Source organism: Microbacterium sp. MDV22-iso44 (assembly GCF_058629135.1).
The window spans coordinates 227329-1125419 of sequence record NZ_JBZVWS010000001.1 but is presented as its reverse complement, the minus strand read 5'-3'; the positions used below and the strand labels follow the sequence as shown (position 1 = coordinate 1125419).

The window sequence follows — 898091 nt, the reverse complement described above, 5'->3', positions numbered from 1 at the left end:
GCGACAGGTGTCTGCGGAGCGGTGAACGGCATGAGTACAGCACACCCTCGTCAGCGGGTGGATGAGAATACTCCAACCTGTGGACAAAGTGCGCCCGGGTGTGCGAGGTGGTCTACCGTCGGCCGGGTGCGCTGGGATCGCTTCTTCGAAGACCTCGAGGACCAATTGGACTCCGAATGGGAGGCCGAGCGTGCTGCCCTCGACACCGAGGCCGAGAGACTGCGTCTGGCCCGCCTCTCGCTCTTCGAGCGGTTGACCGCTCTGACCGGTTCGACGGACGGCGACATCGTCGTCGACCTCCTCGGAGGATCCGCCGTCACCGGTACACCAATGGCCACCGGACCGGACTGGGTCGCCCTCGACGACGGCGCTCCCCGGGGCGCCCTCCTCGTCCCGCTGGCGGCCGTCATCGCGTTCGGCCCCTCGCACGCCGATCTCCTCCGCAGCGCGCGCGGGGGAACGCCCGGTCGTCTGCGGGAGCGGATGACGCTGGGCTTCATCATGCGCGACCTCGCCCGGCGTCGCGTCCCGGTCACGATCCACTCCGTGGATGGTCGCGAGTACGGCGGCACGGTGGACCGGGCGGCATCCGACCACCTCGACCTTGCGCTCCACGATCGCGGCGCACCGCGGCGTGCCGATCTCGTGAGCGGCCACCGGATCGTGCCGTTCGCGGCGATCGCGGGCATCCGACTCGAATCGCCCGTGGCGCTCGCCTGACGGGTGCGGATCTACTCGCCGCCGCGGCGTCCGCGCCCCCACAGTTCGGGGAAGCTCGCCGCGTTCGATTCGCGCCACAGCGCGTGCAGACGGGCATCCTCCGCCTGGTCGTCGAGGTAGTCCTCGACGCTCGCAGCCTCGATGCGCCAGGAGGCGGGCGAGCCGAGCCGGGCGCCCCGCAGGCGGCCGTCGAGCACGAGGGCGACGACCTCGTCGACCTCCAGCTGCAGCATCTCCGCCACCTGGGAGGGCGTCAGCATACGCGCGGGCATTCCTTCGGGCATGAGGCCATTATGGGCCCGATGGCGGAACCCATCCGGAGCCTGTCCGGCTTGTGGATAATCCCGGCAGCGGCGGTGTCGGCTCGGTCACCATGACGTCATGACCACTCCCGACACCGTCCGGCCCGCGCCGCGCGCATTCTGGGCCGACGCGCGATTCCTGCTCGGGATCGCGCTGATCATCGCCTCCGTCGCAGGCGTCTGGCTCGTCGTCGCGTCGGCCCGGCAGACCGGCCCCGTCTTCGCCGCTGCCCGGACGATCGTCCCGGGACAGACCGTGACGGCCGACGACCTCCGGGTGGTCGACGTCGCATTGGGATCCGCCGGCGAGACCTATGTGTCACCGGCATCCCTGCCGCCGGGTGTCATCGCCACGCGGACGATCCTCGAGGGGGAGCTCGTCCCGCAGGCGGCCGTGGACGACGCGGACGCCGCCACGACGACCACCATCGTCATCCGGACCTCGGGCGATGTCTCCGCCTCGGTGGTGGCGGGATCGGTCGTCGAGGTGTGGGCGGCCCCGGCCGAGGACGGCGGCACCTTCGGGGAGCCTCGCATCCTCGTCCCTTCGGCGACCGTCGTCAGCGTCACGCGCGACGATGCCGTCGTGTCGGGCACGGACGTGTCTCTCGAGATCGTCATCCCGCGCGCCGACGTCGCCGAGAGCCTCGCGGCGCTCGCCGACGGCGCGAACATGTCGGTCGTGCCGGTCGCGGGGGAGGCGCAGTGAGAGTCGTCGTCGCCGTCGACGGACGCCGCGGCGAGGACCTCGCCCGTCGACTGCGGGAGGAGGATGCCGATGTGCGGGCGGTCGTCCCCGCCTCGGCGCCCGCGAATGCGGCGTTCGACGCCATGTCCGCGCCGGAGGCGGCGGAGCTCCTCGCGGAGCTGGCGCGCGCCGACATCCTCATCGTCGACGGCCGGCCGTCAGCGCTGACCACCGAGCTCGTCGCTGCCTGCGATCGGATGTCCGTCCGGATCGTGCCGCTGTCGGCCCGGACGTCGGATCGCCGCCTCGCCGCCTCCCTGGGGCTCGTGCCGCACGAGCCCGATGCGCTGGCGGCCGAGCTCCTCGCCGCGCCGTCGTCATCGGTACCGGTCGAGCCCGTCCGCGGCCGCGTCGTCACGGTGTGGGGTGCGCACGGAGCACCTGGCCGGACCACGATCGCCGTCGAGCTGGCGTGCGCGCTGTCGGGCCCGACGCGCAAGGTGGCTCTGATCGACGCGGACTCGCACGCCCCCTCGGTGGCGTTGGCCACAGGGCTGGCCGACGAGGGCCCGGGTTTCGCGGCGGCGTGCCGTCAAGCCGAACGCGGAGGACTGACGGTGGCGGAACTCAGCCGCATCTCTTCCACTCTCGGGGACGTGGACGTCCTCACGGGACTCAACCGGCCCGGCCGATGGCCGGAGCTCTCGCACCCGCGCGTCCTTTCCGCGCTCGAGGCGTGTCGAGGGTGGGCGGACGACACCGTGGTGGACATCGCTGCGCCGCTGGAGCGGGACGAGGAGATCGTGAGCGACCTGTTCGACGGTCCTCGCCGGAACGCCGCGACGCACGCCGCGCTGGAGGCCGCTGATGTCGTCGTCGCCGTCGTCGCCGCCGACCCCGTCGGGGTGTCGCGGTTCGTCCGCGCCTGGCCGGACCTGCGTGCGGCGTCGGGCACCACCCCCGTCCGCGTCGTGGTGAACAAGATCCGCGCCGCGGCTCTCGGCGTCGACGCACGCGGGCAGGTGCGGCGCACGCTCGAGCGCTACACCGGCGTGACGGAGGTGTCCTTCGTGCCGTGGGATGCCCGGGGAACGGATGCCGCCATGCTCGCCGCGCGGCCCATCGCCCATGTCGCGCCGCGCTCGGCGGTGCCGGCAGCCGTGCGTCGACTCGTCGCCGAGTCCCTCGCACCCCGGACCGCCGACGAACCCGCGACGACGCGTCACTCGCTGCGTCGTCTGGCGCGGACCGCCTGACCCGGCCACCGGGGAGAGGTCGGGCGGAGGATTAGGGTGGAGGCGTGTCCACCCTCAGCGACCTCGTCTACGCCCAAGGCCGTTCCACCGCGGAGGACGTCGAATGGCTCCACCGCCTCGCAGGGGATGGTCAGTTGCTCGCCGACCTGGCGTTCGCGGACATCGTCGTGTGGGTGCCGACACCCGATGACTCGTTCATCGCGGTGGCGCACACGCGGCCGAGCGGCGCCGCCACCCTCTTCTACCGGGACATCGTCGGCGACGCCGTGCGCCCGCAGTGGCGGACGCAGGTCAAGGACGCGTTCACGCAGGTCCGGATGGTCGATTCGGCATCCCCGGACTGGTTCGAGGAGACCCCCACGCGGGTGCGGGCCGTGCCGATCGTGCGCGAGCGCGCGGGGGAGGGTCGCGAGACGCGGGTGATCGGCGTGGTGACACGTCACACCAACCTCGGCGAGGCGCGCACCCCCTCGCGCCAGCAGATCACGTTCAACGACTGCGCCGACGACCTGTTCGGCATGATCGCGTCGGCGGACTTCCCCGACCTCACCGCGCCGACCTCGCCGCGCCGAGGCGCTCCCCGCGCATCGGACGGCCTCATCCGCCTCGATGTCGACGGCATCACGACCTTCGCGAGCCCGAACGCGCTGTCCGCGTTCAACCGTCTGGGCTTCGACGACGAGCTCGAGGGCGAGTCGCTCATGCAGGTGGCGACGACGATCATGCCGGCATCCCGTCAGTTCGACGAGTCGCTCCCGATCGTGATGGCCGGTCGGGCGCCCTGGCGTGCCGACGTCGAGGCGCGGGGCGTGACGGTGTCCCTCCGCACCATCCCGCTGCGCGAGAACGGCAACCGCATCGGCGCCATCGTCCTCTGCCGCGACGTCAGCGAGATCCGGCACCAGGAGCAGGAGCTCATCACGAAGGACGCGACGATCCGCGAGATCCACCACCGGGTGAAGAACAACCTGCAGACGGTCGCCTCGCTCCTGCGCATCCAGGCGCGTCGCACGCACTCCGACGAGGGGCGCGACGCCCTCACGCAGGCCATGCGGCGCGTGAGCGCGATCGCGGTGGTCCACGACACCCTGTCGGAAGGACTGATGCAGAGCGTCGATTTCGACGATGTCTTCGAGCGCGTCCTGAAGCTCGTCGCCGAGGTGGCGGCTGCCCCCAACACGAGGGCGCGCACCGTCAAGACCGGCACGTTCGGGACTCTTCCCAGCGAGTACGCGACGCCGCTCGCGCTCGCACTGACCGAGCTCGTCACGAACGCGGTGGAGCACGGCCTCGCCGACAAGGAGGGCGAGGTCGAGATCATCGCCGAGCGCGATGAGGACCAGCTCCTGGTGCGCGTGCGCGACACCGGGGTCGGCCTTCCCGAGGGTCAGGTCGGCCGCGGTCTCGGTACGCAGATCGTGCGCACGCTCATCCAGGGAGAGCTCAGCGGAACGATCGACTGGCACACCCTGATGGGCAGTGGCACCGAAGTGACGATCGAGATCCCGATGCGATACATCGAGCGCGCGCGGGCCTGACGCCCGCGCGCGGCGACGTCAGGACGCGCGGCGGGCGCGGGCGGCGCGGCGCTTGAGGGCGCGACGCTCGTCTTCGGAGAGGCCGCCCCAGACGCCCGAGTCCTGGCCGGTCTCGAGGGCGTACTGCAGGCAGAGTTCGGTGACGGTGCACCGGGCGCAGACGGACTTCGCCTTCTCGATCTGGTCGACGGCGGGTCCGGTGTTCCCCACGGGGAAGAACAGTTCGGGGTCGACGGTCAGGCAGGCAGCTTTGTCGCGCCAATCCATAGCGGTGCTCCTAATAGGGGATCGGAAGTCGGGATGCGACGCCGGGCGACGTCGACTAACCTGGGTGGTGTGCGAGCAGATGCTCGCCCCACGCCGCTGTGGGAGCACACTTGCCCGTCAATATTCCCATGCTCGGGCATGTGAATCAAGGGTTAACGGAGTATTTCGGCGCCTCGCCGTGCCCCGGCGGCCAGGAGGAGCAGTCATCGTGCGGACCACTCGCATCGAGAGGATCGCGGCCGGCTGGCTCGCGCTCGAGGCACTCGGCATCCTGATCCTCGTGGTCTGGGAGCTCGTGGCCCTCCTTCGAGGCGACAGCGGGAGCGTGGGCAGTTCGATCGCCCTCCTGGTCCTCACCGCGGTCGGCGCGGCGGCCCTCGGGGCGTTCGCCGTCGCTGTCTGGCGCGATGGTTCCTGGGGGCGATCCGGCGGCGTCGTTGCTCAACTCCTCGTGTTGTCGATCGCCCTCGGCACCCTCACGGGTGAGGGAGCCGACACGCGTCTCGCCGCGACGATCGCCGTCCCCGCCATCGTCGGACTCGTCGTCCTCATCGCCGCCGCACGAGCGGCGGGCCGGAGGGCCCGCGACACCCCCGTCGACGAGGTCTGATCACACGCTGAGCAGACTGCGGACGCGGGCGACGTGCCCGGTCGCCTTGACGTTGTACAGCGCGTGCGCGACGGAGCCGTCCTCGTCGATGACGAAGGTCGAGCGGATGACGCCCTCGACGACCTTGCCGTAGTTCATCTTCTCGCCCCAGGCCCCGTACGCCTCGTGCACGGCATGGTCGGGGTCGCTCAACAGGTCGTAGGGGAGCGCGTCGCGCTCGCGGAAGGCCTGGAGTTTGGCGGGCTCGTCGCGGGAGATCCCGACCACCGTGTAGCCCGCGGCCTGTAGCGGCGCGACGCTGTCGCGGAAATCGCAGGCCTCGGTCGTGCAGCCCGGCGTCATCGCGGCGGGGTAGAAGAAGGCGATGAGACGCGTCCCGCGGAAGTCGGCGAGGGCGACGGTGCGGCCGTCCTGGTCGACGAGGGAGAAGTCGGGGGCGGGGGATCCGGTGGTCAGTCGCGGCATCCGTCCATTTTAGGCGCGGCGATCAGGTCGCGAACGTCGCCAGCAGCCGTTGCAGGGAATCCAGCCGCGCCGGTCCGCGCTCGCCCAGGCGTCCCTCCGCCACCGCCTCGGCGATCGCGCAATCGGGAGCGTCGGGCAGGTGCGTGCACCCGCGCGGGCACTCCTCGGCGATGGCGGCCAAATCGGTGTAGGCGCGGAGGATGTTGGCGGGGTCGACGTGTCCGAGGCCGAACGAGCGGACCCCCGGGGTGTCGATGACCCATCCGCGGCCGTTCTCACCCGCGTATCGCAGCGAGACCGCCGAGCTCGAGGTGTGACGCCCGCGTCCGGTGACCTCGTTCACGTGTCCGATCGCGCGGAGCGCATCCGGGACCAGGGCGTTCACGAGCGTGGACTTGCCGACGCCGGAGTGGCCGACGAAGACCGTCGAGTGGCCCGACAGCCGTTCGCCGATGAGATCCACGGGCATCGCGTCGCGACCGCTCGTGAAGACCTCGAGATCGTCGAGACCTTCGAAATGGCCGAGGAACGCGGTCGGATCGGCGAGGTCGGTCTTGGTGACGACGAGCATGGGATGCATCCCGGCATCCAACGCGGCGATCAGATAGCGGTCCACCAGCCGCGGCCGCGGCTCGGGGTCGGCGGCGGCGACCACGATGAGCAGCTGGTCGGCGTTGGCGACGATGATCCGCTCGATGTGGTCGGTGTCGTCCGCGCTGCGGCGCAGGAGCGAGGATCGCTCTTCGATGCCGACGATGCGCGCGAGCGTGCCGTCGTCTCCGGACGTGTCGCCCACCACGCGGGCGCGGTCGCCGTTGACGATCGGCTGCTTGCGGAGCTCCCGCGCCCGGGAGGCGAGGATCTGGTGCTCGTCGGGGCCGTCCTCGTCGACGAGCACCGTGTAGCGGCCACGGTCGACGCCCAGGACGCGGGCGATCCGGGCATCGGCGTGAGCGGGTCGGCGTTTGGTGCGAGGCCGGTTGGCCTTCGGATTGGGGCGCATCCGGATGTCGGCCTCGTCGAAATCGAGGTCGTCATCGTCGTCGTCGTTGAGCCAGCTCACGCGAGCATGTCCGCCCACAGCTGGGGGAATTCGGGCATGGTCTTCGCCGTCGTCCCGATGTCGTCGACCACGACTCCCGGCACCCGGAGCCCGATGACGGCTCCGGCTGTCGCGATGCGGTGATCGTGGTGTGCGCGCCAGACGCCGCCGTGGAGCGGGCGGGGGACGATGTGGATGCCGTCCTCCCGCTCCTCCGCCTCGCCACCGAGCTCGCGGAGGTTCGCGACGAGAGCGGCGATGCGATCGGTCTCGTGACCGCGGATGTGTCCGATGCCGTGGAAGGTCGTCGGAGCATCGGCGAACGCCGCGAGGGCGAACAGGGTCGGGGTGAGCTCGCTCGCGGCCGAGAGGTCGAGGTCGACGCCCGCGATGCGGTCGCCGGAGGTGACGGTCAGCGCGCCCGCACGGCGCGAGACGTGGGCGCCCATGACGGGCAGGATGTCGGCCAGCAGGGCACCGGGCTGCGTCGAGTGGGCGGGCCATCCGGGCACGGTCACCGACCCTCCCGTCAGGATCGCCGCAGCGAGGAACGGCGCGGCGTTCGAGAGGTCGGGTTCGATCGCGACATCCTTGCCGCGGACGGGCCCGGCGGGGACGACCCACTCGTTCGGAGTCGGGTGCTCGACGTGGACACCGCGGCGGGCGAGGGCTTCAACCGTCATCTCGATGTGCGGCAGGCTCGGGAGGCGTTCGCCGTCGTGGATCAGGCGGAGTCCCACGTCGAACCGGGCCGCGGCCAGGAGCAGGCCCGAGACGAACTGGCTGGACTGGCTCGCGTCGATCGTCACCTCGCCGCCGCGGATGTGGCCATGGCCACGGACCTCGAACGGGAGGGACCAGCTTCCGGCATCATCGATGTCGGCGCCGACCTCGCGGAGGGCGTGGATCATCGCGCCCATCGGGCGGTGCATCGCGGTGGGGTGCGCCGTCACGTGCACGTCCCCGACCGCGAGACCGGCGATGGGGGAGACGAAACGCATGACCGTCCCAGCCTGACCGCAGTCGATCGTCGTTCCCCCCGTGAAGCGGGCGGGCGGGGTGACGTCGAGGTCGGGACCGAAGGGCGAGTCCCCCGGAACGGGTTCGATCGAGACGCCGAGGGCGCGCAGCGCCTCGATCATGCGCGCGGAGTCGTCGGAATGGAGCGCGCCCGTCACAAGGCTCGGGCCGTCGGCGATCGCCGCGAGAACCAGCTCGCGGTTCGTCAGAGACTTGGACCCCGGGACGGAGACGCGCGCATGAACCGGCTCGGTCGGCGTGGGAGCCGGCCACGACCCGGACGCGGCGGTGGTGGCGGGGGAGGAAGGGGCGTCGCTCATCGCGTCCAGCCTACTGAACGGGGCGTCGCCGCCGACGAGAGCGGTGTCACGACGGTGTCTCGAATCTGCGACACCGACGCGACACGACGGCGACATCGACCCCCTAGCGTGATTCCCATGCACCAGACTTCTCGCACCGGCATCCGATCCGTCGTCCTCGCTGCGGCCCTTCTCACGCCCCTCCTGCTCGCTGGGTGCTCCGTGGCCGTCACCGATCCCGCGTCGAGTTCGTCGCCCGCGGCATCCGATCCGCGCAGTTCGATGCCGGACGCTCCGGACGCGTCGGCGGCGCCGGAGGCCTCGCCCGCACCGGACGCGGGCTCGAGCGCCGAGGTGGACCCCGACGTCCGCGCGAAGCTGGACCGCGCTCGCCTGCGCGACCTGGTGACGCAGAACCTGACCTGCGTCGACGGTTCCGCCACCGTGGGCCGCGACCTCGACGGGATGTACGTCGAGCTGACCGGTGACTGCGCAACGGTGACGATCCTGGCGAGCGCGGGCGGGGTCCTCCTCCCCGACGTCGGGACGCTCACGATCGAGGGCGACGGCGCCACGGTCGTCATGACCTCGGCGACGCAGATCGTGTTCGACAAGAGCGCCGATATCAACGTCGTGGGCTGGGAGAGCGGTAACCCGGACATCGCGTACGCGGGCACCGCCAACATCACGACGCCCCTGTCCTGATCGCTACGATCCCGGTATGTCCTCCGAAGCGGCGCCGCGACTGCTCCTCGTCGACGACGAGCAGTCGATCACCGACAGCCTCGCGCCCTTCCTGAGCCGCAGCGGCTTCGACGTCGCGGTGGCCGCCGACGGGGCGGAGGCGCTGCGGGTGATCGCCTCCCGGCATCCCGACATCGTCGTGAGCGACGTCGTCATGCCCATGGTCGATGGACGCGAGCTGCTGCGACGGCTGCGGCGGTCGGGGGACGCGACTCCCGTCATCCTGCTCACCCACGTCGGCGAATCGGGGGAGCGCTCGGCGGCGCTCGACGAGGGGGCGGACGATTACCTCAACAAGCCGTTCGATCCGCAGGAGCTCGTCTCCCGTGCTCGTGCGGTCCTCCGCCGGGTCGCGGCGGGCGCCGGCGGCCTCGTCTCGTCCGGACTCGTCGAGGCGGAGGGGCTCCGACTCGATCGCCCCGCCCGGCGCGTGTGGCGGGACGGCGTCGAGGTCTCGCTCACGCCGAAGGCGTTCCAGCTGCTCGAGTTCCTCATGACCCGCCCCGGCGAGGTGCACGCCCGGGAACGGCTGCTCAGCGTCGTCTGGGGGTTCGACTTCGCCGCCCACACGCGCGCCGTCGACAACCGGATCGCCGAGCTCCGATCCGTTCTGCGGGATGACGCCTCTGCGCCCACCTACATCGAGACCGTCTCGGGGGTCGGTTACCGATTCACGCGATCGGTGCGCCGCGCGTGAATCGGCGTCGCGTCATCGTCGCCGCCCTCCCGACGGCCGTCGTGCTCGTCGCGGCCGTCGTCCTGCTCGTCGTCGACCGACGGACGGTCGTCGTGTCGGCGCCGCTCGGCACGATGCTCCTCGTCGCGGCCGTCATCGTCGCCGCAGTCACGGTGGTCGCGCTCGTCTGGCGCGCGCATGTGCGTCGGGCGGTGTCACGCGCGAAGGAGGACGCGACCGGATCCGCGGCCGCGGAGCACCGCCGGTTCCTCGACCGGCTGGACCACGAACTGAAGAACCCCATCACGGCGATCCGCGCCGCCGTCGCGGTGAGCGACGCCGCGACGCCGCAGCTCGCGTCGATCGACGCGCAGACCACGCGGATGGCGCGACTTGTCGGGGACCTCCGGAAACTCGGCGAACTGCAGACTGCGCCGATGGAGCGCGTTCCCGTCGACCCGGGCACGATCGTCACCGATGTCGCCGCGACGGTCGGCGACGCGCATGGCAGGGACATCCGCGTCACCCTCCCGTCGGCGCCCTGGCCGCTGCCGTCGCTGACCGGCGATCCGGATCTCCTGTTCACCGCCGTCCACAACGTCGTCGCCAATGCCGTGAAGTACTCCGACCCCGGGGACACCGTGGAGATCCGCGGCATCGAGCGGTCCGGTCGCGTCGTCGTCGAAGTCGCTGACACGGGTCGTGGCATCCCTGCCGCCGACGTGGCGTCCGTCCTTCAGGAACTCGCCCGCGCCTCGAACGCACGTGATCGTCCGGGGAGCGGGCTCGGGCTCGCCCTGGTCCGCACGATCGTCGACCGACACGGCGGAACCGTCACGGTCGATTCGCACGAGGGACGGGGGACGCGGGTGAGCATCGAGCTCCCCGTCGGCGTCGGCTGAGCCGTAGCTCCACGGAAAGCTGGGAATAGCCCCAGCCCCGTGCTCGTTGGAGCTTCATGTCGGTGACGTGCACGCCAGGGGAGAGGAGCGCGATGATCGCAACAGTGGATGCGCCCGAACTCGCCGAATGGGCGGACGTAGACTTGCGGGCGATGAACGATCAGGCGGTCGAAGACCCGCGTACCCAGTTCGAGGAGCAGGCGCTCCCCTTCATGGATCAGCTCTACGCAGCGGCGATGCGGATGACCCGCAACCCCGCCGATGCGTCGGACCTGGTGCAGGAGACCTTCGTCAAGGCCTTCGCCGCCTGGGCGTCCTTCACGCAGGGCACGAACCTCAAGGCGTGGCTGTACCGGATCCTCACGAACACGTACATCAACACGTACCGCAAGAAGCAGCGCGAGCCCTACCAGGGCACCATCGACGACCTCGAGGACTGGCAGCTCGGCGGCGCGGAATCGACGACGGCGTCGTCGGCGCGGTCGGCCGAAGCCGAAGCGATCGACCACATGCCGGCATCCGTCGTCAAGGATGCGCTGCAGTCCCTTCCCGAAGACTTCCGACTGGCCGTGTACCTCGCGGACGTCGAAGGGTTCGCGTATCAGGAGATCGCGGACATCATGAAAACCCCCATCGGCACGGTCATGAGCCGTCTGCACCGAGGCAGACGCCAGCTCCGCGACCTGCTGTCCGACTATGCGAAGGAGCGTGGCATCGAGGTGCCCGCCACAAGGAGTGCGAAATGACCGACTGCGGTTGCGACAAAGCCCAGAAGGACCTCGAGGAGTACCTGCGCAACGAGGTCTGCAACACCCGTCACGCCGACATCACCGAGCACCTCGAGAACTGCGCCGCCTGTCGGGACGAAGCCCTCGTGGCGACGACCCTGACAGCCGTCGTCGCCCGTGCCTGCAAGGAGGCCGCGCCCGAGGATCTGCGTGACCAGGTGCTGGCGCGTCTGCGTGCGGAGCAGGCCACCCACCACTGACGTCTCGACCGTCGATACGAAGAAGGCCCCGCCGAGGCGGGGCCTTCCTCGTACTCGGGATCAGAAGCCGAGCGCCTGCTCCATGATCTCGGCGTGCTGGCGCGCGTGGACCTTCGGCGATCCGGTGGCGGTGGATGCCGCCGAGGACCGCGAGATCCGCTTGATCGTGCGCCCGTGCAGATGTTTCACGACCTCGAGGGCGATGAACGGCCAGGCGCCCTGGTTCTCCGGCTCCTCCTGTACCCAATACAGCTCCGCGTTCGGGTAGCTGTCGAGGACCGCGTTGAGCTGCTCGATCGGAGCCGGGTAGTACTGCTCCAGCCGGACCAGCGCGACCTTCTCGTTCGGGTTCTTCTCGAGCTCCGCAGCGAGGTCCCAGTGGATCTTGCCGGCGTGCAGCAGCACGCGGGTGACGGACTCGCGGTCGAGGGAGCGGTGGTCGTCGATCACCGGCTCGAACTTGCCCTCGAGGAAGTCGTCGACCGAGCTCGTCGCGTTCCGCAGGCGCAGCATGGCCTTCGGCGTGAAGACCACGAGGGGCCGGCGCGGACGGGCGTAGGCCTGGCGACGCAGCAGGTGGAAGTACGACGCGGGCGTCGAGGGACGGGCGACCGTCATGTTGTCCTGCGCACACATCTGCAGGTAGCGCTCGATGCGGGCCGACGAGTGGTCGGGTCCCTGGCCTTCGTAGCCGTGGGGGAGCAGGAGCACGACACTCGACTGCTGGCCCCACTTCTGCTCAGCGGAGGAGATGAACTCGTCGATCACCGACTGCGCCCCGTTGGCGAAGTCGCCGAATTGCGCCTCCCACAGGGTGAGGGTGTCGGCTCGTTCGACGGAGTAGCCGTACTCGAAGGCCATCGCCGCGTACTCGCTGAGCAGCGAGTCGTACACGTAGAAACGGCCCTGGTTGTCGCTCAGGTTGGCGAGTGGCAGCCATTCCTGGCCGTTCGCCCGGTCGTGCATGACGGCGTGACGCGTCACGAACGTGCCGCGACGGACGTCCTGGCCGGCCAGGCGCACGTTCGACCCCTCGACGAGGAGCGAGCCGAAGGCGAGCAGTTCGCCGAAGCCCCAGTCGATCTTGCCGTTGCGGCTCATGTCCTGGCGCTTGTCGAGCAGCTGCTGGAGCTTCGTGTGCACCGTGAAGCCCTCGGGCTTGTTCACGAAGGCGTCGCCGATGCGCTCGATGACGTCGCGGCTGACGGCGGTGGAGTCCGGCTCGCCGACGGCGGGCTCCGCCGGGGCGTCGGCGCTGACGACGGGCGAGGTGCCGGTCTGCGCCGCGTGGATCTCGGCGAAGGCGATCTCGAGGCGGTTCTGGAAGTCCTGCTTCGCCTTGTCGTACTCCTCCTCGGTGATGTCGCCGCGTCCGACGAGGGCCTCGGTGTAGAGCTTGCGGACCGAGCGCTTCGCCTCGATGAGGTTCGTCATGAGGGGCTGCGTCATCGAGGGGTCGTCGCCCTCGTTGTGGCCGCGGCGCCGGTAGCAGACGAGGTCGATGACGACGTCGCGGTTGAACTCCTGGCGGTAGCGGAAGGCGAGCTCGGCGACGTGCACGACGGCCTCGGGGTCGTCGCCGTTCACGTGGAAGATCGGTGCCTGGATCGTCTTGGCGACGTCGGTGGCGTAGATCGACGTGCGGGCGTCGAGCGGGAGGGTCGTGAAGCCGACCTGGTTGTTGACCACGACGTGGACCGTGCCGCCGGTGCGGTAGCCGCGCAGGCGCGACATCTGCAGCGTCTCCATGACGACACCCTGGCCCGCGAAGGCCGCGTCGCCGTGGACGAGGATCGGGAGCCACGAGAACGATCCGATGGGGAGGCGGTCCTGCTTGGCGCGGACGATGCCCTCGAGGACGCCGTCGACGGTCTCGAGGTGCGAGGGGTTCGCGGCGAGGTAGACGGGGAGTTCTTCGCCGCCGTCGGCGACGAAGGTGCCCTGGGTGCCCAGGTGGTACTTGACGTCGCCCGAGCCGCTCTTGGAGCCGACGGCCACCGATCCCTCGAACTCGCGGAAGATCTGGCTGTAGGTCTTGCCGGCGACGTTGGTGAGGACGTTGAGGCGACCGCGGTGCGCCATCGCGATGGCGGCTCCGTCGAGGCCCTCGGATGCCGCGCCCTGGAGGATCTGGTCCAGCAGCGGCACGAGCGACTCGCCGCCTTCGAGGCTGAAGCGCTTCTGGCCGACGAACTTGGTCTGCAGGAAGGTCTCGAAGGCCTCGGCCTCGTTCAGCTTGCCGAGGACGCGCAGCTGCTCGTCGTGGCCGGGCTTCTGGTACTTGACCTCGAGGTTGTCCTGGAACCACTTGCGCTGCGTCGGGTCCTGGATGTGCATGTACTCGACACCGACGGTGCGGCAGTACGAGTCGCGCAGGATCCCGAGGATGTCCCGGAGCTTCATCGTGCGCTTGCCGCCGAACCCGTTCGTGACGAACTCGCGGTCGAGGTCCCAGAAGGTCAGCCCGTGGTTCTCGATCTCGAGGTCGGGGTGCGTGCGCTGCACGTACTCGAGGGGGTCGATGTCGGCCATCATGTGGCCGCGGACGCGGTAGGAGTTGATGAGCTCCTGGACACGTGCCGTCTTGTCGACGCGCTCGGCGATGTCGACCTTGATGTCGCTCGACCAGCGGATGGGGGAGTACGGGATGCGGAGGGCCGCGAAGATGTCGTCGTAGAACCCCTCCTGGCCGATCAGCAGCTGGTGCACGATCTTCAGGAACTCACCCGAGCCGGCACCCTGGATCACGCGGTGGTCGTAAGTGCTCGTGAGGGTGATGGTCTTGCCGATGCCGAGCTCGCCCAGCGTCTTCTCGCTCGCGCCCTGGAACTCGGCCGGGTAGTCGAGGGCGCCGGCGCCGATGATGCAGCCCTGACCCTTCATCAGACGCGGCACGGAGTGCACCGTGCCGATCCCGCCGGGGTTGGTGAGGGACACCGTCGTGCCCTGGAAGTCGGCGGCGGTCAGCTTGTTCTTGCGGGCGCGCTGGACCAGGTCCTCGTAGGCGGTCAGGTATTCGCCGAAGGTCAGAGTCTCGGCCTGCTTGATGCTCGGCACCATGAGGGCACGCGTGCCGTCCGGCTTCGGAAGGTCGATCGCGATGCCCAGGTTGATGTGAGCGGGGGCGACGACCGACGGCTTGCCGTCGACCTCGGCGTAGTAGACGTTCTGCGTCGGGAAGGCCTTCAGCGCCTGGATCAGCGCCCACCCGATGATGTGGGTGAAGCTCACCTTGCCGCCGCGCGTGCGCGACATGTGGTTGTTGATGACGATGCGGTTGTCGATCATCAGCTTCGCGGGGATCGTGCGAACGCTCGTCGCCGTCGGGACGGTGAGCGACTCGTCCATGTTCGCGGCGAGGGTCTTGGGCAGGCCGCGGAGCGGGGTGACCGTGTCCTCGAGGGTCGCCTTCTCCGCGGACGGGGCGGCCTTGGGCGCCTCGGCGGGGATCGGCTGCGGTGCCGCCGGGCGTGCGGTGGTGCGTGCCACGGGCTGCGCGCCGGTGGCGGCGGGGCGGGCCTCGGCGGCGGAAGCGGATGCCGCAGGCGTCGGGGCGGCGGGGGCGGATGCCGTCGGTGCCGCAGCCTCGGCGGGAGCGCCCGTCGACGGGGCGTCGGGGGTGTAGGCCTCGAGGATCGGCCACCACTCCTTGTCCACCGAGTTCTTGTCCCGGCTGTACTGCTCGTACAGCTCTGCGACGAGCCATTCGTTGGCTCCGAACTCCCCGTCGCTCGTAGTTCCCACGCCGGTCGCCTGACTGGACACGGTTCCGCCTGCTTTCGTCGTCGACGTTCGAAATTGTGCGGGCCTCGCGCGGCCTCGCGCACAGACGTCAAGGGTATCCCAGGTTGTCCCCCCTCCGACCCGCGCCGACGGCTCGGACGCGGGGGTTCCGCGTCGCCTAGCGTGGGTGTATGCACTTCTCCGGCGAGCGGCCCGCAGGCGACCTGACTTACTCCGACGTGTTCCTCGTTCCCCGACGATCGGATGTCACGAGTCGACTCGACGTGGACCTCTCGCCGGGCGACGGCACGAGCGCCACGATCCCGATCGTCGCGTCGAACATGAACTCCGTCACCGGCCCGCGGCTGGCGGCGACGCTCGCCCGGCGAGGCGGTCTCGCCGTCCTGCCGCAGGACATGGCGTTGCAGGATGTGGATGCCGGCATCCGCTGGGTGAAGGAGCAGCCGGTGAGCTGGGACACGCCGCTCGTCCTGTCGCCCGACGCGCTCGTCTCGGACGCGGCTGCCCTTCTCCCGCCGTCCTCGGGGCACGGCGTCGTCGTGACGTCCGCCACGGGGCGGATCCACGTCGACGACATCCTCGGCATCGTTCCGGCCGAGCGGCTCGGCACGGCTCTGCCCGATGCGCGCCTCGGTGACCTGGTGCGCGGGCGCGCGGCATCCATCGACGCCGACGACGTCGACTCCGCCCGGGCCGCCTTCGACCTGCTCATCGCGGCGGATGCCGACCTCGTCACCGTGCTGCAGCACGGCCATCTCGTGGGAACCCTGTCGCGGCGGACCGCCTTGCGCTCGTCGCTCTACCGTCCCGCCGTGGACGCCGACGGGCGCCTCATCGTGGCAGCCGCCGTCGGGATCAACGGCGACGTCGCGGCGAAGGCCCGCGCGCTCGCCGCCGCCGGCGTCGACGCGCTCGTGGTCGACACCGCGCACGGGCATCAGGAGAGCATGATCCGTGCCCTCCGCGCGGTCGCTGCGGAGGACCTCGGCCTCCCGATCGTCGCGGGGAACGTCGTGACCGCTGAGGGCGTCCGCGACCTCGTCGAGGCCGGCGCCACCATTCTGAAGGTCGGGGTCGGTCCCGGCGCGATGTGCACCACCCGCATGATGACGGCCGTGGGGCGTCCGCAGTTCTCGGCGGTGCTCGAGACGGCCGAGGCCGCCGCCGCGGTCGGCGCGCACGTGTGGTCGGACGGCGGCGTCCGCTACCCCCGCGACGTCGCCCTCGCCCTGGCGGCGGGCGCGGCATCCGTCATGATCGGGTCGTGGTTCGCCGGCACGATCGAGGCGCCCGGTGACCTCCGGGTCGACGCCGAGGGTCGCGTGTTCAAGGAGTCGTGGGGCATGGCCTCGACGAAGGCCGTCCAGGGCAGGTTCGGCCGCCTCGACCCGTTCGAGCGCGCGCGCAAGGAGCTGTTCGCGGAGGGCATCTCGTCGTCGCGGATCTACCTCGACCCGCTCCGGCCGAGCGTCGAGGACCTGCTCGACATGATCACCTCGGGGGTCCGGTCGTCCTTCACCTACGCGGGCGCGGCGACCGTGCCCGATTTCCACGAGCGGGCGACGGTCGGCTTCCAGTCGGCGGCCGGGTACGAGGAGGGCAGGGCTCTGCCGGTCAGCTGGTGAAAGAGCGCACGCGCGCGAGGCGCGCGGTGCCGTAGAATCGTCCCCACAATGGACGACCCTCCCAGTAGACCTTCGCCCCACCGACCCTGCTCCCCGATGATCGGGGGTGACGTGTGATGGACTACGTCATGTTGGGCGTGGGGCTGCTCCTGACCGTGGGAACCGGCCTGTTCGTGGCCAGTGAGTTCGCACTCGTCAACCTCGATCGCGCCGACCTCGAAGCGCGCCGCGCCGCCGGTGAGAGCCGACTCTCTCTCACGATCAACGCGCTCCGGATCACGTCGACGCACCTCTCGAGCGCGCAGCTCGGCATCACGCTGACCACGCTCCTCACCGGTTACACGATGGAACCGGCGCTGTCGAACCTGCTGGATCCGGTGTTCCGCGTCTGGGGTCTTCCCGAAGCGGCATCCCGCCCCATCTCGACCGTGATCGCCATGGCGACCGCCACAATCTTCTCGATGATCATCGGCGAGCTCGTGCCCAAGAACTTCGCGCTCGCGGTTCCCCGCCAGACGGCGAAGCTCGTCATGGGGTTCCAGACCGTCTTCACGACCGTCTTCAAGCCCGCGATCCAGCTGCTCAACGGCAGCGCGAACGCGGTGCTGCGGGCCATGGGCGTCGAGCCCAAGGAGGAGCTCTCCGGCGCGCGCACGGCTGAGGAGCTCTCGAGCCTCGTCCGGCGCTCGGCGAGCGCGGGCGTCCTCGAGAAGGACACCGCGTCGCTGCTCGATCGCACGCTGACCTTCTCGCGCCTGACGACGGCCGACGTCATGACCCCGCGGCCGAGCGTCCACGCCGTCGCCGCGGACGACAGCGTCGAAGAGGTCGTCCAGCTCGCCCGGCGCACCGGCCACAGCCGGTTCCCCGTCTACGGCGAGTCGATGGACGACATCACGGGCATCGTCCACTTGAAGCAGGCCGTCTCGGTGCCGCGCGAGCGACGCGCCGACGTGCCGGCCGCCGCGATCGCGGAGGAGCCGCTGCGCGTCCCCGAAGCGGTGCACCTCGACGGGCTGATGTCGGAGCTGCGCTCCCGCGGCTACCAGATGGCGATCGTCGTCGACGAGTACGGCGGCACCGCCGGCGTCGTCACCCTCGAGGACCTCGTCGAGGAGATCGTCGGGGAGGTGCTCGACGAGCACGATCGCAACCGTGCGGGCGTCGTCCGCGGCAAGGGGTCCATCGTCTTCCCCGGTGACCTCCGGCCCGACGAGGTGCTCGACCGCACCGGCATCCGCGTCCCCGAGGGGGACGTCTACGACACGGTCGGCGGCTTCATCATGGCCACACTGGAACGCATCCCCGCCGTGGGCGACCAGATCACCCTCGACGACGGGACCATCACCGTGCAGCGGATGGACGGCCGCCGAGTCGACCGCGTGAAGTTCGTGCCCGCTCCCGTGCCGGTCGGCGCTGAGACGGAGAGGGGTGAGCGGCGATGAACGACTGGGCTGGAATCGCGTGGCTCGTCGTCCTCCTCGTGGCGAACGCCTTCTTCGTCGGCGCGGAGTTCGCCGTCATCTCGGCGCGACGATCGCAGATCGAGCCACTGGCCGAGAAGGGGTCGCGGTCGGCCAAGACCGCGCTCTGGGCGATGGAGCACGCCACGCTCATGCTGGCGACGTGTCAGCTCGGCATCACCATCTGCTCGCTGCTCATCCTGAACGTCTCGGAGCCGGCGATCCACCACCTGCTGGCGGTGCCGTTGGAAGCCATCGGCCTGCCGTACGCGGTCGTCGACGTCACGGGCTTCGTCATCGCGCTGCTGCTGGTGTCGTACCTGCACGTCGTGTTCGGCGAGATGGTCCCCAAGAACCTCGCGTTCTCGCTGCCGGATCGCGCCGTGCTCCTGCTCGCGCCCCCGCTCGTGTTCGTCTCGCGGGTCTTCCACCCGATCATCGTGGCGCTCAACTGGATCGCGAACCATATCGTGCGGCTGTTCCGCGTCGAGCCGAAGGACGAGGCCGCCTCGACCTTCACGCTCGACGAGGTCGCGACGATCGTCAACCAGTCCCGCATCGAGGGCGTGCTCGACGATGCGTCGGGCGCGGTTGCGATGGCGGTCGAGTTCACCGACAAGAAGGCGAAGGATGTCGCGGTTCCGCTCTCGGAGCTCGTGACCCTGCCCGAGAACACCACGCCCGACGAGATCGAACGGGCCGTCGCCCGGCACGGGTTCTCGCGGTACGTGATCGTCGACGACGAGGGGATGCCGCTCGGTTACGTCCACCTGAAGGACGTGCTGCGCGCGGCCGAGGGGGACGACTCCGAGAACACCGTCGCGCAGCCGATCAAACCCAAGCGGATCCACCACATGATCCCGATCGGCGAGACCACCGACCTCGAGGACGCGCTCGCGCTCATGCGTCGCTCGAGTCGGCACCTCGCTCAGGTCCGCGACACGGCGGGGGAGACGACCGCGGTGCTGTTCCTCGAGGACATCATCGAGGAGCTCGTCGGCGAAGTGCACGACGCGACGCGCCGCCTCTGACCAGGCTCAGCGCCGGCGGGCGCGGAGGTACTGCGGCGGCCAGAGCGTCGCAGCCTCCGCGTCGCCGAGGTCGTCCGCGGCCTGCAGGGCGAAGTTCGGGTTCCGCAGCCAGCCGCGGCCGATCATGACCGCATCGGCGAGGCCGTCCTGGAGGACGGCCTCGGCCTGCGGGCCATCGAGGATCTCGCCGACCGCTGTGACGAGCAGCCCGGTGCGTTCGCGGACGGTCGCCGCGAACGGCACCTGGTACCCCGGTCCCGTCGTGATCTTCTGGTGCGCGACCAGTCCGCCCGTCGAGATGTCGATGACGCTCGCGCCGCGCTCGCCGACCCAGCCGGCGACCGTCGCGGTCTCGTCGACGCCCCAGCCGCCGTCGGCCCAATCGGTCGCCGAGAAGCGCACCGCGAGGGTGCGGGAGGGCGCGGCATCCCGGACCGCGTCGACGACGCGCAGGAGGAAGCGGGCGCGGTTCTCCAGCGACCCGCCGTACTCGTCGGTGCGCTCGTTCGACAGCGGCGAGAGGAACTGGTGCAGCAGGTAGCCGTGCGCCGCGTGCACCTCGAGCAGGTCGAAACCGGCCTCGTCCGCGCGGCGGGCGGCGTCGCCGAACGCGACCACGAGGGCGTCGATGCCGCTCGCGTCGAGGGCGACCGGCTCGGCGTAGCCGTCGAACGCGACGGCGGAGGGGGCGACGGTCGTCCAGCCGCCGTCGGCGGGGGCGACGCTGCCGCGAGCGTCGTCGAACGGACGGTGCGTCGAGGCCTTCCGCCCCGCGTGCGCGAGCTGCACGCCCGCGAGGGCACCGCGGGAGTGGATCGCCGCGACGATGGGGGCCCAGGCATCCCGCTGCGCGTCGTTCCACAGCCCGGTGTCGGACGGGGTGATCCGTCCCTCGGGCACGACGGCCGTCGCCTCGGCGATGACCACCCCGGCGCCGCCGTTGGCGAACTGCGCGAGGTGCACGTGGTGCCAGTCGTTCGGCACGCCCTCGACGGCGGAGTACTGGCACATGGGCGAGACCCAGAGGCGGTTGCGGGCGGTCGTACCGGACAGCTCGAGCGGGCGGAAGAGGAGGGTCATGAGCGGACTCCGTCGCATAGGGTGGGCGCCATGACGGCGCAGGGGTGGAACGGTGCGGACACGGCAGCGGTCCTCACCGAGCCAACGGCCGACGACGACAAGTATTCCCGCGGTGTGGTCGGGATGCGGACCGGATCTGCCGCGTTCCCGGGAGCTGCGGTGCTCGGCGTCGAGGCCGCCTGGCGCACCGGCGTCGGCATGGTGCGCTACCTCGGACCCGAGCGAGCAGCCGATCACGTCCTCGGCCGTCGGCCCGAGACCGTGACGGCGGACGGCCGCGTGCAGGCGTGGGTCGTCGGGTCCGGGACGGATGCCGCGCACCGCTCCGCGCGCGAACGTGCGGCGCTCCGGGGCATCCTCTCCGGCGAGGCACCGGTCGTCGTGGATGCGGGAGCCCTGGACCTGGCCGCCGGAGCATCGGCGCCCGTCGTGGCGACGCCGCACGGACGCGAGCACGCCCGGCTGCGGCAGATGCTGGGACTCGACCCGGAGATCGACGACCCTGCGGAGACGTCGGCCGCGCTCGGCGGTGTCGTCGTCCGGAAGGGGGCGACCACCGTCGTCGCCGCACCCGGAATCGAGCCGATCGAGATCACCGCGCCGACCTCGTGGCTGGCGACCGCCGGGACGGGCGACGTCCTCGCGGGGACCGTCGGCGCCGTGGTCGCGGGTGTCATCGGGCACGGGACGTCGCCGGCCGACCTCGGCGCACTGCAGCGGGCCGCGGCATCCGCCGTCTGGTTGCACGGGCACGCGGCCGCGCTCGCCGTCGCAGCGAACGGCGGCGGACCGATCGTCGCGCTCGACGTCGCCGAGCACCTGCCGCACGCCGTCGCGGCGGCTCTCGCGGGGTGACGCCGGCGCGTCGCCCTAGGCTGGAGGGCGTGACGAACCGCGTGCTGCTCTGGGCCGCGTTCGCCCTCGTCCACCTCTTCGTCGGCGCTCTCGGCTTCCTGCTGCCGAACGAGCCCATGGGCGATGTCTACCGGGTCTACGAACCCTGGTCGCGCGCCGTCTTCTCGGGCGGCGGGATCGTCGGCGTCACGCAGGACTGGGTCTATCCGCACCTCGCGCTCCTGCCGATGCTCCTCGCACACCTGCCCGGAGCGCTCGTCGGGAGCTACACCGTCGGGTGGGCGATCCTCGTGACAGCCGTCGACGGGGTCGCCTTCGCCGTGCTGATCGGCGCCGGACGCTCGCGCGGTCGTCTCACGGCCGCGGTCTTCTGGCTCGCCGCGATCGTCGCCCTCGGGCCCGTCGGGATGTACCGGATCGACGGCGTGTCGGTTCCGCTCGCGATCCTCGGATGCCTGTGGCTGCTGCGCCGACCGGGTATCGCCGGAGCGCTGCTCGCCGCAGCGACCTGGATCAAGATCTGGCCGGCGGCACTCATCGGGGCGGCCGTCGTCGCCGTGCGTCGATGGAGCGTCATCATCGGGGCCGGCGCCCTCGTCAGTGCGCTCATCCTGGGGATCGTCGTCGCCGCGGGCGGTGCCGACCACGCGCTCGGCTTCGTCAGCGGGCAGACCGGGCGAGGGCTCCAGGTCGAGGCGCCGGTGAGCGCCGTGTACCTGTGGGGCGCGCTGCTCGGAGCCGACGGGTGGACGGTCTACTACGACCAGGGGATCCTCACCTTCCAGGTCACCGGGCCGCTGCTGAGCGTCGTGTCGGCGCTCATGACCCCGGCTCTCGTGCTGGCCGCCGCCGCGGTCGTCGCCATCGGCGTCGTCAAGGTCCGGAGGAAGGTGCCGTTCGTGCGGCTCTTCCCCGCCCTGGGGCTCGCGCTCACGACCGTCCTCATCGTCGTCAACAAGGTCGGCTCGCCGCAGTTCCAGACGTGGCTGTTCGCGATCGTCGTCTTCGGGCTCGTGGTGGACCGTCGCCGGTGGATGGCACCCGGCATCCTCGTCCTCGCGTCCGCCGCGCTGACGCAGCTCGTCTATCCCGTTCTCTACAACGGCATCGTCTCGCCCGAGATCGTCGCCGTGAGTGTGCTGACCCTCCGGAACCTCGCACTGGCCGTGCTGATGGTGTGGATGGTCGTGCGCCTGTGCCGTCTCCCCGCCCGCTCCATCCCTTGATCCGGAGGTCCCCATGATCGTCGCCTTCTCCGTCGCCCCGTCCGGGAACGGCAACCCGGACGGTTCCGTCCACGACGCGGTCGCGGCCGCCGTCGCCGTCGTCCGCGCCTCGGGCCTGCCGCACCGGACCACGAGCATGTTCACCGAGATCGAAGGGGAGTGGGACGAGGTGATGGCCGTCGTCAAGGGCGCCGTCGACGCCGTGCAGCCGTTCGGCTCCCGCGTCTCGCTCGTCCTGAAAGCCGACATCCGCCCCGGCTACACGGGGGAGATCAACGGCAAGATCGAGCGTCTCGAGTCCGCGCTCGAATCGATTCGTCCCCAGGAGGGGAGCGGGACTACGATCCCGGAGTGACGTCCGCTCCCACCCGCCCCCGCCGCGCGCTGCTGGCGCTCGCCATCGGCAGCTTCGCCATCGGGATGACGGAGTTCGTCGTCATGGGGCTCCTCCCCGAGATCGCACGCGAACTGCTGCCCACGGCGTGGGCCGCATCGCAGGAGGATGCCATCGCCCAGGCGGGCTGGCTCATCACGCTCTACGCGCTCGGCGTCGTGATCGGAGCCCCGACGATCGCGGCATCCGTCGCGAAATACCCGCGACACCGGGTCATGATCCTCCTCGCCGGTGCGCTGACGCTCTGCAACGCGCTGACGCTGATCCTGCCGACGTTCGAGCTGGTCGCGGCATCCCGTCTGCTGGCCGGTCTTCCGCACGGCGCCTACTTCGGGATCGGCGCCCTCGTCGCCGCCGACGTCATGGGCCCGGGCAACCGTGCCAAGGGCATCGCCTTCGTCCTCACGGGACTGACGGTCGCCAACGTCGTCGGTGTACCGCTCGGCACGTTCCTCGGCCAGAACCTCGGCTGGCGCTGGGCGTTCGTCATGGTCGTCGTCATCTTCGCCGCAGCGACGGTCGCGATCGCCCTGACCGTGCCGCACCGAGCCGGTGAGCCGTCGCGGACGCTGCGCGCGGAGCTCAAGGTGTTCCGCATCCCGCAGGTCTGGTTCGCGCTCGGGATCGGCGCGATCGGTTTCGGCGGCTTCTTCGCCGTCTACACGTACGTCTCGCCGCTCGTGACCGAGGCGGCGGGGGCGCCCGCCTGGCTCGTTCCGATCGTGCTCGTCGTGCTGGGACTCGGGATGACCGCCGGGAACCTCGTCGGCGGCCACCTCGCCGACGTCAACCTCGTCCGATCGATGCTCGGCCTCCTCGGCCTCCTCGTGGTCACGCAGCTCCTGCTGGCACTGACGACGGGCTGGATCGTGACCGTGATCGTCTTCGTCTTCGCGGTGGCATTCGCGTCGTCGGCCGTGAGCCCCACCGTGCAGACACGGCTCATGGACGTCGCCGGCGACAACCAGTCGATCGCCGCCGCGCTCAACCACTCCGCGTTCAACACGGGCAACGCGGTCGGCGCCGCCCTCGGCGGTGCGGTCATCGCCGCAGGGCTCGGCTACACCGCCCCCGTCTGGGTCGGCCTGCTGCTCGCCCTGGGCGGACTCGTGATCGGGATCGTCAGCGTCACGGTCGAGCGCCGCACCGCGGCGCGAACGCCGGCCGTTCGCTGACACGCTCCGGGGGAGGGCGCAACCCCGTCCGTCGCGCGCACCGCGAGTCGATAGCGTCGGGGCATGTCCCGCAACTCGCGTGTGTTCGCCTGCACCCCTGACGACGTCTTCGCCGTCCTCGCCGACGGGTGGCTCTTCCCCTCGTGGGTCGTCGGCGCGTCGCGGATGCGCGAGGTCGCCGAGACCTGGCCTCGGGTGGGTTCGCACCTGCACCACTCGTTCGGTGTGTGGCCGGTCCTCATCGACGACGAGACCGAGGTGCTGGCCTACGACCCGCCGCGTCACATCCTCCTCCGCGCGAAGGGGTGGCCGATGGGCGAGGCGCAGGTCGACATCCAGGTGAGGCCGCACCCGGACGGTGCTGTCGTGCGAATCCAGGAGGAGGCCGTCGCCGGACCCGGAAGCCTCATCCCGACGGCGCTCCTCGACGTCGCTCTGCAGCTGCGGAACGCCGAGACCCTGCACCGCCTCGCCTACCTCGCCGAGGGGCGTGCCGCGCGACCGACCGATGAGACCACCGCCGAGGACGAGGGCGTCGGCGAGTGAGCGACCTCGACGCGATCATCGTCGGGGCGGGCCCGAATGGGCTCGCCGCCGCAGTCACGCTGGCCCGTGCCGGCCTCGCCGTGCGCGTGTACGAGAAGGGCGGCACCATCGGCGGCGGCGCGCGGACGATGGAGATGACGCTCCCCGGGTACCGGCACGACGTCTGCTCGGCGGTGCACCCGCTCGCGTTCGAGAGTCGGTTCTTCCGCGAGTTCGGGCTGCGGCGGCGGGTGGACTTCGCCGTCCCGGATGCCTCGTTCGCGCAGCCGCTCGACGGCGGACGCGCGGCGATCGCCTACCGCGACCTCGACCGCACAGCCGCCACGCTGGGCCGCGACGGCGACGCGTACGCCCGCCTGATGCGTCCGCTCGTGGACCATGCGTCCGGTGTCGCGGACTTCACGGGCCACGCGCTCATCCGCGTGCCCGCCGATCCCGTCGCGGCCGTGTGGTTCGGCCTGCGGACCCTGGAACAGGGAAGCGGAGCATGGAACGCCCGGTTCCGGGAGGATGCCGCACCCGCCCTGCTCACGGGCGTAGCCGCGCACACGATCCTCGCCCTGCCGAGTCTCGCCGCCGCCGGCGCGGGTCTCGCGCTCTCGACCTACGGTCACGCGCGAGGCTGGCCGATCCCGATCGGCGGCAGCCAGAGCATCGTCGACGCGATGGCCGACGACCTGCGCGCGCACGGCGGTGAAATCGTCACCGACCACGAGGTCGGGTCGCTGCGGGAGCTCCCCGCCGCCCGGGCGGTGCTCCTCGACGTCGTCCCGCGCGACTTCCTGCGGATCGCGGGCGACGACGTGCCCAGCGGGTACCGGGGCGCTCTGGAGCGGTTCCGCTACGGCGGGGCGGTCGCGAAGATCGACTTCGCCCTGTCGGGACCGGTCCCGTGGGCGAATGAGGAGGTCCGCTCGGCGGGCACCGTGCACGTCGGCGGCACGCGCGCCGAGATGGCGGCATCCGAGAACCTCATCTCGCGCGGCGGTCTGCCGGACGCGCCCTACGTCCTGGTGGCGCAGCCGTCGGGGTTCGACCCGTCCCGTGCGCCGGCGGGCGCTCACGTGCTCTGGACGTACACGCACGTGCCGTCCGGCAGCACCGCCGACCGTGCCGAGGCCGTCATCCGGCAGATCGAGCGGTTCGCCCCGGGCTTCCGCGACCTGATCGTCGGGGTGAACTCCCGGAACGCCGTCGAGGTCGAGGCCGAGAACCCGAACTACCCCGGCGGCGACATCGCGGCGGGAGCGCCCGCGCTGTGGCAGCTGCTCAAGCGGCCGGTCGTGTCGCCCGATCCGTGGCGCACCCCCCTCGACGGGGTCTACCTGTGCTCGGCGTCGACGAGCCCCGGTCCCGGCGTGCACGGCCTCGCCGGCTGGCACGCGGCGCGGTCGGCGCTCCGCCACACGTTCGGCACGCGGATCTCGCCCGACCTGTCGCCGAGGTAGCGGGCGTCAGCTCTCGAGCAGGCGTCGCAGGTGGCGGCCGACGGGTTCGGTCTCGATGAGGAACCCGTCGTGACCGAAATCGCTCGCGAGGACGACCGTGTCGTCGTCGATGGTGGTCCGGATGCCGCGGCTGATCCGGTGCTGCCCTTCGACCGGGAACAGCCGGTCGCTGTCGACCCCGAGGACGAGGGTGCGCGCCGTCACGCGGGCGAGGGCGGCCTCGACGCCACCGCGGTCACGGCCGACGTCGTGCGAGTTCATCGCCTCGACGAGGGTGAGGTAGGAGTTGGCGTCGAACCGCCGCGTGAAGCGGTTGCCGTGGAAGTCGAGGTAGCTCTCGACGGCGTACCGTCCACCCTCGCCGAAGGGGCTCTTGTCGGACTGCCATGACCGCTGGAACCGCTGGTTGAGTTCGGTGGGCGTGCGGTAGTTCAACAGCGCCATGCGCCGCGCGAGCGACAGGCCACGGTGGGGTCCGTCGCCGTCGGGGGCGTCGTAGTAGGAGCCGCCGGCGAAGCGCGGGTCCATCTGGATCGCCGCGAGCTGCACGGAGTTCAGCGCGACCTGATCAGCGGTCGTCGTCGGCGGCGAGCACAGCACGCCCAGGCGCTCGACCCGTTGCGGGTGCGTCACGGCCCACTCGAGGGCGTGCATGCCGCCCATCGAGCCTCCGATCACTCCGGCCCAGACGTCGATGCCGAGAGCGTCCGCGAGCATGACCTGCGCGGCGACCTGGTCGCGGATCGTGAGGAACGGGAACCGGGACGCCCACTCGTAGCCGTCCGGGGCGATGCTCGCGGGGCCGGTCGAGCCCTGGCATCCGCCCAGCATGTTCGGTGCGACGACGAACCAGCGGTCGGTGTCGATCGGGGCGCCGGGGCCCACGATGTCGCCCCACCAGCCGTCCGTCGCGTGACCGGGGACGGCGTCGCCGCGGACGTGGCTGTCGCCGGTCAGGGCGTGCAGGATCAGCACCGCGTTGTCACGGGCGGGCGAGAGCTCGCCCCATGTCTCGTGGGCGAGGCGGATGCCGGGCAGGCTCGCCCCGCTCTCGGTGGCGAACGCGCCGAACTGCGCGAACCTCCGCTCGCCGACCGGGTCGCCGTCGCGCCAGGCGCCGGTCGCCGGCGGGCGCCCGAGCAGCAGCCGGGCGTCGGCCTCGGTCACCGGAGCCGAGGGCACCGTGTCCTCCGAGGTCTGCCAATCCATGCGTCCATTCTCCCGGCCGCGGTGGAGGCTCAGCGCAGTGTTACGGTGCCGGACGCACGACACCCCGCCGGGCCGGTGCCTGCGTGGGGCAGGTTCGCTGGTGCAGAGTGCGTAAGTCAACTTCTGGAAATTGCCTTTGAACAGGGCTTTCACGACCTGCTCCTGTGCTCGCGCGGCCTCACGCTGAAGCTATCCGGCGGCCGCACGGGCGCCGGGACGAGTGCGGGGGCCCGACATGCTGACCACGACTGAACCGGCAGCGACCGAACTGCCGAGCGATGACTCGACAATCCGCGCGGCGACCGCGCGGCTCCACGCCCGCCCGGGTGACTATGCGTCTGAAGCCCTGTGACACGCGTCCATCACGGAGGGCGCCCTCGGCGTAGTCGACCTGGCCGACCGGTATCCGTCGGCGGTCGCGGATGTTCTGAGCGACGCGGCGGCGTTCGAGTCGGTGGCGCCGATCGTCCGCCAATCCGAGGCGGTGGTCGCTCGCACGAACTGATCGGCCCAAAGGTAGCGGGCTGGCCCGGTCGCGGTAGTGCGGCCGGGGTTTCGCGTGCCTGGGGCCGTCCGCGGGGATGTGAGCCCGCGAATCACGCCGGGTCGACTGCTGCTCGTCTCGCGACCTCGGGCACCTCAGGCGACCGTCCGCGCCCTGAGCCGAGGTCGGCGGGTCGCCATAGGTTCGGGCCTATGGACCCCGGCCCCGGCGCGACCCTTGGACGCGTAGATGAAGCCCTGGAACTGACCTACCTCCGGGTTGGGAGTGCGCTCAGACAAGGCCGCCCGCAACTACCACGCCGGCCTCTGCCTCGCCGCGACCCTCCACTGGCTCACCAGCCGCGTTACCTAAGCATCGACGTCGACTGCTTCACCCTCGCTCGTCCGCTTTAGTCGTGCCAAGTGGTGTCGCCACCCCTCTTCGTGTTCCGCAGACAACGAGTCCAGAGTTCCAGCGCCGGAGAATCCTGCCTCGGTGAGCGTGACCAAGGTCGCCTGCCCGTGGGTTACCAACTCGATCACGACATCGAGAGGGTGATCCCAGCCCTGTTCGGTCCAACTGAATCCGAGAACATGCGGCTCGTCGCATCGCGTGACGCTCCCCGTCGCACTTACCTGACGGTCTTCCTCGACCCAGGTCTCGACGAGCGGCGAGCCGACGGAGGCCTCAAACCGCATCTCAGGCCACCATGCGCCTCGTTCAGCTGTCAGGAATCGCCAGACAACGTCGATGGACGCATCAATGTCCGCCACCACCGTCACCGAATCGCGAAGCACACGGCCAAGCTATCGCGCCGACCGAAGCCTTTAGCAACACGCCCTAGGTCGTGGACTGCTCGTTGAAGAGAGCGTCTAGGGCTTGGACCTGTTCGGGGTGCGGTATCGAGAGAGGGCGACCGGGCGCCGAGATCACCTTGCCCCTGGCAATGATCGCGCGAGACTGTTTGGCCCAGTCGTAGGCGGACCTGATGACGGCTTCGGTGGTCGTGATGCGGATCTCCGCGCTGCGGTTGTTTCGGATGGTGCGGATCGCGATCTCACCCAGTGGCTCGTCCGGAAGGTGTCGGATCTCAACGATTTGTCCCGACACGGACTCGGTCACTTCCTGGCGCGTGATCTTCATTTTCCGCTCGACCCGAGCAAGGACGGGCGCCGCTTCATCGGGGATCACGACTCGGTCCGGGATGCCGCCGGGTGCGCGGAGCCCGGGTGCCCACTGGAACCTGATGTCAAACGACTGGATACCAGAGTGGACCGCGATCGATCGGACGGACGCGACGAGCTCGCTACTTACTCCGGCTTGCACCAGGTGAACGACGTCGTCAGTCGTCGGTTCGCGCTCCGGCTGAACTGCGATGGCGTTGATCGCCGCGACTGCGGATGCCAGGGTACGGGTCACGCGGCGCTCGCCGGGCTCGATCTCCGTGCGGTCGCCAAGGATGTCCGCTTCCGTCAACTCAGGCGGTTCGACGGGCATCACCACCGGTAGCACGAACGACCCACGCCGGGTGTGAGAGAGGCGGACTAGCGCCGCCAACTCGTCGCCGGGGGCGCTGTAGTTGGCGCCGATGTGCGGGCGGGACTTGCGGGCCGTGGTTGCGGCGGCCCGCACCATGCGGCGAGCCGATGCGAGAACTGTCGAGGCGCTGTCGAGTAAGACGCTGTCGTCCGTCACGAAAGGGTCGCCAATCCGGTAGTTCTGGATGTCCTGAAACTCGCGCTCAATGGCGTCTGCGACTTCCTGCGGAGGCACGTTCTCGATCTTGCTAAGGCGTGCCGCGATGCCGCTCCACTCGGCCGTGCCATGTTCAAGCTTGAACGGAATAGCGAGAGCATGGGCGCCGTGGTCAGACGGCAGTCGCCACATCTCACCGATCGGGCCTGCCGGGTCCGCTTGCCATCCCTTTCGACGCAGAAAACTCGCGACGTCACGCCGTGCAGCGGTGTGATCACTCACGCTGCCTCCTCCTCGGCGGGTGCTGTGTACAGGCCGACGAGGTCGGTGTGCCACATCGGGATCGTTTCAAGCGTTACGCGCTGCGCGCGGGGCACCTTGATGGTCTTCGTCTCAGCGAACGTTCCGGGCGTGAGGCGAACCCAGTAGGCGGCCGTGCGGACCATCTGTGTTCCGTTCGCATCATGAGCCAACCACGAGTCACTGACACCCGGCACCACGACGATGACGAAGTAGACGGGGTTCTGGTTGCGGTCCCACTTCGCGATCCACTTGTCGGTCGCGCTGAACGACAGGTACTCGTCATCATCGTCGATGGTCATCGACGCCGTCGTCTTGACCTGAACGCGGACGGCCCCCTCTGGGAACTCCAGCGTGAGATCGACAGCGAGCGTGTCTTCGCCGGGGCCCGACTCGTTCAGGCCACAACCGGCTTGCCCCGCGATCGCTCGCATGTAGACGACGCCGAAGCGGCCTTTCCGGGCGTTCAGATTGAGTTGCTGAAAGGGAAGTAGTTCTTCCGGTTCAGGCGTCGGTGGCATGGCCCGACTCTAGCGGCAGAGGGACGAAGCCGCCGCCAGACGCGTCTCGGTGTCGCTGTCGGTCTTCGGGCATCGGGCGCTGAATACCCCGCCCGCCCGATGGCAGAGCGGACGAGGTGCCTCCACTGTCCCGGTCGCGGGGGTTCGGCCGGGCAGCGTTATGCAGGCCGGACCGGGGCGGGTGCATGGCGGGGGCGGTGCCGGATGGACGACCCGCGGTGCAAGTGGTGACGGGTGAGGAGGGTGTGGCACGGGGACCTCGGCCGGTCGTGCGTCCGACGCGGGTCGATGGCGGTGCCGGACGCACGACACCCCGCCGCGGCAGTGCTGGGCGGGGTGTCGGTCTCCTGAGGAGGGGAGGTCAGGCGCGGGCGGCCTCGGAGTGACGGCGCGCGACGGCGAGGGCCTGCTCGAGGTCGGCCTTCAGGTCCTCGATGTTCTCGAGGCCCACCGACAGCCGGACGAGGCCCGGGGTGACACCCGAGGTGAGCTGCTGCTCCGGGGTCAGCTGCGAGTGGGTGGTGGATGCCGGGTGGATCACGAGCGAGCGCACGTCGCCGATGTTCGCCAGGTGGCTGAACAGGGTCAGGGCGTTGACGAACTCGCGGCCGGCGGAGACGCCGCCCTTCAGCTCGAACGACAGGACTGCGCCCACGCCCTTCGGGGCGTAGCGGTTCGCCGCGGCGTACCAGGGCGAGGTGGGCAGGCCCGAGTAGTTCACCGAGGCGACGTCGGAATGGTTCTCGAGCCACTCGGCGATCTCCTGCGCGTTCTGCACGTGGCGCTCGATGCGCAGCGACAGCGTCTCGACGCCCTGGATGAGGTTCCACGCGCTCTGCGGCGAGATGGCGGAGCCGAGATCGCGCAGCAGCTGGACACGGGCCTTGATGATGTACGCGAGGCCGTCACCGACGGCATCCGTGTACACCGCCCCGTGGTACGACTCGTCCGGCGTCGTCAGGCCGGGGAATCGGTCCGAGTGCTGGGACCAGGGGAACGAGCCGCCGTCGATGATGACGCCGCCGATCGTCGTGCCGTGACCGCCGAGGAACTTCGTGACCGAGTGCACGACGATGTCGGCACCGTGCTCGAAGGGGCGGATGAGGTACGGCGTCGCGATCGTGTTGTCGACGATGAGCGGCACGCCGGCGGCGTGGGCGACGTCGGCGACGGTGCGGACGTCGAGCACGTTGATCTGCGGGTTGCCGATCGTCTCGGCGAAGAACAGCTTCGTGTTCGGGCGGACGGCGCGGCGCCACTCCTCGGCGTCGTCCTGGTTTTCGACGAACGTCGTCTCGATGCCGAGCTTGGCGAGCGTGTACTTGAAGAGGTTGTACGTGCCGCCGTAGATCGAGCTCGACGAGACGATGTGGTCGCCGGCCTGCGCGATGTTGAGGACCGCGAAGGTCGAGGCGGCCTGGCCGCTCGCGAGGACGAGGGCGCCGGTGCCGCCCTCGAGGCCCGCGAGGCGCTGCTCGAGGACATCCTGCGTCGGGTTCTGGATGCGCGTGTAGATGTTGCCGAACTCGGCCAGGGCGAACAGGTTCGCGGCGTGGTCGGCGTTGTCGAAGACGTACGACGTCGTCTGGTAGATCGGCGTGGCGCGGGCCTTGGTCACCGGGTCCGGAGCGGCGCCGGTGTGGATCTGCTTGGTCTCGAAGCGCCAGTTCTCGGGTGCGGACATGACATGGCTCCCTGCGTGTGTGGTCGGGTGGTGGTCTGCGACGGATGCCGCGGGCCCGACACCGACGTTACGAGTCGCGCCCGACGGGGACAACGGAACGGGACACGCGGCGTAACGTGAAGCGGTCCGCGGGCGCCCGCGGAGTCACTAGCGTTGAGCGCATGGCGAATCGACGTGCAGTGGTGACCGGTGCGAGCTCGGGGATCGGCGAGGCGGCCGTCCGCGCGCTGAGGGCGGCGGGGTGGGACGTCGTGGGCGTCGCGCGTCGAGCGGCCCGACTGGAGGCCCTCGATGCCGAGATCGGATCGCAGTCCTATGCGGCCGACCTGACGAGCGAGGCGGATGTCGCGGCGCTCGCCGCGCACCTGGAGGACACCGGCCCGGTCCACGCGCTCGTCCACATCGCCGGCGGCGCGCGAGGCACGCAGCGCGTCGAGAACGGCGACCCCGACGACTGGCGCTGGATGTTCGAGGTCAATGTGCTCTCGGCTCAGCTCGTGACCGCTGCCCTCCTCCCGCTTCTGCGCCGCGCGGCGGAGGTCGACGGCCACGCCGACACCGTCTACGTCACCTCGACCGCCGCGCAGACCGCTTATCCGGGAGGCGCCGGGTACAACGCGGCGAAGGCGGGCGAGGCGATGCTCGTGCACGCCCTGCGGCTCGAGCTGAACGGCGAGCCGATCCGCGTCGTCGAGGTCGCTCCCGGCATGGTGCAGACCGAGGAGTTCTCGCTCAATCGTCTCGGCGGCGACCGGTCCGCGGCCGAGAAGGTCTACGACGGCGTCGACCAGCCGCTGACCGCCGGCGACGTGGCGGACGTCATCGCCTACGCGCTGAACGCGCCGGGGCACGTGAACCTCGACCTCGTCACGATGCGACCGGTCGCGCAGTCCGCGCAGCACCTGCTCGCGCGCGGTCCGCTCCGGCCCCGCACGATCGAGGGCTGAGCGCGCTCAGGCCTCCGGCGGGGCGTCGGCGAAGGCGACCTTCGGGACGAGGAGCAGCAGGAGCGCGGCGAGGAATCCGCCCGCGGCGCAGATGGCCCACACCGTGAGGTAGCCGCCCAGCGAGCTCGCCGTCTGCCCGGCGACGGCGCCCGCGCCGGCCGCGAGGACGACGCCGAAGACGGCGGAGGAGAACGCGCCGCCGATCGTCTTCGTGGTGTTCGTCATGCCCGACGCTTCGCCCGTCTTGCCGAACGGCGCCGCCGCCGCGGCGGCAGCGGGCATCGCGCCCACGAGGGCGCCGCATCCGATGCCCGCGATCGACAGGTTCAGGAGCACCTGCCAGACCTCGAGATGGAACGGCAGGAACAGTGCGTAGCCGACTCCGACGAGGACGGCTGCGGCGATGAGCGCGAGACGCGGACTGACCCGCCGCGACGTCACCGCGAACAGGACCGCGCCCACGATCAGGGACACGAGGTAGAGGCCGATCACGTACGAGCGCTCGGTGGCGTCGAGCCCGAGGCCGTAGCCGAGCGACGAATCGGTGCCGGCGTAGGTCGACAGCGGCCCCTGCGCACCGAGCAGGCTGATGCCGATGAGGAACGCCGTCGCCTGCACGGGCCACATGTCGGGGCGCGCGAGCACCCGCATGTCGACGACGGGATGCCGGTGGCGCAGCTCGTGGCGGACGAACCAGACGAGCACGCCGACGCCGAGCACGAACAGCGCCGCGACCCCCGCCCACGTGCCCGCGCCGAGGCCGAGCTCGCCGATGAGCCGCATCCAGGCGAGGGCGCCGGTCACCAGCAGCAGTCCCCAGGCGAGGAGGATCACTCCCACGGTGTCGAGGCGGCGCTCGCCGCTGGGGGTCGATTCGGGCACCCACAGCCAGATGACGATCACGACGAGCGAGACGGCGATGGCGGGGACCATGAGGGTGAGCCCGAGGTCGCCCGTCGCCGCGTAGATGCGTCCCGCGGCGAGGGCGCCGATGATCGCCCCCGCTTCGAGCCCGACGACGAGCAGCCCCGCAGCACGCCGGGTGAGCGAGACGCCGCGGTTCTGCTCCCGCCCGCGCTCGAAGATGAGGGCGACCTCGAGCGGCAGCCACACGACGTAGAACCCCTGCAGCGACCAGAACAGCAGGAAGGTCCAGAACGAGTCGGCGAAGACGAGGCCCCACGAGGCGAGGGCGGTGAGGACCGCGGCGACGAGCAGCATCCGTTTGTGCCCGAACATGTCGCCGAGCTTGGCGAGGATCGGGACGACGAGGGCGCTCAGCAGAAGCTGCCCGGCCTCGAACCAGTTCACGTCGGCGTCGCGGATGCCGAGCTGGACGACGATGTCGCTGAACAGGGGGACGTAGAACCCCTGCAGGATGCCGCTGACGAGCTCGACGACGATGAACCACCCGATGAGTCCCGCCGTGATGCCCAGCGTGGATGCACGCAGGGCGGACGAACGCAGCAACGGCGCGGAGGAGGGCGGGATCCCGGTCACGAGCGCGAGCCTAGCGCTGGAGCAGCCCGCCGTCCCGCAGGTCGTAGTCTGGGAATCCATGGACGAGGGGATGCCGGTGGCCGCCGAACGCGAGACGCTGACCTGGGATGATTTCGGCGGAGCGACCCGCGACCTGGCGCGCGGCATCGTCGCGGACGGGTTCGCTCCCGACATCGTCGTCGCGATCGCCCGCGGGGGTCTCCTGCCGGCCGGGGCCATCGCGTACGGACTCGGCGTCAAGAGCTGCGGAGCGCTGAACGTCGAGTTCTACACCGGGATCGGGACGGTCCTCGACGCGCCCGAGATCCTCCCGCCCGACCTCGACCTCAGCGCCCTGCCGGGCAAGCGCGTGCTCCTCGTGGACGACGTTGCCGACAGCGGCCGCACCCTCGCCCTCGCCGTTCAGCTCTTGAGCGACGCCGGCGCGGATGTCCGCTCGGTCTGCATCTACACGAAGCCCGGTTCCATCGCGATGCCCGACTACTCGTGGCGCGAGACCGACCGCTGGATCGATTTCCCGTGGTCGTTCCGCGGGACGGTCGTCCAGGAGGATGCGGGCCTCCCCGCCGGGGCATGAGCGGCCGCTCTCTCGATGCCCTCGCGGCCGACGGGCACATCCACCCCGAGTGGGCGGACGCCCTCGCTCCCGTCGCCGAGGACATCGCCGCGCTCGGCGACCGGCTCCGCGCGGACGAGCGCGGGTACCTGCCCGCGGGCGACCACGTCCTGCGTGCGTTCAGCCGGCCGCTCTCGGCCGCCCGCGTACTGATCGTCGGCCAGGATCCCTACCCGACGCCGGGACACCCGATCGGGCTCTCGTTCGCCGTCGATCGCCACGTGCGACCGCTGCCGCGGAGCCTCGGGAACATCTACGCCGAGTTGTCGACCGATCTCGGCATCCCTCCGGCGGCGCACGGCGACCTCTCGGCGTGGACCGACCAGGGCGTCATGCTGCTCAACCGCGTCCTGACCGTCGCACCCGGTGAGGCCGGCTCGCACCGCGGCTGGGGCTGGGAGCGTGTCACCGCCCACGCCATCTCGACGCTCGTCGCCCGGTCCGAGCCGCTCGTCGCGGTGCTCTGGGGGAAGGATGCCGCGACCCTCGTCCCGATGCTCGGCGAGACCCCGCGCGTCGAGTCGGCGCATCCGTCCCCGCTGTCGGCGCGGCGCGGCTTCTTCGGCTCGCGCCCGTTCTCGCGGGTGAACGCCCTGCTCGAGGCGCAGGGGGCTGCTCCCGTCGACTGGCGACTGCCCGACTGAGCCGTATGCTGGCGGCATGCTGGAGGACGAGTACGAGCGCGATCGCCGCCGCCTTCCCCGTCATCTCCGCCGTCGCCCCGAGCCCGAGCGCGAGTTCTCGTTCGAGTTGCGGCCCGCTGTCCGCACCGACATGGCCGACGTGCGCGAGATCTACAACCACTACGTGGCGAACTCGGTCGTGACCTTCGACGAGAAGCGGTGGACGCACAAGCAGTGGGTCGAGAAGTTCGACTACCTCGCGAAGCTCGGACTGCCCTTCCTCGTCGCGGTGTCGCCGAGCGGGCAGATCCTGGGGTACGGCCTCGTCTCACCGTGGACCGGCAAGAGCGGGTTCCGCTACACCGTCGAGAACTCCATCTACCTCGGACAGGCCGCGACGGGCAAAGGCCTCGGTCGGGCGCTGCTGGAGGGGCTCATCGCCGCGTGCGAGGAGAAGGGCATCCGCGAGATGGTCGCCGTCGTCAGCGACAAGGGCGCCGAGGCCTCACTGGCCCTGCACGAACGGCTCGGGTTCGTCGAGGTGGGACGCATGGGCAAGGTCGGGTTCAAGTTCGGGCGCTCGCTCGGCACGATCTACCTGCAGAAGCACCTGACCCCGAAGAAGAAGGACTCGCTCCTCACGCGTCTGCGTTCCCGCTGAGGTCCGCCGGCCGGACGGCCGCGCCGTCCGCCTGCACGCGGTCGATGAGCGCGCGCCACGGACCGCTGGCATCGCCCACGACCGCTCGGCGATCGTGGGCACCGTGGATGGCCGCGACCTCCCACGAGAACCGGTCGGCGCCGGGAGCGGATGCCGCAGGCTCCTCCCACGGGCACGCGTCGAGGAGCGGCATCCACGCGTCGGCGTCGGTCCCCGCGAGCTCGACGCGCCACGCGCGACGGAGCCCGGCGAATCCACCGGTGCGGACGACGGTGATCGTCAGCGGATCAACGGGATGCGGCATCCTCCACGACTCCGACGCTCGCCCACGCGGTGCGGACGGCGACGGCCTCCTCAGAGTCCTCACCGTACTCCGACACCGCTGTCTCGGCGGTGGCGGCCGCGAACTGCGCGAAGGTCGCCGCCGTCGAGAGGGTGCCCGAAACGAGGGTGAGGTACCAGATGGGCCCGGCGCGTTCCCAGGCGTAGCCGCCGAGAGCCGTCGCGACGAGGTGGAACGCCTTGTTCGGGATGCCGGAGTTGATGTGCACGCCGCCGTTGTCGCCCGAGGTTTCGACGAAATCGCGCATGTGCGAGGGCTGCGGATCCTTGCCGAGGACGTCGTCGTCGTACGCCGTCCCGGGGGCGGCGAGGGAGCGGAGCGCCGATCCCGTGACCGCGTCGGTGAAGATCTCGGCGCCGATGAGCCAGGTCGCGGCATCCGCCGTCTGGCCCTTGTGGTGCTGGTCGGCGAGCGCACCGAAGACATCGGCGATCGACTCGTTGAGGGCGCCCGACTGTCCCGAATAATCGAGACCGTTGGCCGACTCGATCACGCCGTGGCCCAACTCGTGCGCGATGACGCTGAGCGATCGCGTGAAGCCGGCGAACACCTCGCCGTCGCCGTCGCCGAACACCATGCGCTCGCCGTCCCAGAACGCGTTGTCGTAGGCGCGACCGTAATGGACCGTAGCGGCGAGGGAGCCGCTCCGCCCGTCGAGGCCGACCCGTTCGAAGGCCTCCCACAGGAAGGTGAAGGTCGCGCCCAGCCCGTCGTACGCTTCGTCGACCGCCGCGTCGCCGGTCGGAGCGGCGCCCTCGGCGCGCGCGGGTGTGCCGGGCAACTCCTCGCGGTTCTCCGCGTCGGAGATCAGACGATCGGAGTCGGGTGCGGCGGAGACGACGAGCGCGTCGCCGTCGACCGACAGGTCGAGGTGGGCGCGCATCGGCGCGTAGGCGCGCCGGACGGCGAGGGTGGCACGGGCCGCGGCGACGGCGTGCGGGAATCGTTCGGCCGGAGCGGCCGCGAGGCGGGCGAGCAGGTACGGCGGGACGATGGCGTGCATGCCGCCACGCTAGTCCCCTCCGCCGACACGGTGACGGGCGGTCTCACCGATCGCGTGGGTCGATGATCGGGATCGAGGCGAGGAGGCGCCGCGTGTAGGCGACCTGCGGCTCGAGGAGCACCTTCTCCGTCGGGCCCTCCTCGACGACGCGTCCCTCCGTCATGACGACCACGTCGTCGCACAGGTTCTGCACGACGCCGATGTCGTGCGAGACCATCACGAGGGTGAGGCCGTCACGCCGGCGGAGTTCGCGGATGAGGTCGAGGATCTGCGCCCGGACGGTCACGTCGAGGGCCGACAGAGGTTCGTCCCCGACGAGGACGTCGGGGCGATGGACGAGCGCCCGCGCCAGGGCGATCCGCTGCCGCTGTCCGCCGGAGAACTCGTGCGGGAATCGCTCGGCGGCGTCGGCGGGCAAGCCGACGTCGTCCAGGACCTCGCGGACGCGGGCCCGGTGATCGCCCGGGATGTCGAGGGCCGAGAGCGGCTCGGCCACGATCCGCCCGATGCTCATCCGAGGATCGAGGGACCCGTAGGGGTCTTGGAAGACGATGCCGGTGCGCCGCCGCAACCAGTGGAGCGAGCGCGCCGACGCCGATCCGTCCACGGGGCGTCCATCGAACTCGACGGAGCCCGCGCTCGGTACGTCGAGACCGAGGAGCAGTCGCACGAGCGTCGACTTGCCCGAGCCCGACTCGCCGATGATCCCGAGGGCGCTTCCCGCCCGGACGTCGACGTCGACGTCGACGAGCGCGGTGGTCCACCGGGCCGGCTCGAACGGCCGGGACCGCGGCATCCGGTATCGGCGCGTCAGACCACGTGCCCGCATCAGGTCGCTCACGCGCGGCCTCCCGGTCGCCAGAGGGTGGCGGTCGCGTCGCGGAGCAGTGCCTGGGTGACGGGGGAGGCGGGGGAGCGCAGCAGCATCCGAAGCGGCCCCGACTCGGCGACGCGACCCGATTCGAGCACGACGGCGTCGGTCGCGATCTGCGACAGCACCGCGAGGTCGTGCGTGATGAACACGAGCGACATGCCGTCCTCGTCGACGAGGTGGTGGAGGAGCTCGAGGATCTCCGCCTGGATCGTGACATCGAGCGCGGTGGTCGGCTCGTCCGCGATCAGCAGCCGGGGACGGCACGCGAGGGCCATCGCGATCGCGACGCGCTGACGCTGCCCGCCCGAGAGCTGGTGCGGATAGCGACGGACGATGGCCTCGGGGTCGGGCAGCTTCACCCGACGCGCCTCCTCGACCGCCCGTGCCCACGCCTCGGCGCGGGAGACGCCGCGCTGATGGATGCGGATGGACTCGGCGATCTGCCGCCCGACCGTGCGGATGGGGTTCAGCGCCGTCTGCGGCTCCTGGAAGACCATGCCGATCTCGTCACCGCGCAGGCGCGCGAGGTCGCGATCCGGCATCCCGATCAGTTCCCGGCCCTCCCAGCGGATGCTGCCGCCGACCCGCGCGCCGTCGGGCAGGAGTCCGAGGACGGCGAGGGCGGTCAGCGACTTGCCCGATCCGGACTCGCCGATCAGCCCGACGCGCGCGCCGTCGGCGACCTCGAGGTCGACTCCGTCGACGACGCGGCGGCCGGCGACGTCGATCGTCAGACCGGTGATCGAGAGCGTCATGCCGTCACCGCCGCGGGAGGCTCGGTGCCGCGCGGAGCGGATCCGCGGGACAGGGTCGGATCCGTGGCGTCGCGCAGGGCGTCGCCGAGGAGGTTGAAGCCGAGGACGGTGAGCGTGATCGCGAGCCCCGGCCACAGCACCGACAGCGGGTGGACGCTGATGAAGCGCTGCAGATCGGCGAGGAGCAGCCCCCACGACGGCTGGGTCACGGGGGCGCCGAAACCGAGGTACGACAGGCCCGCTTCGGCCAGCACGGCGACGGCCATGCCCCACGACAGTTGCACGATGAAGACGGGCGCGACGTTCGGGAGGAGGTGACGCCAGAGGCTCTGCGACGGCGAGAGTCCCGCGGCGCGTCCCGCGAGGACGAAGTCGCTCCGGAGGATGCGGCGCAGCTCGGGGCGCGTGACGCGGGCGATGTTGACGCCGAACCCGATCCCGACCGACACGATGACGACCAGGAGCGAGCCGCCCCAGACGGCCGAGATCATCATCGCGATGAGGAGCACCGGGAAGGCGATGAGGATGTCGACGATCACCGTGACCCCCTCGCGGACCGGCCGCGGAGTGAGCGCACCGAGCGCGGCGAGCACGAGGCCGATGGCGGTCGCGATGACCCCGGCACCCACAGCGACGAGCACCGTCGTGCGCGAGCCTGCCATCAAGAGACTCAGGATGTCGCGTCCCGACCCGTCGGTCCCGAGCAGGTGCGCGGCCCCGGGGGCCGCCCAGCGGTTCGCGATGTCGACGCGTTGCGGGTCGAGCGGCGTCCAGAACAGGGAGACGAGCGCCGTCGCCGCGATGACGACGACCACGATCACCCCGAAGCGGCCGGTCCCCGACGCCCAGACGCGCCTCGCCCACTGCAGTCGCCGCATCACTCGGCCTCTCGCTGGCGCGGATCGAGGATGCGGTGCACGAGATCGACGACGAACCCGATGATCAGGACGAGACCCGTCAGGACGAGGAGTTCCCCCTGCACCTTGACGAGATCGCGGTTGCCGGTGTCCTCGACCAGCATGCGCCCGATCCCGGGCAGACTGAACAGCTGCTCGATGACGACCGCCCCGACCATGATCCCGGCCACCTGGACGCCCAGCACCGTGATGACCGACAGGCCGACACTCGGGAGCCCGTGGCGCAGGAGCGCCTGCGTGCGCGTGAGCCCTTTCGCCGCGGCGGTCCGCACGAAGTCCTGACCCATGGCCTGCAGGGTCGCCGAGCGGACGAACCGCAGCAGCACGGCTCCCTCGACGACGCCGATCGTGACGGCGGGGAGGACGAGCGCCCGGAACGCCGCCGCCGGGTCGGACCAGCCGGCCCGGGGGAAACCCTGGGCCGGCAGCCATCCCAGGGTCACGGCGAAGACGACGACGAGCATCATGCCCGCCCAGACGACGGGTACGGCGGCGAAGGCCTGCGCGCCGACCGAGACGGCGACGCCGTCCGGCCGATGCCGGCGCACCGCCGCGAGCACGCCGAAGGGGAGCGCGACCAGCAGGGCGACGACGAAAGCGAGGATGCCGAGGGGCACCGTCACCTCCGCTTTCTGCAGCAGCTCCGAGACGACCGGGGTGCCGGTGAGCTGCGACGACCCGAGGTCGCCGCGGAGGACGCCGCCGATCCAGTCGCCGTACTGGACGGGGATCGGGCGGTCGAGCCCCAGCCGCTCGCGGATGCCGGCGAGCTGCTCGGGGGTGGAGTTCACCCCGGCGATCAGCTGCGCGATGTCACCCGGCAGGATCCGGAGGGTGGTGAAGATGAGCGCGCTGGCGACGAACAGGCCCAGCACCAGCAGGGCCAGTCGCGTCAGCGCGTACCGGATCACCCCTTGCTCTTGGCCAGCTCGGCGACGTTGAGGCGCTCGTTCACGTTGACCGTCGGCATCCCGCTGACGTTCGACGCGACCGCGAGGACGGACTGACCGTTGTAGAGCCAGTCCGCCGCGTCATCCTCGGACACGATGCGCGCGGCCTGCTTCAGCAGGTCGGCGGCTGCGGCGTCGTCCGTCGCGGCGACGGCCTCGGCGTAGAGCTTCTGGACCTCGGGATCGTTGTACGTGAAGTAGTAGTCCGGGTTCGCCCAGTTCTCGAAGTCGCGCGCCTCGGTGTGGAGGACGAAGCTCAGCTCGTAGTCCTTGTTCCCGTAGACGTCGTTCAGCCACGTCGGGAACTCGACCGGGTTCACCTTCAGAGTGATACCCACATCCCGCAGGTTCGAGACGAGGATCTGCGGGATCGTCGTGCCGTACGCGGAGGGAATCGTCAGGGTCAGGGAGAGGTTCTCCGCGCCCGCCTCGGCGAGCAGCTTCCGTGCCGCCTCGGGATCGAACGGAGCGACCTCGGACAGGTCCTCGTAGCCCGGGTCGAGCGACGGAATCGGGCCGTACATCGTCTTGCCGGCGCCGAGCGCCTCGACGATCGATTTCTTGTCGATCGCCTGTCGGATGGCCTTGCGCACGCGTACGTCCGCCAGCGGACCCGAGGTCTGGTTGAACGCGAGCGTGCCCTTGTCGGTCGAGTCGCCGATCTCGAGGGTGAAGTCGCCGTTCGCCTCGACCTGGTCCTTCAGGTTCGCATCGAACCCGGTCAGCACGTCGAACTCACCCGCGAGGGCGCCGCTGAGCGCTGCCTGGTTGTCGCTGACGTACGAGAACACGACTTCGGCGGCGGACGACGGCGTGCCCCAGTAGTCGGCGAACCGCTCGAAGACGATGCTGTCGCCCTCGCGCCAGTCGGCGAGGCGGAAGGGACCGGTGCCGTTGGCCGCGGTCTTGCGGTCGATGGTGTCGCCCTCTTTGAGGATCAGGCCGGCGCGGCCGGTCAGGCTCCACAGCAGCGTCGAGTCGGGCGCCTTCAGGGTCAGCGTGATCTTCTGGCCCTCGGCGGCGATGGTCGCGACATTGGCGAGGCGTGCCGAGTCACGGTAGGTCGGGGTGTCGCGCTCCTGCGTGAGCGACCAGACGACGTCCTGCGGCGTGAGGGGCTGCCCGTCGTGGAACGTGACGCCCTCGCGCAGCGTGAACGTGTAGGTGAGCTTGTCGCCGGAGACCTCGTAGTCGCTGGCGAGCGCCGGCACGATCTTCTGGTCGGGCGTGCGGGCGATGAGCCCCTGGTACACGTTGTCGATCAGGATCTGGTCGAGGGCCGATCCCCCCGTCTCGCGGATGTCGAGGTTGCCGGGCTCGAGCACGAGACGCACGTTGACGGTCGCGTCAGGGTCGGGGGTTCCCTCGGATCGGGACGGAGCGGGCTGCGAACCGGTGCAGCCCGACAGGAGCAGGGCTCCGGCGGCGAGGAGCGCCGTGGCGGCCAAAGCGGTGCGGCGAAGCATGTGAGTGGGGGGTCCTTTCGGCGTCGATGGGCGTCGTCACTGACGCCGGCCCATCGCGGTGCTCGGTGCGCGTTACAGCCTAGAGTCCCGCGCGTGCAGTTCGGTCACCGGTCGTCATGCGCCGTGCGGATGCACGCAGCGAGTTCGGCGGGCCGTTCCTCCTGGACGTTGTGGGCCGAATCGAGCTCGATGCGGCGGGTTCGCGGCATCCGTCGGAGGAACTCCTCGCGATCGGCGTCGGTGAGGAAGCCGCGTGTGCCGGTGACGAGGGTGACCGGTGCGGTGACGGCCGCGAGGTCGTCCCACCCTGCGGCGGAGAGGATGCCGGCGTTCGCCCGCTGCGCCTCGTCCACCGCGGCGGCCCCCGCAGGGTCGGCGGCGAGCCGGTTCGCGAGGTGGGCGAAGTGGTGCTTCCACTCGACGCGGCCGTCGGGGCGGACCCGCGAGTTCAGTGAGACGCCGCGTGCGGCGGCGTCGCGCGAACCGCCGAGTCCGAAGCTCAGCGCGCGTTCGACGAGTTCGTCCCGGCTCGCCCAATCGACGGGGCCGGCGAAGAACGCGCGGATGGATGACGCCGCGCCGTCCGGGTCGATCCCGGGGGAGATGTCGACGAGGACGAGGGAGCGGACGAGGTCCGGATGCCGCGCCGCGAGCGCCGCCGCCGTGAGGCCGCCGAGCGAGTGTCCGACGAGCACCTGCGGCACCCCACCGGTCCATTCGCGGATCGCGGGTTCGATGTCAGCGGCCAGGGTCCGGCCCGTGTAGCGGGCGTCATCGCGCCACGAGGAGTCGCCGTGGCCGGGAAGGTCGAGGACGAGCGCGTCCAGGCCCAGATGCAGGACGGTCGTGTCCCACGTGTGCGCGTTCAGCCCCGCACCGTGGAGGAACGTCACCGGGGGAGCGGAGCCCGAGTCGCCGAAGCGCAGAGCGCTGATCACGCGCCCGTCGCCGAGCCGATGCGTCAGCCGGCGCACCGGTGGCACCGGGATGCCGAGGGCATCGGCCTGCGCGGGGAGGTAGGAGAACTCGTCGAAGGCGGCGTCGCTCACGCAGACCATTCTCTCCGACGCTGACCACGACGGGCGCGGATAGGGTGACGGCATGAGCGATCAGCACCGCGTGCACCTGGCCCGTGCGGCCCGCCCGGCCTACGACGCCCTCGAGGCGTTCGCGACGACGGTGGGTGACCTCGCCGCCGAGGCGGGCATCGACGCCCGACTGCGCGAGATGGCCCTCATCCACGCCTCGCAGCTCAACGGCTGCGCGTACTGCGTCCGGGTCCACTCCGATCGGGCGGCGAAGGCCGGCGTGAGCTTCGACCACCTCGCTCAGATCCCGGTGTGGCGGGAATCGAGCGTGTTCACGGAGCGTGAGCGGGCGGCGCTCGAACTGACCGAGTCCTTCGTCTTCATCCACGAGGAGGGCGTCTCGGACGAGGTCTACGACCGTGTCGGCGGCATCCTGTCCGAGGAGGAGTACGTTGCCCTCAGCTGGCTCCTCGTGTCGATCAACGCGTTCAACCGCATCGCGATCGCCGGACGCTACCCCGTGCCCGAACGGCGCAGCGCGCCGCCGACGACGTGAACCTCCACGACGTCCCCGGCGCCTTCAACTTCCGGGACGTCGGCGGGCTCCCCGCCGGGGCGGGGCGGACCCGGTCCGGAGTCCTGTTCCGCTCGGGGAACCTCGGTCACCTCACGGCGGCGGGGCGGGAGCGGGTCGCGGCCCTCGGCATCCGTCGCGTCGTCGACCTGCGGGACGACGACGAACGTCGCAGCGAACCGTCGCGCCTCGACGGTCTCGGCATCGACACCGTGCATCTGCCCATGTACGCCGGATCGGTCGCGTCGTTCTTCGACGACGACCTCTCGCTCGCCGATGTGTACCGAGCACTCATCGACGGCTCGGCGGCGCGCCTGGTCGAGGCGGCGCGCGCCGTGCTCGACGTGCAGCCCGTGCTCGTCCACTGCACGGTCGGCAAGGACCGCACCGGGCTGTCGGTCGCGCTCGTCCTCGCCGCCGCGGGCGTGGACGAGGACGCCGTGATCGCCGACTACGCGCGCACCGAACAGCTCCTGCCGCTCGGGAGGAACGAGAGCGTCCTGCGCTTCCTCCGCCACAGGTACCCGGACGCCCGGCACCTGGAGGACCTTGTCACCCGGTCGCCCGCGGCCGAGCTGCGCGCCGTGTTCGAGGACCTGCGACTGCGCTACGGCGGACCGGTCGACTACCTGCAGGCGCACGGGCTCACCGAGGCGGAGATCGGCGGACTGCGTCGTGCGCTGGTGGAGTGACGCTCCCGGTCAGCGCGGGATGTACCGGCCGTCGGCCAGCCCCGCGTCGATCTCGAACCTGTTCCGCAGCGGGTTGCGCCCCGCCAGCGCGTAGAGGAGCGGCATCAGCATGCCGTAGCGGCGCCACTGCTCGCGGTGGACGCCCTCATGCGCGAGCAGCCGATCGTCGATCGGGCCGTCGCCGGTGAGGAAGCACCCCCCGACGCAGACACCGCCGCGGCCGAACGTGACCCCCGGCATCCCCCGGAACACCCACAGTCCCGCGCGCCGCTCGACGCGGCCCGTCGACCAGAGCGTCCCCCACACGAACCCGAACGCCGTCCCGGCGAGGTAGCCGAGCCGGCTGATCGGGGAGTCGAGGAGGATGCCGGGGATCCACCGATCGAATCGCCGGCCGCGCTCGACGGCGCGCGCGGCGTGCGCCTCCCATCCTGCCGGGGGGACGGGGCTCACGCGACCGCTCCCACGAGACGGAGGATCGTGCCGAGGTCCTCGACTGCGGCGTCGCGGGTCGCCGGCGCGAAACCGGAGATCGATGCGCCGACCAGCGGCATCCGCTCGCGCAGCCGTGCGAGGGAGGCGGTCACGTGAGCCGGGTCGGCACCGAACGGGACGGGCTCGAGGAGGCCCACGATGGCGGCCGGGTCGAGGACGTCGAGGTCGATGTGCACGTACACGGCGTCCGCTCCGGTGGCCGCGACGGCGTCGGCGAGGGCCTCCGTGTCGGCGAGGGCGTCCGCGGTCATCCGCGTGATGGGCGAGTCGGCCAGGGCGTCCGCCTCGGCATCGTCGAAGGCGCGAGCACCCACGAGAACCGTGCGCGCGGGGGTGGCAGGCGGTGTCGGGGCGAAGGGACCCGCCTCGATCGCGGCGCGGAGGGCCATGCCCGCGAGGGCTCCCGAGGGCGACGAGTCGGGCGTGTGGAGGTCGCCGTGGGCATCGAACCAGACCACCGCGAGGGACGGATGCCGCGCGGCCGCCGCGGCGATCGCCGGAACAGCGACGGCGCAGTCGCCGCCGATGACGACGGCGGGCTCGTCCGTGCTCTGCAGGAGTTCGCCGATTGCGTCGCGGACGCGGCTGAGGGTGCTGAAGCGACGGATGCCGGTTCCCACCGCCTCACCCGCTTCGGCGGGGACCTCGACGCGGGTCACGGCCGAGCGCGGTAGATCCTCGGCGATCGCCTCGGCGCCGTCGATCAAGCGCATCGCGCGGGACGACGGCGAACCCTGCCACTGCGGGACGACGAGGAATCGGGTCATGCGTACCTCCGGGGGGAGCACGGCGGCGCCGGACCCGTGGGCCCGGCGCCGCGTCTCGCGTGCGGTGCTTACTGCTCGATCGCGCCGGCGTTGCCGCCGGTCTTCAGCGCGGCCAGGCGCGCCTCGACCTCGGTGAGCTCGCCGAGGTCCTCGAGCTGGTTGAACTGCGCGTCGATCGTCGAGGCGGCGATCTCGGCCTTGCCGGCGGCGAGGGCCTCCTGGCGGCGGACCTTGTCTTCGAAGCGGCCGAGCTCGCTGGTCGGGTCGAGCACGTCGATCGACTTGACGGCGTCGTGCACCTTGTTCTGGGCCTCGGCCGTCTTGGCGCGGGCGAGCAGCTCGGAGCGCTTCGAGCGAAGCTGGTCGAGCTTCTGCTTCATGCCGTTGAGGCCGTCCTTGAGCTTGTCGACGACCTCGGTCTGCGACGCGATGGACGGGGCGATCGCCCGGGCCTCGTTCTCTTCGCTGATCTGGCGCTGCAGGGCGATCTTGGCGAGGTTGTCGAACTTGTCGGCATCCGTCGTGTTCCCGGCGGAGCGCAGCTCGTCGGCCTTGCGGCTGGCGGCGATGGCCTTGTTGCCCCACTCGGCGGCGGCCTTCACATCTTCGTCGTGGTCGCGCTCGAGCAGGCGCAGGTTGCCGATGGTCTCGGCGATGGCGGTCTCGGCGTCGGCGATGTTGTTCGTGTAGTCGCGCACGAGCTGGTCGAGCATCTTCTGCGGGTCCTCGGCGGAGTCGAGGAGGGCGTTGATGTTCGCCTTCATGAGGGTGGAGATGCGGCCGAAGATGGACTGCTTTGCCATCGGGTTTCCTTTCGATACGAGAGGTCGTGCTGTCGAGGTCTGTGAGGTGCGGCGCCGGAAGATCAGAATCGACCTCCGCCTCGTCGCGAACGGGATCCGCCGCTGCTGCGTCCGATCGAGCCGCCGCCGAACCCGCCGCCGCCGAATCCGCCACTGCGCCGCGACGACGAACCGCCGAAGCCGCCGCCGAATCCACCGGAGGAGCGTCCCGATCCGCCGCCGCCCAGAAGGGAGCCGAGGATGATGCCGCCCAGCATGCCGCCGAAGTCGCCCCCGCCGCCAGTGTTTCCGCCGCCGGCGAACGATCCGACGTCGCCCTGTGCGCGCTGCATCGCCTCGCCGGCCAGCGCGGCGGCACGGTGCGCGAGATCGAGGGCGCGCTCGGGATCGCTCTGCTGCAGCTGCGTGGCCTGGACGAGGGCCGCACCGGCTTCGGCGAGACGGGTCCGCGCGGTGGCGCCGACGGCGCCTCGGCGGGCGCTGATGAAGTCCTCGGCGGCGGAGACCTGGGCCTTCGCCTGCAGGAGGGTCTGCGACAGGACGCTGCGGGCACGGTCGGCGCGCTGCTGCGCGTCGCGCACCTCGCCGAGCGCGCCGTCGATCGCGGCGTTCGCCTGTTCGAGGAGGGCGACGGCGGACAGCGGGTCGCGCGCGCGACCGGTCAGCCTCTCGCGGGCGGCGTCGAGGTTCTGGCGCGTCGACGCGATGACCGGTGCGAGGCGCGAGTCCGGGTCGGGGGTCGCGGCTGCCGCGGCGAGGTCGGCGTCGAGTTCGGTGACGAGGGCGGCCCCGCCCCGTTCGGCGTCGGCGAGGTCGGCGGCCAGCTTCTCGATCGCCTCCTGCAGGCGCGACGCCTGATCGACGGCCTGCTCCGCGGCACGGATGCCGACGGCCGCCCCCGCGCCGTCGCCTGCCGCGACCTCGCTCTGGGCCTCGGTCAGACGGGCATCGGCGAAACTCAGTCGATCGCGGGCCTGCGCGGCGTTGTCCGCCACGGCGGCGAGGGCGTCCGCTCGGTAGTTCTCGCGCAGCTGCGCGAGACGGGCGTCGACACCCTCGAGTCGCGTGCCCGCATCGGCCCGCAGCTGCTGAACGCGCGCGAGGGCCTCGGGTGCGTTCTTCGCGAGATCGCGCAGCGCGTCGAACGCGTCGGCCTTCTCGGCGAGGGCCGCCGAGGCGCTCCGGCAGAGGTCGAGGATCTCGCCGTACCAGGCGCGGCGCTGCTCGGGGGAGTCGGGGACGTCGTCGTCCATCTGCTGCTGCAGCGCGAAGGCGCGGTCCAGAGAGGTGCGCGCCGCCGCGATCGCCTGCTCGAACTCGGCGGTCGCGGCATCCCCGAACTCCGCTTTCGCGAAGCCGAGTTCCTGTGCACTCGTGGTCATTGCGTCGTCCGTCTGGACGAGGGCGGCACCGGCCTGCCGTTCGAGTTCCTCGAGCGGGACCGGTCGCGAGCCGGACGATCCACCCGCGGCGGCGCGGCGTCTGCGCACGAGCGCCCACACGAGAAGCGCACCGAGGATCGCGGCGACGATCACCACGACCCAGATGACGCCTCCGCCCCCGCCGGAGCGGGTATCGGCGAGTCCGTCCGCTGCGGCGATGCCCGCACCGGCCCAGTCCTCCTGCTGCAGAGCGGGGAGCACGCGGTCCTGCTCGATCGCCGTGATCCGGTCGTCGGAGACGGGGCCGGATGAGTCTGAGGAGAGGTAGTAGGCGCGACCCTCGGTGGCGACCGCGAGGAGGTACTGGTCCGGACCGAGGTTGTTGAGCTCGGCGGTGTCGGAGGCCCATTTCTCGGCGCTGGTCGGGCTGGTGAACCTGTCGACATAGACGACCCAGAGGTCGAGGCCCGTGTCAGCCGTGAGTCGTTCCAGGTGAGCGTCGAGGTTCGCCTCCTGCGCGTCGGTCAGGACGTCGGCCTGATCCCGCACGCGACCGTCGCCGAGGGTGACGGGCTCGGTCGCCGACGCCGGCACCGCGAATCCCAGGGAGCCGACCAGGACCGCGAGCGAGACCGCGACGACGGACGTCAGTCGGGATCGCATCGGTGGGTCCTCCGGGAGTCGCTCGGTGAGTCACTCGGCGGTCGTAACCGCTTGTCGCGAGTCTATGCCGCGGCTCGTATGTCTCGATACCGGGTTGCCGTCGGAGCGCCTGTGCGTTCCCTTTGCGTTGCTCATCTAGGCTTCCCGAGGTTTCGGGAGGTATCCGGGCGTTTGGAGGAACCTGTGGACGATCGGTACGGCGGCGACGTGCTCGCTGCGGGATGGCGCGACAAGGGACGGCCGACGGTGACGACGGTGCCCGCCGAGAGGGGCCTCGTCGTCGAGGTCGCCCTCGACGACTTCGTCGGCGCGGTGACGGGCGTGACCGCGGGACACGTCGAGCTCGAGGACCGGCACGGCCGCGTGCGGCTGTTCCCGATCGGCGGCGGCTTCCTCGTCGACGGCAAGCCGGTCCAGCTCGTCCCCCCGCGCGCCGCCGCTCCCGCCGGCCGCACGCGCACAGCATCCGGCTCGTTCGCCGACCCGCAGGCCCGCGCCCGCGTCGCACGGGCGTCGCGGATCCTCGTCGAGGGACGTCACGACGCGGAACTCGTCGAGAAGGTCTGGGGCGCCGACCTCCGCATCGAGGGCGTCGTCGTCGAGTACCTGCAGGGCGTCGACCTGCTCGAGGACCTGCTCCGCGCCGAGCCGCCGAGTGCAGAGCGTCGCTACGGGGTCCTCGTCGACCATCTCGTCCCCGGCTCGAAGGAGACGCGGATCGCCGAGCAGATCCTCCGTGGGCCGCACGGCCCGCACCTGAAGATCGTCGGCCACCCCTACATCGACGTGTGGCAGTGCGTCACGCCGCGCGCCCTCGGCATCGCCGCCTGGCCCGAGGTCCCGCGGGGGATCGAGTGGAAGAAGGGCGTCAGCCGCGCCCTCGGCTGGCCGGCCGAGGACCAGACCGACATCGCCGAGAACTGGCAGCGCATCCTCGGCTCGGTCACGACTTTCCGCGACCTCGACCCCGCCCTTCTCGGTCGCGTCGAGGAACTCATCGATTTCGTGACCTCATGAGCGGGCGACGTCGAGGCAGGCCCGCGGGGACCCCGGACACCGCGGGATACCCTGGTCGCATGCCCGATCCCGACGCGCCCGAGTCCGCGCCGCGCTTCCGCGACAAGCCGGTCTCGTTCGTGCGTCGGAGCGGCCGGATGAGCGATGCGCAGGAGCGTGCCTGGGACGACCTCTCGAGCACATATCTGCTCGAGGTGGAACGGGATGCCGCGGCCACCAGCATCCGTCCCGGTTCGACGATCGACCCGGTAGCCGAGTTCGGTCGGGACGCGCCGCTCGTCGTCGAGATCGGCTCGGGTCAGGGGCACGCGATCGTGCACGCCGCCGGGCAGTCGCCGGAGCGCGACTTCATCGCGGTCGAGGTGTTCCGGGCGGGACTGGCCCGCACGATGCTCGATGCGGATCGGGAGGGTGTGCGGAACCTCCGACTCGTCGAGGCGAACGCGCCCGAGGTCCTCGAGCACCTGCTGCCTGAGGCATCCGTCGACGAGGTCTGGATCTTCTTCCCCGACCCGTGGCATAAGAACAAGCACAACAAGCGCCGCCTCATCGCGGACGGCTTCCCCGCGCTCGCGGCCCGCGCCCTGCGCGACGGCGGGACCTTGCGGCTGGCGACCGACTGGGAGGACTACGCGCTGCAGATGCGCGACGTGCTCGCGGATGCCGCCGACTTCGAGGCGTCGTTCGAGGGGGAGTGGGCCGACCGTTTCGACGGCCGCATCATGACCGCGTTCGAGCGGAAGGGCATCGCGAAGGGCCGGGACATCCGCGACCTGACCTACCGCCGCCGCTCGCGGTCGGCGTGATGGTGCGCGCGGCGACGGGGGCGCGACCGCTCGTCGACGTGCGCGTCGCGCCGGCGCTCCTCGTGTGCCTCGCGGCGCCCGCCTTCTTCGTGCTGCTGACGCCCTGGCTCGGCTGGCTGCTCCTGGCCGCGGGCCTCGCCGTCGCGGTGATCATCGAACGACGGGATGCCGCGGCATCCGGCCCGTCGATCACCCGCGACCTCTCGCTCATCGCCCTCGGCCTGCTGATCGTCAGTGTCATCCCGCTGAAGGCGGAGCTCGACAACGCGGCCATGATCCGGTTCACGCTCGCCCTCGGCGGGGCGGTGCTGGTGCCGTATCTGGTGTCGCGCTTCGTCTACCGCGACCACGCCATCCGGTTCCCGTGGCGGGGCGGCGGTCGCTGGACGGGGTGGCAGTGGGCGTGGCTCGTCGCCGTCCTCGTGCTCGGGTGGCTGCTGCTGCCGTTCTACTTCATCACCTCGGGCGTCTACGAGAACTGGCCCGTCGTCGACACCCCCGACCTCATCGCCCGCCTGTTCGTCGGCGTCGGGGCCGTCGGCATCTGGGACGAGCTGTTCTTCATCTGCACCTGCTTCGCACTGCTGCGGCGACACTTCGCGGATGCGACCGCGAACGTCTTCCAGGCGATCGTCTTCGTCTCGTTCCTGTGGGAGCTCGGCTACCGCGCGTGGGGGCCGGCGCTGACGATCCCGTTCGCCCTCCTGCAGGCGATCATCTTCCTACGGACGAAGTCCCTCGCGTACGTCGTGACGGTCCACCTGCTGTTCGACGCGGTCGTCTTCGCCGTCCTGGTCCACGCCCACAACCCGGGGCTGCTCGACGCGATCTTCCTGGTTCCCGCGCCCTGATCGCGTCGGCGCTCAGACCCTGATCGCGGGCGCGACGGTGCGCGACGAGGTCGCGAGCGCGACGCCCCACACGGCGAGTACGACCGCGGCGGTTCCACTCGCCACCATGAGCACGGAACCCCCGGGAGCGTGATCGCCACCGAACGCGTCGGCCAAGGCCATCCCCGGACCGAAGGACGCCACGAAGTATGCAGGCGCGCCGGCGGCGATGAGGGCGAGGTAGCCCGCGGCGACACCGGCGGTCGACGTGCGGCGCGCGACGACGGAGAGGACCAGGACGGCGACGGCGAGGGCCACCCCGATGGCGGCGAAGACCCAGGGTGCGGGCGTGAAGACCGACTCACCTCGCGTCGCGGCCTGCGAGCCGATTTCGGCGAGGGATGACCCGGGGACGGCGGCCAGCGGGTTCCAGACGCAGATCTGCAGCACGAGGACAACGGCGTACGCCGCGACGGCGGCCGTGCCGACGGCAGCGACGAGGGTACGGTGCGGTGACAGCGACATACGGCAAACCTGGCACATCCCCCGCGACGCCGCATCCGGCCTCCCAGACGACACGGCTGTCAAGCCCCGCGGGCGCGGCCCGCGCCGGTGCGAGCCTGACGCGGAGACGAAGGAGGGCCCCATGGCCACCGAGAAGGATCCGCACGCGACGCTCATCGACCTGCTGCCGAAGTTCCGCTTCGCGATGGTCACGACGATGAACGAGGAGGGGGCGCACGTCGCTCGCCCGTTGACGGTGCAGGACCGGGAGTTCGACGGAGACCTGTGGTTCATCGTCGGTCGCGACTCGTCGGTCGTGGCGCACGTCGCGGCGCGCCCCTCGGTCGGCGTCGCGCTGAGCACGAACGACGCCTGGGTGTCGCTCGCCGGCGACGCCGAGGTCGTGGACGACCTCGAGCGTCTGCGCGAGTACTGGTCGCCCGCCGTCGAGGCGTGGTTCCCCGACGGTCCGGAGGACCCGAACGTGACGCTCCTGAAGATCGACGCCGCGTCGGGGGAGTACTGGAGCAGCCCGGGCGGCGCGGTCGCCTCGATCATCAGCCTCGTCAAGTCGAAGGTGACGGGGGAGCCCTACGAGGGTCGCAACGACACTGTCGATCTCTGATCGGATGCGGCTGTCAAGGCCCTCTGCCCGCGGCGGCGGCCTGCGTACCGTCGTCCTCACGTGACCGACAGCGACCGGAAGGACCGCGATGAGCGACACGAACGGCTCGGACGAGCACAACACCCACGGTGTCCCCGACGACCAGTCCGAGGCGGACACCGCATCGGGCGGCTCGCCCGATGAGAACCCGCCGGTGACGACGGACGAGGACGGGACTCCCATCGAGAACCCCTCGGGCGGCTGAGCCTCCCGACGTCAGGACCGCCGTCGTGCGGGGACCTCGGTCCTCAGCGCGACGGCGGTTCCTCGTTCCGGCGGGCGCGGGTCGGTGGCCAACCGGGCGTGGGTTTCGACGTCGTATCGCTCATCGCCGTAGCGGAGCTTCTCGCGCTCGACACCCTCAGCGAGGTATCCCGCGGCATGCGCGACGCGGCAGGATGCCGGGTTGTTCACCCGGTGACCGAGTTCCAACCGGTGGAGCCCGGCGTCGAACGCCCACTCGCTGACGCGGACGAGAGCGCGGGCCGCGACCCCCTGCCCGCGGGCGGCGGGGGCGAGCCAGTACGACATCCACGCCGTCTGGTGGCGGAACTCGATGCCGGTGGCCGCGACGTTCCCGACCGCATGGCCGTCGACCTCGATCGCCCAGTTCTTCGCGGCGTCATCGAAGCGCAGGAAGCGCTCGATGAAGCTCCGCGCCGCAGAGGCATCGGTCAGGTCGGTGCCGCCGAACTGCGACGCGAGATCATGGCCGGCGCGAGCGGCACGGCTGAGGTCGTCGGCATCGTCGGGGGTCCAGGGGCGCAGGAGGATGGGCATCTCCGGCATCCTGCCAGCTGATCAGAAGTGCGAGAGCAGTGACGGGCCGAAGGCGACCGCGAGCGCGACGGGAACGATGAGCAGGCTCGTCGCCGCGATCCCGATCGCGAGGATGGTGCCGAGCACCGACAGCACGGCGGCGCGGGTCGTGGTTGCTCCGTGCGAGCGGGAGTGCGGGGTGGTCGAGAGTGTCGCGGTAGCCATGTCTCGACGCTACGAACCGGCGCGTTCGTCGGCATCAGCCCTGGGGTTCGAGGGCGTCATCCTTCGGGATGATGTTGCGTCGGCATGGCAGGATCGGGCCATGCCGACACCACTCGACATCGATGGGCTCGCCAACGTGAGAGAGCTGGGCGGCCTCGAACGGGGAGACGGCTCGCGCACCCCGACCGGAGCCTTCATCCGTGCGGAGACGCTCGACCGTGTGAGCGACGCGGGGTGGGATCGCCTGCGCGCTCACGGGGTGCGGACGGTCATCGACCTGCGCCGGCCCGAAGAGACGAGCGGCGAGGTTCCCGCCGACATCGTCCGTCACCAGGTCGATCTCGACGGTGACGAGCGCGACTTCTGGGCGTCCCGCGAGAGCGACGGTCAGTGGGGGACCCCGCTCTACTACGCGGACCACCTCGCGGAGCTGCCGCATCGGCTCGCCGGTGTCCTCGACGCGATCGCGCAGGCGCCTGACGGAGCGGTGCTGTTCCACTGCGGCGCCGGGTGGGATCGCACCGGCCTGGTCGCGGCGGTCCTCCTCAAGGCTGTCGGTGCGACCGAGGATGCCGCGGCAGGCGACTACCTCGCGTCGTTCGCCAACGCCCCGACGATGGCCGACCTCCACGCCCGCTCGTTCGAGGTCGACGAGCGCCGCGCCGTGCTGGCCCGCTTCGGTCACACCCCGGAATCGGCGTTCCGCGCCATGTGGCGTGGACTCGACCTCGACCCCTGGCTGCGCACTCACCTCGACGCTCGCGCCGTCGAGGTGGTGACGACCTGGCGCGGCACCGTCGCACCGGCACCGGACCTGTCCAGCGTCGATCGGTAGACTCGCAGCGGGCCACGACATGGCCCCCGGACGAGGGTTCAGTACCCGGTGAGCGACAAGACTGGCCAGGGGGTCAGTGATCGTGTCATGGATCGTTCTCATCATCGCCGGGGTCCTCGAAGCCGTGTGGGCGACGGCACTCGGCCGTTCCGAAGGCTTCACCAAGCTGTGGCCCACCGTCGTCTTCGCCGCGGCGCTCGTCGCCAGCATGGGCGGCCTCGCCTTCGCGCTTCGCGACATCCCGACCGGCACCGGCTATGCCGTCTGGGTCGGCATCGGCGCGACCCTCACCGTGGTCTGGGCGATGGTGACCGGGGCGGAATCGGTCTCCCTCGTGAAGGTATTGCTGGTCCTCGGCCTCGTCGCCTGCATCGTCGGACTGAAGCTCGTCTCGGACTGACGCCCCGAGCTGTCAACCCCGAGCGATCGCGCGGCGCGGGACGTTAGCGTCGGCTCCACGCAGACGACACCGACCACGGAGGACGACATGTCAGGCGACGAGCGCAGCACCGACGACAACGCCTACGAGGGGCCCGATGTGGAGCTCCCCACCCACGACGGCGCGGTGCCCGGCGGCATCCCGCCGTTCGGTCATCCTGTCGATCCCGACGCCGACGAGACCGACTGATCCGTACGCGGGAACGTCGAAGGGGACCCGGCTGATGCCGAGTCCCCTTCGATTCACTGTGCCCCCGGAGGGATTCGAACCCCCGACTTCTGGTACCGGAAACCAACGCTCTATCCCCTGAGCTACGGAGGCGTACCGATCGAGACTATCACCGGTGCGGCGGCCCTCGCGCCCACCGTCGACCCGTCGCATAGCCTGGCTGCATGACGTCTTCCGCGCCCGTCCCCGCCGCGCGGGCGCAGCTGATCGACCTGGTCGCATCGGTCGCGAGCGGCGCCCCGCAGCCCGGGTTCGAGGTCCTCCGCGGGATGCCGGCGGTGCCGGGAGCGCGGCCCGCCGCCGTCCTGATCCTCTTCGGCGTCCTCGACGACGTCCCTGCCGATCGCGAGCACCCGGGCGGCGCGATCTCCCGCGATCTGGACGTCCTCCTCCTCTCGCGTGCAGAGACCCTGCGCGCGCATCCCGGTCAGGTCGCGTTCCCGGGCGGACGCGTCGATCCCGGCGACGCCGACGTCATCGCGGCATCCCTCCGCGAAGCGCGGGAGGAGACCGGCCTGGACGTCGACGGCGTGGAGATCCTCGGCGCGCTCGACCCGATCCCGCTCGAGTTCTCCCGGCACCTCGTCACTCCGGTGCTCGCCTGGTGGCGTCGCCCGTCCGCCGTCGGCGTCGTCGACGAAGCCGAGTCGGCGGACGTGTTCCGCGCACCCGTCGCCGACCTGCTCGACCCCGCGCACCGCGGCGTGACCGTCATCAGGACCGATCGCGGGGAGTTCCGAGGCCCCGCCTTCCTCATCCCCACGGCGCGCGGCGAGAGGCTCGTGTGGGGGTTCACCGCGATGATCCTCGACGGCCTGTTCTCGCGCCTCGGGTGGACGGAGCCCTGGGACCGCGACCGGGTGATCCTCCTGCCGGATCAGAACGCGTAGTAGTTCGCGTAGTCCGTCAGCAGCAGATCGGTCGCGTCCTCGGGGACGAGGTAGGCGACCAGGCCGGTCACCTTCTCGCCTTCGTCGATCATCCCGGCATCCCGGAGGAGCGTCGTGTCGTCGTCACCCACCACGAAGGCGTTCGGATACACCGCGCCGTCGGGTGTGGCCAGGGCCAGGTCATAGGTCGGGAAGGTGGCGGAGACGCCGTACGGGTCGAGTCCGGTCACCGTCATCTCGACGAGGACGTACCGCTGCCCGTCGATCGCGGCGCCGTTGTACGAGTTCCACGACAGGACCTCGTTCGTTGCGTCGTCGTTGACGATCCGGATGTCGGCCGAGTACTCCTCGCCGATCGAGGACTCCGACACGTAGGGGAGCGGGAGGGGATCGTCGATCGAACCGGGACCGCTCTCGGGCGCGTAGGGCTGGATGCCGGGGGCCGAGGGAGACGCCTCGGGAAGGGGATCCGCGGTGCCGTAGTCGTCCTCGGAGGAGGAGGTCGCCGGGAACCAGATGAGCGCCGCGATGGAGAAGGTCACGAGCGCCGACCAGACGAGGGCGAGCCCCGACAGGACGGTCCCCGTCACCGACAGCCCCTTCGGCTGACGCCGCACGAGGGCCATGATCCCGAAGACCGATCCCGTGATCGCGACCAGGAGCCCGAAGAAGGGGATCCAGGCGAAGATCATCGCCGCGATGCCGATCGAGAGCGCGGCGATGGCCAGCCCCTGCTGCTTCGGCGGCGCATACGGCGCCATCGAATAGCCGGGATACCCCGAGTACACCGGAGGCGTGCCGGGCGCCGAGTTCGCGTACGGCGGGACAGCGGGCGGAGGCGCGGGCGCACCGGGAGCGGGGGAGGCGGGCAGGTAGGCGGGCGCCGCGTGCCAGGCCGATCCATCCCAGTAGCGCAGTTCGTTGCCGGCATGCGGTGCCGGGTACCAGCCGGCTGGCGTCGTCTCGCTCACGTCTTGATCCCCCTCGTCGATGCGAACGGAACGCGGACGGTGCCGCCTTCCACGTCGAGGGTACAAGCGCAAGGGGACGAGCATCTGCGGCCGTCCACCGTAGCGTCGGGGGTTGACGAAAGGAGCCTCCCATGGCAACCATCACGATCATCGGCGGACACGGAAAAGTCGGCCTGCTGCTCGCCCCTCTCCTCGTCGAAGCGGGGCACCAGGTGACCTCCGTCATCCGCAACCCCGACCACCGGGACGACGTCGAGCGGACGGGCGCGACCGCCCTCGTCGCCGATGTCGCGGCATCCGACACCGACGCCATCACCGAACTCCTCGCCGACAGCGACGCGGTCGTGTGGTCGGCGGGCGCGGGCGGCGGCTCGCCGGAGCGGACCTATGCGGTCGACCGGGATGCCGCGATCCGTTCCATCGACGCGGCGGTCGCCGCCGAGGCGCGCCGGTACGTCATGGTGTCGTACTTCGGCGCCGGACCCGACCACGGCGTCGACCCCTCCGACGACTTCTTCGCGTATGCGGAATCGAAGGCCGCGGCCGATGAGCACCTTCGCGGTGCGGACCTCGACTGGACGATCCTCGCCCCGTCCGCTCTGACGCTCGACGACCCCACCGGTCGGATCGACGCAGATGCCGACAAGGGCACGTCGGTGTCGCGGGCGGACGTCGCCGCCGTGATCGCCGCCGCCCTGGCCGATCCGACCACGATCGGCCGGACGATCTTGTTCAACAGCGGCGACCAGCCGATCGCCGACGCGATCCGGGCCTGAGCCGCCCGCGGTCAGGGGCCGACGGGTTCCGGTGCGTCGTCGCGGGTCGCACCGGCATCCGTCGTCGTACTGCGCTCGGTGAGGGCCGCGAACAGCTTCTCGGCGAGGTACTCGTGGCCCCGGTCGGAGGGGTGTTTGCGGCCCGCGCCGGTGTCGATCATCTCGAGGTAGTTCGCCGGGGTCAGCCACTGCTCCTGTAGGGGCGAGATGTACCACCAGTGGCGGGCGTCCGCGGCGGCCTCGAGGTCGGCGTCGATGCGCGCGGTCCCCTCGTCGACGGGGAACTCGTGGGGTGTCGGGCCGAAGATGACGATCTGCGCGCGGGGGTAGAGACGCTCGAAGGTGTCCCACGTGGCATCCACGGTCTCGCGGTACCCGCGCTCGCCCTGATGGCGGTCGTTGATGGACCCCTGGATGACGATGAGGTCGTAGTCCGCGGAGGGATCGAGCGCCTCGGCGCGGCGGCGGAAGTCCGGCCCGTCGTAGCCGGGCCTCATGTACCCCGATCCGCGGACGCCGTCGACCGTGACGTTCCAGCCGCTCAGCCAGCCCAGGCGATACGCGTAGCCCTCCGTCGGAAGGGTCGCCGCCGATCCGTACGTCCAGGAATCCCCGAACACGAGCACGCCGGCGTCGGCGGGGATGGACAGGGGCTCGACCTCGGCGACGGCGCCGACGGAGGTCGCTGCCTCCACGCTCGGCGTCGTGCGCCACGGTTGCCATGCGGCGAGAGCGACGATCGCCGCCACTCCGCCGGCGACGATGCTCAGCCCCCAGTTGCGCGCGCGACGGTCAGACCCCATGCGACGAGGGTAAGCGATCATCGGCGATGTCTGCACGACTGTTCACCTCGCCGACACATATCGTCCGCGTGCGAGGATTGCCCGGTGCAGCGTGTCGTCCGAGCCGAACTCGATCTCGACGTCGAAGGGGAGCTCGACCTCATCCTCTCGATCGCCGTGGCCGACGGCGTGCCGGTCGTCCACGAGGATCTCCGCCTCGAGCGGGACGGCCGCGAGCTCGTCCCGACGGTGATGACGGATGCCGCGGGCACACGCCTCCACCGCCTCCGGGTCGACGCGGGTCCGGTCCGGGTGTCCTACGACGCCCGCGTCGTGGGGAGAGCGGCGACGCAGCCCGCCAGCGCTCTCGACACCGCGGTCTACCTCCGCCCCAGCCGGTACGCGCCGTCGGACTCGGTGTTCGCGCAGGCGCGCCGCCAGTTCGGGGGGCTTCGGGGAACGGACCTCCTCGCCGCCGTCGAGGCGTTCGTCGCCGAGACCGTCACCTACTCGCCGGGGCTGTCGCTCGGCACGGACTCGGCCGTCACGACGCTTGCGAGCGGGACGGGCGTCTGCCGCGACTACGCGCACCTGGTGATCGCGCTCCTGCGGGCGATGGACGTGCCCGCCCGGTACGTCGCCTGCTACGCGCCCGGCCTCGTGCCGATGGACTTCCACGCGGTCGCGGAGGCGTGGATCGACGGGCGCTGGCTGGTCGTCGACGCCACACGACTGTCCAACCGTCGGGGCCTCGTCCGGATCTCGACGGGAAGGGATGCCGCCGACTGCGCGTTCCTCAGCTACTACGGCGCCAATCTGGGCCTCCGACGGATGTTCGTCGACGCACGCGTCGAAGCGGACGACGCGGACCCCGAGGCGGCATCCGATCCACTCCGGGACGATCGCGCGAGCCTCGTCGCGCTGGCCTGAGCGTCATGGGACATCGCCGCACGGTGGCTCGGGCCGTTCTGATGATTAGGGTGGGGCACAACACATGGGGGAGCTGAACGTGACAACCGCCGACGATGCGATCAGACGCGCCATCATCGAGGAGTACGGCGTGCTCGGGGGAGCCCCCGAGCCCGACCTGCAGGGCCTCGTCCAGTTGGCCGCCACGGTGTGCGGGGTCCCCACCGCCGTGATCAACATCATCGACGATCGCTTCCAGCATCAGATCGCTGCCGTCGGGATCGAGCCGGCTGTCTGCAGCCGTGAGGATTCGATGTGCGCCGTCGTGTTCCGCAAGCCGGGGCACACCGTCGTCAGCGACGCGGCTCTCGACGAGCGCTTCGCCGCCAACCCGTTCGTGACCGGTGAGGTCGCCAACGTGCGTTTCTACGCCTCGAGCCCCCTCATCACCCCGATGGGCGTCCCGATCGGCACCATCTGCATCTTCGATGACGTACCCCGCGAGATGCCGGAGGACGAGAGCGCCGCCCTCGCCCTCATCGCCCATCAGATCGTCGACGTCCTCGAGCTGCGCCGCCTGACCCGGGAACTCGGCGAGTCGAACGAGCAGCTCGAGAACTTCGCGGCACAGGTCGCGCACGACCTCCGGAACCCTCTCACGGCCCTGACCGGGTACATCGAGCTCGCCTCCGAGGTGCCCGAGGTCGCCGAGACCCCCGCGGCGTCTCGCGCACTCGCTCGCGCCGAGTCCGTCGCCGACCGCATGTCCGGCATGATCGCCCGTCTCCTCGACTACGCGAGCGTCGGCGGTGCGCCGATCCGCCGCACCGCGGTCGAGGTCGGTCCGCTGATCGCCTCGACGATGGACGACCTGAGGACCGCCGGCCTCGACAACGGCGCCGACGTGACGGTCGACGCATCCGTCCCCGTGCCCGCCGATCCGACCCTCCTCGGCGTCCTGCTGCAGAACCTCGTCGGCAACGCCGTGAAGTTCGCAGGCGCCGGCGGACGCGCGCCGACGATCACGGTGTCGGTCGGAACAGTGGCCGCGGGCACGCGGATCACGGTCGACGACAACGGCCCGGGCGTCCCGGTCGCCGAGCGGGACCTCGTGTTCGAGCCGCTCGAGCGAGGATCGAACGTCGACGTCCCCGGCTTCGGCATCGGCCTCGCCACGTGCAATCGGATCGTCCAGTCCCACGGCGGCCGCATGGGCATCGACGAGTCGCCCTCCGGCGGTGCCCGCGTCTGGGTGGTCCTGCCGTCGGCGTGAGGACCCCCTGAAACGTAGACTTGACGGGCTATGACTCCAGAAGCCCTCTCCGCAGCCCTTCTCGCCGTCGTCTCCCCGCTCGTGGAGGCGCGACGACCCGGCTCCGGTGAGGCTCTGACGCTCGCCGACTTCCCCGTCGAGCGCCCGAAGAACCGCGACCACGGCGATTGGGCGTCCAACGCCGCGCTGAAGCTGTCGAAGCAGGTCGGTGCGAACCCGCGCGAGTTCGCGGCCGAGGTCGCCGACGCGCTCGCCGCCGTCGACGGCATCGCCTCTGTCGAGGTCGCCGGCCCCGGGTTCATCAACATCCGACTGGATGCCGCCGCTGCCGGCGCGCTCGCGAAGACGATCGTCGAGGCGGGCACGGCCTTCGGGCACGGGCGCTCGCAAGAGGGCAATACGATCAACCTCGAGTTCGTCAGCGCGAACCCGACCGGTCCCATGCACATCGGGCACACGCGTTGGGCGGCTCTCGGCGACGCGATCGCCCGTCTGCTGCTCGCGAGCGGCGCGACCCTCGTCCGCGAGTTCTACATCAACGACGCCGGCGCGCAGATGGACCGGTTCGGTCGCTCGGTGCTCGCCCGCATGCAGGGCGAGCCGGCTCCCGAGGACGGCTACGCCGGGGCCTACATCGACGACCTCGCGGCGCGTGTCGCCGAGGCCGAGCCCGGCATCGCCGACCTGCCCGAGGACGCACGCGTGGCCGCGGCCCGCGACAAGGCCTACGAACTGCAGCTTGCGGAGCTCCAGGCATCCCTCGAGAAGTTCAACGTCCACTTCGACGTCTTCTTCAGCGAGCGGACGCTGCACGCGAAGAGCGCGGACGGTGGCCCGAGCCTCGTCGACGAGGCCGTCGACCGCCTGCGCGCGCAGGGTCACGTCTTCGACGCCGACGGCGCCGTGTGGGTGCGCACCACCGACTTCGGCGACGACAAGGACCGCGTCATCCGCCGCTCGAACGGGGAGTACACGTACTTCGCCGCCGACGCCGCCTACTACCTGAACAAGGGCGACCGCGGTTTCGCGCACAAGATCTACCTGCTCGGCGCCGACCACCACGGTTACGTGCACCGCCTGAAGGCGCTCGCCGGCGCGGCCGGCGACGACCCCGAGAAGGACATCGAGGTGCTCATCGGGCAGCTCGTCTCCATCAACGGTGCGCGCCTCTCCAAGCGCGCCGGCAACATCATCGAGCTCGACGACCTGCGCGAATGGCTCGGGACCGACGCGTTGCGCTACTCGCTCGCGCGCTACCCGGCCGATTCGCCGCTCACGCTCGACCCCGAGATCCTGCAGAAGCGGACGAACGACAACCCGGTCTTCTACGTGCAGTACGCCCACGCGCGCACCCACAACGTGGCCCGGAACGCCGCCGATTCCGGCGTCGCGCGCGACGCGTTCGCTCCCGAGCTGCTCACGCACGAGACCGAGTCCGCGCTCCTGGGCGCGCTGCAGGAGTTCCCGCGCCTCGTCGCCTTCGCGGCGGAGCTGCGCGAACCGCACCGCATCGCCCGGTACCTCGAGGAGCTCGCGAGCCTCTACCACCGCTGGTACGACTCGTGCCGCGTCACCCCGCTCGGCGACGAGGAGGTCACGGACGTGCACCGCACGCGCCTGTGGCTGAACGACGCGACGGGTCAGGTCCTGCGCAACGGACTCGACCTGCTCGGCGTCAGCGCGCCCGAACGGATGTGACGTGGCGACCGTGACCGAGGTCCGGCCTGCTCGCCGTCGTCCCCGTCGAGGGGTCACCTGGGCGGTCGTCATCGTCCTCGCGGTCATCGGACTCCTCGTCGCGGCGGAGGTCGCGGCACGCATCGTCACGCCGCAGATCATCCGCGATCAGATCGTCCAGAACGTCGGCCTCCCGGCCGACCAGAAGATCGACGTCGACATCCCCGCGCCGCTCCTGCTGACTCTCGTCGTGGTCGGACAGTTGCCCGAGATCAGGCTGAGCGCTGACGATGTCGAGCTCAACGGCATCACGGCGGACGTCGACGTGACAGCGGACGACGTTCCGATGTACACCGGTGCCGATTGGTCGTCGGCGAACGCGACGGTCGTGTTGGATCAGGCTCAGACCCGCGCCCTGCTGTCGAAGGTGGACGGCTTCCCCGCGGAGTCGGTGACGCTCGATCCGCCCGACGTCGCCCTCGACACCGCGTTCCCGATCCTCGGCACGTCGGTCCCCGTGGGGGTGACCCTGTCGCCCGCCGCCCGCGACGGCCAGATCGTCCTGTCGCCCACGACGTTCCGTCTCGGCGGCGCAGATGTGTCGGCCGACGCGCTCCGCCAGCAGCTCGGTCCGCTCGTCGGCTCGATGCTGGAGGAGCTGCCGGTCTGCGTGTCTCAGTACCTGCCGAAGGCGATGACCCTCACGGGTGTCTCCGTCGCGGAGCGCGGGATCGTCGCGGACTTCGAGATCGACAGTGCCATCCTCCGCGACAAGGCCGCGCAGGAACCCGGTTCCTGCGACGGCGACCGCTAGCGTCACGGAGCCGGGGTGCTCCGCCCCGGTGCCCTAGACTGTGGGCACCGTCGGGGCGTGGCCACACCGCCCGACGTACCCGTTCCCACCCCGATTGGTGCCCCTGCGTGTCCACCACCTCCGACCGTCCCGCCGTGCCCGAGTGGCTGACTCAGCCGCATGACGCGAACGCGCTCGTCGAGGCCGTGTGGCCGGAGGGATCCGTCCGCGACGACGCCGGGGCGATCGTCTTCGGAGGAGTGTCCGCGGCGGACCTCGCCGAGCGGTTCGGCACCCCGCTGTACGTCGTCGACGAGGACCTCGTCCGCGCCCGCGCCCGCGAGGTGCTGACGGCGTTCCAGGATGCCGCGGCCCGCCACGGCGGCACGGCCCGGGTCTACTACGCGGGCAAGGCTCTGCTTACGACCGACGTCGTGCGCTGGGTCACCGCCGAGGGCCTCGGTGTCGACGTCGCCAGCGGCGGCGAGCTCGCCGTCGCGCTCGCGGCGGGAGCGGACCCCGCCCGCCTGGGTCTCCACGGCAACAACAAGCTGCTGCCCGAGATCAGCCGCGCGGTTCGGGTCGGCGTCGGCTCCATCGTCATCGACTCGCTCGTCGAGATCGAGCGGATCGCCGCCGAAGCCGAGTCCCAGGGGCGCGTCCAGACCGTCCTCATCCGCGTCAACAGCGGCGTGCACGCCGAGACCCATGACTTCCTGGCGACGGCCCACGAGGATCAGAAGTTCGGCTTCGCGCTGACGGATGCCGAGGTCGCCGTGGCCCGCATCCGAGAACTTCCGTCGCTGCGCTTCGCAGGACTGCACTGCCACATCGGCTCGCAGATCTTCGGGACTGCCGGCTTCGCCGAGTCCGCCGCTCGTGTCGTGGAGCTGCACGCTCGGCTCCGCGAGGGAGGCGACGTTCCCCTCCTGAATCTCGGCGGCGGCTTCGGCATCGCATATACGTCCAAGGACGACCCGACCCCGATCGCGGAGCTCGGCGACGGCATCGTCGCGGCGGTCGCGCGCGAGTGCGAGAGCCGCGGCATCCCGATGCCCGAGCTCGCCTTCGAGCCGGGCCGCACCATCGTCGGACGCGCCGGGGTGACCCTGTACCGGGTCGGCACGGTGAAGCCGGTGCGCGTCTCGGACGACCTCGAACGGCTCTACGTGAGCGTCGACGGCGGCATGAGCGACAACGCCCGCACAGCCCTGTACGGCGCGGACTACAGCGCGCGCATCGCGAGCCGCCGGAGCGACTCCGCCCCCGCTCTCACGCGCGTCGTGGGGCGCCACTGCGAGGCGGGCGACATCGTGGTGTCGGACGAGTACCTCCCCGGTGACGTCGAGCCCGGCGACCTCGTCGCCGTCGCGGCGACGGGCGCCTATTGCTTCTCGCTCGCGAGCAACTACAACTACCTGACCCGACCTCCCGTCGTGGCCGTGAGTGCCGGCACAGCTCGGCTGATCGTCCGCGGCGAGGACGAGAACGACCTGCTGGCGCGCGACCTCGGCGTCGCACCGGCATCCCGCACCTCCGAGGAGTCCGCATGATCGAACCCCGCCGCCTGCGCGTCGCGCTCCTGGGAGCCGGCGCCGTCGGATCCCAGGTCGCCCGGCTGCTGCTGACGCACGCCGACGAGCTCGCCGACCGAGCCGGAGCACCGCTCGACCTCGTCGGGATCGCCGTCCGCGATGTCGACGCCCCGCGCGAAGCGGACCTTCCCCGCGACCTGTTCACGACCGACGCCGACACCCTCATCGCGGGCGCCGACATCGTGATCGAGGTCACCGGGGGGCTCGAGCCCGCCCGCACCCGCATCCTCCACGCCCTCTCCTCCGGCGCCGACGTCGTCACGGCGAACAAGGCGCTCCTTGCGACCCACGGCAGCGAGATCTTCGACGCCGCCGACCAGGTCGGGGCCACCGTCGCCTACGAGGCGGCCGTCGCCGGCGCGATCCCGATCATCCGGCCGCTCCGCGACTCGCTCGCCGGCGACCGGGTGCGACGGATCATGGGCATCGTCAACGGCACGACGAACTACATCCTCGACCGCATGGACCGCGAAGGTCTCGGCTTCGACGAGGTGCTCGCCGAAGCGCAGCGGCTCGGCTACGCCGAGGCCGACCCGACGGCGGATGTCGAGGCGTACGACGCCGCGCAGAAGGCGGCGATCCTCGCGAGCCTCGCCTTCCACACGACCGTGCCGCTCGACGCCGTGCACCGCGAAGGCATCACGGCCGTGGATGCCGGCGTCATCGAGGCCGCCCGCAAGGCCGGCTACGTCGTCAAGCTCCTGGCCGTGTGCGAACGTCTCGTCGACCAGCCCGACGCCGCGCCGCACGGCGAGGCGATCTCGGTCCGCGTCTACCCCGCTCTGGTTCCCCGCGAGCACCCCCTCGCCTCGGTGCACGGCGCGAACAACGCCGTGTTCGTCGAGGCCGAGGCCGCCGGCGACCTGATGTTCTACGGCGCGGGTGCCGGGGGAGTGCAGACCGCGTCCGCCGTCCTCGGCGACGTCGTCTCGGCTGCGCGGCGCCACGTCGCGGGCGGACCCGGAGTCGGCGAGTCGACGCGCGGCGGCCTGCCGATCGTGCCGATCGGCCGCATCCGGACGAGCTGCCAGATCACGCTCGAAGTCGATGACCGGCCGGGTGTGCTCGCCACCGTCGCCGGCATCCTCAGCGACGGGAACGTGTCCATCGCGACCGTCGAACAGACCACCTCGGGCGGCGCCGTCGCCCAGGACAGCGGGGATGCCGTCGCGCACCTCGTCATCGGAACCCACACGGCCCGGGAGCAGGACCTGGCCGACACCGTCGAGCGCCTCGCTGCCACCAGCGCGGTGCGTCGGGTGGTCTCGGTCCTGCGGGTAGAAGGAGACTGACATGGCACACGTCTGGCGCGGAGTCCTCCGCGAGTACGCCGATCGACTGGGCGTCACCGACGCCTCGACCGTCGTGACGCTCGGCGAGGGCGGCACCCCGCTCATCCCGGCGGCGTCGCTGTCGCGCATCACCGGAGCCGATGTCTACATCAAGTTCGAGGGCATGAACCCGACGGGCTCGTTCAAGGACCGCGGCATGACCGTCGCCCTCTCCCGTGCCGTCGAGCACGGAGCCGAGGCCGTCATCTGCGCGTCGACCGGCAACACCTCGGCATCCGCGGCCGCCTACGCCGCGCACGCCGGCATCACGGCCGCCGTCCTCGTCCCCGAGGGCAAGATCGCCATGGGCAAGCTCAGCCAGGCCGTCGCCCACGGCGGCCAGCTCATCCAGATCCGCGGCAACTTCGACGACTGCCTTGAGATCGCGCGCGAGCTCGCCGGCGGGTACAAGGTGCACCTCGTCAACTCGGTCAACCCCGACCGCATCGAGGGACAGAAGACGGCCGCCTACGAGGTCGTCAGCCAGCTCGACGACGCCCCGGACTTCCACTTCATCCCCGTCGGCAACGCCGGCAACTACACCGCCTACTCGCGCGGCTACCGCGAAGAGGCCGAGCGAGGCATCGCGACGCGCGTGCCCCGCATGTTCGGCTTCCAGGCCGAGGGCTCCGCGCCGCTCGTGCGCGGCGAGGTCGTGAAGAACCCCGAGACGATCGCCTCGGCCATCCGCATCGGCAACCCCGCGTCGTGGGACCTCGCCCTCGAAGCCCGCGCAGCCACCGACGGCTGGTTCGGCGCGATCGACGACGAGCGCATCCTCGCGGCGCAGAAGCTCCTCGCCGGCACCGTCGGCGTCTTCGTCGAGCCGGCGTCGGCGATCAGCGTCGCCGGTCTGCTCGACCGTGCCGAGGCGGGTGTCATCCCGAACGGCGCCAAGGTCGTCCTCACCGTCACCGGCCACGGCCTGAAGGACCCGCAGTGGGCGCTCCGCAACCCCGACGGCTCGCAGGTCGAGCCCATCGTCGTGGACGCGGCGACCAGCGAGGTGGCCTCCGCGCTCGACCTCACCCGCGTGGCGGGATGACGCTCGCGGGGCGCTCCGTCGCCGTTCGCGTCCCCGCGACGAGCGCCAACCTCGGGCCCGGCTTCGACACGCTCGGTCTCGCCCTGAGCGTCCATGACGAACTCGTCGTGACCGCGCTCGACGGTCCGGGCCTCGAGATCGAGGTTTCGGGGGAGGGGGCCGCCGACGTTCCGACGGATGCCTCGCACCTCGTGGTCCGCTCGATGGCGTACGCGTTCGAGGCGGCCGGTCGGCCGATGCCCGGCATCCGTCTGCGCGCGCACAACGTGATCCCGCACGGCCGCGGCATGGGATCCTCCGGTGCAGCCGTCGTGGCGGGACTGCTCGCGGCGCAGGGACTGCTCGAGGGCGACGTCACCCTCGGCCCCGAGACCCTCTTGCGCCTGGCGACCGAGCTCGAGGGGCACCCCGACAACGTGGCGCCCGCTCTGTTCGGCGGGCTGACGATCGCGTGGATGGACTCCACGGGGCCGCAGCACAAGAAGCTGGCCGTCCACCGCGGGGTCTCACCGCTCGTCTTCGTCCCCGAGTTCACGATGTCGACCTCGGTCGCGCGCGGTCTCGCGCCGCTCCACGTCACGCGCGAGGACGCCGTCTTCAACGTGTCGCGGTCGGCCCTGCTCATCGCGGCGCTGACGCAGAGCCCCGAACTGCTCATGGCGGCGACGGAGGACAAGCTCCACCAGTCGTACCGGGCGCAGGCGATGCCCGCGACGGATGCACTCGTGCAGGGCCTGCGTGCCGCCGGGTTCGCCGCCGTCGTCTCGGGCGCAGGACCCAGCGTCCTCGTCCTCGCCGACGGGCCGGGTCGACGACTCGAAGCGGTCGATTTCGCCGCCACGTCGACGGACACGCCATGGAAACCCTTGCTGCTGGCCGTCGATGTGCGGGGTGGTACAGTGAGGGACCATACGGAGGATGCCACGTAATCACGTGAATCTGCCCTCCACTCGCAATCTGCGAACCACCGCACACCCCTCCTGACGGGCCTGCGCAACTCTGTGCCTGCGCGAACACCCCGCTGAGGATTCGGATCCGTCGTGGACGGAACCACCTGCGGTTATGACTTTCCACATCTGAAAGGGAGAACTCGTGGAGTCCATCTCCGAGATCCAGACCGGCGACGACGTCGCCACCGGCGGCGCTGCCGCCGACGAGACCACCACGGCCGCCGCGCAGGACGCGACGACGGATGCCGCTGCGGACACCGCCGACTCGACTGCCGTCGAAGCCGCGCCCGCCGCGGACGAGGCGACCGAGCCGTCCACCGACGAGGCCGCCGCGCCCGCCGAGGAGCCCGTGCAGGCGAAGCGCCCCGCACGGAGGACCTCCGCGAAGAAGGCCGCTGCTGCAGCCGAGCCCGTCGCAGACGAGGCCGTCGCAGACGAGACCGTCGGCCAGGACGCTGCACCCGCAGTCGAGGCATCCGCTGACGAGAAGCCGGCCGACGAGAAGCCGGCGAAGGCGCCGCGCAAGCGTGCGCCGCGTCGTGCCAAGAGCGGTGACGCTCCTGCCGCCGAGGCAGCGCCTGCCGCCGACGCCGCTGCTGCCGCCGACGCTCCGGCAGCCGCTGACGCCACGCCGGCGGACGCTCCGGTGACCGAGACCAGCGCCGCCCCGGCCGCAGCCGAGGCACCCGCCGAGCCGGCATCCGACGACGCGAACGCGTCCGCATCGAGCGACGCGAACACCGCGGCATCCGGAGACGACTCCGAGGGCTCCAGCGAGGGGACCGGCCGCAGCCGGTCGCGCAGCCGCAGCCGCAGCCGCAACCGCAACAAGGGCGAGAACGGCCAGAACGGCAACCAGGGCGGCAACGGCCAGGGCGGCAACGCTCAAAACGGCAACGCTCAGAACGCGCCGGCCGACAAGCCCGCCGCCGAGTCGGTCTCCGACGACGAGCAGGGCCAGGGCCGCGGCCGCCAGCGCAACAAGCGCCGCGGGCAGTCCACGGGGGACGAGTTCGACACCGAGATCGGCGAGGACGACGTCCTCATCCCGATCGCCGGCATCCTCGACGTCCTCGACAACTACGCCTTCGTCCGCACCACGGGTTACCTGCCCGGGCAGAGCGACGTCTACGTCTCGCTCGGCCAGGTCAAGAAGTACAACCTGCGCAAGGGCGACGCGGTCGTCGGCGCGATCAAGCAGCCCCGCGAGGGTGAGCAGTCGAGCCGCCAGAAGTACAACGCGCTCGTCAAGGTCGACGCCGTCAACGGCCTGTCGGTCGAGGACGCCGCCACGCGTGTCGAGTTCGGCAAGCTGACCCCGCTCTACCCGCAGGAGCGCCTGCGCCTCGAGACCGCGCCCGAGAAGCTGACGCAGCGCATCATCGACCTCGTCGCTCCCATCGGCAAGGGCCAGCGCGGCCTCATCGTCGCGCCTCCCAAGGCCGGTAAGACGATCGTCCTGCAGCAGATCGCCAACGCGATCGCGACGAACAACCCCGAGGTCCACCTCATGGTCGTCCTCGTCGACGAGCGTCCCGAAGAGGTCACCGACATGCAGCGGACGGTCAAGGGCGAGGTCATCGCCTCGACCTTCGACCGCCCCGCCGAGGACCACACGACGGTCGCGGAGCTCGCCATCGAGCGTGCGAAGCGTCTCGTCGAGCTCGGTCGCGACGTCGTCGTCCTCCTCGACTCGATCACGCGCCTCGGCCGCGCCTATAACATCTCGGCGCCCACCTCGGGTCGCGTGCTCACCGGTGGTGTCGACGCCTCGGCGCTCTACCCGCCCAAGCGCTTCTTCGGCGCGGCGCGCAACATCGAGAACGGCGGATCGCTCACGATCCTCGCCACGGCTCTCGTCGAGACCGGCTCCAAGATGGACGACGTCATCTTCGAGGAGTTCAAGGGCACCGGCAACAGCGAGCTGCGCCTGTCGCGTCAGCTCGCCGACAAGCGGATCTTCCCCGCCGTCGACGTCAACGCGTCGAGCACCCGTCGAGAGGAGATGCTCCTCTCGGCCGACGAGGTCAAGATCACGTGGAAGCTGCGTCGCGCCCTCGCCGGCCTCGACCAGCAGCAGGCCCTCGAGGTCGTCCTCGGCAAGCTGAAGGAGACGACGTCGAACGTCGAGTTCCTCGTGCAGATGCAGAAGTCGATGCCGGCCCCCGCCGCCGGCGGCCACGCGCACGAGAACAGCATCCGCTGAGCCTCGAGCCGTGTTCGAATCCGTCCAGACGCTGATCGACGAGCACCGCGCGGTCCAGGAGGAACTCTCCGACCCCGCGGTGCACGCCGACGCGTCGCGTGCCAAGCGCGTCAACCGGCGGTACGCGGAGCTCTCCCGCATCGTCGCCGCGTACGACGCGTGGCACGGTGCGGAGGAGGACCTCGCCGCCGCGCGGGAGCTGGCCAAGGAGGACGACGCGTTCGCCGAGGAGGTCCCGGCGCTCGAGCAGCGCCTGGCCGAGACGCAGGAGAAGCTCCGGCGCCTGCTGATCCCGCGCGACCCCGACGACGCCCGCGACGTGATCCTCGAGATCAAGGCGGGCGAGGGCGGTGCCGAGTCGGCGCTGTTCGCGGCGGACCTCCTTCGCATGTACCTGCAGTACGCGGCATCCCGCGGCTGGAAGACCGAGCTCCTCGAACGCAACGAATCGGACCTCGGCGGGTACAAAGACGTCCAGATCGCGATCAAGGGCTCGTCCAGCGACCCGGCGCAGGGCGTCTGGGCGCACCTGAAGTACGAGGGCGGCGTGCACCGCGTGCAACGCGTGCCCGCGACCGAGTCGCAGGGGCGCATCCACACCTCGACGACCGGTGTTCTCGTGTTCCCCGAGGTCGACGAGCCCGAAGAGGTCCAGATCGATCCGAACGACCTCAAGATCGACGTCTTCCGCTCGTCCGGACCGGGTGGGCAGTCGGTCAACACGACGGACTCCGCCGTCCGCATCACGCACGTGCCGACCGGCATCGTCGTCTCGATGCAGAACGAGAAGAGCCAGCTGCAGAACCGCGAAGCCGGTATGCGCGTCCTCCGCGCACGCCTGCTCGCCAAGCAGCAGGAGGAGCGGGATGCCGCGGCCTCCGATGCGCGCAGATCGCAGATCCGCGGCATGGATCGCTCCGAGCGGATCCGCACCTACAACTTCCCCGAGAACCGCATCGCGGATCACCGCACCGGGTACAAGGCCTACAACCTCGACCAGGTGATGGACGGCGCGCTCGGCCCCCTCATCGATTCCGCGATCGCCGCGGACGAAGAGGCGCAGCTGGCCGCGGTCGGCTCGGAGGCCTGAGCCGGGTCAGATGTGGTACTCGGGCGCCATGAGGATCGCCCGGGTGTCCTCGTTCGCCGTGCGCCGACGCGCGCGCGCCGGTACGCCCACCAGGACGGAGTCCGCGGGGGCATCCTTCGTCACGACGGCGTTCGCCCCGATCACCGAGTGCGCCCCGATCACGATCGGCCCGAGGATCTTCGCGCCCGCGCCGACGGCGACGCCGTCCTCGAGGGTGGGATGCCGCTTGCCGCCGTCCCGGGTCCGGCCGCCCAGAGTCACCCCGTGGTAGAGCATGACGTCGTCCCCGACTTCGGCGGTCTCGCCGATGACGACACCCATGCCGTGATCGATGAAGAACCGTCGCCCGATGGTTGCCCCCGGGTGGATCTCGATCCCGGTCAGCCAGCGGGACACCTGCGAGAGTGCGCGCGCCGGGAACCGCCTGCCGCGCCGCCACAGCGCGTGCGCGACCCGGTGACTCCACACGGCGTGGAGTCCCGGGTAGAGCAGTGCGATCTCGGCGCCGCCGCGGGCCGCGGGGTCGCGCAGCTTCGCGGAGGCCACGTCCTCACGGACGGACCGCGCCGCTGCGGCGACGCTGCGGACGAACGAGGGGGCGGTGCGGGGCACGGCGGACCTTCCGGGTGTCGGCGTGCGGGTCAGTCGCGGAACTCCTCGAAGAGCGCGGTCGACAGGTACCGCTCGCCGAACGAGGGGATGATGACGACGATGTTCTTGCCCTCGGCCTCGGGGCGGGCCGCGACCTGAAGCGCGGCCCAGATGGCGGCACCGGACGAGATGCCGACGAGGATGCCTTCGGTCGTCGCGACCTTCTTCGCGGTCTCGATCGCGTCGTCGAACGTGACGTCCTGGACCTCGTCGATGACGCCCTGGTCCAGGATCGGGGGGATGAAGTTCGGGCCGATGCCCTGGATCTTGTGGGGACCGGGCTTGCCCTCGGTCAGCAGCGGCGAGTCCTTGGGCTCGACGGCGACGACCTTCGCGGACGGCACCCGCTCCTTGAGCACCTGACCGACACCGGTGATGGTGCCGCCCGTGCCGATGCCGGCGACGAAGTAGTCGACGGCGCCGTCGGTGTCGCGGAGGATCTCCTCGGCGGTCGTCTTCCGGTGGATCTCGACGTTGGCCTGGTTGGCGAACTGCTTGGCGAGCACGGCGCCCGGGGTCTCGGCGGCGATGCGCTCGGCTTCGCCGACCGCGCCCTTCATGCCGAGGGAGGGGTCGGTGAGAACGAGCTCGGCGCCGTAGGCGCGCAGCAGCATCCGGCGCTCGACCGACATCGACGAGGGCATCGTCAGGATGACCTTGTACCCGCGGGCTGCGCCGACCATCGCCAGGGCGATGCCGGTGTTACCGCTCGTGCCTTCGACGATCGTGCCGCCGGGCTTCAGCTCGCCCGAGGCCTCGGCGGCGTCGACGATGGCGATGCCGAGGCGGTCCTTGACCGAGGATGCCGGGTTGTAGAACTCGAGCTTGGCCAGGATGGTCCCGGGCAGGCCCTCCGATACGCGGTTCAGTCGGACCAGGGGAGTGTTGCCGAATGCGCTGGTGATGTCGGAGTGGATGCCGGTCATGGGATGCCTTCCGTGCGGATGGAGATCTGGGTCGCGGTTCAGGTGCCCGCGATGCGTCCCCCAGCCTAAGGCGCGCCTGCGGCCGGTGGCCCTGTGTGACGATGCGGCGCGCGGTATCCTGGGCTTTCCCATGTCGACTTCACGGATCTCCGACGCGCCCGCCGGCAGCGACCTCGCACCCCTCGTCCGCACCGCGGCGGCGCGCCTCGCCGCCGCGGGCGTCCCGTCGGCCGATGTGGACGCCGAACTCCTCGCGGCCCATGTCGTCGGGCTCGGCCGTGGCGAGCTGGCTGCCGCGATGATGCGGGGCGATCGGATGCCGGAGCTCGAGGCGACGCGTTTCGCCGAGTTCGTCGAACGCCGCGCGGCGCGCGAACCCCTTCAGCACCTCACCGGCCGGGCGCCGTTCCGGCACATGGAGCTGCGGGTCGGTCCCGGCGTGTTCGTCCCGCGTCCCGAGACCGAGATGGTCGCCCAGCTCGCGATCGACGCGCTCCGCGAGGCTCCCGGCCCGGAGCCCGTCGCGGTCGACCTGGGGACGGGAAGCGGAGCCCTCGCCCTGGCCTTGGCCACCGAGGTGCCGCACGCGCGCGTGCACGCCGCCGAGAACTCGGTCGAGGCGTTCATCTGGGCCAAGGAGAACTTCGCGGAGCAGGCACCGCACGCCCGGCTCGCCTTCATCGACCTCGCCGACGCCTTCCCCGAGCTCGACGGCACCGTCTCGGTCGTCGTCTCGAATCCTCCGTACGTTCCCGACGACGCCGTCCCGCGCGACCCCGAGGTCCGCTTCTGGGATCCGCCCGCGGCCCTCTACGGCGGCGCCGACGGTCTGGACGTCGTCCGCGTCCTCTCGGGCGTCGCGTTGCGCCTGCTGCACCCCGGCGGCACCCTCGTGATCGAGCACGGCGAGTGGCAGGGGCCCGGCATCCGCGAGATCCTGACCGCCGACGGGTGGCGCGGCGCCGCCACCCACCCCGACCTCACCCTGCGCGACCGCGCGACGACCGCCCTCCGCCCCTGACCTCGACCACGTCCCTCTGACGCCCTCCTCCCGTGTTCTCGCAGGTGCAGGAGGGGCGCGCCTCGTAGAATGCTGCGGATATGTCTCCCGTTCTCGACTGCCGTGACGCCGACCAGCTGCTGCCCGCTCTCCGCCAGGCACGGCAAGCGATCGGCCGCGGCGAACTCATCGTGATGCCGACCGACACCGTCTACGGTGTGGCCGCGGACGCTTTCAACGCGTCGGCGGTGGCTCGCCTTCTCGCCGCGAAGGGTCGCGGGCGGCAGTCGCCGCCCCCCGTCCTCGTCTCGGGACCCGACACGATGCGCGCCCTCGTAGCCGAGGTCCCCGAACCCGTCGAGCGTCTCGTCGAGCGTTTCTGGCCGGGCGGGCTCACGATCGTGCTCCCGGCTCAGCCGTCGCTGCGGTGGGACCTGGGCGAGACGCGCGGCACCGTCGCGGTGCGCATGCCGAACGACCGTTTCGCCCTCGAGCTCCTCGAGGAGACCGGCCCGCTCGCGGTGTCGAGCGCGAACCTGACGGGCAAGCCCGCCGCGCTCGGGATCGACTCGGCCGTGCAGATGCTCCGCGACAGCGTCTCGGTGTACCTCGACGGCGGCCTCGTCGAGACCGGCGTCGCCTCGACGATCATCGATGCGACCGGCCTCGTCGGTCGAGACCGACGCCCGGTGACGGTCCTCCGCGACGGCGCCGTTTCGCGCCAGGACCTCCGCGACGTCCTCGGCGACCTCCTCGAGCCCGATCCGGTCGACCCCGAAGAATCCGACGCCGCGTGAGGGACTACCTGCTCGCGTTCGTCATCACCGGCGCCCTCACCTTCGTCTTCTCGTGGGTCGTGTGGCGCGTGGCGATGAGATTCGGGCTCCACCCGGCGATCCGCGAGCGGGACGTGCACAAGACCCCGACGCCGCGGCTGGGCGGCGTGGCGATGTTCATCGGGATGCTCGGCTTCTTCGTCCTGTCCTCGCAGCTCCCCGCCTTCGCGATCGTCTGGCAGGAGCCGTCGATGGTGTGGTCGCTCCTCGGGGCCGCCGCGCTCATGGTCGTGGTGGGTGTCGCCGACGACCTCTGGGACCTCGACTGGATGATCAAGCTCGGCGCCCAGTTCGTCGCCGCCTGGATCGTCGTGTTCCTCGGCGGCATCCAGATCTTCTATCTGCCCTTCGGTCAGCAGGTCGTCGTGTCGAGCTGGGTGAGCATCAGCCTGTCGATCCTCCTGATCGTGATCGTCATGAACGCGGTCAACTTCATCGACGGTCTCGACGGCCTCGTCGCCGGTGTCTGCCTCATCGCCAACGCGGTGTTTTTCGCCTACTCCGCCATGCTCGTGCGCGATTTCGACAACAGCGAGCAGAGCAACACGGGTGTGTTCATCGCCATCGTGCTGCTCGGCATGTGCGCGGGCTTCCTCCCGTTCAACTGGAACCCGGCGCGGATGTTCATGGGGGATGCCGGTGCGCTGCTGCTTGGGCTCATGATGGCGTCGTCCGCGATCGTCGTGACGGGCAATCTGCCGCCGAACCTGCTGAGCGACAACGATCTCTTCGGCCGCTCGCAGCTGCTCGGTGCTTTCATCCCCGTCATCCTCCCCGTGGTCATCGTGCTGCTCCCTCTCGTCGACTTCGGTCTCGCCGTCGTCCGCCGCATGGCGCAGGGCAAGTCCCCGTTCTCGCCCGACCGCAAGCACCTCCATCACCGGATGCTCGACATGGGTCACACCGACCGCAACGCCGTGTTCGTGTTCTACGCATGGACCGCGGTCGTCTCCCTCTCCGTCCTCCTGATGTACATCGGCACGACGAAGGGGTGGCCGGGGCGGTACTGGCCCGGTGTCGCCTTCCTGATCATCGGATGCGTCGCGTGCGTCCTCGTCACCCTTCCCCCCGCGCGCCGTGCCCGTCCGGTCGCGCCCGAGCGAAAGGCCCTCTCATGAGCGCCCTGTCCTCCACCCGCATGCTCCGCACCGCTCTGGTGTGGTCGGGCATCGTCACCCTGGTCCTCGCCGTCGTCGGGGGAGTCGTGGGTCTGCTCGTGGCAGGCGTCTCGGGACTGTCGAGCGCGCTTGTGGCGGTCCTCATGGCGGCCGTGTTCCTCGCCTTCACGATCGTCTCGATCCTCATCGCCAACCGCTTCTACGGCGACCCGCTGTTCGTCCCGATCTTCTTCGGGTCGGTCATGGGCGGATGGATCCTGAAGTTCGTCGTCTTCCTCGTGGTGCTCTTCGTCCTCCGCGACCAGCCCTGGCTCACGCCGATGGTGTTCCTCATCTCCCTGATCGTGAGCATCATCGCCTCGCTCGTCGTCGACGTCGTCGTCATGATGCGCATGCGGATGCCGGCAGTCAGTGACACGACGCTGCCCACCGCCGCAGAGGTCGAGGCCGCAGAGGTGGAGGCGGGGGAGCGTCGGCACGGGGACACCAGCACCCCAGAGGCCTGATAGGCTGTTTCCGAGCCCGCCTGAACCCCGACGGGAACGCCTGCGGAGTCAGCTCACCGACCATCGTCGCCCGATCAATAGATCGACGCCCCGAAGCTGGAGCCAGCGCTGTTTACTCAAGCTGCGACCCTGATCGCTACTGCCGCCGAAGACGCCCCTGACGAGTTCCATGGACCGTCGATCTCGGAGTTCTTCCCCGATGCGGTCTTCTCGATCGGCCCCCTCGTCGTCAACCGGATCCACCTCATCCAGATCCTCGCGACGATCGCCATCGTCCTGATCTTCTGGCTCGGCACCCGCCGCATGACGGTCGTCCCCGGCCGCTTCCAGAGCGTCGTCGAGATGGGCCTGGACTTCGTCCGGGTCAACATCGCCGAAGACCTGCTCGGCAAGAAGGACGGACGCCGGTTCCTGCCGATCCTCACCACGATCTTCTTCATGGTGCTGTTCATGAACATCACGGGTGTCATCCCGTTCCTGAACATCGCAGGCTCGTCGATCGTCGCAGTGCCCCTCCTCCTCGCGCTCGTCGCGTACGTCACCTTCATCTACGCCGGTATCAAGGCGAGCCCCGGGAACTTCTTCCGCAACTCGCTGATGCCTCCCGGGCTGCCCTGGTTCCTCTACATCCTGATCATCCCGCTTGAGTTCCTCTCGACGTTCATCATCCGGCCCGTCACGCTGACGCTCCGACTGCTGATGAACATGATCGTCGGGCACCTCATGCTCGTCCTGTTCTTCGCAGCGACGCAGTTCTTCCTCATCACCCTGGGCGGCTGGTTCTCGGCGCTCGCGGCCGGAACGCTCGCGTTCGGGTTCGCCTTCACGATCTTCGAGATCTTCGTCGCCTTCCTCCAGGCATACGTCTTCGCCATCCTCACCGCGGTCTACATCCAGCTCGCGGTGGCAGAAGAGCACTAAGCGGTCCGGCGCACGCCGAGCCATCCAACCGAAAGGAAACACCTCCGTGGACGCAACTACGGTTCTCGCCGCCCTCGAGGGCAACGTCGCGACGATGGGTTACGGCCTCGCCGCCATCGGCCCCGCCATCGGTGTGGGCATCGTCGTCGGCAAGACGATCGAGGGCGTGGCCCGTCAGCCCGAGCTGGCCGGTCGCCTGCAGGTCCTGATGTTCATCGGTATCGCCTTCACCGAGGCGCTCGCCTTCATCGGCATCGCGACCTACTTCATCTTCCAGTAAACCGCGACTCAGATCACTAAGGAGACAGGATGCTGAACGCTCTTGTCGCGTACGCAGCCGAAGAGGGCGGGTCTCACAACCCGCTGATCCCGGCTTGGTACGACATCATCTGGTCCGGGGTCTGCTTCGTCGTGATCCTGTTCGTCTTCTGGCGGGTCGCCCTCCCGAAGATGCAGGTCCTGCTCGACCAGCGCGCCGCTGCCATCGAGGGCAACATCGCGAAGGCCGACGAGGCTCAGCGCAAGGCGGAAGCCGCCCTCGAGGAGTACACGGCCCAGCTGGCCGAGGCTCGCAAGGAGGCCGGCGAGATCCGCGAGACCGCCCGTGAGGACGGTAAGAAGATCGTCGCCGAGGCCAAGGACAACGCGTCGGCCGAGGCCGCACGCCTGACCTCCGCTGCGCACCACCAGATCGAGGCCGAGCGCCAGACCGCGCTCGTCTCGCTGCGGAGCGAAGTGGGCACCCTCGCCCTCGACCTCGCCGGTGGTGTCATCGGCGAGACGCTGTCCGACGACGCCAAGGCCAAGGCCGTGGTCGACCGCTTCCTGGCCGACCTCGAATCCTCCGAGAAGGCAGCGAAGTAATGGGCAGCGCGACCACTCAAGCCCTCGCGGCGACGACGTCGGCCCTCACGGCCGCGCCGGGCGTCGACCTCGGTGTCGCCCGCGAGCTCTTCGCCGCGGTGCGCACCCTGGCCGGCTCGTCGCAGATGAGCGGCGCGCTCTCGGATGCCTCGGTGCCCGCCGAAGCTCGACGTGCGCTCGTCTCGCGCGTCTTCGGCGGGTACTCGGCTGCGACCGGGTCGGTCCTCGACGCGGCCGTCGCCGAGCGCTGGTCGTCGTCGGCGGACCTGATCTCGGGGATCGAGGAGGCCGGCGTCCGCGCCGCCGCCATGGCCGAGCCGCAGGTCGACGTCGAGGCCGAGCTCTTCTCCGTGGCGCGCACGATCGCCGCCAACCCCGAGCTCGAGCTCGCGCTGGGCAGCCGGCTCGGTGACGCATCCGCCAAGGGCGCGCTCATCGAGAGCCTGCTGAACGGCCGCGCAGCCGCATCGACGGTTGCGATCGTGTCGTCTCTCGTCCAGGTACCGCGGGAACGACGCGTCCGCTCGATGCTCAGCCGTGCGCTGCGTGTCGTCGCGGACCAGCGCGGTCGCGCCGTGGCCACCGTCTTCGCGGCCGCGGACCTCACCGACGAGCAGACGTCCCGCCTCCAGCGCACCCTCGCGGCGCGCTACGGCACCGAGGTCTCGCTGAACGTCGTCCTCGACCCCACGGTCGTCGGCGGTGTCCGTATCGAGATCGGCGACGACGTGATCGACGCCACCGTCTCGTCCCGACTGGGCGACCTCCGCCAGCGTCTGGCGGGCTGACTCTTCCCGCTCCACCGAGGAGCGGACCCGGCAGGCCAGGTGCCCGCCACAAGACCTCACTAAGAAGGAAGACCATGGCAGAACTGTCCATCAGCCCCGACGTCATCCGTGACGCGCTGAAAGACTTCGTCGCCGCCTACGAGCCCACCGGGGCAGCGGCGACCGAGGTCGGCACCGTCGTCGACGCCGCGGACGGCATCGCCCACGTCGAGGGCCTGCCCGGCGTGATGGCGAACGAGCTCGTGCGCTTCGAGAACGGCGTCGAGGGCCTCGCGCAGAACCTCGACGAGCACGAGATCGGTGTCGTCGTCCTCGGTGACTTCTCGGGCATCGAAGCCGGCCAGAAGGTCACCCGCTCCGGCGAGGTCCTCTCGGTCGGTGTCGGCGAGGGCTACCTCGGCCGCGTCGTCGACCCGCTCGGCAACCCGATCGACGGTCTCGGCGAGATCGCCACGACCGGCCGCCGCGCCCTCGAGCTGCAGGCGCCCGGCGTCATGCAGCGCAAGTCGGTCCACGAGCCGATGCAGACCGGCATCAAGGCCATCGACGCGATGATCCCCGTCGGCCGCGGTCAGCGCCAGCTGATCATCGGCGACCGCCAGACCGGTAAGACGGCCATCGCGATCGACACGATCATCAATCAGAAGGCCAACTGGGAGTCGGGCGACGTCACGAAGCAGGTCCGCTGCATCTACGTCGCGATCGGCCAGAAGGGCTCGACCATCGCTTCGGTGAAGGGCGCCCTCGAGGACGCCGGTGCCATGGAGTACACGACGATCGTCGCGGCCCCGGCATCCGACCCCGCCGGCTTCAAGTACCTCGCTCCTTACACCGGCTCGGCCATCGGTCAGCACTGGATGTACGAGGGCAAGCACGTCCTGATCATCTTCGACGACCTGTCGAAGCAGGCCGAGGCCTACCGCGCCGTGTCGCTGCTCCTGCGTCGTCCGCCGGGCCGTGAGGCGTACCCCGGTGACGTCTTCTACCTGCACTCGCGTCTGCTCGAGCGTTGCGCGAAGCTGTCCGACGAGCTCGGTGCCGGTTCGATGACGGGTCTGCCCATCATCGAGACCAAGGCCAATGACGTCTCGGCGTACATCCCGACCAACGTGATCTCGATCACCGACGGCCAGATCTTCCTGCAGTCCGACCTCTTCAACGCCAACCAGCGTCCCGCGGTCGACGTGGGTATCTCGGTCTCGCGTGTCGGTGGCGACGCCCAGGTGAAGTCGATCAAGAAGGTCTCGGGAACGCTCAAGCTCGAGCTCGCCCAGTACCGCTCGCTCGAGGCCTTCGCGATGTTCGCATCCGACCTCGACGCCGCGTCGCGTCGACAGCTGGCTCGTGGTGCACGTCTGACGGAGCTCCTGAAGCAGCCGCAGTACTCGCCGTACCCCGTCGAGGAGCAGGTCGTCTCGATCTGGGCCGGAACGAACGGCAAGCTCGACACGATCGAGGTGGAGGACGTCCTCCGTTTCGAGCGCGAACTGCTCGACCACCTGAAGCGGAACACGTCGATCCTCGACACCCTGCGCGACTCGAACGTCCTGGACGACAACACCGCCGGCGAGCTCGAGAAGGCCGTAGACGCCTTCGTCCTCGAGTTCCAGGGCGGCAAGGGTCAGGCACTCGGCGCGCCGGGTCACGAAGAGGTCGCTGCTGCGGACGTCGATGACGTGAACCAGGAGAAGATCGTCAAGGGCCGCCGCGGCTGACGCCGACGGGAGACTCACAACCTATGGGCGCACAACTCAGGGTCTACAAGCAGAAGATCTCTTCTGCTCAGACGACCAAGAAGATCACGAAGGCGATGGAACTCATCGCGGCTTCGCGCATCCAGAAGGCGATGGCTCGCGTCCGCGCGTCCAACCCCTTCGCGCGGGCCGTCACGCGTGCCGTCTCCGCCGTGTCGACGCACTCCAACGTGCAGCACCCGCTGACCACCGAGCGGGAGCAGATCCGTCGTTCCGCCGTCGTCGTCTTCGGTTCCGACCGCGGCCTCGCCGGCGCGTTCAACTCGCAGGTCATCCGCGAGGCTCTGCAGCTCGGCGAGCTGCTGCGCAGCCAGAGTGTCGAGCCGGTCTACTTCCTGGTGGGCCGCAAGCCGGTCGGGTTCTTCCAGTTCCGTCGCATCGCGACGGCGGGGGAGTGGATCGGTGACACCGACACCCCGGCGTTCTCGACGGCCGAGGAGATCGCGGCGGCACTGATCGCCGCGTACGAGCTCGGCGGCGGCGAGGGCGGCGTGGATGAGATCAACCTCGTCTACAACCGCTTCGTCAGCATGATGACGCAGACGCCGGAGACGGTCCGTCTGCTGCCCCTCGAGGTCGTCGAGGCGGAGGACACGGCATCGAGCCAGGTCTACCCGCTCTACGAGTTCGAACCGGATGCCGAGACGGTGCTCGACGCGCTGCTGCCGGTGTACGTGCAGAGCCGCGTGTTCAACGCGCTCCTGCAGTCGTCCGCCGCGAAGCAGGCCGCCACGCAGAAGGCGATGAAGTCCGCCAGCGACAACGCCGACAAGCTCATCACCGACTACACCCGCCTGCGCAACAACGCGCGTCAGGCGGAGATCACGCAGCAGATCGCCGAGATCGTCGGCGGCGCCGACGCGCTGGCGTCGGGCAAATAGACCACACGAAAGAAGAGAAGCCATGAGCCTCACCGCTGAGAAGACGGAGACCCCCGTCGTCGGCCGCGTCGCGCGCGTCACCGGCCCGGTCGTCGACATCGAGTTCCCGCACGACTCGATCCCCGAGATCTACAACGCTCTGAAGACCACGATCGTGATCGGCGACCAGTCGACCGAGATCACCCTCGAGGTCGCCCAGCACCTGGGCGACGACCTCGTCCGCGCCATCTCGCTGAAGCCGACCGACGGCATGGTCCGCGGCCAGGAGGTGCGCAACACCGGCGGTCCCATCACGGTTCCCGTCGGCGACGTCACCAAGGGCAAGGTCTTCAACGTCACGGGTGACGTCCTGAACGCCGCACCGGGCGAGACCATCGAGGTCACCGAGCGCTGGGGCATCCACCGCCAGGCGCCGAACTTCGACCAGCTCGAGTCCAAGACCGAGATGTTCGAGACCGGCATCAAGAGCATCGACCTGCTCACCCCGTACGTGCAGGGTGGAAAGATCGGTCTGTTCGGTGGCGCCGGTGTCGGCAAGACCGTCCTCATCCAGGAGATGATCCAGCGCGTCGCGCAGGACCACGGTGGTGTGTCGGTGTTCGCCGGTGTCGGTGAGCGCACCCGTGAGGGCAACGACCTCATCGCCGAGATGGAAGAGGCGGGTGTCTTCGACAAGACCGCCCTCGTCTTCGGCCAGATGGACGAGCCGCCGGGGACGCGCCTCCGTGTCGCCCTGTCGGCGCTGACGATGGCGGAGTACTTCCGCGATGTCCAGAAGCAGGACGTGCTCCTCTTCATCGACAACATCTTCCGCTTCACGCAGGCCGGTTCCGAGGTCTCCACGCTGCTGGGCCGCATGCCCTCCGCCGTGGGTTACCAGCCGAACCTCGCCGACGAGATGGGCGTGCTCCAGGAGCGCATCACCTCGACGCGTGGTCACTCGATCACCTCGCTGCAGGCGATCTACGTCCCCGCCGACGACTACACCGACCCGGCTCCGGCGACCACGTTCGCGCACCTCGACGCGACCACCGAGCTCTCGCGTGAGATCGCATCGAAGGGTCTGTACCCCGCGATCGACCCGCTGACCTCGACGAGCCGCATCCTCGACCCGCGCTACATCGGTGAGGATCACTACCGTGTGGCCACGTCGGTGAAGCAGATCCTTCAGAAGAACAAGGAACTGCAGGAGATCATCGCGATCCTCGGTGTCGACGAGCTCTCCGAAGAGGACAAGATCGTCGTGTCGCGCGCACGCCGCATCCAGCAGTTCCTCTCGCAGAACACCTACATGGCCAAGAAGTTCACCGGCGTCGAGGGCTCCACGGTCCCGATCAAGGAGACCATCGAGTCGTTCGACGCGATCGTCAAGGGTGACTTCGACCACGTGGCCGAGCAGGCCTTCTTCAACGTCGGTGGCATCGGCGACGTCGAAGAGAAGTGGGCTCAGATCCAGAAGGAGAACGGCTGACATGGCGCTGACCGTCACCCTCGTCTCCGCTGAGGCGGAGGTCTGGCACGGCGAGGCGAGCCTCGTCGTGGCCAAGACGGTCGAGGGCGAGATCGGCTTCATGGCCGGTCACGAGCCCGTGCTCGCGATCCTCGCCGAAGGACAGGTCCGCATCACGCAGTCGAACGGCGAGAAGATCGTCGCGACGGCGGAGGACGGTTTCCTCTCGATGGAGAACGACGAGCTCACCATCGTGGCCGGGAACGCAGCCCTGCAGTCCTGACACCCCTTTCACGCAGCGCCGCCCGGTTCGCCGGGCGGCGCTGCGCTTTTCCCTGGAGGTCGCGTCGTGCTGATCCTGCTCCCGCCATCCGAGACGAAGCGCCCCGGCGGCGACGGACCGCCGTGGCATGCGGACGCTCTCTCGTTCCCGGGCCTCCGCGCCGAACGCGATCGGGTGGTCGATGCGCTCGTCGCGCTGAGTGACGACGAGGACACCGCGGCCCGGGTGCTCAAGTTGTCCGCCCGGCAGCGGGGGGAGGTCGCCGTGAACGCCGCGCTCCGGACCTCGCCCACGGTCCCCGCCGCGGACCGGTACACCGGCGTGCTGTTCGACGCCCTCGACGCGTCGACCCTGGATGACGCGGCCCGGGAGTGGCTGCGGACCCGTGTCGCGATCCACTCGGCGCCCTTCGGCGTCGTGGGGGCACTCGACCCGCTTCCGGCATACCGGCTGGGTGCCGGCATCCGCCTCCCCGGTCTGCCGTCGATGAGATCGGTGTGGGCGGATGCCGTCGGTGCCGCGATCGCGGCTGCGGCGCCGTCGTTCGTGCTCGACCTGCGGTCGGAGGCGTACGTCGCGTTGGGGCCCGTCCCGGCGGAGGTCCCGCAGGCCTACGTGCGGGTCGTCTCCGAGGGGCCCGACGGCGCTGTCCGCGCGCTCAACCATTTCAACAAGCACGCGAAGGGGGAGCTGGTCCGCCGCCTCGCCTCGACCCGGCCCGACATCACGGATGCGGCCGGGCTCATGCGATGGGCGCAGGACGAGGGGATCGTCCTGCGCCCATCGGCGGCCGGCGAGCTGGAGCTCGTCGTGCCTCCCGTTACGAGATGAGGCGGAGCGTGACCGGATAGCGGTAGCTTCCGCCGGCGTTGACGCGCACGCCGCCGAGGATCGAGAACACGATGTTCACGACCCAGACGGCGGCGGGGAGAAGCCCGATCAGCAGATTGAGGATCGGAACCCAGCTCAGGACGACGGTGAGGATCCAGGCCGCCACCATCGCGATCGTGAACGTGATCTGCCAGTTGAGCGCTTCTTTGCCTTCGGCGTTCGTCCGGGGTCCCCGGTCCTTGAAGATCAGCCAGATGACGAGGGCGGGAACGAATCCGATGACGCCGCCGAAGTGCGCGAAGGATGCCCACTGCTTGTCCTGGTCGGGCGGAAGCGGACCCGAGGGCGCCGGCTGGGCGTAGGGCTGCGACGGAGGCTGCTGCCCGTAGGGCTGCTGCGGTGGCGGTGAGTAGGGCTGCTGCGGCGGTGCCGGGTGGTCGTTGGGCGCCTGCCCGGGGGGCGGCGTCGGACCGCCAGCGGGAGGAGTGGGCCCGCCGTTCTGCGGGGGATTCGGATCTGACATCGCTGTGTCCTCCTGTCGGGGTCGCCGCGGGCGCGGCGTCCGGCGCGCGTGCGCCGGTTCAGCGAAACCGTAGTGCCCTCCACCAGTGCAGGGCAACGGCTTGTGCCGCGAGATGACGGGGGTGGTGTCCACTAGAGTGTGAAGACGCTGCACCGATCAGGAAAGAAGGCGGAGCGTGCCCGAAGTCGTCACCTCATCCCGCGTCGTCACCACCGGCACGGGTTCCGTCGAGGTGCGCTGGGCCGAGGTCACCCACCAGGGCCGGCGACGCGAGAACAACCAGGACGCCGTCCTCTCCGCGTTCCCCCTCTTCGTCGTCGCAGACGGCATGGGCGGTCACATCGGCGGCGAGATCGCGAGCTCTCGGACCGTCGAGCGACTGTCGGCCGCGGTCGATCGTGGAACCGTCTCTCCCGAAGTGATCGAGGACGCTCTCGAGCGCGCGGTCGATGACATCGCGTCGCATTCCGAGACGACGGACGACGGCACCGGCACGACCGTGACCGGCGTCTACCTCGACCTCACGGGTGACGAGCCGACCTGGGTGACTCTCAACATCGGCGACTCGCGCGTGTATCTCCTCCGCGACGCCGCCCTCGCTCAGGTGACGACCGACCACTCGGTGGTCCAGGAACTCATCGCCGCAGGTCGCCTCAGCCCCGAAGAGGCCGAGAACCACCCCTACGGGAACGTCATCACCCGCGCCGTGGGACCGAGCGACGGTGTCGTGCCCGACTACGTCCGTCTCGAGGTTGTCGACGGCGATCGCTTCGTCGTCTGCAGCGACGGGCTGACCAAAGAACTCACCGACTACGGCATCCTCCACTTCCTTCTGCAGCACCACGATCCGGCCGCCGCAGTCGACGCGATGCTCGAAGCCGCGCTCGAGAACGGCGGCCGCGACAACGTCTCGATCATCGTCGTGGGTGCGCGGTTCCTCTCGGCGGACGACGACACCGCGACCGTCGAGATCTCCTCCCCGGTCGCCTCCTGACGGATTCCCTCCACAGGCCGTCGTCTCCCGCGTCTGCGGGTGGTGTCGTCTGACGAGAGTGGATGCGTGTCCACTCTCGCTCCCGATGACCCGCTGACCCTCCCGCGTCGACCCGCGCCGACACCGCGTCCGCCGCTTCCCCTGATGACCGCCGTCGTGCCGGTCATCGGCGCGGTCGTCCTCTGGGCGGTGACGGGATCGGCCTACGCCCTCCTGTTCGCAGCGCTCGGACCCCTGATCGCGGTGGCCTCGGTCGCGGACGCCGCGCGCACGTCGAGGCGGACCGCGAAGAAGGATGCCGCAGCCCTCAGGCGCGAGCTCGCGCAGGCCGAGGTCGAGGTGGCCCGCAGACACGAGGACGAACGCGAGCAGCGGTGGGCGACGCATCCGGACGTTCAACGGTTCCTCGCGAGGCCCGAATCGATCTGGCGCTCCGTGGCCGAACGCGAGGCCATGCTGGTCGTCGGGTCCGGTGATGACGCCAGCGCTCTCCGCGTCACGGGCGGCGACGGTGATGACGCGGCGACCGCGCTGCGTCGCAGCGCCGGCGTCCTCAGCGACGTCCCGGTGCCGATCCCCCTGACGACCGGGGTCGCCGTCATCGGACCGCCCCGACTGGCGGCGGCCGTGACGCGCGCCCTCGCCCTGCAGATCCTCCTGTGCCTGGCTCCCGGTCGGGTGCGGCTGGGCGACGGCGGGCCGGCGTGGACGGATGCCGCTCCCCACCGCGCCGCGGTGGTGGGACCCCTCCTCCAGATTCTGGAAGAGGGAGGTCTGGTGGGCGGCGATGTCGACGTCCCGCTCGTCGTCGTCCCCGAAGGCGCCCCGCCGCCCCCGCGGTGCGGGGCGGTCCTCAGGCTCACCGGCCCCACGACGGCACGCCTCGACCTCGACGGTCGATCCCGCGACGTGACCGTCGAGGTCGTGTCGGAGCACCAGGCGGCACGGGCGGCGGAGCTGCTGTCCGAGCGGGCGACCCGAGCACTGGGGAACACGGTCGACCTGCCGATCACGCTCCGCGACGCGATGCGCAGCGCCCCCGCGGCGGGGCCGGGGTCGCTTCCCGCAGCCTTCGCCGCGGCCGGCGGTGCCGTGTTCCCGATCGACCTGGTCCATGACGGTCCGCACGCCGTCGTCATCGGGATGACCGGAGCGGGCAAGAGCGAGCTCCTCACATCGTGGGTGGTGTCGTTGTGCGCCGCGCACACGGCTTCGCAGGTGGGGCTCCTCCTCGTCGACTTCAAGGGAGGGAGGACGTTCGACCATCTCGCGTCGCTGCCGCACGTGACGGGGGTCCTGACCGACCTCGACGAGCCGACGACCGTCCGCGCGATCGAGAGCCTCCGCGCCGAGGTGAGGTATCGGGAGCGGACCCTCGCCGCGCGAGGCGCCCGCGACATCGACGAAGCGGGCGACGCGCTCGGCCGCCTCGTGATCGTCGTCGACGAATACGCGGCGCTCGTCGCTGCGCATCCCGTCCTCCACGATGTGTTCGGCGACCTCGCGGCGCGCGGCCGGGCGCTCGGCATCCATCTGATCCTCGCGGCGCAGCGGGCGAACGGTGTCTTCCGGGATGCGGTCCTCGCCAACGCGCCGCTCCGCATCGCGCTCCGGGTGGCTGACGGATCCGACTCGCGCGCCGTGCTGGGCGTCGACGACGCCTGTCGACTCTCCGGGCGGCCCGAGGCGCGCGGCACCGCACTCGTCCGCCGCAGCCGCGACACGGCGCCGCAGGCGGTCCGGGTAGCCTTGTGCGACGGCGCAGTCATCGCCGAGACGGTCGAGAGCCGTCGTGGTGACCGTGCGCGGCGCCCGTGGCTTCCCGCGCTCCCCGAGCGGATTCCGCTGTCGCCGTCGCCGGGCCGGGACGGGGTGCTGCTCGGCGTCGCCGACGAGCCCGAGCAGCAGCGCCAGCGCGAGGTCATCTGGGAGGATCCCGCCCTGGTGGTCATCGGCGGCCCCGGCAGCGGCAGGACCGGCGTCCTGCGCGCCGTCGCCGCGCAGTCGACCGTGCGGGTGGTGCCGCCGGACCCCGAGGGAGCGTGGGACACCCTCACCGGTATCGAGGGGATGCCGGCCGGCACGACGCTCCTCGTCGACGACCTCGACGCGGTGCTGTCGGACCTGCCGGGGGAGTACGGCGCCGTCGCGGCGGAGGCACTGGAGAGTGCGCTGCGCGCGGCCCGGGCGCGCGGCATCCGGATCGTGCTGACGACGCAGCGCGTCGGCGGCGGCGTGGGGCGGATCCTCGAGCTCGTGCCTCGGCGGCTCATCCTGGCAACGGCATCCCGCGCCGACCATGTCGCGGCGGGAGGGGAATCGGCCGACTTCGTCGTGGACCCGCCACCCGGACGCGGAAGGCTCGGTCGCACGCTCGTCCAGGTGGTGGATGCCGGTGAGCTGCCGTTGCACGGGCCCAGCGAGGGGCCGCCGGTGTGGCAGCCCGGCCGGCGTCCCGCAGCGGTGGTGGTGCCCGCGGGGCCACGATCGCGTCGGTTGACGGAGGCGTGGGAGCGGATGGGGATCCGGGTCGATTCGGTCGACGGCGAGGCTCGCCTGGCCCGCGGCGGTGTCGTGATCGGATCACCGGACGCCTGGCTCGCACAGTGGCGCCTGCTCGCGGCAGCGCGTGCCGACGGCGACCTCGTCATCGATGCCGCGTGCGCCGCCGAGTACCGGTCGCTCGTCGGTACGCGTGACCTGCCGCCGTTCGCCGTCCCGGGGGCGTCGCGGGCCTGGGTGCACTCTCCCGACCGGCCCGTGCGCCGAGTGCTGCTCGCCGGTGAGGGGGAGGGGGCCGGCTGACAGGGCTCAGACGGTGGGTCGGATGACCCCGACATCGCGGCCGCCGCCGGTCACCGTCAGCGGCAGATCGCCCAGGGTGCGGGCGACGTCGGCCGCCTGCAACGCCCCCGCCCGCACGAGCAGGGTGAGGGCGGTGACGACACCCGCCCGGTTGCTCCCGTCGAGGATCTTGAGGACGACCGTGGTGCCGTCGGGGGCGACCATCGCCATGACCCCTTCGGCACCGTGCTTGGCGAACACGCCGAGCCGCTCGGTCACGATCGAGTCCGGCAGCCCCGGGCCCTGGATCACCCACGGGTGCTCGCGGACGGCGCGCACCAGCATGCCGGCGCTCCGGTGCAGGGCGAAGGGCGAGCGCTCCGAAGACGCCCCGATGCGATGGATCGCGCGCGCCAGTGCGGCGAGCGTCATCGCGTGCACCGGGGCGCCGCATCCGTCCACCGCCGTCGCCGTGATCTTCGTGCCGGTGAGGCGCTCGACCACCTCGCGCGTGTGGACCTGCAGCGGATGCTGCGGCTCGAGGTACGTGGCCATGTCCCACCCGTTCGCGTGGCAGGCCAACAGCATCGCCGCGTGCTTTCCCGAGCAGTTCATCCGTACGCGCTGCGGGCCGATGAGCTCTCGGGTCATCTCGTCGCGCGCTGCCGCATCCCCGGGCCAGGCCGGCGGGCACAGGAGCGCGTCCTCGCCGACGCCGGCGGCGTTCAGGATGTCCGTCACGAGCGCGACGTGACGGTCTGTCCCCGAGTGGCTGGCCGTGGCCACGGCGAGATGAGCGCCTTCGAGCGCGGCTCCTGCCGAGACGCTCGCCAGCGCCTGCATCGGCTTGAGGGACGAGCGGGGGAGGATCGGCGCCTCCACCGCGCCCAGTGTCGACACGACGACGCCGTCCGGATCCAGCACGATCGCCGATCCCGCGTGACGGGATTCCACGAATCCGCTGCGTTCGACGACGGCGAGTTCGACGGCATCCGTCACAGCGAAGGTCTCAGGCACCCGTTCAGCCTACCCAGCGGGCTCGGGGCCACCGCCGTCCGAAGGTGCGAGACTGGCGGTGTGCGCGACGAACACCACTACCGAGTGAGCACCCTGTGGACCGGCGACCGCGGTACCGGGACGAGCGGGTACCGCGACTACGACCGGGCCGTCACCCTCCGCGTCGAGGGGAAGCCCGACCTCTTGGGCTCGAGCGACAGGCCGTTCCGCGGGGACCCGACGCGCTGGAACCCCGAGGACCTCCTGCTCGCGGCGCTGTCCGAGTGCCACCTGCTCTCGTACCTGCACGCGTGCGTGACGGCGGGCGTCGTGGTCACGTCCTACGAGGACGACGCGGCCGGGACGATGGTGCTCGACGGGAAGGGCGGGGGAGCGTTCCGCGAAGTGACCCTGCACCCGCGGGTCACGGTCGCCGACCCTGCGATGATCCCCGCGGCGGAGGCGGCGCACCGGCAGGCACGCGAATGGTGCTTCATCGCGAATTCCGTGAACTTCCCCGTGCATCACGAGGCGACGGTGACTGCTGCCGCACCTCACGAGTCCTGACCCGGCTGCGCCGACCGGTCCCGCTCAGCGTCGCTCGTGCGGGAGCACCTGTTTGAGCCGCTCGACCGGGTTCTGCGCGGGGACCTCGTTGTACGCTCCGGCCAGTTCCTGACCGGAGAGCGCGTGGATCGCGGTCATGATGTCGTCCGTCGCCTGACGGCGGGCGCGACCGGAGGATGCCGCGCCGTGGTGGGAGAGGTCGATGGGTTCGCCGTACCGGATGGTGACCCGGGGGGACAGGCGCGGCCACTTGGCGCCGACGGGCATCGCCGCGTTCGTGCCGACGATGCCGACGGGCACGACGGGGGCGCCCGTCTCGAGAGCGAGGAAGGCGACGCCGGTGCGGCCCTTGTACAGACGCCCGTCCAACGACCGCGTCCCCTCGGGGTAAAGCGCGATGGCCTTCCCGGACTGGAGGATGCGGCGCTGCTGATCGAGCGCATCGAGGGCGGCCTGGCCGGCACCGCGCTGAACGGGCGTCGCGCCGAGGGCGCGGAAGAACCGGTTGCTGAACCAGCCCTTCAGGCCGGTGCCGTCGAAGTAGCTCGACTTGGCGAGGAAGTACACGGGGCGCGGCGCGAACAACGGGAGCACGAAAGAGTCGATGAAGCTCAGGTGATTGCTGGCCAGGATGATGGGACCCGTGCGCGGGATGTTCCCGACACCCTCGATCCGCGGCCGGTAGATGAGTCGAGCCAGGGGACCGAAACCCCAGCGGACCAGGTAGTAGAGGGCCCCGGCGCGCGCGAGTTCATCGACAGATGACTCGGCAGAGGGCTCGGGGGGAGTCTGCGCTTCGGTCACCAGAAGAGGGTACTGCCAAACCCATACGCGTCAGGACATGACGGAGCAGCAGGTCGCGGCCGGATTCGGCGCCCGACTCACACCCCGGACAAAAGATCATGGGGGAGTATGGACGGACACCCCGTATCTCTGTGAGGTTCTTTCGTGCGTCTTCGTCCCATCGCCGCCCTTTCCGCCGCTGCCGTGGCCGTCCTCCTGCTGGCCGGGTGCGCATCCGGCCAGGGCACCGCGCAGCCCACCGGAACGGCGGCTGCCGATCTCTGCGCCGCGCAAGCCAAGCCGGGCAAGGCATCCGATTCCGTCAAGGTCGACGGCGAGGTCGGCAAGCCGTCCAAGGCGACGTTCGAGAAGCCGCTCGAGCCCAAGGCGCTGCAGGTGAGCGTCCTGGACGAGGGCACGGGCGACGCCGTCAAGCCGGGCGACTTCGTCTCGTATGCGATGACGGCCTACAACGCCAAGACGGGCGAAGAGCTCGCGACGGTCGGCTACAAGCCGGGCGAGTTCCTGCCTTCGCAGCTGTCGGCCGCAACTGTCCTCGGACAGGTCTTCGGGTGCGGCAAGATCGGCGAGCGCGTCGTCGCCGCCTTCCCCGCGAGCGACACCGCCCAGTCCGAGGTCTACGTCCTCGACCTGCTCGGCACCGTGCCGACCGCAGCGTGGGGCGAGCCCCAGGCCGAACCCGCGGGACTCCCGAAGGTGAAGCTCGCCGACAACGGCGCCCCGACCATCACGATCCCCGAAGGCCAGGACCCGCCCACTGCGACGGAGGTCGCGACCCTGAAGAAGGGCGACGGCTACAAGGTCCAGCAGGGCGACTACACGCTCATCCAGTACACGGGCGTGCGCTGGTCGGACGGCAAGACGTTCGACTCCACCTGGGAGAAGAACACTCCGGCGACCCTCACCACGACCCAGGTCGTCAAGGGCTTCCAGAAGGCGCTCGAGGGTCAGACCGTCGGATCGCAGGTGCTCGTCGTCATCCCGCCCGCCGAGGGATACGGCGAGGGCAAGATCAACGAGGCCGACCTGAAGGGCGAGACGCTGGTCTTCGTCGTCGACATCCTCGGAGCGCAGTCGGCGACCGCCGGCGCCGCAACCGAATGACCCCGCGGCGGGCGCTTCGGCGCCCGCCGGTAGGGTGAAGGCCATGCGACGCATCCTGATCCTGGGCTCGACCGGTTCGATCGGGACGCAGGCGCTCGACGTCATCCGCGCGAACCGCGACCGGTTCGAAGTCGTCGGCCTCGCCGCGGGTCGTGACCGCGACGGGATGCAGGCGCAGGCCGACGAGTTCGGGGTCACCGAGACCGCGCTCGGCGCGGTCGACGCCGAACGCCTGGTACGCAGCGTCGAGGCCGACGTGGTCATCAACGGCATCACGGGTTCCGTCGGTCTCGGTCCGACCCTCGCGGCCCTCGAATCCGGAGCGGTCCTCGCCCTCGCCAACAAGGAGTCGCTCATCGTGGGCGGGCCGCTCGTGACGAAGCTCGCGGCACCGGGCCAGATCGTCCCCGTCGACTCCGAGCACTCCGCCATCGCGCAGTGCCTGCGGGCGGGGGATGCGGCCGAGGTGCGACGTCTCGTCCTCACCGCGTCGGGCGGCCCCTTCCGTGGTCGCTCCCGCGACCGGTTGCAGGACGTCACACCGCGCGAAGCGCTCGCTCACCCGACGTGGGACATGGGCCGCGTCGTCACGACGAACTCCGCGACCCTCGTCAACAAGGGACTCGAGGTGATCGAGGCGCACCTGCTCTTCGGCATCCCGTACGACCGGATCGACGTCACGGTCCACCCGCAGTCCATCGTCCACTCGATGGTCGAGTTCGTCGACGGGTCGACGATCGTCCAGGCGTCCCCGCCCGACATGCGTCTGCCGATCTCGCTGTCGCTCGACTGGCCGCACCGGGTCGCCGGGGTCGGGGAGCCGCTGGACTGGACGACCGCGTCGACCTGGACGTTCGAGCCGCTCGACGAGGATGCCTTCCCGAGCGTCGCGCTCGCCAAGCAGGTCGGTGTGGCCGGCGACACGTATCCGGCCGTGTTCAACGCCGCGAACGAGCAGGCCGTCGACGCCTTCCACGAGGGCGCCCTGCCGTTCCTCGGGATCGTGGAGACCGTCGCGCGGGTCGTCGACGCGCACGAGCGCCCGAGCGAACTGACTCGGGAGTCGCTCGCCGCCGCCGAGCAGTGGGCCCGCGACACGGCGGACCGGCTCATCGCCGCGCGCTGAGCCGCGTCAGTCGGGGACGGGCCAGCCGCCGCGACGCAGCGCGTCCTGCGCGGCTCCGACCGCGTCGAACGGGGTGCGGATGCCGGCGATCTCGCGATAGTGCTGGTGGCCGGGTCCTGCCCAGAGGATCGCGTCGCCGTCTCCCGCGAGCGAGACGGCGGCGGCGATCGCGTCCTCGGGCGGGGTGACCTCGTGGATGACCGCATCGGGCCGCGACGCGCGGGCACCGTCGATCAGTGCGCGACGGATCGTCGCCGGATCCTCGGAGCGGGGATGCTGGTCGGTGACGACGAGGATGTCGCTCCCGAGCGCCGCGGCCGCGCCCATGTCGGCGCGCTTGGTCGTGTCGCGATCGCCGTTCGCGCCGCACACCATGATCACGCGCCCGGGTGTGACGCGTCGCACGGCGTCGAGGGTCTTGGCGAACGCGTCGGGGGAGTGGCCGAAGTCGAGGTACAGCGCCGGCCCCCGGTCGCCCGACAGGCGCTGGATGCGGCCGGGCAGGTGGGCGTCGATGCGCTCCCCGTCGATGAGGTCGACGAGTGCGGACCACTGCCACCCCGCCTCGAGCAGCATCACGATCGCGAGTCCCGCGTTCGAGGCCATGTGCGGGCCGATGACGGGGACGGTCGTCGTGAGCCGGCCGGCAGGTCCCGCGAGCGTGAACGTCGTGCCCGTGGGGGTCTCCGACACGATCTCGACCCTCCAGTCGGCGGAGACGGACGGATCTTCCGCGATCGCCGGCGTGACGACCGTCGTCACCGGGATGTCCGCGGTCGCCGCGATCTCGACGCCCGACGGCTGATCGACGCAGATCACGGCCCGCCGCGCGCGTGCGGGCGTGAAGAGGGCGGCCTTGGCGGCGAGGTACTCGGCCATGTCGCGGTAGTCGTCGAGGTGATCGTGCGACAGGTTGGTGAATCCGGCCACATCGAAGTGCAGCCCGTCCACTCGGTGACGGGTGAGGGCCTGGGCGCTCACCTCGACGAGGATCGCGTCGACGTTCCGCTCGCGCATGAGCCCGATGAGGGCATGCATCTCGGATGCCTCGGGGGTCGTCAGCCGCGACGGGATCACCTCGCCGGCGATGTGCCGCTCGGCCGTCGAGGACAGCCCCGTCACGACGCCGAGCCCCTGCAGCATCCCCTCCATGAGGTGGGTGACGCTGGTCTTGCCGTTGGTGCCGGTGACGGCCAGGAGCGGGGGGAGAGCGGCATCCGCTCCCGTCCCGTAGACGAGGGCGGACAGGTCGCCGAGGACCGCCCGCGGGTCGTCGACCACCAGGACGGGGACGTCCGCGCCGGCGAGCAGGGCGGCACCGTCGGCATCCGTCACGACGGCGACGGCGCCCTTCGCGATCGCGTCGGGCGCGAACTCGGCGCCGTGGCGGTGGACGCCGCGGACGGCGACGAACAGCTCGCCGGCGCGGAGGTCGGCCGTGGCGAGGGTCACTCCGCGGGCGAAGACACCGTCGAGGTCGTCCCGTGCCGCGATGCCCAGGTGGGCTGCGACGTCGACGAGGGGCACGGTCGGGGGATCCGACGGCCGGAGGACGGGTGGCAAAGCGGAGGGGTTCTGCATGGTCCCTCCATCATCGCACCCGGCCTCCGACCGGCTCGGGTCCGGACGCGCGTCAGGCCCGGCGGCGGTTGAGGATCGCCACGACGAGTGCGGCGGCGCCCAGGATGAGCGCACCACCGCCGAGCCACGTCGCGATCGGTTCGGTGGAGGTCTCGGCCGCCGCGGGAGCCGCGGCCGCGTGCTCGTCGTGGTCGCCGTCGTCGTCGTGGTCCGACGCGGTCGCCGCCGACGCGGGCGCGACCGCCACGACCGGGGCGGGCGACTCGAGCGTCTCGGGGTCCTCGCCGTCCTTCGCGATCTGGTTCCAGTCGGTCTGCCCGGTCACGCACTTCTGCGTCACGGGGAAGGCGATGTCGGTGTCGCCGACCTTCGACGAGAAGAGCGCGTCGAAGGATGCCGAAGCCGCGAAGCCATCTTCGATCGGGGTGACCGCGGTGTAGGTCAGCTGGGTGGGCGCGTTGTTCTGCCCGAGGACGCGGCTGACCTTCCACACGCCGTCGACGACGGGCGTGACGTTGTCGACGCCCTCGGGGATGTCGAAGACGAGCGCGGAGGTCGCCGCGCCGTCGCAGCCGTGGCTGAACGAGAACTCCAGCCGCGACGTCGCGCCGGCGGAGGCATCGTCGGAGTGGACGTGGACGTGAGCGGATGCCGCCAGCGGAGCGGCGAGCACGAGGGCGCCGCCGAGGGCGAGGCCGGTGAGGGTGAGCGCCGAACGGCGCGCGGGACGAAGGGTCATGAGCGAGGTCTCCCTGAAAGGTGCGGACTGGTGTCCGCGGGTGGATGGTGAGCGTCGTGCCGCTGCGGGAGCGGCCGGCTCAGCGGGGAGGGCCGCGGCGGGAGAGATCGGCGAGGAGCAGTCGCGGGCGCAAACGCTCCGGAAGGGCGGCGGCCACGGCCGGTGCGACCGGGGCGAGCGGCAGAAGGGGCAGGACGGTGGGTCGCAGGAGGGAGCGGATGCCGCGGGCCACGGCGCGCAGCATCCGCTCGCCGTGACAGACCGCCACGGCGGTGAGGATCGCCGCCGCGACGTGACCGGCGAGCATCGACCCGTCCGGGGTCATGGCGGAACCGGCGACCGGTCCGAGGGCGAGGAGATCGTGGTGGTGGCCCGTGAGCGCGCCCGCGCTGGGGGCGGTGTCGCCGACGAGCGCGAACGCGCCGTGGAGGAGCGCCTGCGCGGCGGCGACAGCGAGACCGGTGCGGAGGGCGGACGGGCGCGAGCCGACGATCACGAGGGCGACGGGCCAGGCGAGCAACGCGACGGTGAGCACGAGCCACGCGGCCGGTGGGGTCCCCCCGCCGAGGGTGTGGGCGGTGGCCGCCGAGAGCGTCGCGACCGCCGAAGCCCCGCCTGCGCGGACGACCCGCACGCGGCGCGAGTCGAGGAGGCGGGGGATCACCCTCCCAGCCTAGATCGGCCGGGTGTCGGCGGCGGCGAGGCAGGTCATCGCCGGTTCATAGCGTGCACGGGTAGCGTGTGGGCTCGTGACCGTTCTCGCATTCATCATCGGCGTCGTCGTGCTGGTGGTCGGGCTCGCCGTATCCATCGCCCTGCACGAGGTCGGCCACCTCGCCCCCGCCAAGGCGTTCGGCGTCCGCGTCGGCCAGTACATGATCGGCTTCGGTCCGACCGTCTTCTCGCGCCGGGTCGGCGAGACCGAGTACGGCTTCAAGCTCCTGCCGCTCGGCGGCTACATCTCGATGGCGGGCATGTACCCGCCCTCGGAGGCCGCCGAGAAGGCCGCGGCGGAGGGGCGTCCGCCGCGCCGTCGTCGGCTGTTCGAGACGATGATCCAGGACGCCCGCAGTGTCAACGACGAGACGCTGCAGGGCGACGGCGCCGAGCGCGCCTTCTACCGCCTGCCGGTCTACAAGCGGGTCATCATCATGCTCGGCGGCCCGGCGATGAACCTCATCCTGGCGATCATCCTGTTCGCCATCATGTTCTCCGGGATCGGGGTGCAGACCGCCACGACCACGATCGCCTCCGTCAACGAGTGCGTCCTCCCCGCCGGCACGTCCCAGACGTCGTGCACCGCGGGTGATCCCGCCTCGCCGGCGGCCGCTGCCGGCATCCGCCCGGGAGACGTCATCGTGTCGGTCGACGGGACTGCCGTCGACACCTTCGCCGAGGCATCCGCCATCATCCAGAAGACGCCGGATGCCACCATCCCGATCGTCGTGGAACGGGGCGGCGCGCGGGAGTCGCTGCAGGTCACGCCCGTCCTCGCGACGCGCGAGGTCGCGGCAGCCGACGGGACCACGAAGACCGCCGAGGTCGGATTCGTCGGGATGTCGGCCACGGTCGGCTTCGTGCCGCAGCCGATCTGGGAGGGCCCGCAGGCCGCCCTCGAGCAGACCGGACGCGTCGTCGGGATCATCTGGCAGCTGCCCGCGCGGGTCTACCAGACCGCGGTCGACACGTTCACGGGCGCGGGCCGTGATCCGAACGGCCCGCTGTCGGTCGTCGGTGCGGGCCGTCTCGCGGGAGAGGTCGCGGCCACCGAGGCGCCGATCCTCAACCGTGTCTCGGGCATGCTCGCCCTGCTGGGCTCGCTGAACATCGCCCTGTTCGTCTTCAACCTGGTGCCGCTCCTGCCGCTCGACGGCGGGCACGTCGTGGTCGCCCTGTGGGACGGCCTCAAGCGCGTCTGGTCGCGGCTGACGGGTCGGCGTGCCCCGCGACCGGTCGACGCGACCAAGCTGGTGCCGGTCACCTACATCGTGGTGATCGCGCTGGTCCTCATGAGCGGGACGCTGATCCTGGCCGACATCGTCAACCCGGTGCAGCTCTTCGGCTGAGCCGGGCGGTCACGCCGCCGTCGTGCCGAGCGCGTGGGCGACGAGACGCTCGAGCGTGATGAGCCCGTCGCGGGACAGGATCGATTCGAGGTGCCCCTGCACCGACGCGTACGCCGGCCCGCGCAGCGCGTACACGTCGCCCGTGACGGGATCGGCGGCGATCTCGGTCGCACCCACGTGGTCGATGCCGGGGGCGACGCGCGCGGTGAAGGTGTTGTAGAAGCCGATGGATGCCGCGGCTCCGAACACGTCGACCGTCTTCTGCAGTCCCTGGTGAGGGCTGGCCAGCGGAGCCAGGTCGAGACCCAGACGGTCGGCGAGCACCTGATGGCTGAGGCACACGGCGAGGAGCGGCGCTCCGGCGTCGAGGCGCGCGGCGACGACCTCGCGGATGCGGGCGATCCGCTCGCTGTCGATGTCGCGGGGGTCTCCGGGCCCGGGCCCGGAGACGACGAGGTCCGCGGCGTCGACGGCGTCACGGGATGCCTCGGACCAGTGCGCGATCGTCACGTCGACACCGAGGTGGCGCAGCTGGTGGGCGAGCATCGTGGTGAAGCGGTCCTCGGCATCCACCACCAGGGCCCGCGTCCCTGCGAACGGCCCGCGTGCGGGCTCGCCCTGCGGGTTGAGCCAGAAAGCAGCCAGGCGCGCGTTGCGCGAGGCGAGGAGCTCGGCGATCACCGGATCGTCGCCGAGCGGGCGCGATGCGGCGGGGGCGTCCTCATCGGCAGGAGCCGCGACGACGTCGCGCGGGATCGCCCCGATCGCGCCGAGGACGCCGGCGGCCTTTCCATGCGTCTCGCCGACCTCGCCGTGCGGGTCGGAGTGCCGCACGAGCGTCGCGCCGACAGGGACGCGCAGGCGGCCGTCGACGACGTAGGCGGTGCGGATCAGGATGGGGGCGTCGAGGTCGTGCCCTCCGTCGGCGCGCGGCGTGAAGAGTGCCGCGACACCGGAGTAGTACCCGCGCGGGCTCTGCTCGTGCCGGGCGATGACGGTGCACGCGTTCTGCATGGGGGAGCCGGTGACCGTGGGGGCGAACATCGTCTCGCGGAGGATGTCGCGCGGGTCCATCGTGCTCGTACCGCGCAGCATGTACTCGGTGTGCGTGAGACGCGACATCTCCTTGAGGTGCGGCCCCGTGATGCGGCCACCGTCGCTGCAGACGGCCGACATCATCTTCAGTTCCTCGTCGACCACCATGAACAGCTCCTCCGTCTCCTTCGTGGAGGAGAGGAACTCGGTGAGGGTCTCGGCCGTGGCCCCGCCCGCCGGGTGGCGGAAGGTCCCCGAGATCGGGTTCATCGTGACGACGCCGTCCTGGGCGCTGACGTGGGCTTCGGGGCTCGCGCCCACGGCGAGGTGGCCGGGCGTCGAGACGAGGAAGGTCCAGTAGGCGCCGCGCTCGTGCTCCAGGAGCGCACGGAACCAGGTCAGCCCGGCCGTGAGCGGGTCGCCGCCGACGCCGGCGACGTAGTCGCGGCGGATGACGAAGTTGGCGCCCTCGCCGCGACCGATCTCGTCGGCGATGACGCGGCGGACGATGTCGGCGTAGGCCTCGTCGTCGATGTCGAACCCGGCATCCTCGAGGGGGATGCGATCCGTCGGCATCTGCGCGAGAGCATCGTCCAGCGGAAGCGCGTGACGCTCGCCGACGACGAGGCACCGCAACGGTGCGGCATCGTCGTGGCAGGCGAAGCCGCGCTCGACGACCTGGCGGAAGGGGACGAGCGCGAGGACCTCGCGCGCCGCACCAGTCGCATCGGTGAGGGGGATGTCGGCGAGGAGGGCGACGTCGACCACGTCGCCCGTGAGGACCTCGACGGTCTCGCCGTCGCGGGCGAGAAGGGCGAAGGGGATGCCGCGGGCGGCCAGGTCGGCGAGGAGGATCGGGGCGTTACCGGACATGGGGTTCTTCCGTTCGGGGCGGTCGCCGGTGAAACGAGAAACGACCGCCGGGCTCTCAGCTCAGGCGGTCGTCGGGATGCTCGCAGCGTCCGCCTCAGGCGGAGCGCCACCACGTGCGGTTCACGAACATGGGGTGAACCTACCACAGGCGGCTTTGGCGGCATCCTGGGGGTCTCCTTCCGTGCCGAGCGGTCTCCGGCGGCTTAGGCTGGAGACGTGCCAGCTGTCAACATCGGGATGCCCCGCGTGCCGGAGGTCCTCGCGCCTCGTCGCAAGAGCCGTCAGATCAGGGTCGGCAAGGTCCTCGTCGGTGGCGACGCGCCCGTCAGCGTCCAGTCCATGACGACGACGCCCACGACCAACATCAACGCGACCCTCCAGCAGATCGCCGAGCTCACGGCGTCCGGTTGCGAGATCGTCCGCGTCGCCGTGCCGCACCAGGCCGACGCCGACGCGCTGAAGATCATCGCGATGAAGAGCCAGATCCCCGTGATCGCCGACATCCACTTCCAGCCGCGCTACATCTACACCGCCATCGACGCCGGTTGCGGCGCCGTGCGCGTGAACCCCGGCAACATCCGCGAGTTCGACGGCAACGTCGGCCAGATCGCCGCCGCGGCCAAGGCCGCCGGCGTCTCGCTCCGCATCGGCGTCAACGCCGGGTCGCTCGACAAGCGGATCCTCGACAAGTACGGCAAGGCGACGGCGGAAGCCCTCGTCGAGAGCGCCGTGTGGGAGGCATCCCTCTTCGAGGAGCACGACTTCCACGACTTCAAGATCTCGGTCAAGCACAACGATCCGGTCGTCATGGTGAAGGCCTACCGGATGCTCGCGGAGCGGGGCGACTGGCCCCTGCACCTCGGCGTGACCGAGGCAGGCCCCGCCTTCCAGGGGACGATCAAGAGCGCGACGGCGTTCGGCATCCTGCTCGGCGAGGGCATCGGCGACACGATCCGCGTCTCGCTGTCGGCGCCGCCCGCCGAAGAGGTCAAGGTCGGCCACCAGATCCTGCAGTCGCTGAACCTCCGCGAGCGCAAGCTCGAGATCGTCTCGTGCCCGTCCTGCGGACGCGCCCAGGTCGACGTCTACACGCTCGCCGACAACGTCACCGAGGGTCTCAAGGACATGACGGTGCCGTTGCGCGTGGCGGTCATGGGCTGCGTCGTCAACGGTCCCGGTGAGGCGCGCGACGCCGACCTCGGCGTTGCCTCGGGCAACGGCAAGGGCCAGATCTTCGTCAAGGGCGAGGTCGTGAAGACCGTCCCCGAGGAGGACATCGTCGCGACCCTCATCGCCGAGGCCAACCGTCTCGCCGACGAGATGGGTCCGGACGCGCCGCTCGGGACAGCGCAGGTCGTCACCTCCTGACACGACACGGATGCCGAGGGCCGGGCCCCCGGCATCCGCTTCTCGTCAGCTCCAGAGGGAGTGGTACGCGTTGATCGCGGGTTGCCCGCCGAGGTGCGCGTACAGGACCGTCGAGTCCTTCGGGATGTCGCCGCTCTGGACGAGGTCGATGAGTCCGGCGAGCGACTTGCCCTCGTAGACCGGGTCGGTGATCATCGCTTCGAGCTGCGCGCCGAGCGCCATCGCCGACATCGTGGAGTCGACCGGGATGCCGTACAGGTCGCCCGCCCAACCCTCCAGCACCTGGATCTCGTCGTCGCGCAGGTCGCGGCCGAGCTCGATCAGCTCCGCCGTGTTCCGGGCGATGCGCGCAACCTGATCGCGCGTCTTCTGCAGCGTGGCGGACGCATCGATCCCGATGACGCGCCGCTTCACGCCGGTCAGCTCTTCGAGCGCGGCGAAGCCGGTGATCATGCCCGCGTGGGTGGACCCCGTCACGGTGCAGACGACGATCGTGTCGAAGAAGACGCCGAACTGTTTCTCCTGCTCGGCGACCTCGAACGCCCAGTTCGCGAACCCGAGACCGCCCAGACGGTGCTCGGACGCACCGGCGGGGATCGGGTAGGGGGTGCCACCGGCATCCTCCACCTCCTGCAGGGCCTGCTTCCACGAATCGCGGATGCCGATGTCGAAGCCGGCGTCGTCGAGGCGGGAGTCCGCGCCCATCATGCGGGAGAGCAGGATGTTGCCGACCTTGTCGTTCACCGGCTCGTCCCACGGGACCCACTTCTCCTGCACGAGCCGTGCCTTGAGGCCGAGGTGGGCGGCCACGGCCGCGACCTGGCGGGTGTGGTTCGACTGGTAGCCGCCGATCGACACGATCGTGTCGGCACCGCTCGCGAGCACGTCCGGGACGATGTACTCGAGCTTGCGCGTCTTGTTCCCGCCGAAGGCCAGCCCGCTCGAGACGTCTTCGCGTTTGGCCCAGACCTGCGCGCCGCCGAGGTGCTGGGTCAACCGCTTCAGCGGGTGGATGGGGCTCGGCCCGAAGGTGAGCGGATGCCGGGGGAACTGGTCGAGGATCATGCGGGCTCCTGGGGTGTGGTGTCGGTCAGCAGGTCGAGCCAGAGGCCTTCGGCGACGGATGCCGCGGCCTGGGCGTCACGGGCGGCGCAGTGCCGGATGAGCTCGGCGTGGCGCGCCGCCGAGGCATCCGCGTCATCCGACGAGAAGCGCAGACGCTCGGCGCGCTCGAGCACCGGACCGTAGAGGGCCAGCACGGTGCGGACTGCCTCGTTGCCGGCCCGATCGACGGCGACCGCGTGGAAGTCGTGATCGGCGCGCAGGGCTGCGGCGGTGTCCCCGGCGGCGTGGGCGGCCACGAACGCCTCGTTGGCCCGCCGCATCCGATCGATGTCGTCGTCGGTGAGGAGCGGTGTCGACTCGACGACCGCGATGCGGTGCATCGCGGCGACGACCGAGGCGGCATCGCGTTCGGCGCGCCCATCGATCGGAGCGACGATCGTGGAGCGACCGGGTTGAGCGAGGACGAGACCCGAGCGGGCGAGGTCGAGGAGCGCCTCGCGGACGGGGGTCCGTGATACCCCGAGCCAGGCGGAGAGTTCCGCATCGCGCAGCTGCTCGCCGGGGGCGAGCGTGCCGTCGACGATCGCGTCGCGCAGCTTGGTGCGGACGTCATCGCGGAGGAGACCGCGGGGAGGGAGGGAGGTGGCGGGAACCGGCATGCAATATATTGCACACGAGGAGGCAGGCTCGCGCAAATCGGGGCGCTGTGCTCAGACGGAGACGAACTCGCTCTTCCCCCGGGCGACGTCCGTGGCGACGAGGCGGACGCGGACCACGTCGCCGGGCTCCGCGTCCACGTCGGCGACGACGGTCTCGAGCGGCGGCAGGGTGAGCGCCACGCGCGCCCCGCCTTCCCGCTGCCGCAGGACGACAGCGTCGAACTCCTCGCCCTCGCGACCCGTGAGGACTGCTGCGGCGACGCGCTCGATCGCCGCAGCATCCACCTGGGATGCGACGCGTTCGGACCGCTCCATCGTCTCGGGGAGGTCCGGCAGCGAGGAGCGGACGTCATCCGGAACGGGCCGGCCGTTGGCGAGGGCATCGCAGACGAGGAGCGCCCATCGGTCGACGAGCCGTCGCAGCGGCGCGGTGACGTGCGCGTACGGCGCGGCGATCGCGGCCTGCGTCGTCAGCTCGGGAAGGTCGCCGTCGAAGACCGCGTATCCGGCGCCGCGGAACAGAGCGGCGGCGTGCTCCCGGACCGCACGCCCCACGGGCGTCCGAGGCAGGTCGCGGAGGTAGTCGCCGTACGGCACGGCCTCCCGCCACGGCAGGCCGAAGCCGATCGTCTGCGCCCGGAAGGCCGCGACGTCGTCGTCGGATGCCGGGGGCATCGTGCGGATGATGCCCACCCCGCCGCTGATCATGATCTCAGCGGCGGCCATGCCGGTCAGGAGTGACACCTGCGCGTTGGCGTCTTCGAGGGGCACGCCCTCGTCGGCCTCGAGTGCGTATCCCTGCGGCGTCGTCACGACGCGGATCTCGGGGAGGCTGAGGCTCGCTCCGCCCCGCTCGATCTCCCGGCGGGCGCGTTCCTCGCCGAACCAGACGAGGTGTCGGATCGAATCGGGCGCGCCGCCCTTCTCGAGCGCGGCCTGCGCATCGACGTAGGACCACTGGGCGCGGGAGCGGACGACCGCGCGGGTCAGCGACGTCGAGGTGGGGCGGGCTCCGGCATCCAGCTCGAAGCGCCACACGTAGGCGCGGCGGTCGCGGTCCGGCAGGAGCGAGGCGGCATCCTCACTGAGGACGGCGGGGTGCAGCGGGATCCTCCCGTCGGGTGCGTAGATCGTCTGGCCGCGACGGCGGGCCTCCGCGTCGACCGCCCCGCCCAAGGGCACGAAGGCGGGGACGTCGGCGATGGCGTAGTGCAGGATGCCGCCGCCGTCGGCGGTCCGCTCGAGGTGCAGCGCCTGGTCGAGGTCGGTCGAGCCCTCCGGATCGATCGTGAGGAACGGGATGCCGCGGAGGTCCGCCAGCCCTGCGGCCGCAGGATCGACGGGGACGGTGCGGGCGGCGTGCTCGGCCTCGGCTTGCACGTCTGCGGGGAAGTCCGCGGGGAGGTCGAACTCGACGCGGAGGGCCGCGAGCGCGTCGCGGAGGTCCGACTGGGCGGGGGAGACGAGACGCGCGCGACGGATGGGCACGCCGTCAGTGTAGGACGACCGGTCAGCGGACTCGTCGGTCCTGTCCAGGCGCTCCATAACGCGGGCGCATACCGTCGGCGGCATGAGCAAGCTCTCCCGACTGATCGGCATGGCCACGAAAGCGCTCGACGCGAAACCCGGTGGCACCGGGCCGTCGGGCTCGCCGAGTTCTTCCCGCACGGGCGACTGGCGCGGGATCGTCCGCTCGGCCGCCGATGCGTTGACGGGCGACGGGCGGGCTCCTGCACCCGCCACCCCCGCTGCCGGCGCACCGGCAGCGACGCCGGGCCCCTCGTCGGCGTCGCTCACGCCTCCGCCCGCATCCCGCGGGCAGGCATCCGCCCACCCGGCCACGGACGCCGATCGTCGGGCGATCGCTCGCTACGACTACCTCATGCAGACCGCCGATCCCGCGCAGATCGAGCAGATCCACCAGGAGGCCTTCGCGAGGCTGACTCCCGATCAGCGCGCGCAGGTCCAGGCGCGGATGGTGGCGGAACTGCCGACCCACGAACGACCCCGCTCCGCGGCTCCGGCCGATCTCGCCCGCGCGGCGGCGCGCGGAGAGGCCTCACGGCCGGGGCTGATGACCGGGTTGCTGTCGCGGGCGAGCCGCGGCGGGGGCGCATCCCGCGTCGCCGGCGGCGCCGCCCTGGGTGCCGGTGTCGGGATCCTCGGCGCGGTCGCCGGCGGAGCCATCGTGACGTCCGTCGCCGGCCCGCTTCTGGCCCAGGCTGCGGGCATGGGCGTGGACTTCGACGCGCTCGCCCAGGGCCTCGACGTCGATGCGCTCGCCGAGGGCGCCGTCAGCGGTGTCGGCGAGCAGATCGCGGGCGTCGGCGATCAGGTCGCGGGGTTCGGGGAGAACCTCGGCGGGTTCGATCTGCCGGGCCTCGGTGACCTGTTCGGCCGCTGAGGTCGCCCCGTCGCATCAGACTCCCCGGTCAGGACAGGTCGCCGCCGGCGGCGCTGATGTCGCCGTCCGTGTCGAGGCAGACGCGGACGGCGATCTCGACGGCGTCCACGATCTGCTCGAACGGCAGGGCTGACGCGCCGACGGGACCCGTACCGGCGGCCCACGGAACGTGGACGAACCCGGCGCGCGTCGGCGTCCCGGCGGTCGCATGCAGCGCGGCGTACATCGTCGCGTTGCAGACGAACGTGCCTGCCGAGTGCGACACGGTGGACGGGATGCCGGCGGCACCGAGGGCCGCACTGATCGCCTTCACCGGGAGCGTGGCGAAGTAGGCGGCCGGCCCGCCCTCCACCACCGCGGCGTCCTGCGGTCGATATCCGGCGTTGTCGGGGATGCGGGCGTCGGCGAGGTTCACCGCGATCCGCTCAGGGGTGACGGCGGTGCGGCCGCCGGCGAGACCCGTGGCGACGACGATGTCGGGTCGATGCTCGTCGAGCAGCACCGCGAGCCGCGCGATCGCACCGTCGAACGTGACGGGCAGCACCTCGGTGACGAGGCGCGCCGGCCCGGTCCACCGCTCGCCGACGGCGCGGACGGCGTCGCCCGAGGGATTGGTGCCGTCACCCGCGAAGGGCTCGAATCCAGTCAGCAGCACAGGAGGCATCCCTCCAGGCTAAGCCGCTTGCCGCCACGCGCGACGGCTCCGCGCACCTAGACTTGACGCTCGTGGTCACCCGTCTCTCGACATACTTCCTCCGCACGCTCCGCGAAGACCCGGCCGACGCCGAGGTCACCAGCCACCGCCTGCTGGTGCGCGCCGGCTACATCCGCCGCGCCGCACCCGGCATCTTCACGTGGCTGCCGCTGGGTCTGCGCGTGAAGGCGAAGCTCGAGCAGATCATCCGCGAGGAGATGGGGAACGCGGGAGCGTTCGAGGTGCACTTCCCGGCGCTCCTGCCGCGCGACCCCTACGAGGAGTCCGGGCGCTGGACCTCCTACGGCGACGGCATCTTCCGGCTGCAGGACCGCAAGGGCGCCGACTACCTGCTCGCGCCGACGCACGAGGAGATGTTCACCCTCCTCGTGAAGGACCTTTATTCGTCGTACAAGGACCTGCCGCTGACGATCTACCAGATCCAGGACAAGTACCGGGATGAGGCGCGCCCCCGCGCGGGCCTGCTGCGCGGTCGCGAGTTCACGATGAAGGACGCCTACTCGTTCGACTACACCGACGCGGGCCAGGACGTCTCGTACCAGTCGCAGCGCGACGCGTACGAGCGCATCTTCACGCGTCTGAACATGGAGTACGTCATCGTCGCGGCCGACAACGGCCTCATGGGCGGTGCGCGCAGCGAGGAGTTCCTCCACCCGATTGCCGTCGGCGAGGACACCTTCGTCCGCTCGGCCGGCGGGTACGCCGCGAACGTCGAGGCGTTCACGACCGTCGTCCCCGAGAACCTGCCGATCCCGGGCGGTGCCCCTGTCGTCTTCGACTCGCCCGGCACGCCGACGATCGAGACCCTCGTCACCCACAGCAACGCGCACCTCGACGCGCCCGCGCCCGGCATCGCCGGCCCCGCGACCGAGGGTGCGACGCAGTGGACCGCTGCGCACACGCTCAAGAATGTCGTGCTCGCCCTGACGCACCTCGACGGCACCCGCGAACTCGTCGTCGTCGGGCTCCCCGGCGACCGCGACATCGACGACAAGCGCGCAGAGGTCGCCTTCGCGCCCGCAGACGTCGAGGCCGCCACCGAGGCGGACTTCGCGAAGCACCCCGGTCTCGTGAAGGGCTACATCGGACCCTGGTCGCCGAACGGTGCGGTCCTCGGTGAGGAATCGGCCACCGGCATCCGCTACCTCGTCGACCCCCGCGTCGTCGAGGGCACCGCGTGGGTGACGGGGGCCAACGAGCACGAGAAGCACGCGCACTCCGTCGTCTACGGCCGCGACTTCACCGCCGACGGCGTCGTCGACGTCTCGGACGTCCGCGCCGGCGACCCCGCCCCCGACGGCTCCGGCCCGGTCGAGCTCGCCCGCGGCATGGAGATCGGCCACGTCTTCCAGCTGGGCCGCTTCTTCGCCGACAAGCTCGGGCTGAAGGTCCTCGACGAGAACGGCAAGCTCGTCACCGTCACGATGGGCTCGTACGGCATCGGCGTGACGCGCATCCTCGCGATCCTCGCCGAGCTCAACAACGACGACCGCGGGCTCATGTGGCCCGAGTCGATCGCGCCGTTCGACGTCCACGTCGTCGCCACGGGGCGGGATGCCGCGGCCTTCGACCTCGCCGAGAAGCTCGCCGCCGACCTCGAGTCGGCGGGGCGCGACGTCCTCCTCGACGACCGGCCCAAGGTCTCGCCCGGCGTCAAGTTCGGCGACGCCGAACTCGTGGGCGTCCCGTGGATCCTCATCGTCGGCCGCGGCGCCGCCGAGGGGCAGGTCGAGCTCTGGGACCGCCGCTCGGGCGAGCGCACCACTCTCGCCGCCGCGGAGGCCGTCGCCGCGCTCACCGCCTGAGCGGCGGCATCCGTCACCGGCGGAAACCCCGCCGTTCACCCGTCGGATGCCGGATCGTGACAGCCTGGAGGCATGTCGCCGAGTTCCACCACCTCCCTCGACGGTGACGTCACCGACGCCATCCGTACGCTCCTGTCCGATGCGGGTGTCGAGGAGGATGCCGACCTCGTCGCGCGGATCCTCGTCACGGGCGTGGGGCTCGGCGTCGACGGCACGGACCGGCTCGATCTGAAGATCGCGTCGGCCGCGTTGTCGGAGATGCGCTCGGCGTTCTCGCTGTTCGCGCCGTATCGCACGTCGCCGAAGGTGACCATCTTCGGATCGGCGCGGACCCGGCCGAACGATCCGCTCTACCGCGCGGCCGCCGACATCGCACGCGCGCTGGCCGACCGCGGCTGGATGGTCGTGACGGGGGCGGGACCGGGCATCATGCAGGCCGCCGCCGAGGGGGCGGGGCCCGATCACTCCCTCGGCGTCTCGATCCGGCTGCCGTTCGAGGAGAAGCCGAACGCGGTCATCGCCGAAGCCGACCGCGTCGTCGCCATGAAGTACTTCTTCACCCGCAAGCTCATGCTGGTCAAGGAATCCCGCGGGTTCGTCTGCGTCCCGGGCGGGTTCGGCACGCTCGACGAACTCTTCGAGCTGCTGACGCTGCAGCAGACCGGCAAGGCCGAGCCCACCCCGATCGTCCTCCTCGACGCTCCGGGCGGCTCGTTCTGGCAAGGGCTCGAGCGCTTCGCCGAAGACCACCTCATCCCGTCCGGCGTCATCTCGCCCGACGACCTGGACCGCGTCCTGGTGACGGACTCGGTGGCGGCGGCGGAGGCCGAGATCACGGGTTTCTGGCGGAACTACGACTCGCTCCGCTGGATCGGGTCGCGACTCGTCCTGCGCCTGTGCGCCGAGCCGACGGATGCCGAGGTGGCAGACCTGTCCGCACGTTTCGCGCACCTGCTCACCGGTGGCCGCATCGAGCGCACGGCGCCCCTTCGGCGTGAGCGGCAGGACGCCGATCGCCTCGACCTCCCGCGATTGCTCATGGACTTCGACCGGCACCGCGTCGGCGAGCTCCACCACCTGATCCGCGCCGTCAACGCGCTCGAATCCGCGCCGCCGGCCACCCCGCCGATCGAACCGCACGCCGTATCGTGAGCGCATGAGCCGGACGCCGGGGCCCCACCACCGGGCGCGGCTGTCTGCGCTCTCGACGCTCGTCGCCGCGCTGATCGCCTTCGGGGGTGCGGCGTCGGGCTGTTCCGCTCCGTCACCCGGGCCGACGCCAGGGCCGACGCCGAGCTCGTCGGACCCGGGCATCCAGGTCTGGATCCACCAGCAGCGCGGCGACGAGCAGCGCCGCCGGGCGTCCGTGCGCGTCGAGAACGACTCGCCGCAGGCGCTCGAGATCTCCGGCATCCGCCTCATCGACGACCGGCTGAGCGGAGTCGTTGTCGTGGAGGGCGGACGGGTCGCCGCGGGGGATTCGTTCGATTTCCCTCTCACCCTGCCCGCATCGACCTGCGATGGAGGCGCGCCGGAGCGTCGCTGGGAGCTCGACCTCACCGACGGTGCCGACCGAACCGGCATCCTGACCGACGCCCTCGGATTCCTCGACGGCCTGAACGATCGGGACTGCCTCGAGAAGGCGCTCGCGGGGTCGCTGCGCGTGTCGTGGGGCGACGCGGTGCTCCCGGCATCCGGTCTCGGCATCCTCCCTCTGGAGATCACGCCGACGGGCACCGGGGGCGACGCGCGCGTGGTCGCGGTGCAGTCCACGCCCCTTCTGCAGTTCGGAAGCCGGCTGACACGATTCGCCGTTCCCGACGGCTCGGCGCTCGTCGAGGTCCCGATCGAGCCGCAGCGCTGCGACCCCCACGTGGTCCAAGAGGACAAGCGCGGCACGGTCTTCGCCCTCGACGTCGAGGTCGACGGCAGGAGCGGGGTCGTCGACGTGCCCGTCTCCGACGAGGAGCGGGGCCGGATCCTCAGCTGGGTCGCCGCACGTTGCGACTTCGGCGGGTGAGTCAGAGCTTCGCGTAGCGTGCGCGGAGGAAGCTGAAGGCGGCGTAGACCACGAGACCGAACCCGATGAGGAAGACGAGGAACGGGCCGAGCATCTGCTCGAGGAGTGCCTCGATGGCGGCGTCGAACCCGCCCGCCGCGGCCGCCTCCTGCTTCACGGCCGCGACGATGAGCAGCACGCCAACGATCGCGACGGACAGGCCCTTGCCGAGGTAGCCGACGACGCCGGTGGCGGTGACGGCGATCCCCATGCGACCCCGCGGGATGCGGACCTGCTTGTCGAACGAGCGCCTCACCCCGATCGAGGCGAACACGAGGCCGCCGATGGCGAGCCCGAGGCCCGCCGCCGCCACGACGAACACCCCTCCGGGGGTCTCGAGCAGCCAGTGCGCGACCTGCTGTGCACTCCGGTCGCCGTCGAGGCGGGCGCCGAGGGCGACCGTGACGGCGATGGCCGCGAGCGCGAGATAGACCACGGCCTGCCCGGCGGCCGACGATCGCCGTCCCCAGGCGGCCGCATTCGTCCCCTTCGCGAGGAAGGCGCGCAGCACCTGGAACAGGCCCAGCGCGGCGAGCAGCAGGGCGAGCAGCCAGACGAGCGCCAGGCCCAGCGGGGCGTCCAGGATGGCGCGGAACACACCCGCCTGATCGGACTCGCCGCGCCCGCCGAAGGAGATGACGACGACGATCACGCCGAAGAGCAGGTGGACGACGCCGTTGGCCGCGTAGCCGCCTCGCGCCAGTCCCCGTGCGATGGGGGAGCGGCGCACGCTCTGCGCAGCGTCCTCCACGGCATCGGTCATCCTTCGATCTTCTCAGGTCGCCCCGCGGGGGATCGGGTAACGTTGACGGGATGCCGCGACGCACCTGAACACCGGGTGCGAGCGGCGCCGTGTTGAGCAACTGAAAAAGGGAGGCACCTATGGACATCGACCTGGGGCTGCTGCGGACCGTCGAACGCGAGCGGGAGATTCCGTTCGAGGAACTGATCCGGATCATCGAGCAGGCCATCCTGACCGCTTACGCGAAGCACACGTCTCCCGACGGTGAACTCCCCGACGGCGCCCGCGCCCACCTCGACCGCAAGAGCGGACACGTCGCCGTGTACATCCCGCTGCGCGATGAGGACGACGTCATCATCGGCGAAGAGGAATCGACGCCCGACGACTTCGGCCGCATCGCCGCCTTCGCCGCGAAGCAGGTCATCAGCCAGCGCCTCCGCGACATCGCCGACGACGCCGTGCTCGGCGAGTTCAAGGGCAAGGAAGGCGACATCGTCGCCGGCGTCGTCCAGCAGGGGCCGAACCCCCGCATGGTGCACGTCGACCTCGGCACGATCGAGGCGATCCTGCCCCCCGAGGAGCAGGTGCCGGGCGAGAGCTACGCGCACGGCTCGCGCCTGCGCGTCTACGTGACGTCGGTCTCGAAGGGCATGAAGGGTCCCCAGATCACCGTGTCCCGCACGCATCCGGGGCTCGTGCGCAAGCTCTTCGCCCTCGAGGTACCCGAGATCGCCTCGGGCGTCGTCGAGATCATCTCGCTCGCCCGCGAAGCCGGCCACCGCACCAAGATCGCGGTCAAGGCCAACGACCCGGCCGTCAACGCGAAGGGCGCCTGCATCGGCGAACTCGGCCGCCGCGTGCGCGCCGTCACCGAGGAGCTCGGCGGCGAGAAGATCGACATCGTCGACTACGACGAGACCCTGCCGAAGTTCGTCGCGAATGCGCTGTCGCCCGCGAAGGTGACCTCGAGCTTCGTGCTCGACCAGGCCACCAAGGCCGTGCGCGCGCTCGTCCCCGACTACCAGCTCTCCCTCGCGATCGGCAAGGAAGGTCAGAACGCCCGGCTCGCGGCGAAATTGACCGGCGCGAAGATCGACATCCAGCCCGACAGCATTCTCGACGAGTCCTGACGCGGTAGGATGGAAGCTGTTCGAACGTGCGTGGGATGCCGCGCGCGTGCCCCCCGGTCCTCGTTGCTCCGCATCGTGGCCAGGGACGGTGCCCTCGTCATCGACGAGAAGGCCGTCCTCCCGGGTCGGGGCGCGTGGGTGCATGACACGGACAGATGCGTGAGCACCGCACTCAAGCGGCGCGCATTCGGACGCGCACTACGGGCATCCACTCCGCTGGACACAGCGGAGCTGGATGCGCGGACCACCAGAGAATCCCTCCAGCGAAACGGCTGAACGGCTATGGACACAAAGTGAACGGCTCGAAATGAGACCCGTCCGCGAATGACGGTCCGCCCTGTCCGGGGCGGGCCCCAGACAGGAGAATTGTGGCAAAACCACGCGTGCACGAGATCGCTTCCGAGCTCGGCGTCGACAGTAAAGTCGCCCTCGCGAAGCTGAAGGAGCTCGGCGAATTCGTCAAGAGCCCTTCGTCCACCATCGAGCCCCCCGTGGCTCGCAAGCTCCGCGCCGCCCTCGAGGCGGAAGGCGTGAAGGCACCCGCCGCCGCGCCCGCGAAGCCCGCCGCCAAGGCACCGGCATCCGGCGCAACGCCCGGACCGCGCCCGTCGGCACCCAAGCCCGCTCCGGCTCCGGAGCCGGCAGCACCCGCAGCTCCCGCCGAGCCGGCGGCTGAGAAGCCCGCTCCGGCCGCGGCCGAGTCCGGCGCTCCGACACCGGGCGCCGCTACTCCCGCAGCAACCCCCGGCAAGCCGGGCGCACAGCCGCCCCGTCCGGGTGGTGCGCCGCGCCCCGGCAACAACCCCTTCGCCAGCTCGCAGGGCATGGGCCAGCGTCCCGCCGGCCCGCGTCCGGGTAACAACCCGTTCGCATCGGCTCAGGGCATGGGTCAGCGACCCAACCCGGGCAACATCCCGCGTCCCCAGGCTCCGCGTCCCGGTGCCCCTCGCCCCGGCGCCCCGCGTCCCGGCGGTGCGGGTCGTCCCGGTGGCGGCGGTCGTCCCGGCGCACCCTTCCAGCAGCGTCCCGGCGGCCCCGGTCGTCCCGGCGGCGCCGGTGGCTTCGGCGCCGCGCGTCCGGGTGCTCCCGCCGGCGGTTTCGCCGGTCGTCCCGGCGGCGGTGGCGGTCGTGGCCGTGGTCCCGGCGGCGGTACCGCAGGTGCCTTCGGTAAGGGTGGTGGCAAGTCCAAGCAGCGTAAGTCGCGTCGGGCGAAGCGGCAGGAATTCGAGATGCGGTCGGCGCCGGTCGTCGGCGGCGTCAACGTCTCCAAGGGCAACGGCGAGATCATCCGCCTGCGTCGCGGTGCGTCGATCTCGGACTTCGCCGACAAGCTCGAGGCCCTGCGCGGGTACAACGTCCAGCCCGGCACCCTGGTGACGATCCTCTTCAACCTCGGCGAGATGGCCACGGCCACCGAGTCGCTGGATGAGGCGACGTTCGAGATCCTCGGTGAGGAGCTCGGCTACAAGATCCAGATGGTGTCTCCCGAGGACGAGGACAAAGAGCTTCTCGAGGGCTTCGGTCTCGACCTCGAGGCCGAGCTGGAGGCGGAGAGCGAGGATGACCTCGAGATCCGTCCTCCCGTGGTGACCGTCATGGGCCACGTCGACCACGGTAAGACGCGACTGCTCGACGCGATCCGTCAGACCAACGTCGTCGCCGGTGAGGCGGGTGGCATCACCCAGCACATCGGTGCCTACCAGGTCTGGACCGAGCACGAGGGCATCGAGCGTGCGATCACCTTCATCGACACCCCGGGTCACGAGGCGTTCACCGCCATGCGTGCCCGTGGTGCGCAGGTGACCGACCTCGCGATCCTCGTGGTCGCGGCCGACGACGGCATCATGCCGCAGACGGTCGAGGCGCTGAACCACGCTCAGGCGGCGAACGTCCCGATCGTGGTCGCGGTCAACAAGGTCGACAAGCCCGACGCGAACCCCGCGAAGGTCCGACAGCAGCTCACCGAGTACGGCCTGGTCGCCGAGGAGTACGGCGGCGACGTCATGTTCGTCGACGTCTCGGCTCGTCAGGGCACCAACATCCAGGCACTGCTGGATGCCGTCCTCCTCACCGCCGACGCGGGTCTGGACCTCACGGCCAACCCGAACAAGGCGGCGCGCGGTGTCGCGATCGAAGCGAAGCTCGACAAGGGTCGCGGTTCGGTCGCCACGGTGCTGATCCAGTCCGGAACGCTCCACGTCGGCGACGCGATCGTCGCAGGCACGGCGTACGGCCGTGTCCGCGCCATGATCGATGAGAACGGCGATGCCGTGGACGAGGCCTACCCGTCGCGTCCCGTGCAGGTGCAGGGTCTGAACTCCGTGCCCCGCGCCGGTGACGTGTTCATCGTCACCGAAGAGGACCGCATGGCCCGCCAGATCGCTGAGAAGCGTGAAGCGGTCGAGCGCAACGCCCAGCTGGCCAAGGCCCGCAAGCGCATCTCGCTCGAGGACTTCACCCGCGCTCTCGAAGAGGGCAAGGTCGAGTCGCTCAACCTCATCATCAAGGGTGACGTCTCGGGTGCCGTGGAGGCCCTCGAGGAGTCGCTCCTCAAGATCGAGGTCGACGACAGCGTCCAGCTGCGCATCATCCACCGCGGTGTGGGTGCCGTCACCGAGTCGGACATCAACCTGGCGACGATCGACAACGCGATCGTCATCGGCTTCAACGTCCGCCCCGACACGAAGGCCCGCGAGCGTGCCGCCCGCGAGGGTGTGGACGTCCGGTTCTACTCGGTCATCTACAACGCGATCGACGACGTCGAGCAGTCCCTCCAGGGCATGCTCAAGCCGGAGTTCGAAGAGGTCCAGTCGGGTGTCGCCGAGATCCGCGAGGTGTTCCGCTCCTCGAAGTTCGGCAACATCGCCGGTGTCATCGTCCGCTCGGGAACGATCACGCGAAACGCCAAGGCGCGGGTCATCCGCGACGGCGTCGTGCTCGCCGACGGTCTGGCCATCGAGTCGCTGCGCCGCTTCAAGGACGACGTCACCGAGGTCCGTACGGACTTCGAGGCCGGTATCGGTCTCGGCAAGTACAACGACATCCAGATCGGTGACGAGATCGAGACGACCGAAATGGTGGAGAAGCCGCGCGGCTGATCCTCAGGTTGCTACGGACTCGGATGTCCGTCCTCGGCAAGAGCGGGGCCCCTGCCCCGATTGCCTCGGACGGACATCCGAGTCCTCCGCAGTTTCCGGCCCGCCGTATCGCGGGCCGGGTAGAGAAGGAGAAGGACATGGCCGGAGAACGGCAGGCACGGCTGGCGGACCGCATCCGCGTGCTCATCGCGGAGCGCCTCGAGAAGGGGCTGCGCGACCCGCGGCTCGGATTCGTCACGATCACCGACGTCCGTGTGACGGGTGACCTGCAGCACGCGTCCGTCTTCTACACGGTCTACGGCGACGACGACGCGCGCACCGACTCGGCCGCTGCCCTCAAGGCGGCGACGGGGATGCTGCGCAGCGAGGTCGGGCGTCAGCTCGGCACACGTCTGACCCCGACCCTCGAGTTCATCCTCGATGCGCTCCCCGAGAATGCGGGTCACATCGAGGAGCTCCTGCGCGAGGCGCGTGAGCGCGACGCACAGGTGGCGGGGATCGCGGCATCCGGCTCGTACGCCGGTGACGAGGACCCGTACGTGAAGCCCCGCGAAGAGGGCGACGAGGACTGAGACGTCCTCTGCTGACGCGCGCTAGCGCGGCAGGTGCAGCATCCCGTCGACGGCCTCGACCAGGCCGTCGACGATGAGTGAGTCGATGGCCCGGTCCCGCTGCTGCGGGTCGGGCCATTCGGCGATCACGGCGGCGGCGGGCGCGACGTGGCCGTCGGCATCCCGCAGTACCTTCAGGACCGCTCCGCGCGCCTGGCGGTCGCTGCCCTCGTAGCGCGCCTGCTTGCGACGGTCGTCGCCCGTGTCGGGGTATCCGGCGGCGCGCCAGGCGCAGAGGTCGGCGAGGGGGCACGCCTCGCATCGCGGGGTGCGTGCCGTGCACACGACGGCGCCGAGCTCCATCGCGGCCGCGTTGACGACCGCGGCGTCGCCGTCGTCCTCGGGCAGGATCGCGGCCATCGCGGCAAGGTCCGCCTTCGCGGGAGGTCTCGGCTGCGAGCGTCCCTCGACGGCGCGCGCGAGGACGCGACGGGTGTTCGTGTCGACGACGGGATGCCGGTCCCCGAAAGCGAACACTGCCACCGCCCGGGCGGTGTAGTCGCCGATCCCGGTGAGCGCGAGCAGGGCATCGACGTCCCGGGGGACCATCCCGTCGTGCCGGTCGCGGATCTCCGTCGCCGCGCGGTGCAGCCAGAGGGCGCGGCGGGGGTAGCCGAGGTTCGCCCAGAGGCGGACGGCGTCGGCCGGGGGAGCGGCGGCGAGGTCGGCCGGTGTCGGCCAGCGCGAGAGCCACTCCTCGAGGCGGGGGATGACCCGGGCGACGGGCGTCTGCTGGAGCATGAACTCGCTCACGAGCGTGCCCCAGGCACCGAACCCCTCGCGTCGCCACGGCAGGTCCCGGGCGTTGTCGCGGTACCACGCGATCAGCGGCGGGGCGAGGTCGGGCACCGCTCCAGCCTAGGCTGGAAGCCATGCACCAGAGTCAGGGGAGCGGCGGGATCCTCCTCGTCGACAAGCCCGGCGGCGTCACCAGCCACGACATCGTGGCGCGCGCCCGCCGCGCGCTGAACACGCGCAAGATCGGCCACGCCGGCACCCTCGACCCCATGGCCACGGGCCTGCTCGTCCTCGGGATCGGTCACTCCACGCGCCTTCTGACCTACGTCGTCGGGCTCGACAAGACCTACGAAGCCACCATCCGCCTCGGCGTCACGACGGACTCCGATGACGCCGACGGCGTCGAGACCTCGACGACGGATGCCGGTGGCGTCACCGATGAGGAGATCCACCGCGGCATCCGCTCGCTGACGGGACCCATGGCGCAGGTGCCGAGCACGGTGTCGGCGATCAAGGTCGGCGGGCGCCGCGCCTACGACCTGGCGCGCGCGGGGGAGCAGGTCGAGCTGAAAGCCCGCGACGTCGTGGTCAGCCGGTTCGAGGTGCGGGAGATCCGCCGCGGTGACCGCGTCATCGACGTCGACGTCGTCGTGGACTGCTCGAGCGGCACCTACATCCGGGCGCTCGCCCGGGACCTCGGCGCGGACCTCGGCGTCGGCGGCCACCTGACCGCGCTCCGCCGCACGCGCGTCGGCCCGTTCGACGTCGCCGAAGCCGTCGTGGAGCTGACCCCCGAGGTGCCGCTGAAGGATGCCGCCGAGGTCGCGGCATCCCTTCTCGGCGCCTTCCCGGTCACCGCCGACGAGGCGCGCGACCTGCGCCACGGCAAGCGCCTGCTGGGCGCTGCGGACCGCCTGACCGGCGAGAATCCGGCGGCGATCGATCCCGACGGTGTGCTCGTCGGGATCGTCGGACGGCGCGGGGCGGATGTGAAGAGCCTCATGAACATGCCCGAGGAGCAGCCGTGATCGCGTGGTTCACCGTCGTCCTCATCGCCGTCGCCTGCATCGCCGGCCTCCTGTGCACGGTGCTGGGGCTCGCAGGCCGACGCCCGAGCGATCTGTCGGTCGGCACGCAGGCGCTCATCCTCGTCCTCCTGGTCGTCCAGGTCGTGATCTCGATCATCGCGCCGTTCGTGGGCAACCCGCCGTCGGGCGATCTGCTGGAGTTCTGGGTGTACCTCGTCTCGGCGGTCCTGATCCCGCCGGCCGCGGTCATCTGGGCCCTCATCGAGCGCAGCCGCTGGAGCACCGTCATCATGGGCGTCGCCGCGTTCGCGATCGCGATCATGGTGTGGCGGATGAACGTCATCTGGACGATCCAGGTCGCCTGAGCCCCGCCGCCTCCGACGGCGAGGCCGGCCCGCCGCGGCCGTAGGATTGACATGCCATGCCTGAGACCGCGCCGACCCCGCCCGCTCCGTCGGCCGCATCCTCATCCCCGCGTCGGATGACCGGTGTCGGCCGTGTCCTCGTCGTCGTCTACGCGATCATGGCCTTGGGCGCGACGGGACGCTCGTTCGTCCAGATCGTCCGGGAGTTCGACGACGCCCCCGTCGCGTACTCGCTATCGGCGCTGTCGGCCCTCGTCTACATCCTGGCGACCCTCGCCCTCATCTTCAGCGCGTCGGAGCGGTGGTACCGCGTCGCCTGGGCGGCCATCGTGTTCGAGCTCGTCGGCGTCCTCGTCGTCGGCACGCTGTCGCTGACTCACCCCGAGCTCTTCAACCACCCGACGGTCTGGTCCGGCTACGGCATCGGGTACGTGCTGATCCCGCTCGTGCTGCCGTTCCTGGGCCTCTGGTGGCTCATCGCGCACCGCCGCGGACGGACGACGGGTGGCGCGGCGTGATCGTCTTCCGCGACCCCGCCGAGATCCCCGCGGGGTTCGGCCCGAGCGTCGTCGCGATCGGCAAGTTCGACGGCGTCCACTCCGGCCACCGCGCGGTGATCGACCGTGCCCGGGTGACGGCGACGGATGCCGGGGCCCGCGTCGTCGCGGTGACCTTCGACCGCAACCCCCTGAGCCTGCTGCGCCCGGAGCTCTGCCCCGAGGCCCTCGTGAGCGTCGACCAGAAGATCGCCCTGCTCCGCGACGCGGGGGTCGACGCGGTGCTCGTCCTCCGCTTCGATGAGGCGCTCGCGGCCCTCGCGCCCGAGACGTTCGCCGAGCGGATCCTCGTCGATGCGCTCGGTGCCGTCTGCGTCATGGTGGGCGCGGACTTCCGCTTCGGTCGCGGGGGAGCCGGTACGCCGGAGTTCCTCGTCGACTTCGGCCGCGGGCACGGCTTCACCGTGGACATCGTCGGCGACGTGCAGGGTGGTGGACGTCGCGTCTCGTCGACGTGGGTGCGCGAGCTGCTCGCCGCGGGCCAGGTCGAGGACGCCGCGCGGCTGCTCGGCCGCCCGCACGCGGTCCGGGCCGAGGTCGTGCACGGGCTGAAGCGCGGCCGCGAGCTCGGCTACCCGACAGCGAACCTCGCGACCGACGCCGAGGGCTTCATCCCCGCCGACGGCGTGTACGCCGGCTGGCTCGTCGACGAGGGGACGGATGCCGGCGGTTACGCCCCCGCGACCCGTTACGCCGCGGCCATCTCGATCGGCACGAACCCCACGTTCGATGACGTCCCCGTCCGCCAGGTCGAGGCGTACGTCCTCGACGAGACCGGCCTCGACCTCTACGGGCACATCGTCCAGGTGCAGTTCGTCGCCCGTGTGCGCGGCATGGTGGCCTTCGAGGGCATCGACAAGCTGATCGCTCAGATGGATGCCGACGTCACCGACGTCCGTGCCGCGCTGCGGTCCGGCGGGTGACGAACCGACGCTGACGGACCGACTCAGTACGAGGAGTCGTCGACGGCGCCGGTGGCTGCGGCCCCGGCATCCACTCGACGTGCTTCACCGAGGATGACGGCGCTGCCGCTGGTGCCCAGGCGCGAGGCGCCGGCCTCGATCATGGCGAGCGCGTCGGCGTAGCTGCGGACGCCGCCGGATGCCTTCACCTCGACGCCCGCGCCGACGGTGCGCCGCATGAGTTCGACGTGGGGGACCGTCGCGCCGCCGCCGGCGAAGCCCGTGGAGGTCTTGACGAAGTGCGCGCCTCCCGCTTCGGTGAGGCGGCTGCCGCGCTCGATCTGCTCGTCGTCGAGGAGTGCCGTCTCGAGGATGACCTTGGTGACGCGACCGCCGGCCGCCTCGACGACCGCGCGGATGTCGCTGACGACGACGTCGTCGAACCCGGAGCGGAGGGCGGCGATGTTGACGACCATGTCGACCTCGGCGGCGCCGTCGGCGATGGCCTGACGGGTCTCGGCGACCTTCGCGACCGTCGACGTCGTGCCGTGCGGGAAGCCGATGACCGTGCCGACCGCGACACCGGTGCCGGCGAGGCGCACGACGGCGTGGGGGATGTCGCTCGGGCGCACGCAGACGCTGAAGACGCCCCACTCGGCCGCGATGTCGAGCTCCGCGTCGACGTCGGCCCGGGTCAGCTCGGGCTTCAGGATCGCGTGGTCGATGGTGGCGGCGAGTTCACGTTCGGTGGGCATGGTTCCCAGCGTACGCGCCCACCCGCGAGGCGACGTTCGGGGTCGCGAGGACACGCTAGACTGGGGGAGAAGGATCCTTCCGTCGCCGCAGCTCGCAGAAGCGAGTGCCCGCAGCCGGGGGATCCGGGGACCATAACGCACCGCGACTGCACCGTCGCGGTCCCGTAAGACCGTCGTCATCGACGGCCACCGCCGGCACCGCCGGTGTCACGCTCAGGAGGAGCATGCCGACCACGGCAGCCACCGCCCCCAAGACCGCCGCTCGGCGTCGCCGGGGATCGTCGTCGCGTCGAGACGACGAAGCACCCCTCATCCCGATCCTCGCCCGCAAGGTACGCGAGGTCGAAGCCAAGGCGCAGCGCGGAAAGCTGGGGCCGACCAATCGGGTCAAGTTCCAGGTGATCGCGTTCCTCGTCCGCGAGGAGCGCGCCCGCGTCAAGGCCGCGACCGACATCGCCGACGGCGCCCGAGCCGAGCTGCTCAAGCGGCTCGACGGCGTCGCGACGATCCTCGCCAAGACCGCCGCGCGCGACACCTCGCTCATCCAGCTGCTCGAGGTCGACCAGGCGACGTCGCCGGTCGCCCGTCGCATGCGTCGCGACTGGCTCATCGAGTCGGGCGCCGACCTGCCCGAGGATGAGCTGATCATCACCGATGCGAAGCCCGCGCAGACCCCCGTCGTGCCCGAGGGCGTCGCCGACCGTCAGGTCGTGCCGCCGCAGGTCGAGGCGCGCAAGGAGTCGAACCCCTTCCTGTCCCCGGACGCCGCGCTCCGCGCCGTCGCACCCACGCCGCGTCGCCGACTCGACGGCTGGGAGCTCATGGGCCCGCTGTACAAGGCCTTCGAGACGGGTGCCGGCGGCGGCGCCGCGTCGATGGATCTGCCTCCGGTGCCCGAGTTCGACCGCCTCTCGCCCAAGGGCCTCGAGGTCATGCAGCACCAGTCGCGGTTCCTCGAAGCCGTGCGCTCCGGACACCGCAGCTTCCTGCTCGCCGACGAGCCGGGTCTCGGCAAGACGGCGCAGTCGGTGCTCGCGGCATCCGTCGCCGACGCCTACCCGCTCCTGGTCGTCGTCCCCAACGTCGTGAAGATGAACTGGGCACGCGAGGTCGAGCGGTGGACGCCGCAGCGACGCGCGACCGTCATCCAGGGCGACGGCGAGACGATGGACGCCTTCGCCGACGTCTTCATCGTCAACTACGAGATCCTCGACCGTCACCTCGCCTGGCTGAGCTCGATCGGGCTGCAGGGCATGGTCGTCGACGAGGCCCACTTCATCAAGAACCTGACCTCGCAGCGGTCCCGGAACGTGCTCGCCCTCGGGTCGCGGATCCGCGAGCAGGTGCGCGACCCGCTCCTGCTGGCGCTGACGGGTACGCCCCTCATCAACGACGTCGAGGACTTCGACGCCATCTGGCGTTTCCTCGGCTGGACGAACGGTGAGAAGCCGGGCCCCGAGCTCATGGCGCGCCTCGACGAGACCGGCCTTACCCCCGCCGACAAGGCGTTCTACCCCGAGGCGCGCTCCGCCGTGATCTCGATGGGGATCGTTCGACGCAAGAAGAAGGACGTCGCCGCCGACCTGCCCGACAAGCTCGTCGCCGACCTCCCCGTCGAGCTCGACGACGAATACGGCCGGTCGATCCGTGCCGCCGAGCGCGAGCTCGGCGATCGTCTGGCGGCGAAGTACCGCCGGATCATCGAGGCCCGCGGCGACCGCGTTCTCCGCGGTGAGGCCGACGAGGACATCGTGAGACTCGTCGCCCACGGTGAGCTCGAAGAGGCCAAGGCCGCCGGCAGCGGCTCCGAGAACGTCTTCACGATGGTCCGCCGCATCGGTCAGGCCAAGGCGCACCTCGCCGCGGACTACGCCGTGCAGCTGCAGCGCTCGGTCGGCAAGGTGGTCTTCTTCGCGAAGCACATCGACGTGATGGATGCCGCCGAGGCGCACTTCGCGTCGGCGGGGCTCCGCACCGTCTCGATCCGCGGCGACCAGACGACGCCCGTCCGCCAGCAGGCCATCGATGCCTTCAACGGCGAGCCGGACGTCGCGATCGCGGTGTGCTCGCTGACGGCCGCCGGTGTCGGCCTCAACCTGCAGGCCGCCTCGAACGTGGTCCTCGCCGAGCTCAGCTGGACCGCGGCCGAGCAGACGCAGGCGATCGACCGCGTGCATCGCATCGGCCAGGGCGAGCCGGTCACCGCGTGGCGCATCATTGCGGCGCACACGATCGACACGAAGATCGCCGAGCTCATCGACAGCAAACAGGGGCTCGCTCAGCGCGCCCTCGACGGCGACGCGGTCGACCCGACCTCGAGCGACTCCGTGCAGCTGTCGGCGCTGATGCACCTCCTGCGGCAGGCCCTCGGCGCGGCCTGAGGTCGCTCCGCTGGCAGGGGATGCCGCCGCGACGCTAGTGTCGTGGAGGCAGCGTCGCCCCCAGCACCAACCCGATATCACCCAAAGGACCACCCATGAAGATCGGTATCCTCACGAGCGGCGGCGACTGTCCCGGACTGAACGCCGTCATCCGGGGCATCGTGCTGAAGGGCACGACGACCTACGACATCGAGTTCGTGGGCATCCGCGACGGGTGGCGCGGCGTGGTCGACGGTGACTTCTTCCCCCTGACCCGTCACGAGGTGAAGGGGCTGTCGAAGGTCGGCGGCACGATCCTCGGGACGAGCCGCACCAACCCCTACGAGGGGCCGCGCGGCGGCGCCGAGAACATCTCCAAGACGATGTACGGGCACCGTCTCGACGGCATCGTCGCGATCGGCGGCGAGGGAACGCTCGCCGCGGCGGACCGCTTGCACAAGGACGGGATCAACGTCCTCGGCGTGCCGAAGACGATCGACAACGACCTGCACGCCACCGACTACTCCTTCGGTTTCGACACCGCCGTGAACATCGCCACCGAGGCGATGGACCGGCTGCGGACCACGGGCGACTCCCACCAGCGCTGCATGGTCGCCGAGGTCATGGGGCGCCACGTCGGCTGGATCGCCCTGCACTCGGGTATCGCGGCGGGCGCCCATGTCATCTGCATCCCCGAGCAGCCCATGTCGATCGACGACATCGCCGAGCAGGTGACCAAGGCCCACGACCGCGGCCGCGCGCCGCTGGTCGTCGTCTCGGAGGGCTTCAAGCTCACGGGCATGGACGAGGCCTTCAGTGACAAGGGTCTCGACGCGTTCAACCGCCCGCGTCTCGGCGGCATCAGCGAGATCCTCGCGCCCGAGATCGAACGGATCACGGGCATCGAGACCCGCTCGACCGTCCTCGGTCACATCCAGCGCGGCGGATCGCCGTCGGGCTTCGACCGCGTCCTCGCCACCAGACTGGGCCTGCACGCCGCCGACGCGATCGTCGACGGCGCATGGGGTCAGATGGTCGCGATGCAGGGCACCGAGATCGTGCGCGTCCCCTTCGCCGAGGCCCTCGGGTCCCTCCACACGGTTCCGCCGCACCGCTACGAAGAAGCCGCCGCGCTGTTCGGCTGAGCCGGTCCGCGTGACGACTGCGTCCTCTTCAGCCCCGGCATCCGTCGCCGCTGCCCTCTCTGGGGCGGTGTCGGTCGGCGTGCTCACCGCCGTCCAGGCCCGCATCAACGGGCAGCTCGGCGTCCGTCTCGAGCACGCGATGGCCGCAGCCGTCATCTCGTTCGCGAGCGGACTGCTGCTGATTGCGCTCATCAGCGTGCTCACCCCCGCGGGCAGGCGCGGCGCCGGTGCCCTGGCTCGCGGCATCCGTGATCACACGATCCCCTGGTGGATGCTGGTGGGCGGCGCAGCCGGCGCGTTCACCGTCGGGACGCAGAGCTTCGCGGTCGGCATCGTCGGCGTGTCGCTGTTCACCGTCGGCATCGTGGCCGGGCAGACGGTGGGCGGCTTGGTCTTCGACCGGATCGGCTTCGGCCCGGGAGGCGTCGTGGCCGTCACAGTACCGCGCGTGGTCGGCGGGGTGCTCGCGCTCGGTGCGGTGGCCGTCATGCTGATCGCCGGGGACGGACTGGCCGGGGTACCGGTGTGGATGGTGATCCTGCCGGTCTTCGTGGGTGTCGGCCTCGCGTGGCAGCAGGCCACCAACGGCAGGCTGCGCGCCCGCGTGGGTACGCCCCTGACAGCGACGCTCGTCAACTTCGTCGTCGGCACCGTCATCCTCACGGTACTGGCGGTCATCGTTACCCTCGTAGGCGGACCACCCGCAACGCCCCCGGGTGAGCCGTGGCTCTACCTCGGGGGCGTCCTGGGTGTGACATACATCGTCATGTCGGCCGCGATCGTGGCGCGGACCGGTGTCCTGCTGTTCGGCCTGGCGGCCGTCTCGGGCCAGCTCGTCGCCTCGCTGGTCCTCGACGCCCTCTGGCCTGCGCCCGCCGGGCCCGGTCTCCTCGTCGAGGCGATCACGGTCGTGATCGGTCTCGCGTCGGTGTCGGTCGCAGCGTTCTGGCGCGTGCGGCGCTGAGCGCCGCGACGGATCAGGCCCCGTCGCCCTTCGGGGTGAACGACAGCGACAGCGAGTTCATGCAGTAGCGGTCACCGGTCGGCGTGCCGAAACCGTCGGGGAACACGTGCCCCAGGTGCGATCCGCAGTTGGCGCAGCGCACCTCGGTGCGCACCATGCCGTGGCTGTTGTCCTCGATGAGTTCGACCGCCTCGGGGCGCACGGACTCGTAGAAGCTCGGCCACCCGCAGTGCGAGTCGAACTTCGTGCCGCTCTGGAACAGCTCCGACCCGCACGCGGCACAGGTGTAGAACCCGGCCCGCTCCTCGTCGAGGAGCTCACCGGTCCAGGCGCGCTCCGTGCCGGCCTGGCGCAGGACGGCGTACTGCTCGGGCGTCAGCTCCTCACGCCACTGCTCGTCGGTCTTCTCCACGCGATAGCTCATGTGTTCTTCCTTCCCTCGTCCTATTCAACCGGACGAACCGCCCGGATGTTCCGCGGTGTCGCCCGATGACGGTCGTACGGTGGGAGAGTGCCCCTTTCCGACCGCGACCGAGCCGTCCTCGACTTCGAGGCGCGGTGGCACGGTCACTCCGGGGCCAAGGAGGAAGCACTCCGAGCGGAGCTCTCGCTGACGCCCGCGCGGTACTACCAGCTCCTCGGACGCATTCTCGAGTCCGCGGATGCCGTCGCCCACGATCCGGTCCTGGTGCACCGCCTCCGGCGTCTCCACGCCGACCAGGAGCGCGAGCGCCGCAGCCGCGCCAGGATCCTCCCGGCCTCCGCCCGATAGGATCCTCGGGTGCCGTCTCCGACATCCCCGCCTGAGCAAGAGCAGCCCGACCCGACGGCCCTCTCCGCCTCGACGGGTCGTCCCGCCGCCACCGACCGTTTCGACGACGTCTCCCCGAACGTGTCGCGAGTCGGCGCGCACCGCGCCGAGAACCCCCGGCTCCGGATCGGGCTCATCGTCTTCTGGTCTGCCGTCGCGACCGTCGCGATCGTCGCCGCGGGTGTCTTCGGCACGCTGCTCTCGACAGGACGCCTCTCCTTCGGGCCGGCGGCCGGGCCCAGCGGCACCTCCCAGGTCGTCGCTCCCAAGGTCGACACCTCGTACCAGGTCCTCGTGCTGAACGCGACGGCCGAGACGGGCCTGGGTGCCCGGATCCGCGATCAGGTCATCGCCGCGGGCTGGGCCGACGCCGACGTCGAGGTGAGCAACGCGAGCTCCACCGACTTCCCGACGACCACTGTCTACTACGCGCAACCAGCGGACGAAGCGGCTGCCCGCGGACTGGCGGACGCGATCGGCGGCGCCGAGGTGTCGCTCGACGACACGTATCAGGTCGTCGCGCCGCCCGAGACGACGGCGGCGGACGGCGCGAGCCGGCCCCAGTTGGTCGTCGTGGTCGGCCTCGACTTCGGCAGCGAATGACGGAGCACACGTCGCCCTCCCGGCGGCGTGTTTCGACGCCGTAAACACTTCGGTTCGGGGGCGTCAACAAAGTCCCGAACGGCGTCTGCGAGCGCGGAGCCGTGGCTAGCATTTCGATGTCCCACAGCTTCAGGAGATTCGCATGACCCAGGGAACCGTCAAGTGGTTCAACGCCGAGAAGGGCTTCGGCTTCATCACCCTCGGTGACGGACAGGACGTCTTCGTCCACTACTCCAACATCGACATGTCGGGCTTCCGGGTCCTCGAGGAGGGGCAGGCCGTCGAGTTCACCGTCGGCGCCGGGCAGAAGGGCCCGCAGGCCGAGTCCGTCCGCGTCGTCGCCTGACGCCTGTCAGGTCTCGTATCGGCTCAGGAAGCGTCCGCTCAGCTCGGGCGGATTCAGCTCTCGGGCGGAGCGGTTCTCGATGGCCTCCGTCTCGTCGCTGTCGGTGACGGAGACGAAGAGGGTGACTCCGGCAAGCGCTTCTGCGCGCTCGGCCCGCAGGTGCGCGAGGGCGGCGATCAGCGCATCGATGTGTTCCTCGAACCAGCCGTCGGCGTCGTCCGACGAGTCCTCGAGCACCCGGGAGATCAGTGCGAAGTGCTCCCAGCCCGCCAGCTCGTCGCGCCACTCGGCGGTGTCCCACCGCAAATAGGCGTCGTACCCGGGGGAGGCGAGGTCGCCGGCGGCATCCGCTTTCGACCTCTTCGACTGGTAGTGCTCGACGGTGGTGATGCAGAGCCCGGCGCTCATCGCCCCGTCGTCCGTGGTCAGGGCGACCGCGTACACCCGATCGCCGGTGAGGGTCTCGATCGTCTCGTCGAAGGCGGCGACAGTGGCTTCCCGCAGCGCCCGTCGCACGTCGTCACGGTTCACGGAACGATCCCCTCTCGTAGGTCTGAACCCGTTCGGCACCCCGGGCATCGGACGCCGTCGTCGGCATCGGCGCGGCGCCGACCACGGTAGCGCGGGTCGCGGCCTCACGGCTTGCACTCCCTATGGTCGAGTGCCAGAATGATTTAGCACTCACTCATCCTGAGTGCCAGAACGATCCCGCTCCCAGCCCCTGGGGGCACGGTACTGAACCTCACGTCCGGGAGGGACGACACACTTATGGCAAAGATCATCGCTTTCGACGAAGAGGCCCGCCGCGGCCTCGAGCGCGGCCTCAACACCCTGGCCGACGCCGTCAAGGTGACGCTCGGCCCCCGCGGCCGCAACGTCGTGCTCGAGAAGAAGTGGGGCGCCCCCACGATCACGAACGACGGCGTGTCGATCGCCAAGGAGATCGAGCTCGACGACCCGTACGAGAAGATCGGCGCGGAGCTCGTCAAGGAGGTCGCCAAGAAGACCGACGACGTCGCCGGTGACGGTACGACGACCGCTACGGTCCTCGCCCAGGCGCTCGTGCGTGAAGGTCTGCGCAACGTCGCAGCCGGCGCCGACCCCATCTCGCTCAAGAAGGGCATCGAGAAGGCCGTCAAGGCTCTCTCCGACGAGCTGCTCGCCGGCGCGAAGGAGATCGAGACCAAGGACCAGATCGCGGCGACGGCATCCATCTCGGCTGCCGACCCCGAGATCGGCGCCCTGATCGCCGAGGCCATCGACAAGGTGGGCAAGGAAGGCGTCGTCACCGTCGAGGAGTCCAACACCTTCGGCACCGAGCTCGAGCTCACCGAGGGCATGCGCTTCGACAAGGGCTACATCAACCCCTACTTCGTCACCGACGCCGACCGTCAGGAAGCCGTCTTCGAGGACCCCTACATCCTCATCGCGAACCAGAAGATCTCGAACATCAAGGACCTTCTGCCCGTCGTCGACAAGGTGATCCAGGACGGCAAGGAGCTCCTCATCATCGCCGAGGACGTCGAGGGCGAGGCTCTCGCGACGCTCGTGCTCAACAAGATCCGCGGCATCTTCAAGTCGGCTGCCGTCAAGGCTCCCGGCTTCGGCGACCGCCGCAAGGCCCAGCTGCAGGACATCGCGATCCTCACGGGTGGCCAGGTCATCACCGAGGAGGTCGGTCTCAAGCTCGAGAACGCCACCCTCGACCTGCTCGGCCGCGCGCGCAAGGTCATCATCACCAAGGACGAGACCACCATCGTCGAGGGTGCCGGTGACGCAGCGCAGATCGAGGGTCGCGTGACCCAGATCCGCCGCGAGATCGACAACACCGACAGCGACTACGACCGCGAGAAGCTCCAGGAGCGCCTCGCGAAGCTCGCCGGTGGCGTCGCCGTCATCAAGGCCGGAGCCGCGACCGAGGTCGAGCTCAAGGAGCGCAAGCACCGCATCGAGGACGCCGTCCGCAACGCGAAGGCAGCCGTCGAGGAGGGCATCGTCCCCGGTGGTGGCGTCGCGCTCATCCAGGCCGGCGAGAAGGCGTTCGCAAAGCTCGAGCTCGTCGGTGACGAGGCGACGGGTGCGAACATCGTCAAGGTCGCCATCCAGGCTCCGCTGAAGCAGATCGCCCTCAACGCCGGCCTCGAGCCGGGTGTCGTCTCGAACAAGGTCGCCGAGCTCCCCGCGGGCCAGGGCCTCAACGCGGCGACCGGCGAGTACGTCGACATGTTCGCCGCCGGCATCATCGACCCGGCCAAGGTCACCCGCTCGGCGCTGCAGAACGCGGCGTCCATCGCCGGCCTGTTCCTCACCACCGAGGTCGTCGTGGCCGACAAGCCCGAGAAGGCGGCGGCTCCGGCCGGCGACCCGACCGGCGGCATGGACTTCTGATCCAGCGCTGACAGCCAGCACGAAGGGCCCCTCCTCCGGGAGGGGCCCTTCGTCGTTCGCGGACGCGTCAGCGGAACATGCCCGCGGCGGCCATCTCGGTCTGCGCGTACTGCTGGCCGACGGTGGCGAGCGCGGTGCTGATGTCGCCGAGGGCGGCATCCAATTCCCGCTGTGCGGCGCGCCAGCGCTCGACCACGCCCTGGAAGGCGACCGACGCGCTGCCCGTCCACGAACCCTGCAGCTGGGTCAGATGACCGAGCATCGCGGCGGTCTCGGACTGCACACGGTCGCCCGTGGCACGGATCGTGGTGGTGGCGGCGAGGACGGCGTCGCTGTCGACGGTGAAGGCGGTCATGACGGGTTCCTTTCGAATGGGATGCCGCCACGCTAAAGACCCGCGCCGGGCCCTTCGCGCATCCTCGCCGCCTGGGGAGAGGCATCCGCCCCGTCGTGCGCTGGGGAGGAGGCTGTTCAGCTCTCGCTGCGCGGTGTCCGCGGGAGCGGCTGCGTCGCGACGTCGAGAGCCGCCCCGGCGGTCGCTCGATCCGTCGCGAGCGGGAGTGACACCGTGAACGTCGCGCCGCCGCCGGCGGTGTCGGTGACCTCGATCGTGCCCTGCAGCGTCGCGACGATGGACGCGACGATCGACAGGCCGAGCCCGGAGCCGCCCGTCTCGCGCGTGCGCGAGGAGTCGGCGCGCCAGAAGCGCTGGAAGATCTTGCTGCGGATCTGCTGGGGGACGCCCTCGCCGTGGTCGGCGACCGAGATCCAGCCGCGACCGGTCTCGAGGTCCGCTCCCACGGAGAGTTCGATCGGCGATCCTGCCGGGGTGTACCGGCGGGCGTTGCCGAGCAGATTCGCGACGACCTGGCGGATGCGGTTCTCGTCACCGAGGACGATCGGCACGACCGGCTGCGGCAGGTGCAGCAGGATCGGCTCGGTCGCCTGGTCGGGGGACGCGGCATCCGCTCGATTCCGACGGCGCAGGAGCCGGCCGGCTCCCGCGATGGCGCCGCCTCGCCGCTTGGGCGAGGGGTCCTGCGCGGGGAAGACCGCCATCGGGACCGGGGAGGTCGAGGTCTGGCCGAGGAACGAGACGTCGCGATCGGGGGATGCCGCGCGCGCGTCGAGTGCGGCATCGCGGGCGATCGGGCGCAGGTCGACCGGCACCACGGCGACGTCGCGCTGTTCGTCGAGCCGTGCGAGGGCGAGGAGGTCTTCGACGAGGGCACCCATGCGGATCGCCTCTTTCTCGATGCGCTCCATCGCCTGCGCCGTCTGCTCCGGGTCCTGGATGGCGCCCATGCGGTAGAGCTCGGCGTAGCCGCGGACGGTCACGAGCGGCGTGCGGAGTTCGTGGCTCGCATCGCCGATGAACCGCCGCATCCGATCGACCGTCGAGTCCCGTTCGCCCAGTGCCTCGTCGATCCGCTCGAGCATGACGTTGATCGCGGTCTTGAGGCGGCCCACCTCGGTGCCCGGCGCGATGTCGCTCATGCGCTGGCTGAAATCGCCCTGCGCGATGGTCATGGCGGTGGACTCGACCTGGCCGAGGCCGCGGAACGCCAGGGTCACCAGTCCGCGGGTCAGGATCGCGCTGCAGACGATCGTGAAGAGGGCGAGGGCGGTGTAGATGCCGATGTAGTTGGCGACCGTCCGGTTCACGTCGTTGAGCGGCAGGGCGACCAGCTGCGTGTAGTACTCCCGCGAGCCCGGGATCGGGAGGGTGTCGACACTGGCGCGGTAGCGCACGGTCCCGTCGGCCGACGGCAGATCGAACGGCGCCGTTCCGTCGAGCACCGTCTGATCGAGCGAGAACGTCTCGGGGAAGGCGGGCGGCGAGAGGGTGTCGTCACCGCCCGCCACGGCCAGACGCTCGCCTTTGCCCTTACCGCTGTACACCGCGACCGAGAAGTCGGTCGGCGCCGCGGCGATCGGGGTGAAGGTGGCTTCGCCGTCGTCGAGCGTGACGTTCATGAGGTTGCTCGCGATGTCGGTCGTGACCGTCTGGGTCAGCGACTGATCGACGGCACCGAGCTGGGCGTTCCGCAGGAAGATCATGGTGCCGACGCCGGCGGCGATCATCCCGAATGCCAGGATGCTCACCGTCACGCCGGTGACTTTCGTGCGCAGGCTGAGACCGCGCCACCAATGGGTGACGCGGTCCTGCGATGCCGTCGGGCCCAGGGGGCGCCTCCGTTCAGGCGGTGCGGTCGGCCTTCAGCATGTATCCGAACCCGCGCTTGGTCTGGATGAGCGGCTCGGAGGAGTGCGGATCGATCTTGCGGCGGAGGTAGGAGATGTAACTCTCGACGATGCCGGCGTCGCCGTTGAAGTCGTACTCCCACACGTGGTCGAGGATCTGCGCCTTGCTGAGCACCCGGTTGGGGTTGAGCATCAGGTACCGCAGGAGCTTGAACTCGGTGGGCGAGAGGTCGATCGAGACATCACCGACCTGGACGTCGTGGGTGTCCTGGTCCATCGTGATCTCGCCGGCCTTGATGATCGAGTCCTCGTCGGCCTGCATCGTGCGGCGGAGGATGGCCTGGATGCGAGCGACGATCTCGTCGAGGCTGAACGGCTTGGTGACGTAGTCGTCGCCGCCGACGTTGAGGCCCTCGATCTTGTCCTCGGTGGCATCCTTCGCCGTGAGGAAGAGGATGGGGGCCGTGTAGCCCGCACCGCGCAGCCGCTTGGTCACGCTGAACCCGTTCATGTCGGGCAGCATGACGTCGAGGATGATCAGGTCGGGTTCTTCTTCGAGGACGGCCGAGATGGTCTGGGCGCCGTTCGCGACGGCACGGACCTGGTATCCGGCGAACCGGAGACTGGTGACCAGCAGGTCCCGGATGTTCGGCTCGTCGTCCACGACGAGGATGCGCGCAGCGGTCATGAGCCCATACTGGCACCGGAATCCATCGGTTTGCTGGACATTCCGTTCCCGGGTCGCTCCGGAGTACGATCCCCGCGCGCGGTGAGACAGGATGGAACGGTGACCGTCCCGCATCCCGCCCCCGTTCCGCCCCGACCCGCGCCGACACTGCCGGCCGACGTCACCGGTCCGGGTGCCGCCTTCAATCGGCTGGTGTTCGCACGGCAGCGCCGCGGGTGGTGGACGCCGCTGGCGACCGGTGCCATGGGCGTCGTCCTCTACCTCGTCGTCAGCACCGTCATCGGTCTCGTCTTCGGCCTGGTCGTCCTCGCCACCGATCCCTCCGTCGACATCTTCGCGCTGACGGACCGGCTCCTCACGATCGACGTCAGCGACCCGATCGGACTCGCCATCATCCTGCTGTCGCTCGCGGTGATGTGGCCGATCTACCTGCTGTCGTCCTTCGTCGTGAACGGTCGACGGGTCGGCTACATCTCCTCGGTCGCCGGAAGGCTCCGATGGAAGTGGCTCCTCCTGTGCATGGGTGCCGCGGTGGTCGTCTACATCGTGATCTCGGCCCTGTCCTTCCTGCTCCCGGCAGAGGAGGGGAGCGGCAACGTCGTCGCGCCCGCGGACAACCCGGCGTTCGTGGCATCCCTTCTCGTCGTCCTCCTGCTGGTGCCCTTCCAGGCGGCCGCGGAGGAGTTCATCTTCCGCGGGTACCTCATGCAGACGGTCGGGCGGTGGTTGAAGCACCCCGCATGGGCGATCCTGCTCCCCGTCCCGCTGTTCGTGCTGGGGCACATCTACGACTGGGCCGGGCAGGCGAGCGTGGCGGTGTTCGCGATCGCCGCCGGCTGGCTGACCTGGCGGACCGGTGGGCTCGAAGCGGCGATCGCCCTGCACATCGTGAACAACCTCGCCGCCTTCGGGTTCTCGGTCTTCGGGCTCAGCGATGCGGCGGCGACCGACACGAGCATCGTCAGCCTGGTGTCCTCCGCCGTGATGATCGCCGCATTCGTCGGTGTCGTCGAGTGGCTGTGGCGCCGCGGTGACGGGCGCCGCACCGTGCGCCTCACGCCGCCGCCGGAGCCGGTGCACGTTCCCGCCGCCTACGCATACCCGCCGGTATACGGCCAGCCGCCTGTCTACGGCCAGCCGCCGGTCTACGGCCAGCCGCCGGTGTATGGGCAGCCGCCGGTGTACGGGCCGGTCTACGGGCAGCCCCCTGTGTACGGGCAGCCCCCTGTGTATGGACAGCCGCTCGTCGATCCGACACCGACGCCCGAGCCGTACGACGGACCGCCGTTGCAGCCGCACCAGGCGCCGCGGTGGGGCGAGTACGCGCCCGCTCCCGACGCGACCCCGACGCCCGACTCCCCGTCGCCGTCCGACGGTGGCTCCGGGTCGATGGGATCGGATGCCGGGGGCACCGGCGGATCGGACGGCGGCTCGTCCGGATCGTCCTCGTCCGACTGACGCTCGCTGACGCTCGTCAGGCGGCGAGCAGGTTGTCCGCGTCGAGGATCGTGTAGCTGTAGCCCTGCTCGGCGAGGAACCGCTGGCGGTTCTGCGCGAAGTCCTGGTCGACGGTGTCGCGTGCGATGAGCGTGTAGAAGCTCGCCTTGTGCCCGTTGGACTTCGGACGGAGCAGACGGCCGAGGCGCTGCGCCTCCTCCTGCCGCGACCCGAACGATCCCGAGACCTGGATCGCGACCGACGCGTCGGGCAGGTCGATCGAGAAGTTGGCGACCTTCGAGACGACGAGCACGGGGATGCGTGCGTGCCGGAACTCGTCGAACAGCACCTCGCGCTCGTCGACGGGAGTGGACCCCGTGATCTTCGGCGCGCCGAGCTCTTCGGCGAGGATGTCGATCTGGTCGAGGTACTGGCCGATCACGAGGATCTGCTCGCCCTCGTGCTTGGCGACCAGGTCGCGGACGACATCGATCTTCGCGTGCGCGGTCGCCGCGAGGCGGTAGCGCTCGTCGTCCGCCGACGCCGCGTACTCGAGCCGGTCGGATGCCGGCAGGTCGATGCGCACCTCGTAGCAGACGGCGGGGGAGATGAAGCCCTGCGCTTCGATCTCCTTCCACGGGGCGTCGAAACGCTTGGGGCCGATGAGGCTGAAGACATCACCCTCACGGCCGTCCTCACGCACGAGGGTCGCCGTGAGGCCGAGGCGGCGCCGCGCCTGCAGGTCGGCGGTCAGCTTGAACACCGGTGCGGGCAGCAGATGCACCTCGTCGTACACGATGAGGCCCCAGTCGAGCGCGTCGAGGAGAGCGAGGTGCGCGTACTCGCCTTTCCGCTTCGCCGTGAGGATCTGGTAGGTCGCGATCGTGACCGGCTTGACCTCCTTGGACTGACCGGAGTACTCGCCGATCTCCTCGGGGGTGAGCGAGGTGCGCTTGAGCAGCTCGTCTCGCCACTGGCGCGCGCTAACGGTGTTCGTCACGAGGATGAGGGTCGTCGTCTTCGTGTCGGCCATGGCCGCCGCGCCGACGAGGGTCTTGCCCGCGCCGCAGGGGAGGACGACGACGCCGGAGCCGCCCTCGCTGAAGATGTCGACGGCCTTCCGCTGATAGGGGCGGAGCGACCAGCCGTCCTCGTGCAGCTCGATCTCGTGGGGGGTGCCCGGGGTGAAGCCGGCGTGATCCTCGGCGGGCCAGCCGATCTTCAGCAGTTCCTGCTTGATCTGACCGCGCGCCCACGCGTCGATGACATACGTATCGGGTGTCGGGTGGGCGATGAGCAGGGGCTGGATGCGGCGGTTCCGCGCGATCTCGGCGAGCACCGGCTTGTCGGTGGAGCGGAGGATCAGCGTCCCCTCGTCATCGCGCTCGATGATGAGGCGGCCGTAGCGGCCGACGGTCTCGCGGATGTCGATTGAGACCGACGGCGGGACGGGGAACTTCGCCCAGCGTTCGAGGGTGGCGAGCATGTCCTCCGCGTCGTGCCCGGCGGCGCGGGCGTTCCACAGCCCGAGCCGCGTCACGCGGTAGGTGTGGATGTGCTCGGGGGCGCGCTCCAGCTCGGCGAAGATCGCGAGTTCGTGTCGCGCGTTCTCCGCGTCGGGATGCGCCACTTCGAGCAGCACGGTTCGGTCGCTCTGGACGATGAGGGGGCCGTCAGCCATAACGGGCAAGTCTACCGGCCCCGCCGGTCACACCGGCCGGACGCTGACGATGCTCGACAGCGGCAGCGTCCGCTCGACGTCGGCGGCGCGGTCGCGACCGCGCAGGCGACCACCGCCGAGACCCGCGGCCTCCAGGGTGACGTCCCGGCTCGATCCGTCGGGCATGCGGACCGTGATCTCGATCGTCGCGCGGGTGCGGACGGCCTGGTCGAGCTCGCGTTCGAGCCAGGCGGCATCCGCGTCGTCGGAGAGGCTGGCGCGCAGGGTCTCGATCAGCGGGCGGTATCGATCGGATGCCGTCGGTTCCGGCGCTGCGCTCTCAGCGACCTCGTGGCGGCCCGGAGCCCGCGGGGCACCGTCGGCATCCACCGCCAGAACGGGGTAGCGCGCGTCGGAGAGCATCCAGAAGGTCGTGTCGGCGCTCGTGCGGGTGACGAGGTCGTCACCGTCGGTCACGAGTCCGAGGGGGCGCAGCGCCTGATCGACGTTGATGGCATCGAGCAGGTCGCGGTCGCCCGATACGCGGGTGTATCCGAGCCGGTCGACGCCGACCCGCAGGGTGCCGTGCCGGGCGGCCGCGCGCTCGATCTCGTAGGCGAGCGGCTGGGGCACGCCGGTGAGCGACAGTTCGGTGAGGAACGCCGTGAGGGATGCCGAGGTCTCGCCGCCCGCGAAGGCCGCGCCGATCGTGTCGGCGGTGAAGCGGTAGGTCGCCGCCTGCGCGCGGGACTCGCGGCGGGCGGTGGTCCGCAGGCGCTGGTCGAGCTGGGGTTCGAGGGGGCCGGGGGCGATGGCCGTCAGGTCGTTCTGCAGGTAGACCTTGTCCACCTCGTGCGGCAGCAGGGAGCGGAGCGCGGCGACATCGACGTCCTTCCCGGCCGCGAGACCCGCGGCCCACTGCGGCGTCGTGCCCGCCGGGGTGAGCACGGCCCACTGCGTGAGCATCGCGGCGAGGCGGCGGACGCGATCGGGCCAGGCCGGATCGAACGGGTACACACCGGGCCACTGCGACGGGTCGCGCCATCCGCCCGAGGCGTCCCGCAGCGCGGCGGGCAGCCGGTCGCGCAGGCGACGGGCGACCTCGATCCACCGCTCCACGGTGCGGATGCCGAGCCACGCCGTTCCCGACTCGGTGACGCTCCAGTTGCGTTCCGACCCCGCGAGCAGGCCGGACTCGGCGGCGATCGCGACGAGGGTGTCGGCTGCGTCGGAGGTCGCCGCCGCTCCCGCCTCGACCAGTCGTCGCCGGTCACCGGCTCCGAGGGCACCGGAGCCGATGCGGCCGAGCGGGGTGCGGGTGGCCACGTGGAGGATGTCGGCGAGCGAGGCCACGGCGTCGAAAGCGCGCTCGGCACTAGCGGCATCCGATTCGGGCCCGCCCTCGAAGATCACCGGCGACTCGACGGGGGAGGCTCCGCCGAGGGCCGCAGCCACGGCGGCGTAGGGCCGGCCCTCCTCGTCGGCGAGGGCGCGTGAGACCAGACCGGCGCGAAGACCGGGGGTCACTGCCGCATCGGCGTCGACGGCGTCACGGAGCGCGGCCGCCTCGAGGTCGGAGACGTCGGCGAGAGCCCGGCTCAGCTGCGCGGGGTCGAGCAGCGCATCGGCCGCGTCGAAGAAGTCGGTCCACGACGTGTTCGGGGCGATGCGGCGGGCATCGAACACCGCGGCGAGGGCATCCGGATCGAGCGTCGCGAGGCGGGTCGCGAGGGCACGAGCATCGGAAGCTGTCACGTCAACGGCCCTTGTTGGCCCGTCCCCGTCGCACGAAGGTCATGATCAGCAGCGCGAGCAGCAGTGCGAAGGCGACCGGCGGCGCGACGTAGACGATGAGGCTCACCACCGGCCAGATGCCCGAGGCGAAGTCGGCCTGCTCCAGTCCACCCGGACCCGACGCGATGATGATCGAGAAGAAGCAGACGACCGAGAGCACCAACAGACCCAGGGACATGAACGCCAGGATGCGGTCTATGCGACGGACGGGAAGGTCGCCGGCCGGGGGCGGAGTGCTCATCCGATCAGAGTAGCGGCTCGCCGCGGTGGCTTAGGGTGGAGGGTGGGGCTGAGACGGTCCCACTTTTCCATGCCCGCACGCGGGCTCGAGCAGCGAGGTTCGACACATGCCCACCGGCAAGGTCAGGTTCTACGACGAGGCGAAGGGATTCGGCTTCATCACCGGCGACGACGGTCAGGACGTTTTCCTGCACGCGACCGCGCTCCCCGCCGACACCACGACGATGAAGCCCGGCACCCGGCTGGAGTACGGCGTCGCCGACGGTCGCCGTGGTCTGCAGGCGCTCGCCGTCCGGGTGCTCGATGCCCCTGTCAGCCTCAGCAAGCGCAACCGCAAGCCCGCCGACGACATGGCCGTCATCATCGAGGACCTCGTGAAGCTCCTCGACGGCATCGGCGGCGATCTGCGCCACGGGCGGTACCCGAGCGGCGCGCACGGCAAGAAGGTCGCCGCTGTGCTCCGCAAGGTCGCTGATGACCTCGATGCCTGAATCGACCGAACCGGCAGAACCGGACACCGCGTCCGTCGAGTCGGCTGACGCCCGTGTCGAGCAGACGGAGGCATCCGCCCCCACCGACCCGCGCCTGTTCGAGGCGCACGACCTCGCGCGCGCGGCGCTTCTCGAGGTGACTCCCGAGGCGACCGTGGGCGATGCCGCGGGGTATCAGCTCGAAGACGGAGGTGTCGTCTCGCTCCGTTTCGCGAACCGGATGGCCGGTTACCCCGGCTGGTTCTGGACGGTGAGCGTCGCCGTCGTCGAGGGATCCGACCCGACCGTCCTCGAGGTGGAGCTGATGCCCGGCGACGGCGCGCTGCTCGCTCCCGAGTGGTTGCCGTGGGCCGAGCGGCTCGCGGAATACCAGGCGGCTCAGGCCGCGTCGGGCGAAGACACGTCCGACGAGGACGACGACGATGACGTGGACGAAGACGAAGACGCCGACGAGGATGACGCCGACGGCGAGGACCTCGACGCCGGCGACTTCGAGAGCGACGGCTCTCCGATCCTTCACGCCGGCGACGTCGACGGCGTCGACATCGACGAGCTCGACGAGTCGGAAGACGACGACGAGTCCGACGAGGACGACGACGAGTCCGACGAGGACGACGACGATGACGATGACGACGAGAACGATGACGACGAGAATGCGGAGGTGCTGCGCGAGTACTGACGCGCGGCATCCGCTCTCACACGAACGCGGCCCCGGGGATCACTCCTCGGGGCCGCGTTCGTCGTGCGTGGTCAATCGGCGAGGTGCTCGACCGTGTAGTCGATGGCGCGGATGAGCTGACGGACGTCGTCGGGCTCGATCGAGACGAACGTCGCGACGCGCAGCTGGTTGCGACCGAGCTTGCGGTACGGCTCGGTGTCGACGATGCCGTTCGCGCGGAGGCTCTTCGCGACGGCGGCCGCGTCGACCGAATCGTCGAAGTCGATCGTGACGACGACGGGGGAGCGGTCGGCCGGGTCGGCGACGAACGGGGTCGCGAAGGACGCGGCATCCGCCCACTCGTACAGGGCGCCCGAGGACTCCGCCGTCCGGGCGCCCGCCCAGGCGAGGCCGCCGTTGCCGTTGATCCACTGCAGCTGGCTGTCGAGCAGCTGCAGTGTCGCGATGGCGGGGGTGTTGAGCGTCTGCTGCAGGCGCGAGTTGTCGAGCGCGTTCTTCAGGCTCAGGAACTCGGGGATGTACCGACCGGATGCCGCGACGCGTTCGATCCGCTCGATGGCGGCCGGCGACACCGCGGCGTACCAGAGGCCGCCGTCGGAGCCGAGGTTCTTCTGAGGCGCGAAGTAGTAGACGTCGGCCTCGGCGATGTCGATGTCGATGCCGCCGGCGGCGCTCGTCGCGTCGATCACGGTGAGGGCGCCCGGGTCGCCGTGGACGCGCGAGATCGCCGTCGCGACACCTGTGGAGGTCTCGTTGTGGGCCCAGGCGTAGACGTCGACGCCGTCGACGGCTTCGGGCTTCGCGCTCGTGCCGGGCTCGGCGCGGCGCACATCGGGGGCCTCGAGCCAGGGGGCGGCGGCAGCCGCGGCGAACTTGCCGCCGAACTCGCCGAACACGAGGTTCTGCGCCCGCTTCTCGATGAGCCCGAAGGCCGCAGCGTCCCAGAACGCGGTCGATCCGCCGTTGCCGAGGATGATCTCGTACCCCTCGGGAAGTCGGAACAGCTCGGCGAGACCGGAGCGGGTGCGGCCGACGAGGTCCTTCACGGGTGCCTGGCGGTGCGAGGTGCCGAAGAGCGATGCCCCCTGGGTGACGAGCGCCTCGAGCTGCTCGGCACGGACCTTGGACGGGCCGCAGCCGAATCGTCCGTCGACGGGCAGGATCTCGCGGGGAAGGGTCACAGTCGCCATGGCGAGAAGTCTAAGGCGCAGGCCCCGGCGGCTCCGGTTCCATGACGCTCCGCGACCGGATGCCGGATAGGCTGGGAACGCACTGTCTCCCGCGCGAAAAGGCCTTCATGACCGACCTCATCGACACCACCGAGATGTATCTGCGCACCATCCTCGAACTCGAGGAAGAGGGCATCACGCCCCTTCGTGCGCGCATCTCCGAGCGCCTCGGCCACTCCGGCCCCACGGTGTCGCAGACGATCGGCCGCATGGAGCGCGACGGTCTCGTCGTCGTCTCAGAGGACCGCAAGCTCGAACTCACCGACCCGGGCCGGCAGAAGGCCGTCGACGTCATGCGCAAGCACCGTCTCGCCGAGCGCCTGCTGTCGGACGTCATCGGCCTCGACTGGGCATACGTCCATGAAGAGGCGTGCCGCTGGGAGCACGTCATGAGCGAGCTCGTCGAGCGTCGGCTCATCGAACTCCTCGACCACCCGACCGAGTCCCCGTACGGCAACCCCATCCCGGGCCTCGACCAGCTGGGCGACGTTCCGGCCAACGCGTTCGACAACGGCGTGGTCGGCCTCGTGCGTCGGCTGAACGACGCCGGCGGGCCGGTGACGGGCAGCATCCGTCGTCTGGCGGAGCCGATGCAGGTCGACCCCGAGCTCCTGACCCAGCTGCGCGACGCGGGCGTCGTCCCCGGGCGCACCGGCTCGTTCCGCTTCAACGAGGGGTACGTCCTCGTCGAGATGGACGGTGTCGACGAGGCGCTCGAGCTCCCCGTCGAGGTCGCCTCGCACATCTTCATCGTCGACGCGCGCGAGATCTGAGCCGTCGCCGCGGCCCCGCTCACAAGAGCGGGAGCGTGACTTATTCGTTACCTTCCGGTAGCCTCGGAGGGTCCATAGGCGAGAAGCCCGCCACGGACCGCCTCGCGAGTTGCCTCTCCGGCTCGTCATTCGCCTGGTGTCCCCTACATCCGTGCCCGACACGGAGTGCCGACGAGCCAGCATCCTCACCCGCGGATGCGGAGGCGCTGGAGGACAGCTTGGCTGAAGAGTTCCACCCGTCGAACGAGATTTCTGAGGCATCGACGGCCCCCCGTAAAGGTCGCTTGAGCCGACGTGTCGCCGCCGCGGCGCCCGCCACTCCTTCGACGTCCCCTCGCCCTCACCCCGTCCGCAGCTTCCTGACCGTCGCCGCCGTCGCCGGCATGGTCGCGACCGTCGCGATCCCGGCGTTCGCCGCCGCCGATCGGGGCGACGTCGCCGAAGCGCGCACGCTGCAGCAGGTCTCCGCCGACGACGCACAATCGCTCGTCGTCGCATCCGAAGGCAGCCCCGAGACCCTCGCACGCGGTGGGTACTCCGCCACGACCCCCGAGGAGATCGAGGCAGCGAAGGCGAAGGAGGCCGCAGAGAAGGCCGCCAAGGCCGCGCTCGCAGCCCGACTCGCGTCAGCCTCGTCCTCGTCATCGTCGTCGCGCAGCTCGTCGAGCTTCTCGTCCTCGGTCCCGCTCGTGTCGCCGGGCTCGGGCACGGTCCGCCGTCCGCTCGCGCACTTCAACAACTTCGGCACGCCCTACGCGGGCCACAAGGGCACCGACTACATGGTCGGACGCGGCGAGCCGATCTACGCCGTCGCCGACGGCACCGTCGTCGCGTCCTCCGAGTCCGGACCGGGCTGGGGTGTGTACGTGAAGATCGCCCACAACATCGGCGGTGTGCGGGTGACCTCGCTCTACGCGCACATGGACTGGGGCACGCGTCGCGTCTCCGTCGGCGACAAGGTCTCGGTCGGCCAGTTGATCGGCCAGGTCGGTTCCACGGGCCGTGCCAACGGCACCCACCTCCACCTCGAGATCCGCATCAACAACGGGTACACGAACGCCGAGTCCTGGCTGCAGGCCAACGCCGGCTGACGAGACACACAGTCATCGTTCTGCTGATGTTCGCCCTGGGGCATCCCGGCGTGTAATACCCTGACCCCGACGCTCGTTCGAGCCGAGGGGAGCCGTATGGACATCCAACCCCGCATTCGCAACCGGAATGCGCTAGGTCGGCATGTGCTGCGGCATCGTGTGCACGATTGCCACGACGTCGGTCGTGCGAATAAGGCGCTGTCTTGATGACGGCGCCTTTTTTCGTACCCGCACCCCTCTCGACCCGCACCGCGTCGACGACACGGAAGGCCGTGAAGCCGTCTCGGCCGTTCGAGAGGACACCCCTATGCGCACCCTGGTGCTGAATGCAGGTTACGAACCCCTGGCCGTCATCTCCTTCAAGCGAGCCCTCGTGCTCGTCATGACCGAGAAAGCCACCATCGTCGAACGCGTCGAAGAGGACCCCGTCTGGGGGACCCGCGACGTGTACGACCGCCCGGCCGTCATCGTGCTGACCCGCTACGTGCGGATCCCGGCCGGCCGGCGGGTCCCGGTCACCCGCCGGGGCGTGCTGCGTCGTGATGGTCACCGGTGCGCGTACTGCGGCAAGAGCGCGTCGACGATCGATCACGTGCTGCCGCGGTCGCGCGGCGGAGCCGACTCGTGGGAGAACCTCGTCGCGGCGTGCCTGCGCTGCAACAACGTCAAGGGCGACCGCACCCCGCAGGAGATGAACTGGGAGCTGCGATGGATGCCGCAGCCCCCGCGCGGAGCCGGCTGGCGCGTTCGCGGCACCGAGCGCGCCGATCCGGCGTGGGAGCCGTACCTGGCGCTCGCGGCGTAGCGCCCAGGTCAGACGCCGGATTCGACCCAGGCGTAGGGCAGGAACTTGCCGTCGATCGTGATGACGACGCGGTCCCCGTCGGGGTGTGCGACGCGGTCGAGAGAGATGCTGCAGTTGATCGCGCTCATGATGCCGTCGCCGAAACGGTCGTGGATGAGGGCTTTGAGCGCGGGCCCGTAGACCTGCACGAGTTCGTGGAAGCGGTAGATCGTCGGGTCGGTAGAGAGATCTGCCTCGGCGGCGCGGTTCGGCTGGCGGGTGAGGGCGTCGACGAGCGCGGCGTCGAGTCCGAGGGCGTCGCCGAGGCGCTCCGCTTCGGCCGGGGGGAGGGCGTGCATCCCGAGAACGGCCGCGGCGGTCCACACCGGCGGACGGCCGATGAGCTCGCTCACCGCGTCCCACGAGAGTCCGCTCTTGCGTCGCACCTCGTCGATGGCGGCACCGGCGGCCTGCTTGCTGATGATCTGGGGGAGCGTCATGACGTGTCCTCTCGTCGGTTCGTTCCATCGGACCAGTCCCGGAGCGTGAGGCGGCAGGAAGAACGCGCACGGATGCCGTCGTTGTGCGCACGTGTGACACGGTCGAAACGCGCGCGACGCGCCAGGGCAAACCTCGGTGCCTAGCGTGGGCCCATGGCGGCGATCGAGCGGTGGATGCAGGCGGTGGTGGATGCCGTCCCGCAGCCGCTGTGGGTCATCGGACGCGGTGGCGCCGTCGCCCACCTGAACGAGGCCGCCGGGCGGTTGCTCGGATACTCCGATCCCCGCCGGGTCGTGGGAGGTCCGAGCCACGAGGTGCTGCACGGGCATCGCGCAGACGGCTCGGCCTACCCCGCGCACGAGTGCCCGATCGTCCACGCGGCGGATCACGGCGGTGACCCGCGGGGCAACGAGGTGTTCGTCACCCGCGCGGGACGGCCGCTCGACGTCGCGTGGCGGGTGGCGGAACTGCCCCTGCCCGAGCATCGACTGCTGTCGTTCGAGCCGCAGGCGCAGGTTCCGGCGAGGCGCGGGGTGCCGTCGGCATCCGCTCTGCGTGCGCAGATCGCCGCGCGGCACCGCGACCCGGAGTTCTGCGTCGACGTGCTCGCGCGGGATGCGCACGTGTCCGTGCGGACGGCGCAGGCCGTGCTGGGGCGTGAGGGGGAGAGCCCCGCGGCGCTGATCCGCGAGTACCGGCTCGGGAGCGCGCAGGGGCTGCTCCGCGACGGGATGCCGGTGGCCGCCGCGGCGTACAGTGCCGGCTTCCGCGATCCGGACACCTTCGCGCGCGCGTTCCGGCGCCGGTTCGGTGTAGCGCCGGGAGCGTTCGCCCGCGACGCGGGCTGAGCCCCGGGCTCGTGCGCAGCGGGCGCGGGCGATGTCGGAACCCGTGCGTATCTTCGACATAGACGGCTTGAGTCGTTCGAACAAAGCTTCTACCATGTCGAGGTGAGATCCATCGTGCGCGACACCGCTACCGCCCAAGAGGTGCAGCGGCTGCGCGCGCAGATGGCTCGTATCCAGGGGCGCAAGCTCGAGGCGCCGCCCCTTCCCACCCATCCTGCCCTGGCCGAGCTGCTGCCGGGCGGGGGGCTGCGGCCGGGATCGTCGTATTCGCTGGGCGGCTCGATGTCGCTGCTGTTCGGGCTGCTGGCGCAGCCGTCGCAGACGGGCAGCTGGTGCGGGGTGGTCGGGATGCCGGGGTTCGGCGCCGAAGCGGCCGAGAAGGCGGGCGTCGACCTGTCGCACCTCGTGCTGATCCCCGAGCCGGGTCCGCGCTGGCTCGCGGTCACCGCGACGATCGCCGACGTGCTGCCGGTCGTCGCGGTGCGTCCACCGTCGCGAGCGAAGGATGCCGAGATCTCGCGGCTCGCGGCCCGCATGCGCGAGCGCGGCGTGGTGCTGCTCGTGCAGGGGCCGTGGCCGCAGACCGAGGCGATGATCGATGTGACGGATGCCCGGTGGTCGGGCCTCGGCGACGGCTACGGCGTGCTGTCGGATCGGGAGCTGACAGTGACGGTCACGAGCCGGCGTTTTCCGGTGCCGCGGTCGTCGCGGATGCTGCTGCCCGCCCCCGATGGGGCGATCGCGGTGCGCGAGCAGCCCATCGCCCCGGTGGTCGACCTGCCGATGCGGGCGGTGAGTTGATGGATCCCGCACTCGTCGACACCGGGATCGAGCCGGTGCGGAGCCTCGTCGTCTGGGTGCCCGACTGGCCGGTGGTCGCGCTGGGTCTCGAGGGGCTCGCCGAGGCCGAGGGGCCGATCGCCGTCTTCGCGAAGGGGATGGTCGCCGCGACCTCGCCCGCTGCGCGGGCGGACGGCGTGCGACGGGGGATGCGGCGCCGCGACGCGCAGGCGCGATGCCCGCAGCTCCAGGTCGTCGACGCCGACGACGCGCGCGACCACCGCACGTTCGCCCCGCTCATCGCCCGGCTCGAGGAGATCGCCCCGGGTGTGCAGCTGCGCGAGCCGGGGCTGTGCGCCCTGCGGGTGAAGGGCCCCGCGCGGTTCTACGGCGGCGAGGCGGGTGCGGCGACGGCGCTCACCGGCGCGCTCGCCGAGCTCGGCGTGAACGATGTGCGCGCGGGGGTGGGGGATGGTCCGTTCACGGCGGAGCAGGCCGCCCGCACCACGGGCCCGGACGCCCCGATGCGGATCGTGCCGCCGGGGGCGGCGGCCGCGTTCCTCGCGCCGATGCCGGTGACGGCGCTCGAGGACGAGTCGGTCGCGAGCCTGTTCGCGCGTCTCGGCATCCACACCCTCGGTCAGCTCGCCGCGCTGCCGCCCGCGCGGCTCGTCGAACGGCTCGGACCCCGCGGGGCGCGGTTGCACGCGCTCGCGTCGGGGCTCGACTCGCAGCCCGTGCAGCCGCGCACGCCGCCGCCTGAGCTCGAGCGCGAGGTCGGCTTCGAGCCGCCGCTCGAGATCGCCGATCAGGTGGCGTTCGGCATCCGTCTCGCCGCGGAGCAGTTCATCTCGGGGCTCGGCGCCGTCGACCTCGTCTGCACCGAGCTGCGCGTTGCGCTGACCGGGGATCGCGGCGACCACAGTGAGCGGGTGTGGCTGCATCCCGGCGCGTTCGATGCGGCCGCGGTCGTCGACCGGGTGCGGTGGCAACTCGCGGAGCGAGGGCTCAAGAGCGCGGTCGCGAAGGTGCGGATCGTGCCCGAGAAGGTGGACGCGGCATCCCATCACGTGACGGGGCTGTTCGGCTCGGGGCCGGAGGAACGCGTGCACTCGGCGCTCTCGCGCGTGCAGGCGATGCTCGGGCACACCGGCGTCGTGACGCCGCAGGTGGGCGGTGGCCGGTGGCTCGCCGAACGGCAGGTGCTCGTGCCGTGGGGAGACCGTGCCGTCATCGCCGAACGGGCGCGGCCGTGGCCGGGGAGCCTGCCCGACCCGCTGCCGGCGACCGTCTTCCCCGAGCCGGTGCCGGTCGCCGTCATCGACCGGGACGACGACATGGTCGCCGTCGACGGGCGCGGCGAGCTGACGGCCGAGCCGATCGCGCTGATCCTGCCGGGAGCGCCGGACGCATCGGGGGCGCGGAGGCCCCGGCATCCGCGTCGCATCGCCTCGTGGGCAGGACCCTGGCCCGTCATGGAGCGGGGGTGGGATGCCGCGCGCACCCGTCGCGCGCACCGGTTCCAGGTGGTCGACGAGGCCGAGACCGCGTGGCTGCTGGTGTGCGAGGAGGGCGTCTGGCACGCCGAGGGTAGGTACGACTGATGGGGTGGGGCAACAACCCGTCGGTCTCGTGGTCGGAGATGGAACGGATCCTCAGCGACCGACGGCGACCCGAGGGGGCACCGGCGGGCACCGACGGCGGCGACAGTCCGGCGTGGTCGCACAAGCGCGGAAAGTACCGCACGCCCGAGATCGAGCGGCCGCGCGACGCCGTGCCGTACGCCGAACTTCACGCGCACTCCTCGTTCTCCTTCCTCGACGGGGCGTCCTCGCCCGAGGACCTCGTCGAAGAGGCCGAGCGCCTGGGCCTGCACGCCCTCGCGATCACCGACCACGACGGGTTCTACGGCATCGTCCGCTTCGCCGAGGCGGCCGAGCACCTGCAGCTGCAGACCGTGTTCGGGGCGGAGCTGTCGCTGGGCCTCCCCGGTCCGCAGAACGGCGAGCCCGACCCGCACGGGCGGCACCTGCTCGTGCTCGCCCGCGGTGAGGAGGGCTACCACCGGCTCGCCGCCGCCATCACGCGCGCGCAGCTGTCGGGCGGCGAGAAGGGGCGCCCGGTCTACGACCTGCACGACCTCGCCGACCGGGCCGGCGGGCACTGGCAGGTGTTGACCGGATGCCGCAAGGGCGCCGTCCGGCAGGCGCTCGCCGTCGACGGGCCGGCCGCGGCGGCGTACGAGCTCGACCGGCTCGTCGACCTGTTCGGGCCCGAGCGGGTCGACGTCGAGCTCATCGATCAGGGCGCACCGACGGATTCGCGCGACAACGACGTGCTCGCCGCGCTCGCCGCCGAGCGGGGGCTTCCGGTCGTCGCATCGAACAACGTGCACTACGCCGTGCCCGAGAAGGTGCACCTCGCGGCGGCGGTCGCGGCGGTGCGGGCGAACCGCGGGCTCGACGAGCTCGACGGGTGGCTGCCGTCGCACGCCAGCGCGCACCTGCGGTCGGGGGCCGAGATGGCGCGGCGGTTCCGGCGGTATCCGGGCGCGGTCGAGCGCACCGTCGAGCTCGCCGACGCGCTCGCGTTCCCGCTGCGACGGGCCAAGCCCGCGCTGCCGAAGATGCAGGTGCCCGAGGGGCACACGCCGATGACGTGGCTCCGGCACCTGGTGTGGGAGGCCGTGCCCCGCAAGTACCCGGATGCCACCGACGCGAACCGCGCGCGCATCGAGAAAGAACTCGGCGTCATCGAGCAGAAGGACTTCCCGGGGTACTTCCTCATCGTGCACGGCATCGTGCAAGAGGCGCGGCGCCGCGGCATCCTGTGTCAGGGGCGGGGGTCCGCCGCGAACAGCGCTGTCTGCTATCTGCTCGACATCACGGCGATCGACTCGATCTTCTACGACCTGCCGTTCGAGCGGTTCCTCTCGGCCCTCCGCGACGAGGAGCCCGACATCGACGTCGACTTCGACTCGGACCGGCGCGAGGAGATCATCCAGTGGGTCTACGAGACCTACGGGCGCGAGCGGGCGGCGCAGGTCGCGAACGTCATCCAGTACCGGCCGAAGAACGCGATCCGCGACATGGCGAAGGCGCTCGGGCATTCGCCGGGTCAGCAGGATGCCTGGTCGAAGCAGGTGGAGCGGTGGGGCGCGACGCTCGACACCCCGGGCGACCACGACATCCCGGATCGGGTGATCGCGTACGCGGGTGAGCTGTTGAAGGCGCCTCGACACCTCGGCATCCACTCGGGCGGAATGGTGCTGACCGATCGTCCGGTCGGCGAGGTCGTGCCGATCGAGCACGCGCGCATGGAGAACCGCACCGTCATCCAGTGGGACAAGGACGACGCCGCGTGGATGGGGCTCGTGAAGTTCGACCTGCTGGGGCTCGGGATGCTCGCCGCACTCCAGTACTGCTTCGACATGATCGAGGCCGCGACGGGGGAGCGGTGGAGCCTCGATGTGATGCCGAAGGAAGAGGCAGCCGTCTACGACATGCTGTGCCGCGCCGATTCGATCGGGGTGTTCCAGGTCGAGTCCCGCGCGCAGATGGGGCTCCTGCCCCGTTTGCAGCCGCGGAAGTTCTACGACCTCGTGGTCGAGATCGCCCTCATCCGACCGGGGCCGATCCAGGGCGGCGCGGTGCATCCGTTCGTGCGTCGCAAGCTCGGCGACGAGAAGGTCACCTACGCGCACCCGAAGCTGAAGCCGGTGCTGGAGCGGACTCTCGGCATCCCGGTGTTCCAGGAGCAGCTCATGCAGATGGGCATGGCGATCGGCGATCTGTCGGGGGAGGATGCCGATCTGCTCCGCCGCGCGATGGGCTCGAAGCGCGGGATCGAGCGGATCGATTCGCTGAAGAAGAAGCTGTACGAGGGGATGGCCCGCAACAACCTGACGGGTAAGGCCGCCGACGACATCTACGTGAAGATCCAGGCGTTCGCGAACTTCGGCTTCGCCGAGAGCCATTCGCTGTCGTTCGGGCTGCTCGTGTACGCGTCGTCGTGGCTGAAGCTGCACTACCCGGCGGCGTTCCTCGCGGCGCTCTTGCGAGCGCAGCCGATGGGCTTCTACTCGCCCGCGACGCTGACCGCCGACGCGCGACGGCACGGGGTCGAGGTGCGCCGGCCCGACCTGCACGCGTCGGGGGTCGAGGCGGGGCTCGAGCCGGTGTCGCCTCGCGAGGAGATGTCGGTTCCCGAGGAGGGTTTGCGGGGTTTCGCTCCTCGGGAAGCGTCATCTCCTCGGTTCTCGGCGGCGGCGGATGCCGGGGGTCGGGAGGCCGGGGGCGGGGGCGCCGAGCGCGGCGCTGCCGCGGGGATCGGCCGTCGCGAGGACGTTTCGGGCGGGATTCCTCCTCGGGAGCGCAGATCTCCGCTCGGGAGCAGGGATGCCGGGGGCCGGGATGCCGGATCGGGGCCAGCCACTGCCGAGCCCGGGGCTGGACACCGCCGCGCCCCGACGGGCCGGGACTCCTGCACCGACCGCATCCAGCCGCCTGTGCCGGAGTTCGACCGGTCGCTGCCTGACGAATCGGCGGCGCATCGGCGCGACGGGAACTTCGCGGTGCGGCTGGGGCTCGCCTCGGTCACGGGTATCGGGGTGCCGCTGGCGACGAAGATCGTGGCGGAGCGGGAGGCATCCGGTCCGTACCGGGATCTGCGCGACCTCGTGCGGCGCACCGGCGCGACGGCGGCGCAGCTCGAGGCGCTGTCGACGGCGGGCGCGTTCGAGAGCCTCGGGATCACGCGGCGCGAAGGCATCTGGTTGGCGGGGGATGCCGCGCAGGACCGGCAGGAGTTCCTCGAGGGATCGCTGGTGTCGGTGCAGCCACCGCTGTTCCCCGACCAGTCGAGTTACGACGTGCTCGCCGCCGATCTGTGGGCGACGGGGGTGTCGGCCGACGACCACCCGCTGACGCACTACCGCTCGCAGCTCGACGCGCGCGGGGTGATCACCTCGCGCGGCATGCGCGAGCACGAGATCGGCCGGCGCATCGAGGTCGCGGGGTTGGTGACACACCGGCAGCGACCGGCGACGGCATCCGGGATCACCTTCCTGAACCTCGAGGACGAGCACGGCGTCATGAACGTGATCTGCTCGGTCGGGGTATGGAACAGATACCGGCGCATCCTGCGCGACAGTCCCGCGCTCATCGCGCGCGGCATGCTCGAGCGCTCGCCCGAGGGTGTGACGAACCTCGTCGCCGACGGGTTCGAGGACCTGCGGGTGGGGGTGACGCACCGGTCGAGGGACTTCCAGTGACCTGCCTAGGCTGTCGTGATGGACGACCTGGGCATTCGATTCACGATTCTGATCCTGCTGGCGGCGATGGGGGTCCTGCTCATCTGGGTCGCCACCGCAGCAGCGTCGGGGCGGTTGACGCGCAACCACATCGCCGGGATCCGCATCCCCAGCACGATGGCCAGCGACGAGGCATGGCTCGCCGCCCACATCCGCGCGAAGCGTCCCACGGTCTGGGGTGGGGTCGCTGCCCTGGTCGCCGGGCTCTGCGCGTTCCTGCCCGTGCCGACCGAGTCCCTCTCGATCGTGGTGATCGGGGCATCCGTCGTGGTGCTCGCCTGCGTCCTCTACGGCGCACGCGTCGGCAGCCGCGCCGCGAATGAACTCGAGCGCGACACGCGACGATGAGAATCGTCCCCAGTTGTATAAACACATTGCAATGTCACTATGTATAGGGGAGTGTTGACCCGTGGCGAACGAGATCGCAGCGGCCGCTGATCTGTTCCGGGTGCTCGGTAACGAATCCCGGTTGGGTCTGCTCGTCGCCCTCGCCGACGGTCCCTTAGTCGTCGGCGCCCTCGTCGAGGCGACGGGAATGACTCAGCCTCTCGTGTCGCAGCATCTTCGGACGCTGCGGCAGGCGGGGTTGGTCGAGGTGACGAGAGACGGCAGGACGGGCGAGTACCGCCTTGCCGACGAGCACGTGGTGCACGTCATCACCGACGCCCTCACCCACGTCACGGAACCCGACGCGACGCGCCGGAACACACCCGAGGAGACAACATGAGCACAGAAGAAGTCCACGCAGAGCACACCGTCGCCGAGCACGCCCACGGCGCCGATTGCGGTCACGAGACGGTCGAGCACGACGGTCACGTCGACTACCTGCACGACGGTCACAAGCACGCCGAACACGGCGACCACTACGACGAGCACTGAACCACAGCGAAGCGCTGAACCACAGCGAACCGCCGGATCACAGCGAGGCGGCGAGGCTCTTCGGAGTCTCGCCGCCTCGCTGTCTGGTCACTCCCTGCTGCGGGAGACCTGCCACGTCGGGAACGGATCCTCGAAGGTCGCCCATGCCGACGGTCCCGCCGCGAGCTCGTCGTCGGTGAGCGCGGTGTCGTCGAGGGCGGCGCGAAGCGCGCGGTGGTGCAGGTCCAGGCCGATGAAGGCGATGTCCTCGCCGACGGCGAGGAGCCCCTCAGCCTCCGGCATCCCGTCGTCCACCTGGACGGGCGAGAAGGCGATCATCGACCCGACGTGATCCCACTGCGCGATGACGTTCGAGCGGGTCGCGAAGCGGCAGAACCCCGCCGAGCGGATGACGGAGCCGAACTCCCCGCTCTCGATCCGTTCGTCGAGCAGAGTGTTCAGGCGTCCAGGATGCAGCGGGCGGACGTTCTCGTACCGCAGGGCGCTGATCCGCGGGTCGGTCATGTGCGGCGCGAACTCCCCGTTCAGCAGCTGCACCCATCCGGGCGCGTCCTGGTGGGAGCGAATCGGGATCGGTGCGACGGGCAGCAGATCGACGGCCGGCTGATGCAGACGCAGTCGCGCGGACGGGGCGAGGTGGCTGACCAGCGCCATCGTGATCGAGAGGTCCGGAGTCGACAGTCCCGACCAATTCACGAGCATGATCGTCGACGCGTACTCGAGCTGCTGCACCGCGAGCAGGGCGTGAGCCGTGTAGCGGGTGCGCGGCATCCCGCTGTCGTCGACCTCGGCAGATCCCGCGTAGGTCTCGCGTCGGAGGTCGTCGAGGAGGTGGGGCGCATCGACGACGCACACGACGCCGCGCAGGCGCAGCCCGCTGCCGCGCTCGGCGAGCGTCCCGATGACGTCGAGAATCGAGGCATCCGACGGGAACTCGGCCACGACACCGCTCCCGACGTCGAGCCACGGCAGAAAGGCTGCTGCGCTCGACGCCGGGTCCTGCGGGGCGAGTCGGGATGCCGCGAGGAGGGGCCTCGACGTCGCCTGGCTCAATCGTGCCGCGTAGCGCGCCCGCTCGGGACCGCATGCTCCCATCACGGCGATCACGTCCGTCTCGATCATCCGACACCTCATTCCATCCCGGCGTGTGTACCCTTGATGATAACCGTTCTCAATTAGGAGTGTGTCATGAAGGTCCGAGCGTCCCTGAAGTCCCTGAAGAAGCAACCCGGCGCGCAGGTCGTCCGCCGACGCGGGCGGGTGTTCGTCATCAACAAGCTCAACCCGCGGTTCAAGGGCCGCCAAGGCTGACGCCGGCCCGGCGTGCTGGGCCGGCGTCACCTGGTACTGACCCGCTGATCTCGGGGCCGCGACTTACCCCGCCGCGGCGCGCCGCCGCTGCACCGCATCCACGATCACGTCGACCACGACGAACGCGGCGAGGGTCCAGCCGACGAGCGGCAACGCGAGTCCGAGCAGCACGCCGCCCGCGACCACAGCCGTGACACCCCACCGTGGGGCACCGTCGAGCACGCCGCGGCGCGGCGGCATCCCGACCCGTGCGGTCTTGATGGGTCGCCGCTTGACCCACATGACGTAGCCGAGCACGACCATGCCGGCGATCGAGAGGGCGAGCAGGAACATGACGATCTGGTTCGCGAGTCCGAACATGACGCCCATGTGGATCGCGACGCCCCACGAGGCGAGCTTGGCCGGCAGCGAGAAGTCGGCGAAGTCGACACGGTCGACGGTCTGCAGCGTCGTGCCGTCGATCGCGACGGCATCGAGATGGCCGGGGAAGCCGCGGTCGATCTCCTGCACCTTCCACGCCTGATCGGCCGCGGCGGGCGGCGTGATCTGCACCATCCCCGTATCGATGTTGACCTTGCGTGCCGCCGCGAGCACGTCGTCGAACGTGTTCGGGTCGACGGTGAGTGCAGCGGATGCCGCGCCGTGCCCCGCGTGCTCATCCCCGCCGCCGGCCGCTCCGCCGAGGCTCGTCGACACGGCGGGCGTGGTCCAGTCGAGCGCGGCGCGCAGGTTCGTGACGTTCTGTCCGCCGTAGGTCGACCACGTGATCCCCGTCGCAGAGAGGAACACCGCGCCGAGCGCGATCCAGATTCCGAGCGAGGTGTGCCAACTGAAGAAGCGTCGATACCCGGTGTAGGCGCGCGCCGGCCGGACGAAGTCCCTCTTCGTGCGTGCCGTGCGGATGCGGATGACCCACATGATCACCCCGGCGACGACGACGATGCCGAGCCACGATGCGGCGAGCTCGCTGTACAGGCGGCCCGGGTCGCCGAGCCCGAGGCTGCGGTGGATGTTGCTGATCGCGGTGCGCAGCGGCAGCGATCCGCTCGTGCCGTAAACGGTCTCGTCCCCGCGGACCTCACCGGTGCCGGGGTCGACGAACACGGCACGCGACTCGCTCTCTCCGAGGCCGTCCTGCGAGAACATGACGCGCGTCGTATCGCCTGGCTCGGGAGCCGGCCGGACCGCAGAGAGCGTCGCAGCGTCGCCGACGTGCGCCTCGGCGATCTCGACCTGCTGGCCGAGGCTGAGCTGCATGTCGGTGACCGGCGCGTGCAGCTGCCGCGCGTAGACAGCCTGCTCGATCGTCGGGGACAGGGCGTAGAGGGCGCCGCTGAGCGCGGCGACGAGGATGAACGGTCCGACGAGGATGCCGGCGTAGAAGTGCAGACGCACGAGGAAGGCGCCGAACCAGCCCGGTCGTCGGGCGGGTCGGGCGGTGGCGGGTGGGGTGGGCAGGGTGGCGGTCATGATTGCTTTCGAGAAGAAGGGTGCGGCAAGAGGGCGCGCCGATGACACGGCGCGGCGCACCGCGGCATCCCTCGTCGAGAGCGGACCGGCGGCGCGCGTCAGATCGCGAGCACGCGAGGGGGACCGCGGCCGGCCGCGACACGGACGGCGACCGATCGCAGCACCGGGACGTCGCTGGAGGCGGGTGCCGGAGTCGGACGGTCGACGGCCTCGAGAGCGAGGACGGCGGTGAGGATTCGGCGGCGCACCCACCGGGCGATCTCGGCCGCGACGGCGAGCAGGCGCTGCGCCGCGCGTTCGCCGCGGTGCAGCAGCGCGATGGTGAGGACGGCGGCGAGGCCGTGCATGGCCCACATGAGCGGGTCGGCGCAGATCGCCGCGGCGGTGCCCCCGGCATCCGTCATCAGGGGCATCCCGTGCTGGTGCGGCGTCGCCGACGGGGTGATCGTGCCGAGCACGAAGAGCGTGTGGAACAGCAGCTGGCTGCCGGTGACCGCGAGCGCCAGGCGGGGGAGCGAGAGGCGTCGCCCTGCGAGCGCCGTGCAGACGAAGAGCGACAGGGCGAAGGGCACGGCGATGCCGAGCCAGCCGGGGACCTGTCCGCCGCCGGCGACGTGCGACAACAGTGCCGCCCAGGTGGCGACGGATGCCGCGAGTGCACCGCGCGCGACGCGGGAGACTCGGGACGGACGCACGGCTCCATTGTGGCAGGGGCAGGTGCCCTTGCGAGGTGGACCGCGCTGCGCAAGCCCTGGGGAGAAGCCGATGGGCGCGATTACCGTGGGAGGACTTTCACCGGTCGGAGGACATCATGACGAACCAGGCGCAGCGGAACGACGCGGTCCAGCGCAAGCAGATGGGCTCGGGCGCGTTCATCGCGATCTTCATGAGCCTGGTGTTCCTCGTCGTCGCGGCGGGTTTCGCGATCCTCGGAGTGCTGTTCATCACGAACCCGCGGCCCGTCATCGTCCTCGGGGTACTGATGCTGATCGGCGCGGTGGCCGTGCTGCTCCTGTCGGGCGCGTGCATCGCCGCGTCGGTGCGGACGCTTCGGGCGCCGGCGAAGGCTAAGCAGCGCGTCGAGCGCATGGCCTGACGCGCGCGGAGCGACGTGCCATGATCGTCGCATGCTGGCTGAGATCTTCGAGGTACTCGGCGACGCGCTCGTGGCCGTCGGCGATGCTCGGCGGGGTCCGCGGCACGTGCACAGCCGGATCCGGCTGACACGCGGCGAGATCGAGGGTCTGTCGTCGCGGGAGGACGTGGGCGGGGAGGTGGCGATCGACCATCGCACGATCGCCATCAACGACGTGACCCTCACGGGCGTCGCCATCGCGCCGCAGCCGCTTCGCATGTCGTACCTCGAGGACATTCAGCAGGGAGCTCAGGTGGTCCGCATCGAGTTCGACGGCGGCGCCGCCGAGTGGACCATCCCCGAATCGACCAACCTCCGAAAGCTGCAGAAGCGCATCGGCGCCTCGTTCTGAGACGCGGGATGCCGGGCGCATCAGGCCCCTGAACGCACGAAAGCCCCGGACCTCTCGGGTCCGAGGCTTTCGAGAAGCGTCTGTGTCAGACGGCCTGCGCGAGCGCGAAGCCGACCGATCCGTCCTCTTCGAGACGGGCGTCGAGGATGCGGTCGTCGAGCGCGACGCTCGCCGTCGGCGCGACGAACACGCGAGCTCCATCGCTTTCGACGACGGTGTCGCCGTCGGCCGGAGCGGGAGCGAGAGACAGTGCGTACCCGTTCTGCGGGTCTGCGGCCTCGGCGATCCGGAGTCCACCGGTCTCGGTGGGGATCTGGGTGGCGAGGCTCTTGACGGCGGTGCTGGCGTTCTCGGTGAGAGTGAGCATGATGCTCCCTTCCGTGGATTGCGGGCGTGAGCGGGCAACGATGCCGAGAATCGGATGCCGCCGCAACCGCTGACACACCATTCCCGCGCACTCACACGGCTTACGGAGGTTCGCACATCATCCCCGCGGCGTACCCCGGATCATCATGCGGGCCGATTCGCCCGTGAGGCCGCACGGCTTGACTCGAGTCATGACCCACACTCGTCTCCGTCTCGCTGCCGCCGCCGGCCTCGTCGCCCCTCTGCTCGTGCTCGCGCTCGCCGCCTGCAACCCGATGGACACCCTCGAGAAGGTGCACTCCGAGGAGTTCGCCGATCGCGCCGCCGCTGCGGAGGGGTGGGTCGGCGTCGAGATGCCCGCGTGGATCCCGGCAGACGCGACGTCCGTGAAGAACACCGCGACGACCAACGAGACGAACGCCGTCATCGCGGTCGAGGGCGGAGAACTCGAAGACTGCGCCGAGATGGACCGCCGTGGTCTGCCCTTCGACAGCCGCTACGGCAGCCTCGGCGAGCCGCTGCCGGCGACCGTGTTCGTCTGCGGACCGTACGAGGTCGTGAGGACCGACGCCGGCTGGCTGGGCTGGTTCAATGCGACCGAGAAGGGGCAGACGCCCGCCGATGCGTGAGCGTCAGCTCGCCCGCATCCGCTCCCGCAGGTCGGTCGCGTCGGATGCCGGGGAGCGCCCGTACGCGGAGCGGTAGTCGCGCGAGAAGTGCGATGCGCTGACGTACCCGACCGCGGCGCCGGCCTGCGCGGCGGTGTCGCCGTCGGTGATCAGCAGGCGTCGCGCCTCGCCGAGGCGCAGTCGCTTGAGGTACCGCATGGGCGTGAGCCCGGTGAGTTCGCGGAAGCGACGGCTCACCGTGGTCGGGCTGGCGCCGACGGATGCCGCGATCGCGTCGAGCGTCCACGGCTCGGCCAGCCGGCGGGTCAATGTCGTGATCACGGCGGTGACGATGTCGGCGTTCGCGTGGGTCGCCGCGGCGAGCACGCGCGCGGCCTGGTCGCTCTGCAGGAGGCGGACGATGAGCTCGCGGTTCAGCAGCGGCGCGAGGACGCCGGCTTCGGCGGGGGCGTCGAGGAGCGCGAGCATCCGATCGACGACGTCGGCGATCTCCGCCGTCATAGTGCCGAGCCGCTCTGGCGCTTCGGACGCAGCGGGGAGGGGCAGCTGTCCGGCGATCTCGGCGACGACGGCGGGGTCGATCCGCCAGTTGACGGAGACGAAGTCGCCCTCAGGCCCGGTCTCGGTCACACGGGCGAACAGGGGCAGGTCGACGGGCGTGATGAGGAAGCGCCCGGGACCCCATTCCTCACCCGCCGCGGAGTCGTCGCCCGAGACCTTGCGCCCCGTGAGGACGACCGAGACGCACGGCTTGTACTGCACGAACATCGTCGGGCTCGGCGCGGTCGTGCGCCCCAGGATCAGCCCGAGCGACTCGGCCGCGGCGACGCGGTCGATGTGCCGTCGCACGCGGTCCGCGGCGCGGTCGAGGCTCGTCCGGGTCCGCTCGTCCATGTGCCCATTGAAGCGGATGCCGGGCCTCCCGGCTCGGGCAGGGTCGCCGTGACCGGGAACCGGCAAGCATCCGACCGGATCAGGCAACCTGGTCGGGCGCCGGTCCGTCACGGTGGAGGAATGACCACGAACCTCCTCACCCTTCCTCGCGACCAGCGCCTCGCCGGTCGCACCGCCATCGTCACCGGATCCTCGAGCGGCATCGGCGAGGCGATCGCGCATGTGCTCGCCGCGTCGGGCGCGCACGTCGTCGTCCACGGTCGCGACGTCGGTCGTGCCGAAGCCGTGGCCGCGGCCATCGCGGACGGCGGGGGCGCGGCATCCGTCGTCACGGGCGACCTGGCCGACAGTCCCGCCGCCGCGCGGGCGTTCGCGGCGCAGGCGACCGAGGCGTTGGGCGGCCGTGTCGACGTGCTCGTGAACAATGCGGGGATCTTCCCGATCGGTCCGACGCCGGATCTGTCGGACGACGACGTGGCCGCACTCCTCGCGACGAACGTGCGCGTGCCGCACGACCTGGTGGGCGCGCTCGCTCCCGGGATGGTCGCGCAGGGGTCGGGCGTCATCGTGAACATCACCTCGTGGATGGCGCACATCGGCACGCCCAACGTCGGTTTGTATCCGGCGACGAAGGCGGCGCTCGAGCATCTGACGCAGGCGTGGGCGGCGGAGTTCGGGCCCCGCGGCGTGCGGGTCAATGCCGTCGCGCCGGGCGCGATCCTGACCCCCGGCAACGCGGCGGCGCTCGAGATCCTGAAGATGATGACGGCGGTCTCGCCGGCGGGGGAGCCGGGGCGGCCGATCGACATCGCGCACGCCGTGCGCTTTCTCGCGTCGGACGAGTCCGCGTACGTGCACGGTCAGGTGGTCAGCATCGACGGCGGGATCGTGGCGGCGCGGGTGGGGTGATCGGCGGTGCGGTCGTCGGCGGCCCGCCGCGGGTGAGATGGTTGTCCTGTCGACGAGACGGAGGACACCGTGGCACGCAAGACGACTCTGGTGGCGGGTGCGCTGGCGATCGCGGCGCTGATGCTGGCGGGGTGCGCTCCCGAGCCGTCCCCGACGCCGACGATCTCATCGCCGTCGCCGCGTGCGTCGTCGCCGAGCCCGACGGTTCCCAGCCCGACGCCGAGCGGTACACCGACGCCGGGGACCCCGAGTCCGGGCGTCTCGCCGACGACGCCGCCGGCCGGTCCGCCCGCGACGCGTCCCGTCGAACCCCCGAACGGCACCGATCCGGATGGCGATCCGGATGCCGCGGGCATGACCGCAGGCCAGGCCGGGACGCTGTGCGCCAAGGAGCACCGCACGGGTCAGAGCGCGGGTGACACGCAGATCGGCCAGCCGACCGTGTACGAGCGGTCCGTCTCGCCGCACTGGTATGTCACGATCCTCGCCGAGAACGAGTTCGGCCAGTACTACCAGGAGTGCGTGCTCGGCGGGCCCGAGAGCAACCCGGAGTGGTCGCTGACGCAGGGCACGCCGAAGGATCAGATGACGAAGGCGCACATCCAGCAGATGCGCACGCATAACGAAGAGTTCGACGCCGACCACTGACGGCCGGATACGGTGAGGCATGGCCATCACCGTTTTCCCGCCGCGCGACTTCGCCCTCGACGGGCAGCGATGCCGCGTCCACGTCTACGACGTCGTGACCGGCACCGACCGGGTCATCTTCGAGACCGATGAGGTCCTGCTCGAGGCGCCGAACTGGGCGCCGGAAGGTCTGCTGCTGAACGGCGGCGGGCTGCTGTGGTCCATCGACGCGGATGCCGGCGGTGCTGACTTCGTCGAAGTGCCGTTGACCGGCATCCCGCCCATCAACAACGATCACGTGCTGGTGCCGAAGTCGGGCGACATCCTGTTGTCCGCGAATGACGGACAGATCTACCGGGCGCCGCGGACCGGCGGTGAGGGCGTGCGGATCACGAATCCGGACGACCCGTTCATGCACTTCCTGCACGGGGTGAGCCCGGATGGCGCGTGGATCGCGTACACGGCGCTCTCGATCGAGGACGGCGAGGTGCTGTCGGCCGACCTGCGGACCGCGCGGATCGACGGGTCGGAGGATGTGCCGTTGACGACGGGTCAGGTCGCCGACGGCAGCGAGTGGTCGCCGGGCGGATCGTGGATCTACCTGAACACCGAGGAGTTCTCCCAGACGCCGGGGCATGCGCAGATCGCGCGGATGCGTCGCGACCGTTCGGGTCTCGAGCAACTGACGTTCGACGATCGGGTGAACTGGTTTCCGCACCCGTCGCCGACGGGCCGCGACGCCGTGTACATCAGCTTCCCGCCCGGAACGAACGGGCATCCGGCGGATGTCGAGGTCGAGCTGCGCCTCGTGCGGAACGGGCACTGGCACCACCCCGAGACGGTGGCTACGGTGTTCGGCGGTCAGGGCACGATCAACGTGAACAGCTGGACCTCGGACGGATCGCGCTTCGCGTACGTCGACTATCCGGTGGGATCGTGATCGAGCTCAGTCCACGGGGCGCTCGAGGAATTGCGGCTTCAACGGGATGACATCGCCGGGGTGGAGAACGGATGGTTCGTCGGTCCCGGTCAGCGACCACATGAAGTAATAGTCGAAGCAGAACCGGTCGCGGATGCCGCGCCAGGTGTCGTTCGAGGCGACGGTGTAGTCGACCAGGTCGCCCGAGGCATCCGTGCGAGCGTCGCCCGTTGCACCGCGGGCGGCGCCGGTGTCGCGCGGCGACCCTTGGACGTTCGCCTGATACGTCTTGTCCGACTCGTCGTCGGCCCACCAGCTGATCGAAGCGACGAGCGGATTGTCGTTCGTGGAGACCGGGCACGCGGGGAAGTTGTATCCCGAGGCGCGGCGCGCGTCGGCGCGCGACTCCGGCTGGAGGGCGATGTATTCGTCGGCGATGAGCTCGTCGCCGTGGTTGTAGGTCAGGCGCAACTCATCCTTGTCGAGGCAGAAGCGGCCTGCGATGTCCTGGAACGTGTCGTTGTACGCGACGGCGTAGACGGTGGCCAGGCCGTTCGCGTCCTCTTCATAGACCTCGCCGTTCGCACCGTCGCGCGAGCCCAGATCAGCGCGTGCGGGGGAGGACGCGCAGGCCTCGGGTAGACGGGCCGGCGCCGGCGCAGGATCGGTCTCCTCGACTGGTGCCGTCTCCACCGTCGGCGCGGGCGGCGGCGGAGAGGGCTCCGCGGTGTTCACGGTGCAGCCGGCGAGCGATGCCGCTCCGAGAAGAGCCAGGAGGAGGGTGGTCGTGCTTCTCGCCGACGCGGGGCGCCGTCCGGACGGGGGCGGGAAAGCGCTCATCCCCGCACGCTATCGACGAGGGACGCCGCTCGCCAGTCGCAGCCTTGATAGGCAAGTGGGTGCTTGCCTATACTTCCCGCATGGGCGACGTCTACAAGGCTCTCGCCGACGAGACGCGTCGGACGATCCTCGACGACCTCGCCGAGCGTGACGGTCAGACCCTGTTCGAGCTGTGCGTACGGCTGGCCGATCGCGGCGTAACGCACTCGCGGCAGGCGGTGTCGCAGCATCTAGCGGTCCTCGAAGAGGCGGGCCTCGTGCACAGTGAGCGTCGCGGAAAGTTCAAGTTCCACACCATCGACACCCGGCCGCTCGCTCAGATCTCGGAGCGCTGGCCCCTTCCCGCAGGAGAGTCATGAAGATCCAGACCGTGAGCGTGTTCGTCGACGACCAGCAGCGCGCGCTCGAGTTCTACACCGAGAAGCTCGGCTTCGCCGTGGCCGCCGACGTGCCGATGGGGGAGTTCCGGTGGCTGACGGTCGTCGACCCCGCGGCGCGCGAGGGCACCCAGCTGTCGCTCGAGCCCAAGGCCCACCCCGCCGTGCCGCCGTTCACCGACGCGCTGCTCGAGGACGGCATCCCGTTCTTCGTGCTGGGCGTCGACGACGTGCAGGCCGAGTACGAGCGGCTGCAGGGGCTCGGTGTCGAGTTCACGCAGCCGCCGATCGACCATGGACCGGTGACCACCGCCGTGCTCAGCGATACGGTCGGGAACCTGCTGCAGATCGCGGCCTTCGCCTGAGTCAGAACGCGATCGCCGCGAAGCGCTCGCCGATGAGGCGGTGCGCCTCGGGGCTCGGGTGCAGCCGGTCGGGGAGCGGGTGGGTGGCGGCATCCGCTTCGCCGTAGAGGGTGAGGCCGTCGACGAGGTGCAGGTTCGGGTCGTTCCGGCGGGCGTGGACATCGGCAAGAGCGTCGCGGATGACCTCGAGGGTGAGGCGTCCGCCGGCGGTGTCGCCGGGAGATCCCGCGGCACCGAACAGCAGGGTGCCGGTGGCGAAGGACTCGGGGTCGATGGTGCCGGGGCCGGGCGTCTGCTCGTGGATGCCGCACCAGATCGGCGTGATGAGGTGCAGGGGCGTGTCGGGGTGGCCGTCGCGGATCGTGTCGAGGAAGCCGTGGACGGCGGGGACGAACGCGCGCAGCCGCATCGCGTCGGCGTTCACGACGTTGATGCCGAGCGCGACGCTGATCACGTCGGCGGGGGTGTCGCGGATGATGCGCGCCATGAACGGGTCGACCTGCGCGCTGCCGCCGACGCCGAGGTTGCGCAGGTCGAGCCCGGCGCGGCGCGCGGCGAGCGAGACCCACGTGGAGCTCGGCTGCGTCGCGTTGGAGCCCTGGCTGATCGAGCTGCCGTGGTGCACCCAGCGCGGGCGCTCGGTCGCGTCGGGGGAGGGGGTCGCGTCGGCGCGCAGCGCGATGAGCTCGATCGTCTCGTTGTGCGGCAGCCAGAGCTCGACGAGCTTGTCGCGCGGGGCGAGTCCGTCGATCGTGATGCGCTGCACCGGTCCTTCGACGAGCTGACGGATGCCGGTGGCCGGATCGATGTCGACGGTGTCGCCGCCGTCGAGCTCGATGCTGTCGTGCAGGGCGCCGTCGATGCGGACGTCGACGCGTCCGCGCGGGCGGGAGAGTCCGCGCAGGGTGGCGCGGGTCGAGTGCAGGTCGAGGTCGAGGCGGGATGGCGCGGTGCGCACCGCGATGCGTGCGCCGGCGGGTTGCGCCTCGACGCCGAGCAGTTGCGGCTCGGGGTACTGGGTGCGCACCCATGCGGGCAGGCGGTGCAGCCGCAGGCCGCGGCTCGTGGGTTCGAGCTCGGCGAGTCCGCGGACGGTCGTGGTGTCGAGGGTGATGTCGATCATGCGGGGTCCTTCGGAGTCCACGTGCGGAGGGCGCGGTCGAGGGCGTCGAGGGCGCGGTTCCACGACGCGTCGGTGGTCTCGTCGCGGTGGGCGAACGAGTCGGCGGCTTCGAGGGCGAGATAGCCGGCGATGGTGGCGCTCGCGAAGCGGACCGCGTGCACGGTCTCGCTCGCGGGAAGGGCGTAGTCGCCCAGCGAGCCGACGACGAGCGCGGAGATGCGGGATGCCGCCGGCCCGGTGATCTCGTTGTGCTCGACGGGCCGCGAGATCATCGCCCAGCGTGCCGGGTGCGCGAAGGCGTAGGCGCGTTGTGCGTCCGCGAGGTCGCGGAGGGTGGGGGACTCGCCGATGGTGTCGGCGAGCTCGGTGAAGACGGTGGCCTGGACGGCGCTGCGGAGCGCGGCGAGGTCGCGGACGTGCGCGTAGAGGCTGGCGGTCTGCACGCCGACGCGGCGGGCTAGTGCGGACATCGAGAGCGCGTCGGGCCCGTCGGCGTCGATGAGGTCGAGCGCCGCCCGGGTGAGAGCGTCGGGGGAGAGGTTCGCGCGGGGCACGAGGAGTTAACCTACACCCTTTAGGTTTCGATCAGCTTATCCCGTACTTGCGAAGGCCGTCGAGCAGGTTCCGGAAGGTCCGTACCCCGAGGGGTGTCGCCCGCACGACCGTGTGCGCGTACCGGCCGATACGTTCCTTGCGCACCTGGACGAGTGAGCGATCGTCGAGGAATCCGACGGCTTTGGAGATGTCGGGGATGCTCAGGCCGGTGAACTCCTCGAGTGACCGGTAGTCGGACTCGTCGACCTGGCACAGGAATCCGAGGACTTTGAACCGCGGCAGCACGAGCAGTTCCCGCTCCGTCGCGGCTTCGGTCATCGGCGACCCCGCCGGATCAGTGCGACGAGCGCGATGAAGAGGGCGACCGGAATGGCGGGCCACAACCACGTCGCGAGTGATGTATGCGGGGCGAACTGGAAGAGGTTCCAGCCGGTCAGAATGGTGACGACTGCGACGAACACGGCGACCGGGGCGGTGTAGGCCGGTACGCGTGGCTGGTTGCGGCGGATCACCCGCAGTGCTTGAAGCGTCACCGTTGCCACAGCCGCGAAGCAGACGAGCACGAATCCGGGTGTCGAGCCGGCTGCGGCAGCGACGCCGCCGATGTAGGCGATCAGAGGGATGCCGACGATCAAAGTGATCTCCGAGGCGGTCCACCGCCAGGCTGGGGCTGAGGGCAGATCTGCGAGGGTCGCCCGCCGTGCGTCATCCATGCATCCTCCTGTCTCCGGCCGTCCGACCACGCTAGGTCGCTACTTGCTGATCTGCAACCAGTGTCGCTGACGGCGGCGATCGCCACCGGATCGTGACCCACAGCCGTGACCGTGAGCGCTACGTTCAGCGAAAGGGGGGACCGCATGACGAAACGTCGGTGGCGCTTCATGGCGTCGATCGTGGCGGCGTTGGTCGTCGGTGGGGCGGCTGCCGCGCAGGCGTCGGAGCCGGAGACGCCCGCCGACGTGCGGGCGGCCCTGTCGATCGAGATGGCCGTCGACACCGGCACCCTGCCTGAGCTCGAGGGTGCGGCATCCTTCGGTCCCGTGCACCGGGTGTATCGCTGGAGTGACGCTCTGATCGCCGGAGACGCCGGCGATCCGGTGACGGCGCTCGACGAGTGGGTGGCGCCGGTGCTGTCGTCCTCAGGTGAGGCGCTGGCGATCTACCGGGTGTGGCGTGAGTCTCCGGACAGCGTGGCCGAGTTCGCAGGTGTCGACGGGGATGCTGCGACGGCCGCCGCGATCGTCGATGTCGACGCGGATGCCGCACTGGTCTCGGACCCGACGGTCGCTGCCTGGTACGCGGTGTGGGACGACGTCGTGACACCGGTCGGCTCAGCGACGTTCTCCGACATCCGCGCGGGGACGCCTGTCGGTGAGGTCGCGACGCTGGTCTCGGAGAGGACAGCGCAGGCCGTCCGCGATGCCGCGCCGCCCGCCGGGAGGTCGTTCGCCGGCTGGGTGTGGGGCGGCGTCGGGGTGCTGGCGATCGCGGCGATCGGCGTCTGCGTCGGGGCGCGGCGGCGGGTGCCGGTGGGCTGAGCACCGGCCGTGCGAGCATGGCCGCATGAACCCGGACGACGAGCTCCCGCGTATCGGCCATTCCGCTGTAGATCCTGCTGCTGTGGCCGGCGGGGGTGAACCCTTCGCCGAGCTTGCCGCCCGGCTTGGAGTGGGGCCCGTCGAGGCGCCGGTGTCGGACGGGTGGCGGGTGCTGCGGCAACGTGGCGACGAGGCGGTCGTCGGAGCTCCGCTGGATGCCGAGCGGACATCGTGGTGGGTTGCGTACCTGCGGCCGGGGGAGGAGGTGTGGTTCGTCGACAGTCCTGAGCGGCTGCGGGCCAGTCACGCCGAGCGCCGTCGCGGCCTCGCTCTGCGGTGGCCGTCGGTGGCCCGGCCGGATGCCGGTCCGGATGGTTTCGTGATCGATGTCGTCAACACCGGCAGTCAGCGCTGGGAGCCCGACGGTGACTCGTTCCAGGTGGTCGGCTCCGTGACCGGTGCGCACGAGTCGAGGGTGCTCATGACCTGGTCGGCGTCGGGCGGGATGCCGGCGGTGCCGCTCGACCCGGGCGAGTACGCGCGCGTGCCGGTCAATATCCACGAGGATGCGTGGGCGGCGGTCGTGCCGGGCGAGAACACGTTGCATGCCTGGCTGGTTCCGCTTCGGGTGGTGGCCGAGCCGCTGCAGATTCAGGTGACTGCGGAGTCCGTCAAGAATGCCCAGGCGAACGAGCGTTGGGAGGGATCGGACCAGAACCGGGCGGCTCTGGCGGCGGATCTCCTCGAGCAGCGGGCAATTCTGGATGCCGGCCCTCGCCTCCCCGAGATCGCTTCGGCGATCGCGGGCACGACGACGGAGGACGATGCGGTCGCGGCGATCGAGTCGCTGCTCGGAGTCGGTGCGAGCGCCGCGGAGGCCGTGTTCCGCCGGGCATCTCTCAGCGATCTGCACGTGTCGTCGGCGGAGTGGCGCCGCGAGCGCATCGCCCACACCGAGCAGAAGCTCGCCGAGTAGCGATCTCCGCCGCGCGGGGGAGGCGTGCCGCTGTGCCCGCCGCCTACCGTCGTTGAGGACGGAAGGAGCACGCGATGGCTGAACCGAAGAACGAGACCCCGGTCGCAGTCTGGTATTTCATCGGCGCGACCTTCGCCGGTGCCCTGCCGAACCTGCTGTTCCCGGGCCTGAATGCCTGGGTGCGGGTGCTGTTCATCGTCGTGGCGCTGGTGCTCATCTCCGCCGGGTTCGTGCAATTGCGGCGCGAAACCGGCTGGGGGAAGAAGCGCGAGAGCGACGAGCCGCCGTCGGGATCGTCGCCCGACGCCTGAGCGCGTCAGGCGCCGGTCTGCGGCAGTCGGGACTTCTTGAATTGGCCGAGCGCCAGCAGCAGGAGGATGACCGCGGCGCACGCGAGCCAGCCGGGCCAGCTCAGCGGTGACGCCGCGAGGGGCTGCAAGTCGGGCGTCGACACCAGGAACGCGAACCCGGCGGCGGCGTTGAACGCGCCGTGGCCGAGGACGGCGGGCCACACGTTGCCGGATCGCAGGCGCAGCCAGCCGAGGAGGACGCCGAAGCTGAGGCATCCCATCACCATCAGGGCGACGCCGAAGAGGTTGGGCTCGGCGAAGTTGTAGCCGAGGAGGATGATCGGCGCGTGCCAGAGGCCCCAGATCACGCCACTGATGAGCAAGGCCGGCCAGGTGCCGAGGGGGCGGAGCGCGGAGAGCAGCCAGCCGCGCCAGCCGAGCTCTTCGCCGAACGCGAGGAACGAGTTGATCACGGCGCCGACGGGGATGAAGGCGAGCTGGGTGATGACGAGCGCCGCCACCGGGATCTCGATGTCCGGCGTGCCGGCCGCCTCAAGCTGAGCGTCGAGGGCCGCGGCGAAGCCCGAGAAGTTCACGAGGTCGAGCTGCAGCGCGCCGGTCGCGGCGGCGATGAACGTGGCGAGCACCGGCACGAGGACGGCGATGGCGAGTCCGATGCCGAGCAGGCCGAAGAAGCGACCGAGAGGCTTGATCGGGACGAGGGCGAGCATGCGCCAGGCCCGCCGTCCGGCGGTGCGGCGCAGGAACAGGGTGACGATGAGCGCGGCGACGGCCGGCGTGAACATCATCACAGGCAGGATCAGCGGTGCGATGGGGGTGGCGAGGCCGTCACCCGTCCAGAGGGGGAGCGTGACGAGCCAGGCGAGTCCGCACGCGATGACGGTGAACGCGATGACGGCGATCCACGGGACGGTGGTGGTTCCGCGCGTGTCCGGAGTGGTGGGGGCGGATGCCGCAGGGGTGGGGTCCGTGGTCATGGTGGGGTGGCCTCCTGGTGGCGAGGTGCTTCCGCCGGTGTGGTCTGGGTGGGGTGGTGGCATTCAGCCATCGCGCCCTCTTCGTTCCAACGTAACCGGGTGGCCGCTCTATCCGCAGGTCTCGAACACGTACGCCGGGTCGTCCGGTGTGACGAGGTCCCGATCCCGCAGAACGACGGATGCCGGTGTCTCCGGGTCGGCGCAGACCTCGTCCCACGGGCGGGGGAGGTTGTCGGTGTACTCGATGGCGAGTACGCGATCGCCGTAGGCGGAGCACTCCTCGTAGGCCGCGCACTCCTCGACGACGGCGAAGTCGAAGCCCGCGCGCGAGCGGAGAAGGGACGCATCCTCGGCGGCGTTCTTCTGCCCGGCGGCGAGTCCGACGTCGTGGGCGGTGTCGACGAGCAGGGTCGCGAGGTCGAGTGCATCATCGCGACTGAGGGCGCCGTCGGTGCGGGTGTAGGTGTCGAGGTTGTCGAACTCGACGGCGTCGAACCCGTCGGACGCGCAGTCGCGGATCCACGGCCCGACGATCTTCGCGATCTCGTCCGCTTTACGGGTGTCGAGGATGACCTCGTCCGGCCACTCCGGATCGATGACGGGCTGGCCGTCGTCATCGCGAAGCAGGAGATCGTCGGGCCAGGCGTCGAGCTCACCTGGCTGCGTCTGAAAACCGTTGACGTAGCAGACGGAGTAGAGGTCATCGACGGATGCTGCGGCCCGATCGCGCACGACGAGGTCGACGCCGTCGGGTGGGTCGTAGGCGCCGCCGAGCTGGTAATCGAGCTGGCCTCCGGCGGATGGAAGCTGCGGTCCAGCGGGTGGGTCGTGTGGCGGCGGCTCCTGGCCAGCGCACCCGGCGAGGAGCAACGCAGTCGCGGCGAGCAGGGGGAGTGCGCGCCGGACGGTCATGTCGCGAACCTACCGGACGCCGGGGGATCGGTAGACTCGACGGGCCAGCCTCTGTAGCTCAATGGAAGAGCAGTTCCGTCCTAAGGAAACGGTTGGGGGTTCGAGTCCCTCCAGGGGCGCAGTTTCTTTTCGCCTCGGTCCAGGTATTTCTTCTATGGTCAGGCCACTTAAAATGCCTTTTTGGCCGCTTTTTGGCCGCATTTGAGAAACGTGTGAGCCGAAGACGAGGCAGATTCGACGCCCTTCACGGAGCCTCGTTCGACGCCTGAGAACGACGAAATCGAGCATTTCGGGCGTCCTGAGCCTCGTCGAAAAGTTGAGCAGTCTGCTCTCCGTCGTTACGTCGGTCGGGCGTAGCGGGTCTGGGGACCTGACGGCAGCGCCACGAGCGGCATCGCGTCGTTGAGGCGCGATGCGACGGCATCCCGATCGTCGTCGAAGAGGTCGGCGTAGGTGTCCAGCGTCATCGCGGCCGACGCGTGGCCGAGCATCCGCTGCACAGCCTTCACGTTTGCGCCCGAGCTGATCGCCAGCGATGCGGCGGTGTGGCGGAGGTCGTGAGGCGTCAGCCTCGGGATCGATGGGTCCACAGCCTGCGCACGGCGGACCGCGTTCGCAAACCATCCCTGTGCGCCGGAGTTGCGCATGTGGTTGATGCCGTCGCCGAACAGCAGCCCTTCCGGTCCCTTTCCGGCGCACGCCTGCTCGATCATCGGAGCGAGCCGCGCGGGGTAGGGCACCGAGCGCTTCTCGTGCGTCTTTGGCGTGCCAACGTGGATCTCGTACGCGATCATCACCGCGTTCTCCTCGATCACGAAGCGCCGACGCAGTCGATTCACACTCCGCACGCGCAGCCCCGTCGCCTCACCCCAGCGCAGGCCGGTGTATGCCAAGGTCAGGACCATCGTCGGATACGCCGAGCATGCCGCCAACGTCGCCACCTGGTCGTGCGAGAGATAGACGCGGCGCTTGCCTGGTCCGCTCCGAGGGAGATTGCGGATGTGTCGCGCCGGATTGTTCGCAAGGCGACGATCATCGATGGCGACATCGAGGATACCTGCGAGGACTCCCAGCGCGCGAAGCACTACCGTGCGCGACTTCTGCGTCGCGAGCTCTGATACCCAGTCCTGAACCTAAGACCGCCGGATCGACCAGATCTCCCTGTCTGCCCAGACTGGAGCGACGTGGTTCTTCCACGCCCGCTCGAGCGTCATGTAGTACGAAGGCTTCGACATAGGCGGCTGCTTCGACCGGAGCCAGCTGTCGGCGAACATCCGGACCGGCATCCGCGATGCCACGGGATCGATGTACTCGCCCTTCGATTTGGACACGGTGACCATGGACAGGTAGAGCTTCGCCTCGCGCATCGTCGTGAAGCCGCGCTTCTGCGTTTCGGTGCTATCAGGCTTGCGGTAGCGCACGCGGTAGCGGCGGCCCTTCGCCGTTTCGTACGGGGTGATGGTGCCCATCTCGGATCTCCGCTCGTGCCGGCTCGACGGCCAGTATCGGGCCAGTGTCGGACATTCGTTGGATCACGTCAACGCAGCCGATGGAAGATGTGGATAGATGGCGGAAGACGTCGTCAACTGGCGCTGGGTTGGAGGGGCGCCTCCCTCCGACGCCAAGAGTGTAGCGATCGGTCGCGTCTCCGTTCTCGGCGCTCACTCCTTGCAGACTTTGCGCTGGCGCGCGTCGCTTAGCAGCCGTTCGACGGCGACCACTGCGCCGCGCCCAATCGCTCGACGGGCTGATTGCCGGACTGAAGGAGCACGGGCGCGCGCCATCCCGCACGGACAGATCGCTGCCGCGTCGCAAGCTCGCGGATTGGCGCGGAAGAGGCGCACCCTGACAGGATCGGGGACATGCCGGTCCAGGACGATGCTCGCGAACGCGAGATGCGCAGCCTCTTCAATTTGATAGCGGATCCGGACCGGAAACGCTCTGAGATTGATGCCTACCTCATAGTCGACGGTCACAAGATCAACTTTGAGTTGAAATCCTCGACAGGCTCTAGCGTCTCGACCGTTCGCGACTTTGGACCCGACCACATCTCGAAGTGGCGCGACGGCCTGCACTGGATCTTTGCCTTCTACGACAAGAGCGGCGACACTCTGAAGTACTGCATCTATGCGTCGCCCGCCGACATGGAGAGCTGGATCGCTGAGAAGGAGAAGTACATCGCTCCCGACGTCGCTCTCGCCGCGGACCTACCGAGTTACGTCTCGGCCGCGCAGATCAAAGCGAGCCTCGGAGATAAGACTGTGTACTCACGCGCAGACGCTCGAAGCATCATGAAGAACCAATGGAGTGCAGACGACTACGCCGCCAACGAGGATCATGTCGCCGGGTATACCCGCGAGCGCATGGCGGAGATACTGACGCACAGCCGTGACAGCGGCGTCGAGGCGGCAACTATTGAACATGTCGTCGCGCTGTTCGGGGCAAAAGACGTCTACTCGATCGACGAGGCGCGGTCCCTGATGAAGCGGCGCTGGACAAAGGCTGAGTATGTCGCTCGTCAGGACGTTGAGTCCGGGTACTCACTAGCGCGAATGACCGAAATCCTCCAGGCACGAGCACGCTACGTGCTTGGCCGCGGCTCGACACTCAATAACCCACACATTGAGGCGAAGTTCTTCAAGAAATTTGACCGGATCGAGGCCGAGCACGCGGGGAAGCTGCGTGAGCTGATTCGGGACTACTTGAAAGCTTCGGCGACCGAGGATGCTACGGCGTAAGCAACGGGCGGCACGACCGAGTTTCCGATTTGGCCGAGCTGCATGTAGGTCGCACCTTGGAACGGCCATGTTTCGGGGAAGCCTTGAAGCAAGGCGACATCCGCTACCGACAGTCGGAAGTGACCGTTCTTCGTCACGTACGCACTAGCCGCTTCTCGACTCGCTGCCACTCCGTTTGGCCAAACGTTGAGAGCCTCGAACTTGCGCTGGGCTGAGACGCTGCTCAGGATCGACGTGGTGTGGCGCGGTCCAGACAAACCGCTACGGATCGTTGGCGAGATTCCGTCGTACCCGATGTCGGGCAGACCCAGAGCTTTGCGCACGCCCGTCACGACGGGCAAGTTTGATTCGCTGTCGTCGATGCGCCGGAATTTGGCCGACGGAGCTCTCCACTTCTTGGCCATCGTCTTTGTACGAAATCCAATGAAGAAGACGCGGCGGCGCACCTGCGGAACTCCGAACTCGTATGCCTGCAGGAGAACGCGGTGAATCTCGTACGCGCCGCGCAATGGGGCGAGGATGTGCTCCTCGACATAGTCCGAGAAGGTCGCCGAAGCAAGCGCCGCAACGTTCTCCGCGATAAAGGCGCGTGGTCGGACGGCCCGGACGGCGCGCACAAACTCGGGCCACATGTCACGAGGGTCCTGAGCGCCGCGCTGCTTTCCGGCGTTGCTGAAGGGCTGGCAGGGAGGGCCGCCGTGAATAACGTCGATCTGATTCCGAAAAGCCCGCCAGTTAACGTTGCGCACGTCCCCCAGTTCGGTGCCGCCGTAAACATCCCACTCGGGGCGAGCGACCCTGATGGTCGCAGCCGCGTCGGACATCCACTCCCACGAGCCACGATGTACGAATCCGGCGCGGTCGAAGCCGAGGTCTAGCCCTCCGCCCCCGCTAAAAAGCGAAAGCGTCGTGATCCCGTTGGACGGAAGCTGAGGCATTAGTTCGTCCGGGTCGAAGGTTGGCACGTTGACCTCATGAAGCGGCGTTTCCCCTACGCCGCTGGCCGCGGCGATCTTCGCCAGACGCGCTTCACGCGCCCGGACGCGGAACACCTCACGCTGCTCTGCGGTCAGCTCCCGAGGCTCGTGCAGCGGATCGGTGGACTTGATCCGGCTGGGCACGGTCTCGGTAGCGATGGTCACAGGTCAAGGTTACTTGCCGGCCCGACATCTGTCAGCTGGGGAGACCATTTCGCGGACCCAGGCGAGTCCATGGCGACCTCTAACCGCGTGTTGACGGGCGGTTGCACCACAGATGTCGGAGGACGTCGTCAACTGGCGTTGAGTTGGAGGGGCGCCTCCCTCCAACGTCGAGAGCGCGGCGGTCGGTCGCGCCTTCGTTCTCGCCGCTCACTCCTCAGTTTCCGGACTGGCGCTCCGATTACCAGCCGCTCGGGGATAAGCACCGCGAGGGACTTCAGAACCTCGCTGCGAGCAATCGGCCGATCGCGGCGCCGAGCGCTATGGGCACGGCATTTCCGATCTGTCGCGCGATGTCGGTGCGGGACCCAACGAATCGGTGATTGGGGCCGAAACCTTGGAGTAGGGCGGCTTCATAGTGGGTGATCGCCCTGTTCTCCTCAGGGTGGATGTAGCGCCCCTTCTCGGGCTTGAAGAACTCGGTGCGAATCGTCACGGCCGGACGACCCCAGTGGAGTCGGCCCATGACATCCCCCGACCCGGTCTTGTGAGCCACCCAACACGGCGCCATGAGATCCGGGTAGGGCTCGAGGTTTCGGCGGTTGCCCCCCGCCGGGATTACGGCGAATCGCCTCAGTGAAAGATCGGTGTACTTCCTGCTCCAGTGAAGATCGCGCACGGAGAAGGCCCCCGCGTACCGCGTGCCCCTAAATTCGACTTGACGACTATTGAACACGTCATCGCGGTCGGGAACCCGAGGTAACCGACCAAGCACATCCTTCACCGTGACGAACGGCTTCAGTCCATCGATTTGGGGAGTGGAGGAGTGCGTGGGAGCTGGGAATCCCGGGAATCCGAGCTCGCGTCGGTACCCGACAATCACGGTGCGCCGGCGCGACTGCGCGGCACCGTAGGCCGCAGCATTCAGCACCTCTGCTTGAAAGTCGTACTCATCGAGCAATCCTCCGTCGGAGGTCGCATCCTTGAATTGGCGGTATTGCGGGGACTTCTTGAACTCGGCGACGTTCTCGACGATGAAGTACTTTGGTCGCGCTCGCCGGATCGTCTTCGCATACTCCTCCCAGAGAGAGTTGCGCTCGTCCTCGACGTTTTGTTTCCCAAGGCTCGAGAATCCCTGGCAGGGAGGGCCGCCGATGATCACGTCCGCCCTAGGTACTTTCTCCTCGGCAAGCCATGTCTTTATGTCACCCGCGTAGACGATGTTCTCGCCGTAGGTTGCCTCATACGATGCGGCTGCAGCACGGTCCATTTCGACCGCACCCACTGTCCTAAAGCGACTGGAGGCCGCGTGGAGTCCTGCAGTAAGCCCCCCAGCACCGGCGAAGAGGTCCAGAACTTTGATCTCGCGGGTCACCTCGTCATCGTAGACACCGATTGAGGTCGGGCTCGTCCGGCGCGCCGGCACGCTCACGAGCCCGCCCCGAGCGTTGCCCGCACTTCGGGAAGCACGCCCGCAAGCAGCCCAGTTACATCGCCTCCGCCGAGCACCAGCTGTCTGTCCAGCAGCCGGTTGCCCGATTCGCAGGAGGTCTCGCTGATGAGAGCACATCCGTGACAGGCCGAAAGGTTCAGTTGGGACGACCCCTGACGATCGCTCTCGATACATACAGGATCATTCGAACAGATGTCGGCATCATCGAGGGCGGATAGGAGCAGAGGTACGAGCAGTCGCGGTGCACCGAGCCTGACCAGGCCTCCAAGGGTTCCCTGCGCGTCTCCCGCAGCCGTATAAATGAGTACCCCGGACGTCTTGTCGGGACGATCCGAGCTGGCATAGACGCGCTCCTGCAACGACGCCGACGCGTAGCCGCTAGCGAAAGCCAGCCGACGGATGAGCAGGTGAGCGATGGTGTGCAGGGCGATGAATCGTGGCTCAGGGTCATCCAGGCGGGAGCGGGCCCAGTCCATCTGCTCGCGGCGTTCCCTCAGTATTCGGGCGCGAGCCTGCACATCCGGCAGCTGCTCCCAAGCTTCGATCGCCGCTTCGTCGAACTGGAGGAAGATTCCTTCACCGAAGAGCTCGAGCGCTGGAAACACCGGGCGTTGATTTGGATCTTGGCCAAGGTCCGCGGATACGAAGTCCGCGTCTGCGCGGTGCCTTCGGAATCCCTTCAGCGCCCGCACCTCGCGGACCCGGTGAACCTGGCCGACGCCCGCGAGTACGCGGCTGAGCTCGGCTGGCGCGTCATCGAAGCAGTCCCCAGCCCAGCCATCGACGACAAAGTTGCCGAGGGCCTTGTCCTTGCCTGCCGTGATCTTCTTCACGAACGCCGCCCACTCGCCATCTTTGAGCACACCGACGCCGTTGTCGCTAGCGGTCTCGTTCTCGTCGGTGAGAGCGATTGAAAGAACGTCCTCTACCGCAACGTCGAGCTCGTCGGCGATCCAGCCCGCGATCATCTCGGACTTCGGGCCGCCGTTATCGTCGACAAGACGCCGGAAGTAGTCATGACCGCGCACGCTGCTGATGGTCTCCTGCGATCGTGTCTTCTCCTCGGGTATGTCGAGCGCGGAGACGCGTTCAGCGAGATAGTTGCCAGTCGCGCCGCGTTGAACGGCCACAAGATCGGCGTCGCAGACTCTGCGCGCAGCATCCTCGATCTGCCAGGGCTGATGTCCTGCGCAACGGATGCCAGCGCGTTGGAGTGAATTCTGCCCGACCAGCTCCGACAAAGGGCGCGCTCGTCCACACCCGTCGCAGACCACACGAAGGGAGGCGAGACCTTCACCGCTAGTGCTCGATCGCACAAAGAGGAGCTCTTTGTAGGCGCGACACACGCGTACTTCCTCGGTCACTCCCTTGTCGTGGCCTCGGTGCGCCCATTTGAACCACGGCACGTCCTGCACGTGGCTTCCGGACTTACAGACCGCGACATAGCGCATCGGGACGAGCGCGCCACCACAATCACACCTGTTACGGAACCGTCCCTTCACTATTCCAGTCAGCTTTGAGAGTCTCAGGCACCGTTCGCAGAATCGCCACGCTGGGAATCGCCAGTACGGAACACTTGCCGTGTCGCGTCCAGAACGGCCCGCGTGCGCTGGAGCTTGCCGAAGCACGGGGCGAGGACGCCCTCGCTGCACGAGTTGGTCGACCAACCGATCGCAGTGGATCTCGGGAGCTGTTCTCTTCGCCCACCAGGAAGTGTCGGGCGCGATAAGCGACTCTCCCCGAACGTCCACGATCGCGCCGACGCCGAATGGAGAGACTGTCTCCGACAGTCGGAGATCATGCTTGATTTTCTGCACGCGATACCTCCTGCTCGGGTTCCTGGACCTCGACCGCAACATTCGGCTCGACCGACCTCATCGAATCTCCGACCAGCCAGTCGGGGCCTTCTTGCCCAAACCTCTTGACCAGTGCGCGGTCGCCTGGTTGATGATGCTCGTACCGAAGAGAGTCTCCGGCGGCACGAGCTTCGGCCGCCTTCCGATCCCATTCACGCAGCAATTGCCACACCTGATCTCTTACCGCTCGCTGCTCGTTCGGATCTGACTCCCGAACGGGCACCATGAACCGCTCGACCAGGTCCTCAACGGTCACACGAAGGCGCGAATCAGATAGGTCGAACGCGCCTGCGTCACCGTCTCGACTGAGTGAGGCGACGCTGTGTCGCAGGAGCGCGATCAGCGCGCCGGCGAGCGACCGGTCGCGCGACGAAAGGGACCAAGGCGTCACGCTCGTCGGCTCAACGCTTCGGTAGAGCGCGTCGTGGAATCCGCGGAAGGTCTCGAAGTGCGACCGATCGCGGGCGCGATTGGACCGGAACAGCGTTACTACGATGCCGTCGACGCTCCCGCGTCCGACCCGACTCGTGGCCTGAATGTACTCGGCGGTGGTCTTCGGTTGGCCGACCATAAGCATGAGCGCAAGGCGCTGAACATCGATGCCGACGGACAGCATGTTAGAGGACAGCACTGCGTCAACTGCGTCCGCGGACTCATCCGCGTTCACCCTCAATTGCCGTAGATCCTTCGGCAGCTCTTCCGGGCCCCGTCGACTCGTCAGTTCGAGCACATGATCCGCGCGCACGGCTCGGAGGGCAAGCCCCAGTCTGTCGGCGCGCGTTTCGAGGCGCCCGTTGACGTCGTCGAGCAGAAGCGCGCTTGTTCGCCCTAGCTCTCGGAGGCTGTTGTGATAGACCACGAACGTCCAGTAGGGATCGATGCGGTCGCCGATACCGTCGGCTCCGACGACCACCTGCGGCAGCTCGAGTATGGGGGAGGCCGCCGCGACCAACGCGGTTGCCTGAGACACGCTCTGCGGCATGATTCCCGCGTACAGGCGACCCCTACCCGTGGCGACCGGGCTAGCGAAGAAAGTGCGATCGCCGTCGATTCCGGCTGGCGGGTAGAGCGCGACACGGCGCCCATAGAGGCCTTTCACCTGTTCGTCCGAGGCTCGAATCGTCGCCGTTGAGGCGACGATCTTCGGGTCGGTTCCTTCTCGACTCAGGAGCACCTGAAGAACAGCATCGAACACGGCGACCGTGGTTCCGAGCGGCCCGGACAGCAGGTGGAGTTCGTCTTGGATGATCAAAGAGGGCTGGCGGAACGGCGTGCCTATGCCGAGGAGGCGTCCAGCGGTGTCCTTGAACTGCAATCGCGCGAACTTGTCTACGGTCGCGAGCAGGAAGGTCGGCGGATCCTCGTAGAGCACTTCGTCGACCACGTTCATCGGCAGATCCCGTTGGGAGAACTCGCACGATGCGTTGACACATCGAAAGACGATGTCGTTGCCGGCCCGGCGAGCGCCATAGCTTTGACGCGAGTCATCCTTCCGCTCGGGTACAAGTTCCGCCAGACACCACGGACACTCGGTGATCTGGAACTCATTAGCGTCCTGCGGATGCTGGGCCTTGTGAAGCCGTTCAAGGGCAAACTTCGCGTCCGCACGAGTCTGAGGAGTTGCATCCCGTCCGACCCACAGGCCGATCGAGAAGCGGGCCATCCCCTTCGCTCTTTCGTCGCGGCCGCGAAGGATCTCCATCGCGCAGATCAGAGAGGCGGCACGCTGGAACTGCTGTGAAGTCAGTAGTCGCAGCGTGTACCGGGTTATTACAGCGGTACCTCCACCTTCCGGGCCGTGCTCAATGCGGCGAAGGTAAATCACGATCGCAGCCAGTGCGAGATACGCCTCTGTCTTGCCTCCGCCAGTCGGGAACCAAATCAGATCGACGATTGAGCGGTCGGGATGCTTCTCATCGACGGTCGACGCTAGAGATATCAGCAAGAACCCGAGCTGGAACGGGCGCCATTCCGGAACTGGATCGATCTCGCCGCGTCCTATCGCAGCCTGGGCCATCTGAAGGCGCATGGCCGACATCGCGAGTGCAAAAGACCGTCGGAGAGCGCCCGCGCCAGGGCGCGCGAGGAGGTCCACGCCTTCACGCATGCGCTTGGCTGAGGTCTCCGCGCGCCCGGCGATTGCTTCGGCGACGCGGCCATAATCGACCGCATCGCGTTGTTGCCCCTCGACCCAATCCGAGAACGCCTCGACGAAGGCCCCCAGCGCATCGATCACAGGGTCAGGGTCGGAATCAATGGATGCCAGGAATTCGAGGTTGAGTGCTGGACGGGCGCTATCCCGGAGCTGCGTTCCGCCGGTCTGCGCGATCGCCGGCACTACGAAGTGCGGAACCGGATCGAGGCGGACACGCTCACACCGCCCCTCAGCGTCGACGTCCCAGCCTGCGGCCATCCCGTGCCCGACGGCAAATGTCTGGCGATCTCGGTATCGCAGTCGCAACTCCGCCGACTCCGGGTCGACGTCGATCGCACGCGACACGTCGTACTCCAAGATGCGCGCACCATCCGCAGGCCGACCTTCGAGGTCTACCTGGAACAGCATCCGGGGTATGTCGGTCCGGTCCTCTCCCGTTGTTCTCGTTCGCAAGCGGACGTGAAGCGTAACGAGCCAGTTGGGTCCATACGGGCGCCATCGCGTCCCGATCTCGAACGGTACGTCGCCAGCGTCCAACTGGCGCACCTGCGCCGCGCCCCGGGCAAGGGCAATCCCGCCGAACCGATGGCCGGTACGTTGCCACCTCGGGAGTCCTCCGTCCTCGATCGGAGCATACGTCGCCGCCGAGAAGTCGCAGAGCACGGCCTGACCATCCGTCACGAAGGAGATCGCAGCGGATGAGGGCCGCCAGTCCTCCGCCAAAGGTAAAGTCGTATCCTCCTCTTCGATGTCGCCTTCGTCGACGTCTGCCATCACGAGTTGTTCGGGATCAGACTCGCCGGCTGCAACGCTGCCTTGGGCTGGAGCCTCGTCCCCAGCGGGAAATAGCATCCCTACGGCGTACTGCAGCGACGGTCGATTCAGAAGCACCTCGTCATCGCCGTGTTCTGGTCCAACGTACGCAGCTCGCAGATGATTCAGAGCGCGGGTCTGGGCGGGCGTGAGCGTCACCGTTGCGCCTCCGTCGACGACCGAACAAGCGTCTGCAGACGCTTCCGATCGGGATCCGTGAGCGAAATGTGCAGGGACACGCGGGCTCGTGTAACGGCCACGTACAGGCTCGCAAGCGCCTCGGGCGTGTAGTCCTCGGGAAGGTCGCACACGATCACATGCTCGGCTTCCAAGCCCTTTGCGTTTCGCGGGCTCACGACGCGGATTCCGTCGACGAACTCATCCTTTGACGCGTCGCCCTGCGCAGGAATTACCCAGATCTCGGCGGCGCGAACCCCATCACGTTTGAACGACTTGGCGAGCCGGATCGCCTGAGCACGAGACTCACCTTGATCGACTTTCACCCAACTGATCGCCTCCCCGTTGACGATGCCGGGATCCCCGACATCCGCCGCAAGGTACTCCTGGACCATATGAACTATTGCTCGCGTGTTCCGCACGTTCTTGGTCAAGTCGTACTCAGCAGCGTCTGATTGCACCAGCTCGAACACATCCGGATCGAAGCGACCGTCGACGTGGGCCTGGTTGTTGGGATCAAGAAACATGCGCCACCGCCCATTACTCCTGCCCCCGTCGATGACGCGATCCAGGACGTCCATCGCTTCGGCGTGCATCAGATCCTGGGCCTCATCGACGAGCACGACGTCGAACTTGCGAGTGTCGCGCAGCGCGGCGAACTCGGCGATCTCAACGTCTCTACCGTCGAGCAGCGGGGCGAAAAAGGCTCGAAGTCCTGGTGACCGGAATGTGACGAGCACCGACCGGCCTTCGGCGACTTCCTGTTTGACCGCCTCCGCCAGCAGGACCGACTTGCCTGTGCCCGCTCCGCCGAGGACCAGGATCCGCTGGTTCTTCGCCAGGCCTGCAAGCACACGGGCTTGGTCTGCCGTCGCGATGTTCTGCTCGTCGATGACAGCTCCGCGTTGCGCATCGATGACGGGGAGCCTGGAGAACTCTCCGAACAGTCGCGTCCGCAGATCCTCGAAGCGTGCAGGCCGCGCAGAAGGCGGGCCGGGAGGGATGGCAGCTGCAACCACGTCCAGTGCCGAGGTGAGACGCTCGACTGTCATATCACCCTTGGTCAACCAATGCGTCGACTTCCATTCAGGCGACGCCGGTGGAGCGTCGACATCGGGAGTGATCACGACAGCGTCAGCCAGGACCCAGCCAGCACCGTCTTCTCTGAGGATGTTGAGCAGCGCATGCATCGCGGTGCGCGCCTGTGTCATCGGCGGTTCTTTGAGCTTGTTCCAATCGCCATGGCGATTCCTGGTGTACCAGGCCCCCTCATGCTTCATTACACCGCCGCCCTTGACCTCTACGACGATGATCGTCCCTCTCCACAGAACGATGAAGTCTCCTTCGGATGTCTGCTTCGAGGGATGACTGCGGAGCTGCATCGAATGGAATCCCACTGCGTCGTGCTTCTGGATCCGCGCGAGAAGTCTCGCGACACGCCTCTCGGCATCGCTCTGCACGTATTGTTCGATGCTCTGCAGGTCTGGGCTGAGAATCACGACTGCTGCTCCTGCCAGAGCTCTTCGTACTCTCGGAAGCCGAGAAGGTTATTGATGTCGGTACTGCCGAAGTTGTCCTCCATGTCCACGATGAGACACTCGTCCTTTCCGCCGTTCTCGCGTCCTCGAAGCCCTCGACCCGCCATCTGGATGTAGGCGTTCGGGCTGAACGTGGGGCGGGCGATGTAGAGCGCGGTCACGCCTGGCGCGTCGAAGCCCTGGGTTAGCAGGTCGCAGTTGGCGAGCACTTGAACCTTCCCGTCTTTAAACCTTTGGATGACGTCGCGTCGTTCCTGACGACCGGTTTGCCCGCTTACCGATGCGGCTTCCACTCCTCGGTAGCACAGCGTCGCCGCGAGGACCTGTGCCGAGAGGACATTGGGTGTGAACACGAGAACTGATCGTGCCCGTTCGGATTCCAGGTTCATGATGCTGTCGACCAGGATGCCCATGCGCGCATGGTCAGCCGCGACCCGGTCAAGGACCTGCCCGCTGACCCGGTTTGTCCGCTTCGCCTCACGCGCCTCGTCGTCCGAGAGCCGGACGACCGCGCCCTTCAGAACGGCGTGCTTCACACGGGCCAGCACCCCTCGCGCAACGAGCTCCTGGTACGGGTTCTCCTCGAAGGCGGCGAGCTTTCGCCTGCCGAAGCGGGCGGCGAGTTGGTCTGTTGCCTGAACGGATGTGCCCTTGAACGGAGTCGCGGACAATCCGATCAGTGGGCGCTCAAACCTGCGGCCGTCCACGCCCAGCCATGAGAGGAGTCGTGTGTACCGCGTGGACGTACCGGCAACGTGCCCCTCATCGATCACGACGGCGGCGGGGGTGCTGAGCCAGTGATACTCAGCTCTGTCGAGGAGAACCTCTAGCTTTGCGTCAGTGGCGACGATAACGCTGTGGGCGGTGTCCGGTTCCTGGACGTCGTTCCCTTCCCACAGACGCCCCAGAGTCAGAGGGATGTCCACCTGTTGCTCCGTGCAGAGTCCCCGCCAGACCTGGCTGAACGTCTGCACCGCCTGTTCGCACAGCTCTTGCGACTGCGCTATCCAAAGGACAGGGCCATCGAGCTCGCCGTCAATGAACAGCTGAAGGAGTGTCTGGGTGGCGACGCGTGTCTTACCTGCCCCGGTGGGAAGTTCGACCATGGCTTTGGCTCGACGTCCGGAATCATCGATCTCGAGCAGCGTGGAGCGCAGTTCTGCGCTGATCCGCGCCTGGTAGTCGTGGAGCTTCGGCAGCACCGTTGCACCGGGCACGATGAATTCGGCCGCCTGGCGCACTGTCCGCTGTCCTGCGAATTCGGGTCCGAACCCCATCTTCCGCAGCCACGTGATCGTCGCTGCACCGCCGGCCCACTGGGTCGGGACATCCGGGAAGCCCTCTCGCCGAAAGAGATCGGCCAGCTCGCTGACGGCGTCCTTTCCATAGACGGAAAGTACGAGCTCAGCGACAGACGTGGCCTTCGACACTAGCCCTTGTGCTTCCAGCCCCTGCCAGAGTCCCTTCGGAAGCTTCTCTCGCATATCGTCGGCACCGAAATAGACGTCGAGTCGGTCAGCATTCGTCGCTGCCGAAACAGCCTCCTGCCTGATCAGTTCGAGGTGCTGGGCGAGTCCGACCTCTAGTACTCGCTCGACCTCCGCGTTGTTGAGTCCCAGATCGAAAGCTTCGCTGACGAGTCGAAGTGATTCTTTTTCGCTGAGCCGCGTAGCCACGACGAAGTTGACACCGTCACGATAGGAATCGAGCGACTGGGTTTCGACGCCCTCTTCCGTGGTGACCCACTTCGCTATGGACTCGGCGCGCGAGAGAGTCGTACTCCCCAGATCTTCTTTGCTCGGCCAGCCCCGGAGACCACTGAAGACGTCCAGCAGTCGCTCAGTTTCCTGCTGGCCGTCGATCCTCATCGAGAAGGCGAACGAATCCTCGAATCGTCTGCATCCGACCAGCTCTACCAACCGTTCAGCGTCGGCCTCCGAAGCGCGAAGGTACGGTCGTTGGTGCTGTGCAAGATAGTCGCGCTGTTCCTCGTCAACCGCTATGTAAACGGTCCCGGTTGCGCGCGACTCGACCACGCGCCCGACGCGGGCGGGTACACCCGGCGGGCGCCCGTCCGGGTAGGCGCGCGGCGCGGATTCGAGGATGAACCGGACGAGCACGGAGTCGGTGAGTTGAGGCGGAAGTAACTCCGTTGCCAATGCTTCCCGGAGCACTTCGGGAGCGATGCGCGATATCTCCTGCGGTAGCTGAAGCGTGTCAACGATGCTGCGCGGCCCCTCGTACAGCGGCAACAACTCGCGGTACTCGACGAGCGACGGTGCGACGGCATGAGTGATCGGCTGAAAGCCGCGCGACGTCCGAAGCAGCCCAGCCTGTTCGGCAGCCCACCGCATCGGTGATTTCACGCGATACGACACTCCGGTCGCGTTGTCCTCACAATCCCACGGGGCATCTCCGAACTCGAGAAGTCCTCGTGTCCAAGACTCCCGAATGTGGTTCGCCGCCCCCGCGGCCTGCAGTATCAACAGCACGGAGAAAGGTCCCGCCGAACCGCCACCGCTCGGGTAGAGCGATATCCGCTCGATTGGGCGTTCGCCCGGAGTCAGACGGCCGTTCAGCTCCTCGATCACCCAGTCTCGGTACTCATCGGCGGCGGACTCGTCTTCGAAGTCGTACTCTCGTTGCGGCGACTCCACGACACCGATCTCGTGGGCAAGGGCTGGGACGCATCGCTGTCGATCCAGCAGAACTCCACCGTCCGCACCCGGCAACTCACCATCCAGGTCAAGAACTTGTTGCGGCCAGCTCCAGGCCCCGTCGCGAGTCGGCACCAGCACCTGAGCTGTGGGCGTTGCTCGCAATGCGTTCAAGGCGTCACGTGTGCTGACGCTCAAGGCCGAGTCCCAGAACCTCTCCTGCTGTTCCGGTCCTGCATCCGTCGTGAGTTTCGCCAGACGCGCGTGGAGGATCGCAATGGGATCAAGGTCGCGGAATCCGGCTGAACGAAGCACCCGCTCCATGTCCGGGTAGGCGAGAAACGCTGGATCGACGAAGACAGCACCTTCGATGTCGAGGTCTTCCATCTTCGACAGGAACACGAGCGAACGGTCGCCAAGCGCACGCGGGCCGTCCGTGGTCGGAATCACTCGCGCCTTTTCCGCATCATCCGATCCACGGTTGGCCATGACCACCTTGAGTGCGTTGGCCGCGGACTCGACGTAATCTCCCTCGGCCCACTCGCGCAGCCACGACTGGATACCCCGCTTGGGTACGACCTCCAGTGCACGCTTCATGTCGCGGCTGTCCTCGTCGAACCGGTCCGGGTCCACGCTTACTGCGAATAGCTGTCGGAGCCGTGCCACGCGCTGACTCGATCCGTAGCATCGCCAGTGCGGCACGTCGTTGGCAGTGTTTGGGGACGCTACCCACGCTTCGTGCGCGACCTCGGGGATCTTCCATTCGCACGTCAGATCGAGGGGCCTGAGCTCTTCGGGAGTTCTCAGCACGCCATCTCCATCCGGGATGAGCGCAGCCGTGACGGCCAACGGCGGCACGAGTGCACACAGCACTTCGTCGCCGAAGTAGATCGCCTCCCGGCCCCGAGCGGGGAGGTAGTCCAGGTGGGCAGCGGGGTCTTGATGGGTGCTGACTCTCGGCAAGACCTCAACGAACATGTCGGCGAGGGTTGCGAGAATTTCCCGGTTGTACCCGTTCCTCAACAGCGTGGTCCGATCATCGTTAACGCTCCATGGCGCGTTGAAGAACGCTGTGGCCGAGGTCCGGTCCTGCAGAGGGAAGTAGCTCCAGAACTGCCCGACCTGGGTACCGGGGTCCCCCGCCTCCGGATTTCCTCGGCGAGGCTTAACTGGCAGCGCGATGCTCACCTTGATCTCGTCTCGAGATACCGCCTCCCCGACCTCCCGTCGCGCTGCAGGTGTTGGTGAGTGCATGCGCTCACGGACGAGCCATTCGTCGCCTGTCCCGTCTGGTCGCTCGATCTTGAACTGCCCTTCCCCCAGCTCCTTCGAGATGTGACTAGTCGCGAGTCCCCCATCTCCCAGCACCGTGAGCCTGACCTCGCGCACGGCGCTCACGAACAGGAGGAACTCGGAGGAGAACGTCTCCATCTCGCGCCGAATCCGTGCAGGGTCCGCGACACCTGGTAGGCGGACTATGGTCGTAGCCCACTCAGCAAGTCCTTTGGCGATTGCGTCATCGGCAAAGAGTCGGTCCGCGTCGAGCAGAGTCGCAGTGCGGAGTGCGGGCAGTCGACGATCAGCGGACCCCACTCCCTTGATCGCTGCCTGTGCTTGGGCGGAGTTGAACTCGAACGATACCGATCGGCTCAAGACCTGCGGAGAGCTGCTCACAGCCAGTACCGATTTGAACCCCAGCCCGAATCGACCGATCTCATCACCCCGCTTTCCGCTGAGGTGCGCATGGGTGATCGCCACAAGACCGCTCTTTGAGAACGGGCGTCCGGAGTTCGCGCAGTACAGCACCCGCGCGTCCGGGTCCAGAACAATCTCGACACGACCCAGACCTGCGTCCGACGCATCGCCGGTCATAGAATCGGCGGCGTTTTGTACCAGCTCCAGGAGCGTGCGGCTCGAGTATCCGCCGGTACGAATCGACTCCTCGTGATTCGCGTGCTCGGTAATCAGCGTCGGCTTGGCGGAGTAGGCAGCGATTGCACTCGCAAACTGCGCTTCAATCTCCTGAACAAGCACGGAATCGGGCCGCCACGCCTCGGTCGTCTTCGACATCCCAGTCCCCACTATTTGTTCTCTCCCCACCCAAAGTAGTGGTGCCCGCGGACTTTCATCGTGAGCGCGGCTAGCGTTGCCCATATGTCCTGGGCGAGCAGTGAAGGCTCTCGGCGATCCATGGTCGCCAACCGTCGACGAGATACATCCCCTGAACTCGCAGTGCGACGGAGCCTTCACGCCCTCGGGCTTCGATACCGCGTCGACTTCGCTCCGCTTGGCGGACGACGTCGGGCTGACATCGTCTTCACGCGCCAACGCACTGCTGTATTCATCGATGGTTGCTTCTGGCATGGGTGCCCTGATCACGCAACAATCCCCAAGAGCAACGCGGCGTACTGGGTCCCCAAGCTGCGGCGCAACATCGAGCGGGACCGGGAGACTGATTCCTTACTCCGTGCCGCGGGGTGGACAGTGCTGCGCTATTGGGAACATGAGGATGCGCAGATCGTCGCCCATTCGATCGCTCATAGCGTTCAGGCGGGCAAGTCGACCACGGCGGGCCCCCACCTCCGCCCTTCTGGCGACGACGAGCCAACTTGAAGCGAAAGCGACGGGCGAAAACGAGGCCACCTGGTTGTCGTTTCGTTAGTCTGCCGGATCCTGGTCTTGATGCCCGGGTGGCTGTCGATTCCTCGCCCGCGGAGCCGGTAGCTGGCGCCGTTGAGTGTGAGCACGTCGGCGTCGTGAACGATCCGGTCGATCATCGCGGCGGGGACGGCCTGGTCGCTGAAGACCCTGCCCCAGCCGGAGAACGGCAGGTTCGACGTGAGGATCCAGCGAGGCGTGCTCGGATCGGGATGACATCGTGTTCGTCACACTCGTGGTGCGGGCGGCGCGAATTTCCGCTGGCATCTCGCAAGCGATTGCCGACCAAGCCCGTACCGGGCGTGCGCCTCGCCAGCGGGAACTCCAAATCCGATACCGCGGCAACCGGGAACGCATGCAACGCGCAACCATGAGGCAGCGTCCCGTGCTCAGGTGCGTGTGTGAGTCATTGGCCCGGTCTATTGAGGGGGAAAGGCGCCGCGCCGCGAGTGCATCTGTGGCAGTCGGCTGGCTCGCCGGATGATGAGACGGTCTCAGTCGATCCTGCCGTCGGTCTGATCGAGCATCTCTCAGCTCGATTCAGTTGCGAAACACCGGGCGGCTCGCGGAGACCGTCATTACGAAGCGTCCGCTCAACCGCGACTACGGCGCTCGCGCCGCAAGGCAGCTTGAATGATCAGCACGTCGACCACGGCAATCATCGAACCGCGCATCACTCTATTGCTGATAGCTGCCACCAATAGCGTTCAATGAAGGCAAGCAGAAAGCGAGCGCTCACGTACGCTGCGTACTCCCTGTAGTCGTCCGACTTCTGGTCATCGGCAAAGTCTTGGACGCCTTTGACGATTAGAGGGCGCGGCGGTGAGATAGCGGCGAGGGAACCACGCGCGACGCCGTAAGCCTCCATATCAATCGCGAGCAGGCCCCGCTTATGCTCGCGTACACCCTCGACGACTGCTTCGTCGGCGACGACAGCCGCTCCAGACGCAATCGCGCCTACGTGCGCTCTGAGCTCTGTGACGGGCACCCCCGTCTCAAGTGGCCACTCTGACTTGATTCTGCCTAGGAGTTGTTTGTCCTGCGCGAGGTCTTGAACACAGGCACTCAGGTGATCGTCGAGGGCTACGGGTTGATAATCGGGGTGCAATTTCCCCTGTATCAATTTGCCGCTGCCGTAATCGAAGATCTGCCTCCCCACGACGATGTCTCCGAGCTCAACCTTGTCCCTGACCCCAGCGCATATGCCGATCATTGCGACAACGGCGGGTCGCCAGGACCGCACGGCCTTTGAAGCCAAAATCGCCGCTGGCACCAGCCCCATATCGTTCTGCACTGCCACTGCTATACGCACGTCACTTTGTTCGACTGGTCGTGAGCAAACGTTGTAGACGACGCCATCCCGGCTGATCTTCCGCCACGAAGTACCAAGCACTTTCAGCGCTTGATTCAGTTCTGGGCTCGGGAGAGCAACGACGACAACAAGGTCCGCGAACTCCTCTTCACTGGTCGCGGTAGCTGACGTCGCGTGGGACGAGTCCGTAAACTTCCGCTCGTCCCCCTCGGGGCCGCCAACACTCTCACTTGTCTGAGGAGGCGTAAGAGACTCCGACCCGGTGTAAAGGCGACTTATCGCGCGACCGTTTGGGAAATTTTGGGCGCTCGACTTAATGCTTGCAAGCGCCTCTGCCAGCCCGGCCACTATCCTCGCCCTTCCCCTGCAGCGCCACGAGTGCGAGACTCCAGCTCCCATATAAGGAAGGCCATCAGGCGGACTCGTTCGACGTCGCTTCTTTCGTCAAGGACTCGAAGAATGTGATCAGCTTGCGAGGAGCGACTTATCCACTCGGTAGCGAGGATGTATCGGATTTTGGCTTTTTCTGGCCGGAGAGCAATTCCGAGATCTCGCCAATCATCGTTGGAAAGGGACAAGCCCTCGTCCAACTGGAAGTACGGAAGGCGCTTGTCTATGTAACACCAGTAAAAGGCGAAACCTCGATCCTTATCCGATCGGAGGATGGGATTGTCGAGCATAAGCGCGAGTTGCTGATAAAATGTGTGGATATCGTGTTGCTCCCGGATGATGACATCTAAGAACGTATCAATAAGCTGGCCGAGTCGTTCCTTCAAGCCCGCGACATCATTTTCGGTGAGGATGGGATCAAGCTTGAGGCTCTTAGTTGAAAAGTTGGTTTTCCCCTGATCGAACATGGACGCTCTCGCGTCGTGTTCTACGGCATATTGAAAGAGGGCCCCTCGCGTCTGGGCTGGAGCAGATGTGATGAGGCTGTACACGACATACGCCAAATTTGGAAGATCCGTGTCGAGCTGACCGTATGCTGCGTCGATCTCGCGCTGCACACTCTCCTGTGTAGGTGCATCCTCTGGGGTGCCGGGGGTAGATGACATAAGGGAACTGTATGACAGTCCATCCGTTTGATGAACACGAGCTCTCGAGGAGATGCAGCGGCTTCCGCTCGCGCTCACAGTCTTGCTCGCCCTGCTCGCGATCTTCCAGATCGAGCTCGCACTCGGCGCACTAATGAGCTGGTTCGCGCTAGATAGGTAGGCAGCACTCGGGGTGGCGGGCGTACGGCAACGCGAAGCTCGCGAACATCCTCTTCACCCGCGAGCTGCAGCGCCGGTGGGGGGCGACGGCGTCTCGGCGGTCGCGTTCCACCCCGGCGTCGTCGCGACGAACTTCGCAGGCAACACGGGCGGTGCGCTGCGGTGGATGCACCACAGCCCCTCGCGCGCCGCGTGCTGACGACGACCGACGAGGGCGGCAAGCGCCTCGTGTTCCTCGCCGACGGCACCCCGCGCGAGGACTGGCTGCCCGGCGCCTAGGACGAGAACGACCGCGTCACGAAGACGCACCGACTCGCGACCGACCCGCGCCTCGCGCAGGAACTGTGGGAGCGCAGCGCCGAGATGGTGCAGCTCGGGTGAGGCTCCGTTAGCCTGAGGGCCACACGACGCGACAGGAGGCGAGCATGGTCCACGATCTGTTGCGCGTCGTCCTCGAGGTCCTCGGGCTCCTCGTCGCCGTCGATCCGTCGCTGAGCGGATCCGCGCTCACCGTCGCGCTGCTCGCGCTCGCCGTCCTCACGCTCGCGCTCCTCGCGACCGCCGTGCACGCGGGCACGCGCGGAGCGGCGCCGCATCCCACCCGTCGCATTGAACTCACGGCACCGCTCGCGCAGAGCGATCCCGACGCGGCAGGACACGTCCGCCGTCGCGGGCCCGGTCAGGTGACTGCGGCCGCGTAGCGTCGAACCGTCCGGGCACCTCGTGCCCCGGCATCCGTTCGCGGCCGATCAGCCGACCCTGATCGCTCCGACGAACGGAACCCCGTGGACATCACCACCCTGCCTGTCATCTCCACCCTGCTCGACCTCACCTCGCGTGGCCTGCTCGCCCTGACCTCGCTGCTCACCCCCCGGACGGGAGCCTTCGCCGGCGCGCTCACCATCGTGCTCGTGACCGTCGTGGTGCGGGCGGCGCTCATCCCCGCCGGCATCGCACAAGCCAAAGCCGACCAGGCGCGGATGCGGCTCGCGCCGCGGCTGCGCGAGATCCAGACCCGGCACCGCGGTGATCGGGAACGCCTGCAACGCGAGACGATGCAGCTCTACCGCTCCGAGAACGTGTCGCCGTTCGCGAGCTGCCTGCCGATCCTCATCCAGGCGCCGATCGTCGGCCTGCTGTACTCCGTGTTCATCCACGCGAGCATCGCCGGGCACGCCAACGAGCTGCTGTCGCAGACCCTGCTCGGCGTTCCGCTCGGCACGAGCCTGCTGCACGCCGTCTCGACCGGGGCCGCCGACCTCGCGACCTGGCTGGTGATCGGATGCCTCGTGCTTGCGATCGCAGCGGTGGGGGAGATCACGCGGCGGGCGTTTCGGATGGCGCCGAGCGAGGGCGTGCCGGGGGTCCCGGTCGCGATGCTCGGGGCGCTGCAGTTCATGACCGCGGTCGTGGCGATGTTCGTGCCGCTCGCGGCGGGCATCTATCTGCTGACGACGGTGACGTGGACGCTGGGGCAGCGGTTGGTGCTCAGGCGGGTGTACGGGTGAGACCCATTCACCGGGCCGCTGGCATCGCGCCGTGAACCTGTGTTCTCCACCTTGATGTCGGAAGCCATCGTCACGATGGCGTGAATCTCAAAGATTCACGCGTCTCGGGGGAGCAAACATGACGGCATCGGCTCGCGACAAGCGAGCGCTTCGATGGATGGGTTTAGCATTCGGCGCAATTGTCGTCGGGTTTGCCACAGTATTGTTTCTGTTCAGCGGGCCACGCGAGTGGACGGCTTGGGCGAGTACTTTGTTGACGATAGTTCCGGGTTTGGTCTTCACTATTTACCTCCCGGCACTCCGCGATGTCAGGGGCCATCCGAGGGTCGCCATCGCAGTTTTCCTGTTTGCCGCTGTCGTTGCAGGGTTCGTCCTCGTGAGTCTTCAGACCGCTGGCTCACGCTCCGTCGCTGAGCTGTTGCCGGCCATCGTTCTCGGTTTGGTGAGTCTCCTGGTCACAGCGGTGGTTGCGTACGTTGACCGTGACACTGCGATTGACGCTCCGCCGATCAAGACCTCGATCGCGGCGTCGGCGTTCAAAGATCAGGGGCTGTCGATCGACACCCCCGCCATTCCTGACGCCGTCCGCCTGCCGGATACCTATAGATCGCGGTCGGGGGTGAGGGCAAATCTTCTCGCCGTCGTCGTGTTTGCGACCGTTCTCGGGGTCTGCACTTTGCGAGTCAGTCGTCAGACAGGGGCGACTGGACGTTAGGCGGTCGGGAGCCCCCATCAACGTGCCTACTCCGATCCAGCCTTCCCTCCCGGTGGCAGGCTTAAACCGTGACCCCCTCCGCCCCACCGCGCGTCGCCCGACTCCGCGCCCGGCTGCTCACCGCCCTCGCCGGTGACCCGACCGGGATGGCGCCGTACGTCCGCGCGCTCGCCGACGGCGACGACGCCGGCTACTTCGCCGAGAATGGTCCCGCCTGGACGGTTCACGCCGGCATGGGCACCCTGGTCGCCGGCATCCGTGCCCTTCTCCTTCAGGCCCTGCATCCGGGCGCCCTCGCCGGCGTGCATGACTGGTCGCGCTACCGCGACGACCCGATCGGGCGCCTCGCCGGCACCGTCCGCTGGGTGATCACGCTCACGTACGGGTCGACGACGCAAGCGGATGCCGAGACCGCCCGCGTCGGGCGCTTCCACCAGCGCGTGCAGGGCGAGTACGTCGCCGGTGACGGTTCCGCGCGGACGTATACCGCCGAAGCCACCGACCTCGTGCGCTGGGTGCACCTCGCCTTCACCGACGCGTTCCTGCGCAGCCACGAGGCGTACGGCGGCTCGATCCCCGGCGGCGCCGACGCGTACGTCGCCGACTGGGCCACCGCCGGGCGCCTCATGCGCGTGGCCGACCCGCCGCTGACCGAGGCCGCCCTGCGCGCCGAGATCGACGGCTTCCTCGACCGCGGCGAGCTGCGCCGCGACGAGCGCGTCGACGACGTCGTGCGGTTCCTCAAGAAGCCCCCGTTCACAGGGCTCATGGGAGTCGCCTACCGCGTGCTGTTCGCCGCGGCGGTCGCGACCTTCCCGCCGCGGATTCGACGGATGCTGGGCCTGCGGCGCTCGTGGCTGCCGGTGAAGACGGCGACTCGCCTCATCCTGCGCGTCACCGAGCGTGCGCTCGGGTCCGGCCCTCGCGCGCAGGACATGGCAGGACTGCGGTTGCGGCGGCTGGAGGGCTAGCGCGCGCCCCGGCCACAGCTGGCGCCCATCGTCAAGAGTCGCCCCGGACATAGCGAAGGGTGTGACACTCACGTCATGCGAACAATCGTCATCACCGGCGCCAGCGACGGTATCGGAGCCGCGGCATCCCGTCAGCTCGTCTCGAAGGGCCACCGCGTCATCCTCGTCGGACGCTCACCCGAAAAGACCCGGGCGGTCGCGGAGGAGCTCGGGATGCCGCACCACCTCGCCGACTTCGCCGACCTGGCGCAGGTCCGCCGCCTCGCCGACGAGCTGCTCGCGGCGTACCCGCGCATCGACGTGCTCGCGAACAACGCCGGCGGCATCTTCGGTCCGCGCAAGCTCACCACCGACGGGTTCGAGCAGACGTTCCAGGTCAACCACCTCGGCCCGTTCCTGCTGACGAACCTGCTGCGCGAGCGGCTGGTCGAGAGCGAGGCATCCATCATCCAGACCGCCAGCGCCGCGGCCCGCATCTTCTCGCGGTTCGACATCGCCGACCTCAACGGTGCACGCCGCTACTCCGGACGCGTCGCCTACGGCAACGCCAAGCTGTCGAACATCCTCTTCACCCGCGAACTTCAGCGCCGGTGGGGGAGCGAGGGCATCTCGGCCGGAGCGTTCCACCCCGGCGTCGTCGCGACCGGCTTCGCGGGCAACCTGACCGGACCGTTCCGGTTCATGTACCACAACCCTCTCGCCAAGAGACTGCTGACGACGACCGACGAGGGCGGCAGGCGCCTCGTGTTCCTCGCCGACGGGAAGCCCGGCATCGACTGGCTGCCCGGCGCGTACTACGAGAACGACCGCGTCACGAAGACGCACAAGCTCGCCACCGACGAGGAGGTCGCGCGCGAGCTGTGGGACCGCAGCGCCGAGATGGTCAAGCTCGGCTGAGCGCCGCCACGGAAAGGATGCCGCCATGCCGCAGTACGCCGTCCTGATCTACGCCGACGACTCGGCCCACGCGCTCGACGCGTCGGACGAGCAGCTCGCCGAGCCCAACGCGCACGGCGACGAGCTCGCTCAGTCGGGAGCGTTGCGCGCCGCCTACGCGTTCACGCCGCGCGCGCTCGCGCGATCCGTCCGCGTCGACGGCGCGAGCGACGGCCCGTTCGTCGACTCCGCACAGGTCGTCGCGGGTGTGTACGTGATCGAGGCGGACGACGAGGACGCGGCGCTCGCGATCGCGGCGACGAATCCCGCCATCCGGAGCGACGGCGGCGTCGAGGTGCGGCTCATCCACAGCGGCACCTGACCTGCCGCCGCAGACGCGCGCGGCGTGACCCCCCCCAGGGCCACGCCGCGCGGCATCCGTCAGCTCTGGATGAACGCCAGGATGTCGGGGTTCAGCACGTCGGCATGCGTCGTCAGCATGCCGTGCGGGTACCCCTCGTAGATCTTCAGCGTCGAGTTCTGCAGCATCTCGGCCTGCTGCAGCGCCGCCGCCTTGTACGGCACCACCTGATCGTCGTCGCCCTGGATCACGAACACCGGCACCGTGATCGCGGCGAGGTCCTCGCGCTGATCCGTCTCGCTGAACGCCTTGATGCCCTCGTAGTGCGCGAGCGCGCTGCCTGTCATGCCCTGCCGCCACCAGTTGTCGATCACCGGCTGCGACGGCTCGACGCCCTCCCGGTTGAAGCCGTAGAACGGACCGGATGCCACGGCCTCGAAGAACTCGGCACGGTTCGCCGCGAGCGCCTCACGGAACCCGTCGAACACCGACAGGGGAGTGCCCTCGGTGTTCCAGTCGGTCTGGAGCATCAGCGGCGGCACAGCCGCGACCAGCACCGCCTTCGCCACCCGGCCCTGCGGCTCGCCGTACTTCGCGACGTACCGCGCGACCTGACCGCCACCCGTCGAGTGACCGATGTGCACCGCATTCTGCAGATCGAGGTGCTCGACGACAGCGCTTACGTCGCTCGCGTAGTGGTCCATGTCGTGACCCGTCGCGATCTGCGACGACCGGCCGTGACCGCGACGATCGCTCGCGATCACGCGGAACCCCTTGCCGAGGAAGTACAGCATCTGCGCGTCCCAGTCATCGGACGACAGCGGCCACCCGTGGTGGAACACGATCGGCTGGGCGCTCTTGTCGCCCCAGTCCTTGAAGTAGATCTCGGCGCCGTCGTCGGTGGTGATGAAAGGCATGGGCGTGTCTCCTTTGTGTGGGTGGGGCGGTTCAGCCGAGGTCGGCGATCGCGTCGGTGATGACCGTCACGACCTCGTCGGGGTGGGAACGCATCACGAGGTGCGGTGCGTCGAGTTCGATGACCGAGCGGAAGCCGCCGCGCTCGTACCCGAACCGCTCGACGTCCGGGTTGATCGTGCGATCCGCCGCCGAGACGACGCCCCAGGCGGGCTTCACCTTCCACGCCGCGATCGGCGCCGGCTCGCCGAACGCGAGAGCCGCCAGCGGACGCTGCGACACCGCCAGCACCTCCGCGACCTCCCGATCGACCCCGGCGGCGAAGATCTCGGGGAACGCGTCGACGTTCACCGACACGTCGGTGCCGGGCTCGCCGCCGTCGACGGGGAACGGCGTGTAGATGAGGTTCGCGGCGAGATCCGAGTCGGGGAAGCCGCCCTGCAGCTGCCCGAGGCTCTCGCCTTCGTCCAGCGCGTAGCCCGAGAGGTAGACGAGACCGACGACGTTCTCGGCCACCCCGGCGACGGTGATCACCGCGCCGCCGTAGCTGTGGCCGACGAGCAGCACCGGACCGTCGATCTCCTCGACGACGGAGCGGATGTACGCCGAATCGCCGAGGAGGCTGCGGTTCGGCACGGCGGGCACCTGGACCCGGAAGCCGCGGTCGAGCAGCAACCGCGTGATGGGGGCGAAACTCGCGGCATCCGCGAATGCCCCGTGGACCAGAACGACGGTGGGTGAAGCCATGGCGGGCATCCTTTCGGAAGGGGGATGCTCGTCACGCTAAAGCGCTTACCTGCCGCTGTCGTGGCCCTCGCAGTACACGTCTCAGCGCGTCGCACCCCGGTGCTTCGCCAGTCGGCTGCCCGAGGTCGGCGTATCCGTGTCAGAGGCCGGAATCGTCACCGTGCCGGCGATGAGATTCGCCCGGAGATCGACGAGCGCGCGCTCCCCGACCGTCCCCGGGATCCCGTAGCAGATCACCGTGTAGAGCCCGGGATGCGCCTCGAGGATCTGCCACTTCATGTCGACCCACCCGTGCTCGGGGAAGTGGTTCGGCGCCGTGCCCGAGGTGAGGGGGAGCGCCTCGTGCTGCTCCCACATCTCGGCGAAATCGGCATCCTCCCGCAGCAGCCCTATGATCTCCTGCCACCGCGGATCCGACGGGTTGCCGTAGTACCGCACCCGCGACACCGTCGTGCGCGCGCCGTCCTGCCACGAGTCGAGCGCACGCACCTCGGGCGGCGCTTCGAACTGCATCAGCGCGAGGTTGTTCCCCACCTCGACGTACCCCGGGGCGACCGCTCGGATGAGGTCGTTGACGACCACGATGTCCTGGTTGCGGTCGATGATGTACGCCGCCGTGTGCTCCCAGTGCGTGATCATCTCGACGAGGTCCGGCGGCGGCTCCTCGCCCTGATGCACCTCGTACGGCGCCTCGGAATCCGGCAGGGCGAGGCGCTGCAGGTACGCCGTCCCCGCTCGGTCGAGGTGCAGTGCGCGCGCGAGCGAGTTGCACACCTGCAGCGACATCTGGTGTCCGCTGCCCTGCTCGAGCCGCCGGTAGTACTCGGCGCTGATGCCGGCCAGCCGCGCGACCTCCTCCCGCCGCAGCCCACGCACGCGGCGACGGGGTTCCGGAGGGATGCCGACGGCATCCGGTGTCAGCGCAGCACGTCGCGCGCGGAGGAAGCTCGCCAGCGCGCTCTTCTCCGAGCCCGGTCGATCAGATGTCACGCCAGGCATTCTGCCCGAGGTGTGTTTCGTGTGGGGGTCAGCGCGTCAGGCGTTGCCGCCCATGACCAACATCATGAAGGCGCTCGTCGAGATCAAGCCGGTGATCGCGGCGATCGATCCGAGCGAACCGCCCACCAGCGCCATCATCTTCGACTGGCCGCGCGTGAGCGCGTAGATCGCGAGGCCGAACGCCGTCAGGCCGAGGAGGAGGCCCAGCCACGGGACGAGTCCGGTGAGGAACGCGACGATCCCGACGACCAGGGCGGCGACGGCGAGGCCCTTCTTCGGCTGCGCGTTCGTGGGGAGGGGCGGCGACGCCCGGCGGTCCGGTTCGGACCGACTCGGTAGCTGGGACATCGCTCCCTCTCTTGTCGACTGCTCCTCAGGCTACCGGGCGACTGCCGGAGCGATGTCGGAGGCCCTCACCACAATGGAGGTATGACCGAACGGCCCCGCATCAGCATCGACGAGCACGTGACGCTGCTCGCCGGTGTCGTGCACGACGCGGTCAGCGTCGAGCGGCTGCTGTCGCACCTCGAGGTCGTGAAGGTGAAGGTCCTCGCCCGGGCCAGCGCGCTCGCCGAGGCGAACGCGGCGGGCAGCGCGAACGAGCGCGACATGGCGCTGCGCGAGATCGCCGCAGAGCTCGGGGGAGCAGTCGCGGCATCCGATCGGGTCATGCAGCGTCGCATCGACGAAGCCCGCACCATCGTGGAGGACTATCCCGCCGCCCTGAAGGCCTGGGAGCTGGGTCGCATCACGCGTGCGCACGTCCGCGTGATCACAGACGCTGGCGCGAACCTCCCCGACGACGCGCGCCCCATGTTCGAGGCGATCGCCGTCGAGCGGTGCCGCCACGACACCCCCAATCGGGTGCGCGCCGAGATCGAGATCCTGGCACACCGGATGCACCCGCGCTCCTTCACCGAACGGCATCAGGATGCCGCGGCCCGCCGGTCCGTGCGCATCGTGCCCGGCCAGGACGGCATGTCCGAGCTGATCGCGAACCTGCCCACCGTGCTCGCCGAAGGCATCCACGACCGGCTCACCCAGCAGGCCCGCGCGATCATCGACACCCGCAAGGAGCGCGGCGGCATCGACGCCGTCGCGACAGACGAGCGGACCACCGACCAGGTGCGCGCCGACGTGTTCGCCGACCTGCTGCTCGCGGGAGCGCCCGCGCTCGACGACACCCGCGACACGACCGCCGGTCCGCTCGGCGCCATTCGTGCTCGCGTGCAGGTCGTCGTCCCCGCGACCGCCCTCGCCGGCGAAGACCCCGCGTGCGACCTCGTCGGGCGTTCGCCCATCGACGCCGACACCGCCCGGCGCCTCGCCGGCGGCGCCCCATCGTGGGAACGTCTCGTCACCGACCCGGTCTCGGGCACCGTGCTGGCCGTCGACACGTACCGTGTGCCGCTCGCCATGCGGCGCTACCTGCAGGCCCGCGACCAGCACTGCCGATTCCCCGGATGCCGCATGGCCGCCATCCGCTGCGAGGTCGATCACACGCACGATCACGCCCTCGGCGGCAAGACCGAGGTCACCAACCTCGGTCACCTCTGCCAACGGCACCATTCGATGAAGCAGTTCACCAAATGGCGGGTGCGACAACTCGGGGGTGGCGTCCTCGAATGGACCTCACCCCTCGGCAGAACGTATCGCGAAGACGCACCGACACCGGCCGTCGCCTTCGCTCCTGCCTGAGATGCCTGAGATACCAGAGACTGTCGATATGGCCGGTTTCCATCACGTCGAACTCTGGGTCGCCGGCCTCTCCGCTGCGCAGGCCGAATGGGGATGGCTGCTCGCCGAGCCCGGGTTCGCCCGCGAGAGCGTGTGGACCGAGGGGGAGTCGTGGGCAGCGGGCGGCGCCTACCTGACCCTCACGACGTCGCCGAACCTGTCGACGACCGTGCACGACCGGCGCGCTCCCGGGGTGAACCACATCGCCTTCTCCGGCGGATCGCGCGCCGACGTCGACGCGATCATCGCCGCCGCGCCTGACCACGGCTGGCGCGCCCTCTACCAGGAGCGGTACCCACACGCCGGCGGCCCCGATCACTACGCGGGGTGGCTCGAGAACTCAGCCGGAGCCAAAGCCGAGATCGTCGCCGACGCACCCTGACACGAACGGATCCGCCGCGGTGCCAGGATGGTCCGGTGGCCCCTGACGTGAACGCGCTCCAGAACCATCCCGGTGACGTCGAGTACCCGGTCCGGTCCCGTCGCAGGTACGCCCGCGTGCTCGAAGCCAAGCGCAAGGCCGACCCCGCCGAGATGCGCCGACGCGCTCTGCCCGTCACCCTCATCGCCGCCCCGTTCGGCATCACGGGCTTCGTCCTTTCGTTCGTGTGGCAGGTCGACGACGTCATCGTCAACTTCTTCGCCTTCGCTGTCGGCATGGCGGTCGGTCTCCTCGTCGCCTCGATCATCCTGGCGCGCCGGGATGCCGGTGCTCCGCGCCGAGCCCAGCTCGCCTACATCGCGGCATCCGGTCGACAGCCGCTCACGACGCGGCAGCAGCAGATCCTCGCGCTCGACTGCGCCAGCGACTTCGCCGCTCGCGGCTGGAACGGCTCGCTCGCGTTCACGCCCACGTACTCCGAACTCCCGCGGGAGCTGCGAACGAAGCACCAGGACGGCGAGAAGGGGTCGCCCTGGTTCTCGCTGCCCGTCGGGTCGCTCAAGCAGCTGCGCGGCGCCCTCGACGAGCAGTTCAAGATCGTCACTAAAGCCGATGCCGAGCTGCTCGTCGCCGACACGCTCACCATGGGCCTCAACTCGCAGCGCTTCGCCGAGGTCGTCCACAGCGACGGCGGCGAGCACATGATGACGCGCGTCGCCGGGCTCACCGAGATGCCCGTCTTCGACATCCAGGACCTCGCTCGCGGCACGGAGGAGCACCCCGCCCGGCTGCTGCTGGCCGCGGACATCGAACGCGGCATCGGCGGCATCCGCTACGCGTACGTCGCCGGCTACCTCACCGCCGACGAGACGTGGGCGCTGCTCGAGCCGCTCGCCGAGAAGGCGTTCGCCACCTACCGCAGCTGGGACGAGTACTGGCGCGAGGTCATCATCGCCACCGCGTTCCGCACCGATTCACTGCAGGCCGTGCAGAGTCAGCGCGACGCGCTCGCCGACCTTCGCAGGTCTTCGTGGCCAGCGGCATCCGTCACCTGGCCGGCCAGCGGGGCGCGCGCATGAGGATCGCGACCGACCTCGCCGAGATCGAGCTCGACGTCGTGCACCGTTGGCTGTCCGAGGGCGCGTACTGGGCGCTCGGCCGCAGCCGTGACGTCGTCGAGCGCGCCGCGCAGAACTCCCTGAACTTCTTCGCCCGGGACGACGACGGGACGCCCCTCGGCTATGCCCGCGTCGTCACCGATTCCGCGACGTTCGCGTGGCTCTGCGACGTCTACGTCGACCCGGGAGCGCGGGGCAAGGCCGTCGGCAAGGCGCTCGTCGGCGCCGTCGTCGACACGCTCGAGCCGATGGGCCTGAAGCGGACGCTCCTCGTCACCGCCGACGCGCACGGACTCTACGAGCAGTTCGGGTTTGAGCCGTACCCGACGCCCGAGCGCCTCATGCAGCGCGGCTGACGCAAGGCCCGGTCACTTCTCGACCTCGCGGCCCTCCGCGATCCAGGAACCCGTGCCGCCTTCGACGTTGGTCGTCTCGAGACCGTGGTGCTCAAGGAACGCCGCCGCCCGCGCGCTGCGTCCGCCGGCCTGGCAGATGAGGTGCAGGTCGTCGAGCTCGCGCAGCTCGTCCACGTGGTCGGGCACCGTGGCGAGGGGGATGTTGCGCGCGCCGGGCACGTGACCCGCCGCGAACTCGTCGGGTTCGCGGACGTCGATGATGTTCGCGGGGGAGGCCTCGGCCAGCTGCGCCGTCGTGATGGAGTGCATACCTCGATGGTCGCAGATCAGAGCGGATACCGGGCGGTCAGGCTCGTCAGATGGTGCTCCAGGAGACGGCGCGCGTGCGTCTCGGGATCCGCCGGATCGGCCCACAGCAGGTGCAGCGCGAGCCCGTCGAGGAGCGCCTGCAGACGGAGCATCTCGAGCGCGATGTCGATCTCGTCGGGCAGGTCGAGCTGACCCAGTGCGACGCCGCAGATCAACCCGACACCGTCATGCAGGTCGCGCACACTCTCGGTCAGGGTCGCGTCCGTCAGTGCGAGACTCCCCAGCTGCAGCTGCGCGATCAGCTCGACCCGGCGGGTCGTGTCGAGCGGCAGCAGCTCGAGCAGGACGGCGATCGCCAGCGGCATCCCCTCACCCGTCAACCCCGTCACGCGTGCGGCGACGGCGTCGTGGATCCGGTCGACGCAGTACCGGCGGAGCGCGAGCTGGGTCGGGAACGCGCGGCGGAGGGATGCCGTCGCCAGCCCTGCCTCATCCGCGATTTTCCGCACCGAGAGTGCGGCGAGTCCGTCACGGGCGAGGACGCGCATCGCGGCGTCCCCGATCGCACGGTCGCGCTCGTCGTGGTCGATCAGTCGCGGCATATTTCCATCATGCCGCGACGGCGGGTGCCTTCTTCGGCCAGACGGTGTAGCCCAGCGCCCATAGGACGTCGATGCCGATGACGACCCCGAGGATCGGGAAGAACCGCAGCAGCTCCGACGTGCGTTCGGGAGCCCCGACAAGCAGGATCAGCCCGACCAGCACGGCCGCCGCGATGGCGGCGGCGAGCAGGGTGCGAGGCACGTCCTTCCAGCAGGCGCGTGCGTAGTCCCAGCCGTACCGTCCGGGGCGCGGCGCCGCGCCCCGGAACCATTGAGCGAATTTCGCGTCGGCCCACGCCACCATCCGGTGTCCGTACGCGACCGAGACGCCGATGTAGAGCGCGGCCAGGCCGTGATGCCACGACGCGGTACCGCCCCCCAGGAGATCGACCCCGACGAGGACGAGCAGGATCAGGTCGATGACCGGAGCCGCGAGCAGGAGCATCGCTCCCAGACGCGGGCGACGGAAGACGTAGCGGGCGACGAGACCCGCGATGATCGCGAGCCAGAAGCCGATTTCGCAGGCGATGATCGCCACCAGGATCACGGGGATTCCTTTCGTCCGAACGAGTCCGATCAAAGTAGCACGACTGTGCTAAATAAGCCGGCCGCCGGTCGCGATAGCGTTCCTTCGTGATCCCGATCGAGAACCTCCTCGCCTTCGCCCTGGCGTCGATGGTGATCATCGTCATCCCGGGTCCCGGGGTCCTGTTCGTCATCGGCCGATCCATCGCGCTCGGCCGCCGCGCGGGCGTCCTCAGCGTGCTCGGGAACTCGCTCGGCAACATCCCCGCGATCCTGCTCGTCGCCTTCGGCGTCGGGGCGATCGTCGCGTCGTCGGTCATCGCGTTCACGGCGATCAAGGTCATCGGCGCGATCTATCTCGTCTACCTGGGCGTCCAGGCGATCCGGCACCGGAAGCACCGAGCGGAGCGGGACGGGCGAGCATCGGCATCCGTCGTCACCCTGCTGCGTCAGGGGTTCATCGTCGGGCTCACCAACCCGAAGACCATCGCGTTCTTCGTTGCCGTGCTCCCGCAGTTCGTCGCTCGGGATGCCGGACCGGTCTGGGCGCAGCTGTTGTTCCTCGGCCTCGTGTTCCAGGCGATCGCCCTCGTCTGCGACAGCACGTGGGCGGTCGCCGCCGGCACGGCGCGCACCTGGTTCGGGCGCTCGCCGGGGCGCCTGGCGACGCTGTCGGGTGCGGGGGGATTCCTCATGATCGGGCTCGGCGGTGCGCTCGCCCTCACCGGCGCGAAAAGCTGACGAACGGGAATGTTCCGGCGCGCTCGTGCGCTGGAACACCCCATGACGAACAACACGAAGCCTGCGCAGTCGTCCGGCACGTTCCGCATCGGCGGAGATCTCGAGGTCAACCGCCTCGGCTACGGCACCATGCAGCTCACCGGCCCCGGCGTCTGGGGTCCGCCGAAGGATCGCGATGAGGCCATCCGCGTCCTCCGTCGCAGCGTCGAGCTCGGCGTGAACTTCTTCGACACCGCCGAGTCGTACGGCCCCTACGTCGCCGAGGAGCTCCTCAAGGAAGCCCTCCACCCCTACGCCGACGACGTCGTCATCGCGACGAAGTCCGGCCTCACCCGCACCGGCCCGAACGTCTGGCCGCCGCTCGGACGCCCCGAGTTCCTGCGTCAGGGCGCGGAGATGAGCCTCCGGCGCCTCGGCCTCGAGCGCATCGACCTGTTCCAGCTGCACCGCATCGACCCGAAGGTCCCCCTCGCGGACCAGGTCGGCGAGCTGAAGGCGCTGCAGGACGAGGGCAAGATCCGCCACATCGGCCTCTCCGAGGTCTCGATCGACGAGGTCAAGGCCGCTCAGGAGATCGCCGAGATCGTCACGGTTCAGAACCTCTACAACCTGCAGCACCGCGACGCCGAGGACCTCCTCGACTGGTCGGAGGAGCAGGGCATCGGTTTCATCCCGTGGTTCCCGCTCGCGACCGGCGGCCTCACCGGCCCCGACTCGCCGCTGACCGACATCGCCGAGCGCAAGAACGCGACCCCCGCCCAGGTCGCCCTCGCATGGCTGCTCAAGCGCTCGCCCGTCATGCTCCCGATCCCGGGCACGTCGAGCGTCGCCCACCTCGAGGACAACCTCCAGGGCGCCGTCATCGAGCTGACCGACGAGGAGTTCGCGGAACTCTCGAAGCTCGGCAGCTGAGCCCCGGCATCCCTGGCGTCACGCGTCCACCTCTGCAAGGGTGGGCGCGTGACGCATTTCAGTGGTCAACCCGTCGTTCGGATGTGGACCGGTGTGGTGCGCGCCGAGGATGCGGACCGCTACATCCGGTACGTGGAGCGCACCGGCATGGATGCGTATCGCGCCACCCCCGGCAACCTCGGCGCGTGGCTGCTGACGCGCGACCTCGGCGACGGCCGCACGGAGATCACGACCCTGTCGCGGTGGGAGAACCTCGCCGTGATCGCGGCCTTCGCGGGCGACGACATCGAGCGTGCGGTGTTCTACCCGGAGGATGACGAGTTCCTCATCGAGCGCGACGAGCGGGTCCGTCACTATCGGCAGGCGTGACCGTATCTTCTTCACCTGATCCCGCGTACGGTGAGCACTATGTGGACAGTTCTCATCATCTTGTTGATCATCTGGGTGGTGCTGTCGATCGTCGGTTTCGCGTTCGAGGGTCTCTTCTGGCTCGGCCTCATCGGCATCGTGCTCTTCGTCGGCACCCTCGTGTTCGGCTTCATCCGACGGAGCGCCGCCAAGAAGAAGGTCTGACCGGGGCTACGCCTGCCGGTGGTGCACGCTAGAGCCATGGCTGCTGTCTCGTCGCTCTACCGGTATCCGATCAAGGGCTTCACGCCCGAACCCCGCACCGCACTCGTCGTGCAGGCTGACGGGCGTATTGCCGGCGACCGCGTGCTCGCGTTCCGCTTCGCCGACGCCACGGCTCCCGAGGACGACGACGGCCTCGACTTCTGGCCGAAGAGCCGCGGCCTCGCGCTCATGGACTTCCCCTCCATCGCCCGCCTGCACGTCGAGGTCGACGACGGCATCGTGCGCATGAGCGACGACGGCACGCTGCTGGTCGAGGCGGGGCTCGACGACACGGGTCGCCGTGAACTCGAGGACGCCGCCACCGCCTTCGTCGCGCGGTCCTCCGAGGCGAGACTCCTGCAGCGCGAGGGCGTCCTGCCCCTCCGGCTCATCGGCGACGGTGTCACGTCACGGTTCCAGGATCGCGCGCGCGGCTACGTCTCGCTCCACGGCGAGTCGACGGTCGCGCAGGTGGATGCCGCGGTCCCGGCATCCGTCGATGACCGCCGCTTCCGCTCCAACATCGTGGTGTCGGGCACTGCGCCCTGGGAGGAGCTCGACTGGTCGGGCCGCGTCCGCATCGGCGACGTCGAGTTCGAGGTCCAACGCCCCATCGGTCGATGCGCCGCGATCACCGCGAATCCCGACACCGGCGAGCGCGATGCGCGACTGCTGCGCGTGCTCACGACCGAGTTCGGTCAGAGCGAGGCGACCCTCGGCATCCTGCTGCTGCCCGTCGGCGACGGCGGCACGGTGCACGTGGGGGACGAGATCGTCGCCGACCGGAACTGACCGCCTGGGAGCGATCCCATAGACTCTTCGTCGGCATTCCCCATGCACTCTCCGATCCACACCCCCGCTCCACCGCGCCGCGACATCCAAGGCCTTCGCGCCCTTGCCGTCCTCGCGGTCATCGGCGCACACGCCGCCGGATGGCCGGCGGGCGGGGTCATGGGCGTCGACGTCTTCTTCGTCATCTCGGGATTCCTCATCACCGGGATGCTGCTGCGCGAAGCGCGTGACACCGGCCGACTCGCGCTCGGCTCGTTCTACGCGCGCCGAGCGCGCCGCCTGCTGCCCGCGGCGCTGACCGTGCTGATCGCCGTCGGGGTCGCCGGCTGGTTCCTCTTCAACCGCACCCGCGGCGAGCAGACGCTGTGGGATGCCGCCTGGGCCGCCGTCTTCGCATCGAACTGGAACTTCGCTGCGCAAGGCACCGACTACTTCGCCGACACCGGAGCCGTCTCGCCGCTGCAGCACTTCTGGTCGCTGTCGGTCGAAGAGCAGTTCTACCTCGTCTGGCCGCTGCTGCTCCTGATCGTCGTCGCCCTCGTCGGCCGCACGCGGGTCAGGATCGTCGCGGGTGTTCTCGCGGCAGCGGTCGTGGCGGGGTCGTTCGGCTGGGCGCTCGTCCAGTCCGATTCGCAGGCGACCGTCGCGTACTTCTCCACGCTGACCCGCGCGTGGGAGCTCGGCCTCGGCGCGCTCATCGCCGTTCTCGTCCCCCTGCTGCGCCGCATCCCGCGCGCGCTCGGAGGCGTGATGCAGTGGACGGGCGTCGCGGGGATCGTCGCGTCGCTGCTGCTCATCGACCCGACCGGGGGAGGCTTCCCCGCCCCGTGGGCGGCGGCGCCCGTGGCCGCCACGGCGCTCGCGATCGCGGGCGGGGTCGGGGGAGACCCGCGGCACCGACACCTCTTCCCGCTCGCCAACCCGGCGTCCGTCTTCGTCGGCGACGCCTCGTACTCGCTGTACCTGTGGCACTTCCCGGTGGTGGTCTTCGCGACAGCGCTGCTCCCGGCATCCGAGTGGCATGTCTGGATCGTGCTGGGCGCGAGCGTCGTCCTCGGCCTCGCGTCGTACCTGATCGTCGAGCAGCCCCTGCGCTACGCGCCGTTCCTCGGCGGGATGCCGCGCCCCGAGGCCCCTGAACCCGAACCGGAGCCGGAGCCCGTCCCCGTGCCTGTCGTTGCGGTCGCGACGACCCGCCCCGCGGGGTGGACGCCGGGGACGCGATACTTCCCGGGATCATCCCGGCCGGCGGCTCCGCGCATCGAGCCCGCCGCGATCGCGGCGGCGCCCATCCCCGTCGCCGAGCCGGTCGTCGCCGAATCGGCCACCGAGCCGCGCGGGAGTGCGCTGGCCACATGGCGCGAGCGCTTCGCCGCGCAGGTCTTCCTCGCGACGGCCGGACTCGTGGTCGTCGCACTCGCGGGCGCGCTCGCGGTGACAGCATCCGGTCATGGTCCCCGGTTCGGTCTGCCCGAACTAGCCCCCGCGGCGTCGGCGCCCACGGTCTCGGGCGACCCCACCGCCGATCTGCAGGCGGAACTGGCCGCCGCCGTCACCGCGGACGCGTGGCCCGACCTCACCCCGTCGCTCGATCGCGTGATGGCGGCATCGTCGGGAGCCAACCCCGCGCACGATTGCTTCTCGCCCGGCGCGACGACGGCCTGCGGGTGGGGGAGCGGCGATGCGCCCGTGCACATCTGGCTCGTCGGCGACTCGACCGCCATGGCCTACGCGCCTGCCTTCCGCCGCATCGCGGACGACAGTGCCGGCGGCATCCGCGTCTCGGCCATGGGAATGTACGGATGCCGCTTCACCGACGTCCTCGTCGAGAACGACGACCCGCAGGTGATGGCGGGATGTCAGGAGCGGAAGGCCGCTGCGCGCGGGGCGATCCTCGCCGACAAGCCCGACCTCGTCGTGATGTCGAACGCCTTCACGCTCGGCCGCACAGCCGACGGCACCGACCTGTCGGCGGACAAGCTCATCGCCGCACAGCGACGCGAGGCCGACACCTACGGGATGGGCGAGCGGATGCTGCACCTCGCCCCGCCGCCCCAGGGCGTGAGCCTCGCCGCCTGCTACACGCCGACGTCGTCGCCCCGGGCGTGCGACAGCGCGGTCGACGGGACGTGGCGCACGATGGAGGCCCTCTCGGAGCGCGCCGCCAGGGACGCCGGCGACCATGCGATGTCGTCGCTCCCGTTCACATGCGCCGACGAGGTCTGCCCGCCCTTCGCGGGGTCGATCCCGACGAAGTACGACCAGACCCACCTGACCGTCGAATACGCCGAGCACATCGCGCCGGCGGTGCGGCAGGCGCTCGACACCGCGGGTCTGCTGACCACGCGCTGACGACCTGCGCCAAGATGGCGGGATGCCTCTCCTCCCCGCCCCGCGCCTCATCGACCCCGCCGCCGTCCCCGCCCTGCGGTGGGGTGTCATCGGCACCGGGATCGCCGACCAGTTCGTGCACGCTATCCACACCCACACGACGCAGCGCGCGGTGGCCGTGACGGCACGCGACACGACGAAGACCCACGCCTTCGCAGAGCGGCACGACATCGCGCGCACGCACGACTCCGTCGGTGAGCTGGTCGCCGACCCCGACGTCGACGTCGTCTACGTCGCCACGCCGCATCCGCTCCACCGCGAGCAGGCGCTCGCCGCCATCGCCGCCGGAAAGCACGTGCTCATCGAGAAGCCGATCGCGATGACCGCGGCGGACGCGCGCGAGATCCTCGACGCCGGACGCGCAGCAGGCGTGCTCGTCGCCGAGGCGATGTGGACCCGCTACCTGCCGCAGGCCGACGTGATCCGCCAGCTGCTCGAGGCGGGGACCCTCGGCGAGATCGACCTCGTCCGCGCCGACTTCGGCTCGCTCGTCCCCTTCGACCCCGCGAGTCGGATGTTCGCCCCGGCGCTCGGAGGCGGCGCCATGCTCGACCTCGGCGTCTACATCGTCGCGTTCGCCTCGTCGATCATCGGACCGCCCACGACGATCCGCGCCGTCGGCACCCTCGCGCCGACCGGTGTCGACGACAGCGCCACGATCGCCCTGAAGACGGATGCCGGGGCCCAAGCCGCCCTCGCGACGACCTTCGGAGCGGTCACCCCGATCGAGGCATCCGTCTTCGGCTCCCGCGGCCGACTCGACGTCCTCAGCCCGTTCTACGGGCCGACCGGGCTGCGCCTCAGCGTCGATGGACAGGTCGAGGAGTGGCGCGACGACACCCTGCCGCAGGTGCACGACGGGCTCGGCTATCAGGCGACCGCGGTCGCCTCGTTCGTGGGAGCCGGGCTCGTCGAGTCCCCGCTCCACCCGCACGATGAGGTCGTGTCGGTGCTCGCCACGATCGACGAGGTCCGCCGTCAGATCGCCGCCGGCTGAGCACGTGCTGGTGGCCCGGGGTTAGCCTTGATCACCATGACCATCCAGCACACCGTCATCTTCGCCCTGCACCACGCGGAGGATTCCTCCGAAGAGAAGACGTTCCTGACGGACGCGCAGCGGTCCCTCTCGGCCATCCCCGGCGTCCAGCAGTTCCGCGTCAACCGTCAGATCAGCCCGCGCAGCGACCTGCGGTGGCAGTTCACGATGCTGTTCGACGACCAGGCCGCCTACGACGCGTACAGCGCCCACCCCGACCATGTCGCCTTCGTCGAGAGCCGCTGGAGCCACGAGGTCCGCGACTTCCAGGAGTTCGACTTCGTCGCCGGCGACTGATCGGGGCGGGCGGGGCGCTCAGCGCTCCGAACGCACGTCCGCGAGCGACGGGTAGTCGGTGTAGCCCTCTGCTCCGCCGGTGTAGAAGTACTCCGGTCGCGGCTCGTTCAGCTCGGCGCGCTGCTCCCACCGGGTCGGCAGATCCGGGTTGGCGATGACGGGGCGGCCGACGGCGACGGCATCCGCCCATCCCTCGAGCACGAGCTCCTCGGCCTCTTCACGCGTCGTGACGACCCCGAAGCCCGAGTTGAGGATCGTGGGTGCGCCCGCCGCGTGGCGGATGTGCTGCACGATGTCGCTCTTCGGGTCGGCGTGCAGGATGTCGACGAACGCCAGACCCAGCGGGGCCAGGCCCTCGGCGAGGGCCGTGTAGGTCGCACGCGCGTCGGCGTCATCGCTCTCGAGGACACCGGGGATCTGGTGCTGCGGCGAGAGACGGATGCCGGTGCGCTCCGCCCCGACCGCCTCGGCGACCGCGCGGGTCACCTCGATGCCGAAGCGCGCGCGGTTCTCGGGAGATCCGCCGTACACGTCGTCGCGGACGTTCGACTCGGGGGAGAGGAACTGGTGGACGAGGTAGCTGTTCGCGCCGTGGACCTCGACACCGTCCATGCCCGCGGCGATCGCGTTGCGCGCCGCCTGCACGAACTGCGCGACGGTCTCTGCGACCTCCGCCGTCGTGAGGGCGTGCGGGACGGGGAGGTCGACCTTCTCGCCCGTCACCGTGCGCCCCTGGCCGGGGGAGGCGATGGCGCTCGGGCCCACGACCAGGTCGACGCCCGAGATCTCGGGGTGCGAGACGCGCCCGCCGTGCATCAGCTGCATGACGATCGTGCCGCCCTCGGCGTGCACCGCGTCGGCGACGCGACGCCAGCCGGCGATCTGCTCATCGGTCTCGATGCCCGGCTGGCCGGGGTAGGACTTGCCGGCGACCACGGGCCAGGTGCCCTCGGTGACGATGAGGCCGACACCGGCGCGCTGGCGGTAGTACTCGACCATCACATCGTTCGGCACACCGTCCTCCGCAGCCCGCGTGCGGGTGAGGGGTGCCATGACGACACGGTTGGACAGATCGAGGGCGCCGAAGACGGCGGATTCGTACAGGCTCATGTTGAGGGGCAACGACATGTCAGCACGGTCGTATTCCCCTCCACTCTCACTCGGCCGGGGGAGCACCCTCCTCGGCCGGTGCCGCGTCGACCAGGTCGTCGTGCGCCTGCTCGAACTGCGAGCGGTAGAGGCGGTAGTAGGCGCCCTGCTGACCGATGAGCTCCTCGTGCGTGCCCTTCTCGACGATGTCGCCGTGCTCCATCACGAGGATGAGGTCGGCGTCGCGGATCGTCGACAGACGGTGCGCGATGACGAACGAGGTGCGTCCCTCGCGCAGCGCCGCCATCGCGTGCTGCAGCAGGAGCTCGGTGCGCGTGTCCACGGATGACGTCGCCTCGTCGAGGATCAGCACCGCCGGCTGTGCCACGAAGGCACGCGCGATCGTGATGAGCTGCTTCTCGCCGGCCGACACGTTCGAGGCATCCTCGTCGAGCAGCGTCTCGTAGCCGTCGGGCAGCGAGCGGACGAACCGGTCCACGCGCGTCGCGACCGCGGCATCCACGATCTCGTCATCGGTCGCCGAGGCGCGGCCGTAGCGGATGTTCTCGCGGATGGTGCCGGCGAACAGCCACGGGTCCTGCAGGACCATGCCCGTCCGCGAGCGGACGTCGTCGCGCGAGAGCTGCGCGATGTCCTGCCCGTCGAGCAGGATGCGTCCGCCGTCGAGCTCGTAGAAGCGCATCAGCAGGTTGACGAGCGTCGTCTTGCCCGCACCCGTCGGGCCCACGATCGCGACGGTCTGCCCCGGCTCGACGCGGAACGACAGATCCGTGATCAGTGGGTGCTCGGGTGCGTAGGCGAACTTCACGTGCTCGAACTCGATCACGCCACGCCCTTCGCCGCGGGCCGGCGCGTCAGCGGCATCCGGTTCCTGCTCGTCGGCGTCGAGGAGTTCGAACACGCGCTCGGCCGACGCGGTGCCCGACTGGACGACCGCGGCCATGCCGCCGAGTTCGGACAGCGGCTGCGTGAACTGCTGCGAGTACTGGATGAATGCCTGCACGTCACCGAGACGCAGCTGACCGCTGGCGACCTGCAGCCCGCCGAGCACGGCGATGCCGACGTAGGTGAGGCTGCCGACGAACGTCATCGAGGGCATGATCATGCCCGAGAGGAACTGCGCCTTGAACGCGGCCTGGTAGAGCTCCTCGTTCTCCTCCTGGAACTTGGCGCGGGCGTCGGCCTCGCGGCCGAACACGCGCACCAGCGAGTGCCCCGAGAACGACTCCTCGACGCGGGCGTTGAGGCGGCCGACTTTGCGCCACTGCACCCCGAACGCCTTTTGCGACTTCGGGCCGATGACGCCGAAGATGATCGCCATGAGCGGCAGGGCGATGAGGGCGACGATCGCGAGCTGCCACGAGATCGAGAACATCATGACGAGCACGCCCACCACCGTGAGCACGGCGGTCAGGGCACCCGACAGGGACTGCTGCATCGTCTGGGTGATGTTGTCGATGTCGTTCGTGACACGGGAGATGAGCTCGCCGCGCTGCACACGGTCGAAGTGCGACAGCGGCAGGCGGTTGAGCTTCGCTTCGACGTCTTCGCGCAGGCGCCACATCGTGCGGACCATGATCACGTTGATGACGTAGCCCTGCGCCCACGTCAGGATCGCCGACACGACGTAGATGACGAGCACCCACGTGATGATCACCTTGAGCGCGTCGAAGTCGACGCCCGAGCCGGGCGTGTAGTTCTGCATCGCGGCGACGATGTTGGCGAAGTCGTCCTGGCCCTGACCGCGCAGCGCGGCGACCGTCTCAGCCTGGCTCAGCCCGGCGAACGCGGGGTTGTCACCGAGCATGTTCGACAGGAACCCTTCGAAGACGATGTTCGTCGCCTCGCCGAGCACCTTCGGAGCGATCACCGCGAGGACGACACCGATCGCTCCGGCGAGCGTCACGAGGCCGAACATCCACTTGAACGGCGCCAGCAGGCCGATCATGCGGATGAAGCTGGGCCCGAACTGCGACGCCTTGCCCGGCGCGACCGAGTCCCACGATCCGCTGTTCAGGCGCGCCTGCTCGGCGAGCTCGGCTTCGAGCTTCTCCTCGTCGGTCATCTGCGTGTCCGGCGCGCTCATGCGTCCACTCCCAGCTGCGATTCGACGATCTCTCGGTAGGTCTCGTTGGTGGCCAGGAGCTCCTCGTGCGTTCCGACACCGACCATGCGGCCGGCGTCCAGGACGACGATGCGGTCGGCGTCGGTGATCGTCGACACACGCTGCGCGACGACGATCTTCGTCACCTCCGGTAGCTCGCGCCAGAGCGCCTGACGCAGCCGGGCATCGGTGGAGAGGTCGAGGGCCGAGAACGAGTCGTCGAAGACGAGGACGTCGGGCCGGTGCACGATCGCGCGGGCGATCGAGAGCCGTTGACGCTGCCCGCCGGAGACGTTCGTCCCGCCCTGCGAGATGCGGGCGTCGAGCCCGCCGTCCATCTCCTCGACGAAGTCGCGGCCCTGTGCGATCTCGAGAGCGTGCCAGAGTTCCTCGTCGGTCGCGTCCTCGCGCCCGAAGCGGAGGTTCGACGCGATGGTCCCGGTGAACAGGAACGGCCGCTGCGGCACGAGGCCGATGCCCTTCCAGAGCTCGTCGAGGTCGGCTTCGCGGACGTCGACACCGGCGACGCGGACCGACCCACCGGTGACGTCGAACAGGCGGGGGATGAGCGAGACGAGCGTCGTCTTGCCGGCACCGGTCGACCCGACGACGGCGACCGTCTCGCCGGGCGCGGCCGCGAAGGTGAGGCCCTCGAGCACGGGCGCATCCGCGCCCGGATAGGTGAAGGCGACGTCGTCGAACTCGACCGCACCGGGGCGCGGGAACTCCCGCACCGGCTTCTCGGGACGTGCCAGCCCGCCCTCGACCGCGAGGACCTCGCCGATGCGGTCGGCCGAGACGGCGGCGCGCGGGATCATGATCGTCATGAAGGTGGCCATCAGGACGCCCATGAGGATCTGCCCGATGTACTGCATGAAGGCGAAGAGGGTGCCGATCTGCACGCTGCCCTCGTTGACCTCGATGCCGCCGAACCAGATCACGCCGACGACCGTGATGTTCAGCACGAGCATCGCGAGCGGGAACATCAGCACGAACAGCGACCCGACCTTGCGGCCGACGACGAGGATGTCGGTGTTGGCGCCGCGGAAGCGCTCCTCCTCGATCGGTTCGCGCACGAAGGCGCGGACGACGCGGACGCCGGTGAGCTGCTCCCGGAGGATGCGGTTCACGGCGTCGAGCTTCTTCTGGTAGCTGCGGAACAGCGGCACCATCCGGCTGATGATGAGGATGCCGATGACCAGCAGCGCCGGCACCGAGACCCCGATGAGCCAACTGAGCCCGACGTCCTGTTGCAGCGCCATGACGATGCCGCCGATGGCGAGCAGCGGAGCGGTGACGAGCATGGTCGCGCCCATCATCGCAAGCATCTGGACCTGCTGCACGTCGTTCGTGTTGCGGGTGATCAGCGATCCCGCGCCGAACTGGGTGACCTCGCGCTCCGAGAAGCCGCTGACGCGGTCGAAGATGTCGCGGCGGATGTCGCGCCCGACCGCCATGGCGGCCCGCGCGGCGAAGAAGGTGGCGACGATCGAGGCCACGATCTGGCCGAGGGCGATGACGAGCATGAGCACGCCGTGCGACCAGATGTAGCCGACGTCGCCCTGCGTGACGCCCTTGTCGATGATGTCGGCGTTCAGGCGGGGAAGGTACAGCGCAGCCATGGCGGAGGCGAACTGGAAGAGCAGCACGCCGATCAGCAGCCAGCGGTAGGTCCGGAGGTACCGAACCAGAAGGGTTCCGAGCATATTCTCAGAGTGCCACCACCCGCCGACATCCGCGTCCCCCTGCGGGCGGATGTCCGCTCAGGGCGTAGGCGTCAGCTCGCGAGTTCGAGGAGCTCCTTGACGTGGCCGACGACCTCGCGGGGTCGGAACGGCTTGGCCACCACCTCGTCGACGCCGGCGCGGATCGCGTCCTCCTGGTCGGAGCTGTGGACGCGCGCGGTCAGCATGATGATGTGCGGCTGCGGGATGTCGGTGCTCCGCCGGATCTCGCGGGCCGCCTGGATCCCGTCCGTCCCGGGCATCATCCAGTCCATGAGGACGATCCGCGGCCGGTCCGCGCGGACCCGCTCGACCCCCTCGCGACCGTTGCCCGCGCGTGCGGTCGAGATCCCGGCGCGCTCGAGGCTCGAGACGAGGAGCATAGCGATGTCGTCGTCGTCGTCAACCACAAGAACGGAAATCGCCACCCCCGTACTCTGACACCGATCCTGCGGTGCGGGTAATCCGGACCCCGCCGTCGGTTCGTCGGGGGCTGTCCCCGGCGCGGGAGGGGGACCCGAGCATGAGTGAACGTCCGATGTGGAAGCCGATGCGACCCGAGGAGCTGTTCTCGCGGCTCCAGCTCCCGTTCGTCGCCGGGGTGACGTTCGTCGTCATCGCGGCGGGTCTCGCCGTCCCGAGCCTGTGGTCCGCCGGACCCGTCCTCGCCGGCGTGGGTCTCGCGTATGCGGCATCCGCCTTCTTCCTCCTGCCGCGGCGCGCATGGCTGCTGACGCCCTGGGGGATCGTGGTGCCGCTCGTCGACATCGTCGCGCTCGCCCTGCTGCGCGCATCGCTCTTCCCGTACATCCCGACCGTCGGCGTCCTCTGCCTCATGCCCTTCGCGTGGATCGCGCTGCGGTACCGCTGGCAGGCGCTCGCCCTCGTCTTCCTGGGTGGGCTGCTCATCGCGGGGCTGCCACTGGTCCTGCAGGTCGAGACCGTGTCGACGCCGCTGATGGTCCTCAACCTCCTCACACTGCCGTTCCTGACCACGGGCATCTCGGTCGGTATCCACCTCGCCGTGAAGAGCTTCCGCAAGAGCCGACAGGAGGTGGAGGATGCCGCGCACCGCCTGCAGGCGAACCTCGAACAGTCGCGCGACGATGAGATGGTCCTGCGAACCGTCCTCGACACGGTGAACGGGGCCGTCGCGTTCTACAACGCGGAGGGTCGTCCTGTGCTGGCCAACCGCGCCGCACACAAGCTGACCGGCGTCGTCGGCTTCCGCTTCGACGAGGCGCCGTACGCGGGGCCGCACGTGTTCAAAGCCGATCGGAAGACCCCGGTTCCGTGCGCCGAGCAGATCATCCCGCGTGCCCTCCGCGGCGACGCCATCCGCAACCACCTGGAATGATTCGGCCAGCCCGGCGACCAGGTCGCGATCCTCTCGTCCTCGGGTCGCGTGCACCGCTCGAACGGCGAGCTGCTCGGCACGGTGGTTGCGGCCTACGACGTCACCGACCTCGCCGACGCCATCGAGGCGCGCGAGGAGTTCCTGACGACCGTCTCGCACGAGCTGCGGACACCCCTGACCTCCGTCGTGGGGTACACCGAGCAGGTGATCGACATCCTGGGCGAGGATGCCGAACGCCTCGGCATCGGCACGGCGCTGGGCGCGATCTCGCGCAACAGTGAAGTGCTGCTCGAACGGGTGTCGCAGCTGCTCACCGCCGGCAACAAGAAGATGGTCCTCGCTCCGACGGTCGTCGACGTCGCGGAGCTCGTCGAGGAGACGGTCGCCGTGATGGAGCCGCTCGCGCGACAGGCCGGTGTCTCGTTGTCGCTGGAGTGCGACGAGAACGTCATCGCCGAGCTCGACTCCCGTCGTATCGAGCAGGCGGTCGAGAACCTCCTGACGAACGCCGTCAAGTTCACGCCGTCCGGCGGGTCGGTCTCCGTCAGGGTCACCCACGTGGCGGACGGCGACCAGGTCCACATCGCGATCAGCGACACCGGCATGGGTATGACGGCCGACGACAAGCGACGTGTGTTCGATCGGTACTACCGGGCCACCGCCGTGCGGAAGGACGCCGTCCAGGGCATCGGTGTCGGCCTGTCGATCGTCAAGTCGATCGTGTCCGCCCATGCCGGCGAGGTGGACATCGAGAGCGAGCCCGGCGAGGGGACGACGATCACGCTGTGCCTTCCGCGCATGCGGGAGCCCGTCGCGCCGGCGGAGGAGTTCGCGCTCTCGGCGTGACGACGGCCCCGTCGCTATGCTGTCGCCGTGACTGGCCCCGCAGACGAGCCCCGCAGCCCTCGCCGGGCGCGGGACGCGCGGTGGCTGCGCGCGGCGACGGATCGGGTGCCGACGACGTGGATCCCCGGCATCCTCACCGCGGTGTTCCTCGGCGCGGCCGCGGCGTTCGGCGGGCTCGAGGCGGTCGCCGCCCCGCCGGTCGCGACCCTGGAACCGGGGGAGACGCACGTGAACGACATGCTGTCGATCACGGTCGAACGTGCCGTGCTGATCGACACGCTGAGGGACGCCGGCCTGTACGCGGACCCGGAAAAGGGGGAGCGTGTCGTCGCCGCAGTGGTGCGGGCGGAGAACGTCTGGGACACCGCGCTGCCGGCGGCGGCCCAGGGGAAAGGGCTGTCGGGGTCGATCATCGCCAGTGATCTCGGTGGGCGGTATCCCGACGCGGTGGCTCGCCTCGACGACGGGAACACGGGCCCGTGGTTGCAGCCCGGGGTCCCCGTCGAGCTGGTCGTCGGGTGGATCATCGAGAAGGACGACCTGACGGATGCCGATGAGTTGTCGCTCGAGATCCGCGATTTCTCGCTCGTCACGGGAAAGCTGGTCGCGACCGGGGAATGGTGGGACACCCCGGTCGTCGTCGCCGAGATGGACGTCCCGCTCACCGATGTCGGCGCGGGCGCGAATCAGCCAAGTCAGGGGGCATCCCGGTGAGAGGCGTCACGGTGTGGGCCGGGGGCATCGTCCTGCTGGTCGCGGCGTGGGGAGTCACGCAAATCCCCGCAGGCCAAGCGTTGACAGAGTCGTCCTTCGTCCAGTCCGTCGACGTCGGAGACCGCGCCGTCGGACGGCAGATGGCCGTCACCGTCACGGACGTCGCCGCAGCCGAGCGGATCTCGGATGAGGTCGGCTGGGCCGCCGACGGGGCGTGGGTCGTCGTGGACCTCAGCGTCGAGGCCGTGAACACCGAGGAGGGCGCCGTCCTCGGCCTGGCCACCCTCCTGATCGACGGCGACACCTACCGCGCCAGCGAACGACCCGTGTCGCTGCTCGGCAAGGCGCTGCAGGTGGGGGTGCCGAAGACGGGGAGTGTCGCGTTCGAGCTCCCGGCGGGGATGCGGGACGGCACCGCCGTCATCCGCTTCACCGTGAGCGATCGCGACTGGCGTCTCGATTCCGTCGTCGAGTTCACCGTCGATCTCGGCAGCCTACGCTGGGACGACGAACGCGAGCTCGCCCCGCTCGCGGGGGGTGGCGTGTGAGTGCCTGGTGGCGCAGCAATCGGCGGGCCCTGCTCGCGCTCGTCGTCATCGTTCCCCTCACCGCGGGGGTCTTCCTCGGGTGGGAATGGTGGAAGGTCGCGCGGTACGAGCCCACCTTCCCGACGGTGGCCGAGCAGGGCCGCGCCGCGGACTTCGCCGACATCACCTTCGGCCCGGCCACCGCGACGGAGGTCTCACTGCTGGGCGTGACGGCTCCCGAGGGGACGAAGTTCCTCTGGGTGCGCGTTCCCGTCGATCGTCACGGCGCGGCGACCGGCTGCACGCTCACGGGGTTGCGTGAGTTGGGCGGACAGGGCCGCTTCTGGAGGGACGAGTCCAAGACGGTCGACTGGGACTACCGCCGGTACACGGCGTGCCCGAACGACCGGCGGAGCGACCTATTCCCGCGCGGGGCGTTCCAGATCGACGTGCCGTTCATCGTCCCCGACGACGTCGAGGGCCCGCTCGGTGTCGAGCTCGTGATCCCGGACGAGCTGCCGGGCTACGTCCGACTCGTCGTCGTGCCCTGACGCGACGACGGGCGCCCCGATGAGCGCGCCCACCGTCGCGTCGTAGGCACCGGCGATCACCACAGTTCGGATCGGTTCGATGATGACCGGGGCGATGAGGAGGAACAGTGCCCCGCCGGCGCGCCAGAAATCGTCGGGGCTCTGCGGTCCGACCAGGCGGGTGACCCCGAAATCGATGAGATCCTGCGCCAGCAGGACGAGGACGTAGGCGAGGACGTAGCAGCCGATCAGCACCGGGCCACCGCGCCACATCAGGACGACCGCGCGCCAGATCGGCTGGAAGCGCGAGCCGAGGCTCGCGCCGATGTCGGCGAGTCGGCGACGCAGCCGCTGCGGGATGCTGCCGTACCGCTGCCGGGCCCGCTCGGCGATCCGGCCGCGCCACTGGACCCCCCGTGGCGCCACAGCCTGGCCGTAGACGACGCCGGCGACGGTGAGCCAGGCGAGGGGGACGGCGACGAGCCCCACAGCCTCTGCCGTGACCGTCGCCACGGCATCCCACACCCATCCCAACGGGGCGAACCAGTCGCCGATCGACTCGCGCAGCTGACCCACCCACGCGATCGCGCGGCGGGACTGCACCCACGCGGTCAGCTGTCCTGTCGCGTTGCCGACGAAGTAGGCGGCGAGGAAGATCCACAGACCGTCGAGGTAGGTGGCGACGAGGGAGCTCCAGCGGGGCAGTCGCCCACGCCAACGGCTCCACGCCCACCGTCCGACGAAGGCGAGCACGACCACCGTGATCGTCATCGGATCCCACGGGAGCTTGTCGACGGCGCCGGAGACGTCGGCGTCCACGCCGGTGACGGCCCCTTCCGCGATTCTCCCGATCTTGACCTGAAGCGCGGCGTCGAGATAGGTCGCGACGTCCTCGTTGAGGAAGCCGAGGGCGGCATACACCGCCAGGAAGGGGAGGACGGACGACAGCATCGCGTCACGGAAAGCGACTCGTCTGCCGGGTCCATCGGTCGGAGGCGGCGCGATCGCGCCGAGGCGCGTCATCCCGTCCCGCAAGACGAGGAACATCCCGACGAGGCTCACGAGCTTCGCGAGGATCGCGAGGGGGATGATCAGCATGCCGCCGAGCGCCGTGTAACCGCCGACGTATCCGGCCGCCTCCAGCCCGATGTATCGGCCGAGGACTCCCGCGAGATACCACGCGACGAGCGCGGGCCAGTGGCGCACGAGGAGGCGCCACGTCATCCCGAGCATCGTCCGCACGGTCTTACGGTAGCGGCAGGTCGGATGCCGCGTGGGGTTAGCGTGAGCCTCATGACAGCCACGTTCACCGAGGTCACCCGCGCGGCCTGCGCGCCGGAGGAGCTCTTCACCCTCTCGCTGTCGATCGACGCGCATCTCGCGTCGATGGCACGCTCCGGTGAGCGCGCTGTCGCCGGGGTCACGAGCGGGACCATAGGGCTGGGAGAGACGGTCACCTGGCGGGCGCGGCACTTCGGTGTCGTGTGGACGATGACGTCCCGGATCACCGCGCTCGAGCACCCGCGTCGGTTCGTCGACGAGCAGGTGCGGGGGCCGTTCCGATCGTTCCGCCACGAGCACCGCTTCGAGCGCGACGGGGACGTCACCGTGATGACGGATGTCGTGACGCTGCGCTCGCCGCTGTTCGGCCCGATCGTCGAACCGCTCGTGCCGCGCCCGTATCTGCAGCGGCTCATCCGCGCCCGGAACGCCGTCCTCGTCGCCGCGCTGTCCGGGCCGCGACCGGATCCGACTCCCTGAGAGCTGTTCATGCCCGTCCAGCGGGGATTTCGGGGCCGCGCGCGATAGCGTGGGAAGGCGCACTCCGTCGGTGCACGGCGACTGTCTGAGTTCGTCGCTCGCGCCGCCGGCCCCCGGATCGGTCCGCTCACGCGGCCGGTCCACCGAAAGGAACCCATGAGCACTGGCAGTGAACCGGCACGCGCGTACGCGCACGTCTCCGGCGGAACCGCACGGTTCACGACGGTCGACGGCGCCGAAGAGACCCTCGAAGCCGCCGACGTCGACGCCGTCCGTCGCCTTCTCATCGACCGGGTGCGAGCGGATGCCGTCGCTTCCGGTGCGCCCATCGAGCTCGTCACGAGCGGCGACCGCGGCGAGCACCACCTGCTCGTAGACCCGACGGGCGACATCGACGTCGAGGTCGACGACCGCACCGTGACGCGTGCCGAACTGCGACAGCAGGCCTGGTGGACCACGGAGCCGGAGGCCGAGGCTGAACCTGAGGTCGAGGCCGAGGTGGAGGTGGAGCCCGAGGCAGAGGTCGAGGTCGAGCCGGAATCCGCGGCCGAGCCCGCCCTTGTCGCCGAGGTGCCCTCGTTCTTCCCGCCGGCCCGCTCCGACGACGCCGCGATCTCCGAGGCGCCCGCCGCGTACGACGACGGCGACGACGACGACCTGGACGACGACGTCGTCGACACCCCCGCAGAGTGGGTCCCCGCCCGGGTGACCGAGATCCCCGCCGCAGCACCGGCCGCTTCCATCGACGCCGACGCCGACAGCGGCACCGACCCGGTCGATGTCGCGCGCGCGTCGTTCGAGTCGGACGAGCAGCCCGCGCTCGATGCGCCGCCGACGACCGACGCCGCTCCCGCCGCCGACACGCCCTTCGAGGCATCCGCTTCCCAGGGTCCGCGTCCGTCGTTCATCGAACCTGCCGGCGAACACCCCGCCACCGTCTCTGGGTGGCGCTCGTTCTTCGTGCGCCTCGGCATCCCGATCCGCCCGTCGATGGCCGAGCTCGAGCGCGCCGAGCGCGAGCGGGCCGTCTCCCGCCAGTGGGCCGGATGCCGCGCCATCGCGGTCGCCAACGGCAAGGGCGGCGTCGGCAAGACGATGACCACCGCTGTCCTGTCCGCGGTCTTCGCACGCCACGGCGGAGGCAACGTCCTCGCGTGGGACAACAACGACACCCGCGGGACGCTCGGCTGGCGCACCGAGCAGGGCGACTACGACACGACGATCCGCGACCTGCTGCCCGAAGCGGCGAGACTGCTCGAAGCGACGGCATCCGTCTCGGACATCGCCCGCTTCGTCCATCACCAGTCCGTCGACCGTTACGACGTGCTGCGCTCCAACCCCGAGCTGCTCGCAGCGGACCAGCGCATCACGACGGCGGACTTCGATCTGCTCGCTCAGGTCGCGGCCCGCTACTACCGCATGGTGATCTTCGACTCCGGCAACGACGAGTCGGCCGATCGCTGGTTGCGGATGATCGACTCCGCCCACCAGCTCGTCGTCCCGACGCTCGCCGCTCCCGAGTCGGCGGAGTCGGCGGCGCTCCTTCTCGACGCCCTCCGCAAGCGCGACGAGCACTCCCGTCGCCTCGCCGACGGAGCGGTCGTCGTGGTCGGGCAGTCCGAGCGGGCCGGGATCAGCGCGGCGCAGCGCATCGCGGCGGGCTTCGAGGGCCACGTCCGCGCGGTCGAGATCATCCCCTTCGACGACTCCCTGAAGGCGGGCCGCATCCGCTACGACGCGCTCCAGCCCCGAACGAAGGACGCATGGATGCGCGCCGCGGCCGCGGTGGCTCAAGGACTGTAGGTCCGGTGTGCGCATCGCCACGGGGGTGATGTTCGTCCTTGCCGTGCTGGCCGGACTGATCCTCGTCGGCGGCCTCTTCCTCGACACCCGGGAGAGCGCGGACGCGCGGTGCTGGTTGGACGATCACCCGGCGGGTGTCGCGGTGTCCGAAACGGCTCTTCTCGCCGCGGAGGCGACCCTGTGGCCCGTGGGCCGCCAGTGCACCTGGGCGGCGGCGTCGGGCGGCGACGCCATCGTCACGCAGACGGGGTGGCCGAGGACGATCGGCTTCCTCGCCGTGACGGTGGTCTCGGCGGGCCTGGCGGTCGTCGGTGCGATACGGCGGCGCGCCGGCGCTGTCGCCCCGCTGGTCGTCTGCGTCCTCGCTCTCGGAGTAGCCGGCTTCTGGGCGAACTGATCAGGTGCGGACCGCTCGAGTGGGACGGCGCTGGAGGTCGCCGCCGCAGTTCGGGCAGGCGGCATCCGTGAACCCGACGACACAGGACGCGCACCACGTGCACTCGTACGAGCAGATGAAGGCCTCGGCGGCCGCGGGCAGGGCGCGGTCGCACGATTCGCAGGCGGGTCGCATCTCGAGCATCCTCCGACGATACGAGTGCCGGTATCGCCGCCGAAGGCGAACGGATGCCGGAGGTCGAAGGAATCCTGCCGATCCGAGGCGCCGGGCGTGCGGGAGGATGGGCGAATGACCGCTCCCGATCACGACACGCGGCTGATCGAGGTCGCCGCGCGGCTCAGTGTCGCCCCGGCCGGTGTTTTTGTCGCGCAGCGGACCGCCGCCGCGAAGGATGCCGAGGATCGAGACCTCGCCGCGGCCATCCGTGGCCTGCGGAAGCCCGTCCTCGCCGCGTGGGTGGTCAACCTCCTCGCCGCCGAAGACCCGCAGGCGCTGGCGCCCGCCGTCGAGCTCGCCGAGGCGTTCCGTGACGCCGCGGATGCCGGTGACGCACGCGCGCTCGCGGAGCTCACGGCGCGGCGCCGCGGCATCCTGCACGACCTCGTCGACCGTGCCCTCACCCTCGCGGCCGACAACGGCGTGGACGTCGGTGCCACCGCCCGCGCCGCGGTCGAGCAGACCCTGGACGCAGCGCTGCGGGATCCGGATGCCGCGGCCGCCGTCGCGAGCGCGCGGTTGCTGCGTCCCATCGAGGCGACCGGCATGGACCGGCCCGATCTGACCGACGCGGTGTCGGGTCCGTTCGACGCGGGCTCTGCTGAGCCGGACGGAGGGGACGAGCTCGCCGATCGACGCGCCGCCCGCGACGCCGCTCGAGCAGCGGCAGAGGCCCGGCGCCACGCCGAGACCACGGAGAAACACCTCGCCCGCGCGGAGGATCGGCTGGCGGCCGCCCGGGCGCGGGTCGCGTCGCTGGAGGAGCGCCTCGCCGAGATCGACCGCGAGCGTGCCCGGACGGCGAACGACCTCGACGCCGTTCAGGAAGAGGCGGCCCAGCTCACCGAGGAACGCGCGGCCGCTCGCGATGCTGCCCGCCGGGCGAAGAAGGCCGCTGAGGCGGCGTCCACATGATCAGCTGCGCGAGCGGTGCTGATCGAGCGCGGTCGTCGCGGTAGACCAGACCAGGGTCTGCACGACCTCTTCGGCGCGGTCGTAGCGGGCGCCGGACAGCACGACGTACACGGCGCCGACGACGTCGATGAAGCCGGCCACCTGGCCGCCGATCCGCACTTCGTAGCGAGCGTCGCCGATCAGATCCCACTGGATCCGCGAGGCCCGGGTCGCGGCATCCGCCGGTCGACGGGCCGGTAGCGCGCGCAGCGTTTCAGGATCCACATACATCTTCCGCACCTCGTCCCTCGCACCCGGCCGACACCTGTCCCAGGGGACCACCATCGCCCGGGCTCCGGTCGGTGCAGAGGGGATTGACGGGATGCCGCGAGGTCGCTACGCGAGGACGGGGGAGTCGGCTGCCGTCTGACGCACGGCATCCGTCACCGTGTCGAGAAGCTCGGACGACAGGTTCCACCGCTGCCAGTACAGCGGGACCTCGATCGTGTCGTCGGCGAGGACGACGAGGGATCCGTCGGCGATCCCCGCCTCGAACTGGCCGGGGAGCAGCATCCCCCAGCCGAGTCCCAGGACGATCGCCTGCGCGAACTCGGCCGACGCGCTGATGACGTGGCGTGGCGGCTCCCGCCGTGCGCCGTGGCGATGTGCGAACGAACTCTGCAGGGTGTCGTGGCGGTCGAAGTCGACCCGGGGAGCGCTCTCGAGCGCCGCGCGGTCGAGCCCCCGCGGGAACCATCGTTCGGCGAAGTCTTGCGTCGCGACGGCGGTGTACCGCATCCGTCCGAGCGGGGAGGCGACGCACCCGGCCACGGGCTCCCGCTGCGACGTCACGGCGGCCATGACGGTACCGGCGGCCAACAGCTGTGCGGTCCGTTCCTGGTCCTCGCGGTGCAGTTCGAACGTGACCGGCCTCACCGTGGTGGCGGCGGCGAGGGCCGGCAGGAACCAGGTGATCAGCGAGTCCGCATTGACGGCGAGCGACACGAGAGGAGCGTCGGTGTCGTCGCCGAGCGCCCGCCGCGCGTCGTGCTCGAGAAGGTCGAGCTGGCGCGCCAAGCGCACCAGTGGCTCGCCCGCCTCGGTGGCGGCGATCGGCTTGGTCCGGCGCAGCACCGGCCGGCCGACGCGCTGCTCGATGACACGGATGCGCTGACTCACGGCGCTCGGCGTGATGCCGAGGCGTGCCGCCGCGCGGTCGAGCGTGCCCGCATCGATGGCCGCCACGAGGGTGCGCAGGTGCTCGAACGGGATGTCCACGCCCGCCATTCTACTGAAGGAATGCTTCAGATCCTGAAGAATCTTTCGCTGTACTGCACGCTCACGGATCCCTAACGTGGACAACGTGTCTCCCGATCTCGCCGCCTTCCTGTCCGCCCTGGGCCTCTGTCTGGGTCTGATCGTTTCGATCGGGGCGCAGAACGCGATCGTCCTCCGGCAGGGGCTGCGCCGGGAACATGTGGGCATCGTCGTCCTGGTCTGCGTCGTCAGCGACGCGATCCTCCAGACGCTCGGCGTCGCAGGAGTCGCGACCCTCGTGACCGCTCACCCGTGGCTCGAGACACTGGCCCGGTGGGCGGGAGCCGTCTTCATCGCGGGCTTCGCGATCGTCAGCGCGCGTCGCGCCTGGCGCGGCGGAGGCAGCCTCGACGCCGCCCCCGACGACCAGGCAACGGATGCCGCGGCGGCTGGCGGCACCGTCCTGACCCGGCCGCGCACGGCCACCCGGACGGCGACGCTCCTGACGATCCTCGCCGTGACCTGGCTGAACCCGCACGCGCTCGTCGAGACCACCGTCGTCCTGGGATCCGTCGCGGCGACGCACGGCGATGCGCGCTGGTTCTTCCTCGCCGGCGGCATCACCGCCAGCACGCTGTGGTTCGTCCTCTTCGGCTACGGTGCGCGCTACTTGGCGCCGCTGCTGCGCACCGAACGAGCGTGGCGCATCCTCGACGGCGGGATCGCCGTGATCATGCTCGTCATCGCCGTGACCCTCGTCCTCGGGTGAGGTCAGGGGAGCGGAGGAGCGTCAGTGCGCGGCGTCGTACGCGTCGAGCACCTGCGCGGGAACGCGGCCGCGCTCCGACACCTGGTAGCCGTTCTTCGCGGCCCACTCGCGGATCGGCGCGTAATCGCGCTGGCCGGAGCGCTTCTGCACGCGGCCGCCGCCGGACGAGCCGGCCGGGCGACCGGCGGACGTGCGGTTCGAAACGCGCCGGGCGGCGTCGATGTACGGTGCCAGCGTCTCCCGGAGCGCGTTCGCGTTGTCGTGGGTGAGGTCGATCTCGTAGGCGGTGCCGTCGACGGAGAAGAGGACGGTCTCGCCGTCGCCGACCTCGAGGACGGTGCCGTCCAGGTCGTCGACGAGCTGATGCACGATTTTGCGGGCCATGCGCTGAGCATAGTGGCGCCGGTGGCGGCTACGGCAGCAAGCCGGCCCGGCGCGCCTTGGCGACGGCCGCGTGGCGGGTCGAGGCATCCAGCTTCGCCATCGCCGCCTGCAGGTACGACTTGACCGTCCCCTCCCGCAGCGACAGTGAGGCAGCGATCTCGGCGTTGGTGGCCCCGAGGGCGCAGCAGGCGAGCACGTCGAGCTCGCGAGGCGAAAGGGCGACGTCGAGCGGAGCGTCGGCCGCGGCGGGCCGGGCGATTCCGGCGAGTCGTCGCTCGACGGCGGCGATCCGCTCGCGCAGGTCGGGATCGCCGACGGATGCCGCGATGCTCCGCAACTCCGCATAGCTTTCGCGGAGGTCCTCCTGCGCGGCTGCCGGGAGGGCCGGCTCGGCGGGGAGGAGGGCTGCCACGCGGCGGTCGACCTCGTCGCGCACGCGGAGTTCGGTCGCCAGCATGTCGGCGGCGCGGAAGGCGGGGCGACTGACGAGGTCGCCGACCGGCCCCGGGGTCCACGAACCGCAGTAGACGATGCCGCGCGGACGGCCGGTCACCACGACGGGGACGGCGAGGAGAGTGGAGATACCCTCGCCGAGGATCGCGCGGTCGTAGTCGTGCGTGATGGTGCGAGCGGTGCGGTAGTCGAGCGCCAGGCGTGGACGCCTCTCGAGCATCGCCGCTCCGCCGAGGCCCCGGCCCGCTTCGACGACGAGACCCTCGATGCTGCGCGTGCGGGTCCCGGCGATTGCGGTGACATGGACGGCGCCGCCGCGCTCGAGTCCGCCGAAGACGACGGGAAACCGGGTCTGACGAGCCAGATCCGACACGGCTCGGGAGACGAGCCGCGTGTCCGCGTCGCTCTCTGCCGACGATCCCACGCGTACCTACTTCCGGGGGTGACGGCACCTCTGCCGCCTTCGTACGGTCGAACCTACCACGCGGCTGATTCCCAGGAACGGCCCGTGAGAGCACTGTCGCTCACCCCATGAGGCAAGGAGGCCACATGTCGTCCCAGTCCCCCCACGGAGGCGTGGAAGGGAGTGCCATCGACTACGTCGCGGTCGAAGGATCGCCGCGTTTCGTCGAACTGAAGAAGAAGCATCGCAGCGTCGTCTTCCCGCTCGCCCTGCTCTTCCTCGTCTGGTACTTCGTCTACGTCCTGCTCTCGTCCTTCGCGCCCGACTTCATGGCGCAGGAGGTCTTCGGCCACATCACCATCGGCCTGCTCCTGGGCCTCGGCCAGTTCGTCACGACGTTCGCGATCACGATGGGCTACGTCGCCTTCGCGAACCGCACGCTCGACCCGATCTCGTCCGAGATCCGCTCCGACCTCGAGCGTCAGGAGGCGCGATGACCTCCGTCCTGCTCGCTGCCGCACCCGCCACCGCTGCGGAGAACAACCCCGTCCTCAACATCTCGATCTTCGGCGCGTTCGTCGCGGTGACGCTGTTCATCGTCATCCGGGCGAGCCGCAACAACAAGACGGCGGCCGACTACTACGCCGCCGGTCGCTCGTTCACCGGCCCTCAGAACGGTTTCGCCATCGCCGGTGACTACCTGTCGGCGGCATCCTTCCTGGGCATCGTCGGCGCCATCGCGATCAACGGCTACGACGGCTTCCTCTACTCCATCGGCTTCCTCGTGGCGTGGCTTGTCGCGCTGCTGCTGGTCGCCGAGCTCATGCGCAACACCGGAAAGTTCACGATGGCCGACGTGCTGTCGTTCCGTCTGAAGCAGCGCCCCGTGCGCCTCGCGGCCGCGATCACGACGCTCGCGGTCTGCTTCTTCTACCTGCTGGCGCAGATGGCCGGTGCCGGTGGACTCGTATCGCTGCTCCTCGGCATCACCGAGCAGATCGGGCAGTCGATCGTCGTCGCCGTCGTCGGCGTCCTGATGATCGTCTACGTCCTCATCGGCGGCATGAAGGGCACGACCTGGGTGCAGATCGTCAAGGCGTTCCTGCTCATCGGCGGCGCCATCGTCATGACCATCTGGGTGCTCGCGATCAACGGGTTCAGCCTCGACACGCTCCTCGAGTCGGCCGTCCAGAAGTCGACCACCGACCCGCAGGAGGCGATCCTCGGTCCGGGGTTGCAGTACGGCGCGAACCCGTGGGACTTCATCTCCCTCGCGATCGCCCTGGTGCTCGGCACCGCGGGCCTGCCGCACGTCCTGATGCGCTTCTACACGGTGCCGACCGCCAAGGAGGCTCGTCGCTCCGTCGTCTGGGCGATCTGGCTGATCGGCCTCTTCTACCTGCTGACGCTGGTCCTCGGCTACGGCGCCGGTGCGATCGTCGGGTCGGAGACGATCAAGGCGGCACCCGGTGGCGTCAACTCCGCGGCCCCGCTGCTCGCGGCGGCTCTGGGCGGACCGGTCCTGCTGGGCTTCATCTCTGCGGTCGCCTTCGCGACGATCCTCGCGGTCGTGGCCGGACTGACGATCACGGCGGCGGCATCCTTCGCCCACGACATCTACGCGAACGTCGTGAAGAAGGGGAACGTGCCCCCGGACGGCGAGGTGAAGGTCGCCCGTCGCACGGTCATCGTGATCGGTGTGCTCGCGATCCTCGGCGGCATCGGTGTGCAGGGGCAGAACGTCGCGTTCCTCGTGGCACTGGCCTTCGCGGTCGCCGCCTCGGCGAACCTCCCGACGATCCTGTACTCCCTGTTCTGGCGCAAGTTCACCACCCGCGGCGCGGTGTGGAGCATGTACGGCGGTCTCGCCACCGCGATCGTGCTCATCGTCCTGTCGCCCGTGTTCTGGGGGACCGAGACGAGCGTGTTCAAGAACGTCGGCACGGCGATCTGGCCGCTCAACAACCCGGGCATCATCTCGATCCCGGTGGGCTTCCTCCTCGGCTGGCTGGGATCGGTGACCTCGCGCAATGCGGAGGACGCCACCAAGGCCGCCGAGATGGAAGTCCGCTCGCTGACCGGATACGGCGCCGAGAAGGCGGTCGATCACTAACCGAGCGGATGCCGCGACGAGGCGGGCAGGGACGGCCTACACGTCCCTGCCCGCCTCCGTCATGCTCGGCCCGTCCCCGAGGCGACCCGCTCCTCGAGATCGAGGAGGAACCGCTTGTGCTCGGGCCGACCCCCGTACTCGCCGATCGACCCGTCGCTGCGGATCACCCGATGCGCGGGAAGCACGATCGACCACGGGGTGCGGGCGCACGCGGTCCCCACCGCGCGATGCGCCCGCGGCGCCCCGGCCGAGATCGCCACCTCGGCGTAGGACGCCGTTTCGCCGTACGGCACCTCGGCGATCGCCTCGAGCGCGCGTCGGGTGAAGCCCGCAGTGAGTCCCCAATCCAGCGGAACGGTGAACTCCCGACGCTCGCCCGCGAAGTACTCGTCGAGTTCGGCCGCGGCGGCGGCGGACGGACCGTCGTCCTCGGTGGGCACGGCATGCAGCAGCAAGCTGAGCCGGGCCACCTCGGCGTAGGCCGGGCCGTCCAGGACGGACAGCGCGGCGAGGCCCTCGCCGGTCGTCACCAGGAGGGCCTCGCCGATCGGTGTCGGGTGCACCGAGTAGGTTGCGTTCGTCATGCCCTCATCATGGCGCGGGGTCACCCGACGCACGTCGGGGGAGCGGCCGGGTGGGGAGGAGCGGCATCCCGGACCGGATGTGGAGGAAACGGGGCGTACACGACAGCCGATCCGCGAAACTCGGCCGTCGATCCCGCTTTCCCAGCGCGACGCGCCTAGTGTTTCTCGTGTGTGGCGAGCAGAGAGCGGTGCTGTGCGCGGCGAGACGGCCGAGCAGATGCCCTCGGTGACCCCGGCGGACGTGACGCTGTCCGACCCGGAGGTGCTGGTCATGCACGCGGCGGTGCCCGAGCGGAAGCGTCTGCGCGAAGAAGCGGCGCAGCTCGGCGGTGCGTCGACGCTGCTGCACTACCGCGACGACGGCGATGCCGGCATCGATATCACCAAGGCGCACCCGGGCAGCCTGCCCCAGTTCATCACGGGGCGGCCGACGCTCCTGTCCAACATGTTCCGCGACGAGGTCGCCCTGCGCACCGCGCGGTTGGCCGCCGAACGCATCACCTCGAAGGACGTCGAGCTGCGCACCGCGCGCGGGCTCGACACCGTGCACCTGGCCATCGGCATGGCATCGTGGCGCATCGGCAGCACGAGCTGCATGGCCCCCGTGCTGCTGCGCCCCCTGACGATCCGCCGGCACCACACCGATTTCGACCTGCGCCTCCACGGCTTGTTCCGCGTGAACCCCGAACTCGTCACCGCCGCGCGCCTCCATTTCGGTGTCGACCTCGACGGCGACGCACTGGCGGCCCTCGCTTACGACGGCGGGGTGTTCCAGCCGCAGCCGGTCATCGATCGCCTCCGCGCCCTCACGGCGCAGGTCCCCACCTTCACGGTTCAGCCGCGACTGATCGTCTCGACCTTCGCCGACGTCGCCTCCGACATGGAACGGGATGCCGTCGACCTCGACCACCCCGTCCTCAACGCACTCGCCGGCCACCCCGCCGACCGCGAGCGCCTGTCGTTCGTCCGGCCGCAGCCCCCGTCGATCGGTCTCGACGACCGCACGCCCGCCGCCGACCGGCTGCTCCTCGACGCGGATGCCGAGCAGGAGGCAGTCCTCGCTCGGATCACGGAGGGGCAGTCGCTCGCCGTCCACACGCTCCCCGGCACGGGCGGCACGCAGACGGTCATCAACGCCGTCGGCGAACTCGTCCGCTCGGGCAAGCGCGTCCTCGTCGTCAGCGCGCGCCGCTCGACCCTCGACGGGGTGCGGCACCGCCTGACCGGTATCGGACTGCAGGGTCTCGCCGTCTCGCCCACGCGTCTTCACCGCGACCTCATCCGCGCGATCGGTCGCAACGAGAAGGCCGAGCAGCCCAAGGTCGCCGAAGTCGACGACGCGCTCGTGCGCCTGCGCTCGGTCCTCCGCGACTACCGCGCCGCGCTGACGCAGCGTCACGCCTCGGTCGGCGTCTCCCCGCTCGAAGCACTCCGTGAACTGACGCGCATCGGCGAGCACGAGCCGCAGCCCTCCGCGACGACCCGTTTCGACCTCGCCACCGTCCAGCGGCTCGCCACCCGTCGCGTCGAGGCGGCCGAGGCTCTCGCGGCATCCGCTCGGCTCGGCGAGTTCCGCATCGGACCCGACGACTCACCCTGGTACGGGGTCGCGTTCTCGACCACGGAAGAGGCGCGCGCCGCGCACGCCCTCGCCGGTCGACTGCACCGGACCGAGGTGCCCGGGCTCCTGGAGCGCGGGTACGAACTCATCGGGCAGACCCGGATGCGGCCGTTCACGACGATCGCCGAGATGGGCACGTACGTCCAGCTGCTGCAGGGCATCCGCGCGTCTCTCGACCGCTTCAGCCCCACGGTCTTCGAGCGGCCCCTCACCGACCTCATCGCCGCCCACTCGTCGCGTCGCGACTCGGCACAGATGACCCCCGCGAACCGGCGCCGGCTGCGTCGCCTGTCGAAGGAGTACGTGCGTCCCGGCATGCACGTCACCGACATGCACGAGGCGCTGATGCGGGTCCAGAATCAGCGTGCGCAGTGGCAGCAGCTCGTCGACGCGGGCGTGACGCCCGAGATCCCGATCGGGCTCGACGACGTCGCCTCCGCCTGGCAGCGCGTGAACGCCGATCTCGCCGACCTCGACCGCGCGCTCGGGCGGACGGAGGGGCTCGCGTCGCTGCCCGTCCCGCAGCTGCTCCGGACGCTCGCCGGGCTCGCCGCGGCATCCGACGTCTTCGACAACCTCGTCGAACGTGCGGCACTGCGTAGCGAACTCGCCCAGCTGGGGCTCGAGCCGCTGCTCATGGAGCTCTCGACGCGTCACGTGCCCGAATCCGAGGTCGCGAGCGAGTTCGAGTACGCCTGGTGGCGCTCCGCCCTCGAGGCGATGCTGCGGTCGGACCGCGCCCTCCTCGGCGCGAACACGCAGGTGCTGGACAGACTCGAGCGCGACTTCCGTCTCGTCGACGAAGCCCACGCGTCGTCGTCCGGACCGCTCCTGTCGTCGGAGCTCGCCAAGCGCTGGCGCATCGCGATCGTCGACGAACCGCGCGAGGCCGCATCGCTGAAGGCGGCGCTGCGCGGCGGGACCGCGTCGGCGGACGAGCTCGTCGCGGCGGCCCCGACCCTCATGCGGGTGCTCGCTCCGGTGTGGCTCGCCTCGCCGTACGAAGTGCCGCACGTGCCCGACCATCCCGACTTCGACGTCGTCATCATCGCGGATGCCGCGGCTCTCTGCCTCGCCGAGGCGACGCCCGCGCTGCGACGCGCACGCCAGATCGTCGTCTTCGGCGATCCGGTCACGCAGAAGCCGACCCCGTTCCGACTCTGGTCGGGTCGCGGTGAGGAGTTCGAGGCGCCCGAGGTGCCCTTCGACGACCGGAGCGTGTTCGACCGACTGAGCGAGCTCCTCCCCGTCGAGACACTCACCCGCAGCTACCGCGCGGGTGGAGAGGATCTCGCCGAGCTCGTCAACGACGCCTTCTACGGGGGAGCGATCAGCTCGCTGCCGTGGGCCGGTTCCTACCTCGGCCGCGGCAGCCTGAGCGTCGACTACGTCGAGGGCGGCACGGGCGCGCCGGATCCCGATACGGGAGCGGTGGAGAGTCCGGATGCCGAGGTCGCCCGCGTCGTGACCCTCGTCGTCGAACACGCGATCAACCGCCCCGCAGAGTCGCTCATGGTGGTCACCGCGTCGGCGCGCCACGCCGATCGCATCCGCGCGGCCGTCGCGAGCGCCTTCGCGGGACGCTCCGACGTCACGGACTTCGTGGGTCGCGAGACGGCCGAGCCGTTCGCCGTTCTCGGCCTCGAGGAGTCCGTCGCCGAGAGCCGCGACCGCGTCATCTTCTCGCTCGGCTTCGGGCTCACGAAGCACGGGCGCGTCCTCAGTGACTTCGGCGACCTGTCCACCCCCGACGGTGAGCGGCTGCTGACGGTCGGGATGACGCGCGCCCGCCGGTCGATGGTCATCGTCTCGTCCATCCGTCCGTCCGCGTTCGACGAGGGACGCCTCACGCACGGCGCCGCGACGCTCATGTCGATCCTCGGACGCATCGCCGCGCGCGGCCGCGACGCCCGCCTCGAGGACCTCGCCGACCCGCTCACGCTGACGCTCGCCCAGCACCTGCGAAGCCTCGGCGTCTCGGTCGACGTGCACTACCGCGGTGGTCAGCTGCCTCTCGTCGCCCAGTACAAGGGCAAGGCCGTCGTGGCCGACCTCGACCCCGAGAGCACGCACGACAGCCTCCGCGAGACACTCCGTCGTCGTCCCCAGCTGCTGCGTCGCCTCGGGTGGCACTACGTTCGCGTGCACGCCTTCGAGGTCTACAACGACCCCGCCGCCGTCGCTCTGCGCATCGCCGGTGTCATCGGCGTGCAGCCCGAGACGCCGTCGGCCCCCGGTTCCACCCAGCCGATCGATGTCGACTGAGCGCCAGCGCGTCGAGCGGGTCCCGGGCTCCCGGCGCGCGAAGTTGACGCCTGCGCCCGGGACGGACACGACCCCGGATACGACGAACGGGCCGGACGCGGGGGAACCCCCGGCATCCGGCCCGAACGACGATCGTCTGCGGAACGACGTCCCGCCGCATTACTGACGCGTCAGATCGACGGCGACGGCGGCTCGGTCGAGCGCGTCGGAGCCGCGGTGCCGCGCTGCTGCTCGAGCAGGTCGCGGATCTGAATGAGGAGCTCGGCTTCCGTGGGGAGCTTCGCCGCCTCCTCGACAACGCCCGCCTTCGCGGCCTGGCGTTCCTTCCACTTGTTCATTGGGACGACGAACACGAGGTACACGACAAGAGCGACCGCGAGGAAGCTGATGATCGCGCTGATCAGGCCTCCGACTGGGAAGGTCACCACGTCGTAGAGGCCTCGCACCTGGATGCCGAAAGCGCCCGTCTTCGGGTCCGCTTTGAAGAACAGGCTGATGAGCGGGGTGATGATGCTGGCGACGATCGCGGTTACCACCGCGCTGAACGCCGCGCCGATGACGACAGCGACCGCCAGGTCGATGACGTTGCCGCGCATGATGAAGTCTTTGAAGCCTTTGATCATGGCTGCTCCTTACTCTGCCGGCGCAGGGCCGGGTGTTACGAACCCGCGGGGGCGGGCGAAGCGGACGCTCCGGATGATGTCGATGATGTCGAAGAAGAGGAGCTCTCGCCAGAGGGCTTCGACCCGCTCGACGAACGCGAGTCCGTGCGGTAGAAGCCCGAGCCGTTGAAAGTGACGCCGATCGAGCCGTACTGCTTGCGGAGTGCCCCGCCGCACTCGGGGCATTCGGTGAGGGCGGCGTCGGAGAACGACTGGACGGCGTCGAAGCGGTGGCCGCACGAAGTGCAGGCATAGGCATAGGTGGGCATGAGACCTCGGTGGATCAGCGGGTGGGAAGGAGGACGGTGCGGGTCGGTGTCACGACACCCGAGACGGGCTGGTCGTGCACCTCGCGGGGGACGGAGTCGATGAGCTCCGAGTCGAAGATGACGGCGTAGACGGGCGGGCACTTCTCCATCGAGCCGATGGTCTTGTCGAAGTAGCCGCGCCCCCAGCCGAGCCGCATCCCGGTCGTGTCGACGGCGGCCGCCGGGATGACGAGCAGGTCGACGTCGTTGACGGCGACGGGGCTGAGGAGTTCGCCGACGGGTTCGGGGAGCCCGAACATGCCCTCGGCGGTGTCGCCCTCCTCTTCGGCGACGGCCCAGTCCAGCAGACCGTCCGCACGGGTGACGGGAAGGAGGACCCGGATGCCGCGCGCCACCGCCGCTGCGATGAACTCGCGCGTGCCCGGTTCGGTCGGGGTGGAGAGGAAGCAGGACATGGACCGGACGCCGTGTTCGGTCACGAGGGCGTCGAGCTGGGCCCGGATCCCGGCTGCGGCCTCCTCGAGGGAGGCGGCGGAGCGCTGCTGTCGGCGTTCGCGGAGCTCGGCGCGCAGGGCGCGCTTCTCGGTGTCCAACGGGCCGGTCATGGTCCGATTCTAAAGGGACACGCCCGCGCCCCGACGTGTCCTCCGCGAGACGTGCGGCATCTGTAGGGTGAGGGGCATGTCTGCTGAGCGCATCAAGGCCGTCATCCCCGCCGCCGGCCTGGGGACTCGCTTCCTGCCCGCCACGAAAGCCATGCCGAAGGAGATGCTGCCCGTCGTCGACAAGCCGGCGATCCAGTACGTCGTGGAAGAGGCTGTGGCAGCCGGTATTGATGATGTGCTCATCATTCTCGGGCGCAACAAGAACAACATCTCGAACCACTTCGACTCGGTCCCCGAGCTCGAGTCGAACCTTTCCAAGAAGGGCGACCACGAGAAGCTCAAGCGGGTGCAGGACTCGTCCGACATGGCAGACATCCACTTCGTGCGTCAGGGCGAGCCGAAGGGGCTCGGTCACGCCGTTCTGCGGGCACGCTCGCACGTCGGCGACAGCACCTTCGCCGTGCTCCTGGGTGACGACCTCATCGACGCGCGCGACGTCCTGCTCGAGAAGATGCTCGAGCAGAACAAGAAGACCGGCCTGACCGTGATCGCGCTCATGGAGGTCTCGCCCGATCAGATCCACATGTACGGCGCGGCAGCCGTCGAGGAGACCGGTGAGACCGACGTGGTCAAGGTCACGGGCCTCGTCGAGAAGCCGAAGAAGGAGGACGCTCCCTCCAACTACGCGATCATCGGCCGATACGTGCTGACGCCCGGCGTCTTCGACATCCTCGAGCGCACCGAGCCGGGCAAGGGCGGCGAGATCCAGCTGACCGATGCGCTGCAGGAGCTCGCTTCGACCGAGGGCGTCCTCGGCGTCGTCTTCCGCGGTCGGCGCTACGACACCGGTGACCGCGCCGATTACATCAAGGCCATCGTGCAGCTCGCCGTCGACCGCGACGACCTGGGGGCGGAGCTTCGCCCGTGGCTGAAGGACTTCGCCTCGGGCCTCTGAGCCCGGAGGGTCGCTGATGGGCATGGAGGGCCCGGTCGTGCGCGCGCACGGGCCGATCTCGATCCGGCTCGTGCGTCCCCGCGATGCGAAGCCGCTGCAGACCGAGCTCGAACAGAACAGGTCGTGGCTGCGGCAGTGGGAGGCGACGAGCCCCGACGGTCCGGTCTCGCTCGACATGCGATCCGGGGTGCGGCGACTGCTGCAGCAGTACCGTGACGGCTCGGGCGTGCCGTTCGTCATGGAGTACGACGGCGAGGTGACCGGTCAGCTGAACGTCTGGGGGATCGCTCGCGGTTCGCTGTCGTCGGCCACCATCGGCTACTGGGTGAGCGAGCGGTTCGCCGGCCGGGGGATCACCCCGACGTCGGTCGCCCTCGCCACCGATGTGTGTTTCGAGGATCTGCGCCTCCACCGCATGGAGATCTGCATCCGACCCGAGAACACGAAGAGCCTCCGCGTCGTCGAGAAGCTCGGTTTCCGGTACGAGGGACTGCGTCGTCGGTACATCCACATCGACGGCGACTGGCGCGACCACTACGCGTTCGCGCTCGTCCGTGAAGAGGTCCGCGAGGGCGTCCTGAACCGGTGGTTGGCCGGGCGGGCGCCGGCGGATGCGGCATCCGTCCCGCCCTCGGACCGTTAACCCTCAACCAAAGGTTCAGACACGCCCAGCGGATGCCGGGCCGCACCGCTTCGGGAACATACGGTGAGCGACATGGGTGAGCAGGTGATGGGTGGCGGGGTGATCGTCCTCGTCGCTGTCCTCTTGTGGCTGTTGTACCTTCTGCCGTCGTGGCACAGCCGTCATCAATACCAGGCCGCGGAGCGGAACGCGGTCCGGCTCAACCAGGCGCTGCGCGTCCTCGCCGAGACCAGCGAGACCCCGGGTGAGGTCCGCCTCGAGCTGAACGCGCGCACCGCCCTCGCCCAGCAGAAGCTCGCACGCCGCGTGCAGGCGGAGAAGGAGAGCGTCGGCCTCGAAGCCGCGCGCGCCGAACTCGCTGCCGCGAAGGCGCAGGCCGCCATCGACCGCGAACTCGCCAAGGCCGAGCGGCGTCAGGCTGCCGCCGACGCCGCGGCCCGGCGCGAGAAGGCGCGAGCAGATGCCGCACTCGCCCGCGAGCGCGCGATCGCCGAGGCCGCCGCCGCCCGCGCCACTCCCGCCGTCCGCCGTGCACGGACGCGTCGCCGGGTGCGCCTCACCGCTTCCGTCGTCGGTGTGCTGGCTCTCGGCGTCACCGGTTTCGGTGGCTACCTCGGCGCCATCGGCGCCGGCTGGACTCTGCTCGTTGCGGGCGGAGCCGTCGCCCTCTCGAGCCTGCTCGTACTCGGCCGGATGAACACGGTCGCGAGACGCGCGGCATCCCGTTCGGTCGAGATCGAGGTCGTCCGCGAGGCGAGCGCACTCCAGGACGTCGTGCTCGAGTCGGACCGTGTCGAATGGACGCCGCGCACGCTGCCGCGTCCGCTCACCGCGTCGGCCGGGTCGCGCGCAGCGGCCGTGCTCGACGCCTCGGACGCCCGCGATGCGCTCCGCCAGGCGGCCGTCGAAGAGGCTCTTCGCGAGCGGGTGGCGCAGGCCGCGCCGCCGTCGATCGACACCGCCCGTCGCACCCGTGCCGCCGAGGTCGCCTTCGCCGGGCCGGCTGACGACGAGCGCATCGAAGCGCACGTGCGCGACCTCCTCGCACGCCGCGCATCGGGCCAGTAGGAGCCCGCCTCGCGTTCGAGCGGCCCGATCGGTCGTGGTAATGTTGAGGCTTCCGGGCCTGTGGCGCAGTTGGTAGCGCGCTTCGTTCGCAATGAAGAGGTCAGGGGTTCGAATCCCCTCAGGTCCACCACCGGAAAGACCCCCGTTCGCGGGGGTCTTTCGCCGTTATCGGGGGAGTGTGACCGCCGCGCGCGCGGCGTCGAGCTCGGTCGCACGGCGCTCCGGCGACCAGTCGAGCTCGGTGCCCGCGACATCCGCCGCCGCCGACAGGACCTCGTCGCCGGGGTCGCCGCGGCGGCCGATGCCGGTGCGGTTCAGCAGGATGTCGGTGAGGTGCACGGCGGCCTCGTGTCGGGCCGCGAACGCGACACCGGCGAGCAGTTCACCGTCATCCGTCGCCTCGCGTGAGAGGACGTCGGACTCGGATGCCACGGCCCGGAGGGCACCGGCATCCGATCCGTACAGCCGGTCGATCAGGTCGGCCGTCCCCGTGTCGGCGAGGTCCGCGCCGTCGAGCGGCACGTCGGCGGTGCGGCTCGGCGCGGCGACGCGGCCGATCGATCGTGCGAGCGCGGGGACGACCTTCTCGGCGAACGCGCGCGCGGTCGTGTACTTGCCGCCGGTCGCGGTGACGATTCCGGGGACGCCGTCCTTGGCGTGGTCGACGAGCTCGGACGCGCGCGAGGCGCGGTAGGTGTCGGTCCCGCTCGTCTCGGTGAGCGGCCGGAGGCCGCCGTACGCGGCGACGACGTCCGACATCGACAGTTCCACCGGCAGGCGACCTGCGGCGTTGATCTCGCCGAGGAAGCGTTCGATCGACTCCCGCGTCAGCCGCCAGTCCGAGACATCGCCGGTGTAGGGCGTCTCGGTCGGACCGATGAGCGTCCGCCCGCGCCACGGCGCGAAGCTGAAGTGACCGCCCGACGACACGGTGAGCACCATCGTCTCGGTGATCGGCCTCGTGATCAGGTAGATGCCCTCCGACCGCACCTCGGGGCGGGGGCCGGCAGCGCGCTGCAGCAGGCCCTCGGCGGCGAGCACGTCGTACGCCCACGGTCCGCTCGCGTTCACCGTCACGCGGGCCCGCACCTCGTGTGCCGTGCCGGTCACGAGGTCGGTCACGCGGGCCCCGCGAACGCGTCCGGCCGCGGAGATCAGGCCATCGGCCTGCACGTGGTTCGCGACCCTTGCGCCCTGCGCGACGGCGGACCGCACGAATGCGAACGTCAACCGTTCGGGCGAGAGCATCATCGCGTCGTGGAAGAGGATCCCGTGCTCGAGATGCCCCAGCCCGCGCAGCCGCAGCTCTTCGCGGCTCAGGCTCCGATGACGGGGGATGCGGTGGCTCGTCGGTACGCGGTTGCGATCGAACGACAGCACGTCGTACGCCGTGAGGCCGACGTGCTCGATGAGCCCCGGGTCGGGGAGGACCATCGCGATGGGGGAGACGAGCCCCGGAGCGATGCGCGACAGGGTGCGCCGCTCGGCGAGGGACTCACGGACGAGACCCACTTCGAGGTTCTTCAGGTAGCGGAGACCGCCGTGGATGAGCTTGCCCGTCGCGGCCGAGGTCGCCGCGCCGAAGTCGCCCTTCTCGACGAGCGCGACCGACAGCCCGCGACTCGCGGCCTCGTAGGCGATCGCCGCTCCGGTGATGCCGCCGCCGACGACGAGGACGTCGACGACCTCACCCTCGCCGGGCAGGGAACGCCGGACCGTCGTCGTCATCGGGCGATCACCGACCGGATGCCGCGCAGGAGGCGCTCGCGCTCGCTCGGGATGTCGAGCATTCCCAGCCGCAGCACCCGCGCGGCCGTCGCCCACCGGTCGAGGCGCGCCGTCGTCATTCCCGTCACGTCGAGGTACTCCTTCAGATACATGCGTCCCATCGCCCCCCGCGCCGCCCCGTAGACGAGCAGCTGCGCCCTGGTCGCCCCCGGGAACAGCTCGGCCTCGGTGAACAGCAGCCGGGTCATCGCGACGTCGGCCGCGGGATCACCGCAGGCGGTGGACTGCCAGTCGATCGTCGCGATGCCGCCGCCGTGTCGGAACACGTTCATCGGGTGGAAGTCGAGGTGCAGGACGCTCTCGCCGCCGGGGAGCGACGCGAGGTGATCGAGGAGCGCTGCGCGCTCGCGCGCGGTGAGACCGGTGAAGGGCGCAGTCCCGACGAGGTCCGCCGCGACGTCGCGCACGTCGGGGAAGCGGTCGCTCGCGACCCGGTGGATGCGCGCGTGCTCCTGCGCCAGCGCGCGGGCGACGCGCCCCATTCGCAACGGGTTCTTCTCGGCGACGGTGGTCAGGGCGACCCCCTCGATGCGGTCGAAGACGACCGCGCGGCGGCCGTCGGCATCCGCTCTGCCGCGGCAGCGGATGGGCGTGAGGCCGAGGTCGAACGCGGCCGTGGCGTCCTCGACCTCGCGGCCGATCGCCTCATCGGGCCAGTCGTCGTGGAAGACTTTCACGACGGTGGCCGTCGTCAGGGAGTGGACGTCTGCGGAACGCCCATGCGCCAAGAGCTCGCCGACCGCGGTCACGCCGTCACCGGCTTCGTCGTTCCGTACCCGAGGCGCATCGCGTGGGCGACGACCTCCTGCTGCTGTGCGGGGTCGAGTGCCCGCGGCGTGCCGACGCTCGCGGCGCGCAGGTAGAGCTCCGCGAGCCACTCGACCAGCAGCGCGTGCTCGACGGCGGTCGTCAGATCGGCGCCGAGCGCGACCGTGCCGTGGTTCGCCATGAGGGCTGCGAGACGGCCGTCGAGGGCCGCGCCGACGGCGGCGGCCAGGTCGGGCGTCCCGAACGCGTGGAACGGGGCGACGCGGAGGGATCCTCCCAGGACGAGTTGCTGATAGTGCACGACGGGCAGCTCGTCGAGGACGAGCGAGAGTGCCGTCGCGTTGGGCGCGTGCGTGTGGACGACCGCCGACACCTTCTCGGCCGGCGCGGAGCGCAGGACCCCGAGATGGAGGGCGAGCTCGGACGTCGGGGCGAGCGTTCCCTCGACCACGGCACCGCCCAGATCGACGACGGTCACATCGTCGGCGGTCGCCTCACCCAGGACGACGCCGGTCGCCGTGACGGCCACGACCTCGCCCGCCCGGGCGCTGACGTTGCCGGCGGTGCCGATGAGCAGGCCGTGACCGGCGAGGGTGCGGGATGCCGCGGCCACGGACGCGCGGAGATCGTGATGGTGCGACGTCATCGTCATGCTGCTAACGTTGCCGCCACCCCTAACCAAAGTCAAGTTTGATTCCATGGACGCCACGGACGACACCCCTCAGAACTGGGCCGCCCTCGGCCTGCGCCGGACCCCGACGCAGCAGCGGTCGCGCCAGAAGCTCGCGCAGGCGATCGCCGCCGCCGAGGACATCGTGCTGCGAGAGGGCGTCGACGTCATCACGCTGCCGCGCGTCGCGGCCGAGGCCGGGGTCAGCGTGGGGGCGCTGTACCAGTACCTGCCCGACCGTGAGGCGATCCTCGCCGCCATCGTCTCTCGGTACCACGACCGCCTCGAGCGCCTGCTCGACGACGCGATCGAGCGTCTCCGCAGCGACCCGCGCGGCGAGGACCCCGTCGGTGGCGTGCTCCGTGCCGTCGTCGCCGTCTACCAGGACGAGCAGTCCGCCAGGTCGCTCGGCACGGTCGCGATCTCGGCCGACGCCGATGCCGCGCGTCGCCGCCACAAGCAGGCGATGGCCGATCGCGTCCACACGCTGCTGCGCGAAGCGGGTGTGCTCGACGGCGTGGACGACGAGCGTGGCGCGGCCGTCGCCCGGGTCGCGTTCGCGTCGGCGGACGCCGTGCTGCACGACGCCTTCGCCGCGCCAGAGCCGGAGCGGGCCGTGCTGCTCGCTGAGCTCGAACGCGCGCTCCGCGCCTCGCTGGGTACCTGAAGAGCGGGGTGCGTGAAGCGCCGGGCACCCCAGCGGCTCAGCCGGCGGTCCGACGCCACGCCGGGACGGCCGCGACGAGGAGGAGTGCGGGCAGGAGGAATGCGATCCCCGAGCCGGTGACGTCGGTGAGCACCCCGACCCCGACGGCCCCGAGGACGGCGCCGGCGTAGTTGAAGAGGTTGACCCGTGCGATGACCTCGTCGCTGCGCGCTGGATCGATGGAGCCGGCGAGCCCGAACGCGATGGGGACCAGCGCTCCGACGGCGAGACCGCTCACCGCGAAGGCGACGATCGTGACGACGGGCGAGGGGACCGCGGCCACGACGACCGCACCGGCGACGCCGAGGACGAGGCCGATGGCGAGCAGACGGGCGCGACCGATGCGGCGGACGACGGCATCCGTCACCATCCGCGCGATGAGCACGCCGCCCTGGTAGGCCGCGAGGCCGACGGGGGCGAGCGCGACGGCGGCGCCGATCGACTCGAGGTGGATCGAGCCCCACGAGCTCACCGCCGAGTCGACCGTGTACGCGGCGAGGATGACGAGTCCGACGACGGTGATCGCGCGTCCGTCGAGCCTCGGACCTCGGGGTCCGCTCCACTCCGCGCTCCGCGCCGCCCGCTCGCGGCTGAGCAGACGCGCCCCGAAGGCGACGAACGCGATCTGCAGGACCGCGGCGGCGACCAGCGCGGCGACCGCGGGCGCCCCGGCGGCGAGGATCCCCGCCATGCCGAGCGCCCCGACGATCGACCCTGCCGTGAGCGTCGCGAAGAAGCGTCCGAGCAGCGGGGTCGCGCGCCCGCGCTGGGCGAGGACGCCCTGCATGTTCGAGGACGCGTCGATCAGCCCCAGCCCCAGGCCGTAGAGCAGGACGGATGCCGCGAGCATCGCGGTTCCCGGCGAGAACGCCGTCGCGACCAGTCCCACCGCCTGCAGCGACAGGCCCACGACGACTCCCCGACGGCTGCTGGCACGCCGGGCGATCGCGTCGGCGACGAGCGAGCCGAGTGCCGCGGTCACGCAGACTCCCAGCAGGATCGCCGCGATGCCCGTGGCATCCAGCCCGGTGCGTTCCTGGAAGGCGGGGAGCGCCGTCACGATGACGGAGTATCCGAGACCCTGCAGGCCGTACACCGCGGCTGTCGCGGCGACGGTGCGGGGTGTCGTCGCGGATGGTGCCGTCGTGGCGGTCACCTCACACCACCGCGGGGTGGCGCATCCGGAGGGCGGCGAAGGCGTCGGCGGCGATCTCGATCGTGCGGTCGACGTCGGCCTCGGTGACCGCGGCGTTGAGGAAGTGATTGTGGTGCGAGGTGAGGTACGCGCCGCGGCGCACGCACTCGGCGATCCAGTCCTGATGCAGCATGAGCGAGTCCGCCGGATCGGCCACCCGCAGGTAGAAGAGGGCGGGTGCGCCCGAGGTCACGAGCGTGTAACCCGCGTCGGAGGCCGCCTCGGTGAGGCCGTCGGTCAACCGTCGGCCCAGGCGCTCGAACAGCGCGGGGGCGTCGAGCTCGCGGAGCTTCTTCTGCGTCGCGATGCCGGCCGCGAACGGCACGGCGCTCATCCAGTAGCTGCCCGTGTAGGTGATCGAGCTCACCGCCTCCTTCAAGGACTCGCGGCCGAGGAGCGCCGAGACGTTGTAGCCGTTCGCGAGCGCCTTGCAGAAGCAGATCAGGTCGGCCTCGAAGCCGAAGTAGTGGTCGCTGCCGGCGAGGTCGAGGCGGAAGCCTGCGCGCACGTCGTCGATGATCAGGACGACGCCGTGCTCGTCGCAGAGCTTCCGCACGGCCTGCCAGTACCCGTCGGCGGGCAGCTGGTTGTCGACGAAGTTGCCGTGCATGTACGGCGTCGAGATGAGGGCGGCGACCTGCCCGCGGTTCTCGGAGAGCAGCGCCCGGAGCGCGTCGAGGTCGTTCCAGGGCACGTAGAGGTTGTTCGCGACGTCCTCCTCGAGGACGCCGGGGTAGTCGAGCTTCTGCGTCCACGGCGCGACCCCGTGGTAGAACCCCTTCACGAAGATCACCTTCTTGCGCAGCGTCGCGGCGCGGGCGGTCATGATCGCGAGCGTCGTCGTGTCGCCGCCGTTCTTGGCGAACATCGCCCAGTCGGCGCTGGCGACCTGGTCGACGAGCAACTCGGCGAAGTCGATCATGACGGGTGAGGGCAGCGAGACGACGTCCTCCTTCTTCGCCTGCGCCTGAGCGGCCGCGGCCACATCCGGGTCGTTGTACCCGAGGATGTTCGGCCCGTACCCGCACATCCAGTCGATGAACTCGTTGCCGTCGAGGTCCCAGAACCTCGTGCCCTCGGCGCGGGTGGCGAACTTGGGGAAGCCGTCGTTCGGCAGGTGCAGGCCCTCGGTCGGGCCGAGGTGACCCGGGATGCCGCCGGGGATCACCTGCTGGGCGCGGCGGAAGGTGGCGAGGCTCTTGTCGAAGGTGTACACGGAGGAGCTCACTTTCCGAGGTAGTGGCCGACGCGGTCGAGGATGCGACTCGTGTTGTCGACGAGGGGGATGTAGCCGCGGATGGCGATGCGACCGTCGCCGACGCACGCGAGCGCGCTCTCGCGGCCGGCGAGCACGTCACCGGCGGTCTGCAGGTCGGCGAACCGGAAGACGGCGCGGGGCGCGGCATCCGTCACCGGAACGCGAGAGAGGGTGTGCTCCCGCACCCGCAGACGGTGGCGGAGGGCATCGCCCACCGCGATGTCGAGATCGCCGTCCGACATCTGCTCGGCGCTGAATCGCCCGGACCGGTCGCGGTTCGCGACGATCGTGATCGCGCCGACGGCCACCTCGAGGAGGAGCACCCGGTGCGCATCGCTGAAGGCCGGGTCGGCGAGGTCGGCGTCGCTCGGGCGAAGGTATCGGCCGAGCAGGTTGCTGATCGGCGTGAACACCTGCGTGAGGAAGCGGATGCCGGCAGGCCCGGCGATCGGCAGCGGCGACCCCGTGCCGTCGAGCACGGCGTTCAGGTGCGCGGGGGAGCGGAACACGAGGGTCGCGCTCGTCGTGCCGCCATGGTCGCCCTCCGCGGTGCGGATGCCGTCCCGAGCGAAGACGAGGCTCATGGACTCGCCGCCGATCACCCGAGCGGTCAGACGCACCGGCTGCGCGAGCCCTGCGAGCAGGCGCGACGCGTCGGGCGCGACCTCGGACAGTTTCGGCAGAGCGCCGAGGACGGCGTGCAGGTTCACGGCCGCGAGGACGCGCTCATCGATCTCCGTCAGCACGGGGACTCCCTTCGGTCGGTGCCCCGAGCGGGGCGGATGCCGCGGCGAACGCGGCGGCGGCGAACGATGCCGTGCGACGCGCGGCATCCGAATCACCGTCCGCCAGCCACGTCGTCGTGATCCCGTCGACGACGACGACGAGGTGGCGGGCGAGGTCGGCGACCGGCTCGGTCCACCGGTTGCCGGTGATCTCGGCCGCGTAGGTCAGCATCTGCTCGGCGGCACGGAAGTACGTCTGCCACTGCGCGCGCATCTGCCCCTGCGGGTCGCGCCGGCGGGCGACGAGGGCCAGCTCGAGCAGGGCGATCTCGTCGGCCGGGTCGTGCTCGAGCATGTCGATGTAGCCCTCGAGGCCCGAGCGGATCGCCGATGCCAGGGACGTCGGGTCGATCGCGCGGGACTCGGCGGCGAAGCGCTCCTGTTCGATGACGGTGTCGATGACGGCCGTCATCAGCTCGTCCTGCGTGCCGAAGATGTAGGTGAACGCGCCGAGCGGCATGCCCGCCTCGGCGGTGATGGCTCGGGTCGTCGCCGCAGCCACGCCCTGCCGGGCGATGACGCGGATGGCCGCGGCGATGAGTTCGCCGCGGCGCTCTTCGGGAGGCATCCGTCGCATCAGGAGCCTCCCACCGCGCGTGCGGCGACGTGCAGGCGGAGGCGCCGCGGCGAGACGCGCGCCACCCAGCCCTGCACGCGATTGGCGGCGCCGACGGTGCGGACGGGGGAGGGGCGGGACGAGTCCAGCGCGTCGAACGCTTCGTCGAGGACGTCGTCGACGGTCTTCGTCGCGCCGACCTTGAACGTCTCGGACCCCGCTGCGGCGAAGAACTCCGTCTCGGTCGGACCGGGGCAGAGGGCGAGGACGGTCAGACCGGTACCGCGCGTCTCCTGCCAGATCGCCTCGGTGAGCGAGGTGACGTAGGCCTTCGTCGCGGCGTACACCGCGAGTCCCGGCAGCGGCTGGTGGCCGGCATTGCTCGACACGTTCACGAGCACCCCGCGTGCCTCGATCAGCTGCGGGAGCAGTTCGCGGGTCAGCAGGGTGAGGGCTGCGACGTTGACCTGCACCTCGGCGGCGACGCGCGCGGCATCCTCGTCGACGAAGGCGGATGCCGTCCCGAAACCCGCGCTGTTGACGAGACCTGCGGGACGGATGCCGCGCTCGGCGAGTTCGGCGGCGATCGCGGCCGGTGCGGCCGGGTCGGCGAGGTCGGTGGCGAGCACGGTCGCCTCGACGCGGTGCAGCCCGCGGAGCTCTTCGGCGAGGGATTCGAGGCGCTCGGCGCGGCGGGCGACCAGGACGACGTCGTGGCCGCGCGCGGCGTAGCGCCGGGCGAAGCCGGCACCGATCCCCGAGCTCGCTCCCGTGATGACGATCACGCCGGGCATGGGGCCTCCACTGAGTTGTACAGATGAACAAGTGCACTCAGTATGGAGGTCGACGCCGGGCAGGTAAAGAGCTTTCGTAATAACGTCACGGCCCCGTAACGCCGGGAAGGCCGGCATTGCCCGGGGCCGCCCGCCGTAGCGACGCGGACCCGGGCGGCGGGTCAGACGCTCGCGGGAACGCGCGCTCCCGTCGACAGGCGCTCGGCCGCGTAGGCCTCGGCCGCGTCGAGCGGGGTGACCCCGCGCGCGGCGGCATCGTCGAAGAGCCGCCGCAGCGTGTCGCCGATGCCGTCGATGCGGGTCGCGATCTCCTCGCGGTGCCCGGGCGTGCGCGCCTCGACGTCGAGGTAGATGACACCGCCCGCGTTCGCGACGAAGTCGGGTGCGTACAGGATGCCGCGATCCGCGAGTCGCACGGCGCCGGAGCGTTCGGCGAGCGGGTTGTTCGCGGGACCGCAGACCGCGGTCGCCGCGAGGGCGTCGATGACCTCGTCGGTGAGGACGCCGCCGAGGCCGGCGGGCACGAACACGTCGGCGGGCACGAGGTGCTCGGTGCCCGGCTCGACCCACGTCGCGCCGAGCTCGGCGGCGAGCGACATCTTCGCAGGGTTGACGTCGGTCACGGTGAGGATCGCGCCCTCACCCGACAGCCGGACGGCGAGGCGGCTGCCGACCTGGCCGAGTCCCGAGATCGTGATGCGGCGACCGGCGACATCGGGCGAACCCGTGACGCGCTCGAGGGTCGCGCGGAGCGCCGCGTAGACACCGCGGCTCGTGGGGCCGGCGGGCTCGCCCGATCCGCCCACCGAATCCGGGAGACCCACGACGTGCGCCGTCCGCTCGCTGACGACGAGCATGTCCTCGGTCGTCGACCCCACGTCCTCCGCCGTCCGGTACTGGCCGCCGAACGACTCGACGGTGTCGCCGAGGTCGAGGAACGCCGCCCGGCGCCGATCGTCGTCGAGGGTGTCCGCCTCGCTCAGGGCGATGACGGACTTGCCGCCGCCGGCATCCAATCCCGCGGTGGCGTTCTTCAGCGTCATCGCCGCCGACAGGCGCAGCGCGTCGCCCATCGCGTCGGACCAGTGCGGGTAACGCCACAGGCGCGCGCCGCCGAGAGCGGGGCCGAGCGTCGACGAGTGCAGGGCGACGGTGACGACGAGGCCGCTCCGCCGGCCCGTGATCACCTCCACGCGCTCGTGGGTGAAATCGGGCAGGGGCAGAGAATGCGTCATCGCGATCCTTGTCGACGGGCCTTGTGGGCACTGCGGTGCGGATGCCGCCGATCTGCGGCATCCGTCATCATTCTGCCTCGCATATCGGCCGCCGCCTAGGCTGTGGCCCATGCAGACCGAACGCTATTCCCACGGCCATCACGAGAGCGTCCTGCGGGCGCACAGCTGGCGGACGGCGGAGAATTCGGTCGGGTACCTGTTGCCGCATCTTCGCACCGGCGCGTCCCTCCTCGACGTCGGATCGGGCCCGGGCACGATCACGGTCGACCTCGCGCGCCGGCTCGATCCCGGTCGGGTCGTCGGCCTCGACTCCTCGGCGGAGGTCGTCGCACAGGCGCAGGCCCACGCCGCCGCCGAAGGCGTCACGAACGTCTCCTTCGAGACGGCGGACGCCTACGCCGTCGACGCCCCGGACGGCTCCTTCGACATCGTCCACACGCACCAGCTCCTGCAGCACCTCGGCCGGCCCGTCGATGCCCTGCGCGAATTCCGTCGCCTCGCCGGGCAGGGCGGCCTCGTCGCCGCGCGCGACGTGGACTACGCGGGCATCATCATCCACCCGCACGTCCCCGCGCTCGACGAGTGGCTCGACCTGCTGCTGCGCATCGGTCGTAACAATGGGGGCGAGCCGGCTGCGGGGCGGCGCCTCAAGGCGTGGGCCCGCCAGGCGGGGTTCACCGACGTCGCCGTGAGCGCGTCGACGTGGCTGTTCGAGACCGACGAGCAGCGCGCGTGGTGGGGCGGGTCGTGGGCCGATCGCGCCCTGCACTCCTCGTACGCCGAACACGCCGTCGAGCAGGGCCTCGCCGACCGGGCCGACCTCGAGCGGATCTCGGCGGGGTGGCGCGAGTGGGCCGCGGCTCCCGACGGCTGGCTGCTCATGCCGCACGGCGAGATCCTCGCGCGGGGCTGACCGGTGACGGAGAACCTCAGCGCACGCAGCCGCCTCGTCCACGACGCGCTGCGCGCAGCCGGCATCCCGGGCGAGATCGTCGTGCTGCCCGACGCGGCCTCGACCGCGGTGCTCGCGGCCGACGCCCTGGGCGTCGAGGTCGGCGCGATCGCGAACAGCCTCGTGTTCCAGTGCGACGGGCGGCCGCTGCTGGTGATGACCAGCGGTGCCCACCGCATCGACACCGCAGCCCTCGCCGCACGGATCGGGCGAGGCAAGATCAGCCGCGCGACCCCGGAGCAGGTGCGCGAGGCGACGGGCCAGGTCATCGGCGGGGTCGCCCCCACCGGCCATCCGGCTCCCCTCGAGACGCTCGTCGACGAGGACCTCGCCGGCTACCCCGAGATCTGGGCGGCCGGTGGCACCCCGCACACCGTCTTCCCGATGACGTTCGATGAGCTCGTGCGGCTCACCGGCGGACGGGTCGTCTCGGTCGTCTGACGCGTGCTCAGGTGTGGATGAGCTCACGCCAGTTCAGGGGCACCCGGCCGCGCGGGCCGGGAGCGGGCTGATCGGCGGGGTGGCTGGTGGGCTCGGCCAGTTCGGGGCCGGTGAACATGGTCTCGTCGACGTAGTCCCAGAACCAGTCCTCGCCGGGCTCGAAGCTCTGCACGAGGCGGTGCCCGGTCTCGCGGAAGTGCGCTGTGGCGTGCTGGCCGGGTGACGTGTCGCAGCATCCGACGTGACCGCACGCCGCGCAGCGGCGCAGGTGCACCCAGAACCCGTCCTGCTGATCGCACTCGGCGCAGCCCGCGCCCGAGGGGGCGACGTTGGTGTCGATGTCGGAGCTCATCTCATCCTCTCGATGGGTCAGTAGGCCAGGGCGCGGTGCACCGAGGCGACAGCGCTCGATCCTTCGCCGACGGCCGCGGCGACGCGCTTCATCGATCCGCGACGCACGTCGCCCGCAGCGAACACGCGCGGCGCTGACGTCTCGAACGGGAACGGCTCGCGCCCGAGGTCGCGCCACTGCGCGATGGACTGCACGGCCACGTCGGTGCCGGTGCGGATGAAGCCGTCGGTGTCGCGGTCGATGGCGGGCAGCCACGACGTCGCCGGGTCCGCCCCGATGAAGCAGAACAGCCCGCGCGCGTCGACGGCCCCGGCGGAGTCGATCGTGACGGACTCCAGGGTGCCGTTCCCGTCGAGGGCGGTGACCTGGGATGCCGTGTGCACCCGCACGCGCGGATCCTCGGCGAGCCGGTCGGCGAGGTAGCTGGACATCCGGGTGCGGAGGTCCGTGCCGCGGATGACGAGGTGCACGGGGGAGCCGTGGGCCGCGAGGTAGAGCGCGGCCTGCCCGGCGGAGTTCGCGCCGCCGACCACGACGACCGGCTTGTTCTGCACCTGGCGGAGCTCGAGCGGGGTCGCGGCGTAGTAGACGCCGGAGCGCTCGAAGTCCTCCCACCGGTCGAGGGCGAGACGACGGTAGGCCGCCCCCGAGGTGACGATGGCGCTGCGCGCGCGGATGACGCGGTCGTCGGAGAGAGTGACGTCGAGCAGGTCCGGGCCGACCTGTGCGAGCGCGACCGCCTCGCACGGTGCGTACACGCGGACGCCGAACTTCAGCGCCTGCAGGACGGCCTGGCCGATGAGATCGCCGCCGCTCACGCCGAAGGGGAACCCGAGGAAGTTCTCGATGCGCGAGGTGGATGCCGCCTGCCCGCCCGGCGCGACGGCGTCGAGCAGCACGGTGCTCAGCCCCTCGGAGGCGCCGTAGATGGCGGCCGCGAGTCCGGCCGGTCCGCCGCCGACCACGACGAGGTCGACGATCTCATCGGACTCGGCCCGGTAGCTGAGACCGAGGCGTTCCGCGACGAGCCCCGGGGTGGCGCGGGGGATCGGCTCGCCCTGGACGTAGGCGACCGGCAGGTCTTCGGCGGCGACCTCGTGCACGTCGAGCGTGTCGAGGTCGCTGGGTGCGAGGGCCACGGCCTTGTGGACGAGGTCGAGTCGTTCGGCGAAGCGCCGGAGCGACAGGAAGTCGTTCGAGGTCGTCGTGCCGACGAATTTCAGCGTCATCGCGGCGGGGCCGGTGCGGAGCGACTCGCGCCGCGCCCACAGCGCGTGCAGGATGAGGTCGCAGAGCTCGTCGTCCTCGCTCATGATCTCGCGGAGTGCCGCACGCGAGAGGCGGTGCACGCGGCCGGCTTTCGTCACCCGGGCCGACAGGAACGCGCTCTGACCGTTCAGGATGCCGAGCTCGCCGGCGAACCGCCCGGGACCGACCGTCGTGATGACCGCTTCGCCGATCCAGCGGAGCGCGTCGCGGACGATCTCGACCTCTCCCGACTCGACGAAGATCAGGTCGTAGCCCGCCTCGCCGGTGCGGAAGACGTAGTCGCCGACCTCGACGTCCTGCGGGACGGCGGCCGACACCAGTCGGCGCCAATGCACGTCGGAGAGGTCGGGCGACATCATCGCGTCCATGATCATGGGAGCGTTTTCTTGCGCCATGGCGCCCAACCTATCGACCCGCGGGCGAGACCGGTGCGTCGGATTCCGATTGCAGTGCCCGGATGAGCGACTGCGCGTCGTACGGGCCGGTGTGACGGCGGCCGTTGACGAAGAAGGTCGGCACCGAATGGATGTTCATCGCCTCGGCGTCGAACATGTCGTCGCGGACGCGACTCGCCACGTCGGGCGCGGTGAGATCGCGCTCGAACCTCGGCACGTCGAGTCCGAGACGCGCGGCCAGACGCACGATGTCGGACGGCAGCTGGTTGTCCTGGTCGGCGAACAGCCCCCGCTCGAACTCGAAGAACTTGCCTTGCTTCGCCGCCGCCTCCGATGCCTCCGCCCCGGCGAGGGCGTTGGGGTGCTGCACAGTGAGGGGGGCGTGCCGCCACACGTAGCGGAGGTTCGGTCCGAGCTCGTCCATCACTTCTTGGATCGACCCGGACGCCTTCAGGCAGAACCCGCACTGGAAGTCGCCGTACTCGACGATCTCGAAGGGAGCGTCGGCGGACCCGAAGATGTGGTCCCGGCGCGGGTCGACGGGACGCACGAGCGTCTGTCCGACCTCCTCCTCGGGGCTCCGGGCGTCAGCGATCCGGAACAGGAGCGCGCCGAGGCCCAGGGCGATGACGGATGCCGCGAGCACCCCCACCCGCGCCTGGTTCTGCGCGTCGGGGTCCTCGATCGCCAGGTCGATGATGAAGAGCGAGATGGTGAAGCCGATGCCGGCGAGGGCCGCGCCACCGCCGATGCGGTCGAGGGAGAGTCCCGGACCGAAGTCGCCGATCTTGAGGGCTTTGAGGACGGCGGTCGACCCCCAGATGCCCGCGAGCTTTCCGACGACGAGACCGACCACGACGCCCCACGTGAGAGGGGAGGTCGCGGCGGCGGCCAGGATGTCGGGGCTGAGCGAGACGCCCGCGTTCGCGAGGGCGAACAGCGGCAGGATGACGTAGGCGACGTACGGCGCGTACGCGGTCTGCAGGCGTTCGTTGATCGAGATCGACTCGCGCAGGCTGTTCGCCGCGGCCCGGGCGTACTCGGTGCTCGGCGACTGCCGGAACGTGCGCGCGAGCTCGAGCGCATGCTCGACGTCGCGGCGGTCGGGCCGGTAGACCGGCACGAGCAGCGCGATCGCGACGCCGGCCAGGGTGGGGTGCACGCCCGAGGCCAGGAATGCGAGCCACACGATGACGGCCAGGGTGGCATAGATCGGTCCGCGTCCGCCGCGCAGGTAGCGGACGAGGTAGATGCCGACGAGGCCGACCGCGGCGATCAGGAGCGGCATCGGTGTGAACGTCTCGGTGTAGACGAGGGCGATGATGCTGAGCGCCCCGATGTCGTCCACGACGGCGAGGGCGAGGAGGAACACCCGCAGGCGTCCCGACCCGCGCGGCCCGATGAGCGCAAGGGCGCCCACGAGGAAGGCCGTGTCGGTCGAGATGACGACACCCCAGGCATCCGCGTTCCCGCTCGGACCGGCGATGAGGACGAACAGGAGGGCGGGCAGGGCGAGTCCGGCGACGGCGGCGATCACGGGGACGACGGCGCGCGACCAGCTGGTCAGCTCGCCGATCGCGAACTCCCGCCTCACCTCGAGCCCGACGGTGAAGAAGAAGATCGCCATCAGCGCGTCGTTGACGAGCGCGTGCAGCGTGAAGTCGAGGTGGATGTCGCCCAGCCCGATCATCAGGTGGGTGTCCCAGAATCCGGCGTAGGTCTCGGAGGAGATGTTCGCCCACACGACGGCGGCGACGGTCGCGAGCAGCAGCAGGAGCGCGCCCATCCGGGTGCGGCCCATCCTGCCCACGTGGTCCGCGATCGAGGCGAGTTTCTGCGGCATGCATCCTCCGGGAGGGGTCGAGTCGGAAGTCAGTCTCCACCCACCGGCGGGGTTCTGTCAGCCGGTCCGCGTGGCGATCTCGTGACAGACGACGGCGGCTGCCGCCGACCACGCCTGCGGCCGACAGGCTGCGGGGTAGGGAGCCGGCACGGTGACGTCGCTCGCGGCGTCACCGGCGTGGAGTTCCGGCATGCGGTAGGCGAACGCCTCGGCGGCGGCGAGCATTCCGTCGACCAGCACGCGTGCCTGGTCGGTGAGGCCCGCCCGCGCCATGCCCCGCGCGACGATCGCCGTGTCATGCGCCCAGACGCTGCCGCCGTGATAGCTGAGCGGCCAGTAGCCCCCGGCATCCATCGACATCGTGCGGAGGCCGAAGCCGGACGCCATGGACGGGCCGACGAGCAGATCGGCGACGTCGCGTTCCTCGTCGGGGTCGAGGATGCCGGTGCCCAGCAGGTGACCCGCGTTCGAGGTCAGGGTGTCGACCGCCCGACCGTCGCGGTCGAGGGCGATCGCCGGGTACCGGCCCTCCGGCGTCTCGACCCAGAAGCGCTCGCGGAAGCGCGTGCGGAGGTCCGCCGCCCACGACCGCAGCCGCTCGGCGCCGCCCTCTTCGAGAGCGTCCAGGAGATCCGCGGCGCGGACCGCGGCCTCGTAGGCGTAGCCCTGCACCTCCGAGAGTGCGATGGGGCCGTCCGCGAGCGACCCGTCGCGCCACTGGATCGAGTCGCCCGAGTCCTTCCACCCTTGATTCGACAGGCCGTGGCCGGTCTCGTCGACGTAATCGAGGAAGCCGTCCGCGTTCGCCGACGCGATCACCCAGTCGAGCGCATCGTGCATCGTCGGCAGGAGATCGCGCACCTCGGCCTCCGGCATCCCGGCCTCGTGCGCCTCGGCGAGCAACGTGATCCACAGCGGGGTCGCGTCGACCGTGCCGTAGTAGAGCGGCGGCAGCGAGATGCCCTCGCCCGGCATCGTGAGCGTGCCGGCGCGCAGCTCGTGGACGATCTTGCCCGGCTCCTCCGCGGTCGCCGGGTCGGCGGTGGAACCCTGCAGCCGTCCGAGCACGCGCAGAGTGGATGCCGCCATCCCCGGGTCGACGGAGAGGAACAGGCGTGCCGCCCACAGCGAATCGCGCCCGAACAGGGTGAAGAACCACGGTGCGCCGGCGGCGAAGAACTCGTCGGCGTTGCCGGGCAGAGTCAGGCGCAGGGCGTCCAGGTCGTCGAGCGCCTGTCGGAGCCAGCGGAACAGCCGCGGATCGACGCCGTCGACGGGCTCGAGCGCCCAGTCGACCTGTCGCGTCGTGCCCCGGACGACGAGCGACGGGTCGTCGAGGTCCACGAGCCAGGACACCGTCGCGGTCGACCGCGACGGGCAGGTCACGCGCCACGTGAGGATGAGGTCGTCGCCGCCTGCGGTCACCTCGGCGCCCGGCGCCTGCAGGCGCATCGACGCGTCGCCCGAACTCACCTCCACGGCGTCGCCCGAGAAGGTCCGTTCGACCGGGGCTGCGCCGACGGTGCCGGATTTGACGTCCTGCATCGGCGTCGCGTCCGGAGTCACCGCGACCTCGAGCACGAGCTCCACCGCCTCCTCCAGATGCGAGACGAGGGTGAACTCCTCCCTCATCCGCCCGTCGGCGACGACGCGACGCCGCGTCAGTCGGATCTTCGGGTCCGGCGTGCGGTCGTCGAGGCGTCGCAGCAACGCCTCGAAGCGCGCATCGGATGCCGACGCCGCCGAGCGGGAGATCCACTCGGGCGCGTGGGGCGCGGCATCCGTCCCGTAGCGGACGCGGGTCGCACGGATGAAGCGCGTGTCGCCGTGGAAGACGCCGTCGATCGACGCGGTGTCGAGCGAATGGGGGCCGATCTCACCGTCCTCGCGGGACCACACCTGGGTGGGCGCGCGGAGGACGACGACGGCGTCGGACAGGAAGGGCTGGAGGCCTGCGGTCATCCCTTGACTGCTCCTTCTGAGGTGTTCATGATGCGCTTCTGGAAGATGAAGAAGACCACGGCGACGGGGATCGTCATGAGCGCCGCGGCGGCGAGCTTCAACGGATACTGCGTGCCCTGACTCAGCTGCCCGGACGACAGGCTCGCGACACCGCGCGTCAGGGTGAACAGGCCCGGGTCCTGAACAGAGACGATGAAGTGGGTCAGCTCGTTCCATGACCCCTGGAACGAGAGGATCACGATCGTGATCAGCGCGGGTCGCGCCATCGGCAGGACGACCGACCAGAACACCCGGAAGGTGCCCGCGCCGTCGATGCGTGCCTGCTCCTCGACCGAGGGAGGGATGGACTCGAAGAAGTTCTTCATGATGAACACGCCCGCCGCGTCGACGAGCAGCGGCAGGACCATACCGGCGTACGAGTCGTACATCCCGAGCTGGTTGAGCACGAGGAAGCGTGGGATCAGGAGCACCACCGACGGCACCGCCATGACGCCGACGACGAGCGCGAAGATCAGACCGCGCCCGCGGAATCGCAGGCGGGCGAGCGCGTACCCGGCGAGGGAGACGAAGAACACGCGTCCGAGCGTGACGAGGATCGTGACCACCGCCGAGTTGGCGAACCACAGCGGGAAGTCGCTGTTCAGGAACAGCCGCTCGTAGGCGGCCGTCGTGAAGGTCTGCGGGATCAACGAGATGGGGTTGGATGCCGCCTCCTGCTCGCTCTTGAAGGAGGTCGCCACCTGCACGAGGAACGGATAGATGTAGACGAGGGCCAGCAGGGCGAGGACCGCGTACAGCGCGATCTGTCCGAGGCGGGATGCCGGGGTGAGCCGGCCCCGCCGCCGCGGTGCACGGTCGATCGGCTCGTCGGTGAGCGTCTTCGTGCGAGCGAGGGTCCTGCTGTCGGTCATGACCGTGCCCCCTTCGGCGTGTAGGCGCGGATGCGGCGCTTCGAGACGGGGCGCTCCCGCAGGAGCCACCGCTGGAGCAGCGTGAACGCGATGATGATGAGGAACAGGATGAAGGCGATGGCCGCGCCGATGCCCCAGTCCTGATTGCTGAACGCCGACGTATACGACAGGTAGGCGGGGGTGATGGTGGTCTTGCCCGGTTGGCCCTTGGTGCCGGTGTAGATCTGGTCGAAGACCTGCCAGCAGCCGATCAGGCCGAGCGTGATGACCGTGAAGAGCGTCGGGCGCAGCTGGGGGAGCGTGATCCGCCAGAAGCGCTGCCAGGCGCTCGCGCCGTCCATCATGCCCGCCTCGGTCAGCTCGTAGCCGACGTTCTGCAGCGCAGCGATGAACAGGAGCATGAACGTGCCGCTCGTCGTGAACACCGCCATGATGATGAACGCGCTCATCGCGACGGAGGGTCCGGCGATCCAGTCCCAGCCAGAGAGGCCGAGGAACCCGGGCTGCGAGATCGCGGCGGGCGCGGCATCCACCCCGACCACGCCGAAGAGCAGGTGCACGATGCCGCGGGGGTCGTTGAACCAGTTCGGTCCCTTGCCGCCGGTGACCGCGGCGATGAGCGCGTTGACGGGGCCGGCGGCGCTGAAGAGGAAGATCCACAGCACGGTGATGGCGACCGAGCTCGTCACCGACGGGAAGTAGAAGGCGGTGCGGAAGAAGCCGCGCGCCTTCATCATCCGGCGGCTGACGAGCACCGCGAGGAACAGCGACAGCGCCGTCTGGAGAGGGACGACGAGGAAGACGTACCAGGCGTTGTTCCGCAGGGCTGTGCCGAAGTCGCGGCTGCGGAGCCCCTGCCCCGAGGTCAGCTCGCCGTAGTTGTCGAGCCCCACGAAATTGACGTTCGGCGAGAGAGGGCTGCCACGGCCGCCCCAGTCCGAGACGCTCACCCACAGCGCCATGAGGACGGGGAGGAAGAGGAACACCCCGAGGATCACGACGACGGGAGAGACGAACAGCCACCCGGCGACACCCTCGCCGCGACGCAGACCGCGTGAGCGGTGGTCTCGGCGAGGGGTCTTCTCGGGTGCCCGCTCTGTGATGACGGGCGAGGCCATGTCAGCCGACGATCGCCTCGAGGTTGGACTGGACGCTCTTCAAGATCGTGGCGGGGTCGCCGTCCTTGAGGGTCGCCAGCTGCGCGTTGAAGTCGGTGAAGACGTCGGACACACCGTCGTTGGTCGGCACGCCCTGGGCGTAGTCCGCACCCGAGAGGAACGCCTCGAGGTCGGGGTTGTCGGTCGTCCACTGCTCGGCGGCCGACTGCACCGACGGCATGGGGCCGAACGCCTTCGAGAAGGCGAGCTGCTGCTCGGCGGTCGTCAGGTATTCGACCAGGCTGAGGGCTGCCTCCTGGTTGGGGCTGTCAGCGGCCATACCCCAGCAGTTCGTGAACTGCAGCGTGCCCTTTCCGGCGGGGCCGGCGGGCAGTTCGACGACGAGCGGGTCGACGTCGGGGTAGTCGCCGAGGGCGCCGGTGATCCAGTTGCCCTCGATGGTCATCGCGCCCAGCTGCTTGCCGAGCGCCTCTCCGCCCCAGCCGGCACCCACGTCGGCGGCGTAGGCGAACGTGCCGTCGGCGAGGTGCTCCTTCACGTAGGCGAGGGCGTCGGCGTTCTCCTGGCTGTCGGCGACGGCCGTCGTGCCGTCCTCCGACACCAGGCGCCCGCCGGCTTCGGCCATGAAGGCGCCCACCCGCTGGTATTCGCCGCTGAAGACGAGACCGGTCGTGTTGCCCGAGGTCAGCTTCTTCGCCGCTGCGGCCAGCGAGTCCCAGTCGGTCGGGATGTCGGCCTCGGTGAGGCCCGCCTTGTCCCACAGGTTCTTGTTGATGATCAGCTGGAGCGTCGAGAAGTCCTTCGGCGCGCAGAAGAACTTGTCGTCGTAGGTGAAGTTCTGCACGAGCGACGGGTAGAAGTCGCCCTTGTTCTCGAGCTGGTCGCCGTAGGCGATGACCGAGCCGTTGTCGGCGTAGCCGGCGAGCAGTTCGGTCGCGAGGTAGAAGAGGTCCGGCGGGTTGCCGCCGGCGAAGCCCTGCGAGAGCTGCTGGGTCAAGTCGGTGGCGGCGATGACCTCGGCGTCGACGCCCGAGTCCTTCGACCACGCTGCGACGGCCTCCTTGACCGCGGCCGTCTCGGCGTCGCCCGACGAGCCGATCATGATCGTGAGGGCGTCGTCCGACGAGGTGAGGCCGCTACCGCCGTCGGTGCCGTTCGCCCCGCCCGAGGCCGCGGGGCCGTCGTCGAAGCCCGAGCCGCCGCATCCTGCGAGGGCGAGTGTGGCGGCGAGGCCGACCCCGCCGAGCGCCATGAGTCGTCTGCTGTGTCGCATGTCCGTATCTCCTTCGATCCCGGTGCTGCGATCGTTCCGACCGTGCTGATCTCGGTCGACTTTGAACGATCAAATTGTGGAATGATGCCCAAGGTAAGAGGGTGGTCCCATCACTGTCAAGGGGGCGGGGGCGTCGATGAGTGAGAAGTCGATAACGATCGAGGACGTCGCTGTCGCTGCCGGCGTCTCGCGCCAGACGGTCAGCAACGTGCTGAACACGCCCGCCATCGTGAAGGCCGCGACCCGCGAGCGGGTGCAGGAGGCGATCTCCCGCCTCGGCTATTCGCCGCACGCCTCCGCGCGGCGGCTCCGTACGCAGCGGAGCGCGACCGTCGGCATCCACCTCGATCCGTATGCCGGAGGGATCTCGGGCGTCGTGCTCGACAGGTTCGTCCACGCCCTCACCGAGAGCGCCGGCGACCGGGGCCTGCGCGTGCTCGTGTACGCGGCATCCGATCAGGACGAAGAGATCCGGCGGATGTCGGACCTCGTCCACGCCGGCGACGTCGAGGCCGTCGTCGTCACGGGCACCCGGTACGACGACCGTCGACTCGCCTGGCTCACCGAGCGCGGCGTGCCCTTCGTCTCGTTCGGACGCCCGTGGGATGCGGCGTCGCCCGAGGAGTCCGCGCACCTGTGGGTCGACGTCGACGGCGCATCGGGCACGCGCGCCGCCACCGAGCACGCGCTCACCGTCGGCCCGCGGATCGCGTTTCTCGGCTGGCCCGCGGGCTCGCCCACGGGCGATGACCGCGAGCGCGGGTGGCGCGAGGCGATGACGGATGCCGGTGCCCGCCCCGACCTGCGCCTGTCGGCCGAGGAGCGGGTCGCCGATGCGCGCGAGCAGGTCCGCGAGCTGCTCGCGACGACCGAGGTCGACGCCGTCGTGTGCGCGAGCGACACCCTCGCCGTCGGAGCCCATGTCGCGGCCGTCGCCGCGCAGCGCGCGGACCTCTCGATCATCGGCTTCGACAACACCCCCGCGGCCGAGGCTCTGGGACTCGCGAGCGTCGAGCAGCTGCCCGAACTCGTCGCCGCCGGCGCCCTCGACCTGCTGATGGCGGGCGGGAGCCGCATCGAGCGGCGCGCGGCGGGGGCAGGCGAGGGGCACGTGCTCGTGCAACCGCGTCTCGTGGTCCGCTGAGGCGGTTCGGAGCCTGCCGGGTCCGCAACGCCGTGCGAGCCGCGGACATCCGGGCGACACGCCGTGGTTGGCGACGTCCCACCGGGCGCGTCGCCGGGGATCTCCGCCGTTCGACGCCGGGGGCGGTATCGGATCGGTGCCGCCGCCGGGAGCCGGAGTGGTGCTGGCGCACGCCCGGCTACCGGAGGCTCCGGGCGACAACCGCGGAGTTCTCGGTCGCTGCGGGCGGGAACCGGCCTCCTCGCGCCGCGAACGGCGGAATCTCCGAGGTTGGTGCCGGGCTGAGGGTGGCTACCGCCGGCCGATGCGGCGGGAGAGGTCGGCCGCCGCGTCCGTCGCGAGCGCGGCGAGGCGGTCCGGATCGGCGGGCGTGCCGTCGGGCCAGGTGATGGCGAGGGCGGCGGCGGGCCAGTCAGCGTGGTCGCGGACGGCGACACCGACGGAGCGGAATCCCAGCGTGACCTCGCCGTCCTCGGTCGCATAGCCGTCGGCTCGGGCCTGCCGGAGGAGTTCCCGCAGCTCGCCGGGCCGACCCGGTCCGCGGCCTGTGCGCTGGACGGAGAGGGATGCCGCGTCGGGGAACAATGCGCGGACCTGCTCACGGGGGAGGGCGGCGAGCATCGCGCGGCCCGTCGCGGTCAGGTGCGCGGGCAGGCGTACGCCGACGTCGGTGATGAGCGTCGGCCGTCGCGGCGCCCGCTCCTCGACGATGTACAGCACGTCGCGCCCGGTCATGACGGCGAGGTGCGCACTCTCGCCTGCGCGGTCGGCGAGCTGAGCGACGATGGGACGGCCGAGCCGGGCGAGGGGCTCCTGGCGGGCGTACCCGCCGGCGAGCTCGAACGCGGCGGTGCCGAGACCCCAGCGGCGGTCGCCGTCGAGGTGGACGACGAACCCGTGCGCCGCCATCGCCGCGAGCAGGTGGTAGACCGTCGAACGGGGCAGCTCGAGGTGCGTCGCGATCGTCTGCGCCGCGACGGGCCCGCGCTGATGCGCGAGGAAGCTCAGGATGCGGAGCGTCTGGTCCGCCGCGGGGACCTTCGGCTTGTCTGGGACCGGCGCCCGCAGCTTGTCTGGGATCACAGACAAAGGATGCCACGACCGCCTCCCGCGCACGGTCGCCGCGCGCTGGAATCGACTCATGCCCGTCCCTACCACCGTCACCCTCGGCGACGCCCCGCTCACCCCCGCGGAGGTCGTCGCCGTCGCCCGCCACGACGCGCACGTCGTCGTCTCGGACGCGGCGCTCGCCCGCACCGCCGAGACCCGCGCGCTCATCGAGCGGCTCGCCGACGACCCGCAGCCGCACTACGGCATCTCGACCGGGTTCGGCGCCCTCGCGACGACGTTCATCGCGCCCGACCGGCGCCGCCAGCTGCAGGCGAGCCTCATCCGCTCTCATGCGGCGGGCACGGGGCCGGAGGTCGAGCGCGAGGTGGTCCGGGCGCTCCATCTGCTGCGCCTGCAGACCCTGGCGACGGGTCGCACCGGCGTCCGCCCGGTGGTCGTCGAGACGTACGCCGCGATGCTGAATGCAGGGATCACCCCGATCGTGCACGAATACGGCTCGCTCGGCTGCTCCGGCGACCTCGCCCCGCTCTCGCACATCGCGCTCGCCGCTCTCGGCGAGGGTCCGGTCCGCACGGCGGACGGCGCGCGGATGGATGCCGCGGACGCCTTGGCGGCCAGCGGCATCCATCCCCTCGTCCTCGAGGAGAAGGAGGGTCTCGCCCTCATCAACGGAACCGACGGCATGCTCGGGATGCTGTCGCTCGCCCTCGCCGACCTCGACACCCTCCTGGCGACCGCCGACCTGGCCGCCGCCCTGTCTGTCGAGAGTCAGCTCGGGACCGATGCCGTCTTCGCCGCCGACCTCATGGCTCTGCGTCCCCAGTCCGGGCAGGCGGTCTCGGCCGCGAACCTGCGCCACGCGCTCGCCGACTCGCCGATCGTCGCGAGTCACCGCGATCCGGCTGTCTGCACCCGCGTGCAGGACGCCTACTCGCTCCGGTGTTCGCCGCAGGTGCACGGTGCCGCGCGCGACACCCTCGACCACGCCCGGATGGTCGCCGAGCGTGAGCTGGCCTCGGCGGTCGACAACCCCGTCGTCACGCCCGACGGTCGCGTCGAGTCGAACGGCAACTTTCACGGCGCGCCGGTCGCGTACGTCCTCGACTTCCTCGCGATCGCCGTCGCAGACGTCGCCTCGATCTCGGAGCGCCGCACCGACCGGGCGCTCGACCGTACGCGCAGCAACGGGCTGCCGCCGTTCCTCGCCGACGAGGTCGGCGTCGACAGCGGCCTCATGATCGCCCAGTACGCCGCGGCGGGGGTCGTCTCGGAGCTCAAGCGTCTCGCGGTGCCGGCATCCGTCGACTCGATCCCGTCGTCGGCGATGCAGGAGGACCACGTCTCGATGGGGTGGGCTGCCGCCCGCAAGCTGCGCCGCGCGATCGACGGCCTCGCCCGCGTGCTCGCCATCGAGGTGGTGACCGGATGCCGCGCCCTCGACTTGCGCGCCCCGCTGCAGCCCGCGCCGGTCACCGGCTCGGTCCGCGATCTCGTCCGCACGGTCGTCGAGGGACCCGGGCCCGACCGGTTCGTCGCGCCGGATCTCGAGGCCGCGACGCAGCTCGTCGTCACGGGCGAGGTCGCCCGCACCGCGTTCGGACCGGCCGGCGAGCGGACATCCGCCGCCGCGAGGACGAATGCCCCCGGATCCGTCCGCTCGAGCGCAGATCTCCGCTCGGGCGCCGCACCGTTCGAAGGAGAACAGGCATGACCGACACGACCACCCGCAGCGTCCGCGCGGACCGGGGCAACACGCGAACCGCGAAGAGCTGGGGCGCCGAAGCGGCGAAGCGGATGCTGATGAACAACCTCGACCCCGAGGTCGCCGAGCACCCCGAGGACCTCGTCGTCTACGGCGGCACGGGCAAGGCGGCACGCTCGTGGGAGGCGTACGACGCGATCGTCCGCACCCTCGACGAGCTCGAGCCCGACGAGACCCTGCTCGTGCAGTCCGGCAAGCCGGTCGGCGTCTTCCGGACGCACGAGTGGGCGCCGCGCGTGCTCATCGCGAACTCGAACCTCGTCGGGGACTGGGCGACGTGGCCCGAGTTCCGCCGCCTCGAGCACCTCGGCCTCACGATGTACGGCCAGATGACGGCCGGCTCGTGGATCTACATCGGCACGCAGGGCATCCTGCAGGGGACGTACGAGACGTTCGCGGCCGTCGCCCGCTCGCTCGGCCGGGACTCGCTCGCGGGCACGCTCACCCTGACGGGCGGCGCCGGCGGCATGGGCGGCGCGCAGCCGCTCGCCGTCACGATGAACGGGGGAGCCGTGCTCGTCGTCGACGTCGACGAGTCGCGCCTGCGCCGCCGGGTCGAGCACGGCTACCTCGACGAGCAGACCGCCGACCTCGACGCCGCGATCGAACGTGCCCTGGCCGCGAAGGACGCCGGCGAGGCGCGCTCGATCGGTGTCGTGGGGAACGCGGCCGACGTCTTCCCCGAGCTGCTGCGCCGCGGCATCCCGATCGACATCGTCACCGACCAGACGAGCGCGCACGACCCGCTCGCCTACCTGCCGTCGGGCGTCGCGTTCGAGGACTGGAAGGTCGAGGCGTCGGCCGACCCGGACGGCTTCACCGAGCGGTCCCGCGCTTCGATGGCGCGGCACGTCGAGGCGATGGTCGGATTCCAGGATGCCGGGGCCGCGGTCTTCGACTACGGCAACTCGATCCGCCGCGAGGCCGAGCTCGGCGGCTACGATCGTGCGTTCGCCTTCCCGGGGTTCGTGCCCGCCTACATCCGGCCGCTGTTCGCGGAGGGTAAGGGGCCGTTCCGGTGGGTCGCGCTCTCGGGCGATCCGGAGGACATCGCGAAGACCGACCGCGCCGTCGCGGAGCTCTTCCCCGAGGATGCCGCCCTGCACCGTTGGCTCGAGAAGGCGGCCGAGAAGGTGCAGGTCGAGGGGCTGCCGGCGCGCATCTGCTGGCTCGGGTACAAGGAGCGCCACCTCGCGGGGCTGAAGTTCAACGAGATGGTCGCGTCGGGTGAACTGTCCGGTCCGATCGTCATCGGGCGCGACCACCTCGACGCCGGCTCGGTTGCCAGCCCCTACCGCGAGACCGAGGCGATGGCCGACGGGTCCGACGCGATCGCCGACTGGCCGCTCCTGAACGCGCTCCTGAACACGGCGTCGGGTGCCGCGTGGGTGTCGATCCACCACGGGGGCGGCGTCGGCATCGGGCGTTCGATCCACGCCGGCCAGGTCACCGTCGCCGACGGCACCCCGCTGGCCGCCGAGAAGCTCGCCCGCGTCCTGGTCAACGACCCGGGAACCGGGGTCATGCGCCACGTCGACGCCGGCTACGACCGGGCGAAGGAGGTCGCTCGCGAGCGCGGCCTGAACATCCCGATGCTGGACGCGTGACGTGGCGACCCTTCTCACCGGCATCTCCGAACTGACGACGAACGCGGATGCCGCGGCCCCGACCGCGACGATCGCCGACGCCGCCCTCCTCGTCGACGAGGGTCGCGTCGCGTGGTCGGGTGCGGCCGCCGACGCCGAGACAGCAATCACAGGCCGGGACAGCGGTCTTTCGCCGCTGTCTCGGGCCGCCCCTGCTGTCTCGCGGTCGGAAGTCGAGGTCACGCGCGTCGATCTCGGCGGTCGCGCCGTGATCCCGGGATTCGTCGACAGCCACACGCACCTCGTGTTCGCCGGCGACCGGGCCGACGAGTTCGAGGCACGGATGACGGGCACCCCGTATGCCGCGGGCGGCATCCGGCGGACCGTGGCGGCGACGCGGGCGGCGACCGATGACGAGCTGCGTGCTCGGCTGGCGGACCTCGTCGCCGAACTGCACGCGCAGGGCACGACCACGTTCGAGGTGAAGACCGGCTACGCACTGACGGTCGACGGCGAGGAGCGTCTCGCCCGGCTGGCTGCGGAGGTCACCGATGAGGTCACGTACCTCGGTGCGCATGTCATCCCCGAGGGGGCCGAGCGCGAGGCGTACGTCGACCTCGTCTGCGGCGAGATGCTCGCCGCCGTCCGGCCGCACGTGCGCTGGGTCGACGTGTTCTGCGAGCGCGGTGCGTTCACCGACGCCGAGAGCGAGCGGATCCTCCGTGCCGGCGCGGAGGCGCGGCTCGGCGTCCGCGTGCACGGCAATCAGCTGGGCGAGGGACCGGGTGTGCAACTGGCGGTGCGGCTGGGCGCGGCATCCGTCGATCACTGCACCCATCTGACGGATGCCGACATCGCGGCGCTCGCGGGGTCGGACACCGTCGCGACTCTCCTGCCGGGTGTGGAGTTCTCGACGCGGCAGCCGTATCCCGATGCACGGCGGCTGATCGACGCCGGTGTGACCGTCGCGCTCGCGAGCGACTGCAACCCCGGGTCGAGCTTCACGAGCTCGATGCCGCTCATGATAGCCCTCGCCGTGCGCGAGATGGGAATGACCGTCGGCGAGGCGGTGTGGGCGGCGACCGCCGGGGGAGCGCGTGCCCTCCGCCGCGACGACGTCGGACACCTCGGCCCGGGTGCGCGCGCCGATCTGGTCGTGCTCGACGCGCCGAGCAGACGGCACCTGGCCTATCGCCCCGGCGTACCGCTCGTGCACCGCGTCTACCGCGGCGGCGAGGAGATCAGTCCGCGCTGACGTCCCGCGGGGTGTCGATGTTCCAGCGCGCCGGCGGGGTCGCCGTCGCGACGTCCCAGTCGCCGGTGTCCCACACGAACGTCGCGACGGCGCACGTCGGCATGGCACCGATGCCCCCGTCCGAGAGCTGCTCGGCGAGCACCGTCATGCCGGGGTCGTGCGCGACGACCACGACGTCGGTGACGCCGCTCGCGGCCGCGGCGGCGAGCAGCTTTGCGCCGGGCGCGCCGTAGAGCCCCTCGTCGGTCTCGACAGGGACTCCGAGCGCGTCGGCGAAGACCTGAGCGGTCGTGCGGGCGCGGACCGCCGTCGACGACAGGATGCGCGCGGGCCGCACACCCGTCGCCGCAAGCCGACGTGCCATGATCGGCGCATCCCGCCGACCGCGGTCGTTGAGCGGGCGCTCGTGGTCGTCCTGACCGGTGCCCCAGTCGCTCTTGGCGTGACGGATGAGGATGAGGGTGATCATGCGAGTGCCCTTCCGGCGAGCAGTTCGAGGACGCAGAGCGCGGCGAGTCTGACGGTGCGGCCGTCCGAGGCATCCGCTGTCGCGTCGACCTCGACGACGTCGGCGCTCACGATGCGCCGGTCGCCGGTCGCCGCGCGGACGAGGGCGCGGAGCTCCCACGCCTCGAGTCCGCCGGGGACGGATGCCGGGCACCCCGGCGCGACGGAGCGGTCGCAGACGTCGACGTCGATGTCGAGGTGCACGTCGCCTCCGGCCCCGGCAACGGCCAGAGCCTGGATCATGACGTCCTCGGCGCCGCGGCGGCGCACCTCGTCGACGGTGATGACGGTGATACCGAGGTCGGCGGCGCGAGTCGCGTAGGCGACCGAATTGGCGAAGTCGGCGATCCCGATCTGCACGATGCGACGGGGGTCGAGTCCGTCCTCGACGAGACGGCGCACGGGGGATCCGTTCGAGACGCCGTCGCGGAGGTCGAAGTGCGCGTCGAGGGTGATGAGGCCCGTGACGCCCGCGCCCTGCGCGGTCGCGTAGGTCACCGAGTTGTCGCCGCCAAGCGCGATCACGAGGTCGGCGTCGGCCTGCAGTGCGCGGACGCGCTCGCGCACACGATCCTCGCCCTCGGGACCGTCCGGATCGTCGACGTCGCCGGCATCCGCGATCCGGAGCGCGTCGTTCAGGTCGACCGGGGGAGGCCCGAGCAGCGTCGGGCTGAACCGTCGGAGCGCTTCGCGGACGGCGGCCGGCGTCGCGTGCGCCCCGGTGGGCGACAGCGAGGTGCGGAAAGCCGGCAGGCCGAGGATCGCGGCATCCACTCGTCCGTCCGGCGCGGGCCAATCCCCGGCGCGCGGCCAGAGCGGGTCTGCGGAGAGGGGGGAGTCTGCGGAGAGCGCCATGTCAGGGGAGCAGCAGGTGGGCGACGGTGAAGATCACGAGGCCCGCGAGGGCACCCACGATCGTGCCGTTCAGGCGGATGTACTGCAGGTCGCGGCCGACTTGCAGCTCGATCTTCTGGCTCGTCTCGTCTGAGTCCCAGCGCTCCACCGTGTCGGTGATGATCGACGCGATGTCGTGGCGGTAACGGTCGACGAGGAAGACGGCGGCATCCGCGATGCGCTTGTCGACGCGCTCCTGCAACGCGGTGTCCGTCGCGAGACGGTCGCCCAGGTCGCCGAGGGCGGCGGTGACGCGGCGGCGGAGAGGGCTCTCCTCGTCGGCGAGCGAGCGCAGCAGACCCGCCTTCGCGGTGTTCCAGGCGTCGGCGGCGAGAGCGCGCACGCGCGGGCTGTCGAACACGGCGCTCTTCGCACCCTCGAGACGGCCGATCGTCTCGGGGTCGTGCTGCAGGTTGTCGGCGAGGCGTTCGAGGTACTGGTCGAGGGCCTTTCGCGCCGGGTGCTCCGGGTCGCGCTGCACGGCCGCGACGAACTTCGTGGCCTCGTGGTAGACCGTGTCGTCGACGAGGCGCATCGCGACCGACGGCACCCACGACGGCAGACGGCGAGAGACGAGCCCGTCGAAGGCTTCGCGGTTCGCGTCGAGCCACCGGGCGATGCTGTCGACGCCCAGGTCGACCGCGCCGCGGTGGGCGTCGGCATCCACCACCCGTGACAGCCACGTGCCGAGCGAAGGACCCCACGAGGGCGAGAGGAGGTGCTCGTGAGCGAGATCGCTGATGAGGTCCTGCACCTCGTCGTCGCTGAGGGCGGTGAGGATGCCGGAGGCCATCGTCGACGCCTCGGCCGCCACCGTCTTCGCATGAGCCGGGTCCTGCAGCCAGGCGCCCGCGGTGCGGGCGATGTTCGTGGACTCGAGCTTCTGACGGACGACGCCGCCCTCGAGGAAGTTGGTCTCGACGAATTCGCCGAGGGTGCGACCGATCTCGTCCTTGCGCTTCGGGATGATCGCGGTGTGGGGGATCGGGATGCCGAGGGGGTGTCGGAAGAGCGCCGTCACGGCGAACCAGTCCGCCAGAGCGCCGACCATGCCGCCTTCGGCCGCCGCGCGCACGTAGCCCCAGCCCGAGAGGTCCTTCTCGAGGATGAAGGCGATGACGAAGACGATCGCCATGAACAGCAGGGCGCCGAGGGCCACCGCCTTCATGGTGCGGAGCCCGCGGTACCGCTGCTGGTCAGCGGCGCTCAGCGAGTCGTACGGGATGCGGGCCATTCGGCCATCCTGCCACGGAGGCCCTCAGCGACCCGGGCGACTCACGGTTCGATCGGCCCCAGCCAGGCGTTCGCGAGGGCGCTGTGCACCGACTCGGGGTCGGAGGGGTGGAACACGCCGGCGAGCACGTCGCGGTAGAGCCTGCTCAGCTCGTTGCGGGTGAAGAAGGAGGACCCGCCCGCGACGAGCATCGCCTCATCGACGACCTGCTTCGCCGTCGTCGCGGCGCGGTGCTTGATCGCGGACAGCTTCGGGAACCACATCGCGCCGTGGTCGGCGAGGTGGTCGAGGTCGGCGGCGAGGGACTCGACCTGCACCGGGAGGGCGTCGTAGGCGAGCGCCATGTCGGCGACGCGCCACCGGATGTCGGGGTCCTGGCTGTAGGTGCGGCCCGTCTTCTTCGAGGTGCGCGTGCGTGCCGTCTGGACGGCCAGGTCGAGGGCGCGGCGGGCGATGCCCGTGTAGACGGAGGCCAGCAGGATCTCGAAGGCGCTGAAGATCCCGAAGACCAGTGGATCGGGACTCGGACCGACCGGCAGCCGGCGGACGATCCGGTCCGCGGGGGCGACGGCGCCGTGCAGTTCGGTCGTCCGGGATTGGGTACCCCGCATCCCGAGGGTGTCCCAGTCGTCGCGGGTCACGACCGCGTCGCTCCGGGGGACGAACGCGAACACGAGTCGCGGGTCCTCGGGGTCGGACGTGTCGAGGCCGTGGAGCCCCAGGTGCGTCCACACGGGCGCGAGCGACGTGAAGATCTTGGTGCCCGTGAAGGCGTACGAGCCGTCGGGGCGGGGCGCGGCATCCGTGTCACTGCCGAACAGGACGAGGTCGTTCCCGGCCTCGCTGATGCCGAACGCGAAGACCTCTCCCGCCGCGGCGCCCTCTTGCACGAAGCGGAGGGCGTCGTCGCCGCGGTTTGCCATGACCTTCGCGACGCCGGTCCAGACGAGGTGCATGTTGATCGCCAGCGCCGTCGCCGGAGCGGCGCCGGCGAGGCGCTGCTGCAGGACGGATGCCTCTCGGAGCCCGAGCCCCGCCCCGCCGAGCTCGGTCGGCACGAGGATCGCGAGATAGCCCGCGTCGCGGAGCTCGGCGAGGTCCTCGTCGGGGAAGCGGTTCTCGGCATCGACGGCGGCCGCGCGGGAGCGGATGCGCTCGAGCAGATCGTCGGGCAGATGCGCGGCGGGATCGAACGTCATGACGGCAGCCCCCATGTCCGGACCGCGTCGAGCAGGGCCCCGGCCGCGGCATCCGGAGCGTCGCGGTGCGGCGAATGCCCCGTGCCGGGTACGACGGACATCGACACCCGGGGATTCTGCAGCACCTCGGCGGCGAGGTCGCCCGTGAAGATCGAGTAGACCGCCGGGTCTCCCGCGATGACGTGGGTGGGGACGGAGAGGCGGGATGCCGCCTCCCGCACGTCCCACGGCGTGTTCTGCAGCCCCGTCTGCTCGACGGCGAAGCGGCTCGCCTGCTGCGCGGCGACCGCCTTCAACTCGATGTCGAGCTCGAGCCACTCGGGGTGCGCGGCCCGGACGGCGTCGACCGAGGTGTCGGCGAACGCCTGCTCCTGGCTCGCGCGGACGGCGTCGCGATCGGCGTCGGCGAGGTGAATCGCGGGATCGACGAGGACGAGGTGACGTGTCCAGGTGGGGGAGGATGCGACGGCCACCGTCGCGGCCGCGCCGCCGAGCGAGTGGCCGAGGACGAGGTCCCACGGAGCGTCTTCGCCGGGCTGCGTGTGGACGAGGTCGATCGCGTACGCGGCGATCGTGTAGTCCAGGCCGCGTGGGGCGGTGCCGTGGCCGCGCAGGTCGACCGCGTCGACACGCCAGCCGGCGTCGGCGAGGGCGACGGCGTAGCGCCACATGAGCGCTCCGCTCGAACCGACGCCGTGGACGAGGAGTGCCCGGCGGTCGCTGCGAGGATTGCCCCAGCTCAGCCGGGGGAGAGTGACGGGTGACGGCATGCTCTCAGCCTAGGACGGGCCCCACCCGTCAGCGCCGGGCCAGGATGGGGGGATGATCTCCACCGACCTGGCACGCGAGCTGCGCGCGAGCGGCCTGATCTGGCGCCCGCGTTCCGGCGACCGGTTCCAGCTCGACGAACCCGAGTTCGAGGCCGACGTCTACACCGTCAGCGACATGACCGTCGAGGCTCGCAGCTACCCCACCGGCGATCTGCTCGCCTTCAACGGGACGACCGAGTGGGCGCTCGATTCGGTCGCCCTCGAGGACGCCCTGTGGCTGCCGTCCGAGGCGCAGCTGCGCGAGATGCTCCGCGGCACGTTCCGTTCGCTCCGTCGCCTTCCTGACATCCACGAGGTCGAGATCGAAGTGGATGCCGCCCCCCACCTCTTCCGGCACCCGCAACCCGCCGACGCGTACGCGCAGGCCGTCCTGTTCCTGCTCCGCCGCGCCGCGTGACGCGCTCGCTCAGGTGATGAGCGGGACGGGCTCGGTGTCGGGGATCGGACTCGCGTCGCGGCCGCGCAGGTCGGGGAACCCGCGGACGAACACGGCGGCGACGAGCGCGCCGGCGACGGCGAACCCGGATGCCGCGATGAACGCGCCGACCGAGCCGACGCCGTCGATGAGGAAGCCGGCGACCGCGGAACCGGCGGCGGCGCCGATGAGCTGACCGGTGCCGATCCACCCGTAGGCCTCCGCCGTCTCACTGAAGCGCACGCTCGCGCTCGTGATGGCGAACATGACGGCGAGGGCCGGGGCGATACCGAGGCCGGCGACGAAGAGCGAGGCGCCCATCCACCAGGCGTTGAGGCTGATCATGACGAGCGAGACGCCGACGGCGACGATCGCGAGGCGGCGGGCCATCGCCCAGCGTCCGATCGGGATGTGGCCGAAGCCCAGGCCGCCGGCGAGGCTCCCGACCGCGAAGACGGCCAGGACGATCCCCGCTTCGAGGCCCTCGTGTCCGAACGAGGCGACCACGCCGGCCTCGACGGCCGCGCACGCCCCGATGAGCAGGAAGCCGGTGACGGTCGAGAGCAGGACGACGGGCTTGCCGAGCACGCGCCCGAAACCACGACGGCTGCGGGGGATGCGGACGCGTCCGACTTCGGGGGAGGCGATGAACCACGCGCATCCGCCGATGAGGATGACGACGATCAAGAAGAGTGCCGGCACGGTGCCCGCCTGGGTCGCGACGATCGTGATCAGCACGGGAGCGAAGATCCAGATGATCTCCTGCAGGCTCGCATCGAGCGAGAAGAGCGGCGTCAGCTGACGGGACGTCACGATCTTGGGGTAGATCGTCCGGACGGCGGGCTGCACCGGGGGGTTGGCGATGCCGGCGAGGAAGCCGAAGACGATGAACCCCGGCATCCCGAACGGATTGACAGCGAGCGCGAGGACGGCGGCCGCGCAGACGGCCGCGGTCAGGGTGAGCACGCGGCGCATGCCCCAGATGCCCATCCACCGGCTGGTGACGGGGCCGGAGATCGCCTGGCCGATCGAGACGGCGGCGAGGACGATGCCCGCGTAGCCGTAGGACCCGGTCGACTGCTCGACGTGGAGGAGCACCGCGAGACTCGTCATCCCACTGGGGAACCGAGCCGTCAGCTGTGCCGCGATGATGCGCGCGACACCCGGTGCGCGCAGGAGCTCCGAGTATCCCGCCACCCCTCCAATCTACCGTCGGCGACCGACATCCCAGATGTGGGGGCGAGGTCTCGCGGCGACACGCCGACGACACGCCGGGGCGCCGGATTCGCTCCCGATCCGATGTCGGAGGCCCGCCGTATCGTCCGACCTGTGGACAACCTGCCGAGCCCCGCGGGGTTTCGGCCGGATTCCTGGCCTTTTCGTCTCCGCTCGGAGGTTCCCGAATTGGGGATGAATCGGTGGACAACCTGTGTTGTATCTGTGGAGAGATGCGGAAAAACTACACAGATGTAACTACTACCCCTTGTGGTGCTTCCGGGTGTCCGTACCCATATGTAGTATTGAGCTCCCGGCGGGCCCCAACCCCTCGGAACCAGGCGGACGGGTACCTCACACCCGTGACCTGCAGACAGATTTCACCGAATCACACGGACCCCGCACCGGCGGGATCCAGAGGCAAAGAGAGGGTCGACTGATGGCGATCACCGTGTACACGAAGCCGTCCTGCGTGCAGTGCAACGCGACGTACCGCGCGCTGGACTCCAAGGGCATCGACTACGAGGTCCTCGACCTCTCCGAGGACCCGGCGGCCCTCGAGCACGTCAAGTCGCTCGGGTACCTCCAGGCTCCGGTCGTCGTCACCGACGAGGACCACTGGTCGGGCTTCCGTCCCGACAAGATCGACGAGCTCGCGTCTCGCCTGGTCTGACCGATGAGCGCGGCCGTCATGACGAACGTGCCGCTGCTCGTCTACTTCTCGAGCGTGTCGGGTAACACCGCCCGTTTCATCGAGAAGCTCGGGATGCCGGCCCGCCGCATCCCGATCCACTCCTCCGACGGCCCGCTTCGTATCGACGAGCCGTACGTCCTGGTCACCCCCACCTACGGGGGAGGCCAGGGCAAGGGGGAGGAGAAGGGCGCGGTCCCCAAGCAGGTCATCCGCTTCCTCAACGACGAGGCCAATCGGAGCCTGCTGCGCGGAGTCATCTCCGCGGGTAACAGCAATTTCGGCGAGTCCTTCTGTCTCGCCGGAGAGATCATCAGCCGCAAGTGTCGTGTGCCGCACTTGTATCGCATCGAAGTATTCGGCACGCCTGAGGACGTCGACCGCGTGAGCGGCGGATTGGAAGACTGGTGGAAGCTGCAGTGACCGATATGGCCTTCAAGACGGAGGCTCGCTTCGAGGGCATGGACTACCACGCCCTGAACGCGATGCTGAACCTGTACGGCGAGGACGGGAAGATCCAGTTCGACGCCGACAAGCGTGCCGCGCGGGAGTACTTCCTGCAGCACGTCAACCAGAACACGGTGTTCTTCCACTCCCTCAAGGAGAAGCTCGACTACCTCGTCGAGAAGGAGTACTACGAGGGCGCCGTCATCGAGGCGTACCCGTTCGAGTTCATCCAGCAGATCCACGACCGTGCGTACGCGGCGAAGTTCCGCTTCGACACGTTCCTCGGCGCGTTCAAGTACTACACGAGCTACACGCTGAAGACCTTCGACGGCAAGCGCTACCTCGAGCGCTTCGAGGACCGCGTCGTCATGACCGCCCTGGCGCTCGCCGCGGGTGACCAGGACCTCGCGAACAAGCTCGTCGACGAGATCCTCTCGGGCCGCTTCCAGCCCGCCACCCCCACCTTCCTCAACGCCGGCAAGGCTCAGCGCGGCGAGCTCGTCTCATGCTTCCTCCTGCGCATCGAAGACAACATGGAGTCGATCGCCCGCGGCATCAACTCCGCCCTCCAGCTCTCCAAGCGCGGCGGCGGCGTCGCCCTGCTCCTCTCGAACATCCGCGAGGCGGGCGCCCCGATCAAGCAGATCGAGAACCAGTCGTCGGGCATCATCCCCGTCATGAAGCTGCTCGAAGACAGCTTCAGCTACGCGAACCAGCTCGGTGCGCGTCAGGGCGCCGGCGCCGTGTACCTCTCGGCCCACCACCCCGACATCATGAAGTTCCTCGACACCAAGCGCGAGAACGCGGACGAGAAGATCCGCATCAAGACGCTGTCGCTGGGTGTCGTCGTCCCCGACATCACGTTCGAGCTCGCGAAGAACGACGAGGACATGTACCTGTTCTCGCCGTACGACGTCGAGAAGGTCTACGGCGTGCCCTTCGGCGACATCTCCGTCACCGAGAAGTACCGCGAGATGGTCGACGACGCGCGCATCAAGAAGACGAAGATCAAGGCGCGCGAGTTCTTCCAGACCCTCGCCGAGATCCAGTTCGAGTCGGGCTACCCGTACATCATGTTCGAGGACACGGTGAACAAGGCCAACCCGATCAAGGGTCGGATCAACATGTCCAACCTGTGCTCGGAGATCCTCCAGGTCAACACGCCGACGACGTTCAACGAGGACCTCTCGTACGACCAGATCGGCAAGGACATCTCCTGCAACCTGGGCTCGATGAACATCGCCCTGGCGATGGACGGCCGCAACCTCGCCGGCACGGTCGAGACCAGCATCCGCGCCCTCAGCGCGGTCAGCGACCAGAGCCACATCCGCTCGGTCCGTTCCATCGAGGACGGCAACGACAAGTCGCACGCCATCGGCCTCGGCCAGATGAACCTGCACGGATACCTCGCCCGCGAGCACGTCCACTACGGCTCGGAGGAGGGTGTCGACTTCACGAACATCTACTTCTACACCGTGCTGTTCCACGCACTGCAGGCCTCGAACCGGATCGCCATCGAGCGCGGGACCGTCTTCGACGGCTTCTGGGACTCGACCTACGCCTCCGGTGAGTTCTTCGACAAGTACACCGAGCAGGAGTGGAAGCCGGCGACCGCCCGCGTCGAGGAGCTCTTCGAGGGCATCCACATCCCGACGCAGGAGGACTGGCTCGAGCTGAAGGCATCCGTCCAGAAGCACGGCATCTACAACCAGAACCTCCAGGCCGTCCCGCCGACCGGCTCGATCTCGTACATCAACAACTCGACGAGCTCGATCCACCCGATCGCGTCGAAGATCGAGATCCGCAAGGAAGGCAAGATCGGCCGCGTGTACTACCCGGCTCCGTTCATGACGAACGAGAACCTCGAGTACTACGAAGACGCGTACGAGATCGGCTACGAGAAGGTCATCGACACCTACGCCGCCGCCACCCAGCACGTCGACCAGGGCCTGTCGCTGACGCTGTTCTTCAAGGACACCGCCACCACCCGCGACATCAACCGGGCTCAGATCTACGCCTGGCGCAAGGGCATCAAGACGATCTACTACATTCGCCTCCGTCAGATGGCGCTCGAGGGCACCGACATGGCCGAGTGCGTCTCGTGCATGCTCTGATCCGGTCCGAGATTCGATAGAGGAAAAGACATGACCCCCGAACCCCTCAAGCTCCTCGGCTCGGTCCAGGCGATCAACTGGAACCGCATCCAGGACGACAAGGACCTCGAGGTGTGGAACCGCCTCGTCAACAACTTCTGGCTCCCCGAGAAGGTGCCGCTGTCGAACGACATCCAGTCGTGGGCGACGCTCACCCCCGAAGAGCGCCAGACGACGATGCGCGTGTTCACCGGCCTGACGCTCCTGGACACCATCCAGGGCACCGTCGGCGCCGTCTCGCTCATCCCCGATGCGATCACCCCGCACGAGGAGGCCGTCTACACGAACATCGCGTTCATGGAGTCGGTGCACGCGAAGAGCTACTCGTCGATCTTCTCGACGCTCGCCTCGACGCCTGAGATCGACGACGCGTTCCGCTGGTCCACCGAGAACGAGAACCTTCAGAAGAAGGCTCGCATCGTCATGGACTACTACCGCGGCGATGAGCCCCTGAAGCGCAAGGTCGCCTCGACGCTGCTCGAGTCGTTCCTCTTCTACTCGGGGTTCTACCTGCCGCTGTACTGGTCGTCGAAGGCCAAGCTGACGAACACGGCCGACATCATCCGCCTCATCATCCGTGACGAGGCCGTGCACGGCTACTACATCGGCTACAAGTTCCAGCGCGGACTCGAGACGCTCGGCCAGGCCGAGCGCGACGAGCTCAAGGACTACACGTTCTCGCTGCTCTACGAGCTCTACGACAACGAGGTGCACTACACGCAGGACCTCTACGACGGCATCGGTCAGACCGAGGACGTCAAGAAGTTCCTGCACTACAACGCGAACAAGGCGCTCATGAACCTCGGCTACGAGGCCATGTTCCCGGCCAGCGTCACCAACGTGAACCCGGCGATCCTGTCGGCGCTCTCGCCGAACGCGGACGAGAACCACGACTTCTTCAGCGGGTCGGGATCCTCGTACGTCATCGGCAAGGCCGTCGCCACCGAGGACGACGACTGGGACTTCTGAGCCTTCGACGAAGACCCCCGGCACTGCTCGTACGAGCGGATGCCGGGGGTCTTCGTTCGTGCACGCGCCCGGTGACGGATGCAAGGGGTTCCTCGCGACACGCCGGGAGCGGGGCAGCGTACGACGGGGTGTCGTCTCGGATCCCTTGCATCGACTCGCCGTCGCGGCGCTGGGGCCTGCACCGACGCTGAAAGACCCCCGACCCGTTCTCGCGAACGATCGCCGGGGGTCTTTCGCTGTCCCGGTCGACGGCGCACGCTGCCCGTTGCGTGCGGAGCGTTCCGGGATCCCGATGCCGGCTCGGAGCGAGCGCGGACGTCGGGGACGCACGGTGCTCGCTCATCCCCTCAGTGAGCTTCACGATCAACGCGAGATGCGGCCCCCAAGCCGCAGTGAGCACCTCGCCATCTCGTCCTTCGGAGCGGACGTCGGATCGGATCGGAGGCGAGTCGATCGTCCCGCGGCGTCGTCGCCTCTACGGTGGGGCATTGTGATCCCCACCCGCTCGCGCGCCGGCCTCTTCGGTCTGCCTGCGACGTTCTTCGGCTTCGTGGCGGCGTTCGCGTTCTCCGACATTGGCGACTCGTTCCGAGTCCTCGCCCTCGACCTCTGGTATTTCGAGCTCACGGCGGGTCGAGAGGGCGCCCGACTGACGCTTCTGCTCGCGACGGTACTCCCGGCCCTGTTCCTCGCTCCCGTTGCGGGCGCGGTGGCCGACCGGTTCGATCTGCGCACCGTCTTCATCGTCACCACCGCACTGCGCGGCATCCTGAGCTTCGGGCTGGCTGCCGCCGCTGCGGCCGGGGGACCCGGCATCCACTCGACGGTCCTGGTCGCGGCCGCCGCGATCGCCGGGGTCTTCTTCGCCTCGTCGGCGTTCGTCTTCGTCCCGCGGCTCGTGCAACGAGACATGCTTCCCCGAGCCAACGGCATCCTCGAATCGACGACGTGGGCGCTCGCGAGCGTCGGACCAGCCCTCGGCGCCGGTTCGTACGCCATGTGGGGGCCGGCGCCGTCGTTCGCCGTGGACGGCGTCTCCTTCCTCGTCACCGCAGCACTGTTCGCGCGCATCCTCCCGAAGACGACGGATGCCGAGTCGTCGACGCCCGCACGGCGGCGGGCCCGCATCCGGCTCGGCGTCGATGCGCTGGCGTCGACCGTCCGCGGCATCCCACCCGCCGCCCGTTACCTCGCCGGCCACCGCTTCGCGCTGGGACTGCTGCTCGCCTCGTACGGTGTGACGATCACTGCGGGGACGAACGCGTACGCGCTCATCTTCCTCGTGTCGGACGACCTACGGCTACCGAGCGAGGTCCTGGGTCTCGTCCTCTCGTGGAACGGCATCGTGGCGGTCATCGCAGCGCTGACGGTCGGGTTCGTCGTCCGGCGGTCGCGGATGCCGCTGGTCTTCGTGGTCTGCCTGGCACTGTTCGCCGTCGCCCAGGTCGTGATGGGGGCCGCGCCGAACGTGACGGTGCTCCTCGTCGGCGTCGCCCTGAGTGCCCTCGTCAACGCGCCGTACAACATCGCGGTCACGACCCTATTCCAGACGTCGATCGACGACCAGTTCCTCGGGCGGGTCGAGGGTCTCGACACGGCCGTCGAGAGCCTGCTGCGCATCGCGGTGCTGCTCGGCGCGGCCGCCGTGGTGACGCTCTGGGGAGCGCGCGCCGCCGTCATCGCCTCGGCCGGGGTCGCCATGATCCTCCTCGTGGCCGGCGTCCTGCTCATGGCGCGACGCCGAGCGGCCGCCACCGACGCCGGCCGCCGATGAGGCCGGGCGGCGCATTCCGCTTAGACTCGCGTGGTGACTCAGCTCGTCGACGCCCCGGGTGGGCCCCGTAACGCACCTCCCGCATCGTCGCCGGAAGCACCGCGCCACCGCGTCCGGGCGGACATCCAAGGCCTCCGCGCCATCGCGGTCGCCTCCGTCGTGGTCTACCACTTCTGGCCCTCCCTCCTCCCCGGTGGCTTCACCGGTGTCGACGTGTTCTTCGTCGTCTCGGGGTTCCTGATCACCGGGCAGATCCTGCGCGACGTCGACCGTCACCGCCCTCTTCGCTTCGCCGCCAGATTCTGGGCCGCCCGCGTCCGACGGATCATGCCGGCCGCACTCCTTGTGCTCGGATTCGTGCTGGTCGCCTCGTGGTTCATCGTTCCTGCCTCCCAGTGGCCCGAGATCGGTCGGCACGTCCTCGCGTCGGCGCTCTCGATCGAGAACTGGGTCCTCGCCGGTGACGCGGTCGACTACGGCGCAGAAGGCGCCGCGCCGAGCCCCGTCCAGCACTTCTGGTCCCTGTCGGTCGAGGAGCAGTTCTACCTCGTCTGGCCGGTGCTGCTCCTGCTCGCCACCCTGTTCGCGCGGCGCTTCGGCCCGATCGGCCGCCTGGGACGCCGGGGCGTCGTGGGAATCGTCATGGGCCTCGTCCTGGTGGCGAGCCTCTGCTTCTCGTTCATCTTCACGAATGTCGATCCCGGCGCCGCGTACTTCGTCACGCCGACCCGGATGTGGCAGCTCGCCGCCGGCGGTCTCGTCGCCCTGATCGCCGTGCGGGGCATCCGCTTCGCTCCGTGGGTCGGTGTCGCCCTGATCGGTGTCGGGTTCTTCGTTCTGAACGTGGACATGCCCTACCCGGGCATCGCCGCGATGATCCCGACGGTGGGTGCCTGCCTCGTGCTGCTCGGGGGGCGCGACGGGCGATTCTCGTTCGACCGCGCCGTGAGCGCCCGACCGATCCAGCACCTCGGCGACATCTCCTACTCGGTCTACCTGTGGCACTGGCCGCTGCTGATCATCGTCCCGATCGCGCTCGGTCACGAGCTGAGCATCCTCGAGGCCTTCGGCCTGCTCGCCATCATCCTCGTGGTGTCGGAAGCGAGTTACCGCTTCATCGAGCAGCCGTTCCGACGTGGATGGCTGCTGCGGACGTCTCCTCGAAGCCTCGCGCTCGGAACCGTCGCGGTCCTCATCATCGTCGCCGGCGCCGTCAGGTTCGACGCCAGCGGGCAGGCTCGGATCGAGGCCGCGGCCGCGGAGTTCGAGCAGACCATCGCCTCCGCCGACGAATGCTTCGGCGCCGCCGCGCTCGACAACACATGCGGGGATCCCTTCGCCCCGGTCGACGAGGCCGCAGCACTCGCCGGCAACAACGACCTGCCGATCGCCTCACGCAAGCCGCGCTGCTCTGACGACACCGGCCCGTTCAGCGAGGTCATCTGCCACTACGGCGATCCGAACGGAGCCCGCACGGTGCTGCTGTGGGGCAACTCCCACGCGTCGGCGTGGAGCGACGCGATCGACGCCGCGGGAAAGCGCCTCAAGTGGAACGTCATCGTGGCGTCGCGCTCCGGATGCCCGGCGACGCTGGGCACCCCGCCGCCGAACGAGCTTCGCAAGACGTCCGAGGAAGAACAGAAGGGCTGCGCCGAGCGCAACGAGTGGGTCGTCTCGACCCTCGCCCCGAAGGTCGACCTCGTCGTCATGTCCGACCTCCGCGCCGGCTACGCCGACGGTGCGCGCAGCGTCGACGGTTTCGTCGAGGCGATCACGCGCGTGCGGGAGGCCGGCGCCACGGTGGTCTGGCTCGGCGACGTCCCGCTGACCGACGGCATCACCACCCGGCGCGACGGCCCCGACTGCCTCGAACTCAACGGCCAGTGCTCCAACCCCGTCAGCAAGGCGCTCGTCGCCCGCAGCGTCACCGACGAGGTCGCCAAGCGCGTACCGGACCTCCTCACGATCGATCCGACGGACCGGTTCTGCGATGACGAGCGCTGCTACTCCGCCGTGGGCGGAGTGTCGGTGTACTTCGACGGGCTTCACCTGAGCGGGACGTACTCGCGCACCCTCGGCCCCTGGCTCGCCCGCGAACTGAAGGCCTGCGCACAGGGCGCATCCTCCTGCCCCGCGCTCTGACGCCCTCCAGGGCGTGAGCGCCTCAGCGCTCGACGCGGCCGCAGGAGGACACGGCGAGGATGTCGAGCGCCACCGGCGCATCGGCAGCGAGCTCGGTGATGTCGACGGACACGCCCGATCCCGCGCGGTTGAGGCGCACGGTGGCGAGATCGACGTCGATCCCGACGGGCTCGACGGCCCAGCCGTCGCCGAGTGCGGTGGGCAGGTCCGCGATGATGGATGCCGCGTCCGCGGCGCCCGGCAGCGTCACCTGCCCCTGGATCGTCGCGAAGGCGGTCCCGCGGGGGCCGTCGACCGTGGCCGAGCCCGTGCCGCAGGGCGTTGAGGTCGGGTCGCCCGACGCCGTGTACGTCGACCCCGTCGGCATCGCGGCCACGACCTCGGTCACCGCCTCCTCGGACTGCGCGCGCACCGCGTCGAAGGTGGGGCCCGCGGCGGGGGCGCATGCCGTGAGGCTGAGGGCCAAGGTTCCGACCAGCACCGTTGCTGCGACGGACCGGGCGGGCATCAGCCGCTGCTCTCGTCGGCGAGGGAGGTGAGGAGCAGTCGCACGTCCTTCAACACCGTCCCGTTCGCCGACCCGTCGCCGCTGAAGAGGCGGTTGTGAAGCGTGAGGCCCTCGGCGAGCATCGCGGTGACGGTGCCGGTCGGCTTCTCGGAGAATCCCGGGTCGACGATCGTGATGCCGGGGAACTCCTCGGGGCCGATGCCGTAGCCGATGTCGCCCATCTGGAATCCGGCGTAGTAGCGGTTGATGTCGTCCTTGGCCTGCGTGGCGTAATAAGCCGTTCCGGGCACCGTCGTGTACCCGTCTGTGGCGCCGACTCCCGCGGCGAGGAACCGGGCGGTGAATCGTGCCCCGGCCATCTCGGCGGCGCTTCCGACCTGGGACCCGGCGCTGTGCTCGTAGCTCAGCGTCGGAAGTCCGGGGAAAGCGGCGTCGATTCCCTTCACGATGCGAGCGTAGTCCGCCCCCGCCGCGGTGGCGATCGTGTTGTTCTGCGGGCCCGAGGCGAGATCGACCGAGATCTGCGGCATGGGTGCCGCGAGGACGGTGAAGGCGAGGATCGGCGCCGAAGGATCGGCGTGCTGGACCTGCCAGTTCGCGAAGGACGTGACGGGGTCGTCGTTCATGAACGTCGCGATCGACGCATTGGTCCCCGGCACGACGAAGAGGATGCCGGTGGCCGCCGCCGGATCCCCCGCCATCTCGACGATCGAGCCCCGGACCGGGTTGTACAAGTAGAGCTGGACGAGGCCGAGGGCGACTTTCGTGAGATACGCACGTTCGCGTTCCAGCGCTTCGAGGTCGCCGGCGGAGGGCGAATCCTCGTGCGTCACGAGTCCGGTCAGGAGGACGTCGAGTCGTCCCAGGCGTTCCCGGGCTCCGACACGGTTGGCGGCGACACGGACCTCGGCGGGCAGCCCGTCGAGCGCACCGATGAGATCCGGGACGTCGTGGACGAGCTGTGCGCGCGTGGTGAGGGTGAGGCCGCCCCACCAGGTCGAGGCGACGGCCGGCGCGGTGGAGTCGAGGATGCTCTGCAGGGCGGCGGGGGAGTGGGCGACCTCCGCCGTCAACTGCGCGTGCGAGAGGGTGGCGATGTCGTCGAGGGTGAGCTGATGGACGGAGCTCGCCAGGGCGGCGCGGACCTGCGGGACCGGTCGCTCGTCGTCGGCGGAGGGGGCGTGCGAGCCGAGAGCGAACACCATCGCGGCTGCGGCGAGCGCAGCCGTCGGCAGATGGATCGCGCGGAGCATACCGCTGATGATACGGGCGCGCGGGATCTCACATGTTTCGCAGATGAGAACTCGTTCATCTCTTCCGTCCTGGCCGGAAAATCGCTACCGAATCGCGGTGGCGCGGATGCTGACCGCGGCGCGGCGTGACTCATAGACTTCTGCCGTGGCAGATACCCCCGCAGAGGATGCACCGCGCTTCAGTCCCGTCATCGCGCTCCTCGCCGTTTCTGCCTCGTGGGAGGCCCAATTGGCGGCCGAGCTGCGTGATCTCGGGATCTCGACGCGCAAGTTCGGCCTGCTCGGTCACATCGGCGCGGAGCCCGGAATCTCCTTCTCGGAACTCGCCCGCAGATCCCGCATCACGGTGCAGTCGGCTCATGCCGCCGTCCACGCCCTCGTGGACGACGGGCTGGTCGCCGACGCGGCGGCGCAGGCCGGAGCGGCGAGCGACCTGAGCGTCACCGAGCGTGGGGCTGAGGTCCTGCGGGACGCGCAGGACCGTCTGGAGCGGCTCGACGAGTCACTCTCGCACTCGTTGCCGCGGGTGGCCGAATCGCTCGGCGGCATCCGAGCGGGTGTGATCGAGTGAGCGCGCGGGCCGCGACGATCCGTCGACGCGAGGGGGCGCTGCGGAGCATCGCCCGCGTCGGCCTCGCGGTCCTGTTGACGGCCGCCGGCGTCGCGCACCTGACGGTGCTCCGGCGCGGGTTCCGGATCGCCGTTCCGGACTGGGCGACGCGCCTGTTCCGGACCGACAAGGACACGATCGTCGTCGTCTCCGGTGTCGTGGAGGCGGGGTTGGGGGTCGCGCTCATCGCGCTGCCGCGTGAACGGCGCCGCGTGGGTCTGGCCGTCGCGGCCCTGTTCGTCGCCGTGTTCCCCGGCAACGTCCATCACTGGCGATCGGGTCGCGACGTACCGGGGATGGACTCCGACGCCAAACGCTTCGCCCGGCTGTTCTTCCAACCGGTGCTCGTGCTGTGGGCGCTGTGGGCCACGCGGCGATGACGCGACCGACGCCATCCTTCAGGTAGGCTGAAGGAGTGTTCCGCACCCCTCTCTCGATCTTCCGCATCCTCGCCATCGCCGAGGTGTTCTCCTGGACCCTCCTCATCGCCGCCCTCATCGTCCGTGCGGTGGGAGGTCCTGCCGTCGCCGTCACGATCGGCGGCGGCATCCACGGCTTCGTCTTCCTGTCGTACGGGGCGACTGCCATCCTCGTCGCTCTGAACAACCGGTGGAGCCTCGGCACCTCGGTGCTCGCCGTGGGTTCGGCCGTCATCCCGTACGCGACGCTCCCCGTCGAGAGGTGGCTGCACCGCACCGGGCGCCTCGACGGTGCGTGGCGGCTCGAGGAGACCTCGGACCCCCGCGACCGGCGTCCGATCGACCGCCTGCTGCGCTGGTTCCTGCGCCACGCCGGCATCCTGGTCGCCCTCATCGTGGCGGCGGTGGTCGCCCTCTACGTCATCCTGCTGCTCGTCGGTCCTCCCGGAGAACGGTGAGCGTCACCGACGCGTCGACACCGTCACGGTGAACTTCGCGTCGCGCGCGACCTGACGGGTGGGCCCGACGAGGCGCTCGAGATCACCCCGGTACCGCATCCCCGAGTTCCAGACGCACCACAGCTCGCCGCCCGGACGCAGCACCCGTGCCGCGTCCGCGAACAGGCGGAACGCGAGCCGCTCGGTCAGCGCCGCCCCGCTGTGGAACGGCGGGTTGAGGGCGATGAACGACGCGGATGCCGCGGGCCGGCCCGCGAGCAGGTCATCGCGGGCGACCTCGACCCGACCCTCGACACCGTTCGCGGCGGCCGTCGCCCGTGCCGAGGCGACCGCCGCGGCGGACTGATCCGAGGCGTAGACGTATGCCGCCGGATGCCGCGTCGCGAGGTGCGCGGCGACCGCACCCGTCCCGCACGCCATGTCGATGAGCGGGTCCTCCGGCGATCCGCCGGCGGGGTCCTCTGGCAGATGTGCGATCAGGAGCCGCGTGCCGTTGTCGAGCCGTGCCCCGGCGAACGCACCGCCGAAGGCGCGGATCTCGAGGTCGCCCTCGCGTCCCGCCGCCGGTGCGGGCTCGTGGCCCGCGCGTGGGTCGCGCGCGAACAGGACGCGTGACTTCTGCCGGGCGTGCGAGACGTCGATCCGTCCGAAGTGCTCGCCGAGCACGTCGTTCATCGCGAGGGTCATGTGCTTGAGGCGGCCGCCGGCCACGACGACGACGTCGGGGGAGGCGTGCGCGGCGACGAGCGCGGCGACGTCGCGGAGGGCGTCGAGCGCGCGCGGCAGGCGGACGAGCACGACCCGCGCGTCGCTGACGGCGTCGGCGTCGAGACCGACGACCCGGATGCGATCGCTCAGCCCGAGCTCCTCGGCGTTCCGGGAGATCGCCCGCTCACCGGCCAGCGCATCCTGGTGCACACGGACGTTCCGCGCGCCGTCGTGCGCGGCCGCCAGGGCGAGAGCGCCGTGGGTGTCGCCGATCGCGACGATCGACCCGGCCGGTGCGTCGGCGCGGAGGCCGGCCGATTCATCCAGGATGAGGCGGTCGGCGGCATCCGATGCCACCAGGTCGGGACCTTCGACGTCGGGGCGACGGGAGAGCCGGTCGAAGGGGAACGGGGTGGGGCTCGGCACGTCACCAGCGTAGGCGAGGGCGCCGCCGGCGCCCGGCGGGGGGATACTCGGAGGATGAAGACAATCGCTCGCTGGGCTCTCGCCGGCGCCATGGTGTTCGCCGGACTCAGCCACCTGTTCTGGGCGCGCAAGGAGTTCCAGGCGCAGGTACCCGACCTCGTGACCGACACCCTCCCGATCGACAAGGACGGCGTCGTCGTCGCCTCCGGGGCCGTCGAGATGATGCTCGGCGCCGCGCTCGTGGTCCTCCCGAAGGAGCGGCGCCGCATCGGCGTCATCCTCGCCGCCTTCTTCGTCGCGATTTTCCCCGGCAACCTCGACCAGGCGCTCAAGAAGCGCGACGGTTTCCGGCTGGACAGCGACACCGCGCGCTGGCGTCGCCTGCTGTTCCAGCCTGTGCTCGTCGCCTGGGCGCTCTGGTCCACGCGCGACTGATCCGGCCGCGAACGACGATGCCCTCGACCGGTGAACGGTCGAGGGCATCGTTTCGTGCCGAGGGGTCAGGTGCGCATCCCGCCCGTCCGCAGCCGCGACAGCGCGTCGACGGTGGCGGCGAGGATCAGGACGCCACCCGTGACGAGGAGGTTGAACCCCGCGTCGAGCTGCAGGAGCCCCAGTCCGTTGATGATGACCGCGATGACGAGAGCGCCGATCGCTGCGTGGATGAGGCGTCCTCGACCACCGAACAGACTCACGCCGCCGACGACGGCCGCCGCCACGCCCGAGAGGACGATGTCGCGACCGACGGCTCCGTCGACCGAGCCGACGCGCGCCTGGTTGAACAGCAGTGAGACGACGGCGAGGCCCGAGGCGGCGACGAAGCACCACCACTTCACCCAGCGCACCTTGATGCCGGCGCGGCGAGCCGCCTCGGCGTTGCCGCCGATGGCGTAGACGTACCGGCCGAACCGGGTGCGGTCGAGGACGAACGTGCCGATGAAGAGGATCGTCAGCACCACCGGGACGATGATCGGCACGCCCTCGATCGGGATGATCGACTGCGACCGGTTGAGGTTCAGCACGAAAACGGCCACTCCGCCGAGGATCGCGAGCACAGCGAGCTTGGCCCACACAAGGGCGATCGGACGGTTGGGCACGCCGGCGCGGGTGCGGCGTCGGCGATCCCAGTACGACAAGCCGCCCGAGATCAGCAGCATGACCAGCAGCATCACCCAGCCGCCCCAGACGGGCAGGCGTCCGTTCTGCAGCGCCAGCAGCTCAGGCGCCTCGATCGGGTAGAGACCGCCGGCACCGATGATGAGCAGGGCGAGGCCCTGGTAGCCGAGGAACAGACCGAGGGTCACGACGAATGACGGGATGCCGATCCTCGCCACGAGGAATCCGATCAGCGCTCCGGTGGCCAGGCCCACCACGAACCCGATCGCCAGGGCGGGCGGCCACGGGATGTCGAACTTCACGTTCAGAACGACGAACGAGGCGACGCCGACTCCGCCGGTGACACCCGCCGACAGGTCGATCTCGCCGAGCAAGAGGACGAACACGAGCGCCATGCCGAGCACGACGAGGGATGCCGCCTGGCTCATCAGGTTCGCGAAGTTGATGGGGGTGAAGAAGTACTGGCTCAGCGTGCTGAACAGGATGACGAGCAGGATGAGGCCGCCGACGGCGGGAAGGGCGCCCATCTCGCCGCCGCGCACGCGCTGAAGCCACGCCTTGATCTGGTCGCCGACGCCCCCTTCGACGCCGCTGCCGATGAGGTCGCTCACGACGGGGTCGGGTGCCGCCGCGGTCCGGGTGCTGGTGCTCATGCGTCGCCTCCGACGGGGATGGTGGATGTGCCCACGAGCTGAACGCCCGGCGGGATCTTGGTTCCGGTGATGTAGCCGACGATCTCGTCGCGGGTCGACTCGGCCGTCGGGACCTGGGCGACCATCTGGCCGAGGTACAGCACGGCGATGTCGTCGGCGACGGCGAAGACATCAGCCAGGTTGTGGCTGATGAGGACCACGGCGACGCCCTGGTCCGCGAGGCGCCGGACCAGGTTCAGCACCTGCTCCGTCTGCGCGACGCCGAGGGCGGCGGTGGGTTCGTCGAGGATGACGACGCGCGCCTTCTTGAGGACGGCACGTGCGATCGCGACCGTCTGACGCTGACCTCCGGAGAGGCTCGACACCTTCTGCCGGACGCTCTTCACGGTTCGCACCGACAGGGAGCGCAGCGTGTCCGAGGCATCCTTCTCCATGCGGCCTTCGTCGAACGTGCCCCCGATGACCTCTTCGCGTCCGAGGAACATGTTCTGGACGATGTCGAGGTTGTCGCAGAGGGCGAGGTCCTGATAGACCACTTCGATGCCCAGGGCGCCTGCTTCGCGGGGGGTCCGGAGCGACTGCTCCTGACCGTCGACGAGGATCTCGCCGGTGTCGTAGGGCTGCACGCCGGCGAGGCCCTTGATGAGGGTGGACTTTCCGGCGCCGTTGTCGCCGACGAGGGCGGTCACCATGCCGGGTCGGACCGTGAGGTCGACGCCTTTGAGGACGCTGACCGGTCCGAAGGACTTCGTGACGCGGCGGAGTTCGATGATGGGTTCGCTCATGCGGGTTCTCCAGGGAGGTCGAGGGGTGTCGCGCAGACAGAGGGGAGTGGGGATGCCGCGGATCGCGGCATCCCCACTCCCGTCAGATCACTCGACGCCGAATTCGGTGCACTTGTCGGCGAGGCTGACGCCGGCGATCTCGCCGGTGCAGACGTCCGAGGCGGAGGCGTCACCGGCGGCGACGACGTCCTTGACCTTGTCGGGGCCGACGAGCTGCGGCGTGACCGAGATGTACGGCGTGCCGTCGTCGAGCTTCTGGTCGGCCGTCGGCGTCGACCCGTTCAAGAGGTCCGTTGCGACCTTGATGGCGGCCTCGGCCTCGTCCTTGACGGGCTTGTAGACGGTGGCCGTCTGCCATCCGGTCAGGATGTTGCGCAGGCCCTCCACGTTGGCGTCCTGGCCCGAGACGGCGACACCCTTGAGGTCGCGGTCCTGGAGCACCTTGATGACGCCGTCGGCGTTGGTGTCGTTGGCGGCCCAGACGCCGTCGACCTTGCCGCCGTTCGCGGTCAGTGCCTGCTCGAAGTTGGTCTGGGTCTTCGCGCCGTCCCAGACTCCCGGGGGCTCGGCGACCGGCTTGATGCCCGCCGCTTCCATGACCTCCTTCGCGCCCTTGAGGAACATCGCGGCGTTGCCGTCGGTGGGGTCGCCGCCCATGTAGAAGACGGCGGCCGTCTTCGGGTCCTTGTTCGCGGCCTTGAGGCCGTCGAGGACGGTCTGGCCCTCGAGCTTGCCGACCTCGACGTTGTCGAAGGAGACGTAGTAGTCCGCGCCCTTGAAGGGGCGGTCGTACGCGATGACCGGGATGCCCTGAGCCTTCGCCTTGGTGGCGACGCCGACGGCGGCGCCGTTGTAGTCGACGAGCATCATGACGCCGCAGCCCTTGGTGAGCTGTTGGTCGGCGATCGTCGTGTACTTCGACGTGTCACCACCGGCGTTCTGGATGTCGACCTCGAAGCCGGCGCCCGTGAGGCCCTCTTCCAGGTACTTGCGGTCGAAGTTCTCCCACCGGGGCGACGACGCGGCGTCGGGAAGGATGACGCAGGCGCGCCCGGCTTCAGCGGGAGCCGCGCCACCGCTCGAACCGGCGGGCGCCGGGGTGCTCGTGCTGGAACAGCCGGCGAGCAGGAGTGCAGCGGCCCCGAGGGCTGCGGCAACGGACAGGGACTTCTTCATCGTTCGCCTTTCGACAGTGAAATCGAGCGAGCGCGACATCGCGCTTGACGATGATCTTGATGTGTTCACGAAATGAAGTCAAGATGTGAACATAACGCTTTCGTCACCGTCGACGGTCGGCCCGAACCCTCCGAGGAAGCGCTGCGCGGCGAGCGTGCGGACTAGGTCCGACCCGTGCCGAGGCGGCTGCGGCGGGTGACGGCATCCAGCGCCACGGCGAAGACCAGCACGGCTCCGGTGACCATGTACTGCACCGACGAGCTGAGGTTGATGAGCGTGAATCCTGACGAGATCGCCTGGATCACGACGACGCCCAGGAGCGCGGCGAACGCCGACCCGCGTCCGCCGAACAGCGAGGCGCCGCCGATGATGGCCGCCGCGATCGCATTGAGGTTCGTATCCGCCGCGCCGGTGCTCTGGTTGGCCGCCGCGAGCCGGGCCGCGGCGAGGATGCCGCCCGTCGCCGCGAGCACCGAGCACAGCACGAACACCGAGACCACGACGCGGTCGACGCGGATGCCGGCCCGTCGCGCCGCCTCGATCGAGCCGCCGACCGCGAACACCGATCGGCCCCAGCGGGTGCGCGTCAGCGCCAGATGCGCGACCACGACGAGGACGACGAAGAGGACGAACATGAGTCCCACGCCGCGGGAGAGGTTGAGGTACCAGGATCCGCCGGCGAGACCGACGAGGAGCAGGGCGCCCCGGATCACGATGATGACCGTGCGCGTGCTCTCCAGTTCCGCGGCCGCTCGTCGCCGGGCCCGGCTGAGGAGCGTGGCGGTGTAGGCCAGCGCGGTCGCGGCCGACAGCACGTACGACAGCCAGGGCGGGAGGTACATCTGCTGGGCGAACTGCACGATCCACGAGTCGAAGGGGAGGTTGATCGAACCGGCGTCGCCCAGCACCCACAGCTGCACGCCGAGCAGGCCGAGCAGCCCGGCGAGCGTCACGACGAAGCTCGGCAGGCCGAGCGTGCTGCGCAAGAGCCCGTAGACGGCTCCCACGATGCCTCCGGCGGCGACCGCGGCGCCGATCGCGAGCACGAAGGGCCACTGCAGCTGCACGGCGCCCACCGTCAGGATCGCCGCCGCCACCCCCGACATCGAGCCGACCGACAGGTCGATCTCGCCGATGAGGAGGACGAGGACGATCCCGAGCGAGATCGTGCCCATCGCAGCGCACTGCATCAGCAGGTCGCTGAGGTTCCGGCTGGTCAAGAAGACGGGGTTGAGCGCCTGGAACACGACGGCGATCACGACGAGAGCCAGCACCACCGGCATCCGTCCGACGTCGCCGGATCGCACCCGGGTGAGAACGAGGCTCAGGATGCCGCCCTCCCGGTTCATCGGTCGCCGTCCACGCGGCGTCGAGCATCCGCGAGCGGGATGACGGGAGCCCGGGGTTCGTCGGGCGGGCTGACCGGCCGAACCGGGTCGAAGGCTCCCGTGATGGCGGCGATCAGCACTTCGCTCGTCGCCGTCTCGGCATCGAACTCGCCGTTGTTGCGGCCGAGGCGGAGGACCACGATGCGGTCGGCGACGGCGAGCACATCGGTGAGGTTGTGGCTGATGAGGACGACCCCGTGGCCCCGGTCGCGCAAGCGCTCGATGAGGTTGAGGACCTCGGCGGTCTGTGCGACGCCGAGGGCAGCGGTCGGTTCGTCCAGGATCACGATGCGCGGCTCCCCGATCAGGGACCGGGCGATCGCGACGGTCTGACGCTGGCCGCCCGACAGCGTCGAGACCGGCACGCGGACCGACGGGACCTTCGCCGCGAGTTCGCGCAGCAGCATCCAGGTCCGCTCTTCCATGCCCACCTCGTCGAGGCGACCGCGCTCGATGAGCTCCCGACCGAGCCACAGGTTGGCGACGACGTCGAGGTTCTCGCAGAGGGCGAGGTCCTGGAACACGGTCGCGATGCCGAGGTCCTGCGCGTCCGCCGGGCTCGAGAGCTGCACGAGCTCCCCGTCGAGCTCGATCGTCCCGGCGTCGGCGGGGTGGACGCCGGCGAGGATCTTCACGAGCGTGGACTTGCCGGCGCCGTTGTCGCCGACGAGGGCGACGACCTCGCCCTCGCGGACGCGGAAGTCCACACCGTTCAGGGCGCGGACCGCGCCGAAGCGCTTATCGATGCCGCGCATCGACAGGACGTGATCGCCGGTGCGACGGGGGGAGACGCTCACGCTCGGTGCTCTCATTCCAGGCCTGCGGCGGCGCAGGCCTCGGCGTAGGTGGGGGTGCAGATGTCCGCGACGGTCCAGAAGCCGTCCGCGACGACGGTGGACGCGATGTTGTCCACGGTGACAGCGACGGGAGTCAGCAGGGTGGCCGGGATGCCGTCGATCGTCGTGTCGCCGGCGGGCTTGTCGCCGGCGGCGAGCTGCACGGCGACGTCGGCGGCGATCGTGGCCTGCGTGCGGATCGCCTTGTAGACGGTCATGTACTGATCGCCCTCGACGATCCGCTGGAGCGCGGTGAGCTCGGCATCCTGCCCCGTGACGATGGGGAACGGCGAGACGTCCGCGGCGCGGAGGGCGGCGATCGCACCGCTGGCGGTGCCGTCGTTGGCGGCGTACACGGCGGCCACCTCATCGCCGTACTGCGCCAGCTGACCCGAGACCCACGCCTGCGCCTTGTCGGGACTCCAATCCGGGGTGTCGTACTCGGCGAGCACGCGTAGACCCGTCGCGGCGATCACCCGGCGGGCGCCGTCGCGGAACTGCGCTGCGTTGCTGTCGGTGGGAGCGCCGTGGACCATCAGGATGCCGCCGTCGCTGCGACCCTCCTTCTCGAGGCCTGCCACGAGGGCCTCCGCCTGCAGTTCGCCGACACGCTCGTTGTCGAACGACACGTAGTACGCGGGCTTCCCGCCGCCGATGATCATCCGGTCGTACGAGATGACCGGCACGCCCTCGGCGGTCGCCGCCGCGAGGATGGATGCCGCGGCCCGGCCGTCGACGGGGTCGAGGACGAGGACGGCGGCTCCCGCGGCGAGCGCGGACTCCGCCTGCTGCTGCTGCCGCGCGGCATCCTGATCGGCGTTCGTGTACAGCACCTGCGCGTCGCCGAGTTCCGCGATGCGCTTCTCGAAGACGGGCCGATCGAAGGTCTCGTAGCGTGCGGTCTTCTTGTCGGGGAGGAGCAGCGCGATGATCGTGCGCGGCGACGAGTTGTCGGGGAGGGCGCAGCCCGAGAGTGCGGCAGCAGACGCCGCCACGAGCAGGACGGCCGTGAGGAACCGTCTCATGCGGGGAACGCGACCAGATCTGCGTCGACGGCCACGTGATCGAGGGCCAGGGCGATCGCGCCGCGCGTCTCGGCCCACTCCGCGAAGGCGGACGCGACGATCTCGGGCACCCCGCCGCCGAGGATCGCGCGCTCCAGGGCGTGCCGGAGCGGAGCGAGGAGGATCTCGCCCGCGCGGGCCAGCTCGCCTCCCACGACGATGCGCTCGGGGTCGATGAGGTTGCACAGGCTCGCCGCGGCGATGCCGATGTGGCGGCCGGCATCCGCGATCGTGCGCTGCGCGGCGGGGACGCCGTCGCCCGCGGCCGTGACGAGGTCACGGAGGCGATGGATGCCGTCGGCCTCGCTGAAACCGGCCAGGAGCGCAGGACCGGCGGCCACCGTCTCGAGACAGCCGCGGTTGCCGCAACGGCAGCGGCCACCGTTCTCGTCGATCGTCATGTGACCGATCTGTCCGGTGCGTCCGCTGGCCCCGCGGAAGAGCTCACCGTCGACGAGGAGACCGGCGCTGATCGAATGCCCCACGGTCACGTAGACGGACGAGGATGCCCCGCGGGCGGCGCCTTCGCGGGCCTCGGCGAGTGCGCCCAGGTTCGCTTCGCTGTCGACATGGACGGGACGCCCGATGCGCGCCGAGAGGCTGCGGGCGATGTCGACACCGTCCCAGCCGGGGAGGAGACCGGGCGTGGAGATGACCGAGGTGCGGGGATCGACGGGGGCCGGCAGCGCCAGACCGACCGCCAAGAGGTCGGACAGCGATCCGCCGAGACCCTCGACCATGTCGCCGAGCAGCAGGCTGAGCCGGTCCAGCTCGGCGTCGTGTCGATGATCGGGGGCGAGGGGGAGCGAGGTTTCGGCGACGACCGAGCGGGTCGCGTCGGCGATGGCGACGTGGAGCTTCCGCGTGGAGAAATGCGCGCCCGCCACGAGCCCGACCTGTCGGGCGAGCGAGACGAGGGTCGCGCGGCGACCACTGCGCGAGGTGAACGAGGTGTGCAGAACCCCCGACGCCGTGAGCTCTTTGACGATGTTCGACACCGTCGCGGGGGAGAGCCCGGTCGCGCCTGCGAGCTCGATCTGCGTCAAGCGCCCATGCCGCTTGAGCGAATCGAGCAATCGTGCACGATTCGCCTCTCGCAGTGAAGACTGCGAGCCGGGCGGAGTTGACCGGCGAGCCACGGGGCCACCCTACCGTGCGGCGTGGTCGCGGGCGGGGCTCTTCGGGTCAGGAGGCGTCGACGGCGCGGACGCGGACGATGTTCGTCGACTCGTCCAGCTCGGCGATCTTCGGGTGCGCTTTGACGAAGTCCGAGAACGAGCGGTGGCCGAGGGACTTCTCGCTGAACGACGGGTCCATTCGTTTGAGCAGGTTCTTCACCGCCGACAGGTGCATCCACTCCTCGTCGGTACGGACCTGCTCGAGGCGCAGCGCGCGCGAGAGGAGCTGTTCGACGGGGTCGACGGCCTTCCGCCGACGGCGGCCCGCCTGGGGCGTGCTCTCCGGGGCGGGTTCGGGCTCGGGGGTCGCGACCCCGGGGAGGGCGTCGTACGCGTCGAACTGGTCGCACGCCGCCGCGAGCGATTTGGCCGTGGACCCGGCGACGCCGACGGCGACGACGAAGCGCCCGAGCCGCTTGCACCGCTGCGCGAGCGGGACGTAGTCGCTGTCGCCCGCCACGATCACGACGTGGGTGAGGTCCTCGAGGCGGAAGAGATCTTCGACGGTGTCGACGGCGAGACGGATGTCGGCGCCGTTCTTCGCGTAGGCGGCCGCGGGGAACAACTGCACGAGGTCGACCGCGCGGGCGACCAGCTGTTGGCGGTAGAGCGAGTTCACCGGCGACGACCAGTCGGCGTAGGCGCGGGTCAGGACCAGGGTTCCGAAGGATGCCGCGTAGTCCATGATCGCGCCGACGTCGATCATGGCGGCGGCCAGGCGCTCCGAGATCTCCTTCTCGTCGGGGTCGGCCGCGATCCGTTGCCGATCCCGCGAGTAGCTGTTGCGACCGTGGACCCGGTCGTACCAACTCATGACGATGTTGTCGAAATCGAGGTAGACCGCGACGCGGGGGATGGAGGAATCCGGCATCCCCCCAGTCTTACAGTTCGCGTGCCGCCGATGTTCCGGGAACCTGATCGCGCAGGCCCAGAACGAACTCGAGGATGTCGCGTGCGGGGGCGGAGCGGACGGTGCCATGACCGAGTGTCCAGCCGTCATCGCTCGCGCGGAGCGAAGAACCCGCGACCGCAGCGCGCCGGTCGAAAGACATGCGCGTGACGGCATACAGCGCGACGGCGCCGCTGGTGGTCGCAGAAAGGGCGACCGGCCGGTCGCCCGCGAGGTCCAGGAGGGCGCGCGTCGCCGCGACGAGGGAGCGGATGCGCACGCGGCGTCCGGCGAGGATGGCCTCGACCACATCGGCGAACCCCGGGTCGTCGGATGCGGGGAGACCGGCGGCCCCCAGGAACGCGACACGCTCATCCGCGGTGCGCGCCAGGGGAGCAGCGAGTCGCACGACGTCAGCGAGTGCGGTGCGCCAATCGCCCGTGACACCGGCTTCGTCGACGCGTTCCCGATTGCTGAGGGGGAGGTGGCGCGACACGTCGGACATAGCGGTCAGCATAGGTGCGGCGCGCACGTCCGGCTGCGGCGAAAGGGTCGGCGTGCATAATGGGCCTCGGTCCGTGTGACCGTGAACATGGCCCGAGGGGGACCGATGAGCGACGATGCCGGCGGCCGGAGGGCGAGCATCCGCGACGTCGCGCGCCGAGCGGACGTCTCGCACCAGACGGTCTCACGCGTCCTCAACGACCACCCGAGCATCCGGCCCGAGACCCGCGATCGGGTCCTCGCCGCCATGCAGGAGCTGTCGTACAGCCCGAACCCCGCGGCCCGTGCGCTCGTCACCAGCAGGTCGAGGACCATCGGGATCCTGGCGGCGTCGTCGACGCAGTACGGTCCGGCGTCGTCGATCGCCGCCATCGAGGCCGCCGCGCAGGCGCGGGGCTACTGGGTGTCCACGGCCAACATCGACCCGACGGACCCCCAGTCGATCCCCGACGGGCTGTCGTACCTCATGGCGCAATCCGTCGAGGGGCTCGTCGTCATCGCCCCGCAGGTCCGGGTGATCCGGGCCCTGGCCGCGCAGGCGGTCGGCGTGCCCTACGTGACCCTGCAGTCGACCGACGTCGACGCCGGCCACACCCTCGCGGTCGACCAGATCGCGGGAGCGCGCCTGGCGACACGCCATCTCATCGAGCTCGGGCACCGCTCGATCTACCACCTGGCCGGTCCGCAGGACTGGATGGAGGCGGAGTCGCGGATGCGCGGCTTCCTGGAGGAGATGAGCGCCTGGGACATCGCCACGACGGCGCCGATCCTCGGCGATTGGACGGCGGACTTCGGGTACTACGCGGGGCGCGAACTGCTGGGTTACCGGGACTTCACGGCGATCTTCTCCTCGAACGACCAGATGGCGCTGGGGCTCCTGCACGCCATCCGCGACGAGGGCCTGGACTGCCCGCGCGATGTGAGCATCGTCGGCTTCGACGACATCCCCGAGGCGGGCCACTTCTGGCCGCCACTGACGACGGTGCGCCAGGACTTCGCCGAACTCGGCCGGCGCTGCGTCGAACTCCTGCTCGACGGGTCGGCCGCCGCAGCGGCCCCGGTGCTCACGCCGGACCTCATCGTGCGGTCCTCGACGGCGCGCGCAGCGTCCGTCTGACGCCGTCCGCGCGTCGTGTTGACACGGCCCGGGTCCGAGGTGCATAGTCATCCGATGTGAACGGTCACATGACCGCCCCCGATGTCGGTGGCGGTGACCGCGCAAGACGAAGGAGTCGGGCAAGTGGTGTCGAAGGACGACGCGGAGCGGTACGTGAACGGGGTGAAGACCGAGGTCGCCGTCGCGCGCATCCGCGAGCGGGTGGCATCCCTCCTGGTCGATCTCGCCGGTCGCGGCCTCGCGTCGACGACGCTGTCCGAGCGGGTCCCCGACGCCGACCTCTTCGTGACCCGGCCGGTCCTGGCCGACGACGAACTCGCTCCCGAGAACATGATGGTCGTCTCGCTCGACGGACTGTCCGTCCCGGGCACCCCCGGTGACGACGGCGTCCTGCCCGACGACGTGGAGCTGTACGCGGCCATCCTGAAGGATGCCGGCGCCGTCGCCCTCGTGCACCTCGAAGCCGGCCATGCGGCGGCGTGGGCCGCCCGCGGCGCCGCGATCCCGTGTCTGACGGCGCAGGCGGCACGCGAATTCGGCGGCGCGGTGCCCGTCATCGCAGGTCCGGACGTGTCGGCGCCGGCGGTCATCGATTCCCTCCGTGAGGCGGATGCCCCGGCCATCCTCGTCGCCGGCCTCGGCGCGCTCTGCGTCGCGGCGAGTGCCCGCGAGGCGGTGCGTCTCGCCCAGGTGCTGGAAGGCGTCGCCCGGACAGCGAGCCTCGCGTCGGAGGCCGAGCCGCTGGAAGCGGACCTCATCGCCGACCTCTCCGGCCGTGCTCGCGCACGCCGGTCCACGATCACCGACGGCCGCCGGTAGCCCGATACCGGGCGCGGCCACTCAGAAAGACCCTCACCAGGGGCAATGCGCACAACCGAACACCACGACACCGAAGTCCAGGGAAAGGGACCACAGTGAAACTCAAGAGGATCATCTTCGTCGGCATCGCAGCCGGCGCGCTCGCGCTCTCCGCGTGCTCCACCGCATCGACCGGCGGCGGCTCCGAAGGCGGCAAGGGCGACGGCGGCCTGATCGGCGTCGCCATGCCGACCAAGAGCTCCGAGCGTTGGATCCAGGACGGCAACGCCGTCAAGAAGGCGCTGGAGGACCAGGGTTACAAGGTCGACCTCCAGTACGCCGAGGACGACATCCCCACGCAGGTCTCGCAGATCGAGAACATGATCACGAAGGGCGCCGAGGCGCTCATCGTCGCCTCGATCGACGGAACCACCCTCACCGAGGCGCTGCAGAACGCGGCGGACGCCGACATCCCCGTCATCGCCTACGACCGCCTCATCAAGGGCACCGAGAACGTCGACTACTACGCGACGTTCGACAACCAGCTCGTCGGCAACCAGCAGGCGTGGACCGTCCTGAACGGCCTGGGCCTGACCGACCTCGAGGGCAAGCCGGTCGCCGACCCGCCCAAGGGACCGTTCAACATCGAGCTGTTCGCCGGATCGCTCGACGACAACAACGCGTTCTTCTTCTTCAACGGCGCGATGGAGGTGCTCAAGCCCTACATCGACAACGGCACCCTCGTCGTGAAGTCGGGCCAGACCACCATCGAGCAGGCCGCGACGCTCCGCTGGGACGGCGAGACCGCTCAGAGCCGCATGGAGGACATCCTCACGGCCAACTACAGCGACGGCACGAAGGTCGGCGCGGTCCTGTCGCCCTACGACGGCATCTCGCGCGGCATCATCTCGGCGCTGGCCGATGCCGGCTACGACGTGGGTGACGAGTGGCCGATCATCTCCGGCCAGGACGCCGAGGTCGACTCGGTCAAGGCGATCCTGAGCGGCGAGCAGTACGCCACGATCTTCAAGGACACGCGCGAGCTCGCGAAGGTCGCCGCCGGCATGGCCGTCGACGTGCTGAACGACGAGAAGCCCGAGGTCAACGACGAGGAGACGTACGACAACGACGTGAAGGTCGTTCCCTCGTACCTGCTCGCGCCGGTCCCCGTCGTCAAGGACAACGTGAAGTCCGCGCTGGTCGACACCGGCTACTGGACGGAGGCCGAGCTGGGTCTGTGACCCGGTTCGTCTGACCACCACCTGCGTCGGCGGCGGGTCCGCCCGCCGCCGACGCATCCCATCCCCCCACCACGGAAGTCGGAGATCGTGACCGAGACCATCCTCGAGATGCGCGGCATCACCAAGACGTTCCCGGGCGTGAAGGCGCTCTCGAACGTCAACTTCGCCGTCGGGCGCGGCGAGATCCACGCCATCTGCGGCGAGAACGGCGCCGGCAAGTCGACCTTGATGAAGGTCCTGTCGGGCGTCTACCCCCACGGCACCTACGACGGCGAGATCCACTACGCCGGCGACGTCGTCGAATTCAAGAACCTGCGTGACAGCGAAGCGCGCGGCATCGTCATCATCCACCAGGAGCTGGCGCTCAGCCCGTACCTGTCGATCGCCGAGAACATCTTCCTCAACAACGAGCGCAGAGGCGCCGGCGGACTGATCGACTGGAACCAGACGAACTTCCAGGCCGCCGCGCTCCTCAAGCGCGTGGGTCTGCGCGAGAACCCGACGACGAAGGTCAACCAGCTCGGCGTCGGCAAGCAGCAGCTCGTCGAGATCGCCAAGGCCCTGTCGAAGGAGGTCAAGCTCCTCATCCTCGACGAGCCCACGGCCGCTCTCAACGACGAGGACTCGGACCACCTGCTCGAACTGATCCTCAGCCTCCGTGAGGAGGGGATCACGTCGATCATCATCAGCCACAAGCTCAACGAGATTAAGAAGGTCGCCGACACCGTCACGGTCATCCGCGACGGGAAGACGATCGAGACGATCGCGAAGACCGATGTGACCGAGGACCGGATCATCAAGGACATGGTGGGCCGTGACCTCGAGCACCGCTACCCCGACCACGAGCCGCAGATCGGCGACGAGCTGCTCCGCGTCGAGAACTGGACGGCCCACCACCCGCAGGACCCGAGCCGCGTCGTCGTCGACGACGTGTCGATCACGGTGCGTGCGGGCGAGATCGTCGGGATCGCCGGCCTCATGGGCGCCGGTCGCACCGAATTCGCGATGAGCCTGTTCGGCCACAGCTACGGCACCCGCATCTCGGGCAAGGTCTTCATGCGCGGCAAGGAGATCCGGACGCGCACCGTCTCGGAGGCGATCGCGAACGGCCTCGCGTATGCGACCGAGGATCGGAAGACCTACGGCCTGAACCTCATCGACGACATCAAGCGCAACATCTCGGTGGCATCCCTGAAGAAGCTCGAGAAAGCGGGGCTGGTCGACGACAACGAGGAGTTCGCCGTCGCCAACCAGTACCGCAAGAGCATGAACATCAAGGCGCCGACCGTGCTCGCCAAGACGGGGAAGCTCTCGGGCGGCAACCAGCAGAAGGTCGTCCTCTCGAAGTGGATCTACTCGGATCCCGAGGTGCTGATCCTCGACGAGCCGACGCGAGGGATCGACGTCGGAGCGAAGTACGAGATCTACACGATCATCAACAAGCTCGCGGCGGCAGGCAAGGGCGTCATCGTGATCTCGTCGGAGCTGCCTGAGCTCCTCGGTATCTCGGACCGCGTGTACGCACTCTCAGAGGGTCGCATCACCGGCGAGGTGCCCATCAGTGACGCCACCCCCGAACACGTCCTCAAGCTCATGACCATGGAGAAGCCCCGCTGACGGGGCAGGAGACACACATGTCGAACACCACCACAACCCCGGAAACCGCCGCCGGCGGCGGCATCAATCCGCCCGAGAACCGGGTCACCCGCTGGGTGACGACGGTCCTGTCCGATCTCGGCCGCAACGGCATCTTCATCGCGTTGATCGCCGTCGTCGTCCTCTTCGCGATCACGACCGAAGGCATCCTGCTGCGCCCGCAGAACCTGTCGAACCTCGTCGTCCAGAACGGGTACATCCTCGTCCTGGCCATCGGCATGGTGATGATCATCATCGCCGGTCACATCGACCTGTCCGTCGGCTCCGTGGCGGCCTTCATCGGCGCCGTATCCGGCGTCCTGGCCGTCGACATGGGACTCCCGTGGGGCGTCGCGATCATCCTGTCGCTGCTCATCGGCGCCCTCGTGGGTGCCTGGCAGGGATTCTGGGTGGCCTACGTCGGCATCCCCGCCTTCATCGTGACCCTCGCCGGCATGCTGATCTTCCGGGGCCTTGCTCTCGTCGTCCTCGGAAACCAGAACATCGGCTCGTTCCCGACTGAGTACCGTTCGCTCGGTAACGGGTTCCTCTCCGGTCTGTTCGGCGAGTCCGACCCCGACGTGTTCACGCTCGTCGTCGGCGGCGTCGCCATCATCGCCCTTGCCGTCCAGCAGGTGCGCACCCGGCTGGGACGACAGAAGTACGACCAGGACGTCGACCCGCTGCTGTGGTTCATCGTCAAGCTCGCTCTCATCGCCGTGGTGATCGGTTGGTTCACGTTCGCCCTCGCCTCGTACAAGGGCATCCCCGTCACGCTCATCGTGCTGGCGGTCCTCGTCCTCGTCTACGGCATCGTCATGAACCGCAGCGTCTTCGGCCGCCACATCTACGCCATCGGCGGCAACCGTCACGCGGCGGAGCTCTCGGGCATCAAGACGCGGCGCGTGGACTTCTGGCTGTTCGTCAACATGGGCGTCCTCGCCGCTCTCGCCGGTCTCATCTTCACGGCGCGACTGAACCTCGCCGGCCCGAAGGCGGGCGAGGGCTTCGAGCTCGAGGCCATCTCGGCCGCCTTCATCGGCGGCGCGGCGGTGCAGGGCGGTATCGGCACCATCGGCGGTGCGATCATCGGTGGACTCATCATCGGTGTCCTGAACAACGGCATGTCGATCATGGGCATCGGCATCGACTGGCAGCAGGCGGTCAAGGGACTCGTGCTGCTGTTCGCCGTCGCCTTCGATGTCTACAACAAGCGACGGGCCGGTCACTGACATGGCGAAGACGTCGAACACCGCGTCCGACCTCGAGCGGCCCCGCGTCACGACGGCGCGCATCACGATGTGGATCTGCGGCGGCGCCGTCGGGATCTATATGGTTGTCAGCGGCCTGATCGGTGCGCTGACCACCGGCTGATCCATCCGTTCGGATCGTCGACCCGCATCCCCTCTCTCCCCCGTGGAAGAGGGGATGCGGCGTTTCACCGCCCACTCATAGACTCTGGCCCATGCCTTTCGTGTTCTCGCTCCTCGTCCTGGCGGGGATGATCTTCGCGCTCGTCGACATCATCACGCGGGACCAGAGCCTCGTGAAGCACATGCCGAAGACGGTGTGGCTGTTCGTCGTCATCCTGCTGCCGTTCCTCGGCACCGTGCTGTGGTTCGCGATCGGCAGGGAGTACCCGCAGCGCGAGGTGCGCCGGGCGCCGCAGTTCGCGCCGTGGGCGACCGAACCCCCTGCAGCGCCGACGGGCGCGCACGACGCCCGGTCGACCGAGCAGCAGCTCGCCGACCTGGAACGCGAGATCGAAGAGGAGCGGTTGCGCGCCGAACTCGCCCGACGTCGCCGGGAGCTCGGCGACCCGGCCTGATCCGCGTCAGCTACGCGGGTAGACGACGCCGATCTGACGTCGGATCTCGTCGAGTGTGCCCATGATGGCGATGCTCTCGTCGATCGGCAGCAGGTCGCTGTCGGTGCGCCCCTCGGCGATGAGTCGTTCGGCGTAGAGGGCCTGGAACTGCATGCCGCGACCGTCGATCTCGGTGCGGAACTCCTCGACGAGTGCGCCGTCGACATCGAAGACGCGGAAGGACGTCGGTGCGTAGAAGACGCCGTCGATCTCGATGCGACCCTTCGTCCCGACGATCTGCGCGGCGTTGGCACCGGCACCCCGCATGGACGTGAGGAGCGAGGACACCCCGCCCGCGGCGTGACGCACGGAGATCGCCACATCGGTGTCCGCGCCCGTCTCACCCAGCTGCGCCGTCGCGAGGACCTCGGCGGGCGCGCCGAGGACGTCCCAGGCGAAGGAGACGGGGTAGATCCCGAGATCGAGGAGTGCACCGCCGCCGAGGGCGAGGTCGTTGAGCCGGTGATCGGGGTCGGTGGGGAGGTTCTGCGTGTGGTCGGCGCTGAGGACCCGCACCTCGCCGATGACGTCGGCGGCGAGGACTTCTCGCAGGCGCACCATGTGGGGCAGGTACCGCGTCCACATCGCCTCCATCGCCAGCAGGCCGTGATCGGCGGCGAGATCGCGGATCGCGACGGCCTGGTCGGCGTCGAGGGTGAGGGGCTTCTCGATGAGCACGTGCTTGCCGTGTTCGAGGGCGAGGGCCGCGCACGCGAGGTGGTGACTGTGCGGCGTCGCGATGTACACGATGTCGACCTCGGGGTCGGCGACGAGCTCGTCGTACGACCCGTAGGAGCGGGGGATGCCGTACTGCGCGGCGAACTCCTGCGCCGACTCCGTGCGGCGCGAGCCCACGGCGGTGACCGTCATGCCGGCTGTCTTCAGGTCGGCGGTGAAGGCGTGCGCGATGCCACCGGTGGCCAGGATTCCCCATCGAAGTGCGGTCATGTCCCGAGCCTATCGGCGGGTGGGGTCCACCCGACCTAGAGTCGACTCGTGGTCACGACTCCCGACGCCGCCCTCGACCGCTTCCGCGAGCTCCTGCGGATCCCGACGGTGTCGCTCGACCCCGATGCCCCGGATGCGGACGGCACGGCGTTCCTCCACTTCCACGACGCGGTCGCGCGGCTCTACCCGCACCTGCACGCGTCGCTCGAGCGCGAGGTCGTCGCCGAGTACTCCCTGCTGTACCGCTGGCGCGGGAGGGATGCGGCATCCCCGCTCGTCCTCATGGCGCACATCGACGTCGTCCCCGTCGTCCCGGCGGAGTGGACGCACGACCCGTTCGCGGCGGAGGTCGTCGGGTCCGGCGACGCGGCCGAGGTCCACGCCCGCGGCGCGGTCGACGACAAGGGCTCGCTCGTGGCCGTCCTCGAAGCCGTCGAGTCCCTCGTCGCCGAGGGGTTCACACCCGAACGCGACGTCTACCTCGCCTTCGGGCACAACGAGGAGGTGGCCGGCGACGGTGCGCAGGCGATCGTCGAGGTGCTGCGGGGCCGCGGCATCCGCCCCTCGCTCGTCCTGGACGAGGGCGGCGCCGTCGTGGAGGGAGCCCTGCCGGGAGTGACCGTCCCGACCGCCGTCATCGGCGTCGCCGAGCGCGGCGTGATGACCGTCCACCTCACCGCCCGCGAGCTCGGCGGTCACGCCTCGACGCCGCCCCGCGATCCCGCGACCGCGCGACTCGCGCGGGCCGTGCTGCGCCTGCACCGCCGTCCCTTCCCGACGCGGCTCGTGCCGCCGGTGCGGGCGATGTTCGAGACGGTCGCGCCGCACACGACAGGACCGCTCCGCCGGGTGTTCGCGAGCATCGGGCTGACCGGGCGGCTGCTCGTGAAGGTCTTCCCGCGTCTCGGGCCCGAGCTCAATGCGCTGGTGCGGACCACCGCCGTCGTGACCGAGCTCTCCGGGGCGACGGGGGCGAACGTCCTCGCGACGTCGGCGCGGGCGAGCGTCAACGTGCGCCTGCTTCCGGGCGACACCGCAGCCTCGGCCGAAGCCCGCATCCGCCGGGTCGTCGGCGATCCGCTCGTCGAGGTGGAGGTGGTCTCGGCATCCGATCCGTCGCCGGTGTCGCCGTGGTCGGGTCCCGCATGGAATCGGTTGGTCGCCGCGACCCGCTCGGCGCTCGGCGACGACGTCCTCCCGACGCCCTACATCCAGCTCGGCGCGAGCGACAGCCGGTGGTTCACGGCGATCAGCGACCACGTGTACCGCTTCACGCCGTTCCACCTCACTCGCGGCGAACGCGAGGCGCTGCACTCGCACGACGAGCGGATCCGCGTGGGCTCGTGGTTGCGAGGGATCGGGTTCTACCGCGACCTGCTGCGGAAGAGCTGACTCAGCCCGCCAGCGCCTTCGAGATCCGCTGCAGCGACACGGGCTCGGCGGTGCCGAGGCGCTGGGCGAACAGGCTCACCCGGAACTCCTCGAGCAGCCAGCGGGCGTGCTCGAGGCGTGCGGGCGCGCCGGCCGGCAACGGGAGGGTGCCCCCGGCATCCGCGAACAGGGCCGCAGCGCGCTCGTACTCGGTCATCCGCTGCCGGTCGCGGCCCGGGTTGTCCGCGAGTCCGTCCACGCGCTCCTTCGCACCCTGCAGGTAGCGGGGGAGATGCGTGAGGCGTGCGGCCCCGGTGCGCGAGAGGAACCCGGGTTGGACGAGGCCGGCCAGCTGGCCCTTCACGTCGCCGAGTGCGGCGAGCAGGGTCATGGAGTTCTGGTTCTTCACCGCGCGCTCGACGTCGCGCTGGAGGGTGAGGATGCGGGCGGCCAGCGACACGGTCTGGAACAGTTCGTCGACGACCCGAGCGGAGAACGCGTCGCGAGCGGCGGTGAACGCAGCCTCGGTACGGATGACCGCGTCGCCCATGACAGCGTCGGCGACGGCGACCCGGGCATCCTCGATGAGCGCCTTGGCGGACGGATACGGCGATGCTGCCAGGGCGAGCTTCTCGGGCGCCGTCAGGTGGTCCATGACGTACGCGGTGGGAGAGGGCACCGCGAGCAGCAGCAGACGCCGGGCGCCCGCGCGGGTGAGCTCGGCGGCGCGTTCGGCGGTCGCCTCGATGCGCAGCGATACCCCGTCCTTCGCGTCGACGAGGGCCGGGTAGCCGCGGACGACACCGCCGGCGACCTTCGTGTCGACGACTTCGGGGAGGTCCCCGACGTCCCACGTCGTGATGCCGGTGCGCTCGATCGGAGCGCTCGCGGCGGCGACGGCCGCGGTCGGGGATGCCGCCGGCTGCGGCCCGCGCTTCGGCGCGAGCGAGCGGGCGACCGACTCGCGGGCACGGCCGGCGAGTCGGTCCTGCAGCTCGCGCAGGTTGCGGGACGACCCGACGGTGCGTCCGCGCTGATCGACGGCGCGGAACGAGACGCCCAGGTGGGCGGGCACCCTCTCGAGGTCGAAGTCGCGCTCGGTGACCGGCTGATGCGCGATGCGCTGGATGCGTGCGGCGAGGGCTGCGCGGAGAGTGGATGCCGGGAGCCCGTCGGTGTCCTCCGGGCCGGACCCGCGGATCTCGTCGCCGAGGGTCGTCGCCCAGTCGGCCGCGGGCACGACGTGGCGGCGGATGGCCTTGGGGAGGGCCTTGATGAGCCCCGTGACGAGTTCGTCCCGCATCCCGGGAACCTGCCAGTCGAACCCGTCGGGGCGCACCTGCGCGAGCAGGGCGAGCGGGATGACGACGCTGACGCCGTCGTCGGGGGCGCCGGGCTCGAAGCGGTAGGCGAGCGAGAGCACCTGGTCGCCCTGACGCCAGCGCGTCGGGAAGTCGTGCTCGTCGGTCCGGGCGGACTCGCCGAGCAGGTCGGCCTCGGTCATGTCGAGGAGCTTCGGGGTGGCGGGCTGCGTCTCGCGCCACCATGTCTCGAACGAGCGCACGTCGAACACGTCGTGCGGCACACGCGCGTCGTAGAAGGCGTACACGGCCTCGTCGCCGACGAGGATGTCGCGGCGTCGCTCCCGCTCCTCGATGCGCTCGAGCTGACGGCGGAGCTCGCCGTTGCGTCGCTCGAACGCGGTGAGGCGCTTGTCGAGGTGCTGACTGTTCCACTCGCTTTCGACGAGGGCGTGACGAAGGAACAGCTCCCGCGCCAGGTCGCGGTCCCGTCGGGCCAGCTGCACCCGGCGGCGCGGGATGATCTCCACACCGAAGAGCGTCACCTTCTCGGCCGCGACGGCAGCGCCGGCATCCTTCGACCAGTGCGGGTCGCTCAGACTGCGGTTCGCGAGGTCGCCGGCGAGGTCCTCCGCCCAGGCGGGGTCGATTGCAGCGACGGTGCGACCGAACAAGCGCGACGTCTCGACCAGCTCGGCGGCCATGACGGCGTCGGGGGAGGCCTTGCGCAGGCCCGAGCCGGGGAATACCGCGAACGAGGCGCCGCGGGCGCCGCGGTACTGCGGTAAGGGCTTGCGCGCGTTCTTCTTCGCGGGGTCGGTGGTCACGGAGCGGGTGTCGAGGATGCCGATGTGCGAGAGGAGTCCCGACAGGATCGCGCGGTGCAGAGCGTCCGGGTCGGCGGCTCCCGCCGCCTGACGAGGGGCATCCTTCGGCGAACCGGAACGGGAGAGCGTCGAGAGCTGACGGTGCACGTCGAACCACTCGCGGACGCGGACGTAGTTGAGGTGCTCGCTGCGGCACAGGCGCCGGAAGGCGCTCGAGCCGAGCTCTCGCTGCTGCTCGCGCAGGTGGTTCCAGAGGTTCAGCAGGGTGAGGAAGTCGCTCGTCGGGTCGACGAAGCGCGCGTGCAGACGGTCGGCCTCCTCGCGGCGCTCCTCGGGACGCTCGCGGACGTCCTGGATCGACAGTCCCGACACGATCGCGAGCAGGTCGCGCGAGACGCCCAGCTTCTCGGCCTCGAGCAGCATCCGCGCGAACCTCGGATCGATCGGCAGGCGCGCGATGCGGCGGCCGAGGCTCGTCAGGCGCAGGGCGCCGGTGCGCCCGCCCACGGCGCGGAGCTCGGTGAGCAGCTCGACGGCCGCCTTCACGCCGCGGCTGTCGGGCTTCGTGAGGAACGGGAACTCGGTGACGTCGCCGAAGCCGAGCGACAGCATCTGCAGGATGACCGAGGCGAGCGAGGTGCGGAGGATCTCGGGCTCGGTGAACTCGGGGCGCGCGGCGAAGTCGTCCTCGCCGTACAGACGGATCGCGATGCCCGCCGACGTTCGACCTGCGCGTCCGGAGCGCTGCTGCGCGGAGGCCTGGGAGATGGCCTCGATCGGCAGCCGCTGGATCTTCGAGCGCACGCTGTAGCGCGAGATGCGCGCCGTGCCGGTGTCGACGACGTAGCGGATGCCGGGGACCGTGAGGCTCGTCTCGGCGACGTTCGTGGCGAGGATGATCCGCCGCCTCACGCCGGCCACAGCGGACGGCTCGAACACGCGGTGCTGCTCGGCCGAGGAGAGTCGGCCGAACAGCGGCAGCACCTCGGTGGGGCGGGCGTCCTTCGCGTAGAGGCCGCGGACGGCATCCATCGCGTCGCGGATCTCGGCCTCGCCGGGGAGGAAGACGAGGACGTCGCCGTCGGGCTCCCGGTCGAGTTCGCGGAGGGCGGCGAGCAGGCCGTCGACGTCGTCCTCGGACTCCTCGTCGTGCGCGCGGTAGCGGATCTCGACGGGGTACGTGCGGCCGGAGACCTCGATGATCGGGGCGGGGACGCGCTCGCCGTCCGGGCCTGTCGCCGCGAAGTGGGCGGCGAAGCTCTCGGGGTCGATCGTCGCCGAGGTGATGATCACCTTGAGGTCGGGACGCTCGGGCAGGATGCGGGCGAGGTAGCCGAGCAGGAAGTCGACGTTCAGCGACCGCTCGTGCGCCTCGTCGACGATGATCGTGTCGTAGCGGCGGAGCAGTCGGTCGCGGTGGATCTCATTGAGCAGGATGCCGTCGGTCATCAGCGTGACCTGCGTGGCCTCGGTCACCTCGTCGGTGAATCGGACCTTGTAGCCGATCGCGCCGCCGAGGGGCACCTGCACCTCGTGCGCGAGACGCTCGGCGATCGACCGGGCCGCGATGCGGCGGGGCTGGGTGTGGGCGATGCGGGTGCGGCCGAGTTCGAGGCACATCTTCGGCAGCTGGGTGGTCTTGCCCGAGCCGGTGGCACCGGCGACGATGACGACCTGGTTCTCCGCGATGGCGCGCGAGATCTCGTCCCGCGCGGCGCTGACGGGCAGCTCCGGGGGATACGAGATGACGGGGGCGGGTGCGGACACAGCCTTCGATGGTATCGCGCGGGCGGATGCCGGCGGTCGCCCGGCCCCGCCGGCGGTGCGGCTCAGCGGTCGGAGTTCTGCGGTTCGTCGAGCAGCGGCAGGTCCGCTGCGGTCACGAGACGCGAGAGCACCGCGTGCTCGACGAGGCGCGCGCGGCGGTTGGTGGCGAGCTTCCCGGCGCCGCCGCGCAGGCCCTGCACCCCCTCGCGGTCGAACTTGTCGCACACGTTGTCGAGCTTGCGGTTGAAGGTCGTCAGCGGCCAGCCGAGCCGCTCCGCCGCCTTCGCGGAGGTCGGGATCTGACTCGAGCCCATCATCCCGCCGCGCAGGATCGGCTCGCAAAGGGCGATCAGGAGCAGGCGCTGGGTGGCCGTGAGGGGGACCGCCCCGATCGTCGTCCCGCCGTCCGTGCTGTCGCCGTCCAGCTCCACCGCGCGACCCGTGAAGCGCGCGGCGCCGTTGCGGATCGTGAACTCGTACGTGAACGCGCCGGCGGTGAACATGACGACGAGTTCGGGGAAGACGAGCGGCACGCGCGTCCCCGGTCCGAGCATCGCCTGGTACGCCCCATCCGAGGTCGCGAGGGCCACCGAGATCGACCGGCCCGTGTTCGTGAGCCACCACATGCCCTGCGAGGACTCGATCTCGAGCAGGCGACGGTGCAGGTACGGGTTCGTGTCGATGACGAGGTCGGCGTCCCGTCCGATCGAGAAGGTCTCTCCGGGCGTCGGGTGGAACCATTCGCCGCAGAACTCGATGCCGAGCTCGGCGGCGTCGGTCTCGGCCGTCATCTCTATGTCTTCCGCCATCACATTCCCCCTTGGACGATCACGATGATTCCCCACACGGCGCCCGCCACCACGGCGGCTCCGCCGATCACGACGGCGACGACGCCGCCCCGTCGGGCACGTCGGCGCGTCCTGCGATCCTGCCCGGTCGGCGGTGAGAGCGGGGCGCGGACGACCTGCGGCGCCGGCTCCGAACGTCGGGGTGCGTAGACGGCGCCGGAGACCAGGGTGCCCGGCGACGAGGCCGTGCGGGGCGTGTCGGCCCGCCCGTGCGCGACCGCCGGGGACCCGGCATCCCGCACGACACGGCGCTCGGTCACGCGGGTACCCTCGCCCGTGCGGCGTTCGGCCACCAGCGTCTCGTCCGCCCGCCGCTCGGCGAGGCGTGTGTCGTCGTCGGCGCGGCGTGCCGCGAGGAGCGTCTCATCGTCCGGCACCCGACGCGCGGCGAAGCGCGTCAGGTCGTCGGGCTCGGCGCGACGCGTGGGGTCGTCGATCGGGTCAGTCATGGCGCCTCCGGCGCGAGGGGACCGTCTCGACCTCGATCGTGCCCGTGGCCGGTTCGCTCGTGACGAGACCGCCCGTCGTGTCCTCCAGGCGGGGGTGGATGCCACCGCCCACCACGTCGATGACGATGGCGGTGACGTTGTCCCTGCCGCCGTGCGCGAGCGCCTGCGCGATGAGCGCTCCCGTCGTCTGGGCGGGCGAGGCGCCTGTCAGCAGTCCGGCGCGGATCGCCTCGTCGGTGATCTCTCCCGACAGGCCGTCCGAACAGATGAGGAGACGCTCTCCCGTGACGACCGGCAGCAGCCAGAAGTCGGCCGGGCTGCGCTCGCCGCCGACGGCGCGCGTGATGACGTTGCGCCCCTCGAAGGTCGCCATGTCCTCGCGTGCGAGGCGACCGGCATCCACCATCTCCTGCGCGATCGAGTGGTCGACCGTGAGCTGCTCGAGGCGCTCGGACAGGAGGCGGTAGACGCGGGAGTCGCCGATGTTCACGACGAGCCACCGGTTCTCACCGTTCTGCTGCACGGCGATGACGCCTGTGAGCGTCGATCCGGCGCCGCGCGTCGTGCCGCGGGCGATCTCCTGCACCGACCGGTGCGCGCCCTGGACGGCCTCGGCGACCTCTTCGGGTGCCACATCGCTCCGACCGACGAAGCCCCGGAACGCGTCGATGACCGCGGCCGATGCCAGATCGCCCGCCTCGTGGCCGCCCATGCCGTCGGCGACGAGGAACACGGGGAAGCTCGCGAGGTGCGAGTCCTCGTTCACGCGACGGCGCAGGCCCGTGTCGGTGAGAGCGCCGCTGATGACGTCGAAGGGAGGGAGCGGCCCAGTGGTGGGGGTCATCGCGATCCTGCGTCGAGGGTGAGCTCCGCGTCGCCGAGGAGGAAGCGGCCGGCAAGGGGGACGGGGGTGCCGACGGCGATCTCGGTGTCGCTCGTGCCGACGACCACGCCGTTGGTCGAGGCGAGATCGGTGATCGTCCAGGCGTCGCCGGTCCGCCGCAGCAGCGCGTGCGTCTTGGACACCGTCCGGGTCGTGTCGTCGATCGCGATCGGCTGGGCCTCGGGGGCATCGGACGGCGGTGCGGGGTTGCGGCCCAGCACGATGGTGTCGGACGTGAGGGCGACGGTCTGTCCGGTGGGCAGACGCAAGGACGCCGCCGGGCGGCGGTGCGCCGCGAGGACCGTGTGCTCCTCGAGCTCGGTCTGCTCGCCCGGGGCCACCGCGGGCGCCGCCGGGGGAGCGGCGGGCGCGGCCGGCGCCGTCACGGGTGCGGCGACCGGAGCCAGCGGAGGCGGCGACCAGGGATGGACCGGGACGGATGCCGCGGCCGGCGTCCCGGGCCCCGGTGCTGAGGTCGGGGCCGGGGGCGCGAACGCGGACGTGTCGGCGGGAACGCCGCGGGTGTCGACGGCGACAGGTTCCGCTGCGAACGGCGTCGGGGGCAGGCCCTTCTGCGGCAGCCCCTGCCAGCGCGCCGCTCCCCACCCGATCACCGAGGCCCAGACGGGCAGCAGCAGTGCACCGAGGGCGACGAACCCGCCGCCGCGACCGAAACCGCGGTTCAGGGGGCCCATCATCCGCACCAGGAGGATCACGACGCCGGCGAGGAAGACGAGGAACAGCAGGGTCGGGACGACGGATGCCGCCAGGATCGCGCCCGCTCCATCGCCGCCGCCGCCGAACGCGGCCTCCTGAGCGGACTGCAGCAGGAGCGATCCTGCGACCGAGGCGATGACGGCGGTGAGGAGGCCGCCGCCCACGATGACCGCCGCCCACCACCCCTTCATGCCGGCGAGCTCGAAGAGCATCCAGATGTTCAGCACCGGAACCCAGGCGCGACCGCTCGGGAGACCGGCCTTGCGGAACACGGCGGCCAGGGCGAGCGAGGTCCAGACGTACACGGCCGCGAGCAGGACGAGCTGCACGAGCACGCCGAGGAGCGACACCGCGAGGGCGCCTCCCACAGTTCCGGCGGCATCGCCGATCGAGGCCAGCGGGTTCGCCGTCGTCACGCTCAACATCTGTCCTCGTCCCTCTTCGACTTCCCTCGGTCCCGCATCGCACACCCTATCTGCGGGCGGCCCGTCTGCGCGGCAGCAGGGAGCGCAGTGACAGCCGCGCCCCGAGCCGCGCCCAGAAACCCTTCTCCCCGGCGAACCGGGTGCGCTCGGCGGCCACGATCCGCCAGAACTCCTCGCTCTCGGCTGCGCTCGGCGGCGAGACGTCGAAGACCGACCGATCCGCCCAGCCGGCCAACCGCCTGCCCGGCGCCTCGTCGGCACCGCCGGCGAACAGGCTCGCCAGTTCCTGCCTCGTCAGGTGGGCCGGTGCGGGGTAGCCGTGGTCGACCGCGGTGTCGACGTACTCCTCCCAGCCGCCGGTGAAGCGCTCCGCGACGTCGCCGCGCCGCCGCCGGTTGCGTCGGCGGACGGCCTTGACCGCCAGGACCGTCACGAGCGGCCCGATCAGGACGATGACCGCGAGCAGCGACACGCCACCGATGCGGACGGCAGCCCACACCGCCGACAGGTCGGTCTCGTCCGCGGGCGCCTGCTCGTCCGGCAGGTCGCCGTCGGACGGAGAGGCATCGGCCGGGAGCACCGTGTCCACCTCGTCGCGGCGGACGTCCGTCGGGTTCTCGGGGTCCCGCCGCTGCTGCACATCCGGCGAGGGGAAGCTGTCGTGCTGCGGCGTCGCATCGACGGGGACCCACCGGCCGGCGGCATCCTGCACCTCGATCCACGCAGCGAGATCGCCGCCGCGGCACGAGCCGTCCTCGCAGACGGGCAGGTCCTCGGCCGAGGTGAGACGGGTGCCGACGACGACCCGCGCCTCGAAGCCGAGCTGATCGGCGATCAGCATGGCGGCGACGGCGAACTGCTCGTCGTCGCCGACGGCGGCGACGAGTTCCGCATCGGAGCGGCCCGGCGCCTCGGCTTCGCGCGTCAGCAGCTGCGCGAACATCGTCCCGATGCGGTCTGCCGAGTGACCCGCCCGCGACGACTGGAACCCGCTGCCACCGAGGTCCGCCAGCCAGGACGGGGTGTCACCGGTCGGCACCTGCAGGGCGTGGCTGAGATAGCCCCGGGCGCGCAGGCGCTCCACCAGGGTGTCGAGAGCGGCGCCACCGGTGCCCGCGTCCTGCGCCTCGATCCATTCCACGAGCGAGGCGGGAACGACGTCGGCGGGCAGGGACGGTCCGCTCCGGGCGGGGGTGAGGGATGCCACCGGTTCGGCCTGGCCGTCCGGGGCGACCGACAGCCGGTACGCGTCACCCTCGCCCAGACCGGGGTCGGCGAGCTCGATCGCGGCGCCCGTCGCGGCGTTGTGGAAGAACCCATCGGACAGGTCCGTCGCCCGGGTCCCGTCGAACGCGATCGCGCGGAGGCTGCCGGCGGTCGGGACCCAGATGCCCGCGCCCGCTCCCATCCGGACCGAGACGCTCGCCGTGCCGTCGCCCCCGAGGCTCGAGGGCACGCGGGTGAACGCCGTCGCCGGGTCGGTGGGGCCGGCATCCGGATCGATCGCGCGCGCCGTGCGACCGTCGTAGAACGGCAGGGTCGCAAGGCGCACGCGGTCGATCGTCTCGGGAGCGGCGACCGTGAACAGGACCTGGTCGTAGCGATCGTCCGCGAACGCCGCGCGGTAGTCCGCGAGCGGGCTGGGCGCGCGCTCGAGTTCGAGCACCGGTGCCACCGCCGCCCGCGCCACCTCGCGCGGCTGCCCCGCGAGTGCCCACGGCCCCCAGACGGCCGCAGCGGCGGTCGCGACGACGACCATCCCCGCGGCGGTCGCCGCGCGGGTGGCGGTGCCGCGCCGCCGGGCGGTCGGTCCCCGACGCATCCCGGTCGCGTCGGCCGCGGTCCGGAGTGCGCGGCGCCGGTCGTGGGCGGTCCGCCAGACGACCGCGACGAGAGCTGCGACGACGGACGCCGCCCCGACGAGCGTCTCGGGTTGGAGGGGGACGGCGCCGACGAGCAACGGCGCGGCCAGGGTGCGGGCGCCGAAGACCACGCCGAACGCGGTCGGGATGAGCGCCACGGCGACCGCCGGCATCCACACCGTCTTCGCGCGCCACGCGATCGACAGGGCGGTGACGGTGACGGCGAGGAAGAGCAGGAGCGTCGGCGCGAGGGTCGCCTGGTAGGCGCCGAGCGGCAGGTCGAGGGTGAGCAGGTCCTTCCACCCGGTGACGGGCGCCGTCGCGACGTCGACGAGGGCGCGGAGCGCCGCACCCGGGGAGGCCAGCGAACCGGATGCCCCGACGAGAACTCCCAGCGCAACGTAGGCGCCCAGCGCGGTGAGGGCGACCCACCATCCCGACCAGCGCCAGCGGGTGCCGACGGCCGCGACGACGTGACCGGCGACGATCCCGGCCGTCACCGCGACGATGAACGCGGTGCTCCGGTAGATCGGCCATGCGGCGACCGCTCCCACGGCGAGGACGAGATCGAGCACGATCGCCTGGCCGATGAAGAAGCCCGCCCGCGACGGTGCGGGGCGCGGGCGGCGGGCGTCGCGGCGGAGGGGGACGGTCACGATCGCCCACCCCTCGCGAGCATCTGTCGCAGGTCGTCGAGGAGCCCGATCGAGATGACGGTCATGCTCCCGAGGCGCCGGATGCCGGGAGCCGCCGTCGGGTCGCACACGAGGGCGACGACGGCCACCTCGGAACCGAAGGCGAGCGCGGCGCTCTGCAGCTGCGTGGGCGTCAGCGTCGATCCGCAGACGAGGAAGGCGATCGACGCATCCGGATGGCGCCCGGCCGCGAGCGCGGCGACCTCGCGGAGCGGGCTCGGGTTCTCCCCGCGACCGATGGCGGCGAGGTCGTCGAGGAGGGTCCGCGACGAGATCGTCGTCAGGGTGCGGAACGTCCGCATGCGGCCTCGCGCGAACTCGGGGATCTCCGCGCCGGCGACGACGTCGATGTCCCGCCCGTCGCGGAGCCCCCGGACGCCGATCGACGCGGTCGCGCTGACGGCGAGTTCGAACTCGTCGTCGTCGGCGTACTCGTCGCCGCCGAGTCCGAGAACGAGGATCATGCGGGAGCGGCGGGTCTCCTCGTACTGACGCACCATCATGGCGCCGGTCTTCGCCGTGGATTTCCAGTGCACCTGGCGCGGTGAGTCGCCCGGGACGTAGGGCCGGAGCGCGTGGAACGAGAAGTCGGCGTCGACGATCGTCCTCGACGGGCTCCCCTCGAGGTCGCGGATGAGTCCCGTCTCGGTGCTCCGCAACGCCGTCGTCACGGGGTGCACGTAGAGCGTGCGGGTCTCCTGCCAGGTCGCTTCACGGGTGAGGATGCCGAGGGGGTCCCCGCGCACGGTGCGGGCGGGGCCGACGGTGATGACGCCGCGGCGCAGGGTCGGGATCGCGACATCCTCGCTGGTCTCGTGGCCAGGGCGCAGCAGCGGCACGGCGACGTCGACGAGGCCGTCGCCGACGGGCAGGTCGACCCGGCCGGGGAGCGCGACGCGCCGACCGACGTTGGTGACGACGAGGGCACCCTCGACGGGCGTCCCGGCGACGACGCGGTCGTGCTCGAGGCGGAGGGTCACCTCGTAGGCGCGCGCACCGAACAGGAACGGAACCGAGAGCGCGAGGAGCAGAACGGCCGCCCCGCCCGCCACGGCGAACTCGAGCCAGCCGAGGGCGAGGCCGCACGCGAGTCCGACGACCGCGACGGCGAGGACGATCCACCCCGCGGGTGCCACGGTCTCGGCGAACCCCCGCGCCGCCCGCGCGCTCGCGCGCCGGAGCCGCCGCCATCCGCGCACCCCCCGTACCGCCAGGCGCGTCGTGGCGGGCGCCGAGCCGTAGCCCGTGCGCGTGTATCCCGTCGCGGCCGAGGTGCGGGTGAGGCGGGACTCGTTGGAGGAACTCACACGTTCTCTCGCTGACCGCGTTCGTCGAGACGCTCGCCCGACGGCGGGACGACGTCGAGGAGGACCTGCCCGATGACCGCCTCGGCCGTGACGCCGTCGAACTCGGCTTCGGGGTCGAGGATCAGACGGTGCGCGAGCACGGGCACGGCGAGCGCCTTGACGTCGTCGGGGGTGACGTAGGTGCGGCCGTGGGCCAGCGCCCACGTGCGCGACGCCTTCGTGAGCGCGAGTGCTCCTCGGACGCTGACCCCCAGCCGCACCTCGCGCGCGAGGCGGGTGGCGTCGACCACGCGCGCGATGTAGTCGAGGACGAGCGGGTTCAGGTATCCGCCGCGGGCGATGTCGGCCATGCTGACGATCCCCTGCGGGGTGATGACGGGGGAGACCTCCCGCGTCGCATCGCCGGAGCCCTCGAGGATGCGGATCGTGGCGGCGCGATCCGGGTAGCCGAGCGAGGTCTTCAGCAGGAAGCGGTCGAGCTGCGCCTCGGGGAGCCGGTAGGTGCCGGCCTGCTCGACCGGGTTCTGCGTCGCCACGACGAGGAACGGGACGGGTACGTCCCGCGTGACACCGTCGACCGTGACGTGACCCTCCTCCATCACTTCGAGGAGCGCCGACTGCGTCTTGGGCGATGCGCGGTTGATCTCGTCGGCGAGGACGACGTTCGCGAAGATCGGCCCCTGGTGGAACTCGAACTCGCCCCGGCGCTGGTCGTACACCGTGATGCCCGTGACGTCACCGGGGAGGAGGTCGGGGGTGAACTGGATGCGGGATGCCGTCCCCTGTACCGATCGCCCCATCGCGCGCGCCAACGACGTCTTGCCGGTACCGGGGTAGTCCTCGAGCAGGAGGTGCCCCTCGGACACCATCGTGGTGAACGCGAGTTCGATCACGTGCCGTTTGCCGAGCACGACCTGCTCCACGTTGTCGACGAGCGTGGTGAAGGTCTCGGCGAACCAGGCGCTCTGCTCCTGGGTGATCGTCATCGTGTTCCTCTCGGGGAAGGGGTCTCGGGGCCGCGCCGCTCAGGGAGCCGGCGGGGTGGTCTCGGTCGGGTCGGGGGATGCCGGCGGCTCCGTCTCGGGCGGCGGCGGCGTGATCTGACGGCAGTCGACGCTGACGGTGATCGGATCGAGCGCGCGGAGGGCGCCGGTCCACCCGAGGGTGTACTCGACACGCTGCGGGCCGAGGTCTCCGTTGATCACGGTCTTCCGCACCGTCGCGACGTCGGTGCCGATGTTCCGCGGGAACCAGTCCGACACCTCTTCGTCCGACCGGCACCGCGGCACGTCGTCCGTGGCCACGTACACCGGCCAACCCGCGCTTCCGCGTGCCGCGACGATGGGTGTCCGGTCGGAGCACTCACCGACGACGCCGAGGAAGGTGTCGCACCACTCCGCGGTCCACCGGTCGTCGGGCCTGTTGGGGCGCGGCTCGAAGGAGTCCCGAAGCTGATCATTCAGTCGGTACCGCAGCGTCGCTCCCTCGAACGGCGGCCGGCCGGGGTCGCTGGCCGCGCTCGCCGCGTACGTGAACCCGGAGGCCTGATCCCCGCGTGGCGTCGTCGACACCGTGTAGGTCATCGGCTCGGGCGCGGCGACGTTCCCGGTCGGGCGGGCGGTGATCGCGTCGGAGGTCACGCCGAAGCCGTCCTGGCCGTCGAAGGTGCTCGTCGCGCAGACGTAGACCGTCTTGCGTTCGAACGCGCGCGCCGCGAAGGTGCGTCGGGCGTCCCGCGAGTCCGGGCTGCACTCCGCGGCGGACACCTCGCTGAAGCCGAACAGCGCCACGGTGCCGGCGCTCTCGGCCGTCACCCGTGCGGTCACCGTCAGCGAGTCCGTCGTGGTCGTCTGCGAGAGCTCGATACTCGGGGCACCGACGCCGTGGGCGCGGAGCTCGAGTGATCGCCCCTCGGTGGACCCTCCGGCGATGGGCGGGAGGTCGAATTCCGTCAGCGGCGTCGCCGTCAGCGTCTTCGGGTCGTTCGAGCCGACTCGGTAGCCGGTGAAGGTGGCGGTCCCGCCGCGGACGGCCTGCGTCGCGCTTCCGGCGACTCCGCCGGCCAGGCGGACGCTGCCGGTCGTGTCGTCGAGCCCGGTCACGGTGACGGTCGCTACTCCGCCGTCGCGTCCGTTCGGGACCGGCGTGAACGTGGCGGCGGCGGGGCGGGAGGGCGGACGGTAGGCCCACGCGGTCGTCCGCACGGTGCCGCGCGAGGCGCCCACCTCGTTGACCGCACGCGCCTCGTAGACGCGCTGTTCGCCCACCGGGGCGGAGATCGGCGCGCACACCCCGGAGGCCGGGCAGGTGGCGACCTCGCGTCCTCCCGTCGTGATGCGGTACCCCTCGACGCCCGGGTAGGAACCGGCATCCGAGGTCACCCGCAGGGTCACGGCGTCGTCGGTGTACGAGGTCCACTCGAGGCGGGTGGGGCTCGCCGGCAGACCGCGCAGGTCGAGGACGACGGAGCCGTTGCGATCGCCGCTCGACTGGCGCCCCTGCGCGTCCTCGACGACGAAGGTGCCCGCGCAGCGCGCCGCGCCCTCGGCATCCGTACTCCAGCTCGCTCGGACGGTGCGGTCGCCGGCGGGGGAGAACCGGACGCCGTCGCAGTTGCCGGCGCTCGACGCAGCCACGACCCGGAGCGGCGTGCCGGGGAGCGGGTTGACCTCGCCGTCGGCTCCGACGACCTCGATCGTGCACGAGGACTGCCCGTCCGACTGCGAGCAGGTCTTCACCGCGGATCCGCCGCGGGGAAGCGACGAGGGGGAGGGGCCGACCGTGAGCACGAGGCTCGACGCGCTCGCGTCGGGGTGGCTCGGCAGCGACACCGTCACCTCCTCCTCACGTCCGGGACGGGCCTCGTCGACGGCGGTGACGGTCAGGGCGGCGCCGTCGGCGGTCACCTCGAACTGGTTGCCGGAGTAGGCGACGTCGAAGCGGAGGGCGTCCTCGTCGGCGACGCCGGCCCATCGCACCATCCGGGTGAGGTCGTACGTCTGCGTCTGGCCCGGACGGACGCCGAGCGACGCGCTCCGCAGCGACGGCTGCGGCGTCTCGGCCTCGACGGCGACAGCGAGCGTCAGATAGGTGGGCTCGTCCTGGCCGGCCAGGCGTGCCGCCACGATGCACGAATCGGACCAGGGGGCGCCCTTCCCCGCGGTGTATCGGATGACGGTGCCCGACACGACACGGCAGGTGGCGTCCTTGCGCGCACCGCCGGCCTTGGTGCCGTCGCGGTCGAGGACGAGGGCCCCGTCCTCGGGCAGGACCACGAGGTCGGCGACGTCCGCTTCGACGCTCTCGCCCTCGGCGACGCGGAGCTGCTCGACGCCGGCGCGGAGGGTGAGGCGGATCTCGTCCGTCCCCGGCACGCGCAGGAACCCGTACGTCGTCACCTCGCTGCCGTCGTAGGCGGTGCCGCTGACCTCGAACGGGATGAGGCGGGTGCGCGTCGGCAGCTCGCCCGAGATCCTCCGCCCCGACACCTCGAGGTCGCCGGGGTCGCCCCAGAGCCGCAGGGTGAGCCCGGCGACGTCGCCGGCATCCCACGCGACATGGCCGGTCAGCACGTCGACGCCGGTCGTGAACCGGTCGCGGTCCTCGATCGTCAGCACCGTGTCCGAGACGACCGGATGATCGGGCACCGGGTCACGGACGACCTTGACGACGAGGAGACCGATTGCGGTGTCGCCGTCCGCGTTGGAGACCTCGTACGAGTACGAGAAGGTGCCGAGGGCGGTGCCCGCCGTGACCGTCACCGCGCCGTCGTCGACGCTCACCCGGCCGGCCAGCGCCGCGTACTCGGGGCTGTCCGCGGGGGCGTTCGGGACGACGTCGCCGAGTTCCAAGGGACTGCCGAAAGGATCGACGTCGTTGTCCGCGGGCCGGACGACGACCGTGCTCTCGGCGCCCGCCTGCACCTGCACGTAGTCGCTGAAGGTCACCGGGCTCGGGTCGCTCTGACGGGCGATGACGCCGACGCGCACCTCGCCGACGCCCGTCCGGCCCCGGGCATCCTTCACCTGGTAGCCGAAGCGCACCTGACCCGAGACGCCCTCGCGACTCGTGTAGACGATCGATTGGCCGTCGGCCGAGATGGTCGCCGATCCCTCGGCGGGCTGGGTCGTGATGGCGTCGAGCGACACGTCGTCGCCGTCGGGGTCGACGGCGAACCGGTCGAAGCCGATCGTGACGGACTGGCCCGCGACGACCCGCCCGACGAGGGTCCGCGGGACCGGGTCGCGGTTCTCGTCGCCGCCGGTGACGGTGACGGTCACCCGCGCCGTGTCGGTCACCTCGGGGAAGCCCAACCGGTACACCGTGTACGTCAGCGCGTACGTACCCGCCGCGCGCGGCGCCAGGTAGCGCAGGACGCGTCCCGAGGCGAACGCGAGGCCGCCGCCGGTCTCGTTGACCACCGACGACGGGTCGATCGCGATGAGGGCCCCGGTGGGCGTGTGGTCGTTGTCGAGGACGGGGATGTCGACCTGGGTCCCGCCGCGGACCGTCACGGCGTCGTCGACGGCGATCGGCTGCTCGGCCGAGCCGGCCGGCAGGAGGATGACGGTCAGCTCGCCCTCGGCACCGGCGGCATCCGTCCCGCCGTCGCTCAGGCGGTAGCGCACGACGCCGAGGCGTCCCGGTGTGCCGTCGTCGGTCGTCCCACTGACCCGCAGGAGGCTCTGCCCCACGAGATCGACGCTGAGCGACGCGGTCGGGTCGCTGTCGGGTCGGATGTCGTCGAGGAGCAGCACGAGGCCGGCCGGGTTCGCCGCGGCCGACGCGACGTCGATCGTCGCGTCCTCGCCGGGACGGACGAACGCGGTGAGCGGCGGTGTCGTCACGACGGTGTCCTCGGGTGCGCGGACGGTGACGCGGGCGATGGCGGATGCCTCGCCGACACCGTCTCGCACCGAGTACTGCACGACGTAGGAGCCCGGCTCGTTCGCCACGACGTTCATGCGCAGCGCGGAGGGGTTGGGGGTCGCGCTCACGCGGTCGGCGTCGAGAGCCACGAGCGAGCCGAGCGTGAGGGGTCCCGACGCCCCGGTGACGTAGGGGGTGAGGTCGACGTCGAGCGGCTCGCCGACCACACCGTTCACCGCGAACGACTCGGCCGACAGCTCGGGCGCGGGCGTGACCTGCACCGTCACCGTCTGCGTCGTCGTCGCTCCCCGCGCGTCGGAGACGACCACCGCGACCGGGATGCCGGCGGCGTCCGTCGCGCTCGGATCGGGATGCTGGTAGGTGAATTCGCCCTCCGGCGACGTCGTCGCGGTCCCCACCGCGGGGGCTCCGTCGATGCCGGAGAGGTAGACGGGGTCGCCGTCGGGGTCGACCCAGCCCCGGAGCAGGTCGGCCGAGACCGTGCCGCCGGGGGCGACCGAGAGCGTGGGCCAGGTGGCGAGGCATCCGGGCACCCCGCACCAGACCGGTGCCGCGTTGTCCTCTTCGGGCACGACGCGCACCGTCACGGTCGCGTACTCCGAGAGGCGCCCGCCGGCCGAAGTGCCGTCGGTGACGCGGTAGCGGAAGGTGGTCGTGCCGGTCGCGTCCGGGGCGACGTCGAGGGCGATCTGCTGCTCGGCGCCGGTGAGCGTCGCCGACCCGAAGGCGGCGTCCACCCCGTCGAATCCGCCCGCGTCGATGCTGAGGACGTCCTCGTTGGGGTCGTGATCGTTGAGGAGGACGGGCAGGAGCGCCACGGAACCGGCGCGCACCCCGAACTCGTCGTCGATCGCGACGGGCGGCTTGGGGTCGAGCACCCGTTCGACGGGGTCGTCGGTGTCGGGGACGGCCTCGCTCGTGTCCTCGACGCGCCACTGCTGCGAAGAGGGGATGAGCGCACCGTCGGGGACACGCCAGACCCAGCCGGATCCGCGGTCGTTCAGCGCCAGGCGCGACCCGTTGCCGACGAACACGGGATCGACGCCGTCGCCGATGTCGGCGCCGGCGTAGTCCAGAGGCGTGCTCTGCGTCGGGGCTGCGCTCGACCACAGCGTCCCGCCGCCGGTGCCGTCGCCGAGCCACGCAGCCGAGACCGCCCCGCCGGAGGGAGTCGGCACGGCCGGTGTGCCGAGCCCGGGGGATTCGAGCGGCCGATCCGCGGCGCCGGAGTCGAGCGGCACGCGCGTGATCCCGGTCGGATCGGCGATGACGGCCGCGTCCCCGCTCGTCGCGGCCCGTTGCAGCAGCGCCCCGGTCGCCGGCGTCGTCGACACGACGTCGTCCCGATCCGCCACGGCGACGTCACCCGTCGCGACGTCGTAGAGCACCCAGCGACCGCCGACCGCGCTCAGCTGCGCGTCGACGGGGGCGATCGGGGTCGGATCCTGACCGAGGATGCGCCCCGTGGCCGCTTCGGCCCGGACGACGACCTTCTCGGGCGCCGAGTAGGCGTACACGACGCCGTCGGCGTCGACGGCGACCGCGGATGCCGAGAAGCGGGGACCCTGCTCGTTCGCGTCCCGGTCCGCGTCGGCGTACGGATCGATCGGCGAGACCGCGCCGCCGCTGGACAGGGTCGCGCCGAAGACGCCGCCGCCCTCGGTCCGGTAGGCGATCGCGTCGCCCGCCGAGACGATGTCGACCGTTCCGGCCGGTGTGGGGGAGGAGGCGTCCTCATCCTCGCCGGTGAGGTCGGCGGGTTGGGCGAGGTCGACGTCGGAGTAGGCCGAGCCGCCCTCGCTGAAGACGAACAGCCGGTCGGCGGTCTGCGCCACCTGCGTCCCGTTGACCACCTGCTTGACGGTGTCGACCTCGCCGAGGTCGAGGTTGACCCGGGCGTACCCGCTCCCGGCGCCGGTCTGCAGCGCCCAGACCGTCGGATCGTCGACGGGCGTCTGCTGCGCGTCGTATCCCGGCCAGACGGCCGCGAGGGTGCCGACGACCGCGACGACGGCGGTGACCGCACCCACGCCGATCCACGTGGACCGGCGGATGCGGGGTCGCTCCCGGGGCAGGCCTGCCATTCAGCCCGCTCCGCCGAGGAGGAAGAACGTGGTGGCGGCGCCCGCCAGGGTGAGCGCGACGCCCGCGCCGACGGCGAGGGCGATCACGGCGGTGCGACTCAGCCGCGGCGCGGGCTCGGCGCCCGCGAGGATGGTGCCCTCGTCGGGGCGACGGGGAGGGGCGGACCTGCGACGCGCGGGCCGGGCCGACTCGTACGCGACGCTCGGACGCACCGGACCGCGCAGGCGGTCATCGGCGAAGTCGACGGTCGCCCCGGCTGCGGCCCACTCGTCGACGGCGACTTCGAGGGGAGTGTGGGGGAGCCCCATCCGGTGCTGGATGAGCTGCAGGTCGTGAGCGAAGGCCGCGGCGGACGGATGCCGGGCGGCGGGGTCCCGGCTCAGGGCGCGGGCGAGGACGGCATCCACCTCGGCGGGGACGTCGGGGCGACCGACGGGCGTGTACACCGCTTTGCGGATCCGCGCCTTGAGCTGGTCGCGGGTGTTCTGGCCGCGGCCGGAGCGCTCGAAGGGACTGCGGCCGGCGAGCAGCGAGTACACGGTGGCGCCCAGACTCCAGACCTCGGCCGCGATGGAACCCGAGACCCGCTCGTCGACGATCTCGGGCGCCGACCACGGCACCGACATCGCGAACACCTCCTCGGCATCCGGTCGGGCCTCGACGGCGGCGGCGATGCCGAAATCCGAGAGGACGGGCGACCCGAAGGCGGTGACGAGGATGTTCGACGGCTTGATGTCCCGGTGCAGGAGCCCGGCGCGGTGGGCGGTCTCGAGTGCGGAGCCGATCTTCACCCCGAGCTGCAGCACCTCGGCGACGGGGATCTCCTCGCGCCGGTAGCGGTGGGTGAGCGAGGTCGGGCAGTACTCCATCACGAGGTAGGGGCGTCCGTCGGCCGACACGGATGCCTCGTGGATCGTGAGGATCGAGGGGTGGGCGCTGAGGCGGGCCATGACATCGGCTTCGGCGTTGAACATGCGCAGCACGTTCTCGTCGACGACGTCTTCGAGGAGGACCTTCACGGCCACGGGACGCCGCGGCAGGTTCTGCTCGAACAGGAAGACGTCGGCGAAACCTCCGGCACCCAGCGGACGGACGTACGTGAACCCCGAGAGACCGGGTGGCGTGGACGGAAGCCTGTGGGACACGCGGTCGGTCATCCCGCCGTCGAGGGGTCGAGCACGTCGAACACCGCGGTCACGCCGTCGCCGAGGTCGAGCTCGGTCCCGAGCGGCACCCGCGAGGCCGCGCCGCCGCGCAGGAGCGCCGCGGCTCCCGTCGGCGGGCGCACGATCGTCCCGTTCGTCGAGTCGAGGTCGCGGACCACGAGGGTCGTCCCGTCGAGCACCACTTCGAGGTGCGTGCCCGAGATCTCCTTGTGCGGCGAGGAGACGCGTTCGATGCGCGCACCGGCGTGACCGGCCTGCCGCGGGCCGCGCCCAAGGATCACGGGCCGGTCGAGGGGGACCGTCCGCCCGCCGGGAAGGCGCAGGCCGTAGACCGCCCCGGTTGCGGCGCGACGCGAGCCGAAGAGGGTGCGTTCGTCGGGGAGGTCCCCGCCGTCGTGGCGCTGGTCGTCCTCGCGCAGGAAGTCGGGCAGCTCGAGCTCGTCGTCGTCCTCGAAGAGCCGGGCGAACAGGCTGCGGTCGACCGAGATCGTCTGTAGGACGTCGATCTCCTCGTCGCGGGGAGTCGGAGCGGGCGCTGCGGGTGCGGGCCGGACGGGCGGCGTGATCGTGGGGACGGCGACGGTGACGGGCGCAAGGGTGCCGGGGGGTTCTTCGCCCTCGGCGGCGGGCGTCACCTCGGCGTCGGGCTCGCGGCCCGCGGGGAAGGGGCGCCCCCACGACAGTTCGTCGGCGCGGGTGACCCCGAGCCCGAGGGGCAGCAGGTCGCCGCCCGTCGCGCCGGCGTCGAGGGCGAGACGGATGCCGACGGCCCCCGCGAGCGCCGTCTCGATCCAGGTCCGCGCATCGGCCCCGGACACGCGCGTGCGATCGGAGGTCTCGACGATGGCGGCGCCGCGGACGGCCACGCGCACCGGCTGCGCGTCGTCGTCGGGGAACTCCGCGATCGCGAAGTCGGGCAGGTCGTGGATGCCGCCCGCCACGAGCACGCTCAGGACGTCCTCGAGGACCGCCGTGTCGGCGACGGCCGAGTTCCACAGCCGCGCGATGACACCCTCGGTGACGCCCGATCCGAGGAGGATGGCGAACCGATCGCCGGCGATGGCGTACCCCGACTCGGCGGCGAGCGTCGGGGTGGGGTATCGGAACACGTGCTCAGCCTACTGACGGCGCGCGGTCAGACCCATCCGCGCAGCCAGTTGTGCAGCCAGTAGAACTCGTACGGCACGCGGATGGCGGCCCAGAGGGGGTACCAGAACACCGACAGCGCGACGACGAGCGCCAGGACGAGGAGCACGATCCGGCGCGCGACGATCCGACCCGTCGCATCGATCCGGCCCGGCGAACCCCACAGGGCGCGCAGCGCGAAGGTCAGCGCCAGCACCATGAACGGGAGGATCAGGACCGTGTAGAACTGGAAGATCGTGCGATCGGGGTAGAACAGCCACGGCACGTACGAGGCGCCGACGCCGACGATCACGACGGCTGCGCGCCAGTCGCGGGTGCGGACCCCGTGGACGGCGATCCAGAGGACGGCGAGCACGCCGAGCCACCACAGCAGCGGGTTCGGCATCGAGTACAGGATCTCGATGCACCCGCGGGCGCTCGCGCATCCGTCGACGGTGTTCGCGGTGTTCCCGACGTACATCGAGGTGGGGCGGAGCAGGAGCGGCCACTGCCAGGCGGGGCTCGCGTACGGATGCGTCGAGGTGATCTCGGCCGTCGCCGTGTAGATCGTCTCGTGATAGTGCCAGAGGTTCTGGAAGGGCAGCGGGACCCACGACCAGAAGCCCTGCGCCGGGGTCGCGTCGACGTCGTGACGGCCATACCCGCCGTCGGTGGTCAACCACCCGATCCACGTCGAGAGGTAGACGACGACGGCGACCGGCACGAGCAAGAGGAACGACGCGGCGCCCTGGCGGACGGCATCCGCCGGCCAGAAGTAGACGCCCAGGCGGCGCCGGGCGAGCGCGTCGCTGACGACGACGTACAGGCCGAGCGCCCCGAGGACCCATGCCCCCGACCACTTGACCCCGCACGCCGCACCGCCGGCGATACCCGCGGCGACCAGCCACGGCCGGCCCCACAGGACCGGACCCCACCACGAGACGCGGCCCGCGGCATCCCGTCGGAGCATGGCCCGGGCGAGGCGGTCGAGGTGACGCCGCCGGTCGAGGAGGACGAACCACACCATGAGGAGGACGAAGAACGTGAGCAGGATGTCGAGGATCGCGACCCGGCTCATGACGATCGCGAGCCCGTCGATCGCCATCAGCCCCGCCGCGACCGTGCTGAACGCGATCGACCGGGTCAGCTGCCACGCGATCAGATAGAGGACGAGGACGGCGAGGGTGCCCGCGAGGGCCACGGCGAAGCGCCAGCCGAACGACGAGGTCGGGCCGAACAGGGCCATGCCCGCACCGATGAGGTACTTGCCGAGCGGCGGATGCACCGCGAAGCTCGGCTCCCGCGTGTAGATGCCGGTCTCACCGTCGGCGAAGCGCTGGTCGGCGCCGTCTGGCCACGTGGCGGCGTAGCCGAGGTTCCACTGACTCCAGGCATCCTTCACGTAGTACGTCTCGTCGAAGACGATCGCGTGCGGGTGGCCGACGTTCCACACCCGCAGGATGCCGGCGAGCAGCGTCACGAGCAGGGGGGCGAGCCAGCGGGCCGCCGGATGACGGAGGATCCGGCCGCGCCAGGCATCGATGCGGACGTCGAGGCGGGGCCGCAGCGGGGCCGCGGGCAGCAACGGTTCCGCGGTCGAGCTCACGGCGACCAGCCTATGCTGGGGCGGTGCTGATCCTCGCCGCGACCCCGATCGGAAATCTGGGCGACGCGACCGGGCGCCTGCGCACCGCCCTCGAGGACGCGACGATCGTCGCCGCCGAGGACACCCGCACCACCCAGCGCCTGCTGCAGGCCCTCGGCATCGAGAATCGGCCGCGCCTCATCGCCCTGCACGACCACAACGAGAAGCAGCGCGCCGCGGAGCTCGTCGCGCTCGCCGCGACCGAGGACGTCCTGCTGCTGAGCGACGCCGGGATGCCGACGGTCAGCGACCCCGGCTATGCGGTCGTCGCGGCCGCCGTCGAGCAGGGCGTGGACGTGACGGCGCTCCCGGGTCCGAGCGCCGTGATCACCGCGCTCGCCCTCGCGGGCCTCCCGACGGACCGCTTCACGTTCGAGGGTTTCGCGCCCCGCAAGGCGGGGGAGCGGCGGACGGTCTTCGGCGCCTTGGCCTCCGAGGCGCGCACCATGGTCTTCTTCGAGGCGCCGTCCCGCCTCGCCGACACGCTCGCCGCGATGGCCGAGGCGTTCGGGGTGGACCGTCGCGCGGCCGTCTGCCGCGAGCTGACGAAGCTGCACGAGGAGGTCGTCCGCGGCCCGCTCGGCGAGCTGGCGGAGTGGGCCGCCCAGGGCGTCCGCGGCGAGATCGTCGTCGTCGTCGAGGGGGCGAGCGTCCGTGCCGTCAGTGAGGACGACGCCGTCGCCCAGGTGCAGGCGCTCGTAGCCTCCGGCATCCGATTGAAGGATGCCGCCGGCGAGGTCTCGCGAGAGACCGGACTGCCCTCGCGAGACCTCTACCGTGCCGCCGTCGCGGCGAAGAAGCCGCTCAGCCCTTGACCGAGCCGGCCGTCAAGCCGCCGACGATGTAGCGCTGCAGCGACAGGAACAGTGCCAGCACGGGGATCGAGGCGAGGATGGCCCCGGCGGCGAACAGACCCCAGTTGCTGGCGAGCTGGTTCGAGACCCACTGGAACATGCCGACGGCGAGGGTCCAGTTGTCCTCCGAGACGAGGACGATCTTCGCGATGATGTAGTCGCCGAATGCCGCGATGAAGGCGAGGAGGCCGACGACGGCGAGGATCGGGGTCACGAGCGGCATGATGAGGCGCCAGAAGATCTGGGCGTGGGTGGCGCCGTCGATCTTGGCCGACTCGTCGATCTCCATCGGGATCGTGTTGAAGAAGCCGTACATGAGGAACGTGTTCACGCCCAGCGCGCCACCGAGGTACACGCAGATGAGAGCGATCTTCGAGTTGAGCCCGAGGACCGGGAACACCTCGCCGAGGGTCAGCAGCATCAGGAAGATCGCGACGAACGCGAGCGCCTGCGGGAACATCTGGACGATCAGGAGCGCCGTCAGGCTGATCCGCCGGCCGGAGAACCGGAATCGCGAGAAGGCGTAAGCAGCCGCCGCGCCCATGAGGACCGCTCCCGCCGCGGACGCGCCGCCGACGAGGAGCGTGTTGCCGTACCAGGCCCAGTAGCTCGTGTCGGCGAGGGCGGCGTAGTTGCCGATGTCGATGACGGAGAACAACGCGTTCGCCGCCGACAAGGTGCCGTTCGGATTGAACGACGCCGACAGGACGTACACGAGCGGGAACATCGCGTAGAAGAGGAGCCCCGCGGCGATCAGGTACTTCCAGCCGACCTCGAGCACCCAGCGCTTGCGCTGCGCGGGACGCAGGGCGGCGGTGCGAGTCGCGGACGAACCGGTCGTGATCGTCGCGGTGGTCGCGGCGGGGGAGGGAGCGGACATCACTGGTACTCCTCGAGCTTCTTGGTCTGACGGAATGCGAGCGCCGACACGGCGCCCACCACGACGAACACGAGGATCGACAGGGCGCTCGCGAGGCCGTAGTCGGCCTTGCCCCCCGAGACTCCGGAGATGTCGTAGATCGCCGAGATGAGGATGTCGGTGTACCCGAGTGCATACGGTGCGCCGGGGATCGCGGGCCCGCCGGCGTTGAACATGTAGATGATCGTGAAGTTGTTGAAGCTGAACGCGAAGGAGGAGATCAGCAGCGGCGCCGTCGACACGAGCACGAGCGGCAGGATGATCGCCCGCAGCTGGCGGAACCGGCCCGCCCCGTCGATCGACGCCGCCTCGAGGGCATCCTGCGGAAGGGCCTGCAGGGCGCCGGTGCACACGAGGAAGTAGTACGGGTAGGTGAGCCAGACGTTCACGAAGAGCACCGCGCCGCGCGCGAGCCACGGATCCCCGAGCCAGTCGATGTTCGCGCCGCCGAAGAAGAGTTCGTTGATGACGCCGAACTCCGCGTTGAACATGCCGCGGAACAGCAGTGCGGACATGAACGCCGGGAACGCGTACGGGAGGATGAACAGGGTCCGGAGGATCTTCCGGCCGCGCACCCGCGGGTCGTTGAAGATGAGCGCGAAGACGAGCCCCATCGCGAACGGGATGAGGACCGACAGCACCGCCCAGACGAAGGTCCAGCCGGTGACGAGTCCCAGCGTCTCGAGGATCGTCGGGTCGGTGAACAGCTTCACGAAGTTGTCGAAGCCCACGTTCACGACCCACCCGGTGGGGAGTGTCGTCCCGTCGTCGGCGACGAAGTTGCCGGTGGGGCTCGCGGTGTAGACGAGACCCGTCGCACTGTCGGTGATCGTCTGCGTCTCGGCATCCCAGGTCATCGTGGACTGGTACACCGCGCCGCTGGACCCGTCGCGAGTGCGGATCGAGCCGTCGTTGGGATCGTCCGAGACGGGGACGCGGAGGTCGATGACGGCCTGCTGCGTCGCCTGGTCGCCGATGATCTGGTTGCGAGGGACGACGGACCAGCCGGGGACCTCGGTCGCGGCGCCCGAGGCAGGAGCGGGTCCGACCGCGCTGAGCGGGTCGTCGGCGGAGCCCGCCAGCAGCTGGCCGTCCTCGACGACGGCGAAGCCGAGGTCGCCGCCGCGTTCGACGACGGTGAGGGGGAGGGTGGGAGCGCCCTCGACGCGGCGCTCACCCTGGGCGAGCGAGGCGGCGACGGCCTGGTCCTGCGACCCGATGTGGCCGGCGCCGTAGTTCGTGAAGGCGATGTACCCCGTGTACAGGAAGATGAACACCTGGAACACGAGCAGGAACGACAGCCCCGGCAGCAGGTACTTCAGCGGGAGCGCCCGCTTGGTGAAGTAGACGACGTCGGCTGCGAGGAGCAGGGCGACGGCGACGGCGAACACGATCCAGGACTGCGCCTGGAACGCGGCGATGATGCCCATCAGGCCCACCGCGTTGATGAGGCCCATCAGCACCAGCTTGACCAGGAACCCCCAGCCGAGGCCTGACCAGCGCCGGGCGTGGGACTCCGCGGCCGGCGGCGCGTCTTCCGGCAGGGTGGGGCTCTGCAGAGCCGTCATGTCGTCTCCCTCTCGAGGAAAGTGGTCTCCGGGGGCGAGGCGTCGCAGCCCCGCCCCCGGAAGCGTGTCAGCCGATGGTCTTCTCGAGGTCGGCGACCATCTTGGTCCAGGTCCCCTTCGGGTCCGCACCCTTGATGACCTGCACCTGAGCGGCGTTCCAGAGGTCCCAGACCGAACCCATCTCGGGGATGCTCGGCATGGGCACACCGTTCTTCGCCGAGGCGGCGAAGCCGGCGATCACGGGGTCGGACGAGACCTCCTCGGCCAGGTCGGACCAGGCCGGGATGCGCGGGTCAGCCTCATAGAGGGCCTTCTGCGCTTCGTAGGTGGCGAGGTACTTGGTGACGAACTCCTGCGCGACGAGGGCGTTCGCGCTCTGGGCGCTGATGTAGAAGCCCTGCACGCCGACGAACGGGGATGCCGTCTCGCCGCCGGCCGACGGGATCGGGTTCACCTTGATCTTCGCGCCCTGATCGGTCAGCGCCTTGACGGCCCAGGGGCCCTGGATCGTGTAGGCGGCCTTACCCGAGGCGAAGAGCTCGTTGTTGGTGTCGTAGTCGATCGTGGTCGAGATCTCGCCCGAGCCCTTCTCGCCGTGCTCACCGAGCCACGTGGCGAAGGCGGTGCCGGGCTCGCCGCCCATGCCGACGTCCTTCGTGTACGAGCCCGACGAGTCCTGCACGAACACCGGCGCACCGAACGAGGTCTGGAGGCCGTACATCGTGTACGCGTCGCCCTTCGAGGTCTCGGTGTTGATGACGAACGGACGCTCGGCGCCCGACTCCTTGCCCGCCGCGATCATGTCGTCGAAGGTCGCGGGTGCGTCCTCGCCGACGAGGTCGGTGTTCTGGACGAGTGCGACACTCTCGAGCGAGTAGGGCAGGCCGTAGGTCTGGCCGTCGTACGTGAACGCGTCGGTCGCGACCTTCTCGAACTTGGAGGCGTTCTCGCCGAGGTCCACGGTCGCCACGACGCCCGCCTGCACGAAACCGCCGAGCCAGTCGTGCGCGCCGATCGTGATGTCGGGCCCCTCGCCCGTGGGCACCTGGTTGGTGAAGTCGTTGCGGATGTCACCGAAGTTCTTCTGGACGAGATCGATCTTCGCGCCGGTCTCCTCCTCGAACGTCTTCGCGGCGGCCGTGATGGCGGGCTCGCGGTTCTCGTCGGTCCAGACGGTGAGGGTCACGCCGCTTGCGTCGATCGGAGCCGCTGACTCCGACTGTGCCGGGGTGGTGGTGCTGCTGCCGCCGGCGCAACCGGCCAGCAGGAGGGAGCCCGCCGCCAATGCGGCGATGCCGATACCCATCTTGCGCATGGATCTTCCTTCCGGGTGTGGTCGATCCGGCGGGCCTCTGGCGAGGTCGCGCCGTCACGACCGGTGTGTGATCGTCGCGGCCGGGTGGCTGCGACGGCTTCTCTCTCAGTGCGTTCGACGGTGTCCCGTCGCGAGTCGATCGGTCATCGATCGCCCCGGTGGGCTGTGTGCGCCAGGCGGACGACGGCGACGTCGCCTCCTGCCAGCACCAGCGTGTCCCGGACGTCGGCCTGCGTGAGCAGGTCGGTTCCGGTGGTCGTGAGCGACACCTGTTCGGTGCCGTGGTTGATCGCGACGAGGTAGTCGGAGTCGGCTCCTCGGCGCACGATCGTCTCCACGCCGTCAGGCGTGCCGGGCACGTCGACACCCGCGTCGGCGTAGACCTCGCGCATGATCGCGCGGAGGCCGTCGGCATCCGGTCGGGTGCTGATGTACCAGCCGACACCGTCACCGTGGACGTTCCGCGTCACGGCGGGACGGCCCTCGGCGGGCCCGGCGGTGTAGGTCGCGCGGACGTCGGCGGTGGTGAGGACGAGATCCTCCTGCCAGATGTCGGCGGCGAAGACGTGGTCGTCGACGCGGATGCCGGTGACGTGTCCTTCGCGCAGGGGCAGGTGCTCCTCGACGCGGACGCCGAGCGCATCCGCCAGCACGGCGCCGTAGCCGCCGGGGTGGACGGCATCGTTCTCGTCGACGACGGCGGAGAAGAACGAGACAACGAGGGTGCCGCCCTGCGCGACGTAGGCGGTGAGGTTCGCGGCATCCGCTGCGGTCAGCAGGTACTGCGACGGGACGACGACGAGACGGTAGCGCGAGAGGTCGTGCCCGGGGAGGGCGAAGTCGACGGTGATGTCGTCGCGCCAGAGCCGCTCGTAGAAAGCCCTGATGCGCTCGTCGTGGCTGACATCCTCGGACGGGCGCCACTCGAGGTCCTGCGCCCAGAACGACTCGAAGTCCCACAGGACGGCGACGTCGGCCTCGACGCGCGAGCCCTGTACCTCGGCCAGACGGCCGAGCTTCGCTCCGAGGTCCACGACCTCGCGGAAGACACGCGACTCGGTACCGGCGTGCGGCAGCATCGCGGAGTGGAACTTCTCGGCGCCGGAGCGTCCCGCGCGCCACTGGAAGAAGAGGATGCCGTCGGCTCCGCGCCCGAGGTGGCTCAGCGAGTTCCGCGTCATCTCACCGGGGCGCTTGGCGACGTTGCGCGGCTGCCAGTTGACGGCGGAGGTGGAGTGCTCCATGAGGATCCAGGGCTTGCCGGCTCCGACGGAGCGGCTGAGATCGGCGGCGATCGCGAGGCCGATCTCGCCCTCCTCGTCGGCCGCCCACAGATAGTGGTCGTCCGAGACGATGTCGACCTCGTCCGCCCAGGCCCAGAGGTCGACGCCATGGTGCTGGTTGGCCATGAAGTTCGTCGTGATGGGCTGCGAGGCGTGCTCACGGATCGCGGCCTTCTCGATGCGGAAGCACTCCCGCAGCATCTCGTCCGTGAACCGCGCCCAATCGAGCTTCTGCGCGGGGTTGATGGTCGACGGGGCGGCGGCGGGTGCGCCGACGTGGTCCCACTCCTCGTAGTGCTGCCCCCAGAACGCGGTGCCCCATGCGGCGTTGAGGCCGGCGATCTCGCCGTACTTCGCCTGCAGCCAGAGACGCCAGGCCCGGACGGAGTGCGGGGAGAAGTCCTCGCCGACGGGCACGCCGTACTCGTTGTGGATGTGCCACAGCACGACGGCCGGGTGATCGCCGTAGCGCTCGGCGAGAGCGCCGGCGATGCGGGCGATCGCTGCGCGGTACTCGGGCGCCGAGTGCGAGACCATGCCGCGGGCGCCGAAGCCCATCGGCACGCCGTCCTTCGTGACGGTGCGGGCCTCGGGGTACTGCGCGAAGAACCACGCCGGGGGGGAGGCGGTCGGGGTGCCGAGGTCGACGGCGATGCCGTTCTCGTGGAGGAGGGCGATGATGTCGTCGAGCCACGCGAAGTCGAACTCGCCCTCGCGGATCTCGAGGAGACCCCACGAGAAGATGCCGATGCTCACCATGGTGACGCCGGCCTCGCGCATGAGGCGCACGTCCTCGTCCCACACCTCGCGGGGCCACTGCTCCGGGTTGTAGTCACCGCCGTAGGCGATGCCGTCCAGGTGCGGCCAAGCGGGGGTCGTCATGGTGCGAGAGCCATCCTCATCGATCGGGCTCCGTCCCCGTCGCGCCTCCGAGAGGCGGCTGGGACCGGTAACAGGTTCGTCACGGAGTCTATGCGGGATGCCGCGGCCAGACCGGCCCCCGTTACCGGATTGTGACCGGTCCCAGTCCCCGTCCGGGCGGAGGGCGCCCGGGGTATAGAGTCGGCGCGTGGTCCTCCCCTCCGAGCGCAGGCGTCCCACCATCCGCGACGTCGCGGAGGTCGCGGGCGTCTCGCACGGCACCGTCTCGCGGGTCATCAACGGCGGTCGCTGGGTGTCGGAGGAGTCCCGCCTCGCGGTCGAAGCCGCCATCCAGGCCACGGGCTACACCGTCAGTCATGCCGCGCGGGCGCTCGCCACGGGCCGGGCGAACTCGGTCGCGTTCCTCCTGACGGAGCCGCAGCACCTCCTGTTCGCCGACCCCACCTTCGCGTTGCTGCTGCGCGGCGCGACCGAAGCCCTCGCCGCTCGGGACATGACCCTCGTGCTGCTCATCGCGGAGCACCCCTCGCAGTACGCCAACATCGAGCGGTACGTCCGCGCGGGGCACGTCGACGGCGTGCTCCTCATCTCGTCGCACGAGTCCAACCCGCTCCTCGCCTCCCTGACGGCGGCCGGGGTGCCGACGGTGTGTTCGGGGGTCCCGCTCGGGGACCGTGCCCACGTCCCGACGGTGTCGGTCGACGAGGAGGGGTCGGCACGGGAGATGACCCGCCACCTCCTCGACCGCGGATACGAGCGCATCGCCGTCATCACGGGACCCGACGACACTCCGGGCGGTCGCTACCGGCTGGTGGGGTTCCGCGAGGAGATGGGCGAGAAGTTCGACCCGGCCCTCGTGGAGCAGGACGTCTACTCCAGCGTCGCAGGCGAGGCCGCCATGACCCGTCTCCTCGGGCGCGCTCCCGACATCGACGCGGTGTTCGCGGCGTCCGACGTCATGGCCGTGGGCGCGATCGCCGCTCTCCGCAAGGCCGGACGGCGCGTGCCCGAGGACGTCGCGGTCGCGGGATTCGACGACTCGGGACTCGCGGCGACGACCGACCCGCCGCTCACCACGATGCGTCAGCCGTGGACCGAGATCTCGCGCCGGATGGTCGAGGTCCTCCTCGACGTCGTCGACGGGGGCGCCGGCGGATCGATCGTGCTGCCCACGACGCTCGTGCCGCGCGCGAGCGCCTGAGCCTCTGAGGGCGAGCACCCGTCATGAACGACGGCCGGTGCCGCGCCGCCCGTAGAATCTCCAGGTGACTTCCGGCGGCTCCTTCTACATCACCACCCCCATCTACTACCCGAGCGATCTGCCCCACATCGGGCACGGGTACACGTCGGTGGCGGTGGACGCTCTCGCGCGCTGGCACCGCCAGTCGGGGGACGACACCTGGATGCTCACCGGCACCGACGAGCACGGGCAGAAGATGCTCCGGGCCGCGACCGCGAACGGCGTCACGCCGCAGCAGTGGGTCGACAAGCTCGTCGAGGAGTCGTGGTTCCCGCTCCTGCGGACCCTCGACGTCGCCAACGACGACTTCATCCGCACGACGCAGCCCCGCCACGAGGAGCGCGTGAAGACCTTCGTGCAGGCGCTCTACGACAGCGGCTACATCTACGCGGGCGAGTACGAGGCGCTGTACTGCGTCGGCTGCGAGGAGTTCAAGCCCGAGGCCGAGATCGTCGACGGCACCGGACCGTTTGAGGGCCTCAAGGTGTGCGCGATCCACTCGAAGCCGCTCGAGCTCCTGCAGGAGAAGAACTACTTCTTCAAGCTCAGCGAGTTCCAGGACCGGCTCCTCGAGCTCTACAAGACACAGCCCGACTTCGTGCGTCCGGACTCGGCGCGCAACGAGGTCGTCTCGTTCGTCCGATCGGGCCTCAAGGACCTGTCGATCTCGCGCTCCGCGTTCGACTGGGGCATCCGCGTGCCGTGGGACGACTCGCACGTCATCTACGTGTGGGTCGACGCGCTGCTGAACTACGCGACCGCCGTCGGGTACGGCGACGACCCCGAGCAGTTCGAGCGCCGCTGGCCGGCCTACCATGTGGTCGGCAAGGACATCCTGCGCTTCCACGCCGTCATCTGGCCCGCCATGCTGATGGCCGCAGGGCTCGAGGTCCCGAAGGGGATCTTCGCGCACGGCTGGCTGCTCGTCGGCGGCGAGAAGATGTCGAAGTCGAAGCTCACGGGCATCGCGCCGACCGAGATCACCGATGTCTTCGGATCGGATGCCTACCGCTACTACTTCCTCTCGGCGATCGCCTTCGGCCAGGACGGCTCGTTCTCGTGGGAGGACCTCTCGGCGCGCTATCAGGCCGAGCTCGCGAACGGATTCGGCAACCTCGCCTCGCGCACCGTCGCCATGATCGGCCGGTACTTCGACGGCGTCGTGCCGACCGCCGGCGACCCCACCGAGATCGACCTCCGGGTGCAGCGCACGGTGGCGGAAGCCGCGACCGCTGCGGATGCCGCGATGACCGCGTTCCGCCCCGACGAGGCCATCGCCGCCATCTGGCGGATCGTCGACGACCTCAACGGGTACATCACCGAGAACGAGCCGTGGGCGCTCGCCAAGGACGAGGCGAAGCGCGAACGGCTGTCGACCGTGCTCTACACGGCCGCCGAAGGGCTCCGCGCGCTCGCGGTCCTGCTGTCGCCGGTCATGCCGCAGTCGACTGCGACGCTCTGGGATGCCCTGGGCGCCCCCGGCGAGCTCACCGCGCAGCCGCTCCGCGAGGCGGGCACGTGGGGCCAGCTCCCCGCGGGCAGCCGGGTGAAGACCCTCGCGCCGCTGTTCCCGCGCGTCGAGCAGACGGCATGACGACCGACCCGACCGACCCCAGCGGCTACGTCCGCCAGCGCGAGCAATCCGCCCGGGACGTGCGCTGGCCGGACGCCCCGGAGCCCCTTCCGGTCGCCGTCTACGACAACCACGCGCACCTCGAGATCGAAGACGGTGACGAGCCGCGCGGTCTCGACGAACAGCTCTCCCGCGCGGCCGCGGTCGGCGTGATCGGCGTGGTCCAGGCGGGCGGCGACATCGACTCCTCCCGCTGGTCCGCGTGGGCCGCGGCATCCCACCCCGCCGTGCTCGCCGCGGTCGCCATCCACCCGAACGAAGCGCCCGCCTACAAGCAGGCCGGCCGTCTCGACGAGGCGATCGCCGTCATCGACGAGCTCGCGGCCCAGCCGCGCGTGCGGGCCGTGGGCGAGACGGGTCTCGACTTCTTCCGGACGGACGAGAGCGGCATCCCCGCGCAGATCGAGAGCTTCGAGGCGCACATCGACATCGCCAAGCGCCACGGCATCGCGATGCAGATCCACGACCGCGACGCCCACGGGGCGGTCCTCGAGACCCTCGAGCGCGTCGGCGCCCCGGAGCGGACCGTCTTCCACTGCTTCTCGGGCGACGCCGACATGGCGCGCTACACCGCCGAGCGCGGGTACTGGCTGAGCTTCGCCGGCAACGTGACGTTCAAGAATGCTCAGAACCTCCGCGACGCCCTTGCGGTGACCCCGCGCGAGCGGATCCTTGTCGAGACCGACGCGCCCTTCCTGACGCCGACGCCCCACCGCGGACGCCCCAACGCGCCGTACCTGGTGCCTGTCACGGTGCGCTTCATGGCGGCCGAGCTGGGGATGCCGGTCGACGAGTTCTGCGCGCAGCTCGCGCAGAACACGCTCGAGGTCTACGGGGCTTTCAGCGACTGAGCCCGCTTCGGCCGAGGCTTCCGCCTCGAGTCGATCGTGAGGGGCGGCCGAGTCGTCGACCCCGGCACGAGTTCCCAGGGCAGGTCGACGACCCGTGGTGCGTCGTCGAGGAGTGCCGCGGGCAACGTCTCGAACATCGCCTCGGCGGCGAGGTCCGGGCGGATGCAGACGTGCGTCACGCCGAGCCTGCGGTTGACCGCGCAGTCGGTCGTGCAGAGGGCGACGAGCTGCACGTCGCGGGGGATGACGAGGCGCATCTCCTCGAGCTGCAGGTACACGTCGGGGCCGTCCTCCGCGCCCGCGAAGATCGCGTCGGCGCCGTCGGCGAGGGCGTCCGTGAGCAGGCGCGGGAGGGTGCGGCGGGACGCATCCACCGCCCGGACGAGGGGCTCGCGCCCGCGGACCGAGCTCCAGATCTCGTAGGCGGCCCGGCCGATCTCGTCTCGAGGCTGTCGGCCGTCCTCGGTGAGGAAGACGATGCGCTGGGCGCCCGCCCGCTCGAGCTCGTCGAGCCCCGCCCGGACGGCCGCGTCGTAGCCCGTGCGGATGCTGAGACCCCGCGAGCCGTCGACGAACTGGTCGTCCGCGACGATCGGGATGCCGCGGGCGATCGCCGCGTGCAGCAGGGGCTGGTTGCCGCGGGCGTCGGGGACGTAGAGCGCGTCGAGGGTCGTCCCCGAGATGAGGTCGGGGTTCGAGTCCGAGAGGACTGTGACCGTGAACCCGTGCTCCGCTGAGGCGCGGACGAGCGAGATGAGCTTGCGGGCACGCTGGAGCTCGCCGCGTCGATCGCTCTCAGGGTCGTCGACCATGACGAAACCGACGGTCATGGTCCGCCCGCTCCGGAGTGCGGCCGCGTGACGGTTCGGGACGTAGCCGAGTTCGGCGGCGAGCGCCTTGATCCGCTCGCGCGTCTCGGGGCGCATGCTGCCGCGGTCGTTGAGCGCCTGGCTGATGGCCGCCGTCGACACGCCGGCGGCGCGCGCGATGTCCTTCAGCGTGACGCTCGGACTCACGGCTGTTCGCCCTCGTCCGGGGAGATGCCCTCGCGGGTGCCCGGCAGCACCGTGCGGATCGCGTCGGCCCAGTCGGCACCCGCCCCCGACGACGCGAGCGTGTGACCGCGGGCGATGAGCTGGTGGAGGAGAACGCCGGAGAAGTGGCGGAGGGCCGTCTCGACCTCGGGGGAGTCGCCACGGCGACGGGCGCGGGTGAGCTCCTCGTCGAGGACACCGTGGACGAATCCGCGGAGGTCGACGACCGACGGCGCGACCTCGTGGACCCGTCGGGCCGCGGCGTGGCGCTGGGCCGCGGCCTGGACGATCTCGCGCGCCTGACCGACGGTCTCGGCCTCGTCGACGGGGGCGTGCAGGCGGATCGTCTCGAGGTCGAGGAGCTCGACACCGGGGAGGAGCGCCACCTCGGGGTCGACGTTGCGGGGGAGGCCGAGGTCGATGACGACCTGCGCCGCCGTGCTGCCGGCGCGGGCGGTCGCGTGCGAGAAGGCTTCGAGGGCGAACGTGTCGGTCGTCGCGGTGCAGGTCACGACGACATCGGCGGCGGCGGCCTCGGCCGCGTAGTCGTCGACGCTCACGTGGACGAGGTGCTCGCGGTTCGCGAAGCGCTGACGACCCGACCGGGAGTGGACGCGGATGTCGGTGGCCCCGACCGCGCGGAGGGCGGCGAGTGCAGCGGCGGCGTAACGACCCGTGCCGACGAGCAGGACGCGGGCGGTGTCCCAGTCGACGCGGGAGCTCACCAGGTCGACCGCGAGACGGACGAGCGAGCGGCCGGATTCACCCAGCCGCGTCGTGTTCTTCACGGCGCGGGATGTCTCGGTGGCGCGCTGGAAGAGGTGCTCGAGGGGAGCGGTGGTCAGTCCGCGCCCGCGGGCCGCCTCGAGCGCGCGGCGCACCTGGCCGGCGATCTCGTCCTCGCCGACGGCGACCGAGTCGAGGCCGGAGGCGACGGTGAAGAGGTGATGGGCGACCTGATTGCCGTGGGCGAAGTCGACGTTCTCGCGGAGAGCCCGGTAGTCCATGTCGGCGGCGCCGGCGATGGCCTCCATCGCGGCATCCATCGCGGGGACGGGGGAGGCGAGGTCGGGCTCCTCGGCGAGGTCGAAGTAGGCCTCGAAGCGGTTGCAGGTGGCGAGGACCACGGCGCCGCGCACCGAGTCGTGGACCGCGGACAGACGCTCTGCGAGGTCGTCGCCGACCGTCGAGAGCCGCTCGAGCGAGTCGAACGGTGTGGAGCGCTGATGCGCGGTCAGGCAGACGAGCACGGTGCGGAGAACCCCCTTGGATCGCGACTAGTATATCGATTAACCGATTCGAGGAGTTCATCATTCCCGGCCTCAGCCACCCCCTCGTCGCCGCACGCACCCGCGAGTCGCGGCTCGTCCGCGCACTTCTGGGCGACCGCCCCGACATCACCCCCGTCTGGTTCATGCGCCAGGCGGGTCGTTCGTTGCCGGAGTACCGTGCGCTGCGGTCGCAGGGGACGATGATCGAGGCCTGCCTCGACCCCGCCCTGGCGAGTGAGATCACGATGCAGCCGGTTCGCCGTCACGGCGTCGACGCGGCCATCTTCTTCAGCGACATCATCGTGCCGCTCGCCCTCCTGGGCATCGACGTCGAGATCGCCGCGGGCCGCGGCCCCGTCTTCTCCCAGCCGCTGCGGACCGCCGCCGACATAGCCCGCACCACGGCGATCGATCCCGCGCTCGTGACCGAGCGCGGCGAGGCGATCGCGGATGCCGTAGGCCGGACGACCGCCATGCTCGCCGACCTCTCCGAAGAGCGCGGTGAGCCGCTGCCGCTCATCGGGTTCGCCGGGGCCCCGTTCACCCTCGCCGCCTACCTCGTCGAGGGCGGTCCGTCGAAGGATCACCTCGCGGCCCGGCGCCTCATCCATGAGGACCCGGCCGCATGGCGGGACCTCACGATGTGGCTCGCCGAGGTCACCGGCCGCTTCCTCGCCCTCCAGATCGAGGCGGGCGCGAGCGCGGGCCAGCTGTTCGACTCGTGGGCGGGTGGCCTGAACCCCGATGACTACCGCGCATCGGTGCTCCCGGCATCCGTCGCCGCGCTGCAGCACGCGCGATCGCTCCCGCTCCCCGAGGGCGTCGATCGCCTGCCGCTCGTGCACTTCGGCGTCGGCACCGGCGAGATCCTCGCCGACATGGCCACCCCCGACATCGACGCGCTGGGCGTGGACTACCGGGTCCGCCTCGCCGACGCGCGTCAGCGCATCGGGCGCGACCTGACCTTGCAGGGCAACCTCGATCCCGCGCTGCTGTTCGCCCCCGAGGCCGTGCGGACGGCGGAGGTCCACCGGATCCTCGAGGACGGCCTCGCCGCGCGCGCCCACGTCTTCAACCTGGGTCACGGCGTTCCCATGGAGGCCGACCCCGATGCGATCTCGGCGGTGGTGCGGACGGTCCACGACTGGCGGGCGCCGTGACCCACGAGGCGACCCATGACGTGATCATCGTGGGTGGCGGTATCGCCGGCCTGACGATCGCGTGGGAGCTCGCGCGGGCCGGTCGTGACGTCGTCCTCCTCGAAGCATCCGAGGACGCCGGGGGGATGCTGCGCCGCGGCGCGGCCGCGGGCCTCGAGGTCGACCTCGGCGCCGAATCCTTCGCCACGCGCACGACCGGCGTCGCCGATCTCGTCGCCGACGCGCGGCTGCCCGTGCAGCTGGTCGAACCCGCCCCCGGGGGAGCGCACGTCGCCTTCCGCCGCCGGTCCGGCCGGGTGGACCGCGCGCCGCTGCCGCGTCGGGCGCTCGTGGGCATGCCCGCGGAGCCTCTCGCGGCCGACGTCGTGCGCATCCTCGGTCGTCGCGGTGCCCGACGGGCGGCCCAGGAGCGCCTCCTGCCGATGCCCGTCGGCGCCGAACCGTCGCTCGCCGAGCTCACGACCAGCCGCTTCGGCGCACGTGTCACGGCGAGGTTGGTCGAGCCGCTGTGTCGGAGCGTCTACTCGCAGAGCGCGGAGTCCGTCCGGCTGTCCTCGCTTCACCCCGTGCTGTGGGAGAAGGCGCAGGCCGCCGGTTCGCTGACCGCCGCCGTCGATGCGCTCGCGCCCGCCGTCCGTGCGGGGTCGGCCGTCCGCGGGGTCGAGGGTGGCCTGTGGCGTCTCGCCGCCGAGCTCGAGGCGGTGGCGCTCCGCGCGGGCGCGGTCATCCGCACGGGGACGCCGGTGCGTGCCGTGACCGCGACCTCCGTCGACCTCGGCCACGAGACCCTGTCGGCCGCCTCCGTGGTGATCGCGACCGGGCCGACCGCCGCCGCCGAACTCCTGGGCGTCGACGTCGCATCGGCGCCGCCCGTCGGACTCGTCGTCGCCGAGGTCGCCTCGGACGGGTTCGACGCCTTCCCCATCGGGTCGGGCGTCATCGCGGCCCCCGAGATCGACTGCGCCGCGAAGGCCCTGACCCACGTCGACGCGAAGTGGCAATGGGCCGCCGCAGCGCTCCCCGCCGGGTCTCACCTCGTGCGGCTGTCCGCTCGCGAGGGCCGTCACGACGAACTGACGGATGCCGCCGGTGCCGCCGCCGCGATCCGCACCCTGACCGGGGTCCGGGTCTCGCCGGGGGACGTCCGCCGTGTCGTCCCCGTCTCGTGGCCCGACGCCGTCGCGACACCGCCCGTCCGCCAGGCGGTCGCCGCCGCGGCGGCGGAGCGTGGCATCCGTCTCGCGGGAGCCGTCGCGGCCGGGACCGGGCTCGCCTCGGTCATCCCGCACGCGCGCGCCCTCGCCTGCGACCTCACCACCCCTCCCACCCCCTCCGAAGGAGTACGTCATGTCCACTGACGAGACGCCTGATCCCGGCCTCGGCTACACCCTGTTCGCGATCCTCGCGGGACCGCGTCCGCGCATCGGCACACCGACGGCGGGCGACCTCGACGCGCTGCGCGCCGTCGCGGACGGGCTCGCTCGGGACGGAGTGACCCTGCGCGGGCTCTACGACGTGACCGGCATGCGGGCCGAAGCCGACCTGATGGTCTGGCTGCACGGCGAGGACCCCGCCGCCCTCCAGAAGGCGCTCCGGCAGCTGCGTCGGACCGCCGTCCTCGCCTCCTTCACGAACGTGTGGAGCGCGATGGGCGTGCACCGCGAGGCCGAGTTCAACAAGCGCCACGTCCCCGGGTACCTCCGCGGCGAGCACGCGCGCGGGTGGCTCTGCCTCTACCCCTTCGTCCGCAGCTACGAGTGGTACCTGCTCCCCGAGGAGGACCGTTCGCGCATGCTGGCCGAGCACGGCCGCAAGGGCGCCGTCTTCCGCGACGTGGTCGCGAACACGGTGTCGACGTTCGGGCTCAGCGACTACGAGTGGCTGCTGCCGCTCGAGAGCGACGACCCGATCAGCCTCGTCGACATGATGCGCGAGCTCCGGGCCACCGACGCGCGACGTCACGTCCGCGAAGAAGTGCCGTTCTACACCGGGCGGCGCGTGGAGATCGACGAACTGGCGGAGGTCCTGTCATGAGTGCAGAGAACATCGGATCCGTGAACCCGGAGTTCCGTCCCAAGCCGCCGCGCGCGCACGGCGTGGTCGTCGCCGAGGGCGCCGTCATCCCGAATGCGTCCGAGGGCGCGCGGGCGGGCGATCCGCACGCCACGATCCCCGTCGACTACGACGGGATCCTGCTGCTGGGCTTCGGCGGACCAGAGGGACAGGACGACGTCATCCCGTTCCTCCGCAACGTCACGGCGGGCCGCGGCATCCCGGACGAGCGTCTCGAGGAGGTCGCGCACCACTACCGCCACTTCGGCGGGGTGTCGCCGATCAACGAGCACAACCGCGAGCTGAAGGCGGCGCTCGATGCCGAACTCGCGGCCCGCGGACTCGACCTGCCCGTCTACTGGGGCAACCGCAACTGGATGCCGTACGTCACCGACGCGATCGACGCCGCCGTCGCCGACGGGCGGCGGAAGCTCCTCGCCATCGCCACGAGCGCCTACAGCTCGTACTCCTCGTGCCGGCAGTACCGCGAGGACCTCGCGGACGCCGTCGAGGCCACCGGTCACCAGACCGACGTGCAGATCGACAAGGTGCGTCAGTTCTTCGACCACCCCGGCTTCGTCGCGCCCTTCGTCGACGGGATCCGAGCGGGCATCGCCGAGCTCGCCGAGCGCGGCATCACCGACCTCGCGAACGAGGTCGAGATCCTGTTCTCGACCCACTCGATCCCCACCTCCGACGCCGACCGCTCGGGTCCGCCCGAGCGCGGATTCGGCCCGGGCGGCGCGTACGTCGCTCAGCACCTCGCCGTCGGCGAGGAGATCGTCTCGCGGCTCGGGTTCCCCGGCGCCTGGCAGCTCGTCTTCCAGAGCCGGTCCGGCCCGCCGCAGGTGCCGTGGCTCGAGCCCGACATCAACGACGCGATGCAGGATCTGCCGGGCCGCGGCCGCAAAGCCGTCCTCATCGTTCCGCTCGGGTTCGTGAGCGACCACATGGAGGTCATGTGGGACCTCGACACCGAGGCGATGGAGACCGCGGAGGAGCTCGGCCTCGTCGCCGTCCGCACCGCGACCCCGAGCACCCACCCGACCTATGTCGCGGGCCTCGTCGACCTCGTCGAGGAGCGCCTGAAGGGCATGCCCGCGGCCGAGCGCCCCGCCGTGACGGACCTCGGTCCCTGGTACGACGTCTGCCGTCCCGGCTGCTGCGAGAACAAGCGGCTCGGCTTCCAGCCGGCGCTGTCGGGCGTGGCACCGTGACCTTGCGCCTGGGGACCCGGGCGAGCCTGCTGGCCACGACCCAGTCGCAGCACGTGGCGGATGCCGTGGCCGCGGCATCCGGTCGAGACGTCGAACTCGTCCCCATCACCAGCGAGGGCGACGTCCTCACGGGGCCGCTCGCGCAGATGGGCGGCACGGGTGTCTTCGCCACGGCCCTTCGCGACGCGCTGCTGCGGGACGAGTGCGACTTCCTCGTGCACTCGATGAAGGACCTGCCGACGGCGCCGTTCCCCGGCATCGTCGTGGGCGCCGTGCCGGTCCGCGCCTCGCAGCGTGACGTCCTGCACTCCCGCGACGGGCTGTCGCTCGACGAGCTCCCCGCCGGCTCCCGTGTCGGCACCGGCTCGCCGCGCCGCGTCGCCCAGGTGCTCGCGCAGCGCCCGGATCTCGTGGTCGAGGGCATCCGCGGCAACGTCGACAGTCGCCTGCGCAAGGTCGCCGACGGCCAGTACGACGCGATCGTCCTCGCCGAGGCCGGCCTTCGCCGCATCGGCCGCGACGCCGCCATCACGCAGGTGCTCGACTGGCCGACGTCCGCCGCGCAGGGTGCGCTGGCCGTCGAGATCCGCGACGGGGATGCCGCCGTCGCCGACGCCGTGCGCCTCATCGAGGACGCCGACACGGCCCTCGCCGCGAACCTCGAACGCGCCGTGCTGCGCCGGCTCGAGGCCGGCTGCGCCGCCCCCGTCGCGATCGACGCAGAGCATCACGGCGACACCGTGACACTGATCGCGCACGTCTACGCCGAGGACGGCCGCCGCTCGGTCGCCGCCTCGCGACTCCTCGATCCGGACGTCGACGTCGATGCGGCTGCGGCCGACGTCGTCGCCGAGCTGCTCGAGGGCGGTGCCGCCGACCTCGCCGACCTGGCTGGGTCGTCCCGATGACCGGCGGCCTGCACGGCGCTCGCGTCCTGGTGCCTCGCGCCGGGGCGTGGGGGGAACGCGTCCGCGTCGACCTGCACGCCCGGGGCGCGGAGGCCGTCGTCGCCCCCCTCATCTCGTCGGCGCCGCCGCGCGACACGGCCGCCCGCGACCGCGCGTTCACGGCCCTCGCCGACGGTGCCTACGCGTGGCTGTTCGTCACGAGCGCCGCGAGCGTCGAGCAGCTCCGCCAGCACGCCGTCGCGATCCCCGCGACGACCCGCATCGCCGCCGTCGGTCGTGCGACGGCCCGCGCCGTCGCCGACGCGGGCTGGGAGGTCGACTTCGTCCCCGCCGGCGCCTCCTCGGCGACCGCCCTTGTCACCCAATGGTGCGCCGATCGGGCCCCGTCGAGGACGGGCCGCGCGCTCGTCGTCCGGAGCGATCTCGCCCAGGCCGTCGTGAGCGACGAGCTCGACGTCCGCGGGTTCGGCGTCGACGTCTGCATCGCCTACCGCACGGTCGGGGTCGACCTCGACCCCGCCGTCGCCGACGGGCTCCGCTCCGGCGAGATCGACGTCGTGCTCCTCACGTCGTTGAGCGTCGGCCGGGAGCTCCGGAGGCAGGTCGGGACCCTCCCGGCATCCACCCTCGTCGCCTCGATCGGTCCCGGCACGACCCGCGACGCCACGGCCCTCGGTTTCACCGTCGGTCACACCGCCCAGAGCCAGAGCATCGACGCGTTGATCGCCGAGCTCGACGCCCGCGTCCCCTCGGAGAAGTCCTCATGACCTCGTTCCCCACCCGCCGCCTCCGCCGCCTGCGCGGCACCCCCGCGCTCCGCCGTCTCGCCGCCGAGCACCACCTCGTCCCCTCGCAGCTCGTGCTGCCGGTGTTCGTGAAGGAGGGCATCGACTCCTCGCAGCCCATCTCGAGCATGCCCGGCGTGTCGCAGCATCCGCTCGACGCGATCGCCGACGTCGTCGACGAGGCGGCCGCAGCAGGCATAGGCGGGATCATGCTCTTCGGCGTGCCCGCCATGCGCGACGCGGTCGGCAGCGGCGCGACCGACCCCGACGGCATCCTGAACCGGGCGATCGCCGTCGCGGCGCGCGCCGCCGCGGGCCGTCTCACCGTGCAGGCCGACCTGTGCCTCGACGAGTTCACCGACCACGGACACTGCGGCCTGCTCGCCGCCGACGGCTCGGTCGACAACGACGCGACCCTCGAGGTATACGCCGAGATGGGCGTCGCGCAGGCCCGCGCCGGCGCCGACGTGCTCGGCCTCTCGGGGATGATGGACGGCCAGGTCGCTGCGGTCCGCGCAGGACTGGATGCCGCCGGCTTCGCCCACGTCGCGATCCTCGCCTACTCCGCGAAGTACGCCTCCGCCTTCTACGGCCCCTTCCGCGACGCCGTCGAGTCGACGCTGCAGGGCGACCGCCGGACGTACCAGATGGACCCCGCGAACGCGCGGGAGGGCGTCGAGGAGGCTCTCGTCGACATCGCCGAGGGCGCCGACGTCGTCATGGTCAAGCCCGCCATGCCGTACCTCGACGTGCTCGCCCGCGTCTCGGACCGCTCGAACGTGCCGGTGTGGGCGTACCAGGTGTCGGGGGAGTACGCGATGATCGAGCACGCCGCCGCGGCGGGCCTCATCGACCGCGAGCGGGCCATCGGCGAGAGTCTGCTGGGCATCCGCCGGGCCGGCGCCGACGTCATCCTCACCTACTGGGCCGTCGAGGTCGCGCACTGGCTGCGCGCCGGGAAGGAACTCGCATGAGCCGCAACCAGGAGCTGTTCGACCGTGCCCGCGGAGTGATCCCCGGAGGTGTCGACTCGCCCGTCCGCGCCTACGGGTCCGTCGGCGGGACGCCGCGGTTCATGGTGTCTGCGCAGGGCGCCTACGTGACGGATGCCGATGGCCGGGACTACGTCGACCTCGTCGCCAGCTGGGGGCCCGCCCTGCTCGGCCACTCGCACCCCGCCGTGATCGACGCGGTCGTCGAGGCCGCCCGCCGCGGACTCTCGTTCGGCGCGCCGACGGCCGCCGAGACCGAGCTCGCCGAGGAGATCCGCACGCGCGTCCCCGCCGCGGAGAAGATCCGCCTCGTCTCGACCGGCACCGAGGCGACGATGACGGCGATCCGCCTCGCGCGCGCCGCGACCGGCCGCGACCTGCTCGTCAAGTTCGCCGGGCACTACCACGGTCACTCCGACGGCCTGCTCGCGCAGGCCGGCTCGGGTCTCGCGACCCTCGCCCTGCCCGGATCGGCGGGCGTCCCGGCGGCCATCGCGGCGCAGACGCTCGTCATCGGCTACAACGACCGCGCCGCCGTCGAGGAGGTCTTCCGCGCTCACGAAGGCCGGATCGCCGCGATCATCACCGAGGCCGCCGGCGCCAACATGGGCGTCGTGCCCCCGGCATCCGGATTCACGGCGTTCCTGTCGGAGATCGCGCACCGCAACGGGGCGCTCCTCATCAGCGACGAGGTGCTCACCGGCTTCCGGTCCTCGCGCTCGGGCTACGCCGGTGTGCTGGATGCGGCGGGGGAGCACATCGTCCCCGACCTCATCGCCTTCGGCAAGGTCATCGGCGGCGGGCTCCCCGTCGCCGCCGTCGCCGGTCGCGCGGACATCATGGACCTCCTCGCCCCGACCGGTCCGGTGTACCAGGCCGGCACGCTGTCGGGGAACCCGGTCGCCGTCGCCGCGGGACTCGCGACCCTGACGCACGCCGACGACGCGGTGTACCGCACGCTCGACTCCGTCGCGCACACCGTCGCGGACGCGGCATCCGCTGCGCTGACGGATGCCGGGGTGCCGCACGTCGTGCAGTGGGCGGGGACCCTGTTCAGCATCTTCTTCGGCGAGTCCGTCGTGAACGGCGTGCCCGACTACGCGACGGCGACGTCGCAGGATGCCGACGCCTACGGACGGTTCTTCCACGCGATGCTCGAGGGCGGCGTCTCGCTGCCGCCATCGGCCTTCGAGGCGTGGTTCGTCACGGCCGCGCACGACGACGCGGCGATCGGCCGGATCCTCGACGCGCTGCCCGCCGCCGCGAAGGCCGCGCGCGGCTGAGGACGCGGGGCTAGGGTGAGCCGCATGCCTCGTCGCCTGCTGTTCGCCCTGCCCGCGGCCCTCGTGGCGATCGGACTTTCGGGGTGCGGCGCGGCGGCTGCGGCGACGCCCGCCGAGATCGCCGAACGGGTCTCGCACCTCGGTGTCGACCCCGCGCTCGTGGTGACGACGACGATCGAGGGATACGACCTGGCGCCGCAGTCCGTGAACGAGACGGACGAGGGCGGCATGACCGCGACGTGGGCGAAGCCCGGCACGGGCGACATGATCACCGTGCGCACCGATCCGGGGGAGATGGATGCCGCCGGCTGCGCCGCTCAGCAGTTGTGGGGCGGCGGCGAGGCCGCCTGCATTCAGGACGGCGCGACGTGGCACCGGTCGGCCGGGGGGATCGACGAGTTCGCCGTCGTCCAGGAGGGCCGAACGGTGGTGATTGTCGGCGGCGACGGCCTCGGCGCACCTCGGGATGATCTGGAAGAGGCCGCCGCGGGCCTGCGGGCTCCGACCGTCGCGGAGGTCGATCGGATGTTCGCCGAGGTGCAACGACGCCATGATCGCGGCGGACCCGTCGAGCGCGGCGACATTCCGGAGGACGGGGACGGCGCTCCCGTCGACCCGGGTGGCGAGGGCGGCTGAGCCGCCGATCATCAGGAAGCGCGGACGGCGGCGGGGTCCGGGGAGCCCGGCAACTAGGCTGGAACCCATGCCCGTCACCCTCCTCGGAGCCGCCGAGATCCGCGCCCTCGCCGCCGACCTCGACGTCACCCCCACCAAGAAGCTCGGGCAGAACTTCGTCGTCGACGCCAACACGGTCCGCAAGATCGTCACGGCCGCGCGCGTGACCTCGGCCGACCGCGTCGTCGAGGTGGGGCCGGGTCTCGGCTCGCTGACCCTCGCCATCCTCGAGACCGGCGCCCCGGTCACCGCCGTCGAGATCGACCACCGCCTCGCCGAGCGCCTGCCCGCCACCGCCGCGGCGCACGGCGTCCCCGACGGCGCGCTGACCGTCGTCGCGCAGGATGCCCTTCGCGTGAGCGAGCTCCCGGGCGACCCCGACGTCCTCGTCGCGAACCTGCCGTACAACGTCAGCGTTCCGGTGCTCCTGCACTTCATGGAGCACTTCCCGACCATCCAGCGCGGCGTCGTCATGGTGCAGGCCGAGGTCGGCGAACGCCTCGCGGCCCCGTCCGGTTCGAAGGTCTACGGCGCCCCGAGCGTCAAGGCCGCCTGGTACGGCACCTGGCGCCTCGCCGGCACCGTCTCCCGTCAGGTCTTCTGGCCGGTCCCCAACGTCGACAGCGTCCTCGTGGGCTTCGAACGGGATGCCGCGGCCCGCGGCACCGAGGAGGAGCGCCTCCGCACCTTCGCGATCGTCGACGCGGCGTTCCAGCAGCGGCGCAAGATGCTCCGCCAGGCCCTGTCCGCCGTCCTCGGCGGGTCGTCCGCCGCGGCCAGCGAGGTGCTCGAACGCGCCGGCGTGGCGCCCACCGCGCGTGGAGAGGAACTCACGATCGAGGACTTCGTCCGCATCGCCCGCGCCTGAGCCCTCGGCATCCGTCGTCTCCTCTCGAAGCGACACCCGCACCCGTTCTCGTAGACTTCGCGCGTCATTCACCCCGTGTTCCCGAAACATGCCGGTAACATTTCAGAGCACGGCGGGGGCACCCGAGCTCTCGCACTGACGGAAGAAGTGACCATGCGCCGCGCCGAGCATCCGGCCGCCGAACGGATCCTGCTCCACCTGAGTGACACGCATCTGCGTGGCCCGGGACCTCGCCTGTTCGAGAGCGTCGACGGGGAGGCATCGCTGACCGCCGCGCTCGACGCCATCGAAACCAGTGGCATCGCTCCCGACGCGATCGTCTTCACGGGGGACCTCGTCGATCTCGGCGAGGCCGCTGCGTACGACGCGATCCGCGCCCTCGTCGAGCCGTTCGCCGAGCGGCTCGACGCACGGCTCTTGTGGGTCATGGGCAACCACGACGACCGCGGCGCCTTCCGCGAGCACCTGCTCGACCAGACGCCCGCCGATCCGACGGCACCCTACGACCGGGTCGACGAGCTCGACGGGCTCCGCATCGTCACCCTCGACACGAGCGTGCCCGGGCACCACCACGGCGAGCTCTCCGACGCCCAGCTCGCGTGGCTGCGCGGCGTGCTCGCGACGCCGGCGCCGCTCGGCACGGTCCTCGCGATGCACCACCCGCCGGTCCCGAGCGTCCTCCCGCTCGCGGCGAGCGTCGAGCTGCGCGACCAGAACCGGCTGGCGGACGTCCTGCGCGGCACGGACGTCCGCGCGATCATCGCCGGGCACCTGCACTACTCGACGTTCGCGACGTTCGCGGGGATCCCCGTGTCCGTCGCGTCGTCGACCTGCTACGCGCAGGATCTGACCGTCCCCGTCGGCGGTTCGCGTCCGCAGGACGGCGCGCAGGCGTACAACCTCGTGCACGTCTACGACGACACGGTCGTCCACTCGGTCGTGCCGATCGACGTGCCGCGGCCGCTGGAGTACATCGACCCCGCCGAGGCTCAGCGACGCCTGCGCGAGGCGGGCGTCACCGGCTCCGTCACGCGTGCAGCTCGACCGGGCGTGCCGGCGCTGCGCTGACCGCAGGGTCCTCCCAGGGCGCGCGGACCGGGAAGAGCCGCTCGAGCAGACCCGTCACCGCGCGCACGCGCACCGCTTCGGGCACCTCGAGGTCGCCGCCGTCGTTGAGGCAGAACATGTCCACGTCTCCGCGCTCGGCGAGGCGCTCCATCCGTCGCAGCGACGCGGCCTGCGTCGTCTGGAAGTACCGCACACGCGGCGCGGTCGACGCGATCGCACGCCCCGTGAACTGCGCGTAGTAGTGGTACAGGCAGTTGGTCACCGACACGTCGGTCGCGGAGCGGAAGCGGGATGCCGCGGTGCGCCGGATCTCTTCGGGGAACTCCTGCTCGAGCTCGAACATCACCGAGCGGCGCAGCGGTGCCGCGCAGTGCTCGAGGTCGCGGACGATCGTGCGTCCGAAGCGCTCCTTGAGGAGTTCGCGGTTGAGGCGCAGCGCGTTGTCGTGACCGCTCCGTGCGACGCGGCGGGGCCCGGTGCCGATGCGGACGTCGCACTCGACGAACGACGAGACGCCAGCGGGGGAGAAGAACAGCTCGGGCGACAGCGGGCGGCCGAAGAACATGTCGTCGTTCGAGTACAGGAAGTGCTCCGACAGCCCCTCGATGCGGTGCAGCTGCGCCTCGACGGCGTGCGAGTTGTGCGTGGGGAGCACCGAGGTGTCCTCGAAGAACTCCTCGCTCCGGACGATCGTCACCTTCGGGTGGTCGAGCAGCCACGCGGGGGCGGGGGAATCGGTCGCGATGAAGATGCGTCGCACCCACGGCGCGTACATGTGGACGCTGCGCAGGGCGTACCGCAGCTCGTCGACGTGGCGGTACCGGGCGGGCCCGTCGTCGCCGTCGCCGACGACGTACTCCGACAGCTGGGCCGCGCGCTGGCGCTGGAACTCGGACGACGATCCGTCGACCCAGGAGAAGACCATGTCGATCTCGTGGGTGACCTCGCCCGGGTGGGGGTCGAACATCCCGTGCAGAGTCTGCCACGTGCGGCCGTAGCGCAGGGCGGTCGCGGGCTCGACGTCCTCCGCCGCGAAGGCGCGCCGGGTGAGGTCGTTGGCGTGCGGAGCCTCGACGAGCTCCTCGCCGAAGCGCCAGAACTCGACCCGAACGCCGTGGCCGGCGCCGTAGCGCAGCTCGCCGGCGATACGCGGACGGAACACGCGCAGCGACGACGGGCCCGACCCGCGCAGGCGCAGCTCGCCGAAGGGCACGGGCGTGCCGCCCTTGGCCTTCGCGTACAGCGGTTCTGTGACGGCTTGGTCCGTCAGTGCCGCGAGGGCGCGGTCGCGGTGAGCGAGGTCAACGACGAGACCGGGGACGGCGCGGGAGTGACGGATGAGGAGGTGCGGGATGCCGGCATCCGACAACGCATCGGCGATCAGCAGCAGGTCGTCGATGCGAGCCTGTTCGGGAGTGGTGTCGTCATGGCGCAGATGAAGCATGCCTCCGACGAGGACGATGTCCTCGCGTTCGAGGAGTGCGGTCCAGGAACCACCCTCGGACGGCAGTGCAGTCAGTCGCGCCATATGTTCTCCTTGTTGTGCATATTCGGTCGAGCAAGAGTAAGTGGCGGTCGTTTCGCCGACGTTTCGGGTGTCCGGCATCGCTAGCCTGGGGTGATGACCGATTACGCGGACCGTTTCCCCTCGTCGCGCAATGGCGACACCCACCGCCCCTATCAGGCGGCGTCCTCCCGCTACGATGCGGGGGCCTTCCGCCAGGTCGGCTCGAGCGGCCTGTATCTGCCGGCGATCTCGCTGGGACTCTGGTGGAACTTCGGGGACAACATCCCCTTTGACAACCAGCGTACTCTGCTCCGGCACGCCTTCGACCGGGGCGTCACCCACTTCGACCTCGCGAACAACTACGGCCCGCCGTTCGGCTCGGCCGAGACGAACTTCGGCCGCATGATGCGCGAGGACTTCGCACCGTACCGCGACGAGCTGATCATCTCCTCCAAGGCCGGCTACGACATGTGGCCCGGCCCCTACGGCAACTACGGTTCGCGGAAGTACCTCATCGCCAGCGCCGAGCAGTCGCTGACGCGCATGAGCGTCGACTACGTCGACATCTTCTACTCGCACCGCGCCGACCCCGTGACGCCGATCGAGGAGACCATCGGCGCCCTCGACACCCTGGTCCGCCAGGGCAAGGCCCTCTACGTCGGCATCTCCTCCTACAGTGCGGAGCGCACCGAAGAGGCCGTCGCCGTGGCCAAGAGCCTCGGCACGCCGCTCATCATCCACCAGCCCTCGTACTCGATCCTCAACCGCTGGGTCGAGGACGGCCTGACGGACTCGCTCAAGACGGCCGGCATGGGCGCCATCGCGTTCACCCCGCTCGCGCAGGGCCTGCTCACCGACAAGTACCTCGGCGACGGCCGCGCCGAACGCGCCCAGAGCCGCTTCTCGCTGCCCGACGGACAGCTGAACCAGAAGGCGCTCGACACGTTGCGGTCGCTCAACGACATCGCTCAGCAGCGCGGCCAGACCCTCGCGCAGATGGCCATCCAGTGGGTCCTGCGCGATGAGGTGGTGACCTCTGCGCTCATCGGCGCCTCGCGCCCCGAGCAGCTCGATCAGAACCTCGCCGCCGTCGACGGTGCGCCGTTCGACGACGACGAGCTCGCCCGCATCGACGAACTGTCGGGCGCGATCGACGTCGATCTGTGGGCCGATTCGGCCAACGCGTGAGTCTGTCCCTCGACACGTCCCGGCGCGTGCACGTGCGCGCGCCGGGCAAGCTCAACCTCTTCTTCGAGGTGGGCCCCGTCGGCGACGACGGCTACCACGACGTCGCCTCCGTCTACCAGGCGGTCTCGCTGTTCGAGGACGTCTGGGCGTCGCATGCCGACGTCACGAGTCTCTCCGTGAGCGGCGACGTCGACGTATCGGGCGTCCCGCTCGACGAGTCGAACCTCGCGCTCCGCGCGGCGCGCCTCGTGACGGACGCCGTCGGGTGGGAGGGCGGCATCCGTCTCGAGATCCACAAGGGCGTACCGGTTGCCGGCGGCATGGGAGGCGGGTCGGCCGATGCTGCCGCTGCTCTCGTCGCGGTGAACGAGCTCGTCGACGGGGGGCTCAGCTCGACCGAACTGCACGCGCTGGGCGCTCAGCTCGGCTCGGACGTCCCGTTCGCCCTGCTCGGCGGCACCGCGGTCGGGACGGGGCGCGGCGACGAGCTCGCCCCCGCCCTGGGGCGCGGGTTCTTCGCGTGGGTGCTGGTGGCCGACGGCGGCGGACTTTCGACGCCCGAGGTCTACGGGACGCTCGATCGCCTCCGCTCCGAGGCCGACATCGCCCCCGACCGTGCCCTGCCGTCGGTCGACCCCGCGGTCCTCCGAGCGCTGCGCTCAGGGGATGCCGCGGCGCTGGGAACCGCGATCCGCAACGATCTGCAGCTCGCCGCCGTCCACCTGCGACCCGACCTCGCCGTCCTCCTGGACGAGGGGCTCGACGCCGGTGCGCTGGGCGGGCTGGTGTCGGGTTCCGGGCCGACCACGGCCTTCCTCGCCGCGGACTCGGAGCACGCGAAGCGGATCGCCGAGCAGCTCGCGGCGCGAGGCCACGAGGTCCACGCGGTGACGGGTCCCGTCGCCGGCGCGCGCGTGGTCTGACCTCGCCCGTGTCGGCACGTCCCCCTAGCCTGGGGGGATGAGCTCCCTCGATGACCAGTTCCACTCGGCCGCTCTCGACGACGACCTGACCGCCACCTTGGACGCGCGCGGCCTCCGCGCAGCGCGCGTCGGTGACGACGATCAGGAGGGCACCCATCGCTGGCAGGATGCCGTGGCCCGCGGCTTCCTGGGCGGGGAGCCCACCGAGGCCCAGTACACCGAGTCCTTCGCCCGCAACGGTTACCGCCGCAAGATCGGCGTGTACGACGCCGCCGGCGTGCAGACCGACGTCCCCGTCGCGACCTTCGCGTCGTGGGGGACCGAGCTCACCCTGCCCGGCGGGTCGACCGTTCCGATGTGCGCCGTCAGCGCGGTGACCGTCGCGCCTACGCACCGGCGTCGCGGCATCCTGAGCACCCTCATGCGCGGCGAACTGCGCACCGCGGTCTCGCTCGGGTTCCCGATCGCGGGCCTCACCGTCAGCGAGTCGGGCATCTACGGCCGTTTCGGCTTCGCCCCCGCGGTCACCGCCACGTCGTGGGAGATCTCCACGCGCCGCACCGGATGGATCGGCCCGGTCGCCCCGGGGCGCATCGACTACATCACGCGCGAGCAGGGCCGGGATGCCGCGACCGACCTGTACGAGCGGATCCGTCTGGCCACCCCGGGCGAGATCACCATGCCCGGCGGTCACTGGGACCGCACGTTCGGGACGCGCGCCGACGCCGAGAAGGCCGACAAGCTGCGCGTCGTCCAATACCGCTCGCCGGCGGGCGAGGTCGAAGGCGTCGCGGCCTACAGCATCGCCGAGGACGACGACGACTGGGCTGCCTCGACCGCCACGGTGTCGCGAGTGGTGGCAGGGACGGATGCCGCCTACGCCGGCCTGTGGCGCTTCCTGCTGACCCTCGACCTGGTCGGCACCGTCCGGGCCAGCGAACTTTCGGTCGACGAGCCGCTCTGGTGGATGATCGACAACAAGCGAGCCGCGCGGATCACGAGCCGGGACCACCACTATCTCCGCGTGCTCGACGTCCCGGCGACGCTCGCCGCCCGCAGCTACGACGTCGAGGACGTCATCGCCCTGGAGGTGACCGATGCGCTCGGCATCGCCGACGGCACCTTCGTCCTGACGGCCGGCGAGACGCCCGGCGTCGACGTCGTCGATGACCCGCCCCTCGGGGTCCCGCTCGTGCGTCTCGGTGTCGAAGAGCTCTCGGCGATGCTCCTCGGCGCCGTGTCCCCGGTGACTCTCGCTCGCGCGGGACGCGTCGAGACCGACGACCCGCATCGCATCGCACGCGTCTTCGCGGCGACGACGCCGCCGCGGCTGAGCTTCTGGTACTGACCGTGGTCGGGACCAGCGGGGCGGCGTACGCCGAGCGGTCAGGCGGCGCCGCGTAGCCTGGAGGTGATGGCACATCTTCTCGGGGCCGAGGCCCTGCACCTGGAATACCCGACCAAAGTGGTCTTCGACGGCGTCTCGCTCGGCGTCGACGAGGGCGACCGCATCGGCATCGTCGGCCGCAACGGCGACGGCAAGTCGAGCCTCATGGCGATGCTCGCCGGTCGCCGCGACCCCGACTCCGGACGCGTCACCGTGCGCGGCGGCGTGACGATCGGCGTCCTCGAGCAGAGCGACGTCCTTCCCGACGACCTCACGGTGGGACGCGCCGTCGTCGGCGACGGCCCCGAGCACGAGTGGGCGCGGGACGCGCGCGTGCGCGACGTCATCGCGGGTCTCCTGTCGGACCTCGACTGGGAGGCCGCCATCGGCACGCTCTCGGGTGGCCAGCGCCGCCGGGTGGCGCTCGCCCAGCTGCTCACGGGGGACTGGGACGTCCTCGCCCTCGATGAGCCCACCAACCACCTCGACGTCGAGGGGATCGCCTGGCTCGCCGAGCACCTGAAGCGCCGCTGGTCGCCGTCATCGGGTGCCCTGATGGTGGTGACCCACGACCGGTGGTTCCTCGACGAGGTGTGCACCAAGACGTGGGAGGTCCACGACCGCATCGTCGAGCCCTTCGACGGCGGCTACGCGGCGTATATCCTCCAGCGGGTCGAGCGCGACCGCCAGGCCGCCACGATCGAGGCGCGGCGGCAGAACCTCGCCCGCAAGGAGCTCGCGTGGCTGCGGCGAGGTGCCCCCGCGCGGTCGACCAAACCGAAGTTCCGGATCGACGCGGCGAACGAGCTCATCGCCGACGTACCCGAGATCCGTGACCGGGTCTCGCTGCAGTCCCTCGCCGTGGCGCGTCTGGGCAAGGACGTCGTCGACCTCCTCGATGCGGGTGTCGCCTACGACGGCCGTGAGATCCTCAGGGACGTCGAGTGGCGCATCGCGCCGGGGGAGCGCACTGGCATCCTCGGTGTCAACGGCGCCGGCAAGTCGACGCTCCTCGGCCTCGTCTCGGGCACGGTCCTGCCGACCAGCGGACGGGTCAAGCACGGCAAGACCGTGAAGGTCGCGACCCTCACGCAGCGGATGGACGAGCTCGACCCGCACCTGAACGAGCCGGTGCGCGTCGTCGTCTCGCGCCTGCGGACGACCTACACGTTCGGTGCCGGCTCGAAGGCGCAGGAGCTCACCCCCGGGCAGCTCCTCGAGCGGATGGGGTTCGCCTCGGCGCAGCTCTCCACCCCCGTGAAGGACCTCTCCGGCGGTCAGAAGCGACGCCTGCAGCTGCTGCTCATCCTCCTCGACCAGCCGAACGTCCTGATCCTCGACGAGCCGACGAACGACCTCGACACCGACATGCTCGCGGCCATCGAGGACCTCCTCGACTCCTGGGCGGGCACCCTCATCGTCGTGTCCCACGACCGCTACTTCATGGAGCGCGTCACCGATCAGCAGTACGCCGTCATGGGCGGCGGTCTCCGCCACCTCCCCGGCGGGATCGAGGAGTACCTGCGCCTGCGCGCGAGCCAGCCGCAGGCGACGGGTGCGGCGACTCCCGGCGGTCAGAAGGCGGATGCCGCGGCACCGACGGCATCCGCTCTGTCGGGCGCTGATCGTCGCACGGCGGAGAAGGAGGTCACGAGCCTCGAGCGTCGCATCAAGAAGCTGTCGGACCAGATCGCGAAGGCCCGGGCGGCCCTGGCCGACCACGACCAGGGCGATTACGTCGGTCTCGGCGAGAAGATGCAGCACATCGCGGCCATGGAGACCGAGGTCGCCGAGGCGGAGGACCGCTGGTTCGAGCTCAGCGAAGAGCTGGGCTGATCAGACGCGGTCGGCCTCGCGCAGCGCGAGGCCGGTGGTGAACTCGCGCTGTTCGCCGCTGAGCGGATCGACGAACCGCAGTTCACGGGCCAGGAGCTGCAGCGGGCGCTCGGGATCGTCCGGCGCCTCGTCCAGCAGGTCCGGGTAGAACCGGTCGCCCAGGATGCCGAGCCCGATCCCGGCGAGGTGGGAGCGCAGCTGATGCATGCGTCCCGTGCGCGGGTGCAGCCGGAGGTGAGCCGCCGTCTCGCCGACGCGGATCGCCTCCACGAGCGTCTCGGCGTTCGGTTCGCGGTCCTCGTGGACGATCGCGCGGAGGCTTCCGCGTGTGCTCGTGAGGTGCGAGCGGACGACGAGGGGGAGCGGCGGCATCCCGCTGCCCGGGATCGTCGTCACCGCTTCGTAGACCTTCTCGACGGCGCGGTCGGCGAAGAGCGTCTGGTACGCGCCGCGGGTCGCGGGGCGTACCGAGAACATGACGAGACCGGCGGTTGCGCGGTCGAGTCGGTGGATGGGCGTCAGGTCGGGGTTGTCGAACCGTTGCCGCAGTCGCACGAGGGCGGAGTTCATGAGGAACCCGCCGCCCGGGGTCGTCGGGAGGAAGTGCGGCTTGTCCACGACCAGCAGGTCGTCATCGAGGTGACGGACCGTGACGTCGTAAGGGATGGCGGGCTCGTCGGGCGGCTCGCGGTAGTACCAGACGAAGTCCTCGGCTCCCAGCGGCGTCTCCCGCGAGAGCCGCGTGCCGTCGAACGCGACCACTTCACCGCGATCGAACCGGCCGAGGAGGACCTCCGGGTCGATGTGCGAGAACCGTCCCGTCACGTACTCCGCGATCGTGGCCCATGGTCCCGTCCGGGGTACTCGGAGCCGGGTGGGACCCACCCCGTCGCGGACGGGGAGCGGAGCGCGCATCGCCATCGCGGACTCAGGCGTCGAAGCCGAGGCTGAGTTTGCGCAGGAGCCCTGCGAGGCGTTCGCGGTCGGCGCGCGAGAGCTGGCCCAGCAGCTCCGCTTCGGCATCGACGAGTCGTGTGATCGCGGCATCCACCCGGTTTCGTCCCTCTTCGGTGAGGGTGACGAGCACGCCGCGGCCGTCACCGGGATCGGCGGCGCGGACGACGAGGCCGCGCTCCACGAGACGATCGATGCGGTTCGTCATCGTGCCGCTCGAGACGAGGGTCTGCTGGAGCAATTGCTTCGGGCTCAGCCGGTACGGCTCGCCGGCGCGGCGCAGCGCGGAGAGCACATCCCACTCCCACGGCTCCAGGTCGCTGCGGTGGAACGCGTCGCGGCGGGCACGGTCGAGATGGCGCGACAGCCGGTCCACGCGCGAGAGGACCTCGAGGGGGGAGAAGTCGAGATCGGGTCGCTGCGCGACCCACGCGCTCACGATCCGGTCGACCTCGTCATGTTCGGGGACCATCTCCTCATCATCGCAGAGCGCCTGCTACTGTGACCGGTAACAGGGCGGGCGATGACGTGACCGCCGAGATCGAAGAGGATCACCTCGATGCCTGCATCGCGCGCCCGGCGGACGACCGCCGCCACCGCCACGACCGCCCTCCTCCTCGGCATGCTGAGCGCCGGTGTGATCACCGCACCGGTCGCCTCGGCCGCCGAGGGACCCGTCGACGCGGGCATCGTCGTCCCGAAGGTCGACGGCCTGCCTGCCGACTTCATCAACGGCGTCGACGTCTCGTCCGTGCTCTCCCTCGAGGCCTCGGGCGTCGTGTTCCGGGACGACGCGGGCGAGCCCGCTGACCTGTTCGACGTCCTCGCCGACCACGACGTCACCGACGTCCGCGTCCGGGTGTGGAACGACCCGTTCGACGCCGACGGCAACGGGTACGGCGGCGGCGACGTCGATGTCGACCGTGCCGTCGAGATCGGTCGCCGTGCCACCGAGGCGGGGCTGCGGGTCCTCGTCGATTTCCACTATTCGGACTTCTGGGCGGACCCTGCGAAGCAGCAGGCTCCGAAGGCTTGGCGGGACCTCAGCGTCGACGAGAAGGCCGCACAGACGAGGGACTACACCGCCGACGCCCTCGGGGAGTTCGCCGACGCCGGCGTCGATGTGCACATGGTGCAGGTGGGCAACGAGACCAACAACGCCGTCGCGGGGGTCACCGGGTGGCCGGGGATGGCGAAGATCTTCTCGGCCGGGTCGGCCGCCGTCCGCGACGTGTATCCCGACGCCCTCGTCGCCGTGCACTTCACGAACCCCGAGACGGCGGGCCGGTACGCCGGGTACGCCGCCAACCTGAAGACGTACGGCGTCGATTACGACGTCTTCGCCTCGTCGTACTACCCGTTCTGGCACGGCAGCACGGCGAATCTGACCTCGGTCCTCCGGCAGGTGGCCGACACCTACGGCAAGAAGGTCATGGTCGCCGAGACGTCGTGGGCGCACACGCTCGACGACGCCGACGGCCACGGCAACGTCATCGACCTCCCCTCCGAGGCGACGCAGTACCCCGTCTCGGTGCAGGGCCAGGCGACCGCAGTGCGGAACGTCATCCAGGCAGTGGTGGACGTCGGTGACGCCGGCATCGGCGTCTTCTACTGGGAGCCGGCCTGGCTCCCCGTCGGTCCGCCCGACCGCCTCGCGCAGAACAAGGTCCTGTGGGAGCGGGACGGGTCGGGGTGGGCGTCGAGCTTCGCGGGGGAGTACGAACCCGAGGACGCCGGGCACTGGTACGGCGGATCCGCCTGGGACAACCAGGCGCTCTTCGCGGCCGACGGCACCCCGCTCGAATCCCTCAACGTGTTCTCCTACGCCCGGACCGGCGCCGTCGCCCCGCGCGAGGTCGTGGACGTCGAGGACCCGACCGTCTCGTTCACCGATGGGGACGACATCGTCCTCCCCGCCACGGTCGCCGTCACCTTCAACGACGGATCCGTCGACGACGAGACGGTCGAATGGTCGCGGGATGCCGAGTGGATCGGCGGGCCCGGCACGTACACGCTCGGCGGCACGACGTCGTCCGGCCATGCGACGACGGTGACCGTCGTCATCCGTCCCGTGAACGGACTGCGGAACCCGGGGTTCGAGGACGCGGACGTGTCGATGTGGCGCGTCACCGGTGAGGGACTGGCCCTGCGGGCCACCGACGATCCCCGCACGGGGGAGCGATCGGCGCACTTCTACTCCGGATCGGCCTACACCTACACGCTCCGTCAGACCGTGTCGGGGCTCCCGGCCGGTCGCTATTCCGCATCGGGGGCGCTGCAGGGCGACGGTGAGGGCAGCGACGGGAACGTCCGACTGACCGTCTCGTCCGGGGATGCGGCGGCCTCGGCCGACTTCGGGCTCGACGGCTGGCGTGCCTGGTCGACTCCCGTGACGGACGCCGTCACGGTCGCCGAGGGCGGCAGCGCGACCGTCGAGGTGGCGGCATCCCTCCCTGCCGGCGCCTGGGGCACGCTCGACGACCTCGTGCTCACCAGAGCGGCCGACGCGGTGGACACCGCGGGCCTGCGGGCGCTCGTGGACCGCGCGGACGACGTCGAACGCTCGGCCGCCACCACGGGATCGATCGAGACGCTCGACGAGGCCGTTCGGATCGCGCGTCTCGTCCTGTCGTCCTCCGCGCCGAGCGCTGATCGCGTCACCGCCGCCGAGGCCGCGCTGACGGCTGCCTTCGACGGCCTCGTGCTCGTTGGTGAGGCACCGGCACCGGTCGTGCTGCCGGTCGCCGTGACGGTCGGCGAAGGCGAGCCGGTGAGACTGCCCGCCTCCGTGACCGTCCGCGCGTGGGACGGGGCGGTCCGCACCGCACCCGCGACCTGGTCGGACGCGGTCTCGTGGATCACCGGCCCCGGCGAGTATCAGGTGAGAGGCCGCGCCGCCGGCACGGACGTGACCGCGGCCGTCACCGTGACGGCGGCCGCCTGGGTGCGCGACGGGGGCTTCGAATCCTCGGACGCGTCGCCGTGGACCGTGACCGGCACCGGCGCCACGATCGGCGCGACGACGGATGCCTCAGCCGGCGCGCGTGCGGTGTCGTTCTGGTCCGGGTCCGCGTACCGCTTCGCCGTGACGCAGCGCATCGCGGGTGTCACGCCCGGCACGTATGCCGTCTCTGCGACCGCGCAGGGAGACGGTGAGCAGGGAGACGGAGAAGGGAACGGCGCCCTCACGGTGACCGCGACGACCGGCGGTCGCACCGTCGATGCTCCCGTCCCGCTGGAGGGCTGGCAGCAGTTCCGCACCGGCACGACTCCGGCCGTCACGGTCGGGGCCGACGGGATCCTCACCGTCGGCGTCGCCGCCGACCTGCCCGCCGAGGCGTGGGGCACCGTCGATCAGATCCGGGTCGTCCGCACCGGCGAGCGCGTCTCGACCGGCGAGCTCGCCGCCGGCATCGCCGACCTCGAGGCTCTCGACACGGCCCCCTACACCGCGTGGTCGTCGGCGCGGATCCCGGCGGCCGTCGAGAAGGCCCGCATCGTCGTGGCCGCCGCCTGGCCCACCGCGGCCGAGGTGGATCGTGCCCGGGCTCTCCTCGTCGACGTCCGCGCCGGCCTTGTCCGGACGGACGCCGACACCGCGACGGCGCGACCCGGGACGGCGACCCTGTCGAACGACAACGGGTACGATACGGGGCTCAAGGACGGCGACTACACGCTCACCATGAACCTGTGGTGGGGCGAGAACGCCTCGTCGGTGCGGTTCTACGAGAACGGCCGGCTTCTGGACACCGTGCCCCTTGCGTACCGGGGCACGTGGGCGCAGACCGCCCGAGTCCCGGTCACGGGCCGCGCGGACGGCACCTACCGCTACACCGCGGTGCTGGCGAACACCCGCGGTGAGACCCGCACCGCCGAGATGACGGTCGTGGTGGATGCCGCGGCCCCCGGCATCCCCGTCCTCAGCCACGACAACCACGACGGCGACGGCACCTTCACGGTCACCGCCAACCTGTGGTGGGGCACGAACGCGACCTCCTACCGGGTCTTCGAGGACGGCCGCGTCGTCGCGGAGGGCGACCTCGCGGCGCGCACGCCGAAGGCGCAGCAGGCGACCTATGCGGCATCCGGCGTCAGCCGCGGATCGCACGCGTACAGGGTGGAGTTCCGCAACGCCGCCGGAACGAGCACGAGCACGCCGCTCACGGTGACGGTGCGTCGCTGACGCGCCCGGAGGGACGGCGGCCGCATGGCAGACTTGTCAGGCGGCCGCCGGACCCCCGGTCGGCTGCGGTCCGCCGTGGTGTAATGGCAGCACGACAGCCTTTGGAGCTGTGAGGTCTAGGTTCGAATCCTGGCGGCGGAGCATGACCGACAACCTCGATCCGCGCCTCGCCGTCGTCATCCTCGCCGCCGGCCAGGGCACGCGGATGAAGTCCTCCCTCCCCAAGGTGCTGCACCGCATCGGGGGGCGCCCGCTCGTCGGCCACGTGCTCGACACCGCCCGCGACCTCGCTCCCGCGCACGTCGTCGTCGTCGTCCGCCACGAGCGCGACCTGGTCGCCGACGCCGTGCTCGGCGTCGCGCCCGAGGTGGTCGTCGTCGACCAGGACGAGATCCCCGGCACCGGCCGCGCGGTCGAGGTCGCGCTCGACGCGCTCGGCGGCTTCGACGGCGACGTCCTCGTCCTGAGCGGCGACTGCCCGCTCGCCGACGTCGAGACCCTGGGCGCGTTCGTCGCCGAACACCGCGCCGTCCGCGCGGGGGCGACGCTCATGACCGCCGTCGTCGACGACCCGACCGGGTACGGCCGCATCATCCGCGAGAGCGACGGCAGCGTCGCCCGCATCGTCGAGCAGAAGGATGCCTCGCCCGACGAGGCCGCCGTCGCCGAGGTCAATGCGGGCATGTACGTCTTCGCCGCTGCGGCGCTCCGCCAGCACCTGCCCCACGTCGGCACCGACAATGCGCAGCAGGAGAAGTACCTCACCGACATCGTCGCGCTCCTGCGTCGCGCGGACGGGCGGGTCGCGGCATCCGTCGCGAAGGACGTCACCGTCACGTACGGCGTCAACGATCGCGTGCAGCTGTCCGAGGTGGGACGCCTCCTCAACGCCCGCACGGTCCGCCGGTGGCAGCTCGAAGGGGTCACGGTCATCGACCCGGCGACCACCTGGATCGATGTGACCGCGACCCTCGCGCCCGACGTCACCGTCCTGCCGAACACCCACATCCTCCGCTCCACGAGCGTGTCGGAGGGTGCGACGATCGGGCCCGACACGAGCCTCGTGGACTGCGAGATCGGCGCGCGAGCAACCGTGACCCGCACCGACGCGACGCTCGCGGTCATCGGCGCGGGAGCCACCGTGGGTCCCTTCGCCTACGTCCGCCCGGGCACCGAGCTCGGCGAACGCGGCAAGATCGGCACCTTCGTCGAGACGAAGAACTCCACGATCGGCGAGGGCAGCAAGGTCCCGCATCTGTCGTACGTCGGCGACACGACGATCGGCCGCAACGTGAACCTGGGCGCCGGGGCGATCACCGCGAACTACGACGACATCTCGAAGCACCGCACCGAGATCGCCGACGAAGTCCACGCCGGCTCGCACAACGTGTTCGTCGCGCCCGTTAGGATCGGTGAGGGCGCGAAGACGGGTGCAGGAGCCGTGATCCGCAAGGATGTCCCGGCCGGCGCCCTCGCCCTCAGCATCGCCCCCCAGCGGAACGTCGCGGGGTGGGTCGAGAACAATCGACCGGGAACGGGAGCGGCAGAAGCCGCCGCTCGTGTCCGGTCCGCACAGGAAGCTGGCGATGGGTCGCAAGAAGCAGCACACGGTTGACCTCGACACCGAGCGCGGAATCGCGCCGGGACTGGTGGCCAAGACCAAGAAGCGTCTCGTCGTCGCGTCGGGACGCTCGCACGAGGAGCTGTCGACCGAGGTCGCCGCAGCCCTCGGCACCCAGTTGGTGCCCACGGAGCACCGCACTTTCGCCTCCGGCGAGATCCTGACCCGTTTCGAGGTCTCGATCCGCGGGTGCGATTTCTTCCTCATCCAGAGCTTCGGTCCGCCGGTCAACGAGTGGCTCATGGAGACGCTCATCATGCTGGATGCCGCCAAGCGGGCATCCGCGAAGCGCATCACCGTCGTCGCGCCGTACTTCCCGTACTCCCGGCAGGACAAGAAGGGCCGCGGGCGCGAGCCGATCAGTGCGCGCCTGGTGGCGGATCTGTTCAAGACCGCGGGCGCTGACCGGGTCATGAGCGTCGACCTGCACGCCGCGCAGATCCAGGGCTTCTTCGACGGTCCCGTCGACCACCTGTTCGCCAAGCCCGTCCTCCTCGAGTACTTCGAGAAGACCCTCTCTACCGAGGACCGCGCGAAGCTCACCGTCGTGTCGCCCGACACCGGACGCGTCCGCGTCGCCGACACCTGGTCCGACAGCCTCGGCGCGCCCCTGGCCATCATCCACAAGCGTCGCGACCCCAACGTCGCGAACCAGATCACGGTCAACGAGATCGTCGGTCAGGTCGAGGGCCGCGTGTGTCTGCTCGTCGACGACATGATCGACACCGGCGGCACCATCGTGAAGGCGGCGCAGGCTCTCAAGGCCAACGGCGCGGAGCGTGTCATCGTGGCCGCGACGCACGCGATCTTCAGCGACCCCGCCGTGGAGCGCCTGCAGGATCCGTCCATCGATGAGGTCGTCGTCACCGACACGGTCCCGCTGCCCGCCGAGAAGCGGTTCCCCGCTCTCACGATCCTCCCGATCGCGCCGCTGCTGGCCCGCGCGATCCGCGAGGTGTTCGAGGACGGCTCCGTCACCAGCATGTTCGACGGCGCAGCCTGAATCTTCCTCATCCGTCGGCCGTCCGGTAGCGTCTCGTTCACCGGGCGGCCTTCGTTGTCAGCCGATGCATAGGCTTCTGCAAGCATCGCCATGTCCGGGATCGATTTCCTGGAGTCATCGCCCTTCGCTCCAGACCGGGCGGGCACGACCCGAGGAGGACCACTCATGATCCGCACCACAGCCGTACCCCGACCGCTCCGCGTCGGCGCAGCCGCCGCATCCGTCGCAGGCCTCGCTCTGCTCGCCGGATGCGCGGGCCAGACCACGTCCACCGCCGACTCCGGCACCGCCTCGCAGAATCCGGCCGCCTCGGCCGACGCCGGCAGCGGTTCGTCGACAGGGTCCACCAGCTTCACGGACGGCACCTACACGGCCGACGGCACCTACCAGACCCCCGAGACCATCGAGAAGATCTCGGTCACTCTGACGGTCGCGTCCGACGTGGTGACCGACGTCGAGGTCACCGGTGAGCCGCAGGCTCAGGAATCCAAGCGGTACCAGGGCGAGTTCATCGGGGGCATCAAGGATGTCGCCGTCGGCAAGAAGCTCGCCGACCTCACGGTCGACAAGGTCGGCGGCTCGTCGCTCACCAGCGGCGGGTTCAACGCGGCGGTCAAGGAGATCCGGACCGAAGCCGCGTCATGACCCCGACCGCGCCCCTCGCCCATTCCTGGGCGTTCGAGGCGATCGGGACGCTCTGGCGCATCGACGCCGCTTCCCCTCTCGACGATGGCGTCCGTGATGAGATCACGGACGCCATCGGCGCGTTCGACCGCGAGTGGTCGCGCTTCCGCGCAGACTCGCTCGTGACGCGGTTGTCGCAGACGGCAGGAGGGGTACCGGCGCCCGCCGACGCGGCCGCCATGCTCGACGCCTACGACGCCCTTGACGCCGCCACCTCCGGTGCGGTGAACCCCCTCGTGGGGGAGAGCCTCGCCCGCCGCGGATACGATGCGACGTATTCGCTCGTCGACCGCGGGGCCGTGGCGGCTCCGCTCGACTGGCGACGATCGGTGACGTGGTCGGACGGCACCCTCCGTCTCGCCGAACCGGCCCTGCTCGACGTCGGTGCGCTCGGCAAGGGCCGGCTCGCCGACCTCGTCCTGACGCGGGTGCCCGGCGGCGCCGCGGTCGTCGATGCGGGCGGCGACATCGCGATCCGAGGCACGACCCAGCGGATCGCCCTCGAGCACCCGTACGACGCCTCCGTGGCGATCGGGGTCTGGTCGGTGACGGATGCCGCCCTCTGCGCCTCCGCCGTCAACAGGCGCGCATGGGGCGAGGGTCTCCATCACGTCCTCGACGCGCGCACCGGCCAGCCGGTGCGGCAATACGCGGCCACCTGGGCCGTGGCGCACGATGCGATGACAGCGGATGCCGTCGCCACCGCGCTGTTCTTCGACGGCGGCCCCCAGCTGGCCGCCGAATGGGGAGTCGGGTGGGTGCGGATGCGCACCGACGGCTCCGTCGAGTGGTCCCCCCAATGCGAAGCGGAGTTGTTCTCGTGATCTCGTCCCTCAGTGCCACCTGGAATAGTCTCCTCGGCGTCCTCGGCCGGCTGTCGATGTACCGCCTGGTCCTCCTCGCGCTGTCCGCGCTGGCCGTCATCGCGCTGGTGCTCTCGTTCACCGGCGCCGTGTCGGTCGACCCCCTCGCGCTCGTCGTGTCGGTCGCCGTCCTCGCGGTGTCGATCGCGGCCGTCGACGCGATCGCCCAGCGGATCGTCCGTCGGCCGTGGCGCATCGAGTCGGCCCTCATCACGGCACTCATCCTGGTGTTCGTCCTGCGGCCCTCGCTCGAGCCGCTGGCGTTGCTCGGCCTCGTGATCGCCGGCGCGATCGCGTCGCTGTCGAAGTACGTCATCGCCTGGCAGGGACGTCACATCCTCAACCCGGCCGCCGCCGGAGCGACCGCACTCACCATCGTCAGCATCTGGGCCCCCGACCTCGGTGCATCGGCCTGGTGGGTCGGGACCCCCGCGCTCGTCGTACCGGTGCTGCTGCTGGGACTGGCGGTCCTGGTCCGCACCGAGAAGGTCCGCGTCGTGGGACTATTCCTCGTGATCGCGATCGCGGTGGGGCTCGTCCGCACGATCGTGCAGGCGCAGGCCGCAGGCTTCGCCCTCGACCCGGGGATGACGTTCACGAGCCTCGTGCTGTCCTCGCCCTTCCTCTTCCTCGGCGCGTTAATGCTGTCCGAGCCCCTCACGCTGCCGCCGCGACGCTGGCAGCAGTTCACCGTCGCCGCGGTGGTCGGTGTGCTGGCGGGATGGCCGATCTCGCTGGGTGCCATCACGCTCGGTCAGGAGCGTGCGCTCCTCCTCGGCAACCTGGTCGCCTTCGTCTTCGCGATGCGCACCGCTGTCCGGCTGACGATCGTGGAGCGGACGGCGGTGACGCCGAGCGTCCGCGAGTACAGCTTCCGGACGGAGCGTCCCGTTCGCTTCGCGCCGGGTCAGTACCTCGAGCTCGAAGTCCCGCACGCGCGCGCGGACTCCCGTGGCACCCGGCGGGAGTTCAGCATCCTCTCCTCGCCGGCCGAACTGCCGCTCGTCAAGATCGCGATGCGCGAGGGATCCCAGTCGAGCTACAAGAAGGCGATCGCCACGGTGGAGCCCGGCGACGAGCTCGCGATCACGGGCATCTGGGGCGATTTCGTGCTTCCGCGTCGTACCGACGCGCCCGTCCTCATGGTCGCCGCCGGCATCGGCGTGACGCCGTTCGTGTCGCAGCTGCGGCACATCAGCCTCACGCAGGAGAGTCGCGACGTCGTGTTCGTCTACGTGGCGTCTGCGAGCGAGGAGCTCGCGTTCCGCGAGGACCTCGAGGCGGCCGGCATCCCGGTCATCGTGATCACCCGCGACGAGCCCGCTCACCTGCCCGTCGGGTGGACGTGGGGCGGCGGGGCACGACTCGACGCCGAGAGCCTCCTGCGCCTGGTGCCCGACATCGCCGGGCGTCACGCGTACGTGTCGGGCCCGCCCGCCCTGATCGCGACGCTGACCCCCGCACTCGAGCGGGCGAAGTCGATCACGACCGACGCGTTCAGCGGGTACTGAGCCCGCGGCGCGTGCGTGAGGTCCCACTCCGGCCGGGAAAGCCGTCTCGATTCCCGGCCGGAGTGGGACCTCACGTGTTGCTTCCCCCGTGCGGGCCGGGGACTATGCTCCCGCGGTGTCGGCGGGGGAGTCGGGCCGGGCGGGGAGACGCACCTCGAAGGTCGTCGAACCGGGTTCGGATGCCACGACGATGCGCCCGCCGTGGCCGGTGACGATCGCCCGGGCGATCGAGAGACCGAGGCCCGTCCCGCCGGTCTGGCGGGCGCGCGATGAATCCGCGCGGCTGAAGCGCTCGAACAGGTCGTCGACGATCGAGGGGTCGATACCGGGACCGTCGTCGTGGATGCGCAGGACGGCCTCGCCGTCGCGGGTCTCCACCGTCGTCGTCACGCGGGTGCCCGCAGGGGTGTGCACGCGGGCGTTGGCCAGGAGGTTCGCGGCGACCTGGTGCAGGCGCCCCGTGTCACCGGCGACGATGACCGGTTCGTCCGCGACGTCCAGGACCCACTCGTGGTCGGTGCCCGCGACGCGGGCGTCCGAGACGGCCTCGACGGCGAGGCGGGTGAGATCGACGGCGCTGTAGACGAGCTCCGTCCCCTCGTCGAGACGGGCGAGCAGCAGGAGGTCTTCGACGAGCGCCGTCATCCGGAGCGACTGCGCCTGGATGCGCTCGAGCGACTCCCGGGTGGTCTCGGCGACGATGCCGGGAGCCGCCGTCCCAGACGACTCGGCCTGACGGATGCCGCGCAGCGACAGCTCGGAGTATCCCCGGATCGAGGCGAGCGGTGTCCGGAGCTCGTGGCTCGCGTCCGCGACGAACGCCCGCATGCGCTCCTCGTTGCGCTGGCGTGCGGCGAGGGAGGTCTCGACGTGGTCGAGCAGCGTGTTGAGGGCGTGACCGACCTGGCCGACCTCGGTGTGGGTGTCGGTGTCCTCGTCGGGGACGCGCTCGGAGATACGCACCGTCCCCTCAGAGAGGGGCATCGCCGCCACGCGGGAGGCGGTCGCAGCGACCGAACGCAGGGGGGCGAGGGCGCGACGGATGAGAAGCGCGATGATCGCGGCGAGGACGAGCAGCCCGCCGGTCGTGAGCAGCGCCACGGTCGTGACGATCCGTGCGCTCACGCTCGTGACTTCGGAGGTCGGCAGCCCGGTGGTCATGCTCGAATACGGTGCCGATTGGACGTGCAGGCGGTAGTCGCCGAGTCCCTCGACGTTCGCGTCCGCCCAGCCGGCTTCGTCGAGCGGGGTGCTGGCGATACGGCCGATGTTGAGGGTGCGGACGTCGCCCTCGTCGTCGATGTACGCCGCGCTCGGCCCGGCGATGTTGTTGACGATGAGCAGGGTGCCGCGCTCCGGCCGGCTGCGGCTGAGGATGGCCTCGGCGCGGCTGTTCAGGTCGATGACGAGCGAGTCCTGCGCGCGCGTCACCTTCGCGTCGAGGTTCTCGCGCAGGACGGATTCGAGGACCGTCCCGGTGCCGAGGCCGACGGTGATGAGGATGACCGAGACGAACGAGACGACGGCGGTGATCAGCCGTGCCTGCAGACTCCACCGGTGCCGGCGGCGGCGGGGGCTGCTGCTCACTGGCTCGCTTTGATCATGTAGCCGACGCCGCGGACGGTGTGGATCAGAGGCTCCTTGCCCGCGTCGATCTTCTTGCGGAGGTAGGAGATGTACAGTTCGACGACGCTCGAGCGACCGCCGAAGTCGTAGTTCCAGACGCGGTCGAGGATCTGCGCCTTCGACAGGACGCGGCGCTGGTTGCGCATCAGGTAGCGCAGCAGCTCGAACTCCGTGGCGGTGAGCTCGATCTCGTCGTCGCCGCGGAACACCTCGTGCGAGTCCTCGTTGAGGGTCAGGTCGCCGACGCGGAGGATCGGGTCGGCCGTGCCGGCGGATGCCCCGGCCCGCCGCATGAGGCCGCGCAGCCGCGCCACGACCTCTTCCAGGCTGAACGGCTTGGTGACGTAATCGTCACCGCCCGCCGTGAGGCCGGCGACGCGGTCGCTGACCGAGTCCTTCGCCGTCAGGAACAGGACGGGCACGTCGTCGCCGGCCTGGCGCAGGCGCTGCAGCACCGACATCCCGTCGAGGTCGGGCATCATGATGTCGAGCACCATCGCGTCGGGCGCGAACTCGCGCGCGGCGTTCAGCGCGTCGAACCCCGACCCGGCGGTGCGGACCTCCCACCCCTCCATGCGCAAGGCCATCGAGAGCAGATCGGTGAGCATCTGCTCGTCGTCGACGACGAGGACACGCAGAGGGGAGCCGTCGGGGCGCTGGAGCAGGGGGGCAGGCATCGTCATGATTCCATTCTCATGACATATCTATGAGCGGGCTATGCCTTCGCTTCGGTCACGCTCGGGATTCCTCGTACCGACGCGGGTTCGGCGGCGAGAGGAGGAAGGCGAGCAGCAGCATGAGGCACATTCCGATGACCGACCCGAGGGTGTTCGCGATGATGTCGCGCACGTCCGCCACGCGCGCATCGAGCAGGAGAGCCTGGAGCGTCTCGATCGTCGCGCTCGCGAGCGCGCCGATGAGGGGAGCGGCCCACCAGCCGCGCACGCCGAACCACAGCACCGCGATCACCCCGAGCGGGACGAACATGGCCACGTTGGCACCGAACTCGACGCGGTCGAACGTGATCCACGCGGTCGACGGCCGCTCGGCGAACCACGCCAGGAGCCGGTTGAGACCCGAGGCGATGTCGGAGCCGTACGGCGCCGCGCGCAGCGTCATCCACGCGACCATCCAGGCGTAGAGGCCCGTGAGGATCGCGAGGACGACGCGCGCGGCGACGCGGTGGACCCGCAGCGCCGTATCGCTGCGGCTCAGTGGGTGTCCTCGGCCTCAACCTCGGTCCGGTCAGCCGACCACAGGGTGTGGAAGGTGCCGTCCTTGTCGATGCGCTTGTAGGTGTGCGCGCCGAAGAAGTCGCGCTGACCCTGGATGAGGGCGGCCGGCAGGCGGTCGGCGCGCAGGCCGTCGTAGTACGCCAGCGACGAGCTGAAGGCGGGAGCCGGGATGCCGGCGGCCGCCGACACGCGCACGATCTCGCGCCAGGCATCCTGGGTGCGGCCGAGCGCCTCGACGAAGTAGGGCGCCGTCAGCAGGACGGGGAGATCGGCCTGCTCGTCGTACGCGTCGGCGATGCGGTTGAGGAACTGGGCGCGGATGATGCAGCCGCCACGCCAGATCTTGCTGACCGCTCCGAGGTCGATGTTCCAGCCGTACTGGGCGGCACCGGCGCGGATCTCGTCGAAGCCCTGGCTGTACGCGACGATCTTCGAGGCGTAGAGGGCGAGCCGGACCTGCTCGATGAAGGCGTCCGCGTCGGGGACGGTGAAGTCCTCGGAGGAGGGGCCGGGGAGCTCGCCTGCGACGTCGCGTTGCTCGCGGTGGCTCGACAGCGACCGGGCGAAGGTGGCCTCGGCGATGCCGGAGACGGGGACGCCGAGGTCGAGGGCGGTCTGCACCGTCCACGCGCCGGTGCCCTTGGCGCCGGCCTGGTCGACGATGACGTCGACGAGGGGCTCGCCGGTGGTGGCATCCGTCTGGCGGAGCACCTCGGCGGTGATCTCGATCAGGTAGGACTCGAGCTCGCCGCGGTTCCACTCCTCGAAGACGTCGGCGATCTCGGCGGGCGTCTTGCCGGTGCCGCGGCGGATGAGGTCGTACGCCTCGGCGATGAGCTGCATGTCGGCGTACTCGATGCCGTTGTGCACCATCTTCACGAAGTGGCCCGCGCCGTCGTGACCGATGTGGGTGACGCAGGGCTCGCCCTCCGCGACGGCGGCGATCGATTTCAGGATCGGGCCGAGCGTGACCCATGCCTCGTCGGGACCGCCGGGCATGAGCGACGGGCCGTTGAGCGCGCCCTCCTCGCCGCCGGAGACACCCATGCCGACGAAGTTGTAGCCCGCCTCGGAGACCGCCTTCTCGCGACGGATGGTGTCGGTGAACAGGCTGTTGCCGCCGTCGATGATGATGTCGCCGGGCTCGAACACGCGCATGAGCTCGTCGATGACGGCATCCGTCGCTTTGCCGGCCTTGACCATGATGATCGCGGTGCGCGGCTTCTGCAGCGACGCGGCGAACTCCTCGTAGGTGAAAGCGGGGACGAACTCGGCCTCGGGGTGGGCCTCGATCAGCTCGTCGGTCTTCGAGCGCGAACGGTTGAAGACGGCGACCGTGTTGCCCTCGCGCGACGCGAGGTTGCGGGCGAGGTTGGAGCCCATGACCGCGAGACCGACGACGCCGATGTTGGCCTCACCGGAGTCGCTGCCCGTGGCGGACGCCTCGGGGTGCGTGGGACGGTCGACCTCTTCGGGCTGCGGAGCCCCTTCGTGCTGCTGAGTGGCTTCGTGAGGAGCCTGGTCCTGGTCGTTGGAGTGTCCGGTGGAAGAGGGGGACGACGACATGCGTAGCTCCAGGTCTGCGTGAGTTGTGAGCGGATCAGGGGTGGATGCCGGAACCGGCGAAGCCCCTCCCGGTCACTGTATCCGCTGACCCGGAGGGGGTGTCTCGTGTGACGGGGTCAGTCCTTGTAGCTGCGGCCGAGGGAGAAGAAGGCGCCGACAACGCAGACGGCGGTCGCGGTACTCAGAGCTCCGACGAACCAGAGCAGTGCGTGCGACATCCATCCGTAGTCCATGTGTTCCTCCGTGTTTCGGGCGTGGGGGACTGACGTTCCATCGTATCCACCGCGCTGGTAGACTCGGTCCGAACTTCGGCGAGGGATGCACAGCATCCGTGATCGACGCGGTGAAGCAGGCTTCGCGGCTTTCCTCACGCGCACGCGTTCGAGTCGAACCACAGACCATGTCTGGGCCGCATCGGCCCCGACGACAGACGAGGCCGTACCGGCCCCGATCGACTGGGCCGAGAAGGCCCGCAAGGAGAACACTCATGGTGACCGAGACCGACACCAAGGTCGTCGCTGAGCTGCGCGAGCAGTTCGGCAAGGGCTTCGCCCGTCGTCTGCGCGCTGCAGGCAAGATCCCCGCCGTCATCTACGGCCACGGCACGGACCCCGTCCACGTCGCGCTGCCCGGCCACCAGGTCGCGCTGCTCATCCGCCGCGCCAACGCGCTGCTCGAGCTCGAGATCGACGGCAAGCAGCAGCTCACGCTGGTCAAGGACGTCCAGAAGGACCCCGTGCACCAGATCATCGAGCACATCGACCTCCTCGTCGTGAAGAAGGGCGAGAAGATCGAGGTCGACATCCCCGTCTCGGTGACCGGCGAGCCGTTCCCCGGCACCATCGCGAACCTCGAGAACACCACGGTGACGCTCGAGGTCGAGGCCACCCACATCCCGCAGAACGTCGAGGTCTCGGTCGAGGGCCTCGAGGACGGTGCGCACATCACCGCCGCCGACCTGACGCTGCCCCGTGGCGCGGTTCTGGTGACCGACCCCGAGACGCTCATCGTCGGTGTCGCCCTGCCGCCGGCTCCGGTCGAGGACGAGGCCGAGGGCTCCGAGGACGCCGAGGCGTCCGACGAGGCTCCCGCCGAGGAATCCGCCGAGTAAGACATCACCGTTCGAAGCCCGTCGCCGCATCCGCTGCGACGGGCTTCGTCGTCGGAAGGACTCTCCATGGCCGACACCTGGCTGATCGTGGGACTCGGCAACCCGGGACCCCGCTACGAGGCGACCCGTCACAACGTCGGGCAGATGGTGATCGACGAGCTCGCGCGGCGACGCTCCGAGTCCCTGCGGTCGCACAAGGCGAACGCGCGGGTGGCGGAGACATGGCTGCGTCCGGGGGCGGCGAAGCTCGTGCTGGCCAAACCGAACTCGTTCATGAACGTCTCGGGCGGCCCGGTCTCGGCGCTCGCGGCGTTCTACTCCGTGCCGCCGGAGCGCGTCGTCGTCGTCCACGACGAGCTCGACATCCCGTTCGACTCGCTCAAGCTCAAGGTCGGCGGCGGGCACGGCGGCCACAACGGCGTCCGGGACGTCGCGAAGGCGCTCGGCACCCCCGACTTCCCGCGCGTCCGCGTCGGCATCGGTCGCCCGCCCGGACGTCAGGATCCGGCGGACTGGGTGCTCGACCCGTTCGGTGCCGTCGAGCGGCCCAACCTCCCCATCGCCATCGGGGATGCGGCGGATGCCGTCGAGCAACTCGTCGACGAAGGCCTGCTCGCCGCGCAGCAGCGGCACCACGCACCGCGCGCCTGAGGCGCCTCGACCGCGGCGGATCCGATGTCCGATGCGCCGCGTAGACTTCCCCGGTGACAATTCCCGGGATCGTGCGCGCCCTCGAACAGGCTGACAGCTTCCGGGAGGCCCTCGACGGCGCCGACTCGGATGTCGACTTCTCGGCGGTGACGGGCCTCGATGCCCCGCTCCTGGCCGCGCTGCTCGAACGCCGCGTGGCGTCGGGTCGGCCTCCCGTGCTGCTCCTCGTGGCACCCACCGGGCGCCGCGCCGAGAGCATCGGCGCCGCCGTGCAGTGCCTCCTCCCCGACGCCGCCGTCCGGCACCTGCCCGCATGGGAGACGCTGCCGCACGAGCGGTTGAGCCCCAGCGCCGAGACGGTCGGCCGGCGCCTCAGCGTCCTCCGAGAGGCGGCGGACTGGGACGGCCGCACGCCCCTCGTGGTCACGGCATCCGTCCGCGGCGCGCTGCAGCCGATCGCGGCGGGACTGACGGATGCCGGTGTCGTCCGTCTCGAGCTCGGCTCGCGCGGCCTCGAGCTCGACGACATCGTCCACCGCCTCGTCGACCTCGCCTACCACCGGGTCGACATGGTCTCGCGCCGCGGCGAGTTCGCCGTGCGTGGCGGCATCCTCGACGTCTTCCCCCCTGTCGCCGATCACCCGTACCGCGTCGACTTCTTCGGCGACGAGATCGATCAGATCCGTGCGTTCTCCGTCGCCGACCAGCGCTCGCTGCCGGGTGACGTGCGCGACGTGACCCTGCTCCCGAGTCGCGAACTCCTCCTCACCGACGCCGTGCGCCAGCGGGCTGCGGGCCTTCGGGATCGGATGCCGGGGCTCGGCACCATGCTCGAGAAGATGAGCGAGGGCATCCCCGTCGAGGGCATGGAATCGCTCCTGCCCGCCGTCGCCGACGCCGTCCTGCCGCTCGTGGACTACCTCCCCGAGGGTGCCGCCGTCGCGGTCGTCGACCCCGAGCGTGCCGTGACCCGCGCGATGACCCTCTCCGAGACGAACCGCGAGTTCCTCGAGGCCGCCTGGAGCGCCGCGACGGCGGGAGCCGACAGCCCTGTCGACCTCGGAGCGGGGGACTTCCTGACCCTGCCCGAGCTGCGCGAGGCGGCATCGGCCCGCGGCGGCGTCTGGTGGAGCCTCAGCACCTTCGACTCCGGTGCGGCGGATGCGGCCGACGAAGGCCTCGTCGAACGTGCGGATGCCGCGGTCCGGATCCCCGCGACCGCCGTCCCGTCGTTCCAGGGCAACGTCGAGGGGGCGAGCGAGCACATCGGCAACCTCCTCGGTGCCGGCTGGCGCGTCGTCGTCGCCGCCTCGGGTGCGGGGCTCGTCGACCGTTCGCGCGACGTCCTGTCCGAGCGCGGTCTCGCGGCGCGGACCGCCGAGGCGATCACCGAGGTCCCCGACGCGGGGATCGCCGTGTCGACCGTCGCGACGCTCGAGGCCGGGTTCCTCTTCGCCGACGCGAAGCTGGCCGTGTTCACCGAGAGCGACTTCTACGGTCGGACGATCGGCGGCGACAACCGCGTCGTGAAGAAGCTCGCCTCGCGTCGGCGCAACGTCGTCGACCCGCTCCAGCTGACGCCGGGCGACCACGTCGTCCACTCCACCCACGGCATCGGCCGGTTCGTCGAACTCGTCCAGCGCGAGGTGTCGTCGGGCGGGCGGAACGCCGTGAAGAGCAAGCGCGAGTACCTCGTCCTCGAGTACGCGCCCTCCAAGCGCGGGCACCCCGGCGACAAGCTCTACGTCCCCACCGATCAGCTCGACCTGCTCTCGCGGTACGTCGGCGGCGAGGCGCCGCAGCTCTCGAAGATGGGCGGGTCGGATTGGGCTGCGGCCAAGGGCAAGGCCCGCAAGGCCGTCCGCGACATCGCCGTCGAGCTCGTCAAGCTCTACTCGGCGCGGATGTCGTCGAAGGGCTACGCGTTCGGTCCCGACACGCCCTGGCAGCGCGAGCTCGAGGAGGCCTTCCCGTTCGCCGAGACGCCGGATCAGCTCCAGACGATCGACGAGATCAAGGCCGACATGGAGAAGCCGATCCCGATGGACCGCCTGCTCTCGGGCGACGTCGGCTTCGGCAAGACCGAGGTCGCCGTCCGCGCCGCCTTCAAGGCGATCCAGGAGGGCAAGCAGGTCGCGATGCTGGTGCCGACGACACTCCTCGCCAAGCAGCACCTCGAGACGTTCTCCGAGCGCTTCGCCGGATTCCCCGTCAAGGTGCGTCCGCTCTCGCGGTTCCAGACGGCGAAGGAGGCCAAGGACACCCTCGCCGGGCTCGCCGACGGCACGATCGACATGGTCATCGGGACGCACCGCATCCTCACCGAGAAGGTCGCCTTCAAAGACCTCGGCCTCATGATCATCGACGAGGAGCAGCGCTTCGGCGTCGAGCACAAGGACTCCCTCAAGAAGCTCAAGACCAACGTCGACATCCTCGCGATGAGCGCGACCCCGATCCCGCGCACGCTCGAGATGGCGGTCACCGGCATCCGCGAGATGTCGACGCTGGCGACGCCGCCGGAGGAGCGGCATCCGATCCTCACCTACGTGGGGCCTCGCAGCGACAAGCAGATCGCCGCAGCGATCCGACGCGAGCTGCTGCGCGAGGGACAGGTGTTCTTCGTGCACAACCGGGTCTCCTCGATCCAGCGGGTGGCCGCGCAGCTGGCGGAGCTCGTGCCCGAGGCGCGCATCGCCGTCGCCCACGGTCAGATGGGCGAGCACGCGCTCGAGCAGGTCGTCGACGACTTCTGGGAGCGCCGGGCGGACGTGCTCGTCTCGACCACGATCATCGAGACCGGTCTCGACATCGCCAATGCCAACACGATGATCATTGACCGCGCCGACAAGTACGGCCTCTCCCAGCTGCACCAGCTGCGCGGCCGCGTCGGTCGTGCCCGCGAGCGTGCCTACGCGTACTTCCTGTACGACGAGAACAAGCCGTTGAGCGAGACCGCCGCCGACCGACTGGAGACGATCGCCGTCAACAACGACCTCGGCTCCGGCATGCAGGTGGCACTCAAAGACCTCGAGATCCGCGGCGCGGGAAACCTGCTCGGGGCGGAACAGGCCGGCCACATCGCCGGCGTCGGATTCGACCTCTACCTCCGCATGATCGGAGAGGCGGTCGCGACCTTCCGCGGCGAGGACACCGAGGGCCCCACCGAGCTGCGCCTCGAGCTGCCCGTCCAGGCGCGCATCCCCGAGTCGTACATCGACAGTGAGCGGCTGCGTCTGGAGGCCTACCAGAAGCTGTCCGCGGCGGCATCCGTCACGGCGGGAGCCGACGCGATCGACCTCGTCCTCGAGGAGCTCCGCGACCGCTACGGTACGCCGCCCGCAGAGGTCGACGGCCTGATCGCGATCGCACGACTGCGTCGCCGTGCCGCGCAGTCGGGGCTGTCCGACGTCGTGGCGATGGGACCGAACCTCCGGATCGCGCCGGCGCACCTCGCGGACTCGATCCGTGTGCGCCTGCAGCGCCTGCACCCGAAGTCGAAGGTCGTCTCGGGCGGCGAGGCCATGGTCGTGCCGCTGCCGACCGCCGGGGGAGAGGCTCTGCCCGATGCCAACCTCGTCGCCTGGACGAGCACGCTGCTCGACCAGATCTTCCCGCTGCCGGCCGACGACACCACGGCCTGAAACGAGAGGCCCCGCCCGACGACGTGTCGGAGCGGGGCGTTCGTCGATCGCAGGGGGGGTCAGCCGGTGTTCTGCAGGCCGGCGGCGACCCCCGATACCGAGAGCAGCAGCAGACGCTGCAGATCGGGGTCGACCTCGCCGCCCGCCGCGTCGCGCAGGCCGCGGAGCGCCCGCAGCTGCAGGAGGGACAGGGCGTCGACGTACGGGCTCCGCATCTTCACCGCGCGGCCGAGGACCGGACGGTTGGAGAGCAGTTCGGTCCCGCCGGTGAGCTTCACGACCCAGGCGCGCGTGAGGGCCATCTCGTCGCGCACGAGCGCCGCGAGGTCGTCGCGGTCACCGAGCTCGAGGTAGTGCCGCGCGATGCGGTCGTCGGTCTTGGCGAGGCTCATGGCGACGTTGTCGATGAGGGTGCGGAACAGCGGCCACTGCTCGTACGCCTCGCGGAGCGCATCCTCGTCGCCGACGGCGTCGAGCGCCGTGCCGAGGCCGAACCAGCCGGCGAGGTTGATGCGCGCCTGCGTCCATGCGAACACCCACGGGATGGCGCGGAGGTCCTCGAGGGACTCGACCGACAGGCCGCGGCGCGCGGGCCGGGACCCGAGCGCGAGCAGCCCGATCTCCTCCATCGGCGTGACCTGGGCGAACCACGGCGCGAAGCCGGGCGCCTTGACGAGTGAGAAGAACCGTTCACGGGATGCCGCGTCCATGATCCGGGCCACGTCGGCGTACCGTTCGGCGGCCGACCGGTTGCGCTCCTCGATCGACGGTGCCGACGCCATGAGCATCGCCCCGGCGACCTGGTCGATGTGGCGCATCGCGATCGAGCGGTCGCCGTAGCGGGCGAAGATGACCTCGCCCTGCTCGGTCAGCTTGAACCGGCCGTCGACGGAGTGCGGCGGCTGCGCCAGGATCGCGGAGTTCGCGGGGCCGCCACCGCGCCCGAGGGCACCACCGCGACCGTGGAAGAGGGTGAGCTCGATGCCCTGTGCGACCGCCCACGCCGAGATCTCGGCCTGAGCCTCGTACAGCGCGAGGTTCGCGGCGACCGGCCCCACGTCCTTCGACGAGTCGGAGTACCCGAGCATGACCTCGAGGCGCCGTCCCGTCGCCGTGAGGCGCGACACGAACTGCGGGTGCTCCACGATCTCCGCCAGGATGCCGGGGGCCGCCTGCAGGTCCGCGAACGTCTCGAACAGCGGGATCACGTCGAGCACCGGGGGAGTGCCGTCGGGGCCGACGGCGTGCCGCGCGAGCGTGTGCACGGCGGCGAGGTCGTCGGCCGAGCGGGTGAAGGAGACGATGTAGCGTCCCGCGGCGCGGGGGCCGTAGCGCTCCTGCAGGAACGCGATCGTGCGGAAGACCTCGAGCACCTCTTCGGCCAGCTCCGACCGGTCGGACCCGCCCTGCTCGAGCTCGGCGAGGACCTTCGCGTGCACGGCGGAGTGCTGACGCACCTCGATCTCGGCCAGGTGGAAGCCGAAGGTCTCGACCTGCCAGATCAGCTGCTGCAGGTGGCCGTAGGCCTGGCGGGGCGCGCCGGCCTGGACGAGCGCGTCCTGCACCGTGCGCAGGTCCGCGAGCAGGTGCTCCGGGTCGGCGTAGGCGAGGTCGGCGTTCCGGGTGCGGGTCGCCGCGATCTTGCGGGCGAGCAGCAGCAGGATGCGGCGGTACGGCTCGTTGGGGGAGCGCTTGGCGATCTCGGCCGCGGCGTCTTCATCGGCGTCCTTGAGCCTCTGCCACAGCGCCCGGACGGCGGCCGTCGGCGGGGTCGACGTCGCGTCCAGGGTCAGGGTGCGTCCGACGCGGCCCGCCGTCCGCTCGAGCCCCAGCAGCACGTGCTCGCTCGCGATGGCGGCGGCCTTGCGGGTCGTCTTCGCCGTCACGAACGGGTTGCCGTCGCGGTCGCCGCCGACCCACGAGCCGATGCGCACGAACGGGCGGACGAGGGGCGGGCGGGCCCCGGCATCCTCGCCCTGCAGCGCGTCGTCGACGCGGCGGTACACGTGCGGGATCGCGGTGTAGAGGGTCTCGTCGAAGACGCCCATGACCGAACGGACCTCGTCGGTCGGCGACGGCTTCTCGGAGCGCAGCGGCGCGGTCCGCCACAGCGTGTCGACCTCTTCGAGCATGCGACGCTCCGCGCGGCGGCGGTCAGCGCTGTCGGCGTCGGTCGTGTCGCGGTCGGCGAGGAGCTCGGCGAGACGCCGGATGCTGGAGGAGACCGCGCGGCGACGGGCCTCGGTCGGGTGCGCCGTGAAGACCGGGTGAAAGCGAAGACCCTGGAGGCGCTCGCGGGCGGCATCCTCACCGATCTCCTCGGCGAGGCTCCGGTAGGCGGCGGTGATCGAGTCGCTCGCGTCCTTCTCCTCGACGCGGCCGCCGCGTTCGCGGAGGATGCGGACGCGCTGGTGCTCCTCGGCGAGGTTCACGAGGTGGAAGTAGCAGGTGAAGGCCCGCGCGACCTCCTCCGCCCGCTCGAGCGTGTACGAGTCGGCGATGGCGGCCGCCCGCGCGAACGCCTCGGGGGTGTCGTCGGTGTAGGCCTGGATCGTGGCGATGCGCAGGCGCTCGACATCCTCGAACAGGCCCGGCGAGCCGCTCTCACGGAGCACGCGGCCCAGGAGCGAGCCGAGGACGCGCACGTCGGCGCGCATCTGTTCGGGGATCTTCTGCTCGGCCTCGTACCGTCCGACGAGGTCGATCGCTTCGGTGTTCGTGAGTTCGTGCACCGTCTCACGCTAGCGGGGGTTCTCGGGGCTTCCTGACACCATGACGGCGCACGACGCCGACCCGCGGTCGGATCAGATCGATATCGCCCCGGTGGCGATGAGGATGACGGCGATCACCGCTCCGGCCGCGGCGAGGAGGAACAGCCCGAGCTCGACGGGGGTGAAGACGCGGGCCTTCTGCTCGCGACGCCCGATCACGTACAGGACGGTGCCCGGCACGATGATGACGAGGCACAGCAGCAGGTAGGTGAGCCCGGCCGCCCAGAGCAGGTAGGCCGTGTAGAGCGTCGCGGCGGCGGAGACGATGAGTTCGCCCGCACGGCGGGACGCACCGTCCTGGATCGCGAGCTTCAGCCCGTAGGCCGCCGAGAGGAAGAACGGGATGAGGACGAGCGCGCTGGTGAGCTCGAGCGCGGCGTCGAACGCGTTCTGCGCGAATAGGACGACGACGAGCATCACCTGCGCGAGCACGGTCGAGAGGGTCAGCGCGCCGATGGGCGTGTCGTTCCGGTTCGTCCGGCGCAGGAAGGCCGGCAGGTCGCCGGCCTGCGCCGCCGACAGGAGGACCTCGGCGGCCATCAGCGTCCATGCGAGGTAGGCGCCGAGCACGGCGACGATGAGCGCCACGGCGACGAAGACCGCGCCCCAGCCGCCGACCGCCTGCTCGAGCACGCCACCCATCGAAGGTTGCCGCAGCCGGGCGAGATCGCTGCGGGGCAGGATGCCGTACGACACGATCGTCACGGAGGCGAAGACGGCGAGGACGCTCAGGAACCCGAGGACGGTCGCCCGCCCGACGTCGCTGCGACGGCGGGCGTGGCGGGAGTTGACGCTCGCGCCCTCGATGCCGATGAAGACGAACACCGTGACGAGCATCGTCGCCCGGATCTGCTCGCCGAGACCGGTCATGTCGCCGCCGCCCCAGTTCGCGGCGAAGACGGCGGGGTCGAACACCGTCAGGCAGAGCACGACGAAGACGACGATCGGCAGGACCTTCGCGACCGTCACGATGCGGTTGAGCGAGGCCGCCTGCCGTACACCGCGGCGGATGAGCAGGAAGAACAGCCAGATGCCGACCGAGGAGACCGCCACGGCGAGGACCGTGTTGCCCTCGCCGAGGGCGGGGAAGACGCCGCCGAGGGTGGAGGTGATGAACACCCAGTAGAAGACGTTGCCGACGCATGCACTCGCCCAGTAACCGAACGCCGCGAAGAAGCCGAGGTAGTTGCCGAAACCGGCCTTCGCGTAGCTGAAGATCCCGGCGTCGAGGTCGGGACGGCGGAGCGCCAACCGGTGGAAGACGAGGGCGAGCATCAGCATCCCGCTTCCCGCGATCGCCCAAGAGATGAGCGCGCCGGCGACACCGGTCGACTCGGCGAAGGTCGAGGGGAGCGAGAAGACCCCGGCGCCGATCATCGATCCCACGACGAACGTGGAGAGCGTGAACATCGAGACGCGGGTCCCGCCGGCCGCAGGCACCGTGGAGACGGGAGAAGTCATCGGACCAGGGTACGTCGGGCGGTGCACGGATGCCGCGGCCCGGCATCCCTCGTATCGTTGCGGTCATGTCGCACCCCCTTCCCGCCTCGAGCGACGCTCTCCGCCGGGCCGCCGAGACGATGCACGCCGTCCGCGACCGATGCGTCTGGACGCAGCGGATCGGCCACGACGACCTCGTCCCGTACCTGCAGGAGGAAGCCGCCGAGCTCGTCGATGCCGTCGAGACGGGGACGCGTGGCGACCTGAAGGAGGAGCTCGGCGACCTTCTCTGGCAGGTGCTCTTCCACGCCGAGATCGCGTCCCGGGATGAGAGCGACCCCTTCGGCATCGACGACGTCGCGGACGCGCTCGCCGAGAAGATGATCCGCCGGCACCCGCACGTGTTCGGCGACGCGATCGCCACCACGCCCGAGGAGGTCCTCGTCCACTGGAACGCCGCGAAGGCCGCCCAGAAGAAGACGCGCACGAGCGTGCTCGACGGGGTGTCGACGCACATGCCGTCGCTCGCGCTCGCCCAGAAGATGCTGGGGAAGGCGGCGCAGGTGGACGTGGTCCCCGCCCCGGCCCCGGCGGCCCTCGCGAGCGAAGCCGAGCTCGGTGACGCGCTCCTCGCCCTCGTGGCTTTCGCCCGTTCGGAGGGATGGGATGCCGAGCGCGCCCTGCGGCAGCGCTTGCGCGCCCTCTCCGACGAGGTGCGCGCGGCCGAGTCCTCCTGACGTCTCGTCGCGGTCTGGAAGAATGGACCCGTGCCCTCCGTGAACCCGCCGCGCGGTATGCGCGACTTCCTCCCCGCCGACAAAGCCCGCCGCGAGCGCGTCCTGGCCGTCATCCGTGACCGCTACCGCGCCCACGGGTTCGACGAGATCGAGACGCCCGTCGTCGAGGACTACGAGCGTCTGCACGCGGGGATCGGCGGCGACAACGAGAAGCTCGCGTTCAACGTCCTCCGCCGCGGTCTCGACGCCGACGCGATCCGGGATGCCGCGGGCGACCCGGCGGCCCTGTCCGACCTCGGTCTGCGCTACGACCTGACCGTGCCGCTCGCGCGCTTCTACGCGACCAACCGGGCTCAGCTCCCGTCGGTGTTCCGCGCGATCCAGATCGCGCCCGTCTGGCGTGCGGAGCGTCCCCAGAAGGGTCGCTACCGCCAGTTCGTGCAGTGCGACATCGACATCATCGGCGACGCGACGCCGCGCGCCGAGGTGGAGCTCCTCACCGCGAGCCTGGACGTCCTCGATGCGCTCGGCCTCGAGGGCGGCACGATCCGGATCAACGACCGTCGCGCGCTCGACGCGATGCTCGCGGTCTTCGGGTTCGCCGATGCCGACCGCGCGGGCGTCCTCATCACGATCGACAAGCTCGACAAGGTCGGCGCCGACGGCGTCGTCGCCGAGCTCCGCGGTCGGGGGGCGGACGAGCCCGCCGTCGCCGCGCTGGAGGCGTTCCTGACCCGCCCGCAGACTCGCGAGTACCTCCCGTTCGGCGAGGCGCAGATCCGCAAGGCGCTGCCCGCCGGGGTCCCCGATGACGTGGTCGCGCACCTGGTCGGCATCGGCGAGGCCGTCGCCGCCGCCCGCGGCGAGACGGACGTGCCGTTGCGCTTCGACCCGTTCCTCGTGCGCGGCATGGGCTACTACACCGGCACGATCTACGAGCTCGCGCACCCGTCGGTGTCGTACTCGCTCGGCGGCGGTGGTCGCTACGACGGCATGATCGGTCGGTTCCTCGGGCAGGACGTGCCCGCCGTCGGGTTCTCGATCGGCTTCGAGCGGATCGTCGATCTCGTGGGAGCGGCCGAGGATGCGGCATCCGCTGCCGTCGTCCTCATCGCCGACCGCGACGTCCCGCTCGCGGAACTGGCGACCCACAAGGCCTTCTTCGTCTCACAGGGGGCCCGCGTGCGCCTCGAGCAGCGCACGAAGAACCTCAAGGGTCTGCTGGAGCGCTCCGCGGCCGACGGCTACACATCGTTCGCGACCGTATCGGCCGGCGCCGAATCGTCGGCGCTCGAGACGCGTCCCCTCGGGTGACACGGCGGGTCCGCGCTGCTAGCGTGCGGCCATGACCCTCCACGTCCGCACGGTGCTGCCGAAGAACGGGCCCGCGACCGCGATCGAACTGACCGACGCGCAGGTCGAGGACCTCGGCGGCGGCAAGCGCGCCGCGGTCGTCGTCACGATCGGGGGGCGACGTGCACGCCTGCGGCTGAGCGTCATGGGCGGGCGCAACCTCATCGGCATGTCGAAGGCCGCGCGCGCCGAGCTCGGCGTCGAGATCGGCGACGAGGTCGATGCGCAGATCGACCTCGACGGCGAGGATCGTGCCGTCGAGGTCCCGGAGGACCTGGAACGCGCCCTGGATGCCGAGCCGCAGGTCCGCGCCGCCTTCGAGGCCCTGGCGCCGTCGCGCCGGAAGGAGATGGTGCGCTCCGTCGTCGAGGCGAAGAAGGCGGAGACCCGCGAGAAGCGGATCGCCGGCGCCGTGGACACGCTGCGCTCGCCGGGAAGCGCCTGACGTCCCCGACTCGTCACCGGGACGTCGTGCGACGTTCACCGTCGGGGTGTGTGCTCAGCGGGTGCCACGATCGACGCGGGTTCCGGCCCGACTCACCCTGATCGCCTCCGCCGGAGGGGTCGCCGGCGCACTGCTGCTGGGCGCCCGTGCCGGCTTGGCGCGGCAAGCCGCGATCGCCCGGCGGCGCATCGGCAAGCCGCTCGGCGACGCTCCGCCCGAGGCCGACCGCGTGTGGCGGCCGGGCCTGGGCGGTGAGCCGGTCGACCTCCTGCTCCTCGGCGACTCCATCGCTGCCGGGCTCGGCGCCCAGCACCGCAAGGAGACGCTCGGCGGCCGACTCGCGAAGGGCCTCGCCGGCGAGCTCGACCGTCCCGTCCGACTGCGGACGGCCGCCGTGGTCGGCGCCGAATCGGCCGACCTCGCCGGGCAGCTCGCCTCGCTCCCCAAGGACTACCGCGCCGACGTCGCCGTGATCGTCGTGGGCGGCAACGACGTCACGCACCGCGTGCCGGTGCCGGTGGCGACCGGACACCTCGCCGATGCCGTCCGCCGCATCCGGAGGACGGGCGCGGCGGTGGTCGTGGGAACCTGCCCCGACCTCGGCGCGCTCCGTGCCGTGCCGCAGCCGCTGCGGACGATCGGGTCGCGCGCGTCGCAGCAGCTCGCTGCGGCGCAGGCAGACCGTGCCCGCGCGGAGGGGGCGGGGGTCGTGTCCCTGCGACGGGCCGTCGGACCCTTCTTCCGCATCGACCCCGACGGCATGTTCAGCCTGGATCGCTTCCACCCGAGCGCCCTCGGATATCGCCGGACGGCGGAGGCGCTCGTCCCGGTCGTGAGGGACGCCCTCAGGCAGCCCGGCGTCGAAGACGCAGCATCCGATATCCCAGTCCCACCACCAGCACGGCGATCCCGACGGGGACAGACGGCCATGGCAGGGTGACCACGAGCGCGACGCATCCGGCGCCGCCCAGGACCTGCAGGATGCGCGGGTAGTGCCGCGCTCCGCCCCGCTGGCGGAAGGCCGCGATGTTCGCGACGAGGTAATACGTCAGGACGCCGAACGACGAGAAACCGATCGCCCCGCGGACGTCGCCGAGCAGGACGATGACCACGACCACCGCGACGACGGCGATCTCGGCGTTCCGCGGCACGTGCCACCGTGGGTCGACCGCCGCGAGCAACCGCGGTAGGTCGCCCTCCCGGGCCATCGCGAACGAGGTCCGTCCGGTCCCGGCGATGAGGGCGAGCAGGGCGCCGAGGGATGCCGCGGCCGCGCCGATGCGGACGATCGGGGCGGCGGCGTCCCACCCTGCGGCACGGACGACGTCGACGAGGGGTGCGCTCGCGGCGGCGAGGCCGTCCGGACCGAGGACGCGCAGGGCGGCGACGCCGATCACGGCGTACACGACCAGCGCGCCGGAGAAGGCGAGGACAATCGCCCGCGGGATCGTCCTCGCGGGGTCGCGGACCTCCTCGCCGAGGGTCGCGATGCGGGCGTACCCCGCGAAGGCGAAGAACAGGAGCCCGGCCGCCTGGAGGATGCCGAGCGGCCCCGAGGCTAACCACCCCGAGCCCGCCGCCGCGGTCTGCGCAGGCGGCGAGGCGAGCCCGGCGACGGCGACGACGCCGAGCACCAGCAGAACGATGGTCACGAGGATGCGTGCCACCTGAGCGGTGCGGGTGATGCCGAAGAGGTTCACCGCGCCGAGGGCGAGGGCCGCCCCCGCGGCGACGGGGCGTTCCCACCCGGCGGGAGCGACATAGGCGGCGAACGTCAGGGCCATCGCCGCGCAGCTGGCGGTCTTCCCGATCACGAAGCCCCACCCGGCGATGAAGCCCCACCAGGGTCCGAGTTCCGCGCGCCCGTAGGCGTAGACGCCGCCGGATGTCGGATGCACCGCCGCGAGCTGCGCCGTCGAGGTGGCGTTGCCGAAGGCGACGAGTGCGGCGATCCCGAGCCCGACGAGGAGTCCCGTCCCGGCCGCCTGCGCCGCAGGGACGAACGCGGCGAAGACCCCGGCGCCGATCATCGCGCCGAGACCGATGACCACGGCGTCGGCGAGCCCGAGACGACGAGCGAGGGCGGGGGAGGACACGGCGTGAGCGTACCGAACCGAGGAGAACATCTTGATAGTTATAGTTGCGCTATAATTAGTGCATGTTGATCCGTGTCGACCCCCAGAGCTCGGTGCCGCTGTTCGCGCAGATCGCCGATGCCCTCCGCGCCGACATCACCGCCGGCCGGTTGAGTGACGGCGAGCGGCTCCCGGCCGCACGCGAAGTGGCCGACGCGCTCCGGGTGAACCTCCACACCGTGCTTCACGCCTACCAGGATCTCCGCGACGAAGGGCTCGTCGACCTCCGCCGCGGCAGGGGCGCCGTCGTGACCCCTGCCGGTGCGGCCCTCGCCGGCCTCGGGGCGGAGATCACCGCTCTGGTCGACCGCGCACGATCCCTCGGCGTTTCGCCCGACACCCTGTCCGCCCTCGTCAAGGAGGCTGCTCGTGACCACTGACCGCCCGACCGTCGTCCGCCGCCGGTTCACCCTCGTCGCTCTCGTGATCCCGGTCGTCGTCGTCGTCGCCTCGATCGCCGTGCAACTCGTCCTGCTGCCGCAGGTCCCGCCGACCATCGCCACCCACTGGGGGTGGACCGGGCGGGCCAACGGCTTCTCGCCGTCCTGGCTGATGCCCCTCGTCACCGCTCTCATCGGAGGCGCGATCCCTGTGGCGGTCTTCGCCCTAGGCGTCGGTGGTCTCCGTCGGGGCGATCACGGTTCCTCGTACCGGCTGCTCGGCGCCGTGGCGGTCTTCATCGCGGTGCTCGTGGCGGGGCTGGGGGCGGCGACCCTCGGCAGCCAGACGGGACGAGCGGATGCCGCCGCGGTGCTGCCCCCGCTCCTGCTGCCCGGCGTCATGATCGCCGCGCTCGCCGCCGGCGCCGTGGGGTGGGCGATCCAACCCCACGCACCGTGGCGCCCCACCCCGGGCGGCACCTCCGCCGAGGTGGACGTCCGACCGGGGGAGCGGGTGGTCTGGCTGCAGGGCGTCTCGCTGGCCCGCGCGGGAGTCGTCGTGCTCTCGGTCGTCACCGTCATCGGGGTCGCCGCGGCGGTGCCCGTCGTGCTCCTGGCGGACCCCGCGGCGTCGTGGATCTCGCTCGGCGTCGTCATCGTGCTCGCGGTCCTGTTCGCCGTGACGCTCCGCTACCACGTGCGCGTCGACCCCGAAGGTCTCACCGCGGTGTCGGCCGCCGGATGGCCCCGCGTCCACGTCCCGATCGACGACGTCGTGTCGGCCGAGGTCGTCCAGGTGTCTCCCATGGGCGAGTTCGGCGGGTGGGGCATCCGCCGGTCGGCGCAGGGCCGCGGCGTCGTCCTCCGGACGGGTGAGGGCGTCCGCGTGCATCGCCGCGACGGGCAGACGCTCACGGTCACCGTCGACGACGCGGCCACCGCCGCGGGCCTGCTGAACGCCTACGCCGCATTGACGGCCGGGCGGCGGGGCGATTGAGTGGCGGCATGGCGCATCCCTCTCCCCACGACCCCACCGCCGAGCGGTGGAGCGACGTCGACGCGTACCTGACGGGCACCCTGGTCGCCCCCGACGAGGCGCTGTCCGCCTCGATCGCGTCCCTGGCCGACGAGGGGATGCCGGAGATCGAGGTGGCGCCCCTCACGGGGAAGCTCCTGCACCTGCTGGCGCGGATCGCCGGTGCCCGGCGCGTCCTCGAGGTCGGAACCCTCGGCGCGTACTCCACGATCTGGCTCGCTCGCGCTCTGCCCGAGGGTGGGCGCGTCGTGACGATCGAGGCCGAGCCGCACAACGCGGAGGTCGCGCGCCGCAACCTGGCTCGCGCCGGTGTCGCCGACCGGGTCGAGGTGCGTGAAGGGCGCGGTGCGGACGTCCTCCCGACCCTCGCCGGCGACGAACCCTTCGACCTCGTCTTCATCGACGCCGACAAGGAATCCAACGCGCTGTACCTCGACTGGGCCGCGCGGCTCGGTCGCCCCGGGACGGTGGTCGTCGTCGACAACGTCGTGCGTTCCGGTCATGTCGTCGAGACGGATGCCGGGGCTCAGGTCGACGGCGTCCGGGCGGGACTCGAGATGCTCCGCGACGATCCGCGGTTCGAGGCGACGGCGCTCCAGACCCTCGACCGCAAGGGCTGGGACGGCGTGGCCATCGCGCTCCTCGTGTGACGCGCGGTCCTGTGCGGCATCCCTCGCCTCACTAGACTCGATGACGGACCGACGACGCTCCCGTTCCATCCTCCACAAGCAAGGAGAAACCCCCGTGGCATTGATCGAGGCAGTAGGCGCACGCGAGATCCTGGATTCGCGCGGCAACCCGACCGTCGAGGTGGAGGTTCTGCTCGACGACGGCATCGTCCAGCGCGCAGCCGTCCCCTCCGGCGCGTCCACCGGCGCCTTCGAGGCGTACGAACTCCGCGACGGCGACAAGAGCCGCTACGGCGGCAAGGGCGTCCTCAAGGCCGTGAACGCCGTCATCGACGAGCTGGGACCCGCCATCGAGGGCGTCGAGGCCAGCGAGCAGCGCATCGTCGACGAGATCCTCATCGCGACCGACGGCACCGAGAACAAGTCGCGCACCGGTGCGAACGCCATCCTCGGCGTCTCGCTCGCCGTGGCCAAGGCCGCCGCCGACAGCGCCGACCTCCCGCTCTACCGCTACCTCGGCGGACCCAACGCGCGCGTCCTGCCCGTGCCGCTGTTCAACGTCATCAACGGCGGCGAGCACGCCGACAACGGCATCGACATGCAGGAGTTCTTCCTCGCCCCCATCGGCGCCGAGAGCTTCTCCGAGTCGCTCCGCTGGGGCGCCGAGGTCTACCAGGTCCTGAAGAAGGAACTGCAGGCCGCCGGCTACGCCACGGGCCTGGGCGACGAGGGCGGCTTCGCACCCGATCTCCCCAGCAACCGCGAGGGCCTCGACTTCCTCGTCAAGGCGATCGAGAAGGCCGGCTTCACCCCCGGGCGCGAGATCGCCCTCGGCCTCGACGTCGCCGCCACCGAGTTCTTCAACGACGGCGTCTACCGCCTCGAGAACAAGGACTGGTCCGCCGAGCAGCTCGTCGACTACTACGCCGACCTCGTCGACTCGTTCCCGATCGTCACGATCGAGGACGCGCTGGCCGAGGACGACTGGGACAACTGGACCGCTCTCACCGAGCGCCTCGGCAAGAAGGTGCAGCTCGTCGGCGACGACCTGTTCGTCACCAACCCGCAGCGTCTGTCCGACGGCATCAAGCGGGGAGCGGCCAACTCGCTCCTGGTCAAGGTGAACCAGATCGGCACGCTCAGCGAGACGCTCGACGCGATCGATGTCGCGCACCGCGCCGGTTACACCACGATGCTCTCGCACCGCTCCGGCGAGACCGAGGACACCACCATCGCCGACCTCGCCGTCGCGGTGAACTCGGGTCAGATCAAGTCGGGCGCGCCCGCTCGGAGCGAGCGCGTCGCGAAGTACAATCAGCTTCTGCGCATCGAGGAAGACCTGGGCGAGGCAGCGGAGTTCATCGGCGCCGCCGCGTTCCCGCGCTTCACCGCCTGACCCGCGAGCGCACTGCACCGACATCCACGAGAAGGGGGAGCCATGGACACGCCATCGGCTCCCCCTTCCCGTGTCTCCCGCGGTCGGCGCTTCCGCGACGGGGGCTCCGCGACGCGTCGCGTGGACGTCCGGGACTGGGTCGGCGGCATCCGGATGTCGGGGTTCATGGGGATCATGCTCGGCCTCGTCGTCCTGGCGGCCTTCGTGCTCGTGCCGACGATCGGCACCTACGTCGATCAGCGGCAGCAGATCGCCGCGCTGACGCACGACGTGAAGGCGACGCAGGACGAGATCGCGCAGCTGAAGACGGAACGCGAGCGCTGGCGTGACGAGGCGTACATCGTCGCGCAGGCGCGCGAGCGGCTGTACTACCGGCGCCCCGGCGAGGTCGTCTACCTCGTGGCGGACGATCTGCCCTCGGACACGATCCAGCCCGAGCAGCGCCCCGTCAGCGGGAGTGTGCAGGAGACCCGGCACGACTGGATGACCCAGTTCCTGCGGTCGGTGACCGAGGCGGGCCTGGCCAAGACCGTCGCCCCGGGCTGACGCCCAGCCCCCGCGCGCGACGCCGGGTACCCTTGAGCGGTGCCCCATCCGACGCTCACGCCCGCCTCCGCTGCCGACCACGACACCATGCGTGAACAGCTCGGCCGGCCCATGCGCGGTGTCATCGGCATCGCGGCGCGCTGCGTCTGCGGCAACCCGACGGTGGTGGCTACCGAGCCGCGGCTCCCCGACGGCACGCCGTTCCCCACCTTCTACTACCTCACCCACCCGGGGGCGACGGCGGCCATGTCGGCGCTGGAGGCCACGCAGGTCATGCGCGAGCTCAACGACGACCTCGCCGCGGACGAAGATCTCGCAGCCGCGTACATGGCCGCGCACGTCGCGTACCTCGCCGATCGGGAGGTCCACGGCTCCGTCGAGGAGATCTCCGGTGTGTCGGCGGGAGGCATGCCCACCCGCGTCAAGTGCCTCCACGCACTCGCGGCCCATTCGCTCGCCGCCGGGCCCGGGGTCAACCCGATCGGCGATCTCGCCCTCGCCCGCGGCACCTGGTCGCCCGAGCGCTGCACCTGCGCGACGCCGAGGACGACCGGATGAGGGGAGCCCGCGCCGCCCTCGCCGCCGCGGTCGTGGGAGTGTCCATCCTCCTGACCGCCGCCGCGCCCGCACCGACGCCGTCCCCGTCGCCCGCCCCGATAGACCCGGTGCGGAACATGGAGTACTGGCTGAAGGAGTACGGCATCGCCGACGCCTGGAAGACGACCAAGGGCGCCGGGACGACGATCGCCGTCATCGACACCGGCATCGGACGAGGCCCGAAGGAACTCGACGGTGCCGTCGTCGGCGGGGCCGACTTCTCAGGCGTGGGCACGGCCGACGGTCGCACCCCCGTCGGTGACGAGGACCGCAACCACGGCAGCTGGGTCGCGTCCCTGGCGGCCGGTCGCGGCACCGCGCCCGACAAGGGGATGACGGGGGTCGCGCCGGAGGCCGACCTCCTGTCGCTGTCCATCGGCTTCGGAGACAACGCGAGCGTGCCCTTCGTCGACCAGGTCGCCGAAGCGATCCGCTGGGCGGTCGACCATGGCGCAGACGTGATCAACCTCTCCTTCACCACGAACACCCTCGACTGGGATCGCGCGTGGGATGACGCCTTCCTCTACGCGTTCGACCACGACGTGGTCGTGGTGGTCGCCGCGGGCAATCGCGAGAGCGGCACCGAGGAGGTCGGCGCCCCGGCGACGATCCCGGGCGTCCTCACCGTCGGCGGTGTCGATCGCGAGGGTCGCGCCAGCAACACGGCATCCACTCAGGGCATCACGATCGGCATCTCCGCTCCCAGCGAGGAACTGCTGGGCGTCTCCGCCAACGGCGACCTCGTCATCTGGGACGGGACGAGCGGCGCCGCTCCGATCGTGGCAGGTGTCGCTGCGCTGGTCCGCTCGGCCCACCCCGAGCTGAGCGCGGGCAACGTCATCAACAGGCTCATCAAGACGGCGACCCCCTCCGACCGGGTGAAGAAGGTACCCAGTGCGCTGTACGGATACGGTCTCATCAACGCCGCCAAAGCGGTGACGGCGTCCGTCCCCCCGGTCTCGGCGAACCCCGCGGACGACCTGCGCGACTGGATCCGCCTGTACCGTCGCGCCGAGTCCTCTCCCGCGCCGAGCGCCACGCCGACGCCGTATGAGGTCGCGCCGCTTCCCGCCGCCGAGCCCCCCAGCGATGCCGTGTCGCCCTTACTGCCGAGCAGTGACACGCTGCGCTACGGTACGGTGCCGCTCGTCGTTCTCAGCCTGGGGACTATACTGGTCGTGCTCGGGGTCACCGCTGCTGCCCGGCGCATCCGATCGGCGCGCACCCCGCGACCGCCGAGCCGTTGAATCAAGGAGTTCTTCCGACTGTGACTACCACTGTGCCCAAGATCCTGGTCGTCGGAGGCGGCTACGCCGGTTTCTACACGGCGTGGAAGCTCGAGAAGCACCTCCGCAAGGGTGAGGCCGAGGTCACGATCGTCGACCCGCTTCCGTACATGACCTACCAGCCGTTCCTCCCCGAGGTCGCGGCCGGCGAGATCGAAGCCCGCCACGTGGTGGTCGGCCTCCGTCGTCACCTGAAGCGCACGCGCGTCGTGACGGCGAAGATCACCGGCATCGACCACGCGAGCAAGACCGCCACGGTCACCCCCGAGGACGGCGAGCCCTGGCAGGAGCAGTACGACCAGATCGTCGTCACCGCCGGCGCCGTCTCCCGCACCTTCCCGATCCCCGGCATCGCCGAGAACGCCATCGGGCTGAAGACCGTCGAAGAGGCCGTCGCGATCCGCGACCGCATCCTCACCAACTTCGACCGCGCCGCGAACCTCCCGGCCGGCCCCGAGCGGGACCGCCTGCTCACGGTCGTCGTCGTCGGCGGCGGCTTCGCGGGCATCGAGGTGTTCGCCGAGACGCGCGCCTTCGCCAGTGCGCTGCTGAAGAACTACCCGAACATCACGTTCGAGGAGACCCACTTCCACCTCATCGAGGCCATGGGCCGCATCATGCCCGAGGTGTCGCTCAAGACGAGCGAGTGGGTCCTGAAGGACCTCGCCAAGCGCGGCGCGAACGTGCACCTCGACACCCAGGTGAAGGGCGCCGTCGACGGCAACGTCGAGCTCTCCACCGGCCAGGTCATCCCGACCGACGTCATCATCTGGACCGCTGGCGTCATGGCGAACCCGACCGTCGTCCGCGGCAGCGACCTCCCCGTCGAGGAGCGCGGCCGCATCAACACGCGGGCCGACCTCCGCGTCGGAACGCCCGAGGCCTTCGTCGAGGGCGCCTGGGCGGCCGGCGACGTCGCTGCGGTGCCCGACCTGAGCGGTGGCGGTGTGGGCGGCTTCTGCGTCCCGAACGCACAGCACGCCGTCCGCCAGGGCAAGCTGCTCGCGAAGAACGTCGTCGCCGTGCTGCGGGGCGAGGAGCCCAAGGAGTACTTCCACAAGAACCTGGGCGCCGTCGCCGGCCTCGGTCTCTACAACGGCGTGTTCCAGTCCGGCAAGATCGCGGTCAAGGGCTTCTTCGCCTGGATCGCGCACCGCGGCTACCACGGCCTGGCCATGCCCACCTTCGAGCGCAAGTTCCGCGTCGTCGGCGACTGGTGGCAGAACTTCTGGCTCGGCCGCGACAACGTCTCGCTCGAGACGCTGCAGAACCCGCGCGAGGTCTTCGAGCGGTTCGCGTCGCGTCCGCGCCCGGCGGCTCCCGAGACACCCCCGATCGACCCGAAGTCGGTCGCCGCGGAGAAGACCGGCACGGTCGCCAGCTGATCGACCCCTTCGAACGACCCCCGTCCGGCGCCTGCCGGCCGGGGGTCGCTCTCGTTGCGGCCGGGATACCCTGGCCACGGGCCCCCATAGCCCAATGGCAGAGGCAGGCGACTTAAAATCGCTTCAGTCTGGGTTCGAGTCCCAGTGGGGGTACGGTCTCATCCCGCCAGGATGCTGGGGGGATCGGCATCCCGCCAGCGTTCGATGGTCTGGGTCGTCCAGAACACGGCGAAGGCGCCGAGCGCGATCGCTTCGCCGATGAGCACTCCGACGGTCTGGGGATGCCGGATCGCGGCGATGATCGTCAGGACGAGCGCCGCCACCATGACGACCGCGACCGCCGCGTACACCCGCCGATAGACGGATGAGGGGCGCTCTCCGCCGCCGAACACGGTGACGAGCGGAACGGCGGCGAACATCGCGAAGAAGCAGACGGTCGCGACGAGGTGCAGGTTGACGCCCCCAGCGAAGGGAAAGGCCCGGGAGAGTCCGGGCGTGAACGCGAGGACGCCCAGCGAGGCCGCGGTGACCACCGCGATACTCCCCACGATCACGACCCGCCGCCGCGCGATCCCACCCCGGGCGGCGAGCACGGTCCCCAGGACGACGACAGCCGCGACCATCACGATGTAGACGCCTACGCCGTTGCGGACGGTCGGCAGGACGTCGTCGGGCACGAACGCCCTCCCGCGATAGCCGGTCGGGACGATGGCGATGAGCGGGGCGAAGACGGCGGCGACGTCGAGCAGGATCGACTCCGCATCGCGTCCCGACAGTGCCAGCAGCGCGACGGCCGCAGCGGTGAGGCCGCCGACGAACACGCCTCGGGCGGGGGAGTAGAAGTAGGCGCTGATCGAGGGGAGCGGCACCCAGCCGTCCTGTGCCATCTGGAAGAGGACGGATGCCGCGATGGCCACCACGATCCCGACGAGGGCGAGGCGGAGGGAGCGATGCGTCTGCAGACCCGTCACACCTGCGACCCTACAAGCCGCATCCCGTGTGCAACGCCTGGGAACAGACGCTCGCGGTCCGCACAGGAGACGTCCCCGTCGTTAGGATGATGAGGCTATCGATCGGAGATTCATGGAATACCTCATCCCGGTCCTCGTCGTCGTCGCCCTCCTCGTCATCGTCGGCGTCTACCTGTGGGCCACCTACAACTCCCTCGTCGCCCTGGCTGTGAGGGTGGATGAGGCGTGGAGTGACATCACGGTGCAGCTCAAGCGCCGTGCGGACCTGCTGCCCAACCTCATCGAGACGGTCAAGGGCTACGCCGCTCACGAGAAGGCCGTCTTCGAGAACGTGACGCATGCGCGTGCCGAGACGCTCACGGCGTCCACGCCCGCGGATGCGGGTGTGGCCGAGGGCCACATGCAGCAGGCGCTCAAGTCGCTGTTCGCCGTCGCGGAGGCCTATCCGCAGCTGCAGGCGAGCCAGAACTTCCTCCAGCTCCAGCAGGCGGTCGTCGACACCGAGGACAAGATCCAGGCGTCGCGCCGCTTCTACAACGGCGGCGTCCGCGAACTGAACACGAAGATCAAGGTGTTCCCCAACAACCTCTTCGCCCGCCGGCTCGGTTTCGGTGAGCGGGAGTTCTTCGAGGTCGTCGACGGTGCGGCGATCGCCGAGCCGCCGAGGATCCAGTTCTGACTGCGACGCCGGGCGGAGGCGCGCCGTCCCGCATGGCCGGGCGTCCTAGGATGAGCCAGTGAGCGGCACCGACGACATGCCCCGCAACGGCTTCTTCGACTCCCTCCGTGCACGCACGGTGTCCACCGACGTGTCGGGGACGGTCCCGCGCGGCCTGAAGATCGCGACTGCCTACGCGTGGCGCTTCCTCGTCCTGGCGGCGGCGATCGCCGTCATGGTCTGGATCGTCATCCAGCTGCGGCTGCTGATCATCCCGCTCCTGGCCGCGATCCTCATCACCGCTCTCGTGTGGCCGATGTTCACCCTCCTGCTGCGGCGTCTACCGCGCTGGCTCGCGCTCATCATCACCCTGCTCGTCACGGTCGCCATCATCGGCGGACTCCTCTGGGTGGCGATCTGGCAGATCACGCAGGATGCGGCATCCGTTCGCAACCGCACGATCGCGGGGATCGGGCAGTTCCGGGACTACCTCATCGACGGTCCGCTCCACCTCACCGGGCGCGAGATCGACGACGCCGTCCGGCAGGGCTTCGGGATGCTCCAGGAGCAAGCGCAGCTGCTGTGGTCGGGTGCGCTGGCGATCGGGTCGACGATCGGGCATGTGGCCACCGGCATCCTGCTGACGCTGTTCATCCTCATCTGCATCCTCGCCGACGGGGGCGGCATCTGGCGCTGGGTCGTGCGGCTGTTCCCCCAGCGCGCCCGTGACGCCGTCGACGGCGCCGGGCGGGCCGGATGGCGCACGGTGATCACCTATGCCCGCACGCAGCTGCTCGTCGCCACGATCGATGCGATCGGCATCGGCGTCGGCGCGGCCCTCCTCGGGGTGCCGCTCGCGGCGCCGATCGGCGTACTGGTCTTCCTCGGCGCGTTCGTCCCCTTCGTGGGAGCGGTGCTGACGGGCGCTCTCGCCGTGTTCCTCGCCCTCGTCTACAACGGGCCGTGGATCGCCCTCTGGATGCTCGTCATCGTCCTCGGCGTCCAGCAGATTGAGGGCCACATCCTGCAGCCGCTCCTGATGGGGGCAGCCGTCAAGGTCCACCCGCTGGCCGTCGTGCTGGCCGTGGCAGGGGGAGCGATGATCGCCGGGATCGCGGGTGCGGTGTTCGCCGTCCCGCTGGCGGCGTTCGTCAACGTGGTCTGGCTCTACCTCTCGCGGCGAGGGTGGGAGAAGCCCGTGGATGCCGGTCCTGACGACCTCATCTGGAGCACCGTGCCGCGAAGCAGGAGGATGACCGCGTGAGCGAACAGGCGAAGATCGCCGCCCCCACCCTGGCGGAGTTCGAGGCCGCCGCGACCGAGCTCGCCGGTGTCGTCTCGCGCACCCCCGTGGAGGGCTCCGACTTCCTGTCGGGAGTCCTCGGCGCTCCCGTGCACCTGAAGCTCGAGAACCTCCAGCGCACCGGCTCGTTCAAGATCCGCGGTGCGACCTACCGGCTCTCCCGCCTCACCGAGGAGGAACGGGCCCGCGGCGTCGTCGCCGCGTCCGCCGGCAACCACGCGCAGGGGGTCGCCCTCGGGGCGCAGACCCTCGGCATCCGTGCCACCATCTTCATGCCCCTGGGCGTGCCGGTACCCAAGCTCCTCGCGACGCGCGGGTACGGCGCAGACGTCATCCTCGAGGGGGCGACGGTCGAGACGCCGCTCCGCCTCGCGCAGGAGTTCGCCGAGCGCACCGGCGCCGTGTTCATCCCGCCGTACGACAACCACGACATCATCCTCGGACAGGGGACCCTGGGCCTCGAGCTGATGGATGAGATCCCCGGGCTCGAGACCGTCGTCGTCGGCATCGGCGGGGGAGGGCTCGCCGCCGGCGTGGCCGCGGCCGTGAAGGCGCGCGCCGCCGCCGAGGGTCGCAGCATCCGGGTCATCGGTGTGCAGGCGGAGAACTCCGCGGGATACCCGGGCTCGCTCCTCGCCGGCCGTCCGCTGGACGCGGAGCACACGTCGCCCACGATCGCGGACGGGATCGCCGTGAAGCGTCCGGGCACGATCCCGTTCGACATCATCCGGGACCTCGTGGACGAGGTCGTCACGGTGAGCGACGACGACATCGCCCGCGCGATCCTGGTACTGATCGAGCGCGCGAAACAGGTCGTCGAGCCCGCCGGCGCGGTGGGCGTGGCCGCGATCCTCACCGGCAAGGTCGTCGCGTCGGGTCCGACCGCGGCGATCCTCTCGGGAGGGAACATCGACCCGCTGCTGCTGCAGCGCGTCGTCGCCCACGGCCTGGCGGCATCCGGTCGGTACATGACCCTGCAGATCCCGTTGCCCGACCGTCCCGGTCAGCTCGCACGGGTGTCCGAGCTGCTGTCGGTCGTGGGAGCGAACGTGATCGAGGTGCTGCACACCCGCCACGGACAGGGCCTGCAGATCAGCGAGGTGATCCTGCAGCTGAGCGTCGAGACGCGCGGTGAGGAGCACCGCGCTCAGGTTCTCGCGATCCTGCAGGACGCCGGTTACGCGCCGACGGTCGTCCCGAACTGATCGGAGCCGGTCACTGACCGGTGTAGGTCTCGACCTTCACGATCTCGACGGAGATCTCCTTGCCGTTCGGGGCGGTGTAGCTCGTCTTCTCGCCCTCGCGCAGCCCCATGATGGCTTCGCCGAGGGGGGATGCCTCGCTGTAGACGTCGAGCTCGCTGTTCGCGCCGATCTCGCGGTTGCCGAGGAGGAACACCTCTTCGCCGCCAGCGACGATCGCAGTGACGACGGTTCCCGACAGGACCGTGCCGTCGGATTCGGGCGCGACGCCCACCTTCGCGTCCTTCAGCAGCTGCTGGAGCGTGCGGATGCGCGCCTCCTGCTTGCCCTGCTCGTCCTTCGCCGCGTGGTAGCCGCCGTTCTCCTTGAGGTCGCCTTCTTCGCGGGCGGCCTCGATGCGCTTGGCGATCTCTTCGCGGCCCGTCGTCGAGAGCTCTTCGAGCTCGGCGGCGAGGCGGTCGTAGGCCTCCTGGGTCAGGAACGTCTCGGACACGTGATCTCCCGGTGCGGTCGATGGGTAAGCCAAACGCCCCGGCAAGTCACCGGGGCGCGAGAAATCCCAGCTTAGAGGATCCAGCAGGAGCGGACAAAACCTGTCGTGGCTTCGGCCGTGGTGCGGATGCGCTCGGTCAGGGCACGGGTGTGGTCGTCCGAGGACTCCAGTTCGACGACTCTGAACCCGACGATGCCGTGATCCGGGTCCTGCGCCTCGAGCGCACACGCGACCTTCGTGTCGGGTCTGATCGACACCTGGAATCGGACCTCGACGGTGTGCTCGTCGACGACGGCGAATCCGGTCGAGTCGGCGTCCACCGAGTTGATCGCATTCGACACGGTCGACCAGCCGAGAAGACCTGTCGCGGCGACGGCGACGACACCGACGAGAACCCAGGTCATGCGGCGGGATGCCGCCGACCGGGTGCGCCCGTACCGCTCGGCGAGCTTGCGGTCGACGTCGGTCAGGGTCATGCGGCATCCGTTCTAGGCTGGGATCCCAGGCTATTCGCTCTGGCTGAGGAATGAGGTCACATGCCGGATCTGCGAGGGCTCGCAGCCACCCCGTCTCCCACCCCGACCGGACCGCCCGCCGAACTGGTGACGCCGGGCATCGCGGGATTCGTCGCCATCGCGGTGGTGGCGATCGTGATCGTCCTCCTGGCGATCGACATGCTGCGCCGCATCCGCCGTGCTCAGTACCGGTCGGACGTCAACGAGATGCTGGATGCCGAGGAGGCAGCCGCTCGTGGAGAGGACGCGCCCCGCGACGAGGACGGACCCGGGGACCTCACGCCGGGAGGCCCAGCGAGGGGCTGAGCGGCGACAGCGAGATCAACAGACACGCGGTCCAGTGGCAGAGGAACGCCAGCACCGTGCAGACGTGGAAGATCTCGTGGAACCCGAAGTGCCCCGGCCACGGGTTGGGGCGCTTCAGGGCGTAGACGATCGCACCGCCGGTGTAGAGCAGTCCGCCCACGATCACGAGGAACATCATCGCGACGCTCGCGCGCAGCAGGTCGCCCAGGTACATGACGGCGGCCCAGCCGAGCAGCAGGTACAGCGCGACGTAGAGCCAGCGCGGCGCGTTGATCCAGAACACCCGGAACAGGATGCCGAGCAGGGCGCCCGACCACACCAGGACGAGCAGCAGCGTCCCCTGACCGGGGGCGAGGGCGAGGGTGGCGATCGGAGTGTACGTCCCCGCGATGAGCAAGAGGATGTTCGCGTGATCGATGCGCTTGAGCACGATCTTGGTCCGCGGGCCCCAGTCGAAACGGTGGTAGAGCGCGGAGTTGCCGAAGAGCATCAGCGAGGTCGCCATGAACACGGCGGCCGCCCACTTCGCCGGGGCTCCCTGCGCGAGCGCGATCAGGACGATTCCCGCGACGATCGCGACGGGGAATGTGCCCGCGTGGATCCACCCGCGCCAGGTGGGTCTGATCTCGACCTGCTCGTCGACCGCCGCCGCTTCGAGGAGGGGCAGCTGAGGCATCTCGGCTCCGTCGTCGGGAAGGTTTCGGGTCACGTCCCCGAGCCTACGCGCGCCGTCATACCGGCGACTGAATACGCGCCCCTCCCACTCCGATCGCCCGGCCGGAGTAGCGTAGCCCTGTGACCCGCGCCCCTTCGACCCAAGGACGCGGACTGCTGTACCGCCTCTACAGCTCGAGGCTGCGGCGGGAGATCGAGGCGGGCACGGTTCCGCACCACGTCGCGATGATGATCGACGGCAACCGCCGATGGGCTCGCCAGCTCGGGTACACGACCGTGTCGCACGGCCACCGCGCCGGTGCCGCGAAGATGCACGAGTTCCTGCGCTGGTGCGACGAGCTCGGCATCCAGGTCGTCTCGCTCTACCTGCTCTCGACGGACAACCTCGTCAAGCGCGACTCGCAGGAGCTCACGGACCTCATCGAGATCATCGCCGACCTCGCCGAGACCCTCTCGCACGAGCCGGGATGGCGCGTGAAGCACGTCGGTCGCGCCGAGGTGCTGCCGTCCGACCTCGCCGACGGCCTCCGGACGGCGGAGGCGCGCACCCGGGAGAACGCCGGACTCCACGTGAACCTCGCGGTCGCCTACGGCGGCCGCGGTGAGATCGTCGACGCCGTCCGCAGCATCATCGCGAAGCACAACGAGAAGGGCGGCTCCCTGGAGGAGCTCGCCGAGAGCCTCACCCCCGAGCAGATCGGCGAGCACCTGTACACCGGTGGTCAGCCGGACCCCGACCTCGTGATCCGGACCTCGGGGGAGCAGCGCCTGAGCGACTTCCTGCTGTGGCAGTCCGCGCACAGCGAGTTCTACTTCGTCGAGGCGCTCGGGCCGGACCTGCGCGAGGTCGATTTCCTCCGCGCGATCCGCGACTTCGGCGACCGGGATCGGCGCTTCGGCAGCTGAGATCGACACGGGCGGATGCCGCCGGTGCACTCGACACGGAGAGTTCACACGTCGGACACATCAGGCGGCGTGTCGTGGCCCCGGAGTGTCGCCGGGGGAGCCTACGTTCATCCCAACGGGCAGAGCGCCCGTTCGGGTCGGCCTCTCACGACTCGTGACCCCTGGTCGACTCGTGACTGCCGGGTGGGTTCCCACCCGGGGCGGGAGTGGGTTGTGGCCACACGAGCACCTGAGAAGCAGCGTTACCAGGACGAGTCCATGGAGGGGGCCGAGGATCAGGACCTCCGCACCTATGTGCTGGACACCTCCGTCCTCCTGAGCGATCCGCGGGCACTGTTCCGGTTCGCCGAGCACTCCGTCGTGCTGCCGGTCGTCGTGATCACCGAGCTGGAGCGCAAGCGCCACGATCCCGAGATCGGGTACTTCGCCCGCCAGGCGCTGCGTCACCTGGACGAGCTGCGCGTCGAGCACGGCCGGCTCGATTTCCCCGTCCCCGTCGGCGACGAGGGCACACTCCGGGTCGAGCTGACCAACACCGACCCGACCGTCCTCCCCGCGGGGATGAGGCTGGGCGACAACGACACCCGCATCCTTTCGGTCGCCATGCACCTGAGCCAGGAGGGGCAGTCCGTCACGGTCGTCTCCAAAGACCTGCCGATGCGCGTCAAGGCGGCCTCCCTCGGCCTCCACGCCGAGGAGTACCTCGCCGAGCAGGCGGTCGATTCCGGGTGGACGGGGATCGCGTCGATCGACCTGTCGGGCGACGAGGTCAGCGACCTCTACGACAGCGAGATCGGCGTCAGCGAGGACGTGCGCGGTCTCCCCGTGAACACGGGCCTCGTGATCCACTCCGAGCGCGGATCCGCGCTCGGCCGGGTCACCGGCGACGGCTCGTACAAGCTCGTCCGCGGTGATCGCGACGTGTTCGGTCTGCACGGCCGCTCGGCCGAGCAGCGGATCGCGATCGACCTGCTCCTCGATCCCGAGGTGGGCATCGTCTCGCTCGGCGGACGCGCCGGCACCGGCAAGTCCGCGCTCGCCCTCTGCGCAGGTCTCCAGTCGGTCCTCGAGCAGCAGCAGCAGAAGAAGATCATCGTCTTCCGCCCGGTCTACGCGGTCGGCGGACAGGAGCTCGGTTACCTGCCCGGCGACCAGCAGGAGAAGATGAACCCCTGGGGCCAGGCGGTGTTCGACACCCTCGGGTCCGTCGTCACCGGCAACGTCCTCGAGGAGGTCGTCGCGCGGGGGATGCTCGAGGTCATGCCGCTCACGCACATCCGCGGCCGCTCCCTCCACGACGCCTTCGTCATCGTGGATGAGGCGCAGTCGCTCGAGCGGAACGTCCTGCTGACCGTCCTCAGCCGCATCGGGCAGAACTCCCGCGTCGTGCTCACCCACGACGTGGGACAGCGCGACAACCTGCGGGTGGGACGCCACGACGGCATCGCGTCGGTCATCGAGACCCTCAAGGGTCACGACCTGTTCGGCCACGTCACGCTCGTGCGGTCGGAGCGTTCGGCGATCGCCGCACTCGTGACGGACCTGCTGGAAGCCGGCGAACTCAGCTGAGCCGCATCCTGCACGCCACGACGCCCCCGGCCGACGGACCGGGGGCGTCGTGTGTCGGACAGGTCACTCCCAGCGGTAGCCCTCGCCGCGCACCGTCATGATGTGGTCGGCGCCGAGCTTGGCGCGCAGATACCGCACGTAGACGTCGACGACGTTCGATCCCGGGTCGAAGTCCAAGCCCCACACCCGGCTCAGCAGGACCTCCCGCGTGAGGACCTCGCCCGCGTTCCGGACGAACTGCTCGGCGAGGGCGAACTCGCGCGACGACAGCTCCACCTCACGGCCGGCCACGGTGGCTCGGCGCGACAGGATGTCGAGCGTGACGTCTCCGCGCGTGAGCGAGGTGGGAGCGCTCGCGGCACTGTCGCGCAGCCGGGACCGCACGCGTGCCATGAGCTCGGCCACCGCGAAGGGCTTCGGGACGTAGTCGCTGGCCCCGGCATCCAATCCTTCGATCGTGTCGTTCGTCCCGCTGCGCGCGGTGAGCATGATGACCGGCGTCGTGTGGCCCGCGCCGCGGAGCTCGCGGAGGACGTCGAACCCGTCCATGGTGGGCAGTCCGACGTCGAGCACGATGAGGTCGACGTCGCCCGAGAGCGCGATCTCGAGGGCGTCGGGTCCGTCCTCGGCGCCGACCGCCTCGAATCCCTCCGCGTGCACGGCGCGCGAGACGAGCGACACGATGTGCGGTTCGTCGTCGACGATCAGGATGCGGGTCATTCAGTGGCCTCTCGCTGCAGCAGAACATCGCCGGCGCGGATGGGTGACGGCAGCGCCCCCCGGGTGCCGATGGGTATCTCCAGGGTGAACGTAGCACCGCCACCGGGGGTGTCGGCGACGGCGCAGTACCCGCCGTGGGCCTTCGCGATCGCGTCGACGATCGCCAGGCCCAGACCCGAGCCGCCGACATGTCGTTTGCCCGTTCCTCGGTCGAAGCGGCGGAAGATCCGGTGGCGGACGGCGGGCGGGATGCCGGGGCCGTGGTCGCGCACCCAGAGCTGCGCTCCGGCGGCGTGGACGGCGCTTCCGATCTCGATCACCGTGCCGGTGGGGGAGTACTTGGCGGCGTTGTCGGCGAGTTGCACCCACGCCTGCAGCAGACGATCGCCGTCGGCGCGGATCACCGCATCCGCACCCTGCTCGACGCGCCAGTCGTGGTCGCTGATCACCCCGACCATCTCGAAGACCCGCTGGGTGAGCGCGGCGAGGTCCACCTCGCCCGTGGAGAGCTGTCCGCCCTCGACGGCCGCCAGTACGTCGATGTCGCCGATGAGGCGGGTCATACGGTCGAGCTCGGCGATGCCGAGCGCGCGGATCGCCTCGACGTCGTCCGGGTCCGCGGCATCCATCATCTCGAGGTGGCCGCGGACGATCGTGATGGGCGTCTTCAGTTCGTGACGCACATCGTCGAGCAACCGCTGCTGGGCCTCGAACGCGCCTTCCACCGTGTCGCCGGCGGCCAGTGCGGCCAGCCCTCGGCGCTCGAGGACCGCCCAGCCCACGACACCCACGCCCGCCAGGGCGGGGACCGTGGCGATCGCCCAGATCAGCGCGGTCCACCCGGCGGCGGCCGGGGCGACCAGCAGCACGACGACGAACGCCGCCGCGCCCACGCCGACGAGGCCCGCTGCGGCGACCGCGAGAAGGATCCCGAGTCCCGGCGTGCCCCGTCGCGGTGGTGCGGCGGCGCTGTTCACGCTCCGATTATCAACCCGGGTGGGTCATCGAGAGGAGGTCGAGCTTCTCATCGAGCTGCTGCTCGGTCAGCTCGCCCCGCTCGACGTAGCCGAGGTCGATGACGGCGTCGCGGACGGTGATGCCCTTCGCGACGGAGTGCTTGGCGATCTTCGCGGCGGCCTCGTACCCGATGAGCTTGTTGAGCGGGGTCACGATCGAGGGCGACATCCCCGCGTACGCGGCGGCGCGCTCGACGTTCGCCTCGAGCCCGCTCACCGTCTTGTCGGCGAGGACCCGCATGGCGTTGGAGAGCAGCCGGATCGACTCGAGCAGCGCCGTACCCATCACGGGGATCGCGACGTTGAGCTCGAACGAGCCGGATGCCCCGGCCCAGGCGACCGTCGCGTCGTTGCCGATGACGCGGGCGGCGACCATCAGGGTCGCCTCGGGGACGACGGGGTTGACCTTGCCGGGCATGATCGACGAGCCCGGCTGCAAGTCGGGGATGTGCAGCTCTCCGAGACCGGTGTTCGGTCCCGACCCCATCCAGCGGATGTCGTTGTTGATCTTCGTGAGCGAGACGGCGATGGTGCGGAGTGCCCCGGATGCCTCGACGAGACCGTCGCGGTTGGCCTGCGCCTCGAAGTGGTCCTTGGCCTCGGTGATCGGCAGCTCGGTCTCGGCGGCCAGGAGCTCGATTACCTTCTGCGGGAAGCCCAGGGGGGTGTTGATGCCCGTGCCGACGGCGGTGCCGCCGAGGGGGACCTCGCCGACGCGAGGGAGGACGGCCTGGACGCGCTCGATGCCGAGACGCATCTGACGCGCGTAGCCGCCGAACTCCTGACCGAGGGTGACCGGTGTGGCGTCCATGAGGTGCGTACGGCCGCTCTTGACGACGCTCTTCCACGCCTGCGCCTTCTCCTCGAAGGCCACGGCGAGGTGGTCCAGGGCGGGGATCAGGTCGTCGATGAGGGCCTGGGTGACGGCGATGTGCACCGACGTGGGGAACACGTCGTTGGACGACTGCGACGCGTTGACGTGGTCGTTCGGGTGAACGCTCGAACCGAGCTTGCGGGTCGCGAGGGTCGCGAGGACCTCGTTCATGTTCATGTTCGACGAGGTGCCCGAACCGGTCTGGTACGTGTCGACCGGGAACTGCGCGTCGTAGGCGCCGGTGACGACCTCGTCCGCGGCCCAGGCGATCGCGTCGGCGATCGAACCGTCGAGGGTGCCGAGGTCCTTGTTGGCCAGCGCGGCGGCCTTCTTGATGCGCGCCAGGGCCGCGATCTGCGTCGACTCGAGTCCCGAGCCCGAGATGGGGAAGTTCTCGACGGCACGCTGGGTCTGCGCGGCGTAGAGCGCGTCCTTCGGCACGCGCACCTCACCCATCGTGTCGTGCTCGATGCGGTAGTCGGTCTCGTCAGTCATGTCGTTCACGTCCTCGTTTCACGTGTCTGCGGAAGGGGGATGGGGGCGTCAGCCGGCTTCGCCGACGACGACGTCGGGGATCGCGGTGCCGTCGGCCAGGCGATAGTTCGCCCCGACCACCGCCACGCGTCCCTCTGCCACGGCGTCGCTGATGAGTTCGGAGGAGTGAAGGATGCCGGCGACGGTGTCGCGCAGGTGCTCGCGGCCGACCTCCTCGGCATCCACCGACGCTGCACTCGAGCCGGGGGTGGCCTGCAGGACGCGGCGGACGGCGGGAACGATCGGTGCGACCTGGCGCCAGATGCCGGCCGGGAGGGCGGGCGCGTCGGGAGCCGTCGATTCGATGGCGGCGCGGACGGCGCCGCACTCGTCGTGCCCGAGGACCACGATCAGCGGCACACCCAGGACGGCGACGGCGTACTCGAGACTGCCGACCACGGAGTCGGAGATCACCTGCCCGGCGTTGCGGATGACGAACAGATCGCCGAGTCCCTCGTCGAAGATGATCTCCGCCGCGAGTCGGGAGTCGGAGCAGCCGAACAGGGCCGCGGTCGGACGCTGCACGTGCGCCAGTTCATGGCGACGCTCCGCATCCTGTCGGGGGTGCTGGGGCTCTCCGGCGACGAATCGGCGGTTGCCGGCGAGCATGGCGGACCAGACGTCGGACGGGCGGGGGTTCTCGCTCATCGCGCCTCCTCTCTCAGGGTGCGGATCTGGTCGCCGAGGCTCTCGGCGACCGTCGTGGCGGCGCCTTGGTCGGTGGACTCGGCCAGGCCGATGACGACCGTGTCGGAGCCGATGGTCGTGGACAGGGCGTAGGTGATCTTCTCCACCGACGACGGCAGGTCGTAGACGTCCCACTCGATGCCGTCGATGGTCGACGTGCCGGTGGGTGCGTAGCCGCCCAGCTCTCGCGACACCCACTGCGCGGGCGGGTCGAACGCCTGGGTGACCTCGACGTAACCGCTCGACGGGGCGTACACGATGCGCCACTCACCGCCGTCGACGAGCGCGGAGTTGGCACGCCACGATCCGGGCACTCCGGGGACGATCACACCGCGTCCGACGGTCTTCTCGGCCGCCGCTGCCGCGGCGGGGACATCCGCCTCGGGGGTGTCGGCGGGGGTGCCCCGTGGGACGCCGAGGTAGACCACGGCCATGATGCCGAGGCAGACGATGAGCGCGGCGATCAGGTTGCGGAAGGTCTTGCTGGAGCGGTAGCGCTGCGACGACGCGGCCTTGCGGGCTGCGGTCTCGTCCGGCGTTTCGGGCCGGCCGAGCTCGGCGACGACGCGGGGTTTGGCCATCAGGACGCGGTCCCGCCGTCGGGGCGCGCCTCGTCGAGCCGCCGCTTGGCGCCCAGCAGCCATTCCTCGCAGCGCGCCGCGAGGGCCTCGCCGCGCGTCCACAGGCTGAGCGACTCCTCGAGCGTGGGCGACCCCTGCTCGAGTTTCGCGACGACCTGGACGAGCTCGTCGCGGGCCTGCTCGAAAGTGAGGCTCGAGACATCACCCGCGTCGCTCGTCATGCCTCCCATCCTAGATCGCGGAGGGAGCGGCATCCGCCCCCGTCTCGGCGATCTCGCCCGCCGAGCGCGCCGCGAACGAGCCGCGCCCCACCGTCACGACGACGTCGGTCCCCGCGGGCGCCTGCTCCGCGTCGCGGACGATGCCGCCGCCGGGGAGGTGCGCGATCGCGTAGCCGCGGTCGAGGGTGGCGCCGGGGGAGAGGGCGCGGAGGGATGCCCGGAGCTCAGCGGTCGAGCGGGCCGCGGCATCCCATCTGCGGGTCATCACGTCGCGACCGCGGGACGACAGCGCGACGATCTCCTGCGCGCGGCCGGTCAGCAGGGACTCCGGATCCCGCAGGACCGGGCGCGAGCGCAGCTGGGCGAGCGCGGCGATGTCGTGGCCGACACGCTGGGTCAGCCGGGTGCGAGCGCGGCTCCGCAACTGCTGCACGAGGGCCCGCTGCTCGGACACGTCCGGCACGACCCGCTTGGCGGCGTCCGTCGGTGTGGAGGCCCGGAGATCGGCGACCTCGTCGAGGAGTGGGTGGTCGTTCTCGTGTCCGATGGCGGAGACGACGGGGGTGGATGCCGCGGCCACCGCGCGGACGAGCCTCTCGTCGCTGAAGCCGAGCAGGGTCTGCGGATCGCCGCCGCCGCGGGCGATGATGATGACGTCGACCTCGGGATCGGCGTCCAGCTCGCGGAGGGCGGCCAGCGTCTCGGGGACGCAGCGGTCGCCCTGCACGGCCGCATGGATCGTCCGGAACCGGACGTGCGGCCAGCGCAGCTCCGCGTTGCGGTGGACGTCCTTCTCCGCGTCGCTGCGCTCACCCGTGATCAACCCGATGACGTGGGGCAGGAACGGAAGCGGCTGCTTGCGTGCCGGGTCGAAGAGACCCTCTGAGCGGAGCGTCGCGCGCAGTCGCTCGAGCCGCTCGAGCTGATCCCCGAGACCGGTGTGACGCATGGCGGAGACGGTGAAGCTGAAATCGCCCGTCTTCACGAAGTAGTCGGCCTTGACGCACGCGACCACACGGTCGCCGATCTTCAGGTCGCCGGGGGTGCGCTGCAGCGTGGAGGACCACATGCGGAACGAGAGCATGCCGTCGCCCGAGGCATCCTTCAATCGTCCGAAGACGTGACCACCGCGGAGGTTCCACGCGGTGATCTCGCCCTCGACCCAGACCGCGCCCCACTTCTGCACGAAGTCGCGGATGGTCTCGTTCAGACGGGAGACCGAAGTCGGGGTGTCGGGGGAGGAGTCCCGCGGGTGCACCGCATCCGGCGGCGGGACGGCACCCGCCTCGGTCTGGAAAGTCGTCACGGTGACCCATCTTGGCGCACACGTCCCCCACCCAGCCCGGGGTTCGTACAATCAAGGGGTGACCTCACCTGCCGTTTCGCTGCCGATGCCCCGGATCCCGGGAGCCCGCGGGCGGCTCGTCGATCTTCCCGTCCAGGGCGCCAAGCGCGTCCTCCTCGCCGCACCCCGCGGGTACTGCGCGGGTGTCGACCGTGCCGTCATCGCCGTCGAGAAGGCGCTGGAGCGGTACGGCGCCCCCGTCTACGTCCGCAAGCAGATCGTCCACAACATCCACGTCGTGACCGAGCTCGAGTCGATGGGCGCGATCTTCGTCGACGAGGTCGACGAAGTCCCCGAGGGGGCGCACGTCGTCTTCAGCGCGCACGGGGTGTCGCCCGCCGTCGTCAACGCCGCCGCGGACCGCGGACTGCAGGCGATCGACGCCACCTGCCCTCTCGTGACGAAGGTCCACCGTGAAGCCGTCCGCTTCGCCCGCGACGACTTCGAGATCCTCCTCATCGGACACGACGGCCACGAAGAGGTAGAGGGGACCGCGGGGGAGGCGCCGGATCACGTCACCGTCGTGAACTCGCCCGACGAGGCGGACCGCGTCGTCGTGAAGGACCCCGACAAGGTCGTCTGGCTCTCGCAGACGACGCTGTCGGTCGACGAGACGATGGACACCGTCCGCCGGCTGCGCGAACGGTTCCCGAACCTGCAGGACCCGCCGTCGGACGACATCTGCTACGCGACGCAGAACCGCCAGGTCGCGATCAAGAAGGTCGCTCAGGATGCCGACCTGGTGATCGTCGTCGGCTCGGCGAACTCCTCGAACAGCGTCCGTCTCGTCGAGGTCGCCCTCGAGTACGGCGCGAAGGCGGCCTACCGCGTCGACTACTCGCACGAGATCAAGCAGGAGTGGCTCGACGGTGTCGAGACAGTCGGCGTCACGTCCGGCGCATCCGTTCCCGAGGTCCTCGTGACCGAGGTGCTCGAGGATCTGGCCGGAGCGGGGTATCGCGACGTCGCCGAGGTGAAGACCGCAGAGGAGGACCTCATGTTCTCGCTCCCGAAGGAACTGCGTCAGGACCTCGAAGGTCGCCGTGACGAGCGCGCTCTCGGGGGACGGAACCGCTCGTGAGCGAGGAACCCCGACCGCGACCGCAGTACGGGGAGTACGCGACGCCCGAGCAGCAGCGGGCGGCGATCCGTCAGCCCGAGCCGGCAGCGCCGGCACCCGTCGACGCCCCGCATCCGCCGACGGCGCCCGCCACCACTGTCGCGGCGCGCCCGACCCGGACGGCGGACCGCATCATCACCGTCGCGCTCCTGGTGTACGGGCTCGTCACGGTCGTGAGCGCGATCCCGCAACTTGTCGACTTCACCGCGTTCGCGAAGACGTGGATGGAGGTCGCGGGCGTCGAGGGCGAGTTCACCAATACGGCGCAGGGCGCGCTGTGGGGCGGCGTCGGCGCGACGGTGTTCGCCGTCGGGTGGGTGCTCACCGCCGTTCTGTCGTGGTGGTCGCTCGCACGCGGGCGAGTGAGCTGGTGGATCCCGCTCGTGGGAGCGATCGTGACGTTCGTCATCGTCAGCGTCTGCCTCGTCGTGCCGCTGTTCGGCGACCCGGGGCTCGTCCGCGGACTGGCGCTCACCTCCTGAGGCCGGCGGCCCCGACCGCCGCTCCGGACGGTTGGAGAACGCCTTCCCTGCCTGATACTTTTACGGCTGCTGCGGGTTCTCCCTCGCGCGCTCATCTCGGGAGGGGAACTGTGACCGGCACACACCGGAGGTTCGCCTCCACCGCCATCGCCGTGGCCTGCACCGTCGGGCTGCTGCTCGCCTCGCCGTCGGCGGCGGCGACGGCGGCGACGCCGGCCCCGATCGCCACCCCCGCAGCGACAGCCGCCGCGCTGACGCCCGGCACCGTGGCCGTGACGGGTGCTCCCGCCGTCGGCCGCACGCTGACCGCCGCGGTCGCCGGTTTCGGGCCCGCCCCGGTCGTCCTGACCTATCAGTGGTTGCGCGGCACGGCGGCGATCCCGGGAGCCACGGCGTCGACCTACGCACTCGTCTCCGCGGATGCCGGGGCCACGGTCTCAGTCCGCGTGACCGTGTCGAAGGCGGGATACACGTCGCTCGTCCGCTCGAGCAGCGGCGTCACGGTCGAGCGCGTCCTCGGCGCGCCGTCGGGCGTCACCATCTCGGGGGCGGGAACGGTCGGGGGAACCTTCACGGCGAACCCGGGGACCTGGACGCCCGCGGGCGTGACCGTCGGGTATCAGTGGTTGCGCAACGGCGGGGTGATCCCGGGAGCGACGGCTCGCACCTACCGGATGGTTGCCGCCGATGCGGGCACGACCGTGTCCGTCCGCGTGACGGGCGTGAAGTCCGGGTACACGACCGCGTCCCGGACGTCAGGCGGGGTCGCTGTCCTCGCCTCCTTCACGACGACGCCGACGCCGACGATCTCCGGTTCCGCGACCGCGGGCGGTGTGCTCCGGGTGAACACCGGCACCTGGCAGCCTGCGCCGACGCAGTTCGGCGTCCAGTGGCGCGTCGACGGCAACCCCGTCGACGGTGCGACGGGCACGAGCTGGGAAGTGCCGACCGGGGTCGCCGGGCGGTCGGTGTCCGTCTCGGTCACGGCGTACCGCGCGAACCATCGGCCGGTCACGAAGACGTCCGCAGCGCGGTCCGTGTCGTGGTCGCTCGGGACATCCATGACCCCGGGGACGATGCTCCGGCCCGGAGTGAAGCTGACCTCTCCCGACGGTCGCTCCGCTTTCGGCATCCTCGGCGACGGCAACGTCGGCCTCACCCGCGGATACGCACTGACGAGGACCGCGAGGACCACGTTCGCCTTCGACGGCCGGCTCTCGTTCACCAAGGACGGCGAACTCCTCCTGCTGAACCAGTACGACGTCGTGCTCTGGAGCTCGCGGACGGCCGGCCTCGGAGCCACGGGCGCCGTGCTCGGCAACGACGGTGTCCTGCGCCTGGTCGACGGCAACGGAGACGATGTGTGGACGAGCGAAAAGATGGCGGCGCTGCCGGACGCGACGGGAGCCGCGGCATCCGTCCCGGGGCGCTACGGCTGGGCGTACCCGCTGCGCCCGAACGGGAAGTTCACCACCTACGCCGGCCACAGCGGCGACGACATCGCCGCTCCCACGGGGACGCCGATCTACGCGATGCGCGGCGGCACGGTCTCGGTGCGCGAGGTGTGGATCACGAGCGGATGCCCCTCGTGGGCTCCGAACAAGACGAAGCAGAAGGAGGTCGTCGTCACCTCGACCGTCGACGGCCACCGCTTCGAGCAGGTGTACGCCCACCTCAGCGCGTTCTCGGTGAAGACCGGCCAGTCCGTGGCGGCCGGGCAGCGGATCGGTTCGGTCGGCTCGACGGGCTGCTCCACCGGGCCGCACCTCCACACGGCGTTCGCCGTGGACGGGGTGCGCTACGAGCTCTACCCGCGCGACGTCCTGGGCACCGCCTCCTACTGACGCTCCGCACGACGAAGCCCCGGTCCGCAGAGAACCGGGGCTTCGTCGTACGAGGGAGGTCAGACGCCGAGCGACTTGCCCGCCGAGCCGAGCTGCTGCGTGGCGGCGACGACGCGCTGCGCCATCGCCGACTCGGCGACCTTGCCCCACGCGCGCGGGTCGTACTGCTTCTTGTTGCCGACCTCGCCGTCGAGCTTCAGGACGCCCTCGTAGTTGGCGAGCATGAAGCCGGCGACCGAGCGGGTGAAGGCGTACTGCGTGTCGGTGTCGATGTTCATCTTCACGACGCCGTTGGCGACCGCGGTGGCGATCTCATCGTCCGACGAGCCGCTGCCGCCGTGGAAGACGAGGTCGAGGGGCTTCGGGCCGGTACCGAAGTGCGCGGCGATGCCTTCCTGGATCTCACCGAGGAGCTCGGGGCGGAGCTTTACGCCGCCCGGCTTGTAGACACCGTGCACGTTGCCGAAGGTGAGGGCCGAGATGTAACGGCCGTTCTCGCCGAGACCGAGGGCCTCGACGGCCTTGGTCACGTCGGCGACGGTCGTGTAGAGCGCGTCGTTCGAGCCCTCGTGCTGGACGCCGTCCTCTTCGCCGCCGACGACGCCGACCTCGATCTCGAGGATCGCGTTGATGTTCTTCATCCGGGGGAGCAGGTCCCGTGCGATCTCGATGTTCTCGTCGAGGGGAACCGCCGAGCCGTCCCACATGTGCGACTGGAAGATCGGGTTGCGGCCCGCCTTGACCTCGGCCTCGGAGGCCTCGATGAGCGGCAGCACGAAGCCGGGGAGGGCGTCCTTCGGGCAGTGGTCGGTGTGGAGCGCGACCGTGATCGGGTAGTTCTTTGCGACCTCGGTGACGTACTTGGCGAACGCCAGGGCGCCGGTCGCACGACCCTTCACCGTGTGGCCGGCGAAGTAGTCCGCGCCGCCGGTGGTGACCTGGAGGATGCCGTCGGAGCCAGCCTCGGTCAGGCCCTGGAGGACGGCGTTGATGGTCTGCGAGCTCGAGACGTTGATCGCGGGGTAGGCGAAGCCGCCTGCCTTCGCGCGGTCCAGCATGTCGGCGTACTGGTCGGGTGTGGCGACGGGCATGTCAGCTCCTCGGGAAAGTCAGTGATTCACCGCAACTCTATCGAAGGGATGCCGCTCCCTCCCGAGCCGGCACGCTCGCCCAGAAGACAGCCTCCCTTCCGGATCGGAAAGATTCCGCATTCCTTCATCAGGCGAGGCCGGGAAACACGTGGTCGGCGGCGGCAACGGTCCTAGGCTGAGCCCATGGTGAGCCTGACTGCCGACATGAGTCCGCTGCATCCCGACCGCAACCTCGCGCTGGAGCTCGTTCGCGCGACCGAGGCAGCCGCGATCCGATCCGTTCCGTTCATCGGACGAGGGAAGAAGGAGCTCGCCGACGGCGCCGCCGTCGACGCCATGCGGGCGTTCCTCACCACGGTGAACTTCGACGGTGTCATCGTGATCGGCGAAGGGGAGAAGGACAACGCCCCGATGCTCTTCAACGGCGAGCGTGTCGGCACGGGGCGGGGGCCGCAGTGCGACATCGCGGTCGATCCGATCGACGGCACGACACTCACCGCGGAAGGACGCAACAACGCCCTCTCGGTGATCGCCGTGGCCGACCGCGGAGCGATGCTCGACGCCTCGACCGTCTTCTACATGGACAAGATCGTGACGGGTCCCGAGGGTGTCGGAGTGGTCGACATCCGCCTGCCGATCGCGGAGAACATCCGCCGCCTGGCCAAGGCGCTCGACAAGCCCGTCGACGAGCTCGTCGTCTCGGTGCTGAACCGTCCCCGGCACGCCCGGCTGATCGAGGAGATCCGGGATGCCGGTGCCGGCACGCGCCTCATGAGCGACGGCGACGTCGCGGGCGGCATCAACGCCGCGCGCCACAACGCGCGCACCGACATGTGCGTGGGTGTCGGCGGCAGCCCCGAGGGCATCGTCACCGCCTGCGCCATCAAGGCGCTCGGCGGCCACATCCAAGGTCGTCTGTGGGCGCGCGACGACGACGAGAAGCAGCGCGGGATCGACGCGGGCCTGAAGCTCGACGACCACGTCTACGAAGCTGATGACCTCGTCCGCGGCAACAACACGCTCTTCGTCGCGACGGGCGTCACCAACGGCGAACTCGTGGCGGGGGTGCGTCGCGCGGGTGACTTCGTCTACACCGAGAGCGTCGTGCTCCGCGGGGCATCCGGGACGCTTCGCCGCATCTCGTCGGAGCACCTCACCTCGAAGTGGCTCTGAGTCGGATCGCTCGCCGGGCGACCGGATAGCAGACACGCGCCGGGCGTCAACCCAGGATCACGGACGAGGCCTCTGGCACAATGGGCCGTGGTGTCAGAGATCCCCGGCACTCGCCACCGCCCCTCAGGAGTCCACATGTCCACCGCATCCAGCGATCCGCGCACGGGTCAGCTCTCGCTCACCGGTCACCTGCCCGTCACGCCGACGGGACAGATCCCGGTCGTGGGGCAGACGACAGCGGGGCCGCGTCCGGTGACGGCTCAGATCCCGGTGATCGACGACCCCGCACGTCGTCCGGATGTGCTGTTGCGCCGACGGATGCCTCCCGGGCACGAGATCAGCGCATGGTGGATGATCGGCGCGTTCGTGGCGGTGTCGCTGGGCGTCGTCGGCCTCATGACGTTCTTCCCCTCCTGAGCTCACCCTCGTCGGTCAGCCGGTCGCGGAGAGCTCCGAGGTCGGCAGCCGTGTGCTCGGAACCGTCACCGCGCTCGACTCCGTCGAGGAGTTCGGGGGCGGTCAGCCGTCTTGTGGTGGATTCGATGGGACGCGGTGTCGACAGCGTGTCGAGTTGGGTGTCGTCGATGCCGGGGAACCGCCGTGCGCTGACGAGCACCCGCGTCTCGAGGGAGCCTGCGAAGCGGTTGTAGCTGTCGACGGTCCGTTCGATGGCGCGGCGGAGATCGTCGGCGTGGCCGGCGAGCGAACCCAGCCGGTGGTACAGCTCGTTGCCCAGATCGAACAGCCGGCGCGCTTCGGTCGACACGTCTTGCTGCGTCCATGTGTAGGCCACCGTCTTGAGGACCGCCCAGAGGTTCACGGGGGACGCGAGCGCGACCCTCCGTCCGAACGCGTACTCCAGCAGGGCGGGATCCTCTTCGAGGGCCGCCGCGAGGAGGGACTCGCTCGGGATGAAGCAGACGACGAACTCGGGGCTCGACGGCATCCCCGCCCAATAGCGCTTCTTCGCGAGAGCGTCGATGTGGGCGCGAACCGCGGCGACGTGCTTCGCGAGCAGGCGACTGCGCCGTGCACCCTCTTCGCCCACCGCCGTGACGGGGATCGCGCTGGCTTCGAGATAGGCGTCGAACGGCGCCTTCGCATCGACGGCCAGGGCCTTCTCGCCGGGGAGGCGCACGATGAGGTCGGGGCGACCGCTGCCGGCGTCGGAGGAGATCGAGGCCTGTGTGTCGAAATCGACGTAGCGGGTGAGGCCGGCGGACTCGACGATGCGGCGCAGCTGCGTCTCGCCCCAGACACCGCGCGTCCCATTGGAGCGGAGGGCGCCCGCCAGCGACTCCGTCGTGGCTCGCAGCGCCTCGTCCGACTCCTGCGACCGTCGCAGCTGCTCGGCGAGCGAGCCGAACTGCTCCTGCCGGTCGCGTTCGAGGTGATCCACCTTCTGCTGCATCGCCGTCAGGGTCTCCTGCACGGGGGCGAGGGCGCGGAGCACCGTCTGCTCGCGACGCTCCCGCTCGTCCCGAGCCGCCTGCTCGGCGTGCACGCGGCTCGTGACCTCGCGATGAAGAGCCCGCTGCTGGTCCAGTTGGGCCTGCAGCGCGTCACGGGCCGCCTCGGCGGCCGAGGCGCGCGCCTGCAGGTCCGTGCGGCGGTTGGCTTCACGAGCGGCGACGAACGCGCCGGCGGCCAGGGCGCCGGCGATCAGGCAGATCACGGCGAGCACGGTGGCGAAAGCGGCATCCATGACGTTCATCGTGCCCGAGGGGTCGGACATCGCGCCGTCGCCGCGCGGCGGCAGGGCCTCAGGAGGCGGGGGCGGGTACCGGCTGCGGGATCTGCGGGATGCGGACGCCGAGCAGCATCGCGAGCTCGACGAGGTCGCCGGCACCGGCTCGCGCGCCCGCATCGATGACGATCTGCGCGCACGCCAGGGCATCGGCGGTCGCGTCGTGGTGGGCGAAGTCGAGGTGACCGGCGGCCGCCGCGACGAACGGCAGGCGATAGGACGGCAGGTCGTAGGTCTTCCGTGCGACGTGCAGGCTGCACAGGTAGCGCGCGGGCGGGGCGACGTGTCCCGTCACCTCGCAGGCGCTGCGCAGCACCCGCATGTCGAACCCCGCGTTGTGGGCGACGAGGATGTCGTCGCCGACGAAGTCGAGGAGGCGCGGCAACTGCTCGACCCACGTCGCGGCTGATGCGACGTCGCTCTCTCGAATGCCGTGGATGCCGACGTTGATCTCGAAGAACCGGTCGTGACCCGCGGGAGGGCGGATGAGCCAGCCCTCGGAGGCGACGACGCGGCCGTCGCGGACCCGGGCGAGCCCCACCGCGCAGGCCGAGGCGTTCGAGGAGTTCGCCGTCTCGAAGTCGATCGCGGTGAAGTCCAGGCCCATGTGATCCACCTTCACCGCCGATCCCGACGGGGATGCGGAGGCGCGCCGCCGCCGGTCCGGACCGGCGGACCGCACGGCGGCGGCCCGCCCGCCGCGTAGAGTGGATGCCCGTGGCTCTCACCATCGGAATCGTCGGACTGCCCAACGTCGGCAAGTCCACCCTCTTCAACGCTCTCACCAAGAACGACGTGCTCGCGGCGAACTACCCGTTCGCGACGATCGAGCCGAACGTCGGCGTGGTGAACCTGCCGGACCCGCGTCTGGACGTGCTCGCCGGGATCTTCTCCTCGGAGCGCATCCTCCCCGCGACGGTCTCGTTCGTCGACATCGCCGGTATCGTCCGCGGTGCGAGCGAGGGTGAGGGCCTCGGCAACAAGTTCCTCGCCAACATCCGCGAGGCCGACGCCATCGCGCAGGTGGTCCGCGGCTTCGCCGACGACGACGTCGTCCACGTCGACGGGGCCGTGAACCCGAAGAACGACATGGAGACGATCAACGCGGAGCTCCAGCTCGCCGACCTCGAGACGCTCGAGAAGGCGATCACGCGGTACGAGAAGGAGGTCCGCGGCAAGAAGCTCGACCCCTCGGTGCTCGAGACCGCGAAGGCCGCGCAGGACGCCCTCCAGCGCGGTGAGCTCCTCGCCGCATCCGGCATCGACCTCGCCCCCATCCGCGAGCTCGGCCTGCTCAGCGCCAAGCCGTTCATCTTCGTCTTCAACGTGGACGAGGCCGTCCTGATGGATGCTGCCCGCAAGGCGGAACTCGCCGCCCTGGTCGCGCCCGCTCAGGCCGTCTTCCTCGACGCGAAGATCGAGTCCGAGCTCGCCGAGCTCGACCCGGAGGACGCCGCGGAGATGCTCGCGTCGACCGGTCAGGAGGAGTCGGGTCTCGACCAGCTCGCCCGTGTCGGGTTCGACACCCTGGGCCTGCAGACCTACCTGACGGCCGGCCCTAAGGAGGCCCGCGCCTGGACGATCGGCAAGGGCTGGAAGGCGCCGCAGGCTGCGGGCGTCATCCACACCGATTTCGAGAAGGGCTTCATCAAGGCCGAGGTCATCTCGTTCGAGGACCTCGTCGCGACCGGCTCGGTCCAGGAGGCCCGCGCCAAGGGCAAGGCGCGCCTCGAGGGCAAGGACTACGTCATGCAGGACGGCGACGTCGTCGAGTTCCGTTTCAACAACTGAGGATCCTCCCATGACACAGATTCAGCGCCAGGTGTTCGACGCCGAGGCTCGTGCCATCCCGTTCATCGACGAGGGAGAGGGTCCCGCTCTCGTCCTCATCCCCGCGCAGGGTCTCGACGTCGCCTACCTCGGCGGCCTCGCGAGCATCCTCGAGGAGGAGGGGTTCCGGATCGTCCGCATCGGCTCCCGCCGTCCCGGCGGCGCCGCGGCGTCCATGCACGATCTCGCGCAGGATGTCGTCGACGTCCTCGACCACCTCGGGGTCGGCTCCGCGTGGATCGGCGGTCACGCGTTCGGCGGCGCCGTCGCTCGCACCGTGGCGCTGGATCACCCTGGTCGTGCCAGCGGCGTGCTCCTGCTCGGCGTCGAAGCGGCCCGCGCCCTCGATGACGACGCGGCCCGTGCCCTGCACAGCGCCTTCTCCGCCCCCGTGGACGCGCCGGACACCGACGCCGTCCGCGCCCTGGTCGGACCCGGGATCTCCATCCCGGTGGCGTGGGATGTCTTCGCGCGGTCGCGCGACCTCGACGTCGAGGAACTCCAGAGCGCCGCGCTCGCCTCGACACCGGTCGCCGAATGGGCGAGCCTCGCCTCGTCGTTGCCGATCCTCATCATCCAGGGCGCCGTGGACCCGATCACGCCGCCCGCGAACGGCGACGACCTCCAGGCGACCGCGGCAGACCGGACGAGCGTCGTCCGCCTGCCGGATGCGGGACACCTGTTCCCGATGACGCATCCCGGTGAGACGGCGTTCCAGATCGAGGACTACCTCGGCTGGGATTGACGGCCGCGGCGCCGGTCAGCGGCGAAGCGTCTCGTGGGGGAGTTCCCCGAACTCCGCCCGGTAGTGCTGAGCGAACCTCGGGAGGTGGGCGAACCCCCACCGTCGGGCGATCTCTGCGACGGTGATCGCCTCGGCATCCGCTGACGTCAGGTCGCGGTTCACTGCCACGAGCCGAGCCGCACGGACGTACGACGCGGGCGTCACGCCCAGCGTCCGCTGGAAGGCGCTTTGGAGGCCCCTGACGCTGAGACGGGCCGCGGCGGCGATGTCGGCGACGCTGAGCGGCTCGCCGAGGTGGTCGTCGATGAAGTCCGTCGCACGGGTGACGGCCGCGGAGCCGCCAGTCGACTCGCCCGTTTCGGCGTCGATGCCGAAGGTGCTGACCGTCGCGGCGAAGACGGCGTCGACGGCAGCCTGTCGGATCAGGTCGTTGCGAAGGAGGGTCTCGTCGTCGAAGATCCGACTCACATGAGCGATCGTCGCCTCCCAGTGGTCCTGCAGGTCCGACGTGAGGGCGCCCCGATGCGGGAAGCGTCCGGCGGAGCTGAGGTCACGGCCCGAGAACGCTCCGAGCGCCGCGAGATCGAGGCCGATGGCCTCCGCATCGGCCGTCGAGGACCATGTCTCGGCTGAGCCGGGCGTCAGGAGGAAGGGGGCGCTGACGTCCAGAGGCGAGTCGTTGCTCACGGCGCGCACCCCGCCGCTGGCGACGCGACCGACGGCGACGTATCCCGACACGTCGACGTGCGCGTGGAGGAAGCCCGTGGTGCGGAGCCGGGTGAGCCTGAGCCTGTCGTCCCCGAGGGTCCGCTGATGCAGTGAGAAGGCCGAATCCGCCTCGCGGATGGTCACGCCCGAGGCGACATGACGGAGCGCCTCTCCGGCGGACTTGATGTCGAACGCCTCGCGCGTCGTGTCGAGGACGCGGGAGGCGCCGTCAGCTGGCATGCCTCATCTTCTCGACCTCATCAGATGGATCCGCTGGATGCCGGCACCGAGGCGCCCTGCGGCTCGGGCACGACGTACAGGCCCGTCGGGGAGTTCGCGACGTGGCTCAGCGCGTCAAGCCAGGCGGGGTTGAGCGAAGGCTGTCGGCTGCCGAAGTACTGCCAGTGCAGGTCTGCACCAGGATGCAGCCACACGACCTGACGCCCGTCGCCGAGGCTCTGATCGTTCCGCCACATGAATGTGAACGCTTCGCCGCGGCGCAACTTCGTGGTGATGACCAGCTGCAGGTGCGCCAGCAGGCGATCCTCGAAGTCGGCTCGGATGCGGTCGTTGTAGATGAACTTGCCCACGGGGTCCTTTCGGCGTTCGTGATATCCATTATGCGCACATCATCCGTAATACGCAGTATCAGAGGCGTCCCGAGGGGCACCGCGGGACGTACCCTGGGAACGAGGGTCCCGTCGGACCGCAGTCGACAGGGGAGAGAAGGACAGCGTGCCCGCGCTCCGTGAGCATTTTCGCTCCGCCGATCTCGGTGAGGCGGAGGCCTACATCACCCGCAGTTACGGGAGTGTCGATCTCGACGCACAAGACCTCACGTTCGAGGAATCGAGCGTCGGGGACGAGCGATTCGCGCTGCGGCGTCTGAACATCGGTGGCGGATACAGCGCGGAGTGCGACCTCGACGCGATCATTGTGGTGCACAGCGACGCACGGTACGAGTGGGAGATCGACGGCGAACGCGGCGACGCGGCGGATCCCGTCCTCTTCCAACCCGGATCGACCCTCGCCTGCCGCCTCCAGGACACTCGCGTGCAGGTGGTCGCGTTGCCGATGGACGCGTTGACGGACCTCGCCCGGACCGTCTACAACGATGACACCCTCACGGTGCGTTTCGACGGCACGCGTCCCGCCGACCCGACGCTCCTGCGTGCCTGGCGATCGGCGTCCGCTCTGGCGTTCTCCGCCGAGGCGACTCTCGACAACGATCTCGCGCGCGCCTCCATGTTCCGCTCGATCGCGGTGTCGACGCTCGAAGCGTTCCCGCTCATCGGCGATCGCGCCCAGCGCGTGGAGAGCGTCGCCCAGCAGCAGCGGGCCTACCGCGCTGCGGTGTCGTTCTTCGAGCAGAACGCCTCACTCCCGATCACGGTCGACGACGCGGCGGCGGCGGCCGGTGTCGGAAGCGGTGCGCTCCGACGCGCATTCCGGGCGCACTCTGTCGCGGGGCGCTCTCCGCTGGAACACCTCACGGCCGTCCGACTGGACGCCGCCCACGCAGACATCGTCGGAACCGCGATGGGGTCGGTCGACGATCTGAGTGAGATCGCGTCGCGGTGGGGGTTCACGGAGGAAGGGCTCCGTCGGCATCACCTGGCCGCGTACGGCACCCGCCCCGAGGATCTGCTCGGCGTCTGACGCTCCAGCCCTACTCCGCGTCGGCTTCGGGCTGCCCCTGTCCGGGTCCCGGACGGAACGCGGCATCGTCGGCGATGTCGACCCGGGTGACGCCATCGTGCTCCGTCACCAGATAATGCGCCTCGGCGGAGGGGGCGCCCCGGTCCTCGGGACCCTCCACGTCGGGGGCGAGGTCTTCGGGTCCGCTGTCGGTCGTGTCCATCTCGGTGTCCTTCCGGTGGTTCGGTCGTCACGATAGATGCCGCGCCGAGGCGGTGCTCGGGGCTTGCTCCGGACCGGGACCCCGGGTAAGCCGCCGCGAGGCAGGCGACGCACAGGCGGGGATGGCAGGCTGGACGCATGCCCGTCGCCTCGCCGCCTCCGACGTCCGTTCGATCCGCGTGGTCCCGTATCGCCGCGTTCTCGGCCGGTCTCGCGGCACTCCTCATCTTCACGGTCGCCGGCCCCGCGTCCGCGCACGACGAACTCCTCGGCAGCACGCCCTCGCCGAACGAGCAGCTGAGCACGGCCCCCACATCGGTCGTCCTCACCTACTCCGCCGCGATCCTGCACGAGGGGGCCGAGATCGTCGTGCTGGATGCCTCGGGCAAGGACTGGACCGACGGGGACCCCGCCATCGACACGAACACGCTCACCGTCCCCGTCGCCTCGGGCATGCCCGAGGCGGGGTACCTCGTGGAGTGGCGGGTCGTCTCCAGCGACGGTCACCCGATCAGCGGCACGATCCCCTTCGCGGTCGGCGACGCGACGCCTCTGCAGTCCTCGCAGGCGACCCCGGATGCCGGTGGTGACGGCATCTCTGTGGTGCCGTTCGTCGTGGGCGGCATCGTCGTCGTGGTCGTCGTCGCGGTGGTCGTCGCGATCGCGGTGGCCCGTCGACGCACGACGCCCCCGTCGCGCGACTGAGTCGCGGCCGGGGGCGTCGGGTGCGGGGGGTCAGACGGTCTGCGCCGCGTGACGTCCTTCGGCGATCTCCTCGACCAGCTTGGCGTTGAAGGCCGGCAGGTCGTCGGGCGTGCGGCTCGAGACGAGCCCGGCGTCGACGACGACCTCTTCGTCGTGCCAGGTGGCCCCGGCGTTGACGAGGTCGGTGTGGAGGCTCGGGTAGCTCGTGAGCGTGCGACCGCCGAGGACGTCCGCCTCGACGAGCAGCCACGCCGCATGGCAGATCGCCCCGACCGGCTTGTGCTGGGCGAAGAAGTCGCGGGCGAAGCGCACGGCCGAGGCATCCAGTCGGAGGTCGTCGGCGTTCACGACGCCTCCGGGGAGGACGAGCGCGTCGTACTCGGCTGCGTCGGCGTCGTCGGAGGTGACGTCGACGCGCTGCTCGTGCCCGTTCTTGCCGGTGATGCTGCCCGAGTCCGGAGCGATCATGATCGCTGCGGCCCCGGCATCCGTCACGGCCTGCCAGGGGGAGGTCAGTTCGCTGTCTTCGAATCCATCGGTCGCGAGGAAGGCGACGCGCTTTCCGGTGAGGGTGCTCATGCCCTCGACGCTAAGCGGCGCGGCGCGGGAGGTTCAGGCCCTTGACCCCTGAGCCGGCGCCGGTTACGCGGCGTAGCATGGACGGCATGGCCACCTCGAACCTGCCGACCCCGTCCCTGCAGCCGATCTCGACGCTGTCGAACGCGACGGAGGACACGGACGCCCTCGAACTCCTGGACGAGGGCGCATCGTGCTGCGGCGGGGGCTGCTGCAGCACCAACTGACCCGCGGTGCCTCGGCCTGAGGCCTCGCTTCGCCGCGGTCAGTGCGCGAGCGCAGGGGCTCCGTCCGCGTCGGTCTCGGCGGGCTTGCGGACGAACAGGGCGAGCCCGACCGCTGCGGTCGCGACGATCGCCCCGACCACGAACGCCGCGTGGACGCCGTCCGCCTTCGCGAGCACCTCACCGCTCCCGTCCGCCATCCGCGCGGCGGTGGTCACGGTCATGATCGTCACGAAGAGAGCGGTCCCGGCAGCGCCGGCGACCTGCTGGAGCGTCCCCACGGTCGCCGACCCGTACGGGTAGAAGCGGCGGGGGAGTGAGCCGAGCGCCGAGGTCAGCAGTGGCGTGAACGTCAGGCCGAGTCCGAGGTTCAAGGCGAGGTGCACCGCGATGACGAAGGGCACCCCGGTGTTCACGTCGAACAGCGTCATGCCCCACAGGGCGGCGGCCGCGATGATCATGCCCGGGATCACGAGGGGCGTGGGGCCGAAACGGTCGAAGGCGTTGCCGACGAACGGCGCCATGACACCCATCAGGATGCCGCCGGGAAGCAGCATGAGCCCGATGCCGAGGACGTCGAGGCCGAGCACCTGCTGCAGGTAGATCGGCAGCAGGACGATGGAGCCGAACAGCGCCGCGAAGACCACGACCACCAGTACGACCGCCAGCGAGAAGGTCCGGGTCTGGAACGTGCGGAGGTCGAGGAGTGCACTGTCGGTCTTCTGCAGGTGAAGCTGACGCAGCACGAACAGGACGAGGGCCACGGCGCCGACCGCGAGGGGGATCGCGACGGGGATGGGAGCGTGCCCCGACGCGGACTCGCCGATCGCGCTGAAGGCGTAGATGAGCCCGCCGAAGCCGAGTGCGGACAGCGGAACGGAGAGGACGTCGAAGCGGGCGTCGGCGCGCGTCTCGGTGACGTTCTTCACCCAGACCGCGCCGAGGGCGATCGCGATGAGGGCGATGGGGAGCATCACCCAGAAGATCGCGTGCCAGGTCAGCGTCGACAGGATCAGACCCGAGACCGTGGGTCCGATCGCGGGGGCGACGGCGATGACGACGGTGATGGTGCCCATCATCCGGCCGCGGTGAGACGGCGGGACGATGTTGAGGACCGTCGTGAACAGCAGCGGCATCATGATCGCGGTGCCGCTCGCCTGCACGATGCGCCCCGCGAGGAGGAACCCGAAGTCGGGGGCGAGGGCGGCGATCAGAGTGCCCGCCGCGAACAGGCTCATGGCTGTGAAGAAGACCGTGCGGAGGGGGAAGCGCTCGAGCAGGAAACCGGTCAGCGGGATGACGACCGCCATCGTCAGGAGGAAGCCCGTCGTGAGCCACTGGCCGGTGGCGACGGTGATCCCGAGGTCGGCGACGATGTCGGTCAGGGCGACGCTCATGGTCGTCTCGTTCAGGATGACGACGAAGGCGGCGACGACGAGCAGGGCGATGACCGGCCCGGTCCGGCGCGGAGCCGACTCGGACGAGAGGGTGGGCGTGGAGGCGGTGTCCGACAGGGGCACGTGAGTCCTTCGACAGAGGGGCGGGGCAGCTGGCGCGAGAGAGCGCATGCGACGCGGGTCGTTCAGCCTAACCGGCGCGCACCGCCGCGCATTCCCGCGCGGCCGGTGGTGTCGCGGCGGGGCTAGGGTGACGGGATGAGCATGGGCGGACCCGGAGGCGGTCGCGGCGGGTTCCGCGCTGTCGACGAGGCGGCGCAGCGAGAGCGCAACGCGTCGGCTCCCCGCATCCCGGATCTCGGTCGACGCGTGGTCGCCCTCTTCCGTCCCTACCGTCGCCGGTTGGTCGTCACGGCGATCCTCGTGGTCCTCGGTGCGGCGGTCGGGGTGATCCCGCCGCTGCTCGTCCAGCGCATCTTCGACGACGCGCTCTTCCCCGTCGACGGGTCCGCGCCGCAGCTTGGGCTCCTGGGCGTCCTCGTCCTCTCGATGATCGGGCTGTTCGTCCTCGGCGCGGCGCTCGGGATCGCGCAGACCTGGCTCACCTCGACCGTCGGCAACCAGGTGACGGGAGACCTGCGGGTGCGCATGTTCGCCCACCTGCAGGCGATGGACCTCGGCTTCTTCACACGGACGAAGACGGGCGTCATCCAGTCGCGGCTGCAGAACGACGTGGGCGGGGTGTCCGGCGTCCTCACCAACACGGTCACGAGCATCCTCGGCAACACGGTCACGGTGATCTCCGCGCTCGTCGCGATGCTCCTCATCGACGTCCGGCTGACCCTCATCGCCGTCGTCATGATGCCCGTGCTGATCCTCGTGCAGCGACGCGTCGGGCAGGTGCGCGCCCGCATCGCCGGACAGACGCAGGAGTCCCTGTCGGAGCTCAGCGCCATCACGCAGGAGACCCTGAGCGTCTCCGGCATCCTGCTGTCGAAGTCCTTCAACCGCCAGCGGGCCGAGTCCGACCGCTACGCCGCCGAGAACCGCACGCAGATCGGACTGCAGGTGCGGCAGGCGATGAGCGGGCAGGGCTTCTTCGCCGTCGTGCAGATCATCATGTCGTCGGTCCCGGCGATCATCTACCTCGTCGCGGGCTTCTTCATCACGGGGGACGCCGTGCCCATCACCGCGGGCGCGGTCGTCGCCTTCACGACGGTGCAGGCGCGCCTGCTCATGCCGCTCATGGGGCTCATGCGCGTCGCGCTGGACGTGCAGACCTCCCGCGCGCTGTTCGCCCGCATCTTCGAGTACCTCGACCTGCGACCGGCGATCGCCGACACCGCGGCCGCGGCCGACGTCGCGGACGCACCCGGCCCGGTCGGCCGGATAGAGTTCCGGGGCGTCTCGTTCCGGTATCCGGATGCCGGGCCTGACAGCCCGGCAACGCTCGACGGCGTGTCCTTCGTCGCCGAGCCGGGGCAGCACGTCGCGTTCGTGGGGCCGTCCGGTGCCGGCAAGACGACGATCCTGTACCTGGCGCCGCGGCTCTACGAGCCCACCGCGGGGACGGTCCTGTTCGCCGGAGCCGACCTGCGCTCGCTCGCGCAGGCGTCGGTGATCGACCGCATCGGGATCGTGTCGCAGGAGACCTACCTCTTCCATGCGACGATCCGCGACAACCTGCGGTACGCGAGGCCAGACGCCACGGATGCCGAGATCGAGGCGGCGTGCATCGCCGCCAACATCCACCACGTCATCGCCGGCTTCGAGGACGGGTACGACACCGTCGTGGGCGAGCGCGGATACCGCCTGTCGGGCGGCGAGAAGCAGCGGATCGCGATCGCCCGCGTGCTGCTGAAGGACCCGCCGGTGCTGCTGCTCGACGAGGCGACCTCCGCGCTCGACACCGTCTCGGAGCGGGTCGTCCAAGAGGCGATCGACGAAGCGGCCCGGGGCCGGACGACACTGTCGATCGCGCATCGACTGTCCACCGTGATCGCCGCCGACGTCATCCACGTCGTCGAGGCGGGGCGCATCGTCGAATCCGGTACCCACGCCGAGCTGCTGGCCGCCGGCGGTCTCTACGCAGAGCTGGCCGCGCAGCAGGTCGCCGCGGGCAGGATCGAAGGCGCGGGCTAGAGCGCGCTCACCACCCGCTCGCGGCGGTCACGAGCGGAGCGGATGCCTCGTCGACCGTCACGCCCTCGCGCGCGGCGCGATCGGCGAGATCGCGAGTGAAGGCGCCGAGCAGCTGCCGGTACGCGTCGTCGGGGTGATGCTCGGCGACCCGGACGAGGCCCGGGACGTCCATGTCGAGGATGAGGCGGACGCGAGCGCGAGCGGCGGCCGGGTGTCCGGCGGTGTCGAGGACGTCGATCCCGCCGCGCATCCCATCGAGGTAGTCCCGCAGCACCGACACGGCGTGACGGCGCTGGGTAATCGAGGTGCCGTCGGCGCGCTCGCGCCAATGGACGACGACGTCGGGGATCACGTCGATCGCCGAGGCGGCGACGTACATCTGCTGGGCGACCACCTGGTCCTCGTAGGCGCGCTCCTCGGTGAAGCGGAGTCCCGCGCGACGCCAGAGGTCGATGCGGCTCACCTTCGACCAGGCGACGATGTTCCCCGACACGTCGGGGTGGTCTGCGAGGGTCGTGCGTCGCCGGCCGGGGGAGGTGGATGCTGCGACCCACGGCTGGACGACACCGGGGGAGTAGTGACCGGCGGCATCCGCGCGCAACCGCACGTAGGCGCCGACGGCGATGTCGCTGCCGGAGTCCTCGAGGCTGCCGACGAGCAGGTCCAGCGCCCCGGGGGTCATGACGTCGTCGGCGTCGAAGAACCCGACGTAGGGGGTGTCGACGAGCGCGAGCGCCTCGTTGCGCGAGGCGCCGAGTCCCTGCGCGACCTCGTGGCGCACGAGCGTGAAGCGCGGGTCGTCGGCGGCGGTGGCGGCGAAGATCTCCGCCGTCGCGTCGCGGGAGGCGTCGTCGACGAGGAGGGCGCGGAAATCCGTACGCGTCTGTGCGCGCAGCGAGGCGAGGGCTTCCTCGGCGAACGCGCCGACGTCGCGTCCGGGCACGATCACGGTGACGGTCGGGGTGCTCATCACCGCGATCGTACCGCCGCGACCGATGCGGCGACCGCGTCGGCGAGGGGCACCGGGTCGATCTCGGCGCGGTGCCCGAAGCTGAACCGGACCGACGTCTGCGCGACCTCGGGGGCGACGCCGAGAGCGAGGAGCACGTGCGACGGCTCGTCGCTGCCGGCCGCGCACGCGGATCCGCTCGAAGAGACGACACCGCGACGCTCGAGCTCGAGGAGGACCGCCTCTCCGCTGACCCCGGCGAAGGTGAAGCTGGCCGTCCCGGGGAGCCGGCGCGACGGATGCCCCGTGAGACGGGCCTCGGGGACGAGGGCGAGCACGCGCTCGGTGACAGCCTGTCGCAGCGCCGAGACCCGCTCCGACGACGTTCCGCGTTCCCGTTCGGCGAGCTCGAGGGCGACCGCCAGTCCCACGGCGCCCGCGACGTTCTGCGTGCCGCTGCGGCGATCGCGCTCCTGTCCGCCCCCGTGGAGGAGCGGTTCCAGGGGGATGCGGCCGCGGATCGCGAGTGCTCCGATGCCCTGCGGTGCGCCGATCTTGTGGCCGGCGATCGACAGGGCGTCGGCGCCGGTTCCCGCGAGGGGGAGCCAACCGGCGGCCTGGACGGCGTCGAGGTGGAAGGGGACGCGTGCGTTCGCCGTGACGGCGGCGAGGCCGGCGGCATCCTGCACCGTCCCGATCTCGTTGTTCGCGTAGCCGAGCGACACGAGCGCCGTGTCGTCGCGCAGCGCGTCGGCGAGGACACCGGGGGAGACGAGGCCGTCCGCATCGACCGGGAGTCGTGTGACCGCCGTGCCGTGGACCCGTTCGAGGTAGTCGACGGAGGCGAGGATCGATTCGTGCTCCACGGCGCTCGTCACGACGTGCCCGGGACGGCCGTGACGGAGGAGTCCCGCGAGGACGACACCCTTGATCGCGAGGTTGTTCGCCTCCGTCGCGCCCGAGGTGAAGATCACATCGCCCGGCCGCATCCCGAGGACGGCCGCAACGCGACGTCGCGCATCGGAGAGGACGGCAGCGGCGTCCTCTCCGACCGTGTGGTGGCTCGACGGGTTGCCGTAGCGCTCTCCGAGGAAGGGCAGCATCGCCTCCCGCACCTCGGGACGGACGGGGCCCGTCGCCGCGTGATCGAGGTAGAGCACCTCAGGCCTCGTCGATGCGGACGTCGAGTCCCAGGTCGAGAGCCCGCGCGGAATGTGTCAGCGCACCGACCGAGATGACGTCGACCCCGGTCTCGGCGATCGCACGTACGGTGTCGAGCGTGACCCCGCCGGACGCCTCGACCGTGGCCCGCCCCGCCACCTGGAGGACTCCCGTCCGGAGGTCGGCGAGCGTGAAGTTGTCGAGCATGATCGTGCCGATGCCGGCGGCGAGCACCGCCTCGATCTGGTCGAGACGGTCGACCTCGACCTCGATGTGGGCGGTGTGGGGCAGGCGGGTCTTGGCGTCGAGGATCGCCTCGGTGACCGACAGCCCCGAGCGGGTGAGGACGGCGAGGTGGTTGTCCTTTGCCATGACAGCATCCGACAGCGAATGGCGGTGGTTGGCGCCGCCGCCGCTGCGGACCGCGTGGCGTTCGAAGGCGCGCAGGCCCGGTGTCGTCTTCCGGGTGTCGGCGATGCGCACGCCCGTCCCGGCCACCGCGTTCGCATATGCGGCGGTCACGGTCGCGATACCCGACATGCGCTGGACGAAGTTCAGGCCGATCCGCTCCGCGGTCAGGATCGCGCGGGCGGGGCCGGTCACGACCGCGAGGACGTCCCCCGGCGCGAAGCGGGCGCCGTCCGTCGCACGCACGTCCACCTCGACCCGGTGGTCCGTGAGGGTGAACGCGGCGGAGAAGACGGTTCCGCCGCTGAACACGCCGGTTTCGCGCGCGACGAGTTCGGCCGTCGCGGTGGCGGATGCCGGGATCAGCGCCTCGCTCGTGATGTCACCCCACGGGGCGTCCTCGAGGAGGGCTGCGCGAACGGTGGTCTCGATGACGGCGGGTGAGAGCATCACGCAGCCCCTTCCAGGTCGGTTCGGACGCGCACGTCGGCGGAGGCCGGTTCGTCCGTGCGCTGGTGGGAACCCACCGAGCCCGTCCGCGCGAGCGCGGCGGCGACCGTGAGCTCCGCGACGAGCAGGAGGTTGGCGTCCTCGTGCTCCGCCAGGGACACCGGCGGCGTGGCGGAGGTGCGCCAGGCCGCGAGGGTGCGGGCCGCGCGGCGGAGGCCGTCGCCGTCACGCGTCACCCCGGCATCCGCCCACATGAGCTCCTGCAGCGCGCGCCGGGTGAAGGGCGGGTGCGGGATGCCGTCGGGCGCCGCTCCGACGACGGCGGGGGTGCCGGCGGGCACCGGCCACGCCGCGCCGTCCGTGGCCGCGGCATCACCGGCGCGGGCGCCGAACACGGCGCCCTCGAGGAGGGAGTTCGAGGCGAGACGGTTCGCCCCGTGGACGCCGGTCCGCGCGACCTCTCCGACCGCGTACAGGCCCGGGACGTCGGTGCGGCCGTCGAGGTCGGTGACCACGCCGCCCATCAGGTAGTGCGCGGCCGGCGTCACGGGGATCGGCTCGCGCGCCCAGTCGAGCCCGCGCGAGCGGACGGCGGCGTCGATGGTCGGGAACCGGGCGGCGAGGAACCGTGATCGCTCGTCGGGGTCGGAGCTGTGCACCGCGGTGGCGTCGAGGAGGACGGGACGCCCGCCCTGGCGCGCCATCGCGGCGGTGATCGCACGGGCGACGACGTCGCGGGGCGCCAGCTCGCCGTCCGGGTGGACGTCGAGGGCGAACCGGCGTCCGCTCTCGTCGCGGAGGACAGCGCCCTCGCCGCGCACGGCCTCCGAGACGAGGAAGGCGTCGCCCGTGACGAGCACCGTGGGGTGGAACTGCACGAACTCGAGATCTCGGACGGCAGCGCCCGCCCGGACGGCGAGGGCGATCCCGTCACCGGTCGCCACGGCAGGGTTGGTGGAGTGGGCGAACAGCCGGCCTGCGCCACCGGTCGCGAGGATCACGGCGTCCGCCTCGATGCGCCCGCCGCCCAGGGTCTCCACACCGGCGACGCGACCCTCCCGGCGGACCAGGTCGGTCACGTACGTGTGCTCGAGGACGCGGATGCCGCTCCGACGGATCTGCTCGACGAGGGCGCGCTCGATCTCCGCCCCGGTCGCGTCGCCCCCGGCGTGCAGGATGCGGGGGAACGAGTGCGCTCCCTCGAGGCCCGCGCGGAGCGTCCCGTCGGCGTCCCGGTCGAACCGGACGCCGGCGGCGATCAGGTCCCGGATGCGATCGGGGCCTTCCGTGACCAGGACGTCGACGGCGCCCGGATCGGCGAGTCCCGCCCCGGCGACGAGGGTGTCGTGCGCGTGGTCGATCGTCCGGTCGCCGGGGGAGAGCGCGCCCGCGATGCCGCCCTGCGCGTACCGTGTGTTGGCTTCGGCGAGCGCGCTCTTGGTGACGATCGTGACCGTCGAGCCACCGGCATCCGCGTGGAGTGCGGCGGTCAACCCGGCGATGCCCGAGCCGACCACGACGACGGTGGTCACGGCTTGGCCGCCAGCATCCGCTCGAGGGCGACGCGCGCCGGCTGGGCGACATCGGCCGGCACGGTGATCCGGTTGCGGACCTCTCCGGCGACGAGCCCCTCGAGGATCCAGGCGAGGTAGCCCGGGTGGATCCGGTACATCGTCGAGCACGGGCAGACGACCGGGTCGAGGCAGAAGATCTCGTGCTGCGGGAACTGCGCCGCCAAGCGTTGGACGAGGTTGATCTCGGTGCCGATCGCGAACGTCGTGGGCTCGGTGGCGGCGGCGATGGCCTTGCGGATGTAGTCCGTCGATCCCGCTTCGTCCGCCGCGTCCACGACGTCCATCGGGCATTCGGGGTGCACGATCACCCGGACGCCGGGGTGCTCCGCCCGCGCGGCGGCGATCTGGTCGACCGTGAACCGGCGGTGGACCGAGCAGAAGCCGTGCCAGAGGATGACCCGGGCGTCGGCGAGCTCCGCCTCGCTCGATCCGCCGAGCGCTTTCCGCGGATTCCACATCGGCATCTGCTCGAGGGGGACGCCCATGGCCTTCGCCGTGTTGCGGCCGAGGTGCTGGTCGGGGAAGAAGAGCACGCGACGTCCACGGGCGAACGCCCACTCGAGGACCGTCCGCGCGTTGGACGAGGTGCAGACGATCCCGCCGTGTCGGCCCACGAAGCCCTTGATCGCGGCGGAGGAGTTCATGTACGTCACGGGGATGACGGGGAGCAGCCCCTCGGCATCCGGGGCGTCCATGTCGCCGTAGACGTCGGCGAGCTGCTCCCAGCACTCCTCGACCTGGTCGATGTCGGCCATGTCGGCCATCGAGCACCCGGCGGCGAGATTGGGGAGGATGACGGCCTGCTCGGGGCGGGAGAGGAGGTCGGCGGTCTCGGCCATGAAGTGCACACCGCAGAAGACGATCGCCTCGGCGTCGGGGTGCTCGAGGGCGGCGTTGGCGAGCTGGAAGCTGTCGCCGACGTAGTCCGCATGGGTGACGACCTCCTCGCGCTGGTAGAAGTGGCCCAGCACGACGACGCGCTCGCCGAGGGTGTGCTTCGCGGCGACGATGCGGGCCGCGAGCTCGGCCTCATCCGCCTCGCGGTACTCGGCCGGGAGCTGCCCCTGTCGCGGAGCACCGGTCGGGATGACGTCGCCCATCGACGAGCCGGGTCCGTAACCGGGGCGGGTGTCGAAGGTCCACGGGCCGGCCGCGAGGTCGGTGTTGCAGGTCTCGGCGGTGGTCTCGCCGGCGACGATCGCCTGGATCTCGTGATCGACGCTGGGATCGATCGGTCGGGTATCGATCGGTCGCGGCTGCAGGGTGACGGGGGTTGCGCTCATGTCGGTTCGGGTCCTTCACTGCGGGAGCGGGCCGCGGTCGGCCAACTCGACGTCCTGGTTGTAGCGGTAGAGGCGGGCGGGCCGGTGGCTTCCGGTGCGGAAGTCGTCGGTGGGGATGAGGGTGTCGGATCCCTCCACCTGGCGGCGGAAGTTGGCGGGGTCGAGGCGCCTGCCGAGGATCGCCTCGTACACCTCGCGCAGCTCGGCGAGGGTGAAGCGGTCCGGGAGGAAGCCGTGGGCGATGCGGCTGTAGCCGACCTTGTTGCGCAGTCGCCACAGGGCGTAGTCGACGATGTGGTTGTGATCGAAGGCGAGCGCGGGGAGGGCCGTCGCATCGAACCAGGCGACATTGTGCTGTTCCGTCGCTTCGGTGACGTCCTCGCGCACGAGCGCCCAGTACACGATGGAGACGACCCGACCGGGGGAGCGGCCGAGGTCGCCGAACGCGTAGAGCTGTTCGAGATAGCTCGGTGAGAGCCCGGTCGTCTCTGCGAGGGTGCGGGATGCCGTGGCCTCGAGGTTCTCCGCGGGGTCCACCCACCCGCCGGGCAGAGCCCACTGACCCTCGTGCGGGTCGCGCGTCCGGCGCACGAGCGGCAGCTCTATGCGGGCGTCGTCGGCCTCGCGGCGCAGGCGGAAGATGACCGTCGACACGGCGACGCCGATGGGGGTGGAGGGAGTTGTTCTTGTCATGGTGACCTTAAGTACGGGACCGATCTTAAGGTCACTTCGACACGAACCGCAACACGGACGGTGACACGAACGGTGACACGAACCGATTTCCCAGCAGCCGCGTCCTACGCTGATCACGAGTGACCGCCGGCTCTCCCGGGCGGACTCGTCAAGGGAGGCCGCCGTGCTCGTCGTCGACATCATCGTCGTGCTCGTGCTCATCGCCGCACTGTTCGGCGGACTCCTGCGCGGTCTCGTCGCGACGGCGGGCACGCTGATCGGCGTCGTGCTCGGCGCCGTCCTCGCTGTCTGGCTGACGCCCGTCATCGCTCCGACCTTCGCGGGGTGGGAGTACCGCAGCCTCGTGCTCGCGATCATCGCGCTGGCCATCGTGGTCCTCCTCGCCTCCCTCGGCACGGCGGTGGGCGCTCGCGTGCGCCGACGGGTCGATCGGGTCAAACTCGCCCCGCTCGACCGCATCCTGGGCGGTCTCGTCAACACCGCCGCAGCCGCCCTCGTCCTCCTCCTCGCGAGCGGGGCGATCGTCGGATCCGGGATGCCGGTGGTCGCCCCCGCCGTCGCCTCCTCGCGCGTGCTCGGCGCCATCGACGCGCTGACCCCGCCGGCGGTCGATTCGGCGCTCGCCGAGTTCCGCGGATTCATCGTCGACGAGGGCATCCCGCGCGTGGGCGAACTGCTCGCGCCCGAAGTCGAGCCGACGGCACCCCCGGTCGCGCTCGACGATCCGCAGCTCGAGCGGGCCGGGGCATCCGTCGCCCGCATCAGCGGCAACGCGTACGCGTGCGGCGCGTCCCTGACGGGATCCGGTTTCGTGGTGGCGACCGACCTCGTCGTCACGAACGCCCACGTCGTGGCCGGTGTCGACACCCCGCTCGTGGAGCTCCCCGGTCGCGATGCCGAGGAGGGGCGAATCGTCTACTTCGACCCGATCGACGACCTCGCGGTCATCAGCGTCTCGGGGCTCGACGCCCGCCCGCTCCCGATCGTGGGCGACGTGGCGGCCGGCACACCGGTCGCCGTGCAGGGGTACCCCCTCGGCGGTCCGTTCACCAGCAGTGCGGCATACGTGCTGTCGGTGGGCGACGCGATCGTCTCGGACATCTACGAGAAGAGCTCGCAGCCACGCGAGATCTACGCGCTCCAGGCGGACGTCCGGCCCGGCAACTCGGGCGGACCGCTGCTCACCGAGGCGGGCGAAGTGACCGGTGTGGTCTTCGCCCGAGGCCAGGACGACGCATCGCGCGGCTACGCGATGACGACCGACGAGCTCCGCCCCGCGCTAGAGGTCTCACCCGACGCGGCGACGGTCTCGTCGGGGGAGTGCACGAGCGACTGACGCCGTATCGGCGCAGCGGGCCCCGATGATAGGCTCGCGCTCACAATCGCACACCGGACCATCGCGTCTGCTCGGGAGAAGCCCTCGTGGCTGCCGAAGGAGCAATCCCTCCCCGGAATCTCTCAGGCCCCCGTACCGAGCCGACATGGTCACTCTGAAAAGCGGCATCCTCGGATGCCCGCCGACGGGGCAAGCGGGCATCGCCCGTGAAATCTCTCAGGCCGATGACAGAGGGGGAGGAACTCACCCGCATCCCGCTGCGCCGTCAGGAGTTCCGTTGTTCCCACCGTCTCACCCACCCGCTCGATCATCGCGATGACTCCGAGCATCGGCGTCTTCGACCTCTTCACCGTCGGTATCGGGCCGTCCAGCTCGCACACGGTGGGACCGATGCGAGCCGCCGCGGACTTCGTCTCCCGTATCGACGCCGACGCGGCGACGCGCGTGCAGGTCGATCTGTACGGCTCCCTCGCGGCGACCGGTCGCGGACACGGCACGCTGACCGCCGTCCTGCTCGGGCTCGAGGGCCTCGAGCCCGACGTGGTCCTGCCCGCCCAGGTCGAGGAGCGGACGGCCGCGATCGCCGACGAGCGTCGGGTGCGCGTGGGCGGCACGGGCGAGGTCCCGCTGTGCGAGGACGACGTCATCCTCCACCCCCTCACGATCCTCCCGGGGCACACCAACGGGCTGCGGCTGCGGGCCTGGGATGCCGCGGATGTCCTCCTCGACGACGCCGTCTACTACTCGACCGGCGGCGGCTTCATCGTGCGCGACGGCGAGCAGGCGCAGGCGGGGGCGACGGCATCCGTCCCGTTCCCCTTCGAGACCGCGGCGGAGCTCCTCGCCCACTGCGACCGCGAGGACCTGTCGATGGCCGAGATCCAGCGCCGCAACGAACTCGTCTCCCGCACCGGCGACGAGATCGACGGCGGCATCCTGCATCTCGCCGACGTCATGAGCGAGAGCGTCGTCTCCGGTGCCTCGCGCGAGGGGATGCTGCCGGGCGGCCTGCGGGTCCCGCGCCGCGCGCCCGCCTGGCGCAACAGGCTGCGCCTCGACGACCCGACGGGCGACGATCCCGCCCTCTGGCAGGAGTGGGTGAACTTCGTCGCCCTCGCGGTCAACGAGGAGAACGCGTCCGGCGGGCGGATCGTGACCGCACCGACGAACGGCGCCGCGGGGATCATCCCCGCCGTCCTGCACTACGCGACCCACTACGCGGCGAAGGGGCGGTCTCGCGACGAGGTCGTCATCCCCTTCCTGCTCACCGCGGCCGCGATCGGCGTCCTCTACAAGGCGCGTGCCTCGATCTCGGGCGCCGAGGTCGGTTGCCAGGGCGAGGTCGGGTCCGCGTCGTCGATGGCGGCCGCGGGACTCGCCGAAGTCCTCGGAGGGACGCCCCGGCAGGTCGAGAACGCCGCCGAGATCGCCATGGAGCACAACCTCGGTCTCACGTGCGACCCGATCGGCGGTCTCGTGCAGATCCCGTGCATCGAACGTAACGCGATCGCCGCGGCGAAGGCGATCAACGCCGCCAAGATGGCGCTGTGGGGCGACGGCACCCACCGCGTCTCGCTCGACGAGGTCATCGTGACCATGCGCGAGACGGGGCGGGACATGAGCAGCAAGTACAAGGAGACGGCGCTCGGCGGCCTCGCGGTCAGCGTCGTGGAATGTTGAGCGGAGACGGCATGACCGAGACCACGACCGAGCCGCGGCGATCGCCGCTGCATGAGCTGCACGAGCGGCTCGGCGCATCCTTCACCGATTTCGGCGGCTGGCTGATGCCCGTCCGCTACACGTCGGACCTCGCGGAGCACCACGCGGTGCGGGGGAGCGCGGGACTGTTCGACATCTCGCACATGGCGGAGTTCCGCATCGAGGGTGCGGGGGCGGCGGACTTCCTCGACCGTGCCCTCGCGGGTCGGCTCTCGACGATGAAGGTGGGAAAGGCCAAGTACTCCCTCGTCCTTGCGGACGACGGCGGCATCATCGACGACGTCATCGTGTACCGCATCACCGAGGACGAGTTCCTCGTCATCTCCAACGCGGGCAACCGTGCCGAGGTCGCGGCCGCCTTCGCCGCCGTCGAGGCCGGTGACGCGCGCATCGAGGACATCACCGACCGGATGTCGCTCATCGCCGTGCAGGGCCCGGCGGCCCGCGGCATCCTCGAAGCCACCGCGGGGATCGAGGACGTCGATCCCGCGTTCGCGGACATGACCTACTACTCCTGGGCGCTCGGGTCGTTCCAGGGTCGGAGCCTGTTCGTCGCCCGCACCGGGTACACCGGCGAGGACGGCTTCGAGCTCATGGTGCCGAACGAGACCGCCGAGGGCCTCTGGCACGCCGTCTCCGAGGCGGGCGCCGCGCACGGGCTCGTGCCCGCCGGTCTCGCCGCCCGCGACACGCTCCGCCTGGAGGCGGGGATGCCGCTCTACGGCCACGAGCTCTCGCGGGACATCGCCCCCGCGCAGGCCGGGCTCGGCCGCGTCGTCGCCCTCGACAAGGAGGAGTTCGTCGGCAAGGACGGTCTCGCCGCCCGCGACCTCGACGGCGCCCCCGTCCTCGTCGGTCTCGCCGCCGAGGGCCGCCGCGCCGGTCGTGCAGGCTACGCCGTGCTCTCCTGCGACGAGACCGTCGGCGAGATCACCTCGGGAGCCCTCAGCCCGACCCTCGGCCATCCCGTCGCGATGGCCCTCGTCCACCCCTCGGCATCCGCTGAGGGCACCGTCCTGACCATCGACGTCCGGGGGACCCGCATCCCCGCGACCGTCACCGCCCTCCCCTTCTACCGGAGACAGAAATGACCGACCTCACCGCCCTGTCCTACACCGCCGAGCACGAGTGGATCGCCTTCGACGGCGACGTCGCGACCGTCGGCATCACCGACTACGCCGCCGAGAAGCTCGGTGACGTCGTCTTCGTCGAGCTCCCCGCCGTCGGCACCGCCGTCACCGCGGGCGACACCTGCGGCGAGATCGAGTCGACCAAGTCCGTCGGCGAGCTCTACGCGCCGCTGACCGGAGAGGTCGTCGAGGTCAACGACGCCGTCGTGGACGACCCGTCCTCCGTCAACGCCGGTGCCTTCGACGCGTGGCTCGTCAAGATCAAGGTCGACGGGGCGCCCTCGGGCGACCTCCTCGATCGCGACGCGTACGTCGCACTGACGGGCGGCGACGCGTGAGCTCGACCTTCCGCGACCGCCACATCGGCACCGACTCGGCCGCGCAGGCCGAGATGCTCCGCGTCCTCGGCCGCGACTCGGTCGAGGGTCTCGTCGACACGGCTGTGCCCGATGCGATCCACGTCGCCGAGCGCGACAGCATCATCCCGCCCGCGGCGACCGAGGCGGAGGCACTCGCGGAGCTCCGCGAACTCGCGTCGCAGAACCGCTCCGCGCGCGCGATGATCGGCCTCGGCTACTACGACACGCTGACCCCGTCGGTCATCCAGCGGAACGTCCTCGAGAACCCGTCCTGGTACACGGCGTACACGCCGTACCAGCCCGAGATCTCGCAGGGCCGCCTCGAGGCGCTCATCAACTTCCAGACGATGGTGACCGACCTCACGGGACTCGCGACCGCCAATGCGTCGATGCTCGACGAGTCGACGGCCGTCGTCGAGGGGATGCTGGTCGCCCGCCGCGCCTCGAAGTCCGCGTCGAACGTGTTCCTCGTCGACGCCGACGCGATGCCGCAGACGAAAGCGCTGCTGCACCACCGCGCCGCCGCCGTCGGCGTCGAGATCCTCGAGACCGATTTCTCCGAGGTCCCCGAGGCGTTCGGCGCCTTCGTGCAGTACCCCGGCGCGACCGGTCGGGTCTGGGACCCGTCCGACGTCATCGCCGCCGTGCAGGCGCAGAAGGGACTCGTCGTCGTCGCGGCCGACCTCCTCGCGCTCACGCTCCTGCGCTCCCCGGGATCGATGGGCGCGGACGTCGCCGTCGGGACGACGCAACGCTTCGGCGTGCCCATGGGCTTCGGCGGACCGCACGCCGGCTACATGGCCGTCCGCGCCGGTCTCGAGCGTCAGCTGCCGGGGCGCCTGGTCGGCGTGTCGATGGATGCCGCGGGCCAGCCCGCCTACCGTCTGTCGCTGCAGACCCGGGAGCAGCACATCCGCCGCGAGAAGGCGACGTCGAACATCTGCACCGCCCAGGTGCTGCTGGCCGTCATGGCCGCGATGTACGCCGTCTACCACGGCCCCGACGGGCTCAAGCGGATCGCCGAGGAGACCACCGCCAAGGCGTCGCTCCTGCGCTACTGGCTGGTCGGGTCGGGCGCCGAGGTCCTGCACGAGGCGTACTTCGACACGCTCGTGGTCCGCACTCCGGGACGCGCGGAGGACGTCATCGCCGATGCGCGCCGCCGCGGCTACCAGCTGTGGTTCCGCGACAGCGACTCGGTCGGGATCTCGGTCGACGAGACGACGACCGTCGCGGACCTGCAGGCCGTGGCATCCGTCTTCGGCGTCGACTCGTCGAAGGTCTTCGTTCCCCTCCGGGACCGGAACGCCCACCTGCCGGCGGCTCTCCGTCGCGTGGACGAGTACCTGACGCATCCGGTGTTCAACACGCACCGCTCCGAGACCGCCATGATGCGGTACCTGAAGCAGCTCGCCGACCGCGACTACGCGCTCGACCGCGGCATGATCCCGCTCGGCTCGTGCACGATGAAGCTCAACGCGGCGACCGAGATGGCGGCGGTGTCGTGGCCCGAGTTCGCGCGGGTCCACCCGTTCGCGCCGGCCGACGACGTCGCGGGCTACCTCGTCATGATCGAGCAGCTCGAGGCGTGGCTCGCCGAGGTCACCGGGTACGACGCGGTCTCGCTGCAGCCGAACGCCGGGTCGCAGGGCGAGCTCGCGGGGCTCCTCGCCATCCGCGGCTATCACCACTCGCGCGGCGACCTGCACCGGGACGTCTGCCTCATCCCGTCGTCCGCGCACGGCACCAATGCGGCATCGGCCGTCCTCGCGGGGATGCGGGTCGTCGTCGTCGCGTGCGACGAGGCCGGCAACGTCGACCTGGCGGATCTACGAGCCAAGGTCGAGACGCACGCCGACAGCCTCGCGGCGCTCATGATCACGTACCCGTCGACGCACGGCGTCTACGAGCACGACGTCATGGACATCACCGGTGCCGTCCACGCCGCCGGCGGTCAGGTGTACGTCGACGGTGCGAACCTCAACGCGCTGCTCGGGTTCGCCCGCTTCGGCGACCTGGGCGGCGACGTGTCGCACCTGAACCTGCACAAGACGTTCGCGATCCCGCACGGCGGCGGCGGGCCCGGTGTGGGTCCCGTCGCGGCGAAGGCGCACCTCGCCCCGTTCCTGCCCTCCCACCCGATGGCGCAGCGAGCCGAGCACGCCGGCGGTCACGTGTTCGACGGCGGTCCGGTCTCGGCGGCGCCCTACGGCTCGGCATCCATCCTGCCGATCTCGTGGGCGTACGTGCGGATGATGGGCGCCGACGGCCTTCGTCAGGCGACCGCCGCCGCGGTGCTCGCGGCGAACTACGTCGCGCGTCGCCTGGAGGGCCACTACCCGGTGCTGTACGCGGGGGAGGGCGGGCTCGTCGCGCACGAGTGCATCCTCGACCTGCGTCCACTCAAGGAGGCCACGGGTATCACGGTCGACGACGTCGCCAAGCGGCTCATCGACTACGGCTTCCACGCCCCGACGATGTCGTTCCCGGTCGCGGGGACGCTCATGGTGGAGCCGACGGAGTCCGAGGACCTCGCCGAGCTCGACCGCTTCGTCGAGGCGATGATCGCGATCAGGGCCGAAGCGGATGCCGTGGCCGCGGGGGAGTGGCCGGCGAACGACAACCCGCTGGTGAACGCGCCGCACTCCGCGGCATCCGTCGTCACCAGCGAGTGGGCGCACCCGTACCCCCGCGAGATCGCCGTGTACCCCGTACCCGGCATGGTGCGCACGAAGTACTGGCCGCCCGTCCGCCGCATCGACAACGCCTACGGCGACCGCAACCTCGTCTGCGCCTGCCCCCCGATCGAGGCCTTCGCCTGAGGCGGCCGGGCGCCGGGCCCCTTTTCGCGAGACTGCACGCTGACGCCGAGACCGCGGGCTAACACCTCGGTCTCGGCGCGTCCGTGCAGTCTCGCGGCGCGGGATGCTGCCGCCCCCGCGGACCCCGGAGCGCCGCCGCACGAGCCCGGCCCGCCCCCGAGACTGCACGCAGCGTACGAGACCGCGGCTTCAGGCCCCGGTCTCGGCGCGTGCGTGCAGTCTCGCGGCGGGGAGACGCGGCGCGAGCGCGGCGCGAGCCGTCGCGAGACGGTACGGGTCGGGGAGCGCGATGCGCGGAAGACCTGCGCCGCGGAGGATCCCGTCCAGCGCATCGGGGTCGACGAGGTCCGACCAGCCCCAGTGCAGGACCGACCGGATGCCGCGTGACCGGAGTCTGTGGTCCCGCTCACGGCGCGCGCGCAACAACGACGCCGGGTCGCCGAACCGGCCGTCGTATTTGAGGTCGCCGTCCGCCTCGCCGACGATCTCCGATCCGGGCCACCAGAAGTCGGAGCGATCGGTCGCGCCCGGTCCGCTCCACTCCGTCTGCAGCTCGGGTTCCTCGTAGCCGAGCAGCTCGATGATCGCCCGGCTCGCGGACTCGAGCGTGGACTCCGCCTCCGCCCGGGCACGATGCAAGGGCCACCGGGCGATGCGGCGCCCCCGCGAACTCGGTCGCTGCTCGTTCTGCTCGACGAGCGACTCCACGGATGCCGCCGGATCCAGTCGCAGTGCGGCGTCGGCTGCGATGAGCCCCACCACCACGTGCCGAGCTCGCGCGAGATCGACGGCGCAGTCCGACGGCGAGACGGCGGCGAACCCGCCGAGGTCCACGAAGTCCCGCGCGCCCGTCGTCGTGTGCATGCGGAGGCCCGCGTGCAGGCGCGAGGTTCGGGTCGGATCGCCCAGGGCGTGGACGACGCCGGGATCGCCGAGGATCGGCATCCCCCAGATCGCCGCGGCCGACTCATGGCTCAGGACGAGCCCCGGGTGCACGAGGATCGTGGCGTGGATGCGGGCCACGTATCGGTCCCACGGGGCCAGCGGTCGCCACGCCGTGGTCGGCGCGTAGACGCCTCGCACGACGGACACGAGCTCGCCGCGTGCCGCGATGCGGGCGGCGTGGGGCACGTCCCGCGCCCGCAGGAGCGGCACGGGGCACGCGACGGGAGTGCGACGGACGACGGGCAGGGGATCGGCGATCACGGGCATGGCCCCGATGGTCCCGAGCCGTCACCGTCCTGACCGTCACAGCAGCACGCCCCGTGGACACCCCGCCCGCCGCCCTCGCGGTGGAGGAACCGCCCGCCGCCCCCGGTCCCCTCCGCGAGACTGCACGCGGCCCACGAGACCGCGGCCCCACGCCGCAGTCTCGGCGCGAACGTGCAGTCTCGGCGCGACCGTGCAGTCTCCCGGAACCCGGAACCCGGAACCCGGAACCCGGAACCCGTCTCGCGGACCCCGGAACCCTACGCCGGCGGTCCGAACACCCCGGGCCACCACCCGGCGGCGAGGGGGTACCCGACGAACGCCACGATGTCGATCAGCACGTGCGCGACGACGAGGGGCATGACCCGACCCCACCGCGAGTAGACCCAGCCGAACACGACCCCCATCGCCATGTTCCCGATGAGCGGACCGAAGCCCTGGTACGCGTGGTACGAGCCCCGCAGCGCGGCGGTCGACAGAATGATCGCCCACGTGTTCCAGCCCAGCTGACGCAGCCGGTCGAACAGGTATCCCACCATGATGACCTCTTCGAGAAGGCCGGCTCGGAGCGCGGCGAGAAGCAGGAGCGGCACCGTCCACCAGGAGGAATCGATCGGCGAGGCATCCACTTGGACGGTGATGCCCATGACGCGGCCGAGCGCATAGAGACCGAGACCCGGCACGCCGATCACGAGGACGAGGAGCGCGCCACCACCGAGGTTGCGTCCGAACCGCTCGAAGGTCAGGCCGATCTTGGCGAAGCCGGAACGGGCCGGCTCCCAGAGCAGATAGATCGCCAGCGCCACGGGCGCGAAGGCGAAGAACGCGTCGAGGAACTGGCCGATGACGTCCCACACCGCGGACGGCGCCGCACCCGGATTGAGCGAGGTCTGCTGATCGCCGAGGGGCGCGCGGGTCAGCGCCTCGATGAGTGCGAGCACCGAATACACCGCCGACCGGCCCAGCGAAAGGGCGAGAACGATCCCGATCTCCCACCACAGACGCGCGCGTGACGGCGTGGACGTGGCGGCGGGGGAGTCCGTGAAAGCGGCCATCCGGTCAGGATGCCACGTCCGCACGAGTGCGGGATGCTGCGGGGCCCCACCGATCAGACTGCTTTATCCAGAGGTTCCCAAGTAAAGGCTGTGTAACGGTCTTGTGAGGGATTTGTCGCATTGCGCTCAGCCTGCTTAGTGTGCTTCTCATCACGCCTGGGTCGCTAAGCCTCGACCCGGGCTTTCATTAGGTCTCATGGAGGACACTTTGAAGCGCAACAAGATCGGCGTGGCGGGCCTCGCCCTGCTCGGCGCCACCAGCCTGGTTCTCGCCGGCTGCGCGAGCAGCGGTGGCGACACCAACACGGACGACAACTCGTCCGGCGGCACCACGACCGAGGTCATCACGACCAACGGCTCGGAGCCCCAGAACCCGCTCATCCCCACCAACACGAACGAGACCGGTGGCGGCAAGGTCGTCGACTCGATCTTCGCCGGCCTCATCTCGTACAAGGCCGACGGCTCGGTCGAGAACGACGCCGCAGAGTCCATCACCACCGACTCGCCCACCCAGCTGACGGTCAAGATCCGCGATGGCCTGAAGTTCACCAACGGCGAAGCCGTCACCGCTGACAGCTTCATCAAGGCGTGGAACTACGGTGCACTGGCATCCAACAAGCAGAACTCCTCCTACTTCTTCGAGGACATCGAGGGCTTCAGCTACGAGAAGGACTCCGAGCTCACCGGTCTGAAGAAGGTCGACGACCTGACCTTCACCATCACGCTGAACAAGCCGGCATCCGACTTCGCACAGCGTCTGGGCTACTCGGCCTACGCGCCGCTTCCGTCCGTCGCGTTCGACGACATGAAGGCCTTCGGTGAGAACCCGATCGGCAACGGCCCGTACAAGCTGGCCAAGGACGGCGCGTGGCAGCACAACGTCCGCATCGACCTGGTCGTCAACGAGGACTACGACGGACCGCGCAAGCCGAAGAACGGCGGCCTGGACATCGTCTTCTACGCCAACCCGGACGGTGCCTACACCGACCTGCTCGGCGGCAACCTCGACGTGCTCGACTCCATCCCGGACAGCGCTCTCGAGAACTACAAGACCGACCTCGACGGTCGCTCGGTCAACCAGCCGGCCGCCATCTTCCAGTCGCTGACGATCCCCGAGTGGCTCGACGGCTTCCAGACCGACGAAGAGGGCAAGCTCCGCCGCGCCGCGATCTCGCACTCCATCAACCGCGATCAGATCACCGACGTGATCTTCAAGGGCACCCGTACGCCCGCGAAGGACTTCACGTCGCCGGTCATCGACGGCTGGAGCGACTCGGTCCCCGGCAACGACGTCCTCGACTACGACCCGGAGCTCGCCAAGGAGCTGTGGGACCAGGCGAACGCGATCAAGCCGTACAGCGGCAAGGAGTTCACGATCTCCTACAACGCTGACGGTCCGCACCAGGCCTGGGTCGACGCTGTATCGAACTCGGTCTCGAAGGTCCTCGGCATCAAGGCCGTCGGCAAGCCGTTCCCGGACTTCGCGACCTACCTCGACGCCCGCGACAACGAGAAGGTCGATGCCTTCCGCTCCGGCTGGCAGGCGGACTACCCCGGTCTGTACAACTTCCTCGGCCCGCTCTACGCGACCGGTGCAGGCTCCAACGACGGCAAGTACTCGGACAAGAAGTTCGACGACCTGCTCGCCAAGGGCATCAGCGAGACGGATGAGGCTGCGCGCAACTCCACCCTCCTCGAGGCCCAGTCGGTCCTCTTCGAGGACCTCCCCGCCATTCCGCTCTGGTACTCCAACGTCAACGGCGGTTGGGCCGACGGCGTGAAGAACGTGGAGTTCGGCTGGAACTCGGTGCCGCTGTACTACGAGATCACCAAGTAATCTGCTCTCAGCATCACCTCACACGAGGCGGTGACGGTCACCCGTCACCGCCTCGTGGCGTGACCCGTCCATCTCACCTTTCTCTCAGGAAACGAGGTTGAGGATGGGACACTCAGGGGCGCCGCGTTGCGGGGCCCTTCTTCGTGCGTGAGCACTGATCACGTCTTTTCCCTGAAAGGGGGCCGAGGGTGGCCTATTACATCCTCCGACGGATCCTGCAGGTGATTCCCGTGTTCCTCGGGTCCACACTGCTGATCTATTTCATGGTCTTCGGACTGCCAGGAGACCCGGTCGCGTCGCTGTTCGGCGACAAGCAGCCGCCGCAGGCCGTCATCGATGCGCTCCGCGAGCAGTACAAGCTCAACGAGCCGTTCATCGTCCAGTACGCGAACTACCTCGGCGGCATCTTCCGCCTCGACTTCGGGACGACGTTCTCGGGCCAGAGCGTGAACGACGTGCTCGCCCGCACGGTCCCCGTCACGATGCGCCTGGCGGTCATGTCCGTCGCGATCGCCTTCGTGCTCGCCCTGATCATCGGCGCGCTGTCGGCGATCTGGAAGGGGTCGATCTTCGACAACGGCGCGCTCGTGACGGCGCTCATCTTCATCGCGATCCCGATCTTCGTCCTCTGCTTCCTCGCGCAGTACTTCCTCGGCGTGCAGCTGGGATGGTTCCGGCCGACGGTGGGTGGACGCAACGACTGGGGCGATCTGTGGCTTCCCGCGATCGTGCTGGGTCTCAGCATCTACGCGTCCAGCATGCGACTGACGCGTGCCTCCATGATCGAGACGCTCGGTCAGGACTGGGTCCGCACTGCCTACTCGAAGGGCCTCTCGCGCCGTCGTGTCATCCCCGTGCACGTCCTGCGCAACTCGATGATCCCGATGGTCACCGACACGGCCACCCAGTTCGGCATCCTCATGGTCGGAGCCACGGTCACCGAGGGCATCTTCAACGTGCCGGGTGTGGGCAACACGCTCTTCACGGCTATCACGCAGCGCGAGACGCCGACGGTGGTCTCCTTCGTCACGATCTTCGTCGTGATCTACGTTCTGGTGAACCTGGTCGTCGACCTTCTCTACGGCCTGCTCGACCCGAGGATCCGCTATGTCAAGTAACTCCGCACACTACGTCGCACCGACGAACACGGAATCGGTCCCGGTCGACCAGCTCCGCCTCAGCGAGAAGAAGAGCAATCTCTGGATCGACGCGTGGCGCGACCTGCGCCGCCGTCCGACGTTCTGGATCTCGGTCGTGCTGTGCGCGATCATCGTCGCCATGGCGGTCGCACCGACACTCTTCACCTCGGTGGCGCCGTCCGGCGGTGTCTGCACCCTCGACAACAGCAACGGCGATCCGACGGCGGGACACCCGCTCGGCTTCGATCGACAGGGCTGCGACATCTGGTCGCGCGTCGTCCACGGAACGCGCACGTCGATGATCGTCGGTGTGATGGCCACGCTGATCTCCACGGTCATCGGTGTCATCATGGGCGCTCTCGCCGGCTTCTACGGCGGATTCCTCGACACGGTGCTCTCCCGCGTGGGCGACGTCTTCTTCACGATCCCCTACATCATCGCGGCCGTCGTCGTCATGTCCGTCCTGGCGGACTACCGGAACGAATTCGTCCTCGCCCTCGCGATCGGTGGATTCTCGTGGGCCAGCACGGCGCGCATCGCCCGTGCCGAGGTCCTTCGGGTCAAGCAGTCCGACTACGTGACCGCGTCGATCTCGATCGGGCTGTCGCGGTTCCGCACCATGGTGACGCACGTCCTGCCGAATGCGATGGCACCCGTCATCGTCGTCACCACCTTGAGCCTCGGCACGGCGATCGTCGCCGAATCGACGCTGTCCTTCCTGGGCGTCGGTCTCGGGGGCTCGACGGTCTCCTGGGGCCTCGACATCAGCCAGGCGCAGAACCAGATCAGGTCGGCGCCGATGGCGCTGTTCTGGCCGTCTCTCGCGCTCACGATCTCGGTGCTCGCGTTCATCACCCTCGGTGAGCTCCTCCGCGACGCCGTCGACCCGAAGTCGAGGGCCCAGCGATGAGCGATATCGAGAACCCCACCAGCCGCGCGCGTCTGCGCAGCAGCACCAAGGAGAGCGTCGTGTCGCAGCCCCTTCTGCAGATCCGTGACCTCACCGTGTCGTTCGGCACGGGCAAGAAGGCGCGCGAGGTCCTGCACGGTGTCGACCTCGATGTCTTCCCGGGCGAGACCGTCGCCATCGTCGGGGAGTCCGGATCGGGCAAGTCGACGACGGCAGCGGCCGTCATCAACCTGCTCCCCGGCACGGGAGCGGTCACGGGCGGATCCGTCACGCTCGACGGCGTGGACCTCCTCGGTGCCAGCCGCCGTGAGATGGAGTCCATCCGCGGCCGCGACATCGGCTACGTCCCGCAGGACCCGATGTCCAACCTGAACCCGGTCTGGTCGATCGGATTCCAGGTCGAGGAGGCGGTCCGCGCCAACGGCCTGGCATCCAACCGCAAGGAGGCCCGCGCCCGCGCGATCGAGGTCCTGAAGCAGGCGGGGCTGGCCGATGCCGAGCGTCGCATGCACCAGTTCCCGCACCAGTTCTCCGGCGGGATGCGTCAGCGGGCGCTCATCGGCATCGGCCTCGCAGCCGACCCGAAGCTCCTGATCGCGGACGAGCCGACGAGTGCGCTCGACGTCACCGTGCAGCGCGTCATCCTCGACCACCTGGCCTCGCTGACCCGCGAGAAGGGGACGGCCGTCCTGTTCATCACGCACGACCTCGGCCTCGCCGCAGAGCGTGCTGATCGCATCATCGTCATGAACCAGGGCGAGATCGTCGAGTCCGGTCCGAGCCGAGCGATCCTCGAGGCTCCGCAGCATCCGTACACGCAGCGCCTCGTCGCGGCCGCCCCGAGCATCGCCTCGCAGCGCATCCAGGCGGTCGCCGAGCGTCGCGGTGTCGAGCACCTCGAGGAGGTCGTGGACGCCAAGCCCGTCGTCGAGGTCCGCGATCTCGTCAAGGAGTACAAGATCCGTTCAGGCGGGTTCCGCAGCGAACCGTTCCGTGCGGTCGACGGTGTGTCCTTCCAGATCCCGCGCGGCAAGACCCTCGCACTGGTGGGGGAGTCCGGTTCGGGCAAGTCGACCGTCGCCAAGATGGTCTTGCAGCTCGAGAAGCCGACGAGCGGCTCCGTGCTCGTCGACGGCGCGGACACGTCGGGCATGAGCCGCAAGGAGGTCTTCGGACTGCGCAGCCGTATGCAGCCCGTCTTCCAGGACCCCTACGGCTCGCTCGACCCCCTGCGCAGCATCGGCGCCCTCATCGCCGAGCCGCTGCGCGTGCACGGCGTGGGCGACGAGAAGTCGCGTCGCGAGAGGGTGTTCGAGCTGCTCGACCAGGTGTCGCTCCCGCGTGAGGTCGCCTGGCGCTACCCGAACGAGCTCTCCGGTGGCCAGCGTCAGCGCATCGCCATCGCGCGCGCCCTCGCGCTCAAGCCGTCGATCGTCGTCCTCGACGAAGCAGTCTCGGCGCTCGACGTGCTCGTGCAGGACCAGATCCTGCGCCTGCTCGCCGAGCTGCAGTCCGAGCTCGACCTGACCTACCTCTTCATCACGCACGACCTCGCCGTCGTGCGTGTGGCCGCCGACCTCGTCTGCGTCATGGAGCAGGGTCGCGTCGTCGAGCAGGGCACCGTCGACGAGATCTTCGCGTCGCCGACGGAGGATTACACGAAGCGGCTCCTCGCCGCCATCCCGGGTGCGGAGATCCCGCTCGGCGGAAACCTGTGAGCAACACCCCTCGACACGGCGAGGCGGGCTCGGGTTCATCCCCGGCCGCCTCGCCGCGAGTGTTCCGCGCCCCGTCGGGGGTGGCCGCGCTCATCCTGGCGTCGATCGCCGCGCTCCTGCTCCTGGGCGACGCGGTCGTGCGCGCGGGCTGGGCCGAGATGCTCCTGCTGGCCCCCTGGCTCCTGCTGGTGGTCTGGTTCATCTACGTCGCGACGTTCGCGTCACATGTCTCCATCGATGCTGACGGCGCGACCGTGCAGAATCTCCTGCGCATCGTGCGCATCCCGTGGGCCCGGGTGAGCGACGTCGGCGTCCGTTACCAGGTCAGGTTCACCCTGGATGACGGGCGGATCGTCAATGCGTTCGGCGGCCCGGTGGCGGGTCGCCCGGCCCGCCCGGGCGTCCGGGCCGCGGACAACCCCCGCGCGCGCATCCCTCCCGCGCTCCGTGACCTCGAGCTGATCCGCGAACAGTGGCTGGCGGCCGCCGAAACCGGTTCCACCACACAGGTCTCGCGCAGGTGGGATCTCCCCACTCTCGGCGTGTTGCTGTTACTGACGCTCTGGGCACTGGGCGCCGTGATCATCAGCGGCGCTGCGGGCTGAGCGTACTGGCGGTTTTGCGGCGCGTTCACAGGCATTTTGCGAGCAGGTCACGCAATGTTACGTTCATACAAACAGTTCTCCAGACGGTCTTGTCAGCGTTGATGAGCGAGTTAGGGTCGTTGAGGCCGGACCCGGTTCCGGCACTTCGAACGCAACGCAAGAGCGCGTAAGCCCGAGAAAGAGCACCACCATGTCTGTGCCAGCGACCCGAATCACCGGGATCTCCCGGTGACGCTGTACGTCCTCCGCCGGTTCGTCAACTACGCGATCCTGAGCCTGATCGCCACGTGTATGGCCTACGTCCTGGCCAGCGCGATCTTCAGGCCCGGCGACGCCTTCTACGGACGTAACCCTCGCCCCCCGCAGGCGTCCATCGATGCCTCGCTCGCGCAACTCGGGCAGAGCCCGGACATGCCCGTGGTCGTCCGACTCTGGCACTGGCTCGTCGGCCTGTTCACGCAGGGATCTCTCGGCATCACGATCGGCAAGCAGCCGGTCGTCGAGGAGATCATCGCGCGCTCGGGTGCGAGCCTTCGGCTCCTGCTCATCGGATCGATCATCGGCGCGATCGTCGGCGTCCTCCTCGGCGTCTGGGGCGCCGTCCGGCAGTACCGGGCGAGCGATCAGATCGTCACCTACTCGTCCTTCCTGATCTTCGCGACGCCGACCTTCGTCATCGGCGTCCTGCTGATGATCGGAGCGACTGCTCTGAACAACGCAGTCGGCGTGCAGCTCATCACCTTCACAGGCGAGTACAGCGCCGGCATCAACGGAAGCTGGTGGGACCTGACCCTCGACCGAGCGGTCCACCTCCTTCTGCCGACGCTGGCGCTCATCCTCACCAGCGCCGCGAGCTATTCGCGTTACCAGCGCAGCGTCATGCTGGACGTCCTCGGCGCCGACTACATCCGAACGGCCCGGTCCAAGGGCCTGGAGCGCGGGCCGGCCCTCTTCCGACACGGCGTGCGCATCGCGCTGATCCCGATGTCGACCTTCTTCGCGTACAACTTCGGCACACTCGTCGCCGGGTCCGCCATGCTCGAGATCGTCTTCAGCTGGCGCGGCATGGGGCAGTTCCTGCTTCAGGCCGTGAACACGAACGACGTCAACGCGGCCGCGGGAAGCACCCTGTTCGTCGCCATCCTCGTGCTGCTCTCCTCGACGTTCTCGGAGATCATCTACGCCGCCCTCGATCCCCGTGTGAGGAGCTGACATGGTCATCGCTCAACAAGAAGCCGTCGAAGCGGGCCTCGACGAGGAGAAGACGATCACCCGTCAGCGGCGACCGCTCTCCCGCAACGGGCTCGTCTGGCAGCGGCTGCGCGGAATGCCGCGGTTCTGGGTCGGTGCCATCGCCTTCGGCCTGATCGTCGTCCTGTCGATCGTCGGGCCGTTCCTCACGCCGTGGTCCATCACCGATCGCGACGTGTACAACATGGGGATGGGGCCGACGCTCCGCCACTGGTTCGGCACCAACAGCATCGGACAGGACATCTTCGCCCAGACGATGGCGGGCCTGCAGAAGTCCCTCATCATCGGTCTCGTCGCCGGCATCCTCGGGACGTTGCTCGCTGCCGTCATCGGCTCCGTCGCCGGCTACGTCGGAGGCGTGACCGACAAGGTCATCAGCTGGTTCACCCACCTGCTGCTCGTCGTGCCATCGTTCTTCATCCTCATCCTGCTCAGCCCGCTGTTCAAGAGCCTGTCGTGGATCGCGCTGACGTTCTTCCTGGCGATCTTCAGCTGGATGATCATGGCGCAGGTCGTGCGCAATCAGACTCGCTCCCTGCGCAACCGCGACTTCGTGCGCGCCGCGCGCTACATGGGGCTCCCCACCCGAAAGATCCTGAGCCGCCACATCCTCCCGAACATCGCGTCGCTGCTGATCATCGACGTGACCCTCGGAATCGTCTCGATGATCATGTCGGAGACGTCGCTCAGCTACTTCGGCTTCGGCGTGCAGAAGCCGGATGTCTCGCTCGGCACCCTGCTCGCGGACGGCACGTCGGCTGCGCTGACCCGCCCGTGGCTGTTCGTCTTCCCGGCCGGCGTCCTCGTCGTCCTTCTTTTCGCCATCAGTCTCATCGGCGACGCCCTGCGCGATGCGATCGACCCGACCTCGGGGGCCAACCGTGCCTGAATCCCTCCCCACTCCGACGCAGTCCCGTCGCACGCCTCTCCTGTCGGTCCGCGACCTCAGCGTCACCTTCCCGCAGCGCGGTTCGGGCGACGTGCAGGCCGTCCGCGGCATCTCGTACGACGTCCACCCGGGAGAGTTCCTCGGCATCGTCGGCGAGTCCGGCTCGGGCAAGTCCGTGTCCTCGCTCGCCGTCATGGGTCTCCTGCCCAGCAACGCGCAGGTGACCGGCGCGATCGAATTCGAAGGCAAGTCGCTTCTGGGCATGGACGACAAGAAGCTGTCCCGCATCCGCGGCAAGCAGCTGTCCATGGTCTTCCAGGATCCGCTGTCGGCACTGACTCCCGTCTACACCGTCGGCGACCAGATCGCCGAGGCGCTCCGCCTCCACGACTCGAAGCTGTCGTCCCAGGCTGCGGCCGCGCGGGCCGTCGAGCTGCTCAAGACCGTCGGCATCCCCGATCCCGATCGGCGTGCCAAAGCGTTCCCGCACGAGTTCTCCGGTGGGATGCGCCAGCGCGCGATGATCGCGATGGCGATCGCGAACGACCCGAAGGTGATCATCGCCGACGAGCCCACGACGGCACTCGACGTCACCATCCAGGCGCAGATTCTCGAGGTCCTCGAGAAGGCCAAGGAGATCACCGGCGCCGCCGTCGTCCTCATCACTCACGACCTCGGTGTCGTCGCGGGTCACGCCGACCGGGTGGGCGTCATGTACGCCGGCAAGCTCGTCGAGCTCGGCACCACGGATCAGGTCTTCCACGAGCCGCAGATGCCCTACTCCATCGGGCTGCTGCGGTCCGTGCCGAACATGCTCACCGCCGGTACGCAGCGGCTCGTTCCTCTCGAGGGGCGCCCGCCGTCCCTCGCGGCCTTGCCGAAGGGATGCCCCTTCGCGGCCCGCTGCCCGATCGCCGTGGACGCGTGCCGCGAGGTCGAGCCCGACCTGATCGCCCACGATCCGGCATCCGGTCCCGATCACGTCGCCGCCTGCATCCGCGGTGGGGAGATCGCCCGGGGCGAGATCTCGCGAGGTGAGGTCTTCACGGTGGCGGACCCGATCATCGACGGCGAGCTCGTCGATTCCGGTGCCGAGCCGGTCGTCGAGGTCACCGACCTGCGTCGGCACTTCCCGCTGATGAAGGGCGCGGTCTTCCCTCGCCGGGTGGGCACTGTCCGCGCCGTCGACGGCGTCTCGTTCTCCTTGAAGCCGGGTCGGACGATGGGCCTGGTCGGGGAGTCGGGCTGCGGCAAGACGACGACGATCCTCGAGATCATGGAGATGACCGCACCGCAGTCCGGATCCATCAAGATCAACGGCAAGGACGTTGGCACGCTCAGCCCGCGCGAACGCCACGCGCTCCGTCGCGATGTGCAGATCGTCTTCCAGGACCCCATGGGCGCGATCGACCCGCGCCTGCCCATCAGCGAGGTCATCACCGAGCCCCTCTGGGCGATCGGTGCCAAGAAGTCGGACCGCGACGAGCGCGCTCTCGAGCTGCTCGATCTCGTCGGCCTGGATCCCTCCATGGCTGACCGCTATCCGCACGAGTTCTCGGGCGGACAGCGCCAGCGCATCGGCATCGCCCGGGCCCTCGCGACGAACCCTTCGGTCATCGTGCTCGACGAGCCGGTCTCGGCGCTCGACGTGTCGATCCAAGCGGGTGTCATCAACCTGCTCGAGGACCTCAAGGCGCAGCTGGGGCTGTCGTACCTGTTCGTCGCTCATGATCTGGCCGTCGTCCGGCAGATCGCCGACGATGTGGCCGTGATGTACCTCGGCTCCGTCGTGGAACAGGGTCCGGTGTCGACGGTCTTCGACAACCCGCAGCACCCCTACACGAAGGCGCTCATCTCGGCGGCTCCCATCCCCGACCCGCGCATCGAGCGCGGTCGTGCCCGGGTGCTCCTGCAGGGAGACCTGCCGAGCCCGACGCAGGAGATCAGCGGATGCCGGTTCCGCACCCGCTGCCCCCTGTACAAGCTCCTCGACGAGACGCGCCAGGAGCTGTGCCGTTCCGCCGAGCCGGAACTGATCGCCCACGGTCGTGCGCGCGTCGCCTGCCACCACGTCGAGGACTCGACGCTGGTCGACGAGGTCGCGCTGTCGACCGCATCCTGAACCCCCTCCGGCGGGCGCACCATTCCGCCGGTGGTCACCAAAAGGTAAACGAGAGGAACAATCACATGAAGATTCGAGGTGCAAAGCCGTTCGGGTCTTTGGCGCTGCTCGGCGTCGCCGCACTCGTGATCTCTGGTTGTGCTGCCGGAAACACCGGTGCGCCCACCCAGAGCGAGTCAGCAGCCCCGGAGCTCCCCGCCACGGCGTGGACTCGCGCTGACGCGGCCAAGGTCAAGGACGGCGGCACGCTGACCCTCGCGGTCGGATCGCTGCCCGTGCAGTTCAACACGAGCCAGGTCGACGGCAACGAGTCGGACACCACCAGCATCATGGCGCCGACCACCGGTGGTCCGTTCAAGATCAAGGAAGACGGCACGCCCGTCGTCGACGAGAACTACGCCGCCTCGGCCGAGGTCACGAGCGACGACCCGCAGGTCGTCGAGATCAAGCTGAACCCCGAGGCGAAGTGGGAAGACGGCTCGCCCATCACGGTCAAGGACTACGTCGCCTACTGGAAGGCTCAGAACGGCACGAACAAGGCCTACACCCCGGCATCCACGGCGGGCTGGGAAGACGTCTCGTCGGTCGAGCAGGGTACGGACGAGTTCGACGTCAAGATCACCTTCTCGAAGGTCTACGCCGACTGGCAGGCCATGTTCACGGGCGGACTGCTGCCCGAGTCCATCTCGAGCGACCCGGCCGCCTACAACGACGGCTACCGCACGAAGGCCGTCCCGTCCTCGGGTCCGTTCAAGATCTCGAAGATCGACACGACCGGTCAGGTCGTCACCCTCGAGCGCAACCCGCAGTGGTGGGGCGAGGCCCCCAAGCTCGAGACGGTCTTGTTCCGCGCGGTCAGCCAGGACCAGCAGGGCGCGTCGTTCGCGAACTCGGAGCTCGATGCGCTGTACATCTCGGCGAACGCCGACCTGTACCAAACGGCCAAGACGCGCTCCGACGCCAAGATCGAGACCTCCGGTGGCACGACCTGGACGCACGTCACGATGAACGCGAAGAAGGGCCCGCTCGCGGACGTCAACGTCCGCAAGGCCGTCGAGGCGATCGTGAACCGCGAGCAGATCGCCGCCTCGGCGAACACGCCCGTCGATGCTCCCGCCATCACCCAGGGCGACTTCATCTTCATGCCCGGCCAGAACGGCTACGAGGACAAGGCTCCCAAGACCGACACCAAGAAGGCGGCGGAGTACCTCAAGGAGGCCGGCTACGAGGGCAGCGAAGGCAAGAGCTGGACGAAGGACGGCACGCCTCTCAAGCTGAGCGTCACCGTTCCCGCCGACACGGCGACGAACATCCAGCGCTCCGAGCAGGTCCAGGCCGACCTGAACGCGTTCGGCATTCCGGTGACGCTCGACACGGTCCCCGCCGCGACGTACTTCAGTGACTACGTCATCCCCGGCAACTTCGAGATGGTGTCGTTCTCGTGGGTCGGCACGCCGTTCCCGATCTCGTCGTCGGAGGCGCTGTACTACCCGGTCGACTCCGAGTCGAACTTCACGGGCACGACGGACGAGAAGCTGGGCGACCTGTACGACAAGTCGAACTCCGAGCTCGACCCCGCCAAGCGCATCGAGATCGCCAAGGAGATCAACGATGTGATCTGGAACTACATGCCGATGTTCCCGATCGCGCCGCTCCCGAACGTCTACGCGGTCAAGGACGGCCTCGTCAACTGGGGTGCCACCCAGTTCGAGACCATCGACTGGACGATCGTCGGCTGGGCTGCCGAGTAAGCAGCAAGACGCACAGCAGCGGCGGGGCGGGGACCGAAAGGTCCTCGCCCCGTCGGCGTGTCGACACCTGCGGTAAAGTGGACTGCCGGCATCCCGGCATCACCCTCTCTGCAAGGAACCCCCTTCATGGCGCACGCCCTTCGTCCTGACCTCCGTAACGTCGCGATCGTCGCGCACGTCGACCACGGCAAGACGACGCTCGTCGATGCCATGCTCCGCCAGACCGGTTCGTTCGGCTCTCACGAGCACATGGAAGAACGTGCCATGGACTCGAACGACCTCGAGCGCGAAAAGGGCATCACGATCCTCGCGAAGAACACGACGATCACGTACTCCGGCGCCCACTCGTCCGAGCCCGTCACGATCAACGTGATCGACACCCCCGGCCACGCCGACTTCGGTGGCGAGGTCGAGCGCGGTCTGTCGATGGTCGACGGTGTCGTCCTGCTGGTGGATGCCTCCGAGGGCCCGCTCCCGCAGACCCGCTTCGTCCTGCGCAAGGCGCTCGAGGCCAAGCTCCCCGTCATCCTCCTGGTCAACAAGACCGACCGCCCCGACGCGCGCATCGCCGAGGTCGAGGAGGAGGCCCACGACCTGCTCCTGGGTCTCGCCTCGGACCTCCAGGACGACGTGCCCGACCTCGATGTCGACGCACTCCTCGACGTCCCCGTCGTCTACGCGTCCGGTCGCGCCGGTGCCGCCTCGCGGAACCGCCCCGAGAACGGCTCGCTCCCCGACAACGACGACCTCGAGCCGCTCTTCGGCGCGATCCTCGAGCACGTCCCGGCTCCGTCGTACGACGACGAGGCGCCCCTCCAGGCCTGGGTCACGAACCTCGACTCGTCGCCGTTCCTCGGCCGTCTCGCACTCCTGCGCGTCTTCAACGGCACGCTGAAGAAGGGCCAGACGGTCGCGTGGGTCCGCGCCGACGGCTCGACCAGCAACGCCCGCATCACGGAGCTCCTGAAGACCCGCGCCCTCGAGCGCTACCCGGCGGAGTCCGCCGGCCCCGGCGACATCGTCGCCATCGCGGGCTTCGAGAACATCACGATCGGCGAGACGATCGCCGACCCCGAGGACATCCGTCCGCTCCCGGCCATCACGGTCGACGATCCGGCCATCTCGATGACGATCGGCACCAACACCTCGCCCCTCATGGGCAAGGTCAAGGGCCACAAGCTCACCGCGCGCATGGTCAAGGACCGCCTCGACCGCGAGCTCATCGGCAACGTGTCGCTCAAGGTCGTCGACATCGGCCAGCCCGACGCGTGGGAGGTCCAGGGCCGCGGCGAGCTCGCGCTGGCGATCCTCGTCGAGAACATGCGCCGCGAGGGCTTCGAGCTCACGGTCGGCAAGCCGCAGGTCGTCACGCGCCGCGACGAGAAGGGCAAGCTCACCGAGCCCTTCGAGCACCTCACGATCGACGCCCCCGAGGAGCACCTCGGCGCGATCACGCAGCTGATGGCGAGCCGCAAGGGCCGCATGGAGACGATGACGAACCACGGCACCGGCTGGGTGCGCATGGAGTTCATCGTCCCGTCGCGCGGTCTCATCGGCTTCCGCAGCGAGTTCCTCACGATCACGCGCGGCACGGGCATCGCGAACGCGATCTCGCACGGCTACGACGAGTGGGCCGGTGCGATCTCGACGCGTCAGAACGGCTCGATCGTCGCCGATCGCTCGGGTGTCGTGACGCCGTTCGCGATGATCGCCCTGCAGGAGCGCATGAGCTTCTTCGTGCAGCCGACCGAAGAGGTCTACGAGGGCATGGTCATCGGCGAGAACTCGCGCGCCGACGACATGGACGTCAACATCACGAAGGAGAAGAAGCTCACGAACATGCGTTCGTCGACCTCCGACTCCTTCGAGTCCATGACGCCGCCGCGTGTGCTGACGCTGGAAGAGAGCCTCGAGTTCGCCCGCGACGACGAATGCGTCGAGGTCACGCCCGAGAAGGTGCGCATCCGCAAGGTCGTGCTCGACGCGACCGAGCGCGGCCGCGCGGCATCGCGGCTGAAGCGCCAGGACGCCGGCTCCTGAGGGTGACGGGGGAGCAGCCGCCGATTCGTCGGGCCTGGCGCGACTCCCTCGGTGTCGTGCTCGCGACGAGTGCCTACGGCATCTCGTTCGGCGCGCTCTCGGTGACCTCGGGTCTGGACGTCTGGCAGACCTGCGTCCTCAGCCTCTTGATGTTCACCGGCGGCTCGCAGTTCGCGTTCGTCGGTGTCATCGGGGGCGGAGGCCTGCCGGGTGCCGCCATCGCCTCGGCGGGGCTCCTCGGCATCCGGAACGTGGCCTACGGGCTGCGGATGTCGTCCGTCGTCGGCGACGGGTTCTGGCGGCGGGCCGCGGCATCCCATTTCACGATCGACGAATCGACGGCCGTCGCCCTCGCGCAGACGGATGCCGCGGCTCGCCGCATCGGCTTCTGGGTGACAGGCGTCGGCATCTACGTCGGCTGGAACCTGACGACGCTGGCGGGCGCGCTGCTCGGCGACGTTCTCGGCGATGTGAAGGCCTACGGATTGGATGCCGCTGCCGCCGCCGCGTTCCTCGCGCTGCTGTGGCCGCGGCTGCGGAACCGTCAGGCGATCGCGGTGGGTGCCGCCGCCGCGGTCGTCGCGGCCGTCCTCACGCCGGCGCTCATGCCGGGTCTCCCCGTCCTCGTCGCGGCGCTGGTGGCGATCGTCGTGGGCTGGACGAACTGGCTGGGCTCCCGGCCGACGACGTCGACAGGGGACCCCGCATGACGCTGTGGCACACGATCCTGCTCGCGGCCATCGTGTGCGTGGCGCTCAAGACGGCCGGCTACCTCGTGCCACCGGCATGGTTCGAGGCGCCTCGCCCCTCCCGGACGATCGACCTCCTCACCGTCGCGCTCCTCTCGGCGCTGGTCGTCGTGCAGACGCTCGGCGTGGGCCAGGCGATCGTGCTCGACGCACGCGTTCCCGGTCTCCTCGTCGCGGCGGGTCTCCTCGTCGTCAGAGCGCCGTTCCTCGTCGTGGTCGCGGCAGCCGCCGCGGTCGCGGCACTCCTGCGTCTGTGGGGCTGGGCGACCTGATCGGTCGAGGAGTGCCCGCCTAGACTGTGCAGGTGAATGCCCTCTTCGCCCGCATCGCCACCTGGGTGCTGGCCGCCGTCATCGGCGTCGTCTACGGCGTCGCCGGCACGATCGGCCAGGCGGCGACCTGGGGTGTCGTCCCCGTCGGTCTGATCGTCGCTTCGGTCGGCTTCGTCGCCCTGCTGATCGCGGTGCGGACGCTGACGGGGGAGCGCGCCTCCGCGCTCGCCTGCGGGCTCGGCGCCCTCGTGGCCACGCTCCTGTTCGCCAACGAGGGTCCCGGCGGGTCCGTCGTGGTGCCGGCGCCCCCGGAGGGGACCGTCGTCACGCCCGGGCTCATCTGGACGTTCGTCGTCCCGCTGGCCGTCGCACTCGTCGTCGCGTGGCCGACGGCATCCCGCGTCCGATCCACGAACTAGACTCGTCCTGTGACGTATGTGATCGCTCTCCCGTGCGTGGATGTCAAGGACCGAGCCTGCATCGACGAATGTCCCGTCGACTGCATCTACGAAGGCGAACGCTCTCTCTACATCCACCCCGATGAGTGCGTCGACTGCGGCGCCTGCGAGCCGGTGTGCCCCGTCGAGGCCATCTACTACGAAGACGACCTCCCCGCCGAGTGGCAGGACTACTACACGGCCAACGTGGAGTTCTTCGAGGATCTCGGTTCGCCGGGCGGCGCCGCGAAGGTCGGCGTCATCGCCAAGGATCACCCCGTCATCGCGGGTCTTCCTCCGCAGGCCCACTGAGACTCGCTGAGCCGACATGAGCGTCCACGACCTCGCGGACTACCCCTGGGACGCCGTCACCCCCTACGCGGCGCGAGCACGGCAGCATCCCGGCGGGATGGTCGATCTCTCGATCGGTTCCCCCGTCGATCCGACGCCCGGTGTCGTCGCCGAGGCGCTCCGACGTGCCACGGACGCTCACGCCTACCCGCAGACCGTCGGCACTCCGGCGCTGCGCGAGGCGATCGCGGCCTGGTACGGCCGCCGGCGCGGGGTGCAGGGCCTCACGCCCTCCCAGGTCATCCCGACCGTGGGCTCGAAGGAGCTCGTCGCCCTCCTGCCGCTCCTTCTCGGCCTCGGCACCGGCGACACGGTCGTTCACCCGCGCGCGGCCTACCCGTCCTACGAGGTGGGAGCACGTCTCGTGGATGCGCGGGCCTTCGCGTCGGATGATCCCGACGAGTGGCCCACGACCACGCGGCTCGTGTGGCTGAACACGCCCGGCAACCCCGACGGTCGGGTCCTCGACGTCGCCGAGCTCCGACACGCCGTGGAGCGCGCTCGCGAGCTGGGGGCCGTCCTGGCCTCGGACGAGTGCTACGCCGAGCTGGGCTGGGAAGGGCCGTGGGCGGATGCCCCGGTGCCCAGCATCCTCGATCCCCGGGTCGCGAGCGGCGACCTCACCGGCCTCCTGTCGGTCTACTCGCTCAGCAAGCAGTCGAACCTCGCGGGCTACCGCGCGGCGTTCGTCGCCGGCGAAGCGGACCTGATCGAGCGCCTCGTGACCGCCCGCAAGCACCTCGGGCTGATGGTGCCCGGGCCCGTGCAGGCCGCCATGATCGCCGCGGTCGAGGACGATGCGCACGTGGAGCACCAGCGCGAGCTCTACCGTGCCCGCCGCGACATCCTGAAGCCGGCCGTCGAAGCCGCCGGTTTCCGGATCGACCGCAGCGAGGGCGGCCTCTACCTCTGGGCGACGGCGGGGGAGGACGCGTGGGAGTCCCTCGCGCGCCTCGCCGACCTCGGCATCCTCGCCGGGCCCGGACACTTCTACGGATCCCATTTCCCCCAGCATGTGCGGTTCTCGCTCACGGCGACCGACGAGCGCATCGCCGAAGCCGCGCGGAGGCTCGCGGCATCCGTCGAGGCCTGACCCTTCGTAGGCTTCCTCCTACGAATTCCGCTATCCATTGAGCGCGACAGCACATGTGCTCACTGCCCAGTAGGCTGTAAGGACCGCTCCGACGACCGCAAGGAGGCTTCGTGACCAACGCGGACACCCCTCAGATCGCCACCGTGACCATCGGTGACACGAAGGCAGAACTCCCGCTCATCTCGGGAAGTGAAGGGGTGCCGAGCGTCGACTTCTCCACCTTCACGAAGCAGACCGGGCACACGTCCCTCGACTACGGGTTCGTGAACACCGCGTCGACGAAGTCGTCGATCACGTACATCGACGGCGACCAGGGCATCCTGCGCTACCGCGGGTACCCGATCGAGCAGCTCGCGCAGCACAGCACCTACCTCGAGGTGGCCTGGCTCCTGCTCTACGGCGAACTGCCGACGGAGGACGAGCTCGCCGGGTGGGACGAGAAGATCCGTCGCCACACGCTGCTGCACGAAGACCTCAAGCACTTCTTCTCGGCGCTGCCGCACACCGCGCACCCCATGTCGGTGCTGTCTGCGGCCACGGCGGCCCTCTCGACCTACTACGAGGGGCAGAGCGACCCGCACAACCCCGAGCACGTCGAGCTCAACACGATCCGCATGCTCGCGAAGCTGCCGGTCATCGCCGCGTACGCGCACAAGAAGAGCATCGGGCACGCCTTCCTGTACCCCGACAACTCGCTGAGCTTCGTCGACAACTTCCTCAAGCTGAACTTCGGCAACAACGCCGAGCCGTACGAGATCAACCCCGTCATGTCGCGGGCGCTCGAGCGCCTGCTGATCCTCCACGCCGACCACGAGCAGAACGCGTCGACCTCGACGGTCCGCCTCGTCGGTTCGACCGGGGCGAACCAGTTCTCCTCTATCTCCGCCGGCATCAACGCCCTGTACGGGCCGCTTCACGGCGGCGCGAACGAAGCCGTCCTCGACATGCTGGGCCGCATCCGCGACTCCGGCGAGAGCGTGCAGCGCTTCGTCGAGCGGGTCAAGAACAAGGAAGACGGCGTGAAGCTCATGGGCTTCGGGCACCGCGTCTACAAGAACTACGACCCGCGCGCGAAGCTCGTCAAGGAGTCGGCTGACGAAGTCCTGCGCGAGCTCGGCGTCGTCGACCCGCTTCTGGCGCTCGCCAACGAGCTCGAGGAGATCGCGCTCAGCGACGACTACTTCAAAGAGCGTCGCCTGTACCCGAATGTCGACTTCTACACGGGCGTCATCTACAAGGCGATGGGCTTCCCCACGCGCATGTTCACGCCGTTGTTCGCAATCGGTCGCCTGCCCGGCTGGCTCGCTCACTGGCGCGAGATGCAGAACGATCCGCAGACGAAGATCGGCCGTCCGCAGCAGCTCTACACGGGTGCCACCGAACGGGATTACCCGACCTCCCACTGACGCGGTCATCGCCCGCTAAAGTGTGCCCATGATGGTCCACGGGGGAGTTGTCGCGCACGTTCTGTCGGCACCGGTGATGCCGATCCCGGATGACGGGGACAGCGGTTTCTTCGGCCCGGGGATGCCGGGGCCCGACATGGGCGGTGCCGGAGACGCGTTCTCTGCGTTCTTCGGACTGGCCGTCGTCCTGGTGATCGCCGGAGCGGTGTTCTCCGTCGTGGTCGCGGCGCGGAAGCGTCGGATCCTCCGGGATGCCGGCATCGATCCGTTCACGGTGGATGCGGCGATCGCCGCCAAGGTCCTCCGCAGCGACCTGCTCGCTCCCTCGACACCGGCAGCGCAGGTCGCGCCGTCGATCGAGAAGCGCCTCGCGGAGCTCGACGACCTCCGCGCCCGCGGCGTCATCAGCGAGGACGAACACCGAGAGGCGCGCGCGGCGGTCCTGAAGGGCTGAACCTCAGGCGTGGAGGTCGGCGTTCAGCGTCACGCCGACGCCCTCGCGCCGAACCGCCTCGACCGTCCCGGTGAGCGAATTGCGCCGGAAGAGGATGCCGTTCTGCCCGGAGAGCTCGGCGGCCTTGACCGTCGGGCGCGTGCCGTCGTGGCGCGGCGGCTCGCCTGCCAGGGAGACCTTGGTCCCAGCGGTCACGTACAGGCCCGCTTCGACGATGCAGTCGTCACCGAGCGAGATGCCGATGCCCGCGTTCGCGCCGAGGAGTGTGCGCCGGCCGATGGAGACCCGGTGTTCACCGCCACCCGAGAGGGTGCCCATGATCGAGGCGCCTCCGCCGACGTCGCTGCCGTCGCCGACGACGACGCCCTGCGAGATGCGGCCCTCCACCATCGACGCGCCGAGCGTACCGGCGTTGAAGTTGACGAAACCTTCGTGCATCACCGTCGTACCGGGCGCGAGATGTGCGCCCAGGCGCACGCGCGAGGCGTCCGCGATCCGGACGCCGGCGGGCACGACGTAGTCGGTCAGGCGGGGGAACTTGTCCAGGCCGTTCACCTGGATGCCCGCCCGCTGCAGTCCGGCGCGGAGGCGGGTGAGGTGGTCGGGATGCACGGGGCCGGCGCTCGTCCACGCGACGTTCGGCAGGTGGCCGAAGATCCCGGTGAGGTCCAGCTCGTTCGGGGCCACGAGGAGGTGCGAGAGGGCCTGAAGACGCAGGTACGCATCGGGGGTGCTCGCCGGCGGGGCGTCGAGGTCGATCTCCACGACGATCACGTCGACCGTGACGGCACGGCGCGGGTCGGGTCCGGCGAAGGCGGCGAGCTCGCTCGTGTCGACGTCGGCAGGGGCGCGGCCTGTGGCGGGAGCCGGGAACCAGGCGTCGAGCACCGTGCCGTTCTCACTCGTCGTGGCCAGACCGATACCCCACACCCACCGCGCGTCACTCATGGTTCCAGGCTATCGGGCCGTCGTTAGACTCGACGTCATGCCCCGGCTCGACCTCCGCTCCAGCGCCGTCGACCTGACGCGCACCATCTGCGACATCCCCAGCGTCTCCGACGACGAGACCGTCCTCGCCGACGCGATCTTCGAGGCGGTGTCCGCGTTGCCGCACCTCGACGTCCACCGCGACGGCGACACGATCGTGGCCCGCACGTCCCTCGGACGCGCGCAGCGCGTCGCGATCGCCGGGCACATCGACACGGTCCCCATCAACGACAACGTACCGACGCGGAACGTCGACATCGACGGCGAGCGGTACCTGTGGGGCCGCGGCACGGTCGACATGAAGGCGGGCGTCGCGGTGCAGCTGAAGCTCGCCGCCGAGCTCACCGACCCCCGGGTCGACATCACCTGGATGTGGTACGACCATGAGGAGGTCGCTGCCGACCTCAACGGGCTGACCCGACTCGCGGCATCCCGTCCCGATCTCTTCGAGGCGGACTTCGCGATCCTGGGGGAGCCCTCGAACGGTCAGGTCGAGGGCGGGTGCAACGGCACGCTCCGCGCGGTCATCCGCACGACGGGCGTGCGCGCGCACAGCGCCCGCGCCTGGATCGGCGAGAACGCGATCCACAAGGCCGCGCCCGTCCTCGCCCGGCTGGCCGAGTACCGGTCCCGCGAGATCGAGGTCGACGGGCTGCTCTACCGCGAGGGGCTCAACGCGGTCGCCGTCCGCGGGGGCATCGCGGGCAACGTCATCCCCGACGCCTGCGAGATCGATGTCAACTACCGCTTCGCCCCGAACAAGGATGCCGCGGCCGCCGCGGCGCACGTGCGGGACGTGTTCGCCGGCTTCGAGGTCGAGATCGTCGACCTCTCCGAGGGCGCCCGCCCGGGGCTCGATGCGCCGCTCGCCCAGGAGTTCGTCGCCGCGGTCGGGGCAGTGCCCAAGCCCAAGTACGGCTGGACGGATGTCGCCAGGTTCTCCGCGATGGGTGTGCCCGCCGTCAACTACGGCCCGGGCGACCCGTCCCTCGCCCACCACGACGAGGAGAGGGTGCCGCTCTCGCAGATCGAGGACGTCGAGCGGGGCCTGCGGGCATGGCTGAGCGGCGACTGAGGACCGCAGCCTCCGTCGCCGGCACCGTCGCCGCCGTCTACGTCTCTGCCCGCCTCCTCACCACGCTGTTCTTCTGGATCGCCGCCGAGCTGTCGGGTCCGACCTCGCGGTTCGGGGCGGACGCCTCCATCTCCTCCCTGGCGATGGGCTGGGACTCCCAGTGGTACTGGGTCATCGCCGACCAGGGCTACCCGTCGGCCCTTCCGGTGACGGATGCCGGTCAGGTCACCGAGAACGCGTGGGCGTTCCTGCCGCTGTACCCCTGGCTGGCTCGGGCGCTCGGGACGGTTCTGGGCGGCTACCCCGCCGGTGCGATCGTGCTGGCGCTCGTCGCGGGGTACGCGGCATCCGTCGTGCTCTTCCTGCTGCTTCGCGGCCGGATCGGTGAGACGGCGGCGCTGTGGGCCGTCGTGTTCTTCGCCAACGGTCCGCTGGCGGCGCTCTTCCAGATGGGGTACGCGGAATCGCTCGGACTGCTCTGGCTCTTCCTCGCGCTGTGGGCGCTCGTGCAGAGGCGGTTCGGGTGGCTGTACCTGCTCGTCGTCCTCATGGGCTTCACGCGACCGGGCGTCCTCGCGTTCGCCCTGCTGCTCGGGCTCTACGGCATATTCCGCTGGTTCCGACGACGCGACGATCCGCTCCCGGTGTGCCACATCGTCCACATCGTCGCCCTCGGCGCCCTTGCCGTGATCGTCGGCTTCGCCTGGCAGGTCATCGCCGGGATCGCGACGGGCGACCCGTCGGCGTACCTCGAGACCGAGCTCGCCTGGCGGCGGAGCTGGGTCGGGTCCGAGGAGCAGTTCATGCCGTTCATCGCCTTCTTCCAGGCGGCGGCCATCTGGTTCGGCCTGTGGGGGTTGCCGACGGCGCTCGGACCGGTCCTCCTCGTCGTACTGATCGTGGGCGCCGGTGTCCTTCTCGCCCGGTCGCCGCAGGTCCGCCGGCTCGGGCCGGAGATCCGGCTGTGGGGCGCGAGCTACCTCGTCTACCTCCTGGCGGTGTTCTTCCCGCAGTCGAGCATCTTCCGCCTCCTCCTCCCGCTCACCCCCGTTGCGGCGGGCGTTGCGGTCCCGAGCTCGCGGTGGTGGCGGATCGGCATCCTGGTCCTCTGCGTGGCCGGACAGTGGGTCTGGATCCACGAGATGCTCGCGCTGGGGGACACGTTCTTCCGGATTCCATGACGATATGCGTGCGCTGAGACTCGCGCGCGCCATCGGCGATCACCCCATTGGGTAGACTAATGGGGTAGGCCGAAGACGAAAAGGAGCCCCACAATGGCAGCCATGAAGCCGCGCACCGGAGACGGACCTATGGAGGCCGTCAAGGAGGGCCGTCTCATCATCGTGCGTGTCCCGCTCGAGGGGGGCGGTCGACTTGTCGTCTCGGTGAACGATGACGAGGCGAAGGAACTCCACAGCGTTCTCAGTGGGGTCGTCGGCGCCGCCTGACCCCGGATCGATACGAAAGGCCGGCCCCTCGGGGCCGGCCTTTCGGCGTTTCTCGGATGCCGCGGCGAAGCGATCAGCTCTGGTCGGCGACCGTCGTCAACTGGAGCAGGCCCTCGCCGACGATGGACAGCGCGCCGAGGACGGCGGGGGAGTCCTGCGTCTCCTGGATCAGGGACCGGTAGGCGCTCTCGAGGGGGCCGCGCTTGACGGGATCGGCGACGGCGCCGCCGGCGAGCACCCGAGGCACGAGCACCGTGCCGCCGGCGCGAGCCAGACGCAGCCCGTGCTCGACGTACTCGATGACCCCCTCGGGGTCGGCATCGATGAGGACGATGTCGTAGGACGCCTCGTTCATCCGCGGCAGGACGTCCGCGGCGCGGCCGGTGATGAACCGCACCCGAGCCGGCGGGATGCGGGAATCCGTGAACGCCTTCCGGGCCACGGCGAGGTGCTCGGGTTCCTTATCGATCGTCGTCAGTGTCGCGCGCGGCGACCCGTGCATGAGCCAGAGGCCGGAGACCCCGCCGCCCGTGCCGATCTCGACGATGTTGAGCGCGCGGCCGGCCGCCGCGATGACGGCGCACTGGGCGCCGACCTCGGGGCTGATCGGGTTCGCGCCGATCTCGAGGGCGTGAGCGCGGGCGCGGGCGATGGCCTCGGGCTCGACCGTCGCCTCGGCGGCGAATCGGCGTACCGCTTCGTGATCTCCCATGTCGTGAACCTCCACGCGTCAGCCTAGGCGGGTCGGCACCCCGCAACCCCCAGGCGCACGGGTAACCTGGGAACCATGTCATTCGGGCTCGATCTGGAGAAGATCCTCCTCATCGGACTCATCGCCGCCCTCCTGCTCGGGCCCGAGCGCCTGCCCGGCTACGCCGCGTCCCTCGCGAGGCTCACTCGGCGGGTGCGCCAGTGGCTCGACGGCGCACGCACCCGGGTCAAGGAGGAGATGGGCGATGACTTCGACGAGATCGAGTGGCGCAAGCTCGACCCGCGACAGTACGACCCGCGGCGCATCATCCGCGAGGCGCTGATCGACGACGCCCCGGTGAAGCCCGTCGCGACGACGCCGGCAGCGGCGCTCGCGCTGGCCGAGCCGCCCGCCGTCGAGGCGAGCGCGGACGAGAACCCGGCGGACCTGCGTGCGGTGCCGTTCGACTCCGAGGCGACCTGACGGGCGGCATCCGCCGGCTGTCGTCGGATCAGGAGCGCGAGACGGGCAGCGACCGACCGGCCAGCGAGCGCCGCGTCGTGGCGATCGCATCGGCGATCGCGGAGATCGCCCGCGCCGCGGTGTCCTCGGGCTCGCCGATCACGACGGGGACGCCCACGTCGCCACCCCGCCGGAGCGCGGCGCTCAGCGGGACGGACCCGAGGAGCGGCACCGTGAGTCCGCCGACTGAGAGAGCGGCCGCGACGGCCTCGCCGCCGCCCTGACCGAACAGGTCGAGGACGCTGCCGTCGGGAAGCATGAACGCCGTCATGTTCTCGATGACCCCGATGACCGACTGGCCCGTCTGACGGGCGACGACACCGCTGCGCACAGCGACATCGGCCGCCGCCGCCTGCGGAGTGGTCACGACGAGGACCTCCGCGTGGGGGAGCAGCTGGCCCACCGAGATGGCGACGTCCCCCGTTCCCGGCGGCATGTCGATCAGGAGCACGTCGAGGTCGCCGAAGTGCACATCGGTGAGGAACTGCTGCACCGTGCGATGGAGCATGGGACCGCGCCAGGCGACAGCGGGGGACGCATCCGGGGGGAGGAACATGCCGATCGAGATCGTCTTCACGCCGTGTGCCACGGGAGGCAGCATGAGGTCGTTCAGACGGGTCGGCTGCGGGGGCCGGCCATCCTCGTCGACGAGGCCCAGGAGCCCGGGGATCGAGAACCCGTGGACGTCCGCGTCGATGAGCCCCACGGCGAGTCCGCGGGAGGCCAAGGCGGCCGCGAGATTCGCGGTGACGGTGGACTTGCCCACACCGCCCTTGCCGCTCGTGACGGCGATCACCCGGGTCAGCGAGTCCGCGGTGAAGGGCATGCGCTTGGTGCCGCGGATCCGTTCCACGAGGGCGGAGCGCTCCGCCGCGGTCATGACGCCGACGTCGACCGCGACGTCGGCGATGCCCGGGACGGATGCCGCGGCATCCCGCACGTCGCGTTCGATGCGGTCCGCCGCGGGGCAGCCGACGATCGTCAGGGCGATGCCCACACGGGTGATGTCGCCGTCGACGGCCACATCGCGCACCATGTCGAGTTCGCCGAGCGGGCGGCGCAGTTCGGGGTCGATGACGGCCGACACCGCGGCGCGGACCTGCTCGGCGGTCGCGTGCGTACTCACGACGTCGAGTGCTCGTCGCCGGGGCGATCGTGGTCGCGCTCGTCGAGACGATCCAGCAGCGACCTCAGCTCCTGGCGGAGGACGTCGCGGCTCACCACCTCGCTCTGCATGTCGGTGAGCGCCATCCGCAAGGCCACGACCTCACGGGCGAGGTACTCGGTGTCGGCGAGATTCCGCTCGGCCCGCTGACGGTCCTGCTCGATCTGCACCCGGTCGCGGTCGTCCTGGCGGTTCTGCGCGAGGAGGATGAGCGGAGCCGCGTACGAGGCCTGCAGCGAGAGCACGAGGGTGAGGGCGGTGTAGCCGAGCGCCGCGTCGTCGAAGCGGAGCGACTCGGGGCCGATCGTGTTCCAGGTGATCCACGCGACGCAGAAGAGGGACAGGATCAGCAGGAAGACGGGGGTGCCCATCGCCCGGGCGATCCACTCGGTGAAGCGTCCGAACCGATCACGCGACGGCTGCGGCGTGCGGCTGAGGACGCTCGCCCGGCGACCGCGCGGTGCTTCGAACCCCGACTTCGGTGCGCGCGCCATCATCGCCGCACCCCCGGGGTCTGCCGCGGGGCATCCTGCGAACGCCAGTCATCGGGCAGGAGGTAGTCGATGACGTCGTCGACGGTGACGGTGCCGACGAGGTGCCGAGCCGAGTCGACGACGGGGAGCGAGACGAGGTTGTAGCTCGCGAGCAGACGAGCCACCTCGGCGGCGCTGGCCGAGACGGTGACCGGCTCCACGCTGTCGTCGATGATGGCGCCGAGCCGCTCGTGCGGCGGGTAGCGCAGCATCCGCTGGAAATGCACGACGCCGAGGAGACGCCCCGTCGGGGTCTCGTACGGGGGCAGCGTGACGAACACCGCCGCGGCCAGCGCGGGGTGCAGTTCGTGACGACGGATGAGGGCGAGGGCTTCGGCGACGGTCGCGTCGGCGGACAGCACGATGGGCTCGCTCGTCATGAGACCGCCGGCCGTGTCGGGCCCGTGCTCGAGGAGGGCCCGGACGTCCTCCGCCTCCTCGGGCTCCATCAGGTCGAGAAGCTGGCCGGCGCGGGCGTCGGAGAGCTGCCCCAGCACGTCGGCCGCGTCATCGGGCTCCATCGCGTCGAGGACGTCGGCGGCGCGCTCGTCGCCGAGGGCCTCAAGGATGTGGACCTGATCGTCCTCGGGCATTTCTTCGAGCGCGTCGGCGAGTCGATCGTCGGGGAGCTCCTCGGCGACCTCGAGGAGGCGGTCCTCGGGGAGATCGAGAAGGGTGTTGGCGAGGTCGGCAGGCTTCAGCTCGGAGTACGAGGCCACCAGCAGCTCGGCGGACTGCGTCTGGCCGGCCACCTGCTCGTCGCGGACGTCGTTCCACTGCGCGAAGGTCGTCGGCCCCTTGGCAAAGGGCGAGGCGCTCGTCTTGGGGCGCCGGAGGAACAACTGACCGACGTGCCATTCGCCGAGGCGGTCGCGTTCGATCGCCACGTCCTCGATGACGGCGGAGCCCGACCCGTCCGTGAGGTGGACGCTGCGGCCGATGAGCTCGGTCATGACGCGCACCTCACCGCCCCGCTGCTCGAAGCGGCGCACGTTGATGAGGCCCGTCGTGATGACCTGACCGCTGGCGATCGAGGTCACGCGGCCGATGGAGAGGAAGACGTTCCTCCTGCCGGGGATCTCGACCACGAGGCCGACGACCCGCGGAGGGTCGTCCTTCCGGTAGATGACAACCACGTCGCGGACCCGTCCGAGCCGGTCGCCCGACGGGTCGAAGACGGCGCACCCGGTCAGGCGCGCGACGAAGACCCGCTGCGTACTCACCCGACCAGCGTAGTCGGCGGATACCTCACGGTTCCTGCGCCGACGCAAAGGGGCTCGTGGGAGACTGACACCATGAGCATGATGGGCGGGGCCCCGAAAGAGCACGGTGCGACGGTCGCGGAGTACACGTCGTACGAAGCGGCGCAGAAAGCCGTGTCGACGTTGATCGCCTCGGACGTGCCCGCCCCGGACATCGCCATCGTCGGGCGCGGACTGCGATCGGTCGAGCGCGTCACGGGGCGTCTGGGGTACGCGACGGCCGCCCGCTCCGGTGCGATCAACGGCGTCCTGCTCGGCCTGCTGTTCGCCGCCATCTTCGTGCTCGGGAGCCCGGGAGCCGTCCTGCAGCTCTTCGTCGGCGTCATGCTCGTCGGCATCGCGATCGGCATGCTCCTGAGCATCATCAGCTACTCGATCCTCCGTCGGCGACGCGACTTCACCTCGGTCACGCAGGTGATCGCCGACCACTACGACGTCACCGTGCTGTCGCGGAGCTTCGGTCGGGCCACCGAGCTGCTCGGTGGGTCGCGCACGTCGGCACCGCGTCCCGCGCCGCCCGTGGATCTGACCGACCCGCCGCGGTACGGCGAACGGATCGAGCCCGGCGCTGCCACTCCGCAGTCCGGGGAACGCGTCGATCCGGCGCCGTCCCCCGCCGCGGGCGAACGCGTCGACCCGGCCGCGCCACCGCAGTACGGCGAGCGTGTCGATCCTGCGCCGGCGCCTCCCGCGACGCCGCCCCAGACCGCTCCCGGTCAGGGAACTCCCGGCCAGCCGACCGGGCAGGCCGCCCCCGACGCTCCGCGATGATCGTCGTCGCCCTGCCCTCGGGCGGGGTCGAGCTCGACGCCTGGATGGACGAGGCGGACGATCCGAGAGCCGTCATCGCTCTCGCTCACGGCGCGGGCGCGGGTCACGAGCATCCGTTCCTGGTGGGTGCCGCGCGGGTGTGGGCGGACGCCGGCTTCACGACGGTCCGCTTCGACTTCCCCTACCGGCACGCCGGGCGACGGATGCCGGGCCCCGCCGCACACGCCGTCGAGACGTGGGCCGCGGTCGAGACGTTCTGCCGCGGGGCGGCACCGGGCCTCCCGTTCGTCGCGGCGGGCAAGTCGTACGGCGGTCGCATGGCGTCGATGGCGGCGGCCGAGGGACGGATCGGGGCTGACGCGCTGGTGTACCTCGGGTATCCGCTGCACCCGCCCGGCCGACCCGAGAACGCGCGCACGGCCCATCTGCCCGCGGTGACCGCGCCGCAGCTTTTCCTGGCCGGCACGAAGGATCCGTTCCTGCAACCGCTCGTCGACCTCGAAGCGGCCGTCGCCGCGTGCCACGATGCGGAGATCCGCTGGTTCGAGGGCGGCGGCCACTCGTTCGAGGTCGCGGGGCGGAAGCTCCCCGCAGACGAGGTGGGTGCGGCGACGGCGCGGTCGGCCGCCCCGTGGCTGAGCGCCCGGCTTCAGCGCCCCGCCGCGTAGCCCTGCACACCCCGGGGGTTGGCGGCGCCCCACAGGATGCCGGTGTCCCGGTCGATCCCGACCGCTGACAGCCGGCCGAGCGACCATTCGCCCGCCCTCGTGACGCGGTGGCCCCGCTCGGCGAGACCGGTCAGGACGGCGTCGTCCAACCGCTCCTCGGCGACGAGGCCGATCGGGTCCCACGTGCGCGGCCAGAACGAGTCGACCATCGCCGCCGTGTGCAGCGTCGGAGCCTCGATGGCCTGCTGCGCGGTGTACGCGCCGACGAGCATCCGCAGCAGCATCGGCAACTGCCACTGGTCCTGCTGGTCGCCGCCGGGTGTGCCCATCGCGATGCGGGTGGTCCCGTCGTGGACGAGCGTCGGGGACAGGGTCGTCCGCGGGCGATCGCCCGGCCGGAGCGCGGCGGGGGAGGCGTCGTCGAGCCAGCACATCTGCAGTCGCGTCCCGAGGCAGAAACCCAGTGAAGGGATCGTGGGGGAGGACTGCAGCCAACCGCCGGACGGGGTGACGGACACGATGTTGCCCCACCGGTCCACGACGTCGATGTGGCATGTGTCGCCCCGGGTGGCGCCGGTGCGGTCGACCGTCGGCTCGCCCGTCCCTGCGGCGGACGCACCCTCCTGCCGGAGCGGTGGCTCCCACGGTCCCGCTCCGGGGAGTGTGGCGGGCCGCCACCGCGACGACGCGCGGTCGCCGATCTCCGCGCGCCGGGAGGCGATGACGGCGTCCGAGAGGAGGGGGCCGGCGTCCGCGCCCTCGCCGAAGTAGGCGTCGCGGTCGGCGAGGACGAGCTTCAGGACCTCGATGACCGTATGCGCACCCGTGAGGGTCGAGGGGTCCAGGTCGGCCTCCGGAAGGGGCTCGAGGATGCGCAACGCCTCGAGCAGGGCGGGTCCCTGGGACCAGGCATCCGCTTTGAACACCGTCCGCCCGCGGAACGGCACCGACAGGGGCGTCTCGTAGCGCGCCGGTGCGTCGGCGAGGTCGTCGGGGGTCAGGACGGCCACATGATCGGTGCCGCTGGAGTGGCGATGCGGACGCGAGAGGAAGGCGCAGGCGTCGGTGAGCAGGCGCCGCCATTCGGCTCGCGCCGCGTCGATGCCGACCGCCCGGTCATCCGCCTGTCCGGCCGCGGCGGCGACGCGCCGGAGGACATCCGCGTACGCGGCGTTGCGGTGAAGGTCGCCTGCCGCCGGGACGCGGCCGTCCACGAGCCACAGCTCGGCCGACGACGTCCAGTGTTCCCGGAACAGGTCGGCGACACGGCCGATGGTGGCTGCGGCCGCCGGCAGCAGCGGATGCCCGTTGTCGGCGTAGTCGATCGCGTACGCCACGACGTCGGCCACCGACCACGTCCCGTGGTCGCGGAGGAGGAGGAGCCATGCGTCGACGGCGGCCGGGATCGCCGCCGCGAGGCCGCCGGCCCCGGGGACGAGATCGAGTCCCTCCCCTCGGAAATGGCTGATCGTCGCGCCGGCGGGCGCCGCGCCCTGGCCCATGAGGACCGTGGGGGCCGCGGCATCCGCCGGTTGGAAGAGTCCGACGAGATCGCCGCCGGGACCGTTGAGGTGCGGTTCGACGATGTGCAGCACGAACCCACCCGCGCAGGCGGCGTCGAACGCGTTGCCGCCGCGCTCGAGCACGGCTTGAGCGACCGCGGTCGCCGTCGCATGGGTCGACGCGGCCATGCCGAACGTCCCCGTCAGCTGGGGTCGCGTCGTGAAAGCGGGCGGCGGTGTGTAGGCGGACGCGGTCATCGATTCAGGCGCGGGCGCGGGCGATCCAGGCCTCGATGTCGTCGGCGGTGCGCGGGATGTGGGCGGAGAGGTTCACCGGCCCGTTCTCGGTCATGAGGATGTCGTCTTCGATGCGCACGCCGATCCCGCGGTACTCCTCGGGCACGGTGAGGTCGTCGATCTGGAAGTACAGTCCCGGCTCGATCGTGAAGACCATGCCCGCCTCGAGCACGCCGTCGTAGTACATCTCCCGTCGCGCTTCTGCGCAGTCGTGCACGTCGATCCCGAGGTGGTGGCTCGTCCCGTGGACCATGTAGCGGCGGTGCTGACCGCCGCGGTCGGCGTCGAGCGCCTCCTCTGCGGTGACCGGGAGCAAGCCCCACTCGGCAGTCCGCGCGGCGATGACCTCCATCGCGGCCTCGTGGATCGCGCGGAACTTCACGCCCGGGCGGGCTGCCGCGAACGCCGCGTCCGCTGCTTCCCGCACGGTCTCGTGGATGCGGCGCTGCACGGGCGAGAACGTGCCCGACACGGGGAGGGTCCGCGTGATGTCGGCGGTGTAGAGGCTGTCGACCTCGACGCCGGCGTCGATGAGGACCAGATCGCCGGGGACCACGGCGCCGTCATTGCGCGTCCAGTGCAGGTAGCAGGCATGAGGACCGGATGCCGCGATCGTGTCGTACCCCTCGCCGTTGCCGTCCGTGCGGGCGCGCAGGTGGAACACGCCCTCGATGGCACGCTCGCCGCGAGGGGTGTCGATGATGCGGGGGAGTTCGGCGACGATGTCGTCGAAGCCGCGACCGGTGGCCTCGACGGCGAGGCGGAGCTGCGCGATCTCGTACGGGTCCTTCACCAGGCGCAGCTCGGAAACGAAGCGCGTGAGCTCGTCATCGGCCTCGAGGGTGAGGTCGTCGTCGGTGCTCGTGAACGCATCGACGTGGGCCGTCGCGAGTCCGAGGTCGGCGGCGACCGCTTCGAGGGAGGGGCGCGGGCCGATCCAGAACTCGCCGATGGAAGCGTCGGCGTAGAACTCGGTCGTCGTGCGATCGGCGCGCTCGCGCAGGTACAGGGTGACGTCGTGACCGCCGTCGACGGGTTCGAAGACCAGGACGGAGTCGGGCACGGCATCGGCGCCCCAGCCGGTCAGGTGCGAGAAGGCGGAGTGGGCACGGAACGGGTAGTCGGTGTCGTTCGAGCGCTGCTTGAAGGAGCCGGCGGGGATGACCAGGCGCGACCCCGGGAACGCGGCCGAGACGGCGGCTCGACGTGCGGCGGCGTAGGGGGCTTCGGCTCGCTGCGGCGGCAGGGAGGCGGGCCGCTCGGCCCATCCGGTCGAGATCGACTCGAGGAAGCCCGCGGGGAAGGGCTGCTTGCGGTTCGTGGTCGCTGCCGCCGGGGTCTCGGTGGTCTCCTGGGCGATGGTGTCGCGCTCGTCGGTGGTCATCTTCCCAGTCTCGCACCGACCGTCGACCTCGTCAGCCCACCGGCTCCAGTTGGACGATGACGGGGCGGTGGTCTCCGCCGGACCCGTCGAGGGAGGTCACCACGACCGAACCGGTGGCGCGCCAGGCATCCGTCGTCATCACGTGGTCGATGGGCGCACCCAGCAGAGCCGGCCAGGCGGTGTCCCAGGTCCCGACCGCGCCGTTGCCCGTCGTCGAGGCGGCGTCGTGGCAGCGTCCGAGGGTGCCGCCGCGGGTGCCGAGCCGGCTCATGTGGTCGATCGTCGCGTTGAAGTCGCCCGCCAGGATGACGTTCGCGCTCGCGCACTGGTCCGCGATCCAGCGGAGGTCGCTGCGCCAGTGCGCCATGTCGTTCTGCCTCGGCGCGACGGCGTGGACGGCGACGACGGTGGGGCCCTCCCCGTTGACGGGCATCGCGACCACGCTCGGCACGACGGACGTGTTCTTCGTCCCGGAGGAGTCCGACTCGACCACGGCGTAGTCGCCGAGTTCGGGGGAGATCAGGAGCGTCGTGTAGGTGGCATCCCACCCCTGGTAGTTCTCCTCGTGCACCCACATGGGGTTGCCGCGCTCGCGCATGGCCACGGCGATCGCCTTGCCGGTCTCGTCGGTGGTCTCGGGGAGAGCGACGATGTCGACGTCCATCGCGATGGCCGTCGTCACGATCGCGTCGACGTCCGTGGCCTCGCCGGCGGTGTTCCACGTCATGACGCGGACGCTGTCGGCGGTCGGCTCGGGGAGCCCGGACGTCCCGAGGCCGCGGAAGGCGAGGATCCCGACGTTCGCCGCGCAGGCGAGGATGCCGATCATCGCGAGACCTGATCCGAAGCCGCGTGTGCGGCGCCCGAGGCACACCAGCAGACCGATGAGCGCGAGGACGGCGAAACCGACGGCGACGACGGGTCGCAGCGACACGAGCTGCGCGATCGGGAAGGTCTGCTCGAGACGGAAGAACTGAGGCCACGTCAGGATCGCTGCGCCGACGGCGGCGGCGATCGTGAAGAGAATCCCCGTCAGTCGCAGCACATCACGACACTAAGCGGGCAGGCTGGGGACTTTCTGCGCGCGGTACGCTCGTGACCATGTCCGCAGGGTCCTCCGCTCCATCGGCCCCGTACGGGCCCGGCGATCTCCACCTGCACTCGGACCACTCCGACGGCACCGAGCCGCCCGCGGTCGTCATGGCCGCCGCTCACCGCCACGGCATCCGGACGGCCGCCCTCACCGATCACGACACCACGTCGGGGTGGGCGGAGGCAGCCGATGCCGCCGTCTCTCTCGGGATGTCGTTCCTGCCGGGGATGGAGCTGTCGGCGCGGCACGAGTGGCGGAGCGTCCACGTGCTCGCCTATCTCATCGACCCCGAGGACGCGGGCCTGCGAGCCCTCACCGATCGCATCCGGCGGTCGCGGCTCACCCGTGCGCGGACGATGGCCGAGCGCATCGGACGCGACTACGACCTCACGTGGGAGGACATCGAGGCGCAGACGGCGGAGGGAGCGACCGTGGGGCGTCCCCACATCGCCGACGCCCTCGTCGCCCGGGGGCACGTCCGCGATCGCGGCGAAGCGTTCGGCGGCATCCTCTCGCCGGCCAGCGAGTACTACGTGGCCCTGTACGCGCCCGATCCGGTCACCGCTGTCGCGGCCGTGGCCGGCGCGGGGGGTGTCCCCGTGATCGCGCACCCCGCCGGGCGGGCGGGACTCCTGCCGAACCGCGTCGTCCGCGGGATGCTCGACGCCGGCCTCGCCGGGTTCGAGCTCGGCCACCGCGAGAACGTCGAGCCCGCGCTCGGGGAGCTGCGGCGCCTGGTCGCGGAGCGGGACCTCATCGCGACCGGGTCGAGCGATTACCACGGTCGCGGCAAGCCGAACGTGCCGGGGGAGAACACCACGTCCGAGGACGCGATCGCGCGGATCGTCGCCCTCGGGACGGGGAGCGCGGTCGTCACGCCGTAGCGCGACGACCCGGCTCAGGCGCCGGCGATCGGTGCTGCGCCGCCGGATCCGCCACGGCGGCGGCGACGGCGCCGCGCGGGGGCGGGCTTGCCGTCGTGGTGCTCCTTGCCGGCCCCGTCATGCGTGCCGGCGCCGTCCACGGCACGGTCCGCCGAATCCGACGTCGAGTTCGCCGAGGCGGATGCCGCGGCGCCGGGCTCCTGCTCGAACGTCGAACCGACCCTGACGTCGTCCCCGCGGCGGCGACGGCGACGACGGCTGGTGCCGGCATCCGCTGACTGGTCCGCGGCGGCGTCTGCAGCCCGGGCGGGCGCCGCGGACGAGCGCGCGGGAGCGGCCTTGGGGGCGGCGGTGATGCGACCCTTGGTGCCGACGGGGATGTCGAGCTCCTCGAACAGGTGAGGGCTCGACGAGTAGGTCTCGAGGGGTTCGGGCTGGCCGAAGTCGAGCGCCCGGTTGATGAGCGCCCACTTGTGCAGGTCGTCCCAGTCGACGAAGGTCACCGCGATGCCCGTCTTGCCGGCACGGCCGGTGCGGCCGGCGCGGTGGAGGTACGTCTGCTCGTCATCGGGGATCGTGTGGTTGATGACGTGGGTCACGTCGTCCACGTCGATGCCGCGCGCGGCGACGTCGGTCGCGATGAGGACGTCGCGCTTGCCCGCCTTGAAGGCGGCCATCGAGCGCTCGCGGGCCTCCTGGCTCATGTCGCCGTGGACGGCGCCGGCGCTGAAGCCGCGGTCGCTGAGCTCGTCGACGAGGCGCTGGGCGGCGCGCTTGGTGCGCGTGAAGATGACGGTCTTGCCGCGACCCTCGGCCTGCAGGATGCGTGCGATGACCTCGTCCTTGTCGAGCGAGTGCGCCCGGTAGACGAGGTGCTTGATGTTGGCCTGCGTGAGGCCCTCGTCGGGGTCGCTCGCGCGGATGTGGATCGGGTTCGACATGAAGCGGCGGGCGAGCGCGACGATCGGTCCGGGCATGGTCGCCGAGTAGAGCATCGTGTGACGGACGGGCGCGACCTTCTGGAAGATCTTCTCGATGTCGGGGAGGAAGCCGAGGTCGAGCATCTTGTCTGCTTCGTCGAGCACGACCTCGGTCGCGTGCGACAGGTCGAGCAGACGCTGGTTGTTGAGGTCGATGAGTCGGCCCGGTGTGCCGACGACGATCTGCGCGCCGGCCTTGAGCTGGTCGATCTGGCCCTCGTACGCCTTGCCGCCGTAGATGGCGACCACGCTCGTGGCGCGGCCCGAGGTCAGCATGTCCATGTCCTCGTAGACCTGGACGGCGAGCTCGCGCGTCGGGACCACGATGAGGGCCTTGACGCCGGGCTCGGGGTTCAGGCCGAGGCGCTGGACGACGGGGATGCCGAAGCCGAAGGTCTTGCCGGTACCGGTCTTCGCCTGGCCGATGATGTCCTGGCCGGGAAGGCCCAGCGGAATCGTCTGCTCCTGGATGGGGAACGTGTCGACGATCCCCTTGGCGGCGAGGGTGTCGACGATGTCCTGGTCGACGCCGAGCTCTGCGAACGTGGTCATGCTTTTCCGTGCCTGTCTGGCGGTGAGATGCCGCCGTGATGTGGGTCCACGCCCTTCACTCAGCCCCAGGCGCGGGGTCCCGATCCGACGCCGGGACGGATCCACCCTACCGGAGGGGTGCCTCCCGCCCCGTAGGCTGGCCCCGTGGTGAGGTGGTTCTGGCAGCGACGGCGACCCCCCGGGCGCATCCTGCGGTTGCGGTCCCGCGATGAGGCGAGCGACGTTCGTCGTGTCGACTTCCAGCAGCTCGCCCCCGACGTCGCGACGTACCTCGGTCAGGCCGCCTACCTGCAGCTCGGCTACGTCGAGACGCTGAGCTCGGTCATCGAACGCAGTCCGGAGCTCGCGCACAAGGAGTCTCTGTCCCGTGCCGCCGGCGCGGCGCTGTTCAAGCATCAGGCCCTCGTGGCGCTCATCCGCGACCGCGGTGACGATCCGCTCGAGCTCATGCTGCCGTTCCGCGAACCGCTCGACGCGTTCCGTCGGGCGACCCACGGCGTCCGTCCCCTCGAGACCATGCTGACGGTGCACGTCACCGCGGGCCTGCTGGACGACTTCTACCTGTCGCTGTCGGGGAGCTACGGCGACACGGGCCGCCGCGCCGCCGCCATCCTCCGAGCGGATGCCGACCGGTCACCGCTCGTCGGCATCATCACCGACGCCATCGCGGCCGACGACGAACTGCGGTCGCTCCTCAGCCTGTGGGGGCGCCGACTCGTGGGCGACACGCTCCTGGTCGCCCGGGGCGCACTCCGCTCGGGCGCCGCAGAGCGCCCGGGTGCGCTCGATCGGGACGACGAGAAGCAGGTCGACCCCGTGTTCACGCAACTGCTCGGCGCGCACTCGCGACGGATGACCGGCATCGGCCTCGACGCCTGAGAGGGCGCGGGCTCCCGAGGAGGCGCGGGCTAGGCGATGCCGAGTCCGGTGCGCGTCTGCGCGTCGTGTGCGGCGCGCAGCCGCGACACCACGAGCAGAGCGGTGGGCGTCACCACGACGGGGACGGCGATGCTCACGAGCCAGATCCATCCCTGATCCGGACCGACCCCGGCCCACGTCATGGCCGTCCAGGTGCCGGCACCCAGCAGGCTCCCCAGCAGGGGGCCGAGGGCCACGCCGCGCAGGGAGCGCAGCGGCAGCGCGTAGTGCGCGGCCGCCCCGGTGATCGCCCCGAAGACCAGTGCCAGGACGACGAGCATGTCAGGCGACGAAGCCGACGCGCCGGGACTGGTCGGTGCCGACCTCGACGAACGTGATGCCCGCCGTGGGGATGAGGTAGGTCGCGCCCTTCGCGTCGGCGAGGGTCACGTAGCTCGCGCCGCTGTCGAGGGCGGTGATGATCGTCTGCTTCACGGCGTCGGCCGTCTCGTTCGAGTCGAAGCCGAGCTCGCGCGAGTTCGCGATGCCGATGCGGATCTCCACGGTGATGCCTGCCTTTCCCGGCCCGGGTCTCCGGGCGCTTCTCGAGCCTACGACACCCGCTCCCGCCGTGGCCGCGGGCCCGCGCTCGCTGTCGGCGAACGCGGCTGCGCCCGGCGCGCGGGAGAGCTGGTGCATCGGTGTCGGCGACGCCGATTAGCGTGGAGCGCATGCCCGCCGCGCCCCTCCGTTCCGACCCGGCGCAGGATGCGGTGACCTCCCTCCCCTCCGGCGCGTCCGGTGTCGTGATCGGAGCTCCCGGCACCGGCAAGACCTCGACCCTGGTCCGTCGCGTCGTCGCGCTCGTCGACGGCGGGATGCCGCCGGAGCAGATCCTCGTGCTCACCCCCACGCGCACGGCGGCCACAGCGCTCCGCGACCGGCTCGCCGTCGGCGTGGGCGTGGCGACGAGCGGCCCGCTGGCCCGCTCCGTCGCCGCCTTCGCCTATCAGGTCGTCCGCGCGCACGCCGTCCACCGCGGGGACGAGCCGCCGCAGCTGCTCACCGGCCCCGACGAGGACCGAATCATCGGCGACCTCCTCGCCGGCGACGCGGAGGACGAGCGGAGCGGGCCCTCGCGATGGCCGGAATGGCTGCCCGCCGACATCCGCTCCGGCGCGGGTCTGCGCGCGGAGATCCGCGCCTTCCTCGCCGAGATGACCACCCTCGGCATCGAACCCGAGCAGCTCGCGGCGCGCGCCGCGGCGACCGACCGCCCCGTCTGGGCATCGCTCGCATCCTTCGCGCACGAGTACCGCGCCGTCCGCGCCCGCATGCGCGGCGCGCACCGTGACGCGGCGGGTCTGGTGCGCGAAGCGGTCGGGCTCCTCCGCGACGCTCCCGCGGCCTCGCCCGCTCTCGGCGCGGTCGCGGGACTGCGCGCGATCCTCGTCGACGATGCGCAGGAGGTCACCCTGGGCGGCGTCGAACTGCTGGAGGCGTGCCGGATGCGGGGCGTCGCGGTGCTGGCGTTCGGCGACCCGGACGTCGGATCGGGATCCTTCCGCGGCGCCCGCCCCGAGAACTTCGCCCGTCTCGCCACGAGCACGTACGTCCTGGGCAGCGTGCACCGGGGGACCGCCGCCCAGCGCGACCTCACCGCCCAGGTCACGTCCCGCATCGGCGCGGCGGGATTGGTGGCGCACCGGCATCCGCCCGTCGGCCTCGAGGCCGACGACAGCGTGCGCGCCTTCGCGCTGCGCTCGGGGGCGGAGGAATTCGATCTGATCGCCCGGCTCCTGCGCGAGCGGCACGTGCACGACGGCGTCCCGTGGGAGCAGTGCGCGGTCATCGCCCACGATTCGCGTCAGGTGACGGCGCTCGAGGCGGAGCTGTCCGCTCGCGACGTCCCGACCGCCGCCGTCGGCCCCGCGCGAGCCCTCGCCGAGACGCCGATCGTGCGCGACCTCCTGCGCGCGGTCGACCTGGCCGCCGTCGCCACCGAGCTCCGCACCGACGACGACGTGCTCGACGTGCTCGTCGGCGGGGGACTCGATCCCGTCGAGCTGCGGAGGCTGCGCGCCGCCCTCCGCCACGCCGAGCTGCGGTCGGGTGGGGAGAGGTCGGCTCGCGAACTGCTGGCGGCGGGGGTGCGGCATCCGATCGAGTTCGACGTCATCGACACGCCCGAGGCGCGACGCGCGGCTCGACTCTCGCGGACGCTCGCCGAGGTGGGCGAGCAGCTCCAGTCGGGTGCGACCGCGCACGAGCTGCTGTGGACGGTGTGGGAGCAGCGGGGACTCGAGCGCCAGCTGCGCACACTCGCCGACGGCCAGGGTCCGCTCGCCGATCAGGCGCGGCGTGACCTCGACGCGGTCGTCGCCCTCTTCGAAGCCGCGAAGCGTCACGGCGAGCGGGAGGACGGCACGGCGCCGATCGATCACCTCCGCGCGCTGCTGTCGTCCGAGGTCGCCGAGGACCGCCTGCGGACCGGGACGGTGGCCAGCGGCGTCCAGATCTCCACGCCGGCAGCGGCGCTCGGGCTCGAGTTCGACACCGTCGTCGTCGCCGGTGTCCAGGACGGCGTCTGGCCGAACCTGCGCCTGCGGGGGAGCCTGCTCGAGACGGCGCGGCTCGCCGAGCAGGACGCCGACGTCGACACCGCCGACCGCCGACGGGCCGTGCTGCACGACGAGCTGCGGCTGTTCGCGCGCGCCGTCTCGCGAGCACGGTCGCATCTCGTCGTGACCGCGGTCGACGACGACGATTCCGGCCCGAGTGTGCTGTTCGAGCTCCTGCCTCTCGCGGCGCCGGCTCCGCGTGCTGCGGAGCACCCCCTGACCCTCCGAGGGCTGGTCGCGAGCCACCGACGCCGTCTGACCGACCCGCGCACCACCGAATCCGATCGGACGGATGCCGCCGGGCAGCTCGCGCTGCTCGCGGCGGCGGGTGTGCCGGGTGCCGACCCGGCCCAGTGGTACGGCCTCGCCGAGCCGACCTCGACAGCCCCGATCCGCGACCTCGACGCCGAACCCCTGCGCATCTCGCCCTCCCGCATCCACGCACTGGAGCAGTGTCAGCTCGACTGGGTGATCGGTGATCTCGGCGGCGATCCGGGCGGCGCCGTGGCGGGTCTCGGGACCCTCCTGCATGCCGCGCTCGAGCATGCCGACGCGGCGGACCCCGAGGCGCTGTGGGCGTTCGTCGAGGAAGGCTGGTCGCAGCTCGAGTTCGAGGCGGCCTGGATCGACGAGGCCGAACGCCGCCGCGCCCGCGACCTCGTGTCGCGCCTCGCCGCCTACCTCCGCGACACCGAGCGAGCCGGCACGACCCTCGTCGGCGCCGAGCCCCACTTCGAGGTGCCGCTGCCGGTGGCGGATGCCGCGCATCCCGCGATCCTCTCGGGCTACATCGACCGGGTCGAACGGACGAGGGACGGACGCGTCGTCATCGTGGACCTCAAGACCGGCCGGAGCGAGGCGACGAGCGACCGCGCCGCGGTCGACAATCCGCAGCTCGCCGCCTACCAGCTCGCGTTCGAGCGGGGGGCGATCCCCGAGGTGGCAGGCGCCGCGCCGGGCGGAGCGAAGCTGCTCGTCCTGAAAGGCACCCGGAACGCGCCGTACGCCGAACCGCGCCAGGAACCTTTCGACGACGAGACGCGCGCCGCATTCCTCGGCCGTGTCGACGAGGCCGTCCGCGTGATGCGGGGGACATCGTTCGTCGCCCCGTTCGAGGAGCACTGCCGCGACGACCACACCCGCGGGCTCTGCCGCATCCACACGATCGGTCCGGTGAGTTCCGCGTGAGCACCGCACTCCTGCGTCCCGAGACCGTCGCGGCGGCCCTCGGACAGTTCCCGCCGACGCCCGAGCAGTCGGCCGTCATCTCCGCCCCCCTCGCCCCGGCTCTCGTCGTCGCCGGTGCCGGCAGCGGCAAGACCGAGACGATGGCGGGCCGCGTCGTGTGGTTGGTTGCGAACGGACTGGTCCGCCGGGACGAGGTGCTCGGCCTGACCTTCACGCGCAAGGCCGCGGGCGAGCTCGCGGAGCGGATCGGCTCGCGCCTGCGCCGCCTGGCCGACTTCGAGCGGCGCGGTCTGCTTCCGCACCTCGAGCGGCTCAACGACGAGGGTCGCCTGGCCGTGTTCAGCGAGCTGGAGCGAGCCGGCGCGCCCGAATCGGCGCGCCGCGCGGCGCTCGACGCGCTGGCTCCCGAGCCGACCACTCCCGAAGCGGGCGATGCGATGCTGGAGCGCCCCGCCGTGTCGACCTACAACAGCTTCGCCGACGCCATCGTGCGCGAGAACGCGGTCCGCATCGGGCGCGACGCCGAGGCGGTCGTGCTCAGCGAGTCCGCCGCGTGGCTGCTCATGCGTCAGGTGGTGCTCTCCTCCGACGACACGCGCCTGCCCGATCGCATCGAGCGGCCGTCGACGATCATCGATGCGGCGCTGCGGATCGCACGCGACAGCGTCGACAACCTCGCCGACCTCGATGACCTCGACGCCTTCGCGGAGGAGTTCCAGGGCGTCCTCGAGCGGCCCAGTCAGCGAGCCGCCACCACCGTGTACGCCGACGTGCGGACGGCGGCCGAGAAGGTGTCCGGGCTCGCCGTCCTCACCTCGCTCGCCCGCACCTACGAAGCCGAGAAGCGGCGGCGTGGCCTCATCGACTTCTCCGACCAGGTGGCCGGCGCCCTCCAGGTCGTCCGCGCCCACCCGTCGGTCGCCGAGGAGCTCCGCCAGCGTTACCGGGTCGTGCTCCTCGACGAGTACCAGGACACGTCCGTCGTGCAGACCGACCTGCTGGCCACCCTCTTCCGCGACACGGCGGTGATGGCCGTCGGCGACCCGCACCAGTCCATCTACGGCTGGCGCGGCGCGAGCGCAGGCAACCTCGGCGACTTCGCGCGCTCGTTCGACCCGGATGCCGGGGCCCGCACCTACTCGCTCCTGACGAGCTGGCGAAACGGCGTCGACGTCCTCCGCGCGGCGGGCGCCGTGCTCGCGCCGCTGGAAGCACCCGTCGAGGTGGGGACGCTGAGACCTCGCGAGGGCGCGCCGACGGGTCGCGTCGACATCGTGGTCGAGACGGACGTCGACGCCGAAGCGGATGCCGTCGCCGAATGGTTCGGAGCGGTACGGGACGAGCGGCGCCGAGGTGGGCGGTCGACGACGGCGGCCGTCCTCGTCCGCAGCAAGAAGCACATGCTCCGATTTGCGGACGCGCTGGGGCGACGCGGCATCCCGCATCGGATCCTCGGACTGGGAGGACTCCTCTCGACGCCCGAGGTGGTCGACGTCGTCTCGGCCCTCCGCGTGATCAGCGACCCGCGGGCCGGGTCCGCTCTCATCCGCCTGCTCTCGGGGCCGCGCTGGGCGATCGGGCTCGCCGACCTCAGGGAGCTGGCCCAGGTCGCCGCGCGTCTCGTCCGTCACGACACCGCCCTGCAGCCCCTGCCTCCGGAGCTAGCCGAGACGATCCGCTCGTCGGCGGGGGACGAAGGCGGCTCACTCGTCGCCGCTCTCGACTTCGTGGCCCGTCAGAAGCCCGATCACGGCTGGCTCGCCGGGTTCACCCCCGCGGCGCGGGAGCGCCTCCGCGACGCCGGAGCGGTGTTCGCCGGGCTCCGGCGAGCCGCGGGTCTGCCGATCCCCGAACTCGTGCGTCTCATCGAGAACGAGCTGCGCCTGGACATCGAGCTCGCCGCGAACGAATCGCGCGGTCCGGCACGGACGGCATCCGATCAGCTCCGGGCGTTCATCGACGAGCTCCACGGCTTCCTGCAGACGGATGAGCGGGGTTCGCTCCCGAGCCTGCTGGCCTGGCTCGATCGGGCGGAGCGCATCGACGAGTTCGCCCCGCGCACCGAGCCGCCCGAGGACGACGTGGTCCAGCTGCTCACGATCCACGGGTCGAAGGGCCTCGAGTGGGATGCCGTGGCCGTCGTCCGAGGCGTCGAGGAGGAGCTGCCTGCCCGCTTGCAGGATTCGAAGGGATGGCTCGGATTCGGTGTGCTGCCGTACTCCTTCCGCGGCGACCGGGAGTGGCTGCCCGACCTGCGGTGGCGCGCACCCGACGCCCCCTCCCAGCAGGACCTCAAGACGGCGCTCGGGTCGTTCACCGACGGCATCCGGGAGCGCCACCTCGCCGAGGAGCGGCGTCTCGCCTACGTCGCGGTCACGCGCGCCCGCGAGCACCTGCTGATCTCCGCCTCGCCGTGGGCCGGCACCAAGAAGCCCCGTGAGGTCAGCCGGTTCGTCCGCGAGATCGCGGAGGAACTCGGGATCGCGCTTCCCGCCGCGGACGTCGCCGAGAATCCGTACGAGGGTGCCCGGGCGACGCTCGACTGGCCGATCGACCCCCTCGGATCGCGCGCATCCCGAGTGCGGGAGGCCGCGGCCCGGGTCGAGGCGGCGATGAACGCCCCGGCGGCCACCCCGACACGCGACCTCGAACTGCTCCTCGCCGAGCGTGCGGCGCGCGCGGCCGGCCGCGAGAGGGTCGCGCCCACCCGCATCCCCGCATCCCGGTTCAAGGACTTCGTCGCCGACTACGACGCGGCGGCGACGGCGGTCGCCCGCACCCTGCCCGAACGGCCCTACCGGCAGACGCGACTCGGCACGCTGTTCCACGCGTGGGTCGAGCAGCGGTCCGGTCTCGTCGGTCGGTCGCGCTCGGTCGACGACGTCCTCTGGGACGACGACGAATCGGTCTCGATGTCACCGGCCGACGCGGATGCGCTCGACCGGCTGCGCGACGCGTTCCTGGCGTCGGAGTGGGGTCCCCTTCAACCGATCGAGGTCGAGACGGAGATCGATTTCGTCGATCCCGACGCGCTGGGCGACGGCCGTCCCCACATCGTCATCTGCAAGCTGGATGCGGTGTACCGCCGGGGCGACCGGATCGAGATCGTGGACTGGAAGACGGGCCGCCCGCCGCGCACCCCGGCCGAGCGCACCGAGCGGATGCTCCAGCTCGAGCTGTACCGCAGGGCCTACCACGCCAAGCACGGGGTTCCGATGGACCGGATCGACGTCGTGCTGTTCTACGTCGCCGACGGTCTCATCCTCCGCGGCTGACGAGGCGGCGGCGGGTCAGGCGGTTCCCGTCCAGCGGCGGAGCGCGTTCTTCGCGGCGTCGTCGGGGTCGCTCTCCTCGGCGGGGGTCTCCGCCTGTGTGCCCGCCCAGTCGCCGAACTCGAGGGCCTCGGTCTCCTGATCGACGACGGATGCCGCCGGCGCCGCATCGTCGTCCTCGTACCCGTCGAGCATGCCGGGGTCGTAGGCATCGGTCTGCATGGAGGTGTCGATGGCCCCCGTGGTGCTGGCCGGCACGCGCCCCAGTGCGGCCAGGGCGTCGTCGATGCTGACGGTCCCCGATCCGATCGGCGCCTCGTCGCGGACGCTCTCGTCGAGGGACTCGAGGAGGGCCACGGCATCCGTCATGACCGACTCCGACGCCGTGTCGTGACCGTGCACGAGCCACTTGGCGAACTCGAGCTCGGCGTGCAGCCGGGCGCGCTCGGCGAGCATCGCGTCGGGGGCGCGCCCGCTCGCCGCGGCGTAGGCCACGACGACGTCCGCGGCGGCGTCGGGTGCGCTGGCGACCCAGCGCAGATCCTCCGCGGGGTCGCCGACGCTCAGCCCGGCCCAGTGGAGCAGCCCGGCGACGGTGGGAACCCCCTCGACGTCGGTCAGGGTGAAGGATGCCGGATCGACGCCGCCGAGGATGACGGTGGGTTCGAGGTTCCACAGCGCATCCAGCGCGACAGCCCGGCTCCACCGTCGCAGGAGGCCGAAGGGCAATCGTCCGGTCGACTCGGCGCGGTCCAGGAGACGCTCGGTGTCCGTCCGCACCTGCGCGGCCGTGCGGGCGGGCAGGCCCGCGCCGTGGACGATGGAGGTGGGGAGCTCGTGGATGCCGGCGATGGCGGCCGCGATGGCGGTTGCGACGCCGCGCCCCGGCGGGACGTGGGCGGCGTCCACCCGATAACCGGCGAGGTAGGTCTGCACGCGCGCCGTGCGGCCGCCGACGCGGGAGGTCCCGAGGGTCTCGGGGGCTCGGAAGGGCAGCATGGCCCGGACTCCGGGCGTGAGGGCGCCGAGCGCCGTCGTCTCGCGGAGGGCGTCCGCCTCGGCCTCGTCGCTCTCGGGAACGCGGACGACGAGCCGGGTGCCGTCGTCGAGGTGGAGGAGCGCGCTGTCGTACCGGTGGCCGACGTCTTCGCTGAGTGCAGCCGCACCCGTGATGCTCGTGCGCACACCCGACGCCTGCGAGAGAGCCGCCGTGGCGGCCGCGGCTAGAGTGAGAGGAGAGCGTGCCATGCCCCCCAGGGTAGGCGGGGCACGGCCCCGCGCCCCCCACGCCACGCCCGCAAGAGAGGTCCTCGATGACGACGAAGGACGTCCCGCCGCCCCTGGCGCGAGCGGTCATCGACCGTGCAGCCGAAGAGCGGCTCGACGAAGGTCTGCTCACCCGCATCCGAGCGGATCGCGACACGCGCGTGCTGCTGCTTCACGGCGACCGCGCGCCGCTCGACGAGAACTCGGCGCTGCGCTGGCTCACCCCCGAGGCCGTTCCCGGTGATGCCGTCTGGGCGTTCCTCGGCCGCGATTCCCAGCACCGCGCGGTCGCCGTGGCGGCCGTGTCGTCGAAAGCCGACGAGCCGACGGTGGATGCCGCCGGGTGGGGGAGTCTGCGCGTCGTCGGAGGCGATCTCGACGCCGACGAGGCGGGCCGCTTCGTGCAGGGGCTGAGCCTCGGTCGCTGGCTGCTCGACGCCCCGTTCTGCCCGGCCTGCGGCGGGGCGACCGAGATCCGGCAGGCGGGCTGGTCCCGCCGGTGCGTCGTCTGCGGTCGCCAGCACTTCCCCCGGACCGACCCCGCCGTGATCGTCGCCGTCGCGAGCTCGGACGGGGAGCGTCTGCTGCTCGGGCGGAACGCCGCGTGGGGCGACATTCCGACCTATTCCACGTTCGCGGGGTTCGTCGAGGCCGGCGAGTCGCTCGAGACCACCGTCGAGCGCGAGGTCGCCGAGGAGGCGGGCGTCCGCCTCGACCGCATCGCCTACCGCGGATCGCAGGCGTGGCCGTACCCGCGCTCGCTCATGCTCGGCTTCACCGCCTTCGCCGTCGCCGACGATGAAGCCCGTCCCGACGGCGAGGAGATCCTCGACGTGCGGTGGTTCACCCGGGCGGAGATCCGCGAGGCTCTGGCAGGCGGCGGCGACATCCGTCTTCCCGGGCCGGCCTCCATCGCCCGGAGCCTCATCGTCCGATGGGTCGGGGAGTGAGCGCGGACCCGCTCGCCGACCTCGACGACCGCCAGCGCGAGGCGGCGGGCACCCTCCGCGGTCAGGTGTGCGTTCTCGCCGGCGCCGGCACGGGGAAGACGCGCGTCATCACCCACCGGATCGCGCACGGCGTCGACACCGGCGCCTATTCGCCGCAGCGCGTCATGGCGGTCACCTTCACGACGAAGGCGGCCGGCGAACTGCGGGGCCGGCTCCGAGGACTCGGCGTCGAGGGCGTCGCGGCCCGCACCTTCCACGCCGCGGCCCTCGCCCAGCTGAACTTCTTCTGGCCCCAGGTGGCGCGCGACACCGCGCCGGCGATCGTCGACAGCAAGGTGAAGCTCCTCTCGCACGCGGCGGACGGGATCGGTCTGCGACTGGATGCCTCGACGCTGCGCGATGTCGCCTCCCAGATCGAGTGGCGGAAGGTCACGATGCGCTCGATCGAGGACTACGCCGACGTTCGGTCCGGCGGCATCCCCGGGCTGTCGATCGACCCCCTCGTGGGCCTCCAGCGCGCCTACGAGAAGCTGAAGGACGAGCGTCGCCAGCTCGATTTCGAGGACGTCCTGCTCGCCTGCGCCGGGATGATCGAATCCGAGCCGCGCGTCGCCGCTGCCGTCCACGAGCAGTACCGCCACTTCACCGTCGACGAGTACCAGGACGTCTCGCCCGTGCAGCACCGCCTGCTGCAGCTGTGGCTGGGCGATCGCAAGGATCTGTGCGTCGTCGGCGACGCGAGCCAGACCATCTACTCGTTCGCCGGCGCCGACCCCCGCTACTTGCTCGAGTTCGCCGAGCGCGACGACGACGTCACCGTGGTGCGCCTCGAACGCAACTACCGATCGGATGCCGCGGTCCTCGCCGTCGCGAACGAGCTCATGCGCGGGCGACCCGGCGCCCTGCAGCTCGTGACACCGGCGCCCGCCGGCCCCTCTCCCGAGGTGACGTCTTACGAGGACGACGCGGCCGAGGCGAACGGCATCGCGGATCGGATCGCCGCGCAGCTCCGAGAAGGTGTCGACCCGCACGACGTCGCCGTGCTCTACCGGCTGAACGCGCAGTCGGCCCCGCTCCTGGCGGCCCTCTCGAGCCGCGGCATCCCGGCGACGGTCCTTGGGGGCAAGCGGTTCTGGGACCTGCCCGAGGTGCGCCAGGCGCTCATGGCCCTCCGCGGTGCCTCCGTCGCGCCGCTGTCGGGGTCGTTCATCGCCACGGTGCGCGACGTCCTGCGATCGCTCGGACTGACCGACGAGGCGCCCCCCGCCGGCGGCGCGCTGCGCGAGGCCTGGGAAGCGCGGGCGGCGGTGCTCCGCCTCGCCGAGGAAGCCCCGGAGGGGACCACTCTGCGCGGCTTCACCGACGAGCTCACCGCCCGCGCCAAGGCGCAGCACGAACCCGCGATGCGCACCGTGACCCTGGCGACGCTCCACGCCGCGAAGGGCCTCGAATGGCCCCACGTCCACCTCATGGGTCTCAGCGAAGGGCTCCTCCCGATCTCGTACGCGACGACGTTCGAGCAGATCGACGAGGAGCGGCGTCTCGCCTACGTGGGCGTCACGCGGGCCGCGCGAACGCTGTCGCTGTCGTGGGCGCAGCGGTCGGGGAACCGGGAGCGTCAGCGCTCCAGATTCCTTCAGGAGATCGGCAGAGGCACCCTGCGTGAGGTCGGTGTTCGCGGCTCTCGCCCACCCCGTCCGCGGCGCTGAGGACGACGGAGCGTCCTACCGCGCCGCTGCGCAGCATCCGGGCCGCGAGGGTCGCCGCCTCGACCAGCAGGAGCGGGTCGGTGGGGACCGACGGTCGCGCGAGCAGCTGCGCCGCCACGAGCGGCCAATCGGGGTCGCGATCGCGCCGATACGCGTGGACGCAGGCGATGCAGGCGCTCTCCCCGGGGACGACGAACGGACCCACGACGACACGGTCGCCCGAGAGCTCGATCGGAAGATGGGGGATGTCGTTCGCGGTGAGCCGCGCGGCGCGATGCGGATCGACCAGGCGCGACGCGACGACGACGATCGGTTCGGGCGCCGTCGGCAGAGGCCATCGGGCGGTGTCGACGACGTCCAGTCCCGCGGCCTGCATCCCGCCGACGAGCGTGGTCTCGTCCTCGTGGCGCAGATCGGCCGGCAGCTCGACCCGGACGGCCGGTGCGGGCGCCGCCTCGGGAGCGAGGGCCTTCTCTATGCGACGCAGGAACGCATCCGCTTCGTCGTCGGTCGCACCGAGCTCCCGCGCCAGTGGCGCGAGCCGTGCATCCGGGATGCCGCTCACGAGGGCATCGAGCAGACGCTCCTGCCACGGCGTCAGACCGGTGAGCGGTCGCTCGTCGTCCATCCCGAGCTGGACGCTGGTCGGGGTCCGCCACAGCGGGGGATGAGAGGGGGCGAGACGCAGCATGCCGCGATTCTGACGTCGCGTCCCCGCCTCCGCCGGGGCCGTCCACAGGCGAACGCTGAGGACAGGCCTCAGAGCCGCTGTGGAGGAGGCTCGGGGATCAGACGGGCCGCGGCCCCGTCGGGCCGTCCTCGCCGGGCGCATCCGGCTCGTCTGGCTCGTCGTCGGCAGGAGCCGCATCCGTCGGATGCTCCGCGGCTGCCTCCTCGTCCAAGAGGGCCGCGAGGGCGTCGTCGAACGCATCGCGTTCGGGCTCCTCGCCGCGCTCGCTCGCCTGCAGCCGTGCCACCAGCGCGGCCGGATCGTCGATGTCCTCAGCCGTCGGGATCAGGTCGGGGTAATCCCAGAGGCGGTCGCGGACCGTCGGACCGACGGCATCCGTCACCGCGCGCCACATGGCGGCGGCTTCGCGCAGTCGACGGGGACGCAGTTCGAGGCCGACGAGGGAGGCCATCGCCTGTTCGCCGGGCCCGCCGACCGCGCGGCGGCGGCGGACGGCCTCGGCGATGCGGTCGGCGGAGGGCACGCGCGCGGTCGCGTCGGCGGTGACGACGTCGACCCAGCCCTCGATGGTCGCGAGGAGGTTCTCGAGCCTCGTCAGGGCGGCGACCTGAGCCTCGGAGCGCTGGGGGAGGAGGGCGCCGCTCTCGATGGCCGCCTTCAGCTCTTCGGGGGCCGACGGATCGAACCGCGAGGCGAGGTCCTCGAGGGCGTCCGTGTCGACGTGGACGCCGCGCGCGAAGTCGGTCACCTGCGAGATGACATGCAGGCGCAGCCACTTCGCGTGACGGAACAGTCGCGCGTGGGCGAGTTCGCGGGTGGCCAGCACGAGCGCGAGCTGGTCCTCCTCGATCTCGAGGTCGCGGCCGAAGTCCGCGAAGTTCTGCGGCAGGATCGCCGCGTCCCCCGTGGGCATGAGAGGGATGCCGACGTCGCCACCGCTCACGACCTCGAGCGACAGGCGTCCGATCACCGCACCCAGCTGCGACGCGAACAGGGCGCCGCCCACGCGGCGCATGAGGCGTCCCGCGCCCTGGATGGCCGAACGCATCTCCTCGGGCGTCTGCGACTCGAGCGCTGCCATGAGCGCATCGCTGATCGAGGTCGCCACCGGCTCGGCGAGCTCCTGCCACACCGGGAGGGTCGCCTCCACCCACCGGCCGCGGGTGATCGGCTGCGGAGCCTGCGCGAGCTCGGCGATCGCCGTCACCTCGCTGAGCCACAGCGCGGCGAGGGCGAAGGCCTGATCGAACTCGGTCCGCGACCCTGCCGTGATCCCCAGCCCGTCCTGATTCGCGATGTGCAGGGCCTGGGTCTTCGCGGCGGACCAGTCGAGGCCGTCGTCGTCCCCGTCACCGGCCATCGCCGCCTGGAACTGGCGCATGATGTTCTGCATCATCGCGGGGTCGATGCCCATGCCCGACAGCTGGCGGAGCTGCTCGGGATCGATTCCGCCCTGACCGCTGAGCATGCGTCGGAGCATCTCGGCGAGGTCGTCGTCGCCGGGCAGATCGTCGTCCGAGGGATCGGTCATGTCAGGCGCCTTTCAGCAGGGGGGAGACGTCTCGTTCTACGCTAGTGGCAGGTTTTCTCCGCCCGGTCCGAGCGGGAGACGTCCCGTGTACGCCGGCCGCGAACGAGCGCCGGAGGAAGGACCCGCGTGTCGCTCTTCGACAACGCCGCCGAGCCGGCTGCCGCCCCGCCGTCCCGCCGTTCCCGTCGCTTCTCCGCGGGGGTCTGGGCTCTCGTCGTGGCGCTCGTCGCCCTGCTCATCCTGAGCTTCCTCCCCACCGGTTTCGTGATCCAGCGGCAGGGACCGGTCGTCAACACCTTGGGGTCGGCCGAGAACGCGTCCGGCGACGACGTCCCCCTCATCTCTGTGAGCGGTGCGAAGACGTACCCCACCGCGGGCGCCCTCGACCTCACCACCGTGCAGGTCGTCGGCAACCGCGAGACCACGCCGTCCTGGTTCGAGCTCGCGAAGGCGTGGCTCGATCCCGGCGAAGCCGTCCTCCCGATCGACGACGTGTTCCCGGCGGGGACGACGACCGAGCAGCGCAACGAGGAGAACGCCGCGCTGATGGTCGACTCCCAGAAGGAGGCCACGGCCGCCGCGCTCACCGAACTGGGGTACGAGGTCCGGGCCCACGTCGGCGTCGGCGCACTGAGCGACGACTCCGCCGCGAAGGGCATCCTCGAGGTCGGCGACGAGATCGTCTCGGCGAGCGGCACGCCGATCGAGGACACCGCGCAGCTGCGATCCCTGATCAACGAGCGGGGAGGTCAGCCCGTCGAACTGGTCATCCGCCGGAACGGTGCCGAGCGCACGGTCACCGTGACGCCCTCGCGCACCACCACGAAGGACGGCACGGTCTGGATCATCGGGATCACGACCTCGCGGGACTTCGATTTCCCCATCGACGTGAAGATCCAGCTCGACCGGATCGGCGGGCCCAGCGCCGGCCAGATGTTCGCGCTCGGGATCATCGACACCCTGACTCCCGGCGAGCTCAACGGAGGCAAGCAGGTCGCCGGAACGGGCACGATCGACGCCACCGGCACGATCGGGCCGATCGGCGGCATCCGTCAGAAGCTCTACGGCGCGAAGGATGCCGGGGCCACCTACTTCCTCGCCCCGGAGAAGAACTGCAACGAGGTCGTCGGCCACATCCCGGACGGCCTGCGCGTCGTCCCCGTCTCGACCCTCGACGACTCGCTCACAGCCCTCGACGCGATCCGTACCGGCACGGGCGTGGACAAGCTCCCCGTGTGCGCCGCCGGTTGAGTCCGCAGCGCCCCTGCGATTCCGCCCAGAGCGCATCCCGCCGCCGCCGTCCGCGAGTCGGCCCCGCCTAGGATGAGAGGGTGACCTCGACACCTGCCGGACCGGCCACGTCCACCCCTCCGAACCCCGTTCGCCGCACGATCGCCATCACGGTCGGAGTCCTCGTGGTGCTGGTGATCGCGTTCTTCGCGTTCGCCAGCCTGTACACGGACTGGCAGTGGTACAAGCAGCTCGGCTACGACAGTGTGCTGGTGACGCAGTGGACGGCCCGTGTCGTCATGTTCGTCATCGGGTTCGTCGCGATGGCGGCCCCCGTCTTCGCAGCCATCCAGCTCGCGTACCGACTTCGGCCGGTCTACGCCCGACTGAGCTCCCAGCTCGATCACTACCAGGAGGTCGTCGAGCCGCTCCGACGCCTGGCCATGTGGGGCATCCCCGTCTTCTTCGGCTTCTTCGCGGGCTTCGCCGCCTCGGCGCAGTGGGAGACCGCCTGGCTGTGGGCCAACGGTGTCACCACCGGTCAGAAGGATCCGCAGTTCGGCCTCGACACCGGCTTCTACCTGTTCCAGATGCCGTTCTACAGCGTCGTGCTCGGCTTCACGTCCGCAGTGCTGCTGATCTGCCTCCTCGTGACCGTCGTCGTCGCCTACCTCTACGGCTCGGTGCGCGTCGGTCAGCGCGAACTCCGCATCTCCAAGGCCGCCCGCATCCAGCTCGCCATCGTCGCTGCGCTCTATCTCGCCGTACAGGCGGTCAGCCTCTGGTTCGACCGGTTCAAGACGCTCACGACGCAGGGCGACCGGTTCACCGGCGCCAGCTACGTCGACGTCAACGCGGTCATCCCGGGTCTCGCGATCCTGTCCATCGCCGCGGCGATCGTCGCCGCGCTGTTCGTCGTGACGGCCATCATCGGCCGGTGGCGCTTCCCGCTCATCGGAACCGCGCTGCTCATCGTCTCCTCCCTCGTCGTCGGCGTCGCCTACCCGTGGGCCGTCAGCCAGTTCCAGGTCGCGCCTAACCTCGAGACCTACGAGGCGCCCTACGTCGACCGCAACCTCGCGGCGACGAAGTTCGCCTACGGCATCAACGGGCTCGAGAAGACCGAGTACGAGGCGGTCACCACGGCCGAGAAGGGCCAGCTCCGGGCCGACGCCGAGACCACCGCGTCGCTGCGCATCATGGACCCCGCCATCATCGGACCGACCGTGCGCCAGCTCGAGCAGTACCGCTCGTACTACCAGTTCCAGAACCCGCTCGACGTCGACCGGTACGAGATCGACGGCAAGATGCAGGATGCCGTCGTGTCGGTCCGCGAGCTGAACCTCGACCAGCTGGGCAACGCCCAGTCCTGGTACAACAACACGCTCGTCTACACGCACGGCTACGGTGTCGTGGCGGCCAAGGGCAACGACCGCACCGCGGACGGTGACCCCGTCTTCCTCGAGCGCGGCATCCCGACCTCCGGCGACCTCACCAACGAGTCGAAGTACGAGCCCCGCATCTACTTCGGCGAGTCGTCGCCGCCCTACTCGATCGTCGGCGCCCCGAAGGGCAGCGACCCGGTCGAACTCGACTACCCGCGCGGCGAGGACGGCGCCGGTCAGACCCGGACGACGTTCACCGGCAACGGCGGCCCGAACATCGGCAACCCGTTCAACCGGTTGCTGTACGCGCTGAAGTTCCAGTCGACCGACATCCTGTTCTCCGACGGGATCAACGACGACTCGCAGATCCTCTACGATCGCAACCCGCGCGATCGCGTCCAGAAGGTGGCCCCCTACCTCGAGCTCGACAGCGATCCGTACCCGAGCGTCGTGGACGGCCGCGTCGTCTGGATCATCGACGGCTACACGCTGAGCAACAACTACCCGTACTCGTCGATCGTGAGCCTGCGGGACGCGATCTCCGACACCACGAACCGCGCCCCGAGCGTCGCGCTCGACGACGTGAACTACATCCGCAACTCGGTCAAGGCGACCGTCGATGCGTACGACGGCTCGGTCAAGCTTTACGCCTGGGACGACCAGGACCCGATGCTGAAGGCCTGGCAGAAGATCTACCCGTCGACCCTCCGCCCCATCAGCGAGATGTCCGGCGACTTGATGAGCCACGTGCGCTACCCGACGGACCTGTTCAAGGTGCAGCGCGCCATGCTCGGGACCTACCACGTCGACGACGCGCAGTCCTTCATCCGCCGCGACAACGCGTGGCGGACGCCGCAGGACCCGGTGACCCAGTCGAACCTGCAGCCGCCGTACTACCTGACGATGCAGATGCCGGGCCAGCAGGACCCGACCTACTCGATGTTCACGTCCTTCATTCCGGCGGCAGAGGGCGACCAAGAGCGCAACGTGCTCATGGGCTACCTTGCGGTCGACGCCAACGCCGGCAGCACGAAGGGCGAGAAGAACCCCGATTACGGCAAGCTCCGCATGCTGGAGATCAGCGCGGATGTCTCGGTCCCCGGCCCGGGTCAGGTGCAGAACACCTTCAGCTCGAACGAGACCATCGCGCAGCAGGTGAACCTCCTGCGACAGGGTCAGTCCGAGGTCCGCAACGGCAACCTGCTGACGCTCCCCGTCGGTGGCGGTCTGCTGTACGTGCAGCCGATCTTCGTGCAGGCGTCGAGCGGAACCCAGCTGCCCGCCCTCCGCAAGATCCTCGTCGCGTTCGGTGACGAGGTCGCCTTCGAGGACACCCTGCAGGAAGCGCTCGACAAGCTGTTCGGCGGTGACTCCGGCGCGACGACCGGCGATGAGGGAACGACGCCGTCGCCTTCGCCGAGCGGGTCGCCGAGCCCCAGCGCGACGCCCGGCGGCGGACAGAACGAGACGCCCCCAGCGGGTGTCGGCGACGAGATCGCGCGTCTCCTGCAGCAGGCCCGTCAGGTCATGATGGCGCGTGACGACGCCATGCAGAAGGGTGACTGGGCCGCCTACGGCGAGCAGGACAAGGCGCTCACCGACATCATCAACAGGCTCATCCAGCTCGACGGGGAGTGATCCCGCTGATCTGGTGGGGGCGGTTCACGACAGGAACAGCCCCCACCAGATCACCAGCAGTGTCACCACGAATCCGGCGAACTGGTTGAGCCAGAGGAACCGGTCCCAGCCGCGGGTGGCGGAGGCGGCATCCGCGTCGGTCACCGAGCGGTAGGGCCACACGGTGGCGAGGTACGGTAGCGCGACGATCGCGGCGAGCGGTCCCGGCCACGCGGTCCCGAGCATCGCAACGCCCGACGCCGCGTAGGCGACGAGCGAGAACCGCACCGTCCACGCCGCGCCGCGCGCGGTGGCGATCGATGAGATCCCCGCCTCGCGGTCGGCGACGACATCCTGCACGGCGCCGAATGCGTGCGACGCGACACCCCACAGCGCGAACGCCACGATGATGAGCACGAGCTGCGGCGTCCACGTGGCGCCGGTCAGGACGAGGGCGTACACGGCGGGCGAGAAGAAGTGGATGCTGCTCGTCACCGAATCCGCGAAGGGGCGCTCCTTGAGGCGGAGGGGCGGCGCGCTGTAGAAGACGACCGCGAGCAGACTGAGCGCCAGCACGAGCCACGACAGCGGTGGGCCCGACGGCACGAGGAAGACGACGAAAGGGAGACACAGCAGACCCGACGCCCACAGGGTGGGGGCGTGCAGGCTCTTCTCGAGGATCGCTCCGTGCGCTCCGCCCTTGCGCGGGTTCCGCAGGTCGGACTCGTAGTCGAAGACGTCGTTGATGCCGTACATCGCGACGTTGTACGGGATCAGGAAGAAGATGGTCCCGATGACGAGGACGATGTCGATCTCGCGTGCGGACAGCAGATACGCCGCCGCGAACGGATAGGCCGTGTTGATCCAGCTCACGGGGCGGGAGGACACGAAGAGCTGGCGGGCGAAGCGGAGGGGCGTCACGCGGCATCCCTCCTCTCGGGCAGCAGCGCACCGATCGCCGGCAGGAGGAAGGCGACGCACAGCGGGTAGGCGAAGTCCTCTATCGGGGCGAGGCCGATGCGGATGCCGCTGATGTGCTCCTCGGGGTAGGTGAAGAGGTCAGCGGCGATCATCACGTTGTCGAACACCGCCGTCAGGAGGACGAGGATGCCGGCGGTCCACAGCGAGGCGACCAGGCGCTCCCGTCGCTGCGGGCGGCGGAGCGAGAAGAGGGTCACGACGACGGTGACGACGACGAACGGGAGGACGATCAGCGGGTAGGTCATGCGGCGTCCCGGCTCCGTGCTCGCGTGCGTCTCCGCGTGACGAGAGCGTGGACGACCAGCGTCAGGTGGCAGAGGAACGCCAGGAAGACCGGCTCCTCGAGAGGCAGGTGGGGGGCGAGATCGATGCCGACGAGCAGAGGGCTGTCGCCGCGGACGAAGACGCCGGTCGCGATGCCCACCAGGTCCCACACGAGGAGGAACGCCGTACCGCAGGCGATCAGCAGCAGGCTGCGACCGGGGTCGGCGGCCACTGCGAGGCGGTGCCTCAGGTCGATCGCGATCACACCGAGCGCCGAGAGGATCAGGGCGCCCAGGTACAGCCCGGGCACCGCCGTCAGCGTTCCGAGGCGAGCGGCTCGGGAAGCCGTCCGGTGGACACGTCCCCGTCGAGGAGCTTCACGACGAGCTCGGCCGAGATGAGGCACATCGGGAGGCCGACGCCGGGGAGCACGGTCTGACCGGCGTAGAGAAGGCCATCGACCTTCGAGCGCAGCCCCGGGCGGAACATCGCCGACTGCCCGAGGGTGTGAGCGAGGCCGAGCGCACCGCCCCGGAACGAACCGAAGTCGGCGGCGAAGTCGCCGGGCGAGATGGTCCGGCGCACCCGGACGCGATCGGCGAGATCGGCGACACCGGTCCACGACGCGATCTGAGCGATGACGGCATCCGCAGCGGCTTCGATCGCCGGGTCGCCGGCGCCGTCGACTCCGCCATGTCCGAGCTCGGGAGCGGCGGGCATGGGGACGAGGACGAAAAGATTCTCGTGGCCGGCGGGCGCCACGTCGTCATCGGTGGCGCTCGGCCGGCAGACGTACAACGAGGCGGGGTCGGGGATCGCACCGGCGTGCTCCGCGCCGAAGATCGCGTCGAAGTTCGCCTTCCAGTCCTTCGTGAACAGCAGGGTGTGGTGTTCGAGCTCGGGGAGCTCGCCTTCGACGCCCAGGAGGATCAGGAGAGCTCCGAAGGACGGCACGCGCTTGTCCCACCACGCGTCGCTGCGAGACCGCAGCTCCGGCGGGAGCAGCGCGGTCTCGGTGTGGTGCATGTCGGCGGTCGAGATGACGTGGTCCGCCTCGATGCGGGTGCCGTCGGCGAGACGGACGCCGGTGGCCACATCGCCGACGGTGATGATCCGCTCGACGCGGCTGCCGGTGCGGATGACCGCGCCGCGCTCTTCGGCGAGGCGGGCGATCGCCCGGATGATCTGTACGAAGCCGCCGCGGGGGTAGAGCACGCCGTCGTCCAGGTCGAGGTGGCTCATCAGGTGGTACAGGCTCGGCGCGTCGTACGGCGAGCCCCCGAGGAAGACCGCCGGATAGCCGAGGACCTGTCGCAGGACCGGGTCGGCGAACCGCTTCTCGACGTGCGTCGACAGGGGGCGCAGGAGGAGCGGCAGCAGCGTGCCGAGCTTGCCCAGCACGTCGGGGTGGGTCAGCCCCTTCAGCGAGACGTAGGGGTCGTACAGGAAGCGCGAGACAGCGAGGTCGTAGATCTCGCCGGCGGAGTCGAGGTACGTCGCGAGCTTCTCGCCTGCGCCGCTCTCGCGGGCCTCGAAGGCGGCGACGGCGGCATCCCGTCCCGAGACGACGTCGAAGGGCTGGCTCTCGCCCTCGTGGTACACGCGGTAGGCGGGATCCAGCCGCACGAGGTCGAGCTGCTCGGCGGCCGTGGTGCCGAGCAGTGCGAAGAAGTGATCGAAGACCTCGGGCATGAGGTACCAGCTGGGGCCGGTGTCGAAGCGGAAGCCGTCCTTCTCCCAGCTCCCGGCGCGCCCGCCGACGTCGTCGAGCGCTTCGAAGACGGTGACCTCGTCGCCTCGGTCGGCGAGGAGCGCAGCGGTGGCGAGACCGGTGATGCCTCCTCCGATGATCGCGATGCGGCGGGTCATGCGGGGGACCTCCGGGAGGGTCGTCGGGCGGGGAGGACGGTGCGGTGGGCGACGGCCGCGCGGACCGCGATCGCCGCCTTCACGGCGTTCGGGACGCGGACCCTCGTATCGAGATCGGCGGTGCGGTGCAGGCGGTCGGCGAGCGAGGCGAACAGGCCGTGCGCGGTCGCGACCGCGACGCGGCAGTCCGCGGGCAGGAGCGGGATCGTCGCGGCCGCGGCATCCAGGTCGGCATCGATGCGTGCGAGGACCTGCTCGCGTCGCTCGGCGCCCCCGTCGACGCCGAGGTAGTCCCGGCCCAGGCGGCCGGCGTCGTCGGCGTGGTCGCGCAGGAAGTTGATGTCCTGGAAGGCGGCCCCGAGGCGGCGCGCGCCGGACACCAGTGCCGGGTCCGGGTCGCGCGGCGCGGCGGATCCCGCGTTGACGAAGACCTGGAGGCACATGAGCCCGACGACTTCGGCCGACCCGTAGACGTAGTCGTCGTGCGAGGCGTCGTCGTGCTGGGCCTGCTCCAGGTCGGTGCGCATCGAGGCGAAGAACGGCTCGATGTGCACGCGCGCGATCCCGCACTGGCGGGCGGTCCGCGCGAAGGCGTGGACGACGAGGTTGGCGCTGAACCCGCGCGCGATCGCGGCGTAGGTCTCGGCCTCGAGCGCGTCGAGGACGTTCCGCTGCTCGTCGAGCGGGACGCCGGCCGCCTCGGCCGCTCCGTCGACGATCTCGTCGGCGACCCGCACCAGGGCGTAGACGTTCCGCACGTGCGGGCGCACACGTCCGCCGAGGAGGTTCGTCGCGAGCCCGAACGAGGTCGAATAGGCGCGGATGACGGATGCCGCCGCTACCGTCGCGGTCTCGTCGTAGAGGGTGTCGGTCATCGGGGGATGCGGTCCTCGACGGCGGCGGCCAGTGCGGCGAGGAGGACGACGGCGTCGCGGGGGAGCGAGGCGTCCGCCGCACGGCCGCGCGCCGAGCGGAGGGTGTCGGCGATCAATTCGACCGCTCGCTCGCGCGCGCCGCTGGCGGCCAGTTCGCGCTGTGCCTCGGCGATCGCGATCGGCCCGGTCGGCGCCATCGCGAGAGCGGAGGCGATGCGCGGCCAGGCCTCGGTCTCGGCCGCCATGGCGATGAGCGGGGTGCGCTTGGACGCACGGAGGTCCGCCCCCGGTTCGCGTCCCGCCTCGGCGCGCGACCCGAAGGTGCCGATGAGGTCGTCGGCGAGCTGGAAGGCGACCCCGATCGCGGACCCGGCCGATTCGAGGGCGGCCCGCTCGTCGTCGCTCGCCCCCGCCAGAAGTGCGCCTGCGGCGAGGGGAGCCTGGAAGGAGTAGAACGCCGTCTTGTCGCGTGCCGTGCGGATGAGCGAGTCGGCCGGGGGCAGGTCGGCGCCGATGGTCTGCTCGACGTCGGCGAGTTCGCCCGCCGCGGAGACGAGGAGCGCGTCGTCGAGGAGGACGAACAGGGCAGCCCGCTGGGGGGCGGTGACGGGCGCGGTCGCGATGAGCCTCGTCGCCTCGAACAGCAGCAGGTCGCCGGCGAGGACGGCCGCGGCTGCCCCGAGCAGGTTCGCGTCGTCGTGGTCGCCGCCGAGGGCGTGTGCGCGTTCGCGGAACCGTCCGACGACGTTCGGGATGCCGCGCCGTTCGACGTCGCCGTCGATCAGGTCGTCGTGGACCACGAACGCCGCGTGGAGCAGCTCGAAGGCCGCGGCGACGCGCCAGAGCCCGGGGGAGTGTCCGATGTCACCGCCGAACGCCTCGAAGGCGGCGACGACGAGCGCCGGCCGCAGGCGCTTGCCGCCGGTGGCTGATGCCGCGGTCGCCTCGCCGAGCGCCGCGGAGGCTTCGCCGAGGGCGGCCGATCGGATGCGCAGGCGGTCGAGTGCGACCTCGAGCGCGTCATCGATCTCGCGTCGGGCGATCGCGGACAGGGCGATCACGAGGCTCTCCTGCGGGCGTCTGGCACCAGCTCGAGCTGCTGCGCCTGCAGGACGAGCCACGGGCTGAAGGCCCAGGGGGCGGCACTGATCGACGTGTCCAGGTCGGCGGGGTCGACCCAGCGCGCCTCCGCGACTTCGTCGGGGTTGAGGCGGGGTTCGTCGTCCGTGTAAGCGACGTACACAGGGCAGATCTCGTTCTCGACGATTCCCGACGCATCGACGGCACGGTAGCGGAACTGCGGCAGCGTGAGGGTGACGTCGCGAAGGGTGAGCCCCACTTCGTGCGCCGCGCGGCGGTGGACGGCATCCACCATCGACTCCGAGGGGCCGGGGTGCCCGCAGAACGAGTTCGTCCAGACGCCCGGCCAAGCGGCTTTGCTCAGGGCGCGGCGGGTGACGAGGAGCTCGCCGCGCGAGTTGTAGACGTGGCAGGAGAATGCCAGATGAAGGTGCGTGTCGGTACCGTGGACCGTTGCCTTCGGAGCGGTGCCGATGTCGTGTCCGTCGTCGTCCAACAGAACGACGTACTCGATGTCTGACACAGGTCCTCCGTACTTTGCTAGATTATCTAGCAATCAATCGTCATGCTACCTATCGAGCGAGGAGGTGTCCAATGGTGGCGAATCCATGGATTCCGGGCAGTGAGCGCGATGCCATCGTGATGAGCGCCCTCGAAGCGATCCGCGCGTTCTCCGACTCCTTGGATCGAATGTACGCGGGTATGCGCGGTGACATGGACATGAACACGACCGACCTCGCCGCGCTCCGGATGCTCATCATCCGCGAGCAGCACGGGGAGGTGGTCAAGCCGAACGATCTCGCCACCCACCTCGCCATCTCGACGGCGTCGACCACGAAGCTGCTCGACCGTTTGACGGCCGCCGGTTACCTCGTCCGCAAGCCGCATCCGCATGACCGCCGCGCCCGCATCGTGGCGCTCACGGATGAAGCGCGAGTCACCTTCCGTCGCCACTTCGGCGAGCGGCTCCAGCGCATGCGTGACGCTGCAGACGCCTACACCGACGACGAATTGCGCGCGATCGTGCGCTTCCTCGCTGACATCGAGCGCGCGATGCTGCCCGCCTGACCGAGCCGACCAAAGAAGAAGGCGCCCCCTCCGGAGAGGGGGCGCCTTCTTCTTTTCGTTGCGGGGACAGGATTTGAACCTGCGACCTCTGGGTTATGAGCCCAGCGAGCTACCGAACTGCTCCACCCCGCGGCACAAGAGAAAACACTAGCACGCGTTTCAGGCGGACGCGAATCGGTGCCGGAAAGCCCCGAGTTTCGGCAGGATGAGGACATGCTTCCGCGTGAGATCGACGCCGCCGCCGACGCACAGACGGACGGGCGCGACGAGACGCGAGACGAGCGGGCCGACCGCAACTGGAACGAGGTTCTCCAGGAGCTCCGCGTGCTGCAGACCGGGACTCAGATCCTCACGGGCTTCCTCCTCGCGCTCGCGTTCCAGCCGTCGTTCGGGGATCTCGCCGGGGCGCAGCGCACCGGCTATCTCGTCCTCGTCCTCCTGTCGGCCCTCAGCGCCGTCGTCGCCCTCGCGCCCGTCTCGGTGCACCGCATCCTGTTCGCACGCCGTGCGAAGCCCACGATCGTCCGCTTCGGTCACGGCTGCATGCTCGCCGCCCTCGGTCTCGTCTCCGCGCTCCTGGTGGGGGTCGTCGCGTTCGTCTTCGACGTGGTGGTGGGGGGTGCGGCATCCTGGATCGCAGGCGTCGCTCTAGGGATCGTCATCGTCGCCCTCTGGCTCGTCGTCCCTGTCATCACCCGCCTGCGGTCGGAAAGGACCCCATGACCGACTCGCCCCTCGGCGTCGCAGTGGCGCAGTTCGCGCCGTCCGCCGACGAGACAGCCAACCTCGAGGCCATCTCGGAACTGGTCGCCCGCGCCCGCGGCCGAGGCGCGCGGGTCGTTCTGTTTCCCGAGTACTCGAGTTACTTCGTCGACCCGTTCGACGCCTCGCTCGCCGAGCACGCGCAGGACCTCGACGGCGCGTTCGTGACCGCCCTCACGGCACTGGCGCGTGACCACGACGTCGTGATCGTCGCGGGGCTCGTCGAACGTTCCGACACGGACGGGCTCGTGCGCAACACCGTCGTCGCGGTGGATGCCGGTGGGCTCATCGCGCGCTACCGCAAACTCCACCTCTACGACGCGTTCGGACAGCGCGAGTCGGACTGGGTGGAGCCGGGAGCGCTGGAGGAACCCGAGACGTTCGAGGCTTGCGGCATCCGCTTCGCCCTCATGACCTGCTACGACCTGCGGTTCCCCGAGGTCTCCCGCGTGCTCGCCGACACGGGAGCGCACGTCCTCCTCGTCGCCGCGGAGTGGGTGCGCGGGCCTCTGAAGGAGGATCACTGGCGAACGCTCCTCCAGGCTCGGGCCATCGAGAACACGCTCTACGTCGCGGGTGCCGATCACCCGCCGCCGTTGGGCGTGGGGCACTCGATCGTCATCGACCCGCAGGGAGTGCCCGTCGTGACGATCGGCACGGGCACGGATGTCGCCGTCGCCCACGTCGACGCGGCGACCGTCGCCCGCGTCCGCCGTGTCAATCCCGCGCTGGCCCTTCGGCGGTACACGGTCGCTCCGCGCGAGTGAGCCGCCTCCGGGGGGTCACGACGCGGATGCCGCCAGCCGCCGCGCCGCCTCGGCGATGACGTCCGTCCGCTTGCAGGCCGCGAATCGGACCAGGGTCTCGTACCGATCCCGGTGCTCCGGCGTCGCGAACGCGGTGAGCGGGATCGCGGCGACACCGACGCGTTCGGGGAGGGCGCGGCAGAACGCGGCGGCATCCTCGCCGGGAGCGAGCATCGAACGCACATCGGCGACCGTGAAGTACGAACCCGCGGGCGTGGACACCTCGAACCCGGCGTCGCGCAGGCCCGCGCCGAGCAGGTCGCGGCGCTCCCGCTGGGTCGCGGCGAGGTCGTCGAAGAAGGTGTCGGGCAGGCCGAGACCGACGGCGATGGCGGGTTGGAAGGGTGCTCCGTTGACGTACGTCAGGTACTGCTTGACGGCCAGCACCGCGTCAACGAGGTCTGCCGGCCCGCTCACCCAGCCGACCTTCCACCCCGTGGTTCGGAACGTCTTGCCGCCCGACGAGATGGTGAGGGTCCGCTCGGCGGCGCCGGGCAGCGTCGCGAGGGGAACGTGGTCGGCGTCCATGACGAGGTGCTCGTAGACCTCGTCCGTGACGATCAGCGCGTCGTGACGCTCGGCGAGTCGGACGATCTCGTCGCGGACCTCGTTCGAGAACACCGTTCCGGTCGGGTTGTGGGGGTCGTTGACGAGGATGATCCGGGTGCGGTCGCGGACGGCGGCACGCAACTCGTCGACGTCGGGTTCGAGCGACGGCCAGCGCAGCGGCACGGGCACGAGGCGTGCACCGGCCAGGGCGACGGCGGCCGCATACGAGTCGTAGTACGGCTCGAAGACCACGACCTCGTCGTCCGGCCCTTCGAGCAGGGCGAGGAGGGCGGCGGTCAACGCCTCGGTGGCGCCGGCCGTGACGAGGATCTCGCGCTCGGGGTCGACGTCGATGCCGTAGAAGCGGTGCTGATGATCGGAGACCGCCTCCCGGAGGACCGGCATCCCTCGTCCGGGCGGGTACTGATTCACTCCGTCCCGGATGGCGACGATCGCGGCGTCCAGCACCTCGGGTGGTCCGTCCTCGTCGGGGAACCCCTGGCCGAGGTTGACGGCATCGTGGCGGACGGCGGCGGCGGTGATCTCGGCGAAGATCGTCGGGGCGAGCTCGCCGGCGGGGGAGAGGAGGCCTGCGCCGCGCGCCGCGCGTTGCCAGGCGCCGGGGATGTGCAGCACGGGGCCAGCGTAACGCTCCGCCTCGCGGGACGCCCTCGTGGGCGACCCGCGGCGGCGTCTGCTCCCATAGGCTGATCGGAGGGTCGGCATAGCTGGTCCACAGACTCCGGGAGCACTCTGAAGACGCCTCGGAAAAGGAGCAGTCCCATGAGCGATTCGAACACCCCCGACCCCCACACGCCTGACGCAGCGGTGCCGCCGCGTCCGCCGATGCCCGACTCGGGTGCGCCCTCGCATCCCACCGCATCGACGACGCCCCTCGCGCAGCCGGCCGGTCAGGGCTGGTACGCGCAGCCGCACGGCCAGCAGCCGTACGGCCAGCACTCCCAGGGCCCGGATTCACACGGACAGCACGCCCCGGGCGCGGCGTTCTCGTCGCAGCCGGCGGGCGCGGTCGCCGACGACGGCCACGCGCGTCCGCACGACGCGAAGATCGGCTCCGGCAAGATCGTCGCCGTCCTCGTGGCCGCCGCGATCGTCGGCGCCGTCTCGGGCCTGGGCGGCGCGGCGATCGGCAGCGACGTGTTCCACCAGAACGGCACGGTCGCGTCCTCGAACGGCACGACCCAGGTCACCGTCAACGACCCCGACAACGTCAACCAGACCACCGGAATCGCGGCGAAGACCCTGCCGAGCGTCGTCACCATCAGTGCGACATCGTCGAACGGCGGCGGCACCGGCTCCGGCGTGATCCTCAGCGAGGACGGCTACGTCGTGACCAACACGCACGTCGTCACCCTCGACGGTGCGAGCTCGGACGTCGCCCTGCGGGTGACGACCTCGGACGGTCGCGTCTACGACGCGAAGGTCGTCGGCACCGATCCGATCTACGACCTCGCCGTCATCAAGCTGACGGGCGCGACCGGACTGACCCCGATCGACTTCGCGGACTCGAGCAAGCTGAACGTCGGCGACACGACCGTCGCGGTCGGCGCGCCGCTCGGCCTGTCCAACACCGTCACGACCGGAATCGTCAGTGCGCTGAACCGCTCGATCCAGATCGCCTCGTCGGCGGTACCCGATTCGGGCGAGCAGCAGGAGGATCAGGGGCAGAACGGCCAGTCCCCGTTCCAGTTCGACTTCGGTCAGGGCCAGCAGCAGGGGTCGGGATCGGCCGGGACCATCTCCATCGCCGTGATCCAGACGGATGCCGCCATCAACCCGGGCAACTCCGGCGGCGCGCTCGTCGACGACGAGGGCAAGCTGATCGGCATCAACGTCGCCATCGCCACCGCCGGCGGCGGGTCGTCGTCCTCCAGCGAAGCCGGGTCCATCGGCGTGGGCTTCTCGATCCCCTCGAGCGTCGTCAAGCGCGTGACCGACGAGATCATCAAGGACGGCTCTGCGACGCACGGTCTGCTCGGCGCCATGGTCGGCAACTCGGCGGACCAGAAGGACAGCACCGTGGCCGGTGCCCTCGTCAGCGATGTGACCTCGGGTGGGGCAGCGGCGAAGGCGGGATTGAAGGCCGGCGACATCGTCACCGAGTTCAACGGCGTGCCGGTCCGCGACGCGACCGACCTGACCGCTCAGGTGCGCGCCCTGGCCGCCGGTTCCGACGCGAGCGTCGTCTACGTCCGCGGCGGGAAGTCCTTCACCGCCGACGTGACGCTCGGCAAGCTCACCGACTGACCGCTCCGACGCGACCTTCCGAGTCACGACCCCACCCCGCGATAGGCTCGCGGGATGGGGTCGTTCTCGTTCTCGTCGGGCAACGGCGCGCAGGTGGCCCGGCTCCCGCTCCATGTGCTGGGCCTCGTGGCGACGCGGATCATCCCGAGGTCGACCGACCTGTGGGTGTTCGGGTCGGCTGCCGGCGTCGGCGAGGGTGCGTGGGCGCTCTGGCAGGTCGCCGCGGAGCAGGGTGAGCGAGCCGTCTGGCTGACCGGGTCGGCGCGCGACGAGGAGATGGCTCGGCGTGCCGGTATCCCCTTGGCCCGCAAGCAGGGCTTCCGCGGCTTCTGGCTCACGGCGCGCGCACGAGTGGTCGTCGTCACGCACGGCGCCGGTGACGTCAACCGATACGCGACGGCGGGATCCTTCCTCGTGCAGCTCTGGCACGGCATCCCGCTGAAGCGGCTCGGTCTGGATTCCCCGGTGACCGCGCGCGCTCCCCTCCCGATCCCGGGCTTGGCGCGGCTCCTCCGGGTCGCCTACGAGCGGACCCAGCGCCGCATCCGGCTCCTGCCCGCCGCATCGCACCTCGTCCGCGGCCGCCTCGAGTCCGCGTTCGGGCTCGGGTACGACCGGATCGTGGTCACGGGCGAACCGCGCGTCGACGTGCTTTCGACGGGCCCTTCGGCAGCGGAGGCCCGGAGCACAGTCGAGTCCCTCGTCGGCTCCGTGGGGTCCTCCCGCCTCGTGCTGTACGCCCCGACGTGGCGCGACGGCGCACCCGACCCCGCCGTCCCCACGGCGGAGGAGTGGCACGCGATCACAGCGTCCCTAGCCGCGCAGGATGCTGTGCTGGTGATCCGCTCGCACCCGCTGGGCGCGGGCGAATACTGGCCGCCGGACGCGGACGGACGGGTGCGCCTCCTCGGGGCGGATCTGCTCCCCGACGTGACCCCCGTCCTCCGCGCGTTCGATGCGCTCATCACCGACTACTCCTCGCTCGTGTTCGACACCGCGCTGATCCCGCTGCCGGTCGTCTTCTTCGCCCCGGACGAGGCGCAGTACGCCGCGGAGCGCGGTTTCTACGGCCGGTACCGCGATGTCGCCGGGGAGGACGTCGCGACGAGCTGGGCCGAGGTGATGCGCCACCTCGACGGCGTGCTGCACGACGACTCCGAACGAGCCCGGCGCCTCTCCCGCGCCGAGGAGCTGAGTCGCCGCGTGCACGCCTACCGGGACGGCCGAAGTGCCGAGCGCGTGTATCGTGCCATCCGGCGCGCGCTCGCGTCGGCGCATCCGTCGAGGGGGAACGAATGATCCACGCCGCCCTGCAGGCGGGCGACGGCCTCGTCCTGAACGCATCCGGGGTCGCTCCCTCGGACATCCGCGCCATCGGTCCCCGTGCGACGGTGACAGCCGTGATCTCGACGACGGATGCCGGGTGGCGGGCTGTCCTGCCCCTTCGGGTCGCTCGGTGGGGCGGGCCGGTCCTCGCTCTTCCCCGCGGTCGGTACCGCCTCGAGGTCGACGGTCGGGTCCAGAGCCGGGGCGACGTCGTGGACCTCGGGCGGACGACGGGGGAGTCGCTGGCGGTGGAGCTCGCCGATGGTGCGGTGGTCGTCTCGCCGCCGCTGCGGGACGCAGACACGTCGCCGGCGGGCCAAGCGGCGCTCGAGCGTGACTATGCGACCGTTCGCGGACCGCTCGAGAACGCGGTGTTCTTCGAGAGCTTCTACGGGCGCAACGCCAGCTGCAACCCGCGGGCGATCGACGCGGAGATCTCCCGCGTCGCGCCTGCCGTCACGAGGTACTGGAGCGTCGTCGACCTCTCGGTGGAGGTTCCCGAGGGTGCCGTCGCCGTCGTCGAAGGCTCGCCGGAGTGGTGGCACGCCCGGGGGGTCTCCCGTCTCCTTGTCGTCAACGACTGGCTGCGGCGCCGCTTCGTCCGCCGCCCCGGCCAGCGCATCCTGCAGACCTGGCATGGAACGCCGCTCAAGCGTCTGGCCCTCGATCGGCCCGGCTTCGACCCGCGCCGCGCGCTCGCGGTGATCCGGGAGAGCCGGCGCTGGGACGTTCTCCTCGCACAGAACCCGTACGCGGCCCGCATCCTGTCGAAGGCGTACGGATTCTGGCGCCGTCCAGTGTGGGTGGAGGGCTACCCGCGGAACGACGTGCTCGCCTCAGGCGACCGGGACGCGGTCCGCCGGGGTCTGGGGCTCGAGCCCGATGACCGGGTGCTCCTGTACGCGCCGACCTGGCGGGACGATCGCGAGCAGATGGTCGACTACCTCGACCTCGAGCGGCTGGCAGCGGATGCCGGTGCCGTGATCCTCGTGCGCGGGCACTCCCGTACGCTCCTGCCCGGCGCCGACACGGGCGGGTCGCGCGTCATCGATGTGACGGCGTATCCCGACATCTCGGCTCTGCTGCTGGCCGCCGACGCCCTGATCACCGACTACTCGTCCGTCATGTTCGACTTCACGGCGACCGGCATGCCGATCTACTTCTTCGTCCCCGACCTCGCGCATTATCGGGGCAAGCTCCGTGGGTTCTACTTCGATCTCATCGAGCGGGCGCCCGGCCCACTCACCTCGACGCAGGACGAGCTCACCGCGGCGCTGGCGGATCCCAGGGCGACGAAGGGTCACGCGGAGCGGTACGCGTCGTGGGTCGCGCGGTTCAACGCGCGTGACGATGGCCGAGCGGCCGAGCGGGTCGTCGCCCGTCTGCTCGATCAGGGGATGATCGCCCGCGACTGAGGCCGCGGCATCCGCTCGTCACGGGAGCGGCGTGTTGCGGTCCAACCGGGAGGTGTCGACGGTGTCCTTCGCCCCGCGGAGCAGGCCGCTGAGGAACCCGCCGCCCCAGGACAGGTGCATCGTCGGAAGCACGAGGGCGAGCCACGCGCGCTCCCGCACGCTGCGGCCGGCCGTCGCGCTGAAGCCGAGGATGCCGAGGAGGTAGAGCGCGAGCGGCAGGTGGACGACGGACAGGATCGCGGACGCGACGCCGGTAACGAGGCCCGTCACCTGCAGGATCCCGAGGACGATGCTCGCGGCGACGGCGACGACGAGAGCCGGCGGAGCGAAGAAGCGGAGCGAGTTCTGCCGTCCGAGGCGCCGGACGAGCTCTCCGCGCCACGTCCCCGTGGCGACGAACTGACGCGCCAAGCGAGCCCAGCTCTCGCGTGGCCAGTACGTGACGGACAGGCGCGGATCGAACCACACGCGGTATCCCGCGTGGCGGATCCGGAGGTTGAGCTCCCAATCCTCGCCGCGTCGGATGGTCTCGTCGAAGAGTCCGACCTCCTCCAGGACCGCGCGGCGCATCACCCCGAGGTAGGCCGACTCTGCGGGTCCTTCGGGCGCGCCGCCGTGGTACGCCCCTCCGCCGAGCCCGATGGGGGAGTTGTAGGCGATGGCGACGGCGCGTTGGAAGGGCGTCCGGCCGTCCGCCCGCATGACGCCTCCGACGTTGGCGGCACGGACCCGATCGAGGGTCGCGAGAGCCTGGCGGGTGTATCCCGGCGCGAGTTCGGAGTGCGCATCGACGCGGACGATCGTCGGATGCCGGGCGCTGCGGATCGCCAGGTTCAAGGCCACGGGGATGTCGGCGCGGGGGTTGTCGACCAGGCGGATCCGCGGGTCGGCGTCGGCCAGGCGATGGGCGAGCTCGGTCGTGCCGTCGGTGGAGGGTCCGAGGGCGAGGACGAGCTCGGCCGGGCCGTCGACGTCCTGCTGGAGGACCGTCTCCACGGCCCGCTCCAGGTAGTCCCGCTCATTGAGCACGGGCATCACGAACGTGACCCCCGCACCGGAAGCGGGCACCGGCGCGTCGAGAGTCACCGTGCTCCGGGCGATCGTCGGGCAGGCTGGGCTGGCGCCGTCCGCGGGACGAGCGCGTCGAACTGGGCGAGGACCTCCGCGGTGTAGGCGTCGACGTCGAGGGATGCGGGGGTCACACGGCCCTCGAGGAACGCCAGCATCCCGTCGGCGAGGGCGTCATCGTCTCGGTCGACGATGTGCATGTCGTCGCCCGGGAGCGCGCCCCGGGCCGAGCCGAAGGCCGTCGACACGATCGGCAGAGCCAGCTGAGCCGCCTCGATCAGCACCATGGGCTGCCCCTCGTAATCGCTCGAGAGGACGAAGCAGTCGCAGCGCTGCATGACCGAGACAGGGTCGCGCAACGGCCCGGTCAGGAACACCCGTCCGGTGAGGCCGGCGTCGCGCACCTGCTGCTCCAGGGTGTTCCGGAGCGGCCCGCCGCCCACGATGAACAGTTGCGTGTCGGGGGCTGTGTCCGCCAGGCGCGCGAACGCCCGGATCAACCGCGCGTGGTTCTTCTCCGTTGAGAGGCGTCCCACGGTGACGAATCGACGGATGCCGGGCACGGCGAGCGCGGTGTCGACGGCCTCGCCCAGTCCGGCATCCTCGCTCTCCGGGCCGCTGTCCGCTGTCGGTGCCGTCGAGACCACGTCGGGCAGGTTCCGGAGCGTGACGAACCGGTCGGCGGAGGCGAACTCCGCGAGTTCGGCGCGGTTGAGGTCAGTGAGGGCGGGGGAGACCGAGACGAGCTGGTCGTAGGCCCGGTACATCGCGAAGACGCGTCCGAGCGAGCGGCGGAAGGCCTGCTTGCCGTGAACCGTCCGATCCCGGTCGGCGGCCATCTCGTTGTGCAGCCAGATCGCACGGGTCGCCCGCGGCGAGTGGAGCAGCAGGTGTGCCCAGAACGGGCTGTAGCCGCTGAAGTCGGCGACCCAGTCGAACTTCGCGGACCCGAAGATCCTCGTCCACTCGTCGTGCCACAGGGACTTGTGGCCGAGTCGCCGGTGCGCCCGGAGCGGATCGGTGCTCACGTCCGCCACGCGGCGCAGGACCTGGCGCACCTTGAGCCCGTTCATGCCGCCGACCCGGAAGACCTGGCGGATGCCGGAGTCGAGCCGGGACTGGTTGTGCTGCGTCGTCGCGCCGCGCGGGTAGGCCATGAGAGCGGTGACGTCGTACCGCTGGGTGTCGAGCGAGTTGAGGAGGTTGACCGCGGCGGTCGTGATGCCGTTCAGCCGCATCCCGCCGAGGTAGAACAGCAACCGCGGTCGGTCGTCGCGGCGGACCGGCCGCACGCGGCGACCGTCCGTCAGTCCGCGGAAGACGATGTCGATCACCCGTGAGGTCGCCCGACCGTCGTCGAAGGGGACGAAACGCTTGGCCCACTCCGCGTACCGGGGGTGCGGCGTCGCGTCGTCCGCCATCAGCCCGGCGAGGTCGCGGCCGAGCTCGACGGGGTCGGTGCGGACGGGGCCTGGCAGCTCATCGAGCGGCATGTAGGTGCCGCGGACGGCCGAGTAGTCGTCGCCGTCCGGGACGAGGAAGCCCACGGGACGGCCCGTGGCGAGGTAGTCGAAGAAGATCGACGAATAGTCCGTGACGAGCGCGTCCGCGAGTCCGAGCAGGACATTCGTCGCCGTGGTGTTGGGGACGAGGAGACGCTTCAGAGCGGGGATCCGCGTCGCCGCGCGGTGCACCACCTGGTGCGTCTTGAGGAGGACGGTCGTGTCGTCGCCCAGCTCTCGCTGCATGCCGGCGACCTGCTCGGCGAGGTGCGCGAGGTCGGCGTCCGGCGCCTGGAAAGACGATCCGCGCCAGGTGGGCGCGAACAGGACGATCCGCTTCCCGGTCAGGTCCGTCCCGAGCGCGCAGCCCAGTTCGGCGACGCGCTGCGCGCGTTCGGCGTCCGACATCCACTGCCGATCGATGCGCGGGTAGCCCTCCTCGATGATCGATCCGCGATAGACGTTCCGCAGCTGGTAGGCGTCTTCGTACATGGTCTCGGCCATGAAGGGGTTGGCAGCGAGCAGGTAGTCGGCGTTCAGCAGGTTGCGAAGCGTGTTCGCCGACTCGCGCGCGCCGCCGGGCATGTCGAACCCCATCAGCTTCAACGGTGTGCCGTGCCAGGTGTTCAGGTAGACCTGACCCGTGCGCTTGCTGAACGCCGGCGGGAACGTGGCGTTGTTGACGAGGTAGCCCGCGGTCGAGAGGGCCCGCCAATAGGCGCCGCTGCCGCGGCGGACGACCACGACGTTCGACGAACCGGCGAACTCGGCACGCACGGCGGCTGCGGCATCCGTGTCACTGATCGCCCAGATGTGCGTCAGGTCGGCGAACTCCGGGTCCGCCAGGAGCGCGCGGAAGATCGCCTCGGGGTTGCAGAGGGCGCCGTTGCCGGCGAACGACTCGTAGACGACGGTGCGGCGACGGATCGGGAGCGAGCGAGCCCACGCGATCTGCTCGGACGTCGGGATGCGCTTCGCGCGGGTGAGGGCCCAGCGGACGGCGCGGGTGACGGCAGGCGGAAGGGGCGAACGCATGTAGGTGTGCTGTGCTCTCGTCGACGGCAGATCAGGGCGCGACTTCACCCGCCCGGCGACGCGCTCGCGCCGCGACAGCTCGGTGGACGCGTCGCGCCAACGTATGCATTCTAGCTTCGACTCCCTCGTAGAACCCCCAGGCGACCAGGAGGCTGATCGGGATCCCGAGCACTCCGACGAGCAGCCAGGCCTCCGAACCGAAGGCGAATGCGAGGGTCGCGAGCACCGGCACGTGCACGAGGTAGAGACTGAACGAGATCTTCCCGAGCCATTGGATGGGTCGCGTCTCGAACAGTCGGATGGCCGGGCCCCAGGCGAGCGCCACCAGGACGATGCCCGCGGCACCCGGAGCCGCGAAGGCCCAGAGCACGGTGCTGAGGTCTGTCCCGCTGGGCACGATCGGCCGGGCCAGCCAGCTCGCGATGAGCATCGCGACGCTCACCAGCGTGAACAGGGGCATGAACCATCGGGGCCGCGGACGCTCCACCCACGCCAGCAGATCCGGCATCCGCGCCGCCATGATCGTGCCGACGATGAAAACCGGGAAGTAGAGCAGCTCGCTCTGCTCGAAGATGCGACCAGCGACGCTCAGGCCGCAGCAGACGATCACCGCTGCGAGCGCGTGACGCCGCACGAGGAGGGCGAGCGCCGTCGCCAGGGGCAGGACGATCGAGTACAGCAGTTCCCAGTGCAACGACCACAGGGGATTGTTGAGCGGGTACTGGCGCGGCACGAGCGATGCCTGCGCGAGGAAGGAACCGACCGATACCGACTCGGCGTGCGTCTCGGCCATCCATGATCCGGCCGGCATCGCGGAGCGATCGCGGGGGACGAGGAAGATGAGGAGGGCACTCAGCGCCAGCGAGGCGATCACCGGCCCGTAGAGGCGGACGACGCGAGCCGAGAGGAAGCCCATCCAGGAGAAGTTCTCTCGGAACACCGGGAGGACGACGACGAGACCCGACAGCACGAAGAAGACGAGGACCGCCTCGTTGCCGGCGGTGAGGAGCTTCACCGGGGACTCGGAGATGACCGCCCAGCTGACGGTTCCCTCGAGGAGGGGTTCCGCGATCAGCAGCCAGTGGTGCAGGAGGACGACCAGCGCGGCGACCCCGCGCAGCCCGTCGAGGCTCTGGATTCGGCCTGTCGGCTGCTTCGGGGGAGTCGTGACCACTCGACAACGGTAGTCACTGTCGAACAGAGCCCCACACCACTTGCGCCGGGGCGGGGCCGTGTGCAGGACCGGACGTCGTCAGTTCCCCGTGCCGGTCGCCGCGACGATGGCGGCGACGAGGGATGCCGCCGCGAGCAGCAGCGCCGCTCCGATGAGGATCGCATGGACGGTGAGGAACCTCGTGGGACGGCCGTTCGCGTCACGTGCCCGCGGATCGCGGGAGACACGGCGGTAGAACGTCGGCCAGACGATCACGTTGAAGGCGGCGTTCAGGATCAACAACGTGACGAGAAGGGGGAGCACCTGGCCACGCTACTCGTTGTCCGGGGCCCCGGCGCCGCCGTCTCCACGCCGACGTCGGCCGCGGAGACCGCGTCGGACCGACGGCGGGCGCACGGCGTCGCGAGGACGGGGGGCGAGTTCGCTCGGGAAGGCGAGGGGCGGCGGGCCGAAGGCGCGTCGGGCGCCCACGACGACGCGGCGGCCGAGGATGTGGTTGCCGCTGCCCCCCACGACCGCCCCGACGCCGAACGGGAGCGCTCGTCCGATGAGCGACGCACCGCCCTGCGCGGCGAACCGTCGGATGAAGGAGGCTTTGAGCCGATCGATGAGGGGGCCGACCATGGCCTTCGGCAGCGAGGTGGTCACCAGCTTGCCCCAGTAGGCGTCGCGTCCTGGGCCGACGCCCTGCACCTGGCCGGCGAACTGGCTGACGAGATCGACGCCCTCCTTGCCCGCCATCAGCGTGAGCACGAGAGCGCGGGCGCGGTCGGGATCGGTGACGCGGAAGCCGTGCACCTCCGCCAGGGACTGCGCGAACAGCGCGGTCGTCTCGAGGAATCCGACGGTCTCGGCTCCGCTGAGCGCCAGGGTGACCGCCGTGCCGATGCCGGGGACGACGGCAGTCGCTCCGACAGCGGCCCCACCGGTGGTCACGGCTGCCAGGTAGCGCCGTTCCAGTATCCGGATGACGTCGGCGGGCGTCGCCTCCGGATGACGTGACCGGATCGCGTGGAGGTGCGCTCCGACCGCCGGTTGCTGGACAGCGAGCACCCGATCGAGGACGCGGATGAGCCAGGGGTGCTCCGGCGAGCCGACCGGCGGGAGACCCCCCACCCAGGCGGCGTCATCGGGGAGCGAGTGGATGCGGGGAACGTCGGTCATGTGTGTGCTCGCGGCCCTCGGCCGCTCGCGCGGCGCGTCAGACGTAGAAGTTGGCCCGCTCGAGGTCTTCGGCGAAGTCCACCTCGACGGCGTAGAGATCGGAGATGTCGAGAGGGCGCAGCTTCAGGCCGTTCTCGGCCACGGCGAGCTCGAGTCCACGCTCGAAGTAGTCCTGGTTGTCGACGTTGCCGAGCTGCGCGATGAGCGCGGGCTTGTCGGCACGGGAGATGTAGTTGATCCCGACGGCTTCGCCGAGGCCGCCGACGACCGTCTTCGACAGTTCGGCGATGTTGCCTTCCGCGTCGACGGTGTACTTGACCTCTTCGTCGCTCACCTTCGAGGTGTTGACGGTCACGAAGGACTGCTCGGCCTCGACCAGGGCGAGCGCGCGCCCGAGTACGCGGGGGTCGAAAACGACGTCGCCGTTCATCCACAGCACGCCCGACTTGCCCGTGGCCTTGAGCGCGCGAAGAAGGCTCTTCGACGTGTTCGTCTGGTCGTAGCGGTCGTTGTAGACGTAGTCGACGTCCGGGAACGCCTCGACGATGGTCTCGGCGCGGTAGCCGACGACCGTCGTGATGGGGGCGGCAGGTCCGAATGCAGCGTGGATGTTGTCGTGCTGCTGCCCCATGATGCTGCGGCCGTCGTTCAGGGTCGTCAGCGGCTTGGGCAGGCTGCGGCCGAGCCGCGAGCCCATGCCGGCTGCGAGAATGACGATCTTGGTCACGTGGTGCTCCTGACGATGTGGTCAATGTCCGTTCATCGGAAAGACACATCTTCGTGCCGGGTCAATGCTATCCGGGGTGCCTGAAAAGGGCCCGTATCCAGGTCCGACGTTGCGCATTCGTGATAACTCACACAACGTGACACTCCCTCAGGAGCGGCGCACGCCGGCTTGATAGGTTTATCCCGTGACGCCTCCCAAGACACGACCGCCCCGCAAAAAGGCGCCCGTGTCCGGCGCCGGCACCGCCGTCCCGCCGCCGCCCGAGGTTCCCGCCGCCGTGGCCGCCGCCGAGCTGCCGGGGACGCCTGTGGATGCCGACGCTCCCGAGGTTCCGCCGAAGCCCGAGATCCCGGCATCCGTTGCGGCGGCACGCTTCGAAGAGCCGATCGTCCCCGACGAGGAGCCGCAGGACCTCGATGAGGGAACGGATGTCGCTTCCGGCGACCCGGACCCGATCCCCGAGACAGAGCCGGTCGCCGAGGCGGAGCCCGAGCCGGTGAGGGAAGCCGAGCCCGAGCCGATGCCCGAACCCGAGCCTGAGGGCGAGCCCGAGCCCGTCATCGAGCCTGAGCCCGAGTGGCCCGCGGACACGCATCCGGAGGTGATCGAGGTCCCCCAGGAGACCGAGGACATCGAGGTTTCGAATGTCGCTGGTGTCTCCGTGCCTGCGGATGCCGCAGAGGTCGAAGAGCCGTCGGACGTGACGGTCGACCCCCAGGAAGGTCCCGGCCCGACGGACGCGGACGCTCCCACCGTCGCGTTCGAGGTCGAGGAGGCGGAGGAGCTCGCTCCGGAAGCGCCCGCGACCGCCGTTATGCCGCAGATGAATGCGGAGGTCGAGACCGAGGCCTCCGAAGAGACGACGCGGCCGACGCCCGCCCTGCGGATGACGGATGTCTCGAAGTCGTTCGGCCGCACGCGCGCGGTGGATGCGGTGGACCTCGAGATCCCGGCGGGGAGCTTCTACGGGATCGTGGGGCCCAACGGTGCGGGTAAGACGACGACCCTTTCGATGATCGCGGGCCTCCTGCGTCCCGATGGGGGGACCATCGAGGTCGGCGGGATCGATCTGCGACGCGACCCCCGGGGCGCCAAGGCGCTCATGGGGGTCCTGCCCGATCGACTCCGCACCTTCGAGCGGCTCACGGGGCGACAGCTCCTCCACTACTACGGGGTCCTCCGCGGTCTTCGCGGAGCCGTCGTCGCCGAACGCACCGAAGACCTCGGCCGGGCGTTCGACCTCACGGCCGCCCTCGCCCGTCCCGTCTCCGACTACTCCGCCGGCATGACGAAGAAGATCATGCTCGCGGGGGCGATGATCCACGCCCCCCGTCTGCTGGTGCTCGACGAGCCCTTCGAAGCGGTCGATCCGGTCTCGAGCGAGGTCATCCTCGACATCCTCTCCGCCTATGTCGCCCGAGGCGGCACGGTCGTCCTCTCGAGTCACGGCATGGAGCTCGTCGAGCGCGTCTGCGACGGGGTGGCGGTCATCGTCTCGGGTCAGGTGCTGGCGAAGGGCACCGTCGACGAGGTGCGCGGGGATCACACCCTCGCGGAGCGCTTCATGCAGCTCTCCGGCGGCCTCAGCGACGTGGAGGGGCTGGAGTGGTTGCACACGTACTCCGACTGAGGCTCGCGCTGCTGGTCGGCGCGCTCAACGCGCGGCCTCTGGTCCTGCTGCGACGGCTCGCGGGCTTCGCTGTCCTCGCCCTCGCGGTGGCGGCCGTCTGCGTGGCCCTCATCCGACTCGACCGTGTTCCCGACGGCGAGGCGGCGACGCTCACGGTGGTGGGAAGCTCCCTCCTGGTCGCGGGCTTCTTCCTGATTCCGCTGTTCAGCGGCGTCGAGGACCCGCTCGATCCGCGTCGGTTCGTGGTCACGGGTGAAGAGCCGGGACGGGTGGCCTGGTCGGTCGCGCTCGCATCGCCGCTCGGCATCCCGGGTCTGGTCGTCGTCGCGGTCGCGGCGGCGATGATCGCGGCGTGGACCGGCCACGGCTCGCCGGCCGGTCTCGCCGTTCTGGCAGCGCTCCTGCTCGTCGGAACCTCCGTGCTCGCGGCCCGGTGCGCGATGGCGGTGTCCGCCGTGGCCCTCCGCGACCGGCGGTCGCCTCAGCTCACCGGCCTGATGGTGACGGCGGCTGGTGTCGTCGCGATCCCCGTCGCCGCCTTCGCGTTCTCACTGGAGTGGTCCGGCGGACTGCCGTCCCAACTGACGGAGGCGGCGCAGGTGCTCGCCGTCACCCCGTTCGGTGCGGCATCCGCCATCGCGGTCCGTAGCGGAGGCGAACTCGTCGCATCGATGCTCGTCGCGGTCGGCACACTCCTCGCCCTTGCGGCGCTGTGGCAGCTGCTCGTCCGGACTCTCATGACCTCGACCGAGCGCGTCGTGCCGGTCGGGGAACGTCGCGGACTCGGCTGGTTCGCCGTCATGCCCGGCACGCCGGGCGGAGCCATCGCCGCCCGCAGCATCGTCTACTGGTTCTCCGATCCTCGCTACCTCGCGAATGTCATCGTCGTCCCGGTCGCCTCGGTCCTCATCGTGACACCCCTCCTGGTGGTGGGCGTCCCTCTGCAGACCGTCGCGCTGATCCCACCCCCGATCCTCGCCTTGTTCCTGGGCTGGCTCGTGCACAACGACCTCGCCTACGACTCGACGGGGGTCTGGCTGCACATCTCGGCCGGAGTCCGTGGCGTCGCCGATCGCCTCGGACGCCTCGTCCCCATAGTCTTGGTGGGTGTCCCGCTCCTGGCGTTGGCGATCACCGCGTCGATCTGGATCCACGGGCGATGGGCCGTGCTGCCGGCGCTCGTCGGAGTGTGCGTAAGCCTGTTCGCCACAGGCTTGGGTCTGAGCTCCATCTCCTCGGTGGCCGCCCCGTACGCGGTCTCACGACCGGGGGAGGGACCGTTCGAGCAGCCTCAGCGCACGGGCGGCTCGATGGTGCAGGCGCTCGTCCTGCTCGGTGCGATCCTGCTCTCCGCGCCGGCGCTCTGGTGGGGGTGGCTGTCCCTCACCGGCGACGAGGATGAGGCGTGGACGTCCTTCTGGAGCGGTGTCGGCGTCGGGGCGGCGGTCCTCGTCGTCGGCGTGGCCGTCGGAGGGGCACTCTTCGAGCGTCGCACCAGCCGCACCATGGAATTCGCCGAGACGCTCTGACCCGACCACGCGCCGCCGCGTCGCAGTACACTCGGAGGAATGAGCACGCCGATCGACAGCCCGGATCAGGGCGGCCTCGCCACACTCGACCGTGAGCTCGAGGAGCTCATCCGCGAGGAGGCGATCGAGCCCGGCGACCATGAGCGGTTCTCGCACTACGTCAAGAAGGACAAGATCCTCGAGTCGGCCATCACGGGCAAGCCCGTGCGCGCACTCTGCGGCAAGAAGTGGACGCCGGGTCGCGACCCGGAGAAGTTCCCGGTCTGCCCGACGTGCAAGGAGATCTACGCCTCGCTGACCTCGTAAACGGTCGGCAGGGCGGGGTCGGCGCGACTGAGCGCCAGCGCCGTGACCGGGAGTTCTTCCCGCACGCGCAGGTGGTGGGCCCGAGCGGCGGTGACACCGTCGGCGCCCAGGTGGGCGGCATCCGCATCACCGTGATCGACGAGCACGGTCTGCAGCGGCCGGGCGTCGGGGTGCGCGGAAGGTGGGTCCACCTCGTCGAACCCATCGGCGACGGCGACGACCTCCGCCGTCGCCACACCGTCCGCCCGTCGCCGGAACGCGGCCTTCCGGCCTCCGATGGACGCCTTCGACGTGGAGGCCTTCGCGACCGGGACCCAGCCGCCGTCGACACCCTGGCGGGCGACCAACTTATAGACCATGCCGGCCGTCGGCGTACCCGACCCGGTGACGACGGAGGTACCGACGCCGTAGGCGTCGACGGGGGATGCCGCCAGTGCCGCGATCGCGAACTCGTCGAGATCGCTCGTCACGGTGATCTTGGTCTCGGTCGCACCGAGTTCGTCGAGCTGCTGGCGCACGGAGGCGGCGACGGTAGGAAGGTCGCCGGAGTCCAGTCGGACGCCGCCGAGCCCGGTGCCGGCGACGCGGATCGCGGTCTCCACGCCCTGGCGGATGTCGTACGTATCCACGAGCAGGGTGGTGTCGGTTCCGAGCGCGTCGATCTGGCTGCGGAATGCGTCCTCCTCGCTGTCGTGCAGCAGGGTCCATGCGTGGGCGGCGGTTCCCATGGTCGGGATGCCCCAGGAGCGGCCGGCCTCGAGGTTGCTCGTGGCGGAGAACCCCGCGATGTAGGCGGCGCGGGCCGCCGCGACGGCGGAGCGCTCGGCGGCGCGGCGCGAGCCCATCTCTGCGAGGGGGCGGTCACCGGCGGCGATGCTCATGCGGGCCGCGGCCGTGGCGACGGCCGAGTCGTGGTTGAGGATGCTGAGGGCCAGGGTCTCGAGGATCACGGCTTCGGCGAACGTGCCCTCGACCGTGAGGATGGGGGAGCCGGGGAAGTACAGCTCACCTTCGCGATAGCCGCTGATGGTTCCGCCGAATCGATACCCCTCGAGGTAGCGGACCGTGGCCGGGCTCACGATGTGGTTGTCGCGGAGGTAGGCGAGTTCGGCATCGTCGAAGCGGAAGTCGACGATCTCCGACAACAGCCGGCCCGTGCCGGCGACGACGCCGAAACGACGGCCGCCGGGCAGGCGCCTCCCGAACAGTTCGAAAACGCAGCGCCGGCTCGCGGTGCCGTCGCGCAGGGCGGCATCCAGCATCGTGAGCTCGTAGCGGTCGGTCAGCAATGCTGTGGACATGCCCATGCGGTCACTCTATCCAGGCGCGGACGAAGGCCTGACCGAGACTAGGCTGGTCGATCGTGACGGACGCACCGATCGGGATCTTCGACTCCGGAGTGGGCGGGCTCACGGTCGCCCGTGCCGTCTCGCAGCTCCTGCCGCGGGAATCCATCCTCTACATCGGCGACACGGCGCATTCGCCCTACGGGCCGAAGCCCATCGCGGACGTCCGCCGGTACGGTCTCGAGGTGCTCGACACCCTCGTCGACCAGGGCGTGAAGATGCTGGTCATCGCCTGCAACACCGCATCCGCTGCCCTCCTTCGCGATGCCCGCGAACGGTACGACGTGCCCGTTGTCGAGGTCATCGGTCCCGCGGTCCGAACCGCGATCTCCACCACGCGCAACGGCCGCATCGGCGTGATCGGGACGGCGGGGACGATCGGATCCGGTGTCTACCAGGACATGCTCGGCGTCAACGAGCGCCTCAGCGTGTTCGCTCAGGCGTGCCCGCGTTTCGTCGACTTCGTGGAGGCGGGGGTGACCGACTCCCCGGATGTCCTCCGGGTCGCGGAGGAGTACCTCGCGCCCCTTCGCCATGCCGGCGTCGACACCGTCGTGCTCGGATGCACGCACTACCCGTTCCTCGAGGGCGCGATCAGTTACGTCATGGGTCCCGATGTGTCGCTCGTCTCGAGCGACACCGAGACCGCCAAGGACGTCTACCGCCAGCTCGTCTCGCGCGACCTGCTCGCCGGGCACGACGCGACCGCGACCCACGTCTACGAGGCGACCGGCGATTCCGCCGACGACTTCCTCCGACTCGCCGACCGGCTGATGGGACGCGGCGTCAGCGCCGTGCGTCTCGTCCAGACCGGTGCCATCGACCTACCGAAGGGGACCCCATGACCGAGACCACCCGCGCCGACGGCCGTGCCGTCGACCAGCTCCGCCCCATCACGATCGAGCGCGGCTGGAGTGCGCACGCCGAAGGGTCTGCGCTGATCTCCTTCGGCGGCACGAAGGTGCTGTGTACGGCATCCTTCACCAACGGCGTCCCGCGCTGGCTGACCGGTAAGGGCAAGGGGTGGGTCACCGCCGAGTACGCGATGCTCCCGCGCGCGACCAACTCCCGCAATGACCGCGAGTCGATCAAGGGCAAGGTCGGCGGTCGCACCCACGAGATCTCGCGCCTGATCGGCCGTGCGCTCCGGGCCGTCGTCGACACGAAGGCCCTCGGCGAGAACACGATCGTCATCGACTGCGACGTCCTGCAGGCCGATGGCGGCACCCGCACCGCCGCGATCACGGGCGCGTATGTGGCCCTGGCAGACGCGATCGAGTGGGGTCGCGCGAAAGGCTTCGTCGGCAAGAACGCCAAGGCCCTGCACGACTCCGTCGCAGCAGTGTCGGTGGGCATCATCGACGGCGAGCCGATGCTCGACCTCGCCTACGTAGAGGACGTCCGCGCCGAGACCGACATGAACGTCGTCGTGACCGGTCGAGGCCTGTTCGTCGAGGTCCAGGGCACCGCCGAGGGTGCGCCCTTCGACAAGCGCGAGCTCGACGCCCTCCTCGAGCTCGGCGTGAACGGCTGCGGCGACCTCCGCGAGGCGCAGCTCGCCGCGCTGGCGCAGGAGCTCGCGTGACGACGCGCCGCATCGTCCTCGCCACGCACAACGCGCACAAGGTCGAGGAGTTCGGAGCGATCGTCGCGTCGACCCGTCCCGATCTCGAGGTCGTCGGATACGACGGCCCAGAGCCCGTCGAGGACGGTGTGACGTTCGCGCAGAACGCCCTGATCAAGGCGCGCGCCGCGGCCGCCCACACCGGCCTCCCGGCGATGGCGGACGACTCCGGGATCGCCGTCGATGTGCTGGGCGGGTCCCCCGGGGTGTTCTCCGCGTACTGGGCGGGGCACAAGAAGGACGGCGTCGCGAACTACGAGCTCCTGCTCGATCAGCTCGCCGACATCGCCGATCCGCACCGGACGGCGCAGTTCGTCTCGACGATCGCGCTCGTCGTCCCCGGTGGCGAGGAGCACGTCGTGACCGGAGTCTGGCCCGGTCGTCTCGCGACCGCACCGACCGGAGAGAACGGCTTCGGCTACGACCCCGTGTTCCTGCCGGACGACGCCGCGGGCCGTTCCGCGGCGGAGCTCACGCCGGCGGAGAAGAACGCGTCGTCACACCGAGCGCGGGCGTTCGACGCGCTCGGCCCCCTGCTGACGGCACTGTGACGCCGCGCGGGCTCTTCCGCTGAGGCTGAGAATCGGACTCATTCCCGAGTTGCGGGATGAAGCCGCCCGCCCCGGCGTGCCGTCCTAACCTCGTAGGTATGCACGATCACGCACCCACCGGCATCCGGGGAGGACACCCGCGGCGTCTGCTCGCGGTCTCCCTGGGGATCACCGCGACGGTGCTCGTCGTCCAGCTCGTCGGTGCGATCCTGACCGGGTCGCTGGCCCTCCTCGCCGACGCCGGCCACATGTTCACCGACAGCTCGGGACTCGTGATCGCGCTCATCGCCGCCTCGGTCGCGGCGCGCCCCGCTGATGAGCGTCAGACCTACGGCTATCAGCGCGCCGAGGTGTTCGGCGCGCTCCTGAACGCCGTGATCCTCATCGCCCTCGGAGCGTGGATCGCGGTCGAAGCCGTCGGCCGACTGATGCGACCCGCGGACGCCGAGGTGCAGGGCCTGCCGATGCTCGTCGTCGCCGTCATCGGCCTCCTCGCCAACGGCGTCTCGCTCTATGTCCTGAGCGTCGCGCAGCGCACGAGCATCAACGTGCGCGGCGCCTACCTCGAGGTCCTCGGCGACCTGCTCGGCTCGGTGGTCGTGATCATCGCGGCCGGCGTCATCTGGGTGACCGGATGGATGCCGGCGGACGCCGTGGCCTCGCTGGTCATCGCCGCCCTCATCGTGCCGCGCGCCATCACCCTGTTGAAAGAGGTGTTCGCCGTGCTGGGGGAGCGCGCACCGGCGGGGACGAAGGTCACCGACATCCGCGACCACATCCTCGGCACCGAGGGGGTCGTGGACGTGCACGACGTCCACGTCTGGCAGCTCACGCGCGGCGCGCCGGTCTTCACGGCGCACGTCGTCGTCGCGACGGACTACTTCGCGGATGATCGCGCCGGTGCGCTTCTGTCCCAGCTGCAGTCCTGCCTCGCACGCCACTTCGACGTGGAGCACTCGACGTTCCAGCTCGAACCGGCGGGGCACGTCGAGCACGAAGCCCACGCCTGAGTCGAGAACCGGTGACGGTGGTCGTCAGCCCTCGGCGCGGACTTCCGTCGGAGCCTTGTCTGGGCGGAGCCCTCGCCAACGGGCATGACGGAGGGTTCCACTCGGCGTCGCCTCGGCGTACTCCACCTCGCCGACGAGCTCAGGCCTGACCCACAGCGCATCGGATGCCTCGGCACGACCGATATCGACGAAAGGGTTCTCGGCGGTGCGGAGGGGTGAGAGCTCGGCATCCAGACGTGCGAGCGTCGCTTCGCTGAAACCGGACCCGACGCGACCGATGTAGCGCAGCCCGCCGTCGGTGGGGATTCCCATGAGCAGCGAACCGATCTCGCCGGTGCGGCCGCCTTTGCCCGGTCGGATGCCTCCGATCACGACCTCCTGCATCAGGGTCAGTTTGACCTTGAGCCACTGCTCGGTGCGCACCCCCCGGCGGTAGGTGGACGCGGGGTCCTTCACGACGACGCCCTCGAGTCCGAGCTGCTGCGCCGTCGCGAGGGCATCGTCCACGTCGCTCGCGACGGGAGGTACGACGATGGGATCGATCGTGCCCTCGGCGACGCCCTTCAGCAGCTCTCGTCGTTGCGACAGAGGGAGTGGAGCGGCATCCGTCCCGTCGACCTCGAGGACGTCGAACAGCAGGAACTGCACGGGGATCCGGGCCGACTCGCGGTCGATCTCGCCGGCCTTCGTGAGGTGCATGCGGTGCTGGAGCAGCGAGAAGCTCGGCCGGTTCCGATCGTCGAGCGCGACGATCTCGCCGTCGACGACGCAGGCGGCGGCGCCGAACCCGGGGTCGCCGCCGGTCAGTTCGGGATACCGCGCGGTGATGTCGGCGCCGCTTCGCGCGCGGAGCTTCAGTCGTTGGCCGTCCCAGATGCCGAGGGCGCGGACGCCGTCCCATTTGAATTCGACCCACGGACCCCAGCGGGTGGCCGCATGCCGGGCGAGCGCCGCGTTCGACGACGTCGCGAGCATCGGTGCAGGTGCGGGTGCGGGTGCGGATGACGGCGGGGTGGCGGCGGGCCCCGGGGCCTTCGCCTTCATGCGGTGCAGCAGCCATTGCGACTTCTCACCGTCGCCGCTCGTGCGGATGAGGGCGAGCCTCGCTGTTCCGAGCGGCCCGTCGCCGCGCCCGGTGGCGGTGAAGATCACCTCGTCGGCGCGCCATTTCTCGAGCTCGAACGTGCCCGAGTCCCAGATCGACATCGAGCCCGCACCGTATTCCCCGGCGGGAATGACGCCCGAGAACTCGAGGTATTCCATCGGATGCGGCTCGGTCATGACGGCGAGGTGGTTGGTCGAGGGCGACTCCGGGATGCCGCGCGGCACGGCCCAGCTGACGAGAACGCCGTCGTGCTCGAGTCGCAGGTCGTAGTGCAGCCGCCGAGCGTGGTGCTCCTGGATCACGAACCGCGAGCCCGCGGGGACGGCGGAGCCCGCGGGCGAGTGGGGGACCGGCTCCGGCGTCTTCGCAGCCGTCCGCTTCGCGATGTAGGAGCGCAGGGGACCGGCATCCGTCGGCGCGAGTGCGGCCAGGAGGTCGCCGTCCGCCGCGACCCGATCGAGCACCTCGTCGACGAGCAGCTGCCGCAGGTCGGGGTCGCCGAGTTCTGCCCACGTGCGGGGAGCAGCGACCGTGGGCCGCTCGCGTCCACGGAGCGAGTAGGGCGCGATGGTCGTCTTCTTGCCGTTGTTCTGGCTCCAGTCGAGGAACACCTTGCCGGGCCGGGCCGCCTTCGACATCTGGCTCACGACGAGGTCGGGATGGTCGGCCTCGAGCACTCGGGCGAGCTCCTTCGCGAAGGCGCTGATCTCGTCGCTGGTCCGGCTGCCGTCGAGCGGGGAGTAGAGGTGGATGCCCTTGCTGCCGCTCGTCACGGGAAGCGGCTCCATCCCCAGATCGGTGAGGATCGCGCGCGCCCGTCGCGCGACCTCGGCGCACTCGGCGAGGCCGATGCCGGGGCCAGGATCGAGGTCGAGCACGAGACGGTCGGGGTTCCGTCTCGCCCCGTCCGCGTCGAAGCGCCACTGCGGCACGTGCAGCTCGATCGACGCGACCTGTGCGAGGTACACCAGGGTCGGGACCCCGTCGACGAGCGGATAGTCCTTCGCCCCGGTCGAATGCTCGATGGGCTTCCGGGCGACCCACGACGGCGCGCCCGCCTCGAGGTGCTTCGCGAAGAACGAGCCTTCGCCGGTGCCGTCTGGCCAGCGGATGCGGGTGACCGGTCGACCATCGAGGTGCGGCAGCATCGCCGGAGCGATCCGCGTCAGATAGTCGATGACCTCGCCTTTGGTGGTCCCCGTCTCGGGGTACATCACCTTCTCGAGGTTGGTCAACCGCAGCCTGCGGCCGTCGACGACGACCTCCTGCGGTGCGGCTGGCATGGGGCCAGATTAGTGTGCAAGCCCTATGACGCCACCGCAGCGCGGGTGTCTACTGGGGGCATGAGATCGATCTGGAAAGGCGCGCTGACCTTCGGGCTCGTCAATGTGCCCGTCAAGGTGTACTCGGCGACGGAGGACCACGACGTGTCCCTCCACCAGGTTCATGCGGCCGACGGCGGCCGCATCCGGTATCAGCGCATCTGCGAGATAGACGGCGAGGTCGTGCCGTACTCCGACATCGACAAGGCCTACGACGACGGCGAGCGCACCGTCGTCCTCACCTCCGATGACTTCGCAGCGCTGCCCAGCGAGCGCAGTCGCGAGATCGAGGTCGTCGAGTTCGTCCCCACCGAGCAGATCGATCTGCTGACCCTCGACAAGGCCTACTACCTCGAACCCGACTCGAAGAGTCCGAAGGCGTACGTCCTCCTGCGTCAGACGCTCGAGCAGACCGATCGCACGGCGATCGTGCGGTTCGCGCTGCGGCAGAAGACGCGACTCGCGGCACTCCGCGTGCGCGGCGACGTCCTCGTGCTGCAGACGCTCCTCTGGGCGGACGAGGTGCGCGAGGCATCCTTCCCCGTGCTCGACGAGCCGGTGAAGATCTCGAGCAAGGAGCTTGAGCTCTCGGCATCCCTCGTCGACAGCTTCTCGAGCGACTTCGATCCGACCGAGTTCACCGACGACTATCAGAAGGAACTGCGCACCCTCATCGAGGCGAAGCTCGACAAGGGTGAGGCGTTCGACACCACCGAGACCTTCGGGGAGAAGACGGATGCCGAGGGCGGCGAGGTCATCGACCTGATGGCGGCCCTCCGGGCCAGCGTCGAGAAGAGCCGTGCCGCGCGGTCGGGGTCGGACCCCGCGAAAAAGGACGCCGGCGCCGACACGGGGTCGGCGCCGGCGAAGAAGAAGCCCGCGAAGAAGAAGGCGTCCTGATCAGAGCCGGGGAGCGTCCCCGCGGGAGCCGTCCTGCTTCTCGTCGAACGCCTCGGGCTCGAGGACGAGGTCGCGTGCTTCCTTCGGGTCGATGACGCCGTCCGAGCCCGCTGCCATCTCTCGCTTGACCTTGCGCTTCTCGGCGAAGTAGTGCCACACGATGAAGATGAGGGTCCCGGCGACGGCCGCGAGGAGGATCACGTCGATGTACGAGGCGACGAACTCGCCGACGCCGGGGATGAGGCTGACGAGGTAACCGATGACGGTGAGGCCGAAGCCCCAGATGACCGCACCGATCAGGTTGTAGAGCGAGTACTTGTGCCACGCCATCTTGCCGACGCCTGCAGCGACCGGCGCGAAGGTGCGGACGATCGGCACGAAGCGAGCGAGGATGACGGTGACGCCGCCGTAGCGCTCGAAGAAGGCGTTCGTGCGATCGACGTTGCTCCGGCTGAAGAGTCCGGATTCCTTGCGTTCGAAGACCGCGGGGCCGCCCTTGCGCCCGATGAGGTACCCGACTTCGCCGCCGAGGAAGGCCGAGAGGCCGATGAGCAGGCCGACGATCCACACGTTGATGCCGAAGACGCCGTTGGGGGCGTGCGTCACCGGGTTGGACAGGAGCCCCGCCATGATCAGGAGGGTGTCGCCCGGGAGGAGGAACCCGACGAGCAGGCCGGTCTCGGCGAAGATGATGAAGCAGACCACGACGAGCGCCCACGGACCTGCGGCGTTGATGATGGTCTCGGGATCCAGCCAGGGGATCAGTGCGAAGGGGTGCACGGAGGTCCTTCAGGTCGCGACGGCTGGCCGGCCGGCGGAATGGGCGCAAGGTGTGAGACACGACGGTGCCTCGTGCGGAAGGGGGGACTTGAACCCCCACGCCCGAAGGCACAGGAACCTAAATCCTGCGTGTCTGCCGATTTCACCACTCCCGCTGGTGGGTTCAGTCTAGGGCGCCGGGTGGGAGGGACCTGGGAGGTATAACCCCCGAATCGGTAACCTCTGTCGCGTGGCTGCGCCTCGATCTCTCATCCCTGTGATCCCGCTCCTCGCCCTCGCCGGCTTCCTCGCCGGATGCGCGCCCGCCGCCCCCGCCGTCTCCGGCGAGGGATCCGCAAGGCCGACCGCACCCGCCGCTGCGGGCGACGGCGGGACGGCGGCCGTCCGGGATCTTCCCGGCATCTCGAGCTGCGATCAGGTCGCCGCCGTCGTCGGCGACTACATCGACGGCATCCCGCTCGACCAAGAGAACTCCTACGTCCAACCGGACGCCATCAGTTGCGCCTGGGTGACCCCTGCGGACGCGGTCAGCGAGCTCTCCGACATCCAATCCTTCACCGTGGACATCTCCGAGGGCATGGACGAGGTGCCCGATGCGGACGAGGCTGCCGGCCTCGGCATGGACATGTACTTCGACGACCCGCGTCTCGAGAAGGTCGGCGGCGTGGGGCTCTGGATGGATGCCGATTCCGCCGCCGTCGGCGGGGGAACGGGCTCTGTCCTGGTGCCCGGCGTCGACATCGTCATCAGCGACTCGCGCTGGGGGCAGGACGGCCGCCTCACGAAGGACAGCCTCGTGAGCGTCGCGCTCGCTCTCCTCGATCTCTGAGGCCTGCCGGCGGTGTGGATAACTCCCACGCCGAGGTGCGGGGGATTGCGATGATCCCAGGCCATGAGCATCGCGTCCCCCCTTGCGCCGACCCGCGGTCTCGCCGCGGTCGCGGAGCGGGTGCGGGAACGCTTGCGCAGCGAGGACGTCGATCCTTCCCGAGACCCCGACCGCGCGGCCCGGATCGCCCGGGCCGAGGTGCGCCGTCACAACGACTTCGCCCTCGCGCGGGGAGTCGACGTCATCGAGGACGAAGCGGCATCCGTCCGCGACATCCTCTCGACCGTCGCCGGGTACGGCCCCCTCCAGGCGCTGTTGGACGACCCCGACATCGAGGAGATCTGGATCAACGCCCCCGACAAGGTCTTCATCGCGCGAGAAGGGCGGAGTGAGCGGGCTCCGATCGTGCTCAGCGACACGGCGGTGCGAGACCTCGTCGAACGGATGCTGCACGCGACCGGCCGCCGCGTCGACCTCAGCCAGCCGTTCGTCGACGCGTCGCTGCCCGACGGCTCGCGTCTGCACGTCGTTATCCCCGATATCACCCGTCGGCACTGGGCCGTCAACATCCGGAAGTTTCTCACCCGCTTCCGCACCCTGGACGATCTGGTCGCAGCCGGGTCCGTCCGCCCCGAGGCGGCCTCGGTGCTGCGAGCCGCGATGCGCGACGGCACGAGCGTCATCGTCTCCGGAGCCACGCACGCAGGGAAGACGACCCTACTCGGCGCGCTCATCGCGTCCGCTCCTGCCGATGACCGCATTGTCACGGTCGAGGAGACGTTCGAGCTCAACGCCCAGGCTCCCGACGTCGTCGCCCTCCAAGGTCGTCAGCCGAGCCTCGAGGGAACCGGTGAAGTGTCGCTCCGCCGCTTGGTCAAGGAGGCTCTCCGTATGCGGCCCGACCGCCTGGTCGTGGGAGAGGTCCGCGATGCCGAGGCGCTCGATCTGCTGCTCGCCCTGAACACCGGCGTGCCCGGCGCGGCGACGATCCACGCGAACTCCGCGGGCGACGCGCTGCGCAAGCTGGCATCGCTGCCGCTCCTGGCCGGTCGCAACATCGACCGCGACTTCCTCCTGCCGGCCATCGCCGCGTCCGTCGGCCTGGTCGTGCATTGCCGACGGGATGCCGCCGGTCGGCGAGCCGTCGTCGAGATCATCGCGCCCACCGGGCGGGTCGTCGACGGCGCCGTCGAGACGCGTCGCGTCTTCGGGGGTGAAGGCGTGTGACGACCATCCTGGGGCTCACCCTGGCCGCCGGCATCCTGCTCACGCTCGCACCCTGGCTCTGGCCTACGCGTGCGCGCCGTGCAGAGGCGCGGCAGCGCGATGGCACCGTCGCCCGGCTCCTGCAAGCCGCGGGATTCGGCCACGCGACGACGGGCCACCTCGCCTCGATCAGTCTGGCCGCCGCCGCCGTCGCGGGGGCGGTCATCTGGTTGGTCACCGCCCTCCCCGCCTTCGCCGCCGTCGCCGCGGTGGCCGGATTCTTCGCGCCTGCGGGATGGCTCCGCGGGCGCGCGCGGCGACTGCAGAAGAGCCGGCGTCAGATGTGGCCGGATGTGTGCGACCTCCTCGTCGCCTCCGTCCGCTCGGGCATGTCCCTGCCCGACGCGGTGTCGGCGCTGGGGGAGGTCGGTCCGCCGTCGCTGCGTCCCGCGTTCAGCGCGTTCTCCTCGGACGTGTCGGCCTCCGGTCACTTCGATTCGAGCGCTCTCCGCCTGAAGGCGCGGCTCGCCGACCCCGTCGCCGACCGCATCATCGAAGCCCTGCGGATGGCGCGCCAGGTCGGAGGCACGGAGCTCACGAGCGTCCTCCGCGCCCTCTCGGCGTCCGTGCGCGCCGAGGCCGCGCTCCGGGCCGAGATCGAAGCCCGGCAGTCCTGGATCCGCGGCGCTGCGGTTCTCGGTGTCGTCGCGCCGTGGGTGATCCTCGGTCTGCTCGCGCTGCGCCCCGAGGGCGCCGCCGCATACAGCAGTCCGGAAGGCGTCGCGGTCATCCTCCTGGGAGCGGCAGTGTCCGTCGTCGCCTTCCGCCTCATGGTCGGCATCGGCCGCCTCCCGGAGCCGCGGCGGTGGTTCGCATGAGCGGGCTGACCGAACTCGCGCTCGCCATCGTGCTCGGGGGCGCTTTCGCAGCCGGCCTCGTCCTGGTCTCAACCCGGATCCCGCGTCTGGCGGCGCCGACGCTCTCACGTCGGATCGCACCGTATCTGCGCGACATCGCCGATCCGCGGGGCCTCACCCCTTTGGCATCCGCCCGCGGCGACTGGCGCACCCGCCGGGACCGTGTCATCTCCTCTTTCGGCGGCGCCGCGCGACTCGAGCACCGTCTCCGTCAGGCCGGGTGGACGCAGGATGCCGCGGCATTCCGCGCCCGCCAGCTCACCTGGGTCCTCCTCGGTGGTCTCTTCGGCGGGGTCGTGCTGGTCGTCCTCGCCCTCGCCGGCCGGCTCACTCCCGGGTCCGCGCTCCTGCCGCCCGTCCTGGCGCTCTCGGCCGCCGCGGTGCTCGATCTGCGGCTCACGTCCGCGGCCCGCCGCAGGCGTGCGCGCGTCGAGGAGGAGCTCCCGACACTTCTCGAGTTCCTGTCCCTCTGCCTCGCGGCGGGCGAGGGTCTGCGCGACGCACTCAGGCGGGTGGGGGAGATCGGCACCGGCGAGCTCACGGTCGAGATCCGCCGCGCGGTCCTCGACAGCGGCACCGGCTCGAACCTGTCCGACGCGCTCCTCGATCTCGGGCGGCGCCTCGACGTTCCCACGCTCTCCCGTGCGATCGAGCACCTCGTCGCGGCGATCGACCGCGGCGCCCCCTTGGCGGGTGTGCTGCAGGCACAGGCCGGCGACGCGCGCGAGGACGCCAAACGATCGCTCATCGAGCAGGCAGGGAAGAAGGAGATCGCGATGCTCTTCCCGATCGTCTTCCTCCTCCTCCCCATGAGCGTCCTGTTCGCGGTCTTCCCCGGCATCGTCATGCTGCGCCTCGGGGTCGGCTGACCACCTGATCCGAAAGGAGAACATCATGATCCGTCCCTCTCTGGCGAGACTCCGCACCGCGTGGGGTGCCGTCCTCACCCGCCTCCGCGATGACGAACGCGGCGACGTCCCCGGCTGGGTGCTGATCACCCTCATGACCGCCGGACTGGTCGTCGTGATCTGGGCGCTCGCGGGACCTGCCCTGTCGCAGTTGTTCCAGCAGGCGATCGACCAGGTCTCCAGCTTCTGAGGGCGAAGGATGCGGCGGCTGCTCTCCGATGAACGCGGCTCGACTCCGGTCGAGTTCGTGCTCGTCGGCGTGTTGCTGACCGTCCTGACCCTCGGTGTCCTGCAGCTGGGGCTCGCCGTCTACGTCCGGAACGTTGTGCACGATGCTGCTGTCGAGGGCGCCTATTACGCCGCCCTGGCCGACGTCGACACGCAAGCGGGAGCGGCCCGCACGCGCGACATCGTCGAGCGCACCGTGGGCGGGGATTTCCTGGAAAGCGTGACGGCGACGGATTCACGGGGTCTGGGATACGACACCGTTTCCGTGACGGTGACGACCGCGCTCCCGCTCGTCGGCCTCCTCGGCGTTCCGCACGGGTGGGAGGTGACCGTCCATGCTCCGGCCGAGAGCTTCGACTGAGCGTTTCGCGGAGGACGAGCGCGGGTCCGCGGCACTGGAGTTCATCGTCGGCGGCGTCGTCCTGCTCGTCCCCATCGTCTATCTCGTCGTGACCCTCGGGCTCATCCAGTCGCACGCGCTGGGAGTCGAAGCGGCGTCGAGGCACGTGGCGCGGGCCGTGGCATCCGCCGAAAGCGCGGAGGACGCCGACGACCGTGCCGCGACCATCCTGGACGCCCTGGCGCGCGAGTACGACATCCCGAGGGACTCGCTCGCTGTTGACGTCTCGTGCGTCGGAACTGCTGCGTCGTGCCCGGCCGCAGGCGCGATCGTCCGGGTGACCGTCGCCTCGTCCGTCCCGTTGCCTCTCGTGCCGCCGGTCCTCGGCCTCGACCAGGCGGCCCGTGTGGGCGTCGAGTCGTCGTCGGTCCAGAAGGTCTCGCGCTACTGGAGAGACGGATGATCCGCCGCGACGAAGAAGGAAGCGTGCTCCTGCTCACGATCGGCTACGCGCTTCTCGCGCTCGTCCTCGTGTTCGTCTCGGTGGACGCCACGAGTCTGTACCTCGCGCACAAGCGCACGCAGGCCGCAGCGGATGCCGCGGCTCTCGCGGGCGCGGACGGGTTCACGCTCGACGTGGTGGCTGATCGGCCGCGCGCGCAGCTCACCGATGAAGGGGTGCGGGAACAGGCTGAGGCGATCGTCGCGGTCGAAGACGACGTGACGCTCGTGAGCGCGGGCACACCGGACGGAGTATCCGCGCGAGTGAGGGTGTCGACGACGTGGCATCCGCCGATATCATCGCTCTTCGTTCCCGCCGGGGTGGTGCTCGACGCGACCGCGACGAGCCGGACGGCGCTCGACTGAGCCGCATGCGGCCGCGGGAGTCCGGATGTCAGTGCGCGTCCGCGTTCCGGATGAGCTCGAACCGCCGATCAGCTTCGGCTCGCCGAGCCTCGACGGTCGTCACGGTCTCCGGGTCGGCCGGCTCGAAGACGTCGACGAGATCACCGATCCGGTCCGTTCCGACGCGGTAGGCGCGGAGCCCGCCGCCCTGGTCGCGCGCCATCCCGCTCGGCCACACGTCTGTATGCGCGCCGACGACACCGATGCGCCACCCGAGCGGTTCGAGGTGTCCGCGTACGCGGCAGAGCGCGTCGAACGCGTCGTCGGCGACCTCGTCGATCGTGTCGAACCAGGTGCTCGAGAGCATCACGGCGTACCGCCACCCCTCGCGCCGCCAGCTGATCGTCGCGGGAACGCTCTCCTCCCCACGGCGCACCGCGATCTCGAGGGGACGGCCCGTCATGGCACGTTCACGATGTCGGCGGGGTCTGTGGCGATGTCGACGACCTGCTGGAGGTTCGACGAACGGTTCGTGTTCCACGCGCTCATGGTCGCTGGCCCTTGTCGTCTACCGATTGGATGACGCTCTCGAGGTCTGTACCCAAGTTGCGGACGAGAAGGGTGCCCGGTCAGCGGTTGACGTGCGGCGAGAACCGCGGCAGCCAGCGGATGAAGGCGAGAGCTCCGAGCAGCCCGATGACGCCGACGGCCCCGGCGGCGAACGACAGCGAAGAGACCGCCGTGATGCCCGTGACGATCAGCGGGGTGGTGGCACCGCCGGCATCCGTCAATGTGCGCCACGACCCGAGGAACGGCGCCGGATCATCCTTCGGTGCGAGATCCGCACCGATCGTCAGCAGGATGCCGCTGGACAGGCCGTTGCCCACGCCCAGCACCGCCGCGAACATCGCGAACCACATCTCGGCACTCGCGCCGTCGTGCGTGACCGAGAGGGCGAGGAAGCCGCTCCCCATCAGGACCATCGCCGGAAGTGCGGCCCAGAGTCGTCCGAACCGGTCCATCACCTGCCCGCTCGCGTAGAAGAGGGCGAAGTCGAGCGCGCCGGAGATGCCGACGACGAGGGCGATCGACTGTGCGTCCAGCCCGATCGATACGCCCCACAACGGCAGGACGACCTGACGTGCGGACCGGACCGCCGAGAGGCTCGCCGCAGCCAGTCCGACACGCGACAGCACCCGACGGTGCAGCCACATCGTGCGGAACACGCCCGCCCGCTCGGCGATGGGGATCGAGCCGGTCACGGGTTCACCGGAGTCTTCGGCCTCGTGGCTGCGGACCGTCTCGGCGACGAACTGCTTCTCGGGGTCGGGTCCGAAGGTCACCAGCACGATGAGGGCGACGAGGCAGACGGCGAAGAACCAGATCGTCGACCGCTCGTCGCCGAACAGTCCGATGAGTGCCGCCGCGATGAAGGGACCCGTGAACATCCCGAGGCGGAACGTCCCGCCCAGAAGCGACAGCGCACGAGCGCGGAACATGACCGGCACACGGGTGGTCATGAAGGAGTGGCGCGCCAGGCCGAACGCGGCGGCGCAGGAGCCGATGAGGAACACCGCACCGGCGAACACCGGCAGGGACGGCACCAGGGCGGCGGTCAGCGAGACGACGAGTGCAAGAGAGCCCGCGGCGATCATCGTCACTCGCTCGCCGAACCGGGCGACCGCCCAGCCCGCGGGCAGATTGCCGACCAGCTGCCCGACGACCAGCAACGAGGCGATGAGGGCCGACAGGGCGACATCCGCCCCCTGGTTGCTTGCGAGGATCGGGATGAGGGGGAGCACCGCTCCCTCACCGATCGCGAAGAGGACGGTCGGCGCGTAGACCATGGGGCCGAAACGCCAGAGCACCTCCCGGGCAGTGGGGGAGTCGGGTCGGTCGGTCATCGCCATCCACGTTACTCTGGAGTGTCATGCTTGAATTCGATCCGTCTGTGCAGATCCAGGCCCTCCGTTCCACCTTCGGCGAGATCAAGGCGGTCGTCGATGTCGATGCGCTCACCGCCGAGATCGCTCGTCTCTCCGACGAGGCGGGCGCTCCCGATCTCTGGGACGACGTGGAGAAGGCGCAGAAGGTCACCAGCGCCCTGAGCCACCGTCAGTCCGAGCTGAAGCGCGTCACGGAGGTCGAGCAGCGACTCGACGACGTCGAGGTGCTCGTCGAGCTCGCCCAGGAGATGGACGACGAGGAATCCGCCGAAGAGGCTCGCCGCGAGATCGTCGACCTCGAGAAGGTCATCAGCCAGCTCGAGGTGCAGACGCTCCTCGACGGCGAATACGACGATCGCGGCGCGGTCGTCACGATCCGCTCGGGTGCCGGCGGCGACGACGCCACCGACTTCGCCGAGATGCTCATGCGCATGTACCTGCGGTGGGCCGAGCGCCACAAGTACCCCGTCAAGGTGATGGACACGTCCTTCGCCGAAGGCGCGGGCATCAAGTCCGCGACGTTCGAGGTTGACGCCCCCTACGCGTACGGAACGCTGTCGGTCGAAGCCGGCACGCACCGTCTCGCCCGCATCAGCCCGTTCGGCTCCGCCGACAAGCGTCAGACGAGCTTCGCCGCCGTCGAGGTGATCCCGGTGATGGAGGAGGCCCAGGAGGTCGACATCCCCGAGGGTGACATCCGCGTCGACGTCTTCCGCTCGTCGGGCCCCGGTGGTCAGTCGGTCAACACGACGGACTCCGCGGTCCGCCTCACGCACCTCCCGAGCGGCATCGTCGTCTCGATGCAGAACGAGAAGAGCCAGATCCAGAACCGCGCCGCAGCCATGCGCGTGCTGCAGACGCGGCTCATGCTCCTCCAGAAGGAAGAGGAGGCGGCGAAGAAGAAGGAACTCGCCGGTACGATCACGGCGAGCTGGGGCGACCAGATGCGCTCCTACTTCCTCTACGGTCAGCAGCTCGTCAAGGACCTTCGGACCGGCCACGAGGTCGGAAACCCCGCCGTCGTCTTCGACGGAGACCTCGACGGATTCATCGCGGCCGGCATCCGCTGGCGCAAGCGCAAGGACGACGGCGACTGACTCGCGCCGGGTGGGCTGAAAGATTTTTCATCCACCTGCATCCATATGGGGTGAACAGCCGGAATACCTCTGTGACAGCGCGAACAGCTCGCGCCGGATCAGAAGGAGTTCCTCATGCGCAAGACACTCTCTGCGGGCGTGGCTCTCGGTGCCGCCGTGGCCTTCGCCGCTTTCCTCCCCGCATCGGCCGCGACGTCGGACGATGCAGACCTCGCGGTGCTGCACGCGATCCCCGACACCCCGGTCGACGTTTATGTCGACGGCAAGCTGACGATCGACGACTTCCAGCCCGGCGACCTCGGTGGTCCGCTGCAGCTGCCCGGCGGCACCTATTCGGTCGCCCTGACGGCGGCGGACGCGACGGATGACTCCGCGCCCGTCCTCGGACCCATCGACCTCACTCTCGAGGCGGGAAAGAACTACACCGCGGTCGCGCACCTCGACGCCGCAGGCCAGCCCGCGGCGAACCTCTTCACCAACGACACGTCGAAGACCGCCGCCGGCGAAGGCCGGCTCACGGTCCGGCACGTCGCCGCCGCCCCGGCCGTCGATGTGCTGGCCGGTGGGGAAGCGGTCATCAGCGGGCTCGAGAACCCGAACGAGGAGTCGCTCGACCTGCCCGCCGGAACGGTCAGCGCGTCCGTCGCCCTCGCCGGCACGACCGACCCTGTCATCGGGCCGGCAGACGTCGACGTCGCGGAGGGCGAGCTGACGGTCGTCTACGCGTGGGGTTCGGCCGAGGCCGGCAACCTCGCGCTCGCGACGCAGACGATCGACGGCCTGCACTCAGGCCCCGGTGGGGTCAACACCGGTTCGGCCGGACTGGTCGCCGAGAACGGTACGAATGGCTGGGTGTTCGCCGGCGGTGCCGCGCTCATCGCCGGGCTGCTCGCCGGTGGCGTCTACGCGACCCGAGCCGCCAAGGCTCGCCGCTGAGGTCACCGACATGCGCCGCCTGCTCCTGCCCACCGTCGTCTTGACGGTCATGATGCTCGCGGCCTGCGCGCCGGTCCCGGAGGCGGATCCCTTCTCCGGGACCGGCACCGGTGCGACCGGGACGGTCTCCCCGACTCCGGCGACCCCCACGCCGGAGGTCTCCGTCCCGGTCGCACCGGCCACCCCGGTAGCCCTCGACCCGGTGCCTGCGCCCGAGCGCCTCAGGCTGGACGCTCTGGGCGTCGACATGCCGGTCGAGCCCGTCGGCGTCCAAGCCGGCGGCGAGATGCAGATCCCGGAGCGGCCGTCGACAGCCGGGTGGTACCGCTTCGGTGCCGCGCCGACCGATGACGCAGGGACCACGGTGATCGCCGCGCACGTCGACGACCGGGAGTTCGGCATCGGTCCGCTGGCGAAGCTCCGCGAAGCCCGTGCCGGTGACGTCGTCACGGTGACGGATGCCGACGGTGCCGCCACCGACTACGTCACCGAGTCCGTGACCTACATCCCTCGGGCCGAGCTTCCGGTCGACCGGCTGTTCACCCGCGACGGACCCCGCATGCTCGCCGTGATCACCTGCGGTGGTGATTTCGACCAGCAGACCCGGACCTACAGCGATAACGTGGTGCTCATTGCACGGGCCCGGTCATGAGTCTGACCACCGAGCCCCGGCTCGCTGCACGGAAGGAGCAGGCCGTAGACGACGACATGCAGCTCGCGGAGAGGTTCGCGACCGGCGATGAGACGGCGGTGAAGGCCATGTACGACCGCTGGTCGAGGATCGTCTACACCCTGGCGGTGCGCTCTCTGGGCGACACCGCCGAGGCGGAGGACGTCACGCAGCGGACCTTCGTGTCGGCCTGGACCTCGCGCTCGTCGTTCCGGCCGGGCCAGGCACCGCTGGGCGCGTGGCTCATCGCGATCGCCCGGCGCCGCATCGCCGACGCCCACGAGGCCCGTGCGCGCGCGGCGCGCCTCGAGGAGGCCCTCAAGGCGGTCGTGCCCGAGTCCACGGTCGAGCACGACCTCTCGGATGCGATGCTCGTCGCCGACGAGGTGGCCCAGCTCGAACCCGACGCCCGTGCGGTGCTCGCCCTCGCGTTCTACGAGGACCTCACCCATCAGCAGATCTCCGAACGGCTCGGGATGCCGCTGGGTACCGTGAAGAGTCACATCCGCCGAAGTCTCACCCGTCTGCGAAGCCGATTGGAGGCGCACCATGTCACATCTTGACCCCGAGGTCGCCGCCCTCCTCGCGATGGGTGAGCAGGCGTCCGACGAGGACCGCCGCCACCTGGATGCCTGTGCCGACTGCGCGGCGGAGGTCGCCTCCTTCGCTCGCGCCGTCCTCGCCGGCCGCGCCACCGGCGAGGGCGAAGCCCTGTTGACGCCTCCCGATCGCGTGTGGGAGTCCATCCGCTCCGAGCTCTCCCTGCCGGACGACACGGCCGAGCCCGCGGCTCACCCGCGAGAGGCATCCGTCGCCGCCCCCGCTCGCCCGCACGTCGCACCGAGACGTCGGCGGATGAGTCGGCGCCCCGTGTTCTTCGTCCTCGCCGGTGCCGCCGCGGCGGTCGTCGCGATCGTGACCGCCGTGTGGGCGTCCGGGGGCATCGTGCCGCGTCCGCAGGTGATCTCCGAGGCTCGACTGGACGGGTTCCCGTCGTGGTCGGGCGCTGTGGGGGAGGCTCTCCTCGAACGCGTGGACGGGCACGACCGCGTGAGTGTCGACCTCGACGCATCCGTCCCCGACGACGGCTACCGCGAGGTCTGGCTCCTGACGGGCGACGCCACCGACCTGGTGAGTCTCGGCATCCTGGACGGCTCGTCCGGGACGTTCGACATCCCCGATGACATCGACCTCTCGAAGTTCACCGTCGTCGACATCTCGCAGGAGAACGTCGACGGCGATCCGGGACACTCGGGGGACTCCATCGTGCGGGGAACCCTGTCAGCCCCCTGAGTGCCCGGGAGTGTCGCTGACGGATGCCGCGGGCATCGCGCTTAGGCTCATCTGGCCATGATCCGGTTCGAAAAGGTCTCCAAGCGTTACCGCGGTACGAGCAAACCCGCCCTCAGCGACGTCGAATTCGATGTGCAGCGCGGTGAGTTCGTGTTCCTCGTCGGCGCCTCCGGCTCGGGGAAGTCCTCGTGCCTGCGTCTCATCCTCCGAGAGGACACGGCCTCCGACGGACGCGTCGTCGTCCTCGGGCGCGACGTGCGGGGTTTGAGCACCCGCAAGGTCCCGTACTTCCGCCGCCACATCGGGTCGGTGTTCCAGGACTTCCGCCTGCTCCCCAACAAGACGGTGTTCCAGAACGTCGCCTTCTCACTGCAGGTCATCGGGTCCAGCCGCGCGTTCATCCAGCAGTCGGTGCCCGAGGCGCTCGCCCTCGTCGGTCTCGACGGCAAGGAGAAGCGCCTTCCGCACGAACTCTCCGGCGGTGAGCAGCAACGCGTCGCCATCGCGCGCGCGATCGTCAACCGCCCCCAGATCCTCCTGGCCGACGAGCCGACCGGAAACCTCGACCCCGGCACCTCGATCGACATCATGCAGCTGCTCGCACGCATCAACGCCGGCGGGACGACGGTCGTCATGGCCACCCACGAAGCCGGCTTCGTCGACCAGATGCAGCGCCGCGTCATCGAGCTCCGCGGCGGCGTCATCGTCCGCGACGAGCGCGGTGGCGGCTACGGCGACACTTCGAGTCTTCCCGTCCTCCGGCCGGAGACCGTCAAGGGCGCTGCGGCGACCGCGGCGCTGACGGCGGTCCTCGAGCTGCAGAAGCAGATCGTCTCCTCGGGTGACACCGGAGCCGTCGAGCCGCTGCCGGAGGTCGTGGAGCCCCCGGCGCCTCAGCCCGACGCGGTGCTCCCCGCCGTCCCGGTCGTGAACGACCCGCCGGTTGCGGACTCGCCTCCGAACGGACAGCAGACGCAGGATGCCGCGACCCCGGCAGCCGCATCGGAGCCCGACACCGGCACCCGCGGCATCCCGATCTCGCCTGCCGAGATCGACCTCGCGGGTATCGACGGACTGGGGGCGGCCGACCGACTCGGGCTCGGACGCCGCGACGAGGACGAAGTGGGGCCCACCGCATGAGAGCTCGTCTCGTCCTCGGTGAAGCGCTCACCGGGCTTCGCCGCAATGCCTCGATGGTGATCTCGGTCATCCTCGTCACCTTCGTCTCGCTCACGTTCGTGGGTGCCGCGATGCTGATGCAGATGCAGATCGCGAAGATGCAGGGGTACTGGGCGGAGCGCGCCCAGGTCGCGGTCTTCATGTGTCGGGACGGCTCGACGCAGACGACGTGCAGCGGCGGCGAGGCCTCCAAGGACCAGCTCGCGGCCGTGGCCGACAAGCTCAAGAGCCCCGCCCTCGACGGCATCGTCCGGAGCGTCCGCTTCGAGACCCGGGACGAGGCCTATCAGAACGTGCTCGACCTCATGGGCGAGGACTACAAGGACTTCATCACCCCGGCCCAGCTCAACGAGACCTACTGGGTCAACCTCGTCGACCCCACTCAGACGGAGGTCATCGACGAAGCGTTCAGCGGTATGGACGGTGTCGAGCAGGTGAAGGACCAGATGGAGTACCTGCAGCCGCTCTTCTCGGCGCTGACCATCGCGACCTACTTCGCCGTCGCCATCGCCGGGCTGATGCTGGTCGCGGCGGTCCTCCTGATCGCCACCACCATCCGGCTGTCCGCATATGCCAGACGTAAGGAACTCGGCATCATGCGTCTCGTCGGGGCATCCAATCGGTTCATCCAGACCCCCTTCATCCTCGAAGGCGTGTTCGCGGCCCTCCTCGGCTCGGCGCTCGCGAGCGTGACGATCTGGCTGGGGGTGCAGTACGGCGTCCGAGGGTACCTCGTGAACGAGATCGACTTCGTGACCACCTGGATCGACGGACGGGACGCGCTCCTGGTCATCCCGGTGATCGTCGGACTGGGGCTCGTCCTCGCTGCACTGTCGGCGAGCTTCGCGATTCGCAGATGGCTGCGCACCTGAGCCCTGCCCACGCGGCGACCCGGCTCCGTTAGACTGGCAGACCGGCTGCGCGCGGAGCGCCGTCGTGTCGAGGAGTCATCATGCCCAGGGAACGCGGGGAACAGGTCATCGCGACCAACCGTCGCGCGCGCCACGAGTACGCCATCGAGAAGACCTACGAGGCGGGCCTCGTGCTCACCGGCACCGAGGTCAAGTCGCTCCGGCAGGGGCGCGCGAACCTCAGCGACGGCTACGCGTTCATCGACGGGGGACAGGCGTGGCTCGACGCCGTGCACATCCCGGAGTACTCGCAGGGCCATTGGACGAACCACTCGACCAAGCGCACGCGCAAGCTCCTGCTGCACAAGGAGGAGATCGTCAAGCTCTCGCACGCGATCTCCGCAGGTGGCTACACGCTCATCCCGTTGAAGCTCTACTTCTCGGACGGTCGCGCCAAGGTCGAGATCGCCGTTGCGAAGGGCAAGCGCGAGTTTGAGAAGCGGCAGACGATCCGCGAACGCGAAGACAAGCGCGAGGCTGAGCGGGCCATGCGCGGCCGCAACCGCCTCGGCGAGTGACGCTCAGGCGGACCCGGTCCGGCGTCGGGGTTCCGGCGGCGGGGGAACGGCCTTCGCCGCGATGACGGCTGCTCGGGGGATGCGTTCCACGCCGCGCTTGCCGTCGACGACCACGAGATCCACATCGATCGAGATCAGCTCGCCCAGCGCGTCGGTCGCGCGTCCATCGGGCAACTGGTAGCGCACCACGACGCGGGTCCCCGGGGCTGGGAACCGCGTCACCATCGGCTGGGGGCGTAGTCCTTGAGGAACACCCCGAAGACGTCCTCGCCCGCTTCTCCGCGCACGATCGGGTCGTAGACGCGCGCAGCGCCGTCGACGAGGTCCAGTGGGGCATGGAAGCCCTCCTCTGCAAGACGGACCTTGGTCGGGTGGGGGCGCTCGTCGGTGATCCAGCCGGTGTCGACGCTCGTCATCAGGATGCCGTCCGATTCGAACATCTCGCGCGCACTGGTGCGGGTCAGCATGTTGACGGCGGCCTTGGCCATGTTGGTGTGCGGATGCCCCGGACCCTTGTAGCCGCGCTCGAAGACGCCCTCCATCGCGCTCACGTTCACGATGTAGGTGCGGCGTGCAGGGCTCGCAGACATCGAAGGGCGGAGCTTGGAGACGAGGAGGAAGGGTGCCGTGGTGTTGGCCAACTGCACTTCGAGCATCTCGAGCGGATCGACCTCCTCCACCCGCTGAACCCACGAGTTCGAGTGGTCGAGGTCGGGGATCAGTCCGCCGGCGTCGATCGCGGTTCCCGCGGCAAGCCGGTCGAGCGAGGTCGATCCGGCGGTCATCGCCTCGCGGGTCAGGGTGTCGGCGCGGTCCGCGGCCGCCGCGAGGATCGGGTGGGCGCTCACAGAGCGCTCGAGAGCCTCGGGATGCCGGTCGTTCGTGTGCCCGAAGGTGACGAGCGCCGGGAGGGGACCGTCGGGAAGGGGCGCCAGCTCGGCGTCCACCAGCGGCTGGTAGGCGCCGGGGGAGCGCCGGACGGTCTGCGTCGCGTTGTTTATCAGGATGTCGAGCGGTCCGGATGCGGCGACGTCGTCGGCGAGGGCGATCACCTGGGCCGGGTCGCGCAGGTCGATCCCGACGATCTTCAGCCGATCGATCCACTCCGGCGAGTCCGGCAGGGCGCGGAAGCGCCGCACGGCGTCGCGGGGGAAGCGGGTCGTGATCGTCGTGTGGGCTCCGTCGCGGAGGAGCCGAAGGGCGATGTACATGCCGATCTTGGCGCGTCCGCCCGTCAGCAGCGCGCGTCGTCCGGTGAGATCGGTGCGTGCGTCACGCTTGGCGTGGCTGAGGGCGGCGCACTCGGGGCAGAGCTGGTGGTAGAAGGCGTCCACGACCGTGTACGGCTCCTTGCAGATGTAGCAGCCGCGCGCCTTCTGCAGGACGCCCGCGATCGGCGCGGCGGTGCGTGTCGCGATCGGGATACCGCGCGTCTCGTCGTCGATGCGGTCGGGGGCGCCCGTCGCCGTGGCATGCACGACGGCGCGGTCGGCGTCGGCGATCGCGGCGCGGATCTCGCGGCGGCGCTCCTTCTTCGCCGCCTTGAACATCGCGGCGGTCGCCTGGCGGACGGCGATGAAGTCGGGGTGCGTCCGGGGGAGCGACGACAGCTCGGAGAGGACGCGGAGCGTCGTGGCGAGGTCGGCGGGATCGATCCCCTGGTCGTCGGGGGAGATGTCGGGAAGCACATGAGATTGTACGTCGGGTCGCCTGTTAGCGTTCTCGCGTGACCCCGCCCGACGCCGCATCCGTACCGTCCATCCGCGTCTCGGCAGCGGTCATCCGGGATGACACGGGCCGATTGCTCCTCGTGCGCAAAGCCGGGACGACCGCGTTCATGCAGCCCGGCGGCAAGCCGGAGCCCGGCGAGACGCCGGACGAGACGCTCGTGCGCGAGCTCGCGGAAGAGCTGGGAGTGATCGTGTCGGTGGATGCACTCCGATCGCTCGGCGTGTTTCACGCCGCCGCGGCCAACGAACCCGGCCACGTGGTCGTCGCCGACGTGTTCGACGTCTCGATCGCCGGTCAGGAACCCGCTGCGGCTGCCGAGATTGCCGAGATCCGGTGGGTCACGGCGGAGGAGGCGGGGGCGCTCGAGGTCGCCCCGTTGGCGGTCGAGTACTTCCTCCGCGGGTGACACCGCCCTCGTCGGTGGTAGTCTGGGATGCCCGGACGCTCCGGCATCCGAGTGTTGACAACTCCACAGAGTGACAACGGTCCACACACCGCCAGGTGTCTCGGGGATGATCGGTTTCGACATCGCCTGTGACTCTGCGAGAAGCGGGCCGAGGATGCAGGGTTATCTCGTAAACGATCTCTGCGAACCAATAACTGCCAATAAGAAGCAGTCCGACTTCGCCCTCGCTGCGTAAGCAGCCAGCTCGAGTCCGTCAGTCCGTGAGTGATCCCCTCATGGTCCCTGGCGTCATTTAAGGGATCTCGCTGCGTGGCGTCGCCTGAGCGTCACGCGGGACTTTTTCAGGCTGGGCTCGTCGACTCAAGTGTCTGTACTAAGGGTCGGGGCCGAGCAGAACGCCATTTACAGACTGCGCCCGGAGAAGACGCCGTCTCTCAGCGATGGACGGGGGTTCGATTCCCCCCATCTCCACGAACCGTTGTCACGGAGCAGAAGCCCCCGGTCCGTTCGCGGATGCGGGGGCTTCGTCGTCTCTTCAGCCGAGGTCGATCAGGTCGAGGCCCTGTCTCGTGTCCGAGACCTCCACCCAGCCGTTGCGGAAGAGGTAGGTCATCCCGTACCCCTCGTCATCCACGCGGAGGGCGCCCGCGGGATCCTCGGTGATCAGCACGCCCCGAGGATCGTCCTTGCGGATCCATCCCTCGGCCTGCAGCGCCGCCTGGGTCGCGGACGCGTCGGCCTCGCTGATCGGCGACCATCCGAAGAGCACCAGATCATCGTTCGTCGGCGAGGCGAAGTCTCCCCACGTGCAGGAGATCCCCTTCGGGAGTTCGAGGTCGAGGATCACGAATGGGTCCTCGCGAACCGTCCAGCCCGTCGACGTGAAGGTGTCGATGGTGTCCGAGGAGAGCATGTTCTCGCACGTGACGTCCTCGGGGACGATCGTGGCCGCAGAGGACGGTGTCGACGCGGATGCCCCGGGTGCCGCAGCGCCGCTCGGATCACCACCCGGGCCTGACGTCGGAGTGCACGCCGTCGTCACCGCCACGACGGCCGCGATGAGCACGGCGACCGCCGTCCGCTTCCGGTGCGAGAGGTGCGACCTCACGTCCGCAACATCCCGAGGAACGTGTCATGGAGGATGCCGTTGGTCGCCAGCGACGAGCGCGCGTCCAGACGCTCCCCGCCGTCGATGTCGGTGAAGCGGCCACCCGCCTCGAGGACGATCGGCACGTGGGCGGCGATGTCGTACTCGCGGACGTCGAACTCCGCGACCATCTCGAGACGGCCCTCCGCCAGGAGCATGTAGGGCCACGCGTCTCCGTACCCCCGGTCGCGCCACACGGCCCGCGTGAGACGGAGGAGGGAGTCCGTGCGGCCCGCGGCATCCCACTGACCGATGCTCTGGAAGCTGATGCTCGCCTCCTCGGCGGTCGCGACGTCCGACGTGCGGACGCGCCTCGTCGTGCCGTCGGCGCCCCGGGTCCACGCGCCGGCACCTGTGGCGGCCCACCATCGACGCGAGATCGCCGGTTGGCTGACGACCCCGACCCGGGGGACGCCGTCGACCACAAGGGCGATGAGGGTGGCCCACATGGGAATGCCCTTGAGGTAGTTCGCGGTGCCGTCGATCGGGTCGATGATCCACTGGCGGCGGGTGTCTCCGCTCGTGCCGTACTCCTCGCCGAGGATCCCGTCCTCGGGACGCTCGCGTGCGAGGAGATCGCGGATCGCTCGCTCCGTCGCCAGATCGGCCTCGGTGACGTGCGTCGCGTCGGCCTTCGTGCTGACCTCGAGGTCGGGGGCGTCGAAGCGTTCCATCGATGCGCTGTCCGCGGCATCCGCGAGGCGGAGCGCGAAGGCGAGATCGTCGCGAAGGTCACCGTCGTACGGCGCGAGCCAGGGCGTCGAAGAGGGAGGGGGCGTCACGCTGTCCAGGATACGGCGTGTGCCTGGGGGCCTCGATTGGCGCAGTGCGCGATCGTGATGCTAGTGTTGACCCTCGGTTCGAGTTCTTCGAATCACGCACCTCTAGCTCAATCGGCAGAGCAACTGACTCTTAATCAGTGGGTTCCGGGTTCGAGTCCCGGGGGGTGCACGGACGGTCCCGATCACTCTCGCCAGTGATCGGGGCCTTCTGCTTTCCGGGCCCCTCGGCGCGCTCAGAGCCAGTGTTTGCGCTTGAAGACGACGTACAGGACGACCGAGCTCGCGACCATCAGGCCGAGGGCCATGGGGTATCCGAACGTCCAGTGGAGCTCGGGCATGTTGTCGAAGTTCATGCCGTAGATCGTGCCGACGAGGGTCGGTCCGAAGAGGATCGCCGCCCACCCCGAGATCTTCTTGACCTGCTCGTTCTGCTCGAGCGAGGTGTCGGTCTGCCGCTGCGTGACGAGCGTCGAATGCACCGTCAGGGCGTTGTCGAGGATGGAACGGAAAGCGGCGATCCGTTCGTTGACGCGGATGACGTGGTCCAACACGTCCCGCAGCGAGCGCTGGAGCTCGATGTCGACACCGTACTTGTCCGAGCCCTGCAGCAGTCGTTGCAGCATGTCATCGAGCGGCAGAGTGGACTTGTGGAGGGCGATGACTTCGCGGGCGAGCGCGTAGATGCGCTGCGACAGACCGGCGTCATCGCCGCCGAAGAGTGTTTCCTCGATCTCGTCGATGTCGTTCTCGACGCCCGCGATCACCGGCGCGTACTCGTCGACGACCTGATCGAGGATCGCGTACAGGATCGCCTCGGGTCCCATGCCCAACAATTCCGGCTGCTCCTCCATGCGAGCGCGGACACGCGCGAGGTCGGGGGAGTCGGCATGGCGGACCGTGACCACGAAGTCGGGGCCGACGAAGACGTGGAGCTCGCCGAACGCCACTGATTCCTTCTCGTCGTCGTACTGGGCGGGACGGAGCACCGCGAACAACACGTCGCCGTAGCGTTCGAGCTTCGCCCGCTGGTGGCCGGCGAGAGCGTCCTCGACGGCGAGCGGGTGCAGCGAGAACTCGGCCGCCACGGCGGCCACCTCGGCCTCAGTGGGGCGGTACAGGCCGATCCATGCCATGCCGTTGTGGTCGCGCATGTGCTCGAACGTCTCGCTGAGATTCGAGGGGTCCTGGATACGGCGGCCGTTGACGTACACGGCGTTGTCGACGATGGGCATGCGTAGATTCTGCGCCCTGCGGGATGAGCGGATGCCGCGCGCCGCGCCGCACACCCTCGCCGGATCCGGTGAGAAAGACGCCAGCGGGGTGTGCGGCGTCCCTTCAGGACGACAGCTTGTTCAGGGCCGAACCCTTGTGGGCGGCTTTCGCACCCGTCTTCTCCGACTCGACGATGAACGCAGGCTCATCCGTCGAGGCGGTGAAATCCTGCCCATCGAATGTGAAGTCCCTCGTCTTGCGTTCCGTGATCTTGCCCTGGGTGCGTCCCTGCGACGTGTTCCAGCTGACGCGATCGCCTTTCTTCAGGTCCGCCATGATTGTTCCTTCCTGTTCGCCGCGACGAGCGCGGTCCTGTCGATGGGGATACGGGTGATCAGGATGCCCGCGATGAGAGAGCCGAGCCCGCCGACGGCCATGTCTCCGATGGTGTCCTGATAGGTGACAAAGATGTCCGGCGCCAGGAATGTCTTGCCGGCCCACTCGACCATCTCCCACAGTGCACTGATCGCGAGGCCGATCGTCGGGACGAGGACGACGCTCGATCGCCGGTCGGCGCGTGCCGGAACGACCTCGAAGCGCCGGAGGACGAGGAAGGCGATGGTCGCGATCACACCGGTGGCCACGAAGTGGACGGCGATGTCCCACCACGCGATGGAACGGTACAGGTCCAGGACGTTGCTCCACGCCGCGACGGTGACCGTGACGCCGTAGAGGACATCGAAACCGGGTCGCGCGCCGATCGCTCGCGGTACGAGGAGGGCGGGCAGAGCGAGCGCGAGAATCCCTGCGTCGGTCGGTGTCCACCAGAGGAATGCCGCTGCCACGCTCAGCAGACCCAGGACCCGGATACCGTCGGCCGCCCACTCGGCGGTCGATCGAGGCGGCCGCAGGAAATCCGATCTCATCGCGGCACCTCGATGGCGGCATGGACCGGGAGGTGGTCGGACCCCGCCCGTCCGTCCTCCAGGCGGGCGTCGATGCCTACGCGCTCCACAGCGACATCCGGCGTCGTCAGGATCCAGTCGATGCGCTCACCCCCGCGCACCGGGGGGCGGTACCCGCTGTAGGTGCCCCAGGGCGGCGTCACCCGCTCGGCTGCCGTGGTCCAGGCATCCGTCAGCAGGTTGCCGCGGGTGAGGGCCTCCAGCGCGGGCGAACCTTCGGCTGCGTTCATGTCACCCATCACGACGGTGGGGAGCCCTCGCCGTCGCACCACCTGACGGATCTGCTCGGCGGCGCGGACGCGAGACCGCGACGAGAACGGATCCAGGTGCGTGTTGATCACGGCAAAGGACGCTCGTGCGCGTCGGTCCCGAAAGACTCCGATCACCATCGCCCGAGGCAGCGGGTTGCCCCACGACCGGGAACCGGCGACCTCGGGCGAGGCCGATAGGGCGAGCTGCTGATGATCGATGAGCTCGAGCCGCGATCGATCGAAGAAGATCGGGCACCCCTCGCCGCGTCCGCCGCGTCCGCGTCCCACGCCGATGCGCCCGTACTCGCCTCCTAATGCCCGGGCGATGTCACGAGCGGGACCTGGAAGCACCTCCTGCAGGCTGATCACCGAGGGCGATTCCCTCGAGAGCGAAGCCAGGAGCGCGGGGCGGCGCCGCTCCCATCGATCGGCACCGCGGGAGAGCCCGCGGGGGAGTGGCCTGCGCACGTTCAGCGTCGCCACGTGCAGGAGATCACCGTCCACCTGGCCGAGGACGGGCTTCACGCCGACGCCCTCGAGGCTGTGATGCGGCGCTCCGCGCGTCGACGTGCGGACCGCGCCCACCGGATCGGTGCGAACTCCTCCGGCCAATGCCGGACGACGGTTCGGATGCCGCGGCGCACACGGCGGCGGAGAGCGGATGCAGACGCGAAGGGGCGCATCGAGATGCCCATCGCCGCTGAGGGCACGAACCGGATCCGATGTTCCTTTCCGAGATGGAACGAGAGATCGAGGTCGTCGTGGATTTCGGGGTCCGTGCGGTGGACGACCGTGCTCACCCGCCGCCAGGCTGACCGGCGCATGGCGAGGTTGGACCCGAAGAGGGGGAGGTGTCCGAGGGTCGGCGTGAGGACGGCGGCGTAGGCGCCGAGGTAGGCGACCGCCAACGGCGACCGGAGGAAGCGCGGGCCGTCGATGAACCGAGCAGCGCCCGCGAAGACATCCACCTCGGGGCGCTCGCGGGCTTGTGCGCTCATGACCTCCACCCAGGTCGCCGCCGGGATGCAGTCCGCGTCGAGGCGGAGGATGAGGTCGCCCTCCGCGGAGTCGTACCCGGCTGCCGCCGCTGCGGGAATGCCGGGCTGGTCGCAGGAGACGACCCGCGTCCCGCCCTCGCGCGCGACACCGGCCGAATCGTCCGACGAGCCGTTGTCGACCACGACGATCTCATCGGGCCGACGGGTCTGCAGCGCAAGGGCCCGCAGGCACCGCCGGAGTCCGTCGGCGTCGTCCTTCACGGGGATGACGACGGTGACGGATTCGACGGTGGGCTGCGGGCCCAGAGCTGTCATGTGTCAGCCGAGGTTGTCGGCGATCCACTTCTTGGCGATGTCAGCGCTCGAACGCTGGTCGACAGTGGACTCGACATTCATCGCGACGAGCTCCTCGGGGCTCATCGCCTCGCTGACCTTGTTGATCGCATCCGCGATCTCGTCGGCCTTGTCGGCGTTCGCGATCGGCACGACGTTCGCAGCGAGGAACAGTCCCTTCGGGTCCTCCAGCGTGACGAGATCCTCCGTCTTGATCCGCGGGTCCGCGCTGTAGACGTTGGCGACCTGGATGTTCCCCGCGACGAGCTCGTCGACGGTCGTGTCGGCCGTCGCCTCGAACTTGGCGTCGACGCCGTAGACCTTCTTCAGGTCGGTGAAGTACGGCCGCTGCTCGAGCTCGGGGGCGCCGCCGAACGTCAGGTCCTTGATGCTGGCCAGGTCGCCGATCTCGGTGAGGTTGTTCTCTTTCGCGAAGGCGGCCGTCACGTTGTAGGAATCCTGGTCGGTCGCCGGCGAGTAGTCGAGAGCCTTCAGGTTGTCCGGAAGGACCTTCACCATTGCGTCGTAGACCTCGTCGGACGACCCGGCGGTGGCCGACTTGTCGTAGTACTGCAGCAGGCTGCCGGTGTATTCGGGGAAGAGGTCGATGGACCCGTCCTCGAGCGACGGCATGTAGGCGTCGCGCTGCCCGATGGCGAACTTCCGCTCGACGGTGAAGCCGTCCTTCTCCAGCACCTGGGAGTAGATCTCGGCGATGATCTCGTTCGACGGGTAGGACTGCGAGCCGACGACGATCGTCTTGGACTGCTCGCCGCCGCCCTCGTTGCCGCTCGAACCGCTGCCCTGGAGGGAATCGCTCGAGCCGCAGGCGGACAGCGCGAAAACGGCCGCGGCGGCGAGGCCGACGACGGGAAGGATGCGGGTGCGTGTGATGGACATGGATGCCTCCGGATGGGGTGGTGGTCAGGATGCCCGGTCTCAGGTGGCCGGGACGGGGGCGCGCCGGGTGCGACGACGCGTGGGGGAAGAGTTTTGCACGGCGACGCCGCGGGGAACGACGATGCGCTGGAACAGTGCGAAAGCGCCGTCCAGGACGAGGGCGAGGATGACGACGACGATCGAGGCGCCGAGGATCTGTGCGGCGTTGCGGGTCTGGATGCCCTGGATGAGGGCGAACCCCAGTCCGCCGAGCCCCACGTACGCGGCGATGGTGACGGTGGCCACGACCTGCAGGACTGCGGAGCGGATGCCGCCGATGAGAAGCGGCAGACCGAGGGGGACTTCGATCTTCCACAGGATCTGCATCGGAGTCATCCCGACGGCGCGGCCCGCCTCGACGGTGGAGCGGTTGATCGCCTCGATACCGGCATACGCGCCGGCGAGGATCGAGGGGATCGCAAGGAGGACGAAGGCGACGACCGCGGCCTGCTCCTTGAAGTTGACGCCGATCACCAGGTAGAGCAGGACGACGAGACCGAGGGATGGCAGGGAGCGGGCGGCGCCGGACAGGAACACCGCGATCTCGCGGCCCTTCCCGGTGTGACCGATCGCCCACCCGGCGGGGATGGCGATGACAGCCGCGATCGCGACCGACCCGAAGGTGAAACCGAGGTGCTGCAGGATCGCCTCCCAGAGGGGGAGGTACCCGGTGGTGCGGTCGGGGGAGAAGATCCACGCGAACGCGTCGAGGAAGACGTTCATGCCGTCACCTCCGCCGCACGGGCGCGTTGCCGCGGCACGCGGATCCGTCGGGTCCACGGCATCAGCGCGCGTCCCGCGAGGACGAGCGCCAGATCGATCACGAGGGCGATGACGACGACGGCGAGGACGCCCGCCAGCACCTCGGGGATGATGCGTCGCTGCGACCCGTTCGTGAAGAGGTATCCCAGGTTCTGCACACCGATGAGGGCTCCGACGGTGGCCAGGGAGATGGTCGACACCGCCGTCACGCGCAGACCCGCCAGCATGACCGGCCCGGCGAGGGGGAAGTCGACCGTCCAGAATCGCCTGACCGGGCCGAAGCCGACAGCTACCGCGGCGCTGCGGACCGCGGCATCCACCGACGCGAGACCGTCGGTGACGGAACGCGTCATGATCGCCACGGCGTAGATCGTGAGCGCGACGACCAGGTTGGTCTCCGACAGGAGGCCGATGCCCGTCGTCGCGCTGATGAGGGCGAACAGACCGAACGAGGGGATCGTGTAGAGGATGCCCACCACGCCCAGGAGTGTGCCGCGCAGGCGCGTGAATCGGAACGCCGCCCAGCCGAGCGGGATCGCGAGGACGAAACCGAGCACGATCGCGATGGCGCTCTGCCGCAGGTGGGCGAGCGTGAGTTGCCCGATCAGGTCGAGGTTCTCGACGACCCAGTTCATGGAGCCGTCACCCCTCGTCCTCCGGCGACCCCGGCAGGAGGACGCCTTGGGTCCGACCGGATCCGTCCACGAGCACCGTCCCGCGGTCGGTCTGCTTCGCGTGGAAGGCACGCGCGCCGCGATCGGCGCCGATGAAGCTCGCGACGAACTCGTCGGCGGGGGCTTCGATGATCTCCGAGGGCGTTCCGTGCTGGGCGATCCGGGCGCCCTTCTGCAGGATGACCACCTGGTCACCCAGAAGGAAGGCTTCGTCGATGTCGTGGGTCACGAACACGATCGTCTTGTCGAGTTCTCGCTGCAGTCGGATGACCTCGGCCTGCAGTTCCTTGCGGACGATGGGGTCGACGGCGCCGAACGGCTCGTCCATGAGCAGGATGTTGGGGTCCGCAGCGAGCGCACGTGCGACGCCGACGCGCTGCTGCTGGCCGCCGGAGAGCTGAGCGGGGTAGCGATCGGCGAACGCGGTGTCGAGGCCGACGACCTCCATCAACTCCATCGCGCGCCGACGCGCGGTCGCGCGGGTCTGGCCGGTGAGCACGGGCACGGTCGCGATGTTGTCGGCCACCGTGTAGTGGGGCAGGAGTCCGGCGTTCTGCAGGACGTACCCGATGCTGCGCCGCAGCTGGACGGCGTCACGGGAGCGGATCGACTCGCCGTCGATCATGATGTCACCGGACGTCGGTTCGATCAGGCGGTTGATCATCCGCAGCAGCGTGGTCTTGCCGCAGCCCGAGGATCCGACCAGGACCGTCGTCTTGCGCGCGGGCATCTCGAGCGAGACGTCGTCGACGGCGGCGGGGCCGTCGCCGAAGCGCTTGGTGACGGATCGGAATTCGATGGCCATGGGCGTCCTTTCGGCCGGTGCTTCAGCAAACCACAGACCCCCGACATCCCGGCAGTCTCCGGCGTCCATTGACGTCTTTCCCCGGGTATGGCAAGGGCGGGACATTACGGCCGGGCGCTCGCTACGGTGTCGGCATGAGCACACGCGAGTACGACCTCATCGTCATCGGAGCCGGCCCCGTCGGCGAGAACGTCGCGGACCGGGCCGTCCGCGGCGGGTTGACCGCCGCGATCGTCGAGAGCGAGCTCGTCGGCGGCGAGTGCTCGTATTGGGCGTGCATGCCGTCGAAGGCGCTTCTGCGCGCACCCGCCGCACTGCGCGCGGCTCGGGACGTCGCGGGAGCGGCCGAGGCGGTGAACGGCGGCGTCGACGTCGCGGCCGTCCTCGCGAGGCGCGATCGCATGGTGCACGACTATCAGGACACCTCCCAGGTCGAGTGGCTGCAGGGCGCGGGCATCGATCTCGTGCGGGGCCACGGCCGACTGTCTGCCGAGAGGGAGGTAACGGTCGAAGCGGCCGACGGCTCGACGACGGTCCTGCGGGCACGCCACGCGGTCGCCGTGTGCACCGGGTCGGCCGCACTCCTTCCCGACATCCCCGGTCTTCGGGATGCCGCGCCGTGGACGAGCCGCGAGGCCACCGGCGTGACTGACGTTCCCTCGTCCCTCGTCGTGCTCGGCGGGGGCGTCGTCGGCGTCGAGATGGCGACGGCGTTCACCGCCTTCGGAACGGACGTCACGGTGATCGCCCGGTCGTCGCTCCTCAGCGGGCTCGAGGGCTTCGCCGGCGAAGCCGTGCAGAAGTCGCTTACCTCGGCCGGCGCGACCGTCCGCACCGGGGTCGGCGTGACGGGCGTCGAGCGCTCGGACGGCGGCGTGACCGTGTCGCTGGACGACGGGTCGTCGGTCCGCGCCGAGGAGATCCTCGTCGCGACGGGGCGCGTGCCCCGGACCGAGGATGTCGGTCTCGACGTCATCGGCCAGAAGGCGGGCGCCTGGATCGAGGTCGACGACACCCTCCGGGTCCCGGGCAGCGAGTGGCTGTACGCCGTCGGCGACGTCAATCACCGTGCCCTGCTCACGCATCAGGGGAAGTATCAGGCGAGGATCGCCGGTGATGTCATCGCCCGACGCGCGACCTCGACGGATGTCGACACCTCCCCGTGGGGTCCCCTCGCGGCGACGGCCGACCACGCCGCCGTCCCGCAGGTCGTGTTCACCGAGCCCGAGGTCGCCGCCGTCGGGCACACCGAGGCATCCGCTCGGGAGGCCGGCATCGACGTGAAGATCGTCGATTACGACCTGTCGTGGGTCGCCGGGGCGAGCACGCATTCGGACCGGTACGAGGGGATGTCGAGGGCCGTCATCGACGCCGAGCGCGGAGTGCTCGTGGGTGCCACCTTCGTCGGCCCGGACGTCGCCGAACTCCTGCACGCCGCCACGATCGCGATCGTCGGCGAGGTCCCGCTGCACCGACTGTGGCACGCCGTCCCGGCCTACCCGACCGTGAGCGAGGTCTGGCTCCGCTGGCTGGAGTCGGCCGGGCTCTGAGGCGCCTCACGCCCGCCGCGCCGCCTGGACGCGCGTCGTCAGCTGATGCGCGTGGGCCAGGAGTAGGCGCCCGAGGTCGGCGAGCCGATCGGGGCCGAAGCGGAACTCGACGCCGGTCAGGCTCAGCGCCCATGAGGGGTGTCCGGCGTGGTCGAAGACGGCCGCACCGATGCCCCACGAACCGGGGACGATGAGCCCCGGATTGACGGCGTAGCCCCGGTCACGCGTCTCGGCGATGCGCATCTGGAGCGCTGCCGCATCGTGGGCACCGCCCCATCGTCCCGGCAGGTCGGGATGGCGGTCGAGATACGCGTCGACGTCGCCCTGCGGAAGGAAGGACAGGATCGCGAGGCCCGCGGATGCGACGCCCAACGGGAAGCGGACACCCTCGCTCAGGACGAAGGACCGGATGGGGAAAGATCCTTCCTCCCGCACGAGGCAGACCGTTTCGTCGCCGCGGCGAACGGAGAGGAACGCGCTCTCCTCGGTCTTCACCGCAAGGGAGCGCACGATGTCCGCGGCGATGTGGGTGATGTCGTAGCGAGGTGCGGCTGCCGCCCCCATGAGGAACAGCTCCGGGCCGGCGAGCCAGCGGGCGGTGCGGTCGTCCTGGTCGACGAGCCCCTCCGCGCGCAGGGCCGAGAGCAGCCGGTGCGCCGTCGTCCGGGTGAGCCCCGCGTCCGCGGCCAGTTCGCGAAGTCCTTTGCCGGTCATGCCGGCTGCGCTCACGAGTCGCAGGAGGAGCGCGGCACGGGCGATCGCCTGTGCGCCGGGGACGGATGCCGTGGGTCGTTCCACATCGTGGACACTACGGGTCGAGCGGTCCACATGGCAACGACATCCTCGACCGGTGACGCGGGTGCGGGCGATGCTCGAAGGAGACGACACGAAGGAGTGCGCAGTGATCGACAAACGCGTGGCCGGACCGGCTGAGGCGGTCTCGGACATCCCGGACGGAGCGAGCATCGCCGTCGGCGGATTCGGACTCTCCGGCAATCCGACCGCCCTGATCGAGGCCCTTCTCGAACAGGGGACGGCCAACCTCTCGGTGGTCTCGAACAACTGCGGCGTGGACGACTGGGGGCTCGGCGTGCTGCTGCGCGCACATCGCATCCGCAAGATGACCTCCTCCTACGTCGGCGAGAACAAGGAGTTCGAGCGCCAGTTCCTCTCCGGCGAGCTCGAACTCGAGTTGACGCCGCAGGGCACGCTGGCCGAGAAGCTCCGCGCGGGCGGCGCCGGCATCGCCGCGTTCTACACCCAGACCGGAGTCGGGACGCAAGTCGCCGAGGGCGGCTTGCCGCGCCGCTACGACGGCGCCGGCGGGGTGGCTGTGGCGTCCGCACCGAAGGACGTCAGGGTCTTCGATGTGGCCGGCTCCGCGAAGGAGTTCGTCCTCGAGGAGGCCATCACGACCGACTTCTCGCTCGTCCACGCGCGCCGCGGCGACCGGCACGGCAACCTCGTCTTCGCCAAAGCGGCCCGCAACTTCAACCCGCTCGCCGCCATGGCCGGGCGGGTGTGCATCGCGCAGGTCGAGGAGCTCGTCGAGCCGGGCGAGCTCGATCCGGATGCCGTTCACCTCCCGGGCGTCTACGTGCATCGGGTCGTGGAGGTCGGCACCGGCATCGAGAAGCGCATCGAACGACGGACGATCACGGCGGAAGGGCAGTGACATGGCGCTGACCAGGAATGAGATGGCGGCCCGTGCTGCCGCGGAGCTCAGCGACGGCTCCTATGTGAACCTCGGCATCGGGTTGCCCACCCTCGTGCCCAACCACGTCCCGGAAGGCGTCACCGTCGTCCTCCAATCCGAGAACGGGATCCTCGGCGTCGGTCCGTACCCGCGGGAGGCCGACGTCGACCCCGACCTGATCAATGCGGGCAAGGAGACGGTGACGACCCTTCCGGGAGCGGCCTTCTTCGACTCCGCGCTCAGCTTCGGCATGATCCGGGGCGGCAAGATCGACGCCGCCATCCTCGGTGCGATGCAGGTGTCCGCCGCCGGAGACCTGGCGAACTGGATGATCCCGGGGAAGATGGTCAAGGGGCCTGGCGGGGCCATGGACCTCGTCCACGGTGCCGGACGCGTCATCGTCCTGATGGAGCACGTCGCTCGCGACGGGTCGCCGAAGATCGTCGCCGAGTGCTCGCTTCCCCTCACGGGCCGCGGGGTGGTCGATCGCATCATCACCGACCTCGCTGTCATCGACGTCACGCCGCGCGGGCTCGTTCTCGTCGAGACGGCGCCCGGAGTGAGCGTGTCCGAGGTCCGCGAGGCGACGGAGCCCGAACTGATCGTCCCGAGCGATGCGAAGGTGGAGTCATGAGTGAAGAGATCGTGATCGTCGGTGCCGCCCGGACGCCGCAGGGCAAGCTCATGGGCGCCCTGTCGTCCCTGTCCGCCCCGCAGCTGGGGGCCATCGCGATCCGCGGTGCGCTGGAGCGCAGCGGAGTGGATCCCACCGCGGTCGACGCCGTGATCATGGGCCAGGTGCTCCCGGCCGGGTCGGGCCAGAATCCGGCGAGGCAGGCGGCTCTCGGCGCCGGCATCGGGTGGGACGTCCCGGCATCCGCTGTCAACAAGGTCTGCCTGTCGGGACTCACCGCCATCATCGATGCGAAGCGGCTGGTCGCTTCCGGGGATGCCGCGGTCGTCGTCGCCGGCGGGATGGAGTCGATGTCGCGCGCGCCCCACCTCCTCACCGGCTCACGCGACGGCTGGACGTACGGCTCGGTCGAGGTGCTCGACCACATGGCCTTCGACGGTCTCACCGACGCCGCGGAGGGGATCTCGATGGGTCTGTCGACCGAGCAGCACAACCCCGCGCTCGGGCTCACGCGCGAGGCGCAGGACCACGTCGCCGCGCTGTCCCACCAGCGTGCCGCTGCCGCGGCCGAGCAGGGTGTCTTCGACGACGAGATCGTCCCCGTCGAGGTGCCGCAGCGGCGAGGCGACCCGGTCCGTGTGGTCGCCGATGAAGGCGTCCGCCCGGACACCACCGTCGAGACCCTGGCCCGGCTGCGCCCCGCGTTCTCCACCGACGGCGACATCACGGCAGGCAACGCCTCGCCGATCTCCGACGGCGCCGCCGCGGTCGTCGTGACCACGCGGTCCCGCGCCGAAGCGGAGGGGTGGGCGATTCTCGCGACGGTCGGTGCGGCGGGTCAGGTGGCCGGACCCGACAACTCCCTGCACTCCCAGCCCGCGCGCGCGATCGCGCAGGCGCTCGGACGTCAGGGCATCGCGGCATCCGCTCTGGACCTGGTCGAGATCAACGAGGCCTTCGGCGCCGTGGTCGCCCAATCGCAGCGGGAACTCGGCATCGACGAGTCGATCGTCAACGTCCACGGTGGCGGGATCGCCATCGGGCATCCGATCGGAGCGTCCGGTGCGCGCCTCGTCGTCCACGCCGTGCGTGAGCTCCAGCGACGGGGGAGTGGCACGGCCGCGGTGGGCCTGTGCGGCGGTGGCGGTCAGGGCGAGGCGCTCATCCTGACCCGCTGACGAAGATCAGCGCGAGAGGCGGCGCTTCAGCAGCTTCTTCTTCTCGCCGTCGCGCGGCGAGTCCATCGGGATGAGCTTGCCGCGCGACGCGCGACGGGTGTCGACGACCGATCCGACCGCGAGGGCGAGGGTGATGCCCCAGCTGAGCCAGGCGAGCGCGGTGCGCCAGGTGAACGGCTCGGGGCTGCGCGCGGAGCGCAAGAGAGTGACGCCTCCTGTGAGGGCCGAGAGAAGACCGGTTCCGAACAGGTATTTGCGCATACCACCCACGCTAGTGCGCCCGACGCATGCCGTGGCGGTTGTTAGCCTGAAGTCATCCATCGAGAGGAACACCGTGACCGTGGCTTCTGACTTCGTCGTCGTGTCCAACCGCCTTCCGGTCGACCGGACGGACGACGAGAACGAACCCTGGCGGCGCTCGCCCGGCGGCCTCGTGACGGCGCTCGATCCCGTGATGCGGAGCACCCACGGTGCCTGGGTCGGCTGGCCGGGACAAGCGGACATGGAGCTCGAGCCGTTCGAGTTCGACGGCCTCCAGCTCGTCCCCGTCACGCTGTCGGCCGACGACATGCAGCTCTACTACGAGGGCTTCTCGAACGACACGATCTGGCCGCTCTACCACGACGTCATCGCGGCGCCGACGTATCACCGCACGTGGTGGGACGCCTACGTCAGGGTCAACAAGCGATTCGCGGAGGCCGCGTCGACCCACGCCGCCGAGGGCGCGACGGTCTGGGTCCACGACTACCAGCTCCAGCTGGTCCCGAAGCTCCTCCGCGAGCTCCGTCCCGACCTGACCATCGGTTACTTCCACCACATTCCGTTCCCCGCATACGGCCTCTACGCGCAGCTGCCGTGGCGACGCCAAGTCCTCGAGGGCCTGCTCGGTGCGGACGTCATCGGCTTCCAGCGGGTGGCGGATGCCGGGAACTTCGCTCGTGCCGTGCGCCGCCAACTGGGGTTCGACACCAAGGCCGGCGCGATCGCCGTCCCGACGGAAGACGGGGGCGTCAGGACCGCCGTCGCCCGCGCCTATCCGATCTCGATCGACGCGGCCGAGTACGAGGAGCTCGCGAAGCGTCCCGACATCCGGGCTCGGGCCGAGGAGATCCGCTCGAGCCTCGGCAACCCGAAGGCGATCCTGCTGGGCGTCGACAGGCTCGACTACACGAAGGGCATCCGACACCGGCTGAAGGCGTACGGCGAACTGCTGGCGGACGGCCGCCTGTCGGTGCACGACGTCATCCTCGTCCAGGTCGCGAGTCCCAGCCGCGAGCGCGTGCAGACCTACATGGAGCTCCGCGACGAGATCGAGCTCACCGTGGGGCGCATCAACGGCGATGCCGATGAACTCGGCTACAGCGCGATCCAATACCTGCACCACTCGTACCCGCGCGAGGAGATGGTCGCGCTCTTCCTCGCGGCGGACGTCATGCTGGTCACGGCTCTCCGCGACGGCATGAACCTCGTCGCCAAGGAATACGTCGCGAGTCGCGTCGACGGCGGCGGGGCGCTGGTGCTCAGCGAGTTCACCGGGGCGGCCGACGAGCTCACGCAGGCCATCAAGGTGAATCCGCACGACATCACCGGACTGAAGGACGCCATCATGCAGGCGATCGACATGCCGCAGAAGGAGAAGGACCGCCGGATGCGGGCTCTTCGCCGTCGGGTCCGTGAGAACGACGTCGCGAAATGGTCGGAGAGGTTCATCTCGGATTTGAACGCCGCCCGGAAGGAACACCCGTGACCGATCTCACCGACATCGCACGTGCCCATCGGCTGCTGGTCGCGCTGGACTTCGACGGAACCCTGTCGCCGCTCGTCGACGACCCGATGAGCGCGCGGATGGCTCCGGCGGCCCGCTCCGCCGTCGAGGCGCTGCTCGCGGCGCCCGACACCGCCGTGGCGTTCGTGTCGGGCCGGTCGCTCGGCGACCTGCGGATCATCGCCGAGCACTCCGACGACTCGCCGATTCTGCTGGCCGGCTCGCACGGTGCGGAGTACCTCATCCCCGGCGCGCCCGCGGACGAGGCCCTGGACCCCGCCGACATCGAGGTGCGGGACCGGCTGCGAGCTGACGTCGAGAAGCTGGCCGAGGGAGCCCCCGGCTCCTGGATCGAACCGAAGACGTTCGGCTTCGGGGTGCACCTGCGGACCGTGACCGACGCGGCCGCTGCGGAGCGGCTCCGGGCATCCGTCGATGCGCTGATGGCGGATGCCGCCCCGCACTGGCGCCGGCGTCAGGGCCACGACATCGTCGAGTACGCGTTCACCGACGCCGGGAAGGATGCCGCCGTCTCCCACCTCCGCGAGGTCGTCGGCGCGACCGCCGTCGTCTTCGCCGGGGACGACCTGACCGATGAGGACGCCCTCCGCTCGCTCGGACCCGACGATCTCGGCATCCGTGTCGGTGCGGGGGAGACCGCGGCATCCGTCCGTGTGGCAGACATCGAAGAACTCGCCGCAGTGCTGTCGACTGTCGCACACGAGCGCGTCGCTTCGCGGCAATAGACTTCGAGAATGCCCTCTCCCGACGAGAACATCGACATCAAGCCCCGCAGTCGCGCGGTCACCGACGGCATCGAAGCCACGACGTCCCGCGGAATGCTCCGCGCGGTCGGCATGGGCGACGAGGACTGGGACAAGCCCCAGATCGGCATCGCCTCGAGCTGGAACGAGATCACGCCCTGCAACCTGAGCCTCGACCGGCTCGCGCAGGGAGCCAAAGAAGGCGTGCACGCCGGAGGCGGTTACCCCCTCCAGTTCGGCACCATCTCGGTCTCGGACGGCATCTCCATGGGCCACGAGGGCATGCACTTCTCCCTCGTGAGCCGTGAGGTCATCGCCGACTCGGTCGAGACGGTCATGATGGCCGAGCGCCTCGACGGCTCGGTCCTGCTCGCCGGCTGCGACAAGTCGATCCCCGGCATGCTCATGGCCTCCGCCCGCCTCGACCTCTCGAGCGTCTTCCTCTACGCGGGCTCGATCGCGCCGGGCTGGGTCAAGCTCAGCGACGGCACCGAGAAGGACGTCACGATCATCGACTCCTTCGAGGCGGTCGGGGCGTGCCTGGCCGGCAAGATGAGCGAGGCCGACCTCAAGCGCATCGAGTGCGCGATCGCGCCCGGCGAGGGCGCATGCGGCGGCATGTACACCGCCAACACGATGGCATCGGTCGCCGAGGCTCTGGGGCTCAGTCTTCCCGGCTCCGCGGCGCCGCCCTCCGCCGACCGTCGCCGCGACTACTTCGCCCACCGCTCCGGCGAGGCCGTCGTCAACCTGCTCCGCCAGGGCATCACGACCCGCGACATCCTCACGAAGGAGTCCTTCGAGAACGCGATCGCGCTCGCGATGGCCCTCGGCGGTTCGACGAACGTCGTCCTGCACCTGCTCGCCATCGCGCGCGAGGCCGAGGTCGACCTGACGCTCCACGACTTCAACCGCATCGGCGACAAGGTCCCGCACGTGGCCGACATGAAGCCGTTCGGCACCTACGTCATGAACGACGTCGACCGGCACGGCGGCATCCCGGTCATCATGAAGGCCATGCTCGACGAGGGCCTCCTGCACGGCGATGCGCTCACCGTCACGGGCAAGACGCTCGCCGAGAACCTGCGCGACCTCGACCCGGACCCGATCGACGGCACCGTCATCCACACCTTCGACGACCCGATCCACGCGACCGGCGGCATCACGATCCTGCACGGCTCGATGGCGCCCGAAGGTGCCGTTGTGAAGACCGCGGGGTTCGATGCCGCCGTCTTCGAGGGACCCGCCCGGGTGTTCGAACGCGAGCGCGCCGCGATGGACGCCCTCGAGGAGGGACGCATCGCCGCCGGCGACGTCGTCGTCATCCGATACGAGGGGCCCAAGGGCGGTCCGGGCATGCGCGAGATGCTCGCGGTGACCGCCGCCATCAAGGGCGCTGGCCTCGGAAAAGATGTACTACTGTTGACGGACGGACGATTCTCAGGCGGCACAACCGGCCTGTGCATCGGCCACATAGCACCCGAAGCGGTGGACGCTGGTCCCATCGCCTTCGTGCGCGATGGTGATCTGATACGGGTCGATATCGCGGCTCGTTCTCTCGACCTACTCGTCGACGAAGCTGAGCTGAACTCCCGCCGTGAGGGCTGGGAGCCCCTTCCCCCGCGCTATACCCGTGGCGTGTTGGCCAAGTACTCGAAGCTCGTGCGCTCCGCTGCGGAGGGCGCGACGACGGGCTAGGCCCCACACACTCGTCATCCATCACCACAGAGGTCTCTCTCATGTCTTCTGACACCGTTGCCGCTGTGCCCCGGCCACCCGCCGGAGGCGCGTCCCACCCCGTGCTCACCGGAGCGCAGGCCGTCGTCCGCTCACTGGAGCTCTTGGGCGTCACCGACGTCTTCGGCCTCCCGGGTGGAGCCATCATCGAGGTCTACGACCCCCTGATGGACTCCACGGACCTCCGCCACATCCTGGTCCGTCACGAGCAGGGCGCCGGTCACGCCGCCGAGGGGTACGCCGCGGCATCCGGTCGTGTCGGCGTCGCGATCGCGACCTCCGGCCCGGGCGCGACCAACCTCGTCACCGCGATCGCGGACGCCTACATGGACTCGATGCCGATCGTCTGCATCACCGGGCAGGTGTACTCGACCCTGATGGGGACGGATGCCTTCCAGGAGGCCGACATCGTGGGCATCACCATGCCGATCACGAAGCACTCGTTCCTCGTGAAGGACCCCGCCGAGATCCCCGGCGCGATCGCCGCGGCGTTCGAGATCGCCTCGACCGGTCGCCCAGGCCCCGTCCTCGTCGACATCACGAAGGACGCGCAGCAGGCCAAGGCGCCTTTCATCTGGCCGCCGAAGGTCGACCTCCCCGGGTACCGGCCGGTGACGAAAGCCCACGGCAAGCAGATCCAGGCCGCGGCGCAGCTCATCTCCGAGGCCAAGAAGCCCGTCCTGTACGTCGGCGGCGGCGTGGTCCGCGCAGGGGCTGCCGCTGAGCTCCGCCGTTTCGCGGAGGCCACCGGAGCCCCTGTCGTCACGACCCTCATGGCACGGGGAGCGTTCCCCGACTCCCACCCGCAGCAGCTCGGCATGCCGGGCATGCACGGCACGGTTCCGGCCGTCCTCGCGCTCCAGGAATCCGACCTGCTCATCGCACTCGGCGCACGGTTCGACGACCGTGTCACCGGCAAGGCGGCGCTGTTCGCCCCCGACGCCAAGGTGATCCACGTCGACATCGACCCCGCCGAGATCGGCAAGATCCGCGCCGCAGACGTTCCGATCGTGGGCGACCTGAAGGACGTCCTCGTCGACCTCGATGCCGCGTTCGCCGGAGTCGAGGGGTCGGACATCTCGGAGTGGTGGTCGTACCTCGACGGCCTCCGGACCGAGTTCCCGCTCGGCTACGCGCCGACGACGGACGGTCTGATGTCGCCGCAGCACGTGATCCAGCGCATCGGCGAGATCACCGGACCCGAGGGCGTGTTCGCCTCGGGTGTCGGTCAGCACCAGATGTGGGCCGCGCAGTTCATCGGCTACGAGCGCCCCAACGCGTGGCTGAACTCCGGCGGCGCCGGGACGATGGGCTACGCCGTCCCCGCCGCGATGGGGGCGAAGGTCGCCCAGCCCGACCGGGCGGTGTGGGCGATCGACGGCGACGGCTGCTTCCAGATGACCAATCAGGAACTCGCCACCTGCGCGATCAACAACATCCCGATCAAGGTCGCGATCATCAACAACTCGTCCCTCGGCATGGTGCGCCAGTGGCAGACCCTCTTCTACGACGGCCGCCACTCGAACACCGACCTCAACACGGGTCACGACAGCATCCGCATCCCGGACTTCGTCAAGCTCGCCGAGGCGTACGGCTGCCTCGGCATCCGGGTCGAGAAGGCCGAGGACGTGGATGCCGCCATCCAGCTGGCACTGGAGACCAACGACCGTCCCGTCGTCATCGACTTCGTCGTGAGCGCCGACGCGATGGTGTGGCCGATGGTGCCGCAGGGCGTCAGCAACAGCTACATCCAGTACGCGCGCGAACACGCGCCGGCATTCGAGCAGGGGGACTGACGATGAGCAAGCACGTCCTGAGCCTCCTCGTGGAGGACAAGCCCGGTCTGCTGACGCGCGTGGCGGGCCTGTTCGCCCGACGTGGCTTCAACATCGACTCGCTCGCCGTGGGCGTCACCGAGGTGCCGGGGCTCTCCCGCATCACGGTCGTCGTCGACGTCGAGGAGCTGCCGCTCGAGCAGGTGACGAAGCAGCTGAACAAGCTCGTGAACGTCATCAAGATCGTCGAGCTCGACTACTCGACCTCGGTCCAGCGCGAGCACATGCTCGTCAAGGTCCGCGCCGACAACCAGACGCGCTCGAACGTCATCGAGGTCGTCAACCTCTTCCGCGCGTCCGTCGTCGACTATGCGACCGACGCCCTCGTGGTCGAGGTGACCGGCGATCGCGGCAAGGTCGACGCCTTCCTCAGGGCGCTCGAGCCCTTCGGTGTGAAGGAGCTCGCGCAGTCCGGCATGGTCGCCATCGGCCGCGGCGGCAAGAGCATCACCGAGCGCGTCCTGCGCGGCTGACCCCACAACTTCTCTACCGACATCTACAAGGAGACACACACGAACATGGCTGAGATCCTCTACGACGCCGACGCCGACATCTCGCTCATCCAGGGCAAGAAGGTCGCCATCGTCGGGTATGGCTCGCAGGGCCACGCCCACGCCCAGAACCTCCGCGACTCCGGCGTCGAGGTCGTCATCGCCCTCAAGGACGGCTCGAAGTCCGCTCCGAAGGCCGAAGAGGACGGCTTCGAGGTGAAGTCCGTCGCGGATGCTGCCGAGTGGGCCGACCTCATCATGATCCTCGCGCCCGACCAGCACCAGCGCGGCATCTTCAACGACGAGATCAAGCCTCACCTCGCGGCCGGCAAGACGCTCGCCTTCGCGCACGGCTTTAACGTGCGCTTCGGCTACATCGAGGTCCCCGACGACGTCGACGTCATCCTGGTCGCCCCGAAGGCCCCCGGCCACACGGTGCGGCGCGAGTTCGTCGCGGGCCGCGGCATCCCCGACATCATCGCCGTCGAGAAGGACGCCTCGGGCCAGGCCTGGAGCGTCGCGCTCTCGTACGCGAAGGCCATCGGCGGAACCCGTGCGGGCGTCATCAAGACGACCTTCACCGAAGAGACCGAGACCGACCTGTTCGGCGAGCAGGCCGTCCTCTGCGGTGGCGTGTCGCAGCTGGTCCAGTACGGCTTCGAGACTCTCTCCGAAGCGGGCTACCAGCCCGAGATCGCCTACTTCGAGGTGCTCCACGAGCTGAAGCTCATCGTCGACCTCATGTGGGAGGGCGGCATCGCCAAGCAGCGTTGGTCGGTCTCCGACACGGCGGAGTACGGCGACTACGTCTCTGGCCCGCGCGTCATCGACCCGAGCGTCAAGGAGAACATGAAGGCCGTCCTCGGCGACATCCAATCGGGTGCCTTCGCCAAGCGCTTCATCGACGACCAGGACAACGGCGCCGTGGAGTTCCAGGAGCTCCGTGCCAAGGCCGCCGCACACCCGATCGAGGCCGTCGGCAAGGACCTGCGCGCCCTCTTCGCGTGGAAGCAGCAGGACTCGGACTACACCGAAGGCTCCGCCGCGCGCTGACCCTCGGCATCCCGCCCTCGGCGCATCCGCCGAGACCGGCTTGATATGAGCCACGGAGGCCCGGCCCTTACAAGGGGTCGGGCCTTCGGCGTCGGTAGACTCGGTCCGTGCCTTCCGAGCCCCGAGACGACGAGGACGCCTTCCGCTGGGAGGGCGACGATTCGCCGACCCGTCCACCCCGCCCCGAGCGGAGCGAGACGTCCCTGCCGCGCGGCTTCCGCGCGGTCGGGAAGGGGAGTGCGCCGCAGCCGGCCGCTCCGGCGGCCGAGCAGGATCCCGTGCCGCCGGCAGAGGAGCAGGGGGCGGGGGAGGACCGCGCCGAGGCGGGACCGCCGGCATCCCTCGGGAACGTCGCGCTCGTCACGCTCGGTCTCCTCGGCGGGATCTACCTGCTGTACACGGTCGGCTGGGCGCTGGGTGGCGCTCGTACGGCGCTCGTGATCTCGGCGTTCCTCGCGCCCTGGGCTGTCGTCCCGGCGCAATGGGCGGCGGTCGCGGCTCCCGTCCTCTGGTTCGGGGTGTCGATGCTCCTCACGCGCGCCTCGGCGACGTGGGTGCGCTTCGTGTGGCTCATCGTCGGTGCGTTCCTGCTCGTGCCCTGGCCCTTCGTGAGCGGAGTGTGACCCCGTGACGACGTCTTCCCCCACCGTTCGCCGCGCACCGTCGTGGCTGCGGGCCACGGTCGCCGGCGTGTTCGGGCTCTTCTACGCCTACGCCGTGTGGACCGCTGTGGCCTTCCTCGTCGCGCAGGCCACCGCGGTCGAGGGTCTCACCGGCGCCGGCTGGGCCTTCCTCCTCTTCCCGGTCGTCTTCCCGATCATCGTCTTCGTCGCGGGGGTGGTCCTCGGCCGTCGGCGTCCGCTGCTGCACCTCGCCGCGATTCTGCTCGTGGGGCTCGGGCTGGTCGGCGTCTTCTGGCTCAACGTCCTCACGTTCGCGATCACGAACGGCAACTCGCTCTTCGGCTCCTGAGGTCCGTCACACGGTCGGGGCCGTGCGGTCGGATTCGCTAGGCTGGCCGTGCCGCGTACCGTCGTCGGTCCCAGCCCGGCCGGCCGCGTGGCGATCCACACTCGCGTACCCGAAGGTCTGCCGTGCCCAAGCCTGTCGTCCTGATCGCCGAAGAACTCTCTCCCGCCACGATCGAGGCCCTGGGCCCCGATTTCGACGTCCGATCCGTGGACGGTGCCGACCGTGCCGCCCTCCTCCCGGCCCTCGCAGATGCGGACGCCGTCCTCATCCGTTCCGCAACGAAGATGGATGCCGAGGCGATCGCCGCGGCTCCGTCGCTCAAGGTCATCGCCCGTGCCGGCGTCGGTCTCGACAACGTCGACATCAAGTCCGCCACGAGCGCGGGCGTCATGGTGGTCAACGCCCCGACGTCGAACATCATCTCCGCGGCCGAACTCACCGTCGGTCACATCCTGAGCCTCGCGCGCCACATCCCGGCGGCCCACGCCTCGCTCGCGGCCGGCGCGTGGAAGCGCTCCTCCTTCACGGGCACCGAGCTGTTCGAGAAGACGGTCGGCATCATCGGCCTCGGCCGCATCGGCGCCCTCATCGCCTCTCGACTGCAGGCGTTCGGCGTCTCGGTCGTCGCGTACGACCCCTACGTCACGCCGACCCGCGCGCAGCAGCTGGGCGTGCAGCTCCTCGGGCTCGACGAGCTGCTGAAGACCAGCGACTTCGTCACGATCCACATGCCGAAGACCCCCGAGACGACCGGCATGATCGGCGCCGCGCAGTTCGAGATGATGAAGGATACGGCGTATGTCGTGAACGTCGCCCGCGGTGGTCTCATCGACGAAGAGGCGCTGCACACGGCGCTCAGCACCGGCCAGATCGCCGGCGCAGGACTCGATGTCTTCACGAGCGAGCCGCCGAAGGAGGACGGCACGGCGTTCCCCCTGCTGTCCCTGCCGAACGTCATCGTCACGCCCCACCTGGGCGCCTCGACCGAAGAGGCTCAGGAGAAGGCGGGTGTCTCGGTCGCGAAGTCCGTCAAGCTCGCGCTCGAAGGCGACCTGGTCCCGGACGCCGTGAACGTCGCCGGTGGCGTGATCGACCCGTTCGTGCGTCCCGGCATCGCGCTCGTCGAGCAGCTGGGTCAGATCTTCACGGGGCTCGCGCCCAGCGCCCTCACGAGCCTCGACATCGAGGTCCGCGGAGAGCTCGCCGACTACGACGTCAGCGTCTACCGCCTGGCGGCGCTGAAGGGCATCTTCACGAACATCGTGAGCGAGAACGTCTCCTACGTGAACGCGCCGCTGTTCGCCGAGCAGCGCGGCATCGAGACCCGACTGATCGTCGAGTCCGAGAGCCCGCTATACCGGAACATCACGATCCTCCGCGGCACGCTGTCCGACGGCACGGTGCTCACCGTGGAGGGCACCCTCGCGGGCACGCGCATGGTGCCGAAGGTCGTCGGCATCAACGGCTACGAGGTCGAGGTGCCGATCAACCGGTACCACGTCGTGATGCGCTACGCCGACCGGCCCGGCATCGTCGCGATCTATGGTCAGAAGCTCGGCGAAGCGGGCATCAACATCGCGGGGCTCCAGGTCGCACGGCCCGACGCGAGCGGCCGCGCACTGTCCGTCCTGACCGTCGATTCGCCGATCCCCGAGCCGATGCTCGACGAGCTCCGCGCTTCGGTCCAGGCCGACCTGTTCCGCCAGATCGAGCTCACCGAGGTCTGACGCACCGGCATCCCTCGTTCCCCTGTCGCATCACGCCGCGTGCGGCGGTCGTTCGTGACAGGGGAGCGGGTCAGCGTGCCGCGCGCTCGACGAGCGCGATGAGCGCGTCGAGGTCGTCGCCCTGCGGGATGGGTCCCGGGACGCCCTGCGTGGCGAGCGCGCTGTTGAAGTAGAGCCCGTCGCTCACGAGCAGGACGAGCTGCAGTGCGCTCTCGTCGCGGGTGTGAGGACGGAGCGCATCCTCCCAGACGCGTCGCGCGTCACGGAGGGCGACGGATGCCGCGTCGTGGCCCGACTGCGCCAGGCGTGACGTGGCGACGATCGCGCGGTCGAGCGGGGTGGCGGACTGCACGGACGTGCGGACGAACACCGCCACGATCCCGTCGGGGGAGCGGAGCATCTCCTCGACGTCCAGGTCGACGAGCCGCCGCATCCGCTCGATGAGCGCCGACTCGAGCGCTTCCTTCGAGGCGTAGTGGTAGAGCAGACCGCCCTTCGAGACGCCCGCCGCTGCGGCGACGGCATCCATCGTCGCGCCGCGGGCACCGCCGTCGATCAAGGCGGCCTCGAACGCGTCCAGCACGCTCTCTCGCGCCCGCGGTGGTCTGCTCACGTCTCTTCCCTCTCGTCGGTCGACTCTGTTACTATACCGGCTGGACGGTGTATAAATCATGACGTTGACGGAAGAGATCCGCGTCGCCGACGCGGCGGGTGTGCGACAAGGGTGGCGCGGCTGGGCTGCGCTGGCGGTGCTCATGCTGCCGGTGCTCCTGGTGTCGGTGGACAACACGGTGTTGAGCTTCGCGCTGCCCGAGATCGCACGCGACCTGACTCCCACGAGCGCGCAGCAGCTCTGGATCATCGACGTCTATCCGCTCGTCCTGGCAGGGCTCCTCGTCACGATGGGATCCCTTGGGGACCGATTCGGACGCCGTCGGCTGCTCATGATCGGAGCGACCGGCTTCGCGGGCATCTCCGCCGTCGCTGCCTTCGCCCCGTCGGCCGAGCTCCTGATCGCCGCCCGCGCCGCCATGGGGTTCTTCGGTGCCATGCTCATGCCGTCGACGATGTCGCTGCTGCGGAGCATCTTCACCGACCGCGACCAGCGCCGACTCGCGATCGCGGTCTGGGCGTCGATGTTCTCAGCGGGCTCCGCTCTCGGACCCATCGTCGGAGGACTCCTGCTGGAGCACTTCGCGTGGGGGTCGGTGTTCCTCCTCGCGGTCCCCGTCCTGATCCCGCTGCTCGTCCTCGCGCCGATCCTGGTCCCCGAGAGTCGTGACCCGAAGCCGGGCCGCATCGACCCCGTCAGCATCGCCCTCAGCATGGCGACCATGGTGCCGATCGTCTACGCCATCAAGGAGTTCGCCGTCCACGGTCTCGGCATCCTGCCGGTCGTCCTCGTGGTCGCGGGTCTGGCGTTCGGGCTGATCTTCGTGCGTCGTCAGCTCGGGTCCGACGCGCCGATGCTCGACATGCGACTGTTCCGGACGGGCGCGTTCACCGGCGCGCTCCTCGTCAACCTCTTGAGCGTCGTCGCCCTCGTCGGGTTCCTGTACTTCGTGACGCAGCACCTGCAGCTCATCGTCGGACTGAGCCCGCTGCAGGCGGGCCTCGCGCTCGTCCCCGGGCTCGTGTTGATGATCGTCTCAGGGCTCACGGTCGTCCCGATCTCGCGCCGGATATCGCCGCGCGTCGTCGTGCCGGTGGCGCTGTCGCTGTCGGTCGCGGCGTATCTCATCATCGCGATGTCGACGGATGCCGCGGCCCTCGGCACGCTCATCGCCGCCTTCGGGCTGCTCGGCCTCGGTATCGGCGCGGCCGAGACCGTGTCGAACGAGCTGATCCTGGCGACGGCTCCGCCGGCCAAGGCAGGCGCGGCGAGTGCCGTGTCCGAGACGGCCTACGAACTCGGGGCCGTTCTCGGCACGGCGGTGCTCGGCGGCATCCTCACCGCGCTCTACCGTTCCGGGATCGTCCTGCCCGACGGGGTGCCCGCTGAGACGGCGGCAGCGGCGCGCGAGACCCTGGGCGGAGCGGTCACCGCCGCCGACGGGCTGCCGGCGGGTCTCGGCGAGCGCGTGCTCGAGGCCGCGGCATCCGCTTTCGATTCCGGCGTCGGCGTCACCTCGATCATCGGGGCGGTGCTGGTCGTCTGCGCCGCCGTGATCGCGGCCACTACGCTGAAGGGGACCCGCACCGCGCACGTCGAGCACTGACGGCGCGCGGTCCACCCCGACAACGAGGAGAGCGATGTCGCGCGTCGTGAAGCTGGCCGTCATCCCCGGAGACGGCATCGGTCCGGAGGTCGTCGCAGAGGCCGAGAAGGTCCTCGACGCCGTGACGGACGGTGCCGATGTCGCCTTCGAGAAGACCCGATTCTCGCTGGGCGCCGCGCGCTACCTCGAGACGGGCGACACGCTCACCGACGAGGACCTCGCTGCCATCGCGTCGCACGACGCGATCCTCCTCGGGGCCGTCGGCGGGATGCCGGGCGACCCGCGCCTGAAGGACGCGAACATCGAGCGGGGCCTCCTCCTCAAGCTCCGATTCGCCCTGGACCACTACGTCAACCTCCGCCCGTCGGTGTTGTACCCGGGGGCGTCCGGACCGCTCGCTGATCCCGGAGACATCGACTTCGTCGTCGTCCGTGAGGGGACCGAGGGGCCGTACGTCGGCAACGGCGGCTCCATCCGCACGGGGACCCCGCACGAGATCGCGAACGAGACGTCGGTCAACACGGCGTTCGGCATCGAACGGGTCGTCCGGTTCGCCTTCGCGCAGGCCGAGAAGCGTCGCCAGAAGCTCACCCTCGTCCACAAGACGAACGTGCTGGTGCACGCGGGCGGGATGTGGAAGAGGATCGTCGACGAGGTGGCTCAGGAGCACCCCGGCGTCGCCGTAGACTACCTGCACGTCGACGCGGCGACGATCTTCCTGGTCACGAACCCGGGCCGCTTCGACGTGATCGTCACCGACAACCTCTTCGGCGACATCCTGACCGACTTGGCCGGCGCCGTCACCGGAGGCATCGGCCTCGCCGCTTCGGGGAACATCAACCCCGACCGCGCGTTCCCGTCGATGTTCGAGCCCGTGCACGGTTCCGCGCCCGACATCGCCGGACAGCAGATCGCCGATCCCACCGCCGCGATCCTTTCCGTCGCCCTCCTGCTCGAGCACCTCGGGCTGGGTGACGAGGCCCAGCGCGTCACCCGCGCGGCCCGAGGGGACATCGAGGCGAGGGACGGCTCCGCCCGCACGACCGCGCAGGTCGGCGACGCCATCACCGCACGCCTCCGGGCGTAATCTGACTGGATGCGCGTCGCGCAGACACCGCGCGAGGAACAGGAATGACATGACCCTCACCGACTCGACCGCCGCCCCGCTCACCTTCTCGGTGACGAAGAACCTGGCTGCGGCGTCGCCGTCCGCCCGCGAGGAGATCCTCGCGAACCCCGGGTTCGGCACGAACTTCACCGACCACATGGTCGACATCTGCTGGTCCTCGAAGGGCGGCTGGCACCGCCCGCGCGTCTCGCCCTACGGACCCATCTCGCTGTCGCCGGCGGCCTCCGTGCTGCATTACGGCCAGGAGATCTTCGAGGGCATCAAGGCGTACCGCCACGCGGACGGCTCCATCCACACGTTCCGGCCCGACGAGAACGCCGCGCGCCTGCAGCGGTCGGCGCGACGGATGGCTCTGCCCGAACTCCCCGCCGAGTACTTCCTGCAGTCGCTCCGCGAGCTGATCGCCGTCGACGGCGCCTGGGTTCCGTCCGGTGACGACCAGAGCCTGTACCTGCGTCCGTTCATGTTCGCCAAGGAGGCCTTCCTCGGGGTCCGCCCGGCCGAGAAGGTCGCCTACTACGTGATCGCCAGCCCCGCGGGCGCCTACTTCAAGGGCGGTGTCACCCCCGTCAAGATCTGGCTGAGCGAGGACTACGCGCGTGCCGGCAAGGGCGGCACGGGAGCGGCGAAGACCGGCGGCAACTACGCCGCGAGCCTCCTGCCTCAGGCCGAGGCCTACGAGAAGGGCTGCGACCAGGTCGTGTTCCTGGACGAGGACGGCAACGTCGAAGAACTCGGCGGCATGAACGTCGTGTTCGTCATGAAGGACGGGACGCTCGTGACGCCCGAGTCCGAATCGATCCTCGCCGGCATCACCCGCAACTCGATCCTGCAGCTCGCGGAGGACCGCGGGCACCGCGTCGAGCGCCGTCCCGTCTCGCTGACCGATTGGCGCGAGGGCGTCGCCTCGGGTGACATCGTCGAGGTGTTCGCGTGCGGAACCGCCGCCGTCGTCACCCCGATCGGAGCGCTGAAGGCGTCCGGGTTCGAGGATGTCCAGCCCACGGGCACTCTCGCGCTCGAGCTCCGTCAGCACCTCACCGACATCCAGTACGGTCGCGCCGAAGACGTGCACGGCTGGCTGACGCGGCTGGACGGCTGAACCGTGCGCATCGTCCGTTACCGCCGCAACGAGGCCATCCGCTACGGGATCATCGACGAGAAGGAGGTCGTCGAGCTCGCCGGTGACCCGATGTTCGCCGGGTTCGAGACGACGGGGGATCGGATCCCTCTCGCCGAGATCACCCTCCTCGCCCCGTCCATCCCACGCTCCAAGGTGGTCTGCGTCGGCAAGAACTACCGGGACCACGCCGCCGAGATGGGCGGCGAGGCCCCCGGCGAACCGCTGCTGTTCCTGAAGCCGAACACGTCGGTCATCGGTCCCGATGACGCCGTCGTCCGCCCGCCGCAGTCCGAGCGCACCGATTACGAGGGCGAGCTCGCCGTGGTCATCGGCCGCGTCGCCAAGAACGTCCCCGCTGAGAAGGCCCTCGATTACGTCTTCGGCTACACGATCGGCAACGACATCACGGCGCGCGACCTGCAGCGCTCCGACGGTCAATGGTCGCGTGCCAAGGGCTTCGACACCTTCTGCCCGCTGGGTCCGATCATCGAGACCGAGTTCGACCTCGACGGCGGCGCGCGCATCGTCTCCCGGGTGAACGGCGAGGTCCGTCAGGACGGTCCGATCTCCGACATGGTGCACTCCGTGCCCGACATCATCGCCTACGCGTCGGCGGCCTTCACGCTCCTCCCGGGCGATGTGATCCTCACGGGCACGCCGGCGGGGATCGGCGAGTTCCACGCCGGTGACGTGCTCGAGGTCGAGATCACGGGTCTCGGCATCCTGCGCAACACGGCGCGGAATGCCTGACGGGACAGACCCCACCCTCTCCTCGACCGACGTTGCCCGCATCCAGCGGCGGACGGTCGGCGTCCTCGCCGCGGGGCAGGTCCTCGGTGGCGTCGCCTTCGGCTCGACGGTCTCACTGGGGGCGCTGCTGGCGGCCGACCTGTCGGGTGAGGAGTCGCTGTCGGGGTTCGCGACGGCATCCGTCACCCTCGGTGCCGCCCTGTGCGCGATCCCGCTCGCACGACTCGCCTCGGCGCAGGGGCGCCGGCGTGCGCTGACCCTCGGGAACCTGCTGGCCCTCGTCGGGATCGCGGTCGTCATCACCGCGGCGGCGCTCCGCCTCTTCCCGTTGCTCCTCGTCGGCGTCATCCTCATCGGTGCCGGCAATGCGGGCAACCTGCAGTCCCGGTTCGCGGCGACCGACCTCTCGGGTCAGGGGCGTCGCGGACGCGACCTCGGCACCGTGGTGTGGGCGACGACCGTGGGCGGGGTCGTCGGCCCGCTCATGCTGACGCCCGGCGAGGCGGTCGGTCAGTGGCTCGGGATGCCGCCCCTCACCGGCTCGTACGCGTTCTCGATCGTCGCGCAGACGCTCGCCCTGATCCTCTACCTCGTCGCCCTCCGGCCCGACCCCCTGAAGGTCGCGCAGCAGCTCGCTCGCGCGAGGGATGCCGGTGCGACCCGCGTCGTGGAAGTGGACCGACCGATCGTGGCCCGCTACGCGGTGTTCGCCGTGGCCGGCTCGCACGTGACGATGGCGTCGGTCATGGCCATGACCCCCGTCCACCTGTCGCACCTCGACCCTCGGAACGTGACCACGATCGTCGGCGTCACCATAGCCCTGCACGTGTTCGGGATGTACGGCCTGTCGCCGGTCTTCGGCATCCTCGCGGATCGCTGGGGTCGGCTGCAGACGATCCTCCTCGGACAGGCGATCCTCGCCGCGTCGCTCGTCACCGCGGCGATCGCTCCGAACTCGCCCACCGCGGTGCTCATCGCTCTCCTGCTCCTGGGACTCGGGTGGAGCGCGGCGACGGTGGGCGGCGCGGCGCTGCTGACCGAGGCCACGCCGACCGAGCTCCGGCCTCGCCGGCAGGGGCGCAGCGACACGGCGATGACGCTGTCGGCGGCCATCGGGTCCGTGCTGGCCGGCGGCATCCTCAGTCTCATCGGGTACGGCGGGCTCGCGCTCGTCGCTCTCGCGGTCGTCATCGCGATCACCGTGCTCTCTCCCTACGCGCCTCGCTGACCGAGCGGGCCGGTCGAAGGCGCGGCCGTAGACTGGACGGTGATGTCGACTGCACCGCACCCCCTCACCACGACCGCTTCCGGCTCGGACGTCCGCGTCCGCTTCTGCCCCTCGCCGACCGGCCTCCCGCACGTCGGGATGGTCCGCACCGCCCTGTTCAACTGGGCGTACGCGCGGCACACCGGAGGCAAGATGATCTTCCGCGTCGAGGACACCGACGCGGCACGCGACAGCGAGGAGAGCTACCGTCAGCTCGTCGACGCGCTCACCTGGCTCGAGATCGACTGGGACGAGGGCGTGGAGAAGGGTGGACCGCACGAGCCGTACCGCCAGTCGCAGCGCCACGACATCTACCGCGAGGTCCTCGACAAGCTCATCGCCTCGGGCGCCGTCTACGAGTCCTACTCGACGGCCGAGGAGATCGACGCGCGGAACACCGCGGCGGGCCGCGCGAAGCAGCTCGGGTACGACAACTACGACCGCACGCTCACCGACGAGCAGAAGGCCGCCTTCCGCGCCGAGGGACGCGAGCCCGCCTGGCGCCTGCGCGTGCCCGAGGAGGACGTGACCTACGTCGACCTCATCCGCGGCGAGGTCACCTTCCCCGCCGGGTCGTTCCCCGACTTCGTGGTGGTCCGCGCCGGCGGCATCCCGCTCTACACGTTCACCAACCCCGTCGACGACGCGCTCATGGGAATCACCCATGTTCTCCGCGGCGAAGACCTGATGCCCTCGACGGCGCGCCAGCTCGCCCTGTACGGCGCACTGATCGACGCCGGCGTGACGGACTTCGTGCCGCGCTTCGCGCACATGCCGCTGGTGCTGGGGGAGGAGGGCACCAAGAAGCTCTCCAAGCGCGACCCGAAGGCCGACCTCTTCCTGCAGCGCGAGAAGGGCTTCATCCACGAGGGTCTGCTCAACTACCTCTCCCTCCTCGGCTGGTCCATCGCCTCCGACCGCGACGTGTTCACGCGTCAGGAGCTGATCGAGGCGTTCGACATCGTGAACGTCAACCCCAACCCGGCCCGTTTCGACCAGAAGAAGGCCGAGTCCATCAACGGCGACCACATCCGGATGCTGGAGCCCGACGACTTCGCGTCGCGTCTGGTGCCCTACCTTGTCGGCGCCGGCGTCGTCAGCACGCCTCCCACCGACGCGCAGCGCGAGATGCTCGCCAAGGCCGCACCGCTCGTCCAGGAGCGCATGCAGATGCTCGGTGAGGCACCGGGCCTTCTCGGCTTCCTGTTCCGCGACGTCGAGACGTACGACGAGGACGCTCTCAAGGGGCTTCCCGCCAACGCGGCGGAGGTCCTCGCCGCATCCATCGAGGCTCTCGAGGGTGTGCCCGCCGACGCGTTCCACGCGGAGGCCGTCCAAGCGGCGCTCGCGGGCTCGCTCATCGACGGACTGGGGCTCAAGCCTCGTGTCGCGTACGGCCCTGCCCGCGTCGCGCTCAGCGGCCGGCGTGTCTCGCCGCCGCTGTTCGAGTCGATGGAGCTCCTGGGCAAGGACGTGTCGATCGCCCGCCTCGAGAAGCTGAGGGCGACACGCGGCTGATGCCTCGGTTTGGCCGGGACCGCGCCGTGGGCTAAGCTTGACCCTCGGAACGGTTCCGGCCGGATCCAGTGGGGTATGGTGTAATTGGCAACACGGCGGTTTCTGGTTCCGTTGTTCTTGGTTCGAGTCCAGGTACCCCAGCGAGATGAAAAACCCCCGCTCCGGCGGGGGTTTTGCTTTTCCTGCGAGAGCTGTCGCGGCTCGCCGCGCAGGCGCACAATGGTCCCATGGGACTCTTCACGCAGCGACCCGAAGAACCGTCGGAATGGGGCGGTCTTCCCTCCGAACCTCTGGAGCCGACGAACCCGGTCGACCGTCTCGGTGAGGGCCCGGCGCTCGGCGGGTGGACGCCCGACCTGCTGTCGCAGGCACCCGTGACGGCGACCTGGATCGAGATCCCGGTCGATCCCGCACCCGAGGCGGATGGCGGCGCCGACGGCGATTGAGTCTCAGCGCATCGCGTCGCCGATGTAGGAGTACTTCACGAAGACCTCCGACGCCCAGCCGGCCTCTTCGAGCACGCCCTGGACCGCGGAGAGCATGTACTTGGAATCCCACCCGAGGTAAAGGTACTGACCCTCGCCCAGCTCGTCCCACTGGCCGTTCCACGCCATCTCGGGATACACCGGGCCGCCCTGGCGGGCGCTGTAATCCACGACGCTCTGACGCGAGTCCGCCCACAGCCGGGCGAAGACGCGGTTGAACAGGTAGCGGACGTCCCGGACGTCCCAGTGCTCACCGCGGTACTCGACGTAGTCGAACTCCCGCTGCCACCCACGGGGCCACCCGCGGCGCTTCTTGGCGTCGAGGATCGGCGTGAGGTTGTCGTCGTCGATGCCCACGACGGCGGGGCGGCGCCAGGCATCCATGAAACGGGCGGTCAACTGCTCGGTGCGCGCGGCGATCTGCGCCGTCGACCACGCCGCGGAATCCGCCACCTCACGGGTCAGCGGGAGCGAGCTCGTCGCGTACGCCGTGCGCTTCGCGGGGAACGACGCGTCGAACACGCGGTCCGCGAGGTCCTCCTCGAGGAGCGTGAGGTTCCCGAGGGTGTTCACGAGCGCCCGGTGCGCGTTCTGCTCGTCGTCGGTGAGATCCGCCCATCGGCGGACCCCGTCGCCGCTCCAGTCGTCTGAGGGAGCCGCGGGCAGCACGTGATCGAGGACGAGGCCCGCATCGGCGTCGATCCCCGCGAGTCGCTCGAGGACGAAGGCCGCGTGCGGCAGCTCGCCGTAGCGGAGGCCGACCCGCGTGCGCTCGTCGGACGGCGTGATGCGCGCGATCGCGAGGACGAGGGACTCCATGCCCTCGTCCGCGGCCCGGCAGAACCGGGCGACGAGACGGTCGATCGGCAGGCCGACGACGGTCCGGCGCAGCAGGAGCGACTCCACGTGGGTGAGAGCCAGGGAAAGATCGGATGCCGACAGCTCACCCCGCAGGTGGTCGCGGTACAGACGCATCGCGATGGGGTACATGCCGCGACCGAGGACGTTGATCGCCCCGAAGTGGCGGGCGATGGCGGCATCCGTCGCCGTGGCGGGTTCGAGCAGGAGCCGATAGATCTCCGACAGTTCCCGCCACTGCGTCGCGTTCTCGAGGAGGGTGGCGCGGTCGAGGCGGGGGAACTCGTGCCGGAACGCGTCGTAGACACCGCGCTCGCCTTCGACGAGGACCTCGCGGCCGGTCAGCATGACGAGGTAGTCCCTCCAGAACGCGCCGATCTGCTCGCCGGTGTTCGCTTCGAGGGGGAGCCAGTACTCGTTCTCGATCTCGCTCTGCTCGGCGTGCGAGAGTCCCATGAGGACGTAGTTGTGGATGAGTTCGTGGTCGCGGAGGGGCTCACCCGTCGAGTTGAGGCTCTCGAAGATCTGCTGGGCGTTGGCGCCAGCGCCCAGGGTGATCGACACGTGCTCGAGTTTGCGCAGACCGCGCCAGATGCCCGCCGCTTCGTCGGGACGGATCTGGCTGCGGAAGAACGCGTAGTTGTCGTCGAACCGTGACGTACGGTCGGTGTCGGCGGGGGAGCGGCGGTCGAGGACCACGCTCTCGAAGACGTCCGCCCATGCCCGGTGCGGACGGAGCTTCGTCCGGAGGGGATCGTCGCGGCGCACGAGGACGGCTTTCAGCTCCTTCGCGAGTGCCGGATCGTCGGTGCGGAGCGTGTGATGAAGAGCGGCGATGAGCAGCATCAGTGTCGTCACCCGCTGCTGTCCGTCGATGAGGACGAGATGCGCGTCGTCATCGACCGTGGTGCTCGCCGTCGACAGGATCGACCCGATGAAGTGCGTCTGACCGTCCTCGCTGGCGGCGACGGCGCGGATGTCGCCGAGGAGCTGCTCGCACCCTCCGATGTCCCATCGGTACTGCCGCTGGTACACCGGCACGACGATCGTGGTGTCCGAGGCGGAGAGCCACTCGATCGTGTTGACGGCGGTCGCATCGACGTTCGTGGCGCTGCTCATGTTCCTCGAATCGCTCCTCGAATTTCCCCGGTCGAGTCTACTGACGGTCTCAGAGCTGCTAGGTAGGCTGACCTAAGTCGGGCCTGTAAAAACTTCGCTCGTCCGACAGAAAGGTTGATCCGCATGGGTTACATCAAGAGTGCTCTGCTCGAGGAGACCGGATACGTCGTCCTCGACATGTACGGCAAGGAAATCGATCCCAAGGAATGGCTCGACATCGAATACGTCGACTGGAAGTCCTCCGGCGACACCCGGTTCGCGCCGCTCGCGTCCGCCAAGGGTGAGATCGAGTGCAACGGCTTCTGGAACCACCAGCCGCCGCGCACCGACAAGGACGGCGTCTGGATCCCGTCGCAGACCGAGAAGGCGCCCACTCTCACCGAGCGCGCCCTCGAGCCCGGCTCGAACGTCGGACGCTGCCGCATCATCGAGCTGCAGCCGAACACGTACGCCGACGCGCTGTACAACCTGCACCAGGACGACAACAACCGGCTGAACCCCGACGGCACCGGGTGGGTCGTCCGCAGCTTCTTCAACCTCACCGATGACAAGGACAGCTTCTTCGTCCTTCGCGACAACCGCACCGACCCGAACGGCGAGACCCGCATCGCCCTTCCTGCCGGGGCGCAGCTCGTCATCGACACGCAGCGTCTCTGGCACGCCGCCTACCACCCGGGCGACGCGCCCCGGTACTGCCTCATCACGTCGTGGGAGTCGGGTCCCGAGCTCGACGCCTACATGGAGAAGTACAACGGTGTGAACAAGGTCGAGAGCGTCCCGCTCGACCAGGAGACCATCGACGCCGGCCAGGCCGAGCAGGAGCGCCGCATCGCCGCTCGTGCCGCCGCGCTCGCTGCCCGTGGTCAGCGCGAGGTCCTCGCCATGAGCGAGGCCTGAGCCTTCCTCCACCTCGACGACGCCCCCGGTTCCGGCCGGGGGCGTCGTGCTGTATCCCATTCTTGTTTCGTGTTGGTTTCTGTTGTAACGTGTGGTCTTGTTCGAGGAGGACCACATGTACGCAACGGAGCGCCAGCAGCAGATCGAGCAGCTGATCGCCACTGACGGTCGTGTCGCCGTGGTCGACCTCGCCGATCGCTTCGGGGTCACGACCGAGACGGTCCGCCGTGATCTGGCAGCCCTCGAGCGGTCCGGGGTGGTCCGACGCGTCCACGGCGGAGCGGTCCACCGCACCCGGGCCAGCACTGCCGAGGCCTCCGTCGCGGAGCGCGCGTCGCAGCGTAGCGGCTCCAAGCAGACCATCGCCCGCGCCGCCGTGGACCTGCTCGGCGAGGAGCTCGACGGTGCTCTGTACCTGGATGCCGGCACCACGACGGGCGCCATCGCCCAGCTTCTCGCGACCGGGTCCCACCCCGCGGGCGACCTCGAAGTCGTCACCCACTCCATGTCCGTCGCCCACATCCTGGCCGGTGCGCAGGGGATCGGACTGACCGCCATCGGCGGACGGGTCCGCGGACTCACCGCCGCAGCCGTCGGAGCCCAGACGGTCGAGGCGATCGGACGCTTGCGGCCCGACATCGCCTTCATCGGGACGAACGGCGTCGCGGCAGGGTTCGGCCTCAGCACCCCCGACCCCGACGAGGCGGCCGTGAAGCGCGCGATCGTCGCTTCCGCGCGTCGCGTCGTGGTCGTCGCCGACGGGGACAAGTTCGACGCCGAGCTGCTCGTGTCGTTCGCGTCGCTCTCGGACGTCGACGTCCTCCTGACCGACACCGCGCCCACGGGAGATCTCGCGGGCGCCCTGCGTGAGGCCGATGTGGAGGTCCAGCTCGCATGATCGTCACCCTGACCACCAACCCCTCGCTCGATCGCACCATCGCCCTCGGCGAGCCGCTGCGCGTCGGCGAGGTGCAGGCGGCGCTCGGCGCACGGGAGGATGCGGGCGGCAAGGGCATCAACGTCGCACGCGTCGTCGCCGCGGCATCCCGCCCCACTCTCGCGGTCCTACCGCTCGACGCAGCCGACCCCTTCGCCGTCGCGTTGGCAGCCACCGGCATCCCCGCCAGGATCGTTCCGCATGACGGCGCCACCCGCGCCAACGTCACGATCGCCGACGAGGCCGGTACGACGACGAAGCTCAACCTGCCGGGTGCGGCGTTCACCGAAGCGGATGCCGCGGCCCTCACCGCCGCGGTCGTCGCCGCCACGCAGGGCGCCTCCTGGCTCGTCCTCGCGGGCTCGCTCGCCCCGGGACTGCCGGACGACTACTACGTCACCGTCATCGAGGCCGTCCGTTCGGCGTGGGGCGCCGCGGCTCCTCGCATCGCCGTCGACACCTCGGGACCGGCGCTCGCGGCCGCCGTCGCCTCGGGACACCCCGACCTCATCAAGCCGAACGACGAGGAACTCGTCGAGCTCGCGGAGCGAGACCTCGACACCACGGTCGCCCTCGCCGACGCCGTCGCCGCGATCGCCGCCGGCCTCGTGCCCGCACGGGTAGGCGCCGCACTCGTCACCCTCGGTGGTGACGGCGCCGTCCTCGTCACCGACGACGGGTCCTGGCACGGTACGCCGCCGCCGACCCGCGTCCGCAGCACGGTGGGCGCGGGCGACAGCTCCCTCGCCGGCTACCTGCTGGCCGAGACGGCCGGCGCCGCACCCGAGGAGCGGCTGCGCTCCGGCATCCGCTACGGATCCGCCGCCGCGGCCCTGCCCGGCACGCAACCCCCGACCCCGAACGACCTGTCGACCGGCGAGGTGCCGGTCCGACGACTCCTGCAGCAGGACAACCCGACCACTGGAGGTCACCGTGACTGAGATCATCACCGCGGAACTCGTCAGTATCGACGAGCCGCTCGGCGCCGACAAGCGCGCCGTCATCGACGCGCTCGCGCAGCGCGTCGCCGCGCAGGGGAGGGCCACCGACGGTGCCCGCCTGGCCGACGACGCCTGGGCCCGCGAGGAGAAGGACGAGACCGGCCTGCCCGGCGGCATCGCCATCCCGCACGCGAAGAGCGCCGCCGTCACCCAGGCATCGCTCGCCTTCGCGAGGCTGAACCCGGGTGTCGACTTCGGCGCTGAGGACGGCGGGGCGGACCTCGTCTTCCTCATCGCGGCTCCCGACACCGCGGCCGAGGAGCACCTCGCCGTGCTTTCGAAGCTCGCGCGCAGCCTCATGCGCGACGACTTCACCGCCGGTCTTCGCGCCGCGACGACCGCCGACGAGGTCGTTGCGATCGTCCGCGACGCGATCTCGGACGCTCCGGCCGCCGCAGCCGCCGATGCACCGGCACCCGCTTCGCGCGCCGAGGCTCGCGCCGCTGGCCCGTCCGCGTCGGCCACCGACGACGGACTGATGATCGACGGGCGCCCGGCGCGAATCGTCGCCGTCACGGCCTGTGCCACGGGTATCGCCCACACCTTCATGGCGGCGGACGCACTCACGGCGACCGGTCAGAAGGACGGCGTCGACCTGACCGTCGAGCCGCAGGGCTCGAGCGGCTACAAGGCCATCGACCAGCGGATCATCGACGAGGCCGACGCCGTCATCTTCGCCGTCGACGTCGACGTCCGCGAGCAGGCGCGGTTCGCCGGCAAGCCCGTGGTCCGTTCCGGTGTGAAGCGCGGCATCGAGCAGCCTGCTCAGATGCTCCGCGAAGCCGTCGCCGCCGCGAAGAACCCGAACGCTCCCCGCGTTCCCGCCGCGTCGGGTGCCGCGACCGCCAGCGAAGCCGCGCCGACCTCGCTCGGCGGCGCCATCCGCAGGGCGCTGCTCACCGGTGTGAGCTACATGATCCCGTTCGTCGCCGGTGGCGGTCTGCTGATCGCCCTCGGATTCGCCCTCGCCGGGTACGAGATCGCGAACACCGCGGACGGTCACACCGTCAACAACGCGATCTTCACGCTCCAGAACTTCACCCTCTGGAACCTGCCGCCCGAGGGTCTCGTCTACTACCTCGGCGCCGCCGCATTCCAGATCGGTCAGCTGTCGTTCGCGTTCCTGGTCCCCGCCCTGGCCGGTTACATCGCGTACGGCCTGGCGGACCGGCCGGGTATCGCCCCCGGTTTCGTCGCCGGTGCCGCGGCCACCTTCATGGGTGCGGGCTTCATCGGCGCCATCGTCGGCGGTCTGCTCGCCGGTCTCGCCGCGTGGTGGCTCAACCGCCTGTCGGTCCCTCGCTGGCTGCGCGGCCTCATGCCGGTCGTCATCATCCCCTTGCTCGGCTCGATCTTCGCGTCGGGGCTGCTGCTGTTCGTCTTCGGCGGTCCGATCGCGGCGCTGACGAGGCTCCTCAACGACTGGCTGTCCGGACTCTCCGGCGCCGGCGTCATCCTGCTCGGCGTCATCCTCGGGCTCATGATGTGCTTCGACCTCGGTGGGCCGCTCAACAAGGTCGCCTACGGCTTCGCCACGGCGAACCTCGCGCAGGGCATCGCCGGCGACGAGCGCTACCTCCAGATCATGGCCGCCGTCATGGCAGCCGGAATGGTCCCGCCCCTCGCGATGGCGCTCGCCTCGACCGTCCTCGGACGCGGGCTCTTCACCGCCCCGGAGCGTGAGAACGGCAAGGCGGCGTGGCTGCTCGGTGCCGCGTTCATCTCGGAGGGTGCCATCCCGTTCGCCGCGGCCGACGTGTTCCGCGTCATCCCCTCGGCGATGCTGGGCGGCGCCGTGACGGGCGCGCTGTCGATGTTCTTCGGCGTCACATCGCGTGCCCCGCACGGCGGCGTTTTCGTCTTCTTCGCCATCGACAACTTCTGGCTGTGGCTGCTGTCGATCGCCGTCGGCACCGTTGTCAGCGCGGTCGCCGTGGTCCTGCTCAAGCGCTACGCGCGCCGTCGCCCCCTCGAGGTCGATGCGCCCGCCGTGGCCGTCACGGCATAGTCTCGTCATACCGACTCAAGGAGGAAGAATCACCATGGCCGAACGGACCGCAACCGTCGCGAGCAGCTCCGGACTGCACGCCCGCCCCGCCAAGCTCTTCGTGCAGGCGGTCAAGGAGACGGGTGTGCCCGTCACGATCGCCGTCCCCGGCGGTCCTGACCAGAACGCCGGCAGCATCCTCACCCTCATGGGTCTGGGTGCCACGCAGGGCACCGTCGTCACGCTCAAGGCCGAGGGCGAGGGCGCCGACGAGGCGCTCGACAAGCTCGTCGCCTTCATCGAGACGGACCACGACGCCGAGTGAGTCTCGACCCTCACAAATGACGGATGCCGCGGAGCGAAAGCCCCGCGGCATCCGTCATTCCGTCGAGGTGCTCAGGTGTCGGCGGACTCGCCCGGCTCGAGCTCCAGGAACTCGCCGCCGTTCTGCTCGGTCGCCCACTTGAGGCGGTCGCGGTGCATCGCGAGACCCGCGCGCGACAGCGTCATGTCGTGAGTTCCGAACGCACGACGAGGCTTCACCGCGAGGACGTAGTCGATCGCCTCGCCGATCTTCAGCCAGGGCGCCCCGACGGGTGCGGCGAGGAGGCCGACATCGACGCCCTCGGGGACGGCGTAGGAGTCACCGGGGTAGTAGAACTCGTCGTTGACGAGCACACCCAGGTTGTCGATGACGGGGATCGACTCGTGGATCACGGAGTGCGTCCCGCCGAAGAACCGCATCCGGAACGGGCCGACCTCGACCTCGTCCCCGACGCCGACCGTGGTGACGTCGTAGTCGGATGCCGCAGCCGCGACGCCGGCCGGGCCGAACACCGGCACTGCCGGCGCCTGCGAACGGATCGCGTCGAGCTGCGCGGGTGTCCAGTGATCGGGGTGCTCGTGCGTGAGGACGACGCCGACCAGGGTGCCGAGGTCGTCGAGGGGGAGGGTGAAGGAACCGGGGTCGATCAGGAGGGTCCTGCCCTCGCTGTCGAGACGGAGGCAGGCATGTTCGTGCTTCGTAACGCGCATGCGTCCAGTCAACCCACGACGCCGCGAGGTTGGCAAGGGCGCGCCGATTTTGCACGACTGTGAACGTCGTGCATAATTGAACGGTTGCCTCCGCAGGGAGGGAACGAAAAAGTACGGCCCCATCGTATAGCGGCCTAGTACGCCGCCCTCTCACGGCGGTAACGCGGGTTCGAATCCCGCTGGGGTCACCACATGACGAAACCCTCGACCGACAGGTCGGGGGTTTCGTCGTTTCCGATGCGTTCTCAGGCGTCGTCGGCGGTGGCGTCGGTGCGTCGCCGCCGACGCGCACCCCGCGCCACCCGGACGATGAGGATGACCACCGCAGCGACGGCGAGCCAGGGGAGGAGGAACCCCAGGCCGATCACGACCCCGTTGAGGGTCACGAGCAGGGCATTCCAGCCGGTGGCGAACCCATCACCGAACCCGTCCGGCTCGTCGGTCACCGCCTGGCCGTGGCGCGAGATCGTGATGGTCGCACTCGACAGCGCGACATCGTCGGCGAAGGTCTTCTCCCGTGCGCGCAAGGCGTCGAGATCCGCCTGACGCTGGGCGAGTGCGTCCTCGGCCGCCAGGACGTCCGCCGTGCTCGCGGCATCCGCGATCAGTCCGCGGAGGCGCTCCACGGACGTCTCGAGCGACGCGATCCGTGCGCGGAGGTCCGTCGTCTCGGCCGTGACGTCGTCCCGTGAGATGTCGGTGGCTCGGACGGCGCCCAGGTCGTCGAGGTCGCGGAGGAAGTCCGTGAGGCCCGTCGCGGGGACGCGCACCGTGATGCGGGCATCCCCGGTGGCTGCAGCGTCATCCGTCGCCGCGTCGCTGACGGTCAAGGACTCGACGTACCCCCCGGATGCCTGGGCTCTCGTCCCGATCTCATCGGCGGCATCGGCGGGGTCGTCGGCCTCGAGGCGCGCCTCGGCGCGGGCGATCACGGCTCGCTCGTCGACGGGCGCTGCGGCCGCGCCGGCGTCGCCGAGATCCTGCAGGCCACCGCTCATCTCGGTGCCCTCGGCATCCGGTCGTGCCATCGACTCCTGCGACGCGGCGCCGTCGGCGATGGATCCGGCGCCGGCGCCGCTCCCGAGGGCCGGGCCGACGAACCCGGCGACGACGAGGACCGCAGCCGCTGCGGCGGCATAGGCCCATCCGCGTCGACGACGCCGCGTCGCACCGTTGCGGGCGGTGCTCTCCGTCGCCGCGATCTCGGCGAACAGCGCCCTCTCGATGTCGTCCTGACGCGAGCGGGTCAGTTCCGGCAGTGCGATTTCGTCCGTGGTCATGATCCCTCCGTTCCCAGGGCCGTGCGCAGGCGGGTGCGGACCCGCGAGAGGCGGTTGCGGACGACGGCGTGCGAGATCCCCCGTTCCTCGGCCGCCGCCGCGTAGGCGTATCCCTCGGTGGCGCACAAGCGGAAGATCTGCTGATCGAGCGGCGACAGGGTCCCGAGCTCCGCGACGACGCGCTCCGCCAACGCCGAGCCGATGACCTGATCCTCGACGTCGACCGTGCCGGGGATGGTCTCATCTCCCCCCGCGGCGGTGTTCAGCCGGTCGCGCCGCTGTCGCCGCATCCGATTCGCACTCTGGAACCGGCAGATCGTCACGAGCCACGGAAGGAGCGAATCGCTCACGAGATCGAGCGTCGGCAGGCGTCGCCACGCGACCAGGAAGGTCTCCTGCATGACGTCCTCCGCATCCGATGTGTCGCCCAGGAGCCCATGGGCGAGCCAGTACACGGGCCGCGCGTAGGCGCGATACAGCTCGCGGAAGGCCTGCTGGTCGCCCCGTGCGGCGGCTGCCACCAGGTCCGCGTCACGCCGTGCGAGCGGGTCGGCCATGGCATCCTCGTTCGTCCTGTCGATGGGGGAGTGTCGCCGCGTGAGGGATCGTCTCAGACAACTCGAAAGGTACTCTTAGGGTCGCCCCCGCACGAAAGGCCCCCATGGAGCTCCCCCTCTGGTTCGAGGTCGGCTCGCTCGTCGGTCTGACGCTCATCCTCGTCGCCGACCTGCTGCTGATCATCAAGCGCCCGCACGTCCCGTCGACGAAGGAATCCACCCTCTGGGTCGTGTTCTACGTGGCGCTCGCCCTCCTCTTCGCGCTCCTGATGCTCGTCGTCACGAACGGGGAGTACGCCGGGCAGTTCGTCGCGGGCTGGCTGACCGAGTACAGCCTCTCCATCGACAACCTCTTCGTGTTCGTGCTGATCATGAGCCAGTTCTCGGTGCCGCGGGCGGCGCAGCAGAAGGTGCTGATGGTCGGGATCATCATCGCGCTCGTCCTACGGGGCATCTTCATCCTGCTGGGCGCCGCCATCATCGAGCAGTTCAGCTGGGTCTTCTACCTGTTCGGCGCCTTCCTCATCTACACGGCCTGGAAGCAGGCCTTCGACGGTGAGGACGACGAGGACGAGGAGAAGAAGGAGAGCTTCCTCGTCAGGCTCCTCCGGCGCCGGATGAAGGTGTCCGAGGAGTACGACGGTGCGAAAGTGCGGACGGTGATCGACGGCAAGAAGGTCTTCACGCCGATGATCATCGTGTTCGCGGCTCTCGGCATGACGGACCTGCTGTTCGCGATCGACTCGATCCCGGCGATCTTCGGCATCACGCAGAGCGCCTTCATCGTCTTCACGGCGAACATCTTCGCGCTGATGGGGCTCCGCCAGCTCTACTTCCTGCTCGGCGGACTCCTCGACCGGCTGAAGTACCTGCACTTCGGCATCGCGTTCATCCTGGCGTTCATCGGCGTCAAGCTCGTCCTCCACGCCTTCCACGAGAACGAGCTGCCGTTCATCAACGGCGGGGAGCACGTGGAGTGGGCTCCGGAGATCTCCACCTGGGTGTCTCTCGGGGTCATCGTCGGTTCGATGGCGGTCGCCACGATCGCCAGTCTCATCGCGGCGCGCCGCGAGGGGCTGCGGGAACCTCTCCCCGCAACCGGGCCGACGCCCGTCCGCCACGCGGAGGACGTCGCCGCCGAACAGGGGACCCCTCCCACGGTCGAGACGCGTCCCTCCGACGACGCCCGGTGAGGATCGCCGCGCGTCCGTCCCTGACCGGGGCGCGGTCGCGCACGTCGCCGGGAGGCCGGTGATAGTCTGACGCCGTGCGGACCGCTCGACTCCTTATCGGCCGCGACGAGACCTCGTTCTGAGCCCTCTCTCGTCGCGGAGGCTGTCGCGGGCGCCATCCGACATCAGGAGACAACATGAGCACGATTCCCGACCGTCCCCGGACCCTCGCTGAGAAGGTGTGGGACGACCACCTCGTCGTGAAGGGCGAGGGCGGCAGCCCCGACCTCATCTACATCGACCTGCACCTCGTCCACGAGGTGACGAGCCCGCAGGCCTTCGACGGTCTCCGCGCGGAGGGACGACCGGTCCGCCGTCTCGACCTCACGATCGCGACGGAGGATCACAACACGCCGACGCTCGAGATCGACAAGCCGATCGCCGACCTCACGAGCCGCACGCAGATCGAGACCCTCCGCCGCAACGCCGAGGAGTTCGGCGTCCGCCTGCACTCGCTGGGCGACAAGGAGCAGGGGATCGTGCACGTCGTGGGACCCCAGCTGGGTCTGACGATGCCGGGCATCACCGTGGTCTGCGGCGACTCCCACACCTCGACCCACGGCGCGTTCGGGGCGATGGCATTCGGCATCGGCACGAGCGAGGTCGAGCACGTCCTCGCGACGCAGACGCTGCCGCTCAAGCCTTTCAAGACCATGGCGATCACCGTCGAGGGCACCCTGAAGCCCGGCGTGAGCGCGAAGGACATCATCCTCGCGATCATCGCGAAGATCGGCGCGAACGGCGGGCAGGGCTACGTCCTCGAGTTCCGCGGCTCCGCCATCCGCGCCCTCTCGATGGAGGGGCGTATGACGATCTGCAACATGTCGATCGAGGCGGGCGCCCGCGCGGGGATGATCGCGCCGGACGAGACCACCTTCGCGTACGTGAAGGACAAGCCGCACGCCCCGCAGGGGGCCGACTGGGACGAGGCGGTCGCCTACTGGCGGACGCTGCCCTCCGATGAGGGAGCCGTCTACGACGCGGAGGTCTTCCTCGCTGCCGACGAGCTCGAACCCTTCGTCACGTGGGGCACGAACCCCGGCCAGGGCGTCTCGCTGAACGGCGTCATCCCCGAACCCGCCGAGATGGCCGACCCGAACGAACGCGCGGCCGCGGAGCGGGCTCTGGAGTACATGGATCTCGCGCCGGGCACCGCCCTGAAGGACGTCGCGGTGGATGCCGTCTTCATGGGCTCGTGCACGAACAGCCGCATCGAGGATCTCCGCCAGTTCGCATCGATCGTGGCGGGTCGCACCAAGGCCCCGGGCGTCCGCGTCATGGTGGTCCCGGGTTCCGCCCGCGTCCGTCTCGAAGCCGAAGCCGAGGGGCTGGACAAGGTCTTCACGGACTTCGGCGCCGAATGGCGCTTCGCCGGATGCTCGATGTGCCTCGGGATGAACCCCGACCAGCTCGCCCCGGGGGAGCGCTGCGCCTCCACGAGCAATCGCAACTTCGAGGGCCGCCAGGGCAAGGGCGGCCGCACCCACCTCGTGTCGCCGCTGGTCGCTGCGGCGACGGCGGTCCTGGGCCGCCTCGCGAGCCCGAGCGACCTCGACGCACTGACCCTGACGGAGGCCTGACATGGAGAAGTTCACCCGCCACACCGGCGTCGGCGTGCCCCTGAAGCGCTCCGCGGTCGACACGGACCAGATCATCCCGGCCGTCTACCTGAAGCGCGTCACGAAGACGGGTTTCGAGGACGCGCTCTTCGCGAACTGGCGACAGGACCCCGAGTTCGTCCTCAATCAGGATGCCTACCGCGGCGGATCCGTCCTCGTCGCCGGCCCGGACTTCGGGACGGGGTCGAGCCGTGAGCACGCCGTCTGGGCTCTTCGTGACTACGGATTCCGCGTCGTCCTCAGCACGAAGTTCGCCGACATCTTCCGCGGCAACTCCGGCAAGCAGGGCCTCGTCACCGGCGTCGTCATTGAAGACGTCCTCGAGGCCATCTGGGCGGCTCTCGAGGCTGACCCCGGCCGCGAGATCACCGTGGACCTCGAGACACGAACGGTGGCGGTCGGCGACCTCCAGGCCTCGTTCGAGATCGACGATTACACTAGGTGGCGGCTTCTCGAAGGGCTCGACGACATCGGGCTCACGCTGCGCAGCGAAGATCAGATCGCGCAGTTCGAGGCGCGCCGCGAGGCGTGGCGGCCGCGGACGCTCCCCGTCCGCTGATCGGCCAGCGCCCCGCACAACGGGGCCGACCACGCTTCCTCGACACCAGTAATGAGGTCCCACCCATGAACACACTTCTCAGCGACTCCGCGTCCACCCCCGCCGGCGGCGGTAATACGGGTCAGACGCTCCGGATCCGCGGCGGACGACCGTTGCGCGGCCGGGTCGAAGTGAAGGGGGCGAAGAACCTCGCCACGAAGGCGATGGTGGCCGCCCTCCTGGGTGAGACCGCCAGCATCCTCCGGGATGTGCCGGACATCAGCGACGTCCATGTCGTGCGTTCGCTCCTCGAGGTCCACGGCGTCCACGTCGAGGACCTCGAGGACGGCGTCCTCCGGCTCGACCCGAGCGGAGCGGTCTCGGCTCACATGGAGGAGATCGACGCCCACGCCGGTGCGTCCCGCATCCCGATCCTCTTCTGCGGACCTCTGCTGCACCTGCTCGGCCAGGCGTTCATCCCCGACCTCGGCGGATGCCGCATCGGCGACCGCCCGATCGACTTCCACCTCGACGCGCTCCGCTCGTTCGGCGCCATCGTCGACAAGCTCCCGAGCGGCATCCGGCTGTCGGCGCCCGGCGGCCTTCACGGCGCCAACATCGAGCTGCCCTACCCGAGCGTCGGCGCGACCGAGCAGGTCCTGCTCACCGCGGTCCGGGCGAAGGGGACGACCGAGCTTCGGAACGCGGCCATCGAGCCCGAGATCATGGACCTGATCGCCGTCCTGCAGAAGATGGGCGCGATCATCTCCTACGAGCCCAACCGGGTGATCTTCATCGAGGGCGTCGAGTCTCTCCGCGGCTACGACCACCGGGCGATCTTCGACCGCAACGAGGCCGCCTCGTGGGCCGCCGCCGCCCTGGCCACCGACGGCGACATCTTCGTCGGCGGCGCCAAGCAGCAGGAGATGCTGACCTTCCTCAACGTCTTCCGCAAGGTCGGTGGCGACTTCGACATCGCCGAGGACGGCATCCGCTTCCGCCGCGGCGGTCCGCTCAAGCCCGTCATGGTCGAGACCGACGTGCACCCCGGGTTCATGACCGACTGGCAGCAGCCGCTCATCGTGGCCCTGACGCAGGCCGAGGGTGAGTCCGTCGTCCACGAGACCGTGTATGAGAACCGGCTCGGCTTCACCCGCGCTCTGGTCCAGATGGGCGCCGACATCGTCGTGCACCCCGACGGCATCGCGAGCTCCGAGCGACGCGTTCCCCGCCGCGCCCTCGAGCAGGCCGCTGTCATCAACGGTCCGACGCCCCTCCATGGTGCCGACGTCGTGGTCCCGGACCTCCGCGGCGGCTACTCCTACGTCATCGCCGCGCTGGCGGCCGAGGGCGAGTCGACCGTTCGCAACATCGGGATCATCCGTCGCGGCTACGAGAAGTTCCTCGAGAAGCTGACGGACCTCGGCGCCGACTTCGACGTCACGGAGTGACCCGGGTGAGCCCTCGTCGTCACGCGTCGGCTGAGAAGACCCGCCCGAGCGTCTTCTGGCCCGCCGCCATGATCGTCATCCCCGCCACGGGATGGTTCGCGAAGATCGAGATCGAGGGCGCCGAGAACCTGCCGCTCGAGGGCGCCTACGTCCTCGCCCCCAACCACTACAGCGAGTTCGATCCGGTGATCGTCGCCGTCGCGACCTGGCGGATGGGCCGGGCGCCCCGGTTCATGGCCAAGGAGAGTCTGTTCAAGGTCCCGGTCCTGGGTGCCCTCCTGCGGGCGACGGGCATGATCCCCGTGGCCCGGGCCTCGAACTCGGCGGCGGCGACGCAGACGCTCGCGCAGTCGAACGCCCTCGTCGCCGAGCAGCGCGGCGTCATCGTGTATCCCGAGGGTTCGCTGACCCGCGACCCCGACATGTGGCCGATGCGGGGCAAGACGGGCGCCGTGCGCCTCGCCCTCGCCGCGGCCGAGACACTCCCCGTCATCCCCGTCGCGACGTGGGGTGTGCAGGAGATCCTGCCGCGGTACGGGCGCCTGCGGCTGTGGCCGCCGCGTCGCCGGGTGCGCGTGCTCGTGGGTCCTCCCGTCGACCTGTCCGCGTTCACCGACACGACCCCCGCCACGCTCGTCGCAGCGACGGATGCGGTCATGCGGGACATCTCGATCCTCCTCGGCCGCCTCCGCGGCGAGGAGCCGCCCGCCGAGCGCTGGAATCCGGCCAAGCACGGGCAGAACGAAACGGGACGCCTTGACTCCTAGGGAATCGTCGCGCCGCGACGCCGCGGCTCCCCGGGTCGCGGTCCTCGGTTCCGGAAGCTGGGGAACGACGTTCGGGAAGGTCCTCGCCGACGGCGGCGCGGACGTCATGATGTGGGCGCGACGCGCCGAGCTCGCTCACGAGATCCGCGAGGGCAAGCGGAACTCGCATTACCTCCCGGGCATCAACCTGCCGCGCGGTCTGTCCGCGACCCACCACCTCGCCGAGGCCCTCGACGGGGCGACGCAGGTCTACATCGCCATCTCCAGCCAAGCGCTCCGTCAGAACCTCAAGGCCGTCCGCCCCATCCTCGCCGCCGGCGACGCGCCCATCGTGTCGCTGATGAAGGGCGTGGAGAAGAAGACCGGACTGAGGATGAGTCAGGTCCTCGAGCAGGAGCTCCGTTGCGACCCCGACCGCATCGCCGTGGCATCCGGCCCGAATCTCGCCCTCGAGATCGCCCGCGAGCAGCCGACCGCCGCGGTCATCTCGTCGTCGAGCCAGGAGACGGCCGAAGCCGTTGCGCGCATCGCCCGCAACACCTACTTCCGGACGTTCGTCAACACGGACGTCATCGGCACCGAGTTCGGCGGGGTGCTGAAGAACTTGATCGCGGTGGCGATCGGCATCGTCGACGGTGTCGGCTACGGCGAGAACACGAAAGCGTCGATCATCACGCGAGGCCTCGTCGAGATGACGGATTTCGCCGTCGCCCGGGGGGCGCAGCCCGAGACGCTGCAGGGACTCGCCGGACTCGGCGACCTGATCGCGACGTGCCAGTCGCCCCTCAGCCGCAACAACACCGCCGGCCGCCTGCTCGGACAGGGCTACAGCTTCACGGAGGTCGTGAAGCAGATGGACCAGACGGCCGAAGGTCTCGCCTCCGTCGCCCCCGTCCTCCAGCTCGCCAAGGAAGCCGGCGTCCAGATGCCCATCGTCGAGCAGGTCAAGATGGTGCTCGACGGCACGATGAACCCCCGTGACATCGCACCGCACCTCACAACGGATGACGATGAGCCCACGGAGGAGAGGACTCAGAATGGTTCAGGCGGTAGTGGTTCTGCTCTTCGGAGGGCGTTCCAGCGAGCATTCGATAAGTTCCGCCACGGCGGGCGGGGTGCTGCGCGCGATCGATCGTGAGCGGTACCGCGTCATCCCCGTCGGGATCACGCGCGAGGGAGCGTACGTCCTCGAGGACGACGATCCCGACAAGTTCGCGCTGAATCCCGAGCGGCTCCCCGAGGTCGTCGACAACGGCACGCGGATCGTCTGGCCGGAGTCGACGGCGAACCGGACGCTGTCGGTGCGTCGCCCCGACGGGACGGTCGAATCCCTCGGCCAGATCGATGTGGTCTTCCCCATCCTCCATGGCCGCTTCGGCGAGGACGGCACCGTCCAGGGCTTCCTCGAGCTTCTCGACCTGCCCTACGTCGGAGCGGGGCTGCTCATGTCGGCGATCGGCATGGACAAGCACACGACCAAGAGCGTCCTCCGCGCGGCGGGCGTTCCCGTCGTGCCGTGGGTGACCGTCACCCGCGCAGCGCTCGAGCGCGACGACGACCTGTGGCGACGCCGCATCCGTGCCCTCGGTCTTCCCGTCTTCGTCAAGCCGGCCCGCGCCGGGTCCAGCGTCGGCGTGTCGAAGGTGTCCGAATGGGAGGACCTGGATGCCGCCCTCGACACCGCCTTCGCCGAAGACTCCAGCGTTCTCGTCGAGCAGGCCGTGACGGGGCGCGAGGTGGAGTGCGGCGTCCTGCAGGGCCGAGACGGCGCCGAGCCGCGCGTCAGCGTGGCGGGGGAGATCGTCGTCAGCGGGCGGGACTTCTACGACTTCGAGGCGAAGTATCTCGGCGCTCCCGGGATCGATCTCGTCTGTCCCGCCGAGCTGCACGACGGTGAGTTGCGCGAGATGCAGCGGGTCGCGGCGCAGGCGTTCGAGGCGGTCGGGGGACAGGGGCTGTCGCGCGTCGACTTCTTCTACACCGGCAGCGAGTTCTTCGTGAACGAGGTGAACACGATGCCCGGGTTCACCCCGATCTCAATGTTCCCGACGTGCTGGATCCAGAGTGGGCTCAGCTATCCCGACCTGATCACCGAGCTCATCGAACTGGCGCGGTAAACCGGGTCAGGGCTGCCCCTCGGTCGGCGCCACGCACTTACCGGTGACCTCGAACCGTTTCGTGATCAGTCGGCTGAGCGCCGAGACGGGACCGCTCGACGAGACGGCGTCGTAGTCGAGGATGAGCTCCGCTGCGGGCGTCCGCCCGTAGGTGGCGATCCGGTACAACGGCGCGCGCGAGTCGTCCACGACCCAGTCGACGCCGTCGACCGTGAAGCACGGGAGCGTCGTCGGTCCCGTCGGTTGTGTGCCGCAGGTGAACTGGACGGTCGTCGGGTCGCCCCACGCCGCGGTGGACTGCGCGTCGGTCCAGCGCCGCGACTGATCTCCCAGGACGTCGGGGAGGAGGACCATCACCTGTGCGCAGCGCGGATCGTCGGCGTTCGGAGCGGCATTGACGGCGACGGTCGAGGAGCAGCCGGACAAGGCGGCGACCCCGGCCACGAGCAGGGCGAGCGCGGTGGTCGAGCGGGTCCGGGGCATCGCTCCAGGCTACCGTGGACGCATGGGTGAGCTCCGTGTGCGCGATGTGTCCGAGAAGGAGCTCCTGGCCCGCATCCTCGGTGTGCTGGGACCGGCGTCGCGTGCCGAGATCGGCCCCGGGGACGACGCCGCCGTGCTCGCCGTTGCCGGCGGGCGGATCGTGGCCACGACCGACACCCTCGTACACGGGCCTGACTTCCGCCTCGCCTGGACCTCGCCCTACGATCTCGGCTACAAATCCGCTGCGGTGAACATCGCCGACGTCGCTGCGATGGGCGCGAGGCCCACAGCGCTGCTCGTCGCCCTGGCGCTGCCGGACTGGCTGCCGGCGACCTTCGTCGAGGCGCTCGCGACCGGCTTCCGCGACGCCCTCGCCGAACTCGCGCCGGGCTGCGCGGTCGAGGGGGGCGACCTCGCCGTCTCCGAGACGCTCACGGTCGCCGTCACCGCCCTCGGCGTGCTCGACGGAGTGGAACCCGTCCGCCGGTCCGGCGCGCGTCCCGGAGACGAGATCGCGGTGGCGGGTGAGCTGGGCGCGGCGGCGCGGGGCCTTCGGATCCTGTTCGACCGGTTCCGGGATGCCGCCGGCACACCCGTCCCGATCGATCGCGACGTCCTCGCGCCTGCCGAGCAGCACGACCTCGACGCGCAGTTGCGCCCTCGTCCGCCGATCGAACTCGGCGTTCTCGCCGCGCGGGCGGGAGCGACGGCGCTCATGGACGTCTCCGACGGGCTCCTGCTCGATGCCTCACGGATCGCGGACGCCTCGCGCGTGACGCTGTCGATCGATGTCGATCTCGATGACGACGCACTCTCGGGCGGCGAGGACCACGCTCTCCTCGCCTGCTTCCCGGCCGGGTCCACGCCGACCGGCTTCGAGGTCATCGGCCACGTGCGGGTGCGCGGCGACGCCGCCGTCCTCGTGCAGGGCGCCGTCCCCTCGGCGCGAGGCGGCTGGGATCCCTACGCCGACTGGGACTCGGCGCTCGGCTGACCCGCGTCCGCGGCATCGGCGGGGGCTAGCCACCAGAGGGTCGTGTCGCCGTACTTCTTCACGCGGTCCACGACGAGGCCTGCGGGCAGATCGGGCTCGCCGGAGCGCGTGGCCCGTTCGACGACGACGACCGCGGAGTCGGTGAGCCGAGGAGTCAGGAGTGCGAGCGTCGTGGACACCTCGGCATCCGTCATGTCGTAGGGCGGGTCCACGAACACGAGGTCGAAAGACGGTCCGCCGGCGCGGAGGAACGCATCCGCGGAGGACCGGTGCACCGTCACCCGCCGATCCGGGAGACTGCGGGCGACGGCTCGGACGTTCCGCTCGATGACGGATGCCGCGCGCGGCGCCCGCTCGACGAGGTCGGCCGACGACGCCCCGCGGCTCACGGCCTCGAGCCCGAGCGCACCCGACCCGGCGTAGAGATCGAGGACGGCGGCGGACTCGATGAGGTTCGCGGATTCCAGAGCGCCGAACAGCGACTCCCGCACACGTTCGCTCGTCGGCCGCGTCCCGGCGCTCGGGACGGCGAGCGGCAGCGATCCGGCGGCCCCGGCGATGATCCTCGTCACCCCCACACGATATCCGCGTCGGCGGTCGCTCGTAGACTCATCGCATGGCCTCGTACTCGCTCGACACGCCCCTGCACGAGGCGGTCGGCGACAACCTGGCGAAGGGGCTGAAGCGCGCCTTCCACATGACGACAGTAGGGGAGTTGCTGGGGCACTACCCGAGGCGGTACGCCAACCGCGGGGAGCTGACACACATCGCCGCTCTTCCGGTCGGCGAGCTCGTCACGATCGTGGCCGAGGTCCGCTCCGCGTCGACGAGGCCGATGCGGGGCCGCCGGGGGGAACTCGTCGAGGTCGTCATCGGCGACGGCGAAGGAACCATGTCGCTCACGTTCTTCGGTCAGTCCTGGCGCGTGAAGGATCTCACGGCCGGCCGGCAGGGCATCTTCTCCGGCAAGGTGGGGGAGTACCGCGGTCAGAAGCAGTTGACGCATCCCGACTACCAGCTCTTCGATGACGAGGGAACGGCGCGGCTCACCGCGGAGGCGTGGCGGAATCGCCCCATCCCGATCTATCCGGCGACGAGCACCTTCTCGAGCTGGCAGGTCAAGAAGTGCGTGGACCTGGTGCTCCCTGCGCTGACGGGCGTGCCCGAGCCTCTCCCCGACGCCTTCCGCGCGGCTCAGGGCCTTCTCGACGCCCGCACGGCGCTGACCCGCATCCACGATCCGGAGTCCTTCGACCAGATCGATCCGGCACGCGAGACCCTCCGGATGCACGAGGCGTTCGTCCTTCAGGCAGCCCTCCTGCAACAGCGTCACTTCGTCCGGATGATGTCCGCGACCGCCCGGCCACCCGGCGACCTTCTGGCCCGATTCGACGCACGGCTGCCGTTCGAGCGCACACCCGACCAGCTGAGCGTCGGTGACCGCATCGCCGCGGACCTCGTCGCCCCGTGGCCGATGAACCGCCTCGTGCAGGGCGAGGTGGGGTCCGGCAAGACCCTCGTCGCGCTCCGAGCCATGCTCCAGGTCGCCCAGTCGGGCGGGCAGTCCGCGCTGATCGCCCCGACGGAGGTCCTGGCCGCCCAGCACTTGCGTTCCATGGCTCGGATGCTGGGACCCGAGCTCGCACCCGAACTCATGCCCACGTTGCTCACCGGGCAGCTGGGCGCGGCCGAGCGGCGACGGGCGGCCCTGCGGGTCGCCTCGGGGCAATCGCGCATCGTCGTGGGAACCCACGCGCTGCTGAGCGAGTCCACGACGTTCGCGGATCTGGGTCTCGTCGTGGTCGACGAGCAGCATCGCTTCGGGGTCGACCAGCGCGAGACGCTGCGCGCCAAAGGGAGTTCGCCGCACGTCCTCGTCCTCACCGCCACCCCGATCCCTCGTACGGTCGCCATGACCGTGTTCGGCGACCTCGACGTGTCGACGATTCGGACGATGCCCGGGGGCCGTGCCGGGATCTCGAGTTTCGTCGCGCCCGTGGGGGAGAAGCCCGCGTGGTTCGCGCGCGTCTGGGAGCGCGTCGCCGAGGAGGTCCGACTCGGGAGGCAGGCGTTCGTGGTGTGTCCGGCGATCGACGCTGCGACCGACGCGACCGACGAGGAGGTTCCCGAGACCGAGGAGCCCGCCCGGACGCGCTGGGGAGTCGTGCAGGCGGCCGCGCTGCTGTCGGGGCATCCCGATTACCGGGACATCCGCGTCGAGATCCTCCACGGCAAGATGCCCGGTGACGAGAAGGATGCCGTCATGCAGGCCTTCGCGCGAGGCGACATCGACGTGCTGGTCGCCACGACGGTGGTCGAAGTCGGTGTCGACGTCCCGAACGCCTCGACCATGGTGATCCTCGAGGCGGATCGATTCGGCGTCTCGCAGCTCCACCAGCTCCGCGGGCGTGTCGGCCGCGGCTCAGTTCCCGGGCTCTGCCTGCTGGTCACCGAGGCCGACCCGTTCACGCCGGCACGACAGCGCGTCGAGGCCGTCGCCGCGACGACGGACGGTTTCGAACTCGCCGAGGTCGATCTCGAGCTGCGCGGCGAGGGTGACGTCCTCGGTGACGCGCAATCCGGTGTGCGGTCGTCGCTGCGGCTGCTGCGCGTCGTCGCCGATGCGGACCTGATCGCGACGGCCCGCGCCGAGGCGGAGCGTCTTCTCGCCGACGACCCGACCCTCGACGGAGCCCCTGGACTCGCTGCGGCGATCGCCGGTCGCGTGAGTCAGCGGGAACGCGCGGCGCTCGCGAAGAACTGAGCCGGGGCGCGGCGCGGGCTCTCTGTCGTTAGGCTCGACGGCATGAACAACCGGATCGCCGTGGTGCCGGGCTCGTTCGACCCGCCGACGCTCGGGCATCTCGACGTCATCCGGCGCGCGGCAGCCCTCTACGACCAGTTGCACGTGCTCGTCGTGCACAACCCCGGCAAAGAGGCGATGCTGCCGATCGCTCAGCGACTGTCGCTCCTCGAACAGTCGATCTCCGAGAGCGACATCGACGGCGACGTCATCGTGGCCGCCTGGAGCGTCGGCCTCCTCGTCGACTATGCGACCGACGTCGGCGCCGGAGTCCTGGTCAAGGGGATCCGCTCCCAAGTCGACGTCGCCTACGAGACCCCGATGGCGATCGTGAACCGGCATCTTGCGCACATTGAGACCGTGTTCCTGTTGCCCGACCCCGCTCACGCCCTGGTGTCCAGTTCGCTCGTGCGTCAGGTGGCATCGCTCGGCGGGGATGTGTCGCCGTTCGTGCCCGCGCCGGTGGCTCGATTCCTCGACACCGGTGCTCGCGAAGGCTGATCCGGCCCGGGAGCTCCCCGTCACGCGTACGATGGACGACCGTGGTCAGAAAGCGTGTGAGCGGTCCCTTCGTCCTTCCCGTCCGCGACATCCTCCGGGCTCCCGGCGAGATGCGCGAATTCGAGCTGACGGTGCCTGTCGCCGAGAAATGGGGCGAGGGACTCGCCTGGGTTCCGGCGGGTGAAGACGTCCATGTCGACGCTCGTCTGGAATCCGTCCACGAGGGCATCCTCGTCACCGCGGAGATCTCCACGACCTACGACGGACAGTGCAGCCGGTGCCTCACGGACCTGACACGCCCCCTCGAAGTCGAGTTTCAGGAGCTCTTCGGGTATTCTGGGGACGAAGCGACTGACTTCGAGGTTCAAGACGACCACGTGGATCTTGAAACAGGAGTCAGGGATGCGATCGTCCTGTCGCTTCCGTTCCAGCCGGTGTGTCAGCCGGACTGCCCCGGACTTGATCCGTCCACGGGTGAGAAGCTGACCGAAGCACCGGTCACGGAGACTCAGATCGACCCGCGCTGGACTGCGCTGGCCGCCTTGTCGGCCCCACCCACAGACCACGACGGCGAAGCATCACGCCCCGCCGCCGACGACACAGAGAAGAGCTGACCATGGCAGGTAACCCCCCGAAGCGGAAGGTCTCCCGCTCCAACACCCGTTCGCGTCGCGCGCAGTGGAAGGCCGAGGCCCCCACGCTCGTCAAGACCATCGAGAACGGCAAGGTCGTCTACAGCCGTCCCCACCAGGCGAAGGTCGTCACCGACTCGCAGGGCACGGAGCTGTTCCTCGAATACAAGGGCCGCAAGGTCGCCGACATCTGATCGGCGCGTCGTGACAGACGCCACCACCGATCACTCGGTGCTCACACACAAGCTCGGGGTCGACATCGACCCCGAGCTTGTGTCGCTAGCGCTCACCCACCGGTCGTACGCCTACGAACACGGGGGGATCGCTCACAATGAGCGTCTGGAGTTCCTCGGCGACTCCATCCTCGGGATGGCGGTCACCGTCCATCTCTACCGCTCACACCCCGACCTCGACGAAGGGTCGTTGGCCAAGCGTCGTGCGAGCGTGGTGTCGACGGTCGCGTTGGCGGAGGTCGCCCGCGGAATGGGGCTCGGAACGCATCTGCGGCTCGGCCGCGGTGAGGACCAGACCGGCGGACGCGACAAGGACTCCATCCTCGCCGACACGACGGAGGCGCTCATCGGCGCCGCCTATCTGTCTGCGGGAATCGAGGAGGCCACCGCACTCGTCCTCCGCCTGGTGTCGCCGCTGATGGCGGATCCCGAGCGTTACGGTGCCGCGATGGACCCGAAGACGGCGCTCCAGGAGCTCGCGGCACGATCCGGGCGTCCGGTCCCTTCGTACAGCGTCGAGGCCGAGGGGCCCGATCACCACCGGGTGTTCACCGCGACCGTCGCCGTCGGCGATGTGTCGCGAAGCGGCCGCGGCTCCAGCAAGAAGCAGGCCGAGATGGCGGCTGCTCTTGCCGTCTGGCGCGAGCTGTCGGCTCGGTCCTGAGCAGACGTGCCCGAGCTCCCCGAAGTCGAGGTCGTCCGCGCGGGCCTCGCCCCCGCCCTGGCTGGCTCGCGGATCGAGGCCGTCACGGTCCTCGATCCGCGATCGCTGACCCGACACGATGGCAGTGCAGCAGAATTCGAGCACCGCCTGACCGGGCGGAGGGTGGACTCCGTCGTCCGTCGCGGCAAGTTCTTGTGGATGCCGCTCGGCGACGGCGACGGCGGGGTCGAGTCCGAGGCGATCGTCGGTCACCTGGGTATGAGCGGCCAGATGCTGCTGCGTTCCTCGGGGACGCCGGAGCTCCGCCACGAACGGATCCGGTTCGACATCCGGCATCCCACCCATGCCGATGTCGCTGTGGTCTTCGTCGATCAGCGCACGTTCGGCTCGCTGGCCCTGGATCGGCTGATCCCCACACCTGACGCCGCGGCCGGCGGCTGGGGGAGCGAGGCACCCCTGGTCCCGACTCAGGTCGCGCACATCGCGCGAGACCCCCTCGACCCCGCTTTCGAAGAGACCGTGTTCCGTGCCCGGTTGGCACGCACGCGTTCAGCCATCAAACGGGTGCTGCTCGACCAGACCGTGGTGAGCGGCATCGGGAACATCTACGCGGACGAGTCGCTCTGGGCGGCGCGGATCCACCCGGAGCGCTCGGCTGACGACCTCTCGTCACGCGCGGTGCGCAGGCTCCTCGACGAGGTTCGGGCAGTGCTGCACCGAGCCCTCGCCGAAGGGGGGACCAGCTTCGACGCGCAGTATGTGAACGTCAACGGGCAGGCCGGCTACTTCGCCCATTCCCTCAACGCGTACGGCCGCACCGGCGAAGCCTGTCCCCGCTGCGGCACACCGATCGTGCGCGTGAGCTTCACCAACCGGTCGAGCCACTACTGCCCCAGGTGTCAGCGCCGGGGCTAGCCGAGCACCTTCTTCCACGCTCCGATGTACGCGGCGGGTGCGAACCCGATCGCCTCGTTGATGCTGAGCATGGGACGGTTCTCCTCGGCGTTCCAGGTGATGATCCTCGGTGACTGGGGTGCGATCTCCCGCCAGCGGAGGATCCCGGCGCACTTGATGAGCTGCCCGAGTCGGTGTCCCCGGTGTTCGCGGAGCACCAGGGTGTCCATCTGCTGGCTTGTCGCGGTCGGGTCCGCGCCGGAACACAGCTCGTTGAAGGCGACCACCTGACCGGAGGCTTCGTGGACCGCCGCGGTGACCAGCACGGTCTGTCCGGCCTCGAGGTAGCGAGCCTCGTGCCGTCCGAGGCGTTCGAGATCCCATACCTCCTTGTCCACCTCCAGGCCGGCGGCCGGAGCATCCGTAGACATGCGGGACTTCGTCCACGCGAAGCTCTCCCGATACCGGTCCGGCACGGGCAGCGTCCATTGCTCGACCCGGTAGCCGGCCGCGTGAACCAACGCCTCTGCCTGCATCGCCGTGACCGTCGACAACGACGGCTCGATCTCGAGGATGCTCTTGCGGTCGACCTGTTCGAGGGTGTGGCCGTGGCGCCGGTAGTAGCGCGCCGGACGATCGAGCGGGATGGTCCCGAAGCCGGTGGGAGCGGCCAGTCGTTCCGTCGGGGCCCCGGGGTGCGGTTCGGGATGCTCCGCCCAGGACTCGAGGACGGTGCGACCCGCCTTCCGCGCGGTGTCCTCGACGACGCCGAGAAGCTCGCTGCCGATGCCTCGACCCTGGACGCGCTCGAGGAGCTCGATGATCCAGTAGGCGACCTGCGACCCCGCCTCTGCGGGGATGTCGACGATGACCCGGCCGACGACGTCGTCGCCGACGATGACGATCCAGCTGCGCTTGTCGTTGTCGGGGTTCTCCTGGAAGTGCGGCAACAGCTGCGCCGCGGTCGCGGCTTCGTCGTCGTTGTCGCTGATCTCTCGATAGATCTCGTTACGGACGTCGACCATCGCGAGGAAGTCGGCGGCGTCGGGCGCATCGACGGATGCGGGAACGGTAAGGGGGCGGAGTTCGTAGGGTGCGGTCGTCATGGTCTTCTTCCGGGACGGAGTGTGGTCGGGGGCTGCGACGGTGTCGCAGCCCCCGAGGGGGTCATCGACGCGGGGCGAGGAGCGCACGGCGTCGGTCCCATTCGGCTTCGCGCGCATCGCGGGCGAGCCGCTCTCGGCGGCGGGAGTCGATCTGTTCGCGATCGGCGCCGGGACGGGTGCTCCACAGGAGCAGTGCCAACGCGAGCCGCAAGGCCAGTCGGTCGATGATCGTCTGACGGGCGGTGATGCCCGTCGGGGTGGGATGCTGCAGCGCGGCGATGACCGCCGAGGTGCGCTGCGGCGCGGTGAGAGTGCGCATGAGGTGATCTCATTTCGATCGTTGCAGTGAGGTGCCGCGAGCGCGGCGGAGTATCGTGCCGCAGCACGAAGGAGCACGTCCGTGTCCGGGGCCGGTGGCCCGGCGAACACGGGGTGGAGAGGACGCGGAACGTCCGGGGGCAGGGAGGCACACTCCGTCCGCAGACGGAGCTCACGTGAGGCGGCGGTTAGTGGCCGGTGTGAGCGCGGGTGTCCGCAGCGGCGCCGAAGGAGACGGTCCCCGAGGCGAACGGGAACGCGATGAACGCTTCTCCAGTGGGCATCATGTCGATGATCATGTCGAGGACCTCCTTTCTCGGACTTCTGACGCGAGCCCCGACACTAGCGTCGCCCCGGGCGCGCCGTCAAGAGACGGCGACGATTCGTCCGCTAGCGTGGACGCGACGACGACACCGGAGGCCCCTCATGCACCTGAAGAGCGTGACGCTCAAGGGGTTCAAATCCTTCGCGCAGCCTACGACGTTCGCCCTCGAGCCCGGGGTGACGTGCATCGTCGGCCCCAACGGGTCAGGTAAGTCGAACGTCGTCGACGCGCTCGCCTGGGTGATGGGGGAGCAGGGGGCGAAAACGCTCCGCGGCGGCAAGATGGAGGACGTCATCTTCGCGGGCACCGCGACCCGTGGTCCCCTCGGTCGCGCGGAGGTGCAGTTGACGATCGACAACTCCGACGGTGTCCTGCCGATCGAGTACAGCGAGGTGACGATCAGCCGGACGCTGTTCCGGAACGGGTCGAGCGAATACGCCATCAACGGCGAGACCTGTCGGCTTCTCGACATCCAAGAGCTCCTGAGCGACTCCGGTCTCGGCCGTGAGATGCACGTCATCGTCGGTCAGGGGCGCCTCGACACGGTTCTCCAGGCGAGCCCCGAGGATCGACGTGGCTTCATCGAAGAGGCGGCGGGCATCCTCAAACATCGCCGCCGCAAGGAGAAGACCCTCCGCAAGCTCGATGCCATGGAGGCCAATCTCACGCGGCTCAGCGACCTCGCCGGTGAACTCCGCCGACAGCTCAAACCGCTCGGCAAGCAGGCCGAGATCGCCCGTGAAGCCGCGACGATCGCCGCCGTCGTCCGCGATGCGAAGGCACGACTGCACGCGGACGAGCTCGCGCGGCTCCGCGCCGAACTGGCCGATCACTCGCAGAACGAGCAGGAGCGTCACGCCGAGCGACTGGTGCTGCAGGACCGCGCCGAGGGATTCCGCCGCCGCATCGAAGAGCTCGAGAACGACCAGCGTGCCGAAGCGGTCGACCGCGCTCGCGCGATCACGTTCGAGCTCGGCCGCGTTCAGGAGCGGCTCCGCGGGCTCTATTCGCTGGCAGGACAGCGTCTGTCGCTTCTCGAGGACGACACGCAGCCCGCCGAGGCCGGCGCGACGGTCACCCAAGCGGTCATCGACGAGGCGCGCGCGGAGATCGATGAGATCGGCTCCGGCTTGGGCACTGCGCAGGATGCCGCTGCTGCCGCGGCTCGCGAGGTCATCCGCGCCCGCGCCGAGCTTGATGCCCTCGACACGGACATCGCCGCCCAGAGCGCCCTCGTCTCGGAACACGACATGCGGCTCGCATCCCTGCGCGGGCGTTTCGAGGCCGCCACATCGAAAGCGGATGCACTGCGCGCCGCGGTGGAACGTCAGCAGCGCGCGCTCGATGCCGCGGAGCAACGTCGGAACGAGGCCGAAGCGGCTCTCGACGAGATCGAGCCCGCGTCGGAAGGACCCGCGGACTCCGCAGCGGAGTTCGCGGCTGCATACGATCGCGCGCAGCGGGAGGCGACGGAGGCCGAGAGCGGGGTGGGCGGGATCCGCGAACGGCTACACGCCGCCGAACGCGAACGGGAGTCCCTCCTCGCAGAGACGGCAGCGCTCGGTCGAGCCCTCGACATACGGAATGCGGCGGCCGCGGTCGTCGACCGCGGAGGCCCCGGCATCCGTGGAATCGTCAGCGATGCCATCCGGGTCACGCCGGGCTTCGAAGCGGCGGTCGCCGCAGCGCTCGGTGCGCTTGCCGATGGTGTCCTGGTGAACAACCTCGAGACCGCCCGCGGCGTCGTCGAGACTGTTCGCGAGCACGACCTCGGCGTGGTCGACATCGCGGTGGCGGACGGCGCCGCCGCGCCCGGACCAGCGGTGCCCGGGGAATGGACCTGGGCCGCCGACGTGGTCGACGCGCCCTCGGGTGTTCGCGCCGCCCTCGCGGGGGTGGCGATCACCGCAGACCTCGAAGACGCGTATGTCGCAGCGCGGACCGCGGCGGACTCGGGCGTCCACGTGATCGTCGTGACGCGCGCAGGCGAGACCGTCACGGCCAGCACCGTCCAAGCCGGGTCCGGACAGTCCCGGTCGCGCATCGAACTCGGGGCCGAGCGGGATGCCGCGAGCGAGAGGCTCACCGAGGTCACGGTGGTCGCCGATTCGCTGCGGGAGGCCCTCACCGACGCCCAGGCCGCGTGGGATGCCGCGCGCCAGCGCACCCGCGAGACGCTGACCGCGCTCCGCGAGCACGACTCCGCCCTCGCAGCTCACGCGGAGCAGATGAACCGGGCCACCGTCCGCCTCGAATCCGCCGCCGCCGAGTGCGAACGTCTCGACGCCGGGCTCCGCCAAGCCGAGGCCGCGGCCCGAGACGCCGAGACGGCCGCCCGGGCCGCGGGGGAGGCGTATCGCGCCGCCGAGGAGTCACCGCGGCCGATCCTCGACGCGTCGGCTCGCGACGGCCTGCTCGACGCGCTCGAGTCGGCTCGGACGCGTGAGATGGATACGCGCCTCGACGTCGAGACCCTCCGCGAGCGTGTCCGCGCGGCCGAGTCGCGCGTCGCCCAGCTCGAGCGCCAGCGAGAGCGCGAGCGTGCAGCCGCCGAAGCCGCGGCACGGCGCGCCGTGGTCCGACGGGCGCAGCGCGCCGTTGCATCGGAGGTCGTGGCCGCGTTGCCGCCCGTCCTCGACTCGATCGATCGATCAACAGCGCAAGCACGGGTCGAGCTGGAGCGTGCGGAGCAGACGAGAACGGCCTTGACGGCGGAACTGGCGGAGCTCCGCAAGGAGGATGCGGGGGTCCGCGAGCGGTTGTCGCGGGTCACCGAGTCGGTGCACGGTCTCGAGCTGCAGATGCACGAGAAGCGTCTTCACGTGCAGAGCCTCCTCGAGCGGGTCCAGTCTGAACTCGGTCTCGACGAGAGTATTCTCCTCGCGGAATACGGTCCGGATGTCCCCATCCCCACCTCGGACGAGGGGGCCTCTGATTCGTTCGATCGGGCCGCTCAGCGACGCCGACTCCAGGAGGCGGAACGCAAGCTCTCGCAGCTCGGACGCGTGAACCCGCTCGCGTTGGAGGAGTTCGCGGCGCTCGAGCAGCGGCACTCCTTCCTCACTGCTCAGCTCGACGATCTCGTCCGTACCCGGACGGATCTGCTGACGATCATCGAGGAGCTCGACGAGCGAATGCAGACGATCTTCCTCGCGGCATTCGAGGACACGAAGGTCGCGTTCGGCGAGGTCTTCCCCATCCTCTTCCCGGGAGGCACGGGATCGATCTCCCTGACCGATCCGGACAACCCCTTGACGACGGGGATCGATGTGGCAGTGCGCCCCGTCGGGAAGAAGATCGAACGACTCTCGCTCCTCTCGGGCGGTGAACGTTCTCTCGCCGCCGTGGCCCTGCTCACCGCCATCTTCAAAGCGCGTCCGAGTCCCTTCTACATCCTCGACGAGGTGGAAGCGGCGCTCGACGACGCGAACCTGGGTCGACTGCTCGGGGTGTTCGAGCAGCTACGGGAGTCGAGCCAGCTGATCGTGATCACTCATCAGAAGCGGACGATGGAGATCGCTGATGCGCTCTACGGCGTCTCGATGAGGCAGGACGGCGTCTCGGCCGTCGTGGGACAGCGGGTGCGCGAGCGCGCGACGGCGTGATCGACCGCGTCCTGTGTGTAGCCTGTGAGCGGGGGAACACGACGTATCCCACACGATCGACAGGGGTGGGAATGAAGGTTCGTACGAGCGTGCGCCGGATGGCGATGATCGCGGTTCTGGCCGTCGGGCTGGCGGGAGCACCGGCGACGGCAGCCGTCGCAGCACCGGGGCCGGCGGCGTCGGTGACGGCGGCGCGGATGGTCCCGGCGGCCAAGCCCGTCGTGAAGACCTATAAGAACTGCACGGCGCTCAACAAGGTGCATCGGGGCGGCGTCGCGAAGGCCGGCGTCACGCACAACAAGGTCAACGGGAAGAAGCGGGCCTTCGGGGTGCGGCCGACGTTCTCGACGGCGCTGTACAACGCCAACAGGAAGATGGACCGCGACAAGGACGGCATCGCCTGCGAGAAGGGCTGACCCTGTCAACTAGCCTGGGATCATGGCGGAGAGCTCCTGGTCCCTTGGTCGCGCACTGCGCGGGTTGTTCGTCAAGCCGACGATCGATGACGACACGTGGGAGGACCTCGAGACGGCTCTCCTGACGGCTGACTTCGGTCCCGACGTCACCGAGCGCATCGTCGACGAGCTCCGCGAGAAGGTGGAACGGTTCCGGACCACGGATCCGAAGGACCTCCAGCGGATGCTGCGCGAGACCCTCGAGGAGCATTTCGCGAAGTTCGACACGACCCTCCGCCTCAGCGAGCGTCCGGCCGTCGTCCTCGTGGTCGGCGTGAACGGGGTCGGTAAGACGACGACGATCGGCAAGTTCGCCCACTACCTCCGGCGCTTCGGTCGAAGCGTCGTCGTCGGTGCAGCCGACACCTTCCGCGCTGCGGCCGTCGACCAGCTCGCCACGTGGGCCGAGCGCGGTGGTGCGGCGATCGTGCGGCCTCAGCAGGAGGGGCAGGACCCGGCATCCGTCGCGTTCCAGACGATCGACTACGCGATCCGCACCGGGACCGAGATCGTCCTGGTCGACACGGCGGGTCGGCTGCACACCAAGGCTGGTCTCATGGACGAGCTCACGAAGATCCGTCGGGTGATCGAGAAGCAGGCTCCGATCAGCGAGGTCTTGCTCGTGCTCGACGCCACGACGGGGCAGAACGGTTTGATGCAGGCAGAGGCGTTCCTCGAGCACGCGGGCGTCACCGGCCTGGTGCTCACCAAGCTCGACGGGTCGGCTCGCGGTGGCTTCGTCCTCGCCGTGCAGGAGCGCACCGGTATCCCGGTGAAGCTCCTCGGGCAGGGTGAGGGGGTCGGGGACCTGACCGGATTCACGCCTCACGTGTTCGCTTCGGCGCTCGTGGATTGAGCGAGTCGGTCGCGCGCAGGCCCCGAGGCTGGTTTCATTGAGACATGGCGATCGAGCACGACTACTTCGGACTCCTCGAGTCCGGACCCGACGGGTCGATCTTCTGGTCTGAAGTCGTGGACTTCGGTGATCAGCGGGTCACCGTCGACCTGACCGCGCCCGATCAGGATGACGTCTCCATCGACGCGCTCGACGTGGCCGCCGCGATGATCGCCGCGCTCGAGTCGATCGACCTCCGGGCCCGTAACGCGATGGTGTCCGAGCTCGACGACCGGACGAGCGAGGTGACCGAGTTCATCCTGCAACAGCAGGAGATCCTCGGGGAGGACATCGAGGACTTCCTCGTGGACGTCTCCGGCGACACGCACATGGACGTCATCCGTTCCCTGCAGCTGATGAGCATGACGATCCTCGCCGACGAGCACGGGGGCAAGGACCCGTTCGCCGTCCTCGAGTACGCGCTCGACCCCGACTCGACCGACGATGTGCTTCTCGTGAACCTCGATGTCTCCGGGGCGGTGCAGTCGGTGACCAGCGCCGACTGACCCGGTCAGCCCTTCGACGCGTGGGCCCACTCGAGGGCGTCTCGCAGCGTCGCGAGGTCGCGGTACCACGTACGGACTTCGACACGGCATCGCACCCGCTCGACGCGGGTGTCGTACTCACCGCACTCGGCGAGTGCCTCCGAATCGGTAGGCGGGTACTCCGCTGAGCCGTCGTAGTAGTGGATCTCGAAGCCGTTCTCCGCATCGCCGGTGACCGAGACCACGGTGTCGGCGGGTGGTTCCGCGGTGGGCGCCGAGGCCGTCACGTGGGGGAGGACTGCCGCCGAGAGGGCCAGCCCGAGGGCGGCGGTGACGGTGAGAGGTGTGCGCATGATTCTCCTTCATCGGGATGCCGAGGTCCGGCATCCCGATGAAGGTACGGGCGCCCTGCTCCACCACGTCCTGCCGGTACCGACCAGGCGGAGACCGTCGCGCTGAGGGCAGCTGTGGAGGAAGCGGGTCACACCGCCTGGGCGAAGCCGGCCTCGTCGGCCTCCGCGGCCAGATGCGCCAGGGCGGCCGGGATCTCTCGCCCCTTCGATCGCATCGATCGTGCCCACAGCCGGCCCGCCCGGTAGGACGACCTCACGAGCGGGCCTGCCAGAACGCCCAGGAAACCGATCGATTCGGCGAGTTCGCGGAGTTCCACGAACTCCTGCGGCGTGACCCAACGATCCACGGGCAGGTGCCGGGGCGTCGGGCGCAGGTACTGGGTCAGCGTGATGATGTCGGTTCCGGCGGCGTGGAGGTCCCGGAGGGCCTCTTCGATCTCGTGTCGCTCCTCACCCATTCCGAGGATCAGGTTCGACTTCGTGATCAATCCGGCATCCCGCGCCCGGGTCAGGACTCCCAGCGACCGGTCGTACCGGAATGCCGGTCGGATCCGCTTGAAGATGCGCGGCACCGTCTCCACGTTGTGGGCGAAGACCTCCGGCCGAGCCTCGAACACGACGTCGAGGAGTCCCGGATCGCCGTTGAAGTCCGTCGCGAGCAGTTCGACCCCGGTTCCGGGATTGTCCGCGTGGATACGGCGGACGGTCTCGGCGTTCAGCCAGGCGCCGCCGTCGGGGAGGTCGTCGCGCGCCACGCAGGTCACGGTGGCGTACCTCAATCGCATACGGCTGACGCTCTCGGCCACGCGCCGAGGCTCATCCGTGTCGTAGTCCGCCGGCTTGCCGGTGTCGATCTGGCAGAAGTCGCAGCGGCGCGTGCACTGGGAGCCGCCGATGAGGAACGTCGCCTCCCGGTCCTCCCAGCATTCGAAGATGTTCGGACAGCCCGCCTCCTGGCAGACGGTGTGCAGGCCTTCGTCCTTCACCAGTGTCTGCAGGGCCTGGTATTCAGGGCCCATGCGGGCCTTCGTCCGGATCCACTCGGGCTTGCGTTCGATCGGGGTCTGCGCGTTGCGGACCTCCAGACGGAGCATCCGACGGCCCTCCGGCGACGCGGACCCGCTCATGCGGCGACCTCCGCCCCGAACTCCTCGGCGAACGCCGCGCTGACGGTCGGCAGCACCTCGGCGGGGGTCAGGTCCCGACCGAGGACCGTGCTGAGGGTCGTGACGCCGGCGTCCGCGATCCCGCACGGGATGATGCGGCTGAACGGCTCGAGCGTGTTGTCGCAGTTGAGGGCGAATCCGTGCATCGTGACGCCGGCCTGCACCCGGACCCCGATCGCCGCGATCTTCTCGACAGCTCCCCGGTGTTCGACCCACACCCCGCTGCGGCCGTCCACGCGCATCCCCGGGACGCCGAAGGATCGGGTCACGCGGATCAGGATGCTCTCCAGCCGACGGACGTGAGCCACGACGTCGACGGGCTCCGTCAGGCGAACGAGGGGATAGCCCACCAACTGGCCAGGACCGTGCCACGTGATCTTGCCCCCTCGGTCCACGTCCACGACGGGCGTGCCGTCGATCGGCCGCTCGTGGGCCGCGGTGCGCGCGCCCGCGGTGTAGACGGCGTCGTGCTCGAGCAGCAGCAGGGTGTCTCCGCGGCGGCCATCGACGATTTCGGAATGCAGCTGACGCTGCAGCGCCCAGCCCTCTCGGTAGGGCACGAGGTCGGGCGACAAGCCGACCGTCCGGATCTCGATCACGTGAGCCTCCTCAGGAGTTGTTGGACTGCGTGCAACAATACGCCCCCGGTAAGCTCGTCGCATGACGTCCGGCCGGCCCCGCGCGTCGTCTCGGGAAGTCCTGTCCGAGGCGGCCTGCGAGCTCTTCCTCGAGCGCGGCTTCGACGCGACCTCGATCACCGACATCTCCCGTCGCGCGGGCGTGAGCCGGTCCAGCTTCTTCAACTACTTCGAGTCGAAGGAAGCGATCCTCTGGTCGTCCCTGGACGAGCGCATCGACCGCCTTCGCGGCGACGTCCCGTTCATCGACCCGGCCGCTGCTCTCACGACGCTGTGCCGCGACCTCGAGCCCGACAGTCTCGCCCTCGCTCTGGTCAACACCGAGGCCATGGGGCTGACCGACGAGCTCGAGCGCGGCGCCGCGGTGCGCCACGCCAGGATCGCGCGAGCCGTCGCGGCATCCGTCATCGCACACGGCGCCGATCAGGTCGAGGCTGCAGTGTGCGGCGCGGCGCACGCCGGAGCCGTGATGGTCGCCATCGAACGATGGGCGCGCGGCGGGGTGGCCCGTGCGACGCTGGCGATGGAGCTGGCGCACGCCCTGGTGGTGGCGGAGGTCACTCTCCCGCCCAGCCGGGCGGGGGACTCCCGCTCTCTCGACTAAACTCAATCCATCATGGCTACCTTCGGCACGCTCTCCGATCGTCTCACCGAGACCTTCCGCAACCTCCGCACGAAGGGGAAGCTGTCGCCCGCCGACATCGACGGCACCGTGCGCGAGATCCGTCGCGCACTGCTCGACGCGGACGTCGCACTGCAGGTCGTCAAGGAGTTCACCGGCAAGGTGCGCGAGCGCGCACTCGGTGACGAGGTCAGCCGGGCGTTGAACCCGGCCCAGCAGGTCGTCCAGATCGTCAACGAGGAGCTCGTCGCCATCCTCGGGGGGCAGCAGCGTCGTCTGCAGTTCGCGAAGCAGCCCCCCACGGTCATCATGCTGGCCGGTCTCCAGGGGTCCGGTAAGACGACGTTCGCGGGAAAGCTCGCCAAGCAGCTCGAGAAGGACGGCCACACTCCGCTCCTCGTCGCGTGCGATCTCCAGCGCCCCAACGCCGTCAACCAGCTGACCGTCGTCGCGGAGCGTGCCGGCGCCGCCATCTACGCGCCCGAGCCGGGCAACGGCGTCGGTGACCCGGTCAAGGTCGCCCGCGATGGCGTCGAGCACGCGCGACGTCAGCAGTTCGACACCGTGATCATCGACACGGCCGGCCGCCTCGGCGTCGACGCCGAGCTCATGAAGCAGGCCGCCGACATCCGCAAGGCGACCGCGCCGGACGAGGTCCTCTTCGTCATCGACGCGATGATCGGTCAGGATGCCGTGAACACGGCCAAGGCGTTCCAGGACGGCGTCGACTTCACCGGTGTCGTGCTCTCCAAGCTCGACGGCGACGCACGCGGTGGTGCCGCGCTGTCCGTGGCCTCCGTGACCGGTCGCCCCATCATCTTCGCGTCGACGGGTGAGGGCCTCGACGACCTCGAGCCCTTCCACCCCGACCGCATGGCGAGCCGCATCCTCGACCTCGGCGACATCCTCACCCTCATCGAGCAGGCCCAGCAGGCCTTCGATGAGGAGGAGGCGCAGCGCGTCGCTGAGAAGCTCGCGACCGAGCAGTTCACCCTCGAGGACTTCCTCGAGCAGCTCCAGCAGGTCCGCAAGATGGGCTCGATGAAGAAGATGCTCGGGATGCTACCCGGTATGGGGCAGATGAAGCAGCAGATCGAGAACTTCGACGAGCGCGAGATCGACCGGACCGAGGCGATCATCCGCTCCATGACGCCGGGAGAGCGCCGCAATCCGAAGGTGCTCAACGGCTCGCGTCGCCTCCGCATCGCCCGCGGCTCGGGCATGACGGTCACCGACGTGAACCAGCTCGTGCAGCGCTTCGACCAGGCGGCCAAGATGATGAAGACCGTGGCTCGCGGCGGCGTCCCCTCGATGCCGGGGATGGGTGCTGTCGGCGGCAAGCCGGGCGCCTCGAGCAAGCGCGGGAAGAAGCAGAAGAGCGGTGGCGGATCGCGCTCCGGCAATCCCGCCAAGCGCGCGGCCGAGAACGCGGGCATCACGTCGGCGAGCACGGCGGCATCCGGCTCCGGGTTCGGGCTCGGCGCACCCGCTCAGCCGAGCGAGGCCGACCTCGCCGAGATCCAGAAGCTCTTCGGCAAGGGCTGAACGGCTCAGCCGACCGAGACGATGTCCCGGAGGCTGGGTCCGCCGCGGAATTCCCGGATGAGGTGGTGGACGACCTCGCGCAGGTCGCCGTCGGCGGCATCCGCGACTCGGATCTGTCGCTCGTAGCTGGCACCCTGGTCGAGGATCTGGGCGACGCCGGCGAATTCCTTCGCGCAGTGGAGCTCCGCGGCGATGGGCGAGAGCGAGTCGACGATCTCGCGGAGATGGTCGGCGACGGGTCGTTGCCGCCCCTCGCGGTCGACGATGACGTCGGCCTGCAGTCCGTAGCGTGCGGCCCGCCACTTGTTCTCGCGGACGAACCACGGCTGGATCGTCGGGAGGGCCCGCCCCTCGTCGAGCATCCGCGAGAAGTGCTCGGCGAGGACCTGCACGAGGGCGGCGACCGCCGCGAGTTCGGGGAGCGTGGACATGCCGTCGCACGCGCGGATCTCGATGGTGCCCCACCGTGGTGCCGGCCGGATGTCCCACCGCACCTCGGTCGCATCGGCCATGACCCCCGTGCGCTCCATGTCGCCCAGGTAGGCCTCGTACTCGGCCCACGACTCCAGCGGCCAGGGGAGCCCCGCCGTCGGGAGCTGCTGGAAGACGAGGGCGCGGTTGGATGCGTACCCCGTGCGGTCGCCGGCCCAGAACGGACTCGAGGCGGACAGCGCCTGGAGGTGGGGGAGATAAGCCGAGAGCGCATTGATCATGGGGAAGACCTTCGACACGTCCTCCACCCCGACGTGGACGTGGATGCCCCAGATCATCATGTTGCGCCCCCACCACTGGGTCCGCTCGATGAGCTTGTGGTAGCGCGTCTTGTCCGTGACCTGCTGGTCGTACCAGCGTGCGAACGGGTGGCTGCCGGCGCAGAGGAGCTCGACGCCCAGGGGATCGGTGACCGTGCGGACGAGATCGATCGCATCCCCGATGTCGTCCACCGCCGCCGCGACGGTGTCGCCGACGCCGCTCGTCACCTCGATGGTGTTCGTCAGGAGCTCGCCCGTGACCGTGTGACGCTCGTGCCGCGTCTGCTCCTCGACCTGGTCGAGGATGCCGGGGGCCGCCGGCACGAGATCACCGGTCGACCTGTCGGCCAACATGATCTCCCATTCGATACCGACGGACGAACGGGCGGATGTGGCGAAGGTCACCGTCATCGGCCCAGTGTGGCACGCCGATCCGGCGGTTCGCGGCATCCCTCTCCATCTGGCAGAATGGACGGTTGGACCGCCTTGCCCGACCCTCTATCCGGCTCGGAGGTCCACCGCAGAGCTCCCGCCGGGTGTGCACCCCACGCTCCAGGCGACGTTCATCATCATTCGCAACACCATTCAGGAGAATTGTGGCTGTCAAGATCCGTCTGAAGCGCATGGGCAAGATCCGTGCGCCGTACTACCGCATCGTCGTCGCCGACTCGCGCACCAAGCGCGACGGTCGCGTGATCGAGGAGATCGGCAAGTACCACCCCACCGAGCAGCCCTCGTTCATCGAGGTCGACTCGGAGCGCGCGCAGTACTGGCTCTCCGTCGGCGCGCAGCCGACCGAGCAGGTCGCCGCCATCCTCAAGCTCACGGGCGACTGGGGCAAGTTCAAGGGCGACAAGGACGCGGTCTCGACCGTGAAGACCGCCGAGCCGAAGGCTCCCTTCGAGCTCGACTCGTCGAAGAAGTCGGTCGTCAAGCCGAAGGCCGAGAAGAAGGCCGAGGCGCCCGCCGCCGACGCCGAGGCCGCCGACGCGACCGAGTCCGAGTAAGACCTTGCTGGCCGCCGCGCTCGAACACATCGTCAAGGGGATCGTCGATCACCCGGATGACGTCACCATCGCCTCCAGCTCCTCGCCTCGCGGCGAGGTGCTCGAAGTGCGTGTGCACCCCGATGACCGGGGTCGTGTGATCGGGCGCGGCGGACGCACGGCGAAAGCCCTGCGCACCCTCATCTCCGCGCTGGCCGACGGCTCGCGCGTCCGCGTCGACGTTGCGGACGACTGAGATGTCGGCGAAGTCGGCCCGGACGCAGTTGCGTGTCGGGCGCCTGGTCAAGGCGCACGGCCTCAAAGGCGCCCTCAAGCTCGAGCTCTACACGGATGACCCGGACGGGCGTTTCGTCACCGGTGCCGTCTTCACGTTGCAGGTCCCGGAGTCCTCGCCCTGGCACGGCAGGACCGTGACCGTCCGCGAGTTCAAATGGATGAACTCGCACCCCGTCGTCTTCCTCGAGGGGATCGACGACCGCAGCGCGGCCGAGTCCCTCGTGCGGGCGATCCTCTGGATCGAGCAGGATGCGTCCGCTCCAGTCGTCGAAGACGACGCCTGGTACGACCACCAGCTCGTCGGGCTCGACGTCGTGCGCGACGGCGATGTCGTCGGCAAAGTGGTCCGTGTCGACCACTTCCCGGCCCAGGATCTCCTCGGAGTCCAGCTGACCCAGGACGGCGACCGCGAGGTTCTCGTCCCCTTCGTGAAGGCCATCGTTCCCGAGGTGGACATGGCTGCCGGCCGGCTGATCGTCACCCCGCCGCCAGGCTTGTTCGAAGAGCTTCCCGCCGATGACGACCACTCCGAGGGATCCTCGGACGAGGTCGCCGATGAGGACGTCCGCGGAGCCTGACGTGCGCATCGACGTCGTCACGATCTTCCCCGCGTTCTTCGACGTCCTGGAGGTCTCGCTGCTCGGTCGAGCGCGCGGAGCCGGCCTCCTCGACATCCGCGTCCACGATCTTCGCGAGCACGCGACCGATCGTCACCGTACCGTCGACGACACGCCCTACGGCGGTGGCGCCGGGATGGTGATGAAGCCCGAACCCTGGGCGCTGGCGCTGGATGAGATCGCCGCCGCAGGTCACGACGCCGAGGATGCGGCATCCGGACCGCTCTTCGTCTTCCCGTCGCCTGCGGGGGAACGGTTCACGCAGTCCCTCGCCCGCGAGTGGAGCCACGAGCCGCACATCGTCTTCGGCTGCGGACGGTACGAGGGTATCGACGAGCGCGTCTTCTCGTACGCCGCGACGATCGGCCGCGTGCGCCTGGTGAGCCTCGGAGACTACGTGCTGAACGGCGGTGAAGTCGCGGCCATGGCGATGATCGAAGCCGTGGGGCGGCTCGTCCCGGGCGTTGTCGGCAACCCCGAGAGTCTCGTCGAGGAGTCGCACGAGGACGGGCTGCTCGAATACCCCTCCTACACGAAGCCCGCGTCGTGGCGAGGGTACGAGGTTCCCGACGTCCTGCTGAGCGGTCACCACGGACGTGTCGCGCAGTGGCGTCGCGACCAGCAGGTCGAGCGCACCAGGACGCGTCGCCCCGACCTCCTGCCCGAGTAGCCGGAACCCGCAGAGGCCGGTCGGTCCTCGTCGGCGTAGCATCGGAGGATGCCCCTGCGTCGTGGATTCTTCTTCTGGCTCCTTCCGAGCGCGGCCATCCTGCCGCTCTGGCTCCTGGTGGGCTGGATCGTCTCGGACGCCGGTGGGTGGGCGCTCGCCTGGGTCCTCGTGATCGCGATCCCGTCCGTACTCGTCGGTCAGCTCATCCTGACCCTCCTCATCCGCTCCCGAGGGACCGTCCGGCACACGCGGACGGTGTCATGGTGGGATGCCGCCGGCGTCGGCCTCTGGCACGTCCTGACGATCGCGGTGGGCTTGTTCAATCAGACGTGGTTCTGGCCGCTCCTGATCGCAGCGACCGTCGTGTACCTCGCCGTCTTCTGGTCCTCGCTCCGGCAGCTGTTCCAGGAGGCCCGCCCCTCGGTGATCCTCCGTCGCTACACGGCCCCGGCCACGACAGGACGTCGCGATCCTTCGGTGGTCGTCCTCGAGGAGAAGCGCGACCCCCTCGTCTGATCCGGGCGCGTTTGGAGGGGGTCGGCATCCATGGCAGAATGGACGCTTGTGCCCTGACAGACCTCTGCCTCGGGGGAGTTCGGAGCCGCATCGGCGCCGACAGGGCACCGCATCCTTTCTCCTCTAACTCTCGCGATCGACCTGGGGCGGTCGCAGGAAGTGACGATCATGCAGATCCTCGACTCCGTCGACGCAGCCTCGCTGCGGTCCGACATCCCCGTCTTCAACGCCGGCGACAACGTGAAGGTCCACGTCAACATCACCGAAGGCAACCGCTCGCGCATCCAGGTGTTCCAGGGTGTCGTCATCGGTCGCTCGGGTGACGGCGTCCGGGAGACGTTCACCGTTCGCAAGATCAGCTTCCAGGTGGGCGTCGAGCGTACCTTCCCGGTGCACAGCCCCGTGATCGACCACATCGAGGTCGTCACCCGCGGTGACGTGCGTCGCGCGAAGCTGTACTACCTGCGCGAGCTGCGCGGCAAGAAGGCGAAGATCAAGGAGAAGCGCGACCGCTGAGCGCTTTTCCACGGATGCCCCGGGACACTGTCCCGGGGCATCCGTCGTTCCCGGGTGTTTCGATCCCCGGTCCAGCCGTCATGTGCGACGCTGGTGGATGGTCGCCGAACCCCGGCGCCGGTGAAGGACAGCATGACCACCGACTCCTCGTCGCCCGCCGTCGACAGCGACACGCGTCCCCGTCGCGGACCGTGGCCTTTCATCCGCGACCTCCTCGTGATCCTGCTGGTCGCGGTGCTCGTCTCCTTCCTGGTGAAGACGTTCCTCGTGCGGTCGTTCTACATCCCGTCGGGCTCGATGGAGCGAACGCTGCTGAAGGGCGACCGGATCCTCGTCGATGAGCTGACGCCCCGCTTCGGTGCGTACGAGCGCGGCGACGTCGTGGTCTTCCGCGACCCGGGCGGGTGGCTTCCGACGACCTACGAGCCCGAGCAGCCCCCGCTGACGGCTGCGCTGGACTGGCTGGGATCCCTCGTGGGCCTGACGGCGTCCGACAGCGAGGATCACCTGATCAAGCGCATCATCGGCCTACCCGGCGATCACGTGATCTGCTGCAACGCACTGGGGCAGGTCACGGTCAACGGCGTGCCGATCGACGAGACCCCGTACCTCGATCTCGGCCCCTCGCAGTCCGCCCCCGAGGAGTTCGACTACGACGTCACGGTCCCCGAGGGCTCCGTCTGGGTTCTCGGCGACAACCGCGACAACTCTCAGGATTCCCGATACCAGCAGGATCAGCCCGGTCACGGCTTCGTCCCGATCGACAACATCGTGGGGCGGGCATTCCTCATCACCTGGCCGTTCGACCGGTTCGGGACGATCGACTTCCACCACGAGGTGTTCAGAGGGGTCCCGGCGCCGTGATGGCGGCGGTCGCGCCGACGCTGACCTTGGAGCGCCGCCTGCTGAAAGAGCACTCGCTCGTCATCGCGTGCGACGAGGTCGGTCGGGGCGCGCTGGCAGGACCGGTCGCCGTCGGGGCGGTGGCAGCGGATGCCGCCTTCAGCCGCCGCCGGATACCGGAGGGGCTCCGTGACTCCAAGCTCATCGTCGAACCCCGACGCGCGGGCATCGCCGAGCGGGCGCGCGCATGGGTTCCCGCGCACGCCGTCGGGTGGGCGTCGGCGGCCGAGGTGGACGACGTCGGCATCATCCGGGCGCTCGGCCTCGCCGCGGTGAGGGCGATCGAAGGACTGGGTGCCCAGGGGGTCGACATCGACGACGCCCTGGTGATCCTCGACGGCAACCACGACTACATCACCCCCGTCTCCGCGGTGGGTCGCGGTGTCCGGCCCGTCATCAAGGCGGACCGGGACTGCGCGTCGGCATCGGCGGCATCCGTCATCGCGAAGGTCTCACGCGACGAGTACATGAGCGGACTCGACGGAGACGCCCCCGTCTACGGCTGGTCGCGGAACAAGGGTTACGCGAGCGCAGAGCATCGCGCAGCCATCGAGACCCACGGTCTGAGCGTGCATCACCGGGCGTCGTGGGCCATCGCGTCGGCGCCGACGCTGTTCTAGGTCCGCGCGCGCCGAGCGCCCGCCTAGGATGGAATCACCATGGATGACGAAGTCTTCGAGGACTACGACCGCGAGCTGGAACTGGCTCTGTACAAGGAGTACCGCGACGTCGTCGGTCAGTTCCAATACGTGATCGAGACCGAGCGACGGTTCTACCTCGCCAACGATGTGAACGTGGTCCGCCGGGACACCGAGCACGACTTCTACTTCGAGATCTCGATGACCGACGTCTGGGTGTGGGACATCTACCGTGCCGATCGCTTCGTCAAGTCGGTCCGCGTCCTCACCTTCAAGGATGTGAACGTGGAGGAACTGCAGCGTCGGGACTTCCAGCTCCCTGAAGAGCTCTCGCTCGACGGCTGAGCCTCCTCCCCAGGTCGGGTTCCGTCGCGTGGCTCCACGGGTCCGGCAGTAGCGGCGGGAATCGTATCGCGCGCCCTCGACAGTGGGGTAATGGCAGCGAAAGACGACCTCGGCCGAGCGGGCGAAGAGCGTGCCGAGAGGCACCTTCGCACCCTCGGCTACCGCATCCTCGATAGGAACTGGCGAAGCCGCAGTGGCGAGATCGACATCGTCGCCGCCCGCGGAAGGGACCTCGTCGTCGTCGAGGTGAAGACGCGACGCGGCGAATGGTTCGGCCATCCCTTCGCCGCCGTGGATGCGAGGAAGCGGGATCGCCTTTGGCGCCTGGGCGCCGCCTGGGTCGTCGCGCACCCTGACGCAGCTCGGGGGAGGCGACTGCGGCTCGATGTGATCGGCGTCACGGGCCCCGATCCCGAGTCGGCGGTCGTGGAGCACCTGGAGGACCTCCGATGAGCCTCGGCCGTACGTGGTCCGTCGTCCTCACCGGGTTGGTGGGAGACATCGTGGAGGTCGAAGCGGACCTCTCGAACCAGATCCCCGGCTTCTCCATCATCGGTCTGGCGGACAAGGCGATCGGCGAGGCGCAGCAGCGGGTCCACAACGCCTGCGCCAACAGCGACCTCGCGCTGCCTCGTCGCCATGTGACGGTGAACCTGTCGCCCGCGAACCTTCCCAAGCGGGGTTCGGCGTTGGACGTCGCCGTGGCCATCGCGGCAGTGGCGACCGAGGCCCCGCTGGATCGGCAGTCGCTCGCCGAGACGGTCCACCTGGGCGAACTGGGTCTCGACGGCAGGCTGCGCCCCGTCTCGGGGATCCTCCCGGCCGTCCTGGCGGCCGCGCGGGCCGGCTTCCGCCGGGTCATCGTCCCCCACGGCAACCTCGCCGAGGCGGCGCTCGTGGAGGGGATCGAGGTGCGAGGCGCCGTCAGCCTGCGCGACGTCGCTCGGGCGCACGGGCTGGACGTGCCCGACGTCGAGACCGAGCCGGTCGCAGGCCCGGGCGACGTCGAGACCGATGAGGTGGCGACGCCCGAACTCGCTGACGTGATCGGCCAGCGCGACGCCGTCGAAGCCCTCATCGTCGCCGCGGCCGGTGGCCATCACCTGCTGATGAGCGGCCCGCCGGGGGCGGGGAAGACGATGTTGGCCAAGCGTCTGCCAGGCCTCCTGCCCGACCTCGACGACGAGACGGCCCTGCAAGTGGCGTCGATCCGCTCGCTCGCAGGTCTGCCCGTCACGACGCTTCGTCGTCGACCGCCGTTCGAAGCGCCTCACCACACTGCGTCGGCCGTTGCTCTCGTCGGCGGGGGGAGTCGGATCCTGCAGCCGGGGGCGATCGCTCGAGCGAGTGGGGGAGTCCTGTTCCTCGACGAGGCGGGAGAGTTCAGCGGGCATGCGTTGGACGCCCTCCGCCAGCCCCTCGAGTCGGGCCGCATCGAGATCCACCGGGTCGGCTTCCGTGCGGTTCTGCCCGCGCGGTTCCAACTCGTGGTGGCGACGAACCCGTGTCCCTGCGGCAACTACGGCGTCCCGGGAGGTGCCTGCTCCTGCCCTTCGCTCGCCATCCGGCGCTACCTCGGCAGACTGTCAGGCCCCCTCATCGACCGGATCGACATCGAACTGGGGTTGCAGCGCGTGTCCGCGACGCAGAGCGTGGTCGCACGGATGTCGACGGACGAGGCGCGCGAGCGAGTCTCGGGTGCACGCGACCGCGCACGGCACCGTCTGTCCGACACCCCCTGGCGCACCAACAGCGAGGTGGAGGGAACGTGGCTCCGATCCGGACCGCTGCACCCCGAGCCGTCGATCACGCGCCCGCTTGACGACGCGCTGCACCGTGGCTCCCTCACACTGCGGGGTTACGACCGAGTCCTCCGAGTGGCGTGGACGCTCGCCGACCTCTCCGGTCGGAGCCGTCCGAATGCTGCGGACATCGGCGGTGCGCTGTACCTCAAGAGAGGAGCGTCGCCGCGATGAGCTCCGACCTCACTGCCTGGCGCGGTCGCCTGGCGGGCCTCGTGCCCGCCGCGGTGCTCGAGGACGCGCAGGCCGTCGCCCGACATCACGCCGCCGCAGTGTGGTCGTGTCTCACCGAGCCCGGCGACGGCGTGGCCGGCGCCCTCATCTCGGAGATGGGGGCGGTCGAGGCACTGGATGTCGCCGTCAGGGATGCCGACACCGGGAACGCGGCCGTCGACGCCGGGCGACGCCGCTGGCGTGCGCGCTGGGCGACCGTCGACGACGCCTTCAACCGCGCGAGGCGCGTCCGCGCGTCGCTCATCGTGCCGGGAAGCGCCAAATGGCCCGCGGCGGTGGAGGATCTCGGCATCCACTCGCCTCATGCACTCTGGACCCGGGGCGACGCGGAGGCGTTGCGCCGAGGCGGTTCCGCCCTCGCCCTCGTCGGAGCCCGTGCGGCGACCGCCTACGGGGAGCACGTCACCGCTGAGCTCGCCACACAACTAACCCGCCGGGGCGCGTCGATCGTGTCGGGGGGCGCGTACGGCATCGACGGCATGGCGCATCGCGCGTGCCTCGCAGCGGGCGGAGTCACCGTCGCCGTGCTCGCAGGGGGCGTCGACCGCGCATATCCAGCCGGTCACGCCGATCTGCTGGGGCGCATCGCCGGAGGTCCCGGGGTCGTCGTTGCCGAGGTCCCGTGCGGGACGGCGCCGACGAAGTGGCGGTTCCTCCAACGCAACCGGCTGATCGCTGCGCTCGGCCGCGCGACCGTCGTGGTGGAGGCGGGCTGGCGCAGCGGGTCGCTCAACACCGCAGGTCATGCAGCGGCGCTGGGCCGACCGCTCGGGGCCGTCCCGGGACCGGTCACGAGCGCGGCGTCGGCGGGATGTCACCGGTTGCTGCGGGAGTACGACGCGCGCTGCATCACGTCGGCGGACGATGCCGCGGAACTGTGCGGCGGCGCGGAGACATCCGGATCGACGTCGCCGGACAGGACGGACGATCGGACGCGCGTCCTTGACGCCCTGAGCTCCCGGAGTCCGAGGACGCCGGAGGATGTCGCGCTCCGGGCGGGATTCGCGCCCGAAGAGGCCCGAGGGCTCCTCGCGGTGCTCGAGCTCGAGGGGCGGGCTCGGCGCGGTCCGGACGGATGGCGGCGTTCAGCGTCCCCGGGATGAGGCGGCGCCTCCGCCGCGCATCGGCACGCCTCCCGACGACGCGGTCATCGCGCGGCATCCTGGGAAGGTGCGTATGTCGGCGGCGGTCCTGCTCTACACGGAGCACGCGGAACGCGTGCGCCGGCTCTCCGCCGCCACGGTGCGGGCGTATCGCTCCGACCTCGCGGACCTCGCCGTTTTCCTGGGCGAACCCGAGCTCGATCGCATCGACGTGGAAGACCTGCGGGAATGGCTGTGGGCGGCGACCCAGCGCGGCACTGCGCGGGCGAGTCTTGCTCGACGCACCGCATCCGTGCGCGGCTTCTTCGCGTGGGCGGCGGGGGAGCGATTGCGCGAGGACGACCCGACCCTGCGGCTCGTGACCCCCAAGCGAGGCCGCACCCTCCCTGCCGTCGCGTCGACGTCGTCGCTTCAGCACGCCCTCGACGATCTGCGCGTCGAGGCTGACGCCTCGGGGGACCCGATCGTCCTCCGCGATGCCGCGCTCCTCGAACTCCTCTACGGTTCGGCCCTGCGGGTGTCCGAAGCCTGCGGCCTCGATCTCGACTCGCTCGACCGCGGAGCGGCGACGGTCCGGGTGTTCGGGAAAGGGGGCAAGGAGCGCGTCGTGCCCTACGGGGCGCCCGCAGCTCTCGCGCTCGACGCCTGGATCGTCCGTGGACGGCCCGCCCTCCTCGCCGGTACGGAGGCATCCGCGCTCTTCCTCGGCGCGCGCGGCGGACGCCTGGGCGTGCGCACCGCGTACGACGTCGTCCGCCGCATCGTCGGCCCCGTCGTGGGAGCGGATGCCGTCGGCCCCCACGCCCTCCGCCACTCGGCTGCCACGCACCTGCTCGACGGCGGTGCCGACCTCCGCGCGGTGCAGGAACTCCTCGGGCACGCGAGCCTCGGGACGACGCAGATCTACACGCACGTATCCACCGAACGACTGACCGCGGCCTACCGGCTGGCCCACCCGCGCGCCTAGGGCGCTCAGCAGCAGGGCAGCAGCACGGCCCGTGGGACGCGACCCATCAGCGCGAGGGGGTTCACGTACTCGCCGTCGTGCCGCACGCCGACGTGGAGGGAGCCCGGCCCTGCATGACCGCCCTCGGAGATCCGGCCGATGGGGTCGCCGGCCCGCACGACGTCACCGGGGGTGACGGTCGGCGTCACGGGCTCGACGCTCGTGACCCATCCGCCCCCGTGATCGATGCTCACCACCCCGCGATCGACGACGGTGCCGGCGAACGCCACGACCCCGTCCGCGGGCGCCGCGACCACGTCGTCGGCGGGCCCGATGTCGATGCCCCGATGCCCGGGTCCGTAGTCGTGCGCGGGCGCCTCGAAAGGAACGAGGACACGGGCTCCGCTCACCGGTAGCCGCCAGGAGGGCGGCGGGTCCTCCGCGGCAGCCGCGCCCCAGGGCGCCAGAGCGAGCAGAAGGGCGAGAGCCGCGGTCGACGCGGGGGAGCGAAGGATGCGGTGCATCCCCTGATCGTCGACGGGTGCGACAACAGCGCGACGACGGGTTCGCCATCCGGGGGATGATCCGTCGTTCCGCGGCGCGGGGGAGAAGCCCCGTTCTTGCTATGCTGATGGGGCACCTCGCTCGTCGGGGTGACTACGCGTGCCCTGAGCGGCTCGATCCGACCACGTCGATCGACATCGCGGCATCCCACCCAACGGTCTCCTCCGGGAGCGGGTGCGTGCCGGGCACCAGGCTCGTCGCGACCAACGGTCCGGCGCGATCAACCACACAGAACAGGAGAACGGCCATGGCCGTCGTCACCATTCGCCAGCTGCTCGACAGCGGCGTCCACTTCGGACACCAGACCCGCCGGTGGAACCCGAAAGTCAAGCGCTTCATCCTCACCGAGCGCAGCGGCATCCACATCATCGACCTGCAGCAGTCGCTCGGCTACATCGACAAGGCGTACGAGTACGTCCGCGAGACCGTTGCCCACGGCGGCACCGTCCTCTTCGTCGGCACCAAGAAGCAGGCGCAGGAGATCATCGCCGAGCAGGCAACGCGCGTCGGCCAGCCCTTCGTCAACCAGCGCTGGCTCGGTGGCCTGCTCACCAACTTCTCGACGGTCTCCAAGCGCCTCGCTCGCATGAAGGAGCTCGAGGAGCTCAACTTCGACAACCCCTCTGAGAGCGGCTTCACGAAGAAGGAGCTGCTTCTCAAGAAGCGCGAGCTCGACAAGCTGCACAAGTCGCTCGGCGGTATCCGCAACCTGACCAAGACGCCGTCGGCCATCTGGATCGTCGACGCGAAGCGCGAGCACCTCGCGGTCAGCGAAGCGCAGAAGCTCGGTATCCCCGTGATCGGCATCCTCGACACGAACGCCGACCCGGACGAGTTCCAGTTCCCGATCCCGGGCAACGATGACGCGATCCGCTCGGTCAGCCTGCTGACGCGCATCATCGCCGACGCCGCCGCCGAGGGTCTCATCCAGCGCCACAACCCGACCGATGAGTCGGCCGAGGCCGAACCGCTGGCCGACTGGGAGCGCGAGCTTCTCGAGTCCGCTCCCGCCGAGCAGGCCGACGCTCCGGCTACGGAGGAGTCCGCTGCCGAGGCTCCTGCCGAGGAGGCACCCGCCGCCGAGGAGGCTCCGGCCGCCGAGGCGACCGAGGCTCCCGCCGAGGCCAAGTCCGCCGAGTGATCTTCCCGTCGGCGCCCCGCCACCCGCGGGGCGCCGACGTCCGGATACAACCACCCAACTACTGAGGAGCCGCCACCCATGGCAAACTTCACCATCGCCGACATCAAGGCGCTGCGCGAGCAGCTCGGCACGGGAATGGTCGACACGAAGAAGGCTCTCGAGGAGGCCGAGGGCGACCTCGAGAAGGCCGTCGAGATCCTCCGCCTCAAGGGCGCGAAGGGCAACGCGAAGCGTGCCGACCGCTCCACGAGCGAGGGCCTGATCGCCGCACGCGAGCAGGACGGCAAGGTCACGCTCATCGAGCTGAACACCGAGACCGACTTCGTCGCCAAGAACGAGCGTTTCATCGCGCTCTCCGAGAAGGTCCTCGACGCGGCTGCTGCAGCCGGTGCCGACTCGGCCGAGGCTGCTCTCGCCGCCGACGCCGGTGGCAAGACGGTCGCCGACCTCATCTCCGACGAGGCCGCGATCATCGGCGAGAAGGTCGAGCTGCGGCGCGTCCGCACCCTGTCCGGTGACGCGTTCCAGGTCTACCTGCACAAGACGAGCAAGGACCTGCCCCCGCAGGTCGGCGTCGTCGTCGCCTACTCGGGTGACGACGCCGAGACCGCTCGCTCGATCGCGCAGCACGTCTCGTTCGCCAACCCGACCTACCTCTCGCGCGACGAGGTCCCCGAGGCCGACGTCGAGAAGGAGCGAGAGATCGTCACCGAGATCTCCCGCAACGAGGGCAAGCCCGAGGCCGCCCTTCCGAAGATCGTCGAGGGTCGCGTGAACGCGTTCTTCAAGCAGGTCGCCCTGCTCGACCAGGACTACGCGAAGGACAACAAGCTGTCCGTCGCCAAGGTCGCGGCCGACGCCGGGATCACGATCACCGGCTTCGCCCGCTTCAAGGTCGGCGCGTAAGCAGATGGACGAGGGGTTCGCATCGGAAGATGCGGACCCCTTTTCCATGCCGTTCGATAGTCTCCCCCTAGACGAGAGGATCCCCGCGTGATCGATGAGAACACCGGACGCCGTCGCGTCCTTCTGAAACTTTCCGGCGAAGCTTTCGGTGCCGGCCAGCTCGGCGTCAACCCCGACGTGGTCAGCCAGATCGCCCGAGAGATCGCGGCGGCCGTCGACCGCGTGGAGGTCGCTGTCGTCGTCGGCGGCGGGAACTTCTTCCGCGGCGCTGAGCTGAGCCAGCGCGGCATGGACCGCGGCCGCGCCGACTACATGGGCATGCTGGGCACGGTGATGAACGCGCTCGCCCTTCAGGACTTCCTCGAGCAGGCCGGCGCCGCCACACGCGTGCAGTCCGCGATCTCCATGACACAGGTCGCCGAGCCCTACATCCCGCGCCGCGCCGAGCGTCACCTCGAGAAGGGCCGCGTCGTCATCTTCGGCGCCGGCGCCGGACTTCCGTACTTCTCGACCGACACGGTGGCCGCGCAGCGCGCCCTCGAGATCGGAGCGGTCGAGGTCCTCGTCGCCAAGAACGGCGTCGACGGCGTCTACACCGCCGACCCGAAGACGGATGCCTCGGCGCAGAAGCTCGACACGATCACCTATCGTGACGCTCTGCAGCGTGGCCTCAAAGTCGTCGATTCGACGGCGTTCAGCCTGTGCATGGACAACGGCATGGACATGCGCGTGTTCGGTATGGAGCCAGCCGGCAACGTCACCCGTGCACTCCTCGGAGAATCGATCGGCACGCTCGTCAGCGTCTGAGGTCCACCCCGGCCGACGACTAGACTCAACAGGACGTACCGACGAATGGAGAGACCGTGATCGCCGAGATCCTGGCCGACACGAAGACCCGCATGGACCGCGCCGTCGAGGCTGCGAAAGAGGACTTCTCGACCGTCCGCACCGGGCGCGCGAACCCGCAGCTGTTCCAGAAGGTCATGGTCGAGTACTACGGCACCCCGACCCCGCTGGCGCAGCTCGCATCGCTCAACGCGCTCGAGGCTCGCACGCTCGTCATCACCCCGTACGACAAGTCCGCGCTCAAGGGCATCGAGCAGGCCGTCCGCGACATGCCGAACCTCGGCGCGAATCCGTCGAACGACGGCAACGTCGTCCGCGTCACGATGCCCGAGCTGACGGCTGACCGCCGCAAGGAGTACGTCAAGCTCGTCAAGACCAAGGCGGAGGACGCGAAGGTGCACGTCCGCGGCATCCGTCGCAAGTCGAAGGACGAGCTCGACGCTCTCAAGGGCGAAGTGAGCGACGACGACCTCGCTCGTGCCGAGAAGGAGCTCGACGCGGTGACCAAGACGCACGTCGACCTGATCGACGAGGCGTTGAAGCGCAAAGAGGCAGAACTCCTCGAGGTCTGAGATCGTCATGTCCGAAGACGCATCGGGGAAGGCGCCCGGACCGGACGCCTCCCCGAGCCGATCCGACTCGCGCCGCGGCGGGGATGCCGCGGCGGACTCGTCGTCCTTCCAGGCTCACGTGCGTGCAGCGCGCAGTGAGTTCGAGAGCCAGATCGAACGTGCTCGGGTCGAGTTCGAAGAGGCCAACGAGCGTCTGAACGCGCGCTCCGGGCGCAATCTCCTCGTCGCCACCCTGATCGGTCTCGCGATCGGTGCGGTGGTGCTGGGGTCGCTGCTGTTCTGGAAGTGGGCGTTCATCGCCTTCGCCGTGCCGCTGTGCCTCATGGGAGCCCTCGAGTTCACTCGTGCCCTCCAGGCCGCGGGCCGTCGGATCGACCTCGCCGCGCAGCTGTCGGCCGGTGTCCTGGTCCTCGGCGCTGCGTTCGTGGGCTACCTGACGCAGTGGTTCGTCATCTTCGCCGCCGTCGTCCTCGTCGTCGTGTGGCGTCTCGTCGCCCAGATGGCGGCTCATGACGGGCGGCGGTACGGCGACGTGGTCAGCGATGTCCTCGCCAGCGGTCTGATCCAGCTGTACGTCGTGTTCCACGGCAGCCTCGCACTGGTGATCCTGCGTCAGGATCACGGCGAGCTGTGGTTGCTCGCTGTGCTCGTCATCGCCGTGGCGGTGGACACGGGTGCGTACGCCAGCGGTGTCGCGCTCGGTCGGCATCCGATGGCCCCTCGGATCAGCCCGAACAAGACCTGGGAGGGGTTCGGCGGCGCCGTCGTCGCCAGCCTCGTCGCCGGCGGGCTGCTCGGCGTGCTGATGCTGCAGATCCCGCTCTGGGCCGGCCTCATCCTCGGACTCGCCATCCTCGTCTCCGCGACGGTGGGCGACCTCGGCGAGTCCCTCATCAAGCGCGACCTCGGCATCAAGGACATGAGCTCCTTCCTCCCCGGCCACGGGGGAGTGCTGGACCGCCTCGATTCGATCCTCCCGTCGCTCGTCCCCGGCCTCGCCCTGTACATCCTCCTGAATCCGTTGAGCGCACTGACATGACCGAACTGACTTCGCCCGCCGCTTTCCCCGCCTCCGGCCGCCGGAAGGGTTACGCGCGGCAGCCCGTCGACGAGTTCCTCGCCTCGACGCGCGCGGCGTTCGAGACTGAGGGTACGACGGTGACGTCCGAGGACATCCGGAGCGCGGCCTTCCCGATCGTCCGGGACGGGTACGCCGTCGAGGCCGTCGACGCCGCCTTGGCACGCATCGAGGATGCGTTCGCCCAGCGGGAGCGGGCCGCGGCGATGTCGCAGCGCGGCGCGCGCGCGTGGGTGGGCGCGTCCCGTGCACTCGCCCAGGAGATCCTCGACAGGCTGTCCCGCCCCGCCCACCACAAGTTCCGGCGCGTCTCGCCCCTTCGCTTCGGGTATCGCGTCGACGAGGTCGACCTCGTCGCGGGTCGCGTCGCGCGGTACCTCGAGGCGGGCGAGGGGCTCACCATCGAGCAGGTGCGCACGGTGGCGTTCCGAATGCAGCTCCGTGGCTACGACGAGGCGCAGGTGGATGCCGTGCTGGATGCGGTGGTCGACGTGATGCAGTCCGTCGGATGACCGCGTGGCGGCGGTTCCCCGCCGCGGATATGATCGGTGCACTGTGACTTCCGGCAACGAGATCCTCCCGTCCCGCACCGGCGTCGCCGCGCGGTCGGGCCGGCACTCGGCACTCGTCGCACCTGCTTCTCGCTGGTCGCGTCGTCGCGGTGTGCTCGGGGCGTTCGCGGTGATGGCGACGGCGGGGTTCGTGGCGGCATCCCTCGTCCCGCTCGTCTCGTTCCCGAACACCGCTGAGGCGACCGAACTCGACCTGATGTCGCTCTACGCCTCCACGGTCCACGACGCGCAGCAGTATCACGCAGGCGAGGCCCCGGTCCTCGAACTCGACCGTGCGAGCGAGTACACGGTGTACGTCAAGCCGACCCCCACTCCGACGCCCACTCCCACCCCCGCGAAGAAGTCCGGCTCGGGCTCGTCATCCGGGTGGAGCCCGCCGTTCGTGACCCCGAATCCCGGGAGCGCGCAGGCCATCGCCTACGACATGGTGACCGCGCGCGGCTGGGGCGACTCGGAGTTCGCCTGCTTGGTCGCGTTGTGGAAGAAGGAGTCGGGCTGGCGCGTCAACGCGTACAACGCCTCGAGCGGTGCCTACGGGATCGCCCAGGCCACTCCCGGACGCAAGATGTCGTCCGTGGGCTCTGACTGGCAGACGAACCCGGCGACACAGATCACGTGGGGACTCGGCTACATCCAGGGCCGGTACGGCACCCCGTGCGGCGCGTGGGGGAAGTCGCAGCGTTCGGGCTGGTACTGAGCCGATGCCCCGCTCGCACCGCCGGAAGCCCACCGGCTCCGACGCATCCTTCGATCGCCTGCTGGCCGGCTGGAAGCGGACCGAGCAGCGACGCGGTGTGGAATGGACCGTTCAACCGGTGTCGGCCGTCCAGGCGCAGAAGGAGTACACCTGCCCCGGCTGCGGCCGCACGGTGCCGCGGGGAACGGCGCACGTCGTCGTCTGGCGTGCCGACGGTGTGCTGGGGGATGCCGCCGATCTGGCGGCGCGGCGCCACTGGCACACCGCCTGCTGGCGGATCGCCTGATCAGAGTTCGTTCTGACGCGGGATCAGGACCTGTCGGTAGATGATCAGCACGCTCGCTGCGACCGGGATGGCGATGAGGGCGCCCAACAGGCCGAGGAGCGAACCGCCCGCCAGCGCCGCGATCACGACGACGGCGCCGGGGACCGAGACCGCGCGGCTCATGATGCGCGGCGAGATGAAGTACGCCTCGACCTGCATGTAGACGAGGTACCAGATGAGCGCCACGAGGGCGGTCAGGGGAGAGGCGAGCCCGAGGCATGCGATCACGATGATGGCAGATCCGGTGAGCGTACCGACGAGCGGGATCAGAGAGAAGAAGAAGGCGATGACGGCTAGAACGGCCGGGAACGGCGCCTTGATGATCGAGAGGAAGACGGCGCTCAGGATGCCGTTGATGGCACCGAGGATGACCTGCCCCATGACGTAGTAGCCCACCGAGGCGGTGATCTGCTCGGAGAGGTCGACGAACCGCTCCCGCTTGGATGCCGGGGCGAGTTGGTAGACGGAGCGCTTGAGCGACCGCATCGACGCGGTGAAGTAGATGGTGAGGATCAGGACGATGATCGTCCCGGTGGCGAAGGCGACGATCCCCGCGCCGAAGGACAGCAGGCCGGATCCGAGGGACGCGCCGATGTCGGTGAAATCGAGTCCGTTCCACCAGTCGTTCACGTAGTTTAGGACCATGTCGACCTGCAGGAGCGGGAAGGTGTCGGCCAGCCACTTGCTGACGACCGTGATCGGGTTCCACTCGCCGTTGATCGCGCTGTCCACGAGGCGCTGAGTCTGCTGGACGAGCTTGGCGATCTGGTCCACGAGGACGGGCACGACGATGAGCACGAGGGCGGACGCGATAGCGAGGAGCCCTGCGAAGGTCGCCACCAGGGCTCCCCAGCGCGGGAGGCCGCGGCGCTCGAAGAAGGAGACGACGGGGTCGAGTCCAAGAGCGAGGAACAATGCCGTGCCGATGTAGAGGAACACCGTCGACAGCGTCTGCACACCGGTCAGGATGAGGATGCCCACGCCCACGCCGAGCGTGGCGATCAGTGCAGTACGGAACGGATGCTGGATCTTCACGTCGGCCCTTTCCCAGGTCTGCACTCACCCTAGTTCTCTCATAGCGACCTCATGAGCAGACACACGCTCCCACGCGTTTGCCAGCGCCGTTCGCTAGGCTGGAATGTCGATCGGCCATGCACCCCCTGATGCAGGTCGGAGGAGGGCGGCGGTTCGTGAGATTCGTGTGGGCGATCATCGCCTTCGTACTGGCCACGGTGATGATCGGTGCCGGCATCGCACAGCGCACGATCCTCGAGGCTCCCACGACCGAGACGGCGAAGATCTCGACGGATGGTGCAGAGCCGTACGTTCTGATCGACGGGGCCGTGCTCGCGAGTCATCCCGGTGCGCAGACCGTTCGCATCGACGGGACCGGTCAGGTCTTTGCCGCCTACGGGCGGACCCAGGATGTCACGGCGTGGCTCGCACCGACGCCGTACGTGCACGTGACCCTCGGGAAGGACGGCGAACCGACGTCGAAAACGGTCCCCGCCTCGGCTCCGGTCGAAGGTGCGTCGCCGACGGCGTCTCCCGCCGGATCCGACCTGTGGCTGGACGAGTTCCAGCAGGACGGTTCGCTGGCGACGACGCTGCGGCTGCCCGAGGACATGAGCGTCCTGGTCGCCTCCGACGGCTCGGCGGCCGCCCCCTCCGCCATGAGTGTCTCCTGGCCTACGGGCGCGACAACCCCCTGGGCGGGTCCTCTCCTGGCGGGCGGCATCGCCATGGCCGTCGTGGGGTTGGTCCTCTACATCCTCGCTCTCCGTCATGTACGGCGCTCCCGCGGTCCCCGCCGGAAGGGTCTGCCGCTCACGCAGACCCAGCCGATCGACCTCGCGGTCGAAGAAGCGGAGAAGGGCGTGATCACCTCAGCCCCCACCCGGCGGCGCCTGACGATCGGCCGTCGGCGCAGCGTGGTCGCGCTCTCTGCTCTCGTGGCAGGGGGCATCGCTCTGACCGGCTGCTCGCCCGAGGCATGGCCCGATCTGCAGCCCGGGACGACGCCCTCTCCGACTCCGTCGGTCATCGTCCCGGAAGGTCAGGGTGCTCCGGCCGTCACCCAGACGCAGGCCGAACGGATCCTGACGAGGATCTCCGAGCAGGTGCAAGCCGCCGACAAGGCCAACGACCCGAAGGCGGCGGCGGCCAGGCTGACGGGCCCCGCCCTCGTGGAACGGGAGACCAACTACCGCCTGCGCACGGCACTTCCGAAGGCGGAGGCCCTCCCGGCGATCCCCTCCGGTGACATGACGGCGTTCCTCCCGCAGGCCCAGAACGACTGGCCCCGCATGTTCCTCGCCGTCGTCGAGGACGCCGACGGAGTCGGGACGGTGTTGACCGCCACGCAGGAGAATCCCTGGGCCGAGTACAAGGTCGCCTACATCTCCAGTCTCCGGGCCGACGCCAGCATGAACCTCGCGGCCAAGTACGTGGGCGCCGTCGCCGTGGAGCCGAACTCGCCGTTCCTCCTCATGCCGCCCGAGGACCTCGCGGCCGCGTATGCGGACGTTCTCGACAAGGGTGCCAAGAGCGAATTCGCCGGCATGTTCGACGAGAAGAGCGACACCTTCCGCCCGCTGGTGGCGGAGAACCGCGCGACGCTCCTGAAGAACTTCAACGAGACCGGTGAGAAGACCGGCCGCGTCTCCTTCCTCGCCGAGCCCGGCCCGTCCGAGCCACTCTCACTCGTCACGCTCGACAGCGGCGCGATCGTCGCGGTCACGGTGACGGAGAATGAGACGATCGTGCCGACCGACGAGGACGCCGTGATCAAGCTCGGCGACAACGTCGTCGTGAAGGCGCTGTCCGGCGTCTCGCAATCGAGCACCGGATTCCGCACCCGTTACACCGATCAGCTGTACTTCTTCGTCCCCGCGCAGGGGTCGAACGACAAGATCCAGCTGCTCGCCTCCCGTTCCAACGTCCTCGACGCCAAGGTGGTTGAGAAAGAGTGAGTACCCCCGCCCCCGGTGCCGTCCTGCGCGGCGCCGTCGACCTTTCGTCCCTCCGCAACCGGCCCGCCGGCCCGGCGCCCGCTGGCGGCACGGCGCCCTCGCCGGACGGGCAGGCACCGGCATCCCGCCTCGTCTTCGACGTCACGGATGCGGACTTCGGGCAGGTGCTCGAGTTGTCGAAGACGGTTCCCGTCGTCGTCGACCTCTGGGCCGAGTGGTGCGGTCCGTGCAAGCAGCTGAGTCCCGTGCTCGAGAAGCTCGTCACCGAGCTCGGTGGCCGACTCGTGCTCGCGAAGGTTGACGTCGACGCGAATCCCCAGCTCGCCCAGAGCTTCCGTGCCCAGTCGATCCCGCTCGTCGTCGCGCTCGTCGCGGGGCAGCCGGTGCAGCTGTTCACCGGTGCGGTCCCCGAGGCGCAGGTGCGCGAGGTGTTCACGCAGCTTCTGCAGCTCGCCGCCCAGCACGGCGTCACCGGCACCATTCCGATGGAGGGGGCACCGACGGCCGAGGGCGATGACGCTGCTCCCGCGCTCCCGCCCCTGCATCAGGCGGCGTTCGATGCGATCGAGGCCGGCGACTATGCCGCTGCCGCGACCGCGTACGAACAGGCGCTGACGGAGAATCCCCGTGACGAGGATGCGAAAGCCGGGCTGGCGCAGGTCCACCTGCTCGCCCGCGTGCAGCACCTCGATCTCGCCGAGGCCCGCGCGGCTGCCGCATCAGCGCCGGCCGACGTCGACGCGCAGTTCGCGGTCGCAGACCTTGATCTCGCGGGTGGTCATGTCGACGACGCGTTCGCGCGCCTGCTGGACCTGTTCGCGGCTCTTCCCGCCGAGGAGCGTGCTCCCGTGCGGGAGCGCCTGCTCGAGCTGTTCGGTGTCGTCGGAGACGCCGATGCGCGGGTGATCCGGGCGCGCGGTCGTCTGGCGAGTCTGCTGTTCTGACGGCTTCCGGAGACGACGGAGAAGGGGTCCGGGGCTGAGCCCCGGACCCCTTCTCACGCCTCGCGGCTGTTTCTCACGCCTCCCGGCGGTGGCGGAGCCAGAGGACGCCCAGCGGCGGCAGAGTCACGTGCGCGGTGCCGTCGGCATCCGTCGTCACGCCTCCGAAGTTGCCGACGCCCGAACCGCCGAACTCGGCCGCGTCGGAGTTGAGCACCTCGGCCCATGCACCGGTTTCGGGCAGCGTCAGTCGCACGTCGTGACGCGGTGACCCGGCGAAGTTGCACAGCACCACGACCGTTCCGCCGTCGTGGTCGCGCCGTGCGAACCCGAGGACGTTGCTGTCGGGGGAGTGCGGCCAGACCCTGGAGAACGCCTCACCGTCGCTGTCCCGCGACCACAGGGGCGCCTCAGCACGGTAGGTGTGGTTGAGGGCTGACACGAAGTGCTGCAGCTGCTGGTGCGCGGGCTGGTCCAGCATCCACCAGTCGAGACCGCGTCCTTCGGACCACTCGGACATCTGCCCGAACTCCTGGCCCATGAACAGCAGCTGCTTGCCGGGGTGCCCCCACATGTACGCCAGGAAGGCGCGCATGTTGGCGAGTTGCTGCCAGTGGTCGCCCGGCATCCGGGTGAACAGCGATCCCTTGCCGTGCACGACCTCGTCGTGGCTGATCGGCAGGACGAAGTTCTCGCTGAAGGCGTAGACGAACGAGAACGAGAGTTCACCCTCGTGATGAGCGCGGTACAGCGGGTCGCGGCCGATGTAGACGAGCGAGTCGTTCATCCAGCCCATGTTCCACTTGAAGCCGAAGCCGAGACCGCCCTGGCTGGTCGGCGCGGTCACTCCCGGGAAGCTCGTTGACTCCTCGGCGATCATCGCGATGCCGGGGTAGCGCTTGTAGGCCGTGGCGTTGACCTCCTGCAGGAAACGCATCGCTTCGAGGTTCTCGCGGCCGCCGTGGATGTTCGGCTCCCACTCGCCCTCTTCGCGGGAGTAGTCGAGGTAGAGCATCGAGGCGACGGCGTCGACCCGCAGCCCGTCGACGTGGAACTCCTCGAACCAGTACAGCGCGTTGGCGACGAGGAAGTTCCGCACCTCGTTGCGGCCGTAGTCGAAGATGTACGTGCCCCAGTCGCGGTGCTCACCGCGGCGCGGATCCGGGTGCTCGTACAGGGGCGCTCCGTCGAAGCGGGCGAGAGCGAACGCATCCTTCGGGAAGTGCCCCGGGACCCAGTCCATGATGACGCCGATGCCCGCCTGGTGGAGGCGGTCGATGAGGTAGCGGAGCTCGTCGGGCGTACCGAAGCGGCTCGTCGGGGCGTAGTAGCCGGTGACCTGATAGCCCCAGGAGCCGCCGAAGGGGTGCTCGGCGAGCGGCAGGAACTCGATGTGCGTGAAGCCCTGCCCGCCGACGTAGTCGACGAGTTCGTCGGCGGCCTCGCGGTAGCCGAGTCCCGGACGCCAGGACCCGAGGTGGAGTTCGTACGTCGACATCGGCCGGTCGTGCACCGACCCGCTCGCGCGGTCGGCGAGCCACTCGTCGTCCGACCAGGTGTACTCGCTCTCGGTGACGACGGATGCCGTCGCGGGCGGAACCTCCGCGCGACGCGCCATCGGGTCGGCCTTCATGACCCACTGCCCGTCGGCGGTGAGGATCTCGAACTTGTACGCGGATCCCACCCCGATGCCCGGGACGAACAGCTCCCAGACGCCGGTGGAGCCCAGGGAACGCATGGCGTGCTGCGTGCCGTCCCACCCGTTGAGGTCGCCGACGACGCGGACGGCCCGGGCGTTGGGAGCCCAGACGGCGAACGACACGCCGCTCAGCGCGTCGTAGTGGCGCACGTGCGCACCGAGCACCTTCCAAAGCTGCTCGTGGCGTCCTTCGCGGATGAGGTGGAGGTCGACCTCGCCGACCGTCGGCAGATGGCGATAGGGGTCGTCGACACGGTAGTCGGGCGCCCCCTCGTAGGTGGCGACGATGTCGTAGGCGGTGGGCTGGGCCGTCGTCTCGCCCTCCCAGACGCCCGCGCGGATGTGTCGGAGCTCGACGCGGGCGCCGTCGGAGAGGACGGCGGTCACGGTCTGCGCGAAGGGACGGCGCGCACGCACCACCCACTCGTCGCCGTCCTGGTGGGGGCCGAGCACGTCGTGCGGGGCGTGGTAGGAGCCGGCACCGACGGCATCCAGGATCGAATCGTCGGGACGGGTCATGAGCGTGCCTTCACGTGGAGGATGTGGACGGGTTCGGCGAACGCGTCGAGGCGGACGTAGTTGTGTTCGTTCCAGGTCCAGCGGGCGCCGGTGACGAGGTCCTCGACGTCGTAATCGTGGCCGCGGGGGAGACCCCAGAGCTCCGAATCGACGTGGACCGTCGTTTCGCGCGCCGAGTGCGGGTCGACGTTGGCGACGACGATGATCGTGTCGGATTCGCCGGTCGGTGACAGGGGAGCCGGCAGGTGCTTCGCGTAGGCCACGATCGCATCGTCGTCGGACCCGAGCACGTGGAGCCCGCGGAGCTGCCGGAGCGCGGGATGCGCGCGTCGGATCTCGTTGAGCCGGCGCAGGTACGGCGCGAGCGAGTCGCCCGCGGCTTCCGCGGCCTCCCAGTCGCGGAACTTGTACTCGTACTTCTCGTTGTCGATGTTCTCTTCCGAGCCGGGGCGCGCGACGTTCTCGTAGAGCTCGTAGCCCGCGTAGACGCCGTAGCTGGCGCCCGCGGTCGCGGCGAGCGCCGCACGGATGCGGTAGGCCGGCCGACCGCCGAACTGGAGGTATTCGGTGAGGATGTCGGGGGTGTTCACGAAGAGGTTCGGCCGCATGAAGTCGGCTGTCTCATCGGAGATCGACGCGAAGAACTCCTCGATCTCGGTCTTCGTGTTGCGCCAGGTGAAGTACGAGTAGCTCTGTTGGAAGCCGCTCTGAGCCAGCGCGCGCATCGGCATCGGGCGCGTGAAGGCCTCGGCGAGGAAGATGACGTCGGGGTGCTCCGCGTTCACCGTGCGGATGAGCCACTCCCAGAACTGCAACGGCTTGGTGTGCGGGTTGTCGACGCGGAAGATGCGTACGCCCTGGCGGATCCAGTGGTGGACGATGCGCAGGACCTCGGCGCGGATGCCTTCCGGGTCGTTGTCGAAGTTGACCGGGTAGATGTCCTGGTACTTCTTCGGCGGGTTCTCCGCGAACGCGATGGATCCGTCCGGGAGGGTCGTGAACCACTCGGGGTGCTCCGTGACCCACGGGTGGTCGGGCGCGGCCTGGAGCGCCAGGTCGAGCGCGACCTCGAGTCCCTGGGCGGCGGCCGCGTCGACGAACGCGCGGAAGTCCTCCAGCGTGCCGAGGTCGGGGTGGACCGTGTCGTGGCCGCCGGCGGCGGAGCCGATGGCCCAGGGGGAACCCGGGTCGCCAGGACCGGCATCGAGGGTGTTGTTCGGACCCTTGCGGTTCACTTCGCCGATCGGGTGGATCGGGGGGAGGTAGAGGACGTCGAAGCCCATGGCCGCGACGCCGGGAAGGCGCTTCGCCGCTGTGCGGAAGGTGCCGCTGCGGACGGTGCCGTCCGGCATCCGCTCGGCGCCCTCGGAGCGGGGGAAGAACTCGTACCAGGCGCCCACACCCGCGCGCTCGCGCTCCACGAGGAGCGTGTTCTCCTCGTGGACGGTGTGGAGCGAGACGGCGGGCCGGTCGGCGAAGGCGTCGGCGAGTCCCGGGTCGCGGACGACGATGAGTGCGGCGGCGTCATCGACGGAGTCGTCCCGGAGCGCGCGGGCGGCGGCCGCGAGGGCGGTTCGTTCGTCTGCCGGTCGGGTCTTCTCCGCGGCTGCGCGTTCGAACAGGCGAGCACCCGTCTCGCGCATGAGGATCGGGTCGACTCCGGCCGCGATCTTCACCTCCGCGGCATGCCGCCACGTTGCGTAGTCATCGGCGAATGTCTCGAAACGGAAGCGCCAGGTGCCCTGTTCGAGGGGTGCGACGTGCACCTGCCAGGTGTCGAAACCGTCGTCCAGCGGATGCAGCCGGTGCAGACTCGCAGCTCCGGAGGGTGACGTCAGCCGCAGGTGCACCCCGATCCGGTCGTGTCCTTCACGGAACGCGGCGACCGTGAAGGGCACCGCCTCGCCCACGAAGGCCGACGGGGCGAACCTGCCGCCGGGAACGCTCGGTCGGTGCGAGGCGATCGGGATGCGGCCGTTGCGGATACCGGCATCCTTCTTCGTCGCCTTCGCCGGGCGAAGGGGGATCTCTGCGGAGCTGCGGACGGAAGCGGGGGAGATCGGTGAGGCCACGTTCCGAACCTACCGTTGCCGGGCGGACCCGGAAACGGCCCTGGATCAGTCGGCCCGGAACAGGTACATTGACGTCCCCGCCGCCGGGAACGTCTCGCCGGGGGTTCGGACGTCCGCGTGATCGGACGGCCGTTCGTCGACGCTCGACCAGAGCGGGACGAACCTGGTGACCCCGTCCAGCGCGGGCAGCGTGATGTCCGTCCCCCGCTCGCGACCGTGGACGACCAGGAGGATGCGGTTCGGCGCCTCGTGCTCCGGAGTCGACTGGGCGTCGTACTGCAGGGTCCGGTGGGACGGATCCGTCCACTGCTCCACCGACATCGTCTGGCCGTGCTCGTCGTACCAGTCGATCACCGAGGCGCTCGGTACCGTCTTGTCGGCATGCGCGAACCGCACGGGGCGGAGCGCGGGGTTCTCGCGGCGGATGCGCGTGAGCAGCTCGACGTGCGCGCGGAGCTCCTCCTGCCAGCCGCTCAGGTCCCAGTCGTACCAGGTCAGGTCCGAGTCGTGGCAGTACGCGTTGTTGTTGCCGTCTTGGCTCCGGCCGATCTCGTCGCCCGCGGTGATCATCGGGACACCTGCGGACAACAGGAGCGTGCCCATGAGGTTCCGCATGGCCCGCCGCCGCGTGCGCAAGACCGCCTCGTCGTCGGTCGGTCCCTCGAAGCCGTGGTTGAAGGATCGATTGGTGTCCGCGCCGTCGCGTCCGTGCTCGCCGTTGGCATCGTTGCGCTTGACGTCGTAGGAGACGAGGTCGTGCAGCGTGAAGCCGTCGTGCGCGGTGACGAAGTTCACGCTCGCGAGGGGTCCCCGCTCGGCGCTGAACGTGTTGGCGGAGCCGGCCAGGCGGGTGGCGAATCCGCCGATGCCGACGGGCGTCACGTCCGCGCGCCGCGAGTAATCGATGTCGCTCAGCCAGAAGTTCCGGACCCGATCGCGGTACCGGTCGTTCCACTCGCTCCACCCCGTGCCGAACCCGCCGGTCTGCCATCCGCCCAGGCCGACGTCCCACGGTTCGGCGATCTTCTTCACGCCGGTGAGCGCGGGGTCGTCGATGATCGCGCGCAGCAGCGGATGGTCAGCGGTGAACGTGTGCGAGGCATCCCGTCCCAGGGTCGGCGCCAGATCGAATCGGAACCCGTCGATCTGCACCTCGTTCGCCCAGTAGCGGAGGGAGTCGAGGACCAATCGGGCCGCGGCATCCGTCGAGGTGTCGACGGAGTTCCCGCATCCGGTCACGTCGATGTAGGTACCGTCCTCGGCCTGCCGGTAGTAGGCGCGGTTGTCGATGCCGCGGAAGCTCGACCGCGGCTCCCCGAGCCCCTGCTCGGAGGTGTGGTTGTAGACCACGTCGAGGATCACCTCGATGCCGGCCTGGTGGAGCAGCTTGACCATGCCCTTGACCTCGCGGAGCACGGCGCCTGCGCCCTCGGCCTGCGCCGCCGCGGTCGCATACGGGGCGTGGGGCGCGAAGAACCCCACCGAGTTGTATCCCCAGTAGTTGGTCAAGCCCAGCTGCAGCAGGCGCGGCTCGCTGGCGAAGGCGTGGATCGGGAGGAGCTCGACGGCGGTCACGCCGAGGCGCTGGTAGTGCTCGATCATCGCCGGGTGCGCCATGCCGGCGTACGTGCCGTGCAGCGCCGCCGGGACCCCGGGATGCCGCTTGGTGAGCCCCTTGACGTGCGCCTCGTAGACGACGGTGCGGTCGAGGGGCGTCTCGGGCTTGCGCACGCCCCCCCAGTCGAAGCACTCGTCGACGACGACCGATCTCCAGGAATGGATGCCGGGCACCGCCAGCCCGCGCGCGTACGGGTCGATGAGGAGGGTCGCGGGATTGAATGTCATCCCCGGGCCGTGCGGTCCGTCGACGCGCACGCTGTATCGCACGCCCGGGCGGAGCACGGGTGTCGTCACCTCCCAGACGCCGCCGCCCGCGGGCGAGAGCGGCAGAGTCTCGACGATCCAGTCGGGGTCGTCGTCGTCGAACACGACCACCTCGACGGCGCTCGCGTCGCCGGACCAGATGCGCAGGGTGGCGACGCCGTCGTGCAGACGTACCCCGAGACGGTCGTACGTGTCCGAGAGGAGGTCTGCGGCGGGGGAGACGGATGCCGCGGTGGTCGGGTCGGCCGGGGCGGAGATCATGCGTTCTACAGTAGTGAGCAGGTGATGGACGACAGCGGCAGGCGGAGGGCGATGGGGGTCTATCTGGACCACGCGGCATCCACGCCGTTGCGGCCCGAAGCGCGCGAGGCGTGGCTCGCTGCGGCGGAGCTGACCGGTAACGCGTCCTCGGTCCACGGTGCGGGGCAAGCCGCACGCCGCGTCCTGGAGGATGCGCGCGAGCGCATCGCGGCGGTCCTCGGCTGCGATCCGATCGAGGTCGTCTTCACCTCGGGAGGCACGGAGTCCGTCAACCTCGGCGTGAAGGGCCTGTGGTGGGCGCGGGAGCTCGACCGCTCGGCGATCGTCCTGCCCGACGGCGAGCACCATGCGACCCTCGACACGGTCGAGTGGCTCGCCGCAGCCCAGGGGGCGCAGGTCCGCCCGGTGCCGTTGGACCCGGAGGGGGCGATCGACGCCGACGCCTTCGCCGCAGTGCTGCCGGGCGCCGCCCTCGCGACGGCGCTCGTCGCGAACAACGAGGTGGGGACGGTGTCCGACGTGGCGCGTCTCGCCGCGGCCGCAGCGGATGCCGCCGTGCCGCTGCATCTCGACGGGGTGGGCGCGATCGCCCACACACCGATCGACTTCGCGGCGCTCCGCGGAACGGGGAATGCGCCGCACGGACTCGTCGCCGCCAGTGTCTCGGGTCACAAGGTCGGCGCTCCCGTCGGTACGGGGGCACTCGTGGTCTCTCGGTTCGCCCGGATCGGCGCCGTCCTCCACGGCGGCGGACAGCAGCGAGGTCTCCGCTCCGGCACCCCCGACGTCGCGGGTGCCGCTGCCCTCGCCGTCGCCCTCGAGCTCACAGCGGCTGAGCGGGACGCCGAGTCGCCGCGACTGACGGCGCTCGCGGGTCGGCTGGCCGACGGCATCCGTCGCGTCGTCCCCGGGGCGCGCCTGCTGGGCTCGCCGGACCGGCGGCTGCCGGGCCACGTCCACGTCCTGTTCCCCGACGCGCTGGGCGAGACCCTGCTGTTCCTGCTCGACCACTCCGGCGTCGAGGTCTCCACGGGGTCCGCGTGTCAGGCCGGGATCGCGGAACCGAGCCACGTCGTCATGGCGCTCGGATACGGCGACCGCGAAGCGCGCTCGGTCCTGCGGATCACCCTCGGGCGATCGAGCACGGCGGACGACGTCGACGCGTTCCTCGCGGCGCTCCCGGATGCGCACCGGCGAGCCGCGGCATCCAGCGCCCGTGCGGCCGCCCGCTCGTAGACTGGAACGATGCGCGTACTGGCAGCGATGAGCGGTGGGGTCGATTCGGCGGTTGCCGCGGCCCGAGCCGTCGACGCCGGACACGACGTCGTCGGCGTCCACCTCGCGCTCTCGCGTGCGGGCGGGACGCTGCGCACGGGCAGCCGGGGCTGCTGCACGATCGAGGACGCCCTCGACGCGCGGCGCGCGGCGGATCTGCTCGGCATCCCGTTCTACGTGTGGGACTTCTCCGAGCGTTTCCGAGACGACGTGATCGACGACTTCATCAGCGAGTACCGAGCGGGGCGCACCCCGAACCCGTGCATGCGGTGCAACGAGAAGATCAAGTTCGCGGCTCTCCTCGAGCGCGCGATCGAGCTCGGATTCGACGCCGTCTGCACGGGCCACTACGCGACCCTTGTCGACGGCCCTGAGGGCCGCGAGCTGCACCGCGCGTCGGATGAGGCGAAGGACCAGTCCTACGTCCTCGGTGTGCTGACGGCGGATCAGCTCGCGCACACGTACTTCCCGCTCGGCACGACCCCGTCCAAGGCGGTCGTCCGCGCTGAGGCCGCCGAGCGCGGCCTGACCGTTGCCCAGAAGCCCGACAGCCACGACATCTGCTTCATCCCCGATGGCGACACCCGCGGCTGGCTGGCCGAGAAGGTCGGCGCCGAGCAGGGCGACGTGCTCGACCGCGACGGTGCCGTCGTGGGCCGCCACGAAGGTGCGCACGCCTTCACCGTCGGTCAGCGTCGCGGCCTGCAGCTCGGCGTACCGGCCGCGGACGGCAAGCCGCGCTTCGTCCTCGAGGTGCGTCCCGTCTCGAACACCGTCGTCGTCGGCCCCAAGGAGGCCCTCGCGACGGCGGAGATCTCCGGGGAACGGCACAGCTGGGCCGGCCGTGCGCCAGAAGACGGCGCGTTCGCGTGCCACGTCCAGATCCGGGCACACGCCGACCCGGTGCCGGCGCGTGCCACGGTGGCCGCCGGCTCGGTGACGGTCGTCCCCGACGACCCCTTCGACGGGGTCGCCCCCGGTCAGACGGCGGTCCTCTACGACGGAACGCGCGTCATCGGTCAGTTCACGATCGCGCGGACCGTGTCCGCCGTACCGCAGGACGCCTGAGCCTCCGCTCGCGTTCGACGGACGCGAGCGCCTCGCGCAGGTCGGTGTGCGAGAAGCGGAAACCCGCATCGACCAGTCGCTCGGGCGCGACCCATCTGCTCTTCAGGATCAGCTCGGGCTCGGTGCGGAGGACCCACATGGCGATCTCGAGCATCCAGCGGAGCGAGGGGATTCCCACCGGCATCCCGACGGCGCTCCGGAGGGAGCGCATGAGCGACCGGTTGTCGGATGCCTCGGGCACCGCGACGTTCACGACCCCCGCGATGTCGTCGCGCCGCACGAGGAACCGGATCGCGTCGAGCACGTCGTCGATGTGCACCCAGCTGAACCGCTGACGGCCGCGCGTGCGGTACCAGGGCGGCCGGCCGCCGGTGGGCTCGTCGCCGATGCCGCGATAGCGACGGTGCGGCGGAACCCAGCCGTCGTGCTGCGGCCCGCCGAGGCCGGTACGGGCGAGGGTGAGAAGCATGCGCGTGGCGGGACCGTCGCCGACGACGATCGCCAGGCGGAGCGCGACGCGCCTCGTCGCGGGGAGGTCGCCGGCGAAGAAGGCGCGCTCCCACGCCTTCGCGACGTCGACCGAGAACCCGGCGCCGAGTTCGCCGGTCGACTCGGTGTTCGGCCGGTCCATCGCGTGGCGGTAGATGGTCGCGGTCGACGAGTTCACCCAGAGTCCCGGCGGGACGGATGCCGCCGCCACCGCATCGTGCAGTGCCCGCGTCGTCTCGACTCGAGAAGCCAGGATCGCGTCGCGGTTCGCATCGGTGTAGCGGCAGTCCACGGATTCCCGGCGAGGTTGACGAGAAGGTCCGCGCCGTCGATCGCTGCACGGAGCGCCTCGGGGTCGTTCCAGGACACGCGGGAGGTCCGACCCACCTCGACGACGTCGTAGCCGTCGGCGTGGAGAGAGGCGGCAAGAGCTTCGCCGATGAACCCGCCGGCTCCGGCGACCACGGCACGGGGACGGTCGGTGCTCATGCCTCGACGGTACAGGCACCGGCCGCCACCTCCGCCCGCGGTAGATTCCGAGCATGACCACCGCCGCCGGGGACGCCCCGGCATCCGTCTACCAACGCGTGCTCGGTGAGGCGTACGGCGATCTGCCGCCCGTGCTGGCGCGGTACTTCGGTCCCATCCCTCCTGGGCACGTCGGGGTCGGGGAGGGGACGTACGACACCGTCGGATCCCGCTACCGCCTGATCGCGTGGCCGCTGCTGGTCTGGTCGACGCGGCACGACATGCTCTTCCCCGAGGCGGGCGAGCAGGTGCCGTTCCTGGTCGAGAACCGACCCGTCGCGGACGGTCTCGCCGGATCGCGGTGGTTCGCGTTTCCCGGCCGGCTCCGGGTCATGCGCGACACGATGCGTGCCGGTGACGGGGAGATCATCGAGCGGCTCGGCCGTCGCGGCGGGCTGGAGGTACGCCTTCGTCCCGCAATCGAGGACCGCCGGATGGTGCTGCGCTCAGGACGACTCGCGTGGCGGGTGCGCGGCATCCGCGTCCCTCTGCCCCGGGTCGCCTCGGTCACCGTGCAGGAGAGTGCGGGCCAGGGCGGCGACGGGCGTCAGCGCGTCGACGTCCGGCTCCGGATGCCTCTCCTCGGCGAGGTCTTCCGGTACTCGGGATCGTTCGCCTACCGCATCGTGCGCGACGACGACAGCGGCTCAGGAGTGTCGGCCGCCCTCCCTACACTGTCGATGTGGCTGACGCAGAACTCCCCGCACTGACACTCGATGAGGCGCGCGCCGCCGCCGAGAGCCTCACCGAGAAGATCCTCGGTGCGCGCGAGGCGTATTACGGCGGCGACGTGGGGCTCGTCGACGACGCGACCTATGACGGGTGGATGCACGAGCTCGAGGCCATCGAGCGCGCGCATCCGGAGCTGCAGGGCCAGGACTCGCCGACGCAGACGGTCGGCGCGGCCGAATCGTCGATGTTCGCCCCCGTCGAGCACGCGGAGCGGATGCTGAGCCTCGACAACGTGTTCTCGCCGGAGGAGTTGCGGGAGTGGTGCACGAAGGCCGAGGCCTCGGCCGGACGCCCGGTGCGCTGGCTCACCGAACTCAAGATCGATGGTCTCGCCATCTCGCTGCGATACGAGGACGGGGTCCTGACCTCGGCCGCGACCCGAGGCGACGGCCGCATCGGCGAGGACGTGACCGTCAACGCGGTGCGCGTGGCCGGCATCCCCGATCGACTGGCGGGGGAGGGGCATCCCGCTCTCGTCGAGGTCCGCGGCGAGGTCTTCATCCCCGTCGCGGCGTTCGAAGAGCTCAACGCGCTTCAGGCGCGGCTGCGAGAGCGCGTCATCGCCGACGCGGCTGTGCGGCCGCGGTACGACGAGGAGAAGGCCCAGAAGAGCGCCGCCCGGCGCTTCCCCGCGTTCGCCAACCCGCGCAATGCGGCCAGCGGCGGACTCCGCCAGCAGCTCGACAAGAAGTCGGGTCTCGAGCTGGAGGCCGGCGAGGCCCGTCTCGCATCGCTGCGCATGTACGTGCACGGGATCGGCGCGTGGCCGGACCCGCCCGTCGCCGCGCAGAGCGACGTGTACGGGCTTCTGGCCGAGTGGGGGCTCCCGGTCAGTCCCTACCCTCGCACCTTCGACGACGTCGACAGCGTCCTCGATTTCGTTGCGGAGTACGGCGAGAAGCGTCACTCCGTCGCTCACGAGCTCGACGGCATCGTCGTCAAGGTCGACGAGCTCTCGCTGCACGATGAGCTCGGCGCGACCAGTCGCGCGCCGCGGTGGGCGATCGCCTACAAATACCCGCCGGAAGAGGTGCAGACGCGGCTCGTCGACATCATCGTGTCGGTGGGGCGCACGGGCCGGGCCACGCCCTACGCGCAGATGGAGCCCGCACTCGTCGCCGGAAGCGTCGTGCGTCAGGCCACCCTTCACAACCAGGACGTCGTCAAGGCCAAGGGCGTGCTGATCGGCGACATGGTCGTGCTGCGCAAGGCGGGCGACGTCATCCCCGAGGTGCTCGGGCCGGTCGCAGAACTGCGCGACGGCACCGAACGGGCGTTCGTCATGCCGACCGAATGCCCCGAGTGCGGCTCGACGCTCGCCCCCGCGAAGGAAGGCGACATCGATCTGCGTTGCCCGAACACCCGCGGCTGCCCCGCGCAGGTTCGCGGACGCGTCGAACACATCGGCTCCCGCGGCGCGCTGGACATCGAGGCGCTCGGCGAGGTCACCGCGGCCGCCCTGACGCAGCCGCTCCCGCCGCAGGAACCCGCCCTCGACACCGAGGCGGGGCTGTTCGACCTGACGGTGGAGCGGCTCGTCCCGATCGAGGTCATCGTCCGGGACTCCGAGACCGGCGAGGCGCGCGTCGACGAGAAGACCGGCGACGTGATCCGACGCGCTCCCTTTCGCCGCAACCCCAGCGCGGCGGAGAAGAAGGAGGGGCTCACCGGCCCGCAGCCGTCGGCTCAGGCGCTCACCCTCATCGACGAACTCGAGAAGGCCAAGACGAAGGACCTCTGGCGGTTCCTCGTCGCCCTCAACATCCGGCACGTCGGTCCGGTCGCCGCTCGTGCGCTGGCGCAGTACTTCGGCTCACTCGACGCCATCCGCGCCGCCTCGCGCGATGAGCTCGCCGCCGTCGACGGCGTCGGCGGGATCATCGCCGACGCACTGCAGGACTGGTTCGCCGTCGACTGGCACGTCGACATCGTCGACCGTTGGGTCGCAGCCGGGGCGCGCCTGTCCATCCCGGGCCACCCCGGGCCCGGTGCCGCCGCAGCTGCAGGCGGCGTCCTCGAGGGCATCACGGTCGTCGCGACCGGCTCGCTCGAGGGCTACACCCGCGAGGGCGCGCAGGAGGCGATCATGCAGGCGGGGGGGAAGGCGGCATCCAGCGTCTCGAAGAGGACCGACTTCGTCGCTGCCGGCCCCGGCGCGGGCTCGAAACTGGCGAAGGCCGAAGCGCTCGGGCTCCGCATCATCGACGCAGCTCAGTTCCACCTGCTGGTGACCGAGGGGCCGGATGCCCTCGGCGAGGCTCCCGTCGTGGAGTGAGGCTCAGTCCTTCTGCGCGAGCAGCGCGTCCCGCACCTGGCGGCGAAGCACCTTGCCGATGAGCGAGCGCGGCAGGTCGTCGACCGGTTCGATACGACGCGGCACCTTGTACGGGGTCAGTCGCGTCCGCGCGAAGGAGCGGATGTCGTCGATGTCGAGGTCGGTCACGCCGGGGGCGGGGATGACGACGGCCACGACCTGCTCGCCGCTGTGCGGATCGGGCAGGCCGACCACGGCGGCATCCGCGACCTGCGGGTGCTGACGGAGCGTCGCCTCGACCTCGGACGGCGAGACGTTGAAGCCGCCCGTCACGATCAGCTCCTTCAGCCGGTCGACGACCCGGAAAAAGCCGTCTTCGTCGCGCTCGACGATGTCCCCGGTGCGGAACCAGCCGTCCTCGAGCACCTTCTCGGTCTCCTCCGGCTTGCCGTAGTACCCCGAGAAGACCTGCGGTCCGCGCACCACGAGCTCGCCGGGCTCATCGACACCGAAGACGCGCGACGGGTCCTCCGGATGGACGACCCGCGCGTCGGTCCCGGGGACAGGGATGCCGATCGTCCCCGCCTTCCGGCTGTCGGCCGGCGGGTTCACCATCAAGACGGGTGAGCACTCGCTGAGGCCGTAGCCCTCGATGAGGTAGCCGCCCGTGGCCTCCTCGAAGGGTTCGACGAGCGCCGGCGAGAGGGCCATCGCGCCCGACACGCCGATTCCGATGCCCCGGATCGACGCGCCGGTCTCACGGGCACGAGCGAGCAGGCGCTCCGCGATGGGCGGGACGAGGGGCAGGACCGTCGGCGGGTGCTTCTTGATCGCGTCGATCACCATGTCGGCGTCGAACTTCGGGAAGAGCACGAGACGCGCTCCCATCGACATCGCGAACGTCAGGCACAGCGTGAGCCCGTACGCGTGGAACATCGGCAGGACGGCGTAGAAGACGCATCCGTCCCCGCGGACCACCGCCGGGATGAACGCCTGACTCTGGCGGGCGTTGGCGAGGAGGTTCCGATGGGTGAGCATCGCACCCTTGGGCGTGCCCGTCGTCCCGGAGGTGTACTGGAGGACGGCGAGGTCATCCGTGGCGGGACGGGGGTGGGATGCCGGGAGCGGCTCGGTCCGGACGAGGTCGTCCCACGTGCGCGTCCCGCGCACCGGCGCGGTGAGCGCGTCGCGCGATTCGCGGGCCTTCGCGACCGGCAGCCGGAGCGCGAGCCGGGTGTGCAGCGGGAGTGCCGTCGTGATGTCGACCGACACCAGTGCCTCGACGTGGAGGTCGGCCGGGAACTCCTGGACCGTCGCGACGACCTTGTTCCAGACGATCGCGTGGCGCGCACCGTGGTCCTGGAACTGGGTCCGCAGCTCCCGCGGCGTGTAGAGCGGATTGTGCTCGACGACGACGGCGCCCAGGCGCAGGACGGCGTAGAAGGCGACGATGTGCTGGGGGCAGTTGGGAAGGACGATCGCGACCCGGTCGCCCTTCTTCACCCCGAGGCGGCGCAACCCGGCCGCCGCTCGACTCACGGCATCCGCCAGCGCGGCGTAGGTCGTCTCCTTGCCGAAGAACTGCAGCGCGGCCGCCTTCGGGTAATCGCGGACGGAGTCGTCGAGCAGATCCATGAGCGACCCGGTGATGGGCGGGAGATCGAGCGGGACGCCGGCGTCGTAGGACGAGAGCCAGGGGCGATCGGCGGAGATCGAATCGGTCACGTCCTCAGCCTAGGGCGAGCGCTCGGACGACGAGTGGCCCGAACTAGACTGGGGGAGTGTCTGAAATCACCCCCGATCTCGTGCGCCATCTCGGCGTGCTCGCCCGGATCCAGCTGAGCGACGAGGAGGTGGAACGCCTCACCGGCCAGCTCGATGCGATCGTCGACAACATCGCCAAGGTCTCCGAGGTCGCCACCCCCGAGGTCGCCGCGACGAGCCACCCGATCCCGCTGAGCAATGTGTTCCGTCCCGATGTCCCCGGCGACATGCTGAGCCTCGACGAGGTGCTGCAGAACGCACCGGATGCCGCCGACGGCCGGTTCCGCGTGACCGCGATCCTGGGGGAGGAGCAGTGAGCGACATCCTGAAGCTGACCGCTGCCGACCTCTCGGCGAAGCTCCGTTCCGGCGAGCTGTCGAGTGTCGAGGCCACGCAGGCCCACCTCGACCGGATCGCCGCCGTGGACGGCGACGTCCACGCCTTCCTGCACGTCTCGGACCACGCGGTCGAGGTCGCCCAGGACATCGACCGGCGCCGCGCCGCGGGCGAGGAGCTCGGCGAACTGGCCGGCGTCCCGCTCGCCATCAAGGACGTCCTCGTGACGACCGACATGCCGTCGACCAGCGGATCGAAGATCCTCGAGGGCTATATGTCGCCCTACGACGCGACCGTCGTGTCGCGCTCCCGCGCCGCCGGCCTCGTGCCGCTCGGCAAGACCAACATGGACGAGTTCGCCATGGGCTCCTCGACGGAGCACTCCGCGTACGGCCCGACCCACAACCCGTGGGACCTCGACCGGATCCCCGGCGGGTCTGGCGGTGGCTCCGCTGCGGCGGTCGCCGCCTTCGAGGCACCGCTCGCCCTCGGCTCCGACACCGGCGGCTCGATCCGGCAGCCCGCCCATGTGACCGGCACCGTCGGCATGAAGCCCACCTACGGGGGTGTCAGCCGCTACGGCGCCATCGCGCTCGCGTCGAGCCTCGACCAGGTCGGCCCCGTCTCGCGCACGGTCCTCGACTCGGCGCTCCTGCACGACGTCATCGGCGGGCACGATCCCCACGACGCCACGTCCCTCACCGACGCGTGGCCGTCCTTCGCCGCCGCTGCGCGCGAGGGGGCGACCGGCGAGGTCCTGAAGGGCCTGAAGGTCGGCGTCATCCGCGAGCTCGACGACTCCGGCTTCCAGACCGGCGTCTCGGAGTCGTTCCGCGCCTCCCTCGCCGCGATGGAAGCCGCCGGCGCCGAGATCGTCGAGGTCAGCGCACCCCACTTCGAGTACGGGGTCGCCGCGTACTACCTGATCCTCCCCGCGGAGGCCTCCAGCAACCTTGCCAAGTTCGACTCCGTGCGCTTCGGCATGCGGGTGAACGTGCCCGGTGGCACCGTCGAGGACGTCATGGCCGCGACCCGCAACGCCGGCTTCGGCGACGAGGTCAAGCGGCGCGTCATCCTCGGCACCTACGCCCTGTCGGCGGGGTACTACGACGCCTACTACGGCAGCGCTCAGAAGGTCCGCACCCTGATCCAGCGCGACTTCGACGAGGCGTTCGCGCAGGTCGACGTCATCGCGACGCCGTCGGCGCCCACGACCGCTTTCCGCCTCGGCGAGAAGCTCGACGACCCGATCCAGATGTACCTCAACGACGTGACGACCATCCCGGTCAACCTCGCCGGCGTCCCCGGCATCTCGATCCCCTCGGGCCTCGCGGCGGAGGACGGGTTGCCCGTCGGCATCCAGTTCGTCGCCCCCGCCCGGGAGGATGCACGTCTGTACCGCGTCGGCGCGGCCCTCGAGGCCCTGCTCGTCGACAGCTGGGGCGGTCCGCTGCTGGACCGCGCCCCGATCCTCGGAGGAGCCCGCTGATGGCCAAGGACGCGCTGATGGACTTCGACAAAGCACTCGAGCTCTTCGAGCCGGTGCTGGGCTTCGAGGTGCACGTCGAGCTCAACACCGAGACCAAGATGTTCTCGCCGGCGGCCAACCCGGCGCACGAGGCGAACCACGACGCAGCTCCCAACACCCTCGTCGCCCCGGTCGACATGGGTCTGCCCGGTTCGCTGCCGGTGGTCAACGAGACCGCGGTCCGCTACTCGATCAGCCTGGGCCTCGCCCTCGGCTGCTCGATCGCGCCGTCGAGCCGGTTCGCGCGGAAGAACTACTTCTACCCGGACCTCGGCAAGAACTACCAGATCTCCCAGTACGACGAGCCGATCGCCTTCGAGGGCAGCGTCGAGATCGAACTCGAGGGCGGCGACCTGGTCGTCGTCCCGATCGAGCGCGCGCACATGGAGGAGGATGCCGGCAAGCTCACCCACATGGGCGGTTCGACCGGTCGCATCCAGGGCGCGGAGTACTCGCTCGTCGACTACAACCGCGCTGGCGTCCCGCTCGTCGAGATCGTCACCAAGCCGATCTTCGGCACCGAGCACCGTGCTCCGGAGGTCGCCAAGGCCTATGTGGCGGCGATCCGCGACATCGTGCGGTCACTCGGGATCTCGGAGGCGCGCATGGAGCGCGGCAACCTCCGTTGCGATGCGAACGTCTCGCTCCGCCCCCGCGGTCAGGAGAAGCTCGGCACGCGCACCGAGACGAAGAACGTCAACTCGATGCGTTCTGTGGAACGTGCCGTCCGTTATGAGATCCAGCGTCAGGCGGCGATCCTCGCCGGTGGCGGCACGATCACGCAGGAGACGCGCCACTGGCACGAGGACACCGGCCGCACCTCGCCCGGCCGCCCGAAGTCGGATGCCGACGACTACCGGTACTTCCCCGAGCCCGACCTCCTGCCCGTCGAGCCGTCCAAGGAGCTGATCGAGGAACTGCGCGCCGCGCTCCCTGAGGCGCCCTCGGTGTACCGACGACGGTTGAAGACCGAGTGGGGCTTCACCGACCTCGAGTTCCAGGACGTCGCCAACGGCGGTCTCCTCGCCGAGGTCGAGGCGACGATCGCCGCCGGCGCGTCCCCGGCATCCGCTCGCAAGTGGTGGACGGGCGAAGTCACCCGCGTCGCCAACGCGCAGGGAGCCGAACCCGCCGCGCTGGTCTCGCCCGAGTCGGTCGCCGAGCTGCAGAAGCTGGTGGATGCCGGCATGCTGACCGACAAGCTCGCGCGCCAGGTGCTCGAGGGCGTCATCGCGGGGGAGGGGACCCCGCAGGAGGTCGTCGACGCGCGTGGTCTCGCCGTCGTCTCGGATGACGGCGCCCTGATCGCCGCCATCGACGAGGCCCTCGCCGCGCAGCCCGACGTCCTGGCGAAGATCCAGGACGGCAAGGTCCAGGCCGCCGGTGCCGTCATCGGCGCCGTGATGAAGGCCATGAAGGGCCAGGCGGATGCCGCACGCGTCCGCGAGCTCATCCTGGAGCGCGCCGGACAGGCCTGACGCTGATCGAGGATGCCGCCGCGCCGCTGCCCGATCCGGGCTCGGTGTCGGCGGCATCGTCGACAATGGAGGTATGGGACGCGGAGACGGGACGGGACGGATCGTCTCGCCCGACGGCGCCGACGACACCGGCACCCGCATCCTCCACGTCGACATGGACGCGTTCTACGCGTCGGTCGAGGTCCTGTACGACCCGTCGCTGGCGGGTAAACCGCTCATCGTGGGCGGGATGGAGGGGCGCGGCGTCGTCTCGAGCGCGTCGTACGAGGCTCGCCGCTTCGGGGTGAGGTCGGCGATGTCGGTCAGCCGGGCACTCCAGCTGTGCCCGCAGGCGATCGTCGTGGTCCCGCGGTTCGAGCGGTATTCGGACCTGTCGAAGAAGGTCATGGCGATCTTCCGCGACGTCACCCCGCTCGTGGAGCCGCTCTCGATCGACGAGGCCTTCCTCGACGTGAGCGGTGCGCGCCGTCTCTGGGGGAGTCCCGGCGAGATCGCTCGGATGGTCCGCCGCCGGGTTCTGGAGGAGACCGGACTGACGTGCAGCATCGGCGTCGCGGCCACGAAGCACGTCGCGAAGATCGCCTCGACGGTGTCGAAGCCCGACGGGCTGCTGATCGTCGCTGAGCCTGACACACAGGCGTTCCTCGCTGCTCGCCCGGTCAGCGCGCTCTGGGGCGTCGGCCCCAAAGCTGCAGAGGCTCTCGAAGCGCGCGGCATCCGGATGGTGTCCGACATCCTGAACACCCCGCGGGGCGTCCTCGATCGAGCGCTCGGCCCGGCGATGGGCGCGCGTGTCTCGCAGCTCGCCCGCGGCCACGACCCGCGGTCGGTGCAGACGGAGCACACCGAGAAGAGCGTCGGCCACGAGGAGACCTTCCTCGAGGATGTCTCCGACACAGCGATGCTCCGGAGCGAATTCCGCCGTCTCGCCGACAGGGTCGCCTCTCGATTGCGCGCGGGCGGCTGGGAAGCGCGGACGATCGCCATAAAAGTGCGGTTCGCGGACTTCACGACCCTCTCACGGTCGGTGAGCGTCCCTGAGCCCACGAACGTCGGTCAGCGGATCGGCGACGTCGCCCTCGAGCTTTTCGGAAAGATCGACCTCGTCCAGCCCGTCCGGTTGATCGGGGTCCGAGGCGAGAAGCTCACGGGCGACGGTATCGGCGGTCTGGCACTGTGGGACGACGACGCGGAGTGGCGGAGGGTGGATGCCGCTCTCGACGACGCCCGCAGCAGGTTCGGCCGCGGCGCCGTCACGCGTGCGAGCACCCTCGGTCCGCGACGGGACGTCAATGCCCTCCCGACCAACCCGCGCCCCGCGCCGGACTGACCCGGATCGACGCAGCCCCCCTGCTTTCCCGGTCGCCTACGGCTACCGTGAGGTCATGGCAAACCTCCCCCTCGAACTCGGCAAGCAGTTCGCCTCCCTCGGTGTGTCCACGGTCTACGGCGAACAGCAGGACGTCGACGGCATCCGGATCATCCCCGTCGCCCTGACCTGGTCGGGCTTCGGCGCGGGAGAGGACACCTCGGGCGGTGCCGGCGGCGGCGGCGGGGGCGCCGCGATCCCGATCGGCGCGTACGTCCGGAAGGGTGACGACCTGCGCTTCGAGCCGAACCTGGTCTCGCTCGTCGCCGTCGGCATCCCGTTCGTGTGGATCGCGGGACGGGCGCTCAGCCGCGTCATCCGTGCACTCAAGCGCTGATCCGCTCCGGGCTGCCCTCGTCGCCGCCGTCGACGACGTCGCGGATGCCGTCGGCCGCGAGCCCCGGGAGCCGGCGGTGGTTCTCGTCGACGGTCGTTCCGGCGCCGGGAAGTCGACGTTCGCGGATCTTCTCGCCGAGCGACTGACGGACGCGGTGATCGTGCGACTCGACGATGTCTATCCCGGCTGGGACGGCCTGCGAGAAGGCGCGGATACCGTGCGCCAGAGCGTCCTCGTGCCGCTGCGCAGGGGCGAACCGGGGTCGTGGCCGGTGTGGGATTGGACGGCGGATCGGCCCTCGGGGCAGAAGAGGCGCGTCGCCCCCGCGGCCGTCGTCATCGTGGAGGGTTCCGGTGTGCTGACGCCCGCATCGGCCCCGCTCGCGGACGTCGCCGTATGGCTCGACGCGCCCCGGGACGCCCGCCGCGTGCGCGCGCTCGAACGGGACGGCGAGACGTACCGACCGCACTGGGAGCGGTGGGAGAGGCAAGAAGAGGCGCACCTCCGGGATCACCACCCGGATCAGCTCGCGAGCCACGTCTTCCGGCTGCCCTGAACGTCCCTGCTCAGGCGTCGAGCGCCTGCACGAGCATCTCGAGGCGGTAGCCGATCCACTCGTACACGCCGAACCGGGCGTCGCCGTCGCCGCGCTGCTCTTCGTCCGTCACCCCGAGCCGGTCCGCCAGCACCAGCCGAAGGGCGGCGAGCGTGCGGAGCCAGGCACCGGCGGCATCCGGGGTCAGGTCGACCACGAGGATGTCCTCGGCGGCGGCGCGGTCGAGCTGATCGATGTCGAGGTCCTGCCCGTCGTGCCGCAGGGACGCGCGGACGATGCCCGCATCCGCCGCCCGTCGTGCCAGGAGGTCGTCCTCGGTCAGGCGACGGAACTCCGCCGCTGCCTCTGCGTCGTCGGCGTAGGCGTCCGGCACGAGTCGGCGCACGGCCGGGTCGGAGCCGTCGTGCGAGGTGACGACGTCTTCGAACTGTCCAACGAGATCGGACAGATGCGCGGCTTCGAGGAGCGTCAGCTCCATGGCGACAGCGTGGTCAGTCACGACCCCGCCTCTCGCACGGTCGCCCACAGCCCGTAGTCGTGCATCGCCTGAGCGTGCAGCTCCATCTGCTCCCGCGACCCCTCGGCGACGACCGCGTGCCCGTCGTGGTGGACGGCGAGCATCAGCCGGTGCGCCTTCTCCCGCGAGAATCCGAAGTACTGGCGGAAGATGTGCTCCACGTAGCTCATGAGGTTGACGGGGTCGTTCCAGACGACGGTCTGCCAGGGTCCCGAGGTGGATGCCTGCAGGTCCGTCCGCTCGTCGATCTCCGGCGACGCGATGCTCATCAGGCCCACCCCAGCTCGTGCAGTCGGGCATCGTCGATGCCGTAGAAGTGGGCGATCTCGTGGACGAGGGTCGTGTGCACCTCATCACGGAGGTCGTCGACGTCATCGCACGCGTCCAGGTGCGGTTCCCGGTAGAGGATGATGCGATCGGGGAGGTCACCCATGCCGTACTGATCCCGCTCCGTCAACGCGAGGCCGTCGTACAGCCCCAACAGGTCGAGCGAGCCGTCCTCGGGACGGTCCTCGACGACGAACACGACGTTGTCGAGCCCCGCGACCATGTCGTCGGGCAACCCATCGAGTTCGGACGCAACCAGATCCTCGAATGCCTCGGCATCCATATCGATCATGACCACGCCTCACGCGGAGAAGATATGGGGTGAGTAACGGGACTTGAACCCGCGACCCCCTGGACCACAACCAGGTGCTCTACCAACTGAGCTATACCCACCATGTGCCCGTCTCCGGGCAACCCCACAAGTGTATTACAGTCCGGAGGCGAACGACGACACGGCGGATGCCGCGGCGGTGCGCGCGTCGTCGCTCGACGGTCCGGGGGCGTCCACGAAGACCGTCTCGCGGTAGTACGCGAGCTCGCGGACGCTCTCGCGGATGTCGGCGAGGGCGCGATGGCCGCCGTCCTTCGCCGGAGCGTTGAAGTAGGCGCGGGGGTACCACCGACGGGCGAGCTCCTTCACGCTCGACACGTCGACGTTGCGGTAGTGCAGCCACCGATCGACGCGGGGCATGTAGCGCGCGAGGAACATGCGGTCGGTGCCGATCGTGTTGCCCGCGAGCGGGGCCTTGCCTTCGGGGACGAACCGCTGGATGTACTCGAGCACCTGGAATTCGGCGTCGGCGAGGCTCACGCCGTTCGGGATCTCGTCGAGGAGGCCGGAGCTCTCATGCATCTTCGTCACGAAGTCGTTCATGTGCGCGAGGGCGGAGTCGTCGGGCTTGATCACGATCTGGAAGCCGGGGTCGAGGACGTTGAGCTCGAAGTCGGTGATGACGACGGCGACCTCCACGAGCTCGTCGACCGACAGGTCGAGGCCCGTCATCTCGCAGTCGATCCAGACGAGGCGGTCGTTCTCCGCAGCTGACACGTGGTCTCCTCCCACAGGAGTCGTCCGCGGACACGGCGACTCGGAGCCCCTCCAGGAGGATTCGAACCCCCGACCTGGCGGGTAGAAACCGCTCGCTCTATCCACTGAGCTATGGAGGGAAGGATGCTCGCCCCCCAGGCTACCGCTCACACGGTTATGGTCGCTCGGCGCGCGCGCAGGGCGCGCCACCGCGCCGACACGTCGAGGGCGACGTGGACGCCGGGACCGATGAGGACCGCGAACAGCACCGTGCCGAGGCCTACGGTGCCGCCGAGCAGCCACCCGGTGACGAGGACGCTCCCTTCGACGGCGAACCGGCAGACCCAGATCGGCCATCCGAACCGAGCGTGGAGGCCGGTCATCAACCCGTCGCGCGGCCCCGGTCCGAGGTCGGCGCCGAGGTAGATCCCGGATGCCGCGGCGATGAGCGCGATGCCGAACACGAAGACGAGAACCCCCAAGAGGTAGTTCTCGACGGGCGGGATGACCGCAAGCGCCCCCTGCATGACGGTTCCGACGACGAGGATGTTCGCGATCGTGCCGATGCCGGGGCGTTGACGGAGCGGGATCCAGGCGAGGAGGACGAGCGCGCCGGTGATGACGACGATCCAGCCGATCCCGATACCCGTCTGCACGGAGAGTCCCTCGGCGAGGACCGTCCAGGGGTCGAGTCCGATGCCGGCCTGGACGAGGACGGCGCAGCCGATGCCGAACAGGGCGAGTCCGATGACGAGGCGGAGGAGGCGCAGAAGCATGGACCCATTCCACCGTAAGATTGGCCTTCTGTATGCAGTCCAATCTCGAAAAGGTGGACCATGGACTCTCGGATCGGTGCCCGAAGCCTCGCCGCTGCACTCGGTGGCTGGCGGACCAGGACGCCCACCTACGAGGCCCTGGCCGACGGCATCCGTCTTCTCTGTCTCGATAACCGCGTCGCCGCCCACACCGCCCTGCCCGCCGAGCGCGAACTCGCCGCGACACTCGGCCTGAGTCGGGCGACGGTCGCGGCGGCCTATCGCTCGCTCCGCGAGAGCGGTCACATCGAGAGCACGCGGGGATCGGGCAGCATCACGCTTCCCCAGGTGCGCCGAGGAGCCGGTCGAGTGTTCGACGACGGCGAGGGCATCGACCTGCAGCAGGCCAGTCCGGCGGCGTGGCCCGGCCTTGCGGGCGTCATCGCCGAGGTCGGAGCGGATGCCGCATCCCTCGTCGGCCGGCCCGGTTACGACATCGTCGGCAGCAGCGAACTCCGGACGGCCATCGCCGACCGCTACACCGCACGCGGGATTCCGACTGCCCCGGACGAGATCCTGGTCACGAACGGGGGACAGCACGCCATCCACCTCGTCACGGCCGCTCTCCTCGGGCCGGGGATGACGGCGCTGCTCGAGACGCCCACGTACCCGCATGCGACCGAGGCGATCAAGGCCACGGGAGCGCGCGTGACCGGAACACCGGTGACCGTCGACGGCGGCTGGGACCTCGATCGTGCCGAGCAGACCTTCCGGCGTGCGCGTCCGACCCTCGCCTATCTCATGCCGTGGTTCCAGAACCCGACGGGGCGGTCGATGTCCCCGACGGATGCCGCGACCTTCCGCGCCGCAGCCGAACGCGCGGGGACGGTGCTCGTGATCGACGAGACGACCGCCGAGCTGATGATCGACGGCACCGCTCCGGAACCGTTGGACTTCGGACCTCATGCCGTGCGGATCGGTTCACTGGGCAAAACGGTGTGGGGTGGGCTGCGGGTCGGCTGGGTGCGGGCGGACCGAACCCTCGTGCGGCGGCTGGTGGCTTCCCGCCCCCGTCGCGATCTCGGCACCGCCGAGTTCGAGCAAGCCGTCGCCTCGCGTCTCATGCGTCTGATGCCCGACATCCTGCCGCAGCGCGCCGAGCTGCTCGGCCGGGGGAGGGATGCCGCCGTGGCCGCGCTCCGCGCATCGTTCCCGACGTGGGATGTCCCCGTCCCGGCGGGCGGCGTCTCGTTGTGGGTGGGGATGGACGCTCCGCTCAGCGGATCGCTCGTCCTGGCGGCTCGGCGCGAGGGAGTCCTCCTGTCGGCGGGCCCAAGCTTCTCCGTCGACGGCGGATACGACGCGCACCTTCGCGTGCCCTTCACCGCCCCGCCCGAGCAACTGCGCGACGCGATCACGGTGCTGGCACGACTGTGGCCGGAAGTGGGCGGCGCCGGCGCGGGGCACGCGCAGGACGAGAGCGAGGCCGTCGCCGCCATCGTCTGAGCGCGTCAGCGCGAGTCGTGGAGGACGGCCACCGCGTCCTCCATCCGCCAGAAATCGCCGAGCTCGACGAAGCCGCCGGCCGCAGGATGGAACCGGCGCGCGCGATAGCGCGTGGCGAGGTCGTCGCCGATGCGGGCCACGTGTCCGACGACCCGCCCCTCGGGGTCGACGACGCGCGACAGGCGGTCGGAGACAGGGGTGAGGCGATATCGGCGGAGCCGGACATCGGTGTTCGGTGCGATGGTGGTCACGGGGCCTCCTCTGCGTCGATTCGCACGGTACGCTCGGCCACCGACACGCACCTTCGGGACGGAACATCGCGCCCGCCGTCGGCGTTGTCCCTCGTGACGATCCCACAGTGAAAGGAAGGTCTCGCATGCAGACCTATGTGCTTGCCGGAGGCTGCTTCTGGTGTCTCGACGCCGCGTACCGCGCTCTCGAGGGAGTCGAGTCGGTCGAATCTGGCTACATCGGCGGTTCCGTGGCGTCGCCCACGTACGAGCAGGTGTGCACCGGCACGACCGGTCACGCTGAGGCCGTCAAGGTGACGTTCGACGAGGAGGTCATCCCTTCCGACGTCATCCTCGATGCGTTCTTCACCATGCACGACCCGCGCCAGCTCAACCGGCAGGGCAACGACGTCGGCACCCAGTACCGCTCCGCCATGTTCCCCGCCGATGACGCGCAGCGCGAGGAGTTCCAGCGCGCCGCGGAACGTGCCGCGGATTGGTGGGGTGGCGGACTGGTCACCACGATGGAGCCCCTCGGCGAGTGGTACCCCGCCGAGGACTACCACCAGGACTTCTTCACCAAGAACCCGGGCCAGGGCTACTGCCTGGCCGTCGCGGTGCCGAAGGTGAACAAGGTCCGGGCCCGGTTCGGGGAGTACGCCCGCCGCTGATCCTCCCCGGCGGACCTCATGGTCTCCGCCTTCTCCCCACGCGCCCCGGTCGCCGACGGTTTCCACCGTTCGGCGACCGGGGCGCCGTCGTGCCGGGCGTCAACGGAATCCTGAAGGGGCTCCGACGCCCGCCGGGCACGCGGGCGTCGGAGCATCGAGCGGGCACAGCCGTGCCCCGACGACTGAAGGAGTCGAAATGAAGGATCACATCACGATCGTCGGCAACGTCGGGGCCGACCCCGAGTACCGTCGACTTCCCGACGGCACGCCCGTCGTCTCGCTGCGGGTCGCCAGCACCGACCGCCGCTACGACGCGAAGGCGGGCGCGTGGGTCGACGGGCTCACCAGCTGGTACCGCGTCTCGGTCTTCCGGACGCTCGGAGAGCACGTCGCCTCTTCCGTCCGTCGAGGTCAGCGCATCGTCGTGCACGGAACGCTCGCCATCAAGCGGTGGGAGGCCGGTGACAAGTCCGGAACGGATGCCGAGATCGACGCCGTCGCGGTGGGACACGACCTCGCCTTCGGGACGTCGGTGTTCACGCGCGACGAGAAGCCGCGCGGTCGGGCGGACACCGGCGAATCGGCGACGGAGTGGGCGGCGCCGGGCGCGGAATCCGGGGCCGACGCAGACAGCTCGGACGAGCGGACCTGGCAGGCCGAACCCGCCGCCACGCCGTTCTGAGTCGGACCCAGCCGGCTCGGAGGTCGCACGCCCTAGACTCTCGCCCGTGCGCAGACACCAGCCCTCCCGGGGATCCCGCCTGCTCCTGCTCGCGCTCTCGCCCATGGTGGTGGTGACGCTCGCCGCATGTGCACCCGGGTCGAGCCCGGCGCCCTCCGAGCCCGCGTCGTCCTCTGCGGCTGCGCCCCGCCCCTCCGCGTCGGCGACACCCACCCCCACAGCCGCTGCGGACTCCGCCCAGGCGCGTCTGCCCGACTTCACGTCGGTGATGGATGCCGTCTGGCGGGACTCGGCATCCGTCAAGGGGCGCGTCTACGTCGACGCCCTCGTGGCGGCGGGGTTCCCGAAGAAGGCGATGCAGGTCACGGAGGACGAGACCTCGATCGGTGATCCCGCGGACAGCATCCAGTTCTCCGTCCGAATCGGCGACGAGTGCCTCGTCGGACAGGTCGGTCCGTCGGTGGCGAAGCCGACGGCGCTCGTGATGCCCGGCCTCGCCGACGGTGCGTGCCTGCTGGGACAGACCCGATCGATCGATTGGTGACACCCGGACCGTCCCGTCACGAGGGACGACCCACGTAGACTTGGGCCGTTATGGCCGAATACATCTACTCCATGGTCCGCGCCCGCAAGGCCGTCGGCGAAAAGCTCATCCTCGACGACGTCACGATGGCGTTCCTGCCCGGCGCCAAGATCGGCATGGTCGGCCCGAACGGCGCCGGTAAGTCGACGATCCTGAAGATCATGGCGGGTCTCGACACACCGTCCAACGGCGAGGCGAAGCTCTCGCCCGGGTTCTCGGTCGGCATCCTCATGCAGGAGCCCGAGCTCGACGAGTCGAAGACCGTCCTCGAGAACATCCAGGACGGCGTGGCGATCAAGCCCAAGCTCGACCGGTTCAACGAGATCTCCGCGCTCATGGCCGATCCCGACGCCGACTTCGACGCGCTCCTCGCCGAGATGGGGACGCTGCAGGAGGAGATCGACGCCGCGGACGGCTGGGACCTCGACTCGCAGCTGTCGCAGGCCATGGATGCGCTCCGTACGCCTCCGGCAGACGCCGCGATCGCCCCGCTCTCCGGTGGCGAGAAGCGCCGCGTCGCCCTCGCCAAGCTCCTGCTCCAGAAGCCGGACCTTCTGCTCCTCGACGAGCCCACCAACCACCTCGACGCCGAGAGCGTGCTCTGGCTCGAGCAGCACCTGCAGGCCTACAAGGGTGCGGTCATCGCCATCACCCACGACCGGTACTTCCTCGACAACGTCGCGGAGTGGATCGCCGAGGTCGACCGCGGCCGCCTCATCGGCTACGAGGGCAACTACTCGACCTACCTCGAGAAGAAGGGCGAGCGTCTCGAAGTCCAGGGCAAGAAGGACGCCAAGCTCGCGAAGCGCCTGAAGGAAGAGCTCGAGTGGGTCCGCTCGAGCGCGAAGGGCCGCCAGACGAAGTCGAAGGCGCGCCTGGCTCGCTACGAGGAGATGGCGGCCGAGGCGGAGCGGACGAGGAAGCTCGACTTCGAGGAGATCTCGATCCCGCCCGGGCCGCGCCTGGGAAGTGTCGTGATCGAAGCCAAGAAGCTCCAGAAGGGCTTCGACGGCCGCTCGCTCATCGACGGCCTCAGCTTCAGCCTGCCGCCGAACGGCATCGTCGGCGTCATCGGCCCGAACGGCGTCGGCAAGACCACGCTCTTCAAGACGATCGTCGGCCTCGAGCCCCTCGACGGCGGCGACCTGAAGATCGGCGAGACAGTCAAGATCAGCTACGTCGACCAGTCACGCTCGAACATCGACCCGAACAAGACGCTGTGGGAGGTCGTCTCGGACGGCCTCGACATCATCACGGTCGGCAAGACCGAGATCCCCTCGCGCGCCTACGTCTCGAAGTTCGGCTTCAAGGGGCCGGACCAGCAGAAGAAGGCGGGCGTGCTCTCCGGCGGTGAGCGCAACCGCCTGAACCTCGCGCTCACGCTGAAGGAGGGCGGGAACCTGCTCCTCCTTGACGAGCCCACGAACGACCTCGACGTCGAGACCCTGAGCTCCCTCGAGAACGCTCTGCTGGAGTTCCCCGGCTGCGCCGTGGTCATCACCCACGACCGGTGGTTCCTCGACCGCATCGCGACGCACATCCTCGCGTACGAGGGCACCGCCGAGAAGCCCGACCAGTGGTACTGGTTCGAGGGCAACTTCGAGGCGTACGAGGCGAACAAGATCGAGCGGCTCGGCGCCGACGCGGCGAACCCCGCGAAGTCGACGTACCGCAAGCTCACGCGTGACTGACCCCCGCATCCGCGTTCCCATCCACCTGCGGTGGGGCGATCTCGACGCGTACAACCACGTCAACAACGCCGCGATGCTGAAGCTCCTCGAGGAGGCGCGCGTGCGCGCCTTCTGGGTGCCCGGCGCGGGGGAGCGGGTCGTCCCGACCGCGGTCATCGACGCGAGCCACGGCGCGGCGCAGCTGACCCTCATCGCCCGCCAGGAGATCGAGTACCTCGCACCGGTTCCCTACCAGCGCGATCCGATCGACGTGCAGATGTGGTTCGGGAAGATCGGCGGATCGAGCGCCGAGGTCCACTACGAGGTCTTCACGCCCGCGGGCCAGGAGCCGCAGACGCTGTACGCCCGGGCATCCACCGTCATCGTCCAGGTGGATGCCGGGACCGGCCGTCCCGTGCGGTTGTCGCCCGAAACGCGGAAGGCCTGGGAGCCGTTCCTCGGCGAACCGCTGCCGCCGCTCGGACGACGCTGAGTCCGGTCAGTCCGCGTCCGGGATGCGGACCATGATCTCCTGAGCGACGGAGGCGACCAACTCTCCCTCGCGAGAGAAGATCCGCCCCGTCGCGAGCCCTCGGCCGCCCTGCGCGCTCGGCGACTGCTGGACGTACAGCAGCCATTCGTCGACGCGGGCGGGACGGTGCCACCACATGGCGTGGTCGAGACTCGCGACCTTCAGTCCGGGCGTGGCCCACGAGGCTCCGTGGGCACGGAGGACCGATTCCTGGATCGTCAGATCGCTCATGTACGCGAGCGCGGCCCGGTGCACGCGCGGATCGTCGGGAACCTCGCCGCGCGTGCGCACCCACACCGACTGGTGCGCGACGCGGTCGCTGCCGACGCTCGCGTAGATGGGATGTTCGACGTGGCGCACCTCGACGGGGCTCTGATCGAAGTGGCGCTTGCTCATCGGGTGCAGCCCCGCCAGGACGGAGTCATCGGACAGGTCATCCGGTCCGGGGATGCCGCTCGGCATCTCGTCCTGGTGCTCGAGTCCCGTCGCGTCGACCTCGAAGGACGCGATCATGGAGAAGATCGGCACGCCCTCCTGGAAGGCCTGGGTGCGCCGCGTGGAGAATGACCGCCCGTCGTGGATGCGATCGACCGAGAAGGTCATGCCGCGCGTCGAGTCACCCGGGCGGAGGAAGTACCCGTGCATCGAGTGGGCGGCGCGGCCGTCGTCGACCGTCCGTTCCGCCGCGATGACCGCCTGCGCGAGGACCTGACCGCCGAACACCCGACCCAACGGCATCGCCTGCGACACCCCGGTGAAGATGTCCTCCGTGGTGCGGGCGTCGCTCGAGGACAGATCCAGGACGGCCAGCAGCCCGTCGACGTGGCCCGATTCGCTCACGGCGTTCCTTTCCGGGGAGCCCGATGTCATCCCGTGGGCGCCCGGTTGGTAGTTTAGGTCGGATGTCCCCGCAGCTCGTTTTCCCCGACCCGCGCTCGGCGGCCGACCTCCTCACGTTCGCCGGGCGGGCCGCTCGGCTGGGCGACCCGGCGGTGCGGCTGCGGGCCGCCGGCGGGACCCTGGCCGTCTCCGCGGCCCCGCTGTCACCGCGCGGCTTCGGCGACGACACCCCGACCGTCCTCGGGATGCGCTTCCTCTCCATCGACCCCGAACTGGAGTGCGACCTCGTCGTGGATGCCGGTGCCCTCCGCGCCGGCGAGGACCCGACGCGTGTGGGACTTCCCGACAGCGGCGTCTCCGCCGCGTGGGCGGGTATCTCGCCGCCCCGCGCGGGCTGGCTGCCCGGCTCGCCGGTTGCGGTCGATGCGCTCGCACGGTCGGTTCGTCGCGGAGTGGATGCCGTGGCGACGGCGCTGCCGGCGGCACCCGGCGAGGACCTCGTCCGGACGGTCCGAGCCGCCGTGTGGGGCGCACCCGACGCGGAGCTGGACGGTCTCGTCGCGGGAGTGGCGTTCGCGGCGGACGCCCTCGGGTTCCTCGGCGCGGACGGGAACGAAGAGGCATCCGTCCGACGGACCGGGACGTGGACCCGTGTCAGCCTGTCCCGCGGACACGTGCTGGTCCGGGCCGGCAACCCGACCGGACTGACCACGGTCCGCTCGACCGGCGGTCGCTGACCGCGCGGGGGCTCACGCCCCGGGGTGCAACGGCAGGTTCGTGCCGCCGCGGGGCTCGGTTTTCGGGCCGGCGCCGGTCGGTTCGAAGGTGTTCACCATCGCGTGGGCGGCGCGCTGAAGATAATCCCAGAGGGTCGCCTCGTGCAGAGGCGACAGCTGCGCTTCGTCCACCGCGATCCGCATCGCCCGCAGCCAGCGGTCGCGCGCCTCGGGGTTGACGTGGAAAGGCATGTGACGCATGCGGAGGCGCGGGTGACCCCGCGTCTCGCCGTAGGTCGTCGGTCCGCCCCAGTACTGCTCGAGGAACAGCAGCAGCCGCTCAGCGGCGGGTCCGAGGTCCTCCTCGGGGTACATCGGCCGCAGGATGTCGTCGGCGGCCACTTCGCGGTAGAAGGCATCCACGAGGCGACGGAACACGTCGTGTCCGCCGACCTCGTCGTAGAAGCTCATCTGCTCGCTCACGGCGCCGCACTCCCCTCGGGGGCGTCCCCGTCGGTCCGTCCCCGCTTCTTCGGACGCCACGCGAGACGCTGCGGCGCCGCCGGCGGAGTGATCTGCTGTGGCTTCGTCTTGGGCGGGTTCGCACCGCGCACGCTCTGAGCCGCGTCCGCTCCGGTGAGGAAGACGGAGTCGAGCTGGGGGAGGGGGACGCCCAGCTCGTCGAGCGCCTTCTTCAGTCGTGCGCGCAGCGCACGGGACACGTCGTCCTTCGCGTTCGGGCGGGTCCTCACCACGAGGCGCGTGACGATGGTCTCGCCGCCGATGGACTCGAGACCCCAGACCTCGGGCTTGTCGATGATGCGCGTGCGCCACTTCGGTTCGCGGACGAGGTCCTTCGCGGCCGTGAGCATCGCGTCCTCGACGGCGTGGAGGTCGGCGTCGACGGGCACGCCCACGTCGATGACGACGCGCGCCCAGCCTTGCGACATGTTGCCGATGCGGAGGATCTCGCCGTTGCGGACGAACCACAGTGTGCCGTTCACGTCGCGGACGTGGGTGACGCGGACGCTCACGTACTCGACGACACCCGTCGCCAGCCCCACGTCGACGACGTCGCCGATGCCGATCTGGTCCTCCGCGACGATGAAGATGCCGTTCAGGACGTCCTTGACGATGTTCTGCGCTCCGAATCCGAGGCCGGCGCCGATCGCCGCCGACAGCAGTGTGAACGACGCGAGGACACCCGGGTTCAGGATGTAGACGATCGTCAGCGCGGCGATGATGACGATCGCGACGTTGACGATGTTGGTGAGGATCGACCCCAGGGTGCGGGTGCGCTGCACGACTCGGACCTGTGCGAGCGGCGACATGTCGATCGCGCGCGTGTCCTCCGCCGCGGCGCGCGACTTGGCGCCGGTGACGATGCGATCGACGACCCGGCCGATCAGCCTGCGCATGATCCACGAGAGGAGCAGCGCGAGGACGACGGTCACGACGACCCACAGGAGGCTCCAGCCCGCCGAGACGAGGAAGGCGAGGAATCCGTCGCGGATGGCCTCCCACCCTTCGGGAGGTGTCGAAGCGGATGCGGCGTCAACGATCGTGGTCATCGTCTCGATCCTAACGACGCGTCCCACCGTCCACCTGAACGCCCTCGGCGGCGTGCTCCCACGGACTCGCCAGCCCGTGGGCGATGAGGACGGCGTGGACGCGGTCGCGGGCCGGGAGCTTCGCGAGGATCCGGCCGACGTGCGTCTTGACCGTCGACTCGCCGAGGAACAGTTCCTCGGCGATCTCGGTGTTCGTGAGGCCTCGCGCCATCGCCTGCAGCACGTCCTGCTCGCGCGACGTGAGGAGATCGAGCCCGGCCGACCCCGTCACCGGCGGGGGAGCGGCATCCGCCCCCTGTGCTGCGGTCACGAGTTCGATCATCCGCCGGACGATGCGAGGGGCGAGAGTGGCTTCCCCCGCGGCGACGGCGCGGACAGCGGCGACGAGCTCATCGCGCCCGGCATCCTTCAGGAGGAAGCCGCCCGCTCCGGCGCGGAGGGCGCCGAACGCGTACTCGTCCAGATCGAAAGTGGTGAGTACGAGCACGCGGGCGCCGGGGTGGTCCCGAGCGATCGTCGCCGTGGCCTCGATTCCGTCGACCCCCGGCATCCGGACGTCCATCAGGACCACATCGGGACGCAGGCGTGCCGTCGCCTCGATGGCCTCCGCACCGTCCCCGGCCTCGCCGACCACCTCGATCCCGTCGGCGGCTTCGAGGACCATGCGGAACCCGAGGCGGATGAGCGATTGGTCGTCGACGATCAGCACCCGCACCGCGCCGGAAGGGGACGTACTCATGAGGTGGACTCCTGTCGGGGAATGCGGGCGGCGACCGACCAGCCGTGGGGACGGCGCGGACCTGCCGTGATGGTGCCTCCCGCGAGCCCGACGCGCTCTCGCAGACCGCGCAGGCCGAAGCCGGCGGTGTGCTCTGAGGCGGACGTCGGAAGGCCGTCGTCCGTGACGGTGACGGACACGCCGTCCGGATCATGCTGGATCGCCACGTCGATGCGGGTGGCCGCCGACGCATGGCGGAGGACGTTCGTCACGCTCTCCTGCACGATCCGCGAGACGGCGAGCTGAGTGCGGGAGTCGAGATCTGCCGGATCACCCGAGACGACCAATCGGGTGTCGAACCCGGCCGCACGCGCGGACGCGACTGTCTCCGTCGTGGTGTCCCGGGCGAGCGGCGCGAGCGGAGCCGCATCCGCGTCGCGCAGGATGCCGAGGGTCGCCCGCATGTCTTTCAGCGCCTCTCTGCCCGTCGCCGTGATGGCCTCGATGCCGGGGCGCGTGCGCTCGGCATCGTTCGAGGCTGCCACGCCTTCGGCCAGGGCGACCATGACGGTGAGCGAGTGGGCGACGATGTCGTGGAGCTCCCGCGCGATGCGCTCGCGTTCGGTCGAAGCGGCGAGCTGAGCCTGCTGGTCGCGCTCGACGACGAGGCGTTGCGAATGGTCGATCAGCGCCTTCACGTACCTGGCGCGGGAACCGACGTTGGCTCCGATCAGCCCGCCGATCACCGCGTTGAGGCCCTCGTTGACGAGCGAGCCCCAGACGACGGTCGTCGAGCTGAGATCGGTCGCGATCAGGACGAGACCGGCACCTGTGAGGACGGTCATGACGGTCCCGGCTCCGATGAGAGCCGCGCGAGAACCGACGTGGACGGCGACCGAGTAGGTGGCGACGAGCAGGAGCGGACCGTTGATCGGCGCCGGCGCGAACATGTATGCGAGAGACACGACGCACGAGGCGGCGAGGACGATGAGGGGATGCCGTCGCCGGATGAGGAGAGCCAGGCACCCCAGGACGACGACGACGCTCAGCGCGGGCAGCACGCTCTGCCACTCCCGCGAGTTGGTACCGATGCCCTCGGGCAGGATCGGCGTAGCGATCACCGGAATCGTTGACACGAGGAGGCACACGACCACGACGAGGATGTCTGCGAACAGCGGATGCCGTGCCCAGTACCGCCGGAGGAGCCCCGGCGGACGCGGAAGCCGCAGCTCCCCCTCGTTGGAGGAGGAGCTGCGGCTTCGATTCGTCACGCCAAGACCCTACGCGTCCCGCGTCCGCAGGACTGCCCAGCCCCCGACGAGAGCTGCCGCAGGCCAGGCGAGCAGCACGATGACGTTCCGCACGGTCTCGTTCGCGGGGTTCGTCGTCAGGGCCGCCGCGGCGGACGACGGCAGGTAGTTGTAGAGGTCGATGAGCCATTGCCACGACTCACCGCCGAACGAGAACAGGCTCACGACGATCGGCAGCACGAAGAGGATGCCGACGGTCGCCGCGATCGCCCCGGCGCCGTTCCGGATGAGAAATCCCCACCCCAGGCCCAGGAGGGCGAACGTCGCCATCGAGATGACCGCCCAGCCGAGGGGGATCCAGGTCCGTTCCGCGTCGCCCCATTCGAAACCGTTCTCACCGTAGATCGGTGTGACGACGAGCACGGAGATGAGCGAGGTCACGACGGTGGTGGCCACCAGGGTGACGGTCACGACCAGCGCCTTGGCGAGCAGCACCGCACCTCGTCGCGGCTCAGCCGTCAGGCTCGACCGGATCATCCCGGTGGAGTATTCGCCCGTGATCGCCATCGCCCCGAGGATGCCCGCCACGAGCATCGTGAACTGCAGCGGCGACACGACGGCGGTCGTCGGATTCAACGACATCTGACCGGCGGAGTCGCCAAGGCTGTTCATGACCAGCGCGATCAGCAGCGAGATGCCGACCGCCAGGACGACCGTGACGATCAGCGACCACCACGTGGAACGCAGGGTGAACAGCTTGAGCAGTTCGCTCTGCACCAGGCGGAAAAAGCCCAGACGGTAGGACGATGGTGCCGTGGGACGAACCGCGGCGCGGGACTCGGTCGTGATGGTCATGATGCGGCCCCCTGCGTGCGGTATTCGACGGACCCCTCGGTGAGGGCGAGATAGGCGTCCTCGAGCGATCCGCTGCGCGGGGTCAACTCGTGGAGGGCGATGCCGTGCTGCGCCGCGATCTCGCCGACGGCGGCAGCCGTGGTGCCGGCGATGTCGAGGAGGCCGGGTTCCGACGACGTGACGGTGATCCCGGTTCCCGCGACCAGCTGCGCGAGTTCGGCGGCGCGCGGGGAGCGGACGCTGACGGCGCTCCGTGTCCATGCCGCGACGAGATCCGAGATGCTGGCGTCGGCCAGCACTCGACCGCGGCCGAGGACGATGACGTGGTCGGCCGTGAGGGACATCTCGCTCATGAGGTGGCTCGACAGCAGCACGGTGCGGCCGGATGCCGCCTGTGCGCGCACGAACTGGCGCACCCAGCGCACGCCCTCGGGGTCGAGACCGTTCACGGGCTCGTCGAGGATGAGCGTCTGCGGGTCGCCGAGAAGCGCCGCCGCGATCCCGAGCCGCTGTCCCATGCCGAGCGAGAACTTGCCGGCTCGGCGCTTCGCGACGCTCTGCAGGCCGGTGATCTCGATCACCTCGTCCACGCGTGAACGCGGGATGCCGTGGGTCGCCGCCATGGCCAGCAGGTGGTTGCGCGCGCTCCGCCCGGTGTGCACCGCCTTCGCGTCGAGGAGGATCCCCACCTCGGTCAGAGGCGAACGCAGCGATCGGTAGTCGCGTCCGTCCAGCGTGACGCGTCCGGCGGTCGGCTTGTCGAGTCCCACGATCATCCGCATGGTGGTGGACTTGCCGGCGCCGTTCGGCCCCAGGAACCCCGTCACCTTGCCGGATTGGACCGTGAAGTTCACGCCATCGACGGCTGTCTTGTCTCCGTACCTCTTCGTGAGGCCTTCTGCAACGATCATGCAGCCCACGCTACGGAGCGGCTGGCCCACCCCGCGTCCCCCGTGAGCGGGAGATCGCGGCGGGGCATGTCCCCCTGTGGTACGACATGCCCCGCCGCGGCCGTGCTCAGTCCTGTGCGTCGCGCTCCTGCACCGAGAGGGCGCGCTCGACGCCCGCGAGGTTCTCGTTCACGAGACGACGCAGGGCCGCGGGTGCGTCGCGGTGGTCTGCGAGCCATCCACGCGTCGCGTCGCGCAGCGCGGTGTTCGCCAGCGGCGCCGGGAACAGGCCCACGATGAGGTACTGCGCGATCTGGTACGTGCGCGACTCCCAGACGGGCAGCAGCATGTCGAAGTACGCGCCGACGAAGTCGCCGAGAGCCTCGATCCCGGCGGGGTGGACGAAGCCGGCCGCCGCCGAACGGACGACCGTGTTCGGAAGATCGGCGTTGTCGATGAGCGACGCCCACGCGGCACGCTTCGCGTCGACCGTGGGCAGCGCGGCGCGCGCCTGTGCGGCGAACTCGCCGCCCTTGGCGGTGTTGTCGGACGCCAGCGCGTCGTCGATGTCGGCAGCCGAGACGACGCCACCGGCGGCGAGCGACACGAGGAGGGCCCACGAGAGGTCCGCATCGATGTCGAGTCCGGGGAGGGTGAGTTCACCCGAGCGCAGCTGTCCGACTCGCTCCCAGTCCGCGGCGGTCGCGGCCGCCGAGGCGTAGGCCGTCACGAACTGCAGCTGGCTGTCGCTTCCCACCTCGGCATCCCGGGCGAGATCCCACAGGCCGTCGGCGACACGCTGGCGCGCGGCATCCCGCTTCTCCGGCGACACGTACGAGTTCGCGGCCAACTGGAGCTGCCCGAGCGTCGTGCGGACGGTCGTGGACTCGGTCTCGGTCCCGATGTTCTGGAGGACGAGATCGATGTACTCGGATGCCGAGGCTTCGGCGTCGCGCGTCTGATCCCACGCGGCACCCCAGACGAGTGAGCGGGCGAGCGGGTCGCTGATCTTGCTCAGGTGGGCCGTCGCCGTCTTGAGCGACAGCTCGTCGAGGCGGATCTTCGCGTACGCCAGGTCGTCATCGTTGAGGAGGACGAGGTCGGGCTGAGTGAGGCCGACGAGCTCGGGCGCCTCGGTGAGGTCGCCATCGACGTCGAGTTCGACGTGGTGGGTCCGGACGAGCGCGTCTGCCTGGAGCGAGTAGAAACCGACCCCGAGGCGGTGCGGGCGGATCGTCGGGTAGTCGGCGGGCGCCGTCTGCACGATGGCGAACCGAGTGATGGTGCCGTCGCCGTCGACGCGGATCTCGGGGGCGAGCGTGTTCACGCCCGCGGTCTCGAGCCACTTCTTCGACCAGGTCGTCAGCTCGCGGCCGCTGGTGGCCTCGAGCTCGACGAGCAGGTCGCTGAGCTCCGTGTTGCCCCAGGCGTTCTTCTGGAAGTACGCCGACACCCCGGCGAAGAACGCCTCGATGCCGACCCACGCGGCGAGCTGCTTGAGGACGGAGCCGCCCTTGGCGTAGGTGATGCCGTCGAAGTTGACCTGCACGTCCTCGAGGTCGTTGATCTCGGCGAAGACGGGGTGGGTCGAGGGGAGCTGGTCCTGGCGGTACGCCCAGGTCTTCTCCATGGCGTTGAAGGTCGTCCACGCCTCGGTCCACTCGGTCGCTTCGGCGGTCGCGATCGTGGAGGCCCACTCGGCGAACGACTCGTTCAGCCAGAGGTCGTTCCACCACTTCATGGTGACGAGGTCGCCGAACCACATGTGGGCGAGCTCGTGGAGAATCGTGACGACGCGGCGTTCCTTGACGGCATCCGTCACCTTGGAGCGGAAGACATAGGTCTCGGTGAAGGTCACCGCGCCGGCGTTCTCCATCGCACCTGCGTTGAACTCGGGAACGAACAGCTGGTCGTACTTCGCGAACGGGTAGGGGACGCCGAACTTGTCCTCGAAGTAGGCGAAGCCCTGCCGCGTCTTCTCGAAGACGTAGTCGGCGTCGAGGTACTGCCACAGGCTCTTGCGTGCGTAGACGCCGAGCGGGATGGTGCGACCGTCCGAACTCGTGAGCTCGGAGAACACCTGCTCGTAAGGACCGGCGACGAGCGCCGTGATGTAGGAGGAGATGCGCGGGGTCGGTTCGAACGACCAGGTCGCGACGCCGTCGCCGGCGGGCTGCGGGTCGGGGGTGGGGGAGTTGGAGACGACCTTCCACGCGTCCGGAGCGGTGACGGTGAAGCGGAACGTCGCCTTCAGGTCGGGCTGCTCGAAGACGGCGAAGACGCGCCGGGAATCCGGCACCTCGAACTGCGAATAGAGGTAGACCTCGCCGTCGACGGGGTCGACGAAGCGGTGGAGGCCCTCGCCCGTGTTGGTGTACTCGCAGTCGGCGACGACGACGAGCTCGTTCTCGTCGGTGAGCCCTTCGAGGGCGATGCGGGAGTCCGCGTAGACGGCGGAGGGGTCGAGCGTCCGGCCGTTGAGGGTGATCTCGCGGATGCCGCGGGCGATCAGATCGACGAAGGTCGAGGCGCCGGCGGTCGCGGCGAAGCGGATGACGCTCCGAGACTCGAAGACCTCGTCACCGGTGGTCAGATCGAGCGTGACGTCGTACGAATGCGTCTCGACGGTCGCGCGGCGCTCCTGCGCTTCGATGCGGGTGAGGTTCTCTCCAGGCACGTTCGTGTCTCCCAGGGGTGAGGGTGGGGTGCCGCGGACGGGCGCTGCTGGCGCCGACGGCAACCGTCACAGCCTACGCCGCCGTCTCGCCGGAACGTGGTACCGGCGTCCCTAGAATCGTCACATGCGCATCCACATCGCGACCGATCACGCGGGCATGGAGTTCTCGACCCGCCTGCAGCACCACCTGGCCGAGGGCGGTCACGACGTCGTCGACCACGGGCCGATCGAGTACGACCCCCTCGACGACTACCCCTCTTTCTGCATCCGTGCGGCGCAGGCCGTGGCCGAGGATCAGGCGCGCGGCGTCGAGACGCTCGGCGTCGTCTTCGGCGGCTCCGGCAACGGCGAGCAGATCGCGGCGAACAAGGTGCGCGGCATCCGTGCGGCCCTCGTCTGGAGCATCGCGACGGCCGAGCTGGCCCGCGAGCACAACGACGCGAACGTCATCGCGATCGGCGCCCGCCAGCACACGTTCGATGAGGCCGTCGGGTTCATCGATCGATTCATCGCCACACCGTTCTCGGGCGAGGAGCGCCACGCGAGGCGCATCGCCCAGCTCGCCGCGTACGAGACCGACGGCACGCTCAAGGCCGACCCTCGCGCCGTGACGCCCGACGTGCTCGACGCCTCGGAGACGTTCGACCCGGAAGCCGGCTGATGCCCGAGGGGCATTCCGTCCACCGCATCGCCCGCCAGTTCGACCGCAACTTCGTGGGGCGGCCCGTGTCCGCCTCGAGCCCTCAGGGGCGTTTCTCCGAAGGGGCTGCCGTCCTCGATGGACGCACACCGACCGAGGCGCGCGCGGTCGGCAAGCAGATGTTCCTGGCCTTCGACGAGGACGTGTGGCTGCGCGTGCACCTGGGCATCTACGGCGCGTGGGATTTCGCCGGCGAGATCCTGCTCGATCCGACGATCGCCTCGGCGAACGGACGCATGGGGCAGACGAACCAGCGCGGCGTCGACCCCGTTTACGACGCCGCCGGCGAGAACTCGCTCGCGTCCATCGGCGCGCCGCGGCGGGCCCGCGGCGCCGTCCGTATGAGCGAGCAGACCCGAGGTCTCGACGACCAGACGGATGCCGAGTGGCCGCCGCCCGTCGTCGGCCAGGTGCGTCTGCGTCTGCTGACCGACTCGACGTGCGCGGACCTGCGCGGCCCCACCGCATGCCAGGTGCAGACGGTCGACGAGATGCTCGCCACCGTCGCAGCTCTCGGGCCCGACCCGCTCGTCGACGACGTCGCCGAGGGCGAGGAGCGTTTCGTCGCCGCCGCGCGCCGCAAGCCCACCCCGATCGGACAGCTGCTGATGGACCAGAAGGTCGTCAGCGGGATCGGCAACGTCTACCGCGCCGAGATGCTCTTCCGCGCGAACCTGAACCCCCACACCCCGGGCCGTGACGTCCCGGATGAGACCCTCCGACTGCTCTGGCAGGACTGGGTGCGCCTCCTGGCCATCGGTGTCGAGACCGGTCAGATGATGACGATGGACGACCTCGACCCCGAGGCGTACCGACGCGCCATGGCGCATCGCGACGACCGCCACTGGGTCTACCACCGGGCCGGTCTGCCGTGCCGGGTGTGCGGGACGGAGATCGTCCTGGAGGAGATGGCGGCCCGCAAGCTGTACTGGTGCCCGCGGTGCCAGGCGTGACGGCGGGGGAGGGGCAGCGGCGATGAGGCAGAATCCGAGCTTCGCCATGACCGACGTGACCGAGATGCGCCGCCTCATCGACGCCCATCCGTGGGTCACGATCGTCAGCGACACCGAGGCGGGCCTCGTCGCCTCGCACTACGCCGTCCTCCTCGACCCGACGCGGGACGATCTGACGATCGTCGGCCATGTCGGGCGGCCCGACGACCTCATCCACGGACTGGGGGAGTCCGAGCTCCTCGTGATCGTCCAAGGCCCGCACGGGTACATCTCGCCCGGCTGGTACGGCGACGGCCCGGCGGTGCCGACGTGGAACTTCGTCTCGGTCCACCTCCGCGGCGTTCCCGAAATCCTGACTCCGGAGGAGAACCTCGAGGTGCTCGAGCGCCTGGTCGACCGCTTCGAATCGGGACTGCCCGAACCGCGACCGATGTGGCAGGCGCCCAACGACGAGGAGTTCGTCCGCCGGCTCGAGAAGGGCACCGTCGGCTTCCGGCTCACGCCCACTCACGTCACGGCGAAGCGCAAGCTCAGCCAGAACCGGCCGGACGAGGTGGTCGACACGATCATCGACCGACTGGATGCCGGGGCGAGCCCCTACGCGGATCCCCGCCTCGCCGACGAGATGCGCCGCTCGCGCGACGCCATGCGCCGGGCACGTGAGGGGCAACGATGAGTGCCGAACGGGGCGATGAGGTCGGCGTCATCGCAGGGGTGCGTCTAACGGGGGCCGACCGCGTCGACCCGTTCGGTGACGACCCCGTCGACGTTCACGTGCGCGGCGGCGTGATCGCCGACATCGCGCCCGCGGGTGCCTTGCCCGCCCGCGGGATCGTCGTCGACGGCGCCGGTGGGTGGCTCCTGCCGGGCCTCTGGGATCACCACGTGCACACGGTCCAATGGGCCCTCACCGCGCAGCGGACGCCGCTCGTCGACGTCGCGAGTGCTGTGGAGGCGGCATCCGTCATGGGACGCGCCCCCGTCCTTGACGACGGGCGTCGCATCGGCACCGGCTTCCGCGACGCGTTCTGGGCGGACGCCCCCACGCTCGATCTGCTCGACGCGGCGACGGGGGCGGTTCCGACCTACCTCATCAACGCCGACGTCCACAGCGTGTGGCTGAACAGCGCCGCGTTCCGCCGGGAATCGATCGCTCCCACCGCCGACGGGATCCTGCGCGAGGAACCCGCGTTCGAGATCTCCCGGCGCCTCAACGACCTCGAGCCCGCACTGGTGGACCGGTACGTGGTCGCGGCGCTCGACCGCGCGGCATCCCGCGGTGTCACCGGCATCGTCGACCTCGACATGGCGTGGAACGCGGATGCCTGGGCTCGCCGGGTCGCGGCCGGCTTCGATGCCATGCGCGTCGCCTTCGGCGTGTACCCGGAGTTCCTCGAACGAGCCGTCGCCGAGGGACTCGCGACGGGCGATGCGCTCGATCCCCGCGGCCTCATCCGTGTGGGATCACTGAAGGTGATCACCGACGGATCACTGGGGACCCGCACTGCGGCGTGCTCGCATCCCTACCCCGACGACCCGCACAACACGGGAGTCATGACGGTGGCACCGGAGGATCTCCGTGCCCTGATGGTGCGGGCGACCGGTGCGGGGCTGTCCTGCGCGATCCACGCGATCGGCGACGTCGCCAACTCCCACGCGCTCGACGCGTTCGCAGCCACGGGCGCGACGGGCACGATCGAGCACGCGCAGCTCGTCGCCCATGCCGACATCCCCCGGTTCGCCCGGCTGGGCGTGGGAGCGAGCGTGCAGCCGGAGCACGCGATCGACGACCGCGACCTGACCGATTCCGTCTGGTCCGCGCAGACCGCCCTGCCCTACCCGCTCCGCTCGCTCGCCGACTCCGGTGCCAACCTCCTGTTCGGTTCGGATGCCCCGGTCTCGCCGCTCGACCCCTGGGCCGCGATGGCTGCGGCCGTCCACCGCACGCGCGGGGGACGTGAGCCGTGGCGACCGGATCAGGGACTGTCTGCAGCGATCGCGCTCGCGGCATCCACCGCCGGAGGTTCGCTGACGGGGAGCGCCCTCGAGCCCGGGGGCACCGCCGACCTCGTCGTCGTCGACAGGGACCCGCTGACCGCGACCGACCCCGAGCTGCGGACCACGCGCGCGGCGGCGACGATCCTCGCCGGTCGCCTCACCCACATCGACGGCTGAGGAGCAGAACCATGACCGTGTCACCTGACGCCACCGTGATCACCGTGGCGGGCGGCGTCCCGTCCGTCCCCGACTCGGCCTTCGTCGCCGCGGGCGCCCGCCTCGTCGGCGCCGTCTCCCTCGGAGAGCGCGCGAGCATCTGGTACAACGCCGTCCTCCGGGGCGACAGCGCGCCGATCGCGATCGGGGCGCGGAGCAACGTGCAGGACGGCGTCGCGATCCACGTCGACTCCCCGCACGGGGTGGACGTCGGAGAGGACGTCTCGATCGGCCACAACGCCGTCGTGCACGGCTGCCGCATCGGCGACGGAACGCTCGTCGGCATGGGGGCGGTCGTTCTGTCCGGTGCCGACATCGGACCCGGATGCCTCATCGCCGCCGGCGCCGTGATCCTCGAGGGGACGGTCATCCCGAGCGGGTCGCTCGTGGCGGGTGTGCCCGCGCGCGTTCGACGGGAGCTGACCGACGAGGAGCGCTCCGGGATCCTCCGCAACGCGGAGATCTACCTCGGTCACGCCGAGCGGCACGGTGTTGTCTCGTGATCGGGGCCCTCTCATGACCGGGGCCGTCTCCAGCCTCGCCATAGCCCGACTCATCTAGGCTTCCGTCCGTGCCCGAACGCCCCCTGCTGCCCCTGTGGCTCGCGTTGCCCGTCGCGATCGCCGGGGGAGCGGTGCTGGACCTCGCATTCCCCGACATCGGCATCTGGCCGCTCGCGTTCGTCGGCGCCGCGCTCACGCTCGTGACCCTGATCGGCCGCTCCGCGTGGGGTTCCGTCGCCGTGGGCGCCGTGTTCGCGGCATCCTTCTACCTGCTCCACATCGCATGGATCACCCGCTACCTCGGCGCTGTCCCATGGTTCGCTCTCGCGGGGGTGGAGACGATCCTCAGCGCGGTCGGAGCGATCGTCATCACGCTGTCCTACCGATGGCTGCCGCGTCTGCTCCCCGGGTCCTGGGCACGCGTGACCTTCCTTCCGGCGCTCGTCGCCGCAGCGTGGACGGCGCGCGAGCAGTTCATGGGCTCGTGGCCCTACACCGGCTTCCCCTGGGCACGACTCGGAATGAGCCAGGCCGACAGTCCGCTCGCGGAGCTCGCGTCGTGGCTCGGTGTGAGTGGTCTCACCTTCGTGATGATGTTCGTCGTCGCCGCTACCATCGAAGCCGTACGCCTGCGCGTGTGGCGTCGCGTACGCCTGCTCGCACCCGCCGCCGTCGCTGCCGCCGTCCTCGTCCTCATTCCGCAGTTCCCGACGACGGATGCCGGAACCATGCGCGTCGGCGCGGTGCAGGGCAACGGACCCTCGGGCTTCTTCGACAGGCGCGAGCCCTACGACGTGTTCCGGGCCCAGCTCGCCGCGACACAGCCCCTCATCGGGAAGAAGCTCGACGTCCTGCTGTGGCCCGAGGGCGGTGTCGACGCCGACCCGCTGAACAACAGCTCCATCGCAGGAGCGTTGGACGACCTGTCCCGGGAGGTGGAGGCGCCCCTACTCGTGAATGCCGCCACCGAGCGCGACTCGCTCGTCTACAACACCTCGATGCTGTGGCAGGCAGGCCGGAAGAACCCGCTGGCGATCCACGACAAGACCCATCCCGTGCCGATGGGGGAGTACGTGCCCGATCGCTGGTTCTTCGAAGCCTTGGCGCCTGATCTCGTCGGCCTGATCACTCGCGAGTACACCCCGGGTACGAACCCGCCCTTCTTCGATGTGAACGGTGTGGGCGTCGGTTTGGCGATCTGCTTCGACGTCATCTACGACGACGTGATCTGGCAGGGTGCCCGGGACGGCGCCGAGGTGTACATGTTCCAGACGAACAACGCCGACTTCCGCGGGACCGACGAGAACGTGCAGCAGCTCGGATTCGCGCGCATGCGGGCGATCGAGACGGGCCGCGCCGTCGTCAACATCTCGACGGTGGGGACCAGTCAGGTCATCGGTCCGGACGGCTCCGTCATCGACGGCCTGGCCGCAGACACCTCCGGGGCCCTCCTGGTGGACGTCCCGCTGCGCACCGGCCTCACACCCGCCGTCGTCATCGGCCCGGCGGTGCAGTGGGTCCTCGGCTGGTCGGCCCTCCCCGTGCTGCTGCTGCTCGGCGTCCTCGTCCGCAGGCGCACGAAAGCGGCGCCGTCCGCGAAGGACGACGCCACTGAAGTGTGAGGGTCAGGCGCTCAGTTTGCCGGAGTTCTCGCCGCGTCGGGACCGCAGGAGAGCCAGTCGCTCCTCGAGCAGCTCTTCGAGCTCGGGGATGGTGCGACGCTCCATGAGCATGTCCCAGTGGGTGCGAGCGGCCTTGTCACCGGAGTGGTCCACCACGGCGACGGTGTCGCCGATGCGGCGGAGTGCTTCGGCTCCGCAGGTCCGGCATTCCCAGGCCTCAGGGACCTCAGCGTCTGCAGCGAAGGTGAGAACGGTCTCCCGCTCGCACTGCGTGCAGACGTAGGTGTGGTTGGTGCGCTCTACGAATACGACGCCTTCTTCGCTCTGTAGGCTCGAAGCGCCGAGACGCATGCCGCGAAGGCTGCGATCTGCCATTGTGTGGTCCTCTCGTCGTCCTCAGGTATAACGAACCCACCTGTGCGGATCATCCGAGAAGACCTCAATCGATGTGGTATTCACAGCCGACTTCCAGGCCCGGAGGTTATAGCGATTTCGCTCGTGCGGCCGCGCCGAGATCGGCTCGGTCCGTGACGATGCCGTCCACCCCGACACCGATCAGTCGTGTCATGGCGTCGGGATCGTTCACCGTCCAGACGTGGACTTCGATGCCCCTCGCATGAGCAAGATCGAGCAGCCGGCGCGTCAGGATCGGGATGCCGCGGTGGCGTTCGGGGATCTGCAGGGCGTCCACCCCGTCGAGTCGTCGCGCAGCGAGGCGGGGGAGGCGCGCCGACAGCGCGGCGAGCACGCCGGCGAGCGTCCGTGAGCCCGCCGAGGTCGCCGGCTCGCCGCCCTGCGACCGGGCGGCCGCGAGGGCGACCTCACGCCGGCGATCCGAGAAGCTCGTGAGGAGGACGCGGTGGGCTTCGCGTGCGACGAGCGTGCCGACCTGGTGGGCGGCGGCATCCGCTTTCACATCGAGGTTGAATCGGGCATCGGGGAACGCCTGAAGGACGTCGGGGAGCACCGCGAGACCGCCTCGCGTCGACATGATGTCGGTGAGCTCTCGGGTCCGTACGTCAGCGACGCGGCGGGGATCGCCGGTGACGCGGCGAAGGTCATCGTCGTGGAAGAGGACGACGTCGCCGTCCGCGGTCAGGTGGCAGTCCGACTCGAGATAGAGCGTCCCCGTCGCCCGGCCCGCCGCGAGGGCGGCGACGGAGTTCTCGGCGACGTTCTCGGAATCGGGCGGCACGAAACCGCGGTGGGCGAGGATGCGGGGGGTCGCCTCACCGAGGAACCACGGGTGGGTCATGACGTCGGAGTCGTCCCGTCTGCGGGCTTCGGCTTCGGAGCGTGCGCGTCGGAACCGCCGAAGGCGGTGCTGAACGAACTGAGGGCGTTCGTGAACTCGCTCGGGATGATCCAGAGCTTGTTCGAGGAGCTCTCGCTGATCTTCGGCAGCATCTGCAGGTACTGATAAGCGAGGAGCTTCTCGTCGGGATCACCCTTGTGGATGGCCTCGAAGACGAATTGAATCGCCTCGGCCTCGCCCTCGGCGCGGAGGACCGCGGCCTGCTTGTCGCCCTCGGCGCGCAGGATCTCGGCCTGACGTCGCCCCTCGGCCTCGAGGATCTGCGACTGCTTGGAACCTTCCGCGGTGAGGATCGCGGCGCGGCGGTCGCGCTCGGCGCGCATCTGCTTCTCCATCGAATCCTGAATAGACACCGGCGGGTCGATCGCCTTCAGTTCGACGCGCGAGACGCGGATGCCCCACTTGCCCGTCGCCTCGTCGAGGACGACGCGCAGCTGAGTGTTGATGTTGTCCCGGCTGGTCAGCGCCTCCTCGAGGTTGAGACCACCGACGACGTTGCGGAGCGTTGTCGTCGTCAGTTGCTCGACGGCGCCGAGGTAGTTGTTGATCTCGTACGTCGCTGCCCGCGCGTCGGTGACCTGGAAGTAGACGACCGTGTCGATCGAGACCACGAGGTTGTCCTCGGTGATGACCGGCTGAGGCGGGAACGAGACGACCTGCTCGCGCATGTCGACCAGCGGCAGGAGGCGGTCGATGAACGGGATGAGGAGGTTCAGTCCGGGGGACAGGGTGCGCTGGTAGCGCCCGAGTCGCTCGACCACCCCGGCGTAGGCCTGCGGAATGATCCGGATCGAGCGGAAGAGGACGACGACGACGAAGATCGCGACGACGACCAGCAACACGACGACGAAGATCTGACCGACGAAGTCACCGGCGTTGACGGTGAGGGGGATTCTCATGCGGGGTTCCCTTCTTCGGGTGCCACCACGACGGTGGCGCCGCGGACGGCGGTGACGGTGACGCGCTGACCGGGGGAGACGGATGCCGCGGCATCCGTCAATCGCGCCGTCCACGTCTCACCGTTGTCGAGCTTGACCGAGCCGTCGCCGTCGACGAAGGCCGCGACGACCCGCGCGGACATCCCGGTGAGAGCATCCACGTTGGTCGGGATGTGCTGACTCGAGCGGTGCAACGCCCGCAGCAGGAGCGGACGGATCGTGAACAGCAACAGCGCCGAGACGGCCGCGGCCGCGAGGATCTGGAGCCACCAGACGCCACCGACGAGGTTCACTCCCAGCCCGCCGACCAGCGTGCCGGCAGCGAGCATGAGGAAGGTGAATTCGAGGGTCAGCAGCTCGATGATGACGAAGAGGACCGCGAGCACCAGCCAACCGATCCACAGGTACTGGATGAGGTCCGGGAACATCGTCGGCTCCTTCGGTGGGCGTGTCCTCGCACACTACCAACGGGCTCCCTCGCGCGGGTCGGACGCGCCGGATTGATAGGCTCGTCAAGCCCCATCCGTCTCGCGCACCCGCCGAGCACCTCGCAGGAGAGCCCCATGTCGCAGCCCGTCCCCGCCGCATCCCTGACCGGTAAGACCGCCCTGGTGACCGGGTCGTCGCGAGGCATCGGCGCCGACACGGCGCGCTACCTGGCCCAGGCGGGCGCGAACGTGGTCATCAACTTCCGCAACAAGGCTCCTCGAGCCGAGAAGCTCGCGACCGAGCTGCGGGAGCTCGGCGTCGAGGTGCTCACCGTCGGCGCCGACCTGACCGATGCGGCATCCGTGTCGGAGATGTTCTCGGCGATCGAGGAGCGTTTCGGCTCGCTCGACATCCTCGTGCTGAACGCGTCCGGCGGCATGGAGGGCGGCATGGCCGAGGACTACGCCCTGACCCTGAACCGCGACGCCCAGGTGGGCTCGCTCGAGGCTGCGCTCCCGCTGATCCCGGCCGGTGGCCGCGTCGTTTTCGTCACGAGCCACCAGGCCCACTTCATCCACACGACGCCGACGATGCCCGAATACGAGCCCGTCGCCCGCTCCAAGCGTGCCGGAGAGGACGCCCTGCGCGAGCGGATCCCGGCTCTCTCCGAGAAGGGCGTCGAGTTCGTCGTCGTCTCGGGCGACATGATCGAGGGCACCATCACCGCGACGCTGCTGGAGCGCGCCAACCCCGGTGCGATCGCCGAGCGTCGCGAGAGCGCCGGCAAGCTCTACAACGTGTCGGAGTTCGCGGCCGAGGTCGCCCGCGCCGCGGTGGAGCCGATCCCCGCCGACAACACCCGCCTCATCGGCGACACGAGCTCGTTCGGCGTCTGACGGCGCCCCGGCGGGTTCAACCGCCCGGTCGCAGGAGCAGGACCACGACGAACAGTACGGGGACGCATCCGATCGTCGTCACGAAGACGGTGTCCCGGGCGATCGTCTGCCCGATCGCGTATCGCTGCGCGTAGTTGAAGACGTTCTGCGCGGTCGGGAGCGCGGCGAGCACGGTCACGACGAGGACCTCGGCAGGGGAGAGGCCGAAGACGAATTGTGCGAGGACCCACGCCACGACGGGCATGACGAGCAGCTTCAGGCCGGCGGCGAGGAGGATGTCGCGGCGTCGTCCCGGCGTCCCCAGCACCCGCTGGCCGTGGAGTGAGATGCCGTAGCTGATCAGCAGGACGGGGACGGCGGCGCCCGCGATCAGCTCCATCGGCGCGATCACGATCTGCGGAAGCGGGATGCCGGTGGCAGAGACGATCGTGCCGAGAAGCGATCCCACCACGATGGGGTTCGTGATCGTCCGGCGCAGGATCGGCCACGGCCGCCGTCGTCCGTCCGTCGTCAGGGCTTCGAAGATCGCCATCACGACGGGTGTGAGCACGAGCAGCTGGAAGAGGATCACCGGTGCGGGGTACGCCGCGCTTCCGAGCACGTAGAGCGACAGCGGGATGCCGATGTTGTTCGAGTTGACCTGACCGGCCGAGAGGAGGCCGATGAGGATCTCGCCGGCCGGTCGTCGCCAGACGAATCGCGAGACGGCGGCGAAGATGGCGAACACCGAGACGGCTGCGAGCGCCGAGACGGGCAGGAGCGCGGAGAACAGCGTCGCGACGTCGGCGCGCGCCAGCACGACGAAGAGGAGGAACGGACTCAGCACGAAGAACGTGATCCGACCGAGGACCTGGCCGCCGGTGGGACCCAGGAGGTCGATGCGTCCGATGATCCACCCGACCATGATCGCGACGCCGATGACGGCGAATCCGGTGAGCACCTCGATCATCATTCGAGCCTACGGGGAGTCACGGTTGCCCGGAGACGGGGGAGTGGCTATCGTTTTTCGATAGATGGCTATCGAAAGGCGCTCATGAGTCGTGTAACGATCCTCACCCTGCGGACGGCGCTCGCTCTGTCGTTGCTCGGGTCCTTGGCGGTGCAGATCCTGGTGCTTCCGACGATCTGGAACGACCTCGGGGCGCTGCCGACCGCGTGGCGAGTGACGGTCATCGTGATCCTCGCCCTCTGGCTCGTGTGCCTGCAGGTCGTCGCGCTCTGCATCTGGCGGCTCGTGTCGATGGCTGCAGCCGACGCGGTGTTCTCGGTCGGTGCTTTCCGCTTCGTCGACGTGGTCATCGCAGCGATCGCCGTAGCCGCCGTCCTCACCGGGGCGCTGGCGACGATGCTGGTACCGGGATCGGCCGCCCCCGGAGTGGTGGGGATCGTCTACGGCGCTGCGCTGGCGACCGGGGGAGTCGCGCTCGTGGTCGTCGTGATGCGGTCACTGCTGCGGAAGGCGATCGAGATGCGTTCCGAGCTCGACGAGGTCGTCTGATGCCCATCGTCGTCGACATCGACGTCATGCTCGCGCGCCGGAAGATGGCCGTGGGCGACCTGGCAGCACGTATCGGCATCACACCCGCGAACCTCGCGGTGCTGAAGAACGGACGGGCGAAAGCCGTCCGGTTCACGACGCTCGACGCGCTCTGCGAGGCGCTCGACTGCCAACCGGGTGACCTGCTGCGCTGGGAGCCGGCCGAGGATACGGGTGGCTGACGCACGGCGCGTGGCCGTCGGCATCCGAGTCCTCACAGGGGTGGTGGCGGTACTCGTCGCCGCCGCGATGATCACTGTCGCCGCCGCGACGAGCGAGGAAAGCGAGGGCACGACGGTTCTCGTGGGGACGCTGGATTCGCCGCAAATCGTGGCCGTGCTCATCCTGCTGGGCATGATCGACCTCGCCGTCCTCGTCTTCAGTCTGCGAGCGACGAGGGTCGCGGCCCGCGTTGCCGTGATCGTGGCGAGGGTCGCGGCAACCGGAGCGGTGCTCGTCGCGGGAGCAGGTGTGTTCCTGGCGACGTTCCCGACCACCATCGTGTCGCCGCTCATCGACGATGATGGATGCGACACCGGTTACCTCGTCCGCGAGGAGAACCACTGGCTGTCGAGCTCGAGCTCCCTGTACCGCATGGACGGTCTCGTTGCGACGAGCGTGGCGTCGATCTGGAACGCGGATGGCGGGATGCCGTTCCACGAGGGCGCATACGGCGTTTCGGACGAGAACGGAACTCTCCGGGTGTCGGCTGCCTCCGTCGTCGAGACGGTGACCGTGCCTGAGCTGACGGGGCACGTGCCGGAGTGCGGGAAGAAGCGTCCGACGTATCAGGCAGGTCGTCCGGCGCCGACGCCGACTGCGCCGACACCCGTCAGTCTGGGACGCGCCGAGGCGGAACTGGAGCGCATGTACGCAGCCACGCTTGCTGCTGTTCCCGGAGCCGTCGGCACGGACGGCCGCGCCGTGGCGTCGTCCGCGCCGACACGGACGACATGCGATCGGGGCGCATCGCAATCGGCGCTGACGTTCGCATTCGCAACCGAGGACAACGCGACGTCGCTGGAGAAGATCCTCGCGACGTGGGATGCCGCCGGGTACGAGGTCGATCGTGCGATCCAGACGGACATCCGCTTCGATCCAGTCACGACGGTCACCCTGCGCATCGTCGATCGTTCAACGATCGACGGAACGATCCACGGGACGATCACCACGGGATGCCTCTGAACCAGAGGAGTCATCCGATAATGCACATTATGTCAACTCGGCGACGGGCGACGACGCAGGTGCTCCCCGGCCAGAGGATGGACGGGTGACCGACCGACGAAGCGACGATCGCGAGATCGACGTATCGGACGTTCGCGCGGCCGCGTCGATATTTTGGCCGGAGTGGGACTGGACGGCGGCGCTCGTGACGCACGGTGCCTTCCATCAGATCGCGCTTCATCCGGAAGATCTCGTCGTCCGTGTCGCGATCGGACGGGATGCCGCTGCGCGTACGGCTCGCGAGCGGCTCACAACCCGAGGATCTAGCCTGGGTTCCCGTTGAGGACACGCTGCAGGTAGTCCTGGAACCTCTCGAACCCGCCTTCGAGGGCGAGGGCAAGTTCCGTCGCGCTGCCGACCAGGACCGCGTCGTCAGGATCGGGGAAGTCATCACCGTCGTGGATGCCGGCGATGCCGAGGTAGGTGGGATCGCCCTGCGGATTGACGATCATCAACTTCCCCGCCGTGCACAGGTCGAACACGAACGCGCACTCCGACGAGCTGAGGGTCGCGTGCGGGAGTGTTCCGGTGACTGGCTCAGGCTGGTCGAGGACGTCCAGGGCCAGGTCGCTCCGGGCCCCGTCGAAGGACAGCGTGGCACCGTCCGCAGAGAACAGCCCGCTGCCGTCGAAGTGCACCGACAGTCCGCGTGCGTCGAGGAATGCGGCCAGGCCCTCCCGGTCGGCGTCGCCGAGATCGCCGCCGTCGATCGGGTAGAAGCTCAGGGAGAAGCCCATGTCCTCAGTATGGCCGGCCGCACGGGGGTTCGACCGGGCCTCACAGGGCGAGCGGAAGACGCGTCGTCGAGAGGCCGACGTCGCCAAGGAAACGCTCGAACGCCAGCGTCGCCATCCCGATGGCGACCGAACTCCCCCGCACCGTCGACACCCCGAGTTCCCGCGGCGTGGTCGCGCCGATCGGTGCCCGGCGCTGCAACTCGCGCCTCGTCGGCTCGACCAGGTCATCGCCGAGCGTCCACGCGGTCCAGCCCGTCAGCATCATCACCTCGGGATCGATGATCGAGGCCAGGTCGCCGAGCGCCGCCCCGAGGTAATGGGCTGTGCGCGCCAATACGTCGTCGATGACCGGGTCTCCCCCGGCCCGGCGGTGCGCCTGTGCCAATCCGTCGATGAACTCGCGCTGCGGGACGACGGCGAGCTCGTGATCGGGAGCGATCTCCCGAAGGGTGACCTGGATGCCGGGTGCGCCCACGTACGCTTCGACGCATCCCCGGCGACCGCAACGGCAGGTGCGCCCATCGAGGACGAGAACGGCGTGACCCCACTCCCCTGCGCTGTGCGTCGCGCCCCGCAGGATCTTCCCCTCGAGCACGATGCCCGCTCCGACACCCGTGCCGAGGTTGGCGATCACCATCGAGGCCGCGGTGCGGCCCCGCCCGAACCAGAGTTCGGCCGTGGCGATGGCTTTCAGCGGGTTCTCCACGACGAGCGGAAGACCGATGCGCTCACGCAGCTGGCGGAGCACCTCGACGTTACGCGCGGCCCAGCGGGGGGCAACGGCGTCCGCCGACTCCTCCGCACTGATGAGCCCGGGCAGGGCGATGCCGGCGCCGAGGACACGCTCGCGGTCGATCTCCGTCTCGCGAAGAGCCGTGTCGACGGCGCGGACGATGGTCTCGGTCACGCTGCTCGCCGACGGAAGGGACTCGTCCATCGGGACCTCGACGGAGCCGATCTCCTCGAGGCTCGCGTCGAACACGATCGCGCGGACGTACGTCTCGGCGACGTCGATCCCGAGGATGCGGCCGCGGTCACCGTTCACCCGCAGCATCGTCGTCGGTCGTCCGGCACCGAGTGCCGAGCTGCCGGCATCCACCACCAGGCCCTCGCCGCGGAGCTCCTGAACGATGGTCGCGACGGTGGCGACGCTCAGCCCCGTCGTCTGGGCGAGCTCATTACGCGTCGAGGTTCCCGCCGAGAGCAGACCGTGCAGGACGTCGAGACGCGACTCGCTGCGGATGTCGCGCGACGATCTCTTCCCGACCACTGTCTCTTCTCTCCGGCATCCCCACGACCTACGCGACTGCCTGCATGAATACTGCCAGAGCCGAACCGATTCTGGATCAGGGGTAGACCACCCCTTCTTTTAAGCGTTAGATTAAGGGCGATCGGTGCGACGGCGGACCGATCGGATACCCGTATCGCCGTCACCATCCCGCAGAGAGGCGAGAAGGATGACATCACCCAAGCGACGCAAGCTCGCAATCACAGCAGCACTCCTCAGCGCATCCGCGCTGTTGATCTCCGGATGCTCGAGCGGCGCGGGCGGCGGTGCGGACGGCCCGATCACGCAGTTCTACCACCAGTACGGCGAAGACGGCGTCCAGGATGCCGTCAACCGCTGGGCGGACGATTACAAGGACGCCAAGATCGACCTCCAGTGGGTCGAGGGCGACTACGCGCAGCGCGTCAACGCCCTGCTCGCATCGGGCCGCGGGGTCGACCTGTTCGAGTACAACGCGATCAACGTCGAGGCGGCCCGACAGGGGCAGTACGCAGATCTCACGGACATCGTCGAGCCTGTCAAGGACGACATCCTCCCGATCGCCCTCAAGCCCGTCACGATCGACGGCAAGTACTACGGCATCCCGATGATCACCGATGCCCAGCTCTTCGTCTACCGGCCCTCCATGTTCAAGGAAGCCGGCATCGAGGTCCCCACGACGTGGGACGAGCTCGTCGAGGCGGCCAAGAAGCTCACGAACGCCGACCACAAGGGCCTGTTCCTCGGCAACGACGGTGGCGCGGGCATCCTCGCCGCCAACCTTCCGCCGGCAGCCCCCGGCGGCATCATCAACGACGAGAACACGAAGGTCTCGCTCGACTCGCCCCAGCTCGCCGACGCGCTGACCTCGGCTCACGATCTCTACGACTCGGGCTCGCTCCTGATGGGCGCACCGACCGACTGGTGGGACCCGACGTCCTTCATCGCCGGTGATGTCGCGATCAGCTGGCAGGGTCTGTGGGCGATCCCCGCCCTCAAGAAGGCGCTCGGCGACGACGTGGGCGCATTCGCGGTCCCGGCGCTCGAAGGCGGACAGCCCATCGTGGGCGTCTCGCAGTGGAACGAGATGGTCGCCGGCAAGTCGGGCAAGATCGCGAAGGCGAAGGAGATCGCCAAGAAGCAGTGGATCGACGACACAGACTGGCAGATCGAGTTCAGCACCAAGTACGGATTCCACATCCCGCCGCTGAAGTCCGCACGCGAGCAGGCCAAGAGCCTCGGTGACGGCATCGCGAAGGACATCGTCGACCTGACCACCGAGTACGGCTGGACCGGCGGCCCGTACTACACGCCCGCGATGAGCACAGCGCTCACCGACGCGGTCAACCGCATCGTCGTCGAAGGCGCGGACGCGAAGTCCGAGCTGGCTGCGGCTCAGACCACGATGCAGGGCATGCTGGACGCACTCCAGTGACTCAGCTCAACACTCCGGTGGCCCGGGTCTCAGACCCGGGCCACCGGCCCACTCCCCCGCCGTCCGTGCCACGACGCCGGCGTCCGATCCGAGGCACCCGGCGTGCCTTCTGGCTCTTCGTCAGCCCGTTCTTCCTCGGCCTGCTGATCTTCAGCATCATCGCGCTGTTCTGGGGTTTCTACCTCAGCTTCACGCGCGCCGTCGCGACCATCACGCCGACCGACTTCGTCGGCTTCGACAACTACGTCTCGCTGCTGACCGACCCGAGCTTCCTGTCGTCGCTCCTGTCGTTCACCGTGTTCGCGGTGCTCGTCGTGCCGACCACCCTCATCGTCTCGCTGGTCCTCGCGATGCTGGTGGCGAACCTCCCCGTGGCCCGCGCCTTCTTCCGATCCGTCTTCTTCCTGCCGACGGCCTTCTCGTACGTCATCGCGTCCTTGATCTGGAAGCTCGGCATCTTCAGCGGATCGACCTCCTCCGTCGCCAACTCGGTGCTCTCCTCGCTCGGGCTGCCGACGGTGGATGCCTGGCTGACGCAGTCGCCCTACTACTGGGTCGTCATCGTGAGCGTCCGCCTGTGGCTGCAGGTCGGGTTCTACATGCTGCTGTTCATCGCCGGCCTCCAGCGGATCCCCGAGACGCTGTACGAGGCCGCGGCGATCGACGGCCTGTCCCGCGGACCCCGGCGATTCTTCTCGATCACGTGGCCCCAGCTCCGCCCCACGACGGCGGCCGTCATGCTCCTCCTGCTGGTGGCGGCGTTCCAGGCGTTCGACGAGTTCTACAACCTCGTCCGGACGATCCCCTCGGTCCGACCACCTCTCCTCTACATCTACAACCTCTCGTTCCAGCAACTCGACTACGGCAAGGGTTCCGCGGGTGCGTTCGTCGTCACGGCGATCGTCGTCCTCGTCGCCCTCCTGCAGTCGCGCTTCTTCGGATTCGGTGCCGCTGACGAGACGAAAGCGCCGCGCCGCGGTGCCCGGAAGGGACGCGCCTCATGAGTGTCGTCGGAAACCCCGTCCGTCGGAGGGTCGAGCTGACCTTCCGCTACGCGGTCCTCATCGTCCTCGCGCTGCTGTTCCTGATGCCGCTGTACGTCATGGTCAAGACGGCGGTCTCGCAGCCGGAGGACGTCACCTCCAAGACGTTCGTGTGGTGGCCCGCGAACCCCAACTGGGGCAAGTTCGCGGAGATCTTCGCCGACGAGCGCTTCGGACAGTCCCTCGTGACCTCGGCGATCATGGCCGTGTCGATGACCGTGGGGCAGATCATCATCGGCGCCCTCGCGGGGTACGGGCTCGCCCGCATCCCGAACCGCGCCTCGAAGCCGCTCCTGGCGCTGACCGTGACGATGCTCCTCATCCCGAGCGCCACCACGTTCCTCCCGAACTACCTGATCGTCTCGTGGCTCGGATGGACCGAGAGTCTGCAGGGCATCGTCATCCCGACGCTTTTCACGGCGTTCAACGTCTTCCTCTTCCGACAGTTCTTCATCTCGTTCCCGAGGGAACTGGAAGAGGCCGGCAAGCTCGACGGTCTCGGATACATCGGCACCTTCGTGCGCGTGGTGCTGCCCAACTCGCTCGCTTTCGCCGCGGCTCTCACCGTTCTCGGCTTCCTCGGCGCATGGAACGCGTTCCTCTGGCCACTCGTGGTCGCCGGTACGGGATTCGGCGCGCTCACTGTGCAGGTCTACCTGTCGTCGTTCATCACAGCGCAGACCTTCGACTACACCGGGTTGTTCGCCGCGGGCTTCCTCGCCTCCATCCCCGTCCTGCTCGTCTTCATCCTGCTGCAGCGGTGGCTGCTGCGCGGTGTCGCGGAGACAGGCCTCGGGGGCGCCTGAGCCCCGCTCGGGTCAGAGACCTGCGACCACCATGACCCGTACTCGATCCTCGAGTGAGATCCGCGACGCCTCCCGGCGCGAGATCGTCCGCGCACTCGTCGTGCAGGGGACGGCCACGCGGACCGAACTCGCGCACACGACGGGACTCAGCGCCGCGACGGTGTCGAACCTGGTCGCGGAGCTAAGGGAGGCCGGGTTCATCGCGGATGCCGGGACCGACAGCGCCGGCACCGGTCGACCGACGACGGTGCTGCGGATCGACGGCGAGGGAGGCTCCTTCCTCGGGATCGACCTCGCCGAGACCTACGTCCGAGCCGTCGTGTTCGACGCCGCCGTGACGGAGATCGGCGCCGCGAACGTCGAGATCGATGAAGAGTGGGTGTCCGTCGACAGCGTGGCCGATGCTCTCCTGCGTGCCGTCGACCTGGCGCTCGAGAGAGGCGGCCGCGCGCCGAGCGACATCCTCGGGGTGGGCCTCGGCCTGCCCGGACTCCTGTCGACGGACCGCACCGGCACCGTGGCGACGCCCGGATGGGCGGCGCACGTGCGCCGATTGGAGGACCGCGTGCGCCCACGCCTCCCGGGACCCCTGGTAACGGCGAACCCCCTGCAGGCCGTCGGACATTCGGAGATCTGGTTCGGCGCTGCTCGCGGGCGCTCGAGCGCTGTCGTCGTGAATCTCGGCACGGGCGTCGGTGCAGGCATCATCGTCGAAGGGCGGGTCCTCCGCGGTGCGACGCATACGGCGGGCGAATGGGGCCACACGGTCCTCGAGCTCGACGGGCGCTTATGCCGCTGTGGCCGCCGGGGGTGCGTCGAAGCGTACGTGGGGGTGCCCGGCATCCGTCACACCCTCAGCGAGGTGGATCCCGATCACGCGCTCCTGCAGCTCCACCAACGGGAGTTCATCGAGGGGCTCCGCGACGCGGTGGGCGATCCCCCCGTCGCCGAGACGCTCGCGCGGACCGCGCGGTACCTGGGCATCGCCCTGTCGGACATCGTCGCGGTGCTCAATCCGGAGGTCATGACCCTCACCGGTTGGACCGCGTGGGCGCTCGGAGACGCGCTGCTGCCGTCCGCGCGGATCGCCCTCGCCGAGCGTGCCCCGGAACTGACCGCCGCGCGTCTCGATCTCGGAGTGTCGCCGGTCCAGGTCAACAGCGTCGCGACGGGGATGGCCGTCCTCGCCTTCGAGAACCACCTCGACTCGAGCGCTCTCGCCCGCCGCGCGCGGTCGCGCCCCGGTCCGCGGGTGGACCCCCCGCCCGGTCCCGCACCGACCGCCTCATCCGCCCCTCAGCCCGTCGCGGGCTGAGGACGAACCCGACAGGAGTCACATGGTCCTCGCACGCCCGGATCGCCCGCCGATGGGATGGAACAGCTGGGACTGCTTCGGCACGACGGTCACCGAAGCGGAGGTGCTCGCGAACGCGCGCTTCATGGCGGAGCACCTGCGGGACGCCGGGTGGGACACCATCGTCGTCGACGCGGACTGGGCGGATCCCGACGCTCGCTCCCACGGCTACAACGACGACGCCCGGCTGCACATCGATGAGCACGGGCGCCTCCTCCCCGACCCGGTGCGCTTCCCCTCCTCATCGGGCGGCGCGGGGTTCGGACCGCTCGCCGCGCAGATACACGCGCTCGGTCTGAAGTTCGGACTGCACGTCATGCGCGGCATCCCTCGTCGCGCGATGGCGGAAGGCCTGCTGCTGCACGGCACCTCGACGCCGCTGTCGGCGATCGCCGACTCCGCGAACGACTGCGAGTGGAACCCCCATTTCGTGGGCATCGATCATGCCCATCCGGATGCCGCGGCCTACTACCGTTCGACCGTCGCCCTCTACGACGCGTGGGGTGTCGACCTCATCAAGGCCGACGACATGCTCTGGCCCTACCAGGAGCGGGACATCTCGGCCTACAGCGCGGCAGTGGAGTCCGCAGAGCGCGAGATCATCCTCAGCCTCTCCCCCGGCCGCGACCTGTCCGCGGCTCACCGCGAGCATCTCGCCGAGCACGCGAGCATGTGGCGCATCTGCGATGACGTGTGGGACCGGTGGGAGGATGTCGCAGACAACCTCGGACGCATGGCACGGTGGGCGCCGCATGCGCGCCGGGGTGCCTGGCCGGACGCCGACATGCTGCCGCTCGGCCGCATCGGGATCCGTGCCGAGCGCGGCGAGCCACGAGACGATGCGCTCACGCCCGCCGAGCGGCGGAGCCTGCTGACACTCTGGACGATCGCCCGCTCGCCGCTCATGTTCGGGGGCGACCTGCCCTCGACCGAGCCCGAGACGATCTCACTCCTGCAGAGCCCCGCCCTGGTCGACCTGCTGGCGCGAGCGGAGTCGTCCGGTGAGATCCGGCGCGAGAACGGCCTCGTCCTCTGGCACGCGACCGGCGGGGCGACGACGTGGATCGCGGCGGTCAACACCACCGGCTCCGCATTGACGGCGACCTTGGACACGCGGGACCTCGGACTCGGCCCCGCACCCGGGTCGATCGTCGACGTGTGGACGGATGCGACCGTGCCCACGCGCCCGGGTCGGAGAGGAGACGAGACCGTGCGCGGCGTCGCGCCGGACTCGACCGCCGTCGACCTCCGCCTCGACGCGCACGCGTGCGCGTTCTGGCGTCACGACGCCTGACGGCCGCCGGTCAGGCGACCGCCGCGCTCATCAGGCGGGCCTCGGTGAGGCGCGGAGTGCCCTCGCCTGCCCCGTCCACCACGACGACCCAGCGAGACCGGCCGTCGGCGTAGGCGGCGAGGTCGATCTCCATGCCGTCGCCGTCTCCGGCGTCGATGATGCGATCGACCACGACGTCGTCCCCGATCCCGACGATCATCCGCCGGCCGACCGCATCCGAGAGCCAGGAGACACGCAAGGTCGCGGCCGACGCACCCCAGTCCTGCAGGACGAACGTCGAAGGACCGAAGAACCTCCGCCAGTGCACCGCGTTGTATCCGGACTCCGTGCCGGCCAACGTCAGGGCGTGATCGGATTCCGGCTGCTGCTGACCGAACGTCACCGCGTCGATCGTGCGGGAGTCGAGCTCGTCGGCGCGTGCGTCCTCGGCGAGGAGCGCGGTGAGGCGGGTCGCGGCATCCCCGTCTGACGCGAACGGGAAGGCGAGGATGTAGCGATCATCGTGCAGAGAGGCGAAAGGTTCGAGGACGATCTCGCGCCGGGTCGGGGTCGCCGGCAGCACGACGACGCGGCCTCCGGATCGGTCCGCCGACCGCACGTCTTCGGGTGTCAGGATCGGCGCCGCTGCGAGCGGGAGCAGCGCCCCGCGGGCGATGTGGCCCATGCGGGCGTCCGTCGCGAGCGAGTCGACGGCGGGATGAGGCAGACGCTCGGCGAGCACGCGAGGCCCGTCGACGAGAGTCGCCCACCCGGATCCGTCGGGGGCCGCCTCGACTCGGAGCACAGGCGGCAGCGTGAGCCGGACCGTTGTGCGGTCGGTCCACGTGCGATCGATGCGGAACCAGCCATCGGGCGCCGGCCGGTACGCGGTGCCGTCGACCAGGGCCTCCGCCGTCCCGGCATCCACCCCCTCCGGCAGACGGATCCGCAGAACGAAGGAGCGCGGCGTCGGCACGCTCACGTGAATGCTCGCGTCGTCACCGAACGGACGGTCGGTCTCGGTCTCGACGACGACGTCCTCGACTCGGGCGCGCGCGCCGACGAGGAGGTTCACGTCGATTCGCCCGGGAGCCTGCGCGAATGCCGCGGCGGCGAACCGGGCAGGAGCCTCGAGACCGGTGCCCATGCAGCACCAGAATCCCGTTTCGGGTCGGGAGTAGACGCGATGGTGGCCCGGCCGGTGCGACGTGAAGTACACGATGCCGCCGTGTTCGGGATGCTGCGCCGAGAGGACGTGCGCGCTGAGGGCGCGGTCGATGTAGGCGAGGTGCGCGGTGCCGCCGTCGAGCCGGTGGAGCTCACGGGCCAGTTCGACCATGTTCACCGTGTTGCACGTCTCCGGGCCCTCGCGCGCCGTGAACATGGTCGACCAGTCGTCGCGCGGCGGGAAGTGCTCGCGCACGCTGTTCCCGCCGATCGAGGTCGTCCGGTGCCGCGTGACGCTCTCCCAGAAGGTCCGGGCCGCGGCGGCGAACTGCTCGCCCCGGCCGAGTCCGGCGAGGACGGCGTGGCCGACGACGATCGGGATCTGCGCGTTGGCGTGCAGTCCGTCCAACGGATCACGCCCCGCCGCGAGCGGCTCCCACAGGGTGCGGACGGCGAGACGGACGGCGAGCCCGCCCGGGCGCTCGTCGCCGGTGAACTGCGACCATCGACCGAGGGATGCCGCCAGGCCACCGGACTCGGTCCGGAGGACCATCTCGACGTCGGCGTCTTCGAGCGGTGCGAACACCCGCAGCCACCACTCGACGAACTCCGCCGCAACGGTCCGTCCGAGCGCGGAGCCGGCGTACACCGCGGCGTCGATCACACCCGTCAGCGTCTTGTGGAGGTTGTACAGCGGCACCCACCGCCCGTCGAGATCGAACGTCTGCGCGTCGATCCGTCCGTTCTCGATCTCGCTCCAGAGGGCGACGCCGTCCGGCACGCCCCCGACGTAACCCGTGCCGTGAGCGACCTGGCAGTCGCGGAGCCCGGTGAGCAGCAGCTCGAGACGCTCGCGTGCGGCGGCCGACCCGCCGGCCGCGTGCGCCGACAGCGCGCTGAGGACGTGCCCGAGCGTGTGCCCGTCGAGTCCCTCCGACTCCCAGCCGCCGTATCCCGGACCCGTCGCCAGCCCCGCCTCCCGGCGGAACGGCGCGAGCAGCCGCTCGGGGTCGAGGTCCAGCGCCGTCCGCAGAGCGCGCTGCTGCGCGGCGGCGAACGGACCGTTCGTCAGTGCGACGGCGGCGAGCGGCAGCAGCTCGGCTGCCGTCTCGCTCATCCGGCTGCCCGCACCCGCACCGTCACGATGCTGCGCGGCGGCAGCGCGAGACGGAGGTCGGTGCCCGCCACGACGGTTCCGTCGAAGTCGACCGGGGCGACGGCATCCGGTTCGTCGAAGGTGTTGTGAGCGGATGCCGCCGCGTGCAGGATCCGGGCGCTCACGACCTCGCCGATCCGCTCGGGCAGCCGCAGTGCGAGCTCGGCCTCGGTCTCGAGGTCCCAGTTGACGGCGCTGACGGTGTAGACGCCGTCCTTGACGCTGACGGTGTGGTCGAGGTGCGCTCCGCCACGACCGCCCGAGCGCCCGCCGTCGTCGACGGTCTCGACGAAATCGGCGTCCTGGTGGTCGATGTACATGCCGAACGCGTGGAACGTCGGGGTCTTCAGCAGGCGCGGGCCGTCGGTGAGGAGCATCGCCTGGAGGACGTTCACCATCTGCGCGATGTTCGTCATCCGGACGCGGGCGGCGTGACGGTGGAAGATGTGGAAGTTCACCGCCGCGACCATCGCGTCGCGCATCGTGTTCTGCTGGAACAGGAAGCCCGGGTTCGTCCCCTGCTCGACGTCGTACCAGGTGCCCCACTCGTCGACGAAGAGGCCGACGCGGCGCGCCGGGTCATGCCGGTCCATGATCTCGCCGTGACGGCGCAGGAGCGTGTCCATCTGCCGCGTGCGGTGGATCGTGTCGTACCAGGCGGCGTCGTCGAAGCTCAGCGCGGCGCCCTTCACGTCCCACTCCCCCGTCGGGAGCGTGTAGTAGTGGAGGCTGAGCGCGTCCATGTGCCCGGCGGCGCGCGCCATGAGGACGTCCGTCCACTCGTAGTCGTCGGCGTTCGCACCGCACGCGACCTTCGCGACGTGGCTGTCCCCATAGTCGCGCACGAACGTCTGGTACTGGCGGTAGAGGTTCGCGTAGTGGAGAGGGAGCATGTTGCCGCCGCATCCCCAGCTCTCGTTTCCGACCCCGAAGAACTGCAGCTTCCACGGCTGGTCGCGCCCGTGCGCACGGCGGAGTTCGGCCATCGGGGTGTGCTTGTCGAGGGTCATGTACTCGACCCAGTCCTGCATCTCGGCCACCGAGCCGCTGCCGACGTTGCCGTTGACGTAGGCCTCGGCGTCGAGCTGGTGGAGGAGCTCGAAGTACTCGTGGGTGCCGAAGGTGTTGGGGTCGACGACACCGCCCCAGTGCGTGTTGACCATCGCGCGACGCTGCTCGGTGGGCCCGACGCCCCCGAGCCAGTGGTACTCGTCGGCGAAGCAGCCGCCGGGCCAGCGGACGACGGGCACCTTGATCTCGCGGAGGGCCGCGATCGCGTCGGTGCGCAGACCGTTCTTGTGCGGGATCTCGTCCTGCTCGCCGACCCACAGGCCCTCGTAGATGCCGCGACCGAGGTGCTCGGCGAACTGGCCGTAGATGCGTCGGTCGATGCGGTGGGCGCGGGTCGTCGCGGTGATGAGGCTCATTCGGTTCTCTCCATCGAGGGTGTGAGGTCGGATCAGGACAGGCGGATGTCGGGCAGGTCAGCGAGTCGGGCGAGCGCCGATCCGACGCGGCCACCGCGGTGGAACACGGGAATCGACGCGAGAGGGGCGGCGACCGTCACGGTCTGACCGCCGGCGTGCGACGCTCCGCTCCGCGCGTCGGTCCATGCCGTCCCCGCAGGCAGGTAGACGTCCCACCGGGTCGCCCCCGGCTCGGTCACCGGGGCGATGAGGATGTCGGGCCCGAAAAGGTACTGCCCCGGTGTCGTCCACGCCCGCTCGTCGTCGGGGAACTCGAAGAACATGCCGCGCATGACGGGGGCTCCGTCACGGTGAGCGTCCGCCATCGCCTCGCGGGTGTAGTCCCGCAGGTCCTCGCGCAGCCGGATGTACTCCACGAGGAGGGCCTCGATCTGCTCGCCGAAACTCCACACCTCGTTGTCGGCCCCGGACCCGACGCGCGCGACGCCCTGGGCGTCGACGACGGGGATCCCGGGTACGCGATCGCCGTGCAGACGCATGACGGGACTGAAGGCCCCGAACTGGAACCAGCGGATGAGGAGCTCGTGGAACGCGGGCTCCCGTACATCGCCGCCGGTGAACCCGCCGATGTCGGTCGTGAACCAGGGGATGCCGGCGGCCCCCATGTGGATCCCCGCGGCGATCTGCGCCTTCAGGTCGGCGAAGGTCGAGTGGACATCGCCCGACCACACCAGCGCGCCGTGCCGCTGCGATCCGGCCCAAGCCGCCCGGACGAGTGAGACCGGCTGATCGTTGCCGTCGGCACGGAGGCCGTCCGCGATCGCGCGGGTGAACTCCCGCGGGTAGAGGTTGGCGACCTGTGCGCTCGACCCCGCAGCGAGCCGGTAGTTCTCGAAGTGATAGGCCCCGTACTCGGGTTCGGCCTCATCGAGCCAGAACGCGGTGATGCCGTGGGCGCCGTAGTTCTCGGCGAGCTTCTGCCACAGGAACTCGCGCGCCCGGGGTTCGGTCACGTCGAGGAACCGCGTGTATTGGCCGTCGAAGTAGTACTGGACGTCGATCCCGCGCCGGGTGCGCACGAGCATGTTCCCGTCGCGCAGCTCGTCCCAGTTCTCGGACTGCGGCACCACCTGCGGCCAGACCGACACCATGAGCTCGATCCCGAGCTCGCGGAGCTCCGCCGTCATCGCGGCGGGGTCGGGCCAGAACTCCTCCTCGAAGCTCCAGTCCCCCATCCACCGCCAGTGGAAGAAGTCGGCCACGATGACGTCGATCGGGATGCCGCGGCGGCGGTACTCGCGCGCGACCGCCAGGAGCTCGTCCTGGGTCGAATAGCGCAGCTTGCACTGCCAGAACCCGAGGCCGTATTCCGGCATCATCGGCGCATGACCCGTGGCTTCCGCGTACGCGGCGGCGATCTGCGACGGACGCGGATCCGCGCACACCCACCAGTCGAACTGAGTCGCGCTCTCGGCTTCCCATTCGGTGCGATTCGCCCCGAACACGGCGCGGCCGATCGCGGGGAGGTTCCAGAGGAAGCCGTACCCGGCACTCGAGACGACGAACGGGACGGAGGTCTGCGAGTTGCGGTGCGCGAGCTCGAGCACCGTGCCCTTCAGGTCGACCAGGTCCTGCTGGTACAGCCCCATCCCGACGAGGTGCTCGTCCGCCGGGGCGGCGAGGCTCAGCCGCAGCCGGTGGTCGCCGCCTTCGGTCGGCCGGAACTCGCGCGCGGCGAGTTTGAGGGCCCCGCCGTCGCGGATCTCCTCGAACAGGAGGCGGCCGTCGGCATCCTGCACCCGCAACCGCAGTCGGGGCGTGTGGAACCCCACCGACCAGTCGTGGTAATCCTCTTCCTCGGCGACGACGCGGACCCCACCGGCCGTGACGATCGCGACGGCGCCCTCGATGGACACCTCGGCGCGGGAGTCGGGCACCTCGACGAGGGCGCCGGGAGCGTCGTCGATCGGGCCGAGAGCGGCGCGCACGCGCACGCCGCGCCCCCAGGCCTCGATCGAGACGGTCTGTCCGTCGCCGCGCCAGAGCACGCCGGTGTGCGAGGGGTGGAACGTCATGAGGTCGCCTTTCGGGGAGCGGTGGCCGTGCTCCCGCGCACGACCAGTCGGGTGGGGACGAACAGTCGGTGGACGGCGGCGGCGTCGTCGATGCGCGCGAGGAGGACGTCGACGGCCGCACGCCCGACCTGCTCGAACTCCTGGTGGACGGAGGTGAGCGGCGGCCAGAACTGGCCCGCCTCGGGCATGTCGTCGAAGCCCACGACGCTGACCTGCGAAGGAATCGCGACGCCGGCCTCGTGGAACGCGCGGAGCACCCCGAGGGCCATCTGATCGTTGGCCGCGAACACGGCGGTCACGGCGGGTTCCCCGCGCAGGCGGCATCCTGCGTCGTATCCGGACTGCGCACTCCAGTCCCCGCGCTCGAGGGTGGGGGTCGTCCGCCCCGCGGCGGTCAGCGCCGCCCGCCATCCCTGCTCGCGGCGGACGGCGGAATACGAGCTCACCGGGCCCGCCACGTGGTGGACGGTCTCGTGCCCGAGTTCGAGGAGGTGCGTCACGGCTTGACCGGCGCCCATCGTCTGATCGGTGTCGACGAAGGAGCGGTCGTCGAGGGCGGACGCATCGACCACGACGACGGGCAGGTCGTCGGGAAGGGGCAGATCCTCTCCCGCCGAGAGGTGATCGCCGATCGCGATGACGAGCCCGTCGACCGCCTGGTCTCGCGCGCGCTCGATCGCCTCGGCGACGGCGCTGCGGTCGAATCGCGAGGTCGGCACGAGGGCGACCGCATAGCCGGATGCCGCGCCCGCGCGGGAGATCGCCTCCCACGTGCGGACGCTGCCGTACGACGTCAGATCGCTCATGATGACGCCGATGCTCCGATACCGGGCTGAGCGCAGCGCACGCGCCGCCCGGTTCGGCCGGTATCCGAGTTCCCGCATGCTCGCCAGGACGCGCTCCCGCGTCGGCTCGTCCACCCGCGCGCCGCCCGTGACGACGCGGGAGACCGTCTGCGCCGAGACGCCCGCGTGGCGAGCGACGTCGGCCTGCGTGGGCACGCCGTGAGGTGTTCCGCCACGACGTGCCACGGGCTCGTCGAGGGGTGCATCGGCACCCGTCTCCGGGGCCGGTCGCGTGCTACGCTGAGGCGACATGATTGCGTAAACATAGCAGTTCGCGCAGCGCCACGTCACCCCTCCTCGACGCAGGCGGGTACCCGGACGAACAGCTCCGAGCGGAGATCACATGAGCACTTTCGCCATCGGCGACCGCGACTTCCTGCTGGACGGCCGGCCCCATCGGATCATCTCCGGCGCGATGCACTATTTCCGGATCCATCCCGGCGACTGGGCCGACCGCATCCGCAAAGCACGCCTCATGGGGCTCAACACGATCGAGACCTACGTCGCCTGGAACGCGCACGAGCCCGTCGAGGGCCAGTGGAGCGAGGAGGACGGCCTGGACCTTGGCCGCTTCCTCGACCTGATCGCCGCCGAAGGGCTGCACGCCATCGTCCGCCCCGGCCCGTACATCTGCGCCGAGTGGCACAACGGGGGCCTCCCGACCTGGCTGACGGCGACCCCCGGCATCCGGTTGCGACAGACGGATGCCGCCTATCAGGCCGCGCTCGAGACCTACCTGCGCCGCGTGTACCGCATCGTCGCGCCCCGGCAGATCGACCGCGGCGGCAACGTCGTCCTCGTCCAGATCGAGAACGAGTACGGTGCCTACGGCTCGGACAAGGACTACCTGGCGGAGCTGGTCCGCGTCACGAGGGATGCGGGCATCACGGTGCCGCTCACCACGGTCGACCAGCCCGAGCCCGACATGCTCGAGGCCGGGTCGCTCCCCGGCATCCATCTGACCGGTTCGTTCGGCTCACGGGCCGGCGAACGTCTCGCGACCCTCCGACAGCACCAGCCCACGGGACCCCTCATGTGCTCGGAGTTCTGGGACGGATGGTTCGACTGGTGGGGCAGCACGCATCACACGACGGATGCCGGCGCCGCCGCTGCCGAACTGGACGACCTCCTGGCCGCCGGAGCCTCGGTGAACATCTACATGTTCCATGGCGGGACGAATTTCGGGACGACGAACGGCGCGAACGACAAGGGCCGATACCTGCCCATCGTGACGTCCTACGACTACGACGCCCCGCTCGACGAAGCCGGCGATCCCACGGCGAAGTTCCACGCGTTCCGAGAGGTGATCGCGAAGTACGCCGACGTCCCGGACGACGTGCCGCCGTCGGCGACGCCCCGTCCGGAGTTCTCCGTCGCCCTGACTCCGCGCCGCACGTCCGACGCCGGAGTGCAGCGCTCACTGCCCGGGAGGGTCACGTTCGAGGATGCCGCTCACACCGGCACGCTCCTCCGCTACGACGTCGCCCTGCCGGACGGATTTCCCGGCGGCGTCCTCGCGATCGGCGAGGTCCGCGACCAGGCGTGGGTCTCGGTCGACGGCGTCCGGATCGGATCGCTCTCGCGGACGCGCCACGAACACGCCCTCCGGCTGCCACGGGGCTCGGCGCTCTCGATCCTGGTCGAGGAGCAGGGGCGTGTGAACTACGCCGAACGGCTGGGCGAGGTGAAGGGTCTCATCGGTCCGGTGACCGTCGACGGCCGGGATCTCGCAGGCTGGCGGACGACGCCGGTCCTCCTCGAGGACGCCTCGGCGGCGCCCGAGCTGTCGGTGGCGGAGGGCGCTTTCGACCTCGAGACAGTGACCGACCTCTACCTCGACACCACGGGGTGGGGGAAGGGGTACGTCTTCGTCGGCGACTTCCTGCTCGGTCGCTACTGGTCCAACGGACCGCAGCAGACGCTCTACGTGCCGGCGCCCGTCACCCGTGCCGGAAGGAACACCCTGACGGTCGTCGAGCTCGAACAGCCTCTGGCCGAGACGGCGCGGTTCGTTCCCCGTCCCCTTCTCGGCCCGCTGGAGGAGTGATCAGGCTCCGACGGTGACCCCGGGCGCGAAGGCGACGTAGCCCGAGAAGTCCGCACCCACACGGTCGAATGCGGACGGGTACGGGTTCGGGTACGACCAGGCGCCGTCGGACAGGCGTTCCGAACCGGCCTCGATGTGGAAGTACTGACATTCGCCCTTCCACGGGCACGTGTACGGCGTCGGGCTCTCGACCAGCACGCCCTCCTTGACGGATGCCGGCGGGAAATAGGCGTTCCCTTCGATCCGGATGATCTCGTCGTCATTCGCCTCTGCGATGACCGTCTCGCCGATGGTCGCCTTCATGTCGTTCTCCGCTCATCCGGTGGTGTGGCCTCAGCGTACGCCCGGCGGAGAGTAGCGTGGGCGGGTGGACGCAGTCGGACGAGCGAACGGTCCGGGTCTGCGGGCCTGGCTCATCTGGGGCACCGGTGTCGCCGCGTACATGTTGGCCGTCACCAACCGCACGTCCCTGGCTGCGGTGGGCGTCGACGCCGCCGACCGGTTCCAGGCGGATGCCGCGACCCTGTCGCTGTTCGCGGTGGTCCAGCTCGCCGTCTACGGCGGTATGCAGATCCCCGTGGGCGTCCTCCTCGACCGCTACGGCTCCCGACCCATCATCACGATCGGGATGCTGCTGATGGCGGCCGGCCAGCTGACGATGGCCCTGTCCCCCAGCGTCGGCGTGGCGATCGTCGCGCGCATGCTGCTCGGAGCGGGCGATGCCGCCGTCTTCCCCGCTGTCCTTCGCCTGGTGGCGACGTGGTTCCCGGCACAGCGCGGGCCGCTCATGGTGCAGTTGACCGGCATCCTCGGGCAAGCGGGTCAGCTCATCGCGGTCATCCCCATCGCCGCCGTCCTCCACGCGACGGACTGGAGCGTGACGTTCGGGGGGATCGCCGGGCTCTGCGTGCTCTTCGCGATCCTCGTCTCCGCGATCGTCCGCAACCGCCCGCCCGAACTCGCGCGCGACGTCAGCGTCGACACCGACACCGGCGCCATCCGCGTCGTGACGTCGACGATCGACACCGGGGTCGGCATCCGCGCAGCACTCGCCCACCCGGGGACGCGACTGGCTTTCTGGTCGCACTTCACGACGCCTTTCGCGGGCACCGCGTTCATCCTGCTGTGGGGTTTCCCGTACCTCACCGCGGGCGAAGGGCTCACCGTGGGCCAAGCCGGCGCGCTCACCTCGATCTACGTCTTCGCCGGGATGGCGCTCGGTCCCGTCCTCGGAGAGCTGTCGCGGAGAGCGCCCCACCGGAGATCGCGTGCCCTCGTGCTTCCCGCTGTCGGGTTCCAACTGCTGGCGTGGTCGGCCGTCATCCTCTGGCCGGGGCGTTCACCGATCTGGCTCCTCGTCGTCCTGCTCATCGCCCTCGCCATGGGCGGGCCGGCATCGATGATCGCCTTTGACCACGCTCGGACGCACAATCCGTCGCACCGGCTCAGCACGGCGACCGGGGTCACCAATGCGGGTGGCTTCCTCGCCGCCCTCCTCGCGATCTTCGCGATCGGCTTCGTGCTCGATCTGCAGGGAGCGGGCACCCCCGACACCTACCGACTCGATGCCTTCCGCATCGCGTTCCTCGTGCAGATCCCGCTGTGGGTCCTCGGTGCGGTGTTCATCAGCATCGAACGGCGGCGCACCCGCATCCATATCGGGATGGACCAGCCCCGCCGGCGCGTCTGACCGGAACGACGAACGACCCGCTCCGGGAGGAACGGGTCGTTCGATGTCTGTCGCGTGTCAGACGGTGCCGTCTCCCGACGTCCGCGTCTCGGAGCGGGTGACCCGCTCCCCCGCGACGGGGTCCACCGTTCGGACGGTGGACTCGCTGGAACGCCGACGCATCATCAGCACGAGGCCGAGGATGAAGACGACGACACCGGCGCCCATCAGGATGTAGCCGATCAGGTCGAGGTCGACGTACTGGACGTCGACGTCGATGGCGAACGTCAGGATGGCTCCGATGACGAACAGCACGATTCCGGTTCCGATGCTCATGCGCACACTCCCTCTCTTGGCGGTGTGCTCCGATCATCCCCGACCCTGACAGGAACCTGATAGCCCTTGACAGGGGGCGGAATCAGGCTGTGGCTCGCGGTTGGACGGTGAGCCAGTCACCGTATTTGGCCGGTCGGCCGTCGCCGGAGGATGTGCCCGTGAGACGTCGCCGAAGCCACGGGCCGAGGTGTTCGCGGAAGTAGCGGGCGCGACTCAGGGACACCGCCGAGTCCGCCTCGTCGAGCCGCCACCATTGCGCGGGCGGTCGTTCGCCGACGGCCTCGAGGACGCGTGCCGCGACCCGATGGTGGCCTCGGGAGTTCATGTGGAGACGATCCGCCGACCAGAACGAGGGATCCGAGAGCTCGGCGTCCGGCCAGTTGAGCGCGACGACGAGGTCATCACGACCGCGGATCCGTTCCGTCACCGCGCGCGACAGCTCATCGCCGCGGCGCTGGATGAGCCCCGACAGCGGCAGTTGCGCCGACGGGTTGGCCCCCGACAGGACGATCATCGTGACGCCCTCTTCATCGCAGCGCCGCAGCACCTGCGAGAAGACGTCGGCGACACGGGCGATGGGAGTGCGGGGGCGGAGCATGTCGTTGCCGCCGCCGTTGAACGAGAGGTGCGTCGGGTTCAGGGCGAGGGCGCGCTCCAACTGCTCGTCGACGATCGGTCCGATGAGCTTGCCGCGTACGGCGAGGTTCGCGTACGAGATCGCCTCGCCTCGCGAATCGGCCCATCCCTGCGCGACCAGGTCGGCCCAGCCTCGGACCGTCCCGTCGGGCAGCTCGTCACCCACGCCCTCCGTGAACGAATCCCCGATCGCGACGTAGCGGACTTCCTGTGACATCCCGCCAGCCTACGAGTCGCAGCCGTCGATCAGTCCGCGAGGCTGCGACCTCGCGACTCGGCGAGCCCCCACGCGGCGGCCGCCGCGACCGCGAAGAAGGCACTCAGCACGATGAAGACGAGCGGGATGCCGCCGAGCGCTTGGAGCGCGGGGACGACCGGAGGCGCGAGGATCGAGGCGATGCGGCCGATGCCCGCCGCCCAGCCGGCACCGGTCGCCCGAAGGGTCGTGGCGTAGGTCTCGGGCGTCACGGCGTAGAGGGCGCCCCAGGCGCCGAGGTTGAAGAACGACAGCGCCATCCCCGTGGCGAGGATCATCGGCACCGTCGTCGCCTGTCCGAACAGGATCGCGGCGACCGCGGAACCGGCGAGGAACACCGAGAGCGTCGCGCGCCGCCCCCACTTCTCGATCAGCCACGCGGCGACGGCGTATCCGGGCAGCTGGGCCAGGGTGATGAGCAGCGTGAACTCGAAACTGCGCACCAGACCGAACCCCTGCGACACGAGGAGCGTCGGGATCCAGATGAAGGCGCCGTAGTACGAGAAGTTCACGCAGAACCAGACGACCCAGAGTGCGGCGGTGCGCACGCGCACGTCGGGGGCCCAGAGGCCGCGCAGCCGCATCCCCACCGTCGTCGCGGGTGCTGCCGGGGCGTCCGGGGCGAGCGCGGAGTCGGTCGACGTCCGTCCGAACAGTGGGCGCGATGCTTCGAGGTCGGAGACGACCCGCTCCGCGTCGGAGACCCGTCCGCGGGAGGCAAGCCAGCGTGGCGACTCGGGGAGACCCCAGCGCACCACGAGGGCGTAGACCGCGGGGACGGCGCCGATCGCGAGGGCCCAGCGCCACCCCTCGGCGACCGACGGGATGACGAGGTAGCCGATGAGAGCGGATGCCGTCCACCCGACGGCCCAGAAGGCTTCGAGCACGACGATGATCCGCCCGCGCATCCGGGCCGGCGCGAACTCGCTCACGTAGGTGCTGGCGACGGGCAGCTCGGCGCCGAGCCCCAGTCCCACCAGGAACCGCAGCGCGATCAGAGCCACGAGACCACCGGCGAGGGCGCTCGCGCCGGTGGCGACGCCGTAGACGAGCAGGGTGAGGGCGAAGACCGATCGACGGCCGATGCGGTCGGCGAGCAGACCGCCGACGGTCGCGCCGATCGCCATGCCCGCGAAGCCCGCGGAGGCGATCCACGATGTCGAGGCCGGCGTGAGGTCCCACTCGCTGACCAGCGCGGCGATGACGAAGGAGATCAGCCCGACGTCCATCGCGTCCAGGGCCCAGCCGGCGCCCGAACCGGTCAGGACACGCAGGTGGGTCCGGGTGAACGGCAGACGGTCGAGCCGGCTGGCGACGGAGCCCGTCGTGGTCGTGGTCATCCCTGCATCGTACGAGGGGAGCGCCGATCCGGGCTCACTCGCCGAGCATCTCGCGGACCATCGGAATCACCTTGGTGCCGTAGAGCTCGATCGAACGCATCAGCTTCTCGTGCCCGAGGGTGCCGTTGGCGTACTTGAGATCGAATCGCGAGGCGCCGAGGGTCGTGATGGTGTCGGCGATCTTGCGCGCCACCGTCTCGGGCGATCCGGCGTAGATCGAACCCTCCGGACCGACCTCGTGCTGGAACCGCATGCGGCTGTAGGGAGGCCAGCCGCGGTCGCGGCCGATCGAGTTGTTCTGCGCTTCGAAGCCCGGGTAGGCCTCTTCCCACGCCTGCTCGTCCGTGTCGGCGATGTACCCCGGAGAGTGGATGCCGATGGGCTGAGCCTCGGTGCCGAGCTCGCCGATGGCGCGGTGGTAGAGGTCGACGTAGGGGCGGAAGCGGGCCGCCGGGCCGCCGATGATGGCCAGCATCAGCCCGTACCCGTAGCGGGCGGTGCGGATGACCGACTCCGGCGATCCGCCCACGCCCACCCAGGCGCGGAAGCCGTGCTCGGTCTTCGGGAAGACGTCTGCGTCGGTGAGGGGGGCCCGGGTCGATCCCTGCCACGTGACCGGCTTCTCCGTCCGGAGCAGCGAGAACAACTCGAGCCGCTCTTCGAAGAGGGCTTCGTAGTCGGAGAGGTCGAACCCGAAGAGCGGGAAGGACTCGATGAAGGATCCGCGTCCGAGGATGACCTCAGCGCGACCGTTCGAGATCGCCGACAGCGTCGCGAAGCGCTCGTAGACGCGTACCGGATCGTCGCTGGAGAGGACGGTCACAGCGGTGCCGACGCGGATGCGTTCGGTCTGCGCGGCGATCGCCGCGAGGACGATCTCGGGGCTCGACACGGAGTAGTCCGCGCGGTGGTGCTCCCCCACGCCGATGAAGTCGACGCCCACCTGGTCGGCGAGAGTCGCCTGCGCGATGAGATTCCGGATCGCCTGAGCGCCCGACACCTTGTCGCCGTTCTCATCGACGGTGATGTCGCCGAACGTGTCCAGGCCCAGTTCCACAGCGGTCATGTCCGCCCCTTTCATTCACATGCATGAACGTCGGGGGATGCCGGATATTCCCGGCATCCCCCGACGGAGAGTTTCGACGTCTTGTCAGCTGTCGCGCAGGGCGGCACGGAGGGTGTCGAGCCCGACGCCGCCGAGGCGGAGTGCTCGCATGTGGAAGCTCTTGATGTCGAAGTCGGAACCCCCGCGCTGAGCGGCCTCGTCGCGGATCTGCTCCCAGATCCGCTGACCGACCTTGTACGACGGTGCCTGACCCGGCCACCCGAGGTAGCGGTTCACCTCGAACTGGATGAACTCGTCGGACATGTTGACGTTCCGCCGCATGAACTCGAGAGCGTAGTCGGCATCCCACGTCCCGGTGCCGTCGAGGCGCGGTTTGCCGAGATGGACGCCGATGTCGAGGACCACGCGGGCCGCCCGCATCCGCTGTCCGTCGAGCATGCCCAGGCGGTCCGCGGGGTCGTCGAGGTACCCGAGCTCCGCCATGAGTCGCTCGGCGTACAGGGCCCACCCCTCGGCATGTCCGCTGGAACCGGCGAGCAGGCGCCGCCACGAGTTCAGCTCGGTCCGGTTGTAGACCGCCTGCGCGATCTGCAGGTGGTGCCCCGGAACACCCTCGTGGTAGACCGTCGTGAGCTCGCGCCAGGTGTCGAAGGTGTCGACGCCCTCGGGGACCGACCACCACATCCGGCCGGGCCGCGAGAAGTCGTCCGTCGGGCCGGTGTAGTAGATGCCGCCCTCGTTCGTCGGCGCGATCATGCATTCGAGGCGGCGGATCGGGTCGGGGATGTCGAAGTGGGTGCGTCCGAGCTCCTCGACGGCGCGATCGCTGGTCTCCTGCATCCACTTCTGCAGCGCCTCGGTGCCGCGCAGCTTCCGCGCCTCGTCCTGCTCGAGGAAGGCGACGGCCTCCTCGACGCTGGCACCGGCCTGGATCTCGTTCGCGATCGACTCCTGCTCGGCGACCATCCGCGAAAGCTCCTCGACACCCCACTCGTAGGTCTCGTCGAGGTCGATCGTCGCGCCGAGGAACCGACGCGAGTGGAGCGCGTAGAGCTCCCGGCCCACGGCATCCACCTCGGAGGCCGCTGGCGCCAGTTCGTCGCGGAGGAACGCCGCGAGCTGGTCGTACGCGACACGCGCGGCGCCCGAATTGTCGGCGAGCTCGCGCGCGAGCGAGGCGGGAAGGTGACCGTCGGCGGGGGCCGCATCGCCGACGAAGGTCGCGAAGAAGCCGGTGTCGCTCGTGTATCGCGCGATCTGCGTCACGACCTCGCGGACCTGGCGACGCGCGGGGACGACACCCTCGGCGATGCCCCGCCGGAGCGTCTCGATGTATCCGCCGAGCGCCGTCGGGATGGCCGCGAGGCGCGTGGCGACGACGGACCAGTCCTCGACGGTGTCGGTCGGCATGAGGTCGAACGCCGCGCGGATGTCCTGAGACGGCGAGGCGATCACGTTGAGGTCGCGCAGGTGCGACTTCGCCGCGTGCAGGTCGAGCTGCAGCCCGAGCTCCGCCGAGAGGTCCATCTTCGTGACCTCGTCGACGTCATCGACCGCGTCCGCGGCCTGCAGGGCGCGAAGCGTCTCGCCCGCCGCAGCAGCGAGGCGGTCGTGTCCCTCCGGTGAGAAGTCATCGAGACGGCCGTTGTGCTCGGTGCGTCCGATGTAGGTCGCGAGACTCGGTGAGAGCTCTGCCAGCGTGTCCACCCAGCGGTCCGCGATCGTGTCGATCGGAGTGGGCGTGCGTTGTGCGTCGGTCATCCCTCGAGCGTAGAGCGTCGCACCGCCGGACGTCAGTGAGCCGCTTCGTCCCAGTCGGTGCCGCGGCCGATCTGCACGTCGAGCGGGACGGAGAGTTCCGCCGCGTCCCCCATCCGGGCGCGGACGATCTCCTCGACTGCGTCCCACTCCCCCGTCGCCACCTCGACGACGAGTTCGTCGTGGATCTGCAGAAGCACGCGCGACGCCAGACCCTTCTCACGGAGGTCGCTGTGGATCTCGACGAGCGCGATCTTCATGATGTCGGCCGCGCTGCCCTGGATGGGGGCGTTGAGCGCCGCGCGCTCGGCGTTCTCGCGGAGCACGCGGTTCGGGCTCGTCAGGTCGGGGAACGGTCGGCGGCGTCCGAAGATCGTCTCGGTGTAGCCGTCGATCCGCGCCTGCTCGACGGACGAGCGCAGATAGTCGCGCACGGAACCGAAGCGGGCGAAGTACTCGAGCATGAGCTGCTTCGCCTCGGACTGCTCGATGCGCAGCTGCTTCGACAGACCGAAGGCACTCAGCCCGTAGACGAGGCCGTACGACATCGCCTTCACCTTCGTGCGCATCGGCGCCGTCACCTCGGCGGGCTCCACGCCGAACACACGGGCGCCGACGAAGCGGTGCAGGTCCTCACCCGAGTTGAAGGCCTCGATGAGCCCCGGATCACCCGACAGGTGCGCCATGATGCGCATCTCGATCTGCGAGTAGTCCGCCGTCAGCAGGGTCTCGTAGCCCTCGCCGACTTCGAATGCTTCGCGGATGCGGCGCGACTCCTCGTTGCGGATCGGGATGTTCTGCAGGTTCGGGTCGGTGCTCGAGAGGCGACCCGTCTGACTGCCGGTCTGCACGTAGGTCGTGTGGATACGGCCGTCGTCGGCGATGCCGACCGTCAGCGACTCGATGATCTGGCGGAGCTTCGACGCCTCACGGTGCTGGAGGAGAAGCCCCAGGAACGGATGCGGGTGGGATTCCTGAAGGTCGGCGAGGACCGCGGCATCCGTCGAGTACCCCGTCTTCGTCTTGCGGGTCTTCGGCAGCTCCAGCTGGTCGAAGAGCACCTCCTGCAGCTGCTTGGGCGAGCCGAGGTTCACCTCGCGCCCGATGATGCCGTATGCCTCCTGCGCGATCGCGTCGGCTCGTGCGGCCAGCTCGCCCGAGAAGCCCGAGAGCTTGTCGCGCGAGACCGAGACCCCCGCGAGCTCCATGTCGGCGAGGGCGTCGAGGGACGGGAGCTCGATATCGGTCAGGACGGCGCCGACGGATGCCGGGAGCTCCGCCCGTTCAGCCTCGGCCACCCGCAGGGCGAACCAGGCGAGCTGACCCGGCGTCGCGCCCTCGGTCTCGGGGACCAGCTGGGACGGGTCGGCTTCGGGCAGCTTCTCGTCGAGGTAGCGGTCGACGAGGTCGGCGAGGGTCTTGTCGGGCAGGCTCGGACGCAGCAGCCATCCCGCGAGCAGGACGTCGAACGTCAGCCCGCTCAGCCGAACGCCGGCGCGGCGGAGGGCCTTCACCTGCGGCTTCGCGTCGGTCATGATCTTCGCGGCGTCGCTCCCGAGCCACGGGGCGAGCGCCTCGCGGGCGCTCTCGTCCCAGTCGACCTCGTGGACCGTGTCGGACGTCGCGACGCCGAGGCGCGTCGGAAGACCGCCGGCGACGGTGACCGTCAGGGCCAGTTCGCCCGTCTGCTGCGTCAGCCACACAGCCAGGGTCGCGGCATCCGTCTGCTGCGGTTCGGGCGCCGAGACCTCGGGCGCGGGCGGCTCGTCGGTCGCGTCGAATGCTTCGAACACCCGCGGCAGAAGGGTGCGGAACTCCAGACGAGCGAAGATGTCGCGGACCGCCTGGGTGTCGAGCGGGCGGATGACGAGGTCCTCGGGCGCGTACTCGAGTTCGACGTCGCGCAGAAGGCGGTTGAGCTGACGGTTGCGACGGACGTCGTCGAGGTGCTCGCGGAGGTTTCCGCCGACGACACCCTTGATCTCATCGGCGCGCTCGAGGAGCGCATCGAGCGAACCGAACTGGGTGATCCACTTGACCGCGGTCTTCTCCCCCACCTTCGGGACGCCGGGCAGGTTGTCGCTCGTCTCGCCCACCAGCGCGGCGATGTCCGGGTAGTTCTCGGGCGGGAGGCCGTACTTCTCGACGACCGCGTCGGGGGTGTAGCGCTTCAGCTGCGAGACGCCCTGGACGCTCGGGTAGAGGAGCGTGACGTCCTCGGTCACCAGCTGGATCGTGTCACGGTCGCCGGAGCACACGAGCACCTGGTAGCCGCTCTCGACGCCCTGCGTCGCGAGGGTCGCCAGGATGTCGTCGGCCTCGAAGTCCTCCTTCGTCAGCACCGGCACGCCCATGGCGGCGAGGCAGTCCTGCAGCAGCGGGATCTGCCCCTTGAACTCGGCGGGCGACTCGGAGCGGTTGGCCTTGTACTCCTCGTAGACGCGCGTGCGGAACGACTGCCGCGACGTGTCGAAGGCGACGGCCAGGTGCGTCGGCTTCTCTGCCTTGACGAGGTTCACGAACATCGAGAGGAAGCCGTAGATCCCGTTGGTGTGCTGCCCGTCCTTCGTCGAGAAGTTGTCGACGGGAAGGGCGTAGAACGCCCGGTAGGCCAGCGAGTGGCCGTCGACGACGAGCAGAGTAGGCTTTCCGGAGTCGCTCACCCGACCAGCCTAGTTCGGGCCCGCGACATCGACTTCCCCCGCGTTGCCCCGTCGGCACCGCTCGATCCACGAGGTGAATCGCCATGCCCGAGTCCGCGTCCTTCCCCTCCGACGCGCTCGAATGGGTCACGAGCCGGGGCATGGGAGCCCTCGCCGAGAAGATGGGCATGGAGTTCACCGAGTTCTCGCCTGAGCGGGCCGTGGCGCGGATGCCGGTGGCCGGCAACACGCAGCCGGTCGGCCTCCTGCACGGCGGCGCCTACGTGGTCCTCGGCGAGTCGCTCGGGTCGATGCACGCCAACCTCCACGCAGGTCCCGGCCGTCTCGCGGTGGGCATCGACATCAATGCGACGCACACCCGTTCGGCGACCGAAGGATGGGTGACGGGGGTCTGCACCCCCCTGCACCTCGGCCGGAGCCTCACGGTCCACGAGATCGTCGTCTCCGACGATCAGGGTCGCCGGTGCTCGACGGTCCGGATCACCAACATGGTGCGGGACCTGCCGGCATCCTGATCCGCTCAGCGCGGGACGGCGAGCTTGAAGCCGACGTGCGAGTCGACGAACCCCAGGCGCGTGTAGAACCGGTGGGCGTCGGTGCGCGCGGCATCCGACGTCAACTGCACGACGGATGCTCCGACGGCAGGAGCGGCGACGTCGGCGACCCACGTCATCATCGCGGCGCCGATCCCCGCTGAACGCTCGGCGCTCGCGACTCGGACAGCTTCGACGAGGAGCCTCGTGCTGCCGCGACGCGCCATCCCGGGGATGACGGTGAGCTGCATCGTCCCGACGACGCGGTCGTCGCTCTCGACGACCAGCACGTCGTTGCTCTCCGAGTCCAGGGTGCGCAGCAATCCGCGGAGGTAGAGGCCCCGGTCCTCCGCGGCCGCCACATCTCCGCGACCGGCGCTGACCGGGTCGTCCGACAGCAGCGCCACGATCGCATCGAGGTCGTCCTGCGACGCACCCCGTAGTCGCACCGATCCGTTTCGCGATGCGAGGGTGACGGGGACGTCGAGTTCGTCGATCATGACGAAGGCGTCAGGCCTTCTTGGGAGCCAGCTGCTCGATGATGGCCTTGGCGACATCCTGCATCGTGAGGCGACGATCCATGGATGCCTTCTGGATCCAGCGGAACGCCTCGGGCTCGGACAGACCCATCTTCTCGTTGAGCAGGCCCTTGGCCCGGTCGACGAGCTTGCGGGTCTCGAAGCGCTCGACCATGTCGGCGACTTCGGCTTCGAGCGTGATGATCTGCTCGTAGCGCGCGAGGGCGATTTCGATCGCCGGCAGGAGGTCGTTCGGGGTGAAGGGCTTCACGACGTAGGCCAGCGCACCGGCCTCGCTCGCCCGCTCGACGAGCTCCTTCTGGCTGAACGCGGTGAGGAGGACGACGGGGGCGACGTGGTTCTTGCTCAGCTTCTCGGCGGCGCTGATGCCGTCGAGGATGGGCATCTTCACATCCATGATGACGAGGTCGGGACGGAGCTCGGTGGCCAGCTGGACGGCGGTCTCGCCGTCGCCCGCCTCGCCGACCACATCGAAGCCGCTGTCGCGCAGGATCTCGACGATGTCGAGGCGGATCAGCGACTCATCCTCCGCGACGACGACGCGTCGCGGGGTGGGAGCTGCCTGGGGGGCGAGGGAGGGTTCCTGCTCAGTCACTCGTCCATCCTAGGCCAGGGCGCACCCGCATCCTGCGGTATCGTCGATCAGGCGCGCGCCGGTGTGGCGGAATGGCAGACGCGACCGACTCAAACTCGGTTGCCCGAAAGGGCGTGTGGGTTCGACTCCCACCACCGGCACCACAGCGAAACGGCGCCCCCGAGGGGGCGCCGTTTCGTGCATCACAGGCGAGGGATCAGCTCTCGGCCTTGTAGATCGGGGCCTTGCCGTGCACGGCGTCACCGATCTTGTGGATGCGGATGTCGTTGGTCGCACCGATGATTCCGGGAGGGGACCCGGAGATCACGACGACCTTGTCGCCCTCTTCGAGCAGGCCGCGCGACAGGAAGTAGTCGTCCACCTGCAGGAACATGAGGTCGGTGTGGGCGACGTGGTCGACGAGCGCCGACTGGATGCCCCACGTCATCGCCATCCGGCGACGGATCGCGGGCTCGATGGTGAAGGCGAGCATCGGGATGCCGGGGCGCAGGCGCGACATGCGACGCGCCGTGTCTCCCGACTCGGTGAAGAGGCAGATGTACTTGGCCTCGACGAACTCGGCGACCTCGTTCGCGGCGAGGGTGATGATGCCACCCTGCGTGCGGGGCTTGGCCGTGAGCGGGGGGATGCGCTCGAGACCGTGCGTCTCGGTCGCGTCGATGATGCGGGCCATCGTCTCGACGACGCCGACGGGGTGCTTGCCGACGCTCGTCTCGCCCGAGAGCATGACCGCGTCCGCACCGTCGAGGACGGCGTTGGCGACGTCGCTCGTCTCGGCGCGCGTGGGAACCGGGTTCTCGATCATCGTCTCGAGCATCTGCGTCGCGACGATGACGGGCTTGGCCATGCGGCGGCAGAGCTCGACGGCGCGCTTCTGGACGATCGGCACGGCCTCGAGGGGCAGCTCGACGCCGAGGTCGCCGCGGGCGACCATGATGCCGTCGAAGGCGTCGATGATCTCCTCGAGGGCGTCGACGGCCTGCGGCTTCTCGATCTTGGCGATGACGGGGACCTTGCGGCCCTCCTCCGCCATGATCTCGTGCACGCGGGTGACATCGGCGGCGTTGCGCACGAAGGACAGCGCGATGATGTCGGCGCCGGCGCGCAGGCCCCAGCGGAGGTCGGCCTCGTCCTTGTCGGACAGCGCGGGGACGTTGACGGCGACGCCGGGCAGGTTGATGCCCTTGTTGTTCGACACGTAGCCCGCGACGATGACCTCGGTCGTGACGACCGGACCCTCGACACCGGTGACCTGGACGCGGACCTTGCCGTCGTCGATCAGGAGGAAGTCGCCCTTGTTGACGTCTTCGGGCAGGCCCTTGAACGTCGTGCCGACGATGTCCTTCGTGCCGGAGATGTCTTCGGTCGTGATCTTGAAGACGTCGCCGACGGCGAGGAAGTGCGGGCCTTCGGCGAACCGGCCGAGCCGGATCTTGGGGCCCTGCAGGTCGACGAGGACGGCGACGGCACGGCCGGCGTCATCCGCCGCCTTGCGCACGTTCGCCAGGCGGGCGTCGTGGTCGGCGTAGTCGCCGTGGCTGAGGTTGAAGCGGGTCACGTCCACACCGGCGTCGATGATGGCACGGACCATCTCGTAGCTTTCGGTGGCGGGACCCAGAGTGGCGACGATCTTCGCGCGTCTCACAGAAATTGCTCCGTCGGGTAGTGATTCGGGAGTTGGGAACGGTCTCAGCCTAGGCGTGCTGGAGGCCGATCGCGACGTCGGTCGGTCGGACCGGCGCCGGGAGGCTGGTCGACCCCATCAGGTACTCGTCGACGGCCGAGGCCGCCGCGCGCCCTTCTGCGATCGCCCAGACGATGAGGGACTGACCACGACCGGCATCCCCGGCCACGAAGACACCCGGTGCCGTCGCCTGCCAGTCGTCCGCACGCTCGACGTTGCCGTTCGAGGTGAACACGGCGCCGAGCTGCTGCTCGAGCGCCGTGCGCTCGGGTCCGGTGAATCCCATGGCGATGAGCACGAGGTCGGCGGGGATCTCCCGCTCGGTGCCGCTCTTGGGGACGCGGCGGCCGTCGACGAACTCCGTCTCGGCCACCCGCAGGGCGCGCACCTCCCCCGCCTCGTTGCCGAGGAACTCGACGGTCGAGGCGAGGTACGAACGCTCGCCGCCCTCTTCGTGCGCCGAGGCGACCTCGAACAGGGTCGGCATCATGGGCCACGGCTGGTGATCGGGACGCGCCTCGGGCGGCTGCTTGCCGATCGCGAGGTTGGTGACGCTCAGGGCACCCTGGCGGTGCGCCGTGCCGATGCAGTCGGCCCCGGTGTCGCCGCCGCCGATCACGACGACGTGCTTGCCCTCGGCGTGGATCTGGTGAGGGACCTGATCGCCCGCGACAGCCTTGTTGGACTCGACGAGGTACTCCATGGCGAAGTGGACGCCGGCAAGGTCGCGCCCCGGGATCGCGAGGTCGCGCGGCACGGTCGAACCGGTGGCGATGACGACGGCGTCGTACCGCGCCCGCAGGTCGTCCCACGACAGGTCCTTGCCGATCTCGACGCCGGCGCGGAAGCGGGTGCCCTCGTCACGCATCTGCCGCAGTCGGGTCTCGAGGTGGCGCTTCTCCATCTTGAAGTCCGGGATGCCGTAGCGCAGCAGACCGCCGATGCGGTCGTCGCGCTCGTACACGGCGACCGTGTGCCCGGCGCGCGTGAGCTGCTGCGCCGCAGCGAGACCGGCGGGGCCCGAACCCACGACGGCCACCGTCTTGCCGGTCAGACGTCCCGGCGGCTCGGCCTCGACCCAACCGTGCGCGAACGCCTCGTCGATCGTGGAGACCTCGATCTGCTTGATCGTGACCGCCGGCTGGTTGATCCCCAGGACGCACGAGCTCTCGCAGGGCGCGGGACACAGGCGACCGGTGAACTCCGGGAAGTTGTTCGTCGCGTGCAACCGCTCGATGGCAGCGCGACCCTCCCCGCGCCAGGTGAGGTCGTTCCACTCCGGGATGAGGTTGCCCAGGGGGCATCCCTGGTGGCAGAACGGGACGCCGCAGTCCATACAGCGGCCGGCCTGGCGACGCAGCACGGCCTGGTCGCCCTGCTCGTACACCTCTTTCCAGTCCATGATGCGAACGGGGACGGGCCGGCGCGGCGGCAGCTCGCGCTCGGTGACTTTGAGGAAGCCCTTCGGGTCAGCCACGGGTCACCTCCAGGATGCGGTTCCAGACGACGTCGCTGTCGGGGTCGAGCCCCTCGGCGGCCGCCTCCTGGCGGGTTTTCAGGACGGCCGCGTAGTCACGCGGCAGGACGCGGGTGAAGTTCGCGACCTCGGTGTCGAGGTTCGCGAGCAGCCGCTCGGCGAGGTCCGATCCGGTCTCCTCGACGTGACGGACCAGCAGGTCGCGGAGGATCTCGACATCGCCGGCGCCGAGCTCGAGGAGCTCCAGCTCGCCGGTCGCGAGGGCCTCGCGGTTGATGAGGGCCCGGTCCAGGTGGTGGATGTAGGCCGATCCGCCGGACATGCCCGCTCCGAGGTTGCGGCCGGTGGGCCCCAGGATCACGGCGAGTCCGCCGGTCATGTACTCGAGCGCGTGGTCTCCGACGCCCTCGACGACAGCCGTGGCTCCGGAGTTCCGGACGAGGAACCGTTCGCCGACGACGCCTCGGAGGAACATCGAGCCGCGGGTCGCGCCGTAGCCGATCACGTTGCCGGCGATGACGTTCTTCGAGGCGTCGAAGGCGGCATCGCGGGGAGGCCGGACGACGATCTCGCCGCCCGACAGGCCCTTGCCGACGTAGTCGTTCGAGTCGCCCTCGAGACGCAGCGTGATGCCCGAGGGCAGGAAAGCGCCGAACGACTGCCCCGCCGATCCGGTCAGGTTGACCTCGATCGTGCCCGACGGCAGACCGTTCTCGCCGTGGGCCTTGGTGACGTGGTGTCCGAGCATGGTGCCGACGGCACGCTCGGTGTTGCGCACCGGGAGGTCGATCGTCACGTGCCCCCCGTGGGCGACGACATCGCGCGCCCGGTCGAGCAGGCCGACGTCGAAGTGCTCTTCGAGCTCATGGTCCTGCTCGCGCACGCGGTGACGGGGTGCATCCTCCTCGAACACGGGTCCGCGGAGGATGGGCGACAGGTCCAGCCCGTACGCCTTCCAGTGGTCGACCGCCGGCTGCACGTCGAGGACCTCGGTGTGACCGACGGCCTCTTCGATCGAGCGGAAGCCCAGCTCGGCCAGGTACTCCCGCACCTCCTGCGCGATGAACTCCATGAAGTTCACGACGTGATCGGCCTTACCGGAGAAGCGTTTGCGCAGTTCCGGGTTCTGCGTCGCGACACCGACGGGGCAGGTGTCGAGGTGGCACACGCGCATCATGATGCAGCCCTCGACGACGAGCGCGCTCGTCGCGAAGCCGAACTCCTCGGCGCCGAGCAGCGCCGCGATGAGCACGTCGCGTCCGGTCTTCAGCTGTCCGTCCGCCTGAACGACCACACGCCCGCGCATGTCGTTGATCATCAGCGTCTGCTGGGTCTCGGCGAGACCGAGTTCCCAGGGCGTGCCCGCGTGCTTCAGGGAGTTCAGCGGGCTCGCCCCCGTGCCGCCGTCGTGCCCCGAGACGAGGATGACGTCGGCCAGGGCCTTCGCCGTTCCCGCCGCGACCGCGCCGATGCCGGACTGACTGACGAGCTTCACGTGGACGCGCGCCGACGGGTTGGCGCGCTTGAGATCGAAGATCAGCTGCTTCAGGTCCTCGATCGAGTAGATGTCGTGGTGGGGCGGCGGTGAGATGAGTCCCACACCGGGCGTGCCGCCGCGCGTCCGCGCGATCCAGGGGTAGACCTTGCCGGGAGGCAGCTGCCCGCCCTCGCCGGGCTTCGCGCCCTGGGCGAGCTTGATCTGGATGTCGTCGGCGTGCGTCAGGTACATGCTCGTGACGCCGAAACGTCCCGAGGCGACCTGCTTGATGGCGCTGCGCCGTTCGGGGTCGAGGAGCCGGTCGACGTCCTCTCCGCCCTCGCCCGTGTTCGACTTCGCACCGAGTCGGTTCATCGCGATCGCGAGGGTCTCGTGCGCCTCCTTTGAGATGGAGCCGTAGCTCATCGCTCCGGTCGAGAAGCGCTTCACGATCGACGAGATCGGCTCGACCTCGTCGATGGGAACCGCGGGGCGGACGCCGGACTTGAGCCGGAAGAGGCCGCGCAGCGTCTTCAGGTCGGACGCCTGCTCGTCGATCATCTGCGTGTACTCGCGGAAGATGTCGTAGCGGCGCGTCCGGGTCGCGTGCTGCAGACGGAACACGGTGTCGGGGTTGAAGAGGTGGGATGCCCCGTCCCGCCGCCACTGGTACTCGCCGCCCGTCCAGAGCCGCTCGTGTGCACGCGCGGCCTGATCGGCGGGGTACGCGAACTCGTGACGGGCGAGGTTCTCGCGCGAGATCTCCTCGATCCCGATGCCCCCGAGCTTCGTCTCGGTGCCGGTGAAGTACGTGTCGATGAACTCCTGCGAGAGTCCGACGGCCTCGAAGACCTGGGCGCCCGCGTACGAGGACACCGTCGAGATGCCCATCTTGGACATGATCTTCAGCACGCCCTTGCCGAGCGCGTAGATCAGGTTGCGGACGGCCTTCTCGGGCTCGACGCCCGTGATGTACCCCGCGCGGACCAGGTACTCGACGGTCTCCATCGCGAGGTAGGGATTGACCGCCGACGCACCGTATCCGATCAGCGTCGCGACGTGGTGGACCTCGCGGACGTCGCCCGCCTCCACGACGAGACCGACCTTCATGCGGTTCTGGTTGCGGATGAGGTGGTGGTGGACGGCCGACAGGGTCAGCAGCGAGGGGATCGGCACGAGGTCCGACGTCGAGTCGCGGTCGCTGAGGATGATGAACTCGACACCGTCGGCGATGGCGGCATCCACCTCGGCGCAGATCTCGTCGAGCCGGGAGCGCAGCGAGTCCGCGTCGGCGTCTGCGCGGTACAGGCCCCGGATCGTGATGGAGCGGCGACCCGGCAGGGCGCGGTCGATGTTCTGCAGCTTCGCGAGCTCGTCGTTGTCGATGACCGGGAAGTCGAGGGTGATCACCCGGGTGTGGTCGGCGCCGGAGGCCAGGAGGTTGCGCTCGGGGCCGAGGCCGAGCCCGAGGGAGGTGACCACCTCCTCGCGGATCGAGTCGAGCGGCGGGTTCGTGACCTGCGCGAACTGCTGCACGAAGTAATCGAAGAGAAGGCGCGGCCGCTGGCTGAGGACGGCGATCGGCGTGTCCGAGCCCATCGCACCGAGGGGTTCGGCACCGGTCTGGCCCATGGGGGTCAGGAGGATGCGCACCTCCTCCTCGGTGTAGCCGAACGTGCGCTGACGCCGGGTGATCGAGGCGATCGGGTGCACGATGTGCTCGCGCTCGGGAAGGTCCTTGAGGCGGACGCGCCCTGCGTCGAGCCACTCCTGCCACGGGTGGAGCGAGGCGAGGTCGCGCTTGATCTCGTCGTCCTCGACGATGCGGCCCTGCGCCGTGTCGACGACGAACATGCGTCCCGGCCGGAGCCGACCGCGCCGCTTGATGCGCTGGGGCTCGAAGTCGAGCACACCCGTCTCACTTCCGATGACGACGAGGCCGTCCGTCGTCTCGGTCCAGCGACCGGGGCGCAGGCCGTTGCGGTCGAGCGTCGCGCCGACGAGCGAGCCGTCGGTGAAGATGAGCGCTGCCGGGCCGTCCCACGGCTCCATCTGCATCGAGTGGTAGTCGTAGAAGGCGCGCAGGTCGTCGGGGATGTCGGCCTGCTTCTCGTACGCCTCGGGGACCATCATCATGATCGCGTGCGGCAGGCTGCGGCCGGTCAACGTCAGCAGTTCGAGCACCTCGTCGAACGACGCGGAGTCGCTCTGGCCGGGGCTGCAGATCGGCAGCAGCGGACTGATGTCGCCGAGGAGCTCCGACTCGAGCTGGGACTGCCGCGCCCGCATCCAGTTGCGGTTGCCGTTGACGGTGTTGATCTCGCCGTTGTGGGCCAGCATCCGCAGCGGCTGGGCGAGCGGCCACGACGGGAAGGTGTTGGTCGAGTAGCGGGAGTGCACGACCGCGAGCTCGGTCGCGAAACGCTCGTCCTGCAGATCGGGGTAGAACGGCTCGAGCTGGAGCGTCGTCACCATGCCCTTGTAGCCGAGCGTGCGGCTCGACAGCGACACGAAGTACGCATCGAGCTCGTGCTGGGCGCGCTTGCGCAGGCGGTAGGTGCGGCGGTCCAGCGCGATGCCGGACAGCGCCGGCGCATCGCCGACGGCGGGCCGTGACACGAAGAGCTGCTCGAACGCCGGGCGTGCGTTGAACGCCAACTTGCCGAGGTTCTCATCCGCCGTCGGGACCACGCGCCACCCGAGGACCGTCAGGCCCTCGCTCGCCGCGATGTCCTCGACAGCCGCCTTCTGCGCGGCACGCTCATCGTGGTCGGTCGGCAGGAACGCGAGACCGACGGCGTACTCGCCGACCGCGGGCAGGTCGAAGTCGACGACCGCGCGCAGGAACGCGTCGGGCATTTGAGTCAGGATGCCGGCGCCGTCACCGGTACCGGCATCCGACCCGATGGCACCGCGGTGCTCGAGGTTTCGGAGCGCGGTGAGGGCGAGGTCCACGATGTCGTGGCCCGCCTCGCCGCGCAGAGTCGCGACCATCGCCAGACCGCAGGCGTCCTTCTCGAACGCCGGGTTGTACATCCCCTGCTTCGCAGGGAACGAACCACCGGTGATGGACCCGGCCGGCCGGGTCGTGGTGTCTTCGTGACGGGAGCTCGAGGGCATGCCTACCGTCCTCACATGGGTGCTCAACCTGGGACGACGTCGGCCCTGCGGTGCTATCGGGTGGTGAGGGAGCTTGTGGCCCCACCGGAGGATTCTTCGGACGCGGGGGGTGCGCTCACGTCCACGAAGTCATCGGTTCCCTGTGAGTGTACCCCGCCCGGCGGAGTCCATTCGCGACCCGGCTGGTACGGCGACGGCTCGAGCCCCGGGTGCCGACGCTTCTGCACGATCATGATGACCAGACCCACGATGACACCGAAGATCGCCGCCCACACGTTGGTGCGGAGACCGAGGTACACCTCGCTCGGATCGATGCGGATCGACTCCCAGACGATGCGACCGGCCGAGTACCAGACCAGGTAGAGGCCGAACAGGCGTCCCCACTGCAGCCGGAACCGGCGTCCCGCCGCAGCGATGATGATGACGCCCATGACGTTCCAGATGACCTCGTAGAGGAACGTCGGGTGGAACAGGGTGCCCACGGGCAGCCCGGCGGGCCACGCCGAGTTCGGGTAGTCGATCTCCAGACCCCAGGGCAGGTCGGTGGGAAGACCGTAGAGCTCCTGGTTGAACCAGTTGCCGAAACGTCCGAACGCCTGCGCCAGCAGAAGTGCCGGCGCGAGGGCGTCGGCGAACGTCCAGAAACGGATGCCGCTCCACTTGCAGCCGAGCCACGCGCCGATCGCACCGCCGATGAGGGCGCCGAAGATGGCGATGCCGCCCTCCCAGATCCGGAAGATCGCCCACAGGTCCTTGCCCTCGCCGAAGTAGAAGCCGGGGTGGGTCAGGACATGGAAGATGCGCGCGCCGATGATGGCCAGCGGGACGGCCAGCAGAGCGATGTCGATCACGACCCAGGGCTCCGCGCCGCGCGCGGTGAGGCGACGGTTGGTCCACAGCGTCGCGACGATGATGCCCGCCAGGATGCACAGGGCGTAGAAGTGGATCGTCAGCGGGCCGAGCTGGAACGAACTGATCGACGGGCTGGGGATGCTCGCGACGACAGAGAGGGCAGCAGAAGTCACGACGGCGAGTCTACGCGGTGACGGCGTGCGGTCCTGCGCCCTGCGACAGCTCGCGCGCCGTCGCCGCGAGCCCGTCGACGCCGCCGTCGCGCAGCGCGCGGACGAGCGCCGTGCCGACGATCGCGCCGTCCGCGTACTCGAGGACACCGTCCACCTGGTCGGCGGTGGAGATCCCGATGCCGACGCAGGCGTTCTCGACCCCGTGGGCCCGCAGGCGGTCGACGAGGGCGCGGGCTGCGGCATCCAACTCGGCACGCTCCCCCGTGATGCCCATCGTCGAGACGGTGTAGACGAAGCCCGTGGAGTGCTCGGCGATCATCTTGATCCGCTCCTCGGTGGAAGAGGGCGCCGCGAGGAAGATGCGGTCCAGGCCGGTGCGCTCCGACGCGGCGATCCAGTCGGCAGCGGCGTCGGGGGTGATGTCGGGCGTGATGAGCCCCGCACCGCCCGCAGCGGCCAGGTCGTCGGCGAAGCGGTCGACGCCGTACTGGAACACCGGGTTCCAGTACGTCATGACGACGATCGGGACGTCGACGCGCTCGGCGATCGCACGGACGGCCGTGAACGTGTCGCGGAAGCGGAACCCGGCCGCCAGGGCGGCCTGCGTGGCCTCCTGGATGACGACGCCGTCCATGACGGGGTCGGAGTAGGGCGGGCCGAGCTCGAGGATGTCGGCGCCGTTCTCGGCGAGAGCGACGGCGGCGTCGATGCTCGTCTGCAGGTCGGGATATCCGATCGGGAGGTAGCCCACGAAGGCCCCGCGTCCCGCCTCCTTCGCGGCGGAGATCGCCGCCGCGACGCGAGAGGTCACAGTTCGACCCCTTCGCCGCTGCCGTGCGCGGGGTCGGTCGGCACCTCGACGGGCTCCTTGTCGGCGTCGTAGAGCTCGAACCACCGGGCGGCGGTGTCCATGTCCTTGTCACCGCGGCCCGAGAGGTTGATCGCGATCACGCCGTCGGGACCCAGCTCGCGTCCGATGCGCAGCGCCCCGGCGAGGGCGTGCGCGGACTCGATGGCGGGGATGATGCCCTCGGTCCGGCTCAGCAGACGCAGGGCCTCCATCGCCTCGGTGTCGGTGGCGGGGATGTACTGCGCACGGCCGATGCTCGCGAGCCACGCGTGCTCGGGACCGACGCCGGGGTAGTCGAGCCCGGCCGAGATCGAGTGCGATTCGGTCGTCTGCCCGTCCTCGTCCTGCAGGACGAACGTCTTCGCGCCGTGGAGGATGCCGGGGCGACCGCGTTCGATGGATGCCGCGTGCTTGGGCGTGTCGACGCCGTCGCCGGCCGCCTCGACGCCGTACAGCGCCACGCCCTCGTCGTCGAGGAAGGCGTCGAACATGCCGATCGCGTTCGACCCGCCGCCCACGCAGGCGACGACCGCGTCGGGGAGCCGGCCGATCTCGTCGAGGAGCTGCTGACGCGCCTCCTCGCTGATGATCTTCTGGAAGTCGCGCACCATCGCGGGGAACGGGTGGGGCCCGGCGGCGGTGCCGAAAATGTAGTTGGTCGTGTCGACCGACGCGACCCAGTCGCGGTACGCCTCGTTGATCGCGTCCTTCAGCGTCCGCGAGCCCGTCGTGACGGGGATGACCTCGGCCCCGAGCAGCCGCATGCGCGCGACGTTCAACGCCTGTCGCTCGGTGTCGACCTCGCCCATGTACACCGTGCACTCGAAGCCGAACAGGGCGGCGGCGGTCGCGGTCGCGACGCCGTGCTGGCCTGCCCCGGTCTCGGCGATCACGCGCTTCTTGCCGAGCCGCTTCGTGATGAGCGCCTGACCGATGACGTTGTTGATCTTGTGCGAGCCGGTGTGGTTGAGGTCTTCGCGCTTGAGGAAGACCCGCGCGCCGCCGGCGTGCTCGGCGAACCGGGGCACCTCGGTCAGGGCCGACGGTCGGCCGGCGTAGACGCTCAGGAGCCGGGAGAACTCGGCAGCGAAGGCGGGGTCCGCCTTCGCATCCTCGTAGACCGCGGTGAGCTCGTCGATCGCGGCGATCAGGGACTCGGGCATGTACCGCCCGCCGAACTCGCCGAAGAACGGACCGGTAGCTGCACGAAGACTCATGAACCTGCCTCCAGGAAGGCGGCGAGCGTCGACACGGGGTCACTCGTGACGAGCGCTTCGCCGATCAGGACGACGTCGGCACCCGCGGCACGGTAGTGCGCGACGTCGGCGGGTGAGAGGACCGCGGACTCGGCGATCTTGATCACACCCTCGGGGATGTCGGCCGCGAGCCGCCCGAAGAGGTCGCGGTCGAGCTCGAAGGTCGAGAGGTTGCGCGCGTTGACTCCGACCAGACGCGCACCGATGTCGTTCGCGCGCGCCAGTTCCTCCGCCGAGTGCGTCTCGACGAGGGGCGTCATCCCGAGCTCCTGCACGAGACCGTGGAGCTCGGCGAGCAGGTCCTGCTCGAGCCCGGCGACGATGAGCAGCACGAGGTCGGCGCCCGCGGCGCGTGCCTCGAACACCTGGTAGGCCGTCGAGATGAAGTCCTTGCGGAGCACGGGAAGCGTGACCGCGGCGCGGACGGCCTCGAGGTCGGCGAGCGAACCCTTGAACTTGCGCCCCTCGGTCAGGACCGAGATGGCGGACGCGCCGCCGAGTTCGTACCGGCGCGCCTGCAGCGCGGGATCGGGGATGTCGGCGAGGTCACCGCGCGACGGGCTCGCGCGCTTGACCTCGGCGATGATCTTGACGCGCTCTGCGGGTGCGAGGGCGGCGAGGGCGTCGATCGCGGCAGGCTGCGCGAGGGCGAGCTTCTCCACGACAGCAAGGGGGCGGACGGTCTCCCGCTCCCGTGCATCCTCCACCGCGCCGCCCATGAGGTCGGCGAGCATGTCAGTGCTGCTTCGAGACGGTCTTCGACCCGCCGACGCCGTAGCCGGCCTTGGTCATGATGAAGCCGACGACGAGACCGAGGAGCAGCAGGACGACCGAGAGCCAGACGAGGAGCGGCATCTCGAGGAAGAAGAACACGGTGCCGATCGTCAGCGCGACGAGCATGATGATGACCGTCGTCCATGCCGCCGGGGAGTGTCCGTGGCCGGGGTCCTCGATGCCGCTCATTGTTCTCCTTCGATGGGACGCACGGGTTGTCTGGGTCGGCTGACGCCGCCTGATCAGTCTAGCGGGGCGTGCAGACTCCCCCGCCCCGCGGAGCTCAGGTGGTCGGGTCCTCGCCGCGCGAGAGATCGTCCCAGGAGTCGATGCTGTCGCGGGGACCGGCCGCGCGATCCGTGCGGTACTTCCGGCCCGCCGAGCTCCATCGGTGTGCCGTCGCGAGGGCGAGCACGCCGCCGAGCAGGATCAGAGCGGATGCCGCGACGGTGACCGCCGGCCAGGGCGTCGCCGTGACCTCGGTCACGATGGCGGCGATGCTCTTCTCCCCGCTGAGACCGGTGGCGTCGGTCACCGGGCCGGCGACGGCATCCACGGGTCGCTGAGAGGCGATGCGGAACGCACCCCATCCGAGGCCGGCGCCGAGGGCCACGGCGATGACGGCGAAGACGTGGCGGAGCACGCGGCCGACGATCGTCAGGGCGAGCCCGAGAGCGAGCGCCGCGAGGCTCAGGGGCGCGACGACGGCGAGGGCATCGGCTCCCGCGACGGCGATCGGCACCGGAGATCCGTCGTCGACGGTCGCCTCGAGCCAGGTCTGGGTCGACCCGATGATGCCGAGTGCGCCGCCGGCCAGGATCGCGAGGACGGCCGACAGGCGGGTGCGCCGCGACGTCGCCTCGGTCACGAGAACTCGCCGACGACGGGATCGAGGTCGTCGGCGTCGAAGCACGTGCGGTCGCCGGTGTGGCAGGCCGCACCGACCTGCTCGACGGACACCAGCAGCGTGTCGCCGTCGCAGTCCAGCCTCACGCCCTTCACGAACTGCGCGTGGCCGGACGTGTCGCCCTTGCGCCAGTACTCCTGACGCGACCGCGACCAGAACGTCACGCGACCCTCGGTGAGCGTCCGGCGGAGGGCCTCGACATCCATCCACCCGAGCATGAGCACCTCGCGCGTGTCGTGCTGCTGCACGATCGCGGGGACGAGGCCGTCGGCGTTGTAGACCACTCGGGACATGCGCTCCTCGATCGACCGGGTCATCGGCGGACCTCCACCCCTTCGCGGACGAGCGCGTCCTTGACGTCCGCGACGGTCAGCTGGCCGGAGTGGAAGACGGATGCCGCGAGCACCGCGTCGGCACCGGCGGCGATCGCCGGGGCGAAGTGCGCGGCATCCCCCGCTCCTCCGGAGGCGATCACGGGCACCGTGGACACCTCGCGCATGAGCGAGACGAGCTCGAGGTCGAAGCCGTCCTTCGTGCCGTCGGCGTCGATCGAGTTGACGAGGAGCTCCCCCGCACCGCGCTCGATCGCCTCGCGCGCCCAGGCGAGCGCGTCGATGTCGGTGAGGGTGCGTCCGCCGTGCGTCGTGACGGCGAAGCCGGACGGCGTGCCGGGAGCGCGCTTGACGTCGAGGGAGAGGACGAGGACCTGCGCCCCGAAGCGGTCGGCGATCTCGCCGAGGAGCTCGGGCCGGGCGATCGCGGCCGAGTTGACGCCCACCTTGTCGGCGCCGACCCCGAGGAGCCGTGCGACGTCCTCGGCCGAGCGCACTCCCCCGCCCACGGTGAGCGGGATGAAGACCTGCTCGGCGGTGCGCTGCACGACGTCGTACGTCGTGTCGCGCGCGTCGACGGTGGCCGTCACGTCGAGGAAGGTGATCTCATCGGCGCCCTGCTCGTAGTACCGGCGCGCCAGTTCGACGGGATCGCCCATCTCGCGGAGGTTCTCGAAGTTGACGCCCTTGACGACCTTGCCCGCGGCCACGTCGAGACACGGGATCACGCGGCTGACGAGCGACACGTCAGAGCCTCGCGTTGTGGATGGCGGTCACGAGGATCGCCCGCGCGCCGATCTCGTAGAGGGCGTCCATGACCTGGTTCACGGTCTTCCGCGGACTCATGACGCGGACGGCGACCCACGCGGGGTCGCGCAGCGGCGAGATCGTGGGCGACTCGATGCCGGGAGCGAGGGCGACCGCCTGGTCGACCAGGTGCGCGGGCAGGTCGTAATCGATGAGGACGTAGCGCCGGGCGACCATCACGCCGCGCAGGCGGCGCTGGAGCGTCTCGGTGCCGTCGGCCTCGGTCGGCGCGCCGATGAGGACGGCCTCGGACTCCAGCAGCACCGGTCCGAAGATCTCGAGACCCGCTTGGCGGAGGGTCGTGCCGGTCGAGACGACGTCGGCGACGGCATCCGCGACACCCAGCTGAACGGCGGATTCGACCGCACCGTCGAGCGGCACGAGGTCGACGGCGACGCCGAGGTCGTCGAGGTACGCGTCGACCAGGCCCGGGTATGCCGTCGCGACGCGCAGTCCGTCGAGGTCGGCGAGCTCCGTGAAGCGTCCGGGAGGGCCGGCGAACCGGAACGTCGAGCCGCCGAAGCCGAGCTTTTCGATCTCACGGGCGCCCGGCATCCGGGCGTCCAGCAGCAGGTCGCGACCGGTGATGCCGACGTCCAGCGCACCGGAGCCGACGTAGGTGGCGATGTCCTTGGGACGAAGGTAGAAGAACTCGACGTCGTTGACGGGGTCGATGGCGTGCAGGTCCTTGGGGTCGCGTCGACCGGTGTACCCGGCTTCGGCGAGCATCCCCGCGGTGGTTTCGGCGAGCATGCCCTTGTTGGGGACGGCGATGCGCAGCATGGAGCGTCTTTCGGTGTGGAGGTGGGCGGACGAGTCGAGGGACCGATCAGAGATGTCGGTACACGTCCTCGAGCGTCAGGCCCTTCGCGAGCATCATCACCTGCAGGTGGTAGAGCAGCTGCGAGATCTCCTCGGCCGTCTCGGTGTCGGACTGGTACTCGGCGGCCATCCAGACCTCGGCGGCCTCTTCGACGATCTTCTTGCCGATGGCGTGGACGCCGCGATCCAGCTGCGCGACCGTGCCCGATCCCTCGGGACGGCTCGCCGCGGTCTCGCTCAGCTCGGAGAACAGTGCGTCGAAGGTCTTCACACCCTCCAGGGTACCGGCCCGCCGATCCCGGCCGGTCCGCGTGACGGCCGTGCGCGTCAGTGACGGTGAGCGGATGCCGCGGCCGAGCGGAGCGCGCTGATCGCTGCGCCGGGATCCTCGGCCCCGAAGACGGCCGAGCCCGCCACGAACGTGTCGGCACCGGCATCCGCTGCCTGCGCGATGGTCGATTCGCCGATGCCGCCGTCGACCTGGAGCCACACTCGCGACCCGCGGCGGCGGGCCTCGTCGCTGAGCCGGCGGAGCTTGGGCATCTGGTCGGCCATGAAGCTCTGCCCGCCGAAGCCGGGCTCGACCGTCATGACGAGGATCTGGTCGAACTCGTCGAGGACGTCGAACAGCTGCTCCACGGGGGTCGCAGGCTTGACCGCGACGCCGGCGCGTGCGCCGATCTGCCGCAGCCGACGAGCGAGGGCGACGGGGTCGGCGGCCGCCTCGAGGTGGAACGTGACGGATGCCGCCCCGATCTCGGCGTACTCGGGAGCGCAGCGATCGGCGTCGCTGATCATGAGGTGCACGTCGAGCGGGACGGGGCTCGTCGCTTGGATGCGCTCGACCATCTGCGGGCCGAACGTCAGGTTCGGGACGAAGTGGTTGTCCATGACGTCGACGTGGACGAAGTCGGCCGACGCGATGCGGGCGAGTTCCGCCTGCATGTTCACGAAGTCGGCGGCGAGGATGCTGGGGTTGATGCGTACGTCGGAATCGGCCACGTCAGCCATTATCCCGGTGCCCGGTCAGTTCTTGCGGAGCAGCCAGATCGACATCGCGTCGGTGCCGTGACGGTGGGGCCACAGCTGGGCGCGGCCCGATCCATCCGACGGCTCCGCGAGATCGATATCCCCGCCGGCGACCTGCCGGAGCACCTCGCGCGCGTCGAGCTGGGTGAGAGCGTCACCGAACCGACGTTCGACCTCTGCCACGACACCCGCGGTCTCGGCGAGGTGGGGTGAGCACGTCACGTAGGCGACGACGCCGCCGGGAGCAAGCGCGTCGACCGCCGCGATGAGGAGTTCGGTCTGCAGCTGCGTGAGTTCGGGGACGTCCGCCGGGGCCTTCCGCCACCGCGCCTCGGGCCGGCGTCGGAGGGCGCCGAGGCCGGTGCAGGGGGCGTCGACGAGGATCCGGTCGTAGACCCCGCGGCCCGCGCGGGTGCGGCCGTCCTCCTCCGACACGGGCACGTCGAGAGGGACGGCGGCGACCGACTGCCGGACGAGGCGGGCCCGCGCAGGTGACACTTCGTTCGCCTCGACGATCGCGCCGCCGGTGGCGCCCTCGGCAGCCAGCACGGCGGTCTTGCCGCCGGGCGCGGCGCAGAGGTCCAGCCACCGCTCCCCCGCGCGGATCGGCACCGCACGCGACAGGGCGAGGGCCGCAAGCTGCGACCCTTCGTCCTGTACGCGGACAGCGCCCCCCGACCCGCGGACGATCCGGTCCGGGTCACCACCGGCGAGGCGGAATCCGATCGGGGAGAACGGGGTGCGCTCCGCGTCCTCCGGGATCGACCCGACGCCCGGCAGGGCGGTGAGGGTCACGGTGGGTGCGGCGTTGTCGGCGGCGAGGAGGTCGAGGAGCTCGTCGCCGCGTCCCTCGACGGAGAGTGCGCGACGGAAGGCGCGGATGATCCAGACGGGGTGCGCGAACCGGACGGCCAGGCGCTCGTCGTCGGAGCGGGCGGCATCCTCGATGCGGGTCAGCCACTCCTCCTCGTCCCGTTCCGACACGCGGCGGAGGACGGCGTTGGCGAACCCCGTCGCGCGCCGTCCGGCGACGCGGCCGACGAGGTCGACCGTCTCGTGGACGGCGGCGTGAGCGGGGACGCGGGTCGCGAGGAGCTGGTGCGTGCCGAGTCGAAGGGCGTCGAGGACGGGCGCGTCGATCCCCGAGACGGGGCGCGACGCCGCCATCTCGATGATGGCGTCGTAGGTCCCGACGCGGCGGAGGGTGCCGTAGGTCAGCTCGGTGGCGAGGGCGGCATCCGCCGTCGACAGCCGGGCGCGCTCGAGTTCGCGCGGCAGGAGGAGGTTCGCGTAGGCGTCGTCCTCGCCGACGGCGCGGATGACCGCGTACGCGACGTCGCGGGCGGCGCTCACGAGACCGATCCAGGGAGATCGATCCGAGGATCATCGACGCGGAGCCCGCGCCACCAGTCGGCCGCGTTCATCGCACCCTTTCCGGCGGGTTGGACCGTCCGGAGAAGGACGGTTCCCTCCCCCGTGCCCGCGACGACGTCACGGCCGACGAGCGCGACCTGACCGGCCTCGAGATCGGCGTCGGGACCGCGGAGGGCGGCGAGCACCTTCACCCGCTGACCGTCGAGCGACATGTGGGCACCGGGCTCGGGCGTCGTCCCGCGGAAGCGGTCGATCACACGGTCGGCGGGTTCGGCCAGATCGAGGGCGCCGTCGGCCTGTGTGAGCTTCGGCGCGAGGGTGGGTTCGCCGTGCTGGGGCGTCGTGACCGCCGAGCCGTCGGCGATCGCATCCACGACTCCCGAGACGAGTTCCGCGCCGGACGCGGCCAGGTCCGTGAGCACGTCGCCCGCCGTGGCACCGCGCGGGACGTCGTAGCGGAGCTCGGCGAAGACGTCCCCGGCGTCGAGGGCGGGGACGAGCTGGAACACGGCGGCGCCCGTCACACGGTCGCCGGCGATGAGCGCGTGCTGCACGGGCGCCGCGCCGCGCCAGCGCGGGAGGAGGGAGAAATGCAGGTTGATCCAGCCGTGCGGCGGCATCGATAGGAGCGGTTCGCGCACCAGTCCGCCGTAGGCGACGATGACACCCAGGTCCGCGCCGAGCGCGGAGATCTCGGCCGTCGCGGCATCGTCGAGGCGGTCCGCCTTGACGATCGGAAGCCCGAGCTCCTCCGCCGCCACCGCGACCGGCGAGGGCGTCAGGACGCGCTTGCGTCCGATCGGAGCATCGCGTCGCGTGACGACGCCGACGACCTCATGGGACGAGGCCGCGAGGGCGCGGAGGGACGGGACGGCCGGTTCGGGGGTTCCGGCGAAAACGACGCGCATGCAGGGGTCCTCACAGATCGAGCTCGGGCACATCGAGCCGAACCCTGAGTGTAGTCCGGGGTCCAGGACCCCGGCGGCGACCCCGGACCGCATCAGCGACGACGGATGCCCGCAGCTGCTCGGCGACGGCGCGGCCGTGCGCGTAGTCCACCCGGACGAGGGCGCGCGCGCCGTCGTCGGTGGGCACGGGGCCGAGCACCGACAGCGGTGCGAGGTCGGGAACCGCCTCGCGCAGCTCGGCGAGGGCGCGGTCGACGGATGCCGCGGCCCCCTCGACGGCGGCGACCCGGACGGTCGGGGGCATCAGCAGTGGAGCCCGGTCCGCGAGCTCGGCACGTGCGTATGCGGCGTGGGTCCACGTCGCGAGGGCACGGGCGACGGGACCGGTGACGCCGACGAGATGGACCGGCGAGCCGGGAGCCGCCAGCGCGGCGGCGTTCGACCACCACCGCAGGCACGATTCGCCGATCCGCAACTGCTCGGCCATGAGCATCTTGTCGCCGTCGAGGAGGATGACCGCACGGTAGCCGCCCTCCGCCGCGGGCTCCGCTCCGCGCGTAGCGATCACGAGGGCCGGTCGGCCGTCGACCGATGCAACGGGGTGATCGCCGTCGGCGACGATGACGCGGATGCCGGGGAACGCCCGACCGAGTTCGTCCGCCGTACGTTCACTCCCCGATGACGCCATCCGGAAGCGCGTCCCGGCGCAGTTGGCGCACGTCCAGTTCGGCGCCGACCGGCCGCACCATCCGCAGTCGGGAGTCGCACCGGGGCGGCGCGCACGGAGCGGGCCGGAGCAGTGCCGGCACCGGGCGGGAGTTCGGCACTCCGCGCAGACGAGGACGGGTGAGTAGCCCGGCCGGGCGACCTGGACCAGCACCGGGCCGTGCTGCAAGGCCTCTCGCGCCGCACCGAAGGCGGCCGAGGGGACGCGGGCACCGCGGTACTCGGCCTCGTGCGTCGCGGACAGGACGACCCTCGGACTGACCCGTCGCGACGCGGGGATCTCACGCACCCACCCGAGCTGGACGAGACGCTCGACATCGGTGGTGCGGGTGTGGCCCGCGAAGACGAGCGCGGAGTGCTCCTCCTCCTGACGGACGAGCGCGGCATCCCGTGCGTGGACTCCCGGACTGAGCGGCTCGGCGAGAAGCGTGTCGCCGTCGTCCCAGACGAAGACGGCGCCGACATCGTGAGCGGGCGCGTACACGGTGGACCTGTTCCCGACGACGATGCAGGGCGTGGGACTCAGCATCCGCAGGTACGTCGCGTACCGCTCCGGGCCCGAGCGTCGGGCGTCGTCGCGGACGACCGCCTCGCCCGGGACGAGGGTCGTGAGGGCGTCGAGGAGCTGCGTCTGGTCACGGTGATCGGGGACGACGAGCAGCGCGCTCCGACCGCTGTCCAGGACGAGCGCGGCGAGGCTCGCCAGCAGGTCCGCCCACGCACCGCGGAGAGCTCCGGGAGTCGGATGCGGCGGGGCGTCGATCGCGACCCGCTCCCCGGACAGGACGGCGTCGGCGAGCCCCGGATAGGGTGATGCGAGCTCGTGCGCGCGGGTCACGGCATCCGGATCCACCTGCGGAGCTTCGGGCGGATCGGCGGCGAGCCAGGCCTTCTCGGCACGCACCATCCGCTTCGGCACCGCAAGGCGCAGGATGTCGCTCGCCGAGCCCGCGGCACGGTCGGCGACGCGCCGTGCCAGCGCGTAGAGGGATGCCGGCAGCACCGGTACCGGAGAGACGACGGATGCCACCTCGGACAGCGGCCGCCCGCCGGGCTCGACCTCGGCCCGCTCGATGACCCAGCCCTCGATCATCCGGCCGGCGCTCCGCAACGGCACCTTCACTCGCACACCCGGTTGCGCGTCGGCGTCCAGGGCGCCCGGCACGGCGTAGTCGAAGAGCCGGTCGAGTTGAGGGAGCGGCGAATCGAGGAGGATCCGCGCGACGGCGATCACGGGCGTCAGAGCCCGGCGGCGGCCCGCAACGCGTCGACGCGGTCGGTGCGTTCCCACGTGAACTCGGGCAGTTCCCGCCCGAAGTGTCCGTAGGCGGCGGTCTGCGCGTAGATCGGGCGCAGGAGGTCGAGGTCGTCGATGATCGCCTGCGGCCGGAGATCGAACGATTCGCGGATCGCGGCGGTGATCTTCTCGTCCGAGACGTGGCCCGTTCCGAACGTCTCGACGTACAGCCCCACGGGGGCGGCACGGCCGATCGCGTAGGCGACCTGCACCTCGAGCCGGTCGGCCAGGCCCGCCGCGACGGCGTTCTTCGCGACCCAGCGCATCGCATACGCCGCCGAGCGATCGACCTTGGAGGGGTCCTTGCCGCTGAAGGCCCCACCGCCGTGACGCGCGGCCCCACCGTAGGTGTCGATGATGATCTTGCGACCCGTCAGGCCCGCGTCACCCTTGGGACCGCCCACGACGAAGGGGCCGGCCGGGTTGATGACGTAGCGCACGCCCGAGACGTCGAGCCCCGTCTGGGCGAGGACGGGGTCGATGACCTCGGCCTGCACCGCGGCGCGCAGGGCCGGGAGCGAGATGTCGGGGTGGTGCTGGGTGGAGAGGACGACCGTGTCGACGGTCCGCGGCGTCGTGCCGTCGTAACCGAGGGTCACCTGCGTCTTGCCGTCGGGGCGGAGGAACGGCAGCGCGCCGCTGCGACGCGCATCGGTGAGCCGCTCGGCCAGCCGGTGGGCGGTCCAGATCGCGGTCGGCATGTACGAGGGCGTCTCGTTCGTCGCGTAGCCGAACATGATGCCCTGGTCCCCCGCGCCGAGCGCGTCGACGGGGTCGACCGAACCGCCCTCGCGGTGCTCCAGGGCGTTGTCGACGCCCGCGGCGATGTCGCCCGACTGCTCGCCGATCGACACCGTCACACCGCACGAGTCGCCGTCGAAGCCGGTCTCGGAGGAGGTGTACCCGATGCGGTTCACGACGCGACGGACGATCCCCGGGATGTCGACGTAGCCGTCGGTGCGGACTTCACCTGCGACGTGGACGAGGCCCGTCGTGACCAGTGTCTCGACGGCGACGCGGCTGCCGCGGTCGACCGCGAGGAGGGCATCGAGGATGCTGTCGGAGATCTGGTCGCAGATCTTGTCGGGGTGACCTTCGGTCACGGACTCCGACGTGAACAGGCGCAGCGCGCTCATCGGTCCTCCAGAGGGCGGATCGGGGGTGTGGAAACCATCATGCCCGCGGCCCCCGACACGGGGGGCTCGCGGGCATGAGGATGACGCCGTGTGGCGCCCGGGTCAGGAGGTCGAGATCACTCGGCCGCGCGGAGGCGCAGCTTGTCCTCGTGGATCTCGTGGAGGGCGATCGTCAGCGGCTTGTCTTCGACGTTGGAGTCGACGAGCGGGCCCACGTTGTCGAAGAGGTTGCCCTCGTGGAGGTCCGAGTAGTAGTCGTTGATCTGACGCGCGCGCTTGGATGCGTAGATCACGAGCTGGTACTTCGAGTCGACCTTGTTGAGGAGTGCGTCGATGGGCGGGTCGATGATGCCCTGGTCACGGTTGGCCATGGTGGTCCTCCAGGATCGGTGAAGAGAGATGTCTGCCGGAACGCGCGCGGACGCGGCGCGGCATCCTCTCAGTCTACAGGTCGCCGCGCGCTTGTGACGCCTGCGCCCGGCTCACCGGCTGAGAAGCTGCCGCTTCGAGCTGAGGACCCCGGTGTCGAAGCCCGCCAGGTGCAGACCGCCGTGGAAGCGCGCGTGCTCGATCTTGACGCACCGGTCCATGACGACCGACAGACCCGCGTCGGCGGCGATCTTCGCGGCGCCCTCGTGCCACGAGCCGAGTTGCAACCAGAGGGTCGAGCCACCGGCATCCACCGCCTCCTCCGCGACGCCGGGCAGGTCGTCGTGCTTGCGGAAGACGTCTACGATGTCGGGGACGACGGGCAGGTCGGCGAGCGACGCGTAGGCGGGCCTCCCGAGGATCTCGCTCGCCCGCGGGTTGACGTAATAGACGTCGTACGGCGAGCTTCCGCTCAGGTAGGTGGCGACGAAGTAGCTCGCGCGCGCCGGGTTGTCGGAGGCACCCACGATCGCGATCGTCTTCGCCCGGCGGAGGATCTCGAACCTCTCCTGCGGACCGGCGGCGGGCCACGTCCGCACATCGTTCTCCGCCGCCGGAGCGCCGGGCAGTGCGCAGGCGGCGCCGTCGGCCGGTGCCGGCGGGGACGGAAGGGCGCAGGCGTTCGGATCGGTCATCGGGAGACTCCTGTCGCGGCGGTGAGGGCCTGATCGAGGTCCCAGACGATGTCCTCGGGGTCTTCGAGACCGACCGAGATGCGGATGAGGTCGGCCGGCACCCCGGCGGCGACGAGCTGATCCGCGCTGAGCTGCTGGTGCGTCGTCGAGGCGGGGTGGATGACGAGCGTCCGGGCGTCGCCGATGTTGGCGAGGTGCGAGGCGAGCTGGAGCGCGTCGATGACCGCCTCCCCCGCCCGGCGCCCCGCGGCGACGCGGTCGTCCTCGTTCGCGGCGTCGTCTCCCGCCTTCACGCCGAACGCGAAGACCGATCCCGGCCCGAGCGGGAGGTACTTCTCGGCCCGTTCGCGGTGGGGGTGATCCGGCAGCCCCGCCCACGTGACGAACGAGACCCGGGGGTCTGAGGCGAGCCACTCGGCGACGATCCGCGCGTTCGCGCCGTGCGCGTCGATCCGCTGCGGCAGGGTCTCGATGCCCTGCAGCAGCAGGAAGGCGGAGTGCGGGCTGAGAGCCGCACCGATGTCGCGGAGCTGCTCGCTCCGGAGCTTGGTCAGGAAGCCGTACTCGCCGAAGTTGTCCCACCACTTGATGCCGCCGTACGAGGCGACCGGCTCGGTCATCTGCGGGAACTTGCCGTTCCCCCAGTCGAACGTCCCCTTCTCGATCACGACGCCGCCGAGGGTCGTGCCGTGTCCGCCGAGGAACTTGGTCACCGAGTGGATGACGATGTCCGCGCCGTGCTCGAGCGGGCGCGCGAGGTAGGGGGTCGCGAGGGTCGAATCGACGACGAGCGGGATGCCGGCGGCGTGAGCGACCTCGGCGAGACCCTCGATGTCGGCGATCTCGCCCGACGGGTTGCCGATCGTCTCGACGTAGAGGACCTTCGTCTCGGGACGGATCGCCGCCGCGTAGTCGGCCGGATCGCTGGAGGCGACGAAGGTCGTGTCGACGCCGAACCGGCGGAGCGTCACGTCGAGCTGCGTCACCGTGCCGCCGTAGAGCTGCGCGGAGGCGACGACGTGGTCGCCGACCCCGACGAGCGCGGCGAACGTGATGAACTCCGCACTCATCCCCGACGCGGTCGCCACCGCCCCGATACCGCCCTCGAGCGACGCGAGGCGCTCTTCGAGGGCCGCGACCGTCGGGTTGCCGATGCGCGAGTAGATGTTGCCGTACTTCTGCAGCGCGAACAGGTTCGCGGCATCCGTCGCGTCGTCGAAGACGAAGGAGGAGGTCTGGTAGATCGGCACGGCGCGGGCGCCGGTCGCGGCATCCGGTGTTCCTCCCGCGTGCAGTGCGCGCGTGCGGAAGCCGAAGCGGTGTTCGTCAGTCATGTTCTCTTTCTGGCGGATGGATGCCGCAGGTCACGCCGCGGCCAGCGCGGCGGCGATGCGGTCGACGGCGTCGGGGTTCTGCAGCGACGTGGTGTCGCCGAGGGGCGCGGGTTCACGTCCGGCGCGGCGGTCCTGCTCGGCCTCCCACAGCTGGGCGAGAAGGCGGCGGAGGATCTTGCCGGAGCGGGTCTTGGGGAGGTCGGGGACGACGACCACATGACGGGGCTTGGCGACCGGGCCGATCTCGCGGGCGACATGCGCGCGGAGGGCGGCGGCATCCGGCTGCCCCGCCCCGGACGGGACGACGAACGCGGCGACGGCGTGACCGGTGATCGGGTCGACGACGCCGGTGGTTCCGGCCTCTCCGACGGAGGTGTGCGCGACGAGCGCCGATTCGATCTCGATCGTCGACAGCCGGTGGCCCGAGACGTTCACGACGTCGTCGAGGCGGCCGAGGATCCAGATGTGGCCGTCGGCGTCGCGGGTCGCGCCGTCGCCCGCGACGTAGTACCCACCGTGCTCGCCGTGCCCGGCAAAGGTCGACCAGTAGGAGTCGCGGTACCGTTCGGGGTTTCCCCAGACGGTCCGCGCCATCCCGGGCCAGGGACGACGGACGACGAGGGTGCCCGATCGGCCCGGCTCGACCTCGCGACCGTCCGGGTCGACCACCGCGGCGTCGATCCCCGGGAGCGGCACGCTCGCCGAGCCCGGCTTCAGCGTCGTGACCCCCGGGAGCGGAGCGATCATGGCGGCGCCGGTCTCGGACTGCCACCACGTGTCGACCACGGGGACCTCGTCGCGTCCGAAGGCGCGGCGGAACCACGCCCACGCGGCGGGGTTGATCGCCTCGCCGACGGTGCCGAGGAGGCGGATGCTCGACAGGTCGTGGCCCTCGGGGAGGTCGTCGCCGAACCAGGTCATGAAGGTGCGGATGAGGGTGGGCGCCGTGTAGTACACCGTCACGCCGTACCGCTCGATGATCTCGAGGTGGCGCTCCCGGTGGGGCGCATCGGGGGTGCCCTCGTAGATGACCTGCGTGAGCCCGTTCGACAGCGGCCCATAGATCTCGTAGGTGTGGGCCGTCACCCAGGCGAGGTCGGCGGTGCACCAGTGGACGTCGTCGGGCTTCGCGTCGAAGTGCGCCCAGTGGGCCCAGCTCGCGTGCGCGAGGTACCCGCCCGAGGTGTGGACGAGGCCTTTCGGCTTTCCGGTCGTGCCCGACGTGTAGATGATGAAGAGCGGATGCTCCGCATCGAACGGCGTCGCCTCGTGGACGGGCGATGCCGTGTCGACGACGTCGTGCCACCAGACGTCGCGGCCGGGCGTCCAGGGCACGTCGCTGCCGGTGCGTCGGATGACGAGCACGTGCTCGAGCGCGGGCAGGCCTGCGGCGGCGATGTCAGCGGCGGACTTGACCTCGACCGCTCCCCCGCGTCGGAACTGACCGTCGCTCGTCACGAGCAGCTTCGCGCCGGTGTCCTCGAGGCGGAACCGGACGGCCTCGGCCGAGAACCCGCCGAACACGAGCGAGTGCACCGCGCCGATGCGGGCGCAGGCGAGCGCGATGACGACGGTCTCGACGAGGACCGGCAGGTAGACGACGACGCGGTCGCCGGGCTGGATGCCGAGGGCGATGAGCGCATTCGCGGCCTGCGACACCCGGCGCCGGAGGTCGGCGTAGGTGACCGCGGTGCGGTCGCCCGGCTCGCCTTCGAAGTACAGGGCCACCTTCTCGCCGCGCCCGGCCTCGACGTGACGGTCGACGCAGTTCGCCGCGACGTTCAGGGTGCCACCGTCGAACCATCGGGCGACAGGGATCGACAGGTCGCCTTCCGCGGAACGGACGGGAGGGCGCCAATCGAGGGCGGTGTGCCACGGCGTCTGCCAGTCGAGCCGCCGGGCGGCGTCCTCCCAGAACGCGATCGGATCGGCCGCGGCATCCGCGTACGCACCCTGTGACACGTTCGCCTGCGCGGCGAAGGCCGACGGGGCAGGGTACGCGCGCGTCTCGACGAGGCGGAGCTCTTCGGCGGAGTGACCCGTCATGCCCATCTCCTCAGCAGACGGCGCTGCAGCAGGGTCACGAGCGCGTTCGACAGCGTCCCCAGCGCCGCCAGGATGACGATCGCGAGGAAGATGCGATCCACGCGGCCGGTGCTCTGCGCGTCGGTGAGGAGGAACCCGAGTCCCATCGACGCCGCGAGGAGTTCGGCGGCGACCAGGAAGAGCCAGGCCTGTGCGAGCGCGAGGCGCAGCCCCGAGATCAGGGCAGGAACGGTCGCGGGGAGCTGGACCGACCGGAACAGATCCCAGCCGCGGAGGCCGAAGGAGCGTCCCATCTCGACGAGGTGCGGATCGACGTGCCGCAGAGCGCCCGCAACCGTCGTGAACATCGGGAAGAACGCGCCGATGGCGACGAGAGTGACCTTCGAGTCCTCGCCGATCCCCATCCAAAGCAGGAGGAGCGGAACGAGCGCAAGGGAGGGGATCGCGCGGAAAGCGGCGAGGATCGGGCTCAGCAGCACGTCGCCGGAGCGCGTCAGCCCAACGATGGCCGCAACCGCCAGTCCGACGAGCGATCCGAACACGAACCCGAGAACGACGCGCTGCACCGAGATCGCGACGTGGGTCCACAGCGCGCCGCCCTCGGCGAGCTGGATCGCCGCGACCACGACGTCGACCGGAGCCGGGAGCCGGTAGGTCGGGATGAGACCCAAGCCCGTCACCGCCTGCCAGAGCGCGAGGACGGCGAGGGGGACGACGAGACCTCCGATGATGCGGACACTCGTCCGGGACCAGAACGGCCGCACCGCCGCGACGCCCGAAGGCGCTGCGGCGGTGGCGGTCGTGTCGACGGATGCCGTCATCGTCAGCCCGCCGCCTTCTCGGCGAAGGACGGCTCGATGATCGTGTCGAGTGCCTTGTCGACGGCATCCTGCCCGCCGGTCACGGCGTCGGAGTCGACGAGGACGGGCGCGATCTTCTTCAGGACGGCGAGCTGAGCCTCACCGGGGACGCCGCTGACGTCGAGGTTCGAGCGCTCGCCGATGACGGTCGTCGCGACCTTCGGGTCGATCCCGGCCACCTTCGCGAGCAGCGACGCGGTCTCGTCGGGGTGCGCCAGCGCCCAGGTGCGCGCCTCTTCGTAGGCGTCCACGACGACCTGCGCGACGTCCTTGTGGTCGGTGAGGAAATCCTCGGTCGCGTTGAGGAAGCCGTAGGAGTTGAAGTCGACGTTCCGATAGATGAGCTTGTCGCCGGACTCGACCTCTGCGGCCGCCATGATCGGGTCGAGGCCCGCCCACGCGTCGACGGAGCCGCCGTCGAGGGCGGCGCGCCCGTCCGCGTGCTGCAGGTTCTGCACGTCGACGTCCTTGACGCTCAGTCCCTCGGTCTCTAGCGCCTGCAGGAGGAAGAAGTACGGGTCGGTTCCGCTCGTCGCGGCGACCTTCTTGCCCTTGAGATCGGCGACCGACGTGATGTCGCTGTCGGGGCCGACGACGATGGCCGACCACTCAGGCTGCGAGTACACATCGATGACCTTGATCGGCGAACCGTTCGCCCGAGCGAGGAGCGCGGCCGAACCGGCCGTCGAACCGACGTCGAGGGCGCCGGCGCGGAGGAGTTCGTTCGCCTTGTTCGACCCGGCGGACTGGGTCCACTCGACGTCGACGTCGTCGCCGAGAGCCTTCTCGATGAGCCCCTGGTCCTTCACGACGAGGCTGAGCGGGTTGTAGGTCGCGAAGTCGATCGAGAGGGTGTCGGTCGACCACGATCCGGCGCTCGCGCCATCGGAGGACGAGCTCGCGTTCTCGCCCGCGAGGCAGCCCGTGGCCATGAGCATCACCACAGCACCCACGGCGAGGGCGGGAACGGTGCGGCGGATGACGGTGCTCATCGGGTCTCCTGAGGGGTTGAGCGGTGGGTGTCGACGCCGAGTCCGTCGAGGAGCTCGGCGCGGAGGTCCGTGAAGCCGCGATCTGCGCGGTCACGGGGACGGATGCCGGGGACCTCGATCACACGGGCGATCGAGGAATCCTCGGAATCGGCATCGATCGCGCGCAGCTGGAGCACGCGATCTGCCAGATACAGGGCCTCCTCCACGTCGTGCGTCACGAGGACGACAGTCGTGGGTTCGGCGGAATGGATGTCGAGGAGCAGGTCCTGCATGCGGAGCCGCGTGAGCGCGTCGAGTGCTCCGAACGGCTCGTCGAGCAACAGCACCTCGGGACCGCGGGCGAGGGCGCGCGCGAGCGACGCCCGCTGCGCCATGCCGCCCGACACCTCACGCGGCCGGAGTGACGCGGCACCGGTGAGCCCGACGAGCTCGAGCAGCTCCGCGACGCGCGCCGACACGTCGGGGCGCGCGGTGCCGCGCGGCATCCCGATCTCGACGTTCTGCGTGAGGGTGCGCCACGGCAGCAGGCGCGGCTCCTGGAAGGCGACGGCAGTGCGCGCGTCGGTGTCGCGGAGCGGCGTGCCGTCGACGGTCACCGACCCGGCGGACGGGGCGTCGAGCCCCGCGAGGAGCCGGAGCAGCGTCGACTTCCCGCATCCCGAGGGCCCCACGACCGCGATGATCTCACCGGGCTCGATGTCGAGATCGACGCCACGGAGGACGGGCACCGGTCCCGCCGCGCCCGCGAACGTCCGGCGGACACCCGACAGCGACACGGCGCCGCGCGGGGCGGCAGCGCTTCGGACGGCGTCGGAGGCGGTGAGGACGGCGGACATGCCCCCCAGCCTTCCGGAAGGTGCCGGATCGCCCGCATCGCGTCGTAACGGTGTGAAACGAAGCAGTGGCGGGAGCCGTCCCCCGGGGTCAGCGTGCGAGTCGGGCGATCTCCGCCGCGGCACGCGCGACGTCGTCGTTCACGACGCGGTAGTCGAACTCGCCCTGCGAGGCGAGCTCGACGCGCGCGGTCTTCAGACGGCGCGCACGCTCCTCCTCGCCCTCGGTCCCCCGCCCGACGAGCCGGTTCACCAGCTCGTCCCAGCTGGGCGGGAGAAGGAAGACCAGCGTCGCGTCGGGAGCGGCGGCGCGCACCTGGCGGGCGCCCTGCAGATCGATCTCGAGGAGGACCGTCCGTCCCTCGGCGAGGGCGGCGTCGATCGGGCGACGCGGCGTGCCGTAGCGGTAGGCGTTGTGCACCGTCGCGTACTCGAGGAGGTCGCCCGCCTCGACCATCCGGTCGAACTCGGCGTCGTCGACGAAGAAGTAGTGCTCGCCTTCGACCTCGCCCGGTCGCGGCGGTCGCGTGGTCGCCGAGACCGACAGCAGGATCTCGGGGTGGTGCTCCTTGATGTGGGCGGCGACCGTCCCCTTCCCCACTGCGGTGGGGCCGGCGAGGACGATCAGACGGCTGCGTGCGTCACGGGCGCGCGGCTCGGGGAGGCGACGGTCGAGGTAGTCCTGCAGCACCTGGCGCTGACGGATGCCGAGGCCCCCGATCTTCTTGACCGGAGCGATCTGCAGATCGGCCAGGATGCGGTCGCGCTTGCCCTCGCCGATCGCGGGGATCGCGGTGAGGAACTCGGTCACGCGCATCGCCGCGGCGGCCGACTGCGGCTCCGCCCACGCGTGGCGCAGCAGGTCCTGCGGGCTGATGACGCGCGTCGACACGTCGCGCTTGAGCGCGGCACGTTCACGGCGCGCGGCGACGGCGCGACGGGACGCGGCGGCGCGGTCGACCTCGGGGGGTGTGCGGGAGTCAGGCATGTCGGGCGTCCTGGAGTTCGGAGTTGTGGGTGTCGATGGCGGCGGCGATCCCGTCGGGACCGGCGCCGAGGATGCTGCGGCTGGCGCTGGCGAGGACCTGGGGCGCCAGGGACCCGAAGCGCTCGGAGATGTCGCGAAGGCGGGCACCCTGCGCTCCGAAACCGGGGGCGAGGAGGGACGCGCGGTGCAACGAGGCATCCGTCAGTCCCAGATCGGCGCGCTCCACTGTAGCCCCGACGACGAAGCCGACCGGGCCGAAACGGTCGCCTGCGACCACAGCGGACGAATTCGCCGAACCGGCGCGTTGCGCGACCCAGTCCGCGACCGTCTGACCGCGCTCGGCGTCGACGGTCGTGAGCTCGGCGGACTGCAGGCCGGCGGCCTCGGGGTTGCTCGTCGCGGCGAGGACGTAGACGCCCTTGCCCTCGCGGACGGCGGTCGCGATGGTGCCGCGGAGCGAGTCCGGTCCGAGGTAGGGGCTCACGGTCACGGCATCGGACTCCAGGGGCGATCCCGCTGAGAGCCACGCCTCGGCGTAGCCGTCCATGGTCGTCCCGATGTCGCCGCGCTTGGCGTCGGCGATCACGACGAGGCCCGCCGCGCGGGCCGTCCCGATGACCTCTTCGAGCGCGGCGTACCCGGCGGCCCCGTAGCGCTCGAAGAACGCCACCTGCGGCTTGACCACGCCGACGCGGGTGCGCGCGGCATCCACCACGCGCAGGCCGAAGTCGCGGACACCCGTAGCGGATGCCGGGAGCCCCCACGCGTCGAGGAGCGACGCGTGGGGGTCGATGCCGACGCACAGCGGACCGCGGGCGTCGACCGCCGCGGCCAGCCGCGAACCGAATGAGGTCACACCGACGCCTTCCGGTCGGCGGCGTACTCCTGCAGGCTCCGGACGGCGAAGCCCTCGCGGAGGACCGGCATCGCCGAGACGGCGGCGCCGAGGACGGCCATCGTGGTGAACAGCGCCTTGTCCGCGGCCACCGCGGCGGCGCGGATCTCGTACCCGTCCGCACGGGCGATGCCGCCCGACGGGGTGTTCACGACGATGTCGATCTCACCCGCGTTGATCAGATCGACGACGTTCTGCTCGCCCGAGGCCTGCGTCTCGGAGTACTTGGAGACCACCTTCACCGTGATGCCGTTGCGAGCCAGGATCTCCGCCGTGCCCTCCGTCGCGATGAGGGTGTAGCCGAGCTCCTGTAGCCGATGCGCCGGCAGGATGACGGCGCGCTTGTCGTCGTCGGCGACCGAGAGGAAGACGGTTCCCGAGGTCGGCATCCCGCCGTAGGCTGCGGCCTGGCTCTTCGCGAACGCCGTCGGGAAGTCGCGGTCGATGCCCATGACCTCACCGGTGGAGCGCATCTCGGGTCCGAGGACCGAGTCGACGGTGCGACCGTCCGCGGTCCGGAACCGCTTGAACGGGAGGACGGCCTCCTTGACGGCGACGGGGGCGTCGAGCGGCACCCGCGAGCCGTCCTGTTCGGGGAGGAGACCCTCCGCGATCAACTCTGCGATCGACGATCCGGCCATGATGCGGCTCGCCGCCTTGGCCATCGGGATACCGAGAGCCTTCGACACGAACGGGACCGTGCGCGAGGCGCGCGGGTTGGCCTCGATGACGTAGAGCACGCCCGCCGACACGGCGAACTGGACGTTCAGGAGCCCGCGGACGCCGACGCCCTCGGCGATGGCGTGCGTCGCGATGCGTACGCGATCGATCTCACCGCGCCCGAGCGACATCGGCGGCAGGGTGCACGACGAGTCACCGGAGTGGATGCCGGCCTCCTCGAGGTGCTCCATGACGCCGCCGATGTAGAGCTGCTCGCCGTCGAAGAGCGCGTCGACGTCGATCTCCACCGCGTCGTCCAAGAAGCGGTCGACGAGAAGCGGGGCGTCGTCGCGGATGATCGCCTGGTCGGCGATGCGCACGAAGTAGTCGCGCAGGCTCTCGGTGTCGTAGACGATCTCCATGCCGCGGCCGCCGAGCACGAAGCTCGGACGCACGAGCACGGGGTAGCCGATCTCTTCCGCGATCGCGATGGCGCCCGCCTCGTCGGTCGCGGTGCCGTGGCGCGGGGCGGTGAGGCCCGCGCGGTCGAGCAGCTGCGAGAAGAGCTCGCGCTCCTCGGCGATGTCGATCGCGGCGGGCTTCGTGCCGAGGATCGTGTAGCCGGCGGCCTCGATCCCCTTCGCGAGTCCGAGCGGCGTCTGACCGCCGAGCTGGCAGACGACGCCGACGATCTCGCCGGACTGCGCCTCCGCGTGGAGCACCTCGAGGACGTCCTCCAGCGTCAGCGGCTCGAAGTACAGCCGGTCGCTGGTGTCGTAGTCGGTCGAGACCGTCTCCGGATTGCAGTTGACCATGATGGTCTCGAAACCGGCATCCGACAGCGCGAACGACGCGTGGACGCACGAGTAGTCGAACTCGACGCCCTGCCCGATGCGGTTGGGACCCGACCCGATGATGACGACCTTGCGTCCTTCACTGGGGGTGACCTCGGTCTCGCGGTCGTACGAGGAGTAGTGGTACGGCGTCAGCGCGGGGAACTCCCCCGCGCACGTGTCGACCGTCTTGTAGACGGGGCGGAGGCCGAAGCCGTGACGGATGCCGCGCACGTCCGCCTCGCCGAGGCCGCGGAGCTCCGCGATCTGCGCGTCGCTGAAGCCGTGGTCCTTCGCGAGGCGCAGGACGTCCTCGGTCAGATCGTCCGCCTCGCGGATGTACTCGGCGACCTCGTTGATGAGGATCATCTGGTCGAGGAACCAGGGGTCGATCGCGGTGGCGTCGAACGCCTGCTCGAGGGTGGCGCCCTTGCGGAGCGCCTGCTGCAGCACGACGATGCGACCGTCGGTGGGCGTCTTCGAGATCTCGAGGAGCTCCTCCATCGAGCGCTCCTCGGGCCCCCAATGGAAGCTGGAGCCGCGCTTCTCGAGCGAGCGGAGCGCCTTCTGGAGGGCGGTCGTGTAATTGCGGCCGATCGCCATGGCCTCACCGACCGACTTCATGGTGGTCGTGAGCGTCGTGTCGGCGGCGGGGAACTTCTCGAAGTTGAAGCGGGGCACCTTCACCACGACGTAGTCGAGTGTCGGCTCGAAGCTCGCCGGCGTCGCCTTCGTGATGTCGTTGGGCACCTCGTCGAGCCGGTACCCGATGGCGAGCTTCGCGGCGAGCTTCGCGATCGGGAAACCGGTCGCCTTCGAGGCGAGGGCCGACGAGCGCGAGACGCGCGGGTTCATCTCGATGACGATGATGCGGCCGGTCGCCGGGTCGACGGCGAACTGAATGTTGCAGCCACCGGTGTCGACGCCGACGGCGCGGATGATGTCGATGCCGATGTCACGGAGCTTCTGGTACTCGCGGTCCGTCAGGGTCAGCGCCGGCGCGACCGTGATCGAATCGCCCGTGTGCACGCCGACGGGGTCGACGTTCTCGATGGAGCAGACGACGACCGTGTTGTCGGCCGTGTCGCGCATGAGCTCGAGCTCGTACTCCTTCCATCCGAGGATCGACTCCTCGAGGAGCACCTCGGTCGTGGGCGAGTCGCGCAGGCCCGCGCCGCCGATGCGGCGGAGGTCCTCCTCGTTGTACGCGAAGCCGGATCCGAGCCCACCCATCGTGAAGGAGGGGCGGACGACGAGCGGGTAGCCGAGCTCCGCCGCACCGGCGAGCAGGTCGTCCATCGTGTGCGCGATGACACTGCGGGCGACGTCGGCGCCGCACTCGAGCACCAGCTCCTTGAAGACCTGACGGTCCTCGCCCTTGCGGATGGCCTCGACCTTCGCGCCGATCAGCTCGACGCCGTACTTCTCGAGGATGCCGCGGTCGTGGAGGGCCATCGCCGCGTTCAGGGCGGTCTGGCCGCCGAGGGTCGGCAGGATCGCGTCGGGCTTCTCCTTGGCGATGATCGTCTCGATCACCTCGGGGGTGATCGGCTCGACGTACGTCGCGTCGGCGAAGTCGGGGTCGGTCATGATCGTGGCCGGGTTCGAGTTGACGAGGATGACGCGGACGCCCTCCTCGCGGAGGACCCGGCACGCCTGGGTGCCCGAGTAGTCGAACTCGCAGGCCTGGCCGATGACGATCGGGCCCGATCCGATGACGAGGACGCTCTGGATGTCGTCGCGCTTAGGCATTCTTCGTCTCCTGGGTGGCGACCACGAGGTCGCGGAAGCGGTCGAACAGGTAGTTGGCGTCGTGCGGGCCGGCGGCGGCCTCGGGGTGGTACTGCACGCTGAACGCCGGGAGGTCGAGGGCACGGAGCCCCTCCACCACGTTGTCGTTGAGGCCCACGTGGCTGACCTCGACGCGGCCGTAGCCGTTCGGGCTGTCGATGACGCCCTCGAGGGGCGCGTCGACAGCGAAGCCGTGGTTGTGCGCCGTGATCTCGACGCGGCCCGTGGTCTTGTCGAGGACCGGCTGGTTGATGCCGCGGTGCCCGAAGGGCAGCTTGTACGTCCCGAACCCGAGGGCGCGGCCGAACAGCTGGTTGCCGAAGCAGATGCCGAAGAACGGCAGGCGGGCGTCGAGGACCTCGCGCAGGAGCGCGACGTGACGATCGGATGCCGCGGGGTCGCCGGGGCCGTTCGAGTAGAAGACGGCGACGGGGTCGACGGCCTGGATATCGGCGAACGAGATCGTCTGCGGCAGGACGTGGACCTCGAACCCGCGGGCGGCGAGGTTGTTCACGGTGGCCTGCTTCACGCCGAGGTCGAGGATCGCGAGGTTGCCGATCTTCTCGCCCACCGCGGGAGTCACCTCGGCGGCGGGCACCGAGACGTCGGCGGACAGGTTCTGCCCGCTCATCTCGGGAGCCTCGCGCACGATGCGCAGTTGCTCGTCATCGGTCAGGGATGCGGCATCCCCCGAGAAGACGCCGCCGCGCATGGACCCGGCCGAGCGGAGCACGCGGGTCACGGCACGCGTGTCGATGCCGCTGATGCCGACGATGCCGTCGCGGACCAGGGCGTCCTCGAGCGAGTGGTCGGCGCGCCAGTTCGACACGATGCGCGAGGGGTCGCGCACGACGTACCCCGACACCCAGATGCGGCGGGACTCGTGGTCCTCGCCGTTCATGCCGGTGTTGCCGATGTGCGGTGCGGTCTGGAGAACGATCTGACCCGCGTAGGACGGGTCGGTGATCGTCTCCTGGTACCCGGTCATCGCCGTGGCGAAGACGACCTCGCCGAGGGTGGTGCCGCGGGCGCCGTAGGCGTGCCCGGGGTGTCGGGAACCGTCCTCGAGGACGAGGACGGCGGGTTCGGGAGCTTGGAATCTCTGAATGCTCATGCGTCGCTTCCGGGAATCTGCTGGGGAGAGGTGGGAGAAGAGGTGGCGGGCAGGACCCGGCTGATCGCGTCGCTGAGCGATCGCGCGGAGAGGTCCTGCGGGCGGAGGTAGCTGTCGACGACCGTGCCTTCCGGGGTGGTCCACGCGAGACGGACGAGGCCGTCGCGCTCGACGACCCGGTCGATGGCGACCGTCGCCTGGTCGACCGCGACGAGGGCGTCCGCGGCGAGGAAGATCCGCGGCTGGCCGGTCAGATCGAGCGCCACGCCGGCATCGGTCACGGTCACGTCGACGCGGGACCGGAAGGCGAGCCCGCGGATCGCGAGCCGCTCCAGCGGATCGCCGTGACGGGTCGTGGCGACGTACAGGCCCTCTGAACGGAGGCTCGTGACGGCGCCGTCCGGGGCGTCACCGACCGGGGCGGACAGGCCCGCGTCCCGCCTCGATCGTCGTCGCCAGGCGATCAGTCCGACCACGATCAGCAGGACGGCGACCGCCGCCATGACGAGGACGGCAGCCTCGCGGGTCACGAGGAGACCTCGGCGACGACCGCGCCATCGGCGACGGTCTGCCGGCCGCGGAAGAACGTCGCCCGGACCTCGCCCGGCAGTTCCCGCCCGAGGTAGGGCGAGTTCACGCTGCCTCCCCGCAGGTCGTCCGTGCTGAACGCGCGGACCGGCGCCGGGTCGTAGAGGGCGAGGGATGCCGGGGATCCGACCGCGATCGGGGTCCCGGCATCCGCGAGCCGGCCGATGCGGGCGGGGGCTGCGGACATGACGCGGACGACGTCGGACCACTCGAGCAGGCCGGTGTCGACCATCGCGGCGTGCACGACGCGGAGGGCGGACTCGAGTCCGACCATCCCGTTGGCAGCCGCCTGCCATTCGCAGGTCTTCGCCTCGGCAGGGTGCGGGGCGTGGTCGGTCGCGACGATGTCGATCGTGCCGTCGGCGAGTCCCTCGCGGACGGCGCGCACGTCCTCGTCCCGCCGCAGCGGCGGGTTCACCTTGAACCGCGGATCGTAGCCGCGCACGAGGTCTTCGGTCAGCAGCAGGTGATGGGGCGTGACCTCAGCCGTGACGTTGATGCCGCGCTTCTTCGCCCACCGGATGAGGTCGACGGAGCCGGCGGTCGAGAGGTGGCAGACGTGCAGGCGCGATCCGACGTGTTCGGCCAGGAGGACATCGCGCGCGATGATCGACTCCTCGGCGACGGCCGGCCATCCCGTGAGGCCGAGCTCGGCCGACACGGTGCCCTCGTTCATCTGGGCACCCTCGGTCAGGCGGGGATCCTGCGCGTGCTGTGCGACGACGCCGTCGAAGGACTTCACGTACTCCAGCGCCCGGCGCATGATGAGCGGGTCGAAGACGCAGAAGCCGTCGTCGCTGAAGACGCGGACCCGGGCTCGCGACGAGGCCATCGCGCCGAGCTCAGCGAGTCGCTCGCCCTTCTGCCCGACGGTCACGGCGCCGATCGGCTGGACGTGGGCGTAGCCGGCGGCCTCGCCCAGGGCGAGCTCCTGCTCGACGACGCCGGCGGTGTCGGCGACCGGTGAGGTGTTCGGCATGGCGAACACCGTCGTGTAGCCGCCGGCGGCGGCCGCGCGCGACCCCGACAGGATCGTCTCGGATGCCTCGTAGCCGGGCTCGCGCAGGTGGGTGTGCAGGTCGACCAGGCCGGGCAGCGCGATCAGGCCGTCCGCGTCCACCGTGCGTGCGCCGTTCGCGCTGACACCCGTGCCGAGCTCGGCGATGACGCCGTCCGTGATCAGGATGTCCGCGGCGACGCCGCCATCGATCCGCGCCCCGCGGATGAGGATGCTCTCGCTCATCGGGCCTCCTCCTGTGGGTGGGTGGTGGGTCGCTCCCCCGCCAGGAGCAGGTAGAGCGCCGCCATGCGGACCGAGACACCGTTCGCGACCTGCTCGAGCACAGTCGATCGTGGTGAATCGGCGGCGTCGGCGGAGATCTCCAGACCCCGGTTCATGGGCCCGGGGTGCATCACAATGCTACCGGTCGGAAGAGATCCCATCCGCGCGGCATCCAATCCCCAACGGCGTGAATACTCCCGTTCAGTGGGGAAATAGGCGGCGTTCATCCGCTCCAGCTGGATGCGGAGCATCATGACGGCATCCGGCGCCGAGGCGATCGCCTGGTCGAGGTCGTAGGAGATCGTCACAGGCCAGGCCGAGACGTCCTGCGGGACCAGCGTCGGAGGTGCGACGAGGGTGACCCGCGCGCCGAGCGTCGTGAGCAGCCAGACGTTCGACCGTGCGACGCGCGAGTGCAGGATGTCGCCGACGATCGCGACGTGGAACCCCGCGAGGTCGCGGCCCCTGCTGTCGTCGCCGAAGAAACGCTTGCGGATGGTGAAGGCGTCGAGCAGCGCTTGCGTGGGGTGCTCGTGCGTGCCGTCTCCGGCGTTCAGGACCCCGGCGGAGATCCAACCGCTCGTCGCGAGCGTGTGCGGAGCGCCCGACGCGCCGTGGCGGATCACGACGGCGTCGGCGCCCATCGCCTGCAGGGTCTGCGCCGTGTCCTGAAGGGACTCGCCCTTGGAGACCGAGGACCCCTTGGCCGAGAAGTTGATGACGTCGGCCGAGAGCCGCTTCGCGGCCGCTTCGAACGAGATGCGCGTGCGCGTCGAGTCCTCGAAGAAGAGGTTGACGACGGTCTTACCGCGCAGCGTCGGCAACTTCTTCACTTCGCGGGACTGCGTGTCGCGCATGTCCTCGGCGACGTCGAGGATGCGGAGCGCGTCCTCGCGCGCAAGGGTGCGGGTGTCGAGGAGGTGTCTCATGAGGCGATCGTCACCTCCTCGGCACCGTCGACGTCGGTCAGCCGCACGTTGACGCGCTCCTCCCGCGAGCTCGGCAGGTTCTTGCCGACGAAGTCCGGGCGGATGGGCAGTTCGCGGTGACCCCGGTCGACGAGGATCGCGAGACGCACTACGGCGGGCCGTCCGATGTCCTGCAGGGCGTCCAGGGCGGCGCGGATGGAGCGGCCCGAGAACAGGACGTCGTCGACGAGGACCACGGTCTTCGCGTCGATGCCGCCGGGCGGGATCTCGGTCGGGCGCGGCGCCCGCGTGGGATTGCGGTGCAGGTCGTCGCGGTACATCGTGACGTCGAGCGAGCCGACCGGGACGGTCACGCCCGTGAACGAGGCGATGAGCTCGGCGATGCGTTCGGCGAGGGTGACGCCGCGGGTGGGGATCCCGAGGAGCACGAGCCCGTCGGGGCCCTTGTTCGACTCGAGGATCTCGTGAGAGATGCGCGTGAGTGCGCGGGCGATGTCAGCGTCGTGCAAGACGATGCGCGAAGTCATCCGCCGCTCCCTTCTCCGCCTCACAGGACGGTGTTAAAGGTTGCTTGTTCGAGACCACTCTAGCGGGGCGGGGCGGTGAGCCGCGGCATCCGCTCGCCCTGTCGGCCGTCCTTCCCGCGGACATCCGCCTTCCCGAGGACGGATCGCGGGCCGACATTCCGCGGGAAGACGGATCTCCGCTCGATCGCCGGCGCGAGCCCTCTCCACAGCTCGATTGGATGGCCACCCGCCCACAGGATCGCCCGCGGTCGTGGTGCCGGCCTGGGGGCAAGCCACGCTGAACGCATGGACGTGCGGGAGTGGGTGCGGCGTCACGGCGGAGTGGTGCGGACTGCAGATTTGAGGGATGCCGGCTACTCGCGCCATCGCATCGGTGCCGCAGGACTCGAACGGCCGCGTCGCGGATGGGTCGCCGTGCCCGAGGCGGATCCGCTCCTGCGGAGCGCGGCGCGTGCGGGCGTCCTCCTCACGTGCGTAACGCAGGCGCGACGCCTCGGTCTCTGGAGCGTGAACGACGACGGCAGCCGGGCGCACGTGGGTGCGCCTGCGGCATCCGGTTCGGTCTCAGCCCCTCACGCGCGGGTGCACTGGAGCACCCCCCTGATCGCACGCATCCCGGGGTCCCTCGAGGACCCCGTCGAGAACGTCCTGGCGATCGTGGCCGAGTGCCGCCCGTTCGAGCAGGCGCTCGCCGTCTGGGACTCCGCGTTCCGGCAGGGCCTGGCATCCGGCGAGGTCATGCGGAGGTTCGACCTCCGCCCGGCGGCGCGGCGCGTGCTCGCAGACGCGTGTGCACATCTCGACTCCGGACTCGAGACGTTCGTCTTCGTGCGACTCCGATGGATTCCTGCCGCCGTCCACCCGCAGGTCCACCTGCTCGGCCACCGTGTCGACTTCCTCATCGGCGAGAGGCTCGTGTTGCAGATCGATGGGGGTCATCATGTCGGCGCCCAGCGCGACGCCGACAACACCCATGACGCGTTGCTGACCCTGCACGGCTACACGGTCATCCGGGTCGGCTACGCCGACGTGATGCATCGGTGGCCGGAGGTCCAAGACCGCATCCTGCGCGCCCTGGCGCAGGGGCTGCACCTCTCATGAGGATCAGCGGTTCACCGGAGATCTGCGTTCCAGCGGACGGCATCGCACGCGATCGTCCTCGGGAGCGCAGATCTCCGCGTGAGCGCAGCCCACGCCCCGGCTCAGGAGCGCGCGATGCGTGCGAGGACGCCGTGGACGAACGAGCCGGAGTCGTCGGTGGAGAATTCCTTGGCGAGCTCCACCGCCTCATCGATCGCGACGGCGGTCGGGACCTGGTCGTTGTGCAGGATCTCCCAGACGCCCATTCGCAGGATCGCGCGGTCGACCGCCGGCATCCGCTCGAGCTTCCAGTCACGCGCGTGCGTGATGATCTGCTCGTCGATCTCGCTCTGAGCATCGATGACGCCGTCGACGATCTCGCGGGCGTAGAGCCAGGAGGCCTCGCGGGCGGGTTCGTTCGCCGCGCGCTTCGCCTCTGCGGCGAGCGTGACACCGAGGTCGTCACCGCGGATGTCGGCCTGGTACAGGATGTCGAGGGCGCGCTTTCGCGCCTTGCTCCGTGCGCTCATCGCGCGGTCAGCTCACGCGGCCGAGGTAGTCCCCGGTACGCGTGTCGACCTTGACCTTGGTGCCCTGCTCGACGAACAGCGGGACCTGGATCTCGTAGCCGGTCTCGAGCGTGGCGGGCTTCGTGCCGGCCGACGAGCGGTCGCCCTGCAGGCCCGGCTCGGTGTAGGTGATCTCGAGGACGACGGAGGCCGGCATCTCGACGTAGAGCGGGTTCCCGTTGTTGAGCGCGATCTGGACCTGCTGGTTCTCGAGCAGGTAGTTGGCGGCGTCGCCGACGACGGTGGCCGTCACGCTCAGCTGGTCGTAGTCGGCGACGTCCATGAAGACGTAGCTGTCGCCGTCGTTGTACAGGTAGGTGAAGTCGCGGCGGTCGACGTTCTCGATCTCGATCTTCGCGCCCGCGTTGTACGTGCGGTCGACGGTCTTGCCGGAGACGACGTTCTTGAGCTTCGTGCGGACGAAGGCGCCACCCTTGCCGGGCTTCACGTGCTGGAACTCGACGACGTTCCAGAGCTGTCCGTCGATGGACAGGACGACGCCGTTCTTGATGTCTGCAGTGGATGCCATGAGAGTGCGATTTTCCGTTCGGTGAGTTCGGGGCCGATGCGGCCGACGATCGATTCTACGGGATGCCGCGGCATCCGCCCCGGAAAGCGGTCAGCTCGCGAGGGTCGAAAGCAGTTCGCGGGTCGCGTCGGCGTACCCGGCGACCCCTCGGCCGGCCACGTGGACGACGGCGACGTCGGCGACGTAGGAGTGGTGCCGGAAGGGCTCGCGCGCCGAGACGTCGGAGATGTGGACCTCGGCGACGGGCAGCGCCACCCCCGAGAGGGCGTCGCGCAGCACGACGGAGGTGTGCGTCAGCCCGCCCGGGTTGATGACGATCCCCGCGCAGTCCGTGCGGGCCGCGTGGATCGCGTCGATGAGCACGCCCTCGTGGTTGCTCTGCACCGCCCGCACCTCGTAGCCGGACTCCGCGGCCGTCCGCTCGACGAGCGATTCGACGTCGGCGAGGGTCGCAAGCCCGTAGACGTCGGGTTCCCGGATGCCGAGCAGGTTCAGGTTCGGTCCGTTGACGAGGAGCAGGCGGCGGGAGGTCGACACGTGACGACCCTAGTGGGAGGGGCGGTGCATCTGGATCTCGCGACCAACCTGCGTGTCGAGGGCGAGCCCGGTCGCCGTGAAACCGAGCCGGCGGTAGGCCGCCTGCGCGCGGGCGTTGTCGATGTGGACGTCGAGGGTGAGCCCGTCAGCGCCGGCGGTCTCGGCCCAGACGGATGCCTCCGCCACCAGGGCGTCGAGGACGCCGCGACCGCGATGGCCCGGGTCGACGAAGACACCCACGAGCTCGGCCCGCGGGGCGGCGACGCGGCGTCCGAGCGCGTCGGTCGCACCGGCATCCCGGACGAGGACGGTCGCAGAGCCGATCCACCGCTCTCCCGAGATCGCGACGAACTGAGCCGCGTTCTCGCCCATCGCCGCATCCGCGGTCCGCGACTGCCAATGCGCGTCGTCCCGGGCCAGCTCCTGCTCGCGGGTGGTCAGGAAGGCGATGGATGCCGCCGGATCGCTCACCGCGCGGATGCGGAGGTCGCGGACCTCGCGCCACTCCTGCAGGCGGATGCGGCGGACCGCGGCATCCGTCACCCGGCGATCTCCTGGTACGCGGCGAACAGCAGCGACTCGTCGGGGGCCTGCATGACGGTCGGCTTGCCGATCGCGTCGAGGACGATGAAGCGGAGCATGCCGGCGCGCGACTTCTTGTCGCGCTGCATGACGCCCAGAAGGTGCTGCCAGCCGTCCATGCGGTAGGTCGTCGGGAGGCCGAGCATGTCGAAGATGCGACGGTGCCGGGCGACGTCCTCGTCGGAGAGACGCCCCGCCAGTCGCGACAGTTCGGCGACGTACATCATGCCGATCGAGATGGCGGCGCCGTGACGCCAGCGGTACCGCTCGGCGTGTTCGATGGCGTGCCCCAGGGTGTGCCCGTAGTTCAGGACCTCACGGAGCCCCGCCTCGCGGAAGTCCTCGCTCACGACACGCGCCTTCATCTCGATCGCGAGCTCGATGCAGCGGCGGAACTCGTCGGTCGAGGGGTCGACGGCGGCCTCGGGGTCGCGCTCGACGATGTCGAGGATCTCGGGGAACCAGATGAAGCCGGCCTTCACGACCTCGGCGAATCCGGCGACGATCTCGTTGCGCGGCAACGTGTCCAGCACGTCGAGGTCGCAGATCACCGACCGCGGCGCCCAGAACGCGCCGACGAGGTTCTTCCCCTCGGCCGTGTTGACGCCGGTCTTGCCGCCGACGGCGGCATCCACCATCCCGAGGACCGTCGTCGGGATCTGCACGATCTGCACGCCGCGCAGCCAGGATGCCGCGACGAACCCGGCGAGGTCCGTCACAGCGCCGCCGCCGAAGCCGATGACCGCGTCGGTGCGAGTGAAGTCGGCCTGGCCCATGACCTGCCAGCAGAAGGCCGCGACCTCGATGCGCTTGCCGTCCTCGGCGTCGGGGATCTCTGCGATCAGCACCTCGAGCGCGTCGTCGGCGACGAGGAGGTCTCGGAGCTCCGAGGCCTTCGCCCCCAGGCGCGGGGTGTGGACGATCAGCACCTTCTTCACCGTCGGGGCGAGGTGATCGCGGACTCCGGCGAGGAGTCCCCGCCCGACGTGGATGTCGTAGGGAGTCGCGCCGGTGACGCTGATGGTCGTGTGGGTCATGGGGTGACTCCCGGAATGTCGGCGGCGGGCTCGGCCCAGTCCGCGATGGCGGTCACGATGTTCTCAAGTGGCCCGGATGAGGTGTCGAACGTCGCGTCGGCGACGGATTCGTACAGTGGTCGGCGCTCGGCGTAGATGCGCTCCCAGCGCTGGATCGGCGTCTCGTCGCCCGCCGAGAGCAGGGGGCGGGATGCCGCTTCGCCCAATCGACGCGCGACGACGCGAGGAGCGACGGTGAGGAGCGCGACGCGATGTGCCCGAAGCCGCTCGCGCGTGGTCCCGTCGAGGACCGCTCCGCCGCCGAGCGACACGACGCCGCCGCGCGACAGCGCCTCCTCGACCGCGTCGCGCTCGAGTTCGCGGAAGCGGGGCTCGCCCTGCGTCGCGAAGAGCTCCGCGATCGGTCCGTGCGCTCTCACGACCATCGCATCGGTGTCGTGGAAGGTCCGGCCGAGCCGCTTGGCGACCCGCTTGCCGACACTCGTCTTACCGGCCCCCATCGGACCGATCAGGACGATCGACGACGGCTCAGGCGAGGTCATGCGCGAGGAGTGCCGCCTCGGACGCAGGGGTCGTCTTGAGCGTCTCGGGGATCGCCGCGAGGTAGGTCTCGAGGTTGCGACGCGTCTCACGGATGCTGTCGCCGCCGAACTTCTCGAGTACGGCATCGGCGAGCACGATCGCGACCATCGCCTCGGCGACGACGCCCGACGCGGGAACCGCGCAGACGTCCGAACGCTGGTGGTGGGCCGCAGCGGTCTCGCCGGTGGCCACGTCGACCGTGCGCAGCGCGTGCGGGATCGTCGCGATCGGCTTCATGCCGGCCCGGACGCGGAGCACCGTGCCGGTCGACATGCCGCCCTCGGTCCCGCCGGCGCGGTCGGAGGCGCGCGTGATGCCGCCTTCCGTCGCGAAGAGTTCATCGTGCGCGGCGGACCCGCGGCGACGCGTCGTCTCGAACCCGTCGCCGACCTCGACGCCCTTGATCGCCTGGACGCTCATGAGGGCCTGGGCGAGCTTGCCGTCGAGACGGCGGTCCCAGTGCACGTGCGATCCGAGCCCCGGGGGAAGACCGTAGGCGAGCACCTCGACGATGCCGCCGAGGGTGTCGCCGTCCTTCTTCGCGGCATCCACTTCGGCGACCATGCGCTCGGAGGTCGCCGGGTCGAAGCAGCGGAGCGGATCGGCGTCGAGCGCGTCGACGTCGTCGGGACCGGGGAGCTCCGCCCCCTCGGGCACCTGCACGGGGCCGATCGAGAGCGTGTGGCTCACGAGGCGGATGCCGAGCTCGGACAGAAAGCTGCGGGCGATCGCGCCGAGCGCGACACGAGCGGCCGTCTCGCGGGCGCTGGCGCGCTCGAGGATCGGACGGGCCTCATCGAAGTCGTACTTCTGCATGCCCACGAGGTCGGCGTGACCGGGGCGGGGCCGGGTGAGCGCGGCGCCGCGGCCACGGGAGCGTTCACTCAGCTCGGTCGGCTCGGGGCTCATGACCTCGACCCACTTGGGCCACTCGGTGTTGCCGATACGCAGGGCGATCGGACTGCCGAGCGAGAGGCCGTGTCGGACGCCGCCCGAGAGGTTCAGCTCGTCCTCCTCGAACTTCATCCGCGAGCCACGGCCGTAGCCGAGCTTGCGTCGAGCGAGGTCGGCGCGGATCGCGTCGAGCGAGACAGGGACGCCGGAGGGCAGGCCCTCCATGATGGCGACGAGTTCGGGGCCGTGGGATTCGCCGGCGGTGAGCACGCGGAGCATTGACCTAGTCTCCCACGAGCGCGCGGCGCATGACCGCCACCACGTCGGGCTCGCGCGGGAGCGGTTCGTCGACGCCCCCCGTGGCGAATGCCCGGATCTGCAGGACCGCCTGGTGCAGCAGCATCCCCTCTCCCCCCGACGCGGGCCGCCCGGCGCGGTCCCACGCCCGGGACAGGTCGGTCGGCCAGTGACCGTAGACGACGTCCATGAGGACGCCGCCCGCCGCCGCCAGGGCGTCCGCAGCCCCGGCATCCACCGATACCCCGCCCGGCAGCGTCGCGATCGTCGCATCGACGGCGTCGGTCCGTTCGCCCGCGAGCGGTGCGGCGACGACGCGGACACCGAGCCGCTCCCCCAGGTCGACGAGTCCCTGCGCCGCCTCGGGGCGACGTGCGGCGACCTCGACGTCGCGGACGCCGAGCTCGGACAGCGCCACGAGCGCAGCGGATGCCGTCGCCCCCGCGCCGACGATGCGTGCGCGGTCGACGGCCTCGACACCCTGTTCACGGAGCGCGGCGACGATGCCCCCGGCATCCGTGTTGAACGCCCGCCACCCCGCGGGCGTCCGCACCAGCGTGTTCGCCGCACCGACGAGGGTGGCGCGCACGTCGCGCTCGGACGCGACGTCGAACGCGGCGCGCTTCAGCGGCATCGTCAGCGAGAGTCCGCGGTGGTCGGCGCCGAGGGCGGCGAGCTCGCCCGCGAACGACGCCTCGTCGACGCGTCGTCGGCCGTAGGTCCACTCCCAGCCGAGCAACGCGTACGCGGCCGTGTGCATGGCCGGCGACAGGCTGTGCCCGATCGGATCGCCCCAGACTTCCAGAGCGGTGGCCTCCGGGGCGGTGGCCGTCATCAGGAGCAGCCTCCGTCGGGGTTGTCGCGGCACCACTTCTGGTACTGGGCGACGGCTTTCTCATGCTCGGCGAAGGTCGCCGAGAAGACGGTCTCCCCCGTGTCGAGGTTGACCGTGACGAAGTACTGCCACGGTCCCTCGGCCGGGTTCAGAGCCGCCTTCATGGCGAGCTCTCCCGGGTTCGCGATGGGGGTGACCGGCAGACCCTTCTTCTTGTACGTGTTCCACCCGTTGTCGTCCGCGAGCTCCTCGGCGCGCGAACTCGTCCCGCCCTCGCGGTCGGCGAACGGGTACTGGGCGGTCGAGTCCATCTGCAGGAGACCGTTGGTGTCGCTGATCGCCGGATCCAACCGGTTCTGGATCACGCGGGAAACCTTGTAGAAGTCGTCCTCGTAGCGGCCTTCCTTCTCGATGATCGACGCGATCGTGAGGATCTTCTCCCGCTGATCGGCGGGCACGCCGGCGTCGTCGAGGGCTGCGATGGTCCGGTCGACCATCGTCTGAACGACCTCTTTCGCGGTCACGCCGGGGTTGAAGGTGTACGTCGCCGGGAACAGCCATCCTTCGAGACTCGGCGCCTTCACCCCGTAAGCAGCGGGGTCCTTGACGGCCGCCTCGACGTCGGCGACAGGCAGCCCGACGCCTTCGGCGATGCGCGGGACCGACTGCGCGACCGTCAGGCCCTCGCGCAGCTGGGCGGTGTACTCCTGCTTGTTCGCGGGATCGAGCAGAGCCTCGAACGCCGCTTGCGAGGTCATCTTCTTCTGCAGGGAGTACACGCCCGGTTTGAGGACGTTCGGATCCTCTCCGTTGTCGATCAGATAGGAGTAGAACGCGTCGGAGGTCTTCGTGACCCCCGCATCGAAGAGCGCGCGGGAGATGTCGGCACCCGTCTGGCCCGAGAGGACCGTGACGCTCGCCTCGCCTTCGGCGAGACCGGCCTCGTAATCCTTCGGCTCCTCCCATCCGAGGACCTTCCGGATCTGATCCTCGTAGGTGTTGAACACGGCGAACCCGCCGCCGACCAGTCCGCCGATGATGGCGATGATGATGACGAAGACGCCCCACGCGGCGACCCGGCTCTTGCGCCGGTCACGGTCCTGCCGGTGCGGTGCGGCGGACGGGGCCTTCAGTCCCTCGTCCTCGAAGAGCGCATCGATCGGGGCGGTCGACGAGGCGGTCGCCCGCTCGGCCGGACGAGGACGTGGAGCAGCAACGGATGCTGCCTCTTCCCGCTGCCCACCGGGCACGGCTCCGGCGTCCGTCGCCGACCCCGTCGGCTCCTGGCTCTGCGCCCTCCGGGCAGCCCGACGCGACGACGGGATCGCCCCGTCCGTCGGAGCGGAAGGATCTGCCGGGAAGGTCTCGGGGCGGTCGTCGCGCGAGGGGGTCTCGGACATCGGTGGACTCCTGCGTCTCCTACAGCGCCGCACCGGCCGGGTTACCGGTGCTCTTCTCGACATCGATCGCCTGCTGGAGGAGGACGACCGCGGCGATCTGGTCGACAATCCTACGAGACGACTTCTGCGAACGCTCGTTCTGACGGAGCACGGCGTTCGCCGAAACGGTGCTCAGCCGCTCGTCGACCAGTCGGATGGGCGCATCGACGGCGGCGGAGAGCTCGGTGGCGAACTCGCGCGCATCCGTCGTCGATGCGGTCTCTGACCCGCCGAGGCTGATCGGGAGACCGACAAGGATCTCGAGCGGGTCGTACTCGCGCGCGATCTCGACGATGCGCGCGACCGAGGTCTCGGCCCGGGGCACGGTCTCGACGGGGACGGCGAGCATCCCGTCCGGATCGCACCGGGCGACCCCGACGCGGGCTCGCCCGACGTCGATCCCGAGTCGGACCCCGCGACGGAAACCGCTCACGCGGTCGCACCCTCCAGTGCCGCGACGATGCCGCTCAGCGCGGTCGGCAGAGCGGACGCATCCGTTCCGCCTCCCTGAGCCACATCGTCTCGGCCGCCGCCGCCGCCGCCGAGCACACCGGCAGCGGTCTTCGCGAGCAGGCCGGCCTTGGCACCCGCGGCACGCGCGGCCTCGTTCGTGGCGACGATGACGATCGGACGCCCACCGGCCTCACCCGCGAGGGCGACGACACCGGCGTCGGACCCGAGACGCTCGCGCACCTGCAGCGCGAGGGTCCGCAGGTCGTCTGCGGAGGCGACCGAGCCGATCGACTGCGCCACCACACGGTAGGAACCGGCGGAGACGGCGGATGCCGCAAGAGTCGGGACCCGCTCGCCGAGGGCCTTCGCCTCGAACTGGGCGATCTTCTTCTCTGCCGCCTTGAGGCTCGCCTGGAGCTCCGCGATGCGGGCGGGCAGCTGGTCACGCGGGATCTTCAGTCCCGAGGTGAGCTGGGACACGATCGCCCGCTCGGCCGCGAGCTCGCGGAACGCATCCTGACCCACGAGGGCCTCGACGCGGCGGTTGGAGGCGCCGACCGACGACTCCCCCACGAGGTTGATGAGCCCTACCTGGGCACTCGAGGACACATGAGTGCCGGCGCACAGCTCGCGCGACCAGGGGCCGCCGATGTCGACCATCCGCACGGTGTCGCCGTACTTCTCGCCGAACAGCGCCATGGCGCCCGCGGCCTTCGCCTCGTCGAGCGACATGACCCGGGTCGTGACCTCGAGGTCGTCGCGGACGGCGTTGTTGGCGATCTCCTCGATCTCGCTCCGGGTCTCGGGCGAGAGCGCCTGACCCCACGAGAAGTCGAACCGCAGATATCCGGCGCGGTTGAGGGAGCCCGCCTGGGTGGCGCTCTTACCGAGGGTGTCGCGCAGAGCGGCGTGAACGAGGTGGGTGGCGGAGTGGGCCTGCGCGGCCGCACGGCGGTTCGCGGCATCCACCACCGTCGTCGCGGCGTGACCGACGGCGACCTCGCCCGTGGTCACCTCGACCGTGTGGCTGATGAGACCGGGGACGGGCTTCTGCACGTCGAGGACCTCGAGTTCGTAGCCCGGACCGACGATGACGCCCTTGTCAGCGACCTGGCCGCCGGACTCCGCGTAGAGGGCGGTCTCGGCGGTGATGACCTCGGCGATCTGCCCCTGCGCAGCACGATCGGCCGGGGCGCCGTCGACGAGGATGCCGAGGATCCGGGACTCCGTCTCGAGATCCGTGTATCCCGTGAAGACCGTCTCACCCAGCGCGCGGAAGTCGCGGTAGACACTCGTGTCGGCGAGCTGACGCTTGCGCGAGCGGGCGTCGGCCTTGGCGCGGTCCCGCTGCTCCTTCATGAGGGTGTCGAATCCGGCGCGGTCGACCGTGAGGCCGGCTTCCTCGGCGATCTCGAGCGTGAGGTCGATCGGGAAGCCGTACGTGTCGTGCAGCAGGAACGCCTGCGAGCCGCTCAGCGCGGTCGACTGCGTGGACTTCGCGGACTCGATCGAGGTGTCGAGGATCTCCGACCCGCTCGCGAGGGTGCGCAGGAACGTCGCCTCCTCGGCCAGCGCGTACTGCGACAGCCGGGCGTAGTCGGTCTCGACGACGGGGTACGACTCCTTCATGGCGTCCCGGGAGACGGCGAAGAGCTCCGCGAACGTCGGTCCCTCGACGCCCAGCAGACGCATCGAGCGGATCGCGCGGCGCATGAGACGGCGCAGGATGTAGCCGCGGCCGTCGTTGGCCGGAGTGACGCCGTCGGACAGGAGCATGAGCGACGAGCGGATGTGGTCCGCCACCACACGGAAGCGAACGTCGTCGTCGTGGTTCTCGCCGTACCGCTTGCCCGAGAGCTCCACGGCCTTGTCGAGGACGGGACGGACCTGGTCCGTCTCGTACATGTTGTCGACACCCTGCTTGATGAACGCGACGCGCTCGAGCCCCATACCGGTGTCGATGTTCTGCGCGGGCAGATCCCCGATGATGTCGAACTCGTACTTCGAGCGCACGTTCGTGATCTCGTACTGCATGAACACGAGGTTCCAGATCTCGACGTAGCGGTCGTCATCCGTGGCGGGTCCGCCGTCGACGCCGTACTCGGGACCGCGGTCGAAGAAGATCTCGGAGCACGGGCCGGCGGGACCGGGAAGCCCCGTGGTCCAGTAGTTGGTGTCCTTGCCCAGGCGCTGGATGCGCTCCTCGGGGAGGCTCGAGTGCTCGAGCCAGAGCTGAATCGCCTCGTCGTCCTCCTCGTAGACGGTGACCCAGAGGTCCTTCGGATCGAATCCGAGCCCACCGTCGTCGTCGGGCGTGGTGAGGAGCTCCCAGGCGTACCGGATCGCGTCCTTCTTGAAGTAGTCGCCGAACGACCAGTTGCCCAGCATCTGGAAGAACGTGCCGTGACGCGGGGTCTTGCCGACCTCTTCGATGTCGTTCGTGCGGATGCACTTCTGGTTGTCCGCCGCACGCTTGTAGGGCGCGGGAACATCGCCCGAGAGATACGGGATGAAGGGGACCATGCCGGCGACGGTGAACAGCAGCGCCGGGTCGTCGCTCACGAGGGATGCCGAGGGCACGATCGTGTGCCCGCGCTTCTCGAAGTAGTCCAGGTAGCGCCGGGCGATCTCAGCGGTCTTCATCGTGTGTCCTCAAACTGCATGCGGGATCGGTCGCGTCCCAGGGGCCGCGACCGGGAGATGGGGAAGTGGGTCAGTCGCCCTGCGGGGCGGACGCGGCATCCTTCGACAGGGCGTCCTGCGCGTCGGCGACGATGCCCTCGATCTTCGCCTCCTGCGTCCGGTAGGCCTCGCCCATCCGGTCGGTGAACTCGGAGATGCGGAGGTCGACCTCGGAGAGGAGTTCCTGGCCTCGCGGGTCCTTGTTGACCAGGTGCGCGGCGACGAAGCCGGCGACGATGCCCATCAGGAACCAGAGGACTTTCTTCATGGGGTCCATGTTAGGTGCAAAGCAGAAGGGGCGCCGGGTGAACCCGACGCCCCTTCGAACCGCTGAGCGGTCGAACCTCGCTTAGCGCGCGGCGTAGTACTCGACGACGAGCTGGACTTCACAGGTCACCGGGACCTCGGCGCGCTTGGGTCGACGCTCGAGACGGGCCTGGAGCTTGTCGAGCTCGACCGACAGGTAACCGGGAACCGGGGGCAGGACTTCGGCGTGACCGCCGGCGGCTGCGACCTGGAACGGCTCGAGAGCCTCGCTCTTGGCCTTGACGTGGATCGTCTGGCCCGGCTTCACGCGGAAGGACGGGCGGTCGACGAGCTGGCCGTCGACGAGGATGTGACGGTGCACGACGAGCTGACGCGCCTGCGCCGTCGTGCGGGCGAAGCCCGAACGGAGCACGAGCGAGTCGAGACGCATCTCGAGGAGCTCGACGAGGTTCTCACCGGTCAGACCCTCCGTGCGGCGGGCCTCGTTGAAGGTGTTGCGCATCTGCTTCTCGCGGATGCCGTACTGCTCGCGCAGACGCTGCTTCTCGCGAAGACGGACGGCGTAGTCGCTGTCCTGCTTGCGCTTGGTGCGGCCGTGCTCACCGGGAGCGTAGGGACGCTTCTCGAGGTAGCGGGCGGCCTTGGGGGTCAGTGCGACGCCGAGGGCGCGCGAGAGGCGCACCTTGCGGCGGTCCTGGGACTTCGTTGCCACGAAATCTTCCTTCCATGACGTGGCCATGTCTTTCACGGCTCACGGGCGTATCGCCGTCTCTCGCCCTCTCGGACTGCACGCCGGGGCACGCCGAAAGGTGGGAAAGAGAGAAGAGGATGCCCGAAAACACGGTTTCGAGCCGATTAAGCCTAACAGACGGGTGGGATCATCCCTGGCCGTGAGCCAGATCGAGCGCACCGGGCGGGTAGAAGGGGAACGCATCCGGGTGGAGGTCATCGAGCCGGTACCAGCCGACCGACGTCTCACCGTCGAGAACCTGGATCCGCTCGTCGACGCTCAGGGCATCGAGCTCGGGACTGCTCACCGCGAAGAGGTACGCGATCTCGTGTCCGGGCCGGCCCTCGTTGTCGAAGATGTTCTCGATGACCCCGAGGAGCCGCGACTCCGTCACCGTCGCCCCGAGTTCCTCTGCGAGCTCTCGGCGGACGGCCGCCTCGGCCGTCTCCCCCGGTTCCACACCGCCGCCCGGAGCCCGCAAGAAGGCCGGGCGGACCGTCGTCGCCGGATACAGCTCCCCCAGGATGAACCCGTCCCTCATGACGACCGCCACCGAGATCACGCGGATGCGAGGGCGGGAACGGACCTCGGCTGCGTAGGCGCGGAGCGCCCGGCCGTAGAGCGGTATCCCGTCAGCGAGAGCCGCGAGGGCGGTGCGGAGCGCACGGACGGCTTTGTCGTCGTCGTACAGGGCGAGCGCTCGGAAGCCGGCCGCGGCGCCCGCCAACGGGTCGGTCGGCGGGACGTCCCTCAGAATGGCGATCGCGCCCGAGGCATCCCCCACGTTGCGCAGGGAACTCGCCAGCTGGATCCTCGCCTGCGTCTCGTAGGGAGACTCGAGCCCCGCAGCGAGCGCCGCGCGATAGAGCGGGATCGCCGCCGCCTCCTCCCCCAGGAAGTCCTCGACGGACGCACGCTCGAACAGGGCTCGAGGGTCGCTGCCGGGAGTCCCCGCGAGCGCGCCGCTCATCGCGGCGCGGAGCTCGTCGGGCTTCTCTTCGTCGGCCGCCGCCCACACATCGTCGATCCTCCGGCCGAGGTCATCGGCCCCGCCTGCTGCAGGTGCATCGCCGCTCAGCATCGCTCGGACGCGCCGCTGCAGCGGTTCCAGCCCCACGTCGACGTTCGCGTCACGCGCGAAGACGGTGAGTCCGCGCAGCGCCACGCCGGCATCACTCAGCTCGCCGGACAGCAGATGGGCGAAGAAGGCGGCATCCGGGACCTCGCGCACGGTGCCGTGCTCGAGCTCGTCCCATTCCGGCGGGCCTTCCGGGACGCAGTCCGCGGCGATCAGGACGTGCTGACGCCGCGTCGAGTTGGCGCCGCTCCACTCGGAGCCCGCCTCCACGACGATGCCCGCCCGATAGCCGGTCTCTTCGCGGAGTTCCCGGACGCCCGCCTCTCGCGGCGACTCACCCGGATCGACGGCGCCCCCGGGGATCTCGGCGATGACACGCTGCGGGCCGACCCGGAATTGATCGAAGAGGACCACCGTGCCATGCGGGGTGAAGGCGATGACCGCGATCGTGTCGCCCTGGTCGAGGACGTCCCAGTCGGCGCGCGCGCCGTCCGGCATCCGGTACACGTCGCGCCGGATCCGGGTGAAGCCGTCGTAGACGACCTCACCCGATTCGCGCACCCACCGAGGATCAGTCACCGAGGATCTTCCGGATCTTCTCGAGTCGGGCGGAGATGTCCCGCTCCACACCCCGACCGGTCGGCTCGTAATAGCGGCGACCACGCAGTTCGTCGGGCAGGTACTGCTGCGTCGCGACGCCGACATCGAGATCGTGCGGGTACACGTACCCCTTGCCGTGACCCAGGCGCTTCGCTCCGGCGTAATGCGCGTCCCTCAGGTGGATCGGCACCCGGCCGAAACCGCCGGCACGGACGTCCGCGATCGCCGCGTTGATCGCGGTGTACGCGGCGTTCGATTTCGCCGTGGTCGCGAGGTAGGCGGTCGCTTCCGCCAGGGGGATGCGTCCCTCCGGCATCCCGATGAACGCAACCGCGTCAGCCGCGGCGACCGCGATCTGGAGCGCCTGCGGGTCGGCGAGTCCGATGTCCTCCGCGGCGGAGATGACGAGGCGCCGCGCGATGAACCGGGGATCCTCACCGGCTTCGATCATCCGGGCGAGGTAGTGGATCGCGGCATCCGGGTCGGATCCGCGGATCGACTTGATGAAGGCACTGATGACGTCGTAGTGCTCGTCGCCCTGCCGGTCGTACCGCAGCAGCGCGCGGTCGACGGCCTGCGCGACGTGCTCCGCCGTGATGACCGGCGGGGCGGTCTCCTCGGCGCCGTCATCTGATTCGTCGGTCGGCTCCGCGGGTTCAGCCATGGACGCCGCGGCCTCGAGCGAGGTCAACGCACGCCGCGCGTCACCGGATGCGAGGTGGACCAACGCGGCGCGCGCCTCGCCCGACAGGCTGACCGCACCCGCGAGTCCCCTCGCGTCGCTGACGGCTCGGTCGATCAGCATCCCGAGGTCCTCATCGGTGAGCGGCTGCAGGGTGAGCAGAAGCGACCGCGACAGCAGCGGCGAGATGACCGAGAAGGAAGGGTTCTCGGTGGTCGCGGCGATGAGGATGACCCACCCGTTCTCGACACCCGGGAGCAGCGCATCCTGCTGAGCCTTCGTGAAGCGGTGGATCTCATCGAGGAAGAGGATCGTGGAGGCGCCGTAGAGGTCGCGCTGCGTCATCGCCTCCTGCATGACCTCGCGGACGTCCTTGACGCCGGCAGTCACCGCCGACAGCTCCACGAACCGACGGCCCGACGTCCGCGCGATCGCTTGCGCCAGCGTCGTCTTCCCCGTCCCCGGCGGCCCCCACAGGATCACGGACACCGCGCCGGTGGTCGCGCGCCCCGAATCTGCGAGGGCGACGAGCGGCGAACCGGGGCGCAGCAGATGCGTCTGACCGGCCACCTCGTCGAGAGATGCCGGTCGCATCCTGACGGCCAGTGGCGTCGCTCCACGGAAAAGCGCGTCACTCTGTGCCATTGTCCCAGGCTAATCGCCGTCACCGACATCCCGGGTCGAGGCATGGCCCCCGGGTTTTGTCGCGAGCGCGCGAGCCGAATAATCTGCAGGTGGCTGGGCTCGTGCGCAGCCCCGACGGAAGGATCGCCGTGGCAGCGGGCAAGAGCAGGCCGCGCGCAAGCGCACAGGAACGGGAGCGCGTCCGCCTCTATGAGGCGCGCCGACGCTTCAACGCGTCGCTGGTGCAGCGCCGCCGCCGCGACAACGTGATCGCCGGCGTCGCGGGCGGCATCCTTCTTCTGGGGATCCTGGCGGGTCAGGCGGCCTACTACACCGTGGGCCCGGGAACTCCCGAACCCGCACCGAGCCCGACCCCGACCTCGACGACGAGCGAGACACCCGCGCCGTCGCCCACGGCGACGGATTCGCCGACGCCCACTCCGACCCCGTGACCGCCGCGTACTAGGCTGAGTCACTAATCCGACCCCCCATGCGGCGCATGCCGCCGACGAGGTGACCCCCGTGAGTTCCGCCACCCCCGAATCCGCCGAGACCCAGCCGTGGGGCCGCGTCGACGACGACGGCACCGTCTCCGTCCGTGAGGGCGACCAGTGGCGCGTCGTCGGCCAGTACCCCGACGGCACCCCCGAAGAGGCGCTCGCCTACTTCGAGCGCAAGTATGCAGACCTCGCCTCCGAGGTGACGCTGCTCGAGGTGCGCCACCGTCGGGGCGGCGCCTCGGCATCCGACCTGCGCGGCACCGCCCGGACGATCCGTGAACGGCTCGACGGCGCTGCCGCAGTCGGCGACCTGGCCACGCTCGAGGCACGCGTCACCGCACTGGAGGGGGCACTGTCCGAGGCGAGCGCGGAAGAGGCGCAGGCGCAGCGGGCAGCAGTGGATGCCGCCGTCGCCGAGCGCGAGAGCATCGTCGCCGAGATCGAGGCGATCGCCGCCAAGGACCCGCGCTCCATCCAATGGAAGCAGACGACGGCGGACGTAGCCGCGCTGTTCGCACGCTGGCAGGAGCACCAGAGCACCGGCCCCCGCCTGCCCAAGGCGGTCGGTCAGCAGCTCTGGAAGCGATTCCGTGACGCACGTGCCGTCGTCGACAAGAACCGGCGCGAGTTCTACTCGAGCCTCGACGAGCAGCACAAGAGCGCCCGCGATGCGAAGACGCGCCTCGTCGAGCGCGCCGAGGCGCTGGCGCCGAGGGGTGAGGATGGCATCTCGGCGTATCGCGAGCTGCTCGACCAGTGGAAGAGCGCCGGCCGCGCCGGAAAGAAGGCGGACGACGCGCTCTGGGCCCGGTTCAAGGCAGCCGGCGACGTCCTTTACGGCGCGCGCATCGAACGCGAGAACGCGGACGTAGAAGCATCGAAGGAGAAGATCGAGGCCAAGCGCGCTCTGCTCGACGAAGCCGCCGCCGTCGCGAAGGAGAAGGACAACGCCAAGGCGCGCACACTCCTCACGAACATCCAGCGCCGCTGGGACGAGATCGGTCGGGTGTTCCCGCGCGACACCGAGCGCGGGCTGGACGACCAGCTCCGCAAGGTCGAGACCACGCTGAAGTCCCGCGAGGACGAGGACTGGAAGCGCAACAACCCCGAGACGAAGGCGCGTCAGAACGACATGACGAGCCAGCTCCAGGACGCCATCACCAAGCTCGAAGAAGAACTCGCGGCCGCAGAGGCCACGAAGGACAAAGCCGCCATCGCCAAGGCGAAGGACGCTCTCGAAGCCCGCAAGGGCTGGCTGCGCGCCCTCGGCGGCTGACACCTCGTACCGACAGAGAGCGGAGCACTCCCCCGGGTGCTCCGCTCTCTGCGTTCTCCACAGAGGTGTCGGCAGCCCGACGGCGACGCACCTCGATGGCGCAGACTGCCCTCATGTGGCCGTTCCTCTACTTCGCCGATGATCGGTTGTCGACTGCGGAGCTGACTGCCGCCCGTCTCGACGGCGACCTGGTGGAGGTCGGCGAGGCGTTCATGCCGGCGGACGCCGTCGAGACACGAGAGCTGCGCGCAGCATCCTTCCGCTCCATCGGCGGGCCGGAGCGCGCAGTCACCCACGCGAGCGCGGCGTGGGTGCACGGTGCCATCCCGGACCCGCCGCTCATTCACACTCTGCAGCGCGCCGGCCGGCGGCGAGCAGCCTTCCCGGTCGACGCGCGCATCCGGTTCCGGGATGTCGCGCTACCCGCCGGCGACGTCGAGCTCATCAGCGGCGTCGCTGTGACGACGCCCGTCCGCACCCTCGTCGACCTCGTCCGCGACGCCGTGGTCGGCGGATCGCCGCGCCACTTGGTCGATGACATGCTCGCGTGGCGACCGGACCTCCTCGCCGATGCGGTCATCTGGATCGACGCGGCGGGTCCCATCCACCACAAACGGGCGGCGGCCGCAGAACTACGGCGGCGTCAGGAAGACGTGACCCGGTAGACGTCGTAGACGGCGTCGATGCGCCGGACGGCGTTCAACACGCGATCGAGGTGGACGGTGTCGCCCATCTCGAAGACGTAACGACTGAGCGCGAGACGGTCGTTGGTCGTCTGCACGGATGCCGACAGGATGTTCACGTGGTGTTCGCTGAGCACCCGCGTGATGTCGCTGAGCAGGCCCGAACGGTCGAGCGCCTCCACCTGGATGTGCACGAGGAAGACGCTCTTCGACGTCGGAGCCCATGACACGTCGATCAGTCGATCGGGCTGATCGCGGAGCGAGCCGACGTTCGTGCAGTCTGCTCGGTGCACCGACACACCGCTTCCACGGGTCACGAAGCCCACGATCTCGTCGCCCGGCACCGGTGTACAGCACTTGGCGAGCTTGACGAGGATGTCGGGGGCACCGCGGACGAGGACACCGGAGTCGCCGCCGCGCGGCGCCTTCGAGCGCCCTACGGCCGGCAGGTCGATGGGACCGGTGGAGGTCTCCTCCTCCTCGGAACGGACGAGCGCGGTCACCTTCTCGATGACGGACTGCGTCGACACGTGGCCTTCGCCGACCGCCGCGTAGAGCGCGGTCACGTCTTCGTACCGGAGCTGGTGGGCGACGGCGGTGAACGAGTCCTGGCTCATGAGCCGCTGCAGCGGTAGGTTCTGTCGGCGCATCGCGCGGGCGATCGCGTCCTTGCCCTGCTCGACGGCCTCGTCTCTGCGTTCCTTCGTGAACCAGCCGCGGATCTTGTTGCGCGCTCGGGTGCTCTTGACGAAGGCCAGCCAGTCCTGGCTCGGCCCGGCATCCGGATTCTTCGAGGTGAACACCTCGACGACGTCACCCGAGTGGAGTTCGGACTCGAGGGGAACGAGCCTGCCGTTGACCTTCGCCCCCATCGTGCGGTGGCCGATCTCGGTGTGCACCGCGTACGCGAAGTCGACCGGGGTCGCCCCCGCGGGAAGCCCCACGACACGACCCTTCGGGGTGAAGACGTAGACCTCCTTCGCACCGATCTCGAAGCGCAGCGAGTCGAGGAACTCACCGGGGTCTGCGGTCTCTGCCTGCCAGTCGGAGATGTGCGCGAGCCAGGCCATGTCCTGGTCGATCGCCTTGGAGTCCGCCTTGCCGCCGGCGATCTGCTCTTTGTACTTCCAGTGCGCCGCGACGCCGTACTCGGCCTGCTGGTGCATCTCGTGCGTGCGGATCTGGATCTCAACCGTGCGTCCGCCGGGACCGATGACCGTCGTGTGGAGCGACTGGTAGAGGTTGAACTTCGGCGTCGCGATGTAGTCCTTGAACCGGCCGGGGATCGGCGTCCACCGTGCGTGGATCGCACCGAGGACGGCGTAGCAATCCCTGACCGTGCCCACCATGATGCGGATGCCGATGAGGTCGTAGATGTCGTCGAACTCGCGACCGCGGACCACCATCTTCTGGTACACGGAGTACAGCTGCTTGGGCCGCCCCATGACGCGTCCGCGGATGCGGAGGTCTCGCAGGTCCGCCTCGACGTTGTCGATGACCGTGTGCACGTACTGCTCGCGCTGCGGGGTGCGCTGCTTCACGAGCGAGTCGATCTCGGCGTAGAGCTTGGGGTGGAGCACCGCGAACGACAGATCCTCGAGCTCGCTCTTGGCGGTCTGGATGCCGAGACGGTGCGCCAGCGGCGCGTAGATCTCGAGCGTCTCGCGGGCCTTCTTGGCGGCCTTCTCGGGAGGGACGAACCCCCAGGTGCGAGCGTTGTGTAGGCGGTCCGCGAGCTTGATCAGCAGAACGCGGATGTCTTTGGACATCGCGACGATCATCTTGCGGACGGTCTCCGCCTGCGCAGCGTCGCCGTACTTGACCTTGTCGAGCTTCGTGACGCCGTCGACCAGCATCGCGACCTCGTCGCCGAAGTCGGCGGTCAGCTGATCGAGCGAGTAGTCGGTGTCCTCGACCGTGTCGTGCAGGAGGGCCGCGGCGATCGCGCGCGGACCGAGGCCGAGTTCGGCGAGGATCTGCGCGACCGCGAGCGGATGCGTGATGTACGGCTCGCCGCTCTGGCGCTTCTGGGACGCGTGCGCTTTCGCCGCCGTCCGGTACGCGCGCTCGACGATCGCGATGTCGCCCTTGGGGTGGTGAACGCGCACCGTCCGCATGAGCTCTTCGAGGGCGTCGCGAGACGGGGCCCGCGAGAAGATGCGCGGCACGAGCCTGCGCAGCGATTGCCCGCCCGTCGCAGACCCTGTCGGAGTGACCGCTTCAGCCATGCGATCGCCTCCTGTATGCCCGTACGCGCCTGGAACTGGAGGTCAATCCTACGCCCGCGCGCATCCGGCTCAGACCGCGGCGACGGCTGCCGAGCGAGCCTCCACGACACGCTGGTCGCGCGCCTTGAGGTCGGCCTCGTTCTCGCGCAGGAGCGAGTACAGCGGCGCAGCGACGAACAGCGTGGAGTACGCCGCGACGATCGTTCCGACGAAGATCGACAGCGAGATGTCCGTCAGGGTCTGAGCCCCGAGCCACAGGGCGCCGATGAAGAGGATCGCCCCCGTCGGCAGCACCGCCACGACGGTCGTGTTGATCGATCGGATGAGGGTCTGGTTCACGGCGAGGTTGACCGACTCGCCGAAGGTCCGACCGGACTTCTCGCCGTCCTCGAAGGTGTTCTCGCGGATCTTGTCGAAGACGACCGTGGTGTCGTACAGCGAGTAGGACAAGATCGTGAGGAAGCCGATCACGGCCGCGGGCGAGATCTCGAAGCCGAACAGCGCGTAGACGCCCACGGTGACGACGAGCACGTCGACCAGACCGATCATGGCGGCGACCGACATCTTGAAGGTACGGAAGTACAGCGCGAGGATCACGAACGTCAGTACGAGGAAGATCGCCAGGCCCCAGAGGGATTGACGAGTCACGCTCTCCCCCCAGCTCGGCCCGATGAACGACGAGCTGACGCTCTTGTCCGACACCCCGTACGCCTCGACGAGAGCCGAGGTGACCTCGCGGGTCTCGATCTCACCCATCTGGTCGGTCTGGATGCGGAGGCTGTCGTCGCCGACCGTCGTGACGCGCGGCGCGGCGTCCGGGACGACCGACTGGACCGCCTTGGTCGCGAGCAGCTGGTCGGGCTTGGCGACGTCGTTGACGGTGAACTGCGATCCGCCGGTGAACTCGATCGAGAACTGGACCGGACGGAAGACCGGCACGAGCGCCGAACCGATCACGAGGATCGCCGCGATCAGGAACCAGAGACGGCGACGGCCGACGAACGGGAAGGAGACCTTGCCCGTGTAGAGGTCGTTACCGAAATCACTCATGGAACGCATCAGTCGTTCCCCTCCCCTGCCGAGCGGTTGGTGCCGCTCTGCTCCGCGAGCTTGCGCTCAGCGATGGTCTGTCGGCGGACGGCTTCGCTGCGGGACCGCGACGAGCGCTTCTCGGCCTGGGACTTGCCGCCGGCGGCGACGGGTGCGCGGAACTGCGCACGACCACGGTAGACGGCACCGAGTGCGGTCGGGTCGAGACCCGAGAGCGGGTGCCCCCCGCCGAAGAAACGCGTCCGAGCGAGCAGCTGCATCACAGGGTGCGTGAAGAGCACGAAGATGAGCACGTCGATCACGGTGGTCAGACCCAGCGTGAAGGCGAAGCCCTTCACCGTCGAGTCGGCCAGGATGTACAGCACGACGGCGGCGAGGATGTTGATCGACTTCGAGATGTAGATCGTGCGCTTGGCGCGATCCCAGCCGTCTTCGACGGCACCGGTGATCGACTTGCCGTCGCGGAGTTCGTCCCTGACGCGCTCGAAGTAGACGATGAACGAGTCGGCCGTGAAGCCGATCGTCACGATCAGGCCGGCCACACCCGCGAGCGAGAGTCGGAACCCCATCCGCCACGCGAGGATGCAGAGGGTGATGTAGGTGAGGACGCCCATGACCGCGAGCGAGGCGATGATGACCGAGCCGAGGGCACGGTAGACCGTCAGCGAGTAGATGGCGACCAGGGCGAGACCGATGAGTCCGGCGACGAGACCGATGAGCAGCTGCTGCGATCCGAGCGTCGCCGAGATCGAGTTGCTGCTCTGGACCTCGAAGCTCAGCGGAAGAGCGCCGTACTTGAGCTGATCCGCGAGCGTCTTCGAGGTCTCCTGGTCGAAGTTGCCGGTGATCTGCGGCTTGCCGTCGGTGATCACGGCGTTCATCGACGGAGCGGAGATGACCTCGCCGTCCAGGACGAAGGCGAACTGGTTCTGCGGCGACTGCAGGTTGAAGAGCCGCTGGCTGATGTCGCCGAAAGTCTTGGTGCCGGCGCCGTTGAAGACGATGTTGACGGCCCACTGGCCGTTCTGCGAGTTCAGACCGTTGGTCGCGTCGGAGATCGCGGAGCCGGTGAGCTCCACGGGCCCCAGGAGGTACTTGGCCGAACCGTCCGCGTCGCAGGTGATCAGCGGCTGATCCGCGGGTTCCTGGGCCGGGTCGTTCGCGGGCTTCGCGCAGTCGTAGGCGAGGAACTCGGCCTGCACCTCTTCCGTCGCCCACGACAGATCGCTGCCGTTCGTCGGCGCCGGAGTGGGAGTCGCGTTCAGGGACGGACCGGGCGTCGGGTACGGGGTCTGCTTGCCGTCGTCACCGACGAACGTGTTGCTCGGGGCCGCCGTGTAGAGGACGGCCCGCAGCTGCATCTGCGCCGAACGGCCGATGCGGTCGCGCGTCTCCTCGTCGGCGATGCCCGGAAGCTGCACCACGATCTGGTTGCCCGCCTGCGTCGTGATGTCGGTCTCGCCGACACCCGAGGCATCCACGCGCTGACGGATGATCGAGACCGCCTGCTGCATCTGATCCGCTGTGGGCTGAGCGCCCTCCCGGGTCTGCGCCTGCAGGATGATCTGCGTGCCGCCCTGGAGGTCGAGCGCCAACTCGGGCACCCACGAACTCTTCTCGAAGAGGATGACGCCCGCAGCGTTCACCCCGAAGAGCACGGCGGTCAGGGCGAGGAGTCCGATGAGTGCGCGCCAGGCGCGGCGGACGGGGGTGGATGAAGCCACGGAGGGAACTTTCTTCAGGGACCGCCGAAGCGGAGGAGATCAGGCCTTGGGCTTGTCGTCCGCGTCGGGCGTGCTGTCGACGGGACGCGAGTCGAGGATCGTCTCGTCGCGCGAGACGATGACGTCGTCACCGGCGACCTGCTCGTCCTCGTCGACGACGGGCTCCTCGTCCTCGACGATGCGGAGGATGGCCTGGCTGTGGACCTCGACGACCATGCCGGGAGCGAGCTCCACGTGAGCGGGCTTGGAGAGGTCGGTCGGGTCGTACTCGACGATCGTGCCGTAGAGCCCGCCCTGGAGCAGGACCTTGACGCCCGGGACCATCTGCTGAGCCTTCTGCTCCTGCTGCTCCTTCATCTTCTTCGCGCGGCGACGCGAGCTGACGAACATGAAGACCAGCAGAGCCGCCAGCAGGATGAGCAGGCCGTAGTCCATGAAGAAGTTTCCTCCGGTGGCCTGCTGGGTGTTCTGCTGGGAGAGAAGCAACATGGACGCGGGTCCGCCTTTCGGGAGGGCACGCCGCATCGATGCGGCGAAGAGGGTGGGAGGCCGGAGCCTTCAGCGATTATAGGTCATCGAGGGTCAGCGCCCCGTCGTGCCGGGGGATCCCCAGGTGGGCGTAGGCCTCGGGGGTCGCGACCCGCCCCCGCGGAGTGCGTCCCATGAACCCGATCCGGACGAGGTAGGGCTCGACGACCGACTCGATCGTGTCAGCTTCCTCCCCCACCGTCACGGCGAGGGTGTTCAGTCCCACGGGGCCGCCGCGGAAACGTCGCACGAGCGCGTCGAGCACCGCGCGGTCGAGGCGGTCGAGCCCGAGGTCGTCGACGTCGTAAAGCTCGAGGGCCGCCGAGACGTCGCCCGTCGTCGCCTGTGTCGATGAGCCGCCGTGGACGACGACGTAATCGCGCACGCGGCGCAGCAGCCGGTTCGCGATGCGCGGGGTGCCGCGCGAGCGGCGGGCGATCTCCTCCCGGGATGCCGCGGGCACATCGACGTCGAGCATCACCGCCGAGCGGGCGATGACCTGCTCCAGCTCGACCGGCTCGTAGTACTCGAGGTGCGCGGTGAAGCCGAAGCGGTCGCGGAGGGGGTTGGGGAGCAGCCCGGAGCGGGTGGTCGCACCGACGAGGGTGAAGGGCGCGAGGTCGAGCGGGATGCTGGTCGCACCCGCTCCCTTTCCGACCATGATGTCGATGCGGAAGTCCTCCATCGCGAGGTACAGCATCTCCTCGGCGGAGCGCGCCATGCGGTGGATCTCGTCGATGAACAGCACCTCACCCGGCACGAGGCTCGACAGGAGGGCGGCGAGGTCGCCGGCGTGCTGGATCGCGGGACCGCTCGACATCCGGAGCGGCCGCTCGCTCTCGTGGGCGACGATCATCGCGAGAGTCGTCTTGCCCAGTCCGGGCGGGCCCGACAGGAGGATGTGGTCGGCGGGACGCTGTTGGATGCGGGCGGCATCCAACAGCAACTGCAGCTGTCCGCGCACCTTCATCTGCCCGATGAACTCCGCGAGCGAGCCGGGGCGGAGCGCACCCTCGACAGCGAGCTCGGTCTCGTTCTCGGGGAGGCGCTGGTCGCGGGGATCAGACACCGGAGCGCTCCGCACGGGCCGGGCCCAGCTGGGCGAGCGCGAGTTTGAGGAGTGCCGGTACCGACGCTCCGGCGGGCGCATCGGCGAGGACGTTCTCCGCCGTCTCGAGTGCGACGCGTTCGTTCCACCCGAGCGCCATGAGGGCCGCGGACACCTGCGCGCCCAGCCCCTGCGGAATCGGGGCGCCCGCGGCGGTGCGGGTGGGCGCCGTGAGCTTGCCGGCCAGCTGGACCACGATGAGCTTGGCGGTCTTCGGACCGATGCCCGAGACGCGACGGAACGGAGCGTCGTCCTCGTCGGCGACCGCCGTCGCGATCTGGTCGACAGTGAGGGACGAGAGGACACCGAGGGCGGACTTCGGACCCACGCCGGACACGCTGAGCAGATGCCCGAAGACGTCGAGCTCGGAGCGGTCCTCGAATCCGAAGAGCAGCATGGCGTCTTCACGGACGATCATCGCCGTGTGGACGAAGACCTCGTCGCCCAGGTGCACCTGCCGTGCGTACTGAGCGGTGACGGCCACGGCGTATCCCACACCGTGCACGTCGATGACGGCGGAGTCGGGTTCGAGGTGGATCACGCGACCGCGCAGCGAGGAGATCATGCGACGAGCCTACGGGAGCGTTCGGACGTATGTTCGAGCGACACGCATCAGCGTCGCGACGCCTTCTCGGCCTCAGCCCAGGCGCGCTGGGCCGGCGTCAGCGCCGCACCGACGGGGGCCGACGACCCGCGCCGCCAGGCATGGCACAGCGCGAGCGCCAGGGCATCCGCTGCGTCGGCCGGCTGCGGGAGAGCGTCGAGACGCAGCACGCGGGCGACCATCGTCTGGACCTGGAGCTTCTCGGCGTTCCCATATCCGGTGATCGCCGCCTTCACCTCCGACGGAGTGTGCGTCGCGGCGGGCAGCCCGTGCTCGGCCGCGAGGAGTAGGGCTATGCCGCTCGCCTGGGCGGTGCCCATCACCGTGCTCCGGTTCTGCTGCGCGAAGACCCGCTCGACGGCGACGACGTCGGGCCCGTGCTCGGCCAGGACCGCACGGATGCCGGCGGCGATCGTCGCGAGGCGCTGCTCGATCGGCGCCTCCGGCGAGGAGCGGACGACACCTACGTGGACGAGCGAGGCCGACCGGTCGGGGCGGACATCGACCACCCCGACGCCGCACCGGGTCAGGCCCGGGTCGATCCCGAGAACGCGAAGAGCGGATGCCACTCCCCCACGCTAGGCGGGAGGTGCGGCATCCGCTCGTCGGCGCGCCCGATGAGGCTCTACTCTGACTCGTCGTCCTCGAGCTCGGCCTGCACCTCGGCGGTGAGGTCGAAGTTGGCGTACACGTTCTGGACGTCTTCGCTGTCCTCGAGGGCGTCGATGAGTCGGAAGACCTTGCGCGCCGTGTCGGCGTCGATCTCGACCTTGAGGTTCGGGACGAACTCGACGTCCGCCGACTCGTACTCGATGCCCGCGTCCGTCAGCGCGGTGCGGACAGAGACGAGGTCGGATGCCTCGGTGACGACCTCGAAGCCCTCGGAGTGCGGCTCGATCTCCTCGGCGCCCGCCTCGAGGGCGGCCATCATGACATCGTCCTCGGTCGTGCCCTCGCCGGAGACGACGATGACGCCCTTGCGGGCGAAGTTGTACGCGACCGAGCCGGGGTCGGCGAGCGTGCCGCCGTTGCGGGTGAGGGCGGTCCGGACCTCGGCGGCGGCGCGGTTCTTGTTGTCGGTCAGACACTCGACCATGAGTGCCACGCCGTTCGGGCCGTAGGCCTCGTACATGATCGAGGTGTACTCGACGGACTCGCCACCGATGCCTGCGCCACGCTTGATGGCGCGATCGATGTTGTCTTTGGGGACCGACGTCTTCTTGGCCTTCAGGACGGCGTCGAACAGCGTCGGGTTGCCCTGCAGATCGGCGCCGCCGAGCTTGGCGGCGACCTCGATGTTCTTGATGAGCTTCGCCCACGACTTCGCGCGACGCGAGTCGATGACGGCCTTCTTGTGCTTGGTGGTCGCCCACTTGGAATGTCCGCTCATGGGACTCCTCTCGGAAAAAGCGCAGGGTCCAGTCTAGGACCGAGGCCGAGCCCCTTCGCTACGCGTCACGCGCGGCATCCAGGAGGAGCTCGTGGAAGCGCCTCTCGCCGTCGAGCTCGGGGTGGAACGAGAGCCCCATCACGCCCCCCTGCCGGACTCCGACGACGCCGCCGTCGGGGAGACGCGCGATCACCTCGGCCGACGGACCGACCTCGCTCACGATCGGCGCACGGATGAACGTGGCCTTCACGCGCGGGTCCCCCACCGCCGGAACCTCGAGATCGGTCTCGAACGACTCGGTCTGCGAGCCGAACGCGTTGCGTCGCACGGTCACGTCGAGCCCGCCGAACGTCTGCTGGCCCACGATGCCGTCCTCGAGCCGGTCCGCGAGAAGGATGAGGCCGGCGCACGTGCCGAGGACCGGCATCCCGCCCGCGATCGCCGCACGCAGGGGCTCGCGCATCCCGAAGGCGCGGGAGAGCTTGTCGATCACGCTCGACTCGCCACCGGGGAGGACGAGCGCGGACACCGCGGCGAGATCGCCGGAACGCCGGACCGAGAGGACGTCGGCACCCAGGTCCGTGAGCACCCGGGAGTGCTCACGGACATCGCCCTGGAGGGCGAGGACGCCGATGCGAGGTCTCGTCACCAGCCCCGGTCCGCCAGCCGGTGCGGAGCGGGGAGATCGGACACGTTGATACCGACCATGGCCTCGCCGAGCCCCCGGGACACGTCCGCGACGACCTTCGGGTCGTCGAAGAAGGTCGTCGCCTTCACGATCGCGGCGGCGCGCTCGGCGGGGTTGCCGCTCTTGAAGATGCCGGACCCGACGAACACCCCGTCGGCCCCGAGCTGCATCATCATCGCCGCATCCGCGGGCGTCGCGACGCCACCGGCGACGAAGAGGACGACGGGGAGCGTGCCGGTCTCGGCGATCTCGGCAACGAGCTCGTACGGCGCCTGCAGGTCCTTCGCGGCGACGTAGAGCTGATCCTTCGACAGCGCCGACAGGGCGGCGATCTCACCGCGGATCTTGCGGATGTGCTTCATGGCCTCCGACACGTCGCCCGTGCCGGCCTCCCCCTTGGAGCGGATCATCGCCGCTCCCTCGGTGATCCGCCGCAGTGCCTCGCCGAGGTTCGTCGCACCGCAGACGAAGGGCACGGTGTAGCCCCACTTGTCGATGTGGTTCACGTAGTCGGCGGGTGAGAGGACCTCGGACTCGTCGATGTAGTCGACGCCGAGCTCCTGCAGCACCTGAGCCTCGACGAAGTGTCCGATACGCGCCTTGGCCATCACGGGGATCGAGACCGACGCGATGATGTCGTCGATGAGATCGGGGTCGCTCATGCGTGCGACGCCGCCCTGGGCGCGGATGTCGGCCGGTACGCGCTCGAGCGCCATGACGGCGACGGCGCCGGCGTCCTCGGCGATCTTGGCCTGGTCGGCGGTGACGACGTCCATGATGACGCCGCCCTTGAGCATCTCGGCGAGGCCGCGCTTGACGCGCGCCGTTCCGGTCGAATTCGTTGGCATAGGCCAAAAGTTAGCATGACCCGGACATAGACTCGACGGCATGACGAACGATGTCCTGGCGATCAGCGGCGACACCGCTGCGGAGATCGCGGACAGCATCCGTTCCCTCATCGACCGCGGCGATCTCGCCCCGGGCGCTGCGCTGCCGCCGGTTCGCGCGCTCGCCGACACGATCGGCGTCAACCGGAACACGGTCGTCGCGGCGTACCGCCACCTCGCCGCCGCGGGCGCCGTCGAGACGGCCGGCCGAGCCGGAACCCGCGTGGCGCCGCGCTCGGACCCCGCCCAAGAAGGCTTCGCCGCCGACACGGTCCTCCGCGACATCGCGACGGGGAACCCCGATCCGACCCTCATCCCCGACCCCTCCCTCGCCCTGTCGAGCCTCGCCGGTCGCCCCGTCCTCTACGGAGAGCCGACGATCGACCCGGACCTCGAAGCGTGGGCCGCCCGGTGGATCGAGAACGACCTGCCGGGCCGCGACGACCTCCGGTTGACGATCACCGGCGGTGCCGTCGACGCGCTCGAGCGGCTGTTCGCCGACGCCCTCACCCGCGACGACGGAGTCGGACTCGAAGACCCTTGTTTCCTGTCGGCACTGCGGACCGTGAAGATCGGCGGCTACCGGCCCGTCGCCATCCCCGTCGACGACCACGGGATGACGGTGGTCGGCCTCCAGGCCGCGCTCGACGCGGGCGTCCGCGCCATCGTCTGCACGCCTCGGGCGCAGAACCCCACCGGCGTGAGCCTGACCGCCGAGCGGGCGGCGGAGCTCCGCGCCGTGCTGGCGCGGCATCCGTACGTTCTGGTCATCGAGGACGACCACTTCTCGATGCTCTCGCGGGAGCCGTACCACTCGATCATCGGCCCAGACCATCGTCGGTGGGCCCTGATCCGGTCGGTCTCGAAGTTCCTCGGGCCGGACATGTGCCTGGCCGTGACCGCGAGCGACCGCGACACGGCGGAGCGACTGGCTCGGCGGCTCAGCCCCGGGTCGACGTGGGTGAGCCATCTCCTGCAGCGCCTCGCCGTCACCCTGGTGTCCGACGACGAGGTCATGGCAGGGGTCGAACGCGCGGCTCAGCACTACCGATCGCGCAACGAGGCGTTCGCCGACCAACTGACGCGCCAGGGTGTCCCCACGACGGCGGGCGACGGCCTCAGCCTGTGGGTGCGCGTCCCGGCTCCCGCCCGCGCCGTCGCCGAGCAGCTGATGCGACGCGGCTGGCTCGCTCGACCCGGCGACGAATTCGTCCTCGCCGACGACGACGCCCGTCGTCGCCTGCGCCTCACCGTCCACGACCTGTCCGACACTGACCTCGCGCGGCTCGCCGCCGACGTCGCCGCCTCGGCGCGAGCGATCGCGCCCTCACCGGAAGCGAGTACCGCCCCGTGAAGATCCTCTCCATCCAGTCCGCCGTCGCGTACGGCCACGTCGGAAACTCCGCCGCCGTGTTCCCGCTGCAGCGCATCGGCGTCGAGGTCTACCCGGTCTACACCGTCAACTTCTCGAACCACACCGGGTACGGCGCCTGGCGCGGCCCGCTCATCAGCCCGCAGGACGTCGCCGACGTCATCACCGGCATCGAGGAACGCGGCGCCTTCGGCGAGATCGACGCGGTCCTCTCGGGCTACCAGGGCGGCGAGGGGATCGGCGACGTCATCCTCGACGCCGTCGCGCGCGTCAAGGCCGCCAATCCGAACGCGATCTACGCTTGCGACCCTGTCATGGGCAACGCGAAGAGCGGATGCTTCGTGGCCCCCGCCATCCCGGTCCTCCTGCGCGAGCGGGTCGTCCCCGCCGCCGACCTGATCACGCCGAATCAGTTCGAGCTCGGCTTCCTCACCGGGACCGACCCGGCCGATCTCGAGTCGACCCTCGCCTCCGTGGACGCGGCGCGTGCCCTGGGACCGTCGACCGTGCTCGTGACGAGCGTCGAGCGGCCCGAGCGCCCCGAGGGGACGATCGAGATGCTCGCCGTGACGGATGACGGTGCCTGGATCGTCCGCACCCCCCACATCCCGATGAAGGCGAACGGCTCCGGCGACGTGACCGCCGCCCTGTTCACCGCCCACTTCCGTGAGAGCGGGAACGCCGCCGACGCGCTCGCGAGGACCACCTCGAGCGTGTTCGACCTTCTGCAGAACACCTACGACGCCGGCACGCGCGAACTGCAGCTCGTCGAGTCGCAGGAGGCGTACGCGCACCCGCGGATGCAGTTCGAGGTCACTCAGGTCCGGTGACCACCGCGGGCGGCGGGCTCGTCAGAGGACGGGCCAGCCGTCCGCCACCGACTGGCGGACCTCGCCGAGCAGCTGGGGAAGCGCCTTCGTCTTCGCGATGATCGGGAAGAAGTTCGCGTCCGTCGCCCACCGGGGGACGACGTGCTGGTGCAGGTGCGCCGCGACGCCCGCACCGGCGACCTCGCCCTGGTTCATCCCGAGGTTGAAGCCGTCGCAGTTCGCGACCTTCCGCAGCACCCGCATGGCCACCTGGGTCAGCGCGCCGATCTCGGCGACCTCCTCGGGCGTCGCCTCGTCGTACGTGCCGAAGTGGCGGTACGGGCACACGAGCAGGTGACCGGAGTTGTACGGGAACAGGTTCAGCAGGACGTACGCCGTCTCGCCGCGGGCGACGATGAGCCCTTCCTCGTCCGACTTGCCGGGTGCGGCGCAGAACGGGCAGTCGTGCTTGAGGGGTTCCGGTCCCGCCTGGATGTAGGCCATCCGATGCGGGGTCCAGAGTCGCTGGAACTCGTCCGGCACGCCCGCGAGAGCGGATGCCGGTTCCGCACGACCCTCGTCGGGGTCGCTCATACGAGGTCCTCGGCCGTGTTCACGAGAAGACGACCCGAGATCGCCGCGACGATCTTGTCGATCGCCTCGTCCACCGGGATGCCGTTGGTCTGCGACCCGTCGCGGAACCGGAACGAGACCGTGCCCCCGGAACGGTCCTGCTCGCCCGCGATGAGCTGCAGGGGGACCTTCTGGGTCGTGTGGGTGCGGATCTTCTTCGGCATGCGGTCGTCGGAGTGGTCGACTTCGGCGCGGACGCCCACCGCGCGCAGGCGCGCGACGATCTCGTCGAGGTACGGACCGTACTCCTCGGCGACGGGGATGCCGACGACCTGGACGGGAGCGAGCCACACCGGGAAGGCCCCGGCGTAGTGCTCGAGGAGGATCGCGAAGAAGCGCTCGATCGAGCCGAACAGCGCACGATGGATCATGACCGGACGGTGCTTCTCACCGTCGGGGCCGGTGTACTCGAGCTCGAACCGCTCGGGCTGGTTGAAGTCGAGCTGGATCGTCGACATCTGCCAGGTGCGCCCGATCGCGTCACGCGCCTGGACCGAGATCTTCGGACCGTAGAACGCCGCCCCGCCCGGGTCGGGCACGAGCTCCAGACCGGAGCCCTCGGCGACCTCGCGGAGGGTCTGCGTCGCCTCATCCCACAGGCGGTCGTCGCCGATGAACTTGGGGTTCCCCTCCTCCTTCGTCGACAGTTCGAGGTAGAAGTCGTTCAGGCCGTAGTCGCGCAGGGTCTGCAGCACGAAGGCGAGGCTGTGCTCGAGTTCGCCCTTGACCTGGTCGGCGGTCACGTAGATGTGGGTGTCGTCCTGCGTCATCCCCCGCACCCGGGTGAGTCCTGCGAGCGTGCCGCTCTTCTCATACCGGTAGACCGAGCCGAACTCGCTGAGCCGCAGCGGCAGCTCGCGGTAGCTGCGTCCGCGCGAGCGGAAGATCAGGTTGTGGAACGGGCAGTTCATGGGCTTGAGGTAGTACTCCTGGCCCTCGCGTGAGACGTGGCCGTCGGCATCCACCACCTCGTCGAGCACCATCGGGGGGTACATGCCGTCGGCGTACCACTGCAGGTGGCCGCTCGTCATGAACAGATCGCCCTTGGTGATGTGGGGCGTGTTCACGACCTGGTATCCGTTGGCGAGGAGACTCTCGCGCATGTAGCGCTCGATCTCGTACCGGATGATGCCGCCCTTGGGGTGGAAGACCGACAGGCCGGGCCCGATCTCCTCGGGGAACGAGAAGAGGTCCAGGTCCTTGCCGAGCTTGCGGTGATCGCGCTTGGCGGCCTCCTCGAGACGCTGCTGGTAGGCGCGCAGCTCGTCCTTCGTGGGCCACGCGGTGCCGTAGATGCGCTGCAGCTGCGGGTTCTTCTCGCTGCCGCGCCAGTAGGCGCCGGCGACGCGGGTGAGGTCCCAGCCGTTGCCGGCGACACGGGTGCTCGGCACGTGGGGCCCGCGGCAGAGGTCCTTCCACGCGGTCTCGCCGTCGCGGGTGACGTTGTCGTAGATGGTCAGCTCGCCGGCGCCGACCTCGACCGAGGCGCCCTCGGCGGCTTCCTGCGATCCGCCCTTCAGCCCGATGAGCTCGAGCTTGAACGGCTCGTCGGCGAGTTCGGCGCGGGCCTCGTCATCGGTCACCACACGACGGACGAAGCGCTGCCCTTCGCGGACGATGCGCTCCATCTCCTTCTTGATGGCCTTCAGGTCTTCGGGCGTGAACGGCTCGTCGACGCCGAAGTCGTAGTAGAAGCCGTCCGTTATCGGCGGACCGATCCCGAGGTTCGCCTGCGGGCGGACGCGCTGCACCGCCTGGGCGAGGATGTGGGCCGTCGAGTGGCGCAGGATGTTCAGCCCATCGGGGCTCGACACCGTCACGGGCTCGACGCCGTCCAGAGAGTCGACGACCGTCGCGAGGTCCTTCAGCTCGCCGCGGACACGGAGGGCGACGACGGAGCGGTCGGGGAACAGGGCGAAACCGTCGGCAGGAAGGTCGACATCCGCCGGGGCGATCAGATCAGACAAGGGAGGATCTCCAGGAAGTGGCTCGGATGAGAGTAGTCAGCTTCGAGCGCACGACGCGCTCCGCCCGCTCAGGCCCGCGGCGTTCGCGTACCGGCGAGGTGGGATGACCGGCCGTTCTGCATCCTGCGAGTCTACTGGGCGGCGGACAGGGGCGATGATGGATGCCGTGAAGCTCGCTCTCGCGGGACTCGTCCTGCTCCTGGGGGCGATCGCCGCCCTCGTCACCGGGGTCCTCCCCCTCGCCGACCTCGGCGACGTCGCCGAACGCGTCCTGCCGATCCTCGCGTTCGTCGTGGCGGTCACGATCGTCGCAGAGCTCGCCGCGAAGGCCGGCGTCTTCGACGTCACGGCGTCGTGGCTCGCTCGCCTGTCGCGGGGACGCACGGCGCTCCTCTGGGTGCTCGTCGTCGTGCTCGCCGTCGTGACCACGGCGTTCCTCTCCCTCGACACGACAGCCGTGCTGCTGACGCCCGTCGTCATCGCCGTCGCCCGCGCGAACGGTCTGCCCCCACTGCCGTTCGCGCTCACCACCGTCTGGCTCGCCAACACCGCCTCCCTCGTGCTCCCGGTGTCGAACCTGACGAACCTCCTCGCCCTGGCTCGGATGCCGGGGGCCGCCGACCCTGCCTCGTTCGTCCTTCTTCTGGGCCCGTCCGCCGCGGTCGCGATCCTCGTGACCGTCGGATTGCTCTGGGCGTTCCACCGCCGGTCGCTGGTCGGAACCTTCACGGTGGCGGCGCCGCCGCGGGTGAGCGACAGGGTGCAGCTGGTCGCGGCATCCATCGTCGTCCTGGCACTGCTCCCCCTGCTGGTCAGCGGTCTTGAGCCATGGATCCCGGCGACGGGCGCAGCCGTCGCGCTGCTCGTCCTTTTCGCCTGGCGTTCGCCGCGGGCCCTCGGCATCCGCTTGGTGCCGTGGTCGCTGCTGGTCTTCGCCGCCGGCCTCTTCTCCGCCGTCGCGGCGCTCGAGGCGTGGGGTTCCGGCCAGCTCGCCACGGCGCTCGCCGGCTCGGGGGCGGAGCCCCTCGACCTCCTGCGCATGTCGGGAACCGCGCTCGTCACGGCGAACGGGCTCGACAATCTGCCCGCGTATCTGCTCCTCGAGACGACGGCAGACACGCCGGAACGTCTTGCGGCGCTGCTGATCGGAGTTAACGCGGGCCCCCTGATCACCCCGTGGGCCTCGCTCGCGACACTTCTCTGGCATCAACGGCTCGTCGCCGCAGGCGTCCACCTGCCGTGGCGTCGGTTCGTCCTCTGGGGCCTCGTCGCCGCGCCGCTCGTCGTGGCCGCAGCCACGGTGCCGCTCCTGTTCCGCTGACCCCGCGCCGCGGGCGCCCGGGGTCAGGCGACGGTGAGGTCGACCTGGATCTCGCCCGCGAGCTCCTCGAGCGCGGTGGTCACCGTGGCGGCGTCCGCTCCAGCCGGGAGACGGAACGCGACAGTCGCCTCGAAGAGCGTCCCACCGGCCATCGGCGCGTCGAGCGTGCGACTGCGGAACGTGTCGATGCTGAGAGTGTGAGCGGCGATCGCGGCGGTGACGTCGCGGACGATGCCGGGACGGTCATTGCCGAGGACCGTCACCTCGAGGGAGCGCTCGACGGCATCAGCGGACGCGATGGCCCGGCCGCCGTGGACGGTGACGCGCAGCATCCCGTCGAGCCCCTCGAGAGCCGCGACCAGGTCGGCTTCGCGGTCATCGTCGATCGTGACGAGGACGATGCCGGCGAACGCGCCGGCGAGTTCGGCGAGCTCGCTGCGCTCCCAGTTGCCGCCGACGGCGGACACCTGCTCGGCGAGGGCGTTGACGAGTCCCGGACGGTCGTCGCCGACCACAGTGAGCACGAGGTGGGCCATGGCCGGATCCTATCGTCCCGGCTGCGCGGGCGCAGGGCCGTGCGCGCGGGGGATCCGCAGGCGTAGCGTGCGGAGCATGAAGGCACTCCAGTACACGCGCATCGGTTCCCACCCTGAAGTCGTCGAGATCGAGAAGCCCTCTCCCGGACCCGGTCAGGTCCTCCTGAAGGTCACCGCCGCGGGCGTCTGCCACTCGGACGAGTTCGTCATGAGTCTGAGCGAGGAGGAGTACACCGCCGCCGGGTATCCGCTCCCGCTCACCCTCGGGCATGAGGGCGCGGGCATCGTCGAGGAGCTCGGCGAGGGCGTCGAACACCTCCAGGTCGGCGACGCGGTCGCCGTATACGGGCCCTGGGGTTGCGGTCGTTGCCGCAATTGCGCTCAGGGCAAGGAGAACTACTGCACGAACGCGCAGGCCGAAGGGATCATGCCTCCGGGTCTCGGCGCGCCCGGTTCGATGGCGGAGTACATGATCGTCGACAGCGCACGTCACCTCGTGCCGCTGGGCGACCTCGATCCCGTGCAGAACGTGTCACTGACGGATGCCGGTCTGACGCCCTACCACGCGATCAAGACGTCCCTGCCGAAGCTCGGCGCCGGGACGACCGCGGTCGTCATCGGAACGGGCGGGCTGGGCCACGTCGCGATCCAGATCCTCCGTGCCGTCTCGGCGGCGACGGTGATCGCGCTGGACGTCACCGACGAGAAACTCGAGCTGGCACGGGAGGTGGGCGCGCACCACACCGTGATCAGCGACGAGAACGCGGTCGATCGGATCCGCGAACTCACCGACGGCCTGGGAGCGAACGCCGTCTTCGACTTCGTCGGCGCCGAGCCCACGATCGCGACCGCCGTCGCGGCGGCGGCGCTCGACGCGGACGTCACGATCGTCGGGATCGGCGGCGGAACAGCGCACGTCGGCTTCGGTTCCATCGCCTACGACGCGGCTCTCCGCATCCCCTACTGGGGGTCGCGCAGCGAGCTGATCGAGGTGCTGGACCTCGCTCGTTCCGGGCAGGTCGGCGTCGAGATCCAGCGGTACTCGCTCGACGACGGACCGAAGGCATACGAGGCCCTCGCCGCGGGAACGGTCCGCGGCCGCGCGGTCATCGTCCCCTGAGGCGACCCGGGTCCGCGGTCACGCCTCTCCTGCGTCGGTGACGACGGGAGCCAGGATGATGATCGCGGCCCCCACCAGGGCGATCGCCGACCCGACGTAATCCCAGAGCGTCGGACGGAACCCGTCGACCACGATTCCCCAGGCGAGTGAACCTGCGATGAAGACGCCGCCGTAGGCCGCGAAGACTCGACCGAAGTTCGCATCCGGCTGGAACGCGGCGACGAACCCATACGCCCCGAGTGCGACGATGCCCAGGAGCGCGAACCACCAGCCGCGGTTCTCGCGTACGGCCTGCCAGATCAGCCAGGCTCCGCCGATCTCGGCGAGGGCGGCGACGACGAAGAGGGCGACGATCCGGGCGGTGGTCATGGGGTCAGTCTGTCAGCGAGGGATCCCCCGGTGTGACACGGCCGCGCCGGACACGGGAACAGCTGATCGGATGGCACAATGACAGAGGAGACCGCAGCTCCGCCCTCTCTGTACGCCTAGACCTGGGTCGGTTCCATGGGACTCCTCTCTTACAACGCCACCACTCGATTCGACATCGACGACCGCACCCTCGTGCACCTCGAAGCCGTGATCTACGCGAAGCTCCGCCGAGGTGAGGCGTTCCTGTTCACGTGGTCGCGAGCAGCGGGAGAAGGCACCGGGCGCACGACCGTCTGGATGAACCGCGCGGCGCGTCTCGCGTTCCGGCGCCGCCACGACACCCGCATCCCGCTGAATCAGGACTGGGTCGCGCGGCTGATGACCCTGGCGAATTCGCCTGCCGGCCTGCACGAGCTGCCGGAGTCCGACGAGACCGCCGGCTGACGGCGCGGGGCGCGCGATCGCGCGCCCTGTCGGCGCAACAAAAAACCCCCGGATAACCGGGGGTTTGTCTGTGCGCGATACTGGGATCGAAACTGTATCTGCGCAACTGGGCAACACCCCCTGCGACGCCAGGCCGAGCCTCGTTTTGGCGCGTATTCTTGCGGTTGAAACGGATCCAGTGTTAACGTCACTGGAACGCAGGAGGCCGCACGAAACGGCACAGGATATTGCACGGTATTGCACGGCGGAGGGGGCAGCATGGCGAAGCGGAAGCGGCGGGAGTCGTTCGGCGCTGTGCGCAAGCTCCCCAGTGGGCGCATTCAGGCGTCGTACGTCGGCCCTGACGGTCTCCGTCACAACGCGCCCCAGACCTTCGACACCCTCACGGATGCCCGCGGATGGCTTGCGGCGCAGCAGGTCCGTGTTCTCTCAGGCGAGTGGTCGACCGAGGAGACCCGCGCCGCCGAGTCAGCAAAGACGTCGCGCGCCACAACCTTCGCCGAGTATGCGGAGAAGTGGGTCAGCGAGCGCACAACCCGTGCGGGTCAGCTGCGCCCAAGGACGGCCGCCGAGTACCGCCGGCTCATCCGCGGGCCGCTGGCTCCGTTCGGTGCGCTCCGGTTGCAGGCCATCACCCCTGAGGGTGTTCGGGCCTGGTACTCGGGGCTCGTCGGGGCGGGCACGAAGACCCAAGCCGCGCGCGCCTACGAGTTGCTGAAGTCGGTCCTGCGCACTGCGGTCGACGATGGACGGATCAGGAAGAATCCGTGTCAGATTAGCGGCGCGGCGTCCGCGTCGACGGGACGCAAGGTCACTCCCCCGACTGCTGCCGAACTGCAGAGCATCGTTGACTCGATCACGCCCCGCTTCCGGGCCGCGGTGATCCTCGCAGCGTGGACGGGCGTGCGGTACGGGGAGCTCACCGAGCTTCGCCGGAAGGACATCGAGGTGCTCGAGGGTGAGAACGGCGGCAAAGCGATCGTCGTGAACGTATCCCGCGGGGTCACTCACGTCACCGGTCAGGGGTTCATCGTTGGCCCGACGAAGTCCGAGGCTGGCGTCCGGAGCATCGTTCTCCCTCCCCACGTTAATGACGTCGTGCTCGACCACCTAGCGCAGCACGTTGGACGTTTCCCGGACTCTCTTCTCTTTCCTGGCTCGGACGGCTCCGGTCATCTCGGTCAGTCCGCGTTCTACAGGCACTGGAACCCGGCGCGCGTGGCTGCGAAGAGGCCAGACCTTCCCTGGCACGGCTTGCGTCACTACGGGGCGACGAGAGCGGCTGTGGCCGGCGCCACGTTGAAGGAACTGCAGGCGCGTCTCGGTCACTCGACCGTCGCCGCCGCGATGCGGTACCAGCACACCGCTGGCCGCGATGAAGAACTTGCGAGGCGGATGTCCGAACTCGCATGACGTGGCGGCGCCCGCCGCCACGAAAGTGCCCCCGCTCGAGTTGCAGCTCGAACAGGGGCTAGGTCAAGAAACCGGAGAGTCCCATGACCACTACGAAGGATACCCGCACGCCCGAACTGACGGTGGAAGACCCAGACCAGCGGGACTGGATTCTGATCCATACCGAGGTTCTGCAGTACGCACCGGACTGGGCAACGCACGCGTCCGCCCATTTCGAGAGTGACGGCAGCGTCGGGATCGGGTTCGACGGGAACTACGGCTCGGTGCAGATCGGCATGGCCATCATTTGGAAGGCCGGCCGGATCGAGGTTCCCGACAACGGGCTCACGGACGTGTTCTTCCGTGAGAACGAAGGTCCGATCGACGTCGACATCCTCAACGCGTATGCGCGGGATTTCGCCGCCGCTGCCGAGGCGTTCGCGAAGGCGGGTGCCTGACATGCTTGTCAATCACTACGTCGCCCGAAGCCAAGACCTGCAGCTCGCCATGATTGAGGGCACCGAGGTCACCACGATGTGCCGTGACCGATTCGTGCCAGCAGTTGTCGTCGGGACAGGCGGGAAAGCCCACCAGCCTGGTGCCGCTCTCTGCGCGCGCTGCGAGGAGCTCTCCGACATCCAGCAGCAGTGGTCGCGCTTGAAGGACGAACGGGACCGAATCGACGCAGAGATCGCCGCCTACGTCGCTCGGTGGCACGCCATCCGCCAAGGCGTTGCCGAACCCGCCGAGGCGGTGACGGCATGGCCATCAGCGTCCAGGAACTAGACGCTCGGATCGCCAACCCCGCTCTATTCGCGGCAGCAGACGATCTCGCCGAAGCGGAACTGGCACGCCGGGCGGCTGTCGAAAGCGGCGCTGCCGTGTGGCTTAGCCCGCAGGACGCGGCTGCCCGCATCCCCCAAATGACCGTGCAGAAGCTGACCGCGCTCCGCAAGCGCCGACAGGGCCCCAACTTCGCGATGCCAGCCCTCGGCACGATCGTGTACCTCGAGACCGACATCGACGCATACTGCGCGCGGCTGGAGGAGGCAGCGTGAGCGAGATCACATGTCCGATATTCGATTGGTGCGAACTCAAGAACCCCGAGCACATCACGGAAGACCTTCACGGCTTCAAGTTCGTCGTTGTCGCAGAGGAAAGCTCGGTCGATGTTCGCGTCTTTCACGGAACCCGCGAGGGCGAAGACGTCTGGTCTATCAACATGGACATTGGTGACTGGGTCATCGAAACAGCCACGACAGCGTTGCTCGGTGACGAACTCGATCGTGAGTTCACGAACCTTCGCTCGATCGTCGATCAGGTCGAAGCTCGGGTCCGAGAGTTCCACCGCCGCCACGTTGGGATAGCAGTCCGACGGAACGCTGACGTGGACGAACACCTCCGCCGGCTTGCCGACGCGTGATTAAGGGGTGCCCGCGCTGCGGGCACGCCCGCCCCTCCGTAGCTCAGTGGATAGAGCGGGCGCTTTCTAAGCGACGGGTCGCAGGTTCGAACCCTGCCGGAGGGACGAATAATAATGGAGCAACTATGAGCCGGAAGAAGCGCTGGAACGGCCCGGAGCACGGCGGGTGGAACAACACCGCCCGAGGGCCAGGGCCATACATCTCGATCTACTGCCGCGGATCGGCGACGAACCCGCACGACAAGTGGAGGATCGCGTCGCTGCAACTCCAGGTGCTGGGCGGTTCAGCCTTTTGGGTCGAAAGCGCGTCCGGTTACGCCGAGCATGATCGCGCGGTGCTCTTCACGACTCACCCGTCCATCAGTCAGTATCTCGTCGACGACCGCTGGGTAGATCGGGACGACCTTGATGCCCGACGCGAAACAGGATTCAGGCTCCGTTGGTCGATGCGATGCACGTTGTGCCGCGCGTCAGGGCTCGGCGGAGGATTCAGCGAGGTCTTCCCGCGCCCCTTAGACCTAACACCCGCGATCACCGAATTGGCACGACTCCGGGCCGCAGATGGGGTTCTTGAGCTGTCGGGCCAAGCATTTACATCGCATGTTCGTCGACACGCCAGTGGCACAAGCCCGCAGGAGTCGGCGTGACCGGGTAACCTTTACATGCACAGAGTTGGGCCCCGTCTTAAGACTTTGAGGCTCCCTGGTTGCACCCAGCCTCCAGCAGAGGAAGTTTCCTCATGCCTGGAGGCATTCTCATATGTGCGCATCGCACCACCCCGAATGGGTGACTCTCGCCGACGCTGCAGAACACTTCGCCGTCAGCTCCGACACAATCCGCCGGATGATCACACGGGGGGAGGTCGAAGGGCGGCGATTTGGACCGCGCCTGGTTAGGGTACGGATCGCTGACGTCGCCGCGGCTGGCCGGCCGCTCAGCTTCATCGGCGGTGGCGAAGAGTGACCGCAAACGAAAGCCGCCCGGAGGCGGCAGTCGAAGATCTCGCTGGCAGGCTGATCTCCTCAAAGGTTACCGGGCACGCGACGTGGAACCATGATCGCCACGCGTCGGGCGGTGGGTGCTAATGGGCTTCCGGGACGCCGAATGGGCCTACGGGCTCGTCGGGCTCGCCATGCGAGAGAAGGTCGTACTCACAGCCCTCTGCCACCGCACTGACGACAAGTCTCACGAGACCTACGTCGGACAGCAGACGATCGCCGACATGATCGGGAGCTCCGCCGACTTCGTCCGCCGCGGGCTGAAAGAACTCGAGCGGGCAGGCGTCATCCAGCGCACGCGGCGCACGGGCCAGGGTGGCTACCGAACCTCCGACATCACGGCCGTCAATCTCGCCTACCAGGCTGAAAGCCAACTAGGCCAAGCGCCTACTAGGCCCAACGCCTACCAGGCTGTCAGCCCCGACCTAACCGGCTCTCAGCCGCGACCTACCCAGACGACAGCCAGTGCAGAAGAGATCACTCAGTTAGGTCAATCAGAAGATCACTCAGACTCTGTCGCGGATGCGTTCGAGCGAGCGTGGAAGTCGTGGCCAAGGCACGCCAGCAAGAGGGCTGCAGAGCGAGCCTTCGTGAAGGTCGCGCATGCACGCGGCCACGCGGCGATCGAGGCAGACGTCTCACTGCACGGGCTCGCCTATGCACGGTCGGAGCGTGAAGCGCGGTTCGTGCCTCTCCTCAGCACGTGGCTGCGAGACGAACGGTGGACCGACGATCTACCGGTGCCGCCCGTCGCGGATGGGATGTCCATCCCCCGCCCTCGGCACCAGTTCACCTCGCTCGAACCTCGACGCGACGAAGACGCGTGGATGAATCCCGGGCAACTGACCCGCACGCAGCAGAACATGCTCGTCGTCGCCCGGATGGAGGCTGCCGCGCAGGCCGAGTGCGCGCATCGTTGGATGCCCGACGGCACGTGCAACTACTGCACCCAGCGGCAAGCCGAGGTCGAGGCATGACCGGGCAGCGTCCAGCACCCAAGCCGGCCAACTTGTTCCAGCTCACCCGCACCTGGAACGACCCCGAAGCGTTCGCGCAAGAGCTCAATCGGTACTACGAGCAGCTACGTCAGCAGGCTGATCCGGGCACCGACATCACCTCACCCCGGCGAGGCGACCAGTGACCGCGCGCATCGAAGCCGGATCGATTCTCCTCAGTCCCGCCGACGCCGCGATCCTCTACCAGGTGCTCGGCGTCAAGCGGGAGCGTGATCGGCACCGCGTGGGAAACAAGCGTGTCTACGACCTCCTCACGGAACTAACGATCTGCGCCTTCAGCGAGGTTGCCGCCGTCGGCAACGAGCCTCGGCAAGACGCGGCAAGAGAGGAACGTGAGTGGTGGACGGTTCACCAGATATACGAATCGACCGGGAGGCGAAGGTCCGAACGGACCATCCGTCTCGACTGCCAGACCGGAGCATTGCCAGCTCGCAAGACATCGACCTGGCTAGTCACCAACAAAGACGCCACCACGTACATCGCCGCACACCGCCGGTAAGGAAGGAACAAGCAATGGCACTCACCAAGCTCGAAGCCGAGATCGACCAGAACCGCGAAGCCGCACAGTCGGCCATCCGCCAGTTCCAGAACTCAGCCACCGCAACCCGCGCCGACACGAACCTCTCCGACGTAGGCAAGCAAAAGCTCATCGCGGACGCCTACCTCCTCACGAAGGATGCCTTGCACCAGCACCGCACGGCCGAGAATGCCGTCATCAGCAACACGCGGACCGCTCTCGAGCGGAAACTGTTCGGGCAGACCAGCAGCGACCCCAGCTCGATCATCGCCTACCGAGACGCACAGGACCGAGTGCGAGGCATCGACGCCGGCGGTGAAGAACAAGCCCTCGACATGCTCCGCACGGCCCGCCTCTCCGGCGACACCACCCTCGAGGCCGCTCTAGTCGCGCGAGCAACCGAGACCGGCTGGCGCGAAGTCATCGACGCATACAAGAACGACAACCCGTCGGGAGCCGCAGACCTCCAGGACCTCGCACGACTGAACGGCTGGGCAGAATCCTGGCAGACACAGGTCGAGGCCACCTTCGCTTACGACCTCGCCAAGCCCAAAGAGATCGAACGGTACAGCGATCACAGCCTCCGCGAGCTCGTGAACGGCACGTCGGAGAGCCGCTACACCGCGTCCGGAGGCTGGTGAGAATCATGGCCAACGCCGCGAACACGCGAGGTGGCACCCCATCCTCCCCTCCCCCACGTCGGCCCTCACGGTGCACAGGGCCCGTACCTCCCCGCGTGCTGAAACGTTCGGCCCTTGGGTTTCCGGAAGGCGGGCGATGAGCGAAGTCACTACCCATGAGACCCTCAGCACCGCCGGACGGACGCTGTGGGATTCCGTGACCGAGACTTTCGAGCTGGATGACAAGGAGGCGATCCAGCTAGAGGAAGCGTGTCGAGTCCGGGACACCATCAGCGACCTTCGGGACCAGGTGCAGGAAGACGGCATCATGCTCTCCTCGTCGCAGGGAAGCCGTCTACACCCTGCGGTGGCCGAGATTCGGAGTCAGCAGCTGGTTCTGGCCCGCCTCCTCGCCACGCTGCAGATCCCTTCTCTCGAGGAAGACGAGCTACCCGCCTCTTCGGGCGTACGCGGCGTTTACGCGCTCTCCGGGTCGGCGAGAGGAGCCCGCAATGCGTCGTAAGCGCAACGTGACCGAACCGATGGCTCTCGAGGCCGGGATCAGTGTCGAGTCGCTCCGGCCGTGTCCGCCCGACGACTTCACTGCCGACTACAAGGAGCGGAGGCGCACGTTCCGGGCGTGGTACAAGGAACGCGAGGCCTGGGTCGCCCGTCGTGAGGCTTACGCGGCGGAGCACGGTTGGCCGGGCGGAGAGCTTGCTCGACTCGACGAAGAGATGAACGCACATCCGCTAGATCGCGTTCCGTTCGACCCCGCTTGGGAGGTCGCGCATGGATATCTGTAGGGCTCAACGATTCGATCACCCGGAGGGGGATCTAACTGGCCACGGGGAGTGCGCTTGGCGCGGGGGGAAGGGGCTTCAGCCCCAGGAGGGAGTCACCCATGAGTGACATCGATTTCGACGCGGTGATCCGCGGGGTACGTATCGCGGAGGTGACGGAAGCGCTCGTAGTGGCGACTATCCGAGCTCGCTCGCTTGACGAGGCCGCGGCAGAGCTGGGGAGGCTGGCTGACCCGCTTCCGGAAGATGAGCAGCTCCAGGTCATGACGGGCCTGGCGGGCTCGCTGACAAACGCGATCGTGATGATGCGCGCCGGCATCCCGGGGGTCTCTGGAGTCCTCGACTCGATGCTCGCGATCTACGCGGCGGGTGACGCCGTGAGTGGGGCGGAAGGAGGCACCCATGGCTGAGGTGGCCAGTGCGAGTGTCGCCCTCATCCCAACCTTCGCTGGTGGGCCTAAGCAGATAGAACGCGTCATGGCCCCGCACCTCGATCGTGCCGGCGTGACTGGTGGTCAACTATTCGGCGCTGCCTTCTCGCGTGGCGTAGCCGCGTCACCCGCGTTGGCGGCGGCGGCTGGCATCGGGGCTACCCTTGCCGGCGGCTTCAAGCGGCTCCGCACCATCGATGAGGCTCAGGCCAAGCTTCGCGGTCTCGGCAACGATGCACAGCAGGTGGAGTCCGTCATGGACTCTGCACTCAAAGCTGTGCAGGGCACCGCATTCGGGCTCGGTGATGCGGCGACGATCGCCGCCTCTGCCCTGGCCGCGGGCGTGCGTGGCGGGTCTGATCTGACGCGGTACCTCACCCTCGTCGCAAACACGGCCGCCGTCACAGATGATTCGCTCACGAGCGTCGGCAACACCCTCAACAACGTCCGCACTCTCAACGCGGCGTACAACGACAGCCTGCAGATCCTGTCGCAGAAGGGGCTCCCGGTCTATCAGCTGCTCGCTGATCAGATCGGTGTGACGACTGCAGAGGTCAAGCAGCTCGCTTCTGAGGGGAAGATCTCGGCAGCGGAGCTCGAGCGGGCGATCGCTGGGCGCGTTGGTGCTGCAGCGCAGGAGATGGGCAAGTCGTTCTCCGGTGTTCTCGACAACCTGCAGGCCTCGTTCTCCCGCACCGGAGCCAACCTGTTGGGTGGAGACCTCCAGGGGCCGACGACTGCTCTGACACAACTGACCGAGACGATGAAGGACTTGGAACCCGTCGCCAGGGTCATCGGGGATGGTCTCGGCGGTGTCCTGACCGTCCTGAATAAGATTCCCGTCCCGCTCGCCGCGGCAGCGGCAGCGGGGCTGCTGTTGTCGCGGCACAGCACGGCCATCGCTGCGGGGAGTACTCGCGCAGCGGGGGCGCTCCGCATATTGACGACTAATGCCGGCGCGGCGCGCGTGATGGTCGTTGGTGTTGATGGAGCGGTCACTGCTACCACTGCGCGGATGAACTTGTTGTCCTCTACGAGCGCTCGGGTCGGTGGAAACCTGATGACCGCGTTCGGCGGTCCCGTGGGTCTCGCCATCACGGGTGTGTCGCTGGCCGTCGGTGGTCTCATCTCGGCTTGGCAGGCTGGGGAGCAGGCCGCCGCTGACCAGAAGGCGGCCGTCGACGACCTGACTGCCTCGCTCGATAAGAACACGGGCGCTGCGACGGAGACCACCTTCGCGACAATCACCAAGCAGCTCCAGGAGGCGGGCACCCTCGACCGGCTTCAGAAGCTCGGGCTCGGGATCGATGGTGTCAGTAAGGCGATCGTTGAAGGTGGGCCCGCGCTCGACGAGTATCGCGAACGCCTTCGCAAGATCATCGATGAGTCCGGAAAGACCAGCTACAACGGCCAGAAGTATCTGTCTGAGGAAGGTCAGGAGGCGATCCGGGCGCTCGCTGAGCTGAACAAGAAAGCCAACGAGAACGCTGAGTCGATGCGAGTCTTCGGGCAGGCTGCATCTGCTGCGGGCGAGGAAGTCAAAGGTCTGGCACCGGCTTTCGACTCGGTGAGGGACGCGGTCGACTCGGCGTTCGCCAGCGTCAATGGGCTCGCGGGTCAGACGTCCGCGATCCGTGACCTGGCGCAGTCGTTCATCGACAACGGCAACGCGATCAACACAACGACGTCCGGTGGTATCGCGAACCTTGGCGCGTTGCAGGCGACGATCGCCGCGATGGCGGACAACGCGGGCGACAACTACGGCGTGTTCGTCAGCAACGTCGGCGGGCTGATGTCGTACCTCGACTCTCAGGGCATCAACACGCAGAACGTGATGGGCGCTGTCCGCGCGGCGGTGGAGAACGTCGCCGGCAAACGGTACTCGATCTTCTTCGACGGGTCGCAGTTCATCGCGGAGTCCAACCAGGTCGTGAAGGCCGCACGCGCGACGATCGCGGCGGCGACGATGGTGACCCGTGCGGGTGACCTCACCCTCAACCGCAACACCCCGGGGTTCAACTCGGCGGTGCGCGCACTTCGGGACTTCGATTCGACGGTCCGTCAGGCCGCTCAGGCGCAGACGTACATCGGCTCCCAGTTCCGTGGGGTCAAGTCGGCGGCGGTGGGTTCCGCGAAAGCGGTGAAGTCTGTCGGGTCGTCGATCAAGAAGACGAGCGCGACGGCGGCGAAGGCTGCGCAGAAGACCGCTGTGGATCTCAAGTCGATCCGTGAGGAGTTGTACGCGACCGCGCGGGCTTGGCTCGCCCCATCGTCGTATACGTCCGAGGCTGTGTCGCTGATGGACCGGATCCGTGAGTCGTTCTCGGATAAGGCGATCGGCCGGGGCACTCGGAACCGTCTCATCGAACGGGTGAAGCAGACCGATCAGGCGATGCAACGGGTCGTGAAGAACCGCGAGCGTCTCGCGGATCAGATCGATGCGGCGTCGGAGAAACTGGCCGACGCGGTTGCGCTGCGCAACGACTACCGGTCGCAGATCATCGAGGGCATCCGGGATCTTGCTGACATCAGCAAGTACTCGGCCGCTGAGGACACTGTCAACGCGCTGCGTGAGCAGTACCAGGCGTTGGGTGACATCGCGAAGTACACGGCCGCTGAGGATGCGATCGTGGCCCTCCGGGATCAGTACCGGGCGTTGGGTGACCTGTCGAAGTTCGCGGCTGACACGGCGGATGACACGCTCGCGACTCTCCGCACCCAGTACCGGGCGCTGGGGGCGTTGTCGAAGTTCGCTGAGGACGTCGAGAAGACAGTCACTGAGACGTATACGCAGGGTGGCCGGGAGTACACGGTTCAGCAGGTCGTCAAGCAGAAGAAGAACGCTGACGCCCTGATCCAGGGCTTGTCGGATCAGGTCGCTGCTGCGGAGTCGTTCCAGGTGAACGTGAAGCAGCTGCAGTCGCTCGGGTTGAACAAGACGACCCTCGACGAGCTGATGAGCGATTTCCTGTCCTCCGGGGACGGGTCGATCATCTCCGAGCTCGTGAAGGGTGGTTCGTCGGCGGTCGCTGAGGTGAACGCGCTGATGGGCCGCTTGGGTGCGATGGCGGGGACGGCTGAGACCGTGTCCGACCAGCAGGCCACGGCCCGGAAGAAGATCACCGATGGGTTGAAGGATCAGCTCACGCAGGCGAAGCAGTTCAAGGCTGCGTACTCGAAGCTGCAGAACCTCGGCCTGAACGACACGTCCCTCGCGGATCTGCTCGGCGATTTCACGTCGTCGGGTGATGCGTCGCAGATCCGTGCGCTCGCTGCGGGTGGTGCGGATGCGGTGTCGTCGGTGAACTACTTGATGTCGCAGTTGTCGAACCTTGCGGGGAAGACCCGGACGGTGTCGCAGGAGCAGGCCGCTACCCGGCAGGCGATGGCGTCGGGGCTGCGTGAGCAGGTGGAGCAGGCGAAGTCGTTCAAGTCGGCGTACGCGAAGCTCGAACGCCTCGGGTTGAACGAAACGTCGCTGGCGAACTTGATGTCCGAGTTCATGTCGAGTGGTGACGCGTCGCAGATCAAGGCGCTCGTCGCTGGCGGGAAAGCTTCCGTCGGTGAAGTGAACCGGCTGATGAACCAGCTCGGTGAGCTCGGCGGGAAGACGCAGACGATCGCTCAGAAGCAGGCAGCGACACGAACGGCGGTCGCGAACGGGCTGCGGAAGCAGCTCAGTGAGGCGAAGTCGTTCAAGTCGGCGTACGACAAGCTCCGCAAGGCGGGCCTGAACGACGCGTCCCTGCAGAACCTGATGACCGATTTCCTGTCGACGGGTGATTCGGCTCAGGCCGCAGCGATCGCCGGTGGCGGGAAAGCGACCGTCAACGAGATCAACAAGCTGATGAAGGACATCGGCGGGGTCGCGGGTGACGGGAAGACGGGGTGGGCGAAGGCCGTAGCGGACGACATGTTCGGTGCTGGTGTGAGCGCGGCGGACGGGTTCCTGAAGGGGCTGCAGTCGCGTGACAAGGCGCTGAACAAGCAGTACGCAGCGATGGCGGCGACACTGCTAGCGACGATCCGTAAGGATCTGGGGATCCGGTCCCCGTCGCGGAAGATGGCGCAGCTCGCTGGCTACACGTCGGACGGGTGGAACCAGAACCTGCACCTCGACCCGATCAGCCCGGATGTCGCAGTGTCCGACCCGATGACTCGGGCGGGGATGGCTGATGGTTCCGGGCTCGTCGTGTACGTCGAGAACCCGTGGACCGGTGAGGAGGTTCGTGCGCACACCGTCCAGGTCGCTCGGGGCGAGATGGATGCTCAGTCGTCAGCCCGCGCGCTGACCCTCCGTGGTGGAAGGCGGAACTGAAAGCCGCCCCCGCGCGCCAGACGGCTGGGCGCGGCCGGCTTTCGTTGTCACACGAACATGCGAAGCAAGGGGCCTCACGATGCCGACCATAGCCTCCTGCACCGACGGTCCTGGCAGTCCGTGACACACGCCAGTTGATGTTACGGCGGACCCGCATGCCCGGCCCGACCGACGTCGCGGCTGGGCCGCTCGTGAGTGCGTGGGCTCGCTTGTGGTGCAGTCGACGGTCATGAAATCTCATCGACCGCGCCGGCCCACACCCAGCAACGATGCTCCTGACCATTGATAATGAACGTGATGCCAACAGCGGACGGCGTCCACCGTGCGGCGATCGCATCGATACGAACCGGGGTATCTCCGAACCGCACCCACGCTTTCACCTTCCGACGCGGCTTCGGATCGACCGTCAGCGGCACCTCGTCAAGGCGTAGCTCGAGCGGGGTGAGTGTCTGCAGCGGCTGATCGCGTGCTGTGACCTGCAGTGCCCGCTCGTTCATGCGCGCGTCCACCGCGGCGGCGTATCTGCGGTTCGATCCCAAGGCCCCACCAATCGTTCCTCCGGCCGAGCATGCCAGGGCACGCCGACACCCACCGCAGGAAGAGCGCACCTGACGCACGGTCCAAGGCTCGAGCCGTGGAACAATCACAGACGTGCCAGTGTTCCCATCGATGAAGCCAGCTGCCCTGCAGCGACTTCTCGAGACTGAGTTGGGTTACTCGGTCGAGGCACAGCGCGGTTCACACAAGAAGATGGTCAGTGACCGGGGCTATCCGCGTCTGACTTTTGCGTTCCACGATGGGGTTGAAGTCCCGAAGGGTCTCGTGCGTAAGATCCTCACCAAGGATGTAGGCCTCACGGTCGAAGCCGCCGCACAACTACTTGGAATAGGGTGATGTTATGCGACAGATCACGCTTGTGATCCATCAGGAGGATGACGCCTGGTGGGCCGAGTCTCCTGAGCTTCCAGGCTTCTCCTCGGCTGCTTCATCGATCGATGAGTTGCGGCGAGAAGCACGGGAGGGTGTGGCTTTCCACTTGGACGATGCCGCCTTCGCGATCGTCGAGAAGCTGCACCAGGACAAGCAGGCGGCCCCTTGGTGGATCACGTCGATTAGCGACGGCTTCGCGTCGGCCATGGGTCGCGCACGCGGGGCGACCGTTGTCGCTAGCGCTATGCCCGAGCCTGTCGCGCTGTGAGCGGCATTGCAGCTGCGGCACGACTGTCGATCGTCGTCGCTGACTTCGCAACTATCGACGCCGCCGGGAAGGTGAACGTCGTGGGCGGGAACGTTGCTATCGTCGGCTTCGACCCCTCGCAGGGCCTCAGCACGAGGTTCTCTGTTTGGGCTCACGTTGCCTTGCCTAATCATCTACTCCCAGCGGAGTTCTCGATGGAGCTGGCCCTTCTAGACGGCGATGAGGTGTTCGCGATCGGTGGCCCCGTTGGTGAACAGGCCGTGCGAATGGCGCAGCCAGTGATGATGGATAAGTCGACAGCACCGGTCAACGGGATGCTGCGCGATCACGTCGGGGCAAGCCATCAAATGGTCGTCGACTTCGGTGGTGGTCTGCCTCTTCAGCCGAACGGTGCATACACGTGGCGCCTCCAGATCGATGGTGACGAGAAGTTCGAACTCCGTTACCCGATGGCCGTAGTTGGTCCCACTCCGGGCGCAGTGATCGGGTGAGATGAAGGCTGAGCTGCGAGCTGACGGCCTTGAAGACGGCTCACAGCCTCCGTGCCCAAGCTGTGGGACGATCATGCGAGACGTGAATGGCGGTTACGAGTGCGGCGGGGACGGCACACGCATCGAAGTCCCCTTGGCCGAGCGCCCCGCCATAGCCGGCCAGTTTCCTGGCATTTGTAGCGCGTAGTGCCCGCCCGCTCCGCTAACGTCGGCGCATGGGATTCATGGATGATTTCAGCGACGCTTTCAGCAATCCTGACGGCGAGCTATCGAATGCGATGCACGAGGAGTTTGCCCAGGAAGTCGCGCGGGAGGCCAGGGACATGGGGCTGCGTACCGCAGACAGGGTCGACATCAAGGTTGAACAGCCCTCAAGCGCGTTAGCGCCCGCAATCAACGTAGATCGCATACGCCAACGGGCGAACGAGATTCTCAGGAGCGAATAGGACCCGTGGACTGGCAAGTTCTAGTTTCGTTCGCCGTCCCGCTCCTTGGCTTTCTGGGCGCCCTATCGACCAGCAATCGGGATCCCGGAAGCTACCGCCGCCTCAAGCACGCGACCGAGGCCCTCGCCGGCGCACCGGAAGCGACCAGCGCGCGAACCGCACTCGATGCGCTCGTTTCCGAACAAGCTCGCGGTTTGCTCGAGCGGGAGCGATTGCGCAACGGCCGCAAACTCAATGTGTTCAACCTTGTGGCGTCACTGATACTCGCAGCTTTCGGCGCGCTCGCCAGCTTCTGGCTCTGGAACTGGAACGCGGGCGTGTGGGGTTCGGGCTGGATGTGGATCTCTGTTCCGTCCTCCGTGATTGCCGCCCTCTCGCTTGCACTGCTTGTTGGGGCCGCGTTCACAACGATCTTCGCTCCTAAGTCCGATGCACGCGGCAAACGAGGCGCCGAAACCTCTCCTCACACCCCGTGACGCGCTAATCTCGCCGCATGGGGGAAGCTGCGAAACCTGGGTGGTATGAAGACGGCTCTGGACGCCTGCGGTGGTTCGACGGCAAAAGGTGGACGGACCAGTTCAAGGAAAAGCCGGAACTGAGTCCACCGCCTCCGAGGCCGGGCACCGAGTGGACCCCCGCAATGGACAAAGCAGCCTCCCCCAACCTGCAACCGGCGAAGGCCAAGAATTCGTCCTGGCTTGGTTGCATCGGATGCCTCGGAGTCATCCTCTTCGTTGTCGTGATGTTCGGCATCAACGCCGGCCGCGACAAGCCCTCCGATATGAACAATCAGTACGAGGCGATTGCTCAATGCGAGGCCCGGATAGAACAGCTCTTGAAAGCGCCGTCGACCGCGAAGTTCGACTCAACAGCCACCGGTTCGGTCCGATGGAAGGTCACGGGAACGGTCGACGCCCAAAACGGCTTCGGTGCGATGGTCCGCTCATCATATGGCTGCTCTGTCGTAATGAACCTGGAGGCAGCGACAGCTACAACGACGATCGAGTACTTCAGGTAGGCCGCCGACGCGCCTTCTACCGCGAATACCAGTCATCCGAGCGTACGCCCGCACCGGCCGCTCATCGCGGCAGCGGCACAGGGGTGAAACCGGCCTGAGGCGACCCGATCTGAAGCTTCACTAGCGTCTCCTCGCTCCGGAAAGCGTTCCACGTCCGGAAGAGATAGAACAGCGCCTGGCCGGGCAGGATGCGCCGGGAGGCTCCTGCCTGCAGGTCGTTGCTGACTCGCCGGGAGAGGGTCAGGAACGGGTCTCCAGGGCCGTTCTGGATCCCGTCACGGATCCGGTTGAAGAACTCTGCGGTGTCGTCGACGTTGATCGCAGAGAACTCGAGAAACGCGACGCCGAGCGCGCTGACGGGCAGCCGGAGGTACCGGTACATCAATCGTGCGTGACGCGCGGCGAAGTCGATGTTGGGGATCGCCATGACCGCCTCCGCCATCTCGGTTTTCGTGAGCTGCGAGCTACCGCCGATGTGCGACGCAGCGTGCTTCACGTCGCCGGCCTTCCACGCGACGTGAAGGCGGGCGATAGCGCCGATGTCCTTCGCGTCAGCCTTCTCAGCCAGCCCAGTCACGATGAGCATGTCGCCTGTGTTGCGGGCGGATCCTGAGTCCAGCACCACCAGCGCATCTTCGCTGATCCCCCGCACGACGAGCACCCACGCTCCCCTACCGGCGGCAATGATCGCGTGGCAGCGGTTCTGCCCGTCGATGAGCCGGCCGGACACGTCGAACTTGATGGCCTCTCCCGTGAGCACCCAGTTGTCGTTCTGGATGTCCCGGACGTACCCGTTGATGCGGCTCTTCTTGACGTTCCGGTTCCGGTCGATGTTCGCCGCGAGCCACGCGACAGCCGTCTCCGGCGTCACGAAGATGTACTGGGCGGTCTCCCCGTTGGGTCCGATCGCGATCGATTTATCAGTTCGGTCAGATTCCTGTGTTGTTGCGACCTCGGCCGCAGCGTTTTCCCTGGTCATAGGGCTTTAGTACTGGGACACCGGACGAGATGCACTATTGCACGGCGCTCGGAGCCGGTGTTGCACAAATGTTGCACGGCACCGCGCGAGCAACAAAAAACCCCCGGATGACCGGGGGTTTGTCTGTGCGCGATACTGGGATCGAACCAGTGACCTCTTCCGTGTCAGGGAAGCGCGCTACCGCTGCGCCAATCGCGCCTGTGAAGGCTGTTGAGTTGTGAGTGGAGGTGGCGACGGGATTCGAACCCGTGTGGACGGCTTTGCAGGCCGCTGCCTAGCCACTCGGCCACGCCACCGTGTGTGGTTTGACCCACGTGACGTGATCTCCCCGGAGGAAGATCCCCACACTCGAGCGGATGACGAGATTCGAACTCGCGACCCTCACCTTGGCAAGGTGATGCGCTACCACTGCGCTACATCCGCATTTCGTTCCGGATCTCTCCGGCACTCGTTAAACATTAGACGATTCCCGCGCCAGCGCAAAACCGGCGCCGCCCCGCGCGTGTCTCGCCGTCACGGCGCGGGCCGGTTCGGTCGGGGCCGCGGCATCCGGTATGCTCGGTCATCGGCCCGAGTGTCATTCGGGCGATTGGCGCAGTTGGTAGCGCGCTTCCTTCACACGGAAGAGGTCGTCGGTTCGAGTCCGGCATCGCCCACCGAGAAGCCCCCGGATTTTTGGGGGCTTTCGTCGTTCTCAGGTCTCAGACGGACCAGCCGTACCGGGCCTTCAGCGCTGCGGCGACCTGATCGAAGCGGCGACGGTCCAGGGCGGCTCCCTCGCGTCGCATCGCACCCGGCGGGACGCTGTAGAGGTGGCCGAGGTCTACCCATGACGGGCGGCCGGAGGCATCCCACTCCCCCGATCCGAGAGCCAGATGCTCTCCATCACGGTCGTGGGGTTTGCTCGTCAGGCGGACCGCGTACAGCCGGTCGCGACCGTGCTGCCCGATGACGAGGACCGGACGATCCTTGCCACGCCCGTCAGCTTCGTCGAACGGAACCCAGGTCCAGACGATCTCACCCGCATCGGGATCCCCGTCCGACTCCGGGCGATAGCTGATGCGGAGGTCCCGGACGTCGCCGGGCATCACACGCACGGTTCCGGCGGGCCGGGCCGTGTCGGGTGAGGACCGGAACAAGCGGACGAGGGCGGAGATCAGACGGGATGCCACGCCGTCACCCTAGCCCTCGCCCGCGGGTCCGGTCAGTTGCTGAGGATCACGTCCGCCTCGGCGAAGAACTCGTCCACCGCGGCATCCACCGACTTCGTTCCGAGTCCGAGTTCCTTGCCTAGATCCCAGAACTTCTGCTCGAGCGAGCCGTATCCCACGACCGCCGGCGGCGGGGCGTCGCCGATCCGGTCGGAGACCGACTCGATGTAGTCCGCGACCTGCTGATCGGGCCCTTCGAGCTTCGTGCCCTCCAGCTTGCTGCTGGATGCCGGGAAGCCGAGGGTCGTGCCGAAGATCTCCCCCGCCTCCGGGCTGTTGACGACGTAGTCGAGGAAGATCGCGGCGGCCTCGGGGTGCTTCGTCCGCGAGGAGATCGCGACCTGCAGACCGCCCTGGCGGTAGAGGTCCTTCGCCCCGGCATCCGTCGTCGGCGGAGCCACGATCGCGATGGAGGACGCACCCGAATCGGCCAGGTACCCGCCGAGGAAGTTGCTCCAGCTCATCTCACTGAGCGTCCGGGTCGAGCCGAAGCCCGAGATGGGACTGATCTCCTCGAGCTGCTGCTGGGGAATGGTGATCCCGTCGCGCAGCGGCGCTCCGGACTCCCAGAATGTCGCCAACTCGTCCTTCGTGAAGCCGAGCTCACCGTCGTCGGTGTACAGCGCCTTCCCCGCGGCGCGAAGCTGCAGCTCGAACACCTGGATGCGCTGCGTGTAATCGGTCCCGCCGAAGGGGTCGCCGCCGGTCTTCTCGGTGACCTCGGCGAGCCAGTCATCGAACTCCTCGAACGACGAACCCGCCGCCGGGAGCTCGAGACCCGCCTTCTTCAGCAGGTCCTCGTTCACGAAGTTCGCCCAGAGGCTGTAGCCGGTCGGGAGGGAGTACTGCGTGCCGTCCAATCGGCCCGTGCCGAGCAGGCTGTCGTCGAACGTCGAGACATCGATCTGATCGGCCACCTCGTTCAGATCGAGGATCGCACCACTCTCGCCGTACTGGCGCAGGTAGCTGTCCGAGAACTGGAAGACGTCCGGGAGACTGCCGCTCGCTGCCTCGACCTGCCGCTGCTCCCAGTAGCTCGGGAAGTCCGTGAACGTCGTCTTGATCGTGATGTTCGGGTGCTCTTCGTTGAAGGCCTCGATGAGCTTCGCGTAGCGAGCCGCACGGTCGTCGTTGCCCCACCACGCGAAATCGAGGGAGACCTTCTCATCAGGGTCGAACGAACCGCCCGACTGAGACGTGGCAGGGGTGCAGCCGACCAGCGAGACAGCGAAAACGGCTGCGGCCGCCCAGGCGGCGGTCGTACGGATGCGGGACATCGTCGTCCTTTCTCGTCCTTCGTTGGACGGAGACAGTGTGGAAAGCGCTTCCCGCTCAACCTAGGGCAGCCGGCTCAGGACGCACAAGCAGGAAAATGAAACGTGTCACGAACGACGACGAAGGGCGCCGCGGGTAATCCCGCGACGCCCTCCGTGTGTTGTGACGGCTCAGACCTTGGCGTCCTCCAGGACGTAGCCGGCCTCACCGTGCACGATCGTGTCGATACCGGCGATCTCGTCCTCGTTCTTGACGCGGAAGCCGATCGTCTTCTCGATCGCGAAGCCGATGATGAAGGCGAGCACGAAGGAGTAGATCAGCACGGCGAAGGCCGCAATCGCCTGGACGATCAGCTGCGAAGCGTCTCCGCCCATGAAGAGCCCCGTGCCGCGGGCGAAGAACCCGAGGTACAGCGTTCCGATCAGACCACCGACGAGGTGGATGCCGACCACGTCGAGCGAGTCGTCGAAACCGAGCTTGAACTTCAGCTCGATCGCGAGGGCGCAGACGGCACCGGTGATGATGCCGAGGACGATGGCCCAGATGGGGTCCAGCGAACCGCAGGCGGGGGTGATGGCGACCAGACCTGCGACGGCACCCGAGGCGGCACCGACCGACGTCGGCTTGCCGTCCTTGATCTTCTCGACGACGAGCCACCCGAGCAGCGCCGCGGCCGGAGCGGCGATCGTGTTCACGAAGGCGAGCGCAGCGGTGTTGTCGGCCGCGAGCTCGGACCCGGCGTTGAAGCCGAACCAACCGAACCACAGGAGGCCGGCGCCGAGGAGGACGAACGGCGGGTTGTGGGGGACGTGGACGCCCTTCTGGAAGCCGACGCGCTTGCCGAGGACGAGCGCGAGGGCGAGAGCCGCCGCACCGGCGTTGATGTGGACCGCGGTGCCGCCGGCGAAGTCGATGACGCCGACGCCGAAGACGTCCTGGAGACCGTGGGTGATCCAGCCGCCGTACTCGAACGATCCGTCGTCAGCGAGACCGAAGTTGAAGACCCAGCTGGCAACCGGGAAGTAGACGACGGTCGCCCAGACACCCGCGAAGATCATCCACGCACCGAACTTGGCCCGATCGGCGATCGCGCCAGAGACCAGAGCGACGGTGATGATGGCGAACGTCGCCTGGAAGGCGATGAATGCCAGCTCGGGGTAGCTTGCCCCGTCAGCGAGCTCCAGTGCGTTGCTCAGGCCTATCGCTCCGCCATCGATGGCCCACGGGAAGACCGTTCCCGACTCGCCCGGGAACGCGATGGCGTAGCCGTAGAGCACCCACAGGACGCCGATGAGGCCGAGTGCGCCGAAGGACATCATCATCATGCTGATGACGCTCTTCGCCTTGACGAGGCCGCCGTAGAAGAACGCGAGACCTGGGGTCATCAGCAGGACTAGTGCGGCCGCGATGAGTATGAATGCGGTGTTGCCTTGATCCATCTCGAAGGGAACCTCTCTGCAGGGACGCAGGTGTAGCGTCGGGTGCCCCCAGTGTCGGGGTCCGCGGTTTCGCCCGGAGGCGCGTCTGTGTTTCGCGCCGGTTACGAGGGTGGCGACGAGGTAAACATCAGGTTTCCCGGCACTCCGAGAAGAACCTGACGCTGCTTACGAGTGGGTGAGAGCGACCAGTCGCGAGACGGCGCGGAGGTACTTCTTGCGGTACCCGCCCGCGAGCATGTCCTCGCGGAACACCGAGTCCAGGGCCACGCCTGTCGCGCGGATCGGGATCTGCGCGTCGTAGGCCCGGTCGACGAACGCCACGAACCGGAGCGCGGCAGCCTGATCATCGAAACCGACCACGTTCCGCAGACCGATCGCTCCGATGCCCTCGATGAGGCGGATGTAGCGCGACGGGTGCACCGACGCCAAGTGACCGATGAAGGCGCTGAAGTCGTCATCGGAGACGAGGGCGGATGCCGCGGCATCCGTCATCGCGCTCTCGTAGGCGGCGTCGTCGAGGACCACGGCGTGACCGTCGACGGCACGCTGCCGGTAGTCGGTGCCGTCGATGCGGATCGTCTCGAAGTGCTCGGACATCGCCTGGATCTCACGGAGGAAGTCCTGCGCGGCGAAACGCCCTTCACCGAGGGCGTTCGGCGGTGTGTTCGAGGTCGCGGCGAGCTTTGTGCCGGTCGGCACCAGCTCGGCGATCAGTCGGGTCATCACCATCGTGTCGCCCGGGTCGTCGAGCTCGAACTCGTCGATGCAGAGGAGGTCGGCGCCGCGGAACAGCTCGACCGTCATCTGATATCCCAGCGCGCCGACGAGAGCGGTGTATTCGATGAACGAGCCGAAGTACTTCCGACGGGCCGGCATCGCGTGGTAGATCGCGGCGAGGAGGTGGGTCTTGCCGACGCCGAACCCACCGTCGAGGTAGACGCCGGGCTTCATCGGAGCCTCGCGCTTGGCCCGGCGGAAGAACCCCCCGCGTGCCGCGGGGGCCCCGCGGCCCGAGCTGAACACCTCGAGCAGGTCCTTCGCCCCCTGCTGAGACGGGTAGGACTCGTCGGCACGGTAGGTCGCGAAGGTCGCGTGATCGAACTGCGGAGGCGGTACGAGTGCGGCGACCATCTCGGCTCCGCTCACCTTCGGATCGCGTTCGCTCAGATGAGTGGTTCCGGAGGAGGTGACAGGCACCCGTCAAGCCTAGTCACCCGGGCAGGCGCCCTCGCCGCGTGCGAGGATGGCCGGGTGTGGGTCACAGAGGTGTTGCCGTCATCCGGAGAGCGAGTGGATGCCGCGAGCGCGGACGGCCGTCGCTGGATCGCCGATCGGTACGCGCCCGCTCAGGAGAACTGGGTCCGGCTCAACATGATCACGTCCCTGACGGGATCCGCGGTCGGGCCCGACGGCACGAGCGACACGCTCACCAATCGCGCCGACCGGGCGATCCTGGGCGTCATCCGCGCCAGCGCCGATGCGATCATCGTCGGCGCCGAGACCGTGCGGGCAGAGGGCTACCTGCTCCCCCGTCGCTCGCGACTGGCGGTCATCACAGGCTCCGGAGACCTCGCCGGCCACCGCCTCGACCCGGATCCGGACGGCCCCGACGACCAGGTGCTGCTCGTCATGCCCGAGGGCGCGGAGCCACCCCCGGCTGCCCACGGTGTCACCGTGGTGCCCGTCGCGGCGAGCGAGGGACGGATGTCGGCCACCGGCATCCTGTCATCGCTCATCGAGCGAGGGCTGCGGCACATCGTGTGCGAGGGCGGCCCCACCCTGGCGGCCCAGTTCGCAGCGGACGACCTGATCGACGAGTACTGCGTCACCGCCGCGCCGCATCTGGTTCCCACGGCCGGGCCGTTCCTGCCCCTTCGTCGACCGATCGATACGTGGCCGGCCGGCGTCCTCGTCGACGACGACGGCTTCAGCTACCTGCGGCTCCGGCGACGCTGAGCCCTCGCGCGTCGAGCCATTCGCGGATGCGGCTCGTCCAGCGCTCCTCGTCGTAGTTCCACAGCTTCGTGTGGCGGGCACCCTCGAACTCCTCGAGCTCGATGAGGTCGGGGCGCAGGTCGCGGAGATCCCGCGAAGCCTGCGCGGGGACGAAGTCGTCTCCGTCGCTGTGCAGGATCAGCGTCGGCGTCACGAGATCACGGGCCTGGGCGAGAACGTCGAGACGGTCCCAGGAGATCGGGTCGGCGGCGCCGGTCAGCGGGGACGCCCACCGACGAGTCAGAGCATCGAGGGCCACTCGGGTCAGCGGACGAGGGATGCCGCTGAGGGCCGCGTGGTGGCTGAGCACTTGGCGCCAGTCCACGACGGGGGAATCGAGGACGACCCCGCCGATCAGGTCGCGGTGAGCGGAGTTGACCGCGAGCTGCATCGCGATGGCGCCGCCCATGGACCACCCGACCAACACGATGCGTCGGGCTCCGGCCCGACGGGCGTAGCCGATCGCGCGATCGACGTCGCGCCACTCCGTCGCCCCGAGGGCCGACGTGCCCCCTCTGCTCCGGGGAGCGTCGGGGTCGTTCCGGTAGGAGGCCAGGATCGATGTGATCCCCGCCGCATGGAACAGCGGCACGCCACGCAGCGTCTCGGCGCGCGTCGTGCCTCGACCGTGGATGTGGACAGCCCACACGTCTTCGGTTGGGGCGGCATCCTCGGACGCAGCGCCCGGGAACACCCACGCAGGACAGACGCCGAGCGCTGTTCCGACCTCCACGCGCTCGAAGGGGAGGTGGAGCTCGGCGGGGTCGGAGAAGTACCACCCGCTGAAGGCGGCGGCCGATGCCAGACTGTCGGACTCGTCGATCTGGGTCAGCAGCTTGCGCGTCACCGTCTCGCCGCGTGCGGAGAGCACCGTGCCGAGCTTGATGTAGCTCTGCGTCCCGGTTGTGAAGAGGCCGTAGCGGCCCGGGAGGACCGTGTCGTCCGAGCGCGAGAGAGTGATCGTCTGCGCCGCGGTGTCGACGTCGATGATTGTCGTGTCGGGGACGCGTGCCGACGGGGTCACCACTCTCCGGGCGACGCCTCCGGCGAGGAGCGCCAGAAGCCCCGTCGCACTCACGAACGCGGTCGCGAGTGCGACCACCGTGCCTCGGAGGGCGATGACGGTTCCTTGCCGGGCGACGTCGGGAGCGGCGCGCCTGGAAGCCATCATGGTGCCCTCACTCTAGTCTGTCGCCGTGACCGAACCTCCGTCCGCGACGCCGGATTTCCCCGCCGTCAGCGACGAGCTCCGCGCGCTGGGCTTCCGCGACGACTTCGTGGTGCGCGAGATCGCCGCCCCCTCCTCGCTGGCTCCCGATGCCATCGCGTTCGCCGGCGACGTGCGTCCCGACGACGAGGGCGAATCCCCGTACGGCACGGGACGCATCGTGATCCTCCACGACGCGTCCGAACCGGATGCCTGGGGCGGACCGTGGCGGATCGTCTGCTTCGCGCAGGCACCGCTCGAACCCGAGATCGGCACCGACCCCCTTCTGGCCGACGTAGCCTGGTCTTGGCTGGTCGACGCCCTCGCCGCACGTGGAGCGACGTTCCACGCGGCATCCGGCACAGCGACGAAGACCCTCTCGAAGGGATTCGGAACGCTGGCCGCGGAGGGCGACGGCGCGCAGATCGAGCTCCGCGCTTCGTGGTCCCCCGAGGGGGACGTCGCCAGTCATATGGATGCCTGGGGTGAGTTGGTCTGCATGTTGGCAGGCCTTCCCCCGGGCTCGGAGAACATCGCCGTGTTCGGCGGGCAGCGGAGTACACGTGGCTGAATACGAGGTCATCGCCGATCAGGAGACGGCGGCGGCCGCAGCGTCGCGCCTGGCGGCCGGGCACGGTCCGGTCGCGGTCGACGTGGAGCGGGCGTCCGGGTTCCGGTACTCGCAGCGCGCCTATCTCATCCAGGTCTACCGTCGCGGGAGCGAGGTCTATCTCTTCGATCCGCCCGCGATCGGCGACCTGTCGGCGCTGCAGGCAGCGATCGGCGACGAAGAGTGGGTGCTCCACGCCGCGAGCCAGGATCTGCCGTCCCTCCGCGAGGCAGGTCTCGAGCCGCCCCGGATCTTCGACACGGAGCTCGCCGCCCGGCTTCTCGGCCATGAACGCGTCGGCCTCGGCGCCGTGGTGGAGCAGACGCTCGGGATCACCCTCGCCAAGGCGCACTCCGCTGCGGACTGGTCGACGCGCCCTCTGCCCCAGGGATGGCTGGAGTACGCGGCCCTCGACGTGCTGCACCTCATCGATGTGCGCGATGCCCTCGCAGCTGAGCTCGACGAGCAGGAGAAGACCGGATTCGCCCAGGAGGAGTTCGAGGCCGTCCGCACGCGCGCACCCAAGCCCGCACGCGAGGAGCCGTGGCGTCGTCTCAGCGGACTGCACACCGTCCGCGGTCGTCGCGCCCTGGCGGTAGCCCGTGCCCTCTGGACGGCGCGCGAGGAGTATGCGCGGGAGGAGGATGTATCTCCGGGCCGTTTGGTTCCCGACCGCTCCCTCGTCGCCGCCGTCATCGCCGACCCCGCGACAAAACAGGACCTCGCACGGGTCAAGGAGTTCACGGGTCGCGCGAGCCGCAATCAGCTGGATCGCTGGTGGGCGGCCATCGAGGCGGGACGGGCCGACCCCGCGCTCCCCTCCGAGCGCGGCCCGGGTGACGGGATGCCCCCGCCGCGCGCGTGGGCGGACCGTAACCCCGCCGCGGACGCACGTCTGAAGGCTGCCAAACCTGTCGTCGAGGCGCGCGCCGAAGAGCTGCACATGCCGACCGAGAACCTCCTGACGCCCGATCTCCTGCGTCGGGTCGCGTGGAATCCTCCTGCGGAGATCACCGCGGAATCCGTGGGTGAGGCCCTCCTCCACCTCGGCGCCCGGACGTGGCAGATTGAACAGACCGCACAGGTGATCGCCGCCGCCTTTGTGGATTCCGTGCAGAGCCCCGACGAACCGTCCGAACCCGCTTCGTAGGTTCGAACCAACCGATTTTCACGGTCGGAGCGCCTCTCTAGGCTGGGTGGGAACCCAATCTTTGGAGGCAATGTGGCCGAGCTTTCGGACGTCTATTTCGTCGACGGAATGCGCACCCCGTTCGGGCGTGCCGGCGAGAAGGGCATGTATTGGAACACCCGCGCCGATGACCTCGCCGTCAAGGCGACGATCGGTCTGATGGAGCGGAACCCCGGCGTTCCCGCCGAGCGCGTCGACGATGTCGCGATCGCCGCCACCAGCCAGACCGGCGAGCAGGGGCTGACGCTCGGCCGATCGGTCGCGATCCTCGCAGGCCTCCCCCAGACGGTCCCCGGCTTCGCTATCGACCGCATGTGCGCCGGCGCCATGACGAGCGTGACCACCATGGCGGCATCCATCGGTGTCGGGATGTACGACGTCGCCCTCGCCGGCGGCGTCGAGCACATGGGGCACTACCCGATCGGCGGCAACGCCGACCCGAACCCGCGCTTCGTCGCAGAGAAGATGGTCGACCCCGGCGCGCTGAACATGGGCGTCACGGCCGAGCGCATCTTCGACCGCTACCCGCAGCTCACCAAGGAGCGCTCCGACCGCTTCGGCATGCTCAGCCAGCACAAGGCGCAGGCCGCCTACGAGGCCGGCAAGTTCCAGCCCGATCTGGTCTCCGTCGCGGTGAAGGATGCTGCAGGCGCATGGGGACTCGCGACCGAGGACGAGGGGCGTCGTCCGCAGACGACGATGGCTGACCTCGCCGCGCTGAAGACGCCGTTCCGTCCGCACGGACGGGTCACGGCCGGCACCTCGTCGCCGCTCACCGACGGGGCGACGATGTCGCTGCTCGCCGGTCGCAGTGCCGTCAAGGAGCTGGGGCTCGCCCCCAAGATGCGGCTCGTCTCGTTCGCGTTCGCAGGCGTGCAGCCCGAGATCATGGGCATCGGCCCCATCCCCTCGACGGAGAAGGCCCTGAAGAAGGCGGGCCTGACGATCGACGACATCGGCCTCTTCGAACTGAACGAGGCGTTCGCCGTCCAGGTCATCTCGCTCCTCGACCACTTCGGCATCGCCGACGACGACCCGCGGGTCAACCCGTGGGGCGGTGCCATCGCGCTCGGGCACCCGCTCGCGGCATCCGGCGTCCGCCTCATGATCCAGCTGGCGGCCCACTTCGCCGAGCGCCCCGACGTGCGTTACGGCCTCACGGCCATGTGCGTGGGACTCGGCCAGGGCGGCTCCGTCATCTGGGAGAACCCGCACTACAACGGCAAGAAGAAGAAGTGAGGCCGCCGACGATGACCAACTACGACCAGATCGACTTCTCGCCCCTGCTCGCCCTCTCCGACACCGAGGTCGTGACGAACTCGCCGGTGCGCGACGTGACCCTCGCCAGCGGCAGGGTGCTCGCCCTGATCACGCTGGACAACGGCCGCGATCACACCCGTCCCAACACGCTGGGGCCCGCGACGTTGACCGCCCTGGGCGCCACCCTCGACACGCTCGCCGCTCGGGCGCGCGCCGGCGAGATCCAGGCCGTCGGCATCACGGGCAAGCAATACATCCTCGCCGCCGGCGCCGACCTCAGCGAGGTCAGCAATGTCGGCTCCGTCGAGAACGCGCGACTGATCGCCCAGCTCGGTCACCACGTCCTCGGCAAGCTGTCGGATCTCGGCGTGCCGTCGTTCGCCTTCGTGAACGGGCTCGCCCTGGGCGGCGGGCTCGAGATCGCGCTGAACTCGACGTACCGGACGGTGGATGCCTCAGCCGCCGCGATCGCGCTGCCGGAGGTCTTCCTCGGAATCATCCCCGGCTGGGGCGGCGCGTACCTCCTGCCGAACCTGATCGGCATCGAGAACGCGCTCGAGGTCGTCGTCTCCAACCCGCTGAAGCAGAACCGCGTCCTGAAGCCGCAGCAGGCCTTCGACCTCGGGATCATGGACGCGATCTTCCCGGCGTCGAGCTACCTCGAGTCGTCACTGCGGTGGGCCGACGGCGTCCTCGGCGGCACGATCAAGGTCGAGCGCAAGAACGCCCCCGGCAAGATCGAGCGGCTCACCAAGTGGCCCATCGCGATCAAGATGGCCCGCGGCATGCTCGAGTCGAAGATCGGCACGGTCCCGCGCTCCCCCTACGTCGCGCTCGACCTGCTCGACAAGGCCAAGAGCGGCACGAAGGCCGAAGGGTTCGCGCGTGAGGACGACGCGCTCGCCTCGCTCGTCACGGGCGACCAGTTCGCGGCATCCATGTACGCGTTCGATCTGGTGCAGAAGCGGGCGAAGCGTCCCGTCGGCGCGCCCGACAAGGCGCTCGCGAAGAAGGTCACGAAGGTCGGCGTCATCGGCGCGGGGCTCATGGCCAGCCAGTTCGCCCTTCTGTTCGTGCGCAAGCTCCAGGTGCCCGTGCTGATCACGGACCTCGATCAGGCGCGCGTCGACAAGGGCGTCGCCTACATCCACGACGAGATCGGCAAGCTCGAGGCGAAGGGCCGGCTCGACGGCGACACCGCCAACAAGCTGCGCGCCCTCGTGACCGGGACGACCGACAAGTCGGCCTATGCCGACTGCGACTTCGTCATCGAGGCGGTCTTCGAAGAGGTCGGCGTCAAGCAGTCGGTGTTCGCCGAGATCGAGGCCGTCGTCGCGGAGGATGCGATCCTCGCGACCAACACGTCGTCGCTCTCGGTCGAGGAGATCGGCGCCAAGCTCGCTCACCCCGAGCGCCTGGTCGGCTTCCACTTCTTCAACCCGGTCGCGGTCATGCCGCTCATCGAGGTCGTGAAGACTCCGCTGACGTCGGATGCCGCCCTCTCGACGGCGTTCGTCGTCGCCCGGGGGCTGGGCAAGAACGCGGTCCTCACCGCCGACGCGCCCGGATTCGTCGTGAACCGTCTGCTCGCCAAGGTCATGGGCGAGGCCGCGCGCGCCGTCTACGAGGGCACGCCCGTCGCGGACGTCGAGAAGGCGTTCGCGCCGCTCGGCCTGCCGATGGGACCGTTCCAGCTCATCGACCTCGTCGGCTGGAAGGTCGCCGCCCACGTGCAGGACACGATGGTCCGCGCTTTTCCCGACCGGTTCTATGCGAACGAGAACTTCCACGAGCTCGCCGCGTTGGACGAGGTCGTCGAGAAGGACAAGGGCGGCCGCGTGACCGGATTCACGAAGGCCGCCGAGAAGGTCGCGAAGAAGGCGACGGGATCGACACCGGCATCCGCCGAAGAGATCCTCCGCCGTGTGCAGGACGGCCTCGCGCAGGAGATCAAGCTCATGCTGGACGAGGGCGTCGTGCCCGAGGTCGAGGACATCGACCTGTGCCTGATCCTCGGAGCAGGATGGCCCTTCATCGACGGCGGTGCGACGCCGTACCTCGACCGTGAGGGCGCGAGCGACCGGGTGTTCGGCGACACGTTCCACCACCCGCCGATCCGCGGCATCGCCTGACGGACCCAGGAACGCGTGCGGCCCCCGGGGTGTCCCGGGGGCCGCACGCGTCCGTCAGTGCCGAGTGAGCTGCGCCTGGGCCGCACGGACCCGGAGATCGCGCGCGAGGTGATCACGCTGCTCGATCACGATGCGCCTGAGCGAACCGGGTGCATCGGTGTTCGCCTCAAGCCAGGCGTCGACCGACGCGGTGTCTTCCGTGGCGGGGAACAACCCCCGCACGAGGCGCGCGGCGATCTCGATGCTGCGCGAGCGCCACGCCGGCAGAATCCGCTCGAAGTACGGGGCGTCGAACTCCGCGACGAGGTCACGACTCTCCCCCGCCCGCGCGCCACGGATGGTGGCATCGAGGTGGTCGTTGGTCAGCGTCTCGTCCTCCCAGGCCGCCCGCCACGCGTCGCGACGGACGGATGCCTCCGGCCGCGCCGCGAGCGCCGCCAGACGCGCCGTGCGGCCCGAGGCGGTCGCATCCCGCTCCGCTTCGGCGTCGATGCTCGCGGCGTCCGCGTGGCCGGACGCAGCGAGACCGAAGAGCCATCCCCACCGGAGGTCGGGGTCGAGCGGGAGACCCGCCGGTGCCGGTGCCTCTCCTGCCAGGATCGCCGACATCTCGGCCGCGCGGTCCCCGGACAGTTCGGCGGCCACACCCACTGCTCGTGCCCAGATGAGCTGCGCGTCGGACCCGGCGTCCGCCGCCGCCATGGCGCGCCATGCTCCCTCCAACCACGCGGCCGATGCCCGCTCGACGTCCGACACGTAATGACGGATCGCGAAGGCGGCGTGGGCGAGGACGTCGCTCAGGAGCGCCGGGTGCGATTCGCGGGAAGCGTGATCCGCCGCGATCGCCAGATAGACGGATGCCGCGAGTTCCCCGTCACGCACCGCGTTCCACAACGCCGCCCAGACGACGCCGCGCGCGACCGCGTCGGGCATCGATGACAGGCCCGCCGTGACGGCTGCGAGCGACCGGTCGTCGAGCCGCACCTTCGCATAGGAGCGGTCGTCGACGTTGGCGATCACGAGGGCGGTGTCAGGGAGGACGGGCGCGTCGACGAGGGTGCGCTCACTGAACAGGTCGACGGCGACATCGCCGCGCGCGACGAGACGTCCCGCCTCGTCGTCCCACAGACCGACGCGGACCGCGTGCGGTCGTGCGACGTCCTGCACGACGGCCAGAGGGCCGCGTTCGACGGTGAGGGTCGGCAGCCCGGTCGTCTCGAGCCACGCCGTGCTCCACGATCGCAGGTCGCGCCCCGATGCCTCCTCCAGCGCGACGAGGAGATCCTCGAGCGTCGTGTTGCCGTAGGCGTGGGCGGCGAAGTACCGCTGCGCACCGCGGAAGAAGGCCTCCTCGCCGACGAACCCGACGAGCTGCTTCAGAACCGACGCACCCTTTGCGTAGGTGATGCCGTCGAAGTTCAGCTTGGCCGCCTCGAGATCGGGGATGTCGGCGACGATCGGATGCGTCGTGGGGAGCTGGTCCTGGACGTACGCCCACCCCTTTCGCCGGCTCGCGAACGTGACCCAGGCATCCGGGTGCAGCCCTGTCGCGACGTTCGCGTGCGTCCCCATGAAGTCGGCGAACGACTCCTTGAGCCACAGATCGTCCCACCACCGCATCGTGACGAGGTCGCCGAACCACATGTGCGCCATCTCGTGGAGGATCGTGTTGGAGCGCGCTTCGCGTTGCGCGGCCGTCGCCGCGCCGCGGAAGACGTACGCCTCGGTGAAGGTGACGAGCCCCGGGTTCTCCATCGCCCCCAGGTTGTACTCGGGGACGAAGATCTGGTCGTACTTACCCCACGGGTAGTCCTGGTCGAAGGCCGCTGTGAAGAAGTCGAGTCCTCGGCGGGTGATGTCGAGGATCTCGTCCGCGTCGAGGTGCTCCGCGAGCGAGGCGCGGCAGAGGACGCCGAGGTCCACGCTCTGCCGCTCCCCCGTCCAGGCCCCGTCGACGCGGTGGTACGGCCCGACGGCGACCGCGGTGACGTAGCTCGACAGCAGGGGCGTCTCGGCGAAGGACACGCGGACCCCGCCGTCGACGTCGAGGCGAGAGGTCTCGGCGCCGCCCGACAGGACGGCGCCGTCACCCGACGCCGTGATGCGGAAGGTCCACCGCGCCTTCAGGTCGGGCTGCTCGAAGCACGGGTAGACGCGGCGGCTGTCGGCAGGCTCGTACTGCGTGTACAGATACACGGCCCCGTCCACGGGATCCGTGAAGCGGTGAAGACCCTCACCCGACCGGCTGTACCGACCACGGGCGCGGATGCGGACCGTGTTGTCCTCGGCGAGTCCCGAGAGGCGGATCCGGGCACCGTCCCACTCGACCGGTTGCGGCGCACCGTTGAGCTCCACCTCGTCGACGGCGACGCCGAGGAAGTCGACCCACGTCTCGGCGGCCGACGCGCGGAATCGCAGAGTGCTCTGCGTCGCGAAGTCATCGCGGGAGGCGTCGGACGCCGACCGGACGTCCAGGTCGACCTCGATCGTGTCGAGATCGATGACGGATGCCCGGGCCGCGGCATCCTCTCGACTCAGGTTCTCATCGCCGGAATGCTGCCGTGTCTGCATCCCTCCATGCTGTCACGCGGTCAGTCGGAAGCCGCGTCGGTCGGGCCGCGGAGTTCGACCTCCTGCGAGCTCCACACGGCGTCGTCGCTCGACTGGCGGGCGACGGGTACGCGCGTGCCGAGCACCTGCGACACGACGTCCTGCGCGATCTTCGAGGCCGTCAGGCCCGCATCGGCGAGAATCTGCTCGCGGGTCGCGTGGTCGATGAACTCGTCCGGAAGGCCGAGCTCGTCGACGGCCGTCGAGACGCCCGCCTCGCGCAGCACTTGACGCACGCGCGTCCCAACACCGCCGACGCGGATGCCGTCCTCGATCGTGATCACCAGGCGATGGGATGCCGCGAGCTCGACGACGGCAGGGCGGATGGGAACAGCCCAGCGAGGGTCGATGACCGTCGAACCGATGCCCTGGGCGCGGAGCCGCTCGGCGACCTCGACGGCCATGTGCGCCATCGGGCCGATGCCGACGATGAGGACGTCCTCGGCGCCGCTGCGGTACAGCACGTCCGTGCCGTCCGCCAGACGCTCGATCGCGTCGAGGGCATCCGGCACGGACCCCTTCGGAAAACGCACAACGGTGGGCGCGTCCTCGACGGTGACCGCCTCGTCGAAGAGTTCGCGAAGCCGCTCCGCGTCGCGGGGCGCGGCGATCCGGATGCCGGGCACGAGCTGCAGCATGGCGAGGTCCCAGATGCCGTGGTGGCTCGGACCGTCGGGCCCGGTCACGCCCGACCGGTCGAGGACGAAGGTGACGCCCGCCTTGTGCAGCGCGACATCCATCATGACCTGGTCGAACGCCCGGTTCATGAACGTCGCATAGATCGCCACGACCGGGTGGACACCGCCGAACGCGAGCCCTGCGGCCGAGGCGACCGCGTGCTGCTCGGCGATGCCGACGTCGTAGACGCGCTTCGGGAACCTCTGTGCGAACTCCTGCAGGCCGGTCGGTCGCAGCATCGCGGCGGTCATCGCGATGATGTCGTCGCGCCGCTCCCCGGCCGCCACGAGCGCCTCGGAGAAGACGTCCGTCCAGGCGACCGCATCCGAGGACCCGATCGGCTCCCCCGTGACCGGATCGATCTTGCCGACCGCGTGGAACTGGTCGGCCTCGTCACGCCGCGCCGGCTCGAACCCGCGCCCCTTGTCAGTGATGGCGTGCACGATGACCGGCGCGCCGTACTCCTTCGCGAGGCGGAGCGTCTCCTCCATCGCATCCAGATCGTGTCCGTCGACGGGGCCGAGGTACTTGATGTCGAGGTTGGAGTACAGCGCCACGTTGTTGGTAAAGCGCGACAGGAAACCGTGGGTGCCGCCGCGTACGCCGCGGTAGACCGCGCGGCCGATGGGTCCGAGCAGCCGGGAGACGTGCGCGGAACTCTGTCGCAGTGTCTTGTAGCTGTCGGCCGTGCGGACGCGGTTGAGGTAGCGCGCCATGCCGCCGATGGTCGGCGCGTACGAGCGACCGTTGTCGTTGACGACGATGACGAGGTTGCGGTCATTGTCGTCGGAGATGTTGTTGAGCGCTTCCCACGTCATCCCGCCAGTCAGCGATCCGTCGCCCACGACGGCGACGACGTGGCGATCCTTGCGGCCGGTCACCGTGAGGGCGCGGGAGACCCCGTCGGCCCAGCTGAGCGAGCTCGAGGCGTGCGAGGACTCGACGACGTCGTGCGGGCTCTCGGAGCGCTGCGGGTAGCCGGCGAGCCCCCCGCGGGAGCGCAGCTTCGAGAAGTCCTGACGACCGGTGAGCAGCTTGTGGACGTAGGACTGGTGTCCGGTGTCGAAGATGATGGGGTCGTTCGGGGAGTCGAAGACGCGGTGCAGGGCGATCGTCAGCTCGACGACGCCGAGGTTCGGGCCGAGGTGGCCACCGGTGCGCGAGACGTTCTCGACGAGGAAGGTCCGGATCTCATCGGCGAGGATGTGAAGCTCCTCGCTCGAGAACCGATCGAGGTCACGCGGACCGGAAATTCCCTCGAGAAGACTCATGACAGGAGTCTACGTGCCCGCATGCGAGAGGACCCCGACTCCACGCGGAGCCGGGGTCCTCTTGACACGCGGGTCAGACCAGCGAACGCAGCACGTACTGCAGGATGCCGCCGTTGCGGTAGTAGTCAGCCTCACCGGGGGTGTCGATACGGACGACCGCGTCGAACTCGACCGTCTGCTTGCCCTCCGGCGAGAACTCGCTCGGCTCGGCGACGACCTTCACCGTCTTGGGCGTGACGCCCTCGTTCAGCTGCTCGAGGCCCGTGATCGAGACGATCTCGGTGCCGTCGAGGCCGAGCGAGCTCCAGCTCTCCCCGGCGGGGAACTGCAGCGGCACGACGCCCATGCCGATGAGGTTCGAGCGGTGGATGCGCTCGAAGCTCTCGGTGATGACCGCCTTGACGCCCAGCAGGCTCGTGCCCTTGGCCGCCCAGTCGCGCGACGAACCGGAGCCGTACTCCTTGCCGCCGAAGACGACGAGCGGGGTGCCCTGCGCCTGGTAGTTCTGGCTCGCGTCGTAGATGTACGACTGCGGTCCGCCGGGCTGCGTGAAGTCGCGGGTGAAACCGCCCTCGACGACCTTGCCGTCGTTGACCGCGGCGACGATCTCGTTCTTCAGGCGGATGTTCGCGAACGTGCCGCGGATCATGACCTCGTGGTTCCCTCGACGCGAGCCGTAGGAGTTGAAGTCCTTCTGCGCCACACCGTGCTCGGTGAGGTACTGAGCCGCCGGGGTGCCGGCCTTGATGTTGCCGGCCGGGCTGATGTGGTCGGTCGTGACCGAGTCGCCCAGGGTCGCCATGACGCGCGCACCGGAGATGTCGGTGACGGGTGCCGGCGTGCTCTCCATGCCGTCGAAGTACGGTGCCTTGCGGACGTACGTCGAATCCTCGTCCCATTCGAAGATGGGACCCGTGGGCGTCGGCAGGTTCTGCCAGCGCTCGTCGCCGTCGAAGACGGTCGAGTACTGCTTGATGAACTGCTCGCGCGAGATGGAGTGGTCGATGACCTCCTGGACCTCGTCGGGCGAGGGCCAGATGTCCCTCAGGAACACGTCGTTGCCGTCCGCGTCCTTGCCGAGCGCATCGGTCTCGAAATCGAAGTTCATCGACCCGGCGAGAGCGTAGGCGACGACCAGCGGCGGCGAGGCCAGGTAGTTCATCTTCACATCGGGGCTGATGCGGCCCTCGAAGTTGCGGTTGCCCGACAGGACGGCGGTGACGGCGAGGTCGTTCTCGTTGATCGCCGCCGACACCTCCTCGATGAGCGGACCCGAGTTGCCGATGCAGATCGTGCAGCCGTAGCCGACGGTGTAGAAGTCGAGGCCCTCGAGCGCCTTGTCAAGTCCGGACTTCTCGTAGTAGTCGGTGACGACCTTCGAGCCGGGTCCGAGCGTCGTCTTGACCCACGGCTTGCGCTTCAGGCCCTTGTCGACGGCCTTCTTGGCGAGGAGGCCCGCCGCGATCATGACCGACGGGTTCGACGTGTTGGTGCACGAGGTGATGGCCGCGAGGGTGACCGCACCGTTGTCGAGGAGGTAGGACTGCCCGTCGGGCGTCGTGACCTTGACCGGCTTGGATGCCGCGTGGCGGGCACCGCTCGAGATCATCGAGGGGACGTGCTCGTGCTCGTGCTGGTGCGAGACGCCCTCGGCCGAGACGGTCTCGTGCTCGACGCCCGGAGCGGAACCCGGGTCGGACGCGGGGAAGGTGCCTTCGATCTCGACGGAGTCCTCAGCGGCGGCATCCGCGTAGTTGAGGATGTCCTTCTCGAACTGGTTCTTCGCCTCGGAGAGGAGGATGCGGTCCTGCGGACGCTTCGGGCCGGCGATGGAGGGGACGACCGTCGACAGGTCGAGCTCCATGAACTCGCTGAAGCTGAGCTCGCGGGAGGCGTCGTGCCACAGCGACTGAGCCTTGGCGTACGCCTCGACGAGGGCGACGGTCTGCTCGTCGCGCCCCGTGAGGCGCAGGTAGTCGAGGGTCACGTCGTCGACCGGGAACATCGCCGCGGTCGAACCGAACTCGGGGCTCATGTTGCCGATGGTGGCGCGGTTGGCCAGCGGCACCTGGGCGACGCCTTCGCCGTAGAACTCGACGAACTTGCCGACCACGCCGTGCTTGCGGAGCATGTCGGTGATCGTGAGGACGACGTCCGTCGCGGTCACGCCGGCGGGGATCTCACCGGTGAGCTTGAAGCCGACGACGCGCGGGATGAGCATGGAGACCGGCTGGCCGAGCATGGCAGCCTCGGCCTCGATGCCGCCGACGCCCCAGCCGAGCACGCCCAGGCCGTTGACCATCGTGGTGTGCGAGTCGGTGCCGACGCAGGTGTCGGGGTAGGCGCGCAGGACGCCGTCGACCGGACGGTCGTAGATGACCTTGGCGAGGTGCTCGATGTTCACCTGGTGGACGATGCCGGTCCCCGGGGGGACGACCTTGAAGTCGTCGAAGGCGGTCTGACCCCAGCGCAGGAACTGGTAGCGCTCACCGTTGCGCTCGTACTCGATCTCGACGTTGCGCTCGAGGGCGTTCTCGGATCCGAAGAGGTCGGCGATGACCGAGTGATCGATGACCATCTCGGCCGGCGACAGCGGGTTGATCTTGCTCGGATCGCCGCCGAGGGCGGTGACGGCCTCGCGCATGGTGGCGAGGTCGACGATGCAGGGAACACCGGTGAAGTCCTGCATGACCACGCGCGCCGGCGTGAACTGGATCTCGGTGTTGGGCTCGGCATCGGGGTTCCAGTTACCGAGGGCCTCGATCTGCTCCTTGGTGACGTTCGCGCCGTCCTCGGTGCGAAGCAGGTTCTCGAGGAGGATCTTGAGGCTGTACGGAAGCTTCTCGAAACCGGGAACGGTGTCGATGCGGAAGATCTCGTAGTCGGTGTCGCCGACTGTGAGTGTGCTCTTGGCACCGAAGCTGTCAACTGTGGACACGTGTGCTCTCCTTCGTCGGCGGGCGCGGCGTGAGCCGGCCCTCCCATCTTCGCCCTGCCTGGTCCCGGTGACTAGTGAGGTCCGCCTTACTCAGGCGGGCGAAATTTATCTTGATATCAAGATACTCTACGCGGGCGGATGCCGCTGCCTCAGGCGCCGCTCTCCTCGTCCGGATCGACCTCGTCCGCAGCGCGCGCGACGAGCACCGGCTCCTCGTCGAGACACAGCCGGACCAGCAACGTGAGGAGATCGCGCAGGCTCGTGGCGCCGAGCAGACGGAACTGGTCGTACTCCCCGAGGGGTGCGATCGCGGCGAGCTGCCAGCTCGACTCGACGGGGTCGTCCGACACCTCCGTATCGGGATCCCACCGCGCTTCCCCGAGCACCGAAGCGAGCGTGGCGACACGGCGGACCACCCGCTCCGCTTCGCGCCGCAGCGGTGCCAGCTCCTCGTCCCAGACCAGCGGCTGCAGGGGCGTCACGTCGGCGATCGGATGCGGGTCGTCGAGACCCCAGCGGTCGACCGTGATGCGATCTCCGCCGACGGCGATCACGAAGAGGTCGGCGCTTCCCGCTTCGACCTGGACGATCCTGGCCATCGTGCCGAGGGAGGAGCGTTCCTCTCCCCCGCCGGCTTCTCGTCCGCGCTCGATCAGGACGACGCCGAACTCCGGGTCCTCGTGCTCGAGCAGTCTCCCGAGCATCGTCAGGTAGCGCGGTTCGAAGATCCGAAGGACGAGCGGCGCGTGCGGGAACAGCACACTTCCGAGCGGGAACATCGGGACGGCGTCCATACGGCCAGTCAACCAGCCGTCGGACCGGTCAGGGGCGTTCTGCTGCGGCTTCCTCGGTCGACGCGGCGCGCGGCGGATAGAGCGCACGGACGGCGAGCCAGGTCACGGCGACCATCGGCGCGAACAGCGGCAGGCCCATGATGAGCTTCAGAGTGCCGAGTGCCGCCGTCTGATCCGTGAGGTACAGCGGCAGCTGCACCGCGAGACGCGCGAAGAACAGCGCGGCCCACGCGATCGTCAGCCAGAAGAACACCCGGCGCTTGCGTCGGTCTGCCCGCCACGCGGTGCCCTCGTTCATGAGGAACCCCGCAGCGACGCCGATGAGCGACCACCCGATCAGCGCCGAGACGAGGAGCCCTGTCCCGTACGCCGCGTTCGTGATCAGCCCGGGGACGAAATTGTCGACGCCCCGACCCGTGAACAGCGCGAGCGCCGCGGCGGCACCCGTCGCGACCAGGCCGCCGAAGGCCGCCGCAACGGGAGACCGCTGGACCAGGCGGATGATCGTGAAGACGGCCGCCAACCCCACCGACGCCACGAGCGAGAGCACGAGGTCCTGACCGGTGACCGTGTAGAGGACGACGAACACGAGCCCCGGGAGGACGGACTCGCCGATCCCCCGCCATCCGCCCATCGCCCGCCACACGACGTGTCCGGTCGTGGCGTCGTCGGTCGGATCGAGTCCCGCACGTTTCGCGGCTCCCCCGAGGGCCTGACCGATGAGGTCGGATGCCGTCGGTTCACCCGCTGACGGCGGGACGAGGTCCGGTCGATCGGCCGACGGCTCGCCGGGTCGGTCCTGCGCCATGCTCACGCGCTGCCGGGCGTCGCGGGCATCTTGAGAGGGATGAGGTCCCGCGGGGGCATCGGCGTCGTCCCGCGCACCACGACGATCGACCGGAAGAGGTCTTCGACCTGCTCGGCAGCCGCGATGTCACCGGCGGCGGCTCCGCCGATCACACCCCGCAAGAACCACCGGGGGCCGTCGACGCCCACGAACCGTGCGAGCCGCTTACCGGCCGCGCCATCCGCGCCGGCGACGGGCACCTCGGCGAGCAGCTCGGGTCCCAGGGGCCCTTCGCGCTCCTCGACGCGTCCACCCTGCTGACGGACCTGCTGACGGATCTGCTCACGCGTCTCCTCCCACAGGCCGCTGGAGCGCGGTGCGGCGAACGGCTGCACCTGGAGGGTGGAGCCAGCGTAGTCCAAGCCCACTGCGACGATGCGCTTCGTCTGCTCCTCGACCTCGAGCCGGAGGTTCAGCCCCTCCCGGGGCAGGACCTTCACGCCGCCGAGATCGATGTAGGGGCGGACGGGATTGGCTTCCGCCTCGTCGAAGGGGCCGTTGGCGGCACGATCGCTCGGTGCCGACTTGGGGGCGAGCTCGTCGCTCATGCGGTTGTTCCTGTCGTGTAGCCGGTGGATCCGAATCCCCCGTCACCGCGCACACTGTCGGGAAGCGCGTCGACGGGGAGGAAAGTCGCCCGCGAGACGGGCATCACGATGAGTTGGGCGATCCGATCGCCCGGAGCGATGTCGAACGCCTCGGCGGCATCCGTGTTCAGCAGCGTCACCTTGATCTCACCCCGGTATCCGGCGTCGACCGTGCCCGGGGAGTTGACGACGGTGATGCCGTGTTTGGCGGCCAGACCGCTGCGGGGGACGACGAAGGCGACGTAGCCGTCGGGAAGCGCGATGCGCACTCCGGTGCCGATGAGGGCGCGCTGGCCGGGAGCCAGCCGCACCTGCTCGGTCGAGACGAGGTCGGCGCCTGCATCCCCGGGGTGCGCGTAGACGGGCACATGAGCCGAGATAATGGGAACGTCCACGGTATCCATCACCCCCCGAGGCTAATGCACAACACCGACCGCACCGTCCCCGCTTCCTACCGCGAGCGGTTGAGCCCGTCCCTGTGGCTCCTGGTGAGCGCAGCGGTGTGCGCCCCGATGGCAGCCGTGGTGTTCTCGCCGATCGACACGACGCTCGCCCTCGTCATCGGACTGGCCGTCGGAGTCGTCCTCGTCTCGGCGCTCATCCTCGCCGCGCCCGTGATCGCCGTCCGTGACGGGGTCCTGCACGTGGGGCGCGCCCACATCGCGGTGTCCGATCTGGGCGAAGCCGAGTTCCTCACCGGGGACGACGCCCGCACGGCGCGAGGCGGCGGCCTGCGCGGGGACGATTGGCACGTCCTCCGCGGCGGTATCGACGGCGTCGTCCGCGTTCCCGTCTCAGACGACGACGACCCCGCGGCACGCTGGGTGTTCTCGTCGCGCACACCCGATCGGGTGGCGGCGATCATCACCCGCGCGCAGCGGGGTCGCTAGGTCTCCGCGGCTGACGCCGAGGAAGGTCGGCGCTGCTTACGCGGCGCACTCGGTGCAGATGGCACCGATCGAGGTCTGGTGGTCGATCTGGGTCCGGTGCTTCACGAGGAAGCACTCGACGCAGGTGAATTCATCCTCCTGAGGAGGGAGGACGACGACGTCGAGGTCGACGTCGGAGAGGTCTGCGCCGGGGAGCTCGAACCCGCTCGGGTTGTCAGAGTCCTCGACGTCGACCGAGCCGGACATCTTGTCCGGGACGCGTTCCTTGAGAGCCTCGATCGACTCGCTGTCGTCTTCGGTCTTGCGGGGGGCGTCGTAATCCGTGGCCATTCGAGAACGTCTCAACTTTCGGGGTGGTGCTGTGGGGTGCGGCCCGTTCGGGCGGCCATAGTTTGCATCACCTCACGGTGAATCGCAAATGAGCCGCCGGGCCGTAGCTGCCTTTCGGGGGTGCCACACCGCAAACTCGCGGCGCGCCCCGGATATTCCCGCCGCCGGGCCTGCTCCGTGACAGCATGAACGCACACGCTGGATCTGGAGGACGTCCGCATGGAACAGCTCAAAGTGATCGGCACCGAGGACGGTCGCCTCATGCTCGCGACCGACGCCGGCGACCGCTTCTCGCTCGCCGTCGACGAGGCGCTGCGCACCCACCTGCGCCGCCTGCAGCGGGACGCCGAGCCCCGCACCACCCGCCCGAACCCCCGCGACATCCAGGCTCACATCCGTGCCGGCATGACGGCCGAGGATGTGGCTCAGCTGCTCGGTGTGCGCGTCGAAGACGTTCAGCGCTTCGAAGGACCGGTCTTGGCCGAACGCGAGCACATCGTGGGTCAGGCGCTGGCCGTGACCGTGCTGATCGGGGGCGAGCTCGACCCCGGGGCGCAGCCGACCTTCGGCAATGCCGTCCGCGCGAAGCTCACCGAAGCCGGCGCCTCGGGCGAGCGCTGGACGAGCTGGAAGGACCAGAACGGCTGGACCGTGAAGCTCGAGTTCACCGTCGGGGAAGTCGAGCACGACGCCCGCTGGTCGTTCGATCCGCGCCGATCGTCCCTCGCGCCGCAGAACTCCGACGCGACCCAGCTGTCGCGTCAGGGCTCGTTGCCCGAAGGCCTCATCCCCCGCTTGCGTGCTCTCGACTCCGCGCCGCAGAAGGATGCCTCCCGCTTCGACAGTGGTGCATTCGGTCCTCGTGCACTCTCCGAACCTGACGCCGACCTCGAATCCCCCGAGCCGCGTCCCTCCTCGTCCGCCGCTGTGCAGCAGGCCGCCATCAAGCGTGCGCCCCACGCACCCGCGACGTCTGCGGAGACGGCGGACCTCCTCGAAGCGCTGCGCCGCCGTCGCGGCCAGCGCGAGCCGATGCCGGGTGAGCACGGGGAGGAGCGCACCTCCACCCCCGTCGCCCTCTTCGACGCACCCGAGCCCGACGACGAGCCGGCGCCCGCCGAGCCGGAGAGTTCCCAGCCCGAAGCCACGGAGCCGGCCGCCGAGCAGACGCGTCGGCGAGGTCGCACGTCGATGCCCTCGTGGGACGAGATCGTCTTCGGCGCACGCACCGAGGACGGCTGACCTCAGCCGAACGCCCCGAGCCGCACGAGCGGGACGACCCGCTCCTGATCGGTGAGCGAGCCGTGCTGCCCGATCATGTTCTGCGGCTTCTTGTCGGCCTCCCGGTCGTCGTAGTACGCGACGGCGGACCGGGCGGCGACGAGGACATCGCCGATCCGCGGCAGGACCTCGGGATCGGGCGAGGCGCCGAACAGTCCGGCGGCGACCGCCTCGGCGCGTGACATCACCCAGGCGCGGGGGGACTCGGCATCCCGCCACCGCTCCAGGACCTCGTCCGCGCGTCCGTCCTCCGTGTAGAGGTGGAGCATGCGCGGCTCGCCCGCGACGATGGTCACGTTCTCGACGAGCGGGTCGCCGTCACGCAGGAGGACCTGGCGATGGCGGGGGACGTCGACGATGCCGTGATCGGCGGTCAGGACCGCCGCGGCGTGGGAGCCGATGGCGGCATCCAGATCGCGGGCCGCACCGTCCACTCGCTCGAGAGCCGCGGCCCACTCGTCGCTCTCCCATCCGCGGGCGTGGGCGATGGTGTCCAATTCCGGGACGTACGCGTAGACGAGGGCTCCGGGATGCCGGAGCGCCAGGTCCGCGGCACGCTCCACACGCTCGGAGATCGAGGCCGCACCCACGAACTCGGCCCCCCGCTGCAGGGCGGCGGTGAACCCGGTCCCGGCGTAACGCGGCTGCGAGACGACGAAGCACGGCCGCCCCGCCTCTGCCTCGCGCTGGAGCAGCGGGACCGAGCGCTGCCAGGTCAACGGGTCGAGTCCGTCCGTCTCCCAGCCCTTGAGCTGGTTGGGCGCGCGATCCGTGCCGGGGATGCGCGCGCGGTAGCCGACCAATCCATGCGTGCCGGGTGTCTCCCCCGTGAGCAGGCTCGCGAGCGCGACCGCCGTGGTCGAGGGGAAGACGGTGCGGGCGGCATCCTTCTTGGTCATCCGCCCGGTGAGGAAGCGCGCGTATCCGGCGCGGGCGGTCAGGTTCGCACGGCCGAGACCGTCGACCAGCAGCACGATCGCCGACCGGGCGGGCGGGAACCACTCGCCCCGCCCCTCGAGAGAGGCCAGGATCTGCGGCACGACACCGGTGAGGCTCCGGGCTGACGGCGGGTCCACGGGTAGGCTGAGAGACACCCGGGTCAGTCTTCCACACGGTGCTCCGCCGCCGTTTCTGGCCCCTCGCAGCATCTCCCGAAGACCGATCGAGGCCATGGCATCGCGCACTCCCCCTCCCCCGCCCGCTGTTGAACGCATCGAGGACGTCGACCTCGCTGACGAGATGCAGGGCTCATTCCTGGAGTACGCCTACTCGGTCATCTACTCGCGCGCCCTTCCGGATGCCCGCGACGGCCTGAAGCCCGTGCAGCGCCGCATCCTCTTCCAGATGTCCGAGATGGGCCTGCGCCCCGACCGCGGCCACGTGAAGAGTGCGCGTGTCGTCGGTGACGTGATGGGCAAGCTCCACCCGCACGGCGACTCCGCGATCTACGACGCGCTCGTCCGCCTCGCTCAGGACTTCGCCCTCCGCGTGCCCCTGGTGGACGGGCACGGCAACTTCGGTTCGCTCGACGACGGGCCGGCTGCCGCGCGATACACCGAAGCCCGACTCGCGGCATCCGCTCTGGCGCTCACGGAGAACCTCGACGAGGACGTCGTCGACTTCATCCCGAACTACGACGGCCAGTTCCAGCAGCCGGAGGTGCTTTCCGCCGCGTTCCCGAACCTGCTCGTCAACGGTGCGACCGGTATCGCCGTCGGCATGGCGACGAACATGGCGCCGCACAACCTCATCGAGGTCGTGTCGGCCGCCATCCACCTGCTCGAGAACCCCGGGGCGACCCTCGAGGAGCTCATGGAGTTCGTGCCGGGACCGGATCTCCCCGGTGGCGGCGTCATCGTGGGCCTCGACGGCATCAAGGAGGCCTACCAGACCGGCCGCGGCACGTTCCGCACCCGCGCGAAGACGTCGATCGAATCGCTCGGCCCGCGCCGCACCGGCATCGTCGTCACAGAGCTCCCTTACATGGTGGGGCCGGAGCGCGTCATGGAGAAGATCCGCGACGCCGTCTCGTCGAAGAAGCTCACCGGCATCTCGGACCTCACCGACCTCACCGACCGCAACCACGGCCTGCGGCTCGTCATCGGGATCAAGACCGGCTTCGACCCGAACGCGGTCCTCGAACAGCTCTACCGGCTCACGCCGCTCGAGGACTCCTTCGGTATCAACAACGTCGCCCTCGTCGGCGGACAGCCGCAGACGCTCGGACTCAAAGAGCTGTTGCGCGTGTACCTGGATCACCGCATCCAGGTCGTCACCCGCCGCAGCCGTTACCGGCTCGCGCGCAAGCAGGAGCGCCTGCACCTCGTCGAGGGCCTCCTCATCGCGATCCTCGACATCGACGAGGTCATCCAGGTCATCCGCACGTCAGATGACAGCGAGCAGGCCCGTACGCGCCTCATGGACGTGTTCGACCTGTCTCAGCTGCAGGCCGAGTACATCCTCGAGCTGCGGCTGCGCCGACTCACGAAGTTCTCGCGCGTCGAACTCGAGGCCGAGCAGAACACGCTGAAGGCCGACATCGCCGCCCTCGAGGAGCTCCTCGGCAGCGAGGTGCTCTTGCGGCGCCAGGTCGCGACCGAATTGGATGCCGCATCCGACGCCTTCGGCACGACCCGCCGGACGCTCCTCATGAACGGTGGTCCCGTCGCTCCCCGCGGCCGCGCCGCAGCGCCGGCGGACCTTCAGATCGCCGACGCCCCGTGCCGCGTCTATCTCTCGGCGACCGGACGCATGGTGCGCGCAGAGCTCGTCGCCGACGCGCCCGGCGGGGGCGTGGTCACACCCGCTCGCCGGTCGAAGCACGACGCGATCCGCTCCTGGGTGAACGGCACGACGCGCGGCGACCTCGGCGCGGTCACGACCCGGGGTCGACTGGTCCGCTTCACGCCCGTCGACCTGCCGTCCGTGCCGGCGAACTCGGTGCAGCTCGCCGCGGGAACCCGCGCGGACCAGTACCTGGGACTCGCCCCGACCGAGCACGTCGTCGCGATCGTCCCGCTGACGGATGCCGCCCCGATCGCGCTCGGTACGGCGCAGGGCGTCGTCAAGCGCGTCGCGGCGACCGAGCTGCCGCCGGGAAAGCCGGACGTCGAGATCATCTCGCTCAAGCCGGGCGACACCGTCGTCGGTGCTGCCCTCGCCGACGACGCGAGTGAACTGGTCTTCGTCTCGAGCGACGCGCAGCTCCTGCGGTTCGAGGCCTCGGCGGTCCGCCCTCAGGGTCGGTCGGCCGGCGGGATGGCCGGCATCCGGCTCTCGGACGGCGCCCGCGTCATCGCCTTCACCGCCGTGACCGCAACGGACGAGACCATCGTGGCGACGGTCGCGGGAGCGAGTGCCGCCTTGCCGGGGACCGATCCGGGGTCGGCGAAGGTCTCGCTGTTCTCCGAGTTCCCCGCCAAGGGTCGGGCGACCGGCGGCGTCCGCGCGCAGCGTTTCCTCCGGTGGGAGGACGCGTTGCTCGTCGCGTGGGTCGGCGACCAACCGCGCGCCGTCGGCATCGACGGCGCGGTCCGATCGCTGCCCGAGACGGGCGCGAAGCGGGATGCCTCCGGCCAGGCGCTCGACGCCGCGGTCGGCGCCATCGGCACGACGGTGGCCTGAGCAGGGTTCAGCCTGCGAGCTTCGCCTTCACGTAGGCGACGATCGCGTTCGCGTGTCCGTGCCCGAGCCCGTGCTCGTCCTTGAGGACAGCCACGGTCTCCATGTGCGTCCGGGTGTCCAGGCTGTCGGCGGCGACGTCGAGCCAGTGCTGCACCGGTTGACCGTAGGTCTTCTGGATGCTCGGGAAGTACGAGGCGGGACCCTTGGGCTTCTCCCCCGGGGCGATGACGGGCGCGACGACGCGGTGGGCTTCCATACCCGTCACGCTAGCGCCGCAGGGGTCAGGCGTCGATGCGCTCGCGATCGAGCCGTTCGCTCGAGGTCACGATGAAGTCGCGGCGCGGAGCGACCTCGGACCCCATCAGCAGCTCGAACACCGTCGAAGCGACCTCGGCGTCTTGCACGCGCACGCGTCGCAGTGTGCGCCCGGCCCGGTCCATCGTCGTCGTGGCGAGCTGATCGGCATCCATCTCACCGAGACCCTTGTAGCGCTGGACCGGTTCCTGCCACCGCTTGCCCGACTTCGTCAGCTTCGCCAGGAGGGTGTGCAGCTCCTGCTCGCTGTACGTGTAGATCGTCTCGTTCGGCTTGGTGCCGGGGTTCATGACGACGACGCGGTGCAACGGCGGGACGGCGGCGTACACGCGGCCCTCCTCGATCAGCGGACGCATGTAGCGGAAGAACAGGGTCAACAGCAGCGTGCGGATGTGCGCCCCGTCGACGTCGGCGTCGCTCATCAGGATGATCTTCCCGTAGCGCGCGGCCTCGAAGTCGAAGGATCGTCCGGACCCCGCGCCGATCACCTGGATGATCGCGGCGCACTCGGCGTTCGAGAGCATGTCGCTGACCGAGGCCTTCTGCACGTTGAGGATCTTGCCGCGGATCGGCAGCAGCGCCTGGTACTCGCTGTTGCGCGCGAGCTTCGCGGTACCGAGCGCGGAGTCGCCCTCGACGATGAACAGTTCGGACTCGGCCACGTCGTTCGTGCGGCAGTCCGCGAGCTTCGTCGGCAGAGACGACGACTCGAGCGCATTCTTGCGTCGCTGGGTCTCTTTGTGCGTGCGCGCAGAGATGCGCGCCTTCATCTCCGAGACGACCTTCTCGAGCAGGAGCGCCGTCTGCGCCTTGTCGTCCCGCTTCGACGATGCGAACTTCGCAGCCAGCTCCTTCGAGACGACGGATGCAACGATGTTGCGGACCGCGGGCGTCCCGAGGATCTCCTTGGTCTGCCCCTCGAACTGCGGCTCGGGCAGACGCACCGTGAGGACGGTCGAAAGCCCCGCGAGGATGTCGTCCTTCTCGATCTTCTCGTTCGCGCCGACCTTGAGCTTGCGCGCGTTCGACTCGATCTGGCCGCGGAGGGTCTTCATGAGCCCCTGTTCGAAGCCCTGCTGGTGCGTGCCGCCCTTGGGGGTCGCGATGATGTTGACGAACGAGCGGGCGACGGTCTCGTACCCGGTGCCCCAGCGCAGCGCGATGTCGACCTCGCACTCGCGTTCCACCTCGGTCGGGACCATCGCCCCTGACGCCTGCAGGACCGGCACCGTCTCGGTGAACGTGCCGGTGCCCGAGAGACGCCAGGTGTCGGTGATCGGCGCGTCCGGCGCCAGGAACTCCGCGAACTCGGAGATGCCGCCGTCGTAGCGGAAGCTCGTCTCGATCTCCTCGTCGGTCCGGCGATCGACGATGACGATCTCGAGCCCCGGGACGAGGAACGCCGTCTGCCGCGCACGCTGCTCGAGCTCTCCGAGGTCGAAGGCAGCGTCCTTCGTGAAGATCTGGCGGTCCGCCCAGTAGCGGATGCGACTGCCGGTGACGCCGCGGGGCGCCTTGCCGACGACGCGGAGTTCGCTGGACTTCTCGAAGGGACGGAAGGTGGTCGAGGGACCGTCTCCGTCGAACGATCCGGGCTCGCCGCGGTGGAACGACATCGCGTACGTCTTGCCGCCGCGGTCGACCTCGACGTCCAGGCGCTCCGACAGGGCGTTGACGACCGACGCTCCGACACCGTGCAGACCGCCCGAGGCGGCGTACGAGCCGCCGCCGAACTTGCCGCCGGCGTGCAGCTTCGTGAAGACCACCTCGACACCGGAAAGACCCGTCCGGGGCTCGATGTCGACGGGGATGCCGCGGGCGCGGTCGCGCACTTCGACGCTGCCGTCGGCGTAGAGAAGGATCTCGATCCGGTCGCCGTGCCCGCCGAGAGCCTCGTCGACCGAGTTGTCGATGATCTCCCAGAGGCAGTGCATGAGACCGCGGGAGTCGGTCGAGCCGATGTACATGCCGGGCCGCTTGCGGACCGCTTCGAGCCCTTCCAGGACCTGGAGATGATGGGCGGAATACTCGGCTGTCACGATCTCCCATCGTATTCGCCACGGCTGACACCGAGCCGACCGACACACACGCCGACGCGAGCTCGTCACGCACAGCGAGCGCACACCGTACGCGCACAGCGAAATGTCACGCAATGGCGGCATACGTGCAACATCCCCGTGGTTGTATGACATGACAGTTCACCCGTCATGAGCAGTACGAGGAGGCACCTGACATGAGCACGTCGACCACCACCGAGCCTGGAGCCGTCCTCGAGCACCGCCTCACGGCGATGGATCGCTGCGATTCCTGCGGCGCCCAGGCCTACATCGCCGCCGAGGTCAACGGCAGCGAGCTCCTCTTCTGCGCCCACCACGGACGCAAGTACGAAGAGAAGCTCCGCGCCGTCGCCACGTCATGGCACGACGAGACCGCACGCCTGACCGAATCGGTCTGAGCCGCGGCATCCCGAGTACGACGAAGGCCCCCTGCTGAGGCAGGGGGCCTTCGCGTATGCGGAACCGAGTCAGAAGCCGACGGCCGCCTGATACACGGGCAGCAGTCCCGTGCGGACGCCGGAGGCCGAGGGCTTGGGCTGGAAGACACTCGAGTTGTGATTGCCCTCGATCACGACGGGACCGTTCGCCGTGATCGCGATGTCCCAGCCGACGTAGGGCGCTTCCGGGGTCCGCCGGGCGAGCGAGGCGACCAGGTCGAGCACGCGGTCGTACTGCGGCACCTGGAACCCGACGATCGGGGTCCCCGTGGCAGGATGCTCCCGATACACGTTGCTGTTCTTGTCGACGCCCGGGTAGAGCGCGACGCCCTCGTCGTCGAGCATCGTGAACATCCCGCCCGACGCGAAGTTGTCGATGACGTCCCCGTTGCCGATGCGCAGGACGGCGGCAAGCAGGTGCACCCGGTCCTCGCCGTCGAGGAACGTGATGAGCCGGACGGTGTTGACGGCATCCGGATAAAGCGCCGACATCTCGGGGTGCTGGACGATGAACTCGTCGAGGACCGTCTGCCCCTTCGCGGTGACCTCCGCGCGGAACGCGGCGACGTCGACGTCCGCACCCACCTCGTGCAGGTCGATGCCGCCGCCGCCGTGTCCCTCGTTCGGCTTCGCGAGGACGCGCGGATGGCGCGCGAGGAAAGCCGTCAGCGCGGCATCGTCGACATCACGCAGATCGATCGTCTCGCGACCGAGCAGGTCGGCGTACTCGCGGGCGAACCGGCGCTTGTCCTCGAGCTTCGACCGCCCCTCGGGCGTGTTGTACATCTTCGTGATGCGGAACGACTTGGGGTGCGTCATCCACGTCTTCCGCTCCCGCGCGTTCAGCAGACGGATGTCCCACACGGCGTAGTCGCGGAAGGCCATGTCGTAGCGCACCGAGCACCACAGCATGTCGGCGATGATGACGGGCAGCGGGGCCTTGGAGACCTGCTGCACGGTCCGCGCGAACTCGACGAGGTTGCCCGGCCGGAGCTTGCGCGCGCGTCGGATCAGGTACTGCAGGCGAACGCGGATGCGGCGCATGGCGGTCCCTTCGGTTCGGGTCGGTCAGAAACGCATCGCGGCGCGATACCGCGGGAGGAGGCCGCGACGGATGCCGGAGACCGAAGGCTTCGACTGGAACACACCGGAGTTGTGGTTGCCCTCGATGACGACGGGTCCCTCCGGAGTGATCGCGATGTCCCACCCGATGTACGGGAACGCGGGCACGCGCCGCGCCAGGCGGTCCACGAGCTCGAGGACCTCGTCGTAGAGCGGGACCTGGAACCCCGTGATAGGCGTTCCCGTCGCAGGGTGCTCGGCGAAGGGACGACCCTCTTCATCGCTCGCCGCGTGCAGTGCACGGCCGCGCTCGTCGAGCATCGTGTACATGCCGCCGTTGCTGAAGTTGTCGATGACGCCGCCGTTGCCGATCTTCAGCACACCAGCGAGCACGTGCACCTCGCCGTCGGGATCGAGGTACGACACCATCCGCAGGGAGTTGACGCTGCCGGGGTACAGCTTCGCCATGTCGGGATGCTGCACGAGCACCTGTTCGACGAGGGTCTGACGATCGGCGAGCAGCCGATCCCGGAAGGCGGCCGGGTCGTCGATGTCGACGGAGTCGACCAGCGTGATGCCGTTGCCGCCCACGCCGCCGGGGTTCTTGGCGATGATGCGCGGATGCCGGCTCAGGAAATCGGCGAAGGCCGCGGCATCCGTCTGGTCGAGATCGATCCACTCACGGCCGAGCTCGGGTCCGAACCGCGTCGCGAACTGCAGCTTGTCGTCGAAGATCGCTCGCTGCGCGTCGTCGTTGAGTCGGCGCGACAGATGGAACGACTTGGGGTCGGTCATGTAGGTCTTGCGCTCGCGCGCCTTCAGGATGCGGAAGTCCCACTCCGAGTAGTTCTCGAAGGTGGTCTCGTAGCGCACCGAGCACCATGCCATGTCAGCGATGACCCACCACAGCGGCGCCTTCGACAGCCGCGCCGACTGCCGCGCGAACTGCAGGACCCGGTCCGTGTCGAAATTGACCACGCGTCGCACGAAGAACCGAGCGCGACGGTAGAGCCTGTTCACGGCACCCACGGTCAGGCCTTCGACGGACGGATGATGCCGAGCGGGGTGGACTGGTGTCCCTGTCCGAGCGGGTTGTCCGAAAGGATGCGGACGAGCCGCTGCTCCCCCGCCTTGTCGAGCGTCGACCCGAGGATATTGCCCCCGATGTCGTTGATGTCGACGACGGCGACGTCGTTCCCCCCGCCGAGCTGCGCCTTCAGACGCCGGGCGACCGTCGCCGGTTCCTTCGGTCCGAGCACGACCGCCTTGTTGTACGGCGGGATCGTGTGCGGCGTGGGCCCGTCGATGGAGCGTGCCTTGTCGCCGGCGATCCGGTAGAAGTCGCCGCGGCGTCCGAACAGCTTGGTCACGGCCGCGACGCCCGCCGCGAAGACGATGCGGGGCGTTCCGCATTCACGGAGCGCCATCTCCATCGTCTCGGGCATGCCGAGGCCGATGCCGTACTTCGTCTTCACGACGTAGCGCGACAGGAACCGCGCGAGCGGCCTGGGCGTGATGTCCTCGACGAGGTACGAGCGCCCCTGCGTGATCGCCACGATCTTCTCGGTCACGAAGAGCAGGTCACCGGGCTGGAGCTCCGGAGCGGCGTAGGTCGCGACGATCTCGTCGATGTCCTCGCCCGGCATGACGACGTGCGTCCGGATGGGGATCCGGGCGTACGTCGCGCCGTCGACCGCTCTCGTGAGCTCCTTGCCCTCGTTCGCGGCGTCGCTCATTCGAGGTAGTCCCGGAGCGACTGCGACCGCGACGGGTGCCGCAGCTTCGCCATCGTCTTGGACTCGATCTGGCGGATCCGCTCGCGGGTCACGCCGAACGTGTCGCCGATCTGGTCGAGCGTCTTGGGCTGACCGTCGCCGAGACCGAAGCGCATGCGGATCACGCCCGCCTCGCGCTCGCTCAGCGAATCGAGGAGCGACTCGAGCTGACGCTGCAGCATCGTGAAGCCGACGGCGTCGGCAGGAACGACCGCCTCGGTGTCCTCGATGAGGTCGCCGAACTCGCTGTCGCCGTCCTCACCCAGGGGGGTGTGGAGCGAAATGGGCTCGCGGCCGTACTTCTGGACCTCGATGACCTTCTCGGGCGTCATGTCGAGCTCGCGGCTGAGCTCTTCCGGCGTGGGCTCACGGCCCAGATCCTGGAGCATCTGACGCTGCACGCGGGCGAGCTTGTTGATGACCTCGACCATGTGGACCGGGATGCGGATGGTGCGCGCCTGGTCGGCCATCGCACGCGTGATGGCCTGACGGATCCACCACGTGGCGTAGGTCGAGAACTTGAAGCCCTTGGTGTAGTCGAACTTCTCGACGGCGCGGATGAGGCCGAGGTTTCCCTCCTGGATGAGGTCCAGGAACTGCATGCCGCGGCCCGTGTAGCGCTTGGCCAGCGAGACCACGAGACGGAGGTTGGCGCCGAGCAGGTGGCTCTTCGCGCGCTGTCCGTCACGGGCGACCCACTGCAGGTCGAGGCCCAGCTGCGACGACTTCTCCGCCGCCGTCATGTGCGACAGCTTCTCTTCGGCGAACAGACCCGCCTCGATACGCATCGCCAGCTCGACCTCTTCGGCCGCGTTGAGGAGCGGGACCTTACCGATCTGCTTCAGGTAGTCCTTGACCGGGTCGGCCGTCGCGCCGGTGATCTGCGTCGAGTAGACCGGAACCTCGTCGTCGTCCGACGACGAGATGACGATCGCGCCCGTCGGAAGGGGCTCGGTGAACGCCGGCTTGGCGGGCTCGTCCTCGTCGTCACCGTCCGCCTTGTCGGCATCCTTCTTTGCGTCGTCGTCGGAAGCGTCGTCCGTGGCCTCGGCGTCGAGCTCGACCTCGTCCGCCTCAGCGTCCTCGTCGTCCTCATCTGCGGACTTCTTGGCACGGGACTTCGCCGGGGACGCCTTCGTCGCAGCGGGCTTCTTCGCGGGAGCTTTCTTCGCCGGAGCCTTCTTGGCCGGAGCCTTCTTGGCGGGCGCCTCGGTCTCGGCAGGCTCGACGACGTCAGCTTCGTCGACCGCTTCTGCCGCTCGTGTACGGGTGGTCCTCGTGCTCGAAGTCACGTCTCGCCTTTCACCGACGGCATTCCGCCGGGTTTCGGACACTAGTAAGACCCTTGTCAAGTCCCGCGGACACGCACAACGACGTTCCTTCGGACCGGACAACGGGTCATTTCGTCCATTCTCTCATACGTGTCGGATGCATGAAGGACGTACCGGTGTCAACACCGAAAACCGTATGCGCATTCCCCCAACAGAGGGATGAATACGGGCGAGGCGAGCCTGTCAGCCGAGGCCCGGCCGCCGATCGTCGTCACCCGACGGGCGATTCGCGAGGAACCGCTCCAGTTCGGCGGCGAGTTCGTCGGCCGACGGGAGGTCTCCCGTGTGGATGATCGGCTGAGCCTGCGTGGAGCCCGCCATGTAGGCGTCATAGCGCGCCTCGAGGTTGTGGAGCATCGTCGTCAGCTCGTCGCTCGCCGAGACCTGATCGTCGACTTTCTCGAGGTACTCGCGGTTCTCGTCGCGCAGGGTGTCGCTGTCGAAGACGAGTCCCGTCGCGATCGACACGCTGTCGAGTGCGGCGATCGCCGCCGCGGGGAAGTCGGTCTCCGCGAGGTAGTGCGGGATCAAGAGGGCGAAACCCGACACCGAGACACCCGCATCCGACAGGCGGTACTCGAGGAGATGGCCCGCCGTCGAGGGCACCTGCGTGCGCGGCTTCCAGACGGAGTGGGCCTCGGTGAGGTCGGACCTGTTGCCGCTGACCGTCGTTCCGAGGGGTCGTGTGTGCGGGACGGGCATGGGGATCGCGTGGACCCACGTCACAGATCGCACCTGCAGCCCCTCGGCCAACCCGACGACGGTGTCGACGAACGCCTCCCACGCGAAGTCCGGCTCGTAGCCCGACAGGAGGACGAACGGCTGACCGAGCGCGTCGTGGACGAGCGCGAGGTCGAGGCGGGGCGGGCGGTAGTCCGTGAGGTGATCGCCGTCGAAGGTGATCAGCGGGCGCCGAGCGCGGTAGTCGAAGAGCACGTCGGGGTTGAACGTCACGACCGGCTGCGGGTCGTGCTCGGTGTGCAGATGGTCGACGACGCGCGTGACCGCGGACCCGGCATCCGTGAAGCCGGTCAGCGCGACGACCAGGGGCAGGCCCGCCGGAACAGGGGGCGCGGTCGTGATGCGCTCGTAGAGGGGACCAGACAGGGGCATGCTTCCACTGTAGAAGCAGGCTCGAAGGGGTCGGCGCGCGAGCCGTCCCGCTCTGAGCGAACGCCACTCTCCATAGGATGGAGACCATGCCGTACCCCGAGCTGACCGTGTCCACCTCTCCTGCACGCGACGGCGGCGCCGACGCGATCGTCCTGGCCCTTCCGCCGCTCGAGGAGGCGGCGGCGGTCCTGTCCGAGTGGCCCGGCGTGGAGGACGTCCTCCGCGGCGTCGGGTACACGGGCGCGGCGGGAACCACCGTGCGGGTCTTCGCCCCGGCATCCACCGATCTCCCCCTGTTCGTCGTCGGAACCGGCGCAGCGCCGTCGAGCGACGCGATCCGGGATGCCGTCGGTGCTGCGATCCGCACCACCACGGGCTTCGCGCACGTGGCCGTCGCCCTTCCGCATGCACAGGAGCACTGGCGGGCGGCTGCCGAGGGCGCCGTCCTGGGCGGCTACCGGTTCGAGGGGTACAAGTCGGGTGAGCCCGCCAAGACCCGGGCGGCCCACGTGAGCCTTCACCTGGCAGCGGACGTCGATTCCGCAGAACTCCGCGCCGTCGAAGTGACGGGTTCGGCCGTCGCCCTCGTCAAGGATCTCGTCAACATCCCCGCCGAATGGCTCAGCCCGGCCGATCTCGCCGAGCGCGCGATCGAGGCCGTCGCGGGCCTGCCCGTCGACGTCGAGGTCCTCGACGAGACGGAGCTCGCCGCGCAGGGGTTCGGCGGCATCCTCGGTGTCGGCCAGGGTTCGGACCGCCCGCCGCGCCTCGTCCGTCTGACCTACTCCCCCGCGGGCGCCGACCGCCACGTCGCCATCGTCGGCAAGGGCATCACGTTCGACACCGGCGGCCTGTCGCTGAAGCCGCCGGCATCCATGGTCGGGATGAAGTTCGACATGGCCGGTGCCGCGACGGCCCTCGCCGTCGTCCGCGCCGCAGCGCAACGCGAACTCTCCGTCGGTGTCACCGCGTGGCTCTGCATCGCCGACAACATGCCCTCCGGACGCGCGACCCGCCCGGGCGACGTGCTCCGGATGCTCGACGGCACGACCGTCGAGGTCCTGAACACGGATGCCGAGGGCCGCCTCGTCATGGCGGATGGTCTCGTCGCGGCGAGCCGCACGCAGCCCGACGTGATCGTCGACGTCGCGACCCTGACGGGAGCCGTCATCGTCGCCCTCGGCAACCGCCACACGGGCGTCATGGGCGATGACGCCACCGTCGCCCGCTACCTCGAGGCGGCGGCATCCGTCGGAGAAGCCGCATGGCAGTTGCCGCTCCCCGACCACATGGAGGACGAGCTCGACTCCCCCATCGCCGACATGCGCAACGCGAAGGTGGGCGACCCTGCCGGCGGGACGATGTTCGCCGGCCTGTTCCTGCGCCGATTCGTCGGACGGACGTCGGAGGATGCCGATGCCCCCCGCATCCCGTGGGTGCACCTCGACATCGCCGGCAGCGGCGAGAACAAGGCATCGCCGTTCGGCCCGACGGACAAGGGCCCGACGGCCGCGACGGTGCGATCGCTCCTCGCCTTCCTCGAAACGGAGTCGCGATGACCCGTCACGACTTCGACCTCGTCGTCCTCGGCGGCGGCAGCGGCGGGTACGCGGCCGCGATCCGGGCGAGCGAGCTCGGCAAGACCGTCGCGCTGATCGAGAAGGACAAGGTCGGCGGGACGTGCCTGCACCGCGGCTGCGTCCCCACCAAAGCTCTGCTTCACACCGCTGAGATCGCCGATCACGTCCGCGAGGCCGCGGCCGTCGGCGTCGACGCCACGTTGACGGGCTTCGACCCGGCACGCATGACCGCGTACCGGGAGGGCATCGTCGCGAAGAAGTACCGCGGCCTGCAGAGCCTGCTCTCGACGCGCGGGATCACCGTCGTCGCCGGCGCCGGACGACTGACCGCAGAACGAACCATCCTCGTCGGCGACGACGAGTACGCCGGCACCGACGTCATCCTCGCCACCGGTTCGCAGACGCGCTCCCTCCCGGGGATCAAACCGGGGGGTCGCATCCTCACGAGCGAGACCGCCCTCACCCTCGACGAGGTGCCGGCCTCCGTCGTCATCCTCGGGGGTGGCGTGATCGGCGTCGAGTTCGCCAGTGCGTGGCGTTCATTGGGCACCGAGGTCCTGGTCGTCGAAGCACTGGATCGCCTGCTGCCCGCGGAGGAAGCCGTGTCGAGCAAGGCGCTCGAGCGTGCGTACCGCAAGCGCGGCATCCAGACCGCCCTGTCGACCCGGTGCGAAGGCGTGACCGCACGAGAGGACGGCGTCGCGGTGACCCTCTCGGACGGTCGCGTCGTCGATGCCGACTACGTTCTGGTCGCCGTCGGCCGTGGGCCGGTCACAGACGGACTCGGCCTGGCGGAAGCCGGTGTCGCGCTCGATCGCGGCTTCGTGACCGTCGACGCCGACCTCCGGACGACGGTTCCGCACGTCTGGGCCGTCGGCGACATCGTCCCCGGCCTGCAGCTCGCGCATCGCAGCTTCCAGCAGGGCATCTTCGTCGCCGAGCGGATCGCGGGGCTCTCGCCCGTTCCGGTGCCGGAATCGACGATCCCGCGTGTCTCGTACTCGCACCCCGAGGTCGCCTCGGTCGGGCTGACCGAGGAGCAGGCGCGGGCTGCGCACGGCGACCGGATCACGGCGTTCGAGTTCAACCTCGCCGGCAACGCGAAGAGCGAGATCCTCGGAACAGCGGGGTTCGCCAAGGTCGTCCGGATCACGGACGGACCCGTCGTGGGCGTCCACCTCGTGGGCGACCGCGTGGGCGAGCTCATCACCGAGGGACAGCTCGCGATCGGATGGGAAGCGCACCCCGAGGACATTGCGCCCTTCATCCACGCGCACCCCACTCAGAGCGAAGCCCTCGGCGAGGCCTTCCTCGCTCTCGCGGGCAAGCCCCTCCATACCATCTGACCCCGTCGCACTCGCGACACTAAGCTAGACAGCACATCGCTTTTTCTTGAAGGAGACACAGTCATGAGCACATCCGTGGTCCTCCCCGCGCTCGGTGAGAGCGTCACTGAGGGAACGGTCACCCGCTGGCTCAAGAAGGTCGGTGATTCGGTCCAGGCCGACGAAGGTCTCCTCGAGATCTCGACCGACAAGGTCGACACCGAAATCCCCTCGCCCGTCAGCGGCGTGATCGAGGAGATCCTCGTGGACGAGGACGAGACGGTCGAGATCGGAGCCGTCCTCGCGAAGATCGGCGACGGCTCGTCGACCCCCGCAGAGTCGGCCCCCGCTGAGTCGGCCCCTGAGGAGCCCGCTGCCGAGGAGCCCGCTGCCGAGGAGCCCGCCGCCGAGGAACCCGCGAAGGAAGAGGCACCGGCTCAGTCCGCGCCGGCATCCGCGCCCGCGTCCTCCGGCGACGCGAAGGACGTCGTCCTTCCCGAGCTGGGCGAGAGCGTCACCGAGGGCACCGTCACCCGCTGGCTGAAGCAGGTCGGCGATGACGTCGCCGTCGACGAGCCGCTTCTCGAGATCTCCACCGACAAGGTCGACACGGAGATTCCGTCCCCGATCGCCGGCACGCTCACCGAGATCCTCGTCCAGGAGGACGAGACGGTCGAGGTCGGCGCTGTGCTCGCCCGCGTCGGCTCCGGCGCCGCCGCTGCACCGGCCGACCCGGCCCCCGCGGCGCCCGCCGAGGAGAAGGCCCCCGAAGCACCCCAGGCCCAGGAGTCGACGCAGGACGCTCCCGCGGCTGAGGCGCCGAAGGCTGACGCACCCGCGGCCGAGGCCGAGGCCCCCAAGGCTGAGGCACCCAAGGCTGAGGCACCTAAGGCTGAGGCACCTCAGGCCGCACCCGCCGAGGACGGCGTGACCTACGTCACGCCTCTCGTGCGCAAGCTCGCTCAGCAGCACGATGTCGATCTGTCGACGATCACGGGCAGCGGTGTCGGTGGACGCATCCGCAAGGAGGACGTCCTGAAGGCTGCGGAGGCCCCGAAGACTGACGCAGCTCCGGCTGCCGCAGCACCGGCCCCCGCCGCCGTCGAGGTGTCGCCGTTGCGCGGCACGACGCAGCCCATGTCGCGTCTGCGTAAGGTCCTCGCCAGCCGCGCCGTCGAGTCGATGCAGCAGACCGCTCAGCTGACGACGGTCGTCGAGGTGGATGTCACGAAGCTCGCGAATTACCGCGACTCCGTCAAGGCGTCGTTCCTCGAGAAGACCGGCGACAAGCTGTCGTTCCTGCCGTTCTTCGCTCTGGCCGCCGCCGAGGCGCTGAAGACGTACCCCGTCATCAACTCCACCGTCGACGGAGACCAGATCGTCTACCCGGCGAGCGAGAACCTCTCGATCGCGGTCGACACCGAGCGCGGCCTGCTCACGCCGGTCCTGCGCGACGCGGGCGACAAGAACATCGCTCAGATCGCGCACGAGATCGCCGATCTCGCTGGCCGCACGCGCAACAACAAGCTGAAGCCCGACGAGCTCGCGGGCGGCACGTTCACGCTGACCAACACGGGTTCGCGCGGCGCGCTGTTCGACACTCCCGTCGTGTTCCTGCCGCAGTCGGCGATCCTCGGCACCGGTGTGGTCGTCAAGCGCCCCGGAGTGGTGACGGTCGACGGAAAGGACGCGATCAGCGTCCGTTCCTACGTCTACCTCGCCCTGTCGTACGACCACCGCGTCGTCGATGGTGCGGACGCGGCTCGCTTCCTCAGTGCGATGAAGGCCCGCCTCGAGGCTGCACAGTTCGAGGGTCAGCTCGGCGTCTGACGCCGTTCGGGCGAAATCCGTCATGGCTGGTCCGCGAGGTCGTAAACCTCGCGGACCAGCCATTTCTCTTCCACCCGCACCATGACCAGGACCTGCGTCAGCTCGTCTCCGACGATCTTCACCGCGGCAGCCCCGCCGTACTCATCCACGACGTCCACTCCATAGCCTCCGGCGGCTGCGGGGATGTTCCCGGGGTCGACCGACTCCTCCCCCCACCGCTCGCGGCACGGCGCGTCCGAACACGCGCTCACCGCGTCGACCAGCCGGCGCGCGGCCGCGACGAGCTCCGCGGGGCCCGTGTCCTCGTGTGCAGGTGGGTCAGCCGGAGCCGAAGACGCCGCTGTCGGGGATGCAGAGGCGGACCTCGGCGGGGCAGTCGAAACGGACCCCACAGCGGCCGCCGGTCGGTCCTTCTCGTCGGTCGGACACAGGGCTCCCGCCAGGATCACAGCGGTCGCCGCTGCCGCCGCGACGAGAACCACTCTCCGTTTGCCCGCCGGGCGTGTCCTCCTCCGACCCCGGACGGCAGAGGTTGGTGTGAACACGGCACGAGTGCGGGCGATGGCGCGACCGACGCGATCGGCGACACCGCCGTCGACGAGTCGGGCGACGAGGTCGCGCACTGCACTCGTCACCCCGGGCCCGGCGACGTGCTCACCGGTGGTCCGCAGCCGCGTGGGCGCCGCCGTATCGGCGTCGCGGAGCGAGGTCGGAAGAGGCTCAGGATCGGCCGCCGCGAACAGCAGGTCCTCGACCTCCTCCGATTCGCGGCGCAGCCGGCGTGGATCGTCGATCGCCTCCGCCGCGCGATTCAGCGCCGCACGGAGCGGCGGGCTCGCGGGGTCCAGACCTTCGAGAAGAGCGAGCGTGTCGCGCCGCCAGTCCAGTGTCCCCGTGAGCGCGAGGACGGGTCGGCCCTCCGTCGTCACCCACCACCGGCCGCAATCCGCGCCCAGCCGGTCCGCCTCCGCCGCTCCCCGAAGAGCACTGACGGCGACGGTGACGAGCGCTCCCGGTGACAGTGCGGCATCCCGCACCACATCGTCGAGCTGCACGGGACAGTGAGCCAGGAGGACGCGCGGCCCGTCCGTCGTCGCGGCGGCGTCGATGGGAGCGAGGATGTGCTCCGTGTTCAGCGCCGCCCACGCCGGTGAGGCCGCGACGTCGACCGCGTCCACCCAGACGGTGAGAGGTTCTCCGGCTCGGAGGACGCCGGCGAACGGTGCCTCCGCGAGTGTGAGATCGCGGAGGGCTGCGGGCGTCTCGAGAGTGACGGGGTCCATCCCTCCAGCCTGGGAAGCCGGTCAGGGTGCGGACGGCCCAGCCTGGCGGCCGGTGGACAGCCGGCATCCGCTCGACAGTGTGAAGAAGTCTGCGGGGCGCGAAGGTAGGCTGAGCACATGGCATCCCGCAGTACCGCACCTGAGAAACGCCCCGGATTCTTCTCGCAGATCCGCTCGCTCTACACGTTCACGCAGAGCGAGTTCCGCTGGCTGCCGTGGGCGCTCACCGGCGCGGTCCTCATCGGGATCGGAGTGGGCATCGGGATCGGTTTCCTCGTGCCGCCGGTGGAGATCTGGAGCGTCATCCTCTGGGGCGTGAGCGGCCTTCTGATGGGTGTCCTGCTCGCGATGGTCCTCTTGACCCGCCTGTCGACGCGCGTCATGTACCGCAAGCTCGACGGGATGCCGGGAGCCGTGGGACATGTTCTGTCGACGGGCCTCGGCCGCAGCTGGGTGACCTCGGAGATGCCGGTGGGCGTGAACCCCCGAACGCAGGATGCCGTCTACCGCGCCGTCGGGCGCGGCGGTGTGGTCATCATCGGCGAGGGAGCCCGTGGACGCCTGACGCGGCTCATCAACGACGAGCGCAAGAAGGTCTCGCGGGTGGCATCCGGGATCCACGTCGAGGTCCTCTACGTCGGCGACGGCGAGGGCGACATCCACATCTCCAAACTCGCCAAGACGATCAAGTCGCTGCCCAAGAACGTCGACCGTGCGACACTCGCCGCCGTCGTCAAGCGCATCGAATCGGTCTCGCAGTCGGTGACCTCGCTTCCGATCCCCAAGGGGATCGATCCGGCGCGCGCCCGGGCGCAGCGGCCTCGCTGAACCCGTCCAGCGGGTGGCGAGGACAGTTCCGACTGCCTCATATCCGTTCCGGGTCTTCCGACGTGAGGATCAGCCGGAGGCGACAGCCGTATCGACGGCCTTCCGCAGCTGCGGGATCATCGTCCGTGCGAACGAGTCCGTCAGATGGTGGTTGTCGGAGTAGACGATGACGTTGCCGATGACAGCCTTGCATCTGGATGCGGTGCAGAAGGTGTCCGTGAAGTCCGCAAGAGTCGCGCCTGGCGCGCGGCGCGCAGCCTCGGCAGTGATCTTCACGCCTTTGAGACCATTCTCACGGCTCACCGAGCAGGGCTCAGGATCGTCGTAGTCCGTCGCGACGCAGTTGGGGATGTTCCGCTGCATCCGTGGCACATCGCGCAGCACCAGCACCTGGATTCCGGCGTCCTCGAGCGTGTTCCAGTAGGTCGCAAACCCCACGGCACCGTTCTGCTCGTCGCTTCCGTCGTCCACGAAGTTTGATGCCGCCGACCACGTGGTGATCACGAGGTCAGGTCGGTCCGTCAGAAGCTCGTCCATCACCGTGGCATTGGGCCTTGTGCAGACCGTCTCGTTGGCGGCCTCCTCCACGCGCGGCGTCGGGCTGAACGGACAGGCGTTGTGCAGGTAGGTACGCAGGGTCCACCCTTCCTCCTCCGCCATGTCCGCCAGCGCCGTGGAGTACATACGGGCGTGCGAGTCGCCGACGAGCGCCACGGACATCTCCGCCTGTGCGGGTCCCGCCGTGCAGGACACGGTCCCCGGGTCGCGCTGCTTCGATACGCACTCGGCATCGCTGAAGGCGATGTTCCGATCGCGCCCGGCGTCGAGAGGGCTGGGCGTCATCGCGACGAGGCCGTCGTCGAAGGCGGGCAAAGCGGGGTCGGATGCGGCCGCCGCCCCCAGACGCTCGACGCCCTGAGCCTTCTGAGCGAGCGCCTGCCACTGCGCGGTCGTCGCGGCCGTCGCCACGGGATAGGCGAACGTGAGCGCGGCCACGACGATCATGCTCACTGCGGCCCCGATGAGCGAGCGCTTCGTGGACGTGGAGAAGTACGTGGCCCGGCGGACCGGTTGCTCGATCCACCGGTAACTGAAGTTGGCGAGGACGAAGGACACGACCGTCATCCCCAGGAGATCGACGTAGCCGATGCTGCGCTGCGACGCGATGGGCCACAGGACGATGACCGGGAAGTGCCAGAGGTACAGCGAATAGGAACGATCGCCGATCCACTGCGTCACACGCAGCCGCGAGACCCAGAGCCACGGGTCCCACCGCGGCAGAGTCACCGGCCCCTCCCCTTCTCCTCGCGTGCCGGCCAGGATGACCGCCATCGTGCCGAGGATGACCGGGAGTGCCGCCGCCCCCGGGAAGGGTGTGTCACTGGTCAGGACGAGCGCAGACGAGGCGATCGCCACCAGCCCGCCGTAGGCGAGGACGTGGCGCCACAGCGGGGAGACGCGCCGCAGCGACACGACCGCCAGGAGTCCACCCGCGCCGAGCTCCCACACGCGGGTCGTCGTGACGAAGTACGCATCGGCTCGCCCGTCGAGAACCATGACCACGGAGTAGACGAAGGAACCGGCCACGACGACGCCGAACATGAGGAGCAGACAGCGGCGGAGCCTGAACCCATCGCTCCGCGCGGCGCCGGACGCCCCCGATCGACGCGCGACGACCCAGAGAGCGAGCGCCACGATCAGCGGCCAGAAGAGGTAGAACTGCTCCTCGACGGAGAGCGACCAGAAGTGCTGGAACGCCGTGGCATCGTTCTCCGCCGCCGAGTAGTCGACGGAGTCGTTCGCCAGCACCCAGTTCTGCACGTAGAAGATCGATGCGAGGGCCTGCGTCTGAAGGTTCGCCAGCGCCGTGGCCGGGACGACGAACAGTGACACGAGGACCGTGGCCGCGATCGCGACGAGGCTCGCCGGGAGGATGCGACGGGCGCGAGCCGCCCAGAACGCTCCGAGTCGCACCCGTCCCGAACGGGTGGCCTCGCGGAGCAGGTGACTCGTGATCAGAAAGCCGGAGATCACGAAGAAGACATCGACGCCGATGTAGCCGCCCGTCAGCCGCTCGGGCCGGAGGTGGTAGACGACGACGAGCAGGACCGCGATGGCGCGAAGCGCTTGGATGTCGCTCCGGAACAGGCTCGGCACATGCTGCCGGCGCGTTCGACGGCCGTCGGTGACGATCGGCACCTCGTTTGTTCGCGCGTTCACAGGCAGTCACCCTGTCTCCGCATGCCCCGGCGATCCGCTCTCATGGGTTCAGCCTCTGACGAGGACGGTGCCGACGGCCTTGTCATGGAGTCCGCGCTGATCGGCGTCCCAGATGACCGCCGGCAGGACGACGACGAGCAAGACCGTGCGGATGATCGGGCGCCACAGTCCCGGCCATCCACCGCGGGCCAGTTCGACGCGCATCCCCAGGATGCGATGCCCCGGGCTTCCCCCGATCGTGGGGATGAAGACGACCTGGAGAACGGCGAAGACGATCATCGGCGCGAACAGTGTCCACCCGGCCTTCTCCGGCAGCGCGAACTGGTCGTATCCGAAGAACGCAGTCGCCAGGATGGTCGCTGCCGCGTAGTCGATGAAGAGAGCGCCGATACGACGACCGGGGCGACCGATACTCCCGCGGCCGGTGGCGGGACGGCCCAACCGTTCTCCGGGATGATCGGGCGAGGACGAGGTCACCGCTTCAGACTAATCGCGCCCACGTAACATCCTCGAAACATCGGGGACACTGCCGAGCAACTGCTTCCCGATAGGTTCGAGGAGCGCCTGATCCGACGGGCGTCGACATCGCACCCGATCTTGGAGACTCCATGTTCAAAGATTCTTCCGAGGTGCTTGCTTTCATCAAGGACGAGGACGTCAAGTTCCTCGACATCCGTTTCACGGATCTGCCTGGTGTCCAGCAGCACTTCAACATCCCGGCCTCGACCGTTGACGAGGAGTTCTTCACGGTCGGCCAGCTCTTCGACGGCTCCTCGATCCGCGGCTTCGCGAACATCCACGAGTCCGACATGCAGCTGATCCCGGATGTCACGACGGCCTACCTGGACCAGTTCCGCGAGGCGAAGACGCTCGTCATGATCTTCGACATCTACAACCCGCGCACCGGCGAGATCTACCACAAGGACCCGCGCCAGGTCGCCAAGAAGGCGGAGAAGTACCTCGCCTCCACCGGCATCGCCGACACCGCGTTCTTCGCGCCCGAGGCGGAGTTCTACATCTTCGATGACGTTCGCTACGAGGTGAAGCAGAACTCGAGCTTCTACTCCGTCGACTCCGAGGAAGGCGCGTGGAACACCGGTCGCGTCGAAGAAGGCGGAAACCTCGCCAACAAGACGCCGTACAAGGGTGGGTACTTCCCAGTCAGCCCGGTCGACAAGACCGCCGACCTCCGCGACGACATCACCCTCAAGCTGATCGAGTCCGGCTTCGTGCTCGAGCGCTCGCACCACGAGGTGGGCACGGGTGGCCAGCAGGAGATCAACTACCGCTTCGACACCATGGTGCACTCGGCGGACGACATCCTGAAGTTCAAGTACATCGTCAAGAACACCTGCGAGGAGTGGGGCAAGGTCGCGACCTTCATGCCCAAGCCCCTCTTCGGCGACAACGGCTCCGGCATGCACACGCACCAGTCGCTGTGGCTCGACGGCAAGCCGCTGTTCTACGACGAGAAGGGCTACGGCGGGCTTTCGGACACCGCTCGCTGGTACATCGGCGGCCTGCTCGCACACGCCCCCGCGGTCCTCGCCTTCACGAACCCGACGATCAACTCGTACAAGCGACTGGTCAAGGGCTACGAGGCTCCCGTCAACCTGGTCTACTCGGCGGGCAACCGTTCGGCTGCGATCCGCATCCCGATCACCGGCTCGAACCCGAAGGCCAAGCGCATCGAGTTCCGCGCTCCGGATGCCTCCGGTAACCCGTACCTCGCCTTCGCGGCGCAGATGATGGCCGGCCTGGACGGCATCATCAACCGCATCGAGCCGCACGAGCCGGTCGACAAGGACCTGTACGAGCTGCCGCCCGAGGAAGCGAAGAACATCCCGCAGGTCCCGAACTCGCTCCTCGACTCGCTCGAGGCTCTGCGGGCCGACCACGAGTTCCTCACCCGCGGCAACGTGTTCACGCCCGAGCTCATCGAGACGTGGATCGAGTACAAGATCGAGAACGAGATCAAGCCGATCGCGGCACGCCCGCACCCCTTCGAGTACGAGCTGTACTTCGGGGTCTGATCCCATGACCGAGAAGAGCCCGCCGGCATGACGCCGGCGGGCTCTTCTGCGTCACCCGAGAGGTGACGACGTACGTCAGAGACCCTCGTTGTCGTTGGTCGTCAGCCATCGCTGCAGCTCATCACCGGAGGGCCGCAGGGAGGTTCCCCATGACTCGACCACCGGGGCATCCTTCTCTCCCGACAATGTGCAGAGGTAACCGCCCTCCGTCTCCTCGGTCTCGGCGGGCACGTAGACGAACCATTCCGGCGTCACGGGGCGCCGCACGACGAGCGCGCTGTCCTCGACCACGGTGAGCGGCTGATCCGGCATGCTCGCGCTGACGCATTCCGCGACCAGCGCGCCCCACTCGGTCGAATCGAGGACCACCGGCTCATCGCCGGCGGATGCGGACGGCGAGGGCGACGGAGCGGGTGCAGCCGGCGACGCAGCGGCTGACGACGACGGCACGGCCGACTCGTTCGGTGCGGGTGTCGCGGTGCTCGACCCTCCCGCGGCGCATCCACTGGCTCCCAGCGCCCAGAGGAGGGCCATCGATGCCACTGCGGCACGTCTTCCGATCCGCGTCCGAACCGCTGTCTGAGGTGTCATTCCTCGAACGTATAGGTGAATGATGCACCGTCACCGAACGATCTGATAACAACGTCAGAAGCCCGGCAGGTTGATGTCTTTCGGATCCACCTCGATGTCGCCGACGTCGTCGGGGCCACCCGTGCCCGGTGCGACCTGGACCTGCGACGCGTCGATGTCGCCGTCGACGTCGTCGGAGACATGTTCGCCCTGCTTCTGCTGTGTCTCGGTCTCACTGCCGGGGCTGTAGGCGGTGTCCCGGTCGACCCCATCGACCTGGAACTGGGGTGAATCCGTCGCGGGTGTGGGTTCGCCGGAGGGGGAATCGTGGTGGTTCGTCATCCTCGGACGCTACGCTCCCCCACACCGGGACCACGCCCCCTTGACAGCCTCAGTGGGCTGCCGGCGTCTCGGTCTTCGTGTGTCCCCGGTCCTTGCCGCGCAGGCGTCCGATCAGCAGGATGGCTCCGACGATGACGAGCCCGAGGAGCAGACCGGCGACGGCGGACACGAGTGTCTCGCCGATCCACACGATGACGGGCCCGGCGGCCTCGAGCAGATGCTCCACACCGTGCAGGAGGTCCGTCGTCCAGTGCCAACCGACCTTGCCCACGTTCTCGAGCACGAGGTGTCCACCGACCCACAGCATGGCGACGGTGCCGAGGATGCTGATCGCACGGAACACCGCAGGCATGGAGCGTACGATCCGGGCGCCGTTGTGGCGCACGCGCTTGATCGAGCTCTTCGCCATCTTCAATCCGATGTCGTCGATCTTCACCAGCAGTGCGACGGCGCCGTAGACGAGGAGGGTCATCATGAGGGCGATGACCGCCAGGATGGCGAGGGTCTGCCATACCCCGAGGTCCTCCTCGAGGCTGTCGAGCGCAATGAGCATGATCTCGCTCGACAGGATGAGGTCGGTGCGGACGGCGCCGAGGACCAGCTTCTTCTCGTCGCGCTCCGCCTCCTCTTCGGCGTGCATGTGGAACCCGAACCACTCGAGCACCTTCTCAGCGCCTTCGAAGCAGAGGAACGCGCCTCCCAGGATGAGCAGGAAGGGGAGCACCTGGGGGGCGAACGCCGTCAGTACGAGCGCGATCGGGATGATGATGAGGAACTTGTTGACGAGTGAGCCGAGCGCGATCTTCGCCACGATCGGGAGCTCCCGAGCCGGCGTGACCCCCTGGACGTACTGGGGCGTCACGGCAGCATCGTCGATGACGACACCGGCTGTCTTGGAAGAGGCCTTCAGGGCGGCGCTCAGGATGTCGTCGACGACGGCCAGCAGTCCAACGGACATGGGGGTGCCTTTCGGTGTGATCGGCACTCAGCCGTAGAAGAGATTCTCGAAGGCGCGACGTGCCCGACGCGCGGTACGCAGCCAATCCTCCTCCACCTGCGTGGCGGAGCGCGGCTCATACTCCAGGAGTCTGCCGATGCCGTCGAGTTTGCCACGATCGCTCGGCAGCACGTCGCTGGTCTGGCCGGAGAGGAGCGTGTTGGCCGAGCGGAGCCGGCTGGCGAGCCACCATGCCTCGGCAAGACGTTCGGCCGCGTCATCCGGAACCAAACCGGCGCCGCGGGCGGCTTCGAGCGCGGCGGTGGTCGACGTGGTGCGGAGACCTTCGACGTCGGCGGCATGCTGCAGCTGGAGGAGCTGCACGAGCCATTCCACGTCGCTGAGTCCGCCCGGCCCGAGCTTGAGGTGCCGCGACCCATCGACCCCCTGCGGCAGTCGCTCGTTCTCGACCCGCGCCTTGATCCGTTTGATCTCGCGCAGACCCTGCGGATCGGGATGGAGCGGATACCGGAGGTCGTCCGCCAGCGCCATGAAGCGGCCGATCAGCGTGACGCTTCCGGCGACGCCTCGGGCACGCAACAGCGCCTGCGCTTCCCAGGACAGCGACCACCGGCGGTAGTACTCCGCGTAGGAGTCGAGCGATCGCACCATCGGGCCGTTCCGCCCCTCCGGGCGAAGACCCGCGTCGAGATCGAACGGCGCGCGCTGATCCTCCGAATGGGTGCGCAGCCCCTGGACGATCTTGAGCGCGAGCTCCTGCGCCCGCTGCGCCGGCACGCCGTTGGCGTCGTAGACGTAGATGACATCGGCATCGGAGCCGAAGCCGAGCTCGGCTCCCCCGAAGCGCCCCATCGCGATCACCGCGAAGTCCAGCGCGTCGTCCTCGGGCGGGACGACCTCACGCCACACCGCGCGGAGGGTCGCCTGGATCGTCACCTCGCTGATCGACGTCAGACCCTGCGAGAGCTCGGCGATCGTCAGCTCGCCCAGCAGTCCCCCGAGGGCGAGGCGGAGGAGCTCGCGGCGACGCAGCGCGCGCACCGAGCGCATCGCGTCGCCTATCGATTCGTGGCGCGCCTGAATCGCGCGCGCCTCCTGCTGCAGCGCGAACCCGGACCTCGGTCGCAGCTGCTCCGAGGAGTCGAGCCAGGCAGCCGCCTCGGGGATCCACTCCATGAGATCGGCGGCATACCGTGAGCCCGACAGCACGTGGGTCAGACGCTCCGCCGCACCAGAGGAGTCGCGGAGCATCCGCAGGAACCAGGGGGTGTCGCCCAGGCGTTCACTGATGCGCCGGAACGAGACCATGCCGTAGTCCGGATCGACCCCGTCGGCGAACCAGCGGATCATGACGGGCATGAGGTGGCGCTGGATGGTGGCCTTCCGGCTCAGTCCGCTCGTGAGCGCTCCGATGTGGCGAAGCGTCCCCGCCGGGTCTCGGAATCCGATCGCCGCAAGCCGGTCATGCGCCTGAGCGGACGACAGGGCGCCCTGTTCGTCCGCGGGCAGCGCCGCCACCGCCGACAGGAGCGGGCGGTAGAACAGCCGGATGTGGATCTCCCGCACCTGGAGCTTGATGCGCTCCCACACGGCTCCGATCCCAGCGGCATCCGTCGCCAGCCCGGTCGCTCGGGCCAGGACGCGCAGCTCGTCGTCGGTGATCGGCATGAGGTGCGTCCGCTGCAGTCGCCGCAATTGCAGGCGGTGCTCCATGACACGGAGGGTGCGATAGTGCTGGCCGAAGGCCGCGGCATCCGTTCTCCCGATGTACCCCTCCCCGACGAGCGCGACCAGGGCACCCAGGGTGCTCTGCTGACGGATGCCCTCGTCCGACAGGCCGTGGACCAGCTGCAGCAGCTGGACGGTGAACTCGATGTCGCGGATGCCGCCGGGTCCGAGCTTCAGCTGCCGGGCGACCTCGTCGGACGGGATGTGGTCCGTGACGCGCTCGCGCATCCGCTGGACGCTGTCGACGAAGTTCTCCCGGGCGCTGCTCGTCCAGACGAGCGGCTGCACCGCGGCGCAGTACCGCTCCCCCAGTTCCAGATCCCCGGCGAGGGCACGCGCCTTCAGAAGCGCCTGGAACTCCCAACTCTTCGCCCACCGCGCGTAGTACGACAGGTGCGAGTCGAGGGTGCGGACGAGGGCTCCCTGCTTGCCTTCGGGCCGGAGGTTGGGGTCGACCTCCCACAGGGGTGGTTCGATCTCGACGTCCGAGATGCCGCGCATCGTCAGCGCCGCGAGACGGGTCGCGATGTCGACCGCGCGGCCCTCCGCGAGTTCCGCTCCTTCGGCCACCCCGGCGACGAAGATGACGTCGACGTCGCTGACGTAGTTCAGTTCGCGCGCGCCGGTCTTCCCCATGCCGATGACCGCGAGGCGCGTCACAGCGACCTCGTCACGCGGGAACATCGTCGCCGCGCGAGCGCGAGCGGCGCACAGCGAGGCGTCGAGGGCCGCGCCCGCGGCATCCGCCAGCGCCGCCGCGACCTCCGGCAGCACGTCGGCGGCATCGTCGGAGGCGAGGTCGTAGGCGGCGACGAGCGCCACGAGCCGGCGGTAACGGACACGCAGGGCGATCCACGCAGACTCATCGGATGCCGCGGCGAACCCGTCCGCGTCCGCCCCGACGGATTCGAGCAGACTCTCCCGCATGGTGCGCCCCGAGGGCAGCATCCGTCCCGCACCGATCAGGTGCACGAGCTCCTCGGGATGACGCAGGAAGAAATCGGCGTAGCCCGAGGAAGCCCCGAGGAGGGACCACGCGACGTCGCCGGCCTCGGCGAGCACATGCGTCAGGGCGTCGGGGGCACGCCGACCGATCCGCACGCAGGCCTGCACCGCACCGTCGGGGTCCGCCGCCCGCTGCGCAGCCGCGACGAGATCGGTACGCGCGATGCCGCTCAGCTCGCTCAGCTCGTCCAACGCGTCGGAGGACGATGCGAGGTCCGAGAACCCCGCACGGGCAAGATCGGTGAGCGCAGCCCGTCGCTCGATCGAGGCCATGGCCTCAGAGCATCTCGAGGTTCTTCTGCAGTTCGAAGGGCGTGACCTGCGACCGGTACTCCTGCCACTCGCGACGCTTGTTCAGCAGCACGTAGTTGAAGACCTGCTCGCCGAGGGTCTCCGCCACGAGCTCGGACTCCTCCATGTACTCGAGGGCGTGGTCCAGGCTCGACGGCAGCGGACCGTAGCCGAGGGCTCGGCGCTCGGCATCCGTCAACGACCAGACGTTGTCCTCGGCCTCGGGGGGAAGCTCGTACTCCTCCTCGATGCCCTTGAGGCCGGCGGCGAGCATCAGCGCGTACGCGAGGTAGGGGTTCGCCGCCGAGTCCAGCGCGCGGTACTCGACCCGCGTGGACTGTCCCTTGTTCGGCTTGTACATCGGCACGCGCACGAGCGCGGAGCGATTGTTGTGGCCCCAGCAGACGAAGCTCGGCGCCTCGTCGCCGCCCCAGAGACGCTTGTACGAGTTCACGAACTGGTTCGTGACGGCCGAGATCTCGTTCGCGTGACGAAGAAGGCCTGCGATGAACTGTCGACCGGTCTTGGAGAGCTGGTACTGCGCACCCTCTTCGTAGAAGGCGTTCATGTCACCTTCGAAGAGGGACATGTGCGTGTGCATCCCGCTGCCGGGCTTGCCGCTGAGGGGCTTCGGCATGAACGTGGCGTAGACGCCCTGCTCGATCGCGACCTCCTTCACGACGGTGCGGAAGGTCATGATGTTGTCCGCGGTCGCAAGAGCGTCCGCGTAGCGGAGGTCGATCTCGTTCTGACCGGGCCCACCCTCGTGGTGGCTGAACTCGACCGAGATGCCGAGGTCCTCGAGCATCCGCACCGACCGACGACGGAAGTCGTGCGCGGTGCCGCCGGGGACGTTGTCGAAGTAGCCTGCCGAGTCGACCGGCTCGGGACCCTCAGGACCGAACGACGACGACTTGAGCAGGTAGAACTCGATCTCGGGGTGCGTGTAGAACGTGAAGCCCGCGTCCCCGGCCTTGGCCAGTGCGCGCTTGAGCACGTTGCGCGGGTCGGCAACGGCCGGCTGCCCGTCGGGCGTCGTGATGTCGCAGAACATGCGCGCCGTGGGATCGATCTCGCCGCGCCACGGCAGGGTCTGGAACGTGGCGGGGTCCGGATGAGCCAGCAGGTCGGACTCGTAGGAACGCGTCAGCCCCTCGATCGCGGAACCGTCGAACCCGAGGCCTTCGGCGAACGCGCCCTCCACCTCGGCGGGGGCGATGGCGACCGACTTGAGGGTCCCCGTCACATCCGTGAACCACAGCCGGATGAACTTGACCCCCCGCTCCTCGATCGTCCTCAGAACGAAGTCACGCTGCTTGTCCATCGCATCCTTCCCGGTGCCGAGCCGACTGCCAGACTAGCGGTCCGAAGCCGCGACGCCGTCACGCGACGCGGCGCCTGCTCACTCGTCTTCGGCGGCATCCTCTGCGGCCCACCTGCGCGAACGCTCCCGCATGATCTCCGGGGCACGAGCCGCTTCCTCGGCGGTGTCGAACGGACCGGCGCGATCGACCGCCGGAGACTCGAAGCCCTGCTGGACCTCACCCGTCTTCAGGTTGTACCAGTACTTGTCGGCGTCGCTCATGGGGTCCTCCTCGGCCTCGTGCGATTCATCCTACGGACGGGTCCGCCAGAGGCCTACGTCCGGGCTGCCGCGGTCGGACTAGGCTCGAATGCATGACTGGGACCGCCACCACCGCCGTCGGCATCGACATCGGAGGGACGGGCATCAAGGGTGCCCTCGTCGACCTCTCGCAGGGAAAGCTCCTCACCGACCGCATCAAGGTCCCGACACCGAAGGGCGCCGAGCCCGATGATGTCCTGAAGGCCGTGACCGAGGTTCTGGAGAAGCTCGAGGTGACGGACGACGATATCCCCCTCGGTGTGGCGTTCCCCGCGATCGTGAAGAACGGCCGCACACTGTCGGCCGCGAACGTCGCGCACACCTGGATCGACTTCGAGGCCGAGGCGTTCTTCGAGAAGGGTCTCGGCCGCCAGATCCACTTCGCCAACGACGCCGACGTCGCCGGCGTCGCCGAGATGCGGTACGGCGCTGCGAAGGACCGCGACGGGGTCGTGCTGCTCACGACCCTCGGGACCGGCATCGGCACCGCGATGATCTACAAGGGCGTCCTCGTCCCGAACACGGAACTCGGCCACCTGCACCGCCCGGGCCACAAGAAGGACTTCGAGCACTTCGCAGCGTACTCGGCGATGGAGCGCGAAGAACTCGAATGGGATGCCTGGGCCGAGCGCCTGCAGCAGTACTACAGCCACCTCGAGTTCCTCTTCACCCCCGACCTGTTCGTCGTCGGTGGCGGCGTCTCCAAGCACGCCGACAAATTCCTGCCCCTGCTGGATCTGAAGACCGAGATCGTCCCTGCCGTGCACCGCAATAACGCGGGCATCATCGGAGCCGCCGCACTGGCGCTCGCCGGCGACGACTCCGGCGAGTCGGTCGACGAGGGCGAAGACCTGGCGGGCACGACCTCGCGCTGACCATGAAGGTGCAACAGGTCGATGAGCGCGATGCGCGCTCCGAGGACTACGCGGTCGGTTACCGCGTGATGCTTGTTGGCCCCGGGCTTCGCATCGCGGCCTTCGACGTCGACGACGCAACACCTCGAGACGTCATGGAGTGGGCGGAGTCGGCCGCCGCCACTCGTGAGGCGAACTTCTCGATCGCCGCGAGGACGCGTAGCGACGACGGCGGAGTGGACCTCATCTGGCTGACTCCACCCCCGGAAACCTTCATGGGCTAGGACGCCTCGACGTACGAGGGGCGAATGGGCCGGCCTGTACGCCGGGTTCTGTCCGGGGGTCGAAACCCCGTGGACGGTCATCTCTCTCGGCGACACGTTGCCGTGCCGCTCCAGCGGTCTACCCGGGGACTCGGCGGGCCGCGTCGGCATCCCCTGTCTGACCTTGCTCCGGGCGAGGTTTACCGTGCGGGCCGTGTCACCACGACCCCGGTGGTCTCTTACACCACCCTTTCACCCTTACCCCGGTCGGAACCGGGGCGGTCTGCTCTCTGTGGCACTGTCTCGCGGATCACTCCGGGTGGGTGTTACCCACCGCCCTGCCCTGTGGAGCCCGGACGTTCCTCGGTGCGCTCTCGCGCCACGCGACCGTCCAGCCGACCCATTCGCGGGGTCGAGTCTAGTCGTCGGGGCGGTCAGTCCTTCGCCGCGTCGACCCGCACCTGCAGGTCGAGGCGGAAGTCGAGGGGGATGTCGCCGAAGAGGAGCCGGGTCGCCGCGTCCGCGGCCTGGCGCACCGCCTCCGCCGCCTGCTCCGCATGCGCGGCGGGTGCGTGGACGATGACCTCGTCGTGGAGGAAGAACGCGAGATGCGCCTGCCGCGAGTGGAGCGCGCCCGACGGGGGTGCGGCATCCTCGTCACCGACGAACGGCAGCAGCGCGAGCCTCGCCCGCAGATCGCCGAGCCACGCGAGGGCCCATTCGGCCGCGGTTCCCTGCACGACGAAGTTCCGCGTGAACCGGCCCCGGTCGCGCGCGATGCGCCGGGCCTGGGTGCGGTCCGTCTCGGTCGCGTCGGGATCGCCCGCTCGACTCTGCACCGCGCGCCATCCGGGCGACGGAGGTGGACTGGACCGCCCGAGCCAGGTCGAGACGACGCCGCCCTCCTCGCCCACACGGGCTGCGTCGTCCACGAGTCCCATCGCCCGCGGATACGCACGTCGGAGCGCCGGGACGAGGCGGCCGCTGTCCCCCGTCGTCGCGCCGTACATCGCGCCCAGCAGGGCGAATTTCGCCTCGGAGCGGGTACCGACCACGCCCCGCGAGACGATGCCCTCGTAGAGGTCGGTATCGCGCGCACTGTCTGCGAGGGCGGCATCCCGCGACATCGCCGCCAGCACCCGAGGCTCGAGCTGCGCGACGTCGGCGACCACCAGCGTCCATCCCGGGTCAGCGCGGACGGCGGGGCGAAGCTGCCGCGGCAGCTGCAGCGCCCCGCCGCCCGACGACGCCCACCGGCCGGTCACGACGCCGCCGGGGACGTACACGGGACGGAATCGGCCCTCCGGCGCCCACTCGTCCCGCCACGCCCACCCGTTCGCCGTGTACATCCGCATGAGCCGCTTGTACTCCAGGAGCGGTGCGACGACCGGGTGGTCGTACTCCTTCAGCTCCCACTTGCTCGTCGACGTCGCGGCGACGCCGACGCGATGGAGCGCCCGCAGGAGCTTCGGCTGCGAATCGAGACTCGCGCCGGGATCCCCGAGAAGACCGCGGATCTCGGCCGCCAGTGCGACGATGCGCGCAGGTGGCCGGCCGCCGGAGTCCCGCTCGCCGAGCATCGCGGTCAGGATCTCGTCGTGGACCCGCCCGTCCCACGGCACGCCCGCCGCGTGCATCTCGGCCGCGACGAGGGCACCGACGGACTCGGCCGCGACGAGCAGCCGCAAGCTGGGAGCACCGGCGCCGATCACCCGCCGTTGCCGCTCGAACTCGGCGACCGCGGCATCGATGTCGTGCGGCGCCTCGCGGGAGCCGGGGTCGAGATCGAAGAGGGCGCTCGGACCGTCGTCCGAGACGGATGCCGCGGCATCCCACTCCGTCGCCCGTCGGAGCGGGTCGGTGTCGACTGCGAGGGCACTGTCACGCAGGATCGCGTGGGCGAGGCGGAGGTCGTGGCAGCGGGTGACGCGGACTCCCGCTGCGATCAGCGACGGATACCAGTGCGAGGTGTCGCTCCACACCCACCGCGTCGTATCACCCGCCCGACGGACGTGCTCGCGGAGGGACGACGCATCGACGAGCACACGGTCGACCGCCCGCCCGTCGACATCGAGCGAGACGAGGGCGATCCGCCCCTCGGAGGCGCCCACGACGATCCACGGGACGGGACCGTCCGAGGGAGCGCCCGGATCGGTCAGAGCCCGGAGTCCTCGTCGCGAACGAGGATGCAGCCGCACTCCGGGCACGTGACGACGTCCTCCTCCGCCGCGGCACGCACGACGTTGAGGTCGGTGCCCGACAAGACCATGTGGCAGCCACCGCACGTGCGACGCTGCAGGTGACCGGCACCGTTCCCGCGAGCGGCGAGGCTGTCGTACATGCCGACGAGGTCGGCGGGAAGCGACGCGGCGATCGCGGCACGGTCGCGGGTCGCAGCCTCGAGACGCGTGGTCGCCTCGGCGACGGTCGCCTTGGCCTCGGCGCTCAGTCGCGCCCCCTCTTCATTGACCGACGCGATGAGGGCCTCCTGCTCCGCCACAGCGGCTTCGGCGGCCTCGAGACGCTCCATGACCTCGAGCTCGGCGTCCTCCAGGTCGCTCTTGCGCCGGGCGAGCGAAGCGATCTCGTGCTCCAGCCCCTGGGCGTCCTTGACGCTCGACGTCGCGGCGAGCAGGTCGTTGTCGCGCGCGGTCCGGGCGTCGACGACAGCGACGTCGGACTGGATGCGGGCGAGTTCGGCCTTCGCATCGTCGCGCTCACCGAGCCGACGCGTCAGCTCGGCCGAGTGGGTCGCGCGCTCCGCCAGCAGCTCCTTCACGCGTGCGGCCTGCGCGGGGTTCTGTCGCGCGTGATCCGCACGGCGCACGGCGATGTCGGCGTCGGCGAGATCGAGGAGGCGGCGCTGGTCGGTAAAGCTGGCTTTCACGTCCTCCAACCTACCCCGCGGGCGACCGGCCGTCGGGGCGACGGCTTCAGACAGGATGCCGCGACGCACTAACATTGCGTGCCGGAATCGCGCGGGAGGAGAACAGCATGAGCGTGCTGCGCACCAAGACGGTCGAACAGTCGATCGCCGACACCGAAGAGCCCGAGTTCAAACTCAAGAAATCGCTCTCGGCCCTCGACCTCACGGTCTTCGGCGTCGGCGTCGTCATCGGCGCCGGGATCTTCACCCTGACCGGACGCGCCGCCCATGAGGTCGCCGGCCCCGCGATCGTCATCAGCTTCGTCGTGGCCGCCATCGCGTGCGGGCTCGCAGCCATGTGTTACGCCGAGTTCGCGTCCACGGTTCCCGTGTCGGGTTCGGCCTACACCTTCTCCTACGCATCGCTCGGCGAGCTCTTCGCCTGGATCATCGGATGGGATCTGATCCTCGAGATGTTCCTGGGGGCGAGCGTCGTCGCGCAGGGGTGGAGCGCCTACCTCGGATCGCTCATGGAGCAGCTCGGCGCCCCGATCCCCGCCGCGATCGGATACGGCGGGTCTATCGACCTGATGGCCGTCCTCCTGGTGGTGGTCCTCGGCGTGCTGATCACCGTCGGCATCCGGGAGTCCCTTCGGGTGAACCTCGTGCTCGTCGCGGTGAAGCTGTTCATCGTCCTGTTCGTGATCGTCGCGGGACTGATGTTCGTCAACCCCGCGAACTACTCCCCCTTCGTGCCGGACGCAGCTCCCCGCGAGACCGCCTCGGGACTCACCCAGCCGCTCCTGCAGTTCTTCTCGGGCATCGAGCCGACCGCGTTCGGCGTCGGCGGCATCTTCGCGGGCGCCGCCCTCGTGTTCTTCGCGTACATCGGGTTCGACGTCGTCGCGACGACGGCGGAGGAGACCAAGCGCCCGCAGCGCGACCTGCCGATCGGCATCATCGCCTCGCTCATCATCTGCACGGTGCTCTACGGCGCCGTCGCCCTCGTCGTCACCGGCATGGTGCCCTACGACAAGCTCGACCCCGCCGCGGCGCTCGCCAACGCGTTCGCGTTCCACGGCCAGACCTGGATGGCGACCGTCATCTCGGCGGGCGCCGTGGCCGGCCTCACGACGGTCGTGCTGACCCTCATGATCGGTGCGACGCGCATCATCTTCGCGATGTCGCGCGACGCCCTCCTGCCGCGCGGGCTCGCGAAGGTACACCCCCGGTTCCGCACCCCGTGGGTCATCTCGGCGATCGTGACGGTCATCGTCGCCCTCGTCGCCGGCCTCACGCCGGTCGGCGTGCTCGAGGAGATGGTCAACATCGGCACGCTGTCGGCGTTCGTGCTCGTCTCGGTCGGCGTCATCGTCCTCCGCCGTCGGCGTCCGGATCTGGAGCGCGGCTTCCGCGTCCCGCTGAATCCGTGGCTGCCGGCGCTGTCGGTGATCGTCTGCGTCTATCTGATGCTCAACCTGACCGTCGAGACGTGGCTGCGCTTCCTCATCTGGCTCGCCATCGGCTTCGTGATCTACTTCGCGTACTCACGTCGGCACTCGCGTCTCGGCAAGGGCGGCGACCTGTACATCGACCCCACGACACCGAAGGTCGCCGGTCGGGACTGAAGGGAGCGGCGGGATGCCGGTGGTGGGCCCTGCCGGGATCGAACCGACGACATCCACGGTGTAAACGTGGCGCTCTACCAGCTGAGCTAAAGGCCCTGACGTACCGAGTCTAGGGCGCCCGCGCGGCGTCCAGCACCGGGCCGTATGGGTAGGCTGATGACAAGCGAGTTGTGCGCGGCGAACAAGCGCGCCCTCGCTCGATCCCTCCTTCCTGGCACGATCTGCCAGGCGACGAAAGGCCTCTTGTGACTGTCAACGATCAGGATCCGTACTCGCAGGGCCCGCAGGACAGCGACCCGGAAGAGACGTCGGAGTGGCAGGATTCCCTGCGCCAACTCGTCGACGCCCGCGGAGCGAGCCGCGGCCGCGAGATCATGCTGAGCCTGCTGCAGAGCTCGCGTGAACTGCACCTCAACGTCCCGCAGGTCCCCACGACGGACTACATCAACACGATCCCCGTCGACAGCGAGCCGGAGTTCCCGGGCGACGAAGAGGTGGAGCGCCGCTACCGCAGCTGGATCCGCTGGAACGCCGCCCTCACGGTGCACCGTGCGCAGCGCCCCGGCATCGGTGTCGGCGGCCACATCTCCACGTACGCGTCGTCGGCGGCACTGTACGAGGTCGGCTTCAACCACTTCTTCCGCGGTCCGGACCACGAGAGCGGTGGCGACCAGGTCTTCTTCCAGGGGCACGCCTCCCCCGGCATGTACGCCCGCTCGTTCCTCGAGGGCGGCCTGACGACGCAGCAGCTCGACGGGTTCCGCCAGGAGGCATCCGCTGCCCCTCACGGCCTGCCGTCGTACCCGCACCCGCGCCTCATGCCGGACTACTGGCAGTTCCCGACCGTCTCGATGGGCCTCGGTCCGATCAACGCCATCTACCAGGCGATGACGAACAAGTACCTCACCAACCGCGGCGTCAAGGATCTCTCCGACGCCCACGTGTGGGCCTTCCTCGGCGACGGCGAGATGGACGAGGTCGAGAGCCGCGGCCAGCTGCAGGTCGCCGCCAACGAAGGCCTCGACAACCTCACGTTCGTCGTCAACTGCAACCTGCAGCGCCTCGACGGCCCTGTCCGCGGCAACGGCAAGATCGTCCAGGAGCTCGAGAGCTTCTTCCGCGGTGCCGGCTGGAACGTCATCAAGGTCGTCTGGGGTCGCGAGTGGGACGACCTGCTCTCCCGCGACCAGGACGGCGCGCTGCTCAACCTCATGAACAGCACCCCCGACGGCGACTTCCAGACGTACAAGGCCGAGAACGGCGCCTACGTCCGTGAGCACTTCTTCGGCCGCGACGAGCGCGCCGCAGCCCTCGTCAAGGACTACTCCGACGAGCAGATCTGGAACCTCAAGCGCGGTGGCCACGACTACCGCAAGGTCTTCGCGGCGTACAAGGCGGCCATGGAGCACAAGGGCCAGCCGACCGTCATCCTGGCGAAGACCGTCAAGGGCTACGGGCTCGGCCCGCACTTCGAGGGGCGCAACGCGACGCACCAGATGAAGAAGATGACCCTCGACGACCTCAAGCTGTTCCGCGACCAGATGCACATCCCGCTGACGGACGCCCAGCTCGAAGAGAACCCCTACGAGCCGCCGTACTACCACCCGGGCGCCGAGGACGAGACCATCAAGTACATGGTCGAGCGGCGTCGCGCACTGGGCGGCACGCTCCCGCAGCGTCGCAGCACGCACACCTCGCTGAGCCTCCCCGACGACAGCGTGTACGCGCTGCCGAAGAAGGGGTCGGGCACGCAGGAGGTCGCCACCACGATGGCGTTCGTGCGGCTGCTCAAGGATCTGCTGCGCTCGAAGGACTTCGGCCACCGCATCGTGCCGATCATCCCCGACGAGGCACGCACGTTCGGTATGGACGCGTACTTCCCGACGGCGAAGATCTACAACCCCAACGGGCAGAACTACACGTCCGTCGACCGCGAGCTGCTCCTGGCCTACAAGGAGAGCCCGCAGGGTCAGATCATGCACGTGGGCATCAACGAGGCCGGCGCCCTCGCCGCCTTCACCGGTGTCGGCACGTCCTACGCGACCCACGGCGAGCCGCTCATCCCGGTCTACGTCTTCTACTCGATGTTCGGCTTCCAGCGCACGGGCGACGCTCAGTGGGCCGCCGGCGACCAGATGGCGCGCGGGTTCATCATCGGCGCCACGGCCGGCCGCACCACCCTCACGGGTGAGGGCCTGCAGCACGCCGACGGCCACTCGCACCTGCTCGCCTCGACCAACCCGGCGACCGTCTCGTACGACCCGGCCTACGGCTACGAGATCGCGCACATCGTGCAGTCCGGTCTCGAGCGCATGTACGGCGGGGAGCACGAGGACCCGAACGTCATGTACTACATCACGGTCTACAACGAGCCGATCGTCCAGCCCAAGGAGCCGGAGGATGTCGACGTCGACGGCATCGTCCGCGGCATCCACCGCGTCTCGACCGGTGAGGGCGAGGGCCACCGCGCCCAGATCCTCGCGTCGGGCGTCGGCCTGGCGTGGGCCCACGAGGCGCAGAAGCTCCTCAAGGACGACTGGGGCGTCGTGGCCGACGTCTGGTCGGTGACCAGCTGGACCGAGCTCCGCCGCGACGGCCTCGCCGCCGACGAGCACAACTTCCTGCACCCCACCGATGAGCCCAAGACGGCCTACATCACCGAGAAGCTCCGCGACTCGGAGGGGCCCGTCGTCGCCGTCAGCGACTTCATGCACGCCGTCCAGGACCAGATCCGCCAGTGGGTCCCGCGCCGTTACGCGACGCTCGGTGCCGACGGCTTCGGCTTCTCGGACACACGTGCCGCGGCTCGTCGTCAGTTCAAGATCGACGGCCCGTCGATCGTCGTGCGGACCCTGCAGGCCCTGGCCGAGGACGGCGTCGTCGACCGCGGCCTGTCGGCACAGGCGATCGAGAAGTACCGCCTGCACGACGTCAACGCCGGCACCTCCGGCAACGCGGGCGGCGAAGCCTGACCCGCGCGATGACCGAACGGCCGACCGCCCAGGAGAAGGCGGAGACACTCGCGTGGCTCCGCCGGATCTCGGGAGATCTCGCGACCACCACGCTCCGGAGGCTCGAGGAGTACCTGCCCTGGTACGCCGAGATGCCTCCGGGGCGCCGGTCGGCCGTCGGTCTCGTCGCCCAGTCGGGCATCTCGTCCTTCGTCGACTGGTACGACGACCCGAACTCGACGCCGTGGATCGCGGCCGACGTCTTCGCGTCGGCGCCGCGCGAGCTGCTGCGGAGCATCAGCCTCACCCAGACGCTCCAGCTCATCAAGGTGACGGTCGAGACCACCGAGGAACGCGTCGCCGGACGGGGCAACGGGCTGCGCGAGAGCATCCTGCTCTACTCGCGCGAGGTCGCCTTCGCCGCGGCGGACGTCTACGCCCGGGCTGCGGAAGCACGCGGCTTGTGGGATGCCCGCCTCGAAGCGCTCGTCGTCGACTCGATCCTCACGGGTGAGGCCGATGAGGAGCTCCCGAGCCGCATCGCCGCCCTCGGCTGGCACGGCCACGGCGAGGTCGCGGTCCTCGTGGGCACGACTCCCCCGCAGCTCGACGTCGACCAGGTGCGCCGCACGGCGCGGAAGCTCGGCGTCGACGTGCTCATCGGAGTGCAGGGCTCCCGCCTGGTTCTCGTCATCGGTCGGGCCGACCAGAGCGGCCGCGAGGATGCCGAAGAGCTGCCCTTCGCCGAGATCGCGACGCGCCTCGAGCCGGGGTTCGGAAGCGGTCACCTCGTGCTGGGGCCCACGGCATCCGCCCTGCTCGACGCAGGACTGAGCGCCCGGGCGGCCCTGGCCGGATTCGCGGTCGCCAAGTCGTGGCGGAACGCCCCGCGCCCCGTGGACGCCGACGACCTGCTTCCCGAGCGCGCTCTCGCAGGCGATCCGCTCGCGAAGGCCACGCTCATCGAACGGATCTACCGCCCGCTGCAGGCGCACTCGACGGATCTCGTCACGACGCTCTGGAGCTACCTCGACAACGGTCGCTCGCTCGAGGCGACGGCCCGCGAACTGTTCGTACATCCCAACACGGTCCGCTACCGACTCAAGCGGGTCTCCGACGTCATCGGATGGGATGCCACAGGTCCCCGTGAGGCTCTGATCCTGCAGACGGCGCTCATCCTCGGCTCGATCGGCGGCGACGTGACCCGCCGTCGCCCCGTGCGCCGAACCTGATCTCTGTACGACTCGAACAAACGGATCGCACTTTCTTGTGCGCTCACCGACAGCAACGACGACTCGAACTTGCAAGGATGGAAACCGTGATCATCGCCGTCTTCCCGGGTCAGGGCTCTCAGACCCCCGGGTTCCTCACTCCGTGGCTGGAGACCGAGGGCACCCGTGAGCTCCTCGAGCAGTACTCCGCCTACGCCGAGGTCGACCTGGTCGCGGCGGGCACCGAGTGGGATGCCGACCGCATCCGCGACACCAAGGTCGCCCAGCCGCTCATCGTCGCCGCCAGCCTGCTGTCGTGGCGCGCGCTGGTCGACGCCGGTCATCGCCCCCACGGAGTCGCCGGACACTCCGTCGGCGAGATCGCCGCGCTGGTCGCCGCCGGCGTCCTCTCGGAAGAAAACGGCATGCGCCTGGTCGGCATCCGCGGCCGCGCCATGGCCGAGGCCGCCGCTCTCGAGCAGACCGGCATGAGCGCCGTCGTGGGCGGCGACGAGGCCACGGTACTCGCCCGCCTGGAAGAGCTGGACCTGACGCCGGCCAACTACAACGGCGGCGGACAGATCGTCGCAGCCGGGGCGCTCCCGGCTCTCGCCGAGCTCGGCTCCGACGCGCCGCGCGGCAGCCGGGTCATCCCGCTGCAGGTCGCGGGCGCATTCCACACGCGGTACATGGCGCCGGCCGTCGAGACCCTCCGCACGGCTGCGGCCGCGGTGGAGGCATCCGAACCCGCTCTGACGCTCTGGAGCAACCGCGACGGCGGGACCGTCTCGGACGGCCGCGCCGCACTCGACCTCCTCGTGGCGCAGGTTGCGAACCCCGTCCGATGGGACCTCTGCATGGCCTCGTTCGCCGAGAACGAGGTCGCCGGCATCATCGAGCTCGCTCCCGCCGGCACCCTCGTCGGACTCGCCAAGCGCGGGTTGCGCGGCGTACCGTCTGTTGCGGTGAAGACGCCCGAGGACCTCGCCGCCGCGAACGCCCTCCTGACCGGAGAGAACGCATGACCCCCCAGCTGATCCAGCCCACCGGCGCGGCGCACACCCGCATCTACGCGTACGGCGCCGCCCGCGGTGAGAACGCGGTCCCCAACGAGGACCTGATCGAGCCGATCAACTCGAGCGACGAATGGATCCGTCAGCGCACCGGCATCATCACGCGAGTACGAGCGGATGCCGGTACCACGGCGATCGACCTCGCGTCGGACGCCGCGGCCGAAGCCATCGAGCGCTCCGGCGTCCCGGCCGACAAGATCGACGCCGTCATCGTGGCGACGATCTCGAACCCCAAGCAGACCCCGTCCGTGTCGGCGATCGTGGCCGACCGCGTCGGCGCGAACCCGGCCGCCGCCTACGACCTGAACGCCGCGTGCGCCGGATTCGCCTACGGCGTCGCGCAGGCGGACGCCCTCATCCGTGCGGGTGCCGCGCACTACGCGGTCGTCATCGGCACCGAGAAGCTCAGCGACGTCGTCGACCCGACCGACCGCTCGATCTCGTTCCTGCTCGGGGACGGTGCCGGCGCGGTCGTCATCGGCCCCAGCGACACGCCCGGCATCGGCCCGACCATTTGGGGATCGGACGGCTCCAAAGCGGATGCCGTGGGCATGAACCACACGCTGACCGAGTTCCGCGACGGTGTCGCCCCCTGGCCGACGCTCCGTCAGGAAGGGCCCACCGTGTTCCGCTGGGCCGTCTGGGAGATGGTCAAGGTCGCCCGGCAGGCGATCGAGGCCGCGGGGATCACGCCCGACGACCTCGCGGCCTTCGTGCCCCACCAGGCCAACATGCGCATCATCGACGAGTTCGCCAAGCAGCTGAAGCTGCCCGACACCGTCGTGATCGGTCGCGATATCGAGACGACGGGCAACACCTCGGCGGCATCCATCCCGCTGGCCACCCACCGTCTTCTCGACGAGCACCCCGAGCTCAGCGGCGGCCTCGCCCTGCAGATCGGTTTCGGCGCCGGGCTCGTGTTCGGCGCACAGGTCGTCGTCCTCCCGTGACGACGGCCGTCCCCCACCTAAACTGACTACCGGCCCGGCTGGGCCGACCCCCACAGAAGGAGAAATCCCATGGCATTCACCAACGACGAGGTCCTCGCCGGCCTGGCCGAGCTCATCACCGACGAGACCGGTATCTCGTCCGACGAGGTCGCCCTCGAGAAGTCGTTCACGGACGACCTCGACATCGACTCGATCTCGATGATGACGATCGTCGTCAACGCCGAGGAGAAGTTCGGCGTCACCATCCCCGACGACGAGGTCAAGAACCTCAAGACCGTCGGCGACGCCGTCACCTACATCACGTCCAACCAGGCCTGATCCGCGCGTCCGGTGGGGGTCCGCCCCCACCGGAGCAGCACGAGGGAATCATGAGCAACACGCGAATCTTCGTCACCGGCATCGGTGCGACCTCCCCCATCGGCGGCACCGCCAGCGAGAGCTGGGAGGCGCTCCTCGCCGGAGCGTCCGGTACCCGCACGCTCGAGCACGACTGGGTGGAGCAGTACCAGCTGCCCGTCACGTTCGCCGCCGAGGCGAAGGTGCGACCCGAGACGGTCCTCGACCGTCCCGTCGCCAAGCGCCTCGACCCGTCCTCGCAGCTCGCGATGGTGGCGGCGAAGGAGGCCTGGGAGGATGCCGGCGCGCCCGAGGTCGACCCCGAGCGCCTCGGCGTCGAGTTCGCCACCGGCATCGGCGGGGTATGGACGCTCCTCGACGCATGGGACACCCTGCGCGAGAAGGGCCCGCGGCGCGTCATGCCCATGACCGTGCCGATGCTCATGCCCAACGCTGCAGCGGGCAACCTCTCGCTGCACTTCGGCGCTCGCGCCTACGCTCGCACGTTCGCGAGCGCGTGCGCATCGAGCACCGAGTCGATCGTCAACGCGATCGAGCACATGCGGGCCGGCCTCGCCGACATCGTCATCGCGGGCGGCACCGAGTCGGCGATCCACCCCATCACGATCGCGTCGTTCGCCTCGATGCAGGCGCTGTCGCGTCGCAACGACTCCCCCGAGACGGCATCCCGTCCGGGCAGCATCGACCGTGACGGATTCGTCATGGGAGAGGGCGCCGCGGTCCTCATCCTCGAGACCGAGGAGCACGCGAAGGCCCGCGGCGCGAAGATCTACGCCGAGCTCGTGGGCGGCGGCGTCACCGCCGACTCGTACCACATCACCGCCAACGACCCCGAGGGCACCGGTGCGGCGCGAGCCGTCCGCCTCGCGCTCGAGATGGCGGATGCCTCGCCCGACGACGTCACCCACGTCAACGCGCATGCGACGTCGACCCCCGTCGGCGACCCGAACGAGTACGTCGCCCTGAAGTCCGTCTTCGGCGACCGGGTCGACGAGATGCCGGTGTCGGCCACGAAGGCGTCCACCGGTCACCTCCTCGGCGGCACGGGAGCGCTGGAGGCGATGTTCACGGTGCTGGCGCTCCGCGACCGCATCGCTCCCCCGACCATCAACATCACCGAGCCCGACCCGGCCGTTCCCTTCCGTCTGTCCGGCGACACCGTCCCGCTCGGCGACGGCGACCAGTTGGCCATCAGCAACTCGTTCGGCTTCGGCGGTCACAACGCCGTCGTGGCGTTCCGCTCGGTTTGACCCCGAACACGACGAACGCCCCCGGGAAGCCACCGGGGGCGTTCGTCGTTCAGTTCAGGCGGGGCGGTAGCCGCCCCGGTCTCCGGGAAGCCGTCCGAAGCCGGTCGAGGCCCACTCACCCCGCCTGAAAACCTGTCCGTCCATGGAGTGTCCGCTCCAGCGGAGTCGTCTCAGCCGACCTTGTGCAGCCACACGACCGGAGCGTCGTCGCTTGCGTGGCGGAAGGGTTCGAGCTCCTCGTCCCACGAGGCGCCGAGCGCCACGTCGAGCTCCCGCTGCAGCTCGCTCATGTCGCCGGCGGCGATCTCCATGGCGTAGCGGATGCGGTCCTCTCCGACGACGACGTTGCCCGAGGCATCCGTCTGCGCGTAGTGGATGCCGAGGCTCGGCGTGTGGAGCCAGCGACCGCCGTCGGTGCGGGGCGTCGGATCCTCCGTCACCTCGTACCGCAGGTGCTCCCAGCCGCGCATGGCGGAGGCAAGAGCGGCCCCGCTTCCGGCCGGTCCCTCCCAGTAGAACTCCGCGCGGCGGCTGCCCGGTTGGACGGGCTGGTCCGCCCAGTCGAAGCTGACGGCATGCCCGAGGGCACGACCAGCAGCCCACTCGAGGTGGGGGCACAGCGCGCGTGGCGCGGAATGGATGAAGATCACTCCGCGCGCGTGAGGTGTGGCCATCGATCTCTCCGTTTCGTTCAGGTACGTCTTCCCCTACGACCTGATGGAGAGTGCTGGCCGGATATCCGGTTGTGCCGCCATTATCGCCCATATCCTCGGCGAATCACAACCGTGTAACACGAGGTTCGTCGGACGTTCGTCAACCCCATGGCCCGCGGGACACGATGGGCGCAAGCTGACCGCTCGACGAAAGGACCATCATGAGCGACAACACTCCCCACACGCGCGACGCCGATGACGCTCACGCCGATGACGCACTCCCGACCGACGCCGTCAGCGACGAGGTGAAGGAGGACGCAGCCCGCGCCGGCAGCGAGGTCACCGCCGAGGACCACGACGATCGCTGACGCATCCGCCTCATTCGGCCTACTCGGCCACGCGCTCCAACGGAACCGATAGCGAGGATGCTCTGTCAAGCCCCTGCGGGTCGAAAGCGGCGAGGGCGTTCGATGTGCGTGTCGAAAGGAGACATGATGAGCGATTCCATCCCCGACAAGCCGAGCCAGGCCGAAGGCGACATCGGCGACGATGACATCACGGCCGCCGAGCAAGACACCGACGAACGGGAGTCCGACGCGCAGGACGACTGAACCTACGCGATACGACGAAGCCCTCGCATTCTGCAAAGGAGCGGGGGCTTCCTCGTGCGACGCCGTAGAAGTTCAGAGGTTGAGTAGGGCGGGTGGGACTTGAACCCACGATCGTCGGGTTATGAGCCCGCTGCCTTGACCAGCTTGGCCACCGCCCCCTGTGGAGTCGAGCTTATCGCCCGGGCCGGTCCTCGTCTTTCACGGGCGGCTCCGGCCACACCTTCGAAACGGCCTCGGTGAGACGGATCGACCCCGTCGAAGGACGCTTGCCTTCGGCGGCATCCGCACTCCCCCGCGTGATCGGGATCTCCTGGCTCTCGCTCACCACCTGCGGGTGGTAGCGGGCCAGCTGGAACACCCCGGTGACGGCCAGGACGCCCGCGATCGCGAAACCGATGTATGCGCCGAGCGGTGCGCCCTGCGCTTCGTTGAGGACCGCGAGACCGATCACGATGGCGACGATCGGGTCGATGACCGTGAGACCGGCGATGACGAGGTCCGGCGGACCCGACGAATAGGCCGTCTGGACGAAGTACGCGCCCATCGCCGTGCCCGCGAGCAGGGCGACGATGCACAGGACGGTGAGCCATTCGAAGTCGCCGTTGGCGATGCGGTTGATGACCACCTTGGCGAGGGTCGCGACGAAGCCGTAGACCACGCCGGCCGCCACGATGTAGAACAGGGCACGCATCCGCTTGCGCAGCGTCCCCCAGAGGACGCCGAGGACCACCACGACGCCCAGCAGGATGCCGAGGACGGTCAGGAGCTGCCCGTCGCTGATGGGGCGCTCGGTCGCGTACAGTGCGGCCACCGTGACGAAGATGAAGATGCCGCCGACGCACAGCGCGATGGAGGTGATCGAGCGCCTCGTCGGCTTGTGGCCGCTTATCCGGGCGTTCAGGAGCGTCGTGATGACCAGCGAGATCGCGCCGATCGGCTGGACGAGGATCAGCGGCGCGAACGACAGCGCCGCCAGCTGGCACACGATCGCGAGGCCGAGCATCACGGTCCCGAGAACCCAGGACGGACGCGTCAGCAGACGGAGCAGCTGACTGCCGGTCAGACCGGAGACACCCGCCTGAGCCGTCAGCCGCTCGACCTTCTGCACACCTCGGTGCTGGTACTGCGCGCCGAAGGACATGAAGACCGCGCCGACGACGGCGAGCGGGATGCCGATCAGGATCGCCGGGTTCCCGAACACGCCCACCAGTTCATCGGTGAGGTCGTTGATCGGTGTTGCGGCATGAATCACGCCTCGACGATACCGGGCTCAGGCCTCGTTAGGCTTCTGACGTGGCCGTACTTCCGATTCGCATCATGGGCGATCCCGTCCTTCACTCCGTCGCCGCTCCCGTCGCCGAGGTGACGGATGAGATCCGCACCCTCGTCGCGGACATGTTCGAGACGATGGACACCGCTCCCGGCGTGGGACTCGCAGCCCCCCAGGTGGGCGTCGGCCTGCGCATCTACACCTACTCCTATCAGGATGACGACGGCGCCCCGTGGCGCGGCGTGATCATCAACCCCGAACTCTGGATGTCGCCGCCGGAGCCCGGATCCCCGGACCCCGATGACGAGTCGGAGGGATGCCTGTCGTTCCCCGGTGAGCGCTTCCCGCTCCGCCGCGGCGACGAGGTGCTCGTCACCGGCACCGAGCTGGACGGCGGCCACGTCCGCATCCGTGTCGACGGCTGGCGCGCCCGCATCATGCAGCACGAGTTCGACCACCTCAACGGCATCCTCTACATCGACCGGCTGTCCGACTCCGATTGGAAGACGACGCAGAAGATCGCACGCAAGCGCGGCTGGGGAAAGCCGGGCCAGAGCTGGCTGCCGGGCGTCGACGACCTCGACGCCTGAGGCACTTCACGTGGAACCGTGGGAGCTGCACGGGTGGTTCGAGGAGTATCTCGACGCGTGCAACCGACATGATCTGACGGAGGTCCGCGGGTTCCTCGACCCCGCGGTCCGCCGCGCACACCTGCCGGCAGGAGCAGACGCCTGGATCGACGATCTCGCCGACCTGTTCCACGGCTTCCCGGACTGGCGGTGGAAGACGATCCAACTCGTCGCCGAGGACGACCGCATCGCTGCGCACCTCCGCGGCAGCGGGACGCATACCGGACCGTGGCGCGGCATCCCTGCCACCCGTCGCCACGTCAACGCGGCGGAGTTCCGGTTCCTCCGGCTCGACAAAGGCCGGATCGTCGCCTCGAGCGGCTCCGACGACACGGACGTGGAGGCTCAGCTCACCGCGTGAGCGTCAGCGCCCTGCCGGGTCCATGGCGTCGGTCGCGCGGGTGAGGATCACGATGGCAAGCGGAACGGCGGCGATGGAGAGGAGCTCCCCCAACAGCGACGTGGACATCACGGCAGGGTAGTCCGCGAGGGTCTCGGCGTTCCACGACAGCCTGCCGGAGAGTGACACGAACGCCGTCGAAGCGATCCAGAGGCCCCACCAGGTGCCCAGGATCGCTCGAGTCAGGCTCGCACGCGAAGCCACCACGAGGTCCTTCACGTTCTGGAACGGGAACCACCACGCGATCACGGGGATGAGCCAGGACACGACGTGCCACACCGGTGTGCGACGAGTGGCGGTCGGGGTGATCGCGCGGACGCGCACCGCGGCACGGTACTGCCAGACGACCCAGCAGATTCCCGTCGCCAGCATCAGCCCCGCCGACGCCAAGGAGATCGGCGCGGACAGCGTGTCGTAGAGCTCCAGGTCCGACAGCGGCGCGGCTCCTCGGGTGAAGCCGTCGACGGCGACGAGTCCCCAGGCCTCGACGAGGACGGTGAGGAACGAGACGACCGCCCCGACGATGAGGAGGATGCGGGTGGCCCCGGCGATGCCGCGGAGGGGGCGGATGACCTGCGGTGCGGACACCGGGTAGCCGGCCGGTTGCCCCGGGGCAGCCCCCCCGGGCGCCGGCCACGCCGCAACAGCCGGCGGCGGCGCCGTCCACTCCGTGCCGTCCCAGTAGCGCAGCTCGTTGCCCGCATGCGGCGCCGGGTACCATCCGGCAGGCGCGCTCGTACGATCCGTCATCGTGATCCCCCCACGTGTTCTGAAATCCGCTCTGCACACTATCGGGTCCGCGCTCGTGCCGTGCGTCCGAGCACCCCCGATGCTCACCGAGGCGGCGTGGCAGCCGATCCTTCGTCGCGAGCCTGGCGGCGGTAGCGCGCCTCGCGCGCCGCGACGTGGATGCCGAGACCCGAAACTCCGAGCGCGAGGGCGAGTGCGAGCCCGAAGAAGGCGACGTCGTTGCCCGCGCCGTACTGGACCGCCGCCCAGAACAGCAGGACGACCGCGGCGAAGCCGACCAGCGCTCCCACACGCTCACCCCAGGTCCAGGCCGACCAGCCTGCGTTCCCCGTGTCCATGCGATCAGCATGGGGCCACAAGGGCGCCGCGGCAAGAGAAATCCGTTGCTCGCAAAGTTCGGGAATGACGAAACCCCCGGGTATCCGGGGGTTTCGTCAGAGTGGCTCCCCGGCTTGGACTCGAACCAAGAACCTATCGGTTAACAGCCGATTGCTCTGCCAATTGAGCTACCGAGGATCAGTCACCCGGAACCGGGCAACCACACAATCGTAGCAAAGCCCGAGGGGTGTTCGTGACATCAGCCGCCGATGCGTGTCGCCTCGTCGGGGGTCCACAGCACGTCGTCGAGGTGCCGGCCGACACCGACCGGGTGACCTGCTCGCAGGACGAGCACCTGCGCTGCGAGGTCGGTCACGAGCTCGCGCTCGTTGGTGACTACGAGCAGCGCCATGCCGTCCTCGATCCTGCGTAGGAGTGCGTCGCGCACCGCGGGACGGACATCCACGTCGAGGTTGGCATAGGGCTCGTCGGCGATGAGGACCTGCGGATCGAGGACGAGGCTCCGCGCGATCGCCACCCGCTGACGCATACCCGAGCTGAGCTCGTACGGGTACTTCTCCGATGCGCCGATGGGCAGCTGCAACTCGTCGAGCAGCGCGGCGACGCGGAGCGCGAGCGCGCGCTCGTTGACCTTCCGATCGCGCCCCGTGATCGGCTCGGCGACGATCTCGGAGATGGTGAGGCGGGAGGGAAGCGACGAGTTGACGCCCTGCGCGAGATGGCCGGTGCGGTACCCGCGGATGCGGCGGGCACGACCCCGCGCACGCAGCGAGATCCCGGCGACCTCGCCGGTGCCCCCCACGATGCGAAGATCGCGCTGATCGGCCCCCGCCAGACAGGACGCCAGACTCGACTTCCCGGAGCCCGTTGCTCCCATGACAGCGAGGGTCTCACCTGGCATCAACCGGATCGACACGCCGTCGACGACGCGTGTGTCGGCTGACGCACGAGCGATCGACAGGTCCGAACAGAAGATCACGGCATCCGGATCGTTCACTCGAGGCATGCGATCCATCCTCACCTCTCCGAGCCGGGGATGCCAGTCGTCGAGGTCGATGCGCTGATCATCGGCGCCGATCAGATCGAGTCGGCCAGGGTCCGTCGTCGCTGATCGAGGTCCCGCAGCGCGACGCGGACCGCGCGACCTTCCTCGGACTCGGCCGACACCCGCTGAACCGCCCCGAGGAGTTCGGCCTTCTCGCGATCCATCGCGCGCAGCCGCAACCGCTGGCACATGGCTCGTGCGGACGCCTTCGCCTCGATCTCCGTGAGCGCGGGAAACGACGACGTCAGGAGCTCAGCAGCGAGCCCGCGGTACGGCTCCCGTGTCGCGTCGACCGCCGCCGTCGACCAGCCGACGCGCGACCGATCCGGCTGAGCGGTGACCGCCTGGCGCACCGCTTCGAGAGGGGGGTGCTCCATCGGGATCTGAAGCGCGGCATCCACCTCGGCGGCATCCAGGACGTGCCCGTACTGCAGCACCCCCATGAGCGCGTCTCGCTCGAGAGTCACGCTCGCGGTCCGCGGCAACGTCGCCATCGTCACCCGCACCGGCGCGGAACCCTCCTCCGGTGACTGGGCAGCCGCTGGGCCGCGCTCGCGCGGTGCGTGATTGCCCCGCGCGGCCCGCTCGACCGCCGGCGTCACCTCGCCCAGATCCATCCCCAGCTTGCGGGCGAGGACCCGGGTGTACCCCGGCCTCAGCGACGAGTCGCGGATCTCGGCAACGATCGGTGCCGCCGCACGCAGAGCACCCACACGACCCTCGACACTCCGCAGGTCGAAGCCCGCCAACTTCTGATCGATGACGAATTCGAACATGGGGGCCTTGGCGTCCATGAGCGCACGCACGGCGCCATCGCCGCGATTCAGCCGCAGGTCGCAGGGATCGAGACCATCGGGCGCGACGGCCACGTACGTCTGGGCGGAGAACCTCTTCTCATCGGCGAAGGCGCGCAGTGCCGCCTTCTGACCTGCCGCATCGGGGTCGAAGGTGAAGATCACCTCGCCCGCCGCGCTGTCGTCGCCCATCACGCGACGGAGGACGGTGATGTGGTCGGATCCGAACGCCGTTCCGCAGGTGGCGATCGCGGTCGTGATGCCGGCGAGATGGCATGCCATGACGTCCGTGTATCCCTCGACGACGACGACGCGGTGAGACCGCGACACGTCCTTCTTCGCGAGATCGAGGCCGTACAGGACCTGCGCCTTCTTGTAGATCGGCGTCTCGGGGGTGTTCAGGTACTTCGGTCCCTGGTCGTCGTCGTAGAGCTTGCGCGCACCGAAGCCGATCGTCTGGCCGGTGAGGTCTCGGATGGGCCAGACCACGCGTCCGCGGAAGCGGTCGTAGACACCGCGCTGCCCCTGCGAGACGAGGCCCGCCGTGGCGAGCTCCTCATCCGTGAACCCCTGTGCGCGCAGTGCGTCGCGCATGTTGTTCCAGCCCTTCGGCGCGTACCCGACCCCGAAGTGCGCCGCAGCACCGGCGTCGAAGCCGCGCTCGCCGAGGAATCGACGCCCGGCATCCGCTTCGGCCGTCGCCAACTGTACACGGAAGTACTCCGCGGCGGCGGTGTTCGCTTGGTAGAGCCGCGTGCGACCGCTCGTCTCGGGGGCGGCGCCGCCGTCCTCGTAGTGCAGCTGGTAGCCGATCCGACCCGCGAGACGTTCGACCGCCTCGGTGAACGACAGGTGGTCCATCGCCCGCAGGAACGAGTACACATCGCCCGACTCGCCGCATCCGAAGCAGTGGTAGTACCCCGCCTGCGGACGGACGTTGAAGCTCGGGCTCCGCTCGTCGTGGAACGGGCAGAGCCCCTTCATCGACCCGACGCCGGCGGACTTCAGGGCGACCCGCTCGCCGACGATGTCGACGATGTTGGTCCGGGCCTTCACCTCGTCGACGTCCGCTTGACGGATGCGGGCCATCAGAGACCCTCGATCGGTTCGGGGAGCGCGAAGCCGGGGTTCGCGACCGCCCGCGATCCCGCCGGCCACAGTCCGAGTTCCCGCAGGTCGACGGGCCCCACGAGGGCGGAATGCCATTCGATCGCGAAGCGGTCCGTCAAGGTCGCGACCTGGTCGACCACGACGCGCTTGCGCTCGGCATCCGTCTGCGCCGCGGCGAAGTCGACGGCGTGCACGCGGTCGAGGTGCTCGGGGCGCTCGAGGAGCGCCGACGCGAGCCGCTTCAGCACGCGACGCTGCTCCTTGTAGAGACCCTTCCGACCGTCGATCGACACGACGAAGGCGCCGATCGTCCCCTTGAGGACCGCCATCTCGGCCTCGATGACGCGCGGCACGATCATGCGTCCCCGGTACCGCGTCAACGCCGGGGTGTCGTAGTGCTCGCGCGTCGCGGCGGTCGCCGCGCGCGCGAAGCGTCCGATGAAGTCCGACGTCAGGTTCTTCAGCCGCGCGACCGAGGCGCGCGTCCCGTCGAACTCCGTCATCCATTCGGGCAGCCGCACCAGCCGGTACATCGCGTCCGCCAACTCGTCCCGGCTGAAGCCGAGGCCCACCCACGACTGGATCGCCGTGAGGAGCGATTCGCGCTCGCGACTGTCCGCGAGGCGCCGGGGGTCGAGGTAACCGTTGAGCACCGCGTCCTCGAAATCGTGGACCGAGTAGGCGATGTCGTCGGAGAGGTCCATGACCTCGGCCTCGATGCACCGCACCCGGCCGGGGGCACCCTGCCGCATCCAGTGGAAGATGGCCTCGTCCTCGGCGTACACGCCGAACTTCTGCCGCCCACCCGGGTCGGGGATCGCGTGATCGGCCGTCCACGGGTACTTGCACGTCGCGTCGAGACTCGCCCGCGTCAAGTTGAGCCCGAAGCTCTCACCGTCGTCGTCGACGACCTTCGGCTCGAGCCGGGCGAGGATGCGCAGCGACTGCGCGTTGCCCTCGAAACCGCCGATGTCCTCGGCCCACTCGTTGAGCGCACGCTCACCGTTGTGCCCGAAGGGCGGATGCCCGAGGTCGTGGCTCAGGCAGGCCGTGTCGACCACGTCGGGCGAGAGCTCGAGCGCGATCGCGAGCTCTCGACCGACCTGCGCCACCTCCAGCGAGTGCGTCAGCCTGTTGCGGGCGAAGTCGTCGGGACTCGCGGGGCTCAGCACCTGGGTCTTGGCTGCCAGGCGACGGAACCCCGCGGAGTGCAGCACCCGCGCCCGGTCGCGCGCGAACCCGTCGCGGAGGGAACGGTGCTTCTCGGGATGGAACCGCTCGGCGTCGTGGTCGTCGTAGCCCGCGGGACGTCCGGCTGCGATGCCCACGCTCGCGCCGGTCACCGCCTCAGCCGCCACTGGTGTCGAGCTCCGCATCGGCGAGGGCGGTGGATGCCGCGTGGCCGATCTCGCGCGAGTCCAGCCAGCCGTCGGGCAGGGCGGGCCGCTTGGGCGTTCCCGCACGCCCGCGCTGCCCCTCGGCGGCCGCGCCGGGGTACGGCGCCTCGAGGTCGAGGGTCGCGAGCAGTTCGTCGATCTCCTCGAGGCTCGAGACCGTCGCGAGCTTGGCGCGGAGGTCACCGCCCACCGGGTACCCCTTGAAGTACCAGGCGACGTGCTTGCGGATGTCGCGGCAGCCGCGGTCCTCGCTCTCGAAGAACTCCACCAGGAGTTCCGCGTGGCGTCGGAACGCGGCCGCGACGAACCCGAGTGTCGCGTCGACCGGATCGGCGGCGTGGCCGGTGCCCAGTTCGCGCGCGAGGTCACCGAAGAGCCAGGGGCGGCCGAGGCATCCACGTCCGACGACGACGCCGTCGCAGCCGGTCTCGGCCATCATGCGGCGGGCGTCCTCCGCCGACCAGATGTCGCCGTTGCCGAGGACGGGGACACTCGTCACCGTCTCCTTCAGCTTCGTGATCGCGGACCAGTCGGCGTGCCCCGAGTAGAACTCGGACGCCGTCCGTGCGTGCAACGCGACGGCGGCGACACCGGCGCCCTCGGCGATCCGGCCGGCCTCGAGGTAGGTGAGGTGGTCGGAGTCGATGCCCTTGCGCATCTTCACCGTCAGCGGGACCGAACCCGCGGCCTTGGCGGCGCGCTCGACGATCTCACGGAACAGCTCCGTCTTCCACGGCAGGGCCGCGCCCCCGCCCTTGCGGGTGACCTTCGGGACCGGGCACCCGAAGTTCAGGTCGACGTGATCGGCGTGATCCTCTTCGACGATGATCCGGACGGCCGCTTCGACGGTGGCCGGGTCGACGCCGTAGAGCTGGATCGACCGCGGGGTCTCCGACTCGTGGTGGCGGATCAGGCGCATGGTCGTGGCGTTCCGCTCGACGAGCGCGCGAGTGGTGATCATCTCGCTCACGTAGAGGCCGGCACCGTACTCGCGGCACAGACGTCGGAAGGCGGTGTTGGTGATGCCCGCCATGGGCGCCAGCACGACGGGCGCGTCGAGGGTGATGGGCCCGATGCGCAGTGGCGCGGGCGGAGCGAGGGTCGTGGACATATCCTTCACATTCTCCCAGACGGCGAGCGCATCGGGCATCTGCGCGAGTCCTATCGTGGAGACATGACCGAAACCTCCTCGCTGCGAGAGATCCCGTTCACCACCGCAGACGGGAAGGAGGCGACACTCGGCGACTTCGGCGACAAGGCGTTCCTCATCGTGAACGTCGCATCCAAGTGCGGACTGGCTCCCCAGTACGAGCAGCTCGAGGAGCTGCAGAAGCAGTACGGCGACCAGGGCCTGCAGGTCATCGGCTTCCCCTGCAACCAGTTCATGGGCCAGGAGCCCGGGTCGATGGACGAGATCCTCGACTACTGCGCCGTCAACTGGGGCATCACGTTCCCCATCATGGACAAGGTGCGCGTCAACGGATCGCACGCCGCCCCGCTCTATAAGGCGCTGAAGAAGTCCCCGAACGCCGAGCGCGCCAAGGGACCAGTCATGTGGAACTTCGAGAAGTTCCTCGTGACACGCGACGGTGAGCTGCACCGCTTCCGCCCGCAAACCAAGCCCAACGAGCCCGAGGTGATCTCGGCGATCGAGAAGGCCCTCGCCTGAGACCTCGCACGAACGATGAAGGCCGCATCCCCGATCCGGGATGCGGCCTTCATCGTGGGAGAAGAGCTCAGCTCGCGGCGGGCTCCTCGGCGCGCTCGGCCCACACCTGGCGGGCGATCTGCGCGAACGCTGCGGCGGGCTGGGCGCCGCTCACGCCGTACTTGCCGTCGATGACGAAGAACGGAACGCCCTGGATGCCGTAGGCCTGGGCCTGAGCCTGGTCGGCGCGCACCGCCTCGAGATACCGCCCCGACTCCAGCGCGTCGCGCGTCTGGTCGGTGTCGAGGCCCACGTCACTGGCGAGCGCGACGAGGTCGTCGATGTTGCCGACGTGACGGCCCTCGGTGAAGTAGGCCGACATGAGACGCTCGGTCGCCTCCTTCTGGAGGCCCTGCTCTTTCGCGAAGTGCAGCAGCTCGTGGGCCTTCACGGTGTTGGTGTGCTTGAGGATGTCGAACCGATAGCCGAGTCCGGCGTCGGCGGCGACACCGGTCACGCGGTCGAGCATCTGCTGCACCTGATCGGCCGGCATCCCCTTGTACTCCGAGAGGAAGTCGATCTCGGTTCCGTCGAAATCGACGGGGGTGTCCGGGGACAGCTCGTACGAGTGGAAGGTCACCTCTACGCGGGGGGCGTCGGCGTCCGTCGCCGTCTCCGCCAGCCCGGTCTCGAGGTTCCGCTTACCGATGTAGCACCACGGGCAGGCGATATCGCTCCACACGTCGATCTTGATGGGTTCCGTCACATCCCGTGCAACGCCACCTGGGCCTCGCGGTATTCCCTCCGCCGCTCCTAGGCTGGCGGGATGCTGTCGGCCGACACCCCGCTCCCGTTCCGCCCGCAGCGCGTCGTGATCGCCGGCACCACCGGCGTCGGGAAGTCGACTCTGGCACGGCAGCTGGCCGAGCTGTGGGGCCTTGAGTACACCGAGCTGGACTCGCTCTTCCACGGACCGGGGTGGACGACGCGACCCGAGTTCCTGCGGGACGTCTGCCGTGTCGCCGACGGCGATCGCTGGGTGTCGGAGTGGAACTACTTCGGGTCCGGCGGCGGACAGATCCTCGGGGAGCGCGCCGACCTCGCCGTGTGGCTCGACCTGCCGCGTCGGGTCGCCCGTGCGCGGCTGCTCCGCCGCACCCTGCGTCGCCGCATCCGTCGCGAGCGACTCTGGAACGGCAACGTCGAGCCGCCGCTGTGGACGGTCTTCCGCGACCCCGGTCACATCCTCCGGTGGGAGATGCGCACGCACCGCACATGGAAGACGCGGATGCCGGTGGTCGCCGCCGAGTACGACCTGCCCGTCGTGCGTCTCACGCACCCCCGCGACGTGGATCGTTGGCTCGCGGGGCCCGCTGCCGACGTCCGCTGACCGTCAGGACGCGGTCGGCGCGTCCTTCGCCCCGCCGAACCGGCGGTCGCGGGAGAGGTACAGCTCGATCGCTCCCCACAGGTCCGTGCGGGAGAAGTCCGGCCACAGCGTGTCGAGGAACACCATCTCGGCGTAGGCCGCCTCCCACAGCAGGAAGTTCGACGTCCGCTGCTCCCCGCTGGAACGTACGAACAGATCGACGTCAGGCATGTCGGGGACGTACAGGTGCCGGCGGAGCGTCTTCTCGGTGATCGCCGACGGCTTCAGCTTCCCCCGGGCGATCTCCTCCCCCATGGCGCGCATCGCATCGACGATCTCGTGACGTCCGCCGTAGTTCACGCACATCGTGAGGGTCAGTCCCGTGTTGCCGGACGTGAGCTGTTCGGCGTACTGGAGCTCCTTGATGACCGACCCCCACAGCCGGGGCTTCCGGCCCGCCCAGCGGATGCGGACGTTCCACTCGTTGAGCTGGTCGCGACGACGGTGCAGCACATCGCGGTTGTACCCCATGAGGAAACGCACCTCCTCGGGTGAGCGCGCCCAGTTCTCGGTCGAGAAGGCGTACACGCTCAGGTGCTTCACCCCGGCCTGGACCGCACCGGCCACGACGTCGAGGAGGACTTCCTCCCCCGCGCGGTGCCCCTCGATCCGCGTGAGACCGCGGCGGTTGGCCCAGCGGCCGTTGCCGTCCATGACGATCGCGACGTGAGCCGGGACCGAGCCCTTCGGGAACTCGGGCGGGTACACGCCGGTCCAGTCGAGCGGGCGGTAGGGCACCGCGTCGCGATGCGTGTACGGCTTGGGACTCACCGAGGCGCCTCCAGGTGGGACAGGGAACGGATGCCTCGTTCAGTGTGCCACTGCGCATACGCCGCGATGAGACCGGAGGATGCCGCGGTGGCGCCGCCCGATGCGGCATCCACCACATCCCACTCCCCCGCCAGGAGCGCACGCAGGAGGTCGGAGGTCTCCGCGCTCACCCGAGGCGACCCCGCCGGCGCGCACGCGGAGCAGACGATGCCGCCCAGCTGCGCGACGAACCAGTCGTGCGGTCCGGGCGCACCGCACCGCGCGCATTCCTGCAGCGACGGCGCCCAGCCGGAGAGGGACATGACGCGGAGGAGGTAGGAATCGAGGACCGATCTCGGTGCGTGATCGCCTCGCGCCAGCGCGCGGAGCCCCCCGACGAGCAGCAGGTACTGCTGCGGTGTCGTCTCGGCCTCGTTGAGGCGGTCGGCCGTCTCGGACATCGCCGACGCCGCCGTGTACCGGTCGTAGTCGGTCGCGATGTCGGCGCCGTACGCGCCCAGGGACTCCGCCTGCTGCACGATGTCGAGCGAGCGGCCCTTGTACATCTGGACGTCGGCCACCATGAACGGCTCGAGCCGCGCGCCGAACTTCGACGACGTGCGGCGGACGCCCTTCGCCACCGCGCGGACCTTGCCATGACGACGGCTGAGCATCGTCAGGATGCGGTCGGCCTCACCCAGCTTGTGGGTGCGCAGGATCACGACCTCGTCACGGTAGGTGGGCACCCATCGATTATCCCGTGACCAGGCACAATGAAGGCGTGACCGAGCCGCAGTTCCTCATCCCCCTCTGGGCAGACCTCACCGCCGTCGGCCTCGGCGGCGTACAGGGAGCCCTGTTCGCCTCGGGGTTCCAGGGGCAGCGTCGTCTCGATCTGCTCGGAGTCGCCATCATCGGCGTCGTCATGGGGCTGGGCGGCGGCATGATCCGCGATCTGCTGCTCAGCACGACACCCGTCGCCCTCCAGAGCGACGGCTACCTGATCACCGTCACCGCGGCGGCGCTGATCGGGATGCTGCTCGCCAACGTGTTCCAGCGCCTCAACGCCGTCATCGTGGGCCTCGACGCCGTCGCGATCGGGATGTTCGGCGCCCTGGGGACGACGAAGGCGCTCGCCCTCGGCCTCCCGCCGATCCCGTCGATCTTCGTGGGCGCCTGTGCCGCCGTCGGCGGAGGACTCCTCCGCGACGTGTTCATGGGACTCCCCGTCGCCATGATGCACGTCGGGTCGCTCTACGCCGTCGCCGCCGCGGTCGGATGCGCCGTCCTCGCCGTCCTCGACACCCTCGGGGTCCCGGCGGTGCCCGCCGCGATCACGTGCATCGCCGTGACCGCCGTCATCCGCGTGCTCGCCGTGGTCTTCGACATCTCGCTGCCCGAGCAACGGGCCCTCTACCGCAGGAAGGTCGCCGTCGAGACCTCGACGATCCCGATCATCAAGCCGTGACCGGGCGCCCCTCGGCGGCGACCTCCTGGAAGAGTCAGACGCCCGCCAGTTCGCCCTCGTGGATGCGGCTGCGGATCGCCCGGTTCACGGCCGACACGATCGCCTTCAGGCTCGCGGTCGAGATGTCGCCGTCGATGCCGACGCCCCACAGGCGCTGATCCTCCACCTGCAGCTCGACGTACGCGGCCGCGTGGGCGTCGCCGCCGGCACCGAGCGTGTGCTCGACGTAGTCGTACAGGGAGATCTCGAAACCGCGCTCGCCGAGGACCTTCAGGAACGCCGCGATCGGACCGTTCCCCGCGCCGGTCGCCGCGACATGCTCGTCGCCGTCGCGGAGGGTGACGTCGAGCGTGACATCACCGGACATGTCGCTCTGGGTGCGCGTGGACAGGAGCTCGAAGCGACCCCACTTGTCGTCGGCCGCGCGGGCGGGCAGGTACTCGTCCGAGAAGATCGACCAGATCTGACCGCTGGAGACTTCGCCGCCCTCGGCATCCGTCTTCGCCTGGACGACGCCGGAGAACTCGATCTGGAGCTTGCGCGGCAGGTCGAGGGAGTGGTCCGTCTTCAGCAGGTAGGCGACGCCGCCCTTGCCGGACTGCGAGTTGACGCGGATGACGGCCTCGTAGGACCGCCCCAGGTCCTTCGGGTCGATGGGCAGGTACGGGACAGCCCACTCGATCTCGTCGACCGAGACGCCCGCGGCCTTCGCGCGGGCCTCCATCGCCTCGAAGCCCTTCTTGATGGCGTCCTGGTGCGACCCGCTGAAGGCGGTGAAGACCAGATCGCCGGCCCAGGGGCTGCGCTCGGGGACGGGCAGCTGGTTGCAGTACTCCGCGGTCCGCTTGACGTGGTCGATGTCGCTGAAGTCGATCTGAGGGTCGATCCCCTGCGTCAGCAGGTTGATCCCCAGGGCGACCAGGTCGACGTTGCCGGTGCGCTCGCCGTTGCCGAACAGGCATCCCTCGATGCGGTCCGCGCCGGCCATGTAGCCGAGCTCAGCCGCGGCGATCGCGGTGCCGCGGTCGTTGTGCGGGTGCAGCGACAGGATGATGTTCTCGCGGTGGGCCAGGTGACGGCTCATCCACTCGATCGAGTCGGCGTACACGTTCGGCGTCGCCATCTCGACCGTCGCCGGCAGGTTGATGATGACCTTGCGGTCGGGGGTGGGCTCGAACACCTCGATCACCTGGTTGCAGACGTCGACGGCGAACTCGAGCTCGGTGCCCGTGTAGCTCTCTGGCGAGTACTCGTAGTAGACGGCCGTCTCGGGGATCGTCTTCTCGTACTGGCGGCACAGGCGCGCGCCCTCGAGAGCGATGTCGATGATGCCCTGCTGGTCGGTGCGGAACACGACCTCGCGCTGCAGAACGCTCGTGGAGTTGTAGAGGTGCACGATGGCCTGCTTCGCGCCGGCGATCGACTCGTACGTGCGCTTGATGAGGTGCTCGCGGGCCTGCGTCAGCACCTGGATCGTGACGTCCTCGGGGATGACGTCGTCCTCGATGAGCTGGCGGACGAAGTCGAAGTCCGTCTGGCTCGCGGAGGGGAAGCCGACCTCGATCTCCTTGTAGCCCATCTTCACGAGCAGTTCGAACATGACGCGCTTGCGCTCGGGGCTCATCGGGTCGATGAGGGCCTGGTTGCCGTCGCGCAGGTCGACGGCGCACCAGCGGGGCGCGACCTCGATGCGGTTGTCAGGCCACGTGCGATCGGGCAGATCTACACGGATCTGCTCGTGGTACGGGCGGTACTTGTGGATCGGGGCGCCCGAGGGCTTCTGGTGGTTTCGCATGATGGTGCTTCTTCTCTCGTCACTGGTGCGGACCCACGACAACCTCCGCGACGAGTTGGTCCTAGATCGAGGACTCGTCGCGGCGACGAAGAAGGAGGCCGCAGAAGCGCATACCGACACGTTACACCCCGCTCGCGCCGCTCGACATTCTGAGACGGATGCCGCGGACCTGACACTCTCCGGGCATGATGCACCGTCGCTCCTTCGCCGTCCTCGTCGCCGGCGCCGCCCTCCTGCTCACCTCCTGCGCCGCCGCGGCCGATGCGGGTGGCTCGGCAGCACCCCCGGGATCGGCGCTCGCCGCGCTCACACCGGAGAACCCCACCGGCGAGGTGTGGGGCCAGGGAACGATCCTCGACGACGGCTCGGCGGTCGAGCTGTGTCTCGGGGCGGTTGCGGAATCCGCACCGCCGCAGTGCAGCGGCATCCCCGTCGCCGGATGGTCCTGGGACGGCAAGCTGGATGCGACATCGACGGGCGGGTCGACGTGGGGGGCTTACGCAGTCTGGGGCTCGTACGACGGCACGACGTTCACCCTGACACGAACGCCGGTGCCGCTCGCCCTGTTCGATGCGATGCCGGCGCCCGATCCCACCGAGGGGAAGACCGGATCAGCCACCGCGGAGGACATCGCAACGATCGAGAAGATCGTCCCCGATGCGATCGGCAACGACATGCTGGGGATGCACGACCAGGACGGCTGGGTGTACGTCGACGTGATCTGGGACGACGGCACGTGGCAGAAGGCGGCCGACCAGGACTTCGGGACCGGCAAGGTGATCATCCGCTCCGCGCTCAGATCCGTCGGCTGAGCGACGCTCCCGCTACGGCAGCAGCGCGAGCTTGCCGCCGGGGTGCCCCTCCATGAGGAAGCGCGCCGCCTGGACCGCGTCGGCGAACGGGAAGGTGCGGGCGACGGGCACCTCGAGCAGTCCGCGCCGCGCGAGATCGACGAGCTCGCCGCGGACGGCGTCGCGGAACGCAGCGCTCGCGGGCAGCATCCCGCCGATCGCCACGATGCCCTCCGACTCGAGGTCACGACGGACGATCGTGATGATGCGCGTCCTGTCCTCGACGAGCGCGAGCGAGGCCTCGATCGCCTCGTCGGTCCCCACGCCGTCGAGCGATGCGACGAAGGACGCGCCCGCCGCGGCATCCTTCGCCCTGTCGACGAGGCCAGGTCCGTAGGTGATCGGGATGCCGCCGTAGCGCCGGACGACGTCGGCGTTCCGCTCTCCGGCGGTCCCGACGACGCGGACGCCCCGGACGGCTGCCTGCTGCAGGAAGCTCACTCCGACCGCGCCGGAGGCGGCGTGGAACAGAACCGTGTCGCCGCTCCGCGCACCGCTTAGCTCGAGCAGCTCGGCGGCGGTCGCACCGGCCAGGAACAGGTTCGCTGCTTCGGGATGGGCGAGGGTCGACGGCTTGGCGAAGACCTTCTCGGCGGGAACGGTCAGCTCGGTGGCATACCCGCCGCTCAGGCGGAACGCGAGCACCTCATCGCCGACCGTCGCCGCGCCCGAGCCGATCTGCGTTCCGGCACCGAGCGCGGTGATCTCACCGGACACCTCGTACCCGATCGGGAAGGGGAACGTCGCATCGGGACGCGTGGGGTACTTCACATCAGCCGGGTTCATCCCGACCGCACGCACCCGGATCGTCACCTCTCCAGGACCGGGCGCCCGGACGTCGACCTCTCGCAGCTCCCAGTCCGAGAGTCCTTCCGGACCGGTCGCGAACCATGCCTGTGCCATGCGTGTGCCCTTCCGTGATAACCCGACGTCGCGGGTCAGAATCCGAGGCGCCCCAGCTGCTTCGGGTCGCGCTGCCATTCCTTCGCCACGCGTACCCGGAGCGACAGGAACACGCGTCCGCCGACGAGCGGCTCGATGCCGGCGCGTGAGCGCGCACCGACGTCCTTCAGCCGCGAGCCGCCGCGACCGATGATGATCGCCTTCTGGCTGTCGCGTTCGACCACGATGTTCGCGTAGACGTCGGTGAGGTCGCTGTCCTCGCGGGCGGCGATGTCCTCGACGGTCACGGCGATCGAGTGCGGCAGTTCGTCGCGCACACCGTCGAGCGCCGCCTCGCGGATGATCTCGGCGATCCGGTCCTCGAGACTCTCGTCGGTGACCATCCCCTCCGGATAGAGCGGCGGTCCCTTCGGCATGAGCTTCAGGAGTTCGTCGGCGAGGACGTCGAGCTGGTCGTCCGTCACCGCGGACAGCGGGATGACGGCGTCCCAGTCCTCGCGGAGCGCGTCGACCTCCATGAGCCGCTCGGTGATCTCCTCGCGCGACGCGATGTCGACCTTCGTGACGATCGCGACCTTCTTCGCCCGGCCGTAGCCGTCGAGGGATGCCGCGATACGCCGGTCGCCCGGGCCGACCTTCTCGGTGGCCGGCACGAGGAACCCGATCGCGTCGACGTCGCCGAGCACCTGCTCGACGAGGTCGTTGAGTCGCTGCCCGAGAAGAGTCCGCGGCTTGTGGATGCCGGGGGTGTCGACGATCACGAGCTGACCGCCCGGACGGTTGAGGATGCCCCGGATCGCCTTGCGCGTGGTCTGCGGCTTGTCGCTGGTGATCGCGACCTTCTCGCCGACGAGGGCGTTGGTCAGGGTCGACTTGCCGACATTGGGACGTCCGACGAACGTCACGAAACCGGAACGGCTGCTCACGGTCACTCCGATCCCCGCGCGACGCGGATCTCTGCGGTGGATGGGGATACGGGTTCGGCGGCCGGTGGGTCGGCGCGCTCGACGAAGACGGTCGCGAGGCCGCGGCCCCGGCCGAGGGATGTGCCGCCGGTGAGGACGAGCCCGCTGTGCTCGACGCGGACGCCGGGGACGGGGACGCTGCCGAGCGCCTTGCCGAAAAGGCCGCCGATCGAGTCGACGTCGTCGTCCTCGAGTTCGATCCCGAACAGGTCGCCGACCTCGTCGAGGGCCAGGCGGGTGCTCACGCGGAATCGACCGCCGCCGAGGTCCGAGACCTCGCTCGTGCGCAGGTCGTACTCGTCGGCGATCTCGCCCACCAGCTCCTCGATGAGGTCCTCGAGCGTCACGAGTCCCGACACGCCGCCGTACTCGTCGACGACGAGGCAGACGTGCACGGCTTCGCGCTTCATCTGCTGCAGCAGACTCTCGGCACGCATCGACTCCGGCACGAAGACGGCGGGCCGGGCGATCTGCGCGACCGGGACGCCCCGCCACGCGGTCTCGTCGCGGTAGGCGAACTGGACGAGGTCCTTGAGGTACACGACGCCCGTGATGTCGTCGGCCTCGCCGTCGGCGATCGGGATGCGGGAGACGCCCTTGTCGAGGAAGAGCGTCATCGCCTCCTGTGTCGTGGCCGCGGCATCCATGGTCACCATGTCGGTGCGGGGCACCATGACGGCGCGCACGAAACGGTCGGTGAAGTCGAAGACGGAGTGGATGAGGTCGCGGTCGTCGGCCTCGATGAGGTCCTGCGACGCGGCCTCATCGACCATGCTCAGCAGCTGCTCCTCCGACGCGAAGGACGCCCCACGGTGGATGCCGGGGGTCAGGCGGTCGCCGAGGAGGACCAGCAGGTGCGCCAACGGGCCGAGGACGATGCGCGCCCCGCGGATGAGCCCGGCGCACGCCTTCAAGAACCCCTTCGAATGCTGACGTCCCACGGCCCGCGGCGATGCGCCCACGAGGACGAACGAGGCGATGGTCATCACGACGACTGCGGCGAGCATCGCCCACCAGATGTTGTCGAAGACGAGCGTGAACGCCACTGTGACGATGACGGCGGCAGCGGTCTCGATGAGGATGCGGATGAAGACGACGGCCGTCCGGTGCGCGTCCGGGTCGGCGGCGATCCGGCGAAGACCCGCGCCGGAGCGCGCCTCATCGGCGAGGTCGGCGAGGTCCGCGCGGGACGTCACATCGAGCGCCGCTTCGAGAGAGGCCATCAGCCCGCCGAGCGCGACGAGCAGCACAGCTCCGAGGAGCAGGAGGATCTCGGTCATGCGCGCCGGTGGCGCTCGCTCGAGTGGAACGCGCCGATGAGCTCCTTCTGAAGTCCGAACATCTCGCGCTCCTCCTCGGGCTCGGCGTGGTCGAACCCCAGCAGGTGGAGCAGGCCGTGCGTCGTGAGGAGGATGAGCTCGTCCATCGTGGTGTGCTTGGCCGCCTGGGCCTGGGTCTCGGCGACCTGGGGGCACAGCACGATGTCGCCGAGGAGTCCGGGAGGCGTCGGGGACTCCTCGGTTCCCGGGCGCAGCTCGTCCATCGGGAAGCTCAGGACATCGGTGGGGCCGGGCTCGTCCATCCACTGGACGTGCAGCGCCTCCATCGCCCCCTCGTCGACGAGGAGGATCGCCAGGTCGGCGTCGGGGCTGACATGCAGCTCGCCGAAGTTGTTCTCGGTGAGGCGCAGCAGCACGGTCTCATCGACCTCGACGCCGGACTCGTTGGTGATCTCGATGGTCATGAACGTCCTCGCTTGGGCTGTCGGTCTCGGGGGCCGGCAGGGCGGAGCCCCGTCCGGCGCTCGGCGCGGTTCGCGAGTTCGCTCGCCTCGTCGCGCTCGCGTCGCGCCACGAGCTTCTCCTCGTCGTACGCGGTGTAGGCGTCGACGATCCGACCGACGAGCGTGTGGCGCACGACGTCGTCGCTCGTCAGACGCGAGAAGTGGATGTCATCGATGTCCTTGAGGACGCGGGTGACGAGTCGCAGCCCCGAGGCGCCCTGCGGCAGGTCGACCTGGGTGATGTCGCCGGTGACGACCATGCGCGTGCCGAACCCGAGGCGCGTGAGGAACATCTTCATCTGCTCGGGCGTCGTGTTCTGGGCCTCGTCGAGGACGACGAACGAGTCGTTGAGCGTGCGCCCGCGCATGTACGCGAGAGGCGCGACCTCGATCGTGCCCGACGCCATGAGCTTGGGAACGAGCTCGGGGTCCATCATCTCGTTCAGGGCGTCGTACAACGGGCGGAGGTAGGGGTCGATCTTGTCGGTCAGCGTGCCGGGGAGGAACCCGAGCCGCTCCCCCGCCTCGACGGCAGGACGGGTCAGGATGATGCGGCTGACCTCCTTGCGCTGCAGCGCCTGGACGGCCTTCGCCATCGCGAGGTAGGTCTTTCCGGTGCCGGCGGGGCCGATGCCAAAGACGATCGTGTTCTCCTCGATCGCGTCGACGTACTCCTTCTGGCCGCGCGTCTTGGGTCGGATGACCTTGCCGCGAGACGAGAGGATCGCTTCGCCGAGCACCTCGGACGGACGCATCCCGCTGTTCTCGCGGAGGATGCGGTTCGACTGCGTCACGTCGCTCGGGTCGAGGCCCTGGCCCGATCTCGCCATGCCGATCAGCTCGTCCACGAGCTCGTGGGCGCGCGCGACGGCGCCCTCGTCACCGGTCAGGGTGATCTCGTTGCCGCGGACGTGTACCTGCACGTCCGGGTGTTCGCGTTCCACGGTGCGCAGCAGACGGTCCTGCGGACCGAGCAGCTGCACCATGGCGACACCGTCCGCGTAGATGTGCGCGACGGTGGGTTCGGCGCTGTCAGCCACCGAGGCTCCCTTCCGTGAGCCCGCCGCCCAGCACGTGTGCATGGACGTGGAACACGGTCTGTCCGGCGTCGGGGCCGGTGTTGAACACGAGTCTGAAGTCGCCGCCGGCGTGTTCGGCGGCGACACTGTTCGCGAGGCCGACCAGCTCGGCCAGGAGGGCGGGGTCGCCCGCCGCGAGCTCGACCACGTCGCGGTAGTCCTCGGTCTTGGGGATCACGAGGAGATGGACGGGCGCCTGCGGGGCGATGTCGCGGATCGCGAACGCGTTGTCGGTCTCAGCGACGATCTCGGAGGGGATCTCACCCCGGAGGATGCGGGTGAACACCGATGGCTCGCTCATCCTCCCAGTCTACTCAGCGCCTTCCCGCGTCGGTCGGGTCCGGTTCACCAGCGGCCGAGGGCCGCATTGACGACGGCGAGGGCCGCCGGCCCCGCCGTCGAGGTGCGCAGCACAGTGTCGCCGAGCCGCACGAGCGTCGCACCCGCCGACTGCAGCAGGTCGAGTTCCTCGGGCGAGATGCCCCCTTCGGGTCCCACGACGAGGATCACGTCGCTCGCGTCGGCCGCGTCGATCTCGATGCGCGACAGCGCAACGGATGCCGTCGGCTCGAGCACCAGCATCCGTGCGTTCTGGGCGAGTGCCGCCAGTTGCCGCGTGGAGACCGGCTGGTGGAGTTCTGCCAGCCACGGCCGATGCGCCTGCTTCGCCGCCTCACGGGCGATCGTCTCCCAGCGTGCGACGCCCTTGGCGACCTTCGGACCCTCCCACCGCGAGACAGAGCGGGCCGCCTGCCACGGCATGATCGCGTCGACCCCGAGCTCCGTCGCCGCCTGGACGGCGAGCTCGTCGCGATCGCCCTTCGCGAGGGCCTGGACGAGGACGGTGCGCGGCGACGCCGCGGGAACCTCGGCGCGGGTGGAGACCTCGACCGAGACCTCTTTGGGCGCGGCGGCCGAGACCGTGCCGGTCAGCCACACGCCGCGGCCGTCACCCACCGTGACGTCCTCCCCCACCCGGATGCGACGGACGGCCGCGGCGTGGTGCGCCTCGGCCCCCGTCAGCCGGACGACATCGCCCGGGCCGGCGGCCCCGGCATCCTCGATCAGGAAGTGGAGGGCCACGATCAGCGCTTGAACTTGCCGCGGAGCTTGGAGAACAGACCCGGGTGGAACTCCGCCAGATGAGGCGGGGCCGGACGCATCCGCTTCGCGAGCTCCTGCACGAGCGCCCGCGACTTCGGGTCGAGGTGCGAAGGCGTGACGACCTGCACGCCGACCCGGAGGTCGCCGCGCTGGTCGCCTCGGAGAGGCGTGATCCCCCGACCGCGGATGGTGAGCTCGTCGCCCGCCTGGACCCCGGAGCGGATGTCGAGGTCGACGGATCCGTCGAGAGACTCGATGGTCACACTCGTTCCCAGGATGGCATCGACCATCGAGACCTCGAGGGTCGCGAGTAGGTCGTCGCCGTCGCGGCTGAAGACGTCGTGCGGGGCGACGGTGACCTCGAGGTACAGGTCGCCGTTCGGGCCGCCGGCGGGACCGACCTCGCCGGACCCGGGGAGCTGGAGTCGAAGACCGGTCTCGACGCCGGCCGGGATGTCGATCGACACGGTGCGACGTGCACGCACGCGGCCCTGGCCCTGACAGGTGGAGCAGGGGTACGGGATGGTCGTGCCGTAGCCCTGGCACGTGGTGCAGGGCTGCGAGGTGACGACGTTGCCGAGGAGGCTCCGGACCGTCCGCTGGATCTGGCCCGATCCGTGGCAGATGTCGCAGGTGACCGGCTGGGTGCCCGGCTGGCAGCACGAGCCCTGGCAGGTCTCGCAGAGGACCGCGGTGTCGACCTCGATGTCGCGGTGGACGCCGAAGACGACGTCGCCGAGGTCGAGGTCGACGCGTACGAGCGCATCCTGGCCCCGCTCGCGGCGTGACCGCGGACGGCCGGCGCGGGTTCCGCCGCCACCGCCGAAGAAGCTCTCGAAGATGTCGCTGAAACCGCCGAAGCCGGCACCTGCACCGGCTCCGCCGAAGCCGCCTCCGTCGCCGCCCGTGTCGTAACGCTGGCGCTGGTCGGGGTCGCTCAACACGTCGTAGGCGTGCGTCACGAGCTTGAACTGCTCGGAGGCATCCTCCCCCGGGTTCACGTCCGGGTGCAGCTGGCGCGCCAGACGCCGGTAAGCCTTCTTGATCTCCTCAGGGCTCGCGTCGCGCGCGACACCCAGGACCTCGTAGTGGTCAGCCACAATCACCTCTCCGGCCCGCGGGCCGATTCGTTCAGCGCGACGTCTCGTCTTCTTCGAGCAACCGCGTCAGATAGTGCGCGACGGCGCGGACCGCCGCGAGATTCGTGGGGTAGTCCATGCGTGTGGGACCCAGCACGCCGACGCGGGCGTGGGACCCGCCGGCGTCGTAGTCGCTCGCGACGATGGATGCCTCGGACAGCCCGAACGGCTCGTTCTCGCGCCCGATGCTGGTCGCCAGCCCGCGGTCGTCGGCGACCATCTCCCCCATGAGCCGCAGCAGCGTCACCTGCTCCTCGATCGCCTCGAGGAGCGGGTAGATGCTGCCGCGGAAGTCGGATTCCCGGCGGGCGAGGGTCGCGGACCCCGCCATGACCATGCGGTCCTGGCGGAACTCGTCGAGCTCCTCGCCGATCGCGCGCAGCACGACGCGGCGGTTCTCCTCGCGCGGGACCGGGGTCTCGTCCTCGAGGATGCGCGCGATCGCCGCCGCGCCGTCTCGGACACTCTTGCCCGTGAGCAGCGACGCCATCGCGAGCTTGAGCTGCGCGGCCTCGTCGGCTGACGGCTCGGACGACAGGAGCACGACGCGCTGCGACACTCGGCCGGTGTCGGTCACGACGATGATGACGATCCGCGGCCCGCCGAGGTGCACGACCTCGACGTGCGAGACGTTCGCCCGCGCGAAGGACGGATACTGCACGATCGCGACCTGACCGGTCAGACGCGTCAGGGAGCGGACGGTCCGGACGAGCAGGTCGTCGAGGTCACCGGTGTCCTCGAGGAAGGCGCCGATCGCGGAGCGCTGCGCAGAGGTGAGGGGGCGGACGTCGGCGAGGTGGTCGACGAAGACGCGGTACCCCTTGTCGGTGGGTACACGGCCCGACGACGTGTGGGGCGCGGTGATCAGCTCTTCGTCTTCGAGGAGCGCCATGTCGTTGCGGATGGTTGCCGCGGAGACGCCGAACTGGTGACGGTCGACGATCGCTTTACTGCCGACCGGCTCGCGCGTGTCGACGTAGTCCTGGACGATCGCACGCAACACCTGAAGACCGCGTTCCGAGACCATCACCCCTCCTCCGCTGGCACTCTCGTTCTGGGAGTGCCAATTCTACCGCGCGAGAAGCGATCTGCTCGGATCACTCGGTGAGTGCGCGGACGACGGCGTCGGCCAGCAGCCGTCCGCGACGCGTCAGCACGATGCGTCCCCGCACGGCCGAGGCGCCGTCGACGAGTCCGTCGGCGATGAGGGATGCCACGTTCCGCCGCCCCGCGACGGTCGCCTCGTCGACCGCGACGCCGTCCACGATGCGCGAGCGCAGCAGGATGACCTCGAGGCGGCGGGCCTCGGCATCCGGTCGCTCCCGTCCCGCCGCCGGGGACTCCCCCAGCGCCAGGCGCTGCGCGTACGCGGCGGGGTGCTTGACGTTCCACCAGCGCAGCCCGCCGACGTGGCTGTGGGCACCGGGGCCGTAGCCCCACCAGTCCTGACCCCGCCAGTACGACAGGTTGTGGCGGGAGCGCTGGGCGGGAGTCGTCGACCAGTTCGAGACCTCGTACCAGCCGTAGCCGGCTGCCGCGAGCAGCTCGTCGGCGAGCTCGTACATGTCGGCCTGCAGGTCGTCGTCGGGGGCGGGTACCTCGCCGCGGCGGATCTGACGCTCGAGCTTCGTTCCGTCCTCCACGATGAGCGCGTACGCCGAGATGTGATCAGGTGCGAGCGCGATCGCCGTCTCGAGCGAGGTGCGCCAGTCCTCGAGCGACTCCCCGGGCGCGCCGTAGATGAGATCGAGGCTGACCGCGAGCCCGGCCTTCCGCGCCGCCGCGACGGCCGTCGCGATGTTCGCGGGGTCGTGCGTGCGGTCGAGTGCCGCGAGGACGTGCGGCACGGACGACTGCATCCCGATCGAGAACCGTGTGACGCCGGCAGCGGCAAGGGTCTGCGCGACCTCATCGGTCAGCGTGTCGGGGTTCGCCTCGACCGTGACCTCGGCGCCGTCCGCGAGACCGAAGGTTCCCCGGATGCCGTCGAGCATGCGCGCGAGGTCGCCCGGCGGAAGGAGCGTGGGGGTGCCACCCCCGAAGAACACGGTGCGAGCCGGACGCAGGGGTCCCTGTGCCGCGAGGACCTCACGGGACAGCGCGATCTCGTGGAGCACCTCGTCGGCGTAGGCGTCCTGGCGTGCACCGCGCAGCTCGGTCGCGGTGTACGTGTTGAAGTCGCAGTATCCGCAGCGGACCCGGCAGAACGGCACGTGCAGGTACACGCCGAAGTCGACGTCGGGATCCACCGGCACGTCGTGCGGCAGCGCGCCGTCGGCGGGTGCGGGATCGCCGAGGGGAAGAGCAGAGCCCATCAGGAACCGGTGGCGTACATGGGCGACATCGCCTGCAGGTACCCCTGGAACAGCGCACGACGACGACGCTTCACGAGGGGACGCCACAGGCGGTAGAGCACGCCGGTCGGCTTGTCGAAGGCGCGGACCGTGAACCACACCTCGTCGTCGTCCCGCCACTCGAGCAGGAACGACTCCTCGCCGCTGACGACCGAGCCGCCGACGGTGCCGAGCGAGAACCCGACCCGCCGCGGCTCGTCGATCAGCGAGATGACGCGGAGCTCGGCATCCGCCCTCATCCCACCGACCCGGCCGTGGACGTGCGCGGTCGTGCCGGCGCCGACGAACGGCGTGCCGTCCGCATCGAAGCGCTGCTCATCGTCCAGCCTGCTCGGCTGGACGGCGTTGCCGTCGGCGTCGAACCCGACACCCGAGTACATGGGTCCGGATGCCGGGCGCACATCTTCGACGCGCAATCCCGCACCTCGCTGGGCACCCCACCCGAGGAGCTGCTCGGTCGAGGTGACGAAGCGGCTCTCGCCGCTGCCGAGACGCCACGACGCCTCCGCCGGGGTCGTGCCCTTCGGCGGATAGCCCATGAGGTCGGGGGCCTGCGTGGCCCCGACGGCGGCGTAGTCGACGGTTCCTGCCTGGAAACTCCCGCGGCGCATCGTGTCAGCCTACTTCTTGTCCTTGCCCTCGACATCGCCCGAGAGGGCGGCGATGAACGCCTCCTGGGGGACCTCGACGCGGCCGACCATCTTCATGCGCTTCTTGCCCTCTTTCTGCTTCTCGAGCAGCTTGCGCTTACGACTGATGTCACCGCCGTAGCACTTGGCGAGGACGTCCTTGCGGATCGCGCTGATGTTCTCGCGGGCGATGATCCGGGCACCGATGGCGGCCTGGATCGGCACCTCGAACTGCTGGCGCGGGATGAGCTTGCGCAGACGCTCGGTCATCAGCGTGCCGTAGGCGTAGGCCTTCTCGCGGTGCACGATCGAGCTGAACGCGTCGACCTTCTCACCCTGCAGGAGGATGTCGACCTTCACGAGGTCGGCGGTCTGCGAGCCCGCCGGCTCGTAGTCGAGGCTCGCATATCCCTGCGTCTTCGACTTCAGGTGGTCGAAGAAGTCGAACACGATCTCGCCGAGCGGCATGTTGTAGCGGAGCTCGACGCGGTCCTCGCTGAGGTAGTCCATGCCGAGGAGCGTGCCGCGACGCGACTGGCAGAGCTCCATGACCGTGCCGACGTAGTCCTTCGGCAACAGGATGCCGACCTTGACCACCGGCTCGGACACCTCGGCGACGCGGCCGTCCGGGTACTCGGACGGGTTCGTCACCGTGACCGTCTCGTTGGTGTCGGTCGTGACCGTGTAGGTCACCGAGGGCGCCGTGGTGATGAGATCGAGGTCGAACTCCCGCGAGAGGCGCTCGGTGATGATCTCGAGGTGCAGCAGTCCGAGGAACCCGCAGCGGAAGCCGAAGCCGAGGGCCACGGAGGTCTCGGGCTCGTACTGCAGCGAGGCGTCAGAGAGCTTCAGCTTGTCGAGTGCCTCGCGGAGCACGGCGTAATCGCTGCCGTCGATCGGGTAGATCCCCGAGAACACCATCGGCTTCGGGTCGGTGTAGCCGGCAAGCGCGTCGGTCGCGGGCTTGCGGTGGTTCGTGATCGTGTCGCCGACCTTGGACTGGCGGACATCCTTCACGCCCGTGATCAGGTAACCGACCTCGCCGACGCCCAGTCCCTTGGTGGGGACCGGCTCCGGGCTCGACACACCGATCTCGAGGAGGTCGTGAGCGGCGCGCGTCGACATCATCTGGATCCGCTCCCGCGGCTCGAGCTTGCCGTCGATCATCCGGACGTAGGTGACGACGCCGCGGTAGGCGTCGTAGACCGAGTCGAAGATCATTGCCCGGGCCGGCGCGTCGGCGTCGCCCTTCGGTGCCGGGATGCGCTCGACGATGCGGTCGAGCAGCTCCTCGACACCGATGCCCGTCTTGCCGCTGACCTTGAGCACGTCCGCGGGGTCACCGCCGATGAGGTTCGCGAGCTCAGCCGCGTACTTCTCCGGGTCGGCCGCGGGCAGGTCGATCTTGTTGAGGACAGGGATGATCTCGAGGTCGTTCTCGAGCGCCAGGTACAGGTTTGCGAGCGTCTGCGCTTCGATGCCCTGCGCCGCGTCGACGAGGAGGATCGCTCCCTCGCACGCGGCGAGCGAGCGGCTGACCTCGTACGTGAAGTCGACGTGACCGGGGGTGTCGATCATGTTGAGCGCGAACGTGCCCGCATCGGTGGCCCACGGCATCCGGACCGCCTGGCTCTTGATCGTGATGCCGCGCTCGCGCTCGATGTCCATGCGATCGAGGTACTGGGCGCGCATGTCGCGGTCCGAGACCACGCCGGTGATCTGCAGCATGCGGTCGGCCAGCGTGGACTTGCCGTGGTCGATGTGGGCGATGATGCAGAAGTTGCGAAGCTGCGCGGGCGGCGTGGCCGCGGGCTGCAGGGGCGTGAGTGCGCGGGGTGACATGACCAGGCGAGTCTACCGGCGACCGGCTGCGCAGCGTCCCGGCCGACCGGGCACAATAACCGCTCGTCTCGTCGACACGCCAGCGCACTGACGCATGAGAAAGAGTTAACCGATCCGACCCTTGCGAGGGGCGCACCACCGCCCGAATGCTCAGTGTGGCGGTCGGTTCCTGCGCGATAAGCCCCGCGCCCGCGCCGCCTCGGGAGAACCCACCGTGTCGCACCCACCTGCCCCCGTGCCCGCCGCGCATCCGGTTCTCCGCCGGACCTGCGCCCTGCTGACGGCCGCGACCGTGACGGTCGGAGGGCTCGCCCTCGCTCCGTCAGTCGCCACCGCCGCCGTATCGGCCGATTCGCCCATCGTGATCTCCGAGGTCTACGGCGGCGGCGGCAACAGCGGCGCCGCGTTCAACCGCGACTTCATCGAACTCGCCAACACCGGTGACGAGACCGTCGATCTGAGCGGGTACAGCGTCCAGTACGCCTCCGCCACCGGCGGCTCGTGGCAGGTGACGAAGCTCGGCGACGTCGACCTGCCCGCCGGCGAGAACCTGCTGATCGGCGAGGCACCGGGCAGCAACACCTCCCTCCCCGGCTTCGACGCCGATGTCGAGGGCACCATCGCGATGAGCGGCAGCGGAGCCAAGGTCGCCCTCGTCGCGAACGACACCGCGCTGACGGGCAGCACCGGCATCGCCACCCTCGACCAGGTCGTCGACCTCGTCGGGTGGGGAACGACGGCCACGGCCTTCGCCGGTTCGGCGCCCGCACCCGGGACCGCCAACACCACGAGCGTCTCGCGCGACGACGAGAACTCGAACACCGCCGACAACGCCGCGGACTTCACGGCCGGCGCCCCCACCCCCACCGGTCTCGGCGCCGATGTCGACCCCGAGCCCGAGCCCGAGCCGCAGGCGGCGACGATCGCACAGATCCAGGGCACGACGGATGCCTCGCCCCTGGCCGGCCGCACCGTCACCACGACCGGGGTCGTCACGGCCCACTACTCCACCGGCGGATACAACGGCTACGTCATCCAGACGGCCGGCACCGGCGGCGCGCTGGACCTCGCCGCGCACACGGCCTCCGACGCCGTCTTCGTCTACGCGCCCGGAGCGACCGGCGAGGTCGCCCTCGGCGACACCGTGACGGTCACCGGCGTCGTCTCGGAGTTCAACGGCCTCACCGAACTCACCGTCAAGGCGGGAGCCGCGAAGGTCGTCGCCGATGCCGAGGCGCCGACGCCCGCCACCGTCGAATGGCCGAAGACGGTCGCACAGCGCGAATCGCTCGAGTCGATGCTGGTCGCGCCCCAGGGCGACTTCACCGTCAGCGACACCTACAGCACCAACCGTTTCGGCGAGGTGGGCCTCGCAGCCGGGTCGGAGCCGCTGCGCCAGCCGACGGACGCGGCGCGTCCCGGTTCGGACGCGGCCGCCGCGGTCGCCGCGGACAACGCGGCTCGCGGCGTGCGTCTCGACGACGGAGCCGGGCTCGACTACACGTCGGCCGCGAACCAGGCGCTGACGCCCGCGTACGTCTCGCTCACCGAGCCGATCACGGTCGGCGCGGGGGTCACCTTCACGGAACCGCTCATCGTCGACTACCGCAATGACTCGTGGAAGCTGAACCCGACTCAGCCGCTCGTCGGCGACGGCACGGGCACGGATGAGGTCGTCTTCGAGAACGTCCGAACCGACGCACCCGCAGAGGTGGGCGGAGACCTCTCGATCGCCTCGTTCAACGTCCTCAACTACTTCACGACGCTCGGGACCGACACCGCGAGCTGCGAGGCCTACACCGACCGTTTCGGCGACGGTGTGACCGTCCGAGACGGCTGCGCCCAGCGCGGAGCGTGGGATGCCGCCGACCTCGCACGCCAGCAGGCGAAGCTCGTCGAGGCCATCACCTCGGTGGACGCCGGCGTCGTCGGCCTCATGGAGATCGAGAACTCGGCCGCGCTCGGCGAGAAGACCGATGAGGCCACGGCGACCCTCGTCGCCGCGCTCAACGCGAAGGCAGGCGCCGGCACGTGGGCGTTCGTGCCCTCCTCGACGGACCTGCCCCCGGCATCCGAGCAGGACGTCATCACGAACGCGATCATCTACCAGCCCGCGCGCGTCTCCCCCGTCGGCGCGTCCCGCGCCCTCGGCGACCAGAGCGCGGACGGCGAGGCCTTCGGCAACGCGCGCGAGCCCATCGCCCAGGTGTTCGAGCCCGCCGCTGGCGGCGACCCGTTCCTGTTCGTCGTGAACCACTTCAAGTCGAAGGGCTCCGCCGGCCCGTGGCCGGGCGACGCCGACACCGGCGACGGGCAGGGTTCATCGAACGAGTCGCGGGTCCGTCAGGCGACCGCCCTCCGCGACTGGGTCGCGAAGATCCAGGGCGATGTCGACGCCGTCGCCCTCGCAGGCGACTTCAACTCCTACAGCCAGGAGGACCCGCTCGAGGTTCTGTACGACGCCGGCTACGCGGATGCCGAGCAGGCGTTCGACGTCGACTCGTCGTCCTACAGCTTCTCGGGGCTGTCCGGTTCGCTCGACCACATCCTCCTGAACAAGCCGGCTCTCGCCCGCTCCACGGATGCGGACATCTGGAACATCAACTCGGGCGAGTCCATCGCGCTGGAGTACAGCCGGTTCCGCACGCACGGCACGGAGTTCTACTCCGCGGACCCGTACCGCTCGAGCGACCACGACCCCGTGATCGTCGGGATGAAGGCGAAGGCCGCTCCCGTCCAGCTGACCCTCCTCGGCATCAACGACTTCCACGGGCGCATCGACGGCAACACCGTCGCATTCGCGGGAACCGTCGAGGAGCTGCGCAAGGCGGCATCCGGTCCGACCCTGTTCCTGTCCGCAGGTGACAACATCGGTGCGTCGCTGTTCGCCTCATCGGTGGCGAAGGACCAGCCGACCATCGACGTCCTGAACGCCATGGGTCTGCAGGCGAGCGCCGTCGGCAACCACGAGTTCGACCGCGGGTTCGACGACCTGTCGGGCCGCGTGTCCGACGCGTTCGACGCACCGCAGCTCGGGGCCAACGTCTACAAGAAGGGCACGACGACCCCCGCGCTCGACGAGTACACGCTGCTCGAGGCGGACGGCCTCACGGTCGGTGTCGTCGGCGCCGTCACCGAGGAGACCCCGACGCTCGTGACGCCGACCGGCATCGAGTCCGTCGACTTCGGCGATCCGGTCGAGGCGGTCAACCGCGTCGCCGCTCAGCTGAGCGACGGCGACGAGTCCAACGGTGAGGCCGACGTCATCGTCGCGATGTACCACGAGGGGGCCGGCGCGGGCACGCCCGACGGCGCGACCCTCGACGAGGAGGTCGCCGCCGGCGGCGCCTTCGGTGCGATCATCAACGACACGTCCGCCGACGTCGATGCGATCTTCACCGGCCACACGCACAAGGAATACGCCTGGTCGGCGCCGATCCCCGGCACGGACCGCACCCGTCCGGTCGTCCAGACCGGCTCGTACGGCGCCAAGATCGGCGAGATCACGCTGACAGTGGATGCCGCCACGGGTGAGGTCTCGACGCACACCGAGCGCAACGTCGCCCGCACGACGACGCCTGCTGCGGACCTCGTCGCCGCGTACCCCCGAGTGGCGGAGGTCGCCCGCATCACGAAGGCGGCCACGGACAACGCCGCTGCCGTCGGCAACACCGAGGTCGGCCAGGTCGCCGGCGACATCACGACGGCCTTCAGCGGCGGATCGTACGTCGACGGCGTCTACACCGGGGGTTCGCGCGACAACCGCGCCGCCGAGTCGACGCTCGGCAACACCGTCGCGAACATGCTGCGCGACAGCCTGGCCGACCTGCCGAACGGCGCTGTGATCGGCGTGACGAACCCGGGCGGCCTCCGCGCGGACCTGTTCGACACGCAGGCCGAGTTCGGTGCCGGCGCCGTGGCGGGTCTCGCGGACGGGTCGATCTCGTTCAGCCAGGCCAACGCGGTGCTGCCGTTCAACAACACGCTGGCCCTCGTCACCCTCACGGGTGAGGAGTTCACCCAGATGCTCGAGCAGCAGTGGCAGCGGGATGCGGCGGGCAACGTCCCGCAGCGGCCGTACCTGCAGCTGGGACTCTCGGACAACGTGTCGTACACCTACGACCCGGCGCTCCCCGAGGGGCAGCGCATCACCTCGGTGACGGTCGACGGCAAGGCGATCGACCCGGCCGGGACCTACCGCATCGGCACGTTCTCGTTCCTGGCGGCCGGCGGCGACAACTTCCGCGCCTTCACGGAGGGTGACGACTACGTCGACACGGGCCTCCTCGACTACGAGGCGTGGGTGGACTACCTCGCCGACGGCTCCCCCGTCGCCCCGTCTTTCGCCAAGCACGGCGTGCAGGTGTCGGGCGTTCCCGAGACCGTCGCCGCGGGTGACACGGTGACCTTCCAGGTGGCGGGCATGGACCTGACCAGCAAGGGCGCTCCGGCCAACACCGAGGTGACGGTGCGCCTGGGCGAGCAGGTGCTCGGCACTGCGCCGGTGACCGGTGGCGCGGCATCCGTCAGTGTCACGCTGCCGGCGGGAACCCCCGCGGGCACGGCGCAGCTCACCGTCACGGCGGCGCCCAGCGGCACGGTCGTCCAGGTGCCCGTCACGGTCGAGGAGGCGGCTGAGCCCGCGGCGAAGACGCGTACGTCGCTCCTCGCGCTCCCGCCGGTGCACATCAACCGGATCCTGCCGTCGACCCTCGTCGCCATCGTCCTGCAGGACGGCGGGCGCGCGGAGGGCGTCGTGGAGTTCCGGGAAGGCGACCGCGTCATCGCGACCTCGGAGGTCCGCCGAGGTGTCGCGACGACCACCCTCGGACGGCTCTCGAAGGGCGCGCACACGTACACCGCGACGTTCGTGCCCGACGACCCGAAGGTCGCTGCGGGATCGGTGAGCAACCGGGCGACGGTCCGCGTTCTGTTCTGACGCCGCCATCGGCGGAACGGGGGCGGGTCTTCGGATCCGCCCCCGTTCCCCGTTTGCGCGGTCGCTGCTTCGTAGGCTGGAGGCATGACGCCTCAGGTGGTGTTCGTCCACGGCATCCGGACCTCGGCGACGATGTGGCGCGCGCAGGTCGAGCACTTGAGCGCAGCGGGCATCGGCGCGCACGCCCTTGACCTGCCCGGGCACGGCACCCGCATGAGCGAGACCTTCACGCTGGATGGGGCATTCGAGACGATCGACGCCGCGGTGACGGATGCCGCGGCTCGCGGCCCCGTGCTCCTGGTCGCCCACTCGCTGGGTGGACTCGTCTCCATCGAGTACATGGGCCGCGAGGATCCTCCCCCGGTCGAGGCGTTCATCGCGGCGGGGTGCACGTCGATCCCGCGCGGCGCGGGCCTCACGATGTACCGGACGCTGGCGCGGGGATTCGATCGTCTCCCCCGGCGTGGTCAGCCGCTCACCGACATGGTGTTGGATCGCACGCTCCCGCCCGAGACACGCGCCGACTTCGCGGCGGGCGGGTACGCGTACGACGCGCAGGACACCGCGCTCCGGAGCCTGTCGGTCCTCGATCTCGTGTCCGCGCTGAAACGCATCTCGGTGCCGATGTGGTTCGTCAACGGGCAGTGGGACCAACTTCGTCTGAACGAGCGGCTCTTCACCGCTCTGAAGCCCGAGGCCGAGCTCATCGTCGTGCCCCGGACATCCCATCTGGTCACCGCCATGCGGCCTCGGGTGTTCAATGCGGTCATCGACCTCGCCCTCGCGACGATGGCGCAGGAGCGGCCGACTTCGGGATGAGCCTCCCACCTGATAAGATCTGTTTTTGGCTTGCGTGTGGGTTCCTCCCTCACACGACCGCTGAGCGACAGCCCTCTTCTGTCGCCGGCACATCCACCTGTACCTCGAACGAAAGATACGTCGAACGTGGCGAACATCAAGTCGCAGATCAAGCGCAACAAGACCAACGAGAAGGCCCGCGAGCGGAACAAGGCCGTCAAGAGCGAGCTGCGGACCGTCGTCCGTCAGACCCGCGCGGCCATCACCGCCGGCGACAAGGCCGCTGCCGAGAAGGCTCTGGTGAAGGCGACCAAGAAGCTCGACAAGGCCGTCAGCAAGGGCGTCATCCACGAGAACCAGGCGGCCAACCGCAAGTCCTCGATCGCGAAGCAGGTCGCTGCTCTCTGAGCCGCGAACGCCAAGCTACGACGAAGGCCCGTCCCGAAAGGGATGGGCCTTCGTCGTTTGCGGGCGCCTCAGGCGCCGTACGGGGCTCGCGTGGCGACGACCGTGACGAGACGCTCGACCGCGAACACGGCGTCGCGGGACGCGCCTTTGACCTCGGCATCCGCTCGGGCGGCAGCCTGGATCGCGATGCCGAGCGAAGACTCGGTCCAGCCGGCGAGGTCGCGGCGGGCACGGTCGACCTGCCAGTCCTTCATGCCGATGCGCGCGGCGAGGGCGCCGGAGGGCTCGCGGGTGCCGGCGACGCGCGCCATGGTGCGGAGCTTCGAGGCGATCGCCGCGACCATGGGCACGGGGTCCGCCCCGGAGGCGAGCGCGTGGCGGAGGGTGACGAGGGCGTCGCCGTAGCGGCCGGCGATGGCGGTGTCGGCGACGGCGAACGCGGTCGTCTCGACGCGGCCGCCGTAGTAACGGGTGACGACCTGCTCGGTGATGTCGCCCTCGACGTCGGAGATGAGCTGCTGGCACGCGGCCGCGAGCTCGGTGAGGTCGTCGGCGAAGGCCGAGACGAGGGCGCGGAGCGCGGGCGGGGCGATGCGGCGTTTGGCGGCCTGGAACTCGCCCGCCGCGAAGTCGAAGCGGTCGGAGTCACGCTTGACCGCGGGGCAGGCGATCTCGATGCCGCCGCCGGCGCCCGAACGGATCGTGTCGAGGAGCTTCTTGCCGCGAACGCTCGCGCCGGTGTGGCGGAGCACGATCGTCGCGCCCTCCTGCGGCGCTTCGAGGTAGCGGATCGCCTCTGTCAGGAACGCGTCGGAGCATTTCTCGACACCCGAGACGCGGACGAGGCGCGGCTCGCCGAACAGCGAGGGTGACGACACCGCGAAGAGCGTGCCCGGCGCGTAGTCGTCGGCGCGGATGTCGGTGACTTCGAGGCTCGGATCCTCGGCGCGCAGGTATTCACGGATGCCGGCGGTCGCCCGCTCGGCGCAGATCTCCTCGGGCCCCGAGACGAGGACGACGGGCGCGGGCTGCGGCGCACGCCAGGAGATCTGCGGGATCGCCGACTTCGCCGTCTTCGCGGC

The 898091-nt window shown here is 69.9% G+C and carries 870 protein-coding genes, 21 tRNA genes, 2 other RNA genes, 2 pseudogenes and 3 riboswitches (1 of these 898 running past the window's edge); of the genes and pseudogenes, 469 read left to right on the top strand and 426 right to left on the bottom strand.

Annotation, left to right across the window (positions count from 1 at the left end; all coding sequences use genetic code 11):
• Window positions 1–126 precede the first annotated feature (126 nt).
• Window positions 127–720: a hypothetical protein gene (locus tag AC4NN1_RS05585; protein WP_018188711.1), complete on the top strand. Its 594-nt coding sequence runs from the start codon at window positions 127–129 to the stop codon at window positions 718–720.
• 11 nt (window positions 721–731) lie between these two features.
• On the opposite strand, the gene AC4NN1_RS05580 is transcribed toward AC4NN1_RS05585, so the two are convergent.
• Complete coding sequence (locus AC4NN1_RS05580; protein ID WP_018188710.1) at window positions 732–980, bottom strand: helix-turn-helix domain-containing protein; 249 nt, start codon at window positions 978–980, stop codon at window positions 732–734.
• 121 nt (window positions 981–1101) lie between these two features.
• Here AC4NN1_RS05580 and AC4NN1_RS05575 point away from each other — a divergent pair, with 121 nt between their 5' ends.
• Genes AC4NN1_RS05575 through AC4NN1_RS05565 form a run of 3 tightly spaced genes read left to right on the top strand, consistent with a single transcriptional unit; the run spans window position 1102 to window position 4504 of the window.
• Window positions 1102–1731 carry an SAF domain-containing protein gene (locus AC4NN1_RS05575; RefSeq protein WP_018188709.1) on the top strand — a complete coding sequence of 210 codons (630 nt, stop codon included), beginning with the start codon at window positions 1102–1104 and terminating at the stop codon, window positions 1729–1731.
• Complete coding sequence (locus tag AC4NN1_RS05570; protein ID WP_491954758.1) at window positions 1728–2966, top strand: CpaE/TadZ family protein; 1239 nt, start codon at window positions 1728–1730, stop codon at window positions 2964–2966. Before AC4NN1_RS05575 ends, AC4NN1_RS05570 begins: the two co-directional genes overlap by 4 nt.
• A 44-nt stretch (window positions 2967–3010) precedes the next feature.
• Window positions 3011–4504 carry a sensor histidine kinase gene (locus tag AC4NN1_RS05565; RefSeq protein ID WP_020096771.1) on the top strand — a complete coding sequence of 498 codons (1494 nt, stop codon included), beginning with the start codon at window positions 3011–3013 and terminating at the stop codon, window positions 4502–4504.
• An 18-nt stretch (window positions 4505–4522) separates the two neighbouring features.
• Here AC4NN1_RS05565 and AC4NN1_RS05560 read toward each other — a convergent pair whose 3' ends face one another.
• Window positions 4523–4771: a WhiB family transcriptional regulator gene (locus AC4NN1_RS05560; protein ID WP_018188706.1), complete on the bottom strand. Its 249-nt coding sequence runs from the start codon at window positions 4769–4771 to the stop codon at window positions 4523–4525.
• A 208-nt stretch (window positions 4772–4979) separates the two neighbouring features.
• On the opposite strand from AC4NN1_RS05560, the gene AC4NN1_RS05555 reads away from it, so the two are divergent.
• Entirely contained in the window at window positions 4980–5381 is a 402-nt protein-coding gene (locus AC4NN1_RS05555; RefSeq protein ID WP_018188705.1) for a hypothetical protein, read from the top strand.
• On the opposite strand, the gene bcp is transcribed toward AC4NN1_RS05555, so the two are convergent.
• The 3 genes from bcp to aroA are packed head-to-tail and all read right to left on the bottom strand — an operon-like array spanning window position 5382 to window position 8228.
• Window positions 5382–5846, bottom strand: coding sequence for a thioredoxin-dependent thiol peroxidase (gene bcp / locus AC4NN1_RS05550; protein ID WP_311869942.1), 465 nt, complete (start codon window positions 5844–5846; stop codon window positions 5382–5384).
• 22 nt (window positions 5847–5868) lie between these two features.
• Window positions 5869–6909, bottom strand: a complete 1041-nt coding sequence (rsgA, locus tag AC4NN1_RS05545; protein ID WP_020665408.1) for a ribosome small subunit-dependent GTPase A — start codon at window positions 6907–6909, stop codon at window positions 5869–5871.
• Window positions 6906–8228: a 3-phosphoshikimate 1-carboxyvinyltransferase gene (gene aroA / locus AC4NN1_RS05540; RefSeq protein ID WP_020096774.1), complete on the bottom strand. Its 1323-nt coding sequence runs from the start codon at window positions 8226–8228 to the stop codon at window positions 6906–6908. The genes rsgA and aroA overlap by 4 nt, the downstream gene beginning before the upstream one ends.
• A gap of 117 nt (window positions 8229–8345) precedes the next feature.
• Between aroA and AC4NN1_RS05535 the strand changes: the two genes are divergently transcribed.
• The 5 genes from AC4NN1_RS05535 (at window position 8346) to AC4NN1_RS05515 (ending at window position 11517) form a co-directional block, all read left to right on the top strand.
• On the top strand, window positions 8346–8912 hold the full coding sequence (locus tag AC4NN1_RS05535; RefSeq protein WP_491954757.1) for a DUF3060 domain-containing protein: 567 nt from the start codon (window positions 8346–8348) through the stop codon (window positions 8910–8912).
• Between the two features lie 16 nt (window positions 8913–8928).
• The gene (locus tag AC4NN1_RS05530) at window positions 8929–9648 is read left to right on the top strand and encodes a response regulator transcription factor (RefSeq protein WP_491954756.1); all 720 of its coding nucleotides are present in this window, start codon (window positions 8929–8931) and stop codon (window positions 9646–9648) included.
• Complete coding sequence (locus AC4NN1_RS05525; protein WP_491954755.1) at window positions 9645–10529, top strand: sensor histidine kinase; 885 nt, start codon at window positions 9645–9647, stop codon at window positions 10527–10529. The genes AC4NN1_RS05530 and AC4NN1_RS05525 overlap by 4 nt, the downstream gene beginning before the upstream one ends.
• A 92-nt stretch (window positions 10530–10621) precedes the next feature.
• Complete coding sequence (locus AC4NN1_RS05520) at window positions 10622–11275, top strand: sigma-70 family RNA polymerase sigma factor (RefSeq protein WP_028497349.1); 654 nt, start codon at window positions 10622–10624, stop codon at window positions 11273–11275.
• A complete protein-coding gene (locus tag AC4NN1_RS05515) occupies window positions 11272–11517 on the top strand; it encodes a zf-HC2 domain-containing protein (RefSeq protein WP_018188697.1) in 246 nt (81 codons plus the stop codon). Before AC4NN1_RS05520 ends, AC4NN1_RS05515 begins: the two co-directional genes overlap by 4 nt.
• 60 nt (window positions 11518–11577) lie before the next feature.
• Here AC4NN1_RS05515 and AC4NN1_RS05510 read toward each other — a convergent pair whose 3' ends face one another.
• Window positions 11578–15282, bottom strand: coding sequence for a multifunctional oxoglutarate decarboxylase/oxoglutarate dehydrogenase thiamine pyrophosphate-binding subunit/dihydrolipoyllysine-residue succinyltransferase subunit (locus AC4NN1_RS05510; protein WP_026303033.1), 3705 nt, complete (start codon window positions 15280–15282; stop codon window positions 11578–11580).
• Between the two features lie 149 nt (window positions 15283–15431).
• Here AC4NN1_RS05510 and guaB1 point away from each other — a divergent pair, with 149 nt between their 5' ends.
• From guaB1 to AC4NN1_RS05495, 3 genes are all read left to right on the top strand, one after another.
• Window positions 15432–16886 (top strand): GMP reductase, encoded by a 1455-nt coding sequence (gene guaB1, locus AC4NN1_RS05505; protein WP_491954754.1) that lies wholly within the window; start codon window positions 15432–15434, stop codon window positions 16884–16886.
• Window positions 16887–17002: 116 nt separating this feature from the next.
• Window positions 17003–18331 (top strand): hemolysin family protein, encoded by a 1329-nt coding sequence (locus tag AC4NN1_RS05500; protein ID WP_491954753.1) that lies wholly within the window; start codon window positions 17003–17005, stop codon window positions 18329–18331.
• On the top strand, window positions 18328–19380 hold the full coding sequence (locus AC4NN1_RS05495) for a hemolysin family protein (RefSeq protein ID WP_020096778.1): 1053 nt from the start codon (window positions 18328–18330) through the stop codon (window positions 19378–19380). Before AC4NN1_RS05500 ends, AC4NN1_RS05495 begins: the two co-directional genes overlap by 4 nt.
• Window positions 19381–19386: 6 nt before the next feature.
• Here AC4NN1_RS05495 and AC4NN1_RS05490 read toward each other — a convergent pair whose 3' ends face one another.
• A complete protein-coding gene (locus AC4NN1_RS05490) occupies window positions 19387–20460 on the bottom strand; it encodes an NADH:flavin oxidoreductase/NADH oxidase (RefSeq protein ID WP_491954752.1) in 1074 nt (357 codons plus the stop codon).
• A 21-nt stretch (window positions 20461–20481) separates the two neighbouring features.
• On the opposite strand from AC4NN1_RS05490, the gene AC4NN1_RS05485 reads away from it, so the two are divergent.
• The 6 genes from AC4NN1_RS05485 (at window position 20482) to AC4NN1_RS05460 (ending at window position 26104) form a co-directional block, all read left to right on the top strand.
• On the top strand, window positions 20482–21315 hold the full coding sequence (locus AC4NN1_RS05485; protein WP_491954751.1) for an ADP-dependent NAD(P)H-hydrate dehydratase: 834 nt from the start codon (window positions 20482–20484) through the stop codon (window positions 21313–21315).
• 29 nt (window positions 21316–21344) lie between these two features.
• Window positions 21345–22541 (top strand): hypothetical protein, encoded by a 1197-nt coding sequence (locus AC4NN1_RS05480; RefSeq protein ID WP_491954750.1) that lies wholly within the window; start codon window positions 21345–21347, stop codon window positions 22539–22541.
• 13 nt (window positions 22542–22554) lie between these two features.
• Window positions 22555–22896, top strand: coding sequence for a thiamine-binding protein (locus AC4NN1_RS05475; protein WP_311869947.1), 342 nt, complete (start codon window positions 22555–22557; stop codon window positions 22894–22896).
• Window positions 22893–24110, top strand: a complete 1218-nt coding sequence (locus AC4NN1_RS05470; RefSeq protein ID WP_491954749.1) for an MFS transporter — start codon at window positions 22893–22895, stop codon at window positions 24108–24110. Before AC4NN1_RS05475 ends, AC4NN1_RS05470 begins: the two co-directional genes overlap by 4 nt.
• A gap of 63 nt (window positions 24111–24173) precedes the next feature.
• A complete protein-coding gene (locus AC4NN1_RS05465; protein ID WP_018188687.1) occupies window positions 24174–24656 on the top strand; it encodes an SRPBCC family protein in 483 nt (160 codons plus the stop codon).
• Window positions 24653–26104, top strand: a complete 1452-nt coding sequence (locus AC4NN1_RS05460; RefSeq protein ID WP_491954748.1) for a phytoene desaturase family protein — start codon at window positions 24653–24655, stop codon at window positions 26102–26104. The genes AC4NN1_RS05465 and AC4NN1_RS05460 overlap by 4 nt, the downstream gene beginning before the upstream one ends.
• A gap of 6 nt (window positions 26105–26110) precedes the next feature.
• Here AC4NN1_RS05460 and metX read toward each other — a convergent pair whose 3' ends face one another.
• From metX to AC4NN1_RS05435, 5 genes are all read right to left on the bottom strand, one after another.
• Entirely contained in the window at window positions 26111–27313 is a 1203-nt protein-coding gene (gene metX, locus AC4NN1_RS05455; RefSeq protein ID WP_491954747.1) for a homoserine O-acetyltransferase MetX, read from the bottom strand.
• Window positions 27314–28165: 852 nt separating this feature from the next.
• Window positions 28166–28594, bottom strand: coding sequence for an SRPBCC family protein (locus tag AC4NN1_RS05450; protein ID WP_491954746.1), 429 nt, complete (start codon window positions 28592–28594; stop codon window positions 28166–28168).
• Between the two features lie 43 nt (window positions 28595–28637).
• Window positions 28638–29774: a hypothetical protein gene (locus tag AC4NN1_RS05445; protein WP_491954745.1), complete on the bottom strand. Its 1137-nt coding sequence runs from the start codon at window positions 29772–29774 to the stop codon at window positions 28638–28640.
• Window positions 29771–30313: a DUF4365 domain-containing protein gene (locus AC4NN1_RS05440; protein ID WP_491954744.1), complete on the bottom strand. Its 543-nt coding sequence runs from the start codon at window positions 30311–30313 to the stop codon at window positions 29771–29773. Before AC4NN1_RS05440 ends, AC4NN1_RS05445 begins: the two co-directional genes overlap by 4 nt.
• A gap of 361 nt (window positions 30314–30674) precedes the next feature.
• Window positions 30675–31997, bottom strand: a complete 1323-nt coding sequence (locus AC4NN1_RS05435; protein WP_018188681.1) for a bifunctional o-acetylhomoserine/o-acetylserine sulfhydrylase — start codon at window positions 31995–31997, stop codon at window positions 30675–30677.
• A gap of 161 nt (window positions 31998–32158) precedes the next feature.
• Here AC4NN1_RS05435 and AC4NN1_RS05430 point away from each other — a divergent pair, with 161 nt between their 5' ends.
• Window positions 32159–32944: an SDR family oxidoreductase gene (locus AC4NN1_RS05430; RefSeq protein ID WP_181900434.1), complete on the top strand. Its 786-nt coding sequence runs from the start codon at window positions 32159–32161 to the stop codon at window positions 32942–32944.
• Between the two features lie 6 nt (window positions 32945–32950).
• Here AC4NN1_RS05430 and AC4NN1_RS05425 read toward each other — a convergent pair whose 3' ends face one another.
• Window positions 32951–34396 carry an MFS transporter gene (locus AC4NN1_RS05425; protein ID WP_491954873.1) on the bottom strand — a complete coding sequence of 482 codons (1446 nt, stop codon included), beginning with the start codon at window positions 34394–34396 and terminating at the stop codon, window positions 32951–32953.
• Between the two features lie 106 nt (window positions 34397–34502).
• On the opposite strand from AC4NN1_RS05425, the gene AC4NN1_RS05420 reads away from it, so the two are divergent.
• From AC4NN1_RS05420 to AC4NN1_RS05410, 3 genes are read left to right on the top strand one after another with little or no spacing between them, the layout of a single operon-like run.
• Entirely contained in the window at window positions 34503–35021 is a 519-nt protein-coding gene (locus AC4NN1_RS05420; protein ID WP_040570643.1) for a phosphoribosyltransferase, read from the top strand.
• Complete coding sequence (locus AC4NN1_RS05415) at window positions 35018–35704, top strand: uracil-DNA glycosylase (RefSeq protein WP_491954743.1); 687 nt, start codon at window positions 35018–35020, stop codon at window positions 35702–35704. The genes AC4NN1_RS05420 and AC4NN1_RS05415 overlap by 4 nt, the downstream gene beginning before the upstream one ends.
• Window positions 35705–35720: 16 nt before the next feature.
• A complete protein-coding gene (locus AC4NN1_RS05410; RefSeq protein ID WP_116228643.1) occupies window positions 35721–36344 on the top strand; it encodes a GNAT family N-acetyltransferase in 624 nt (207 codons plus the stop codon).
• Here AC4NN1_RS05410 and AC4NN1_RS05405 read toward each other — a convergent pair.
• The 8 genes from AC4NN1_RS05405 to AC4NN1_RS05370 all read right to left on the bottom strand — a co-directional run bounded on the left by AC4NN1_RS05405 (window position 36322) and on the right by AC4NN1_RS05370 (window position 43710).
• Window positions 36322–36648 (bottom strand): protealysin inhibitor emfourin, encoded by a 327-nt coding sequence (locus AC4NN1_RS05405; RefSeq protein WP_116228644.1) that lies wholly within the window; start codon window positions 36646–36648, stop codon window positions 36322–36324. The two genes, AC4NN1_RS05410 and AC4NN1_RS05405, sit on opposite strands and share 23 nt — an antisense overlap.
• Window positions 36632–37690 (bottom strand): M4 family metallopeptidase, encoded by a 1059-nt coding sequence (locus AC4NN1_RS05400; RefSeq protein ID WP_491954742.1) that lies wholly within the window; start codon window positions 37688–37690, stop codon window positions 36632–36634. The genes AC4NN1_RS05405 and AC4NN1_RS05400 overlap by 17 nt, the downstream gene beginning before the upstream one ends.
• 43 nt (window positions 37691–37733) lie before the next feature.
• The gene (locus AC4NN1_RS05395; RefSeq protein WP_491954872.1) at window positions 37734–38486 is read right to left on the bottom strand and encodes an ABC transporter ATP-binding protein; all 753 of its coding nucleotides are present in this window, start codon (window positions 38484–38486) and stop codon (window positions 37734–37736) included.
• A 41-nt stretch (window positions 38487–38527) separates the two neighbouring features.
• The gene (locus tag AC4NN1_RS05390; RefSeq protein WP_491954741.1) at window positions 38528–39319 is read right to left on the bottom strand and encodes an ABC transporter ATP-binding protein; all 792 of its coding nucleotides are present in this window, start codon (window positions 39317–39319) and stop codon (window positions 38528–38530) included.
• Entirely contained in the window at window positions 39316–40197 is an 882-nt protein-coding gene (locus tag AC4NN1_RS05385; protein WP_491954740.1) for an ABC transporter permease, read from the bottom strand. Before AC4NN1_RS05385 ends, AC4NN1_RS05390 begins: the two co-directional genes overlap by 4 nt.
• On the bottom strand, window positions 40197–41147 hold the full coding sequence (locus AC4NN1_RS05380; RefSeq protein ID WP_491954739.1) for an ABC transporter permease: 951 nt from the start codon (window positions 41145–41147) through the stop codon (window positions 40197–40199). The genes AC4NN1_RS05385 and AC4NN1_RS05380 overlap by 1 nt, the downstream gene beginning before the upstream one ends.
• A complete protein-coding gene (locus AC4NN1_RS05375; RefSeq protein ID WP_491954738.1) occupies window positions 41144–42652 on the bottom strand; it encodes an ABC transporter substrate-binding protein in 1509 nt (502 codons plus the stop codon). Before AC4NN1_RS05375 ends, AC4NN1_RS05380 begins: the two co-directional genes overlap by 4 nt.
• 104 nt (window positions 42653–42756) lie before the next feature.
• Window positions 42757–43710 carry an alpha/beta fold hydrolase gene (locus AC4NN1_RS05370; RefSeq protein WP_491954737.1) on the bottom strand — a complete coding sequence of 318 codons (954 nt, stop codon included), beginning with the start codon at window positions 43708–43710 and terminating at the stop codon, window positions 42757–42759.
• Between the two features lie 43 nt (window positions 43711–43753).
• Here AC4NN1_RS05370 and AC4NN1_RS05365 point away from each other — a divergent pair, with 43 nt between their 5' ends.
• Window positions 43754–44236: a carboxymuconolactone decarboxylase family protein gene (locus AC4NN1_RS05365; RefSeq protein WP_116228651.1), complete on the top strand. Its 483-nt coding sequence runs from the start codon at window positions 43754–43756 to the stop codon at window positions 44234–44236.
• Complete coding sequence (locus tag AC4NN1_RS05360) at window positions 44233–44946, top strand: tyrosine-protein phosphatase (RefSeq protein WP_336124335.1); 714 nt, start codon at window positions 44233–44235, stop codon at window positions 44944–44946. The genes AC4NN1_RS05365 and AC4NN1_RS05360 overlap by 4 nt, the downstream gene beginning before the upstream one ends.
• Window positions 44947–44955: 9 nt before the next feature.
• On the opposite strand, the gene AC4NN1_RS05355 is transcribed toward AC4NN1_RS05360, so the two are convergent.
• The 4 genes from AC4NN1_RS05355 to AC4NN1_RS05340 form a co-directional block, all read right to left on the bottom strand.
• Entirely contained in the window at window positions 44956–45399 is a 444-nt protein-coding gene (locus AC4NN1_RS05355) for a hypothetical protein (protein WP_018188665.1), read from the bottom strand.
• Complete coding sequence (locus AC4NN1_RS05350; protein ID WP_491954736.1) at window positions 45396–46208, bottom strand: arginase family protein; 813 nt, start codon at window positions 46206–46208, stop codon at window positions 45396–45398. Before AC4NN1_RS05350 ends, AC4NN1_RS05355 begins: the two co-directional genes overlap by 4 nt.
• A 68-nt stretch (window positions 46209–46276) precedes the next feature.
• Window positions 46277–47011: a PspA/IM30 family protein gene (locus AC4NN1_RS05345; RefSeq protein WP_018188663.1), complete on the bottom strand. Its 735-nt coding sequence runs from the start codon at window positions 47009–47011 to the stop codon at window positions 46277–46279.
• A 62-nt stretch (window positions 47012–47073) separates the two neighbouring features.
• On the bottom strand, window positions 47074–49056 hold the full coding sequence (locus tag AC4NN1_RS05340) for a TPM domain-containing protein (protein WP_491954735.1): 1983 nt from the start codon (window positions 49054–49056) through the stop codon (window positions 47074–47076).
• Window positions 49057–49239: 183 nt separating this feature from the next.
• On the opposite strand from AC4NN1_RS05340, the gene AC4NN1_RS05335 reads away from it, so the two are divergent.
• From AC4NN1_RS05335 to AC4NN1_RS05325, 3 genes are read left to right on the top strand one after another with little or no spacing between them, the layout of a single operon-like run.
• Entirely contained in the window at window positions 49240–50073 is an 834-nt protein-coding gene (locus AC4NN1_RS05335) for a DUF3097 family protein (RefSeq protein WP_363458088.1), read from the top strand.
• 59 nt (window positions 50074–50132) lie between these two features.
• Window positions 50133–50879 carry a tRNA (guanosine(46)-N7)-methyltransferase TrmB gene (gene trmB / locus AC4NN1_RS05330; protein ID WP_491954734.1) on the top strand — a complete coding sequence of 249 codons (747 nt, stop codon included), beginning with the start codon at window positions 50133–50135 and terminating at the stop codon, window positions 50877–50879.
• Window positions 50879–51730: a CPBP family intramembrane glutamic endopeptidase gene (locus tag AC4NN1_RS05325; protein WP_020096804.1), complete on the top strand. Its 852-nt coding sequence runs from the start codon at window positions 50879–50881 to the stop codon at window positions 51728–51730. Before trmB ends, AC4NN1_RS05325 begins: the two co-directional genes overlap by 1 nt.
• 12 nt (window positions 51731–51742) lie before the next feature.
• Here AC4NN1_RS05325 and AC4NN1_RS05320 read toward each other — a convergent pair whose 3' ends face one another.
• Window positions 51743–52234: a hypothetical protein gene (locus AC4NN1_RS05320; RefSeq protein ID WP_491954733.1), complete on the bottom strand. Its 492-nt coding sequence runs from the start codon at window positions 52232–52234 to the stop codon at window positions 51743–51745.
• 121 nt (window positions 52235–52355) lie between these two features.
• Between AC4NN1_RS05320 and AC4NN1_RS05315 the strand changes: the two genes are divergently transcribed.
• Together AC4NN1_RS05315 and AC4NN1_RS05310 are read left to right on the top strand one after the other, a co-directional pair.
• Window positions 52356–52838, top strand: a complete 483-nt coding sequence (locus AC4NN1_RS05315; RefSeq protein ID WP_018188657.1) for a pyridoxamine 5'-phosphate oxidase family protein — start codon at window positions 52356–52358, stop codon at window positions 52836–52838.
• An 88-nt stretch (window positions 52839–52926) separates the two neighbouring features.
• The gene (locus AC4NN1_RS05310) at window positions 52927–53082 is read left to right on the top strand and encodes a hypothetical protein (protein WP_018188656.1); all 156 of its coding nucleotides are present in this window, start codon (window positions 52927–52929) and stop codon (window positions 53080–53082) included.
• A gap of 11 nt (window positions 53083–53093) precedes the next feature.
• On the opposite strand, the gene AC4NN1_RS05305 is transcribed toward AC4NN1_RS05310, so the two are convergent.
• Both AC4NN1_RS05305 and AC4NN1_RS05300 read right to left on the bottom strand, forming a co-directional pair.
• A complete protein-coding gene (locus tag AC4NN1_RS05305) occupies window positions 53094–53657 on the bottom strand; it encodes a GNAT family N-acetyltransferase (RefSeq protein ID WP_363458097.1) in 564 nt (187 codons plus the stop codon).
• 21 nt (window positions 53658–53678) lie between these two features.
• On the bottom strand, window positions 53679–53861 hold the full coding sequence (locus tag AC4NN1_RS05300) for a hypothetical protein (RefSeq protein ID WP_018188654.1): 183 nt from the start codon (window positions 53859–53861) through the stop codon (window positions 53679–53681).
• 100 nt (window positions 53862–53961) lie between these two features.
• Between AC4NN1_RS05300 and AC4NN1_RS05295 the strand changes: the two genes are divergently transcribed.
• The 3 genes from AC4NN1_RS05295 (at window position 53962) to AC4NN1_RS05285 (ending at window position 55324) form a co-directional block, all read left to right on the top strand.
• Window positions 53962–54696 (top strand): tyrosine-protein phosphatase, encoded by a 735-nt coding sequence (locus tag AC4NN1_RS05295; RefSeq protein WP_491954732.1) that lies wholly within the window; start codon window positions 53962–53964, stop codon window positions 54694–54696.
• Between the two features lie 6 nt (window positions 54697–54702).
• Window positions 54703–54766, top strand: a riboswitch (guanidine-III (ykkC-III) riboswitch).
• Window positions 54767–54778: 12 nt separating this feature from the next.
• Window positions 54779–55096: a DMT family transporter gene (locus AC4NN1_RS05290; protein WP_336126404.1), complete on the top strand. Its 318-nt coding sequence runs from the start codon at window positions 54779–54781 to the stop codon at window positions 55094–55096.
• A gap of 87 nt (window positions 55097–55183) precedes the next feature.
• Window positions 55184–55324 (top strand): hypothetical protein, encoded by a 141-nt coding sequence (locus AC4NN1_RS05285; RefSeq protein WP_018188651.1) that lies wholly within the window; start codon window positions 55184–55186, stop codon window positions 55322–55324.
• Window positions 55325–55383: 59 nt separating this feature from the next.
• On the opposite strand, the gene AC4NN1_RS05280 is transcribed toward AC4NN1_RS05285, so the two are convergent.
• Window positions 55384–55456 (bottom strand) — tRNA-Arg (locus tag AC4NN1_RS05280).
• Window positions 55457–55527: 71 nt separating this feature from the next.
• Between AC4NN1_RS05280 and AC4NN1_RS05275 the strand changes: the two genes are divergently transcribed.
• Window positions 55528–56253, top strand: a complete 726-nt coding sequence (locus AC4NN1_RS05275; protein WP_491954731.1) for an NUDIX hydrolase — start codon at window positions 55528–55530, stop codon at window positions 56251–56253.
• On the opposite strand, the gene AC4NN1_RS05270 is transcribed toward AC4NN1_RS05275, so the two are convergent.
• Window positions 56241–57224: a DUF2510 domain-containing protein gene (locus tag AC4NN1_RS05270; protein WP_491954730.1), complete on the bottom strand. Its 984-nt coding sequence runs from the start codon at window positions 57222–57224 to the stop codon at window positions 56241–56243. The genes AC4NN1_RS05275 and AC4NN1_RS05270 overlap by 13 nt on opposite strands.
• 131 nt (window positions 57225–57355) lie before the next feature.
• Here AC4NN1_RS05270 and AC4NN1_RS05265 point away from each other — a divergent pair, with 131 nt between their 5' ends.
• On the top strand, window positions 57356–58000 hold the full coding sequence (locus AC4NN1_RS05265) for an NAD(P)-dependent oxidoreductase (RefSeq protein ID WP_491954729.1): 645 nt from the start codon (window positions 57356–57358) through the stop codon (window positions 57998–58000).
• 11 nt (window positions 58001–58011) lie between these two features.
• Here AC4NN1_RS05265 and AC4NN1_RS05260 read toward each other — a convergent pair whose 3' ends face one another.
• Window positions 58012–58803, bottom strand: a complete 792-nt coding sequence (locus tag AC4NN1_RS05260) for a GDSL-type esterase/lipase family protein (RefSeq protein WP_336124310.1) — start codon at window positions 58801–58803, stop codon at window positions 58012–58014.
• An 84-nt stretch (window positions 58804–58887) separates the two neighbouring features.
• On the opposite strand from AC4NN1_RS05260, the gene AC4NN1_RS05255 reads away from it, so the two are divergent.
• The 10 genes from AC4NN1_RS05255 to prfA all read left to right on the top strand — a co-directional run bounded on the left by AC4NN1_RS05255 (window position 58888) and on the right by prfA (window position 71651).
• Window positions 58888–59712: a transglutaminase-like domain-containing protein gene (locus AC4NN1_RS05255; RefSeq protein WP_116228671.1), complete on the top strand. Its 825-nt coding sequence runs from the start codon at window positions 58888–58890 to the stop codon at window positions 59710–59712.
• A 79-nt stretch (window positions 59713–59791) separates the two neighbouring features.
• Window positions 59792–60964 (top strand): sensor histidine kinase, encoded by a 1173-nt coding sequence (locus tag AC4NN1_RS05250; protein ID WP_491954728.1) that lies wholly within the window; start codon window positions 59792–59794, stop codon window positions 60962–60964.
• A gap of 30 nt (window positions 60965–60994) precedes the next feature.
• Window positions 60995–62662, top strand: coding sequence for an arginine--tRNA ligase (locus AC4NN1_RS05245; RefSeq protein WP_020096815.1), 1668 nt, complete (start codon window positions 60995–60997; stop codon window positions 62660–62662).
• Between the two features lies 1 nt (window position 62663).
• Window positions 62664–63455: an LmeA family phospholipid-binding protein gene (locus AC4NN1_RS05240; RefSeq protein WP_491954727.1), complete on the top strand. Its 792-nt coding sequence runs from the start codon at window positions 62664–62666 to the stop codon at window positions 63453–63455.
• 107 nt (window positions 63456–63562) lie between these two features.
• Window positions 63563–64987 carry a diaminopimelate decarboxylase gene (gene lysA, locus AC4NN1_RS05235; protein ID WP_491954726.1) on the top strand — a complete coding sequence of 475 codons (1425 nt, stop codon included), beginning with the start codon at window positions 63563–63565 and terminating at the stop codon, window positions 64985–64987.
• A complete protein-coding gene (locus tag AC4NN1_RS05230) occupies window positions 64984–66321 on the top strand; it encodes a homoserine dehydrogenase (RefSeq protein ID WP_018188641.1) in 1338 nt (445 codons plus the stop codon). Before lysA ends, AC4NN1_RS05230 begins: the two co-directional genes overlap by 4 nt.
• Window position 66322: 1 nt before the next feature.
• On the top strand, window positions 66323–67405 hold the full coding sequence (gene thrC / locus AC4NN1_RS05225; protein WP_336124301.1) for a threonine synthase: 1083 nt from the start codon (window positions 66323–66325) through the stop codon (window positions 67403–67405).
• On the top strand, window positions 67402–68334 hold the full coding sequence (gene thrB / locus AC4NN1_RS05220; RefSeq protein ID WP_018188639.1) for a homoserine kinase: 933 nt from the start codon (window positions 67402–67404) through the stop codon (window positions 68332–68334). Before thrC ends, thrB begins: the two co-directional genes overlap by 4 nt.
• Window positions 68335–68497: 163 nt before the next feature.
• A complete protein-coding gene (gene rho, locus AC4NN1_RS05215) occupies window positions 68498–70561 on the top strand; it encodes a transcription termination factor Rho (protein ID WP_491954725.1) in 2064 nt (687 codons plus the stop codon).
• A gap of 10 nt (window positions 70562–70571) precedes the next feature.
• Entirely contained in the window at window positions 70572–71651 is a 1080-nt protein-coding gene (prfA, locus tag AC4NN1_RS05210) for a peptide chain release factor 1 (RefSeq protein ID WP_020096821.1), read from the top strand.
• Window positions 71652–71657: 6 nt separating this feature from the next.
• Here the strand turns inward: prfA and epsC are convergent, their stop codons facing one another.
• Window positions 71658–72263: a serine O-acetyltransferase EpsC gene (gene epsC, locus AC4NN1_RS05205; RefSeq protein WP_020096822.1), complete on the bottom strand. Its 606-nt coding sequence runs from the start codon at window positions 72261–72263 to the stop codon at window positions 71658–71660.
• Window positions 72264–72292: 29 nt separating this feature from the next.
• Window positions 72293–73228: a cysteine synthase A gene (gene cysK, locus AC4NN1_RS05200; protein ID WP_018188635.1), complete on the bottom strand. Its 936-nt coding sequence runs from the start codon at window positions 73226–73228 to the stop codon at window positions 72293–72295.
• 130 nt (window positions 73229–73358) lie between these two features.
• Here cysK and prmC point away from each other — a divergent pair, with 130 nt between their 5' ends.
• From prmC to AC4NN1_RS05135, 13 genes are all read left to right on the top strand, one after another.
• Entirely contained in the window at window positions 73359–74249 is an 891-nt protein-coding gene (prmC, locus tag AC4NN1_RS05195) for a peptide chain release factor N(5)-glutamine methyltransferase (protein WP_336124296.1), read from the top strand.
• An 80-nt stretch (window positions 74250–74329) separates the two neighbouring features.
• Entirely contained in the window at window positions 74330–75025 is a 696-nt protein-coding gene (locus AC4NN1_RS05190; protein WP_018188633.1) for an L-threonylcarbamoyladenylate synthase, read from the top strand.
• A complete protein-coding gene (locus AC4NN1_RS05185; RefSeq protein WP_018188632.1) occupies window positions 75022–76182 on the top strand; it encodes an MraY family glycosyltransferase in 1161 nt (386 codons plus the stop codon). Before AC4NN1_RS05190 ends, AC4NN1_RS05185 begins: the two co-directional genes overlap by 4 nt.
• Entirely contained in the window at window positions 76179–76688 is a 510-nt protein-coding gene (locus AC4NN1_RS05180; protein ID WP_020096826.1) for a Cg1360 family ATP-synthase-associated protein, read from the top strand. The genes AC4NN1_RS05185 and AC4NN1_RS05180 overlap by 4 nt, the downstream gene beginning before the upstream one ends.
• 129 nt (window positions 76689–76817) lie before the next feature.
• A complete protein-coding gene (gene atpB, locus AC4NN1_RS05175) occupies window positions 76818–77609 on the top strand; it encodes a F0F1 ATP synthase subunit A (protein ID WP_223247006.1) in 792 nt (263 codons plus the stop codon).
• A gap of 46 nt (window positions 77610–77655) precedes the next feature.
• Window positions 77656–77889, top strand: coding sequence for an ATP synthase F0 subunit C (gene atpE / locus AC4NN1_RS05170; protein ID WP_018188628.1), 234 nt, complete (start codon window positions 77656–77658; stop codon window positions 77887–77889).
• Between the two features lie 29 nt (window positions 77890–77918).
• A complete protein-coding gene (locus tag AC4NN1_RS05165) occupies window positions 77919–78473 on the top strand; it encodes a F0F1 ATP synthase subunit B (protein ID WP_116228681.1) in 555 nt (184 codons plus the stop codon).
• Window positions 78473–79261 (top strand): F0F1 ATP synthase subunit delta, encoded by a 789-nt coding sequence (locus tag AC4NN1_RS05160; RefSeq protein ID WP_491954724.1) that lies wholly within the window; start codon window positions 78473–78475, stop codon window positions 79259–79261. Before AC4NN1_RS05165 ends, AC4NN1_RS05160 begins: the two co-directional genes overlap by 1 nt.
• Window positions 79262–79335: 74 nt before the next feature.
• The gene (gene atpA, locus AC4NN1_RS05155) at window positions 79336–80976 is read left to right on the top strand and encodes a F0F1 ATP synthase subunit alpha (RefSeq protein ID WP_491954723.1); all 1641 of its coding nucleotides are present in this window, start codon (window positions 79336–79338) and stop codon (window positions 80974–80976) included.
• Window positions 80977–80999: 23 nt separating this feature from the next.
• Window positions 81000–81896 carry a F0F1 ATP synthase subunit gamma gene (locus tag AC4NN1_RS05150; RefSeq protein WP_018188624.1) on the top strand — a complete coding sequence of 299 codons (897 nt, stop codon included), beginning with the start codon at window positions 81000–81002 and terminating at the stop codon, window positions 81894–81896.
• Between the two features lie 22 nt (window positions 81897–81918).
• On the top strand, window positions 81919–83367 hold the full coding sequence (gene atpD, locus AC4NN1_RS05145; RefSeq protein WP_018188623.1) for a F0F1 ATP synthase subunit beta: 1449 nt from the start codon (window positions 81919–81921) through the stop codon (window positions 83365–83367).
• A 1-nt stretch (window position 83368) separates the two neighbouring features.
• Window positions 83369–83629 (top strand): F0F1 ATP synthase subunit epsilon, encoded by a 261-nt coding sequence (locus AC4NN1_RS05140; protein ID WP_018188622.1) that lies wholly within the window; start codon window positions 83369–83371, stop codon window positions 83627–83629.
• A gap of 66 nt (window positions 83630–83695) precedes the next feature.
• Window positions 83696–84460 carry a YaaA family protein gene (locus tag AC4NN1_RS05135; RefSeq protein WP_491954722.1) on the top strand — a complete coding sequence of 255 codons (765 nt, stop codon included), beginning with the start codon at window positions 83696–83698 and terminating at the stop codon, window positions 84458–84460.
• Here AC4NN1_RS05135 and AC4NN1_RS05130 read toward each other — a convergent pair.
• The gene (locus tag AC4NN1_RS05130) at window positions 84450–84983 is read right to left on the bottom strand and encodes a DUF4870 domain-containing protein (RefSeq protein ID WP_491954721.1); all 534 of its coding nucleotides are present in this window, start codon (window positions 84981–84983) and stop codon (window positions 84450–84452) included. The two genes, AC4NN1_RS05135 and AC4NN1_RS05130, sit on opposite strands and share 11 nt — an antisense overlap.
• Before the next feature lie 175 nt (window positions 84984–85158).
• Between AC4NN1_RS05130 and AC4NN1_RS05125 the strand changes: the two genes are divergently transcribed.
• Together AC4NN1_RS05125 and AC4NN1_RS05120 are read left to right on the top strand one after the other, a co-directional pair.
• Window positions 85159–85977: a PP2C family protein-serine/threonine phosphatase gene (locus AC4NN1_RS05125; protein WP_491954720.1), complete on the top strand. Its 819-nt coding sequence runs from the start codon at window positions 85159–85161 to the stop codon at window positions 85975–85977.
• 66 nt (window positions 85978–86043) lie between these two features.
• A complete protein-coding gene (locus AC4NN1_RS05120; RefSeq protein ID WP_491954719.1) occupies window positions 86044–88782 on the top strand; it encodes an FtsK/SpoIIIE domain-containing protein in 2739 nt (912 codons plus the stop codon).
• A 6-nt stretch (window positions 88783–88788) separates the two neighbouring features.
• Here the strand turns inward: AC4NN1_RS05120 and AC4NN1_RS05115 are convergent, their stop codons facing one another.
• Window positions 88789–89778, bottom strand: coding sequence for an asparaginase (locus tag AC4NN1_RS05115; protein ID WP_020096832.1), 990 nt, complete (start codon window positions 89776–89778; stop codon window positions 88789–88791).
• Between the two features lie 60 nt (window positions 89779–89838).
• Here AC4NN1_RS05115 and AC4NN1_RS05110 point away from each other — a divergent pair, with 60 nt between their 5' ends.
• Window positions 89839–90324: an OsmC family protein gene (locus tag AC4NN1_RS05110; RefSeq protein WP_311857474.1), complete on the top strand. Its 486-nt coding sequence runs from the start codon at window positions 89839–89841 to the stop codon at window positions 90322–90324.
• A 24-nt stretch (window positions 90325–90348) separates the two neighbouring features.
• Here the strand turns inward: AC4NN1_RS05110 and AC4NN1_RS05105 are convergent, their stop codons facing one another.
• Complete coding sequence (locus AC4NN1_RS05105) at window positions 90349–91128, bottom strand: lysophospholipid acyltransferase family protein (protein ID WP_018188616.1); 780 nt, start codon at window positions 91126–91128, stop codon at window positions 90349–90351.
• A gap of 144 nt (window positions 91129–91272) precedes the next feature.
• On the opposite strand from AC4NN1_RS05105, the gene AC4NN1_RS05100 reads away from it, so the two are divergent.
• Window positions 91273–92232 (top strand): FKBP-type peptidyl-prolyl cis-trans isomerase, encoded by a 960-nt coding sequence (locus tag AC4NN1_RS05100; RefSeq protein WP_018188615.1) that lies wholly within the window; start codon window positions 91273–91275, stop codon window positions 92230–92232.
• Between the two features lie 43 nt (window positions 92233–92275).
• Window positions 92276–93358: a 1-deoxy-D-xylulose-5-phosphate reductoisomerase gene (gene dxr / locus AC4NN1_RS05095; RefSeq protein ID WP_491954718.1), complete on the top strand. Its 1083-nt coding sequence runs from the start codon at window positions 92276–92278 to the stop codon at window positions 93356–93358.
• A gap of 6 nt (window positions 93359–93364) precedes the next feature.
• Here dxr and AC4NN1_RS05090 read toward each other — a convergent pair whose 3' ends face one another.
• The 3 genes from AC4NN1_RS05090 to AC4NN1_RS05080 all read right to left on the bottom strand — a co-directional run bounded on the left by AC4NN1_RS05090 (window position 93365) and on the right by AC4NN1_RS05080 (window position 96342).
• A complete protein-coding gene (locus tag AC4NN1_RS05090) occupies window positions 93365–94939 on the bottom strand; it encodes a Mur ligase family protein (RefSeq protein ID WP_491954717.1) in 1575 nt (524 codons plus the stop codon).
• Window positions 94940–94991: 52 nt separating this feature from the next.
• Complete coding sequence (locus AC4NN1_RS05085) at window positions 94992–95678, bottom strand: DUF1775 domain-containing protein (RefSeq protein WP_491954716.1); 687 nt, start codon at window positions 95676–95678, stop codon at window positions 94992–94994.
• Window positions 95679–95757: 79 nt separating this feature from the next.
• Window positions 95758–96342, bottom strand: coding sequence for a hypothetical protein (locus tag AC4NN1_RS05080; RefSeq protein ID WP_491954715.1), 585 nt, complete (start codon window positions 96340–96342; stop codon window positions 95758–95760).
• An 85-nt stretch (window positions 96343–96427) separates the two neighbouring features.
• Here AC4NN1_RS05080 and AC4NN1_RS05075 point away from each other — a divergent pair, with 85 nt between their 5' ends.
• Window positions 96428–97744: a M50 family metallopeptidase gene (locus AC4NN1_RS05075; RefSeq protein WP_491954714.1), complete on the top strand. Its 1317-nt coding sequence runs from the start codon at window positions 96428–96430 to the stop codon at window positions 97742–97744.
• Between the two features lie 9 nt (window positions 97745–97753).
• Here the strand turns inward: AC4NN1_RS05075 and AC4NN1_RS05070 are convergent, their stop codons facing one another.
• Entirely contained in the window at window positions 97754–99652 is a 1899-nt protein-coding gene (locus tag AC4NN1_RS05070) for a chorismate-binding protein (protein ID WP_491954713.1), read from the bottom strand.
• Between the two features lie 237 nt (window positions 99653–99889).
• Here AC4NN1_RS05070 and ispG point away from each other — a divergent pair, with 237 nt between their 5' ends.
• Window positions 99890–101020 carry a flavodoxin-dependent (E)-4-hydroxy-3-methylbut-2-enyl-diphosphate synthase gene (gene ispG / locus AC4NN1_RS05065; protein ID WP_018188608.1) on the top strand — a complete coding sequence of 377 codons (1131 nt, stop codon included), beginning with the start codon at window positions 99890–99892 and terminating at the stop codon, window positions 101018–101020.
• Between the two features lie 45 nt (window positions 101021–101065).
• Here ispG and AC4NN1_RS05060 read toward each other — a convergent pair whose 3' ends face one another.
• Genes AC4NN1_RS05060 through AC4NN1_RS05050 form a run of 3 tightly spaced genes read right to left on the bottom strand, consistent with a single transcriptional unit; the run spans window position 101066 to window position 104232 of the window.
• Window positions 101066–102085 (bottom strand): 1-aminocyclopropane-1-carboxylate deaminase, encoded by a 1020-nt coding sequence (locus tag AC4NN1_RS05060; protein ID WP_491954712.1) that lies wholly within the window; start codon window positions 102083–102085, stop codon window positions 101066–101068.
• Window positions 102082–102744 (bottom strand): GntR family transcriptional regulator, encoded by a 663-nt coding sequence (locus tag AC4NN1_RS05055; protein WP_336124265.1) that lies wholly within the window; start codon window positions 102742–102744, stop codon window positions 102082–102084. Before AC4NN1_RS05055 ends, AC4NN1_RS05060 begins: the two co-directional genes overlap by 4 nt.
• A 51-nt stretch (window positions 102745–102795) precedes the next feature.
• A complete protein-coding gene (locus tag AC4NN1_RS05050) occupies window positions 102796–104232 on the bottom strand; it encodes an RNB domain-containing ribonuclease (RefSeq protein WP_491954711.1) in 1437 nt (478 codons plus the stop codon).
• 82 nt (window positions 104233–104314) lie between these two features.
• On the opposite strand from AC4NN1_RS05050, the gene AC4NN1_RS05045 reads away from it, so the two are divergent.
• Window positions 104315–105148, top strand: a complete 834-nt coding sequence (locus AC4NN1_RS05045) for a hypothetical protein (RefSeq protein ID WP_020096842.1) — start codon at window positions 104315–104317, stop codon at window positions 105146–105148.
• Window positions 105149–105176: 28 nt separating this feature from the next.
• Here AC4NN1_RS05045 and pcp read toward each other — a convergent pair whose 3' ends face one another.
• Entirely contained in the window at window positions 105177–105812 is a 636-nt protein-coding gene (gene pcp, locus AC4NN1_RS05040; protein ID WP_442928111.1) for a pyroglutamyl-peptidase I, read from the bottom strand.
• A gap of 62 nt (window positions 105813–105874) precedes the next feature.
• Here pcp and AC4NN1_RS05035 point away from each other — a divergent pair, with 62 nt between their 5' ends.
• The 3 genes from AC4NN1_RS05035 to AC4NN1_RS05025 all read left to right on the top strand — a co-directional run bounded on the left by AC4NN1_RS05035 (window position 105875) and on the right by AC4NN1_RS05025 (window position 109688).
• Window positions 105875–107668, top strand: coding sequence for a proline--tRNA ligase (locus tag AC4NN1_RS05035; protein WP_363458204.1), 1794 nt, complete (start codon window positions 105875–105877; stop codon window positions 107666–107668).
• Between the two features lie 72 nt (window positions 107669–107740).
• Window positions 107741–108820, top strand: a complete 1080-nt coding sequence (locus tag AC4NN1_RS05030) for an LOG family protein (RefSeq protein ID WP_116228698.1) — start codon at window positions 107741–107743, stop codon at window positions 108818–108820.
• Between the two features lie 4 nt (window positions 108821–108824).
• Entirely contained in the window at window positions 108825–109688 is an 864-nt protein-coding gene (locus tag AC4NN1_RS05025) for a hypothetical protein (protein WP_491954710.1), read from the top strand.
• 1 nt (window position 109689) lies between these two features.
• Here the strand turns inward: AC4NN1_RS05025 and AC4NN1_RS05020 are convergent, their stop codons facing one another.
• Window positions 109690–110490, bottom strand: a complete 801-nt coding sequence (locus AC4NN1_RS05020; RefSeq protein ID WP_491954709.1) for a DUF1206 domain-containing protein — start codon at window positions 110488–110490, stop codon at window positions 109690–109692.
• A 119-nt stretch (window positions 110491–110609) separates the two neighbouring features.
• Between AC4NN1_RS05020 and nusA the strand changes: the two genes are divergently transcribed.
• From nusA to rbfA, 4 genes are all read left to right on the top strand, one after another.
• Complete coding sequence (gene nusA / locus AC4NN1_RS05015; protein WP_018188598.1) at window positions 110610–111599, top strand: transcription termination factor NusA; 990 nt, start codon at window positions 110610–110612, stop codon at window positions 111597–111599.
• A gap of 9 nt (window positions 111600–111608) precedes the next feature.
• Window positions 111609–111875, top strand: coding sequence for a YlxR family protein (locus AC4NN1_RS05010; RefSeq protein ID WP_081630818.1), 267 nt, complete (start codon window positions 111609–111611; stop codon window positions 111873–111875).
• 92 nt (window positions 111876–111967) lie between these two features.
• Window positions 111968–114697, top strand: a complete 2730-nt coding sequence (infB, locus tag AC4NN1_RS05005) for a translation initiation factor IF-2 (protein ID WP_181900437.1) — start codon at window positions 111968–111970, stop codon at window positions 114695–114697.
• Between the two features lie 137 nt (window positions 114698–114834).
• Entirely contained in the window at window positions 114835–115269 is a 435-nt protein-coding gene (gene rbfA, locus AC4NN1_RS05000; protein WP_018188596.1) for a 30S ribosome-binding factor RbfA, read from the top strand.
• A gap of 21 nt (window positions 115270–115290) precedes the next feature.
• On the opposite strand, the gene AC4NN1_RS04995 is transcribed toward rbfA, so the two are convergent.
• Entirely contained in the window at window positions 115291–116157 is an 867-nt protein-coding gene (locus tag AC4NN1_RS04995; protein WP_311857454.1) for an HhH-GPD family protein, read from the bottom strand.
• A 23-nt stretch (window positions 116158–116180) separates the two neighbouring features.
• Here AC4NN1_RS04995 and truB point away from each other — a divergent pair, with 23 nt between their 5' ends.
• From truB to AC4NN1_RS04975, 4 genes are read left to right on the top strand one after another with little or no spacing between them, the layout of a single operon-like run.
• Window positions 116181–117074 carry a tRNA pseudouridine(55) synthase TruB gene (gene truB, locus AC4NN1_RS04990; protein WP_491954708.1) on the top strand — a complete coding sequence of 298 codons (894 nt, stop codon included), beginning with the start codon at window positions 116181–116183 and terminating at the stop codon, window positions 117072–117074.
• Complete coding sequence (locus AC4NN1_RS04985; RefSeq protein ID WP_018188593.1) at window positions 117071–117439, top strand: hypothetical protein; 369 nt, start codon at window positions 117071–117073, stop codon at window positions 117437–117439. Before truB ends, AC4NN1_RS04985 begins: the two co-directional genes overlap by 4 nt.
• A 56-nt stretch (window positions 117440–117495) precedes the next feature.
• Window positions 117496–117957 carry a hypothetical protein gene (locus AC4NN1_RS04980; protein ID WP_116228704.1) on the top strand — a complete coding sequence of 154 codons (462 nt, stop codon included), beginning with the start codon at window positions 117496–117498 and terminating at the stop codon, window positions 117955–117957.
• Complete coding sequence (locus tag AC4NN1_RS04975) at window positions 117954–118919, top strand: bifunctional riboflavin kinase/FAD synthetase (RefSeq protein WP_491954707.1); 966 nt, start codon at window positions 117954–117956, stop codon at window positions 118917–118919. Before AC4NN1_RS04980 ends, AC4NN1_RS04975 begins: the two co-directional genes overlap by 4 nt.
• 23 nt (window positions 118920–118942) lie before the next feature.
• Here the strand turns inward: AC4NN1_RS04975 and deoC are convergent, their stop codons facing one another.
• Window positions 118943–119653, bottom strand: a complete 711-nt coding sequence (deoC, locus tag AC4NN1_RS04970; protein WP_491954706.1) for a deoxyribose-phosphate aldolase — start codon at window positions 119651–119653, stop codon at window positions 118943–118945.
• Between the two features lie 224 nt (window positions 119654–119877).
• Between deoC and AC4NN1_RS04965 the strand changes: the two genes are divergently transcribed.
• From AC4NN1_RS04965 to AC4NN1_RS04955, 3 genes are all read left to right on the top strand, one after another.
• Window positions 119878–122034: a DEAD/DEAH box helicase gene (locus AC4NN1_RS04965; protein WP_020096854.1), complete on the top strand. Its 2157-nt coding sequence runs from the start codon at window positions 119878–119880 to the stop codon at window positions 122032–122034.
• Window positions 122035–122129: 95 nt separating this feature from the next.
• Window positions 122130–123158 (top strand): 6-phosphofructokinase, encoded by a 1029-nt coding sequence (locus AC4NN1_RS04960; RefSeq protein WP_018188588.1) that lies wholly within the window; start codon window positions 122130–122132, stop codon window positions 123156–123158.
• A 10-nt stretch (window positions 123159–123168) separates the two neighbouring features.
• Window positions 123169–124122, top strand: a complete 954-nt coding sequence (locus tag AC4NN1_RS04955; protein ID WP_491954705.1) for a DMT family transporter — start codon at window positions 123169–123171, stop codon at window positions 124120–124122.
• 13 nt (window positions 124123–124135) lie between these two features.
• Here the strand turns inward: AC4NN1_RS04955 and msrB are convergent, their stop codons facing one another.
• Window positions 124136–124546 (bottom strand): peptide-methionine (R)-S-oxide reductase MsrB, encoded by a 411-nt coding sequence (gene msrB, locus AC4NN1_RS04950; protein WP_018188586.1) that lies wholly within the window; start codon window positions 124544–124546, stop codon window positions 124136–124138.
• 87 nt (window positions 124547–124633) lie between these two features.
• On the opposite strand from msrB, the gene AC4NN1_RS04945 reads away from it, so the two are divergent.
• The 3 genes from AC4NN1_RS04945 to AC4NN1_RS04935 all read left to right on the top strand — a co-directional run bounded on the left by AC4NN1_RS04945 (window position 124634) and on the right by AC4NN1_RS04935 (window position 125882).
• On the top strand, window positions 124634–124894 hold the full coding sequence (locus tag AC4NN1_RS04945; protein ID WP_018188585.1) for a DUF3263 domain-containing protein: 261 nt from the start codon (window positions 124634–124636) through the stop codon (window positions 124892–124894).
• A 9-nt stretch (window positions 124895–124903) separates the two neighbouring features.
• Window positions 124904–125536 carry a LytR C-terminal domain-containing protein gene (locus AC4NN1_RS04940; protein WP_018188584.1) on the top strand — a complete coding sequence of 211 codons (633 nt, stop codon included), beginning with the start codon at window positions 124904–124906 and terminating at the stop codon, window positions 125534–125536.
• Window positions 125537–125678: 142 nt separating this feature from the next.
• Window positions 125679–125882, top strand: a complete 204-nt coding sequence (locus AC4NN1_RS04935) for a cold-shock protein (protein ID WP_116228710.1) — start codon at window positions 125679–125681, stop codon at window positions 125880–125882.
• Window positions 125883–125888: 6 nt separating this feature from the next.
• Here the strand turns inward: AC4NN1_RS04935 and AC4NN1_RS04930 are convergent, their stop codons facing one another.
• Window positions 125889–126413: a DUF4303 domain-containing protein gene (locus AC4NN1_RS04930; protein ID WP_491954704.1), complete on the bottom strand. Its 525-nt coding sequence runs from the start codon at window positions 126411–126413 to the stop codon at window positions 125889–125891.
• 237 nt (window positions 126414–126650) lie between these two features.
• Between AC4NN1_RS04930 and groL the strand changes: the two genes are divergently transcribed.
• Window positions 126651–128270: a chaperonin GroEL gene (gene groL, locus AC4NN1_RS04925; protein ID WP_018188581.1), complete on the top strand. Its 1620-nt coding sequence runs from the start codon at window positions 126651–126653 to the stop codon at window positions 128268–128270.
• Between the two features lie 67 nt (window positions 128271–128337).
• Here the strand turns inward: groL and AC4NN1_RS04920 are convergent, their stop codons facing one another.
• The 3 genes from AC4NN1_RS04920 to AC4NN1_RS04910 all read right to left on the bottom strand — a co-directional run bounded on the left by AC4NN1_RS04920 (window position 128338) and on the right by AC4NN1_RS04910 (window position 131163).
• Window positions 128338–128625 carry a WXG100 family type VII secretion target gene (locus AC4NN1_RS04920; protein WP_018188580.1) on the bottom strand — a complete coding sequence of 96 codons (288 nt, stop codon included), beginning with the start codon at window positions 128623–128625 and terminating at the stop codon, window positions 128338–128340.
• A gap of 116 nt (window positions 128626–128741) precedes the next feature.
• Window positions 128742–130382 (bottom strand): sensor histidine kinase, encoded by a 1641-nt coding sequence (locus AC4NN1_RS04915; RefSeq protein ID WP_491954703.1) that lies wholly within the window; start codon window positions 130380–130382, stop codon window positions 128742–128744.
• An 88-nt stretch (window positions 130383–130470) separates the two neighbouring features.
• Window positions 130471–131163 (bottom strand): response regulator transcription factor, encoded by a 693-nt coding sequence (locus tag AC4NN1_RS04910; protein ID WP_018188578.1) that lies wholly within the window; start codon window positions 131161–131163, stop codon window positions 130471–130473.
• A 99-nt stretch (window positions 131164–131262) separates the two neighbouring features.
• Here AC4NN1_RS04910 and AC4NN1_RS04905 point away from each other — a divergent pair, with 99 nt between their 5' ends.
• The gene (locus AC4NN1_RS04905) at window positions 131263–132621 is read left to right on the top strand and encodes a CPBP family intramembrane glutamic endopeptidase (RefSeq protein ID WP_491954702.1); all 1359 of its coding nucleotides are present in this window, start codon (window positions 131263–131265) and stop codon (window positions 132619–132621) included.
• 16 nt (window positions 132622–132637) lie between these two features.
• On the opposite strand, the gene AC4NN1_RS04900 is transcribed toward AC4NN1_RS04905, so the two are convergent.
• From AC4NN1_RS04900 to AC4NN1_RS04890, 3 genes are read right to left on the bottom strand one after another with little or no spacing between them, the layout of a single operon-like run.
• A complete protein-coding gene (locus AC4NN1_RS04900; RefSeq protein WP_018188576.1) occupies window positions 132638–134281 on the bottom strand; it encodes a DNA repair helicase XPB in 1644 nt (547 codons plus the stop codon).
• A 27-nt stretch (window positions 134282–134308) separates the two neighbouring features.
• Window positions 134309–136015: a helicase-associated domain-containing protein gene (locus AC4NN1_RS04895; RefSeq protein ID WP_491954701.1), complete on the bottom strand. Its 1707-nt coding sequence runs from the start codon at window positions 136013–136015 to the stop codon at window positions 134309–134311.
• A 1-nt stretch (window position 136016) separates the two neighbouring features.
• Window positions 136017–136295 (bottom strand): hypothetical protein, encoded by a 279-nt coding sequence (locus tag AC4NN1_RS04890; RefSeq protein ID WP_018188574.1) that lies wholly within the window; start codon window positions 136293–136295, stop codon window positions 136017–136019.
• A 106-nt stretch (window positions 136296–136401) separates the two neighbouring features.
• Here AC4NN1_RS04890 and AC4NN1_RS04885 point away from each other — a divergent pair, with 106 nt between their 5' ends.
• Together AC4NN1_RS04885 and AC4NN1_RS04880 are read left to right on the top strand one after the other, a co-directional pair.
• A complete protein-coding gene (locus AC4NN1_RS04885; RefSeq protein ID WP_018188573.1) occupies window positions 136402–136785 on the top strand; it encodes a cold-shock protein in 384 nt (127 codons plus the stop codon).
• Window positions 136778–137464 (top strand): DUF3027 domain-containing protein, encoded by a 687-nt coding sequence (locus AC4NN1_RS04880; RefSeq protein ID WP_491954700.1) that lies wholly within the window; start codon window positions 136778–136780, stop codon window positions 137462–137464. Before AC4NN1_RS04885 ends, AC4NN1_RS04880 begins: the two co-directional genes overlap by 8 nt.
• A gap of 71 nt (window positions 137465–137535) precedes the next feature.
• Here the strand turns inward: AC4NN1_RS04880 and serC are convergent, their stop codons facing one another.
• Window positions 137536–138654, bottom strand: a complete 1119-nt coding sequence (gene serC / locus AC4NN1_RS04875) for a phosphoserine transaminase (RefSeq protein ID WP_018188571.1) — start codon at window positions 138652–138654, stop codon at window positions 137536–137538.
• A gap of 107 nt (window positions 138655–138761) precedes the next feature.
• Here serC and AC4NN1_RS04870 point away from each other — a divergent pair, with 107 nt between their 5' ends.
• The 3 genes from AC4NN1_RS04870 to AC4NN1_RS04860 all read left to right on the top strand — a co-directional run bounded on the left by AC4NN1_RS04870 (window position 138762) and on the right by AC4NN1_RS04860 (window position 141362).
• On the top strand, window positions 138762–139466 hold the full coding sequence (locus tag AC4NN1_RS04870) for an iron-dependent transcriptional repressor DtxR (protein WP_018188570.1): 705 nt from the start codon (window positions 138762–138764) through the stop codon (window positions 139464–139466).
• A 284-nt stretch (window positions 139467–139750) separates the two neighbouring features.
• On the top strand, window positions 139751–140557 hold the full coding sequence (locus AC4NN1_RS04865; RefSeq protein ID WP_491954699.1) for a M23 family metallopeptidase: 807 nt from the start codon (window positions 139751–139753) through the stop codon (window positions 140555–140557).
• Between the two features lie 307 nt (window positions 140558–140864).
• Entirely contained in the window at window positions 140865–141362 is a 498-nt protein-coding gene (locus AC4NN1_RS04860) for an HNH endonuclease (RefSeq protein ID WP_116228718.1), read from the top strand.
• Between the two features lie 8 nt (window positions 141363–141370).
• Here the strand turns inward: AC4NN1_RS04860 and cynS are convergent, their stop codons facing one another.
• A complete protein-coding gene (cynS, locus tag AC4NN1_RS04855) occupies window positions 141371–141841 on the bottom strand; it encodes a cyanase (protein ID WP_018188567.1) in 471 nt (156 codons plus the stop codon).
• Between the two features lie 153 nt (window positions 141842–141994).
• Between cynS and AC4NN1_RS04850 the strand changes: the two genes are divergently transcribed.
• The 7 genes from AC4NN1_RS04850 (at window position 141995) to AC4NN1_RS04820 (ending at window position 149660) form a co-directional block, all read left to right on the top strand.
• Entirely contained in the window at window positions 141995–142690 is a 696-nt protein-coding gene (locus AC4NN1_RS04850; protein ID WP_491954698.1) for a helix-turn-helix transcriptional regulator, read from the top strand.
• Window positions 142691–142804: 114 nt separating this feature from the next.
• A complete protein-coding gene (gene imuA' / locus AC4NN1_RS04845) occupies window positions 142805–143491 on the top strand; it encodes a DnaE2-dependent mutagenesis accessory factor ImuA' (protein WP_491954871.1) in 687 nt (228 codons plus the stop codon).
• Entirely contained in the window at window positions 143491–145074 is a 1584-nt protein-coding gene (locus AC4NN1_RS04840; protein ID WP_491954697.1) for a DNA polymerase Y family protein, read from the top strand. Before imuA' ends, AC4NN1_RS04840 begins: the two co-directional genes overlap by 1 nt.
• Complete coding sequence (locus AC4NN1_RS04835) at window positions 145074–148742, top strand: error-prone DNA polymerase (RefSeq protein WP_491954696.1); 3669 nt, start codon at window positions 145074–145076, stop codon at window positions 148740–148742. The genes AC4NN1_RS04840 and AC4NN1_RS04835 overlap by 1 nt, the downstream gene beginning before the upstream one ends.
• 18 nt (window positions 148743–148760) lie before the next feature.
• Window positions 148761–149129 (top strand): SdpI family protein, encoded by a 369-nt coding sequence (locus AC4NN1_RS04830; RefSeq protein WP_116228722.1) that lies wholly within the window; start codon window positions 148761–148763, stop codon window positions 149127–149129.
• 61 nt (window positions 149130–149190) lie between these two features.
• Window positions 149191–149508 carry an ArsR/SmtB family transcription factor gene (locus tag AC4NN1_RS04825; protein ID WP_065570038.1) on the top strand — a complete coding sequence of 106 codons (318 nt, stop codon included), beginning with the start codon at window positions 149191–149193 and terminating at the stop codon, window positions 149506–149508.
• The gene (locus AC4NN1_RS04820; RefSeq protein WP_116228723.1) at window positions 149505–149660 is read left to right on the top strand and encodes a zinc transporter permease; all 156 of its coding nucleotides are present in this window, start codon (window positions 149505–149507) and stop codon (window positions 149658–149660) included. The genes AC4NN1_RS04825 and AC4NN1_RS04820 overlap by 4 nt, the downstream gene beginning before the upstream one ends.
• Before the next feature lie 87 nt (window positions 149661–149747).
• On the opposite strand, the gene AC4NN1_RS04815 is transcribed toward AC4NN1_RS04820, so the two are convergent.
• Entirely contained in the window at window positions 149748–150782 is a 1035-nt protein-coding gene (locus AC4NN1_RS04815) for a GTP-binding protein (protein ID WP_491954695.1), read from the bottom strand.
• Window positions 150783–150848: 66 nt separating this feature from the next.
• On the opposite strand from AC4NN1_RS04815, the gene ykgO reads away from it, so the two are divergent.
• Window positions 150849–150971 carry a type B 50S ribosomal protein L36 gene (gene ykgO / locus AC4NN1_RS04810; protein WP_018188560.1) on the top strand — a complete coding sequence of 41 codons (123 nt, stop codon included), beginning with the start codon at window positions 150849–150851 and terminating at the stop codon, window positions 150969–150971.
• 63 nt (window positions 150972–151034) lie between these two features.
• Here ykgO and AC4NN1_RS04805 read toward each other — a convergent pair whose 3' ends face one another.
• Window positions 151035–152441, bottom strand: coding sequence for a PepSY-associated TM helix domain-containing protein (locus tag AC4NN1_RS04805; RefSeq protein WP_491954694.1), 1407 nt, complete (start codon window positions 152439–152441; stop codon window positions 151035–151037).
• 98 nt (window positions 152442–152539) lie between these two features.
• Complete coding sequence (locus tag AC4NN1_RS04800) at window positions 152540–153136, bottom strand: hypothetical protein (RefSeq protein ID WP_491954693.1); 597 nt, start codon at window positions 153134–153136, stop codon at window positions 152540–152542.
• Between the two features lie 116 nt (window positions 153137–153252).
• Between AC4NN1_RS04800 and AC4NN1_RS04795 the strand changes: the two genes are divergently transcribed.
• The gene (locus AC4NN1_RS04795) at window positions 153253–153537 is read left to right on the top strand and encodes a hypothetical protein (protein ID WP_336124212.1); all 285 of its coding nucleotides are present in this window, start codon (window positions 153253–153255) and stop codon (window positions 153535–153537) included.
• Window positions 153538–153568: 31 nt separating this feature from the next.
• Complete coding sequence (locus tag AC4NN1_RS04790; protein WP_491954692.1) at window positions 153569–153928, top strand: hypothetical protein; 360 nt, start codon at window positions 153569–153571, stop codon at window positions 153926–153928.
• Window positions 153929–154013: 85 nt separating this feature from the next.
• Here AC4NN1_RS04790 and AC4NN1_RS04785 read toward each other — a convergent pair whose 3' ends face one another.
• Window positions 154014–154295: a HesB/IscA family protein gene (locus AC4NN1_RS04785; RefSeq protein ID WP_116228728.1), complete on the bottom strand. Its 282-nt coding sequence runs from the start codon at window positions 154293–154295 to the stop codon at window positions 154014–154016.
• A 190-nt stretch (window positions 154296–154485) separates the two neighbouring features.
• Here AC4NN1_RS04785 and AC4NN1_RS04780 point away from each other — a divergent pair, with 190 nt between their 5' ends.
• On the top strand, window positions 154486–154923 hold the full coding sequence (locus AC4NN1_RS04780) for a hypothetical protein (RefSeq protein ID WP_491954691.1): 438 nt from the start codon (window positions 154486–154488) through the stop codon (window positions 154921–154923).
• Window positions 154924–154926: 3 nt separating this feature from the next.
• On the opposite strand, the gene AC4NN1_RS04775 is transcribed toward AC4NN1_RS04780, so the two are convergent.
• A complete protein-coding gene (locus AC4NN1_RS04775) occupies window positions 154927–155817 on the bottom strand; it encodes an AraC family transcriptional regulator (RefSeq protein WP_491954690.1) in 891 nt (296 codons plus the stop codon).
• A 120-nt stretch (window positions 155818–155937) separates the two neighbouring features.
• Between AC4NN1_RS04775 and AC4NN1_RS04770 the strand changes: the two genes are divergently transcribed.
• The gene (locus AC4NN1_RS04770; RefSeq protein ID WP_020096879.1) at window positions 155938–156726 is read left to right on the top strand and encodes an SDR family NAD(P)-dependent oxidoreductase; all 789 of its coding nucleotides are present in this window, start codon (window positions 155938–155940) and stop codon (window positions 156724–156726) included.
• On the opposite strand, the gene AC4NN1_RS04765 is transcribed toward AC4NN1_RS04770, so the two are convergent.
• Window positions 156678–157082: a hypothetical protein gene (locus AC4NN1_RS04765; RefSeq protein WP_491954689.1), complete on the bottom strand. Its 405-nt coding sequence runs from the start codon at window positions 157080–157082 to the stop codon at window positions 156678–156680. The genes AC4NN1_RS04770 and AC4NN1_RS04765 overlap by 49 nt on opposite strands.
• On the opposite strand from AC4NN1_RS04765, the gene AC4NN1_RS04760 reads away from it, so the two are divergent.
• Together AC4NN1_RS04760 and AC4NN1_RS04755 are read left to right on the top strand one after the other, a co-directional pair.
• Window positions 157081–157374: a hypothetical protein gene (locus AC4NN1_RS04760; RefSeq protein WP_491954688.1), complete on the top strand. Its 294-nt coding sequence runs from the start codon at window positions 157081–157083 to the stop codon at window positions 157372–157374. The two genes, AC4NN1_RS04765 and AC4NN1_RS04760, sit on opposite strands and share 2 nt — an antisense overlap.
• A gap of 19 nt (window positions 157375–157393) precedes the next feature.
• Window positions 157394–158293 carry a TolB family protein gene (locus AC4NN1_RS04755; RefSeq protein WP_491954687.1) on the top strand — a complete coding sequence of 300 codons (900 nt, stop codon included), beginning with the start codon at window positions 157394–157396 and terminating at the stop codon, window positions 158291–158293.
• Window positions 158294–158299: 6 nt separating this feature from the next.
• On the opposite strand, the gene AC4NN1_RS04750 is transcribed toward AC4NN1_RS04755, so the two are convergent.
• Window positions 158300–159112: a hypothetical protein gene (locus tag AC4NN1_RS04750; protein ID WP_491954686.1), complete on the bottom strand. Its 813-nt coding sequence runs from the start codon at window positions 159110–159112 to the stop codon at window positions 158300–158302.
• 80 nt (window positions 159113–159192) lie between these two features.
• On the opposite strand from AC4NN1_RS04750, the gene AC4NN1_RS04745 reads away from it, so the two are divergent.
• Window positions 159193–159471: an ArsR/SmtB family transcription factor gene (locus AC4NN1_RS04745; protein WP_491954685.1), complete on the top strand. Its 279-nt coding sequence runs from the start codon at window positions 159193–159195 to the stop codon at window positions 159469–159471.
• Window positions 159468–159854 (top strand): VOC family protein, encoded by a 387-nt coding sequence (locus AC4NN1_RS04740; RefSeq protein ID WP_491954684.1) that lies wholly within the window; start codon window positions 159468–159470, stop codon window positions 159852–159854. Before AC4NN1_RS04745 ends, AC4NN1_RS04740 begins: the two co-directional genes overlap by 4 nt.
• A 1-nt stretch (window position 159855) precedes the next feature.
• Here the strand turns inward: AC4NN1_RS04740 and AC4NN1_RS04735 are convergent, their stop codons facing one another.
• Genes AC4NN1_RS04735 through AC4NN1_RS04720 form a run of 4 tightly spaced genes read right to left on the bottom strand, consistent with a single transcriptional unit; the run spans window position 159856 to window position 162245 of the window.
• A complete protein-coding gene (locus AC4NN1_RS04735) occupies window positions 159856–160977 on the bottom strand; it encodes a GDSL-type esterase/lipase family protein (protein WP_491954683.1) in 1122 nt (373 codons plus the stop codon).
• Window positions 160974–161531: a TetR/AcrR family transcriptional regulator gene (locus AC4NN1_RS04730; RefSeq protein WP_491954682.1), complete on the bottom strand. Its 558-nt coding sequence runs from the start codon at window positions 161529–161531 to the stop codon at window positions 160974–160976. The genes AC4NN1_RS04735 and AC4NN1_RS04730 overlap by 4 nt, the downstream gene beginning before the upstream one ends.
• Before the next feature lie 31 nt (window positions 161532–161562).
• A complete protein-coding gene (locus AC4NN1_RS04725) occupies window positions 161563–161850 on the bottom strand; it encodes a transcriptional regulator (RefSeq protein WP_091355290.1) in 288 nt (95 codons plus the stop codon).
• A complete protein-coding gene (locus AC4NN1_RS04720) occupies window positions 161847–162245 on the bottom strand; it encodes a hypothetical protein (protein WP_491954681.1) in 399 nt (132 codons plus the stop codon). Before AC4NN1_RS04720 ends, AC4NN1_RS04725 begins: the two co-directional genes overlap by 4 nt.
• A gap of 144 nt (window positions 162246–162389) precedes the next feature.
• Here AC4NN1_RS04720 and AC4NN1_RS04715 point away from each other — a divergent pair, with 144 nt between their 5' ends.
• From AC4NN1_RS04715 to AC4NN1_RS04705, 3 genes are all read left to right on the top strand, one after another.
• Complete coding sequence (locus tag AC4NN1_RS04715; protein WP_157681079.1) at window positions 162390–163070, top strand: hypothetical protein; 681 nt, start codon at window positions 162390–162392, stop codon at window positions 163068–163070.
• A 25-nt stretch (window positions 163071–163095) separates the two neighbouring features.
• A complete protein-coding gene (locus AC4NN1_RS04710; protein WP_491954680.1) occupies window positions 163096–164046 on the top strand; it encodes a hypothetical protein in 951 nt (316 codons plus the stop codon).
• Window positions 164047–164120: 74 nt separating this feature from the next.
• The gene (locus AC4NN1_RS04705) at window positions 164121–164357 is read left to right on the top strand and encodes a hypothetical protein (protein WP_491954679.1); all 237 of its coding nucleotides are present in this window, start codon (window positions 164121–164123) and stop codon (window positions 164355–164357) included.
• Window positions 164358–164362: 5 nt separating this feature from the next.
• Here AC4NN1_RS04705 and AC4NN1_RS04700 read toward each other — a convergent pair whose 3' ends face one another.
• Both AC4NN1_RS04700 and AC4NN1_RS04695 read right to left on the bottom strand, forming a co-directional pair.
• A complete protein-coding gene (locus tag AC4NN1_RS04700; RefSeq protein WP_491954678.1) occupies window positions 164363–165334 on the bottom strand; it encodes a CPBP family intramembrane glutamic endopeptidase in 972 nt (323 codons plus the stop codon).
• 108 nt (window positions 165335–165442) lie between these two features.
• Entirely contained in the window at window positions 165443–166246 is an 804-nt protein-coding gene (locus AC4NN1_RS04695) for an endo alpha-1,4 polygalactosaminidase (protein WP_491954677.1), read from the bottom strand.
• 47 nt (window positions 166247–166293) lie between these two features.
• On the opposite strand from AC4NN1_RS04695, the gene AC4NN1_RS04690 reads away from it, so the two are divergent.
• Window positions 166294–166365 (top strand) — tRNA-Arg (locus tag AC4NN1_RS04690).
• A gap of 219 nt (window positions 166366–166584) precedes the next feature.
• On the opposite strand, the pseudogene AC4NN1_RS04685 reads toward AC4NN1_RS04690, so the two are convergent.
• Window positions 166585–167715, bottom strand: a pseudogene (locus tag AC4NN1_RS04685) (tyrosine-type recombinase/integrase).
• 393 nt (window positions 167716–168108) lie between these two features.
• Here AC4NN1_RS04685 and AC4NN1_RS04680 point away from each other — a divergent pair.
• The gene (locus AC4NN1_RS04680; RefSeq protein ID WP_491954676.1) at window positions 168109–168984 is read left to right on the top strand and encodes a hypothetical protein; all 876 of its coding nucleotides are present in this window, start codon (window positions 168109–168111) and stop codon (window positions 168982–168984) included.
• Here AC4NN1_RS04680 and AC4NN1_RS04675 read toward each other — a convergent pair.
• The 6 genes from AC4NN1_RS04675 to AC4NN1_RS04650 form a co-directional block, all read right to left on the bottom strand.
• The gene (locus AC4NN1_RS04675) at window positions 168945–170126 is read right to left on the bottom strand and encodes a DNA cytosine methyltransferase (RefSeq protein WP_491954675.1); all 1182 of its coding nucleotides are present in this window, start codon (window positions 170124–170126) and stop codon (window positions 168945–168947) included. The two genes, AC4NN1_RS04680 and AC4NN1_RS04675, sit on opposite strands and share 40 nt — an antisense overlap.
• 274 nt (window positions 170127–170400) lie before the next feature.
• On the bottom strand, window positions 170401–171498 hold the full coding sequence (locus AC4NN1_RS04670) for a DNA cytosine methyltransferase (RefSeq protein ID WP_491954674.1): 1098 nt from the start codon (window positions 171496–171498) through the stop codon (window positions 170401–170403).
• Window positions 171499–171551: 53 nt separating this feature from the next.
• On the bottom strand, window positions 171552–173435 hold the full coding sequence (drmB, locus tag AC4NN1_RS04665; protein WP_491954673.1) for a DrmB family protein: 1884 nt from the start codon (window positions 173433–173435) through the stop codon (window positions 171552–171554).
• Window positions 173374–176559 (bottom strand): helicase-related protein, encoded by a 3186-nt coding sequence (locus AC4NN1_RS04660; RefSeq protein ID WP_491954672.1) that lies wholly within the window; start codon window positions 176557–176559, stop codon window positions 173374–173376. Before AC4NN1_RS04660 ends, drmB begins: the two co-directional genes overlap by 62 nt.
• Window positions 176556–178076 carry a nuclease-related domain-containing DEAD/DEAH box helicase gene (locus tag AC4NN1_RS04655; RefSeq protein ID WP_491954671.1) on the bottom strand — a complete coding sequence of 507 codons (1521 nt, stop codon included), beginning with the start codon at window positions 178074–178076 and terminating at the stop codon, window positions 176556–176558. The genes AC4NN1_RS04660 and AC4NN1_RS04655 overlap by 4 nt, the downstream gene beginning before the upstream one ends.
• Window positions 178073–182842, bottom strand: coding sequence for a sacsin N-terminal ATP-binding-like domain-containing protein (locus AC4NN1_RS04650; protein ID WP_491954670.1), 4770 nt, complete (start codon window positions 182840–182842; stop codon window positions 178073–178075). The genes AC4NN1_RS04655 and AC4NN1_RS04650 overlap by 4 nt, the downstream gene beginning before the upstream one ends.
• Before the next feature lie 84 nt (window positions 182843–182926).
• Between AC4NN1_RS04650 and AC4NN1_RS04645 the strand changes: the two genes are divergently transcribed.
• Window positions 182927–183385 (top strand): very short patch repair endonuclease, encoded by a 459-nt coding sequence (locus AC4NN1_RS04645; protein WP_491954669.1) that lies wholly within the window; start codon window positions 182927–182929, stop codon window positions 183383–183385.
• Here the strand turns inward: AC4NN1_RS04645 and AC4NN1_RS04640 are convergent.
• The 3 genes from AC4NN1_RS04640 to AC4NN1_RS04630 form a co-directional block, all read right to left on the bottom strand.
• Window positions 183319–183603: an ATP-binding protein gene (locus tag AC4NN1_RS04640; protein ID WP_491954870.1), complete on the bottom strand. Its 285-nt coding sequence runs from the start codon at window positions 183601–183603 to the stop codon at window positions 183319–183321. The genes AC4NN1_RS04645 and AC4NN1_RS04640 overlap by 67 nt on opposite strands.
• Before the next feature lie 500 nt (window positions 183604–184103).
• Entirely contained in the window at window positions 184104–185141 is a 1038-nt protein-coding gene (locus tag AC4NN1_RS04635; protein ID WP_491954668.1) for a 5'-methylthioadenosine/S-adenosylhomocysteine nucleosidase family protein, read from the bottom strand.
• The gene (locus AC4NN1_RS04630; RefSeq protein WP_491954667.1) at window positions 185090–185797 is read right to left on the bottom strand and encodes a hypothetical protein; all 708 of its coding nucleotides are present in this window, start codon (window positions 185795–185797) and stop codon (window positions 185090–185092) included. Before AC4NN1_RS04630 ends, AC4NN1_RS04635 begins: the two co-directional genes overlap by 52 nt.
• A 584-nt stretch (window positions 185798–186381) precedes the next feature.
• On the opposite strand from AC4NN1_RS04630, the gene AC4NN1_RS04625 reads away from it, so the two are divergent.
• The 5 genes from AC4NN1_RS04625 (at window position 186382) to AC4NN1_RS04605 (ending at window position 190408) form a co-directional block, all read left to right on the top strand.
• On the top strand, window positions 186382–186657 hold the full coding sequence (locus AC4NN1_RS04625) for a DUF6412 domain-containing protein (RefSeq protein WP_491954666.1): 276 nt from the start codon (window positions 186382–186384) through the stop codon (window positions 186655–186657).
• 84 nt (window positions 186658–186741) lie between these two features.
• Entirely contained in the window at window positions 186742–187464 is a 723-nt protein-coding gene (locus tag AC4NN1_RS04620; RefSeq protein WP_491954665.1) for a YidC/Oxa1 family membrane protein insertase, read from the top strand.
• 783 nt (window positions 187465–188247) lie between these two features.
• Window positions 188248–189150 (top strand): oxygenase MpaB family protein, encoded by a 903-nt coding sequence (locus tag AC4NN1_RS04615; protein WP_491954664.1) that lies wholly within the window; start codon window positions 188248–188250, stop codon window positions 189148–189150.
• 75 nt (window positions 189151–189225) lie between these two features.
• Window positions 189226–190047: an SDR family NAD(P)-dependent oxidoreductase gene (locus AC4NN1_RS04610; RefSeq protein WP_491954663.1), complete on the top strand. Its 822-nt coding sequence runs from the start codon at window positions 189226–189228 to the stop codon at window positions 190045–190047.
• A 25-nt stretch (window positions 190048–190072) separates the two neighbouring features.
• Window positions 190073–190408: a YciI family protein gene (locus AC4NN1_RS04605; RefSeq protein ID WP_491954662.1), complete on the top strand. Its 336-nt coding sequence runs from the start codon at window positions 190073–190075 to the stop codon at window positions 190406–190408.
• 59 nt (window positions 190409–190467) lie between these two features.
• On the opposite strand, the gene AC4NN1_RS04600 is transcribed toward AC4NN1_RS04605, so the two are convergent.
• From AC4NN1_RS04600 to AC4NN1_RS04585, 4 genes are all read right to left on the bottom strand, one after another.
• Window positions 190468–191304: an alpha/beta fold hydrolase gene (locus AC4NN1_RS04600; RefSeq protein WP_491954661.1), complete on the bottom strand. Its 837-nt coding sequence runs from the start codon at window positions 191302–191304 to the stop codon at window positions 190468–190470.
• A gap of 31 nt (window positions 191305–191335) precedes the next feature.
• Window positions 191336–192049, bottom strand: a complete 714-nt coding sequence (locus tag AC4NN1_RS04595) for an alpha/beta hydrolase (protein ID WP_491954660.1) — start codon at window positions 192047–192049, stop codon at window positions 191336–191338.
• Between the two features lie 81 nt (window positions 192050–192130).
• A complete protein-coding gene (locus AC4NN1_RS04590; RefSeq protein ID WP_491954659.1) occupies window positions 192131–193039 on the bottom strand; it encodes a helix-turn-helix transcriptional regulator in 909 nt (302 codons plus the stop codon).
• Between the two features lie 45 nt (window positions 193040–193084).
• On the bottom strand, window positions 193085–193396 hold the full coding sequence (locus tag AC4NN1_RS04585) for a hypothetical protein (protein ID WP_491954658.1): 312 nt from the start codon (window positions 193394–193396) through the stop codon (window positions 193085–193087).
• An 81-nt stretch (window positions 193397–193477) separates the two neighbouring features.
• Here AC4NN1_RS04585 and AC4NN1_RS04580 point away from each other — a divergent pair, with 81 nt between their 5' ends.
• From AC4NN1_RS04580 to AC4NN1_RS04565, 4 genes are read left to right on the top strand one after another with little or no spacing between them, the layout of a single operon-like run.
• Window positions 193478–194746, top strand: coding sequence for an HNH endonuclease signature motif containing protein (locus tag AC4NN1_RS04580; protein ID WP_491954657.1), 1269 nt, complete (start codon window positions 193478–193480; stop codon window positions 194744–194746).
• Between the two features lie 28 nt (window positions 194747–194774).
• Window positions 194775–195167, top strand: coding sequence for a VOC family protein (locus tag AC4NN1_RS04575; protein ID WP_491954656.1), 393 nt, complete (start codon window positions 194775–194777; stop codon window positions 195165–195167).
• Window positions 195168–195202: 35 nt separating this feature from the next.
• Window positions 195203–196246 (top strand): DUF1266 domain-containing protein, encoded by a 1044-nt coding sequence (locus AC4NN1_RS04570; protein ID WP_491954655.1) that lies wholly within the window; start codon window positions 195203–195205, stop codon window positions 196244–196246.
• On the top strand, window positions 196243–196641 hold the full coding sequence (locus AC4NN1_RS04565) for a GNAT family N-acetyltransferase (protein WP_491954654.1): 399 nt from the start codon (window positions 196243–196245) through the stop codon (window positions 196639–196641). Before AC4NN1_RS04570 ends, AC4NN1_RS04565 begins: the two co-directional genes overlap by 4 nt.
• Before the next feature lie 12 nt (window positions 196642–196653).
• On the opposite strand, the gene AC4NN1_RS04560 is transcribed toward AC4NN1_RS04565, so the two are convergent.
• From AC4NN1_RS04560 to AC4NN1_RS04550, 3 genes are read right to left on the bottom strand one after another with little or no spacing between them, the layout of a single operon-like run.
• On the bottom strand, window positions 196654–196950 hold the full coding sequence (locus tag AC4NN1_RS04560; protein WP_020096921.1) for a rhodanese-like domain-containing protein: 297 nt from the start codon (window positions 196948–196950) through the stop codon (window positions 196654–196656).
• A gap of 17 nt (window positions 196951–196967) precedes the next feature.
• Window positions 196968–197552, bottom strand: coding sequence for a TetR/AcrR family transcriptional regulator (locus AC4NN1_RS04555; protein ID WP_491954653.1), 585 nt, complete (start codon window positions 197550–197552; stop codon window positions 196968–196970).
• A gap of 7 nt (window positions 197553–197559) precedes the next feature.
• On the bottom strand, window positions 197560–198099 hold the full coding sequence (locus tag AC4NN1_RS04550) for a hypothetical protein (protein ID WP_491954652.1): 540 nt from the start codon (window positions 198097–198099) through the stop codon (window positions 197560–197562).
• Window positions 198100–198185: 86 nt separating this feature from the next.
• Between AC4NN1_RS04550 and AC4NN1_RS04545 the strand changes: the two genes are divergently transcribed.
• From AC4NN1_RS04545 to AC4NN1_RS04510, 8 genes are read left to right on the top strand one after another with little or no spacing between them, the layout of a single operon-like run.
• Window positions 198186–198818, top strand: a complete 633-nt coding sequence (locus tag AC4NN1_RS04545; RefSeq protein ID WP_491954651.1) for a LysE family translocator — start codon at window positions 198186–198188, stop codon at window positions 198816–198818.
• A gap of 42 nt (window positions 198819–198860) precedes the next feature.
• Entirely contained in the window at window positions 198861–199730 is an 870-nt protein-coding gene (locus AC4NN1_RS04540; RefSeq protein WP_363458375.1) for an aldo/keto reductase, read from the top strand.
• A gap of 48 nt (window positions 199731–199778) precedes the next feature.
• On the top strand, window positions 199779–200099 hold the full coding sequence (locus AC4NN1_RS04535) for a hypothetical protein (protein ID WP_231370869.1): 321 nt from the start codon (window positions 199779–199781) through the stop codon (window positions 200097–200099).
• 39 nt (window positions 200100–200138) lie between these two features.
• Entirely contained in the window at window positions 200139–200303 is a 165-nt protein-coding gene (locus tag AC4NN1_RS04530) for a hypothetical protein (RefSeq protein ID WP_018188508.1), read from the top strand.
• Between the two features lie 36 nt (window positions 200304–200339).
• A complete protein-coding gene (locus AC4NN1_RS04525) occupies window positions 200340–201134 on the top strand; it encodes an MOSC domain-containing protein (RefSeq protein WP_491954650.1) in 795 nt (264 codons plus the stop codon).
• A gap of 42 nt (window positions 201135–201176) precedes the next feature.
• Complete coding sequence (locus tag AC4NN1_RS04520; protein WP_491954649.1) at window positions 201177–203486, top strand: acyltransferase family protein; 2310 nt, start codon at window positions 201177–201179, stop codon at window positions 203484–203486.
• Between the two features lie 22 nt (window positions 203487–203508).
• The gene (locus AC4NN1_RS04515; RefSeq protein ID WP_491954648.1) at window positions 203509–204522 is read left to right on the top strand and encodes a Gfo/Idh/MocA family protein; all 1014 of its coding nucleotides are present in this window, start codon (window positions 203509–203511) and stop codon (window positions 204520–204522) included.
• Window positions 204523–204558: 36 nt separating this feature from the next.
• Window positions 204559–204858 carry a Dabb family protein gene (locus AC4NN1_RS04510; protein WP_018188504.1) on the top strand — a complete coding sequence of 100 codons (300 nt, stop codon included), beginning with the start codon at window positions 204559–204561 and terminating at the stop codon, window positions 204856–204858.
• A gap of 18 nt (window positions 204859–204876) precedes the next feature.
• Here AC4NN1_RS04510 and AC4NN1_RS04505 read toward each other — a convergent pair whose 3' ends face one another.
• From AC4NN1_RS04505 to AC4NN1_RS04490, 4 genes are all read right to left on the bottom strand, one after another.
• Window positions 204877–205986, bottom strand: a complete 1110-nt coding sequence (locus tag AC4NN1_RS04505) for an alkene reductase (RefSeq protein ID WP_336124141.1) — start codon at window positions 205984–205986, stop codon at window positions 204877–204879.
• Window positions 205987–206014: 28 nt separating this feature from the next.
• On the bottom strand, window positions 206015–208054 hold the full coding sequence (locus AC4NN1_RS04500) for an ABC transporter ATP-binding protein (RefSeq protein WP_116228783.1): 2040 nt from the start codon (window positions 208052–208054) through the stop codon (window positions 206015–206017).
• Window positions 208051–209778, bottom strand: a complete 1728-nt coding sequence (locus tag AC4NN1_RS04495) for an ABC transporter ATP-binding protein (RefSeq protein WP_018188501.1) — start codon at window positions 209776–209778, stop codon at window positions 208051–208053. Before AC4NN1_RS04495 ends, AC4NN1_RS04500 begins: the two co-directional genes overlap by 4 nt.
• A 71-nt stretch (window positions 209779–209849) precedes the next feature.
• Complete coding sequence (locus AC4NN1_RS04490) at window positions 209850–210224, bottom strand: response regulator (protein WP_336124138.1); 375 nt, start codon at window positions 210222–210224, stop codon at window positions 209850–209852.
• Window positions 210225–210319: 95 nt separating this feature from the next.
• On the opposite strand from AC4NN1_RS04490, the gene AC4NN1_RS04485 reads away from it, so the two are divergent.
• The 4 genes from AC4NN1_RS04485 to AC4NN1_RS04470 are packed head-to-tail and all read left to right on the top strand — an operon-like array spanning window position 210320 to window position 213261.
• The gene (locus tag AC4NN1_RS04485; RefSeq protein ID WP_491954647.1) at window positions 210320–211153 is read left to right on the top strand and encodes a hypothetical protein; all 834 of its coding nucleotides are present in this window, start codon (window positions 210320–210322) and stop codon (window positions 211151–211153) included.
• Between the two features lie 48 nt (window positions 211154–211201).
• Complete coding sequence (locus tag AC4NN1_RS04480) at window positions 211202–211999, top strand: sensor histidine kinase (RefSeq protein ID WP_491954646.1); 798 nt, start codon at window positions 211202–211204, stop codon at window positions 211997–211999.
• A 27-nt stretch (window positions 212000–212026) separates the two neighbouring features.
• Entirely contained in the window at window positions 212027–212713 is a 687-nt protein-coding gene (locus AC4NN1_RS04475) for a hypothetical protein (RefSeq protein ID WP_491954645.1), read from the top strand.
• Window positions 212710–213261: a DUF4352 domain-containing protein gene (locus AC4NN1_RS04470; protein WP_491954644.1), complete on the top strand. Its 552-nt coding sequence runs from the start codon at window positions 212710–212712 to the stop codon at window positions 213259–213261. The genes AC4NN1_RS04475 and AC4NN1_RS04470 overlap by 4 nt, the downstream gene beginning before the upstream one ends.
• A 398-nt stretch (window positions 213262–213659) precedes the next feature.
• On the opposite strand, the gene AC4NN1_RS04465 is transcribed toward AC4NN1_RS04470, so the two are convergent.
• Window positions 213660–214994, bottom strand: a complete 1335-nt coding sequence (locus AC4NN1_RS04465) for a hypothetical protein (RefSeq protein ID WP_491954643.1) — start codon at window positions 214992–214994, stop codon at window positions 213660–213662.
• Between the two features lie 69 nt (window positions 214995–215063).
• Here AC4NN1_RS04465 and AC4NN1_RS04460 point away from each other — a divergent pair, with 69 nt between their 5' ends.
• The 3 genes from AC4NN1_RS04460 (at window position 215064) to AC4NN1_RS04450 (ending at window position 217731) form a co-directional block, all read left to right on the top strand.
• On the top strand, window positions 215064–215531 hold the full coding sequence (locus AC4NN1_RS04460; protein WP_491954642.1) for an SRPBCC family protein: 468 nt from the start codon (window positions 215064–215066) through the stop codon (window positions 215529–215531).
• Window positions 215532–215687: 156 nt separating this feature from the next.
• Window positions 215688–217334 (top strand): AAA family ATPase, encoded by a 1647-nt coding sequence (locus AC4NN1_RS04455; RefSeq protein WP_491954641.1) that lies wholly within the window; start codon window positions 215688–215690, stop codon window positions 217332–217334.
• A 7-nt stretch (window positions 217335–217341) separates the two neighbouring features.
• Complete coding sequence (locus AC4NN1_RS04450) at window positions 217342–217731, top strand: hypothetical protein (RefSeq protein ID WP_491954640.1); 390 nt, start codon at window positions 217342–217344, stop codon at window positions 217729–217731.
• On the opposite strand, the gene AC4NN1_RS04445 is transcribed toward AC4NN1_RS04450, so the two are convergent.
• Window positions 217732–217914 carry a DUF1272 domain-containing protein gene (locus tag AC4NN1_RS04445; protein WP_491954639.1) on the bottom strand — a complete coding sequence of 61 codons (183 nt, stop codon included), beginning with the start codon at window positions 217912–217914 and terminating at the stop codon, window positions 217732–217734.
• A 105-nt stretch (window positions 217915–218019) separates the two neighbouring features.
• On the opposite strand from AC4NN1_RS04445, the gene AC4NN1_RS04440 reads away from it, so the two are divergent.
• Entirely contained in the window at window positions 218020–218862 is an 843-nt protein-coding gene (locus tag AC4NN1_RS04440; RefSeq protein WP_491954638.1) for a hypothetical protein, read from the top strand.
• Here AC4NN1_RS04440 and AC4NN1_RS04435 read toward each other — a convergent pair whose 3' ends face one another.
• Both AC4NN1_RS04435 and AC4NN1_RS04430 read right to left on the bottom strand, forming a co-directional pair.
• Window positions 218863–219132 carry a hypothetical protein gene (locus AC4NN1_RS04435; protein WP_020096949.1) on the bottom strand — a complete coding sequence of 90 codons (270 nt, stop codon included), beginning with the start codon at window positions 219130–219132 and terminating at the stop codon, window positions 218863–218865.
• A 105-nt stretch (window positions 219133–219237) separates the two neighbouring features.
• A complete protein-coding gene (locus AC4NN1_RS04430) occupies window positions 219238–220128 on the bottom strand; it encodes a LysR family transcriptional regulator ArgP (protein ID WP_116229319.1) in 891 nt (296 codons plus the stop codon).
• Between the two features lie 67 nt (window positions 220129–220195).
• On the opposite strand from AC4NN1_RS04430, the gene AC4NN1_RS04425 reads away from it, so the two are divergent.
• On the top strand, window positions 220196–220867 hold the full coding sequence (locus AC4NN1_RS04425; protein ID WP_491954637.1) for a LysE/ArgO family amino acid transporter: 672 nt from the start codon (window positions 220196–220198) through the stop codon (window positions 220865–220867).
• Between the two features lie 21 nt (window positions 220868–220888).
• Here the strand turns inward: AC4NN1_RS04425 and AC4NN1_RS04420 are convergent, their stop codons facing one another.
• Window positions 220889–221251 (bottom strand): histone-like nucleoid-structuring protein Lsr2, encoded by a 363-nt coding sequence (locus AC4NN1_RS04420; RefSeq protein WP_018188487.1) that lies wholly within the window; start codon window positions 221249–221251, stop codon window positions 220889–220891.
• Between the two features lie 28 nt (window positions 221252–221279).
• Complete coding sequence (locus AC4NN1_RS04415; RefSeq protein ID WP_311857284.1) at window positions 221280–222128, bottom strand: helix-turn-helix transcriptional regulator; 849 nt, start codon at window positions 222126–222128, stop codon at window positions 221280–221282.
• Between the two features lie 125 nt (window positions 222129–222253).
• On the opposite strand from AC4NN1_RS04415, the gene AC4NN1_RS04410 reads away from it, so the two are divergent.
• Together AC4NN1_RS04410 and AC4NN1_RS04405 are read left to right on the top strand one after the other, a co-directional pair.
• Complete coding sequence (locus AC4NN1_RS04410; protein WP_176770663.1) at window positions 222254–222604, top strand: DUF485 domain-containing protein; 351 nt, start codon at window positions 222254–222256, stop codon at window positions 222602–222604.
• On the top strand, window positions 222601–224220 hold the full coding sequence (locus AC4NN1_RS04405; protein ID WP_491954636.1) for a monocarboxylic acid transporter: 1620 nt from the start codon (window positions 222601–222603) through the stop codon (window positions 224218–224220). Before AC4NN1_RS04410 ends, AC4NN1_RS04405 begins: the two co-directional genes overlap by 4 nt.
• A gap of 59 nt (window positions 224221–224279) precedes the next feature.
• Here the strand turns inward: AC4NN1_RS04405 and AC4NN1_RS04400 are convergent, their stop codons facing one another.
• Window positions 224280–224804, bottom strand: a complete 525-nt coding sequence (locus AC4NN1_RS04400; protein WP_116228798.1) for a methylated-DNA--[protein]-cysteine S-methyltransferase — start codon at window positions 224802–224804, stop codon at window positions 224280–224282.
• 217 nt (window positions 224805–225021) lie between these two features.
• Here AC4NN1_RS04400 and AC4NN1_RS04395 point away from each other — a divergent pair, with 217 nt between their 5' ends.
• The gene (locus AC4NN1_RS04395; protein WP_491954869.1) at window positions 225022–228690 is read left to right on the top strand and encodes a DEAD/DEAH box helicase; all 3669 of its coding nucleotides are present in this window, start codon (window positions 225022–225024) and stop codon (window positions 228688–228690) included.
• 170 nt (window positions 228691–228860) lie between these two features.
• Here the strand turns inward: AC4NN1_RS04395 and mscL are convergent, their stop codons facing one another.
• The 3 genes from mscL to AC4NN1_RS04380 are packed head-to-tail and all read right to left on the bottom strand — an operon-like array spanning window position 228861 to window position 230226.
• Entirely contained in the window at window positions 228861–229313 is a 453-nt protein-coding gene (mscL, locus tag AC4NN1_RS04390) for a large conductance mechanosensitive channel protein MscL (protein ID WP_491954635.1), read from the bottom strand.
• Between the two features lie 35 nt (window positions 229314–229348).
• A complete protein-coding gene (locus AC4NN1_RS04385) occupies window positions 229349–229621 on the bottom strand; it encodes an FmdB family zinc ribbon protein (protein WP_018188479.1) in 273 nt (90 codons plus the stop codon).
• 14 nt (window positions 229622–229635) lie between these two features.
• The gene (locus AC4NN1_RS04380; protein ID WP_020096955.1) at window positions 229636–230226 is read right to left on the bottom strand and encodes a 5-formyltetrahydrofolate cyclo-ligase; all 591 of its coding nucleotides are present in this window, start codon (window positions 230224–230226) and stop codon (window positions 229636–229638) included.
• A 76-nt stretch (window positions 230227–230302) separates the two neighbouring features.
• Here AC4NN1_RS04380 and galU point away from each other — a divergent pair, with 76 nt between their 5' ends.
• The 4 genes from galU to AC4NN1_RS04360 all read left to right on the top strand — a co-directional run bounded on the left by galU (window position 230303) and on the right by AC4NN1_RS04360 (window position 233022).
• Window positions 230303–231181, top strand: coding sequence for a UTP--glucose-1-phosphate uridylyltransferase GalU (gene galU, locus AC4NN1_RS04375; RefSeq protein ID WP_018188477.1), 879 nt, complete (start codon window positions 230303–230305; stop codon window positions 231179–231181).
• 22 nt (window positions 231182–231203) lie between these two features.
• A complete protein-coding gene (locus AC4NN1_RS04370; RefSeq protein WP_491954868.1) occupies window positions 231204–231824 on the top strand; it encodes a GNAT family N-acetyltransferase in 621 nt (206 codons plus the stop codon).
• Between the two features lie 72 nt (window positions 231825–231896).
• A complete protein-coding gene (locus tag AC4NN1_RS04365; RefSeq protein WP_336124112.1) occupies window positions 231897–232892 on the top strand; it encodes a large exoprotein in 996 nt (331 codons plus the stop codon).
• 54 nt (window positions 232893–232946) lie between these two features.
• Window positions 232947–233022 (top strand) — tRNA-Ala (locus AC4NN1_RS04360).
• Window positions 233023–233057: 35 nt separating this feature from the next.
• Here the strand turns inward: AC4NN1_RS04360 and AC4NN1_RS04355 are convergent.
• The 3 genes from AC4NN1_RS04355 to AC4NN1_RS04345 are packed head-to-tail and all read right to left on the bottom strand — an operon-like array spanning window position 233058 to window position 236100.
• The gene (locus AC4NN1_RS04355; RefSeq protein WP_491954634.1) at window positions 233058–234620 is read right to left on the bottom strand and encodes a glycerol-3-phosphate dehydrogenase/oxidase; all 1563 of its coding nucleotides are present in this window, start codon (window positions 234618–234620) and stop codon (window positions 233058–233060) included.
• Complete coding sequence (locus AC4NN1_RS04350; RefSeq protein ID WP_491954633.1) at window positions 234617–235429, bottom strand: phosphotransferase; 813 nt, start codon at window positions 235427–235429, stop codon at window positions 234617–234619. The genes AC4NN1_RS04355 and AC4NN1_RS04350 overlap by 4 nt, the downstream gene beginning before the upstream one ends.
• The gene (locus tag AC4NN1_RS04345; protein WP_491954632.1) at window positions 235426–236100 is read right to left on the bottom strand and encodes a class II aldolase/adducin family protein; all 675 of its coding nucleotides are present in this window, start codon (window positions 236098–236100) and stop codon (window positions 235426–235428) included. Before AC4NN1_RS04345 ends, AC4NN1_RS04350 begins: the two co-directional genes overlap by 4 nt.
• Window positions 236101–236146: 46 nt before the next feature.
• Between AC4NN1_RS04345 and AC4NN1_RS04340 the strand changes: the two genes are divergently transcribed.
• The gene (locus AC4NN1_RS04340) at window positions 236147–236785 is read left to right on the top strand and encodes a TetR/AcrR family transcriptional regulator (RefSeq protein WP_491954631.1); all 639 of its coding nucleotides are present in this window, start codon (window positions 236147–236149) and stop codon (window positions 236783–236785) included.
• A 37-nt stretch (window positions 236786–236822) separates the two neighbouring features.
• On the opposite strand, the gene AC4NN1_RS04335 is transcribed toward AC4NN1_RS04340, so the two are convergent.
• The 6 genes from AC4NN1_RS04335 to AC4NN1_RS04310 form a co-directional block, all read right to left on the bottom strand.
• On the bottom strand, window positions 236823–237980 hold the full coding sequence (locus tag AC4NN1_RS04335; RefSeq protein WP_491954630.1) for an MFS transporter: 1158 nt from the start codon (window positions 237978–237980) through the stop codon (window positions 236823–236825).
• A 1-nt stretch (window position 237981) separates the two neighbouring features.
• Window positions 237982–239247 carry an aminotransferase class III-fold pyridoxal phosphate-dependent enzyme gene (locus AC4NN1_RS04330; RefSeq protein ID WP_491954629.1) on the bottom strand — a complete coding sequence of 422 codons (1266 nt, stop codon included), beginning with the start codon at window positions 239245–239247 and terminating at the stop codon, window positions 237982–237984.
• On the bottom strand, window positions 239244–240023 hold the full coding sequence (locus tag AC4NN1_RS04325) for a hypothetical protein (RefSeq protein ID WP_491954628.1): 780 nt from the start codon (window positions 240021–240023) through the stop codon (window positions 239244–239246). The genes AC4NN1_RS04330 and AC4NN1_RS04325 overlap by 4 nt, the downstream gene beginning before the upstream one ends.
• Window positions 240004–240639: a TetR/AcrR family transcriptional regulator gene (locus tag AC4NN1_RS04320; RefSeq protein ID WP_256335299.1), complete on the bottom strand. Its 636-nt coding sequence runs from the start codon at window positions 240637–240639 to the stop codon at window positions 240004–240006. Before AC4NN1_RS04320 ends, AC4NN1_RS04325 begins: the two co-directional genes overlap by 20 nt.
• The gene (locus tag AC4NN1_RS04315) at window positions 240639–241412 is read right to left on the bottom strand and encodes an SDR family NAD(P)-dependent oxidoreductase (RefSeq protein WP_491954627.1); all 774 of its coding nucleotides are present in this window, start codon (window positions 241410–241412) and stop codon (window positions 240639–240641) included. The genes AC4NN1_RS04320 and AC4NN1_RS04315 overlap by 1 nt, the downstream gene beginning before the upstream one ends.
• Before the next feature lie 161 nt (window positions 241413–241573).
• Window positions 241574–242647 (bottom strand): Glu/Leu/Phe/Val dehydrogenase family protein, encoded by a 1074-nt coding sequence (locus AC4NN1_RS04310; RefSeq protein WP_491954626.1) that lies wholly within the window; start codon window positions 242645–242647, stop codon window positions 241574–241576.
• 109 nt (window positions 242648–242756) lie between these two features.
• Between AC4NN1_RS04310 and AC4NN1_RS04305 the strand changes: the two genes are divergently transcribed.
• On the top strand, window positions 242757–243560 hold the full coding sequence (locus tag AC4NN1_RS04305; protein ID WP_020096969.1) for a methyltransferase domain-containing protein: 804 nt from the start codon (window positions 242757–242759) through the stop codon (window positions 243558–243560).
• 3 nt (window positions 243561–243563) lie between these two features.
• The gene (locus AC4NN1_RS04300) at window positions 243564–244040 is read left to right on the top strand and encodes a YbaK/EbsC family protein (protein ID WP_311857242.1); all 477 of its coding nucleotides are present in this window, start codon (window positions 243564–243566) and stop codon (window positions 244038–244040) included.
• Window positions 244041–244047: 7 nt separating this feature from the next.
• Here AC4NN1_RS04300 and AC4NN1_RS04295 read toward each other — a convergent pair whose 3' ends face one another.
• From AC4NN1_RS04295 to AC4NN1_RS04265, 7 genes are read right to left on the bottom strand one after another with little or no spacing between them, the layout of a single operon-like run.
• A complete protein-coding gene (locus AC4NN1_RS04295) occupies window positions 244048–244392 on the bottom strand; it encodes a UBP-type zinc finger domain-containing protein (protein WP_018188459.1) in 345 nt (114 codons plus the stop codon).
• A gap of 17 nt (window positions 244393–244409) precedes the next feature.
• Window positions 244410–246035: an FAD-dependent oxidoreductase gene (locus tag AC4NN1_RS04290; protein ID WP_446500011.1), complete on the bottom strand. Its 1626-nt coding sequence runs from the start codon at window positions 246033–246035 to the stop codon at window positions 244410–244412.
• A gap of 31 nt (window positions 246036–246066) precedes the next feature.
• Window positions 246067–247899 (bottom strand): Na+/H+ antiporter NhaA, encoded by a 1833-nt coding sequence (nhaA, locus tag AC4NN1_RS04285; protein WP_311857234.1) that lies wholly within the window; start codon window positions 247897–247899, stop codon window positions 246067–246069.
• 57 nt (window positions 247900–247956) lie between these two features.
• The gene (locus AC4NN1_RS04280) at window positions 247957–249861 is read right to left on the bottom strand and encodes a glycogen debranching N-terminal domain-containing protein (protein WP_491954625.1); all 1905 of its coding nucleotides are present in this window, start codon (window positions 249859–249861) and stop codon (window positions 247957–247959) included.
• Window positions 249858–250772, bottom strand: coding sequence for a carbohydrate ABC transporter permease (locus AC4NN1_RS04275; RefSeq protein WP_018188455.1), 915 nt, complete (start codon window positions 250770–250772; stop codon window positions 249858–249860). The genes AC4NN1_RS04280 and AC4NN1_RS04275 overlap by 4 nt, the downstream gene beginning before the upstream one ends.
• Complete coding sequence (locus AC4NN1_RS04270) at window positions 250769–251890, bottom strand: carbohydrate ABC transporter permease (protein ID WP_018188454.1); 1122 nt, start codon at window positions 251888–251890, stop codon at window positions 250769–250771. The genes AC4NN1_RS04275 and AC4NN1_RS04270 overlap by 4 nt, the downstream gene beginning before the upstream one ends.
• A gap of 1 nt (window position 251891) precedes the next feature.
• Entirely contained in the window at window positions 251892–253163 is a 1272-nt protein-coding gene (locus AC4NN1_RS04265) for a sugar ABC transporter substrate-binding protein (RefSeq protein ID WP_040570614.1), read from the bottom strand.
• Between the two features lie 136 nt (window positions 253164–253299).
• Between AC4NN1_RS04265 and AC4NN1_RS04260 the strand changes: the two genes are divergently transcribed.
• The gene (locus AC4NN1_RS04260; protein WP_491954624.1) at window positions 253300–254307 is read left to right on the top strand and encodes a LacI family DNA-binding transcriptional regulator; all 1008 of its coding nucleotides are present in this window, start codon (window positions 253300–253302) and stop codon (window positions 254305–254307) included.
• 291 nt (window positions 254308–254598) lie between these two features.
• Here the strand turns inward: AC4NN1_RS04260 and AC4NN1_RS04255 are convergent, their stop codons facing one another.
• Complete coding sequence (locus AC4NN1_RS04255) at window positions 254599–255390, bottom strand: IclR family transcriptional regulator (protein WP_491954623.1); 792 nt, start codon at window positions 255388–255390, stop codon at window positions 254599–254601.
• Between the two features lie 58 nt (window positions 255391–255448).
• On the opposite strand from AC4NN1_RS04255, the gene hutH reads away from it, so the two are divergent.
• Genes hutH through hutI form a run of 3 tightly spaced genes read left to right on the top strand, consistent with a single transcriptional unit; the run spans window position 255449 to window position 259981 of the window.
• On the top strand, window positions 255449–257089 hold the full coding sequence (gene hutH / locus AC4NN1_RS04250; protein ID WP_491954622.1) for a histidine ammonia-lyase: 1641 nt from the start codon (window positions 255449–255451) through the stop codon (window positions 257087–257089).
• On the top strand, window positions 257086–258747 hold the full coding sequence (hutU, locus tag AC4NN1_RS04245) for a urocanate hydratase (RefSeq protein ID WP_336124074.1): 1662 nt from the start codon (window positions 257086–257088) through the stop codon (window positions 258745–258747). Before hutH ends, hutU begins: the two co-directional genes overlap by 4 nt.
• Before the next feature lies 1 nt (window position 258748).
• On the top strand, window positions 258749–259981 hold the full coding sequence (gene hutI / locus AC4NN1_RS04240) for an imidazolonepropionase (RefSeq protein WP_491954621.1): 1233 nt from the start codon (window positions 258749–258751) through the stop codon (window positions 259979–259981).
• Here the strand turns inward: hutI and AC4NN1_RS04235 are convergent.
• The 5 genes from AC4NN1_RS04235 to AC4NN1_RS04215 are packed head-to-tail and all read right to left on the bottom strand — an operon-like array spanning window position 259968 to window position 264585.
• Window positions 259968–260450 (bottom strand): SixA phosphatase family protein, encoded by a 483-nt coding sequence (locus AC4NN1_RS04235; RefSeq protein WP_491954620.1) that lies wholly within the window; start codon window positions 260448–260450, stop codon window positions 259968–259970. The genes hutI and AC4NN1_RS04235 overlap by 14 nt on opposite strands.
• On the bottom strand, window positions 260447–261343 hold the full coding sequence (locus AC4NN1_RS04230) for an agmatinase family protein (protein WP_363458453.1): 897 nt from the start codon (window positions 261341–261343) through the stop codon (window positions 260447–260449). The genes AC4NN1_RS04235 and AC4NN1_RS04230 overlap by 4 nt, the downstream gene beginning before the upstream one ends.
• A 1-nt stretch (window position 261344) precedes the next feature.
• Window positions 261345–262616 carry a DUF445 domain-containing protein gene (locus AC4NN1_RS04225; RefSeq protein ID WP_491954619.1) on the bottom strand — a complete coding sequence of 424 codons (1272 nt, stop codon included), beginning with the start codon at window positions 262614–262616 and terminating at the stop codon, window positions 261345–261347.
• A 41-nt stretch (window positions 262617–262657) separates the two neighbouring features.
• Entirely contained in the window at window positions 262658–263830 is a 1173-nt protein-coding gene (locus AC4NN1_RS04220) for an acyl-CoA dehydrogenase family protein (protein WP_491954618.1), read from the bottom strand.
• Complete coding sequence (locus AC4NN1_RS04215) at window positions 263812–264585, bottom strand: alpha/beta fold hydrolase (RefSeq protein WP_491954617.1); 774 nt, start codon at window positions 264583–264585, stop codon at window positions 263812–263814. The genes AC4NN1_RS04220 and AC4NN1_RS04215 overlap by 19 nt, the downstream gene beginning before the upstream one ends.
• Window positions 264586–264637: 52 nt before the next feature.
• Here AC4NN1_RS04215 and AC4NN1_RS04210 point away from each other — a divergent pair, with 52 nt between their 5' ends.
• A complete protein-coding gene (locus tag AC4NN1_RS04210) occupies window positions 264638–265042 on the top strand; it encodes a hypothetical protein (RefSeq protein ID WP_018188441.1) in 405 nt (134 codons plus the stop codon).
• Between the two features lie 9 nt (window positions 265043–265051).
• On the opposite strand, the gene AC4NN1_RS04205 is transcribed toward AC4NN1_RS04210, so the two are convergent.
• Window positions 265052–266257, bottom strand: coding sequence for an MFS transporter (locus AC4NN1_RS04205; protein WP_020096988.1), 1206 nt, complete (start codon window positions 266255–266257; stop codon window positions 265052–265054).
• A 457-nt stretch (window positions 266258–266714) separates the two neighbouring features.
• On the opposite strand from AC4NN1_RS04205, the gene nrdH reads away from it, so the two are divergent.
• From nrdH to AC4NN1_RS04175, 6 genes are all read left to right on the top strand, one after another.
• On the top strand, window positions 266715–266948 hold the full coding sequence (gene nrdH, locus AC4NN1_RS04200) for a glutaredoxin-like protein NrdH (RefSeq protein WP_018188439.1): 234 nt from the start codon (window positions 266715–266717) through the stop codon (window positions 266946–266948).
• A gap of 3 nt (window positions 266949–266951) precedes the next feature.
• Complete coding sequence (gene nrdI / locus AC4NN1_RS04195) at window positions 266952–267389, top strand: class Ib ribonucleoside-diphosphate reductase assembly flavoprotein NrdI (RefSeq protein WP_018188438.1); 438 nt, start codon at window positions 266952–266954, stop codon at window positions 267387–267389.
• 5 nt (window positions 267390–267394) lie between these two features.
• Entirely contained in the window at window positions 267395–269527 is a 2133-nt protein-coding gene (gene nrdE / locus AC4NN1_RS04190) for a class 1b ribonucleoside-diphosphate reductase subunit alpha (RefSeq protein ID WP_491954867.1), read from the top strand.
• A 30-nt stretch (window positions 269528–269557) separates the two neighbouring features.
• Complete coding sequence (gene nrdF, locus AC4NN1_RS04185) at window positions 269558–270535, top strand: class 1b ribonucleoside-diphosphate reductase subunit beta (RefSeq protein WP_018188436.1); 978 nt, start codon at window positions 269558–269560, stop codon at window positions 270533–270535.
• Between the two features lie 490 nt (window positions 270536–271025).
• Entirely contained in the window at window positions 271026–272309 is a 1284-nt protein-coding gene (locus AC4NN1_RS04180) for an MFS transporter (RefSeq protein ID WP_491954616.1), read from the top strand.
• Window positions 272310–272342: 33 nt separating this feature from the next.
• Window positions 272343–274451, top strand: coding sequence for an acyltransferase family protein (locus AC4NN1_RS04175; protein ID WP_491954615.1), 2109 nt, complete (start codon window positions 272343–272345; stop codon window positions 274449–274451).
• 22 nt (window positions 274452–274473) lie between these two features.
• Here AC4NN1_RS04175 and AC4NN1_RS04170 read toward each other — a convergent pair whose 3' ends face one another.
• Both AC4NN1_RS04170 and AC4NN1_RS04165 read right to left on the bottom strand, forming a co-directional pair.
• Window positions 274474–274959 carry a hypothetical protein gene (locus tag AC4NN1_RS04170; RefSeq protein ID WP_491954614.1) on the bottom strand — a complete coding sequence of 162 codons (486 nt, stop codon included), beginning with the start codon at window positions 274957–274959 and terminating at the stop codon, window positions 274474–274476.
• On the bottom strand, window positions 274959–276212 hold the full coding sequence (locus AC4NN1_RS04165) for a hypothetical protein (RefSeq protein ID WP_491954613.1): 1254 nt from the start codon (window positions 276210–276212) through the stop codon (window positions 274959–274961). The genes AC4NN1_RS04170 and AC4NN1_RS04165 overlap by 1 nt, the downstream gene beginning before the upstream one ends.
• Window positions 276213–276357: 145 nt before the next feature.
• On the opposite strand from AC4NN1_RS04165, the gene AC4NN1_RS04160 reads away from it, so the two are divergent.
• Genes AC4NN1_RS04160 through AC4NN1_RS04150 form a run of 3 tightly spaced genes read left to right on the top strand, consistent with a single transcriptional unit; the run spans window position 276358 to window position 277699 of the window.
• On the top strand, window positions 276358–276783 hold the full coding sequence (locus tag AC4NN1_RS04160; protein WP_491954612.1) for a MarR family winged helix-turn-helix transcriptional regulator: 426 nt from the start codon (window positions 276358–276360) through the stop codon (window positions 276781–276783).
• Window positions 276780–277202, top strand: coding sequence for a DoxX family protein (locus AC4NN1_RS04155; protein ID WP_020096995.1), 423 nt, complete (start codon window positions 276780–276782; stop codon window positions 277200–277202). Before AC4NN1_RS04160 ends, AC4NN1_RS04155 begins: the two co-directional genes overlap by 4 nt.
• A 35-nt stretch (window positions 277203–277237) precedes the next feature.
• A complete protein-coding gene (locus AC4NN1_RS04150) occupies window positions 277238–277699 on the top strand; it encodes a DUF3817 domain-containing protein (protein ID WP_491954611.1) in 462 nt (153 codons plus the stop codon).
• A gap of 3 nt (window positions 277700–277702) precedes the next feature.
• On the opposite strand, the gene AC4NN1_RS04145 is transcribed toward AC4NN1_RS04150, so the two are convergent.
• On the bottom strand, window positions 277703–278833 hold the full coding sequence (locus tag AC4NN1_RS04145; protein ID WP_491954610.1) for a class I SAM-dependent methyltransferase: 1131 nt from the start codon (window positions 278831–278833) through the stop codon (window positions 277703–277705).
• Window positions 278834–278887: 54 nt separating this feature from the next.
• On the opposite strand from AC4NN1_RS04145, the gene AC4NN1_RS04140 reads away from it, so the two are divergent.
• Window positions 278888–279268, top strand: coding sequence for a DoxX family protein (locus AC4NN1_RS04140; RefSeq protein ID WP_026302998.1), 381 nt, complete (start codon window positions 278888–278890; stop codon window positions 279266–279268).
• 65 nt (window positions 279269–279333) lie between these two features.
• Here AC4NN1_RS04140 and AC4NN1_RS04135 read toward each other — a convergent pair whose 3' ends face one another.
• The 9 genes from AC4NN1_RS04135 to AC4NN1_RS04095 form a co-directional block, all read right to left on the bottom strand.
• Window positions 279334–280602 (bottom strand): sugar ABC transporter permease, encoded by a 1269-nt coding sequence (locus tag AC4NN1_RS04135; RefSeq protein ID WP_018188426.1) that lies wholly within the window; start codon window positions 280600–280602, stop codon window positions 279334–279336.
• Window positions 280599–281387 carry an ATP-binding cassette domain-containing protein gene (locus tag AC4NN1_RS04130; RefSeq protein WP_018188425.1) on the bottom strand — a complete coding sequence of 263 codons (789 nt, stop codon included), beginning with the start codon at window positions 281385–281387 and terminating at the stop codon, window positions 280599–280601. The genes AC4NN1_RS04135 and AC4NN1_RS04130 overlap by 4 nt, the downstream gene beginning before the upstream one ends.
• A gap of 87 nt (window positions 281388–281474) precedes the next feature.
• On the bottom strand, window positions 281475–282563 hold the full coding sequence (locus tag AC4NN1_RS04125; RefSeq protein ID WP_018188424.1) for a sugar ABC transporter substrate-binding protein: 1089 nt from the start codon (window positions 282561–282563) through the stop codon (window positions 281475–281477).
• Between the two features lie 161 nt (window positions 282564–282724).
• On the bottom strand, window positions 282725–283912 hold the full coding sequence (locus AC4NN1_RS04120; protein WP_363458475.1) for an ABC transporter permease subunit: 1188 nt from the start codon (window positions 283910–283912) through the stop codon (window positions 282725–282727).
• On the bottom strand, window positions 283909–284748 hold the full coding sequence (locus AC4NN1_RS04115; RefSeq protein WP_020097000.1) for an ATP-binding cassette domain-containing protein: 840 nt from the start codon (window positions 284746–284748) through the stop codon (window positions 283909–283911). Before AC4NN1_RS04115 ends, AC4NN1_RS04120 begins: the two co-directional genes overlap by 4 nt.
• A gap of 11 nt (window positions 284749–284759) precedes the next feature.
• Window positions 284760–285812, bottom strand: coding sequence for a sugar ABC transporter substrate-binding protein (locus AC4NN1_RS04110; protein ID WP_491954609.1), 1053 nt, complete (start codon window positions 285810–285812; stop codon window positions 284760–284762).
• Complete coding sequence (locus AC4NN1_RS04105; protein ID WP_491954608.1) at window positions 285809–286990, bottom strand: ROK family transcriptional regulator; 1182 nt, start codon at window positions 286988–286990, stop codon at window positions 285809–285811. Before AC4NN1_RS04105 ends, AC4NN1_RS04110 begins: the two co-directional genes overlap by 4 nt.
• 46 nt (window positions 286991–287036) lie before the next feature.
• A complete protein-coding gene (locus AC4NN1_RS04100) occupies window positions 287037–287900 on the bottom strand; it encodes an NYN domain-containing protein (RefSeq protein WP_018188419.1) in 864 nt (287 codons plus the stop codon).
• A 10-nt stretch (window positions 287901–287910) separates the two neighbouring features.
• Window positions 287911–288423 (bottom strand): hypothetical protein, encoded by a 513-nt coding sequence (locus tag AC4NN1_RS04095; RefSeq protein ID WP_491954607.1) that lies wholly within the window; start codon window positions 288421–288423, stop codon window positions 287911–287913.
• Window positions 288424–288528: 105 nt separating this feature from the next.
• Between AC4NN1_RS04095 and AC4NN1_RS04090 the strand changes: the two genes are divergently transcribed.
• The 7 genes from AC4NN1_RS04090 (at window position 288529) to AC4NN1_RS04060 (ending at window position 295041) form a co-directional block, all read left to right on the top strand.
• Complete coding sequence (locus AC4NN1_RS04090) at window positions 288529–289539, top strand: LacI family DNA-binding transcriptional regulator (protein ID WP_018188417.1); 1011 nt, start codon at window positions 288529–288531, stop codon at window positions 289537–289539.
• A gap of 126 nt (window positions 289540–289665) precedes the next feature.
• The gene (locus tag AC4NN1_RS04085) at window positions 289666–290358 is read left to right on the top strand and encodes a class II aldolase/adducin family protein (RefSeq protein WP_311857180.1); all 693 of its coding nucleotides are present in this window, start codon (window positions 289666–289668) and stop codon (window positions 290356–290358) included.
• Window positions 290359–290453: 95 nt separating this feature from the next.
• A complete protein-coding gene (gene chvE / locus AC4NN1_RS04080) occupies window positions 290454–291578 on the top strand; it encodes a multiple monosaccharide ABC transporter substrate-binding protein (protein ID WP_491954606.1) in 1125 nt (374 codons plus the stop codon).
• Window positions 291579–291665: 87 nt separating this feature from the next.
• Window positions 291666–293195: a multiple monosaccharide ABC transporter ATP-binding protein gene (mmsA, locus tag AC4NN1_RS04075; protein ID WP_018188414.1), complete on the top strand. Its 1530-nt coding sequence runs from the start codon at window positions 291666–291668 to the stop codon at window positions 293193–293195.
• Window positions 293196–293212: 17 nt separating this feature from the next.
• Window positions 293213–294445: a multiple monosaccharide ABC transporter permease gene (mmsB, locus tag AC4NN1_RS04070; RefSeq protein ID WP_018188413.1), complete on the top strand. Its 1233-nt coding sequence runs from the start codon at window positions 293213–293215 to the stop codon at window positions 294443–294445.
• Between the two features lies 1 nt (window position 294446).
• Window positions 294447–294587: a hypothetical protein gene (locus tag AC4NN1_RS04065; protein ID WP_018188412.1), complete on the top strand. Its 141-nt coding sequence runs from the start codon at window positions 294447–294449 to the stop codon at window positions 294585–294587.
• Window positions 294588–294678: 91 nt separating this feature from the next.
• On the top strand, window positions 294679–295041 hold the full coding sequence (locus tag AC4NN1_RS04060; RefSeq protein WP_491954605.1) for a PLD nuclease N-terminal domain-containing protein: 363 nt from the start codon (window positions 294679–294681) through the stop codon (window positions 295039–295041).
• 6 nt (window positions 295042–295047) lie between these two features.
• Here AC4NN1_RS04060 and AC4NN1_RS04055 read toward each other — a convergent pair whose 3' ends face one another.
• On the bottom strand, window positions 295048–296028 hold the full coding sequence (locus AC4NN1_RS04055; RefSeq protein WP_491954604.1) for a Gfo/Idh/MocA family protein: 981 nt from the start codon (window positions 296026–296028) through the stop codon (window positions 295048–295050).
• A gap of 48 nt (window positions 296029–296076) precedes the next feature.
• Here AC4NN1_RS04055 and AC4NN1_RS04050 point away from each other — a divergent pair, with 48 nt between their 5' ends.
• Window positions 296077–297420, top strand: a complete 1344-nt coding sequence (locus AC4NN1_RS04050) for a M20/M25/M40 family metallo-hydrolase (protein ID WP_491954603.1) — start codon at window positions 296077–296079, stop codon at window positions 297418–297420.
• A gap of 1 nt (window position 297421) precedes the next feature.
• On the opposite strand, the gene hrpA is transcribed toward AC4NN1_RS04050, so the two are convergent.
• From hrpA to AC4NN1_RS03990, 12 genes are all read right to left on the bottom strand, one after another.
• A complete protein-coding gene (gene hrpA, locus AC4NN1_RS04045) occupies window positions 297422–301294 on the bottom strand; it encodes an ATP-dependent RNA helicase HrpA (protein ID WP_491954602.1) in 3873 nt (1290 codons plus the stop codon).
• A gap of 62 nt (window positions 301295–301356) precedes the next feature.
• Window positions 301357–302085 carry an FHA domain-containing protein gene (locus AC4NN1_RS04040; RefSeq protein WP_018188407.1) on the bottom strand — a complete coding sequence of 243 codons (729 nt, stop codon included), beginning with the start codon at window positions 302083–302085 and terminating at the stop codon, window positions 301357–301359.
• Window positions 302086–302102: 17 nt separating this feature from the next.
• Entirely contained in the window at window positions 302103–302591 is a 489-nt protein-coding gene (locus AC4NN1_RS04035; protein ID WP_491954601.1) for a hypothetical protein, read from the bottom strand.
• Window positions 302584–303435, bottom strand: a complete 852-nt coding sequence (locus AC4NN1_RS04030; RefSeq protein ID WP_491954600.1) for a PP2C family protein-serine/threonine phosphatase — start codon at window positions 303433–303435, stop codon at window positions 302584–302586. Before AC4NN1_RS04030 ends, AC4NN1_RS04035 begins: the two co-directional genes overlap by 8 nt.
• Entirely contained in the window at window positions 303432–304616 is a 1185-nt protein-coding gene (locus AC4NN1_RS04025) for an FHA domain-containing protein (protein ID WP_491954599.1), read from the bottom strand. Before AC4NN1_RS04025 ends, AC4NN1_RS04030 begins: the two co-directional genes overlap by 4 nt.
• 46 nt (window positions 304617–304662) lie before the next feature.
• Window positions 304663–307134 carry a transglutaminase domain-containing protein gene (locus tag AC4NN1_RS04020; protein WP_491954598.1) on the bottom strand — a complete coding sequence of 824 codons (2472 nt, stop codon included), beginning with the start codon at window positions 307132–307134 and terminating at the stop codon, window positions 304663–304665.
• Window positions 307131–308480 carry a DUF58 domain-containing protein gene (locus tag AC4NN1_RS04015; protein WP_491954597.1) on the bottom strand — a complete coding sequence of 450 codons (1350 nt, stop codon included), beginning with the start codon at window positions 308478–308480 and terminating at the stop codon, window positions 307131–307133. The genes AC4NN1_RS04020 and AC4NN1_RS04015 overlap by 4 nt, the downstream gene beginning before the upstream one ends.
• A complete protein-coding gene (locus tag AC4NN1_RS04010) occupies window positions 308477–309466 on the bottom strand; it encodes an AAA family ATPase (RefSeq protein WP_018188402.1) in 990 nt (329 codons plus the stop codon). The genes AC4NN1_RS04015 and AC4NN1_RS04010 overlap by 4 nt, the downstream gene beginning before the upstream one ends.
• 39 nt (window positions 309467–309505) lie before the next feature.
• Window positions 309506–315454, bottom strand: coding sequence for an Ig-like domain-containing protein (locus tag AC4NN1_RS04005; RefSeq protein ID WP_491954596.1), 5949 nt, complete (start codon window positions 315452–315454; stop codon window positions 309506–309508).
• The gene (locus AC4NN1_RS04000; protein WP_116228856.1) at window positions 315455–316612 is read right to left on the bottom strand and encodes a serine/threonine-protein kinase; all 1158 of its coding nucleotides are present in this window, start codon (window positions 316610–316612) and stop codon (window positions 315455–315457) included.
• Window positions 316609–317730 carry an FHA domain-containing protein gene (locus tag AC4NN1_RS03995; RefSeq protein ID WP_491954595.1) on the bottom strand — a complete coding sequence of 374 codons (1122 nt, stop codon included), beginning with the start codon at window positions 317728–317730 and terminating at the stop codon, window positions 316609–316611. Before AC4NN1_RS03995 ends, AC4NN1_RS04000 begins: the two co-directional genes overlap by 4 nt.
• Before the next feature lie 26 nt (window positions 317731–317756).
• A complete protein-coding gene (locus AC4NN1_RS03990) occupies window positions 317757–319352 on the bottom strand; it encodes a dolichyl-phosphate-mannose--protein mannosyltransferase (protein ID WP_491954594.1) in 1596 nt (531 codons plus the stop codon).
• Window positions 319353–319375: 23 nt separating this feature from the next.
• Here AC4NN1_RS03990 and rsmI point away from each other — a divergent pair, with 23 nt between their 5' ends.
• Complete coding sequence (gene rsmI / locus AC4NN1_RS03985) at window positions 319376–320206, top strand: 16S rRNA (cytidine(1402)-2'-O)-methyltransferase (RefSeq protein WP_116228859.1); 831 nt, start codon at window positions 319376–319378, stop codon at window positions 320204–320206.
• Here the strand turns inward: rsmI and AC4NN1_RS03980 are convergent.
• The 4 genes from AC4NN1_RS03980 to AC4NN1_RS03965 all read right to left on the bottom strand — a co-directional run bounded on the left by AC4NN1_RS03980 (window position 320196) and on the right by AC4NN1_RS03965 (window position 326212).
• Window positions 320196–321125 carry a sugar ABC transporter permease gene (locus AC4NN1_RS03980; protein WP_018188397.1) on the bottom strand — a complete coding sequence of 310 codons (930 nt, stop codon included), beginning with the start codon at window positions 321123–321125 and terminating at the stop codon, window positions 320196–320198. The genes rsmI and AC4NN1_RS03980 overlap by 11 nt on opposite strands.
• The gene (locus AC4NN1_RS03975; RefSeq protein ID WP_491954593.1) at window positions 321125–322732 is read right to left on the bottom strand and encodes an ABC transporter permease subunit; all 1608 of its coding nucleotides are present in this window, start codon (window positions 322730–322732) and stop codon (window positions 321125–321127) included. The genes AC4NN1_RS03980 and AC4NN1_RS03975 overlap by 1 nt, the downstream gene beginning before the upstream one ends.
• Before the next feature lie 67 nt (window positions 322733–322799).
• Window positions 322800–324047: a sugar ABC transporter substrate-binding protein gene (locus AC4NN1_RS03970; RefSeq protein WP_336123987.1), complete on the bottom strand. Its 1248-nt coding sequence runs from the start codon at window positions 324045–324047 to the stop codon at window positions 322800–322802.
• Between the two features lie 143 nt (window positions 324048–324190).
• The gene (locus AC4NN1_RS03965; RefSeq protein ID WP_491954592.1) at window positions 324191–326212 is read right to left on the bottom strand and encodes a beta-galactosidase; all 2022 of its coding nucleotides are present in this window, start codon (window positions 326210–326212) and stop codon (window positions 324191–324193) included.
• A 187-nt stretch (window positions 326213–326399) separates the two neighbouring features.
• Here AC4NN1_RS03965 and AC4NN1_RS03960 point away from each other — a divergent pair, with 187 nt between their 5' ends.
• The 3 genes from AC4NN1_RS03960 to AC4NN1_RS03950 all read left to right on the top strand — a co-directional run bounded on the left by AC4NN1_RS03960 (window position 326400) and on the right by AC4NN1_RS03950 (window position 329936).
• Complete coding sequence (locus AC4NN1_RS03960; protein WP_018188393.1) at window positions 326400–327413, top strand: LacI family DNA-binding transcriptional regulator; 1014 nt, start codon at window positions 326400–326402, stop codon at window positions 327411–327413.
• A 64-nt stretch (window positions 327414–327477) separates the two neighbouring features.
• Window positions 327478–329046, top strand: a complete 1569-nt coding sequence (gene metG / locus AC4NN1_RS03955) for a methionine--tRNA ligase (protein ID WP_491954591.1) — start codon at window positions 327478–327480, stop codon at window positions 329044–329046.
• Window positions 329043–329936: a TatD family hydrolase gene (locus AC4NN1_RS03950; RefSeq protein ID WP_491954590.1), complete on the top strand. Its 894-nt coding sequence runs from the start codon at window positions 329043–329045 to the stop codon at window positions 329934–329936. The genes metG and AC4NN1_RS03950 overlap by 4 nt, the downstream gene beginning before the upstream one ends.
• Here the strand turns inward: AC4NN1_RS03950 and AC4NN1_RS03945 are convergent.
• Complete coding sequence (locus tag AC4NN1_RS03945) at window positions 329915–330952, bottom strand: LacI family DNA-binding transcriptional regulator (RefSeq protein ID WP_020097018.1); 1038 nt, start codon at window positions 330950–330952, stop codon at window positions 329915–329917. The genes AC4NN1_RS03950 and AC4NN1_RS03945 overlap by 22 nt on opposite strands.
• A complete protein-coding gene (locus AC4NN1_RS03940; RefSeq protein ID WP_018188389.1) occupies window positions 330949–332220 on the bottom strand; it encodes a glutamyl-tRNA reductase in 1272 nt (423 codons plus the stop codon). Before AC4NN1_RS03940 ends, AC4NN1_RS03945 begins: the two co-directional genes overlap by 4 nt.
• Before the next feature lie 59 nt (window positions 332221–332279).
• Between AC4NN1_RS03940 and hemE the strand changes: the two genes are divergently transcribed.
• The 11 genes from hemE to AC4NN1_RS03885 all read left to right on the top strand — a co-directional run bounded on the left by hemE (window position 332280) and on the right by AC4NN1_RS03885 (window position 343249).
• On the top strand, window positions 332280–333401 hold the full coding sequence (gene hemE / locus AC4NN1_RS03935) for a uroporphyrinogen decarboxylase (protein WP_414685638.1): 1122 nt from the start codon (window positions 332280–332282) through the stop codon (window positions 333399–333401).
• The gene (locus AC4NN1_RS03930) at window positions 333398–334759 is read left to right on the top strand and encodes a protoporphyrinogen/coproporphyrinogen oxidase (protein WP_491954589.1); all 1362 of its coding nucleotides are present in this window, start codon (window positions 333398–333400) and stop codon (window positions 334757–334759) included. Before hemE ends, AC4NN1_RS03930 begins: the two co-directional genes overlap by 4 nt.
• Complete coding sequence (hemQ, locus tag AC4NN1_RS03925; protein WP_491954588.1) at window positions 334749–335435, top strand: hydrogen peroxide-dependent heme synthase; 687 nt, start codon at window positions 334749–334751, stop codon at window positions 335433–335435. Before AC4NN1_RS03930 ends, hemQ begins: the two co-directional genes overlap by 11 nt.
• Complete coding sequence (locus AC4NN1_RS03920) at window positions 335432–336670, top strand: ferrochelatase (RefSeq protein ID WP_491954587.1); 1239 nt, start codon at window positions 335432–335434, stop codon at window positions 336668–336670. The genes hemQ and AC4NN1_RS03920 overlap by 4 nt, the downstream gene beginning before the upstream one ends.
• The gene (hemC, locus tag AC4NN1_RS03915) at window positions 336667–337578 is read left to right on the top strand and encodes a hydroxymethylbilane synthase (RefSeq protein WP_491954586.1); all 912 of its coding nucleotides are present in this window, start codon (window positions 336667–336669) and stop codon (window positions 337576–337578) included. The genes AC4NN1_RS03920 and hemC overlap by 4 nt, the downstream gene beginning before the upstream one ends.
• Window positions 337575–338345: a uroporphyrinogen-III synthase gene (locus AC4NN1_RS03910; protein ID WP_311870089.1), complete on the top strand. Its 771-nt coding sequence runs from the start codon at window positions 337575–337577 to the stop codon at window positions 338343–338345. Before hemC ends, AC4NN1_RS03910 begins: the two co-directional genes overlap by 4 nt.
• On the top strand, window positions 338342–339337 hold the full coding sequence (hemB, locus tag AC4NN1_RS03905; protein WP_020097025.1) for a porphobilinogen synthase: 996 nt from the start codon (window positions 338342–338344) through the stop codon (window positions 339335–339337). Before AC4NN1_RS03910 ends, hemB begins: the two co-directional genes overlap by 4 nt.
• Entirely contained in the window at window positions 339334–340638 is a 1305-nt protein-coding gene (hemL, locus tag AC4NN1_RS03900; protein WP_491954585.1) for a glutamate-1-semialdehyde 2,1-aminomutase, read from the top strand. Before hemB ends, hemL begins: the two co-directional genes overlap by 4 nt.
• Window positions 340639–340662: 24 nt before the next feature.
• Window positions 340663–341274, top strand: coding sequence for a hypothetical protein (locus tag AC4NN1_RS03895; protein WP_491954584.1), 612 nt, complete (start codon window positions 340663–340665; stop codon window positions 341272–341274).
• Between the two features lie 67 nt (window positions 341275–341341).
• Window positions 341342–342181, top strand: coding sequence for a 16S rRNA (adenine(1518)-N(6)/adenine(1519)-N(6))-dimethyltransferase RsmA (gene rsmA, locus AC4NN1_RS03890; protein ID WP_020097028.1), 840 nt, complete (start codon window positions 341342–341344; stop codon window positions 342179–342181).
• 153 nt (window positions 342182–342334) lie between these two features.
• Window positions 342335–343249 (top strand): phosphodiesterase, encoded by a 915-nt coding sequence (locus tag AC4NN1_RS03885; RefSeq protein WP_311857127.1) that lies wholly within the window; start codon window positions 342335–342337, stop codon window positions 343247–343249.
• Here the strand turns inward: AC4NN1_RS03885 and AC4NN1_RS03880 are convergent.
• Window positions 343209–344777, bottom strand: coding sequence for a stealth conserved region 3 domain-containing protein (locus AC4NN1_RS03880; RefSeq protein WP_020097030.1), 1569 nt, complete (start codon window positions 344775–344777; stop codon window positions 343209–343211). The genes AC4NN1_RS03885 and AC4NN1_RS03880 overlap by 41 nt on opposite strands.
• A 93-nt stretch (window positions 344778–344870) precedes the next feature.
• On the opposite strand from AC4NN1_RS03880, the gene mgrA reads away from it, so the two are divergent.
• From mgrA to AC4NN1_RS03860, 4 genes are all read left to right on the top strand, one after another.
• Window positions 344871–345944: an L-glyceraldehyde 3-phosphate reductase gene (gene mgrA, locus AC4NN1_RS03875; RefSeq protein ID WP_116228875.1), complete on the top strand. Its 1074-nt coding sequence runs from the start codon at window positions 344871–344873 to the stop codon at window positions 345942–345944.
• Window positions 345941–346867, top strand: a complete 927-nt coding sequence (locus tag AC4NN1_RS03870) for a 4-(cytidine 5'-diphospho)-2-C-methyl-D-erythritol kinase (RefSeq protein ID WP_491954583.1) — start codon at window positions 345941–345943, stop codon at window positions 346865–346867. Before mgrA ends, AC4NN1_RS03870 begins: the two co-directional genes overlap by 4 nt.
• Before the next feature lie 37 nt (window positions 346868–346904).
• The gene (locus tag AC4NN1_RS03865) at window positions 346905–348215 is read left to right on the top strand and encodes a GNAT family N-acetyltransferase (RefSeq protein WP_491954582.1); all 1311 of its coding nucleotides are present in this window, start codon (window positions 346905–346907) and stop codon (window positions 348213–348215) included.
• 66 nt (window positions 348216–348281) lie between these two features.
• Window positions 348282–350090 (top strand): ABC-F family ATP-binding cassette domain-containing protein, encoded by a 1809-nt coding sequence (locus AC4NN1_RS03860; protein ID WP_020097034.1) that lies wholly within the window; start codon window positions 348282–348284, stop codon window positions 350088–350090.
• Here AC4NN1_RS03860 and AC4NN1_RS03855 read toward each other — a convergent pair whose 3' ends face one another.
• Complete coding sequence (locus AC4NN1_RS03855) at window positions 350091–351011, bottom strand: pseudouridine synthase (protein ID WP_491954581.1); 921 nt, start codon at window positions 351009–351011, stop codon at window positions 350091–350093.
• Window positions 351012–351018: 7 nt separating this feature from the next.
• The gene (locus AC4NN1_RS03850; RefSeq protein ID WP_020097035.1) at window positions 351019–351516 is read right to left on the bottom strand and encodes a MarR family winged helix-turn-helix transcriptional regulator; all 498 of its coding nucleotides are present in this window, start codon (window positions 351514–351516) and stop codon (window positions 351019–351021) included.
• 87 nt (window positions 351517–351603) lie between these two features.
• On the opposite strand from AC4NN1_RS03850, the gene AC4NN1_RS03845 reads away from it, so the two are divergent.
• The 7 genes from AC4NN1_RS03845 to AC4NN1_RS03815 all read left to right on the top strand — a co-directional run bounded on the left by AC4NN1_RS03845 (window position 351604) and on the right by AC4NN1_RS03815 (window position 360909).
• Window positions 351604–355227 carry a glycosyl hydrolase 53 family protein gene (locus tag AC4NN1_RS03845; RefSeq protein ID WP_491954580.1) on the top strand — a complete coding sequence of 1208 codons (3624 nt, stop codon included), beginning with the start codon at window positions 351604–351606 and terminating at the stop codon, window positions 355225–355227.
• Between the two features lie 69 nt (window positions 355228–355296).
• A tRNA-Gln gene (locus AC4NN1_RS03840) sits at window positions 355297–355368 on the top strand.
• Window position 355369: 1 nt separating this feature from the next.
• Complete coding sequence (glmU, locus tag AC4NN1_RS03835) at window positions 355370–356842, top strand: bifunctional UDP-N-acetylglucosamine diphosphorylase/glucosamine-1-phosphate N-acetyltransferase GlmU (protein ID WP_491954579.1); 1473 nt, start codon at window positions 355370–355372, stop codon at window positions 356840–356842.
• Window positions 356814–357851 carry a ribose-phosphate diphosphokinase gene (locus tag AC4NN1_RS03830; protein WP_491954578.1) on the top strand — a complete coding sequence of 346 codons (1038 nt, stop codon included), beginning with the start codon at window positions 356814–356816 and terminating at the stop codon, window positions 357849–357851. Before glmU ends, AC4NN1_RS03830 begins: the two co-directional genes overlap by 29 nt.
• A 165-nt stretch (window positions 357852–358016) precedes the next feature.
• Window positions 358017–358496 carry an FMN-binding protein gene (locus AC4NN1_RS03825; RefSeq protein WP_336123950.1) on the top strand — a complete coding sequence of 160 codons (480 nt, stop codon included), beginning with the start codon at window positions 358017–358019 and terminating at the stop codon, window positions 358494–358496.
• Window positions 358493–359359, top strand: a complete 867-nt coding sequence (locus AC4NN1_RS03820) for an FAD:protein FMN transferase (protein WP_363458542.1) — start codon at window positions 358493–358495, stop codon at window positions 359357–359359. The genes AC4NN1_RS03825 and AC4NN1_RS03820 overlap by 4 nt, the downstream gene beginning before the upstream one ends.
• Window positions 359356–360909, top strand: a complete 1554-nt coding sequence (locus AC4NN1_RS03815) for an FAD-dependent oxidoreductase (RefSeq protein ID WP_491954577.1) — start codon at window positions 359356–359358, stop codon at window positions 360907–360909. Before AC4NN1_RS03820 ends, AC4NN1_RS03815 begins: the two co-directional genes overlap by 4 nt.
• A gap of 102 nt (window positions 360910–361011) precedes the next feature.
• Here the strand turns inward: AC4NN1_RS03815 and AC4NN1_RS03810 are convergent, their stop codons facing one another.
• The 4 genes from AC4NN1_RS03810 to gnd form a co-directional block, all read right to left on the bottom strand.
• Entirely contained in the window at window positions 361012–362496 is a 1485-nt protein-coding gene (locus AC4NN1_RS03810; RefSeq protein WP_336123945.1) for a sensor histidine kinase, read from the bottom strand.
• On the bottom strand, window positions 362493–363218 hold the full coding sequence (locus AC4NN1_RS03805; protein WP_018188361.1) for a response regulator transcription factor: 726 nt from the start codon (window positions 363216–363218) through the stop codon (window positions 362493–362495). The genes AC4NN1_RS03810 and AC4NN1_RS03805 overlap by 4 nt, the downstream gene beginning before the upstream one ends.
• Before the next feature lie 49 nt (window positions 363219–363267).
• The gene (locus AC4NN1_RS03800; RefSeq protein ID WP_081626473.1) at window positions 363268–363666 is read right to left on the bottom strand and encodes a VanZ family protein; all 399 of its coding nucleotides are present in this window, start codon (window positions 363664–363666) and stop codon (window positions 363268–363270) included.
• A gap of 80 nt (window positions 363667–363746) precedes the next feature.
• Window positions 363747–365336 carry an NADP-dependent phosphogluconate dehydrogenase gene (gnd, locus tag AC4NN1_RS03795; protein ID WP_491954576.1) on the bottom strand — a complete coding sequence of 530 codons (1590 nt, stop codon included), beginning with the start codon at window positions 365334–365336 and terminating at the stop codon, window positions 363747–363749.
• Window positions 365337–365823: 487 nt separating this feature from the next.
• Here gnd and AC4NN1_RS03790 point away from each other — a divergent pair, with 487 nt between their 5' ends.
• From AC4NN1_RS03790 to mfd, 3 genes are all read left to right on the top strand, one after another.
• On the top strand, window positions 365824–366447 hold the full coding sequence (locus tag AC4NN1_RS03790) for a 50S ribosomal protein L25/general stress protein Ctc (RefSeq protein ID WP_336123939.1): 624 nt from the start codon (window positions 365824–365826) through the stop codon (window positions 366445–366447).
• A 66-nt stretch (window positions 366448–366513) separates the two neighbouring features.
• Complete coding sequence (pth, locus tag AC4NN1_RS03785; RefSeq protein ID WP_018188356.1) at window positions 366514–367098, top strand: aminoacyl-tRNA hydrolase; 585 nt, start codon at window positions 366514–366516, stop codon at window positions 367096–367098.
• A 53-nt stretch (window positions 367099–367151) separates the two neighbouring features.
• Entirely contained in the window at window positions 367152–370739 is a 3588-nt protein-coding gene (gene mfd / locus AC4NN1_RS03780) for a transcription-repair coupling factor (RefSeq protein ID WP_491954575.1), read from the top strand.
• Window positions 370740–370798: 59 nt separating this feature from the next.
• Here mfd and AC4NN1_RS03775 read toward each other — a convergent pair whose 3' ends face one another.
• Together AC4NN1_RS03775 and AC4NN1_RS03770 are read right to left on the bottom strand one after the other, a co-directional pair.
• On the bottom strand, window positions 370799–373471 hold the full coding sequence (locus AC4NN1_RS03775) for a phosphoenolpyruvate carboxylase (RefSeq protein WP_491954574.1): 2673 nt from the start codon (window positions 373469–373471) through the stop codon (window positions 370799–370801).
• A gap of 72 nt (window positions 373472–373543) precedes the next feature.
• On the bottom strand, window positions 373544–374971 hold the full coding sequence (locus AC4NN1_RS03770) for a basic amino acid/polyamine antiporter (protein WP_491954573.1): 1428 nt from the start codon (window positions 374969–374971) through the stop codon (window positions 373544–373546).
• A gap of 65 nt (window positions 374972–375036) precedes the next feature.
• On the opposite strand from AC4NN1_RS03770, the gene AC4NN1_RS03765 reads away from it, so the two are divergent.
• The 4 genes from AC4NN1_RS03765 to AC4NN1_RS03750 all read left to right on the top strand — a co-directional run bounded on the left by AC4NN1_RS03765 (window position 375037) and on the right by AC4NN1_RS03750 (window position 378425).
• Window positions 375037–375687 (top strand): nucleoside triphosphate pyrophosphohydrolase, encoded by a 651-nt coding sequence (locus AC4NN1_RS03765; RefSeq protein ID WP_491954572.1) that lies wholly within the window; start codon window positions 375037–375039, stop codon window positions 375685–375687.
• A gap of 57 nt (window positions 375688–375744) precedes the next feature.
• The gene (locus AC4NN1_RS03760; RefSeq protein ID WP_491954866.1) at window positions 375745–377001 is read left to right on the top strand and encodes a histidine--tRNA ligase; all 1257 of its coding nucleotides are present in this window, start codon (window positions 375745–375747) and stop codon (window positions 376999–377001) included.
• Between the two features lie 31 nt (window positions 377002–377032).
• A complete protein-coding gene (locus AC4NN1_RS03755) occupies window positions 377033–377485 on the top strand; it encodes a YdeI/OmpD-associated family protein (protein ID WP_491954571.1) in 453 nt (150 codons plus the stop codon).
• Window positions 377486–377546: 61 nt separating this feature from the next.
• Window positions 377547–378425: an SGNH/GDSL hydrolase family protein gene (locus tag AC4NN1_RS03750; protein WP_336123930.1), complete on the top strand. Its 879-nt coding sequence runs from the start codon at window positions 377547–377549 to the stop codon at window positions 378423–378425.
• On the opposite strand, the gene AC4NN1_RS03745 is transcribed toward AC4NN1_RS03750, so the two are convergent.
• The gene (locus AC4NN1_RS03745) at window positions 378331–379611 is read right to left on the bottom strand and encodes an APC family permease (protein ID WP_491954570.1); all 1281 of its coding nucleotides are present in this window, start codon (window positions 379609–379611) and stop codon (window positions 378331–378333) included. The genes AC4NN1_RS03750 and AC4NN1_RS03745 overlap by 95 nt on opposite strands.
• Before the next feature lie 32 nt (window positions 379612–379643).
• Between AC4NN1_RS03745 and AC4NN1_RS03740 the strand changes: the two genes are divergently transcribed.
• The 9 genes from AC4NN1_RS03740 (at window position 379644) to AC4NN1_RS03700 (ending at window position 387028) form a co-directional block, all read left to right on the top strand.
• Window positions 379644–380000 carry a GntR family transcriptional regulator gene (locus tag AC4NN1_RS03740; RefSeq protein ID WP_018188347.1) on the top strand — a complete coding sequence of 119 codons (357 nt, stop codon included), beginning with the start codon at window positions 379644–379646 and terminating at the stop codon, window positions 379998–380000.
• Window positions 379990–380997, top strand: coding sequence for a DUF1648 domain-containing protein (locus AC4NN1_RS03735; RefSeq protein ID WP_491954569.1), 1008 nt, complete (start codon window positions 379990–379992; stop codon window positions 380995–380997). Before AC4NN1_RS03740 ends, AC4NN1_RS03735 begins: the two co-directional genes overlap by 11 nt.
• An 8-nt stretch (window positions 380998–381005) precedes the next feature.
• A complete protein-coding gene (locus AC4NN1_RS03730) occupies window positions 381006–381686 on the top strand; it encodes an O-methyltransferase (protein WP_491954568.1) in 681 nt (226 codons plus the stop codon).
• Between the two features lie 94 nt (window positions 381687–381780).
• Window positions 381781–383061, top strand: coding sequence for a phosphopyruvate hydratase (eno, locus tag AC4NN1_RS03725; RefSeq protein ID WP_018188344.1), 1281 nt, complete (start codon window positions 381781–381783; stop codon window positions 383059–383061).
• Window positions 383062–383103: 42 nt separating this feature from the next.
• Entirely contained in the window at window positions 383104–383607 is a 504-nt protein-coding gene (locus AC4NN1_RS03720; RefSeq protein WP_491954567.1) for an FtsB family cell division protein, read from the top strand.
• Between the two features lie 87 nt (window positions 383608–383694).
• Window positions 383695–384165, top strand: coding sequence for a DUF501 domain-containing protein (locus AC4NN1_RS03715; protein WP_051090660.1), 471 nt, complete (start codon window positions 383695–383697; stop codon window positions 384163–384165).
• On the top strand, window positions 384162–385451 hold the full coding sequence (locus AC4NN1_RS03710; RefSeq protein WP_363458568.1) for a S8 family serine peptidase: 1290 nt from the start codon (window positions 384162–384164) through the stop codon (window positions 385449–385451). Before AC4NN1_RS03715 ends, AC4NN1_RS03710 begins: the two co-directional genes overlap by 4 nt.
• 20 nt (window positions 385452–385471) lie before the next feature.
• Window positions 385472–386875, top strand: coding sequence for an NAD(P)/FAD-dependent oxidoreductase (locus tag AC4NN1_RS03705; RefSeq protein WP_371129970.1), 1404 nt, complete (start codon window positions 385472–385474; stop codon window positions 386873–386875).
• 80 nt (window positions 386876–386955) lie between these two features.
• Window positions 386956–387028: transfer RNA gene (locus AC4NN1_RS03700), tRNA-Leu, on the top strand.
• A gap of 5 nt (window positions 387029–387033) precedes the next feature.
• Here AC4NN1_RS03700 and AC4NN1_RS03695 read toward each other — a convergent pair.
• Window positions 387034–387846: a hypothetical protein gene (locus AC4NN1_RS03695; RefSeq protein WP_491954566.1), complete on the bottom strand. Its 813-nt coding sequence runs from the start codon at window positions 387844–387846 to the stop codon at window positions 387034–387036.
• Window positions 387847–387958: 112 nt separating this feature from the next.
• Here AC4NN1_RS03695 and AC4NN1_RS03690 point away from each other — a divergent pair, with 112 nt between their 5' ends.
• Genes AC4NN1_RS03690 through ilvA form a run of 3 tightly spaced genes read left to right on the top strand, consistent with a single transcriptional unit; the run spans window position 387959 to window position 391012 of the window.
• Window positions 387959–388525 carry a LemA family protein gene (locus AC4NN1_RS03690; RefSeq protein ID WP_491954565.1) on the top strand — a complete coding sequence of 189 codons (567 nt, stop codon included), beginning with the start codon at window positions 387959–387961 and terminating at the stop codon, window positions 388523–388525.
• Window positions 388526–388583: 58 nt separating this feature from the next.
• A complete protein-coding gene (locus AC4NN1_RS03685) occupies window positions 388584–389768 on the top strand; it encodes an AI-2E family transporter (protein ID WP_491954564.1) in 1185 nt (394 codons plus the stop codon).
• Window positions 389765–391012, top strand: coding sequence for a threonine ammonia-lyase (gene ilvA, locus AC4NN1_RS03680; RefSeq protein WP_018188336.1), 1248 nt, complete (start codon window positions 389765–389767; stop codon window positions 391010–391012). The genes AC4NN1_RS03685 and ilvA overlap by 4 nt, the downstream gene beginning before the upstream one ends.
• Before the next feature lie 10 nt (window positions 391013–391022).
• Here the strand turns inward: ilvA and greA are convergent, their stop codons facing one another.
• Window positions 391023–391502 (bottom strand): transcription elongation factor GreA, encoded by a 480-nt coding sequence (gene greA / locus AC4NN1_RS03675; RefSeq protein WP_018188335.1) that lies wholly within the window; start codon window positions 391500–391502, stop codon window positions 391023–391025.
• A 71-nt stretch (window positions 391503–391573) separates the two neighbouring features.
• On the bottom strand, window positions 391574–391978 hold the full coding sequence (locus AC4NN1_RS03670; RefSeq protein WP_018188334.1) for a DUF4307 domain-containing protein: 405 nt from the start codon (window positions 391976–391978) through the stop codon (window positions 391574–391576).
• Window positions 391979–392038: 60 nt separating this feature from the next.
• Between AC4NN1_RS03670 and AC4NN1_RS03665 the strand changes: the two genes are divergently transcribed.
• A complete protein-coding gene (locus tag AC4NN1_RS03665) occupies window positions 392039–392323 on the top strand; it encodes a hypothetical protein (protein WP_018188333.1) in 285 nt (94 codons plus the stop codon).
• Here the strand turns inward: AC4NN1_RS03665 and trhA are convergent.
• Window positions 392295–392999: a PAQR family membrane homeostasis protein TrhA gene (gene trhA, locus AC4NN1_RS03660; RefSeq protein WP_491954865.1), complete on the bottom strand. Its 705-nt coding sequence runs from the start codon at window positions 392997–392999 to the stop codon at window positions 392295–392297. The two genes, AC4NN1_RS03665 and trhA, sit on opposite strands and share 29 nt — an antisense overlap.
• A gap of 119 nt (window positions 393000–393118) precedes the next feature.
• Here trhA and AC4NN1_RS03655 point away from each other — a divergent pair, with 119 nt between their 5' ends.
• Both AC4NN1_RS03655 and phoH2 read left to right on the top strand, forming a co-directional pair.
• Window positions 393119–393904 (top strand): isoprenyl transferase, encoded by a 786-nt coding sequence (locus AC4NN1_RS03655; protein WP_491954563.1) that lies wholly within the window; start codon window positions 393119–393121, stop codon window positions 393902–393904.
• Between the two features lie 258 nt (window positions 393905–394162).
• A complete protein-coding gene (gene phoH2 / locus AC4NN1_RS03650) occupies window positions 394163–395473 on the top strand; it encodes an RNA 5'-3' helicase PhoH2 (RefSeq protein ID WP_491954864.1) in 1311 nt (436 codons plus the stop codon).
• A 63-nt stretch (window positions 395474–395536) separates the two neighbouring features.
• Here phoH2 and AC4NN1_RS03645 read toward each other — a convergent pair whose 3' ends face one another.
• From AC4NN1_RS03645 to xseA, 7 genes are read right to left on the bottom strand one after another with little or no spacing between them, the layout of a single operon-like run.
• Window positions 395537–396193 (bottom strand): response regulator transcription factor, encoded by a 657-nt coding sequence (locus AC4NN1_RS03645; protein WP_018188329.1) that lies wholly within the window; start codon window positions 396191–396193, stop codon window positions 395537–395539.
• The gene (locus AC4NN1_RS03640; RefSeq protein WP_491954562.1) at window positions 396190–397170 is read right to left on the bottom strand and encodes a sensor histidine kinase; all 981 of its coding nucleotides are present in this window, start codon (window positions 397168–397170) and stop codon (window positions 396190–396192) included. Before AC4NN1_RS03640 ends, AC4NN1_RS03645 begins: the two co-directional genes overlap by 4 nt.
• 10 nt (window positions 397171–397180) lie before the next feature.
• Entirely contained in the window at window positions 397181–398578 is a 1398-nt protein-coding gene (locus AC4NN1_RS03635; RefSeq protein WP_026302988.1) for a class II fumarate hydratase, read from the bottom strand.
• A gap of 48 nt (window positions 398579–398626) precedes the next feature.
• Window positions 398627–399265, bottom strand: coding sequence for a carbonic anhydrase (locus AC4NN1_RS03630; protein WP_018188326.1), 639 nt, complete (start codon window positions 399263–399265; stop codon window positions 398627–398629).
• Complete coding sequence (locus tag AC4NN1_RS03625) at window positions 399262–399885, bottom strand: DUF4245 family protein (RefSeq protein WP_363458580.1); 624 nt, start codon at window positions 399883–399885, stop codon at window positions 399262–399264. The genes AC4NN1_RS03630 and AC4NN1_RS03625 overlap by 4 nt, the downstream gene beginning before the upstream one ends.
• Window positions 399885–400106 carry an exodeoxyribonuclease VII small subunit gene (locus tag AC4NN1_RS03620; RefSeq protein ID WP_018188324.1) on the bottom strand — a complete coding sequence of 74 codons (222 nt, stop codon included), beginning with the start codon at window positions 400104–400106 and terminating at the stop codon, window positions 399885–399887. The genes AC4NN1_RS03625 and AC4NN1_RS03620 overlap by 1 nt, the downstream gene beginning before the upstream one ends.
• A gap of 10 nt (window positions 400107–400116) precedes the next feature.
• Window positions 400117–401412 (bottom strand): exodeoxyribonuclease VII large subunit, encoded by a 1296-nt coding sequence (xseA, locus tag AC4NN1_RS03615; RefSeq protein ID WP_363458582.1) that lies wholly within the window; start codon window positions 401410–401412, stop codon window positions 400117–400119.
• A gap of 85 nt (window positions 401413–401497) precedes the next feature.
• On the opposite strand from xseA, the gene AC4NN1_RS03610 reads away from it, so the two are divergent.
• The 3 genes from AC4NN1_RS03610 (at window position 401498) to AC4NN1_RS03600 (ending at window position 404897) form a co-directional block, all read left to right on the top strand.
• Window positions 401498–402532, top strand: a complete 1035-nt coding sequence (locus tag AC4NN1_RS03610) for a 4-hydroxy-3-methylbut-2-enyl diphosphate reductase (RefSeq protein WP_020097070.1) — start codon at window positions 401498–401500, stop codon at window positions 402530–402532.
• The gene (locus AC4NN1_RS03605) at window positions 402529–403053 is read left to right on the top strand and encodes a DUF6264 family protein (RefSeq protein ID WP_018188321.1); all 525 of its coding nucleotides are present in this window, start codon (window positions 402529–402531) and stop codon (window positions 403051–403053) included. The genes AC4NN1_RS03610 and AC4NN1_RS03605 overlap by 4 nt, the downstream gene beginning before the upstream one ends.
• A 110-nt stretch (window positions 403054–403163) precedes the next feature.
• The gene (locus AC4NN1_RS03600) at window positions 403164–404897 is read left to right on the top strand and encodes a peptidoglycan DD-metalloendopeptidase family protein (protein WP_311870115.1); all 1734 of its coding nucleotides are present in this window, start codon (window positions 403164–403166) and stop codon (window positions 404895–404897) included.
• 59 nt (window positions 404898–404956) lie between these two features.
• On the opposite strand, the gene fbaA is transcribed toward AC4NN1_RS03600, so the two are convergent.
• Complete coding sequence (gene fbaA / locus AC4NN1_RS03595; RefSeq protein ID WP_018188319.1) at window positions 404957–405988, bottom strand: class II fructose-bisphosphate aldolase; 1032 nt, start codon at window positions 405986–405988, stop codon at window positions 404957–404959.
• Window positions 405989–406171: 183 nt separating this feature from the next.
• On the opposite strand from fbaA, the gene glpX reads away from it, so the two are divergent.
• Window positions 406172–407161 carry a class II fructose-bisphosphatase gene (gene glpX, locus AC4NN1_RS03590; RefSeq protein ID WP_020097071.1) on the top strand — a complete coding sequence of 330 codons (990 nt, stop codon included), beginning with the start codon at window positions 406172–406174 and terminating at the stop codon, window positions 407159–407161.
• A 135-nt stretch (window positions 407162–407296) separates the two neighbouring features.
• Window positions 407297–407578, top strand: a complete 282-nt coding sequence (locus AC4NN1_RS03585; RefSeq protein WP_018188317.1) for a hypothetical protein — start codon at window positions 407297–407299, stop codon at window positions 407576–407578.
• Here the strand turns inward: AC4NN1_RS03585 and AC4NN1_RS03580 are convergent.
• Entirely contained in the window at window positions 407556–408896 is a 1341-nt protein-coding gene (locus AC4NN1_RS03580; RefSeq protein WP_491954561.1) for a DNA recombination protein RmuC, read from the bottom strand. The genes AC4NN1_RS03585 and AC4NN1_RS03580 overlap by 23 nt on opposite strands.
• 28 nt (window positions 408897–408924) lie before the next feature.
• The gene (locus AC4NN1_RS03575; protein WP_491954560.1) at window positions 408925–409515 is read right to left on the bottom strand and encodes a 3'-5' exonuclease; all 591 of its coding nucleotides are present in this window, start codon (window positions 409513–409515) and stop codon (window positions 408925–408927) included.
• A gap of 110 nt (window positions 409516–409625) precedes the next feature.
• Here AC4NN1_RS03575 and ychF point away from each other — a divergent pair, with 110 nt between their 5' ends.
• Both ychF and AC4NN1_RS03565 read left to right on the top strand, forming a co-directional pair.
• The gene (gene ychF / locus AC4NN1_RS03570) at window positions 409626–410699 is read left to right on the top strand and encodes a redox-regulated ATPase YchF (protein ID WP_018188314.1); all 1074 of its coding nucleotides are present in this window, start codon (window positions 409626–409628) and stop codon (window positions 410697–410699) included.
• A gap of 10 nt (window positions 410700–410709) precedes the next feature.
• Window positions 410710–411483 (top strand): alpha/beta fold hydrolase, encoded by a 774-nt coding sequence (locus AC4NN1_RS03565; protein ID WP_018188313.1) that lies wholly within the window; start codon window positions 410710–410712, stop codon window positions 411481–411483.
• 15 nt (window positions 411484–411498) lie between these two features.
• Here the strand turns inward: AC4NN1_RS03565 and AC4NN1_RS03560 are convergent, their stop codons facing one another.
• A complete protein-coding gene (locus tag AC4NN1_RS03560; RefSeq protein WP_018188312.1) occupies window positions 411499–412431 on the bottom strand; it encodes a helix-turn-helix transcriptional regulator in 933 nt (310 codons plus the stop codon).
• Between the two features lie 20 nt (window positions 412432–412451).
• Window positions 412452–412781, bottom strand: a complete 330-nt coding sequence (locus tag AC4NN1_RS03555; protein WP_018188311.1) for a DUF7882 family protein — start codon at window positions 412779–412781, stop codon at window positions 412452–412454.
• A gap of 145 nt (window positions 412782–412926) precedes the next feature.
• On the opposite strand from AC4NN1_RS03555, the gene AC4NN1_RS03550 reads away from it, so the two are divergent.
• A complete protein-coding gene (locus tag AC4NN1_RS03550) occupies window positions 412927–413850 on the top strand; it encodes a helix-turn-helix transcriptional regulator (protein ID WP_363458593.1) in 924 nt (307 codons plus the stop codon).
• 10 nt (window positions 413851–413860) lie between these two features.
• On the opposite strand, the gene AC4NN1_RS03545 is transcribed toward AC4NN1_RS03550, so the two are convergent.
• Entirely contained in the window at window positions 413861–414052 is a 192-nt protein-coding gene (locus tag AC4NN1_RS03545) for a hypothetical protein (protein ID WP_020097075.1), read from the bottom strand.
• Window positions 414053–414189: 137 nt separating this feature from the next.
• On the opposite strand from AC4NN1_RS03545, the gene AC4NN1_RS03540 reads away from it, so the two are divergent.
• Entirely contained in the window at window positions 414190–414756 is a 567-nt protein-coding gene (locus AC4NN1_RS03540) for a copper resistance CopC family protein (protein ID WP_020097076.1), read from the top strand.
• Window positions 414757–414786: 30 nt separating this feature from the next.
• On the opposite strand, the gene AC4NN1_RS03535 is transcribed toward AC4NN1_RS03540, so the two are convergent.
• Window positions 414787–415335 (bottom strand): type 1 glutamine amidotransferase domain-containing protein, encoded by a 549-nt coding sequence (locus AC4NN1_RS03535; RefSeq protein ID WP_018188307.1) that lies wholly within the window; start codon window positions 415333–415335, stop codon window positions 414787–414789.
• Window positions 415336–415421: 86 nt separating this feature from the next.
• Between AC4NN1_RS03535 and AC4NN1_RS03530 the strand changes: the two genes are divergently transcribed.
• A complete protein-coding gene (locus AC4NN1_RS03530) occupies window positions 415422–415559 on the top strand; it encodes a hypothetical protein (RefSeq protein ID WP_020097077.1) in 138 nt (45 codons plus the stop codon).
• 38 nt (window positions 415560–415597) lie between these two features.
• On the opposite strand, the gene AC4NN1_RS03525 is transcribed toward AC4NN1_RS03530, so the two are convergent.
• Entirely contained in the window at window positions 415598–417076 is a 1479-nt protein-coding gene (locus tag AC4NN1_RS03525; protein ID WP_491954559.1) for an MDR family MFS transporter, read from the bottom strand.
• A 141-nt stretch (window positions 417077–417217) separates the two neighbouring features.
• Between AC4NN1_RS03525 and AC4NN1_RS03520 the strand changes: the two genes are divergently transcribed.
• Complete coding sequence (locus AC4NN1_RS03520; RefSeq protein ID WP_491954863.1) at window positions 417218–419095, top strand: ABC transporter ATP-binding protein; 1878 nt, start codon at window positions 417218–417220, stop codon at window positions 419093–419095.
• Between the two features lie 7 nt (window positions 419096–419102).
• On the opposite strand, the gene AC4NN1_RS03515 is transcribed toward AC4NN1_RS03520, so the two are convergent.
• The 6 genes from AC4NN1_RS03515 to AC4NN1_RS03490 are packed head-to-tail and all read right to left on the bottom strand — an operon-like array spanning window position 419103 to window position 425613.
• Window positions 419103–420065, bottom strand: coding sequence for a glycosyltransferase family 2 protein (locus AC4NN1_RS03515; protein ID WP_491954558.1), 963 nt, complete (start codon window positions 420063–420065; stop codon window positions 419103–419105).
• Window positions 420065–421204, bottom strand: coding sequence for a cysteine desulfurase family protein (locus AC4NN1_RS03510; protein WP_491954557.1), 1140 nt, complete (start codon window positions 421202–421204; stop codon window positions 420065–420067). The genes AC4NN1_RS03515 and AC4NN1_RS03510 overlap by 1 nt, the downstream gene beginning before the upstream one ends.
• 1 nt (window position 421205) lies before the next feature.
• Window positions 421206–422063, bottom strand: a complete 858-nt coding sequence (nadC, locus tag AC4NN1_RS03505) for a carboxylating nicotinate-nucleotide diphosphorylase (RefSeq protein WP_491954556.1) — start codon at window positions 422061–422063, stop codon at window positions 421206–421208.
• Window positions 422063–423595 carry an L-aspartate oxidase gene (gene nadB / locus AC4NN1_RS03500; RefSeq protein WP_491954555.1) on the bottom strand — a complete coding sequence of 511 codons (1533 nt, stop codon included), beginning with the start codon at window positions 423593–423595 and terminating at the stop codon, window positions 422063–422065. The genes nadC and nadB overlap by 1 nt, the downstream gene beginning before the upstream one ends.
• Complete coding sequence (gene nadA, locus AC4NN1_RS03495) at window positions 423592–424920, bottom strand: quinolinate synthase NadA (RefSeq protein ID WP_491954554.1); 1329 nt, start codon at window positions 424918–424920, stop codon at window positions 423592–423594. The genes nadB and nadA overlap by 4 nt, the downstream gene beginning before the upstream one ends.
• 15 nt (window positions 424921–424935) lie before the next feature.
• Window positions 424936–425613 carry an NUDIX hydrolase gene (locus AC4NN1_RS03490; RefSeq protein ID WP_491954553.1) on the bottom strand — a complete coding sequence of 226 codons (678 nt, stop codon included), beginning with the start codon at window positions 425611–425613 and terminating at the stop codon, window positions 424936–424938.
• 163 nt (window positions 425614–425776) lie between these two features.
• Here AC4NN1_RS03490 and AC4NN1_RS03485 point away from each other — a divergent pair, with 163 nt between their 5' ends.
• From AC4NN1_RS03485 to gcvP, 5 genes are all read left to right on the top strand, one after another.
• On the top strand, window positions 425777–426949 hold the full coding sequence (locus tag AC4NN1_RS03485) for a MarP family serine protease (protein WP_020097083.1): 1173 nt from the start codon (window positions 425777–425779) through the stop codon (window positions 426947–426949).
• A gap of 62 nt (window positions 426950–427011) precedes the next feature.
• Window positions 427012–427097, top strand: a riboswitch (glycine riboswitch).
• A 1-nt stretch (window position 427098) separates the two neighbouring features.
• Window positions 427099–427190, top strand: a riboswitch (glycine riboswitch).
• A 74-nt stretch (window positions 427191–427264) separates the two neighbouring features.
• Complete coding sequence (locus tag AC4NN1_RS03480; RefSeq protein ID WP_491954552.1) at window positions 427265–428629, top strand: L-serine ammonia-lyase; 1365 nt, start codon at window positions 427265–427267, stop codon at window positions 428627–428629.
• A gap of 11 nt (window positions 428630–428640) precedes the next feature.
• Window positions 428641–429759, top strand: a complete 1119-nt coding sequence (gene gcvT, locus AC4NN1_RS03475) for a glycine cleavage system aminomethyltransferase GcvT (RefSeq protein ID WP_336123879.1) — start codon at window positions 428641–428643, stop codon at window positions 429757–429759.
• Complete coding sequence (gene gcvH, locus AC4NN1_RS03470; RefSeq protein WP_018188294.1) at window positions 429756–430136, top strand: glycine cleavage system protein GcvH; 381 nt, start codon at window positions 429756–429758, stop codon at window positions 430134–430136. Before gcvT ends, gcvH begins: the two co-directional genes overlap by 4 nt.
• Entirely contained in the window at window positions 430133–432979 is a 2847-nt protein-coding gene (gene gcvP / locus AC4NN1_RS03465) for an aminomethyl-transferring glycine dehydrogenase (RefSeq protein ID WP_491954551.1), read from the top strand. Before gcvH ends, gcvP begins: the two co-directional genes overlap by 4 nt.
• 189 nt (window positions 432980–433168) lie before the next feature.
• Here the strand turns inward: gcvP and AC4NN1_RS03460 are convergent, their stop codons facing one another.
• Window positions 433169–434191 (bottom strand): hypothetical protein, encoded by a 1023-nt coding sequence (locus tag AC4NN1_RS03460; protein ID WP_491954550.1) that lies wholly within the window; start codon window positions 434189–434191, stop codon window positions 433169–433171.
• 257 nt (window positions 434192–434448) lie between these two features.
• On the bottom strand, window positions 434449–435243 hold the full coding sequence (locus AC4NN1_RS03455) for a CPBP family intramembrane glutamic endopeptidase (protein WP_491954549.1): 795 nt from the start codon (window positions 435241–435243) through the stop codon (window positions 434449–434451).
• A 196-nt stretch (window positions 435244–435439) separates the two neighbouring features.
• Between AC4NN1_RS03455 and AC4NN1_RS03450 the strand changes: the two genes are divergently transcribed.
• The 17 genes from AC4NN1_RS03450 to AC4NN1_RS03370 all read left to right on the top strand — a co-directional run bounded on the left by AC4NN1_RS03450 (window position 435440) and on the right by AC4NN1_RS03370 (window position 454267).
• Window positions 435440–437080: a peptide ABC transporter substrate-binding protein gene (locus AC4NN1_RS03450; RefSeq protein ID WP_256335291.1), complete on the top strand. Its 1641-nt coding sequence runs from the start codon at window positions 435440–435442 to the stop codon at window positions 437078–437080.
• Window positions 437081–437268: 188 nt separating this feature from the next.
• Window positions 437269–438198 (top strand): ABC transporter permease, encoded by a 930-nt coding sequence (locus AC4NN1_RS03445; protein ID WP_018188289.1) that lies wholly within the window; start codon window positions 437269–437271, stop codon window positions 438196–438198.
• On the top strand, window positions 438188–439129 hold the full coding sequence (locus AC4NN1_RS03440; RefSeq protein WP_018188288.1) for an ABC transporter permease: 942 nt from the start codon (window positions 438188–438190) through the stop codon (window positions 439127–439129). Before AC4NN1_RS03445 ends, AC4NN1_RS03440 begins: the two co-directional genes overlap by 11 nt.
• On the top strand, window positions 439126–440847 hold the full coding sequence (locus AC4NN1_RS03435; RefSeq protein WP_116228937.1) for an ABC transporter ATP-binding protein: 1722 nt from the start codon (window positions 439126–439128) through the stop codon (window positions 440845–440847). Before AC4NN1_RS03440 ends, AC4NN1_RS03435 begins: the two co-directional genes overlap by 4 nt.
• Complete coding sequence (locus tag AC4NN1_RS03430; RefSeq protein ID WP_491954548.1) at window positions 440844–441452, top strand: PH domain-containing protein; 609 nt, start codon at window positions 440844–440846, stop codon at window positions 441450–441452. Before AC4NN1_RS03435 ends, AC4NN1_RS03430 begins: the two co-directional genes overlap by 4 nt.
• A gap of 228 nt (window positions 441453–441680) precedes the next feature.
• Entirely contained in the window at window positions 441681–442664 is a 984-nt protein-coding gene (locus tag AC4NN1_RS03425) for an ABC transporter permease (protein ID WP_018188285.1), read from the top strand.
• Window position 442665: 1 nt separating this feature from the next.
• Window positions 442666–443592: an ABC transporter permease gene (locus AC4NN1_RS03420; RefSeq protein WP_018188284.1), complete on the top strand. Its 927-nt coding sequence runs from the start codon at window positions 442666–442668 to the stop codon at window positions 443590–443592.
• Complete coding sequence (locus AC4NN1_RS03415) at window positions 443585–445714, top strand: ABC transporter ATP-binding protein (protein ID WP_018188283.1); 2130 nt, start codon at window positions 443585–443587, stop codon at window positions 445712–445714. Before AC4NN1_RS03420 ends, AC4NN1_RS03415 begins: the two co-directional genes overlap by 8 nt.
• A 65-nt stretch (window positions 445715–445779) precedes the next feature.
• The gene (locus AC4NN1_RS03410; protein ID WP_491954547.1) at window positions 445780–447465 is read left to right on the top strand and encodes an ABC transporter family substrate-binding protein; all 1686 of its coding nucleotides are present in this window, start codon (window positions 445780–445782) and stop codon (window positions 447463–447465) included.
• A 126-nt stretch (window positions 447466–447591) separates the two neighbouring features.
• A complete protein-coding gene (typA, locus tag AC4NN1_RS03405) occupies window positions 447592–449505 on the top strand; it encodes a translational GTPase TypA (RefSeq protein WP_018188281.1) in 1914 nt (637 codons plus the stop codon).
• 2 nt (window positions 449506–449507) lie between these two features.
• The gene (locus tag AC4NN1_RS03400) at window positions 449508–450215 is read left to right on the top strand and encodes an AzlC family ABC transporter permease (RefSeq protein ID WP_018188280.1); all 708 of its coding nucleotides are present in this window, start codon (window positions 449508–449510) and stop codon (window positions 450213–450215) included.
• Entirely contained in the window at window positions 450212–450526 is a 315-nt protein-coding gene (locus tag AC4NN1_RS03395; protein WP_026302984.1) for an AzlD domain-containing protein, read from the top strand. The genes AC4NN1_RS03400 and AC4NN1_RS03395 overlap by 4 nt, the downstream gene beginning before the upstream one ends.
• A 32-nt stretch (window positions 450527–450558) precedes the next feature.
• A complete protein-coding gene (locus AC4NN1_RS03390) occupies window positions 450559–450945 on the top strand; it encodes a DUF6113 family protein (RefSeq protein WP_020665418.1) in 387 nt (128 codons plus the stop codon).
• Between the two features lie 9 nt (window positions 450946–450954).
• The gene (gene fdxA, locus AC4NN1_RS03385) at window positions 450955–451275 is read left to right on the top strand and encodes a ferredoxin (protein ID WP_018188277.1); all 321 of its coding nucleotides are present in this window, start codon (window positions 450955–450957) and stop codon (window positions 451273–451275) included.
• 16 nt (window positions 451276–451291) lie between these two features.
• Entirely contained in the window at window positions 451292–452407 is a 1116-nt protein-coding gene (gene dapC, locus AC4NN1_RS03380; protein ID WP_491954546.1) for a succinyldiaminopimelate transaminase, read from the top strand.
• Between the two features lie 110 nt (window positions 452408–452517).
• Window positions 452518–453813, top strand: a complete 1296-nt coding sequence (locus AC4NN1_RS03375; RefSeq protein WP_018188275.1) for a citrate synthase — start codon at window positions 452518–452520, stop codon at window positions 453811–453813.
• Window positions 453814–453841: 28 nt separating this feature from the next.
• Window positions 453842–454267, top strand: coding sequence for an SHOCT domain-containing protein (locus AC4NN1_RS03370; RefSeq protein WP_231370876.1), 426 nt, complete (start codon window positions 453842–453844; stop codon window positions 454265–454267).
• A gap of 3 nt (window positions 454268–454270) precedes the next feature.
• Here AC4NN1_RS03370 and dapD read toward each other — a convergent pair whose 3' ends face one another.
• Entirely contained in the window at window positions 454271–455215 is a 945-nt protein-coding gene (gene dapD, locus AC4NN1_RS03365) for a 2,3,4,5-tetrahydropyridine-2,6-dicarboxylate N-succinyltransferase (RefSeq protein WP_491954545.1), read from the bottom strand.
• A 37-nt stretch (window positions 455216–455252) separates the two neighbouring features.
• On the opposite strand from dapD, the gene dapE reads away from it, so the two are divergent.
• From dapE to AC4NN1_RS03350, 3 genes are all read left to right on the top strand, one after another.
• Entirely contained in the window at window positions 455253–456329 is a 1077-nt protein-coding gene (gene dapE / locus AC4NN1_RS03360; protein WP_018188272.1) for a succinyl-diaminopimelate desuccinylase, read from the top strand.
• Window positions 456311–457510: a hypothetical protein gene (locus tag AC4NN1_RS03355; protein WP_491954544.1), complete on the top strand. Its 1200-nt coding sequence runs from the start codon at window positions 456311–456313 to the stop codon at window positions 457508–457510. The genes dapE and AC4NN1_RS03355 overlap by 19 nt, the downstream gene beginning before the upstream one ends.
• A gap of 93 nt (window positions 457511–457603) precedes the next feature.
• On the top strand, window positions 457604–457777 hold the full coding sequence (locus AC4NN1_RS03350; RefSeq protein WP_064506455.1) for a DUF3117 domain-containing protein: 174 nt from the start codon (window positions 457604–457606) through the stop codon (window positions 457775–457777).
• 73 nt (window positions 457778–457850) lie between these two features.
• On the opposite strand, the gene AC4NN1_RS03345 is transcribed toward AC4NN1_RS03350, so the two are convergent.
• Window positions 457851–458489, bottom strand: coding sequence for an O-methyltransferase (locus tag AC4NN1_RS03345; RefSeq protein WP_018188269.1), 639 nt, complete (start codon window positions 458487–458489; stop codon window positions 457851–457853).
• Between the two features lie 75 nt (window positions 458490–458564).
• Here AC4NN1_RS03345 and AC4NN1_RS03340 point away from each other — a divergent pair, with 75 nt between their 5' ends.
• Window positions 458565–458951, top strand: a complete 387-nt coding sequence (locus tag AC4NN1_RS03340) for a twin-arginine translocase TatA/TatE family subunit (protein WP_336123852.1) — start codon at window positions 458565–458567, stop codon at window positions 458949–458951.
• 28 nt (window positions 458952–458979) lie between these two features.
• Here AC4NN1_RS03340 and AC4NN1_RS03335 read toward each other — a convergent pair whose 3' ends face one another.
• From AC4NN1_RS03335 to AC4NN1_RS03325, 3 genes are read right to left on the bottom strand one after another with little or no spacing between them, the layout of a single operon-like run.
• On the bottom strand, window positions 458980–460116 hold the full coding sequence (locus AC4NN1_RS03335; RefSeq protein WP_018188267.1) for an Mrp/NBP35 family ATP-binding protein: 1137 nt from the start codon (window positions 460114–460116) through the stop codon (window positions 458980–458982).
• Window positions 460113–460649 (bottom strand): DUF1003 domain-containing protein, encoded by a 537-nt coding sequence (locus AC4NN1_RS03330; RefSeq protein WP_018188266.1) that lies wholly within the window; start codon window positions 460647–460649, stop codon window positions 460113–460115. The genes AC4NN1_RS03335 and AC4NN1_RS03330 overlap by 4 nt, the downstream gene beginning before the upstream one ends.
• The gene (locus AC4NN1_RS03325; protein ID WP_018188265.1) at window positions 460649–461911 is read right to left on the bottom strand and encodes a magnesium transporter MgtE N-terminal domain-containing protein; all 1263 of its coding nucleotides are present in this window, start codon (window positions 461909–461911) and stop codon (window positions 460649–460651) included. Before AC4NN1_RS03325 ends, AC4NN1_RS03330 begins: the two co-directional genes overlap by 1 nt.
• Before the next feature lie 72 nt (window positions 461912–461983).
• Here AC4NN1_RS03325 and AC4NN1_RS03320 point away from each other — a divergent pair, with 72 nt between their 5' ends.
• Together AC4NN1_RS03320 and AC4NN1_RS03315 are read left to right on the top strand one after the other, a co-directional pair.
• Window positions 461984–462721, top strand: coding sequence for a YflT domain-containing protein (locus AC4NN1_RS03320; RefSeq protein ID WP_020097104.1), 738 nt, complete (start codon window positions 461984–461986; stop codon window positions 462719–462721).
• The gene (locus tag AC4NN1_RS03315) at window positions 462718–463389 is read left to right on the top strand and encodes an alpha/beta hydrolase family protein (RefSeq protein ID WP_336123847.1); all 672 of its coding nucleotides are present in this window, start codon (window positions 462718–462720) and stop codon (window positions 463387–463389) included. Before AC4NN1_RS03320 ends, AC4NN1_RS03315 begins: the two co-directional genes overlap by 4 nt.
• On the opposite strand, the gene AC4NN1_RS03310 is transcribed toward AC4NN1_RS03315, so the two are convergent.
• Genes AC4NN1_RS03310 through AC4NN1_RS03300 form a run of 3 tightly spaced genes read right to left on the bottom strand, consistent with a single transcriptional unit; the run spans window position 463371 to window position 467617 of the window.
• Window positions 463371–465149 carry a gamma-glutamyltransferase family protein gene (locus AC4NN1_RS03310; RefSeq protein ID WP_336123846.1) on the bottom strand — a complete coding sequence of 593 codons (1779 nt, stop codon included), beginning with the start codon at window positions 465147–465149 and terminating at the stop codon, window positions 463371–463373. The genes AC4NN1_RS03315 and AC4NN1_RS03310 overlap by 19 nt on opposite strands.
• A gap of 4 nt (window positions 465150–465153) precedes the next feature.
• Window positions 465154–466572, bottom strand: coding sequence for an aminopeptidase P family protein (locus AC4NN1_RS03305; protein WP_336123845.1), 1419 nt, complete (start codon window positions 466570–466572; stop codon window positions 465154–465156).
• Window positions 466573–466603: 31 nt separating this feature from the next.
• Entirely contained in the window at window positions 466604–467617 is a 1014-nt protein-coding gene (locus tag AC4NN1_RS03300) for an endonuclease/exonuclease/phosphatase family protein (RefSeq protein ID WP_491954543.1), read from the bottom strand.
• A 56-nt stretch (window positions 467618–467673) separates the two neighbouring features.
• Here AC4NN1_RS03300 and AC4NN1_RS03295 point away from each other — a divergent pair, with 56 nt between their 5' ends.
• Window positions 467674–468549 (top strand): PHP domain-containing protein, encoded by an 876-nt coding sequence (locus AC4NN1_RS03295; protein ID WP_491954542.1) that lies wholly within the window; start codon window positions 467674–467676, stop codon window positions 468547–468549.
• 14 nt (window positions 468550–468563) lie between these two features.
• Here the strand turns inward: AC4NN1_RS03295 and AC4NN1_RS03290 are convergent, their stop codons facing one another.
• Complete coding sequence (locus AC4NN1_RS03290; RefSeq protein ID WP_491954541.1) at window positions 468564–470081, bottom strand: DEAD/DEAH box helicase; 1518 nt, start codon at window positions 470079–470081, stop codon at window positions 468564–468566.
• 144 nt (window positions 470082–470225) lie between these two features.
• Here AC4NN1_RS03290 and AC4NN1_RS03285 point away from each other — a divergent pair, with 144 nt between their 5' ends.
• Window positions 470226–470960 carry a ferritin-like fold-containing protein gene (locus AC4NN1_RS03285; protein WP_491954540.1) on the top strand — a complete coding sequence of 245 codons (735 nt, stop codon included), beginning with the start codon at window positions 470226–470228 and terminating at the stop codon, window positions 470958–470960.
• A 29-nt stretch (window positions 470961–470989) separates the two neighbouring features.
• On the opposite strand, the gene AC4NN1_RS03280 is transcribed toward AC4NN1_RS03285, so the two are convergent.
• On the bottom strand, window positions 470990–471280 hold the full coding sequence (locus AC4NN1_RS03280; protein WP_491954539.1) for a hypothetical protein: 291 nt from the start codon (window positions 471278–471280) through the stop codon (window positions 470990–470992).
• A 1-nt stretch (window position 471281) separates the two neighbouring features.
• Window positions 471282–471503, bottom strand: a complete 222-nt coding sequence (locus AC4NN1_RS03275) for a DUF3107 domain-containing protein (RefSeq protein ID WP_018188255.1) — start codon at window positions 471501–471503, stop codon at window positions 471282–471284.
• A 167-nt stretch (window positions 471504–471670) separates the two neighbouring features.
• On the opposite strand from AC4NN1_RS03275, the gene AC4NN1_RS03270 reads away from it, so the two are divergent.
• Both AC4NN1_RS03270 and AC4NN1_RS03265 read left to right on the top strand, forming a co-directional pair.
• Entirely contained in the window at window positions 471671–474748 is a 3078-nt protein-coding gene (locus tag AC4NN1_RS03270) for an ATP-dependent helicase (RefSeq protein WP_491954538.1), read from the top strand.
• Window positions 474745–478023, top strand: a complete 3279-nt coding sequence (locus AC4NN1_RS03265; protein ID WP_491954537.1) for an ATP-dependent DNA helicase — start codon at window positions 474745–474747, stop codon at window positions 478021–478023. The genes AC4NN1_RS03270 and AC4NN1_RS03265 overlap by 4 nt, the downstream gene beginning before the upstream one ends.
• 15 nt (window positions 478024–478038) lie before the next feature.
• Here the strand turns inward: AC4NN1_RS03265 and AC4NN1_RS03260 are convergent, their stop codons facing one another.
• Window positions 478039–479268 (bottom strand): protein kinase family protein, encoded by a 1230-nt coding sequence (locus AC4NN1_RS03260; RefSeq protein ID WP_491954536.1) that lies wholly within the window; start codon window positions 479266–479268, stop codon window positions 478039–478041.
• A gap of 65 nt (window positions 479269–479333) precedes the next feature.
• Between AC4NN1_RS03260 and nudC the strand changes: the two genes are divergently transcribed.
• Both nudC and AC4NN1_RS03250 read left to right on the top strand, forming a co-directional pair.
• Window positions 479334–480236: an NAD(+) diphosphatase gene (nudC, locus tag AC4NN1_RS03255; protein ID WP_491954535.1), complete on the top strand. Its 903-nt coding sequence runs from the start codon at window positions 479334–479336 to the stop codon at window positions 480234–480236.
• On the top strand, window positions 480233–481945 hold the full coding sequence (locus tag AC4NN1_RS03250; protein ID WP_414685591.1) for an ATP-dependent helicase: 1713 nt from the start codon (window positions 480233–480235) through the stop codon (window positions 481943–481945). Before nudC ends, AC4NN1_RS03250 begins: the two co-directional genes overlap by 4 nt.
• A gap of 788 nt (window positions 481946–482733) precedes the next feature.
• Here AC4NN1_RS03250 and AC4NN1_RS03245 read toward each other — a convergent pair.
• Window positions 482734–484167: a zinc-dependent metalloprotease gene (locus AC4NN1_RS03245; RefSeq protein WP_491954534.1), complete on the bottom strand. Its 1434-nt coding sequence runs from the start codon at window positions 484165–484167 to the stop codon at window positions 482734–482736.
• A 126-nt stretch (window positions 484168–484293) separates the two neighbouring features.
• Here AC4NN1_RS03245 and AC4NN1_RS03240 point away from each other — a divergent pair, with 126 nt between their 5' ends.
• Both AC4NN1_RS03240 and AC4NN1_RS03235 read left to right on the top strand, forming a co-directional pair.
• Complete coding sequence (locus AC4NN1_RS03240; protein WP_116228956.1) at window positions 484294–485418, top strand: YlbL family protein; 1125 nt, start codon at window positions 484294–484296, stop codon at window positions 485416–485418.
• A gap of 80 nt (window positions 485419–485498) precedes the next feature.
• Entirely contained in the window at window positions 485499–488420 is a 2922-nt protein-coding gene (locus AC4NN1_RS03235; protein WP_018188247.1) for a UPF0182 family membrane protein, read from the top strand.
• 24 nt (window positions 488421–488444) lie between these two features.
• Here AC4NN1_RS03235 and AC4NN1_RS03230 read toward each other — a convergent pair whose 3' ends face one another.
• Genes AC4NN1_RS03230 through idi form a run of 7 tightly spaced genes read right to left on the bottom strand, consistent with a single transcriptional unit; the run spans window position 488445 to window position 493991 of the window.
• Window positions 488445–489320, bottom strand: coding sequence for a prenyltransferase (locus tag AC4NN1_RS03230; protein ID WP_491954533.1), 876 nt, complete (start codon window positions 489318–489320; stop codon window positions 488445–488447).
• Window positions 489317–489625 (bottom strand): lycopene cyclase domain-containing protein, encoded by a 309-nt coding sequence (locus AC4NN1_RS03225; RefSeq protein ID WP_018188245.1) that lies wholly within the window; start codon window positions 489623–489625, stop codon window positions 489317–489319. Before AC4NN1_RS03225 ends, AC4NN1_RS03230 begins: the two co-directional genes overlap by 4 nt.
• Window positions 489622–489954, bottom strand: coding sequence for a lycopene cyclase domain-containing protein (locus tag AC4NN1_RS03220; RefSeq protein WP_018188244.1), 333 nt, complete (start codon window positions 489952–489954; stop codon window positions 489622–489624). Before AC4NN1_RS03220 ends, AC4NN1_RS03225 begins: the two co-directional genes overlap by 4 nt.
• A 5-nt stretch (window positions 489955–489959) precedes the next feature.
• Complete coding sequence (crtI, locus tag AC4NN1_RS03215) at window positions 489960–491513, bottom strand: phytoene desaturase family protein (protein WP_491954532.1); 1554 nt, start codon at window positions 491511–491513, stop codon at window positions 489960–489962.
• Entirely contained in the window at window positions 491510–492388 is an 879-nt protein-coding gene (locus tag AC4NN1_RS03210) for a phytoene/squalene synthase family protein (protein ID WP_491954531.1), read from the bottom strand. The genes crtI and AC4NN1_RS03210 overlap by 4 nt, the downstream gene beginning before the upstream one ends.
• Entirely contained in the window at window positions 492385–493449 is a 1065-nt protein-coding gene (locus AC4NN1_RS03205; RefSeq protein ID WP_491954530.1) for a polyprenyl synthetase family protein, read from the bottom strand. The genes AC4NN1_RS03210 and AC4NN1_RS03205 overlap by 4 nt, the downstream gene beginning before the upstream one ends.
• Entirely contained in the window at window positions 493446–493991 is a 546-nt protein-coding gene (gene idi, locus AC4NN1_RS03200; protein WP_311870156.1) for an isopentenyl-diphosphate Delta-isomerase, read from the bottom strand. Before idi ends, AC4NN1_RS03205 begins: the two co-directional genes overlap by 4 nt.
• A 119-nt stretch (window positions 493992–494110) precedes the next feature.
• Between idi and AC4NN1_RS03195 the strand changes: the two genes are divergently transcribed.
• Window positions 494111–494536, top strand: coding sequence for a MarR family winged helix-turn-helix transcriptional regulator (locus AC4NN1_RS03195; RefSeq protein WP_371129969.1), 426 nt, complete (start codon window positions 494111–494113; stop codon window positions 494534–494536).
• Between the two features lie 58 nt (window positions 494537–494594).
• Here AC4NN1_RS03195 and AC4NN1_RS03190 read toward each other — a convergent pair.
• A tRNA-Met gene (locus AC4NN1_RS03190) sits at window positions 494595–494668 on the bottom strand.
• Between the two features lie 81 nt (window positions 494669–494749).
• On the opposite strand from AC4NN1_RS03190, the gene AC4NN1_RS03185 reads away from it, so the two are divergent.
• On the top strand, window positions 494750–495259 hold the full coding sequence (locus AC4NN1_RS03185; protein ID WP_491954529.1) for a DUF6328 family protein: 510 nt from the start codon (window positions 494750–494752) through the stop codon (window positions 495257–495259).
• The gene (locus tag AC4NN1_RS03180; RefSeq protein WP_491954528.1) at window positions 495256–496065 is read left to right on the top strand and encodes a carbon-nitrogen hydrolase family protein; all 810 of its coding nucleotides are present in this window, start codon (window positions 495256–495258) and stop codon (window positions 496063–496065) included. Before AC4NN1_RS03185 ends, AC4NN1_RS03180 begins: the two co-directional genes overlap by 4 nt.
• A gap of 15 nt (window positions 496066–496080) precedes the next feature.
• Here AC4NN1_RS03180 and AC4NN1_RS03175 read toward each other — a convergent pair whose 3' ends face one another.
• Window positions 496081–497289 carry an aminotransferase class I/II-fold pyridoxal phosphate-dependent enzyme gene (locus tag AC4NN1_RS03175; protein ID WP_491954527.1) on the bottom strand — a complete coding sequence of 403 codons (1209 nt, stop codon included), beginning with the start codon at window positions 497287–497289 and terminating at the stop codon, window positions 496081–496083.
• A gap of 147 nt (window positions 497290–497436) precedes the next feature.
• On the opposite strand from AC4NN1_RS03175, the gene AC4NN1_RS03170 reads away from it, so the two are divergent.
• Genes AC4NN1_RS03170 through AC4NN1_RS03160 form a run of 3 tightly spaced genes read left to right on the top strand, consistent with a single transcriptional unit; the run spans window position 497437 to window position 501662 of the window.
• Window positions 497437–498921 (top strand): S1C family serine protease, encoded by a 1485-nt coding sequence (locus AC4NN1_RS03170; protein ID WP_491954526.1) that lies wholly within the window; start codon window positions 497437–497439, stop codon window positions 498919–498921.
• 54 nt (window positions 498922–498975) lie between these two features.
• Window positions 498976–500220, top strand: coding sequence for a CDP-glycerol glycerophosphotransferase family protein (locus AC4NN1_RS03165; protein WP_491954525.1), 1245 nt, complete (start codon window positions 498976–498978; stop codon window positions 500218–500220).
• On the top strand, window positions 500217–501662 hold the full coding sequence (locus AC4NN1_RS03160; RefSeq protein ID WP_491954524.1) for a CDP-glycerol glycerophosphotransferase family protein: 1446 nt from the start codon (window positions 500217–500219) through the stop codon (window positions 501660–501662). Before AC4NN1_RS03165 ends, AC4NN1_RS03160 begins: the two co-directional genes overlap by 4 nt.
• A gap of 18 nt (window positions 501663–501680) precedes the next feature.
• Here the strand turns inward: AC4NN1_RS03160 and AC4NN1_RS03155 are convergent, their stop codons facing one another.
• The 6 genes from AC4NN1_RS03155 to AC4NN1_RS03130 all read right to left on the bottom strand — a co-directional run bounded on the left by AC4NN1_RS03155 (window position 501681) and on the right by AC4NN1_RS03130 (window position 508332).
• A complete protein-coding gene (locus tag AC4NN1_RS03155; protein ID WP_491954523.1) occupies window positions 501681–502748 on the bottom strand; it encodes a glycosyltransferase family 2 protein in 1068 nt (355 codons plus the stop codon).
• Complete coding sequence (locus AC4NN1_RS03150) at window positions 502745–505267, bottom strand: CDP-glycerol glycerophosphotransferase family protein (RefSeq protein WP_491954522.1); 2523 nt, start codon at window positions 505265–505267, stop codon at window positions 502745–502747. Before AC4NN1_RS03150 ends, AC4NN1_RS03155 begins: the two co-directional genes overlap by 4 nt.
• A 31-nt stretch (window positions 505268–505298) precedes the next feature.
• Complete coding sequence (locus tag AC4NN1_RS03145; RefSeq protein WP_018188230.1) at window positions 505299–506441, bottom strand: acyltransferase family protein; 1143 nt, start codon at window positions 506439–506441, stop codon at window positions 505299–505301.
• A gap of 78 nt (window positions 506442–506519) precedes the next feature.
• Window positions 506520–506744 (bottom strand): SCO4848 family membrane protein, encoded by a 225-nt coding sequence (locus AC4NN1_RS03140; protein ID WP_018188229.1) that lies wholly within the window; start codon window positions 506742–506744, stop codon window positions 506520–506522.
• Between the two features lie 9 nt (window positions 506745–506753).
• Window positions 506754–507605, bottom strand: coding sequence for a hypothetical protein (locus AC4NN1_RS03135; RefSeq protein WP_491954521.1), 852 nt, complete (start codon window positions 507603–507605; stop codon window positions 506754–506756).
• A 37-nt stretch (window positions 507606–507642) separates the two neighbouring features.
• Window positions 507643–508332: a phosphocholine cytidylyltransferase family protein gene (locus AC4NN1_RS03130; RefSeq protein WP_018188227.1), complete on the bottom strand. Its 690-nt coding sequence runs from the start codon at window positions 508330–508332 to the stop codon at window positions 507643–507645.
• Window positions 508333–508516: 184 nt separating this feature from the next.
• Here AC4NN1_RS03130 and AC4NN1_RS03125 point away from each other — a divergent pair, with 184 nt between their 5' ends.
• The 3 genes from AC4NN1_RS03125 to AC4NN1_RS03115 are packed head-to-tail and all read left to right on the top strand — an operon-like array spanning window position 508517 to window position 511797.
• Entirely contained in the window at window positions 508517–509962 is a 1446-nt protein-coding gene (locus AC4NN1_RS03125; protein ID WP_491954520.1) for an ABC transporter ATP-binding protein, read from the top strand.
• Window positions 509938–511491: a hypothetical protein gene (locus AC4NN1_RS03120; RefSeq protein ID WP_491954519.1), complete on the top strand. Its 1554-nt coding sequence runs from the start codon at window positions 509938–509940 to the stop codon at window positions 511489–511491. Before AC4NN1_RS03125 ends, AC4NN1_RS03120 begins: the two co-directional genes overlap by 25 nt.
• 39 nt (window positions 511492–511530) lie before the next feature.
• Window positions 511531–511797, top strand: a complete 267-nt coding sequence (locus AC4NN1_RS03115) for a DUF3039 domain-containing protein (RefSeq protein WP_018188224.1) — start codon at window positions 511531–511533, stop codon at window positions 511795–511797.
• On the opposite strand, the gene AC4NN1_RS03110 is transcribed toward AC4NN1_RS03115, so the two are convergent.
• On the bottom strand, window positions 511776–513104 hold the full coding sequence (locus AC4NN1_RS03110; RefSeq protein WP_491954518.1) for a nicotinate phosphoribosyltransferase: 1329 nt from the start codon (window positions 513102–513104) through the stop codon (window positions 511776–511778). The two genes, AC4NN1_RS03115 and AC4NN1_RS03110, sit on opposite strands and share 22 nt — an antisense overlap.
• 56 nt (window positions 513105–513160) lie before the next feature.
• On the opposite strand from AC4NN1_RS03110, the gene murI reads away from it, so the two are divergent.
• From murI to AC4NN1_RS03090, 4 genes are all read left to right on the top strand, one after another.
• Window positions 513161–513988 carry a glutamate racemase gene (gene murI, locus AC4NN1_RS03105; RefSeq protein ID WP_020097139.1) on the top strand — a complete coding sequence of 276 codons (828 nt, stop codon included), beginning with the start codon at window positions 513161–513163 and terminating at the stop codon, window positions 513986–513988.
• On the top strand, window positions 513985–514728 hold the full coding sequence (gene rph / locus AC4NN1_RS03100; RefSeq protein ID WP_018188221.1) for a ribonuclease PH: 744 nt from the start codon (window positions 513985–513987) through the stop codon (window positions 514726–514728). Before murI ends, rph begins: the two co-directional genes overlap by 4 nt.
• Window positions 514725–515318, top strand: a complete 594-nt coding sequence (rdgB, locus tag AC4NN1_RS03095) for an RdgB/HAM1 family non-canonical purine NTP pyrophosphatase (RefSeq protein ID WP_018188220.1) — start codon at window positions 514725–514727, stop codon at window positions 515316–515318. Before rph ends, rdgB begins: the two co-directional genes overlap by 4 nt.
• A gap of 98 nt (window positions 515319–515416) precedes the next feature.
• Window positions 515417–516328 (top strand): cation diffusion facilitator family transporter, encoded by a 912-nt coding sequence (locus AC4NN1_RS03090; protein WP_491954517.1) that lies wholly within the window; start codon window positions 515417–515419, stop codon window positions 516326–516328.
• Between the two features lie 24 nt (window positions 516329–516352).
• Here AC4NN1_RS03090 and AC4NN1_RS03085 read toward each other — a convergent pair whose 3' ends face one another.
• Window positions 516353–518716, bottom strand: a complete 2364-nt coding sequence (locus AC4NN1_RS03085) for an ATP-dependent DNA ligase (RefSeq protein ID WP_491954516.1) — start codon at window positions 518714–518716, stop codon at window positions 516353–516355.
• Between the two features lie 60 nt (window positions 518717–518776).
• Between AC4NN1_RS03085 and ku the strand changes: the two genes are divergently transcribed.
• On the top strand, window positions 518777–519655 hold the full coding sequence (gene ku / locus AC4NN1_RS03080) for a non-homologous end joining protein Ku (RefSeq protein ID WP_116228980.1): 879 nt from the start codon (window positions 518777–518779) through the stop codon (window positions 519653–519655).
• Here the strand turns inward: ku and AC4NN1_RS03075 are convergent, their stop codons facing one another.
• Entirely contained in the window at window positions 519656–520435 is a 780-nt protein-coding gene (locus tag AC4NN1_RS03075; RefSeq protein WP_491954515.1) for a DedA family protein, read from the bottom strand.
• 73 nt (window positions 520436–520508) lie between these two features.
• Window positions 520509–520590, bottom strand: a tRNA-Leu gene (locus tag AC4NN1_RS03070).
• 74 nt (window positions 520591–520664) lie between these two features.
• On the opposite strand from AC4NN1_RS03070, the gene AC4NN1_RS03065 reads away from it, so the two are divergent.
• The 8 genes from AC4NN1_RS03065 (at window position 520665) to AC4NN1_RS03030 (ending at window position 525730) form a co-directional block, all read left to right on the top strand.
• Window positions 520665–521264: a hypothetical protein gene (locus AC4NN1_RS03065; RefSeq protein ID WP_491954514.1), complete on the top strand. Its 600-nt coding sequence runs from the start codon at window positions 520665–520667 to the stop codon at window positions 521262–521264.
• Between the two features lie 63 nt (window positions 521265–521327).
• On the top strand, window positions 521328–522491 hold the full coding sequence (locus tag AC4NN1_RS03060; protein WP_491954513.1) for a TadA family conjugal transfer-associated ATPase: 1164 nt from the start codon (window positions 521328–521330) through the stop codon (window positions 522489–522491).
• Window positions 522488–523348, top strand: a complete 861-nt coding sequence (locus AC4NN1_RS03055; protein ID WP_491954512.1) for a type II secretion system F family protein — start codon at window positions 522488–522490, stop codon at window positions 523346–523348. Before AC4NN1_RS03060 ends, AC4NN1_RS03055 begins: the two co-directional genes overlap by 4 nt.
• Window positions 523345–524256: a type II secretion system F family protein gene (locus AC4NN1_RS03050; RefSeq protein WP_018188138.1), complete on the top strand. Its 912-nt coding sequence runs from the start codon at window positions 523345–523347 to the stop codon at window positions 524254–524256. Before AC4NN1_RS03055 ends, AC4NN1_RS03050 begins: the two co-directional genes overlap by 4 nt.
• Before the next feature lie 25 nt (window positions 524257–524281).
• Window positions 524282–524485, top strand: coding sequence for a hypothetical protein (locus AC4NN1_RS03045; protein WP_018188137.1), 204 nt, complete (start codon window positions 524282–524284; stop codon window positions 524483–524485).
• Window positions 524486–524494: 9 nt separating this feature from the next.
• Window positions 524495–524884: a TadE/TadG family type IV pilus assembly protein gene (locus AC4NN1_RS03040; RefSeq protein ID WP_018188136.1), complete on the top strand. Its 390-nt coding sequence runs from the start codon at window positions 524495–524497 to the stop codon at window positions 524882–524884.
• The gene (locus tag AC4NN1_RS03035; protein ID WP_020097149.1) at window positions 524859–525326 is read left to right on the top strand and encodes a TadE/TadG family type IV pilus assembly protein; all 468 of its coding nucleotides are present in this window, start codon (window positions 524859–524861) and stop codon (window positions 525324–525326) included. The genes AC4NN1_RS03040 and AC4NN1_RS03035 overlap by 26 nt, the downstream gene beginning before the upstream one ends.
• On the top strand, window positions 525323–525730 hold the full coding sequence (locus AC4NN1_RS03030; RefSeq protein ID WP_491954511.1) for a pilus assembly protein TadG-related protein: 408 nt from the start codon (window positions 525323–525325) through the stop codon (window positions 525728–525730). Before AC4NN1_RS03035 ends, AC4NN1_RS03030 begins: the two co-directional genes overlap by 4 nt.
• Window positions 525731–525758: 28 nt before the next feature.
• On the opposite strand, the gene AC4NN1_RS03025 is transcribed toward AC4NN1_RS03030, so the two are convergent.
• Both AC4NN1_RS03025 and AC4NN1_RS03020 read right to left on the bottom strand, forming a co-directional pair.
• Entirely contained in the window at window positions 525759–526172 is a 414-nt protein-coding gene (locus AC4NN1_RS03025) for a hypothetical protein (protein ID WP_491954510.1), read from the bottom strand.
• A gap of 166 nt (window positions 526173–526338) precedes the next feature.
• Window positions 526339–527613 (bottom strand): MFS transporter, encoded by a 1275-nt coding sequence (locus AC4NN1_RS03020; RefSeq protein ID WP_491954862.1) that lies wholly within the window; start codon window positions 527611–527613, stop codon window positions 526339–526341.
• A 26-nt stretch (window positions 527614–527639) separates the two neighbouring features.
• On the opposite strand from AC4NN1_RS03020, the gene prfB reads away from it, so the two are divergent.
• The 8 genes from prfB to smpB all read left to right on the top strand — a co-directional run bounded on the left by prfB (window position 527640) and on the right by smpB (window position 534259).
• Entirely contained in the window at window positions 527640–528752 is a 1113-nt protein-coding gene (gene prfB, locus AC4NN1_RS03015) for a peptide chain release factor 2 (protein ID WP_491954509.1), read from the top strand.
• A gap of 114 nt (window positions 528753–528866) precedes the next feature.
• Window positions 528867–529688 carry a DUF4397 domain-containing protein gene (locus tag AC4NN1_RS03010; RefSeq protein ID WP_491954508.1) on the top strand — a complete coding sequence of 274 codons (822 nt, stop codon included), beginning with the start codon at window positions 528867–528869 and terminating at the stop codon, window positions 529686–529688.
• Between the two features lie 10 nt (window positions 529689–529698).
• Complete coding sequence (locus AC4NN1_RS03005; RefSeq protein WP_116228989.1) at window positions 529699–530340, top strand: class F sortase; 642 nt, start codon at window positions 529699–529701, stop codon at window positions 530338–530340.
• A complete protein-coding gene (locus AC4NN1_RS03000; protein ID WP_491954507.1) occupies window positions 530337–530921 on the top strand; it encodes an RNA polymerase sigma factor in 585 nt (194 codons plus the stop codon). The genes AC4NN1_RS03005 and AC4NN1_RS03000 overlap by 4 nt, the downstream gene beginning before the upstream one ends.
• The gene (locus AC4NN1_RS02995) at window positions 530908–531651 is read left to right on the top strand and encodes an anti-sigma factor (protein ID WP_491954506.1); all 744 of its coding nucleotides are present in this window, start codon (window positions 530908–530910) and stop codon (window positions 531649–531651) included. The genes AC4NN1_RS03000 and AC4NN1_RS02995 overlap by 14 nt, the downstream gene beginning before the upstream one ends.
• Window positions 531652–531708: 57 nt before the next feature.
• Window positions 531709–532791, top strand: coding sequence for a cell division ATP-binding protein FtsE (gene ftsE, locus AC4NN1_RS02990; RefSeq protein WP_491954505.1), 1083 nt, complete (start codon window positions 531709–531711; stop codon window positions 532789–532791).
• On the top strand, window positions 532788–533702 hold the full coding sequence (gene ftsX / locus AC4NN1_RS02985) for a permease-like cell division protein FtsX (RefSeq protein ID WP_020097157.1): 915 nt from the start codon (window positions 532788–532790) through the stop codon (window positions 533700–533702). Before ftsE ends, ftsX begins: the two co-directional genes overlap by 4 nt.
• A gap of 80 nt (window positions 533703–533782) precedes the next feature.
• Entirely contained in the window at window positions 533783–534259 is a 477-nt protein-coding gene (smpB, locus tag AC4NN1_RS02980) for an SsrA-binding protein SmpB (RefSeq protein WP_018188123.1), read from the top strand.
• Between the two features lie 3 nt (window positions 534260–534262).
• Here the strand turns inward: smpB and AC4NN1_RS02975 are convergent, their stop codons facing one another.
• Window positions 534263–534484 carry a putative acetyltransferase gene (locus AC4NN1_RS02975; RefSeq protein ID WP_491954504.1) on the bottom strand — a complete coding sequence of 74 codons (222 nt, stop codon included), beginning with the start codon at window positions 534482–534484 and terminating at the stop codon, window positions 534263–534265.
• Complete coding sequence (locus AC4NN1_RS02970; RefSeq protein WP_491954503.1) at window positions 534478–535947, bottom strand: SDR family NAD(P)-dependent oxidoreductase; 1470 nt, start codon at window positions 535945–535947, stop codon at window positions 534478–534480. The genes AC4NN1_RS02975 and AC4NN1_RS02970 overlap by 7 nt, the downstream gene beginning before the upstream one ends.
• Window positions 535948–535985: 38 nt before the next feature.
• Here AC4NN1_RS02970 and AC4NN1_RS02965 point away from each other — a divergent pair, with 38 nt between their 5' ends.
• Both AC4NN1_RS02965 and ssrA read left to right on the top strand, forming a co-directional pair.
• A complete protein-coding gene (locus tag AC4NN1_RS02965) occupies window positions 535986–536396 on the top strand; it encodes an NUDIX hydrolase (protein ID WP_491954502.1) in 411 nt (136 codons plus the stop codon).
• 102 nt (window positions 536397–536498) lie between these two features.
• Window positions 536499–536870: a transfer-messenger RNA gene (gene ssrA / locus AC4NN1_RS02960) on the top strand.
• Between the two features lie 61 nt (window positions 536871–536931).
• On the opposite strand, the gene AC4NN1_RS02955 is transcribed toward ssrA, so the two are convergent.
• Window positions 536932–537504 (bottom strand): hypothetical protein, encoded by a 573-nt coding sequence (locus tag AC4NN1_RS02955; protein ID WP_491954501.1) that lies wholly within the window; start codon window positions 537502–537504, stop codon window positions 536932–536934.
• Window positions 537501–538325: an inositol monophosphatase family protein gene (locus AC4NN1_RS02950; RefSeq protein ID WP_491954500.1), complete on the bottom strand. Its 825-nt coding sequence runs from the start codon at window positions 538323–538325 to the stop codon at window positions 537501–537503. Before AC4NN1_RS02950 ends, AC4NN1_RS02955 begins: the two co-directional genes overlap by 4 nt.
• A 96-nt stretch (window positions 538326–538421) precedes the next feature.
• On the opposite strand from AC4NN1_RS02950, the gene AC4NN1_RS02945 reads away from it, so the two are divergent.
• A tRNA-Lys gene (locus AC4NN1_RS02945) sits at window positions 538422–538494 on the top strand.
• A gap of 64 nt (window positions 538495–538558) precedes the next feature.
• Here AC4NN1_RS02945 and corA read toward each other — a convergent pair.
• The 9 genes from corA to AC4NN1_RS02900 form a co-directional block, all read right to left on the bottom strand.
• Window positions 538559–539557, bottom strand: coding sequence for a magnesium/cobalt transporter CorA (gene corA, locus AC4NN1_RS02940; protein WP_491954499.1), 999 nt, complete (start codon window positions 539555–539557; stop codon window positions 538559–538561).
• Between the two features lie 103 nt (window positions 539558–539660).
• Window positions 539661–539873 (bottom strand): hypervirulence associated TUDOR domain-containing protein, encoded by a 213-nt coding sequence (locus AC4NN1_RS02935; protein ID WP_018188116.1) that lies wholly within the window; start codon window positions 539871–539873, stop codon window positions 539661–539663.
• The gene (locus AC4NN1_RS02930) at window positions 539861–540463 is read right to left on the bottom strand and encodes a DUF2238 domain-containing protein (protein ID WP_491954498.1); all 603 of its coding nucleotides are present in this window, start codon (window positions 540461–540463) and stop codon (window positions 539861–539863) included. Before AC4NN1_RS02930 ends, AC4NN1_RS02935 begins: the two co-directional genes overlap by 13 nt.
• Window positions 540460–541278 (bottom strand): endonuclease/exonuclease/phosphatase family protein, encoded by an 819-nt coding sequence (locus AC4NN1_RS02925; RefSeq protein ID WP_491954497.1) that lies wholly within the window; start codon window positions 541276–541278, stop codon window positions 540460–540462. The genes AC4NN1_RS02930 and AC4NN1_RS02925 overlap by 4 nt, the downstream gene beginning before the upstream one ends.
• Window positions 541275–542066 carry a glycosyltransferase family 2 protein gene (locus tag AC4NN1_RS02920; protein WP_491954496.1) on the bottom strand — a complete coding sequence of 264 codons (792 nt, stop codon included), beginning with the start codon at window positions 542064–542066 and terminating at the stop codon, window positions 541275–541277. Before AC4NN1_RS02920 ends, AC4NN1_RS02925 begins: the two co-directional genes overlap by 4 nt.
• Window positions 542067–542069: 3 nt before the next feature.
• Window positions 542070–542984, bottom strand: coding sequence for an ABC transporter substrate-binding protein (locus AC4NN1_RS02915; RefSeq protein ID WP_491954495.1), 915 nt, complete (start codon window positions 542982–542984; stop codon window positions 542070–542072).
• A gap of 39 nt (window positions 542985–543023) precedes the next feature.
• Window positions 543024–543746, bottom strand: a complete 723-nt coding sequence (locus AC4NN1_RS02910) for an ABC transporter permease (RefSeq protein WP_018188111.1) — start codon at window positions 543744–543746, stop codon at window positions 543024–543026.
• Window positions 543743–544420, bottom strand: a complete 678-nt coding sequence (locus AC4NN1_RS02905; RefSeq protein ID WP_018188110.1) for an ABC transporter permease — start codon at window positions 544418–544420, stop codon at window positions 543743–543745. The genes AC4NN1_RS02910 and AC4NN1_RS02905 overlap by 4 nt, the downstream gene beginning before the upstream one ends.
• A gap of 7 nt (window positions 544421–544427) precedes the next feature.
• On the bottom strand, window positions 544428–545264 hold the full coding sequence (locus AC4NN1_RS02900; RefSeq protein WP_018188109.1) for an ABC transporter ATP-binding protein: 837 nt from the start codon (window positions 545262–545264) through the stop codon (window positions 544428–544430).
• 134 nt (window positions 545265–545398) lie between these two features.
• Here AC4NN1_RS02900 and AC4NN1_RS02895 point away from each other — a divergent pair, with 134 nt between their 5' ends.
• Window positions 545399–546814: a dihydrolipoyl dehydrogenase family protein gene (locus tag AC4NN1_RS02895; RefSeq protein WP_491954494.1), complete on the top strand. Its 1416-nt coding sequence runs from the start codon at window positions 545399–545401 to the stop codon at window positions 546812–546814.
• A gap of 6 nt (window positions 546815–546820) precedes the next feature.
• Here the strand turns inward: AC4NN1_RS02895 and AC4NN1_RS02890 are convergent, their stop codons facing one another.
• Entirely contained in the window at window positions 546821–547612 is a 792-nt protein-coding gene (locus AC4NN1_RS02890) for an IclR family transcriptional regulator (RefSeq protein WP_491954493.1), read from the bottom strand.
• Window positions 547613–547682: 70 nt separating this feature from the next.
• Here AC4NN1_RS02890 and AC4NN1_RS02885 point away from each other — a divergent pair, with 70 nt between their 5' ends.
• Genes AC4NN1_RS02885 through AC4NN1_RS02875 form a run of 3 tightly spaced genes read left to right on the top strand, consistent with a single transcriptional unit; the run spans window position 547683 to window position 550322 of the window.
• Window positions 547683–548489, top strand: coding sequence for a CoA transferase subunit A (locus tag AC4NN1_RS02885; RefSeq protein ID WP_020097170.1), 807 nt, complete (start codon window positions 547683–547685; stop codon window positions 548487–548489).
• A 1-nt stretch (window position 548490) separates the two neighbouring features.
• A complete protein-coding gene (locus tag AC4NN1_RS02880) occupies window positions 548491–549144 on the top strand; it encodes a CoA transferase subunit B (protein ID WP_026302973.1) in 654 nt (217 codons plus the stop codon).
• Window positions 549141–550322 carry an acetyl-CoA C-acetyltransferase gene (locus AC4NN1_RS02875; protein ID WP_018188104.1) on the top strand — a complete coding sequence of 394 codons (1182 nt, stop codon included), beginning with the start codon at window positions 549141–549143 and terminating at the stop codon, window positions 550320–550322. The genes AC4NN1_RS02880 and AC4NN1_RS02875 overlap by 4 nt, the downstream gene beginning before the upstream one ends.
• 6 nt (window positions 550323–550328) lie before the next feature.
• Here the strand turns inward: AC4NN1_RS02875 and AC4NN1_RS02870 are convergent, their stop codons facing one another.
• Entirely contained in the window at window positions 550329–550583 is a 255-nt protein-coding gene (locus tag AC4NN1_RS02870) for a hypothetical protein (RefSeq protein ID WP_018188103.1), read from the bottom strand.
• Between the two features lie 73 nt (window positions 550584–550656).
• Between AC4NN1_RS02870 and AC4NN1_RS02865 the strand changes: the two genes are divergently transcribed.
• The 9 genes from AC4NN1_RS02865 to serA all read left to right on the top strand — a co-directional run bounded on the left by AC4NN1_RS02865 (window position 550657) and on the right by serA (window position 560666).
• Window positions 550657–552069: an alpha,alpha-trehalose-phosphate synthase (UDP-forming) gene (locus AC4NN1_RS02865; protein WP_311856885.1), complete on the top strand. Its 1413-nt coding sequence runs from the start codon at window positions 550657–550659 to the stop codon at window positions 552067–552069.
• Entirely contained in the window at window positions 552066–552833 is a 768-nt protein-coding gene (gene otsB, locus AC4NN1_RS02860) for a trehalose-phosphatase (protein WP_020097172.1), read from the top strand. Before AC4NN1_RS02865 ends, otsB begins: the two co-directional genes overlap by 4 nt.
• 9 nt (window positions 552834–552842) lie before the next feature.
• Window positions 552843–554549, top strand: a complete 1707-nt coding sequence (gene ilvD / locus AC4NN1_RS02855; RefSeq protein ID WP_018188100.1) for a dihydroxy-acid dehydratase — start codon at window positions 552843–552845, stop codon at window positions 554547–554549.
• Between the two features lie 41 nt (window positions 554550–554590).
• Window positions 554591–556384 (top strand): acetolactate synthase large subunit, encoded by a 1794-nt coding sequence (locus tag AC4NN1_RS02850; RefSeq protein WP_026302972.1) that lies wholly within the window; start codon window positions 554591–554593, stop codon window positions 556382–556384.
• A 2-nt stretch (window positions 556385–556386) separates the two neighbouring features.
• Complete coding sequence (ilvN, locus tag AC4NN1_RS02845; protein WP_018188098.1) at window positions 556387–556896, top strand: acetolactate synthase small subunit; 510 nt, start codon at window positions 556387–556389, stop codon at window positions 556894–556896.
• 45 nt (window positions 556897–556941) lie between these two features.
• A complete protein-coding gene (gene ilvC / locus AC4NN1_RS02840) occupies window positions 556942–557967 on the top strand; it encodes a ketol-acid reductoisomerase (RefSeq protein WP_020097175.1) in 1026 nt (341 codons plus the stop codon).
• A 107-nt stretch (window positions 557968–558074) separates the two neighbouring features.
• A complete protein-coding gene (locus AC4NN1_RS02835; RefSeq protein WP_018188096.1) occupies window positions 558075–558590 on the top strand; it encodes a hypothetical protein in 516 nt (171 codons plus the stop codon).
• 4 nt (window positions 558591–558594) lie between these two features.
• On the top strand, window positions 558595–558939 hold the full coding sequence (locus AC4NN1_RS02830) for a hypothetical protein (RefSeq protein WP_018188095.1): 345 nt from the start codon (window positions 558595–558597) through the stop codon (window positions 558937–558939).
• A gap of 122 nt (window positions 558940–559061) precedes the next feature.
• Window positions 559062–560666: a phosphoglycerate dehydrogenase gene (gene serA / locus AC4NN1_RS02825; RefSeq protein WP_311870189.1), complete on the top strand. Its 1605-nt coding sequence runs from the start codon at window positions 559062–559064 to the stop codon at window positions 560664–560666.
• Between the two features lie 70 nt (window positions 560667–560736).
• Here serA and AC4NN1_RS02820 read toward each other — a convergent pair whose 3' ends face one another.
• The gene (locus tag AC4NN1_RS02820; protein ID WP_311870190.1) at window positions 560737–561279 is read right to left on the bottom strand and encodes a TetR/AcrR family transcriptional regulator; all 543 of its coding nucleotides are present in this window, start codon (window positions 561277–561279) and stop codon (window positions 560737–560739) included.
• Between the two features lie 58 nt (window positions 561280–561337).
• Here AC4NN1_RS02820 and AC4NN1_RS02815 point away from each other — a divergent pair, with 58 nt between their 5' ends.
• From AC4NN1_RS02815 to AC4NN1_RS02780, 8 genes are all read left to right on the top strand, one after another.
• Entirely contained in the window at window positions 561338–562885 is a 1548-nt protein-coding gene (locus AC4NN1_RS02815) for an MFS transporter (protein WP_491954492.1), read from the top strand.
• 34 nt (window positions 562886–562919) lie between these two features.
• A complete protein-coding gene (locus tag AC4NN1_RS02810) occupies window positions 562920–563972 on the top strand; it encodes a 3-isopropylmalate dehydrogenase (protein ID WP_491954491.1) in 1053 nt (350 codons plus the stop codon).
• A 49-nt stretch (window positions 563973–564021) separates the two neighbouring features.
• Window positions 564022–565116, top strand: a complete 1095-nt coding sequence (locus AC4NN1_RS02805) for a branched-chain amino acid aminotransferase (protein WP_018188090.1) — start codon at window positions 564022–564024, stop codon at window positions 565114–565116.
• Between the two features lie 3 nt (window positions 565117–565119).
• Window positions 565120–565887: a fumarylacetoacetate hydrolase family protein gene (locus AC4NN1_RS02800; protein WP_116229008.1), complete on the top strand. Its 768-nt coding sequence runs from the start codon at window positions 565120–565122 to the stop codon at window positions 565885–565887.
• Window positions 565880–567115: an MFS transporter gene (locus AC4NN1_RS02795; protein WP_491954490.1), complete on the top strand. Its 1236-nt coding sequence runs from the start codon at window positions 565880–565882 to the stop codon at window positions 567113–567115. Before AC4NN1_RS02800 ends, AC4NN1_RS02795 begins: the two co-directional genes overlap by 8 nt.
• Window positions 567116–567157: 42 nt before the next feature.
• A complete protein-coding gene (gltX, locus tag AC4NN1_RS02790) occupies window positions 567158–568672 on the top strand; it encodes a glutamate--tRNA ligase (RefSeq protein WP_116229010.1) in 1515 nt (504 codons plus the stop codon).
• A gap of 69 nt (window positions 568673–568741) precedes the next feature.
• A tRNA-Gln gene (locus AC4NN1_RS02785) sits at window positions 568742–568813 on the top strand.
• A gap of 86 nt (window positions 568814–568899) precedes the next feature.
• On the top strand, window positions 568900–569118 hold the full coding sequence (locus AC4NN1_RS02780; protein WP_020097183.1) for a hypothetical protein: 219 nt from the start codon (window positions 568900–568902) through the stop codon (window positions 569116–569118).
• A 3-nt stretch (window positions 569119–569121) separates the two neighbouring features.
• On the opposite strand, the gene AC4NN1_RS02775 is transcribed toward AC4NN1_RS02780, so the two are convergent.
• On the bottom strand, window positions 569122–571134 hold the full coding sequence (locus AC4NN1_RS02775) for a DUF262 domain-containing protein (RefSeq protein ID WP_491954489.1): 2013 nt from the start codon (window positions 571132–571134) through the stop codon (window positions 569122–569124).
• A gap of 123 nt (window positions 571135–571257) precedes the next feature.
• Between AC4NN1_RS02775 and AC4NN1_RS02770 the strand changes: the two genes are divergently transcribed.
• From AC4NN1_RS02770 to AC4NN1_RS02750, 5 genes are all read left to right on the top strand, one after another.
• A complete protein-coding gene (locus AC4NN1_RS02770) occupies window positions 571258–572031 on the top strand; it encodes a hypothetical protein (RefSeq protein WP_018188083.1) in 774 nt (257 codons plus the stop codon).
• Window positions 572032–572146: 115 nt separating this feature from the next.
• Window positions 572147–572929 (top strand): DeoR/GlpR family DNA-binding transcription regulator, encoded by a 783-nt coding sequence (locus tag AC4NN1_RS02765; protein ID WP_018188082.1) that lies wholly within the window; start codon window positions 572147–572149, stop codon window positions 572927–572929.
• Window positions 572926–573909 (top strand): 1-phosphofructokinase family hexose kinase, encoded by a 984-nt coding sequence (locus AC4NN1_RS02760; RefSeq protein WP_018188081.1) that lies wholly within the window; start codon window positions 572926–572928, stop codon window positions 573907–573909. Before AC4NN1_RS02765 ends, AC4NN1_RS02760 begins: the two co-directional genes overlap by 4 nt.
• Window positions 573902–575977 carry a PTS fructose transporter subunit IIABC gene (locus tag AC4NN1_RS02755; RefSeq protein ID WP_491954488.1) on the top strand — a complete coding sequence of 692 codons (2076 nt, stop codon included), beginning with the start codon at window positions 573902–573904 and terminating at the stop codon, window positions 575975–575977. The genes AC4NN1_RS02760 and AC4NN1_RS02755 overlap by 8 nt, the downstream gene beginning before the upstream one ends.
• Window positions 575978–576011: 34 nt before the next feature.
• Window positions 576012–576281, top strand: a complete 270-nt coding sequence (locus AC4NN1_RS02750; RefSeq protein WP_018188079.1) for an HPr family phosphocarrier protein — start codon at window positions 576012–576014, stop codon at window positions 576279–576281.
• Between the two features lie 71 nt (window positions 576282–576352).
• On the opposite strand, the gene AC4NN1_RS02745 is transcribed toward AC4NN1_RS02750, so the two are convergent.
• Window positions 576353–576991 (bottom strand): MBL fold metallo-hydrolase, encoded by a 639-nt coding sequence (locus AC4NN1_RS02745; RefSeq protein WP_018188078.1) that lies wholly within the window; start codon window positions 576989–576991, stop codon window positions 576353–576355.
• A 115-nt stretch (window positions 576992–577106) separates the two neighbouring features.
• Here AC4NN1_RS02745 and AC4NN1_RS02740 point away from each other — a divergent pair.
• Window positions 577107–577182: transfer RNA gene (locus tag AC4NN1_RS02740), tRNA-Glu, on the top strand.
• Window positions 577183–577236: 54 nt separating this feature from the next.
• On the opposite strand, the gene AC4NN1_RS02735 is transcribed toward AC4NN1_RS02740, so the two are convergent.
• Together AC4NN1_RS02735 and AC4NN1_RS02730 are read right to left on the bottom strand one after the other, a co-directional pair.
• Window positions 577237–578271, bottom strand: coding sequence for a DUF4349 domain-containing protein (locus AC4NN1_RS02735; protein WP_491954487.1), 1035 nt, complete (start codon window positions 578269–578271; stop codon window positions 577237–577239).
• Window positions 578268–578828, bottom strand: a complete 561-nt coding sequence (locus tag AC4NN1_RS02730; RefSeq protein WP_491954486.1) for an RNA polymerase sigma factor — start codon at window positions 578826–578828, stop codon at window positions 578268–578270. The genes AC4NN1_RS02735 and AC4NN1_RS02730 overlap by 4 nt, the downstream gene beginning before the upstream one ends.
• Window positions 578829–578932: 104 nt before the next feature.
• Here AC4NN1_RS02730 and AC4NN1_RS02725 point away from each other — a divergent pair, with 104 nt between their 5' ends.
• The 7 genes from AC4NN1_RS02725 (at window position 578933) to AC4NN1_RS02695 (ending at window position 586552) form a co-directional block, all read left to right on the top strand.
• On the top strand, window positions 578933–580021 hold the full coding sequence (locus AC4NN1_RS02725; RefSeq protein WP_491954485.1) for a TerC family protein: 1089 nt from the start codon (window positions 578933–578935) through the stop codon (window positions 580019–580021).
• Between the two features lie 176 nt (window positions 580022–580197).
• Complete coding sequence (leuC, locus tag AC4NN1_RS02720) at window positions 580198–581640, top strand: 3-isopropylmalate dehydratase large subunit (protein ID WP_311856860.1); 1443 nt, start codon at window positions 580198–580200, stop codon at window positions 581638–581640.
• Between the two features lies 1 nt (window position 581641).
• A complete protein-coding gene (gene leuD / locus AC4NN1_RS02715) occupies window positions 581642–582238 on the top strand; it encodes a 3-isopropylmalate dehydratase small subunit (RefSeq protein WP_491954484.1) in 597 nt (198 codons plus the stop codon).
• A gap of 65 nt (window positions 582239–582303) precedes the next feature.
• Window positions 582304–583668: a UDP-N-acetylglucosamine 1-carboxyvinyltransferase gene (gene murA, locus AC4NN1_RS02710; RefSeq protein WP_018188072.1), complete on the top strand. Its 1365-nt coding sequence runs from the start codon at window positions 582304–582306 to the stop codon at window positions 583666–583668.
• Window positions 583665–584435, top strand: coding sequence for a lysophospholipid acyltransferase family protein (locus AC4NN1_RS02705; protein WP_018188071.1), 771 nt, complete (start codon window positions 583665–583667; stop codon window positions 584433–584435). The genes murA and AC4NN1_RS02705 overlap by 4 nt, the downstream gene beginning before the upstream one ends.
• Window positions 584425–585573: an NAD(P)H-dependent glycerol-3-phosphate dehydrogenase gene (locus AC4NN1_RS02700; protein ID WP_491954483.1), complete on the top strand. Its 1149-nt coding sequence runs from the start codon at window positions 584425–584427 to the stop codon at window positions 585571–585573. Before AC4NN1_RS02705 ends, AC4NN1_RS02700 begins: the two co-directional genes overlap by 11 nt.
• Window positions 585473–586552, top strand: a complete 1080-nt coding sequence (locus tag AC4NN1_RS02695) for a D-alanine--D-alanine ligase family protein (RefSeq protein WP_491954482.1) — start codon at window positions 585473–585475, stop codon at window positions 586550–586552. The genes AC4NN1_RS02700 and AC4NN1_RS02695 overlap by 101 nt, the downstream gene beginning before the upstream one ends.
• A gap of 6 nt (window positions 586553–586558) precedes the next feature.
• Here AC4NN1_RS02695 and AC4NN1_RS02690 read toward each other — a convergent pair whose 3' ends face one another.
• Window positions 586559–587035, bottom strand: coding sequence for a DUF3515 family protein (locus AC4NN1_RS02690; protein ID WP_018188068.1), 477 nt, complete (start codon window positions 587033–587035; stop codon window positions 586559–586561).
• A gap of 22 nt (window positions 587036–587057) precedes the next feature.
• On the opposite strand from AC4NN1_RS02690, the gene thiL reads away from it, so the two are divergent.
• Window positions 587058–588029, top strand: coding sequence for a thiamine-phosphate kinase (thiL, locus tag AC4NN1_RS02685; RefSeq protein ID WP_026302970.1), 972 nt, complete (start codon window positions 587058–587060; stop codon window positions 588027–588029).
• On the opposite strand, the gene rsmD is transcribed toward thiL, so the two are convergent.
• Window positions 587999–588607: a 16S rRNA (guanine(966)-N(2))-methyltransferase RsmD gene (gene rsmD / locus AC4NN1_RS02680; protein WP_018188066.1), complete on the bottom strand. Its 609-nt coding sequence runs from the start codon at window positions 588605–588607 to the stop codon at window positions 587999–588001. The two genes, thiL and rsmD, sit on opposite strands and share 31 nt — an antisense overlap.
• A gap of 38 nt (window positions 588608–588645) precedes the next feature.
• Between rsmD and AC4NN1_RS02675 the strand changes: the two genes are divergently transcribed.
• Genes AC4NN1_RS02675 through mutM form a run of 6 tightly spaced genes read left to right on the top strand, consistent with a single transcriptional unit; the run spans window position 588646 to window position 593777 of the window.
• The gene (locus AC4NN1_RS02675) at window positions 588646–590793 is read left to right on the top strand and encodes an ATP-dependent DNA helicase RecG (protein ID WP_491954481.1); all 2148 of its coding nucleotides are present in this window, start codon (window positions 588646–588648) and stop codon (window positions 590791–590793) included.
• Window positions 590794–590835: 42 nt separating this feature from the next.
• On the top strand, window positions 590836–591333 hold the full coding sequence (coaD, locus tag AC4NN1_RS02670) for a pantetheine-phosphate adenylyltransferase (RefSeq protein WP_018188064.1): 498 nt from the start codon (window positions 590836–590838) through the stop codon (window positions 591331–591333).
• Window positions 591334–591389: 56 nt separating this feature from the next.
• Window positions 591390–591947: a YceD family protein gene (locus AC4NN1_RS02665; protein ID WP_018188063.1), complete on the top strand. Its 558-nt coding sequence runs from the start codon at window positions 591390–591392 to the stop codon at window positions 591945–591947.
• Between the two features lie 2 nt (window positions 591948–591949).
• A complete protein-coding gene (gene rpmF / locus AC4NN1_RS02660; protein ID WP_018188062.1) occupies window positions 591950–592159 on the top strand; it encodes a 50S ribosomal protein L32 in 210 nt (69 codons plus the stop codon).
• A gap of 10 nt (window positions 592160–592169) precedes the next feature.
• Window positions 592170–592862: a ribonuclease III gene (gene rnc / locus AC4NN1_RS02655; protein ID WP_020097200.1), complete on the top strand. Its 693-nt coding sequence runs from the start codon at window positions 592170–592172 to the stop codon at window positions 592860–592862.
• Between the two features lie 6 nt (window positions 592863–592868).
• The gene (gene mutM / locus AC4NN1_RS02650) at window positions 592869–593777 is read left to right on the top strand and encodes a bifunctional DNA-formamidopyrimidine glycosylase/DNA-(apurinic or apyrimidinic site) lyase (RefSeq protein ID WP_491954480.1); all 909 of its coding nucleotides are present in this window, start codon (window positions 592869–592871) and stop codon (window positions 593775–593777) included.
• Here the strand turns inward: mutM and AC4NN1_RS02645 are convergent.
• Both AC4NN1_RS02645 and AC4NN1_RS02640 read right to left on the bottom strand, forming a co-directional pair.
• Window positions 593774–594862 (bottom strand): GNAT family N-acetyltransferase, encoded by a 1089-nt coding sequence (locus AC4NN1_RS02645; RefSeq protein ID WP_491954479.1) that lies wholly within the window; start codon window positions 594860–594862, stop codon window positions 593774–593776. The two genes, mutM and AC4NN1_RS02645, sit on opposite strands and share 4 nt — an antisense overlap.
• A 61-nt stretch (window positions 594863–594923) precedes the next feature.
• Window positions 594924–595181, bottom strand: a complete 258-nt coding sequence (locus tag AC4NN1_RS02640; protein ID WP_018188058.1) for a hypothetical protein — start codon at window positions 595179–595181, stop codon at window positions 594924–594926.
• 425 nt (window positions 595182–595606) lie between these two features.
• On the opposite strand from AC4NN1_RS02640, the gene smc reads away from it, so the two are divergent.
• The 4 genes from smc (at window position 595607) to AC4NN1_RS02620 (ending at window position 600966) form a co-directional block, all read left to right on the top strand.
• Window positions 595607–599110: a chromosome segregation protein SMC gene (gene smc / locus AC4NN1_RS02635; RefSeq protein WP_491954478.1), complete on the top strand. Its 3504-nt coding sequence runs from the start codon at window positions 595607–595609 to the stop codon at window positions 599108–599110.
• A gap of 71 nt (window positions 599111–599181) precedes the next feature.
• Window positions 599182–599526, top strand: coding sequence for an excalibur calcium-binding domain-containing protein (locus tag AC4NN1_RS02630; RefSeq protein WP_491954477.1), 345 nt, complete (start codon window positions 599182–599184; stop codon window positions 599524–599526).
• A gap of 22 nt (window positions 599527–599548) precedes the next feature.
• Window positions 599549–600421 (top strand): signal recognition particle-docking protein FtsY, encoded by an 873-nt coding sequence (gene ftsY, locus AC4NN1_RS02625; protein WP_116229029.1) that lies wholly within the window; start codon window positions 599549–599551, stop codon window positions 600419–600421.
• A gap of 44 nt (window positions 600422–600465) precedes the next feature.
• Entirely contained in the window at window positions 600466–600966 is a 501-nt protein-coding gene (locus tag AC4NN1_RS02620) for a DUF2004 domain-containing protein (protein WP_018188053.1), read from the top strand.
• Between the two features lie 5 nt (window positions 600967–600971).
• Here AC4NN1_RS02620 and AC4NN1_RS02615 read toward each other — a convergent pair whose 3' ends face one another.
• The 3 genes from AC4NN1_RS02615 to lipB form a co-directional block, all read right to left on the bottom strand.
• On the bottom strand, window positions 600972–601298 hold the full coding sequence (locus AC4NN1_RS02615) for a hypothetical protein (protein ID WP_336123703.1): 327 nt from the start codon (window positions 601296–601298) through the stop codon (window positions 600972–600974).
• A 128-nt stretch (window positions 601299–601426) separates the two neighbouring features.
• On the bottom strand, window positions 601427–602425 hold the full coding sequence (gene lipA, locus AC4NN1_RS02610; protein WP_026302967.1) for a lipoyl synthase: 999 nt from the start codon (window positions 602423–602425) through the stop codon (window positions 601427–601429).
• Window positions 602422–603063, bottom strand: a complete 642-nt coding sequence (lipB, locus tag AC4NN1_RS02605; RefSeq protein WP_018188050.1) for a lipoyl(octanoyl) transferase LipB — start codon at window positions 603061–603063, stop codon at window positions 602422–602424. The genes lipA and lipB overlap by 4 nt, the downstream gene beginning before the upstream one ends.
• A gap of 61 nt (window positions 603064–603124) precedes the next feature.
• On the opposite strand from lipB, the gene AC4NN1_RS02600 reads away from it, so the two are divergent.
• Together AC4NN1_RS02600 and ffh are read left to right on the top strand one after the other, a co-directional pair.
• Window positions 603125–603706: a TetR/AcrR family transcriptional regulator gene (locus AC4NN1_RS02600; protein ID WP_336123702.1), complete on the top strand. Its 582-nt coding sequence runs from the start codon at window positions 603125–603127 to the stop codon at window positions 603704–603706.
• A gap of 12 nt (window positions 603707–603718) precedes the next feature.
• Entirely contained in the window at window positions 603719–605269 is a 1551-nt protein-coding gene (gene ffh, locus AC4NN1_RS02595) for a signal recognition particle protein (RefSeq protein WP_020097207.1), read from the top strand.
• A gap of 5 nt (window positions 605270–605274) precedes the next feature.
• Here the strand turns inward: ffh and AC4NN1_RS02590 are convergent, their stop codons facing one another.
• Window positions 605275–606432 (bottom strand): glutamate--cysteine ligase, encoded by a 1158-nt coding sequence (locus tag AC4NN1_RS02590; RefSeq protein ID WP_491954476.1) that lies wholly within the window; start codon window positions 606430–606432, stop codon window positions 605275–605277.
• Between the two features lie 185 nt (window positions 606433–606617).
• On the opposite strand from AC4NN1_RS02590, the gene rpsP reads away from it, so the two are divergent.
• The 13 genes from rpsP to AC4NN1_RS02525 all read left to right on the top strand — a co-directional run bounded on the left by rpsP (window position 606618) and on the right by AC4NN1_RS02525 (window position 615615).
• Window positions 606618–607028, top strand: a complete 411-nt coding sequence (gene rpsP, locus AC4NN1_RS02585; protein ID WP_020097209.1) for a 30S ribosomal protein S16 — start codon at window positions 606618–606620, stop codon at window positions 607026–607028.
• 4 nt (window positions 607029–607032) lie between these two features.
• Window positions 607033–607263: an RNA-binding protein gene (locus tag AC4NN1_RS02580; protein WP_018188045.1), complete on the top strand. Its 231-nt coding sequence runs from the start codon at window positions 607033–607035 to the stop codon at window positions 607261–607263.
• 1 nt (window position 607264) lies between these two features.
• A complete protein-coding gene (rimM, locus tag AC4NN1_RS02575) occupies window positions 607265–607882 on the top strand; it encodes a ribosome maturation factor RimM (RefSeq protein WP_363458802.1) in 618 nt (205 codons plus the stop codon).
• Between the two features lies 1 nt (window position 607883).
• On the top strand, window positions 607884–608591 hold the full coding sequence (trmD, locus tag AC4NN1_RS02570; protein WP_026302966.1) for a tRNA (guanosine(37)-N1)-methyltransferase TrmD: 708 nt from the start codon (window positions 607884–607886) through the stop codon (window positions 608589–608591).
• Between the two features lie 48 nt (window positions 608592–608639).
• Window positions 608640–609107, top strand: a complete 468-nt coding sequence (locus tag AC4NN1_RS02565) for an MFS transporter permease (RefSeq protein WP_491954475.1) — start codon at window positions 608640–608642, stop codon at window positions 609105–609107.
• Window positions 609108–609275: 168 nt separating this feature from the next.
• Window positions 609276–609623 carry a 50S ribosomal protein L19 gene (gene rplS, locus AC4NN1_RS02560; protein ID WP_018188041.1) on the top strand — a complete coding sequence of 116 codons (348 nt, stop codon included), beginning with the start codon at window positions 609276–609278 and terminating at the stop codon, window positions 609621–609623.
• Between the two features lie 132 nt (window positions 609624–609755).
• Entirely contained in the window at window positions 609756–610487 is a 732-nt protein-coding gene (gene lepB / locus AC4NN1_RS02555) for a signal peptidase I (RefSeq protein WP_026302965.1), read from the top strand.
• Entirely contained in the window at window positions 610487–611146 is a 660-nt protein-coding gene (rnhB, locus tag AC4NN1_RS02550) for a ribonuclease HII (protein WP_018188039.1), read from the top strand. Before lepB ends, rnhB begins: the two co-directional genes overlap by 1 nt.
• Before the next feature lie 39 nt (window positions 611147–611185).
• Complete coding sequence (locus AC4NN1_RS02545) at window positions 611186–611509, top strand: DUF2469 domain-containing protein (RefSeq protein ID WP_018188038.1); 324 nt, start codon at window positions 611186–611188, stop codon at window positions 611507–611509.
• 90 nt (window positions 611510–611599) lie between these two features.
• On the top strand, window positions 611600–611962 hold the full coding sequence (locus AC4NN1_RS02540; RefSeq protein WP_020097213.1) for a YraN family protein: 363 nt from the start codon (window positions 611600–611602) through the stop codon (window positions 611960–611962).
• Window positions 611959–613485: a YifB family Mg chelatase-like AAA ATPase gene (locus AC4NN1_RS02535; protein WP_491954474.1), complete on the top strand. Its 1527-nt coding sequence runs from the start codon at window positions 611959–611961 to the stop codon at window positions 613483–613485. The genes AC4NN1_RS02540 and AC4NN1_RS02535 overlap by 4 nt, the downstream gene beginning before the upstream one ends.
• Window positions 613482–614648, top strand: a complete 1167-nt coding sequence (gene dprA, locus AC4NN1_RS02530; RefSeq protein ID WP_491954473.1) for a DNA-processing protein DprA — start codon at window positions 613482–613484, stop codon at window positions 614646–614648. The genes AC4NN1_RS02535 and dprA overlap by 4 nt, the downstream gene beginning before the upstream one ends.
• A 73-nt stretch (window positions 614649–614721) precedes the next feature.
• Window positions 614722–615615 (top strand): tyrosine recombinase XerC, encoded by an 894-nt coding sequence (locus tag AC4NN1_RS02525; protein ID WP_311870704.1) that lies wholly within the window; start codon window positions 614722–614724, stop codon window positions 615613–615615.
• 5 nt (window positions 615616–615620) lie between these two features.
• Here the strand turns inward: AC4NN1_RS02525 and AC4NN1_RS02520 are convergent, their stop codons facing one another.
• Entirely contained in the window at window positions 615621–616118 is a 498-nt protein-coding gene (locus AC4NN1_RS02520; RefSeq protein WP_491954472.1) for a murein hydrolase activator EnvC family protein, read from the bottom strand.
• Between the two features lie 287 nt (window positions 616119–616405).
• Here AC4NN1_RS02520 and rpsB point away from each other — a divergent pair, with 287 nt between their 5' ends.
• The 8 genes from rpsB (at window position 616406) to AC4NN1_RS02480 (ending at window position 622256) form a co-directional block, all read left to right on the top strand.
• On the top strand, window positions 616406–617299 hold the full coding sequence (rpsB, locus tag AC4NN1_RS02515) for a 30S ribosomal protein S2 (RefSeq protein WP_491954471.1): 894 nt from the start codon (window positions 616406–616408) through the stop codon (window positions 617297–617299).
• Between the two features lie 78 nt (window positions 617300–617377).
• On the top strand, window positions 617378–618205 hold the full coding sequence (gene tsf, locus AC4NN1_RS02510; protein ID WP_020097218.1) for a translation elongation factor Ts: 828 nt from the start codon (window positions 617378–617380) through the stop codon (window positions 618203–618205).
• Window positions 618206–618292: 87 nt separating this feature from the next.
• Entirely contained in the window at window positions 618293–619012 is a 720-nt protein-coding gene (pyrH, locus tag AC4NN1_RS02505; RefSeq protein WP_018188029.1) for a UMP kinase, read from the top strand.
• Between the two features lie 56 nt (window positions 619013–619068).
• Window positions 619069–619623: a ribosome recycling factor gene (gene frr, locus AC4NN1_RS02500; RefSeq protein WP_018188028.1), complete on the top strand. Its 555-nt coding sequence runs from the start codon at window positions 619069–619071 to the stop codon at window positions 619621–619623.
• Between the two features lie 7 nt (window positions 619624–619630).
• On the top strand, window positions 619631–620662 hold the full coding sequence (locus AC4NN1_RS02495; RefSeq protein ID WP_020097220.1) for a phosphatidate cytidylyltransferase: 1032 nt from the start codon (window positions 619631–619633) through the stop codon (window positions 620660–620662).
• Entirely contained in the window at window positions 620659–621213 is a 555-nt protein-coding gene (locus AC4NN1_RS02490) for a DivIVA domain-containing protein (protein ID WP_311856820.1), read from the top strand. The genes AC4NN1_RS02495 and AC4NN1_RS02490 overlap by 4 nt, the downstream gene beginning before the upstream one ends.
• 43 nt (window positions 621214–621256) lie before the next feature.
• Entirely contained in the window at window positions 621257–621970 is a 714-nt protein-coding gene (locus tag AC4NN1_RS02485) for an aggregation-promoting factor C-terminal-like domain-containing protein (protein ID WP_491954470.1), read from the top strand.
• Window positions 621971–621974: 4 nt separating this feature from the next.
• Window positions 621975–622256: an Rv1322 family protein gene (locus tag AC4NN1_RS02480; protein ID WP_018188024.1), complete on the top strand. Its 282-nt coding sequence runs from the start codon at window positions 621975–621977 to the stop codon at window positions 622254–622256.
• Here AC4NN1_RS02480 and AC4NN1_RS02475 read toward each other — a convergent pair whose 3' ends face one another.
• Complete coding sequence (locus tag AC4NN1_RS02475) at window positions 622257–623330, bottom strand: AI-2E family transporter (RefSeq protein WP_018188023.1); 1074 nt, start codon at window positions 623328–623330, stop codon at window positions 622257–622259. It abuts the gene before it with no gap.
• Window positions 623331–623485: 155 nt separating this feature from the next.
• Between AC4NN1_RS02475 and AC4NN1_RS02470 the strand changes: the two genes are divergently transcribed.
• Both AC4NN1_RS02470 and AC4NN1_RS02465 read left to right on the top strand, forming a co-directional pair.
• A complete protein-coding gene (locus tag AC4NN1_RS02470) occupies window positions 623486–625267 on the top strand; it encodes a DUF8094 domain-containing protein (RefSeq protein ID WP_491954469.1) in 1782 nt (593 codons plus the stop codon).
• On the top strand, window positions 625264–626211 hold the full coding sequence (locus AC4NN1_RS02465) for a tetratricopeptide repeat protein (protein ID WP_311870212.1): 948 nt from the start codon (window positions 625264–625266) through the stop codon (window positions 626209–626211). The genes AC4NN1_RS02470 and AC4NN1_RS02465 overlap by 4 nt, the downstream gene beginning before the upstream one ends.
• Window positions 626212–626284: 73 nt before the next feature.
• Here the strand turns inward: AC4NN1_RS02465 and glgB are convergent, their stop codons facing one another.
• From glgB to glgX, 3 genes are read right to left on the bottom strand one after another with little or no spacing between them, the layout of a single operon-like run.
• Window positions 626285–628426 (bottom strand): 1,4-alpha-glucan branching protein GlgB, encoded by a 2142-nt coding sequence (gene glgB, locus AC4NN1_RS02460; protein WP_491954468.1) that lies wholly within the window; start codon window positions 628424–628426, stop codon window positions 626285–626287.
• Window positions 628423–630498, bottom strand: coding sequence for an alpha-1,4-glucan--maltose-1-phosphate maltosyltransferase (locus tag AC4NN1_RS02455; protein WP_020097226.1), 2076 nt, complete (start codon window positions 630496–630498; stop codon window positions 628423–628425). Before AC4NN1_RS02455 ends, glgB begins: the two co-directional genes overlap by 4 nt.
• A 45-nt stretch (window positions 630499–630543) precedes the next feature.
• Entirely contained in the window at window positions 630544–632643 is a 2100-nt protein-coding gene (gene glgX, locus AC4NN1_RS02450; RefSeq protein WP_491954467.1) for a glycogen debranching protein GlgX, read from the bottom strand.
• Window positions 632644–632694: 51 nt separating this feature from the next.
• Between glgX and AC4NN1_RS02445 the strand changes: the two genes are divergently transcribed.
• Complete coding sequence (locus tag AC4NN1_RS02445; RefSeq protein WP_491954466.1) at window positions 632695–633879, top strand: cysteine desulfurase family protein; 1185 nt, start codon at window positions 632695–632697, stop codon at window positions 633877–633879.
• 9 nt (window positions 633880–633888) lie between these two features.
• The gene (gene mnmA / locus AC4NN1_RS02440; protein WP_028497389.1) at window positions 633889–634986 is read left to right on the top strand and encodes a tRNA 2-thiouridine(34) synthase MnmA; all 1098 of its coding nucleotides are present in this window, start codon (window positions 633889–633891) and stop codon (window positions 634984–634986) included.
• Here the strand turns inward: mnmA and AC4NN1_RS02435 are convergent.
• Window positions 634943–635964: pseudogene (locus AC4NN1_RS02435) on the bottom strand (epimerase). The gene mnmA and the pseudogene AC4NN1_RS02435 sit on opposite strands and share 44 nt — an antisense overlap.
• Before the next feature lie 53 nt (window positions 635965–636017).
• Here AC4NN1_RS02435 and AC4NN1_RS02430 point away from each other — a divergent pair.
• Together AC4NN1_RS02430 and ligA are read left to right on the top strand one after the other, a co-directional pair.
• The gene (locus tag AC4NN1_RS02430) at window positions 636018–636713 is read left to right on the top strand and encodes a DUF4166 domain-containing protein (RefSeq protein ID WP_491954465.1); all 696 of its coding nucleotides are present in this window, start codon (window positions 636018–636020) and stop codon (window positions 636711–636713) included.
• The gene (gene ligA / locus AC4NN1_RS02425) at window positions 636686–639010 is read left to right on the top strand and encodes an NAD-dependent DNA ligase LigA (RefSeq protein WP_491954464.1); all 2325 of its coding nucleotides are present in this window, start codon (window positions 636686–636688) and stop codon (window positions 639008–639010) included. Before AC4NN1_RS02430 ends, ligA begins: the two co-directional genes overlap by 28 nt.
• A gap of 3 nt (window positions 639011–639013) precedes the next feature.
• Here the strand turns inward: ligA and AC4NN1_RS02420 are convergent, their stop codons facing one another.
• Complete coding sequence (locus AC4NN1_RS02420) at window positions 639014–640714, bottom strand: long-chain-fatty-acid--CoA ligase (protein WP_491954463.1); 1701 nt, start codon at window positions 640712–640714, stop codon at window positions 639014–639016.
• Window positions 640715–640770: 56 nt separating this feature from the next.
• Here AC4NN1_RS02420 and gatC point away from each other — a divergent pair, with 56 nt between their 5' ends.
• The 6 genes from gatC (at window position 640771) to AC4NN1_RS02390 (ending at window position 646357) form a co-directional block, all read left to right on the top strand.
• Complete coding sequence (gene gatC, locus AC4NN1_RS02415) at window positions 640771–641070, top strand: Asp-tRNA(Asn)/Glu-tRNA(Gln) amidotransferase subunit GatC (protein WP_018188011.1); 300 nt, start codon at window positions 640771–640773, stop codon at window positions 641068–641070.
• Window positions 641067–642578: an Asp-tRNA(Asn)/Glu-tRNA(Gln) amidotransferase subunit GatA gene (gene gatA, locus AC4NN1_RS02410; RefSeq protein ID WP_491954462.1), complete on the top strand. Its 1512-nt coding sequence runs from the start codon at window positions 641067–641069 to the stop codon at window positions 642576–642578. Before gatC ends, gatA begins: the two co-directional genes overlap by 4 nt.
• Window positions 642578–644095: an Asp-tRNA(Asn)/Glu-tRNA(Gln) amidotransferase subunit GatB gene (gene gatB / locus AC4NN1_RS02405; protein WP_491954461.1), complete on the top strand. Its 1518-nt coding sequence runs from the start codon at window positions 642578–642580 to the stop codon at window positions 644093–644095. The genes gatA and gatB overlap by 1 nt, the downstream gene beginning before the upstream one ends.
• A 73-nt stretch (window positions 644096–644168) precedes the next feature.
• Window positions 644169–645425, top strand: a complete 1257-nt coding sequence (dinB, locus tag AC4NN1_RS02400) for a DNA polymerase IV (protein ID WP_491954460.1) — start codon at window positions 644169–644171, stop codon at window positions 645423–645425.
• Between the two features lie 55 nt (window positions 645426–645480).
• The gene (locus AC4NN1_RS02395; protein WP_491954459.1) at window positions 645481–645801 is read left to right on the top strand and encodes a hypothetical protein; all 321 of its coding nucleotides are present in this window, start codon (window positions 645481–645483) and stop codon (window positions 645799–645801) included.
• Entirely contained in the window at window positions 645785–646357 is a 573-nt protein-coding gene (locus tag AC4NN1_RS02390) for a zeta toxin family protein (RefSeq protein WP_491954458.1), read from the top strand. Before AC4NN1_RS02395 ends, AC4NN1_RS02390 begins: the two co-directional genes overlap by 17 nt.
• Before the next feature lie 10 nt (window positions 646358–646367).
• Here the strand turns inward: AC4NN1_RS02390 and AC4NN1_RS02385 are convergent, their stop codons facing one another.
• From AC4NN1_RS02385 to yczE, 7 genes are all read right to left on the bottom strand, one after another.
• Window positions 646368–646856, bottom strand: coding sequence for a DUF2017 family protein (locus AC4NN1_RS02385; RefSeq protein ID WP_491954457.1), 489 nt, complete (start codon window positions 646854–646856; stop codon window positions 646368–646370).
• Entirely contained in the window at window positions 646853–647152 is a 300-nt protein-coding gene (gene clpS, locus AC4NN1_RS02380) for an ATP-dependent Clp protease adapter ClpS (protein WP_018188004.1), read from the bottom strand. Before clpS ends, AC4NN1_RS02385 begins: the two co-directional genes overlap by 4 nt.
• A complete protein-coding gene (locus AC4NN1_RS02375; protein WP_028497391.1) occupies window positions 647143–647493 on the bottom strand; it encodes a metallopeptidase family protein in 351 nt (116 codons plus the stop codon). Before AC4NN1_RS02375 ends, clpS begins: the two co-directional genes overlap by 10 nt.
• A gap of 25 nt (window positions 647494–647518) precedes the next feature.
• Window positions 647519–647594: transfer RNA gene (locus tag AC4NN1_RS02370), tRNA-His, on the bottom strand.
• 34 nt (window positions 647595–647628) lie between these two features.
• Window positions 647629–648249: an oligoribonuclease gene (gene orn, locus AC4NN1_RS02365; protein ID WP_491954456.1), complete on the bottom strand. Its 621-nt coding sequence runs from the start codon at window positions 648247–648249 to the stop codon at window positions 647629–647631.
• A 46-nt stretch (window positions 648250–648295) separates the two neighbouring features.
• Window positions 648296–648368 (bottom strand) — tRNA-Arg (locus AC4NN1_RS02360).
• A gap of 27 nt (window positions 648369–648395) precedes the next feature.
• Window positions 648396–649004, bottom strand: coding sequence for a membrane protein YczE (gene yczE / locus AC4NN1_RS02355; RefSeq protein WP_018188001.1), 609 nt, complete (start codon window positions 649002–649004; stop codon window positions 648396–648398).
• Window positions 649005–649064: 60 nt separating this feature from the next.
• Here yczE and yczR point away from each other — a divergent pair, with 60 nt between their 5' ends.
• Window positions 649065–650489, top strand: a complete 1425-nt coding sequence (yczR, locus tag AC4NN1_RS02350; protein ID WP_491954455.1) for a MocR-like transcription factor YczR — start codon at window positions 649065–649067, stop codon at window positions 650487–650489.
• Between the two features lie 5 nt (window positions 650490–650494).
• On the opposite strand, the gene AC4NN1_RS02345 is transcribed toward yczR, so the two are convergent.
• Window positions 650495–650740: a hypothetical protein gene (locus tag AC4NN1_RS02345; RefSeq protein ID WP_491954454.1), complete on the bottom strand. Its 246-nt coding sequence runs from the start codon at window positions 650738–650740 to the stop codon at window positions 650495–650497.
• Window positions 650741–650865: 125 nt separating this feature from the next.
• On the opposite strand from AC4NN1_RS02345, the gene msrA reads away from it, so the two are divergent.
• From msrA to AC4NN1_RS02320, 5 genes are all read left to right on the top strand, one after another.
• Window positions 650866–651390 carry a peptide-methionine (S)-S-oxide reductase MsrA gene (msrA, locus tag AC4NN1_RS02340; RefSeq protein WP_491954453.1) on the top strand — a complete coding sequence of 175 codons (525 nt, stop codon included), beginning with the start codon at window positions 650866–650868 and terminating at the stop codon, window positions 651388–651390.
• A gap of 196 nt (window positions 651391–651586) precedes the next feature.
• Window positions 651587–652072 carry a single-stranded DNA-binding protein gene (locus tag AC4NN1_RS02335; RefSeq protein ID WP_491954452.1) on the top strand — a complete coding sequence of 162 codons (486 nt, stop codon included), beginning with the start codon at window positions 651587–651589 and terminating at the stop codon, window positions 652070–652072.
• 46 nt (window positions 652073–652118) lie between these two features.
• On the top strand, window positions 652119–652616 hold the full coding sequence (locus tag AC4NN1_RS02330) for a DUF6993 domain-containing protein (protein ID WP_491954451.1): 498 nt from the start codon (window positions 652119–652121) through the stop codon (window positions 652614–652616).
• Between the two features lie 50 nt (window positions 652617–652666).
• Window positions 652667–654346, top strand: coding sequence for an energy-dependent translational throttle protein EttA (ettA, locus tag AC4NN1_RS02325; protein WP_018187995.1), 1680 nt, complete (start codon window positions 652667–652669; stop codon window positions 654344–654346).
• Complete coding sequence (locus AC4NN1_RS02320) at window positions 654339–654818, top strand: acyl-CoA thioesterase (RefSeq protein ID WP_116229063.1); 480 nt, start codon at window positions 654339–654341, stop codon at window positions 654816–654818. Before ettA ends, AC4NN1_RS02320 begins: the two co-directional genes overlap by 8 nt.
• Window positions 654819–654824: 6 nt before the next feature.
• On the opposite strand, the gene AC4NN1_RS02315 is transcribed toward AC4NN1_RS02320, so the two are convergent.
• Entirely contained in the window at window positions 654825–655697 is an 873-nt protein-coding gene (locus AC4NN1_RS02315) for an acyl-CoA thioesterase (RefSeq protein WP_491954450.1), read from the bottom strand.
• 62 nt (window positions 655698–655759) lie between these two features.
• On the opposite strand from AC4NN1_RS02315, the gene AC4NN1_RS02310 reads away from it, so the two are divergent.
• Complete coding sequence (locus AC4NN1_RS02310) at window positions 655760–656434, top strand: DUF8185 domain-containing protein (protein ID WP_018187992.1); 675 nt, start codon at window positions 655760–655762, stop codon at window positions 656432–656434.
• 12 nt (window positions 656435–656446) lie between these two features.
• Here the strand turns inward: AC4NN1_RS02310 and AC4NN1_RS02305 are convergent, their stop codons facing one another.
• The 7 genes from AC4NN1_RS02305 to pepN (AC4NN1_RS02275) form a co-directional block, all read right to left on the bottom strand.
• Window positions 656447–656884 (bottom strand): globin, encoded by a 438-nt coding sequence (locus AC4NN1_RS02305; protein WP_336126375.1) that lies wholly within the window; start codon window positions 656882–656884, stop codon window positions 656447–656449.
• Window positions 656885–656892: 8 nt separating this feature from the next.
• A complete protein-coding gene (locus AC4NN1_RS02300; protein WP_491954449.1) occupies window positions 656893–657984 on the bottom strand; it encodes a mechanosensitive ion channel family protein in 1092 nt (363 codons plus the stop codon).
• 10 nt (window positions 657985–657994) lie between these two features.
• Complete coding sequence (locus AC4NN1_RS02295) at window positions 657995–658723, bottom strand: response regulator (RefSeq protein WP_491954448.1); 729 nt, start codon at window positions 658721–658723, stop codon at window positions 657995–657997.
• Window positions 658720–659973 carry a sensor histidine kinase gene (locus AC4NN1_RS02290; protein WP_491954447.1) on the bottom strand — a complete coding sequence of 418 codons (1254 nt, stop codon included), beginning with the start codon at window positions 659971–659973 and terminating at the stop codon, window positions 658720–658722. The genes AC4NN1_RS02295 and AC4NN1_RS02290 overlap by 4 nt, the downstream gene beginning before the upstream one ends.
• 9 nt (window positions 659974–659982) lie before the next feature.
• Complete coding sequence (locus AC4NN1_RS02285; RefSeq protein ID WP_018187987.1) at window positions 659983–660807, bottom strand: ABC transporter permease; 825 nt, start codon at window positions 660805–660807, stop codon at window positions 659983–659985.
• Window positions 660804–661718: an ABC transporter ATP-binding protein gene (locus tag AC4NN1_RS02280; protein ID WP_028497392.1), complete on the bottom strand. Its 915-nt coding sequence runs from the start codon at window positions 661716–661718 to the stop codon at window positions 660804–660806. The genes AC4NN1_RS02285 and AC4NN1_RS02280 overlap by 4 nt, the downstream gene beginning before the upstream one ends.
• Window positions 661719–661824: 106 nt before the next feature.
• The gene (gene pepN / locus AC4NN1_RS02275; RefSeq protein WP_491954446.1) at window positions 661825–664374 is read right to left on the bottom strand and encodes an aminopeptidase N; all 2550 of its coding nucleotides are present in this window, start codon (window positions 664372–664374) and stop codon (window positions 661825–661827) included.
• 124 nt (window positions 664375–664498) lie between these two features.
• On the opposite strand from pepN (AC4NN1_RS02275), the gene AC4NN1_RS02270 reads away from it, so the two are divergent.
• The 6 genes from AC4NN1_RS02270 to lnt all read left to right on the top strand — a co-directional run bounded on the left by AC4NN1_RS02270 (window position 664499) and on the right by lnt (window position 670366).
• The gene (locus tag AC4NN1_RS02270; RefSeq protein ID WP_491954445.1) at window positions 664499–665035 is read left to right on the top strand and encodes a ribose-5-phosphate isomerase; all 537 of its coding nucleotides are present in this window, start codon (window positions 664499–664501) and stop codon (window positions 665033–665035) included.
• Window positions 665035–666027, top strand: coding sequence for an Fpg/Nei family DNA glycosylase (locus AC4NN1_RS02265; protein ID WP_491954444.1), 993 nt, complete (start codon window positions 665035–665037; stop codon window positions 666025–666027). The genes AC4NN1_RS02270 and AC4NN1_RS02265 overlap by 1 nt, the downstream gene beginning before the upstream one ends.
• Window positions 666028–666049: 22 nt before the next feature.
• Window positions 666050–666703 (top strand): FMN-binding negative transcriptional regulator, encoded by a 654-nt coding sequence (locus tag AC4NN1_RS02260; RefSeq protein ID WP_491954443.1) that lies wholly within the window; start codon window positions 666050–666052, stop codon window positions 666701–666703.
• Window positions 666700–668202, top strand: coding sequence for an amidohydrolase (locus AC4NN1_RS02255; RefSeq protein WP_491954442.1), 1503 nt, complete (start codon window positions 666700–666702; stop codon window positions 668200–668202). The genes AC4NN1_RS02260 and AC4NN1_RS02255 overlap by 4 nt, the downstream gene beginning before the upstream one ends.
• Window positions 668203–668213: 11 nt before the next feature.
• A complete protein-coding gene (locus tag AC4NN1_RS02250; RefSeq protein WP_491954441.1) occupies window positions 668214–668744 on the top strand; it encodes a gamma carbonic anhydrase family protein in 531 nt (176 codons plus the stop codon).
• A 68-nt stretch (window positions 668745–668812) separates the two neighbouring features.
• Window positions 668813–670366: an apolipoprotein N-acyltransferase gene (gene lnt, locus AC4NN1_RS02245; RefSeq protein WP_491954440.1), complete on the top strand. Its 1554-nt coding sequence runs from the start codon at window positions 668813–668815 to the stop codon at window positions 670364–670366.
• 3 nt (window positions 670367–670369) lie between these two features.
• Here the strand turns inward: lnt and AC4NN1_RS02240 are convergent, their stop codons facing one another.
• The 4 genes from AC4NN1_RS02240 to AC4NN1_RS02225 form a co-directional block, all read right to left on the bottom strand.
• Window positions 670370–670741, bottom strand: a complete 372-nt coding sequence (locus AC4NN1_RS02240; RefSeq protein WP_018187978.1) for an RNA polymerase-binding protein RbpA — start codon at window positions 670739–670741, stop codon at window positions 670370–670372.
• A gap of 106 nt (window positions 670742–670847) precedes the next feature.
• A complete protein-coding gene (locus AC4NN1_RS02235; RefSeq protein WP_491954439.1) occupies window positions 670848–671621 on the bottom strand; it encodes a glycerophosphodiester phosphodiesterase family protein in 774 nt (257 codons plus the stop codon).
• Window positions 671618–672580 carry an SPFH domain-containing protein gene (locus tag AC4NN1_RS02230; protein WP_311856773.1) on the bottom strand — a complete coding sequence of 321 codons (963 nt, stop codon included), beginning with the start codon at window positions 672578–672580 and terminating at the stop codon, window positions 671618–671620. The genes AC4NN1_RS02235 and AC4NN1_RS02230 overlap by 4 nt, the downstream gene beginning before the upstream one ends.
• Entirely contained in the window at window positions 672577–673047 is a 471-nt protein-coding gene (locus tag AC4NN1_RS02225; RefSeq protein ID WP_491954438.1) for an NfeD family protein, read from the bottom strand. The genes AC4NN1_RS02230 and AC4NN1_RS02225 overlap by 4 nt, the downstream gene beginning before the upstream one ends.
• A gap of 135 nt (window positions 673048–673182) precedes the next feature.
• Here AC4NN1_RS02225 and AC4NN1_RS02220 point away from each other — a divergent pair, with 135 nt between their 5' ends.
• A complete protein-coding gene (locus tag AC4NN1_RS02220; RefSeq protein ID WP_491954437.1) occupies window positions 673183–673944 on the top strand; it encodes an SDR family oxidoreductase in 762 nt (253 codons plus the stop codon).
• Window positions 673945–673960: 16 nt separating this feature from the next.
• Here the strand turns inward: AC4NN1_RS02220 and AC4NN1_RS02215 are convergent, their stop codons facing one another.
• Window positions 673961–674893 carry an AEC family transporter gene (locus AC4NN1_RS02215; protein ID WP_026302961.1) on the bottom strand — a complete coding sequence of 311 codons (933 nt, stop codon included), beginning with the start codon at window positions 674891–674893 and terminating at the stop codon, window positions 673961–673963.
• 84 nt (window positions 674894–674977) lie between these two features.
• Between AC4NN1_RS02215 and AC4NN1_RS02210 the strand changes: the two genes are divergently transcribed.
• The 3 genes from AC4NN1_RS02210 to AC4NN1_RS02200 are packed head-to-tail and all read left to right on the top strand — an operon-like array spanning window position 674978 to window position 676666.
• The gene (locus AC4NN1_RS02210; protein WP_491954436.1) at window positions 674978–675442 is read left to right on the top strand and encodes a DUF2975 domain-containing protein; all 465 of its coding nucleotides are present in this window, start codon (window positions 674978–674980) and stop codon (window positions 675440–675442) included.
• Complete coding sequence (locus AC4NN1_RS02205; RefSeq protein WP_020097260.1) at window positions 675442–675663, top strand: helix-turn-helix domain-containing protein; 222 nt, start codon at window positions 675442–675444, stop codon at window positions 675661–675663. The genes AC4NN1_RS02210 and AC4NN1_RS02205 overlap by 1 nt, the downstream gene beginning before the upstream one ends.
• Complete coding sequence (locus tag AC4NN1_RS02200; RefSeq protein WP_491954435.1) at window positions 675656–676666, top strand: hypothetical protein; 1011 nt, start codon at window positions 675656–675658, stop codon at window positions 676664–676666. Before AC4NN1_RS02205 ends, AC4NN1_RS02200 begins: the two co-directional genes overlap by 8 nt.
• A gap of 302 nt (window positions 676667–676968) precedes the next feature.
• On the opposite strand, the gene AC4NN1_RS02195 is transcribed toward AC4NN1_RS02200, so the two are convergent.
• Together AC4NN1_RS02195 and AC4NN1_RS02190 are read right to left on the bottom strand one after the other, a co-directional pair.
• A complete protein-coding gene (locus AC4NN1_RS02195; RefSeq protein ID WP_491954434.1) occupies window positions 676969–677442 on the bottom strand; it encodes a hypothetical protein in 474 nt (157 codons plus the stop codon).
• Window positions 677443–677482: 40 nt separating this feature from the next.
• The gene (locus AC4NN1_RS02190) at window positions 677483–678712 is read right to left on the bottom strand and encodes an ROK family protein (RefSeq protein WP_491954433.1); all 1230 of its coding nucleotides are present in this window, start codon (window positions 678710–678712) and stop codon (window positions 677483–677485) included.
• 187 nt (window positions 678713–678899) lie between these two features.
• Between AC4NN1_RS02190 and AC4NN1_RS02185 the strand changes: the two genes are divergently transcribed.
• From AC4NN1_RS02185 to AC4NN1_RS02165, 5 genes are all read left to right on the top strand, one after another.
• Window positions 678900–680144: an ABC transporter substrate-binding protein gene (locus AC4NN1_RS02185; protein WP_491954432.1), complete on the top strand. Its 1245-nt coding sequence runs from the start codon at window positions 678900–678902 to the stop codon at window positions 680142–680144.
• Between the two features lie 65 nt (window positions 680145–680209).
• A complete protein-coding gene (locus tag AC4NN1_RS02180) occupies window positions 680210–681148 on the top strand; it encodes a carbohydrate ABC transporter permease (protein ID WP_311870248.1) in 939 nt (312 codons plus the stop codon).
• Window positions 681145–681993: a carbohydrate ABC transporter permease gene (locus tag AC4NN1_RS02175; protein WP_020097265.1), complete on the top strand. Its 849-nt coding sequence runs from the start codon at window positions 681145–681147 to the stop codon at window positions 681991–681993. Before AC4NN1_RS02180 ends, AC4NN1_RS02175 begins: the two co-directional genes overlap by 4 nt.
• A gap of 31 nt (window positions 681994–682024) precedes the next feature.
• Complete coding sequence (locus tag AC4NN1_RS02170; protein WP_491954431.1) at window positions 682025–683308, top strand: ROK family transcriptional regulator; 1284 nt, start codon at window positions 682025–682027, stop codon at window positions 683306–683308.
• Window positions 683309–683330: 22 nt separating this feature from the next.
• Window positions 683331–684641 carry a glycoside hydrolase family 27 protein gene (locus AC4NN1_RS02165; protein WP_491954430.1) on the top strand — a complete coding sequence of 437 codons (1311 nt, stop codon included), beginning with the start codon at window positions 683331–683333 and terminating at the stop codon, window positions 684639–684641.
• 10 nt (window positions 684642–684651) lie between these two features.
• Here the strand turns inward: AC4NN1_RS02165 and AC4NN1_RS02160 are convergent, their stop codons facing one another.
• The 4 genes from AC4NN1_RS02160 to AC4NN1_RS02145 are packed head-to-tail and all read right to left on the bottom strand — an operon-like array spanning window position 684652 to window position 691446.
• Entirely contained in the window at window positions 684652–686904 is a 2253-nt protein-coding gene (locus AC4NN1_RS02160; protein ID WP_491954429.1) for a beta-L-arabinofuranosidase domain-containing protein, read from the bottom strand.
• A complete protein-coding gene (locus AC4NN1_RS02155; RefSeq protein WP_491954428.1) occupies window positions 686901–688370 on the bottom strand; it encodes an alpha-N-arabinofuranosidase in 1470 nt (489 codons plus the stop codon). The genes AC4NN1_RS02160 and AC4NN1_RS02155 overlap by 4 nt, the downstream gene beginning before the upstream one ends.
• Before the next feature lie 32 nt (window positions 688371–688402).
• Complete coding sequence (locus AC4NN1_RS02150) at window positions 688403–690445, bottom strand: glycoside hydrolase family 31 protein (RefSeq protein ID WP_491954427.1); 2043 nt, start codon at window positions 690443–690445, stop codon at window positions 688403–688405.
• Entirely contained in the window at window positions 690442–691446 is a 1005-nt protein-coding gene (locus AC4NN1_RS02145) for a LacI family DNA-binding transcriptional regulator (RefSeq protein WP_491954426.1), read from the bottom strand. Before AC4NN1_RS02145 ends, AC4NN1_RS02150 begins: the two co-directional genes overlap by 4 nt.
• A gap of 187 nt (window positions 691447–691633) precedes the next feature.
• Between AC4NN1_RS02145 and AC4NN1_RS02140 the strand changes: the two genes are divergently transcribed.
• A complete protein-coding gene (locus AC4NN1_RS02140; protein ID WP_491954425.1) occupies window positions 691634–693337 on the top strand; it encodes a glycoside hydrolase family 35 protein in 1704 nt (567 codons plus the stop codon).
• Here the strand turns inward: AC4NN1_RS02140 and AC4NN1_RS02135 are convergent, their stop codons facing one another.
• Window positions 693338–693640, bottom strand: a complete 303-nt coding sequence (locus AC4NN1_RS02135) for a DUF427 domain-containing protein (RefSeq protein WP_018186787.1) — start codon at window positions 693638–693640, stop codon at window positions 693338–693340.
• Window positions 693641–693704: 64 nt separating this feature from the next.
• Here AC4NN1_RS02135 and AC4NN1_RS02130 point away from each other — a divergent pair, with 64 nt between their 5' ends.
• Window positions 693705–695027 (top strand): MFS transporter, encoded by a 1323-nt coding sequence (locus AC4NN1_RS02130; protein ID WP_491954424.1) that lies wholly within the window; start codon window positions 693705–693707, stop codon window positions 695025–695027.
• Window positions 695028–695084: 57 nt separating this feature from the next.
• Here the strand turns inward: AC4NN1_RS02130 and AC4NN1_RS02125 are convergent, their stop codons facing one another.
• The 6 genes from AC4NN1_RS02125 to polA all read right to left on the bottom strand — a co-directional run bounded on the left by AC4NN1_RS02125 (window position 695085) and on the right by polA (window position 703061).
• A complete protein-coding gene (locus AC4NN1_RS02125) occupies window positions 695085–695342 on the bottom strand; it encodes a DUF6458 family protein (RefSeq protein ID WP_018186785.1) in 258 nt (85 codons plus the stop codon).
• An 82-nt stretch (window positions 695343–695424) separates the two neighbouring features.
• On the bottom strand, window positions 695425–696195 hold the full coding sequence (locus AC4NN1_RS02120) for an SGNH/GDSL hydrolase family protein (protein ID WP_491954423.1): 771 nt from the start codon (window positions 696193–696195) through the stop codon (window positions 695425–695427).
• Window positions 696196–696224: 29 nt separating this feature from the next.
• Complete coding sequence (locus AC4NN1_RS02115; RefSeq protein ID WP_491954422.1) at window positions 696225–697574, bottom strand: MFS transporter; 1350 nt, start codon at window positions 697572–697574, stop codon at window positions 696225–696227.
• Window positions 697575–697608: 34 nt separating this feature from the next.
• Complete coding sequence (locus AC4NN1_RS02110) at window positions 697609–698640, bottom strand: LLM class flavin-dependent oxidoreductase (protein ID WP_363458912.1); 1032 nt, start codon at window positions 698638–698640, stop codon at window positions 697609–697611.
• 84 nt (window positions 698641–698724) lie between these two features.
• Window positions 698725–700401 carry a DUF885 domain-containing protein gene (locus AC4NN1_RS02105; RefSeq protein WP_018186781.1) on the bottom strand — a complete coding sequence of 559 codons (1677 nt, stop codon included), beginning with the start codon at window positions 700399–700401 and terminating at the stop codon, window positions 698725–698727.
• 32 nt (window positions 700402–700433) lie between these two features.
• Complete coding sequence (gene polA, locus AC4NN1_RS02100) at window positions 700434–703061, bottom strand: DNA polymerase I (protein ID WP_020097279.1); 2628 nt, start codon at window positions 703059–703061, stop codon at window positions 700434–700436.
• Between the two features lie 83 nt (window positions 703062–703144).
• On the opposite strand from polA, the gene AC4NN1_RS02095 reads away from it, so the two are divergent.
• The gene (locus tag AC4NN1_RS02095) at window positions 703145–703576 is read left to right on the top strand and encodes a hotdog fold thioesterase (RefSeq protein WP_020097280.1); all 432 of its coding nucleotides are present in this window, start codon (window positions 703145–703147) and stop codon (window positions 703574–703576) included.
• Between the two features lie 5 nt (window positions 703577–703581).
• Here AC4NN1_RS02095 and AC4NN1_RS02090 read toward each other — a convergent pair whose 3' ends face one another.
• Together AC4NN1_RS02090 and AC4NN1_RS02085 are read right to left on the bottom strand one after the other, a co-directional pair.
• The gene (locus tag AC4NN1_RS02090; protein ID WP_018186778.1) at window positions 703582–704094 is read right to left on the bottom strand and encodes a GNAT family N-acetyltransferase; all 513 of its coding nucleotides are present in this window, start codon (window positions 704092–704094) and stop codon (window positions 703582–703584) included.
• A 10-nt stretch (window positions 704095–704104) separates the two neighbouring features.
• Window positions 704105–704728, bottom strand: coding sequence for an ANTAR domain-containing response regulator (locus AC4NN1_RS02085; RefSeq protein WP_018186777.1), 624 nt, complete (start codon window positions 704726–704728; stop codon window positions 704105–704107).
• Between the two features lie 57 nt (window positions 704729–704785).
• On the opposite strand from AC4NN1_RS02085, the gene AC4NN1_RS02080 reads away from it, so the two are divergent.
• Window positions 704786–704871, top strand: a tRNA-Leu gene (locus AC4NN1_RS02080).
• 53 nt (window positions 704872–704924) lie between these two features.
• Here AC4NN1_RS02080 and pyk read toward each other — a convergent pair.
• From pyk to pyrR, 33 genes are all read right to left on the bottom strand, one after another.
• Entirely contained in the window at window positions 704925–706373 is a 1449-nt protein-coding gene (pyk, locus tag AC4NN1_RS02075; protein ID WP_020097281.1) for a pyruvate kinase, read from the bottom strand.
• 49 nt (window positions 706374–706422) lie between these two features.
• Entirely contained in the window at window positions 706423–707889 is a 1467-nt protein-coding gene (locus AC4NN1_RS02070; RefSeq protein ID WP_116229094.1) for a glutamate synthase subunit beta, read from the bottom strand.
• A complete protein-coding gene (gene gltB, locus AC4NN1_RS02065; RefSeq protein WP_491954421.1) occupies window positions 707882–712486 on the bottom strand; it encodes a glutamate synthase large subunit in 4605 nt (1534 codons plus the stop codon). The genes AC4NN1_RS02070 and gltB overlap by 8 nt, the downstream gene beginning before the upstream one ends.
• A 53-nt stretch (window positions 712487–712539) precedes the next feature.
• Complete coding sequence (gene lgt, locus AC4NN1_RS02060) at window positions 712540–713511, bottom strand: prolipoprotein diacylglyceryl transferase (protein ID WP_020097283.1); 972 nt, start codon at window positions 713509–713511, stop codon at window positions 712540–712542.
• Between the two features lie 10 nt (window positions 713512–713521).
• Window positions 713522–714322, bottom strand: coding sequence for a tryptophan synthase subunit alpha (trpA, locus tag AC4NN1_RS02055; protein ID WP_018186772.1), 801 nt, complete (start codon window positions 714320–714322; stop codon window positions 713522–713524).
• Entirely contained in the window at window positions 714319–715578 is a 1260-nt protein-coding gene (gene trpB / locus AC4NN1_RS02050) for a tryptophan synthase subunit beta (RefSeq protein ID WP_018186771.1), read from the bottom strand. The genes trpA and trpB overlap by 4 nt, the downstream gene beginning before the upstream one ends.
• Entirely contained in the window at window positions 715575–716351 is a 777-nt protein-coding gene (trpC, locus tag AC4NN1_RS02045; protein ID WP_116229097.1) for an indole-3-glycerol phosphate synthase TrpC, read from the bottom strand. Before trpC ends, trpB begins: the two co-directional genes overlap by 4 nt.
• Window position 716352: 1 nt before the next feature.
• Complete coding sequence (locus AC4NN1_RS02040; RefSeq protein ID WP_018186769.1) at window positions 716353–716580, bottom strand: DUF6704 family protein; 228 nt, start codon at window positions 716578–716580, stop codon at window positions 716353–716355.
• A gap of 94 nt (window positions 716581–716674) precedes the next feature.
• Window positions 716675–717259 carry a Trp biosynthesis-associated membrane protein gene (locus AC4NN1_RS02035; protein WP_116229098.1) on the bottom strand — a complete coding sequence of 195 codons (585 nt, stop codon included), beginning with the start codon at window positions 717257–717259 and terminating at the stop codon, window positions 716675–716677.
• A complete protein-coding gene (hisI, locus tag AC4NN1_RS02030; protein WP_491954420.1) occupies window positions 717256–717615 on the bottom strand; it encodes a phosphoribosyl-AMP cyclohydrolase in 360 nt (119 codons plus the stop codon). The genes AC4NN1_RS02035 and hisI overlap by 4 nt, the downstream gene beginning before the upstream one ends.
• Complete coding sequence (hisF, locus tag AC4NN1_RS02025) at window positions 717612–718376, bottom strand: imidazole glycerol phosphate synthase subunit HisF (protein WP_336123642.1); 765 nt, start codon at window positions 718374–718376, stop codon at window positions 717612–717614. The genes hisI and hisF overlap by 4 nt, the downstream gene beginning before the upstream one ends.
• Window position 718377: 1 nt before the next feature.
• Window positions 718378–719220 carry an ATP phosphoribosyltransferase gene (gene hisG / locus AC4NN1_RS02020; RefSeq protein ID WP_491954419.1) on the bottom strand — a complete coding sequence of 281 codons (843 nt, stop codon included), beginning with the start codon at window positions 719218–719220 and terminating at the stop codon, window positions 718378–718380.
• Window positions 719221–719266: 46 nt separating this feature from the next.
• The gene (locus AC4NN1_RS02015; RefSeq protein ID WP_018186764.1) at window positions 719267–719530 is read right to left on the bottom strand and encodes a phosphoribosyl-ATP diphosphatase; all 264 of its coding nucleotides are present in this window, start codon (window positions 719528–719530) and stop codon (window positions 719267–719269) included.
• Window positions 719531–719586: 56 nt separating this feature from the next.
• Window positions 719587–720270: a ribulose-phosphate 3-epimerase gene (gene rpe, locus AC4NN1_RS02010; RefSeq protein ID WP_020097289.1), complete on the bottom strand. Its 684-nt coding sequence runs from the start codon at window positions 720268–720270 to the stop codon at window positions 719587–719589.
• A gap of 15 nt (window positions 720271–720285) precedes the next feature.
• Window positions 720286–721641, bottom strand: coding sequence for an RsmB/NOP family class I SAM-dependent RNA methyltransferase (locus AC4NN1_RS02005; protein WP_363458930.1), 1356 nt, complete (start codon window positions 721639–721641; stop codon window positions 720286–720288).
• Window positions 721638–722570: a methionyl-tRNA formyltransferase gene (gene fmt / locus AC4NN1_RS02000; RefSeq protein ID WP_491954418.1), complete on the bottom strand. Its 933-nt coding sequence runs from the start codon at window positions 722568–722570 to the stop codon at window positions 721638–721640. The genes AC4NN1_RS02005 and fmt overlap by 4 nt, the downstream gene beginning before the upstream one ends.
• Before the next feature lie 10 nt (window positions 722571–722580).
• The gene (locus AC4NN1_RS01995; RefSeq protein WP_491954417.1) at window positions 722581–724530 is read right to left on the bottom strand and encodes a primosomal protein N' family DNA-binding protein; all 1950 of its coding nucleotides are present in this window, start codon (window positions 724528–724530) and stop codon (window positions 722581–722583) included.
• Window positions 724531–724535: 5 nt separating this feature from the next.
• The gene (gene metK, locus AC4NN1_RS01990; protein ID WP_018186759.1) at window positions 724536–725729 is read right to left on the bottom strand and encodes a methionine adenosyltransferase; all 1194 of its coding nucleotides are present in this window, start codon (window positions 725727–725729) and stop codon (window positions 724536–724538) included.
• Between the two features lie 116 nt (window positions 725730–725845).
• The gene (gene rpoZ / locus AC4NN1_RS01985; RefSeq protein WP_018186758.1) at window positions 725846–726100 is read right to left on the bottom strand and encodes a DNA-directed RNA polymerase subunit omega; all 255 of its coding nucleotides are present in this window, start codon (window positions 726098–726100) and stop codon (window positions 725846–725848) included.
• A 111-nt stretch (window positions 726101–726211) separates the two neighbouring features.
• On the bottom strand, window positions 726212–726793 hold the full coding sequence (locus AC4NN1_RS01980; RefSeq protein WP_491954416.1) for a CoA-binding protein: 582 nt from the start codon (window positions 726791–726793) through the stop codon (window positions 726212–726214).
• The gene (locus AC4NN1_RS01975) at window positions 726790–728127 is read right to left on the bottom strand and encodes an O-acetylhomoserine aminocarboxypropyltransferase/cysteine synthase family protein (protein ID WP_311856730.1); all 1338 of its coding nucleotides are present in this window, start codon (window positions 728125–728127) and stop codon (window positions 726790–726792) included. The genes AC4NN1_RS01980 and AC4NN1_RS01975 overlap by 4 nt, the downstream gene beginning before the upstream one ends.
• A 30-nt stretch (window positions 728128–728157) precedes the next feature.
• Window positions 728158–730173, bottom strand: a complete 2016-nt coding sequence (gene acs, locus AC4NN1_RS01970) for an acetate--CoA ligase (protein WP_491954415.1) — start codon at window positions 730171–730173, stop codon at window positions 728158–728160.
• On the bottom strand, window positions 730170–730994 hold the full coding sequence (locus tag AC4NN1_RS01965; RefSeq protein ID WP_018186754.1) for an ABC transporter permease: 825 nt from the start codon (window positions 730992–730994) through the stop codon (window positions 730170–730172). Before AC4NN1_RS01965 ends, acs begins: the two co-directional genes overlap by 4 nt.
• Before the next feature lie 2 nt (window positions 730995–730996).
• Window positions 730997–732025, bottom strand: a complete 1029-nt coding sequence (locus AC4NN1_RS01960; protein WP_020097296.1) for an aliphatic sulfonate ABC transporter substrate-binding protein — start codon at window positions 732023–732025, stop codon at window positions 730997–730999.
• On the bottom strand, window positions 732022–732861 hold the full coding sequence (locus tag AC4NN1_RS01955) for an ABC transporter ATP-binding protein (protein ID WP_336123634.1): 840 nt from the start codon (window positions 732859–732861) through the stop codon (window positions 732022–732024). The genes AC4NN1_RS01960 and AC4NN1_RS01955 overlap by 4 nt, the downstream gene beginning before the upstream one ends.
• An 88-nt stretch (window positions 732862–732949) precedes the next feature.
• Window positions 732950–733846 (bottom strand): guanylate kinase, encoded by an 897-nt coding sequence (gmk, locus tag AC4NN1_RS01950; protein WP_018186751.1) that lies wholly within the window; start codon window positions 733844–733846, stop codon window positions 732950–732952.
• A complete protein-coding gene (pyrF, locus tag AC4NN1_RS01945) occupies window positions 733839–734702 on the bottom strand; it encodes an orotidine-5'-phosphate decarboxylase (protein ID WP_491954414.1) in 864 nt (287 codons plus the stop codon). The genes gmk and pyrF overlap by 8 nt, the downstream gene beginning before the upstream one ends.
• Entirely contained in the window at window positions 734699–737986 is a 3288-nt protein-coding gene (carB, locus tag AC4NN1_RS01940) for a carbamoyl-phosphate synthase large subunit (protein WP_491954413.1), read from the bottom strand. Before carB ends, pyrF begins: the two co-directional genes overlap by 4 nt.
• Entirely contained in the window at window positions 737979–739139 is a 1161-nt protein-coding gene (carA, locus tag AC4NN1_RS01935) for a glutamine-hydrolyzing carbamoyl-phosphate synthase small subunit (protein WP_491954412.1), read from the bottom strand. The genes carB and carA overlap by 8 nt, the downstream gene beginning before the upstream one ends.
• Entirely contained in the window at window positions 739136–739669 is a 534-nt protein-coding gene (locus AC4NN1_RS01930; protein ID WP_491954411.1) for a PH-like domain-containing protein, read from the bottom strand. The genes carA and AC4NN1_RS01930 overlap by 4 nt, the downstream gene beginning before the upstream one ends.
• On the bottom strand, window positions 739666–740970 hold the full coding sequence (locus AC4NN1_RS01925) for a dihydroorotase (RefSeq protein WP_491954410.1): 1305 nt from the start codon (window positions 740968–740970) through the stop codon (window positions 739666–739668). Before AC4NN1_RS01925 ends, AC4NN1_RS01930 begins: the two co-directional genes overlap by 4 nt.
• Window positions 740967–741938: an aspartate carbamoyltransferase catalytic subunit gene (locus AC4NN1_RS01920; RefSeq protein ID WP_491954409.1), complete on the bottom strand. Its 972-nt coding sequence runs from the start codon at window positions 741936–741938 to the stop codon at window positions 740967–740969. The genes AC4NN1_RS01925 and AC4NN1_RS01920 overlap by 4 nt, the downstream gene beginning before the upstream one ends.
• Window positions 741935–742465, bottom strand: a complete 531-nt coding sequence (gene pyrR, locus AC4NN1_RS01915) for a bifunctional pyr operon transcriptional regulator/uracil phosphoribosyltransferase PyrR (RefSeq protein ID WP_491954408.1) — start codon at window positions 742463–742465, stop codon at window positions 741935–741937. The genes AC4NN1_RS01920 and pyrR overlap by 4 nt, the downstream gene beginning before the upstream one ends.
• Before the next feature lie 285 nt (window positions 742466–742750).
• On the opposite strand from pyrR, the gene AC4NN1_RS01910 reads away from it, so the two are divergent.
• On the top strand, window positions 742751–743566 hold the full coding sequence (locus tag AC4NN1_RS01910) for a DUF559 domain-containing protein (RefSeq protein ID WP_491954407.1): 816 nt from the start codon (window positions 742751–742753) through the stop codon (window positions 743564–743566).
• Window positions 743567–743667: 101 nt separating this feature from the next.
• Here the strand turns inward: AC4NN1_RS01910 and nusB are convergent, their stop codons facing one another.
• The 15 genes from nusB to AC4NN1_RS01835 form a co-directional block, all read right to left on the bottom strand.
• Entirely contained in the window at window positions 743668–744075 is a 408-nt protein-coding gene (gene nusB / locus AC4NN1_RS01905; protein WP_018186743.1) for a transcription antitermination factor NusB, read from the bottom strand.
• A 7-nt stretch (window positions 744076–744082) separates the two neighbouring features.
• Window positions 744083–744643: an elongation factor P gene (efp, locus tag AC4NN1_RS01900; protein ID WP_018186742.1), complete on the bottom strand. Its 561-nt coding sequence runs from the start codon at window positions 744641–744643 to the stop codon at window positions 744083–744085.
• Between the two features lie 90 nt (window positions 744644–744733).
• Window positions 744734–745180, bottom strand: coding sequence for a type II 3-dehydroquinate dehydratase (locus tag AC4NN1_RS01895; RefSeq protein WP_491954406.1), 447 nt, complete (start codon window positions 745178–745180; stop codon window positions 744734–744736).
• Window positions 745181–745189: 9 nt separating this feature from the next.
• Complete coding sequence (locus AC4NN1_RS01890) at window positions 745190–745723, bottom strand: GNAT family N-acetyltransferase (protein ID WP_491954405.1); 534 nt, start codon at window positions 745721–745723, stop codon at window positions 745190–745192.
• On the bottom strand, window positions 745720–746799 hold the full coding sequence (gene aroB / locus AC4NN1_RS01885) for a 3-dehydroquinate synthase (RefSeq protein ID WP_018186739.1): 1080 nt from the start codon (window positions 746797–746799) through the stop codon (window positions 745720–745722). Before aroB ends, AC4NN1_RS01890 begins: the two co-directional genes overlap by 4 nt.
• Window positions 746796–747341, bottom strand: a complete 546-nt coding sequence (locus AC4NN1_RS01880; protein ID WP_491954404.1) for a shikimate kinase — start codon at window positions 747339–747341, stop codon at window positions 746796–746798. The genes aroB and AC4NN1_RS01880 overlap by 4 nt, the downstream gene beginning before the upstream one ends.
• Window positions 747328–748554 (bottom strand): chorismate synthase, encoded by a 1227-nt coding sequence (gene aroC / locus AC4NN1_RS01875; protein WP_363458957.1) that lies wholly within the window; start codon window positions 748552–748554, stop codon window positions 747328–747330. Before aroC ends, AC4NN1_RS01880 begins: the two co-directional genes overlap by 14 nt.
• A gap of 4 nt (window positions 748555–748558) precedes the next feature.
• Window positions 748559–749407, bottom strand: a complete 849-nt coding sequence (locus AC4NN1_RS01870) for a shikimate dehydrogenase (RefSeq protein ID WP_491954403.1) — start codon at window positions 749405–749407, stop codon at window positions 748559–748561.
• Complete coding sequence (gene mltG, locus AC4NN1_RS01865; protein ID WP_363458961.1) at window positions 749407–750807, bottom strand: endolytic transglycosylase MltG; 1401 nt, start codon at window positions 750805–750807, stop codon at window positions 749407–749409. The genes AC4NN1_RS01870 and mltG overlap by 1 nt, the downstream gene beginning before the upstream one ends.
• A gap of 19 nt (window positions 750808–750826) precedes the next feature.
• Window positions 750827–751279, bottom strand: a complete 453-nt coding sequence (gene ruvX / locus AC4NN1_RS01860; protein ID WP_491954402.1) for a Holliday junction resolvase RuvX — start codon at window positions 751277–751279, stop codon at window positions 750827–750829.
• Window positions 751276–753942: an alanine--tRNA ligase gene (alaS, locus tag AC4NN1_RS01855; protein WP_116229121.1), complete on the bottom strand. Its 2667-nt coding sequence runs from the start codon at window positions 753940–753942 to the stop codon at window positions 751276–751278. The genes ruvX and alaS overlap by 4 nt, the downstream gene beginning before the upstream one ends.
• 70 nt (window positions 753943–754012) lie before the next feature.
• Window positions 754013–754249: a hypothetical protein gene (locus AC4NN1_RS01850; RefSeq protein ID WP_018186732.1), complete on the bottom strand. Its 237-nt coding sequence runs from the start codon at window positions 754247–754249 to the stop codon at window positions 754013–754015.
• A gap of 81 nt (window positions 754250–754330) precedes the next feature.
• Window positions 754331–754987, bottom strand: a complete 657-nt coding sequence (gene rpsD / locus AC4NN1_RS01845; RefSeq protein ID WP_018186731.1) for a 30S ribosomal protein S4 — start codon at window positions 754985–754987, stop codon at window positions 754331–754333.
• 139 nt (window positions 754988–755126) lie between these two features.
• Window positions 755127–756635: a tetratricopeptide repeat protein gene (locus AC4NN1_RS01840; RefSeq protein ID WP_256335390.1), complete on the bottom strand. Its 1509-nt coding sequence runs from the start codon at window positions 756633–756635 to the stop codon at window positions 755127–755129.
• The gene (locus AC4NN1_RS01835; protein WP_491954401.1) at window positions 756628–757983 is read right to left on the bottom strand and encodes a replication-associated recombination protein A; all 1356 of its coding nucleotides are present in this window, start codon (window positions 757981–757983) and stop codon (window positions 756628–756630) included. The genes AC4NN1_RS01840 and AC4NN1_RS01835 overlap by 8 nt, the downstream gene beginning before the upstream one ends.
• Window positions 757984–758072: 89 nt before the next feature.
• On the opposite strand from AC4NN1_RS01835, the gene AC4NN1_RS01830 reads away from it, so the two are divergent.
• The 3 genes from AC4NN1_RS01830 (at window position 758073) to AC4NN1_RS01820 (ending at window position 760403) form a co-directional block, all read left to right on the top strand.
• Window positions 758073–758414 carry a dioxygenase gene (locus tag AC4NN1_RS01830; protein ID WP_256335389.1) on the top strand — a complete coding sequence of 114 codons (342 nt, stop codon included), beginning with the start codon at window positions 758073–758075 and terminating at the stop codon, window positions 758412–758414.
• Between the two features lie 70 nt (window positions 758415–758484).
• Entirely contained in the window at window positions 758485–759738 is a 1254-nt protein-coding gene (locus AC4NN1_RS01825; RefSeq protein WP_018186727.1) for a DUF349 domain-containing protein, read from the top strand.
• 95 nt (window positions 759739–759833) lie between these two features.
• Complete coding sequence (locus AC4NN1_RS01820; protein WP_116229124.1) at window positions 759834–760403, top strand: type IV toxin-antitoxin system AbiEi family antitoxin; 570 nt, start codon at window positions 759834–759836, stop codon at window positions 760401–760403.
• Here the strand turns inward: AC4NN1_RS01820 and AC4NN1_RS01815 are convergent.
• From AC4NN1_RS01815 to pdxS, 10 genes are all read right to left on the bottom strand, one after another.
• Window positions 760382–762649: a RelA/SpoT family protein gene (locus tag AC4NN1_RS01815; RefSeq protein WP_018186725.1), complete on the bottom strand. Its 2268-nt coding sequence runs from the start codon at window positions 762647–762649 to the stop codon at window positions 760382–760384. The two genes, AC4NN1_RS01820 and AC4NN1_RS01815, sit on opposite strands and share 22 nt — an antisense overlap.
• A gap of 69 nt (window positions 762650–762718) precedes the next feature.
• Window positions 762719–763708 carry a protein translocase subunit SecF gene (gene secF, locus AC4NN1_RS01810; RefSeq protein WP_028497396.1) on the bottom strand — a complete coding sequence of 330 codons (990 nt, stop codon included), beginning with the start codon at window positions 763706–763708 and terminating at the stop codon, window positions 762719–762721.
• Window positions 763708–765423: a protein translocase subunit SecD gene (secD, locus tag AC4NN1_RS01805; protein WP_018186723.1), complete on the bottom strand. Its 1716-nt coding sequence runs from the start codon at window positions 765421–765423 to the stop codon at window positions 763708–763710. The genes secF and secD overlap by 1 nt, the downstream gene beginning before the upstream one ends.
• Window positions 765424–765462: 39 nt before the next feature.
• The gene (locus tag AC4NN1_RS01800; protein ID WP_018186722.1) at window positions 765463–765912 is read right to left on the bottom strand and encodes a preprotein translocase subunit YajC; all 450 of its coding nucleotides are present in this window, start codon (window positions 765910–765912) and stop codon (window positions 765463–765465) included.
• A gap of 76 nt (window positions 765913–765988) precedes the next feature.
• Complete coding sequence (gene ruvB / locus AC4NN1_RS01795; protein WP_018186721.1) at window positions 765989–767020, bottom strand: Holliday junction branch migration DNA helicase RuvB; 1032 nt, start codon at window positions 767018–767020, stop codon at window positions 765989–765991.
• Window positions 767013–767624 (bottom strand): Holliday junction branch migration protein RuvA, encoded by a 612-nt coding sequence (ruvA, locus tag AC4NN1_RS01790; RefSeq protein WP_018186720.1) that lies wholly within the window; start codon window positions 767622–767624, stop codon window positions 767013–767015. The genes ruvB and ruvA overlap by 8 nt, the downstream gene beginning before the upstream one ends.
• Window positions 767625–767671: 47 nt before the next feature.
• Window positions 767672–768232, bottom strand: a complete 561-nt coding sequence (gene ruvC / locus AC4NN1_RS01785; protein WP_018186719.1) for a crossover junction endodeoxyribonuclease RuvC — start codon at window positions 768230–768232, stop codon at window positions 767672–767674.
• A gap of 56 nt (window positions 768233–768288) precedes the next feature.
• Window positions 768289–769053, bottom strand: coding sequence for a YebC/PmpR family DNA-binding transcriptional regulator (locus AC4NN1_RS01780; RefSeq protein WP_018186718.1), 765 nt, complete (start codon window positions 769051–769053; stop codon window positions 768289–768291).
• 58 nt (window positions 769054–769111) lie between these two features.
• Entirely contained in the window at window positions 769112–769702 is a 591-nt protein-coding gene (gene pdxT / locus AC4NN1_RS01775) for a pyridoxal 5'-phosphate synthase glutaminase subunit PdxT (protein ID WP_491954400.1), read from the bottom strand.
• Window positions 769699–770589 carry a pyridoxal 5'-phosphate synthase lyase subunit PdxS gene (pdxS, locus tag AC4NN1_RS01770; RefSeq protein ID WP_018186716.1) on the bottom strand — a complete coding sequence of 297 codons (891 nt, stop codon included), beginning with the start codon at window positions 770587–770589 and terminating at the stop codon, window positions 769699–769701. The genes pdxT and pdxS overlap by 4 nt, the downstream gene beginning before the upstream one ends.
• Window positions 770590–770629: 40 nt before the next feature.
• Between pdxS and AC4NN1_RS01765 the strand changes: the two genes are divergently transcribed.
• Window positions 770630–771982, top strand: coding sequence for an aminotransferase class I/II-fold pyridoxal phosphate-dependent enzyme (locus tag AC4NN1_RS01765; protein WP_116229128.1), 1353 nt, complete (start codon window positions 770630–770632; stop codon window positions 771980–771982).
• A complete protein-coding gene (pdxY, locus tag AC4NN1_RS01760) occupies window positions 771979–772830 on the top strand; it encodes a pyridoxal kinase PdxY (RefSeq protein WP_018186714.1) in 852 nt (283 codons plus the stop codon). Before AC4NN1_RS01765 ends, pdxY begins: the two co-directional genes overlap by 4 nt.
• Before the next feature lie 21 nt (window positions 772831–772851).
• On the opposite strand, the gene AC4NN1_RS01755 is transcribed toward pdxY, so the two are convergent.
• Both AC4NN1_RS01755 and thrS read right to left on the bottom strand, forming a co-directional pair.
• Window positions 772852–773403, bottom strand: coding sequence for an HIT family protein (locus tag AC4NN1_RS01755; protein WP_020097321.1), 552 nt, complete (start codon window positions 773401–773403; stop codon window positions 772852–772854).
• Entirely contained in the window at window positions 773400–775409 is a 2010-nt protein-coding gene (gene thrS / locus AC4NN1_RS01750; RefSeq protein ID WP_491954399.1) for a threonine--tRNA ligase, read from the bottom strand. Before thrS ends, AC4NN1_RS01755 begins: the two co-directional genes overlap by 4 nt.
• A 154-nt stretch (window positions 775410–775563) precedes the next feature.
• On the opposite strand from thrS, the gene AC4NN1_RS01745 reads away from it, so the two are divergent.
• Window positions 775564–776730, top strand: coding sequence for an SLC13 family permease (locus tag AC4NN1_RS01745; RefSeq protein ID WP_491954398.1), 1167 nt, complete (start codon window positions 775564–775566; stop codon window positions 776728–776730).
• A gap of 23 nt (window positions 776731–776753) precedes the next feature.
• Here AC4NN1_RS01745 and AC4NN1_RS01740 read toward each other — a convergent pair whose 3' ends face one another.
• Complete coding sequence (locus AC4NN1_RS01740; RefSeq protein WP_491954397.1) at window positions 776754–777266, bottom strand: glycine cleavage system transcriptional repressor; 513 nt, start codon at window positions 777264–777266, stop codon at window positions 776754–776756.
• 76 nt (window positions 777267–777342) lie between these two features.
• On the opposite strand from AC4NN1_RS01740, the gene AC4NN1_RS01735 reads away from it, so the two are divergent.
• Window positions 777343–778386, top strand: a complete 1044-nt coding sequence (locus AC4NN1_RS01735; protein ID WP_336123614.1) for an NAD(P)-dependent alcohol dehydrogenase — start codon at window positions 777343–777345, stop codon at window positions 778384–778386.
• An 18-nt stretch (window positions 778387–778404) separates the two neighbouring features.
• Here the strand turns inward: AC4NN1_RS01735 and AC4NN1_RS01730 are convergent, their stop codons facing one another.
• Window positions 778405–778755, bottom strand: coding sequence for a YnfA family protein (locus AC4NN1_RS01730; protein WP_491954396.1), 351 nt, complete (start codon window positions 778753–778755; stop codon window positions 778405–778407).
• A 135-nt stretch (window positions 778756–778890) separates the two neighbouring features.
• Between AC4NN1_RS01730 and AC4NN1_RS01725 the strand changes: the two genes are divergently transcribed.
• The 16 genes from AC4NN1_RS01725 (at window position 778891) to AC4NN1_RS01650 (ending at window position 790717) form a co-directional block, all read left to right on the top strand.
• On the top strand, window positions 778891–779199 hold the full coding sequence (locus AC4NN1_RS01725; RefSeq protein WP_020097327.1) for a DUF7882 family protein: 309 nt from the start codon (window positions 778891–778893) through the stop codon (window positions 779197–779199).
• Between the two features lie 258 nt (window positions 779200–779457).
• Window positions 779458–780612 carry a tyrosine-type recombinase/integrase gene (locus AC4NN1_RS01720; protein ID WP_491954395.1) on the top strand — a complete coding sequence of 385 codons (1155 nt, stop codon included), beginning with the start codon at window positions 779458–779460 and terminating at the stop codon, window positions 780610–780612.
• 83 nt (window positions 780613–780695) lie between these two features.
• Window positions 780696–781049, top strand: coding sequence for a hypothetical protein (locus AC4NN1_RS01715; protein ID WP_491954394.1), 354 nt, complete (start codon window positions 780696–780698; stop codon window positions 781047–781049).
• A 303-nt stretch (window positions 781050–781352) separates the two neighbouring features.
• Entirely contained in the window at window positions 781353–781649 is a 297-nt protein-coding gene (locus tag AC4NN1_RS01710) for a hypothetical protein (RefSeq protein WP_491954393.1), read from the top strand.
• Window positions 781646–782014: a hypothetical protein gene (locus AC4NN1_RS01705; protein WP_491954392.1), complete on the top strand. Its 369-nt coding sequence runs from the start codon at window positions 781646–781648 to the stop codon at window positions 782012–782014. The genes AC4NN1_RS01710 and AC4NN1_RS01705 overlap by 4 nt, the downstream gene beginning before the upstream one ends.
• A 32-nt stretch (window positions 782015–782046) precedes the next feature.
• Window positions 782047–782119: transfer RNA gene (locus AC4NN1_RS01700), tRNA-Arg, on the top strand.
• Between the two features lie 20 nt (window positions 782120–782139).
• Window positions 782140–782661 (top strand): hypothetical protein, encoded by a 522-nt coding sequence (locus AC4NN1_RS01695; protein ID WP_491954391.1) that lies wholly within the window; start codon window positions 782140–782142, stop codon window positions 782659–782661.
• 112 nt (window positions 782662–782773) lie between these two features.
• Complete coding sequence (locus tag AC4NN1_RS01690) at window positions 782774–782977, top strand: helix-turn-helix transcriptional regulator (RefSeq protein ID WP_491954390.1); 204 nt, start codon at window positions 782774–782776, stop codon at window positions 782975–782977.
• A gap of 121 nt (window positions 782978–783098) precedes the next feature.
• Window positions 783099–783989 carry a helix-turn-helix domain-containing protein gene (locus AC4NN1_RS01685; protein WP_491954389.1) on the top strand — a complete coding sequence of 297 codons (891 nt, stop codon included), beginning with the start codon at window positions 783099–783101 and terminating at the stop codon, window positions 783987–783989.
• A complete protein-coding gene (locus AC4NN1_RS01680) occupies window positions 783986–784153 on the top strand; it encodes a hypothetical protein (RefSeq protein ID WP_491954388.1) in 168 nt (55 codons plus the stop codon). Before AC4NN1_RS01685 ends, AC4NN1_RS01680 begins: the two co-directional genes overlap by 4 nt.
• Window positions 784150–784527, top strand: a complete 378-nt coding sequence (locus AC4NN1_RS01675; RefSeq protein WP_491954387.1) for a hypothetical protein — start codon at window positions 784150–784152, stop codon at window positions 784525–784527. Before AC4NN1_RS01680 ends, AC4NN1_RS01675 begins: the two co-directional genes overlap by 4 nt.
• 14 nt (window positions 784528–784541) lie before the next feature.
• Entirely contained in the window at window positions 784542–785186 is a 645-nt protein-coding gene (locus tag AC4NN1_RS01670; protein WP_491954386.1) for a hypothetical protein, read from the top strand.
• Between the two features lie 136 nt (window positions 785187–785322).
• Entirely contained in the window at window positions 785323–785688 is a 366-nt protein-coding gene (locus AC4NN1_RS01665; protein ID WP_491954385.1) for a terminase, read from the top strand.
• Window positions 785689–785695: 7 nt separating this feature from the next.
• Window positions 785696–785971, top strand: a complete 276-nt coding sequence (locus AC4NN1_RS01660) for a hypothetical protein (RefSeq protein ID WP_491954384.1) — start codon at window positions 785696–785698, stop codon at window positions 785969–785971.
• Between the two features lie 98 nt (window positions 785972–786069).
• Window positions 786070–786378 carry a hypothetical protein gene (locus tag AC4NN1_RS01655; protein WP_491954383.1) on the top strand — a complete coding sequence of 103 codons (309 nt, stop codon included), beginning with the start codon at window positions 786070–786072 and terminating at the stop codon, window positions 786376–786378.
• A gap of 67 nt (window positions 786379–786445) precedes the next feature.
• Complete coding sequence (locus tag AC4NN1_RS01650; protein WP_491954382.1) at window positions 786446–790717, top strand: tape measure protein; 4272 nt, start codon at window positions 786446–786448, stop codon at window positions 790715–790717.
• 227 nt (window positions 790718–790944) lie between these two features.
• On the opposite strand, the gene AC4NN1_RS01645 is transcribed toward AC4NN1_RS01650, so the two are convergent.
• Window positions 790945–791226 carry a hypothetical protein gene (locus AC4NN1_RS01645; RefSeq protein ID WP_491954381.1) on the bottom strand — a complete coding sequence of 94 codons (282 nt, stop codon included), beginning with the start codon at window positions 791224–791226 and terminating at the stop codon, window positions 790945–790947.
• Between the two features lie 160 nt (window positions 791227–791386).
• Here AC4NN1_RS01645 and AC4NN1_RS01640 point away from each other — a divergent pair, with 160 nt between their 5' ends.
• The 6 genes from AC4NN1_RS01640 (at window position 791387) to AC4NN1_RS01615 (ending at window position 793870) form a co-directional block, all read left to right on the top strand.
• The gene (locus tag AC4NN1_RS01640; protein WP_491954861.1) at window positions 791387–791611 is read left to right on the top strand and encodes a type II toxin-antitoxin system HicA family toxin; all 225 of its coding nucleotides are present in this window, start codon (window positions 791387–791389) and stop codon (window positions 791609–791611) included.
• Between the two features lie 4 nt (window positions 791612–791615).
• Window positions 791616–791915 (top strand): type II toxin-antitoxin system HicB family antitoxin, encoded by a 300-nt coding sequence (locus AC4NN1_RS01635; protein WP_491954380.1) that lies wholly within the window; start codon window positions 791616–791618, stop codon window positions 791913–791915.
• Window positions 791912–792406, top strand: a complete 495-nt coding sequence (locus tag AC4NN1_RS01630) for a hypothetical protein (protein WP_491954379.1) — start codon at window positions 791912–791914, stop codon at window positions 792404–792406. The genes AC4NN1_RS01635 and AC4NN1_RS01630 overlap by 4 nt, the downstream gene beginning before the upstream one ends.
• Window positions 792407–792621: 215 nt before the next feature.
• On the top strand, window positions 792622–792852 hold the full coding sequence (locus AC4NN1_RS01625; protein ID WP_491954378.1) for a hypothetical protein: 231 nt from the start codon (window positions 792622–792624) through the stop codon (window positions 792850–792852).
• Between the two features lie 5 nt (window positions 792853–792857).
• Window positions 792858–793328, top strand: coding sequence for a hypothetical protein (locus AC4NN1_RS01620; protein WP_491954377.1), 471 nt, complete (start codon window positions 792858–792860; stop codon window positions 793326–793328).
• A gap of 17 nt (window positions 793329–793345) precedes the next feature.
• On the top strand, window positions 793346–793870 hold the full coding sequence (locus AC4NN1_RS01615; RefSeq protein WP_491954376.1) for a DUF2510 domain-containing protein: 525 nt from the start codon (window positions 793346–793348) through the stop codon (window positions 793868–793870).
• Between the two features lie 61 nt (window positions 793871–793931).
• Here the strand turns inward: AC4NN1_RS01615 and AC4NN1_RS01610 are convergent, their stop codons facing one another.
• From AC4NN1_RS01610 to AC4NN1_RS01595, 4 genes are all read right to left on the bottom strand, one after another.
• Window positions 793932–794849 carry a hypothetical protein gene (locus AC4NN1_RS01610; protein WP_491954375.1) on the bottom strand — a complete coding sequence of 306 codons (918 nt, stop codon included), beginning with the start codon at window positions 794847–794849 and terminating at the stop codon, window positions 793932–793934.
• Window positions 794850–794975: 126 nt separating this feature from the next.
• A tRNA-Val gene (locus AC4NN1_RS01605) sits at window positions 794976–795047 on the bottom strand.
• Window positions 795048–795071: 24 nt separating this feature from the next.
• Window positions 795072–795145, bottom strand: a tRNA-Cys gene (locus AC4NN1_RS01600).
• Between the two features lie 55 nt (window positions 795146–795200).
• Window positions 795201–795272, bottom strand: a tRNA-Gly gene (locus AC4NN1_RS01595).
• A 160-nt stretch (window positions 795273–795432) separates the two neighbouring features.
• Between AC4NN1_RS01595 and AC4NN1_RS01590 the strand changes: the two genes are divergently transcribed.
• Window positions 795433–795505, top strand: a tRNA-Val gene (locus AC4NN1_RS01590).
• 45 nt (window positions 795506–795550) lie between these two features.
• Here the strand turns inward: AC4NN1_RS01590 and AC4NN1_RS01585 are convergent.
• The 4 genes from AC4NN1_RS01585 to zapE form a co-directional block, all read right to left on the bottom strand.
• Window positions 795551–796021, bottom strand: coding sequence for a type II toxin-antitoxin system PemK/MazF family toxin (locus AC4NN1_RS01585; protein ID WP_491954374.1), 471 nt, complete (start codon window positions 796019–796021; stop codon window positions 795551–795553).
• Between the two features lie 32 nt (window positions 796022–796053).
• Complete coding sequence (locus tag AC4NN1_RS01580; protein ID WP_491954373.1) at window positions 796054–797337, bottom strand: ABC transporter substrate-binding protein; 1284 nt, start codon at window positions 797335–797337, stop codon at window positions 796054–796056.
• 168 nt (window positions 797338–797505) lie between these two features.
• Window positions 797506–798774 carry an ammonium transporter gene (locus tag AC4NN1_RS01575; RefSeq protein ID WP_020097330.1) on the bottom strand — a complete coding sequence of 423 codons (1269 nt, stop codon included), beginning with the start codon at window positions 798772–798774 and terminating at the stop codon, window positions 797506–797508.
• A gap of 165 nt (window positions 798775–798939) precedes the next feature.
• Window positions 798940–799971 (bottom strand): cell division protein ZapE, encoded by a 1032-nt coding sequence (gene zapE, locus AC4NN1_RS01570; RefSeq protein ID WP_491954372.1) that lies wholly within the window; start codon window positions 799969–799971, stop codon window positions 798940–798942.
• Window positions 799972–800025: 54 nt separating this feature from the next.
• On the opposite strand from zapE, the gene AC4NN1_RS01565 reads away from it, so the two are divergent.
• Entirely contained in the window at window positions 800026–800730 is a 705-nt protein-coding gene (locus tag AC4NN1_RS01565) for a dihydrofolate reductase family protein (protein WP_231370889.1), read from the top strand.
• Here AC4NN1_RS01565 and AC4NN1_RS01560 read toward each other — a convergent pair.
• Window positions 800702–801940, bottom strand: coding sequence for an alpha/beta hydrolase (locus tag AC4NN1_RS01560; RefSeq protein WP_414685612.1), 1239 nt, complete (start codon window positions 801938–801940; stop codon window positions 800702–800704). The genes AC4NN1_RS01565 and AC4NN1_RS01560 overlap by 29 nt on opposite strands.
• A 25-nt stretch (window positions 801941–801965) precedes the next feature.
• Between AC4NN1_RS01560 and AC4NN1_RS01555 the strand changes: the two genes are divergently transcribed.
• The 4 genes from AC4NN1_RS01555 to AC4NN1_RS01540 all read left to right on the top strand — a co-directional run bounded on the left by AC4NN1_RS01555 (window position 801966) and on the right by AC4NN1_RS01540 (window position 807167).
• Entirely contained in the window at window positions 801966–802547 is a 582-nt protein-coding gene (locus AC4NN1_RS01555; RefSeq protein ID WP_491954371.1) for a DUF3000 domain-containing protein, read from the top strand.
• Entirely contained in the window at window positions 802540–803736 is a 1197-nt protein-coding gene (locus AC4NN1_RS01550; protein WP_491954370.1) for a ribonuclease D, read from the top strand. Before AC4NN1_RS01555 ends, AC4NN1_RS01550 begins: the two co-directional genes overlap by 8 nt.
• Before the next feature lie 72 nt (window positions 803737–803808).
• Window positions 803809–805014, top strand: coding sequence for a thiolase family protein (locus tag AC4NN1_RS01545; protein ID WP_491954369.1), 1206 nt, complete (start codon window positions 803809–803811; stop codon window positions 805012–805014).
• Window positions 805015–805025: 11 nt separating this feature from the next.
• A complete protein-coding gene (locus AC4NN1_RS01540; protein WP_491954368.1) occupies window positions 805026–807167 on the top strand; it encodes a 3-hydroxyacyl-CoA dehydrogenase NAD-binding domain-containing protein in 2142 nt (713 codons plus the stop codon).
• Between the two features lie 54 nt (window positions 807168–807221).
• Here AC4NN1_RS01540 and pepN (AC4NN1_RS01535) read toward each other — a convergent pair whose 3' ends face one another.
• The 7 genes from pepN (AC4NN1_RS01535) to dut form a co-directional block, all read right to left on the bottom strand.
• A complete protein-coding gene (gene pepN / locus AC4NN1_RS01535; protein WP_491954367.1) occupies window positions 807222–809738 on the bottom strand; it encodes an aminopeptidase N in 2517 nt (838 codons plus the stop codon).
• A 20-nt stretch (window positions 809739–809758) separates the two neighbouring features.
• On the bottom strand, window positions 809759–811726 hold the full coding sequence (dxs, locus tag AC4NN1_RS01530; protein ID WP_491954366.1) for a 1-deoxy-D-xylulose-5-phosphate synthase: 1968 nt from the start codon (window positions 811724–811726) through the stop codon (window positions 809759–809761).
• A gap of 73 nt (window positions 811727–811799) precedes the next feature.
• Entirely contained in the window at window positions 811800–814664 is a 2865-nt protein-coding gene (locus AC4NN1_RS01525; protein WP_491954365.1) for an aconitate hydratase, read from the bottom strand.
• 149 nt (window positions 814665–814813) lie between these two features.
• Window positions 814814–815458, bottom strand: a complete 645-nt coding sequence (locus tag AC4NN1_RS01520; protein ID WP_491954364.1) for an LON peptidase substrate-binding domain-containing protein — start codon at window positions 815456–815458, stop codon at window positions 814814–814816.
• Window positions 815459–815486: 28 nt separating this feature from the next.
• Entirely contained in the window at window positions 815487–816266 is a 780-nt protein-coding gene (locus AC4NN1_RS01515) for a DUF3159 domain-containing protein (RefSeq protein ID WP_116229149.1), read from the bottom strand.
• Between the two features lie 2 nt (window positions 816267–816268).
• Window positions 816269–816853: a DUF3710 domain-containing protein gene (locus AC4NN1_RS01510; RefSeq protein WP_491954363.1), complete on the bottom strand. Its 585-nt coding sequence runs from the start codon at window positions 816851–816853 to the stop codon at window positions 816269–816271.
• Entirely contained in the window at window positions 816850–817299 is a 450-nt protein-coding gene (dut, locus tag AC4NN1_RS01505; RefSeq protein ID WP_026302850.1) for a dUTP diphosphatase, read from the bottom strand. Before dut ends, AC4NN1_RS01510 begins: the two co-directional genes overlap by 4 nt.
• Before the next feature lie 12 nt (window positions 817300–817311).
• Here dut and AC4NN1_RS01500 point away from each other — a divergent pair, with 12 nt between their 5' ends.
• A complete protein-coding gene (locus tag AC4NN1_RS01500; protein ID WP_491954362.1) occupies window positions 817312–817782 on the top strand; it encodes a DUF3093 domain-containing protein in 471 nt (156 codons plus the stop codon).
• A 36-nt stretch (window positions 817783–817818) separates the two neighbouring features.
• On the opposite strand, the gene AC4NN1_RS01495 is transcribed toward AC4NN1_RS01500, so the two are convergent.
• Window positions 817819–818112 carry a DUF4193 domain-containing protein gene (locus tag AC4NN1_RS01495; RefSeq protein WP_018186686.1) on the bottom strand — a complete coding sequence of 98 codons (294 nt, stop codon included), beginning with the start codon at window positions 818110–818112 and terminating at the stop codon, window positions 817819–817821.
• Window positions 818113–818331: 219 nt separating this feature from the next.
• On the opposite strand from AC4NN1_RS01495, the gene sepH reads away from it, so the two are divergent.
• The gene (gene sepH, locus AC4NN1_RS01490) at window positions 818332–819354 is read left to right on the top strand and encodes a septation protein SepH (protein WP_491954361.1); all 1023 of its coding nucleotides are present in this window, start codon (window positions 818332–818334) and stop codon (window positions 819352–819354) included.
• Window positions 819355–819356: 2 nt separating this feature from the next.
• Here sepH and AC4NN1_RS01485 read toward each other — a convergent pair whose 3' ends face one another.
• Entirely contained in the window at window positions 819357–820469 is a 1113-nt protein-coding gene (locus tag AC4NN1_RS01485; protein WP_491954860.1) for an alkaline phosphatase family protein, read from the bottom strand.
• Between the two features lie 94 nt (window positions 820470–820563).
• On the opposite strand from AC4NN1_RS01485, the gene AC4NN1_RS01480 reads away from it, so the two are divergent.
• Window positions 820564–823017: a DNA gyrase/topoisomerase IV subunit A gene (locus tag AC4NN1_RS01480; protein WP_491954360.1), complete on the top strand. Its 2454-nt coding sequence runs from the start codon at window positions 820564–820566 to the stop codon at window positions 823015–823017.
• A 7-nt stretch (window positions 823018–823024) separates the two neighbouring features.
• Here the strand turns inward: AC4NN1_RS01480 and AC4NN1_RS01475 are convergent, their stop codons facing one another.
• The gene (locus AC4NN1_RS01475) at window positions 823025–823273 is read right to left on the bottom strand and encodes a DUF4287 domain-containing protein (protein ID WP_491954359.1); all 249 of its coding nucleotides are present in this window, start codon (window positions 823271–823273) and stop codon (window positions 823025–823027) included.
• Between the two features lie 25 nt (window positions 823274–823298).
• Complete coding sequence (locus AC4NN1_RS01470) at window positions 823299–825371, bottom strand: DNA gyrase/topoisomerase IV subunit B (protein ID WP_491954358.1); 2073 nt, start codon at window positions 825369–825371, stop codon at window positions 823299–823301.
• A gap of 194 nt (window positions 825372–825565) precedes the next feature.
• Between AC4NN1_RS01470 and AC4NN1_RS01465 the strand changes: the two genes are divergently transcribed.
• Window positions 825566–825787 (top strand): DUF7455 domain-containing protein, encoded by a 222-nt coding sequence (locus tag AC4NN1_RS01465; RefSeq protein ID WP_018186680.1) that lies wholly within the window; start codon window positions 825566–825568, stop codon window positions 825785–825787.
• Window positions 825788–825856: 69 nt separating this feature from the next.
• Here AC4NN1_RS01465 and AC4NN1_RS01460 read toward each other — a convergent pair whose 3' ends face one another.
• From AC4NN1_RS01460 to AC4NN1_RS01440, 5 genes are all read right to left on the bottom strand, one after another.
• Entirely contained in the window at window positions 825857–826870 is a 1014-nt protein-coding gene (locus AC4NN1_RS01460; protein ID WP_020097347.1) for a sugar-transfer associated ATP-grasp domain-containing protein, read from the bottom strand.
• A 24-nt stretch (window positions 826871–826894) separates the two neighbouring features.
• Window positions 826895–827908, bottom strand: coding sequence for a sugar-transfer associated ATP-grasp domain-containing protein (locus AC4NN1_RS01455; protein WP_336123600.1), 1014 nt, complete (start codon window positions 827906–827908; stop codon window positions 826895–826897).
• An 11-nt stretch (window positions 827909–827919) separates the two neighbouring features.
• Entirely contained in the window at window positions 827920–828624 is a 705-nt protein-coding gene (locus AC4NN1_RS01450) for a coenzyme F420-0:L-glutamate ligase (protein WP_018186677.1), read from the bottom strand.
• The gene (locus tag AC4NN1_RS01445) at window positions 828621–829955 is read right to left on the bottom strand and encodes an RNA polymerase sigma factor (protein WP_336123599.1); all 1335 of its coding nucleotides are present in this window, start codon (window positions 829953–829955) and stop codon (window positions 828621–828623) included. The genes AC4NN1_RS01450 and AC4NN1_RS01445 overlap by 4 nt, the downstream gene beginning before the upstream one ends.
• Before the next feature lie 222 nt (window positions 829956–830177).
• A complete protein-coding gene (locus AC4NN1_RS01440; RefSeq protein WP_018186675.1) occupies window positions 830178–831107 on the bottom strand; it encodes a proteasome assembly chaperone family protein in 930 nt (309 codons plus the stop codon).
• An 86-nt stretch (window positions 831108–831193) separates the two neighbouring features.
• Here AC4NN1_RS01440 and AC4NN1_RS01435 point away from each other — a divergent pair, with 86 nt between their 5' ends.
• The 3 genes from AC4NN1_RS01435 (at window position 831194) to sucB (ending at window position 835842) form a co-directional block, all read left to right on the top strand.
• The gene (locus AC4NN1_RS01435) at window positions 831194–832666 is read left to right on the top strand and encodes a leucyl aminopeptidase (RefSeq protein WP_491954357.1); all 1473 of its coding nucleotides are present in this window, start codon (window positions 831194–831196) and stop codon (window positions 832664–832666) included.
• Window positions 832663–834033 (top strand): dihydrolipoyl dehydrogenase, encoded by a 1371-nt coding sequence (lpdA, locus tag AC4NN1_RS01430; RefSeq protein ID WP_491954356.1) that lies wholly within the window; start codon window positions 832663–832665, stop codon window positions 834031–834033. The genes AC4NN1_RS01435 and lpdA overlap by 4 nt, the downstream gene beginning before the upstream one ends.
• Before the next feature lie 63 nt (window positions 834034–834096).
• Window positions 834097–835842: a 2-oxoglutarate dehydrogenase, E2 component, dihydrolipoamide succinyltransferase gene (sucB, locus tag AC4NN1_RS01425; protein WP_491954355.1), complete on the top strand. Its 1746-nt coding sequence runs from the start codon at window positions 834097–834099 to the stop codon at window positions 835840–835842.
• 20 nt (window positions 835843–835862) lie between these two features.
• On the opposite strand, the gene AC4NN1_RS01420 is transcribed toward sucB, so the two are convergent.
• Window positions 835863–837125, bottom strand: coding sequence for a hypothetical protein (locus tag AC4NN1_RS01420; RefSeq protein ID WP_491954354.1), 1263 nt, complete (start codon window positions 837123–837125; stop codon window positions 835863–835865).
• A gap of 117 nt (window positions 837126–837242) precedes the next feature.
• Here AC4NN1_RS01420 and AC4NN1_RS01415 point away from each other — a divergent pair, with 117 nt between their 5' ends.
• On the top strand, window positions 837243–837953 hold the full coding sequence (locus tag AC4NN1_RS01415; RefSeq protein WP_336123594.1) for a DUF4191 domain-containing protein: 711 nt from the start codon (window positions 837243–837245) through the stop codon (window positions 837951–837953).
• A gap of 69 nt (window positions 837954–838022) precedes the next feature.
• Here AC4NN1_RS01415 and AC4NN1_RS01410 read toward each other — a convergent pair whose 3' ends face one another.
• Complete coding sequence (locus tag AC4NN1_RS01410; RefSeq protein WP_336123593.1) at window positions 838023–840173, bottom strand: acyltransferase family protein; 2151 nt, start codon at window positions 840171–840173, stop codon at window positions 838023–838025.
• Window positions 840174–840221: 48 nt separating this feature from the next.
• Entirely contained in the window at window positions 840222–840650 is a 429-nt protein-coding gene (locus tag AC4NN1_RS01405) for an RDD family protein (RefSeq protein WP_116229164.1), read from the bottom strand.
• Window positions 840651–840781: 131 nt separating this feature from the next.
• Here AC4NN1_RS01405 and glnA (AC4NN1_RS01400) point away from each other — a divergent pair, with 131 nt between their 5' ends.
• Complete coding sequence (glnA, locus tag AC4NN1_RS01400) at window positions 840782–842206, top strand: type I glutamate--ammonia ligase (protein ID WP_018186667.1); 1425 nt, start codon at window positions 840782–840784, stop codon at window positions 842204–842206.
• A gap of 75 nt (window positions 842207–842281) precedes the next feature.
• On the opposite strand, the gene AC4NN1_RS01395 is transcribed toward glnA (AC4NN1_RS01400), so the two are convergent.
• From AC4NN1_RS01395 to AC4NN1_RS01365, 7 genes are all read right to left on the bottom strand, one after another.
• On the bottom strand, window positions 842282–842575 hold the full coding sequence (locus AC4NN1_RS01395; protein WP_311856608.1) for a hypothetical protein: 294 nt from the start codon (window positions 842573–842575) through the stop codon (window positions 842282–842284).
• A 4-nt stretch (window positions 842576–842579) separates the two neighbouring features.
• Window positions 842580–842708 carry a hypothetical protein gene (locus AC4NN1_RS01390; protein WP_491954353.1) on the bottom strand — a complete coding sequence of 43 codons (129 nt, stop codon included), beginning with the start codon at window positions 842706–842708 and terminating at the stop codon, window positions 842580–842582.
• A 143-nt stretch (window positions 842709–842851) separates the two neighbouring features.
• On the bottom strand, window positions 842852–843118 hold the full coding sequence (locus AC4NN1_RS01385) for a hypothetical protein (RefSeq protein WP_491954352.1): 267 nt from the start codon (window positions 843116–843118) through the stop codon (window positions 842852–842854).
• A 49-nt stretch (window positions 843119–843167) separates the two neighbouring features.
• Window positions 843168–844076 carry a DUF808 domain-containing protein gene (locus AC4NN1_RS01380; RefSeq protein ID WP_491954351.1) on the bottom strand — a complete coding sequence of 303 codons (909 nt, stop codon included), beginning with the start codon at window positions 844074–844076 and terminating at the stop codon, window positions 843168–843170.
• A 27-nt stretch (window positions 844077–844103) separates the two neighbouring features.
• A complete protein-coding gene (locus AC4NN1_RS01375) occupies window positions 844104–847082 on the bottom strand; it encodes a bifunctional [glutamine synthetase] adenylyltransferase/[glutamine synthetase]-adenylyl-L-tyrosine phosphorylase (protein WP_491954350.1) in 2979 nt (992 codons plus the stop codon).
• A 4-nt stretch (window positions 847083–847086) separates the two neighbouring features.
• Window positions 847087–848424, bottom strand: coding sequence for a type I glutamate--ammonia ligase (glnA, locus tag AC4NN1_RS01370; RefSeq protein ID WP_018186661.1), 1338 nt, complete (start codon window positions 848422–848424; stop codon window positions 847087–847089).
• A 78-nt stretch (window positions 848425–848502) separates the two neighbouring features.
• Window positions 848503–848685: a hypothetical protein gene (locus AC4NN1_RS01365; RefSeq protein ID WP_018186660.1), complete on the bottom strand. Its 183-nt coding sequence runs from the start codon at window positions 848683–848685 to the stop codon at window positions 848503–848505.
• Between the two features lie 92 nt (window positions 848686–848777).
• Here AC4NN1_RS01365 and ppgK point away from each other — a divergent pair, with 92 nt between their 5' ends.
• Both ppgK and AC4NN1_RS01355 read left to right on the top strand, forming a co-directional pair.
• Window positions 848778–849599: a polyphosphate--glucose phosphotransferase gene (gene ppgK, locus AC4NN1_RS01360; protein WP_336123587.1), complete on the top strand. Its 822-nt coding sequence runs from the start codon at window positions 848778–848780 to the stop codon at window positions 849597–849599.
• A gap of 2 nt (window positions 849600–849601) precedes the next feature.
• A complete protein-coding gene (locus tag AC4NN1_RS01355; RefSeq protein WP_018186658.1) occupies window positions 849602–849862 on the top strand; it encodes a hypothetical protein in 261 nt (86 codons plus the stop codon).
• A 21-nt stretch (window positions 849863–849883) separates the two neighbouring features.
• Here the strand turns inward: AC4NN1_RS01355 and rnpB are convergent.
• The 3 genes from rnpB to AC4NN1_RS01340 all read right to left on the bottom strand — a co-directional run bounded on the left by rnpB (window position 849884) and on the right by AC4NN1_RS01340 (window position 852728).
• Window positions 849884–850244, bottom strand: an RNA gene (gene rnpB / locus AC4NN1_RS01350) — RNase P RNA component class A.
• A 31-nt stretch (window positions 850245–850275) separates the two neighbouring features.
• Window positions 850276–852039 (bottom strand): bifunctional 3'-5' exonuclease/DNA polymerase, encoded by a 1764-nt coding sequence (locus tag AC4NN1_RS01345; RefSeq protein ID WP_491954859.1) that lies wholly within the window; start codon window positions 852037–852039, stop codon window positions 850276–850278.
• A complete protein-coding gene (locus tag AC4NN1_RS01340) occupies window positions 851997–852728 on the bottom strand; it encodes a zinc ribbon domain-containing protein (protein ID WP_018186656.1) in 732 nt (243 codons plus the stop codon). The genes AC4NN1_RS01345 and AC4NN1_RS01340 overlap by 43 nt, the downstream gene beginning before the upstream one ends.
• 107 nt (window positions 852729–852835) lie before the next feature.
• Between AC4NN1_RS01340 and AC4NN1_RS01335 the strand changes: the two genes are divergently transcribed.
• Window positions 852836–854335 (top strand): amino acid permease, encoded by a 1500-nt coding sequence (locus AC4NN1_RS01335; protein WP_491954349.1) that lies wholly within the window; start codon window positions 852836–852838, stop codon window positions 854333–854335.
• Between the two features lie 20 nt (window positions 854336–854355).
• On the opposite strand, the gene AC4NN1_RS01330 is transcribed toward AC4NN1_RS01335, so the two are convergent.
• A tRNA-Val gene (locus tag AC4NN1_RS01330) sits at window positions 854356–854431 on the bottom strand.
• A gap of 149 nt (window positions 854432–854580) precedes the next feature.
• Here AC4NN1_RS01330 and aceE point away from each other — a divergent pair.
• The 6 genes from aceE to AC4NN1_RS01300 all read left to right on the top strand — a co-directional run bounded on the left by aceE (window position 854581) and on the right by AC4NN1_RS01300 (window position 862127).
• A complete protein-coding gene (aceE, locus tag AC4NN1_RS01325; protein ID WP_018186654.1) occupies window positions 854581–857307 on the top strand; it encodes a pyruvate dehydrogenase (acetyl-transferring), homodimeric type in 2727 nt (908 codons plus the stop codon).
• Window positions 857308–857315: 8 nt separating this feature from the next.
• Window positions 857316–858518 carry a PucR family transcriptional regulator gene (locus AC4NN1_RS01320; protein ID WP_018186653.1) on the top strand — a complete coding sequence of 401 codons (1203 nt, stop codon included), beginning with the start codon at window positions 857316–857318 and terminating at the stop codon, window positions 858516–858518.
• An 86-nt stretch (window positions 858519–858604) separates the two neighbouring features.
• Window positions 858605–859522, top strand: a complete 918-nt coding sequence (locus AC4NN1_RS01315; protein ID WP_491954348.1) for an ACP S-malonyltransferase — start codon at window positions 858605–858607, stop codon at window positions 859520–859522.
• Complete coding sequence (locus AC4NN1_RS01310; RefSeq protein ID WP_018186651.1) at window positions 859519–860520, top strand: beta-ketoacyl-ACP synthase III; 1002 nt, start codon at window positions 859519–859521, stop codon at window positions 860518–860520. Before AC4NN1_RS01315 ends, AC4NN1_RS01310 begins: the two co-directional genes overlap by 4 nt.
• A gap of 69 nt (window positions 860521–860589) precedes the next feature.
• Complete coding sequence (locus tag AC4NN1_RS01305; protein ID WP_018186650.1) at window positions 860590–860838, top strand: acyl carrier protein; 249 nt, start codon at window positions 860590–860592, stop codon at window positions 860836–860838.
• Window positions 860839–860888: 50 nt separating this feature from the next.
• Window positions 860889–862127, top strand: coding sequence for a beta-ketoacyl-[acyl-carrier-protein] synthase family protein (locus AC4NN1_RS01300; protein WP_020097418.1), 1239 nt, complete (start codon window positions 860889–860891; stop codon window positions 862125–862127).
• A gap of 170 nt (window positions 862128–862297) precedes the next feature.
• Here the strand turns inward: AC4NN1_RS01300 and AC4NN1_RS01295 are convergent, their stop codons facing one another.
• Window positions 862298–862801 (bottom strand): DUF3145 domain-containing protein, encoded by a 504-nt coding sequence (locus AC4NN1_RS01295; protein WP_026302847.1) that lies wholly within the window; start codon window positions 862799–862801, stop codon window positions 862298–862300.
• Window positions 862802–863001: 200 nt separating this feature from the next.
• On the opposite strand from AC4NN1_RS01295, the gene AC4NN1_RS01290 reads away from it, so the two are divergent.
• Window positions 863002–863148 (top strand): hypothetical protein, encoded by a 147-nt coding sequence (locus AC4NN1_RS01290; protein WP_018186647.1) that lies wholly within the window; start codon window positions 863002–863004, stop codon window positions 863146–863148.
• Between the two features lie 327 nt (window positions 863149–863475).
• On the opposite strand, the gene AC4NN1_RS01285 is transcribed toward AC4NN1_RS01290, so the two are convergent.
• Both AC4NN1_RS01285 and AC4NN1_RS01280 read right to left on the bottom strand, forming a co-directional pair.
• Window positions 863476–863549, bottom strand: a tRNA-Ile gene (locus tag AC4NN1_RS01285).
• Window positions 863550–863563: 14 nt separating this feature from the next.
• The gene (locus AC4NN1_RS01280) at window positions 863564–864643 is read right to left on the bottom strand and encodes a DMT family transporter (protein ID WP_491954347.1); all 1080 of its coding nucleotides are present in this window, start codon (window positions 864641–864643) and stop codon (window positions 863564–863566) included.
• Between the two features lie 41 nt (window positions 864644–864684).
• Between AC4NN1_RS01280 and def the strand changes: the two genes are divergently transcribed.
• Both def and AC4NN1_RS01270 read left to right on the top strand, forming a co-directional pair.
• Window positions 864685–865251: a peptide deformylase gene (gene def, locus AC4NN1_RS01275; RefSeq protein WP_491954346.1), complete on the top strand. Its 567-nt coding sequence runs from the start codon at window positions 864685–864687 to the stop codon at window positions 865249–865251.
• Between the two features lie 10 nt (window positions 865252–865261).
• Window positions 865262–865651 carry an ester cyclase gene (locus AC4NN1_RS01270; protein ID WP_018186643.1) on the top strand — a complete coding sequence of 130 codons (390 nt, stop codon included), beginning with the start codon at window positions 865262–865264 and terminating at the stop codon, window positions 865649–865651.
• 3 nt (window positions 865652–865654) lie between these two features.
• Here the strand turns inward: AC4NN1_RS01270 and AC4NN1_RS01265 are convergent, their stop codons facing one another.
• The 7 genes from AC4NN1_RS01265 to dusB form a co-directional block, all read right to left on the bottom strand.
• Entirely contained in the window at window positions 865655–866440 is a 786-nt protein-coding gene (locus AC4NN1_RS01265; RefSeq protein WP_018186642.1) for a DUF4328 domain-containing protein, read from the bottom strand.
• A gap of 83 nt (window positions 866441–866523) precedes the next feature.
• Window positions 866524–866778: a hypothetical protein gene (locus tag AC4NN1_RS01260; protein WP_020097424.1), complete on the bottom strand. Its 255-nt coding sequence runs from the start codon at window positions 866776–866778 to the stop codon at window positions 866524–866526.
• 102 nt (window positions 866779–866880) lie between these two features.
• A tRNA-Asn gene (locus AC4NN1_RS01255) sits at window positions 866881–866956 on the bottom strand.
• Window positions 866957–867017: 61 nt separating this feature from the next.
• Window positions 867018–867785, bottom strand: coding sequence for an ATP-binding cassette domain-containing protein (locus AC4NN1_RS01250; RefSeq protein WP_491954345.1), 768 nt, complete (start codon window positions 867783–867785; stop codon window positions 867018–867020).
• Between the two features lie 71 nt (window positions 867786–867856).
• Complete coding sequence (gene dnaG / locus AC4NN1_RS01245) at window positions 867857–869707, bottom strand: DNA primase (protein ID WP_491954344.1); 1851 nt, start codon at window positions 869705–869707, stop codon at window positions 867857–867859.
• Window positions 869707–871104 (bottom strand): deoxyguanosinetriphosphate triphosphohydrolase, encoded by a 1398-nt coding sequence (locus AC4NN1_RS01240; protein ID WP_491954343.1) that lies wholly within the window; start codon window positions 871102–871104, stop codon window positions 869707–869709. Before AC4NN1_RS01240 ends, dnaG begins: the two co-directional genes overlap by 1 nt.
• Window positions 871076–872236, bottom strand: a complete 1161-nt coding sequence (gene dusB / locus AC4NN1_RS01235; protein WP_026302844.1) for a tRNA dihydrouridine synthase DusB — start codon at window positions 872234–872236, stop codon at window positions 871076–871078. Before dusB ends, AC4NN1_RS01240 begins: the two co-directional genes overlap by 29 nt.
• Before the next feature lie 63 nt (window positions 872237–872299).
• Between dusB and AC4NN1_RS01230 the strand changes: the two genes are divergently transcribed.
• On the top strand, window positions 872300–872794 hold the full coding sequence (locus AC4NN1_RS01230; protein WP_018186636.1) for a glutathione peroxidase: 495 nt from the start codon (window positions 872300–872302) through the stop codon (window positions 872792–872794).
• A gap of 67 nt (window positions 872795–872861) precedes the next feature.
• Here AC4NN1_RS01230 and AC4NN1_RS01225 read toward each other — a convergent pair whose 3' ends face one another.
• Window positions 872862–873539: a DsbA family oxidoreductase gene (locus tag AC4NN1_RS01225; RefSeq protein WP_491954342.1), complete on the bottom strand. Its 678-nt coding sequence runs from the start codon at window positions 873537–873539 to the stop codon at window positions 872862–872864.
• A 60-nt stretch (window positions 873540–873599) separates the two neighbouring features.
• On the opposite strand from AC4NN1_RS01225, the gene AC4NN1_RS01220 reads away from it, so the two are divergent.
• Entirely contained in the window at window positions 873600–874163 is a 564-nt protein-coding gene (locus AC4NN1_RS01220; protein WP_491954341.1) for a P-loop NTPase family protein, read from the top strand.
• A 3-nt stretch (window positions 874164–874166) separates the two neighbouring features.
• On the opposite strand, the gene AC4NN1_RS01215 is transcribed toward AC4NN1_RS01220, so the two are convergent.
• Together AC4NN1_RS01215 and recO are read right to left on the bottom strand one after the other, a co-directional pair.
• The gene (locus AC4NN1_RS01215) at window positions 874167–874973 is read right to left on the bottom strand and encodes an isoprenyl transferase (RefSeq protein WP_018186633.1); all 807 of its coding nucleotides are present in this window, start codon (window positions 874971–874973) and stop codon (window positions 874167–874169) included.
• Window positions 874970–875698, bottom strand: a complete 729-nt coding sequence (recO, locus tag AC4NN1_RS01210) for a DNA repair protein RecO (RefSeq protein WP_018186632.1) — start codon at window positions 875696–875698, stop codon at window positions 874970–874972. The genes AC4NN1_RS01215 and recO overlap by 4 nt, the downstream gene beginning before the upstream one ends.
• Before the next feature lie 35 nt (window positions 875699–875733).
• Between recO and AC4NN1_RS01205 the strand changes: the two genes are divergently transcribed.
• Window positions 875734–876420, top strand: a complete 687-nt coding sequence (locus AC4NN1_RS01205; RefSeq protein WP_336123578.1) for a trimeric intracellular cation channel family protein — start codon at window positions 875734–875736, stop codon at window positions 876418–876420.
• A 34-nt stretch (window positions 876421–876454) separates the two neighbouring features.
• Here AC4NN1_RS01205 and leuA read toward each other — a convergent pair whose 3' ends face one another.
• Window positions 876455–878215: a 2-isopropylmalate synthase gene (gene leuA, locus AC4NN1_RS01200; protein WP_491954340.1), complete on the bottom strand. Its 1761-nt coding sequence runs from the start codon at window positions 878213–878215 to the stop codon at window positions 876455–876457.
• Window positions 878216–878400: 185 nt separating this feature from the next.
• On the opposite strand from leuA, the gene AC4NN1_RS01195 reads away from it, so the two are divergent.
• On the top strand, window positions 878401–879027 hold the full coding sequence (locus tag AC4NN1_RS01195) for a hypothetical protein (protein ID WP_491954339.1): 627 nt from the start codon (window positions 878401–878403) through the stop codon (window positions 879025–879027).
• A 12-nt stretch (window positions 879028–879039) separates the two neighbouring features.
• On the opposite strand, the gene AC4NN1_RS01190 is transcribed toward AC4NN1_RS01195, so the two are convergent.
• The 12 genes from AC4NN1_RS01190 to lepA form a co-directional block, all read right to left on the bottom strand.
• Window positions 879040–879969, bottom strand: coding sequence for a quinone oxidoreductase family protein (locus AC4NN1_RS01190; protein ID WP_491954338.1), 930 nt, complete (start codon window positions 879967–879969; stop codon window positions 879040–879042).
• Window positions 879970–880004: 35 nt separating this feature from the next.
• Window positions 880005–880901, bottom strand: coding sequence for a GTPase Era (era, locus tag AC4NN1_RS01185; protein ID WP_018186627.1), 897 nt, complete (start codon window positions 880899–880901; stop codon window positions 880005–880007).
• On the bottom strand, window positions 880898–882214 hold the full coding sequence (locus AC4NN1_RS01180; protein ID WP_018186626.1) for a hemolysin family protein: 1317 nt from the start codon (window positions 882212–882214) through the stop codon (window positions 880898–880900). Before AC4NN1_RS01180 ends, era begins: the two co-directional genes overlap by 4 nt.
• Window positions 882211–882678: an rRNA maturation RNase YbeY gene (gene ybeY / locus AC4NN1_RS01175; RefSeq protein ID WP_491954337.1), complete on the bottom strand. Its 468-nt coding sequence runs from the start codon at window positions 882676–882678 to the stop codon at window positions 882211–882213. The genes AC4NN1_RS01180 and ybeY overlap by 4 nt, the downstream gene beginning before the upstream one ends.
• Window positions 882675–883799, bottom strand: a complete 1125-nt coding sequence (locus tag AC4NN1_RS01170; protein ID WP_371130041.1) for a PhoH family protein — start codon at window positions 883797–883799, stop codon at window positions 882675–882677. Before AC4NN1_RS01170 ends, ybeY begins: the two co-directional genes overlap by 4 nt.
• Entirely contained in the window at window positions 883750–884097 is a 348-nt protein-coding gene (locus AC4NN1_RS01165) for a histidine triad nucleotide-binding protein (protein ID WP_026302843.1), read from the bottom strand. Before AC4NN1_RS01165 ends, AC4NN1_RS01170 begins: the two co-directional genes overlap by 50 nt.
• A 44-nt stretch (window positions 884098–884141) precedes the next feature.
• The gene (locus AC4NN1_RS01160) at window positions 884142–884879 is read right to left on the bottom strand and encodes a 16S rRNA (uracil(1498)-N(3))-methyltransferase (RefSeq protein ID WP_018186622.1); all 738 of its coding nucleotides are present in this window, start codon (window positions 884877–884879) and stop codon (window positions 884142–884144) included.
• A 2-nt stretch (window positions 884880–884881) separates the two neighbouring features.
• Window positions 884882–886000 (bottom strand): molecular chaperone DnaJ, encoded by a 1119-nt coding sequence (gene dnaJ, locus AC4NN1_RS01155; RefSeq protein WP_491954336.1) that lies wholly within the window; start codon window positions 885998–886000, stop codon window positions 884882–884884.
• Window positions 886001–886031: 31 nt separating this feature from the next.
• A complete protein-coding gene (gene hrcA / locus AC4NN1_RS01150) occupies window positions 886032–887066 on the bottom strand; it encodes a heat-inducible transcriptional repressor HrcA (protein ID WP_491954335.1) in 1035 nt (344 codons plus the stop codon).
• Window positions 887067–887136: 70 nt separating this feature from the next.
• On the bottom strand, window positions 887137–888354 hold the full coding sequence (gene hemW / locus AC4NN1_RS01145; protein ID WP_018186619.1) for a radical SAM family heme chaperone HemW: 1218 nt from the start codon (window positions 888352–888354) through the stop codon (window positions 887137–887139).
• Window positions 888354–889004 carry a DUF1990 domain-containing protein gene (locus AC4NN1_RS01140; protein WP_018186618.1) on the bottom strand — a complete coding sequence of 217 codons (651 nt, stop codon included), beginning with the start codon at window positions 889002–889004 and terminating at the stop codon, window positions 888354–888356. Before AC4NN1_RS01140 ends, hemW begins: the two co-directional genes overlap by 1 nt.
• 9 nt (window positions 889005–889013) lie before the next feature.
• Complete coding sequence (gene lepA / locus AC4NN1_RS01135) at window positions 889014–890864, bottom strand: translation elongation factor 4 (RefSeq protein ID WP_018186617.1); 1851 nt, start codon at window positions 890862–890864, stop codon at window positions 889014–889016.
• 235 nt (window positions 890865–891099) lie between these two features.
• Here lepA and AC4NN1_RS01130 point away from each other — a divergent pair, with 235 nt between their 5' ends.
• The 3 genes from AC4NN1_RS01130 to rpsT all read left to right on the top strand — a co-directional run bounded on the left by AC4NN1_RS01130 (window position 891100) and on the right by rpsT (window position 897009).
• Complete coding sequence (locus tag AC4NN1_RS01130; RefSeq protein ID WP_491954858.1) at window positions 891100–895803, top strand: ExeM/NucH family extracellular endonuclease; 4704 nt, start codon at window positions 891100–891102, stop codon at window positions 895801–895803.
• Between the two features lie 84 nt (window positions 895804–895887).
• Window positions 895888–896622 carry an alpha/beta fold hydrolase gene (locus AC4NN1_RS01125; RefSeq protein ID WP_491954334.1) on the top strand — a complete coding sequence of 245 codons (735 nt, stop codon included), beginning with the start codon at window positions 895888–895890 and terminating at the stop codon, window positions 896620–896622.
• Between the two features lie 126 nt (window positions 896623–896748).
• Window positions 896749–897009, top strand: coding sequence for a 30S ribosomal protein S20 (gene rpsT, locus AC4NN1_RS01120; RefSeq protein WP_018186614.1), 261 nt, complete (start codon window positions 896749–896751; stop codon window positions 897007–897009).
• A 68-nt stretch (window positions 897010–897077) separates the two neighbouring features.
• On the opposite strand, the gene holA is transcribed toward rpsT, so the two are convergent.
• Window positions 897078–898091, bottom strand: partial view of a DNA polymerase III subunit delta gene (gene holA, locus AC4NN1_RS01115; protein ID WP_018186613.1) — the 3' portion only. The gene runs 21 nt beyond the window's last position; the window shows 1014 of its 1035 coding nt (coding positions 22–1035); its start codon lies off the right edge, out of view — the gene reads right to left on this strand; the stop codon is at window positions 897078–897080.

Excerpts from the sequence above, each read along its gene's own strand:
- AC4NN1_RS05580 (WP_018188710.1), bottom strand. The coding sequence starts at position 980 with ATGCTGACGCCCTCCCAGGTGGCGGAGATGCTGCAGCTGGAGGTCGAC.
- AC4NN1_RS05575 (WP_018188709.1), top strand. The coding sequence starts at position 1,102 with ATGACCACTCCCGACACCGTCCGGCCCGCGCCGCGCGCATTCTGGGCC.
- AC4NN1_RS05560 (WP_018188706.1), bottom strand. The coding sequence starts at position 4,771 with ATGGATTGGCGCGACAAAGCTGCCTGCCTGACCGTCGACCCCGAACTG.
- bcp (WP_311869942.1), bottom strand. The coding sequence starts at position 5,846 with ATGCCGCGACTGACCACCGGATCCCCCGCCCCCGACTTCTCCCTCGTC.
- aroA (WP_020096774.1), bottom strand. The coding sequence starts at position 8,228 with ATGAGCGACGCCCCTTCCTCCCCCGCCACCACCGCCGCGTCCGGGTCG.
- AC4NN1_RS05535 (WP_491954757.1), top strand. The coding sequence starts at position 8,346 with ATGCACCAGACTTCTCGCACCGGCATCCGATCCGTCGTCCTCGCTGCG.
- AC4NN1_RS05530 (WP_491954756.1), top strand. The coding sequence starts at position 8,929 with ATGTCCTCCGAAGCGGCGCCGCGACTGCTCCTCGTCGACGACGAGCAG.
- AC4NN1_RS05520 (WP_028497349.1), top strand. The coding sequence starts at position 10,622 with ATGATCGCAACAGTGGATGCGCCCGAACTCGCCGAATGGGCGGACGTA.
- AC4NN1_RS05515 (WP_018188697.1), top strand. The coding sequence starts at position 11,272 with ATGACCGACTGCGGTTGCGACAAAGCCCAGAAGGACCTCGAGGAGTAC.
- guaB1 (WP_491954754.1), top strand. The coding sequence starts at position 15,432 with ATGCACTTCTCCGGCGAGCGGCCCGCAGGCGACCTGACTTACTCCGAC.
- AC4NN1_RS05500 (WP_491954753.1), top strand. The coding sequence starts at position 17,003 with ATGGACTACGTCATGTTGGGCGTGGGGCTGCTCCTGACCGTGGGAACC.
- AC4NN1_RS05495 (WP_020096778.1), top strand. The coding sequence starts at position 18,328 with ATGAACGACTGGGCTGGAATCGCGTGGCTCGTCGTCCTCCTCGTGGCG.
- AC4NN1_RS05490 (WP_491954752.1), bottom strand. The coding sequence starts at position 20,460 with ATGACCCTCCTCTTCCGCCCGCTCGAGCTGTCCGGTACGACCGCCCGC.
- AC4NN1_RS05475 (WP_311869947.1), top strand. The coding sequence starts at position 22,555 with ATGATCGTCGCCTTCTCCGTCGCCCCGTCCGGGAACGGCAACCCGGAC.
- AC4NN1_RS05465 (WP_018188687.1), top strand. The coding sequence starts at position 24,174 with ATGTCCCGCAACTCGCGTGTGTTCGCCTGCACCCCTGACGACGTCTTC.
- metX (WP_491954747.1), bottom strand. The coding sequence starts at position 27,313 with ATGGATTGGCAGACCTCGGAGGACACGGTGCCCTCGGCTCCGGTGACC.
- AC4NN1_RS05440 (WP_491954744.1), bottom strand. The coding sequence starts at position 30,313 with ATGCCACCGACGCCTGAACCGGAAGAACTACTTCCCTTTCAGCAACTC.
- AC4NN1_RS05435 (WP_018188681.1), bottom strand. The coding sequence starts at position 31,997 with ATGTCCGCACCCGAGAACTGGCGCTTCGAGACCAAGCAGATCCACACC.
- AC4NN1_RS05430 (WP_181900434.1), top strand. The coding sequence starts at position 32,159 with ATGGCGAATCGACGTGCAGTGGTGACCGGTGCGAGCTCGGGGATCGGC.
- AC4NN1_RS05420 (WP_040570643.1), top strand. The coding sequence starts at position 34,503 with ATGGACGAGGGGATGCCGGTGGCCGCCGAACGCGAGACGCTGACCTGG.
- AC4NN1_RS05415 (WP_491954743.1), top strand. The coding sequence starts at position 35,018 with ATGAGCGGCCGCTCTCTCGATGCCCTCGCGGCCGACGGGCACATCCAC.
- AC4NN1_RS05410 (WP_116228643.1), top strand. The coding sequence starts at position 35,721 with ATGCTGGAGGACGAGTACGAGCGCGATCGCCGCCGCCTTCCCCGTCAT.
- AC4NN1_RS05405 (WP_116228644.1), bottom strand. The coding sequence starts at position 36,648 with ATGCCGCATCCCGTTGATCCGCTGACGATCACCGTCGTCCGCACCGGT.
- AC4NN1_RS05400 (WP_491954742.1), bottom strand. The coding sequence starts at position 37,690 with ATGCACGCCATCGTCCCGCCGTACCTGCTCGCCCGCCTCGCGGCCGCT.
- AC4NN1_RS05395 (WP_491954872.1), bottom strand. The coding sequence starts at position 38,486 with ATGCCGCGGTCCCGGCCGTTCGAGCCGGCCCGGTGGACCACCGCGCTC.
- AC4NN1_RS05390 (WP_491954741.1), bottom strand. The coding sequence starts at position 39,319 with ATGACGCTCTCGATCACCGGTCTGACGATCGACGTCGCCGGCCGCCGC.
- AC4NN1_RS05385 (WP_491954740.1), bottom strand. The coding sequence starts at position 40,197 with ATGCGGCGACTGCAGTGGGCGAGGCGCGTCTGGGCGTCGGGGACCGGC.
- AC4NN1_RS05375 (WP_491954738.1), bottom strand. The coding sequence starts at position 42,652 with ATGCTTCGCCGCACCGCTTTGGCCGCCACGGCGCTCCTCGCCGCCGGA.
- AC4NN1_RS05370 (WP_491954737.1), bottom strand. The coding sequence starts at position 43,710 with ATGGTCTGCGTGAGCGACGCCGCCTTCGACGAGTTCTCCTACCTCCCC.
- AC4NN1_RS05365 (WP_116228651.1), top strand. The coding sequence starts at position 43,754 with ATGAGCGATCAGCACCGCGTGCACCTGGCCCGTGCGGCCCGCCCGGCC.
- AC4NN1_RS05350 (WP_491954736.1), bottom strand. The coding sequence starts at position 46,208 with ATGACCCGATTCCTCGTCGTCCCGCAGTGGCAGGGTTCGCCGTCGTCC.
- AC4NN1_RS05345 (WP_018188663.1), bottom strand. The coding sequence starts at position 47,011 with ATGGCAAAGCAGTCCATCTTCGGCCGCATCTCCACCCTCATGAAGGCG.
- AC4NN1_RS05340 (WP_491954735.1), bottom strand. The coding sequence starts at position 49,056 with ATGCGATCCCGACTGACGTCCGTCGTCGCGGTCTCGCTCGCGGTCCTG.
- trmB (WP_491954734.1), top strand. The coding sequence starts at position 50,133 with ATGCCCGATCCCGACGCGCCCGAGTCCGCGCCGCGCTTCCGCGACAAG.
- AC4NN1_RS05325 (WP_020096804.1), top strand. The coding sequence starts at position 50,879 with ATGGTGCGCGCGGCGACGGGGGCGCGACCGCTCGTCGACGTGCGCGTC.
- AC4NN1_RS05320 (WP_491954733.1), bottom strand. The coding sequence starts at position 52,234 with ATGTCGCTGTCACCGCACCGTACCCTCGTCGCTGCCGTCGGCACGGCC.
- AC4NN1_RS05315 (WP_018188657.1), top strand. The coding sequence starts at position 52,356 with ATGGCCACCGAGAAGGATCCGCACGCGACGCTCATCGACCTGCTGCCG.
- AC4NN1_RS05310 (WP_018188656.1), top strand. The coding sequence starts at position 52,927 with ATGAGCGACACGAACGGCTCGGACGAGCACAACACCCACGGTGTCCCC.
- AC4NN1_RS05305 (WP_363458097.1), bottom strand. The coding sequence starts at position 53,657 with ATGCCCATCCTCCTGCGCCCCTGGACCCCCGACGATGCCGACGACCTC.
- AC4NN1_RS05300 (WP_018188654.1), bottom strand. The coding sequence starts at position 53,861 with ATGGCTACCGCGACACTCTCGACCACCCCGCACTCCCGCTCGCACGGA.
- AC4NN1_RS05295 (WP_491954732.1), top strand. The coding sequence starts at position 53,962 with ATGCCGACACCACTCGACATCGATGGGCTCGCCAACGTGAGAGAGCTG.
- AC4NN1_RS05285 (WP_018188651.1), top strand. The coding sequence starts at position 55,184 with ATGTCAGGCGACGAGCGCAGCACCGACGACAACGCCTACGAGGGGCCC.
- AC4NN1_RS05275 (WP_491954731.1), top strand. The coding sequence starts at position 55,528 with ATGACGTCTTCCGCGCCCGTCCCCGCCGCGCGGGCGCAGCTGATCGAC.
- AC4NN1_RS05265 (WP_491954729.1), top strand. The coding sequence starts at position 57,356 with ATGGCAACCATCACGATCATCGGCGGACACGGAAAAGTCGGCCTGCTG.
- AC4NN1_RS05260 (WP_336124310.1), bottom strand. The coding sequence starts at position 58,803 with ATGGGGTCTGACCGTCGCGCGCGCAACTGGGGGCTGAGCATCGTCGCC.
- AC4NN1_RS05245 (WP_020096815.1), top strand. The coding sequence starts at position 60,995 with ATGACTCCAGAAGCCCTCTCCGCAGCCCTTCTCGCCGTCGTCTCCCCG.
- AC4NN1_RS05230 (WP_018188641.1), top strand. The coding sequence starts at position 64,984 with ATGATCGAACCCCGCCGCCTGCGCGTCGCGCTCCTGGGAGCCGGCGCC.
- thrC (WP_336124301.1), top strand. The coding sequence starts at position 66,323 with ATGGCACACGTCTGGCGCGGAGTCCTCCGCGAGTACGCCGATCGACTG.
- thrB (WP_018188639.1), top strand. The coding sequence starts at position 67,402 with ATGACGCTCGCGGGGCGCTCCGTCGCCGTTCGCGTCCCCGCGACGAGC.
- cysK (WP_018188635.1), bottom strand. The coding sequence starts at position 73,228 with ATGACCGGCATCCACTCCGACATCACCAGCGCATTCGGCAACACTCCC.
- prmC (WP_336124296.1), top strand. The coding sequence starts at position 73,359 with ATGTCGACTTCACGGATCTCCGACGCGCCCGCCGGCAGCGACCTCGCA.
- AC4NN1_RS05190 (WP_018188633.1), top strand. The coding sequence starts at position 74,330 with ATGTCTCCCGTTCTCGACTGCCGTGACGCCGACCAGCTGCTGCCCGCT.
- AC4NN1_RS05180 (WP_020096826.1), top strand. The coding sequence starts at position 76,179 with ATGAGCGCCCTGTCCTCCACCCGCATGCTCCGCACCGCTCTGGTGTGG.
- AC4NN1_RS05165 (WP_116228681.1), top strand. The coding sequence starts at position 77,919 with ATGCTGAACGCTCTTGTCGCGTACGCAGCCGAAGAGGGCGGGTCTCAC.
- AC4NN1_RS05160 (WP_491954724.1), top strand. The coding sequence starts at position 78,473 with ATGGGCAGCGCGACCACTCAAGCCCTCGCGGCGACGACGTCGGCCCTC.
- atpA (WP_491954723.1), top strand. The coding sequence starts at position 79,336 with ATGGCAGAACTGTCCATCAGCCCCGACGTCATCCGTGACGCGCTGAAA.
- AC4NN1_RS05150 (WP_018188624.1), top strand. The coding sequence starts at position 81,000 with ATGGGCGCACAACTCAGGGTCTACAAGCAGAAGATCTCTTCTGCTCAG.
- atpD (WP_018188623.1), top strand. The coding sequence starts at position 81,919 with ATGAGCCTCACCGCTGAGAAGACGGAGACCCCCGTCGTCGGCCGCGTC.
- AC4NN1_RS05140 (WP_018188622.1), top strand. The coding sequence starts at position 83,369 with ATGGCGCTGACCGTCACCCTCGTCTCCGCTGAGGCGGAGGTCTGGCAC.
- AC4NN1_RS05130 (WP_491954721.1), bottom strand. The coding sequence starts at position 84,983 with ATGTCAGATCCGAATCCCCCGCAGAACGGCGGGCCCACTCCTCCCGCT.
- dxr (WP_491954718.1), top strand. The coding sequence starts at position 92,276 with ATGCGACGCATCCTGATCCTGGGCTCGACCGGTTCGATCGGGACGCAG.
- AC4NN1_RS05090 (WP_491954717.1), bottom strand. The coding sequence starts at position 94,939 with ATGCAGAACCCCTCCGCTTTGCCACCCGTCCTCCGGCCGTCGGATCCC.
- AC4NN1_RS05085 (WP_491954716.1), bottom strand. The coding sequence starts at position 95,678 with ATGACCCTTCGTCCCGCGCGCCGTTCGGCGCTCACCCTCACCGGCCTC.
- AC4NN1_RS05070 (WP_491954713.1), bottom strand. The coding sequence starts at position 99,652 with ATGTCCGGTAACGCCCCGATCCTCCTCGCCGACCTGGCCGCCCGCGGC.
- ispG (WP_018188608.1), top strand. The coding sequence starts at position 99,890 with ATGCCCCGCGTGCCGGAGGTCCTCGCGCCTCGTCGCAAGAGCCGTCAG.
- AC4NN1_RS05060 (WP_491954712.1), bottom strand. The coding sequence starts at position 102,085 with ATGATCCTCGACCAGTTCCCCCGGCATCCGCTCACCTTCGGGCCGAGC.
- AC4NN1_RS05055 (WP_336124265.1), bottom strand. The coding sequence starts at position 102,744 with ATGCCGGTTCCCGCCACCTCCCTCCCTCCCCGCGGTCTCCTCCGCGAT.
- AC4NN1_RS05045 (WP_020096842.1), top strand. The coding sequence starts at position 104,315 with ATGAGCAAGCTCTCCCGACTGATCGGCATGGCCACGAAAGCGCTCGAC.
- pcp (WP_442928111.1), bottom strand. The coding sequence starts at position 105,812 with ATGCCTCCTGTGCTGCTGACTGGATTCGAGCCCTTCGCGGGTGACGGC.
- AC4NN1_RS05030 (WP_116228698.1), top strand. The coding sequence starts at position 107,741 with ATGTCGCCGAGTTCCACCACCTCCCTCGACGGTGACGTCACCGACGCC.
- AC4NN1_RS05025 (WP_491954710.1), top strand. The coding sequence starts at position 108,825 with ATGAGCCGGACGCCGGGGCCCCACCACCGGGCGCGGCTGTCTGCGCTC.
- AC4NN1_RS05020 (WP_491954709.1), bottom strand. The coding sequence starts at position 110,490 with ATGACCGATGCCGTGGAGGACGCTGCGCAGAGCGTGCGCCGCTCCCCC.
- nusA (WP_018188598.1), top strand. The coding sequence starts at position 110,610 with ATGGACATCGACCTGGGGCTGCTGCGGACCGTCGAACGCGAGCGGGAG.
- AC4NN1_RS05010 (WP_081630818.1), top strand. The coding sequence starts at position 111,609 with ATGGAAGCTGTTCGAACGTGCGTGGGATGCCGCGCGCGTGCCCCCCGG.
- rbfA (WP_018188596.1), top strand. The coding sequence starts at position 114,835 with ATGGCCGGAGAACGGCAGGCACGGCTGGCGGACCGCATCCGCGTGCTC.
- truB (WP_491954708.1), top strand. The coding sequence starts at position 116,181 with ATGCACCAGAGTCAGGGGAGCGGCGGGATCCTCCTCGTCGACAAGCCC.
- AC4NN1_RS04980 (WP_116228704.1), top strand. The coding sequence starts at position 117,496 with ATGCCTGAGACCGCGCCGACCCCGCCCGCTCCGTCGGCCGCATCCTCA.
- deoC (WP_491954706.1), bottom strand. The coding sequence starts at position 119,653 with ATGCCCACCGAACGTGAACTCGCCGCCACCATCGACCACGCGATCCTG.
- AC4NN1_RS04965 (WP_020096854.1), top strand. The coding sequence starts at position 119,878 with ATGCCGACCACGGCAGCCACCGCCCCCAAGACCGCCGCTCGGCGTCGC.
- AC4NN1_RS04960 (WP_018188588.1), top strand. The coding sequence starts at position 122,130 with ATGAAGATCGGTATCCTCACGAGCGGCGGCGACTGTCCCGGACTGAAC.
- msrB (WP_018188586.1), bottom strand. The coding sequence starts at position 124,546 with ATGAGCTATCGCGTGGAGAAGACCGACGAGCAGTGGCGTGAGGAGCTG.
- AC4NN1_RS04935 (WP_116228710.1), top strand. The coding sequence starts at position 125,679 with ATGACCCAGGGAACCGTCAAGTGGTTCAACGCCGAGAAGGGCTTCGGC.
- groL (WP_018188581.1), top strand. The coding sequence starts at position 126,651 with ATGGCAAAGATCATCGCTTTCGACGAAGAGGCCCGCCGCGGCCTCGAG.
- AC4NN1_RS04920 (WP_018188580.1), bottom strand. The coding sequence starts at position 128,625 with ATGACCGCCTTCACCGTCGACAGCGACGCCGTCCTCGCCGCCACCACC.
- AC4NN1_RS04910 (WP_018188578.1), bottom strand. The coding sequence starts at position 131,163 with ATGACCGCTGCGCGCATCCTCGTCGTGGACGACGAGCCGAACATCCGG.
- AC4NN1_RS04900 (WP_018188576.1), bottom strand. The coding sequence starts at position 134,281 with ATGGCTGACGGCCCCCTCATCGTCCAGAGCGACCGAACCGTGCTGCTC.
- AC4NN1_RS04890 (WP_018188574.1), bottom strand. The coding sequence starts at position 136,295 with ATGAGCACTCCGCCCCCGGCCGGCGACCTTCCCGTCCGTCGCATAGAC.
- AC4NN1_RS04885 (WP_018188573.1), top strand. The coding sequence starts at position 136,402 with ATGCCCACCGGCAAGGTCAGGTTCTACGACGAGGCGAAGGGATTCGGC.
- AC4NN1_RS04880 (WP_491954700.1), top strand. The coding sequence starts at position 136,778 with ATGCCTGAATCGACCGAACCGGCAGAACCGGACACCGCGTCCGTCGAG.
- serC (WP_018188571.1), bottom strand. The coding sequence starts at position 138,654 with ATGGCGACTGTGACCCTTCCCCGCGAGATCCTGCCCGTCGACGGACGA.
- AC4NN1_RS04870 (WP_018188570.1), top strand. The coding sequence starts at position 138,762 with ATGACCGACCTCATCGACACCACCGAGATGTATCTGCGCACCATCCTC.
- AC4NN1_RS04860 (WP_116228718.1), top strand. The coding sequence starts at position 140,865 with ATGCGCACCCTGGTGCTGAATGCAGGTTACGAACCCCTGGCCGTCATC.
- cynS (WP_018188567.1), bottom strand. The coding sequence starts at position 141,841 with ATGACGCTCCCCCAGATCATCAGCAAGCAGGCCGCCGGTGCCGCCATC.
- AC4NN1_RS04850 (WP_491954698.1), top strand. The coding sequence starts at position 141,995 with ATGGCGGCGATCGAGCGGTGGATGCAGGCGGTGGTGGATGCCGTCCCG.
- AC4NN1_RS04840 (WP_491954697.1), top strand. The coding sequence starts at position 143,491 with ATGGATCCCGCACTCGTCGACACCGGGATCGAGCCGGTGCGGAGCCTC.
- AC4NN1_RS04835 (WP_491954696.1), top strand. The coding sequence starts at position 145,074 with ATGGGGTGGGGCAACAACCCGTCGGTCTCGTGGTCGGAGATGGAACGG.
- AC4NN1_RS04830 (WP_116228722.1), top strand. The coding sequence starts at position 148,761 with ATGGACGACCTGGGCATTCGATTCACGATTCTGATCCTGCTGGCGGCG.
- AC4NN1_RS04820 (WP_116228723.1), top strand. The coding sequence starts at position 149,505 with ATGAGCACAGAAGAAGTCCACGCAGAGCACACCGTCGCCGAGCACGCC.
- AC4NN1_RS04815 (WP_491954695.1), bottom strand. The coding sequence starts at position 150,782 with ATGATCGAGACGGACGTGATCGCCGTGATGGGAGCATGCGGTCCCGAG.
- ykgO (WP_018188560.1), top strand. The coding sequence starts at position 150,849 with ATGAAGGTCCGAGCGTCCCTGAAGTCCCTGAAGAAGCAACCCGGCGCG.
- AC4NN1_RS04805 (WP_491954694.1), bottom strand. The coding sequence starts at position 152,441 with ATGACCGCCACCCTGCCCACCCCACCCGCCACCGCCCGACCCGCCCGA.
- AC4NN1_RS04795 (WP_336124212.1), top strand. The coding sequence starts at position 153,253 with ATGACGAACCAGGCGCAGCGGAACGACGCGGTCCAGCGCAAGCAGATG.
- AC4NN1_RS04790 (WP_491954692.1), top strand. The coding sequence starts at position 153,569 with ATGCTGGCTGAGATCTTCGAGGTACTCGGCGACGCGCTCGTGGCCGTC.
- AC4NN1_RS04785 (WP_116228728.1), bottom strand. The coding sequence starts at position 154,295 with ATGCTCACTCTCACCGAGAACGCCAGCACCGCCGTCAAGAGCCTCGCC.
- AC4NN1_RS04780 (WP_491954691.1), top strand. The coding sequence starts at position 154,486 with ATGACCCACACTCGTCTCCGTCTCGCTGCCGCCGCCGGCCTCGTCGCC.
- AC4NN1_RS04775 (WP_491954690.1), bottom strand. The coding sequence starts at position 155,817 with ATGGACGAGCGGACCCGGACGAGCCTCGACCGCGCCGCGGACCGCGTG.
- AC4NN1_RS04770 (WP_020096879.1), top strand. The coding sequence starts at position 155,938 with ATGACCACGAACCTCCTCACCCTTCCTCGCGACCAGCGCCTCGCCGGT.
- AC4NN1_RS04760 (WP_491954688.1), top strand. The coding sequence starts at position 157,081 with ATGACCGCAGGCCAGGCCGGGACGCTGTGCGCCAAGGAGCACCGCACG.
- AC4NN1_RS04765 (WP_491954689.1), bottom strand. The coding sequence starts at position 157,082 with ATGCCCGCGGCATCCGGATCGCCATCCGGATCGGTGCCGTTCGGGGGT.
- AC4NN1_RS04755 (WP_491954687.1), top strand. The coding sequence starts at position 157,394 with ATGGCCATCACCGTTTTCCCGCCGCGCGACTTCGCCCTCGACGGGCAG.
- AC4NN1_RS04750 (WP_491954686.1), bottom strand. The coding sequence starts at position 159,112 with ATGAGCGCTTTCCCGCCCCCGTCCGGACGGCGCCCCGCGTCGGCGAGA.
- AC4NN1_RS04745 (WP_491954685.1), top strand. The coding sequence starts at position 159,193 with ATGGGCGACGTCTACAAGGCTCTCGCCGACGAGACGCGTCGGACGATC.
- AC4NN1_RS04740 (WP_491954684.1), top strand. The coding sequence starts at position 159,468 with ATGAAGATCCAGACCGTGAGCGTGTTCGTCGACGACCAGCAGCGCGCG.
- AC4NN1_RS04735 (WP_491954683.1), bottom strand. The coding sequence starts at position 160,977 with ATGATCGACATCACCCTCGACACCACGACCGTCCGCGGACTCGCCGAG.
- AC4NN1_RS04725 (WP_091355290.1), bottom strand. The coding sequence starts at position 161,850 with ATGACCGAAGCCGCGACGGAGCGGGAACTGCTCGTGCTGCCGCGGTTC.
- AC4NN1_RS04720 (WP_491954681.1), bottom strand. The coding sequence starts at position 162,245 with ATGGATGACGCACGGCGGGCGACCCTCGCAGATCTGCCCTCAGCCCCA.
- AC4NN1_RS04715 (WP_157681079.1), top strand. The coding sequence starts at position 162,390 with ATGACGAAACGTCGGTGGCGCTTCATGGCGTCGATCGTGGCGGCGTTG.
- AC4NN1_RS04710 (WP_491954680.1), top strand. The coding sequence starts at position 163,096 with ATGAACCCGGACGACGAGCTCCCGCGTATCGGCCATTCCGCTGTAGAT.
- AC4NN1_RS04705 (WP_491954679.1), top strand. The coding sequence starts at position 164,121 with ATGGCTGAACCGAAGAACGAGACCCCGGTCGCAGTCTGGTATTTCATC.
- AC4NN1_RS04700 (WP_491954678.1), bottom strand. The coding sequence starts at position 165,334 with ATGACCACGGACCCCACCCCTGCGGCATCCGCCCCCACCACTCCGGAC.
- AC4NN1_RS04695 (WP_491954677.1), bottom strand. The coding sequence starts at position 166,246 with ATGACCGTCCGGCGCGCACTCCCCCTGCTCGCCGCGACTGCGTTGCTC.
- AC4NN1_RS04680 (WP_491954676.1), top strand. The coding sequence starts at position 168,109 with ATGCCGGTCCAGGACGATGCTCGCGAACGCGAGATGCGCAGCCTCTTC.
- drmB (WP_491954673.1), bottom strand. The coding sequence starts at position 173,435 with ATGTTGCGGTCGAGGTCCAGGAACCCGAGCAGGAGGTATCGCGTGCAG.
- AC4NN1_RS04650 (WP_491954670.1), bottom strand. The coding sequence starts at position 182,842 with ATGTCGAAGACGACCGAGGCGTGGCGGCCCGATTCCGTGCTTGTTCAG.
- AC4NN1_RS04645 (WP_491954669.1), top strand. The coding sequence starts at position 182,927 with ATGTCCTGGGCGAGCAGTGAAGGCTCTCGGCGATCCATGGTCGCCAAC.
- AC4NN1_RS04635 (WP_491954668.1), bottom strand. The coding sequence starts at position 185,141 with ATGGGAGCTGGAGTCTCGCACTCGTGGCGCTGCAGGGGAAGGGCGAGG.
- AC4NN1_RS04630 (WP_491954667.1), bottom strand. The coding sequence starts at position 185,797 with ATGTCATCTACCCCCGGCACCCCAGAGGATGCACCTACACAGGAGAGT.
- AC4NN1_RS04625 (WP_491954666.1), top strand. The coding sequence starts at position 186,382 with ATGGTCCACGATCTGTTGCGCGTCGTCCTCGAGGTCCTCGGGCTCCTC.
- AC4NN1_RS04610 (WP_491954663.1), top strand. The coding sequence starts at position 189,226 with ATGCGAACAATCGTCATCACCGGCGCCAGCGACGGTATCGGAGCCGCG.
- AC4NN1_RS04605 (WP_491954662.1), top strand. The coding sequence starts at position 190,073 with ATGCCGCAGTACGCCGTCCTGATCTACGCCGACGACTCGGCCCACGCG.
- AC4NN1_RS04600 (WP_491954661.1), bottom strand. The coding sequence starts at position 191,304 with ATGCCTTTCATCACCACCGACGACGGCGCCGAGATCTACTTCAAGGAC.
- AC4NN1_RS04595 (WP_491954660.1), bottom strand. The coding sequence starts at position 192,049 with ATGGCTTCACCCACCGTCGTTCTGGTCCACGGGGCATTCGCGGATGCC.
- AC4NN1_RS04585 (WP_491954658.1), bottom strand. The coding sequence starts at position 193,396 with ATGTCCCAGCTACCGAGTCGGTCCGAACCGGACCGCCGGGCGTCGCCG.
- AC4NN1_RS04580 (WP_491954657.1), top strand. The coding sequence starts at position 193,478 with ATGACCGAACGGCCCCGCATCAGCATCGACGAGCACGTGACGCTGCTC.
- AC4NN1_RS04575 (WP_491954656.1), top strand. The coding sequence starts at position 194,775 with ATGGCCGGTTTCCATCACGTCGAACTCTGGGTCGCCGGCCTCTCCGCT.
- AC4NN1_RS04565 (WP_491954654.1), top strand. The coding sequence starts at position 196,243 with ATGAGGATCGCGACCGACCTCGCCGAGATCGAGCTCGACGTCGTGCAC.
- AC4NN1_RS04560 (WP_020096921.1), bottom strand. The coding sequence starts at position 196,950 with ATGCACTCCATCACGACGGCGCAGCTGGCCGAGGCCTCCCCCGCGAAC.
- AC4NN1_RS04555 (WP_491954653.1), bottom strand. The coding sequence starts at position 197,552 with ATGCCGCGACTGATCGACCACGACGAGCGCGACCGTGCGATCGGGGAC.
- AC4NN1_RS04540 (WP_363458375.1), top strand. The coding sequence starts at position 198,861 with ATGACGAACAACACGAAGCCTGCGCAGTCGTCCGGCACGTTCCGCATC.
- AC4NN1_RS04530 (WP_018188508.1), top strand. The coding sequence starts at position 200,139 with ATGTGGACAGTTCTCATCATCTTGTTGATCATCTGGGTGGTGCTGTCG.
- AC4NN1_RS04525 (WP_491954650.1), top strand. The coding sequence starts at position 200,340 with ATGGCTGCTGTCTCGTCGCTCTACCGGTATCCGATCAAGGGCTTCACG.
- AC4NN1_RS04520 (WP_491954649.1), top strand. The coding sequence starts at position 201,177 with ATGCACTCTCCGATCCACACCCCCGCTCCACCGCGCCGCGACATCCAA.
- AC4NN1_RS04515 (WP_491954648.1), top strand. The coding sequence starts at position 203,509 with ATGCCTCTCCTCCCCGCCCCGCGCCTCATCGACCCCGCCGCCGTCCCC.
- AC4NN1_RS04510 (WP_018188504.1), top strand. The coding sequence starts at position 204,559 with ATGACCATCCAGCACACCGTCATCTTCGCCCTGCACCACGCGGAGGAT.
- AC4NN1_RS04505 (WP_336124141.1), bottom strand. The coding sequence starts at position 205,986 with ATGTCGTTGCCCCTCAACATGAGCCTGTACGAATCCGCCGTCTTCGGC.
- AC4NN1_RS04500 (WP_116228783.1), bottom strand. The coding sequence starts at position 208,054 with ATGAGCGCGCCGGACACGCAGATGACCGACGAGGAGAAGCTCGAAGCC.
- AC4NN1_RS04495 (WP_018188501.1), bottom strand. The coding sequence starts at position 209,778 with ATGCTCGGAACCCTTCTGGTTCGGTACCTCCGGACCTACCGCTGGCTG.
- AC4NN1_RS04485 (WP_491954647.1), top strand. The coding sequence starts at position 210,320 with ATGAGTGAACGTCCGATGTGGAAGCCGATGCGACCCGAGGAGCTGTTC.
- AC4NN1_RS04465 (WP_491954643.1), bottom strand. The coding sequence starts at position 214,994 with ATGACGTGGCGCCTCCTCGTGCGCCACTGGCCCGCGCTCGTCGCGTGG.
- AC4NN1_RS04460 (WP_491954642.1), top strand. The coding sequence starts at position 215,064 with ATGACAGCCACGTTCACCGAGGTCACCCGCGCGGCCTGCGCGCCGGAG.
- AC4NN1_RS04455 (WP_491954641.1), top strand. The coding sequence starts at position 215,688 with ATGAGCACTGGCAGTGAACCGGCACGCGCGTACGCGCACGTCTCCGGC.
- AC4NN1_RS04445 (WP_491954639.1), bottom strand. The coding sequence starts at position 217,914 with ATGCTCGAGATGCGACCCGCCTGCGAATCGTGCGACCGCGCCCTGCCC.
- AC4NN1_RS04440 (WP_491954638.1), top strand. The coding sequence starts at position 218,020 with ATGACCGCTCCCGATCACGACACGCGGCTGATCGAGGTCGCCGCGCGG.
- AC4NN1_RS04435 (WP_020096949.1), bottom strand. The coding sequence starts at position 219,132 with ATGTATGTGGATCCTGAAACGCTGCGCGCGCTACCGGCCCGTCGACCG.
- AC4NN1_RS04430 (WP_116229319.1), bottom strand. The coding sequence starts at position 220,128 with ATGGCGGGCGTGGACATCCCGTTCGAGCACCTGCGCACCCTCGTGGCG.
- AC4NN1_RS04420 (WP_018188487.1), bottom strand. The coding sequence starts at position 221,251 with ATGGCCCGCAAAATCGTGCATCAGCTCGTCGACGACCTGGACGGCACC.
- AC4NN1_RS04410 (WP_176770663.1), top strand. The coding sequence starts at position 222,254 with ATGTCGTCCCAGTCCCCCCACGGAGGCGTGGAAGGGAGTGCCATCGAC.
- AC4NN1_RS04405 (WP_491954636.1), top strand. The coding sequence starts at position 222,601 with ATGACCTCCGTCCTGCTCGCTGCCGCACCCGCCACCGCTGCGGAGAAC.
- AC4NN1_RS04400 (WP_116228798.1), bottom strand. The coding sequence starts at position 224,804 with ATGACGAACGCAACCTACTCGGTGCACCCGACACCGATCGGCGAGGCC.
- AC4NN1_RS04395 (WP_491954869.1), top strand. The coding sequence starts at position 225,022 with ATGCCCTCGGTGACCCCGGCGGACGTGACGCTGTCCGACCCGGAGGTG.
- mscL (WP_491954635.1), bottom strand. The coding sequence starts at position 229,313 with ATGATCAAAGGCTTCAAAGACTTCATCATGCGCGGCAACGTCATCGAC.
- AC4NN1_RS04385 (WP_018188479.1), bottom strand. The coding sequence starts at position 229,621 with ATGCCCACCTATGCCTATGCCTGCACTTCGTGCGGCCACCGCTTCGAC.
- AC4NN1_RS04380 (WP_020096955.1), bottom strand. The coding sequence starts at position 230,226 with ATGACCGGCCCGTTGGACACCGAGAAGCGCGCCCTGCGCGCCGAGCTC.
- galU (WP_018188477.1), top strand. The coding sequence starts at position 230,303 with ATGTCTGCTGAGCGCATCAAGGCCGTCATCCCCGCCGCCGGCCTGGGG.
- AC4NN1_RS04370 (WP_491954868.1), top strand. The coding sequence starts at position 231,204 with ATGGAGGGCCCGGTCGTGCGCGCGCACGGGCCGATCTCGATCCGGCTC.
- AC4NN1_RS04365 (WP_336124112.1), top strand. The coding sequence starts at position 231,897 with ATGGGTGAGCAGGTGATGGGTGGCGGGGTGATCGTCCTCGTCGCTGTC.
- AC4NN1_RS04355 (WP_491954634.1), bottom strand. The coding sequence starts at position 234,620 with ATGACGACGACGGTCCGGCGTTCCCTGCCCGGCGAGGGTGAGGTCGTC.
- AC4NN1_RS04345 (WP_491954632.1), bottom strand. The coding sequence starts at position 236,100 with ATGACGATGACGTCGCACCATCACGATCTCCGCGCGTCCGTGGCCGCG.
- AC4NN1_RS04340 (WP_491954631.1), top strand. The coding sequence starts at position 236,147 with ATGGACGCCACGGACGACACCCCTCAGAACTGGGCCGCCCTCGGCCTG.
- AC4NN1_RS04320 (WP_256335299.1), bottom strand. The coding sequence starts at position 240,639 with ATGCGACGGATGCCTCCCGAAGAGCGCCGCGGCGAACTCATCGCCGCG.
- AC4NN1_RS04315 (WP_491954627.1), bottom strand. The coding sequence starts at position 241,412 with ATGCCCGGCGTGATCGTCATCACGGGAGCGAGCTCGGGGATCGGTGCC.
- AC4NN1_RS04310 (WP_491954626.1), bottom strand. The coding sequence starts at position 242,647 with ATGACGCATTCTCTGCCCCTGCCCGATTTCACCCACGAGCGCGTGGAG.
- AC4NN1_RS04305 (WP_020096969.1), top strand. The coding sequence starts at position 242,757 with ATGCAGACCGAACGCTATTCCCACGGCCATCACGAGAGCGTCCTGCGG.
- AC4NN1_RS04295 (WP_018188459.1), bottom strand. The coding sequence starts at position 244,392 with ATGAGCTCCGACATCGACACCAACGTCGCCCCCTCGGGCGCGGGCTGC.
- AC4NN1_RS04290 (WP_446500011.1), bottom strand. The coding sequence starts at position 246,035 with ATGATCATGGACGCGATGATGTCGCCCGACCTCTCCGACGTGCATTGG.
- nhaA (WP_311857234.1), bottom strand. The coding sequence starts at position 247,899 with ATGCCGCAGAAACTCGCCTCGATCGCGGACCACGTGGGCAGGATGGGC.
- AC4NN1_RS04280 (WP_491954625.1), bottom strand. The coding sequence starts at position 249,861 with ATGACCGCAGGCCTCCAGCCCTTCCTGTCCGACGCCGTCGTCGTCCTC.
- AC4NN1_RS04275 (WP_018188455.1), bottom strand. The coding sequence starts at position 250,772 with ATGACCGACAGCAGGACCCTCGCTCGCACGAAGACGCTCACCGACGAG.
- AC4NN1_RS04270 (WP_018188454.1), bottom strand. The coding sequence starts at position 251,890 with ATGGCCTCGCCCGTCATCACAGAGCGGGCACCCGAGAAGACCCCTCGC.
- AC4NN1_RS04265 (WP_040570614.1), bottom strand. The coding sequence starts at position 253,163 with ATGCGACACAGCAGACGACTCATGGCGCTCGGCGGGGTCGGCCTCGCC.
- AC4NN1_RS04260 (WP_491954624.1), top strand. The coding sequence starts at position 253,300 with ATGAGTGAGAAGTCGATAACGATCGAGGACGTCGCTGTCGCTGCCGGC.
- hutH (WP_491954622.1), top strand. The coding sequence starts at position 255,449 with ATGCCCGTCCCTACCACCGTCACCCTCGGCGACGCCCCGCTCACCCCC.
- hutU (WP_336124074.1), top strand. The coding sequence starts at position 257,086 with ATGACCGACACGACCACCCGCAGCGTCCGCGCGGACCGGGGCAACACG.
- AC4NN1_RS04235 (WP_491954620.1), bottom strand. The coding sequence starts at position 260,450 with ATGATCACCCTCATCCTCATCCGTCACGCCAAGAGCGACTGGGGCACC.
- AC4NN1_RS04230 (WP_363458453.1), bottom strand. The coding sequence starts at position 261,343 with ATGGCGCTCTCCGCAGACTCCCCCCTCTCCGCAGACCCGCTCTGGCCG.
- AC4NN1_RS04225 (WP_491954619.1), bottom strand. The coding sequence starts at position 262,616 with ATGGCCCGCATCCCGTACGACTCGCTGAGCGCCGCTGACCAGCAGCGG.
- AC4NN1_RS04220 (WP_491954618.1), bottom strand. The coding sequence starts at position 263,830 with ATGGGGGCTGCCGTCATGACGTTCGATCCCGCCGCGCATCTGCCCGAC.
- AC4NN1_RS04215 (WP_491954617.1), bottom strand. The coding sequence starts at position 264,585 with ATGCCGTCACCCGTCACTCTCCCCCGGCTGAGCTGGGGCAATCCTCGC.
- AC4NN1_RS04210 (WP_018188441.1), top strand. The coding sequence starts at position 264,638 with ATGATCTCCACCGACCTGGCACGCGAGCTGCGCGCGAGCGGCCTGATC.
- nrdH (WP_018188439.1), top strand. The coding sequence starts at position 266,715 with ATGGCGATCACCGTGTACACGAAGCCGTCCTGCGTGCAGTGCAACGCG.
- nrdI (WP_018188438.1), top strand. The coding sequence starts at position 266,952 with ATGAGCGCGGCCGTCATGACGAACGTGCCGCTGCTCGTCTACTTCTCG.
- nrdE (WP_491954867.1), top strand. The coding sequence starts at position 267,395 with ATGGCCTTCAAGACGGAGGCTCGCTTCGAGGGCATGGACTACCACGCC.
- nrdF (WP_018188436.1), top strand. The coding sequence starts at position 269,558 with ATGACCCCCGAACCCCTCAAGCTCCTCGGCTCGGTCCAGGCGATCAAC.
- AC4NN1_RS04170 (WP_491954614.1), bottom strand. The coding sequence starts at position 274,959 with ATGCCCGCCCGGTCCGTCGCAGCAACGGTGCTGGTCGGAACCTTGGCC.
- AC4NN1_RS04165 (WP_491954613.1), bottom strand. The coding sequence starts at position 276,212 with ATGCTCCGCGCGATCCATCTGCCGACGGCTGCGCTCGCCGCAGCCGCG.
- AC4NN1_RS04140 (WP_026302998.1), top strand. The coding sequence starts at position 278,888 with ATGAAGACAATCGCTCGCTGGGCTCTCGCCGGCGCCATGGTGTTCGCC.
- AC4NN1_RS04135 (WP_018188426.1), bottom strand. The coding sequence starts at position 280,602 with ATGAGCACCAGCACCCGGACCGCGGCGGCACCCGACCCCGTCGTGAGC.
- AC4NN1_RS04130 (WP_018188425.1), bottom strand. The coding sequence starts at position 281,387 with ATGAGCGAACCCATCATCGAACTCCGCCGCGTCACGAAGTCCTTCGGA.
- AC4NN1_RS04125 (WP_018188424.1), bottom strand. The coding sequence starts at position 282,563 with ATGAAGAAGTCCCTGTCCGTTGCCGCAGCCCTCGGGGCCGCTGCACTC.
- AC4NN1_RS04120 (WP_363458475.1), bottom strand. The coding sequence starts at position 283,912 with ATGAACCGGGAGGGCGGCATCCTGAGCCTCGTTCTCACCCGGGTGCGA.
- AC4NN1_RS04110 (WP_491954609.1), bottom strand. The coding sequence starts at position 285,812 with ATGAGACGGTTCCTCACGGCCGTCCTGCTCGTGGCGGCGTCTGCTGCC.
- AC4NN1_RS04100 (WP_018188419.1), bottom strand. The coding sequence starts at position 287,900 with ATGCCGGATTCCTCCATCCCCCGCGTCGCGGTCTACCTCGATTTCGAC.
- AC4NN1_RS04095 (WP_491954607.1), bottom strand. The coding sequence starts at position 288,423 with ATGTCCGACGTGTCGCGCCACCTCCCCCTCAGCAATCGGGAACGCGTC.
- AC4NN1_RS04090 (WP_018188417.1), top strand. The coding sequence starts at position 288,529 with ATGAGCGACGATGCCGGCGGCCGGAGGGCGAGCATCCGCGACGTCGCG.
- mmsB (WP_018188413.1), top strand. The coding sequence starts at position 293,213 with ATGTCGAACACCACCACAACCCCGGAAACCGCCGCCGGCGGCGGCATC.
- AC4NN1_RS04065 (WP_018188412.1), top strand. The coding sequence starts at position 294,447 with ATGGCGAAGACGTCGAACACCGCGTCCGACCTCGAGCGGCCCCGCGTC.
- AC4NN1_RS04060 (WP_491954605.1), top strand. The coding sequence starts at position 294,679 with ATGCCTTTCGTGTTCTCGCTCCTCGTCCTGGCGGGGATGATCTTCGCG.
- AC4NN1_RS04055 (WP_491954604.1), bottom strand. The coding sequence starts at position 296,028 with ATGACCGCACTTCGATGGGGAATCCTGGCCACCGGTGGCATCGCGCAC.
- AC4NN1_RS04040 (WP_018188407.1), bottom strand. The coding sequence starts at position 302,085 with ATGACGGCCGAGACCGACGCCGCCGAGCTCGGCATCGAGTTCTGCGGC.
- AC4NN1_RS04035 (WP_491954601.1), bottom strand. The coding sequence starts at position 302,591 with ATGACTGACCCGATCGACGACCCCACGCGTCGCGCCGAGCCCGACGAC.
- AC4NN1_RS04030 (WP_491954600.1), bottom strand. The coding sequence starts at position 303,435 with ATGACCCCCACCACTGGGCCGCTCCCTCCCTTCGACGTCATCAGCGGC.
- AC4NN1_RS04025 (WP_491954599.1), bottom strand. The coding sequence starts at position 304,616 with ATGTTGAGCGTGACGACGGCGAACCCGCTGGCCTCGATCGGCGATGCC.
- AC4NN1_RS04010 (WP_018188402.1), bottom strand. The coding sequence starts at position 309,466 with ATGACGATCACCCAGGAGCAGAGCGCCTGGTTCGCCGAGACCTTCACC.
- AC4NN1_RS04005 (WP_491954596.1), bottom strand. The coding sequence starts at position 315,454 with ATGGCAGGCCTGCCCCGGGAGCGACCCCGCATCCGCCGGTCCACGTGG.
- AC4NN1_RS04000 (WP_116228856.1), bottom strand. The coding sequence starts at position 316,612 with ATGACCGACCGCGTGTCCCACAGGCTTCCGTCCACGCCACCCGGTCTC.
- AC4NN1_RS03980 (WP_018188397.1), bottom strand. The coding sequence starts at position 321,125 with ATGTCCGCTCCCTCCCCCGCCGCGACCACCGCGACGATCACGACCGGT.
- AC4NN1_RS03975 (WP_491954593.1), bottom strand. The coding sequence starts at position 322,732 with ATGACGGCTCTGCAGAGCCCCACCCTGCCGGAAGACGCGCCGCCGGCC.
- AC4NN1_RS03970 (WP_336123987.1), bottom strand. The coding sequence starts at position 324,047 with ATGCGCAAGATGGGTATCGGCATCGCCGCATTGGCGGCGGGCTCCCTC.
- AC4NN1_RS03965 (WP_491954592.1), bottom strand. The coding sequence starts at position 326,212 with ATGACGACCCCCGCTTGGCCGCACCTGGACGGCATCGCCTACGGCGGT.
- AC4NN1_RS03950 (WP_491954590.1), top strand. The coding sequence starts at position 329,043 with ATGACGACCGACCCGACCGACCCCAGCGGCTACGTCCGCCAGCGCGAG.
- hemQ (WP_491954588.1), top strand. The coding sequence starts at position 334,749 with ATGTCCACTGACGAGACGCCTGATCCCGGCCTCGGCTACACCCTGTTC.
- AC4NN1_RS03920 (WP_491954587.1), top strand. The coding sequence starts at position 335,432 with ATGAGTGCAGAGAACATCGGATCCGTGAACCCGGAGTTCCGTCCCAAG.
- AC4NN1_RS03910 (WP_311870089.1), top strand. The coding sequence starts at position 337,575 with ATGACCGGCGGCCTGCACGGCGCTCGCGTCCTGGTGCCTCGCGCCGGG.
- hemB (WP_020097025.1), top strand. The coding sequence starts at position 338,342 with ATGACCTCGTTCCCCACCCGCCGCCTCCGCCGCCTGCGCGGCACCCCC.
- hemL (WP_491954585.1), top strand. The coding sequence starts at position 339,334 with ATGAGCCGCAACCAGGAGCTGTTCGACCGTGCCCGCGGAGTGATCCCC.
- AC4NN1_RS03895 (WP_491954584.1), top strand. The coding sequence starts at position 340,663 with ATGCCTCGTCGCCTGCTGTTCGCCCTGCCCGCGGCCCTCGTGGCGATC.
- rsmA (WP_020097028.1), top strand. The coding sequence starts at position 341,342 with ATGCCCGTCACCCTCCTCGGAGCCGCCGAGATCCGCGCCCTCGCCGCC.
- AC4NN1_RS03885 (WP_311857127.1), top strand. The coding sequence starts at position 342,335 with ATGCGCCGCGCCGAGCATCCGGCCGCCGAACGGATCCTGCTCCACCTG.
- AC4NN1_RS03880 (WP_020097030.1), bottom strand. The coding sequence starts at position 344,777 with ATGGCGCGACTGACTGCACTGCCGTCCGAGGGTGGTTCCTGGACCGCA.
- mgrA (WP_116228875.1), top strand. The coding sequence starts at position 344,871 with ATGACCGATTACGCGGACCGTTTCCCCTCGTCGCGCAATGGCGACACC.
- AC4NN1_RS03865 (WP_491954582.1), top strand. The coding sequence starts at position 346,905 with ATGAGCTCCCTCGATGACCAGTTCCACTCGGCCGCTCTCGACGACGAC.
- AC4NN1_RS03860 (WP_020097034.1), top strand. The coding sequence starts at position 348,282 with ATGGCACATCTTCTCGGGGCCGAGGCCCTGCACCTGGAATACCCGACC.
- AC4NN1_RS03855 (WP_491954581.1), bottom strand. The coding sequence starts at position 351,011 with ATGGCGATGCGCGCTCCGCTCCCCGTCCGCGACGGGGTGGGTCCCACC.
- AC4NN1_RS03850 (WP_020097035.1), bottom strand. The coding sequence starts at position 351,516 with ATGGTCCCCGAACATGACGAGGTCGACCGGATCGTGAGCGCGTGGGTC.
- AC4NN1_RS03845 (WP_491954580.1), top strand. The coding sequence starts at position 351,604 with ATGCCTGCATCGCGCGCCCGGCGGACGACCGCCGCCACCGCCACGACC.
- glmU (WP_491954579.1), top strand. The coding sequence starts at position 355,370 with ATGACCGACAACCTCGATCCGCGCCTCGCCGTCGTCATCCTCGCCGCC.
- AC4NN1_RS03830 (WP_491954578.1), top strand. The coding sequence starts at position 356,814 with ATGGGTCGCAAGAAGCAGCACACGGTTGACCTCGACACCGAGCGCGGA.
- AC4NN1_RS03825 (WP_336123950.1), top strand. The coding sequence starts at position 358,017 with ATGATCCGCACCACAGCCGTACCCCGACCGCTCCGCGTCGGCGCAGCC.
- AC4NN1_RS03820 (WP_363458542.1), top strand. The coding sequence starts at position 358,493 with ATGACCCCGACCGCGCCCCTCGCCCATTCCTGGGCGTTCGAGGCGATC.
- AC4NN1_RS03805 (WP_018188361.1), bottom strand. The coding sequence starts at position 363,218 with ATGACGATGCCTGCCCCCCTGCTCCAGCGCCCCGACGGCTCCCCTCTG.
- AC4NN1_RS03800 (WP_081626473.1), bottom strand. The coding sequence starts at position 363,666 with ATGGTCGCGTGGATGACGCTGCGCGCGGCGCCGTACGGCTCCGACATC.
- gnd (WP_491954576.1), bottom strand. The coding sequence starts at position 365,336 with ATGTCGTCGTCCCCCTCTTCCACCGGACACTCCAACGACCAGGACCAG.
- AC4NN1_RS03790 (WP_336123939.1), top strand. The coding sequence starts at position 365,824 with ATGGTGACCGAGACCGACACCAAGGTCGTCGCTGAGCTGCGCGAGCAG.
- pth (WP_018188356.1), top strand. The coding sequence starts at position 366,514 with ATGGCCGACACCTGGCTGATCGTGGGACTCGGCAACCCGGGACCCCGC.
- AC4NN1_RS03770 (WP_491954573.1), bottom strand. The coding sequence starts at position 374,971 with ATGACTTCTCCCGTCTCCACGGTGCCTGCGGCCGGCGGGACCCGCGTC.
- AC4NN1_RS03765 (WP_491954572.1), top strand. The coding sequence starts at position 375,037 with ATGTCGCACCCCCTTCCCGCCTCGAGCGACGCTCTCCGCCGGGCCGCC.
- AC4NN1_RS03760 (WP_491954866.1), top strand. The coding sequence starts at position 375,745 with ATGCGCGACTTCCTCCCCGCCGACAAAGCCCGCCGCGAGCGCGTCCTG.
- AC4NN1_RS03755 (WP_491954571.1), top strand. The coding sequence starts at position 377,033 with ATGACCCTCCACGTCCGCACGGTGCTGCCGAAGAACGGGCCCGCGACC.
- AC4NN1_RS03745 (WP_491954570.1), bottom strand. The coding sequence starts at position 379,611 with ATGTTCTCCTCGGTTCGGTACGCTCACGCCGTGTCCTCCCCCGCCCTC.
- AC4NN1_RS03740 (WP_018188347.1), top strand. The coding sequence starts at position 379,644 with ATGTTGATCCGTGTCGACCCCCAGAGCTCGGTGCCGCTGTTCGCGCAG.
- AC4NN1_RS03730 (WP_491954568.1), top strand. The coding sequence starts at position 381,006 with ATGGCGCATCCCTCTCCCCACGACCCCACCGCCGAGCGGTGGAGCGAC.
- AC4NN1_RS03720 (WP_491954567.1), top strand. The coding sequence starts at position 383,104 with ATGGACACGCCATCGGCTCCCCCTTCCCGTGTCTCCCGCGGTCGGCGC.
- AC4NN1_RS03715 (WP_051090660.1), top strand. The coding sequence starts at position 383,695 with ATGCGTGAACAGCTCGGCCGGCCCATGCGCGGTGTCATCGGCATCGCG.
- AC4NN1_RS03710 (WP_363458568.1), top strand. The coding sequence starts at position 384,162 with ATGAGGGGAGCCCGCGCCGCCCTCGCCGCCGCGGTCGTGGGAGTGTCC.
- AC4NN1_RS03690 (WP_491954565.1), top strand. The coding sequence starts at position 387,959 with ATGGAATACCTCATCCCGGTCCTCGTCGTCGTCGCCCTCCTCGTCATC.
- AC4NN1_RS03670 (WP_018188334.1), bottom strand. The coding sequence starts at position 391,978 with ATGACCCTGACCGACGTCGACCGCAAGCTCGCCGAGCGGTACGGGCGC.
- AC4NN1_RS03665 (WP_018188333.1), top strand. The coding sequence starts at position 392,039 with ATGCCGGATCTGCGAGGGCTCGCAGCCACCCCGTCTCCCACCCCGACC.
- trhA (WP_491954865.1), bottom strand. The coding sequence starts at position 392,999 with ATGCCTCAGCTGCCCCTCCTCGAAGCGGCGGCGGTCGACGAGCAGGTC.
- phoH2 (WP_491954864.1), top strand. The coding sequence starts at position 394,163 with ATGGAGGGGGCCGAGGATCAGGACCTCCGCACCTATGTGCTGGACACC.
- AC4NN1_RS03645 (WP_018188329.1), bottom strand. The coding sequence starts at position 396,193 with ATGACCCGCATCCTGATCGTCGACGACGAACCGCACATCGTGTCGCTC.
- AC4NN1_RS03635 (WP_026302988.1), bottom strand. The coding sequence starts at position 398,578 with ATGACTGACGAGACCGACTACCGCATCGAGCACGACACGATGGGTGAG.
- AC4NN1_RS03630 (WP_018188326.1), bottom strand. The coding sequence starts at position 399,265 with ATGAGCGAGAACCCCCGCCCGTCCGACGTCTGGTCCGCCATGCTCGCC.
- AC4NN1_RS03625 (WP_363458580.1), bottom strand. The coding sequence starts at position 399,885 with ATGGCCAAACCCCGCGTCGTCGCCGAGCTCGGCCGGCCCGAAACGCCG.
- AC4NN1_RS03620 (WP_018188324.1), bottom strand. The coding sequence starts at position 400,106 with ATGACGAGCGACGCGGGTGATGTCTCGAGCCTCACTTTCGAGCAGGCC.
- AC4NN1_RS03610 (WP_020097070.1), top strand. The coding sequence starts at position 401,498 with ATGCCCCGGATCCCGGGAGCCCGCGGGCGGCTCGTCGATCTTCCCGTC.
- fbaA (WP_018188319.1), bottom strand. The coding sequence starts at position 405,988 with ATGCCCGTCGCCACACCCGACCAGTACGCCGACATGCTGGACCGCGCG.
- glpX (WP_020097071.1), top strand. The coding sequence starts at position 406,172 with ATGGTGAGCCTGACTGCCGACATGAGTCCGCTGCATCCCGACCGCAAC.
- AC4NN1_RS03585 (WP_018188317.1), top strand. The coding sequence starts at position 407,297 with ATGTCCACCGCATCCAGCGATCCGCGCACGGGTCAGCTCTCGCTCACC.
- AC4NN1_RS03580 (WP_491954561.1), bottom strand. The coding sequence starts at position 408,896 with ATGTCCGACCCCTCGGGCACGATGAACGTCATGGATGCCGCTTTCGCC.
- AC4NN1_RS03575 (WP_491954560.1), bottom strand. The coding sequence starts at position 409,515 with ATGGGCCTGGACTTCACCGCGATCGACTTCGAGACGGCGAACTCCTCG.
- AC4NN1_RS03565 (WP_018188313.1), top strand. The coding sequence starts at position 410,710 with ATGACACAGATTCAGCGCCAGGTGTTCGACGCCGAGGCTCGTGCCATC.
- AC4NN1_RS03560 (WP_018188312.1), bottom strand. The coding sequence starts at position 412,431 with ATGCCAGCTGACGGCGCCTCCCGCGTCCTCGACACGACGCGCGAGGCG.
- AC4NN1_RS03545 (WP_020097075.1), bottom strand. The coding sequence starts at position 414,052 with ATGGACACGACCGACAGCGGACCCGAAGACCTCGCCCCCGACGTGGAG.
- AC4NN1_RS03540 (WP_020097076.1), top strand. The coding sequence starts at position 414,190 with ATGCCCGTCGCCTCGCCGCCTCCGACGTCCGTTCGATCCGCGTGGTCC.
- AC4NN1_RS03535 (WP_018188307.1), bottom strand. The coding sequence starts at position 415,335 with ATGAGCACCCTCACCGGAAAGCGCGTCGCCTTCCTCGCGACCGATGGA.
- AC4NN1_RS03530 (WP_020097077.1), top strand. The coding sequence starts at position 415,422 with ATGGCCACCTCGAACCTGCCGACCCCGTCCCTGCAGCCGATCTCGACG.
- AC4NN1_RS03520 (WP_491954863.1), top strand. The coding sequence starts at position 417,218 with ATGGGCGGACCCGGAGGCGGTCGCGGCGGGTTCCGCGCTGTCGACGAG.
- AC4NN1_RS03515 (WP_491954558.1), bottom strand. The coding sequence starts at position 420,065 with ATGAGCACCCCGACCGTCACCGTGATCGTGCCCGGACGCGACGTCGGC.
- nadC (WP_491954556.1), bottom strand. The coding sequence starts at position 422,063 with ATGCTCTCACCCGCCGTCATCGAGACCACCGTTCGCGCAGCCCTCCTC.
- nadA (WP_491954554.1), bottom strand. The coding sequence starts at position 424,920 with ATGAGCGCAACCCCCGTCACCCTGCAGCCGCGACCGATCGATACCCGA.
- AC4NN1_RS03490 (WP_491954553.1), bottom strand. The coding sequence starts at position 425,613 with ATGACAAGAACAACTCCCTCCACCCCCATCGGCGTCGCCGTGTCGACG.
- AC4NN1_RS03480 (WP_491954552.1), top strand. The coding sequence starts at position 427,265 with ATGACTCCGAGCATCGGCGTCTTCGACCTCTTCACCGTCGGTATCGGG.
- gcvT (WP_336123879.1), top strand. The coding sequence starts at position 428,641 with ATGACCGAGACCACGACCGAGCCGCGGCGATCGCCGCTGCATGAGCTG.
- gcvH (WP_018188294.1), top strand. The coding sequence starts at position 429,756 with ATGACCGACCTCACCGCCCTGTCCTACACCGCCGAGCACGAGTGGATC.
- AC4NN1_RS03460 (WP_491954550.1), bottom strand. The coding sequence starts at position 434,191 with ATGCCCGTGATCGCCGATCCCCTGCCCGTCGTCCGTCGCACTCCCGTC.
- AC4NN1_RS03455 (WP_491954549.1), bottom strand. The coding sequence starts at position 435,243 with ATGGCCGCTTTCACGGACTCCCCCGCCGCCACGTCCACGCCGTCACGC.
- AC4NN1_RS03450 (WP_256335291.1), top strand. The coding sequence starts at position 435,440 with ATGGAGGACACTTTGAAGCGCAACAAGATCGGCGTGGCGGGCCTCGCC.
- AC4NN1_RS03440 (WP_018188288.1), top strand. The coding sequence starts at position 438,188 with ATGTCAAGTAACTCCGCACACTACGTCGCACCGACGAACACGGAATCG.
- AC4NN1_RS03435 (WP_116228937.1), top strand. The coding sequence starts at position 439,126 with ATGAGCGATATCGAGAACCCCACCAGCCGCGCGCGTCTGCGCAGCAGC.
- AC4NN1_RS03420 (WP_018188284.1), top strand. The coding sequence starts at position 442,666 with ATGGTCATCGCTCAACAAGAAGCCGTCGAAGCGGGCCTCGACGAGGAG.
- AC4NN1_RS03410 (WP_491954547.1), top strand. The coding sequence starts at position 445,780 with ATGAAGATTCGAGGTGCAAAGCCGTTCGGGTCTTTGGCGCTGCTCGGC.
- typA (WP_018188281.1), top strand. The coding sequence starts at position 447,592 with ATGGCGCACGCCCTTCGTCCTGACCTCCGTAACGTCGCGATCGTCGCG.
- AC4NN1_RS03395 (WP_026302984.1), top strand. The coding sequence starts at position 450,212 with ATGACGCTGTGGCACACGATCCTGCTCGCGGCCATCGTGTGCGTGGCG.
- dapC (WP_491954546.1), top strand. The coding sequence starts at position 451,292 with ATGAGCGTCCACGACCTCGCGGACTACCCCTGGGACGCCGTCACCCCC.
- AC4NN1_RS03370 (WP_231370876.1), top strand. The coding sequence starts at position 453,842 with ATGATGGTCCACGGGGGAGTTGTCGCGCACGTTCTGTCGGCACCGGTG.
- dapD (WP_491954545.1), bottom strand. The coding sequence starts at position 455,215 with ATGAGTGACGCGCGGTGGGTGTGGGGTATCGGTCTGGCCACGACGAGT.
- dapE (WP_018188272.1), top strand. The coding sequence starts at position 455,253 with ATGCCCCGGCTCGACCTCCGCTCCAGCGCCGTCGACCTGACGCGCACC.
- AC4NN1_RS03355 (WP_491954544.1), top strand. The coding sequence starts at position 456,311 with ATGGCTGAGCGGCGACTGAGGACCGCAGCCTCCGTCGCCGGCACCGTC.
- AC4NN1_RS03350 (WP_064506455.1), top strand. The coding sequence starts at position 457,604 with ATGGCAGCCATGAAGCCGCGCACCGGAGACGGACCTATGGAGGCCGTC.
- AC4NN1_RS03345 (WP_018188269.1), bottom strand. The coding sequence starts at position 458,489 with ATGGGAGATCACGAAGCGGTACGCCGATTCGCCGCCGAGGCGACGGTC.
- AC4NN1_RS03340 (WP_336123852.1), top strand. The coding sequence starts at position 458,565 with ATGTCATTCGGGCTCGATCTGGAGAAGATCCTCCTCATCGGACTCATC.
- AC4NN1_RS03330 (WP_018188266.1), bottom strand. The coding sequence starts at position 460,649 with ATGGCGCGCGCACCGAAGTCGGGGTTCGAAGCACCGCGCGGTCGCCGG.
- AC4NN1_RS03320 (WP_020097104.1), top strand. The coding sequence starts at position 461,984 with ATGAGCATGATGGGCGGGGCCCCGAAAGAGCACGGTGCGACGGTCGCG.
- AC4NN1_RS03315 (WP_336123847.1), top strand. The coding sequence starts at position 462,718 with ATGATCGTCGTCGCCCTGCCCTCGGGCGGGGTCGAGCTCGACGCCTGG.
- AC4NN1_RS03310 (WP_336123846.1), bottom strand. The coding sequence starts at position 465,149 with ATGACCGCGTCCGCCTACACACCGCCGCCCGCTTTCACGACGCGACCC.
- AC4NN1_RS03305 (WP_336123845.1), bottom strand. The coding sequence starts at position 466,572 with ATGACCACCGACGAGCGCGACACCATCGCCCAGGAGACCACCGAGACC.
- AC4NN1_RS03295 (WP_491954542.1), top strand. The coding sequence starts at position 467,674 with ATGTCCGCAGGGTCCTCCGCTCCATCGGCCCCGTACGGGCCCGGCGAT.
- AC4NN1_RS03290 (WP_491954541.1), bottom strand. The coding sequence starts at position 470,081 with ATGACCACGTTCGCAGAGCTCGGCGTCGACCAGGACATCGTCGACACC.
- AC4NN1_RS03280 (WP_491954539.1), bottom strand. The coding sequence starts at position 471,280 with ATGCTCGTCGTCCTGGCACTGGTCTTCGGGGCGATCACCGGGGCGGCC.
- AC4NN1_RS03270 (WP_491954538.1), top strand. The coding sequence starts at position 471,671 with ATGCCCGCCGCGCCCCTCCGTTCCGACCCGGCGCAGGATGCGGTGACC.
- AC4NN1_RS03260 (WP_491954536.1), bottom strand. The coding sequence starts at position 479,268 with ATGGCACGCTCTCCTCTCACTCTAGCCGCGGCCGCCACGGCGGCTCTC.
- nudC (WP_491954535.1), top strand. The coding sequence starts at position 479,334 with ATGACGACGAAGGACGTCCCGCCGCCCCTGGCGCGAGCGGTCATCGAC.
- AC4NN1_RS03245 (WP_491954534.1), bottom strand. The coding sequence starts at position 484,167 with ATGACCGATCCCTCGGACGACGATCTGCCCGGCGACGACGACCTCGCC.
- AC4NN1_RS03225 (WP_018188245.1), bottom strand. The coding sequence starts at position 489,625 with ATGACCTACCCGCTGATCGTCCTCCCGTTCGTCGTCGTCACCGTCGTC.
- crtI (WP_491954532.1), bottom strand. The coding sequence starts at position 491,513 with ATGACCCGCCGCATCGCGATCATCGGAGGAGGCATCACCGGTCTCGCC.
- AC4NN1_RS03210 (WP_491954531.1), bottom strand. The coding sequence starts at position 492,388 with ATGACCGACACCCTCTACGACGAGACCGCGACGGTAGCGGCGGCATCC.
- AC4NN1_RS03195 (WP_371129969.1), top strand. The coding sequence starts at position 494,111 with ATGAGCGCCCTCGAAGCGATCCGCGCGTTCTCCGACTCCTTGGATCGA.
- AC4NN1_RS03185 (WP_491954529.1), top strand. The coding sequence starts at position 494,750 with ATGCTTCCGCGTGAGATCGACGCCGCCGCCGACGCACAGACGGACGGG.
- AC4NN1_RS03180 (WP_491954528.1), top strand. The coding sequence starts at position 495,256 with ATGACCGACTCGCCCCTCGGCGTCGCAGTGGCGCAGTTCGCGCCGTCC.
- AC4NN1_RS03170 (WP_491954526.1), top strand. The coding sequence starts at position 497,437 with ATGAGCGATTCGAACACCCCCGACCCCCACACGCCTGACGCAGCGGTG.
- AC4NN1_RS03165 (WP_491954525.1), top strand. The coding sequence starts at position 498,976 with ATGGGGTCGTTCTCGTTCTCGTCGGGCAACGGCGCGCAGGTGGCCCGG.
- AC4NN1_RS03160 (WP_491954524.1), top strand. The coding sequence starts at position 500,217 with ATGATCCACGCCGCCCTGCAGGCGGGCGACGGCCTCGTCCTGAACGCA.
- AC4NN1_RS03150 (WP_491954522.1), bottom strand. The coding sequence starts at position 505,267 with ATGCGTTCGCCCCTTCCGCCTGCCGTCACCCGCGCCGTCCGCTGGGCC.
- AC4NN1_RS03135 (WP_491954521.1), bottom strand. The coding sequence starts at position 507,605 with ATGACCGACGTTCCCCGCATCCACTCGCTCCCCGATGACGCCGCCTGG.
- AC4NN1_RS03115 (WP_018188224.1), top strand. The coding sequence starts at position 511,531 with ATGAGCACGCCGATCGACAGCCCGGATCAGGGCGGCCTCGCCACACTC.
- AC4NN1_RS03110 (WP_491954518.1), bottom strand. The coding sequence starts at position 513,104 with ATGGGCATGTCCACAGCATTGCTGACCGACCGCTACGAGCTCACGATG.
- rph (WP_018188221.1), top strand. The coding sequence starts at position 513,985 with ATGACCGAGACCACCCGCGCCGACGGCCGTGCCGTCGACCAGCTCCGC.
- AC4NN1_RS03090 (WP_491954517.1), top strand. The coding sequence starts at position 515,417 with ATGCACGATCACGCACCCACCGGCATCCGGGGAGGACACCCGCGGCGT.
- AC4NN1_RS03085 (WP_491954516.1), bottom strand. The coding sequence starts at position 518,716 with ATGCCAGCCGCACCGCAGGAGGTCGTCGTCGACGGCCGCAGGCTGCGG.
- ku (WP_116228980.1), top strand. The coding sequence starts at position 518,777 with ATGAGATCGATCTGGAAAGGCGCGCTGACCTTCGGGCTCGTCAATGTG.
- AC4NN1_RS03060 (WP_491954513.1), top strand. The coding sequence starts at position 521,328 with ATGAGCATCGCGTCCCCCCTTGCGCCGACCCGCGGTCTCGCCGCGGTC.
- AC4NN1_RS03050 (WP_018188138.1), top strand. The coding sequence starts at position 523,345 with ATGAGCGGGCTGACCGAACTCGCGCTCGCCATCGTGCTCGGGGGCGCT.
- AC4NN1_RS03045 (WP_018188137.1), top strand. The coding sequence starts at position 524,282 with ATGATCCGTCCCTCTCTGGCGAGACTCCGCACCGCGTGGGGTGCCGTC.
- AC4NN1_RS03040 (WP_018188136.1), top strand. The coding sequence starts at position 524,495 with ATGCGGCGGCTGCTCTCCGATGAACGCGGCTCGACTCCGGTCGAGTTC.
- AC4NN1_RS03035 (WP_020097149.1), top strand. The coding sequence starts at position 524,859 with ATGCTCCGGCCGAGAGCTTCGACTGAGCGTTTCGCGGAGGACGAGCGC.
- AC4NN1_RS03030 (WP_491954511.1), top strand. The coding sequence starts at position 525,323 with ATGATCCGCCGCGACGAAGAAGGAAGCGTGCTCCTGCTCACGATCGGC.
- AC4NN1_RS03025 (WP_491954510.1), bottom strand. The coding sequence starts at position 526,172 with ATGACGGGCCGTCCCCTCGAGATCGCGGTGCGCCGTGGGGAGGAGAGC.
- AC4NN1_RS03020 (WP_491954862.1), bottom strand. The coding sequence starts at position 527,613 with ATGACCGACCGACCCGACTCCCCCACTGCCCGGGAGGTGCTCTGGCGT.
- prfB (WP_491954509.1), top strand. The coding sequence starts at position 527,640 with ATGCTTGAATTCGATCCGTCTGTGCAGATCCAGGCCCTCCGTTCCACC.
- AC4NN1_RS03010 (WP_491954508.1), top strand. The coding sequence starts at position 528,867 with ATGCGCAAGACACTCTCTGCGGGCGTGGCTCTCGGTGCCGCCGTGGCC.
- AC4NN1_RS03005 (WP_116228989.1), top strand. The coding sequence starts at position 529,699 with ATGCGCCGCCTGCTCCTGCCCACCGTCGTCTTGACGGTCATGATGCTC.
- AC4NN1_RS03000 (WP_491954507.1), top strand. The coding sequence starts at position 530,337 with ATGAGTCTGACCACCGAGCCCCGGCTCGCTGCACGGAAGGAGCAGGCC.
- AC4NN1_RS02995 (WP_491954506.1), top strand. The coding sequence starts at position 530,908 with ATGTCACATCTTGACCCCGAGGTCGCCGCCCTCCTCGCGATGGGTGAG.
- ftsE (WP_491954505.1), top strand. The coding sequence starts at position 531,709 with ATGATCCGGTTCGAAAAGGTCTCCAAGCGTTACCGCGGTACGAGCAAA.
- ftsX (WP_020097157.1), top strand. The coding sequence starts at position 532,788 with ATGAGAGCTCGTCTCGTCCTCGGTGAAGCGCTCACCGGGCTTCGCCGC.
- smpB (WP_018188123.1), top strand. The coding sequence starts at position 533,783 with ATGCCCAGGGAACGCGGGGAACAGGTCATCGCGACCAACCGTCGCGCG.
- AC4NN1_RS02975 (WP_491954504.1), bottom strand. The coding sequence starts at position 534,484 with ATGGTGACGCGGTTCCCAGCCCCGGGGACCCGCGTCGTGGTGCGCTAC.
- corA (WP_491954499.1), bottom strand. The coding sequence starts at position 539,557 with ATGCCCATCGTCGACAACGCCGTGTACGTCAACGGCCGCCGTATCCAG.
- AC4NN1_RS02935 (WP_018188116.1), bottom strand. The coding sequence starts at position 539,873 with ATGGCGGACCTGAAGAAAGGCGATCGCGTCAGCTGGAACACGTCGCAG.
- AC4NN1_RS02930 (WP_491954498.1), bottom strand. The coding sequence starts at position 540,463 with ATGAGATCGGATTTCCTGCGGCCGCCTCGATCGACCGCCGAGTGGGCG.
- AC4NN1_RS02920 (WP_491954496.1), bottom strand. The coding sequence starts at position 542,066 with ATGACAGCTCTGGGCCCGCAGCCCACCGTCGAATCCGTCACCGTCGTC.
- AC4NN1_RS02915 (WP_491954495.1), bottom strand. The coding sequence starts at position 542,984 with ATGTCCATCACACGCACCCGCATCCTTCCCGTCGTCGGCCTCGCCGCC.
- AC4NN1_RS02910 (WP_018188111.1), bottom strand. The coding sequence starts at position 543,746 with ATGAACGTCTTCCTCGACGCGTTCGCGTGGATCTTCTCCCCCGACCGC.
- AC4NN1_RS02905 (WP_018188110.1), bottom strand. The coding sequence starts at position 544,420 with ATGAACTGGGTCGTCGAGAACCTCGACCTGATCGGGCAACTCACGCTC.
- AC4NN1_RS02900 (WP_018188109.1), bottom strand. The coding sequence starts at position 545,264 with ATGGCCATCGAATTCCGATCCGTCACCAAGCGCTTCGGCGACGGCCCC.
- AC4NN1_RS02895 (WP_491954494.1), top strand. The coding sequence starts at position 545,399 with ATGAGCACACGCGAGTACGACCTCATCGTCATCGGAGCCGGCCCCGTC.
- AC4NN1_RS02885 (WP_020097170.1), top strand. The coding sequence starts at position 547,683 with ATGCTCGAAGGAGACGACACGAAGGAGTGCGCAGTGATCGACAAACGC.
- AC4NN1_RS02880 (WP_026302973.1), top strand. The coding sequence starts at position 548,491 with ATGGCGCTGACCAGGAATGAGATGGCGGCCCGTGCTGCCGCGGAGCTC.
- AC4NN1_RS02875 (WP_018188104.1), top strand. The coding sequence starts at position 549,141 with ATGAGTGAAGAGATCGTGATCGTCGGTGCCGCCCGGACGCCGCAGGGC.
- AC4NN1_RS02870 (WP_018188103.1), bottom strand. The coding sequence starts at position 550,583 with ATGCGCAAATACCTGTTCGGAACCGGTCTTCTCTCGGCCCTCACAGGA.
- ilvD (WP_018188100.1), top strand. The coding sequence starts at position 552,843 with ATGCCCTCTCCCGACGAGAACATCGACATCAAGCCCCGCAGTCGCGCG.
- AC4NN1_RS02850 (WP_026302972.1), top strand. The coding sequence starts at position 554,591 with ATGTCTTCTGACACCGTTGCCGCTGTGCCCCGGCCACCCGCCGGAGGC.
- ilvN (WP_018188098.1), top strand. The coding sequence starts at position 556,387 with ATGAGCAAGCACGTCCTGAGCCTCCTCGTGGAGGACAAGCCCGGTCTG.
- ilvC (WP_020097175.1), top strand. The coding sequence starts at position 556,942 with ATGGCTGAGATCCTCTACGACGCCGACGCCGACATCTCGCTCATCCAG.
- AC4NN1_RS02815 (WP_491954492.1), top strand. The coding sequence starts at position 561,338 with ATGACGTTGACGGAAGAGATCCGCGTCGCCGACGCGGCGGGTGTGCGA.
- AC4NN1_RS02810 (WP_491954491.1), top strand. The coding sequence starts at position 562,920 with ATGTCGCGCGTCGTGAAGCTGGCCGTCATCCCCGGAGACGGCATCGGT.
- AC4NN1_RS02805 (WP_018188090.1), top strand. The coding sequence starts at position 564,022 with ATGACCCTCACCGACTCGACCGCCGCCCCGCTCACCTTCTCGGTGACG.
- AC4NN1_RS02795 (WP_491954490.1), top strand. The coding sequence starts at position 565,880 with ATGCCTGACGGGACAGACCCCACCCTCTCCTCGACCGACGTTGCCCGC.
- gltX (WP_116229010.1), top strand. The coding sequence starts at position 567,158 with ATGTCGACTGCACCGCACCCCCTCACCACGACCGCTTCCGGCTCGGAC.
- AC4NN1_RS02780 (WP_020097183.1), top strand. The coding sequence starts at position 568,900 with ATGGGACTCTTCACGCAGCGACCCGAAGAACCGTCGGAATGGGGCGGT.
- AC4NN1_RS02775 (WP_491954489.1), bottom strand. The coding sequence starts at position 571,134 with ATGAGCAGCGCCACGAACGTCGATGCGACCGCCGTCAACACGATCGAG.
- AC4NN1_RS02770 (WP_018188083.1), top strand. The coding sequence starts at position 571,258 with ATGGGTTACATCAAGAGTGCTCTGCTCGAGGAGACCGGATACGTCGTC.
- AC4NN1_RS02765 (WP_018188082.1), top strand. The coding sequence starts at position 572,147 with ATGTACGCAACGGAGCGCCAGCAGCAGATCGAGCAGCTGATCGCCACT.
- AC4NN1_RS02760 (WP_018188081.1), top strand. The coding sequence starts at position 572,926 with ATGATCGTCACCCTGACCACCAACCCCTCGCTCGATCGCACCATCGCC.
- AC4NN1_RS02750 (WP_018188079.1), top strand. The coding sequence starts at position 576,012 with ATGGCCGAACGGACCGCAACCGTCGCGAGCAGCTCCGGACTGCACGCC.
- AC4NN1_RS02745 (WP_018188078.1), bottom strand. The coding sequence starts at position 576,991 with ATGCGCGTTACGAAGCACGAACATGCCTGCCTCCGTCTCGACAGCGAG.
- AC4NN1_RS02735 (WP_491954487.1), bottom strand. The coding sequence starts at position 578,271 with ATGACCACGGACGAAATCGCACTGCCGGAACTGACCCGCTCGCGTCAG.
- AC4NN1_RS02730 (WP_491954486.1), bottom strand. The coding sequence starts at position 578,828 with ATGGCCGACCCGCTCGCACGGCGTGACGCGGACCTGGTGGCAGCCGCC.
- AC4NN1_RS02725 (WP_491954485.1), top strand. The coding sequence starts at position 578,933 with ATGGAGCTCCCCCTCTGGTTCGAGGTCGGCTCGCTCGTCGGTCTGACG.
- leuC (WP_311856860.1), top strand. The coding sequence starts at position 580,198 with ATGAGCACGATTCCCGACCGTCCCCGGACCCTCGCTGAGAAGGTGTGG.
- leuD (WP_491954484.1), top strand. The coding sequence starts at position 581,642 with ATGGAGAAGTTCACCCGCCACACCGGCGTCGGCGTGCCCCTGAAGCGC.
- murA (WP_018188072.1), top strand. The coding sequence starts at position 582,304 with ATGAACACACTTCTCAGCGACTCCGCGTCCACCCCCGCCGGCGGCGGT.
- AC4NN1_RS02695 (WP_491954482.1), top strand. The coding sequence starts at position 585,473 with ATGGTTCAGGCGGTAGTGGTTCTGCTCTTCGGAGGGCGTTCCAGCGAG.
- AC4NN1_RS02690 (WP_018188068.1), bottom strand. The coding sequence starts at position 587,035 with ATGCCCCGGACCCGCTCGACCACCGCGCTCGCCCTGCTCGTGGCCGGG.
- thiL (WP_026302970.1), top strand. The coding sequence starts at position 587,058 with ATGGGTGAGCTCCGTGTGCGCGATGTGTCCGAGAAGGAGCTCCTGGCC.
- AC4NN1_RS02675 (WP_491954481.1), top strand. The coding sequence starts at position 588,646 with ATGGCCTCGTACTCGCTCGACACGCCCCTGCACGAGGCGGTCGGCGAC.
- coaD (WP_018188064.1), top strand. The coding sequence starts at position 590,836 with ATGAACAACCGGATCGCCGTGGTGCCGGGCTCGTTCGACCCGCCGACG.
- rpmF (WP_018188062.1), top strand. The coding sequence starts at position 591,950 with ATGGCAGGTAACCCCCCGAAGCGGAAGGTCTCCCGCTCCAACACCCGT.
- AC4NN1_RS02645 (WP_491954479.1), bottom strand. The coding sequence starts at position 594,862 with ATGACGACCGCACCCTACGAACTCCGCCCCCTTACCGTTCCCGCATCC.
- AC4NN1_RS02640 (WP_018188058.1), bottom strand. The coding sequence starts at position 595,181 with ATGCGCACTCTCACCGCGCCGCAGCGCACCTCGGCGGTCATCGCCGCG.
- smc (WP_491954478.1), top strand. The coding sequence starts at position 595,607 with ATGCACCTGAAGAGCGTGACGCTCAAGGGGTTCAAATCCTTCGCGCAG.
- AC4NN1_RS02630 (WP_491954477.1), top strand. The coding sequence starts at position 599,182 with ATGAAGGTTCGTACGAGCGTGCGCCGGATGGCGATGATCGCGGTTCTG.
- ftsY (WP_116229029.1), top strand. The coding sequence starts at position 599,549 with ATGGCGGAGAGCTCCTGGTCCCTTGGTCGCGCACTGCGCGGGTTGTTC.
- AC4NN1_RS02620 (WP_018188053.1), top strand. The coding sequence starts at position 600,466 with ATGGCGATCGAGCACGACTACTTCGGACTCCTCGAGTCCGGACCCGAC.
- AC4NN1_RS02615 (WP_336123703.1), bottom strand. The coding sequence starts at position 601,298 with ATGCGCACACCTCTCACCGTCACCGCCGCCCTCGGGCTGGCCCTCTCG.
- lipA (WP_026302967.1), bottom strand. The coding sequence starts at position 602,425 with ATGAGCGGGTCCGCGTCGCCGGAGGGCCGTCGGATGCTCCGTCTGGAG.
- AC4NN1_RS02600 (WP_336123702.1), top strand. The coding sequence starts at position 603,125 with ATGACGTCCGGCCGGCCCCGCGCGTCGTCTCGGGAAGTCCTGTCCGAG.
- ffh (WP_020097207.1), top strand. The coding sequence starts at position 603,719 with ATGGCTACCTTCGGCACGCTCTCCGATCGTCTCACCGAGACCTTCCGC.
- AC4NN1_RS02590 (WP_491954476.1), bottom strand. The coding sequence starts at position 606,432 with ATGACGGTGACCTTCGCCACATCCGCCCGTTCGTCCGTCGGTATCGAA.
- rimM (WP_363458802.1), top strand. The coding sequence starts at position 607,265 with ATGTCGGCGAAGTCGGCCCGGACGCAGTTGCGTGTCGGGCGCCTGGTC.
- AC4NN1_RS02565 (WP_491954475.1), top strand. The coding sequence starts at position 608,640 with ATGCCCCTGCGTCGTGGATTCTTCTTCTGGCTCCTTCCGAGCGCGGCC.
- rplS (WP_018188041.1), top strand. The coding sequence starts at position 609,276 with ATGCAGATCCTCGACTCCGTCGACGCAGCCTCGCTGCGGTCCGACATC.
- lepB (WP_026302965.1), top strand. The coding sequence starts at position 609,756 with ATGACCACCGACTCCTCGTCGCCCGCCGTCGACAGCGACACGCGTCCC.
- rnhB (WP_018188039.1), top strand. The coding sequence starts at position 610,487 with ATGGCGGCGGTCGCGCCGACGCTGACCTTGGAGCGCCGCCTGCTGAAA.
- AC4NN1_RS02545 (WP_018188038.1), top strand. The coding sequence starts at position 611,186 with ATGGATGACGAAGTCTTCGAGGACTACGACCGCGAGCTGGAACTGGCT.
- AC4NN1_RS02540 (WP_020097213.1), top strand. The coding sequence starts at position 611,600 with ATGGCAGCGAAAGACGACCTCGGCCGAGCGGGCGAAGAGCGTGCCGAG.
- AC4NN1_RS02535 (WP_491954474.1), top strand. The coding sequence starts at position 611,959 with ATGAGCCTCGGCCGTACGTGGTCCGTCGTCCTCACCGGGTTGGTGGGA.
- dprA (WP_491954473.1), top strand. The coding sequence starts at position 613,482 with ATGAGCTCCGACCTCACTGCCTGGCGCGGTCGCCTGGCGGGCCTCGTG.
- AC4NN1_RS02525 (WP_311870704.1), top strand. The coding sequence starts at position 614,722 with ATGTCGGCGGCGGTCCTGCTCTACACGGAGCACGCGGAACGCGTGCGC.
- AC4NN1_RS02520 (WP_491954472.1), bottom strand. The coding sequence starts at position 616,118 with ATGCACCGCATCCTTCGCTCCCCCGCGTCGACCGCGGCTCTCGCCCTT.
- rpsB (WP_491954471.1), top strand. The coding sequence starts at position 616,406 with ATGGCCGTCGTCACCATTCGCCAGCTGCTCGACAGCGGCGTCCACTTC.
- tsf (WP_020097218.1), top strand. The coding sequence starts at position 617,378 with ATGGCAAACTTCACCATCGCCGACATCAAGGCGCTGCGCGAGCAGCTC.
- AC4NN1_RS02495 (WP_020097220.1), top strand. The coding sequence starts at position 619,631 with ATGTCCGAAGACGCATCGGGGAAGGCGCCCGGACCGGACGCCTCCCCG.
- AC4NN1_RS02490 (WP_311856820.1), top strand. The coding sequence starts at position 620,659 with ATGACCGAACTGACTTCGCCCGCCGCTTTCCCCGCCTCCGGCCGCCGG.
- AC4NN1_RS02480 (WP_018188024.1), top strand. The coding sequence starts at position 621,975 with ATGCCCCGCTCGCACCGCCGGAAGCCCACCGGCTCCGACGCATCCTTC.
- glgB (WP_491954468.1), bottom strand. The coding sequence starts at position 628,426 with ATGACCCGTCCCGACGATTCGATCCTGGATGCCGTCGGTGCCGGCTCC.
- glgX (WP_491954467.1), bottom strand. The coding sequence starts at position 632,643 with ATGATCTCCGCCCCGGCCGACCCGACCACCGCGGCATCCGTCTCCCCC.
- AC4NN1_RS02445 (WP_491954466.1), top strand. The coding sequence starts at position 632,695 with ATGGGGGTCTATCTGGACCACGCGGCATCCACGCCGTTGCGGCCCGAA.
- mnmA (WP_028497389.1), top strand. The coding sequence starts at position 633,889 with ATGCGCGTACTGGCAGCGATGAGCGGTGGGGTCGATTCGGCGGTTGCC.
- AC4NN1_RS02430 (WP_491954465.1), top strand. The coding sequence starts at position 636,018 with ATGACCACCGCCGCCGGGGACGCCCCGGCATCCGTCTACCAACGCGTG.
- gatB (WP_491954461.1), top strand. The coding sequence starts at position 642,578 with ATGGCCAAGGACGCGCTGATGGACTTCGACAAAGCACTCGAGCTCTTC.
- dinB (WP_491954460.1), top strand. The coding sequence starts at position 644,169 with ATGGGACGCGGAGACGGGACGGGACGGATCGTCTCGCCCGACGGCGCC.
- AC4NN1_RS02395 (WP_491954459.1), top strand. The coding sequence starts at position 645,481 with ATGGCAAACCTCCCCCTCGAACTCGGCAAGCAGTTCGCCTCCCTCGGT.
- AC4NN1_RS02375 (WP_028497391.1), bottom strand. The coding sequence starts at position 647,493 with ATGATCGATATGGATGCCGAGGCATTCGAGGATCTGGTTGCGTCCGAA.
- yczE (WP_018188001.1), bottom strand. The coding sequence starts at position 649,004 with ATGCTTCTGCGCCTCCTCCGCCTCGTCATCGGACTCGCCCTGTTCGGC.
- yczR (WP_491954455.1), top strand. The coding sequence starts at position 649,065 with ATGGACTCTCGGATCGGTGCCCGAAGCCTCGCCGCTGCACTCGGTGGC.
- msrA (WP_491954453.1), top strand. The coding sequence starts at position 650,866 with ATGCAGACCTATGTGCTTGCCGGAGGCTGCTTCTGGTGTCTCGACGCC.
- AC4NN1_RS02335 (WP_491954452.1), top strand. The coding sequence starts at position 651,587 with ATGAAGGATCACATCACGATCGTCGGCAACGTCGGGGCCGACCCCGAG.
- ettA (WP_018187995.1), top strand. The coding sequence starts at position 652,667 with ATGGCCGAATACATCTACTCCATGGTCCGCGCCCGCAAGGCCGTCGGC.
- AC4NN1_RS02310 (WP_018187992.1), top strand. The coding sequence starts at position 655,760 with ATGTCCCCGCAGCTCGTTTTCCCCGACCCGCGCTCGGCGGCCGACCTC.
- AC4NN1_RS02305 (WP_336126375.1), bottom strand. The coding sequence starts at position 656,884 with ATGAGCTTCTACGACGAGGTCGGCGGACACGACGTGTTCCGTCGCCTC.
- AC4NN1_RS02300 (WP_491954449.1), bottom strand. The coding sequence starts at position 657,984 with ATGACCACGATCGTTGACGCCGCATCCGCTTCGACACCTCCCGAAGGG.
- AC4NN1_RS02295 (WP_491954448.1), bottom strand. The coding sequence starts at position 658,723 with ATGAGTACGTCCCCTTCCGGCGCGGTGCGGGTGCTGATCGTCGACGAC.
- AC4NN1_RS02285 (WP_018187987.1), bottom strand. The coding sequence starts at position 660,807 with ATGACCATCACGACCGAGTCCCGCGCCGCGGTTCGTCCCACGGCACCA.
- AC4NN1_RS02280 (WP_028497392.1), bottom strand. The coding sequence starts at position 661,718 with ATGATCGTTGCAGAAGGCCTCACGAAGAGGTACGGAGACAAGACAGCC.
- AC4NN1_RS02270 (WP_491954445.1), top strand. The coding sequence starts at position 664,499 with ATGCGCATCCACATCGCGACCGATCACGCGGGCATGGAGTTCTCGACC.
- AC4NN1_RS02265 (WP_491954444.1), top strand. The coding sequence starts at position 665,035 with ATGCCCGAGGGGCATTCCGTCCACCGCATCGCCCGCCAGTTCGACCGC.
- AC4NN1_RS02260 (WP_491954443.1), top strand. The coding sequence starts at position 666,050 with ATGAGGCAGAATCCGAGCTTCGCCATGACCGACGTGACCGAGATGCGC.
- AC4NN1_RS02255 (WP_491954442.1), top strand. The coding sequence starts at position 666,700 with ATGAGTGCCGAACGGGGCGATGAGGTCGGCGTCATCGCAGGGGTGCGT.
- AC4NN1_RS02250 (WP_491954441.1), top strand. The coding sequence starts at position 668,214 with ATGACCGTGTCACCTGACGCCACCGTGATCACCGTGGCGGGCGGCGTC.
- AC4NN1_RS02240 (WP_018187978.1), bottom strand. The coding sequence starts at position 670,741 with ATGGCAGATCGCAGCCTTCGCGGCATGCGTCTCGGCGCTTCGAGCCTA.
- AC4NN1_RS02235 (WP_491954439.1), bottom strand. The coding sequence starts at position 671,621 with ATGACCCACCCGTGGTTCCTCGGTGAGGCGACCCCCCGCATCCTCGCC.
- AC4NN1_RS02230 (WP_311856773.1), bottom strand. The coding sequence starts at position 672,580 with ATGAGAATCCCCCTCACCGTCAACGCCGGTGACTTCGTCGGTCAGATC.
- AC4NN1_RS02225 (WP_491954438.1), bottom strand. The coding sequence starts at position 673,047 with ATGTTCCCGGACCTCATCCAGTACCTGTGGATCGGTTGGCTGGTGCTC.
- AC4NN1_RS02220 (WP_491954437.1), top strand. The coding sequence starts at position 673,183 with ATGTCGCAGCCCGTCCCCGCCGCATCCCTGACCGGTAAGACCGCCCTG.
- AC4NN1_RS02215 (WP_026302961.1), bottom strand. The coding sequence starts at position 674,893 with ATGATCGAGGTGCTCACCGGATTCGCCGTCATCGGCGTCGCGATCATG.
- AC4NN1_RS02210 (WP_491954436.1), top strand. The coding sequence starts at position 674,978 with ATGAGTCGTGTAACGATCCTCACCCTGCGGACGGCGCTCGCTCTGTCG.
- AC4NN1_RS02205 (WP_020097260.1), top strand. The coding sequence starts at position 675,442 with ATGCCCATCGTCGTCGACATCGACGTCATGCTCGCGCGCCGGAAGATG.
- AC4NN1_RS02195 (WP_491954434.1), bottom strand. The coding sequence starts at position 677,442 with ATGGGCTTCTCCCTGAGCTTCTACCCGATCGACGGCGGCGATCTCGGC.
- AC4NN1_RS02185 (WP_491954432.1), top strand. The coding sequence starts at position 678,900 with ATGACATCACCCAAGCGACGCAAGCTCGCAATCACAGCAGCACTCCTC.
- AC4NN1_RS02175 (WP_020097265.1), top strand. The coding sequence starts at position 681,145 with ATGAGTGTCGTCGGAAACCCCGTCCGTCGGAGGGTCGAGCTGACCTTC.
- AC4NN1_RS02170 (WP_491954431.1), top strand. The coding sequence starts at position 682,025 with ATGACCCGTACTCGATCCTCGAGTGAGATCCGCGACGCCTCCCGGCGC.
- AC4NN1_RS02165 (WP_491954430.1), top strand. The coding sequence starts at position 683,331 with ATGGTCCTCGCACGCCCGGATCGCCCGCCGATGGGATGGAACAGCTGG.
- AC4NN1_RS02160 (WP_491954429.1), bottom strand. The coding sequence starts at position 686,904 with ATGAGCGAGACGGCAGCCGAGCTGCTGCCGCTCGCCGCCGTCGCACTG.
- AC4NN1_RS02155 (WP_491954428.1), bottom strand. The coding sequence starts at position 688,370 with ATGAGCCTCATCACCGCGACGACCCGCGCCCACCGCATCGACCGACGC.
- AC4NN1_RS02150 (WP_491954427.1), bottom strand. The coding sequence starts at position 690,445 with ATGACGTTCCACCCCTCGCACACCGGCGTGCTCTGGCGCGGCGACGGA.
- AC4NN1_RS02140 (WP_491954425.1), top strand. The coding sequence starts at position 691,634 with ATGAGCACTTTCGCCATCGGCGACCGCGACTTCCTGCTGGACGGCCGG.
- AC4NN1_RS02135 (WP_018186787.1), bottom strand. The coding sequence starts at position 693,640 with ATGAAGGCGACCATCGGCGAGACGGTCATCGCAGAGGCGAATGACGAC.
- AC4NN1_RS02125 (WP_018186785.1), bottom strand. The coding sequence starts at position 695,342 with ATGAGCATCGGAACCGGAATCGTGCTGTTCGTCATCGGAGCCATCCTG.
- AC4NN1_RS02120 (WP_491954423.1), bottom strand. The coding sequence starts at position 696,195 with ATGTCACAGGAAGTCCGCTACGTCGCGATCGGGGATTCGTTCACGGAG.
- AC4NN1_RS02115 (WP_491954422.1), bottom strand. The coding sequence starts at position 697,574 with ATGACCACGACCACGACGGGCTCCGTCGCCAGCCGGCTCGACCGTCTG.
- AC4NN1_RS02110 (WP_363458912.1), bottom strand. The coding sequence starts at position 698,640 with ATGACCGCTGTGGAACTGGGCCTGGACACGTTCGGCGACATCACCGTC.
- AC4NN1_RS02105 (WP_018186781.1), bottom strand. The coding sequence starts at position 700,401 with ATGACCGACGCACAACGCACGCCCACTCCGATCGACACGATCGCGGAC.
- AC4NN1_RS02095 (WP_020097280.1), top strand. The coding sequence starts at position 703,145 with ATGCCCGAGTCCGCGTCCTTCCCCTCCGACGCGCTCGAATGGGTCACG.
- AC4NN1_RS02090 (WP_018186778.1), bottom strand. The coding sequence starts at position 704,094 with ATGATCGACGAACTCGACGTCCCCGTCACCCTCGCATCGCGAAACGGA.
- gltB (WP_491954421.1), bottom strand. The coding sequence starts at position 712,486 with ATGCCCTCGAGCTCCCGTCACGAAGACACCACGACCCGGCCGGCCGGG.
- trpB (WP_018186771.1), bottom strand. The coding sequence starts at position 715,578 with ATGAGTCTTCGTGCAGCTACCGGTCCGTTCTTCGGCGAGTTCGGCGGG.
- trpC (WP_116229097.1), bottom strand. The coding sequence starts at position 716,351 with ATGCTCGCCGACCTCATGGGCGGCGCGGTGGAGGATGCACGGGAGCGG.
- AC4NN1_RS02040 (WP_018186769.1), bottom strand. The coding sequence starts at position 716,580 with ATGAGCGGCATCGAGGACCCCGGCCACGGACACTCCCCGGCGGCATGG.
- hisI (WP_491954420.1), bottom strand. The coding sequence starts at position 717,615 with ATGACCCGGTCGATCGAGGAGCGCATGTCCCGAGTGGTCTACAACGCC.
- hisG (WP_491954419.1), bottom strand. The coding sequence starts at position 719,220 with ATGCTGCGCATCGCCGTCCCCAACAAGGGCATGCTCGCCGAAACCACC.
- rpe (WP_020097289.1), bottom strand. The coding sequence starts at position 720,270 with ATGGCTGACGTGGCCGATTCCGACGTACGCATCAACCCCAGCATCCTC.
- fmt (WP_491954418.1), bottom strand. The coding sequence starts at position 722,570 with ATGCGCGTCGTTTTCGCCGGAACCCCCGAACCGGCCGTCCCGTCCCTC.
- metK (WP_018186759.1), bottom strand. The coding sequence starts at position 725,729 with ATGAGCGCGCTGCGCCTGTTCACGTCGGAGTCCGTGACCGAAGGTCAC.
- rpoZ (WP_018186758.1), bottom strand. The coding sequence starts at position 726,100 with ATGGCCAACCGTGACCAGGGCATCATCGACCCGCCCATCGACGCACTC.
- AC4NN1_RS01980 (WP_491954416.1), bottom strand. The coding sequence starts at position 726,793 with ATGACCGATCCGAACGCCTGCGCCCTTCCGTCCCCGCCGGCACCGGCC.
- AC4NN1_RS01975 (WP_311856730.1), bottom strand. The coding sequence starts at position 728,127 with ATGACTGACGAACACCGCTTCGGCTTCCGCACGCGCGCACTGCACGCG.
- acs (WP_491954415.1), bottom strand. The coding sequence starts at position 730,173 with ATGACGGGTCACTCCGCCGAAGAGCTCCGCCTCGTCGAGACGCGCGCG.
- AC4NN1_RS01965 (WP_018186754.1), bottom strand. The coding sequence starts at position 730,994 with ATGACGGCATCCGTCGACACGACCGCCACCGCCGCAGCGCCTTCGGGC.
- AC4NN1_RS01960 (WP_020097296.1), bottom strand. The coding sequence starts at position 732,025 with ATGAGCACCGTCATCCGCCGCACCGTTCCCGCCCTCGCCGTGGGTGCT.
- AC4NN1_RS01955 (WP_336123634.1), bottom strand. The coding sequence starts at position 732,861 with ATGTCCGCCGTCCTCACCGCCTCCGACGCCGTCCGAAGCGCTGCCGCC.
- gmk (WP_018186751.1), bottom strand. The coding sequence starts at position 733,846 with ATGCCTGACTCCCGCACACCCCCCGAGGTCGACCGCGCCGCCGCGTCC.
- carB (WP_491954413.1), bottom strand. The coding sequence starts at position 737,986 with ATGCCTAAGCGCGACGACATCCAGAGCGTCCTCGTCATCGGATCGGGC.
- carA (WP_491954412.1), bottom strand. The coding sequence starts at position 739,139 with ATGAGCATTCAGAGATTCCAAGCTCCCGAACCCGCCGTCCTCGTCCTC.
- AC4NN1_RS01925 (WP_491954410.1), bottom strand. The coding sequence starts at position 740,970 with ATGAGCGAGAGCATCCTCATCCGCGGGGCGCGGATCGATGGCGGCGTC.
- AC4NN1_RS01920 (WP_491954409.1), bottom strand. The coding sequence starts at position 741,938 with ATGAGACACCTCCTCGACACCCGCACCCTTGCGCGCGAGGACGCGCTC.
- pyrR (WP_491954408.1), bottom strand. The coding sequence starts at position 742,465 with ATGACTTCGCGCATCGTCTTGCACGACGCTGACATCGCCCGCGCACTC.
- AC4NN1_RS01910 (WP_491954407.1), top strand. The coding sequence starts at position 742,751 with ATGGACGTGCGGGAGTGGGTGCGGCGTCACGGCGGAGTGGTGCGGACT.
- nusB (WP_018186743.1), bottom strand. The coding sequence starts at position 744,075 with ATGAGCGCACGGAGCAAGGCGCGAAAGCGCGCCCTCGACATCCTGTAC.
- efp (WP_018186742.1), bottom strand. The coding sequence starts at position 744,643 with ATGGCATCCACTGCAGACATCAAGAACGGCGTCGTCCTGTCCATCGAC.
- aroB (WP_018186739.1), bottom strand. The coding sequence starts at position 746,799 with ATGACCCACACGACCATCAGCGTCACCGGCGCGACTCCCTACGACATC.
- AC4NN1_RS01880 (WP_491954404.1), bottom strand. The coding sequence starts at position 747,341 with ATGACCTCGCCTGAGCCGTCGTCGATCGTCCTGATCGGTCCGATGGGG.
- aroC (WP_363458957.1), bottom strand. The coding sequence starts at position 748,554 with ATGCTCCGCGTGCTCACCGCCGGCGAATCCCACGGCCCCGAACTCGTC.
- AC4NN1_RS01870 (WP_491954403.1), bottom strand. The coding sequence starts at position 749,407 with ATGACGGCCACCGCCCCGGAGGCCACCGCTCTGGAAGTCTGGGGCGAT.
- mltG (WP_363458961.1), bottom strand. The coding sequence starts at position 750,807 with ATGTCCGAGACCCCCTCGCGCGACGACCGCCCCGAGACCTTCCCGGCA.
- alaS (WP_116229121.1), bottom strand. The coding sequence starts at position 753,942 with ATGAAGACCGCTGAGATCGCCCGGCGCTACCTGGACTACTTCGAGAAG.
- AC4NN1_RS01850 (WP_018186732.1), bottom strand. The coding sequence starts at position 754,249 with ATGAAGAAAGTCCTCTGGTTCCTGATGGGCATCGTCGCCGGCTTCGTC.
- rpsD (WP_018186731.1), bottom strand. The coding sequence starts at position 754,987 with ATGGCCACGTCATGGAAGGAAGATTTCGTGGCAACGAAGTCCCAGGAC.
- AC4NN1_RS01835 (WP_491954401.1), bottom strand. The coding sequence starts at position 757,983 with ATGGCACAGAGTGACGCGCTTTTCCGTGGAGCGACGCCACTGGCCGTC.
- AC4NN1_RS01820 (WP_116229124.1), top strand. The coding sequence starts at position 759,834 with ATGGCGCAGACTGCCCTCATGTGGCCGTTCCTCTACTTCGCCGATGAT.
- AC4NN1_RS01815 (WP_018186725.1), bottom strand. The coding sequence starts at position 762,649 with ATGGCTGAAGCGGTCACTCCGACAGGGTCTGCGACGGGCGGGCAATCG.
- secF (WP_028497396.1), bottom strand. The coding sequence starts at position 763,708 with ATGCGTTCCATGAGTGATTTCGGTAACGACCTCTACACGGGCAAGGTC.
- AC4NN1_RS01800 (WP_018186722.1), bottom strand. The coding sequence starts at position 765,912 with ATGTTGCTTCTCTCCCAGCAGAACACCCAGCAGGCCACCGGAGGAAAC.
- ruvA (WP_018186720.1), bottom strand. The coding sequence starts at position 767,624 with ATGATCTCCTCGCTGCGCGGTCGCGTGATCCACCTCGAACCCGACTCC.
- AC4NN1_RS01780 (WP_018186718.1), bottom strand. The coding sequence starts at position 769,053 with ATGAGCGGACATTCCAAGTGGGCGACCACCAAGCACAAGAAGGCCGTC.
- pdxS (WP_018186716.1), bottom strand. The coding sequence starts at position 770,589 with ATGCCAACGAATTCGACCGGAACGGCGCGCGTCAAGCGCGGCCTCGCC.
- AC4NN1_RS01765 (WP_116229128.1), top strand. The coding sequence starts at position 770,630 with ATGACGAACGATGTCCTGGCGATCAGCGGCGACACCGCTGCGGAGATC.
- AC4NN1_RS01755 (WP_020097321.1), bottom strand. The coding sequence starts at position 773,403 with ATGAGCGACCCCGACGAGGGTCGTGCGGAACCGGCATCCGCTCTCGCG.
- AC4NN1_RS01745 (WP_491954398.1), top strand. The coding sequence starts at position 775,564 with ATGATGGATGCCGTGAAGCTCGCTCTCGCGGGACTCGTCCTGCTCCTG.
- AC4NN1_RS01740 (WP_491954397.1), bottom strand. The coding sequence starts at position 777,266 with ATGGCCCACCTCGTGCTCACTGTGGTCGGCGACGACCGTCCGGGACTC.
- AC4NN1_RS01735 (WP_336123614.1), top strand. The coding sequence starts at position 777,343 with ATGAAGGCACTCCAGTACACGCGCATCGGTTCCCACCCTGAAGTCGTC.
- AC4NN1_RS01730 (WP_491954396.1), bottom strand. The coding sequence starts at position 778,755 with ATGACCACCGCCCGGATCGTCGCCCTCTTCGTCGTCGCCGCCCTCGCC.
- AC4NN1_RS01725 (WP_020097327.1), top strand. The coding sequence starts at position 778,891 with ATGGGACTCCTCTCTTACAACGCCACCACTCGATTCGACATCGACGAC.
- AC4NN1_RS01720 (WP_491954395.1), top strand. The coding sequence starts at position 779,458 with ATGGCGAAGCGGAAGCGGCGGGAGTCGTTCGGCGCTGTGCGCAAGCTC.
- AC4NN1_RS01715 (WP_491954394.1), top strand. The coding sequence starts at position 780,696 with ATGACCACTACGAAGGATACCCGCACGCCCGAACTGACGGTGGAAGAC.
- AC4NN1_RS01710 (WP_491954393.1), top strand. The coding sequence starts at position 781,353 with ATGGCCATCAGCGTCCAGGAACTAGACGCTCGGATCGCCAACCCCGCT.
- AC4NN1_RS01695 (WP_491954391.1), top strand. The coding sequence starts at position 782,140 with ATGAGCCGGAAGAAGCGCTGGAACGGCCCGGAGCACGGCGGGTGGAAC.
- AC4NN1_RS01690 (WP_491954390.1), top strand. The coding sequence starts at position 782,774 with ATGTGCGCATCGCACCACCCCGAATGGGTGACTCTCGCCGACGCTGCA.
- AC4NN1_RS01685 (WP_491954389.1), top strand. The coding sequence starts at position 783,099 with ATGGGCTTCCGGGACGCCGAATGGGCCTACGGGCTCGTCGGGCTCGCC.
- AC4NN1_RS01680 (WP_491954388.1), top strand. The coding sequence starts at position 783,986 with ATGACCGGGCAGCGTCCAGCACCCAAGCCGGCCAACTTGTTCCAGCTC.
- AC4NN1_RS01670 (WP_491954386.1), top strand. The coding sequence starts at position 784,542 with ATGGCACTCACCAAGCTCGAAGCCGAGATCGACCAGAACCGCGAAGCC.
- AC4NN1_RS01665 (WP_491954385.1), top strand. The coding sequence starts at position 785,323 with ATGAGCGAAGTCACTACCCATGAGACCCTCAGCACCGCCGGACGGACG.
- AC4NN1_RS01655 (WP_491954383.1), top strand. The coding sequence starts at position 786,070 with ATGAGTGACATCGATTTCGACGCGGTGATCCGCGGGGTACGTATCGCG.
- AC4NN1_RS01650 (WP_491954382.1), top strand. The coding sequence starts at position 786,446 with ATGGCCCCGCACCTCGATCGTGCCGGCGTGACTGGTGGTCAACTATTC.
- AC4NN1_RS01640 (WP_491954861.1), top strand. The coding sequence starts at position 791,387 with ATGAAGCCAGCTGCCCTGCAGCGACTTCTCGAGACTGAGTTGGGTTAC.
- AC4NN1_RS01635 (WP_491954380.1), top strand. The coding sequence starts at position 791,616 with ATGCGACAGATCACGCTTGTGATCCATCAGGAGGATGACGCCTGGTGG.
- AC4NN1_RS01625 (WP_491954378.1), top strand. The coding sequence starts at position 792,622 with ATGGGATTCATGGATGATTTCAGCGACGCTTTCAGCAATCCTGACGGC.
- AC4NN1_RS01615 (WP_491954376.1), top strand. The coding sequence starts at position 793,346 with ATGGGGGAAGCTGCGAAACCTGGGTGGTATGAAGACGGCTCTGGACGC.
- AC4NN1_RS01610 (WP_491954375.1), bottom strand. The coding sequence starts at position 794,849 with ATGACCAGGGAAAACGCTGCGGCCGAGGTCGCAACAACACAGGAATCT.
- AC4NN1_RS01580 (WP_491954373.1), bottom strand. The coding sequence starts at position 797,337 with ATGTCCCGCATCCGTACGACCGCCGCCTGGGCGGCCGCAGCCGTTTTC.
- AC4NN1_RS01575 (WP_020097330.1), bottom strand. The coding sequence starts at position 798,774 with ATGGATCAAGGCAACACCGCATTCATACTCATCGCGGCCGCACTAGTC.
- AC4NN1_RS01560 (WP_414685612.1), bottom strand. The coding sequence starts at position 801,940 with ATGATGGCTTCCAGGCGCGCCGCTCCCGACGTCGCCCGGCAAGGAACC.
- AC4NN1_RS01540 (WP_491954368.1), top strand. The coding sequence starts at position 805,026 with ATGACCAACTACGACCAGATCGACTTCTCGCCCCTGCTCGCCCTCTCC.
- pepN (WP_491954367.1), bottom strand. The coding sequence starts at position 809,738 with ATGCAGACACGGCAGCATTCCGGCGATGAGAACCTGAGTCGAGAGGAT.
- dxs (WP_491954366.1), bottom strand. The coding sequence starts at position 811,726 with ATGAGTCTTCTCGAGGGAATTTCCGGTCCGCGTGACCTCGATCGGTTC.
- AC4NN1_RS01520 (WP_491954364.1), bottom strand. The coding sequence starts at position 815,458 with ATGGACGCCGTCCCGATGTTCCCGCTCGGAAGTGTGCTGTTCCCGCAC.
- AC4NN1_RS01515 (WP_116229149.1), bottom strand. The coding sequence starts at position 816,266 with ATGGCGCAGGACCGACCCGGCGAGCCGTCGGCCGATCGACCGGACCTC.
- AC4NN1_RS01510 (WP_491954363.1), bottom strand. The coding sequence starts at position 816,853 with ATGAGCGACGAGCTCGCCCCCAAGTCGGCACCGAGCGATCGTGCCGCC.
- AC4NN1_RS01500 (WP_491954362.1), top strand. The coding sequence starts at position 817,312 with ATGCACAACACCGACCGCACCGTCCCCGCTTCCTACCGCGAGCGGTTG.
- AC4NN1_RS01495 (WP_018186686.1), bottom strand. The coding sequence starts at position 818,112 with ATGGCCACGGATTACGACGCCCCCCGCAAGACCGAAGACGACAGCGAG.
- sepH (WP_491954361.1), top strand. The coding sequence starts at position 818,332 with ATGGAACAGCTCAAAGTGATCGGCACCGAGGACGGTCGCCTCATGCTC.
- AC4NN1_RS01480 (WP_491954360.1), top strand. The coding sequence starts at position 820,564 with ATGGCATCGCGCACTCCCCCTCCCCCGCCCGCTGTTGAACGCATCGAG.
- AC4NN1_RS01475 (WP_491954359.1), bottom strand. The coding sequence starts at position 823,273 with ATGGAAGCCCACCGCGTCGTCGCGCCCGTCATCGCCCCGGGGGAGAAG.
- AC4NN1_RS01465 (WP_018186680.1), top strand. The coding sequence starts at position 825,566 with ATGAGCACGTCGACCACCACCGAGCCTGGAGCCGTCCTCGAGCACCGC.
- AC4NN1_RS01460 (WP_020097347.1), bottom strand. The coding sequence starts at position 826,870 with ATGCGCCGCATCCGCGTTCGCCTGCAGTACCTGATCCGACGCGCGCGC.
- AC4NN1_RS01450 (WP_018186677.1), bottom strand. The coding sequence starts at position 828,624 with ATGAGCGACGCCGCGAACGAGGGCAAGGAGCTCACGAGAGCGGTCGAC.
- AC4NN1_RS01440 (WP_018186675.1), bottom strand. The coding sequence starts at position 831,107 with ATGCCCCTGTCTGGTCCCCTCTACGAGCGCATCACGACCGCGCCCCCT.
- AC4NN1_RS01435 (WP_491954357.1), top strand. The coding sequence starts at position 831,194 with ATGCCGTACCCCGAGCTGACCGTGTCCACCTCTCCTGCACGCGACGGC.
- lpdA (WP_491954356.1), top strand. The coding sequence starts at position 832,663 with ATGACCCGTCACGACTTCGACCTCGTCGTCCTCGGCGGCGGCAGCGGC.
- sucB (WP_491954355.1), top strand. The coding sequence starts at position 834,097 with ATGAGCACATCCGTGGTCCTCCCCGCGCTCGGTGAGAGCGTCACTGAG.
- AC4NN1_RS01420 (WP_491954354.1), bottom strand. The coding sequence starts at position 837,125 with ATGGACCCCGTCACTCTCGAGACGCCCGCAGCCCTCCGCGATCTCACA.
- AC4NN1_RS01415 (WP_336123594.1), top strand. The coding sequence starts at position 837,243 with ATGGCATCCCGCAGTACCGCACCTGAGAAACGCCCCGGATTCTTCTCG.
- glnA (WP_018186667.1), top strand. The coding sequence starts at position 840,782 with ATGTTCAAAGATTCTTCCGAGGTGCTTGCTTTCATCAAGGACGAGGAC.
- AC4NN1_RS01390 (WP_491954353.1), bottom strand. The coding sequence starts at position 842,708 with ATGCGCCGCGGGAGGGTCGAGCACCGCGACACCCGCACCGAACGAGTC.
- AC4NN1_RS01385 (WP_491954352.1), bottom strand. The coding sequence starts at position 843,118 with ATGACGAACCACCACGATTCCCCCTCCGGCGAACCCACACCCGCGACG.
- AC4NN1_RS01380 (WP_491954351.1), bottom strand. The coding sequence starts at position 844,076 with ATGTCCGTTGGACTGCTGGCCGTCGTCGACGACATCCTGAGCGCCGCC.
- AC4NN1_RS01375 (WP_491954350.1), bottom strand. The coding sequence starts at position 847,082 with ATGGCCTCGATCGAGCGACGGGCTGCGCTCACCGATCTTGCCCGTGCG.
- glnA (WP_018186661.1), bottom strand. The coding sequence starts at position 848,424 with ATGGACAAGCAGCGTGACTTCGTTCTGAGGACGATCGAGGAGCGGGGG.
- AC4NN1_RS01365 (WP_018186660.1), bottom strand. The coding sequence starts at position 848,685 with ATGAGCGACGCCGACAAGTACTGGTACAACCTGAAGACGGGTGAGGTC.
- ppgK (WP_336123587.1), top strand. The coding sequence starts at position 848,778 with ATGACTGGGACCGCCACCACCGCCGTCGGCATCGACATCGGAGGGACG.
- AC4NN1_RS01355 (WP_018186658.1), top strand. The coding sequence starts at position 849,602 with ATGAAGGTGCAACAGGTCGATGAGCGCGATGCGCGCTCCGAGGACTAC.
- AC4NN1_RS01335 (WP_491954349.1), top strand. The coding sequence starts at position 852,836 with ATGAGCGTGCTGCGCACCAAGACGGTCGAACAGTCGATCGCCGACACC.
- AC4NN1_RS01320 (WP_018186653.1), top strand. The coding sequence starts at position 857,316 with ATGACCGAACGGCCGACCGCCCAGGAGAAGGCGGAGACACTCGCGTGG.
- AC4NN1_RS01310 (WP_018186651.1), top strand. The coding sequence starts at position 859,519 with ATGACCCCCCAGCTGATCCAGCCCACCGGCGCGGCGCACACCCGCATC.
- AC4NN1_RS01305 (WP_018186650.1), top strand. The coding sequence starts at position 860,590 with ATGGCATTCACCAACGACGAGGTCCTCGCCGGCCTGGCCGAGCTCATC.
- AC4NN1_RS01300 (WP_020097418.1), top strand. The coding sequence starts at position 860,889 with ATGAGCAACACGCGAATCTTCGTCACCGGCATCGGTGCGACCTCCCCC.
- AC4NN1_RS01295 (WP_026302847.1), bottom strand. The coding sequence starts at position 862,801 with ATGGCCACACCTCACGCGCGCGGAGTGATCTTCATCCATTCCGCGCCA.
- AC4NN1_RS01290 (WP_018186647.1), top strand. The coding sequence starts at position 863,002 with ATGAGCGACAACACTCCCCACACGCGCGACGCCGATGACGCTCACGCC.
- AC4NN1_RS01265 (WP_018186642.1), bottom strand. The coding sequence starts at position 866,440 with ATGACGGATCGTACGAGCGCGCCTGCCGGATGGTACCCGGCGCCGCAT.
- AC4NN1_RS01260 (WP_020097424.1), bottom strand. The coding sequence starts at position 866,778 with ATGGACACGGGGAACGCAGGCTGGTCGGCCTGGACCTGGGGTGAGCGT.
- AC4NN1_RS01250 (WP_491954345.1), bottom strand. The coding sequence starts at position 867,785 with ATGCCTCGAGTGAACGATCCGGATGCCGTGATCTTCTGTTCGGACCTG.
- dnaG (WP_491954344.1), bottom strand. The coding sequence starts at position 869,707 with ATGGCCCGCATCCGTCAAGCGGACGTCGACGAGGTGAAGGCCCGGACC.
- AC4NN1_RS01240 (WP_491954343.1), bottom strand. The coding sequence starts at position 871,104 with ATGCGGAGCTCGACACCAGTGGCGGCTGAGGCGGTGACCGGCGCGAGC.
- dusB (WP_026302844.1), bottom strand. The coding sequence starts at position 872,236 with ATGTCCACGACCCTCGCTCCGCCCGCGCCACTGCGCATCGGGCCCATC.
- AC4NN1_RS01230 (WP_018186636.1), top strand. The coding sequence starts at position 872,300 with ATGACCGAAACCTCCTCGCTGCGAGAGATCCCGTTCACCACCGCAGAC.
- AC4NN1_RS01220 (WP_491954341.1), top strand. The coding sequence starts at position 873,600 with ATGCTGTCGGCCGACACCCCGCTCCCGTTCCGCCCGCAGCGCGTCGTG.
- leuA (WP_491954340.1), bottom strand. The coding sequence starts at position 878,215 with ATGCGAAACCACCAGAAGCCCTCGGGCGCCCCGATCCACAAGTACCGC.
- AC4NN1_RS01195 (WP_491954339.1), top strand. The coding sequence starts at position 878,401 with ATGATGCACCGTCGCTCCTTCGCCGTCCTCGTCGCCGGCGCCGCCCTC.
- AC4NN1_RS01190 (WP_491954338.1), bottom strand. The coding sequence starts at position 879,969 with ATGGCACAGGCATGGTTCGCGACCGGTCCGGAAGGACTCTCGGACTGG.
- AC4NN1_RS01180 (WP_018186626.1), bottom strand. The coding sequence starts at position 882,214 with ATGACCGAGATCCTCCTGCTCCTCGGAGCTGTGCTGCTCGTCGCGCTC.
- ybeY (WP_491954337.1), bottom strand. The coding sequence starts at position 882,678 with ATGACCATCGAGATCACCAACGAGTCCGGCGTCGAGGTCGATGAGACC.
- AC4NN1_RS01170 (WP_371130041.1), bottom strand. The coding sequence starts at position 883,799 with ATGCACACGTGCTGGGCGGCGGGCTCACGGAAGGGAGCCTCGGTGGCT.
- AC4NN1_RS01165 (WP_026302843.1), bottom strand. The coding sequence starts at position 884,097 with ATGAGCGAGCCATCGGTGTTCACCCGCATCCTCCGGGGTGAGATCCCC.
- hrcA (WP_491954335.1), bottom strand. The coding sequence starts at position 887,066 with ATGGTCTCGGAACGCGGTCTTCAGGTGTTGCGTGCGATCGTCCAGGAC.
- hemW (WP_018186619.1), bottom strand. The coding sequence starts at position 888,354 with ATGGGCTCTGCTCTTCCCCTCGGCGATCCCGCACCCGCCGACGGCGCG.
- AC4NN1_RS01140 (WP_018186618.1), bottom strand. The coding sequence starts at position 889,004 with ATGCGCCGCGGGAGTTTCCAGGCAGGAACCGTCGACTACGCCGCCGTC.
- lepA (WP_018186617.1), bottom strand. The coding sequence starts at position 890,864 with ATGTCACCCCGCGCACTCACGCCCCTGCAGCCCGCGGCCACGCCGCCC.
- AC4NN1_RS01125 (WP_491954334.1), top strand. The coding sequence starts at position 895,888 with ATGACGCCTCAGGTGGTGTTCGTCCACGGCATCCGGACCTCGGCGACG.